The 922,746-nt window shown below is 52.3% G+C and carries 743 protein-coding genes, 3 tRNA genes, 12 pseudogenes and 5 riboswitches (2 of these 763 only partly in view); of the genes and pseudogenes, 269 read left to right on the forward strand and 489 right to left on the reverse strand.

Going from position 1 to position 922,746, the window contains the following annotated elements; translation table 11 throughout:
* From scpA to NST23_RS13400, 10 genes are all read left to right on the forward strand, one after another.
* A protein-coding gene (gene scpA / locus NST23_RS13355; RefSeq protein ID WP_122963375.1) for a methylmalonyl-CoA mutase crosses the window boundary here: on the forward strand, positions 1-2,124 show its 3' portion. 63 nt of this gene lie to the left of the window's left edge; the window shows 2,124 of its 2,187 coding nt (coding positions 64-2,187); the start codon falls outside the window, past its left edge; the stop codon is at positions 2,122-2,124.
* Positions 2,121-3,167, forward strand: coding sequence for a methylmalonyl Co-A mutase-associated GTPase MeaB (gene meaB / locus NST23_RS13360; RefSeq protein WP_122963374.1), 1,047 nt, complete (start codon positions 2,121-2,123; stop codon positions 3,165-3,167). Before scpA ends, meaB begins: the two co-directional genes overlap by 4 nt.
* Positions 3,168-3,188: 21 nt before the next feature.
* A complete protein-coding gene (locus NST23_RS13365; RefSeq protein ID WP_122963373.1) occupies positions 3,189-4,739 on the forward strand; it encodes an acyl-CoA carboxylase subunit beta in 1,551 nt (516 codons plus the stop codon).
* Positions 4,740-4,755: 16 nt separating this feature from the next.
* On the forward strand, positions 4,756-5,223 hold the full coding sequence (locus NST23_RS13370) for an acetyl-CoA carboxylase biotin carboxyl carrier protein (protein ID WP_328140443.1): 468 nt from the start codon (positions 4,756-4,758) through the stop codon (positions 5,221-5,223).
* A gap of 14 nt (positions 5,224-5,237) precedes the next feature.
* The gene (gene accC, locus NST23_RS13375) at positions 5,238-6,611 is read left to right on the forward strand and encodes an acetyl-CoA carboxylase biotin carboxylase subunit (protein WP_122963371.1); all 1,374 of its coding nucleotides are present in this window, start codon (positions 5,238-5,240) and stop codon (positions 6,609-6,611) included.
* A 339-nt stretch (positions 6,612-6,950) separates the two neighbouring features.
* On the forward strand, positions 6,951-8,429 hold the full coding sequence (locus NST23_RS13380; RefSeq protein WP_122963370.1) for an Lsa family ABC-F type ribosomal protection protein: 1,479 nt from the start codon (positions 6,951-6,953) through the stop codon (positions 8,427-8,429).
* Positions 8,430-8,545: 116 nt separating this feature from the next.
* The gene (locus tag NST23_RS13385; protein WP_173598750.1) at positions 8,546-9,121 is read left to right on the forward strand and encodes a hypothetical protein; all 576 of its coding nucleotides are present in this window, start codon (positions 8,546-8,548) and stop codon (positions 9,119-9,121) included.
* Between the two features lie 33 nt (positions 9,122-9,154).
* Complete coding sequence (locus tag NST23_RS13390) at positions 9,155-9,499, forward strand: hypothetical protein (protein ID WP_173598751.1); 345 nt, start codon at positions 9,155-9,157, stop codon at positions 9,497-9,499.
* Positions 9,500-10,014: 515 nt separating this feature from the next.
* Positions 10,015-10,626 carry a DUF4304 domain-containing protein gene (locus tag NST23_RS13395; RefSeq protein WP_122963367.1) on the forward strand — a complete coding sequence of 204 codons (612 nt, stop codon included), beginning with the start codon at positions 10,015-10,017 and terminating at the stop codon, positions 10,624-10,626.
* Between the two features lie 144 nt (positions 10,627-10,770).
* Positions 10,771-10,962 (forward strand): hypothetical protein, encoded by a 192-nt coding sequence (locus NST23_RS13400; RefSeq protein ID WP_122963366.1) that lies wholly within the window; start codon positions 10,771-10,773, stop codon positions 10,960-10,962.
* Between the two features lie 196 nt (positions 10,963-11,158).
* On the opposite strand, the gene NST23_RS13405 is transcribed toward NST23_RS13400, so the two are convergent.
* Positions 11,159-12,163, reverse strand: coding sequence for a phosphotransferase (locus tag NST23_RS13405; protein ID WP_242771562.1), 1,005 nt, complete (start codon positions 12,161-12,163; stop codon positions 11,159-11,161).
* Positions 12,164-12,225: 62 nt separating this feature from the next.
* Complete coding sequence (locus NST23_RS13410) at positions 12,226-13,041, reverse strand: alpha/beta fold hydrolase (protein WP_242771559.1); 816 nt, start codon at positions 13,039-13,041, stop codon at positions 12,226-12,228.
* A 110-nt stretch (positions 13,042-13,151) separates the two neighbouring features.
* Here NST23_RS13410 and NST23_RS13415 point away from each other — a divergent pair, with 110 nt between their 5' ends.
* Complete coding sequence (locus NST23_RS13415; RefSeq protein ID WP_242771557.1) at positions 13,152-14,099, forward strand: helix-turn-helix transcriptional regulator; 948 nt, start codon at positions 13,152-13,154, stop codon at positions 14,097-14,099.
* 21 nt (positions 14,100-14,120) lie between these two features.
* Positions 14,121-14,345, forward strand: coding sequence for a DNA-binding protein (locus NST23_RS13420; RefSeq protein WP_173595924.1), 225 nt, complete (start codon positions 14,121-14,123; stop codon positions 14,343-14,345).
* A gap of 161 nt (positions 14,346-14,506) precedes the next feature.
* On the opposite strand, the gene NST23_RS13425 is transcribed toward NST23_RS13420, so the two are convergent.
* Entirely contained in the window at positions 14,507-15,142 is a 636-nt protein-coding gene (locus NST23_RS13425; protein WP_167470248.1) for a TVP38/TMEM64 family protein, read from the reverse strand.
* A 227-nt stretch (positions 15,143-15,369) separates the two neighbouring features.
* Between NST23_RS13425 and NST23_RS13430 the strand changes: the two genes are divergently transcribed.
* From NST23_RS13430 to NST23_RS13445, 4 genes are all read left to right on the forward strand, one after another.
* Entirely contained in the window at positions 15,370-15,648 is a 279-nt protein-coding gene (locus NST23_RS13430; protein ID WP_122963360.1) for a heterocycloanthracin/sonorensin family bacteriocin, read from the forward strand.
* A 193-nt stretch (positions 15,649-15,841) separates the two neighbouring features.
* Entirely contained in the window at positions 15,842-17,839 is a 1,998-nt protein-coding gene (locus NST23_RS13435) for a putative thiazole-containing bacteriocin maturation protein (protein WP_309539265.1), read from the forward strand.
* Entirely contained in the window at positions 17,796-19,736 is a 1,941-nt protein-coding gene (locus NST23_RS13440) for a TOMM precursor leader peptide-binding protein (RefSeq protein ID WP_340963820.1), read from the forward strand. The genes NST23_RS13435 and NST23_RS13440 overlap by 44 nt, the downstream gene beginning before the upstream one ends.
* 27 nt (positions 19,737-19,763) lie before the next feature.
* Positions 19,764-21,395: a SagB family peptide dehydrogenase gene (locus NST23_RS13445; protein ID WP_340963822.1), complete on the forward strand. Its 1,632-nt coding sequence runs from the start codon at positions 19,764-19,766 to the stop codon at positions 21,393-21,395.
* 110 nt (positions 21,396-21,505) lie between these two features.
* On the opposite strand, the gene NST23_RS13450 is transcribed toward NST23_RS13445, so the two are convergent.
* Both NST23_RS13450 and NST23_RS13455 read right to left on the reverse strand, forming a co-directional pair.
* The gene (locus NST23_RS13450; RefSeq protein WP_340963825.1) at positions 21,506-22,759 is read right to left on the reverse strand and encodes a cation:proton antiporter; all 1,254 of its coding nucleotides are present in this window, start codon (positions 22,757-22,759) and stop codon (positions 21,506-21,508) included.
* Position 22,760: 1 nt separating this feature from the next.
* Positions 22,761-23,258 (reverse strand): cation:proton antiporter regulatory subunit, encoded by a 498-nt coding sequence (locus NST23_RS13455; protein ID WP_122963355.1) that lies wholly within the window; start codon positions 23,256-23,258, stop codon positions 22,761-22,763.
* A gap of 253 nt (positions 23,259-23,511) precedes the next feature.
* On the opposite strand from NST23_RS13455, the gene NST23_RS13460 reads away from it, so the two are divergent.
* From NST23_RS13460 to NST23_RS13540, 17 genes are all read left to right on the forward strand, one after another.
* Positions 23,512-24,123, forward strand: a complete 612-nt coding sequence (locus NST23_RS13460; protein WP_122963354.1) for a DedA family protein — start codon at positions 23,512-23,514, stop codon at positions 24,121-24,123.
* An 87-nt stretch (positions 24,124-24,210) separates the two neighbouring features.
* The gene (locus NST23_RS13465) at positions 24,211-24,666 is read left to right on the forward strand and encodes a DUF2716 domain-containing protein (protein WP_340963828.1); all 456 of its coding nucleotides are present in this window, start codon (positions 24,211-24,213) and stop codon (positions 24,664-24,666) included.
* A 144-nt stretch (positions 24,667-24,810) separates the two neighbouring features.
* Positions 24,811-25,089: a hypothetical protein gene (locus NST23_RS13470; RefSeq protein ID WP_229049908.1), complete on the forward strand. Its 279-nt coding sequence runs from the start codon at positions 24,811-24,813 to the stop codon at positions 25,087-25,089.
* A gap of 207 nt (positions 25,090-25,296) precedes the next feature.
* A complete protein-coding gene (kynA, locus tag NST23_RS13475; protein WP_122963353.1) occupies positions 25,297-26,157 on the forward strand; it encodes a tryptophan 2,3-dioxygenase in 861 nt (286 codons plus the stop codon).
* 52 nt (positions 26,158-26,209) lie between these two features.
* The gene (locus NST23_RS13480; protein WP_173595929.1) at positions 26,210-26,620 is read left to right on the forward strand and encodes a DUF2268 domain-containing putative Zn-dependent protease; all 411 of its coding nucleotides are present in this window, start codon (positions 26,210-26,212) and stop codon (positions 26,618-26,620) included.
* A gap of 96 nt (positions 26,621-26,716) precedes the next feature.
* Positions 26,717-27,817 carry an ATP-binding protein gene (locus tag NST23_RS13485; RefSeq protein WP_173595930.1) on the forward strand — a complete coding sequence of 367 codons (1,101 nt, stop codon included), beginning with the start codon at positions 26,717-26,719 and terminating at the stop codon, positions 27,815-27,817.
* The gene (locus NST23_RS13490) at positions 27,778-30,159 is read left to right on the forward strand and encodes a DUF5682 family protein (RefSeq protein ID WP_281868511.1); all 2,382 of its coding nucleotides are present in this window, start codon (positions 27,778-27,780) and stop codon (positions 30,157-30,159) included. The genes NST23_RS13485 and NST23_RS13490 overlap by 40 nt, the downstream gene beginning before the upstream one ends.
* Positions 30,144-31,283: a VWA domain-containing protein gene (locus NST23_RS13495; RefSeq protein WP_122963349.1), complete on the forward strand. Its 1,140-nt coding sequence runs from the start codon at positions 30,144-30,146 to the stop codon at positions 31,281-31,283. Before NST23_RS13490 ends, NST23_RS13495 begins: the two co-directional genes overlap by 16 nt.
* Before the next feature lie 26 nt (positions 31,284-31,309).
* Positions 31,310-34,780, forward strand: a complete 3,471-nt coding sequence (locus NST23_RS13500; RefSeq protein WP_340963832.1) for a DUF4132 domain-containing protein — start codon at positions 31,310-31,312, stop codon at positions 34,778-34,780.
* A gap of 2 nt (positions 34,781-34,782) precedes the next feature.
* The gene (locus NST23_RS13505; protein WP_122963347.1) at positions 34,783-36,447 is read left to right on the forward strand and encodes an SWIM zinc finger family protein; all 1,665 of its coding nucleotides are present in this window, start codon (positions 34,783-34,785) and stop codon (positions 36,445-36,447) included.
* A 26-nt stretch (positions 36,448-36,473) separates the two neighbouring features.
* Positions 36,474-36,770: a hypothetical protein gene (locus NST23_RS13510; RefSeq protein WP_122963346.1), complete on the forward strand. Its 297-nt coding sequence runs from the start codon at positions 36,474-36,476 to the stop codon at positions 36,768-36,770.
* 49 nt (positions 36,771-36,819) lie between these two features.
* Positions 36,820-37,800, forward strand: coding sequence for a helix-turn-helix transcriptional regulator (locus NST23_RS13515; protein ID WP_167470247.1), 981 nt, complete (start codon positions 36,820-36,822; stop codon positions 37,798-37,800).
* A 161-nt stretch (positions 37,801-37,961) separates the two neighbouring features.
* The gene (locus NST23_RS13520) at positions 37,962-39,143 is read left to right on the forward strand and encodes an MFS transporter (protein ID WP_173595934.1); all 1,182 of its coding nucleotides are present in this window, start codon (positions 37,962-37,964) and stop codon (positions 39,141-39,143) included.
* A gap of 266 nt (positions 39,144-39,409) precedes the next feature.
* On the forward strand, positions 39,410-41,314 hold the full coding sequence (locus NST23_RS13525; RefSeq protein WP_173595935.1) for an AraC family transcriptional regulator: 1,905 nt from the start codon (positions 39,410-39,412) through the stop codon (positions 41,312-41,314).
* 498 nt (positions 41,315-41,812) lie between these two features.
* Positions 41,813-42,679, forward strand: coding sequence for an ABC transporter substrate-binding protein (locus NST23_RS13530; RefSeq protein WP_280648369.1), 867 nt, complete (start codon positions 41,813-41,815; stop codon positions 42,677-42,679).
* A gap of 26 nt (positions 42,680-42,705) precedes the next feature.
* Positions 42,706-44,349: an AraC family transcriptional regulator gene (locus tag NST23_RS13535; RefSeq protein ID WP_340963833.1), complete on the forward strand. Its 1,644-nt coding sequence runs from the start codon at positions 42,706-42,708 to the stop codon at positions 44,347-44,349.
* Positions 44,325-45,659, forward strand: coding sequence for an LLM class flavin-dependent oxidoreductase (locus tag NST23_RS13540; protein ID WP_340963835.1), 1,335 nt, complete (start codon positions 44,325-44,327; stop codon positions 45,657-45,659). Before NST23_RS13535 ends, NST23_RS13540 begins: the two co-directional genes overlap by 25 nt.
* A gap of 219 nt (positions 45,660-45,878) precedes the next feature.
* Here the strand turns inward: NST23_RS13540 and NST23_RS13545 are convergent, their stop codons facing one another.
* Positions 45,879-46,430, reverse strand: coding sequence for a hypothetical protein (locus NST23_RS13545; RefSeq protein WP_173595940.1), 552 nt, complete (start codon positions 46,428-46,430; stop codon positions 45,879-45,881).
* Positions 46,431-46,478: 48 nt separating this feature from the next.
* On the reverse strand, positions 46,479-47,003 hold the full coding sequence (locus tag NST23_RS13550; RefSeq protein ID WP_122963340.1) for a GNAT family N-acetyltransferase: 525 nt from the start codon (positions 47,001-47,003) through the stop codon (positions 46,479-46,481).
* Positions 47,004-47,545: 542 nt separating this feature from the next.
* Here NST23_RS13550 and NST23_RS13555 point away from each other — a divergent pair.
* Positions 47,546-47,833: a hypothetical protein gene (locus tag NST23_RS13555; protein WP_122963339.1), complete on the forward strand. Its 288-nt coding sequence runs from the start codon at positions 47,546-47,548 to the stop codon at positions 47,831-47,833.
* 66 nt (positions 47,834-47,899) lie between these two features.
* Here the strand turns inward: NST23_RS13555 and NST23_RS13560 are convergent, their stop codons facing one another.
* The gene (locus NST23_RS13560; protein ID WP_122963338.1) at positions 47,900-48,379 is read right to left on the reverse strand and encodes a GAF domain-containing protein; all 480 of its coding nucleotides are present in this window, start codon (positions 48,377-48,379) and stop codon (positions 47,900-47,902) included.
* Positions 48,380-48,577: 198 nt separating this feature from the next.
* Between NST23_RS13560 and msrA the strand changes: the two genes are divergently transcribed.
* Positions 48,578-49,093 carry a peptide-methionine (S)-S-oxide reductase MsrA gene (gene msrA / locus NST23_RS13565; protein ID WP_122963337.1) on the forward strand — a complete coding sequence of 172 codons (516 nt, stop codon included), beginning with the start codon at positions 48,578-48,580 and terminating at the stop codon, positions 49,091-49,093.
* A gap of 98 nt (positions 49,094-49,191) precedes the next feature.
* Here msrA and NST23_RS13570 read toward each other — a convergent pair whose 3' ends face one another.
* Together NST23_RS13570 and NST23_RS13575 are read right to left on the reverse strand one after the other, a co-directional pair.
* Entirely contained in the window at positions 49,192-49,389 is a 198-nt protein-coding gene (locus NST23_RS13570) for a hypothetical protein (RefSeq protein ID WP_173595942.1), read from the reverse strand.
* Between the two features lie 84 nt (positions 49,390-49,473).
* Positions 49,474-49,821 carry a YkgJ family cysteine cluster protein gene (locus NST23_RS13575; RefSeq protein ID WP_122963335.1) on the reverse strand — a complete coding sequence of 116 codons (348 nt, stop codon included), beginning with the start codon at positions 49,819-49,821 and terminating at the stop codon, positions 49,474-49,476.
* A gap of 247 nt (positions 49,822-50,068) precedes the next feature.
* Between NST23_RS13575 and NST23_RS13580 the strand changes: the two genes are divergently transcribed.
* A complete protein-coding gene (locus tag NST23_RS13580; RefSeq protein ID WP_122963334.1) occupies positions 50,069-50,536 on the forward strand; it encodes a DUF3862 domain-containing protein in 468 nt (155 codons plus the stop codon).
* Positions 50,537-50,590: 54 nt separating this feature from the next.
* Here the strand turns inward: NST23_RS13580 and NST23_RS13585 are convergent, their stop codons facing one another.
* Positions 50,591-51,268, reverse strand: a complete 678-nt coding sequence (locus NST23_RS13585) for an O-methyltransferase (protein WP_122963333.1) — start codon at positions 51,266-51,268, stop codon at positions 50,591-50,593.
* A 677-nt stretch (positions 51,269-51,945) separates the two neighbouring features.
* On the opposite strand from NST23_RS13585, the gene NST23_RS13590 reads away from it, so the two are divergent.
* Positions 51,946-52,392 carry a YhcN/YlaJ family sporulation lipoprotein gene (locus NST23_RS13590; RefSeq protein ID WP_122963332.1) on the forward strand — a complete coding sequence of 149 codons (447 nt, stop codon included), beginning with the start codon at positions 51,946-51,948 and terminating at the stop codon, positions 52,390-52,392.
* 95 nt (positions 52,393-52,487) lie between these two features.
* Here NST23_RS13590 and NST23_RS13595 read toward each other — a convergent pair whose 3' ends face one another.
* The gene (locus NST23_RS13595; RefSeq protein ID WP_063231054.1) at positions 52,488-52,730 is read right to left on the reverse strand and encodes a hypothetical protein; all 243 of its coding nucleotides are present in this window, start codon (positions 52,728-52,730) and stop codon (positions 52,488-52,490) included.
* A 181-nt stretch (positions 52,731-52,911) separates the two neighbouring features.
* On the opposite strand from NST23_RS13595, the gene NST23_RS13600 reads away from it, so the two are divergent.
* The 3 genes from NST23_RS13600 to NST23_RS13610 all read left to right on the forward strand — a co-directional run bounded on the left by NST23_RS13600 (position 52,912) and on the right by NST23_RS13610 (position 54,451).
* Positions 52,912-53,886, forward strand: coding sequence for a bile acid:sodium symporter family protein (locus NST23_RS13600; RefSeq protein WP_122963331.1), 975 nt, complete (start codon positions 52,912-52,914; stop codon positions 53,884-53,886).
* An 87-nt stretch (positions 53,887-53,973) separates the two neighbouring features.
* The gene (locus NST23_RS13605; RefSeq protein WP_063231052.1) at positions 53,974-54,174 is read left to right on the forward strand and encodes a hypothetical protein; all 201 of its coding nucleotides are present in this window, start codon (positions 53,974-53,976) and stop codon (positions 54,172-54,174) included.
* Positions 54,158-54,451 (forward strand): YolD-like family protein, encoded by a 294-nt coding sequence (locus NST23_RS13610; protein WP_122963329.1) that lies wholly within the window; start codon positions 54,158-54,160, stop codon positions 54,449-54,451. The genes NST23_RS13605 and NST23_RS13610 overlap by 17 nt, the downstream gene beginning before the upstream one ends.
* Before the next feature lie 242 nt (positions 54,452-54,693).
* Here the strand turns inward: NST23_RS13610 and NST23_RS13615 are convergent, their stop codons facing one another.
* The 3 genes from NST23_RS13615 to NST23_RS13625 form a co-directional block, all read right to left on the reverse strand.
* A complete protein-coding gene (locus NST23_RS13615) occupies positions 54,694-54,918 on the reverse strand; it encodes a hypothetical protein (RefSeq protein WP_122963328.1) in 225 nt (74 codons plus the stop codon).
* A gap of 97 nt (positions 54,919-55,015) precedes the next feature.
* Positions 55,016-55,207, reverse strand: coding sequence for a hypothetical protein (locus tag NST23_RS13620; protein ID WP_122963327.1), 192 nt, complete (start codon positions 55,205-55,207; stop codon positions 55,016-55,018).
* 71 nt (positions 55,208-55,278) lie between these two features.
* A complete protein-coding gene (locus tag NST23_RS13625) occupies positions 55,279-56,289 on the reverse strand; it encodes a glycerophosphodiester phosphodiesterase family protein (RefSeq protein ID WP_173595943.1) in 1,011 nt (336 codons plus the stop codon).
* Positions 56,290-56,459: 170 nt separating this feature from the next.
* On the opposite strand from NST23_RS13625, the gene NST23_RS13630 reads away from it, so the two are divergent.
* Both NST23_RS13630 and NST23_RS13635 read left to right on the forward strand, forming a co-directional pair.
* Positions 56,460-56,705, forward strand: a complete 246-nt coding sequence (locus NST23_RS13630) for a hypothetical protein (protein ID WP_173595944.1) — start codon at positions 56,460-56,462, stop codon at positions 56,703-56,705.
* A gap of 30 nt (positions 56,706-56,735) precedes the next feature.
* Positions 56,736-57,086 (forward strand): DUF952 domain-containing protein, encoded by a 351-nt coding sequence (locus tag NST23_RS13635; protein ID WP_173598766.1) that lies wholly within the window; start codon positions 56,736-56,738, stop codon positions 57,084-57,086.
* 13 nt (positions 57,087-57,099) lie between these two features.
* Here NST23_RS13635 and NST23_RS13640 read toward each other — a convergent pair whose 3' ends face one another.
* Positions 57,100-57,321, reverse strand: a complete 222-nt coding sequence (locus NST23_RS13640; protein ID WP_122963324.1) for a hypothetical protein — start codon at positions 57,319-57,321, stop codon at positions 57,100-57,102.
* A gap of 119 nt (positions 57,322-57,440) precedes the next feature.
* Between NST23_RS13640 and tlp the strand changes: the two genes are divergently transcribed.
* The 4 genes from tlp (at position 57,441) to NST23_RS13660 (ending at position 59,816) form a co-directional block, all read left to right on the forward strand.
* Complete coding sequence (gene tlp, locus NST23_RS13645; protein ID WP_122963323.1) at positions 57,441-57,656, forward strand: small acid-soluble spore protein Tlp; 216 nt, start codon at positions 57,441-57,443, stop codon at positions 57,654-57,656.
* Positions 57,657-57,804: 148 nt separating this feature from the next.
* Positions 57,805-58,917 (forward strand): tRNA 2-thiouridine(34) synthase MnmA, encoded by a 1,113-nt coding sequence (gene mnmA / locus NST23_RS13650; protein WP_173595945.1) that lies wholly within the window; start codon positions 57,805-57,807, stop codon positions 58,915-58,917.
* Positions 58,918-58,936: 19 nt separating this feature from the next.
* Complete coding sequence (locus NST23_RS13655; protein ID WP_122963321.1) at positions 58,937-59,269, forward strand: hypothetical protein; 333 nt, start codon at positions 58,937-58,939, stop codon at positions 59,267-59,269.
* 34 nt (positions 59,270-59,303) lie between these two features.
* Positions 59,304-59,816, forward strand: coding sequence for an ACT domain-containing protein (locus tag NST23_RS13660; RefSeq protein ID WP_063231043.1), 513 nt, complete (start codon positions 59,304-59,306; stop codon positions 59,814-59,816).
* 113 nt (positions 59,817-59,929) lie between these two features.
* On the opposite strand, the gene NST23_RS13665 is transcribed toward NST23_RS13660, so the two are convergent.
* A complete protein-coding gene (locus NST23_RS13665) occupies positions 59,930-60,751 on the reverse strand; it encodes an alpha/beta hydrolase (RefSeq protein ID WP_328140641.1) in 822 nt (273 codons plus the stop codon).
* Positions 60,752-60,924: 173 nt separating this feature from the next.
* Positions 60,925-61,122, forward strand: a riboswitch (cobalamin riboswitch).
* 154 nt (positions 61,123-61,276) lie between these two features.
* Here NST23_RS13665 and nrdI point away from each other — a divergent pair.
* The 14 genes from nrdI (at position 61,277) to NST23_RS13735 (ending at position 79,134) form a co-directional block, all read left to right on the forward strand.
* Positions 61,277-61,636: a class Ib ribonucleoside-diphosphate reductase assembly flavoprotein NrdI gene (nrdI, locus tag NST23_RS13670; RefSeq protein ID WP_173595946.1), complete on the forward strand. Its 360-nt coding sequence runs from the start codon at positions 61,277-61,279 to the stop codon at positions 61,634-61,636.
* Positions 61,623-63,707, forward strand: coding sequence for a class 1b ribonucleoside-diphosphate reductase subunit alpha (nrdE, locus tag NST23_RS13675; RefSeq protein WP_173595947.1), 2,085 nt, complete (start codon positions 61,623-61,625; stop codon positions 63,705-63,707). The genes nrdI and nrdE overlap by 14 nt, the downstream gene beginning before the upstream one ends.
* A gap of 49 nt (positions 63,708-63,756) precedes the next feature.
* The gene (gene nrdF, locus NST23_RS13680; protein WP_122963319.1) at positions 63,757-64,710 is read left to right on the forward strand and encodes a class 1b ribonucleoside-diphosphate reductase subunit beta; all 954 of its coding nucleotides are present in this window, start codon (positions 63,757-63,759) and stop codon (positions 64,708-64,710) included.
* 428 nt (positions 64,711-65,138) lie between these two features.
* Entirely contained in the window at positions 65,139-66,491 is a 1,353-nt protein-coding gene (brnQ, locus tag NST23_RS13685; protein WP_122963318.1) for a branched-chain amino acid transport system II carrier protein, read from the forward strand.
* 158 nt (positions 66,492-66,649) lie between these two features.
* Positions 66,650-66,850: riboswitch (cobalamin riboswitch) on the forward strand.
* A 140-nt stretch (positions 66,851-66,990) separates the two neighbouring features.
* Entirely contained in the window at positions 66,991-69,276 is a 2,286-nt protein-coding gene (metE, locus tag NST23_RS13690; protein ID WP_242771504.1) for a 5-methyltetrahydropteroyltriglutamate--homocysteine S-methyltransferase, read from the forward strand.
* Positions 69,277-69,307: 31 nt separating this feature from the next.
* Positions 69,308-69,784 (forward strand): acyl-CoA thioesterase, encoded by a 477-nt coding sequence (locus NST23_RS13695; protein ID WP_229049910.1) that lies wholly within the window; start codon positions 69,308-69,310, stop codon positions 69,782-69,784.
* A gap of 131 nt (positions 69,785-69,915) precedes the next feature.
* Positions 69,916-70,899, forward strand: coding sequence for a hypothetical protein (locus tag NST23_RS13700; RefSeq protein ID WP_173595950.1), 984 nt, complete (start codon positions 69,916-69,918; stop codon positions 70,897-70,899).
* Between the two features lie 10 nt (positions 70,900-70,909).
* Positions 70,910-71,479, forward strand: coding sequence for a 4Fe-4S single cluster domain-containing protein (locus NST23_RS13705; RefSeq protein ID WP_173595951.1), 570 nt, complete (start codon positions 70,910-70,912; stop codon positions 71,477-71,479).
* A 13-nt stretch (positions 71,480-71,492) separates the two neighbouring features.
* Positions 71,493-73,115, forward strand: coding sequence for an AAA family ATPase (locus NST23_RS13710; protein WP_340963837.1), 1,623 nt, complete (start codon positions 71,493-71,495; stop codon positions 73,113-73,115).
* Between the two features lie 17 nt (positions 73,116-73,132).
* Entirely contained in the window at positions 73,133-73,756 is a 624-nt protein-coding gene (locus NST23_RS13715; protein ID WP_122963313.1) for a DUF2997 domain-containing protein, read from the forward strand.
* A 290-nt stretch (positions 73,757-74,046) separates the two neighbouring features.
* A complete protein-coding gene (locus NST23_RS13720) occupies positions 74,047-74,934 on the forward strand; it encodes a MurR/RpiR family transcriptional regulator (protein WP_063231037.1) in 888 nt (295 codons plus the stop codon).
* A gap of 37 nt (positions 74,935-74,971) precedes the next feature.
* A complete protein-coding gene (locus NST23_RS13725; protein WP_122963311.1) occupies positions 74,972-76,276 on the forward strand; it encodes a CapA family protein in 1,305 nt (434 codons plus the stop codon).
* A 41-nt stretch (positions 76,277-76,317) separates the two neighbouring features.
* Positions 76,318-77,574 carry an MFS transporter gene (locus tag NST23_RS13730; RefSeq protein ID WP_274875298.1) on the forward strand — a complete coding sequence of 419 codons (1,257 nt, stop codon included), beginning with the start codon at positions 76,318-76,320 and terminating at the stop codon, positions 77,572-77,574.
* Between the two features lie 63 nt (positions 77,575-77,637).
* On the forward strand, positions 77,638-79,134 hold the full coding sequence (locus tag NST23_RS13735) for a long-chain-fatty-acid--CoA ligase (RefSeq protein ID WP_340963841.1): 1,497 nt from the start codon (positions 77,638-77,640) through the stop codon (positions 79,132-79,134).
* A 61-nt stretch (positions 79,135-79,195) separates the two neighbouring features.
* Here NST23_RS13735 and NST23_RS13740 read toward each other — a convergent pair whose 3' ends face one another.
* Positions 79,196-81,328: a helix-turn-helix domain-containing protein gene (locus tag NST23_RS13740; protein WP_340963843.1), complete on the reverse strand. Its 2,133-nt coding sequence runs from the start codon at positions 81,326-81,328 to the stop codon at positions 79,196-79,198.
* 124 nt (positions 81,329-81,452) lie between these two features.
* Between NST23_RS13740 and NST23_RS13745 the strand changes: the two genes are divergently transcribed.
* Positions 81,453-82,904 (forward strand): aldehyde dehydrogenase family protein, encoded by a 1,452-nt coding sequence (locus tag NST23_RS13745; RefSeq protein WP_122963307.1) that lies wholly within the window; start codon positions 81,453-81,455, stop codon positions 82,902-82,904.
* 26 nt (positions 82,905-82,930) lie between these two features.
* Complete coding sequence (locus tag NST23_RS13750) at positions 82,931-83,824, forward strand: NAD(P)-dependent oxidoreductase (RefSeq protein ID WP_242771496.1); 894 nt, start codon at positions 82,931-82,933, stop codon at positions 83,822-83,824.
* A 133-nt stretch (positions 83,825-83,957) separates the two neighbouring features.
* Here the strand turns inward: NST23_RS13750 and NST23_RS13755 are convergent, their stop codons facing one another.
* Positions 83,958-84,275, reverse strand: coding sequence for a hypothetical protein (locus tag NST23_RS13755; protein WP_242771494.1), 318 nt, complete (start codon positions 84,273-84,275; stop codon positions 83,958-83,960).
* A 374-nt stretch (positions 84,276-84,649) separates the two neighbouring features.
* On the opposite strand from NST23_RS13755, the gene NST23_RS13760 reads away from it, so the two are divergent.
* Positions 84,650-85,285 carry a type 1 glutamine amidotransferase family protein gene (locus NST23_RS13760; protein WP_340963845.1) on the forward strand — a complete coding sequence of 212 codons (636 nt, stop codon included), beginning with the start codon at positions 84,650-84,652 and terminating at the stop codon, positions 85,283-85,285.
* Positions 85,286-85,489: 204 nt separating this feature from the next.
* Here NST23_RS13760 and NST23_RS13765 read toward each other — a convergent pair whose 3' ends face one another.
* From NST23_RS13765 to NST23_RS13785, 5 genes are all read right to left on the reverse strand, one after another.
* The gene (locus NST23_RS13765) at positions 85,490-85,789 is read right to left on the reverse strand and encodes a hypothetical protein (protein ID WP_122963303.1); all 300 of its coding nucleotides are present in this window, start codon (positions 85,787-85,789) and stop codon (positions 85,490-85,492) included.
* Positions 85,786-85,992 carry a helix-turn-helix transcriptional regulator gene (locus NST23_RS13770; RefSeq protein ID WP_122963302.1) on the reverse strand — a complete coding sequence of 69 codons (207 nt, stop codon included), beginning with the start codon at positions 85,990-85,992 and terminating at the stop codon, positions 85,786-85,788. The genes NST23_RS13765 and NST23_RS13770 overlap by 4 nt, the downstream gene beginning before the upstream one ends.
* A gap of 129 nt (positions 85,993-86,121) precedes the next feature.
* Positions 86,122-86,934 (reverse strand): hypothetical protein, encoded by an 813-nt coding sequence (locus tag NST23_RS13775; protein ID WP_340963846.1) that lies wholly within the window; start codon positions 86,932-86,934, stop codon positions 86,122-86,124.
* A 635-nt stretch (positions 86,935-87,569) separates the two neighbouring features.
* Positions 87,570-87,821: a signal peptidase I gene (lepB, locus tag NST23_RS13780; RefSeq protein ID WP_229049911.1), complete on the reverse strand. Its 252-nt coding sequence runs from the start codon at positions 87,819-87,821 to the stop codon at positions 87,570-87,572.
* A gap of 360 nt (positions 87,822-88,181) precedes the next feature.
* The gene (locus NST23_RS13785; RefSeq protein WP_208715194.1) at positions 88,182-88,565 is read right to left on the reverse strand and encodes a DUF6979 family protein; all 384 of its coding nucleotides are present in this window, start codon (positions 88,563-88,565) and stop codon (positions 88,182-88,184) included.
* 189 nt (positions 88,566-88,754) lie between these two features.
* Here NST23_RS13785 and NST23_RS13790 point away from each other — a divergent pair, with 189 nt between their 5' ends.
* The 3 genes from NST23_RS13790 (at position 88,755) to NST23_RS13800 (ending at position 90,930) form a co-directional block, all read left to right on the forward strand.
* Positions 88,755-89,063 carry a thioredoxin family protein gene (locus NST23_RS13790; protein ID WP_340963848.1) on the forward strand — a complete coding sequence of 103 codons (309 nt, stop codon included), beginning with the start codon at positions 88,755-88,757 and terminating at the stop codon, positions 89,061-89,063.
* A 64-nt stretch (positions 89,064-89,127) separates the two neighbouring features.
* Positions 89,128-90,411 carry a LysM peptidoglycan-binding domain-containing protein gene (locus NST23_RS13795; RefSeq protein WP_122963299.1) on the forward strand — a complete coding sequence of 428 codons (1,284 nt, stop codon included), beginning with the start codon at positions 89,128-89,130 and terminating at the stop codon, positions 90,409-90,411.
* Between the two features lie 291 nt (positions 90,412-90,702).
* The gene (locus NST23_RS13800) at positions 90,703-90,930 is read left to right on the forward strand and encodes a hypothetical protein (protein WP_340963851.1); all 228 of its coding nucleotides are present in this window, start codon (positions 90,703-90,705) and stop codon (positions 90,928-90,930) included.
* A 15-nt stretch (positions 90,931-90,945) separates the two neighbouring features.
* Here NST23_RS13800 and NST23_RS13805 read toward each other — a convergent pair whose 3' ends face one another.
* Complete coding sequence (locus tag NST23_RS13805) at positions 90,946-91,332, reverse strand: DUF2203 domain-containing protein (RefSeq protein ID WP_063231024.1); 387 nt, start codon at positions 91,330-91,332, stop codon at positions 90,946-90,948.
* Positions 91,333-91,447: 115 nt separating this feature from the next.
* Here NST23_RS13805 and NST23_RS13810 point away from each other — a divergent pair, with 115 nt between their 5' ends.
* From NST23_RS13810 to NST23_RS13885, 16 genes are all read left to right on the forward strand, one after another.
* Positions 91,448-92,659 carry an alanyl-tRNA editing protein gene (locus NST23_RS13810; protein ID WP_340963854.1) on the forward strand — a complete coding sequence of 404 codons (1,212 nt, stop codon included), beginning with the start codon at positions 91,448-91,450 and terminating at the stop codon, positions 92,657-92,659.
* A 42-nt stretch (positions 92,660-92,701) separates the two neighbouring features.
* Positions 92,702-93,085, forward strand: a complete 384-nt coding sequence (gene kapB, locus NST23_RS13815; protein ID WP_063231022.1) for a sporulation phosphorelay system protein KapB — start codon at positions 92,702-92,704, stop codon at positions 93,083-93,085.
* A 41-nt stretch (positions 93,086-93,126) separates the two neighbouring features.
* Positions 93,127-93,237: riboswitch (TPP riboswitch) on the forward strand.
* A 211-nt stretch (positions 93,238-93,448) separates the two neighbouring features.
* Positions 93,449-93,652: a sulfur carrier protein ThiS gene (gene thiS / locus NST23_RS13820; RefSeq protein WP_063231021.1), complete on the forward strand. Its 204-nt coding sequence runs from the start codon at positions 93,449-93,451 to the stop codon at positions 93,650-93,652.
* Positions 93,653-93,657: 5 nt separating this feature from the next.
* Positions 93,658-94,428, forward strand: a complete 771-nt coding sequence (locus NST23_RS13825) for a thiazole synthase (RefSeq protein WP_122963637.1) — start codon at positions 93,658-93,660, stop codon at positions 94,426-94,428.
* Positions 94,421-95,716, forward strand: coding sequence for an acetylornithine deacetylase (locus NST23_RS13830; RefSeq protein ID WP_340963857.1), 1,296 nt, complete (start codon positions 94,421-94,423; stop codon positions 95,714-95,716). The genes NST23_RS13825 and NST23_RS13830 overlap by 8 nt, the downstream gene beginning before the upstream one ends.
* A 6-nt stretch (positions 95,717-95,722) precedes the next feature.
* On the forward strand, positions 95,723-96,403 hold the full coding sequence (gene tenA, locus NST23_RS13835) for a thiaminase II (RefSeq protein WP_122963296.1): 681 nt from the start codon (positions 95,723-95,725) through the stop codon (positions 96,401-96,403).
* The gene (locus NST23_RS13840; RefSeq protein WP_122963295.1) at positions 96,388-97,170 is read left to right on the forward strand and encodes an ABC transporter ATP-binding protein; all 783 of its coding nucleotides are present in this window, start codon (positions 96,388-96,390) and stop codon (positions 97,168-97,170) included. Before tenA ends, NST23_RS13840 begins: the two co-directional genes overlap by 16 nt.
* The gene (locus tag NST23_RS13845) at positions 97,167-97,928 is read left to right on the forward strand and encodes an ABC transporter permease (RefSeq protein WP_280648387.1); all 762 of its coding nucleotides are present in this window, start codon (positions 97,167-97,169) and stop codon (positions 97,926-97,928) included. The genes NST23_RS13840 and NST23_RS13845 overlap by 4 nt, the downstream gene beginning before the upstream one ends.
* Before the next feature lie 20 nt (positions 97,929-97,948).
* Complete coding sequence (locus NST23_RS13850) at positions 97,949-98,986, forward strand: ABC transporter substrate-binding protein (RefSeq protein WP_281868533.1); 1,038 nt, start codon at positions 97,949-97,951, stop codon at positions 98,984-98,986.
* Positions 98,987-99,231: 245 nt separating this feature from the next.
* Complete coding sequence (locus NST23_RS13855; protein WP_173596005.1) at positions 99,232-99,498, forward strand: autorepressor SdpR family transcription factor; 267 nt, start codon at positions 99,232-99,234, stop codon at positions 99,496-99,498.
* Position 99,499: 1 nt separating this feature from the next.
* Positions 99,500-100,129, forward strand: coding sequence for an SdpI family protein (locus NST23_RS13860; RefSeq protein WP_122963291.1), 630 nt, complete (start codon positions 99,500-99,502; stop codon positions 100,127-100,129).
* Positions 100,126-100,881, forward strand: coding sequence for a CPBP family intramembrane glutamic endopeptidase (locus NST23_RS13865; RefSeq protein ID WP_122963290.1), 756 nt, complete (start codon positions 100,126-100,128; stop codon positions 100,879-100,881). Before NST23_RS13860 ends, NST23_RS13865 begins: the two co-directional genes overlap by 4 nt.
* Before the next feature lie 178 nt (positions 100,882-101,059).
* Complete coding sequence (locus NST23_RS13870; RefSeq protein ID WP_173598772.1) at positions 101,060-104,179, forward strand: efflux RND transporter permease subunit; 3,120 nt, start codon at positions 101,060-101,062, stop codon at positions 104,177-104,179.
* Between the two features lie 20 nt (positions 104,180-104,199).
* Complete coding sequence (locus NST23_RS13875; RefSeq protein WP_274875304.1) at positions 104,200-105,534, forward strand: efflux RND transporter periplasmic adaptor subunit; 1,335 nt, start codon at positions 104,200-104,202, stop codon at positions 105,532-105,534.
* A gap of 20 nt (positions 105,535-105,554) precedes the next feature.
* Complete coding sequence (gene lgrE / locus NST23_RS13880) at positions 105,555-106,346, forward strand: linear gramicidin aldoreductase LgrE (protein WP_274875305.1); 792 nt, start codon at positions 105,555-105,557, stop codon at positions 106,344-106,346.
* Positions 106,343-107,893 carry an aldo/keto reductase gene (locus NST23_RS13885; RefSeq protein ID WP_280648388.1) on the forward strand — a complete coding sequence of 517 codons (1,551 nt, stop codon included), beginning with the start codon at positions 106,343-106,345 and terminating at the stop codon, positions 107,891-107,893. Before lgrE ends, NST23_RS13885 begins: the two co-directional genes overlap by 4 nt.
* A gap of 125 nt (positions 107,894-108,018) precedes the next feature.
* Here NST23_RS13885 and NST23_RS13890 read toward each other — a convergent pair whose 3' ends face one another.
* Together NST23_RS13890 and NST23_RS13895 are read right to left on the reverse strand one after the other, a co-directional pair.
* Positions 108,019-108,783 carry an ABC transporter permease gene (locus NST23_RS13890; RefSeq protein ID WP_274875306.1) on the reverse strand — a complete coding sequence of 255 codons (765 nt, stop codon included), beginning with the start codon at positions 108,781-108,783 and terminating at the stop codon, positions 108,019-108,021.
* Position 108,784: 1 nt separating this feature from the next.
* The gene (locus NST23_RS13895) at positions 108,785-109,720 is read right to left on the reverse strand and encodes an ABC transporter ATP-binding protein (protein ID WP_242771484.1); all 936 of its coding nucleotides are present in this window, start codon (positions 109,718-109,720) and stop codon (positions 108,785-108,787) included.
* 480 nt (positions 109,721-110,200) lie between these two features.
* Here NST23_RS13895 and lgrA point away from each other — a divergent pair, with 480 nt between their 5' ends.
* From lgrA to NST23_RS13975, 17 genes and pseudogenes are all read left to right on the forward strand, one after another.
* Complete coding sequence (lgrA, locus tag NST23_RS13900; RefSeq protein ID WP_340963861.1) at positions 110,201-117,022, forward strand: linear gramicidin non-ribosomal peptide synthetase LgrA; 6,822 nt, start codon at positions 110,201-110,203, stop codon at positions 117,020-117,022.
* Between the two features lie 28 nt (positions 117,023-117,050).
* Positions 117,051-132,539 carry a non-ribosomal peptide synthetase gene (locus NST23_RS13905; RefSeq protein ID WP_340963865.1) on the forward strand — a complete coding sequence of 5,163 codons (15,489 nt, stop codon included), beginning with the start codon at positions 117,051-117,053 and terminating at the stop codon, positions 132,537-132,539.
* A 31-nt stretch (positions 132,540-132,570) separates the two neighbouring features.
* Positions 132,571-133,971, forward strand: a pseudogene (locus tag NST23_RS28430) (condensation domain-containing protein); the annotation flags it as partial.
* Positions 133,972-133,992: 21 nt separating this feature from the next.
* Positions 133,993-155,781 (forward strand): non-ribosomal peptide synthase/polyketide synthase, encoded by a 21,789-nt coding sequence (locus NST23_RS13910; protein WP_445662500.1) that lies wholly within the window; start codon positions 133,993-133,995, stop codon positions 155,779-155,781.
* A gap of 75 nt (positions 155,782-155,856) precedes the next feature.
* Positions 155,857-171,114, forward strand: coding sequence for a linear gramicidin non-ribosomal peptide synthetase LgrD (gene lgrD / locus NST23_RS13915; RefSeq protein WP_340963870.1), 15,258 nt, complete (start codon positions 155,857-155,859; stop codon positions 171,112-171,114).
* Between the two features lie 102 nt (positions 171,115-171,216).
* Positions 171,217-171,411, forward strand: coding sequence for a PLD nuclease N-terminal domain-containing protein (locus NST23_RS13920; protein ID WP_063231004.1), 195 nt, complete (start codon positions 171,217-171,219; stop codon positions 171,409-171,411).
* A 30-nt stretch (positions 171,412-171,441) separates the two neighbouring features.
* Positions 171,442-172,362, forward strand: a complete 921-nt coding sequence (locus NST23_RS13925) for an ABC transporter ATP-binding protein (protein WP_122963280.1) — start codon at positions 171,442-171,444, stop codon at positions 172,360-172,362.
* Positions 172,359-173,144, forward strand: a complete 786-nt coding sequence (locus tag NST23_RS13930) for an ABC transporter permease (RefSeq protein WP_340963873.1) — start codon at positions 172,359-172,361, stop codon at positions 173,142-173,144. The genes NST23_RS13925 and NST23_RS13930 overlap by 4 nt, the downstream gene beginning before the upstream one ends.
* A gap of 15 nt (positions 173,145-173,159) precedes the next feature.
* Positions 173,160-173,924, forward strand: a complete 765-nt coding sequence (locus tag NST23_RS13935) for a CPBP family intramembrane glutamic endopeptidase (RefSeq protein WP_173598777.1) — start codon at positions 173,160-173,162, stop codon at positions 173,922-173,924.
* A gap of 8 nt (positions 173,925-173,932) precedes the next feature.
* Positions 173,933-174,250 (forward strand): heavy metal-binding domain-containing protein, encoded by a 318-nt coding sequence (locus NST23_RS13940; protein ID WP_122963277.1) that lies wholly within the window; start codon positions 173,933-173,935, stop codon positions 174,248-174,250.
* Between the two features lie 3 nt (positions 174,251-174,253).
* The gene (locus NST23_RS13945) at positions 174,254-174,478 is read left to right on the forward strand and encodes a hypothetical protein (protein ID WP_063230999.1); all 225 of its coding nucleotides are present in this window, start codon (positions 174,254-174,256) and stop codon (positions 174,476-174,478) included.
* Positions 174,479-174,819: 341 nt separating this feature from the next.
* Positions 174,820-186,285, forward strand: coding sequence for an Ig-like domain-containing protein (locus NST23_RS13950; RefSeq protein WP_340963875.1), 11,466 nt, complete (start codon positions 174,820-174,822; stop codon positions 186,283-186,285).
* A 16-nt stretch (positions 186,286-186,301) separates the two neighbouring features.
* Positions 186,302-187,282: an RCC1 domain-containing protein gene (locus tag NST23_RS13955; protein ID WP_122966898.1), complete on the forward strand. Its 981-nt coding sequence runs from the start codon at positions 186,302-186,304 to the stop codon at positions 187,280-187,282.
* Positions 187,283-187,339: 57 nt separating this feature from the next.
* A complete protein-coding gene (locus NST23_RS13960; RefSeq protein ID WP_340963877.1) occupies positions 187,340-192,742 on the forward strand; it encodes an RHS repeat domain-containing protein in 5,403 nt (1,800 codons plus the stop codon).
* A gap of 16 nt (positions 192,743-192,758) precedes the next feature.
* Entirely contained in the window at positions 192,759-193,082 is a 324-nt protein-coding gene (locus tag NST23_RS13965) for a hypothetical protein (RefSeq protein ID WP_173598266.1), read from the forward strand.
* Positions 193,083-193,305: 223 nt separating this feature from the next.
* Positions 193,306-194,262, forward strand: coding sequence for a phage lytic cycle repressor MrpR family protein (locus tag NST23_RS13970; protein ID WP_173598265.1), 957 nt, complete (start codon positions 193,306-193,308; stop codon positions 194,260-194,262).
* Positions 194,263-194,424: 162 nt separating this feature from the next.
* The gene (locus tag NST23_RS13975; protein WP_173598264.1) at positions 194,425-195,339 is read left to right on the forward strand and encodes a phage/plasmid replication domain-containing protein; all 915 of its coding nucleotides are present in this window, start codon (positions 194,425-194,427) and stop codon (positions 195,337-195,339) included.
* A 262-nt stretch (positions 195,340-195,601) separates the two neighbouring features.
* Here the strand turns inward: NST23_RS13975 and NST23_RS13980 are convergent, their stop codons facing one another.
* On the reverse strand, positions 195,602-195,802 hold the full coding sequence (locus NST23_RS13980; protein WP_007722198.1) for a helix-turn-helix domain-containing protein: 201 nt from the start codon (positions 195,800-195,802) through the stop codon (positions 195,602-195,604).
* Positions 195,803-195,973: 171 nt separating this feature from the next.
* On the opposite strand from NST23_RS13980, the gene NST23_RS13985 reads away from it, so the two are divergent.
* The 20 genes and pseudogenes from NST23_RS13985 to NST23_RS14075 all read left to right on the forward strand — a co-directional run bounded on the left by NST23_RS13985 (position 195,974) and on the right by NST23_RS14075 (position 214,845).
* On the forward strand, positions 195,974-196,753 hold the full coding sequence (locus NST23_RS13985; protein ID WP_173598263.1) for a recombinase family protein: 780 nt from the start codon (positions 195,974-195,976) through the stop codon (positions 196,751-196,753).
* A 14-nt stretch (positions 196,754-196,767) separates the two neighbouring features.
* Positions 196,768-197,007 carry a hypothetical protein gene (locus tag NST23_RS13990; protein ID WP_007722200.1) on the forward strand — a complete coding sequence of 80 codons (240 nt, stop codon included), beginning with the start codon at positions 196,768-196,770 and terminating at the stop codon, positions 197,005-197,007.
* A gap of 139 nt (positions 197,008-197,146) precedes the next feature.
* Positions 197,147-198,379: an IS110 family transposase gene (locus NST23_RS13995; protein ID WP_173598262.1), complete on the forward strand. Its 1,233-nt coding sequence runs from the start codon at positions 197,147-197,149 to the stop codon at positions 198,377-198,379.
* Between the two features lie 42 nt (positions 198,380-198,421).
* Positions 198,422-198,538 (forward strand): annotated as a pseudogene (locus NST23_RS28435) (RHS repeat-associated core domain-containing protein); the annotation flags it as partial.
* A 672-nt stretch (positions 198,539-199,210) separates the two neighbouring features.
* Positions 199,211-199,543, forward strand: a complete 333-nt coding sequence (locus tag NST23_RS14005) for an epimerase (protein ID WP_229049917.1) — start codon at positions 199,211-199,213, stop codon at positions 199,541-199,543.
* A gap of 236 nt (positions 199,544-199,779) precedes the next feature.
* Positions 199,780-200,903, forward strand: a protein-coding gene (locus NST23_RS14010; protein ID WP_340963882.1) for an IS3 family transposase whose coding sequence is annotated in 2 segments (ribosomal slippage) — positions 199,780-200,029 and positions 200,029-200,903 — 1,125 coding nt in all. Because the reading frame shifts where the segments join, the coding sequence is not laid out codon by codon here.
* 140 nt (positions 200,904-201,043) lie between these two features.
* Complete coding sequence (locus NST23_RS14015) at positions 201,044-201,364, forward strand: immunity protein TriTu family protein (RefSeq protein ID WP_122966888.1); 321 nt, start codon at positions 201,044-201,046, stop codon at positions 201,362-201,364.
* A 505-nt stretch (positions 201,365-201,869) separates the two neighbouring features.
* Positions 201,870-202,256 (forward strand): hypothetical protein, encoded by a 387-nt coding sequence (locus NST23_RS14020; protein WP_141254296.1) that lies wholly within the window; start codon positions 201,870-201,872, stop codon positions 202,254-202,256.
* 401 nt (positions 202,257-202,657) lie between these two features.
* Complete coding sequence (locus NST23_RS14025) at positions 202,658-205,273, forward strand: RHS repeat-associated core domain-containing protein (RefSeq protein WP_340963886.1); 2,616 nt, start codon at positions 202,658-202,660, stop codon at positions 205,271-205,273.
* 10 nt (positions 205,274-205,283) lie between these two features.
* Positions 205,284-205,517, forward strand: coding sequence for a hypothetical protein (locus NST23_RS14030; RefSeq protein ID WP_122966882.1), 234 nt, complete (start codon positions 205,284-205,286; stop codon positions 205,515-205,517).
* A gap of 182 nt (positions 205,518-205,699) precedes the next feature.
* Positions 205,700-206,656: a tyrosine-type recombinase/integrase gene (locus NST23_RS14035; protein ID WP_122966881.1), complete on the forward strand. Its 957-nt coding sequence runs from the start codon at positions 205,700-205,702 to the stop codon at positions 206,654-206,656.
* Between the two features lie 249 nt (positions 206,657-206,905).
* Positions 206,906-207,199 (forward strand): Imm8 family immunity protein, encoded by a 294-nt coding sequence (locus NST23_RS14040; RefSeq protein ID WP_340965185.1) that lies wholly within the window; start codon positions 206,906-206,908, stop codon positions 207,197-207,199.
* A 17-nt stretch (positions 207,200-207,216) separates the two neighbouring features.
* On the forward strand, positions 207,217-207,687 hold the full coding sequence (locus NST23_RS14045; protein ID WP_340963888.1) for a hypothetical protein: 471 nt from the start codon (positions 207,217-207,219) through the stop codon (positions 207,685-207,687).
* Positions 207,688-208,256: 569 nt separating this feature from the next.
* On the forward strand, positions 208,257-208,547 hold the full coding sequence (locus tag NST23_RS14050; protein ID WP_280648834.1) for a hypothetical protein: 291 nt from the start codon (positions 208,257-208,259) through the stop codon (positions 208,545-208,547).
* Entirely contained in the window at positions 208,548-208,907 is a 360-nt protein-coding gene (locus NST23_RS14055; protein WP_173597389.1) for a hypothetical protein, read from the forward strand.
* Between the two features lie 62 nt (positions 208,908-208,969).
* Entirely contained in the window at positions 208,970-209,323 is a 354-nt protein-coding gene (locus NST23_RS14060; protein WP_173597388.1) for a hypothetical protein, read from the forward strand.
* Between the two features lie 135 nt (positions 209,324-209,458).
* A complete protein-coding gene (locus NST23_RS14065) occupies positions 209,459-209,731 on the forward strand; it encodes a hypothetical protein (RefSeq protein WP_340963891.1) in 273 nt (90 codons plus the stop codon).
* Between the two features lie 1,181 nt (positions 209,732-210,912).
* Entirely contained in the window at positions 210,913-211,224 is a 312-nt protein-coding gene (locus NST23_RS28440; protein WP_423751970.1) for an immunity protein TriTu family protein, read from the forward strand.
* Positions 211,225-211,836: 612 nt separating this feature from the next.
* Positions 211,837-212,901 carry a S1C family serine protease gene (locus NST23_RS14070; RefSeq protein ID WP_233454215.1) on the forward strand — a complete coding sequence of 355 codons (1,065 nt, stop codon included), beginning with the start codon at positions 211,837-211,839 and terminating at the stop codon, positions 212,899-212,901.
* Between the two features lie 21 nt (positions 212,902-212,922).
* A complete protein-coding gene (locus tag NST23_RS14075; protein WP_340963893.1) occupies positions 212,923-214,845 on the forward strand; it encodes a copper amine oxidase N-terminal domain-containing protein in 1,923 nt (640 codons plus the stop codon).
* Positions 214,846-215,162: 317 nt separating this feature from the next.
* Here NST23_RS14075 and NST23_RS14080 read toward each other — a convergent pair whose 3' ends face one another.
* The 3 genes from NST23_RS14080 to NST23_RS14090 form a co-directional block, all read right to left on the reverse strand.
* Entirely contained in the window at positions 215,163-215,399 is a 237-nt protein-coding gene (locus NST23_RS14080; RefSeq protein ID WP_063231262.1) for a hypothetical protein, read from the reverse strand.
* Between the two features lie 303 nt (positions 215,400-215,702).
* Complete coding sequence (locus NST23_RS14085; RefSeq protein ID WP_122966865.1) at positions 215,703-216,245, reverse strand: hypothetical protein; 543 nt, start codon at positions 216,243-216,245, stop codon at positions 215,703-215,705.
* Between the two features lie 365 nt (positions 216,246-216,610).
* Complete coding sequence (locus tag NST23_RS14090; protein WP_122966864.1) at positions 216,611-217,156, reverse strand: hypothetical protein; 546 nt, start codon at positions 217,154-217,156, stop codon at positions 216,611-216,613.
* A 175-nt stretch (positions 217,157-217,331) separates the two neighbouring features.
* Between NST23_RS14090 and dacB the strand changes: the two genes are divergently transcribed.
* From dacB to NST23_RS14110, 4 genes are all read left to right on the forward strand, one after another.
* Entirely contained in the window at positions 217,332-220,229 is a 2,898-nt protein-coding gene (dacB, locus tag NST23_RS14095; RefSeq protein WP_340963895.1) for a D-alanyl-D-alanine carboxypeptidase/D-alanyl-D-alanine endopeptidase, read from the forward strand.
* A gap of 185 nt (positions 220,230-220,414) precedes the next feature.
* Entirely contained in the window at positions 220,415-221,479 is a 1,065-nt protein-coding gene (locus NST23_RS14100; protein WP_173599325.1) for an Ldh family oxidoreductase, read from the forward strand.
* Between the two features lie 85 nt (positions 221,480-221,564).
* Positions 221,565-221,957 (forward strand): aspartate 1-decarboxylase, encoded by a 393-nt coding sequence (panD, locus tag NST23_RS14105; RefSeq protein WP_340963898.1) that lies wholly within the window; start codon positions 221,565-221,567, stop codon positions 221,955-221,957.
* Positions 221,954-222,688 carry a YheC/YheD family protein gene (locus NST23_RS14110; protein WP_255679260.1) on the forward strand — a complete coding sequence of 245 codons (735 nt, stop codon included), beginning with the start codon at positions 221,954-221,956 and terminating at the stop codon, positions 222,686-222,688. The genes panD and NST23_RS14110 overlap by 4 nt, the downstream gene beginning before the upstream one ends.
* Positions 222,689-222,844: 156 nt before the next feature.
* Here the strand turns inward: NST23_RS14110 and NST23_RS14115 are convergent, their stop codons facing one another.
* The gene (locus NST23_RS14115; RefSeq protein WP_340963901.1) at positions 222,845-223,690 is read right to left on the reverse strand and encodes an SDR family NAD(P)-dependent oxidoreductase; all 846 of its coding nucleotides are present in this window, start codon (positions 223,688-223,690) and stop codon (positions 222,845-222,847) included.
* 281 nt (positions 223,691-223,971) lie between these two features.
* Here NST23_RS14115 and brnQ (NST23_RS14120) point away from each other — a divergent pair, with 281 nt between their 5' ends.
* The 11 genes and pseudogenes from brnQ (NST23_RS14120) to NST23_RS14170 all read left to right on the forward strand — a co-directional run bounded on the left by brnQ (NST23_RS14120) (position 223,972) and on the right by NST23_RS14170 (position 236,728).
* Positions 223,972-225,312 (forward strand): branched-chain amino acid transport system II carrier protein, encoded by a 1,341-nt coding sequence (brnQ, locus tag NST23_RS14120; RefSeq protein ID WP_173597381.1) that lies wholly within the window; start codon positions 223,972-223,974, stop codon positions 225,310-225,312.
* A gap of 480 nt (positions 225,313-225,792) precedes the next feature.
* Positions 225,793-227,254, forward strand: a pseudogene (locus NST23_RS14125) (spore germination protein).
* Positions 227,251-227,469, forward strand: coding sequence for a hypothetical protein (locus NST23_RS14130; RefSeq protein ID WP_280648840.1), 219 nt, complete (start codon positions 227,251-227,253; stop codon positions 227,467-227,469). The pseudogene NST23_RS14125 and the gene NST23_RS14130 overlap by 4 nt, the downstream one beginning before the upstream one ends.
* 6 nt (positions 227,470-227,475) lie before the next feature.
* Positions 227,476-228,636: a GerAB/ArcD/ProY family transporter gene (locus NST23_RS14135; RefSeq protein ID WP_274875321.1), complete on the forward strand. Its 1,161-nt coding sequence runs from the start codon at positions 227,476-227,478 to the stop codon at positions 228,634-228,636.
* A gap of 6 nt (positions 228,637-228,642) precedes the next feature.
* Complete coding sequence (locus tag NST23_RS14140) at positions 228,643-229,749, forward strand: GerAB/ArcD/ProY family transporter (RefSeq protein ID WP_340963903.1); 1,107 nt, start codon at positions 228,643-228,645, stop codon at positions 229,747-229,749.
* Positions 229,746-230,930 (forward strand): Ger(x)C family spore germination protein, encoded by a 1,185-nt coding sequence (locus NST23_RS14145; RefSeq protein WP_340963905.1) that lies wholly within the window; start codon positions 229,746-229,748, stop codon positions 230,928-230,930. The genes NST23_RS14140 and NST23_RS14145 overlap by 4 nt, the downstream gene beginning before the upstream one ends.
* A gap of 69 nt (positions 230,931-230,999) precedes the next feature.
* Complete coding sequence (locus NST23_RS14150) at positions 231,000-232,427, forward strand: FMN-binding glutamate synthase family protein (protein WP_173597378.1); 1,428 nt, start codon at positions 231,000-231,002, stop codon at positions 232,425-232,427.
* A gap of 32 nt (positions 232,428-232,459) precedes the next feature.
* Positions 232,460-233,227, forward strand: a complete 768-nt coding sequence (locus tag NST23_RS14155) for a YqjF family protein (RefSeq protein ID WP_173599329.1) — start codon at positions 232,460-232,462, stop codon at positions 233,225-233,227.
* Positions 233,224-234,393, forward strand: a complete 1,170-nt coding sequence (locus tag NST23_RS14160) for a Ger(x)C family spore germination protein (RefSeq protein WP_173599330.1) — start codon at positions 233,224-233,226, stop codon at positions 234,391-234,393. Before NST23_RS14155 ends, NST23_RS14160 begins: the two co-directional genes overlap by 4 nt.
* Before the next feature lie 195 nt (positions 234,394-234,588).
* Complete coding sequence (locus tag NST23_RS14165; protein WP_340963906.1) at positions 234,589-235,761, forward strand: acyltransferase; 1,173 nt, start codon at positions 234,589-234,591, stop codon at positions 235,759-235,761.
* Positions 235,762-235,828: 67 nt separating this feature from the next.
* Positions 235,829-236,728: a DMT family transporter gene (locus NST23_RS14170; RefSeq protein WP_173597375.1), complete on the forward strand. Its 900-nt coding sequence runs from the start codon at positions 235,829-235,831 to the stop codon at positions 236,726-236,728.
* A 221-nt stretch (positions 236,729-236,949) separates the two neighbouring features.
* On the opposite strand, the gene NST23_RS14175 is transcribed toward NST23_RS14170, so the two are convergent.
* Complete coding sequence (locus NST23_RS14175; RefSeq protein WP_122966849.1) at positions 236,950-238,257, reverse strand: aminotransferase class I/II-fold pyridoxal phosphate-dependent enzyme; 1,308 nt, start codon at positions 238,255-238,257, stop codon at positions 236,950-236,952.
* 179 nt (positions 238,258-238,436) lie between these two features.
* Between NST23_RS14175 and def the strand changes: the two genes are divergently transcribed.
* The 3 genes from def to NST23_RS14190 all read left to right on the forward strand — a co-directional run bounded on the left by def (position 238,437) and on the right by NST23_RS14190 (position 240,315).
* A complete protein-coding gene (gene def / locus NST23_RS14180; protein ID WP_173597374.1) occupies positions 238,437-238,967 on the forward strand; it encodes a peptide deformylase in 531 nt (176 codons plus the stop codon).
* Positions 238,968-239,006: 39 nt separating this feature from the next.
* Entirely contained in the window at positions 239,007-240,017 is a 1,011-nt protein-coding gene (locus tag NST23_RS14185; protein ID WP_340963908.1) for a homoserine dehydrogenase, read from the forward strand.
* A 139-nt stretch (positions 240,018-240,156) separates the two neighbouring features.
* Positions 240,157-240,315: a hypothetical protein gene (locus NST23_RS14190; RefSeq protein ID WP_167470398.1), complete on the forward strand. Its 159-nt coding sequence runs from the start codon at positions 240,157-240,159 to the stop codon at positions 240,313-240,315.
* A 67-nt stretch (positions 240,316-240,382) separates the two neighbouring features.
* On the opposite strand, the gene NST23_RS14195 is transcribed toward NST23_RS14190, so the two are convergent.
* Both NST23_RS14195 and NST23_RS14200 read right to left on the reverse strand, forming a co-directional pair.
* Entirely contained in the window at positions 240,383-241,102 is a 720-nt protein-coding gene (locus NST23_RS14195; protein WP_173597372.1) for a CAP domain-containing protein, read from the reverse strand.
* 7 nt (positions 241,103-241,109) lie between these two features.
* Positions 241,110-241,268: riboswitch (cyclic di-AMP (ydaO/yuaA leader) on the reverse strand.
* An 84-nt stretch (positions 241,269-241,352) separates the two neighbouring features.
* Positions 241,353-241,700: a rhodanese-like domain-containing protein gene (locus tag NST23_RS14200; protein WP_281869196.1), complete on the reverse strand. Its 348-nt coding sequence runs from the start codon at positions 241,698-241,700 to the stop codon at positions 241,353-241,355.
* A 428-nt stretch (positions 241,701-242,128) separates the two neighbouring features.
* Here NST23_RS14200 and NST23_RS14205 point away from each other — a divergent pair, with 428 nt between their 5' ends.
* The 3 genes from NST23_RS14205 to NST23_RS14215 all read left to right on the forward strand — a co-directional run bounded on the left by NST23_RS14205 (position 242,129) and on the right by NST23_RS14215 (position 244,084).
* Positions 242,129-242,332 (forward strand): cold-shock protein, encoded by a 204-nt coding sequence (locus NST23_RS14205; RefSeq protein ID WP_063231283.1) that lies wholly within the window; start codon positions 242,129-242,131, stop codon positions 242,330-242,332.
* Positions 242,333-242,482: 150 nt separating this feature from the next.
* Positions 242,483-243,031: an SDR family oxidoreductase gene (locus tag NST23_RS14210; protein WP_280648848.1), complete on the forward strand. Its 549-nt coding sequence runs from the start codon at positions 242,483-242,485 to the stop codon at positions 243,029-243,031.
* A gap of 123 nt (positions 243,032-243,154) precedes the next feature.
* Positions 243,155-244,084: a phosphotransferase family protein gene (locus NST23_RS14215; RefSeq protein WP_173599334.1), complete on the forward strand. Its 930-nt coding sequence runs from the start codon at positions 243,155-243,157 to the stop codon at positions 244,082-244,084.
* A 49-nt stretch (positions 244,085-244,133) separates the two neighbouring features.
* Here NST23_RS14215 and NST23_RS14220 read toward each other — a convergent pair whose 3' ends face one another.
* Positions 244,134-244,577, reverse strand: a complete 444-nt coding sequence (locus NST23_RS14220) for a hypothetical protein (protein WP_122966843.1) — start codon at positions 244,575-244,577, stop codon at positions 244,134-244,136.
* A gap of 121 nt (positions 244,578-244,698) precedes the next feature.
* On the opposite strand from NST23_RS14220, the gene NST23_RS14225 reads away from it, so the two are divergent.
* From NST23_RS14225 to NST23_RS14235, 3 genes are all read left to right on the forward strand, one after another.
* Positions 244,699-245,184 carry a hypothetical protein gene (locus tag NST23_RS14225; RefSeq protein WP_328139540.1) on the forward strand — a complete coding sequence of 162 codons (486 nt, stop codon included), beginning with the start codon at positions 244,699-244,701 and terminating at the stop codon, positions 245,182-245,184.
* Positions 245,185-245,246: 62 nt separating this feature from the next.
* Positions 245,247-246,842: a catalase gene (locus NST23_RS14230; RefSeq protein ID WP_445662489.1), complete on the forward strand. Its 1,596-nt coding sequence runs from the start codon at positions 245,247-245,249 to the stop codon at positions 246,840-246,842.
* Positions 246,843-246,999: 157 nt separating this feature from the next.
* Entirely contained in the window at positions 247,000-249,126 is a 2,127-nt protein-coding gene (locus tag NST23_RS14235; protein WP_340963911.1) for an RCC1 domain-containing protein, read from the forward strand.
* Positions 249,127-249,176: 50 nt separating this feature from the next.
* Here NST23_RS14235 and NST23_RS14240 read toward each other — a convergent pair whose 3' ends face one another.
* A complete protein-coding gene (locus NST23_RS14240) occupies positions 249,177-249,587 on the reverse strand; it encodes a YjdF family protein (protein WP_122966841.1) in 411 nt (136 codons plus the stop codon).
* 268 nt (positions 249,588-249,855) lie between these two features.
* On the opposite strand from NST23_RS14240, the gene NST23_RS14245 reads away from it, so the two are divergent.
* Positions 249,856-250,254: a BlaI/MecI/CopY family transcriptional regulator gene (locus tag NST23_RS14245; protein ID WP_122966840.1), complete on the forward strand. Its 399-nt coding sequence runs from the start codon at positions 249,856-249,858 to the stop codon at positions 250,252-250,254.
* 112 nt (positions 250,255-250,366) lie between these two features.
* On the opposite strand, the gene NST23_RS14250 is transcribed toward NST23_RS14245, so the two are convergent.
* Both NST23_RS14250 and NST23_RS14255 read right to left on the reverse strand, forming a co-directional pair.
* Positions 250,367-250,924, reverse strand: coding sequence for a GNAT family N-acetyltransferase (locus NST23_RS14250; protein WP_122966839.1), 558 nt, complete (start codon positions 250,922-250,924; stop codon positions 250,367-250,369).
* A gap of 195 nt (positions 250,925-251,119) precedes the next feature.
* On the reverse strand, positions 251,120-252,034 hold the full coding sequence (locus NST23_RS14255) for a tetratricopeptide repeat protein (RefSeq protein ID WP_173599339.1): 915 nt from the start codon (positions 252,032-252,034) through the stop codon (positions 251,120-251,122).
* 469 nt (positions 252,035-252,503) lie between these two features.
* Here NST23_RS14255 and NST23_RS14260 point away from each other — a divergent pair, with 469 nt between their 5' ends.
* The 4 genes from NST23_RS14260 to NST23_RS14275 all read left to right on the forward strand — a co-directional run bounded on the left by NST23_RS14260 (position 252,504) and on the right by NST23_RS14275 (position 255,854).
* Positions 252,504-254,279, forward strand: a complete 1,776-nt coding sequence (locus NST23_RS14260; RefSeq protein WP_233454177.1) for a putative bifunctional diguanylate cyclase/phosphodiesterase — start codon at positions 252,504-252,506, stop codon at positions 254,277-254,279.
* 166 nt (positions 254,280-254,445) lie between these two features.
* Complete coding sequence (locus tag NST23_RS14265; RefSeq protein ID WP_122966838.1) at positions 254,446-254,904, forward strand: GreA/GreB family elongation factor; 459 nt, start codon at positions 254,446-254,448, stop codon at positions 254,902-254,904.
* A gap of 115 nt (positions 254,905-255,019) precedes the next feature.
* The gene (locus NST23_RS14270) at positions 255,020-255,553 is read left to right on the forward strand and encodes a hypothetical protein (protein WP_122966837.1); all 534 of its coding nucleotides are present in this window, start codon (positions 255,020-255,022) and stop codon (positions 255,551-255,553) included.
* Positions 255,554-255,566: 13 nt separating this feature from the next.
* On the forward strand, positions 255,567-255,854 hold the full coding sequence (locus NST23_RS14275; protein WP_122966836.1) for a hypothetical protein: 288 nt from the start codon (positions 255,567-255,569) through the stop codon (positions 255,852-255,854).
* An 8-nt stretch (positions 255,855-255,862) separates the two neighbouring features.
* On the opposite strand, the gene NST23_RS14280 is transcribed toward NST23_RS14275, so the two are convergent.
* A complete protein-coding gene (locus NST23_RS14280; RefSeq protein WP_173597363.1) occupies positions 255,863-256,288 on the reverse strand; it encodes a VOC family protein in 426 nt (141 codons plus the stop codon).
* Between the two features lie 160 nt (positions 256,289-256,448).
* On the opposite strand from NST23_RS14280, the pseudogene NST23_RS14285 reads away from it, so the two are divergent.
* From NST23_RS14285 to NST23_RS14310, 6 genes and pseudogenes are all read left to right on the forward strand, one after another.
* Positions 256,449-256,568 (forward strand): annotated as a pseudogene (locus NST23_RS14285) (small, acid-soluble spore protein, alpha/beta type); the annotation flags it as partial.
* A 210-nt stretch (positions 256,569-256,778) separates the two neighbouring features.
* Positions 256,779-258,731 (forward strand): AraC family transcriptional regulator, encoded by a 1,953-nt coding sequence (locus NST23_RS14290; protein WP_340963914.1) that lies wholly within the window; start codon positions 256,779-256,781, stop codon positions 258,729-258,731.
* Between the two features lie 125 nt (positions 258,732-258,856).
* Positions 258,857-260,491, forward strand: coding sequence for a helix-turn-helix domain-containing protein (locus NST23_RS14295; protein ID WP_217020893.1), 1,635 nt, complete (start codon positions 258,857-258,859; stop codon positions 260,489-260,491).
* Positions 260,492-260,604: 113 nt separating this feature from the next.
* A complete protein-coding gene (locus NST23_RS14300) occupies positions 260,605-261,588 on the forward strand; it encodes an ABC transporter substrate-binding protein (RefSeq protein WP_217020894.1) in 984 nt (327 codons plus the stop codon).
* Positions 261,589-261,705: 117 nt separating this feature from the next.
* Positions 261,706-262,113: a hypothetical protein gene (locus tag NST23_RS14305; RefSeq protein WP_173599346.1), complete on the forward strand. Its 408-nt coding sequence runs from the start codon at positions 261,706-261,708 to the stop codon at positions 262,111-262,113.
* A gap of 129 nt (positions 262,114-262,242) precedes the next feature.
* A complete protein-coding gene (locus NST23_RS14310; protein WP_217020895.1) occupies positions 262,243-262,815 on the forward strand; it encodes a hypothetical protein in 573 nt (190 codons plus the stop codon).
* Between the two features lie 68 nt (positions 262,816-262,883).
* Here the strand turns inward: NST23_RS14310 and NST23_RS14315 are convergent, their stop codons facing one another.
* Complete coding sequence (locus NST23_RS14315; RefSeq protein WP_122966828.1) at positions 262,884-263,627, reverse strand: EAL domain-containing protein; 744 nt, start codon at positions 263,625-263,627, stop codon at positions 262,884-262,886.
* Positions 263,628-263,966: 339 nt separating this feature from the next.
* Between NST23_RS14315 and NST23_RS14320 the strand changes: the two genes are divergently transcribed.
* From NST23_RS14320 to NST23_RS14365, 11 genes and pseudogenes are all read left to right on the forward strand, one after another.
* Positions 263,967-264,620, forward strand: coding sequence for a helix-turn-helix transcriptional regulator (locus NST23_RS14320; protein WP_287102829.1), 654 nt, complete (start codon positions 263,967-263,969; stop codon positions 264,618-264,620).
* Between the two features lie 164 nt (positions 264,621-264,784).
* Positions 264,785-265,771 carry a hypothetical protein gene (locus NST23_RS14325; protein ID WP_287102830.1) on the forward strand — a complete coding sequence of 329 codons (987 nt, stop codon included), beginning with the start codon at positions 264,785-264,787 and terminating at the stop codon, positions 265,769-265,771.
* A gap of 294 nt (positions 265,772-266,065) precedes the next feature.
* Positions 266,066-267,004, forward strand: coding sequence for a CsxC family protein (locus tag NST23_RS14330; RefSeq protein ID WP_340963917.1), 939 nt, complete (start codon positions 266,066-266,068; stop codon positions 267,002-267,004).
* A 205-nt stretch (positions 267,005-267,209) separates the two neighbouring features.
* Positions 267,210-268,163: an ABC transporter substrate-binding protein gene (locus NST23_RS14335; protein ID WP_340963921.1), complete on the forward strand. Its 954-nt coding sequence runs from the start codon at positions 267,210-267,212 to the stop codon at positions 268,161-268,163.
* 198 nt (positions 268,164-268,361) lie between these two features.
* On the forward strand, positions 268,362-269,570 hold the full coding sequence (locus tag NST23_RS14340) for an MFS transporter (protein ID WP_122966825.1): 1,209 nt from the start codon (positions 268,362-268,364) through the stop codon (positions 269,568-269,570).
* 123 nt (positions 269,571-269,693) lie between these two features.
* Positions 269,694-271,544: an ABC transporter ATP-binding protein gene (locus NST23_RS14345; RefSeq protein ID WP_445662490.1), complete on the forward strand. Its 1,851-nt coding sequence runs from the start codon at positions 269,694-269,696 to the stop codon at positions 271,542-271,544.
* Positions 271,525-273,265 (forward strand): annotated as a pseudogene (locus NST23_RS28445) (ABC transporter ATP-binding protein). Before NST23_RS14345 ends, NST23_RS28445 begins: the two are co-directional and overlap by 20 nt.
* A 653-nt stretch (positions 273,266-273,918) precedes the next feature.
* Positions 273,919-274,353 carry a helix-turn-helix transcriptional regulator gene (locus NST23_RS28450; protein WP_445662501.1) on the forward strand — a complete coding sequence of 145 codons (435 nt, stop codon included), beginning with the start codon at positions 273,919-273,921 and terminating at the stop codon, positions 274,351-274,353.
* Between the two features lie 299 nt (positions 274,354-274,652).
* The gene (locus NST23_RS14355; protein WP_340963925.1) at positions 274,653-276,356 is read left to right on the forward strand and encodes a DUF6138 family protein; all 1,704 of its coding nucleotides are present in this window, start codon (positions 274,653-274,655) and stop codon (positions 276,354-276,356) included.
* A gap of 404 nt (positions 276,357-276,760) precedes the next feature.
* The gene (locus tag NST23_RS14360) at positions 276,761-278,131 is read left to right on the forward strand and encodes a catalase (RefSeq protein WP_309539192.1); all 1,371 of its coding nucleotides are present in this window, start codon (positions 276,761-276,763) and stop codon (positions 278,129-278,131) included.
* Between the two features lie 279 nt (positions 278,132-278,410).
* Positions 278,411-280,387, forward strand: a complete 1,977-nt coding sequence (locus NST23_RS14365; RefSeq protein WP_340963927.1) for an AraC family transcriptional regulator — start codon at positions 278,411-278,413, stop codon at positions 280,385-280,387.
* Between the two features lie 74 nt (positions 280,388-280,461).
* Here the strand turns inward: NST23_RS14365 and NST23_RS14370 are convergent, their stop codons facing one another.
* The gene (locus NST23_RS14370; RefSeq protein WP_340963929.1) at positions 280,462-284,307 is read right to left on the reverse strand and encodes a reverse transcriptase domain-containing protein; all 3,846 of its coding nucleotides are present in this window, start codon (positions 284,305-284,307) and stop codon (positions 280,462-280,464) included.
* A gap of 206 nt (positions 284,308-284,513) precedes the next feature.
* Here NST23_RS14370 and NST23_RS14375 point away from each other — a divergent pair, with 206 nt between their 5' ends.
* The 3 genes from NST23_RS14375 to NST23_RS14385 all read left to right on the forward strand — a co-directional run bounded on the left by NST23_RS14375 (position 284,514) and on the right by NST23_RS14385 (position 288,288).
* Positions 284,514-285,983, forward strand: coding sequence for a protein adenylyltransferase SelO (locus NST23_RS14375; RefSeq protein WP_340963931.1), 1,470 nt, complete (start codon positions 284,514-284,516; stop codon positions 285,981-285,983).
* 246 nt (positions 285,984-286,229) lie between these two features.
* Complete coding sequence (locus tag NST23_RS14380) at positions 286,230-287,777, forward strand: SMI1/KNR4 family protein (RefSeq protein WP_340963933.1); 1,548 nt, start codon at positions 286,230-286,232, stop codon at positions 287,775-287,777.
* Between the two features lie 13 nt (positions 287,778-287,790).
* Complete coding sequence (locus tag NST23_RS14385) at positions 287,791-288,288, forward strand: hypothetical protein (protein ID WP_173597350.1); 498 nt, start codon at positions 287,791-287,793, stop codon at positions 288,286-288,288.
* A gap of 70 nt (positions 288,289-288,358) precedes the next feature.
* Here the strand turns inward: NST23_RS14385 and NST23_RS14390 are convergent, their stop codons facing one another.
* Positions 288,359-289,393: a YkvI family membrane protein gene (locus NST23_RS14390; protein ID WP_173597349.1), complete on the reverse strand. Its 1,035-nt coding sequence runs from the start codon at positions 289,391-289,393 to the stop codon at positions 288,359-288,361.
* Positions 289,394-289,525: 132 nt separating this feature from the next.
* Positions 289,526-290,923: a hypothetical protein gene (locus tag NST23_RS14395; RefSeq protein WP_173597348.1), complete on the reverse strand. Its 1,398-nt coding sequence runs from the start codon at positions 290,921-290,923 to the stop codon at positions 289,526-289,528.
* A gap of 253 nt (positions 290,924-291,176) precedes the next feature.
* On the opposite strand from NST23_RS14395, the gene NST23_RS14400 reads away from it, so the two are divergent.
* Positions 291,177-292,478, forward strand: a complete 1,302-nt coding sequence (locus NST23_RS14400) for an AAA family ATPase (protein WP_340963935.1) — start codon at positions 291,177-291,179, stop codon at positions 292,476-292,478.
* A gap of 12 nt (positions 292,479-292,490) precedes the next feature.
* Positions 292,491-294,254, forward strand: coding sequence for a VWA domain-containing protein (locus NST23_RS14405; RefSeq protein ID WP_340963937.1), 1,764 nt, complete (start codon positions 292,491-292,493; stop codon positions 294,252-294,254).
* 106 nt (positions 294,255-294,360) lie between these two features.
* On the opposite strand, the gene NST23_RS14410 is transcribed toward NST23_RS14405, so the two are convergent.
* The gene (locus tag NST23_RS14410; protein ID WP_340963940.1) at positions 294,361-295,239 is read right to left on the reverse strand and encodes a 5'-3' exonuclease; all 879 of its coding nucleotides are present in this window, start codon (positions 295,237-295,239) and stop codon (positions 294,361-294,363) included.
* 248 nt (positions 295,240-295,487) lie between these two features.
* On the opposite strand from NST23_RS14410, the gene NST23_RS14415 reads away from it, so the two are divergent.
* From NST23_RS14415 to NST23_RS14455, 9 genes are all read left to right on the forward strand, one after another.
* Entirely contained in the window at positions 295,488-295,688 is a 201-nt protein-coding gene (locus NST23_RS14415) for an alpha/beta-type small acid-soluble spore protein (protein WP_005836264.1), read from the forward strand.
* 190 nt (positions 295,689-295,878) lie between these two features.
* Positions 295,879-296,136 (forward strand): hypothetical protein, encoded by a 258-nt coding sequence (locus tag NST23_RS14420; protein WP_063231451.1) that lies wholly within the window; start codon positions 295,879-295,881, stop codon positions 296,134-296,136.
* Between the two features lie 101 nt (positions 296,137-296,237).
* On the forward strand, positions 296,238-297,113 hold the full coding sequence (locus NST23_RS14425) for a M23 family metallopeptidase (protein ID WP_122966512.1): 876 nt from the start codon (positions 296,238-296,240) through the stop codon (positions 297,111-297,113).
* A 15-nt stretch (positions 297,114-297,128) separates the two neighbouring features.
* On the forward strand, positions 297,129-297,944 hold the full coding sequence (locus NST23_RS14430; RefSeq protein ID WP_122966511.1) for a GTP pyrophosphokinase: 816 nt from the start codon (positions 297,129-297,131) through the stop codon (positions 297,942-297,944).
* 83 nt (positions 297,945-298,027) lie between these two features.
* Positions 298,028-299,251, forward strand: a complete 1,224-nt coding sequence (locus NST23_RS14435) for a D-alanyl-D-alanine carboxypeptidase family protein (protein ID WP_340963943.1) — start codon at positions 298,028-298,030, stop codon at positions 299,249-299,251.
* A gap of 179 nt (positions 299,252-299,430) precedes the next feature.
* Positions 299,431-300,318, forward strand: coding sequence for a glycosyltransferase family 2 protein (locus NST23_RS14440; protein ID WP_281869976.1), 888 nt, complete (start codon positions 299,431-299,433; stop codon positions 300,316-300,318).
* Positions 300,248-301,036: a glycosyltransferase family A protein gene (locus NST23_RS14445; RefSeq protein WP_229049679.1), complete on the forward strand. Its 789-nt coding sequence runs from the start codon at positions 300,248-300,250 to the stop codon at positions 301,034-301,036. Before NST23_RS14440 ends, NST23_RS14445 begins: the two co-directional genes overlap by 71 nt.
* Before the next feature lie 124 nt (positions 301,037-301,160).
* On the forward strand, positions 301,161-301,868 hold the full coding sequence (deoD, locus tag NST23_RS14450; protein ID WP_122966507.1) for a purine-nucleoside phosphorylase: 708 nt from the start codon (positions 301,161-301,163) through the stop codon (positions 301,866-301,868).
* A gap of 107 nt (positions 301,869-301,975) precedes the next feature.
* Positions 301,976-302,668, forward strand: coding sequence for a DUF4241 domain-containing protein (locus NST23_RS14455; RefSeq protein WP_340963945.1), 693 nt, complete (start codon positions 301,976-301,978; stop codon positions 302,666-302,668).
* Positions 302,669-303,600: 932 nt separating this feature from the next.
* Here NST23_RS14455 and NST23_RS28455 read toward each other — a convergent pair.
* The 34 genes and pseudogenes from NST23_RS28455 to NST23_RS14610 all read right to left on the reverse strand — a co-directional run.
* Positions 303,601-303,753, reverse strand: a pseudogene (locus NST23_RS28455) (tyrosine-type recombinase/integrase); the annotation flags it as partial.
* Between the two features lie 554 nt (positions 303,754-304,307).
* Positions 304,308-305,171, reverse strand: coding sequence for an RNA polymerase sigma factor SigJ (gene sigJ, locus NST23_RS14460; protein ID WP_340963948.1), 864 nt, complete (start codon positions 305,169-305,171; stop codon positions 304,308-304,310).
* Between the two features lie 44 nt (positions 305,172-305,215).
* Positions 305,216-306,412, reverse strand: coding sequence for an NAD(P)/FAD-dependent oxidoreductase (locus NST23_RS14465; protein ID WP_274873945.1), 1,197 nt, complete (start codon positions 306,410-306,412; stop codon positions 305,216-305,218).
* 244 nt (positions 306,413-306,656) lie between these two features.
* Complete coding sequence (locus NST23_RS14470; protein WP_340963951.1) at positions 306,657-307,313, reverse strand: hypothetical protein; 657 nt, start codon at positions 307,311-307,313, stop codon at positions 306,657-306,659.
* Between the two features lie 13 nt (positions 307,314-307,326).
* Positions 307,327-308,775: a type I polyketide synthase gene (locus NST23_RS14475; protein ID WP_340963953.1), complete on the reverse strand. Its 1,449-nt coding sequence runs from the start codon at positions 308,773-308,775 to the stop codon at positions 307,327-307,329.
* On the reverse strand, positions 308,768-313,111 hold the full coding sequence (locus tag NST23_RS14480) for an SDR family NAD(P)-dependent oxidoreductase (protein ID WP_173597318.1): 4,344 nt from the start codon (positions 313,109-313,111) through the stop codon (positions 308,768-308,770). Before NST23_RS14480 ends, NST23_RS14475 begins: the two co-directional genes overlap by 8 nt.
* 19 nt (positions 313,112-313,130) lie before the next feature.
* Positions 313,131-313,787, reverse strand: coding sequence for an HAD family hydrolase (locus NST23_RS14485; protein ID WP_122966475.1), 657 nt, complete (start codon positions 313,785-313,787; stop codon positions 313,131-313,133).
* A 90-nt stretch (positions 313,788-313,877) separates the two neighbouring features.
* Complete coding sequence (locus NST23_RS14490) at positions 313,878-322,274, reverse strand: amino acid adenylation domain-containing protein (protein WP_340963956.1); 8,397 nt, start codon at positions 322,272-322,274, stop codon at positions 313,878-313,880.
* Positions 322,275-322,373: 99 nt separating this feature from the next.
* Positions 322,374-323,096 (reverse strand): thioesterase II family protein, encoded by a 723-nt coding sequence (locus NST23_RS14495; RefSeq protein ID WP_122966522.1) that lies wholly within the window; start codon positions 323,094-323,096, stop codon positions 322,374-322,376.
* 394 nt (positions 323,097-323,490) lie between these two features.
* Positions 323,491-324,468, reverse strand: coding sequence for an LLM class flavin-dependent oxidoreductase (locus NST23_RS14500; RefSeq protein ID WP_122966473.1), 978 nt, complete (start codon positions 324,466-324,468; stop codon positions 323,491-323,493).
* Positions 324,469-324,530: 62 nt separating this feature from the next.
* A complete protein-coding gene (locus NST23_RS14505) occupies positions 324,531-324,815 on the reverse strand; it encodes an acyl carrier protein (protein WP_122966472.1) in 285 nt (94 codons plus the stop codon).
* A gap of 80 nt (positions 324,816-324,895) precedes the next feature.
* On the reverse strand, positions 324,896-325,930 hold the full coding sequence (locus NST23_RS14510; RefSeq protein ID WP_233454163.1) for a BtrH N-terminal domain-containing protein: 1,035 nt from the start codon (positions 325,928-325,930) through the stop codon (positions 324,896-324,898).
* 60 nt (positions 325,931-325,990) lie between these two features.
* Positions 325,991-328,411 carry an ATP-binding cassette domain-containing protein gene (locus tag NST23_RS14515; RefSeq protein WP_340963958.1) on the reverse strand — a complete coding sequence of 807 codons (2,421 nt, stop codon included), beginning with the start codon at positions 328,409-328,411 and terminating at the stop codon, positions 325,991-325,993.
* On the reverse strand, positions 328,401-328,880 hold the full coding sequence (locus NST23_RS14520) for a type II 3-dehydroquinate dehydratase (protein WP_340963961.1): 480 nt from the start codon (positions 328,878-328,880) through the stop codon (positions 328,401-328,403). Before NST23_RS14520 ends, NST23_RS14515 begins: the two co-directional genes overlap by 11 nt.
* A 32-nt stretch (positions 328,881-328,912) precedes the next feature.
* Complete coding sequence (locus tag NST23_RS14525) at positions 328,913-333,238, reverse strand: beta-ketoacyl synthase N-terminal-like domain-containing protein (protein WP_340963964.1); 4,326 nt, start codon at positions 333,236-333,238, stop codon at positions 328,913-328,915.
* 29 nt (positions 333,239-333,267) lie between these two features.
* Positions 333,268-340,305 (reverse strand): non-ribosomal peptide synthetase, encoded by a 7,038-nt coding sequence (locus NST23_RS14530; RefSeq protein ID WP_328139596.1) that lies wholly within the window; start codon positions 340,303-340,305, stop codon positions 333,268-333,270.
* Positions 340,298-347,989, reverse strand: coding sequence for an SDR family oxidoreductase (locus tag NST23_RS14535; protein WP_280648895.1), 7,692 nt, complete (start codon positions 347,987-347,989; stop codon positions 340,298-340,300). Before NST23_RS14535 ends, NST23_RS14530 begins: the two co-directional genes overlap by 8 nt.
* A 38-nt stretch (positions 347,990-348,027) precedes the next feature.
* Positions 348,028-348,840 carry a transglutaminase domain-containing protein gene (locus tag NST23_RS14540; protein ID WP_122966465.1) on the reverse strand — a complete coding sequence of 271 codons (813 nt, stop codon included), beginning with the start codon at positions 348,838-348,840 and terminating at the stop codon, positions 348,028-348,030.
* Complete coding sequence (locus NST23_RS28460) at positions 348,833-349,267, reverse strand: phosphopantetheine-binding protein (RefSeq protein ID WP_429827559.1); 435 nt, start codon at positions 349,265-349,267, stop codon at positions 348,833-348,835. The genes NST23_RS14540 and NST23_RS28460 overlap by 8 nt, the downstream gene beginning before the upstream one ends.
* A pseudogene (locus NST23_RS28465) lies at positions 349,247-350,668 on the reverse strand (amino acid adenylation domain-containing protein); the annotation flags it as partial. The pseudogene NST23_RS28465 and the gene NST23_RS28460, both read right to left, overlap by 21 nt.
* A gap of 75 nt (positions 350,669-350,743) precedes the next feature.
* Positions 350,744-359,353, reverse strand: a pseudogene (locus tag NST23_RS14545) (amino acid adenylation domain-containing protein); the annotation flags it as partial.
* A gap of 7 nt (positions 359,354-359,360) precedes the next feature.
* Positions 359,361-362,000: a non-ribosomal peptide synthetase gene (locus tag NST23_RS14550; protein WP_340963972.1), complete on the reverse strand. Its 2,640-nt coding sequence runs from the start codon at positions 361,998-362,000 to the stop codon at positions 359,361-359,363.
* A 28-nt stretch (positions 362,001-362,028) separates the two neighbouring features.
* On the reverse strand, positions 362,029-368,700 hold the full coding sequence (locus NST23_RS14555) for an SDR family NAD(P)-dependent oxidoreductase (RefSeq protein WP_340963974.1): 6,672 nt from the start codon (positions 368,698-368,700) through the stop codon (positions 362,029-362,031).
* A 97-nt stretch (positions 368,701-368,797) separates the two neighbouring features.
* Positions 368,798-370,390 carry a BtrH N-terminal domain-containing protein gene (locus NST23_RS14560; RefSeq protein WP_280648899.1) on the reverse strand — a complete coding sequence of 531 codons (1,593 nt, stop codon included), beginning with the start codon at positions 370,388-370,390 and terminating at the stop codon, positions 368,798-368,800.
* Between the two features lie 70 nt (positions 370,391-370,460).
* Positions 370,461-375,104, reverse strand: coding sequence for a type I polyketide synthase (locus NST23_RS14565; RefSeq protein WP_340963976.1), 4,644 nt, complete (start codon positions 375,102-375,104; stop codon positions 370,461-370,463).
* Complete coding sequence (locus tag NST23_RS14570; RefSeq protein WP_340963978.1) at positions 375,097-387,990, reverse strand: non-ribosomal peptide synthetase/type I polyketide synthase; 12,894 nt, start codon at positions 387,988-387,990, stop codon at positions 375,097-375,099. The genes NST23_RS14565 and NST23_RS14570 overlap by 8 nt, the downstream gene beginning before the upstream one ends.
* Complete coding sequence (locus NST23_RS14575) at positions 387,987-389,147, reverse strand: acyl-CoA dehydrogenase family protein (protein WP_340963982.1); 1,161 nt, start codon at positions 389,145-389,147, stop codon at positions 387,987-387,989. Before NST23_RS14575 ends, NST23_RS14570 begins: the two co-directional genes overlap by 4 nt.
* Positions 389,148-389,195: 48 nt before the next feature.
* Positions 389,196-389,888, reverse strand: coding sequence for an SAM-dependent methyltransferase (locus NST23_RS14580; RefSeq protein WP_229049952.1), 693 nt, complete (start codon positions 389,886-389,888; stop codon positions 389,196-389,198).
* Positions 389,889-389,897: 9 nt separating this feature from the next.
* Positions 389,898-390,149: an acyl carrier protein gene (locus NST23_RS14585; RefSeq protein ID WP_122966456.1), complete on the reverse strand. Its 252-nt coding sequence runs from the start codon at positions 390,147-390,149 to the stop codon at positions 389,898-389,900.
* A gap of 36 nt (positions 390,150-390,185) precedes the next feature.
* Positions 390,186-391,214: an HAD-IIIC family phosphatase gene (locus tag NST23_RS14590; protein WP_274875367.1), complete on the reverse strand. Its 1,029-nt coding sequence runs from the start codon at positions 391,212-391,214 to the stop codon at positions 390,186-390,188.
* A gap of 56 nt (positions 391,215-391,270) precedes the next feature.
* The gene (locus NST23_RS14595; protein ID WP_122966454.1) at positions 391,271-392,158 is read right to left on the reverse strand and encodes a 3-hydroxyacyl-CoA dehydrogenase family protein; all 888 of its coding nucleotides are present in this window, start codon (positions 392,156-392,158) and stop codon (positions 391,271-391,273) included.
* Between the two features lie 116 nt (positions 392,159-392,274).
* Entirely contained in the window at positions 392,275-395,361 is a 3,087-nt protein-coding gene (locus tag NST23_RS14600; RefSeq protein ID WP_340963984.1) for a cyclic peptide export ABC transporter, read from the reverse strand.
* Positions 395,362-395,393: 32 nt separating this feature from the next.
* Positions 395,394-399,902, reverse strand: coding sequence for an amino acid adenylation domain-containing protein (locus tag NST23_RS14605; RefSeq protein WP_340963987.1), 4,509 nt, complete (start codon positions 399,900-399,902; stop codon positions 395,394-395,396).
* Positions 399,903-400,322: 420 nt separating this feature from the next.
* Positions 400,323-401,516, reverse strand: coding sequence for a macrolide family glycosyltransferase (locus NST23_RS14610; RefSeq protein ID WP_287102173.1), 1,194 nt, complete (start codon positions 401,514-401,516; stop codon positions 400,323-400,325).
* A gap of 154 nt (positions 401,517-401,670) precedes the next feature.
* On the opposite strand from NST23_RS14610, the gene NST23_RS14615 reads away from it, so the two are divergent.
* The 5 genes from NST23_RS14615 (at position 401,671) to NST23_RS14635 (ending at position 406,812) form a co-directional block, all read left to right on the forward strand.
* A complete protein-coding gene (locus tag NST23_RS14615) occupies positions 401,671-402,411 on the forward strand; it encodes a GntR family transcriptional regulator (RefSeq protein WP_122966451.1) in 741 nt (246 codons plus the stop codon).
* 135 nt (positions 402,412-402,546) lie between these two features.
* Positions 402,547-403,515 (forward strand): SIS domain-containing protein, encoded by a 969-nt coding sequence (locus NST23_RS14620; RefSeq protein ID WP_173598181.1) that lies wholly within the window; start codon positions 402,547-402,549, stop codon positions 403,513-403,515.
* Positions 403,516-403,629: 114 nt separating this feature from the next.
* The gene (locus NST23_RS14625) at positions 403,630-404,952 is read left to right on the forward strand and encodes an ABC transporter substrate-binding protein (protein WP_281869718.1); all 1,323 of its coding nucleotides are present in this window, start codon (positions 403,630-403,632) and stop codon (positions 404,950-404,952) included.
* A gap of 79 nt (positions 404,953-405,031) precedes the next feature.
* On the forward strand, positions 405,032-405,907 hold the full coding sequence (locus tag NST23_RS14630) for a carbohydrate ABC transporter permease (RefSeq protein ID WP_122966448.1): 876 nt from the start codon (positions 405,032-405,034) through the stop codon (positions 405,905-405,907).
* Between the two features lie 5 nt (positions 405,908-405,912).
* Positions 405,913-406,812, forward strand: a complete 900-nt coding sequence (locus tag NST23_RS14635; protein ID WP_370641076.1) for a carbohydrate ABC transporter permease — start codon at positions 405,913-405,915, stop codon at positions 406,810-406,812.
* Positions 406,813-406,853: 41 nt separating this feature from the next.
* On the opposite strand, the gene NST23_RS14640 is transcribed toward NST23_RS14635, so the two are convergent.
* A complete protein-coding gene (locus NST23_RS14640) occupies positions 406,854-407,675 on the reverse strand; it encodes a PfkB family carbohydrate kinase (RefSeq protein WP_280649268.1) in 822 nt (273 codons plus the stop codon).
* Between the two features lie 156 nt (positions 407,676-407,831).
* Here NST23_RS14640 and NST23_RS14645 point away from each other — a divergent pair, with 156 nt between their 5' ends.
* Complete coding sequence (locus tag NST23_RS14645; protein WP_122966446.1) at positions 407,832-408,512, forward strand: S-layer homology domain-containing protein; 681 nt, start codon at positions 407,832-407,834, stop codon at positions 408,510-408,512.
* 97 nt (positions 408,513-408,609) lie between these two features.
* On the opposite strand, the gene NST23_RS14650 is transcribed toward NST23_RS14645, so the two are convergent.
* The 7 genes from NST23_RS14650 to NST23_RS14680 form a co-directional block, all read right to left on the reverse strand.
* A complete protein-coding gene (locus NST23_RS14650) occupies positions 408,610-409,941 on the reverse strand; it encodes an MFS transporter (protein ID WP_340963989.1) in 1,332 nt (443 codons plus the stop codon).
* A 151-nt stretch (positions 409,942-410,092) separates the two neighbouring features.
* Positions 410,093-410,383, reverse strand: a complete 291-nt coding sequence (locus NST23_RS14655) for an ArsR/SmtB family transcription factor (RefSeq protein ID WP_063228204.1) — start codon at positions 410,381-410,383, stop codon at positions 410,093-410,095.
* 48 nt (positions 410,384-410,431) lie between these two features.
* Complete coding sequence (locus tag NST23_RS14660; protein ID WP_229049688.1) at positions 410,432-410,710, reverse strand: hypothetical protein; 279 nt, start codon at positions 410,708-410,710, stop codon at positions 410,432-410,434.
* A gap of 282 nt (positions 410,711-410,992) precedes the next feature.
* Positions 410,993-412,369 (reverse strand): DUF4179 domain-containing protein, encoded by a 1,377-nt coding sequence (locus NST23_RS14665; RefSeq protein ID WP_242771293.1) that lies wholly within the window; start codon positions 412,367-412,369, stop codon positions 410,993-410,995.
* A 100-nt stretch (positions 412,370-412,469) separates the two neighbouring features.
* Complete coding sequence (locus tag NST23_RS14670; RefSeq protein WP_122966442.1) at positions 412,470-413,006, reverse strand: RNA polymerase sigma factor; 537 nt, start codon at positions 413,004-413,006, stop codon at positions 412,470-412,472.
* A gap of 257 nt (positions 413,007-413,263) precedes the next feature.
* Positions 413,264-413,920 carry a DJ-1/PfpI family protein gene (locus NST23_RS14675; protein ID WP_173598177.1) on the reverse strand — a complete coding sequence of 219 codons (657 nt, stop codon included), beginning with the start codon at positions 413,918-413,920 and terminating at the stop codon, positions 413,264-413,266.
* 152 nt (positions 413,921-414,072) lie between these two features.
* On the reverse strand, positions 414,073-414,468 hold the full coding sequence (locus tag NST23_RS14680; RefSeq protein ID WP_340963993.1) for a hypothetical protein: 396 nt from the start codon (positions 414,466-414,468) through the stop codon (positions 414,073-414,075).
* Positions 414,469-414,574: 106 nt separating this feature from the next.
* On the opposite strand from NST23_RS14680, the gene NST23_RS14685 reads away from it, so the two are divergent.
* Positions 414,575-415,807: a cytochrome P450 gene (locus NST23_RS14685; RefSeq protein ID WP_122966439.1), complete on the forward strand. Its 1,233-nt coding sequence runs from the start codon at positions 414,575-414,577 to the stop codon at positions 415,805-415,807.
* Here the strand turns inward: NST23_RS14685 and NST23_RS28470 are convergent.
* From NST23_RS28470 to pdhA (NST23_RS14745), 13 genes and pseudogenes are all read right to left on the reverse strand, one after another.
* Entirely contained in the window at positions 415,804-415,938 is a 135-nt protein-coding gene (locus tag NST23_RS28470) for a phage lytic cycle repressor MrpR family protein (protein ID WP_373926309.1), read from the reverse strand. The genes NST23_RS14685 and NST23_RS28470 overlap by 4 nt on opposite strands.
* Before the next feature lie 112 nt (positions 415,939-416,050).
* A complete protein-coding gene (locus NST23_RS14690; RefSeq protein WP_122966438.1) occupies positions 416,051-416,512 on the reverse strand; it encodes a hypothetical protein in 462 nt (153 codons plus the stop codon).
* Complete coding sequence (locus tag NST23_RS14695; protein WP_340963997.1) at positions 416,509-421,926, reverse strand: RHS repeat-associated core domain-containing protein; 5,418 nt, start codon at positions 421,924-421,926, stop codon at positions 416,509-416,511. Before NST23_RS14695 ends, NST23_RS14690 begins: the two co-directional genes overlap by 4 nt.
* A gap of 48 nt (positions 421,927-421,974) precedes the next feature.
* Positions 421,975-423,798: an RHS repeat domain-containing protein gene (locus NST23_RS14700; RefSeq protein WP_173599823.1), complete on the reverse strand. Its 1,824-nt coding sequence runs from the start codon at positions 423,796-423,798 to the stop codon at positions 421,975-421,977.
* A 415-nt stretch (positions 423,799-424,213) separates the two neighbouring features.
* Positions 424,214-425,296 carry a hypothetical protein gene (locus tag NST23_RS14705; protein ID WP_122966435.1) on the reverse strand — a complete coding sequence of 361 codons (1,083 nt, stop codon included), beginning with the start codon at positions 425,294-425,296 and terminating at the stop codon, positions 424,214-424,216.
* Positions 425,297-425,355: 59 nt separating this feature from the next.
* A pseudogene (locus NST23_RS14710) lies at positions 425,356-425,876 on the reverse strand (RNA polymerase sigma factor).
* A gap of 323 nt (positions 425,877-426,199) precedes the next feature.
* Positions 426,200-427,837, reverse strand: coding sequence for an AAA family ATPase (locus tag NST23_RS14715; protein WP_122966433.1), 1,638 nt, complete (start codon positions 427,835-427,837; stop codon positions 426,200-426,202).
* Between the two features lie 170 nt (positions 427,838-428,007).
* Positions 428,008-428,301 (reverse strand): hypothetical protein, encoded by a 294-nt coding sequence (locus NST23_RS14720; RefSeq protein ID WP_173598062.1) that lies wholly within the window; start codon positions 428,299-428,301, stop codon positions 428,008-428,010.
* Positions 428,302-428,409: 108 nt separating this feature from the next.
* A complete protein-coding gene (locus NST23_RS14725) occupies positions 428,410-429,825 on the reverse strand; it encodes an FMN-binding glutamate synthase family protein (protein WP_173598063.1) in 1,416 nt (471 codons plus the stop codon).
* A 220-nt stretch (positions 429,826-430,045) separates the two neighbouring features.
* Complete coding sequence (gene lpdA, locus NST23_RS14730) at positions 430,046-431,473, reverse strand: dihydrolipoyl dehydrogenase (protein WP_173599818.1); 1,428 nt, start codon at positions 431,471-431,473, stop codon at positions 430,046-430,048.
* Positions 431,474-432,829, reverse strand: coding sequence for a dihydrolipoamide acetyltransferase family protein (locus tag NST23_RS14735; RefSeq protein WP_173599817.1), 1,356 nt, complete (start codon positions 432,827-432,829; stop codon positions 431,474-431,476).
* 18 nt (positions 432,830-432,847) lie between these two features.
* Positions 432,848-433,831, reverse strand: coding sequence for an alpha-ketoacid dehydrogenase subunit beta (locus tag NST23_RS14740; protein ID WP_122966428.1), 984 nt, complete (start codon positions 433,829-433,831; stop codon positions 432,848-432,850).
* Positions 433,828-434,895, reverse strand: a complete 1,068-nt coding sequence (gene pdhA / locus NST23_RS14745; protein ID WP_122966427.1) for a pyruvate dehydrogenase (acetyl-transferring) E1 component subunit alpha — start codon at positions 434,893-434,895, stop codon at positions 433,828-433,830. The genes NST23_RS14740 and pdhA (NST23_RS14745) overlap by 4 nt, the downstream gene beginning before the upstream one ends.
* A gap of 194 nt (positions 434,896-435,089) precedes the next feature.
* Between pdhA (NST23_RS14745) and NST23_RS14750 the strand changes: the two genes are divergently transcribed.
* Both NST23_RS14750 and NST23_RS14755 read left to right on the forward strand, forming a co-directional pair.
* Positions 435,090-436,499 carry a sigma-54 interaction domain-containing protein gene (locus NST23_RS14750; RefSeq protein WP_340964001.1) on the forward strand — a complete coding sequence of 470 codons (1,410 nt, stop codon included), beginning with the start codon at positions 435,090-435,092 and terminating at the stop codon, positions 436,497-436,499.
* Positions 436,500-436,564: 65 nt separating this feature from the next.
* Positions 436,565-437,491, forward strand: coding sequence for an aldo/keto reductase (locus tag NST23_RS14755; protein ID WP_173598067.1), 927 nt, complete (start codon positions 436,565-436,567; stop codon positions 437,489-437,491).
* A 130-nt stretch (positions 437,492-437,621) separates the two neighbouring features.
* Here NST23_RS14755 and NST23_RS14760 read toward each other — a convergent pair whose 3' ends face one another.
* From NST23_RS14760 to NST23_RS14825, 14 genes are all read right to left on the reverse strand, one after another.
* Positions 437,622-438,170, reverse strand: coding sequence for a hypothetical protein (locus NST23_RS14760; protein WP_122966424.1), 549 nt, complete (start codon positions 438,168-438,170; stop codon positions 437,622-437,624).
* 39 nt (positions 438,171-438,209) lie between these two features.
* Positions 438,210-440,360 (reverse strand): Hint domain-containing protein, encoded by a 2,151-nt coding sequence (locus NST23_RS14765; RefSeq protein WP_173599814.1) that lies wholly within the window; start codon positions 440,358-440,360, stop codon positions 438,210-438,212.
* A 48-nt stretch (positions 440,361-440,408) separates the two neighbouring features.
* A complete protein-coding gene (locus NST23_RS14770; RefSeq protein ID WP_340964004.1) occupies positions 440,409-448,631 on the reverse strand; it encodes a Tc toxin subunit A-related protein in 8,223 nt (2,740 codons plus the stop codon).
* Between the two features lie 24 nt (positions 448,632-448,655).
* Positions 448,656-455,921, reverse strand: a complete 7,266-nt coding sequence (locus NST23_RS14775; protein ID WP_340964007.1) for a SpvB/TcaC N-terminal domain-containing protein — start codon at positions 455,919-455,921, stop codon at positions 448,656-448,658.
* Between the two features lie 397 nt (positions 455,922-456,318).
* Positions 456,319-456,687: an acyl-CoA thioesterase gene (locus NST23_RS14780; protein ID WP_122966420.1), complete on the reverse strand. Its 369-nt coding sequence runs from the start codon at positions 456,685-456,687 to the stop codon at positions 456,319-456,321.
* 120 nt (positions 456,688-456,807) lie between these two features.
* Complete coding sequence (locus tag NST23_RS14785; RefSeq protein ID WP_122966419.1) at positions 456,808-457,635, reverse strand: carbohydrate ABC transporter permease; 828 nt, start codon at positions 457,633-457,635, stop codon at positions 456,808-456,810.
* Positions 457,636-457,648: 13 nt separating this feature from the next.
* The gene (locus NST23_RS14790; RefSeq protein WP_340964011.1) at positions 457,649-458,959 is read right to left on the reverse strand and encodes a carbohydrate ABC transporter permease; all 1,311 of its coding nucleotides are present in this window, start codon (positions 458,957-458,959) and stop codon (positions 457,649-457,651) included.
* Between the two features lie 144 nt (positions 458,960-459,103).
* A complete protein-coding gene (locus tag NST23_RS14795) occupies positions 459,104-460,438 on the reverse strand; it encodes an ABC transporter substrate-binding protein (RefSeq protein ID WP_173598071.1) in 1,335 nt (444 codons plus the stop codon).
* 64 nt (positions 460,439-460,502) lie between these two features.
* Positions 460,503-461,555, reverse strand: coding sequence for a Gfo/Idh/MocA family protein (locus tag NST23_RS14800; RefSeq protein ID WP_122966416.1), 1,053 nt, complete (start codon positions 461,553-461,555; stop codon positions 460,503-460,505).
* A 15-nt stretch (positions 461,556-461,570) separates the two neighbouring features.
* Complete coding sequence (locus tag NST23_RS14805; RefSeq protein WP_122966415.1) at positions 461,571-462,539, reverse strand: sugar phosphate isomerase/epimerase family protein; 969 nt, start codon at positions 462,537-462,539, stop codon at positions 461,571-461,573.
* A 56-nt stretch (positions 462,540-462,595) separates the two neighbouring features.
* On the reverse strand, positions 462,596-463,612 hold the full coding sequence (locus tag NST23_RS14810) for a LacI family DNA-binding transcriptional regulator (protein WP_307723381.1): 1,017 nt from the start codon (positions 463,610-463,612) through the stop codon (positions 462,596-462,598).
* Between the two features lie 205 nt (positions 463,613-463,817).
* Positions 463,818-466,700, reverse strand: coding sequence for a PAS domain S-box protein (locus NST23_RS14815; protein ID WP_173598073.1), 2,883 nt, complete (start codon positions 466,698-466,700; stop codon positions 463,818-463,820).
* A gap of 168 nt (positions 466,701-466,868) precedes the next feature.
* The gene (locus tag NST23_RS14820) at positions 466,869-467,921 is read right to left on the reverse strand and encodes a zinc-dependent alcohol dehydrogenase family protein (RefSeq protein WP_173598074.1); all 1,053 of its coding nucleotides are present in this window, start codon (positions 467,919-467,921) and stop codon (positions 466,869-466,871) included.
* Positions 467,922-467,969: 48 nt separating this feature from the next.
* Complete coding sequence (locus NST23_RS14825; protein ID WP_122966412.1) at positions 467,970-469,472, reverse strand: aldehyde dehydrogenase family protein; 1,503 nt, start codon at positions 469,470-469,472, stop codon at positions 467,970-467,972.
* Positions 469,473-469,701: 229 nt separating this feature from the next.
* Here NST23_RS14825 and NST23_RS14830 point away from each other — a divergent pair, with 229 nt between their 5' ends.
* Positions 469,702-471,576: a sigma-54-dependent Fis family transcriptional regulator gene (locus NST23_RS14830; protein WP_122966411.1), complete on the forward strand. Its 1,875-nt coding sequence runs from the start codon at positions 469,702-469,704 to the stop codon at positions 471,574-471,576.
* Between the two features lie 135 nt (positions 471,577-471,711).
* On the opposite strand, the gene NST23_RS14835 is transcribed toward NST23_RS14830, so the two are convergent.
* Together NST23_RS14835 and NST23_RS14840 are read right to left on the reverse strand one after the other, a co-directional pair.
* The gene (locus NST23_RS14835) at positions 471,712-472,644 is read right to left on the reverse strand and encodes a response regulator (RefSeq protein ID WP_122966518.1); all 933 of its coding nucleotides are present in this window, start codon (positions 472,642-472,644) and stop codon (positions 471,712-471,714) included.
* Entirely contained in the window at positions 472,622-473,950 is a 1,329-nt protein-coding gene (locus NST23_RS14840) for a sensor histidine kinase (protein WP_122966410.1), read from the reverse strand. Before NST23_RS14840 ends, NST23_RS14835 begins: the two co-directional genes overlap by 23 nt.
* Positions 473,951-474,248: 298 nt before the next feature.
* On the opposite strand from NST23_RS14840, the gene NST23_RS14845 reads away from it, so the two are divergent.
* Both NST23_RS14845 and NST23_RS14850 read left to right on the forward strand, forming a co-directional pair.
* Complete coding sequence (locus tag NST23_RS14845) at positions 474,249-475,193, forward strand: glutaminase (RefSeq protein ID WP_340965190.1); 945 nt, start codon at positions 474,249-474,251, stop codon at positions 475,191-475,193.
* 26 nt (positions 475,194-475,219) lie between these two features.
* A complete protein-coding gene (locus NST23_RS14850) occupies positions 475,220-476,647 on the forward strand; it encodes an alanine/glycine:cation symporter family protein (RefSeq protein WP_122966408.1) in 1,428 nt (475 codons plus the stop codon).
* A gap of 232 nt (positions 476,648-476,879) precedes the next feature.
* Here the strand turns inward: NST23_RS14850 and NST23_RS14855 are convergent, their stop codons facing one another.
* The 3 genes from NST23_RS14855 to gnd all read right to left on the reverse strand — a co-directional run bounded on the left by NST23_RS14855 (position 476,880) and on the right by gnd (position 481,837).
* Positions 476,880-479,471 (reverse strand): metallophosphoesterase, encoded by a 2,592-nt coding sequence (locus tag NST23_RS14855; protein WP_340964012.1) that lies wholly within the window; start codon positions 479,469-479,471, stop codon positions 476,880-476,882.
* Positions 479,472-479,474: 3 nt separating this feature from the next.
* Positions 479,475-480,740 carry a class I SAM-dependent methyltransferase gene (locus NST23_RS14860; RefSeq protein ID WP_242771243.1) on the reverse strand — a complete coding sequence of 422 codons (1,266 nt, stop codon included), beginning with the start codon at positions 480,738-480,740 and terminating at the stop codon, positions 479,475-479,477.
* Between the two features lie 200 nt (positions 480,741-480,940).
* Entirely contained in the window at positions 480,941-481,837 is an 897-nt protein-coding gene (gene gnd / locus NST23_RS14865; protein WP_173599805.1) for a phosphogluconate dehydrogenase (NAD(+)-dependent, decarboxylating), read from the reverse strand.
* Positions 481,838-482,083: 246 nt separating this feature from the next.
* On the opposite strand from gnd, the gene NST23_RS14870 reads away from it, so the two are divergent.
* The 3 genes from NST23_RS14870 (at position 482,084) to NST23_RS14880 (ending at position 486,128) form a co-directional block, all read left to right on the forward strand.
* Positions 482,084-482,953, forward strand: coding sequence for a MurR/RpiR family transcriptional regulator (locus tag NST23_RS14870; RefSeq protein WP_122966404.1), 870 nt, complete (start codon positions 482,084-482,086; stop codon positions 482,951-482,953).
* A 280-nt stretch (positions 482,954-483,233) separates the two neighbouring features.
* Entirely contained in the window at positions 483,234-484,775 is a 1,542-nt protein-coding gene (gntK, locus tag NST23_RS14875) for a gluconokinase (RefSeq protein ID WP_122966403.1), read from the forward strand.
* A 24-nt stretch (positions 484,776-484,799) separates the two neighbouring features.
* Positions 484,800-486,128, forward strand: coding sequence for a GntP family permease (locus tag NST23_RS14880; protein ID WP_274873988.1), 1,329 nt, complete (start codon positions 484,800-484,802; stop codon positions 486,126-486,128).
* 214 nt (positions 486,129-486,342) lie between these two features.
* Here the strand turns inward: NST23_RS14880 and NST23_RS14885 are convergent, their stop codons facing one another.
* The 12 genes from NST23_RS14885 to gltB form a co-directional block, all read right to left on the reverse strand.
* Positions 486,343-486,627, reverse strand: a complete 285-nt coding sequence (locus NST23_RS14885) for a hypothetical protein (RefSeq protein ID WP_217365802.1) — start codon at positions 486,625-486,627, stop codon at positions 486,343-486,345.
* A 128-nt stretch (positions 486,628-486,755) separates the two neighbouring features.
* Entirely contained in the window at positions 486,756-487,142 is a 387-nt protein-coding gene (locus NST23_RS14890; protein ID WP_217021052.1) for a hypothetical protein, read from the reverse strand.
* A gap of 415 nt (positions 487,143-487,557) precedes the next feature.
* Positions 487,558-488,154: a pentapeptide repeat-containing protein gene (locus tag NST23_RS14895; RefSeq protein WP_122966400.1), complete on the reverse strand. Its 597-nt coding sequence runs from the start codon at positions 488,152-488,154 to the stop codon at positions 487,558-487,560.
* A 320-nt stretch (positions 488,155-488,474) separates the two neighbouring features.
* On the reverse strand, positions 488,475-488,948 hold the full coding sequence (locus tag NST23_RS14900) for a hypothetical protein (protein ID WP_173598081.1): 474 nt from the start codon (positions 488,946-488,948) through the stop codon (positions 488,475-488,477).
* Positions 488,949-488,954: 6 nt separating this feature from the next.
* The gene (locus NST23_RS14905; protein ID WP_254223109.1) at positions 488,955-490,799 is read right to left on the reverse strand and encodes a CdiA C-terminal domain-containing protein; all 1,845 of its coding nucleotides are present in this window, start codon (positions 490,797-490,799) and stop codon (positions 488,955-488,957) included.
* Between the two features lie 189 nt (positions 490,800-490,988).
* A complete protein-coding gene (locus tag NST23_RS14910) occupies positions 490,989-491,447 on the reverse strand; it encodes an SUKH-3 domain-containing protein (protein ID WP_122965459.1) in 459 nt (152 codons plus the stop codon).
* Between the two features lie 7 nt (positions 491,448-491,454).
* Positions 491,455-491,886, reverse strand: coding sequence for a hypothetical protein (locus NST23_RS14915; protein ID WP_173598271.1), 432 nt, complete (start codon positions 491,884-491,886; stop codon positions 491,455-491,457).
* A gap of 59 nt (positions 491,887-491,945) precedes the next feature.
* Positions 491,946-493,214 carry a hypothetical protein gene (locus NST23_RS14920; RefSeq protein WP_173598270.1) on the reverse strand — a complete coding sequence of 423 codons (1,269 nt, stop codon included), beginning with the start codon at positions 493,212-493,214 and terminating at the stop codon, positions 491,946-491,948.
* A gap of 188 nt (positions 493,215-493,402) precedes the next feature.
* Entirely contained in the window at positions 493,403-493,846 is a 444-nt protein-coding gene (locus NST23_RS14925) for a hypothetical protein (protein ID WP_173598269.1), read from the reverse strand.
* Positions 493,847-493,855: 9 nt separating this feature from the next.
* Positions 493,856-497,080 (reverse strand): late control protein, encoded by a 3,225-nt coding sequence (locus NST23_RS14930; protein ID WP_217021054.1) that lies wholly within the window; start codon positions 497,078-497,080, stop codon positions 493,856-493,858.
* A gap of 272 nt (positions 497,081-497,352) precedes the next feature.
* The gene (locus tag NST23_RS14935) at positions 497,353-497,781 is read right to left on the reverse strand and encodes a hypothetical protein (RefSeq protein WP_173596603.1); all 429 of its coding nucleotides are present in this window, start codon (positions 497,779-497,781) and stop codon (positions 497,353-497,355) included.
* Between the two features lie 207 nt (positions 497,782-497,988).
* The gene (gene gltB, locus NST23_RS14940; protein WP_173596602.1) at positions 497,989-502,608 is read right to left on the reverse strand and encodes a glutamate synthase large subunit; all 4,620 of its coding nucleotides are present in this window, start codon (positions 502,606-502,608) and stop codon (positions 497,989-497,991) included.
* Positions 502,609-502,731: 123 nt separating this feature from the next.
* Here gltB and NST23_RS14945 point away from each other — a divergent pair, with 123 nt between their 5' ends.
* A complete protein-coding gene (locus NST23_RS14945) occupies positions 502,732-503,634 on the forward strand; it encodes a LysR family transcriptional regulator (RefSeq protein WP_122965455.1) in 903 nt (300 codons plus the stop codon).
* 202 nt (positions 503,635-503,836) lie between these two features.
* On the opposite strand, the gene NST23_RS14950 is transcribed toward NST23_RS14945, so the two are convergent.
* The 10 genes from NST23_RS14950 to NST23_RS14995 form a co-directional block, all read right to left on the reverse strand.
* Positions 503,837-504,376 carry a GNAT family N-acetyltransferase gene (locus NST23_RS14950; RefSeq protein ID WP_173596601.1) on the reverse strand — a complete coding sequence of 180 codons (540 nt, stop codon included), beginning with the start codon at positions 504,374-504,376 and terminating at the stop codon, positions 503,837-503,839.
* A 29-nt stretch (positions 504,377-504,405) separates the two neighbouring features.
* Entirely contained in the window at positions 504,406-505,296 is an 891-nt protein-coding gene (locus NST23_RS14955) for a MetQ/NlpA family ABC transporter substrate-binding protein (protein ID WP_122965453.1), read from the reverse strand.
* A 52-nt stretch (positions 505,297-505,348) separates the two neighbouring features.
* Positions 505,349-506,017: a methionine ABC transporter permease gene (locus tag NST23_RS14960; protein ID WP_122965452.1), complete on the reverse strand. Its 669-nt coding sequence runs from the start codon at positions 506,015-506,017 to the stop codon at positions 505,349-505,351.
* Positions 506,014-506,799, reverse strand: a complete 786-nt coding sequence (locus NST23_RS14965) for a methionine ABC transporter ATP-binding protein (protein WP_173596600.1) — start codon at positions 506,797-506,799, stop codon at positions 506,014-506,016. The genes NST23_RS14960 and NST23_RS14965 overlap by 4 nt, the downstream gene beginning before the upstream one ends.
* Before the next feature lie 9 nt (positions 506,800-506,808).
* Positions 506,809-507,966: a M20 peptidase aminoacylase family protein gene (locus NST23_RS14970; protein WP_173596599.1), complete on the reverse strand. Its 1,158-nt coding sequence runs from the start codon at positions 507,964-507,966 to the stop codon at positions 506,809-506,811.
* A gap of 43 nt (positions 507,967-508,009) precedes the next feature.
* Entirely contained in the window at positions 508,010-509,365 is a 1,356-nt protein-coding gene (locus tag NST23_RS14975; protein ID WP_173596598.1) for an LLM class flavin-dependent oxidoreductase, read from the reverse strand.
* A 55-nt stretch (positions 509,366-509,420) separates the two neighbouring features.
* Positions 509,421-510,263 carry a MetQ/NlpA family ABC transporter substrate-binding protein gene (locus tag NST23_RS14980; RefSeq protein WP_122965448.1) on the reverse strand — a complete coding sequence of 281 codons (843 nt, stop codon included), beginning with the start codon at positions 510,261-510,263 and terminating at the stop codon, positions 509,421-509,423.
* Between the two features lie 35 nt (positions 510,264-510,298).
* The gene (locus tag NST23_RS14985) at positions 510,299-510,949 is read right to left on the reverse strand and encodes a methionine ABC transporter permease (protein WP_122965447.1); all 651 of its coding nucleotides are present in this window, start codon (positions 510,947-510,949) and stop codon (positions 510,299-510,301) included.
* Positions 510,949-511,971 (reverse strand): methionine ABC transporter ATP-binding protein, encoded by a 1,023-nt coding sequence (locus NST23_RS14990; protein ID WP_141254259.1) that lies wholly within the window; start codon positions 511,969-511,971, stop codon positions 510,949-510,951. Before NST23_RS14990 ends, NST23_RS14985 begins: the two co-directional genes overlap by 1 nt.
* A 241-nt stretch (positions 511,972-512,212) precedes the next feature.
* Complete coding sequence (locus NST23_RS14995) at positions 512,213-512,473, reverse strand: glutaredoxin family protein (protein ID WP_233454211.1); 261 nt, start codon at positions 512,471-512,473, stop codon at positions 512,213-512,215.
* A 377-nt stretch (positions 512,474-512,850) separates the two neighbouring features.
* Here NST23_RS14995 and NST23_RS15000 point away from each other — a divergent pair, with 377 nt between their 5' ends.
* Positions 512,851-513,867, forward strand: a complete 1,017-nt coding sequence (locus tag NST23_RS15000; RefSeq protein ID WP_173596597.1) for an MsnO8 family LLM class oxidoreductase — start codon at positions 512,851-512,853, stop codon at positions 513,865-513,867.
* Between the two features lie 166 nt (positions 513,868-514,033).
* Here NST23_RS15000 and NST23_RS15005 read toward each other — a convergent pair whose 3' ends face one another.
* From NST23_RS15005 to NST23_RS15020, 4 genes are all read right to left on the reverse strand, one after another.
* Positions 514,034-515,386, reverse strand: a complete 1,353-nt coding sequence (locus tag NST23_RS15005; protein ID WP_173596596.1) for an LLM class flavin-dependent oxidoreductase — start codon at positions 515,384-515,386, stop codon at positions 514,034-514,036.
* A gap of 190 nt (positions 515,387-515,576) precedes the next feature.
* Positions 515,577-516,041: a Cys-tRNA(Pro) deacylase gene (ybaK, locus tag NST23_RS15010; protein WP_122965498.1), complete on the reverse strand. Its 465-nt coding sequence runs from the start codon at positions 516,039-516,041 to the stop codon at positions 515,577-515,579.
* 178 nt (positions 516,042-516,219) lie between these two features.
* Positions 516,220-517,209 (reverse strand): ABC transporter substrate-binding protein, encoded by a 990-nt coding sequence (locus NST23_RS15015; protein ID WP_340964016.1) that lies wholly within the window; start codon positions 517,207-517,209, stop codon positions 516,220-516,222.
* Positions 517,210-517,462: 253 nt separating this feature from the next.
* On the reverse strand, positions 517,463-518,449 hold the full coding sequence (locus tag NST23_RS15020; RefSeq protein ID WP_122965442.1) for a helix-turn-helix domain-containing protein: 987 nt from the start codon (positions 518,447-518,449) through the stop codon (positions 517,463-517,465).
* Positions 518,450-518,525: 76 nt separating this feature from the next.
* Between NST23_RS15020 and NST23_RS15025 the strand changes: the two genes are divergently transcribed.
* Entirely contained in the window at positions 518,526-518,732 is a 207-nt protein-coding gene (locus NST23_RS15025; RefSeq protein ID WP_340964020.1) for a hypothetical protein, read from the forward strand.
* Between the two features lie 45 nt (positions 518,733-518,777).
* On the opposite strand, the gene NST23_RS15030 is transcribed toward NST23_RS15025, so the two are convergent.
* Positions 518,778-520,595, reverse strand: a complete 1,818-nt coding sequence (locus NST23_RS15030; RefSeq protein ID WP_173596592.1) for an APC family permease — start codon at positions 520,593-520,595, stop codon at positions 518,778-518,780.
* 1,680 nt (positions 520,596-522,275) lie between these two features.
* Between NST23_RS15030 and NST23_RS15035 the strand changes: the two genes are divergently transcribed.
* A complete protein-coding gene (locus tag NST23_RS15035) occupies positions 522,276-522,674 on the forward strand; it encodes a hypothetical protein (protein ID WP_340964024.1) in 399 nt (132 codons plus the stop codon).
* 965 nt (positions 522,675-523,639) lie between these two features.
* Here the strand turns inward: NST23_RS15035 and NST23_RS15040 are convergent.
* From NST23_RS15040 to NST23_RS15105, 14 genes are all read right to left on the reverse strand, one after another.
* Entirely contained in the window at positions 523,640-524,140 is a 501-nt protein-coding gene (locus NST23_RS15040; RefSeq protein ID WP_340964027.1) for a hypothetical protein, read from the reverse strand.
* Between the two features lie 636 nt (positions 524,141-524,776).
* Positions 524,777-524,850 (reverse strand) — tRNA-Gly (locus NST23_RS15045).
* Positions 524,851-524,981: 131 nt separating this feature from the next.
* Complete coding sequence (locus NST23_RS15050) at positions 524,982-525,368, reverse strand: hypothetical protein (protein WP_340964030.1); 387 nt, start codon at positions 525,366-525,368, stop codon at positions 524,982-524,984.
* 259 nt (positions 525,369-525,627) lie between these two features.
* Positions 525,628-525,709 (reverse strand) — tRNA-Leu (locus NST23_RS15055).
* Between the two features lie 49 nt (positions 525,710-525,758).
* Positions 525,759-525,843 (reverse strand) — tRNA-Tyr (locus NST23_RS15060).
* Between the two features lie 105 nt (positions 525,844-525,948).
* Positions 525,949-526,260 (reverse strand): hypothetical protein, encoded by a 312-nt coding sequence (locus NST23_RS15065; RefSeq protein WP_217021217.1) that lies wholly within the window; start codon positions 526,258-526,260, stop codon positions 525,949-525,951.
* Between the two features lie 68 nt (positions 526,261-526,328).
* Entirely contained in the window at positions 526,329-526,895 is a 567-nt protein-coding gene (locus NST23_RS15070; RefSeq protein WP_217021219.1) for a thioredoxin family protein, read from the reverse strand.
* 74 nt (positions 526,896-526,969) lie between these two features.
* Positions 526,970-527,140: a YycC family protein gene (locus NST23_RS15075; protein WP_122965497.1), complete on the reverse strand. Its 171-nt coding sequence runs from the start codon at positions 527,138-527,140 to the stop codon at positions 526,970-526,972.
* Between the two features lie 161 nt (positions 527,141-527,301).
* Positions 527,302-527,505, reverse strand: coding sequence for a hypothetical protein (locus tag NST23_RS15080; RefSeq protein ID WP_173596587.1), 204 nt, complete (start codon positions 527,503-527,505; stop codon positions 527,302-527,304).
* A 171-nt stretch (positions 527,506-527,676) separates the two neighbouring features.
* Positions 527,677-528,210 (reverse strand): TlpA family protein disulfide reductase, encoded by a 534-nt coding sequence (locus tag NST23_RS15085; RefSeq protein WP_122965436.1) that lies wholly within the window; start codon positions 528,208-528,210, stop codon positions 527,677-527,679.
* A gap of 24 nt (positions 528,211-528,234) precedes the next feature.
* On the reverse strand, positions 528,235-528,945 hold the full coding sequence (locus NST23_RS15090; RefSeq protein WP_122965435.1) for a cytochrome c biogenesis CcdA family protein: 711 nt from the start codon (positions 528,943-528,945) through the stop codon (positions 528,235-528,237).
* Between the two features lie 288 nt (positions 528,946-529,233).
* A complete protein-coding gene (locus NST23_RS15095; protein WP_122965434.1) occupies positions 529,234-530,466 on the reverse strand; it encodes an efflux RND transporter periplasmic adaptor subunit in 1,233 nt (410 codons plus the stop codon).
* Positions 530,467-530,496: 30 nt separating this feature from the next.
* Complete coding sequence (locus tag NST23_RS15100) at positions 530,497-533,631, reverse strand: efflux RND transporter permease subunit (RefSeq protein WP_122965433.1); 3,135 nt, start codon at positions 533,629-533,631, stop codon at positions 530,497-530,499.
* A 76-nt stretch (positions 533,632-533,707) separates the two neighbouring features.
* Positions 533,708-534,094, reverse strand: coding sequence for a MarR family winged helix-turn-helix transcriptional regulator (locus tag NST23_RS15105; protein WP_063230942.1), 387 nt, complete (start codon positions 534,092-534,094; stop codon positions 533,708-533,710).
* Between the two features lie 209 nt (positions 534,095-534,303).
* On the opposite strand from NST23_RS15105, the gene NST23_RS15110 reads away from it, so the two are divergent.
* Together NST23_RS15110 and NST23_RS15115 are read left to right on the forward strand one after the other, a co-directional pair.
* Complete coding sequence (locus NST23_RS15110; RefSeq protein ID WP_122965432.1) at positions 534,304-535,506, forward strand: sensor histidine kinase; 1,203 nt, start codon at positions 534,304-534,306, stop codon at positions 535,504-535,506.
* On the forward strand, positions 535,503-536,180 hold the full coding sequence (locus NST23_RS15115) for a response regulator (RefSeq protein WP_122965431.1): 678 nt from the start codon (positions 535,503-535,505) through the stop codon (positions 536,178-536,180). The genes NST23_RS15110 and NST23_RS15115 overlap by 4 nt, the downstream gene beginning before the upstream one ends.
* A 9-nt stretch (positions 536,181-536,189) precedes the next feature.
* Here NST23_RS15115 and NST23_RS15120 read toward each other — a convergent pair whose 3' ends face one another.
* The 15 genes from NST23_RS15120 to NST23_RS15190 all read right to left on the reverse strand — a co-directional run bounded on the left by NST23_RS15120 (position 536,190) and on the right by NST23_RS15190 (position 548,881).
* On the reverse strand, positions 536,190-536,690 hold the full coding sequence (locus tag NST23_RS15120) for a hypothetical protein (protein ID WP_233454134.1): 501 nt from the start codon (positions 536,688-536,690) through the stop codon (positions 536,190-536,192).
* Between the two features lie 258 nt (positions 536,691-536,948).
* Positions 536,949-538,310, reverse strand: coding sequence for a two-component system sensor histidine kinase NtrB (locus NST23_RS15125; protein WP_233454133.1), 1,362 nt, complete (start codon positions 538,308-538,310; stop codon positions 536,949-536,951).
* Between the two features lie 492 nt (positions 538,311-538,802).
* Positions 538,803-539,093 carry an antibiotic biosynthesis monooxygenase family protein gene (locus NST23_RS15130; RefSeq protein WP_122965428.1) on the reverse strand — a complete coding sequence of 97 codons (291 nt, stop codon included), beginning with the start codon at positions 539,091-539,093 and terminating at the stop codon, positions 538,803-538,805.
* Positions 539,094-539,173: 80 nt separating this feature from the next.
* Positions 539,174-540,082 carry a hypothetical protein gene (locus tag NST23_RS15135; RefSeq protein ID WP_122965427.1) on the reverse strand — a complete coding sequence of 303 codons (909 nt, stop codon included), beginning with the start codon at positions 540,080-540,082 and terminating at the stop codon, positions 539,174-539,176.
* Between the two features lie 89 nt (positions 540,083-540,171).
* The gene (thiE, locus tag NST23_RS15140) at positions 540,172-540,834 is read right to left on the reverse strand and encodes a thiamine phosphate synthase (RefSeq protein WP_122965426.1); all 663 of its coding nucleotides are present in this window, start codon (positions 540,832-540,834) and stop codon (positions 540,172-540,174) included.
* Positions 540,831-541,460, reverse strand: a complete 630-nt coding sequence (locus NST23_RS15145; RefSeq protein ID WP_173596583.1) for a thiamine phosphate synthase — start codon at positions 541,458-541,460, stop codon at positions 540,831-540,833. Before NST23_RS15145 ends, thiE begins: the two co-directional genes overlap by 4 nt.
* The gene (locus NST23_RS15150; protein ID WP_063230933.1) at positions 541,450-541,806 is read right to left on the reverse strand and encodes a hypothetical protein; all 357 of its coding nucleotides are present in this window, start codon (positions 541,804-541,806) and stop codon (positions 541,450-541,452) included. Before NST23_RS15150 ends, NST23_RS15145 begins: the two co-directional genes overlap by 11 nt.
* A gap of 164 nt (positions 541,807-541,970) precedes the next feature.
* A complete protein-coding gene (locus NST23_RS15155; protein ID WP_255679059.1) occupies positions 541,971-542,102 on the reverse strand; it encodes a hypothetical protein in 132 nt (43 codons plus the stop codon).
* Positions 542,103-542,157: 55 nt separating this feature from the next.
* Positions 542,158-542,574, reverse strand: coding sequence for a DUF3054 domain-containing protein (locus tag NST23_RS15160; RefSeq protein ID WP_242771209.1), 417 nt, complete (start codon positions 542,572-542,574; stop codon positions 542,158-542,160).
* A gap of 93 nt (positions 542,575-542,667) precedes the next feature.
* Entirely contained in the window at positions 542,668-543,258 is a 591-nt protein-coding gene (locus tag NST23_RS15165) for a GNAT family N-acetyltransferase (protein WP_217021225.1), read from the reverse strand.
* A 123-nt stretch (positions 543,259-543,381) separates the two neighbouring features.
* Positions 543,382-544,908: a tripartite tricarboxylate transporter permease gene (locus NST23_RS15170; protein WP_340964032.1), complete on the reverse strand. Its 1,527-nt coding sequence runs from the start codon at positions 544,906-544,908 to the stop codon at positions 543,382-543,384.
* Positions 544,909-544,921: 13 nt separating this feature from the next.
* On the reverse strand, positions 544,922-545,386 hold the full coding sequence (locus NST23_RS15175; RefSeq protein ID WP_173596578.1) for a tripartite tricarboxylate transporter TctB family protein: 465 nt from the start codon (positions 545,384-545,386) through the stop codon (positions 544,922-544,924).
* A 33-nt stretch (positions 545,387-545,419) separates the two neighbouring features.
* Positions 545,420-546,457, reverse strand: coding sequence for a Bug family tripartite tricarboxylate transporter substrate binding protein (locus NST23_RS15180; protein WP_173596577.1), 1,038 nt, complete (start codon positions 546,455-546,457; stop codon positions 545,420-545,422).
* 136 nt (positions 546,458-546,593) lie between these two features.
* Positions 546,594-547,295: a response regulator gene (locus NST23_RS15185; protein ID WP_122965419.1), complete on the reverse strand. Its 702-nt coding sequence runs from the start codon at positions 547,293-547,295 to the stop codon at positions 546,594-546,596.
* Positions 547,292-548,881, reverse strand: coding sequence for an ATP-binding protein (locus NST23_RS15190; protein WP_217365083.1), 1,590 nt, complete (start codon positions 548,879-548,881; stop codon positions 547,292-547,294). The genes NST23_RS15185 and NST23_RS15190 overlap by 4 nt, the downstream gene beginning before the upstream one ends.
* A gap of 135 nt (positions 548,882-549,016) precedes the next feature.
* On the opposite strand from NST23_RS15190, the gene NST23_RS15195 reads away from it, so the two are divergent.
* Both NST23_RS15195 and NST23_RS15200 read left to right on the forward strand, forming a co-directional pair.
* Entirely contained in the window at positions 549,017-550,780 is a 1,764-nt protein-coding gene (locus tag NST23_RS15195; protein WP_173596575.1) for a UbiD family decarboxylase, read from the forward strand.
* A 176-nt stretch (positions 550,781-550,956) separates the two neighbouring features.
* Positions 550,957-552,447, forward strand: a complete 1,491-nt coding sequence (locus tag NST23_RS15200; protein WP_122965416.1) for an NCS1 family nucleobase:cation symporter-1 — start codon at positions 550,957-550,959, stop codon at positions 552,445-552,447.
* A 135-nt stretch (positions 552,448-552,582) separates the two neighbouring features.
* Here the strand turns inward: NST23_RS15200 and NST23_RS15205 are convergent, their stop codons facing one another.
* The 6 genes from NST23_RS15205 to NST23_RS15230 all read right to left on the reverse strand — a co-directional run bounded on the left by NST23_RS15205 (position 552,583) and on the right by NST23_RS15230 (position 560,121).
* Positions 552,583-554,295 carry a methyl-accepting chemotaxis protein gene (locus tag NST23_RS15205; RefSeq protein WP_340964035.1) on the reverse strand — a complete coding sequence of 571 codons (1,713 nt, stop codon included), beginning with the start codon at positions 554,293-554,295 and terminating at the stop codon, positions 552,583-552,585.
* Between the two features lie 106 nt (positions 554,296-554,401).
* Positions 554,402-554,920, reverse strand: coding sequence for a hypothetical protein (locus NST23_RS15210; RefSeq protein ID WP_122965414.1), 519 nt, complete (start codon positions 554,918-554,920; stop codon positions 554,402-554,404).
* Between the two features lie 69 nt (positions 554,921-554,989).
* Positions 554,990-555,880, reverse strand: coding sequence for a nitrilase-related carbon-nitrogen hydrolase (locus NST23_RS15215; protein ID WP_173596574.1), 891 nt, complete (start codon positions 555,878-555,880; stop codon positions 554,990-554,992).
* Positions 555,881-555,914: 34 nt separating this feature from the next.
* Entirely contained in the window at positions 555,915-557,300 is a 1,386-nt protein-coding gene (gene hydA, locus NST23_RS15220; protein ID WP_173596573.1) for a dihydropyrimidinase, read from the reverse strand.
* Positions 557,301-557,397: 97 nt separating this feature from the next.
* Positions 557,398-558,675 (reverse strand): NAD-dependent dihydropyrimidine dehydrogenase subunit PreA, encoded by a 1,278-nt coding sequence (gene preA, locus NST23_RS15225; protein ID WP_122965411.1) that lies wholly within the window; start codon positions 558,673-558,675, stop codon positions 557,398-557,400.
* Positions 558,676-558,777: 102 nt separating this feature from the next.
* On the reverse strand, positions 558,778-560,121 hold the full coding sequence (locus NST23_RS15230; RefSeq protein WP_280648489.1) for an NAD(P)-dependent oxidoreductase: 1,344 nt from the start codon (positions 560,119-560,121) through the stop codon (positions 558,778-558,780).
* Between the two features lie 189 nt (positions 560,122-560,310).
* Here NST23_RS15230 and NST23_RS15235 point away from each other — a divergent pair, with 189 nt between their 5' ends.
* Positions 560,311-560,832 (forward strand): hypothetical protein, encoded by a 522-nt coding sequence (locus NST23_RS15235; RefSeq protein ID WP_173599498.1) that lies wholly within the window; start codon positions 560,311-560,313, stop codon positions 560,830-560,832.
* Between the two features lie 9 nt (positions 560,833-560,841).
* Entirely contained in the window at positions 560,842-561,249 is a 408-nt protein-coding gene (locus tag NST23_RS15240) for a hypothetical protein (RefSeq protein ID WP_122965408.1), read from the forward strand.
* A 53-nt stretch (positions 561,250-561,302) separates the two neighbouring features.
* Here NST23_RS15240 and NST23_RS15245 read toward each other — a convergent pair whose 3' ends face one another.
* The 3 genes from NST23_RS15245 to NST23_RS15255 all read right to left on the reverse strand — a co-directional run bounded on the left by NST23_RS15245 (position 561,303) and on the right by NST23_RS15255 (position 564,860).
* Positions 561,303-562,568 carry a hypothetical protein gene (locus NST23_RS15245; RefSeq protein ID WP_340964037.1) on the reverse strand — a complete coding sequence of 422 codons (1,266 nt, stop codon included), beginning with the start codon at positions 562,566-562,568 and terminating at the stop codon, positions 561,303-561,305.
* Between the two features lie 179 nt (positions 562,569-562,747).
* Complete coding sequence (locus NST23_RS15250) at positions 562,748-564,082, reverse strand: hypothetical protein (RefSeq protein WP_340964040.1); 1,335 nt, start codon at positions 564,080-564,082, stop codon at positions 562,748-562,750.
* Positions 564,083-564,275: 193 nt separating this feature from the next.
* Complete coding sequence (locus NST23_RS15255) at positions 564,276-564,860, reverse strand: LOG family protein (protein ID WP_122965406.1); 585 nt, start codon at positions 564,858-564,860, stop codon at positions 564,276-564,278.
* A gap of 95 nt (positions 564,861-564,955) precedes the next feature.
* On the opposite strand from NST23_RS15255, the gene NST23_RS15260 reads away from it, so the two are divergent.
* On the forward strand, positions 564,956-565,276 hold the full coding sequence (locus NST23_RS15260) for a MazG nucleotide pyrophosphohydrolase domain-containing protein (RefSeq protein ID WP_217021243.1): 321 nt from the start codon (positions 564,956-564,958) through the stop codon (positions 565,274-565,276).
* A 90-nt stretch (positions 565,277-565,366) separates the two neighbouring features.
* On the opposite strand, the gene NST23_RS15265 is transcribed toward NST23_RS15260, so the two are convergent.
* Entirely contained in the window at positions 565,367-566,731 is a 1,365-nt protein-coding gene (locus NST23_RS15265; protein ID WP_122965404.1) for an aspartate aminotransferase family protein, read from the reverse strand.
* 14 nt (positions 566,732-566,745) lie between these two features.
* A complete protein-coding gene (locus tag NST23_RS15270) occupies positions 566,746-568,254 on the reverse strand; it encodes a CoA-acylating methylmalonate-semialdehyde dehydrogenase (RefSeq protein ID WP_217021245.1) in 1,509 nt (502 codons plus the stop codon).
* 171 nt (positions 568,255-568,425) lie between these two features.
* Between NST23_RS15270 and NST23_RS15275 the strand changes: the two genes are divergently transcribed.
* Complete coding sequence (locus tag NST23_RS15275) at positions 568,426-570,072, forward strand: PucR family transcriptional regulator (RefSeq protein ID WP_280648487.1); 1,647 nt, start codon at positions 568,426-568,428, stop codon at positions 570,070-570,072.
* 48 nt (positions 570,073-570,120) lie between these two features.
* Here the strand turns inward: NST23_RS15275 and NST23_RS15280 are convergent, their stop codons facing one another.
* The 11 genes from NST23_RS15280 to NST23_RS15330 form a co-directional block, all read right to left on the reverse strand.
* Positions 570,121-572,373 carry a S8 family serine peptidase gene (locus NST23_RS15280; protein ID WP_173599518.1) on the reverse strand — a complete coding sequence of 751 codons (2,253 nt, stop codon included), beginning with the start codon at positions 572,371-572,373 and terminating at the stop codon, positions 570,121-570,123.
* Between the two features lie 143 nt (positions 572,374-572,516).
* On the reverse strand, positions 572,517-574,925 hold the full coding sequence (locus tag NST23_RS15285) for an AAA family ATPase (RefSeq protein WP_340964042.1): 2,409 nt from the start codon (positions 574,923-574,925) through the stop codon (positions 572,517-572,519).
* Positions 574,926-575,010: 85 nt separating this feature from the next.
* A complete protein-coding gene (locus NST23_RS15290) occupies positions 575,011-576,186 on the reverse strand; it encodes an MFS transporter (protein WP_287102259.1) in 1,176 nt (391 codons plus the stop codon).
* Positions 576,187-576,263: 77 nt separating this feature from the next.
* Positions 576,264-576,779 carry a MarR family transcriptional regulator gene (locus tag NST23_RS15295; protein WP_233454132.1) on the reverse strand — a complete coding sequence of 172 codons (516 nt, stop codon included), beginning with the start codon at positions 576,777-576,779 and terminating at the stop codon, positions 576,264-576,266.
* Positions 576,780-576,881: 102 nt separating this feature from the next.
* Positions 576,882-577,085: a hypothetical protein gene (locus NST23_RS15300; protein ID WP_063228527.1), complete on the reverse strand. Its 204-nt coding sequence runs from the start codon at positions 577,083-577,085 to the stop codon at positions 576,882-576,884.
* A gap of 53 nt (positions 577,086-577,138) precedes the next feature.
* On the reverse strand, positions 577,139-578,179 hold the full coding sequence (locus NST23_RS15305; protein WP_173596564.1) for a Gfo/Idh/MocA family protein: 1,041 nt from the start codon (positions 578,177-578,179) through the stop codon (positions 577,139-577,141).
* Between the two features lie 114 nt (positions 578,180-578,293).
* The gene (locus NST23_RS15310) at positions 578,294-578,974 is read right to left on the reverse strand and encodes a metallophosphoesterase family protein (RefSeq protein WP_122965398.1); all 681 of its coding nucleotides are present in this window, start codon (positions 578,972-578,974) and stop codon (positions 578,294-578,296) included.
* Positions 578,975-579,129: 155 nt separating this feature from the next.
* On the reverse strand, positions 579,130-579,777 hold the full coding sequence (locus NST23_RS15315) for a nitroreductase family protein (protein WP_173596563.1): 648 nt from the start codon (positions 579,775-579,777) through the stop codon (positions 579,130-579,132).
* Positions 579,778-579,963: 186 nt separating this feature from the next.
* Positions 579,964-580,290: a hypothetical protein gene (locus NST23_RS15320; RefSeq protein WP_173599492.1), complete on the reverse strand. Its 327-nt coding sequence runs from the start codon at positions 580,288-580,290 to the stop codon at positions 579,964-579,966.
* A gap of 6 nt (positions 580,291-580,296) precedes the next feature.
* Positions 580,297-582,843, reverse strand: coding sequence for a DNA topoisomerase IV subunit A (parC, locus tag NST23_RS15325; protein ID WP_173599491.1), 2,547 nt, complete (start codon positions 582,841-582,843; stop codon positions 580,297-580,299).
* Between the two features lie 2 nt (positions 582,844-582,845).
* On the reverse strand, positions 582,846-584,816 hold the full coding sequence (locus NST23_RS15330; RefSeq protein ID WP_122965493.1) for a DNA gyrase/topoisomerase IV subunit B: 1,971 nt from the start codon (positions 584,814-584,816) through the stop codon (positions 582,846-582,848).
* Between the two features lie 500 nt (positions 584,817-585,316).
* On the opposite strand from NST23_RS15330, the gene NST23_RS15335 reads away from it, so the two are divergent.
* Complete coding sequence (locus tag NST23_RS15335) at positions 585,317-585,694, forward strand: general stress protein (RefSeq protein ID WP_122965394.1); 378 nt, start codon at positions 585,317-585,319, stop codon at positions 585,692-585,694.
* Positions 585,695-585,782: 88 nt separating this feature from the next.
* Here NST23_RS15335 and NST23_RS15340 read toward each other — a convergent pair whose 3' ends face one another.
* The 9 genes from NST23_RS15340 to NST23_RS15380 all read right to left on the reverse strand — a co-directional run bounded on the left by NST23_RS15340 (position 585,783) and on the right by NST23_RS15380 (position 594,961).
* Positions 585,783-586,088 (reverse strand): DUF1292 domain-containing protein, encoded by a 306-nt coding sequence (locus NST23_RS15340; protein WP_063228520.1) that lies wholly within the window; start codon positions 586,086-586,088, stop codon positions 585,783-585,785.
* A gap of 82 nt (positions 586,089-586,170) precedes the next feature.
* Entirely contained in the window at positions 586,171-587,604 is a 1,434-nt protein-coding gene (locus NST23_RS15345) for an ATP-binding protein (protein WP_280648484.1), read from the reverse strand.
* 189 nt (positions 587,605-587,793) lie between these two features.
* Positions 587,794-587,997, reverse strand: coding sequence for a hypothetical protein (locus NST23_RS15350; protein ID WP_122965392.1), 204 nt, complete (start codon positions 587,995-587,997; stop codon positions 587,794-587,796).
* 1 nt (position 587,998) lies between these two features.
* On the reverse strand, positions 587,999-588,865 hold the full coding sequence (locus tag NST23_RS15355; protein WP_122965391.1) for an ABC transporter permease: 867 nt from the start codon (positions 588,863-588,865) through the stop codon (positions 587,999-588,001).
* Positions 588,862-589,794, reverse strand: coding sequence for an ABC transporter ATP-binding protein (locus NST23_RS15360; protein ID WP_122965390.1), 933 nt, complete (start codon positions 589,792-589,794; stop codon positions 588,862-588,864). The genes NST23_RS15355 and NST23_RS15360 overlap by 4 nt, the downstream gene beginning before the upstream one ends.
* Entirely contained in the window at positions 589,788-592,019 is a 2,232-nt protein-coding gene (locus NST23_RS15365; RefSeq protein WP_122965389.1) for a hypothetical protein, read from the reverse strand. Before NST23_RS15365 ends, NST23_RS15360 begins: the two co-directional genes overlap by 7 nt.
* A 17-nt stretch (positions 592,020-592,036) precedes the next feature.
* The gene (locus NST23_RS15370) at positions 592,037-593,110 is read right to left on the reverse strand and encodes a TolB family protein (RefSeq protein WP_173596560.1); all 1,074 of its coding nucleotides are present in this window, start codon (positions 593,108-593,110) and stop codon (positions 592,037-592,039) included.
* On the reverse strand, positions 593,107-593,670 hold the full coding sequence (locus tag NST23_RS15375; RefSeq protein ID WP_063228514.1) for an RNA polymerase sigma factor: 564 nt from the start codon (positions 593,668-593,670) through the stop codon (positions 593,107-593,109). Before NST23_RS15375 ends, NST23_RS15370 begins: the two co-directional genes overlap by 4 nt.
* A gap of 133 nt (positions 593,671-593,803) precedes the next feature.
* Positions 593,804-594,961 (reverse strand): trans-sulfuration enzyme family protein, encoded by a 1,158-nt coding sequence (locus tag NST23_RS15380; protein WP_122965387.1) that lies wholly within the window; start codon positions 594,959-594,961, stop codon positions 593,804-593,806.
* Positions 594,962-595,087: 126 nt separating this feature from the next.
* On the opposite strand from NST23_RS15380, the gene NST23_RS15385 reads away from it, so the two are divergent.
* Both NST23_RS15385 and NST23_RS15390 read left to right on the forward strand, forming a co-directional pair.
* Positions 595,088-595,783: a peptidylprolyl isomerase gene (locus NST23_RS15385; protein WP_242771188.1), complete on the forward strand. Its 696-nt coding sequence runs from the start codon at positions 595,088-595,090 to the stop codon at positions 595,781-595,783.
* Positions 595,784-596,029: 246 nt separating this feature from the next.
* Positions 596,030-596,668 (forward strand): cell wall hydrolase, encoded by a 639-nt coding sequence (locus NST23_RS15390; RefSeq protein WP_173596559.1) that lies wholly within the window; start codon positions 596,030-596,032, stop codon positions 596,666-596,668.
* 299 nt (positions 596,669-596,967) lie between these two features.
* Here NST23_RS15390 and NST23_RS15395 read toward each other — a convergent pair whose 3' ends face one another.
* Positions 596,968-597,090, reverse strand: a complete 123-nt coding sequence (locus NST23_RS15395) for a hypothetical protein (RefSeq protein ID WP_278189442.1) — start codon at positions 597,088-597,090, stop codon at positions 596,968-596,970.
* Positions 597,091-597,172: 82 nt separating this feature from the next.
* Positions 597,173-597,937 (reverse strand): SDR family NAD(P)-dependent oxidoreductase, encoded by a 765-nt coding sequence (locus NST23_RS15400; RefSeq protein WP_274874013.1) that lies wholly within the window; start codon positions 597,935-597,937, stop codon positions 597,173-597,175.
* A gap of 95 nt (positions 597,938-598,032) precedes the next feature.
* Here NST23_RS15400 and NST23_RS15405 point away from each other — a divergent pair, with 95 nt between their 5' ends.
* A complete protein-coding gene (locus NST23_RS15405; RefSeq protein ID WP_063228508.1) occupies positions 598,033-598,344 on the forward strand; it encodes a YfhH family protein in 312 nt (103 codons plus the stop codon).
* Positions 598,345-598,462: 118 nt separating this feature from the next.
* A complete protein-coding gene (locus NST23_RS15410; RefSeq protein ID WP_122965383.1) occupies positions 598,463-598,912 on the forward strand; it encodes a DUF441 domain-containing protein in 450 nt (149 codons plus the stop codon).
* A 17-nt stretch (positions 598,913-598,929) separates the two neighbouring features.
* Here NST23_RS15410 and NST23_RS15415 read toward each other — a convergent pair whose 3' ends face one another.
* Positions 598,930-599,238, reverse strand: a complete 309-nt coding sequence (locus NST23_RS15415) for an iron-sulfur cluster biosynthesis family protein (protein WP_063228506.1) — start codon at positions 599,236-599,238, stop codon at positions 598,930-598,932.
* Positions 599,239-599,339: 101 nt separating this feature from the next.
* Between NST23_RS15415 and NST23_RS15420 the strand changes: the two genes are divergently transcribed.
* The 3 genes from NST23_RS15420 (at position 599,340) to NST23_RS15430 (ending at position 601,616) form a co-directional block, all read left to right on the forward strand.
* Positions 599,340-599,480: a hypothetical protein gene (locus NST23_RS15420; protein ID WP_167470339.1), complete on the forward strand. Its 141-nt coding sequence runs from the start codon at positions 599,340-599,342 to the stop codon at positions 599,478-599,480.
* Between the two features lie 97 nt (positions 599,481-599,577).
* Complete coding sequence (locus NST23_RS15425; protein ID WP_242771186.1) at positions 599,578-600,636, forward strand: DUF2515 family protein; 1,059 nt, start codon at positions 599,578-599,580, stop codon at positions 600,634-600,636.
* Positions 600,637-600,656: 20 nt separating this feature from the next.
* Positions 600,657-601,616: a hypothetical protein gene (locus NST23_RS15430; protein WP_122965381.1), complete on the forward strand. Its 960-nt coding sequence runs from the start codon at positions 600,657-600,659 to the stop codon at positions 601,614-601,616.
* On the opposite strand, the gene NST23_RS15435 is transcribed toward NST23_RS15430, so the two are convergent.
* The 3 genes from NST23_RS15435 to NST23_RS15445 all read right to left on the reverse strand — a co-directional run bounded on the left by NST23_RS15435 (position 601,595) and on the right by NST23_RS15445 (position 604,514).
* Complete coding sequence (locus NST23_RS15435) at positions 601,595-602,491, reverse strand: sugar phosphate isomerase/epimerase (protein ID WP_340964046.1); 897 nt, start codon at positions 602,489-602,491, stop codon at positions 601,595-601,597. The two genes, NST23_RS15430 and NST23_RS15435, sit on opposite strands and share 22 nt — an antisense overlap.
* A 308-nt stretch (positions 602,492-602,799) precedes the next feature.
* Positions 602,800-603,387, reverse strand: a complete 588-nt coding sequence (locus NST23_RS15440) for a DUF1444 family protein (RefSeq protein ID WP_287102266.1) — start codon at positions 603,385-603,387, stop codon at positions 602,800-602,802.
* Between the two features lie 11 nt (positions 603,388-603,398).
* Positions 603,399-604,514: a DUF3900 domain-containing protein gene (locus NST23_RS15445; protein WP_063228500.1), complete on the reverse strand. Its 1,116-nt coding sequence runs from the start codon at positions 604,512-604,514 to the stop codon at positions 603,399-603,401.
* A gap of 106 nt (positions 604,515-604,620) precedes the next feature.
* Between NST23_RS15445 and NST23_RS15450 the strand changes: the two genes are divergently transcribed.
* The gene (locus NST23_RS15450; protein WP_280648480.1) at positions 604,621-605,469 is read left to right on the forward strand and encodes a serine/threonine protein kinase; all 849 of its coding nucleotides are present in this window, start codon (positions 604,621-604,623) and stop codon (positions 605,467-605,469) included.
* A gap of 228 nt (positions 605,470-605,697) precedes the next feature.
* Positions 605,698-607,182: an amino acid permease gene (locus NST23_RS15455; protein ID WP_122965377.1), complete on the forward strand. Its 1,485-nt coding sequence runs from the start codon at positions 605,698-605,700 to the stop codon at positions 607,180-607,182.
* 66 nt (positions 607,183-607,248) lie between these two features.
* Here the strand turns inward: NST23_RS15455 and NST23_RS15460 are convergent, their stop codons facing one another.
* From NST23_RS15460 to NST23_RS15470, 3 genes are all read right to left on the reverse strand, one after another.
* Complete coding sequence (locus NST23_RS15460) at positions 607,249-607,404, reverse strand: hypothetical protein (protein ID WP_173596552.1); 156 nt, start codon at positions 607,402-607,404, stop codon at positions 607,249-607,251.
* 36 nt (positions 607,405-607,440) lie between these two features.
* Positions 607,441-608,730: a DEAD/DEAH box helicase gene (locus NST23_RS15465; protein ID WP_340964049.1), complete on the reverse strand. Its 1,290-nt coding sequence runs from the start codon at positions 608,728-608,730 to the stop codon at positions 607,441-607,443.
* A gap of 156 nt (positions 608,731-608,886) precedes the next feature.
* Complete coding sequence (locus NST23_RS15470) at positions 608,887-609,030, reverse strand: hypothetical protein (protein ID WP_167470337.1); 144 nt, start codon at positions 609,028-609,030, stop codon at positions 608,887-608,889.
* A gap of 129 nt (positions 609,031-609,159) precedes the next feature.
* On the opposite strand from NST23_RS15470, the gene NST23_RS15475 reads away from it, so the two are divergent.
* Positions 609,160-610,227, forward strand: coding sequence for a phosphodiester glycosidase family protein (locus NST23_RS15475; RefSeq protein ID WP_173596551.1), 1,068 nt, complete (start codon positions 609,160-609,162; stop codon positions 610,225-610,227).
* Between the two features lie 43 nt (positions 610,228-610,270).
* Positions 610,271-610,780 carry a DUF6886 family protein gene (locus NST23_RS15480; protein ID WP_242771175.1) on the forward strand — a complete coding sequence of 170 codons (510 nt, stop codon included), beginning with the start codon at positions 610,271-610,273 and terminating at the stop codon, positions 610,778-610,780.
* 68 nt (positions 610,781-610,848) lie between these two features.
* On the opposite strand, the gene NST23_RS15485 is transcribed toward NST23_RS15480, so the two are convergent.
* Complete coding sequence (locus NST23_RS15485) at positions 610,849-612,420, reverse strand: ABC-F family ATP-binding cassette domain-containing protein (protein WP_122965373.1); 1,572 nt, start codon at positions 612,418-612,420, stop codon at positions 610,849-610,851.
* Positions 612,421-612,453: 33 nt separating this feature from the next.
* A complete protein-coding gene (locus NST23_RS15490; protein WP_173596549.1) occupies positions 612,454-613,311 on the reverse strand; it encodes a HEPN domain-containing protein in 858 nt (285 codons plus the stop codon).
* A gap of 207 nt (positions 613,312-613,518) precedes the next feature.
* Between NST23_RS15490 and NST23_RS15495 the strand changes: the two genes are divergently transcribed.
* Positions 613,519-613,668 (forward strand): small acid-soluble spore protein P, encoded by a 150-nt coding sequence (locus NST23_RS15495; RefSeq protein ID WP_063228492.1) that lies wholly within the window; start codon positions 613,519-613,521, stop codon positions 613,666-613,668.
* A gap of 154 nt (positions 613,669-613,822) precedes the next feature.
* A complete protein-coding gene (locus tag NST23_RS15500; RefSeq protein ID WP_217021275.1) occupies positions 613,823-614,545 on the forward strand; it encodes a hypothetical protein in 723 nt (240 codons plus the stop codon).
* Between the two features lie 21 nt (positions 614,546-614,566).
* Here the strand turns inward: NST23_RS15500 and NST23_RS15505 are convergent, their stop codons facing one another.
* From NST23_RS15505 to pdhA (NST23_RS15525), 5 genes are all read right to left on the reverse strand, one after another.
* Positions 614,567-614,728 carry an aspartyl-phosphate phosphatase Spo0E family protein gene (locus tag NST23_RS15505; RefSeq protein WP_063228490.1) on the reverse strand — a complete coding sequence of 54 codons (162 nt, stop codon included), beginning with the start codon at positions 614,726-614,728 and terminating at the stop codon, positions 614,567-614,569.
* Positions 614,729-614,859: 131 nt separating this feature from the next.
* Entirely contained in the window at positions 614,860-616,269 is a 1,410-nt protein-coding gene (gene lpdA, locus NST23_RS15510) for a dihydrolipoyl dehydrogenase (RefSeq protein WP_122965370.1), read from the reverse strand.
* Between the two features lie 6 nt (positions 616,270-616,275).
* A complete protein-coding gene (locus NST23_RS15515; RefSeq protein ID WP_217021277.1) occupies positions 616,276-617,673 on the reverse strand; it encodes a dihydrolipoamide acetyltransferase family protein in 1,398 nt (465 codons plus the stop codon).
* A 102-nt stretch (positions 617,674-617,775) separates the two neighbouring features.
* A complete protein-coding gene (locus tag NST23_RS15520; protein ID WP_122965368.1) occupies positions 617,776-618,756 on the reverse strand; it encodes an alpha-ketoacid dehydrogenase subunit beta in 981 nt (326 codons plus the stop codon).
* 3 nt (positions 618,757-618,759) lie between these two features.
* Positions 618,760-619,845: a pyruvate dehydrogenase (acetyl-transferring) E1 component subunit alpha gene (gene pdhA / locus NST23_RS15525; RefSeq protein WP_122965367.1), complete on the reverse strand. Its 1,086-nt coding sequence runs from the start codon at positions 619,843-619,845 to the stop codon at positions 618,760-618,762.
* 325 nt (positions 619,846-620,170) lie between these two features.
* On the opposite strand from pdhA (NST23_RS15525), the gene NST23_RS15530 reads away from it, so the two are divergent.
* Positions 620,171-620,905: an alpha/beta hydrolase gene (locus NST23_RS15530; RefSeq protein ID WP_280648479.1), complete on the forward strand. Its 735-nt coding sequence runs from the start codon at positions 620,171-620,173 to the stop codon at positions 620,903-620,905.
* A 21-nt stretch (positions 620,906-620,926) separates the two neighbouring features.
* Here the strand turns inward: NST23_RS15530 and NST23_RS15535 are convergent, their stop codons facing one another.
* The 3 genes from NST23_RS15535 to ltaE all read right to left on the reverse strand — a co-directional run bounded on the left by NST23_RS15535 (position 620,927) and on the right by ltaE (position 624,191).
* Complete coding sequence (locus tag NST23_RS15535) at positions 620,927-621,121, reverse strand: hypothetical protein (protein WP_063228484.1); 195 nt, start codon at positions 621,119-621,121, stop codon at positions 620,927-620,929.
* Positions 621,122-621,260: 139 nt separating this feature from the next.
* A complete protein-coding gene (locus tag NST23_RS15540) occupies positions 621,261-622,904 on the reverse strand; it encodes a peptide ABC transporter substrate-binding protein (RefSeq protein ID WP_412679185.1) in 1,644 nt (547 codons plus the stop codon).
* Positions 622,905-623,153: 249 nt separating this feature from the next.
* Entirely contained in the window at positions 623,154-624,191 is a 1,038-nt protein-coding gene (gene ltaE / locus NST23_RS15545) for a low-specificity L-threonine aldolase (RefSeq protein ID WP_280648478.1), read from the reverse strand.
* Between the two features lie 131 nt (positions 624,192-624,322).
* On the opposite strand from ltaE, the gene NST23_RS15550 reads away from it, so the two are divergent.
* Positions 624,323-624,625 carry a HesB/IscA family protein gene (locus NST23_RS15550; protein ID WP_063228481.1) on the forward strand — a complete coding sequence of 101 codons (303 nt, stop codon included), beginning with the start codon at positions 624,323-624,325 and terminating at the stop codon, positions 624,623-624,625.
* 59 nt (positions 624,626-624,684) lie between these two features.
* Here NST23_RS15550 and NST23_RS15555 read toward each other — a convergent pair whose 3' ends face one another.
* The 4 genes from NST23_RS15555 to yneA form a co-directional block, all read right to left on the reverse strand.
* On the reverse strand, positions 624,685-626,925 hold the full coding sequence (locus tag NST23_RS15555; RefSeq protein ID WP_173596544.1) for a HelD family protein: 2,241 nt from the start codon (positions 626,923-626,925) through the stop codon (positions 624,685-624,687).
* Between the two features lie 37 nt (positions 626,926-626,962).
* Positions 626,963-627,328, reverse strand: a complete 366-nt coding sequence (gene crcB / locus NST23_RS15560) for a fluoride efflux transporter CrcB (RefSeq protein ID WP_173596543.1) — start codon at positions 627,326-627,328, stop codon at positions 626,963-626,965.
* 96 nt (positions 627,329-627,424) lie between these two features.
* Positions 627,425-627,622, reverse strand: a complete 198-nt coding sequence (locus NST23_RS15565) for a DUF896 domain-containing protein (protein WP_063228478.1) — start codon at positions 627,620-627,622, stop codon at positions 627,425-627,427.
* A 92-nt stretch (positions 627,623-627,714) separates the two neighbouring features.
* Entirely contained in the window at positions 627,715-628,050 is a 336-nt protein-coding gene (yneA, locus tag NST23_RS15570) for a cell division suppressor protein YneA (protein WP_173596542.1), read from the reverse strand.
* A gap of 312 nt (positions 628,051-628,362) precedes the next feature.
* On the opposite strand from yneA, the gene lexA reads away from it, so the two are divergent.
* Entirely contained in the window at positions 628,363-628,986 is a 624-nt protein-coding gene (gene lexA, locus NST23_RS15575) for a transcriptional repressor LexA (RefSeq protein ID WP_063228476.1), read from the forward strand.
* 46 nt (positions 628,987-629,032) lie between these two features.
* Here the strand turns inward: lexA and NST23_RS15580 are convergent, their stop codons facing one another.
* The gene (locus NST23_RS15580; RefSeq protein ID WP_173596541.1) at positions 629,033-629,518 is read right to left on the reverse strand and encodes a DUF456 domain-containing protein; all 486 of its coding nucleotides are present in this window, start codon (positions 629,516-629,518) and stop codon (positions 629,033-629,035) included.
* Between the two features lie 126 nt (positions 629,519-629,644).
* Between NST23_RS15580 and NST23_RS15585 the strand changes: the two genes are divergently transcribed.
* The 3 genes from NST23_RS15585 to NST23_RS15595 all read left to right on the forward strand — a co-directional run bounded on the left by NST23_RS15585 (position 629,645) and on the right by NST23_RS15595 (position 631,622).
* The gene (locus NST23_RS15585) at positions 629,645-630,214 is read left to right on the forward strand and encodes a DUF4269 domain-containing protein (RefSeq protein WP_173598843.1); all 570 of its coding nucleotides are present in this window, start codon (positions 629,645-629,647) and stop codon (positions 630,212-630,214) included.
* A 284-nt stretch (positions 630,215-630,498) separates the two neighbouring features.
* Positions 630,499-630,813: a CD3324 family protein gene (locus NST23_RS15590; RefSeq protein WP_267901847.1), complete on the forward strand. Its 315-nt coding sequence runs from the start codon at positions 630,499-630,501 to the stop codon at positions 630,811-630,813.
* 170 nt (positions 630,814-630,983) lie between these two features.
* The gene (locus NST23_RS15595; RefSeq protein WP_242771160.1) at positions 630,984-631,622 is read left to right on the forward strand and encodes a FusB/FusC family EF-G-binding protein; all 639 of its coding nucleotides are present in this window, start codon (positions 630,984-630,986) and stop codon (positions 631,620-631,622) included.
* Positions 631,623-632,042: 420 nt separating this feature from the next.
* Here NST23_RS15595 and NST23_RS15600 read toward each other — a convergent pair whose 3' ends face one another.
* The 7 genes from NST23_RS15600 to NST23_RS15630 all read right to left on the reverse strand — a co-directional run bounded on the left by NST23_RS15600 (position 632,043) and on the right by NST23_RS15630 (position 636,576).
* Positions 632,043-632,420 (reverse strand): hypothetical protein, encoded by a 378-nt coding sequence (locus tag NST23_RS15600; RefSeq protein WP_242771158.1) that lies wholly within the window; start codon positions 632,418-632,420, stop codon positions 632,043-632,045.
* Positions 632,421-633,214: 794 nt separating this feature from the next.
* The gene (locus NST23_RS15605) at positions 633,215-633,511 is read right to left on the reverse strand and encodes a putative quinol monooxygenase (protein WP_122965354.1); all 297 of its coding nucleotides are present in this window, start codon (positions 633,509-633,511) and stop codon (positions 633,215-633,217) included.
* 31 nt (positions 633,512-633,542) lie between these two features.
* Entirely contained in the window at positions 633,543-634,184 is a 642-nt protein-coding gene (locus NST23_RS15610) for a nitroreductase family protein (RefSeq protein WP_173596537.1), read from the reverse strand.
* 25 nt (positions 634,185-634,209) lie between these two features.
* Entirely contained in the window at positions 634,210-634,629 is a 420-nt protein-coding gene (locus NST23_RS15615) for a MarR family winged helix-turn-helix transcriptional regulator (protein WP_122965352.1), read from the reverse strand.
* 326 nt (positions 634,630-634,955) lie between these two features.
* A complete protein-coding gene (locus NST23_RS15620) occupies positions 634,956-635,345 on the reverse strand; it encodes a hypothetical protein (RefSeq protein ID WP_122965351.1) in 390 nt (129 codons plus the stop codon).
* A gap of 65 nt (positions 635,346-635,410) precedes the next feature.
* The gene (locus NST23_RS15625) at positions 635,411-636,049 is read right to left on the reverse strand and encodes a LysE family translocator (protein ID WP_122965350.1); all 639 of its coding nucleotides are present in this window, start codon (positions 636,047-636,049) and stop codon (positions 635,411-635,413) included.
* Between the two features lie 71 nt (positions 636,050-636,120).
* Entirely contained in the window at positions 636,121-636,576 is a 456-nt protein-coding gene (locus tag NST23_RS15630; protein WP_340964052.1) for an FMN-binding negative transcriptional regulator, read from the reverse strand.
* Positions 636,577-636,624: 48 nt separating this feature from the next.
* Between NST23_RS15630 and pdxR the strand changes: the two genes are divergently transcribed.
* Entirely contained in the window at positions 636,625-638,004 is a 1,380-nt protein-coding gene (gene pdxR, locus NST23_RS15635; protein WP_340964054.1) for a MocR-like pyridoxine biosynthesis transcription factor PdxR, read from the forward strand.
* A gap of 306 nt (positions 638,005-638,310) precedes the next feature.
* Here the strand turns inward: pdxR and NST23_RS15640 are convergent, their stop codons facing one another.
* From NST23_RS15640 to NST23_RS15730, 20 genes and pseudogenes are all read right to left on the reverse strand, one after another.
* On the reverse strand, positions 638,311-639,360 hold the full coding sequence (locus NST23_RS15640; RefSeq protein WP_242771156.1) for a hypothetical protein: 1,050 nt from the start codon (positions 639,358-639,360) through the stop codon (positions 638,311-638,313).
* The gene (locus NST23_RS15645) at positions 639,335-639,925 is read right to left on the reverse strand and encodes a sigma-70 family RNA polymerase sigma factor (protein WP_242771154.1); all 591 of its coding nucleotides are present in this window, start codon (positions 639,923-639,925) and stop codon (positions 639,335-639,337) included. The genes NST23_RS15640 and NST23_RS15645 overlap by 26 nt, the downstream gene beginning before the upstream one ends.
* 208 nt (positions 639,926-640,133) lie before the next feature.
* Entirely contained in the window at positions 640,134-641,384 is a 1,251-nt protein-coding gene (locus tag NST23_RS15650) for an aminopeptidase P family protein (protein WP_445662502.1), read from the reverse strand.
* Between the two features lie 220 nt (positions 641,385-641,604).
* Positions 641,605-642,573 (reverse strand): arsenic resistance protein, encoded by a 969-nt coding sequence (locus NST23_RS15655; RefSeq protein ID WP_242771148.1) that lies wholly within the window; start codon positions 642,571-642,573, stop codon positions 641,605-641,607.
* 18 nt (positions 642,574-642,591) lie between these two features.
* Positions 642,592-642,765: a MerR family DNA-binding transcriptional regulator gene (locus NST23_RS15660; protein ID WP_340965192.1), complete on the reverse strand. Its 174-nt coding sequence runs from the start codon at positions 642,763-642,765 to the stop codon at positions 642,592-642,594.
* A gap of 138 nt (positions 642,766-642,903) precedes the next feature.
* Positions 642,904-643,380 carry a DNA-directed RNA polymerase subunit alpha C-terminal domain-containing protein gene (locus NST23_RS15665; RefSeq protein ID WP_173596530.1) on the reverse strand — a complete coding sequence of 159 codons (477 nt, stop codon included), beginning with the start codon at positions 643,378-643,380 and terminating at the stop codon, positions 642,904-642,906.
* Between the two features lie 190 nt (positions 643,381-643,570).
* On the reverse strand, positions 643,571-643,732 hold the full coding sequence (locus NST23_RS28475) for a hypothetical protein (RefSeq protein WP_373926282.1): 162 nt from the start codon (positions 643,730-643,732) through the stop codon (positions 643,571-643,573).
* Positions 643,723-643,884 (reverse strand): DinB/UmuC family translesion DNA polymerase, encoded by a 162-nt coding sequence (locus NST23_RS28480; protein ID WP_445662491.1) that lies wholly within the window; start codon positions 643,882-643,884, stop codon positions 643,723-643,725. Before NST23_RS28480 ends, NST23_RS28475 begins: the two co-directional genes overlap by 10 nt.
* Positions 643,885-643,889: 5 nt before the next feature.
* Positions 643,890-644,207 carry an N-acetylmuramoyl-L-alanine amidase gene (locus NST23_RS15675; protein ID WP_340964059.1) on the reverse strand — a complete coding sequence of 106 codons (318 nt, stop codon included), beginning with the start codon at positions 644,205-644,207 and terminating at the stop codon, positions 643,890-643,892.
* Position 644,208: 1 nt separating this feature from the next.
* Positions 644,209-644,599 (reverse strand): annotated as a pseudogene (locus NST23_RS15680) (phage holin family protein).
* Positions 644,600-645,261: 662 nt separating this feature from the next.
* Positions 645,262-645,396 carry a CD1375 family protein gene (locus NST23_RS15685; protein WP_254223122.1) on the reverse strand — a complete coding sequence of 45 codons (135 nt, stop codon included), beginning with the start codon at positions 645,394-645,396 and terminating at the stop codon, positions 645,262-645,264.
* Between the two features lie 44 nt (positions 645,397-645,440).
* Positions 645,441-645,557, reverse strand: coding sequence for a CD1375 family protein (locus NST23_RS15690; RefSeq protein ID WP_255679063.1), 117 nt, complete (start codon positions 645,555-645,557; stop codon positions 645,441-645,443).
* Complete coding sequence (locus tag NST23_RS15695; RefSeq protein WP_242771146.1) at positions 645,533-645,751, reverse strand: hypothetical protein; 219 nt, start codon at positions 645,749-645,751, stop codon at positions 645,533-645,535. The genes NST23_RS15690 and NST23_RS15695 overlap by 25 nt, the downstream gene beginning before the upstream one ends.
* A gap of 236 nt (positions 645,752-645,987) precedes the next feature.
* Positions 645,988-646,362, reverse strand: coding sequence for a hypothetical protein (locus NST23_RS15700; protein ID WP_122965341.1), 375 nt, complete (start codon positions 646,360-646,362; stop codon positions 645,988-645,990).
* Positions 646,363-646,429: 67 nt separating this feature from the next.
* Positions 646,430-646,714 carry a DUF4376 domain-containing protein gene (locus tag NST23_RS15705; RefSeq protein WP_244226807.1) on the reverse strand — a complete coding sequence of 95 codons (285 nt, stop codon included), beginning with the start codon at positions 646,712-646,714 and terminating at the stop codon, positions 646,430-646,432.
* Between the two features lie 128 nt (positions 646,715-646,842).
* Positions 646,843-648,177, reverse strand: coding sequence for a type I glutamate--ammonia ligase (gene glnA, locus NST23_RS15710; RefSeq protein WP_122965289.1), 1,335 nt, complete (start codon positions 648,175-648,177; stop codon positions 646,843-646,845).
* Positions 648,178-648,211: 34 nt separating this feature from the next.
* On the reverse strand, positions 648,212-648,622 hold the full coding sequence (locus NST23_RS15715) for a MerR family transcriptional regulator (RefSeq protein ID WP_063230129.1): 411 nt from the start codon (positions 648,620-648,622) through the stop codon (positions 648,212-648,214).
* A 251-nt stretch (positions 648,623-648,873) separates the two neighbouring features.
* Positions 648,874-650,151 carry a methionine gamma-lyase family protein gene (locus tag NST23_RS15720; protein ID WP_122965287.1) on the reverse strand — a complete coding sequence of 426 codons (1,278 nt, stop codon included), beginning with the start codon at positions 650,149-650,151 and terminating at the stop codon, positions 648,874-648,876.
* Positions 650,152-650,159: 8 nt separating this feature from the next.
* Complete coding sequence (gene hflX / locus NST23_RS15725; protein ID WP_340964062.1) at positions 650,160-651,452, reverse strand: GTPase HflX; 1,293 nt, start codon at positions 651,450-651,452, stop codon at positions 650,160-650,162.
* A 218-nt stretch (positions 651,453-651,670) separates the two neighbouring features.
* Positions 651,671-652,300: a hypothetical protein gene (locus NST23_RS15730; protein WP_340964064.1), complete on the reverse strand. Its 630-nt coding sequence runs from the start codon at positions 652,298-652,300 to the stop codon at positions 651,671-651,673.
* A gap of 197 nt (positions 652,301-652,497) precedes the next feature.
* On the opposite strand from NST23_RS15730, the gene NST23_RS15735 reads away from it, so the two are divergent.
* Entirely contained in the window at positions 652,498-653,448 is a 951-nt protein-coding gene (locus tag NST23_RS15735) for an AAA family ATPase (protein ID WP_173598855.1), read from the forward strand.
* A gap of 76 nt (positions 653,449-653,524) precedes the next feature.
* Here NST23_RS15735 and NST23_RS15740 read toward each other — a convergent pair whose 3' ends face one another.
* Together NST23_RS15740 and infC are read right to left on the reverse strand one after the other, a co-directional pair.
* A complete protein-coding gene (locus NST23_RS15740) occupies positions 653,525-654,307 on the reverse strand; it encodes a DUF4184 family protein (protein WP_340964067.1) in 783 nt (260 codons plus the stop codon).
* A 17-nt stretch (positions 654,308-654,324) separates the two neighbouring features.
* Positions 654,325-654,810, reverse strand: a complete 486-nt coding sequence (gene infC, locus NST23_RS15745; RefSeq protein WP_063227528.1) for a translation initiation factor IF-3 — start codon at positions 654,808-654,810, stop codon at positions 654,325-654,327.
* 201 nt (positions 654,811-655,011) lie between these two features.
* Between infC and NST23_RS15750 the strand changes: the two genes are divergently transcribed.
* From NST23_RS15750 to NST23_RS15760, 3 genes are all read left to right on the forward strand, one after another.
* Positions 655,012-655,482: a MarR family winged helix-turn-helix transcriptional regulator gene (locus NST23_RS15750; protein WP_063227529.1), complete on the forward strand. Its 471-nt coding sequence runs from the start codon at positions 655,012-655,014 to the stop codon at positions 655,480-655,482.
* Between the two features lie 48 nt (positions 655,483-655,530).
* On the forward strand, positions 655,531-656,757 hold the full coding sequence (locus NST23_RS15755) for a multidrug effflux MFS transporter (protein ID WP_173596518.1): 1,227 nt from the start codon (positions 655,531-655,533) through the stop codon (positions 656,755-656,757).
* A 193-nt stretch (positions 656,758-656,950) separates the two neighbouring features.
* Positions 656,951-657,376 carry a VOC family protein gene (locus NST23_RS15760; protein WP_122965281.1) on the forward strand — a complete coding sequence of 142 codons (426 nt, stop codon included), beginning with the start codon at positions 656,951-656,953 and terminating at the stop codon, positions 657,374-657,376.
* Between the two features lie 146 nt (positions 657,377-657,522).
* On the opposite strand, the gene NST23_RS15765 is transcribed toward NST23_RS15760, so the two are convergent.
* Positions 657,523-657,879, reverse strand: coding sequence for a GIY-YIG nuclease family protein (locus NST23_RS15765; protein ID WP_173596516.1), 357 nt, complete (start codon positions 657,877-657,879; stop codon positions 657,523-657,525).
* Between the two features lie 273 nt (positions 657,880-658,152).
* Here NST23_RS15765 and NST23_RS15770 point away from each other — a divergent pair, with 273 nt between their 5' ends.
* The 3 genes from NST23_RS15770 (at position 658,153) to NST23_RS15780 (ending at position 661,070) form a co-directional block, all read left to right on the forward strand.
* Positions 658,153-658,632, forward strand: a complete 480-nt coding sequence (locus NST23_RS15770) for a DUF6530 family protein (RefSeq protein WP_173596515.1) — start codon at positions 658,153-658,155, stop codon at positions 658,630-658,632.
* 222 nt (positions 658,633-658,854) lie between these two features.
* The gene (locus NST23_RS15775) at positions 658,855-659,976 is read left to right on the forward strand and encodes an AAA family ATPase (RefSeq protein ID WP_280648503.1); all 1,122 of its coding nucleotides are present in this window, start codon (positions 658,855-658,857) and stop codon (positions 659,974-659,976) included.
* A gap of 74 nt (positions 659,977-660,050) precedes the next feature.
* Positions 660,051-661,070, forward strand: coding sequence for a vWA domain-containing protein (locus tag NST23_RS15780; protein WP_122965278.1), 1,020 nt, complete (start codon positions 660,051-660,053; stop codon positions 661,068-661,070).
* Positions 661,071-661,215: 145 nt separating this feature from the next.
* Here the strand turns inward: NST23_RS15780 and hfq are convergent, their stop codons facing one another.
* The 11 genes from hfq to miaB all read right to left on the reverse strand — a co-directional run bounded on the left by hfq (position 661,216) and on the right by miaB (position 673,234).
* The gene (gene hfq / locus NST23_RS15785) at positions 661,216-661,455 is read right to left on the reverse strand and encodes an RNA chaperone Hfq (RefSeq protein ID WP_063227534.1); all 240 of its coding nucleotides are present in this window, start codon (positions 661,453-661,455) and stop codon (positions 661,216-661,218) included.
* 29 nt (positions 661,456-661,484) lie between these two features.
* Positions 661,485-662,444, reverse strand: coding sequence for a tRNA (adenosine(37)-N6)-dimethylallyltransferase MiaA (gene miaA, locus NST23_RS15790; RefSeq protein WP_173596514.1), 960 nt, complete (start codon positions 662,442-662,444; stop codon positions 661,485-661,487).
* Positions 662,441-663,226, reverse strand: a complete 786-nt coding sequence (locus tag NST23_RS15795) for a class I SAM-dependent methyltransferase (RefSeq protein WP_173596513.1) — start codon at positions 663,224-663,226, stop codon at positions 662,441-662,443. The genes miaA and NST23_RS15795 overlap by 4 nt, the downstream gene beginning before the upstream one ends.
* Positions 663,227-663,481: 255 nt before the next feature.
* A complete protein-coding gene (locus NST23_RS15800; protein ID WP_340964070.1) occupies positions 663,482-664,138 on the reverse strand; it encodes a Kelch repeat-containing protein in 657 nt (218 codons plus the stop codon).
* Positions 664,062-664,286: a kelch repeat-containing protein gene (locus tag NST23_RS15805; protein WP_340964073.1), complete on the reverse strand. Its 225-nt coding sequence runs from the start codon at positions 664,284-664,286 to the stop codon at positions 664,062-664,064. Before NST23_RS15805 ends, NST23_RS15800 begins: the two co-directional genes overlap by 77 nt.
* Before the next feature lie 44 nt (positions 664,287-664,330).
* Positions 664,331-666,487: a DNA mismatch repair endonuclease MutL gene (mutL, locus tag NST23_RS15810; RefSeq protein ID WP_340964076.1), complete on the reverse strand. Its 2,157-nt coding sequence runs from the start codon at positions 666,485-666,487 to the stop codon at positions 664,331-664,333.
* Positions 666,488-666,511: 24 nt separating this feature from the next.
* The gene (mutS, locus tag NST23_RS15815) at positions 666,512-669,085 is read right to left on the reverse strand and encodes a DNA mismatch repair protein MutS (protein ID WP_122965273.1); all 2,574 of its coding nucleotides are present in this window, start codon (positions 669,083-669,085) and stop codon (positions 666,512-666,514) included.
* A gap of 85 nt (positions 669,086-669,170) precedes the next feature.
* Positions 669,171-670,457, reverse strand: coding sequence for a putative amidoligase domain-containing protein (locus tag NST23_RS15820; RefSeq protein WP_340964080.1), 1,287 nt, complete (start codon positions 670,455-670,457; stop codon positions 669,171-669,173).
* Positions 670,458-670,579: 122 nt separating this feature from the next.
* Positions 670,580-671,140, reverse strand: coding sequence for an outer spore coat protein CotE (gene cotE / locus NST23_RS15825; protein WP_063227541.1), 561 nt, complete (start codon positions 671,138-671,140; stop codon positions 670,580-670,582).
* A gap of 135 nt (positions 671,141-671,275) precedes the next feature.
* Complete coding sequence (locus tag NST23_RS15830; RefSeq protein WP_063227542.1) at positions 671,276-671,719, reverse strand: RicAFT regulatory complex protein RicA family protein; 444 nt, start codon at positions 671,717-671,719, stop codon at positions 671,276-671,278.
* Between the two features lie 3 nt (positions 671,720-671,722).
* A complete protein-coding gene (gene miaB / locus NST23_RS15835; protein WP_122965271.1) occupies positions 671,723-673,234 on the reverse strand; it encodes a tRNA (N6-isopentenyl adenosine(37)-C2)-methylthiotransferase MiaB in 1,512 nt (503 codons plus the stop codon).
* A 459-nt stretch (positions 673,235-673,693) separates the two neighbouring features.
* On the opposite strand from miaB, the gene NST23_RS15840 reads away from it, so the two are divergent.
* From NST23_RS15840 to cbpB, 4 genes are all read left to right on the forward strand, one after another.
* Positions 673,694-674,920 (forward strand): S-layer homology domain-containing protein, encoded by a 1,227-nt coding sequence (locus NST23_RS15840; protein WP_173598859.1) that lies wholly within the window; start codon positions 673,694-673,696, stop codon positions 674,918-674,920.
* Between the two features lie 163 nt (positions 674,921-675,083).
* Positions 675,084-675,926 carry a lipoate--protein ligase family protein gene (locus NST23_RS15845; protein ID WP_122965269.1) on the forward strand — a complete coding sequence of 281 codons (843 nt, stop codon included), beginning with the start codon at positions 675,084-675,086 and terminating at the stop codon, positions 675,924-675,926.
* Positions 675,927-675,980: 54 nt separating this feature from the next.
* On the forward strand, positions 675,981-677,120 hold the full coding sequence (locus NST23_RS15850) for an acyltransferase (RefSeq protein ID WP_173596508.1): 1,140 nt from the start codon (positions 675,981-675,983) through the stop codon (positions 677,118-677,120).
* Positions 677,121-677,340: 220 nt separating this feature from the next.
* Positions 677,341-677,814, forward strand: coding sequence for a cyclic-di-AMP-binding protein CbpB (gene cbpB / locus NST23_RS15855; RefSeq protein WP_122965267.1), 474 nt, complete (start codon positions 677,341-677,343; stop codon positions 677,812-677,814).
* Positions 677,815-677,878: 64 nt separating this feature from the next.
* Here the strand turns inward: cbpB and NST23_RS15860 are convergent, their stop codons facing one another.
* The 4 genes from NST23_RS15860 to NST23_RS15875 all read right to left on the reverse strand — a co-directional run bounded on the left by NST23_RS15860 (position 677,879) and on the right by NST23_RS15875 (position 680,964).
* Positions 677,879-678,226, reverse strand: coding sequence for a DUF3139 domain-containing protein (locus NST23_RS15860; RefSeq protein ID WP_122965266.1), 348 nt, complete (start codon positions 678,224-678,226; stop codon positions 677,879-677,881).
* A gap of 128 nt (positions 678,227-678,354) precedes the next feature.
* Positions 678,355-679,455, reverse strand: a complete 1,101-nt coding sequence (locus NST23_RS15865; RefSeq protein ID WP_122965265.1) for a YheC/YheD family endospore coat-associated protein — start codon at positions 679,453-679,455, stop codon at positions 678,355-678,357.
* 163 nt (positions 679,456-679,618) lie between these two features.
* Positions 679,619-680,179: a tRNA (mnm(5)s(2)U34)-methyltransferase gene (locus tag NST23_RS15870; protein WP_063227550.1), complete on the reverse strand. Its 561-nt coding sequence runs from the start codon at positions 680,177-680,179 to the stop codon at positions 679,619-679,621.
* Between the two features lie 35 nt (positions 680,180-680,214).
* Complete coding sequence (locus NST23_RS15875) at positions 680,215-680,964, reverse strand: MBL fold metallo-hydrolase (protein WP_280648469.1); 750 nt, start codon at positions 680,962-680,964, stop codon at positions 680,215-680,217.
* Between the two features lie 53 nt (positions 680,965-681,017).
* On the opposite strand from NST23_RS15875, the gene NST23_RS15880 reads away from it, so the two are divergent.
* Positions 681,018-682,055 carry a YkvI family membrane protein gene (locus tag NST23_RS15880; protein ID WP_122965263.1) on the forward strand — a complete coding sequence of 346 codons (1,038 nt, stop codon included), beginning with the start codon at positions 681,018-681,020 and terminating at the stop codon, positions 682,053-682,055.
* 50 nt (positions 682,056-682,105) lie between these two features.
* Here the strand turns inward: NST23_RS15880 and NST23_RS15885 are convergent, their stop codons facing one another.
* From NST23_RS15885 to NST23_RS16440, 112 genes and pseudogenes are all read right to left on the reverse strand, one after another.
* A complete protein-coding gene (locus tag NST23_RS15885; RefSeq protein WP_122965262.1) occupies positions 682,106-682,972 on the reverse strand; it encodes a 2-oxoacid:ferredoxin oxidoreductase subunit beta in 867 nt (288 codons plus the stop codon).
* Positions 682,944-684,722 (reverse strand): 2-oxoacid:acceptor oxidoreductase subunit alpha, encoded by a 1,779-nt coding sequence (locus NST23_RS15890; RefSeq protein ID WP_122965261.1) that lies wholly within the window; start codon positions 684,720-684,722, stop codon positions 682,944-682,946. Before NST23_RS15890 ends, NST23_RS15885 begins: the two co-directional genes overlap by 29 nt.
* Positions 684,723-684,913: 191 nt before the next feature.
* Positions 684,914-685,852: a dipeptidase gene (locus NST23_RS15895; RefSeq protein ID WP_173598863.1), complete on the reverse strand. Its 939-nt coding sequence runs from the start codon at positions 685,850-685,852 to the stop codon at positions 684,914-684,916.
* Between the two features lie 93 nt (positions 685,853-685,945).
* Entirely contained in the window at positions 685,946-686,206 is a 261-nt protein-coding gene (gene spoVS / locus NST23_RS15900) for a stage V sporulation protein SpoVS (protein WP_003385776.1), read from the reverse strand.
* Positions 686,207-686,324: 118 nt separating this feature from the next.
* On the reverse strand, positions 686,325-687,119 hold the full coding sequence (locus NST23_RS15905; protein ID WP_122965259.1) for a TIGR00282 family metallophosphoesterase: 795 nt from the start codon (positions 687,117-687,119) through the stop codon (positions 686,325-686,327).
* A 73-nt stretch (positions 687,120-687,192) separates the two neighbouring features.
* Entirely contained in the window at positions 687,193-688,734 is a 1,542-nt protein-coding gene (rny, locus tag NST23_RS15910) for a ribonuclease Y (RefSeq protein ID WP_122965258.1), read from the reverse strand.
* Positions 688,735-689,011: 277 nt separating this feature from the next.
* Positions 689,012-689,659 (reverse strand): regulatory protein RecX, encoded by a 648-nt coding sequence (locus tag NST23_RS15915; protein ID WP_173598865.1) that lies wholly within the window; start codon positions 689,657-689,659, stop codon positions 689,012-689,014.
* Between the two features lie 117 nt (positions 689,660-689,776).
* Positions 689,777-690,835 (reverse strand): recombinase RecA, encoded by a 1,059-nt coding sequence (recA, locus tag NST23_RS15920; RefSeq protein WP_122965256.1) that lies wholly within the window; start codon positions 690,833-690,835, stop codon positions 689,777-689,779.
* A 166-nt stretch (positions 690,836-691,001) separates the two neighbouring features.
* Positions 691,002-692,591 (reverse strand): DEAD/DEAH box helicase, encoded by a 1,590-nt coding sequence (locus NST23_RS15925; RefSeq protein ID WP_122965255.1) that lies wholly within the window; start codon positions 692,589-692,591, stop codon positions 691,002-691,004.
* 7 nt (positions 692,592-692,598) lie between these two features.
* Positions 692,599-693,843, reverse strand: a complete 1,245-nt coding sequence (locus tag NST23_RS15930; RefSeq protein ID WP_340964084.1) for a competence/damage-inducible protein A — start codon at positions 693,841-693,843, stop codon at positions 692,599-692,601.
* A 108-nt stretch (positions 693,844-693,951) separates the two neighbouring features.
* On the reverse strand, positions 693,952-694,527 hold the full coding sequence (gene pgsA / locus NST23_RS15935; protein ID WP_063227562.1) for a CDP-diacylglycerol--glycerol-3-phosphate 3-phosphatidyltransferase: 576 nt from the start codon (positions 694,525-694,527) through the stop codon (positions 693,952-693,954).
* Positions 694,528-695,874, reverse strand: a complete 1,347-nt coding sequence (gene rimO / locus NST23_RS15940) for a 30S ribosomal protein S12 methylthiotransferase RimO (protein WP_173596504.1) — start codon at positions 695,872-695,874, stop codon at positions 694,528-694,530.
* Between the two features lie 119 nt (positions 695,875-695,993).
* Positions 695,994-696,899 (reverse strand): helix-turn-helix domain-containing protein, encoded by a 906-nt coding sequence (locus NST23_RS15945; protein ID WP_122965253.1) that lies wholly within the window; start codon positions 696,897-696,899, stop codon positions 695,994-695,996.
* 12 nt (positions 696,900-696,911) lie between these two features.
* Positions 696,912-697,691: a YmfK family protein gene (locus NST23_RS15950; protein WP_122965252.1), complete on the reverse strand. Its 780-nt coding sequence runs from the start codon at positions 697,689-697,691 to the stop codon at positions 696,912-696,914.
* Between the two features lie 113 nt (positions 697,692-697,804).
* Positions 697,805-698,074 (reverse strand): DUF3243 domain-containing protein, encoded by a 270-nt coding sequence (locus tag NST23_RS15955; protein WP_122965251.1) that lies wholly within the window; start codon positions 698,072-698,074, stop codon positions 697,805-697,807.
* A 100-nt stretch (positions 698,075-698,174) separates the two neighbouring features.
* Positions 698,175-698,909 (reverse strand): elongation factor P 5-aminopentanone reductase, encoded by a 735-nt coding sequence (gene ymfI, locus NST23_RS15960; protein WP_122965250.1) that lies wholly within the window; start codon positions 698,907-698,909, stop codon positions 698,175-698,177.
* 9 nt (positions 698,910-698,918) lie between these two features.
* Entirely contained in the window at positions 698,919-700,211 is a 1,293-nt protein-coding gene (gene yfmH / locus NST23_RS15965; protein WP_122965249.1) for an EF-P 5-aminopentanol modification-associated protein YfmH, read from the reverse strand.
* Between the two features lie 2 nt (positions 700,212-700,213).
* Positions 700,214-701,509, reverse strand: a complete 1,296-nt coding sequence (yfmF, locus tag NST23_RS15970; protein ID WP_340964087.1) for an EF-P 5-aminopentanol modification-associated protein YfmF — start codon at positions 701,507-701,509, stop codon at positions 700,214-700,216.
* Between the two features lie 218 nt (positions 701,510-701,727).
* Positions 701,728-701,883: a hypothetical protein gene (locus NST23_RS15975; protein WP_167470329.1), complete on the reverse strand. Its 156-nt coding sequence runs from the start codon at positions 701,881-701,883 to the stop codon at positions 701,728-701,730.
* Between the two features lie 52 nt (positions 701,884-701,935).
* On the reverse strand, positions 701,936-703,114 hold the full coding sequence (locus NST23_RS15980) for a stalk domain-containing protein (RefSeq protein ID WP_173598868.1): 1,179 nt from the start codon (positions 703,112-703,114) through the stop codon (positions 701,936-701,938).
* Positions 703,115-703,201: 87 nt separating this feature from the next.
* On the reverse strand, positions 703,202-704,161 hold the full coding sequence (locus NST23_RS15985; protein ID WP_122965246.1) for an ABC transporter permease: 960 nt from the start codon (positions 704,159-704,161) through the stop codon (positions 703,202-703,204).
* Positions 704,161-705,234 carry an ABC transporter permease gene (locus tag NST23_RS15990; RefSeq protein WP_173596502.1) on the reverse strand — a complete coding sequence of 358 codons (1,074 nt, stop codon included), beginning with the start codon at positions 705,232-705,234 and terminating at the stop codon, positions 704,161-704,163. The genes NST23_RS15985 and NST23_RS15990 overlap by 1 nt, the downstream gene beginning before the upstream one ends.
* Positions 705,227-706,741 (reverse strand): ABC transporter ATP-binding protein, encoded by a 1,515-nt coding sequence (locus tag NST23_RS15995; protein ID WP_173596609.1) that lies wholly within the window; start codon positions 706,739-706,741, stop codon positions 705,227-705,229. The genes NST23_RS15990 and NST23_RS15995 overlap by 8 nt, the downstream gene beginning before the upstream one ends.
* 118 nt (positions 706,742-706,859) lie before the next feature.
* Entirely contained in the window at positions 706,860-707,906 is a 1,047-nt protein-coding gene (locus NST23_RS16000) for a BMP family lipoprotein (protein ID WP_122965243.1), read from the reverse strand.
* Between the two features lie 58 nt (positions 707,907-707,964).
* Positions 707,965-708,690, reverse strand: coding sequence for a GntR family transcriptional regulator (locus NST23_RS16005; RefSeq protein WP_173596501.1), 726 nt, complete (start codon positions 708,688-708,690; stop codon positions 707,965-707,967).
* 234 nt (positions 708,691-708,924) lie between these two features.
* Entirely contained in the window at positions 708,925-711,297 is a 2,373-nt protein-coding gene (locus NST23_RS16010; protein WP_122965241.1) for an FtsK/SpoIIIE family DNA translocase, read from the reverse strand.
* A 121-nt stretch (positions 711,298-711,418) separates the two neighbouring features.
* On the reverse strand, positions 711,419-711,649 hold the full coding sequence (locus NST23_RS16015) for a YlzJ-like family protein (protein ID WP_063227577.1): 231 nt from the start codon (positions 711,647-711,649) through the stop codon (positions 711,419-711,421).
* Entirely contained in the window at positions 711,646-712,476 is an 831-nt protein-coding gene (locus NST23_RS16020; RefSeq protein ID WP_122965240.1) for a ClpP family protease, read from the reverse strand. The genes NST23_RS16015 and NST23_RS16020 overlap by 4 nt, the downstream gene beginning before the upstream one ends.
* A 122-nt stretch (positions 712,477-712,598) precedes the next feature.
* Positions 712,599-714,275 carry a ribonuclease J gene (locus NST23_RS16025; protein WP_122965239.1) on the reverse strand — a complete coding sequence of 559 codons (1,677 nt, stop codon included), beginning with the start codon at positions 714,273-714,275 and terminating at the stop codon, positions 712,599-712,601.
* 153 nt (positions 714,276-714,428) lie between these two features.
* The gene (gene dapA, locus NST23_RS16030) at positions 714,429-715,295 is read right to left on the reverse strand and encodes a 4-hydroxy-tetrahydrodipicolinate synthase (RefSeq protein ID WP_122965238.1); all 867 of its coding nucleotides are present in this window, start codon (positions 715,293-715,295) and stop codon (positions 714,429-714,431) included.
* Positions 715,296-715,353: 58 nt separating this feature from the next.
* Entirely contained in the window at positions 715,354-716,580 is a 1,227-nt protein-coding gene (dapG, locus tag NST23_RS16035; RefSeq protein ID WP_122965237.1) for an aspartate kinase, read from the reverse strand.
* An 11-nt stretch (positions 716,581-716,591) separates the two neighbouring features.
* Positions 716,592-717,632, reverse strand: coding sequence for an aspartate-semialdehyde dehydrogenase (locus NST23_RS16040; protein WP_063227582.1), 1,041 nt, complete (start codon positions 717,630-717,632; stop codon positions 716,592-716,594).
* A 58-nt stretch (positions 717,633-717,690) separates the two neighbouring features.
* Positions 717,691-718,287 carry a dipicolinate synthase subunit B gene (locus NST23_RS16045; protein WP_063227583.1) on the reverse strand — a complete coding sequence of 199 codons (597 nt, stop codon included), beginning with the start codon at positions 718,285-718,287 and terminating at the stop codon, positions 717,691-717,693.
* Complete coding sequence (gene dpsA, locus NST23_RS16050) at positions 718,284-719,186, reverse strand: dipicolinate synthase subunit DpsA (RefSeq protein WP_281868742.1); 903 nt, start codon at positions 719,184-719,186, stop codon at positions 718,284-718,286. The genes NST23_RS16045 and dpsA overlap by 4 nt, the downstream gene beginning before the upstream one ends.
* Before the next feature lie 137 nt (positions 719,187-719,323).
* Positions 719,324-719,584, reverse strand: a complete 261-nt coding sequence (locus NST23_RS16055; protein ID WP_122965235.1) for a YlmC/YmxH family sporulation protein — start codon at positions 719,582-719,584, stop codon at positions 719,324-719,326.
* An 89-nt stretch (positions 719,585-719,673) separates the two neighbouring features.
* Positions 719,674-720,927 carry a M16 family metallopeptidase gene (locus NST23_RS16060; protein ID WP_122965234.1) on the reverse strand — a complete coding sequence of 418 codons (1,254 nt, stop codon included), beginning with the start codon at positions 720,925-720,927 and terminating at the stop codon, positions 719,674-719,676.
* Between the two features lie 115 nt (positions 720,928-721,042).
* Complete coding sequence (locus NST23_RS16065; protein ID WP_280648467.1) at positions 721,043-722,014, reverse strand: polysaccharide deacetylase family protein; 972 nt, start codon at positions 722,012-722,014, stop codon at positions 721,043-721,045.
* A 143-nt stretch (positions 722,015-722,157) separates the two neighbouring features.
* Positions 722,158-724,302: a polyribonucleotide nucleotidyltransferase gene (pnp, locus tag NST23_RS16070; RefSeq protein ID WP_122965232.1), complete on the reverse strand. Its 2,145-nt coding sequence runs from the start codon at positions 724,300-724,302 to the stop codon at positions 722,158-722,160.
* Positions 724,303-724,563: 261 nt separating this feature from the next.
* A complete protein-coding gene (rpsO, locus tag NST23_RS16075) occupies positions 724,564-724,833 on the reverse strand; it encodes a 30S ribosomal protein S15 (protein ID WP_063227708.1) in 270 nt (89 codons plus the stop codon).
* A gap of 134 nt (positions 724,834-724,967) precedes the next feature.
* The gene (locus NST23_RS16080; protein WP_063227589.1) at positions 724,968-725,909 is read right to left on the reverse strand and encodes a bifunctional riboflavin kinase/FAD synthetase; all 942 of its coding nucleotides are present in this window, start codon (positions 725,907-725,909) and stop codon (positions 724,968-724,970) included.
* A 3-nt stretch (positions 725,910-725,912) separates the two neighbouring features.
* Positions 725,913-726,839 (reverse strand): tRNA pseudouridine(55) synthase TruB, encoded by a 927-nt coding sequence (gene truB / locus NST23_RS16085; RefSeq protein WP_340964090.1) that lies wholly within the window; start codon positions 726,837-726,839, stop codon positions 725,913-725,915.
* Positions 726,832-727,827: a DHH family phosphoesterase gene (locus NST23_RS16090; protein ID WP_281868735.1), complete on the reverse strand. Its 996-nt coding sequence runs from the start codon at positions 727,825-727,827 to the stop codon at positions 726,832-726,834. The genes truB and NST23_RS16090 overlap by 8 nt, the downstream gene beginning before the upstream one ends.
* On the reverse strand, positions 727,817-728,182 hold the full coding sequence (gene rbfA / locus NST23_RS16095; protein ID WP_063227592.1) for a 30S ribosome-binding factor RbfA: 366 nt from the start codon (positions 728,180-728,182) through the stop codon (positions 727,817-727,819). The genes NST23_RS16090 and rbfA overlap by 11 nt, the downstream gene beginning before the upstream one ends.
* Positions 728,179-728,487: a DUF503 domain-containing protein gene (locus tag NST23_RS16100; protein ID WP_340964092.1), complete on the reverse strand. Its 309-nt coding sequence runs from the start codon at positions 728,485-728,487 to the stop codon at positions 728,179-728,181. The genes rbfA and NST23_RS16100 overlap by 4 nt, the downstream gene beginning before the upstream one ends.
* Positions 728,487-731,066 (reverse strand): translation initiation factor IF-2, encoded by a 2,580-nt coding sequence (infB, locus tag NST23_RS16105; RefSeq protein WP_173596494.1) that lies wholly within the window; start codon positions 731,064-731,066, stop codon positions 728,487-728,489. The genes NST23_RS16100 and infB overlap by 1 nt, the downstream gene beginning before the upstream one ends.
* A gap of 21 nt (positions 731,067-731,087) precedes the next feature.
* Positions 731,088-731,387, reverse strand: a complete 300-nt coding sequence (locus NST23_RS16110; protein ID WP_122965227.1) for a YlxQ family RNA-binding protein — start codon at positions 731,385-731,387, stop codon at positions 731,088-731,090.
* Positions 731,384-731,674, reverse strand: a complete 291-nt coding sequence (rnpM, locus tag NST23_RS16115) for an RNase P modulator RnpM (RefSeq protein WP_122965226.1) — start codon at positions 731,672-731,674, stop codon at positions 731,384-731,386. Before rnpM ends, NST23_RS16110 begins: the two co-directional genes overlap by 4 nt.
* 2 nt (positions 731,675-731,676) lie before the next feature.
* Positions 731,677-732,768 (reverse strand): transcription termination factor NusA, encoded by a 1,092-nt coding sequence (nusA, locus tag NST23_RS16120; protein WP_063227596.1) that lies wholly within the window; start codon positions 732,766-732,768, stop codon positions 731,677-731,679.
* Between the two features lie 46 nt (positions 732,769-732,814).
* Positions 732,815-733,273 (reverse strand): ribosome maturation factor RimP, encoded by a 459-nt coding sequence (rimP, locus tag NST23_RS16125; protein ID WP_063227597.1) that lies wholly within the window; start codon positions 733,271-733,273, stop codon positions 732,815-732,817.
* 164 nt (positions 733,274-733,437) lie between these two features.
* Positions 733,438-737,742 carry a PolC-type DNA polymerase III gene (locus NST23_RS16130; RefSeq protein ID WP_122965225.1) on the reverse strand — a complete coding sequence of 1,435 codons (4,305 nt, stop codon included), beginning with the start codon at positions 737,740-737,742 and terminating at the stop codon, positions 733,438-733,440.
* A gap of 99 nt (positions 737,743-737,841) precedes the next feature.
* The gene (locus tag NST23_RS16135; RefSeq protein ID WP_167470345.1) at positions 737,842-739,590 is read right to left on the reverse strand and encodes a proline--tRNA ligase; all 1,749 of its coding nucleotides are present in this window, start codon (positions 739,588-739,590) and stop codon (positions 737,842-737,844) included.
* Between the two features lie 43 nt (positions 739,591-739,633).
* Positions 739,634-740,716: a flavodoxin-dependent (E)-4-hydroxy-3-methylbut-2-enyl-diphosphate synthase gene (ispG, locus tag NST23_RS16140; protein WP_122965223.1), complete on the reverse strand. Its 1,083-nt coding sequence runs from the start codon at positions 740,714-740,716 to the stop codon at positions 739,634-739,636.
* Between the two features lie 50 nt (positions 740,717-740,766).
* Positions 740,767-742,038: an RIP metalloprotease RseP gene (gene rseP, locus NST23_RS16145; RefSeq protein WP_280648465.1), complete on the reverse strand. Its 1,272-nt coding sequence runs from the start codon at positions 742,036-742,038 to the stop codon at positions 740,767-740,769.
* Positions 742,039-742,079: 41 nt separating this feature from the next.
* Positions 742,080-743,228, reverse strand: coding sequence for a 1-deoxy-D-xylulose-5-phosphate reductoisomerase (locus tag NST23_RS16150; RefSeq protein ID WP_328146396.1), 1,149 nt, complete (start codon positions 743,226-743,228; stop codon positions 742,080-742,082).
* Positions 743,229-743,267: 39 nt separating this feature from the next.
* Positions 743,268-744,053, reverse strand: a complete 786-nt coding sequence (locus NST23_RS16155; protein WP_122965222.1) for a phosphatidate cytidylyltransferase — start codon at positions 744,051-744,053, stop codon at positions 743,268-743,270.
* A gap of 17 nt (positions 744,054-744,070) precedes the next feature.
* Positions 744,071-744,841 (reverse strand): isoprenyl transferase, encoded by a 771-nt coding sequence (locus tag NST23_RS16160; protein ID WP_122965221.1) that lies wholly within the window; start codon positions 744,839-744,841, stop codon positions 744,071-744,073.
* Between the two features lie 68 nt (positions 744,842-744,909).
* Positions 744,910-745,467, reverse strand: coding sequence for a ribosome recycling factor (gene frr, locus NST23_RS16165; protein WP_122965220.1), 558 nt, complete (start codon positions 745,465-745,467; stop codon positions 744,910-744,912).
* 3 nt (positions 745,468-745,470) lie between these two features.
* Entirely contained in the window at positions 745,471-746,193 is a 723-nt protein-coding gene (gene pyrH, locus NST23_RS16170; protein ID WP_063227712.1) for a UMP kinase, read from the reverse strand.
* 157 nt (positions 746,194-746,350) lie between these two features.
* Positions 746,351-747,238 (reverse strand): translation elongation factor Ts, encoded by an 888-nt coding sequence (gene tsf / locus NST23_RS16175; RefSeq protein WP_122965219.1) that lies wholly within the window; start codon positions 747,236-747,238, stop codon positions 746,351-746,353.
* Between the two features lie 132 nt (positions 747,239-747,370).
* Positions 747,371-748,081: a 30S ribosomal protein S2 gene (rpsB, locus tag NST23_RS16180; protein WP_063227604.1), complete on the reverse strand. Its 711-nt coding sequence runs from the start codon at positions 748,079-748,081 to the stop codon at positions 747,371-747,373.
* A 194-nt stretch (positions 748,082-748,275) separates the two neighbouring features.
* Positions 748,276-748,923 carry a DNA polymerase III subunit gamma/tau gene (locus NST23_RS16185; RefSeq protein WP_340964094.1) on the reverse strand — a complete coding sequence of 216 codons (648 nt, stop codon included), beginning with the start codon at positions 748,921-748,923 and terminating at the stop codon, positions 748,276-748,278.
* Positions 748,916-749,437 carry a DUF6115 domain-containing protein gene (locus NST23_RS16190; RefSeq protein WP_281868721.1) on the reverse strand — a complete coding sequence of 174 codons (522 nt, stop codon included), beginning with the start codon at positions 749,435-749,437 and terminating at the stop codon, positions 748,916-748,918. Before NST23_RS16190 ends, NST23_RS16185 begins: the two co-directional genes overlap by 8 nt.
* A 41-nt stretch (positions 749,438-749,478) precedes the next feature.
* Positions 749,479-749,820, reverse strand: coding sequence for a hypothetical protein (locus NST23_RS16195; RefSeq protein WP_122965216.1), 342 nt, complete (start codon positions 749,818-749,820; stop codon positions 749,479-749,481).
* Positions 749,821-749,863: 43 nt separating this feature from the next.
* Complete coding sequence (locus NST23_RS16200; RefSeq protein ID WP_122965215.1) at positions 749,864-751,279, reverse strand: FapA family protein; 1,416 nt, start codon at positions 751,277-751,279, stop codon at positions 749,864-749,866.
* Positions 751,280-751,315: 36 nt separating this feature from the next.
* Positions 751,316-752,104: a FliA/WhiG family RNA polymerase sigma factor gene (locus NST23_RS16205; RefSeq protein WP_063227608.1), complete on the reverse strand. Its 789-nt coding sequence runs from the start codon at positions 752,102-752,104 to the stop codon at positions 751,316-751,318.
* 16 nt (positions 752,105-752,120) lie between these two features.
* Positions 752,121-752,510: a hypothetical protein gene (locus NST23_RS16210; RefSeq protein WP_122965214.1), complete on the reverse strand. Its 390-nt coding sequence runs from the start codon at positions 752,508-752,510 to the stop codon at positions 752,121-752,123.
* A gap of 2 nt (positions 752,511-752,512) precedes the next feature.
* A complete protein-coding gene (locus tag NST23_RS16215) occupies positions 752,513-752,998 on the reverse strand; it encodes a chemotaxis protein CheD (RefSeq protein ID WP_063227610.1) in 486 nt (161 codons plus the stop codon).
* Positions 752,985-753,612 (reverse strand): annotated as a pseudogene (locus tag NST23_RS16220) (chemotaxis protein CheC). The gene NST23_RS16215 and the pseudogene NST23_RS16220 overlap by 14 nt, the downstream one beginning before the upstream one ends.
* A gap of 5 nt (positions 753,613-753,617) precedes the next feature.
* Positions 753,618-754,094: a chemotaxis protein CheW gene (locus tag NST23_RS16225; RefSeq protein ID WP_063227612.1), complete on the reverse strand. Its 477-nt coding sequence runs from the start codon at positions 754,092-754,094 to the stop codon at positions 753,618-753,620.
* 16 nt (positions 754,095-754,110) lie between these two features.
* Positions 754,111-756,153: a chemotaxis protein CheA gene (locus NST23_RS16230; RefSeq protein ID WP_122965212.1), complete on the reverse strand. Its 2,043-nt coding sequence runs from the start codon at positions 756,151-756,153 to the stop codon at positions 754,111-754,113.
* 20 nt (positions 756,154-756,173) lie between these two features.
* Positions 756,174-757,286 (reverse strand): protein-glutamate methylesterase/protein-glutamine glutaminase, encoded by a 1,113-nt coding sequence (locus tag NST23_RS16235; protein WP_122965211.1) that lies wholly within the window; start codon positions 757,284-757,286, stop codon positions 756,174-756,176.
* 31 nt (positions 757,287-757,317) lie between these two features.
* Positions 757,318-758,184, reverse strand: coding sequence for a MinD/ParA family protein (locus NST23_RS16240; RefSeq protein ID WP_122965210.1), 867 nt, complete (start codon positions 758,182-758,184; stop codon positions 757,318-757,320).
* 4 nt (positions 758,185-758,188) lie between these two features.
* A complete protein-coding gene (flhF, locus tag NST23_RS16245) occupies positions 758,189-759,538 on the reverse strand; it encodes a flagellar biosynthesis protein FlhF (protein WP_340964097.1) in 1,350 nt (449 codons plus the stop codon).
* A complete protein-coding gene (gene flhA / locus NST23_RS16250; protein ID WP_122965208.1) occupies positions 759,535-761,577 on the reverse strand; it encodes a flagellar biosynthesis protein FlhA in 2,043 nt (680 codons plus the stop codon). The genes flhF and flhA overlap by 4 nt, the downstream gene beginning before the upstream one ends.
* Positions 761,578-761,596: 19 nt before the next feature.
* Positions 761,597-762,694 (reverse strand): flagellar biosynthesis protein FlhB, encoded by a 1,098-nt coding sequence (gene flhB / locus NST23_RS16255; protein ID WP_173596490.1) that lies wholly within the window; start codon positions 762,692-762,694, stop codon positions 761,597-761,599.
* Positions 762,691-763,473 (reverse strand): flagellar biosynthetic protein FliR, encoded by a 783-nt coding sequence (fliR, locus tag NST23_RS16260; RefSeq protein ID WP_122965206.1) that lies wholly within the window; start codon positions 763,471-763,473, stop codon positions 762,691-762,693. Before fliR ends, flhB begins: the two co-directional genes overlap by 4 nt.
* Positions 763,474-763,476: 3 nt before the next feature.
* Positions 763,477-763,746, reverse strand: a complete 270-nt coding sequence (fliQ, locus tag NST23_RS16265) for a flagellar biosynthesis protein FliQ (protein ID WP_063227620.1) — start codon at positions 763,744-763,746, stop codon at positions 763,477-763,479.
* A gap of 30 nt (positions 763,747-763,776) precedes the next feature.
* Positions 763,777-764,538: a flagellar type III secretion system pore protein FliP gene (fliP, locus tag NST23_RS16270; protein ID WP_122965205.1), complete on the reverse strand. Its 762-nt coding sequence runs from the start codon at positions 764,536-764,538 to the stop codon at positions 763,777-763,779.
* Complete coding sequence (locus NST23_RS16275) at positions 764,535-765,191, reverse strand: flagellar biosynthetic protein FliO (protein WP_229049699.1); 657 nt, start codon at positions 765,189-765,191, stop codon at positions 764,535-764,537. Before NST23_RS16275 ends, fliP begins: the two co-directional genes overlap by 4 nt.
* Positions 765,192-765,214: 23 nt before the next feature.
* On the reverse strand, positions 765,215-765,577 hold the full coding sequence (locus NST23_RS16280; protein WP_005834238.1) for a response regulator: 363 nt from the start codon (positions 765,575-765,577) through the stop codon (positions 765,215-765,217).
* A gap of 38 nt (positions 765,578-765,615) precedes the next feature.
* Complete coding sequence (gene fliY, locus NST23_RS16285; protein WP_173598877.1) at positions 765,616-766,959, reverse strand: flagellar motor switch phosphatase FliY; 1,344 nt, start codon at positions 766,957-766,959, stop codon at positions 765,616-765,618.
* Entirely contained in the window at positions 766,952-767,947 is a 996-nt protein-coding gene (gene fliM, locus NST23_RS16290; RefSeq protein ID WP_063227624.1) for a flagellar motor switch protein FliM, read from the reverse strand. The genes fliY and fliM overlap by 8 nt, the downstream gene beginning before the upstream one ends.
* A gap of 42 nt (positions 767,948-767,989) precedes the next feature.
* Complete coding sequence (locus NST23_RS16295) at positions 767,990-768,445, reverse strand: flagellar basal body-associated FliL family protein (protein WP_122965202.1); 456 nt, start codon at positions 768,443-768,445, stop codon at positions 767,990-767,992.
* Positions 768,446-768,459: 14 nt separating this feature from the next.
* On the reverse strand, positions 768,460-768,681 hold the full coding sequence (locus NST23_RS16300) for a flagellar FlbD family protein (protein ID WP_122965201.1): 222 nt from the start codon (positions 768,679-768,681) through the stop codon (positions 768,460-768,462).
* A gap of 70 nt (positions 768,682-768,751) precedes the next feature.
* The gene (gene flgG / locus NST23_RS16305) at positions 768,752-769,570 is read right to left on the reverse strand and encodes a flagellar basal body rod protein FlgG (RefSeq protein ID WP_122965200.1); all 819 of its coding nucleotides are present in this window, start codon (positions 769,568-769,570) and stop codon (positions 768,752-768,754) included.
* 98 nt (positions 769,571-769,668) lie between these two features.
* A complete protein-coding gene (locus NST23_RS16310) occupies positions 769,669-770,064 on the reverse strand; it encodes a TIGR02530 family flagellar biosynthesis protein (RefSeq protein WP_063227628.1) in 396 nt (131 codons plus the stop codon).
* Between the two features lie 24 nt (positions 770,065-770,088).
* A complete protein-coding gene (locus tag NST23_RS16315) occupies positions 770,089-771,321 on the reverse strand; it encodes a flagellar hook-length control protein FliK (RefSeq protein ID WP_340964100.1) in 1,233 nt (410 codons plus the stop codon).
* 63 nt (positions 771,322-771,384) lie between these two features.
* Positions 771,385-772,293, reverse strand: a complete 909-nt coding sequence (locus NST23_RS16320; protein ID WP_122965198.1) for a MotE family protein — start codon at positions 772,291-772,293, stop codon at positions 771,385-771,387.
* Positions 772,294-772,305: 12 nt separating this feature from the next.
* Positions 772,306-772,752: a flagellar export protein FliJ gene (gene fliJ / locus NST23_RS16325; protein WP_122965197.1), complete on the reverse strand. Its 447-nt coding sequence runs from the start codon at positions 772,750-772,752 to the stop codon at positions 772,306-772,308.
* 1 nt (position 772,753) lies between these two features.
* On the reverse strand, positions 772,754-774,073 hold the full coding sequence (gene fliI / locus NST23_RS16330; RefSeq protein ID WP_122965196.1) for a flagellar protein export ATPase FliI: 1,320 nt from the start codon (positions 774,071-774,073) through the stop codon (positions 772,754-772,756).
* Entirely contained in the window at positions 774,070-774,888 is an 819-nt protein-coding gene (locus NST23_RS16335; protein WP_122965195.1) for a FliH/SctL family protein, read from the reverse strand. The genes fliI and NST23_RS16335 overlap by 4 nt, the downstream gene beginning before the upstream one ends.
* Positions 774,872-775,885 carry a flagellar motor switch protein FliG gene (gene fliG / locus NST23_RS16340; protein ID WP_122965194.1) on the reverse strand — a complete coding sequence of 338 codons (1,014 nt, stop codon included), beginning with the start codon at positions 775,883-775,885 and terminating at the stop codon, positions 774,872-774,874. Before fliG ends, NST23_RS16335 begins: the two co-directional genes overlap by 17 nt.
* A 12-nt stretch (positions 775,886-775,897) precedes the next feature.
* A complete protein-coding gene (gene fliF / locus NST23_RS16345; RefSeq protein WP_122965193.1) occupies positions 775,898-777,484 on the reverse strand; it encodes a flagellar basal-body MS-ring/collar protein FliF in 1,587 nt (528 codons plus the stop codon).
* Between the two features lie 29 nt (positions 777,485-777,513).
* On the reverse strand, positions 777,514-777,813 hold the full coding sequence (gene fliE, locus NST23_RS16350; RefSeq protein WP_063227636.1) for a flagellar hook-basal body complex protein FliE: 300 nt from the start codon (positions 777,811-777,813) through the stop codon (positions 777,514-777,516).
* Positions 777,814-777,832: 19 nt separating this feature from the next.
* Positions 777,833-778,291, reverse strand: a complete 459-nt coding sequence (flgC, locus tag NST23_RS16355; RefSeq protein WP_122965192.1) for a flagellar basal body rod protein FlgC — start codon at positions 778,289-778,291, stop codon at positions 777,833-777,835.
* A gap of 2 nt (positions 778,292-778,293) precedes the next feature.
* Positions 778,294-778,707: a flagellar basal body rod protein FlgB gene (flgB, locus tag NST23_RS16360; protein ID WP_340964103.1), complete on the reverse strand. Its 414-nt coding sequence runs from the start codon at positions 778,705-778,707 to the stop codon at positions 778,294-778,296.
* A gap of 373 nt (positions 778,708-779,080) precedes the next feature.
* Positions 779,081-779,860 (reverse strand): GTP-sensing pleiotropic transcriptional regulator CodY, encoded by a 780-nt coding sequence (gene codY, locus NST23_RS16365; RefSeq protein WP_005834266.1) that lies wholly within the window; start codon positions 779,858-779,860, stop codon positions 779,081-779,083.
* Positions 779,861-779,900: 40 nt separating this feature from the next.
* Positions 779,901-781,298: an ATP-dependent protease ATPase subunit HslU gene (gene hslU / locus NST23_RS16370; RefSeq protein ID WP_063227640.1), complete on the reverse strand. Its 1,398-nt coding sequence runs from the start codon at positions 781,296-781,298 to the stop codon at positions 779,901-779,903.
* Between the two features lie 19 nt (positions 781,299-781,317).
* A complete protein-coding gene (gene hslV / locus NST23_RS16375; protein ID WP_122965190.1) occupies positions 781,318-781,860 on the reverse strand; it encodes an ATP-dependent protease subunit HslV in 543 nt (180 codons plus the stop codon).
* A 15-nt stretch (positions 781,861-781,875) separates the two neighbouring features.
* Positions 781,876-782,817, reverse strand: a complete 942-nt coding sequence (gene xerC / locus NST23_RS16380; RefSeq protein ID WP_122965189.1) for a tyrosine recombinase XerC — start codon at positions 782,815-782,817, stop codon at positions 781,876-781,878.
* A 73-nt stretch (positions 782,818-782,890) separates the two neighbouring features.
* Positions 782,891-784,195 carry an FADH(2)-oxidizing methylenetetrahydrofolate--tRNA-(uracil(54)-C(5))-methyltransferase TrmFO gene (gene trmFO, locus NST23_RS16385; protein WP_122965188.1) on the reverse strand — a complete coding sequence of 435 codons (1,305 nt, stop codon included), beginning with the start codon at positions 784,193-784,195 and terminating at the stop codon, positions 782,891-782,893.
* A 39-nt stretch (positions 784,196-784,234) separates the two neighbouring features.
* Complete coding sequence (topA, locus tag NST23_RS16390) at positions 784,235-786,313, reverse strand: type I DNA topoisomerase (RefSeq protein WP_173596488.1); 2,079 nt, start codon at positions 786,311-786,313, stop codon at positions 784,235-784,237.
* 109 nt (positions 786,314-786,422) lie between these two features.
* Positions 786,423-787,538 carry a DNA-processing protein DprA gene (dprA, locus tag NST23_RS16395; RefSeq protein ID WP_217021340.1) on the reverse strand — a complete coding sequence of 372 codons (1,116 nt, stop codon included), beginning with the start codon at positions 787,536-787,538 and terminating at the stop codon, positions 786,423-786,425.
* A gap of 132 nt (positions 787,539-787,670) precedes the next feature.
* Positions 787,671-788,573 (reverse strand): succinate--CoA ligase subunit alpha, encoded by a 903-nt coding sequence (gene sucD, locus NST23_RS16400; RefSeq protein ID WP_122965185.1) that lies wholly within the window; start codon positions 788,571-788,573, stop codon positions 787,671-787,673.
* Positions 788,574-788,617: 44 nt separating this feature from the next.
* Positions 788,618-789,778: an ADP-forming succinate--CoA ligase subunit beta gene (gene sucC / locus NST23_RS16405; protein WP_063227647.1), complete on the reverse strand. Its 1,161-nt coding sequence runs from the start codon at positions 789,776-789,778 to the stop codon at positions 788,618-788,620.
* Positions 789,779-789,966: 188 nt separating this feature from the next.
* On the reverse strand, positions 789,967-791,022 hold the full coding sequence (locus NST23_RS16410; protein ID WP_122965184.1) for a hypothetical protein: 1,056 nt from the start codon (positions 791,020-791,022) through the stop codon (positions 789,967-789,969).
* Positions 791,023-791,060: 38 nt separating this feature from the next.
* Positions 791,061-791,954 carry an AlbA family DNA-binding domain-containing protein gene (locus NST23_RS16415; protein WP_063227649.1) on the reverse strand — a complete coding sequence of 298 codons (894 nt, stop codon included), beginning with the start codon at positions 791,952-791,954 and terminating at the stop codon, positions 791,061-791,063.
* 138 nt (positions 791,955-792,092) lie between these two features.
* Positions 792,093-792,449 (reverse strand): SCP2 sterol-binding domain-containing protein, encoded by a 357-nt coding sequence (locus NST23_RS16420; protein WP_173596485.1) that lies wholly within the window; start codon positions 792,447-792,449, stop codon positions 792,093-792,095.
* A gap of 135 nt (positions 792,450-792,584) precedes the next feature.
* The gene (locus tag NST23_RS16425; RefSeq protein ID WP_063227651.1) at positions 792,585-792,899 is read right to left on the reverse strand and encodes a YbjQ family protein; all 315 of its coding nucleotides are present in this window, start codon (positions 792,897-792,899) and stop codon (positions 792,585-792,587) included.
* 116 nt (positions 792,900-793,015) lie between these two features.
* Positions 793,016-793,828: a GGDEF domain-containing protein gene (locus NST23_RS16430; RefSeq protein WP_122965181.1), complete on the reverse strand. Its 813-nt coding sequence runs from the start codon at positions 793,826-793,828 to the stop codon at positions 793,016-793,018.
* Positions 793,825-794,196, reverse strand: coding sequence for a hypothetical protein (locus tag NST23_RS16435; protein ID WP_229049700.1), 372 nt, complete (start codon positions 794,194-794,196; stop codon positions 793,825-793,827). The genes NST23_RS16430 and NST23_RS16435 overlap by 4 nt, the downstream gene beginning before the upstream one ends.
* A 15-nt stretch (positions 794,197-794,211) precedes the next feature.
* Positions 794,212-795,000, reverse strand: coding sequence for an EAL domain-containing protein (locus NST23_RS16440; RefSeq protein ID WP_307723366.1), 789 nt, complete (start codon positions 794,998-795,000; stop codon positions 794,212-794,214).
* 383 nt (positions 795,001-795,383) lie between these two features.
* Here NST23_RS16440 and NST23_RS16445 point away from each other — a divergent pair, with 383 nt between their 5' ends.
* Positions 795,384-795,692, forward strand: a complete 309-nt coding sequence (locus tag NST23_RS16445) for a protease inhibitor I42 family protein (RefSeq protein WP_173598883.1) — start codon at positions 795,384-795,386, stop codon at positions 795,690-795,692.
* Positions 795,693-795,915: 223 nt separating this feature from the next.
* On the opposite strand, the gene NST23_RS16450 is transcribed toward NST23_RS16445, so the two are convergent.
* The 38 genes and pseudogenes from NST23_RS16450 to NST23_RS16635 all read right to left on the reverse strand — a co-directional run bounded on the left by NST23_RS16450 (position 795,916) and on the right by NST23_RS16635 (position 831,153).
* The gene (locus NST23_RS16450; RefSeq protein WP_340964106.1) at positions 795,916-797,463 is read right to left on the reverse strand and encodes a YifB family Mg chelatase-like AAA ATPase; all 1,548 of its coding nucleotides are present in this window, start codon (positions 797,461-797,463) and stop codon (positions 795,916-795,918) included.
* 95 nt (positions 797,464-797,558) lie between these two features.
* Positions 797,559-797,999, reverse strand: a pseudogene (locus NST23_RS16455) (IS66 family transposase); the annotation flags it as partial.
* A gap of 213 nt (positions 798,000-798,212) precedes the next feature.
* Positions 798,213-799,868 carry a fibronectin type III domain-containing protein gene (locus NST23_RS16460; protein WP_340964108.1) on the reverse strand — a complete coding sequence of 552 codons (1,656 nt, stop codon included), beginning with the start codon at positions 799,866-799,868 and terminating at the stop codon, positions 798,213-798,215.
* A 243-nt stretch (positions 799,869-800,111) separates the two neighbouring features.
* Entirely contained in the window at positions 800,112-800,303 is a 192-nt protein-coding gene (locus NST23_RS16465) for a hypothetical protein (RefSeq protein WP_122965176.1), read from the reverse strand.
* A 141-nt stretch (positions 800,304-800,444) separates the two neighbouring features.
* The gene (locus NST23_RS16470; protein WP_217021351.1) at positions 800,445-801,218 is read right to left on the reverse strand and encodes a nucleotidyltransferase domain-containing protein; all 774 of its coding nucleotides are present in this window, start codon (positions 801,216-801,218) and stop codon (positions 800,445-800,447) included.
* A 93-nt stretch (positions 801,219-801,311) separates the two neighbouring features.
* Positions 801,312-802,667, reverse strand: a complete 1,356-nt coding sequence (locus tag NST23_RS16475; RefSeq protein ID WP_173598886.1) for an Ig-like domain-containing protein — start codon at positions 802,665-802,667, stop codon at positions 801,312-801,314.
* A gap of 340 nt (positions 802,668-803,007) precedes the next feature.
* Positions 803,008-803,385 (reverse strand): YraN family protein, encoded by a 378-nt coding sequence (locus tag NST23_RS16480; protein ID WP_122965173.1) that lies wholly within the window; start codon positions 803,383-803,385, stop codon positions 803,008-803,010.
* A complete protein-coding gene (locus NST23_RS16485) occupies positions 803,382-803,672 on the reverse strand; it encodes an EscU/YscU/HrcU family type III secretion system export apparatus switch protein (protein WP_122965172.1) in 291 nt (96 codons plus the stop codon). The genes NST23_RS16480 and NST23_RS16485 overlap by 4 nt, the downstream gene beginning before the upstream one ends.
* Positions 803,669-805,600, reverse strand: coding sequence for a hypothetical protein (locus NST23_RS16490; protein ID WP_340964112.1), 1,932 nt, complete (start codon positions 805,598-805,600; stop codon positions 803,669-803,671). Before NST23_RS16490 ends, NST23_RS16485 begins: the two co-directional genes overlap by 4 nt.
* A gap of 35 nt (positions 805,601-805,635) precedes the next feature.
* Complete coding sequence (locus tag NST23_RS16495) at positions 805,636-806,412, reverse strand: ribonuclease HII (protein WP_280648456.1); 777 nt, start codon at positions 806,410-806,412, stop codon at positions 805,636-805,638.
* A 67-nt stretch (positions 806,413-806,479) separates the two neighbouring features.
* Positions 806,480-807,379: a ribosome biogenesis GTPase YlqF gene (ylqF, locus tag NST23_RS16500; protein WP_063227664.1), complete on the reverse strand. Its 900-nt coding sequence runs from the start codon at positions 807,377-807,379 to the stop codon at positions 806,480-806,482.
* A gap of 29 nt (positions 807,380-807,408) precedes the next feature.
* A complete protein-coding gene (gene lepB, locus NST23_RS16505) occupies positions 807,409-807,972 on the reverse strand; it encodes a signal peptidase I (protein WP_122965169.1) in 564 nt (187 codons plus the stop codon).
* A gap of 91 nt (positions 807,973-808,063) precedes the next feature.
* Positions 808,064-808,411, reverse strand: a complete 348-nt coding sequence (gene rplS / locus NST23_RS16510) for a 50S ribosomal protein L19 (protein WP_049738740.1) — start codon at positions 808,409-808,411, stop codon at positions 808,064-808,066.
* Between the two features lie 159 nt (positions 808,412-808,570).
* Positions 808,571-809,329, reverse strand: coding sequence for a tRNA (guanosine(37)-N1)-methyltransferase TrmD (gene trmD, locus NST23_RS16515; RefSeq protein WP_122965168.1), 759 nt, complete (start codon positions 809,327-809,329; stop codon positions 808,571-808,573).
* Positions 809,330-809,341: 12 nt separating this feature from the next.
* Entirely contained in the window at positions 809,342-809,860 is a 519-nt protein-coding gene (gene rimM / locus NST23_RS16520) for a ribosome maturation factor RimM (RefSeq protein WP_340964115.1), read from the reverse strand.
* Positions 809,861-809,874: 14 nt separating this feature from the next.
* On the reverse strand, positions 809,875-810,303 hold the full coding sequence (locus NST23_RS16525) for a YlqD family protein (RefSeq protein WP_063227668.1): 429 nt from the start codon (positions 810,301-810,303) through the stop codon (positions 809,875-809,877).
* 101 nt (positions 810,304-810,404) lie between these two features.
* Positions 810,405-810,632 carry a KH domain-containing protein gene (locus NST23_RS16530; protein WP_005834320.1) on the reverse strand — a complete coding sequence of 76 codons (228 nt, stop codon included), beginning with the start codon at positions 810,630-810,632 and terminating at the stop codon, positions 810,405-810,407.
* Positions 810,633-810,655: 23 nt separating this feature from the next.
* The gene (rpsP, locus tag NST23_RS16535) at positions 810,656-810,928 is read right to left on the reverse strand and encodes a 30S ribosomal protein S16 (protein WP_005834322.1); all 273 of its coding nucleotides are present in this window, start codon (positions 810,926-810,928) and stop codon (positions 810,656-810,658) included.
* 113 nt (positions 810,929-811,041) lie between these two features.
* A complete protein-coding gene (gene ffh, locus NST23_RS16540; RefSeq protein ID WP_063227669.1) occupies positions 811,042-812,457 on the reverse strand; it encodes a signal recognition particle protein in 1,416 nt (471 codons plus the stop codon).
* Positions 812,458-812,467: 10 nt separating this feature from the next.
* Complete coding sequence (locus tag NST23_RS16545) at positions 812,468-812,806, reverse strand: putative DNA-binding protein (RefSeq protein ID WP_063227670.1); 339 nt, start codon at positions 812,804-812,806, stop codon at positions 812,468-812,470.
* A gap of 144 nt (positions 812,807-812,950) precedes the next feature.
* Positions 812,951-813,958: a signal recognition particle-docking protein FtsY gene (ftsY, locus tag NST23_RS16550; protein ID WP_122965167.1), complete on the reverse strand. Its 1,008-nt coding sequence runs from the start codon at positions 813,956-813,958 to the stop codon at positions 812,951-812,953.
* A 70-nt stretch (positions 813,959-814,028) separates the two neighbouring features.
* Complete coding sequence (gene smc, locus NST23_RS16555; protein ID WP_173598889.1) at positions 814,029-817,601, reverse strand: chromosome segregation protein SMC; 3,573 nt, start codon at positions 817,599-817,601, stop codon at positions 814,029-814,031.
* 278 nt (positions 817,602-817,879) lie between these two features.
* Positions 817,880-818,566: a ribonuclease III gene (gene rnc, locus NST23_RS16560; protein WP_269747568.1), complete on the reverse strand. Its 687-nt coding sequence runs from the start codon at positions 818,564-818,566 to the stop codon at positions 817,880-817,882.
* Positions 818,567-818,620: 54 nt separating this feature from the next.
* Positions 818,621-819,862 (reverse strand): beta-ketoacyl-ACP synthase II, encoded by a 1,242-nt coding sequence (fabF, locus tag NST23_RS16565; protein WP_063227674.1) that lies wholly within the window; start codon positions 819,860-819,862, stop codon positions 818,621-818,623.
* A 132-nt stretch (positions 819,863-819,994) separates the two neighbouring features.
* Complete coding sequence (acpP, locus tag NST23_RS16570) at positions 819,995-820,228, reverse strand: acyl carrier protein (protein WP_005834336.1); 234 nt, start codon at positions 820,226-820,228, stop codon at positions 819,995-819,997.
* 53 nt (positions 820,229-820,281) lie between these two features.
* On the reverse strand, positions 820,282-821,022 hold the full coding sequence (fabG, locus tag NST23_RS16575; protein ID WP_122965165.1) for a 3-oxoacyl-[acyl-carrier-protein] reductase: 741 nt from the start codon (positions 821,020-821,022) through the stop codon (positions 820,282-820,284).
* Positions 821,016-821,966 (reverse strand): ACP S-malonyltransferase, encoded by a 951-nt coding sequence (gene fabD, locus NST23_RS16580; protein ID WP_242771082.1) that lies wholly within the window; start codon positions 821,964-821,966, stop codon positions 821,016-821,018. Before fabD ends, fabG begins: the two co-directional genes overlap by 7 nt.
* The gene (locus NST23_RS16585; protein WP_122965479.1) at positions 821,966-822,985 is read right to left on the reverse strand and encodes a beta-ketoacyl-ACP synthase III; all 1,020 of its coding nucleotides are present in this window, start codon (positions 822,983-822,985) and stop codon (positions 821,966-821,968) included. The genes fabD and NST23_RS16585 overlap by 1 nt, the downstream gene beginning before the upstream one ends.
* Positions 822,986-822,990: 5 nt before the next feature.
* A complete protein-coding gene (gene plsX, locus NST23_RS16590) occupies positions 822,991-823,998 on the reverse strand; it encodes a phosphate acyltransferase PlsX (protein WP_217021373.1) in 1,008 nt (335 codons plus the stop codon).
* A 20-nt stretch (positions 823,999-824,018) separates the two neighbouring features.
* Positions 824,019-824,603: a transcription factor FapR gene (gene fapR, locus NST23_RS16595; RefSeq protein WP_122965162.1), complete on the reverse strand. Its 585-nt coding sequence runs from the start codon at positions 824,601-824,603 to the stop codon at positions 824,019-824,021.
* Between the two features lie 125 nt (positions 824,604-824,728).
* Positions 824,729-825,697, reverse strand: coding sequence for an ABC transporter ATP-binding protein (locus NST23_RS16600; RefSeq protein WP_340964116.1), 969 nt, complete (start codon positions 825,695-825,697; stop codon positions 824,729-824,731).
* 13 nt (positions 825,698-825,710) lie between these two features.
* Positions 825,711-826,493 carry an ABC transporter permease gene (locus NST23_RS16605; protein WP_217365054.1) on the reverse strand — a complete coding sequence of 261 codons (783 nt, stop codon included), beginning with the start codon at positions 826,491-826,493 and terminating at the stop codon, positions 825,711-825,713.
* Between the two features lie 10 nt (positions 826,494-826,503).
* Entirely contained in the window at positions 826,504-827,283 is a 780-nt protein-coding gene (locus NST23_RS16610; RefSeq protein ID WP_122965159.1) for an ABC transporter permease, read from the reverse strand.
* Between the two features lie 169 nt (positions 827,284-827,452).
* Complete coding sequence (locus NST23_RS16615) at positions 827,453-828,229, reverse strand: DeoR/GlpR family DNA-binding transcription regulator (RefSeq protein WP_122965158.1); 777 nt, start codon at positions 828,227-828,229, stop codon at positions 827,453-827,455.
* A 153-nt stretch (positions 828,230-828,382) separates the two neighbouring features.
* The gene (rpmF, locus tag NST23_RS16620; protein WP_005834357.1) at positions 828,383-828,553 is read right to left on the reverse strand and encodes a 50S ribosomal protein L32; all 171 of its coding nucleotides are present in this window, start codon (positions 828,551-828,553) and stop codon (positions 828,383-828,385) included.
* Between the two features lie 138 nt (positions 828,554-828,691).
* Positions 828,692-829,210: a YceD family protein gene (locus NST23_RS16625; protein WP_063227682.1), complete on the reverse strand. Its 519-nt coding sequence runs from the start codon at positions 829,208-829,210 to the stop codon at positions 828,692-828,694.
* Positions 829,211-829,294: 84 nt separating this feature from the next.
* Positions 829,295-830,362: a SepM family pheromone-processing serine protease gene (locus NST23_RS16630; RefSeq protein WP_173598895.1), complete on the reverse strand. Its 1,068-nt coding sequence runs from the start codon at positions 830,360-830,362 to the stop codon at positions 829,295-829,297.
* Positions 830,359-831,153: a patatin-like phospholipase family protein gene (locus NST23_RS16635; protein WP_173598896.1), complete on the reverse strand. Its 795-nt coding sequence runs from the start codon at positions 831,151-831,153 to the stop codon at positions 830,359-830,361. Before NST23_RS16635 ends, NST23_RS16630 begins: the two co-directional genes overlap by 4 nt.
* 137 nt (positions 831,154-831,290) lie before the next feature.
* Here NST23_RS16635 and ylbJ point away from each other — a divergent pair, with 137 nt between their 5' ends.
* Positions 831,291-832,523 (forward strand): sporulation integral membrane protein YlbJ, encoded by a 1,233-nt coding sequence (gene ylbJ / locus NST23_RS16640; protein ID WP_173598897.1) that lies wholly within the window; start codon positions 831,291-831,293, stop codon positions 832,521-832,523.
* Positions 832,524-832,529: 6 nt separating this feature from the next.
* Here the strand turns inward: ylbJ and coaD are convergent, their stop codons facing one another.
* Positions 832,530-833,012, reverse strand: a complete 483-nt coding sequence (gene coaD / locus NST23_RS16645; protein WP_063227686.1) for a pantetheine-phosphate adenylyltransferase — start codon at positions 833,010-833,012, stop codon at positions 832,530-832,532.
* Positions 833,013-833,092: 80 nt separating this feature from the next.
* Positions 833,093-833,659: a 16S rRNA (guanine(966)-N(2))-methyltransferase RsmD gene (rsmD, locus tag NST23_RS16650; protein ID WP_122965154.1), complete on the reverse strand. Its 567-nt coding sequence runs from the start codon at positions 833,657-833,659 to the stop codon at positions 833,093-833,095.
* Between the two features lie 431 nt (positions 833,660-834,090).
* Between rsmD and NST23_RS16655 the strand changes: the two genes are divergently transcribed.
* The gene (locus NST23_RS16655) at positions 834,091-834,234 is read left to right on the forward strand and encodes a hypothetical protein (RefSeq protein ID WP_167470328.1); all 144 of its coding nucleotides are present in this window, start codon (positions 834,091-834,093) and stop codon (positions 834,232-834,234) included.
* 224 nt (positions 834,235-834,458) lie between these two features.
* Complete coding sequence (ku, locus tag NST23_RS16660; RefSeq protein ID WP_173598898.1) at positions 834,459-835,412, forward strand: non-homologous end joining protein Ku; 954 nt, start codon at positions 834,459-834,461, stop codon at positions 835,410-835,412.
* A 42-nt stretch (positions 835,413-835,454) separates the two neighbouring features.
* Here the strand turns inward: ku and NST23_RS16665 are convergent, their stop codons facing one another.
* On the reverse strand, positions 835,455-836,336 hold the full coding sequence (locus tag NST23_RS16665) for a cation diffusion facilitator family transporter (protein WP_122965151.1): 882 nt from the start codon (positions 836,334-836,336) through the stop codon (positions 835,455-835,457).
* A gap of 250 nt (positions 836,337-836,586) precedes the next feature.
* Positions 836,587-836,698, forward strand: a riboswitch (TPP riboswitch).
* Between the two features lie 152 nt (positions 836,699-836,850).
* On the opposite strand from NST23_RS16665, the gene thiC reads away from it, so the two are divergent.
* Positions 836,851-838,602, forward strand: coding sequence for a phosphomethylpyrimidine synthase ThiC (gene thiC / locus NST23_RS16670; RefSeq protein ID WP_287102381.1), 1,752 nt, complete (start codon positions 836,851-836,853; stop codon positions 838,600-838,602).
* A gap of 21 nt (positions 838,603-838,623) precedes the next feature.
* Positions 838,624-838,794, forward strand: a complete 171-nt coding sequence (locus tag NST23_RS16675) for a hypothetical protein (protein WP_167470327.1) — start codon at positions 838,624-838,626, stop codon at positions 838,792-838,794.
* A 68-nt stretch (positions 838,795-838,862) separates the two neighbouring features.
* On the opposite strand, the gene NST23_RS16680 is transcribed toward NST23_RS16675, so the two are convergent.
* Positions 838,863-839,192, reverse strand: coding sequence for a DUF1904 family protein (locus NST23_RS16680; RefSeq protein WP_122965149.1), 330 nt, complete (start codon positions 839,190-839,192; stop codon positions 838,863-838,865).
* Positions 839,193-839,625: 433 nt separating this feature from the next.
* Here NST23_RS16680 and NST23_RS16685 point away from each other — a divergent pair, with 433 nt between their 5' ends.
* Positions 839,626-840,573: an ATP-dependent DNA ligase gene (locus tag NST23_RS16685; RefSeq protein WP_217021392.1), complete on the forward strand. Its 948-nt coding sequence runs from the start codon at positions 839,626-839,628 to the stop codon at positions 840,571-840,573.
* Between the two features lie 18 nt (positions 840,574-840,591).
* On the opposite strand, the gene NST23_RS16690 is transcribed toward NST23_RS16685, so the two are convergent.
* From NST23_RS16690 to NST23_RS16705, 4 genes are read right to left on the reverse strand one after another with little or no spacing between them, the layout of a single operon-like run.
* Positions 840,592-841,950: a GerAB/ArcD/ProY family transporter gene (locus tag NST23_RS16690; RefSeq protein ID WP_217021394.1), complete on the reverse strand. Its 1,359-nt coding sequence runs from the start codon at positions 841,948-841,950 to the stop codon at positions 840,592-840,594.
* A gap of 12 nt (positions 841,951-841,962) precedes the next feature.
* A complete protein-coding gene (locus tag NST23_RS16695) occupies positions 841,963-842,199 on the reverse strand; it encodes a hypothetical protein (protein ID WP_217021396.1) in 237 nt (78 codons plus the stop codon).
* Entirely contained in the window at positions 842,192-843,358 is a 1,167-nt protein-coding gene (locus NST23_RS16700) for a Ger(x)C family spore germination protein (protein ID WP_122965145.1), read from the reverse strand. Before NST23_RS16700 ends, NST23_RS16695 begins: the two co-directional genes overlap by 8 nt.
* Positions 843,355-844,959 (reverse strand): spore germination protein, encoded by a 1,605-nt coding sequence (locus NST23_RS16705; protein ID WP_122965144.1) that lies wholly within the window; start codon positions 844,957-844,959, stop codon positions 843,355-843,357. Before NST23_RS16705 ends, NST23_RS16700 begins: the two co-directional genes overlap by 4 nt.
* Positions 844,960-845,098: 139 nt before the next feature.
* Here NST23_RS16705 and ligD point away from each other — a divergent pair, with 139 nt between their 5' ends.
* From ligD to NST23_RS16720, 3 genes are all read left to right on the forward strand, one after another.
* Positions 845,099-846,001, forward strand: coding sequence for a non-homologous end-joining DNA ligase (ligD, locus tag NST23_RS16710; protein WP_173596469.1), 903 nt, complete (start codon positions 845,099-845,101; stop codon positions 845,999-846,001).
* A gap of 73 nt (positions 846,002-846,074) precedes the next feature.
* Positions 846,075-846,872, forward strand: a complete 798-nt coding sequence (gene lgt, locus NST23_RS16715) for a prolipoprotein diacylglyceryl transferase (RefSeq protein ID WP_122965142.1) — start codon at positions 846,075-846,077, stop codon at positions 846,870-846,872.
* A gap of 117 nt (positions 846,873-846,989) precedes the next feature.
* Positions 846,990-847,229, forward strand: coding sequence for a hypothetical protein (locus tag NST23_RS16720; RefSeq protein WP_173596468.1), 240 nt, complete (start codon positions 846,990-846,992; stop codon positions 847,227-847,229).
* A 68-nt stretch (positions 847,230-847,297) separates the two neighbouring features.
* On the opposite strand, the gene NST23_RS16725 is transcribed toward NST23_RS16720, so the two are convergent.
* From NST23_RS16725 to NST23_RS16735, 3 genes are all read right to left on the reverse strand, one after another.
* Entirely contained in the window at positions 847,298-848,317 is a 1,020-nt protein-coding gene (locus tag NST23_RS16725; RefSeq protein WP_122965140.1) for an inorganic phosphate transporter, read from the reverse strand.
* On the reverse strand, positions 848,310-848,927 hold the full coding sequence (locus NST23_RS16730) for a DUF47 domain-containing protein (RefSeq protein ID WP_005836349.1): 618 nt from the start codon (positions 848,925-848,927) through the stop codon (positions 848,310-848,312). The genes NST23_RS16725 and NST23_RS16730 overlap by 8 nt, the downstream gene beginning before the upstream one ends.
* A 213-nt stretch (positions 848,928-849,140) precedes the next feature.
* Complete coding sequence (locus NST23_RS16735) at positions 849,141-849,785, reverse strand: GGDEF domain-containing protein (RefSeq protein ID WP_122965139.1); 645 nt, start codon at positions 849,783-849,785, stop codon at positions 849,141-849,143.
* A gap of 283 nt (positions 849,786-850,068) precedes the next feature.
* On the opposite strand from NST23_RS16735, the gene NST23_RS16740 reads away from it, so the two are divergent.
* From NST23_RS16740 to NST23_RS16755, 4 genes are all read left to right on the forward strand, one after another.
* Complete coding sequence (locus NST23_RS16740; RefSeq protein ID WP_173596467.1) at positions 850,069-851,304, forward strand: MDR family MFS transporter; 1,236 nt, start codon at positions 850,069-850,071, stop codon at positions 851,302-851,304.
* 248 nt (positions 851,305-851,552) lie between these two features.
* Entirely contained in the window at positions 851,553-852,623 is a 1,071-nt protein-coding gene (locus NST23_RS16745; RefSeq protein WP_217021398.1) for a type III polyketide synthase, read from the forward strand.
* Positions 852,624-852,628: 5 nt separating this feature from the next.
* Positions 852,629-853,147: an isoprenylcysteine carboxyl methyltransferase family protein gene (locus NST23_RS16750; RefSeq protein ID WP_217021400.1), complete on the forward strand. Its 519-nt coding sequence runs from the start codon at positions 852,629-852,631 to the stop codon at positions 853,145-853,147.
* Positions 853,148-853,345: 198 nt separating this feature from the next.
* The gene (locus NST23_RS16755) at positions 853,346-853,840 is read left to right on the forward strand and encodes a hypothetical protein (RefSeq protein ID WP_217021401.1); all 495 of its coding nucleotides are present in this window, start codon (positions 853,346-853,348) and stop codon (positions 853,838-853,840) included.
* A gap of 42 nt (positions 853,841-853,882) precedes the next feature.
* On the opposite strand, the gene NST23_RS16760 is transcribed toward NST23_RS16755, so the two are convergent.
* Entirely contained in the window at positions 853,883-854,290 is a 408-nt protein-coding gene (locus tag NST23_RS16760; protein WP_217021403.1) for a hypothetical protein, read from the reverse strand.
* Between the two features lie 503 nt (positions 854,291-854,793).
* Here NST23_RS16760 and NST23_RS16765 point away from each other — a divergent pair.
* Positions 854,794-855,114: a hypothetical protein gene (locus tag NST23_RS16765; RefSeq protein ID WP_122965135.1), complete on the forward strand. Its 321-nt coding sequence runs from the start codon at positions 854,794-854,796 to the stop codon at positions 855,112-855,114.
* Between the two features lie 16 nt (positions 855,115-855,130).
* On the opposite strand, the gene NST23_RS16770 is transcribed toward NST23_RS16765, so the two are convergent.
* From NST23_RS16770 to NST23_RS16785, 4 genes are all read right to left on the reverse strand, one after another.
* Positions 855,131-856,243 (reverse strand): aminopeptidase, encoded by a 1,113-nt coding sequence (locus NST23_RS16770; RefSeq protein WP_063229818.1) that lies wholly within the window; start codon positions 856,241-856,243, stop codon positions 855,131-855,133.
* A 156-nt stretch (positions 856,244-856,399) separates the two neighbouring features.
* Positions 856,400-856,573 (reverse strand): hypothetical protein, encoded by a 174-nt coding sequence (locus NST23_RS16775; RefSeq protein WP_217021405.1) that lies wholly within the window; start codon positions 856,571-856,573, stop codon positions 856,400-856,402.
* Positions 856,574-856,703: 130 nt separating this feature from the next.
* Positions 856,704-857,330, reverse strand: coding sequence for a hypothetical protein (locus NST23_RS16780; protein ID WP_340964119.1), 627 nt, complete (start codon positions 857,328-857,330; stop codon positions 856,704-856,706).
* Between the two features lie 74 nt (positions 857,331-857,404).
* Positions 857,405-857,833 (reverse strand): MarR family winged helix-turn-helix transcriptional regulator, encoded by a 429-nt coding sequence (locus NST23_RS16785; RefSeq protein WP_122965133.1) that lies wholly within the window; start codon positions 857,831-857,833, stop codon positions 857,405-857,407.
* A 392-nt stretch (positions 857,834-858,225) separates the two neighbouring features.
* On the opposite strand from NST23_RS16785, the gene lepB (NST23_RS16790) reads away from it, so the two are divergent.
* Positions 858,226-858,786 (forward strand): signal peptidase I, encoded by a 561-nt coding sequence (lepB, locus tag NST23_RS16790; protein WP_122965132.1) that lies wholly within the window; start codon positions 858,226-858,228, stop codon positions 858,784-858,786.
* Positions 858,787-858,891: 105 nt separating this feature from the next.
* Here the strand turns inward: lepB (NST23_RS16790) and NST23_RS16795 are convergent, their stop codons facing one another.
* The 6 genes from NST23_RS16795 to NST23_RS16820 form a co-directional block, all read right to left on the reverse strand.
* On the reverse strand, positions 858,892-859,731 hold the full coding sequence (locus NST23_RS16795) for a M15 family metallopeptidase (RefSeq protein WP_122965131.1): 840 nt from the start codon (positions 859,729-859,731) through the stop codon (positions 858,892-858,894).
* A gap of 82 nt (positions 859,732-859,813) precedes the next feature.
* On the reverse strand, positions 859,814-860,704 hold the full coding sequence (locus tag NST23_RS16800) for an NAD-dependent epimerase/dehydratase family protein (protein ID WP_122965130.1): 891 nt from the start codon (positions 860,702-860,704) through the stop codon (positions 859,814-859,816).
* A gap of 29 nt (positions 860,705-860,733) precedes the next feature.
* A complete protein-coding gene (gene ggt, locus NST23_RS16805) occupies positions 860,734-862,761 on the reverse strand; it encodes a gamma-glutamyltransferase (protein ID WP_173599675.1) in 2,028 nt (675 codons plus the stop codon).
* Between the two features lie 159 nt (positions 862,762-862,920).
* A complete protein-coding gene (locus NST23_RS16810) occupies positions 862,921-863,991 on the reverse strand; it encodes a phosphodiester glycosidase family protein (RefSeq protein WP_122965128.1) in 1,071 nt (356 codons plus the stop codon).
* Positions 863,981-864,487, reverse strand: a complete 507-nt coding sequence (locus tag NST23_RS16815) for a hypothetical protein (protein ID WP_122965127.1) — start codon at positions 864,485-864,487, stop codon at positions 863,981-863,983. Before NST23_RS16815 ends, NST23_RS16810 begins: the two co-directional genes overlap by 11 nt.
* A gap of 201 nt (positions 864,488-864,688) precedes the next feature.
* Positions 864,689-865,513 carry an RDD family protein gene (locus NST23_RS16820; RefSeq protein ID WP_122965126.1) on the reverse strand — a complete coding sequence of 275 codons (825 nt, stop codon included), beginning with the start codon at positions 865,511-865,513 and terminating at the stop codon, positions 864,689-864,691.
* Positions 865,514-865,561: 48 nt separating this feature from the next.
* On the opposite strand from NST23_RS16820, the gene NST23_RS16825 reads away from it, so the two are divergent.
* Entirely contained in the window at positions 865,562-866,542 is a 981-nt protein-coding gene (locus NST23_RS16825; RefSeq protein ID WP_122965125.1) for a stage II sporulation protein M, read from the forward strand.
* Here NST23_RS16825 and NST23_RS16830 read toward each other — a convergent pair.
* Genes NST23_RS16830 through NST23_RS16850 form a run of 5 tightly spaced genes read right to left on the reverse strand, consistent with a single transcriptional unit; the run spans position 866,509 to position 871,519 of the window.
* Entirely contained in the window at positions 866,509-867,879 is a 1,371-nt protein-coding gene (locus NST23_RS16830; protein WP_122965124.1) for a DUF58 domain-containing protein, read from the reverse strand. The genes NST23_RS16825 and NST23_RS16830 overlap by 34 nt on opposite strands.
* A complete protein-coding gene (locus tag NST23_RS16835) occupies positions 867,830-868,750 on the reverse strand; it encodes an AAA family ATPase (RefSeq protein ID WP_122965123.1) in 921 nt (306 codons plus the stop codon). The genes NST23_RS16830 and NST23_RS16835 overlap by 50 nt, the downstream gene beginning before the upstream one ends.
* A gap of 10 nt (positions 868,751-868,760) precedes the next feature.
* Positions 868,761-869,885 carry a DUF4350 domain-containing protein gene (locus NST23_RS16840; RefSeq protein ID WP_173596460.1) on the reverse strand — a complete coding sequence of 375 codons (1,125 nt, stop codon included), beginning with the start codon at positions 869,883-869,885 and terminating at the stop codon, positions 868,761-868,763.
* Positions 869,878-870,504, reverse strand: coding sequence for a DUF4129 domain-containing protein (locus NST23_RS16845; RefSeq protein ID WP_122965121.1), 627 nt, complete (start codon positions 870,502-870,504; stop codon positions 869,878-869,880). The genes NST23_RS16840 and NST23_RS16845 overlap by 8 nt, the downstream gene beginning before the upstream one ends.
* On the reverse strand, positions 870,497-871,519 hold the full coding sequence (locus tag NST23_RS16850; RefSeq protein WP_173599674.1) for an ABC transporter ATP-binding protein: 1,023 nt from the start codon (positions 871,517-871,519) through the stop codon (positions 870,497-870,499). The genes NST23_RS16845 and NST23_RS16850 overlap by 8 nt, the downstream gene beginning before the upstream one ends.
* A gap of 188 nt (positions 871,520-871,707) precedes the next feature.
* Between NST23_RS16850 and NST23_RS16855 the strand changes: the two genes are divergently transcribed.
* On the forward strand, positions 871,708-872,316 hold the full coding sequence (locus NST23_RS16855) for a hypothetical protein (protein WP_122965119.1): 609 nt from the start codon (positions 871,708-871,710) through the stop codon (positions 872,314-872,316).
* Positions 872,317-872,545: 229 nt separating this feature from the next.
* On the opposite strand, the gene NST23_RS16860 is transcribed toward NST23_RS16855, so the two are convergent.
* From NST23_RS16860 to NST23_RS16875, 4 genes are all read right to left on the reverse strand, one after another.
* Positions 872,546-873,700, reverse strand: a complete 1,155-nt coding sequence (locus NST23_RS16860) for a glycosyltransferase family 4 protein (protein ID WP_242771070.1) — start codon at positions 873,698-873,700, stop codon at positions 872,546-872,548.
* A gap of 25 nt (positions 873,701-873,725) precedes the next feature.
* Complete coding sequence (locus NST23_RS16865; protein WP_340964122.1) at positions 873,726-875,660, reverse strand: CotS family spore coat protein; 1,935 nt, start codon at positions 875,658-875,660, stop codon at positions 873,726-873,728.
* A gap of 159 nt (positions 875,661-875,819) precedes the next feature.
* Positions 875,820-879,092: an SNF2 helicase associated domain-containing protein gene (locus tag NST23_RS16870; protein WP_340964124.1), complete on the reverse strand. Its 3,273-nt coding sequence runs from the start codon at positions 879,090-879,092 to the stop codon at positions 875,820-875,822.
* Between the two features lie 99 nt (positions 879,093-879,191).
* Positions 879,192-879,362: a hypothetical protein gene (locus NST23_RS16875; protein WP_167470324.1), complete on the reverse strand. Its 171-nt coding sequence runs from the start codon at positions 879,360-879,362 to the stop codon at positions 879,192-879,194.
* A 274-nt stretch (positions 879,363-879,636) separates the two neighbouring features.
* On the opposite strand from NST23_RS16875, the gene pdaA reads away from it, so the two are divergent.
* Complete coding sequence (gene pdaA / locus NST23_RS16880) at positions 879,637-880,443, forward strand: delta-lactam-biosynthetic de-N-acetylase (protein WP_122965115.1); 807 nt, start codon at positions 879,637-879,639, stop codon at positions 880,441-880,443.
* A gap of 128 nt (positions 880,444-880,571) precedes the next feature.
* On the opposite strand, the gene aspA is transcribed toward pdaA, so the two are convergent.
* Positions 880,572-881,996 (reverse strand): aspartate ammonia-lyase, encoded by a 1,425-nt coding sequence (aspA, locus tag NST23_RS16885; RefSeq protein WP_217365361.1) that lies wholly within the window; start codon positions 881,994-881,996, stop codon positions 880,572-880,574.
* Between the two features lie 161 nt (positions 881,997-882,157).
* On the opposite strand from aspA, the gene NST23_RS16890 reads away from it, so the two are divergent.
* A complete protein-coding gene (locus NST23_RS16890) occupies positions 882,158-882,655 on the forward strand; it encodes a Gmad2 immunoglobulin-like domain-containing protein (protein ID WP_173599671.1) in 498 nt (165 codons plus the stop codon).
* 223 nt (positions 882,656-882,878) lie between these two features.
* Positions 882,879-883,277 (forward strand): isochorismatase family protein, encoded by a 399-nt coding sequence (locus NST23_RS16895; RefSeq protein ID WP_340964126.1) that lies wholly within the window; start codon positions 882,879-882,881, stop codon positions 883,275-883,277.
* A 199-nt stretch (positions 883,278-883,476) separates the two neighbouring features.
* Here NST23_RS16895 and NST23_RS16900 read toward each other — a convergent pair whose 3' ends face one another.
* Complete coding sequence (locus tag NST23_RS16900) at positions 883,477-883,602, reverse strand: hypothetical protein (RefSeq protein WP_255679085.1); 126 nt, start codon at positions 883,600-883,602, stop codon at positions 883,477-883,479.
* Between the two features lie 198 nt (positions 883,603-883,800).
* Here NST23_RS16900 and NST23_RS16905 point away from each other — a divergent pair, with 198 nt between their 5' ends.
* Complete coding sequence (locus NST23_RS16905; RefSeq protein ID WP_328139738.1) at positions 883,801-884,547, forward strand: YwaF family protein; 747 nt, start codon at positions 883,801-883,803, stop codon at positions 884,545-884,547.
* Positions 884,548-884,554: 7 nt separating this feature from the next.
* On the opposite strand, the gene NST23_RS16910 is transcribed toward NST23_RS16905, so the two are convergent.
* The gene (locus tag NST23_RS16910; protein ID WP_122965110.1) at positions 884,555-885,430 is read right to left on the reverse strand and encodes a LysR family transcriptional regulator; all 876 of its coding nucleotides are present in this window, start codon (positions 885,428-885,430) and stop codon (positions 884,555-884,557) included.
* Between the two features lie 147 nt (positions 885,431-885,577).
* On the opposite strand from NST23_RS16910, the gene NST23_RS16915 reads away from it, so the two are divergent.
* Complete coding sequence (locus NST23_RS16915; RefSeq protein WP_173599670.1) at positions 885,578-886,465, forward strand: DMT family transporter; 888 nt, start codon at positions 885,578-885,580, stop codon at positions 886,463-886,465.
* 151 nt (positions 886,466-886,616) lie between these two features.
* Here the strand turns inward: NST23_RS16915 and NST23_RS16920 are convergent, their stop codons facing one another.
* Positions 886,617-888,215: an amidohydrolase gene (locus NST23_RS16920; protein WP_173598052.1), complete on the reverse strand. Its 1,599-nt coding sequence runs from the start codon at positions 888,213-888,215 to the stop codon at positions 886,617-886,619.
* A 215-nt stretch (positions 888,216-888,430) separates the two neighbouring features.
* Between NST23_RS16920 and NST23_RS16925 the strand changes: the two genes are divergently transcribed.
* Positions 888,431-889,747: an MFS transporter gene (locus NST23_RS16925; protein WP_173599668.1), complete on the forward strand. Its 1,317-nt coding sequence runs from the start codon at positions 888,431-888,433 to the stop codon at positions 889,745-889,747.
* A 200-nt stretch (positions 889,748-889,947) separates the two neighbouring features.
* On the forward strand, positions 889,948-890,394 hold the full coding sequence (locus tag NST23_RS16930) for a NucA/NucB deoxyribonuclease domain-containing protein (protein ID WP_173599667.1): 447 nt from the start codon (positions 889,948-889,950) through the stop codon (positions 890,392-890,394).
* A gap of 51 nt (positions 890,395-890,445) precedes the next feature.
* Here the strand turns inward: NST23_RS16930 and NST23_RS16935 are convergent, their stop codons facing one another.
* The 11 genes from NST23_RS16935 to NST23_RS16985 all read right to left on the reverse strand — a co-directional run bounded on the left by NST23_RS16935 (position 890,446) and on the right by NST23_RS16985 (position 902,235).
* Entirely contained in the window at positions 890,446-892,182 is a 1,737-nt protein-coding gene (locus NST23_RS16935; protein ID WP_173599666.1) for an ABC transporter ATP-binding protein, read from the reverse strand.
* The gene (locus NST23_RS16940; RefSeq protein WP_122965104.1) at positions 892,151-894,019 is read right to left on the reverse strand and encodes an ABC transporter ATP-binding protein; all 1,869 of its coding nucleotides are present in this window, start codon (positions 894,017-894,019) and stop codon (positions 892,151-892,153) included. Before NST23_RS16940 ends, NST23_RS16935 begins: the two co-directional genes overlap by 32 nt.
* 41 nt (positions 894,020-894,060) lie before the next feature.
* Positions 894,061-894,870: an energy-coupling factor transporter transmembrane component T family protein gene (locus NST23_RS16945; protein WP_287102368.1), complete on the reverse strand. Its 810-nt coding sequence runs from the start codon at positions 894,868-894,870 to the stop codon at positions 894,061-894,063.
* Positions 894,871-894,873: 3 nt separating this feature from the next.
* Positions 894,874-896,676 carry an ABC transporter ATP-binding protein gene (locus tag NST23_RS16950; RefSeq protein WP_340964127.1) on the reverse strand — a complete coding sequence of 601 codons (1,803 nt, stop codon included), beginning with the start codon at positions 896,674-896,676 and terminating at the stop codon, positions 894,874-894,876.
* 3 nt (positions 896,677-896,679) lie between these two features.
* Positions 896,680-897,279 (reverse strand): ECF transporter S component, encoded by a 600-nt coding sequence (locus NST23_RS16955; protein WP_274874055.1) that lies wholly within the window; start codon positions 897,277-897,279, stop codon positions 896,680-896,682.
* Between the two features lie 244 nt (positions 897,280-897,523).
* On the reverse strand, positions 897,524-898,495 hold the full coding sequence (locus tag NST23_RS16960; protein ID WP_217021439.1) for a helix-turn-helix transcriptional regulator: 972 nt from the start codon (positions 898,493-898,495) through the stop codon (positions 897,524-897,526).
* A gap of 173 nt (positions 898,496-898,668) precedes the next feature.
* Positions 898,669-898,950, reverse strand: a complete 282-nt coding sequence (locus NST23_RS16965; protein ID WP_063229853.1) for a hypothetical protein — start codon at positions 898,948-898,950, stop codon at positions 898,669-898,671.
* 272 nt (positions 898,951-899,222) lie between these two features.
* Positions 899,223-899,573 (reverse strand): YolD-like family protein, encoded by a 351-nt coding sequence (locus tag NST23_RS16970; protein WP_122965098.1) that lies wholly within the window; start codon positions 899,571-899,573, stop codon positions 899,223-899,225.
* Positions 899,570-899,956, reverse strand: a complete 387-nt coding sequence (locus NST23_RS16975; RefSeq protein WP_173599661.1) for a hypothetical protein — start codon at positions 899,954-899,956, stop codon at positions 899,570-899,572. The genes NST23_RS16970 and NST23_RS16975 overlap by 4 nt, the downstream gene beginning before the upstream one ends.
* A complete protein-coding gene (locus NST23_RS16980; RefSeq protein WP_242771056.1) occupies positions 899,953-901,194 on the reverse strand; it encodes a DNA polymerase IV in 1,242 nt (413 codons plus the stop codon). The genes NST23_RS16975 and NST23_RS16980 overlap by 4 nt, the downstream gene beginning before the upstream one ends.
* A 162-nt stretch (positions 901,195-901,356) precedes the next feature.
* Positions 901,357-902,235, reverse strand: coding sequence for an AraC family transcriptional regulator (locus NST23_RS16985; protein ID WP_280648438.1), 879 nt, complete (start codon positions 902,233-902,235; stop codon positions 901,357-901,359).
* Between the two features lie 135 nt (positions 902,236-902,370).
* Here NST23_RS16985 and NST23_RS16990 point away from each other — a divergent pair, with 135 nt between their 5' ends.
* Positions 902,371-902,742 carry a VOC family protein gene (locus NST23_RS16990; RefSeq protein ID WP_370641080.1) on the forward strand — a complete coding sequence of 124 codons (372 nt, stop codon included), beginning with the start codon at positions 902,371-902,373 and terminating at the stop codon, positions 902,740-902,742.
* Positions 902,743-902,763: 21 nt separating this feature from the next.
* Positions 902,764-903,249: a GNAT family N-acetyltransferase gene (locus NST23_RS16995; protein WP_173598044.1), complete on the forward strand. Its 486-nt coding sequence runs from the start codon at positions 902,764-902,766 to the stop codon at positions 903,247-903,249.
* Positions 903,250-903,259: 10 nt separating this feature from the next.
* Here NST23_RS16995 and NST23_RS17000 read toward each other — a convergent pair whose 3' ends face one another.
* The 7 genes from NST23_RS17000 to NST23_RS17030 all read right to left on the reverse strand — a co-directional run bounded on the left by NST23_RS17000 (position 903,260) and on the right by NST23_RS17030 (position 911,780).
* Positions 903,260-904,819 (reverse strand): hypothetical protein, encoded by a 1,560-nt coding sequence (locus NST23_RS17000; RefSeq protein ID WP_229049702.1) that lies wholly within the window; start codon positions 904,817-904,819, stop codon positions 903,260-903,262.
* 158 nt (positions 904,820-904,977) lie between these two features.
* Positions 904,978-907,032: an ATP-dependent DNA helicase RecG gene (gene recG, locus NST23_RS17005; protein WP_063229860.1), complete on the reverse strand. Its 2,055-nt coding sequence runs from the start codon at positions 907,030-907,032 to the stop codon at positions 904,978-904,980.
* A 1-nt stretch (position 907,033) separates the two neighbouring features.
* The gene (gene sdaAA, locus NST23_RS17010; RefSeq protein WP_122965093.1) at positions 907,034-907,918 is read right to left on the reverse strand and encodes an L-serine ammonia-lyase, iron-sulfur-dependent, subunit alpha; all 885 of its coding nucleotides are present in this window, start codon (positions 907,916-907,918) and stop codon (positions 907,034-907,036) included.
* Positions 907,919-907,972: 54 nt separating this feature from the next.
* A complete protein-coding gene (gene sdaAB / locus NST23_RS17015) occupies positions 907,973-908,635 on the reverse strand; it encodes an L-serine ammonia-lyase, iron-sulfur-dependent subunit beta (protein WP_122965092.1) in 663 nt (220 codons plus the stop codon).
* 180 nt (positions 908,636-908,815) lie between these two features.
* Positions 908,816-909,670, reverse strand: a complete 855-nt coding sequence (locus NST23_RS17020; protein ID WP_122965091.1) for a DegV family protein — start codon at positions 909,668-909,670, stop codon at positions 908,816-908,818.
* A gap of 21 nt (positions 909,671-909,691) precedes the next feature.
* Positions 909,692-911,401: a DAK2 domain-containing protein gene (locus NST23_RS17025; RefSeq protein WP_122965090.1), complete on the reverse strand. Its 1,710-nt coding sequence runs from the start codon at positions 911,399-911,401 to the stop codon at positions 909,692-909,694.
* A gap of 13 nt (positions 911,402-911,414) precedes the next feature.
* Complete coding sequence (locus tag NST23_RS17030; protein ID WP_005831018.1) at positions 911,415-911,780, reverse strand: Asp23/Gls24 family envelope stress response protein; 366 nt, start codon at positions 911,778-911,780, stop codon at positions 911,415-911,417.
* A 245-nt stretch (positions 911,781-912,025) separates the two neighbouring features.
* On the opposite strand from NST23_RS17030, the gene rpmB reads away from it, so the two are divergent.
* Positions 912,026-912,214, forward strand: a complete 189-nt coding sequence (rpmB, locus tag NST23_RS17035) for a 50S ribosomal protein L28 (RefSeq protein ID WP_005831020.1) — start codon at positions 912,026-912,028, stop codon at positions 912,212-912,214.
* A 95-nt stretch (positions 912,215-912,309) separates the two neighbouring features.
* On the opposite strand, the gene spoVM is transcribed toward rpmB, so the two are convergent.
* From spoVM to NST23_RS17065, 6 genes are all read right to left on the reverse strand, one after another.
* Positions 912,310-912,393 (reverse strand): stage V sporulation protein SpoVM, encoded by an 84-nt coding sequence (gene spoVM, locus NST23_RS17040; protein WP_005831022.1) that lies wholly within the window; start codon positions 912,391-912,393, stop codon positions 912,310-912,312.
* Between the two features lie 20 nt (positions 912,394-912,413).
* Positions 912,414-912,551 (reverse strand): hypothetical protein, encoded by a 138-nt coding sequence (locus NST23_RS17045; RefSeq protein ID WP_173598027.1) that lies wholly within the window; start codon positions 912,549-912,551, stop codon positions 912,414-912,416.
* A 246-nt stretch (positions 912,552-912,797) separates the two neighbouring features.
* The gene (gene thiT / locus NST23_RS17050) at positions 912,798-913,358 is read right to left on the reverse strand and encodes an energy-coupled thiamine transporter ThiT (protein WP_122965089.1); all 561 of its coding nucleotides are present in this window, start codon (positions 913,356-913,358) and stop codon (positions 912,798-912,800) included.
* A gap of 118 nt (positions 913,359-913,476) precedes the next feature.
* Entirely contained in the window at positions 913,477-914,199 is a 723-nt protein-coding gene (locus NST23_RS17055; RefSeq protein ID WP_173598040.1) for an amino acid ABC transporter ATP-binding protein, read from the reverse strand.
* Positions 914,192-914,851, reverse strand: a complete 660-nt coding sequence (locus tag NST23_RS17060; RefSeq protein WP_122965087.1) for an amino acid ABC transporter permease — start codon at positions 914,849-914,851, stop codon at positions 914,192-914,194. The genes NST23_RS17055 and NST23_RS17060 overlap by 8 nt, the downstream gene beginning before the upstream one ends.
* A gap of 55 nt (positions 914,852-914,906) precedes the next feature.
* A complete protein-coding gene (locus NST23_RS17065) occupies positions 914,907-915,728 on the reverse strand; it encodes a transporter substrate-binding domain-containing protein (RefSeq protein WP_122965086.1) in 822 nt (273 codons plus the stop codon).
* Positions 915,729-916,057: 329 nt separating this feature from the next.
* Between NST23_RS17065 and NST23_RS17070 the strand changes: the two genes are divergently transcribed.
* Together NST23_RS17070 and NST23_RS17075 are read left to right on the forward strand one after the other, a co-directional pair.
* Positions 916,058-917,188 carry a M20 family metallopeptidase gene (locus NST23_RS17070; RefSeq protein WP_340964130.1) on the forward strand — a complete coding sequence of 377 codons (1,131 nt, stop codon included), beginning with the start codon at positions 916,058-916,060 and terminating at the stop codon, positions 917,186-917,188.
* 113 nt (positions 917,189-917,301) lie between these two features.
* Entirely contained in the window at positions 917,302-917,727 is a 426-nt protein-coding gene (locus NST23_RS17075; RefSeq protein WP_122965084.1) for an RDD family protein, read from the forward strand.
* A 64-nt stretch (positions 917,728-917,791) separates the two neighbouring features.
* Here the strand turns inward: NST23_RS17075 and rpe are convergent, their stop codons facing one another.
* The 5 genes in view from rpe to rlmN are tightly spaced (at most 19 nt apart) and all read right to left on the reverse strand, a layout consistent with a single transcriptional unit that may run on beyond the window.
* A complete protein-coding gene (gene rpe, locus NST23_RS17080; protein WP_063229871.1) occupies positions 917,792-918,439 on the reverse strand; it encodes a ribulose-phosphate 3-epimerase in 648 nt (215 codons plus the stop codon).
* Positions 918,433-919,323, reverse strand: a complete 891-nt coding sequence (rsgA, locus tag NST23_RS17085) for a ribosome small subunit-dependent GTPase A (RefSeq protein ID WP_122965083.1) — start codon at positions 919,321-919,323, stop codon at positions 918,433-918,435. Before rsgA ends, rpe begins: the two co-directional genes overlap by 7 nt.
* 19 nt (positions 919,324-919,342) lie before the next feature.
* Positions 919,343-921,325 carry a Stk1 family PASTA domain-containing Ser/Thr kinase gene (gene pknB, locus NST23_RS17090; protein WP_122965082.1) on the reverse strand — a complete coding sequence of 661 codons (1,983 nt, stop codon included), beginning with the start codon at positions 921,323-921,325 and terminating at the stop codon, positions 919,343-919,345.
* Positions 921,326-921,330: 5 nt separating this feature from the next.
* Complete coding sequence (locus NST23_RS17095; RefSeq protein ID WP_122965081.1) at positions 921,331-922,086, reverse strand: Stp1/IreP family PP2C-type Ser/Thr phosphatase; 756 nt, start codon at positions 922,084-922,086, stop codon at positions 921,331-921,333.
* A 4-nt stretch (positions 922,087-922,090) separates the two neighbouring features.
* Positions 922,091-922,746: the 3' portion of a 23S rRNA (adenine(2503)-C(2))-methyltransferase RlmN gene (gene rlmN / locus NST23_RS17100; RefSeq protein WP_122965080.1), read on the reverse strand. 415 nt of this gene lie beyond the right edge of the window; the window shows 656 of its 1,071 coding nt (coding positions 416-1,071); the start codon falls outside the window, past its right edge; its stop codon occupies positions 922,091-922,093.

The raw sequence follows: 922,746 nt of genomic DNA on the forward strand, positions 1-922,746 counted from the left end.
CCGGCGGAGGCTTCTGCCGGGGCAAAGGCGTTTGAGTTTGCGGAGCAGCAGTTGTGGCAGACGATGGAGCAAATCCCCGTCAAGCCTGTTTATACAAAAGAAGATGTGCAAGACATGACGCATCTGGGCTACATGCCGGGCCTGCCTCCTTATTTCCGCGGCCCGTATCCGACGATGTACGTCACCCAGCCGTGGACCGTGCGCCAGTATGCCGGATTTTCCACGGCAGAGGAGAGCAACGCCTTTTATCGCCGCAACCTGGCTGCCGGACAAAAAGGGCTGTCGATTGCCTTTGACCTCGCCACGCACCGCGGATACGATTCCGACCACCCGCGCGTAGTCGGGGATGTCGGCAAGGCGGGAGTGGCTGTAGACTCGATTCTCGACATGAAAATTTTGTTCGACGGGATTCCGCTGGATAAAATGTCTGTTTCCATGACGATGAACGGAGCGGTATTGCCGATCATGGCCTTTTACATCGTGGCGGCGGAGGAGCAGGGCGTATCGCAGGCTGAGCTGACCGGGACGATTCAAAACGACATTTTGAAAGAATACATGGTGCGCAATACGTACATTTACCCGCCAGAGGCGTCGATGAAAATTATTTCCGACATCTTCGCCTACACCTCGAAGCACATGCCCAAGTTCAACAGCATCAGTATTTCCGGCTACCATCTGCAAGAAGCAGGCGCGACAGCGGACATCGAGCTGGCGTATACGCTCGCGGACGGTTTGGAATACGTGCGAACGGGGCTTGCGGCTGGCATCGACATTGACGCTTTCGCACCGCGCCTGTCGTTTTTCTGGGCGATTGGCATGAACTACTTCATGGAGGTAGCGAAAATGCGGGCGGCACGCCTGATTTGGGCGAGCCTGATCAAGCAGTTCAACCCGAAAAACGAAAAGTCGATGGCGTTGCGCACGCACTCGCAAACATCCGGCTGGAGCCTGACCGAGCAAGACCCGTACAACAACGTCGTGCGGACGTGCGTGGAAGCGATGGCGGCGGCGCTCGGACATACGCAGTCGCTGCATACGAATGCGCTCGATGAGGCGATTGCGCTTCCGACCGACTTTTCCGCGCGAATCGCCCGCAACACACAGTTGTTTTTGCAGGACGAAACCCAGATTACGAAGGTCGTGGACCCGTGGGCAGGCTCGTACTACGTCGAGTCGCTGACAGCGCAGCTCGTGGAAAAAGCGTGGGCGCACATCGAGGAGATCGAAGCTTTGGGCGGCATGGCGAAAGCGATTGAGACGGGATTGCCCAAAATGAAAATCGAGGAAGCGGCAGCCAGACGCCAGGCGCATATCGATTCGGCGAAAGAAGCTATCATCGGTGTGAACAAGTACCGTCTGGACAAGGAAGACCCGCTGGAAATTCTCGAAGTCGACAACACAGCGGTACGCGAAGCGCAAATCCGCCGATTGCAAGAGCTTCGCGAAAATCGAGACGAGGCGCGGGTGCAGGCGGCACTGTCTGCTATCACCGAGTGTGCGCGAACGGGCGAAGGCAATTTGCTGGCGCTGGCGATTGAAGCGGCGCGGGCAAGGGCGTCGCTCGGCGAAATCTCGGATGCGTATGAAAAGGTGGTCGGACGGCACAAAGCGGTGATCCGCTCGATCAGCGGCGTCTACAGTGCAGAGTACGCCGATGCGGATGAAGTGGCAGCGGTGCGCAAAATGGCGGATGAATTTGAGCAGTGGGAAGGGCGGCGTCCGCGCATCATGATCGCCAAGATGGGCCAGGACGGGCACGACCGGGGAGCAAAAGTCATCGCGACCGCTTTTGCCGACCTGGGCTTTGATGTCGATATCGGGCCGTTGTTCCAGACACCGGAGGAAACGGCAAAACAAGCGGTGGAAAACGACGTGCATGTGATCGGCTTCAGCTCGCTCGCTGCCGGACACAAGACATTGCTGCCGCAACTCGTGGAGGAGCTGAAAAAGTTGGGCCGCGAAGATATCGTCGTCGTCATCGGCGGGGTCATTCCGCCGCAGGATTACGCCTTTTTGCGCGAGCATGGCGCTGCCGCCATCTTCGGTCCGGGAACCGTCATTCCGGTAGCAGCCCAGCACGTTTTGCAGGAAATCGTACATCGACTGGAGGCTGCCGGCCTATGAGCGGCGGTGGAGACGGCAAAACATCCCTGAACTTTTCTTCCAAAGTCCGCCTCCCGCGCCTTTCTGTCGAGCAGTACGTCGAGGGCGTGCGGGCAAACAACCGGACCGTGCTCGCCCAGGCCATCACGCTGGTCGAGAGCAATTCCGCCGCCCATATGGACATGGCGCAGGAAGTGATCCGCCAGCTTTTGCCCCACACCGGGCAATCGATTCGCATCGGGGTGTCGGGAGTGCCGGGAGCAGGCAAAAGCACGTTTATCGAGGCATTTGGCACGATGCTGTGCGAAAAAGGCCATCGGGTGGCTGTGCTTGCGGTCGATCCGAGCAGTACCGTCACGCGCGGGAGCATTCTCGGCGACAAGACGCGGATGGAGCTGCTCTCGCGCAACCCGAACGCGTTCATCCGCCCGTCCGCTACCGGAGGGACGCTGGGCGGGGTCAACCGGAAGACGCGGGAAACGATGCTGATTTGCGAAGCGGCTGGCTACGATGTCATTTTGGTCGAGACGGTTGGCGTCGGACAGAGCGAGACGACCGTCCGATCGATGGTCGATTTCTTCCTGCTGTTGATGCTGACCGGAGCTGGCGACGAGCTGCAAGGGATCAAAAAGGGGATCATGGAAATTGCCGACGCGCTGTTGATCAACAAAGCGGACGGGGAGAACCGCACGCGGGCTTTGATTGCCAAAGGCGAGTACAACCGGGTACTGCACTATTTGCAGCCAGCAACGTCCGGCTGGGAGACGAAAGCGTACATGTGCTCGGCGGTGACCGGAGAAGGCATCGCGGACATATGGGAGGTCGTTGGCGCATTTCGCCATGTGACGGGACTATCGGGCAGCTTCGAGGCCCGGCGCAAGGCGCAACTGCTCGACTGGATGCACAGCATGGCCCAAGACTACTTGCGCACTACGTTTTTTGGCAATCCGCAAGTAGCCAAGATGCTCCCGGCCATCGAGCAATCCGTGACGAGCGGACAATTGTCGCCGACGAGCGCGGTACAACAGCTTGTAGCCATTTTCGAAAAAGCGATCATGAAATAGAGAGAGGAAGAAGGTCGGACGATGAGCGACATGCACAAAAAAATCGATGACTTGATGGAGCGAAAATTCAAAATCGAGCTGGGCGGCGGTGACGCCCGGATTGATGCCCAGCATAACCGCGGCAAGCTGACTGCCCGCGAGCGGATCGAGCTGTTGCTCGACCCGGATACGTTCATGGAGCTGAATCCGTTCGTCGAGCACAGAGCGACGCATTTCGGACTGGATCAGATGGAAGCGCCGGGCGAAGGCGTCGTAACCGGATACGGCAAAATTAACGGTCGCCCTGTTTACTTGTTCGCGCAGGACTTCACTGTATTTGGCGGTGCGCTCGGCGAGATGCACGCCATGAAGATCGCCAAAGTCATGGATTTGGCTGCGAAAAACGGCGCTCCGTTCATCGGATTGAACGACTCCGGCGGCGCGCGCATTCAGGAAGGCGTCAGCTCGCTGGACGGATACGGCACGATTTTTTACCGCAATGCGATCTACTCCGGGGTGATCCCGCAAATCTCGGTTATTTTGGGGCCTTGCGCGGGCGGAGCGGTCTACTCTCCGGCCATTACCGACTTCGTGTTCATGGTCGAAAAGACGAGCCAAATGTTCATCACCGGACCGAAAGTGATCGAGACAGTAACCGGCGAGAAAATTTCCGCGGAAGACTTGGGCGGCGCGCGCGTCCACTCCACAGTTAGCGGCAATGCCCACTTTACGGCCGAATCCGAGCAAGAGGTGCTGGAATCAGTGCGCAGGCTGCTCAGCTTCCTGCCGCAAAACAACCGCGACCGCGCTCCTGTCCTCGAAGCTGCGGGCGGCGCAGAATGGCAGGAAGAGCTGCTGGAGCTGGTTCCGGCCGAGAGCACGAAAGTGTATGACGTTCGCAAAGTGATCGAGAAAATCGTGGATCACGGCGACTTCATGGAAGTGCAGCCGAATTTTGCCCGCAACATCGTCATCGGACTGGCGCGGATCGACGGACACAGTGTCGGGATCATCGCCAACCAGCCGAAAGTAATGGCGGGCGGACTCGACATTCATTCTTCCGACAAGCTGGCCAGATTCATCCGCTTCTGCGATTGCTTCAACATCCCGCTGTTGACCTTTGAGGATGTCTCCGGCTTTTTCCCGGGGATCAACCAGGAGCACGGAGGAATCATCCGCCACGGGGCGAAGATTTTGTATGCGTACTCGGAAGCGACCGTGCCGAAAATTACCGTCATTTTGCGCAAAGCGTACGGCGGCGCATACGTGGCGCTCAATTCCAAGTCGATTGGCGCAGATATCGTCTACGCCTGGCCAAATGCGGAAATTGCCGTCATGGGCCCAGAAGGTGCTGCGAACGTCATTTTCGCAAAAGAAATCGAGAGCAGCGAAAATCCGGCGGCAACCCGCGCGGAAAAAATCGCGCTCTACCGCGAGAAATTCGCCAATCCGTACGTGGCGGCAAGCCTCGGCATGGTCGACGACGTCATCGACCCGCGGGAAACCCGGATGAAGGTCGCCCAGGCGTTGGAGATGCTCAGAAACAAGCAGGAAGACCGTCCGTACAAAAAGCATGGGAACATCCCATTGTAAGAGGGGAGCGTCTTGCATGAAGCTGCATGAACTGCGTGAATTGATCAAGCTGGTCAACCAGTCGTCCATCGAGGAGCTGGAATGGGAAAAGGGCAAAGAGCGAATCGTCATCAAAAAAAGCGAGCCTGCGGCAGTGAGCGCGACGCCGTTTCCGGTTCAGACAGACGAGGTGGATCAAGGCTACCAGCAAGCCGCCGCTACAACTGAAACAGCGACACTTGTCGTCGAGAAGGAGCAGGAAACTCCCGCGCCGGAAAAAACACCTCAGCTCGTCCTGTCCACGTCAGTCGGACTGTTTTACGCCCAGGTGAAGGTCGGGCAGACGATCAAGGCAGATGATGTGATCGGCCGCTGCACGGTCGACGCTTTGCAACTGTCCTCGGACATCGTTTCCACGGCGAATGGGGTTGTGGCCGAAATGTTGGTGCAGGATGGTCAATTGGTCGATTACGGAAAACCGTTGCTTGTTGTCAAGCCACAGTAAGAAGGAGCGTTCCTATGTTCAGGAAAGTATTGGTTGCCAATCGCGGCGAAATCGCCGTGCGCATTATTCGAGCGTGCCAGGAGTTGGGAATCGCTACGGTAGCGATCTACTCGGAAGCTGACCGCGAAGCGCTGCATGTCGAGCTGGCGGATGAAGCTTACTGCATCGGGCCGAAAGAGTCCAGGGAGAGCTATTTGAACATGCCCCGCATCATGACGGTCGCTTTGCTCACAGGGGTGGATGCGATTCATCCCGGCTACGGCTTTTTGGCGGAAAACGCTTCGTTTGCCCAGCTTTGCCAAGATTGCTCCATCACGTTCATCGGGCCAGATCCCGAAGCGATTACGAAAATGGGCGACAAAGCCGTCGCGAAAGCAACGATGAGTGCTGCCAATGTCCCGCTCGTTCCGGGAACAGACGGATTGATCGACGACATCGAGGAAGCAGTGCAAGTGGCCGGGGAAATCGGCTACCCTGTGATCGTCAAAGCTACGGCGGGGGGAGGCGGTCGCGGCATGCGCGTCGCTTATGACGCCGAGGAACTGGAAAAAGCGATTCGCCAGGCGCAAAAAGAAGCGGAAACCGCTTTTGGCAACGCGGGCGTGTATTTGGAAAAGTACGTCGAGGAGCCGCGCCACGTAGAGATTCAGGTCATGGGCGACAAGCACGGGAATGTCGTCCACCTCGGCGAACGGGATTGCTCGATTCAGCGCCGCCATCAAAAGCTGGTGGAGGAAGCGCCATCGCCAGCGCTGGATCAGGAATTGCGCGAGCGGATGGGGCAAGCTGCCGTGGCAGCGGCAAAAGCTGTTTCTTACCACGGAGCAGGTACGGTGGAATTTTTGCTCGATCGTCACGGGCAGTTTTACTTCATGGAAATGAACACGCGCATTCAGGTAGAGCATCCGGTCACCGAAATGATTACAGGGATCGACCTGATCAAAGAGCAAATCTCGGTTGCCGCGGGCAATCCGCTGTCTTTTTCCCAGGATGAGGTGAAGATCAACGGCTGGGCCATCGAATGCCGGATCAACGCGGAAAATCCTGCGAAAAACTTCATGCCGTCGCCGGGAAAAGTGACCAATTACTTGCCTCCAGGCGGCTACGGCGTGCGCGTGGACAGCGCTGTTTATCCGGGCTATGACATCTCGCCTTTTTACGATTCGATGGTCGCCAAGCTGATTGTGTGGGGTGGCAGCCGCGAGGAAGCGTTGGCCCGCATGAAGCGCGCCTTGCGCGAATTTGTGATCGAAGGCGTGCACACGACTGTGCCGTTTCACGAAAAATTGCTGGAGCATCCGGATTTTGTCTCCGGCCAATTCGCTACCAACTTTTTGGAGAAAAACCCGCTCGATCTGAAAGAAAGCGAGCCTGTTTCCGGCAAGTAAAGCGTGAGGATGGTTGCTTGCTGGCAATGGGAAACGTACTCTAGTGGCGGTCAAGCCTGCTTGCGGTTGAATGGTGTTAGCAGATATGGTAAGATGAGGTTACTTTGATGACTGGAGTTGAAGCCGATGTAGGAAGCTTTCTTGCTAGTAAAGGAAAACAATTGCGATGGATTTCGCATGTTTATTTCCTTATACGCAAGAAAGTTACGACATCTGTTCACTCAAACGGTATATGCAATCTGACTCCTTGCTGGGGTTTGGTTTGTTATATGTATTTGAGCTGCGAGAGAGTAACTTTCTTGCAGCTCTTTTTGATTTTTTTCCAAGGAGGACGATTGTATGTCGACCATCAAAGTGACGAATTTGACTTTTGCCTACGACGGCAGTTTTGATCACATTTTTGAAAATGTCAGCTTCCAGATTGATACGGACTGGAAGCTCGGCTTTACCGGACGAAACGGAAGGGGAAAGACGACGTTTCTCCAGCTGTTGCTCGGTCGCCACGAGTACAGCGGAACGATCTCTTCCCAGGTGACGTTTGAATATTTTCCGTACCTGATTGAAAACAAGCAGCAAAACACAGCGGATGTCATTAGCGAAGTAATCCCTGACTATATGGAGTGGGAGCTTTTGCGCGAGTTCTCTTATTTGCAAATCGACGAGGAAGTTTTGTATCGGCCGTTTGCTACGCTGTCCAACGGCGAACAGACCAAGGTGCTTCTCGCCGCCCTGTTTTTGAAGGAAAACAGCTTCCTGCTCATTGACGAGCCGACGAACCATCTGGACATGGAAGGCAGGAAGCTGGTCAGCGACTATTTGCAGACCAAGCACGGCTTTATTCTCGTGTCTCATGACCGCGCCTTCCTCGACAATTGCGTCGACCATATTTTGTCGATCAACAAAACCAACATCGAGATTCAAAAAGGCAACTTCTCGACCTGGTGGGAAAACAAGCAGCGCCAGGATCACTTTGAGCTGGCTGAAAACGAGCGGCTGAAAAAAGACATCAAACGCCTGTCCGAGTCCGCGAAGCGCACCAGCGGCTGGTCGCATGAGGTGGAAAAAACGAAAAACGGTACGACCAATTCCGGCTCCAAAGTCGACAAAGGCTATATTGGTCACAAGGCAGCGAAAATGATGAAGCGCTCCAAATCGATCGAGCAAAGGCAGCATTCGGCTATCGAGGACAAGGCGAAGCTGCTGAAAAATGTGGAGCAGAGCGAAGCGCTGAAAATCTCTCCGTTGACGTATCATAAAGATCGCCTGATCGAGTTGGAAGATGTGGCGATTTTCTACGGAGATAAGCAGGTGACGGGCAGCGTTCGTTTTTCTATTTCACAAGGCGAGCGAATTGCCCTGTCCGGGAAAAATGGTTCGGGGAAATCGAGCATTCTCAAGCTGATTTGCGGCGAGGACGTGAGCTACACGGGAACGTTTCGCCAAGGAAGCCAGCTGAAAATCTCTTACGTCTCCCAGGATACGTCACATTTGCAGGGCAGCTTGACGGCCTATGCGAAAAGCAACGACATAGACGAAAGCTTGTTCAAAGCCATTTTGCGCAAGCTGGACTTTTCCCGAACGCAATTCGAAAAAGACATGGCTTCGTTCAGCGGCGGGCAAAAGAAAAAGGTGCTGATCGCGAAAAGTCTTTCCGAGCGGGCGCATTTGTACGTTTGGGATGAGCCGTTGAACTTTATCGATGTGCTGTCGCGCATGCAGTTGGAGGAGCTGCTTTTGGAGCATGCGCCGACGATTTTGTTTGTCGAGCATGACCGGGAGTTTTGCCAAAACATCGCGACGAAAGTGGTTGAGCTGTGACGTGTCAGGCGTGCCCGTTTTGTCGGCTATCTCTTTGATTCGCCGCGCGTTCTTGTCCTGTTTTGCCACTCGTGGACATACGGTGTAGGGAGGGACATATACGTAGAGGTGGTATCATGAGCGCCGTTTGGCAAATATTTGCGTTCGTACTGATCGGGTACGTCTGGTTTACCGGCTTGGTTTGGCGAAGGAGGGCGCACATCCAGCCGATGCACGGAATGGTGAGCGCGATGGCTGTCGCCATGCTGGTGGGCTTGTTGACAGGTCTGCTTTTCGGTCTGCTGTTCCAGGGGAATCTGTCCCGCTCCACGCTGTGGGGGATGACTTGCGGCGCTTTTGCCGGATTCGTCTTCGGCTTGCGCTTGTCCGTGCTGACGATTGTGGAAGGGACGCTATCCGGTTTGATGGCTGGCATGATGGGCGCGATGCTCGGCGAGATGATTACGCTGGAGCAGGCAGAGCCGCTGTTGTTTTTCTTGGCGATGCTGTATACGGCGTGTCTGTTGCTGATGGAGCGATGGCATGGAGTGGAGCAAGCGAATGAGGCAAGCGTCTTTGGCAAACTAAGGCATCCGGTCGTCAGCGCGCTCCTGCTCATTATCGTTTTCGCCTGGTTTCAGTCGCTGACATTTGCGCTGCCGGTTGCAGGCGAGCGGTCGCAGGAGCAGATGCATCATGAAAACAGCCCGTAGTCTGTAACGGGCGAGAAAAGTCAGGAGGAGTAGATGGCTTTACCGAAAAAAGGAACGCGGAGCATAACGGTTCAGCAAAAAGCGTACCGCTGGGTCGTCAGCTCAGCGGGGCAAGGAATGCTTGTCGTGACGATTCAGAGCGCCGGGGAGGCCGGACAGTTGATCCGGGTGTACATGAAGGCGGACGTGCCCGTAATGTCTGCGGCGACGGAGCAGGCAGGCGATTCGCCGCTTGCACAGGAGCGGCGAGCGATCAAGCCTTCCGATGTGGAGGCGATCATCGCCGAAGCCGTGCAGCGAGGGTGGGAGCCGGAGAAGAAAGGGACGCCGCTCAGTTTTGAGTGGCGGGGGGATGTGCTTTTTTCAAAAGGCAAGTAGGTAGTAGCGTCTTGGAAGTGGAGATAGCTTTTGGTGTACGGAGATAGCTTCTTGTGCACGAAGACAGCTTCTTGCACACGCAATATTGGCGAGCCATAAGGTGATAGAAACGAACAGCGGTCAACAAGGAGGAATGACAGCAGCATACTCCAGGTTGACCGCTGTTTTTTTATGGAGCAGTGATTGTATACGTTGAAGAGTGCAGGCGTCGCTTTACGGATTGCGGGCAGCTGCAAATCATTTTTGTTTACCATAATAACATTCTGTAGACAACGATCTGCTCATTTGTCGGCCAAGCTGTCGAGATGTTGCGGCATCAGCACAGCCAGATCATTTTTTGCCGAACGGACAGGCGGAGCACCGTTCCTGAACGGTTTTTCTCCTGATTCAGATTCCGATTTTTCCACCTTTCCCCAATCGAAGCAATGGCGAAAGGGGCATACGCTGCACCTTTCCTGAGATAGCTGCCAAATAAACGCTATAATATGGACAAATTGTATCTTCCAGGGGGGAGTATGTTGCAACAGCTTTTTAACGAGATGATCAAGCAGGACGTGAAGCCGTTCCTTGCGCAGCATGGCTTTGTCAAGAAAAGTTTGAATTTCTACAAAATAACAGACAATCTCATTTACATGCTCAACTTCCAAAAATCCGCTGGCAATTCAGCTGATCATCTCATGTTTTATGTGAACTGCGGCATTTATTCGGCGGAGCTGGCGCAGATCCAAGCGAAGGACGTTTTGACTGAGCCGAAAGAAGCAGATTGTCATTTCAGGGCAAGAATCAGGGAAATTGCCGAGGTGGCTCCAGACCGCTTTGCCATCACTGCTGATACGAAAATGGATGACGTACGCAAAACGCTGTTAAGTGGACTGCAACAAGTTGTTCAATTCTATCGTACGATGACCAGTGCCAGGTCCATCGTGGATTATTACACGTCAGGCCCGTTTTTGCATTTGGGCGAAGAGAGCTTTCATTTGCTGTTGCAAACGAATGATGTAGCAGCGGCCAAACAGTATTTGCAGGCGTTGCAGGAAAAGCATGGGGCAGAACAGCGATGGACGATATTTGAAAAGCAATATGAGGCGATATTTAAGCAGTATGGAGTGGAGTTTACGAAGCTGTAGGGGGAACCTCTAGGCACGATCCTGTCGGGGAACGATAGCTGAATGAAGGGAAGAGGATAGCAAAAACATGGGCTGCCGGGAGAACTATCCGGTAGCTTTGCCATTTGCATCTGTCCCTTATGGGTGTACAAGGAGGATAGAGATATGCAACAGTTGGCCAACATCATTCTAATCTTTTCTTTATCTTTCACGGCCATATGTATTGTCAGAGCAGTAAGCCAGTATAAGAAAGGAAGTGTTGCTGAGAAGAAAAAACAAGTAACGACGGGTCTTATTTCCCTTGGGATAACATTAATTACAGTGGTATTTGCAACAATGTTTGTTACTTCCTCTTGAGGGCACTGCCAGCAAAACGCCGTAGGAAACCAGTCCTTGTTAAGACAAGCCCGGCAAAACACCATCATCAAAAAGACGAAGAAACCTCCACGCCAAATGGAGGTTCTTTGTTTATCACAAGAACTGAAAGCACTGACAAACCTTGCTAGAATTAGCTCCTTTCAGCATTTAGTTAACCGTAATTTTATTCTGTAAACTACAAATCGCCCAGCAAATCAGGCAAGCTGTCGAGATGCTTAGCGAGCCAGATCATTTCTTTGGCAAAACGGGCGGGCGGGGCACTGTGCCGATCCATGTCTGCCGTAATCCACCAAACGCTTTCCAAGTACCACAACAGCTGGATTCCAGTCGTCAAATAGCCATGTTCCACTGGGCGCACTTCCTTGTAGCCGGATAGGAATGCCCGCGCAAGCGCCGGGTCAAGCTGCTCGTCCAGCGCGCAAGACAGGATCGCTCTCGCCACATCGAGCTGTGGGTAGTCGTATTTCATCCGGTCAAAGTCGAGCACGGCGGTGACGCGATCCGCAGCGAACAGCAAGTTGTCCACCCATAAATCGCGGTGAGCCCATCCGCTGTGCAAAGCTTCGAAAGGCGACAGCTCAAGCTTTTCCGTCGCGATGATTTGCTGTTCTACGAATCCTTGCAGCTCGGTTTTCCCCGCATGCTGCACATTTTGCCAAACAGAGTGCCAATGGGCCAGTCGCTGTGCCCGCTCCGGGGGAACGAACTGCGGCTGTTTCCGGCCTGCAATCGCAATCGATCCATCGTTCAGCAAACGGTGCATCTGCCCGGTCACCCGGCCCAGATCGTACATCTGCGCCTGTGAAGCTTTCCCCGGCGACACCAACTGCCCCTCGCAAAATTCCATGACCAGAAAGCGCTCTCCGTGAGCGGATTCCAGCAAAAATCGTCCGTCATGAGCGAACAGCAGCGGGCAGGGCAGGCCCGCGGCATGCAGTCTCGCTTGCTCGGAAAAAGCGACAGCCAAATCAGTCGGATCGTATAAAGCAAACCTTTTTTGGTTGTATTGCTTCAACAAATACGTGCCTTCCTCTGTCCGAATGTGCCATTTCAAATTGAGCCAGCCCCGGTTGATCGGTGTGGCTTCCCGGATGTGCAAGCCGAAATAGCGCTGAACCGCTGCTGTCAGGTCAGCCAAAATCGCTTCTGCGGCAGCGGGCGAGTGGGAATGGTTGTTCATGGAGCGCCTCCCGTCCTTGGATGAACTCCATACGATTTCGTTTGAGGAGGCGCAAATCCTTTTTATGAGCGGGCGATCTCGTCCAGAAATACTTGCACTTCCCGCTGAAACCCGTCTGGATCAGACGAATGAATATCGTGCCCGCACTCGGCAAACACGGCAAGCCGGGTGTTCGCTCTGCGTTCGGCCATCAGCTTGGCATGTGCTTCGTCCATCACGAAACTGTGTTTGCCGTGAATGAGCAGAGCCGGGCATGCAGAGGCCAGCCAATCTGTCCACCATTCGCCGTTGCAATGCTCCTGCGAGATGCGCATGCCAGACAGATCAGAGCGAAAAGCGCAGCCGTGCTCGTCCTCCAACACGCTTTCCGCAAAATAATCGACGGCGCGCACGCCAACTTGCCGCAGCGATTGTTTCAGTTCTTCGAGGGAAGCGGAGCGTTGCGGCAGGCGCTCGACAAAGGACAGGTCAACATGGATTTCGGTTCCGATATCTTCCACGATCAGCGCTTTTACATACGCCGGGTAACGCGCAGCGAATTGATAAGCATTGAGGCCGCCAAGAGAATGGCCGAGCAAGGCGATTTGCTGCCCGCCAAGTTCGTTTTGGACGAAAGCGAGAATGTCCTGCACGTAGGCGTTGCGGGAGTAGTCTTTTTCCGGCGAATGCTCACTCCAGCCATGGCCGCGCTGATCCAGGCTAATGACGCGCCAGCCGCTCAGTTTGCTGGCAAATTCCGCAAACACACGCCCATCATTCATGTGACCGTGCAAGCAAAGCAGCACGTTGGGGCTGTCGCCGCCAAAGTCGAGATAAGAGAGACGCAAGTTTTGCGATGAAAAGTATTTGCGGGTTGCTGCTTGGTGTTGTGTGGTCAAGGCATATTCCTCCTTATGGTGTGCCCAAAAGAGCACCTGACTGGACTTTATCTTGACGATAACAGATAATCATGACAAAAGCTGTCATAGATAAAAAGGACGAAACCGATATGGCGAAAACACAAAGACTGCTGGAACTGTTAATGACGGTCAACCGGAAACGCAAATTTACCGTCGGCGAGCTGGCGCAAGAATTTGGCGTGTCGCAGCGAACGATTTTGCGAGATTTGCAGGAATTATCTGAGTGGGGCGTGCCGCTTTATTCCGAAGTAGGGCCGCACGGCGGCTACCGCGTCCTGAAAGAGCGAATTTTGCCGCCTATCGCCTTTTCCGAGGAAGAAGCCGTCGCCATCTTTTTTGCGATCCAATCGCTTCGCCATTACTCCGCTTTGCCTTTTGCAGCGGAAGCGGCGTCTGCCACGAGCAAGTTTTACGCTTACATGCCGCCAGATGTCCGCGAGCGGATCGACGAGATGAGGCACCGCGTTGATTTTGTCACACCGAAAAGGCAGGCAGATTCTCCGCACTTGTCGATTCTTTTGGATGCAGCCGTGAACCAAAAGGTGCTCGCGATCGCATACGAATCCCGGGAAAAACAAACCAATCGTCGCATTCAGCCAATCGGGATTTACACGCAAAATGGCCTGTGGTACTGTCCAGCCTATTGTTTTCAAACTGGCAGCTATCGCGTCTTTCGCTGCGACCGGATTCAAACGGCTGTCGAGTGTGCAGAGGCAGAACCGCTTGATTTGCGAGATATTCATTTGGACAATCGGGAGTCCAGACTTGCGGGAGAAGAAAAGAACAGCATCGCGATCCGTGCGGAACTGACAAGGGTGGGAGTGCAAAAGTGCGAAGCGGAGCGTTGGTCTGCCTCGATGCTGACGATTCGCCCGGATGGAACAGGATCGCTTTCGGGCCAGATTGCAGAGAGCGACCGCGATTTTTTCGCCGCCTTTTTCATCGGCCTGGGGCGGGAAGCGACGGTTACTCATTCACCGGAGCTTTTGGCAAGCATGAGAAGCTATTTGGCGGAGCTTTCTGGCAAATATCCATAACGAGGGGAAGGGGGCGCAGAGATGACGGGCACAAATGCGGAAGACCGGGAAAGCGATTTGCCAAAAGAGCTGGCGAAGCCTGCGAAAAGAGCGCTTGCGAACGCAGGCTACCATCAGTTGAAACAGTTGACGGCAGTGAGCGAGGCAGATGTGCGCAAGCTGCACGGGATGGGGCCAAAAGCGCTGGAACAGCTCAGACGTGCGCTCGCTGACAAAGGAATGTCGTTTAGCGAGACTCGTCCATGATGTCGGCGTTACGCCGGGAAGAAAAGAATATGTACTAGCGCAAAAGCCGCTTGCCTGCCATTCTGGTCTGATGAGGGTGGCGGTGCCCCAATCACTTACTGCCCGAGATTCTGGTTTCGTCTTTGGAAATCAGTCTGTTTCGTGTGGGCCGCCCTGTACGACTAGGAAGGAGCCTTCACTTTCTTGCTGCGCCCTTGCCAGACGCGGTAGAGAAGATAGGCGAGACCGAGAAAGCCAGCGTAACACAACAGCGTCCAGAACGAGCGCTGGGCATTATGAAACAGCTGGTCGCCCAAAAAGGCGAACACCAGCATGGTCGGGATTTTTCCGATGGCGGTAGCCAGCGCAAAGGACAAAATCGGGATGGCACTGATTCCCGCATATATATTGATCACCGGAGAGGGAATGATCGGGATGAGTCGGGCGAACAGCACGGCGATGAAGGCGTTTTGCTCAAATGCACGCGTAAACAGAGCCAACCGGGGAGATTTCGTCAAATAATCGCGCCCGGCTTTCTGGTAGCCGTAGCGTATGAACAGAAAAAACAGGAACGCCGAGCCGACAGAGCCTGTCCAGTTGATCAGCGTTCCCCAAAATGGCCCGAATTTGGCTCCCATCATGCCTGCGAAAATCCCAAACGGAATAACGGGAAACAAGCCGAGAAAAACGGCAGCCAAAAACATGAACGGCAACAGGTCGGGCGAATCGCTGGAGAGCCAGTTCAGCAAAACGTCTCTGTATACAAAGCCGATGGCAAAAATGAGCGCATACAGGAACAAGAGCAGCCACTTTTTCATGATGATCCCCTTTCCTCGCTCCCGTGCACTTGAAAGAAAGCGCATGGTAATCAACAACATTATAGCCAGCGACCCGATTTTTACACCTTGTCCGTGTGGAAGCATACGCATGGCCTGTGCCTGGATCGACAGCACACCCGAAAAATGGGCGGTCGTGGATGGAACGAATACCTAGTGTCCCCACATAAATGTAGAGTAGCTACATGCAGTGGCGGAGGTGATTGGTAATGAATGAGTTCAAAAAAGAGCTGAAGAAACTGAAAGCTTCTGAATTTAAGGCGGATCGAGTGACCCCCTGGGATAAAAACAGTGAGAAAGAAACGATGCTGGTGCGCGGCCGATGCGGTCATGGCCGATGTGGAGGCTGCGGCGGTTGCGGTCGATGTGGCGGTTGTGCAAGGTGCAACTGCTCTTGCAGTTGTTCGTGCAGCTGTTCATGCAGTTGCTTCGGTACGTGTTTCTTCCCGTGCTTTTTTCCGTGTACGTCGTGTGCGCGTTGCGTTTAGCCGGGGAATCTCATCCTGGCAGCGGCAACAACACAACCAAAGCTCCGGTTTGGCTTGCGCCAGGCTGGGGCTTTTTTAGCGTGCTCCCGGCATTATTTGCAATAGCATGTCGGACAAAGAGCCGCTCATACAATGACGGTGACACCTTCATGGCACATAAAGTGGCGAGCGCAGCCAAGCAAGGAGGAGGAGCATGGTCAAACTGAACCGAGCGATGCGTCTTGCAGTGAAGCGGGATACGTTCTTTTTGCCCAATCCCGATGGCAGCGTGTATTTTCGCAATAACGTCGGGACGTTTCGGATGGAAGGAGAAATGATCGATCAATGGGTTTCGCAGCTGGTGCCCATTTTCAACGGAGAGCACACGCTGGCGGAAATTACGGACGATTTGCCAGCGGAGTACCAGGCTCAGATTCATAAAATCGCCAGTCTTTTGCTGGAAAACGGGTTTGCCCAAGATGTCAGCCAGCATTTGCCGCATGAGCTTTCTCCCGCGGTGGTGGAGCAGTTTTCGGCACAAATTGCCTTTTTGGATCACCTGATTGGCTCGGGCGGTCATGCTTTCCAGACGTATCGGCAGCAAAAGCCGCTCGTTGCAGGGAGCGGGAGCTTTGTGCCCGCGCTGATCCATGCGCTGTGGGAATCGGGGTGCCCGCATGTTCATTACGCCGTCACGGACGCGAGCCTGGTCAACAAAGCTCGCCTGACCGAGCTGCATGCACATGTCCGGCAAAAAGATGACGAGGCCAAGCTGACAGAGCTAACCGTGCGCGAGCAAAGCCGGGCCTGCTGGGAAAAGACGCTGGCGCCAGTTTCTGCGGTGCTGTACGGCTCAGATTCCGGGGATCGCAGCGAGATGGAGCTGGTGTATGCGCTTTGCCAGGAGCGGGGCATTGTGTTCATTCCTGTGTTTTTGCTTTTGCATAAGGGCATTGCAGGCCCGGTGATGCAGCCGTCTTCGCCCGTGTGCCTCGATTCGGTCGTACGCCGCTTCCACCGGGTCTTTTTGAGCGGGGATGCAGAAGATCATCCTTTTACAGCTACGTCAGCCGCTCTGTTGGCAAACGTGGCGGTCATGCAATGGTTCAAGCATGTGACTGGCGTGGTGAAGGCAGAGTCGGCGGGTAAGCTTTTTCTGCTCGATCTGGATACGCTCACCGGGAGCTGGCGAACGGCCATGCCGCATCCTCTCGTCAAAAGCAAACCGCGCTTTTTGCCTGTTGATGAACAGTCGTTTTTCGCAGAGACTACATCGCCAAAGGACGGCTTGCTTGCGGCTTTTCAGTCCTGGACTTCGCCTGACGTCGGCATTTTTCACACGTGGGAGGAAGGCGAGCTGATGCAACTTCCGCTCTCCCAGTGTCAGGTGCAGGCGGTCGATCCCGTTGCAGTTGGCCCCGCCGAGCTGTTGCCTGTCCGCATTTGCCCGGGGTATACGCATGAGGAAGCGCGCAAGGAAGCGGGATTGACAGGGACGGAGATGTACGTTTCGCGCCTGATGAGCGCATGCGGCATCCAGGCGGCTGGCATTCATCTGCACGATGATGCCCCCTCTATGCCGGACAGTGCGGGGGAGATCGGTTTTGCGATTGGCGCGGGAGAATCGGCGGCAGAAGCAGCGTGCCGGGCTTTGGAGCACTATTTGCAAGCTGTATTGGCAAAAGAAGTGCGGGAGCAGCCGCCAGCCGCCGCTCTCGTGCAGTGGACGGGGCAAGACGAGCCGTGTTTGTTTTACACGCGTGCGCTGGCGCTCCAGAAGCAAGGGCATAAAATCGCCAAAGGAGCGAATTTGTGCGGATTTCCGGTGTACTGGGTAGGGACGGAGAACGGTTGGTACGGCAGCGTAGGCTTGCACGATACGCTCGCGTTGCGCAAGGCACTGCAAACGGCGCTGCAAAACAGCCAAGGAGTGCCGGATGAGCAAATCGCCTATGCGGTAAAGGCTCTGGAGGTTGCTCTGGATGAGCGCGAACAGCAAGTGGAACTTCCGCCTTTTCCGGAGAGCGAGGAAACACTTTGGCAGCAGGCGCGGGACGTCCTTGCCAAGGAACGGCTGGTGCCTGTGCTGCGCAATGCGGCTGTAGAGACGTTTTTGCAGGAAGATTTGTCAAGGGTGATCGCCCTTGCATTGCGAGCGGAGGAGGGACATGAGCATGGAGATTATGATTGTGGGCGAAGGACTGCTGGCTGATCTCGTCTTCATGCAGCTTCCGAAACAATATCGCGTGCAGCGCCAGCGCGTGCTGAAACCGATCGACGAACAGGTTGATTTGGCGCTTGTGCTGCAAGACGGATGGCGGCCGCATGAGCATACGGAAGCCGAAAAGCTTTTCCAGGCATCCGGGATTCCGTGGCTGAGGGCGTTCGTTTCGTTTGGCGAAGCCGTGATCGGGCCGCTCGTTCGTCCGGGCGTGCCTGGTTGTTCCCAGTGCGCGGACATGCGGCGGCTCATGGCTGGGCGCGATCGCAAAGAAATGTGGGAGTACCAGTTCCAGCTTACCGAGGAAGGCGGAACGGCAGTCGACGTGTGGTCGTCGCGAACGGGATTATGGCAGGTGTGTCACTATGTAATTGACGAGGTACAGCGAATAGCCAGCCGCCAGCAAGCCCGTCTGCACGAACATATCCAATTGCTCGATCTACAGACGCTGGCAAGCTCCCGGCACTTTTTCCTGGCTGATCCGCTTTGCGGCCATTGCGGGCGTCTGCCGGATGACGCGCCAGAACTGGCCACATTTACTTGGCAGCCGAATCCCAAGCCTTCCCCGACAAGCTACCGCGTGAAGTCGCTGGACGATTGGAAGCAAGCGCTCCGCTCCGACTATGTAGATGCGAGAACTGGCTTTTTTAACGGGAAAATGCGCGACCTTGTCTCCGTCTTTTCCGATGTCAGCGTCAATTTGCCTTTGTTCCCCCATGACGAAGCGACGGCAGGCCGCTCCCATTCTTACGTCCATAGTGAAGGGACGGCGATTTTGGAAGGGCTGGAACGATATTGCGGACTGACGCCGCGCGGCAAAAAGACAGTCGTCTACGATTGTTACGCCAACCTGGGGGAGCAGGCGCTCAATCCGGTCACTGCCGGCGTCCATTCAAAAGAGCAGTATGCGCTGCCGGGATTTCCTTTTCAACCGTTTGATCCGAAGCGGCCGTTAAACTGGGTTTGGGGCTATTCCTGCATCCGCGAGCGGCCCGTGCTCGTTCCCGAACGGATGGCTTACTACAGCCTTGGCTTCGGCGACGGCACCGTATTTGAGACGTCGAATGGCTGTGCGATCGGCGGCAGTCTGGAGGAAGCGATCTTTTACGGAATCATGGAAGTGGTGGAGCGCGATGCGTTTTTGCTGACGTGGTATGCGCAACTGCCGCTGCCGCGACTCGATCCGCACACATCTGGCGATACGGAGCTGGAACTGATGATCGCACGGCTCCAGTCTGTCACCGACTACGAGCTGTTTTTGTACAACGCGACGATGGAAAACGGGATTCCCAGCGTGTGGACGATCGCCAAAAATCGGAAACAGACAGGACTGCATCTCGTCTGCGCGGGTGGTGCGCACCCTGATCCGGTTCGCGCCGTCAAGGGCGCCCTTCACGAGACGGCTGCCATGCTGAATACGCTGCACGACAAATTTGAAGCGAATCGCTCCGAGTATTTGCGGATGTACCACGACTCGTCGCTGGTGAAAAAAATGGATGACCACGCCATGCTCTACGGCTTGCCAGAGGCGGCAGAGCGTCTCGACTTTTTGCTTGGGAACAACAGACCGATGCAGTCTTTTGCGGAAGCTTTTTCCTGGCAAGGCGGCCACACCGATTTGACAGACGACCTGAAGGACATTTTGCAAGTGTTTCGCAAGCTGGAGCTCGACGTCATTGTCATCGACCAGACGACACCGGAAGTGAGCCGCATCGGGTTGTCCTGCGTGCGCGTACTGATTCCGGGAATGCTGCCCATGACGTTCGGACAGCATCAGACGCGAGTGACCAATCTGAAACGCGTGCTGCACGTGCCTGTCACGCTAGGCTATGCCAAACAACCGCTTGCTTTGGATCAGTTGAACCCGCATCCTCACCCGTTTCCGTAAAAGCATGGCACAAAGGGAGGGCGAGTGATGAAGCTTGCGACGTTTTTGCACGACTTGCATTTTGCTACCGAAAAAGTCCGGCCGCCCGATCTGGAAGTGAATTGGGACGATGCGCCACTGCCATACAAGCTGTACAAAGGCTTGCCTGCCGTAACGCTGCCCGGGGAAGTCGCTTTGTCGCTCATAGGCGAACAGATCACAGGGGAGCCGTCGCTTGTCCAACTGGGCAGCATGCTTTATTACGCGTACGGATTGACAAAAGTCAGCCAGATGACTTTCGGGCAAGGGGCCCCGGAAGAAGAGAGCTTTTTCGTTCAGTCGTACCGCAGGGCGATTCCTTCCGGCGGAGCGCTGTACCCGAACGAGGTGTATTTGTATCTGAAGCTCTCGTATTTGAGGCAAGGGATTTATCATTACGATGTGGCGCATCATCGCCTCGTTCTGTTGCGCGAGGGAGACTTCGCTGATTATGTAACCAGCTCGCTCGGCCAGCGCTTTGCGCTACGCGACTGCTTTGGAGTTGTTTTCGTGTCCACTTACTTTTGGAAAAATGCTTTTAAATACGATCTTTTCTCGTACCGTTTGCAAGGGTTGGATACGGGTGTGCTGCTCGGGCAATGGCTGGCTTTGGCCGATAAGTATGGCATTCAGGCCAGTGTCCACTACTTGTTTCTGGATCGGGCTGTCAACGGGTTGCTCGGCTTGGACGGGAACGAAGAAAGCGTGTATGCAATCCTGCCGCTGGCGCTGAGTCCGCAGCAGACAGGCGAGACAACGGCAGCCTCGGTATTAACATTGACTGAGAGCAGCGCGGATGCGCAAGAGCCTGTCTCGGCGGAACAGCTCGTGCAATCGCTACAGCCGTTGAGCCACCGCCATCAGATCGGTTCGAACGCGCGAAAAGACTACCCTTTGCTACGCCAGATGCACCAGGCTGCGCTGTATGAGTCAACGGACTGTTTTGTCAGGGAGACTGTGTCTGAAAGACCGTTTGGTGCGGAAAAAGACAGCGGAAAACTGCGGGGAAAGCCCGGAGAGACAGAAGCGGCAAAAGACAGGCTGCCAGCGCTGGATTTCGCGGAATTTTGCCGCAGCCGAATTTCGCCGGAGCTGGATTTTGTCGCGGGCAAGCTGACGCGAGAAGAGTTGGAAACGCTTGTGCGGCGTGCGTATACAGCCTTGCACTACCAGCATGACCTGGGACACGAGAACAACGGATGTTTGGCGTATTGCGTCTGTCTTCACCAGGTGGACGAAATGGAGGACGGGGCGTACTTTTGCGATCCCGCAAGCGGCTTGTTGACACAGCGGCGGCACGGCGACCAGCGGGCAGAGCTGCAAGCCGGAATGACCCTCGACAATGTCAGTCTGTACCAGGTGCCGCTTTGCTTTCATATCGCAGGGGAAAGCAGCCATCTGCTGGAGCGCTGGGGGTATCGCGGCTATCGCATTCAGCAGATGCAGGCGGGGATCGCCTTGCACGCGCTATTGCTCGCTGCCTTTTCCTGCGGATTGGGCGGACATCCGCTGCTTGGGTACGATGTGGCGAGCAGCGACGAGATTTACGGCTTGCCGCAGGAAAGCAAGACGTGTCTCATCCAAGTGCCTGTCGGCTTTTACCGCCAGCGGGCGCGGTTGCAGGGGAGCTTGCATGGCTAGAAAAGGAGAAGTCAAAAAAACAGGATCACTCCCGTGACGTGTATGTTCGCAGCGGGGGCATCCTGTTTTTTGTGTACAGCTAGTTGCAGAGTGCTGGCGTCAAGGTGTGGTTATCCCGAATGGTTCTCCGTTTTTTGCGCAGCAGCCGGAGCGGTTGCGCCTCTTTTTTGGAACATTTTCTCCAGAGGAACCACTTTGCACAGCAAATTGTGGATATGCTTGGACTCTTTGGTCAATACGGGGCCAAGAATCGCCAGAATGAGTACGTAAAGCGCCGTAAATGGCTGCAAAATTTCCAACAGTCCGCCTGCCTTGCCCATGTTCGCAATGAGAATGGAAAATTCCCCGCGTGCGGTAATCGTCAAACCGATATTCGAGGAGGCGCGTGCCGACAAGCCTGCGCTGCGGCCAGCCAAAAGCCCTGCCGTGTAGTTCCCGATCAGGGTAATGGCGACGGCTGCCAAGGAAAGCCAGACCGCTCCGCCAAGCTGAAGCGGATCAATGGATAAGCCGAAGCTGAAAAAGAACATGGCGCCAAAAAAGTCGCGGAAGGGGAGAATCATGTGCTCAATTCTCTTCATATGGACCGTTTCTGCAAGGACCAGACCGACGAGCAAGGCTCCAATCGCCTCGGCTACGTGGATGGTTTCCGAGAAGCCGGCTACGAGGAACAGACCTGCAAAGACCGTCAACATGAAAAGTTCATTCGATTTGATATTGAGCCCGCGATTGAGCAACGGAACCAGCTTGCGCCCGACAATGATGAACAGAAGCATATAGCCGAGTGCAATCAGCGCAGAGGTGAGCACGCCAACGACAGAAGTTGCACCGCTGAGCACGAGACCGGACATGATCGACAAGTAAACAGCGAGGAACAAGTCGTCAAACATGATCATTCCGAGAATCATTTCCGTCTCCGGATTGGCGGTCCGTTTGAGATCGACCAGCACTTTTGCCACGATGGCGGTAGAGGAGATGGTCGTAATTCCGGCAATGATGAGAATTTCTTTGAACGGAACCCCGGCAAAGTAGCCGAAGAGCAGACCAAGCGTAAAGTTGATGCCTATATAGATAGTGCCGCCGATCGTAATAGAGCGTCCTGCCTTGATCAGACGACCAACCGAAAATTCGAGCCCGACGTAAAACAAGAGGAACAAAACACCCATCCGACCCATGAAGTCAATGAGCGGTTCGCTTTCAATAAATCGAAAATCGATCAAGCCGATCGAGGCGGCGTGCGGCCCTACGGCCATGCCGATGAGGATGTAGAACGGTACGATGGAAAAGCGGAGTTTTTGCGAGATAAACCCGGCAATTGCGATTAAACCGATAGCCAGACCAATTTCAAAGACGATGTGTTCCAAATCAAGCCCCCCCTGTTATGAGTGTAGATTTTAACACTTTCACCTGCCCTCTCTCGCCTGCCACAACTAACGTAACGCCTGCCGTCAGGACGCATTCCGGTCCCGGACTCACTTTTTGCTTTTGGTTTTTCTCGATAATGGCGATGATCGTAGCCCCTGTTCGCTGGCGAATGTCCAGTTCCCCGATGGATTTTCCGATGCACGCGGCCCCCGGCTCGATTTTGTACCATTCAATCACGAGCTGGTCGAGAGCCATCTCAATCGTTTCCAGCGCTTTTGGCTTGTAGGTCATCCCGCCAATAATTCCGGCCAGCTGGCGCGATTCCTGATCATCCAGAGTGACCATGGAAATGCTTTCATCCCAGTCGTCTTTGTCAAAATGGTAAATCTCCCTTTGTCCGTCGTCGTGGAGGATAATAATCAGCTTGTCGCCGTTTCTTGTCTCCACCTGGTATTTGCGCCCGATTCCCGGCAAATCCGATTCCCTGATATTCAACATTGTGTACGCCTCCTAAAAGTGGAATCCACTAATTTCGACAAACAAATAATTGTTTGCTAATATAATCATATACTTAAATGATGCGAAAAGTCTACATTTCGAAACAGTTTGCAAAAAATATGACACATTTCATTTGGGGTCTGATTCAGTCGGACAAACTTTTGCTTCCTTCGGTTCGCTTTCCATTTGAACTGGAAGGAAATCGTCTCTATACTTGAAGAAAAAGCTTCGGATGAGATAAAAGAGGGGTAGCATGCAAAACTGGCTGACGCATTTTATTGAACAATACAGCTATCTGGGCATTTTCCTGATGATGGCGCTGGAAAACGTGTTTCCGCCGATCCCGTCAGAAGTCATTTTGACGTTCGGCGGCTTTATGACGACGCGCACGACCTTGACGGTGCCTGGTGTCATTTTGGCGGCGACATTGGGCTCGGTGCTGGGGGCGGTCCTGCTGTACGCAATTGGCCGCTATCTGGATGTGAGCAAAATCGAAAAGGTCGTGGAGCGGTACGGGCACTTGCTGCGGATCAAGAAGACAGACATCCAGAAGGCTGACGCCTGGTTTGACAAATACGGCTACTGGACGATCCTGTTCTGCCGGATGATTCCGCTCGTGCGCAGCCTCATTTCCATCCCGGCTGGCATGACCGGAATGGGCTTGCCGTTGTTTTTGCTGTTTACGACGATCGGGACGTTGCTGTGGAATATTGCCCTGGTGCTGGTGGGGGCGCTGCTTGGCGAGTCGTGGGAGCAGGTTTTGCACGTGATGGATGTGTATTCGAAGTTTGTGTACATAGGGATTGGTGTAGTAGGGGTGGGTTTTTTGGTGGTGTTTGTGCGGAAGCGTCGGAGTGGAGGGTGAGTGGTTGGGTTTGGGGAGTTGTTTGGTTGTTGGTTAAGAGCCACTTTTCTTGTTGTTGCGGGAGAATCGATTTTGGGGGGATGTAACATGAATAGTTGGATTCCTATGACGAGTGATCAGTATCGTCTGGCTTGGGATAAAATGTACGAGGATTTCAAATTCAAACCAAGTATCCATAGCAGTGATTGGCCTTCCTTTCGGTTACCGTCCCCTTTCGTTACTTATGATGTTACTGAATATACGGATGAAGATATCGATGATCTTGAGGAAAAGTGCATTAGCTGTCTAAGAGCGATCACTGTGCCGGAAGAATATATCTACGCACTGGATTGGCAGCACCAATGCTACCTCTATTATCCGCATCGGGAGCGCGGCGATGTCGGGGCAAGGATAGGGTTTTACCCAGATGGGGACTATTGTTTCTTTTTGCAAAAAGATTTTAAGTGGGGATATTTAGGGCACCCTTGGGAACATTCCATTAGTTTGTTTGGAGAGACGCTCATTCATCAGTTTGAAGCTGATCGACCAACTATATTTGGGTAGCTAGTGCGCAGCAGGTCTTACCATGCCTCTTGATCATCTGATCAGGAGGTTTTGTCGTTTTATATCAGTCGAATGATGTAGGTATTTGGAAATATTCAACGAATAGTACAAGAGATACAGAAACGACTCCTTGGAGGGATCAGAATGGATCAAAGAGATTCTGAAAAAATAATTCGATTAGCGCGAGAAGGTAAACAAATCTCGAAAATTTGGGAAGAGGATTTTCCAAACTATGATTACTGGGAGATTTACGTAGAAGTTCACGCGGCTGGCGAACGTAGCTCTCTTGGAATAAAGCGAATGATAACTGGCAGATTAAATAAACTGCAAACAGCCAAGAAAATGAAGTTTTATGCCGATTTCTTCTTTATGGAAGATACTCGCTTCATTAAAAACGGTTTTATCGCTTCTTGTAACGTCTAAGACCAATTTTTTGCAAGACGCATGCTACCTAGTACCTCCAGAAAGTCCACTCGGCAAAAATCCGCCAAAACCAGCAGGAACAAACCCGCCCAAGAAGAAATAAAACTTTTATAGAAAGAACAAGCGCTACCAGAGGTTAAACACAACTTATGAAAGCGCATACATCACATCCATTCCCTCTCCACCCAAAAAAGGAGGCCATCACAGATGAATCCCCACCAACACGAAAGCAACGAACAAGACAAGACCTCGCTGGAAAAGGAAATCCATACCGATTTTCAAAAAGAAATGACGTACGGCGACTATTTGCATCTGGACAAGATTTTGGCGAGTCAGGAGCGGCTCTCCACTCATCATGACGAGATGCTGTTCATCATTATTCACCAGGTAAGCGAGCTGTGGATGAAGCAAATTTTGCATGAATTGGGCGCTGCCATGGACTGTATTTCGAAGCACGAGCTGGAGCCTGCCTTCAAGATGTTTTCCCGGGTGTCGCGGATTCAGCAGCAGCTGATTAAATCGTGGGACGTGCTCTCGACGCTCACGCCTGCGGATTACTTGCAGTTCCGCGACAAGTTGGGGCATTCGTCCGGTTTTCAATCGTTTCAAAACAGGCTGATCGAATTTACGCTTGGCTACAAGAACGGCCATGTGCTGGCTGTGTACGAGCATCAGCCTGAGCTTCATGCCAAGCTGGACGCGGTTTTGCATGCTCCCAGCATTTACGATGCGGCGATCAAGGAGATGGCGGCGCGGGGCTTGCCGATTGACGCCGAGTGCCTGGAACGCGACTGGTCGCAGCCGTACCAGCCGAATCATAGTGTCGAGCAGGCATGGCTGACCGTGTACCGCAATGTGAATCAATATTGGGATTTGTACGAGCTGGCGGAAAAGCTTGTCGATATCGCCAGCCAACAGCAACAGTGGCGCTTCAATCATATGACGACTGTTGAGCGGATTATTGGACAAAAGCAGGGAACGGGCGGTTCTTCCGGCGTCGGCTATTTGCGCAGAGCGCTGGACCATCGTTTCTTCCCTGAGCTGTGGAGCTTGCGCACGCAACTGTAGGACAAACCAGGAGAGAACTGTAAAAGGCTACACCATACAGGCGTGCGGACAGATGTGTTCGATCACGCTTGTTTCTATTGAAACGGCTCTTTTCAATATCGTCGATACCTACCCGGACGACGAACAGGTAGAAAGCAGGCGCACCATGCTACAGCATCTGGACTCCACCCAGCTTGCGTTGCAGCAAAAGATCATGTTTGGCGGCCAGGATGGCATTCCGCAAGTGTTCGGCTACAGCGAAGGCTACAGGCTGGTGCAGACGTTTTTGCATGATCATCCCGACTTGACAGTAGAGCAATGGACCGCGACCTCACCGGAAGAGCTGCTCCGCGAAGTGCAAACATCCCACCCCGAATTACCGCGCAACAGGACTCCAAGCGCAAATTTTCACATATTCTTCCTAATATTGGGCACAAATACCCTTCATTTACCAAGATCATTTTGCTTATTATTTTTTAGATGAGCCATTTTTTGGACTGTAAGCAGTCGCAGTCCCATTTTCAGAAGAACGTCGAGAAATGATTGCACGACAAAAAGCGGAAACGGAGTGGGCATTTGGATGGAAACGATGAAGCCGCCTATGGAAGTCTTGTACGCAGCGCAGCTTAATGCGTTGCGGGCCAACGATACGGGAGCAAAGCCGCCAAACTGGCAAATGTCGCCACGAGCGGTCCGCGACTTTATCTTGGGTGCTGACAAACCGCTTCCCTACGAGGGAGAGGCAATCGAGATCACGAAGAAGTTTTACGGCGACGATGCCCTGATCGAAAGAGCGATTGTGACACTTGCTGGAAACCGCGGCCTGATGCTGGTCGGCGAACCGGGAACAGCCAAGACCATGCTGAGCGAACTGCTGTCTGCTGCCATTAGCGGCACGAGCACCAACACGATTCAAGGTACGGCAGGCACGACCGAAGACATGATCAAATACTCGTGGAACTACGCCATGCTGCTGGACAAAGGTCCTTCTTTGCAAGCTTTGGTTCCATCGCCTTTGTACACGGGGATGAACAAGGGCATTATTACCCGGTTTGAGGAAATCACTCGCTGCCCTTTTGAAGTGCAAGACGTGTTGATCAGTATTTTGAGCGACAAAGTCATGAACATTCCCGAGCTTGCGGACGGCATTTTGTTTGCCAAGCCCGGATTCAATATTATTGCTACCGCCAACCTGAGAGACAAGGGCGTCAACGAGATGAGCAGCGCCCTCAAGCGTCGGTTCAACTTCGAGACGATTGCGCCGATCAATCACGTGAAAATGGAAGCGCAAATTATCGAATCGCAGGCGAAAATGATCTTGCAGCGCAGCGGCGTGGATATCGAGATCGACCGCGATGTTGTGGAAATTTTGGCGACGACTTTCATGGAACTGCGCACAGGGCAGACGAAGGAAGGCTACAAAATCGACTCGCCACAATCGGTGATGAGCACGGCTGAAGCTGTATCGGTGTACGTGCAAAGCGCGATGACCGCTCATTACTACGAAGGCAAGCCGATGACGATGGAGCGACTCGTGCAAAATTTGCAGGGAGCTGTCGTCAAGGAGAACCAGAAGGATGCTGGCGTGCTGAAAACGTACTTCACGAAGGTGGTCAAAGAACGGGCAAAGGAAGAGGGCCTATGGGGAGCGTACTACAACGAGAAGAAATGGATCAAATAAACAGGCTGGTCGAGCAGGAAGTATACGATCTGGCGAAGCAGGTCGTCTATTTTCCGATCAGGCACCACAGTCCTGCTTGCGCCTTTCATCTGCAAAAGACGATTGCGGAATACGAGCCGCAGATCATCTTGATCGAAGGGCCGGACAACAGCAACCATCTCATCCCGATATTGACGGCTGAGCAGACGAAGCCGCCCGTAAGCATCTACTACGCCTACGCTTCGGGCGAGAAAAAATACGTCTGCTATTTCCCGTTTCTCACCTATTCGCCGGAGTATGTGGCCCTCGTCGAGGCAAAGCGCAGGGAGATTCCCGCCGCTTTCATCGATCTTGGCTACGGCAGTCGGCTGGAGAGCATGGAAGACGGACACGATCTGAAAAAGCAGAACCAGAAGCTCTCCTACCACGATGAGCGGATGCTGGCCGGGTCGCAATTTATTGCCCGGCTGTGCGAAACGATGAGATGCCGCAACTTCGACGAACTGTGGGAGCGGGTTTTCGAGGTCGAAGGCATTCGCAAGCCGACGCGAGAGTTTGTCAAAGACGTGTTCGCCTACTGCTATTTGTCGCGAAAATGTTACGACGACGCCACGCTCGAAGCAGAGGGAGACTTGATCCGCGAAGCGCATATGCGCCAAAAAATTGCAGAAGCCAAAGAGAAATATCAAAAAATTCTCGTGGTGACGGGCGGGTTTCATACATACGGGCTTTTGGAGAGCCGAAAGACGGCTTACAAGATTCAAAAAGTCAAAGACGAAAAAATATATCCGATGGTGTACACCTACCAGGAAGCCGACCAGCTGAATGGCTACGCCAGCGGCATGCCGTACGTCCACTATTACGAGACAGTATGGAATGCCATGGGGAAAAAGGAGCAGACGCCTTTTTCAAAAAGCGCGCTGTCGTACTTGGCGCAACTCGTGAAGCGGCTGCGCGAAAAGGGCGAGATCGTCTCGACGGCAGATGCGATTGAGGCGTACAGCCTGATCAGCGGACTTGCCGTGATGCGCGAAAAGTCGGAGGGCGGGGCGTATGAGCTGCAAGACTCCGTGCTGTCTGCCTTTACAAAAGGCGAGCGTTCCATCGCCACCGCGAAGCCGATCGAGACACTGCGCGAGCTGATGACAGGCGAAGGCATCGGCGAAGTGGCGCCCAACGACCTCGACGTCCCGATTGTCCGCGATTTTAAGGAAACGTGCAAAGCGTTCAAACTGACGATTACGACAACGGGGCGCAACCAAAAAGTGTTGGAATTGTACGCCAAGCGATCGCACAGGGAAGCGAGCCGTTTTTTGCACTGTGTCCACTTTTTGGGCACGGAGTTTTGCACGAAGGAAGCCGGGCCGGACTGGCTGAACGACAAGTACGTCAATCTCGTGCGCGAGACGTGGCGCTACAGCTATTCTTCCTACGTGGAGGCGCGGTTGATCGAGGCTTCTGTCTACGGCGGAACCGTGAAAGAAGCGGCGGCGCAAAAGCTGGAAGAAATGATGAAGGAACTGCCGCAGCACCAAAGCCACATGTTGGCGAAATGGCTGCTCATGGCGGTTGTCATGGGACTGGAGAAGCTTGGCGAGCGGTTGTTTGCAGCTGTCGTGTCGGCAGTCAGGGAAGACGGACACTTTTTGTCCTTGTGCAAAACGTTGAAAACACTTTCGATTTTGCACGAGCAAAGGCGCTTGTTCGGATTGACAGACACGGCACGGCTGGAGTCGCTTGTCGATGAGGTGTACTACCAGGCTGTGGCGAAAATTTCCGAGCTGAGCAGCCCCAACCCTGACGAATGCCCGGAAATCGCCGAGCAGTTCAAATTTTTGTACATGATCAGCGAGCAAAAACAGGCGGAAGCTTCCCGTGACATTTTTCTCGACCAACTGGAGACGCTGCTTGCGGTTCCGACGTTGCCAGCGATGCTGGAAGGGGCCGCCGCCGCGATTTTGTGCAATCTTGGTGCCTTGGAGCGCGGGGAGATCAGCGTCAGGGCACGGGCTTACATGTTCGGCACACCGGAAAAGATGCAGCACACCGCCGCCTACTTGCACGGTGTTTTCCTCGTCGGCCGGGATTATTTGTTTGACGATGACAGCATCTTGTCCGATTTGAACCAGATGATTATCAGGCTCGACTACGACAGTTTTTTGCAGCTTGTGCCGCAGCTTCGGCTGGCTTTCGCGTTTTTCGGACCAATGGAAATCAGCATGCTGGCGGAAAAAGTCGGGGCGTTGTTCGAGACGACAGCCGAAGAAATGACGGCTCCAGCCGTTGCCGAGCCAGTTTTGCAGCGGGCGCGGTTGCTTGACGACAGGATCAGGGGGGAGTTTGCCAGATGGAACCTCATTTGAAGCGGGAAGCCATGAACCGCTGGCGGCTTCTGTTAGGCGCGCAGGCAGAAGATGCGCTGGAAGAGTGCGGTGACTACAGCCGCTCCGATTTTGCCTACCGCGAGCTGGATTCGATCCTCGATTTCCTGTACGGCCGGGAGCACGGCGAAGAGCAAGGCTACCGCAAAGAAGGCGGCCGGGAAGGCTCCACGCTGACGGTGCCGACCTGGCTGCAAAAAATCCGCAAGCTATTCCCGAAAGAAACGGTGGAAATTTTGGAAAAGCAGGCGCTGGAGCGCTACAACATGACCGAGCTGCTTACAGACAAAAAAGTGCTGGAAAGCCTTGAGCCAAACATGACCCTGCTGAAAAACATCCTCCAGTTCAAGGGCAGGATGAAGGGCGAGGTCGTCAGAAGCGCCAAGGAAATCGTCCGCAAAGTCGTCGAGGAGCTGCGCCGCCAACTGGAAGCGGAAATCCAGACGAGCATCGTGGGCAAGCGCAACCGTTTCCGGCGCGGCTACACGAAAACGATGCGCAATCTGGACGTCCACAAAACGATTCGCAAAAACTTGAAAAACTACGACCGGGCCAACAAGCGCTTTGTGATCGACGAGCTGTATTTTCACAGCAACATCCAGCACCACAACAAATGGAACATCGTGATCGTCGTCGACGAGAGCGGCAGCATGATGGACTCGGTCATTTACAGCGCCGTGATGGCGAGCATTTTTTACAAGCTGGCGGCGCTGAAAACGAACCTGGTCATTTTCGACACCAAGGTCGTCGATTTGAGCGACAGGCTGGATGACCCGGTCGATGTGCTGATGAGCGTGCAACTGGGCGGGGGGACTCACATTGCGCAGGCGCTCCGCTACGGCAAGTCGCTTTTGGAGAATCCGTCCAAGACGATCTTCATTTTGGTCAGCGACCTGGAGGAAGGTTATCCGATCAAAGAGATGTACCGCCAAAGCAAAGAGATCATCGATTCAGGCTGCAAGTTTCTCGTGCTGACCGCGCTTGATTTCAACGGAAACGCTACATACAACAAGCATGCTGCCCGCGTGCTTGCGGACATGGGCGCGCACGTCGCTGCGCTTACGCCTGACCAGCTATCGCAATGGATTGGCAAGATCATCAAATAAACGGGGAAGACAAGGGAGGAAGCCAGATGGTACTGAAAAAACTCGACGCCCATCCGATCATTGGGACATTTTTGGAGCGCTACAAATCAGACAGCCCGCAGAACGCTCATTTGATCGACAGCATCTCGGACTACTTGACGCAAGAGACAAACGAATGCCCGCCGATTGTCGAAGATCAGCGCTATTACGGATATGCGCTCATGCCGCAGTTGGACAAACTGAAAAAGCGCGGAGACGAGACCGCTTTTTATCGTGCCGCGGAAGTATTGTACAAGACCAGCCACCGCTTTTACGAAAAGCAAAACGTCATGGAGCGCTGCTTCCTGGATGCGATTGAGTTGCGCGACGTCGACGTGGATGCAAGCCGCCTGCAAGAGCTTCTGGCTGTCGAGCAAAAATCGTATGACGCGATGAAAAAGACTGTGGAGCAGTTCGGTATGCCGTTGTTCCGCGAGTTTTTGCGCAAAACGGTGGAAGACTACCGGGCAAGCATCAGCCGGGACTACACTTCTGTCTTTGCGCGCTCCAAGCACATCCTTTTGCTCGCCTACGCCTACGCTATCTCGCCAAACCTGCTGGAATCATTGGGAGAGAAGCTTGAGCCTGTTTACTACCACCTGGTGACGGGCGATACCCGTGCATACGTCGCGGAAATATGGCAAATGGCCAAAAAAGTTGCCGTGCTGCCAGTCAACAGCAACACGTTGACCAGCGAGTCGCTCTATCCGGCGTACTGCAAGGAGAAAAAAGCGCAATTGCGCGAGACGCATTTCCCGGATGAATCTACACCGGAAAGCTCTTTGCTTAATCAGAGGCATTTGAAGCGCTACTTCGAAATCATGCTCAGCCTGGCGTATTACCGGATGCATGTCAAGGGCGGAATGACAGCGTTTCTCGCGGAGCCTGAAGAGAGCGACCGCGAGCTGCTCGCGGCTTTGCAAGTGATGTTCGAGCTGTACCCGCTCGACATTTTGGATCACGACGTCCGCCTGCGCGAGCTCGTGAAGATGGAGGAGCCATACGACTTGCTTTTAGCCATGCGAAGCCACTTGCTCCAGCCGCCTACCAATTGGGAGCAGCTGGAAAAGGTCGTGCTGGCTGACCTCGGAAAATCCAGACGCGCCCTGGACATCGCTGCGATTCCGATTGTGAAAGGGTATTTGTACAAAAAGCTGACCGATCAGGGAGTCGACCTGTCCGCTGCGGACACGACGCTGGAAGCGATTGCGCTGGATGCGCTGCGCCGGATGAAAGGAACGCAAAAGCTGGCCAATTATTTGGAGGGCAAAGACACGCTGGAAGAAGCGCTGGCAAACGTCCATCTGGAAGATTTCGACCGCGTCAGACAGCAAATGATTTTGCTCAGCTTCTTGCCAGTGGAGCATCCTTTTGTAGCTCGACTCACGGCGGCGATGAGCAAATTCGTCGGCAAGTCGGGGCGCATGGTTGGACATATGTGCTACGTCCATGCTTTCCAGAACGACTTGATCAAGCTGGTAGGCATGTACGAACAAGATCCTGAGACAGATATCAAACAGCTTGTTCACCAAATTTTGGCGATCAAAAATTCTCTCTACTACCACGTAGAAGTCAAAGCAGAGCACTATCAGTCGCTCGTTCGCGCCTATCCGCAAATATGCCTCGACGCATTCGACAAGTTTGATACAGAAGTTCGCCTGTTTGTGCTGGAAACGCTTCTGGACGCCAACCAGCCTGTGTCGCGCGAGGTGCGCAACCAGGCCATTCGCCTCGGTCTGTCCGATTCGTCGAAAAAAGTGACGGGACTCGCCAATGCGGCTTTGTTGCACGCGAAGGACGAGGAACTGTGCGTAGAAGTGTACACCACGGAAAAGAAAGCGAAAGTCAAGGAGTGGGCGCTTGATGCGATTCGCACCTTGGATAACCGCAAAGACATTTTTGCGGACCTGTTGCAAAAGGAGAAAAACAGCAAATTCAAGGCGCTGCTCGAAAACTTGATCGAGGCAGACGGCCAAGGGCCAGATGCCAGCATCGCCAACTTGGGCAATCTGATCGACAAGCGCAAGCTCGCCCGGATCAAATGGCTGCCGATCGAACTGCTCCCGCAACTGCGCGACGAGCAAGGCAACGAGCTGGGCAAAGAGCTGATCGAGTACATTTTGACGCAATCGCTGGAATCGCCAACGGCCCCATCTCCGCACGTGTTGCTGCTGAAAGCTCAGTTCACCGCCGCGTCGGCCGCCGATTTTGTTGCCGAAGTGCTTCGTGCGTGGCTCGACCAGGGAGCGGTGGCAAAAGAAAAATGGGTCATGCCGCTCGCGATTGCGCTCGGTGACAGACGGACGGTCGATACGATCAGCCAGATGATCAAGGAATGGACGGACTACTCCCGCGGAGCGCTCGCCGCAGAAGGAGTGCGGGCGTTGTCCTTCTCGGAAGATTTGGCAGCGCTGCGGCAGATCGATTCGATCAAACGGACGATCAAAAACAAGCAAGTCCGCTCTGCGGCAGAGGAAGCGCTGGGCATGGCGGCGGCCAACCTGAAAATTTCAGCGGAAGAACTGGAAGATCGGCTGGTTACCCAGCTTGGCTTCGATGCGTCCGGCAAGCAAGTTTTCTCTTATGGCGAACGCACGTTTACGGTAAAAGTCAGCAACGAGCTGGAGCTGGAAGTGACCAACGACAGCACGGGCAAGGCGGTCAAAAATTTGCCTGCTCCGACGCAAAAAGACGATCAGCAGCTGGCGGAAGAGGCACGAGCGACTTTTGCCCAGTTGAAAAAAGACCTGAAAAGCATGGTCAAGCTGCAGGCGCTGCGACTGGAAGAATCGTTGTCCAAGTCGCGCTACTGGACGACAGAAGCGTGGAACCGCCTGTTTGTGGAAAATGTGCTGATGCAAAAATTCGCGATTGGCCTGATCTGGGGCGTTTACGAGGACGGTTCGCTCGCGGCCACTTTCCGCTATATGGATGACGGAACGTTCAACACCGTTGACGAGGACGAATACGAGTTGCCAGAACAAGCGCAAATCGGCCTGGTGCATCCGCTGGAGCTGGACGAAGAGACGCTGGCAGGCTGGCGCACTCAGCTGGAAGATTACGAAATTTCCCAGCCGTTTGACCAATTGAACCGCGAACTGTTCCTGCCGACAGAAGAAGAACTGAAAGCGGACGAAGTGCTGCGGCTCCCGGACGGCGCCTACACGCCAACCGCTTTTGCCAAAACGATGGAGAAATACGGCTGGATCAAAGGCACTCCGCAGGATGCGGGCTTCTACTACGAGTTTTACAAGCTGTACGGCAATGTCGTGGCCGAGCTGAAAATCAGCGGAGCGAGCATTTCGTACTACGACGGCATGGATGACGTCACTTTGGAGAGCCTCGCTTTTTACCCGAATGACGACAGCCAGTACAAGTACATGTACTTCAAGCCGATCGACCGTTTGAAGCTGGCGACGCTTCCGGCGCGGATTTTCAGTGAAACGCTCTACGATGTCGTGCGTGCTACCGGGAAGTAATCATGGCAGATTTCAAAAGCGATTTTCAGCGATGGATCGGACTGTGCAACGAGGAATATTTGATCAAGTACGCCAACAAGGGCCTTTACAATCGCGCATGCAAGGAAATCGAGAAGGGCGTTACGGTTTCGTATGAGTTCATGGATGATCATGTCAGGTGCGCGCTGTCGGATGACAGCGTGTGCCTGTTGTACGGAGACATCGAGCGTTTTTCCTGCTCGTGCCCGTCAGATAAAATATGCAAGCATGTCATCCTGGCGATCGTCGCTTACGCCACACAGCATCAGCCAGCAGCTGGCATGGGTGACGCGGGTGATGAGCCTGCCGTATTCAAGCCTGACTTTGGCTGGTTGTTGCAGCTTCATCCGTCCGATTTTTTGCAGGCTTTTACCGCGGCACAGATCGAGGAAGTGCTGTTCCGCTTAGAGTACGGCGAGGCGCTGGAAGTTGCGGAAACGTCCTTTTTGACCGTGACGCTGCAGCTTCAACAGGTCGAGGTTTCGTTCGACCAGGAAGCCGATCTGAGCCGGGCGATGTGCAGTTGCAAGGCAAAAGGCAACTGCATTCACAAGCTGGAATGCCTCTTGCGCTATCGTCTCGTCCATGAGATCGACGACCGGGAAGCGTTGCAGGCAGACATCACGGATGTCAGCTATGACGCAGAGGTGGCGGCGGAGGCGAGAGCTTTGCTGGCCGAAGTGCTCGGAATCGGATTGGCGAAGCTGCCGGAGACGGTTTGTACGCGCTTCGAGCTTTTGGCGATTGCGGCCCATAACGGGAACTTGCCTGCCTTGGAAAAAGATTTGCGCGGGATCAAAGGAGAGCTTGGCCTGTTTTTCCAGCGCCACGTGAAGTTTTCGCAAGACGTGCTGTTAGACAGACTGGCCCGCGTCTACCTGGGGCTGGCTGCCCTGGAAAAAAGCGAGCGTCCAGAGCTGAAAAAACAGTTGCTGGGCAGCTTTAAAAGCAAATACCACACAGTGCCGCACCTGACGCTGTACGCGCTGGGGGCCAATCCATGGGAGACGCGCTCCGGCTACAAGGGTGTGACGTATTACTTTTTCTCGCTGGCAGACAAGCGCATTTACACGTATACCGAGGCCCGGCCTGTCTACTACGAGGGAACGAGCTTTACGTATGCGACGAGCTACAAAAGCAAGGCGCCATGGGGCGGACTGGTGACGATGGAGGAGCTGTCCCATTCCCAGGTGAGCCTGACGAGTGCGAAGACGAACCGGGAGCAGCGGCTGTCATCGAGCGATGAGACGAAGCTTGTCGTGTTGCCGAGGGAAAATATCGAGGAACTCGATCTGGGCGAGACGCTGTGCCGCGATTTGGCCGAGCGCATGGGCGAGGGAGCAGGCGTCCTGTTTGAGCAGGCGACAGAGCACGTCTTTTTGCTCCCAACGAAGTCCGTTCTGCAAGTGTTTTATGAAGCAGCCACGCAGCAGCTGATCATTACGGTCGAAGCGCACGACGGCGAGAGCATCCCGCTTGTCATTCCATACCAGGGCGAGTTCGACAAAACGATTCGCTATCTGGAAAACAACAAGCGGCTGCTGGAGCTGCGGGACGTGTATTGGCTTGTTCAAGTCAGAGGGGATGAGCTGTACCCGATCAGCATGCTGCAAGGCAAATCATTGACGAGCTTGAAGCTTGATTTATAACGGCAGTGGAGTGTGAGGATTCGCACATGGAGGAGATTTTTGCTTTTCGCGAAAAACTGGAAGATTGGGTGGAGCGCATGCTGCTCAAAGGCATCCGCAAATTCGAGTCTGCTGACTTGGCAACGCTCGCCCGGCTCGAAGCGAGTGCGCGGGAATACGGGATGGACTTTCTTGCCGAGCTGATCGCACGCCTGGCTGAGGCGGGCGGCCACTATATGCGCGATGCAAAAGCGGGAGTTGAGTTGTTGACCGAACGATATTTGTATATGGTACAATACGTCAACATGATGAAAAAGCCTCTGTCACAAGCAGTGGCAGACTGAAGGGGCACGACCAGCCGCTCCCTTCCGTTACGGGGAAGGATAGATGACGATGAAATTCCATATACAGTTATCGGATATGCAAGAATATTTCCCGCAGTTTCTGGCGTCCATGCAGGCGACTTTGCTTGACCGTTCCTGGGAACAACAGGCGATCGCTCCCGCGCATATCGGCTCGGGCGGCATCACTCGGCTGCGGATTCGCCCTGGCATGGAGATCGTCATGACCGACTTGTTGCTGGAAGAAGACATGAAGTACACGATTCAGGAAAACTTCCAGCTGCTGGAGTTGAATTACAGCTTGAGCGGCCAGACGTATTGCGCCTGGAACGGCAAGGAAAAGCAGATCGCAAGCAAGGAAGGCAGCGTCGTCTTTTTGGCAGACGAGAAGGTGTACCTGGAACGAAAAGCGGGGATTCGCAACCAGCACGTGGAGATTCGCATGAGTCCCGAGCATTTTCTCAGCTATTCCGAACAAAGCGAGGATGGCTCGATTTTCGAAGCGTTTTTGAATCGGCATCAGGGCGGCGTAGAGCCTTATGACACGTCACCAGCGATTCAGAAATGCATCCACGATATGTTCTTTTGCACGTACCAGGGGCCGCTCAAACGGTTGTACATGGAGAGCAAGGCGATGGAAATCATCGCGCTGGTCAGCCAAAGTCCCGGCACGGCAAAAGCGCGCAGCAGCGTCAACTTGCGCAAGCAGGATGTGGAGATGCTGGCTCGCGTGCAGGCAACGATTGTGCAAAACTTGGAGAACCCGTACAGCATTCGCCAGCTGTCCCGCATGGCGGGGATGAATGAGAGCAAGCTCAAGCAAGGCTTTCGCGAGATGTACGGCATGAGCATTTTCGAACAGGTTCGGCAGGCGCGGATGGAAAAAGCGCTGGCGCTCATGGAGACGGAACAGCTCACCATCGGGCAGGCAGCCGCTGCTGTCGGGTACAGCAATGCGAGCAATTTTACGGCAGCTTTTCGCAAGCAATACGGCATGAACCCAAGTGAATACGTAAGACGGCAGTTCTCCTAACAACAACCCGAGCGACGTTCGGGTTGTTTTTCTTCTTTTGCAGGCAGAAAAACAACCGCTACAGGTAGAGGCGCGACGGCTTCGCGAGTGATAATCACTATCAGATGGGCGGCAGCGTCAAGTCGTTGCAGCTTGCAAAGGAATGAGAGGAGAGAAGCAGATTGAAAAAACATTTTTGGATGATCTTCGCTACCGTCCTAGTCGCGATGACGTCGATCGCTACCTTCAATCCGATTTTGGGACTTTTGGCGCGAACGCTGGGCTTTAGCGAAATCCAGTCGGGCAGTCTGGTGACGATTACCGGATTGTTCTGGATCGTCGGCAGTTTTTTATGGGAGAAATGGTCGCGCACCAATCGCAAGCGCTTGATGGTCATTGCGATTCTCGGGTATACGCTGACCTTGGCGAGCTTTGCCTTACTCGCTGACTGGGCAAAAGCAACTCCCGGCAATGCGGTTGTCCTGTATTGGGAGTTGTTCGCGCTGCGCGCTGTTGGCGGCTTTTTCTTCGGGGCGATTCCGACGATGGCCCAAGGCTACTTGATGGAATGGACGACGGCGCAAAATCGCGCTTCCGGCATGGCGTTATTCGGAGGGGCGAGCGGGATGGGCTTTGTTCTCGGGCCAGCTCTCGGGGCGGCTTTGACGCCGATCGGGTTCACTTCCCCGATGTATGTATCGACCGCGTTGCTTGTCGTTGTCGCTATTTTGAGCGGGATCATTTTGCCGGATAGCAAGGGCGGTCAGGTGAAGAAAGCAGCGGTCAAGCTCTCGATGACCGATCCGCGCATTCGCTTGTACATCTTGATCGGCCTGTTGCTGTCCACCGTCATGATCATGCTGCAAGTAACGTGCGGGATTTACATGCAAGATCAGCTTCAATTAAGCGATAAGGCAGCGGCGCAATCGATCGGTGTCGGCCTGTCTGTTGCGGGTGTGATTGTCGTTGTCGTGCAGCTTTTGGTTGGGCGTTATCTCAGATGGCAGCCCGCCCGCCTGCTGAAAATCGGGTTGAGCTCGCTGTTTGTCGCCTTTACTTTGTTTATGCTCGCTCCGGCCTGGTACATCGTCGCTTTTCTTTTCCACGGAATCGGGATCGGATTTACATTGCCCGGCTATATTACGGCAGCGTCTCTGGCCGTTTCGGCGGAAGAACAGTCGGCTGTGGCTTCTTACACAGGGGCGGCGCAGGGTGTCGGCTCGTTTGTCGGCCCGCTGGCGGGGACGATGCTGTACAGCTGGCAGATGTCCATTCCGTATCTCGTTTGCTCGCTGTCGCTGGCGTGCGTTGCTTTGCTCGTGTTTGCCAAGCATCGCGGAGGTCAGCCAGCCAGCGTCTCCTAGGAACTGTTCATGAAGAGAGGTTCGATTGCGAATCTCTCTTTTTTGTGTGAAAAACGCGTCGCTGTTTTTCCGGAAAAGAAAAGGGGATAGAGCCGCTTGCCGTTCACGCAGCATTCATGGCCCTTTAGCGCGATGCGTGAATTGACAGTGAGAATGGTTATCGATAGAGTGTTGTAGAGAACAGTCCAGTCTGCTGGAAAAAAGAGGGGGAGATTCATCTGCAACTGGAACAGTACATCGCCTTGTGGAACCAGGCGACAATCAAAATGATCGATGTTCGGCAGCATCGTCTGCGAGGCGATGAAGCCCCGTTTTCCTACTGCTTGCCAGCCAGCGCATTTTTGTACACGACGATCGGGCACGCCCATGTCTATCTGGATGGGCGTTTTTACGACGCGCGTCCTTTCCACGTCTTGCACAGCGGAAAAGGCTCGCGGGTGGAGATTCATTGCCTGGACGATGCCGTCGTCTTTTATTTGATCCTCTATCAGGCGAAAGTGTTTCTGCCTTGGCGAAAAGAGCTTCGCGTCCTGCTTGAGACAGCCAATCCTTTCGCCCGCACGTACGAAGTCAAGCCGAAAGTTCCGCTCGAACTGCTAGACTTGCTTGTCGCCATGTACGAGGAATGGCAGTCGTCCACACCTTTGCAGCGATTTCACGTCAAAACGCTGTTTCAGCTGTGGGTGCACCAGATTTTGCAGCAGCTCCAGGAGCAGGACGGGAAGACGGGGGCGCTTTCTGTTGTCGAGCAAGCGATTTTATACATACAAGGCAAGTACGCGGAGCCTCTGTCAGTCGATACGATCGCGCAGCGCTTCGGCTATAGCGCCAAGCATCTGTCCAAGCTGTTTAAAAAACAGACGGGGCACAGCTTGATGGAGTTTGTGATCCAGGTCAGGATGGAGCAAGCCAAAGCGTTTTTGCTGCATTCGGATGCCACTGTGCAGGAAATTGCCGAAAAAGTCGGCTACGCCGATCGTTTTTATTTTTCGCGACTGTTTGCGAAATACGTGGGGATGTCGCCGATCCGCTTCAAAAAACAGGGGGAAGCGCTCGGGACGGAAATTTGTCCATACGCTTTGCGCCGTTCGTCCATTGTTCCGCTTTCCGTCCGCCGTTATATTGATAGTGGTTATGAGAATCATTATCGATATAAAGGAAGGAATGAAACATCGATGAACAGTCGCAAGTTGTCAATCGTCGCGACGATGCTGGTCTGCTTCGCCCTGGTGTTGAGCGCATGCGGTGCAGGTACTGGTGGCGGGGCAGGCGCTGCTTCCGGCAATCCGCAAGCGGTTGCGGTCAAAGAGCAAAGTGCCGCGAGCGCAGATAGCCAAAAACAGGTGCGCATCATGAAAACGATCAAAGGAGAGATTGAGATTCCTTCAGCGCCGAAGCGAGTGATCGTCGATTTGTACCTCGGCAGCTTCATCGCCTTGCAGTTCAAGCCGATCGGCACGCCGGAGCTGAATTTGAAAAACCCGTACTTTGCGGAGTCCCTTGTCGGAGTGGAGAACATCGGGGATTACGAAAATATTTCCCTGGAGAAAATGCTGGAACTTCAACCTGACTTGATCTTCACCGGAAACGAGGCCGCTTTTGAGCAGTACCAGAAAATCGCGCCGACGGTTGTCGTTCCGTTTGGACAGCTGAAAAATGTGCACGAAGAGATTACGTTTGTCGGACAGTTGTTGGGCAAAGAGGCGGAAGCAAAGGCATGGCTCACGGAGTATGACCAGCGAATCGCGCAGGCGCGGGAAAAGATAGCCAAAGTCGTTCCGGCAGATGCCACCGTTTCCATCATGCAAGATTGGGGCAAGCAAACAGGCGTCTTCGGCGACAACTTCGGACGCGGCGGCCAAGCCGTCTATGGCGGGCTAGGCTTGAAACCTCCTGCTGCCATCGCCAAGGAGATCATGGAGAAGCAGGAGGTGGAAGTTTCCAGCGAGAGGTTGCCGACTTACGCGGGTGACTATATCATCTTGACCTCCGAAGAGCGGACGATGGCTGATCTGAAAGCCGATCCGATCTGGCGCACGCTCGACGCTGTGAAAAACGATCGCGTCTACATTTGGAAAAAAGCGAAATCATGGTATTTCGACCCGATCGCCACCTTGTCGCAAACGGAAGAGCTGGCGGACTGGTTGGTGAGCACGGGAGCGAAAAAATAGGCAGTTGAATCAGAGCAAGTGCCTTCCTTTCAGGGGTGCTTGCTCTTTTCGTAGGCAAACCGCTGGATAAATCGGTCGGCGGCCGGGTTGGCGCGGTTCGCTTCTGCGTGATTGGGGTTACGGTTCAAATCCCGAGTGACGAAGGCAGTGCTCAAATGGGAAAACGATGATATGTTTTCGTCTCACCAGAGCAGGAGAGGGGCAGGTGATTGATGGGCAACTGGAGCTAGTGACTGGGACGTCGCCCTGGTAGCGCCAATTGCATGTCGCAATTGTTTAATCGAAACAAGTCCTGTTCCTCCATTGAATAGCCTTTGTTATCCGATTATAATAGCCAAGTGAAAATGATAATCAATATTATCGTAGGGGTTGTAGTTGTTTCGTTACACGACAATGATCGGTGCGGCCGCTTTGCTTTTGAGCCTAACAGTTGTACTGTCCGCTTGCGGAAGCAATGCAGATGGTAACAGAAGTTCTCAGTCTGGGGGAACGCAAAGCTTGAGTTCAAGCGCGCAGTCCGCTTCCGAGGCGGAAAAAGGAGAAATGAGAACGTTTAAAGATTCGTTGAATCGGGAAGTGGTGATTCCCGTTCGGCCCCAAAGGGTGGTCGCTTTGGCCTTTGTCGGCGAAATGTTGGCCCTCGGGCAAAAACCGATCGGAGCGACAGACCAGTTACTGCGATTTTTTTCTGCCGAGGAGAAGCAAGGCATTGCCAACATCGCTGTGGACACAGCGAGCAAGGAAGCCGTATTGGCGCTAAATCCCGACTTGATTCTCGTCTCCGCCCGCATGGCGCCAGAAGAAATCGAAGCCTACAGCAAAATCGCGCCAGTCGTGGCGGTCCCTTTCTTCGGGGACGCATTTGAATCGCTGCATCTCGCCGCAGACATTTTGGGAAAGGAGCAGGAGGAGAAGGCATGGATCGAGCGCTATGAAACGAAAGCCAAACAGTTGCAGGACAAAGTCAAGCCAATGTTCAAGGAAGGGGAAACAGGCGTCGTCATTCAATTTGCCTTAAAGCAAATCTATACATATCGGACAAGCACGTTTCCGACCGTCTATCAGGTGCTGGGCCTGATTCCGCCGAAAAAGCTGCAGGAATTGGAGCAGCAAGAGAATTTCAAGGGAGTTGTACCGCTGGCGGAGGAGGTGTTGCCGGAGTTTGCGGCAGATCGCATTTTCGTCATCGTGAATGACGAGGAATCGCAACAGACGTTTGAAGACGCGAAGAAAGGTGCTGTTTGGAAAAACTTGCCTGCCGTTCAAAATAACCAGGTGTATGTGATTGACAAACGGTTATCTATAGCCGATGCCAGCACGTTGGATTGGGCGTTTGGTGAAGTGGAAAGGCTCTTGCTGAAATAAGCACGAAAGCGAAAGGGGGTTCGGACATGGGAAATGCACCGGATGAAAACACGAGGAATCAGTTCCCCTTGTTCGTACTTGAAGAGGTCGAAAAAGTTTGCGTACTTGCGAAGGATACCAGGCGGTTTCGGGCGGAAAGCAGCTTTAGTCTTATGGCTGTGGCAGATGGACAAGGCAAGCTCTGGCTTCAGGAAAACGCTGAGCAGATTGCCAAGGGAGCCTGCTGGATGGTGGAGCCTGCAACCTTTTGCGAAATAGCTAATACGGGGCAAAAGGAGCTGCGGCTGTACCGTCTGTTATTTCGGACAGTGGAGCGCAGTAAAGGGAATAAGGGCGGGGAAACGTTCCGGTTCCGTTTCGATCACGTTTTCAACATGAAGCCGGCTCATCGCGTGCTCGTCGACTGTCAAGCTTTGCTGCGGCGTTGGCCGGCGGAGGATGATATCGAGCAATTCAAAATGCAGATCGCCTTTCAGCAGTTGCTTTGCTTCCTTTTGGAGCAAACGCGAACGGTCGATGCGGAGGAGAACTCGGCCGCTGCAATCGAGCGTTCGATTGCATATTTGCACGATCATTATGCCGACGAACTGACCGTGCAGCAATTGGCGAAGCAAGCGAATCTCGGTGTTCGCCAGTATACCCGTTTGTTCAAAAGGACGACGGGAAAAAGCCCGATCGATTACTTGACCACCTATCGGATCAATCGGTCGAAGGAGGAACTCCTTATCGGTGGCGAGCTGCTGCATACCATCTCGCGCAACAGCGGGTTCAAAGACACGCATTATTTCAATCGGCGATTCAAACAAATCGTCGGCCTTCCCCCGAAACAATATGCGTGCAGTCGTGGCTGCGATACGAAAATCGTCACGCCGCACTATGTTGGGGACATGCTGGCGCTTGGCGTTAAGCCGATTGGCGCGCTCGACATTTCGCTCGATTCGCTTCGGGAAATCGCGAGCAGTATCAAGAGTATCGGCGACAACCAAGTGGAGCTGGCGAGAATTGAACCTCTGCAGCCGGATTTGATCGTGGCTTCAGATTTTATGGTAAGCTCGGAGTTTTCCGTCATTTCCCGACTGGCACCTGTTATCGTCGTACCTTGGGACGAACGGCCGTTCGAGCGCCTTCAGCGAATCGCCCGGGTGCTCGGCAAAGAGGCGGAAGCCAACCAGTGGCTGGAGCGCTACGAGTTGAAGAAAAAGGTTGTTCAGAAGCGAGTGCGTCCATTGGTCGCTCCGGAAATAACGGCTGCTGTTCTGCGCATAGACAATGGCAAGGTGTGGCTGCACGCCCCGCGTTTTTTTCCGACCGTCTACGAGGTGCTCGGGTTTTCTGCTCCAAGCTTGCTGGTGAACCACGTCCAGCAGGATGAACACATTCGCCGAGTGCCGATTGACTTTGCTCGATTCGCGGATTTGCAGGCAGATAAGCTGATCGTCATCCGCGGGAGAGAACAACAATTTCAGGAATGGTTCGACGAATTGCAGCGTACGAAAGGCTGGAAAAACCATGAAGCAGTACGGAGGGGCCAGGTGCATGTGCTTGAGCATCGCTGGGCTTCCTATGAAGCGATCACATTGGAATGGCAGCTGGACCAGGTTGACCGTCTACTATCCCATTTACCAACGACAGGAGTGGGCCGATCATGCTCCATTGTAAAAAGCAGTTGAAGCTGTCTACCTTGCTTATAACGCCGGGTTCGTCTGGCGGGGGATGGCGGGATCAGACGGCGCAGCCGGAACGGATACTGGACTTTGCCTTTTATCGCGAGCTGGCGCGAACGGCAGAGGAAGGCAAGCTCGATTATATTTTTCAACCGGATAAATATACGATATCAGCAAACAGCCCGGAAGAACTTCGCCGGGGGATTAACGTTTGGCCCGAGCCTGTGACGTTGCTGTCTGCTCTTGCAGGGGCGACCTCGCATATCGGTTTGTCCGCGACGATATCGACGACCTACCATGAACCGTTTCATGTCGCACGCATGCTGGCGACGCTCGATCATCTGAGCGGCGGCCGCGCTTCCTGGAACGTCGTCACCTCGATCGGCGATCTGGATGCGCACAACTTTCGCAACGATCACCGTCCGTTGCACGAGCAGCGGCACGCGCATTCTGGGGAATTTCTTAATGTGGTTAAGGCGCTGTGGGACAGTTGGGAGGACGATGCGATCAAGATTGACCGGGAAACGGGCGATTTTGCCGATCCTGCCAAAATTCACACGTTGCATCATGAAGGGGCGTGGTTTTCCGTGCGCGGGCCGCTGAATGTGGCAAGGCCGATTCAGGGTCATCCCGTCATTATCCAAGCCGGACGGTCTGATACTTTCAGGGAACGGGCGGCCCAGCAGGCGGACGTCGTGTTCACCGCTTTACGCACCTTGCCGGAAGCACAAGCTTTTTATTTCGACCTGAAACGGCGCTTGGCCAAATACGGCCGGGCCACGTCTGATTTGCTGCTGATGCCGGGCTTGAATGTGGTGGTCGGCGCAACGGAAGCCGAGGCGAAGGAGAAGCGGGAGCATCAGGAGCGTTTGTTGCTTCCGGAGGCGCGCAAGGATATCGTTTCATCCTCGCTTGGACTCGACGTATCTGGATACTCGCTCGACGATCCGCTTCCCGAACCGGATCTGGCTGACGCTGGCACGGCTTCGTACAGACAGTGGAAGCAAACAGCGGATCAGCTCGGTTTGGTTACGATTCGCCAGTTGTACGAGCATGTGAGGCAACAGAGCGGGCATTTTTCGATCACAGGCACTCCAGCGCAAATTGCCGATCGCTTGGAAGAATGGCTGACGAACGATGCTGCGGACGGATTCACTTTCATTCCGCACCTGCTGCCGCAATCGCTGCACGATCTCGTTCATTTTGTCATCCCCGAACTGCAAAATCGTGGCATTTTTCGCACGGAGTACAGCGGAAGTACGCTGCGTGAGCATCTGGGCGTGCCGCGCCCGTCCAATCGGTTCGTGGTGGGGTGAACCTGAAACAGTCCGGAACTGATTAAAGAAATAGAGCAAGGCAATTGCGTTTAAGCGAGAATGGGAAGCGGAGAGCTGAATCAACACATGACCGTGGTCATCTTTACTGAGTGTTTGCAGGCTATACAAGCATCAGATGGATGGGGCGGCGTGCGTGGACACAAATGTAAAGTACAAGAAACCCCCGTCAACAGCACGGGGGTTGGTCACGCTTTATGCTTATTTTTTGGTAGGGTCCAGAGGACTGATCATAACGCTATTATAGTAGACTTGCTCCTTGGAATCCGTGTGGGTAAATATGAGCATGTAGCGATCCAGCTTGTAAATGATCTGGTGTTGCCTTTTGCCGCCATACCAAGGCTGATCGCCAACCACTTCAAAAATTTCCTCTTTTGTCAGCGGGGCAAAGGGAGCTTGGATGACCATGACAGTCGATTCGCCATTGATCCGATTGAGGAAGTAACGGTAGCCGTCCCGCTCAAAAAAATGGGCGTTCGGGACTGGCGATACGATTTCGCTTTCCTGCAAACCATAGTTTGCTTGCAGCTCGTCGCGCGTCGTCTGTAAAGGGATGCTGCCGCCCATGGTTCCCTCGGACAGATGTTTCACGGTATGGGCAAGGAATTTTTGTGCATTTGCGGAAGATTCATATGGACGATAGCTTTCGTACGCACTCCTGTCTGCTGGCTCGTTTTCGAATGCAGCGAAGACAGGCAGGCTGCCAAATAGCAGTAAGCCAATGACGATGATCATTTGTTGCCAGAGCTTCATTAGTACCTCTCCTTATGCGAACGGGGCCGTTATCTTTTCAACAACCATTCATTTTTCCAACGAATAAAAACAGTCATTCACCATGGTGCCAGCAATTTCAGTATGTTCCGGCACGATTTTATCCAGCTTCATTCCCGCCTTTTCCAACACCTTTCTGGAAGCTGCGTGCTCTTCAGAACAAACAGCTGTGAATTTTCGGAAGCCATATGCATGAGCAGCGTGGTCCAGGACAAAAGCAAGCGCTTCGGTTGCATAGCCTTTGCCTTTGTGCGTATCCAAAATAATAAAGCCTACTTCCGCAGTGAGCACGTCACGATCACGGGTGCAGATGCTGATCAAGCCAACGTCGTTTCCGGTGTCTGTTTCGCGAATGATCCAGGTGAGCCAGTGGGTGGAGTCGAGAGTCCACGGGGCCAACTCTTTCGCAAAGTTGCTTCGGATCGCTTCCTCGCTCATAGGGGAGCCGATATGCTGCATGAGGACCGGATTGGTGTAAATGGAGCGAATCAATTCCCAGTCGGGCGGAGCCAGTTTGGTGAGAGTCAAGTGTTGGCTGGTCAATGGATTGGACATGGCAGTCTCCTTTTTACATCCGAAGTAGTGTGGCTGTCAGCCGGGAAGGCAAAAGAACGCCTAGTAGCAGAGCGAATGGCGTCAGCATCATTCCTTTGTCAGTTGATTTGGAGTTGGGATAATATTACAACAAGAGCGATCGAAAATCACCTCTATTTTCCAGCGACAGCGAAATATTTTCATGATGATCATAAAAAGCTTCCTTGTGCTTATCGCGGTCTGTTTATTTTGAAAACGTGGAAGATGGTGGTAATATAAAGAGAACTTCTTTACGCTTTGCATCCAACAATGTGCGACGGAAAACGCAAAAAGGGGAGAAAGGAGACGAGAAATGTGCTCGATTTTGGCGCTGTTTCTTTAGAATGGGGCACTCTGCTTACGCAGCTGTCGGAGCATTTGCGCAAGTGATGCGGGAAGCTGTTTGCCCGCTGAGACTGTAGGCGGTACTAGCAACGGGCACGTAAGAACCAGGAGCGTCTGGAAAGGAGGGCGTCGATGAAGGAGACAAATTACGGTCATTAGCTTCCAAAAGGAGGTTAATGATGAGCAGAAGCTACAAGCACTTTCCAGTTGTCAAAGATCAGACGGGACCAGGCAAGCGATATGCCAAAAGGTTGGCGAGCAAGGCTGTTCGCAGATACCAGAAAGGCATTTCTATCGGCGCGATGTACCGCAAACTGTTTTGCTCCTGGGACATCAACGATTTTCGCTTCTACCGAACTCTTGCGGCTGCCATCCGCGAATGGGAAACGAGCCAGGTGCCGCGGGTGAGAGCAAAGTCAAAAAAGCAAATCCAAAACGAATGGGCCAAGCACTACTACCGAAAATAACAAATCGCCATGAAAAAAAGAGCAGAAGGAAGCCTGCTCTTTTTTCGCGTGGAAAAGAAGGCGCGATCACAAAAAACGCACGAGCGCCTGGACGAACTTTTCCAAATAAGCTTGATCGATTTCGTCAAAACGGTTTTTGCGCGGGCTGTCGATGTCGAGGACGCCGAGCAGTTGTCCGTCTTTTACGATCGGGACGACGATCTCCGACTCGGAAGCTGCATCGCACGCGATATGCCCTGGAAACAAGTGCACATCCTCTACGCGAACCGTTTCCTGCTTCTGCGCGGCGGTGCCGCATACGCCTTTTCCGAACGGGATGCGCACGCATGCAGGCAGTCCTTGGAACGGACCGAGCACGAGTTCATTTCCGTCGTTCAGATAAAAGCCCACCCAGTTGACTTCCTCAAAAAACTGGTTCAGCAGCGCTGCGGCATTGGCCAGATTGGCAACCTGATTGGACTCGCCAGCGAGCAAGGCTTCCAACTGCTTGATGACCAGTTCGTATTGCTCTTCTCTATTTCCTTGAAATTTTTCGACTTGGAACATGGATGGTCCTCCTAACAGCTAATTGTCTATGGCTTTACTCAGATATTATAAAACATCCTGAGGGCATTGGCTTCACGAGATTCTATGGACGAGCAGATTTGTTGCCCACTTTTTCCTAGAAGCGAGCCGAAAGCTCTTGTACAATGAATGAGAGCAGAACATGGAGATTACCTGTAGCTGGGACTGGAGGAAATACAGATGGAAAAAGCGACATTTGCGGGCGGATGCTTCTGGTGCATGGTGACACCGTTTGATGAGCTGCCGGGCATCGGAGGCATCATCTCCGGGTATACCGGGGGAACGGTGGAAAACCCGACCTATGAACAAGTAAAAACAGGCGAAACCGGACACTGGGAAGCGGTCGAGATTACGTTCGATCCCGAGTTGTTTCCATATGAAAGACTGCTGGAGCTGTTTTGGCAGCAAATCGATCCGACTGACCCGGATGGACAGTTTCACGATCGGGGCAGCCAATATCGCACCGCGATTTTTACCCATAACGAAAAGCAGCATGAGCTTGCGGTCGCATCGAAACAAGCGCTGGCGGCGAGCGGTCGCTTCTCCAAGCCAATCGTCACGGATATTTTGCCTGCGTCCGTTTTTTATCCCGCCGAAGAATATCACCAAGGCTACCACAAGAAAAACCCGAAGCATTACAAGGAAGACCGGGAAAAGTCCGGCCGCGATGCGTACATTCAGCAGCATTGGAAATAAAAGCAGCTTCCTAAAAAGCAGCAGGCAAGCCCGACATGGTCTGCTTGCGATCCAAACCCGTCCTGTGCAAAGGGCGGGTTTTTGGTTGGACTTGCCAATCAGGATGAGAACAGGTCGCTAAACCAAGGCAGCGACAAATAGACGCCTGCACAAATCAACAAGAAAATGACCGTTTTCATGATCGCACCCGCCCAAAAATGCTGGGGATGCACGGCGCGTTCGACCAGCCTTTCCAGTACGAGAAACAGCAGGATGGCAAGAAAGGCGAGAATGACAAACCCGATGAACGGTTCCATTTGACTGGCACCTCCCGAATATTTCCTGGCACTTCCATGCTTGCAATCCCTGCGCCGTGTCACCTTACGTCCAGCCTAGATACGTCACTGAAAATCTTTCCACGTAAAATCGATCGAGAGGTAGCCGACATGTCGTTCTTTGATCGGCGCTTTCCCTTTTGTCGCCAGTTCCGGTTTGCGAAAACAGACGAGGTCTTCGTGATAGCCAAACAGGCGGCAAACGTCTGGACGAAACGAATGAATGCCGCAACGATCGTGATTGACGTCGTAGAAAATGCAGGTGCCGGGAAAGCGCTGCTGATGCGCCAAGCCTTCGCGGAGCTTTTTCGGCATGGCTTTCAGCTTTTTATGTATGAGCTTTCGTTCCTTGTCAGTGATGGGTACCGGGCCACAGCATAAGCCTTTGCAGCCCTGACATGGCAATGTGTTCATTACAGCACATCCTTTCATCCAGTTCTTCGCTGTCCCTTGCGTAAAGAATAGTATGAAAGGTTTAAAAGCTGATGTAAATGATTAAATATTTTAATATAACACAAAAATAAATTTTTGTCAACAATTATTCCGATTGTATTCCCTGCTTGTCTCTGCTTGGAAAAAGGTCGCCAATTAGGAAAATATTCTCATGAAACTGGTAATATTTTGGATTAAGGTGTAGAGATGAAAAGGGGGATTGGTTACCGTGAAAAAAATATGTGCATTGCTACTCAGTATCGGACTGGGACTGACAGGTTGCGCTTCTGCACCAGCGGAAACGCCAACTGCGGGAACGCAGGCAAGCTCTTCTGAAAGTTCCGCACCGACCAATGCGACTTCGACTGCCGCTGCACCAGCAGAAACACCCGCTGCGGGAACACAGGCAAGTTCTTCGGAAACTTCCTCGCCGACCAATGCAGCGTCGGCTTCTGCTGCCAATGAAAAAACGAAGATTTCCAAGGCTGCCTTTGACAAGATCGAAAACGGCATGACGTATGAGGAAGCAACGGGGATCATTGGGGGAGAAGGCGAGCTGCTGTCGGAAGCAGGGAACAAAGGGGAGCAGCATCATGCTGTCGTCTACATGTATGAAGGAGAAACGCTCGGAAGCAGTGCCAGTTTGGCATTCCTGGATGGCAAACTGCAAGTCAAATCCCAAATCGGTCTGCAATGAACGAAACCCGTCTGTGCGCTCAGCATCGGACGGGTTTTTATTGGGAGATGTGTGTTAGTTAGGATCTGCTGTCACCAGGGCGATGGCAAAACCGTCGTAGCCTTTGCTGCCGACTGTTTGAATGGCAGTCGCACTCACTCTTGGCTCTGCGGCAACGAGATCGGCGAACTGGCGAACGCCGAGGATGTTAGGATCGGTGCTCGTTTCGTCGATGACCGCACCTTTTCTCACGACATTATCCGTGATGATCACACTGCCTTTGCGCGAGAATTTGAGCGCATAGCGGAAGTAGTCCGGGTTGTTCTTCTTGTCTGCATCAATAAAGATCAGGTCGAACGGTCCTTGATTTTCGCGATCGAGAGCGGAGAGGCTGTCCAGAGCGTCGCCAAGGCGGATTTCCACCAGCGATTCGAGTCCGGCACGAGCAATGTTCGCTTTTGCTACCTCTGCATGCTTCGGTGCGGCTTCGAGCGTGATCAGGCGGCCGTCTTGAGGCAAGGCGCGAGCGAGCCAAATCGTGCTGTAGCCACCGAGTGTACCAATCTCCAGAATGGAGCGTGCCCCTTGAATCTGGGCGAGCAAGTGCAGGAACTTCCCCTGGTTGGGGGCCACGTCGATTGGCGGAAGGCCAGATGCTGCGTTGTGTTCCAAAACGGCGTCCAGTACAGGATCTGCTGAAACCAGTTTCGTCGTAAAATATTCATCTACAGCTGTCCATTGATCGCGATTCATCGTCTCACTCCTTTTTATGGCAAAACTAGCATACCATAAAAGCATCTTTGCCGAAAATATTGGAAAAGCGCTACGATTCAAAGCGACACGAAACAAAATCAAGCGGAAAGTATTGCGTTTGTTACCATAATTTTCGCATGGTATGATCGACCAATTCCGTAGATAATAGAAAAGTAATCCAAGCTAGCTAGTATAATCCAACTTGGGGATTGAATGCGTTCGACTTAATTCAGGCAGATAGGTCGGCGCTATTTTTTTGTTCCATTCATAGGTATTATTACCTAAAAGTGATGGTTGTTGCGAGTTCTATTGTCCTATATCATGAAATCATTCACGTATGACATATGCGTACTACCCCGTACGCCCCGGCCGGAAGCAGCGGCTGGGATTTTTTTTTGTTCACCAAAAGCCATCCAGTGATCTCCTATCGCTTACAAAGCCATATTTGGTATATCCTATTGGAGGACTCGCAATGTTCTTGGGGTCTGCGGCGGCTCAATAATGCAGATGAGCCGCCGCATTTTTTTATGCCAAAATCGCAGGCGGGGATAAATAGTTACATAGTCCTGGACGGTCAAATCGGTCTCCTGCGTCTCTATATTGGAAAGAACCCGCACTCATACATGCTCCATTTCCGGTCATCCTAAAGTAAGGATAACTTGTCAGGAGGTGTTTGCATGCGTACGATACTGGCAATTTTGGCGATCGCGCTGGTCATGACAGGATGCTCGGGGAAAAACAATGCGCAGACACAGCAACAGAACAAGGCAGAGCCGTTGTGCACACCTGTGCCTGTCCGGCATGCGGAGTGGGAAGAGCAGGCGAAAGCGATTGCCGCTAAAGTGGATGGGATCGATGAAGTGGTTGCTGTCCAGATTGACAACGATTTGAACCTCGCCATCAAGGTTAGCAACTTCAATCGCTTTAAACTGCAATCGATTGAAAAAGAAGTGGCGGGCAAGCTGAAAACGGCATTTCCCGATTCGAAAGTTCACGTCACTTCTGATAAGAAACTGTTTATGGACTTGCAATCGATGAGCGGTACGCCATGGCCGACGGATGTAAAAGAGGCGTGCCAGAAGAAAAAAGCTGCAAAAGAGCTGGAAAAGAAAATGAAAGGGTAACTGGGACGAAGACCTCACCATCGCAAGCGGATGGATTGAGGTTTTTTGCTTCGTGTAAAAAAAGAAAAACTCCCGATTGGGGAGTTGAGTTTCTTCTAGTAACGGTCATGATCGTGATGGTCGCGATCGCGTTCGCCACGATCACGATGCAAGTCGATGCCACGCAGCTCGCTTTTTGCTTTTTCAACCAATACTTGATAATCTCTGACCACTTCGGTCAGAGCGGAGACGGATTCTTTATAATCCGGTTCGTTACAAATCCCATCAATCGCCCGATGGAGGTGAAACATTTTATCTTCGGTTTTTCGGATAAATTCTACCCAATCCATGCCGTTCATAAAAATACCTCCTTTCTAAAGCTTAGGCTTTACCCGTTCGCCAAAAAGTATGCAAGTGTGCCTTTGTTTGCCCGTCAAAGTGCGGCGCCCGTCATTTTCTCTAGAAATAAAGTTGTCCAGTACGTAATATAGAAAGATGGGTTTTCATCAGGCGTTCGCAAAAGCAAATGAGGTGCAGGAAATGGATGTATTCGCAAAAGTAAACAAGTCGCTGGAAAAAATCATGCCGTTGTTGACCCCGAGCAGTGTGGCGATTGGCGTGCTTGCGGGATCGCACCTGCAGCCGTTCGCGTTTTTGTCTCCGTGGGTTTTCGCTTTTATGACCTTTGCAGGGAGCCTGGGATCTGGGTTCAAGGAGTTTGCCAAAGTGCTGGCACGTCCGTTGCCGCTGCTGGTCAATTTGATGATTTTGCATGTCATCATGCCGTTCATTGCCTGGGGAGTGGCGCATCTGTTCTATCCCGACGATGTCCATGTCATTACCGGCTTTTTGCTGGCGGCGCTCATTCCGACGGGCATCTCCAGTTTTTTGTGGTCTTCGATTTACATGGGAAACGTCGCGCTGACGCTGTCGATTATTTTGCTCGACACGATGATTTCGCCGCTTGTGGTTCCTTTCGGCATGTACGTGTTGCTCGGGGCGAAAGTAGAGATGGATACATGGGACATGATGCAGGGACTCTTTTTCATGATCGTGCTGCCGTCGCTTGCCGGTATGCTGTTGCATCATCTGTCGCGGGGGAGAGTAAAACAGACGCTGGCTCCCAAGCTTTCTCCGTTTTCCAAACTGGGCATGGGTGTGGTCGTCGCGATTAACAGCTCGATGGTGTCGAATTATTTCCAGGCATGGGACGCCAAGCTGTTCGGGATGGCTGTGTTGGTGCTTTTGCTCGCCATTCTCGGTTACTTGCTAGGCTGGTGGATGGCAAGACTGTTTGGCTGGGAACGGGACGTAATCGTCGCGCTGACTTTTAATAGCGGGATGCGCAATATTAGTGCCGGAGCGGTTATGGCGATTACGTATTTCCCTGCTACAGTGGCCCTGCCTGTCGTGCTCGGGATGCTGTTTCAGCAGACGCTCGCCTCTACGTTCGGCAAGTTTTTGGATGTGGTGGAAAAGCGGCCGCAACCAATCGGGAAGGAAGTCGCCCAGTAGAAAGCAGGAAGATTCTGCTTTTTCATATTGCCTGTTCGCATATTGTTCGTATATAATGAAGCAAACGTACGTTCGAGGGTGATGTTTATGCTGGAGACCATTCTCGTTCCTGTGAACAAGGAGATGCAGCGGGTTCCCGTGCTTACAGCCGTACATCTTCGCGTCTACAGAATGCTGGAAAATGGAACAGAGATTCAGACGATCGCGTCCAATCGTCAAATGAGACGGGCAGTAAACGATTTGTACAGGCTAGGGTGGGTGAAATCAAGTGATGAGCGGTATTCGTAACGGCGGAGGACGTCAGCTTTTTCCGCAAGACATGGCTCAGCCAGTGATCACAAAGCAGGAGCGTGAATCGTTTTTGTACATGCTCCGTGATTCCGGCAGGGAAGATTATGGCGTGACAGTCAGCTGGTGGGTGTCCATGGATGGCGAGCGCGGGAATACGCACAGCATGTGGGGCGTAGTCAAGTGGGTTGACCCCAAGGCACGCAAGGTTCAACTGGTCAATGAAGCGAGAAGCGAGTGGATCGGTTTGGAGCAGATCGTGAACGTTCTTGGATAAACGAAACGACCGAAAAAACAAGAAAAGGAGGGGCGCGAAGTCCCTCCTTTTTGCGTGCGAACAGATAGAGAATGATAACGGAAAGAAATGGTGTAAGAAAAACTAACATAAAAACTCAGAAAAATGACAAAACAAGTTGACAATCACTCGTTTCATGTTAGTATATATTACATAGCATGCATTCTCTCCACTTCCTATCTTCGGCCCAGAAATGGGTCCCTTTTTTTGCCCGAGGCCATCGATTATTGCGGATAGGGCTTGCCTTCCCCTTGAAAGAGCTTGCTTACCATTTGATACAAACGGCCGGACATATCCGGGAACACAAAGGAATACTGATTGGCCCCTTCCTTGAGCAAAGCGACTGGCGCTTCAATCGTGTAGGGGATTTTCATCAAATCGAGCATTTTTTTGTATTCATCTACCATGGAGTGATCAACGGTATAATAAAACGATTTGGAAGGGTTCATTTCAGCACGCTCCTTTTCCATATTGTAGCATACGTAAACAAGAAACACTCTGCTGCAGAAGCTGGCAGAGTGTTTTTGCGTACCAAGAGCAGGTCGTTTAGCTGCTGAAAAAGCTCCTGCTGGAATGTTTTCTTTTGTAGTGGGAACTGCCGTAATGAGAGTGTCCGTGCCCCCTGTGGCTGGACCCGTAACCTTTCCGGTATTTGCGGTCGCTGCTGCTGTATTTCCGGTATTTGTGGGAAGCATTCGAGTGATTACCCAGTAAATTTTTCAAAAGCTTTTTGAACATCCCCATCACTCCCAATTGTCTTGTCAGATTCGGCTGCGTATTCGTATATACGCATATGTCTGGAGACAGTTTCACTTTGTTTCGCTTTTTTTATGCAAAAGCGGTCCGATGCGATCAATCCGATTTGTCCAGATTCCTCCGTTGAACTTCTCGGGAACCCGGTTCAAATCGGCCGGGGTATCGAAGCCTTGGGAGAAGTCGCCGCTTCCTGCCACCAGGATGACGCGAGTATCCGCTGCTTCCATTCTTTCCATGAAGCGATTAGGCCAACCCCACAGCCAGGGAGCGATTTGATCGGGAATATGCAGCTGGGTCCCGGCGCAGGCGTCCGGAACGTATCCGGACCAGCCGACAGCGATGTAAGGAATCAGGCAGCTTTTCATCGTGCTCATCGACATGACGCGCAGCTCCGGCATTGCTTGCTTCAGCGTGGCAACAGGCTCGTCGCCGCCGTATACAGCGAGCTTCGCCAGCCGTTCTTTCGGCAAGGGCTGCAAAAAGGCGGCAAGCGCTTTGCCTTCGTTTGGATCGTGGCTTTTGATGTGGATCAACAATGACTCCGTCGGAAATTCCGTCAGAACCTCGTCGAGAGAAGGCATCAGTCCGACACCTTTGCCGCGAAAAGGATACGTGCGCCCGCCGTCTGCCGTGTAGTTGTAGCCCACGTCCAGCTTTTTCAGCTCGGACATGGTGAAGTCTCTCGTCACCCCTTCGCCATTGGTGCGACATCCGAGCGTCCAGTCGTGAAAGACGGCGAATTGAGAATCTTTCGTCCAGTGGACATCGAGTTCAACGGCATCGGCTCCGGCTGCGAAAGCCGCGCGCATGGAAGGAAGCGTATTTTCCAGGTAAGGATGTTCTGGTGGGTAAATTTGCTCGGCTGTGCACGTTTCGTTTGTGATTCCTTCCATATGAAAGGTTTGCGCCACTCCGCGGTGAGCCAGCAAAAAAGGAGAGCCGTCAGGCGGACTCGCCAAAAAAGAGCTGTTGACGACCCACATATAGAGAAGGAGCGTCAGGAATGCCCAAAAGAAGATGCGGCGCAACCGCTTCTTTTTCGGTGCCGATTTGATGTTTTCCATAGATGGAGCGGCCTCCGGTGCTGTATGACCTGTTTTTCTACCGCTATTTTACCAAAGCAGGCGCCAGGAGGAAAACATGTCTCTGTGCGCAAGAGGGACTTGGCACGGGGAAAAAAGACTGGCAGAATAGAGCGTACGTATGGATTGACTTACCGAGCAGGGGGAGTTCGATGAAAATAGCGCTGCACCAGATCGCCTATCAAATCGGGATGCACCCAAACGAGATGGCCAAGCTGGTTTACGAGGGAGAAATTACGGGTGAAGTGCCTAACCGCAATCCGCAAGCGAAGGATGCGTGGGTGGATTTGCATTCATTGAAAAACTTCATTGAATGGAAGTTCGATCAAGGGGCATTTGACCAGATGTTTTTCGATAAAGCCATGCGGCATGTCAACAAAGCGATGGGAAACAAATAAAGCGCAAGCGAAAAAGGAGACATACTTTCGATGCAGGAATCGATCATTTATTGCATGGTGCCAAAAGCTTACTGGGAACAGTGGAAAGAGAAGGAGCATTACCTGCCCCGCGACTACGAGCAGGAAGGTTTTATTCATGCCACAAAAGGCGACGAGCTGTTGGGGAAGGTAGCGGACCGGGTATACGGCGCATTTGAAGGGGAGTTGTTCGTCCTCGTAGTCGACGAGAGCAAATCCGCTTCTCCGATCAAATACGAGCAGGCGAGCGACGGACTGCTTTATCCGCATATTTACGGTCCGCTCAATCACGATGCCATTGCCGATATTCGCCGGATGGAAAAAGTGGACGGGCATTGGCGCATCGGCGGGTCTATTCGCTAGTCGTTTATCCGGCTTATCCGTTCCAGTTGAACTGATTCAGCAAATCGCGCACTTCCTCGCGCTTGGATGCAGGCAGCTTGTCGAGTCTGCGCAGCAATAGCGCGATCCTTTTGCGCTGCTCGATTTCGGGGAACGGCTCGGCATGCCTGCTCACCCATTGGCGCTTGAGCCGCACCGGGTCTGTCTCCGCGATGATTTTTAACAGCTTTCGTTCCAGAAAATCAAGGGAAGCCATCGGTCAAACTCCTCTTCGTCCAAAATCAGATGCTACCAGTTTATCATACATACTTCTGGCGTGAACGGAGAACAATGGTACAGGTAGTGAATCTAGTTGGAACCAGAGGAGGAATTGTGATGGCAAAACCGGATGATCGCTCTGACAACGCTGCCAAGCTGCAAGAAATGGCGCGAAATACAGAGGAAAATATCAACGAGGCGAATGACTATCTGGCTGCGCACGCAGGGGAGATTTCCGCCAAGGAACGTGCGGACATCGAGGCGAAGAACGAGCGTCGTGCAGAAAGTGCAGAAGGCTTCCGTTCGGAAATCGAGGATGAGACGTCCCAGTGAGCTGAAAATCATCTCGCATCGACACCTGCCACAAGAGTTGCGGCAGGTGTTTTTGGCATGGAGCGGGGAAAAGTGCAACAAAACATGAATTGTTTTGCGAAACATGGTAATCTGTAGAAGAACAAATTGAATCAAGAGGAGAAAGACTATGAAACGACCAGAAGACACACGCGTCGTTGTCGGCATGTCCGGCGGAGTCGACTCCTCCGTGACGGCTTACCTGCTCAAGCAACAGGGATATGACGTCATCGGCATCTTCATGAAAAACTGGGATGATACCGATGAATTCGGCCACTGCACGGCGGAAGAAGACTTCCAGGATGTCCGGCGCGTCTGTGAACAGATCGGCATTCCATATTACACCGTCAATTTTGAAAAAGAATACATGGATAAAGTATTCCAGTATTTTTTGGATGAATATAAACGCGGGCGCACTCCGAACCCGGACGTCATGTGCAACCGCGAAATCAAGTTTGGCGAACTGCTGGCAAAAGTGATGGACCTGGGAGCCGATTACATCGCGACAGGCCACTATGCGCAGGTGAAATTCATCGACGGGGAGTACAAGCTGATCCGAGGCGCGGACAACAACAAGGACCAGACGTATTTCCTCAACGTGCTCGGCCAGGAGCAGTTGTCCAAAACGATGTTTCCCATCGGACATTTGCCAAAGCCCGAGGTGCGCAAAATTGCCGAGGAAGCAGGGCTTTACACCGCAAAGAAAAAGGACAGCACAGGGATTTGCTTCATTGGCGAACGCAACTTCCGCGAGTTTTTGCAAAACTACTTGCCAGCGAAGCCCGGCAATATCGAGACTGTCGAGGGAACCGTGATCGGGCAGCACGATGGACTGATGTACTACACGCTCGGTCAGCGCCAAGGGCTTGGAATCGGCGGCGGACACGGCACGAGCGGTCAACCGTGGTTTGTCGTGGACAAGGATCTGGAACGCAACGCACTGATTGTCGGGGAAGGCTCCGATCATCCCCGCCTGTACTCAAGCAGTCTTTTGGCGACAGACGTGAGCTGGGTTAGCGCCAACAAGCCAACTGGATCGTTTGTCTGCACCGCGAAGTTCCGTTATCGTCAGCCGGATCAGCAAGTGACGGTACACGTGCAGGAAGGCAACACCATAGAGGTCGTTTTCGCTCAACCGCAAAAAGCCGTTACTCCTGGACAGGCCGTCGTCTTCTACGATGGCGAAGTTTGTCTCGGCGGAGGAACGATCGACAAGGTGCGTTCGATAGATAAAGAGAATTAATATACGGGGGAAGCGCTTGGTGGATGCAACGAAAAAATCCAAAGTGATTATCGTTTCGTTTTTGGCGGGAGCACTCCTCTTGGGGTTTCTCGCTTACATGGGAATGTCGGCTACGAGCAGTGAGCACATGGCGACGATCCAGGCTGTCATCAAGGAAAAAGGCGGCGTGATTGAACCGGGCGGCGTGACCGCTGTTCCTGCCGATGAAAGCCCTTTTGCCAAAAGCGGAAAAGGCAATACGATTTACCGCATTGTGTACAAAAAGGACGGGGAAAGCCTGACAGCTTGGTACCGTTCCGAAAACCATTCCTCCATCATCAAAGAGCCGGAAGAGTGGATTCTTCCGAAATGAAGAATAACCTTGACTGGGAGAGTGAGGGCATTACATGACCCAATACGCTGGACTTCGTGAGTTGGCCCAATTGATTAGCAGACTGGAGCCGCAGCTTGCAGGGGCAACCTTGAGCATTTTGGCCCATGAAAACAAAGAGCAGATCGCATCCTTGCTTCTGGAAGGGCTGGGCAGCGGCGTTTCCGTGCAAAACAGCTCTGGCGAATACGCCAACCATTTGGCGAATTTGCGCGTGGGCGCGAACAAATATACGTTCGCCCAGGACTGGCGCGAGGTGTACATCAGTGAGATCAATTACTGCGCCTGTCGGATTCCGCCGGGCGGTCACGGTCTTTTGGTGCACCATACCGACTATCCCGGGGTCATTTACGACGTATCCCGCAAACTGGCTGACCACGAAATCAATATTTCCAAGCTGAACGTGTCGCGCGAGCAAAAAGGGAAGAACGCCCTGCTTGTTTGCGTCACGGATGAAGAGATTACGCCAACAGTTGTAGCGGCGATTGAAGAGCTGCCGCAGATCAACAAGGTGTTGTCCCTCCAGTAAGCCGAAAAAGAGCAGAAATGCGTGCATGACCGCTCATATGTTTCGTATGGGCGGTTTTTTGCGTGCGTGGAGCGGTTGTTGGCCGGTTTTGGGAAAAGAAAAAGCTGCCCTGGTTAGCGGGCAGCGGTTTTGGATGCGAAGCGGATCGCGTGGCTGATCAGGACGTGCAAGACAGAGGTGTGATTTTCGTCCGGGAATTGACGGAACGTGGCTTGTATCTGGCCTGTGCCGAGAGCGGACAGCCTTTTTGCCATGGCCTCAGCTTTGACGTTGACGTGGAAGCGCCCGTCGTTCTCCAGTTCCCCGATCGTCAGGAGCGCTCTGACTTTCAGCTCGTCTGTAAGCCGTTCAGGCAAGCGCCGCTCTTCTTCGAGCAGGACGCTTTCGTTCCAGTGAATGGACGGGCTGCCGGCGATATAGCATTGGTACTCGTGCGGCCGCGTCAACAGGGCGTGCAGCACCAGCAAGCCGCCGAGAGAATGACCGAAGATCGTCTGGCGCGAGGTGTCGATGGAAAAGTCTTTTTCGATAGCAGGCTTCACCGTTTTCTCGATAAACGAAAGAAACCCTTCGGCGCCGCCCATTTCCGGCCATTCTCCGCCGCGCGGATGAGCGGGCAGCTCGTCTTGCGGAACGACATGCGTGAAGTCGTAGTAGCGGGACGGATGGAAGGGCGCTTCCGTCGGATAGCCGATGCCGACGACGATGGCTGGTTGCACGCCTGTTTTTTCAGGAGCGCGGCATTGCAGGCGAATGGCTTCGGTCATCGTGCCGAAAACCGAGTTGGCGTCCAGCAAATAGATGACAGGAAAGCCTGTTGGCGGCGGGGCTGTGTCTGGCGTGCTCACAAATAGGTGGAACGTACGATCGTTGTATGTTATTTTTCTCGTTTGGGAACGGGGAATCGCTACTGCCTCGTAAGTCGTACTGTCCATCATGGGTCACTCTCCATTCGTCCGTAGGCGTCAACTTTTATGTACACGAAACCTATTATATGGACGAAAACCAGAGATTGGCAATAGAGAAATGAGAGAGATTATCACTACGAAAATTGAACATGCCAAGCTTGACTCCTACGATATATTGAGGTAAAGTAAGTTTTACCAACTACATATTGATGCGGACAGGTGTTTACCACGCTATATTTGGTAGACTTAATAGGGAAGTCGGTGAGATTCCGACGCGGTCCCGCCACTGTGATGAGAGAGTTCCATTTGCTTGTGATCGCCACTGATTGAGCCAATCGGGAAGGCCAAATGGAGCAATGACCCCAAGCCAGGAGACCTGCCTGACTGCAAGCACTGTGTAACCTACGGAAGATAGGGAAGTGTTCGAGCGCTCCATTCGTTTGTCATGTTGAATGGATACGATGGGAATCATCATGCGCATTCGACATTTTGGCGTCGAATGCGCTTTTACTTTGGCTAAAAAGTATACAATTGCAGTAAAGGATGAGGGACATGATAATCGCTTTTGATTCAAAAACAGGAAACGTGAGACGATTCGTAAACAAAATCGATCTGCCGCGCGTGGAAATCGATCCGGAGATGGTGCTAGACGAGCCGTTCATCCTGGTGACGTACACGACAGGCTTCGGGCAGGTGCCAGAGAAGGTGGACCGTTTCCTGAAGCGAAATCATGTCTATTTGCGCGGAGTGTCTGCCAGCGGCAATCGCAACTGGGGCACCAGCTTTGCCAAAAGCGCAGATACAATCGCGATCCAGTATGGCGTTCCGGTGATTTCCAAGTTTGAATTGTCCGGTACCGGCCGTGACGTGGAACAATTTACGAGTGGGGTGGCAGCAATTGCGGCACATTGAATTGAACAACCAACTAATGCAGCGTGGAAACGACGGGTTTTACCAATTGGAAAAAGACAGAGAGGCAGTCGCCGTCTTCATGGAGGAAGTGCAGGCGAAGACCATGACCTTCAACAGTGTCAAAGAGCGGATGGACTATTTGATCCAGCATGATTTTTATGAAAATGTGTATGAGGACTACACCGTTGAACAGGTCGACGAAGTTTTCCGACTGGCGCATGACACTGGTTTTCAATTCGCGTCGTACATGGCCATCTCCAAGTTTTACAAAGACTACGCTCTGAAAACGGACGACAAGTCCACGTATTTGGAACAGTACCCGGATCGGGTAGCGATTGTTGCTCTCTCGCTCGGCCGCGGAGACTTCGAGCTTGCGAAGCGCCTGACTGTTTCCATGATGGAGCAGCGTCTCCAGCCGGCTACACCGACATTCCTCAATGCAGGGAAAAGCCGCCGCGGGGAAATGGTCTCCTGCTTCTTGCTGGAAATGGACGACTCCCTGAACTCGATCAACTACGTGCTCGGAACTTGCATGCAGCTCTCGAAAATCGGCGGCGGCGTAGCGGTCAATCTGTCCAAGCTTCGCGGGCGGGGAGAGCCGATCAAAGGCGTCGAGGGCGCAGCCAAAGGCGTCATGCCTGTACTCAAGCTTTTGGAAGATGCGTTTTCCTACGCCGACCAGATGGGACAGCGCAAAGGCTCCGGGGCAGCTTATTACAACATTTTTGGCTGGGACATCAACGAGTTTCTCGATTGCAAAAAGATCAACGCTGACGAAAAATCGCGGATCAAGACATTGTCGATCGGCCTGATTGTGCCGAATGTGTTTTACAAGCTGGCAGAGGAGAACAAGCCTCTGACCGTGTTCGCTCCTTATTCGGTCTACAAGGAATACGGCGTTCATCTGGATGATCTGGATCTCGATCAGATGTACGACGAGTTGGTCGCAAACGAGCGCGTCAAGAAAAAGATCGTCATGAGCGCCCGCGAGATGCTTACCAAGATCGCGATGATCCAGATGGAATCGGGCTATCCGTACATCATGAACAAGACGAATGCGAACAAAAACCACGCGCTCAAAGATATTGGAGCGGTCAAAATGTCCAACCTGTGCACGGAAATTTTCCAGTTGCAGGAGACTACTACGATCACGAATTACGGCGAGGAAGACATTATCCGCCGCGACATCAGTTGCAATCTGGCTTCCCTGAACATCGTCAACGTGATGGAGCACAAAAAAATCCGTGAATCCGTGCGCGAAGGCATCGAAGCGATTACGTCCGTCAGCGATGTAACCCGTGTGGAAAATGCGCCGGGCGTGCAAAAAGCGAACCGCGAGCTGCACTCTGTCGGATTGGGGGCGATGAACCTCAACGGCTACCTCGCGAAAAACAAAATCGCGTATGAGAGTGAAGAAGCAAAAGATTTTGCCCGCACGTTCTTCATGATGATGAACTTTTACTCGCTGGAGATGAGCGCCGAGATTGCCAAGGCAAAAGGGGAAACCTTCATGGGCTTTGAGCAGTCGGAGTACGCCAAGGGCACTTATTTTGACAAATATCTCGCAACCGATTACCGTCCGCGTACGGAAAAAGGCAAGCAGCTGTTCGAGGGCGTGCACATTCCGACGCCAGAGGACTGGGCTTCTCTCAAGCAAAAAGTGCAGGAGAACGGGCTGTATCACGCCTATCGTCTGGCGATTGCTCCGACACAGAGCATTTCCTACATCCAGAATGCGACATCGAGCGTAATGCCGATCGTGGAGCATATCGAGACGAGAACGTATGCGAACTCGACCACGTATTACCCGATGCCGTACTTGACGCAAGAGAACTATTTTTACTACAAGTCTGCCTATGTGATCGACCAGTTCAAAGTCATCGATCTGATTGCCGAAATCCAGGAGCATGTGGATCAAGGGATTTCTACCGTGCTGCACGTCAACAGCAACATCTCGACAAGAGAGCTGGCTCGCTACTATATTTACGCGGCGAAAAAAGGCTTGAAGTCGCTCTACTACACGCGCACCAAGCATCTGACGGTAGAAGAGTGCATTAGCTGCGCCGTTTAACAACAGATGTAGGTCATTGGAACAAGTTGATAGAGAAGAGGAACGCCTTATGAAAGCAGTCAATTGGAACAGGCCGGACGACGATTTTACGATGACGTTTTGGAATCAGAACATCATGCAGTTCTGGACCGATGACGAGATTCCGCTGTCGGACGACAAAATGTCCTGGATGGAGCTGAGCGCTACCGAGCGGGACACGTATAAAAAAGTGCTCGGTGGCCTTACCTTGCTCGATACGGTGCAAGGCGGCGTCGGGATGCCGAAAATCATGGAGCATGTGGACGGATTGCAGCGAAAAGCCGTCCTGGCTTTCATGGGCATGATGGAGCAAATTCACGCCAAGTCTTACAGCAGCATTTTCACGACTTTGGCTGCCACCGAAGAAATCGACGAGATTTTTGCCTGGGTGGAGCGCAATCCGCATCTGCAAAAGAAAGCGGCGTTGATCTCGCAACGCTATCAAAGCATCGAGACAGCGAAAGACTTGTACATGGCGATGGTTGCCTCTGTTTTTCTGGAAAGCTATTTGTTTTACAGCGGCTTCTTCTACCCGCTCTTTTTGGCTGGACAGGGCAAGATGACGAGCAGTGGCGAGATCATCGACCTGATTGTGCGCGACGAAAGCATTCACGGACTGTACGTCGGCGTGCTTGCGCAAGAAGTGTATCAACGCCTCAGCGTCGTCGAGCAGACAGCTGTGAAAGAGGAGCTGTACGCGTTGCTGCACGAGCTGCATGAGAACGAAGAGGCGTATACCGTGTCTCTATATACGGAAATTGGCTTGGCGGACGAAGTGCTGGCTTACGTGCGTTACAACGCGAACAAAGCGTTGATGAACCTGGGACTGGACCCGTTCTTCCCGGAGGAAGAAGTCAATCCGATCGTTTTGAACGGGATTCGGACGCATACGAAGCAGCATGATTTCTTCTCGAAAAAAGGAAATGGCTATGTCCGCACGCTCAACGTCGAGCCGCTGACAGATGATGATTTCCGCTTTGAGTAAAAAGTTAAACGTATGTTTAAAAAGACTGCCGCTCATTGGCAGTCTTTTTTCGATTCCGATCCGAAAATGCGCCAGTAGAATATACGTGAGGTTTGCTCGATAAATAATATTTTAATAGATGGGAAGGAAATGAATCGCCTATTTTCAATATCTTTTCATTTATATTTATGTTATAAATAAATGACGTAACGAGCTGTTTTACTTCTGGTTGTCCAGATAGAATCGTGATCAGCGCGGAAGTGGCAAGCGAGAAGCGATCTGGTCATCGATTACCGATTTGGTCGACTGATTTATCTGACAATTATTCCCGCTCGATCTGATCCCGGTTGTTGGGGCATGAGCGGGCGGAGTGATTGTGTGAATTTTTTCACTAATCAGAGGGTTGCTGAAAAGCACCTTTGCTTTGGAATTACAGGAGGGTTTGTGTCATGCATCAAAAAGGTTCTTCTTCGTTCATCCTCATCATCGGCTTTATGCTGTTCGCTCTGTTCTTCGGAGCGGGGAATCTGATTTTTCCACCAATGCTGGGGCAAATGGCTGGAACGAACGTATGGACGGCCAATGCGGGCTTCCTGGTGACGGGAGTCGGGCTGCCGCTGCTGGCGATTATCGCGTTGGTTTATTCGGGAATGGATGATTTGCGTTCGTTGGCGAGTCGTGTGCATCCGGTATTTGGTCTTGTGTTTACGATTTTGCTCTACTTGGCAATCGGGCCGTTTTTCGCTATTCCGCGATCCGGGAACGTCTCGTTTGAGATCGGAATCAAGCCATTTTTGTCCGAGCAAGCTGGTCCGGTTCCACTGATCGTCTTCACCGTCTTGTTCTTTACACTCGCTTGCCTGTTATCTCTCAATCCTGGGAAAATTATCAATGTAGTCGGAAAAGTCTTGACACCGATCAAGCTGACTTTTATCGGAGTGATTGTGTTGACGGCGATTTTGTTCCCGATTGGCGCGCTGCAAGCACCTGTGACGGATTATCAGTCCAAAGCGTTTTACAAAGGCTTTCAGGACGGCTATTTAACCTTGGACGCTTTGGGGGCATTTGTGTTTGGAATCATCATCGTGAATGCGATCAAGCAAAGAGGCATTACGGCGAAAAAGCAAATTTTGCTCACGTGCGCAAAAGCAACGATGATCGCGGGCGCACTTCTGGCGTTCTTCTACACGGTGCTTGCCTATATGGGTGCTTCCAGTGTGGAGAAGCTTGGTCATCTGGAAAACGGGGCGCAAATTTTGGCCAAGGTGTCCAATTACTACTTCGGCTCTTACGGCGCCGTTTTGCTTGGCCTCATGATTACGATCGCATGCCTGACCACCAGCGTCGGCCTCATTACAGCGTGCTCTTCGTTTTTCCATTCGCTGTTTCCGGCGATCTCGTATAAAAAGTTTGCCGTCATTCTGGCTGTGTTCAGTACACTCGTCGCCAATATCGGCTTGACGGCGCTGATCAAAGTGTCGGTTCCGATCTTGATGACCATGTACCCGATTGCGATTTCCCTCGTCTTTTTAACGTTTATGCACAAAGGATTTGGCGGACGACCAGAGGTGTATCAGGGAAGCTTGCTCGCTACTTTTCTGATCAGCCTGTTTGACGGACTGAACGCGGCAGGTGCCCAGCTTCCCGTCATCAACGACTTCTTTACTCGCTACTTGCCGATGTATACGATCGGGCTTGGCTGGATGCTGCCCGCTGTTGCAGGCGCTGTGATCGGCTACACTATTTACATGATTCGCAAACCTTCTCTGCGGGCACAGGAGCTGCGACTGACCAAGCAGTAAACCGGAAAGCTGGCAGAGTAGAGGCAATCAGGCTGAACTTTGAAATAATTTTGGTGAGTGGAAATAGTTTAGCATGACAAAAACTGGTTTACGTGTTACTGTAAGGAGAAAGGTGCTCTTTTGCTAGATGCGAGAGCACATGCACTCATACCGACAATTTCATATGAGTGGGAACAGGTTCCTTGGCCGCGAAAATCGGCGCAAGGATGAAAAGGGAAGTCGGTGAGAATCCGACACGGTCCCGCCACTGTATGAGGGGAGTTTGCACAGCGATAAGCCACTGGTCGAGACGGACTGGGAAGGCGTTGTGCAGATCGTGATCCTCAAGTCAGGAGACCTGCCTGTTTCGACAACACTGCTTAACCTACGGGAGATAGGGAGGTGTTAGGATGCTGTGATCTCAGTGCTTATTTGGCATTTCTAACGTTCTTTTTGACCGTTGGAAATGCCTTTTTTGATTGGCTTTACAAATACCTTCAATGGATGGGAGAGAAAGCTCATGAAAAGCAGCAACCTGGGATATCCGCGAATCGGCAAAGACCGGGAGTGGAAAAAAGCATTGGAGTCCTTTTGGGCAGGCAAATTGGAAGAGTCAGCGTTCCTTGCGCAAATGGAGCAAATCCGCCAGCAGCATCTGATCAAGCAAAAAGACAAAGGCATCGAGTGGATTCCCGTCAACGACTTTACTTACTACGATCACATGCTGGACATGGCTGTCATGTTCGGACTCGTTCCGAAGCGTTTTGCCTATGATGGCGGCCCGGTACCGCTCGATACGTACTTCGCCATGGCGCGCGGCAACAAAGAAGCTGTCGCAAGCGAAATGACCAAGTGGTTCAATACGAACTATCACTACATCGTTCCTGAGTTTGGCGAACGCCCGCCAGTGCTGGCAGAGAACAGGCCGCTGAAAGCGTACCTGGAGGCCAGGGATCAGCTGGGCATCGTCGGGAAGCCGGTGATTGTCGGGCCGTACACGTTTGTCAAGCTGGCGAAAGGATATGCGAAGGACGAGTTCGAACGCGTTGTCGATCAGATCGTGCCGCTTTACGTGGACGTGCTTCGTGAACTCGAACTGCATGGCGTGGAATGGGTGCAAATCGATGAGCCGGCTTTCGTCCAAGATATTTCCGAGCAGGACAGAGCGCTCATTCGCCGGGTGTACGAACAGTTCAGTCAGGCGCTGCCACACCTCAAGCTGATGGTTCAGACGTATTTCGAAGCGGTGGATTGGTACGAGGAACTGATCGCGCTGCCAGTGGAAGGCTTGGGCCTGGACTTTGTCCACGGAGGAAAAGCGAATTTGGCCAACCTGACGGCACATGGCTTCCCGCAGGAAAAAGTGCTCGGCGCAGGAATCGTCGATGGCCGCAACATTTGGCGCTCGGCCCTGGAGGAAAAGTGGGAGCTGGTCAAGACGATCAGCAATGTGGTCGACCCGGACCGAATTTGGCTACAGCCATCGAGCAGCCTGTTGCATGTTCCCGTCACTGTTGAAGCAGAAACCGATTTGCCTGGGGAAGTTCAAGCGGCATTAGCCTTTGCGGACGAAAAATTGGGAGAAGTGCAGCTTTTAGTCCAAGGATTCCGATTTGGAAAGTATGTTATATCGAAGGAAATTGCCCAGAACGAAAAGGACTTGCTCCGCCTGGCCGAGTCTCCGGCGAGAAACCGGGAGAAAGTACAGCAGGCTCGAAAAGCGCTGGAGACGACAGAAGCCAAACGCGACGTGCCGTTCCACGAGCGCCGCGATATCCAGCAAGCCGCCTGGAAGCTGCCGCTTTTGCCTACAACGACGATCGGCAGTTTCCCGCAGACGGCAGAGGTTCGTCAGGCCAGACAGCAGTACAAAAAAGGGAACTGGACAGTCGAGCAGTACGATGCCTTCATCGCGGAGCAAATCAAGCAGTGGATTGCGATTCAGGAAGAGATCGGGCTGGACGTGCTTGTCCACGGCGAGTTTGAACGGACAGACATGGTCGAATATTTCGGGGAAAAGCTCGATGGCTTCGTCTTCACGAAAAATGGCTGGGTTCAGTCGTACGGTTCCCGTTGCGTCAAGCCACCTGTCATCTACGGCGATGTGCAGTTCGTCGCTCCCATGACCGTCAAAGAGAGCGTATACGCCAAGTCGTTGACGGAAAAACCAGTAAAAGGCATGCTGACAGGTCCGGCGACCATTTTGAACTGGTCATTTGTCCGCGATGACGTCTCCCGCCAAGAGGTGTGCGAACAGATCGCCCTGGCGCTGCAAGCAGAAGTGGAGGCGCTGGAAGCGGCGGGAATCCGCATGATTCAGGTGGATGAGCCTGCGCTGCGGGAAGGCTTGCCGCTCAAGCAGGCAGACAGGGCGGCGTATCTGGACTGGGCCGTCAAATCGTTCCGCGTGGCTACCTCGACAGTTGCCGCGAGCACGCAAATTCACACGCATATGTGCTATTGCGAATTTCACGACTTCATCGACGTCATCAGCGAGCTGGATGCCGACGTCATCTCGATCGAGACGTCCCGCAGCCACGGCGAGCTTGTCTCCGTCTTCGAGACTTGCACGTACGATAAAGGAATCGGCCTGGGCGTATACGACATCCACAGCCCGCGCGTTCCAGCTGTCGCGGAGATCGAAGAGATGGTGTCGCGCGGCGTGCAAGTATTGCCGCCAGCCCAATTCTGGATCAACCCGGATTGCGGTCTGAAGACGCGCGGAAGAGCAGAGACAGTGGAAGCTTTGAAAAACATGGTGGCGGCGACGCATGCTGTGCGTGACCGTTTGACACAAAAAGCATAATCGTATGATGGCAACGAGAGGAGCAGCACAGATGGCAACAGAAGCATGCCCGACCGGACAATCCCGAACCTATTTGACTGATCTCGTGTTCCCGCCGGATACGAACCATCACAATACGATTTTTGGCGGAAAAGTCATGGCGTACGTCGACAAAATCGCCTGCATAGCGGCGATGCGTCATTGCCGGAAGCCTGTCGTCACTGCTTCCAGCGATTCCTTTGATTTTCTCGCGCCGATCAAAACGGGCGAAGCGATCAATCTGGAAGCATACGTCACCTGGACACACAACACGTCGATGGAAGTGTTCGTCAAGGTCGAGTCGGAAAATTTGCTGACGGGCGAAAAGAAAATGACAGCGAGGGCGTACTTGACGATGATCGCGCTCGACGACCAAGGAAAGCCAACGTTAGTGCCGGCTGTCATTCCCGAGACGGAAGAAGAGCGCATCCAGCATGAAAAGGCAAAGCACCGCTACGCATTGAGAAAACAGCGCAAAGCGGAACAATAGAATTTTGCAGCAAAACCCTCACTTTGGTGGGGGTTTTTTGCTGGCACCGATTTATTTACTCACCTTCTTGTCTCTACTATAATAGGCGTAGGAAAAAAGTAGTAAACAATGGAGTGGAGGTTGGCACAAACTTGCAAAACCAGAACGAAGCAGTTGCAGAGATTCACAAGAAAATCAGGACACTTTGGATCACCAGCGCCTTTTTCGGATTGATGTCACTGTTCGGCATCATGACGGGCAATTTTCTTCTGCTCCTGTTGGGGTTGGTGTTTGTTGTACCTGGCATTTGGGCGATTGGAAAATTTAAAAGAATGCTGCAAAACCAGCTTGCCGACTATCAGCCCGGAAAAGGGTTCTCGTTTTTTCGCAAGACAGGAGAACAAAAAATCAAAGTGATCACGTACACCCAAATTGGCATGGCTGGCTTGATTTTGTTCAGCCTGATCACAAAGCTTTCTGTCGGGCCTACGCTGTTTATCGGCCTTTCCGCGCTTGTTTACTTGCAGTTCGTAATGAAGCGCCGGATCAAGGTACATACGAAAATTGACGATGCCACCTTGTTTGAGCTGGAGGAAATCGGGATTATTACGCCAAAAGATATCGTGAAGGCGCTGTACAAAGATTTCGAGAGCTGGCGACATGTGCAGCCCAACAACAAAATCTTTTTGGTCAAACAGGACGCGCTCGTCTGCATCGTCATGCAGGAGCGGCACGAAGCCGTGCGGATGGAATGTCGGCTGCGCGATATCCAAAAGCTTGGCATCGTCGGCAGCGGAAAGAATGGCGAAGGCTTGCTTCTGCTGATCGGGACCGTCCATGATAACGCTGTTCGCCTGAAGCTGGACGGAAAAAGCTTTCAGGATTCCCCCGAAGAGTTTGTCTCGCATTTTTTGCAAGCGTTGGATGAAGCTCTTCAGACTGCTTCACCCGGTACACCCGCTCTTATTCGCGATGGGCGGATGATGCCGCGTCCCGAACTTCAGGAACACGCACCTAGTGAAAAGCCAAGGGTGGTCATTCGGGAAATTGAGCTTCCGTCAAGTGCGGCCAGCAACAACGACAGCGGGCAAGTACCGAGAAAGACAGGTGCGACAGGAAGGCAGCTAGACTTGTAGGAGGGAGAGCATGTTGGCGCAGTCATTGCGAGTCCATGAAATATGCAAGCAAAGCAGGGTAAACGGACCAGGCAACCGTGCTGTCGTCTGGGTGCAAGGCTGCTCCATCGGCTGCCGCGGCTGCTTTAATCCGAATACGCACCCGGACAAGCAAGGCGGTCGGCTCTATGAACCAGACTCTTTAGGGCAAGAACTGGGACGACTGCCAGTTGACGGACTGACCGTTTCCGGAGGAGAACCGCTGGATCAGCCGGAGCAAGTAAGGCGGCTGGTTCAGTCGTTTCGCCAGGTTCACTCGGGCACCGTCCTTTTGTTCACAGGCTATACAGCGGAAGCAATTTTGCGTTGCGAGGAAAAGCGCAAAGCCTTGCTTCTGTTTGACGTGGCGATTGCGGGGCCTTATCAGGCGCAGTCGGAGGAGATTTGGCATGGCAAGAAACTGATTGTGCTGACGAACCGGATCACGCCGGAAGAGTTGATTCCCCAACGAAAAGTCGAACTGGTTCAAGGGGAGCGTTCCTTGCATCTGACTGGTTTTCCTACCGCGAATATTCAATCGAGCCTGTACACATGGCTGTAGGAGGAGTACATACATGCTGCAAGATTTTGTCAAGGAAGTGGAGTATCTGATTCGCGCCAGATACAGCATCCTGTACATTTTTACATCGGAAGAGGAGCGGGCGCTCGATGTGTTCCAAGGGATTAGCGCCAGCCTGAACAAGCGGATTGTGACATGGACAGCGACAAAAGGTCTTGTGCTGAACGGGGAAGAGCTTGACCACAAGAGCACAGATTTTCGCATCGCTCTGACGATGGCCGAAGATTTGGCGAAAGAGCCTACGCTGTTTTTATGGTTTGATCTGCACCCGCTGCTGCGCGGATCGCATGTAAACATCAGAACGTTTCGCGAATTTGCGCAAAAGACGCGGACAGGCTTCCCTTCCAATTCGATTATCATCGCTCCTTCCCTGGAAATTCCTGTAGAGCTGCAGCATGAGATCACGATTCTCGACCTGCCTCTGCCTGACCTGGATGAAGTAATGCAAATCATCCGCAGCTTTACCGATGCGTACGTCGGCCGTCCGGGCATCGTGATCGACCAATCCCCGGAAGTCATAGAAGCGCTGGCCCGGGCCGCCGTAGGTTTGGGGCGCAACGAGATCGAGAACTGTTTGGCGAAGGCGCTGGTTAAAAATCGCGGAATATCCGCAAGCGATGTTTCTACCATTTTGGAAGAGAAGAAGCAGATTGTGCGAAAATCGGGGGTTCTGGAATACATCTCGACAGAATCGCTGAACCTGGAGCAGATCGGCGGACTGGAAAACTTGAAGCGCTGGCTGCTGAGACGAAAAGCGTCGTACTCGGAGGAAGCGAGACAGTTCGGCATCCAGTGGCCAAAAGGGGTCATGCTGGTCGGCGTTCCCGGTTGCGGAAAAAGCTTGTGTGCGAAAAGTGTGGCGGCTGCTTGGCAAATGCCGCTGCTCCGCCTGGACTTGGGACGGGTATTCGCGGGCATCGTCGGTTCATCCGAAGCGAATATTCGCTCGGCGCTCATGATGTGTGAAGCCGTATCGCCGTCGATCGTCTGGATCGATGAAATCGAGAAAGGCTTGTCCGGCGTGGGCAGCGGTTTTTCCGACGGGGGAGTCGCCACGCGCATTTTTGGAACGTTGTTGACCTGGATGCAGGAGAAAAAGAGTCCTGTATTTGTCTTCGCGACTGCCAACAAGATCGAGCAGCTTCCAGCAGAGCTTTTGCGAAAAGGAAGGTTTGACGAAATCTTTTTCGTGGACTTGCCTACACCGGAAGAGCGCGAAGAAATTCTCAAAATCCACCTGGAGCGGCTGAAGCGCAACCCGGCCCGTTTTGACATCGATAGGCTCGTCGAAGTATCGGGCGAGAAATACTGGGGGGAAGGCATACGCCTGACGGGTGCCGAGATTGAGGCTTCGCTCCATGAAGGGCTGATCGATGCTTTTGCGAAGCGCAGTAATCCCGAGGAAAAAGATCGGGATATCGACACGGAAGATATTTTGCTGGCCATGCAGCGCACAGTTCCCTTGGCTAAAGCCAGGCGGGAGGAAATCGAGAAGCTGCGTTCGTGGGCAAAAGAGTTTGCCGTCCGCGCCAGCCTGGCAAGCCCAGCAAGCCCGGCAAATGCCATGGCAGATGGAGTCGCTCGCGAGGAGGCAGTCGGCAGAAATATCGATTTTTAGCCCGGGGAGGGATTCGTGTGAGCCATTGCACGACATTTTCGATGTCATTCCAGGACAAACGCACGCTTTTTCGAGCGTTGCGAACTTTGGGCTACCAGCCGGAGAACGTTGTCTGGACAGAATACAAAAACATGTTCAGTAAAGAATTGATGATTGGCGGAACCGTGCTCGGCAAGCTGCTGACCGGGTTCAAGGATGGGATTCACGTCTATTTCGAGGAGACAAAAGACGGGCTTATCCCTTACTTTGAATCGCATGATTTGTCGCCTGGCCTCCTTCGCCAGCGCTCCGCATCGCTGCTCTCCGAAATCAGGGAGGGGTATTTGCAGGGAACCGTCGAAGCTCTGCGCGACTCGATTGTGGCTGCGGGAGGAACGGTGACGGTAAGCGAGGAAAAGAGCGGGCAAGTGATTTCCTATGTGCTGACGATCGGAACAGATGCGCGGAAGCTGCGGATTTCCATGAACGAGCAGGGAACGGTTGAAGAAGCGGTCGAAGGCGTGCTGGGACGTTCCTGTGCGGAGTTGACGGAAGGAATCGAGCAAAAGCTCTCCAGCCCAAGCGAGCTGGAACGAACATGGACACATGAGTACAACGCGACAGTGGAAGATCAGCAGATTCAAATTTTGAGGTTATATTAGCACAACAGGCAACCGCAAGATCGCCGCACTCCATGCCGGATGCGACGGTCTTTTTCTTTTTCAATCAACTTTTGCCCGGTTGAAAAAGGAGGCGGCATGCAAACCACCCCGGTTTTTCCGCCTGCAATCTTGCCTTGCGAAAAGCGCAATAACTCCTGTCAAAATGCGTTTTTTTGCTTCAAAATGAAGGGTATACTACATTTTCTAAGATGTATTGAAGTGAATTATTTCAAGATATATACTATTCTTGAAAATAGGTTCGCAAAGCAACCGCAAAGGAGTTTTCCGGCATGGATCAGCTCATAACGGAACGGATTCGCAAGCAGTATGGAAACTTGACAGCCAGCCAAAAAATCATCTCCAAAATCGCCCTCGAAAAGCCGAGCCTGCTCGCGATCCACACAGCCAAAAAAATCGCCGAGCTGACCAATACGAGCGAAGCGACGGTCATTCGCTTTTGCTACGCGCTAGGTTATTCCGGCTATACCGAGCTGCAGCAGGAGATCAAGAAATCGCTCTTGACCAGCGAGCAGACGAAAGGGCCGATCCAGAAGTACCGCGACACGGAGGCCGCACTGACGCGCAACAATTACGCCCACCAAGTCATGGAAACCGATATCGCCTACCTCCAGCAAGCTTTGCACCAGATCGACTACGAGTTGTTGCACCAGGCCGTGCAGAGCATCATTTCCGCCAACCGCATCGTTGTCGTCGGTTTTCGCTGGTGCCACATCCCGGCGAAGTGGCTGTTTTCTACCTTAAACGCGATCAAGGGCAACACCCATTTATACACAGGAGCGGTAGACAATGCCGACTATTTTTTGACCGAGCGGGATCAGGAGTGGCTTGTGATTGCGCTGTCCTTTCCTCGCCATCCGAGTGAAACAGTAGCGATGGTGAACTCGGCAAAAGCTTTGGGCGCGAAGGTGCTGGCGATTACCGAAGGCGAGCTGGCCCCGATCAGCCAGGCGGCAGACTTGTTGTTGAAAATCTCCACGCCGCAGCCGGTCGCCACCAGCGGCATGCCTACCTTGTTCTCTGTGCTGAATGCCCTTGTCAAAGGCGTCATGATCCACGACCCCGTCTCTGTGCAAAAAAGGCTCCAGCACTATGACGAAATCAGCTCGACGCTTTATTCGTTCGTGGGAGAGGGGGAGGACGACTTCACGATTTATTGAAACAGCCATTACGCGACTCATAAAGGAGGAACTTTTCATGTCTGTGCCTGTTTGGTTTGCAGCGACGGGAGACAGCTTCATCACCCGCGACCTGCCCTATCGAGACAATGCTTTTCGCGAGATTGCCAGCTTGCTTCAGCGCGCTGATGTGCGCATTGCCAATCTGGAGACGACCGTCCATGACAACGAAGGGTATCCGAGTGCGCAAAGCGGCGGAACTTGGGCCATGTCGCCGCCGTCATCGCTGCAAGTGATGAAAGACTACGGCTTCAACATGATCGGATGGGCGAACAATCACACCCTCGACTATTTGTACGGCGGGCTGGAAGCGACAGAGCGCCACCTGAACGAATACGGATTTGTCCATGCCGGAGCTGGCAAAAATCTGGCGGAGGCTTCTGCTCCCCGCTATCTCGAATGCGAGTCGGCCCGAGTCGCGCTGATCGCGGCGACATCGACCTTTCATCCGTGGTGGGCGGCGGGAGAGCAGCGTGCAGACAGCATCGGACGGCCGGGCGTCAACCCGATGCGCTATGTCATGACCCATCATCTGCCGCCAGAAAAGCTCGCCCAACTGCAAGAGCTGGCGGATTCGACAGACATTAACGCTTTCAGCAAAGTGCTGATCGAGGAAGGCTTCATGAATCATCCGGGCAAAGACGTGTTTTTGTTCGGGGCCTCCCGGTTTATGGCAGGGGAAGAGGCGGGAACATCGACACAGCCGCACCCACGCGATCTGGACAGGATGGTCAGACGAATCGGGGAAGCGAAGCGGCGCGCGGATTACGTCGTCGTAAGCATCCACGCGCACGAGATGAAAGGCTTGGACAAAGAAGTGCCTGCCGACTTTTTGCCGACTTTTGCCAAAGCGTGCATCGACGCCGGGGCACACGCGGTCGTCGGACACGGCCCGCATCTGTTGCGCGGCATTGAAATTTACAAAAACCGCCCGATCTTCTACAGTCTGGGAGACTTCGTGTTCCAAACCGAGCTTGTCACTTCGCAGCCAGCGGACTTTTACGAGCAATACGGACTGGACCATTCGCACAACGTCGCTGATGCGCTGGAAGCGATGAGCGCTGGCTATACGCGCGGACTGTGCGTGCACAAAGAAGTGTGGCAGTCCGTCATCCCGCTTTGGAAAATGGAGGGTGGCGAGCTAAGCGAGCTGGAGCTGCACCCGATTGAACTCGGCTTCGAGGAGCCTGTCTACCGGATGGGCTGGCCGAGGTTGAGTGCAGATCCCGAGATATTGCAAGGACTGAAAACGATGAGTGAAGCGTATGGAACCGTGATTGAGATCGAGGATGGAATCGGCCGCGTGAGGTTGAGAAAAGACTGAGTAATTGCCTTGCCCCCACCTATTGGAATGGAGTGATTCAGATGATGGCGAGAATCACCATGATCATGCTGTTCGTGCTATACATGATTAACTACGCCGATAAAACGATTGCGGGTTATTCGGCTGTTCCTATTATGGCGGAATTTTCTTTGTCCCAGAAAGAATGGGGACTTGTCGGTAGCAGTTTCTTCTGGTTTTTCTCGATCGCCGGTATTTTGGGAGCGGCGTTGTCCGACCGGATCGGGACGAAAAAGATGCTCGCCATCATGGCCTTGTCCTGGACGGTTATCCAGTTTGGCGCATACGCCATTGCCGGATTGCCGATGCTTGTGATCGCCAGGGTGTTGCTCGGAATTGGCGAAGGACCATTTTGGGCGACAGTCGTCAGCCACTTGAACAAATGGTTTCCCGAAGAAAAGCGCGGGCTTGTTTACTCCACGGTCAACTTCGGCGCGTTTGTAGGGGCAGTCGCTTCGGCACCGCTCATCGTTTCGCTCATTGACAGCAACGGATGGCGGTTTGCCTGGGCGTTCATGGGTGCGCTCAGCCTGATCTGGCTTTTGATCTGGCTGTGGGTCGGCAAAGACAGGCCGCAAGTCAGCATCGAGGCGGCGAAGACTGTGCAAGCACTGCCCAAGGCAAAATGGTCGGACTTATCCAAAGTTTTTCTGTCATCCACCTTTTTGTTCAGCTTTTTGATTTATTTCGCACAAATGTGGGGCACAACCTTTGCCGCTGTGTGGGAACCTGTCTACCTGGTGCAAGTGATTCACCTGACGAGTCAACAAATGGCTTACGCGATTGCTGGCATGGGACTTTTGGCCGGATTGATGACGATCTTGATCTCCTGGACAGGCGATCGTCTGTACAAAAAACATCGGAGTTATCGCAAATCGTACGTGCTGGTGGGAGGAGCGTCCATCATCCTGGGCGGAATTTGCTTCTACGCCGTGACGCTGGTACAGTCTTTGCCGCTCGTGCTGATTGCGCTTTGCTTGGGAAAAGGGTTTGCTTTTTCCGTAGGGACGGCTGCCTCTGTCATCGTCAGCAGCATGTTGCCGGAGCGCACAGGTTTGCTGGTGGGCACGCTCTCCAGCCTCGTTACGCTCGCCGGAATCATTTCTCCGCTCGTCACAGGCTCGATTGTGCAAGCAGCGCCCAATGTGGGCATCGGTTTTGGCCAGGCGATGATCGTAAATGCCTTGTTGTTTGTCGGTTGCGGCGTGCTGTTCCTGCTCTTTGCCAAACGGGAAGAAAACAAGACAGCGACAGCAGCGCAAATCCCCACGATTTCCTAAAAGAAAAGCTTTATCATGCTCGTCTCAGGTGTTAAAATTTTCTGAAAAGGGGGTAGATGAGCGATGTATCATTTGAACGAAAATTTGCTGCAAAGCGCGCAAAATTTCCCAGACCATCCGGCCTACATATTTTTGGGGGAGACGACTACCTTCCAGGAGCTGAACCGCCGGGTCGATGAGCTGGCGCAAGGCTTGTCCAAGCTCGGGATTGGCAAGGGAGACGCTGTAGCGCTGATCATGGACAATCGACCCGATTTTGTAAGCGCTTACTACGCGATTTTGCGCGTGGGTGCGGCCGTTGTCCCGATGAACCCGATCTACACGCCGCGAGAAATCAGCTTCATTCTCGCCAACAGCCAGACAAAAGCGGTCATTGCCCTCGCTGCGCTCGAACCTGTCCTGACACCCCTGAAGGAACAATTGGAGCATTTGACACATCTCATCTACAACGAAGCGACAGGCCACGAGCTGACATTGGCGCAGGTAGCACAAGCGGGAGACGGCAGCTTTGTGGAGCCGGAGCGAAACGAAGACGATTTGGCGGTCATTTTGTACACGTCCGGTACGACCGGGCAGCCAAAAGGGGCAATGCTGTCCCACCGCAACATGGCCTCCAACGCAGAGGCGATGGGAATTTTGTTCGAGCTGATCCCGGAAGATCGGGTAGTCGCGGTATTGCCGATGTTCCACGTCTTTTGCATGACGGTGTGCCTGAACGGTCCGATTCGCTACGGAGCGGCGATGATCATCATTCCGCGTTTCCACCCTGTCGAAGTGGTCAATACGATCCGCGAGCAACAGGCGACCTGCTTTGCCGGGGTGCCGACGATGTACAATTACATGCTGCAACTGCCGCATGCGACGAAGGAAGATTTCGCTTCGATCCGTCTCTGCTGCTCGGGTGGCGCATCGATGCCTGTCGAGCTGCTGCACAAATTCGAGGCCAAGTACGAAGTGAAGGTACTGGAAGGCTACGGGCTGTCCGAAGCGGCTCCGGCAACAGCCTTCAACCCGCTGCGCGGCACGAGAAAGCCCGGTTCGGTCGGGATAAACTTGCCGCATGTCTTGAACAAGGTCGTCGACCCGGAAGGCAACGAATTGCCGCGGGGCGAGGTAGGCGAGCTGGCTGTGCAAGGGCCGAATGTCATGCTCGGCTACCTGGGGCTGCCGGAAGATACGAAGGCTGCGCTCAAGGATGGCTGGCTGTACACAGGAGATATGGCGCGGATGGACGAGGAGGGGTATGTCTACATCGTCGACCGCAAAAAGGACATGATTCTCGTCGATGGCTACAACGTCTATCCGCGTGAAGTGGAGGAAGTGCTGTACCAGCACCCTGCCGTGATCGAGGCGGCGGTCATCGGAGTTCCCGACGAGGTGCACGGCGAAGCGGTCAAAGCTTTTGTCGCGCTAAAAGAAGTGGCGGTTTCGCAGGAAGACATCGTCGCCTTTTGCCAGGATAAGCTGGCGAAATACAAGGTGCCGCGCCAGGTGGAAATCGTGCCGGAGCTTCCGAAAAACACCACAGGCAAAATTTTGCGCCGTTCCTTGCGCAAGTAAAACGATACGAAAAAACCAGACCCACGTCGAAGTGAGTCTGGTTTTTCTTTGCGCGAAAAAGCTATTCGTAGCGGAGATGGCAGGCGAGCTGGACCTTGAGCAAGTCTTCGGGACGGTGCAGGTCGATTTCCAGCAGTTCCTCCACTTTTTTCAGCCGCTGGTAGAGCGTGTTGACGTGGATGTGCAGCTCGCGGGCGGTTTGCTGCGGCGACTGGCTGCATTTGATATACGTTACAAGCGTGTGCTCCCACTCCTGATATTTTTGTGGCTCAGCCCAAAAGGGAGCAAACACGTCGGCGACAAAAGCGTCAATGTCAGCCTGGCTTTGGTTGAGCATCAGGCGATTGACGCCCAGGTCGGTGTAATGGATGACACCGCTGCGATTTCGTGCCGACAAGTAGTGCGCCGCTTTTCTCGCTTCCTCATAGCTTTTGCCCAGATGCTCGACGCCTTCGATCATGCTGCCCACCCCAATCGACAAGGACGCTTCCTGGGCCCGCTCCCATTCCTCCACGGCTGTTTGCAGTTGCTCGCTCAATGCTTTTCGCTCCTCTGTTCCATTCATTTGCAGCAGGAGCGTGACGTGATTGTGAAAGCCGTAGGTCAGCACTTGCGCAGGGGCAAAATCGCGCTTCCAGCGGTTCACTAGCCGATGGATGTTGGCTTCGAGCAGAGCGAGATCGTGGCAGTGACTCAGATGAGCGTAGACCACGAGGTAGTGGGCGTGCGGCATCAGTCCGAGTGTGCGGGCGCGTTCCAACAGGTCGTTGCCCTTGCTGCCGATTACTTCCTGGAAAAGGTCGTGGGCACGCTTGTACAAGACAGAGCTGATCGACTGCTTTTTCACCAAATCGAGAGTGAGCACGGACCGCCCTTGCTCAATCGTCATTCTCGCCAGCTCCGACAAGCCTGTTTTGGCGGAAGGGATGATCAGGCAGCCGAGCAGCACGCTGCCGTTGATCAGCGGATACAGGTAACAGTATTCGCTGTCCGCACGCCCTGCGGAATACAAGTGGACAAAAAGCGGGTGGCGACGTCCAGCCAGCAAAGTGTGCAGCTCGTCGCGGTTGAAGTAGGGGAGCTGGGCAAAAGTTTCGTGGCCCTCTTCCAGCCAGTCTACGAACTGAATGGGCTTGGCGGTCATGCGCGACAGTGCCTTCACAATTGTGGCCGCGTCTTTGTTTTGCAGGGACATTTGCTTGATCGATTCGTGAATTTTGTTGCGCTTGATCAGATCATCATGCCGGGCTTGCAGTTGGGCGCTGAGCGTGGCCATGTTTTCATAAGCCTGCTTCGTCTCGGCGTACAGCTCGGCATTTTGCAGCGCGACAGAGGTTTGATCGGCGAAGCCTTGCAACAGGGCGAGGTCGTAGTCGGTAAACTCGTTGTCTTGGTGAAATTGGTGCAGGACGAGCACGCCAATTCGCTTTTCGGCAATCGAGATCGGCACACATAAAAGCCCGTTCAAATTTTGCAAGTCTTTCGCGTGGTTCAACGAGTGAAAATTGTCCGCGGAAATGTCTCTCATCGCTTGCGTCGTCTCGGGATGGGAGCGATACAGGCGGGGTTGTCCGTCCAAAAAGACTTTCCCGGCGATCGACTCGCCGATTTTCAGGCGAAAGTCTTTGAACAGCGTGTCGTGAAAGCCGACGGTCGCTTTCGGCACGAGGCGGTCGATGGCAGGATCGTACAAATGCAGCAGTCCGGCGTCAGCGGCAGGGATGACGGACAGGGCATTGCCGATGATGTCGCGGATGATCGCTTCGGTATCAAGCGTACCGGAAATCGAGCGGATGCCTGCCAAAAGTTTGCTCCATTCGGCGTTTTTGCTCGCAATCGCTTCTTCTGCGAGATGCAGTTTCAACCCGAGCCACAATAGCTCCCATTGATCTTCCGTCAACGTGGAGGCCGCTTCCGAGGGGGAGTCCAACCAGATGAGCGCTTGTCCTTCCTCAGCGAAAAAGAACCGCAGCAAATGTTTGTCCTCGATTTCTTCATATCGGTAGCGCTCTTGCTCATGAGCCGGGAGCGTGGCGGGAGCGGTCAGCAAGGTCCCGAAAGCGACGGCAGCTGACGGCGTCACTGTATACGCCAGCCGAAATTGGCGGTCGCGCGGGAGGCGAACCCAGATCGACATAGGTGCAATGGCAAGCCACGCACTCAACTTTTCGTTCAAGTAGGAAAGAGTATGCATGTAGGCACCTTCCGTGTAGAGAAATGTATATAAAATTCATTTTATTTGTGTGTGCCTCTACATTGTATAAACAATTTCGAATTTATACAATATGGTTATCGAAGACGGAAGGTGGGAGTCATACATGACGACAACGCACAAGAACTACATCAACGGTGAATGGGTGGATAGCCATACCGGACAAGTATTTCCTAGCACGAACCCTGCCAATACGAGCGAGGTGCTCGGCTATTTTCAAAAATCCGATGGACTGGATGCGCGGTCTGCCATCGAAGCGGCAGCACAAGCGTTTCCTGACTGGGCCAAAAAATCGGCTCCGGTGCGCGGAGAGTTTCTGTTTACGCTCATTCGACTGCTGGAAGAGCAGAGAGAAGAACTGGCTGCGATCATTACAAGCGAAGTAGGAAAAACACTGCGGGAAGCGCGGGGCGAGGTGCTCAAGACGATTGCCTCCATGAAGCAGTTGACAGGAGAAGCCACTCGTTTGACGGGGCAAACCGTCCCTTCGTTTGATGAGCGTGTGCTGGGCTACACGGTGCGCGAGCCGATTGGCGTCTTCGCGATTATCGCGCCGTGGAACTTCCCGCTCGGAATCGGCCTGTGGAAAATCGTTCCCGCTATTCTCGCGGGCAACACAGTCGTTTTCAAACCTGCCAGCAACACCTCCTTGATCAGCGTCAAGCTGACGGAACTTCTGATCGAAAGCGGCGTGCCAAAAGGCGTTGTCAATCTGGTGACTGGCCCTGGCTCGGTAATCGGGGACGAGCTGTCCAATCATCCGCTGATCAAAGGGATTTCGTTTACGGGATCGTCGGAGGTCGGTTTGGCGTTAGGAAAAGCGGTCGGTGCCCGCGGGGGCAAAATTCAGGCGGAAATGGGCGGGAAAAACCCGGCAATCATTTTGGCGGATGCAGATATTGACCTTGCCATCGATTGCATCGTGACCAGCGGCTTTTTTGACAACGGACAGCGGTGCACGGGAACAAGCCGCGTCCTGGTCGTACCGGAAGTGGCGGAGGAAGTGAAGCGCAAGCTGGTGGAGCGCGCACGCAGCCTGAAAGTTGGCAATGGCTTCGATCCGGAAAGCCATAACGGCCCGGTCGTGGACGAGCATCAGCTTAACCTGTATTTGCATTATGTTCAAAAAGGCATCGAGGAAGGCGGCGTGCTGGAATGCGGCGGCCAGCGGCTGACAGACGGAGATTTGGCGAACGGTTACTTCGTCGCTCCAACCGTCTTTACCGGAATCACGCAGGAGATGACGATTGCCAAAGAAGAGATTTTCGCGCCCGTGATCGCGGTCATTGACGTCGATTCGTTCGATCACGCCATGGAAATCGCAAACCAGGTGGAGTTCGGCTTATCTTCCACGATCTTTACCAACGATCTGCAAAAAGCGTTCCAGTTTGTAAAAGGAATCCAGTCAGGCGTGACGCACGTCAATATGCCGTCTACCCACTTTGAATCGCAATTCCCGTTTGGCGGCAAAAAAATCTCCGGCTTGGGGCCGAGAGAGCAGGGCGAATCCGCGCTCGATTTCTATGTCGAAACGAAGACGGTTTACATCCGGCCATAAGTTCTGGATAGATAGGGGGAAGAGAGATGGAAGCGACGATTGGAGTCATTGGCATCGGCGCAATGGGCAAAGGGATGATCGGCAGCCTGTTGCAAAAAGGCTATCAAGTGTACGCGTATGATCCAAGTCCGGCGGCAAAAGAGTGGGCTGCGGAAAAAGGGGCCGTTGTCGTAGACAGCGTGCAAGCGATAGGGAGCGTGGCAAAAGCTGTTTTCGCCTCGCTGCCTGGTCCCTCTGTCGTGGAGGAGGTCATGCTGGGACAGGCCGGACTTTTTGCCGAGCTTCGCCCAGGCAGCTTCGTCTTTGACACGAGCACGATCGATCCGGCGACGGCCAAACGGTTGAATCAGGCCGGGCTTGAGCGGGGCATTTCCTACTTTGATTGCCCGGTTAGCGGCGGGCCAGCAGGCTCGGCAGCAGGGACCTTGACGATCATGGTCGGGGGAGATGAAAGCAAGCTGCCTGAGATCATGCCGTACTTGCAAGGAATCGGCAAAGAAATTTTTTACCTCGGAGAGTCCGGTTCCGGTCAGGTAGCCAAGCTGTGTCACAACTCTGTCGTCGCTGTCATCACGGCCGCTCTTGGCGAAGCATTCAGCGTAGGGGCAAAAGCAGGAGTGGACCCGCACAAGCTTGCCGCCGTCATCGAGAAAGGCTCCGCCCACAATCGCGTGCTGTCTGTGTTTGGCCCGAATATTTTGTATGGCACGTACGAAAATGCGATCTTTTCGCTCGATCATATGCACAAAGACTTGCAACTGTACGCGGCTGCGGCTCGCGAGCAACACGTTCCCGTCCTCGTCGGCGGCACCGTGGCGCAAATGTATGAAGCAGCCAAGGCGCAAGGAAAAGGCAGCTGGGATTCTTCCGCTGTGTGCACGGTGACGGAAGAGCTGGCTGGTACGACGATCGCCAGATAAAGGTTTTGGCAAAAGCCGATGTTCCCGTTGGAGGGGCGTCGGCTTTTTTGCTGGAATGGCACCAGATGAAAGCAGTACGCCTATTCAGATAAGAAAATACCCCCGGGTGATCCCGAGGGGCGTTGAAGGCAAGTTAGTTAATCCGCAGCTCATCCCATGTCAAAGAAACAGGATAGGAGCCGTTTGGATAGTTGGGAGCTTTTTGCCACATGTAGAAGACTACGGTTCGATTTTGGTTGTCGATCCCAATGTCGAGCGTATACCGATAACCTGGAACTTCCCAGCGTTTGACTTCCTGGTTGTTGGAATCAAAGGCGACGACAACCAGTACAAGGTCATTCGTCGAAGGTGTATACGACCAGTACGTATACTCACCGCATTTGACGATGACTGGAGATTGGCTAATCGAAAGTCCAGCAGGTTCCAAAATTTGAGCAGGTCTCATAATCACTTGATAGCTATTCCCGACTTATCCCCTTCTGTGGGTGAGGGTGTTCGTTCGAGCCTACACCGTGCGGGCGACTTTCATCGCACACGGCGTTCCATCAACAGTAAAAGAGAGAAAATGTACAACGGGCTATTCGATTGTACCAATTTTTATGTTTTTGGAGGCCTAACTAAAGTTATAGATTGACGGGATTTCCTCCTCTTTTTTGCATTTCTCCGATTGATATGGATATGGCCGACAAGCTCAATAAAAAAATGGGGGCAGACGTGAGAGATCATTGACATGCTGCTGTCAACATTAAACGTTTACAATTCGGTATAGACAAGGATTCGACGCCCTTATCAGTGGAGAAATCAGAGAAACCCCGGGAGGATCACATGAAATACGCTTACGTTTATGTGCTAGACACGATGGCAGATTGGGAGCTTGGTTTGGTAATTGCCGAGTTGAACTCGGGTCAATATTTTAAAAACAGGGGGAGCCGTCTTCCTGTCAAAACGGTCGGGGCTTCCAAACGTCCGATCACGACAAAGGGCGGCGTGACGGTTGTACCGGATGTGACGATCGATGAGATCACGCTTGAAACTGCCGCGATCTTGCTCTTGCCGGGAGCAGAAAGTTGGAATGATCCCGAGCATGCTCCAATCGTCGAGACAGCAAAACAACTGCTGCATGCAGGCGGCAATGTGGCAGCGATATGTGGAGCGACGGCCGCCCTTGCCAATGCCGGTTTATTGGATAAGCGTAAGCATACGAGCAACAGCTTGGATTATTTGACGATGTTTTGTCCGACATACAAAGGCGCTGCCTTTTATCAGGACGAGCAGATCGTCGTAGACGGCAATCTGATCACGACCAGCGCTGTTGGCAGCCTGCTATTGGCGCGGGAAGTGATTGCGCTGCTCGATCTGTTTAAAAAGGACACGTTGGAGGCGTGGTATCGCTACTTCCAGACTGGCGATGGCCGCTATTTTTATACGATGATGGAGACGATGCAGGAGCAGGAGGGATAGATTAAGCAAAAATGGAAGCAGCCATGAGCGTGGTTCCCTTTTTCGGGGGAAAAGTGCTGATTACAGGCGCTAACCCCCGCTTTTATGAAAAAAGTCGAGACGTTCTCTGCCTTGTATTTGGGGCGCTTTTCAGAACAAAACCCGTCCCTCTTGTTCAAGCGGCGGGTTTTGTCGCGGATAGGCAATGCCCAAGTGTTCGCCTGTTCAATATTTCGTCTGGTAATAAAAGATGAAGCAGCACCAGCTGCCTAACTGCACCAGTATGATCATCGCGAGGACAAAAGCAAGCGAGACGCCCGGATTCAGAATGGCAACGGCAAACAGAACGTAGACGGCTGCCAGCGTGATGATCCACGAGGACGATTTTGCCTTCGTGCGGATCAGGTGGTGGCGTTCGTCCAATCCACGCCTTTTCCCGGCCAGTTTGTTGCCCCAATAAAGACCGGATAAGCCGATGATCAGCCCGCCAAGCAAACCGAACAAACCGAAATAGGTATCGATCATATATTCTCATCTCCTTCAAAAATAAACAGCTCTTCAATGATGCAGCCGAATACTTGTGCCAGCTTATGCGCGAGGATCAAGGAAGCGTTGTATTTTCCATTTTCCAAAGAAATGATCGTTTGTCGTGAAACACCCACCTTTTCCGATAACGCATCTTGTGACCAGCCTTGCTCCAGACGTCTTTCACGAACGCGATTTTTCATCATACACCACCTGTAAAGCTAACTTTACGTAAAGTGTACTTTACAGGTGGTGGTGTGTCAAGTTAGCTTTACATGGAGTGGGAGCGGCTTTGCACCCAAACGTCAGCTTGCTTGACTGCTCGATGCTTTTTAGCAAAAAAATGACCTGCGCCATGAGCAAGGCAGGTCATTTCTTGCGCGTATGATCGATGTCAAGGCGATGATATACCCAATCATTGGCGAGACGCCGTATCCGATGATCGGTACAGGAAAATTGCCGAAAAGCGCTGTCAGGAAAAGCACAGCAAAATGCACGCCGAGCGCGATGGAAACGATTTTGGCATGCGCAGAATGCAGCAACAGAAAAGGGGCAATCAGTGCGAAATTGGAAAGGACTTCGACAAGCAGCCAAACCATTCCCATGTCAACAACCAGGTACAAAATTTTTTCGACATAGGGAACAGGCAATAGGTGATCGAGATTGATCCACGATATAACTGCGAAAATAAAGAGCAGGCCCACAGAGACAAAACGAAGGATGCTTCGATCTGCTCGACTCCATAAAAGAATAGCCATGGAGACAGTGAAGGCAGTAAGTTGCGAGGCATCTGGTTGCAAAAACAACAGCAAGGACGTTGCTGCCGTCAGCAGAAAGGAAAACCACCAGTTTTCGGCTTTCAATAGTCGCCATAATTGCATAATGAAAAAGGGGATGACGATGCTGGCCACATGAAAACGCAAAGGGCCGAGCGCAATCCAGCGGTGCACATTGTCGATGCCGCTGTCCCAGAAGGTTAGCAGCAGGAAAAGAAAGAGCACTGCGGTCGTGAGGATAATGTTCCGCGATCGATTTGCATGAGGGTGTCTGTTTCTGGCAAGGATGAGTGCGGATACGCTCCCGCCAATGATGAATACGACTATATTTTGCAGCCATATCGAGGGCGGGACTTCATGCACGCTCATCGCCAAAGCACCAACGAAGGTGGCGGGTAGTAAAACGAGCAATGGCAGGAAAAATAGCAGTCTGAATTTCAGTAGGCTCTCTCCCTTTTGTCAATTCTGCGATGAAAATTTGAAAAGCGAATGTATGCTTACTTGTAGCACAATACCATCATCTGGATATCGCGCGGTAGAGGAATCGGGGGAAGGGAGAGAAGGCATACAGTAAAGTTTTTGTTTACATAATATTCATTATGTCAAAATGATTTTGCCAGGAAGAGACGCCGATTCAGACACATATTACACATTTTTCCATATAGCGGGTAAATAATCGCAATCGCATGTCAAATCTCCCAAAAGAAAGGGTGCTTTTTCAGCACCCGGGTGGCATTTCTATCGAAGCAGCGGCAAATATCCAGTTCCCTGGTAAGCGAGAGCACTGCCGCAAATCGACATGATCATCACAGCGGTAAAAATCATCGCAACAACCTTTTTCACAAAGATCACCTCCTTTTGACAGGAATAGAAGAGTGAAACAAGCACTCTACTAAAAAGTCGTAAAAGAGAGGGAAAAAGTCACCAATTTATGTAAAAAAATTATGTTAATTCCATTTATTTTTTCAAAGAGGCATATAAGCCCAATGAACCAATGCCTGAAATCAGCGCTTTTCTGCGAGTTTTTTGGCTGCTTTCCCGATCACTTGTGCAATGGGTACAGGTCCAACAGAGCGGCTGTCATAGCTGTTCAAGCGATTATCTCCCATCACAAAGGCGGCATCGTTTGGAATCGTGATCGGGCCAAAATCATCTGTAAACGGGATGTTGTCTTCGTGGACAGTCTTTTTGCCCGATGACAAATACGGCTCATCAACCAGCAGGAAAAGCGATAAGAAAAGAGTGATGCTTTTCATGAGAGCCACCTTATGTTTTTCCTCCATCATACTTATAGATGAGATGCCCCAAAAGTACCTTACCCCAGGTTTTGGGCAAGAACGGCGATGGACAGAATCATGCTGATTACGCAACTTTGCTCCGGATAGGAAGTCTAATAGAGGAAAGAGGAGGGAAATCATGGAAGCAGTGAGCTTGAACCAAGTGGAACTCATCTCGGCAATCGGTGACGTTTCTTTTCCGATCGTTATTACCCTAATCGCGATCCCGATTATCGTGAGCAAATTGCGGAACAGATAAATGGCACCTGACGGGGTGCTTTTTCTTTTGCAAGGAGAGGGGGATTCTCTTGATCATAGGAAGAAGAGGCGCGCGTTTTTCTAGCGATCGATATAGCCATGATTCCACAGCGAGAGGACAACATCCATCTGATTGTTGTGGCTTTTCGGAATGTGAAGCGCTTTCCACAACTGGGTTGGTTTTGGTGAAAGAGAAGGGTTTTTCTTTAGCCATTCAACTGCTTGAAGGGCGTAAGCTTTGTTGTCCACTGAGGTTGTGTAACTTCCAGGCTCAATGCCACGAACGAATCCCTCTTCACAAAGTCCGAAAAATGCACTTTTCGGGCAACCCTTTTTCTGACTAGCTGTACCTGCTCCAAACATATGGATAGACGCTCTCTCCCAAGCTTCCAGTGGACTACTGGCTTCTTGGGATTCAACCAGCTTCATGGTCATAAGTGCTGTATCTCCGTATTTTCCCATCATAAAAAACCTCCCGTCTTTACTAACAGCTAGGATGAGCTGCTTCATTACGGACATTGTAAGCAAGAAACGAACCACGATCAATCCTTCTCGCAGAATAATAGATATGAGCTTTCCTCCCCCCATCCATTGACAAAAAAGCCGCGACCTGCCTAGCATAAAGAATCCGAGAAAAAAGGAGACTCCCGCACCATGCAAGACATAGACACAAGCACGCTCGCCCGTTTGTGCCAGGAAAAAGCGGTCTTGGCGCTGTTTGTTTACACACCGATGTGCGGCACTTGCAAGCTGGCGGAGCGGATGCTTTCCGTCATCAGCGCAGCGCGGCCCGAGCTTCCGTTGTACCAGCTCAATATTAATCTGGCTCCGGCATTGGCGGAGCAGTTGCAAATTACCAGCGTTCCCGCATTGTTTGTGTTTCGCGGCGGGGCGGTCGAAAGCAGGCATTATGCCTTGCACTCTGTCGGCTATTTGTACGATGTGCTGAAAACACTCGTCTAGACAAACACCTATCCCCTTCGCCTTGAATAAAAGAAAGAGAGACATTTTGCGAAGGGGGAGGCTCATGCAAATCCATGTAGTGGAAGAAGGACAGACACTGACCGGGATTGCCTCGACGTACGGGACGACTGCCGAGGCGATTGCGAAAGCAAATGAGCTGCCCGATCCAGGCAAGCTTGTCGTGGGACAGGCGATGGTGATTCCGATTGTTGGCAGTTACTACTGGGTCAGGCAGGGAGACACCTTGTACACGATCGGGCAGCGTTATCAGATCAGTGCCGCCGAGCTGGCCCGCGTTAACGGGATATCGCAATACCGCCCGCTGCAAATCGGGCAACGCCTGTACATTCCACCCCGCCCGCGCCGAGCGGCCGATTTCAATGCGTATGTGGAGCCGCGCCAGACAGTGCCGCCCGCATTGGAAGCCGATGTGCGCACCGCTGCACCGCATTTGACCTATTTGGCGCCGTTCAGCTTCCGGATCAAACGGGATGGCACGTTGGCCCGTCCGACGTTGAACGACTTCCCGGCTATTGCCAAAGAAAACCAGGTCGTCTTGATGCTCGTCGTCACGAACCTGGAGGGCGGGCAGTTCAGCACGGAACTGGGCAGTCTTGTTTTGAACAACCAGGAGCTGCAAAACAAGCTGCTGGACAACATTTTTGCCACAGCGCGCGAGCTGGGCATGGGAGACATCCACTTTGACATGGAGGCGCTTCCTGCCCAGGATCGGGAGGCGTACATCCGGTTTTTGCGCCGCGCACGCGATCGCGCACATGCTCAGGGGATGATGGTTTCCGTCGCTTTGGCGCCAAAGACGAGTGCAGAGCAGCAGGGCAGATGGTATAGTGCGCACGACTATCGGGCGATTGGGGAAATTGCCGATTTCGTCGTGATCATGACGTACGAATGGGGCTACAGCGGCGGACCGCCGATGGCCGTGTCTCCGATTGGCCCGGTGCGGCGCGTTCTCCAGTACGCCATAACGGAAATGCCGGCGGAGAAGATTTTAATGGGACAAAATTTGTACGGCTACGACTGGACGCTGCCTTTCCAGCAAGGGACGACGGCAAAAGCGTTAAGTCCGCAGGCTGCCATCGCGCTGGCGGCGCAGCAAAACGCCGTCATTCGCTACGACTACCGCGCGCAAGCCCCGTTTTTCACTTATATGGATGAAGAAGGCAGGCAGCATGAGGTTTGGTTCGAGGATGCCCGATCTATCCAGGCCAAATTTGACCTCGTCAAACAACTGGGGCTGCGCGGAGTCAGCTACTGGAAGCTCGGTTTGCCGTTTCCGCAGAACTGGCTCCTGATCGAAAGCAACTTCCGTGTCCGCAAGCGGGCGTAGGTGAAAGCGGCTGTCCCAAAAGCGCAGACTAGCTAACGTCAAACAAACAATCGGAACCGTGGATGTATCCACGTTTTTGAAAGACAAAAAGGGCGTCTCTCAGTCGGAAATCGGCTTTTGGGACAGCCCCTTTTTATTGACAAAACGAGATGCAGGGCAGCCGGGGGCAGACGCGCTCAGACGCAGCGGCACAGGACATGCGCCAGCTGGCACTTGTGGCGGCGCGGATACGTTTTCGAAAGGGGATGATCGTGGTATGATGGGAGTAAATACCGGAAAAGGAGAGAAACCATGGGAGAATGCAAACTGGATCACAGCAAAGAGGATGTGCAAAAAAAGCTCGCCGAGCAAGCCTCCTATTTGTCGGAACAGCGGGTCGGACAATTTCAGAGCATGCTTGCAGGCGAGCTTGACCAGGAGCGTTTGAACGAGCTGTTTCACCTGTTGAAAAAATACGACTTGGCAAGCCCCGAGGAACGGCTCGTCCGCGAACAGCAGATGGATCGGCTGTTTGGCTAAAGGAAAAGGCGGCCGTTACACGATCGGCTTGCGGCCCATGAAGCCATCGTGCAAGCCGTGATAGTGCGTGATCGATTCCTCGCCTTCGCGCCAGCACAGCAGCACTTCCTCTCCGTCGATCATCGCTGGAAAGTCAAACAGACCGATATCGATGTCTTTGACCTGGATTCCTTTGGAGATTAATTGGGTGACGTGCATTTTCGCTTCCAATTCGAGAAACTCAAGCTGGCATTCCAGGGAAAAGATCGCCCCTTCATCGAGGGGCTGCTGTTTTTTGAGCTGCTCGCGTTTTTGATACAGTTCATAGAAAGAGCGCTTCGATTTTTGCAAAAAGGATAGCTCTTCGCGTACATATGGCAACAATTCGTTTGCTTCTGCAAGCGTAAACATTTTTTTGTTCAAGGATAACCCCTCCTCGATCTGTATGGTACCAGTATACTAAGAACCCCTGGCGGGAGAAAACGGCCGGAATGCGAAAAAAGCAGTTGTCTTTTCCTTCCGGCGGCAAGGAGCAAACATGGAAGACAGACTTTATTACCAGGATGCGTATACGAGAACGTTTGCGGCACACGTACAAAAGCGCGGCCAGGAAGCAGATGGCACGCCATATGTCGTGTTGAGCCAGACGGCTTTTTACCCGACGGGAGGCGGACAGCCCTCCGATCTCGGCAGCTTGAACGAATGCCGGGTCGTGGATGTGGAGGAAGTAGACGGCGAAGTGCGCCATCGGCTGGAAGCGCCCCTTCCGGAAGAGTGCACGGAAGTAACGGGACAAATCGACTGGGATCGCCGCTTTGATCACATGCAGCAGCATGCCGGGCAGCACATTTTGTCCGCTGCGTTTCTGGAAGTCGCCCAGGCGGAGACGGTTGCGTTTCACTTGGGAAAAGAGCGCGTGACCATCGACGTGCGACTGGATGAGCTGACGGCTGATGTATGGGAAGCTGTCGAGCAGCGAGCCAATCAGGTTGTGCTGGAAAATCATCCGATCATCGCCCGTTTTGTGGACGACGAGGAGCTTGCCAGCTTGCCGTTGAAAAAGCAGCCGACCGTGACAGAAAACGTCCGGGTCGTCATCATCCCCGAATACGATTACAATCCATGCGGGGGAACCCATCCAGCGCGCACGGGTGAGGTGGGCGCCATCAAAATTCTCGGCTGGGAGCGCCATCGCGGGAACATCCGCCTGGAATTTATTTGCGGTTTGCGCGCTTTGCGGGATTACACGCGCAAGCAGGCGACTGTCCGCGAACTGGCCAAGCTGCTCGTCACGAGCGAGGCCGAGCTGATCGTCCAGGCGGAGCGTGTTTTGTCCGAGCGCGATTCGCTAAAAGCCAAGCTCGCCGAAGTGGAAAAACAATTGCTTGAGGTCGAGGTGCGAAAACAGCTCGCCACGGCTGAGCGGGAGGGTGGCGCGCGCGTGATCGCCCGTGTGTTCCCGGACAAATCAATCCAGCAATTGCAGCAGTTTGCCCAGTTGATGGTCGCGGAAGCTCCAGATGCCGTCTGCCTGCTCGCGGCTGCAACAGACGACAAAACCCAGCTTGTGTTTGCACGCGGGCAAGAAGTCAATGTCGCCGTGAATCAGCTGATCAAAGACACCTTGCCATTGATTGCCGGAAAAGGCGGCGGCAACCCGGCGATGGCCCAAGGCGGCGGACAGTCCGAGCCGCATGCTGACGAAGTAATTGCCCACGCGCGCAAGCTGCTTGCCCAGCTGCTGGCTTAATACGACGCGCAACCATAACGACAATGCAAGGAGGAGTCTATCATGTTCTGGAATCCCGGAGACAAAGTCCGCGTCAAACAGCGGACAGGAGAATACATCGCCGAAGTGCTGGAAATTCACGATACAAAACTTTTGGTCAAAGTGCTGGCGGTGACGAAGTACCCGCAACAGGGCGATCTGCACACTTCCTATGAAGTAGACGTGCCGCTGTTCCACCAGCGTCCAGCGCTTTCTTATCTGGAAAAATTCATGGCCCCGGTGTCGGCAGTGATGCGTTACAACGGCGAGGTGCCCGAGTACAAAGAATCTGTGCGCATCGCCATGGAGAGCGAGATGGACAAGCTGAGAAAAATGGCGGCTTGGGCACAGCGCTGCCTGACGGAACTGGAAGCAATGCACAAGGAAACCTTTACAAACCCGAAATAGAGTGGTACTGTAATACTCGAACGTAAGACAATTGCATAGGTTTACTACCAAACGGGGGCCGAGCGTCGTTGGCTGAGATTGTAACGAGTGTGTTACTGACCGTTGAACCTGACCTGGGTCATGCCAGCGGAGGAAGAGGTATATGAATCGATTTCACTAGGGCGGTCGTTTGCGAGATTTTTCGCAGAGGATGCGCACCAGTTGATGAGATCAACTCAACCATCCCACGGCGGATGGTTTTTTTATTCCATCTGTCCGTTTGGATACGTATACGGCTTCCACCGTTTGACTGGAGTGACTTCCGGCAGGCGAGGGAAGCCGTTTTTTGTCCCTCGGCAAGTGCCACCAAGAAGGAGGAATACAATGGTTGTTGTGCTGAATGGAAAAACAGCAGAGCTTTCGGCCGAAATCAATACGGTTCGCGCTTTGCTCGCTTCGTATTCCCTGCAAGAGAAAATCGTGGTCGTGGAGCGCAACGGAGAAATTATCGACCGCTCCCTGTATGAACAAACGCCGATTGCCGATGGAGACCGCATCGAAATCGTTCATTTTGTCGGAGGAGGATGATCATCATGGATACTTTGAAAATTGGACCTTACGAGTTTCGCTCCCGCTTGTTGCTCGGAACTGGAAAATTCGCAGACTTGGAAACGCAAGGGAAAGCGGTGGAAGTGTCGGAAGCGGAAATTTTGACGTTCGCCATTCGCCGACTGAATTTGGAAAATCCGCAAGAACCGAACTTTTTGGAACAGCTCGATCTGAAAAAATTCACTCTGCTGCCAAATACAGCAGGAGCCTATACAGCCGAGGAAGCGGTGCGCATCGCCCGCCTGGCGAAAGCGTCCGGCTTGTGCGACATGATCAAGGTAGAGGTCATCGGTGACCCGAAAACATTGCTGCCTGATCCGATCGGCACATTGGAAGCGTCGAAAATTTTGGTCGAGGAAGGCTTCATCGTGTTGACTTACACGAACGACGATCCGATTCTCGCCAAGCGCTTGCAGGATGTAGGCGTTCATGCCGTCATGCCAGGAGCGTCGCCGATCGGTTCCGGCCAGGGAATCGTCAACGAAAACAATCTGCGCTTCATCATCGAGGACGCCAAAGTGCCGATCATCGTCGATGCGGGAATCGGTTCTCCGGCAGATTGCGCGAAAGCAATGGAGCTGGGCGCAGACGGTGTCTTGTTGAATACGGCTGTTGCTCTCGCGGACAATCCGGTTTTGATGGCAGAAGCGATGAAGCTGGGCGTGGAAGCGGGACGCAAAGGCTTTTTGGCAGGACGCATCCCGAAAAAACGTTACGCGCAAGCGAGCAGCCCGGTGGAAGGGATGATTGAGTAGCGTGGATCGTCTGACAGAAGCGGTAGAGTCGATCGCCAATCGCAAGGACGAGCTGTTCGCCCTGTTGGCAAAGCTCGTTTCCCAGCCGACCGTCAGTCCGCCTGCGCGAAACAGCGACGAGGCGCAATCCGTCATCGCAAGCCAGCTTGCAGACATGGGCTTTGCGGTGGATCGCTTCCAGGTTTACCCCGGCGACGACAACGTGGTAGGTCGTCTTTCGGGCCGTGATTCGGCGCGGGCAAACAGCCTGATTGTCAATGGGCATATCGATGTGGCCGAGGTTGGAGACGAAACGGGCTGGACGTATCCGCCCTTTTCGCTGACGCTCGGCGCAGACGGTCGCTTGTACGGACGCGGGGTCGCGGACATGAAGGGCGGGCTCGCTGCGAGTTTGTTCGCCATCCAAATGCTTCGCGAGCATGGCGTCGAGCTGGCAGGCGATCTGCTGTTCCAATCCGTGATTGGAGAGGAAGCCGGAGAGGCGGGGACGCTCGTTGCCATTGAACGCGGCTACCAGGCTGACTACGCAGTCGTCGTCGACACGAGCAACTTGCATATGCAAGGGCAGGGTGGCGTCATCACTGGCTGGATTACGATTGAAAGCCCGACTACGCTGCACGACGGCATGCGGGCACAGACGATCCATGCCGGAGGACGAGTGCGCGGAGCTTCTGCGATTGAGAAAATGATGAAGGTAATCTCGGCTCTGCAAGAGCTGGAGCGCGACTGGGCTGTGATGAAAGCGTATCCCGGTTTTCCTGCCGGCAGCAACACCATCAACCCGGCCGTCATCGAAGGAGGCCGACACGCGGCCTTTATCGCCGACCGTTGCGCCTTGTGGATTACGGTTCACTTTTATCCGAACGAATCATACGAGCAAATGATTGGCGAGATCGAGGATCATATTAGAAGAGCGGCGGCGGCCGATGTGTGGCTGCGGGAACATCCACCCGTGTTTCGCTGGGGCGGTCGCTCCATGATCGAGGAGCGGGGAGAAATTTTCCCTTCCCTAGAGCTAGACGCCAATCATCCGGCACTCGCCCAGCTGCAAGCGGCTTATGAGCGCGAGCTGCACGCGGCACCCGTCGTGGACATGTCTCCAACGGTCACGGACGCTGGCTGGTTCTCCCATGCCGGAATCCCCGCTGTCCTGTTCGGGCCAGGCGAACTGAAGCATGCGCACGCCGTAGACGAATCGATCGATCCTGACCAGCTCGTCCAGTTTGCCCAGATCATGGCCCGCTTCATCGCCAGTTGGTGCAATACGCCGAAGGAAGCAAAGGAGTGAGGAAGCATGGCGACTTTTACAGACCGTTTGTTGCGCAGTGTGGCTCCGATCTGGGAGCAGGTTCACCAGCATCCGTTTGTTACCGGACTTGGTGACGGGACATTGCCAGTGGACGCATTCAAATTTTACATGAAGCAAGACTACATCTACCTGATCGACTACGCCAAAATGTTTGCGCTCGCAAGCGTGAAAGCATACGATCTGGAAACAAGCGCGCGCTTTGCCGCTTTGCAGGAGTCGACGCTGAACACGGAAATGGAGCTGCACCGCCAATACGCAGCGCGCTTCGGAATTTCCCGCGAGGAGCTGGAAGCGACAGAGCCGTCTTTTGTCATGCTCGGCTATACCAGCTACATGCTGCGTGTCGCGCATCAAGGCTCGCTGGCAGAACTGGTCAGCTCGCTGCTGCCGTGCACGTGGAGCTATTGGGAGATCGGCAAGCGATTGGCCCAGGTCGAAGGGGCAGTCGATCACGAGCTTTATGGCGAGTGGGTGCGCATGTACAGCTCGGATGAGTTCGGTCAGCTGGCAATCTGGCTGATCGACATCATGAACGAGCTGGCAGAGGGCAAAAACGAGCAGGAGCTGGCGAGACTGGAAGAGTATTTCGTCAATACGTCCAAGATGGAGTACATGTTCTGGGATATGGCCTATAGAGAGGAAATGTGGCCGTGCGCGATCAACTAGCTTTTTCCCAAGTCCGCTTTTCGTACAGCCATACGCCGATTCTCGAAGATTTTGATCTGCGGGTGAAAAAAGGCGAGTTCGTCAGCATGATCGGGCCAAGCGGGATCGGAAAAAGCACGTTGTTCCAGCTGATCGCAGGACTTTTGCAGCCTGACCAGGGAGAAATCCGGCTGGGGGAGGCACGGATGGACGAGCGGTTGGGGCAAGTAGGCTATATGCCCCAACGCGATTTGCTCATGCCGTGGCGCACGATTGTGGAAAATGCGGCGTTGCCCTTGGAAATCAAAGGGATGTCCAAAAAGGAAGCGCAGCAGCGGGTGCGGCAGGAGCTGCCCAGGTACGGACTTCAAGATTGGGCGGATGCCTATCCGGCCCAGCTTTCCGGCGGCATGCGGCAGCGCGTCTCCTTTTTGCGTGCCTTGCTGTCCGGTACCGATCTCATGCTGCTCGACGAGCCGTTCAGTGCGCTGGATGGAATTACGCGCCTGGACATGCAGGAGTGGCTGATGGACAAGTGGCAGGAAACAGGCAGCACGATGCTGATGATTACGCATGACATCGACGAAGCGATCCTGCTTGCAGACCGTGTGATCGTCCTGCTCGGCAAGCCGATCCGCACACCCGTAGAGTTGAATGTCACCATTCCGCGTCCTCGCTCTGTCACGAGCAGGAATCAACCAGCCTTTTTGGCTTTGCGCGAAGAAATTTGGGGCTTGCTGCGAGCTGAGCAGACCAAGCTACAATTGCTGGGGAGGGAGGCAAGATGAGCAGAGGAATTTGGTTCGGCATCTCCATCGCGATCTTTTTCGCCGCGTGGGAAGCCGTTTGCCGCATATTTGCCGTGCCTCCGTTCATTTTGCCGCCGCCAAGCACGGTTGTTGTGGCGCTTTGGGATTTGCGCGAGTCGCTGCTCGGTGTGCACTTGTGGGCGACCTTGAAAGAAGTGCTGCTCGGGCTGTCCGTCTCGATTGTGTTTGGTGTGCTGCTGGCTTTTGCCATGAGCATGAGCAAACTGATCGAACGACTGGTCTATCCGTATATCGTCATATCCCAAACGATCCCAATTATAGCATTATCACCCGTATTTATTTTATGGTTCGGGTACGATTTATCGGGAAAAATCGCGGTGACGATCTTGTTTACGTTTTTTCCGATCGTCGTCAACACGTATGACGGTCTGCGCTCCACCGATCAAGAGATGTTGCAACTGATCAAGACGATGGGCGCTAACCGCTGGCAAATATTCACGAAGCTTCAGCTGCCGTCCTGCCTGCCGCATTTTTTCAGCGGCTTAAAGGTAGCCGCGACTTACAGTGTCGCGGGGGCAACCATCGGCGAATGGCTGGGGGCGAGCGAAGGGCTTGGCTACTTCGGCAGACGGGCGTCCGGCAATTTTCAGGCGCCAGCTTTGTTCGCTTCTGTGCTGCTCTTGTCCGTCCTGGGAATGCTCCTGTTCTGGCTCGTCGGCCGGATCGAGCGCCAGCTTTCCCCGCACACGAAAAACAAACAACCATCATCCAAGTGAGAAAAGTAGGGAGAACAACGATGAAACCAATTCGTACATGGACCAAAACGCTTTTGGCACTGACGCTTGCCACCGGGCTTGCTGCGTGCGGCAATCAGTCCGGAGCAGGCACGACTGCGCCGGAAACAGCTACTCCGGGACAAAAAGCGGCAGAGCCTGCCGAACTGACAGTAGCTCTCGACTGGTACCCGAACGCCGTGCACTCTTTCTTGTACGCCGCAGAGGAACAAGGCTTTTTCAAGGAAGAAAACCTCAAGGTCAACCTGCAAATGCCTTCTGACAGCAACGATCCGCTGAAAATGGCGGCAGCAGGCAAAGTAGATTTGGCGATCAGCTACCAGCCGCAGCTCATTCAGGCGCGCGCGGAAGGCATTCCCGTCGTTTCTGTAGCGGCGCTCGTTCGCCATCCATTGAATGTAATCATGACGCGCAAAGACGGCGAGATCGACAGTCCGCAAAAGCTGGCGGGCAAAAATATCGGCTATCCGTCCATTCCGCTCGATGAGTCGATCGTTCGCCAAGTCGTCAAGCATGCTGGCGCGGACGATTCCGGCCTGTCCTTCACCGATATTGGCTTTGACATCGTTCCGGCTTTGACCGCGAAGAAGGTCGATGCGGTAGTAGGCGGCTACATCAATCACGAGCAGCTCATTTTGGAGAAAAACGGTGTGCCTGTCAACGTGATCAAGCCATCCGACTTCGGCGTGCCGGACTACTATGAGCTTGTGCTGGCTACGAGCGACGACACATTGGGCAAAAAGCAACAGGCTGTAGAAGGCTTCCTGCGCGCGATTGCCAAAGGGCAAGACTACGTGAAAAACAACAAGGAAAAAGCGCTCGATTTGCTGCTCGCCAAACAAGCCGCGGAGTTCCCGCTGGAAAAAGACATCGAGACAAAAAGCCTCGATATTTTGATCCCGCTGATGGACGCAGGCGACAAAAAGTTCGGTGCGATGACAGCCGAGTCGTGGCAAACGCTGATCGACTGGATGAAACAAGAAAAGCTGATCACGACCGATGTGAAAGTGGAAGAGATCATGCGTGATCTGGTGAAATAAGCGATAAGCGCAGAAGGAAACGGTAAAACCCCGACCGTCCAACTTCCTGGAACGATGCTTCGTTCCCGCAGGAAGCTGGATGATCGGGGTTTTTGTGCAGTTATAACATACAATTTATGGATAATGAGAATCTTTTTACCTATTGACTGGGTATATTTTCCATGGTATTTTTTGGTTAGTTGTTTCGATAAATTTCTAAATATCTAATAAAGATGTTCCGAAAGTAGGATCGATGAACTATGTCCATGAATCATGCGTTTAAGGCGCTGTCTGATCCGACAAGGAGAAAGATGCTTGACTTGTTGCGGGAGAAAGACATGACGGCTGGCGAAATCGCCGAGCATTTTGCAATGACGAAACCGAGCATTTCCCATCACCTCAATCTGTTGAAGCAGGCGGAGATGGTTTTCGACGAGCGAAAAGGCCAAAACATCTACTATTCCTTAAATACCACCGTGTTTCAAGATCTCTTGAAATGGGTTATCCAATTTCATGCGAAAGAGGAGTCATAACATGAAAATCTCGGGTTTGACGATTTTGTTTTTTCTGATCAGCGTGGCGATGGGGCTGATCTGTTATCCATCCATGCCTGACAAAATGACCATTCACTGGGGCATGAATGGCGAGCCGAATGGATTTGCGCCCAAACTGTTGGGTGTCTCGTTTGTTCCGATCATGATGGTCGTTATCTTCGTGTCCTCGCTCTGGCGCAGGCAGAACTACCAAAAGTTCGAGAGCAGCAAAGACGCGATCTTGAATACGCTCATGTTTGCGCTTCTCGTCATCCACGGTTTGATCATCGCATATGGTTACGGATATATGGTAAACATATCCATTTTTGTGACGCTGATCTTGGGCGTTCTGTTTATCACGATGGGCAATTTCATGCCGCGCTTTCGCCATAATTATTTGATCGGCATACGCACGCCATGGGCGCTGGGCAGTGAACAAGTGTGGAAAATGACGCATCATTTCGGTTCCCGCGTATTTTTCCTCGGCGGGATTCTCATTGTCCTCACTGCCTTTTTGCCGCAGCCGATCCACTCGTTTGCGCTGCTGCTGGTCGTCGTGGCGACGATTGTGATCACTATCGGGAGCAGCTACTACTTTGCCAAAAAAATCCGGAAGGGGAGAGTACGATGAAAAATGTGAAAATTGCCTTGCTCTTGGCAGGGATCAGTGCGATCGGTTTTATCGCGGCTACGCCTTATTTGTTAGCGATGGTGGGAGATGCGCTCGCTGTGGTGCCGCTGCCGTTGCCCGCCGTGATCGTGCTGTTTGTCGTGCAGGGCAGCATCTCGGCGTTTTTGCTGGCATGGGCTGGACTGACGCTGGCAGGAAAGGTCGGACTCGATGCTCCGATCCTGCGAAATTGGATGTACAAAACTGGCGGTGCGACTTTTAACAGGCAAGGCATCGTGCAAGCGGTCATTTTCGGGCTGCTCGGGACGTTCATGATCTACCTGCTGGAACGACTGATTTTCCAACCGCTCTTGCCGATTCTCACGGAAAAGGCACAAGCCTTGAATACGCCAATTTGGGCAGGTGTCCTCACCTCCATCCAGGGCGGGGTGTACGAGGAAGTCATGGTGCGGCTGTTCATGATGACGCTGATCGTCTGGATTTTGAGCAAGCTGTTTGGGCGTCACTCCTCGCCCAAGGCTTGGATGTACTGGATCGGAATTGTCGGTGCAGCCTTTTTGTTCGGGCTAGGCCATCTGCCAGCGGCCGCCACTTATTTTGGCGAGATTACTCCGCTGTTGTTCATTCGCACTATCGCGCTTAACGGAGTGGCGGGAATTTTGTTTGGCTACCTTTACTGGAAGCGCGGGCTGGAGTATGCGATGATTGCTCACGCGATCGGGGATATTCTGCTGCACGGCTTTTTAAGCTAAGGGAGCGGGATTGTTTTTGGGCAATGCCGTGGGAGAAGGGGCAGCATTGCCCAAAACGCACAATTTTTTGAAAGGTAATAAAAAGCAATTTTTAATTTTAATGGAAATTTATTGAAAAGGGAAATCGTTTAAGCGTAATATAGTAATTGGAATTTATTAGCAATAAGGGGGGCATTCCTTGCGCTTTCTCACGAATTTTTCGCTTAGAAACTCGACAGCAATCATCATTATCAGCCTCCTGGTCGTCATAAGTGGAATCGTTGCTGCCATGTCTCTCAAGGTGGAGCACATGCCGGATGTGTCTTTTCCTGTGCTTCTTGTCAGCACTCCTTACCCGGAGGCATCGCCGGAAGACGTTCTGGATGATGTGACGAAACCGTTGGAACGAGAGCTGGGTCATGTATCAGGCATCAAGGCGTTGGAATCTTACTCGAACAGCAATAGCTCCGTGCTAAAAATTTATTTGGAGACCGGCTCGGACGTACAGGCTGTCCGGGATGAGCTGGAACGAAAAGTCTCCGGCATCTCGCTTCCCGCCAAAGCAGGTCGACCGCAAGTCATGATCCAAGGATTCAGCAGTCAGCCTGTCTACTATTTGTATGTGGCAGACAAGGAGCAAAACAGCGGATCGGACTCCTTTGACAGCGAAGTAAAGGAGTCGGTGCTAAAAGAGCTGGAAGGCATTGCCGGAGTCGATAAAGTGTCGACAGTCGGCGGGCAAGGGCAAGAAATGAAAGTGTTGCCGAACGTCGATGCACTCAACTATTACGGAATCTCTCCGCTCCAGTTGAAGCAGCTGTTGCTCGACAGCCACGTGGCGATGCCGATCGGGACGCTCACCGAAGACGGCGAAGAACGGATCATTCGCGTCGTAAGCCGCTACCTCCATGTAGAAGATATTCGCGACACCAAGCTGTTTCTCCCGGGAGATCCGAAAAACGGGCTTGCTTACGTCAGGCTTGGCGACATCGCGGACGTCCGCTTTGACCAGGTAGCTCACTCGATCAGCCGTTTTAACGGCCAAAATGGCATCAGCATCAACATCTACAAAACACGGGACGCCAATGCGGTAGAAACAGGCGATGCGATCCATGCGAAAATAGCCCGGTTGCAAGCCGAGTACCCAAATTTGACCTTTACCACGATTTACGACACGTCCCTCGATATCAAAAATTCGATTAACGGCATGCTCAAGGAAGGGTTGCTCGGAGCCGTGATGGCGTCCCTGATCATCCTTTTGTTTTTGCGCCATGTGAAAGCGACGATGATCGTCCTCGTTTCCATTCCGACCTCGATCCTGGTCAGCCTGATTTTCATGTCCTGGATGGGGATCACGCTCAACATGATTACCTTGTTCGGGATGGCAGTCGCTGTCGGGCGGGTCGTGGATGACAGCATCGTCGTGATCGAAAATATTTTCCGCCATTTGCAGTTGAACAAGGAACGCAAAGAAAGCCTGATTCAGATGGCTACCCATGAAATGCTCCACGCGATTACCTCATCGACGTTTACCACCACTGCCGTATTTTTGCCGATTGTGTTTGTCGGCGGGATGATTGGAGAAGTATTCCGGCCGTTTGCCCTGACCGTCGTCTGCTCGTTGTTCGCCTCGTTGCTGGTGGCCGTGACGATCGTTCCGCTGCTGGCCAAGCTCATCATCCTGAAAAATCGCAATATCAAGGAACATGAGCCGGGCAAAGGGACGAATCTGTACCGGAAGCTGCTTCACTGGTCGCTCAACCACAAGCCAGCGGTCGGACTTTTGTCTTTTGTTCTGTTCGTAGCGAGTCTGGCCTTGCTTCCTTATATGAAATACGGGTTGCTGCCTGACTCGGAAGCCAAATACATATTCGTTCAAGTAACGATGCCAAAAGGGACCCAGCTCAACACCCTCGACCAAACGGTCAGTCAGATCGAGGCCAAATTGCGCGAACAGCCGGGAGTTGCTTCGATACAGAGCAGCCTTGGTTCTGAAGAGGAAGCGGACATCCGCCGGACGAACGAAGCCGTTCTGCTGATCAAAACAGGGGATGACGTGAACCTCGATCAGGCCATTAAAAAATGGGAGGGCATCATCAAGCCCGATATCCCGATCGGAACCGAGATGGTATTGACCAAGCCGGGCAGCAATGAAAGCAATCAGTTCAAGCTCATCCTGCACGGGCCGGACCTGGAACGGTTGAAAGAGGCGCGCGAAATCGTCAAGGCCAAAATGAAGGAAAGTCCGCTGTTGACCAACGTGCGCGACAATTTGAACGATGTGAACAAGGAGATCGTCATCAAGGTCAACCGGGACGCGGCCGCAGAACTGGGAATTTCGCCGATCCAGGTGGCGCAAGAAGTGAACCTCCTAGTATCAGACACGAAAATCGGAAAAATCAAAATCAACGAAAAAGACTACGATCTGTCCTTTGGACTGAGCGACAATCACGCGAGAACGCTGGATGAGCTGAAAAACGTCTACATTCAAACGCCGAGCAAACAGCAAGTACGTCTGCTGGACTTCGTCGAGATCGATCAGGAAAAAGTGCAGTCCCAGATCAATCGCAAGGATGAGCAACAATTCGTGCAGATTACGGCTGATATTACGAGCGATAACAAAGGCGGCGCGAGCAGTTTCCTGTTTGCCATGCTCAAAGCGGAAAAGCTGCCGAACGGCGTCACGCTGTCATCCGAAGGCGTCTCAAGCGACATGGAAAAGAGCTTCAAAGACATGCTGCTCGCCATCGGCGCTGCGATTTTCATCGTGTACGTCGTCATGCTGATCACGTTTGGCAATGCGACGGCGCCGCTTGCCATTTTGCTGTCACTGCCATTGGCTGCGATTGGCGGCTTGTTCGGCTTGTTCGTGACAGACTCCGTTCTCGATGCGACAGCGCTCATCGGCTTTTTGATGCTCGTAGGCATCGTCGTGACCAACGCGATCGTCTATGTGGACAATATCCAGCAGCGGAGGCTGGCGGGTGCTTCCATGCGCGAGGCGGTTGTCCAAGCGGGCCTGACACGCTTGCGTCCGATTGTCATGACGGCAGTTGCGACGGTCTGTGCCCTTTTGCCGCTTTGCCTCGGCTTTTCAGAAGGGGCCTTGATGACGAAAAGCTTGGCGATTGTCGTCATCGGCGGGCTGATTACTTCGACGATCCTGACCTTGATCGTCGTTCCGATCGGGTATGAACTGTTGTACCGGATCAAAAAAGAGTTTTTTACTCCTGATACCCAAGAACCAGATATGGAGCCAGGTGAGGATATGTTTATTTCAGTGCTGCGAAGTTTACGCGATATGAAAAAGTCTGGGTAGAGACGGAGGGCTTTTCGGGAATGAAGAAAAGGAAGCTAATCAACGCAGGTGTGGTTTGCCTGATCGGAGCTGCGATCATCACAGGATGCAATGCACAAAGCACGGCAACAGAAGAGAGCAGCAAAGGACAGGCGCAAAGCGAAAAACCGTCCGGTACGGAGATCGAGATGATCAAAGCGGAAAATTCCCTCGACGTCAAAGTAGCGGAAGTGACGGAGGGCGAGCTGAAAGAGTCGGACAAGCTGCTGGCGGAAATTTTCGCGAATACGGATGTGAGCATCCTCGGCAAAACGAGCGGGACCGTCTCGCAAATCCTCGTGAAAAAAGGGGACGCCGTCAAAAAAGGACAAGTCATCGCCAAGCTGGACAATACCGAGGCGCTGCTCAGGCTGCAACAGGCAGAAGCGAGCTTGGCCGTCGCCAAAGCCAATCTGGAAAGCGCAAACCGGATGGGAACGTCCACGCAACTGGCCGAAAGTCAGTTGAAGCTGGCGGAACAAACGTATGCGAATGCAAAAGGTTCGATTGCGCAAGGAATGGAGCTGGCACAGGCGAACTACGACCGGGCCAAAAAGCTGTATGAGCAGCGCGCCATGTCGAAGGGCGAGCTGGAAAACGCCCACAATGCGTTTTTGCAGGCGAAAAATCAGTACCAGAGCCAGCTGGATCAGGCGGAAACAGCTTTGAACAATGCCCGCACACAGGTGAATCAGGCAGATAAAAACGGGCGGGTCACGAAAGCCAATGTCCAGCAGGGGCAAGCCGAGGTGAATATCGCCCGAAATGCTTTGGACAACACGCTGATCAAGGCTACCGTCGACGGCATTGTCACGGAAATCCTCGTGCAGGAAGGGGATACGATCACCCTGCAAAAGCCTGTTGCGACGATCATTAACCTCGATCCGGTCATTGTGAAGGTAAACGTTTCCGAAAAAGCGTTGCCCAGCTTGCCAAAAGGCACGCAACTGGATTTGCAAGTCCCGTCCCAGGGCGTCAAGGTCAAGGGAAGTGTCTCCTACGTCGGCCTGAGCGCTTTTGAGCAATCAAGGCTGTTCCCTGTGGAAATTGAAGTGCCGAATCCGAAAGGCACGCTGCTTCCCGGGATGAAGGCTGAAGTGTCTGCGAAAAAAGGACAGGCGGGCATTCTCGTTCCAACCGACGCGATTGTGGAGCGAAATGGGAAGTCGGTCGTCTACGTCGTGAATGAAACAAGAGTGGCTGAACAGGAAATCTCGATCGCGCTGAAAGGAACAGAGATGACGTTGATCGAGTCTGGTGTGAAGCAGGGAGACAAAGTTGTGATCAAAGGCCAGTCCCAGTTGAAAGACGGCGCAAAAATCAACATCGTTCCCTAGCAATCCAAGGAGGATCTCTTATGCAAAAGACACACGTTTCCCCGAGCCGTTGGCTGCTTTCCCCGAAAATGACGGCGGAGGCAGAGGTGCTTTTATTCAGCTTTCACTATGCAGGCGGACATGCCGGCATCTATCGCGAGTGGCAAAAAAAGCTGCCTGTGCAGATCGGGGTGTGCCCCGTGCAGCTGCCAGGCAGGAGCAATCGGTTTATGGAGCCGTACTACACCGACTTGTCCGTGATGATCCGCGAGCTGGCGGAAGCGCTTTTGCCCCATCTGAATCGCCCGTTTGCCTTTTTTGGACATAGCATGGGAGCGCTGGTCAGCTTCGAGCTGGCCAGATATTTGCGCAACCAGTACGGTCTCAAGCCGCGGCATATGTTCGCTTCAGGACGGCATGCGCCCCATCTGCCTGATCCGGGTGAAGCGATCCATCACTTGCCTGACGCCGAGTTTCTGAAAGGGCTGCGCACGCTGAACGGCACGCCGAAGGAGCTTTTTGAAAACGAGGAAAACGAAGAGATCTTGCAAATGCTTCTGCCGATGCTGCGGGCAGATTTCACCATCTGCGAGCAGTATCAATACCAGGAGGAAGAGCCGCTCGGTTGCGGATTGACGGCGATTGGCGGTTGGCAGGACCCCGACATTACCGTGGCGCACATGGAAGCATGGAGAAAGCACACCAGTGCTTCGTTCCAAATGCACATGCTGCAAGGCGACCATTTCTTTCTCCATTCGGAACAGGAACAACTTTTGGCGATCATCGAATCAACATTACAAAGCTATCTGGTTGGGTACAGGGGGATCGGATGATTACAGGAAAAGCGACACTGGAAGGGACACAGCGACTGGCACAAGCCAATCCGCATCTGGCTTACAAGCCGTTTGGCAGCTTCGAGGTTTGGATCAGCCAGGTCGGATTCGGAACGTATCGCATTGATGAACAGGACGAACAGTATCAGCACGCCTTGCGCAAAGCGCTGCTCGAAGGAATCAACCTGATCGACACCAGCAGCATGTACGCGAACGGCAGCGCGGAGAAAGTCATCGGCAGCGTCCTGAAACAGCTTGTGGAGGAAGCAAAAATCAAGCGGGAAGAGCTTGTGATCGTATCCAAGGCAGGCATTGTGGTCGGCGAAGACTCTGAAGAGACGATGAAGCGGACGGCGGAAGGCAAGCCGTACCAGGACTTCACGACGGTGCATGAAGGGATGTCGATTTGCATCCATCCCGAGTATTTGAGAGATCAGCTGACGCGCAGCCTGGAGCGTTTGCAGCTGGACATGATCGATTGTTACATGCTGCACAATCCGGAATGGTATATGTTGTGGGCGAAAATGAACAAAATCAAGCAGCAGGAAGCGTACGAAGAGCTGCTGGAGCGAATCGGGAAAGCTTTTCGCCACTTGGAACAAGAAGTCGAGGCAGGGCGAATCCAATGCTACGGAGTCAGTGTCAACTCGTTTGGCAGCAATCCAAAGGAATTTGACTTTGTTGCGCTCGATACGCTCTGGGAGATAGCGGAGGCGATTACGCCGAACCACCATTTTCGCGTGATCCAGTTTCCGATGAACATGTACGAGTCGGGTGCCTTGCTGGAAAAAAGCCATGCGCAGGGCAAGAGTGCCTTGCTGTTTGCCAAGGAAAAAGCACTCGGAGTGATGACCAACCGGACGCTCGACGTCACGGCGAAGGACAAAATTTTCCGTCTGACAGACATTCGCCTGGATCAGAACACGGTCATCGACGAGAAGGAAGCGACCCAGCAAATCAAAGCTTGCCTGGATCGCGTGGATGATGTGGAAGACCATATCGTCTATCACATTTTGCCTGCGTTGAAAATGGAAAAAGAAGAAGTGAAAGAGCTGAAGAAAAAAGTATCAGCTGGCGCAATGCTGCGCAAGTATTGGAAGAAGCTGTACTCCTCGGCAAACGTAAACAACGTGCAAACGATGCTGTTTGATCCCGTCATTACGGATATTCGCAAAACGATCGAGAAGCATGGCGGGGGAGGCGAAGAGACGCTGCGCTGGCTGGATACATACAAGGAAGCGCTCACGGAAGCCGCCCAGGCGTTGAAGAATTACTATACGCCGAAAGACTACCAGCGGGCGCAAGACATCCGCACAGAGCTGTCGAGAGTGCGGCCGCATCTCGTGGCGACGGATACGCTGAGCCAGACGGCGATCCGTACGATGCGCGCTACGCCAGAGGTACACAGCGTCCTCGTAGGGATGAGACGGGAGCATTATGTGGATGATGTGCTGACGGAATTGCAAAGACCTTTGGATTCGCACATGCAAGAAGAAGACTGGCACACGATTACCCAGACGCTCAAAGCCGTCATTGGCGCGAGGTAACGAATCATGTAGCCGACTGCGGGCTGCCTTCGGGTAGCCCTTTTTCGCATGGCAAGAAAAAGCGGGAGCACGAAAAAACCTCCTGCAATCGCGGACGGCAACGATTGCAGGAGGCGGTTTTTTCGCTATTTCCACTTGCTGATGATATGCTCGCGGTCAAACAGCTGGACACTGATCTGGAACGTAATCAGGGCGAGAACGGCACATCCTGTCACCAGGCCCAGATAGATCAGCGGATTGCTCATCATCGAGAGGAAAATCACCTGGCTGATGGCGAGTCCGATGATCGGCAGTACAAGCAAGGCGCCGAATTGCTGGGCTGCTGCGACGTTGTCCACTTTGGAGGAAACTACGACGCTCAAGGACAAGCTGATGATCGAGACAAACGGGACGAGCAGGATCATCGCGAGAATGAAAACGATGGAAAAATGGGTACTGGCGTTGTCAAAGCTCGCAAAGATGAAGCCTAAAAAGATGAGCTGGATGACCCAAGTCAGCGCAACGGACGGCAAGGCGAAGGCAAGAATTTTGCCGAGCAAGAACTCCTTGGTCGAGATGGGAGTGACCAGCACGCTCTCCAATGTCCCTGTCATTTTTTCCGTGATGATGCTCGTGGTGGCAAAGGTCAGCGGGATCATCGCCGGGACGATCAAAAACAGGAGGAAGTAGAAGCGGGCAATCGCGATCTGGCCATCGTCTCCAGCCATGTTCAGCAGCGGATTGGTCAATTTCATCAAGGTAAGGACGAACTCCATTTTGCCATTTTGGGCAAACACAGTCGTGATCAAAGCCATGATCAAGATCACGAATGGCGCGGCCAGATTCGTAATCAGCACGGAACGGTTGGCAAACAGTTCTTTCCACTCGCGGAGAATGACGAATGTCGGCATGTTAGATCGCCTCCTTTTCTTGATCGAGCAAGCTCAGGTAAGAGTCTTCCAGCGAAACAGAGAGAGGCGTTATGTATTTGATAGTGACATCGGCTGCGACCAGCTTTTTGATCAACTGCGGGTTGGCTGTCTCCGGATCGGTTACTCTCAGGTGGAACTGATTTTCCGAACGCTTGTAGGCTTCGACTTCCTTCGCTTCCCTGATAATCTGTTCCGACTTTTGCACATCCGATCCGACATCGAGGATCACATTGTAGGTGGTCCATTCTTCACGGAACTGCTGCGGAGTGGTCAAGCGAATGACTTCCCCCTTGATAATGGCGAACTCATGGCATAGCTCGTCAACCTCGGTCAAGATATGCGAGCAAAAAATGATCGTCTTGCCAGAGGCGGCCCATTCACGAATCAAATCTTTCAGCTTGCGAATGCTGACGGGGTCGAGGTTCGCGGTCACCTCGTCGAGGAACAAGATTTCGGGATCGTGCAAAATCGCGCAAATGATCGAAAGCTTCTGCTTCATCCCTTTGGACAGTCGCCCGGCAGGATCATTTCTTCTGTCCCACAAGTCGAACTGGCGAAGCAAATATTCGATGCGGGAAGCGCGCTTGGCTTTGGGAATCTGGTAGCAGGCGGCGAAAAACTCCAGGTTGTCCAACAGGGAAAGCTTGTCGTAAACACCGGGGGATTCTGTGACACAACCGATTTTTTTGCGAATCTCTTCTTTGTGCGTGCTGATTTGGCGGCCAAGGATGGTGATATCCCCAGAGGTAGGCTCGATGAGGCAGGACAAGATGCGCATGGTAGTCGTTTTTCCCGAGCCATTCGGGCCGAGCAGACCAAAAATTCGCCCTTTGCCAATCGAGAGAGAAATACCGTTCAGAACTTTTTTGTCGCCAAACGATTTTTTGAGATCTTTAATTTCGATTACATGCTCCACAAAGTATCACCTTTTTCTGAAGTTTTCCTCGCTTGACATTCACAAAATTGTAATTATTTTACATATATACCATTCCTTCTTGATGGTCGATTCTAAAACCTCCTTTCACAGTGATTGTTCACGAAAATTCCATATTGCTTGCTGGATCACTTCCTCTCATTCCGCCACGTTTGGCCTGTCCATTTTCCTGTCAGCTTCTGGCGCGCAGAACCAGCCAGAAAATCAGGTTTTTGGATTTTTATACCAAATTATTCCGTAACGGAAAACGCCGCGATCCCTACGTAAATCAAGTTTTTTCCAGGTTTATCATCGCTGATTGCATTCATTTGTCAAATATAAGACCTTGACCGTTAACTGTTTACAAATTAACATGATTTTGTGTGTTATGTAAAAAAGTACCAAAATTGGTATCTACCAAAGATTTTCATTCGAAGTTACTTTTTTGTCAACGAAATTTTAGGAAGTACTGGTGGTGTTTTTGTGAGAATACTATTCCTAACAACATTTATGAGCAAAGGAAACAAAGTTGTACGGTACTTGGAATCATTACACCACGAAGTCGTCATCTGCCAGGAAAAAGTGCACGCGCAGTCGGCCGATTTGCAAGAGATCGACTGGATTGTCAGCTATGCATACGGGTATATTTTGGACAAAGAAATCGTCTCCCGGTTTCGCGGGCGCATCATCAACCTTCATCCTTCTCTTTTGCCCTGGAACAAGGGACGAGATCCTGTTTTCTGGAGCGTTTGGGACGAGACACCCAAGGGCGTGACGATCCACCTCATCGACGAGCATGTAGATACAGGCGACATTCTCGTGCAGGAAGAGATTGCGTTTGCCGACGAAGATACGCTGCTCGATTGCTACAACAAAGCCAATCAGGCGATCGAGGAACTGTTCATTCGCGAGTGGGAAAATATCGTGCATGGACGGATCGCTCCGTATCGGCAAACTACTGGCGGAACGATCCACTTCAAAGCAGACCGGGATTTTTACAAAAACCTGAACATGACGACAGTACGAGAATTGTTGGCATTAAAGCGGCTTTGTGCAGAGCCAAAACAGGGTGAAAAGCCGATCGACAAAACGTTCCATCAGCTGTTCGAACAGCAGGTGGAAGTGACGCCAGACCACGTGGCTGTCGTCGATCGGGGCCAATCCTTGACATACAAGCAACTAAACGAACGGGCCAATCAGCTGGCGCACCATCTCAGGGGCAAAGGCGTCAAGCCTGACGATCAGGTAGCGATCATGCTGGACAAGTCTCTGGACATGATCGTGAGCATTCTCGCGGTAATGAAAGCAGGAGGGGCGTATGTGCCCATCGACCCGGATTATCCGGGAGAGCGGATTGCCTACATGCTGGCTGACAGCAGTGCCGCGATCTTGCTGACAAACGCTTTGCATGAGGAGAAAGCGAACGGTGCCTGCGACATCATCGACGTGCACGATCCTGACAGCTACAGCGAGAACACGAACAATTTGCCGCACGTCAATCGCCCGGATGACCTCGTGTACGTCATGTACACATCAGGATCGACAGGTTTGGCAAAAGGCGTCATGATCGAGCATCACAATCTGGTCAACTTTTGCGAGTGGTATCGGCCGTACTTTGGCGTAACCCCTGCGGACAAGGCGTTGGTTTATTCCAGTTTTTCCTTTGACGGGTCTGCACTGGATATATTTACGCATTTGCTCGCTGGCGCTGCGCTGCACATCGTGCCTTCCGAACGGAAGTACGATTTGGACGCTTTAAACGATTACTGCAACCAGGAAGGGATCACGATCAGCTATTTGCCGACGGGTGCTGCTGAACAGTTCATGCAAATGGACAACCAGTCGTTTCGCGTGGTGATTACGGGCGGGGATGTGCTGAAAAAAATCGAGCGGAACGGAACGTACAAGCTCTACAACGGGTACGGGCCGACAGAGTGCACCATCATGGTGACGATGTTCGAGGTGGACAAGCCGTATGCGAATATTCCGATTGGCAAGCCGATTGACCGCACCCGCATCCTGATTTTGGACGAAGTGCTGGCGTTGCAGCCGATCGGGGTGGCAGGCGAGCTGTTTATTGTCGGGGAAGGGCTGGGGCGCGGATATTTGAACCGCCCGGAGCTGACGGCGGAAAAGTTCATCGTCCATCCGCAGACGGGCGAGCGAATGTACCGCACGGGCGATCGGGCACGCTTTTTGCCTGACGGAAACATCGAGTTTCTCGGCCGCCTGGACAATTTGGTCAAAATTCGCGGATACCGCATCGAGCCAGGAGAAATCGAGCCATTTTTGATGAATCATCCGCTGATTGAACTGACAACGGTATTGGCGAGGGAGCAAGCGGACGGGCGCAAATACTTGGTTGGCTATTACGTTGCTCCTGAAGAAATCCCGCATGGCGAGCTGCGGGAATGGCTCGGGAACGATCTCCCCGATTACATGATCCCCGCGTACTTTGTTCACATGAAGGCTTTCCCGCTGACCGCGAATGGGAAAGTAGACAGGCGCGCCTTGCCAGACGTGCAGGCCGATGCGGAGTTGCTGGGGGAAGATTACGTCGCGCCAACTGATGAGCTTGAACAGCAACTGGCACAGGTGTGGAGCCACGTGCTGGGGATTCCGCAAATGGGGATCGACGACCATTTTCTGGAGCGAGGCGGAGACTCGATCAAAGTCATGCAGCTGATTCACCAGCTCAAAAACATCGGGCTTTCGCTCAGATACGACCAGCTTTTCACGCATCCGACCATCCGGCAGTTGAAACGTCTGCTTACGGAGCAAAAGCAGGTGAGCCTGGAGCCTTTGCGAGAGCTGGACGAGCAAGCGGAGTACGAGACTTCCGCCGTCGAGAAGCGAATGTACATCATCCAGCAGCAAGATGTGGAGTCGATTGCCTACAACGTGGTCTATACGATCAACTTCCCCCTGACTGTCGATACGGAGCAAATTCGGGTGGCCCTGGAGCAGCTGGTGCTGCGGCACGAAGGTTTGCGCAGCACGTATCACATGCGCGGCGACGAGATTGTAAAACGGATTGTTCCTCGGGCAGAGCTGTCCTTTGTGCGCCAGACTGGCGAGGAGGAGTCGGTACAAAGCTTGCTTGCGGAGCAGATCAAGCCGTTCGATCTGGCGAAAGCGCCGTTGCTGCGGGCGGGAGTCATTGAGACGGCGGACAAAAAGGTTCTCTGGTTCGATTCCCATCACATTTTGCTGGACGGTCTGTCCAAGTCGATCCTGGCGCGCGAGCTGCAAGCTTTGCTCGGACAGCAGGTGTTGTCGCCTGTGGAAAAAACGTACAAGTCGTTTGCACGCTGGCAAAATGAATGGTTCGCAAGCGACGAATACGAACAGCAGATAGCGTACTGGAAAACGCTTTTGCAAGGAGAGCTTCCCGCCGTCCAGCTTCCGACGAAAAAACGCCCGCCGCAGTTGACGTTTGACGGAGCGATCCAGATGTATCGCGTGAACCCGGAAATTACGCGAAAGCTCAAGGCGACAGCGGCCAAGCATGATCTGACTCTGTACATGCTGATGCTCACGATCGTGTCCATCTGGCTGTCCAAAATGAACAGCGACAGCAATCAAGTCATTCTCGGCACCGTTACGGACGGCAGACAGCATCCAGATACGCGAGAACTGCTGGGGATGTTCGTCAATACGCTGCCGCTTTTGCTCTCCATTGATCATGAAGAAAGCTTTTTACATAACTTGCAACAGGTCAAGGCAAAGCTTTTGCCGGCTTTGCAAAACCAGTACGTGCCTTTTGACAAAATTCTCGAAGCTGCCCGTGTCAAGCGGGAAGGGAACCGTCACCCGTTGTTCGATGTGATGTTCATGATGCAAGGCGCACCGGAAACCGAGCTGGAGAGCAACATGCACCATATAAACGCCGGGATCAGCAAGTTCGATCTGACACTCGAAGTCCTGGAGCGGGAAAACGGGCTGAACATCGTGTTTGAATACAATACGCACCTGTTTGACGAGGGAATGATCCTCCGCATGGTCGCGCAGTTTGAGCACCTGCTTTTGCAAGCCGTGCACGGGCTGGACCAACAGGTGAAAAGGTTTGAACTGGTAACGGAAGACGAAAAACGCGATTTGTTTTTGCGGGTGAACGATACAGCCAAGGCGTATCCGAACAAGCTGATCATGTCGATGCTGGAGGATTGGGCGGCGGCTACCCCTGACAAAACAGCGCTAGTCTTCCGCGAACAACGCGTGACGTATCGCGAGCTGAACGAGCGGGTCAACCAGTTGGCACACACTTTGCGCGAAAAAGGGGTGCAACCTGACGATCTCGTGATGCTGATGGCAGAGCGGTCGGTCGAGATGATGGTGGCGATTTTCGCTGTGTTGAAAGCGGGCGGAGCGTACTTGCCCATCGACCCGCACAGTCCGGCGGAGCGAATCGCCTACATTTTCGCAGACAGCGGAGCCAAGCTGGTGCTGGCACAGTCGCCGTTTGTGGAAAAGGCAAGCATGGCGGAAGTGGTCCTTGATCTGAACAGTGCGAGCAGCTATGCGGCGGATACGAGCAACCCGCCACTGGTCAACCAGCCAGGCGATCTGGTGTATGTCATGTACACTTCCGGCTCAACGGGAAAACCAAAAGGCGTGATGATCGAGCACGGAGCGCTGCTCAATGTGCTTCACGGAATGCAGGACGAGTACCCGCTTTTGCAGGACGATGCCTTCTTGCTCAAGACAACCTACATATTCGATATTTCAGTCGCGGAAATTTTCGGGTGGGTTCCGGGTCGTGGCAAACTGGTGATTTTGGAACCGGAGGCGGAAAAGAACCCGAAGGCTATTTGGCAGGCGGTAGTCGGAGCGGGAATTACCCACATCAACTTCGTGCCCTCCATGCTGATCCCGTTTGTCGAGTATTTGGAAGGGCGAACAGAAGCAAATCGCTTGCGGTACATCTTGGCTTGCGGCGAAGCGATGCCGGATGAACTCGTGCCAAAAGTGTACGAAGTATTGCCAGAGGTGAAGCTGGAAAACATCTACGGCCCGACAGAAGCGACGATTTACGCTTCCCGTTACTCGCTCGCGAAAGGCTCGCAGGAAAGTCCTGTTCCAATCGGAAAGCCGCTGCCCAACTATCGCATGTATATCATCAATCGGCATGGACAACTGCAACCAATCGGCGTACCAGGAGAGCTATGCATCGCAGGAGCAAGTCTGGCGAGAGGGTATTTGAACAATCCAGCGCTGACAGAAGAAAAATTCACTCCTCATCCGCTGGAGAAAGGCGAGCGGATTTATCGCACGGGTGATCTCGCCCGTTATCGCGAGGATGGCAACATCGAATACCTCGGACGCATGGACCATCAGGTGAAAATTCGCGGATACCGGATCGAACTGGACGAAATCCGCAGCAAGCTGATTCAGGAGGAAACGATTCAGGACGCGGTGGTCGTAGCCCGAAACGATCAAAACGGCCAAGCGTACTTGTGCGCCTACCTGCTGTCCGAACAGGAGTGGACAGTCGGTCAACTGCGCGAGTTGCTTCGCCGTGAACTGCCTGAATACATGATTCCGGCCCATTTCGTTTTGCTGAAACAGTTCCCGCTCACAGCCAATGGCAAGCTCGATCGCAAGGCTTTGCCAGAACCGGACGGCAGTGTGAAAGCGGAAGCGGAATATGCAGCGCCGCGCACGGAACTGGAAGCGACTTTGGCGCACATTTGGGGCGAAGTGCTCGGAATCGAACGGATCGGGATTCGCGACAACTTTTTCGAACTGGGCGGAGATTCGATCAAAGGGTTGCAAATCGCCTCCCGACTGCAACGGATCAATTGGACGATGGTGATCAACCACCTGTTCCTGTACCCGACGATTGAACAGATTGCCCCATTCGTCACGTCCGAGCAGGTCGTCATCGAACAGGGACTGGTAGAGGGGCTTGTCAAGCTGACGCCGATCCAGCGCGATTTCTTTGAACGGATCACAGCTGATCGACACCACTGGAACCAGGCGAGGATGCTGTTTTGCCGGGATGGCCTGGAGCGTGAGTGGGTCGTGGAGACGCTGAACGCGCTCGTTTTGCAGCACGATGCCTTGCGCATGCGTTTTCGCGAGACAGAGCAGGGGATTGTCCAGTTCCATCAGGGGAACGAAGGCAAGCTGTTCGGCTTCCGCGCGTTTGATTGTACGGAGGAGCTGGATATAGCGGGAAAAGTGGAAGAAAAAGCAAACGAATGGCAAGCCGGGATGAATTTGCAGGAAGGGCCGCTCGTGCAGGCTGCGCTGTTCATGACGAGGACAGGCGACCATCTGCTCCTGGCGATTCATCAGCTGGTTGTGGACGATGCTTCCTGGCGGATCATTCTGGAAGACTTCCAAACCGCCTACAAGCAAAAAGCTGCGGGCGAGCCAATCGCCTTGCCAAACAAAACCCACTCGTATCAGAGCTGGGCGGAAGAACTGCACAACGCAGCCAACAGCAAGAAGCTGACGAGCGAACTGGGCTATTGGAGAAAAATCGCGTCCAGCCCGACCCGTCCGCTGCCACAAGATCAGGAGCCGCTTTCCCGAACGGAACAAAGCACGGCGACAGCAGCCATTCGTTTCGCGAAAGCAGAGACAGCCAATCTGCTGCACGAGGCCAATCACGCCTATCAGACGGAAGCGCAGGAGCTTTTGTTGGCCGCCTTGGGCATGGCGTTGCGGGACTGGACAAGAGCAGACGATGTCACCGTTTTTTTGGAAAAAGACGGGCGCGAGTCGGCAGCAAAAAGCTTGGATGTGTCGCGGACGGTGGGCTGGTTCCATTCGCTGTTCCCGGTTGTCCTCTCCGCTGCGAAGTCAGGCGATCCGGGGGAGCAGATCAAGCAGGTCAAAGAAATGCTGCGGGCGATTCCGCATCAAGGAAGCGGGTATTCCATCCTCAAGCAGCTCACTGACCTTCGGCACAAGCATCCGGACGATTTTACGCTCCAGCCAAAGATCGTCGTTCATGCATGGGAGCAGCTCGATGCCGGACTGGAAACCGATTGGCTCACGCTTTCGCATCTTCCGCAGGGAAGTGTGCGCGGAGCAAATGCTGAGCGCACGCAGCAACTGGATGTATTTGCCAAAATCAGCAACGGAGAGCTGACCATTCACATACAGTACCATCGCGATGAGTACCGCAAAGCGACGATCGACAAGCTGCTGGAGCTTTATCAAGCGCATCTGAATGCGCTGCTTGCCCACTGCCTGCAAAAGACAGAAACCGAGCTGACACCGAGCGATTTTGTGGACAAGAACCTCTCGCGGAGTGAGCTGGACGACATTATGGACTTGATTAGCGATTTGTAAGTAACTGAAACTCAGGAGGAGAGTAGTCGTGTCAAGGAAAAAGGTCGACAATATATACCCGTTAACTCCTATGCAGGAGGGAATGTTGTTTCATTCCCTCCTGGACGAAGGAAGCGAGTCCTATTTTGAACAAATGCGCTTTACGATCAAAGGGCTCATCGATCCAGCTATCCTGGAACAAAGCTTGAACGCGCTGATTGAACGACACGATATTCTCCGAACGGTCTTTCTCCTGGAAAAAGTACAAAAGCCCCGGCAAATCGTGCTCAGGGAAAGAAAGACAAAGGTTCAGGTGCTGGATATTACCCACCTTTCTGAAGAGGAGCAAGCTGCCTACCTGGAAGACTTTGCGCAGAAAGACCGCCAAGCAAGCTTCGATTTGGCCAAAGACGTACTGATCCGTCTCACTCTTGTCCGGACTTCGGCTGACACGCATACCCTTTTCTGGAGTCACCATCATATTTTGCTGGACGGTTGGTGCATTCCGATTGTCCTCAACGACTTTTTTCAAATTTATCAACAGCGAAAAGGCGGCCTGCCCGTCGAGCTTGGCCCGGTTTACCCTTACAGCACGTATATCAGTTGGCTGGGAGAGCAGGACGCCGAAGAGGCAAAAGCGAGCTGGGCTGAGTATATAAGCGGCTATGAACCGACCAGCTTTATACACAAGCAGGGCGGCAAAAACAGCTACAGACAGGCGGAATTGGTGTTTGCGATTGAGCAGGCGTTGACGGATAGCTTGAACAAGCTCGCCAAGCAATTGCACGTGACGCTTAACAATTTGTTCCGCGCGATTTGGGGGCTGATGCTGCAACGCCAGTGCAACACGGAAGACGTCGTGTTCGGCTCGGTTGTCTCCGGACGTCCGAGCCACCTGCCGAACGTCGAACAGATGGTCGGACTGTTCATCAACACGGTGCCGATCCGCGTCCAGGCGGGAGCGGAGCAAACGTTTTCCGAGCTGGTGAAGCAAGTGCAGCAGGAAGCGCTCTCGCTTGCCAAATACCATTATCTTTCCTTGGCCGACATTCAGGGCAACCAGCAACTGATTGACCATATTCTGCTGTTCCAGAACTATCCGATGGGCCAGCAATTTCTGACTCGTCTGAACCAGTACAACGAAGAGTTTACCCTCACTCATCTATCTGCTTTTGAACAAACCAACTACGACCTGAACGTAATGGTTACCCCAAGTGATGTCATCACCATCAAATATATATACAATGCTGCTGTTTTTAGCGAAGAACAGCTCCTTCACATCAGTCGACAACTCACCACCATCATGACACAAGTGACAAATGCGCCGGACATCCTTTTGCAAAAGCTCGAAGTGGTTGATCCGGCAGAGAAACAGCTGCAACTGCATTCCTTTAACGATACGTACCGCCATTATCCTACAGATAAGCTGATCCACCAAATTTTTGAAGAGCGCGCCGAGAGGGAGCCAGAGCGCATCGCGCTGGTCATGGGAGAACAAGTCCTTACTTATCGGGAGCTGAACGAAAAGGCAAATCAACTGGCGAAGCTGTTGCGGGCGAGAGGAATCGGCCCGGAAAGCATGGTCAGTTTGCTTACCGAGCGTTCCGTGGAGATGATGATTGCGATTTTGGCCATTTTTAAGGCGGGCGGGGCGTACTTGCCGATTGATCCGTCCCATCCGAAGGAACGCATTGAATATATTTTGCAAGATAGCCGAAGTGAATTGTTGCTGGTGAACCATCGCTTTCTTGGAGCGGTCGATTTTGCGGATCGGATCATCGATCTGGAAGCGGCTGAGATTTACCAGGGAGCAGCGGACAATCTGGAGTGCGTCTCCCATGCGAACCATTTGGCTTACGTCATCTACACATCGGGTTCGACGGGCAAGCCGAAGGGCGTCATGATCGAGCATGCGAGCTTGTTGAACATCATTTTTGCCTTGCAGGAACTGTATCCGCTGCTGGAAAACGATGCGTATTTGCTGAAGACGACCTACACTTTTGACGTTTCGGTCGCAGAAATTTTTGGCTGGATTTTGGGGAGCGGCAGATTGGTCATTCTCGATCCCGGAGCGGAGAAGGAGCCTGCCCACATCTGGGAGACGATGGTCAATCACGGCGTGACACATGTCAATTTTGTGCCGTCGATGTTGATTCCGTTCGTCGACTATGTCCGGGATCAACAGCAAGAAAGTCCATTGCGCTATATATTTGCCGCCGGGGAAGCGATGCCGTCCGAGCTGGTGGGCAAAGTGTACGAGGCGCTGCCTGGCGTCATCCTGGAAAATATTTATGGCCCGACCGAATCGACGATTTATGCCACGAAGTATTCCTTGGCAAAAGATTCGCAAGACGTACTGGTGCCAATCGGCAAGCCGCTTGCCAATATTCAGACGCATATCGTGAACAAGCATGGACAATTGCAGCCAGTCGGCGTGCCTGGTGAATTGTGCATCGCCGGAGCGAGCTTGGCGAGAGGCTATTGGAACAACGAAGCATTGACGAACGAAAAATTTGTGCCCCATCCGTTTGCAGTGGGACAACGCATGTACCGCACGGGCGACTTGGCACGCTACCGTCAGGATGGCAACATCGAGTACCTTGGACGGATCGACCATCAAGTAAAAATTCGCGGCTATCGGATTGAACTGGACGAAATTCGCGCGCAGCTGATTCAGGAAGCTTCGATTCGCGACGCTGTCGTGATCGCTCGCACAGACCATAACGGGCAAGCGTATTTGTGCGCGTATTTCATCGCAGACAAGCAGTGGACCGTCAACGCGCTGCGTGAAGCGCTTCGCCAAGCATTGCCCGACTACATGGTGCCGTCCCATTTTATTCAGATGGAAGAGTTCCCGCTGACATCGAGCGGAAAAATCGATCGCAAAGCGCTGCCGCTCCCGGATGGCCGCGTGCATACAGGCAACGTCTACCTTGCGCCGCGCAATCCGGTTGAGGAACTGGTCGTCCGCATCTGGGAGGAAGTGCTCAATGTATCGCAGGTCGGGGTGCACGACAACTTTTTTGAATTGGGCGGGCACTCGCTTTTGGCGACACAGGTGCTTTCCCGCACAGCCAAGCTGTTTCATGTCCGGCTTCCGATGCGCGAAATTTTTACCCATCAGACAGTAGCCGAATTGGCTCGGCGGATTCAAGCGTTGCGACATGGAGCAGAAGCGGACAAGCACAGCCCGATTCAGCCGTCCGCGCTCCAGCGTGCCGACGAGTTGCCGCTGTCTTACGCCCAGCAGCGTCTCTGGTTCCTCGATCGGCTCATCCCGGACAGCGCCATGTACAACATCCCCGTCGGCTTCCGGCTGCGCGGAACAGTCGATGAGCTTGTGCTGGAACGCGCTTTGAATGAAATCATCCAGCGGCATGAATCGCTCCGCACCACGTTCGTCGATGTGGACGGGCGAGCGTTGCAGGTGATTCATACGGATGTGCATCTGTCGCTTGGCGTCACCGATCTTCGCGACAAGCCAGCCGCGGCAAAAGACGCGGAGTGGAAGCAAATGGCCGAGGAAGATGCAGCAACGCCGTTCCGACTCGATCAATGGCCGCTGCTGCGGGCGATGCTGATTCGCTTGGAGGAGCAGGAGTCTGTCCTTTGGCTGAACGTGCACCACATCATCTCCGACGGTTGGTCAATGGATGTACTGGTGAACGAACTGAGCGAAGTGTACGAAGCGTTGCTCAAAGGAGAAGCGCTGCCGCTTGCTGCCTTGCCGATCCAGTATCGGGACTATGCCGTCTGGCAGCGCGAGAAATCGCAAGACAACGTATGGAAAGAACAGCTCCGTTACTGGAAAAACAAACTGGACGGCAGCGAGCCGCTGTTGCCGCTTCCGACAGATCGGCCACGCGCGGTCGTTCAAAGTTATCGCGGTGACCATTTGTCTTTTTACGTGCCGGGTGAGGTCGGGCAAAAGCTGCGCGAGCTGGGACGGCAAGAGGGCGCTACGCTGTTCATGACGCTCCTTGCGGCATTCAAAAGCTTTTTGTACCGCTATACGCATGCGAACGACATTTTGATTGGCACCCCTGTCGCCGGACGCAATCGGCAAGAGATCGAAAACTTGATCGGCTTTTTCGTCAACATGCTCGTCCTGCGCACTGATTTGTCCGATGATCCTACGTTTGTGGAGCTGTTGCGTCGCGTGCGCGAGACGGCGTTCGATGCGTTTGCCAACGAAGATGTGCCTTTTGAAAAACTGGTCGATGAGCTGCAAATCGAGCGCAGTCTGAGCTACTCGCCGCTGTTTCAGGTGCTTTTTGCTGTGCAGGGTATGTCGACAGGCGTGCGTGAAGGCGAGACATTGGCGATTGCGCCCGATGAAGTCACGCTCAACCAGACGACCAAGTTCGATCTGACTCTGACGATGATTGAAGCGGCGGACAACGGATTGAAAGGCGTGTTTGAATACAGCACCGATTTGTTTGACCGTACGACGATCGAGCGCATGGCCGAGCATTTTGGCAATCTGCTGCAAGCCATCGCCGCCGATCCGGGGCAAAAAATTGTGGAGCTTCCCCTGTTGGGCGGTGCGGAACAAAGCCGGATGCTCGTCGAATGGAACCAGACGGATGTCGCCTATTCCCTCGACCTGCTAGTGCACGAACGGGTCGCGCGCATCGCACAGGAGCTGCCGGAACAGTTTGCCGTGATCGGGGAGCAAGGGGCGCTGACGTACGCACAGCTCGACGCGAAAGCCAACCAGCTTGCGCATGCTTTGCTGAAAAGAGGGATTGGTTCGGAGGATTTGGTGGGCATTTGCGTGGAGCGTTCCAGCGAGATGCTGATCGGTCAACTGGCGATTCTCAAGGCAGGTGCTGCTTACGTCCCGATGGACCCGGCGTACCCGCGCGAACGGCTCGCTTTCATGATCAAAGATGCGGGAATGTCGCTCGTTTTGACCCAGGAGCGCTTGCTTGACGCATTGCCGCAGGAAGCAGCGGCGCTTCTGTGCCTGGATCGGGATTGGCAGGAGATTGCGGCGGAAAGTACGGCTGCGCCTGCAATCAAGACGAATGCGGATCAACTTGCCTACGTCATTTATACGTCAGGCTCGACGGGGACACCAAAAGGTGTAGAGATCGAGCACGGATCGCTCCTGAATCTGGTCAACTGGCACCAGCGCGCCTACAGCGTGTCGGCAGAAGATCGTGCTTCGCAAATTGCCGGTACGGCGTTTGACGCTTCCGTATGGGAGACTTGGCCGTATTTGACCGCAGGTGCGACGATTTGCCAGCCGCGGGAAGAGATTCGCCTATCGCCGGAAAAACTGCGGGACTGGCTGGTCGAGACAGGCATCACCATCAGCTTTTTGCCGACTCCGCTGGCTGAGAACTTGCTTCCGCTGCCATGGCCGACGGGAGCGGCGCTGCGCTACATGCTGACGGGCGGTGATACGCTGCACCAATACCCGACTGCGGACGTGCCGTTTACGCTCGTGAACCAGTACGGGCCGACAGAAAATACGGTGGTTGCGACAGCAGGGGCAGTGCCTGTTTTGGGCGAGCGCGAGTCTGCGCCGACGATTGGTCGCCCGATCGACAATGTGTCTGTCTACGTGTTGGATGAAAACAGACAGCCTGTACCTGTAGGGGTAGTCGGAGAGCTGTACATCGGGGGAAAAAGTCTGGCGCGCGGCTATCGGAACCGTCCTGACTTGACGGAAGCGAGCTTTGTGCCGAATCCGTTCTCTCCGATTGAAGGTGCCCGGATGTACCGGACTGGTGACCTGGTGCGCTATGCAGCAGATGGCAGCATCGAGTTTATCGGACGTGCCGACGATCAAGTAAGCATTCGCGGGTTCCGGGTTGAGCTGGGCGAGATTGAATCGGCCTTGTACGCTCATCCGGCGGTTGCAGAGTCGGTGGTGATCGTCCGCGAAGACGTGACCCCCGGAGTGAAGCGGCTTGTTGCGTACGCCGTGCTCCATGAAGGAGAAGAGCGACAGACGAGCGAGTTGCGCCAGTCCTTGAAAGAAATGTTGCCAGATTACATGGTGCCGTCTGCCATCGTGCTGATGGAAGCCCTGCCGCTCACGCCAAACGGAAAAGTAGACCGTCGCGCCTTGCCCTTGCCGGATGTCGCGCAGACAGAGTGGGAAGGCAGCTTTGTCGAACCGCAATCGGATGTGGAACGCAAGCTGGCCGAAATTTGGCAAGAGGTGCTGGGCGTAGAGACGATCGGGGTTCACGACAACTTTTTCGAACTGGGCGGCGACTCGATTTTGACCATTCAGATCGTTTCGCGGGCCAATCAGGCTGGTTTGCAGTTAACGCCGAAGCATTTGTTTGACGCGCAAACATTGGCAGAGCTGGCGGCAAGCGCAGTGGTGCTGGAAAAAGCGCCGGAAATGCAGGCCGAACAAGGAATCGTGACAGGCGAATTGCCTTTGACGCCGATTCAGACGTGGTTTTTCGAGCAGGATGTCCGCCACGTTCATCACTGGAACCAGTCGGTCATGCTCGCAGTGCGGGAAGAACTCGATATGACGGCGCTGACGCAAGCTTTTGCCGCGCTGCCTCGCCAGCATGATGCCCTGCGCCTGCGCTTTCAGCAGGTCAACGGAACATGGCAGGCAGCGCATGGTGAGATTGCGGATGAAGATGTGCTGCTGGTCGCAGATTTGTCGTCCGTTCCTGAGGCGGAGAGAGAAGCACGGATGCGGCACATCACAGACGAACTGCAAGCAAGCCTGGATATCGAAAAAGGACCTTTGCACCGTGCCGCCTATTTCCAACTCGGAGCGGAACAGCGTCTGTTCATTGTGATTCACCATCTCGTGGTCGATGGCGTCTCCTGGCGCATTATTTTGGAAGACCTGCAAACCGCTTACGAACAGGTTAAAGCCGGGCAAAAGATTGCATGGCCGCAAAAGACGACTTCGTTCAAAAGCTGGGCGGAGGAGCTGACAACGTACGCGGAGCAAAGCGCTGTCGATGAGTATTGGACTGGCATGGACAGCGAACAGGCATGCGGGCTGCCTGTTGATCATCCACAAGGCAAGAACACGGAAGGTCTGGCCGTGCAAGTTAAGGCAAAGCTGAGCGCGGACGAGACTCGGGCGCTGCTGCAAGAAGTGCCAGCTGCTTATCGCACGCAGATCAACGATGTGCTGCTCAGTGCCTTGACGCGCACGATTACGGATTGGACGAACAAGCGGGCATTGTATGTCTCGGTAGAGGGACACGGTCGCGAGCCGATCGTGGATGGCGTGGACGTGTCGCGTACGGTGGGCTGGTTCACGAGCCTGTATCCCGTCTTGCTGGAAACGGAGCCGGATTTGGCCTGGGGTGACTTGCTGAAGTCGATCAAAGAACAAGTGCGGGCGATCCCGGACAAAGGGATTGGCTACGGTATTCACCGCTATTTGAGCCGGGATGGGCAAACGGCTGAAATGTTGCGAGCCAAGCCGCAGCCGGAGATCAGCTTCAACTACTTGGGACAATTCGGCCAAGGCCAAACGACTGACGCGGCGTTGTTCCAAATCATTCCGAACTGGTCGGCATCCAATGTGAGCGAGGATGAGACGCGTCTTTACAAACTCGATGTCATGAGCATGGTGGCGCAAGACCAGCTGGAGATGAGCTGGACATTCAGCCGCGATCTGTACGAGCCGGGCACGATTGAAAAGCTCGCTCATGACTATGTGCAAGCGTTGCGAGCGATTATTGCCCATTGCCGCACGGAGCAAGCAGGGGGCTATACGCCTTCCGACTTCCCGCTCGCGGAACTGGATCAAAACAGTCTCGACAAGTTTATCGGTCACAATCGCCTGATCGAGAACGTTTATACGCTTACGCCGTTGCAGGAAGGGATGCTGTTCCATTCCTTGTATGAGCAAGCAGGCGGGGATTACGTGGTGCAGCTCGCTTTGAAACTGGAGCATGTGAATGTAGAGGCATTTTCGGCAGCCTGGCAAAAAGTCGTCGAGCGCCACGCGATTTTGCGAACGTCCTTCCTGTGGAGCGGATTGGAGAAGCCACATCAGGTCGTGCATGCGAAAGTCAAAACGTTTGTCGAGCGACTGGACTGGCGTCATCTGACAGCGGCTGAGCAGGAAGCGGGCTTGCAGACGTATTTGGAACAAGATCGCAAGCGGGGTTTTGATCTCGCCCGTCCGCCGCTGATGCGCTGGACGTTGATTCGCCTGGATGCGAGCACGTTCCAGTTTGTATGGAGCTTCCATCACATGTTGCTCGATGGCTGGAGCACGCCGATTGTGTTCCAGGACTGGCAGGCGTTTTATGCCGCAGCCTCGCATGGCAAGGAAGCGAGCTTGCCCGCCATTCCTCCGTTTTCAGCCTATATTGCCTGGCTGAAACGACAAAACCTGGAAGAAGCGCAGCAGTATTGGCGCGACTATTTGCAGGGCTTTGGCGTGCCGACGCCGCTTGGCATGGGGAAATCGGGTGGCAGCGCGGGTCAGCCAAAAGAATACGCAGACCACAAGCTGCTTTTGTCCGAACGGGCGACAGCGAACTTGCTCGCTTTTGCCCGCAAGCACCAGTTGACGCTGAATACGGTTGTGCAAGGGGCTTGGGCGCTGATCCTGGCGCGTTATGCAGGCGAAGCGGAAGTCGTTTTTGGCACGACCAATCTGGGACGGCCAACCGACTTGCCTGACGCAGAAGCGATGGTGGGGCTGTTTATCAACACGTTGCCTGTCCGTGTGCTTTTCCCGGAACAGATGACGGTCATCGACTGGCTGCAAAGCTTGCAGCAGGCCCAAAGCGAGATGCGCCAGTACGAGTTTACGCCGCTCGTGGACATCCAGAGCTGGAGCGAGGTGCCGCGCGGCCAGTCGTTGTTTGACAGCATTTTCGTCTTTGAGAACTACTTGTCCGGCACAAGTGTGGATTCCGAATCCGGCATGTTGCTCGGGGAAGTCAAAGCGGTCGAGCAGACGAGCTATCCGCTGACGCTCGTGGTAGCGCCCGGCGAAGAACTGATGCTCAAACTGATTTATGAAACGGGCCGATTCGAGCAGCCAGCCATGGACAAGGTGCTGGCCCAGTTGAGCAGTGTGCTGGAAGCAATCATGCGTGAGCCGCACGAACAGCTCGCAGACTTGTCCATCATCACGGAAGCGGAGCGCCACAAGCTGTTGGTGGAATGGAATGCGACCGACATGCCGTACGAGCGCAACCTGGTGATGCACCAGCTGTTCGAGGCGCAAGTGGAGGCAACGCCGGACGCGCAAGCTCTGGTCGTCGGAACCGAGCGGTTGACATATGCGGAACTGAACAAACGGGCGAACCAGCTGGCACATTACCTGCGGGCGCAGGGCGTCGGACCGGAAGTATTGGTCGCTGTCCTGATGGAGCGGACGGCCGAGATGATTGTCGCCTTGCTGGGAATTATCAAGGCGGGCGGTGCGTACGTGCCGATTGATCCTGCCTATCCACAAGACAGGATTGGCTACACGCTGGATGATTCGCAGGCGGCGATCGTGCTGACGCAAGAACGCTTGCTGGCGATGTTGCCTGAGCATACAGCACAAGTGATTTGCCTGGATCGCGACTGGGCGTGCATGGCGGCCCAGCCGGAAGCAAATGTGCCGAATCTGGCTGCTCCAACCAACCTTTCTTACGTGATTTACACATCCGGCTCGACAGGTCTGCCAAAAGGGGTGGCGATTCAGCACAGCAGCGTCATTGCCTTCATTTTCTGGGCGAAAACCGTCTTCTCGGCTGAAGAAATGAGCGGCGTGCTCGCGTCCACTTCGATTTGCTTCGACTTGTCCGTGTATGAAATATTCGTGACCTTGAGTTGCGGCGGCAAAGTGATTTTGGCGGACAACGCCTTGCATTTGCCAAGCCTGCCAGCGGCAAAAGAGGTGACTTTGATCAATACCGTGCCATCTGCGGCCAAGGAACTGGTGCGGATGAACGCGATACCGCCGAGCGTGCGGGTCGTCAATCTCGCCGGAGAACCGCTGCCGAACACGCTGGCGCAAAGTCTGTACGCGCTTGGGCATGTGCAAAAAGTTTTCAACTTGTATGGCCCATCGGAAGATACGACGTACTCCACTTATGTCCAGGTGACAAAAGGGGCAAAGACAGAGCCGACGATTGGCCGTCCTCTGTCCAACACGCAAGCGTATGTTCTCGATGCCAAGCTGCAGCCCGTGCCGTTGGGCTTGCCTGGGGAGCTGTATTTGGGCGGTGACGGCTTGGCGCGCGGTTACTTGAAGCGTCCGAAAATGACGGCAGAACGATTTTTGCCCAATCCGTTCCATCCCGACCCGGATGCGCGGATGTACAGCACGGGCGATCTCGTTCGTTACTTGCCCGACGGACAGCTGGAGTATTTGGGCCGCATCGACCACCAGGTCAAAATTCGCGGCTACCGGATCGAATTGGGCGAGCTGGAGGCTGTCCTGCGCAGCCATCCACAGATCAAGGAAGCAGTGGTCGTGGCCAAAGAAGACAAGCTGGGCGAAAAGCGTCTCGTTGCCTACATCACGACAAAAGACGGGGAGTGCGGCGATCGTGCCGTCTTGACGAGCTGGGCCAAGGCAAAATTGCCCGAGTTTATGGTTCCCTCCTTCTTTGTCTGGCTGGACGCGATGCCGCTGACACCGAACGGCAAGATCGACCGCAAGCAACTGCCGGAACCGGAGTGGGGGCAAGTCGCGTCTGCCGCTGGCTACGTAGCGCCGCGCAATCAGACGGAAGTGTTGGTCGCCAGCATCTGGGCGGATGTGCTCGGAATCGAGCAAGTAGGGGTGCACGACAACTTTTTCGAACTGGGCGGACATTCTCTCCTGGCGACACGAGTAGCTTCCCGTCTGCGCGAAACGTTTGCGAAAGAAGTGCCGATCCGCGCGATTTTTGAGCGGCCGACTGTTGCTGAGCTGTCCGAGACACTTGGAGCGATTGGGCAGAACGAAACGGAAGCGCAGATGCTGCCTGTCTCACGGGAAGCTCATTTGCCGCTGTCGTTCGCGCAACAGCGCCTCTGGTTCCTGGATCGCCTGATGCCAGACAGCACGTTGTACAACATTCCGTCAGCCGTGCGCTTGCTGGGAGATTTGGATATCGCCGCTTGGGAAAAGAGCCTGCAAGTGCTGATCCAGCGCCACGAAAGCTTGCGGACGACTTTTGGCGATGTGGATGGGGAAGCGGTGCAAGTGATTCACTCCCGGCTGGATGGAAAGCTGAACGTGATCGACTTGCGCGGGATGCCAGCAGACGAGCGGGAAGCGGAAGCTCATCGCTTGGCCGGATTGGAAGCGGCGACGCCGTTTGACCTGAGCCAAGGTCCTTTGCTGCGCACCACCCTGATTCGTCTGGCGGAGCAAGAGTGCGTCTTCTTATTCAACCTGCACCATATCATTTTCGACGGCTGGTCGATCGGCATTTTCCTCAAAGAAATGCGGGCGCTGTACGAAGCGTTTGTGCGGGAAGAAGCGCCTGAATTGGCCGAGATTACGGTGCAATACGCAGATTACGCCGTCTGGCAGCGGAAGTGGCTGGAAGGGGAAGTGCTTGCCGAGCAGCTTGCGTACTGGAAAGAAAAGCTGAGCGGAGCCGAACCGCTGCTGGCTTTGCCGACAGATCAGCCGCGTCCTGCCGTCCAGACGCATGATGGCGCGATGCATACGATCAAGCTTTCAGGCGAGCTGTACGCAAAGCTGAACAAGCTCAGCCAGGAAGAAGGCGCGACCTTGTTCATGACCTTGCTCGCTGCCTTCCAAGTCTTGCTCTACCGCTATAGCGGGCAGGAGGACATCCTCGTCGGCAGCCCTGTCGCGGGACGGAACAGACAAGAGACGGAGCCGCTGATCGGCTTTTTCATCAACACATTGGTGCTGCGGACGGACTTGTCAGGAGAACCGACCTTCCGCGAGTTGCTGGCACGAGTGCGGGAGACGGCGTTCGAAGCATACGCCCATCAAGATTTGCCGTTTGAAAAGTTGGTCGACGAGTTGGAGCTGGAGCGCAGTCTCAGCTACTCGCCGCTGTTCCAGGTGATGTTTGTCCTGCAAAACTTCCAGCTGAACTTGGACGAAAAAGCTGGTATCCGTGTGGCTGATTTTGAGATGGACAAGCATCTGGTCACTTCCAAATACGATCTGACGCTGACGATGGCGGAAAAACAAAACGGACTGTTCGCCACGTTTGAATACAACACAGCGCTGTTCCATGAGGCGACGATGGAGCGACTGTCGCAGCATTTTGTTCAGCTGCTGGAAGCTATCGTTCATATGCCGGATCAGGGTATTGCCCGATTGCCGCTGCTGAACCAGAGCGAGCGAGCGCAATTGCTGGTGGAGTGGAACGACACGACGACCGCTTATCCGCGAAACAAACGGGTGGATCAATTGTTCCGGGAAACGGCGCTGCTTTATCCTGAGCGACTGGCGGTCGTTGCGGGAAATCAGACGCTTACGTACGCGGAATTGGAGCGCCGGGCCAACCAGACAGCCAACTACTTGCAACAAAAAGGAGTGCGGCCGGGTGCGCTCGTCGGCCTCTGCGTCAAACGTTCGCCGGAAATGCTGATCGGGATGCTCGGCATACTCAAGGCTGGTGGAGCCTATGTGCCGCTCGATCCTGATTATCCAGAGGAGCGTCTGGCCTACATGATGGGCGACGCCGGAATCACGGTCTTGCTGACGCAGGAGCAGCTCATGCCCGGCTTGCCGTCAGGGGAACGGACTACGATTGCCCTGGATCGCGATTGGCCGCTGATTGCCAAGGAGAGCGAGCAGGCGCCTGACGTGGACACGACAGCGGAAAGTCTCGCTTACGTCATCTACACATCCGGCTCGACCGGACTGCCAAAAGGAACGCTTGTCGTTCATCGCGGCATCGTCCGCCTCGTCAAGGAAACGGATTATGTGACGATCACGGAGCAAGACGTGTTCCTGCAAGCGTCCACCGTGTCGTTCGATGCGGCGACTTTCGAGATATGGGGCAGCCTTTTGAACGGGGCGAAGCTCGTCCTGCTGCCGCCAGAACTGCCGTCGCTCGCAGAAATCGGGCAAGCGATCCAGTCGCACCACGTGACGACACTTTGGCTGACAGCCGGGCTGTTCACGCTGATGGTCGACCATCACAAGGAATATTTGTCCGGGGTTCGCCAACTGCTCGTCGGCGGAGATATCGTATCCGTTCCGCATGTGAAAAAAGCGCTGGAAATCGCAGGGCTGACGGTGATCAACGGGTACGGCCCGACCGAAAACACGACATTCACTTGCTGCAATCCGGTCACGATTATGCCCGAATCGGCCCACACTTTCCCGATCGGCCGTCCGATCAAAAACACGACGGCATACGTGCTCGATCGTCACATGCAGCCCGTTCCGATTGGCGTGACTGGCGAGCTGTACATCGGCGGCGACGGTCTGGCGGAAGGCTACCTGAACCGCCCAGATTTGACGGCAGAGCGGTTTGTGCCCAATCCGTTTGCAACTGATCAGGCGGCACGTCTTTATCGCACAGGCGACCTGGTGCGCTACTTGCCGGACGGTCTGATCGAGTTCATCGGGCGGCTCGACAACCAGGTAAAAATTCGCGGGTTCCGCATCGAGTTGAGCGAAGTGGAAGCGGTCTTGGCCAAACACCCGGCAATTACGGCCTCGGTGGTGATCGTCCACGAAAATGAGGCGGGCATGAAGCAGCTCGTCGCCTACGCAGTCAAGGACGCCGAGCAAGAGCTTGGGACAGCCGAGCTGCGCCAGCACTTCAAAGCACACGTACCGGACTACATGGTGCCTGCCGCCTTTGTCATGCTGGATGCTTTGCCGCTTACTCCGAACGGAAAAGTGGACCGCAAAGCGCTGCCAGCCCCTGTTTTGGAACGCAGCCGGGAAGAGGACGCATTTGCAGCGGCTACAAGCCATGTCGAACAAACGCTGGCAGACATTTGGTGCGCTGTACTGCGCATGGACCGCATCGGCATTCATGATAACTTTTTTGAGCTTGGAGGAGACTCGATTCTCAGCATTCAAATCGTCGCCCGCGCGAACAAGGCCGGCATCCATTTGACTCCCAAGCAATTGTTCGATCAGCAAACCATTGCCGAGCTGGCAAAAGTTGCAGGCCAAAGTACAAAGGTGGACGCAGAACAAGGGAACGTGACGGGCGAGGTGCCGCTTTTGCCGATCCAGACATGGTTTTTCGAGCAAGAGCAACCGACGCCGCACCATTGGAACCAATCCATGCTGCTGCAAGTGAACGAACCGTTGGAGGAAGAGTATTTGAGCCAAGCCGTTGCCCAACTGCTTGCTCATCACGACGCGCTCCGCTTGCGATACACCTTCGCAGACGGACAGTGGAAGCAGACATATGCCGACGTCGATTCGGAAGTGCCGCTGCAAGTGGAGGATTTGTCCATGAGTCCGCCAGCCCAGCAGGCGCGGAAGATCGAAAAGCTCGCACAGCAGGCCCAAGCAAGCCTGGATTTGCAGAACGGGCCGCTGCTCAAAGCCGTCTACTTCGATCTCGGGTACGACCGACCAGGCCGCCTCTTGATGGTCATTCATCACCTGGCAGTCGACGGTGTCTCGTGGCGCATCCTGATCGAAGACTTGCAAACAGCGTACGGGCAAGCGGAAAAAGGCAACAAGATTCAACTGCCGCCGAAAACGACCTCTTACAAGGCATGGGCAGAAAAATTGCATAAATACGCGTCCTCTGAGCGGATGCTGGTTGATCAGGATTACTGGCTCAAGGCGGCAGACGAACTGGCGGGTCACCCACTGCCCGTGCATGACTGGGCGGAAAACACAGAAGCAAACGGCCGGATGTTGACGATCCACCTGGAAGAAGAAGAGACGGACGCCCTGCTGCAAAAAGTTCCATCCCGCTACCGCGTGCAAATCAACGATATTTTGTTGACGGCGCTGGCGTTGGCATACGGCAAATGGACGGGCGAGTCCGCGCTTTTGGTCAATCTCGAAGGACACGGTCGCGAAGAGTTGTTCGAGGACGTCGACCTTTCGCGCACCATCGGCTGGTTTACGTCGATGTACCCGCTCCTGATTCAACTGGAGCCAAACACGTCTTCCGAGGATGCGCTTGCGCGAGTCAAAGAAAAGCTGCAACAAATTCCGCACAAAGGTCTCGGCTACGGCCTGCTGCGCTACATGGCGCAAGACCCTGAACTGGTCGAAAAGCTAAAGGCGATTCCGCAAGCGCCGCTCAGCTTCAACTATTTGGGACAATTCCACCAGGCGGCAGATGCGAAAGCGCTTCTGGCATACGCAGAAGGCGAGCGGGGCGCAAACAGCGGCCCGGACAACAGACGGACTCACCTGATCGATGTCGTGGGGGCCGTCACCGAAGGCAAGCTCGGCCTCAGCTTCCTCTACAACGGAAGACTGTACAGCGAATCGCATATCGAAACATTTGCCCGTCACTACACGGACGCTTTGCAATCATTGATCCAGGCGGAGAAACAAAGCTACAGAGCGGAAGACTTCGAGGATGCAGACTTGAGTCAGAGCGCTTTGAACAAGGTGCTCGCAAGGTTAAAAAATAGAAAGGGGAATGAACTCCATGGGGGATCTCACTGATCTATATACGCTAACCCCACTGCAAGAAGGCATGCTGTTCCACTCGCTGTACTCGGAAGGATCGGCTTACATGATTCAAACTACGGCGATTCTTACAGGCGAGCTTGACATCGTTCCCTTTGAAAAAGCGTGGAAGAAAGTGATTCAGCGCCACTCGATCTTGCGTACCGGATTCATCTGGGAAGAGACGGAGAAGCCGCTGCAGGCGGTCTTCGAAAGCGTTCCTTTTTCTATCCGGCAAAAAGACTGGTCGTCATACGGAAGTGACGAGCAGGAGAGCATGCTGGCGGCGTTTTTGCAAAATGAAAAAGCGGCGGGCTTCGACTTGAGCGAAGCCCCGCTCATGCGCGTGACGATCATCAAGCTGGGCGAAGCCGTACACCGACTGATCTGGAGCTTCCACCACCTGCTGCTGGACGGTTGGAGCAGCCCGATCGTGTTTCAGGAAGTTCTCGATTTTTATGAAGCGTACCGCCAAGGCAAAGACTTGCGACTGCCGCAGGCAAGGCCATTCAAGGATTACGTCTCCTGGCTCCGCCGTCAGGACAAGACGGCGTCCGAGCAGTTTTGGCGCGAGTTTTTGGGGCCGATGGAAAATCCTACGCCGATTCCGTTCGAAACGCACACCAAGCGCACCGCGGGCCATGAGGGACTGGAAAAGCAGATCGGGGAAGCGACCCGCGCTCTGACTGGGCAAGTGACCAAAGCGCTTGCCAAACTGGCGCGAACGAATAAAGTCACGGTCAACACGATCGTGCAAGGGGCATGGGCGATTTTGCTCAGCCGGTTGAGCGGCGAGGAAAACGTCGTGTACGGAGTAACCGGCTCCGGCCGTCCGAGCGACCTGCCTGGCGTCGAGCAAATGGTCGGGATGTTTATCAACACGTTGCCGATGAAAGCGAAGATCGAACCGGAGCAATCATTGGCTGACTGGTTCAAAGCTTTGCAGGAACAGCAATCCAAAGTGCGCCAGTATGAATACACGTCGTTGGTCGACATTCAGGGCTGGACGGACGTTCCGCGCGGGACACCGCTGTTCGAGAGCATTTTCGTATTCGAGAACTATCCGCTTGGCGAAGAGGACGAGAAAGAAGTCGGCTTTACCATCTCCGCTGTGCAGCACTTCCAGGAGGTGGATAATCCGCTTACGGTTGTGGGGATTCCGGGTGATCCGTTCAGCATCAAAATGATGTATGCGACAGACCGTTTTGAACAAGCGGCGATCGAACGAACACTCGACCAGCTGGCACTTATTCTGGAAGCTATCGTCGACAATCCGGAGCAGTCCCTGTCTGCGCTGTCATTGCTCCGTCCCGAAGAAAGACAGCATCTGCTTGTCGGACTGAACGACACGGCAACCAACTATCCGAGCGACAAAACGGTGCACCAGTTGTTTGCGGAAACGGCAGCCCGGCACCCGGAGCGCATCGCCGCAGTTGCGGGTGATCAGCAATTGACCTATGCCGAGCTGGAAGCGAAAGCGAATCAGCTTGCCAACTACTTGCAAAAGCAAGGCGTGGAAGCAGGCACTCTCGTCGGGCTGTGCGTCGACCGTTCGCTGGATATGCTCGTCGGTCTGCTCGGCATTTTGAAAGCAGGCGGAGCGTATGTGCCGCTCGATCCGGCTTATCCCGAAGAGCGTCTTGCCTTCATGCTGGCAGATGCGAAAATTTCCATTTTGCTGACGCAAAAGCATCTAGGCAAGCAATGGAAAGGACGCAAGCGCCGCACGGTCTATCTCGACCGCGACGCGAAAAAGTGGGCAGCGGAAAGCCCGCTTGCGCCTGATGTAGATACGACAAAAGACAGTCTCGCCTACGTCATTTACACGTCCGGTTCGACAGGTACGCCAAAAGGAGTTCTCGCCGTGCATCGCGGCGTCGTTCGCCTGGTCAAAAACACGAACTACGTCACGATTAGCGAAGCGGACGTATTCCTGCAAGCGTCTACGGTTTCGTTTGACGCGGCTACTTTTGAAATCTGGGGCGCGTTGTTGAACGGAGCCAAGCTGGTGCTGATGCCGCCGGATTTGCCATCCCTCGATGAACTCGGAGAGGCGATTGTGCAGCACAAAGTAACGACGCTTTGGCTGACGGCAGGGTTGTTCTCGATCATGGTCGATCATAATGCGGACTATTTGCGCGGGGTGCGCCAACTGCTCGTCGGCGGCGATGTCGTCTCTGTTCCGCACGTGCGCAAAGTGCTGGCATTAGGCGGAGTGACGGTGATCAACGGCTATGGCCCGACGGAGAATACGACTTTTACGTGCTGCTATCCTGTCACGGAGTTGTCCGAAGATATTACTTCCTTCCCGATTGGCCGACCGATCAGCAACACGACCGTGTACGTCTTGGACAAACACAAGCAGCCTGTCCCGTATGGAGTAGCAGGCGAGTTATACATAGGGGGAGACGGCCTTGCTCTTGGTTACTTGAACAATCCGGAGCTGACCGCAGAGCGGTTCGTGGAGAATCCGTTCGATCCGCAAAAAGGATCGCGTCTGTACCGGACGGGCGATCTGGTGCGCTACTTGCCGAACGGCACGATTGAATTTATCGGGCGGATCGACAACCAGGTGAAAATCCGCGGTTTCCGCATCGAATTGGGGGAAGTGGAAGCAGCGCTTGCCTTGCACCCGGAAGTGAGTGAAACGGTCGTGATGGCGCGGGAAAACGACCGTGGCGAGAAGCATTTGACAGCGTATGTGACGGTTGCCAAAGACGATGCGCCAGAAGTTGCCGATTTGCAGGCATGGCTCAAAACGAAACTGCCTGAATACATGGTGCCTTCTGCTTATGTGTTCCTAGACGCGATGCCGCTGACAGCAAACGGCAAGATCGACCGCAGGCGCTTGCCGGAGCCGGAGTGGGGGAACCGTTCAGAGACAAAAGCATACACAGAGCCGCGCAATCAGGCGGAAGAGCTGATCGCAAGCATATGGTCGCAGGTGCTTGGAGTCGAAAAAGTGGGGATTCACGATAACTTTTTCGAGCTTGGCGGTCACTCCCTTTTGGCGACACGGGTCATTTCCCGGCTGCGCGAAGTGTTTGGAGTCGAGCAGTCTGTGCGCTCGATTTTTGAGCACCCGACGATTGACGCGTGGAGTGAACAAACGGCCGCTCTTCAGCTGGGAGGGCCGGGCACGGATGGCAGCTCGACTCAGATTCAGCCTGTGCCAAGAGATGGCGCTTTGCCGCTGTCTTTTGCCCAGCAACGCTTGTGGTTCTTCGATCAGTTGATGCCGGACAACCCGATGTACAACATTCCGTTTGCGCTCCGTTTGCAGGGGGAACTCGACGTCGCAGCATGGGAAAAAAGCTTGCAAGCGATTATCGCCCGTCACGAAAGCTTGCGTACGACGTTCACTGACATAGACGGACAAGCCGTGCAGGTGATTCATCCGCAGCTGGACTGGAAGCTGGATACCGTGGACTTGCGCGACCGTTCCAGCGAGGAAAAGCAGCAAGCAATCGCGCGTCTGGCTGCTGACGATGCCGCCCGGCCGTTCGATCTGCGCCAAGGTCCGTTGATGCGCGCGTCGATGATCCGGACAGAGGAGCAAGCGCACGTCTTTTTGATCAACATGCATCACATTGTTTCTGACGGCTGGTCAGTGGGCGTCTTCCTGCGCGAGTTGTTTGCCCATTACAAAGCGTACAGCAAAGGCGAAGTGCCGCAGCTCGCGCCAATGCCGATTCAGTATGCCGATTTTGCCGCCTGGCAGCGCGAGTGGCTGGAGGGCGAAGTATTGGAGCAGCAAGTCGCCTACTGGAAAGAGAAGCTCGGCGGGGCGGAACCGCTGCTCGCTTTGCCGACAGACCGTCCGCGTCCTGCCGTGCAAAGCTACGAAGGGGCGACTTACACGACGAGCTTTTCGCACGATCTGCTCGCTAACTTGAAAAAGCTCAGCAAGGAAGCCAACACGACCTTGTTCATGACATTGCTCGCCGCTTTCCAAACGTTGCTGTATCGCTACAGCGGTCAGGAAGACATCGTCGTGGGCAGTCCGGTAGCTGGACGCAATCGTCAGGAAACCGAGAAATTGATCGGCTTCTTCGTCAACACGCTTGCTTTGCGCACGAGCTTGTCAGGAGATTTGCCCTTTACCGAATTGCTGGCGCGGGTGCGCGAAACAGCGCTGGCAGCTTATGCGCATCAAGATGTGCCGTTTGAAAAGCTGGTCGATGAACTGCAACTGGAGCGCAGTCTCAGCTACTCGCAGCTGTTCCAGGTCATGTTCGTTCTGCAAAACTTCCCACTCGAGGACGTCGAGACAGCAGGTCTTCACGTTGCGCCAGTGGATACCGAGAGCCATCTGACGACTTCCAAGTTCGACCTGACTTTGACGATGCGAGAGAAGGAAGACACCCTCGTCGCTGCATTCGAGTACAGCACGGACTTGTTCGACCGCACGACGATTGAGCGAATGGCTGAGCATTTGCAACATTTGTTGGCGTCGATCGTCACGCAACCGGAAGCGTCGCTCGATCAGCTCGCCCTCCTCGGCGAGAGCGAATGGAATAGGCTGGTGGTGGAGCAAAACGAGACAGCCACCGACTATCCGCGCGACAAAACGGCGCACCAACTGTTTGCAGAAACAGCAGCCCGGTACCCGGAGCGCATCGCCGCAGTTGCGGGTGACCAGCAATTGACCTATGCCGAACTGGAAGCAAGAGCGAATCAGCTCGCCAACTACTTGCAAAAGCAAGGCGTGGAAGCAGGCACTCTCGTCGGGCTGTGCGTTGACCGTTCGCTGGATATGCTCGTCGGTCTGCTTGCGATTTTGAAAGCAGGCGGAGCGTATGTGCCGCTCGATCCGGCTTATCCCGAAGAGCGCCTCGCCTTCATGCTGGCAGATGCCAACGTATCGATTTTGCTGACGCAAAAACATCTAGGCAAGCAATGGAAAGGACGCAAGCGCCGCACGGTCTATCTCGACCGCGATGCGAAAAAGTGGGCAGCGGAAAGTCCGCTTGCGCCTGCCGTGGATGCGACAAAAGACAGTCTCGCCTACGTCATTTACACGTCCGGTTCGACAGGCACGCCAAAAGGGGTTCTCGTCGCTCATCGCGGCATCGTCCGCCTGGTCAAAAACACAAACTACGTCACGATCACCGAAGAGGATGTATTCCTGCAAGCGTCTACGGTTTCGTTTGACGCGGCTACTTTTGAAATCTGGGGCGCGTTGTTGAACGGAGCCAAGCTGGTGCTGATGCCGCCGGATTTGCCATCCCTCGATGAACTGGGCGAAGCGATTGTGCAGCACAAAGTAACGACGCTTTGGCTGACGGCAGGCTTGTTCTCGATCATGGTCGACCATAACGCGGACTATTTGCGCGGGGTGCGCCAACTGCTCGTCGGCGGCGATGTCGTCTCTGTTCCGCACGTGCGCAAAGTGCTGGCGCTGGGCGGAGTGACGGTAATCAACGGCTACGGCCCGACGGAAAACACGACTTTTACGTGCTGCTATCCTGTCACAGAGCTGGCGGAAGAGATTACTTCCTTCCCGATTGGCCGACCGATCAGCAACACAACCGTGTACGTCTTGGACAAAAACAGACAGCCCGTTCCGCTGGGCGTGGCTGGCGAATTGTATATAGGCGGCGATGGGCTTGCCAGCGGTTACTTGAACAACCCGGAGCTGACCGCAGAGCGGTTCGTCGACAATCTGTTCGACCCGCAAAAAGCTTCGCGTCTGTACCGGACGGGCGATCTGGTGCGTTATTTGCCAGACGGCGCGATCGAGTTTATCGGGCGGATCGACAGCCAGGTGAAAATCCGCGGTTTCCGCATCGAATTGGGCGAGATCGAGACGGCACTGCTTCGCCATCCGGCTGTGCAAGAAGCGTTTCTCATGGTGCGCGAGGATGCCCCTGGCGACAAACGGCTTGCCGCTTACCTCGTTTTTGCAGGCGGCCAAACCGTCGAGCCTGTCGAGATGCGTTCGTATTTGAAAGATAAGCTGCCTGAGTACATGATCCCGTCCGCTTTCGTGCAGATGGACAGCTTCCCGTTGACTCCGAACGGAAAAGTGGATCGCCGGGCGCTGCCGACTCCCGAGTATGCGCGCAGCGAGGCCGCCAGCGGTTATGTCGCTCCTGCAACGGAGCTGGAAGTGAAGCTTGCGGATATATGGAAAACGGTGCTGGGTGTCGCTGATGTGGGCATCCACGACAACTTTTTTGAACTGGGCGGCGATTCGATTCTCAGCATCCAGATCGTGGCCCGGGCCAACCAGCTCGGGATTCGGCTCACGCCAAAGCAACTGTTCGAAAACCAGACGATTGCCGAATTGCTGCGCGTCGTGGCGGATTCCAGCCAGTTGCCCCATACGAAATGGGAAAACGAACAGGGCATCGTGACGGGAAATGTGCCGCTTACCCCGATTCAGAAGTGGTTTTTTGCAGCCGACCAACCGTCGTTGCACCATTGGAATCAATCTTTGCTGCTGACCGTTCAGCAACCCGTTGACGTATCCGTGCTGGAGCGTGCCATCGCAAGCTTGCTGTCCCACCACGATGCGTTGCGCATGAGCTTTTCTTTCGTGGACGGCGCGTGGACGCAGCAAATGAACGGACTTGGCGACCACACCCCGTTCCGTTGCGTGGATTTGTCCGACCTTTCGACACAAGAACAAGAGCAGGCAGCCCGCCTGGAGGAAATCGCCAGCGAAGTGCAAGCGAGTCTGAACATTGCGGAAGGCAATGTCGTTCAAGCCGTGTATTTCAATCTGGGTGAACAGAAAGCGGGCCGATTGCTGCTCGTCGTTCACCACCTGGTCGTCGACGGCGTCTCGTGGCGCATTTTGCTCGAAGATTTGCAGCATGCCTACGAGCAATTGGCGAACCATGCAGACGTGTCGTTCCCGGCGAAAACGACTTCGTTCAAAATGTGGGCGGAAAAATTGGCTGACTATGCCGACTCGGATGCGCTAGAGCAGGAAAAAGCGTACTGGCTGCAACAAAGCAGCGGCGGAAGCCCGCTTCCGGTCGATCATCCGTACGAGCCGAACGAGAATACAGAAGCGGCTGCGAAGCAAGTGACGCTTTCGCTTCGGGCAGACGAGACGCGCGCCTTGCTGCATGAGACGCTTACCGCTTACCGCCTGCAAATCAACGATGTATTGCTGGCCGCTTTGGCGAAAGCGATGCAGCGTTGGACAGGGCAAAAGACGTTGCATGTCCATCTGGAAGGGCACGGACGCGAGGAAATCATCGAAGGCGCGGATTTGTCCCGGACGGTTGGCTGGTTCACGAGCATGTATCCGGTACAGCTTGACTTTGACCAGTCGAAGCCATGGGGGCATGTGCTGAAAGCAGTCAAGGAGCAGCTGCGCCACATTCCGCAAAAAGGCATCGGCTACGGCATCCTGCAATACCTCAGCAATGATGACGAGTGGAAAGAGCAGCTGCAAGCCTATACGAAGCCGGAGATCAGCTTCAACTACCTCGGGCAGTTTGACCAGGTGGTATCGGCTGGCGCGAAGTTCGCCATGGCCGAGGAGTCGCGAGGGGCGAATATCGCCGCAGACGCGATCCGCGCTCATTTGATTGATGTAAACAGCGCCATTTCCGGGGAGCAATTGCATATCACCTGGATGTACAACGCGAACATCCATAACCAAGAAACAATCGAAGCGCTTGCCCGTGATTACATGGAGTCTTTGCGCGAGATTATGGAACATTGCCGATCAGAAGAGGCAGGGGGCTACACCCCATCCGATTTCCCGTTAGCGCGACTGGATCAGCGCGCCATCGACAACTATGTGGGCCGGGATCGCTCGATCGAGAACGTCTATCCGCTGACGCCATTGCAGGAAGGAATGCTTTTCCATTCCTTGTACGAACATGCGGGCGGAGACTACGTGGTTCAGTTTTCCATGACGATGCACCATGTCGAGGTCGACGTCTTCCGGCAGGCGTGGCAAAAAGTCGTGGATCGCCACTCCATTTTGCGTACATCGTTTATTTGGGACGGGGTGTCCACGCCGCATCAGATCGTTCGCAAGCACGTCCAGGTTGTCGTGGATGAACAAGATTGGCGGCATGTGCCCGCCGATCAGCAGAAAGCGGAGTGGGACGCCTTTTTGGAGGAGGATCGCAAGCGCAGCTTCGCGATCACAGAACCGCCGCTTATGCGCTGGACGTTGCTGCGCATAAGCGATACGGCCTATCGGTTTATTTGGAGCTTCCACCACGTCTTGCTTGACGGCTGGAGCGTGCCGCTGGTCATGAAAGACTGGTTCGCTGCCTATATGGCTCTGGCTGACGGAAAAGACATTCAGCTCGGCGCTGTCCATCCGTTTTCCCAGTATGTCGCGTGGATTCAGCGCCAGGACTTGCAAGCGGCTGAACGCTTCTGGCGCAACCATCTGAAAGGGATCTACGCACCGACGCAAGTGAACTTCGGGCAGACCGTGCAAGCTGTCGGGGAGACGAAAAGCTACGACGAGCGCAGCATCCGCTTCTCCGCAGAGCGGACGCGAGAGCTGCAAGCTTTTGCCCGCCAGCATCAGGTGACGCTGAACACATTGGTGCAAAGTGCCTGGGCGATGATCCTCGGCACGTACAGCAAAGAAGCAGATGTCGTATTCGGGGCAACTGGATCAGGACGTCCTGCCGATTTGCCTGGCGTAGAAAACATGGTGGGGCTGTTCATCAATACGTTGCCGATTCGCGTGACGCTGGACCCCGGCAAAAAAGTCCGGGAGTGGCTGCGCGAACTGCAAGAGCTGCAAGTGGAGCTGCGCCAGTACGAATACACGCCGCTGGTCGACATCCACGGCTGGAGCGAAATGGCCCGCAACGCTCCGCTGTTCGAGAGCATTTTCATCTTCGAGAACTACCCGATTGACGAGTCGGTCAAAGAAGTCGATCACAGCTTCCAGATCGCGGATGTGGACTCGGTCGAGCAGACGAACTACCCGCTTACGGTTGTTTGCGGCCCTGGCGCCGAGTTTCTCGTGAAAATCAAGTTCGACCAAAGCCGATTTGACGGTGGACGCATCGAACGCGTGCTGGAGCAAATGACGCTTTTGCTCCAATCGATGACCGCCAACCCGGATCAGCTGTTGGCTGACGTGAACATGATTAGTCAGAGTGAACAAAAGCAGGTTTTGATCGAGTGGAACGAGACGAAGGTGGACTATCCGACCGGGCTTTGCGTGCAGCAAGCCTTTGAACAGCAAGTGGAAAAGACGCCGGATGCCGTGGCGCTCATCTACAAAGACGTGGAGCTGACGTACGCCGAGCTGAACCAGCGGGCAAACCAACTGGCGCATCGGCTGTTTGCGCAAGAAGTGAAGCCGGACACCTTGGTCGGCATCTGCGTCGAACGCTCCCCGGAAATGATCATCGGAATTTTCGGGGTGATGAAAGCAGGAGCTGCCTACGTGCCAATCGACCCGGCTTTGCCGCAAGAGCGCATCGCCTACATGGTCGAAGATTCGCAGGCGAGCATTTTGCTGACGCAGCAATCTTTGGCTGAGCTTTTGCCAAAAACGCAGGCTCGCGTGATTTGCCTGGACGGTGATTCGCTGGCAAATGAGCCTGTTGCCAATCCGGCAAGCGAGGTAACGGAGCAAAATCTGGCTTATGTCATGTACACATCTGGTTCAACCGGATTGCCAAAAGGGGTCATGGTGGAGCATCACAGCGTGGTGAATCTGGCTCATGCCTTGATCGAGGCGTTCCGGATTCAGCCATCCAGCCGCGTCTTGCAGTTTACGTCGTTCAGTTTTGACGTGTCTGTATCCGAGATCGTCATGGCATTGCTCGCAGGTGCGGCCTTGGTGATCGAGGATCGCGAAGTGCTTTTGCCTGGCCCGGAATTAATCTCGGTTTTGCAACAAAAGCGCATCACGACAGTCTCGATGGTGTCTTCGGTTCTGGCGGCACTGCCCGCCGCCGATCTGCCTGATTTGCAGACGCTGATCGTGGGCGGAGAAGCACCGAGCCGCGAGCTTGTCGCCCGCTATGCGGATCGTCGTCAGTTTTTCAACTGCTACGGGCCGACAGAGGCAACGGTTTGCTCCACGATGATGCTTTGCAACGCGGGGATGAAGAGCGCGCCGATCGGTCGTCCGCTCGCCAACGCGACCTTGTACGTGCTGGATGCGAATCAAAAGCCTGTACCTGTAGGGGTGCCCGGCGAGCTGTACATCGGTGGAAAAGGACTGGCGCGCGGCTACTGGAACCGCCCGGAGCTTACCGCAGAGCGCTTTATCGCGCATCCGTTCGGAGCAAAAGGAGAGCGTCTGTATCGCACGGGCGACCTCGTTCGCTATTTGCCAGACGGCAACCTTGAGTTCCTCGGACGCATCGATACCCAAGTGAAAATTCGCGGGTACCGTATCGAGCTGGGCGAAATCGAAAGTGCGCTCAGCCAGCACCCGGCGATTCAGGAAGCGGTTGTCATCGCGTGGGAGCAGCGTCTGGCTGCGTATATGGTGGCAGCGGGCGAAGCACAACCAGCGGCAGAGGAGCTTGCCCGTTATTTGAAAGAGACATTGCCCGACTACATGATCCCGGCAGGCTTTGTCTTTATGGACGCGATTCCGCTCACGGTGAACGGAAAAGTCGACCGCAGAGCATTGCCCGCACCGGATTGGGGGATTTTGGCGACACGTCAAGAGTATGTCGCGCCGCGGACGCCGACGGAGGAAATGGTAGCGAATATATGGGCGCAGCTGCTTTCCGTCGAGAAAATCGGCGTGCATGACGATTTCTTTGAGCGGGGCGGACATTCGCTCCTGGCGACACAAGCGATTTCCCGCTTGCGACAAGCATTTGGCGTAGAATTGCCGCTGCGCATGCTGTTCGATCACCCGACGACGGCGGCGATCAGTACACAGATTGCGTCCCTTTTGCAAGGGGAAACCGCTCTTCGCAGCCAGCCAATCGTGCCAGTGCCGCGCGACCAGCATGTACCGCTTTCGTTTGCGCAACAACGGTTGTGGTTCCTGGACAGGCTGATCCCGAACAGCTTCCTGTACAACATCCCGTCCGCTGCCCGTCTGCACGGGGAACTGGATGTCGAGGCGTGGGAACGCAGTCTCAAGCTGCTGATCCAGCGTCACGAGAGCTTGCGGACGACTTTTTCGGATCGAGACGGGGAAGCGGTGCAAATCATTCACCCGGCAATCGAGTGGAGCCTGGGCCGAGTGGATTTGCGCGAATGGGCCGAAGCTGAGCGCGAAGCGAAGGCATTGCAGCTCGCGATAGAAGATGCCAAGCGACCGTTTGACCTGGAGCGCGGCCCGTTGCTGCGGGCGAGCTTGCTCGTCATGGCTCAGCAGGAGTACGTCTTTTTGCTCAACCTGCACCATATCGTTGCGGATGGCTGGTCGATGAACGTATTCATGGAAGAGCTTGTGACCATATACGAAGCATTGTCTGCCGGAGAAACGCCACAGCTTGCCGAACTGCCGCTGCAATACGCTGACTATGCCGCATGGCAGCGCGATTGGCTGCAAGGCGACGTGCTGGAGCAGCAGCTTGCGTATTGGAAAGCAAAAGTCGGTGGCGCAGAACCGCTGCTTGCCCTGCCGACAGACCGTCCGCGTCCGGCCGTGCAAAGCCACAAGGGAGCCATGCATACGATCACGCTTCCGGCAGAGCGGCTTGCGGCTTTGAAAACACTCAGCCGGGAAGAAGGCTCGACTTTGTTCATGACCTTGCTCGCTGCCTTCCAGACCTTGCTTTATCGCTACAGCGGCCAAAGCGACATCGTCGTCGGCAGTCCGGTCGCGGGACGCAACAGACAGGAAACCGAGTCGCTGATCGGCTTCTTCATTAATACACTGGCGATGCGCACGGACCTGTCCGGTGAACCGACCTTCCGCGATTTGCTCGGAAAAGTGCGCGAGACGGCGCTGGAAGCGTATGCCCATCAAGACCTGCCGTTTGAAAAGCTGGTCGATGAACTGGAGCTGGAACGAAGCCTCAGCTACTCGCCGCTGTTCCAGGTGATGTTCGTTTTGCAAAACATCCCGATGGACGCCCAAGCGCTGTCGCACATTCGTCTTGAGCCGTTCCACATCGGTCAAGAGGGAGTCAGCGCGAAGTTTGACATCACCTTGACCACGGTCGAATTGCCTGCAGGGCTGATGGCGACCTTTGAATACAATACCGATCTGTTTGATCCGGCGACGATTGAGCGCATGGCGGGCCATTACGCCAACCTGCTTGCAGCTGTGTCGGTCAATCCGCTGCAACCGATCACTGCCATTCCGCTTGTCAGCGACCAGGAGCGTAAGCAAGTGCTTTTCCAATGGAACGATACGAGCGTGCCGTCAGAACGCGATACGTGCGTGCATGAGCAGGTTGCCCGAATCGCGCAGCAGCTGCCGAATCAGCTGGCAGTCGTCTCGGACGAAGGACAGATCACCTATGCCGAGCTGGATGCCAAAGCGAATCAAGTAGCGAATTACTTGCACAAGCAGGGAATTATCTCCGAAACGCTTGTCGGAGTTTGCCTGGATCGCTCCATCGACATGCTCGTCGCCCAGCTGGGGATACTCAAGGCGGGCGGTGCCTATGTCCCGATGGACCCGGCGTATCCGCAAGAGCGGCTCGCGTTCATGATGCAAGATGCCGAGATGCCAGTCGTATTGACCCAGGAGCATCTGCTTGCGCAATTGCCAGAGGCGAGAGCGACGTTCCTTTGCCTGGATCGCGATTGGAGTCTCATTGCAGAAGAGAGCGACGTGGCTCCGGTGATCGCTACAAACCGCGACAATTTGGCCTACGTCATTTACACGTCTGGTTCGACCGGAACGCCAAAAGGGGTAGAGATCGAGCATGCTGCCTTGTTAAATCTCGTCTCTTGGCACCAGCGCGCGTACGAGGTGGGCGCAGAAGACCGGGCGACGCAAATTGCCGGGACAGCTTTTGACGCTTCTGTCTGGGAAATCTGGCCGTATTTGACAAAGGGAGCGACGCTGTACCTCCCGTCCGAAGAAATCCGTCTCGTGCCGGAGCAGCTGCGAGATTGGCTCGTCGCATCAGGCATCACCATCAGCTTTTTGCCGACGCCATTGGCGGAACGGTTGCTGACCTTGGAGTGGCCGAGCGATGCCAAGCTGCGCTACATGCTGACAGGAGGAGACAAGCTGCACGACTACCCGCCGGCAACGCTGCCGTTTGTTTTGGCGAACCAATACGGGCCGACGGAAAACGCCGTCGTCGCCACGGCAGGCATCGTTCCGGCAGCAGCTGGCCAAGTATCCGCGCCATCAATCGGCCGTCCGATCGACAATGTGCAGGTGTACGTGCTCGATGAAAAGCTGCAACCCGTGCCGATTGGCGTAGCGGGAGAGCTGTACATCGCCGGAGACAGCCTGGCGCGCGGTTATTTGCATCGCCCTGACTTGACCAGAGAACGCTTCATCGCGAATCCGTATGGGCAAAAAGCGGGCGCGCGCATGTACAAGACCGGGGACCTTGTCCGCTACTTGCCGGATGGAAACATCGAGTTCATCGGGCGCGCTGACGACCAGGTGAGCATTCGCGGCTTCCGCGTCGAACTCGGTGAAATCGAAACGGCTCTGTACAGCCACCCGGCGGTCAAAGAAACGATTGTCCTCGTTCGCGAAGACATGCCGGGGATGAAGCGGCTTGTCGCCTATATCGTGCAGCGAGAAGGGCAGGAAGGACAAGCCGTTCAAGCAGGCGACTTCCGCAGCTACTTGAAGGAACTGTTGCCTGAGTACATGGTGCCAGCGGCTTTTGTCTTCATGGCTGACCTGCCGCTGACTCCGAACGGCAAAGTGGATCGCCGCGCATTGCCAGCGCCTGATCTGTTCAATAGCGAGGCGGACGGCACTTATGTAGCTCCGGCAACCGAGCTGGAGATCAAGCTTGCGCATATATGGAAAAATGTTCTTGGATTAGCGGATGTTGGGATACACGATAACTTTTTCGAACTGGGTGGCGACTCGATTCTGAGCATCCAGATCGTGTCCCGGGCCAACCAGGCGGGGATTCGCCTGACGCCGAAACAGCTTTTGGCAAACCAGACGATTGCGGAATTGGCAAGCGTCGCTACAGTGACGGACGAAAGCGTAGCAACAAAACTGCCGAATGAACAGGGCATCGTGACAGGTGACGTGCCGCTCACGCCGATTCAAACGTGGTTCTTCGCCTCCGAACAGCCGTCTGTGCACCATTGGAATCAATCCTTGCTTTTGACGGTGCAGCAGCCTGTGGATTTGGCTGTTTTGGAGCGCACCATCGAGTGCCTGCTCGCTCATCATGACGCATTGCGCATGCGCTATAGCCGGACAGAGCAAGGCTGGACACAGCGGATTGAAGGACTTCCCGAGACAATTCCTTTCCGCAGCGTCGACCTTTCCGCCTTCCCGACGACGGCGGAGCAAGAGATGCGACTGGAGGAAATAGCCAGCGAAGTGCAAGCGAGCCTCGATCTGACTGAGGGGCCTGTTGTCCAAGCGGTTTACTTCCAGCTAGGGGCCGAACAGCCGGGCCGTCTGTTGATCGTCGCTCACCATCTTGTGGTAGACGGTGTATCTTGGCGCATTTTGCTCGAAGACTTGCAAACCGCTTACGAGCAATTGGCAAAAGGACAAGCGGTGCAGCTTGCGGCGAAGACGACCTCGTTCAAGACGTGGGCCGAGCAATTGCGATTGTACGCGACGTCCGAAGCGCTTCGTCAGGAAAAAGCATTTTGGCTGGAACAAATGGACGAGGTAAAACCGCTGCCGATTGACCGCATCTTCGAGCCAAGCGAAAACACGGAAGCGACCGTTAAACAAGTCATGCTTTCCTTGAACGCGGAAGAGACTCGCGCCTTGCTGCAAGATACGCTCTCGCCATATCGTCTGCAAATCAATGACGTGTTGCTTGCCGCTTTGACCAAAGCGCTCCATCGCTGGACAGGCGAGCAGACAGTCGCGATTCATCTGGAAGGGCATGGGCGCGAGGAGTTGATCGAGGGCGCAGACTTGTCCCGGACGGTTGGCTGGTTTACGAGCCTGTACCCGGTACAGCTTTCGGTCGACCCGACGAAGCCGTGGGGAGACACGCTGAAAGCGGTCAAGGAACAGTTGCGCAGCATTCCGAACAAAGGCGTCGGTTACGGCATTTTGCGTTATTTGAGCGAGGATGCGGAACTGCAAAAACGTCTGGCAGAAAAGGCGCAGGCAGAAATCAGCTTCAACTACCTCGGACAGTTTGATCAGGCAGTTGTACCCGAGTCGAAATTCGGGATGGCGCAAGAAGCGAGAGGCGCCAATGTGGGGCAGCAGGCGATTCGCCAGCACCTGCTCGACGTAAACAGCGTGATTGCAGGGGAGCAGCTCCACGTCACGTGGATGTACAGCGAAAACATTCACGAGGAAGCCACGATCCAGCAGCTTGCCCACAACTATTTGGAAGCGCTGCGTGAAATCATTGCGCACGGCCAGTCCGAAGCGGCAGGCGGCTATACGCCATCTGACTTCCCGCTTGCACGGATGGATCAGCGCGCGCTCGACAAGTATTTGGGACAAAATCGCTCGATCGAAAACGTCTATCCGCTAAGTCCGTTGCAAGGCGGCATGTTGTTCCACTCTCTGTACGAGCAGGAGGGAGGAGACTACGTCGTTCAACTGGCGATGACGGTGGAAGGACTGGATGTCGAAGCGTTTGAGCAGGCGTGGCAAAAAGTCGTGGATCGCCATTCGATTTTGCGCACCTCGTTTATATGGGAAGGCTTGACGGAACCGCATCAAGTCGTCCGCAAGCAAGTGAAGGCGTGCGTGGAAAAAATCGACCTGCGCCATCTGACGCCTGACCAGCAAAAAGCGGAGCTGAGCGAATACTTGGCGGCTGACCGCCGACGCAGCTTCGAGATCGCTGTGGCACCACTCATGCGCTGGACGCTGTTCCGGTTGAGCGAGAGTGCGTATCGCTTCACATGGAGCTTCCACCACGTCTTGCTCGATGGCTGGAGCATCCCGATTGTGCTGAAAGACTGGTTTAGCGCTTATTTGTCTCTGGCAGAAGGAAAAGAAGTCGCGCACAGCTTTGTTCAACCGTTCGCTCATTACGTAGAGTGGGTACAGCGGCAAGACTTGCAAGCCGCCGAACAATTTTGGCGTGAGCAGCTTGCAGGCTTTTACGAGCCAACTCCACTGGCGATGGGCAACAGCACTGGCGGCCGGGCTGATTTGCCAAAAGGGTACGAGGAGCAAGAAATTCGTCTGGCGAAAGACGCGACCGCCCGCTTGCAAGCTTTTGTCCGTACGCACCAGTTGACGCTGAATACGTTGGTGCAAGGGGCGTGGGCGCTGATGCTTGGCCGCTACGGCGGAACGGATGACGTCGTCTTCGGTGCGACAGGGTCCGGGCGTCCCGCCGATCTGCCTGGCGTAGAGAGCATGGTGGGACTTTTCATCAACACTTTGCCGATTCGCGTTGCTTTGGATGCGAACCAATCCGTTCGGGAATGGCTGCGCGGCATGCAGGAGCAGCAAGTGGAGCTTCGCCAGTATGAGTACACGCCATTGGTCGACATCCAGGGCTGGAGTGAAATGACGCGCAACACCGCCTTGTTCGAAAGCATTTTCATTTTTGAAAATTACCCGATCGGGGAGTCGGTGAAAGACGAACAGCACCAGCTGCGCTTGTCTGACGTGGAGACGATCGAGCAGACGAACTATCCGCTTACGGTCGTCTGCGGCCCGGGCGAAGAGTTGATTGTAAAAATCAAGTACGAGCAAAACCGCTTTGCGCCTGAGCAAATCGAGCGCGTGTTGCAGCAGATGTCTCAGTTGCTTCAGGACATGACAGCAAAGCCGGAACAACGTCTCCAGGACGTGTCGATGATCAGTGAGCGCGAGCGCCAGCAAGTTTTGGTCGACTGGAACGAGACGAGCGTGGCCTACCCGCAGCAGCTATGCGTCCATCAGGCGTTTGAACAGCAAGTGGAAAAGACGCCGGATGCCGTTGCTCTCGTCTACAAGGACGTGGAACTGACCTATGCCGAGTTGAACGAGCGGGCAAACCAGTTGGCCCACCGATTGCTTGCTGAAGGGGTAAAACCGGATGAGCTGGTAGGCATTTGCGTCGAGCGTTCTCCGGAAATGATCGTCGCTTTCCTCGGCGTGATGAAAGCAGGGGCAGCTTACGTTCCGCTCGACCCGGCGCACCCGCAAGAACGGATTGCCTACATGATCGAGGATTCGCAGGCGAGCGTTTTGTTGACGCAGGCTTCACTTACAGACAGACTGCCAGCTTCGTCCCGTCAGGTCATTTGCCTGGACAGCGACGAATTGGCGAACGAGCCTGTCACAAACGCGGAAACGAGCGTCGGCGAGCACAATCTCGCTTACGTGATCTATACGTCCGGCTCGACCGGATTGCCAAAAGGCGTAATGATCGAGCATCGTAGCGTGATCAATTTGGCCTATGACTTGATCCGCCATTTCCAGATCGATGCGACCAGCCGCGTCCTGCAATTCATCTCGTTCAGCTTCGACGTGTCGGTCTCGGAGATCGTCATGAGCCTGCTCGCCGGAGCGACACTCGTGATCGAGGATCGCGAGTCGCTTTTGCCGGGGCCAGAGCTGATCCGGGTGCTCCAGGAGCAACGAATTACGACCTTCGCGATGGTTTCCTCTGTGCTGGCTGCCTTGCCAGAAGCAGATTTGCCAGACTTGCGGACGATCATTGTCGGCGGGGAAGCGCCAAGCCGGGAGCTTGTCGCCCGCTACGCAACAGGCCGTCAATTCATCAACTGCTACGGACCGACCGAAACAACCGTCACGGCTACGCTCAAGCATTGCCAGGACGACGGCAAAAATCCGCCAATCGGCCGCCCGATCGCCAATACGACGGTCTACGTGCTGGACGCTCATCTGCAACCTGTGCCAATCGGCGTGCCAGGTGAGCTGTACATCGGCGGAAAAGGGGTAGCGAGAGGTTACTGGAACCGTCCCGAGCTTACAGCAGAGCGCTTTATCGCGGACCCGTTCGGCCAAGCAGACGAGCGACTGTACCGGACGGGCGACCTGGTGCGTTACTTGGAAAACGGCGAGCTGGAATTTCTCGGCCGGATCGACGACCAGGTGAAAATCCGCGGCTATCGCATCGAGCTGGGGGAAATCGAAAATGCGCTCAGACAGCATCCAGCGGTGCAAAATGTCGTCGTGATCGCACGGCAGGAGGGAGCGGGAGACAAACGTCTGGCGGCTTATCTGGTCGCCGCGACCGGGCAGCAGCCGGATGAAGCAGAGCTTGTCCGCTACTTGAAGTCGACCTTGCCGGAATACATGGTGCCAGCAGGCTACGTCTGGCTGGAAAAAATTCCGCTCACGGTCAACGGAAAAGTGGATCGCCGCGCCCTTCCAGCTCCTGACTACGGACATGCCGAGACAGGCAAAGCGTACGTGGCGCCGCGCAAGCCGATCGAAGAAATCGTGGCGAACATTTGGGCACAAGTGCTTTCTGTAGAGCGCGTCGGCGTTTACGATGATTTCTTTGAACTGGGCGGACACTCGCTTTTGGCTACGCAAGCCGTCTCCCGTTTAAAAGAAGCATTTGGCGTCAATGTCCCGCTGCGCACGCTGTTCGAACATCCAGATGTGGCCGGAATGAGCGAAAAGCTTGCCGGGCTGCTAGAGGAGCAATCAGGCGTCACCAGCATTCCGCTCGTTCCTGTACCGCGGGACAAACAGTTGCCGCTGTCTTTCGCCCAGCAAAGGCTGTGGTTCCTGGATCGCCTGATGCCGGACAGCGCCTTGTACAACATCCCGTCTGCCGTACGGATTCAAGGGCAGCTCAACATCCGGGCATGGGAGCGCAGTCTGCAAACGATCATCGAGCGGCACGAAAGCTTGCGCACGACTTTCACCGACATCGGCGGAGAAGCGGTGCAAGTCATTCACGAGATGATGGAATGGCGTCTCGTTGAAATCGACCTGCGCGATTTGCCGGACGAAGAGCGCGAAGCTGCGGTACAGCGTCTGGAAAAGGCAGAGGCCAGCCAGCCGTTCAACTTGCGTACAGGGCCGTTGCTGCGAGCTACGCTGATTCAGACGGGCGAAGAAGATTTCGTCTTCCTGCTCAACATGCACCATATCGTCTCTGACGGTTGGTCGATGAGCATTTTCATGGGAGAGCTTGCGACGATTTACGAAGCGCTCTCCAAGGGAGATACGCCGCAGCTCGCCGAAATGCCGCTGCAATACGCCGATTTTGCCGCGTGGCAGCGCGATTGGCTGCAAGGCGAGGTGCTCGAACAGCAGCTGGCTTACTGGAGAGAAAAACTCGGTGCCGCCGAGCCGATGCTGGCTTTGCCGACAGATCGTCCGCGCCCGGCTGTGCAAACGCATCACGGAGCCTTGTACACGACGGCGTTCCCGCTGGCGTTGACAGAAAAGCTGCACGCTTTAAGCCGCCAAGAAGGCGCGACGCTGTTCATGACGTTGCTTGCGGCGTTCCAGACTTTGCTCTATCGCTACAGCGGTCAAGACGACATCATCGTCGGCAGTCCGGTCGCCGGACGCAACAAACAGGAAACCGAGTCGATGATCGGCTTTTTCATCAACACCTTGGCGATGAGAACGGACATGTCCGGCGCACCTACTTTCCGCGAACTGCTGGCGAGAGTACGCGATACGGCGCTGGAAGCCTACACCCATCAAGACCTGCCCTTTGAAAAGTTAATAGACGAACTGGAGCTGGAGCGCAGCCTGAGCTACTCGCCGCTTTTCCAAGTCATGTTCGCCCTGCAAAACTTCCAGATGCTGACCCGTGAATTTGAGGGCATCGAGATCGTACCGTTTGAAAGCAAGAACGAAGCCGTCATGTCCAAGTACGACATCAGCCTGACGATGGCGGAAACGCAAAACGGCTTGGTCGCTACGTTTGACTACAACACCGATTTGTTCGACCACAGCACGATCGTGCGCATGGTCAATCATTTCCATCAGCTGCTGGAGGGCATCGTCGCCCGACCGGACAGCTCGATTCAGGCGTTGCCGCTGCTTGCGACAGATGAGCGCGAGCAGCTTGTATCCGCTTGGAACAACACGGCTGCCGCTTACACGTACGAGCAAACCGTGCACGAGCTGGTTGCCGCTATGGCCGAAAAAATGCCGGAGCAACTGGCGGTCGTCTCCGCCGAAGGCTCGCTCACGTACGCACAACTGGATGCAAAAGCGAACCAGCTGGCGAACTACCTGCAACAGCAAGGGATTACACCAGAGACGCTCGTCGGGATTTGCGTCGAACGCTCCAGCGAGATGATCGTCGGACAACTGGGCATTCTCAAGGCGGGCGGCGCGTTTGTGCCGATGGACCCAGCCTATCCGCAAGAGCGTCTGGCTTTCATGATGGCAGACACAGGCATGCCGTTTGTGCTGACGCAAGAACGCTTGCTGGAAACATTGCCTGCGGGCGATGCCGCGTTCATTTGCCTCGATGCGGACTGGGAGGTCATTGCCGAAGAGAGCACGCAAGCGCCGGAATTGGCAGTGACAACCGACCAGCTCGCCTACGTGATCTACACGTCCGGCTCAACGGGAACGCCAAAAGGGGTAGAGATCGAGCACCGCGCTCTGTTGAACCTCATTTATTGGCACCAACATGCCTACACCATCACGCCAGATGATCGGGCATCGCAAATCGCGGGAACAGCTTTTGACGCCGCTGTCTGGGAAATTTGGCCGTACATGACGGCAGGAGCCACGCTGTACTTGCCGCAGGAAGAGATTCGTCTCATCCCGGAAAAACTGCGCGACTGGCTCGTTGCCGAAGGAATCACGATCAGCTTCCTGCCGACGCCATTGGCAGAGAGCATGCTGTCTGTTGACTGGCCGTCCCATGCTGCCTTGCGTTACGTGCTGACAGGCGGCGACAAGCTGCATCATTACCCGGCGGAGCATGTGCCGTTTACGCTGGTCAACCAGTACGGCCCTACGGAAAATGCGGTCGTCGCCACAGCAGGCATCGTCGCGGTTCAAGCTGGTCAGGTCACTCCGCCTTCGATCGGCCGACCGATTGACAACGTGCAAGTGTACATTTTGGACGAACAGCGCCAGCCAGTGCCGATTGGTGTGACAGGCGAGTTGTACATTGCCGGCAGCAGCTTGGCTCGCGGTTACTACAAGCGTCCTGATTTGACGCAGGAACGCTTCGTCGACAATCCGTTCACAGCGAATCGCGGGGCGAAAATGTACCGGACGGGGGATCTCGTGCGCTATTTGCCAGACGGCCAGATCGAATTTATCGGCCGCTCCGACGACCAGGTGAGCATCCGCGGTTTCCGCGTCGAGTTGGGCGAGATTGAGAGTGTGCTGTATCAGCACCCAGCGGTCAAAGAGGCGATCGTTCTTGCCCGCGAAGATATGCCGGGCGTGAAACGACTGGCCGCCTATGTCGTGGTCGCAGAAGACGATGCGGAACAAGCTGACGATTTGCGCGGCTACCTCAAGGAGAAACTGCCGGAATACATGGTGCCAGCGGCCTTTGTCACGCTGAAAGCTCTGCCGCTCACGCCAAACGGCAAAGTAGACCGCCGGGCCTTGCCTGTGCCGGAGTACACAGCTGCTGATGGCGAATATGTAGCTCCAGAGACGTTCGTCGAAAAAGTTTTGGCGCAAATATGGAAGGAAGTGCTCGGAGTCGAGGAAGTCGGGATTCACGACAACTTCTTTGAACTCGGCGGCGATTCGATCCTGAGCATTCAGATTGTGGCCAGAGCAGGGCAGTCCGGCATCCGCCTGTCGCCCAAGCTTTTATTCGAAAATCAGACGATTGCCGAGCTGTCGCATGCTGTGGGAGATTCGGTCCACATTTGCGCGGAACAAGGTCTTGTCACAGGCGAAGTGCCACTCCTGCCGATTCAGCACTGGTTCTTCGAGCAAAAACTGGCGGATCGCAACCATTGGAACCAATCCGTCCTGCTCACCGTTCAGCCGATCGATCCGGAGATTTTGAAACAAGCCTTTTATCACTTGCTCGGTCACCATGATGCCTTGCGTCTCCGTTTCTACCATCAAAATGGAGCGTGGAAGCAGGCGGGCGCTGAGTGGACCGATATCATTCCGTTTTATGTGGTGGAGCTGGGAGATTTGCCAGCGAACCAGCAAGTGGAGCAGATCGAGAAGCTGTCCGGGGAAGCGCAGGCAAGCTTGCACCTGGCAGATGGCCCGTTGCTCCGCGCCGTTTACTTCGACATGGGCGCAGGGCAGGAAGGCCGTTTGCTGATCGTCATTCACCACCTGGCAGTCGACGGGGTGTCATGGCGAATCATCACGGAAGACTTGAACAAGGCGTGCAACCAGCTTTTGCAAGGCAAGCAGGTACAACTGCCGCCGAAGACAAGCTCCTACAAATATTGGGCGGAAAAACTGGTCGAGTACGCCGCGTCCGACAGTCTCACGGAAGAGGCCGACTACTGGCTGAGCCGTCTCGATACAGAGGTGGCTGCTCTGCCAAAAGATTACGAGCACGGTCAAAACCGCGAGCTCGCAGCCAGAACCGTTTCCGTCGCCTTGACGCAGGAAGAGACGAAAGTGCTGTTGCAAGAGCTGCCAGCCGTCTACCAAACCCAGATCAACGACGTCTTGCTGACTGCCTTGGCAGAAGCGGTCTTCGTCTGGACGGGCAATCAGACCACTTTGGTGCATCTGGAAGGGCACGGACGCGAAGACATTTTTGACGATGTCGATCTGTCCCGGACAGTCGGCTGGTTCACGAGCATGTACACGATTTTGCTGGATACGCGGGGAACAAGCTCGCTTACAGAAGCGCTGCAAACGACGAAAGAACAGTTGCGCAGCATTCCGCACAAAGGAATCGGCTACGGCATCCTCCGTTACTTGAACAAGGAAACGGCGGAGAAGTTCAAGTCTTTGCCCAAAGCGCAGATCAGCTTCAACTACCTCGGCCAGCTGGATCAGGCGGTTCGTGACACGGACTCGTTGTTCGGCTTTGCCAGCGAAGCGAGAGGCGACAACTTCAACCGCAACTCGGATCGTCAACACCTGCTCGATTTCGGGTGCTCGGTCGTCGGTGGTCAACTGGTGGTGAGCATCGCCTTCAGCAAAGAAATTTACCGCAAGGAAACGATCGAAGCGCTGGCAGATTACTACATCACTGCCTTGCGCCAATTGCTTGCACACGCAAAGACAGACAAAGCCGCCGCACCAGCCCAATCGGCTGCGAGCAACTTGTCCGAATTTGGCTGGGATGACGAAGAGATTGCCGACTTGCTTGATCTCATCCAAGACAAGTAAGGCATACAACCTGCCAGGAGGCGTCAAACGCCGGCGCCTCCTTTGGCAAATTTTTATAGGAGTGAGCAGGAGAAGATGAATAACATTGAAACGTATTATCCCGTTACTCCTTTGCAGCAGGGCCTCATTTTTCACAGTTTGCTGGAGCCGGAGTCCGGAGCCTACATCGTACAGATGGGGTTGAAGCTGCAAGGTCCTCTGAATATTCCGCTGTTTGAACAAGCGTGGCAGTGCCTCGTTGACAGGCACGCGATTTTTCGCACCAGATTCGTTGGCGGAAAAGTAAAAGAATACGTCCAGGTCGTCTTGAAGGATTTGAAAATTTCCCTGGTCGAACACGATCTTATTCATCTTTCTTCCTCTGAACAAGAAGCGTTTCTGCACCATTTTGCCAAAGAAGACCGCAAACGCGGTTTCGATATCGAGCAAGCGCCGTTGATGCGGCTGAATGTGTTTCATCTGGACAGTGATACCGTTCATTTTTTGTGGACGTTGCACCATGTATTGATCGACGGATGGAGTATGCCGCTTGTTTTCGGGGAAGTGTTTGCGGCGTACGAGATGCTCAGCAAAGGGCAGCCGCTGAGCCTCCCTCCGGTCAGAGTTTACCGCGATTACATTGTCTGGCTGAAAAAGCAAGATTTGCAGCAGGCGGAAGCGTTTTGGCGCACGTATATGCAAGGTTTTACCGAAGCCACGCCGCTTTCGTTCGGACGAGCCTACAAAAATCCGTACCTCGATCAAAAACAGTATCGGGAGCTGGATTTGACCGTCAGCGAGCAAACTTCCAAAGCGCTGCAAACATTGGCTCGCCAGCACCGCCTGACGGTCAATACGATCGTGCAAGGCGCGTGGGCGCTGTTGTTGAATCGCTACAGCGGCCAGGATGACATCGTATTTGGAGCCACCGTTTCGGGACGCCCGGCTGACTTGCCCGGAGTCGAGACGATGATCGGCTTGTTTATCAATACATTGCCAGTCCGCGTGCAAGTCAACGCGGAGGAAAGCGTCATCAACTGGCTCAAAACGCTGCAACAGCAGCAAGCGGATTTTCGCCAATATGAATACACCCCGCTTGTGGAAATCCAGGGGTGGAGCGACGTCCCGCGCGGCCAGTCTTTGTTCGAAAGCATTCTCGTTTTTGAAAACATGCCTGTCGGAAAATCGGGAGGCGGGGAAAGCGCCATCTCGATTGTGGACGTCTATTCCGAGGAGCAGACCAACTATCCGTTTACGCTGGTTGCAGCTTCAGGCAAAACGATCGACATCAAAGTCAAATTCGATGAAAGCCAGTTTGAGCTTGCGGCGATTGAGCGGGTAGTCGACCAGCTTCATTCGCTCTTGAGCTCGATTGCCAAAAACGCAAAGCAGCGGATTGGCGATCTGTCCCTGATCAGCGAGAGCGAGCGGCAACAAGTTTTGGTCGAGTGGAACCAGACGGCAGAGGATTACCCGAGCGGGCTTTGCATTCACCAAGCTTTTGAACAGCAAGCAGAAAAGACGCCCGATGCAGTAGCGGTCGCCTATAAAAACAGAGAGCTGACCTACGCGCAGCTGAACGAGCGGGCAAACCAACTGGCGCATCGGCTTATCCGCAAAGGGGTCAAACCGGATACGCTCGTCGGCATTTGCTTGGAGCGTTCCCCGGAAATGATTATCGGAATACTCGGGGTCATGAAAGCGGGAGCCGCCTACGTGCCGATTGACCCGGCCCATCCGCAGGAACGCATCGCCTATATGGTTGCCGACTCACAAGCGAGCGTATTGCTGACCCAGCAGTCGCTGCTGGAGATTTTGCCAGTGACAGCCGCACACGTGATTTGCCTCGACAGCGATCTTTTGGCGGATGAACCTGTTGACAACGCGGCTTCCGAGGTGACGGAGCAAAACCTTGCTTACGTGATCTACACGTCCGGCTCTACCGGATTGCCAAAAGGGGTCATGATCGAGCACCACAGCGCGATCAATTTGGCTTATGCGCTGATCGACGCTTTTGACATTCAGCCGACCAGCCGCGTTTTGCAATTCACCTCGTTCAGCTTTGACGTGTCAGTTTCCGAAGTTGTAATGGCTCTGCTCGCGGGTGCGACACTTGTCATCGAGGATCGGGAGTCGCTTTTGCCAGGCCCTGAACTGATTCAGGTTTTGCAAGAGCAACGCATTACAACCGTCTCCATGGTGTCTTCCGTTCTGGCGGCTTTGCCTGATGCTGATCTGCCTGACCTGCACACCTTGATTGTCGGCGGAGAAGCGCCGAGCCGCGAGCTTGTGGCACGCTATGCGCCAGGCCGTCAGTTTTTCAATTGCTACGGGCCGACAGAAGCAACCGTTTGCTCCACGATGATGCTTTGCCAGGCCGGGATGAACAACCCGCCGATTGGCCGCCCGATTGCCAACGCTACCGTGTACGTGCTGGATGCCAACCTCAATCCCGTTCCCGTCGGCGTGCCAGGGGAGCTGTACATCGGAGGCAAAGGCTTGGCTCGCGGCTACTGGAACCGCCCCGAGCTTACAGCAGAGAGCTTTATCCCGCATCCTTTTGGCGCAGCAGGCGAGCGGCTTTACCGGACAGGCGACCTCGTTCGCTATCGGCAAGACGGCAATCTCGAATTTTTGGGTCGCATCGACCATCAGGTGAAAATTCGCGGCTACCGCATCGAATTGGGCGAGATTGAAAATGCAATCCGGCAGCACCCTGCCGTACAGGAGGCTGTCGTCATCGCCCGCGAAGAAAAAGCGGGAGACAAGCGTCTGGCCGCCTATCTGGTGGCAGCGGGAAAAGCACAGCCGCCCGCAGAGGAGATCGCGCTTTTTCTGAAAGAGACGCTGCCTGAATACATGGTTCCGGCTGGTGTTGTTTGGCTCGATGCCATTCCGCTCACCGTCAACGGAAAAGTAGATCGCCGCGCGCTGCCCGTCCCGGATTGGGGCCAGCTTTCCACGAAGCGGGAGTATGTGGCGCCGCGCACGCCTACAGAGGAAATGGTAGCCAACATCTGGTCGCAAGTGCTTTCTGTCGAGCGGGTCGGCAGCTTCGACGACTTTTTCGAGCTTGGCGGGCATTCGCTGTTGGCTACGCAAACCGTTTCCCGTCTGAAAGAAGCGTTTGGCGTCGATTTGCCGCTGCGTGTGCTGTTTGAATGCTCGACAGTGAACAAGCTGAGCGAATGGATCGCGGCTGCTGGCGAAGACAAATCTGGGCTGTCGCGCATCCCGCTCGTTCCCGTTTCCCGCGATCGGCATTTGCCGCTTTCTTTTGCCCAACAGCGCTTGTGGTTCTTTGATCGGTTGATGCCAAACAGTGCGCTCTACAACATCCCGACAGCCGTACGCTTGCAAGGGGAGCTGGATATGGACGCTCTGGAGCAAAGCTTGCAGACGATCATCCAGCGTCACGAAAGCTTGCGCACGACGTTCACGGACCATAACGGAGAAGCCGTGTCGGTGATTCACCCCGAGATCGACTGGAAGCTGGAACGGATCGATCTGCGCGAACGGTCGGAGGAAATGCGCAATGAAGCAGGACTGCGCTTGGCGAAAGAGGAGGCGAACAGGCCGTTTGACCTCGTCACAGGCCCGCTCATGCGCGCGACGATCATCCAGACAGACGAGCGTGATTTCATCTTCCTGTTAAATGTGCATCACATCATCGCCGATGGCTGGTCGGCAGGCATTTTGATCCGTGAATTGTTCCATTGCTATCAGGCGTTTGCCAAGGCGGAAGCTCCGCAACTGGCTGAATTGCCGATTCAATACGCCGATTATGCTTACTGGCAGCGCGAATGGCTCACAAGCGATGTTTTGGACGAGCAACTGTCGTACTGGCGGGCGAAGCTTGGGGGAGCAGAACCGCTGCTTGCCTTGCCGACAGATCGTCCTCGTCCCGCTGTGCAGTCTTATGCAGGCAGCAGCATCTCGTTGCTGTTCGATGACGAGCTGAGAGCGAATCTCCTTGCCTTGAGCAAAAGGGAAGGAACGACGCTGTTCATGACGCTGCTCGCAGCCTTCCAAGTGTTCCTGTACCGCTATACAGGCCAGGACGACATTCTCGTCGGCACGCCGGAAGCGGGCCGCAGTCGCCAGGAGACAGAAGGATTGATCGGCTTTTTCATCAACACACTCGTCATGCGAACCGACTTGTCAGGCGAGCCGAGCTTCAAAGAAGTGCTTGCCCGCGTGCGGGAGACGGCTTTGGGCGCGTATGCCCATCAAGACTTGCCTTTTGAAAAGCTGGTCGACGAGTTGAACGTGGAGCGCAGCCTGAGCTACTCGCCGCTGTTCCAGGTGATGTTTGTCCTGCAAAACATTCCGGTTCAGGCAGACGCGCTGGATGGAATCCGCATTTTGCCGCTGGAAGGCAGCCAGCAGGTGGAGACGACCAAGTTCGATCTCACCTTGACGATGGCAGAAGCGGCAAACGGTTTGGCGGCGACGTTCGAGTACAACACGGCGCTGTTTGAGCGAAATACGGTGGAGCGGATGATCGGGCACTTTAGCTCGTTGCTGAAAGCCGTTGCTGCCAACGCGAACCAAGCGATCACTGCTTTGCCGCTGATGAGCGAAGTGGAGGAGCAGCAACTGGTTCTGGAATGGAACGATACGGCTGTGGCCTACTCCACGGAGCAGCTTGTCCATGAGCTGGTGGCACAAGTGGCCCGCGATATGCCAGACCAGCCTGCTGTCGTCACGCGTGATCAACTCCTGACGTACGGACAACTGGAAGCCAAAGCGAACCAGTTGGCGCACTATTTGCAAAAGCAAGGCGTGGGTCGAGGCAGTCTGGTCGGCATTTGCGTCGAGCGTTCTGTCGAGATGGTCATCGGGCAGCTGGCGATCATGAAAGCGGGCGCTGCCTACATCCCGATGGACCCGGCGTATCCGAAAGAGCGTCTCGCCTTCATGATGCACGATGCGAGCATGGCGATTGTGCTTACGCAAGCAAAACTCAGGCAAAAACTGCCCGCAGACACGAGTCGGCTGATTTGCCTGGACGCCGATTGGGAGACGATTGCGCAAGAGCCTACAGCAGCTCTGGTCAACACAACTGCCGCAAGCGACCTGGCCTACGTCATCTACACATCCGGTTCGACAGGCACGCCAAAAGGAGTCGAGATCGAGCACGCCGCTCTCTTGAATCTGATTTTCTGGCATCAGCGGGCGTATGACGTCACGGCGACAGACCGGGCATCGCAAATTGCCGGGACAGCTTTTGACGCATCCGTCTGGGAAATTTGGCCTTATGTAACAAAAGGAGCCACCTTGTATTTGCCGGAGGAAGAAATCCGGCTTGTCCCGGAAAAACTGCGTGACTGGCTCGTCGCTTCGAACATTACCGTAAGCTTTTTGCCGACGCCGCTGACGGAGAGCATGCTCGCTTTGGAGTGGCCGGGCGATACTGCGCTTCGCTACATGCTGACAGGCGGAGACAAGCTGCATCACTACCCGTCAGAGAAGATTCCGTTCACTCTCGTAAACCAATACGGCCCTACTGAAAATACGGTCGTGGCGACGGCGGGCATCGTTCCGAAAGAAGCAGGGCAAACGGCCGCTCCCACGATTGGCCGTCCGATCGACAACGTTCAGGTGTACATTCTCGATGCCCATAGGCAGCCTGTTCCTGTAGGCGTTTCCGGTGAACTGTACATCGGCGGAAGTTCCCTTGCGCGCGGTTACCTGAATCGTCCCGATTTGACGCAAGAGCGCTTTGTCGCTCATCCGTTCACGGAGAAAGCAGGGGCACGTCTCTATCGCACAGGGGATTTGGTGCGCTCCTTGCCGGACGGCAGTATCGAGTTCATCGGTCGTGCCGACGATCAGACGAGCATTCGCGGATTCCGTGTGGAGCTGGGAGAAGTGGAAACGGCAATTGTTGCCTTGCCAGCGGTAAAAGAAGCGGTCGTCACCGTTTGCACCGACAAGCAAGGGACGAAGCGCCTGGCTGCCTACCTCGTTTTGGAGGAAGGGGCGGCGCTTGCGACAGGCGACATTCGCAAAGCGCTCAAGGAAACATTGCCGGATTACATGGTTCCGGCATTTTTCACCCAGCTGGCGTACTTGCCGCTCACGCCAAACGGCAAGGTAGACCGTAAAAATTTGCCTGCGCCGGATTTCCAACGTCCGGAGCTGGAAGGAGAGTTCGTCTCGCCTTCGACAGAAAAAGAACGGCGCTTGGCGGCCATCTGGAAAGACGTGCTCGGGATCGAACAAATCGGGATACACGACAATTTCTTCGAGCTGGGCGGCGACTCGATTCTCAGCATCCAGATCGTGTCCCGCGCGAATCAGGCAGGGTTGTCGCTTGCGCCGAAGCAGCTGTTCGAATACCAGACGATCGCGGAACTGGCGGAGATCGTGGAGGAAAAAGCAGCGGTGCAAGCGGAACAAGGAGCCGTCACAGGCGAGCTGCCGCTTTTGCCGATTCAGAAGTGGTTCTTCCGGCTTCCTTTGGCAAACCGCGATCATTGGAACCAGTCCGTGCTGCTTTCCATTCAGGCTGGCATCGATCCTGCGGCGCTGAAACAAGCGGTCGGACAGCTCATGTTCCAGCACGATGCTTTCCGCATGCGCTATACACAAAGCGAAAGCGGCTGGCTGCAAGCGATGGATGCGCCAAGCGAGACGATTCCGTTTCGCGTGGAAGATTTGTCCCAGCTTGCACCAGAGGAACAATCCAGTGCCATCGAAGCGATTGCCAACGAGACACAGACGCAACTGAGTTTGCGTGCCGGGCAAGTCGTGCAAACCATCTACTTCCATCTCGGAAAAGAGGTGCCGGGCCGCCTCCTGATCGTCGCCCATCACCTGGTTGTAGACGGCGTGTCGTGGCGGATTATCCTCGAAGACTTGCAGCATGCCTACCAGCAAATCGCCGCAGGTCAAGAGGTGAAGCTGCCAGCGAAAACTACGTCCTACAAAGAGTGGGCGCAAGAACTGGAGCGCTACGCGCATTCCGAAGCGTTCAAGCATGAAAAAAGCTATTGGCTGTCCAAGTCCTCCGTCCATTCGGCTGAACTGCCCGTAGACATGCCAGATAGTGCGGAAAATACGGAAGCGACAGTCAAGTCCGTTCATTTTTCCTTGACCGTCGAAGAGACGAAAGCACTTTTGCAGCAGGTGCCGCAAGCGTACCGTACCCAGATCAACGACGTCTTGCTGGCCGCTTTGGCCAAGGCGCTCGGTCAGTGGACGGGCAAACGTTCGGTGTTCGTCAACGTCGAAGGACACGGACGCGAAGAACTGGCGGAACATCTGGATTTGTCCCGCACCGTCGGCTGGTTCACCAGCATGTATCCGGTACACCTGCAATGGGACGAGACATTTTCGGTGAGACGGGCGCTTTTGACAACGAAAGAAGAACTGCGCGCCATCCCGAACAAAGGACTTGGCTACGGCGTGCTCCGCTACCTCCATGCGGAACAGGAGATCGTCGATGCCATATCCCGCATACAAGCCGACGTATTGTTCAACTACATGGGCAAAATCGATCAGATCGTCGGCAGCGATTCCTTGTTTGGTTCGGCACCTGAGTCCAGCGGAGCGAATCTTTGCCCGAGCGCGCAAAGACACCACCTGCTCGACGTAAACAGTGTAGTGGCAGGGGAACAGCTCCACGTGACTTGGCGGTACAGCGAGAAGCTTCACCAGGAGAGTACGATTGCGGCAGTAGCGGAGAGCTTCATGGCTGCCTTGCGCGAGATTGTCGCCCATTGCACACTGCCGGAAGCAGGAGGGTACTCCCCGTCCGACTTCCCGTTGGCTGTACTGGAGCAAAAGCAGATCGACAAACACATCGGTTTCGACCGGCAAATCGAGGATGTGTACACGTTGTCTCCGCTTCAGCAAGGGATGCTGTTCCATTCCTTGTACAACCAGGACAGCGGCGATTACGTCGTGCAATTTGCGGTCACGTTCCAAAATCTGGACGTGTCTGTCCTGGAAAAAGCGTGGCAAAACGTGCTGGATCGCCACTCCATTTTGCGGACGCACTTCGTTTGGGAAGGACTGAGCGAGCCGCACCAGGTCGTGCGAAAAGACGTAAAAGTCACGCTCACCAAGGAAGACTGGCGCCACCTGCAAGCAGATGTGCAGGACGAGATGCTGGCAGCTTTTCTGGAAGAAGACCGCAGACGCAGCTTCGATATTGCGCAAGCGCCATTGTCTCGCTGGGTCGTCTTCCAGACCAAAGACGAGGAGTATCGCTTCGTCTGGAGCTTCCATCACGTTTTGCTTGACGGTTGGAGCGTTCCGATCGTGTTGAACGAACTGCTTGCCCACTATGCTGCAATCAGCGAGGGGCGAGAAGGAAAGCTTGTGCCTTCGCAGCCGTTCTCCCAGTACATTGCCTGGCTGAAGCGCCAGGATAGGGAAAAAGCGAAGCCATTCTGGACAGATCAGCTAAAAGGCTTCCACGAGCCGACTTCTTTGGGAATGGGCAAAAATGTTGCCGCTTCGCAGCAGAAGCAGTACAAGGAGCAAAGCGTCCTTTTGTCAGAGGAAGCGACCGAGCATTTGCAAAGCTTCACGCGCGAGCATCAGCTGACGCTCAATACACTCGTGCAAGGGGCATGGGGCTGGATTTTGGGAAGCTACAGTGGGGAAGAGGAAGTGCTTTTCGGGGCGACAGGTTCAGGGCGTCCGGCTGACCTTCCCGGTGTCGAGACGATGGTCGGTTCGTTCATCAATACGCTGCCTGTGCGGGTTCCGTTGCAGACAGATGCGACCTTGCTTGCCTGGCTGAAAGACTTGCAGCGACGACAGTTGGAAATTCGCGAGTACGAATACACGCCGCTGTTCGACATCCAGGGCTGGAGTGAACTGCCGCGCGGGTCTGCGCTGTTTGAATCGATTCTCGTGTTTGAGAACTATCCGACTGTGCAAGCAGCCAAAAAAGGCGAAGACGAGGCTGCATCTGCGACATCCGGCGTTTCTCTGGAAATTCACGATGTAGCGGCAGTCGAGCAAACGAACTATCCGCTGACGTTGGTCGCAGCGCCAGGCAAACAAGTGGCGTTCAAGTTGAAGTATGACCAGGATCGCTTCGATGACGCCATGATCGAGCGCGTGTTGAACCAGATGACCCGTCTGATGGTCTATATGAGCAAATCGCCGGAGCTGCCTCTGAATGACGTCGCGTTGATGGATGAAGACGAGCGCAAGCAGGTACTGATCGACTGGAACCGCACGGAAAAAGAGTATCCGCGCGAGCTTTGCCTCCATCACGCCTTTGAACAGCAAGCGGCGAAAACGCCCGACAACATTGCGCTTGAATACAAAGAGCAAAGCTTGAGCTACGCCGGACTGAACGAGCGGGCAAACCAGCTGGCTCATCTGCTGCTCGCCCAAGGCGTTAAGCCTGACACGACTGTAGCGATTTGCGTGGAGCGCTCCATGGAAATGATCATCGGCATTCTCGGCGTGCTGAAAGCGGGAGCTGCCTATGTCCCGATTGATCCTGCGCATCCCGAAGAACGGATCGCCTACATGCTGGATGACTCGCAAGCGGTCGTCGTGCTGACCCAAGCGGGACTTGCGGACAAGTTCACGCAAGCGGCAGCTCCGGTCATTTGCCTGGGCGAGAAGCTGTTCGCGGATCGTGCGCATGTAGACGTGGACAACATTCAGACGGATGTTGCGTCCACGAATCTCGCTTATGTCATCTACACATCAGGTACGACCGGGCTGCCAAAAGGGGTAGCTGTCGAGCATCGCAGTGCGATGAACATGGTGCAGGCGTACATCGCCTATTTCGGATTGGACGAATCCAGTCGCGTCCTGCAATTCACCTCATTCAGCTTCGACGTCTCCGTTTCGGAAATTTGGCAGGCGCTGCTTTCAGGCGGGACGCTAGTCATTGAAGATCGCGAGTCGCTGTTGCCAGGGCCGGACCTCGTCCGCACGTTGCGCGAGCGCCGCATCAGCAAAGTATCGATGGCATCCTCCTTGCTGGCTTCGCTACCTGTGGCGGAATACCCGGATCTCGCCGTGCTGGAAGTAGGGGGAGATGCTTGCAGCCGCGAACTGGTTTCCCGTTATGCAACAGGACGAAAATTTTTCAACTGCTACGGCCCGACCGAAGCGACAGTCGGTACCGTGATCAAACAGTTGACGCTTGACGACGATACCCCGACAATCGGCCGTCCGTTCCCGAACACCAAGCTGTACGTGCTGGATCAAAACCGCAAGCCCGTTCCTGTCGGCGTACCGGGAGAGCTGTACATCGGCGGCGAGTGCCTGGCGCGCGGATATTGGAACCGCCCCGAGCTTACAGCGGAGCGTTTTGTCGCCAATCCATTCGGACAACCGGGCGAACGGCTTTACCGGACTGGCGACCTCGTGCGCTACCTGCCGGATGGCAACGTCGACTACCTCGGCCGTTTCGACGATCAGGTAAAAATTCGCGGCTATCGTATCGAGCTGGGCGAAATCGCAGAGGCGCTCAGACAGCACGCAGCGATCCGTGAAGCAGTCGTGCTTGCGCGAGAAGTGCGACCGGGTGACAAGCGTTTGGCTGCCTATTTGACCAGCGCCGCCGAGCGAGAATTGTCCGTGGACGAGATCAAGCAATGGCTCAAGGAAAAGCTGCCAGACTACATGGTTCCGGCGAGCTACACGTGGCTTCCGGCCATTCCGCTGAACGTGAACGGAAAAGTCGATCGCAAAGCGTTGCCAGCTCCTGATTGGGGGCAAATCACGGCTGCGTACGTCGCTCCGCGCAACCCGCTGGAAGAAATGATCGCCAACGTCTTCGCAGAAGTGCTCGCCGTGGAAAAAGTCGGGATCGACGACAACTTTTTCGAGCTGGGCGGTCACTCCTTGCTTGCGACACAGACGGTTTCTCGCCTGCGGGAAATCGTTGGCGTGGAACTGCAACTGCGCACGTTGTTTGAACATCCGACAGTCGCCGGGCTTGGCGAACAGCTGGAGCTGCTCACGAAGCAGTCATCCCGCAAGCTCGCGCCACCGATTGGAAAAGTATCCCGCAAGGAGCCGCTGCCTTTGTCCTTTACGCAGCAGCGCTTGTGGTTCCTGGAGCAATTTACGCAAAACAGCTCGATCAACAACATTCCGTCTTTCCTGCGCATCCAGGGCGAGCTAGACGTGGCCGCTTGGGAAGCGAGCTTTTCCGCGATCATTTTGCGCCACGAAAGCTTGCGAACCAGCTTCGAAGTTCGGGACGGCCGACCTGTGCAGGTCATTCAGCCGCATGGCGATTGGGCAATGACCCGGATCGATCTGCGTGCGCTGGAGCCTGCCGAACGGGAAGCGGAAATCAAGCGCCTGGCAGAACAGGCGATTGTCCAGCCATTTGACTTGACCAAAGGGCTGCTGCTCCGGGCGAGTCTGGTTCAGCTCGATGCCAACGACTTCGTTTTCCTGTTCGTCATGCACCACATTGCGTCAGACGGATGGTCGATGGGAATTTTGCTGAGTGAGCTTATGACCAACTACAAGGCTTTTCGTCAGGGAGAAGCGTCACCGCTTGGGGAATTGCCGATCCAGTACGCGGATTTCGCCGTCTGGCAACGGGAATGGCTGAGCGGAGAAGTTCTCGCTGAACAGCTCGGCTACTGGCGAGAAAAATTGAAGGGCAGCGAGCCGCTTTTGCAACTGCCGACAGACCGCCCGCGCCCGCCCGTCCAGACGTACGAAGGGGAGAAAATGTCCGTCCAGTTTGGAGCGGAGCTTTTGGAACAATTGCAAAGCCTGAGCCGAAAAGAAGGGGCAACCTTGTTCATGACGCTCTTTGCCGCGTTCCAAACTTTGCTGTACCGCTACACCAACCAGGACGACATTCTCGTCGGAACGCCGATTGCCGGACGCAACAAGCAAGAGACGGAGCAGTTGATCGGCTACTTCATCAATACACTCGTCCTGCGCACGGACATGTCCGGCCACCCAAGCTTCCGCGAGCTGCTTGCGCGCGTTCGCGAAACCGCGCTGGAAGCTTATGCGCATCAGGATGTTCCGTTTGAAAAACTGCTGGACGAGCTGCAACTGGAGCGCAGTATGAGCTACTCTCCGCTGTTCCAGGTGATGTTTATTTTGCAAAACATCCCGGTACAGGCTGAACCTGCTGGCGACATTCAACTGAGCAGCTTTGACCTTGAGCTGGGCGCTGTCACCTCGAAGTTCGACATGACGGTGACGATGGTGGAAACACCGGACGGACTGCTTGCCACGCTAGAGTACAACAAGGCTCTGTTTGACAGCAGCACGATCACTCGCATGGTCGAGCACTTCCACAAACTGATGGAAGAGATCGTAGCGAACCCGGATCAGTCGATTACGTTGCTTCCGCTTATGCGCGAGGAAGAGGAGCAGTTGCTGATCACCGAGTGGAACCGCACGGAAGTACCGTATTCGCGGGAAAAATGCGTCCATGAAATGATCGAGGAAATGGTGAGCAAAGCACCGGACAGCATCGCCCTGATCGTGGGTGAGCAGCGCGTAACGTACGGCGAGTTGAACAGGCAGGCGAACCAACTGGCGCACTATTTGCGCAAGCAGGGAGTTGGCCCGGAAGTGCTCGTCGGCATATGCGCAGAGCGGACAGTCGAAATGATGATCGGACTTTTGGCGATCCTCAAGGCTGGCGGCGCTTATGTGCCCATCGATCCGGCGTATCCGGCAGAGCGGATTGCCTACATCATCGGGCATTCGCAAATTCCGGTTCTGCTTACGCAAGAACATCTGCTGCCGACGCTGCCTGAGCACCAGGCGAAAGTGATTTGCCTGGATCGCGATTGGGCAACGGTAGCGGTTGAGTCCGAGGAAAATCCAGGCAAGCTTGCGACCTCCGACAATTTGATCTACGTCATTTACACATCTGGCTCTACCGGCAATCCAAAAGGGGTGGCACTGGAACACCGCAGCGTGATTTACTTCCTCTCTTGGGCGCATGACACTTATACGCCTGAGGAGATGAGCGGCGTCCTGTTCTCCACGTCGATCTGCTTCGACTTGTCTGTGTACGAGATGTTTGCCACCTTGACCATGGGCGGCAAAGTGATCATGGCGGAAAATGCCTTGCAACTGCCAGCCTTGCCAGCAGCCGATCAGGTGACGCTCGTCAATACAGTGCCGTCGGCAGCGACAGAGCTTGTCCGCATGAAGGGCATACCGGCTTCGGTGCGTGTCATCAACTTGTGCGGCGAGCCGCTTTCCAACCGATTGGCACAAGAGCTGTACGCCTTCCCGCACGTGGAAAAAGTGTTCAATCTGTACGGGCCGACGGAGGATACCGTTTACTCCACACACGCGATCGTGACAAAAGGAGCGACGAACGAGCCGCTAATCGGCAGACCACAGTTCAATACGCACGTCTTCGTGCTGGACAGCCACCGCAAGCCTGTGCCAGTAGGGGTGCCGGGGGAATTGTACCTCAGCGGTTCCGGCTTGGCGCGCGGCTACTTGCACCGTCCCGATCTGACCGCAGAACGCTTTGTGCAAAATCCGTTCCGCGAACCGGGAGCGAGAATGTACCGGACTGGCGACCTCGTGCGCTACTTGCCGGACGGAAATCTCCAGTTTGTCGGCCGCGTCGATTACCAGGTGAAAATCCGTGGCTACCGCATCGAGCTGGGCGAAATCGAGTCCGTGCTGAACCGCTTCCCGGGCGTCAAAGAGGTCGTGCTGCTCGCCCGTGAAGATCGGGAAGGCGACAAGTGCCTGGTTGCGTACATCGTGTTCGAGGCAGATTGCACAAGCAAGATTCACGATCTGAATCACTTTTTGGCCGACAAGCTGCCAGCGTACATGATTCCGCAGCATTACATGATTTTGGACAGCTTGCCGAAGACGCCAAATGGCAAACTCGATCGCAAAGCGCTGCCGAAGCCGGAATACGACCGCTCGGAAGCGGGAGTCGAATACGTCGCGCCGCAAACGCCAGTGGAAATCATGCTGCACGCGCATTGGGCTGCGGTGCTGGAAATGGAAACGATCGGCGTGCACGACAATTTCTTTGAGATCGGCGGACACTCGCTGCTCGCTACGCAACTGATTTTTAAAGTGCGCGAAGAGCTGCAACTGGAAGTGCCGTTGCGCATCTTGTTCGAGACGCCGACGATCGCGGGGATGGCCAAGACGATCGAGGAAATTATCAAACACGGTTTGACGTCCGTTTCCCAGGAGATCGACGCCAAAGGTCTTCAGGATGAAGTCGCGCTCGATCCGGCGATTTTGGCCGAACAGCCGTACGAAGGCGACCCGAGCCAGTTCCAGGCGGCGTTATTGACAGGAGCTACAGGCTTCCTCGGAGCCTTCCTGCTGCGCGACCTGTTGCAGATGACAGATGCAGACATTTACTGCCTCGTTCGCGCTTCTGGTGAAGAAGAAGGACTGGTCCGCCTGCGCAAAACGTTGCAGCTGTACGAGCTGTGGGATGAAGCTCAGGCACACAGAATCATTCCGGTAATCGGCGATTTGGCCCAGCCGCGACTCGGGCTGTCTGCCGGGCAGTTTGACGCGCTGGCCGCAACAGTCGATGTCATCTACCACAACGGCGCCTTGGTCAACTTCGTTTATCCGTACGCCGCCTTGAAAAAGGCAAACGTCATCGGCACGGAGGAAATTATTCGCCTGGCTGCGGCCAAAAAGACCAAGCCTGTCCACTTCGTCTCGACGATTTTCACCTTTGCCTCGGAGGAAGGCGAGGAATCCGTCGCGGTTCGCGAGGAAGACATGCCGGAGAACAGCCGCATCCTCACTTCCGGCTATACGCAGAGCAAATGGGTCGCCGAGCACATCGTCAACCTGGCTCGCCAGCGCGGTATTCCGACAGCGATCTACCGTTGCGGCCGGATGACGGGCGACAGCGAAACAGGGGCATGCCAAAAAGACGACCTGATGTGGAGAATTGCCGCCGGAATCATCGATTTGGGCAAAGCTCCTGACATGAGCGGCGATTTGGACATGATGCCAGTCGATTTTGCAAGTAAAGGAATCGTTCACCTCTCCATGACCGAGCACAGCATGAACAGCAACTTCCACCTGCTCAATCCGAACGCAACCGATTACGACGACTTGATCGCAGCCATCGAGAACAAAGGCTTTGAGCTGGAACGAGTCACGATGGACGAATGGATCGAAGCCGTGCAGGAAGACGCGAAGGACAAAGGCATGGACGCCAACTCGGCCGCACCGCTCGGCAATCTGTTCTCGGACGGTCACAGCAGCAGGGGCAGCGTCGTTTACGTCGGCAATAAAACGACTCGTCTGTTGCGCCAGGCTGACATCGAGTGCCCGGAAATCGATGAAGAGGTGTTTGCGAAAGTTCTCGATTACTTTGCCAGAACCGGTCAATTGCGTGTGACACAAAATACACGGAACTGACACAAAAACAGTCCACCCGACATCTCGATACAGGATGTTGGGTGGAAAAAAATGAAATTAATGGTAAACTTTAAATAACTATAAAATTTGGAGGTTTTATCCATGGAAGTAGATATGCAGCTCCTCGCTCCGCTGATTGGGATTCAATTGCTCCTGATGGTGATCGCCCTGATTGATCTTGTCCGCCGCGATGCAGGGAGAGTGGCGGGCGGAAAAAAATGGCCGTGGGCGCTCGGCATCATCTTTATCAATACGTTGGGGCCTATTGTGTATTTCTTTGTCGGCCGAAAAGACTAGCCCAAGAAACGAAGAAAGGGTTGACCTTCTTTGCGAGTAATCGAATGCGACGGCCTCACCAAGGAATACAAGGACCATAAAGCGCTCAAGAACGTTACTTTTTCCATCGACAATATCGGCTGCATCGGGTTCCTCGGGGGAAATGGCGCGGGGAAAACGACGACGATTCGCGTTTTGACTGGCCTGGCCGCACCGACAGCCGGAAAAGTGAAAGTGGTCGGCTACGACGTCGTAACCGAACGCAACAAAGTTACCAGTGAAGTAGGCTACTGCCCGCAAATTCCTGCCTTTTACAACTACATGACAGCAGTGGAGTGGATGCACTGGGTTGGCAAACTGTACGGATTGGACAAGCATACGATTGCGCAGCGCACGGATGAACTGCTGGAACTGTGCGGAATTAATGAAGCGCGCAATCGTCCGATCAGCGGCTACAGCGGGGGAATGAAGCAGCGTCTGGGAATTGCCCAGGCGCTGATCCATAACCCGAAGCTGCTCGTCCTCGACGAACCCGTTTCCGCTCTCGACCCCATGGGGCGGCATGACGTCTTGCTCCTGATCGAAAAGCTGAAACGGCACATGACGGTCTTCATGTCGACACACATCCTCGATGACGTCGAGAGAATCGCCGACCATATCGTGATCATCAAGGACGGCACGGTGCTTTTGTCATCCAGTCTGGAAGAGTTGCGGGCCAGCCATGTAGAGCCGTTGATCGAGTTCAAGCTGGATCAGGAGGACATCGATTTGGCGGACGTGCTGGACGGGCTTGCCTGGGTGAAAGAGTGGAGTCAGGATGGCGGCGTTTACAAGGTTTTCGCCAATGACATGCCGCAAGCCAAGGCTCGTCTGCCGCACATCGTTCTGGAATCTGGCGGGACGCTTGCGTATTATCGCCTGTCGGCATTGACCCTTCAGGATATTTTCCTCAAGGTGGTGAACAACGGATGACTTCCTACCCGATGATCCGCAAAGAATTTCATGAATTGATGAAGACCTACAAAATTCTCATCGTCCCGATCGTGTTTATCGCTTTGATGATCACGCAGCCGATCACGATGAAAATGCTGCCGGAAATTTTGGCCAATTCTACGGGACTGCCAAAAGGGACGGTCATCAATATCCCCACCCCGTCTGCTCCGGAAGTGCTCTCGACGGCGATCAGCAAATTCAGCTCGCTGGGCACGTTCGTGCTGATTCTCGTCGCGATGGGAACGATTGCCGGAGAAAAAGCGTCCGGCGTCGCCTCCATGGTATTCGTCAAGCCAGTCAGCCGGGCCAAGTATTACCTCGCCAAAGCCGTCACTTATTACGCCTTGACCATCGGCAGCATGCTGATCGGGATCGGGATCACCGCATACTACACGCAGCTGCTTTTCGGCCAACTCGATTGGGCGCACGTGTGGCTCGGTACGCTCCTTTACATACCGAACTTATTGCTTGTCGTAACGACGACAATTTGCGCCTCCAGCTTTTTCAACAACGCTGTCGGCGCTGGCGGGGCCTCGCTGCTTTTCAACATCGTGATTTTTACCGTGCCGCAGTTTCTCGGCAAGTTTTTGGACATGGTGTCACCGGGCGGACTGACAAACGCCGCGATCATGATGATCCAGGAAAACTCGACAATTGCCGAAGCCGCCATTGCAGCTGTGCCGGGGCTTGCAGGCGTCTTGACGCTCAACTTCGTCTTTTTCTTCATGGGCTGGTACTTGCTGGAACGATCTGAAATCTAGGTGGGGGGCGTCGCTGTGGAACACTTTTGGCTAATCTGGGTGATCAGCGTCTTGTGCGCTCTAGGGATCATCCCGATTCAGTTCAGAACGATTCGCCAGCAAGTGCAGCTGCAAGCAGAGATGCATCCTGCCAGCAACAGTAAGGTTCCGCCAGTGCCTGTCATGGTTGCGCTGACGATGATTCAGACCTGCGTCATTCTCGCTATCGCGACTGCTGCAGGCTTGTGGCTCCTGCCTGCAACTGAGCTTCGGCTGTTTGTGCTCGATCACTGGTCGTCCGGGGCGGCGCTGCCTTTTTCCATGCAAAGCTTTTGGGCGGTGTCGCTTGGATCGGGCATCGCAGTAGGACTCGTGGTCAAATGGCTGGACCACTGCTTTTTCCAGCCGCACATGATGGCGAAAAGAGGCAAGGAGCCGATCTCGTCGCGGCTGCTCGGTGTCCTCTCGTCTTTTTACGGAGGGTTCTGCGAAGAAGTGCTCATGCGGCTCGGCGTCATGACGGTTGTCGTATTTTTGGCACAGAAGCTCGGTCTTGCAGACACCGCCTACTGGCTGGGCATTGGGGTTGCGGCTCTCGCTTTTGCTTGCGCCCACCTCCCGGCGAATTTCATGACGTACGGAAAAGGCAAAGTCGTCACGCTGTGGACACTGCTTTTGAACGGCATCATGGGCATCCTGTTTGGCTGCCTGTTCTGGCAATACGGCTTGGAAGCTGCCATCATCAGTCATTTCAGCGCAGATATCGTGCTGCATGTGATTTTCAAAAAAAGCAGAAAGTAGGGAAGCAAATGCTCGTAGTAACAACCGAAAACATTCCAGGTTATCGCATCGTTGAAGTGAAAGGAACGACATTCGGCCTGATCGTCCGCGCGCGGGGAATCGGCGGAGACATCATGGCTGGGCTGCGTTCTGTCGTCGGCGGAGAAATCAAGGAATATACCGTTCTGTTGGAAGATGCGCGCAAACAGGCGCTCGATCGCATGATCAAAAACGCCAACGCGATGGGAGCAAACGCTGTCGTCATGTTCCGCTACGACTCGGGAAGCATGGGCAACATGGGCGAAGTCGTCGCGTACGGCACAGCGGTCGTCGTTGAAAAGGTGTAGTGGATGATTTTTTTCGTCTATTACCTCATTTTTCAGGTCGTGCTCCTGCTCGTTCTGTTGATCTTGTCGAAAATCAAGGACAAGCGGCTGCACGAAGACCATGGAGAAGAAATCCCGCCCGGATTTGAGTGGACGAACGAAGTGAATATCGACCCCGTCTCGCAGGAAAAGCGCCGTGTCTACTACAATCCGAAGACGGGGGATCGGTATTACCGGATTGAGAAGTGATGGGTTTGGATAGATTTCCGGTTGGAAAGAGCGGTCTTTTTGCAGGCTGGTTTGTTGAGGAACCCCGTGGGTAAACGGGGTTTCTTTTTTTATGGGTTATTTTCTACAAGTCGTTTTTGTCAAAAAAATTCTATTAATGTCGAAAAAACGACTTTTAAGTAAATTCCTGTTGAACCAAATTTTTAAAAATAATATAATTCGCCTGAATGCAACAGGAATATTTTCCTATATTTGCTTTTTTATCAATTTAAACCAACTATTGGCGAAAAGGAGTGGGAGCCATTGGACTGCTGATGCACAAGCGCAACTAACAAACCAAACCTAGATAAGGAGTCACGTGAATGAACCAGGCCTTCATCCGTTTATTCAGTATGTTCCAAGCGTTCCTCCTGGTGTCGCTCCTGCTTTTGCAGCTCGTTCCCGCGCATGCGGCGGCGAGTGCGGACAGCAAGACGTACCTGATCGGCTTCAAGAAACAGGAACGCGCCAAGGTCAGGGCGATTCAGCGGTCATCGGTGGAGCCACTCACCGGACAAATCGTGGTCGCCGAACTGACCGAAAGCGAGAAACAGGCGATGCTGGAAGACGAAAATGTCGCCTACATCGAAGAAGACAGCGAAACCGAGCTGGCGGAAGCAAGTCTCTCGCCGAGCCAAAGCCAGCAAGTGCCGTGGGGCGTCGAGCATATCGGTGCCGCCGCTGCGCACAGCCAGCAGTACAAAGGGCAACGCATCAAAATCGGGGTGCTGGATACGGGAATTTCCGCTCATCCTGACTTGGAGATCAAGGGCGGTGTGTCCTACATCGAAGGAGAGGACGATTTTGGCGACCAGCACGGCCACGGTACGGCTGTAGCGGGAGTCATCGCCGCTCGGGATAACGATTTTGGTATCGTCGGCGTCGCGCCGGAAGCGGAATTGTACGCGATTAAAGTGTTGGACAAAAAAGGTCACGGGACCTACTCCAGCATGATCCAGGGGATCGAATGGGCGATTCAAAACCGGATGAACATCCTCTCGATCAGCGCGGGCGGTTATGTGAACAGCCGCGCCTTGCACGACCAGATCAAACGGGCGAATGAGCACGGCATTCTGGTCATTGCGGCGGCGGGCAACCGGGGCTTGGGCGAAGAAACCGAGCTGTTTCCAGCCCAGTATGCGGAAACGATTTCGGTCGGCGCGGTTGACCGGGAAGACCAGCGCGCCGATTTTTCCAGTGTCGGAAAAGAGCTGGACCTCATGGCGCCAGGGGTGGATATCCGCAGTACCGCGCCTGGTGGCGACTACCAGACGCGATCAGGCACCTCGCTCGCTGCTCCGCATGTAGCGGGGGCGGCGGCCGTGATTTGGTCGGCGAAAGGAAATGTGTCCAACGCCGATCTGCGGGACACGTTGACGAAAAGCGCTACGCCGCTGGGCGAGTCCCGTTTTTATGGCAAAGGGCTGGTCCATCTGGAAAAGGCGCTAGGGCAAGGGGAAAGTTCTGCGGAAATCGAAGCGCTTTTGCCTTCTGTTTCAGAACTCAAGCTGGCACAAGGGGAAAGCCAGCCGCTCAAAGTCACAGCCAAGCGCACAGATGGTTCGGAGCAAGACGTGACCAAGCGGGTCAGCTATGCCGTGCAGGATGAGGCCATTGCCAAGGTAAGTGCTGCGGGCGTGGTAAGCGGCGTCGGGCCGGGCGAAACCAAAGTAACCGGAGAGTTGGAAGGACATCACTTCGAGATTTCCGTTACGGTGACCCCGCCGGAACCGCTGCGTCCACTGGCAGGGCTGGATAGTCCGGAAAATGGCGAATGGACGAGCGGCCTGTTGAATGGAAAAGGGTGGTATCTCGATTCTGCGGGAGTGGCGAGCATTCGCATCCAAGTGGATGGGGCTGACGCAGGAGAAGCGCAGTACGGTCAGCCACGCCCGGATATCGCGGCGAAATATCCGGCGTATGGCAATCCAAACGCCGGGTTTACGTTCCAACTGGACACGCAAACACTAGCGAGCGGAGCGCATACACTGGCGGTGATCATAGAAAATGCGGCTGGCGAGAAAACGACCATTGAGGGCCGAGCCTTTTATGTCGGGGAAACGCCGTTGCCGGAGGGCTTGCAGGCGGATGTCCAGAAGCTGGAGCTGGCTCCGGGCGACAGCCATCCGTTGAAAATCTCCCTGATTTTGGAGGATCGCTCGGTCCAAGACGTGACGCAGCTTGCCAGCTATACTTCCTCTGACCCGGGAGTCGCTATCGTGAGTGAGACGGGAGTCGTGCAAGCGGTTGGAGTCGGCAGTGCAAACCTTACCGTTACCTACGAAGATAAGACGCTGGTCATCCCGGTACAGGCTCAAGTCAAGGAAGAAACGCCGCTCCCTGCGCGCGGGGAAGTGGAGCGCCCGGCAAACAACGCCACCGTAGCGGGTCAAGTGCTGGTGGAAGGCTGGTATCTGGACCCGGCAGGCGTGGCGAAGATCGAAGTGCAACTGGACGGAACGCGGCTGGGGGATGCGCAGTACGGGCTTGCCCGTCGCGACATCGAAACAGCTTACCCGGACTACCGCAATCCGGCGGCAGGTTTTCAGTTCCTTTTCCAGACGAACGCTGATCAAGAAGGATCGCATGTGCTGAAAGTCATCGCAACAAGCAAGGACGGCACCGAGCACGTACTGGCGGAGCGCACCATTTTGGTAGAACAAGAACAGCCAACGACAAGCATCTCGGCTGCGCCTGAAAAAGTAGAAGTGGCTCGCGGGAAAACGCAACAGCTGCGCATTTCGGCTGTCCTTTCCGATCAAGAGACAAAAGACGTGACCGCAGGAGCGACCTATACCGCAGAACATCCGCATGTGGCCAGTATTTCGCCAAGCGGAATGGTTACGGGATTAGAAGCTGGACAAACAACCATCACCGTCCACTACCAGGAACATGTGCTGACCGTTCCCGTAACGGTGCGGGAAGCGGCAGGCTTCATCCAAGGCGGAATCGATACCCCACCGGACAACGCGACCATTAGCGGCGTGTACCCGATTACGGGCTGGTATTTCCACTCGGGCGGAGTCGCCAAGGTGGAAGTGCTGGTAGACGGTATCCTCCAAGGGGAAGCCGCCTACGGCATACCTCGTCCAGAAGTAGAGATCACAGATGTTTCCTCGCCGAATCACGATATCGGCTATCAATTCGATCTCGATACGGGCAAGCTCCAGGAAGGAACGCATACGCTTTCCGTACGCGGAACGGGCCAAGACGGGACGCAGACGATGCTTGGAGAAAGAAAGATCCACGTCGTTCCGCTTTTGCCAGCGAAAAGCTTGCGGGCAGACCGCACTGAACTGAGCCTCGCAGAGGGAAAAACGCATCTACTCGTGATCAAGGCGATCTTGGAAGATCAGAGTGAGCATGACGTCACCAAGTTAGCTCGCTATATAGTGGATAATGCGTTAGTAGCGAAAGTAAACACAGATGGCCTCGTCACCGCCATTACACCTGGCACGGCGAACTTGACCATCTCCTACGGACAGCAGAGCCTCCTTATCCCCATCACCGTCACGGAAGCCGGACCACTGTCCGCGATGGGCGAAATCGAGACGCCGGTGCAGGGAGCTGTCATCGAGGGCACAAGCACGATCGCCGGATGGTTTTTAGCGACGACACCTATTACGCGTTACGAAGTGTTGGTGGACGGAACGAAGAAAGGCGAAGCAAAAGCAGGCATCGCTCGCCCGGATATCGCCTTGCTGCACCCGGAGTATGCAAACAGCCACGCCGGTTTTAGCCTGACGCTGGAGGGATCCGACCTGCCAGCCGGGGAGCATACCGTTGCCGTGGTGGCCATTGACCCGGAAGGCAAGTCGCATCCGTTGCCAGAAAAACGCTTCGTCATTGGAAAACAACCCCCGATCCTTCGTTTGCAGCCACAAGAGCCAACCGTCACCTTGCCGAAAGATTCCAGCCAAAAGCTGACCATCTCCGCGCTGCTGACGGAGCAAACGACCAAAGAGATCACAGGAGAAGCACAGTACACGGTAGAAAAAGCCGAAATCATCCACATCAGCCCTCTCGGTGTCGTAACGGGGCTGCAAGTTGGCCAGACCAACATAGTCGCAAGCTACGGCGGGCAATCCGTTACCATCCCGATCACCGTAACAGAGACAGAAGCCGGGTCCACGCAGCCAAAAGGGCAATTAGAGCTGCCATTTGACCGCGCTGTCATCGGTGGCGTGACCACCGTCCAAGGCTGGCTGCTCGACCCGTCTGGCATCGCCAAAGTCGAGGTGCTCGTGGATGGACAAGCTGTGGGCCCAGCCGAATACGGCGAGCCTCGCCCGGATATTGCAGCGATGTATCCGCATTACCGCCAGGCAAACGCCGGGTTCCGCTACCAATGGGACACGCTTCCGTTCGCCGAAGGCACGCACAAGCTGACCATCCGCGCCACGAATCAGACGGGACAGGAAAGCCTGGTGCTGGAAAGAGACGTGGTCATTGGTCCCGTTGCCAAACTGACCGCCAATCTCACCCAGATCGCGCTGGAAAAAGACAAAACGGTGACCTTCCAACTGACCGCCACCCATCGTGACAACAGCACAAAAGACGTCACCGCCGAAGCGACCTACGCGTTTGAAAACCCGGCCCTCGCCAAAATCGAGGCGTCCACTGGCTTGATCACGGGCCTGTTGCCAGGCAGCACCCATCTGCGCGTATCGTATGCCGGAATCGTGCAGACGTATCCGGTGCAGGTCCAAGGAGACGGACCGAGCCACGGTGGAGAAATCGACACGCCGTCAGACAACGAAGTCATCAGCGGAAACTACCTCGTCACGGGTTGGTTCCTCCCTGAGGGTGAGTTGGACAAAATCGAGGTGCTGCTGGACGAAACCGTTTTGGGCGAGGCGCTGTACGGCACCGAGCGCCCTGATGTGCTGCGCACGTACCCGGGCAGCCAAGGCGCGAAGCCAGGCTTTTCCTATAGGCTGCGTGCAGAGGAGCAACCAAAAGGAACGCACAAGCTGACCGTACGGGTTACCGAAAAAGACGGAAAACAAACCAACCTGGAGAGAACCGTCACGATTGTCGAGGCGATCACCGAAGAAAATCGCTACTGGCTGCAATTTTCCAAGGAACAGGGCAAACACAACTGGTCCTACCTGGAGGCCAAGGAAGAGCGCTACACCGAGCTTATGTGGAACCAGGAAAGCGAGCAGTGGAAAAGCCCGCAAGGCGAGACGATCATCGGGAATACGTGGATGCACATCGGCGGCTCCGATCCGGTCATTCGCTGGGAAGCGCCGCGTTCCGGGAAGATTCACGTCGGCGGCTGGGCGTCCATGCTCGAAGGAAGCGAAGGAGACGGCGTTAACCTCCGCCTTTTGAAAAACGATACCCAAATCTGGCCGTCTGCGGGCTGGCAGTCCATTGCGTTCAACGATCAGGTTGGGGTGGAGCTAGCGCAAGAGCTGGAAGTCGAGGCGGGAGACAAGCTGTATTTCCAGGCGCAGGCAAAAGAAACCGAGGTGGGGGATTCATTCAAATGGACCCCGGAGATTGACTATCTCTCCACGAACATCCCGGATAACGCCGCGCCGCGTGTGTACGTCACCACCCCCGTTACGGGAAAAGTCATCGATCAGGTGAACGGACAGGATGTGATTCCCCTTTCCGGTTGGGTCATGGACCCGAATCTGGGGGATCGCGTCAGCCTCTGGTATCAAATCGACGAAGGGGAAGTGCACCAGATCGCTTCGTTCCTGGCGTCAGAAAACGCCTCCGCCTTTTTGTACCATGCTCCGGTGCAAGACCTGCAGCCAGATGATGTATACTCCCTGAAAGTCTGGGCCACCGATCAGAAGCAGGGCCTGTCTCCCGTGCAGCAGGTGGACTTTACCCTGGATATGCGCGCACAGGCCAAGGAAAAAGACCCGGTCTATATCGAGGCAACCTGGAAGAGCCCCGCGAACAACGCCGAGTTTCATTTGGGAGATCGCATCGTATTCACCTGGGATTACTCGCCAGACTATCCATTCAGTGTGTATGGGGACAAAATAACGAGTCAGGAATTGACGATTTATATTACGCAATCGGGACAACTCACGCCGACGATCAAGGAGAAGCTGTCTGCCAAAACCCGTTCGTATGAGATGGACACATCCATGATTACGAAAAACGCTACGGTGGAAGCGCGGCTGCGTACCGTTTTGAACATTAGCGGTGTGCCGTCGTACGTGGAAGGCTCCACGATCAAACGGAATTTCAAGATTTTGTACGGCAATACGGCGCCCATCATGGAGAGCACGGAATTTGATGTCATTTACTCAGGAAACACCGGACTTATCACCTACTCGATTGTGGAAAAGGATGCTACAGACAAGCTGGTGGCACGGAAACTTCGGGTCGGCTGGACGCCGGGTGGGAATGAGGTGGGAGAGACAATGGAGAACCTCCCTGAGGATAATCAGGCCAAGCGAACCTCGAGTCGTTACCAATTTCCCATCACCAAAGACATGCTGTTTCGGACCGTCTATTGGACCGCGCAGGCCCAAGATAACCGCGGAGCCTGGTCGGAGCCGCAAGTCTACTCGGCTCGTCTGGTGGATCACCTCCCTTATCTGGCGGTATACACCCCTACAGAGAAGCGCATTATCGACTTGAAGGAGACGTTTACCCTGGACGGCACGTACAGCCGCTTGCAGGCAGGAGACACGCTCACAGGAACGATTTATCCGGCGACGTATGCCAGGAAAACGACGACCACGACTGGCTCAGCTGGTTATTGGAGTATGAACTGGCTGGGCCAGGAGCTGGGCGAAGGTACGTATACGAATACGGAGGTACGCAGCGCAAGTAAACATGTCGCTTCTTACAGCGGAGTCCTGGTCGTCGAACGGAAACCGGGAGCGCCGGTTATTGTCAAGACCGAGCCGACCAAGAACGCCATCACGGTGTACTGGAACCCGAGCCCCGGAGCCAGCACCTACCAGATCCGCCTGGATAACCATCCTCTGGCGCGAGATGTAGGGAACGTCACCAGCTACACGTTCTCCGGCCTCCAGCCAGGCCGCGCCTATACGATCATGCTGTGGGCCTACAGCCCATCCGGAATTAGCAGCTATCCGGCTTCGATCTCCGTCGAGACGCTGCCTGCGGAGGAAAACTTCACGCTGTTGCAGGAAAACAGCCCGATTCGCATGTACTACCCGGCGGATCAAGCGAAATATTTCAAGCTCACCGCCAAAACGAGCGGCACGTACCAGTTTACGTTGACCAACGATTCCAGTTCCCTCGCCGCAGGGAAAATCGCGGTGTTCCGCAGCGCGTCTCTGCAAACGCCGGACCAAATCGCTTCCGGTGAAAACGGGAGTGTCAGCGCGGCACTGGTCGCAGGCAAAACGTACTATCTGTCCGTCCAGTCCCGCAGCTCCTTGTACGCGACGCTCCTGGCCAAGGCGAGCGGAGAAGCGATTGTGTTCAACCAGGCCAAGGAACTCACGATTCCGGCCGGGCAATCGGTCGAGCTGTCCATGAATGCGCTGATTCCTGGAACTTACCGCACCGTGGTCCAGCTGAAAAATCCAAGCAGCAAATACCCGACGGTCGCTGTGCTGTCCAACGGCACGCTCGTCAGTCCGAAGCAAAAGCCAAGCGAGGCCGAGGCCGTGTACGAACTGGCATCCGGCAGCTACACCGTCCGGCTGACCAACAACGACATCACTGCGCTTAGCCTGTCGTTTACCGTCTTTGCCCCACTGGCAGGAGGCACGCTGTATGAATACGTCTACGATGCCAACAACCGGATCACGGCGATCAAGGAAAACGGCGCCAACAGCGTCACCTTCACCCACGATGAGAACGGAAACTTGCTCAAAAGCGTCAAGCAAGCCGTTTCGCCTCAGCCAAAGGCAACCGCGCTGAAGCTGGATTCAGACAAAGTGGATGTGTCCTCCGGCGGCTCGACCTCCATCAAGGTAACCGCGACGCTGGAAAATGGCAGTCAGGTGGACGTCACCTCGCAAGTGACGGTCATCGTGGAAAATCCATCCGTGGCGTACATCAGCAACGGGCGCGTCTACGCCGTCAACGGCGGGACCACCCAGGCACGGCTGTACTATGGCGGACAAACGAAGACACTCACGATTACCGTAAGCGCTCCGGCGATCTCTTTGTCGTCCATCAGCCTGAGCCCGGCGCAAACGACCCTGGCAGAAGGACAAATCCAGCGCGTGTACGCCACCGCCTACTACACCGATGGCAGCAGCAAAGACATCAACAGCGTCGCCAGCTTTTCTTCCTCCAGCCCATCCGTGGCCCAGGTGAGTAGCCAGGGCGTCGTGACCGGGATCGCCCCAGGAACCGCGACGATTACGGCTTCCTATAACGGCAAAAGCGCTTCTGCTCAAGTAACGGTGCAGGGAGCTTACTTGCTGGGGCTGAAAGCCAGTCCCGCGCAGCTTTCGCTGGCAGCCGGAAACAAGGGACAACTGAGCATCTACGCGCAGTATTCCAACGGAGTCGAGGAAAACGTTTCGGCCAAAGCCCAATACACCAGCGGCAACCCTGCGATTGCCTCGGTCGATGGCATGGGAGGCGTGCTGGCAACTACGACCGGAACGACAACCATCCAGGTCACCTACGGAGCGAAAAGCTTGTCCGTTCCCGTCACGGTGACAGGAACGGTCGTCACCTTGCAGACCATCTCGGTTCGTCCAGAGTCCGTCAGCATGAAAAAGGGTGCAACCCAGCAACTGGAAGTCAAAGCAACGTATAGCGATAACAAGGTGACCGATGTGACCAGCCAAGCCACCTACCAAATCGCCCAACCCGCGATTGCCACGGTTTCAGCGACTGGATTGATTACAGGGGTGGCAGTAGGTTCCACGACAGTTACTGTTACATTTGGCGGCAAAACGGTCTCTGTGCCCGTTCAAATCACAGAAGCCCGGGAGCCCGTCCAGAGCCTGACCGTAACCCCTGCCCAACTGGATCTTTTAGTAGGAAAGACGCAGACCTTGCAAGTAGCGGCAACCTACAAAGACGGCAAGGAAGAAAATGTTTCCCAAAAGGCCACGTACACCAGCAGCAACGCCACGATTGCTTCCGTAAGTAGCAGCGGTGTGGTTACGACATTGGCGGAAGGCACGGCGCAAATCACGGTTCAATATGGCGGGAAGAGCGTTGTAGCTCCAGTCACCGTGAAGAAAGAGGCAGCTACCGTCGTGTCTTTAGCCGTCCAGCCGACGACGATCCAGTTGAAACAGGGAACGACCCAGCAACTGGAAGTGAAGGCAACTTACAATGACAACAACGTGATCGATGTGACCAGCCAAGCCTTGTACCAAAGTCAAAGTGCCCAGCCTGCGATTGTTACGGTTTCGTCCACCGGATTGATTACAGGAACAGCAGTAGGTTCCACGACAGTTACCGTTACATTTGGCGGCAAAACGGTCTCTGTGCCCGTTCAAATCACCGAAGCCCGGGAGCCCGTCCAGAGCTTGACCGTAACCCCTGCCAAACTGGATCTTTTGGTAGGCAAAACGCAAACCTTGCAAGTAACGGCCACCTACCAAGACGGCAAAACGGCAGACGTATCCAAGCAAGTTACGTACTTGTCGCAAGATTCATCCATCGCAACCGTCCAGCCTGACGGACTCGTCACTGCTGTCCAGGCCGGAAGTACGAGCCTCACTGTGACGTATGAAGGCATGAGCGTCAACGTACCCGTTGTCGTCACGGCGGAGAACGCGGTAGTGGACATCAAGATCGTTCCAGAGGCCATTACCTTGCTGGAACATGCGACGAAGCAGCTCGCAGTCAAGGCTGTACACGCAGATGGAACAGAGTCCGACATTACCGACAAGGCTCAGTACACTGTCGATGACCCGTCCATCACATCCGTAAGTACGGGCGGTTTGCTGACAGCTAAAAAAGCAGGAACGGCGACACTTGCCGCAGCATTTTCCGGCAAGCAGCGGAGCGTGGCGGTGAAAGTAATCGAAGGAACGGAACCAGGTAGCAAGGTACGGAGGTTGTCAACGGGTAGTGATCACGTCCTGATAGTCAAGGAAGACGGAATCGTGTGGGCATGGGGTCGAAACGACAAAGGACAACTGGGAGACGGCACGACACAAAATCAGACGACACCAGTAGCAAGTGTACGAGTGATCACGCCCAACCAGTTGGTAGCAGTCCCAAGTTCCATCCAATTGCTTCCAGCGCAAAGCAAGCCGTTGAAAGTAACGGCAACCTATGCAAGCGGCGATTCACAAGATGTAACAACGCAAGCAACGTATGAAAGCAGCTATCCCGAAATCGCTGCCGTAGATGCGACAGGTGTAATTACAGCCGGAGGAACAGCAGGGACAGCGACGATTACAGTTCGTTATTACAACCAGACACTCACCATTTCAGTACAGGTTAAAGAAATAGCCCCTCAAGCCAAACGCCTGTCAACAGGTAGCTATCACGCCCTGATAATCAAGGAAGATGGAACAGCCTGGGCATGGGGTCGAAACGACAAAGGACAACTGGGAGACGGCACGACACAAAACCGGACAACGCCAGTAGCAAGTGTACGAGTGATTACGCCCAACCAGTTGATAGCAGTCCCAAGCTCTATCCAGTTGCTTCCAGAACAAAACAAGCCGTTGAAAGTAACGGCAACCTATGCAAGCGGCGATTCACAAGATGTAACGACGCAAGCAACGTATGAAAGCAGCTATCCCGAAATCGCTGCCGTAGATGCGACAGGTGTAATTACAGCCGGAGGAACAGCAGGGACAGCGACGATTACAGTTCGTTATTACAACCAGACACTCACCATTTCAGTACAGGTTAAAGAAATAGCCCCTCAAGCCAAACGCCTGTCAACAGGTAGCTATCACGCCCTGATAATCAAGGAAGATGGAACAGCCTGGGCATGGGGTCGAAACGACAAAGGACAACTGGGAGACGGCACGACACAAAACCGGACAACGCCAGTAGCAAGTGTACGAGTGATTACGCCCAACCAGTTGATAGCAGTCCCAAGCTCTATCCAGTTGCTTCCAGAACAAAACAAGCCGTTGAAAGTAACGGCAACCTATGCAAGCGGCGACTCGCAAGATGTAACGACGCAAGCAACGTATGAAAGTAGCCATCCCGAAATCGCTGCCGTAAATGCGACAGGTGTAATTACAGCCGGAGGAACAGCAGGGACAGCGACGATTACAGTTCGTTATTACAACCAGACACTCACCATTTCAGTACAGGTTAAAGAAATAGCCCCTCAAGCCAAACGCCTGTCAACAGGTAGCTATCACGCCCTGATGATCAAGGAAGATGGAACAGCCTGGGCATGGGGTCGAAACGACAAAGGACAACTGGGAGACGGCACGACACAAAACCGGACAACGCCAGTAGCAAGTGTACGAGTGATTACGCCCAACCAGTTGATAGCAGTCCCAAGCTCTATCCAGTTGCTTCCAGAACAAAACAAGCCGTTGAAAGTAACGGCAACCTATGCAAGCGGCGACTCGCAAGATGTAACGACGCAAGCAACGTATGAAAGTAGCCATCCCGAAATCGCTGCCGTAAATGCGACAGGTGTAATTACAGCCGGAGGAACAGCAGGGACAGCGACGATTACAGTTCGTTATTACAACCAGACACTCACCATTTCAGTACAGGTTAAAGAAATAGCCCCTCAAGCCAAACGCCTGTCAACAGGTAGCTATCACGCCCTGATGATCAAGGAAGATGGAACAGCCTGGGCATGGGGGCGAAACGACAAAGGACAATTGGGAGACGGCACCACTATAAACAGGATAGTTCCTGTTCAAACGAATGGACAATAGCATGGAGGTAAACAAAATGAAAAAAAGAAGCACGATTGTCAAAAGAGTAACCAATCTGTTTTTAGCATCGATGACCATTCTTGCCCTCGCACAAAATCCTGCACATGCAGCAGATAGTATGGTGAGCAGTGCTGCGGGGAATAAGCACTCTCTTGCTTTGAAGGAAGATGGAACAGTTTGGGCGTGGGGGGACAATACTAGTGGTCAGCTAGGAGATGGCACTACGGTTCGAAAGAATGTGCCGGTTCTGGTAAAAGGATTGATAAACGTTACGCGCATTTCAGCAGGAAGTGAGTATAGCATGGCTTTAAAATCTGATGGAACAGTCTGGAGCTGGGGGAATAATAGCTCAGGCCAGTTGGGGGACGGGACAACAAACAGCAGTATTACTCCAGTTCAAGCAGTTGGTCTCACCGACATAGTCGAGATAGCTGCCGGATCTTCTCATGGATTAGCCCTGAAAAAAGATGGGACAGTTTGGATGTGGGGATCATTTTTAGACAGCAACTATCAGCAGCCTATTAAAGTAGCAGATATCGACGATGTAAAGGATATTGCTGCAGGGCAAGGAGTTAATCTTGCTGTCAAAAAAGACGGAACTGTCTGGGCATGGGGGGCAAATAAATTTGGTCAACTAGGTTTAAACCACACCAATAACGTACCATCTCCAACAAAAATAGTTTCTCTTTCCAATATTGTGTCGGTGGCGGCAGGAAGTGTATGCGGCTATGCCCTTGATATAGATGGAAATGTTTACGCTTGGGGAGACAATTATTTTGGCCAATTAGGTGATGGTACGAATAAAAACAGATACGCACCAGTGCAAGTAATCGATTTAACTGACGTTGAAGAAATTGCTAGCGGGGCTAATGCGGATCGTGGCTTAGCCAGAAAAAAAGATGGAACCATTTATGCTTGGGGATCTGGTGACTATGGCTCACTCGGCAACGGCACAACTACTCATAGCAACAAACCCATCCAAATCACACTCCCCTAACCAACACCAATCCCCCCTTCTCACCAAGGGGGGACTACTACCCATGATGGAGGCCCTATGAAACACCTTTCCATAAAAGCACTCATCTACCTTCTCTGCCTGGCCCTATGCATCACCCTGCTGCCACCAGGAGCAGCCCTGGCCAACGAACCAACCCAAGAGCCGCTCCCACAGGAAGCGCAGGACACACCAACCACCGCATCCACACCGGAAGCCGTGGCCAACGAACTCCAGCAGTCCATCGCGGACGAGCAGCTTGTTCCGATCGAACAACAACCCGCGAAAAGCGATCCGACCACCTATACCGAAGCGGATATCGCCAAGCTGCCCTGGACACAACTGGACGCTTCCACCGCCAGCGAAATCCACCGCACGTTTGACCGGGAGCTATTGACATTTGCCGCCTATTTCTACTCGGATCTGGAACAGCTCCTCACCGAAGAAGAGCGCGCGCAAGCCAAAGCTTTTACCGACACGGACCTTCTTTCCCGTTATCAATCGGTGACGCCGGACCAGCAGCAATGGCTCCAGAAGCTCACACCGCTTATCCCGGCGAAAATGGCGGAAATCCGCAAGCTCGCAGAAACGATGGACATCCAGGCAGCGACGCCGCTGCCGCCTACGCAGTACACGGAAAAAGAGCAGGAGTTTCACTTCGCCCGTTCCAAGACCGAATCATCGGTAGACGACGTGTACCGGGCGGCCAATCTGGTCGAGCAAGATGTGTACCTGCAAGGCAAACATGGCCTGGACGTGGTCCTGCAACGCCGCTACCATTCTCTGGGCAGCAAAATCAGCGTGCCCGGCTGGAACGAAACCGAGACAGGCAACGAAGCCCATTCCTCTCCGGAACGATTTGCAACCGGCTGGGACTTCAACGTGCCGAAATTGGAGATCGTCTCCCGCGAGCACTCCGCCTCCGTGAGCGACGATTCCCGCAACCCGGGGCAAGAAATCTACACCACCCGAATCTATGATCTGCCGGCGGGCAACCGTTATTTTATTACGCTCGAAGACGGAACGTCGCTCGAATACCACTACAACCAGTTTGTCAATTATCCGTACAAAGATGCCAGCTTCTCCGTGGAGCGACTGAACAGCAACTACACCTTGTCCTTCCGCAACTGGATTTACGAGTTTGATTTGCTGAGAGGGACGATCGTCAAATCGAACATCTACGGCGATAAAATCACGTACACGGTCAGTAGTGACGGCGAGCTCATCTCCATCGAGGACAGCGTCGGGCGGTATGTGGTCCTGAAAAGAAGGGGCGTCAACGACCGGACCCAAGACCTGATCGTCTACAAGGACAAATCGGAGACGACGGTGCTCAAGCACATCCGCTACCATTTGGAACAAAAATCGGGCTTGGCCATCTACACCCAGCTCACTCGTGTAGAGGTGCTCCCGCCAGGCGGCAAAGGAAACGGCGCGTACACCACCGCCCGCTACTCGTACCATAACCCGCGCACCAAAGGAATGGCCTATTTCAACTTGAACAAAAAGTACACGTTGGACAAGGTCGCAACGGATCAGGCGCTCCAGGAGTCGCCGAAATATTGGGCCGAAGACAAAAAGACGCGGAAGGAACTCGACTATTTGCTCATGCAGGAGGCCAGCTACCCGCTGCAAGGGCTGTCGATCCAGTATGAATATCGGCCATACACACTCGATCAGACGTCGATCAAAGACGGACTGGTGCGCATGTTCCAAGACCGTTACGCCCTCAGCTACGTCTCCTATCACCCGGTGAACAAGGTCACGTACAGCTACGCCCTGCAAACGCCAAAAGGCACGAACACGTACCGTTTGGAAAAAAGCTATGCCGACAACGACACCTTTTACGAAATATGGAAAATGCCGAAAGAGCAGCTGCCCCGGCTGAAAAACATGGCCGATCGGCATGGCGATACGTTCCAGGTCACGGAAACGGAGCCGTCCCGCTACACCCGTTCGCTGTTTTACCGCATCAACGCAGACGGAACGCCGCTGCTGCGAAGCGCGAAGACGACCGGAATCAGCCAGGGAGGAACGTCGATTGCGGGGGCGAAATATGCCGTATCGTACAACCCGACAACGTATACCACCTATGCCTATTCCGGCCGCCAAACGAAGCCGACCTACCAGTACGTATTTCTGGAACCCGTCTCCGTGTCCGACCCGGATGTGTTTTCGTCCTATTTAAAAGAACCCGTTCTGTCCAAGCGCGCCGCGTACGCCGCCAAACTCAACAACTACGCGCAAGAGACGTACTACGAATACAACGAGTACGGGCATCTGGTCAAACAACTCGCGCCAGACGGCATCTTGACGACATGGACGTACGATCTGGAAAGCCAAGGGAGATTCCGCACCTTTTCCTTGCTGAAGGCGACGCGGACGCAAGCGACCGCCGCTTCCGGCGATCCGTATTACTCCAATCTGTCCTACGAGTACAACGATCAGTATTTGCTGCGAAAAGAAACGGAGATCCACTCGTATCCAGCGAATCTGGCGGGGTACAAAAGCCAGACGACAGAGCGCACCTACGAATACACGAACAAACAGCTTTACTCGGTCACGGAAAACTTCGGCGGCAAGACGAGAACGCAAACGTTTCCCGCCTACGACGCCTACGGGTTGCAGCCAACGCAAATCACGGTGGCCGGGGTCGAGCTGGAAAGTGGCAAGACCGACGTCCTGACCTTCTCGCTAGACATTGATGAACAAAGCCAGGTCAAAAGCCAAACGTACCCGGACGGGGGCAAAGTCACCTACGACTACGACACGCTGGGCCGTCTCCTTTCCGAGAGCTATCGGAATCAGGGCGCGACGCGCACGATTTCGTACACGTACCGCGATGGCGATGCCACGGGCACCAAGACAGCAGGGCCAGGGGTGGTCGAACGAACCTTGCCAGACTCGTCGCGGGTTATTACGTACTACACTCCGTATGGCGATATCGCCTATCAGGAGCAAAAGGGGAAAAACGGCGGCACGCGCCCGCTCGTGGAAAACGAGTTTACGCCAGACGGTTTGCAGGTCAGCCGCACGATTCCCTACGGAAACCAGGCCAAGAGCACCTCTTATGCTTACGATTGGGACGGCTTTGTCTACCAAACGACGAACGCTCTCGGAACGACCCGCTCCCATCGCAACAACGCCTACCGCGACGGCAGCAGCTACTTGCCGCGCCTGACCGAACAAACGGTGGCACCAAACGGCTACATCGTCACCACCTACCGCGACCTGTACGGCCGGGTAGAGAGCACCGAGGAAACAACACAACAAGACGGAAAGCGCCGTGTCACGAATATCCAGACAGACCGTTTCGGAAAAGTGACAGACAAAGAAGTGACCGACGGCAGCACCTCCCAACGCTGGACCTTGCGCTACGATGCCAACGGCCAACTCGTTTACCTGCGCGACCCGGAGAACAACGTCAACGAATACGGCTATGACGGACTCGGCAACCTCGTCACCGTCGTCGAAAATGGCACGACCTCCGCCGTGTACACGTATAACGCGCTGTCTTGGAAACTATCCGAAAAGAACCCGGAAACCAAAGCCGAGCAGTACACCTACGACAAAAACGGCTCAGTCAAAACCTTCCAGGACAAAAACGGCGTCCTGTTCAATTACCAATACTCGCCGTTTTACGAAATGACGAAAGTGTCCGCCGGCAATGGCTTCTACGAAGAACGCACCTACGATCCGCTCGCTGGCTCGCTTTTGACGGAAACCAACAACTACGGCCAAACCGTCCGCTACAGCTACGACGAGTTCCGCCGCCTGAACAACCAAACGATGATGGGAAAAGACTACCAGCTCGTACACACCGATCAGGACGATGCCATCGACGCGCTGATTTACCCGTCGCGCAGCGCGGTATCCGGCTCGGCCCCTTCCATGCGGGTCGATTACGCCTACGACAGCGCCGACCGCCTGAGCAGCGTGACCATCCCAAGCGTCGGCACCACAACCTACACGTATGACATCAAAAGCAACGGCGAAACCAACACCGTTTCGTATCCCGGCCAACCGAACGCGATGCAGAAAACGATGAGCTCGTTTGCGGAGATTACCGGGATCAATCACGCGGACGGCTGGAGCGAAACGAACGGCTACGATCTGTTTGGCAACATCACGAGTCAAAAGCGCGGAGGAGCCACCTACGGCACATTCTCCTACGACAAGCTGTCCCGGATCAAGGAAGAGACCATCCAGGGCAACACCCGTCAATACACCTACGACCGCCGCGGCAACCGCCAAGCCTACGCCAACGCACCAGCAGACTCGACGCGCTCGTACGAACTGAAACACGACCTGTTCAACCGCCTGACCGAATACAAGGACGACAAAGGAACCACGACCTACACGTACTACCCGGGCGGCCTGCGTGCCACAAAGCAACAGACTGGAGCCGTTACCGACACCACCCACTACGTGTACCTGAACGGCCAAGTGATTGAGGAACTAACCCAAGACGGCCGCGTCAAAGCCCGCAATGTCTTCGGTAACCAACTAATCTGGCGCAAAGACTACACGACGAACCAGGAAGGCACTTACTACTACAACAGCCACGGCGATGTCGTGAAGATCAAGGGGCCAAGCGGCAACGTCCTGAATACGTATGAGTACGACATCTGGGGCAACCTGCTCGCGGACAAGGTCAAGGAAGCGATGCCCAACCCGTTTACGTATGCGGGGGAGATGTACGACAAGGAGAGCAATTTTTACTACTTGCGGGCGCGGTATTATGATCCGAGGGTCGGGAGGTTTATATCGGAGGATACGTATAAGGGGCAAGTGGATAATCCGTTGTCGTTGAATCGGTATACGTATGTGCATAACAATCCGATTAGATTCGTAGATCCGACAGGGAATTGGTGTGAATCTAAAGATGGAAAGTGGGCACATCCTGGTGGATGCAGCAATAATGAGAATTACAAGGAGAAAAAATGGAGTGCAAATGACGCCAACCATAATAAAGATTTAATTATTGAAGATGGTGAAGTAGTTGGTGTTTTCTTTTATGATACTTCTAACGATGGAGCAAGAGAGGCAGAAGGCTTTGAAGACCCTCTGAACTGGAGTCCATGGGGGCTAGAAAAAACGGGTGGAAAATGGGCAATAGGATTTGCGTTTGCAGGGTTAAAAAATCTTGGACAGGCGGAAGCAAAGCAATTTGTAAGAAATCAATTAATAGATGTAGACAGAAAACTTATAGATTCATGGGGGAAAGGAAGTTTTGATTCTATTGAAGATTCGCTAGTTCACCATTTCTTGAAACATGGCGATGAAGTTGGGGCAACTGATGTAGCACAATACATTAGGAAGTCTCAAGGGTTCGCGTCAAATTTAAGGGGAGCGACAAAAAACAAAGTGTCAGGTAAAGTAGAGGGTGTTGTGAGATATAGGAAAAATGGTAAGTATATCGACATAGCTCCTGATGGTACTATTATTTCTTTTGGAAAGTAGTAAAGGAGGTCACTAAATGGGAGATTGGAAAGATATTAAAGTCACGGGAATTAACAAAATCGATAAGGTAGTTGCCGAATATTATGTCTGGGCTATTGATAAAGTACCATATGGAAAATTCAAAATAAAAATTCTTGAAACTGCAAAAGGTGGGTATATTGGGTTACCAAACCTTGCTGTAAAAAGTCTTGAGGATGGAACTGCTGACAACACTTCAGGATTTGGTAATTCAATTGAAGAAGCACTAGAAGATACTATTAACTTTTTTCTGAAGACATTAGAAGGTAGAACGGATTTAGCGGAGGAAGATTTCGAATGGTCCGACCCACATGATTTTTAAGTTTAATTGAGTGAAGGAAGGACTTAACTTTACTGCTTTAAATGAATTAAGTTAACTATTCAACTATGCCCCCAAGCGAGAAATAAACTCGTCTGGGGTTCTTTTTTTCATAAAAGAAGTAAAAAACTCTTGTTTTAAAATGCAAATTTATAGTAATATCAGTTCAAGGAAGTCGAACTATAAATTTATAGTATTCCTGTTTCATCAAGAAAGGTGTGTAACCATGTTTAACCCCGAAACAAAAACAGCCTTTCTTCAAGGATATAAAGAAAATACCCAAAAAGCTTATTCTAGAGTTTTCAACCTGACAATGAAGTTCGAAGTGGAAAAGGATAAGGATTTGCTCCACTTTACATTGGATGAGATTGAAACTGCCTTGCACAGCTTCCATGCTTCTACAGGAGACTCTCTCAATACGGCTGGTAGAACGATATCTGCTTACTTGAATTGGGCAAGGGCAGAGGGTCTTAGAGAGGACACCAATCCACTGGAGTCCGTTTCAAAAGAATGGTTTAAGAACATGGTAGGAAACACCCATCAACAATTTATTACGAAGCAAGAAATCGATGCAATCATTGACCAATGTAATAACGATCAGGATTCTGTGATTCTCTCTCTGTTATTCGAAGGTGCGGGTGGAAGAGAGGTAAGTGAACTACGCAATCTAAAACGTGATCAAGTCAATGATGAGAAACGAACATTGATATTGATTAACGATAAAGAAGAAACAAGAGAAATTCAAATATCCGAGCAGTGTCTGAAATTAATAAATGGCGCAATCAAGCAAAAGGATTATCTCAAAGGTAATGGGGAGATGAGACGAGATCATCTCAAAGAAACAAGTGAATTAATTGAAACAGGCTATGTAATCAGACCAGCCAAGACAAGAAATGTTCATATGGAACAAGTCAGTCCTCATCTGATTTATGGGAGATTACATGCATTAGAAGAATACTTTGGTTTGGACAATCTACGAGTGAAAATGATTCAACGCAGCGGGATGATCTGGATGGGAAAACAACTGCTTGAACGAGATGGTGAACTTGGAAAAGAGCAGTATCATGAGATATGTGAACGGTTCGGCGTAAGCAAAGTAATGAATGGCAACAAGCTAGAGTATATGTGGTGGGGATTAAAAGACTTCATAAATCCAGACATGATTGCTGCATTGTACGAGTAACGCCCTAGAGGATTTAATTCCTCTGGGAAAACAAGATAAAACTTAAAATTTATTGTAAATCGACGAAGGAGGTGATCAAACGTATGAGTCGCTATCTTTTGTTATAACAGTCCAAATCATATTCAATATATTAAAATTTATAGTAAAAAGGAGAGTATATAATTGTTTGATTCCATCAAAATGAAAGTAAGTTCCGTATTTATTCAACCTGAAATATTACGACAATATAACCTTGCATCTTTTACATACCGCAATCAGAAAACAGGTGTTGTGACCACATTCCAAATGCAAGACGAGATCATTCCATATATCAAATATCAGGAAGCAAGCGGCACTTTAACTATTCAAGTTTCCATTCCTAAGCTGCTTTATGGAAATAATGTCAAAGCAATCGAACAATCAGATATTCCCATTTTCTTTCAGCTTGTACAAGAACGATTACAGCAATTATTCGGCATCCATATTGCCCATGAAGATTGGAGAATTACCCGTTTAGATGTATGCTGCAATTTCCATGTTGGGAATCGAACAGGGGAATATGTTCGTCAGTTGAGCAAAGGGAAAATGCCCTATAAAGATACGCGAAATTATAATCATGACGAAACAGTAGAGTTTTATAACAAAAGCAGCAGAGTCATGCTATACGATAAATACAAGCAATGTAAACGAGCAAAGGAACCGAAACAGATCATTGAGGAGTCCAAAGGAATTTTACGATTAGAAATTAGACCGAGTGACAATGACATGAAGAAATATACCAAAGAGAAGAGAGCCATTCATCTCGTCACCCATTCCTTTTTTACCTACATAACCCAAAAGACACTTGCTGGATTACCATACACAGAAAATGTGGAAACGATTGACTATGAATGGCTTTTGGAAAACAAGGAGGAAATATCAAAGATTGAGACCTATCTAGGTTTCACTATGATCAAGAATTTGTTCCAAGAAAGTGGAATAAGAGCAATTTATACAACATCCACTCTTCCTAATCGTAGGAGTTTGGCAAAGCAAATAACCATCCCGAAAAAGGAAGGGTTAAAAAGATTGGAGATTGTTGATTCAGTTCAGGGCTGAAGACATCCACCCAATTGAATCTGTTACGTTTACGATAGCGATAATAATTACAGAATATTGTATCTGATTCAAGGTGCCAAAGCGTGAAAAGTAGGAGAAATAAGGACAAATTGGTACAACCTATGGAAAAACGAGGGGAAAACGATGCATTGACGATTGGAACAGTGGGGGGCAAATTACATCCAGTGCTGAATCTGACATCGAAGATAAGTGCTTTGCACATCGAGTTCCACGGTGAAGTTGTAGAAATTACAATAAGCAGCTATTCAATTTCAATAAGCTGCTCAATAGGAATGTTTAAAGTCTTGCAGATGAGTTCTAGTGTTTCCAAGTAAACCCGATCAACCTTTTCAGAACAAAGATGATTTACTGTGCTGGCTCGCAAACCAGTCAATCTAGCCAACTCACGCTGAGTTATTCCTTTTTGTTCAAGAATTTCTCTTAATTTTATACGAATTGCCATGTAGTTTCTCTCCTGAAAAGTGACTCCTAAGAGACGGAATTTGTTTTCATTATAGCATCGAAGAAGGAGGAAGTCATTGAATGTTACGGTTAAGAGTTATATAATGAAACTATAACGTTTCGGTTAAGCGTTACATTAATTTCAATTCCTGTAACGGTAGGGGTGAAACGCATGGAGAAAGTAGTCGGTTATGTGAGAGTATCCACCAGAGGACAAGTAAAAGATGGGTACAGCCTATCCTATCAAGTAGAAGAGATCGAGCGCTATTGCAAGGAGAATAACCTAGAATTACTCGGAATCTACAAAGATGAAGGAATCAGCGGAGCAAAGGTGGACGAGGATGGATTAACGATTGAGCGTGCAGGTCTACAGGAATTACTTGCTAATCTACATTGGCAAAAAGTAAGCCATATTATCGTTCTCAACACTTCCCGATTGTGGAGAGCGGACATGGTGAAAGTCCTTATCCAAAGAGAGTTAAAACGGCACGCCGTAGATGTAAAAGCAATCGAACAGCCCAACTATAGTATTTATGCCCATGACCCCAATGATTTTCTGATCAATGGCATGATGGAATTACTCGATCAATACCAACGTTTGGAAATCGCACTCAAACTAGGGCGGGGGAGAAAAAAGAAAGCGCAACAAGGAGGATATGCAGGAGGTGGCGTTGCTTTCGGATATACGGCAACGAAAGGACAGAAAGCCATTCAGATAGATGAGAGACAGGCGGAGACGGTACGTAGATTGTTCTCCTTACGTGAAATGCATCCCATTTGGTCACTGTCCCAATTGGCTGACCAACTGAATGCAGAAGGGTATACAACGACACATGCTAAGTCTTTTACCAAGGTACAGGTCAAACGAATGATTGATCGTGAAGCCTTCTACAAGGGTACCTACCGCTATGGTCAGATTGAAGCAAATGGACTTCACCAAGCCATTATGTAGCGGGAGGAACGAACGTGGAAGCTCAATTCACTCATTATAAACAGGAAGAAATACGCTCTCTTGACAAGATTCAGACATGCGAAATAGGTACACAATTAATTTTTGACTATGTTCAACAAGAGAACGCTGTATTTAACATCGCTACGATAGAGGAAATAATAAAAGCCATCTTTCAGGTGGAATTACATCAACGAGAATACTTGCTGCAAATCCGTTTAGCGAAGGCATTATCTAGCACCAAATTACAACCGTAATGATAGAACGATAATGACATGAAAAGAATGTACGAGCTAACGTATCCGTGCGTGTTCATCCTTGAATAATGCTTGTTCGGAGGGTGCTGGCATTCTTTTCTCTACATCATTACTCATCAAAGATAGGGGTGAAGTCTTTTTGCATCATAAATTGAAGTACCTATATATCGGAGTAGACTTACATAAACGTCATCATACAGCGGTGATGATGACCTGTTTCCATGAAAAGAGAGACGAAATCCAATTCGAGAACAAGCCGTCAGCGTTTCCTAAGTTTCTGCAACAAGTAGAAAAACTAGCAAAGAGGGAAGGCTTGACCCCTGTGTTTGGCTTGGAGGATGTAGGGGGCTACGGAAGAGGATTGGCTATGTTCCTTAACGAAAACAAATACGAAGTAAAATCGGTTAACCCTGCCCTTACGATATCTATTCGGAGAAGCAGTCCGAATAACAAGAAAACAGATGCGTGGGATGCAGAGTGTGTGGCTCGCATTCTGATTTCCAACTTGGATACACTGCCGACTGCGAATCCACATGACCTTTATTATGCAATCTCACAGCTTGTCACAAGAAGAGAGAACATTGTGAGTGTTGTAACAGGAATCAAGTTACAGCTTCATCAATTGCTAGGTTATCACTATCCAAGTTACAAGAAATTCTTCTCACAAGTAGATGGTAAAACAGCATTAGCTTTCTGGCTGAAGTATCCTTCTCCAAGTTGTTTGAGCGGGGTGAATGTGGATGAATTGGCTAACTTCTTATACAAGAAGAGCAATCGCTACATGTCTACCAAGAAGGCAGAGGACATTCTATCTCTCGTACAGCAAGATGGAGACACATCGAAAGACTATCAAGGAGTCAATGATTTTCTTGTTAAAAATGTGGTTCGGGACTTGATCGCCAAAGACCATCAGCTTGAGCAAATTGATACAGAGTTGGCGAAGCATCTTGCATTATTGGATTACAAATTAGAGACCATGCACGGAATTAGTACGGTCACGGCAGCGGAACTAATCGCGGAGATTGGCGATATTTCACGTTTTTCCAATGCTGACAAGTTAGCTAATTTTGCTGGAATTGCACCCGTTCAGCATAGTTCAGGGAACAAGCAAAAGAGTAAAAAGAGCAAGTTAGGCAACCGTAGCCTGTATGATATCTTCTATAACCTTGCCATTCGTCAACTGGGTGTATCAAGGGCGAAGAAACCCAATCATCCTGTTTACCATGCATACTACGAAAGAAAGCTGGCAGAAGGGAAAACCAAGTGGCAAGCGATTATTTGCGTGATGCGTAAATTGGTCAATGTCATATACAGCATGATGAAGTACAAGACGGAATATAAAATGCCAGTCCTTACAGAACAGGCAGCGTAGTAGCAGGGTGGTAGCGGAAATGTTGCCACCTAACCTTTATCCATTGAGCGCTTTATCATGGAGGATACGTATAAGGGGCAAGTGGATAATCCGCTTTCGTTGAATCGGTATACGTATGTGGAGAATAATCCGTTGAGGTATGTTGACCCAACGGGGCACTGGAAACAAGGAGACGAGTTATTACCTTCCAACATTCAAGACCAAATTAGAGTTTTTACTAAGATGTGGGAGAATGGGGACGCTCATACAAAAGTAATTGCTGAAATGTCTGCTGATTATCTCAGAGACCAGTACATGTATAGTGTTGCCAATGAAATTGATAAAGTGGTATATAATATCCAGTTAATGTCATCACTTGACAGTCTGATGACTAATGCTGGAAAAGCACTAAGTAATCAATTGCGTAAGGATATCGCAAAGCAACTCGGAAAATATAAAGATGTTGGTGGGCATCATGTTCATGCGAAGGCTGGATTTAAAGGACATGCAACGTATAGTCCAGAAGAGGGATTTGCTATAAGCCAATCATTTATGAAAGAACGAGGGTGGAGTCATCAAGATATGACTACAGCACAACGTCGTCTCTTCAAGGAACTTAAAGAAAGTGGTAGACCGAACACATTGTTTGAGCACACAAGAATTGCAGTAGAAGCGTTAAAAGCAGGGGGAGCATCCAGAGATGAAGCAAGATATCTTGTTACGCAGTCCTTGCTCAATTTACGAGAACAGCTTGTTCGAAACCCAACAAGAATCCCTTGGTATGACTGACAAAATACAGAAAGGAAAGTTGATATGAGTAAGCGACCCTTGGATTACTTTGGAGAAGTATTGATGCAAAAGGTACGTGATGAAGCAATTGATGACTGGGATAGAATTATTACAGGAGGGATGAAAAGCCCCAGAGCACAAATGGTTTACAATAAAATCATTGAAGAAAACCCAGCTTCAGTTGAGTTGCTTAAATGGATAATTCCTAAAATTGTAGATACAACATTACACCATCTACTTTGCACGCTTGAACAAGAAGAAGGAATAGTTATCAAAGTAATTAGCGATGATGAACAGGTTGAAAGTATTAGAGATGTAAGTGATGGTTTGGCAGGCGAATTGTATACAGAAGACGGTTGGATAACTCGATTCAGTAAGCAACGATACGAGGAATAGAAGTTAACATTTAAGAAATAGTAGACCCTAGGTGATTACAAACATCATCTAGGGTCTTCATATCTTAGTGTCTACTCAGTCCTGAACGATGCTTTATAGTTCTATAGAAAAAGGAGGACATTTGAAGTAACCCCCCAGTGCCGAATGAACCGACTTGGATCGGCTACAGTGAATTGGACAATTCTCTTAGGGTCTAGTAGATTGAAATCAAATCGACATGGAACGGAGAGAATGTCATGGGGAAACGTGAGCGTCGGTCATTTACAGATCAATTCAAACAGCAGATGATTCAGCTTTATGAAAATGGCAAACCACGTGCAGATATTTTGAGAGAATATGATCTGAGTGCATCTGCGTTTGACCGTTGGGTCAAACAGAGTAGAACCACAGGTTGCTTCAAAGAAAAGGACAACCGAACAGAGGAACAAAATGAACTCATGGCGTTGCGTAAGGAAAATCAACGGTTGAAGATGGAGAACGATATTTTAAAGCAAGCAGCGCTGATCTTCGGACGAAAATAACAGTGATCCGGCACAATGCACATAAATACTCCGTGTCTGCCATGTGCACCATCCTCAAGGTGAATCGGAGTACCTACTATTATGAAAGTAGCCAGCAGCCATCTATCGATGATGAGGTGGAGCAGGCAATCATCCATATTTTTGATGAGAATCAGCGCGTGTATGGAACCAGAAAGATCAAGGCAACCCTACAAAAAGAAGGATGGATCGTTTCCAGACGGCGGATTGGACGCTTGATGAAAAAGAATGGTCTTGTATCGGCGTATACGGTTTCCCAGTATAAACCGCATAAGTCACCGTGTAACGATTCACCAATCCAGAATGAGCTGAACCGCGAGTTTACAAAAGATGAACCACTAGAGGCGGTTGTGAGTGATTTGACGTATGTCCGAGTCGCAAACAAATGGCACTACATCTGTCTGCTCGTGGACTTATTCAATCGAGAGATTATTGGGTATAGTTGTGGAACCAGTAAAGATGCTGCGCTCGTCTACCAAGCTTTTGCAAGCGTAGAAGGAGACCTACGTCAAATTCAGCTCTTTCACACGGATCGAGGCAGTGAGTTTACCAATCGTACGATTGGTGACGTCGTCCGTACATTCACCATCAAGCGCTCATTAAGCATGAAAGGCTGCCCCTATGACAATGCAGTCGCAGAAGCAACTTTTAAGCTGATTAAAACGGAGTTTGTCAAGAATCGAAGATTTGGGTCACTCGCACAGTTGAAGCAGGAACTAGGGGCATACGTGAAATGGTTTAACGAAACAAGAATTCACTCGACATTGGGGTATTTGAGTTCACTCGTTTACAAACAGAAAGCACTTAAGAAATCTGTCTAGTTTGGTGTTGACAGTCCACAAATGGCTTTATATGGTTGGTCCAACATCTACAATGGCAAGGCTTCGTGAAAAAAGAGAAATGCCACGCACTGAATTACCTCCTGCAAAAAATATAAAATTAGAAAAAAGGAAGGATAAGCGTGAATAAATTATTTTTAAGTTGGGTTCAAGAAAATGAGAGCCTGTTGAACAAAATGGGGATTAAGACGGAGTATAATTATCAATGGGATACACCAGCACACGCTCTTAATCCAAGTACTGTAATTGATCAAGAGACATCATTATGTGTTGGACGAGTAATTGTATGGAGTACTAAACAAATGCATTTTGAGGTTTTCTTACTAGAATCAGAATCAATCGAACCAATATTGATGAAAAATGTGGAATTGGACGAAGGAGTAAATTTTTATAATATTCTAGAGGAGTACTTTAAAATTATGGTTACAGGGACAAGCGAATAAAATTATCAGGTCTGTCAAGAATTTTGTATAATCAGAGACAATTTAATTTTTTAAGTGATTAAATTGAAATTTAAAGAAGGAGTAGCTAATCTAGGTGGACCAGGGGCTGTCAAAAATTCTGTATAGATTGTGCTTAAGTAATAATGTTAAAAAGATGACTTCTATAATCTGTACCAGAAGTCATCTTTTACTGTTCCCAATCGAGCGTGCTTTGGCAGAGGGCCAAGTAAATGGAGGAAGCTTTAGTTTCTTAGTATTTACACAGATGGATCAAACGTAGCTAATGTTGTTGGAGCAAGGGAAATAATCCAGTGGAAAAATCACATTGTTCAAATGGCTAAGGAACAAGGTTTTACATAGCTTGAGTTGCATAGAATTCGAGTAGCATATTTATAAATGGGGGCGTTAATTTGCTCCCTTTTAATATATTTATCTAAGAAAGGCTGTAGATTATGAATAAAAAAAGGCGATTCACGTTGTATGGTTAGAAGCGGTGAAGTTGTTTTTGGAGATTGAGCATATAGAATTGGCGAGTTTTTTAAGTCGGTTAGTTGAAATAATAAAAAGTAATCAAGAAGCAATTGTCCAATTATTGGATTCGAAAGGAAGGTATAGTAGTTGCAAATTTCCAGAGAATGAAAAAACATTTTTTCAATTTGTCACTACAATTTCTCCTGAAATGTATGTTATTGGTTCTACAGGTGATGACTTTAAAACGATTGTTGAAGACTACGTGGTTCGAAAACCAAAGTCGGAATTTGAAATTTTATGGAGACTATCAAGTTTAGTAAAAGATATCATGACTTTTACTTCATCAGAAGTATGTCCACAATGTAATAGTGATCATCTAAGAATCCTTGCTGATATCAATAACGAGAGGGAGATTGTATAGACATTGTGAAACATGTTTTTTTACTGACACGGTTGATGGAGAATCCCAGAGACATGAACTACTTATTCCTGCAAATATTACGTTACTTAAAATAGCGGGTTATATAAAGTAATAAGCTGCTATGTCACATAAATCCGTGTAAACCATTCCGAATAATAAAGGGCTGTTACGATATGGAAGTCAGCCCTCAATGATAGATATCATCACAACAGTATCTCTATGCGAAAAGTAGTTTCAAAAAAACAGTTCAATGCGACGTACTGATCAACTACTAGTATACGACCTTTCACTCGTAATGTTGGGTGAAGTTCCAAGGCGATAGATTGGCACATAAAAGAACTCATTATAATGGCGATGCCACTGGCACGAAGACGGCGGGGCCAGGGATCGTCGAACGCACCTTGCCAGACTCGTCGTACACCCCGTATGGCGATATCGCCTACCAGGAGCAAAAGGGGAAAAACGGCGGCACACGTCCGCTCGTAGAAAACGAGTTTACGCCAGACGGTTTGCAGGTCAGCCGCACGATTCCCTACGGAAACCAGGCCAAGAGCACCTCTTATGCTTACGATTGGGACGGCTTTGTCTACCAAACGACGAACGCTCTCGGAACGACCCGCTCCCATCGCAACAACGCCTACCGCGACGGCAGCAGCTACTTGCCGCGCCTGACCGAACAAACGATGGCACCAAACGGCTACATCGTCACCACCTACCGCGACCTGTACGGCCGGGTAGAGAGCACCGAGGAAACCGAGCAGCAAGGCGGAAAGCGCCGTGTCACGAATATCCAGACAGACCGTTTCGGAAAAGTCACGGACAAAGAAGTAACCGACGGCAGCACCTCCCAACGCTGGACCTTGCGCTACGATGCCAACGGCCAGCTCGTCTACCTGCGCGACCCGGAGAACAACGTCAACGAATACGGCTACGACGGACTCGGCAACCTCGTCACCGTCGTCGAAAATGGCACGACCTCCGCCGTGTACACGTATAACACGCTGTCCTGGAAACTATCCGAAAAGAACCCGGAAACCAAAGCCGAGCAGTACACCTACGACAAAAACGGCTCGGTGAAAACCTTCCAGGACAAAAACGGCGTCCTGTTCAGCTACCAATACTCGCCGTTTTACGAAATGACGAAAGTGTCCGCCGGCAATGGCTTCTACGAGGAACGCACCTACGATCCGCTCGCTGGCTCGCTTTTGACGGAAACCAACAACTACGGCCAAACCGTCCGCTACAGCTACGACGAGTTCCGCCGCCTGAACAACCAGACGATGATGGGAAAAGACTACCAGCTCGTACACGCCGATCAGGACGATGCCATCGACGCCCTGATTTACCCGTCGCGCAGCGCGGTATCCGGCTCGGCCCCTTCCATGCGGGTCGATTACAGCTACGACAGCGCCGACCGCCTGAGCAGCGTGACCATCCCAAGCGTCGGCACCACGACCTACACGTACGACATCAAGAACAGCGGCGAGACCAACACCGTTTCGTACCCCGGCCAACCGAACGCGATGCAGAAAACGATGAGCTCCTTTGCCGAAATTACCGGGATCAATCATGCGGACGGCTGGAGCGAGACGAACGGCTACGATCTGTTTGGCAACATCACGAGTCAAAAGCGCGGAGGAGCCACCTACGGCACATTCGCCTACGATAAACTGTCCCGGATCAAGGAAGAGACCATCCAGGGCAACACCCGTCAATACGCCTACGACCGCCGCGGCAACCGCCAAGCGTATGCCAACGCACCAGCAGACTCGACGCGCTCGTACGAACTGAAACACGACCTGTTCAACCGCCTGACCGAATACAAGGACGACAAAGGAACCACGACCTACACGTACTACCCGGGCGGCCTGCGTGCCACGAAGCAACAGACTGGAACCGTAACCGACACCACCCACTACGTGTACCTGAACGGCCAAGTGATTGAGGAACTAACCCAAGACGGCCGCGTCAAAGCCCGCAATGTCTTCGGTAACCAACTAATCTGGCGTAAAGACTACACGACGAACCAGGAAGGCACTTACTACTACAACAGCCACGGCGATGTCGTGAAGATCAAGGGGCCAAGCGGCAACGTCCTGAATACGTATGAGTACGACATCTGGGGCAACCTGCTCGCGGACAAGGTCAAGGAAACGATGCCCAACCCGTTTGCGTATGCGGGGGAGATGTACGACAAGGAGAGCGGGTTTTACTACCTGCGGGCGCGGTACTATGATCCGAAGATGGGGAGGTTTATTTCGGAGGATACGGTTAAGGGGCAAGTGGATAATCCGCTTAGTTTGAATCGGTATACGTATACACATAATAATCCGTTGAAATTTGTTGATCCAACTGGGCATGATATTGGGTTAGCTGAAGGTAATGGTGGATGGAATCAAGCAAAAATGACCCTTCTCTATAATAATGTTGTTCAAGGGAAAATTGCTTACGATACTCTTCCAAAAGACCAGCAAGCAATGCTGAAATCGTTTAGTGATAATCTTAAGAAAAATGCTTTTAAAGAATATAATCCTATCACGGAATTTACACAGGGGTTCGCTGCTGGATTTTTGGCTACTGTAGAGGTTGTAGAAGTTGTATATACTGCAAGAGGGTATATAGCGTATAGATCTACTAAAGGAACAAATGCCTCATCACAGGGGTCATTAACGATAGTCGAGGCTAAAGGAGTAACCTTCTCAGCAAGTGAAAAGAATGCAGCTAAATACATGCAAAGTCTAGGTAATAATGTTACTTTGAGAGCACCTTCTGGCACTAGAGCTGGTGGCGGGACATCAGATCTTGTTGTAAATGGTGTAAATTATGATGTATACACTCCAACCACTGCAAATGTAAGCCGAATTATCTCTGCAATAGCCAAAAAGAATTCACAAACTTCTGGGGTAGTATTAGACTTGTCTCAAACAACTGTCACGGCCGAGCAATTAGGAGATGTGCTAGCGAGAGTTAGGGGAACAGGTGCGACTAATATTATTGATATTGTCATTATGAAATAGGAGGGACTGTATGCCTAAGATGAAGTGTAGGTGTGGGGATGTATTAAGTTACGGAGAAATACCATGTCCAATAGAACATTTATTTATTTCTGACACAGACTTTGATAAGTTTGTGGGAAAAATTGAAGCCGAGAACTTATATAGTACCATGAAAAGTTTTCTCAAATGTCCAAACTGCAATAGACTATGGATATTTTGGAATGGATTTGAAGAAGAGCCTACCGAATATATTCAAGCACAATAATTGGAATTCACTTACCTTAGAGGAACTCTAAACGAGTAACCACCTACTCGTCTGGGGTTTCTTTTTTTCATAAATGATGTAAAAAACTCTTGTTTTAAAATGCAAATTTATAGTATCATCAATTCAAGGAATTCAAACTATAAATTTATAGTATTCCTGCTTCATAAGAAAGGTGTGTAACCATGTTTAACCCCGAAACAAAAACAGCCTTTCTTCAAGGATATAAAGAAAATACCCAAAAAGCTTATTCAAGAGTCTTCAACCTAACAATGAAGTTCGAAGTGGAAAAGGATAAGGATTTGCTTCACTTTACATTGGATGAGATTGAAACTGCCCTACACAGCTTCCATGCTTCTACAGGAGACTCTCTTAATACGGCTGGGAGAACGATATCTGCTTACTTGAATTGGGCAAGGGCAGAGGGGCTTAGAGAGGACACCAATCCACTGGAGTCCGTTTCAAAAGAATGGTTTAAGAACATGGTAGTGAACACCCATCAGCATTTCATTACGAAGCAAGAAATCGATGCAATCATTGAACAATGTAATAATGATCAGGATTCAGTGATTCTCTCTTTGCTATTTGAAGGTGCGGGTGGAAGAGAGGTAAGTGAACTACGCAATCTAAAACGTGAACAAGTCAATGATGAGAAACGAACAGTGATATTGATTAACGATAAAGATGAAACAAGAGAAATTCCTATATCCGAACAGTGTCTGAAATTAATACATGGGGCAATCAAGCAAAAGGATTATCTGAAAGGGAATGGGGAGATGAGACGAGATCATCTCAAAGAAACAAGTGAATTGATTGAAACAGGCTATGTAATCAGGCCAGCCAAGACAAGAAATGTTCATATGGAACAAGTCAGTCCTCATCTGATTTATGGGAGATTACATGCATTAGAAGAATACTTTGGTTTGGACAATTTACGAGTGAAAACGATTCAACGTAGCGGGATGATTTGGATGGGAAAGCAACTCCTTGAACGGGATGGAGTGCTTGAAAAAGAACAGTATTTTGAAATATGTGAGCGATTCGGGGTAAACAAAGTAAAGAATGGAAACAAGATGGAGTATTTGTGGTGGGGAATGCAAGACTTTATTAATCCAGAAATGATCGCAAGATTATATAAATGAAACTTCTAGAGAGGATTAAATTCCTCTTGAGAAGTTTCACAATAAAAATAAAAATTTATTGTAAATCGATGGAGGAGGTGATCAAACGTATAAGTCGCTATCTTTTGTTATAACAGTCCAAATCATATTCAATATATTAAAATTTATAGTAAAAGGAGAGAATATTATTGTTTGATTCCATCAAAATGAAAGTAAGTTCCGTATTTATTCAACCTGAAATATTACGACAATATAAAAGAGAATTGTCCAATTCAGTGTAGCCGATCCAAGGATAGTGAAGGCTCGGATTTGTTTTACTTCCGAGTTATGACCCCGAAGAGGTTGTTGGTTATTCTGAAAGAAGAAAAAATACTAGATGGAAGGGCTATACTCATTATTAACGAATTTAATGAGTCTCTAGTGGAGAAGGAAATCAACAAGATATTAGAAGATTGCGTTCGTCCTTCATGGGTTGAAGTGGCAAAGGCCATTAATCGTCATTTAAATTGGGAGTATGATAATATTCAATACAAAACACTTGATGAAGCTTCATCATTATTTTGAATAATATGGGGGGAAGTATGAAACTGCTGATAGAATCTCCTTATGGAGTAATTGAAAATTTCCAAGAAGTAGGTAGTGTAAATGAGATTGTTTACTTTTTGAATTGTTTTGTTAATGACAATCAGAAACTTCTATTTGCATTTTCTGGTGATTTAAACTCAATTGATTCAGCTATTCACAAAAAATTAATTTTTGACAGAACAGCATATATTAACAACGAGTGGGTACTCCCTTGGGATCCTCCAAAAAAAAGACTGCCTAGTACACATTGGATTTGTCCGATTGGAAAAGAAGAAGTAATAGAAGCAATCAAAATGAATCAGCTATTTTTGTGTGTAGTAGTAGATAAACAAGGCACATTTCAAGAGTATTCATATGTATTACGACATATTGAAGAAGATACTAGCTTTTCCTTGTGTTTCACAGAGAAACGAGAAGGTGATTTTCAGAGAAATGTGTTACCTAAGATCAAACAATTTTTAAAATAATATTTTTGACACTACTTACCCCAACCGAGCCACAATCTAATAAATAAAAAGGTGAGTAATAAATGTATACAGATTTTGAATGTAATTTTAGATAAAAAAGGATAGGAATTTTGCAACGAGATTGTAAATGTTATGGTAGATCAGTTTCAAATTACGGAAGAAGAAGCTGTCGGCAGAATTAATATGCATTGGAGTAATACTGAGATAATGGGTGAATATTGTATGGTTTATCATGAATCACCAGAGTTTTGGGCGTACGAAATATACTTCGGCTCTAATTCGCGTTGGTGGGCAAGGAAAGGTGATCCAGAGTTAAAGCCTAAACCATTCTCATTATAATTACGATACGGAAAACGCTATTATTAAAGAAATTGAAAATCAAAAATTTGAAAGTGGAAATTGGTAATCATCCTTGTCCGTATCCGCTTTGCTGTTTGCGGTAGTTTGACGATCTCATTTTACGCCCAACCAACGAAATTCTTGCCAGGGATTGTATGGTAATGGCCATACAGCGAACGGTTAGCTTGGTTAGTGAGAATTACAGCTTTGAATCTGGCAGGATGAACGGAATGAGACAAATGGCTGTGAATGCTAACCTAACTGTTGACCACCTGAGCACCAGTTTCCTCTATCTTGGAGTTTCTGAGACAACAACAAGTTTATGGGAGGTACCCCATCCAGTGCAGAATGAGCAAGGTCAAATGCCCAAAGATAAAACAAAACCTGTAGCAATTAATATGAACCCTGGCGATCTTCCAAGGTACGAGGTTACTTTAAATCAAAATGACGGGTTAGTTTTTGAATATGGGCATAATCCAAGGGAAGCTGAGGAATCAATATGTCCTTTAGGAGGAAGTTAAATGGAGGCAATATTACTTGCTCCAATCATGTTAGGATTGATAATTCTCTATATCACAACTCCTTTTTTCAAGAGTAGAGTAACAGGTAAACTATGGCTGATCATTGGTGGATTAAGCACATTACTTCTCCTATCACTTGAAGGAGTAAAGCTGGTAGTGTTTCCTTTTCCTGCTTTAATGATAGGGATTGGGATTTTGCTATTGTTAAAAAAGAACAGAGTTGCATATTTGTGTTGGCTCATTATTTTTTTATGGTTTAGTAGTTTGTATACCATTTTGTTGGGAATTCCAGGAGCATTGATGCTAATAGTAGGACTGACTTGGAGCATCTACATAAGAAAGTATTTTGAGACAATTTAAGTAGTAGTCAGACTTGTACGGTGAGATAATCCCAGGTCAACGGGTTGGGAACTTTTTCCTAGGTGAAAACAAAAGAGAAGGTAAGAAGTAAAATTAATCATCAATACAAACTGAGAGAATCTCCAGAGTCTTTTATGCTAGAAATGGATCACATTGCTTTGTTTTTTAGTAAAGATCTGGAATCGTTAGATACTATAACTGTTACTGGTGATTATAAGGGGAAAATTATGGATGCAATTTGCTTAGGATCGACATTACATGAATTAAAAGAGTTTATGGATAATCAGATAGAATATGATCCTTTGCTCGATGAGTATCAGGCGGAAGGAGTAGCATTTACTTTTTCCCCTCCAAATAATAAAGGTGAACAATTTTTAGAGCATATTGTTATCTACAAATCCCACTCGCTTGAGTAACTAGATTAAAGTAAATGCTCCAAACGAGTAATCAACTACTCATTTGGAGGTTCTTTTGGTGCTGAAGGTTAATCTTGCATTCGTGTTTATACTAGTAAAAGGCATGATTGCTCCCGTTTATCAAGGGGGATAATCATGCTTTCTACTAATAATGACCTGTTGAACCACCTGACCGAGCACAAGGACGACAAAGGAACCAAGACCTACACCTATTATCTGGGCGGATTACGTGCTACCAAAGAGCAGACCAAAGCTGTAACCGACACGACCCACTACGTGTACCTGAACGGGCAAGTGATTGAGGAACTGACCCAAGACGGCCGCGTGAAAGCCCGCAACGTCTTCGGCAACCAACTGATCTGGCGCAAACACTACGACAAATTTGAAAAATTCCTCCTACTACAATAGCTACGTTGATGTGGTGAAATCCAGGGCCAAGCGGAACCTTGTTTATAGGCCCTAAACAAGCAGGCTTTAAAACAATTTTAGGATGAAATACTTATGGCAAAAGGAAGTTTCCATAGAAATTCAATTCCGCAAGGTGCGCTAGTGGGGTATATTCCATGATAAATAATAAGAGTGAGCAATTTGAAAGGGGTTATCGGTGAGGGGGAAATGTAATAACTGCATTCCTCGAAGATGAGAGCGTTTGCCCCAAGATGGTCAATTTTTTAGAGTTCACCCCCAATCTGCATTAGCGGGGGAGCTGTATGATAAGGAAAGCGGGCTTTTACTGTCGGAAGCAGTTCAAAATGCATGTACATAAAGCGACAATGCAATCCATTTTAATATAGAGGAAAAGGCTGAAGGAGTGATAACATAACGGTGCAGTACTCCTGGAGAATAACAAAATACAATCCATCTAACCGCGACAGAAACGGAAGATATTTAATTGAAGAATGGACTTCCGTTAGCGATATTGGCAACGCTTATCATGGAAGAGAATTAACGATCCACGACTACTAAAAAACAGAAGAACAATATGTCTCTGCGATAGAAATGATTATGAAAGATTTACAGATACAACAGTTACAAGTAATCAATTTAGAGAGACATGATCTGAACTTTCATTTTGATAAGCATCGTTCCATTTATACGGCCGAGATGGTTGCATTATTTCATAATCTTTTGGAAGGTGACATAGTAAGCGGGAAAAATCTAAGAAATCTATGCAAGCTTATATTAAGGGAGAAGCTTTGGTGCAAGCTTACATCTGATAAGAAAATGTTTGTTCATTTTGGCTTTGACTATTACATGTACATTGGATGCTCCGTTAACTGCAGCGACACCATAAAAGAGATTATTGGAAAAGGGCTGTTTGCTGAGCTTCTTAAATCACCTTATCTTGACGATGAAGAGTAAAGTATGTGGAGCTGTTGAGGAATAAGAAATCGGGCGTATAAATAGATGCTGAGAATATACCATGAATTTCCATAATATGGAACGAAGGCGATCTTCTCAAGAAACGACTTATGGTAAGAAAAACAAGGTGAACAATAAAGCCACTTCTATACTCAAGAGCCGCCTGCCGAGCAAAGGATCAGACTAATTGCAGAAAAAAAGAAAATGAAAGCAAGCGGTGAGAGGAAATTCTTGATAACAAATTTTTACTATGGATTGCAGAAAAGAAGGGTGACTTTCAACGACTAGGTTTTGAAGTTGAAATTGATAAATCACGTGGTGAGCAAGAACAGTTCATAGATCATGCTCAAAGAATATATTTGGAGAATGATTATTATGCAAGTACGATATGTGTTTGGAGATCAGGGATGATGGAGGCACTAATCGTTGATGCGAATACGGTAGAAACAGTCATCCATGATTATAAAGATGGTTTGGACGAAGAGGTTGACTTTAATAAAATTGTCCAACCATATATTCACTATATGTTGAAAAATTAGGACACCATTGGTTGGTGTGGATTGTCTCAGGCTAAAAAACGGGAACCACAGCTAATTGATTCAGTCCTAAAAGGAACTTCCCCATACGAAGAAACGCGAGGAAATGCATGCAGAATAGAAGTCGGGACAGAGAAAACGAGAGTCGTCAATTATTTATTCGAACATCTGGAAGACGAAGCGGACGTAGAGTACACCATTGAAACAACAGAATTGAAGCAATTAATAGAGGCATGGGTTGTTGAACTGGAAAAGTTTAGGGCGCAAGCCAAGTAGAGAACAAAATGTCGATTCCTGTAGAAAAACATCTTTTGAAAATCCCAAGCAGATAACTTACAATATTACCAACATTAGGTATTGAGGCATAAGGAACACTAGGCATCTGGACCCGGAGATTGTGCGCTTCAAGCGACATGCCGAGGGGATGCATTCCTCGAACATCAATGGTTGGGCTGCCCTATCGAACGTACCAAACGGAATGTTTATCAGGTAAAAGGCTCATTCGGTTCGTGAATGGCCTTTTTCTTTTGCCAACTTTTTTCCCACTATGCCGGATGAGGAGGCGGTGCTCCCGAGAACGGGAAAAGCGAGATTTTGCAGAAAGGGTGAGACAAAATGCGTTCGAGGTACAAAACGCTCATCATGAGCGGAGCTTTAGCGGCTATTTTCTTTCATTTTCATTCTCCAGTAGTAACGTTTGGGTCTGTTGCCTACGCAGCCGGAAATACCCAGACGAAAGCGGCTCCGGCCAAAACGTCAGACAAAACAGCAGCAACGTACGACATCCCGGATGTGATTCAGCGAACATCACCGAGTGTGGTGGCGATCATCGGGAAGCCGACGGAGCAGGCAAATTCGACTAACCGCTTCAACCTTGCGCACGGAACAGGCGTGATCGTGAAGGCGGACGGCTGGATCGTGACCAATGCGCATGTGGTCAAAAATATGTCCAATTTGACGGTCGTAACGCTCGACGGCAAGCAATACAGTGGCAAAGTGACCAATATGGACGAGGAGAGCGACCTGGCGCTGGTCAAGATTGCAGCGACGGGGCTTGCCCCGGCGAAATTCGCAACGAACTACGCGATGAAGATGGGCGAGACGGTGGTGGCGATCGGGACGCCGATTTCCTTTTCGTTGCGCAACTCGGCGACGTCCGGGATTATCAGCGGGGTGAATCGCTCCGTCAACTCTACCTACCGACTGATTCAGACAGATGCTGCGGTCAATCCCGGCAACAGCGGCGGTCCGCTCGTGAACATGAAGGGCGAGGTCGTGGGCATCAATTCGCTCAAATTTGCTTCTATCGGGGTGGACAACTTGAGCTTCGCAATTCCGGCGGATACGGTGCAATACGTGCTGCATCACTTTTTTACATACGGAAAAGTAAAACGGCCGTATTTCGGAGCGGAGCTGGAGGAGAGCTGGGCTGCTGTCGTCGGTTTGCCGACAAAGGAGCCGCTGCGGGTCGTGCGGGTGGAGCCAGGCTCGCCAGCTGCGGCAGCGGGCATCGGACCGGGGGATGTCATTTACTCGATCAACAATCAGTCGATTACAACCATCGTTGATTTCAATGAGTTGCTGAAAAAATATTTGCCCGGACAAAAGGTCGAGATCATGACCCAATCGAACGGGGATTTGATCAAAAAGAACGTCACGTTTGCAGAAACGAAAAAATAACAAATAAAGTGGGGGCCAATTATGTTGCGTGGATGGAAAAAAATGACGGCGGTATCGTTCGTTCTCGTGCCTCTTTTGCTGAATAACGGTCCGGTGCATGCTGCTGACACGGCAGGGGGCAGCGTGAATGTCCGGCTGAAAGTAGGGCAGGAGAGCGTAACGATCAATGGAGCTGCATCGACAATCGAGAAGCCGTACGTAGCAGGCGGCACGACGATGATCCCGCTCAGCATCATTACAAATGCGTTTGGCGCGACCTTGCAATGGGACAACCAGACGCAGACAATTGAACTGACGGCGGGAGAGAAGACGATTTCACTGAAGGCAGGCGACAAAAACGCCAAGCTGAACGGCCAACCGATCGTGCTTTCGGTGGCACCCGAACTGAAAAACGGGAAGACGATGGTGCCGGTGACGCTCGTTACGCAGTTTTTAGGCGCGAATGTGAGCGAGAACAAGCAGACGGGAGAGGTCACGATTACGGGCGCTTCCACACAAGGTACTGCTGCGTCCAACAGTTCGCTTGATTCCGACCACGGAAAGACCAAGGTCGGCGACAGCTACTATGGCTGGTCGATGAAGTATCCGACAGAGCTGATCTTGGGCTACCAGAGCTACAAGGGCAATTACGCGAGCTTCCATGACAGCAAGGAGACGTTTTGGCTGAACGTGCAGGTGTACGAAGATCAGCCGGAAAACTTGTCCAACGATGGGCTGATCAAGTTTTTGGCCGAGAATCAGTACGGTATGATTTTGTCCAAAGAGTATGTCGAGAAAGATGGCCTTTCCTATGCACGAGTAGTTTCGCGGGATGAAGAAGATTATATGGCAGAAAGCCGCGCTTACCGAAAAGGCGACAAAGTGTACGAGATCACACTGAGTGTTTCCAACGAAGCGGACTTCAACAATCCAGCAAAATACAAAGGTTACAAAGACATGCTGGACAGCTTCACGGCCCATTTTGACAAACAGGATAAGTCCATCAAAGATTTGTCCAACGTCGAGAATGGCTACCGCTGGTTCGACTACAAAGATTTTGGCTTGAAAATCAAAGTGCCCGCTGTTTGGGAAAAAGTAGGCGGCGATAGCGGAGCAGCTTTCAGCAATGACGACGGCGATCAGTGGATGCAGCTCAGCGTGACCTCGGCGACTGAAAACGACAAGCTCGACGACTGGGTAGCCAAGCATGAACGAATGTATCGCGAGATGTATGCCGAGAGTGCACTTGACGTCGATAAAAACGCAACGACTACCACAATCGCTGGCGTGACGGCGCGGGAGCGGAACTACGGCACCTTTGATGGCGAAAACAAATACCAGGAGCGCCACATCTTTTTCATCAAAGGAAAATACAAGTTCCACTTGCAGCTCGCGTTCAACAAAACGGCCGATCCGGCTAAAACGCTGGAGATGATCAACACCATCAGCCGTTCGCTGTCCATCGATGAACAAAAAATGAACCAGTCGCTTGGCTTCATTCAGGATGACATTTTGCTCGACAAAAACAAGATGGCGACGATCAAGGACAGCAAGTACAAGTACGCGATCGACATCCCCGAGTATTGGCAAGAGGACGTGGTCGATAGCCGCAGCTTGATCGGCAAGTCGTACTTGTTTGAAGGCGGTGCGTTTACTCTGTTTGTATTCAAGGACAGCTACTCCGAGGTAGAAAAAAGCTTCACGTCAATCTTCAAAATGCAAACGAGCGGCAGTGAGAAAACCTCGCTGGTGGAAAACAAGCCAGTGACCGTACATGGCGAGTCTGGCAGGAAATTTGTGATCAAGGGAGAAGAAGAGGGCATCAGATATGAGCGGACAGCGTACCTTTTCCCGAAAGGCAAGTATTCCTACTATATTTCCTGGTCGATTCGCGATGCTTACAGTACGGCTGCTACCAAGGAGCGGATGGAGAAGGTATTAAATTCGTTTAAAGTAATCGAATAAAGACAGCTTTGATCCGTCATCCAGCAGAGGCACTTGCGTTTGATGACGGATGGAGGAATCCCAAAAGTCCCTGGTTTTTGTGCCAGGGACTTTTCTTGTAGAGCAATGAATGCAAAATGAAAGCTTCAATTTAATTGATAATCAACACTCGCTCAACCTTGAAGTATTGTATGGTTAAAAGACCTATCCCAAGAAAGAGCAGCAGTCCAAAACTCAGCAAGAAAATAATCATTAGCTTCTTCACAATAAATCCTCCGATAATAAGACGAGGAGTGTTCAAAAATTCACAAAAGCGCAATCGATTAGCGGACCTATCTTTAATCGGTCTCAAGTACATATTGCATGATCAATCTGGTTCCATCAAAAACGTAGATTCTTTTGCAGTCCGGACAACGCCATACATCATATTCAGGATCAGGAAAGTCATCACCCGTGATAAAACTCTTTTCATATAATTGCTCCCACTGTTTATCAGTGAATACTTTCAATTGTATGTCATTGGGGCATAGAGAGTTGGAAAGGGTTTTTCCACATTTGCATCCATACTTGGCCATATAAGTCCTCCTTGGGAGTTTTACTCCCTAAATTATACCATTTGGAAAAGAGATTTTAATAGGCTAGTTACGTGCTGTTAAACCAATCTAGCAACTTCTGAAAAATTCATCCTCAGGTGCACTCATTTCAATTACCCCAGTAACCGGACATGCATCAAATCTTGAATGCATGGTTTCTTCTTTTTTATTCATGAACATCCGCTGTAAAAGATGACGATATTACCAGATGGACTGGGGGTTGGAGAAAAAAACACCCTCGGTTGTCCCGAGGGTGGAGCGAAGCTATACTTATCACAACATTAACTAAATCACCCCACCATCCTCCCCCAAAGCCGTCACCGTAAACGCCTCCCCTTGCTTCACGGGAATCTGTGCATACCACAATCGGAACGGGATCAGCTCACTGTCGATAATCTCCGCCTGAATCTCTTTTCCAGTCTTGTCGCTCACGACGACGAGGCTGTCGATGGCGGGATCGAGAATGACGCCGAACAGCATTGGGAACGGGGAGTCGAACGGGTTTTCTTTTCCGTTGGCGACGTATTGGGTGGAAAAGGCAGGATCGTACAGCGACATTTCGGAATCGGCGGGAATGGCGTGACTGCCGCCATTGCCCCATTTCCAGCCAAGAATCGTTTTCTTGGCAAATTCGGCGTGGATCTGGCCATCCTCATGAACGAGGAAGAACAAAGTACCTTTATCCGTGCTTGCTTCGTGCAACACGGTGCCGACTTCTTCTCTCATCTGTTCAATGGCTTGCAACGGAGTGGGGGAAGAATCGTCGGTCAAAAAATAACTCGTGGCAAAAAGGGCGAGCAAACAGAAAAAGAGGGCAATTCGTGTCATAGTTCACTCTCCTGTAAGGATTTTTCCATGACAGACAGCATTGTTCCCGTCTTATTTTACCAATAAACCAACATATAATCCATAGCTTATATGTGTGACAACTGCCTGAATTGGATTTCCCGTTTCCTTTTCAGCCGAAACAATCCTATAATAGAGAGGAATGCTTGTACGAGGAGAAGTTTTTATGAGCGACAAACACGAACCGAAAACGAACAACAAATGGGTCATCTTGGGCTTTGTCGGCTGTGTTCTTGCCTGTGCCGTGTCGATGGTGATCTTCATTTACGTCATGAGAAGCTGACTTGGAGTGCATGCCAAAAACCGCTCATTGTAATGAGAGCGGTTTTTTGGCGTTTGAGGAGCACTTACGGCTGGATGGCTTTCAGCTTTTGCTCGATTTCTTCCCACGAAAGCTGGTTGAACTCGGAAAAGCCGACGCCTTGCAAGGCGATTGTTTTGCCCTGGTACAAGGGATAGACACCTTGCCACAGTCCTGAGAGAGAGTAAAGGGAGGAGGAACCTTTTACTTTGCGCAAAAAGACCAGGTAGTTGCCTTCGCCAAGCGGTCCCGTGTAGGTGAGGTTCAGCTGGCTGGAAGCGTCGGGCAACGGCTCCACTCCTGTGCTGAGTACCGTCACCAAGCGCGACGAGGAGCCTTTGAACACTTTTTTCACTTGCAAAGTTTGCGTGTAGTTGACGATTTTGCCCTGGCTGATGGTCCGGCCTGTCGGGTATGCTTTGTGGGCGCTGTCGATCCAGCCGATGAGGATGAGGTCGCTTTGGCTGACGAGCTCTTTGGCACTGGACAGAGCAGTCGTCGGGACGTGAAGCTGACCGATGCTCGTCTCGGCGGAAACAGGCAGAATGACGGCGCACAGCAAAATGATGAGGATTAGCAGGCGATATCGCATGGACAAGTTCTCCTCGCTCGTTGTAGTCATGTCGATAGTATGGTCGAGGGAATCATGCTTCATCCGCGAGCGTAATAGTAGGATAGTAATATTTAGAAAAATCTAAATAAATGCTATGATTGGCTCATCCTTTGGATTTCTCGCAAAAGGTCAAGACTAAGACGAGGAGGGTCACATGAATCAGTTGGTTGTCTTTCGACGCGTCTGTACCTGTTTTCTTTTGCTTCTGCTTGTGTTGCAGTTTGCCGTGTCACCTGCTTTTGCCAGAGAGGACATCGGCACGAGGGACGCACTCACGGATCGCATCGAGAAATACTTGACCGATTTGAAAAACGATGAGAACAGCATGGGGATGTATGCGGGGATTGCCGTCTACGATTTGACGGACAAAACGTATTTGTATCGGCACAACGCCGAGCGAAACTATATTCCCGCCTCGAACATGAAGCTGTTTACCACAGTCGCTGCGCTGGATAAGCTGGGGCCGGACTATCAGTGGCGGACAGACGTCTTTTTGCAAGGAAAAGTAAATGCCGCCGGGGTTTTAGCGGGCGATCTGGTGCTAAAAGGCAACGGCGATCCGACCTTGATGCCAGCGGATTTGCAACAGCTGGCTGCTGCGGTCAAAGAAGCAGGTGTCAAACGGATCGACGGCGACCTGCTGCTGGACGAAAGCTATTTTGACGATACCCGGCTTGGCGTCAGCTGGATGTGGGATGACGAGCCGTATGGCTACAGTGCCCAGCTCAGCGCGCTCTCGGTGCATAAAAATTTTGTGACGATCGCGATTTCGCCGGGGAAGGCTGCCAATACACCGCCGACAATGGCGATGGAACCGGCTACTACATATGTGAAGATCAACAACCAGGTGCAGACCGTTGCAGGAGCGGAGACAGACATCACCGTCGAGCGCCCGCGCGGAAAAAACGAGATTTTGCTGACAGGAACAATCGGGGTGAGCGCCAAGCCGTATGAGGAAGATGTGTCGCTGGAAGACCCGGCATTGTTTGTGGGAGACATCTGGAAGCAGCAATTGCTCGCCCAAGGGATCGGTTTCAGCTCTTCCACGCAAATCAAAAAGACGAGCGTGACATCCGGCGTGCCGTTCCGCACGCATCTTTCCATGCCGCTCGGCGAGGTCGTCGTGGAATTGAACAAGCAAAGCGACAACTTTTACGCCGAGATGCTGCTGAAAACATTGGGGGCGACGGAAAAAGGAACAGGAAGCGCAGAAGCGGGCAGCGAAGCCGTTGCGGACGTCATGAAGCGGGCTGGCATTGACACCGGCTTTCGGCAGGTAGATGGCTCGGGATTGTCGCGCTTTGACTTGGTCACCGCAGAGCAAATCGTCAAGCTGCTTGATTTTGCCCAGCAGCAGACGTATGGCGTCGAGCTGGAAAAATCGTTGCCAGTTGCAGGCGTAGACGGTACGTTGAAAAACCGCATGCTTACGACAGACGCGGAAAAAAACTTGATGGCGAAAACAGGCTCCATGGGTGGAGTCAACAGCTTGTCTGGCTACGTCACGGCGAAAAACGGGCACAAGCTGGCCTTTTCCATCCTGATCAACGGGATTTACAAGTCGAAATACGCGCGCGAGCTGCAAGACTTCGTAGGCACACTGTTGGCCTCCTACCCGCAGATTACTGCTCCGGAAGGCTATGTACCTGCCCGCGAAAAGGTCTATCCGCTTTCCGTGCTGCTCGATCCGTTGTTTGCACAGCCGCAAGCAGTCGGGGTAACGGCAGGTGTCATCGTCAAGTCGCTGGACAAAACGGGAGACGCAGCCATTTTGTACGAAAAGGATGCGGACGCGCTGCTCACACCCGCCTCCAATCTCAAGCTGCTGACGACGGCCGCAGCGCTGTCCCAGCTCGGGGAGAATTACGTCTACAAAACCGAGCTGTACGGGGATGCGCCTGTAACGAAAAACGGAGTCCAGCAAGGCAATCTGTACCTCAAAGGCTACGGCGATCCGACCATTTCTACCGAAAACGCTTTGCAAGTGCAGGAAGGCGTCACGATAGAGAAAATCGCAGCGTGGATCAAGCAGCAAGGGATCAGGCAAGTCACCGGAAATCTCGTGCTGGACGAAAGCTTTTTTGACAAGGAACGGCTCGGCCTTGGCTGGGCATGGGATGACGAAAGCTACTACTACAACCCGACACTCGGGGCATTGGCGCTGAATCGCGGGACGGTCATGGTCGAATATAAGCCTGCGAAACAAGCGGGCGAGGCTGTCGCGTTCAACCTGCTGCCGAAAACGAACTACGTCACGATTGTCAACGAATCGAAAACAGTAGAGGCCGGGCAGGAAAATACGTTTGCCATCCTGCGCGACCGCGGAACGAATACGATCCGGCTGACCGGAAATCTTCCGCTCGATCATCCTGGCGACTACGAGCGCGTACCTGTAGAGGAACCGGCCAAGTACGCGGGAACCGTTTTGCAGGAAGCGATGGCAAGCCAAGGCATTCAGTTCGCTCCGGGCAGCCAGTTGATCGTGCAAACTGTCCCGCCATCCGCTGTCAAATGGCATGAATTTACTTCGCTGCCGCTGAAAGATATCGTCGCCTATTTGAATAAAAAGAGCGACAACTTTTACGCGGAAATGCTGCTGAAGACGATCGGAGCCGTGAAAAAAGGAACCGGAAGTGCCGCTGCAGGAGCGGAAGTCGTGCAAGAAACAGTCGCGTCGTTTGGGGGCAAAACGAATTTTGACATGGTCGACGGTTCAGGCTTGACCCGCTACAACCTGATTTCGGCGCGTCACCTTGCTTCCGTGCTGGAAGGGATGGCGAAGCAAACGTCTTTTGCCGCTTTTGACGCGTCGCTGCCGATCGCGGGCGTGGACGGTACGCTGAAAAACAGGCTGACCGATCTGGCTGCTGCCAAAACGATTCATGCCAAAACCGGATCAATGACGGGTGCGAACAGCTTGTCGGGCTATTTGACTACGCAAAGCGGGGAGAGGCTCGTCGTTTCCATCATCATGAACGGCTATGTGGAGGATGAAGATTTCTTTACGGAACTGCAAGACCGGATCATGTCGATTGTCGCAGCGTACGAATAAGCTGGCAGGCAGATGGAGAAGCCCTTTGGACAAAAGCGGGCTTCTCTTTTTTATGGGTGGCCGCGTGCAGGTGGCTTTTTGTCCAGGTTTGGGTCAATGCCAGTGACGGTCGCTCGGCTGGTTTCATATCTATATCCAGATGCAGAACGCGACAAAAACGAAGAGATCGGGGAGGGGAAGCGAAGTTGAACCCTACACGCTTTCATTGGCAGGGGTTGGAGCAAGTCGCTGCACACATCCTTTCTCGCGCGGGGGTCAGGGAAAAGGATGCACGAATGGTAGCCGAATCGCTTGTCCATGCGGATTTGCGCGGGATCGAGTCCCATGGGCTGTCGCGGCTGCCGATTTACGTGCAGAGGATCGAGGCGGGGCTGATCGAGTTTTCGCTGCCACCTGAGCTGGTCACCAGGCAGGGAGCGACCTCTCTTATCGATGGCAAAAATCAGCTTGGAGCAGTCGTCGGGATGGCTGCTCTGGAAGAAGCGATGGAACTGGCACGGCAAAACGGGATCGGATTTGTCGGCGTACGGCACTCTAATCACTTCGGTTCCTGTTCGTACTACGCCGAGAAGGCTATTGCCGCAGGCATGATTTTGCTCGTCCTCTCGAATGCCCCTTCCGCGATGGCGCCAACGGGAGGGATTCAGCCGTTTTTCGGAACGAATCCGATCGCGATCGGCATTCCTGCGGGCGAGGAACCTGCCTACTTGCTGGACATGGCGACAAGTGTTGCGGCGCGCGGCAAGATTGCCCTGGCAGCCAAAACAGGGACGACGATCCCGCAAGACTGGGCCATAGATGCGGACGGCTTGCCAACGCATGACCCGCATAAAGCGTTGCTCGGCTCTCTTTTGCCGATCGGCGGGGCAAAAGGCTACGGGCTTTCGATGTTCATCGATATTTTATGCGGGCTGCTGACCGGAGCTGCGGCTGGAGCCAGTGTCAAAAGCTTGTACGACAACTGGCATGATCCGCAAAACATCGGACACGTCTTTTTGTGCATCGATGTGCAGCGCTTTTTGCCTGTGGACGCATTTTTGCAAAAGATGGACGAATATATCCGGGAGATCAAAAAAGTTCCGCGTGCAGCCCACGTGGCGGAAATCTTGATTCCGGGAGAAATCGAGCAGAGAAAGATGGCAGCGCATAAGCAGGATGGCATTCCTTTGACGCAGACGGTGGTGGAGGATCTCAACAAGTTGTGTTCCGGCTACGGAATCGATCTGGCGCAAGCAGTCTATCGGGTGTGAGCAAAGCTTTCGCTGTCCAGTGGTTTCCGGGACATTCTCTCGCACATAGACTGATGTCAGCGGTTTGAAAAGGAGTGAACATCCGATGCAACGCCACATGTGCAAAGGCAAAATCCACAGGGCGACAGTGACGCAAGCCGAGCTTGACTACGTCGGCAGCATTACGATTGATTTAGCCCTGATGAAAGCGGCTGACATCAAGCCTTACGAAATTGTGCAAATCACCAGCTTGCGGAACGCGACGCGCTGGAAAACATACGCCCTGCCAGCAGCGGAAGGAAGCGGCAAAATCTGTTTGAACGGCCCGCCTGCCCATCTGTTTTCCCCCGGCGACATCGTCATCATTTTAAGCATGGGCATGTTCGAGGAGAGCGAATGCGACCAGCTGGTGCCGAAGGTCGTGTTTGTGGATGAACAAAATCGCATTACGAAAGTCGAAGAGCACCATCTCATTACGAATGGAGAGACATTGCCATAAAAGCGCCAAACGTAGGAAAATGGGGCAAGCACCAGCACATGGTTCAGGATGAGTTCCTGCGTGAGCATTTGCCCAGAACCCGGCTGTTTTCTCCTGAAGCGTTATGGGAGTACGCAGCGGACTACAAGCGTGTCATGCTGAAGCCGTCCGGGGGAGGCGGCGGGGCCGGGATTATCCAGCTGACCGATTTGGGAGACGACCGTTATTTGATTCATAGCGGCAAGCACCGCCGGACAGTCGAAGGCAAGGAAAAGGCTGTCCAATATGCGAAATCATTGTTTCGCCCGAAAACGTATCTGCTTCAACCGCGCATTCCGCTTGGGCGCATCAACGGAAAGCCGTTTGATGTCCGCGTGATGATCCAGCGCAAAGGGAAACACTCTCCCTGGGTGATTACCGGATGGGTAGCCAAACTCGCCGGGCCGGGCTTCGTCGTGACGAACGTCGCCCGCAGCCGCGGAAAAGTGCTGCCGCTTCGCACGGCGATCAAGCAGTCGAACATTGCAGCGAATCCGAATCTGCTCGGAGAAATTCGGCAAGTGTCCATGGCGGTAGCCAAACGGTTGGGAACGGCGTACCCGACGTTGCGGGAGATCGGCCTGGACATGGGGATCGACATTCACGGCAAGCCGTGGATCATCGAAGCGAATTTTCGCCCGTCGCTATCTTTGTTCCAGCAGCTTCAGGATCAGACTTTTTACAGGCGTATTTTGGCGATGCGGAAGCGTTGAGTGCGTGGAGCGCGTTGAAAAGCAAAGAGAACCGCTTGCTGCGACGGCCGAAAAAGCCTGAGGGCAAGTGGTTCTTTTTTTCAAAAAGGCTTTCATGTGGATTCTGGGTAACAAGTATTTGTCGTTCGATGAGAAAGATTTCTGCTGTATAACGGATCAGATGAGAAAAGGGGGGATAAATCGTCCATCAACATCGGTGAATCCGTATTCCCGGGCAAGATCACCAACTTGCAGGAGCAGTCCGTTTTTAAGCTTCACTTCGCCATCCCCTGCCAGGGCAGACACAGCGCGCCCAATATAATGCGGCGACTCCGTATGTTTAAGAGCCTCCACATCCTTCCAATGATCTTCATCTGTATTGAAATTTCTTAATACCAGTTCTGTTCTCATCCAACCAGGGGAGACCGCTACCGCCGTTATTTTCGTGTTTTTGAGATCATGAGCGAGTCCGAACACGGAGCGGTTAATCGTATTCTTGGCAAGGTCGTAATAGAAAGTTCCTAAATACTTATCCTGATCCCGGAAAGTGGTATGTACGATCAACCCAGAATCAGCTTCCAGCATAAGCGGGATCGCATAATGGTTTGTCGCTATTTGTGCACGTACTCCGCTTTGAAACATAGCATCCCACATGTTCAGCGGATATTCCCAGAACGGTTTCGGTTGTAAATTCACGTCCAAGTCATGCAGTCCCCAGACGTTATTCACAAGTATATCGAGACGTCCTTGTTCCTGGCGGATTCTCTCGATCAAAGCTTGCGTATCCTCATCACGGGTATGATCGCAACGACATGCGTATGCCTCGCCACCATTTTTCAGAATCTCCTCGACCGTTTCATCAATACTGCCTGGAAAACCGTTTGTAGTAGTCCCTCGCAAACTTCTTCCGGACACATAAACGACTGCTCCGGCTTTCCCGAGTTCAATGGCGATCCCTCGTCCTGCCCCTCGACTTCCTCCGGTTACGAGAGCGATTTTCCCAGCGAGTCTCTTCAAGTTCATCTACTCCTTTGCAGTTATTTATTTCATCATACACGTAGTAATATGACATCTAGTGTCATGTTGAGAATGAGCGATTATCATTTTTGAAATTGATGGAACAGACACGTTTAAAAGTTCGATATCTTGATCAGTCAGAAAATGCCGATAGTCGAGTGTCAGAGCCTTCCATAAAAGAAAACTCGCAATCCATTTGCTATTGCGAAAAATGGGGAAAGGCTGGCGCAGAGCACAAAAAGTTGATAGAATGCCTCTCATTATGAAGGGAGGTAGTATGTTCGACAATGACATCACTGTCTAAAAAAGAATGGATGCTCATCAGCTTCATGTTATTTTCCATGTTTTTTGGAGCAGGCAATTTGATTTTCCCGCCATACCTTGGGCAGGAGGCTGGCTCGCTCGTCTGGTCTTCCTTGCTGGGCTTTGTCCTGTCGGCTGTCGGTCTGCCGATTCTCGGGGTAGTTGCCGTTGCCAAAGCAGGCAGCTTCTACCAATTGGCGAGCCGGGTCCATCCGATTTTTGCTCTTATTTTTCCGTTTCTGATTTACGTCTCGATCGGGCCGGCTCTCGCCATTCCGCGCGCGGGAAGTCTCGCTTTCGAGATGGGGATGGCGCCTTTTTTGCCAGAATCGCTGGTTGCCTCTAAAATCAGCTTGCTCGTGTACACGGTCGTGTTTTTTCTGATCGTGTTCTGGTTTAGTCTGTCGCCTTCCAAGCTGGTCGATCGGTTCGGGAAGCTGCTGACGCCTGCCTTGCTGGCGCTCATCGCGCTGATTTACATCAAAAGCTTGGTTACTCCGCTCGGACAGACAGGTGCGCCGACTGGCAAATACGGAGCAAATCCGATTGCCCAAGGCTTTCTCGACGGCTACTTGACGATGGATGCGCTTGCCGCCCTCATTTTCGGGATTGTCATTGCCAATACGCTGCGGGCGAAAGGGATGACAGACGAGAAAAAATTGTCTGCAAGCATGATTCAGGCAGGGCTTGGAGCTGGATTTTTGCTGACAGTGATTTACGTCGTTCTGGGCATCATGGGCGCGTCTGCCGCTTCTTTAGGAAAAGCGGAAAATGGCGCCCAACTGCTCGCGAACATGATGGACCACCTGTTTGGGGCAAGCGGAACGCTGATCCTCGGGGTGATTTTTACGGTCGCCTGTCTGTGCGTATCGATTGGGCTCGTCACTTCTTGCAGTCAGTATTTCCACGGCCTGTTCGGCGGTTTGCCGTACAAGGGATGGGTGACGGTTTTATGCGTCTTGAGCATGCTGGTTGCGAACTTGGGCCTGACACAAATTTTGCAAGTATCCGTGCCTGTCTTAGGTGCGATTTACCCGATTGCGATCATGCTCATTTTGCTTGCTCTGGTCGAGCGGTTCATCCCGGCTACCTCTTTCGTTTATATGACAACGGTTGGCGTCGTTGCCGTGTTTGGGCTGGCAGATTTGGCGAATGCCCTGCTTGTCGCCCACCAATGGGACCAGGTGCTCGCGGCCTTGCCTTTTTACAACGTCGGCGCTGGCTGGGTCATGCCTGCCTTGATCGCGGTTGCAGTCGGCATGCTGCTCGACATGTGGAAAAGAGCTTTGCTATTGCGGCAAAAACACTCTTCCCAAACGGAATAACTACAACGAAAAAAGGGCTTCGCGCTTGCGAGGCTCTTTCCTTTTTGAAGACACATGCGTGAAAGATGATGCGATTTCGTGACTTTATCGTCTGTTTTTTCGTAGTAAAAGAGTAGGAGAAAGAAGGAGGCTATTATGCGCTTTGACACTATCATGACGATCACTGTCGTGCTTGTGCTGACGTCCTGTTATTGCTATTTGTGGAAATGGCTACGGTCCAAAACGTCCGGTTGATCCGGGCGTTTTTTCTTTTGGCACGGGCAACTGGCTCACCGGGCAAGGAAACAGGATAAAAGTGGTACGAATGGGGCAAAATTTCCCTAACTCATTTTACAGTAGGCGAGACTCAGGAAAAAGTGAGGCGGCTTCGTTGAAAAGGGGGTGGGGAGCCTGAGCGAAAACGCGCGAAAGTGGTGGAGATCGCACAAACAGAAGACGCAGCAGCAGACAGCGCCTTCCCATACGCCTTTGTAAAAGCAGCTGGCTGACAACGAGCAGCGGCTGAGAGACTTGTATGCCAACTGCTCCGATGTGGTGTTTCGCTCGTTTCGCATCGGCGGCACGATCCGGGCGCTTGCGATCTACATCGACGGCTTGACGAATCAGGAGGAGCTGGAGCGCAGCGTGTTGTCTGTCCTGATGCAGACGAAGCTGCCGAAGGATTCCCCGCTGACAAAGCTGTTGGACAATCTGGTGCCCGTAACCAAATCGCGGGAAATGAGCACCGTAGAACAATGCCTGGAAGCGATTGCAAACGGCAACCCGGTTCTGTTGATCGACCAGCAGGAGAGAGCGATTGCCTTTGGCTTGGCCAGATGGGAAAAAAGGCAGATCGAAGAGCCGGTCGCCGAAGGGGTCGTCCGGGGGCCGCGCGAAGGGTTTACGGAATCGCTCCACGTCAATACGGCGCTGCTCAGACGGCAGATCAAGACGCCCGCTTTGAAAATGGAGCAAATGCAAATCGGCGGCTACACACAAACCCAGGTTGTCCTCGCTTATATGGAAGGCATCGTGGACGAGGACTTGGTGGCAGAGGTCAGGGCGAGACTAGGCCGGATCGAAATCGACGGTGTGCTGGAGAGCGGCTACATCGAGGAACTGATTGAAGATCATCCTGCATCGCCGTTCCCGCAAATTTTGACCACCGAGCGTCCGGATGTCACTTGCGGGAATTTGCTGGAAGGGCGCATCGCCATTTTGGTAGACGGCACGCCGTTTGTGCTGATCGCACCGACTACGCTGTTTTCCTTGCTGCAATCCAGCGAGGATTATTACCAGCGCTCGCTCGCGAGTACGACGATCCGCTGGCTGCGCTATTTGTTCACCGCGATTTCCTTCTTGCTGCCGTCCCTTTATGTCGCCCTGATTACGTTTCATCACGAGATGGTGCCGACCTCGCTGTTGATCAGCATGGCAGCTTCCCGGGAAGCAGTGCCTTTTCCGGCTTTGGTCGAGGCGCTGTTGATGGAAATTACGTTCGAAGCGCTGCGCGAAGCAGGGGTCAGACTGCCCAAGCAGGTCGGGGCCGCTGTCAGCATCGTCGGGGCGCTCGTCATCGGTCAGGCAGCCGTACAAGCGGGGCTGGTTTGTCATCGTGGTCGCCATCACAGGGATTGCTTCCTTTATGATTCCGCACTATATCGCGGGCATCGCCATTCGCCTGCTGCGCTTTCCGATGATGTTTCTCGCCGGATCGCTCGGCTTGTTGGGAATCATGCTCGGCATTATTGTGACCGTCATCCACCTGAGCACGATTCGCTCGCTGGGCGTGCCGTACTTGACACCAGTCGGACCGATCAAGGTCGCGGAATGGAAGGACACGCTCGTCCGCGCGCCGTGGTGGATGATGAACACGCGCCCTCACTTGACGGGAGATTATCAAAAAATCAGGCAAGGAGCGAATCAGAAGCCAGGGCCGAAAAAAGGGGGAGATCCAGCTTGAAATGGGGGCTGGTCGCCGGAATGAGCGCTCTCGTCTGCATCCTGTTTGCCATCGAGTGGCCGCGTCTGTCGCGCTTGCCGAGGCGAGACAAAATGACCTTCATCGCCTTGGTTTTCATCGGCTGGGTGCTGTCCATGTTCGATTTGCCGAATTTGCCGGGACCCACCACGATAATCAATGAAATTTTCGAGCCGCTGGGTCACTACTTGGAATAAAAAAGGGTGGGGTGCTTGCTAGAACAGGGAAAAATCTCTTCCGCGCAGATGGGAAAAATGATTTTCCTGGCTGTCATTGCTTCGGCTGTTACAGCTGTGCCGAGTTATAGCGGAAAATACGCGCAAAATGATTTGTGGCTGTCGCCTGCCTGGGCGTCCTTGACCGGTTTTTTAACGGTGTATGCCGCCATAGCCTTGAACAAACTGTACCCGCAAAAATCCGTCGTCGAATACAGTACCGACATTATCGGTACGATTCCTGGAAAGCTGTTCGGGCTGCTCATCCTGTTTTTTTACATCCACATGACAGGATTGATCGCCAGAGGGTACGCCGAGTTTATCATCGGCAATTTTTTGCCGCAGACACCGATCAGCATCGTCATTATCACGATGATCGCCGTCTGCGCCTACGCTGTGAAAGCAGGAGTAGAATCGATCGGCAGGACGGCGCAGCTCTTTTTCTTTTTCTTTATGTTTCCGCTCATTCTCATGCCTTTTTTGCTCCGGGACATGAAGCCCGATTTTCTGTTTCCCATGCTGGAACATGGCTTGCTCCCTTCGCTGAAAGGCGCACTGATCCCGCAAGGCTACTTCAGCGAGGCGTTTCTGATAAGCTTTTTTCTGCCCTTCGTGACCGATCGGGGCAAAGGCATGCGCTCGGGGATGCTGACGATTTTGGGAATTGCGCTGATGCTGACCTGTATCAATCTGTTTATTTTGCTGGTGTTCGGGACGCAGGCTGCGGATTACTTGTATCCGGTCATGGTTGCCTTTCGCTACATCAGCATTGCGGACTTCTTTGAAAATCTCGACTCTGTGGTCATGACCGTCTGGATTCTCGGGATGTTCGTCAAAATATCAATATTTTACTACGCTACTGTGCTGGGAACGAGTCAATGGCTCGGGCTTGCCGATTATCGCCCGATTGTGCTCCCGATCGGTATCCTCATCGCTGCCCTCAGCTTCTGGTCCATCCCCAACCTCAATCAGGCAAGTCGCTTCGATGTAATCTCGTTTCCGTTTTACGGGCCGCTCATGCAGACGATCTGTCCGCTGCTTTTGCTCGGTTTGGCCCTGCTGCGCAAAAAAGGCAAACAGCAAAGCCAAGCGCAAATGACCATGGCACCTGAACAAGCCCATACCCATACCGAAAAGCAAGAAGGATGAGAAACTATGCTTGAAACGGGAAAAATTTCAGCCTTGCAGATGGGGATGATTATCTATCCCGTGCTCGTGTCTACCGCGATGCTTGGAGGACCTAACGTCATGGCTCAAGCGGCCCGGAACGATTTGTGGCTCACGCCGTTTTGGTCATCGCTCATCGGCTTTCTCAGCGTGTTTATCGCGATCCAGCTGCATAAGCGGTTTCCCGGCATGACGATTATCGAGCAAGGAAAAGCAATCGCTGGAACGGTGCCATCTGCGATCATGGGCCTTTTGTACCTGCTCGTCTTGTTGCAGGTAAGCGGCGTCATCGTGCGCGAGTATGCGGATTTCATCGCGATTTTTTTGAAGGAAACGCCGCTCAGTGTCATTTCGTCCGCGCTGATTGTCGTCTGTTCTTTTGCCGTCAAAGGCGGGGTCGAAGTTCTCGGGCGAACGGCGCAAGTTTTCTTTCCGATGTTCATTGTTCCGCTGCTGTTGATGATCGGCCTTGTGTTTCCTGCTCTGGACCCCGGCAATTTGTTTCCTGTCCTCGATCGCGGACTGTTGCCGTCGATCAAAGGGGCCATCACGCCGCTCGGCTGGTACAGCGAAGTGTTTTTGATTTCGTACTTGTTGCCGGTGCTCGCCAATCGCCCGCAGGGGACAAAAGCTGCGGTGTGGACTGTGGCAGGATCGATGATTACCATGACTATCGTCAATTTGGTCACGCTGTTTTTGATGGGGGATGCTTTGCCGAATATTTTGTTTCCGATCATGGATACCGCCAGATATGTGAGTATTGCCGATTTTTTTGAGAACATGGAATCGGCTGTCATGGCGATCTGGGTGATCGGCGCCTTTATCAAAGTGTCGATGTTTTACTACGCGACGGTACTGGGAACAGCCCAATGCCTGAATCTCACCTGTTACCAGCCGCTTATTTGGCCGATCGGTTTTTTGATCGTGCTGTTCAGCTTTTGGGGAATACCCAGCTTCGCGGAGCTGGGGGCGATCACCCTGATTGCGATTCCCGCCATCCTCGCGTGGTCTTTCTGCTTCTGGCCGGGATGTCTGCTGCTTTATGCAATCGTGCGTGGAAAGCGCAGCAAAGCGAAGGAGGTTCCGTCAGGATGAGAGGAGTCGTTCTGGTTTTGCTGGTTTCCTGTGCGCTGCTTGGCGGATGCTGGGATCGGACGGAAGTCAACGACCTCGCAATCATTACCGCTGCTGCTGTGGACAAGGCGGGAAAAGACGAAATCGACCTGAGCATCCAAGTGTTTATTCCAAAAGAAGTGGGAGGAGGCGGGCTGGGAGTGCCGACGGGCAGCTCGACCAGGGAGCTGACCACGGTTCTGAGAGGAAAAGGAATCAATATTGCCGACGCGATGTCCAAAGTGCAGGCGAAGCTCTCCCGCAAAGTGTTCTGGGGGCACTGCAAAATTTATTTGTTCGGCGAAGAGATCGCCCGGGAAGGGATAGCCGATCATATTGATTTTCTCGTGCGTCATCCTGAACCACGCAATCGTGCCTATTTGTACATATCAAAAGGAAAAGCAGTCGAGACACTCGGAATCGAAAGCGTCCTGGAGCGCTCTACAGCAGAAGCGCTTCGCGAATACGCGAGCCTGCATATCGGCATGCCTGTAACTTTGATCGACTTTCGCAACATGCTCAAAAGCGAGGCGCAAGCAGTAGCCATTCCCTATATACAGGAAGGGAACAAATTGAAAGACAAGGAGCAAATCCAGAAAAACACGCCGCTGCTCGGAACCGCCATTTTTAAAAAGGACAAGCTGGCAGGAGTCTTGACATCGAAAGCTACGAGGGGGCTGCTCTGGCTGCGCAATGAAATCACCCGGGCATCCATCAGCGTCAACTTGCCAGAGGGCCAAGGGCTTGTCTCTGTCGTACCGATTCGGGCGACGACCAAGCTGATTCCGCACATTGCGAATGGAAAGTGGTCGATTTTGGTCAAAATTGATACGGAAGGCGACATCGTGGAAAACGCGACGAAGCTGAACATGATGGAGCCGAGCAGCATCGCGCTCGTGCAGAAATCGGTCAACGACGAAATCAAGTCGCGCATCAGGCTCGCTCTCTTTCATTTGCAAAAGGAGTTTGACGCGGACGCGGGCAATTTTGCCGCTGCTTTTCACCGGAAGTATCCGCAGGAGTGGGAGCAAGCGAAACCGATGTGGGACGCGCTCTACCCGCAAATTGATGTGAACATACAGGTTCAGGCCGCTGTCCGCCGACCAGGACTGATTTCCCGACCTGCTGGCTCAACCGATGAGCATGGAAAAGCGGAAAAATAGCAAACGAGCATGTACCACGCAACGTACCAGACGAAGGCTGGACAGCAAATCTCGCAGGAGGTGGATGAAGTGGGTGGGAGGTGGCTGGATTTTCTCATAGGCTCCTTTGTTGGCACGCTGGTCGCAGGCATCTTGTTTACGCTTCTTGGAATTGTCACGTTTCGCCCGCTGGTACAGTGGTTGCTCGGCCGCTTTATGAAAAGGTTGATGTCGGATCGCTACCCGGAAAATATTTTTGAAATGGTATCGGCCTTGACCAAAGTCAGCCCGCGCTACGTCCTGGAAAACAGCCTGCGGGCGACGACAGGGCAAGCGATTGAGCGGCCTTTTGGCAGTCCGCGCAAGTTTCTCAACTTTGATGGCTTGATTTTTTCTCCGGCCCAGCTGGCGGTGCTGCCTGCTGATGAAGATGCCGAGGTCGACATGAAGCTGACGATTGGCCCAAAGGCAAAAAGACCGCTAACGTTGGATATCCCCCTGATGCCCGGAGCAATGGGATTTGGCATCGGGATCAGCGAAAGTGTAAAGATTGCCATGGCAAAAGGAGCGGCGGCAGCGGGATCGTTGAGCAATACGGGAGAAGGGCCGCTTTTGCCGGAGGAGCGCAAATACGCCAAGCACCTCATCATTCAGTACAACTCGGGAAAATGGTCCAAGGAACCGGAAATATTGCGGCAGGCGGATGCGATTGAGATTCATTTCGGACAAGGAGCGACCGCAGCCGCAGCCAGCTTCATTCCTTGCGAGTACATCACGGGCAAAGCCAGCCAATTGATGGGCGTCGAGGGAGAAGAAATGGTCGTCATCCCGTCCCGGCAGCCTGAAGTCAACAGCCCGGAAGACTTGCGCAAGCTGGTCGAAAAGCTGCGCACGATGACAGACGGGATTCCGATTGGCGTGAAAATATGCGCAAGCGCTGTCCTCGAGCAGGACTTGGAAATCTCCATCCAGGCTGGGGTTGATTTTATCAGTATTGATGGTGGGCAGGCAGGGACAAAGGGCGGCCCGCCGATTTTGGAGGACGACTTCGGCTTGCCGACGATTTACGCGCTTAGCCGGGCGATTCACTATTTGAAAGAGCGCGGGGTCAAAGACCAGATCACACTGCTCTCGGGCGGCGGCTATACGACTCCGGGCGAGTGTCTGAAGGCAATCGCGCTGGGGGCAGACGGCATTTTCATGGGAACGGCGATGCTCTGGGCGATGACGCATGATCAGGTGACAAAGGCGATTCCCTGGGAGCCGCCGACTGAGCTGACGAACTATCCGGGGAAGCTCAAGGACAAATTCGACCCGGAGCAGGCTGCCAAGTATTTGACGAATTTTTTGCTTGCTTTTGTGGATGAAATGGAAATCGCGCTGCTTGCCATGGGGAAAACCTCTTTAAAAGAAGTGACGCCAGACGATCTCGTAGCCCTGGATGAGCTGACGAGCAAAGTGACGAAAGTACCGCTTGCCTTCCAGACGTCTGCGGAAACGGCGGAAAGCGGCATATAGGCAAGAGCAAACGGAATTGGGGAGGGGTTCGCATGAGTCAGGGAATCATTCCGATCAAGGAACAACGACAGCATAAAGGCTGGATGATGACGCAGACGTGGGAGCATTTGCTGTTCGCTCACTGGGCTGTCTCGCCCGACCAGGTGCGCAGCCTGATTCCGGCGGGCCTCGAACTGGATACATACGGTGGGCATGCCTGGATTAGCGTCATTCCTTTTCTGCTGACCGGAGTGCGGCTCCGTCGCCTGTTCCCTGTTCCGTACGTCACTTCCTTCCCCGAAATCAATGTGCGAACGTATGTGAAAGCAGGCGAGAAAGCGGGCGTCTACTTTTTGTCTCTGGACACATCCCATCTGCTTGTGACAAAAATCGCCAAATACTGGTATCGGCTGCCTTATTATCCTGCGCGGATGGACTTTCGCGCCGAGCAAAATCAGATCGATTTTCAGTCCCGGCGCCTATCCGCTCGCGGCGCTTCGCCGGTGTTCCACGGCAGCTACTGGCCTGTGTCGGAGCCAATACTAGCACGGTCGGGAACGCTGGAGCACTGGCTGACGGAACGCTACACGCTCTATTGTCAGTGCAAGCGCACGAACCAACTGCACTACGCCGACGTGTATCATGAGCCGTGGCTGTTACAGACAGCCGCAGCGCGCTTTCGCGAAAATTCGATGCCGATGCCGTTCTCGCTGGACGTAAAGGAGCAGCCCGATTTGATGCTGTATGCCCGCGGGGTTCAAAGCTTTGTTTGGCCGCTGCAGAAGCTGATCTCTTCTACGCAAGGAGAAAACAGCCGATGAAGAAGCGGCTTGCCCTCGTTCTTTGGCTATGCTGTGCCTGTCTTGGCGGCTGCTGGGACCGCGTCGAAATCAATGATGTGGCGCTCGTGACAGCAGTCGCAATGGACTTCGTATCGGATCGCGCTGTGGAGCTGTCTGTGCAAGTATTCGTTCCGCGCTCACTCAGCGGCGGGGATGGAGGAGCAAACGAAGCGATGACGCTGATCCGTTCTGCGGAAGGCGTCAATATTGCCGACGCGATGTCCAAAGTGCAGCTAAAAATACCGCGAAAGGTGTTCTGGGGCCACTGCAAGGTGTACATTTACGGACAAGAGCTGGCCAGGCACGGCTTGGAAGAGTATATCGACTATTACGCCCGCCACCCGGAACCGCGCAACCGGGCTTTTATGTATGTAAGCAAAGGAAAAGCAAGCGAGCTGCTGAAGATTATGCCGCCGCTCGAACGCTATTCGGCGGAAGTCGTGCGCAAGCTGTCCGAACTGGAGGTCGGGCTTGAAGTCACGCTGCTCGATTTGCAGAAAATGTTTGCAAGTCCGACGAATGCGGCCGCCTTGCCGATGATTGACATGATGAAGCCGCCGAAAAAAGAGCGTCCGCAAGCGACCAATCCGTATTTGTTTGGCACAGCCGTGTTCAAAAACGGCAAAATGATCGGCGCTTTGTCCGACCGGACGACGCGAGGGGTGCTATGGCTCAGAGACGAGGTATCGAGCACGACAGTCACGATCAAGATCAAAGACGAGCGAGGCTTCGTGTCACTAAACCCGATTCGGGAAAAGACCAAATTGACACCGCTGATTGAAAACGGGAAATGGAAGATGCTCGTCGATATTGAAACAGAGGGAGACATTGTGCAAAATGGCACAAAGCTGACCTTGAACACTCCGGAGCAAATTGCCCGGGCAGAGGAAGGGATGCGCGAAGACATCCAGACGAGAATCAGGCTGGCCCTCTCCCAGGTACAAAAAGAGTTCAAGGCAGACATTGTCAATTTCGGCCGGGAGTTTCACCGGAAATACCCGAAGGAGTTTGCAGCCGTGCGCGAAAACTGGGACCAAGTATTTTCCGAGCTGGAAGTGGAAACAAAGATCAAGGCTTTCATCCGGCGGCCCGGTCTGATTTCCGTCCCTGGCGGCTTGCCTGAGGCAGAAGTACAAACAAACTAAGATAGGACATGTGCTAAAAGACCGATGTCACGCCACGACGTCGGTTTTTTTGTGTGCGCGAAGGCCAAAAGCGGGATAAACATAGGCTTTTTTAACCAGACGAGTACCCCGTATGCGGACTTGCTTGGCGCAGGCGGGATGGTTATGATGATAGGATGACACTTGTTAATCATACAGGAAGGATCTGGTAGTTTCATGAGTCGCAAAGAACGCATAGCCGAACTGGATCTCATTCGCGGCTTTGCCTTTCTCGCTGTCGTCTATCAACACGTCATCGGCATTTTTATCAGAGAGCAGGGCTTGAGCGAACAGACGGCTATCGTATACGGAATGTTGTTTCACTTGCTAAAATTCGCCGTTCCGGCCTTTATTTTCATCACGGGGTTGGTGTTATTTTACAACTATTGTGAAAAGGTGAACTACATCGGCTTTATGCGCAAGCGGGTAACGGAAATTTTGGTGCCATACGGGATCTGGTCGGCGATTTACATGTCTCTGCAAACATGGCCGCAAGGATGGGAGAGCAGCTTTTTCCGGACGGTGATCAAAAACCTCGTGACGGGAACGTCTTCCTACCATTTATGGTTTGTCGTCATGATCTTCCAGTTTTATTTGCTTTATCCGCTGTGGCAAAAGCTGTTTCGCTTTTTGCATCGTCTCGTCGTGAATCGCACCCGGTTTGTCGTGGTCGGCGCCTTGCTTGCTGTCGTATACGGCGGCTTGATGTGGTTTTCGGCTCGCTACGTTCCGGCGCATATGGCCGACTTTGGCGGCGGGCCGCTTGAGCTGTATATGATCAAATACCGCGACCGCAACGCTTTCTACTACTACTTTTACTTTTTGTTGGGGGGCGTGGCAGCTGTGGCTTTGCCTGCTTTCCGCGCATGGATCGGCAAGCGCTGGATGTGGATTGCGGCAGCGTTTTGCCTGTTGTACGGCTGGATTGGCTACGAGCTGCTTCAGGTGTTTGCCAGCGGAAGCATCAGCCTGAATGTGGCGACATCGCTCAAGCCGTCCATGTTTTTGTATACGGTGGCGTCGCTTCTTGGCGTTTACGGCTTGGCGCTCTTGATCGGGAAAAAGCAATCGGCTGTGACGCATTGGCTCAGCCTTGTCGGCAAGTATTCGTACGGCGCTTATTTGATGCACGCGCTGGTCTTGACTTACCTTATGAAAGCCGTGCGCGGCATCGGTTTGTTTCACACGGGAGTGATCGGCAGTCTGGTCGTTTTTGTCCTGTGCGCCGCTGTTTCGTTTTTCCTGTCGTACGGGCTGGGAAGACTGCCGTTTGGCGCTCTGCTCGTAGGAGCTGCCGAGAAAAAACGGGTGAGTGAACCTGCGAAAAAACAGCTGCCACACGCAGGATGATGGAGAGGATTTCGGCACGTGTGGATGGAACAGTAGTAGGAGCACGAGAGGAGGAAAGAATTACCCCATGCTGTTCGCCTACATTCAGTTGGCCCTATCAATGGCATTGGTAGGAATGAACATTTCCATCGGTAAAGAAATGGTTTCGCACGTGCCCGTTTTCCTGTTTTCCGAGCTGCGGTTCCTGATCGCGATCGCGATTTTGCTGCCGTTGCTCTTTTGGCGTGGCGAGTGGAAGTCGTCCTGGAGCAAGGAAGAGGGGAGCGTCCTGTTCTGGCAGTCGTTTTTCGGCGTCTTTCTGTTCAGTGTTTGCATGCTGTACGGCGTGCAGTGGACGACCGCTACAGCCGCAGGGATTATTACGAGCACGGTTCCAGCCTGCATCGCTCTGTTTTCCTTCTGGATTCTCAAGGAAAAGCTTCATCTGAACAACATGCTGGCGATTGCCCTTTCCGTGGGCGGAATCAGCCTGATTACGTTTACGGGAGGAGCACAGGAGCAGTCGCTGGCGAGTATGCTGGGCAACCTGCTTGTGTTTTTGGCTGTCGTCAGCGAAGCGCTGTTCACGATTTTTGCCAAGCGCTTGTCAGGCAAAATTACCCCGTTTCAGATGACCGCTGCGATCAACGCCATCAGCTTTGTCATGTTTTTGCCGTTTGCGATCTGGGAGGCGGTTCGCTTCGATTGGGGAGCCGTACCGGCCCATATATGGTGGCTGTTGCTTTATTACGCGGTTACGGCGAGTGTGCTCTCGTTCTTCCTCTGGTACAACGGAGTGGCGAAGGTGGAGGCATCCAAGGCGGGCTTGTTTACCGGAATGATGCCGATTAGCGCAGCGCTCGTTGCCGTGCTGTTTTTGAACGAAGCGTTTACGTGGATGCATGGGGTCGGGATGGTTCTGGTGCTTGCCTCGATTTTTGTAGGAACGCAGCGGATTCGGCGTACCGAGACGAGAATAGAGGGATAATTCAGTTTGTTGAAAAATATGAATAAGCCGCGGCAGGGGTTGACCTAGCTGGGCGGAGTCGTGGAGCCGTGATTGGCGGCGCGAGCTTTTCGATCCTAGACTGGATTTACGCGTCAGGCTTTCCGTTCATCGGGCTGGTGACGCTCGTGGAAAAACAGCAGAAACATCGCGGCGGACAAGAAAAAAGCGCTTTGGCTAGGGGGCCAAAACGCTTTTTGTGCTTATTTTGCCACTGCTTTTTCCAAGTCTTTGACGCCGCTGTAGATCAATTGGAACAGATCGTCGATGTTGTCCTCTTCGATGCAAGAGAAAGCGATGCGCAGATCGGTTTGGCCGAGAGCGATCGTACCTACGCCGTACTGTTCCAGCAAGTGCTGGCGCAATGCTTCCGCTTCGACGGTTTTCAGCTTGAGGCACATGAAGTAACCGGAGTTGAACGGATAGTAGCCCCAGGCGTCGTCGAATTTGCCGCTGTCGAGCAGTTGCTTCACGCGGTTGGCGCGGCCTCTCATGATTTCCAGCTTCTCCTGTTTTTGTGCCTTGAACTCAGGAGAGGTGAGAGCTTGCAGGACGAATGTTTGCGATGGGTGAGATCCGCTGGAAATGGTTGCGCGGATAATGCCCAATGTTTTTTGCTCCAGCGCGGCGAGCAGGTCGCTGGAAGGAGCTGCATATGTGATAAAGCCGACGCGGAAGCCCCAAACGTATTCTTCTTTGGTCGCGCCATCTACTTTAATAGGGAGGATGCGCGGATGTACGTTTGCCAGGCTAGGGAACAGCGACTCGTGCATGGAGTCTTCGAAGAACAGGCCAAAGTACGCATCGTCTGTTACGGCTACGATGTTGATGCCCGCTTCTGCTCCTTCCTTGAGCGCTGCCACGATTTGACGGCCTTCTTCTGCCCCTGGCGTGTACCCTGTCGGGTTGTTCGGGAAGTTCAGGACGACAATCGCTTTTCCTTTATCTTTTTGCGCCAAAATCGCTTCACGCAATCCGGAGGCATTAAACTTCATCTCATCGTTATACAATGGATAGTAGACCATTTCAGCACCGCGACGGATGGAGAAAGTCAGCTCGTAGTTTTCCCAGTTTTTGTCCGGGATGATGACGCTGTCGCCGTTGTCCGCAAACAGGTCTGCAACCACGCTCAGGCCGTGGGTCAAAGCGTTGGTGACAATCGGATTGCTGAACGTCAGGTTCGCCAGCGAAGGCTGTTCCTCCATCATTTTTTGCCGCCATGCTGCACGCAGCTCAGGCTTTCCGGCGGGAGGAGCGTACTCGTACAAATCTTTTGGCGCATAGGCCGACAGATTGTCTTGAATCACTTTCAGGTGCATCGGTTGGCCGTTTTCCAGGGCGATCCCGATTGTTGCATTGTATTTTTTCGCTTTTGCTTTCGCTTCAGCCGATTGGCTCAGAATTCCTTCTTTTGGAAAGTAAATCAGCTTGCCGATGTTGGACATCATCTCAAAAACGTGTGGATTTTCCCGCTGAATCGTCTCATTCAGCTGTGATGCCAGTGAATGCATGGTAGCCTCCCTCTTCCTTTGGAACATCTGTTTATCATCAACAATAAAGATAGCGCATCTACATGCATTTGTCATCTAGCAGGCAGGGATTTTTCAGATTTTTGAACGGATTCTTTTGACAATGGGTGAAAACGTTTGCTACGTTGTAAACACATAGAGGGGCAGGAGGGATTGTACCGATGGCAGAACGGAGTATCGTTCTATTAGGGAATCCGATTTTGCGCGACAGGTCGAGAAAAGTGACATCCATGACTCCCCAGACAGAAACGACTTTGCAAGACATGAAGCATACGCTGTACGCCAAAAAAGGACGGGCCGGATTGTCGGCTGTGCAAATCGGCGTTTTGCAGCGGCTGGTTGTGCTGGATTGCGGCAGCGGCCTTGTCGAGCTGATCAACCCGGAGATTGTGGACGTGAGCGGCGTTCAGATAGGTCCAGAAGCTTGCCTGTCGATTCCGGGGGTGATCGGGATCGTGAGTCGGGCACGCTCTGTAAAAGTGCGGACAGAGACGCGCAGCGGCGGGAAGCACGTCTTTGAGGCAGAAGATTTTTTCGCGCGTTGTCTTCAGCATGAGCTGGATCATCTGGAAGGAATTTTGTTCATCGATCATGTAGAAGCACTGTACTCTGCGAAAACGGGCAAACAGCTCAGGCCAAAAGACGCCAACGCGATCCTGGCATACAGAAGAGACGTCTACCGACAAGCATGACAAGCGCTTGATGTTTTGCGACAACAAGGAGAATGACAAATGAAGCGTTGGAACATCGTATTAACAGGGTTCGGAACCGTAGGCAAGCAAATCGCGCGACTGCTGCAAGAACGTAAGGACCGTTACCGCCAGTTGTACCAGGCTGACGTCAGGCTTGTCGGCGTCGCCCGCTCAATTGGCGGCTTATACGATCCGCATGGACTTGCGGAAGAGGGCTTGAACGCATTTGCGCAAGAAAAGAAAGCGGCTGCTTCGGCATGGAACGCCGAAGCATGGTTGGCGAAAACAGAAGCGGACATCTTGATCGAAGCCGGGCCGTCCGATGTCCAAACGGGAGGAGCGAGCCTTGGCTTTATCCGCCAGGCGCTTACAAAAGGAATGCACGCCATTGCCGTGTCAAAAGGTGCGCTCGTCGTCGATTACAGCGGCTTGTCCGCTTTGGCAAAAGAGCAAGGCGTCCAGTTGAAAATCAGCGGGGCGACTGCGGCGGCTTTGCCGACCATCGACCTGTTCACCTACAATTTGGCTGGCTGTGAAATCAGGCACGTAGAAGGCATTTTTACCGGAACGACCAATTTTGTGCTGACGAGCATGATGGAAGAAGGGATCAGCAGCGAAGAGGCGATCCGGCGGGCGCAAGCGATGGGAATCGCAGAGCCTGACCCGACATATGACATCGAAGGCTTTGACACCGCATCCAAGCTGACGATTTTGGCCAATGCTGCGTTCGCTGCTCCAATCAAGCTGTCCGATATTCCGCGGGCCAGCGTGCGCGAGGTGACACCAGAACAAATAGCGGAGTGGAAACAAAGCGGGCTTGTGCCCAAGCTGGTCGGGACGATCAGGCCGACTGCGGACGGGATTCAAGCGGCTGTAGAATTGAAAGCGGTTGAAGCGAGTCACCCTTTTTCCCGTGTAAAAGGCACTACGAAGGCGATTCGGGTAGAAACCGATGTGATGGGAGAGGTGATGGTGGTCGGCGGGAAGTCAGACCCTGTAGCAGCGGCAGCCGCAGCGCTGAAAGACCTGGAGCATATTCTCAGCAAGTAAAAGCGCAGTTCCTAAACGGCAACAGCTCTGAGCAAGCTTCGTCTCTTTTCCAGCGATCGGCAGGCATGTATTTGCTGCTTTCACGCGCATACTACCGATGTACCACAAACTATCCAAATAGCGGCGAGGGGGCCATACGATGAAGCAATCATCTGATGTCAATGCCGAACTGCAACAAGTTTCTGCCTATCCGACCAAACAGAAGATGAACCAAAAGGATGTCGCTCTGTTTGACGAGCAGAAAGGTTGCGGCTGCACCCCCGAAGCGAAAAACGCGGCAAATACGGAGCAAGGCTAGCTCCACACGAGAAAAGCCGGGTCTCTTTGTGCGAAGAGAAACCCGGCTTTCGTGTGAAACGATTGTTTTATCCGATAAATTCTTGAACCCAGTAGCCGTTCGTGTATCCGACACCGATTTTGGTAAAGGCCGGGTTCATAATGTTTTTGCGGTGGCCATCACTGTTCATCCATTGCGTCATGACTTCTTCAGGGCTGCGTTGACCCATGGCGATGTTCTCGCCCGCAGTCATATAAGAGATGCCAAACTGCTTCATCATGTCAAATGGCGAACCGTACGTAGGGCTTGTATGGTCGAAGTAGTTGTTGTTCGACATGTCCGCTGCTTTTGCAAGTGCCACTTTGGACAAAGAAGCGTCCATCGTCACGGGAGCCAGTCCTGCTTTGGCGCGTTCCTGATTGACGAGATCAGCGACTTGCTTGGCGAAATCTCCTGTTTTAGCCTGGTCAGCTTGTCCGGTTGGAGCCGCAGGTGTAGTTGCAACTGGTTGTGCAGGTGCTTGCGGTGCTGTTTGCGCTGGTTTTTGTACGGGCTTTTGCACTGGCTGCTGCTGAACAGGTACTTGCTTTACTGGTGGAACAACAACCTGATTTTGCTGGGCATTGGATGCAAAAGGCAATTGTCCCGCATATGGAATCCATTGATAGGAAAATTGATATGGTGTACTGTTACCGTTTTTCAACGGGCAGTTTGCGGAAGTTGCAGCAGAAGCAGAAGTAGTAAATCCGGTCAAGGCCAAGCCCAATCCCAGAGTCATGGCGATGGCAGTAGCTCCAAAACGTTTCATATTCACATCGTCTCCTTTTTTTGGCCTACGAGGTTAGTTGTCGGATTCGGGTTGAGGAAACAACCCTACGCTCCTTCGAGCGATTCACCCCATAGCGGATTTTGTTGACCCGCGTAAAAGATCCCCCGCACTTCCATTCGTGAGGAAGTTTCGGCGTATTGGTTTGGCATGACCCAGAATATCAGACCATCCCGCCCGAAATAAAGGAGTAATATCTGCCAATCTGCTGGAAACGTTGGTGCTAGTGCGTTTATTTCGCTTCGTCTTCGTCGTCCTTCCACGCTGTCAATCCGCCGAGCAGCGCTTTTGCCTCATATCCGTGCTCGCGCAGCAAAGCTGCCGCTTTTTGGGCTTTATTTCCCGTTGTGCATACAGTGATGATCTGTCTTTCTTTGACGGCCCGTTCTGTTTCTTCATCTAATAGTTTGTCGCCCTGCGCAAGCATGTGCACGTATGGAACATTTCGCGTGTCAGCGAATTTGCTTTCCACACTGCCTGTCTGAAATTTGGCTTCGTCGCGAACATCAAGGAACAAAATCGGGGTACCCTTTTCCAAAAGTTGCTTGATTTCTTGCTTTGTATACACTTCTTTTGACATGAATCATCCCTCCAGAACCTTAGTGTATCAGGTGAGAAACGGGCCGTGTAGCATCTAAATAGTTGATTATAGCGTATTTGTATGATAGAATGATAGTATTACTTGAATAATTAAGCCTAATTCATCGAGGTGCATAATGATGCTGATGGATAACGTTTTTGGATTCCCGATTCACACTGGCGCGGTCATCGGAGCCGCAAGGATGGGAGAGAGGAAGGGCTTTCGTCGTTTTAGGTTTTCAAAAAGTTTTGGTTTTAACATGGCAGTTCCGTCCTATGACACTTTCATATTGTCGAAGTAGAATAAATTCACATATCATGAAGGCGTATTGCAATCAGATGTTGGAGTATTTCTTCATGATATGTGAGCTTTATTTGCCTCGGTAAATATGACTGCATATTCAAATTGACTTTTGGAGGTTTTTTTACATGCAATCGAACGGAACAGTTAAATGGTTTAACGCAGAAAAAGGTTATGGCTTTATTCAAGTAGAAGGCGGAGACGACGTTTTCGTACACTACAGCGCAATCCAAGGTGACGGCTTCAAAACTTTGGAAGAAGGTCAACGCGTTCAGTTCAACATCGTAACTGGCAACCGTGGCCCACAAGCTGAGAACGTAACAAAACTGTAAACCTCCTTTATAAAAGAAACTGTCCTGAGTGGGCAGTTTCTTTTTTGTGTCTGCGGGAACGAATTACAGAAACGGATTGTTTACATACGCTCCTTTGGTAGCCATGACGAGCAAATTCGTCGCCATGAATTTCGGTGTGTACGGCATGTCGTGTTCGAGCCACAGGTCGTGGAAAAAGCAGTCGCCACTTTTGGCAAAGTAGACGTACTGGTCAACAACGCTGGCGTCAGTACGGATCAAAAGCTGGAACAGTTCGACGTGGAGCAGTGGAACAAAGTGATGAGCATCAACTTGACAGGCTGCATGCTCGGGATGAAATACGCGGTGCCGGAAATGAAGAAAGCGGGCGGCGGCTCGGTCATTCACATCTCGTCCATCGCTGGCTTGGTTGCCCTGAACTACACGAATGCGTATACGGCGGCAAAAGGGGCGCTTCGCTCGCTTGCCAAAGCGTCTGCTGTCGAGCTGGCTCCAGACAACATCCGCGTCAATTCCGTTCACCCGGGAATTATCGTGACGCCGATGATCCAGGAAACGCTCGATCACGGGGCTGGACAAATGTTTGAAAGGGGAACGCCGTTGCCGCGATTGGGCAAACCGGAAGATATCGCTTATGGTGTCCTGTATCTCGCTTCTGATGAATCCAGCTTCGTAACAGGTACAGAATTGGTCATTGACGGCGGTTGGACAGCCCGATAACGATAACGAAAAGACAAGGCGTTGGGAGATGCATCCCGGCGTCTTTTTTCTCTACCCATACACGCTTGTTCTCCCGTATAATCGAGAATGCTGTCTTTCAAGCAAGAACGGGGAGGGAACAAGATGGAAGAATGGTTGGAATCGCTGCAAAAGGCCGTTCCGCTGCTGCAACAGGCTGTGAGCGTGAACGAAATCAAAAAAGGACATTCCGCAGACAAAAAATACCGTGTCGATTTGCCAGAAGGGCGTACTGTGGTGCTCCGAGTCGCAAGCGAGCAGCAGGCTGAGCAAAAAGCGCAGGAATTTGCTGTCTTGCAGTCGCTTGCGTCGTATCCGATCCGGGCTTCCAAGCCGCTTGCTTTTGGCGTGCGAAAAGAGCTGGGGATTTGCTACATGCTCGTGAGTTACATCGAGGGCGAGGATGCCAGAGATCGCTTGCCTTTTTACACGGAAAGCGAACAGCAGCAGACAGGATTTTTGGCGGGGCAGGATTTGGCAGCCATGCATCAGCTTGCGGCTCCAGCGGCGATCCCGCCTTGGATAGACCGATGCGTGCAAAAGCATCGCAGGTACGTCGAGGCGTATCAAACGTTCTCGCCACCGCTTCCGTACGGAGACAAAATCTTGGCTTACATTGAGCGGCACTTGGCCTGTCTGGAAGGACGGCCGAACCAGTTTTTGCATGACGACTTCCATGTCGGCAACCTGATTGTCCGCGATGGCACTTATGCCGGGGTGATCGACTTTAATCGCTACGATTGGGGCGATCCGGTTCACGAGTTTGTGAAGCTGGTTTTTTTCAGCAAAGAAGTGAGCGTTCCGTTTTGCAACGGTCAGTTGGCCGGGTATTGGAATCATCAGGAGATTCCGGACGAATTTTGGACCTTGTTCAACGTCTATACGGCAATGACCGTTTTCTCCTCCATCATCTGGACCAAGCGAGTTGTGCCCGAGCAGCTGCCGGACATGATCGCGCGGGTCAATCTTATCGTCGAAGAGTACGATGCTTTCGAACGGCGCACTCCGCACTGGTATAAACGGATCGAAAAATAAAAAAGAACTATGGCAACTACCATAGTTCTTTGGGAAAAGGGTGCGACAATTACAGACAGTGGCTGTCGATTTCTACAGTAAGCAGCTGGCTAGGAAGCACAGACAAGCCAACTACTTGACCGCCGCCGACAGACGTACGTCCGTAAGTTGTCAGAAGGACATTCTCGGCGTTGCCGTTACGGCCGACAATCAGGCGCACTTCGTAGTGGTTGGTCGCAACAACAGTTGCGTTCAAGGCAATACGAGTGTTGGCTGCAAGGGTTTGTGTTACGTCGAGAAGCGTACCTACTGGATTGGTTTGTGTGACAGCATCGCCCCAGTTCAATACTTGCACACGCACCTCTACAGGTTCGTCGTTGAGGTTGACCAAGTCGATGTGAGCGGTAAGAGCAACGTTCAGGTTGTTTTGCAAAATACCTGTTGTTCTCACCGTCGTTCTGCGATGATGGCCTCCATCTCTGTCGTGTGTGCTTGCAAACTCCATTTCAGACATCCCAGATCACTCCATTCTTCAATCTTAACTGATGGGACAATATACAATATTACGTCTTGTCTCCTTTTGTAACGGCGAACGTAATGGGACGAGTAACCATTTCTGATAGAAAGCGGTGGAAATGTTGAAAGAAGCTTCCATATTCAAGCAATTAGACTATTCGGCGCGTTTCGAATGGGGATATGACGGGGTGGAGGAGCTGGCGGGCCACTCTGATATTCTAGTAATCATCGATGTGCTTTCGTTTACGACCTGCGTCGACATCGTGTGCGGGCGAGGCGGAGTCGTCTATCCGTATCGCACGAGAGACGAGACAGCGGCCTTTTTTGCGCAAAAGCAAGGCGCCTTGCTCGCGGGCAAACGCGGCGAGCCGCTTTCTTTATCTCCGTCCTGTCTGATGACGCTTCCAGAAGGGAGCAAGATCGTTTTGCCGTCGCCATGCTGTACGACTGCGGCTCAGGCTGGGAGCTTGCCGCGAGGGGATTTACAGAGGATGTCACCCTTGCTGCTCAATGGAAACACACCCAGACCGTGCCCGTGTTACGCAGCGATCTCGCCTACGAAGCCTCCCGTTAATTCCCGCTTTTCTCTGCTTGTTCCCGCATAAAGACTCCCTGGTTCGGAAACCATTCTCATGAACGAGCGAGAATTTGGACAGGGAGGATGAACATGGAAAAAGACAACCAGGCCACGTCAGGCAAAGCAACGGAAGAGGAGCTGCTTACGAACCGCCAAGGTCATCCGATTACCGACAATCAAAACATGCGAACCGTCGGGAACCGCGGCCCTACTGTTCTGGAAAACTACGATTTTCTGGAAAAAATCACGCATTTTGATCGGGAGAGAATCCCGGAGCGTGTCGTGCACGGGCGCGGTGCCGGAGCGCACGGATACTTCGAAGCGTACGGGACAGTCGGGAATGAGCCGATCGCCAAGTACACGAGAGCAAAGCTGTTTGCGGAACGCGGGAAGCAGACTCCGGTATTCGTGCGCTTTTCCACGGTTATCCACGGTGCGCACTCGCCAGAGACATTGCGCGATCCGCGCGGGTTTGCCGTGAAGTTTTACACGGAAGATGGCAACTGGGACTTGGTCGGAAACAATTTGAAAGTATTTTTTATCCGCGATGCGATGAAATTCCCTGACCTCGTCCACGCCTTCAAGCCAGACCCGGTGACGAATATTCAGGATGTGGAGCGGATTTTCGACTTTATTTCCAACACGCCGGAAGCGATGCACATGATTACGTTTCTCTTTTCACCGTGGGGCATCCCGGCGAACTACAGGCAAATGCAAGGCTCTGGCGTCAATACATACAAATGGGTCAACCAGGCGGGCGAGGGTGTTTTGGTCAAGTACCATTGGCAGCCGCTTTCGCAAGGAATCAAAAACTTGACGCAGAAGGAAGCAGAAGAAATACAGGGGAAAAACTTCAATCACGCGACACAGGACTTGTATGAAGCGATTGAGCAAGGGAACTACCCGGAGTGGGAAATGTGCGTGCAAATCATGAGCGACGACGAGCATCCCGAGCTGGATTTTGACCCGCTCGATCCGACAAAGCTGTGGCCGGAGGATCAGTTCCCGTTTTTGCCTGTGGGAAAAATGGTGCTGAACAAAAATCCGCAAAACTATTTCGCGGAAGTAGAGCAGGCGTCTTTTGGGACGGGCGTGCTCGTCGACGGTCTGGACTTCTCGGATGACAAGCTGCTTCAGGGCAGGACGTTTTCCTACTCGGACACGCAGCGCTATCGGGTAGGGGCCAACTACTTGCAGCTGCCGATCAACGCTCCGAAAAAACACGTTGCGACCAATCAGGAAGGCGGCCAGATGCTCTACCATGTGGACCGCCAACAGCCGCATATCAATTACGAGCCGTCCACGCTCGGCGGGCTGCATGAAGCAAAGCAGGGCGCTCCCGACCATGAGCCGACGGTGTCAGGAAAGATTGTCCGGCAAAAAATTGACCGCACGAACGATTTCAAACAAGCTGGCGAGCGCTATCGGCTGCTGGAAGACTGGGAAAAGGACGATCTGATCGCCAATTTGACCGATGCCTTGTTGTCCTGTGATCGGCGCATTCAGGAAAAGATGCTCGACTACTTTTTCCAGTGTGACGAGGAGTACGGCGCACGCTTGAAGCGAGGCATCGAGCAGGGTGGTCAAAATGCCGACAACGGACACGGCGGGCCGATGGGAGCGACGAATCCGGGTGCTGGCGTGCGCCAGGCCGAGGAAGACGGTCATGCTGCGGAGCCGTATTAATTAGCAAGCAAGACGATCCCCCCCCTTTGCTTCGCCACGGAGCCAAAGGGGGTTTTTATGGGAAAATGTTCGGGAAGATACCGTTACTTTTTTTGCCAGTAAACGTCTAACCAAGTATTGTCTCCATAAATCCAAATAATGGTGGTGTCATGAGCACGTGTGGAATCGGAATCAACTCAAGGTGCTGGCGTGCAGCGGTTTGACTTTTGTCCTCGTTGCTTCTGGGAGCGTGCAGGCAGAACAAACGGCCACGCCAACGACTCCGGCGCAAAAACAGGCCAGCGGCAGTGGTGCAGCAGCCGACAAAGCCAGCGAAGTAACGATGAAGGCATGCGGCAACATCGCGCAAAAGACTGCGCAAGCAAAGCCGGCTGCAAGCTCTCCGGCGGTTTTACAAGAAGCGACCGCCTTGTCCGGCATGGAGAGAATTGCGACGGACAACATTTTTGATGGAGCGGGGTATGGCTGGCGTCCTGGCATCTCCTACGCTTTTGACAACCAGGGCAACGTCTGGGGTTGGGGCGTGCAGGGAGAAAAGGACGCAGATTTTCCGCAAAAGCTCGCGGGATTGCAAAATGTCAAAGAAATCTCCGGAGACCATGCGCTGACGAAAGACGGTCAGGTCTGGCGGCTGAACGACATGGCACAGCCGGAAAAAGTGGCGGGGTTGGATCACATTCAGTCGATCAGTGAGTTAAATGGAAACGAAGGCGTGCTCGTACTGCTCAAAGACGATGGGACCGTGTGGACGTGGATGCAAGGAGAGAGCAAGCCTGCCCAGTTGGGTGCTTTCGCCAAGGTGACGCATATATACGGTTCGTCTTTTTCCTTGTTTGTGTTGGAGCAAAACGGCAAGCTGTACTACGTCAGCGGCCAGGGGCAGGAGCTGAAAGCCGAGCTTGCACAGTTGGTGAATGTCCCGGGGGCGGTCAAGCAAATCGCGCTTGATTACTCTGATCGTGCGCTGATACAAACCACAACGGGCGAGGTGCACGTGTTTGACCCGGATGAAAACAAGCTGACGCGTGCTCCGCGCGAAGCCGACGGTGCTGTCAACATGGCAGTGGGTGGCGAAGGGATGTACTTGTTCAGCAAAAAAGACGGCACGGTCTGGGGCTGGGGAAACAACACACTCGGCATGCTTGGCGAAAAGCAGCCGAATCTCGTAAACGTACCTGTGCAAATCGCAGGCTTGCGCGATATTGTTGACATTCAGGCAGGCACAGATCACGTGATCGCCCTGCAAAAATCCGGACACGTATATTCATGGGGCAGCAACATGACGGGACAGCTGGGCAGATTGCCGCATCTGCTCACGGAATGGACGGAGATCGGGGAGTTGAAAGACGTCCGGCAAGTGAGCACGGACATGGGCAAGCCGTTTTTTGTCCGCAAAGATGGCACGCTTTGGGGCATGAACGACAAGCTTGTGCCTTATCAGGTGCAAGGCCCCAAAAATATTCAGGCAATCACCAGCATTTTGAATACAGCGGTAACTGTGGATACAGCGGGGAAAGTCCAGATGTGGACAGATGATTTTGCCACCTGCCAGGAATTGTCCTTGTCTGCCCCTGCGAAAGACGTGGTGGGAGGAGAAAGACGATTGCTGGTGCGTTTAGCGGACGATCGGCTGTACACAGTCGAGTTGCAGCACGAGTTTGTCGAAAAGCACGGCATTTACGAGCCTGCGAACATCAAAATCGGCAAGGCAGAAGCCGTTCAGATCGATCCGGCTGTCATTTCGCAAATCACCAAGCTGTACGCCAACGCGTATACGTTCCTCGCGACAACAAAAACCGGGGAAGTGCTTTATGCAGAGCAAACAGCCAAGCAGCCAGCATTTGTCAAAGTGCCCGGTGTAAAAGGAGTGCGTGAATTGGCTCCGCAATATTTTGTCCGCTACACGACGGAAGATGTTTCTGTCTATGCGATGACGGATTCGGGAGCGGTTGCGGAGCTGCAATTCCAAGTCGATCGCGATGGCGACGAGTGGAAAGTGGGGAAGGTTGCAGTGTTGCCAAAGCTTGAAGAAAACATCGCCTTGGCAAGTGGGAGACTGAGAATAACGAAGGATGGCGAGCTGTACGAGCACGACTGGAATGAGCTTGCCAAAAAACGCGTTCCCCGCCCTGTCCGACTGGTAGCTTCTTCGTACGATTACGCGATCGAGGGGCCGGGGTCCCACTATCACGTGCTCGTGACCGAAGATGACAAAATCGTTGTGATCGGCTACAATCCGTACGGCCGAAGCTCGCTTGAACCGCAGCTCGTCCAAACGAAATAAAAAAACTCACGCTCCGTGCAAAGGAGCGTGAGTCTGCGCGCAGGGGAAAATTATTTGCCTCTGTGCTTTTCTTTTGCTTTCTGGACTTTTTGCTGCCACTTTTGTTCTTGCAGCTCGAGCTTTTGCTTGCGACTTAATACTTTCTTCTCAACCTTGCGCGCTTCCCAGTCCAGCTTGATCGCTTCCTGGGCAAAGGTGGAAGCTCCTTTTTGCCGCAGCTCTTTTGCCACTTGACGAGCCAGCCGCTTCGGGTTGATCTTGGTCGCAACGGCTGCTTTTACTTGTACGGACTGTCTTGTGTCATCCAGTCCGGGCAACAGACGATGCAAGACGAAGTCAAGCACCTCGCCGTCTTTTGGCTCGGAACCAAACAGAAATCTGCATGCTGTCAGCCGCGCATTTTCCACATGCTCGACCACGCCAACCCAAAACTGTCCATCGAAATAAACGGTTAGTTTCACCCAAACCGCCCCCTCTGAAAAATTCAAGAGTGTCGGACATCCCGAGGGGGGAAGGTTACTGACAGAGACACGCGCGCATGTTCTGCGCCCGGACTACCAACCGGGAACTGTGTTTTTACACTCTTGCTGTTTATTATCGTAGATGACGGCGCTGTTGACAATCATCTTCATAAAAAAAGGAAGAGATTGGTTGACAGCAAATTTTTACAAACGTAATATTTACTTATGAACGACTTTTATGATCGTACAAGAAAAGACAGGTGAGAGCATGAATCCAATTCCTAAAATTTCGGAAGCTGAGTGGGAAGTCATGAAGGTGATATGGCAGGAGCATCCCGCAACGGCTGAGCAAATCATTGAACGCTTGCCTGCCGATATCGAATGGACCGAACCAACTGTGCGCACTTTTTTGAATCGGCTGCTGAAAAAGCAGGCCATCGGCTACGAAAAATCGGGACGCAGCTATTTGTACTATCCGCTCGTTCAAGAAAGCGACTGCAGGCGCGTGGAGAGCGAGTCGTTTCTGAAAAGGGTGTTCAATGGAGCTGTCGGAACGATGATGACCAATTTTTTAAACGACGTTCGCCTGTCGGATGAAGAAATTGAGCAGTTGCAGAACATTCTCAAGGAAAAACGGGCGCAAAGGGACAAGGAAGATCAGCGGTAACAGGAGTGGATCTGGGAATCGTGCCCGTTACTTCCAGACAATAACTAGGAGCTGTCCTTGTGGCAGCTACACGCGAGCCATTCGATCAGGGCAAGCCGGGCGCGGCATAAGCTCAAGCGGACGGCGTGCCCGGGTACCACACGCCGAGCCACTGTTCGGCGCCGTAGTCCTCGAACCGCTCCACCTCGGTGAACCCCAGCTTCGCCGCGACGCGCATCGCAGCCTCGTTGGCTGTCTGGGTGGAGAGCACCACCGGCTCGCCGGGATGCGTGTGGGCGAACCAGTCGAGCGCCGCTGCGCACGCCTCGGTGGCGTACCCGCGGCCCCACGCTTGCGGCAAGAACATGTAGCCAAGCTCGGGCTCTCCGCCCTCTGGACGGATGTGACCCTTACGCTCCGGGGCGCGCCGATCGAGCGTGATCATGCCAATCGTTGTTCCGTTGCGCTCGACCACGAAGAAGCCGAAGCGCTGCCCAGGCACTTCAGGCAGCGCGCGCTCAAGCTCGTCGCGCGGTCGGGAGCCGCCGACATAGGCTCCCACCTCTGGTGAGGCGAACAGGTCGATCAGCGCCGCCCGGTCCCGGGCCTCGGACTGGCGGAGCAGGAGCCGCTCGGTCTTGATCGGGGCAGGTGGCCAAGCGACGGGGTGCACGGTGATCTCATCTGGCATGGTGTAATCTCCCTTCTCTATTATCATTCATGTATTCTTCCTTTTTCACGAAGCTCCTCTTAAACAGAAACCCAGTAAAACGTACCGAAGCTACTCCCGCCCAAAGGCTAGGGATTACAGATAAACGATTCACAATCGAGGATATAGTCTATTTAAAATGAGTAACAGTTATTGGGCTGCCACATTGTAGCTCATTTATTCTTGATACTCTGGGTGATTATGTCGTTTACATCCGAACAAGTAACAACCCGTGCTCATTGAAGTATTAAATTTCAATGAGGGGATATAGCCAGATGAAATTTGTTCAAACATTTGCTCATATTCTTTTTTATCATCAATCAATTGCCTGATGTTTTTTTCTTTATCACTTTCGGTCCAATCTTCGTTACATATATCTTCATAAGCTTCTTTTATTTCCTCAACTTTTTGTTGAATTACTTCATTCAGGATGTCACGAGCGCGGGTTGCATTTTTAGTATTAAGCAATGCATAGACATACCGACTAACCCAGTCTGGTGTTTTCCAATAGTTTTTCCAACCTTTTTCAAACCAATGAACAGAATCCTCAAAGCAACTTAATTCAAGATATAACTCGGCCACTTCGACAGTTCCGACAAATTCATCATCATCTTCAGAAAATGAGTCTAATTTATTCTTCGCTTCTTCATTTCTCCCAAGTTCACTCAAGCATTTAACATGGCTGTACAATGCGTAATCGGATTTTCTTGAACATTGAAGAAAAAAGTCTGAAGCTTCTTCTAACTGACCAAGATGATATTTCGCAACTGCCAAATTATTATAAGCTTCATTCGAGGGGTGAATTAATATGGATTGGCACAATACATCTGAGGCTTGTTTCCACATTTCCTTTTCGATATAAATTTCCGCTAGTATGTTATAGGGGAAATGGGATGAGGGAGATAGTGCAATAGCCTCTTTGATTAATTTCATGGCTGTTTCCTTGTCGCACTCCTCATGTAAATATATCCATGCAAGGTTATTTAATGACTGAACATTACGTGATTCTCTTACTGCTTCATGGAAAAGTCTGAAGGCTTCTTCATATTCATGTCTTTCTAGACATTCGATCGCTTTTTGATTAGTACTCAACGAACATTTTCCCCTTTAATATAGTAGTAATTGAATGTAAAGCAGGTAATTACTACATGCCTACCAGTTACCCAAATTGCTTATTTTATGATTGAGTTCGTTACAGCTCCAATTATACCCTGAATTTGTTTGAATATAGAAACGAAAAGAGCATGCTCTTTTATTTGTTCATTTCAATTTTCTACTCCCATACGGAACCCGTTAAAAAGAAGTCTGCACGCCATTTTGCTGATTTCTTTTTATTTTTGTCATTTTGTAACAATCTAGTTCCACGAATGGATAAACATGGGAAGAAATCGGGAGGGATTTGTTGAATGGTGTCGAAAAGATAGGCAAGACAATACGGCATGAGTCCAGAAATGATATGGTTCAGGCAGCAAAGGAGTTTTGTGGAATGGAGCATTTCTCACACGACGATTTTTCCCGCATCTCTTTAGAGGGGAATCCAGAAGTTTTGGCGCAAATGAACATGATCAATTTGACGCAAAGGGACCTGGAGCTGATCGCAGGGCTGCGTCCTTTGGTCGTGGCGCAAATTGAGCACATCACGGCTTCTTTTTATGAAGCGATCCTTCATGTCGATTCGCTCAAAGAAATCATCACCAGCCATACGACAGTGAACCGCCTTCGTCAAACGCTGTCCAACCATCTGATCGAGATGTTCGACGGCTACATTGATGAGGCGTTTATCGAAAAACGGATGCGGATTGCCATGGTTCACCAAAAAATCGGGCTGCCGCCGAAGTGGTATATGGGATCTTTTCAAAATCTGCTCAGTGCCTTGCTGCGAATCGTCGATGACTTGAAAGACACGCATCCCGACTGCCCCGCCCTCGCACAAGCGGTGACGAAGCTGCTCAGCTTTGAACAACAACTCGTGCTGGAAGCGTATGAGAAACAGACGCGCGAGGAAGAACAGCGGGCAAAAGTCATTATTGAATACCAGGCGCTCCATGACGATTTGACTGGATTGCCGAACCGGAGAATGCTGCACCAATCCCTCCAGGAAACAATCGACCAAAGTGCGGAGGCCGACTCCCGTTTTGCTGTTCTCGTGCTGGATATCGACCGCTTCAAAATGATCAATGACTCTCTCGGACACACCTACGGAGACCGCTTTTTGCAAGAGGTGAGCAACCGGATTCGCAAAAGCACGGCAGGATTCGACGTTGTCATCGCACGGATGGGCGGAGACGAGTTCACCCTGATTTGCAAAAATGTGCAGTCTGATCAGGCGTTTGCCGAGTTGGCTACGCAAGTCGTCAAAGAGATCGAGATTCCGTATCGTCTGCAAAGCAATGATTACTACGTCTCAGCCAGCATCGGGATCGCCGTCTATCCCGATCACGGAACAGGCGTGGAGCAGCTATTGAAAAATGCCGACACCGCCATGTACGAAGTGAAGAAAAACGGCAAAAACGGCTTTCAGTTTTTCTCGAATGAACTGGACAACCAGTTGCTCTTGCGGATCGAGCTGGAAAGCGATTTGCGCAAAGCCGTCAAGCAAAATGAATTTATTTTGTACTACCAGCCGCAAGTACGTGCGTCGAGCAATGAAATTATCGGGGTAGAGGCGTTGGTTCGCTGGAATCACCCGACGAAGGGCATGCTGTCGCCAGGCATCTTCATTCCAGTGGCAGAAGAAACCGGACTGATTTACGATATCGGGACATGGACGCTCAGAGAGGCATGCAAGCAAATGAAAAAGTGGCATTCCGCAGGAGGCCCGCTGATTCCCGTATCGGTCAATTTGTCCTCGCGCCAGTTCCATCAAGCGAATCTGGTGGAATACATCCGCGATATTTTGCAGGAAACCGGGCTGGAAGCGAAGTATTTGGAGCTGGAAATTACCGAGAGCATGATGATGGACGCGGATTTGTCCACGGAAATTCTCAACAAGCTGAACGACTTTGGCGTCAAGATCAGTCTGGACGACTTTGGAACAGGATACAGCTCCCTCAGCTATTTGAAATTGCTGCCGATTCACAAACTCAAGATCGATCGCTCGTTCATTACCGACATCACGCAAAATACGAGCGACCAGGCGATTGTCGCCACGATTATCTCGATGGCGAAGCATTTGAATATGGACGTCATCGCGGAAGGAATCGAAACCAAGGGCCAACTGGATTTTCTCACGGAAAATGCTTGCAAGGAAATCCAAGGCTATTACTTCAGCCGACCATTGCCGGCAACCGAAGTCGAGGAGACTTTCTTCGTCCCTTACAGACAAACGCTTTTGTAAAGACGACTTTCCACAGGATGCATGGAATGGAATCATCTTGCAATTCCTGATACAATAAACTTGAGTCCCTTCGGGGGCTATTTTTCTAAGGAGGTATTTTCCATGAGGGAGAACCAAGCGTTCATCAAACTCGTCTATGAAAAACAACTGGGGGGTGACATTTATTATGAACCCTAGTATTTTGCAAGGTACGAGAAAACATTTGATCAACCAGCTTGTTTTTTTCGATGAGCAATATTCGCTCTTTTTTGACCATTATGTGCGCGATTATGGAAAAGAAAAACAAACGGTAGACGAAATGATCCAGCGCTACAAGCAGACGCTGGAACAGCTGCTCGCCAAAGACGACAGCGAGCTGTTCACGTCGCTGAAAGCTGTTACTTTGCTCGGCAGCAGTGTGAAAGTTTTATTTGAAGAGGATGACTTTGAGGAATCATTCACTGTGGTCTATCCCACAGATATTGATCCGGATAACAACAGAATCTCATTCTTGTCGCCCATTGGCAGGCAGCTGCTCATGGCTGCTCCGCGGGATTCCGTTGTTCTGGAGAGCCCGGTCGGCAAGCAGCAGGTGCATGTGCGGGAGATAAGCTTTACATATATGAGTGATTTTTCAGCACAGTAGACGGCGTGAAAACAGCTTGAAAAGTGAAGAGGAAAGGCGCTAACGTCTCGGTTAGTGTCTTTTCTTTTCCAATGAGGGAAGATCATTTTCGATGATGAGGGAGGAAAGGGATCAGATGACAACAGAAGCAAACAAAGAGGGCGTGCAAATTCCATGGCAACGCTTGACCACGCCTTACGGGAGAGGAACAGAGCTGCCTGCCTTGATCGAGCAGGGCGCTTACGGCGAAATCGGCCAGCTCATTGAGCATCAGGGTACGCTATGGCAAGTTACGCCATGGGTTTTGTCTGTTTTGTTGCAGCAGTTGAAAACAAAGCAGCCAAGCGAGGTAAGCTTGAACGAAATCGTGCTGTACAAAGCGGTGGTGGAGGCGCTGGAAGGGCATCCACTCGCGGATGCTGTCCATGTTCCGGATATGACGATGCTTTTGGACGAGGCGTATTTATGGCCGGAGGATGAAGAGGAGGACGAGGAAGCCTGGGAAGAAGAGCCGGCGGGATATGCCGAGTTGCCGTTTTCCAGCTACTATTACTACAGCTATCTGCTTTTGCAAGAAGCAGTGCCGACCTTCGAGAGAGTCGCGCAAGAAAACGAGGAAATCGTTGATCCTGTTTCCCGGCTGATCGAGATGATCTCTCAACTGAAATAAGGAGGGTAAAGCGATGGCGTTTCGAGCGGCGTGCCCTGCTTGCAACTGCGCTGGAGAGTATGATTTGCTGCATAGCTTGAAGCAGACAGAGCTTGGCTGGCAGCTTTTTTGCGAGCTGTGCGGGGAAAGCGTGATACACTTTTCCACAGAAGAAAAAGAGCAGATTTTCAAGGCGATGCAGTTGACAAAGGAGTATGTGCCGGATGTAATCAATGCCTATGGTGAGTTGAATGTGAAGGAGCTATCTTCCCGCGTGGCGTTTGGCGCGATTGCCAAAAAAGAGACAGAGGATAAAGCTTGATCCTCTGTCTACTCCGTCGGGCAATCTTCGTAATTGAACTGCCACTCGATCCCGAATTTGTCGACGACACTTCCGTAGCATTTGCTCCAAAACGTTTCTTGCAGCTCCATGCGGACGGTGCCGCCTTCTTTTAGCTTGGCGAAGTAGCCTTTCAGCTCGTCGAGATTTTTGCTGATGATCGCCAGGCTGATGTTTGTCCCAGCGACATACGGCATTCCTGGAAAGACGTCGGAAAACATCACCCGGCTGCCAGCGAGGACGAGGTGCGTATGCATGACGCGGTTTTTCGCCTCTTCCGGCATCTGGAAGTTCGGATCGGGCGGCGTATCGCCAAAGGTCATGATTTGCGGGGGTTCCGTGCCGAAAACTTGCGCGTAAAACAGGACAGCTTCCCGGCAGTTTCCATTGAAGTTAAGGTAAGCGTGTATCGGCATAATTCATATCCTCTCTACATAATTTTTCCAACCATCTTTTAGGATGGGGTCGTTTGCTGGCAAATATACGTGGAGGACGCACAGGAGGAACAGATATCATGATTGTTATACCTATCGTTGTCCTGCTGTTTTTTCTGTTTTGGTGGTTGTACCCGCTTGTGCAGCCGAGTTTGGTGTCGTTTTGGGTGCCGAGACAACATCGCGTCAAAACGGTTCGGTCGGTGGCGAAATGACCAAGCGGCTCGTGCAATTCGCCGAGCAGCAACTGTTCCGCCCGTAGCTTCCTTCCAACATCACATACGGAAAAAGGCGATCTCGCAAGCTGGCACACTGGCTGAGGGGATCGCTTTTTCTGTTTGGGCAACAGGTGAAGGGGAAGGCGAAGGCAGCGGGCAATCATTGATAATGAGAACCATTTTCATATATAATGAAGCCAAATACAGCCATCTAGCGGCGTATCGCAAACAGGTTGAAGGAGTGAGCAGCTGCGATGCGGGTCAGTGAATCATTTGTGCTTTGGAACCATGCTTCTCTGAAAATATTGGACGTTCGTTACTTGGCTTTGTTTCGGGAAGAGGCAAGCCGTGCCTGGCAGCTTCCGGCCAGCAGCTTTTTATTTGCGACCAAAGGGAGAGCCGAGATTTGGCTCGATGGACAGAAGCATCCGGCCCAGCGCTTTTACATGCTCCACGGCGGAAAAGGCGCCAGGCTGCAGATTTGTCCGCTGGAGGACGTTTTCGAATATTATGTGATCTACTACAAAGCGCTGCTCCCTTTGCCGATGAACCAGGAGCTGATCGCCATGCTGGAGCGGCAGAGGCCGTTTGATGCTGCGTACGGCTTTCTCCCGGAAAAAGCGGTGTGTCTGTTGCAAAACATTCAGCTGATGCACGAAGAATGGGAGAAACGGAACGGACTGGAGCATTTTCATGTGCGGGCGCTTTTTTATCAAGTGGTCTACGAGCTTTTGCGGCAGATGCACAACCCATCGTTGTCGCGTAAGCCGAATGATTTGGCTGCTCAGGCGCTCGGATATATCCAGGAAAACTATGCGCAACCGCTCTCGCTCGAAGTGCTCGCCGAGCTGTTGGACAGCAGTCCGCGCCATTTGTCGAGACTGTTCAAGCAGCGGACGGGCAGCAGTCCGATCGAGTACATGATTTCGCTGCGGATGGAAAAAGCGAAGGAGCTGCTCAGGCGCACAGAAGCCAGTTTGCAGGACATTGCCGAAGAGATCGGCTATCCGGATCGGTACTATTTTGCGAAAATGTTCAAACGGTACACGGGAGCATCGCCGATCCGGTATCGCACGGAACAGGCAAGGCGCGATGAGACATCGAAAATGGCGCGATATGACATTGAGGCAGGTAGAAGCCGCGTTTATAGTGATAATGGTTATCATCATCGTCACGATAAAGGGGGAACATTCATACCTATGCGCTACAGCAACAAATCTTCTTTGGCAACCATCCTGTTTTTGTGCTTGACTCTGATCCTCGGCGCTTGCTCTGCACCGACTACTACAAGCACGGCCAATCCGGGTGCGGAACAGCCGCAGGTAAACTCCGCAGCGTCAGCTTCGACCTCGAACCAGCCAAGCGCAAAGCCGGCAACAAAAATCGTCTCTACAGCCAAAGGTGACGTGGAGATCCCAGTCAATCCCCAGCGCGTGGTCGTCTTTTACTTGCTTGGAGACGTGCTCGCGTTGAACGTAAAGCCAGTCGGCATCTCTGACGTCCAGAAAGGAGCCGCTTTTGAAAAAGAACTGGAGGGTGTCCAGACGCTCGGAACTTGGTTCGAGCCCAATCCGGAGGCGGTTTTGGCGCTTGATCCCGATCTGATCATTGCTCCTTCCGAGAAAATTTACCAAATGATGGAAAGGGTCGCGCCGACTGTGTATATCCCGTTTGACCGCATGACAGTGGAAGAACGTCTGCAAAAGCTCGGCGAAGTGCTGGGCAAGGAGGGCGAATCGAAGAAACTGCTGTCCGACTTCCACGCAAAAGTAGCGGAGAGCAAGAAAAAGTTGGGGGAAGCAGGCATTTTGGACAAGACGGTGAGCATCATGGAGGGCGGAAAAGGCAATATGTCCGTAGTCAGCAGCAAAGACTACGGGCGCGGCTCGCAAATCGTCTACGAATACTTGGGAATGAAAGCCCCGGCTATTGTGCAGGCAAAACTGGACAAGCCATCTGGGGAAGCGACAGCAGAAAGCGTTTCGTTTGAGGTGCTGCCCCAATATGCGGGTGACTTTGTGTTCCGTTCGGCGTATGAAGGAATGGTCGACTTGTCCGATAACAAAGTGTGGAACAGCATCCCGGCCATCAAGGAAGGCAGGCTGATCGAGATCGACTTCGGTTTGTCGTACTACAACGATATTTACTCGCTGGACAAGCAGCTTGATTTCATCGTCGACAGTTTGTTGAAAGCGGCGAAAAAATAATCGTTTTGCAAATTCATAGGCTAGTGAAAAGCTGTCGCCAGGCTCTGCCAGACCTTGGGGCAGCTTTTCGCGCATTCGTCAGAGAGAGGCTAGTATGTTGCCACACCGCAAGAGGAGGAGAGAAGATGAAGCGGCTGTACATCGTGAAAAAAGCAGAGAGCTGTTCCTTGAACGAAAACGGACAAGCATTCGTACCAACTTATCCACTGTTTATTTGGGCGGACACTCCGGTACAGCTGCGAGTAGGGGAACAGTGGCAGGAGGTGGCAAAAGGCCAGCTTGCTTTCGTTCACCCGAACGAGCGCATCGAAATGAAACGGGCGAAACAGGCTGTCGACTCGCTGTTTCTCCTCTTTTTTCAAGGATACCGTCTGGAGGAAGAAACGATCGACAAGCTGACGTATCTCGTCGATCACAGCACCTTCCCGGCACATGGCTCTGTTGCGGGCGTTGGCTCGTTGCCGCTCCGGGCTTTCACGATCGTCGAGCAGCTAGTGAAAAGCAACGCGAACGCTTCCGGTAATCCAAGCGATCAGGCAAGTCAGCACGGGCTGCTTGCCGAGCTGCTTGACCTGTTTGCCAGGGCTGTGTCGACACAAACAGCCAATCCGGCAAATCCGATGCACGATGTCCTCGACTTCACGAACCGCTATTACGACCAAAACTTGACCCGTACCCAGCTGGCGGAACTGTCAGGCTATGACGCCAGCTATTTCTCGCGTCAGTTTCAAAAGCTGGTCGGGCACAGCTTTTCCGAGCATTTGACGCGGGTCAGGCTCGATCGGGCAAAGCTGCATCTGTTGACAAGCGAGGCGACGCTTCAGGAAATCGCGGAGAAAGTCGGCTACGCAGACGGTTTTTACTTGAGCCGCAAATTCAAGCAAGTGATCGGCACTTCCCCCAGCGCGTATCGGCGGATGCCAAAGCCGCAGCGCATCGTTGCCCTGCAGTTTGCAGGTGACTTGCTTGCGCTCGGAATCAAACCGATCGCTGCCCGGTTTGCGCCGTGGGAAAGCTCGCCGTTGATTGCAGCGGAGCTGGACGGGGTGCGGAATGTCGAAGAAATACAGAGCGTGGCGGAATGGGAGCAACTATCGCCGGATATGGTGCTTGCACCGGATTATTTGTATTACGTGCCCGATCAATTGGAGCAATTGCGCAGGCTGGAACAGATCGCGCCTGTGCTCGTCCTCCCGTGGGATCGGCTGGATCGCTTGGAAACGGTGCGGCTTTGCGGAAAATTGACAGGCAAAGAGCAGGAAGCCGAGGCGTGGCTGCAACATTATACGGCGCGGGCGGAGGCTTTGGCTGCCAAGCTCGCTGGCGTGATCCAGCCGGAGGAAACGGTGGGGCTGTACGAGCTGTGGGAAGACAACACGATCTGCATCTGGAATCAGACGACCAGGGGAACGTACAACTTGTACAGCAGCCTGAAGCTGACCCCTCCGCCGAAAATTGCCGATGAAGTCTTGCGGCCACAAGCCCACAAGCTGATCCGGGAAGAGCAGCTCGCCGATTATGCTGCGGATCATATGTTTGTGGTCATTCCCCGCGAGCAAGGGGGCGACGATCTTGCTTTGCCCGATCATTTCCGGTCGCGAGCAGGCTGGCGCGAACTGCTGAAAACGGGACGCCACCGCCTGTACCCTTTGCCATTGGAGGACTTTTGGTGCAATGACGCGCGCGCCTTGGAAAAACAACGCGAGATCATGGTCGACAAGCTGCTGGCAGCAACAGCGCTTGTCCTGGCAAGCAGGTAACCATTGTCCATGGCGAAAATGTCACGAATGGAAATAGACAGCAGAGAGGGGGCGAGGTACGATGAAGATGTTTATGAGAATCATTCTCAACATCATCAGAAAGGAACGAGCATATGCAAAAGCGCAGAAACGATATCGGCTGGGGGATCGTCCTGCTTTGGCTGACCGTGATGTTGCATGGTTGCGGTACGGCAGATTCGGTCCCGAATGCAGGAAAACAAGAGGAGACGCCAGTAGTTAAGCCAGAGACCAGGATTGTGAAAACCGTCCATGGGGATGTCGAAATACCAGCGAATCCGCAGCGAATCGTCACACAAGGGTACTTGGCGCAATTTCTCGCATTTGGCGTCAAACCAGTAGGAGCGCCGTACTGGGAAATCGAAAGTCCGCATGTCAAGGATTTGGCCGCAGGGATTGCGGATATCGGACAGATCGATGGCGGTTCGGTCGAGAAAATTTTGGCGTTGAATCCTGACCTGATCGTGACGGTTGGCGGGGATGAAAAGCTGAACGAGCAATATCGTAAAATCGCGCCGACAATCGTCATCCCTTATGGCACCTACCATGAGGTGCATGAAGAAATGAAAGCGTTCGGCCAGCTGCTCGGCAAGGAGCAGGAAGCAGACAACTGGCTGGCCGCATTTGACGAGGACGTGAAGCAGGCAAAAGCTTCGATCGCGGGATTGGTTCCGGCAGGGACAACCTTTTCGATCATGGGGCCGTTCGACAAGGAGTTTTACATATACGGCGATGGTGTGAACCGGGGCGGCCAGGCGATTTACCAGCAGCTCGGCTTGACACCTCCGGAGAGCGTGCGCACCGATCTGATTCAGAAAAAAGTGGACGCGCAAAGTGTCTCGACCGAGAAAATCGCTGCGTATGCCGGGGATTATATTTTTCTCGACATATCTGGCGGAGCCGAGTTCGATGAAAGCTCGCCTGTCTGGGCCTCGCTCGATGCGGTGAAGAACAATCGCATTTTCAAGCTGAACCCGGATCGCTTCTGGCCGTATGATCCAATCGCGGTGCAGGCGCAGGTGAAAGAAGTGGCGAGCATGCTGCAAGAGAGACTTGGCGAGAAGAAAGCGCAGAAATGATAGATTCGATACAGCGAAGCTTGTTGTGTTCAAAATGAAATATTTTCCAAATGAAGCGCGTGGGTGATATGATAGATTCGCCCACTTTTTTTATTGCTTGGGGAAGGAGCAGATGAAATGAGCAAAGCTGCGATCGTAGTAGGGCTGATCCTTTCCGCTTTCCTGCTTTCAGCCTGTGCGAACCACTCCCCAACGACGGATTCCGCAAACACAACAAGCGCAATCGCAAGCTGGCCCTATCCTTTTGTGAAAGTCGAAGATCGCTTGTATGTCATCGCCGATGATGAAAACGAAGAGCAATGGATCGACAAAGAAAAGCTTGGAGAACAAATCGGTAGCGTAGAAGCGAAGTACGCTTTTGAAGGAGACGAGCAAACAGCGCAAGCAGCGATTGCCTCCAACTACTTGGAAAAAGGGACAAAGCTGTTTGCCATCAAGGACGTTGACCCAAAAGAACAGATTGCATGGGAAAAGAGCGAGGGTGTGTTTGTTCGGGCAACATTCGAGATTTCTGGCTCCGAATGAGGGGCAGTTGTAGGTGAGAAGGTTTTTTCGCAACCAAAGAGCGTTGGAAAGAAATGAAGCACCGATCTCTTTGGGCAAAAGGGGAGCGCAGGTATAGGCGAGGCGATACAAGAAGGAAGGAGGGAGGACATGACTCAACTGCTGGATATGCAAATCATGTTCAACGATGTGCTAAAACGAAAGGTCGCCATCGAACAGTTTGAGCAATGGGTTTATGGGCATCCAGACATTGAAGAGCATTTTGGCTCTCCGTTTTATTTGCAACTCATCAGCCTGGACTATCGGGGAACGTACATCGAACTGGACCTGAAGCAGCTGCTGGAGCCTGTCATCCCGTATCCGGAACTGGAAAATCGCAGGTTGAAAGAAAATTTGCAAATAGTTGCAAGCACGAATGATGATATCGCGACTGCTTTGGACACGATCTATGACGACTATTGTGACGGATACAGCTTTCTCCGCTTTCTGGCTTTGGCGTACGCTCTACTCAGTGGAGCTGAGGGGCAGTTGACGATCAGTTACCGTCAGCGCGCACTGCTCCAGGAAGAAGCAAGACGGATTCAATCGTTCTTTGCGGCAGGGAAAATCAAAATGACAGGACTGTACGAATACGCTGATCTTCGCCACGAAAGCGAGCAGATGGAATTGCGAAATATCGAGTCCATGCTGCGAAAACTGGAGGAAAATAATCGCGACACATGACATCTTCCGCCGTCAAGCCCGCCGCCGATCATCAGGCAGCGGGCTTTCCCTTTCCCTTTTCCATTCCTTCACACCGCAGCATTGCTCCCTATCATCTCCGCCTGGTCAAGCGAGCGGGGCCGCCCGAGCAAAAAGCCTTGCCCGACAGGAACCCCCAGAGCTTTTGCCGCCGCCAGATCATCAAGCTCCTCCAGCCCTTCCAGCACCAACTGCGACTGCCCCAAACAAAAATCAACAAACAGCGAGACAAGCTTTTGCTTGTTCGGATGGTGGGCAAGCTGGCTGCCGAAATAGCGGTCGAGCTTGACCACGTCCGGCTCGTATTCGACGATTTTGCGCAAAGATGCTGCACCCGAGCCTACGTCATCCAGTGCGATCAAAAAGCCGTACGCGCGCAACTCGCGGATTTTCTGGCCGAGCAGTCGGACATCCCACATCTTGTCTTCCTCGGCCGCTTCATTGATCTCCAGTACAATTCGGCGAGCGATGCCCGGAAACGCAGCCAGAAGCTCGTCCAAAAAAGGTGGAAAGAGCGGATTCAGCAAGGTAGACGGAAAGAGATTGACAAACAAGTACGGCGCATTTCGCCCCGCAGGCATTTCCGCAAAATAAGATGAAACAGCACCGCGCATGGCGGCGGTATCCAATTCGTACAACTGACCAGCTTGACGCGCCGCCTGAAAAAGCTGCTCAGGCGATTGCTTCGATGCGCACCGCAGAAGCGCTTCGTATCCGAAGCATTGTCCGTTCGCAAGCTCCACGAGCGGCTGATAAGCAGCGTAATAGGTGGACGGCTTCATTGACTCAGCCATGAATCGTTTTCCCCTCCTGATCGCGAATCGACATGGCTCCGTGCAAACGTGCGGAGCGATGGAGGAGCCGAGTTTTTCCTCCGAGAAAGATTTTTTCACTTGGAAAAAATGGAATTTAGCTCATTCTACAATACAAATGGCGGTTCGGCAATTATTTTTACCAAAGGAAACATATTTGTATATGTACAAAACGCGTTGCTTCTTGTAAACTGTCCTTGTCATCAATCCGAACAGGAGGGATTTTCCAATGAGAGCTTTCCTTTTGCCAAAACGGTCGTATGTTTGCGAACTACGGGAACGGCGGTGCCTGGGCGTAAAAACAACGGAAAGCGTTACAGCGTGAGCAACAGGATGGCGATGGCACGCGAACAGACAACCCGGCAAAAGCTGTTGGTGTACATGAAAAAGCAAGGGACCGTCGATGTCCAGCAATTGGCGGAGCACTTGCAAATGACCAAGGTCGCGGTACGCAAGCATTTGGATCTTTTACATAGAGAACATTACGTAGAGGCAAGCATCATGCGCAGACAGATTGGGCGCCCAGTCTTTGTGTACAAATTGACGCCAGCGTCCGAGCGATTGTTTCCCACGCACTACGATGAGTGGGTGACAGAGCTGATGGAAAATGTGGAGGAGCTGTTTGGCCAATCGCATGTGGCGATGCTGTTCGAACGCAGGATGAAGCGCATCCAGCAAAAATATCGCGAGCAGATGGCAGGCCAATCGTTCGAGGAGCGGCTTGACACGTTAGCGAAGCTACAGGATGCAGACGGCTATATGGTCAAGCTGGAGCAAAAGGCGGACGGGGTCTACTCGTTTATCGAAACGAATTGCCCGATCGCGAGAGTAGCGAGCGAGTTTCCCCAAGCGTGCCAGTGCGAATGGAGCTTGTTCGCTTCGCTGTTCAACGACGCGAAAGTAGACCGGACAGAATGCATCGCAGAAGGAGGGACGTGCTGCCGCTACCTTTTGACGAAAAAGCAACAGACTTGAAAGCTCATGCCAAATTAGGCATGAGTTTTTGCGTTGGCAGCGGCAGAAAAGGACAGACGACTATTCCCCAAGCGAAAGCTCGGGCGTATGGATATAGCAAGGCGAAAAAGCGAAAAACGCGAAGCATACTTGCGAGCCAACCAAGAAGGAGAGGAGGTGAAAACATGGCTATGCCCCAACCCAGGCGGACACCTGCGCGAAAAACGCCCTTTTTAAACCATCTAGAGCTGCGGCGCGCTCCAAAAAGCCACCAGCAAAACTTTTTGCGTGTCAAACAATCCATGCCAAAGCAGGACATGGCTGGCGACAAATACGAAGCACCGCGGCCCAAGCGCCAGCTTCCAGCGAAAAGCAAAAGTCAAAGCCCCGTTGCAAGTGACGTTTCCCGCCAAGCGCGAAAGGTTGGAAAAGCTTTCGGGAAAAAAACAGCGCCCATCAAGCCGCCGAAAATACGGACGCCGCTGGCAGCTCCCGATCCTCTCGAAGAGTTGCCGCACCTCGATTCATCGAGCTTGCTTGCGAGCGAGCCTTTGCGCATGGCGGACAGCAGCGCAGTCACAGCGCCAGTACGGGGTCAACAGGAAACCGGGACTGCGGCAAACGCAGGCAGCAGCAGCCAGGTTGTTTTCGCGGATGTAGCGTACACCGAGCAGGGAGAAAATGCGTATGTGCAAGTTTCGATTCTGGAAGAAGCGTGGGAAGTGAACTGGGTGCACCCGATTCATGCCCACTGGCAGCAGGAATGGCTGGAAATCCATCCGAAAATCTCGCTGGATGTGCAGGAGACGCGCCATGAGAGCAATGGGCGGGTGGTCTGGGTGCGCGGAGATTTTGAGCTGACCGTCGTTGGCACGACAAGCGAAGCGGGAAAAGTCGCCCATGAGACGCTGCGCCTGCCTTTTACATCAACGGTTTTGCGCCCGCCAGTTGCCTCGGAAAAGCAGGGAGCGGGAGCATTTCCCGACAACAGCCCGCTTGCCAGCACGGAAAGCTGGATCGAAACAGGCGATTGGAAGGCGAGCCTCATGTCCGAGCCATTCATGAAAAAAGGAGCCGGCACAAGCGAGTACAACGGGGTGGCGATCGTCAGCGGGCGAATTTGGTGGTTCCGCAAACAACTGATTCCGCTCAGGTACGTAGGCCAAGACTGACGTGACGGCTTTTCTTCGCCATGGTCAGCAGGCCAGATCGGCAAGCGCAGGGAGCCAGTCCGCTTTTCCCTTTGCTGGCAGCAGCAAGTGCACGGCTTGTCTTTCGTACATAGGGAGTATCGCTGAGCAAATAGTTGCCTAGTTAACCAAAACTCCCAAGCAATCCGATCACAAGCCGGCTCCAAAAGGCAAAAAATGGGTATATCACGCTCGGCAACAGCCAAGTCGTTTGCCAAGGCCAGGCCATATGATGAAGAGAAAGACAATGCTCTGATAAAGGAGGCGATCAATCAAATGGGAAAACACGACGATTCAAAAGACTGCAAGTTCCGGGTTGAATACCATTGCGACGACAAACACGACAAGCATGACAAACACGATCACAAAGACAAACATGAATGCAAAGACAAGCACAAGCATGAGCATAAACACGAACATAAGCACAAACACGAGCACAAGCATGAGTACAAATGCGACCACGACCACAAGGACAAAGACAAGCACAAGCATGACAAGGATCATTGCCACAGCAAGCCTGGCCATTCCTGCGGCGTGGACAATGTACGCGTATTTGGCTCCAGCACAGAAGCGACTACTTTTCCGAAAACGATCAAAGTGCCTGTCACCCTGGCAGAACTCTCGGTCGTAGTTTGTGTCGAAGCAGATATTCAATTGGAAAAACCTGCGCTGGAAATCATCCGGGCGTGGAAAAGCGTCATTCTTGAGCAATGCGAGCTGGTTCCGACATTCAATCCGTACGCGGCCAAACTGTTCGGAAGCGGCTTCATCCGCAAAAACCTTGAGTATGCCACAGCAGACCACGTTTCGGGCAGTGCCGTATGCGGGGATATTCGCCACATCAGCGCGCTGATTCCGTTCGACTTTTGCGTAGGAATTACGTTCCCTACATCTGGCCCATCCTTGCAGCTCATCCCCGATTTCACCTCTTCCGGCGAGCTGGGCAACAAGACAGGCACAGCAGCACAGTTGAACATGGGGCTATTTGGCAACCGCCAATTTTACAACGAAAAACCGTACTGTGAGCTGGTCTTTTCCGAGTTCACCGAGCTGGACATCGGGCAAGATTTGCGTAAAGTCAAATGCAACGAGCATGCTTTTTCACACGTACGCGAAAAAATTGTTCTCAATCTTGGGCTGAAAGTTTTGCAAGATCAGCAAGTTCCCTTGCCTGTGATCAATCCGCCAAAACCGCCGCACTACCCTTGCAAATAACCGCCAGCCAAGAAACGTAAAGACACTGACGCATCCGTTGGTGTCTTTGGTTTGTACAGAACAAAAATCCGCTTTTGTCTTCTCCGGCTCCCGATTTGACTGTCGCGCCACGCTCCGGGTATGAGAAAGTATGTTTGGCTCGAGGAGGCGGCACTGCGTTGCTCGTCGCGAGTAAAAACAGTTCGTTCAGGGAGTGGAGAGACAGATGAAACTCGTACATGTTATGGCAACGCTCACGTGCCTGTTCTTGCTGGCTGGTTGCGCCAGTCCGGAGGCAGGCGGTCATGGGGCTGCGGGGAATGCCGCCCGAAAAGAAATCGTGAATCCCGGGGGCGAGAAGGTTAGCATCCCGTTGCAGCCGAAACGCATTGCCGATTTGTCCGGGTCGACGGAGGAGCTGCTTTTGCTGGGGATGGAGCCTGTCGCGACGGGCAATATCGACTATGGCAACCGCGCCGAATTTTCTCCGACGATCAAAGAGCGGCTGGCCAAAGAGACAGTCAACCTCGGTTGGTACGCCGAACCGATCAGCCTGGAAGCCGTCATGGCCGTTGAGCCAGACTTGATTTTATTGGGGCCGCTGTTCAACGAAAATTTGTACGAGCAGCTATCCAAAATGGCTCCGACGATCAAAATTCCCCACCCGTACTACGAGTGGCGCAAGCGGTTGGACTTTTTGGCAGATACGTTTGAACAACAGCCGAAAAAGGCACAGTGGCTGAGCGAATATGCGAAAAAAACAGCGGAATGGAAGCAAAAGCTCGGCCCGATTCTCAAAGACGAAACATTTGTCGTGGTCGAAACGTATCCGCAAAATCTGGTCATTTATTCGTCAACGGGGGCAGCCGAGCTGATCTACAGCGACTTGGGACTCAAGCGAGCGGAGGGCATCCCTGCGCCGGAGCATTGGGGCGGAATCGAAATCAGTCTGGAAGCGCTGTCTGCCCTCCATCCACAGCATTTGTTACTGATGGAAAACAGCGAAAACAAACTGAGCGACAGCAAGGTGTGGAAAAGTTTGGAAGCGGTGCAAAAAGGCAATGTGTACAAAATCAGCAACGTAGACAATTACAACTATTCCTACACAGCCATCGGCCGGATGCAATTGTTGGACAAGCTGGGCAACCAGATCGTGCAGGTGCACGGACAGAAGCAGTAGCAGTAGCCGCAAAGCAGGCGGGACTAACAGCCATGGCGTGTACAACGTTCCAATCCGTACCGTTTTTTGCTCCGGCATGAAATCATTTCGCGAAAAAATCCGTTTTACAGCATTATCTCTCCGTCATTAGGTAGTGGCTACCTTGCCTTTTTCCATAAGATTAGGGGCAGGGAGTGACGAAAGGAGTAGAGTAAAAACATGGGACGAGTACGAATTAGTGTCTTTTTCAGCGTCTTCGTCGCAATGGTTGGCTTGATGATCATCGCCCCTGTCATGCCTCCATTGATTCGTGAATTGGGATTGAGCGAAACCCATTCCGGTTTGATTATTTCACTTGGTTCCGTAGCCATGGCGATCATGGCGCCCGTTTGGGGGAAATGGAGCGACACAAAAGGCAGAAAGCCCGTGATTTTAATAGGCTTTCTGGGAATGTTCGTCGCCTATGTGCTGTTTACGCTCACGATGTACGCAGGGCTTGCGAAGCTGATTAGCGGAGGTCTGCTCGTGTTCCTGCTGATCTTGGCCCGGGCGATGGTCGGCATGTTCATTCCTGCCGTTCCGTCTTCGGCGCAAGCGTACATGGCTGATGTGACGGAGGAAAAGGACAGGTCGTCCGGGATGGCGCTGATCGGTGCTGCCAATGGAATGGGGCTTGTCCTCGGGCCAGCGATCGCGGGAGTTTTTGCCCTGATCGGTCTGATTTGGCCGCTGTACATCGGGGCGCTGCTGCCGATGATCGCGTTTATCGTGGTGCTTCTCTTGATTCCGCCGCACAAGCCGGTTGTTGCGACAACCAAGCCGCCCAAGCTGAATCCTTTGCAAAAAGGACTGCGTCTGTACTTGTTCGCAGGGATGGCCACCATGCTGAGCATTGTCACCTTGCAAGTCGTCGGCGGGTTTTATTTCCAGGATCAGCTGCTTTTGACCACAACAGATACGGCGCGGATGCTTTCCATGGGCATGATGCTGAGCGGAGTCGCGATGATCATTACCCAAGGGGTGCAGATGAAAAATCCGAAATGGCAGCCGCGCTCGCTGATTCTCGTCGGTTCCTTGCTGGTGCTTGGCGGTGTAGCGCTGTTCCTGCTGTTCATTCATGCTGTCGGCTTTTACATCGCGTTCTTCTTATTTGGTGTAGGTACGGGCTTGATGATGCCAGGCTTTATGGCAGGCGCTTCGCTTAGCGTTTTGCGCGAGCAGCAGGGCGGAGTAGCCGGATTGGTGGGAGCCGTGCAAGGCATATCGGCTGTAATTGCGCCGATCTTGAGCACAAGTCTGTACCAGGTAGAGCGGCATTTGCCTTTTGGTGTCGTTGCCATTGTCGTGCTTTTGATGGCGATCACGCTGTTCGCTTCCAAAGGCGCACCTGTGTCAGCCAATGTGCTGGCGACGAAGCATTCGGAATAAGCAGTGGACCACCGAAGGACCTGTCTTCTAACCATCTGTGGGGGGCGGGTCCTTCTTTTCACCTTGCAATGATAATGATTCTCGTCAACCATCTGCGACAGGAAAGGAGAGTCGGGTATAAAAATGAAAGCAGAAATGTCCGGGCTCTTGCAAATCGCCAAAGAGAAAAAAGGGCTGCTGACCGCGGCCAGCTTGCTTTCGACGGTTTCCAGTCTCCTGCAAATTGCTCCCTTTGTAGCCGTGTACAAAATCGTGGAAGAACTGCTCTTGCACGCGCAAAGTCCTGCGGGGATCGACAGGGAGCTGATCACGTATTGGGGCGTCGCCGCTTTGGTAGCGCTGGTTGCCGCCTTGCTCACCTTGTACGTCGGGCTGATGTGCTCCCATGTGGCTGCCTTCCAAATTTTGTACCAGTTGCGGGTACGGCTGGCCGAGCACGTGGCGAAAGTCCCGATGGGCTACCATACGAAAACGGCCACAGGCGAGTTGAAAAAAGTGATCGAGGTCAGTGTCGAAAAAATCGAGAAATTCATTGCCCACCAGCTGCCTGACATGGTGACAGCCATTTTGATCCCGCTTTTGATGATCGGGTATTTGTTTTGGCTCAATGGGTTGCTTGCTCTCGTGCTGCTCGTCCCGGTTGTCTTCGGTCTATGGGTGCAGGCGCGCATTTTTACAAGTGAACTCGGCCGAAACGCTTTTCGCGATTATCAGTTTGCCGTGGAAGAAATGAACGCGACAGGCGTGGAATACGTGCGCGGCATGCCCGCTGTCAAAATTTTCGGGATCAAGGCGGATGAATTTTTGACTTTCCAGCGTGCGGTGAGCAGCTATCGCGACATTGCGCTGCGGATCACGGCGCTGTGCAAGAAGCCGTACAGCCTGTTTTACGTGCTGGTCAGCTCCTTGTTTACGTTTATTGTCCCGATCGGCATTTTGCTTGCGAGCGGTCAGCCGGGGAATCAGGCGTTTGCCATTACGTTTACGCTGTTTTTGATTATTACGCCGAGCTTGTCCGTGCCTTTGCTGCGGCTGATTTACGTCGGGGGCGGGCTGCGGGAAATTATCGAAGGCAACAAGCGGATTGCAGCGGTGTTTGCCGAGCCGATCGTAGCGGAGCCAACTGCTCCTCGCGTCCCTATTGCTTACGACATCGCCTTCGACCGCGTCTCCTTCGCCTATGAAAACAGGGAGAGCAAAGACTACAAGCCCATTTTGCAAAACGTCGACTTCTTCGCCAAAGCGGGCGAAATGACGGCGCTGGTCGGGCCTTCCGGCGGGGGGAAATCGACGATCGCCAACTTGCTCTTGCGCTTTTGGGACGTGCAGGAGGGAACGATTAGCATTGGCGGTGTCCCGATCCAGGAGATGGGCACGGAAAAACTGATGGACACCGTGTCGTTTGTGTTTCAGGATGTGCACCTGTTTTACGATACGATCGAAGCGAACATCCGGATGGGGAACACGTCCGCATCCAGGGAGGCGGTCATTGCTGCGGCGAAAACAGCTTGCTGCCATGAGTTTATCGAAAAGCTGCCGCTCGGCTACGAAACAAAGATCGGCGAAGGGGGAACGTATTTGTCCGGCGGCGAAGCCCAGCGTCTCGCGATTGCCCGCGCGCTGTTGAAAAACGCCCCGATTTTGGTTCTCGATGAGGCAACCGCCTACGCCGATGCGGAAAACGAGAAAAAGATCCAGCAAGGCTTGATTGAGTTGGTGAAAGGCAAAACCGTGATCATGATTGCCCATCGGCTGTCGACGATTCGCGCAGCGGAGCAAATTTTGGTCGTGAACAAAGGCGAGATTGTCGAGCGCGGGACACACGACGAGCTGCGCCAGCAAAACGGCCTGTACGAAAAAATGTGGCAAGCGCATGTCAGCGCCGCTACGTGGAAGCTCGGCGCGAACCATACGGACGCACACAAACCCGAGATGAGAGGGGAGGCCCCAGCGAATGCTTCCGTACTTTACTAACATTTCCGGCGGCAACGTGCGGAGCTTGTGGCCCGCTGCTTTTGCTGCCTTGCTGGACGGGATTGCCAAAGTCATTCCTGCCGCTTTGCTCGTGGACATTTTCCAGACGATTTACCTTTCCTTTGCCCAACCGGAGTCAGGGCTTGATACTGCCCGCTTGTGGACCGTCTGCGTCATTTTGTTTGTCTGGCTGATTGTGTCGTACGTCACCTATGCCCATCTGTACGAAAAATCGTACACGGCAGCCTATCGTTTGGCGGCCACCGGGCGGATGAAGCTCGCCGAACATTTGCGTCATTTGTCGTTAGGCTTTTTTGGCAAACGCGATCCCGGCGACGTGACGAACCTGCTGCTCAGTGATTACGCGCAGGTCGAACATACGATTTCCCACAACGTTCCGCAGCTGATCAGCGCAGTCGTGCTGCCTGTGCTCGCTTTGCTCGGACTTGCCTTTTTGGACTGGAAAATGGCGCTTGCCATGTTTGTCGCGCTTCCGTTCGGTGCGCTGCTGTTGTGGCTGACCGATTCGTTGCAGGCCCGGCTCAGCGAGAGTCACGTCCGGGCGAAAAATGAAGCGGCCAGCAGGCTCCAGGAATATTTGACAGGCATTCGCGAAATTAAAGCGCACAATGCTGGCGGAAAGCGCTTTGAGCGCCTGCGGCTTGCCTTTGATCGGCTCATGCGGGCTTCTATCCGGCTGGAAGGGCTGGTCGGGCCGCTGATCATGGGCGCGCTTTTGCTGACGCGCTCCGGGATGACGATCATGATTTTGGTCGGCAGTTATTTGCTTGTGGGCGGCACCTTGTCGCTATCGGTCTTTCTGCTGTTTCTGTTGATCGGGACACGCGTGTTCGAGCCGTTGACCGTCGTGTTGATGAGCTACGGAGAAATGCGTTACTCGGCTTACAGCGCACAGCGGATCATGGATGTGCAGACAGAGCAGCGACAGCCGGGAACGGCGCTCATTCAGCCGCACGGACCCATCGTCTTTGAGCGGGTGACGTTCGGCTACGACGAGAACAACCCTGTTTTGCAGGAGCTGTCCTTTACGATCCAGCCGAATACGATTACCGCGCTGGTCGGGCCGTCCGGAAGCGGAAAAAGTACGGTGACCCGGCTGATCGCCCGCTTTTGGGACGTCCAGCAAGGAACGATCACCATCGGCGGCATGCCTGTGCATAAGGCTGACCCCGAATTTTTGCTCAAGCAGATGTCAATGGTTTTCCAGGACGTATACTTGTTCCAGGACACGATTGGCAACAACATTCGCATCGGCAAAATGGATGCGACCGAGGCAGAGATTGAAGAGGCGGCAAGGCGCGCCTGCTGCCATGAATTTATTTCCCAATTGCCGCAAGGATACGCTACACCTGTTGGCGAAGGTGGTTCTACTCTGTCTGGCGGCGAAAAGCAGCGCATATCGATTGCCCGCGCGTTGCTGAAAGACGCTCCGATCGTCCTGCTTGACGAAGCGACAGCCTCGCTTGATCCCGAGAACGAAACGGCTGTCCAGCAAGCGATCAACGAGCTGGTCAAAAGCAAAACGGTCATTTTGATTGCCCATCGCCTGAAAACCATTCAACATGCGGACAAAATCATCGTGCTGGATCAAGGACGTCTTGCCGAGGAAGGGACCCACAGCGAATTGGTGGAAAAATCCGGTCTGTACGCCCGTTTGTGGGGGGTTGCAGCAAGAGGTCGACGTTTGGCGCGTGAAGTAAGAAGGATCATCCCGTCCGAGCGGCGGGGTTATTGTCGTTGGATCACAGATGAGAGAAACAACACAGAGGTGAACGACCCCATGAGTCAAGCGGCACACTGGTACGCAATCGAGAATCGCAAGGACAAGCATTGTGCGCTCGCAACCGATTTGAATGCGCTCTATCAAAACGGTTCGTTTCAGCAAACGTTATCGTTGCCCGATCAGATCGGCAAAGGGTACTGGCAGAAAACCAGCCTGAACACGATGCTGGAAATAATGGTCTGCGACATCGTTTTACACGAGGAATTGAGCATGAGCAGCACGGAACAGGACGACTGGATGAAAATATGCTTTTGCCTGGGAGAAGGGATGCAATGGCTGTCAACGGACACACATCGGGACTACGGAATCGCTTCGGGTGAAGTGACCGCCTTCGGGAGAGCGATGACGAGCAGCACGTGCCAATTCGATCCCGCGCGCAGGTTTCACAGCCTGACGCTAAAGCTGGACGTAAACAAACTGATGCAGGCGTGGCCCATCGCTTCGCTTGAACAGCAATGGGCACGCTTGACGGCACATGACAGTCTGTACGACAACAAAAAAATGACGCCTTTGGTGAGGCGCATCCTCCACGAGATGCTGGATTGTCCCTATCAAGCCGCAGTCAGACGCATGTATTTGGAAGGAAAGGTGCTGGAGCTGTTGGCCGTGTACATCGATGAGATTTTGCGGGAAAAAGACACGTTGCCTCGTGAAGTCACCTTGTCCAAGACGGACTTGACCAGTTTGTGGCAAGCCAAACAAATCGTCGATGCCAATCTGCTGTCGCCTCCCAGTCTTGCCGAGCTGTCCCGGCAAATTTGCCTCAATGAATACAAGTTGAAAAAAGGCTTTAAACAGCTGTTCGGCTTGCCTGTGCATGCTTATGTGATCGATCAGCGGCTGGAGCAGTCGAGACGCTTGCTGGAGGAGGGCAGCGTCAATGTCACGTATGCCGCCAGCATGGCAGGGTTCAACAACCTGGGACAATTTGCTGAGAAGTTCCGGAAAAAGTACGGGGTGAATCCGTCTGCTTACTTGAAGAGCAGGGGATTTCGGACTGTTTAATTACGAACTATAATTTGTTATGGCGGTAATAATATTCGCCTATTTTCTTTATGATCGGCTCGAAGTGAAAAAAATCACGGGGGTAATACTTTTCGCCGTCCATGATCATGAGGTTAAAGGCGAACATTAAGAAAATAGCCAAGGCATTCTTTTCCCGACTAGGCATTTGGGCGGATTTTCATGTCATTCTCTGGAAAAGTGGCTGAAATCTACTATAATGAGAGAAAACCGGGGAAGAGAATGTATGTTCTGATAGGCTGTACGCTCCCCCTTGGAAGATATGGGAGGCTGAAACGATTGTGATCCATTCTACATTGGAACCAACAGTGAATAAGATGGAGCAAGCCATTGACAAATGGTTCGCCTACATCGAGGAAAAAGACGCCGATGAGATTGTCCGCCGCACGACTTTGCAAGTGGGCATTCATGACTCTGCCATGCTCGAATACAAAAATGATCGGGCCAGCGTTGTCCTGATGGAGCTGGATGATTGGGAGCTTGATTTTGACGACACGCCAGGAGACTTTCGGCGCTTAGGATCGAAGCAGGCGGATTTGTCAGAGACAGACGTGCGGGAACAGATCGTCCCGCATCTTGCCGCCTATATAAAAGAAAAGCTGGAAACTCTCTCGTCCCAAGCGCTGATTAACTACCAGTTTTCGTTTTGGGGCAAGTTTCAGACAGACACAGGGGAAGTAAAGCTGCCGATTGTCGAGCTGTTCAACGAGGAAAAACAGCAACGCCTGCTGGCGGAGATTTCCGCTTATCGCACGCAACTGTTTTCGGCTTCAACTGGCCCGACCAAACCGCTGGAGACGTTTTTCCTTTCGCGTCATCTGCTGAACCGTTCGCTGTTTCCCGAGACGGATTGCCACGAAGCCATCCGGGTGTTTGATCGCATTTTGGAAGTAAACAAAAGCAAAAAAGAACAGCTTGGCGAACATCAGCACAAGATCGTCAATGCCTTGACAGACTGGGTGGAAGGCTCGTTTTTGCCGCTTTATTTTGATGTCGTGGCCAAAACGTGGCAGGAAAAGACTTATCAACGAAAGAGCGGCTTCGATCCTGCGCACATCGACGAAGGGGCTATGGAGTTGTTCCTGTATGCCGCCGTCGCTGTGATCAAGTATGAACCGTCCTATAGCAGACAAAAAGGAATTGCCTGGCTGGAGCGGGCTGTTGAACTCGGCAGCAAGCGCGCTTCGCAGTTCATGAAGGAAGGCAGCGGCACGCTCTCCCGCGAGCTGACCGTTCTGCGTGACGAACAGGTCGAGTGCCTGGCAAATGACGTCTTTGCCACCGTGACGATCTCGATCAAGCAGGAGCGCGAAGAGAGCTATGCGCAGGCCCTTGCATTTCTTTGCGCGTTGTTGCAGAGCGGTTTTCCGAAAAGCTATCAAATCAAGCTCAAATCCGGCGTCAAGCAGTTTTTGCCGATCAAAGGATTGGCGAAGTCGGGAACCCATCGCTTTTTTGCCAACGCGCTGGCTTATCCGAACTTGCACCCGCTGCTTGCCGATTACGCCCGCGTTGCCATGGTCACTTATGAGTGGTATACGGATGCCGATGATGAGAGAAATGCGCTGCCTGGCACATATGCCGTCTTCGGGCTGGGATTGGCGGACGCTGAGTATTTTGCTTTGGTGGAGGAGTATTTGGACACGATCGATCTGGAGCATCAGTCCGTGCAGGATTATTTTACGGCTGCCTTCGTCGAGAAGCACGGCGTCCATCCAGAGTCGCTCCCGACATTGGTCGCGTGCTTGGTGCACGGTACCGACGCAACGAAAGTGAAGATCAAGTCAGAGCTGGAAGAAGAGCCTAATTTGAGCTTGTTGCTCGATTTGCTGCAAACGCAAGAGCCGCTTGAAGTCGAGCATGTCATTTACATCGTCTGGGGTGGTTTGGACAAGCTTGCAAAGATCGCTGCCAAAGCAAAAGGGGAGAAAGCAGAACGGCTGTCGGCCTTGCTGAATTTGGCGAAAGACCAGTCTGGAAAATGATGGTTGTATAAGAGGGGACACTCTGTCTGAGTGGTCGCTGTATGGTTTTTGGGAGCGGGTGGTTGATTTGATTCGCACGTAAATTCATAGGGCACGCGCTTGATTAATGTTCCAAATTTATTTCGAACTGGTGTGATTCAGGCACCAGTTTTTTTGTACAGGAAATGTCATACGTCGACGGTGGAAGCAATTCGTACACTGGGCGCAGTGGCTGTGGAGGTCCTCATTCGTTCCGCACGATATGGCAACGAGGCGGAAGCGTTCGTCATGCTGCACCCTAGGAGCGGGCTTTTGCTATGACGGCTGCTGCTCTCGGCGTGCGGATCGGCATTGGACGCGTAGTCATAACCAACCTATAGCCATGCATACATATTGGTGAGAATGTAGGCATGGGAGGTAGAGGAATGGACGACAAGAACGCTCGCGATCAGACGCACAATCAGAGTTGGCAAGGCGGTCCGCAACCGTCGCGCTACTCGCAGACGGTTGGGAGGCGTGGACCGATTCTAGAACAAGACACCATGCTGCACGAAAAAAATGAAACGTTTATCCATGAGACCATATTAGAGCGCCCTTTGCATGTGAAGGGTTTCGGAGCCTTTGGCTATTTCGAGACGTTTCACTCGATGGCGGCTTACACGAAGCTTTGTTTCCTGCAGCATCCGGGCCAGCAAGTACCCGTTGCTGTCCGATTCTCGCTGGCGGCCAGCAACAGGGGGACGCCGGACACTTCGCGCAATGTGCGCGGCTTCTCGACTAAATTTTATACCGAGCAAGGTATCTTCGACTTAATATGCAACCATCTTCCCGTGTTTACGGTGCGGGACCCCATGCGGTTTGTAGAGACGGTCAGCGCCTTCAATCCGTCGCCCGTCAACAACTTGATGGACCCTAATCGGTTCTGGAGCTTCTACGCAGAAAATCCGGAGGCGACGCATTTCGTGCTGCAACTGTACTCCGACCTGGGAACAGTCAAGAGCTTCCGTCACATTCCGGGTTACAGCGTGAGTACTTATGTTTGGAAGAATGAGCAGGATGTCCGCAATTATGTGAAATACAACTGGGTTCCGCTGGCTGGCGTGCAGTATATCGATAGCCAGGAGGCGGCGCGGCTCGCCTGCGAGAACCCGGATTATGCGGGCAAGGATCTCTATGACACGATTGCTCAAGGAAAAACAGTGGAATACGGGCTGTATGTACAGCTCATGAATCCGCAGGACGAAGCTACACTGCCGTTCGATCCACTGGACGATACGAAGGTGTGGGATGTGCGGCAGTACCCACTGCTGCCAGTCGGCAAGATGGTGCTGGACACCAATCCCGACAATTATAAGGAACAGGTGGAGAAGCTGGCCTTTTCTCCGTCCAATATGCTGGACGGCGCCGAGTTTTCATTGGATAGAGTGCTTCAAGGCCGCGCCAATATTTATACGGATTCACAGCGTTATCGGTTGGGACCGAATTTCCGCAGCATCCCGATCAACCATCAGGCGGACTGGAAGCCATCTGACGAGGTAACAAGCGGCACCGGCAACTATGTGGCAGGGCGGCTTGAGCGCACTGCACCTCCAAAAGGGGATGACTTCACGCAGCCGGGGCAATTTTACAACTCACTGTCGCCTGTGCTTCAAGAACACTTAGTCCACAACATTGCCTCCGATCTTGGAGCTGCGGTGCCGGAGTTACAGCGGATTGTGCTAGGCTATCTAACCCAGGCGAGCCCGGAACTGGGGGAACGCGTTGCCAGGCAGATCGGGAGCAACGGGAAGAGATAGCAACAACAGAGAATCCGAAACGTTCCGGAATAAGACGCTGAGTTTCTCGACATTCGGAAAAAATGCCAAGAGCGAAGAAATGAACACCCGTCAGCGAGCTTTTGATGGAAATCACGCCATAACCGTAAGTAGACGGTTACTTCAAGCACCTTAATCATGCTAAGACGAACTAGCCGCAGGCGCAGTATGCCTGTGGCTGTTATTTTTTTATGTGAATGATAATCGTTTTCATTTATAATGGCGAGAGTTGGAACGGAAACAAAAAGATGGAGGGATTGCATGGACGTGAAGGGCGTCATCGAACATATCATGCTCTGGAATCATGCGTCCATCAAAGTGTTGGATGTGCGTCACCAGCTATTGGGAAGAGAAATCGGCTCGCGCTCGTACAAGCTGCCGGCCAGTACGTTTTTGTTTGCTGCGCAAGGAAAGGCGCAGATTTGTCTGGATGGCAGCGAGTACGCGATCAAGCCATACGATATCGCCCATAGTGGAAAAGGGACGCTTCTGGACATTTTTTTGGCAGAGGACGTATTTGAATACTACTTGATTTTTTATCGGGCCGCGATCCCGTTGACCAGTCGGCAGCAAATCGTCAACTTGCTGCGAAAAAGCGACCCGTTTCAGCTGCCGTACAGCTTTCAGCCGTGCCAGCCGATTGAGCTGCTTGCACTCGTCAAGCAAATGGACGAACAGTGGCAATGCACGGGCGAGCTGGAGCGCTTCCAGACGAAGGCACTCTTTTACCAGTTTGTAAGCGCCGTGCATCGTCAACTGCTCGATTCGAAAGGGGCACGGCTGGAAACCGATCCCGCCGCCCAGGCGAAGCAGTACATTCAGAACCATTACGCCGAACCGATCACGCTGGAGGCGCTCGCGGAAATGCTGCGCTACAGCGTCCCACATTTATCGGCCTTGTTCAAGAAAAAGACAGGCTACAGCCTGATCGACTACCTGATTCGCGTACGAATGGAAAAGTCGGCAAGCCTGCTGGTGGAAACAGATCGGCAGTTGCGCGAGATCGCCGAGAGTGTCGGCTACCGCGACCCGTATTATTTCGGGCGCTTGTTTAAAAAAGTATACGGAATATCGCCCGCGCGTTTTCGGGCGACAAAAGCACAGACGCCGCAAACAGCAGATCGTCCGGCAACCATCATCGGATCGTCCATTGCCGCTCTCGATTTTCGCCGTTATATTGATAGCGAGAATCATTATCCATACAAGAAAGAGGGACGCAAAACCATGTACAGACCTGCCAAACCATCTGCTGCGGCAACCGTCATGCTCTGCCTGACCCTGATGCTTGCCGCGTGCTCCGGCAATGCGGGAGCGCCAAGTCAGGCGGCGAACGGGAACCAGACGGAAACAAGCGCTGCATCAGACGCCAATCGCTCGACGCAAACGAGCTCTGCGCCAGCGGATGCGAGTTCGCAAACCCAAGTCATTTCCACCGTCAAAGGGGATGTCGTCGTTCCAGCCGCACCAAGGCGCATCGTCGCCGATCAATATTTGGGCACACTGATTACACTCGGTGTCACACCGATCGGAGCGCCCGGCTTGCATCGCCAAAACCCGTATATTACCGAGGCGCTGAAAAATGTCGAGGACATCGGGGATGTCAACGGCTCCTTGGAAAAAGTGATCGACTTGCAGCCTGACTTGATCGTCACGGAATCATCCGACGACCAGGGCCGCTATGATCAGTTGTCCAAAATCGCCCCGACGATCTCCATTCCGTATGGACAGTTGAAAAATATTCAAGAGGAATTGACTTTCTTCGGCAAGCTGCTCGGCAAGGAACAGGAAGCAAAAGACTGGCTGGCGGATTACGAGAAGCGCATCGCCGCCGCGAAAGAACGCGTGCGCAAAGTGATTCCCGAAGGCAAGTCGTTCTCGATTATTGAGCTGACCGACAAGCAGATGTTCGTCTATGGCGACAACTTTGGCCGGGGCGGACAGGCTGTTTATCAGGCGCTGGGCTTGAAGCCGCCAACTGCGATCGCCAAAACGCTGCAGGAGAAGCAGTGGCTGGAGCTGTCCAGCGAGCTTTTGTCCCAATACGCCGGAGACTATATCATCTTGACTTCGAACAGTCACACGCTGGAAGACTTGAAAAAAGATCCGCTCTGGTCGTCGCTCGACGCTGTGAAAAACAACCATGTGTACGTCTGGAAGGAAGAACGGTCCTGGTACTACGACCCGATTGCGGTGTTGTCGCAGACGGAAGAGATTGCCGATTGGTTGACGAAGCAGTAATCCGTTTGACCATTTTGGAAAAAGCGAAGGCCCGCGCAAAGTTCCTTGTCAACTCTGCATGGGCCTTTTTTGCTTTATTTTCTTCCTGCAAAGCCTGCAGGAGGTGACTTTACCTGTGGCTCTGGCTTGGAGGAACGTGACTTGGTTTTAAATAAGGTAGGGTCGATATCGAACATGCTGATGGCAAGCTGATCTTTCCCGTGTACTTGAGCAATGATTTTTTCGTGTCCACTAAAAGGCGCCTGGGCAGATGAGCCGCCGTATTCACCTGTATTGGCAAGAATGACAGGCTGGAACATATGATAATTCAAGGCGGAAACCATGTTGTCAAACGTCCCGATGTCTTTGTTCAGGGCCGAGATGACAAACATGTCGGAAATATCACGAAGATCGGCCGTCAGTGCTATGTCGGTTGCATCGTAACAAATAGCTCCCGCTACGCGTATAGATTGATTGCCTTTTTGAAACTCGACATAGGCTTGGTAAGGTCTGTGGCTTTGGATATTCATTTTGCGTTCCAGCTTCGTCATATGCTGCTTGCCTTGCCACACGGCAACAAGTGGATTTTCGTCTGAATTGAGAATCCAAATCGCTTGATTCACCGTGGCTTGATCGGATGCTCTTTTTTGAAAACCTAATCCCGCAAAAATGCTTGCTTTCGTTTTGTGGGAGAGTCTCAGCAAGTAGTCGATGTCGTCGGGATGGACAGACAGCTCAGGAAAGACGATCAGATCAGCAACATAAGCGGACTCCTTGCCTGATCTTTTTATAGCAGCGTGCCAAGTTGCCAGATGCTTCTCAACCATGTGGCAAAGGTCCGCAATATGAGCACGGTGTTTCTCGCGGAAGTCCGAAGACCAGTGCATCGGATCTTTGGCGTTAAAATCGTCCATGTATGGCAGCAAGGATTGAACGATGGCGACACGGAACAGGCGGTCGTCCTGACGCTTTTGCAGTTTGACAGGCAATACGTATCCTGGCGTGTTGGACAATTTGCCAAATACTTTCTGCTGCTCTTGCATACGGTTCTGAATGATTTTCAGCCATTTTTTGCGGTCGGACTGTGCAGCAGAAATCCCGTGAACAAACCTTTCGCGATAATCGATACCCGGCCATTGCAAAAGCAGGAACAACAGCTCGCTCATCCAAGGGGACAAGGGCAACGGCTCCGGGAAGAGGCTGCTCGCCAGGCTGGACATGCCAAAGCGGCGTGAAAACCAGGTGGAGCGCAATCCTCTGTACCCAGCCGAAACGGAATGGTCTTGTCGCATCAGAAACGAGTTCGTCGTGTAGTCGTATTCGCCAGTCAGGCAAGCTCGTAAAATACAACCGAGATTGTACATCCACCGACATTCTGCTTTTACCCAGTGCGGGGTTGGCAAAGAGTATGAGCTTTTTGTACTGGTTACCGTGATGGCAAACGGCTTTTTATAAGGATTTTGCCAAGCTTCTTTGTCCGTCATCGTTATTTGCAAATCTTCGATGGACAGGCCGTTTTCGCTGTTCAAGCGGGTAAATGCATCTTCTTTGCCCGAGCCAGGCTTCAGCAACTCCAACATCAAATGCAGCAAAGCATTTTCTTGCTGAAAAGGATTATCTGCGCTCGTAATGAGACTGGCGAGACTGACAGGCGTATTCGTTGCAGTGGCAGAAGACCAGTCTGCTTGTTTCTTGAGCGAGTTGCGATAGATGATGGAGGATAGCTCAGGCACCTGCTGGACGATCTCTGTTTCGATGGTCAGGCTTGAGAGAATCCTCTGAAGCAGATCAGGGCGATTCGCGCAAAGGAATTTTAACGACCGAATTTTTTGCATAGGCTGCCTCTTCCATTTCTGATAGGCTTCCGCAAACCACGAACTGAACCTGTCAGGATTTGGATGAAGCTGTTGGACGATCAAGGCCATCGTTAGCATATCCTTACGATTTTTACTGGTGATCGCACTATAAAGAAGCGCACGATGTAAAAGTGCGTAAGGCTGCAACTCGCTGCTTTCATCATTTAAAACGTAAGCTTGGCCAACCGAAGCAAGATAGAGAGCAGCTTGTTGTTTCACATACCAGGACATTATGTCCTGAGCGTCTAGTATCTTCCTTGCAAAAACGGCGAGATGTTCGCGAAAAGCAAGCAAATCCGCATGTTCAGGATCATGCTTTTTCGAGTGGTGACCAATCCAGACAGAACACGCGCACAGGATATCCGCCGAAACGTATTCCATCACGAGCTTTTGGTGGCTGAGCTCTGTATCATTGTTAACGTTCATATAAAGCTTTTGCTCAAGAGCTTCCGTTACGACTTTCAACAGTTTTGCGCTAGGAAAGAGATCGAGCCCAAACTTCAGCAGGGAACTTAAAGATGGATTTTTCGACCAAACGGCAATTAATTTCCTGGCGTACAGTTCAAAATCGTGGCCGATATGACTGTTTACGGTAGGGTTCTGATCGTTGGAACCGATCATGCTTTTTTGCAGCCTTAACGCGTCTACAAGTCGTTTCGCTGCAAACCGCTTCAATGTGTCGGATTTTACGTCCGCATTCTTGACGGCGATTTTTGACAGGGCAAGATTGTTTACATGTTCGACAGCCGAATCGCCAAGTTGCTCAGACAATTGGATGAGACCGTCTAAACCCCCGACAATTTGTCGCAAAGCTTCGATATCCGGGGTGCCGCTTAACGTTCCTTGCAGGATTTGCATGCGGCCAGAGAGGTCACTCTGATTGGAAATTTCTTCATAGCTTTGGATGCTGACTTTATCGGGGTGAATCTCCAAGGAATCTGGTTCAGCCCCCATTTGGCTCAAATGCGAATTGAGCTTGGCTTGAATATGCTCTGTCACCATTTGTTTCAGTTGCTCGATTTCAACGGTGTCAGCAGCTTCTACTACCAAACGGATATCGTCGACATAGCGGCAGTAATCGCGAATGATAAACGGTTCGGAAAAGTCTGATGAGGCAACTTTTTGATGAATGCTTTTTCCTACTTCTTGATCAAATCGCAGCAGGTAGATATTCGAAAAAAAACCGCCCGCAACAAGACCTTGTGGAATACCATCAGGGAGCGTGTCTTTGTTGAGCACTTGTTTTGCCATGGCTTGGTCGGAGTCGTTCCATTCCCAATCGAAAACAGTTCGGGCCATTTCCCAAAAATCAGGATCAGCTTGAAGCGAATCGTCTAGCGTGAACCTTTCCACGTATTCGTTGTAAAGCTCTTCTGCTTCGTCAATTAATGCGGCTCTGTCAATACTGTCGTAGAAGCTCTTCAGGTCGAGTGAAAAGACGTAATGCTTTGTGCCCCGACGATTCAGATGCGTGTACAGTTGGCAAAAGTGCTTCGGGCGTTCCAGGAACTTTTGGTAGTCATCGTAGTACATTCGATAGCATTTCGAGTTGCCCCACGGGAATGTAGCGATGGATTCTCCGTCTTCATTTTTGTCCCAGTGGCAATACAGACGGTTTCCGTAGTTAAAAACTTGTTTTCGCTGAGCTTCATGATAATCTGGAATGTCTGTCGGGCCTTGCAGTGTTTCGATGGCATTGGCCAAGCACAGCATGATCGCCGATGCGATGGTTTGGTCCTGGATTTTGATGTGGGCGAGCGGTCTCAAATAGGTTTTGTCGCTTTCAAGCTTCTCTTTAACAGGGTGCCAGCCGTTAGAAGTAAACTCCCAGGTGCAGGTTTTGGGAGCGGGAACCAGTCTGAGTTTTGCGGGACGGTATTCTTCGCTTTCCAAAGATTGAGACCACTCATTCAAGCGATTTTCCAGGTCGAGCGTGGAAAGATCGAGTTCCAATACATTTGCATACCAATTATGCCTGCGGATGTAATTGTGTGACTTTTTCCATGCCTGAGCCAAGATGACTGTATCCGTTACGTATTGTTTCTGAGGGGACAAAACCCCATATTTTTTGTCGATAATAGACATGTTTCCTCCTACTGCTATGCCCGATCGGGACAGTTCCCAGATGCTGGTCGCACATCGGTGCCAGTTTTGTTGTTTCCGAAAAATAGTGACTGATAGCCATAATAGTAGCACACATGGCACACTGGACTAAATCCCATGCATGCTTTTCCCCGTCACTTTGGTAAAATGAACAAAACACGACAAGACAAAAGGAGCCGAGGCAAACGATGACCCAAGCCCATACTGAGGCAGGATGGAATTTCGACAACAGCTATGCTTCCTTGCCTGACACCTTTTTCACCAAGCAAAATCCTACCCCTGTGCGCTCGCCGCAGCTCGTTATTTTCAATCGCCCGCTGGCAGCCGCACTTGGCTTGCAAGCCGATGCACTGAATGGGCAAGCGGGGGCGGAGGTGTTTGCCGGAAACCGGATTCCCGCAGGGGCAAAGCCGCTCGCGCAGGCGTACGCGGGGCACCAATTCGGCCACTTTACGATGCTCGGAGACGGGCGCGCTATCTTGATCGGGGAGCAAGTGACCCCTGAGGGCGAGCGGTTTGATCTGCAATGGAAAGGTCCCGGACGCACGCCGTATTCCCGGCGCGGCGACGGACGGGCCGCACTCGGGCCGATGCTTCGCGAATATATCATCAGCGAAGCTATGCACGGCCTTGGCATCCCGACGACCCGCAGTTTGGCGGTGGTGACGACGGGTGAAGTTGTCATTCGCGAAGACGATTTGCCCGGAGCGGTACTCACGCGGGTCGCTTCCAGCCATATTCGCGTCGGGACGTTCCAGTACGCGGCCAAGTGGGGCAGCGCCGAGGAGTTGCAGGCGCTTGCCGACTATACGATACATAGACATTATCGCGAAGCCGCCCAAGCGGAAAACCGATATCTCGCCTTTCTGGCCGAAGTGATCCGCCGTCAAGCCGAGCTGATCGCCAAATGGCAGCTCGTCGGGTTTATTCACGGAGTCATGAACACGGACAACATGTCGATTTGCGGAGAAACGATCGATTACGGGCCGTGCGCTTTCATGGATACGTTCGATCCGGCGACGGTGTTTTCCTCGATTGATCAGCAGGGGCGCTACGCTTACGGAAACCAGCCGCAAATCGGCGTGTGGAATTTGGCGCGCTTTGCGGAAACGCTGCTCCCGCTCTTGCATGACAATCAGGCCCAGGCGATTCAAATGGCGGAGAAAGCCCTTTCCCAGTTTGCCGAGCAATATTACGGCACATGGCTGGCCGGGATGAGGGGCAAGCTGGGGATGTTTGGCGAAGAAGCCGACGATGTTTCGCTGATGGAAGAACTGCTTGGCTTGATGCAAAAGCATCGGGCGGACTATACTAACACGTTTCTCGCCCTGACTTTTGATCGCTTGAACGGCTCCGAGCTGTTTGCCACCCCCGAGTTTGCCGCGTGGCAGGAGAAGTGGCAAACGAGACTGGCGCGTCAGTCTCAATCTGCGGATGACGTTTTGCAGTTGATGAAACAGAGCAATCCTGCCGTGATTCCTCGCAACCACCGTGTGGAGGCGGCGCTGGAAGCGGCTGTGCAAGACGGCGACTACAGCGTGCTTCGGCAACTGCTTGCCGCGCTTGCCAATCCTTATGCGCACTCCGCGGAGCAGGCGGAGTACGCGTCGCTGCCGCCGGAATCGTGCGGGCCTTATCGGACGTACTGCGGCACGTAATACGTGATCGACTTGACAATTGCGCGATCCATCCCAAGCTAAGCTTGGTAAAGAAACCTTTGCTGTTTATAAGCAGAGGTTTTTTCTTTTGTGCCCTGTTTCTTTTCGTGCGTGATCTATGCCAATAGCAACATTCTTTTTAATAGGCGGTATGCTAAAATGGGTTGGTTGAAAAGAGAAAATATTCCAGCGGCGCAGCCAAGTTTGGTGCAGGCGCCGATTGGATTTGCTTGGGGAGGAGATTCCATGATTCGAGGATTGATTCAGGATATATTTGGACTGCTGCGCACAGAGGTGCCGGGCATAGCGGAAGCGTTTCATCCACCAGCTTCGCTAGAGGAGATTCAGCGAGCAGAAGGCGAGCTTGGCATGAAACTGCCTGGCGAATTGAAAGAACTATACCAGCTCTGCAACGGAGAAAAGGAGAACGGGCCAGGCCTGTTTTTCGGGCTGCCCTTTCTCTCGTTAACGGATTTGGTGGCGGAATGGAAAATATGGGCGGACCTGGAGAGCGACTACGCAATCGAGGGTGATCATTACTCGGTTCCGCCTGGCTGGATCAAAGAACGCTATATTAACCGCTGCTGGCTGCCGATCAGCAAAGATTGGGGCGGAAACCACCTTGGACTCGACCTCGATCCGGACGAGCAGGGCAAAAGCGGGCAAGTGATCAATTTTGGCCGCGACGAACATGTCAAATACGTAATTGCCCATAATCTGACCGAAATGCTGCAATTTATCCATGATACGGCAAAAGCGAAAAACTACTCCATCCACGAGGAAGAAGACCAGCTTTTCTGGGCGTTCGGTCAACAAGGTCCCGTTCATTTTTTCGATGCCATCCGCAAACTGGAGCTTCCGGTCTACCATCCAGTGCGCATCGATCCAGGTATCGCAGACCCGCAAGCATGGCTAGACAGTCTTTCGGAAAGCTGGCGAGAGCGCATCCAGGCAATCGGCGATTCGCCAGAGCCATTTTTGCGCGCCAAACAGCTTTACTTCATTAACGAAGGCTTGACTGATCTCACTCCGCTCAAGCATTGCCGCGAAGTCCGGGAGCTGGTGCTGAGTGCAAACAAGCTTACTTCTATTGAAGCGATCAGCGGCTGCCAGCAACTGAAACGATTGTACGTGGGGAAAGACCCGATCGCGGATCTTACTCCGCTGGAAGGGTTGCCGTACTTGCAAATGATCAATCTGGCTCAGACAGACGTAACGGATTTGTCGCCGCTTGCGTCTTTGCCCAGGCTGGCGGAGCTGGACCTGACTGAGACGCGAATTTCCGATCTCTCCGCGCTTGCTCGTGTCAAAAGCTTGCAAAGCCTCGCCATCAGTCGTCCGGACGCGGCCATGTTGAACAGTGTGGCTGAGCTTGCGACGCTCACCGAGCTGAAAATTTCCGGACTTGGCGAAAATGCCGCAGACGCGATTAAGGTGCTGGGCAAACTCGTCCATCTGCAAACGATCAGCCTGGAAGACATGTCGCTCGCCGATTTGGCGTTCTTGCGCGGTTGCCGCCAATTGAAAACCGTCAAGCTGAGAAAAACGGCCATCGCCGATATTTCGCACCTGGCCGAGCTGGAAAACCTCCAATCGCTGGAATTTAGCGGCTGCGACGAGCTTGGGCAGCTGGAGCAGCTGGGCAAATCGGCTTCTTTGCGCAAAATAACAGGCTCGTACCGGCAATTCGCCCGGTTAAAAGACTGCTTTGAACGAAAAATCGATTTCTCGACGATCACAGGCAACATGACAGACGAGGAAGAAGAAATTTGGCACGCGTATGTCCGGTCATAAAAGGGGGAGGCAGATGCTGTACCTCCAAGCGCATGGCGTCGAAGAGAATGAGCTGTACTATTTTGAACTGGATGAAAATGGGATCGCCTATCGGCAAGTGACGGTTACTGACGGGCAGTCGCTTGTGTCTGCGGCACCCGATTTCATGCTGAGCGAAAAAGTCGTGGAGCGCTATGAAAGCGATGAGGATATTTCCCGTGAAGCGTTTCAGGCGATTTGGCAAAAGGCAACAGCGCCTTACAAGGCGGCTTTTGAGCAAGCGAAGCAGCGCTTTTTGCCCGGTGATCCGGTGACGGGAACGATTGCCATGTTCTATCCGCAAGGCGTCATCATCAAGGTGAGCGATGAGGTGTATGCAGTAGCAGACGATGCGCCGCTTCGAGCAAAGTCCAAACGGGAAGAAATGTACCCGGGCTATATCGTGCAGGGAACAATCCAAGGCTATGCAGAAGACAACTTTTGGCTCGTGCTCGCGGATTGCACGATCATCGGCAAAAAGTCGGGGGCTTAGACAGACAGACGACACTGACCGTTCCGAGGCATTGTGCTCCATCCGTGCCATCCATCCATGAACGCGCCACTCACCACTTCCCGCGCGGCAACCGTATCGCAGGAACCGATATGCGGCACAGCGTAGACAGCCCCAAATAGCCAAACAACGGGTACAAAAACATGAGCAGCTGGCTGTAGCCGATGAGGCACAAGACAAAAGCCGCCACGAACAGAAACAGATAAAGTCTCGACTCCGGCACATTCACCAGCTCGCGCAATTGCTGACCGATCCCGAACACGTTGGAGATGAGCGTGGTAAAAATCTCGGAGTAGAGGACAAACACGAAAAACAGCTGAAGCCATTCGTTCCAGCGATCCGTGATGAACAAGATCGGAATGTCCATGAAGCGCACGTCATCCCAGTTTGCCAACATGGCCGTGTGCACGACGAGCAGCATGAAACCGAGCACGACTCCACCGATGACGGCGGCCCGGAACAGGACAACCTTTTCGCGGATCGCATAACCGATCGGGATCAGGACAGATTGGGCCATCGCCAGATTGAACGACACGTAAAGAATCGTTTTCCAGAGGAAGGCGTAGTTGGAGGGCTTGGCGAGCGGCAAGGGAGATTCGACGCTGTTGTCGAGCAAAATCAGCAGGGCGAAGACGAGCATGGACGGGACGACGATCGCATTGACCAAGAGAAGCTGATCCAGCCCTTTTCTCAAGATCAACAGCGCGAGCAAAACCGTCCCGGCTGTTCCAGCCAAATACGGAATCGCGAACTGCTCCTCCAATACAGAGCCAGCCCCGGCAAGCATGACGGTCGTGACGCCGAACAAGGTCAAAAAGACCAGCACATTCATCGTGCGGCCGATCATCGGGCCAAACAGCTTTTGGTTGAACGATTCATACGAAGGGGTCCGCAGCTGATGGGCGAGAAGCATCATTTTGTAGCCAAGCCAGACGAACAGCGACGTGGCGAGCAAAATGCCGACGGTGCCAGCATGGCCGTATGAAGTGAAAAACGCGAGAATTTCCTGGCCGCTCGCAAATCCGGCTCCCACGACGGTGCCGATGTAAGTCGCCGCGACCTGGATACTTTTTCCCCACAGCTTCATAGCGTTTTTTCCTTTCCATTCCAAATGGGATGCTAGTACAAGTGTATGAAGCTTGGGCCAAAACAGAAGAAAAAAAGGCGAACGGCGACTAGGCCATTCGTCTTTTTTTATGGATCAAAATCTGTTTGATAGCTACAAAAGGAACATCGCCACGATTGTCGTCACCAAAAGGCCGATTGCGACCGGATACAAGTTACGCCGCGCCAGCTCGAACGGGTCGACGCCGCAGATCGCGGCAGCGGGGATCAAGGCCCAGGGGATAATCGTTCCGCCGCCTACCCAGATGGCGGCAATCTGTCCGAGAGCGGTCAAGGTAGCAGCGCCTGCCCCGAGCGCGGTCGCGAACAGTTGGGCGAGAGAGCCTGCCAGCGTAATTCCGGAGAAGCCCGAACCGTCCAACCCCGTGATGACGCCGACAGCCGCTACCGTCAGCGCCGCTACTTCTTTGCTGATCGGAATCGTGTGCGCGAGTGCCACGCCCAAATCGTTGACGATACCTTGCGAGCCTGGCGGAAGCACCTCGCCGAACACTTTGACAAACCCGCTGTCGCCCATGTAAAAGAAGGCGGCAATCGGAATGACTGGCCCAAACACTTTAAATCCGAACTGAAAACCGGAAATCAGGTGGCTGGTCACTTGTTCCAGCCCTTTTTGTTTGTGGGCAAGCATCGTCGCGATCAGCAAGATCAGAAGAGCGGTCCCCCCGACCAGCGCTGTCGCATCGCCGCCGCGCAAATCGAAGGCGAACATCGCGGCCACATCGAGCGCAAACAAAAGCGGAACGAGCGCTGCAAGCAAACGCCGGGTGCCTGTTGGCAGCGGAACACGCGCCGCGCTAAAGACGTGAGCGGTTGCTGGCGTGTCGTTTGTGGACGCCGGAATATTCCCCAGCCGCATGTCTTTTTTCAAATACCAGAAGGCAATGATCGTCGTGACCAAGCCCATCACGATCACGAGCGGAACACTGGCGGAAATGACGTCCTGAACAGGCAAGCCCGCCGCCTTCGCTGTCAACGTCGGCGCTCCCTGGATCACAAAGTCGCCGGAGAGCGCGATCCCGTGCCCGAACAGGTTCATCGCAATCGCCACGCCCATCGCAGGCAGTCCTGCGCGCAAGGCAACGGGCAGCATGACCGCACCGATCAGGGCGACGGCAGGCGATGGCCAGAAAAACCAGGAAATGACCATCATCACAATCCCGATCACCCAGTACGCCAATGTAGCATTGCGAATCAAATGGGTCATCGGGCGGATCATCGTTTCGTTGACCCCTGTATCTGTCAGCACATGGCTCATCGCCACGATAATACAGATGACCAAAATCGTCGGCAAAAGCTCAGTTATGGCGTAAATGAAGCTGCCGAAAATCCCGCCGATGGCTGACGTCACTGATCCGGTGGCAACCAGACCCAGCAGCGCGATTCCGACGATACTGATCAAGCTGGTGTCCCTGCGCATAACCATCATGAAAATGATGCCGAGTACGAACAACACATACACACCGTGCAACCACGCAAGTTCAATCCCCATGCTGTACCTCCTCTCGTTTTTTCGAGTCGCTTACACCCTTTTGCCACACCATATGCACAAGCAAATTCATGGGTGAAAGCCCGTGCGCCTAAGAAGGCTGACGCTTCGAAAACTGGCATTTTCGTCCACAATATGCCACTATTAAATGAGCAGGAGGCAAGCCAAGCACGATCTACTTATCGATGACTAGGGCACGAGGCAAGAGAGGGGGAACGGCGCCGTTCGTGATGATGCGAAAGTGCGCCAAACGACGATGAATACGACAACACCAATCCAGCGAAAAATGGATCAGGCGATCGAGCTGTTGGAGCGCCGTTTTTTGGAGCGAAGTGAATTGATACGCCTTTTGATGCTCGGCATGATGAGCGGGGAAAACGCGCTGCTGATCGGCCCGCCGGGAACGGCGAAGTCGCAGCTGGCTCGCTCCGTGGCACAGCTGTTCGGCTCTGAGCATTGGTTTGAATACTTGTTGACCCGCTTTACCACGCCAGACGAGATTTTTGGCCCCGTGTCGCTTCAACAGTTGAAGCTCGACCATTACGTGCGAAAAACGGAAGGCTATTTGCCGAATGCGCAGTTTGCCTTTCTCGACGAAATTTTCAAGGCGAACAGTGCGATCTTGAACGCCTTGCTGTCCATTTTGAATGAGCGGCTGTACTTCAACGGCCGGGAGCGGGAAGAAGTCCCGCTGCAATTTTTAATGGCGGCTTCCAACGAGCTGCCGGAAGATGACGAGCAGTTGAGTGCCCTGTACGACCGTTTTCTGTTCCGTTACGAAGTTCATTACTTGCAGCAGGCGTCGAGCTACGAGCGGATGTTTTCCTTGCCGAGCGGCCCGCTTCCCGTCGTTTTCTCGCTGTACGATATGAAAGACATTCAGGCCGCGGCGAAGCAAGTGACCATCCCGGAGGCGCTGATTTACTTCCTGTACCGGATCAAACAGGACATGGAAGCAAAAGATTACGTGCTGTCCGACCGCCGCTGGAGCAAAATCGCCGGGGTGTGGCGCACGTCTGCCGCCCTGCACGGCCGGGAGCAGGTGACGATCTGGGATACGGTGTTTACGCCGCACATGCTGTGGGACTTGCCGGAAGACTTGCCGGTCATGCGCGAGCTGTTCGAGCAGCAATTCACGCAAATGCTCAAGACTGAGCTGGAAAACGAACTGCCGTTGCAGCGCTTGCAGCAAACCGCAGATAAATGGAAGGAAAAGGAATCGGAACTGCACGCTTTCCAGTTCAAAAAAGAAGTCGGCGCCAAGCTGGGCAAAGAAGCCATGGAGCGCAACGGACAACTGCTGGAAGCATGTCGGGCCGAGCTGGAAGAGACGGCCAAAGATTTGCGCAACCGCCTGATCCAGTGGGAAAAGCGCGAGCACGATCTCGGGGCGTATGTGCTGGAAAAAAACCGCTTGATTCACAACGTGGAAAAATACACGGTCAAATACTCGTACTTGCGTATCGAAGGCGAGCGCATTTTGCAGCAGTTGCAGAAGACGTACCGGACGATTTTCGATAAAGACATTGCCGGAGCGGAGTACGATTTTACGTTATAGGGGGTAGCGACGATGATGATTCGTGCCAGCGGGGTCGATCGCTATCTGTTTGAGACGTATCTCGCTTCTTCGCGCACAGCCCAGGAATGGGTACTAGAAGCGCAAACCCGTGCCGAGTGGTTTGATCGCGAGCTGCTCGCAGACTTTTTTCTCGTGTTTTACTTGGAAAAGCCCGAGATTGATGCAAGCCAGGAATCGACCCCTTTTCACCATTGGCTGATTCGCACGCTGATGAAGCAGTATTTTACGCGAATGATCCATCCCCGGACGATGGGCAACGAAAGTGCCGCCTTCAAGACGGCGATCAAGTCGCTTTTGTGGCTCACGGAAACTTTCGCGGACGAAGTGAAGCAGCGCCAGAAAGATCGCAAGCTCACTCCGCTGCTCGCTGGCCTGAAAGAGCAGGAGGGACAGGAAGGGACAAAAGAGGCGCAGGTGGCTGATTTGCTGACGGAAAAGCAAAAGGCGAAGCTGGAGCTTGTCGGCTATACGCTGCAACAAGGCAAGCGTGTGGTGGAAGACAAGCAGGAGGCGCTGGACAACAAGCCACTCGTGCGTGCGGAAATTCTCGCTCTGCAAACGAAAATCGCACAGCTTCGCGAGGAAATGAGCGTGCAGTTCACGAAGCGAGCCAAACTGCTGCAAAAAGTGAAAAAGCTGGAGGAAGAGTTGGCGCAGCGGGAAAAGCAGCTTGATCGTCTGCAAAAGCAGGAAAAAGACGCCATGGACGCGCTGGAAAAAGAACTCGGCCAGTGGCTGGAGCAGTCTTTGAAAGGAACGCTTTCCACAGAAGAGCTGGATACGCTGTTTGTCGATGAAGTGTTCGCCGCAAGCCAGCGTTTTGCCAACCGCAGTTGGGGTCACGACTTGGGCAAGCTGCGCAGGCAAAGCTTTGAGCAGTATTTGAAGTGGATCGAAAAATTGAAGCGCCATCCCGATCTGGTTGCCTTTTTAAACGAGGTCGGTCGTCAGGTGCATCGCTTTCGGGTACGGCGAAAAGAAATTCGTTCCCGTCATTTGCCGGAGGAATACTACGATTTGCGGCAATCGGGCGATATTGCCCACATGCTGCCAGGCGAAGCCGTACTGCTCGCCGATCCGGACTTCGAGAACTACTTCCTGCTCAAATGGGTGGAGCAAAAACTGATGACGTACGATACATCCGGTTGGGTAGAGGAACCGCCGAAAGGGCCTGTCATCTGCATGCTGGACACCTCTCATTCGATGCGCGGCGCGAAGCTGCGGCTGGCGCAAATTTTTCTCATGACGTTTGCCGCCCTGTCCATGCTGGAAAAGCGGGATTTCGTCCTGCTTTTGTTCGGCGCAAAAGGAGAGTTGAAGGAGCAGCCGCTGTATCATCGCAAGCCGGATTGGGCGGCTTTTTACAGTCTGGCGCAAATGGTGTTTGGCGGAGGGACGCATTTTGATGCGCCGATGAAGCGGGCGATGGAGCTTGTCGAGACGGAAAAAGCGTGGCAAGGAGCCGATTTTGTGATGATCACGGACGGCATTGGCGGAATCTCGCCCTACGTGCAGGAAAAGCTGGTTGCCCTCGGGCAAAAGAAACAAGTGCGCCTGCACAGCCTGATTGTCGGTTCCGCCAGACAGCATCTTGTCCAGACGTACGATTTGTTTGGCGTCTCCCATCGGGTTCGCTTCGCTACGAGCTGGGAGGCAGAAGGGGAAGAAAATACCGGGCTATTGCTCGACGTGTTTGAGTCTTCCCGCCAGGAGCAAGCGAAAAAAGCAAATCCATACAAGCGAACACCTCGTTGATAGCCAGCGAGGTGTTTTTTCACTGTGTCGCCGAGACAGGTAAACACGAAAAAACGCTCCGACTTCTACGGGAAAAGTCGGAGCGCAGCGGTTATCGGCTTTATGATTAACCTACTCTTGTCGCCAGACTGCGGCCAAATTCGAGTTCTTCAAATTTGCCAAGCACAGTCGAGGAATCGTACGTCCAGGCCGCTTCCTCCATGGAAAACTCCACAGGCACGTCGCGAATAATCGTCGCCAGCTTCTGGCTCAAGTACACCTGATCGCGATGTTCTTCCAGCTTGCTGCGCATTTTTGGCGTGCAGTTTTTCAAGTTTTCGTACAGGTTGTCCAGGTTGCCGTGCTCCGTAATCAGCTTCGTCGCCGTTTTTTCCCCGATTCCCGGGCAGCCCGGAATGCAGTCGGACGTATCGCCCATCAACGCTTTGACGTCCACCACCTGCTCCGGAGAAATCCCGCGCAAAGCGAGCAGGCTCGCCGGGTTGTAATGCTCATGCTTGCCGCCGTTTTTCAGGATTTTCACGCTGACATTTTCATCGACGAGCTGCAAGCTGTCATAGTCGCCCGTCGCAATGACGATTTCATGTCCTTCGTCAGACAGACGCGTGGACAGCGTGCCGAGCACATCGTCACCCTCGTATCCCGGACAGCCAATGTTCGGGACGGAAAAGGCAGCGGTCAGTTCCTTGACCAGGTCGAATTGCGGGATCAGCTCGTCCGGCGGCGCCGTGCGATTGGACTTGTAGCCGTCAAACCATTGGCTGCGCACGAGCGATTCGCGCGACGCCACATCCCAGCCGACGATCAGGTGGGTCGGGCGCACCAGCTCGGCGTAATCCAGCATCATTTTCGTAAAACCGTACACCGCATTCGTGTAAATACCTGTGGAGGTTTGCCGATAGGCACCGCCCCAGGCAGACCCGTAAAACGCGCGAAATAAAAAGCTCATGCCGTCGATGAGCAATACTTTTCCTGATTCACTCACAAAAGCTAACCCCTCTCAGCTCCAAACTATACGCCTCATTATAGCATAAAGGGCCGGGACAACTTTGTCAGATTTTACATTTCGCTGGAGCGTATGGAGATGCGATCTCGTGGGATGATAGTATCACAAGAGGTTGACAACCACCTCTTGGCCCTCAAAATCATCTTCCGGTCTCAGTCGGTGAGAGGCGAGCAGCAGGCGGTTCAAATCCGTCCCGGGAGAAAAAAACGCGTCGGGAGGAATCAATCATGGCTAACAACAACGGAAGCAGCAACAACCTGGTAGTTCCTCAAGCGAACCAAGCTCTGGATCAACTGAAGTATGAGATTGCATCTGAATTTGGTGTAAATCTCGGCCCAGACACTACTTCTCGCCAAAACGGTTCGGTTGGTGGCGAAATTACGAAGCGTCTGGTAAGTTTCGCTGAGCAACAAATGGCTGGCCGCTAAGCTCATCGCTCGGACAAGTAAATAGCTGGATGAAGAGAGGTCCCTTCTACGGGGCCTCTCTTGTTTTGCGTTGCAGCCCTTTCTTTTAGACAGGGTGCAAACACACAAGCACATTCGCGGACTAGTCATATGGTGTAACGAACAGCTCTCTATTCTTGTTTGTACATGCGAAAGGAGTGACGTTTCGACGATGAAGAAAAAAGAAGTGAAAAAGCTTCTGAAGGAAAATCCTGAATTCGAAGCGTGGGTCGTGGAAGACTCCATGCGCGTCCGGGCAGTCAGGAGCAATCCCGGCATGGCGGAAGAATTGTTCAAACGCTGGAATGATCGCAAAAGAGGGCGGCTTGATTTTGACAACATCTCGCAAAAAACGAAACGGGCCAGCGAAATGCTGACCGGAGTGCAATCGATCATGGACATGATGGCAGACTACACGAAGAAACTGTAAAAAAGCTGCTGTGACTGGAGAAGGCTAGTCGGATAGCCTTCTTTTTCTTTTTCCTTTCAAGTTCGGTTTTGTTATACTAGAAAATGGGAGGGAGCGTGCTTATGTTCCAATCGATGGTCAGTTTAATGATGGTCGTTGCGTTGACGCTCACGTCTGGAACGACCGTTTACAGCCAGGTACTGGAAGGCGCTTACGCGAGTGCAGAGAAACAACAACCATCGCTTAGCGTGACGCCAGCCAAGACGTATCCCGGCGATGTGATTTTGGTGCGCAGCAAACAGCCTCAAACGGTCACGCTCTTTTCGCGAACATACCGTTTGCAGTCCTCTTCTAACGAGTATGCCCGATTTATCCCGATTCCATTTGACGTGAAGCCGGGAGACTACAAGCTGCAATCGGCAGACAAAAAGCTGTCTGTTGCCGTGACGGTTCAACCGAAAAAGTTCGAAGTGGACAAGCTGACGGTAAGCAAGCAAATGAATGCCATGCGTCAGGATACGGCCCGCATCGATGCCGATCAGAAAAAAATCAACGCCGCTCGCGCAAGCTCACGGGCGACTCCGTACTTTACCGAACCATTTATCGTACCGACGAAAGGAACGTTGACAACCCCGTTTGGCTACCAGCGCGTGGTCAACGGAGTGCCTGCCAATCGCCATGCAGCGATTGACTTGGCCAACAAAACAGGAACGCCGATCTGGGCGAGCAACAACGGCAAGGTCGTTTTGGCAGACTCGCTTTATTTGACAGGCAACACGATCATTATTGATCACGGTCTAAACGTGTTTTCCATCTACGCACATATGTCGAAGCTGTCCGTCAAGGCCGGGCAGGAAGTGAAACAGGGTCAGGTGATTGGGCAAATGGGCACGACGGGTTTTTCTACAGGCCCTCACCTTCATTACGGCATGTTGATTGGCAATACGTACGTAAATCCGCAGCCGTTTTTTGATGCATCACCTTTCCTCTGGAAGTAATTGGAGGTGTTTTTTATGAGAGGTACCCATGTGCCAAGCAAAGTCTTGAACAATATGGTCCATTTCTTGGCACCGTATGAACAGGCAGTAGAGGAATTGAAGCTCAAACTGAAAGGAATCAAGTACGGCTTTTTGAAAAGCGGCCGCTATTCTCCGATTGAATTTGTGGTGGGGCGAGTCAAGAAAGTGGACAGTCTCATCAAAAAGGCGAACGAGAAGGGAATCGATTTTCAGCAAGCCAACTGGCAAGAGGAAGTCGGCAAGGAAGTTCAGGATATCGCCGGCTTGCGCGTAGTTTGCCGCTATGTCGATGACGTCAGAGAAGTACAGCAGTTGTTGTATGAGCGGGAAGATATCGTCATTCACGACATCAAGGACTACATCGCTAACCCGAAAGATTCCGGTTACCGCAGTATCCATATGATTGTTTCTTATACCGTATATCACGGGAGCGAAAAGCGTACCCTTTTTTGTGAAATCCAAATTCGTACACTCGGCATGAACTTCTGGGCGACAAACGAGCACGAGCTGCGCTACAAATACGACGGAAATATTCCGAAGGATGTGCTGCAACAGCTGCATGAAGCGTCTGTCATCACCCATCAGCTCGATGTGTTGATGAACAACCTGCGCCAGGAGATTTTGACTCCGGCGGAAGTGGATTCGACGCTTGAAGAAAAGCTGGAAGAAATTTTTTCGCTCTACGTCAAACAAGATTTGGAGTCTGCCGCAGCTTTGTACCGCGAGCACGTCAGCGGCTTCGAGGAAGCTTTTGCGGACAATCCGAAGTTCAAAATGATTCACGATTTGCTCGGCAAGCGGTTGAAATAACGGCCAAAGCCGAGCGTCATCCAGTCAAATAGTCAAAAGCCATACGTTAACACCCGACAAGCAAGGAAAGGATTTAGACTAACATGCGCTTTCTACTCACGTACCTTCTCGTTGTGGTCACGGTGATGGTCAATCTCGACGTGCCTGTGGCTTTTGCTGAGGGAGCGCCTGCGATTGCACCAGACCAACTGTTTGGCGAATCGGCCATCCTCATCGATGCGACAACGGGACAAGTCCTGTTTGAAAAGAACCCTCATGTCAGGCTATACCCTGCCAGCATAACGAAAATCGCTACCGGCATTTACGCCATCGAAAAAGGAAATCCGGATGATACCGTCACGGTTTCCAAAAAAGCCAGATTTGAAGAAGGAACGCGGGTTTACCTGGGAGAAGGCGAGCAAGTCTCGCTGCGCAAACTGGAATACGGCTTGCTGATGCACTCGGGAAATGACGCTGCGACTGCGATCGCGGAGCATATGAGCGGCACTACCGAGCAGTTCGCCCAGGAACTGAACGCTTACTTGGCTGAAAAAGTGGGCGTGACAGAAACTCATTTTGCCAACGCACACGGCTTGCACGATCCGAATCATTACACGACAGCCGCCGACATGGCCAAAATCGCCCAGTACGCGATGAAAAATCCGATTTTCCGGCAAATCGTCGGCACCAACCGCCTGCCATGGGACGGGAAGGAATGGAAATCGGAGCTGATCAATCACAACAAGCTGCTGCGCGATTATCCCGGGGCAACCGGGATCAAGAATGGTTTTACCGATCAGGCGATGCATACATTGGTTGGCTCTGCCAAACGCGGCGATACGGAGATGATCGCTGTCACGATGAAAGCGGCTTCAAGCAACTATGCGTACAAAGACGTAGTCAAGCTGCTCGATTTCGGGTTGAACGGCTATGAGACGAAGCAAATTGCCGCCAAAGGAGAGCGTTACACAGAGGTGTCGTCACCGGGCAGTGACAGCCAAGTGACTTACTCGGCAAAGGATGATTTGTACGCGACTGTTCCAAAAGGCACGGAGCCGCTCGTCCAGCTCGCTTCAGACGGACAGCTCTCCGTCACGGCCGGGGCACTTGCGGTTTCCTACCCGCTAGAGCGCCACGATCTACCTGTGCAACCGAAACCGACAGTAATCGCTTCGGCGTTAGCATTGGACGACAGTCCTCCCGTGGCGCGATACAGCGTGCTGATCGCCTGGCTGGGGATGAATTTGTTCTTGATCGGCTGTGCCATCGCCCGCTCGCGCAAAGCGCGTCGAGTCCGGCAGCGCGATTGGCAGCGCCGCGTAAATTGACAAAAGGGAATGCAAGGCAGGCAATCAAAAGCAGGGCGACGGACAACGCTTCCATCGTCCTGCTTTTTTGCATGCGGATTTGGATAGAACGCGCGGGGATAGCAGCCGTGTCCTATTGTTGCCGGGAAACGTACAATATGGGTAAAGCCTTACATTTCTGTCGATGGGGGGAACTGCCGATGGACGCTACACACGATGTACAAGGTCTTTTGTCCGTCATTATCCCGACCCATGACCAGGCCAGGAATGTAGAGCGCTTGGTTCACGCTGTCAAGCAAGTGACTCCTGGCGCGGAAATGGTCATCGTCTGCGCAGGGTTGCAGCCCCATGCGGACGATGTCTCTGTATCTTACGTGTGGGGAGCGAAAGTGATTGCGGCCGAGAGCAATGCCAGCAGCAGCGAATGCCGGGCGATTGGCGCCAAGCACGCAACGGGAAGCGTTCTGCTTTTTCTGGACGAGCGAAACGGCTTGTCACAGGCTTGTTATAAAAAGTGGATCGCAAAAGTCCAGCAAGGCTATGACGTCGTCATGTGCGCAGACGACTATGGACAGGCAAAAACGAAGCCGGGCTCTGTCCGCTACGCCTTTTCCTTCCTGAATCAGTTGCTCGGTCATCGGCAGTTCGGTTCGGCTTCGTTGGAAAAGGCTCCGTTCATACTGAACCGCAAGGCGTTGGAGACGATCGACTTTCGAGCCTTGTGCATTCCGGCCGTGGCGCTTGTGAAAGCCGTCAAAAAAGGTCTTGCCATCACCTGTGAGCCAATCGAGCGCTCCGCACGAAAGCGATTGCCGCCAAGTCAGGCTTTAGCCAAACCAAAATCAGTCTTATTCGAGGAACATGCGCGAGCGATTCACATGCTCCTCCAAGATAAAAATGAGCGCGGAGCCATGCCGGATGGGGAACGACACCGGATTTTGGCGCAAGAAACAGGACTTTTGCATCTGCGTTCTGTGTTCTACCAGGAATCAGACGACAAGGAGGCCGATGGATGGGGTGCCAAACGGAAAGAAAGGACCAAGAGAATCCGCAAGAGAGCGCAAAGACGCAAAAGGCGTCCGCATTAGCCATGTGGAAAAATGGGAGAATCAGGGCAGACTAAGCATTATCGTCGGAGTCGAACAGGATGAAAAAACGGTGCTCAAGGTGCTCAAACAGGCTGAGAAGCTCTGTCCCTTGGAAATCGTCGTCGTCGTGCACGGCAGTCAAGATCGCTCGCTGGAACAGGTACTTTCCTACTCTGGCAGCGCCTTGCGCATCTTCGTCTATCCTTTTGCGCTCGGGGAAGATGTGTGGCGTACAGTGGGAGCGCGCGAAGCGACGGGCGACGTGTGGCTGTTTCTTGCGGCGGAGCAAATCGTCGCCGCCCACGAGCTTCAGCCGTTTGTCCGTTCCTGCTATCGCGGCGGTGATATTGCTGTACGGCACGCCGCCTGTTCACCTGTAAGGGTGAAGGAAGAACAGTACCCGGTGCAGTTAGCCAAACAATTCCTCAATAGCTTGCTCAATCGCAGTGAGCTTGGCGGTGCGTCGATGAACGATCTTCCTTTTGCCATCACGCGGGAAGCTGCTTCCTCGATCGGTGCCCACTATTTTCTCGTCCCAGCCGTAGCACAAGCGATCGCTTTGCAAAAAGAACTGCGCGTGACATCTATCCGCACGAGGATTGAGCGGCTTTCAGGCAAGGAGCAGCGAATCACGCCGGAACGCGATGCGCAAAGCAAGTTGACAGACTTGGGAGATCACCTGGAGGCCATCTCCTTTTTACAGCAACCAGACGAATGACATACACGGTTCAAATAAGCGATGCTGCCATAGTATCGCTCTCTATTTTTCATTTTGCATCGTTCGGTTTTTGTAGTACGATAGTCAGGTAGGAAATTTTTTGTAAGAGAAGGAGCAAGCGATTATGAGTATACATATTGGAGCGAAGCAAGGACAAATCGCAGAAACGATTTTGCTGCCTGGCGATCCGTTGCGCGCCAAATACATTGCGGAAACTTTCCTGGAAGGCGCCGAGTGCTACAATGAAGTGCGCGGCATGCTCGGATTCACAGGTACATACAAAGGCAAACGCGTCTCCGTCCAAGGAACAGGCATGGGCGTTCCGTCTATCTCGATTTACGTGAATGAACTGATGGAGTCCTACGGCGTGCAAAACTTGATTCGCGTCGGAACGTGCGGAGCGATCCAGGAAGACATCAAAGTGCGCGACGTCATCATCGCGATGAGCGCTTCTTCTGATTCGCAAGTAAACCGCTTGCTGTTCAACCAGATTGACTTTGCTCCGACAGCGAGCTTTGAACTTTTGCACAAAGCTTACCAAGTAGCATCTGAACGCAACCTGTCGGTCAAAGTCGGCAATATTTTCACCAGCGACAGCTTCTACCGCGAAAATTTTGACCTGTACAAAAAACTGGCGACTTACCAGGTGCTTGCCGTCGAAATGGAGTCTTCCGCGCTGTACACATTGGCTGCCAAGCATAAACGCAACGCCTTGTCCATCTTGACCGTAAGCGACCACATTTTGACCGGAGAAGAGACTTCGGCGGATGAGCGCCAAACGACGTTCAACGAAATGATCGAAGTGGCGCTGGACGCAGCTTTAACGAAATAAACAAGCAAGAAACGAATGCGAAGACTGACAACCCGCTGGCAACTACCTGACAGTGGGTTGCTTCATTCTGTAGCGATACCAAATGGATTTGCTAGGAGGAATGACGTGTGAGAGAGCATTATCCTGATTTTTTTGAGAGCGCATTTGCAGCAGGATTTCGTACGGAACAGGACGGCTATGAATACCGCCTTTTCCGCCAAGACATCGGCCAGCTCCAGATTCAAACAGGAAAAATCGTCGCCAATGACCCGCTAGTCATGTTTGAAACGGAACCATTTACGGAAACATTCCCGACAGGCAGCTTCCCGGTTCAGCTCGCGATTGCACAAGTACAGCATTTGGATGAAGCGAAGTCGCCAGAGGAAGAATTGGAACCGGATGAGCGCGTCGCTTTGGCCCGGATTGTGTTTGCAGATAAGCCGGTAGTGAGTTGGAAAATGGCGGTCTGGGAAAACTCGGACGTCTCTCAGCTCGCACCTCATGAGTTTTTTGGCTACGGCGTTGACGCAGGCATAGGCTGCTTTATGGACGAAGTGGCATGCAAACAATTGGAGAGCAAAATGGAGCAGGATGATACATACTTCGAAACATTGATGGAGGAAATGGATCAGACGTACAAACACACACGGAACTGGCTGGTGAAAGACATGGGGGATGGCGCAAACATTGCCATGTTTTCGTCCGGCTGGGGCGATGGCAGCTACGCAAGCTATATCGGTTACGATGCAGATGGGAAAATCGTTCGCTTGTTGACGGATTTTTACGTGATAGGCTGGATGGAGTCTCCAGAAGAAGAGTAGCGATTGGCTGAGGGGATCGACAAGAGGTAGTGGAGCAAGGAAGAGAAGAGAGAGGATGGCGTAGCCTCGATTCACGCCAAACAGAGTGCCGCTTTTGCCGGGCACTCTTTGTTTTTATTTTCGTTTGCCTGGTTTTTTCTCCAAGTAGTGGGCCAGGTTATTTAGCGTATCTTCGTAGGATCTTTTTTTGGAAGAGGTGGTGGCTGCCGTCGATTTTGTTTTTACTTTTGTCATGTCGGGACCTCCAGGTGAGTGTGGTTGTTTTTTAGTCATAGTGATCTTAATTGTAATATAATTTAATTTACAATAAATGTAAATATATAATTTTAAAAATATTTCATTATTTTTCGTGTGGGTGAATTTTTGTGGTGTTGTCTGAGGGACATGTCTTAGAGCGTGGTGGTTTGTGGTTTACCGTTCATAGATATAAAGCTTTAGCTTTTACAGATCCAGAGCTGCTGAAGCTATTGTGAAAGCTTGCTTGGATTTGTTGTCATGGATGAATCTTATTGAGCCAGCGGAAAATCGGCAATGCCGGGCATTTACGTCCTATCAGCTATTTGATGTGAGACTTTGACGAATGATGCATTTTGTCGAAGGAAAACAGTTTGGATCATGCCGGTTATTTGTGGCGGCTGTATGGCAAATGGCTGGTTATGTACGGTTGGCCTGATTTGAGTTTGTTGTTGGTGCTGGTTGGTCATTTTCGGCTGGGATAGGTGGTTCTTCACTGCTGTTTTGCTTGATATTATTTTGAGTCCGATAATATATATTATGTAAACTGATAAAAAGAGCAGAAATCGTTGAGACTGTTGTCTGTTAACGTAAACATTACTCCATTGGTACAAGAGTTTAAAAGCAACATCTGTACATTAAAGCAAAAGTGGTTGCATCATTTGTGCAACCACTTGAACTTGAAAAGAAGGAAATCTCTAATAGTTTAATGGATTGGATTCAAGCACTGAACGCATTTTTTCCTGTTTGATCTTCGTATAAATTTTATTAGTACTGGGGTCTTTATGGCCAAGAAGTTCAGAAATAGCCAGTAGATCTGCATTTCCTTCGTTATATAGAATGGTTGCGCATGTATGTCTTAATTAGTGCCGTTTAAGTTCATTCTTATTAAACTCAGTTCATGAAATAGCATTTTCATGAACTGAATTTCACCATATTATAACTTTTGTTTTTTGATCGTGCTTAGCATAATTAAATTTTTGGATGATTCTTTTCATTAATTATGCCTCTTATACGTATTCTTTCCTTTGCTCACCAATTTCCCCTAATGGTTTTGTTACCGATTGAGCAAAACCCCCGCTACGCTCTGGGAATCCCGGATGACAGACAATAGTGTTTGTATAACCTACCCCTCCCTGTAAACATACTATTCGATGCAGACTTGAATAATAATGATATTGTTAGGTAAACAGGTAGACCCAGCACTCTCATGAACAACCATATAAGAGAGCGAACACCGTAGAAGTGTTCGCCCAAAGAGTCGTTGTGTATATGTGTCCAATTTATAGTAGTATTTCAAACGGCGGCAGGCCTGAACGAGAAAATAAAGTTATAGACTGCCGCTGTATTGTCGATCTAACGTTTCCTGTTTGTTGTATGGTTTATGAAAATTTCATTTCACTACCTAAACCTGGGCAAGCTTATCCGGGTTACGTACAGCATAGATTCGCGTAAGCTTTCCGTGTCGGAGTTGGATGAATACTGCAGCCACGGTTTCGCTCCCCAAACGGATTATGATGCTGGTCTCCCCGTTCAGAGGGACAACCTCGAAACGGAAATCTCCCTGGGAATAGGACCTTAACTTCTGGATTCCGGCGAATAGAACTCGAGCCACAAGCTCGGGTGTTTTCACCGGATGCCTGAACGCTTTTGCTTTCCCGCCTCCGTCGGCGACGAACATGACGTCTTCGGCCAACAGCGACATTAGATGATCAACGTTCCCTTGCTCCAGAGAGATGAGGAATCGGCTAACCCATTCCAATTCGATTACTTCGGCCGCAACCTGCTCATCCTCGGCGATGCCCATTTTGTTTCTTGCCCGGCTTAACAGCTTGCGGCAGTTCGCCTCTTGCTTGCCGAGCAGTTCCGCAATTTCAGGGTAGTCGAAGCCTAGCGCCTCACGTAGGACAAAGACCGTCCGCTCTGTCGGCGTCAGCCGCTCGAGCAGTACAAGCATCGCGTATGACAGCAGATCCCGGCGGATGACTGTCGTCTCGAGCGATTCCGCCTCCTGCGTCCGAACCGGTTCGGGGAGCCATGGACCGACGTACAACTCCCTCTTCTTCCGTGCCGATTTCTGCAGATTGAGGCAACGATTGGTTACCATTTTGCACAAATAAGCCTTAGGCTCATCTAGACGTTCGGGATGTACTTGGCACGCCTTGACAAACACGTCCTGCACCGCATCTTCCGCGTCTGCTGCGGAACCTGTCAATTGGTATGCCAGAGTGAACATAAGCGCTCTATACTGAACGAACAATTCCTCCATCCATCATCTCACTCATTTCGGCTGTTGATTGTGGTATCTATTTGCTAGCGTAGCATGCTGCCTTTGTCCCACGCCAGTTTTCTGATTTTCCACCCCAGTTTTCCCGTTATGAACATATTAAGCCCCCACTTTCTTCCCCATACAAACCCGCGATCTTCTCCTAAGCCGATACAGAAGAAATCGATTATCGAGCTAGGGGATTTGTGAACCGGGGCAGGGCGGCCCTCCAGATCGGCCATTACGATTTTCCCCAGTTTATCTGCCTGCAGCGCACCTTCTCCGGCTCTCATCAGATCCGCCTTGCCATTACTCGGATCAACGATTCTTGCACAGTCTCCGATGCTGTACACGCCTTGCGCTCCTGGGACGCGGTAACATTCATCCACCAGCACTTGACCATCCGAAGTAAGCGGCAATCCCATGCTTTGAAGGGCGGGATTCGGAATCAAACCAATTGTCCAGATACATAGACCAACGGGCAGACGGTCGCCATTGCTGAGCTGCACCGCATCTTCTTCCGCCTTTGTCACTTTACGATTGTAAAGAACTTTTACGCCGCAATTGCTGAGAGCCTGATCCAATTTTATCCCGACTTTTTCGGGCCCTTCCATGAACAATCGTTTTTGTCCACTCAACAAATAAACAGAGATATTTGAGGGGTTCAGCCCTAGTGACGATGCTTCTCTCCGCATCTCAAGCGCCAGCTCGGCAGATGTCTCAACGCCGCTGATGCCCGCGCCCGCAACCGCGATCGACATCAATCTCTTTCGTTCCTCAGGATTCATCTCACTAACTGCCTTCCGCAAGTTAGCATGCCAGCGTTCCCGGATGGCCGCCGCAGCTAGCGGATCGGTCAAGGCGATGCCGCCCCGATCAGGTTCCGGTCTCCGAACGATGCTCCCGACCGCCACGACCAGAATATCATATGGCATGAGAGCATGATTACCATGCGTATCTTCATATTGAATCTGTTTTGCCCCGCTGTCCACAGACGTAACCTTGCCTTGAACGAATTCGACACCTTCTGAGAACGAATAATGTGTCCATGGAACCATAATGTCTTCCTGGCCAACAGCCGGCCGGAACAACAGCATTTTGCGCATATGACCGGATTGCTTGTCGATCAGAACAAACCGAAGACGACGTCCGTTCACCATTCCATGTGTTTCTTCCTTTATCGCTTTAAGCGAATGAAGACCTACATGGCCTCCTCCAATGATTACGCAAGTTAAGTCGTTCATCTTTCCTCAGCTCCTTAACGTTTTGCACATATAACAACGTAAGGCTCTGACTTGTGACATCGAATACGTAAGAATGGGCCGTGCTTGGCCGGAATTGGGGAACAGGAACAATAATGACCGTTGTGGAAGTCAAAAATCCGGCATTAGTCGCTTCGTCATTAATGTAATTGGAAGATAAAAGAGGTATTCAGAAACAAAAAGATGACAAGTAAGTCATCTCTTCAATCAAAGCTTCATGTTAGGATTACGCTTCTTCAAATAGCCGCTCTCCCCGATGCAGCCGTACGGCTATTTGGGCCATATGCGGCTGTTCGCGCGGGGTTGGTGCATGGGCAGCCAAATAGCGGGTTGCTGCCAGAAGCATCGTTTCACCAGCGCGAGTGGCAAAAGCGTCGCTACGCATCGCCCAGCGGTCATATTCGGCTACTGCCGCTTCGTACATTTGAAACGAATGAAATTCGGCGTCTTCGCGTAAAAGCGCATGACCCAAAGTGTTAAGCAAGGCGTCGGGATTGCCGCCAGCGTGCAGGTAGCCGGCTGTCCAGCGCGCCGCTTCTTTCACCTGCTGGCGTTGATCCAAAATTTCCAGCAGCCGCTCTGGACAAGTAGTGTCGACGGCTGTTACGGCCGAGCCATCTGGGCGGCGTGCCGCAGGGATATTCAAAAAACGATCCAAATAAATTCTGATTAGCCCGTGGTAGATGGCGCGGATGAGCAATGGATGGCTTGAGCGGCGCAAACGTTCGTGCACGGCGTGGGCATAGGTAAACGTATGCAAAACGGAGAGCCAATCCCCGAAGTCATTCTGGGTATGGAAGCCAACAATCCGCTCCGCCGCGGCCAAAGCAACCAGTTGGGCCAACTGGGCCGGATGTGCGCCGGATTTCAAAAGCTCTGTCACAAGATTCACCGTTTCAAGAGGTTCGTCGCTTAACAACTGCCTCGGGATGCTCTTCGAGATGCTTTGCCAGATTGTCTGCCATTTGTTCCAGCGATTCGCTGTTTTGCGCGGACAGCAAAACGAGCTGTGGCTGCTGCTCTGTATCCAGCGATTCGCTGACCTCTGGCGCTTCCTCGACGATCAGATGCGCATTTTGCCCCCCGACGCCAAACGAGCTGATTCCCGCCCGCAACGGATACGCTCCACGCTGCCATTCGCGCAGTGTGGTGTTGATCGCAAAGCGGCTGTTTTCCATGTCCAAAGCCGGGTTGCTCCTGGCAAAATTGATCATCGGCGGGATCTGGCGGTGCTTTAGGGCGAGGACGGTCTTCACGAAACCCGCTACTCCTGACGCTGCATCGAGATGGCCGATGTTGTTTTTGACCGAGCCTAGGACGCACTCGCTTTGCCGCTCGCGAAACACTTGCTTGAGCGCCGTAAACTCGATGGAATCTCCGAGCTGTGTTCCAGTCCCGTGCGTTTCAATGTACGAGATGCTTTCCGCCTCTACATCGGAGAGCTGCAAGGCGCTTTGAATGACCTCTTTTTGCCCCTCGACGCTTGGAGCCATGTATCCCGCTTTGCGGTTGCCGTCGTTGTTGACGGCGCTGCCTTTGATAATCGCCCATATATGGTCTTTGTCCGCCAGCGCATTTTCCAGCGGCTTTAACACGACCACTCCGACGCCGTTCCCGAACAGGATGCCGGATGCCGCTTCGTCAAAGGCGCGAATTTGGCCGTTTTTTGACAGAAAGTGCCCTTCTTCGTACATATATCCGCTCTTGTGCGGAATCAAAATCGAGCAGCCACCTGCAATCGCCATGTCGCATTCGCCGCTGAGCAAGCTGCGGCAAGCGGCGTGAATGGCGGTCAACGAAGTCGAGCATGCGGTGGTGAGCGTCAAGCTCGGCCCTTTTAAATTGAACTTGTAGGAAATGCGCGAGGCGAGGAAGTCTTTGTTGCTCAACTGGATTTCGGAAAAGAGATCCCGGTGCTCCCCTTCGTACGAATACACTCTGGCATTCCAGCTGTAATTGCTCGATGCTCCGGCAAAGACACCCACTAATCCGGGATAATGGTCAGGGACGTATCCGGCGTCTTCCATAGCTTCCCAGGCTACCTCGTGAAACAGGCGAACTTGCGGATCCATGACCAGAGCGTCTTTGGGGCTGTACCCGAAAAAGCGTTCGTCAAAATATTCAAACTGATCGATGATCGCACCAGCCTTGACGTAGTTTTCATGCTCGATCAGCTCTTGTGGTACTCCTTCTGCTCTAAGCTCGTCGTCGCTAAAAAACGTGATCGCCTCCAGCCCGTCCTTGAGGTTGTTCCAAAATTGCTGGCGATTGTTCGCTCCTGGAAAGCGGCAGGATAAGCCGATCACGGCGATTTCCAGGCCGTTGAAGTTTCGCGTGTCAGCCATTTCGCACCTCCTTTCCTTTTTGGCGCAGCAGCTTTAATTTATCCATCCCTTTATGGACAATTTCAGAGCGATCGAAGCCATGATCGTTTGCCGCCGTATCGTTGTCTTCCGCTTTCAGGTACCCGGCCAGCTTGCGGATGGTCGGGTATTCGAACCAGGAAGAGATCAGAACAGGCTTCTGAATCGTTTTCTGGAGAATATCGTTGATCCCGACAATATCAAGCGACGTGACGCCTGCATCAAAGAAATTGTCGTCCAGTCCCATGTTCGCATTCCCAATCGCGTCCTGAATCGTCTCCTGCAGCAGTTGCTCCAGGGGAATCTCTTTCTGGCTCTCTTGCTTGCCTGCTTTTATGTAGCGAGGGCGGTTTACCCACTGCTCAAGCCGCGGCTCCAGGTCTGTCGTGGACACGATGACATGCTCTTCCTGGTGCAGAAGGGAAAACAAATGCGCAAACAGTTGTCGGCCTTCTGCGGGCGAAATCAATTGCTCCAGCCGTTCGCTTGTCGCTGTGCGGCTGCCTGGATCGGCAAGCGAAAAGTTCCAGGCGTCCCAACCGACAGACATCCATCGCGTTCGCTGCTGCCCTTGGTTCACTTTTTGCACAAAGCTGTCCATGAATTGGTTAGCCGCCGTATAGGCAACCAGTCCGATTCCGCCGAGTATCGAGGACAGCGAGGAATTGACCAGGCAGTACCCGATCTCTTTTTCCCGGATCAGCTTTTCCAGAACGAGCAGCCCTGTTTGTTTGACCGCAAACTCCGCTTCACACATGTCGCGACGGATATGGGGGATCGCGTGCTGAAAGAAATCGCTCACGACTCTGCCAGCAGAAAAGATGATTCCGTCAATCCGTCCGATCGTCGCCTCTATCTCTTCCAAAAGAGCCTTCATTTGTGCTTCATCGCTTACATCGACCTGATACAGATGAATTTTGGCGCCCAATGCTTTCAACTGCATCAGTTCGCGAATTTTCTGGTGCAGCGAGTCGCTTGGGAGAGTGGTGGATATGTATTCCTCCCACTGCGTTTCCGGCAAAAATGGCGAACGTCCTGTCAAAATGATCGTAGCTGGACCGTGCTGGGCTAACGCCCCCGCTGCGGTCAAGCCAATTCCGCCCAAGCCCCCGAGAATCAGATGCACGCCGCCTGCTTCGGGCTGTGCAGTTGTCGGCGGGTCCAAGCGAAGCGGTTCAAACGTGCGCACCCATTTATGACGGTTGCGGATCGCGAGCAAGTTTTCCGGCTCTTGCTTCAGCAACTCCTCCACAAGCAGCGTCATGCCAGGCTGCCCTTGTTTCACGAATGGTTCCGGCTCGATTTCCAGGAAAGCCGAGCGGACATTGCCAAATTCTTGCGTGAGCACCTGAGCCGCCCCGAGCGCCATAGCCTGCTGTGGCAGCAAAGCTTCGTTCCCGGTGATCGATTGAGACGCGGACGCAATCACGAAAAGCTGGATTTGCTGCTGCGGATCGAGCATGCCAAACGATTGGCCCAAGTGCAGCAGACGGTAAAACACAGACGGCCCGGCAGCCGGGGAAGCATCTGCGCACTCGTTTGCAAGGCTCCACAAGTGCACGATTTTCCAGGTCTGGCCCGGCGTAAACACTTCCCGCAACAGCGCGAGATACTGCTCCGTTTCTTCGGGATGAATCTCGTACGCATTCGGGTCCAGCTTGGAAAAGTGCTGCCCTGCCTTTACCGTGCACACGCGTTTTCCTTTTGCTTGCAGCGCTTGCTTGACCGCTTCGCCGATTCCGTCCGTATCGATAAACAGCAGGTAGGTGCCAGACTGCTCGTCGTCTGTACGGGTACGGCCAGATCCGTTGTATTGCTTCCACACAGGCCGATACAGCCACTTCTCCGGTTCGTTTTTGCGAGAAAGATTAGGCTGTGGCTGAGGGGCGGCGGTGCGCGCTTTTTTCTCAAACCAATACTTGTCGCGATCGAACCCGTACGTCGGAAGGGACAAACGGCTTCTGTTCTCGCCGGAGTACCGTTCCCGCCAATCAATCGCAGCCCCCTGCTGCCAAAGCTCGCCCAAGCTGTTGGCAAAACGCCACTCCGCCGACTCCATCTCTCCATGCGCAGGCAACAGATGGATGGCAGGAAGGCTGCATTCCGCCCAGGATGGCTGCTTCATCCCGATCCCAATGACAAGGTGAACATCGCTCTCCGTGAGCGGAGCCTTTGCTGTCGCTGGCAAAGTGGATGCTTGCATGGTGTGCAGCCAAAAGTTTGTCTGACCAACCAGCTCGCTCGTGACAGAAGTCCCGCCGGACAAGATAGCGTGATCCGCGCTGCCCGCTGGCATTGCCCGCAACAGCGAAGCCAGTTCTGCTTCGATCCGGCTTTGTTGTTCTTCTGCTGCCCGAAGCCACTTGTGTTTCAGGACGATGATTTTCGCGAGGTCGGACACGGTTGCCAGCTTCGCCTGATAGACAGCCGCAAACAAGCCTGCCCCGTCCGCAATCGCCACCTGCGGCTTGATTCCGAGAGAAACCAAAAAGTCGGCCAAGGCACTTTGGCAAAGAAACTGGCTCAGTTCCCCGTACATCGGGTCAAAAGCGTCGTCATTATGCAGCAGGTCGGCACCCGTCAAAAGGCGATCCAGGCTGGGCGCAGCCAACGCAGCTTTGGACAAGTCGTGGACATAACCGTCCAAGATGCGGGCAAAGCACTGTTCAGTCTGGTACAGCTCGCGCGCCATCGTGCAAAGCGCTTGGTTTTGCGCTGAAAACCAAAAAGCCGTGCGAAGCTCCTCCTGCCTGCTTTCGCTTGCCGTGCCGATTGCGGCTGCTTCCAGCAAGCGAGCAGCTTCTCCTACGGAAGAGCAAACCACCATTTTCCGATGCGAAAAATGAGCGCGCCCCGTCTGCAATGTATACGACACATCCGCAGGGGAAAGCGCAGGCTGGGCACGGAAAAATTGCGCCATTTTCCGGCACGTATTCGCCAATGCCTTTTCTGTTTTGGCTGAGAACAAAAACAGATGCTGCTGTCTCGCAGAAGCATCGGAAGCATAGACAGGAGCTGCTTCCAGAACGACATGGGCGTTTGTCCCGCCAATGCCAAACGAACTGACGCCTGCCTTCGGCGAATCGCTGACGTCTTTCCACGAACGCGGACGTGTGTTGACGTAAAAGGGACTATGCTCCAATGCCAGCTTCGGGTTCGGCTGCTCGTGGTGAATGCAAGGCGGGATCACTTGATGTTTCAGAGCCAAGGCCGTCTTGATTAGGCCGACGATGCCCGCTGCCGTATCCAGGTGGCCGATATTCGGTTTGACAGACCCGATGGCGCAAAATTGGCGCGAGGTCGCCTCGGCCTGGAAAACCTCTTTCAGTGCTTTTATTTCAATCGCGTCGCCCAGCTCGGTTCCGGTTCCATGCGTTTCGATATAGCTGATTTCCCGCGGCGAAACGTTGGCGACGGTGAGCGCCTCGTGAATGACCTGCGCCTGACCGATTGGACTCGGCGCGGTGTACCCGATTTTTTCTTCTCCGTCATTGTTGACCGCAGTGCCGCAGATGACCGCCTGAATGTTGTCGCGATCGCGAATCGCATCTGCCAACCGCTTCAAGACCACGATGCCGATGCCATTGCCAAAAACCGTTCCCGCAGAGTCGGCATCAAAGACACGGCAATGTCCATCCGGAGAAACCATGCCTTCTTTTTGGTAGACATAGCCTGCTGTCTGTTCACTGCGGATCGTCACGCCCCCTGCCAGCGCCATGTCACACTCGCCATTCAGCAGACTTTGGCTGGCCAAATGAACCGCGACCAAGGAGGAAGAGCACGCTGTCTGCACATTGACGGAAGGGCCGCGCAAGCCGAGCTTGAACGACACCTTGGAAGCGAGAAAATCTTTTTCGTTGCCGATGCCGATTTGCACGTGCCCAAGCCTTTTTACCAGCTCCTGATCTTCGTACAGACGCAAAAAGTAGCTGCTGATGCACGAGCTGGCGTACACGCCCACGACAAGACGCTCGATATCCTGGACGCAGCCCGCATCCTCAAGCGCTTCCCAGGCGCATTCGAGAAAGACGCGATGCTGCGGATCGGTAATCTCGGCATCCTTGGCTGTATAACGGAAAAAGCCCGCGTCGAAATACGCTGTATCGTTCAGGACGGCCCCTCTTTTTACATAGTGCGGGTCGTGAAGGAGATCAGCAGGAACGCCTGCCTCCTTCAATTCCTCATCCGTAAACGTCTTGATCGATTCCACACCGCGGACGATGTTTTGCCAAAAAGCCAAAGGGGTATCGCCATCGGGAACACGGCAGGACATGCCGACGATCGCGATTTTTGAATGGATCAACTCTTCATCCACCACTCCACTCACTCCCGTTTATTTATAATGACACTCTCGGGTGTTGAAAAAGGGTTTGCAATGCCTGTCTCAGTTCGTCGACACTGTACGCAAAAAAAGTAGGAGCTTCCTGCTGGAGCACCTCTACCGAATTATGGCCCCAGGCGACTGCGATGCTTTTCACTTGCGCCTCCCTGGCACAGATCAGGTCGTTTTTCCCGTCGCCAACAAAGACGGAGTGATCAATACCGGATTGCAATTGCTCAATGGCAACAAGCAGACTTTCCGGGTGCGGCTTTGGATGGGTGACATCATCGGAACAGACCACCCCATCAAAATAATCGATCAAGCGAAATTCTTCCAGGATGTGGATGGTGCGCTTGCGATCTTTTCCCGTACACAATCCGCATTTCCAGCCTTCCTGTTGAATGTATCGCAGCACGTCTTCCATCCCCGCCACAATCTCGATCAGGTGGATGTTGGAGCTGGCGATTTTGCGATAATGCTCGACCATGCTCTGGGGCAGGTTCATTTTGGCGAAAATATTCGGAATCGAATCACCGCTGTGTCCAAGAAACTCCTCAAAGGAAGGGAGCGGACCGTCGGAAACGAGCTGAAAGCTGTCATAGAACGCCTTGCGCTGCACCTCAAGCGAATCAATAATCACTCCATCGAAGTCAAACACGACACTTTTTTGCATACGCTTCTCCTTTAATCCTGTCATTGTCCAAAGCGGGAGCAGCCATCGGAAGCGCGAGGCACTCCGGACAGCTGTCTCCCCGATGGATTTTTACCGTTTTCCCCGTTGCTGGCGCAGGCTTTTCCGCAGCTCGCCCCGCTGCGTGCTTTGCTGCAAGTAATCGGTTTTGCTGATCTGTTTGTCCTGTAAAAACGAAGCCAATGAGCGGATCGTCGGATATTTGAACAAGTCGGCCATCTCAATCGTCGTTTGCCATTCCTTTTCCAAACGGTTTTGCACTTGCATCAGCAACAGCGAGTGTCCGCCCAGCTCAAAAAATCCGTCGTCTACGCCGACAGGCTCTTTTCCCAATATGTCTTGCCAGATGCTCACGAGCAGCTCTTCCATGCGATTTTGCGGAGGAACGATGTGCGAGCTTCTCGGTCTGTTGGTCTCAACGGCTGGCAAAGCATTGCGGTCGATTTTGTTCGGGCCGACCATCGGAAACGATTGCAGTTCCAGCCAAAAGGACGGAACGAGATAGCTCGGCAGCAGTTGCTTCACTTGGCCGATGATCGCTTTTTCCGCTTCGCTTTGTTTCAGCACATAGTAGGCGACAATCACCGGCTCGCCGTTCTCGTCATCGATCGCCTTGACAACGCTTTTCAACATGCAATCCAGCCCGTCGATCACGCTCTCGATCTCGTTCAGGTCTACGCGGTAGCCGCGGATTTTCAGTTGCGAATCGTTTCGGCCGTTGTATTCCAGGCAGCCGTCCGGCAACAGTCGGCCGTAGTCACCGCTTCTGTACAGCCTGCCCGTCCCTGTTCGCGGATCGCCGACAAAAGCGTTGGCCGTCTCTTCCGGCCGATTCCAGTAGCCCGGAGACAAGTAGTCGCTTTGATAAAAAAGCTGGCCCGATTCGAAAATGCTCACTTCCCGGCCGCTTTCATCGAGAATCCGCAGCTCTATGCCATCCACGACATATCCGGCTGGCGTTTTGGCCTGCGGGACGGCCATGTTTTTGTTCATGATGTAAAAGGAAATGACCATCAATTCGGAGCAGCCCAGGAAATTGACAAACAGGCAGTCGTCCGCGCATTTTTGCCTGTACAACTCAAAGTCGGTGCCGGAAACGACCTCGCCCCCCAGCAAAACCATGCGGATGTGGGGAAGCTGTACAGCATCGTCCAGATTCTTCATGAAAAAGCGGAAGACGGAAGGGACGGAATGGAACAGCGTAATCTGCTCCTGATTCAGCCAGTGCGCGAATCGCGGCATGCTTCCGTCCAGCTTGAAATCGTAAAGATGCAGCGCAGCCCCGTTCAGCAGGCTGCCCAAAATATCGAGAATGCCAATGGCGTGACTGTACGAAGTCAGCAAGGCGATGCGATCTTGCGAATGAAGCCGCAGTTCCTTGCTGAGCTGCGCCAGATAGTAGTAGACGTTTGCATGGCTCTGCATCACTCCCTTTGGCCTTCCCGTGGAGCCTGACGTATAGAGGATAAAGGCGATGTCCTCTCCCTTGATGCTCAGCTCCAGGTTCTCTTCCGAAGCACCGCCAGTTTCTTCCGACAGATTGATCGTGGTGATGTCGAGCATCGCCTTGCCCGCCACTTCTGCTGCCAAAGCGAGGTTTTGCGAATCGGTCAGCAGGATGGCCGATTGCGTATCGCCGAGCATGTAAGCCAACCGCTCTGCTGGAGCGCTTCGATCCAGCGGCACGAAGGGCACCCCTGCTTTCAGCGCGCCGATCAAGGCAACGGCCATGTCCAGCGTGTTGCCAAAGAGCAGGGCAACAGGTGCGTGTCCGCTTGTTTGAGCCGTACGCTCTGCGATTTTCCGGGCAACGCGATTCGCCCTGGCATTGAGCTGTCTGTAATCCAGAACAGCGGAGCCGTGTTTGACGGCGATCTGGTCGGGGTACTGCGCGACTTGCTGTTCAAACCGCGACACAACCGTTGCAGCAGGCTCGTCGAAGGAAAAAGGCTGGTACTCGCAAGACGGCACAACCGCCTTTTCTCTGCCCCGCACTTCGCTTTGCTGCAAAATCGGCAATTCGCCGATCAGCAAGTCCGGATTTTGCGTGATGCTCGCAAGCAATTTGCGGTACTCGGCAAACAGGTACTCGACCGTCTCCTGCCTGAACAAGTCTGTGCGGTAAAAGCATTCCAGACAAATGCCTGCGCCTGTCTCGTATAAATGGATATTCAGATCGGCTTTCGTTGTTTTTGCCGTGACCGGATACGCAGAAAGCTGCAAGTCTCCGTCATGCGTTCCTGCATCCTCTGCCCGGTTTTTCATGCTCTGGTAGTTGAAGATCGTATCGTACAAAAAGGTGCGGCTCGGGTCGCGCTTCACGTCGAGCTGATCCAAAATCAGTTCAATGTGAAAATCCTGATTTTCCAAAGCTGCCAGCAGGCTCGCCTTTACTTCGTGGAGGAAGCCGCGGAAGCTTTTTTCCCTCTCCGGTCGATTGCGCAGGACGAGCGAATTGACGAACATGCCGACGATCTCTTTCACGTCCTCGTGGTTTCGGCCTGCTTGCGGAATGCCTACCAGTATGTCCGATTCTCCGCTGAGTCTCGCCAGCCAGGCGTAATAAGCCGCAAGCATCGTCATAAACCAGGTAACCTGTTGTTCCTGGGAAAATTTCTTGATGTTCTCGCTCAATTGTTGATCCAGCTCTACAATAATCCGGTTGCCGTCAAAGCTAAGCGAAGCCGGGCGGGGAAAATCCGTCGGCAGATGCAGGACAGGCAATTTCCCTTCCAGTTGCTGCAACCAGTACGCTTTCTGTGCCCGGTAAGCGGCTGACTGGGCAAACGCGTGCTGCCACTCGGCGTAATCTTTGTACTGGACGGCCAATGGCGGAAGCGACTTGCCGCTGTACAGTTCCGCAAAGTCTTTTATCAACAAATTAATGGACGTTCCATCGGAAATGATGTGATGGATGTCGAGTGCCAGAACGCTTTTTTGTTCCCCGAGCTTGATCAGCCCTACGCGGAACAGCGGTGCCTGAGTCAGATCGAACGGCTGAATAAACTGTTCCACATCGCGCTCCACGGAATGCTCATCCGATGTCAGCGAGATTACCCGGAAGTCAACGTGCGGGTGCACAATCTGGACAATCTCGCCGTCCACTGCTTGAAACGAGGTACGCAAGCTTTCATGTCGCTCGATGATTTTCGCAAATATGCGTTCGATTTTTTCGGGTTCAATCGATCCTTCCAGCAAAACAGCGGTCGACTCGTTGTATCCCACTGTATTCGGCACAAGCCCCTGCAAGAAAAAGACCCGCTGTTGCGCAAGCGAGGTCATGTAATGAGGCTTGGCCGCGACTGGCGCTATGGCCTGCTGTCTCGCCTGCTGGTTGTTTTGAATGAATGCCGCGATGTTCTCAATCGTTTTTTCCTGAAAAAAGTCTGTCAACGTCATATTGGCATGGAATTGCTTGCGGATGCTCGTGCTGACGTGAATCGCCTTGAGCGAATCGCCGCCCAGTTCAAAAAAATCATCCGCTATCCCGATTGGGGCTATGCCTAAATCATTTTCGTAAATGGCGCACAACGCTTTTTGCAAGTCAGTTTGCGGCGGGACATACTCTACGGATAGCGGCGGCCTTTTTCCCTGAATCCGTACGCTCGTCGATTGCTGCTCGTCGCTCCTGCCCCATCCGTCCTGATTGCTGTCGCGCCTTTTCTGCACACGGCTTTCGAGGTCTGTCGTGGAAATGATGACAGTAGAAGCGCCAGACGCGAGCATTTTGCCGAATATTTCACGTCCCTCTTCCGGCAAGATGCCGACCTGGCCGAGATCATGTCCAGATGTGCCTGCCGTCATCCATTTGGCGAGATCGAGCGTGATGCTTTGCTTATTTCCGTCGCTGATCCGTTCGGCGACCGAACCGGATACGGCGATCATCGTGTAGTTGCGAATCTCAACGAGCACACGTCCCGCCTCGTCCATGATCTGGATATCGAAGCTCGCCAGGCCGTCTTGCGGGAACTCTACGTCCAAATACTTGCAGTAGCTGTAAATGCGCCGCGGCATTTTGCCATAAACGGCAAGCGATTCGTAGGACAGCGGAATGAACATTTCTGTTTTGTCGATAAAGCCGAGCAAAAAGCTCGTTGCCGAGTCGAGCATCCCCGGGTGCAAGTGATAGTCGTCCAGATCGGCTGCATATTTTTCGGGCAGCTCAATCACCGCTAGTCCTTCTGCTTTCCCGGCCATGACCTGGCGAATGTTGCGCCATCTTTCCCCGAAGATCAGATAACCTCCGTGCTTCTTGTGATCCGCGTCGGTAAACAGCACATCCTTATCGGCACAACGCTCTTTCAGCGCTTCCAGATGGATCGTCTCAAACGGCTGCTCGACCGTCTCGACTGTCCCGGTAACATGAGGCAGCCATGTATCTGCTTCTGGACGCATACGGCTGTACACTGTAAACGAATAGCCTTCACGACTATTCGGAGTGAACAGGAGCAGCACTTCTTTTTCCTCTTGCTCGCGTACCGTTATCGGCGTGTGGAAATGCACGTTTTGCAGGACGTAAGGCTTTTTCAGCATGCTTTTGCCGGCAGCTTCCCGCACCATTTCGATCAACGCCGTTCCCGACAGCACCCCATGTTCCTCTGTGCGATGATCCTGCAAAACCCAGTGCTGCTGCAAGGTCAGCCTGGCAAAAAACAGCTCTTTGCCGCCCGCCTGAAAGCTGTAGTCAAACAGCGGATGCTCCAGCGCTTGCTTCGAAGCTGGCGCGATCCCGGACTTGACGGCCATCCCTACGTTTTTCCATATATCCCATTTCAGATTGGTGAAAGCCACTTTGCCTTCCCGGTTGCGATAGTCGGCATACGCGTCCAAAAAGGCATTGGCCGCATTGTAATCGGACTGCCCGATCATCGGGGAAATCGTGCTGATGGACGAGCAGAGCACAAAAAAGTCCAGGTCGTTTTCCCGCAGAATCCGGCTCAAATTCAGGCAACCCGAGGCTTTGGAGTGAATGACCCGGTGCGTCGCCTCCTTGGTTGCCTGCTGGATCAAGCTGCTGCCCGGAAGCCCGGCGGCATGGATCACACCTTGAATCGCTCCTGCTTCCTGCTGGGCGCGCCGCAGTGTCGCGGCAAGCGCGGAGAAGTCGGACACATCCGCCTGATAGACGAAAACTCGCGCTCCTTTTTGCTCCAGCTTTTGCATGCGGGCGATTTTAACCGAGATGGGGTCTTGCTTGCCGTGATCCCGCAGCCAGTTGCCCCACTCTTCTTTTGCAGGGAAGAACGACCGCCCTACAAGAATGATGCTGGACTTGCATTGGCTGGCGATGTAATCGGCCAGCTCCAGTCCGATGCCGCCGATTCCCCCGATAAGCAAATAAACGCCATCGTCTTTGAGCTTTGCCCCCGAACGGGATACGGGCGATGTCCGATCATAGTGGGGAAGCCATTTCGCCTTTCCGCGCAGAGCGAACAGCTCATCTTGCCTTCCCTCGATCTCTTGCAAAAGCTGATCGACCAGACCGGAAGTGACAAGCTGCTCCTGGCCGGAAATATCGATCAACTGGCAGCTTCGATCGGGAAACTCCAACGGAATGCCGCGAACGAGGCCAAGCAGCGTCGCTTTCCAAGGGTTAATCTCTTCGCTGCCGAGCACATCAAAGAGACGATTCGCCACGACAGCAAGTTGAATCGCCGTCGAGCCATCCCGTTCATCCAGCGCTTGTACGAGATGCAGGAGACTGTCGTAGTTTTCTTCCAGCATGCGCTCTGCTTGCTCCTGATCCTCTTCCACGAAGTCTTCTTCTGAAAGCGAAAAGTACAGGATCGCATCCGGTTCCGCTTGCGTTTTCTGATCAAACGCTTGCAAAGCATCTTGGTAGGCTGCTTTGCTGTTATCTGCCAGCCCGTATCCGTTGTCAGCCCCAGCGACAGGAGCGCCGTTCCGAGCTACAAAAAAGGGCTGCTCAAAATGGCGCTTGCACGCTTCCACAACCGCTTCGTCCAGCCTTGTATCGTGGAAAATGATTGCGGACCGCCGCAGCTTTGGCGCAGACTTTGCGGACGATTCTGAAAACGTCGCCCGTTTCCATGTCGGTGCGTAATACCAATCGGCGGCATCCTTTTGCGCCGACGCTTGCTCCTTTATTTGCTGCAAAAACGCGTTCCCTAGCTTTACCGGGTCATCATCCAAAAAGTAGCGATTCCGCTCAAAAGGATACGTAGGCAACGCAATCCGCCCTTTTTCCGCTCGTTTATGCAACGCTTCCCAATGGATAGTTGCTCCCCTGCTCCACAGCTCCCCGATCCATGTCCAAACAGCAGCTTCACACGCAGACAACGAAACCCATTCCTGCACAGGCCAGCCAGCGTAATCGCCTGCCGTTTCTGTGTTATTTCCTAGGAAAGCGACGATCATCTTCGGCGTTTGGCAAAGAGCGGCAAGCCCGGCTGCAAACGAGAGCGGCGCAGTCAGCGCTGCATGCCAAAAGCTGCGATCCTGGCAATGCTCGCGGAACAGCTTTTCGCCGTTTCCGGCAGAAAACAGCGGGATGCGCGGTTGGGAAATCGGGTTCTCCGTAATCGCTGTGATCTCGTTATCCAGGAAAGCAACAAAAGCATGCTCAAGCGCTACTGCCTCTGCCAGCGTGACCGCTACGAAATTTCCGCTTCGGAAGCCAACGATTCCGAAAGGCTGCTCCTGGCAAGCGAACGTGACTTTTGCAAAGGCATATACAAACAGGAAGTGGATCGCTCGAAGCTGTGTCGCGTCCTTTACCCCCGGAGCAAACAACTGTTGCAAATCCAGCTTGCTGTGCGAACCGATTTTGCCCAGACATTGCGTCATTTCCTCTCGAAATGGTCGGTATTTTTGGTACAGTGCGAGCGCAAGTTGCGCGATGTGCGCATCCCCGCTAATCTCCGGCACGAGATACAGGGCAGTCGCTTCCCCCTTTTCCACGGTGCGGAGCGGAAGACTTTTCGCATCCAATTGCGGAAGCAGCTCCTGATAACTTCGCGCAATCAAATAAGCACGATTGGACAAAGCCATTCTCCCTGCTTGCAGCGTATATGCGGCATCGCGCAGGTCGATATTGGGCTGTTGCTTCAGGTGGCTTTTGAAGCGGCTGATTTGCTCCTGCAAAGCCGTTTTCGTTTTGGCGGAAAAGACAAACAAGCGAGCTTCCTCTGTGGCTGCTCGCTTTTCGCGTATGGGCGCTTCTTCCAAAATGACATGCGCATTCGTCCCGCCGATGCCAAAAGAGCTGACGGCTGCCCGGCGCGGAGTGGTTGCCTGATTCCAGTCGCGCAAGGAATGATTGATGTAAAACGGCGTATTCTCGAACTCGATTTTCGGATTCGGATTGAGCACATGAAGCGACGGGGGAATTTGTTTGTTGGCCAACGAAAGAATCGTTTTGATCAAGCCTGCAATCCCAGCCGCTTCATTCAGGTGCCCAATGCTCGACTTTACCGAGCCGATCGCGCAGTACGCCTTTTTATTCGTTTGAAAAGCTCGTTTGAGCGCTTCGACTTCGATGGAATCACCAATTTTCGTCCCGGTCCCATGGGCTTCTACCATGGTGATGGATTCCGCATCCACTTCCGCCATCTGGAGCGCTGCTTCGATGACTTCTTTTTGCCCTTGAATGCTCGGGGCAGAAAAACCAGCCTTGCGATGGCCGTCGTTATTGATCGCTGATCCTTTGATGACGGCGTAAATATGATCCTGGTCCTTGATCGCGTCCTGCAACGTTTTCAAGACGACCACTCCCGCGCCGTCACTGATGAGCGTCCCTGCGGAAGAGGCGTCAAAGGCGCGGCAATGACCATCTGGCGAGTAAATGAGGTCGTCGGAATAGTAGTAGCCTTTTTTCGACGGAAGGGAGATGTGGACACCGCCCGCAACCGCGATACTGCACTCGCCGTTTAGCAAAGCCTGGCTGGCCAGGTGAACGGCAACCAGCGACGTCGAGCAAGCGCTCAGCACGGAGACGCTTGGACCTTTCAACTTTAACTTGTAGGAAATAGATGTGCACAGGTACTCGCGAAAGCTTACATTGAAAGTGGGGTTTTCATTAGCGAGCATTTGTCTCAGCAGCCAGTTCACATTTTCGGTACTTCCTGCGTACAAGCCGATCTGGCCTTTGTACACCTCAGGATTGTAGCCCGCATGCTCCAGGGCGTTTAGGACCACTTCGTGAAAAACTCTGATTTGCGGGTCCAGTACGGTTGCTTCACGGGGGGTATAATCAAAGAAGGCCGAGTCAAACTGGTCGATCCCTTCCAGATACCCTTTTGCTTTTACATAATTCGGGTCGTTGCATAGCGCTGGATCGATTCCGGATTGCAGCATTTCCTCCTCGGAAAAAAACGAGATCCCTTCGACTCCATTTTTGAGATTGTCCCAAAATTGGTTGGCATCATTTGCTTTTGGAAATTTGCAATCCATGCCAATGACAGCGATTTCCAGCCCTGTATACGTCTGATCGTCGTATTTATGCCCCATGGTAAACTCCCATTTCCCTTTTCAAATTTGTTTACAGCCAAAATAAAACGAACCCTTCACCAGTCACTGGCAAGGGTTAGCTGCTCGCATACGCGCGTCTTATGCAGTTAAGGTGCGATTGATAATTTCAATCACTTTCTCTTCTTCCTCGTGGATGAAAAAATGTCCGCCGTGGAGGGTCACGATCGTACAGGATTCGCTTGTGTACGCTCTCCATTGGCTAATATCGTCTGCCGTCACGAGGTCATCGTCATCGCCTGTCAAAACCGTCACATTGATGTCCCACATTTCCGGGGCCGCTTCCAGCAAATAGTTTTCGACGTTTTTGTAGTCGCCCCGCAGAACAGGCGTGAAAATTTGCATCAGCTCCCGGTTTTCCGCCACTTCCTTGGGCGTGCCGCCAAGCTGGATGATTTCCTGGATGAACTCGTCATCCGGCAAGTGATGAATCTTTTTCTTGTCGCGAATATGCGGGGGATACATCCCGGATAAAAACAGATGGCGCGGCTTTTTCCAGCCGTGCTCGCAGATTTGGTTCATCAGTTCACAAATGTACAGCGTTCCCATGCTGTGTCCAAACAACGAGTATTCGCCATCGCCGTTCTGCTCCCTGATAAACGGAAAAATGTCTTTGACACCATCTGGCAAGGAAGGATAAAAAGGTTCGCGAAAACGCCGCCCTCTTCCCGCCAGCTCTACTGGCACCAGCTCAATTCTTGGGTCCAGCCCCCGTTTCCACTTGCTAAAAGCAGTGGCCGATCCGCCTGCATACGGCAAGCAAAACAACTTCATGCAATCCATAGAGCCGCTATTATTTTCCACTTTGTTTTCCCCTTTGTTCAAGCCAAGCATGATTGATCAAGCCTATTTTCGGGCATAGCTCCGCCATTTCGTGTATCGAATCTGTATACACTACACCATGTCGTATGGCCCCTGAGTTACTCTAATGTGCCTAAGCTTCAATAAAATACATCAGGTTGTTTTGACGAGGATATAGGAAAAAACTTTCCCTCTCGTTCGCTTTCATCTGGCAGGGCAAGTTTTATCACAAATAAATTTTAGAAAGATAACTTTTGTCTGGCTAAAGTTATCTTTCTAAAATCACCGTATATCATGTATAGTTCAAAATAACAAAAATGCATTTATATGGAAACCATTACGAATATACTACCTCATGCCCGTCCTCCTTGTCAATGCGAGGAAAGGTTGGCTGTTTTTAGGAAACAGGCTGAACCGCGTCCATCACGCCTGCTCGATCAAGCACCTGTCTCACATGATGCAAATCTTCCTGGGAACGTATGCAGCTTAAAATGACATGCTTGATTCCCAGCTCTTTGTATTGGCGGAAATAGCTCGCCACCTCGTCGTAAGAGCCGACCAGCAACGGTCCGCGGAACGCCTTGCCTTGCTCGACAGGAAAATAAATCCGCTCTTCTTCTTCCGTATAAAATCCGGCCATTCTCCCCTGCTTTTTCACAATTTGCATGAAGCGCATCGGAACTTCCTCTTTGGCAATCTCCAGCGCTTCCTGAGAAGTCGGGCGCGCGATAATCCCCAGCCGGCAACACAATTCCACATGGGAGTCGTAAAGAATGTCAAAGCTTTTGACAAGCTGCGAGACCGGGCTTGCCAACTGGATGGCGACATCGACCGACTGGTGGGCAGCCTTTTGAAACAAAGTGGAAGCGCCTGGCATAAAAATAATCGGCTTCAAATCTTCCTCGACCTTGGCAAACACTTGCAGGTCATGATAGGTGAAGTATTTGCCTTCGTAGGTCAAAGGCTCATTCGAGTCGAGCAAGGCTCGCAAAATCTCGATATATTCGACCAGCCGATCAAACCGCTCTTCGGCCGGAACCGTATCATGGACTTGTCTAAGCTCCGATGGCGATTGACCGGGGATCATATTTAGCGCCACCTTGCGCCCGAACAAATGAACAAGCGAGTGGATCATTTTCGCTGCTGTGAACGGCGGAATCGTATTTGGCTGCAAGGCGATGATCGGCAAATGCTCCTTCGTAGCCTGTAAGGTGCTGGTCGCCACAATCCACGGATCGAGAGTCGTGTGCTGATAAAACAGCAAGGACCCGGTAAAGCCGTTTGCCTCCAGCAAATTCGCGGCCTCATGGATGATCTGGAGCTGATTTTGGTCATTGTGATGGAGCCACATCGGTAAATCTGCATAAAATTTCATCGGTTTTTCCACCTTTCAAAAGAAATGATATGCTCTGGCAAAAGAGCCGAGCGGTTGGCGTCTTACTGGCTCACTTTGCCCTCGATGTAGGCAATCAACTGCTGGATCGTTTCAAAAAGTTCGACATTTAACATGTCATCGTCAAATTGAAACCCAAATTCGTTTTCAATCGCTACCACCAAGCGAATAAAGCCGAGCGAGTTGATCCCGACATCCTGCAAGCGAATGTGCTGGGAAGAGAAATCAATTCCGCTCTGCTGCACTTGTTCTGGACCTACTTGCAGCTCTTGCATCTGGCTCATGTAGATGTGCACCAATTTTTCTTCAATTTCGTTTTTGGTTATCATCCAAGTATCCTCCGTTCATTGTTTGGAAAATAGAAAAGACTTTGCTCTGCTTGGGCAAACGGCCGAGGAAACGCGAAAAACTACAATAGTTGCGGCTGATGCCTTTTCAGCACGCTCAAAAACTCCTCGATCGCCAGCGCTTCCGCTTCCGCTAGTTCATCGAGATACCGCATGATTTTATGCAAGGTCGCCTCTTCCTGCTGCATGTAAAATTTCAGCATGAGATTGCGCGTATTCCGCGCTTTGCGCTCAATCTCGCCATACGCCGCACGAAGCTGATTGGGCGAGGTCAGATAGTCGGTGTGTTCCTCCATGTACTTGATCCGGGCTACCATCAAGCTTTTGTGCTCCCACAAGCTGTGGACGTGACGAACGTCGAGGCTGGCCTTGCCCGCAAGCAAGCGCTCGTAATAGTCTTGCAGGCACGGATAGGTGTCCAATCCGTAGGCGCAATGATCCCACGGATTGGCAACCATGCGAAATCGCCTGGACGTGTTGCTCGACTTCAAATATTCTTCCAGCGTTTCCTGCACCAATGCCAGATCAAACTCATACGCTCCCGCATCCTTCACCTTGTACAAGTAGATACGATTGCAAACGGCCTGGTGATCAATCTGGGCGATGCTGTCATACGCCAGCGCAAAGTCTTGGAAGGACGCGCTCGTCGTGGCCAGCATCTGTTTGTCTGTAAAGCCGAGCAATTGAAAGGTTTCGTTCTGAAGATCGACTCCGTGCACCAGCACATCGTGGGAGAAATGGCTTTTTTGATAGACCGCGCGCTCGGGAATGTAAAACTCATCGACATTCAGGTACACATAGTAGCCTTCCAAGAGGCAATCGCGAACGAAATCGACGATGTTTCTGTTGACGATGCCCATCGTGCCCCGCTGCAATTGCTCGACGTGCAGCCATGGATTCAGCGTGTAGTCGTGAATGTAAAAGGTAAACGGAACAGGCGGATCAGGGCGCTTGTCGAAGCACACCTGGATAAAATTGCTGTATAGCCAGGGCAGACTTCGTTTGTCCTGCAAGACGATACATAGAGGAAAGGCAAAAAATTGATAGCCGTAAATGGGCGGCTGGACGACTGGCAGCGTTACGCTCTTCACAAGCATCTCCTCTTTTCCGTTTCGAATCAGGATTTTTCGTGCATGGCTACAAGCAAGCTGTGCCTTTTATTCCAAAAAGGGAGCGATCATCGAGCCAGCCAGCTTCTTGATTTCTGCGGGCGCTCCTTTGGCGATGATTTCGCCGCCCTTGTGGCCCGCGCCTGGTCCCAGCTCGATCAAGTAGTCACAATAGGAGAGCACGTACGGATCGTGCTCGATGAGCAGGACAGAGTGCCCGCTTGCGATCAGCTTGCCGAGAATCACCAGCAATTTTTCGGTGTCATAGTAGCTGAGTCCGACAGTCGGTTCATCCAAAATGTACAAGTAGCTTCCTTTGCTGCTTTTCCCCAGCTCTCTCGCCAATTTCAAGCGCTGGGCTTCCCCGCCGCTCAATGTAGTGAGGCTTTGCCCGATGAGGATATAGCCCATGCCAAGCTCTTCGATTGTGCCGAGCATCTTGCTGATTTTGGCGTGATCCTGGAAAAACTCGTGCGCTTCGGAAATCGACATTTCCAGAATGTCGGAGATCGTGCGCTCTTTGTAGCGAACTTGCATCACTTCCTGCTTGAATCTCTTGCCTCGGCAGGAAGGGCACGGATCGCTGAACGTCAGCTGCCCCAGCCATCTTTTGATATGCCCGTTTCCGTTGCAAACCGGACACGAGCCTGTCGAGTTGAACGAAAAAGAGCTGCGCGTAAACTGAAGGGCGATGGCCTCCTCCTGCATGGAAAAAATATGCCGGATGTGGTCCCATACCCCCAAAAACGTGGCTACGCAAGAATTTTCATGGCGGCGTGCCAGCTTTTGCGTAACGACAATGCAGCCATCAATGTTTTCGGCTCCGGAAAGCTTGGCGTCGGCTTGCGCATGGGCAAAGTCGTCGTCGTGCTCCTCTTCTTCCTCCACCAGCGGTTTTTGCTTGCCCGCTTTTGCCTTGAACGATGACTGGAGCTTGGGAATGAGCGTATCGATCACCAAGGAGCTTTTGCCGCTGCCGGACAGTCCGCTGATTCCGACGATGGCGTGTAGCGGTATATCGACGTCGATGTTTTTCAGGTTGTTTGTTCGCGCGTTTCGGATCGACAGCTTGGCAGCAGACGCGTCCACACCGCATGCGTATTCTTTGCGAGGATGCTTTTTCTCGCGCAAATACTGGGCAGTGATCGAATTGCGGGAATGGAGAAAGCCGGGGAAGCTCCCCTGATAGACGATCGTACCGCCAAGCTGGCCAGCCAAAGGGCCAAAGTCGATGATGTAGTCGGCATGCTTGATGACGCTTTCATCATGCTCTACGACAATGACCGTATTTCCCTGTTGCTTTAACCGATGAAAGCTTTCGATAATCTTTTCTTTTTCCTTTTCGTGCAATCCGGCTGTAGGCTCGTCAAAAATGTAGATGATCGAATCGACCTTAGCCGACAAATGCGACATGATGTGCAGCCGCTGGGTCTCCCCTCCGCTCAGCGTCGGGATTTCGCGATACAGGTTCAAATAGGACAAGCCGACCGTCTCCAGACAATCCAGCTTGCGCAAAATCTCTCCAAGCAAATGGGCAATAAAAGGAGTATGCGGCCGCGCCGTCTGGTAATGCCGGAGGAACGCTGCCAGGTCGCCTACGTTCATCTGGCTAAGCTGTCCGATATGCTTGTTTTCGATCGTGATGGAAAGCGCTTTTGGTCCAAGCCGGAACCCTTGGCATCTCGTGCACGGCCGCGTCGTCTGTAGATCGGGAATTTGCTGTACATTGATCTTTTTCAGCTTTTCCTCAATGACGACACTGACTCCGTAAAAGATCAGGTGGTCTTTGCTCTGCGTCCGCTTGGGGCGATAATGCAAAAACGCTTCCTTGGCTTCCCTCGGCAAATCGGCAAAAGGCGTGTCCGCGCTCAGCTGAAAGTGCTTGGTGAAATTGTCCAGCCGCTTGTATACGTACTCCTTTTCCTCTTTTTTCGCGTTGGGGAATTGGTAGGCGAACTGATGCCAGCGTTCGATCGTTTCGCGCTCAGATGGCAAAATCTTCTCCACGTTCACCTCGACCACGCTGCCCCGCCCTCCGCAAGCCGGGCATGAGCCGTGCGGAGAGTTAAACATGAACAGCCCCGGCACAAATTCGTCCAGTTGGTAAGGGCTTGCCTCTTTGCCCGCTCGTTGTCCCTCCTGGGCATAAATGATCGCCAACAAGTTGAGGATGCGGGTGACGGAGCCGACGACCGATCGCGGGTTCAGATTGCTGACCGTTCTCTGCTGTACGGCAATCGTCGGACTCAGTCCCTGGATCATGTCAAACGAGTCGTAGTGCAGCACATCATGCGCAATGCCCAGCGCTTCCAAATAAATGCGCTGTCCCTCGTGATGCAAGGTGTCAAAAATAAAGCTGGATTTCCCCGACCCGCTGACTCCCGTGACCACGATAAATTGCTGCTTGGGAATCGTCGTTGTAATGTTTTTCAGATTATGCAGCTTGGCGTTGTAGACTTCAATGTGCACCCGTTCTCCATTCCTTCCCACTGATCGATGTTCGCTGTTCCTTGACGTGCTGCATGATCCCTCGCAAACCAAGCTCGTACACATTGGCCTTCAAGCCGATCACATGTCCCACAGCGTTTGCGAAAAAGATCGATTCAGCATGCCAGCCGCCCCGTTCAAAAATATTGGACATGTGCACCTCGACATAGGGAATGCCGACTGCGGTCAACGCGTCCAGTATTGAGTATCCGGTCTTGGAGAAACCCGCCGGATTTATAACCACACCGTCCAGGGCATGCAGTTGCCGTTGAATGAAATCGACAATTTCCCCTTCGTGATTGGATTGAAAAAAGAGGATGTCCACTTGCCATTCACCAGCCAGTTTGTTCAGCCTGTCCTCGATTTGCTTCCAGGTGACGGTCCCGTAAATTCCGGTTTCCCGCAATCCGAGCAGATTCATGTTCGGTCCATTGACAATGGCAATTTTCATATCGTTAATCATTCTCCTACGTGGCATGCGCCCTACTTTATCTGATTTTTTGCCTCTGCCCACAAATCGGCGACTCCGTCAGCGCTGGGGATAGTCACCAGCAGACGTTTCACTTCGTCCAGCAATTGCGCGACAGTGTCGTGGGCAAATTGGTTGCTGTCGTATTCGGCCCGGATCGTAAAGTGTTCCTCTCCCGGGTTGACAAACAGGCGCAGCGGAAGATGGAGTTGACCGCTGCTCTCGGCTTGAAACGGCCTTTGCTCGCCAGCTTGCCCCTGAAACGGGAAATGCGTATACACGAGGCTTCGCGTGTTGATCACCGTTTGCAAAAAATCGAGCGGGATTTGCGACCACTGGGCAATTTGCTGCAACGTAATGTACTCGTAGCGCCTGATGGTCACGATTTTTTTCTGCAAGGCGACAAACCACGCTTTGACCTGATCGGTGTCGCTGTAGGTCAGCCGGACTGGCAGGCTGTTTGTGAACAATCCGACCATTTTGTCCATTTGCTCGATTTCCGGGACCCGTCCCGATGTAATCATCCCGATCAGCACGTCATGCTGTGCGAACAAGCGCGCTTGCGCCAACCCCCACGCACCTAAGACTACCGTATTTATCGTTAATTGGTTCTTTCTGGAAAATTCTCTTACAGTATGGACCTCGTCTTGTGCAAGGGCAACACTTTTCACAGCACTCACGTAGCTGTTTCGCTGGCTCGGTGTCGTCTGCACAAACTGCTCGTGATAGCGGAACTTGCCTAGCTCCTCTGTCCAAAAACGCTTCGCTTCCTGGTCATCCTGCCGTTTTTGCCACTTCACATAGTCGAGGAAAGGAGTCGCTTGCATGTGCGGCTCGCTGATGAGCGATTCGCCAAGCTGATAGTTTGCCCATACTTCCTGCAAAATGAGATTCATGCTCCAGCCGTCAAACAGGGAATTTTGATAGGTCCAGACAAATTGATAGCTTGCCTTGCTGTATTGGATGAGCTGGAAACGCATCTGCGGAACTTCATCCACCTTGAAGTTTTTTTGTCGTTCCTCTGCGATCCATTCGCCCAAAGCGCGCTGCTGCTCTGCCTCAGACAGCTTTGTCCAATCAAGCACGTCGATAGAAACCTCTACTTGTCTTTTCACGAATTGCACCGGGTTGGATATCCTTCTCCAGATAAACCCGGTTCGCAGCACAGAATGGCGGTCGATCACTCTCTGCCAGGCCATCCGGAAATCGTGGAGCCTCAGTTCCTCCGCAATCGGGAACGAGAGCACGTTGACAGTGCCCTGTCTGGCGTGAAGAATATTGTGGTTCAAGACAAGCAGCTGCATGAAGGTCAGCGGATAGACGCTTTCCACTTCTTGCGCATCCACTGTACCCCGCAAAATTTCCTGATCGGCCTGGCCGATGCTGAAAAATAGTGTGCCTGGCGTGACATCTGGCAGAGCGTTCCTGGATGATTCGCTGTTGCTTTCCAGGCTGATCTGCCTCGCCCGCTGCTCCTGTATGGTCAGGTCTTCCCCCGCCACTGCTTCCGTCGACGGCTGGCTGTCGCTTTCCAGTCGAATTTGCTTCGCTAATTCCTCCATCGTCGAGTAATCAAACAGCAGATCGGAGGCAATCTCAATCTGCTGTTCTTTCAACCGCGAAGCGAACTGGATGGCCGTCACCGAATCGCCGCCCAAGTCAAAAAAGTCGTCATGGACGCCGATTGGGCTTTTTCCGAGCAGTTCCTCCAAAATCGTGCACAGCCACGCGGCCATGTCCTCCTGTCGCTGCTGGCGCGGCGGCTGCTCGGGAGCCGAAGCGCTGGCGAGCGATGCGAGCTTTTCTGCGGGAGAGTCAGTAGAAAAGCTCGCCAGCAGTTCTTCCAGTTGCCGCATCTGGAGCGCATTTAGCGTGTAGCTGGCCTGTCCGTCCCGGATGAACTGGTCGCCCTGTTTGATCAGAAGCGCAGATGGAGACAGCCGCTTTTCGCTGCCAGATGTGTCCACAGGCGCTGCGAACGATCGCTCAATCCAGTAATATTGCCTGTCAAAAGCGTACGTCGGCAAAGGCAGTCGGCGCGGGTGCTGTGGCGCATGGACGTTTTTCCAGTTGATGCTCGCCTTGTACAGCCACAGTCGCCCTAACGAGCCAAGCAGCGTTTTGCAGGCGGATTCGCTTTCCGTGGAAGCAGGCAAGGAAGACAGCAATGGCGCGGAGTGGAACTGTTCGCTTGCTGCCAGCCGTTCAAGCTGCTTGTTCCCTGGACCGACTTCGAGAAACACGGGCTTTTTCACCTGGGCGAGTGCAGGCAAGCTGGCGACATCCATCCCTTGACCGGACAAGCCGACCAGCTCCCGCCAATAGTCCAAGGAGGTTGCCTGTGCTTCCGTTATCCACGTGCCGCTTCGATTCGACAAGAACGGAATCGTCGGTTGAGCAAGCGCGATGTCTGCATGGAAATCTCCGCGGAAAAACAGCAGCTGCAAAGCGTCTTCCCAAGCCAAAACGCCTGCGAGACACGCACTGACGTACTCCCCGAGCCAATCCCCCGCCATCGCTTTTGGCGTCACTCCCCAGTGAAGCCATAGCTGCGCCAGCGAGTATTCCAGGATGAACAGTGCGATTGTGCCATGGGGCGAATCATTTTCCAGCATCGCGTTGGCATCCAGCCGAAGCATGCGTTCCGCGAACCGGAAGCATTGATTCATCTGCTCCCGCAAGAAAGGGATTTGCTGATACAAGTCGCGGGCCATGTTGCCATGCGTGGCGCTCCCTGCTGGTGAAAAGACAAAAACGACCGCCTTCTCTTCCGCGCTCCCCTCTATCTCGTTGCAAACGAACCACAGCTTCTCTGGATGGGCAAGCGCCTCTTGCCCATGGCACAGGACAATCCCGCGAAAATCGAACGACTCCCGGCCTGTTTGCAGCGTGTAGGCTACTTGTGCGAGGTTAATTTGCGGATTTTCCCGCAGAAAAGCGAGCACATTTTCATAGTTGCGCTGTCTCGCCGCACTTGTTTTCCCCGAAATCGTCAGCAGTTGCCACTCGTTCGCTTCTTCCCGGAAGTCCATCGCTGGAGGCGCTTCGACAATTACGTGCGCATTGGTCCCGCCGATGCCAAACGAGCTGACGCCAGCCACCCTTTTGCTTGCCTCCGCACGCCAGCTCACCGGGGTGTTATTCAACCGGAACGGGCTGTTCTCCAATTCGAGCTGCGGATTCGGCTTTTGCAGATGCAAGAGCGGCGGGATCGTTTCGTGGTGGATGGCGAGAACGGTTTTGATCAGGCCAGCGATGCCGGAAGCGGTGTTCAGATGTCCCACATTCGCTTTGACCGATCCGATGTAGCATGGATCGGCCGGATCGCGCTCCTTGAAAACTTCCTTGAGGGCCGCCATCTCTACCCGATCCCCCAATTTCGTTCCTGTGCCGTGTGCTTCTATATAGCCAATCTCGTGCGGAGTCACTCCGGCCACTTCCATCGCTTCGGAAATGACTTGAATCTGGCCCTCGAACCCGGGAGCAGTGTATCCCACTTTGCCTGCGCCGTCGTTGTTAATGGCCGAACCGCTAATGACTGCGTAAATATGATCCTTGTCCTGGATGGCCTCGTCCAGCCTTTTGAGCACAATCACGCCCACGCCGTCGCCGAAGACAGTTCCTTCCGCTTTTTCATCGAAGCAGCGGCAGTGTCCATCCGGCGATTCGATGCCCCCTTGCTTGTACAAATAGCCATGCTTGCCGAGAAACTGGACAGATACGCCTCCCGCCAAGGCCATGTCGCACTCCCCGTTCAGCAAGCTCTGGCATGCCAGGTGCACGCTCACCAACGAGGAGGAGCATGCCGTCTGTACAGAAAAGCTCGGACCAGTCAAATTCAATTTGTAGGAAACGCGTGTCGTCAAAAAATCTTTGTCGTTTCCGACCTCGATTTGGCGATGGTCCAAAATGCGCAGCAAGTCGGGACGGCTGACCACATGCGTCAAATATTTGTTCGCCCCGATCCCGGCGAATACGCCTACCGCTCCGTCAAGCTGCGACACGCTTTGTCCGGCATCCTCCAGCGCATTCCAGGCAGCTTCCAGAAACAGGCGCTGCTGGGGATCAATGATTTCCGCTTCTCGCGGCGTATATTGGAAAAAGGCTGCATCAAACCATTCGATCTCTGTCAGTTGACCGCAAGCCGGCACATAGTCCGGCCGATCGAGCAGAGCCGGGTCTACGCCCGACTCCAACAGCTCCTCTTTTGTGAAAAAGCGGATTCCTTCCACGCCTTCGACCAGATTGTTCCAGTACCGCTGAATGTTTTCCGCTTGCGGAAATTTTCCCGCCATGCCGATGATGGCGATTTTCTCGCTGAGCGCATGAGCATTTTCCATCGCGATTTTCCTTTCCCCCAAACGGCTCCTTAGCTTCGCATGGTTCTTCGTCTTTTTCGCAGTTCTGCTCTTTTTTGTCCCGCTTCCACGCTTGAACGGTTCACGGCAGTTGCTTTGATCTGCTCGGCAATCTTTTCGATCGTCGTATATTGGAAAAGCTCCACAATCGACATGTCGTGGGACAGCTCCGTCTGGATCAGCTCCTGCAATTGCACGATCAGCAAGGAGTTTCCACCTATATCAAAAAAGTTTTCGTGAATCCCGATGTTAGGCGCGCCAAGCAGCTTTCTCCAGATTTCCACGAGCTTTTTCTCGACCTCATCCCGGGCTTCCGCAAACAGAGGGCTGGCCTCTGCATACTGGCAATGCTGCTCCATTGCCTTCCAGTCCATTTTGCCGTTCGGGGTCAACCAGAACTGCTCGACGTGGAAAAATTGGGCGGGAACCATGTATTCCGGCAGTTTTTTCCGCGCGTACTCCTTCAATTGACCCATCGGGAGCGGCCTGTCTGCTGTGTAGTAGCAAACGATTTTGCTTGTCTCCCCGTCTTTTACCGTCGTCACGGCGATCTGTTGAAGCGCCGCCGCATCCCGGAGCGCATGCTCGATCTCGCCAAGCTCGATACGGTAACCGCGCACTTTTACCAACTGATCTCTTCTGCCGATAAATTCGATGTTGCCATCCGGCAAGTAACGACCGAGATCGCCTGTTTTGTAGCAAAGCTGGCCGCTTGCTCGCTGGATGAATGCTTGACTCGTCCGTTCCTCGTCCCGGAAGTAGCCGCTGGTCACATTTTGCCCGGCTACGTAAATTTCACCGATCACTCCCGGCGGGCAAACGTTGCCATCCGGCGCCAAAATCATGATTTGATTATTGGCAATCGGTTTGCCAATGAGCACAGCCCCATACGGAGCCTCTGCGTCTGCCTCTGGCTTCACTTGGTAGCTGGACACCCAGATCGTCGTCTCGGTCGGTCCGTACATGTTGCGAATGTCAGCGGACGGCAGCACTTGCCGTACTTGTTTGGCCAAGGCAAAGCTCCACGCTTCTCCGCCCAGCAGCACGTGTCTGATCGATGGCAGCACGAAGGAATGACCATGCCGCTCCTTGTTGGCTTTCAAATAAGTCGTGAGCTGCACCATCAAGCTCGGTACCGAATGCCAGATCGAGACCTGCTGCTGCTCCATGTACGCCAGCAATCGGTCCATATCCTTGAGCCTGTCTTGCGTCAAGATGCAAAGACGCCCTCCGCTCAACAGCGCCCCGAATAGTTCAAAGACCGAGATATCAAAGCTGATCGAGGTGACCAGCATGAACACATCGTCGGCCCGGAGCCGGAAGTCAGCTATGCTCCACGCCAAAAAATTATGGACGTTGGCATGGGTAACCAGCACGCCTTTTGGCTTGCCTGTTGAACCAGAAGTGTACATGATGTACATCCAGTCAGCTCCGCTGCTCGTTGTCGGCGGATTGGACGAGGACAGTGCTTGCTCCCGGCGAGCGGCATCCATCGCGCTTGCAGCATGGTCCTCTTGGAACAGGCTCAGATTGACGATCTCGATCTGTTGCTCCTGTCCGATTCGCCCCGCTTTTTCCAGCAAGCGATTTTCGGTCAGCAACAGCTTGGCTCCGCTGTGCGCGAGAATGTAAGCAAGGCGCTCCTCGGGATAGCCTGGATCGAGCGGCACGTAGGCGCCACCCGCTTTCAAAATCGCCAAAATGCCCACGACTGTCTGGAAGCTTCTGTCGACCAAAATACCGACGGGCACATTTTTGCCGACGCCCTTGTGTATGAGCAGCCAGGCGAGCTGATTGGCCTGTTCGTTTAGTGCCTGATACGTCATTTGCTCGTCTTCGCATACTAGCGCGATCGCATGCGGCGTTTTTTGCGCCTGGGCTTCAAACTGCTTGTGGATCGGCAGAGGCTCCTGCCCGTCCATCTGCGCCCCTTGAAAACGGTGCAGCAGCTCCTCCGCCTCTGGGCCAGTCAGCAGGGCCGCTTCTTTGAGCGGGATTTCCGGGCGCTCCGTCACTTGAGCGAGAATGTGCAGGAAAAAGCGGGCAAACTGCCGGATCGTGCTGTCCGTATACAAGTCCGAATTGTACTCAAAGGAAATCTCGATTCGCTGATCGCTTTCCTTCGCGAGGCAACTCAGTTCAAACTGACTGATCCCGTCATTTTCCAGATGCAGCTTGTCAAAAAACTGGAACAGCACATTGTAGACGGGATTTCTCGCCAAATCACGCTCCGGATTGACCTTTTCCACCAGCAGATCAAACGGGTATTGCGCTTTGTCGATCGCCGCCCAAACCTTTTGCTGTACGACATGCTGCAGCTGTGAGAACGTGGAGATGTCCTTGAAAGAAACGCGAATGCACAAAGTGTTGATGAATATCCCCACTACTTCTTCCCATTTCTTTTGGTTTCTTCCAGCAGTAGGCACACCGACGATAATGTCTTCGTCCTGCGACAGCTTGTGCAGCAACAGGAAGTAGGCGCTCAGCAAAACATTGCTATACGTAATCTGCTCTTGCTCCGTGTGGGTCTTGAGCTTTTCATACAGCTCGCCGCCGATCTCGAACTTGTAATAGCTGCCGTTGTACGTTTGCACGGAAGGACGCTTTTTGTCAGCAGGCAACGCCAACGTCGGCAACGGCTTCGCCAGTTCGTTCAGCCAGTAGCTTTCGTGCTCCGTGAACTCCCCGCTGTTTTCCCAGTCTTTTTGTGCGGCAATCCAGTCAAAGTAATCGTGCTTCGCCTCGGCCAGCCTTGGCGACTGCTGCTGCAAAAACGACTGGTAAACGCCGAACAGCTCCCGGTAAAAAATATCGATGCTCCAGCCGTCCGTAAGAATATGGTGAAAATTGACGTAGAGGCAAAACCTCTCCTTGGCAAGCTGGTAAAGATAGATGCGATACGGAGGCGACTCCAGATCGAACGGCTTCATTTTTTGCTCGTGGATGCTTTTTTCCAGCAAAAGCGCCTGGTCTGTCTGTTCAGTGAGATTCATCACCTGGATAGTCGGACGGTACTCCGGCAACGCTTCCTGCACGGGACTTCCGTCTTTGAGCGTAAATCGTGTGCGCAGCATGACGTGTCGGGCAGCGAGATAAGCGACAGCCCGTTCCAGAAGCGCGACGTCAATCGCCATCTCATACGTGCGAATAAACGGCAGATTGTAGGCGACCAGCTCAGGAGTCATTTTTTGCAAAAACCAGATGCGTCTCTGCGCGTGCGACAGCGGCATGACCCGCTTGTCTGGAACCGCTTCTCTTGGCTTGGCTGCTTCTCCCCCGCTGCGTTCCTGCTGCTTCTGCCGGACAAACTCGGCCAAATCGGGAATGGTCAAATGCGTAAACACATCCTGTACCGACAAGGTCACCTGGCATTGCTCGTTGATCCGATTGGCAATCTTGATGCCCATGATCGAGGTTCCGCCCAGTTCGTAAAAATGATCGTGAATATCGATGGTCGGCATGCGGAAGACGTTGCCCCAGATTTGTGCAATCTGCTGTTCGAGATCGGTATAGGTGTCATCGGCTCTGCCCGTCAGCTCTACGTTTATCTCGACCTCCGGCAATTTGATCTTCGCCCGAATTTCGGGAGCCAGTGCGATCGGCAGCGCGTTGTTCCAGAACAAGTCATTGTCCGTATTGATTTCCCCGATGACGACGCTTGTCAGGTTCTTGTGCAGGACTTGCTCGAATGCCTTGATCGCCCGGCGAGGCGAAATGGAGCGAAAAGCAGCATCAAGGCTGGCGCCCGAATGTTTTGCCATGCCTGTATTCATCCACGTCGTCCAGTTGATCGTGATGATCCGCGTAGGCGAGCTTGCGACTCCGGAAAAAGCATCGAGGTAGCTATTGGCCGCCGCGTAATCCCCCAGGTAAATGCCCCCGACTACCGCCGCGATGGACGAAAACAAAACGAGAAACTCAGGCGGATTTTCGCGCGTCAACGCATGCAGATGCTCTGTCCCGCTAATTTTCGCAGCCAGCCCGGCCGAAAATGCCGCTTCGTTCTTGTCCACGAGCATGCCGCTTCCCGGCAAGCCTGCGGCGTGAATGATGCCGTCGATTTTTCCGTGGACGCGGTAGATGTCGCGTATGGCCGAGGCTATCTCATCGCGGTTGGCTACATCGGCGCTGTATGTATACACCTGGGAATCGTTGCTCTCCAAGCTTTTCAGTTGATGCAGCAACTTGCCCCATTGCTCGTGCTGGCTGAACTCGTCCCACAAGGAACGCTCGGGCAATTTGGTGCGGCTGATGAGAACCAGCTTTACCTTGTACGTGAGGGCAATATGCTTCGCAAGCTCCAGGCCGATTCCGCCCGTGCCGCCGGTAATGACGTACACGCCTTGCTCCTTGAAGCGCAGGCCGCTGTCGTCAACCGCTGACAAGTCCAACGGCGCCAACTGGGGATAGTATCTTTGACCAACACGATGCGCGATCTGATAATGTCCGGTGCTTCCCAAAGCTTCCGCCGCGATATCGCTGACAGTTGTAGCATCATCGAAGTCGATGCACCTGCAAGGCAGTCCGCTGTTTTCCTCCCGAATGACTTTTCCCAGCCCAAACAAGGCAGCAAATTCCGGCTGGACGCTGACATCGTCAGCCAGGACTCGCTGCGCGTTTTTCCCGACCAGGACGAGCTCGATTGGAGCAGAGCGAGTTTTTCCTAATGCTTTCGTCAAATAAAACAGCGCGTGCAAAAGCTGCCCGGCATCGGCATGTTCATAGTCGGGTCTTTTTCCGACGGCGACAGCGAAGACGACTTTGCTGAGTGCTGCCTGGCTTGTATCGCGAATCAGCTGGTCAAAATCGGCTTGCGAGCATGCCAGTCCATACCGGGAGGCGTTCTCCTGGCGATAGGCTGTCGTCGTCAGCCGGGCATGAACGACATGCTGGCTGCGCGCAGCGATGGCGTCGGCCAGCTCGCAGCCCCAATCGGTAGAGTCGGTAATGACCAGCACATTCTCTGTTCTCTCCGGTTGTGCGGAGAAAGGGTCGGCAGGGAGCCACTGGATGCGCTGATAAAGAGCATGCTCGGCTGCGGGTAGTACGGATGGCGCTTCGCTCGCAAGCGCGCTGCTTCCCGCTGCATTTGGCACGGAGCCGTTCGCTTGTTTGTCCGCTTTTGGCCAGATTTTGATTTTGTCAAATGGATACACAGGCAAGTTCAGCTTTTGCCGCGGTTGACGGTACACCAGCTCCCACGGGATCGACATCCCCGCGACGTATTGCTCCGCCAGCTTTTCCAGTGACGCTCTCGTCTGCCAGCCGTCACGGTCGGTCGTGGCCGACACGTCCGGGACAGCAAAAGAGCTGGCGGGATTGCCGCCGTCACGGCTGGATTCGGCACGCAGATAGAGGTAAATTCCTTTGTCTCTCGCTGCTTCTGCTTGGGACAAATCTGCCTGGCGCAACTGCTGCAGCAATTGTTCTTCGGACTGGAACACGAACGCGATCCGGTTCTCGTATTGCCCTCTGCCTGTGTTTGCTGTATAGCAAAGATCTTCAAGATTGGTTGATGGATGCGTATGCAAATAGGAATGGTAGGATTTCAGCAATTCAACCAGTGCTGGCTTGCTCTTGGCGGAGAGCGTCAAAAGATGAACTGGCGGCAAAAGCTCTGCTTCTGTCTCCGCTTCCAGACGGTCGCTTTCCGGCGCTTCCTCCACGACGACATGGCAATTGGTTCCACTGAAGCCAAACGAGTTGACCCCGGCACGAAGCAGTGCCTCCCCATCCGCTCTTTTCCAGTCTCTCAGCTCGGCGACGATTTCGACCGCAGCGTTTTGCGGATCGAGAAAAGGGTTTGCAGACTGATAGTGCAGCGTAGCAGGAATTTTTTTGTGCCGGAGAGCCAGCACGACTTTGATGAGCGAAGCCAGACCTGATGCGGCAACGGTATGGCCGATATTCGTCTTGACAGAACCGACCCCGCACACATGAGGCCGGGACGCAGCTTGTTGAAACGCGTCGTTGATCGCCTGCAACTCGATCGAATCGCCCAACAGCGTGCCTGTGCCATGCGCTTCGATATAGGAGATGGACAGCGGATCGATTTTGGCTTTTTCCCACGTGCGCAAAAACAGTTGCGTCTCGGCATCCGGATTGGGGGCGGTCAAGCCGTTGGAAGCGCCGTCTGCATTGACGCCGCTTCCTTTGATAACCGCATAGACGGGATCGCGATCTTCCCGCGCCTTCGCTAACGGCTTGAGCATGAGCGCTGTGATTCCTTCGCTCCAGATCGTTCCGTCGGCATTTTTGTCAAAAGCCTTCACTCTTCCATCGGACGTCTCCAAATCGTGCAGCTTTCCGGTCACTTGCGGAATGACCATCAGATTCACCCCGCCGACCAGCGCCGTTTCACACTCGTTGTTCGCCAGAGCCGTGCACGCCTGATGCAAGGCGACCAGCCCCGATGAGCACGCTGTGTTCAGCACGAAAGCAGGCCCGCGCAAGTCGAGAAAATACGAGATCCGATTGGACAAAAGTCCTACCAGGGAACCGACAAGCGACGAAATATCTTCGTTTTGCAGCAGGGAGCGGTAATGAGACTGGTAGGCCGTCTCCAATCCGACAAATACGCCCGTGTTGGAATGTTTCAGTCTGGCTCCCCCATACCCGGCATCCTCGATCGCATGGTAGGCCGTCTCAAGAAACAGTCGCTGATACGGCTCCATCGCCATCGCTTCTTTGTGTCCGATATGGAAAAAAGAGTGATCGAAGCAGGAAATTTGATCCAAGTAGCCAGCTTGATGATTGGCGTTTGCCAAAAGCTCTTCCAGCTCTGGAACGAAGCCGGATAAATCGTGCAACCGCTCTTCCGGGAAATACCCGATGCTGTTTACCCCCTGGACCAAATTGTGCCAAAACTGCTGGGGATTGCTTGCTCCGGGGAAGCGGCAGGCCATTCCAATGACGGCAATGTCCTGACGGTGCTTTCGCTCTGGACTGCGATTCAGCTTTTCCAACATGGAAATCGCCATTTCCTGATTGAGATGTCCCGATTTCAGCAACTGCAAAATGCTGTCATTCATCTCTTTTCGGCTACTCATCTTCTTCTCCCCACGCTTTCTTGTCTAGGTAGTCCAATATGTTTTCCATCGAAACATCGCCCTTGATAAAGTCGCTCAGCTTGTCCTGCAAGGGAACACTTTCGCTCTCTCCGACTTTGCGGGACGGTTCGTGTGCATTCGGCTTGTCTTTGTTTTCGAGATACTCCGCCATTTTGGCAATCGAAGGATAGGCGAACAGCGTGGCGATGTTGATCCGCCCCGGGTACAACTGCTCGATTTCCTTGACGAGACTCGTCGCGAGAATGGAGTTTCCTCCCGCCTCCTGAAAAGACTGGTACACATTCGCTTCCGGTATCCCCAATACTTTTTGCCAAACAGCAGCCAGTTGCGTTTCTACAGCGCTGTATCTGTGGTCGTTTCGCCCGCTCAATATCGGCACAAGCGGCTGGACTTCCGTCGTCTGCGCAGCAACCGTCTGTGTGAACAAGCTGCTGATTTCCGGCGAAATCGAAAACGGCAAGTGATAGCTGTGCGTCTGAAAATGCGCCTCGTTCAGCTCGCCGACGATTACGCGCGCAAGTTTTCTCGTTAAAACGGCATCCAAAATCTCGATCGCTTGGTCCGGATGCATGCCGTGAAACGGCGAAGCTTCTTTCTGAATGCGGTATCTCCCCGCCATGCCAGTCTCGTTCCAGGCAGGCCAGTTGATCGTCACGCTCCGTTGGCCTTTGGCGTGCCTGTAATCGCTAAAAGCGTCCAAGTAAGCGTTGGCAGCCGTATAATCAGCCTGTCCAAGCCCGCCAAGCAAGCTGGTCACAGAGGAAAACAGGACAAAAAAGTCGAGGTTGTCTTGCTCGGTGTAACGATCCAAAAGCCAGGTGCCGACGACCTTTGGATCGAGCACGTGAGCTATTTGGGCTTGCCCTTTGTTGATAAGCAGACCTTCACCAGCCACACCCGCGCAATGGAAAACGCCATGGATCGCCCCGTACTGCTGGCGAATCATGGCCAAAGCAGCTGCCAGCCTGCGCTCGTCAGCCACATCAACCGTATACACCTCTACAGAGGCTCCCTTTTCCTCAAGGCTGCGGATTTGTTCGATCTGGCCCGCTAGTGCGGAATCAGGCTGTTCCCGGACGATTTCCGCCCATTGTCCGCGTGGAGGAAAAGCACTTCTGCCGAGCAAGCACAGGTGTACTGGCCGCTTCCCAGCGAGATAGTGAGCGACTGCAAGCCCGATGTCGCCAAGTCCGCCCGTAATCAGGTAGACGCCGTTTTCCCGGATCGATATGTCCTGACGCTCTGCCTGTTGCAGCGTCTGCACTTCCAATCGTTCGACATACCGGACATTTTCCCGATACGCCACCTGGAAGTCTTCCTGTTCCGACACCAACTCATGCCAAAGTGTAGACGGCGAAGTAGCGCTATCGAGATCGAGGCAGCGGCATTTCCATTGCGGGTACTCCTGGGCGATCACTTTTGCCATGCCAAACAAAACGGCATGCTGCGGCTTCAAGGCCGCTTCCTGCCTGGTTACGGAAAACGCGTGGTCGCCCAACAGATACAGGCTGATCTCCTGGTGATACGACTGTTTCAACAGCTCGCACACAAGCTGGTAGAAGCTGTAGACGCTCCGGTTTTCCCACTCATGAAAGTCGTCCGCACACGCGAGCTTCTCCTCCGTCACGCCCATGCAGTGGACGATATGGCGAATGTCCCGATGCGCAAGCTCTTGCAGCAAACGCGAAAAATCGTCCGCCGAGCCGACCTCGTATCGATGATCGCTGCCTTTTTGAAAAGCAGTACCGAAAGCAACTTCGATGACATCCGCTTCCCGCGCTTGCAGCTCCTGGAGCAACTGATGACTCCTGTTGCCCGTTCCGCTCAAAAACAGCCACGTGCCCTTTTTCGCGCCAGCTTGTCGCAACGGCGCTTTCGCTTTGTCGTCGCGCACCCATTGCAGGCGATAAGTTACATCTGCTCGCGTAGCACCTTCGTGGTTTTGCGCCCCGATCCAGTGCCGAACCGACTCGTACGGGTAGGCTGGCAATTCGATGATTCGATGCTGCGCTTTTTCATACAGGCGCTGCCACTGGATATCTGCCCCGTCTGTGTACATGGCGGCAATGTTTTGCAGGCTGTCCAGCGCAAAAGCTGTCCCGGTTTCCTTGTATTGCTGGATCGTTCTTTCCGCAATCGCCGTCCGCTTTACTTTTTCTTCCTCCAGCAGTCCGTGTTCAGAGGGATCATTTTGGTCAAGGATGACGCGGCTCACCTTGTACAAAATCCCTTGCTCGGCAGCCTGCTGCCTATTTTCCAGCCCTGTCGCATCCGCGTACTGGCATTTTTCCCGCAGCTCGGCCTGGTCGCGGAACAAGATCGCGATCCTGTGCTCGTAATGTCCGCGAGTCGCATTGGCTGTATAGCACAAATTTTGCACATCGACCGCAGTCGTCTCGTTGAGATAGTTGGCGTAGCGGCTGATTAGCGCACGCAAGGAGCCTTTTGTTCTCGCCGACAAAGCCAGCAGGTGCCAGCCTTGCTTGTCCTCGCTCTGCACAGGGGCGGCAGGCGGCTCTTCCAGCAAAACATGGCAATTCGTCCCGCTGAACCCAAACGAGCTGATGCCGCATCGACGCGGCGACTCCGTTGCGGTCCAATCCTGCAGCTTGTCGTTGACGTAAACGGGGGAATCCGCAAATTCGATAAATGGATTCGGTTGCTGGAAGTTTGCGACCGGGGGCAATTGTCCATGCTTGAAGGCCATAATCATTTTGATGACCGAAGCCATCCCCGACGCTCCTACCAGGTGGCCGATATTGGCTTTTACCGTACCTACCCCGCAAAATTGCTTTTTGTCCGTGAATCTGCGGAAAGCGTTGGCGATGCCCTTCATCTCGATCGGATCGCCCAATCTCGTTCCGGTGGCGTGCGCTTCGATATACGAAATCGTTTCCGGATCGATGTCGGCTGCTTTCCACGCCTCGATCAATGCTTTTTCCTGCGCTTCCGCATTCGGTGCGGTAATTCCGTTCGACGCTCCGTTGTTGTTCATGGCCGAGCCTTTGACGACAGCGTGGATCAGATGGTTGTCGCGCACGGCCTGATCCATGCGCTTCAACACGACGGTGCCTACTCCCTCTCCCCACATCGTGCCGTTCGCCTGCGCATCAAACGGGCGTATCGTTTCATCTGCGGAATCAATCAGCGAATTGTGCTGGGTAGGCAAGTACGCCAAAGAAACGCCTGCTACAATCGCCACATCGATTTCTCCTGCCTTCAAAGCCTGTGCAGCCAAGCACATGGCTGCGAGACTGGAAGAGCACGCCGTGTCCACGACCAGGCAAGGTCCTTTCAAGTTGAGGAAATACGCGATCCGGCTTGCCAGTATCCCTGTCGAGCCAGAGGTAACCTTCAAAGGATGCTGAATATCAATCATATTGTTGTACTCATTGCGTCCAGTCGTATCTTTGCCGATGTACACGCCCGTTTTCGTCCCGAACAGGCTTTTCCCGCCAAGCCCGCTGTTTTCCACAGCTTCATACACGTTTTGCAAAAGCAGGCGCTGTTCAGGGTCCATCAGCTCGGCCTCTTTGGGCGAAATATGGAAGAAACTAGAATCAAACCGATCGATAGTTTCCAGGTAACCGCCCTGACAGTAGGATTGGGCTGCGCTCAAATAACGGTCCGTGTCCTTTCTTCTGGAGGCGGGAAACGGCCGGATGGCATTGATGCCCGCGGTCAGATTGGTCCAAAACTGCTCGGCATTTTCCGCCAACGGGAATTGGCAGGCATAGCCGATGATGGCGTACTCGTCCTTTTGCTCAGACGGCACAGTCTGGCCTGCGGAGAAAGCGGTCCACTGTTCCAGCAGTCTTTTCGTCTCTTCCTGCGAATATTTGCTCTGTTTGTACCCTTCCAGGATCGACTCGACTGTAAGCGTGGCAGGTTCCGGCGCCTTCTGGCTGTCCAAGTAATTCGCCAGTTCAAAAATGGTCGGGTACAAATAAAGGTCTGCGACGTGCAGCGTGCCCGGGTACTTCTCGTTCCATTGCTTGTACAATTGCGCAGCGTGGATCGAATCGCCGCCCAATTGATGGAACGTATCGAACAGGCTGATGGACGACAGTCCGAGCACCTCTGCCCACAATTGCGCCAGCTCTTTTTGCGTCGCTGTAAATCCGTCCTGCTCCTTGAGCGCCACAGGTACAGGTGCGGCAGCAGCTGTGCGCCCCGGTTTTGCCGTATGCTTGAACACGTCTTTCTTCACGTCATCCGCCAGACGGAACGGCCAGATGTGCGAAAGCTCCAAAAGCTCGTTGGCATGATTGAACTGGCCGACGATCGTTTTGAACAGCTGGCGGCGGAGAATGTAGTCGAGCGCTTGCAGCGCCTGATGGGTCGGCAGGAAGCGGAAAACGTGCCTGTCCTCTTGCATGGAGAGCCTTGTAGCCGTCTCTTCCCACGTAGCCCAGTTGATCGAAAGCACTTTTTTGCCTTGCCGCTTGATCACTTCTGCCCAGCCGTCCAAAAAGGCATTGCCAGTGGCATAGCCAATAGCCCCGCGTCCCCCGGTGACAGAAACCGCCGAGGAAAAGAACAGGTAAAATCCTGTGTCGATCCCCTGCGTGAGGGTGTACAATAGCCAGCTTCCGTATGTTTTCACGGCATGTCTGCGCTCAAATTCCACTTCGCTCATCGCCAAATCTTCGAGATCGCCAACGCCGACGCCCGCGCAATGAATGATTCCGTCAAGGCGTTGGTGCGTCTGGCGGATCGTCTGAATCGTTCGTTTCATGTCTGCTTCGTCGCATATGTCTACACAGTGATAGTCCAGCGTGGAGCCGAGCGCTTCCACAGCCAGCACCGCATTGAGTTTATCCGCCAAACTTTTGTCTGTCTGCTCCCGGACTACCGCTGGCCATGTCTCTTTGTCCGGCAGCATCGTCTTGCCGAGCACGATCAGCTTCACTTTGTTTTTCTGGCTTAGGTATTTGCACACTTCCGTTCCCAATTGGCCCAAGCCGCCCGTAATCAGGAACACATCGCCCGCTTTGACAGTAAATGCGTCTTCCTGTGCACCCGCCTCCGCCACTCTTTCGATAATCTCGATGTAGCGGCGGTGCTGGCGCAGCGCTACGGAGTAATCCGTACCCTTCCGCTGTAGCTCGGCGAACAGCGGCTCAGGCTCGAAGCCGTCCGGGCTGATGTCGATATGGCGCATGGACAAGCCGTAGTTTTCCTGGCGAATCGATTTCCCGAGTCCGCCCAGCATATGCTGAAAAGGATCGCAGATCGCATCGCTCGGCTGCACGGCCTGGGCATTTTGCGTCATCAGGACGACATCCAGTTCTTTTGTCAGCTTCCCCGTCATTGCCAGCGCTTTGGCGAAAAGCAAAAGCGACCCTGCTGTCTGATTCATGGACGCTTGAAACGCCGTCCGTGATTCCGGCAGTTCAGCGAGAGCCGGGGACATAAATAAAATTTGCTCCAGTGACGAAAAATCAAGCTGCGTGCAGAAGGCAGCGATGTCTTCAAGCGTGCGCGAAACTTGGAAATAGTCCGGCGACACTTGTGCAGAGCATGCTCCCAGCTCGACCGTAATCAACCGCTTGGCCTGGTATTTTTCCGAAAAAAGCGGCCGCCAACTGGCTGTATCTGCCGCATCGACGATCAGCAGAACGGTATCGCGAGCAGCGGGCTGCTGGTTGTCCATGTCGGCAAGAGCTTCTTCTTTCCAGACAGTACGATAAAAAAGCTCTGCTTCTGCTTTCTTGGGCTGCACGCCAACAGGCCAAAACTTTTGCCGTTCCAGTATATTTCCCGGCAATGACAACTTGCGGCCGCCTTGGTATAGCAGCTTCCAGTCCATACTCGCTCCCTTTATGTAAAACGACGCAACCTGCTCCCGGATCATTTTCCCGTCAGTAGTCTTCCCGAGCCATTCCTTGATCGCTTCGTTTGCTTGCCTATCTAACGATTTTTTCTCTCGTTCCCTGATTTCCCACGCTTCGACCGCTTGTTTGTTATCCGGTACGACCTCGTGCCTTTGGTAGCTGATCGCCGGGTTTTCCGTCCACGCGGATACGCTGTTCGCCGTTTTCAGCTCGTTTAGCTTCTCCAGCAAATCCTCGTAGCTGTCGAAACTAATCGTGGCCCGGTGGGAGTAATGGTTGCGGGACGAGCTGACGGTAAAGCACAAATCCCCCAGGTCGACGTCCCGGTTTGTTAGCAAAAACTGCTGGTATTCTTTTGCCAGCTCCTGAAGCTTGTGCTCGCTTCTCGCCGATAAAACCAGTAAGTAGCTGCCTTGTCCGTGACTGGCTTGCCGGACAGCCTTTGGCGGCTCCTCCAGCAAAACGTGGCAATTGGTCCCACTGAATCCAAACGAATTAATTCCGATGCGAACAGGATGATCCTGCTGCTGCCATTTGGTCTGCACGTCATTGACAAAGACGGCTGAGTTGGCCAAGTCCATGTACGGGCTGGGCGACTGGAAATGCAACGAAGGCGGTATTTCCCCGTGCTGGAGCATCATGACTGCTTTGATTAAAGAGACAATCCCGGAAGCGCCCACCAGGTGCCCAATGTTCGTTTTGACGGAGCCAACCCCGCAAAACTGCTTTTTGGACGTAAATGCTTGAAAGGCGTTGATAATCGACTGCAGCTCGATGGAATCACCCAATACCGTGCCTGTCCCGTGGGCTTCGATGTAACGAATCGTTTCCGGATTGATTTGGGCCTGCTTCCAGACGCTTTTCAGAAGCTCTTCCTGCGCCTCTCCATTCGGAGCTGTAATGCCTTTGGACAGACCGTTGTTGTTGATCCCGCTGCCTTTTATGACCGCGTACACGACGTCGTTGTCCGCAAGCGCCTTTGACAACGGCTTCAGGAGCAGCCCTCCGCCCCCTTCGCCCCATACGGTGCCTGTCGCCTCCTTGTCAAACGCCCGAATCTTCTCTTCGGCGGATTCGACCTGATCCAGCGACCCGTCTTCCTTGACTGGCGGAAAATAGAAAAGGCCGCTTATGCCGCCTACAAATGCCATGTCACATTCATTTCTGCGCAACGATTCGCAAGCAAAATGAAGCCCTACCAAACCGGAGGAGCACGATGTATCGAAGACGATGCTCGGCCCTTTCAGATTGTAGACATAGGAGATTCTGCTCGCCAAAATCCCCGGCCAGGAGCCAGTCAGGCTAAAAATATCCGGGCTGACGTAGTGGCGGTACTCGATCCCTGTCACATGGTCTTTCCCGATAAAAACGCCTGTTTTCGAGCCGATGATATCCCGCGTCTCGTAACCGGCATTGAGCAAAGTCTCATAGGCAAGCTCCAGCATGATTCGCTGATAAGGCTCCATGGACAGCGCTTCTTTCGGCGAGATGCGAAACATGTCTGGATCAAAGAAGCTGATTTCGTCCAAATATCCGGCCTTTTTAAAGCGTTTATGGGCAAATCGCTGGTCGGAAAACAACGCCTGTCCATCTTCGCGGCGATGGACAGGAAAGTCGTCGAGGCATTCTCTTCCCAAGCGAATGTTTTCCCAAAACTGCTGTACCGTATTCGCCTTGGGAAAGCGTCCCGAGATGCCGATAATCGCGATCTCGTCCGTCTTGGCTTCGCTTGCTTTTTGCAGGCTCGTGATGTATTCCGTCGCTTCCTTGGCCGATAGCTTCTTGGCTGCGACCAGCTCGTAAATGTACTTCTTCAATTTATCCATCTTCGTATCACCGCTTAGAGTTTAATCGAACAACTGCCCTATCTTTTGAAGTGCAGGAACTTATGCTCGGAAAACAACGCTTGCAGTTGTGCGTAATTTTCATCGGGGTCTTGCAAATAAAGAGCGATCTCATCGAGCAGTTGCAGCTCTTCCCAGTCCAGCTCGTCCATCTCTTTTTGGCAAAGCGGAGGATAGTCCCAGTAGCACAGCTCGTTTCCAAGAACGGCATTCAGGTCATAGCACAAGTTGTTGCGGATGTAGTGCATCCCCCACGATTTTTTGACCCCGAAAAGCTGGGGATTGATTTCTTTGTCGCGTGCCATCAGCCACGCGTCACCCGCCATCAGGAACTCATCGCCCTGAATATCGATGAGTTCCCAATCGGGATCGACCCTGATCCACCGTTTTTCGGCTTCTTCCCACACTTCGCAAATCCAGTGATCGATATATTTCCTGCCGTTCTCGGACAAATAGCTGGCAAAGCCGACCCGGCTGCGCACCGGGAGTCCCCGGGAGCGCAGCATGGAAATCAGCAGCAGCGAATGAAAGCGGCAAGAAATGAGCAGCCGCTCGCTTGGCAAACGTTCAAACGTGAGGCCATCTGCGTTGCGTTCGACCAGAGCCTCCAGCATTTCCGTGATCTTGTAAAATTTCTCGTCTTCATTGCGCGTATAATCGGTCAGCAAATGCCTCACTTTTTTGATCATCGTGGGATGGATCAATTGGCACTTGATTAATCGGCACAGCTCTGGCAAGCCTTGGGGCAACTCATGAAAGAGATAGCCGTATTCACCGGGATCGGTGTTGGGAGTAAATGTCGTATAAAAATGCAGCAGTTCGGCTTTATTCACTTTCAGAGTTCCTCCTTCTTTTCGCATTTCTTTGCTTGATCCGCTCTCTTCCCTGGTTGCGGACGTTGATCGTCTCTTCCTGTCCTTCGTCTGGCTGGTCGTCGTTTTCCGCTGTCAAATAGGCAGCCAGCGCATGGATATTGGCGTGCTCGAACATGGCGAGGATCGGGATTTCCCTGGCAAATACGTCTTTCAACTTGCTGTTAATCATTCCGATCTGCAACGAATGAATGCCCATCTCAAAAAAGTTGTCGAGCACACCTACACGATCAGTCTCCAGAACTTCCTGAAACACAGCGACGATGCTCGCTTCCACTTCATTGCGGGGAGCGACGTATGCCGTTCCGGTGCTCGTGCCAGTCGGTTTCAGCTTCAAGAGAGCCTGTACATCCACTTTTCCGTTGGCCGTCAGCGGCAGTTGCTCCACGACGATAAAATGATACGGTATCATGTAATCGGGCAAAGCTTTGGCAAGCCTGCTCCTGATCTCATTTATAAAAGCATCCCGGTCGTGCGGTTCGGTTTCCGGCACGAGATACGCATACAATCGCTTGTCTGCTTCTCCCGCCACCAGCACGATCGCATTTCTCACCGTGTCGATTTGCAGCAGACGTGATTCTACCTCTCCTAATTCTATTCTATATCCACCAATTTTTACCTGCTGGTCCTTTCTGCCCAAAAACTCAATCAGCCCGTTGCGGTGCAGCACCCCGTAATCCCCTGTCCTGTATATATAGCCGAATTGCGGATGATGAACAAAGGAGCGATTGGTCTTTTCGGCGTCATGCAGGTAACCGTCCGCAACCCCTCTTCCTCCGATATACAGTTCGCCCGGTACAGAAAGCGGGCAAAGCTCCATCCGCGAGTTGAGCACGTAAAACTGCTGGTTGGCTAATGGCTTTCCGTAAAAAATGCTCTTCCACTCGGGTCCAACCTCGTCGATCGGGTAGTAGATCGACCAGATGGATGCCTCGGTAGCCCCGCCCAAGCTGATGACTTCCGCCCCAGGGAAGCTTTCGCGAATCGCTTGCGGCAGCGTGAGCGGAATCCAGTCGCCGCTCAGCATGACCAGACGAAGCTGCTCATCTCGCTGCTCGCCGCGCTCCTTTTTCTCCGCTGCCACGCGATCCATGATTGCAGGGACGGAGTTCCAGATCGTAATGTTTTTCGCCGTAATCGTGTCGGCAAGCTGGGCCATATCCTTTTGGTCTTTGACAAGCACGAGTGTCGCTCCGGCGGCAAACGCGCCAAAAATGTCATAGACGGACAAGTCGAAGCAGAGCGAAGATACGCCCAAAATCCGATCATGAGCGGCAACATGGAATTTTTGATTGATATCTTGGATCGTATTGCAGGCGGCTACATGCCGAATCATGACTCCTTTTGGATTGCCCGTGCTTCCCGAGGTGTAGATCACGTAGGCCAACTGTTCCGGCTGAACAGCCGCAGCCTCGTATTTTTTTGCAGCATGCTCCAGCTCGTTCCGCTCGTAAAAGTCAGACTCAAGCACGAGCTTGCATTGGCTGTGTCTGCGGATGTAGTCCACACGATCCGCCGGGTAGTCAGGATCAATCGGTACATAGGCAGCGCCGCTTTTTAAAATGCCGAGCAAATAGGCAAAGGTGGCGATTTCCCGTTTGGCAATGACGCCAATCAGATCGCCGGGAGCGACGCCGATGTGCCGCAAGCAGCTCGCGACTTTGTTTGCGCGCTCATTCAGCGCTTCGTACGTGATCTGCGTCTCGCCGTCCTCGATTGCGACGGCAAAAGGAGTTTGTGCCACAGTTTCCTCGAACAGCCCGTGCAATGTTTTGCTCGCAATGTCCACGGCCGTATCGTTGTACGCATCAATCGCAGCTCTGTCACTGGCGGATACCGAAGGCAACTCCTTTTCAGCTTCGTCGTTCAAGATCGTATCGATCCGGGTCAGGTACTGGGCGAACATCGTGTCAATCACCACGGGGTCAAACAACTCGCTGATGTAGTCCCAGTTGATGACGATGTTTCCGTCAAGGAGCGCCACCTGATTGTCGAGATAGACTTGGGAAGTTTGCGTGATGCCGCTTGTATCGTTTTCCCATTCGGATGTGTACTCCGCATCGTCAGTCGCTTGTTGGACACTGTCTTCATTTTCAAACAAGGCACTCGTAAACACGATGGGCATGACAGCCTTGTTGCCCAATTCTCGCTGCTTGCTGATCTCCCGCATCACATCGATCCCGTCAAAATGGCGATGAGCCAACGCCTCCATCAGCGATTGCTGAACTTTTCTTGCCTTCTCCCAGAACGTATCCGCTGGATGCAGCCGTACCTCGACCAGCGCAACGGACGTAAAGTCTCCGACAAGCTTATCCACATCCGGGTGCAACGGCAGACGATTGAACAAGGTCAAATTCAGGCTAAAGTCCAGTTGATTGCTCCAATTCGCCAGCACTTCGGCATACGCCGTGCACAAAACCGCCGAAGGAGTCAAATTGTGCTTCTGGGCCGCCTTTTTCAAAACTTGCCAGCTTTCTTTGGCGTATCGCTTCGACTTTCTTTGGAAGTACGGATTTTTGACGTGGGACGGTTGCACCTGCAACGGGATTTCCGGTGCCAGCGGAAAATCGTCCAGCTTTGCCATCCAGTATTCCTTGTCCTGCAAATACAAGCTGCTGGTTTTCAGTCGCTCGTAGCCGATCATGTAATCCCGGAAGGAAAGCGATAATTCATCTAGCTCGTCCGCAGCGCCTTCATACAGCTTTTGCAGCTCTTTCCCTAAAATCTCCAGGCTGTAAGCATCCATGATGAGCAAGTCAAAGCTGATGCACAGCAAACTTTCTTGCCCGTTCAAGCGAAACGCTTTGATTTCAAAAAGCGGCCATTGCCCCGGACGGAAAATCGCATGGGACATGCGCTCTCTTTCTTTTGCCAGAATCGCCGCTTTTTCTTCCTTGTCGCATCCTTGCAAATCGCGGATGTCGATAGCGTATTCGGGTATGTCTGCCAAAATTTGCTGGCGGGCATCGGGCAAAAAGATCGTGCGCAGCGCGGGATGCCTGCGGATCAACAAATTCAGGCAATGATTGAGACGCAAGATATCGAGCCTGGTGACAATCTCCTGATACGAATGCGTCGAGACTCCGCCCAGCTCGAAGCTGCTGCTTCTGCCCAAATAATAGGCCATTTGCACATTCGTTAACGGAAACGGTTCATGCAATTGGCTTGGCTCCGGTATCAAGGCTGGCAAGTCGGCTACGCGCTCTTCGTGGATCGCTTCGCGAATAAAACCGGCAATCGCCTCGATTGTTTGCAGTTCGATAAAGTCTTTGAACTGCATGGAGCATGCAAAGCTGTTGTTGATTTCATACACGAGCTGCATGATTTGAATCGAGTTTCCGCCCAGCTCAAAAAATCGGTCGCGGACGCTCATGCTTTCGCTGCGCAGTACGTTTCGCCAAATGTCGTACAGCTTCGCTTCTACTTCGTCCCTCGGCTCGACCAGTTCTTGTTGCTCTGCTGCGACCCCGGTTACCTCCGGAAGCGACTTCCGGTCGATTTTGCCGTTGATGGTCAGCGGAATCTGCGCAAGCGGCATGAACAAGGACGGAATCATATATTCCGGCAGTTGTTGGCGCAAATAGTCCCGCAGCTCCTGGCTCGTTACCGGATAGGCAGCCGTATAGTACGCGACCAGCAGCTGTTCGTGCTGAGCGTCCTGCTGGACATGCACCACCGCTTTTTCAACAGCAGGATGGGCATCGAGCAAATTTTCGATTTCGCTTTGCTCAATCCGGTAACCGCGTATTTTCACCTGAAAATCGGTTCGTCCCAAATAGTCGAGCAAGCCTTCCCGCGTCCACCTTGCCATGTCTCCGGTCGCGTACATTTTTTCGCCAGGTCGAAACGGGTTGTCGATAAACTTCTCTCGGGTCAGCTCTGGATTGTTCTGATACCCACGGGCCAAACCGTGCCCGCCGATATACAAAAGGCCAGGGACGCCGACAGGTTGCGGCATCAGCTCTGGACTTAGAACATAGACTTGGGTATTTTTGAGCGGTCTGCCGATGGTCACAGGCTGCGTCGCCGCCACTTCCTGAATCGTGGACCAAATGGTCGTTTCGGTAGGACCGTACAGGTTGTAGACTCGACCCTCCGGCAACAGTCGCACGGCTGCATCTGCCAACGGCTGCGGCAAAGCTTCTCCCCCGATCAGCAAGTAGCGCAGGCGACTGAGCTGCCCGGCCAATTCCGGCTCCGCCAGCAACAGCTTCAAGCGCGATGGCGTCGTCTGCATCACGGTAATTTTTTCACGTCTGACCAGGCTTGCCAGCTTGAGCACATCTCGCTGGCAGTCTTCATCGGCAATCACCACCTGATGGCCTGTCAACAGCGGCAGGATGCTCTCCAGCCAGAAAATATCGAAAGAAACGGTCGTCAAGGATAAAAACTTCTCGTTTTCGCCGAAAGAAAGCACATCGGTCATGCCGTGAAGGAAATTGATCAAGGCGCGGTGCTCAATCAAAATTCCTTTGGGAAATCCGGTCGTGCCTGAGGTATACATGCAATACGCCACATCGGTGCTGCTGTTTTCCAGCGGCAGCCGTTCTTGAGGCTGCGCCGCAACGTAAGGATCGCGCATGTCAATGACCTGCCGCTCGCCTGCTGCCTCCACGGTCGTATTGGTCAAAATGACCCGGACACGGCTGTCCGCAAGCATATAGGCGACTCGATTGGCTGGCAGACTCGGATCGACAGGCAAATACGCGCCGCCCGCCTTGCCAATCGCTAGTAGTCCCGCAATCATGTCGCACGATCGGGTAGCGATGAGGGCGACGACCTGGCCCGCGCCGACGCCATGCGATTTGAGCGCATGAGCGAGCTGGTTGGCCCGCGCATCCAGTTCACGGTACGTCATCGTCTGGTTGTGGAACGTTAGCGCAGGCTGATCAGCGCATTTTTCGGCCATGGCTTCAAAAAGCTCATGCACCAGCAGTTGCTCGGGATATTCCCCTGCTGTCTGATTGAACCCGCTGACTAGCCGCTCCCGCTCGTCGGCATCCAGCAAGGAAAGCTGGCTCATTTTTTGCTGCGGCTGCGCGATCACATCTTGCAAAAGCTTTTGGAAATAGCGGATAAAACGGGTAATCGTTTCTTTTGTAAACAGATCGCTTGCGTACTCTACGGTAAAAAACAGCTCGCCTTCCCGTTCTTCGCCATCCAAGGTCAAGTCAAAGCGGGCTGTGTTTGTTTTGAACGAATACGGCTCGATTTGCAGCCCGGCAGACGAATGGTTCTCACCGCTCCCTTGACGGCTGACATTTTGAAACGCGAACATCACATCAAACAACGGGTTGCGCCCGAAGTCCCGGGAAAGCTCGATCTGGCTGACCAGCTCTTCAAACGGATAGTCCTGGTGCTCCAGGGCGTGGGACATGTTTCCTTTGATCGCGTTCAGCAGCTCGGCAAAGGTCATGTCGCTGCGTACGGTGCTTTTGAGCGGAAGCGTTTGAACGAACATGCCGATCACATTTTGAATATCGCTGTGATTCCGTCCCGAAGTCGGAATCCCTACGATAATCTCGTCCTGATTGCCGAGCTTCGCCAAAAGAACGTTCCATGCCGCCAGCAAAACCATGTACAGCGTCGCTTCATGGCTCGTGGCCATCCGCTTGATTTCGTCGGCTTGGCGTTGCGGGATGGAAAACATCTCCATGCCTCCGCGATACGTTTTGTAAGGCGGGCGGGAAAAGTCCGTCGGCAGGTCAAGCAGCGGAATTTCGCCGGAAAACATCCCGGTCCAATACTCCTGGTCCGCCTGGTGTCCGGCGAGCGTTGTCTTTTCCTGCTGCCACTCTGCGTAATCCTTGTATTGAACAGACAAAGCGGGAAGTCCAGAAGACTGTCCATCCTGCTGGTACAAAGCCGTAAACTCGTCAATCAAGATCGAGTTGGAGGTGCCGTCTGTGATGATATGGTGAATGTTGAAGACGAGCACGTGGCTTTGCTCGCTTTCCTTGAAAATACCCACCTTCCATACAGGAGCAACGCCGAGATCAAACGGCTGTATCCACGCTTCGATGTGCGCATCGCTGATTGGCTCGTTGAGTTCTCTGTAGTCGGCAGGAAACGGGAACGGCTCGTGAATGACCTGCAGCAGCTCCCCATCAATGCGCTGGAACGAGGTGCGCAAGCTTTCATGTCTGCGAATCAGCTCGTTCAGGCATCGCTCCAATTTTTCGTAGGAAAGCAAACCTTTCACGCGCAACGCAATGATATTGTTATACTGCTTGTTCGCTTCCTCCATTTGGCTGAGGAAATACAGTCGTTTTTGTCCGGAAGTCAAAGGATAGCCCGCTTTTTCTTGCGCCTTGGGAATCTGCGAGAAATCTGTCCGGTCCGCCCCGCGGATAAAGCAGGCGATCTCGCCAATCGTCGGCTTGTTGAAAAAGGTCGGCAGAGGCAGTTTGACATCCAGCTTTTTATAGAGAAGCGCAATCATCGTGATCGCCTTCAGCGAGTCTCCGCCTAGAGCGAAGAAGTCCTCGTCGCTCCTGATCGCTGCGATTCCCAATACACTGCGCCATACGTCCGCGATGATCTCTGTCAGCTCGGCTTCGGACAGCGTTGCGCGGTTGATTTTGGCGGGCACCAGCTCAGCCTGCACGGCGACTGCCGCTTCTTTTTCCAGGATGAACTCTTCGCTGAGCTGATTGCTTTCTTCCATTAAAGCAGGAAGCTCAAGAACAGAGACGATGGCCCGGTGAAACTGGTTTTCCAAAAGGTAGCGCAGCACTTCTACCCCTTGCTGCGGCGAGATCGCCTCTTCGGCAAATTGCCGCTCGTTGACTTGCCGATTCATGCTGCGGTTTTTTTCCATCGCGGTGACGGACATCCCTACCTCGGCCCAGTCGTTCCAGTTGATCGAGGCTGTGTAGCCAGCCCGTTTCTGCAAGCGATAGGCGGCGAACGCATCCAAAAACTCATTCGCTGCGTTGTAGCCGACTTGACCGAATTTGCGCCCGTAAATGTAGTTGCCGATGGAGGAAAACAAGATAAAGAAATCGAGTGCGCGTTCTGCAAAAAGCGTATCCAGCACGATCGTTCCCTGTACTTTGGGCAGCAAGATCGGGTCGGTCATTTCCTTCGTCCTGCGCTGGATCACCCCTGCGTAGTCAGGAACCCCGGCCGTGTGCAAAACGCCAGTAATCGGCCCAAACCGCGTCTCCGCCTCACGAACTACCTTTTGCATGGCGGAATAATCGGAAATATCCACGCTGTAAACGTCGATCATCGCCCCGGCTTGTTCCAGCGACAGGATCGTGCGAATTTTGCCGGACAAGTGATGATCGGGCTTGTCCTCGATCCATTGCGTCCATTGCTCGCGCGGCGGAAAAGCAGAGCGTCCGATCAAGACGAGCCGCGCCTGATAGCTCTTCGCCAAATACTCCGCCAAGGCGAAGCCCATTCCGCCCAGTCCCCCGGTAATCAGGCAGACGAGCTTTTCTTTGAGCAGCGGCAGCTTTTCCGGCTGTTTCACGAGCACAGGCTCGCGCACCGCTTCAATCCACCTGCTTTTGCCGCGGAGCGCCACTTGCTTGTGCGGAAAATCAAACTGAAATTCCCGAAGCAGATTCGCCGCCAGCGCCATATGGTTACCTGTCTGCTTGTCGCCCGCTGGAAGCTCGATGTCGACCGTGCAAACTTTGCTGTTGGGGTATTCGTAAGGAATGATCTTGCTTGCCCCGAGCACGACCCCTTTCAGCGGGCAGATTGGTTCGTCCTGGGTAACGGAATACAGTCCGTTCGTCACGATCTGCAAGCGCATCTTTTTGCTGCCAGCCTTGCTCCCGATGTACCGGGCAAGCTGCAACAGGCTGTAAAAAAACTGCTGCTGGCTCGGCTCAACGGCCGCCAGCTCCGGTTCGATTGGCGGCGTCACTGTCCATAGATAGCTGATGCAATCCGGTACCTTCTGCAAATCGTCCAGCAAGCTGTCCAACTCTTCCGGCTTTTGCGGATTCAGTCTGTAGTGGGCAGACGTCACTCGCTGGTAGCGCTCGGCCTGCTCGACGATAATATACGTGGCGCCGCGCTCTTTCAGCTCGCTCGCCAGCGCTTCCCCCAAGCCAGCCTGATCCTGGAAAATGAGCCAGGTCGCCTCGCTGGCAATCGCTTTTTCTGCATAGGCTGGCAAAGCAGAGCTTTCCCATGCAGGCACGTAAAACCATGAACGGATGTCTTCCCTTCTGTGCGCCGCGCTGCTCTCGCTGGGCTGAAGACGGCTGGCGAACTGCCCGAAGTTGAACAGACTTTTATCCACAGGAAATTCCTGCGAGTCAAAGGCGTAGGTTGGCAAAGACACACGATTTCGCTCTTCGTGTTGATAATAGGCAGTCCAATTGATCTCCTGACCGTACAACCACATCGTTCCCAGCGCTTCCAAAATGGCGTAGGAATGGATGCGCTCCAGCCTGAGCTGGTGACCATAAGCCGCGACTTGTTCCATGCCAGGTTCCCCAGCCTGTGCCGAGCCAAAGATCAGGCACAGCCCATCCGGTTTGGAAACAGGGCGATTGCTTTCTGTTTGCGCAAAGTGGTCAAGCCGATCGCGACCCACGAGCGCGTGAATCGCATCACCAAAAGCAAGGCGCCCCTCCAGGCACTCGACTAGCAGATTGCCTTTGCCGTATCCCCACATGCTTTGCGGTTCAACGCCCCAGTCTTTGAACAGTTTGGCGATCGCATAGTAGAGCGCAAAGCGCAAAGCTTGCCCGTGCTTCGGCGCGCGCAGCTGCTCCGCGATGGACACAGCCGCCTGCCCAAACACTTGCTGATTCAACAAGCGCAGCGCTTGTGCCATTACTTGCTGGACGGCAGGCTCTTCCTGGCACAGATGGACGATTTCTGCAAGCTCGCCCTCCTCCCAGCTGTCTGCGGCAAAGTCAGGGAATACAAAAGCGACGGAAAGCTTTTCCTTGGCGAAAGCAGCTTTGGAATCTTGCCCGATAAAGCGGAGCGGCTGTGCCAGCGTCTGGTTGCAAAGCGCGATTTCTCGAACGGGAAAATGCTTTCGTCCCACCTGCAGCGAATAGGCAACATCTTCAAGACGTGCATCTGGATTAGCATGCAAGTATTCCTCAACATTTTGCTTATATCGCTCCAGGGCTTGCTCTGTTTTGGCCGAGAGCAACATCAGTTGCCAACTTCGGCCAGCGCTTGCTTCCCGCACGGCAGGCGCTTCTTCGATAATCACATGGGCATTGGTTCCCCCGATTCCGAATGCGCTGATCCCGGCCCGCAGCGGCTCATCCGTTTTTTCCCACTCCGTCAGCTTGTCATTGATGTAAAAGCCTTTCTCAATTACGTCCAAATGCGGATTCGGGCTTTGAAAATGCAGCGAAGGCGGAAGCTGGCGATGCTTGATAGCCAGCACTGCCTTAATGAACGAAGCGATCCCGGCTGCGCTGTCCAGATGACCGATGTTGGTCTTGACCGAGCCGAGCGCGCACGAGTGTTTTTGCGAAGGCTGATAGGCCAGCTCCAGCGCTTCCAGTTCAATCGGATCGCCAAGCGGTGTCCCTGTTCCGTGACACTCGATATAAGCGACGCTCTCTGGCGCTACTTCCGCTACCTTAAGCGCGGTGCGAATCACTTCCGCCTGTCCGATTGTGCTCGGGGCCGTAAACCCGGTTTTTTGCATACCGTCATTGTTGACAGCGGAGCCTTTGATGACGGCGTGAATCTGATCGCGATCATCGATGGCATCCTGCAATCGCTTCAATACGACGACGCCCGCCCCGTCTCCGCCGACAATGCCCTGTCCGTTTGCATCAAACGCCTTGCATTTGCCGTCTGGCGACAAAATCATTCCTTCCTGATAGACATAGCCGCTTTTTCCTGGCAGCGTCACGGTAACCCCGCCAGCCAATGCCAGATCGCACTCGCCGTTCAACAGCGACTGGGCCGCCATGTGCACAGCGACAAGCGAAGTCGAGCAAGCGGTATAAATCGTTAAGGCAGGGCCTTTCAGGTTTAATTTATGCGCGATCCGCAGGCTCAAATAGTCCTTGTCCACAAGCTGGGTGGCAGCCCAGTGGCCGATCGCCTCGCTTTTTCCCGACAGGCTCATCAGCGCTTCCCACATATGGTTCGGGGAAGCTCCTGCGAACAAGCCGATCAGCTTCTGCTCGACCTGCGCGGCATAGCCGGCATCCTCCAGCGCTTCCCAAATGCACTCGTGAAACACCTTCATTTGCGGGTCCATAAGCTCCGCTTCCAGTGGCGTATAATCAAAAAAACGGGCATCGAAGCGATTCCCGCTCTCCAAATACCCTTTTGCCTTGACGTACTCTGCACTTTTGACGGCTTGCGGGTCTACCCCCGCCTCGATCAGCTCGGCTTCGGAAAACGTCTGGATGGAGTGCACGCCGTTTTTCAAGTTTTCCCAGTACGCCGCGACATTGCTTGCTCCCGGAAACCTTCCTGCCAGGCCGATTACGGCTATTTCCAGGCCATTGTATTCGTGTCCCATATCATCCCTACTTTTTTAACAGACGTAATTTTTGCAATCGGGCTTTTTTCCCGTCCTCGATCGAGTCGAGCCGGGCGTCGGCTTGCAGCTTCCGGGTAGTGACTTCTGCTTCCAGTACGTTTGCCAGCATGCTGATCGTCGGATAAGTAAACAAAGTCACGACAGTCACCTCTCGCCCCAGTTGATCCGTCAGCTCTTTGCTGATCTTGAGCACGTCAAAAGAAGTCCCGCCCAAATCAAAAATCGTGGAATGAATGCCGATGGAATCGGTTTTGAGAACCTTGCCCCAAACCTCTGCGAGCTGTTTTTCCAGCTCGGTGCCTGGTTGAACAACATCGCGCTTGCCGCTCTGTCTGAACTCCATCTGGAGCAATTGGTTGTCGTCCACTTTTCCATTGATCGTTAACGGTATTTTGTCGAGCAAAAGGATAAAGGACGGGATCATATAGTCGGCGACGCGCGTTTGCATATACTGCCTGATTTCCACCGGATCGAAGCGCTCTGCCTGTTCTTCTTTCATCACGACATAGGCGCAAAGAATTTTGCCGTCTTCCTCGATTTCCCGAGCCATCACCACAGCCTCTTGAATGCCTTCCATCGTCAACAGATGGGAGCGCACCTCATCCAGTTCGATGCGATATCCCCTGATTTTCACTTGCTTGTCCCTGCGCCCGATGTATTCCACTTCTCCGTCAGACGAATACCGCCCTAAATCGCCGGAGCGATAAAGCCGCTGCATCTGGCCGCCAAGCTGGCATAGCTGAAATCGTTCTGCTGTCAATTCCGGTTTGTTCAAATAGCCACGCGCGACTCCTTCGCCGCCAATGCAGATTTCACCGACGACACCTGTGGGCACGACGTCTCCTTGCCTGTTCAAAATGTGCAAGTGGACGGTGGAAAACGGCACGCCAATCCGCTTTTCATTCGAGCGAATCTGCTCTGCGGCAATTTCCTTGTAAGTCGTATGGACAGTCGTCTCTGTAATTCCATACATATTGATAAGCTTTGTTTCGGGATATTTGTCATGCCACGCGGCGAGCTTCGCAGGCAGCAGAGCTTCCCCGCCAAAAATGACGTAGCGCAAGCAAAGCTTTTTGTCCGGCTGTTTCAGCTCTTCCTCGATAAACTGGTAAAAAGAGGAAGGCGTTTGATTCCAGACGGTCACCTGTTCTTCTCGCAACCGCTGTACGAGTTGCCGATAATCCCGCTTCAGCACGTTCGATAGCAGCAAAAGCTTGCCTCCGTGCAGCAAAGCTCCGAATATTTCCCAAACGGAAAAATCGAAGCCGAACGAGTGAAACAGCACCCACGTATCGTCGCAGGAAAAAGCGAAGCGATTGTTGTCATGAAAAAACAAGCGGACTACGTTTCTGTGCTCGATCATGACTCCTTTGGGCTTGCCCGTGGTTCCCGACGTGTAAATAATGTAGGCAAGCTGGTTCGGTTGGTGGATCGGCTCTAGATTGGCAACAGAATAATGATTGAGTCGCTCGTCGTCGGCAAAGATCACGTCAGCAAAACCGCTGGCCAACGATTGCGCTTGCAGTGTCACGACATAGGTCGCCTGGCTGTCTTGTCTCATGTACTCGACTCTGTGCGTGGGAAGATCCGGGTCAATCGGCAAATACGCGCCGCCCGCCTTCAATACGGCCAAAATGGCGACGATCATGTCCACGGACGGCGGCATCAGCACGGCTACTATCGATTCGGCGGTTACGCCCCGCTCCCGTAAACAATGGGCCAGTTGATTCGCCTTTTGATTGAGCTGGTCATACGACAGCCGCTTTTGTTCAAACACAACAGCTGTATGCTGCGGATACGCCTGGACAGCTTCCTCAAAAAGCGACGAGATCGTTGCCTTTTCGGGAAAAGGCAACGCCGTCTCATTGATCCGAGCGAAAAGCTCCTGCTCTTCCGCGGTGAGGATCGACAGCTCTTTCAGTGGCACTCGCGGATTGTCGAGTGAATGTTCCAACAAAATCGAGAGCTGTTCCACCAGCCGCTCGACCTGCTCTTTTTGGTAAAGCAAGGCATTGTAATGGATGCGGACACGCAGCTCGTCGTGCTGTCTGTCAAAAGCCAGAATGAGGTTGGACGAGGCCCTGTCCAAGTATGACAGCTCCTGAATGTTCGCCAAAATAACAGAGACGTCCAGAAAATCCGCAGGCTGCTTCGCATTTTTCAAGATCAGCTCAATCGGGTAGTTTTGATGCTCGATAGCCTCGGAAACGGTTTGCCTGACGTCCGTAATCACGTCAAGCAGCGGCATTTCGTTGGTGAGCGGAATGCGGATCGGCAGCACCGTATTGATAAACTCTTCATTCGCTTGCTGACGGTAGATGCTGGTTCCGAGCACGATATCCGTCTGCCCCGTGTGCTTCATCAGCAACACGGCTGTATAAGCCAGCAGCAGCACGTGCAATCTGGCATCGGAGTGGTTGCTGATTTGCACCAGTCGATTGGCGCAATGGCTCGGGAGGACAAAGTCTGCCGTCTCCATGCGCAGTTCCTCTGCTTTTGTGTCATGCGCTCCGGCAAAAAAGCAGCTTTTCTCTGCTGCGCCTGCCAGCTTGTTTTGCCAATACTCATATTCTTTTTTATACATGTCATTCAAATACGACACGTTCGTATCGAAATGACCTCCCATACGCTACCACTCCTATGCTCTCGATTGCTCAAAAGGCAAAATCGTTTCCATCTTCCAGCAACGCTTCTGCTGCTGCTTTGGCAAGTCTCGTATCCAACACAATCTCTTTTACAAGCACGTCGGGGTTGTCGACGACTTGCTTGGCAATGGCGAGAAAATGTCCCGCCATCGTCTCGATCGTCTTGCGGGTAAACAAATCTGTCGAGTATTCCATGCGCATTTCGATTTTGCTGTCGTAATCGTACACCCAGAGAGTCAAATCGAATTTCGCGGAAGGGTTGCGGAAAGGATAGGACTTCAACACAAGCCCCTGCATCGCGATCTCGGCAGGCTTGAAATCGGGCAGCACAAGCATGACCGTAAACAGCGGATGGGCGCTTAACTGGTGAGTCAACCCCAGCTTCTCCACCAAAATCTCAAACTGCACGTCCTGATTCTCGAACAGTTCCAAGCTCTTCTCTTTTACTCCGCTTACGTAATCTTGAAACGTGGCGGTTTGCTCCAGTCGCGAATAAAACGGCAGCACATTCGCAAACATTCCGACCATTTTTGCCAAATCGGCGTGGTTTCTTCCGGCGAGACTCGCTCCGATGATCATTTCCTCTTGCCCTGTATATTTGTGCAGCAAGATATGGAAAATGGCGAGCATGTTCATGAACAAAGTGGTCGTGTTGCGTTTCATGCCTGCTTTCAGCCTGGCCGTCGTCTCCTCTTCCAGATGGAACGTATAAATGTCGCCGCGATAGCTCAGCACAGACGGACGGGGAAAATCGGTCGGAAGCAATGCCTCCGGGAGCTTCCCTGATAGTTGCCGGAGCCAATACTCGGTTTGTTTGTCATAATCTCCGCGCTCAATTCGTTCATTTTGCCACGCGACAAAATCGGCATACTCCAACGAAACGGGGTCAAGCGCTTCCGGTTGATTGTTGTAGAAATGGATCAGCTCGTTTTGCAAAAGCGAAACCGAGATATTGTCGGCTACGATATGGTGGATATCGAAGAGCCACACGTATTTTTGCGCAGCGTAGCGGACGACTTTTACCCGCATCAGGGGCGGATGCCGCAAGTCAAACGGTTGCATAAACTGCTCGACCGTCTGCTGCACGTCCGATTCGGCCAGCTCTTGGTACTCCACTTGAAATGCGACCTCGTCTGCAATGATCTGCACCATCTCGCCATCGATGACGTCAAAGCCTGTACGCAAAATGGCGTGGCGTTGAATGACTTGCTCGAAGGCGTGTTGCAGTTTGTCCAGGTCGAAATCGCCCTCCATGTAGGTGATTTCTGGAATGTTGTAAGCGACGTTATCCGGCTGGACTTGCTGCTGAAAATACAGCCGCTTTTGCGCCGACGACAACGGATAGTACGCTTGCGGCGCTGCTTTTGGAATCGCCGTGTACGCTTGTCCGTCATCATGCGTATCCGCAATGTAGCGGGCCAGCTTCTCGACGGTAGTTGACTGGAAGAAGACCGTGATCGGAATTTTGATGCTGCTGGCCTGGTAAATCCGCTCAGCAACAGTCAATACTTTCAGCGAGTCTCCGCCAAGCTCAAAAAAGTCGTCGTCGCGGGAAATGTGTTCATGGCCCAAGATCGCCTGCCAAATGCTCGCGATGAGCTTTTCCGCCTCCGCAAGCGACAGGCGCGGCTTGCTGGCCATCAGCGGCTCAGCAGCAGACTCTTTGCTGCTTTCAGCCAATGCGCTCACCCGCTGGCGCTTGTACGCCAAAAACCGCGCAGGCAAATCCACGGTCGAGACGAGCAGCTGACTGTAACTGGCGGCGAGCGCCGTATCGAGCAGCTGCAGTCCTTCTTCCACCGTCAAAGACGGGGCCGAAGTGGCGAGCGCCGCCTCATCTTCTGCCTGTAAAGAAGCCGATTTCGTCTGCAACGGCAACTGCGGTTGCGGTTGTGACTTTGGCTTTGGCTGTGGCATCCCATGGCTATCCTTGTCCGGCTGTTGAGCCGAGACGGCCGCCACCTGGTAGCCTTCGATTTCGACGATCCCCCGCCCCTGTTCATCCATAATCGTCAGGTCGAACTCGACGATTTTGCTGTCCGGCCGTGAAGCTGTCCGGCAGCGAATATGGCTGTACACTTTGGAGGGCACTTTGCCGTGGATTGTGATGTTTTTGTAAGAAAACGGTACGTATGGGCCGCCAGCCGTTTCAGCGCGATTCATATAGACCAATGCCACGTCGATGATCGCCGGATGGAAACGATAAATAGCGGTATCCTCCGCAAACTCCGCTGGCAGTTCGATCAGCGACAGTCCTTGCGCTTGTGCAAACGTTCCCCAGCGATAGCTGTTCCAGCGCGGCCCGTATGTAAACTGGCTGTCGCGCAGATTGTTGTAGTCGCTTGGGCCGTACTGGCTTTGAGCGCAGGCATCGCGAACAGCAGCGAGCTGATAATCGCGCTGTTGGCTCTGCCCCGCACCGACATAGCCGCGAGCATGGGTAATCCAGTTTGCCTTTTGCACGTCCGGGCAGCTTTCAATCGTAAACCGATAGCCCTGATTTTCCCGCAGCAGCACGGTGCGCACATGAACAGCAGCCCCGTCCTCAAGGAGAAGCGGCGTCAAAAAGAACACGTCCTGGAGGCGCATCGCTGCTTCCATGCCGGGATGCAGCGATGCGTAGGCGGCGCAGGCCATTTCCACATAGCTCGTTCCCGGCAATACCGCTTTGTCTCCTACCCGATGCTCAGCCAAAATCCAGTCTTTGCTCGTCTGAAAATGGGACAAAAACGTCGTGCGTCCTGTATTTTCTTTCACGGCGTACTGGAAAAACGGATGCGCCAGCTTGTGGTACGAAATGCCGGGTAGCGCGGAGCTGTCCGGACGGAATGTCGCCGAGATGCTGGCCATTCCGGTATTTTCCCACGTATCCCAGTTGATCGCCTGGGTGAAAACGCCGTTTTTCGTATTCGTCAAGGCAAATGCATCCAAAAAGGCATTCGCGGCGCTGTACGCTACTTGCGCGGGTGGAGCGATGACCGAGCTTAAGGAGGAAAAGAGCAACAAGAAGTCGACGGGTAGCGCCAACTGCTCAATCGCTTTTTGCAAGACAGTCGTTCCGTAAACTTTTGTCGCAAACACGGCTTCGCACAGCTCGCTTGTTCTGCGCTGGATGACAGCTCCATCGGGAACGCCAGCAATATGGAAGATCCCGTCAATTAACTGATTGTCCTCCATGATCTGGCTGAAAATTCGCAATATCTGCTCCTCGTCGGCAATATCCGCCTGATACAAGAAAAGCTGCTTCGCGGAAGCCTGCAGTTCCCGCAGCAGCGCGATTTTTTGGCTGACTGGATCGTCCTCTCCGTGGAGCGCACGCCACCTGTCCCATTCCGCTTCCGGCAAAAAGTGCGAGCGATTGATAAGGACGAGCTTCGCGTGGTACTTTTCCGCCAAAAATTTCGCTACTTGCAATCCGATGGCTCCCAGACCTCCGGTAATGACGTACACTCCCCCGTGCTTGAGACGCTGGGAAGCCGGAGCGGCAGAAGCAGGCAGCTGAATTTGCTTGAAGGCAGGCTCCCAAATGTACGCATGGCGAATGGCCAGCACGTCAGCGAAGCTCTCCCCCATCCACTGTTGCAGCAAGCGAGCTACGCGCTGGTTTTCGCGGCGGTCGGCATCGATCAGCCTGCAACTGATGTTTTCGTACTCTTTGGGAATGACGCGAACCGGGCCTAGCAGAGTAGCTTTGGCTGGCACGACCGCCTCGTCTCCAATGACTTCAAAAACGTCGCTGGCGACGATATCGACGGCAATTTTCTGCTGGAGCCGGAGCTGTCCGATCGCTTTTGCCAGGTTCAATAAAGTGTGATAGCCAAGCCGATTCCATTGCTGCGCCGCCCGCTTGGCGTCGTCAGCGTCCACCTGCTGGTCGTAGCACCAAAAATGAACGAATTTCAAGGGCTGGTCAGCGGGTAGCGCCAGCGTTTCGAGCAATGTGACCAGATCGGCGGGATTGTCCGGGTTTACCGTATAGGTCGCTTCCGCTTGCTTGGAGAAGCCTTCGCCTGTTTCGACGCGGACAACGGTGTGACCTGATGTCTCGATCTGCTCGATCCACCGGATCACGCTAGAGTTTTTGGTAGCGAAAACGACAAAGAGACAAGGCGCAAGCTCCCCTGCTGCCTCGTCGTAATCTGAGCGGGTCCATGATGGAATGTACAGCCAGTCTTCCCTGCTCTGCTTTACTTCCTCCGCCTTGCCCGCTGTTTGCGCTGGCGCTTGACCTTGCAGCAGATCGTTCAGTTGTTTTAGCTGCTCGGGGTCCATCCCGTAATTTTTCCGCGTAAACGGATAAGTAGGAAGCGAGACACGCGATTGCCCGAGATGCTTGTTCAGCTCGGTCCATTTGATCGGGCAGCCTTTTGACCACAAATGACCGATCGCTTCAAGAAGACGCTGCTCGATACCGGAAGGGCCAGTCACGAGGGACAAAAAGGCGGGCTGACTTTCGGCTCCCCCTGCTGTAAGCCCTGTTCCTCCGCCTTCCCGCTCTGGGCCAAACAACAGATGCTGAACTTCCTCGGCAGCTTCCTGCCAGGCAACAAACGCCCCTTGTCCTTCACTGCCTCCCCCGAAGCGATTCACCCAGTAGTCAGGAAGCGTCACTTCGCGAGAAATCGTTTTCCCCGCATCGTAGGACACCACAGGGATTGATGGCAGCGAGAGTGGGACGGTGTGAACAGCTTCAAACAGCTCGCTCTGGAGAGCTTCCAGCAAGAACAGATCGCCTTCGTTGCCGCTCCATTCTTCCAATAGCTCGTCCCTTTTTCCCACAAGCAGCAACGCATCCTCAAAGGAAAACACGTCGGCGAGACACCCTGCCACGTACTCTCCGCTTCCGACTCCCGTGACAGCAGCAGGCTGTACTCCCATGCGGAGCAACCATTTGGCCGTGGCGAGCTGGAAAAGAAAAGGCAGCATCTGCCCATACCGCGTAGGAGCATCGAGAAGAAGCGAGCCTGCGGTTCCTTGCACTTCGCTTGCCTGTAGCAGCAACGCTTCAAATTCGTCCCGGCAATACGCACTTTGCAAACCAGCTTGGTAGAGCAAAGCCGCTTCCTCCGCGTCCATCTCAGAAAACACAAAAGCAATCGGCGGGACTGCCTTTTTCGCCACCAGCCCAAAAGCTTGCGGCTCGTTTTGCTCAAGCGCAGCGCAAGCATCTGACATGGCAGCGCAGACTACATAGCGACGATGGGAAAAATGCGCCCGCCCCATTTGCAAGGTGTAGGCGATGTCGGAAAGCTCGGCACCTGGGTTCCTTTTGACAAATGTCACAAAGTCGTCCGTCGCACGCTCCAGCTCTTCCCGGGTCTTGGCGGAGAAGACAAGCAGCTTGCTCTCATGCGTTTTTGACTTGGCTGCTTGTCTGACAGGCGACTCTTCCAGCACCACATGCGCATTCGTTCCGCCAACGCCAAACGAGCTGACCCCTGCTCGCAAGGGGCCTGCCGAATGATCCCACTCTGCCGGCTGGTCCACCAGGAAAAAGGGGGTATTTTCCAGTTCGAGGTTTTGGTTCGGCTTGGAAAAGTGCAGCGTAGGCAGCAAGCATTTGTTGTCGATTGCCAGTACCGTCTTGATCAATCCGGCGATCCCCGCCGCACTGTCCAGATGTCCGATATTCGTTTTGACCGAGCCTAGCCCGCAGTAATTTTTTCTTCCCGTCTGAAAAGCCCGGGTCAGCGCTTTGACTTCGATCGGATCACCCAAAGCTGTCCCGGTTCCGTGAGCCTCGATGTAGCTGATCGTCGCCGGATCTACTCTGGCCACGCGATGAGCGGCACGAATGACCTCGACTTGTCCGTCTACGCTTGGAGCGGTGTACCCGACTTTGCGGTTGCCATCGTTGTTAATCGCCGTTCCTTTGATGACCGCGTATATATGGTCGTTGTCGCGCAAGGCATCTTCCAGCCGCTTTAAAATGACCAGTCCGATCCCATTGCCCACCACCGTTCCGCTAGAGTCGGCAGCAAAAGCACGGCAATGACCGTCGGCTGACAAAATCATCCCGTCCTGATAGACGTATCCGTTTTTCAAGGGGCTGGTGATGGATACGCCGCCAGCCACTGCAAGCTCGCATTCCCCGCTGAGCACGCCTTGGCAGGCTACATGCACCGCGACCAATGACGTGGAGCAGGCGGTAAACAGCGTATAGCTCGGCCCTGTCAGATGCAGCTTGTAGGATACTCTCGTGCTCATCAAATCTTTATCGTTCAGGTGGGCGATCTCAAACTCCTCGGCCCCGTTATGCGAGCCTACCGATAAGGACAACGCCTCCCAGCGAAAGTGCGGGCGCCCTCCCACATATACGCCGACAGCGTCATTGGTCGTACCTGGCGGATAACCGGCATCCTCCAGCGCTTTCCACGTATGCTCGTGCAGCAAGCGGGTCTGCGGGTCCATATATTGGGCTTCGTTCGGGGTGTAGCCAAAAAAGTTGTTGTCAAAATAGTCGCTCTCTTCCAGGTGACCTTTTGCGTTCACGAAGTTTTCCGCCTTGTACACCGCTGCCGGTACGCCCGCTTCTTCCAATTCTTCGTCCGAGAAAAAGGAGATGCTTTCCACGCCATTTTTCATATTATGAAAAAACTGCTCCAGATTTTTCGCACCTGGAAAAGCGCCCGACATCCCGATGATGGCGACTTCCAAGCCTGTTCTTGCGTTCTCGTTCATGGTTCCCCTCCTTTTCTCCCGGTTTCTTTTCCAGGCGGCTGGCCAAATCAAGCCAAAATTGCTTGTCCACCAAGGGTGGCGGTTTGACAAGCTATGCTTATCCCTTTGCCATCAAGGTCATGGCAAAAATATGTATATTGGGGCAATCAGGCAATTTGATCCGCAGCATTTTTCGGCTCGGATTCAAATAGTATTGCTGCACCAGCAGTCTGACCGGAAAATCGAGGATTTCCACCTGGCCCTCTCTTCGCGCCGCGCCCTTGCCTACCCATGCGGTTGTTTCCCCGAACATCGGCTCCATATACCAGTCGGTAAATTGAATCGGAATGTATCTGACGATGTTGTCCTCGTACAAAATCTCGATTCTCTCCGTGTAGCTCCCGCACTCTGAGCAGCCCAAGATCAGCAGGCTGGAATAGTAGCCTTCCGGGACGTTGATCTCTTGTCCCGCGCAGGAGATGTTATCGTTTCTGTTTTCCGCAAGCGCAGGCAAAGAAAACTCCATCCCGTTTACATTCCAGATCGGTTGCTCCGGCACATCCTCTAGCAAGAAAACCTCGCCCATCAGCGTCAAATCGGCGGTACAAGCAGACGCAGCCACATGACTGAACCCTTTGTTATTGCAGGAATCAGCCAGGTCGATGAACGTCATCCTGCTGTAGCCCGCACCCGCTTTCGATCGCTCGCGCTTGTCGTCCGCCAGATGATGGGGCCTCTCTCCGCAGATGTTTTGCAGTTGATCGGCAACCTTTTCCTCCAGTTCGGCAACCATCCGGACTTTGCTGGCCGCCCGCTGAATCAGCTTGCTGTCGCCCGATTGATAATACGCTTTCGTCAGCATGGACAGCACCGTGCTCCACTGAGCCGCCGAGTAAGTCAAGTCCTGGATCAGTGGAGCAAGGCTGTCTATTTGAAAGCGGTCATGCACATATTGCAAGGCAGAGGCAAAATGCTTTCTGCCGTTGCTGATTGCGTGCAAGATGGACAAGAGCGGCGACATCCATACTTGCTGCGAATCGTTAAACTCGCCAGCGACTGTTGGCAACTGCTGCAACACATCGGCAAACTCTCGCATCTTCTCAAAAGCAGTCGCCTCTCGCTCCCGATACAGCGTTTGTTTCAGCGCATACAGGATCGTCTGTTTCCAGTCGAAGGCTTGCTCATGTTCTGGCAGCTTGCGGAAAAGCGCGATCCCTCGGCACTCTTGCCGAAAACAATCCGCGATCGAAATGGTGACGTTTTGCCTTTCGTAAAAGCAATCTACCAGCGTATAAGTCTGGCTGGCCTTGTCTGCTCCTACGATCAAACACGTATGAATCGAGTGGTACTTCTGATAGCCGTGGCTCCACGGGCAGTAATAAGAATCCAAATCGATGGCAACCGGCCTTGATTCTTGCAGCTCGCTTTCCACCAAAGCGACTGTGTCCTGCAAGGATACACTCCCCTTAACAAAGATTTCGATGCCGTGAAGGTGCCTGAGTAAGTTCAACATGTCTCCGATGCCTGGCGTAATGCTCTGGTACAGCTTCCCTGATTGTTTCCATTGCGTTTGATCAAATGCAAATCCCCACGATTCCAAAAACATCAAGGCGTAGTCACGCTTCCACCAAGTGGCGACGGTAACGATGGTGTCCTCTTTGCAGTTTCGTGAATCGTGGTGAAGGGGAATGATATCTAAGATTGCGCTCACAGTTAATCACCTTTTTGGTTAAATGGGGAAAACGTCTTGACCGTTTACATGCCCATGGATTAGCTCGTTCTCACTCTCTCTTTCTCAGCTCTGCTTGTCTGGCCAAAAGCTCCCTTCCGGCGACTTCCCGCTCTTTCAGCCTTGTTGCCTCGCCTTCATCGCCTGTTCCGGTTTCACCTGCCTGGATGCTTTTCGCCAAGCTGGCAATGGTCGGATTGGCAAACAGGTCGACAATCGGGATCGGCTTGTGGAACTCTTCTTCCAGAAGCGATTTGATGCGAATCAATGTCAAAGAGGTGGCACCCAACTCAAAAAAGTTGTCGTTGGTGCTGATCTCCTCAATCCCCAAAAACGTCTCCCAAATTTCTGCGATTCTTTGTTCGACGTGATTGGACGGCTTTTCATAGTCGACCATCGCGGAAGTGCTTTTCCGTTTTTGGCGAGCGCTTTTCGGCATGGCGACAGCATTGGCTTTTCCTGCGGGCTGCTCCAAGAACCGTATCCACTGATCCAGCCGCGCTTCCAAATCACCGGGGGAATGCACAAGATGGTGCAAGCGATCCATCGATAATACTCTGCGGAGCGCTTCGATCCCTTCTTCCGGCGTCATGGCCAGATCGCCGATCGAAGACTGATACCTCGCCGCCGCTTTCTCACGGCTCCGCCATGCTTCCCAGTCAATCGTTTTCCATTTCACGCTGCGCTGTCTGTTTCGCTTGATCGTATAGGCATCCATGAACACATTCGCCGCCGCATACGCAGCAAAGCCATACCCGCCCAGCACAGCCGCTGTCGAGGACATAAGCAGACAAAAATCAAGTGATTTTTGCTCCAATATTTGATCGAGGACGAGCACCCCGTCCATTTTCGGCTGAAAAATCGCCTGGCAAAGCCCCTCGTCCAGCTGGTCAATCGCATGGAAAAAGTGATCTCCCATGTTCGCTGCGCAATGGAAGACGCCATGGATCGTCCCGTGAGCGGCTTCGATCTCGGCTATCGCATTGGACATCTGCAAATAGTCATCGACTTGCGCCCGGTAAACTTCGATAGTGGCTCCCGCTTGCTCTGCGTCGAGCATTTCGCGGATGCGCATACTTCGCTCGTCCTTTTCTCCGTGCTCGGCAAGCCATGCTGCCCATTCCTGCTTCACCGGGAATGATCGTTGAATGATGGCAATCGTCGCCTGATAATGCTTGGCCAAATAGCTGCCGATCATCCAGCCGATCATGCCTGCGCCCCCGGTAATTACATAAACGCCGTTTTGGCGAAAAGGCTCTGTCTTCGGCTCTGTGACCTTGACAGGCTGATAACTTGGAACCCAGCGCTGGAAATGACGGTACGCGACCAACCGATCTGCCGACTCGTGCGCAAGCTCTTCCAGCAGCATCTGGGCCATCTGCTTGGCAGCTTCCCCGGCTTCGAGCTCGGCGGACGAAATATCAACGGTCAGCTGGCGGATGTTGTGCATCTCTTGGGGAATGACGTGCCCTAACCCAATCAGCGGCGAGTGCTCGGGAAACAGCGTCTCCTGTCCGGTCACAGCCACGGCTTCATTCGTCACGACTGCCATGCGGACGACTCTGTGCCTGTCCAGGCGCTGCAAGCCTCGCGCTGTATGCATGACGCTGTAAAAGCCTGTTTGCTGCGTCTTGTGCAAGGCAAACACATCCAGAGGGGCGCTCGGCTTTTGTCCGGCGCTCCACAAATGCAGCACATGGTCGATTCGCAGCTTTTGCTCTTGCATGCTGGCAAAAAGATTTTCGTAATCCGCGGAAGAAGCCGGATTTACCACATATCCTTGACTGCTCGCGGCAAATTCCGCACCGCTGTAAACGACGATGGGAACTTGTCCGGCAGACGACAGCTGGCGAATCAGCTCGTCGCAAAGCGAGTCCCGATTGGCGAAGACGAGATACGTTTGGTGAGCTGGCGGCTGAGCGGCAAGCGGCAACACTTTTTGCTGCCAAAGAGGGGCATAAAACCAATCCTCGATCTGCGGCTTCTTTTGCAAGTTCTTTTTCGCGGATGCTTGCTTGTCGTGCAGCATGTGAAACGGATTGCCGTCCAGCCAATGATAGTCACGCTCAAACGGATAAGTCGGCAAGGAAAGTCTGTTTCGCTTCTCGGACTGGTACAGCTTTGTCCAGTCGACAGTATGGCCTGCTCCCCACAGTTGGCCCAGACGGGTGTACAAGTAATACAGGTCGTCTACTTTTTCCTGCGGATTTCGGATGATATTGAGAATCGTATGGGCCGAGTCGCGTTGAACAAAATAGCGCAGCAGAGCACTCAGATTCCGGTCTGGTCCCACTTCGACAAAAGTTAGCGCGTCTTCTTGCAAAATGTGTTGCAGACCGCGAGCAAAGCGGATCGGGTCCGTCAGCTGTCTCGCCCAGTAGCCAGGGTCTGTTGCCTGTTCAGCCGTGATCCACTCCCCGGTCATATTGGAAATAAACGAGATATGAGGGGGATGAAGCTGAATCTGCCGCATTTCCTCCTCGAACGCCTGTCTGATCGGCTCCATTAAAGCCGAGTGCAGCGCATGGGCAGTATCCAGGCGAATGCCTAGCTGTTTTTGGGACTTCAGTTGTTCCTCAAACTGCTCCACCGCTGCTCTCGTTCCTCCGACGACACAAGACGGCCCGTTGACGATGCACAAGGAGAGCGTTTCCGGAAGCAATGGCAAAAGCTCTGCTTCTGTCAGCGGGACGCTCAGCATCGCTCCCTCTTCGGTCTGCTTGATGAGCTGGCCTCTTCGGATAATCACGCGAATGGCGTCCTCTAGCGCAAACACCCCTGCCAGGCAGGCGGCCGCAAATTCCCCGAAGCTGTAGCCGATCATATAATCAGGCTTGACGTCTAGCTCCATCAGATACTTGCCGAGAGCGTACTCGAAAATGAAGACCACAAGCTGGCTAATGTCGATCTGCCTGATTTTTTGCATGGCTTGCTCGCGATCCGTTTGTGGAAAGAACCACTCTTTGCTCGGCACATCCAAGTAACGGTCGAGTATCGCAAAGCAGTGATCCAGCTCTTTGCGGAACAACGGCTCAGATCGGTACAGCCCGAGGCCCATCTCCACGTATTGATTGCCCAGCCCCGGAAACATGAAGACGATTTTCTTGTCGGCCTGCTCGACAACGCTTGTAAACAGCTTCCGCGAGCGCTTTCCTGTTTCGTTTCCAACGGACTGCAAAACCTCAGTCAATTCATCCGTATGGCTGGCGACGACAAAGCGCCTGTGCTCGAAAGCCTTTCTTCCAACCTGGAGAGTAAACGCCAAATCTGCCAAGGAAACATCCGGGTTTTTACGGATATAGTCGAGCAAATTCAGGCTGGACTGGTCCAGGGCGGTTTCACTTTTCGCCGAAAGCAGGATAAGCTGCGAGTCTCTGCCCTTCGCGGACTTAGGCAGCGGCGGCGCTTCCTCCAGGATGACATGGGCGTTTGTGCCGCCGATCCCGAAAGAGCTTACTCCGGCCCGCAATGTGTCTTGGATGGCAGTCAAATCGAACAGCCTGGCATTGATCTCAAAGGGCGAGTCAGACAAGTCAATTTTCGGATTCAGCTTTTGAAAGTGCAAAGTCGGCGGCAGTAACTTATGCTGCAAACTGAGCGTTGCCTTGATGAGCCCTGCAACTCCTGCCGCTGCGTCGAGGTGGCCGATATTGGACTTGACCGAGCCGATCAGGCACGTGCCTTCCTCGCTGGCAAAAGCCGTGCGCAATGCTTCCAGCTCAATCGGATCGCCGAGTACGGTTCCTGTGCCGTGCGTCTCGACAAAGTGAATGTCGGCAAAATCTACCTCGGCCAATTGCTGGGCCGTCTGAATCACCTCGACTTGCCCTTCCACGCTTGGAGCCGTGTAGGCGCTTTTCCGATCTCCGTCGTTGTTGATCGCGGAACCTTTGATGACCGCATAAATGTGATCTCCGTCCGCGATTGCTTCTTCATAGCGCTTCAAGACGACAACCCCTGCCCCATTGCCTGGCACGGAGCCTTGACTATCTGCGTCAAACGGCTTGCAGTGCCCGTCCGGCGACAGGATCATGCCCTCCTGATACTGGTAGCCGGACTTCAACGGCAAGGAGATGCTGACACCCCCAGCCAGAGCAAGGTCGCACTCGCCGTTCAGCAATGCCTGCGCAGCGAGATGGACCGCGACAAGCGATGTCGAGCATGCCGTGTTGACGGTCATGCTCGGCCCTTTCAAATTCAGCCGATGGGCAATCTGCATCGACATAAAATCTTTGTTTGCGAGCTGGTTGGCCGAAAACGGACCGAGCAGTTGGGCGCTCTCTGACAAAAAAGCGAGGGACTGCCAGTAAAGACTGCTGGCAGCTCCCGCGTACAGACCGATCAAACCAGAGTACGTGTCAGTGCAATAACCCGCATCTTCAAGCGCTTCCCAAACGCATTCGTGAAAAATGCGCACCTGCGGGTCCATGACCTCTGCTTCAAGCGGTGAATAGTTGAAAAAGGAGGCGTCGAAATATTCGCTGTTCTCCAGGTAGCCTTTTGCCGGAACGTAGTCTGGATGGGCGAGCAGCTCCGGGTCGATGCCGCTCTTTTCCAGTTCTTCCCGGGAGAAAAACGCGATCGCTTCTGTGCCATTGACCAGATTGCGCCAAAAGCCTGCGATGTCCAGCGCTCCCGGAAATCTTCCCGACATGCCGATAATGGCAATCTCAAGTCCGTTTACTTGTTTACTCATCGCTATTTGTCCCTTTTCTTTTTGATAGTCGCTGTGATCGTTTGGCATTGCCTTGCAGCAATCGCTCTTTGCGTTCCGGCACTGTCATCGTTTGCGACTTGCCTGCGTGCGCCTTCTGACTCGTGTAAGCCAGGAAAGATTCGATGGTGCGATATCGGTACAGATTGGCGATCGAAATAGTTGGATCGAGCTGCTCCGTCAAGCGCTTGTGCAAGTGGATGACGCTGAGCGAGTTTCCTCCGAGCTGGAAAAAGTCGTCACGGATGCTGACCTTCTCGATTTGCAGCACTTCTTTCCAGATCAGCGACAGTTGTTTTTCCTGCTCGGTTTTGGGCAGAACGGCTCTTTCCTTTTCCACGTTCAATGGCATGCGGGAAAGCGCCTTTCTGTCGATTTTTCCACTGGACGTATGCGGAAGCGCAGGGAGCTGCTGATAGTGCAGCGGAACCATGTAAACAGGCAAGTGCCGCTGCAAATACGCCTGTAGCTGGCCTGAATCGATCTGTTCTGTCGCGCTGTAATACGCGCAAAGCATTTTGCTCTCCGCTTGTGTTCCCTGGCTGACCACGGCAACCGTCTCGATCTTGTCTGTATAGGACTGGATCGCCGATTCGATCTCCCCCAGTTCAATCCGGAAACCGCGCAGCTTGATTTGGGTGTCTTTTCTACCCAAGTAGGCAATGTTTCCGTCTTCCAGCCAACGGGCCAGGTCGCCCGTGAAGTACAACCGTTCTCCGGGAAGCAGCGGCAGTTCCCTGAATTTTTCGGCGGTCAGCTCCGGGCGGTTGAGGTAGCCTTTTGCCAGCTGGATGCCAGCGATGCACAGCTCTCCCGGCACGCCAATCGGCGCCAAGCCGCCTTCTTCGGTGACGATGTACAGGCGGGTATTCGCTACTGGTTTGCCGATCGGAATTAGCCGATCTTCTGCCCGCACTTCATAGAACGTCACGTCAATCGACGCCTCGGTAGGGCCGTACAGGTTGTGCAGCTCTACTTCCGGCATTTTTCGGAAGAAGCGGTCTTTCACTTCGATGCTTAGCTCTTCGCCGCTGCAAATGCAGCGCTTGAGGCGGGAAAAGGAAGCTTCTTCATCCGCGTTGTCCGGCAAGGCGTGGAGAAACGCTGCCAGCATGGACGGTACAAAGTGCAGCGTTGTCACTTTTTGTTCGTCGATGAGACGATACAGATACTCGGGGTCTTTTTCTCCGCCTGGTTTGGCGAAGCAGAGTATCCCTCCGATCATGAGCGGCAAAAATAGCTCCCATACCGAAACGTCAAACGTATAGGTCGTCTTTTGCAGCACGATCTCGTTTTCGTCCATGCCGTAATGCGCCGCCATCCAGCACAAGCGATTGGACATGCCGCCGTGCGTTAGCATGACTCCTTTTGGCTGGCCTGTGGAGCCGGATGTGTAGAGCACATACGCCAGGTCATCCGGCAAAAGCGGTACACCGGGGTTGGTGCGTTCATAGCTGGCGTACTGCGCTTCGTCTTCCAAATCGTAGACGGCGACATCCGCAAAAACGGCTTGATCGACCAATCCGGTTTGACTGAGGACGATGCGCATTCCGCTGTCTTCGAGCAAATACTGAATCCGTTCGGCCGGCGTGGCGGGGTCGATCGGCAAGTAGGCCGCGCCTGCCTTTTCAATCGCCAGCAGCCCGATGATCATCGCCAAGGAGCGCTCTGCCATGATGCCGACGATCTCGTTTTTCTCGCAGCCTTGCTCAAGCAAGAACCGCGCTACTTGATTCGCACGCTCGTTCAGCTCGCGATAAGTCAGGCTCTGCCCTTCGCATATCACCGCTTGCTCGTCACCGCGCTCTTTTGCCTGCGCTTCGATGAGCGCCACCACGCTTCGGCTCCAGTCCTCATCCACTTGCGTCTGGTTGAAACCGTCCCGCAGCAGTTGTTCTTCCTCCGCAGAAATCAAGCGAATTTCTTTAATCGGCTGCTCAGGAGCCTGCAAAATTTCTTGAAGGATTTGCGTATAATGCTTGCCCATGCGCTCCACCGTGGAGGCGGCAAACAACGCCGTCGCGTACTCCAGCGCAAACCCCATCTGCCCTTGCTCTTCCCACGCTTGCAGCATCAGGTCAAACTTGGCGATGCCGCTGTGAATGTCCTGGCGTTGCACGTCCAGCCCGCGAATGCGCAATTGGCTGCGATCGCGCTGCTCCCACGCGAACATCGTGTCAAACAACGGGTTGCGGCTGAGGTCCCTCTCTTTTTCCACCTGCTGCACCAGCTCTTCAAACGGGTACGTCTGGTGCTCAAACGCTTGCAAGCAATACGCTTTCAGCTCTTGCAAGTAATCGACTACGCGCTTTTCCCCTGTGGGGTAGCTGCGCAGCGCCAGCGTATTGACAAAAGCCCCAACCGTCTCTTCGGTTTCCGCGCCGATCCGTCCACCAACCGGAGTCCCGACCATGATTTCTTGCTGCCCGCTGTATTTCGCCAGCAAGATCGAGAAGCAACCGAACAGCAGCATGTACGGCGTCAACTGCTGTGCGCGGCAAAATTCGCGGAGCGCAGACGCTTGCTCGTCCGTCCACACAAACCGCCTCAGGTCGCCAGCAAAATGCTTGATCGGTGGGCGGCGGTAATCGGTTGGCAAATCGAGCGTTTCGTAGCCGTCCTTATATTGCTGCAGCCAGAAGTCCGCTTCCTTTTGCCAATCGGCCGCGTCCCGGCTTTGCTGCCAGACGGCGAAGTCTTTATACTGCCGCTTCGGCTCCGCCAGCGTCTGTCCGTCGTAATAAGCGAGAAAATCGCTGACCAGTCGTTCAATTGACAATCCGTCGGAAATGATGTGGTGCATGTCGATCAGCATGACGTGGCGGTCGGGCGCAATGCTCACCAGGCGAATCCGCAGCAAAGGCGCTTCGTGCAGCGAGAACGGACGAATGAAGCCTTCCATTGCTTCTTCCACGCTCGCGCCCGGCATCTCCCGCCATTCAAGCGCAAAGGGCGGAGTAGCAGAAGTAGTCAGAGCAGCCGGGGCACTCGGAGTAGCCGAATCACCCAAAACTGCCAAACCACTCGGAGCAACCGAAGCACCCAGAACTGCCGAAGCACCCGGAACTGCCGAATCACTCGGAGCAACCGAATCACCTGGAACTGCCGAACCACTCGGAGCAGCCAACTCACTCGGAACTGCCGAAACACTCGGAGTAGCCGAAGCACTCGGAGCAGCCAACGCACTCGGAACTGCCGGAGTACCCAAAACTGCCAAACCACTCGGAGCAGCCGCAACAATCTTTTGCACCAACTCTTGCCCGTTCAACTCAAAATACGTCCGCAACGCCTCATGCCGTTGTAGCAAGCCTTCGCACGCAGCCTGCATCCGCTTCCGGTCGACAGCCCCGTGCAGCAAAAATACGCCCGGAATGTTGTAAGCCGTGCTCGTTTCGTCAAACTGCTGCAACGCATACAGCCGTTTTTGCTGGGAGGAAACCGGATAGTACGGCGCTTCCGCCGCTTTTGGAATCACGTCAGCCGCCTGCGGCGCTTTTTGCCGAATGAGCGGCACTAGCTCCCGGATCGTCGGATGCGCGAACACCTCTTGCATCGTCAGCTGCACCTGGAAGGCGGCGGAAATTTTCGCTTTCAACACAATTGCGGCGAGCGAATTGCCTCCCAACTCAAAAAAGTGAGCGCTAGAGGAAATGTTCTCGATGCCCAATGTCTCTTTGAAAATAGAAGCAAGAAGCTGCCCATCTTCCCCCGCCAACATTTCCGACGCGGCCATATCCCCATCGTCGCTCGCCGTTATGCGTGGCAAAGCTTTTCTGTCGATCTTGCCGCTGGACGTATGCGGAAGCGCAGCGAGCTGCTGATAGTGCACCGGAACCATGTAAGCAGGCAGATGCCGCTGCAAATGTGCTTTCAGCTTGCCAATGTCGACCTTCTCCGTCGCGCTGAAAAACGCGCACAGCACCTTGCTCTCCGCTTGTGTTCCCTGGCTGACCACGACAACCGTCTCGATCTTGTCTGTATAGGACTGGATCGCTGACTCGATTTCTCCTAGTTCAATTCGGAAACCGCGCAGCTTGATTTGCGTGTCTTTTCTGCCCAAGTAGGCAATGTTTCCGTCTTCCAGCCAACGGGCCAGGTCGCCCGTGAAGTACAGCCGTTCTCCGGGGAGCAGCGGCAGTTCCCTGAATTTTTCTGCGGTCAGTTCCGGGCGGTTGAGGTAGCCTTTTGCCAGCTGGATGCCAGCGATGCACAACTCTCCCGGCACGCCAATCGGTGCCAAGCCGCCTTCTTCGGTGACGATGTACAGGCGGGTGTTCGCTACTGGTTTGCCGATCGGAATTAGCCGATCTTCTGCCCGCACTTCATAGAACGTCACGTCAATCGACGCCTCGGTAGGGCCGTACAGGTTGTGCAGCTCTACTCCCGGCATTTTTCGGAAGAAGCGGTCCTTCACTTCGATGCTTAGCTCTTCGCCGCTGCAAATGCAGCGCTTGAGGCGAGAAAAGGAAGCTTCGTCCGCGTTCTCCGGCAAGGTGTGGAGAAACGCTGCCAGCATGGACGGTACAAAGTGCAGCGTTGTCACTGCTTGTTCGCTGATGAGACGATACAGATACTCGGGGTCTTTTTCTCCGCCTGGTTTGGCGAAGCAGAGTACCCCTCCGATCATGAGCGGCAAAAACAGCTCCCATACCGAAACGTCAAACGTATAGGTCGTCTTTTGCAGCACGACTTCCTGTTCGTCCATGCCGTAATGCGCCGCCATCCAGCACAAGCGATTGGACATGCCGCCGTGCGTTAGCATGACTCCTTTTGGCTGGCCTGTGGAGCCGGATGTGTAGAGCACATAGGCCAGGTCATCCGGCAAAAGTGGTACACCCGGGTTTGTGCGTTCATAACTGGCGTACTGCGCTTCGTCTTCCAGATCGTAGACGGCAATCTCAGCAGAATCTGTAAAAGTCATTTGCTCGATCAGCTTTGTTTGGGTCAATACGAGACGAGCGCCGCTGTCTTCGAGCAAATACTGAATCCGTTCGGCTGGTGTGGCGGGGTCGATTGGCAAGTAGGCCGCGCCTGCCTTTTCAATCGCAAGCAGCCCGATGATCATCGCCAAGGAGCGTTCCGCCACAATCCCTACGATCTGGTTTTTCTCGCAACCGTGATCGAGCAAAAAGCGTGCCACCTGATTCGCTCGCTCGTTCAGCTCGCGATAGGTCAGACTCTGTCCTTCGCATATCACTGCTTGCTCGTCGCCGCGCACGCTTGCCTGCTCTTCGATGAGCGCCACCACGCTGCGGCTCCAGTCCTCATCTACACGCGTCTGGTTGAAGCCGTCCCGCAGCAGTTGTTCTTCCTCGGCTGAAATCAAGCGAATTTCCTTGATCGGTTGCTCAGGAGCCTGCAAAATTTCTTGAAGAATTTGCGTATAATGCTTGCCCATGCGCTCCACCGTAGAGGCGGCAAACAACGCCGTCGCGTATTCCAGCGCAAAGCCCATCTGCCCTTGCTCTTCCCACGCTTGCAGCATCAGGTCAAACTTGGCGATGCCGCTGTGGATATCCTGGCGTTGCACGTCCAGCCCGCGAATGCGCAATTGGCTGCGATCGCGCTGCTCCCAGGCGAACATTGTGTCAAACAGTGGGTTACGGCTAAGATCTCGCTCCTTTTCCACCTGCTGCACCAGCTCTTCAAACGGGTACGTCTGGTGCTCAAACGCTTGCAAGCAATACGCTTTCAACTCCTGCAAGTAGTCGACTACGCGCTTTTCCCCTGCCGGGTAGCTGCGCAGCGCCAGCGTATTGACAAAAGCCCCGACCGTCTCTTCGGTCTCCGCGCCGATGCGTCCGCCCACTGGCGTCCCGACCATGATTGCTTGCTGCCCGCTGTATTTCGCCAGCAGGATCGAGAAGCACCCGAACAGCAGCATGTACGGCGTCAACTGCTGTGCGCGGCAAAATTCGCGGAGCGCAGACGCTTGCTCGTCCGTCCACACAAACCGCCTCAGGTCGCCAGCAAAATGCTTGATCGGCGGACGGCGGTAATCGGTTGGCAAATCGAGCGTTTCGTAGCCGTCCCTGTACTGCTGCAGCCAGAAGTCCGCTTCCTTTTGCCAATCGGCTGCGTCCCGGCTTTGTTGCCAGACAGCGAAGTCTTTATACTGCCGCTTCGGCTCCGCCAGCGTCTGTCCGTCATAGTAAGCGAGGAAATCGCTGACCAGCCGTTCAATTGACAATCCGTCGGAAATGCTGTGGTGCATGTCGATCAGCATGACGTGGCGGTCGGGCGCAATGCTCACCAGGCGAATCCGCAGCAAAGGCGCTTCGTGCAGCGAGAACGGACGAATGAAGCCTTCCATTGCTTCTTCCACGCTCGCGCCCGGCATCTCCCGCCATTCAAGCGCAAAGGACGAAGCAACCGCAACAATCCTTTGCACCAACTCCTGCCCGTCCAGCTCAAAATAAGTCCGCAACGCCTCATGCCGTTGCAGCACCCCCTCACACGCAGCCTGCATCCGCTCCCGGTCGACCGTCCCGTGCAGCAAAAATACGCCCGGAATGTTGTACGCCGTGCTCGTTTCATCAAACTGCTGCAACGCATACAGCCGTTTTTGCTGGGACGAAGCCGGATAGTACGGCGCTTCTGCCGCTTTCGGAATCACGATAGCCGCCTGCGGCGCTTTTTGCCGAATGAGCGGCACCAGCTCGCGGATCGTCGGATGCGCGAACACCTCGTGCATCGTCAGTTGCACCTGGAACGCATCCACAAGCTTGGAAATAAACGATACAACCTTGAGCGAGTCAAATCCCGCTTCAAACAAGTCCTCGTCTTCCCCTACATTCGGACCGCCGATGATCTCCCCTACTAACCGCGAGATCACGCTTCCCTCTTCGCTTGCAAACGTATGAACGACTGGAGCGGATTCGGCCACCTGTCCAGACAGTCGCTCCTGCGAATGCGCAGGCGAAAACGAGAGCGATGCCGCGGACTGTAGCGCTGCACTTGCCAAGCGCTTGCCTTTCGCCCGTTTGCCAAACTGGCTGGTGTCAAAACGAAACGCATGGTTCCAGTAACGCTTTTTCGCAAACGGGTATCCCGGCAAAGAAATTCTTCTGCGCCGTTCGCCGTCGTAAAACCGTTTCCAGTCCAGGTCGACCCCATACAGCCACAATTGCGCCACCGTCTTCAAAAGCTGTTCGTCGTCCGCCACTTGCTTTCGCTCCACCCGGATCGTATCGAGCAGCTTTTGGTTGCGCTCAGGGCGCAAAAACCGCTGGGCGAGCATGCAAAGATTTCGTCCCGGCCCAATCTCGATAAATAACGTATGCTCCTGCTGCGCCAGCTTTTGCAACCCTGCCACAAAGCGGACAGGCTCGCGCAAATGCCGCACCCAGTAGCCCGGATCGACCGCTTCCTCTGGCGTGATCGGGTTGCCCGTCAAGCTGGACACAAACGGCAGCACAGGCCGCTGGAACGAAACGCGCTGTACGTATTCGCCAAATTCTGCCAGCATCGAATCCAGCATGTTAGAATGACCCGCGTGGGAAATAGCGAGCCGCATGCTGATGACCTTTTGCTCCTTCAACGCGGCTTCGAATCGGCTGATGTCCTCCTTGCTTCCAGCGACAATACACGATTCCTCGTTCACGGCTGCAATCGACAGCTCATGCGGCAAGATGGAAAGCAAAGCTTCCTCTGCCAAAGGAACCGTCAGCATGACGCCTTCCGGGAGCTTTTCCATGAGCCTGCCTCTGTGATAAGTCAAAATCAAGGCGTCTTCCAACGAGAAAACCCCGGCTATGCACGCCGCGACGTACTCGCCGATGCTGTATCCGATCATGTTCGACGGGGCGGCGCCCCACTCCATCAGCATCCAGGCCAACGAATACTCGATGGCAAAATGCAGCGGCTGGGAAACGCTCTGCCTGTGTATCTCCCGCGCTCCCTGATCATCAGGCTGGTCGGGGTACAAATAGTCCTGATAGCGGACACCCGAGATGTTTTGCAAAATCGCGAAGCATTCATCCAGCTTCTCGCGGAAAAGCGGCTCGTGACGGTAAAGGTCCAAGGCCATATTCACATATTCCGCACCTTGCCCCGAAAACATGAACACAAGCGCAGAAGTTTGCTCGGAAGCGACAAAATCCCATGATTTCCGGGAGTTTTTGTCCGTCAAAACTTCAATCGCTTCCCGCACTTCTGTGCAAAGCAAGACAGAGCGGTGCGAAAAACGTTTGCGCCCTACCTTCAGCGTATAGGCGGCATCGGCCAGCTGGATGCTGTCGTCGCGCTTGAACCGCTCGCCAATCCGTCCCTTCATCTCTTTCAACGCTGCCTCGCTGTGAGCGGACAACGCGATCATTTGGTACCGCCTTTTCGCTGGCGTCTCGATCGCTGGCGGCGCTTCCTCCAAAATCACATGAGCGTTGCTGCCTCCTTGCCCGAATGAACTGACGCCTGCCCGCAGCGGAAACATGTCTTCGTTTTGCAAATCGAGCAGCTGCGTATTGAGGTAAAACGGGGAATTTTCGAAATCGATCTGCCCATTGACCTCTTCGCAATTGATCGTCGGCGGGATCATCCGGTTTTTGAGCGCGAGCGATGTTTTCATCAGTCCGGCAATCCCTGCCGCCGCTTCCAGATGCCCGATATTCGTCTTGACGGAGCCGAGCCCGCAGTAATTTTTCTTGTCCGTGTCGAAGGCCAGTTTGAGCCCTTCCACTTCAACAGGATCGCCCAATGCCGTTCCCGTTCCATGCGCTTCGACATAGTGAATCTGCGCCGCTTCGATCCCGGACCGTTCGATCGCTTTTTGAATCACGGCCGCTTGTCCTTCCGCACTTGGAGCCGAATAGCCCACTTTGCGGTTTCCGTCATTATTGACAGCCGTGGACTTCAAAACAGAGTAAATATGATCTCCATCTGCCAGCGCATCTTTGAGACGTTTTAAGACGACTAGCCCAACCCCGTTTCCGGTGACAGTCCCGGTCGCTTTTTTGTCAAAGGCGCGGCAATGTCCGTCTTTGGATAAAACCATCCCCTCCTGATGGACATATCCGGCTTCATCCAGCAAAGTAACCGCAGCCGCCCCTGCAACGGCGATGTCGCAGTCTCCAAAAAGCAAGTCCTTGTAAGCCCGATCAACTGCCACGAGCGAAGTCGAGCAGGCTGCCTGGACAGTGATCGCTGGCCCGCGCAAATTCATCCGGTAAGCAATCAGCGTCGCGAACGAATTGCTGTTGACGTGATAAATTTGGTATTGCTCAGAAGCGTAAAGCGATGGAGAGAACGTCTCCGGCACCCAATAAATATTGTAGGCAGAGCCGACATACAAACCGATAGAGCCTGGATACGCTTCCGGCTCGTACCCCGCATCCTCCAGGGCATGCCACGCGCACTCATGCAGCAAGCGAATTTGCGGGTCCATCCACTCGGCTTCCGCTACGGTATAGCCAAAAAATTCGGCGTCAAAGCAATCGATATCGTCGAGCTTTCCTTTCGCCTTGACATAATGCGGATTGTTCCACAGTTCGCGATCGATGCCGAGCGCTTCCATTTCTTCATCGCTGTAAAACTTGATTGCCTCGTTGCCGCTGACGAGATTGCGCCAAAACTGCTCCTTGTCAGCCGCTCCCGGAAATCGGCCTGCCATTCCGATGATCGCAACATCGGTGTCTTGAATATCCACAGTGCGGGGCTTGGCCGCTTTGGGCTTTTCGGCTGAAGGCTTGGCCGTCCGGCTCTCCCCTGTTGCTTTTGCGTGGAAGTAGTTTGCCAATTCATGAATCGTCGGATAGGTGAAAATGGTCTGCACCGGAACGTCCGTGTTCATTTCCGCTTTCAACTCATTGCACAAGCGGATGACGTTGATCGAGTCGCCGCCGACATCAAAAAACCGATCGTGTATGCCCACCCGCTCGATTTCCAGCACGTTTTTCCACGTCTCAGCAATCTTCGCTTCCAGCTTGCTTTTCGGCTCGATCGTATGTTCCAACAAATGCAGCGGGTCTTTTTGCATTTGCACCAACGCTTTGCGATCCACTTTCAAATTGCGGGTGTACGGAATTTCCGGTATCCGGTAGCAAGCAGACGGAATGGCGTAATGCGGCAGCCTCGTTTTGAGAAACGCTTTGCAAGCTGTCCAGTTGAAACCGCTGTCGACCACCAAGTAGGCAGCCAGGGCTGACTCGTTCTTTTCTTTTATTTCGATGACGACGACATCTTTGACCGGGGAAAAATCCTTCAAGGCGCTTTCCACCTCGGCCATCTCTATGCGGTGCCCGCGGATTTTGACCTGATGGTCTTTTCTCCCGACAAACTGCAAGGAGCCATCCGGCAGCCAATAGGCGTAGTCGCCCGTACAATATAACCGCTCGCCCGGCTGAAACGGGTTGGCTATGAACTTTTCGGCGGTGAGCAGCGGCTGGTTCAAGTACCCCTTCCCCAGACCTTTCCCGAAAATACACACTTCTCCCGGATAGCCAAGCGGGCGCAGCGTTCTCTCATTCGACAAAAGATAGATGCCTACATTGGCAATCGGCTTGCCGACAGAAATCGTTTCTTCAAGCCGCTGGATCGTAGACCATACTGTCGTTTCCGTCGGGCCGTACACATTGTAGATAGACTGCTTTGTGATCGCGCGCAACGATTTGTACAAATCTTCCGATAACGTTTCTCCGCCGATCAAAATCTTTTGCAGCTGCTGCAGACTGCTCGCTCGCGCCGATTGCACAAGCAGCTTCATCCGCGATGGCGTCGCCTGGAGAATCGTCACCGACTCAGCTTCGATCAGCTTCATGATTTCATCCGGGTCCTTGAGCACCGCATCGCTCGCCAGTGTCATTTTCATTCCCCAGCAGAGCGGCGCCAATGACTCCAGGACAAAAATATCAAACGAGTAGGCAGCGAGCGCCAGAACGGTATGTTCGGGTTCAAAACCGATTTCCCGTTCCATTGCGTACAGAAAATTCACGACATTTTCATGCGAGATCATGACTCCCTTGGGCACTCCGGTCGATCCAGAAGTATAGATCACGTATGCCAGATCATCGGAAGTCGCTTGAGGGACTGTTACCGCCACTTCCCGAGCGTATTGCTGCAAGTCGCGCAGACTGTACTCTGCTTCGCTTTCTGCCTGATCCATGCACACAACGGTTTGGAGTAGCGGACACTTGGTTTTAAGCCCAGCCAACACATCCGTGAATTTCTGGACGGACACCACCACATTGGCACAAGCGTCGGAAAGCATCGTCGCGCAGCGTTCCAGCGGCAGCGTCGGCTCCAACGGCAAATAAGCGCCACCGGATTTCAAAATACCGAGCAGCGCGATCACCAGCTCCGGCCGCCTATCCATGAACAAGCCCACGACCTGGTTCGGTTGAACGCCCGCGTCCTGTAATAAATTCGCCAACTGGTTCGCCTGCTCATTCATTTGCCGATACGTAAAAGAACGGCCTTCGTATGTCAGGGCGATGCGCTCAGGCGTTTTGTCCACTTGCTCTTCGAATAGCTGATGGATCGTTTTCCCCGTGGGCAGAGCCACTTTCGTATTGACCCATTCGCCCAGCAGCTTCTGTTTCTCTTCGGGAAACAGAAAGTCAACCGTGCGAATCGTTTCCAGTGGCTGCTCCACCAGATACGTCAAAATCATTTTGTAGCGCGCACAAAGCTCCTGCACGAACGCTTCGCTGTAGACGCGGCAGTCGTAGTCGACAACAAGCTCGATCGTCTCCCACAACGTAATAAAGATCGTGAGCGGATAATTGGTTTCTTCTCTATATGAAAAGGAATCGATGACGAAATTCCGATTTTTCGAATGCGGTTGAAGCGGATAATTTTCAATGACGAGCACCGTATCAAACAGCTCTTTTTCAAAAGGCAGTCCACTGTATTTTTTAATATCCCGCAACGGTGTGGAGCCATAATGCTTGCGGGCATTCATCGAAGCAAACACCCGCTCCAAAAATGCCTGGAGGGATTCGTCCGGGTCGATCGCCAATCGCAGCGGCAACGTATTGATGAACAAGCCCACCATCTTGTCTATGCCATCGAGAGACTCCTCCCTCCCCGAGACGGTCGTGCCAAAAACCACGTCTTTGCTGTCTGCATAAAAATAGTGGAGCAACGCCCATGCCCCGTACAGGTAGCAGCTGATCGCATGCTTTCCTTGGCGTTTGATTTCAGCATGAAGCGACTGCGGGATGTCCAGCCGGGCCTGTTTTTTCTCCGTGGTGTGCTTGCTTGCACGAGACTGATTGGCCGGGATAATCTCTTGCAACCAGAGCGGATTTACTTCTTGCAGATAAGTTTTCCAGAACGTTTCTTGCTCTGCCTTGTCTTTTTGCTGGACCGACTTGATAAAGTCTTTGAATTTTCGCTTCGCCGCAACGGTCGGCTGGCGCTGCTCCAGCAACTGCTGATACGTCTCCATGAACTCAGCCAAAAGAATGCCCGTGCTCCACCCGTCGAACAAAATATGGTGGTGACTCAGGATCAGCTGATAGTCCTCGTCTCCCAATTTGTACAGGCTGACGCGAAACGCGCCTTCCCGCAGATCAAACTTGTTTGCCCGATCTTCGTCCAGCAGGTTAGCCACAAACGTGTCGCGGTCCGCGGTCACCTGTGCCGATACATCCACATAGCGCAAAAAGTCCGGCAGCTCTTTGAGGATGATGAGAAGAGGCGCTTTGACCCCTTCCCATCGAAAAACGGCACGCAGCATCTCGTTGACAGAGACGACGTGCCGCCATGCCTGTTGAAATGCAGCGATATGGACAGCCGAGGAAACATGCAAGCTGATTTGCTCAAAATAGAGGGAGCTGTCTGGTTCTTTCAAGTAATGAAACAGCATCCCTTCTTGCATCGGACTGAGAGAAATGATGTCGCTGACTTGATTGGCATCTAATTTTTTCATACTTCCGTAATCCTTTTTGGCTGATAGTAGCGGTTCGCGCCGTGCATGGCGATGATTTGCTGCTGAATTTGCGAAGACCCTTCAATGATCTCCAAAATTTTCGCCTCCCGGAAAAGACGTTCGACTGGATACAGGTTGCAGCAGCCGTTCGCGCCAAGCACCTGAACGGCATCGGAGGCAACCTTGTTGGCTACTACCGAGGAAAAGTATTTCGCCATCGTCGTTTGCACAATCGCGTCCGGATGATTGTCGGCTCGCATGCGAGCGGCTTCCCGGCAGAGCGAGCGAGCAGCATGAACGTTCGTCACGGCATCGCCGATGATGCCTTTGATCAGTTGAAAGTTGAAAATTTTCTGCCCGGACTGGTTTCTTTTGCGCGCATACGTAACCATCACTTCCAGGGCTTCCTGCGCCAGTCCGACGCCCATCCAGGCGACATTAAACCGCCCCTGGTCGAGCGCGAAGTTGGCAATGCCCGTGAAGCCCATTCCTTCCTTGCCGATCAGCTTGTCCGCGTCCACTTCCACATCGTGCAGCTCGATATCGGCAAGCTGGGAAGCTGCGCAGGAAAGCAGCCCTTCGATTTTGCGAATGTGGACACCCTCTTGCTCGCGGTCGACGAGGAAAGCACTGATCGCGTTCGTCGTCGGATCGGAGGCAATGACGATAAAAAAGTCGGCGATCTCCCCAAACGAGATCCATTTTTTGCGCCCGGTAATCCGATACTTGTCGCCCGCTTTTTCGTAGGAGGTTTTCACATCTTTGGCGCCGCTTCCTACTCCCGGTTCGGTTAAAGCAAAAGCCCCGACCTTCTCGCCCCTTGCGATGGGCAGCACGTACTGTGCTTTTTGGTAGTCGCTGCCCCAACGGATGAGCGTTTCGCCTACCAGCCCGGTCGTAACCGTCAGCAGCATCGCGGCAGACAGAGCGCCTTTTCCGATCTCTTCAACCAGGTTCCCGTATTCGAGGGGGGGCAGCTGCAAGCCCCCGTACTGTGCTGGAAAGCTTGCAGCCAAGTAGCGCTTTTCCCCCATTTTTTTGATCAGCTCGCGTGAAAGCGCTTTTTGTTGTTCAAATTCGGCAGCAAACGGTCTGATTTCTTCTTCTGCAAACTGTTTTACTTCTTCCAGAATGCTGTGTGGGCTTGTTATTGTCATATTTATTCAATCCCCATCATTCAAAATGTGCTTCTGTCTACGATTTGCTTATTTGCATAAAATCGTCAAAAAATCGTAGACATAGCCCTGACTGACTTCTGCGCGAATCGGCTGCAAACCACTGGCTCTGAGCTGCTCCAAAGCGATTTTTTTGGTCAGCAGCTCCCGGTATCCCAGGTTGATTTCTGGGTGAACTTCGTAATAAGCACGCGTCAAAAAGCTATCCATCGGAACGATCAAAATCAAATATCCATCTTCCTTGCAAAACTGTTTGTGGATGGACAAGATTTCGGCCTTCTCTTTAAAATGTTCAATCAAACCAAAACTGCAAACAAGATCAAACGTTTCTGTCAGCTTCAGCGTGAACAAGTCTTCGAGCAAGTACGTAATGCGATCCGCATGGTTATGCGCGACTTGGTTATAGGCGTCGAAGGAGGTTTGGCAATTATCGACCAAAACCCCGCTTCCTTGGTACATCGTCAGCAAAAGCCGCGTCAAAAATCCGGTGCCTGCGCCAAGCTCCAGCACTCTCGGCTCGGGCTTGACCGGAACGTCTCGCAACAGCTTTCGAAGCACGTCGCCAAGCACCAAGCCGAGCAAGTGAGCATTTTCGCGCAAAAGTTCCCGGACGTTTTGAAAATATAGGTTTGCATCGACACCGGGTGTCTCTCCGCTGTTAAGCGTGGTAAAATACTCCGTCCAATTGAAATCAGCACTTGTATTTTTCGTCGTGTAAATCATCTGCTTCACTTATTTGTACACCGATTTGGACTGGATAAAGTTCACGATGTTGTTGATCGTATTGAAGTTGGAAATTTCCATTTCGTCGCTTTCAATCGTCAGCTGAAATTCGCTTTCGATAAACGTGACCAGCTTCATCGCGAACAAGGAATTGACGAAGCCCAGTTCAAAAATATTGTCGTCATCGCTAAATTCCACTTCATCGTCGAATACAACCAGATTGGCCAGAATAAAGTTGCGAATTTGTTCTTGAAGTTGCATGTGTAAACTCTCCTTTTTTTGGTTGGATAGTCATTCCTACGAAACGAGCACATCGATATAAGGCGGGAATTTTTGAATCTGGGTCAAATCGTTTTCCAAGATGACAAAGCCATCTTCTTCTTTGGAAACTTCCTTAAAGTTGGAAAAACGATAGGAAACGTACATCATTTTGTTTCTTTCCGTATTTTTAAAGTCGGCCAGCAATCGTTTGCCGGCTTGCTTGGCCTGCTGCATGATGTGTGCCAGCAATACGGTGCCAACGCCTCTGGAAATCACCCGGCAAGACATGATGAGCAATTTGATATGCCAGTGCGTCTCGTTCATTTCGACCAGGGCGATTCCGATTTTTCCGTACGAGCCGTACTTATCGGTCAGCTCGCACACGAACAGCTTGTGGTCGGGCGAATGGCGGAAATAATTCAGCTCGTCGTAGCTGTATATCCGACCCGTCGAGTTCAGCTGATTCGTGCGGACCGTAAGCTCCTCCGCGCGTTTCAGGCAATCTTCCTGCGCCTCGCTGATTATGAACTTCATGTCCAACGTTTTCAAAAACTCTTCGCTCGTGCCTGTGAAAGACTCTTCCTCCTGCTGACGCTCCATGTCTTGCAAATACATTAACCGCCGTTTTTTCGAGTCCTCCGTAATAAAAGCCGGAATCAGCGAAGGGTGTGTCAGCAGCTCGGTATAGCGCTCGGCGTGCAGGCAGTTGATCGAATCGTGCACGCTTTTCACTTCGTCCAGTTCAAAAGGCTGGTCATCGACGAACAATAGCGTGTCCATCCCGATGTTGATCGCCTGCTGGATCGCCCCGATGGATTTGGACTTCGGCTCCCAATGAATTTGCGGGTACAAAAAATAGTGGTCAATCTCAAACTCTTTCAGCTTGCGCATCGCGTCATCGTAATTGTTTTTGCTTGCCACCGACTGCAAAATGCCGCGCTGATCGAGTTGTTCCATGATTTCCTTGATTTGCGGATAGAGGGCAACATCGTCTCCTTCCGACAAAACGCCCTTCCAGACCGTGTTGTCCAAATCCCAGACGACACATTTAATCCCGTTTTTCAGCTCCATTTGCATGTTCCTTTACATGAAATTTTGATCGGCTTCGTCCGGCACACGGCTTATCTGGCACTGTGCGCCAATGGAGACGCCGCCGTATAATCGAAAAACCCTTTCCCGCTTTTCTTGCCAAGCAGTCCGGCGTCGACCATTTTGACCAGCAGCGGGCACGGGCGATACTTAGGATCGTTGAAGCTCTCGTACAGCACTTCAATCGAGTGCAAAATCGTATCGAGCCCGATCAAGTCCGCGGTTGCCAACGGTCCCATTTTATGGCTGAACCCTAAGCGGAATATTTTGTCGAGGTCCTGCGGCGTCGCTACTTGGTCGTGAATCGCCCAAATACATTCATTAATCATCAGCATCAGCACGCGGTTTGTGACAAAGCCGGGCGAGTCGTTGACCAGTACAGGCTTTTTGTCGACTGATTTCAGGAAGCTTTTGATTTTCTCGATCGTTTGCTCGGACGTGTAGTAGCCACGGATGATCTCCACCATCTGCTTGAGCGGCACCGGATTCATGAAGTGCATCCCGATGACATTTTCCGGCTTGGGCAGCAGCGAGCCGACCTTCGTGATGGAGATGCAGCTTGTATTGACGCCATAAATCGTGTCTTCCGGGCAATATTGTTTCAGCTCAAGGTAGACCTGCTTCTTGGCCTCCCAATTTTCGGTGATGTTTTCAATTACGAACGGCACGGCAGAAAAATCATCGTAAGTCGTGGTGAACAATACGTTGGCGAGCACTTGCTCTATGTCTTTTACCGGAATCTCTTTTTTCATCAGCTTGACCAGCTTGAAGTCTTCGCGCATCTTCTGCTTCGCTTTTTCCAAAATGTCGGGATGCAAATCTTTCAAAATGACGCGATATCCGTGACTAGCCAGGTCCAAAGCCAAATCCGAGCCCATTATCCCGGCTCCGACAATCCCAATCGATTCGAATGTTTTCATTTTCAGCAATCATCCTTTTCTCATAGTAGACAGCGTAACGAACTCATCCTATCCTGTGGCTTCTCTCATTTTGCGCTCTGCCGCCTCCCCTCCTCTCCCGCATTACCCAGAGATTCTCATGCATGCTGTTTCACATGTTCATGAGCGATCTGCCCGACTTCCATTTTCAAAAGCTGATCGGCTACATGGAAATACCTGTCGTCATGCGTAATCGCAATGACGCACTTGCCTTTTTGCTTCATCTCAGGCAGAAGTGTGTTGTAAAAATATTCTCTAAACTCAGGGTCCTGATCGGCAGCCCATTCGTCAAAGAAATAGACCGGTCGATCCTCCATGCAACTGACTAACAAGGCCAACCGTTTTCTTTGGCCCGTAGACAGATTGACCGTGCTGAAGCCGCCATTCTGGATGTGCAGCTTATGGTCGATGCCGAGTTTCAGCAAATATTCTTGTATTTCTTGTTCTTTTTGATTGACGTTGATGCCGTACAACTTCTCGAACAAGTGAAAATCGCTGAAAATGGCGGCAAAATGTTGCCCCAACTCTTCCTGGCGCTGACCATTCACCAACAGTTCACCCCGGTCGGGCTTGTACAATCCCACCAACAGCTTGCCTAATGTCGATTTCCCGCTCCCGTTCCCGCCCGTAATGAAAGTGACCTGACCAGAATGGAAGCTCAGGTTGACCGGACCGACAGTAAACTGCTCGCCCTCGGCGTTTTTATAATGATATTCAACAGCTCTGGCCTCCAAATGAATGTCTTCGCCAGATGGAAGTGCCTCTGTCTTTTGCCCCTCCTGTTTGTCCTCACCGACTTCCAGCTGTCTCGATAGTTCATTCAACCGATTCCAGCTAATCCGCACGCGAATAAAATTCGGAATCGCATCCAAAACGCCGTGCACAGGGCCTGTCATATACAGAAACACAAAAATGTAGGCTCGCAAGGAACTGCTGGCAATATCCGTAAAGACGACAGGGAAAATGAACGCAACGACCCCGATCACGAAGGTGAACAGCAGCTCGCCCATCACAAACACGTTGGCGAAACTTAAATCCCCCTGAATCCGCTTGATCCGGTACGTATCGCAGCTTTGTTGCAACTCATGCTGGAATTGCCCTTTCTTTCCCTTATGGATGCTCAGCTCCTTGAAACCGCCAATCATGTGATTGATGAACTTGAAAAAGGCATTTTGTATGTCCCTCGTCTCTTCCCACACGCGATTGGCATACCGACCTGCGAGAAAATAAAGCCCGGCGGCGACCAAAATCACGACAATGGAAATGAGCAGGCCATACAGATTGACCATGCCTAAATAAATGAAGCAACACAGCAAAGTAACCAGACTGGTGACCCCGAAAATCAAGATGTTGGACACGCCGCTGATCGTTTCCGTATCGTTGTTCAACACGGAGTAGATGCGCTCTTTTTCGATGGCTTCAATGTTTTGGTACGGAGAGTTGAGAATTTTGTCGATCAACTCTGTTCTTTTTTGGAACACCATCTCGTTTGTGATCGTAATCAGTTTGGCCCTGACCAACCTTTGTCCGCACACGTAGATGAGGATGCCCATGATAAAAAAGGAAAACAAGCCGCCCTGAAAACGGTCAGTATGGTTGAGCGCCTCGTTGATGATAAAAATAATCAGCGCATTGCCCAATCCACTGACGGTACTGAGGACGATGATCGGAAAAAAGGTCCGGTCATTCGCTTTTGGAAACACAACCGTCATCCAGTAATAGACGGAAAACAGCACAATCCCCACAAACAAACTAAGGATGGCGACCACAAAGCTTGCAGGCGCCCAGACGTCGACGAAGCTCCAGGACAGCCCGTCAAACAAGACGGAAGGAATTTGCCAAAAACAGTATCCGCACAGCCCTAAACAGACGAGCAGCACGGCAAAGCGATACGCGTTTTTCACAAACCCTGCGGATGGACGCCGCTGTTTTCGGGCGATTTCGCCGAGCGCCTTGGCGGCAAACCAGGCGGTAACCGCAATCAACGGGATCGCGATGCACAAAATGACAACCGCCACCTTGTCGACACTGCTGTAAAGGTCGGAAACGTTTTCCGGCGGTTGCTTGCCTTGCAAAATTTCCATGATTCCCTGACCCATCGCCTGTGTGTGAGCCGAGTTGATATTGGTTAATACCGCTACTCCCAGCTGCTCGCCCGGGCGAATGACGACCGAGGAAGAGTAATTCGGGTTGCTTCCGCCGTGGGACAGCTCGCCGCTGCCTTTTTGGTAGACGAACCAGCCCGCAGCATACGAGGAGCCGTCGCCGCCCGGAAAAACAGAGCGATCCGGCTGATGGGACCGTCTAATCAGCTCGCTGCTCACCTGTTCGTTTGCTCCCGAACCGAGCTGCTTTTTCAGCCAAATCGCCATATCCTCGCTATTGGAAATGATGTATCCGGCTGGCGTATTGCCCCGATACACAGGAGCCTCGTATTCTCGCGCTCCCAAAAAGCCGATTTTATAGCCTTTGGCCATTTCATGCTGCTCGGCTTCCTGACGGAACAGGTAGGAATGCTGCATGCCGAGCGGCGTCAGCACGTTGTCTTTTGCCACTTGTTCAAAAGACTTCCCCGTCACTTTTTCTACGACCAATCCGAGGACATCGTAGTTGATCGACGCATACAGGAAGTGTTCTCCCGGAGAAAAATCGAGCGTCTGTCCTGCGGCTGCCCTGACTGTCCGCTCCAGCGCGTCTGCCTCTTCGCCTGCCGGAATCTCGCCAATCGAGCGGAACGGGATTCCGCTAGTATGGTGGAGCAATTGTTCCAGCGTAATAGGCGGCGTATTTCCTCTGGCATCCTTCATCTGAAACCACGGGAGATACTTTTGCACCGGGTCTTGTAAGCTGAGCAGTCCTTGTTCTTCCAGCGCCAGTATGATCAGGCCAGTAAACGCTTTGCTCGTAGAACCAAGCTCAAACAGCGTTTGTGTCGTCACCGGGCGTTGCGCGGCCACGTCCGCATAGCCAAACCCGCGGTTGTAGATCGTCTCTTCGCCTTTGACAATGACGACAGATACCCCCGGTATTTTGCCGTCCTGCATTTTTTCCTCGATCCAAGCTTCGATGGCTGCGATTTTTTGTTCGTCCAAACTGGTTGTTGCCGCTGTTTCTGCCTGTAATTTCCAGGGAAAAGTCATGGTGAGCAAAAGCAGGACAAGCCATGCCGCGATTCCTTTTCTCATACACTTAACCTCTCATCCCGAATTTTCCGCCGTCAAATGAACAAATTGTCCAACTCTTCTTGCGTAAGCTCTACCGTGTCAAAATCAGAAGGGGTAAACTCCTTCGCTCCGTGCTGGCTGCCATGCAGAATGATCTCGCCCAGATGGCGCTGGAAGTTGCCCAAAAAGCGCTGCATGCTGCTTTCCGTAAACTTGTTCCGGCTAAAGGCAAGCCGTATTTGCAACTGACCATCCAGAACAAAGCAGTTCACATCGATCAGGCAAGTGAGCGGGTTGTCCGGGCTGGTGTTTTGCTGAAAAGCGCCGCCGAGCAGTTTCACGTAGCCGCCGTCAAACGTTTGGGCAAACTCGCCCAAGTAATTAAACCTGACCGTCTGGGGGGCGTAGTCCGGGACAGTCTTTGCCAAATAGCGCAAAATGCCGTAACCAACTCCGTTGTTTGGTACGTTTCTTCGCGTCTCCTTGACATGCTTGATCTGCTCGGACAAAGCTCCGTCTGTGAGCGAGAGGCCAAACGGGTAGAGACTCGTGAACCATCCGACCGTTCTGCCGATATCCAGCTTTTCCGCAAGCTGTTCTCGCCCATGCCCCTCCGTCTCGATTACGATATCCGTCTGTCCTGTATGTTCGCGGATCGCGATGAATAAAGCCGTCAACAGCAGATCGACAGGCTCCGTATTGTAGGAAGCATTGGCTTCGGTCAAAAGTGCCAGTGTTTCCTGCTTGCTCAGCTCGGCAGAAAGGGTGCAGCTGGCAGCCAAACGGTCTGCGCCGCCATCGTGATCAGTCGGAAACGGCACAAACTTTTGCAAGACCGCTTCCCAGTACGCTTTTTCTTTTTCTTTTTCTGCCCCCGCCTCTCTCTCGCTGCGCCAGTAGCCAGCCAAAGACTCTGCCCATTTTTGATAGGAATGCGTCTTCAAAGGAAGTTCCACCGCTTGTCCGAGACAAATTTGCTTGAGCAACGCGTTCAAATCTTCCAGGATGATTCGCCAGGAGACGCCATCTACTAGCAGATGATGGGCAGACAGCAGCAAATGACGCGTGCTTCCGAGATGAATCAGGCAAGCTTTCAGCAAAAGGTCGCGGGACAAGTCTGTGCGCTCCGCCAGTTCATGCGCCACCTGCTCTAGCCTGTCATAGCGCTCGGAATGAGCAATGTCCGTAAACTCGCGCTGTTCGATTGGAAGCGGGGCCAGCAAGTGGTCATTGTTGTAGAACAAATCGCCGTGAGCAGCTCTGACGTTCATGCGCAAGCTGTCGTGGTGCTCCACGAGCTTGAACAGCGCTCGTTCCAGCATTTCTACCGTAACGGCCGGGCTGATTTCCACGAAAACAGTCTGATGATAATGCTGCGGGCTGGGGAATGACCGGGCAAAAAACCAGGCAACGATCGGCGTAGGCAAAATGCTGCCCTCCGCCAGCCCCTGCTCGACAACAGTCAGCTGAACTTCTTCGACAAGCATGGCCATCTCCTCCATGATGGGGGTGGACAGCATCTCCTTGACCTTGATCTGGTAGCCTTTCGCACTCAGCCTGGAAGCGATCTGAATAGCTTTGATCGAGTCTCCGCCCATATGGTAAAAGTTGTGCTTGCGACCGATCTGCCGGACGCCAAGAACTTCTTCCACTGTCTGAATGAACTGCTTTTCTTTTTCGCTCGAATAAGCGTCATATTCGATGTGTTCCGTGCTTGGCAGCTCGATCTCAGCCAAGGAGCGCGTGTCGACCTTGCCGTTGGCTGTGAGCGGGATTTCTTTTACCTCGATGAAATGATGAGGGACAAGGTAATCCGGCAACTGCCGTGCCAAATGCTGTTTCAGCTCAAAACTGGCGATCTCGCCCGCCGCGACGTAATAGGCGCACAGCATCACGGTTTGCTGTTTGTCTTCCCTGTCGAGGACAACCGCCTTTTTTACAAGCGGATGCTGGAGCAACTGGTTTTCGATTTCGCCCAATTCAACCCGGTAACCTCTGATCTTGACTTGCTGGTCGCCCCTGCCCAAATACTCCAGCTTGCCATCCGGCAAAAACCTGCCAAGGTCTCCCGTCTTGTACATCCGCTCGCCAGGAACGAACGGGTCGTCGATAAATTTCTCTCTGGTCAGCTCCTCATTGCGGAAGTACCCTCTCGCCACTCCGTCGCCCGCAATATACATTTCCCCGACAGCGTAGGTCGGGACAGGAGCCAACTGTTTGTCCAGTACGTATATGCGGACATTGTCGGCCGGCTTCCCGATGGGCACAGCGGCTCTTGTGTCCGTCACGGGATCAAAAGCGTGAATCATGCACCCGACTACCGTCTCGGTTGGGCCGTACTCGTTGAGAATCTCGATGTTTCCTCCGAAGCTGTCGCAGACGCTTTTGGCGAGGCTGACCTTCAGATTTTCACCGCCTACGATGAACCTTTTCACCGAACAATTCCGATTGTCACGATCTGTTAACAAAGATAAATGCGAAGGCGTAAGCTTGACGATCGTCGCTTTGTTCTCACGCAAAATGCGGAACAGCACATACTCGTCTTCTGTGTGGCTGTAGACCATGATCGTGCCGCCGCTAATCAGCGGAGTAAACACGGAGGTAATCGTCAGGTCGAACGCCAAAGACGAATAGAGCGGGAACACCTCGTCATCCTGCTTGACATACATCTTTTTCGCCCAGCAAATGTAATTGACCAGCCCGCGGTGTTCCACCATCGTGCCCTTCGGCCTGCCCGTAGAACCGGATGTATAAATCATGTACACCATATCCGCAGGCGCGCTTTCAGCCTGCAAGTTAGTGGATGCATACGCTGTGCAGTCGACGTCCGGCAGGCGGATGATCTGTCCAGTGAAGCCCCACTCGTCCGCCGGGTCCACATTCGTCAGCAAAAGCTGGGTGCCGGAGTTTTGCAGCAAATAGCGAGTTCGCTCGGCTGGATTGTCAGGATCGATCGGCATGAAGGCGCCGCCCGCTTTTCCGACGGCAATCAGCCCGATCACAGTTTCCAAAGAGTGCGTGGTCAACAAGCCTACGATCGTTTCTCGCCCAACCCCTTGTTCTTTTAAATATCTGGCAAGCTGGTTGGCTTTCTCGTTCAATTGCTGGTAGGTCAAAAACTTTTCGCCATATTGGACGGCGAGCTTGTCCGGCGTTTTTGCTGCCTGCGCTTCAAAAAGCTGATAGATCGTTTGGTCGCGCGGATAAAAGGCATCTGTCCTGTTGTACTCCACTACCAGTTTTTGCTGCTCTTCCTCGGAGAAAAGCGTAAGCTGCTTGATCGGCTCGTCGGGCCGGGCCACGATTTTCCGGGTCAAAGCGGTCAGACGAGCAAACAAATCCTCGATCTGCTCTTCCGTGTAGTCGCTCGTTTTGTAGTCAAAACTGATGCTGATGCGACCGGAGTCCGACCATTCCTTGATGACTAGCTGCATCGAATAAATTTGGTGCCCGCTGTAAAACTCGACATTCTCGACCGCGCAGCCGTCCCAATCCGTCTGGAGCGCTGTATTGTAGTAATTGATACACACATCAAACAGCTGATGGTAGCCTCTTTTTTTCAGCTCCACGTCCTGAATCAGCAAGTCATACGGATAGCGCTGATGGAAAAAGCAATCCAAAAGCTCCCTGTTGACCCGAGCCACCATGTCCGCGACAGAACAGCGATCGTCGATGGTAAAACGAAACGGCATCGTGCTGGTAAACATGCCAAACATGCTCTTTTGCTGCTTCCCGGATCGATTGAGCACCGGCGTGCCAATCACGAGATCCTCGCGCCCGGTAAACTTGTGTACATACAGCAAGTACAGCGCCACAAAAATGGTATTCAGCGACCAGTTGTTTGCTTTTGCCCACTCTTTTACTTGATTGGAAAGCTCGGCACTCCATTCATGCGTGATGCGGTTTCCCGGCAATGTGTCTGAGCTTTTTTCCACATACGCGTCAGGAAGATCGCGGAATTTCTCGTTCCAAAACGTCCGGTTTTTCCAGAAGCGCTCCGACGCAAGATAGTCCCGCTCGTGGTCGATGTAAGCCAGGTAGCTCGGAGCAGACTGATGGTCAGAGACTTCCTCTCCGCGCACAAGCTTGCCGTAATGTTCCCGAATATGCTCGGTCATAATGTTGATCGACCAGCCATCGGCGATCATGTGATGCAACTTGACCAGGTAGCCATGTTCCTCGTCCGAGATGCGAAACAGGGCAAAATAAAAAAGCCTCTCGTTTTCGATGACGAACGGCTTTCTCGCTTCCGCTTGCACCCAATCGGCAAAATCTTTTCGCGGCTCTTTGCCTGTTGAGAAATCGATATAGTCCAGTGGGAACGGGGCAAACGGACTCACGTATTGCTGCGGCTCTCCGCTGCGGTTCAAAACTCGCAGCCGCAAAGCTTCATGTTCTTCCATAAGCAGATGAATCGCTTTTTCAAGCGCGGGCATCTGTACAGTGCCTTTTATCATTACGGTTCCGCCAATGTTGTGCAAAGGAGTGTCAGGATAAATCTGCTCGATTGACCAGATTCTTTTTTGCGGATGAGTCAGTGGATAGTACGTGATTTGCTCCATGTCTAGCGATTCCTCCATCATCTTTGAAACTTTTTTCGCTTTTGAATGGCAAACATACCAAAAACGGCAATGCTTCGCCCTTTCATGTATCGATCTGCCGATACACTCCACTGCGCTGCATTGCCGTATGACCCCTTCATTCCTCTAAAGTGCCTAAGCTTCAATAGATTCACTCAGGTTGCTGTGCTATTAGATTCAAACGGGGCTTTTTCGAACGAATACTTCCCTGACTTCTCATGATCGCATGTTTGCTAACGTCCGTAATTCCTTTAGAAAAATTTTAATCCATCCGCCAGTCAATTTCAATCTTTTTCCACTTTTTTATAGAAATGACAAACTTGTGACGAGAAAATGTCGTGGCAATCTCTCAGGCGTCCATTGCGATACAAGCCCTGGTCGTCTGCGAGTTCCTTCCAACCGCTATCGACCTCTCCACTGCAAAATCTCATCCACCGCTTGCCGATAACCGCCTGCTCGTTGAAACGATTCGCTGACCGTTGCAGCAGCTTTGCGGAAGGACGGCTGCTGAAGCACCTGCTCGGCGGCTTCGCGCAGTTCGCTTGCGGTCAAGTTTTGCATGTCCAAAGCAAGTCCTGCCCCCAGCTTGGCAACTTGTCCGGCAATGACGGGCTGATCCGCGCCTTGCGGGAGAACAACGAGCGGCACCCCGTAGTAAAGCCCCTCGCTCGCACTGTTCATCCCGCCATGCGTAATAAACAGTTTGGCATGCTGGAGCACATCGAGCTGGGGAACATAGCTTTTCACCAAGAAGTTTTCAGGGATGTCTCCCAGATCAGCAAGCTGCACTTTGTTCCCGATCGACATGACAACAGTATGCTCTGTATTGCCGAATGCCTGAAAGCAAAGCTGATAAAAGTCAATCGAATGATTCACGATGGTGCCCAATGAGATGTAAATCGGATGGTTCTTTTTGATTTGCGCTAGATCGAAGCGATCTTGCGAGTAGCGCGGAGCGATCGATGGGCCGACAAATTTGTATGTATGGTCGAACGCTTCTGCAAAAGGTTGAAACTCCCTTGATGTGTAAACAATGCTCAATGGTGCCGGATTGCAAAACACTTCGTAAGGCGAATGAATCTGTACCCCGTACTTTTCCTGCACGCTGGCTGTCAGGCGTTGAAATTCTTCTTCGCTCGCTTTCCTCAACTCTAGAGACATTTCGCGCGAAAGCTGCTCCAGCGTCTCCTCGAAAGAAGCTTTCGTCTGGGCAAAAGAAGTACAAGAGCTAATCGCCGGAAGCTGGAGCATCTCGGCAAGCAATCGGCCGCAGCCAAACATGGAGTCGTGAATGATATAATCAAACTGCTCGCCTTTTATCTGCTCCAAAACGCTCGGGATGACGATATCCGCTGTGTGCAAAAGTCCGTTGACTCTCTGCAGCAAGTAATTTCTGCCCCCTGAGATGAACGCCTGGATGAATTTTTGTCCGTCAAAAGTTCGTACCGTAGCGCCCGCCTGCTCCAAGCGTTCCCGATAAGCTTCAATCGCAACGTACGCGACCTCTTCCCCGCGCGAAACAAGCTCTTGGACCACGCCGACTGTCGGGTTGACATGTCCTTCCGAGCCGCCGTTAACGAATAAGACACGAGCCATATGTACCAGTCCTTTCCACCAACAATTATGTTTATCATAGCGTCCCGTCAAGCGTAATGCCAGTGAAGCGCCTTTTTGCGAAAATGCTTGCATGACCGAAATATGATATATTATTATAAGACGATTTAAAATTTTTTGATCGGAGACAAAAGCGATGAAATTAAATAACGCGAGTCACAAGCCGCTCTACCTCCAACTCAAGGAAGTCATCAAAGAAGATATCAATCGTGGTGTATACAAATCAGGTCAGCAGCTCCCGCCGGAAGGAGAACTGTGCGAAATGTACGGGGTGAGCCGGATTACGACCCGCCGAGCCATCACGGAGCTGGTCGAGGCTGGCATTTTGCAGCGCCAGCAAGGAAAAGGCACGTTCGTCACGGCTACCAAATTGAAGCGTGAGCTGATCGCAGTCAACGGCTTTTCCGAGTTTCTCACCCAGACCGGGCAGTTGCCGCAGCCGCAAATTATTTCAACCGCGCTGATCGAGGCGGACGAAGCGATCGCGTCCCCTTTGCAAATAGCCGTTGGGACACCGATCCTGCAATTGAAGCGGCTGCACTACGTCAACGACGCCCCGCTTGTTTGGGAAACCGTCTACTATCCGCTGACGCGCTTCCCCCAGCTGGAAAAGTATATTGCCGAGTCGATTTCGACGTATCAGGTGCTGAAAAAATACTACCAGGTCGAGCCTGCCTCCAACCTGAAAACGCTGAATGTAATCATGGCGACCCAGGAAGAAGCCGAACTGCTGCGCTGTTCCATCGGCACGCCGCTCTACCAGATCGACAAGGTAGCTTACGATAACACAGGCAGTCCCTTCCACTCTTCCAGCTCGCTGATCCCGACCGATCGCGTCACGTTTACCATCAATACCGGGCAAAACCGCAGCCAATGACACTGGACGAAGCATCCAGTGTTTTTGTTGTGGACGGCTTCTTGGTAAATTTTTCGAAAAATCAGTTGATTGTCTGTTTATAAGATGTTATATATTGTTATATAACCAATCCATTCATTTCAAGGAGGTCTTCTCATGTTACATCCTCACGTTCAGCAAGCTTTGGATGCAATCAGCTCCCGCCCGATCGAAAACGTCTTTCTCGTCGCTTGCGGCGGATCATCTGCCTTGATGTATCCAAGCAAATACTGGCTCGACCGCGAAGCGAAAACGATCTACTCGGACTTGTACAGCTCCAATGAATTTATTCACCGCAACCCCGCCACGCTCGGCGCGAAGTCGCTCGTCATCTTGTGCTCCCACTCCGGCAATACGCCTGAGACGGCCGAAGCAGCCAAATTTGCCCGCAGCAAAGGCGCCCTCACCGTTTCCTTGACCCACGAACCGTCCTCCCCATTGGCCGAAGCATCGGAGCACGTCATCACGTACAGCTATGGCCCGGACGCGCCCGCTTTTGAAACCAACTACTCGATCATGTATCAACTCGTGACAGGACTGCTCTACGTCAAAGAAGAAAACGCCAAATTCCACCGCTTCATCCAGTCCCTGCAAAGCTTGCAAACCGTGTATGATCGGGCGAAAAGTCAGTTTATGGACCGGGCAAAAGCGTTCGGGGAAGCCAACAAGGACGAAAACATCATCTACACCATCGCCAGCGGAGCCAATTTCGGCGTAGCCTACTCCTTCGCGATCTGCATCCTGATGGAAATGCAGTGGATTCACTCGCATGCGATCCACGCCGGAGAATATTTCCATGGTCCGTTCGAAATTCTCGACAAAAACGTGCCCGTCATTCAACTGCTTGGGCTGGACGAGACTCGCCCGCTGGAAGAGCGCGTGCAGACGTTCAATCAGCAGTACGGCGAAAAGCTGATCACGCTGGATGCCAAAGAGTTCGACCTGTCCGAAATCGCCGACGATCTGCGCGGCTATATCGCTCCGCTCGTATTGAATTACGTTTTGCGCCAGTTTGCCAATGAACTCGCAGATGCCCGCAACCACCCGCTTTCGACCAGACGTTACATGTGGAAAGTCGCTTACTAAGACGCGGAGAACATTTGTTGTTTGACAATTCTTAATTTTATATCATAATATAATGTCATAATATGATATAAAATTTTCCTGCACGATTCCTACAAGATAAAAGGGGGCAATGTCTTGAAAAGGATACTTCGGTTCGCCACTGGTCTTTTGCTTATTTTCTCGCTCGCAACTGGCTGCTCGACTGCTGATACGCCCAAGCAAGCTTCTGCAGACCCTGGCGGAAATCAAGTCTCCCCCGCTGCGGATCAGCAGGTCACCTTGCGTTTTTTCCACCGCTGGCCCAGAGACCCTGACAAAACCTACTTCGAACAAGTCGTCAAAGCGTTTGAACAGGAAAATCCGAACATCAAGATTGAAACAGAGGCGGTGCTAAACGACGCCTACAAGGAAAAAATCAGCGTCCTGCTCGGCACGGACAATCCCCCTGACATTTACTTTTCGTGGAGCGGCGAATACGCCTACAAGTTTGTGCGAGGCGGCAAAGCGCTCGATTTGACCAGCTACGCCCAGGAAGACAAAGCCTGGCATGATCAGCTGATGGAATCCCAGCTCGTGCCGTTTACGCTGGACAACAAGCTGTACGGCGTGCCACTCACGATCGACGGCAAAACGTTTTTCTACAACAAAGACATTTTCGCCAAGCTGAATCTCGCCGTCCCAACCACCTGGTCAGAGTTCCTCTCCACCCTGCAAACGCTAAAGGACAACGGCTATACTCCGATCACCTTCGGCAACAAGGCGCCATGGGCTTCTTCCCACTACATCGGCACGCTGAACCAGCGCATGGTCGATGAAAACACGCGGGAAAAAGACTACAACCGCGCCACCGGAACGTTTGAAGACCCAGGCTATGTAGAAGCGCTGAAAAAAATGCAGGAGCTAATCCCCTATTTCAACAAAGATGTCAACGGCCTGGATCATGAGTTTGCCAGACAAATGTTCATCGACCAGAAAGCGGCGATTTTTTACGCCGAGACCGCAGAAGTGCGGCTGGTAGAACCGAAGACGAAGTTTCCATGGGGATTCCTCGACTTCCCGGCGATCGAAGGCGGCAAAGGCAATCCGAAATTTTTGACAGGCGCTCCCGAGGGCTTCATGATTTCGGCCACCACGAAGCATCCAAAAGAAGCCGTGAAGTTCCTGCAATTTTTGACCTCGAAAGCGCAAGCCGAAAAATTCGTCAAGGATGTCGGCAAGTATAGCGCCGTCAAAGGGGCTGTCAACGCAAATACCGCCACTCCGCTCGGCATCGAGGCTGTAGAGCGCGTGACCGCAGCAGAAGGCTTGGCTTTGTGGCTCGATACCGATCTCGATATCAAAATTGTCGACGCCTATCTCGCAGGCACGCAGCAAATGCTCAACGGAGAAAAATCGCCGGAGGAAATCATGCAAGATGTTCGCAAGGCAGCGCAGCAGGTGCGGGAACAGTCCAAGTAACAAGGTAAGCGCCCAAAAAGCACGGCAGTGGAGTCCCGAGCGGCTCCACTGTCTCTTCATACACTTAGGGGGGAACGATATGCTCCAGCGAAAATATGCGGGTTACTTGTATGTCCTTCCAGGCTTTTTGTTGATCCTCCTCTTTATTTACTTCCCGATTGTCCAAAACATCCAGTTCAGCTTGTTTGAATGGAGCGCTTTCTCCGCAGACAAAACGTTCGTCGGACTGGCCCAATACGCGAAGCTGTTTCACGACCCGATCTTTTACCAGGCGCTTGTGAACAACATCTACTACGCCGTCATTTCTCTCATCTTTCAAGTTTTTGGCGGGCTTGTCCTGGCGGCTGTTCTGGAAGACAAAGTGTTTCGCAAAATCTCCCCGCTCTTTCGCACGATTTACTTCACGCCTGTCATCATCTCGATCACCGTCATCGCTCTGCTGTTTGACTTCATCTACCATCCGCAAGTCGGCTTGCTGAACGGCTTTTTGTCCGCCATCGGACTGGAGAGCTGGACACGGGCGTGGGTTGGAGATTCTGCGACAGCCATCTTTGCGGCGATTGCCGTCTCCCAGTGGCAAAGCATCGGCTACATCATGATGCTGTTCATCGTCGCGATCCAGAAAATCCCGCAAGAGCTGTACGAAGCCGCCGAAATCGACGGCGCAAGCAAAATCCGGATGTTTTTTCACGTCACGGTTCCGCAAGTGCGGGAGATGACGTTTGTTACCTCCACGATTACGCTGGCTGGCGCCTTTACCGTTTTCAATGAAGTCTACATACTCACGGGCGGTGGCCCCGGTCACGCTTCCGAGGTGCTCGGCACCTACTTGTACCAGTCCGCCTTCGTTCACGACCAGATGGGCTACGCGTCGACGATCGCCAATGTCATTTTGGCTATCACACTGTTAATTTCACTCGTGCAAATGAAGCTATCCAAGACTGGAGAGGAGTAATCGACATGCAGCAAAATATGGAAACGGTTTCACAGCAAAACGCAGCTCCCCTCCTGCCGACAGCGAAGAAACAGCGCAGCAGACGAGGCTTGACATGGGGCAGTTCCAGCCTTTTGGTCATTTTGCTGCTGTACTTCGTCGCCATCGCCTACCCGTTGTTCTGGATGGTGATGAACTCGCTCAAGGAATCTTCCGAGATTTTCAGCGACAGCTGGGCGCTTCCGACACAATGGCTGTTCGAAAATTACGTGACAGCCTGGGAGCAAGGGATTTCCGCCTACTTTTTAAACAGCGTCATCGTCACCAGCCTGACTTGCTTTTTGACCGTGCTGTTAAGCGCTCTCGGGGCGTATGGCCTAACCCGCTTTTCGTTTCGCGGCAAGCGGCTCGTGCTGGTTTTGATTCTCGGCGGATTGATGCTCTCTCCGCAAGTCAGCCTGATTCCCCTTTACAAACTGATCCAGAGTCTCGGGCTGTTCAACACGTACTGGGCTTTGATCATCCCGTACGTCGCCTACCGGCTTCCTTTTACCGTGCTGTTGATCCGCGCGCACTTCCTGACGATCCCGAAAGAAATCGAGGAAGCGGCTTACATGGATGGCTGTAGCAGCTTCAGCGTGTTCACCCGCATTTTTTTGCCGCTCAGCACCCCGATCCTGCTGACGTCTGCGCTGTTGACGGCTTACTTTTCCTGGAACGAGTTTTTGTTTTCCATCATCTTCATTGACGATAACAAGCTGAAGACGATCCCTTCCGGCTTGATGGCGTTCCGGGACATGCTGCAAACCGATTGGGGCGTGCTGCTCGCTGGCTTGACCATCTCTGCGCTGCCGATCATCCTGCTCTTTTTGTTCATGCAAAAATACTTCGTCAGGGGCCTGACGAGCGGGGGCATAAAAGGATAAAAGAAGCTAGAAGATGTCTCTAGCTTCTTTTTTTTGACCGATCAACCAACTTTGGGAACGCCGTATCCGAAAGCGCCGTAATGTCCGCACGTCTGGGCCGCCGCTACTGACGCCTGCCTCAGCGCCGCTTGCATGTCGCCGTCTGGATGGTACTTCATTAAAAACATGGCGATAAACGAGTCTCCCGCACCCAACGTGTCTACGACCTCGGTCGGAACAATTTCTTGGCGGTACAGCTTGCCTGCTTCGGAAAAAATCGCTCCTTGCGCGCCGCGCGTCACCCCGACGACTTTTGTTCCCAGATGATGCACTTGCTGGACGAGCTGGTGGCACTCGTCTTCTGTCAGGTCGCTCCCCGAGAAAAAGCCGTAGTCGACATAAGGGCATACTCGCTCCAAATAGGCAGGCGTCCAGCGCGTCGAAAAGTCGAAGGAAATGCGGATCGCTTTGTGCAATTCGGGCAACTCGTGCTCCAGATTGCTGTAAATGCTCGTGTGCAGCAGCTCATGCCTGGCTATGTACGCCTTGTCGTCATCGGTCAGCCTTAGCCCCATGTACGCTTGCACACCGCCTTTGTTGGAACCGACGAACACGCGATCACCGTCGGCGTTGAGGGAAACGATCGCTTCTCCATTCGGGCCGATCGCTTGACGCAAGCGGGAAATATCGATCTTTTCCAAAAGCAGAGTCTGTCTGACATGATCAGCCGCCTGGTCGTTGCCGATGATGCCAATGTACGAGGACACATCTGCCTGATACCGTTTGCCCAGCACCGCTACGTTCAGCGCATTGCCCCCGGGAAAAATTTCGCCGCGGTCTTTGTAGTAATCCACCACATTATCGCCAATCGCAATCAGTTTCATCACGTTTCCCCCTGTGAGTTAATTAGTACGTCTTATAACATTATATAATAAACAGAAAAGGCAGTCTATTTATTCTGCAAAATGACTCCGTGAAACATTCGCGAAAAACCGTCGTCCTACAGGTGAAGCTTTTCAAAAACAGCCGAGGTGATAATCATGAAAGCCACTCGCAAACTGCTCGCCTTTTCTACTTTTGCCTTACTGACACTGTCTATGGCCCAACAAGGCTTTGCCGCCTCCGCTCCGTTTACCGATTTGCAAAATGTAGCGGCTAAAGATAAAATCATGGCGTTGCAACAACAAGGAATTTTACGGGGCGTGGACGATCATCGCTTTATGCCGGATGCGACGATTACGGCTGCCCAAGGCATCCAGTTGATCGTCAGTGCGTTCCGTCTCAACATCGACAACATTCGCTTTATCAAAGAGCCGAAAGCAACCGACTATTTTGCCAAGGCCGATAACGATGCCTGGTACTCCAACGTGTTGATCATCGCCGCAAACAACGGACTCGATCTGCCAGCCGACCTTGAACCGGAGCAGATTTGGACGAAAGAACAGTTTATTCATCAGCTCATGCTGGCGATGGAAACACACTACGATTTGCCGATGATCAAAATCGCTCCCCGCGACTTCGCCGATCTGGAGCAACTGAACCCAAGCTACCAGGGCACGATTCAGCGGGCGCTCGTTCTCGGAATCGCCAAGCTGGATGACGGGCAAAAAATGCACCCGCGCGATGCGATTACGCGCCAAGAAGCAGCGGAAATCATCTACAATGCGCTGGAGTACGTCAAAGCACATCCAGGGCCTGCCGAAAGCACGCCAGCCAAATAAGCCAAGCAAAAGCCGCTCCTTCGCAGGAAAAGAGCGGCTTTTTTGTTGCGGTTGTGAAGCATCTGCGTCTGCAATCGCTATCGCGCCAGTAAGCCTGTCAATGAGACTGCTGTTGTACTGCCGCAGGTTTCGCCACTAACAGGAAATGCAAGCAAATCACGACGGCCATGCCGAGAAAAATCAGGCTGTAGTTGCCCGTTTTCTCAAAAAGCCTGCTCGCTGCCGCCGGGCCAAAGGCCATCCCGACGAAGTTCAGCAAGTTGTAAAAGCCTAGCCCTACGCCGATTTTGCTTGGCAGCAATGTTCGCGGAACGAGATTGTTCAGCGAAACTTGAATCGCGGAGTAGCTCATCATGGTCAGCAGTAACAAGATCGTGACGACGATGATATCTGGCCGCGGAATCACCCCCATCGCGAGGAAGCCTGTCATCATCATCACGGTCGCCGCGAAAATGATTTTTCCCCCTCCGACTCGCGGCAGCAGCTTTCCGCTGGCAAAGCTGGACAAAACGCCCGAAATGCCCCCGAGGAACAACAGCAAACCGACAACAAACGGCGAAAGCTTGTGCACATGGATCAAATAGAGCGGCGCAAGGAACATGTTGGCCATCGCGCCGACATTCATCAAAAAGCCGATTCCGATCAATCGCAAGTAAGCCTGGTTGGCAAACAAGTCGCGTTCCACGAATGGCGCAGAAGTCCTGGGCAGCCACCATTTGAAGCCAAAAGCGAATGCGAGCGCCAAAAGAAAGAACAGTCCGTTCAGATTGACCGCAAACAAAACAGCCACGATGACGCCAAATAACAGTGCCGCTCCGGCAAAATCAAACGGAAGCGACGCTGGCGACTGCTGCTGCTCCTCTTTTGGCATGAACTTGATCAAAAGAGCGATGGCAACGATAGCGATGACCATGAGCAAAAACAAGTACCGCCATCCCAGCGTGTGCGTAACGGCTCCCCCTACCAACGGGCCGATCCCCGCCGCCAGCGCAATCGTCGCACTGAACATCGCCAAAGCGCCAGGCCGCTTCTCCGGCTGCAAAAATCTCGCTACCGAGATCATCGACAAGGAAATAAACGCGGAGCCGCCGCTTGCCTGAATGATCCGCCCGATGATGACCGCTGCAAAGGAAGAAAAACCAAAACCGATCAGCGACCCGGCAAGAAACAAGACGAGAGCGAAGATCAGCAGGCTTTTGACGCGAAAGCGATCCGCCAGTTTGCCATACGTAATCGAACCGATCGCGACCATCATCGAGTATCCGACGACAATCCAGCTGACCTGCGACGGACCGATTGACAATTCTTCGGAAATATCCGCGAGTGCGACATTAAACAGGACGGCATTGATCACGGCCAGCATGATCACAAAGCATAAGGTCAAAACGAGCCAAGTCGAATACAAGCTTTTCTTTTGTTCAAGCATCATGGACACCCCAAAAATTTTATAGTATTAAAACTCTCAAACTAAAGTACCGACGAACAGACAATGCGCACGCTTTGTACTTGCACGCATTTACGTGTTTTGCGATAGTTCTAAAACTCTTTAACTATTGCTCGAAAAAAATGGTTATCCGGCACTACAGCGTGTCCAAATAACCCGGCAAAAACGCTTGAAATGTCTCCTCCCTCAATTGAATTAATTTGAATTGCCCGTCGCGGATAATGTCAATCAGCTCGGCATCATGCAAAATTTTCAGATGGTACGTCGTATTGGACTTGTTCAACCCGTGCGTATTCCCGATGTGACCGCACGTATGCATTGCTTTTGCGCGATACAAAAATCGAACAATTTCAATCCGCTTCACATCCGCCAACGCTTTGAAGATTTTGACGCGCTTTTCATCCTCGTTCGATTGTTTGATAGTCATAAAACTATACTAAAGCGGTGATTTCTGTTTGTCAATGACAGGAAACAGCTACTCGAAAATGGACACCCGCTGGCCAATCGCGTTCAGGCCCGTATGCGTCCTCGTATCAAACTGATCGACGCACAGCACTTCGGAAACCATCAGAGGCTGGTCGCGAATCAGCTCCTGAATTTGCCCATCGCTGTAAAATTCATACGCAAACCGATGCAAGAAGCGTATCCGCCATATTTTTTCCCCTTGCACAGATGTGAACAGCTGCTGCAGATGTCCGCACAGCTCTTGTCCGGGCGCGAAGACATGGCGGCAAGTCAGACAATAATATTCCACGTGCGTCCCCCCTGTCGAATCGAAAAATGTTTCCGAATACAAAACGGCTCCCGCGCGCTTGAACAAAACAGACGCGGGAGCCTTCAGTGGACTGATCGGCCGAATGGATTGATGTGATGGAGTGGTTTTCTATAGTTTCAGTTTAAAACACATAAATCCTATTTGTAAAGTATGAATTGGTCGGCAGTTGCGAAAAAGAGCTTTTTCCTCTTGCCGTGGACTTCGAATGGAGAGAATGCTCCGCTTCCGTCCAAGGAAAAAAGGCAAGCCAGGCGTAGCCGATTACTTTTTCGCAGGCGTGGCAGCAGGCAGCTCGACTCGCCACTGGGAATCGCTGTGCTGAACCGGCTCTAAGCGGATCGTCAGCGCCGCTTTTTTGGGCAAGGCGGTCATTCCTTTGGCAAAGTATTGATTGTCGCATTGCTCTACATAGACGCCATCCGACCCTTTGCTCGCGCTGCATTCCCCTTCGCCATCGCGATTTTCCACCAGCTCATACGCTTGGCCCTTGTCGTCTGTCAAATACCACTTCCATATGCGCAAGTTGGTGGATTGCTCCTTCATTCGCAGAGCGACCTCTTTTTGTCCCGTTGCGGGATTTTGTTGCACAGACAAGTCGGTAACGGTGACGGCATGGTTTCCCTTCGTGCCAGAGACAGGCTTTGTTTTCAAAGTTGCCGGATCGAGTGCAAGGCGGAAATCGTTTGGTTCAAACGTCGACACGCCAGTCAGCACAAAGGTCAACGGTTTCTCAGTCTGGCCGGAGAAAAAGACGTATTCATGGATCGTTTTTTCTGTGCTGCCTTCTTTTACGATTTTCTGGCTTGCGTACACGGTCGGCGCTGGAGAATCCCCCTCGCTTACAACCAGCAGATCGTCAAGCTTCACCATGTCTTTTCCATTTTGATCGAGAATCCGGAAAACCAGGCTTTGATGATGCAGCAGCTCACGCTCTTGCGCAGTTGCTCCCACGCTTTTTGCAGTTCGCTCGATTCTCTCCCGCGCCGCTTTTGTCCAGCTTGTCTCAAACGTAAGTCTTGTCGCACTTGGCGAATATACAATAGATTTAGCCGCAACGGTGATTCCCTGCGGGGTGGTGTATGTCTGATTCAAAGAGACAGTTGTGGTTGCCGCCATGCTCTGCTCGATGTCGATCGGCACAGTCAGCTTCCATGAGCCTTCCTTGTATTGGTTGCCACTGAGACGGATTCGTTTCACGTCCATTCGCAGCTGCATCTTTTTGGAGACAGCATCGTTTAAAACAAACTGGAAATACCCGATATCTCCTTCTTTATAATACGATTGGATGTCGTCTGCGATCACGTTGCCGTTCTCATCTGTCACAAACAACTTGTTATCATTCGCAGCGATATCGGGATCAGGGAAAATAAACTCTCCCTGCGCATTTTTCATGGAAATGGCGACGATCAGCCGGGCGGGGTCGGCGATCACTTCAGATGTTTCAATTGTAATGCCCTGGTCTGTCACACTCGCTTTCGCCAGCTTGGCGTACCCTTTGTTCACGGCTTCCTGGACACCCGGGTCAATCTTCTTCGTCCACAAAGACGAGATGTAGCTGGCAAAAGTCGGTGACACGGCCACACTTCCCGAAAATCCGATTGCCAGAACAGCAGCACTCACAAGCGCTATTTTTTTCAACGTCCACCCATCCCCTTTACGGGACAGTCCCTCCCTTTCGGCCTTCTGTATTTTTTGGTTCAACCTCTTTTTGAAAGCTTCCATGTCCACTGAATGTGACTCATATTGATGTTTCGCATTTTTCAACTGCTTTTCCATGGCTACCCTCCTTCACCATGGTCCGGTAAAGCTTCTCTCTGCCCCGGGCCAAACGGGATTTGACAGTGCCTTTGCTTACGCTGAGGATGTCACTGATTTGTTCAATGGACAAATCTTCAAAATAATAGAGGATGATAGGCGTGCGAAATGGTTCCACCAGGTCTAGCACAAACTGGTAGCAGAGCGCTGCATCCAGCTTTTCCATCGTGATGATCTCGGCGCTTTTGCTCATGCGGGGCGGAAAAATTTCTGTCACGACTTCGCGCCACGTTCTTCGCCAGGACATCTTGCATTCGTTGATCGTAATGCGGGCCAGCCAAGGAAACGGGTCTTTTCCGGGCTGAAATTGGTGGTATTGGCAGTACGCTTTGAGAAACGCATCTTGCACCCGATCCTCGGCAAGCGCCCAATCGCGCACATATGTATAGGCAAGCCGCACAAGCCGGTCCGTGTACGCCTCCACCCACGCTTCTAATTGACTCTCATCCAGTTGAACCACCTCCTTTGTTTTCTGCCTGTATTATGCAAAACAGAAAGCCCTGGTTCCCGGGAAAATGACAAAAACATACAGATCGTCCATTTTGCCAGCTCCTCGTTGCGGTTGCTGCCCAGCGACTGTTCTATCACTGCGATAAATAATATCATTCCGATCGGGTTTTGTACTATAAGAGTTTGTTATGTGAAAAGGCGGAGCTAACGAGCAATCAAAAAAGAAGGAGCGCTGAATGCTCCTTCTTTTCTGGCTGGTCTTTGTATTTACATGCTTGGTTCCTTTTCGGCAAACGCTTGCAGCATTGCTCTGATCTGCTCCACCAATTGCGCTGGCGCTTTCTGCGGTGAACCTGTGTCAAACGGCGGCTTGGGATCGTATTCCAAAATCAGCTGTACAGCTTGTCCCATCTGTTCGCCCAATTCCCATGCGACCAATTGGAGGGCCATGTCGATCCCGGAGGAAACGCCCGCTGCCGTGACGATTTTCTCCTGGCGAACGACTCTCTCTTCCGTCGGGATGGCGCCAAGTGATGCGAGCAAATCGAACGACCCCCAATGGCTGGTGGCAACGACGCCTTTCAGCAGCCCTGCGGCACTTAAAATCAGGGAGCCGTTGCACACCGACGTCGTCCATTTGCTCGTCTCGTGGATGCGGCGAATCCACGCCAACGTTTCTTCGTCATTCATCGGCGTTTTATAGTGAGGCGGGCTGCATCCGGGCACAACCAGGATGTCGGCGGAAGTCACTTCGGAAAAATCGTAATCCGCGTGCAGGTAGCCCATGTTCGAATCTAGTTTGACCAATCCTTTTTGCTTGGCGACAAACTTCACTTCCCACTGCAAGGTAGCAGCAAAAACGTCGTATGGGCCGATCGCATCCAGCGCGGTGATTCCATCGAAAAGCATGATCGCAACTTTCATGATGACCTCTCCTTTCAAGTAGGAACGACTTCTCCCCAAGAAACCCGCAAGCTAGACCACGCCTTGGTCTGCTGGAGGGTTTGGATTTGCTCTTTGCTCGGATTGGAATTGTTTGTCGATAAAAAAATGTGGTCAGGTGCGCAAAAGACTCATTACACTTCCTCCAGCTGATAGCCCCAAGCTATGATTTCCACGACAATATCTTGAAAAGGGAAAATGTAATGATGCGCTTTCTCCAGGAAAGTAGCATGCGGGTCGATCAACCTCAGTTCATCCTGTAACGCTTTTATCCATTGGGAATCCGTCACTTCCAGCAAATAGCGCTGGAAATATCCGTTCTCGTCAATCGCCTCGTCGATGACCAGATTGGAAAACGGGTAGCAATCGATTGTCGTCGTTTGGATCGCCTGGTAAGGTTTAAACGTCAGTTTCCACCTTTTTTCATCTGCGTCAGCAAATGTAACCGCAATGGTATTGGTGTCAAAGTGGATTTCTTCCAGCGGTGTTTCATGAATCACTACGCTGTCCAAAGCTATTTTTAACGTCATGTTTGTTCTTCTCCTTGTCCTTCTCCATTCCCTTTTGAAAAGCTTTTGCGCATAAAATTCCCTTTATTATCCACCCTATAATGGACAAATTCAAGAGGTGATGTAGATGGAAAAGCAGGCGTATTCACCGTCTGAGATAACAGATTTCCAAACGAAATCCGAACATTTTTTTCCGGTGGCATGGTACAAGAAAATGCTTGCAGAGCAGCCCGTTTTTTATCATGCGGGCACGAATACGTGGAATGTGTTCCGCTATGAAGATGTGAAGCGGGTGCTGACCGACTATGCTTTGTTTTCGAGTGTACGCCAACGGACGCTTGTCAATGTCGGGGCTGGTACTAAGGAAGGCTCTTTTCCAGAACGTCTCAATATCCACGACAGTGATCCTCCCGAACATCGCAAGGCGCGTTCCTTGTTCTCGGCTGCTTTCACGCCGCGCAGCCTAAAAGAGTGGGAGCCGCGTGTCGAACAAGTCGTGAACGAGCTGATTCGCGAAATGGAAGCAAAAACGGAAGTGGATATCGTCCAAGATTTTACCACTCCGCTGCCTATCATCATCATGGCCGAGCTGCTTGGCGTGCCGCATCAAGACAAATGGCTGTTCAAAAAATGGGTCGATCTTTTGTTCATGCCGATTCAAAAGGAAAAGAACGAGGAAGTTCATCAACAGAAGGAACAGGCGGCAAAAGAGTTTTTTGCTTACTTGCACCCTTTCGTGGTCGATAAAAGAACGCACCTTGCAGACGACATCATTTCTGATCTGATTCAGGCAGAATACGAGGGAGACAAGTTGACGGATGAAGATATTGTTACCATCACGATGTTTATTTTGGGGGCGGGCATCGAGACAACCAGCCTCCTGTTGGCCAACTCGTTTTATTCCTTGCTGTACGACAATCCGAACCTTTACGCTGAACTGAGAAGCGACCTCGACCTCGTCCCGCTTTTTGTCGAGGAGATGCTGCGCTATCGTTTTCACATTAGCAAAATGGATCGCACGGTGAAGGAAGATAACGATGTCTTGGGTGTTGAGTTGAAAAAAGGAGATGTCGTGATTGCCTGGATGAGCGCAGCCAATTTTGATCAGGCTGTGTTTGAAGACCCTTTTGCTTTGAACATCCACCGGAAAAACAACAATCGGCATCAATCGTTCAGCAATGGACCGCACATCTGTCTCGGTGCCCCCTTGGCGAGAATGGAAGCGAACAAAGCTTTTCACCACTTCATCAAGGCGTTCTCGCGCATTGAACCTGTTCCGGGCTTCGATCTGGAGGCGAATTTGCAGCCTTCCGCTGCTGGTCAAGCCCTGGTGAGGCTGCCTGTGAGGGTTTGGCGTTAGGGATTTATGAGCAAATCCTTATCTTGTTCCACTTCGAACTTCATTGTTAGGTTGAAAACTCTTGAATAAGCTTTTTGGGTATTTACTTTGTATCCTTGAAGAATGGCTGTTTTTGTTTCGGGCTTAAACATGTTCACACACCTGTCTTCATGAAACAGGAATACTATAAATTTTCACCTTGCTTCTTTAGGAAAAATTAAAGAACCCCAAACGAGCGTAAATTACTCGTTTGGGATACCTTGATTAAGAATTAGCCATCAATTTATACTCGATACCGATCTTAGTTAAAACTCCTGACTCTTCTAAATCAAATGCAAAGTGAACACCTTTGTCCGATACATAATTAGCTTGATATTGATCGGACATTACACTATCTAGTGTCCACGACACACCATTCTCGCTTAATAGTCCCTTAATGAAATCAATTGTTAGTTCATTTCCTCCATTGAAGTTTTTGATTTCAATACTATTAGGCATGTTTATAGTGCCATTATTAAGAGTAATCACTACTGTTTCTATCTTATTTTTACGGAGTCGAAATTCCAAGTCCCCATAAATAACAAAAGCGGGATATGACTTCCTTTCGGGTGTATAAATTTCAGGTTGTCCAATCAAATTTATGATTTCTTCTTCCGTTTCTCCTCCTGTAAAGTTTCCTAGGCTACCTGTTGTTAGTAATTTCATAAAGTCAATTGTTATCCTCACTTCATATCCTCCAATGCTTTTATCAGGAAATTAAACTCTGCTCCTTTCCCTGGTTTTCCCGATTTAGATAACTCCAATCCTCTTTGAGCATGTTTCAATAACCATTCTCTAAATTCTGGATGTTGAATAGCTTCTTCTGCTTGTTTAAGAGCAGAATTATATTGACTAGGATTTTTTGCTGCCATCCCTGGATGAGTCGGTTTAAAAGCAATACCTCCTTGATTTGTAGGAACAACAGTTATTTCGATTTTTCCTACATTAAAATGGACTCCCTTATCTAAAATGTCAGGTGCAATCTTCTGGGATTTCATCATATCGCGAATACTTTGCGGTAATCCTTTTGAACTCTTAAATGCATTTACTGCAGTTTTAGTTCCTGCTTTAGTGGTTTTAAGCAACTTCCCTACAGGAACAATATTAATGGCAACACTACCAGCTGCAAAGGCATCATCTGAATCCCAGTTCCCGTTTGAAAGTGTGTTAACATTTTCTAGTCCTACATATTCGACTCCTGCTTTTTTCAAAGCCCCTGGTAATTCGTCACCAGCTTTGGTCATTCCAAGCCAAACTGCTCGTAAAGAAATCTCAGCATGTCCAGTAGGATCAATAAAAATCAATGGATTGTTAAGAACATACGTATACCGATTCAACGACAACGGATTATCCACCGCACCCTTATACGTATCCTCCGAAATAAACCTCCCGACCCTCGGATCATAATACCGGGCACGCAAATAGTAAAAGCCGCTCTTCTCGTCGTAGATTTCTCCGCTGTACTGAAACGGGTTGGACATTCCCTCTGTCTTGGAGATGACATTGCCCCACGTGTCGTACTCGTATTTGTTTTGTTCTTGTCCTGATTCGTCCAAAATCGAGACGACATCCCCATGGCTGTTATACGCGTAATATCCGCCTTTATCGGTGAGGAAGTCTTTGCGGAACAGCAGCTCATTGCCCCAAACATTGCGAGCAATCGCATTGCCGTTCGCATCCAGCTCCTCCAAGACGTTTCCGTCCATGTACACGTATTTTGTTTGCACACCATTTTCCGTCTTGGTGGCACGCAGTCCGTTCCCGAAATACGTGTAGGTCGCATCCAATCCGGTCGTATGGTTGGTCGCACTTCGCAGTCGATTCCGTTCGTCAAACGTATAGGTGGTCACACCTTTGTCGGCAGGTCGTTTTCCTGCAAAAGCGGAGCGATTCCCGCGGCCGTCATACGTATACTGGTTCGTGGTTCCTGGAACAACTTCCTTGGTCAGACGATCGACTTTGTCATAATCGTATCGGTACAGCGTTCCATTTTTTTCGCTGGAAACGACATTGCCGAACGAATACTCGTTGTTTTCACTCCACACGGGACTTTCTTTTCGATGCGTCATTTTTTCTACTTGCCCAAACGAGTCCAAATCCCGTTCTACTTTGAAACCGTTCGGATACGCAAGCTGATAGCTTTCCCCGCTGGCTTTCATATGGTAGTCGTACTGAATTTTTCCTGTCAGCGGGCTGTTTACTTCCTGTAACCGCCCTGCCGGATCATATTTATAGTTGACTACGGTTCCGTCCGGATAGGTCAGTGAGTCTTTCGCATCGTCATTGTCCGTATATCCCAATTGATACGTGCGGCCAAATACCGTTTGGCTTTTCAACCGCTGAAACGCATCGTAGTTGTACGTGATCTCCCGATAATTGTTGGCCGTCGGGTTGATGTCCGCCCCATTGCTGTTTGTTTCCTTCTGGACCAGTGACGTGTTCGGGACGTAGTCTCTGGTTTCCAAGTTGGTCACGGAACCGGAAGCATTGCGGGTCATCAAGCTTGCCAGCTCGTTAAACGGCGTATATCGATAAGCGTGGCGATTTCCTGTCTTGTCGGTAAAGGTGTTCAGCGTGCCATTTTGATTAAAAGAATAAGATTCAGTTGCTCCCGATGGCACATCCTGTTCGCTAAGCTTCCAGGATAGAGCATTGTAATGATTTTTGGTTGTCTGCATCTGATTTTCAGTGACGGTCAACAAATTTCCGAGCGCATCGTATTCGTACTGATAGCTGTTTTGTTCCGGGTCCAGCAAATAGGTAAGGTTGCCGTCATTGGTGTAGCGGTACTCCCAAACGCGTGTCTTGCCTGACTGGTCTTTTTCTGTCTTCTGCTTCACTTGATCAAACGAGTTTCGGACAAGCTCGGCGGTCAGGTTTTTGGCTCCGTCTCCTGCTCGCTGAATTTCTTTTTCGAGCTGGCCTTGTCGGTCGTGATATTGAACTGTTTGCAACCCGTTTGGCGCAAGTGTCATACGGGTGAGTGCGGGTGCGAAGCTGGTACCATCGCTGATCGAATTGGCAGTCAAGTATACGGTGGTGCCAACAGGGTCTTTTTTCTGCCAGATGCTTCCGTCTGTATTGTAGACATACGTGGTCGCACGTTCTTGATCGGCGTATGGCGCACTGGACAAAAGATGGTTGCCGTCTAGCGTGTAGGTATTGTACAGCAACGGTCGCGAAGTTCCGTTTGCTGCAACTTGCTCTTTATATTCGATTTCTCCAAATGGCGTGAACTGAGTGACCAGCTTGGTGCCGTTCGGGAGTACCAATGTGACCTTGCGCGCCGTATCGTCATAGGCGTAGGTAGTTGTCCTGGTTTGTTCCTTGCTCGTTACGCTTTCTTTCGTTCGACGGCCTAGCAAATCATATTCGTACAAGACAGCCATATCGTCCGGGTAAACACGATTTGTCAGTCGGCCCATTCCATCGTAGGCGAAGCCGTGGTGCAAAGCTTGCATTTGCCCAGTCGACACTTCGACTCGCAGGTTGATGTCAACAGGATACAGCCCCAGTGGATCGTACCCGGTAATATTTTGCGTCACTGTCTTCGCGTCTGGTCCCGTACTCGTTTCCGTTGCGGAGGTCAGCTGTTTGTTATCGTTATACGTATAAGCTCTGTCTACCTGCATGACCTTTGCTGATCCGCCATCCGGATAAGAATCGACGATTTTTTCCGTTGCCAAAAGCCCTTTGGAGTTATACGTATACGTTTCCTTGTGGTAGTGCTCCGGGTTGTCTGCGGCCGTCTTCGTTATACTGGCAGGCATACGCAGCGCAGAAAGGAGAAGCGGATTTACATATTCTCTCGTTGTGATGTTGCCTTTCGGATCTATCTCTTTGGTGACATCGCCGTAAGCGTTGTAATTGTATTGTATCGTTTGCGCGTAGCGATCCAAACGTGCTTGCACCTTCGATAATCGATTAAGGCTGGGCGACAAAAGAAACGCATACACATCTGCATCGGCGGTCATGGAGGCTGGACGCCCCAAGAAGCTGTAGACGTAAGACGGTTTTGTATCCCGTTCCTTGTACAAATAGCTCGTGTAACTAACCGGGTTGTAGCGATAGGTCTTGCCCTCTTCCGTGAAGGAAAGCTCTCCCGGAATCGTCTCGTTATCTGCTCCGTTGCCCACATAATTTTTGACCGATTGCAGCACGAAATTGCGATCCTGGTTAGGGGTGTAGTTTTTATCTTCACTTGGCAGCCCGTCCTGCAACGTTCTGGACACGACCAATGCCCCGTCTCTCGCAAGCGACTGCTTGGCAAACCGAACCGATTGCGCTTTGGGCGACTTCCAGATTTCCTTTGTAATGTGCGGATAATACTTCGTATACGAATACCATTCTGTCGCAGGCTGATCGGGATGCGGCGTTTTCGCAAAACGGAAGTTGACCGCTGTGACAGGCAAATAGCTGGTGTACGTCAGCGCTTCCTTGTCGTGATAAATCCGCGTCACGCCCCGGTCGAGGAACCCTGGAGCATCCGGCTGGTACAAGCTGTACGTATAGGTCATGGACAAACCTTCGACCGGATAGTTGACTTGCTTGAGCAGCTTGTATTCGACGGTGTTTCTTCTCTCCTTGTCGAGATTCGTATACGCGGTAGATTCCAGGCCGCCGTCGTTGAAGTCGATCACGCCATTCGGCGCAGGGAAGCCATATCCGGCATGCAGATCGAACTCGGCTTTTCCGTATGTTTTCGGATCGAGATAGCTATACTCGGCGACGACCTTGCTCTCTCCCCCCGTGACGCTATGCTCGACAACCCGATCTGTGTTGGCAGCGTAATCTGAGTCGTATTCGAGATGTTTCAGCAGCTTTGTCTCGCTGGCATCCTGGTAAACTTTGAGATTGACACCCCCGCCTCGTTCCATGACGATCAGGCGGCCGACACTGTCTGTTATTTCAATCGGCAATCGGTAGTCTTCGGGAATGCGGTAGCGGATGGTATCTCCGTAGGCATTCGTCTTTTTGACCAGGAAAATCCGGTACATGACATCACCGCGATAGTTTTCATCTTCGCCAAATTCATAAGTGTTGCCATCCACGGACAGCGTCACAATATGCTTCTCGCCAAACTCCCCGGAAGGCTGGCGGTAGGATAACATGCCGGCATTTGGCTTGTACGGCGTATTCACCCATTCCCCTTTAATGGAAGAAGACTCAAGAATCGTCCCGTCTTCCAACGTAAAAATGTAGCGCTTTCCCTCACTGACCGCACCGCATGTATATTTGGAATCATCCGACCGGAACGTGCACTTCGCGTTTTCTTTGGACACTTCCTGAAACTGCGGAAAATTAAAGCTCCAGCCTTCCGGCAAACCATCGTTGTTTCCTTGCAGCGGAGCTGTTTTGTTTTTGCCTGATGTGGAAAAGTAAATCCTTTCCGTCATCGCATCCAGCGACGAGTAGCGGCGTTCGACCGTCAAGTCCATGCCATGCTTGCCTTCCAGCTGCACATCCACTTCCTGCACGTTTGCCGCCCGGTACAGCTCGTCCACCGGATTGTCGGTATTGGTGCGCTGGTATTTGTAGGTCAAGCCTTCCGTTTCGAACATGGCGTCTTCTGGAAGCGTGGTCGCTTGCGCAGCCAAAGCTCTGGCTTGCGGAACGGCTGCTTGTTCGTTGCGACGCTCCTGATACGTCTTGATTGCTGGAAGGAGTGTTGATAGTTTCGTCATTTGTGCTTTTGTCAGCTTGTCCAACTTTTGATTGACGGTATCATCCGACCATCCATATTTCTCTACTTGCTCGTGATGCGACAAAAAGCGATCGAATTGAGGATAAAAATAGGCTGCAAGCTGCAACACGCTTCTATCCTTCCATTGATAGAGCTTCCAAGCATCTTCGGGGCGGATCGAGTCCCACTCTTTACTCGCCACTTGTTCTTGCGTAAAAATAGGTTGTTCCTCCGGATTTTGCTGTTTGAGCGCGTTGCCTTGCTGCTTTGCGTTTTGATAGGCTGCAAGCCATTTTTTGGTCGCCGCCTTCTGATTCTCATCTTGTTGTGCCGCTTCCGGATTGGCTTGAACGGCCTCTGTCTTCGCCAATGCCAGATTGGGGGTCAGCAAAGAAAGCCCCAACAAGATTGTGATCATTTTTGACCACCCGTACCTGATTCTCATAGCGCCAATGCTCCTCTTCACTTAATAGTCCGTTTTCTTGCTGAGATTTCCGTTGCTGTCATACGTAAACTCGGAGAGGACTTGTCCATTTTGCCTGATTTGAGTCAGTTGTCCTTTGGCGTTATACACGTATTCGACCCCCGTATAACGGGCGAGCAAACGTGTGTGAACGGCATTGTTGTCAGCGGAAGAGACGACAACATAGTAATCCCGGCCTTTTTCCATGGATACAATCGCTTTGGAAAATGGCGGGTGATCCCCGTCGTCATTGGCGGCAAGCAGCCTGGTCTCTCCGAAGTCTTCATAGATTGCCAGCTTGGTATTGCTTGGCCCGCTCCCTTCCACTCCCCCAAAATAGGTGGTTGAGAGTTCAAAATCTCCAGAGGAAGGCGCCGTAAATTTGTAGATTTTTTTGGAGCCTTTGGCAAGATCGAGATCGGGCGGCGCTGCGAGCGTGAACGAGTCTGTATTGGTAAACTCCAGCGCGAATGTGTCTGTCGTCACATCTGCATCTGCACCAGCTATTTTTGCCTTCGGGATCGTCACAAACAGATTCGTTGCGCGGTGTTTCTGCTCGTGTTCAACCGCTTTTCCCGTAAATTGAATGCTTAACTGCGTGCTGTTGACACGTGTAACAAGCGGCTGCAAACCAGTTGCGACGTTGTGTACTGTCACAAAAGAGGCTGCATCGGAAGTAAAGGTGCCATTTTTTAAGACGACAGTCTGCGTTTCTGTCAGCGTCCCATCGTTTGCAGAAGACTCGTGAAGCGCAGCGGAAACGACACTGGCACTGGCATCCAAAGCAGCTGTCAACCGGGCGTGAAGTCCTTTTGTCGAATCAAAAGAAGTAGCCAGAACAAAATAGGTCACGCCTGCGTCCAGTGACACTTTAATTTCGGAAAAGAGAGAACCATCGACTGCCTCATCATTAAACTTCAGGGCTTGCTGCAACTGCTCGTCACGAAACACGGACAAAACCGTATCAAACGGGGCGCCAAATCCTCCGTATGGACTTGTATAAAAACGGTAAGTACCAGTTACAGGAGCCGTAAAGCGGTAGCCAGGGGTTTCCCCGGTAGGAAGACTGATATCAATAGGTTGAGCCAGATTGAGTACAGTCGTAATCTTACTGAATGACAATAAATAGGAGGTCGTTTCACTAAAATCGCGGCTCATGCTAAATACAGAGAAATAATAGGTCGTATTCGGTTGCACCTGAAAAGTGACGTTTTCCGTTACCCCAACTCCTCCTCGCGTACTCATGCCCACTACTTTGTTCGGCGCTTGCATGACTGCCAGGTCGAAGTTTTTATCTTCGGGAACGCGCAATGTCACCGTAAGCTCGCCAGATTGCGCCCCTGAATCAAAACGGTACATATCGAGATCCTTCGCTGTAGACAGCTTCGAATTGTAAAAATTTCCACTTGTTACAGGGTAACTTGTGTCTACATCGTCGTTCGGTTCAAACGGGTCCAAGACAGAAGCAGCAGCGGCAAAAGCGGTTGCGGTTCTGCTTGCCAACTGAGGTTGAAGCTCCTGTTCCTGCGGCTTTTGCTTCAGCGAAAGTTCGGGGATCAACTGTTCCCAATATTTATCAACTTGTTCTTCCAGTTGTTTTTGCAGGGAGTAAATGTGTGCTGCTTGTTTTTGCAAAGACTTGTTAATTTTCTCTTGGCGGATTTGCCTGTTGGAATCAATCGGTGTCTGATGCAGCTTGAGGTTCTTCTGTGAAAAGGCAGCTGATTGTTTTTCGATTTTTTTCGCGAGCTTCTTGTCGCCTTTTTGCAGGGCAAGCTCTTGAAAGAAAGTCAATGTGTTCAGCAAACCGTAAATCTCTTGATCCATCTGAGGAATCGCTGTCGCGGGATTCTCTTCGGCAGAAGCTCTCGCTAGAGGAACGAAAACGAGAAAAAAGAGAAGGAAAAGAAGGATTGCACTTGTGCTTTTCATGATCTTTCTGGACATTTCTTGCTCACTACTTTCCTTGAACTTAAACGAAATGAATGAAGGGCATATTTGGGTCAGCGACGTGCTATTTTACGAAAAAGATTATGTATTCCATCACCTCAGCTATATCTGTCAGCTATCAAAAACAACATACGATAGTATATCAATCCGTTCAGCTATTGCCTTGGCTTAAATATTGGTTGCATTAACAATAAAAGCCTTACTTGTTCGCACACCAAAAAACCGCCAGAACATTTCTCTGACGGTCTTCCGGCTTGTAAAAAAGCCAATTAAACTCTCACAAACATACAGCCTAGTTGCCCAACTGAATCGGAACCTCCATATCCACATCGCGGTACTGGCGCTCCTGGATCGCGTAGGAGATCGTCAGTTCTTTCGGCTGTTTTTCCAACCCGTTGATGTAAAGAGCGCTTTTGATCCGCACTCGTCCGTCTTGATCGCGGACGTACTCTCCATCGCCGTTGTCCATGCTCACTCTGTATGTTTTCCCTGTCTCGTCTGTTGCACTCCATTCCGTGATGTAGATAATGTCTTTTGGCAGCAGTGCTTCAAATTCAATGATCCCGCCTTTGTTTCTCACTTCGTACCGTCCGGCGATCTTCTCCTGCTGATCGTTCGTTTTCAGATGAAACTTGTGGAAGGTAAAACGGCTGCCGCTGCTTTCTACCGTGACGGGTTGTTTGCTCAACGCATCCAGCGAAAGCTTGCCCTGGAAAGTTGCCAATTCATTCATGTAGATCGAGTGGAGCTTGAAGGTCACCTTTTTTTGGTCGGCAAATGGCGTAAATCCGTCCCACCACCTCCACATCATCGCATCGCTGTCTCCTTCGCCTTTTGTGGTAATCGTTACCGCATTTTTGCGAATGCCGTTCAGCGAATCGAGCACGGTGTCATCCCGACCGGCAAGCAGCTTTCCGTTCTCGTCAAGAATTTCGTATGCCAAACTGTGACGGTTCAAATAGTCGCCCAGCTCACCAGAAGCGTTTTCCGCCATGCTTTGATACTCCTTTTTGCGCTGCTCGTTCCAGCTGGTCGTAAGCGACAATAAGCTGTTGCTTGGAACGTTCGTCAGTTTATCCAGCTTGACCACGACTCCTTGAGGTGACGTGTACTCGCGATTGATTGCGACGGTCTTCGCGACTTCCTTTGCTTTTTTCATGTCGATAGGAACATCCAGCTTCCAAGAACCGCCCTTCCCTTTAATATCGTTGAACTGGACTCCGACCGTCAGTGTGTCCGGGGATTTCTGTGCGGTGTTGAACAGTTCGATCACTTCCTGTTCGACCAAAATGTAGCCCCCGTATTCTCCCAATGTCCAGCCGTCTCCCTCCGGATTCAGGTCTTGGCCGGTTTCGTCTGTCAGCGTGAAGTCCACATCGATGTCATCCAGGGTGCAAGCGAGATTTTTCCCGTCCTTGTCGACAAAATCAAAAATCAGAGCGATCCGCGTTGGATCGGCGAGTGCTTCTTTTTCGCCCGATGCAGTCTCATCTGCACCGTCGTCGTTGGCAGCACTAACATCTCGCTGATCTCTTTGTAGCTGAGCTGATCGATGTAGCGCAGGACAACGACCGCGCGATATTCCTCTTCCAGCCCCATGATGTGACGAAGCAGAACTTGCTGCTGCTCTTTTTGCAGGAAAGCTTCCTCCGGTGTCTCTGACCCTCTTCGTCCGACGTCTTGACGCTTCGCTTCCGTTTCCTCAGTTCATCCAGGCAATGGTTGATGGCAATCCGGTAGAGCCACGCGGAAAAATTACCGTCCGGCTCAAGCTTTTCCAACTGGAAATACGCTTTTGTAAAAACCTCCTGGGCCAAATCTTGGGCATCCTGTTTCTGTCCAATCATCCGGTACAGGCGGGCAAAGATTTTTCCTTTATACTTGTCGACAAGTCGTGCATAGGCTTGCTGATTTCCGCCCTGCACCAGACGAACGAGCTCGTTATCGTCTTGCATCTTCCCTCTGTTCCTCCCATGTAAAAGGCTTGCTGCGCAGCTTGTGCCTTTTTGGTCCAAACACGTCTGTCTGTTTTTTCACCAGACTCTCCCACTGCTCGGGCTGGTTGCAGGTTGCCAATTTTCCCAGACTTTTGATATGTTCACCAAGTATAACGAACATCCCGCGATTTTCTTTCTCATTTTCCCTAAAAAAGTGATAAAACTTTCCAACCCCTGAGCAAACCGACGTATGCTCACAGTTGTCGATCAACACAAAAAAACCGCCAAGACACCGAAGTGACTGGCGGTTCGATACGGCCCGAAGGCACATGGATGAAAGTTTACGACAAAGCAGGCCGCTTGTCGCCGTACAACTGCACGTACAGTTCCTCGATTTCTTCTCCGGTCAGGTCGCCTCGCTTCAACAGCTCCTCCGCGATGGCGTGCACGAAATCGGCGTATTGGCGCACCAATTGTTTCACCTGTTTCATTTGTTCATGCAGCAGTTCGTTGATTTTCGGTCGAAGTGTTTTGAGCGCCTCCTGCCGGGCACCTGTAGCGAGCCAGCTGAACAACTCGTCGCCCATGCCGACCATGCCGAGATAAGCACCTGCCAGCTCGGTCGCTTGCTGCAAATCAGAGGTGACCCCGTTCAATTTTTTGCCGAGAAACTCTTCTTCGACGGCTCTGGCAGCGAGGCACACCTGAATCGCGGCCAAAATTTCGCTGTCGCTGCGATTGTACCGCTCATGCGTCGGTTTGGTTGCGGCCAGGCCAAGAGCGCCGCCGCGGCGAATGATCGTCACCTTCCAGACCCGTTCGTGCGGCTTGAGCAAATATTGCGCGACGGCATGACCTGCCTCGTGGTACGCTACGTTTCGTTTTTCGTCCTCACTCATGGAGCGCAGCGGCTGTTTCAATCCCCACTCGTACGTTTCCATGGCGACCCGGAAGTCGTCGTAGCTGGCGCTTTGCGCTCCACGCTGGTGGGCGATGACGACCGATTCATTGACGATATGCTTGATCTGGGCAGGACTGTAGCCAATTGTATCCAATGCAGCACGTTCCGGGCTGAGAGATTCGTCGTGCTTCACCTTTTCCAAATAATATTGGAAAATATCGATCCGTCCATTGTAGTCCGGAGTGTCGACCCACAGTTGTCTGTCAAAACGGCCAGGTCGCAACAGCGCGGAATCGAGCACGTCCGGCAAGTTTGTGGCGGCAATCGTCATGACGGCGGGGCGTTCAGCCTTTTTGCGGCGCAGACCGAGAGAACGCAAAAATTTGGCGATTTTCGAGCTGTCGAGGTTGGGCGGGTCCATTTGCAAAAGCAGCTCATTCAACAAGCCTGTGCCGCCCATCCCCAGCATCCCGCCTCCGCCCATTCCCCCTTGGCGCTGCATGCCGATCGCGTCGATCTCGTCGATGAAGATGATGCAGGCGCCGTACTCCCTGGCGCGTTTGCGCGCTTTTCTGTACAATCCCATGACTTTCAGGTTGCCGACACCGAAAAACATGTTTTGAAAACTGGGAGCCGAGGCGTAGGCAAACGGAACCTGGGCCTCGTTGGCAATGACCTGCGCGAGATACGATTTGCCCGTACCCGGTGGGCCGCACAGCAAAAGACCGCGGATCGCTTCGCCCCCCATTTCCTTAAATTCCTTCACACCCTTTAGCAAGGTAACGATTCGCTCAGCATTTTCCACAATTTCCGGATTGCCGCGATAGTCATTCCACGTCGCTCCTGTTTCCCCTGGCAAAATCCAATACGTCCGCCCACGCGCCAAAAACCAGAACAGGGCAACGAACTGGATGATGATGAACATAACGGCAAACAGCAATTGAAACAGCAAGCCAAGGATGCCCAATGCGATTGACCAGTAAGTCGGCCCTCCTGTGTACAACACGATCGTTAAAAAGGCGATGGCTGCTACCCAGAGGAGGACTTTCCGCCACTTGATCCATTGATAGTTTCTCATGGACCTACTTCCTTTACGGAAAATTTTGAATTTTTGTTGGAAAGTCGCAAGGAGGTCTATCCAGCCAGAAGGAAACCGATCGTACTCTTTGACGCTCCTCTTCTCTCACTATCAAGGTCGTGTTTCAAAAAGAACGAACAGCCCACCGGGATGGAAGGCCAACCTGTTGCTTATGCAAATCGTTTGATAATGTCAAGCAGGTACTTCACAATGACAGCCAAGCCGCAGATGAAGTACCAAACGACAAGAATATACCCGGTCGGGTCGATGACAATCATGGAAACGATAATGTTTAATGGCAATACATAATAAAGAATGTCCTTCAAATAGCCCAAGACAAAGGACGGGTTGACCGAGCCTGCCCAGAACGAACGGAACAGGACGATGAGAAAATCGATCATCATGAGTCCAAAAATGGCCCATATCGTATAAATCATCCAGTCAGCAAGTGTAAAGGTCATCATGCCTCACCTCCTTGCTACATACTATGCCTTGGTTACGCTCGGGTGAGGGGGCCTCTGCCATAAATTTGCAGCCTTGTTGACTGGATTCAGCCACTATTTTTGTCTCATTTAACGGCTGCGGTGGACACGCGGGTAGCAAGCGAGCGGAATGCGTGTGACTTTGCTGGTCATGCTGTCCAGAGCGGCCAAATCCTCGATGCTCACCTGACGAAACGACGTTTTGCCGAGGGCGAGGGTCGCGATCCGCATTTCATCGATAAAAGAACGGAAAAAGTTCTCCAAATACTTGGCTCCTTCTTGCACGTTGAACTCCTTTTGAAAGCGGCCGGAATAAAAGAGCAGCTGGGTAGGCGGCTCCCACGGAACGACTTTTATCACTTGATCGTGCGTCATCGCCCAGAGCAGCGCGGTTCCGAAGTAAACCCCGTCGACCCCCAATGCCATCGCTTTAAGGCACTCCCCCGGCGTAGCGTAACCGCCTCCGCTCAATAGCGTGATTTTGTCCTTGACCTTGCGCTGTTGCAAGTAGCGAACCGCACGCGTCACGGCATAAATCGTCGGCAAGCCAACATCATCCTGAAGGATCGGCGCATTTCCCTTGTATCCGGCTTGTCCTCCGTCGAGACTGATAAAATCCACCCCGGCGGAAATCGCGACTTCCAGGTCGGCTTCCATTTTGGCGCTGGCGCACATCTTCACCCCGATCGGTACGCCTTCCGTCAAGGAACGCAGCTGGTCGACGAGTTTGCGCAAGTCTTGTGGCTGCTGAACCTCCTTATGCTTGGACGGAATGACGGCATATTCTACATCCGGAAGCTCCATGATTTGACTGGCCTTGCCTTTCAGCTCCCAACTGGGAATAAACGTAGCCGCTCCAGCCGTAGCGCCTTGGCCCATCCGAATTTCAATGGCATCCGCTTGCCGAAGAATCTCCGGGCTTTTCGACCACGTCGCCGAGTGATATTGATAGATCAAATATTTTGCGTTTTCTCTTTCTTCGGGTAAGAATCCGCCTTCTCCCGTATTCGTCACCGTCCCTACCGCAGCCGTGCCCTTGGCGATGGCGATTTTCGCCTTTTCCGAGACGCCAACCCCGTATCCCAAACCGCCAGACAAAAGCGGGATTTGCAAGGTCAGCGGCTTCTTTGCCATCGGGCCGATCGTAAGCTGCGTATCGACTTGTGCATCCTCGTGAGCAGGCAGGACAGCCAATTGCGCCGGAGAAAAAACAAGACCGTCGTAATTCAGAAACTTTCGCGGGCTGCCGAACGGCCTTTCGATGGCGATTCCTTCCGATGCGCGCAAACTGTTTTCCAGCACTTTCGCGGGAGAGATTTTGGTCAGCGCGGAAACGATCTCCCAAATGTTTTCCGGGTAGCGATCGTTCATCAGCCTTTTCGTAAAGCGGCCGACTACCCAGCTGATCACCGTTCTCGAACAGGCAAACGCGACCACCGCCAACAAAACGAGGGCGAGGAACGCTCCCATGCTTGCGCCGATGCCAATCGTCATCCATTTCTCCATTGTGGTCACCCCCTCTGTTCCGCTAGTCGAAAAAACCGTTTCTTCCTTAGTCTGCTTTAGGATTGGAAAACATATACTTTTGACCCTCGCAAAAGTAGACGGGAGTGTCACTCTCAGCCTGGCAACTGGCTTGTTGTTGAGCTGTTCCAAGCGGGGGAAACCCATGAATAGCAGCAAAAAACCTCCCCGCCCGTTGCTGAGCGAAGGAGGTTGTCTTCCCCTATTTTTTGTTGACCATATGGATGGCGTGCCCGAGGACGGCTTCTGCTGCTTCCAGCCACACCTCGCTCAAAGTCGGATGCGGGTGAATCGTTAAAGCCAAATCCTCGACTCGCGCTGCCAGCTCTAGCGCCAGGACGCCTTCCCCGATCAGATTGGGCGCATCGGCCCCTACTACGTGCATCCCCAACAGCAAATGCGTGTCTTCCTCGACGATCACCTCTGCGAAACCTTCCCGTTCCCCCAAAGTCAGCGCCTTGCCGTTTGCCCGATACGGGAAGGAAGCAGCCTTGACACGATGGCCCAATCCTTCCGCCTCTGCTCGCGTCAAGCCTACGCCTGCAATCGGCGGGTCTGTAAAAATGACATACGGGACGTACGGCGAATCCATGCTGCTTGGCAAGTCCGCGATCACCTCGGCAGCGACGATGCCCTGTTTGGACGCGCGATGCGCCAAAGCAGGCCCAGGAGTTACATCGCCGATGGCAAAAATGTGCGGCTGGTTCGTCCGGCAAAAAGCATCGACGGGAATATGGCCTCTTTCGTCGACGTTGACGCCTGCCTGTCCAAGCCCGATTTCGCCTGTATTAGGCACTCGTCCGATGGTGACGCCTGCTTTGTCGACGGTCAGTTCTTCGCGGCCGTTTGCTTCCGAGAAAAGCGCTACGGTCACACCACCATCTCCGCGCGACATGCTCTCGACTTTTGTCGCCGTTTTCAAGGTGATTCCCAACTGTTTCGCTTGTTTGCGCACTTCCTGGGTCAGATGCGAAGCCGTTTGTGGCAAAATGCTGTTGGCGGCTTCCACGACTGTTACTTTTGTTCCCAGTTTGGCATACGCCATGCCCAGCTCCATCCCGATGTAGCCGCCGCCGATGATCGCAAGCGTCCCGGGCAATTCCTGCAAGTTCAACAGGTCGGTGGAATCGAGGATCGACTCGTGATCCGTGGCCAAAGACTGCGGTACAAACGGCCGTGATCCTGTCGCGATGATCGCCTGCCGGAATTTGTACGTCTCGAAGTCTCCCCCCGTCTCGACGCCGATCCGATCCGCTGAGAGAAAAGTCGCGGAGCCTTTGACGACGGTCACTCCATTTGCTTTGCACAGCTGCTCCACACCCTGGCTCAATTGAGAAACGACAGACTCTTTCCATGTATGCCAGTCAGCCAACTGAAACGAAGCGTTTCCTTCCGGCAGCCTGATGCCCAGCTTTCCCAACCCAGCCAGCTTATGAAATTCGCTTGCGGCGTGAATCAGTGCTTTCGAGGGAATGCAGCCCCGGTTCAGGCACACCCCGCCCAACGCTTCTTTTTCAATCAACACGACCGATTGCCCCAACTGACCCAGGCGAATTGCCGCTGCATACCCGCCCGGTCCGCCTCCGATCACGACTACGTCTGTTTCGATTGCGATTTCTCCGACTACCATCTAGACCATCTCCGCAAACAACAAATTTGGGTCTTCGAGCAACTCCTTGATCCGGTTCGTGAAGCGAACGGCTGTCACTCCATCGATCAGGCGATGGTCAAAAGACAGCGACATGTTCATCATCTGGCGAATCACGCCTTCATCCTCGCGCACGACCCAGCGCTTCTCCATTTTGTGCAAGGCCAAAATCGCCACTTCCGGATGATTGATAATCGGCGTTGCCTGCAGCCCGCCTACAGGTCCGACATTGCTGATCGTAAACGTTCCGCCTGTAATTTGCGCAAGCGTCAGTTTGCCTTCCCGGGCGAGTTCGGCGAGGTGTTTGATTTCTTTTGCCAGTTGAAAAATCGACTTCTTGTCCGCGTCCTTGATCACAGGCACGATCAATCCGTCCGGCGTATCGGTAGCGATGCCGATATGGTAAAAGCGCTTCAGCAAAATTTCGTTCGTGGCATCGTCGATGGAAGCATTCATCACCGGATATTCTTTGAGCGCAATGACCAGTGCCTTGATAAAAAACGGCAGGAACGTCAGCTTGACTTCTTTTTTCTCCGCGTGCGGTTTCAGCTTTTCCCGCAGAGCCAGCAACTGATCCATTTCCAGTTCATCGACGGAAGTGACGTGTGGAATGATCGTGACCGATTTGACCATGTGCTCGGCAATTTTTTTGCGAATGCCTTTGAGCGGGATTCGCTCGATGCTGTTTGCGCTTTCTCCCGGCATCGCGGCAAAAGCTTCCTTGTTCCCCAGTGCAGTCCCTTTTTCCGCTGCTGGTGCTGTATCGGTAGTGCTAGTGCTGGCAGTCGCCACAACTTCCGCCTCGCGAGCTGTTGTTCCCTTGGGAGGCGCCACTGCAAACGACGTCGCAGACACTTCCTGCAAGGCACGCTTTTGCCCGGCACTGGCGAACAAGCGCAAATCTTCTTCCGTTACGCGCCCCGCCGGACCTGTGCCGACTACTTGTTCGATGTCGATTTTCATTTCTCGCGCCAGCTGCCGCACATATGGCGTAGCCAAAGAACGACGTGCGCTATGCCGGGATGGTACGACCGGGGTTGCAGCTTGTTCCGGCGCGGCTGGCGCATTTCCGGTCGATTCCTGCTTCACTTCCCCCGCAGCAATGCCTGTATCGATGACGAGGAGCACCGTTCCCACCTCAACCGTATCGCCCTCCGCAATGCGAATTTCCTGGACGACTCCGGTTGCCGGAGCGGACAGCTCTGCGTTGACTTTATCCGTTTGCACTTCAATGACAGGCTGATCCTGCACCACAGAGTCGCCAGCGCGCACCAGCACTTTCAAAATTTCGCCTTCATGCATGCCTTCTCCCACATCCGGGAGCTTAAACTCCACCATGTCCCTCGCTCCTTTACGCTAAAACGTAAGCGTTTCCACAATACCGCTCTTGACGCGCGCTGGCGTCGGCAAATAATCGTCCTCGATGCTGAACTGCGGAACAGGCACGTCAAAGCCGGTAATCCGCTTCACAGGCGCTTTCAAATAAATCAGCGCTTCATCGTTGATGATCGAAATGATCTCTGCCCCCATGCCCGCTGTCTTGTGCGCCTCATGGACGACGACGGCACGCCCGGTCTTTTTCAGCGAGGCGACGATCGCATCCCGATCCAGCGGGTAAATGGTTCGCAGGTCGACGACTTCACAGCTCGCTCCTTGCTCCCGTTCGAGCTGTTTGGCTGCTTCCTCCGCTACGCGCAGCATGGCTCCCCAGGCAAAAATCGAGATATCTGTCCCTTCGCGCACCACTTTCGCCTTGCCGATTGGCACGCGGTACATTTCTTCCGGCACTTCTTCTTTAAACGCCCGGTACAGCTTGGTCGGCTCCAAAAAAATAACCGGGTCGGGATCTTCGATGGCAGCGATCAAAAGCCCTTTTGCATCATACGGCGTGCTCGGCGCAACGACTTTCAGACCCGGTACGTGGGCAAAAAAAGTCTCGACGCTTTCCGAGTGCAGCTCGGGGCCGCGAATGCCTGCTCCGTACGGGGTGCGAATCACCATCGGCACATGATACTGTCCGCGCGTCCGGTAACGCATGCGGGCAGCGTGGGAGACGATTTGCTCAAAACCCGGATAAATAAAAGCCAAAAACTGAATCTCGACAATCGGAATCAATCCGTTCATCGCCATCCCGATCGCCGCCCCGATAATGCCAGCTTCCGACAGCGGCGTGTCCACGACCCGATTGGCTCCATACTTGTGAATCAAATCTTCCGTCGCGCGAAAAACGCCGCCATTCACGCCGACATCCTCGCCAAGCAGCATGACGCGTGAGTCTTCCGCGAGCTTTTGGTCCATCGCTTCGGTAATCGCTTGAATCATCGTCAATTTGCGAATCATGCCGGGATGTCCTCCTTTTTCGCTGGCTTCACAAGCTCGCCCTCCTGCTCTTCCGCCATCCATGTCGGCTCTGCGTACACGTGCTTGAACATGTCTTCCGGCCGCGATTTCGGGTAGCTCTCTGCTTCCACCAATGCTGCATCGATCTGCTCATTCGCCCGGGCGACCAGCTGTGCCTCCTGTGCATCGCTCCACAGTCCGCGCTGGACGAGGAACGTACGCAAACGCTGGATCGGATCGCGCTCCGTGCGCCACTCCTCCGCCAATTTTTCCTGATCGCGGTATTTTTTCGGATCGTCTGCAGTCGTGTGAGCGCCGTAACGGTACGTGATCGCTTCGATCAACGTCGGTCCTTCGCCGTTCAGGGCGCGTTCCATCGCTTCTTTCATCGTCAGCCAGACGGCGAACACATCGTTGCCGTCGATGCGCACGCCGGGAATATCGTAAGCGGCGGCACGCTGGGCGATCGTTTTCGAAGCCGATTGCTGGGAAAAAGGCACGCTGATCGCATAGCCGTTGTTTTGGCAGAAAAAGATCGTCGGCGTTTTGAAAACACCCGCGAAGTTCAACGCCTCATGGAAGTCGCCTTCCGAAGTCGCTCCATCGCCAAAGTAAGCGAGGCTGACATGCTGCTCGTTTTGCAGCTTGCTCGCCCACGCCGTTCCGACCGCATGAATCATTTGCGTGGCGATTGGGACACAGGGCGGCATGACGTTCAAGCCTTGTGGACTGATGCTGCCTTCCATATGACCCATCCAGTACAAAAACACGCGCGCCATCGATTGCCCGTGCACGATTGCGGCGGCATGATCGCGATAAGTAGGAAACAGCCAGTCGCCCGGTGTAAGTGCCAACGCGCTTCCGACCTGTGAAGCTTCTTGTCCTTCAAAAGGGGCGTACGTTCCCATCCGGCCCTGACGCTGCAAATTGATCGACTTGCGGTCAAACAAGCGCACCAGCACCATATTTTCATACATCTTTATCATCACGGATTCATCCAGTCGCCCTTCGATGTCTTGCGTCAACTCTCCCGTAGGAGCCAATACCTGATATAATGAAGTCATGCAAACATCCCTCACTTTCTGCATCGTTCACCATCATGTATGAGCAAGTTGCGTGCCAAGTGACTGAAAGCGGTTTCACCAGACCGAAAGATGCCGATGATCATTTTTGCATATGCATTTTTGCGCATAGATGATCAATTCTGATTATTTCGTATACAAGCCGCAAGCACCGCCCAAGGGGGAACACCATCACCATGTATCAGACCAAATTTTTTCAGGGAAGCGACAACACAGAGCTTGTCCAGCTGATCACCACGATTTTCAAAACGTCTCATGACGGCTTGGCGATATGCGACCGCAACGGCTACGTGCTGCTGTACAATGACGCGTATTTGAACATCACCGGCATTCCCGCTGACATCCTGAACAACTTCAGCTATATCGAGCAAAAAGAAATGCACATGGTGCCGGACTCTTCAGCCGCCAGAGCGATCTCAACGAAGCAGACGCACAGCGTCGTCATCCACTACGGAAATGGGCGCACCGCCATCAACACGGCGACGCCGCTGCTCGATCAAAATCAGGAGCTGCTGTTCGTCGTCGGCAATGTCCGCGATATTACCGAGTTGAACATGCTGCAACAGGAGCTGGAGGAAACACGGCAAATCAACTCTTCCTTTCAGCGCGCCCTGGAGCAGATTCAGAGCGATCTCGACTCTGGCGGGCAAATCATTTACCGCAGCAGCATGATGCATCGGATTGTCTCGCTCGCCAATCGGTTTGCGGCGAACGATTCGCCTGTTCTGTTGCTCGGCGAGTCTGGCGTCGGCAAAGATGTGCTGGCGAATTACATTCATGCGGAGAGCGGACGTCCGGGAGAGTTTATCAAGATCAACTGCGGAGCCATTCCCGATCATTTGCTGGAATCAGAGTTGTTTGGATATGAAAAAGGAGCGTTCACCGGGGCGAGCCAAGCGAAGGAAGGTCTGTTCGAACTGGCGCACAGCGGCACGATTTTTCTCGACGAGGTCGGGGATTTGCCGTTTCCCTTGCAAGTCAAGCTGCTCAACGTGTTGCAGGACGGCAAAATCAGACGGCTTGGAGGAAAAACGCAGCGGCAGGTCAATATGCGGATCATCGCGGCGACCAACAGCGATCTGGAGTCGATGGTCGAGCAGAAGACGTTTCGCCAAGATTTGTACTACCGGCTGAACGTGCTGTCGCTGACCATCCCTCCCCTGCGGGAACGCCGAGAGGATATTCCCGCCCTCATTTTCTACTATTTAAAAAAGCTGGAGTGGAAATACCAACTGGAAATTCGTCTGGAAACAGATGCGCTCGAAGCGCTGGTCGATTACGACTGGCCAGGAAACGTCCGGGAGCTGAAAAACGTAGTCGAGCGTTCCTACCATATGTGTGAAAACGGACGGATTACGCACGACCAGCTTCCCGCCTCGATCCGCAGCTCGCAGCATAGCGCGCTCCCCTTGCATCTCGCCAAAATGGAAGAAGCTCTTCCGCTCAAAGAAGCGGTCGAACGGTTTGAGCGGGAGTACATCCAGCGAATTTTGCATGAATCCAGTACGATGCAAGAATGTGCCGATAAGCTGGGCGTGAACATCTCTACGCTTGTCCGCAAAAAGCGCGGGCTGGGAATCAAATAGCGGTAGGTACAACAGGGCACTTTGCCGAAATGAGTAAAGAACACAACATGGATGGAGGAATCCGAGTGAAGGTTTATCCGATCAAACATACCGAACTGCACGCATCCAGCATGATCATGGGCAACATGCGGCTGACGCAGCTTTCCCTCCCCGATGCGGAAAAGTTGATCCGCACAGCGCTTGAAGAAGGCATCAATATTTTTGACCACGCAGATATTTACGGGCAAGGCCGCTGTGAGGAGCATTTTGCCGAAGCGATCCAGATGAACCCGTCGATCCGCGAGAACATGATTTTGCAGAGCAAATGCGGCATCCGTTCCAAAGAAAATTACTACGATTTTTCCAAGGAGCATATTCTTGCGTCCGTCGACGGCATTTTGCGTCGATTGAAAACGGAATATTTGGATATCCTCCTCCTCCATCGTCCTGATCCGCTCATGGAGCCGGAAGAAGTCGCAGAAGCGTTTGAGCAGTTGCAAACCCAGGGAAAAGTAAGACACTTCGGAGTGTCCAACCACAATCCTGCGCAAATTCAACTGTTGCAAAAGTACATACCGCAAAAGCTGGTCGTCAACCAGATTCAGTTCAGCATCGTGCACACGCCTTTGATTGATTCGGGCATCTCCCTGAATATGAAGACAGACCAATCGCTTAACCGCGACAGCAGCATTCTCGAATACTGCCGCTTGCACGACATGACGATGCAAGCGTGGTCGCCGTTCCAGCACGGGATGTTCGACGGTCCGTTTCTCGGCGATCTGATCCGGTTCCCTGAACTGAACAAAGTAATCGACAACATTGCAGAAAAATACGAGGTGACAAATACCGCTGTCGCCGTAGCGTGGATTACGCGCCATCCGGCCAAGATTCAGGTAGTGCTCGGAACGACCAATGTCCAAAGGCTGAAAGATGCGTGCAAAGGCGCAGACTTGACCTTGACCAGAGAAGAATGGTACCGCATCTACAAAGCAGCGGGCAATCTCATTCCGTAAGGCACGAGAAAACACAAGAAAAGCATGAAAACCGCACGATCAAAAAGGCACTCCGCATAGAGTGCCTTTTCGCTTCCTTTCGCCTTGCTATCGCAACAAAATGGACTACCGCTGTTCGCTTTTTCAACAACTAACCTCTTTGTTCGATCGGTTCTTCCCAGCGGTTGACGCCAGGCAAATGCGGATGACGATCCGGACAAGCTTCGGTGGGCAAGCGCACTTTGTTTGCTACCACGCATCCGCATAAACTACATATTTTTTCTTCTGCTTGCTTGGTGCCGGAAAAGACTTTGTAGACGATTTGCTCCGTTTGATCCTGGAGGTTCGGGCATTGCATGCAGGTGTTGTACCGCTTTTGCAACACAGCTTCATCGACCGTGGAAAAGCCGGTCTTGGCCCATTTCCACATAGCCTCCGATGCTTTCTTGACCAGTTGCAGCGAAGTCTTCGCTTCCACCTCCTGCTGCTTGGGCACAGCAGGAGGATTGGCTAGCAAGTATTGCAAAAAGGCAGCGTTCCGTCGAGTCGCCAGCAAGTTGTGGGCGTACGATGAGTCGTGTAGCGCAGCTTGCAAAACTAGCTCGGAAACCGGCTCGGACAGTCCGAGCAGTTCGCCCATTTCCCGGCACTTGTCCGCTACTGTTCCCTGGTGCTCACGGAGTTCCTCGATTGCTCCCATAATTCCTCTCCTCCGTCTTCTTTCATTCTCGATGCCGGGTTAAGCCAGAGTGAATGTCGCCGTTTTCTTGTCTGGGTTCAGCGTAGAGCCATTATCCGATTTGAGAATCCGTGGAACCGTAATCGTGTACTCCACCTCTTTTTGCAAGGAAGCGGAGATCAGCAGTGTGTTTGTATCCTCGCCCAAACGGACGAATTTCACTTTGGCTTCCGGGCTGATCAAAAACGCCTTCGGATCGAATGCCGTTCCGGTAGACAGCGGCAAGTTGAACGTAACGGAAACCGTCGACGTCGCATGCAGCAAAATGTAGCGGACTTCTTCCGTCAACAATCGTTTCAAACCTTCCGACTGCTCGCTGAACAAAGCGGACAAATCCGTGTCGACCGATACTTCGGCTGTCAGTTCGCCTTCTTCGCTGAGCACCTTGGCCGCAACAAGCGACTGATACGCCTCTTCGGCCATCTCCTCGGAGATGTCATCCGTAACGAAGTGGCGCGGTGTCAAAACAGGCAGTACCGCAGTTGCCGCCGTGACTTCCAGTCCTTCGAGAACAGGGCCGCCTGCTTCTTCCGGCGGGAAATTCATCGTATTTCCGGCTGTGATGGAATCGATCCGCACTTCGCGGGTAGGCGCGAACGGATCTCCCTCGTATGCGTCATTTTCTTCATCGATGCTGTCGAGCACCAGCTCGGCGATTTGCTTGATTCCGCTCTCGAAAGTCGTCACGTACATATTGCCGAAGAAGACGTTGCGCAGCACGCTGGTGCTGTAGTAATCCGCCATCGCGACAGACGTGTAGCCCAGCTCGTCTTGCGGCTGGATTTTTTGCAGACGGGCGATCATGTGCGCGAGAATCGTAACGATTCCTTCCAGCCCAAACCCCTTGATTCTCGTCATTCCGCCTGTGATGACAACCACTTGTTTGCCGTACTGTTCGAAAGCATACGCGTTTGTTTCCATGCGGCCCACATCGTGATGGAAGACGATGTCCGGATAGAAGCCTTGGAACAGCTTCAAGGCATAGGAGACAGTCGCATAGCCGATGCCCACTTCCGAGAAGTCGTACTTCGGTGCATGATTGCCGACGTCTACTGCTTGCGCCTGGCTCAAATACGATGCCGCGTCATTCGGGATGACTGTCGTATGTTTGCCGTGTACATAAAACTTGCGGGTATGCGGAACGATTTTTTTCTCGTCATCGTCACCAGCCATGAGCAGGAAGCTCGTGTACTCGTCGCTCAACAGCTCTGTGTTCGTTTGCTCGTATTCTGGTTGGCCAATCGTTGGAAGCTCGTCGTGATCGTCCACGAAAAAGGCTTCTTTCAAGGCGGCCGCGTGAATTTGCAAGTTGAAATCGCCGGAAACGATACCTTCCGAGATCAGCAGGTGACCGCTGATTTCTCCGCTAAACTCCTTGTCTGTCGCGATGTGGTGGACGCCTCCGCGGTACTCTCCCAGGCTGACTTCGTTGATTTCCACAGGCACGCCTTCCGCGGAAACGAGGAAATCAACTCCCGGCACCAGTCGGTTCGCGCGTTTCAGCTTTCCGTTTGGCATCAAGAACAGATGGTCAGGCGTCACGATGATCGAGCCTGCGCCGCCGTGGCGGATGAATACCATCGTCGGCTGATAGCCGTCCGGCCCGGTTCCGCTGCTGAACGACACCGTTGCCGGAGTCCAGCTCAGATTCACACCGTCACCATGAGCCGTTACGTTTGCCGTCAGCACCTGATCGCCGATGCTGAACTGCTCGATTGCCTTGGAGCCTTCCGGGATGCCGATTTGTGTGCCGTACGCAAAGCACGAGCAGCAGCAATAGCACGTCAGCTGATACCAGCTATCTCCTTGCTTCGTGCAAGAACGTCCGCTTTTGGAGTTAAATTCTTTTGTCTCGATGTTCACGCACACGGACGCGTTGAACGGATACAAAAAGCTTGGCGGTTTGCAATCCGGCAACGGCTTGCCATTGATGTCCTTGCACTGGCACAAAGCGTGCTCCTGAGGAGTCTGGTTGACGTTCTCCGTGCAATGGCGGCCCTGGCAGGCGAGATAGTACGGATCGCCTTTTTTAAAGCCGTCGTTGTCCAAAGCATCTTGATTGACCTGTTTCCAATCGATCGTATCCATGTCCAAAACTTGTTTCGGAGCCAGTGATACCCGCAAATTTTCCAGACAATTTTCCCATGCCATCTGTTTGTTTCCTCCTTTTTCATCGCAAAAACATCTTGTTACGCTCGCTTACTTCGTTGCAAAAACATTGGACTGGTACGTAAAAATCACGACGATGCCGAGCAAGCTGTTTCGATCCACCTCCCTTTCTCCGCTCGCCGCATCGCTAGTAACAAGGCCATCCGGCAGCTCAGCGAGGTGGAATTGAAGTTGGGCAGAAGACGCCGACAGCGGAACATCGGACAGATCGACTGAACCGTAATTGTTCGCGATTGGAATCGGCTTCGCAGCTTCGTCGCCGATTTGCAATTGCAAGAAATGCGTCGAACTATCCTTGTCCGCGATCAGCTTGCCGTCTGGCGTTTGCAAAAAGACAGCCGCCGATAAAAAGCGCACATCTTTCAAGTTCGGCAAAATAACGGCATCGGCGAGCGCAAAACGGATGCTCTTGACGCCCGCTTGCGGCGGACTTGTCCAAAAACGCGACCAGTCACCCGGGAAAGCTTGCTTCAAATCGATAATCTTGGCTGGCGTATACGGGTAAGGCGGCTGTTGGCTCGCAAGCATGCTCTTCACCTGGTTGGCAAAGTCTTGACCGCCGTCCTTGGCTGTGTATTGGATTTTCAGCAAAATGTCGGAAATGCTGCCGAAATCAATCCGGTTCGTCTCGGGCGGCAAGCTCAGCGTCCAGTTGGATACGGCTCCGGTGCCTTCGAAAGGCAAGTACCGCTCATCCCGCCAGTCAAGCATGAACAAGCCTGGATCGTTCATCCCCCGCGACAGGGCGATTCGCTGGTAAGGCGACGTGCCGAAAATAAGCGAGCCGTCGGTTGGCGCAGGCTGGTTCGGATCGATCAAGTGCTGGACGGCACCTGGCTTCGCATCGCGGACAATTTGGTAGCTGTTTTGAGTCAAAGTGGCGTTCACATTTTGGTACGGACCGACAATCGCCGGAATCGTCACGGAAATCGATTTGATTTTGCGGCTGTAGTGGCCGGGGAAGTCGAAATCAAACAGCTTTTCCGACAGCGTAAAAGTCAGCTCGCCTTTCTTGCCGCCTTTCGAGCCATCCTTGAAGGCCAAAAACGCTTCCGGATCGAGATGGAGCAACGAAATCGTCTTTTCGATCTCGTAATCGCGCGAGTTTTGCTCCATATACGCCTTTTCCATTTGCGCAAGCGAGAGCTGCAAGCCTTCGCCTGCGGTCAAGCCCCGGTGCAGGCTGTCCCAATAATCAAACTGCAAAAACTGGTCGTTGCGATTCAATTCGTACTGGAACGACTTTTGGGCAGAGATCGCCATATCGAGCGCGATGCGATACGTTTGGAAATAGACCGAGGACAGGCGTCCCACCATCCATTGGTACAGCTCTTCGTTGGTGAATTTCGCCTTCAAGTAATCCTCGTAATCTTTGGCCTGCTCGATTCCTTTTTGGTGGATCTCCAGTTCCCGGCGGAGCATGTCCTGGCGAATTTTCGAGCCTGCGATTTGCTTGTCCATCTGGGCGATTTCGTAGGATGCCACATCGCGCTGCAACGCCCACTCTTCCCTGCGCCGCATGTATTGCGCGCCCGTGCTCATCAAGCCTGCCATATGGTCGAGAATTTGCGCCGTTCCGTCCGCCACTTGCGCCCCCGCATTGATCGCATCCCCAAACTGCATGTTGCCGTTCGCCAGTCCGAAAATTTTCGGAGCGAGGAAGCCGGGAATACTCAAGCCTTTCAGGGCAACTCCGGCGATTTGCTGGTAAATCGCTGTGCTGCGCAGTGTCAGGTCGGTTACTTCCAGGGCGTTCAGGTTTTCATTAAACAGTCGCGAGTAATGATCGAACCGGGTTTTCGCTCCTTCTTTGCTCTGTTCAAGCGAAGCGATGATTTCGCCCAGCTCCTCGATCTGCTTCTCTTTGATCATCGTGGTCAGATTGAGCAGTTGCTTTTCCTGGGCAGAGCGCAACAGCGCGAGCGATTCGGCGTCTTTTTTCTCCAGCGTCGACAGCAAGGTACTCCCCAGCTGAATCAGCGTGGAAGTCATGCTTTTCGCTCTCTCTAGCAGATAGCTGAAGCGGTAAAACGGAATTTCCGCCCGGGACTGCGTCAAAGCGCTGAGCACATCCTGTCCGGCACTGGCCGCACGCACGAGCTGCATCGGATCAAGCGGCGGTTCAAACAGGGCGAGCGGCTGCGGAATGCCTTGCAGATTAAGCCCGTGGCGAATTTTGTACAAACGATCCTCCACCAAGTCCCAATACCCGCTGAATTGTTTGTTTTCCGGCACGCAGAAATACGTGTCCAGCGCATTGATCGGCGCAAAAGCAAACAGCGAATCCGTCTTGTCCTGATCGTGCTCCAGCTCAATCAAAAACTGCGGAATGTTTTCCTGGTAACGACTGTAGATTTCCGCAAAGGTAAGCGGCGCGGCATCCGGGCATTTCCCGAGATTTTGCGGTCTTTCTCCGAGCAGGTTGTAGGCGTACACGTAATGCATCGTAGCTGCAATGATCGATTCCCACGTGTACTGGGCAAACTGCGAGTCTCCCCACTGCAACAAGTTGTCGATGTATTGCATGACCACCGCTTTTTCATAGGCGCCGTTGCGCAGTCGGGCAATCGCATGCGGATCAAACGGATCATCATTGTACGCCTTGATTTCGTTCGGATTGCCAAGCTGCTCGCGCAAAGCTTCCAGCGTGCGGTTGCGGAACGGCTGGAACTGCCAGAAGCGGGCGACGAGACTGCTTAGCTGATGGTTGCACAAGATGTTTTTGACCGTCGTCACCTGGCTGTCTTTTAAAAACGGCAAAATTTTGGCGAGATTGGTCTTGCGGTTGTACGTCGCACTGACTTGCCCATCTGCCGTAATGATTTTTTGATCGACTAACACCCGGTAAATGCGCTGCGAATCGCGCAATCCCAACGTAGAGCTTTGGAACGAGTCGGTTTGCAACGGCTGCACGGGAACGGTCGGATTGAAAATGAATTGATACCATTTCGCCGCTTCCTGGAACTGCTGGTTCGTCTTCAGCAAATTGGCGATGTACAAAGGCGCGTGGAAGAACAGCTCCCAATAATACGGACCGTATGCCCCGGAAAAGTCCACTTGCGCGCCGTCGAGCGCTTCCGGTGCCGCGACCCAGCTTTCCGAAAACTGAAAACGTTCAAAAGGCAGCTCTTGCTCCAGCGGAATTTGCTGGGAAGACAGACTCAACAAGGCGTCGACTCCTCCCGTAAACAGCCTGCTGCTCAACCGATGCACGGCAGCTGTCGTCAGGCGGATCGCTTCGAACCGGAAGCGGTATATGCCGCCGATAGCCGGATCGGTATTGAGATACCCGACCGTCGTCGGAAAAGAACGCTGATACAGCGTATCGACCACATAGCGGGTTTTTTTGTCCGGATTGAGCTGGCCTTGAAAAATATCTGCGACGCTCTCTTCCAGCTCGTAAAAATCCGTATCGGCATCCAGGCGGCCTGTCTTGTCCAAATACCCGGCGGCGATCAGCTGCTGGAAAATCAGCTCTGAACCGCTTTGCTGGATATCGATGGGAGCGGCGGCGATGAAGTCGTCTTTGCTGAAAACCGGGCGGTGCATCAGGATGTTGCGCACGGCGTACATCTGATCTTCAATAGCCAATTGCGTCTGCAAAAATTCGGTCAAGTCCTCAAGCTCTGTCTGTTCATCCAGGCGACCGCGCGCATCCAGGAAACCGGATGTAATCAATGCTTGATAGATCGCTTGTGCCCCTGTTTTCTCAATGCCCACTGCTGCCGAGACAAAGGAATCAGGCGTAAACAGCGTATCGTTGTTCAAGAGAGAACGATTGATGGCACTCGTTTGCTGCTCGCCGTCCAACAGCAGGATAAATTCTTTGTCTCCGCGGAACACAAAGGCAGACGGGTGATTTTTGACCGGGAACAAGCCGTAATCTTTGTTGCGCATCGCGGTAGACAGCCATGGCGTGCCCACTGCCCTGCCGACGACTTTGATGCAAGCCGACAGCTTGTCTTCTTTGCCAGGCTGCCCGTCCAGTATTTGCTCCAGTGACGAAGCGACGTCATCAAACGGAATCGACAGATCGATCGAGCCGTCTTTTGTCACGTAGCCCTCTGCCACCAACTGGTTGAAAATCGCGGTGGAGCCTGCGCTTTCAATACCGACCTCACTGGACACGAACGAGTTTGCCGTCAGGCGCACAGGACGAAGCACAGGCGAAGGAACGGTTATTTGCTCGGCCAAATCGTTGTCGTACACAAGCTGGTTTGTCTGGATCAGATTGAGTCGTCCCGCGCTGCGATCAATTTCGGTCCGCACTTGTGGCGTGCTTTGGTCCGAATCTTTGGCAAACAGCAGGAACTCGTTCGGATTGGCCAAAAAGCCGACCTGCAAGTCGTCGTTGATCACGATCGGCTTCTGCAACGGAAGCAAGCCGTCGTAAGAGAGCGATTTTGCCTGAGAGAAGTAGCGCAGCGTCTGGTACAGTTCACTCTCAAACTGCTGGGTCGTTTCATCGGAACGGTCAGGTGCATCGACCTTGTTCAGAGCTGGGCTGGCTTCCAAATCGAGCATCGGCCCGTAAAGCAGAATGACTTTTTCAAACGAATTTGTCCCTGCGCCCGGTACCCAGAACTGATCCTTCTGAATCGTGAGCGGGTACACTTTTTGCCAGGCGATCTGGTTGGGCGCAAACAACGAGCCGGGCAGCAAGCTCTCATACTTTTTCTGATAGGCGCTGCCTTCTACGTTGATGATGATGTCGTCGGCGAGCGTCTGGGGTTGGACCCATTTGCCGCTGAAGTTGTAAAAGCTGTACTTGATTGCGGCTTTTGTCGCTTTTTTCGCCGATTCATTGCCGTTGTTTTTGTCAAACTTCTTCTGCTCGACCCAAAAGACGAACAGTCGGTTGAACGCGTGGACGAGCGTGACCGTCTCTGCGCTGATCGTGACGTCCATCTCCTGCCACTCTGACCAGGTCGTATCCTGATTGCGAATAAGGTAGTAATACTTGTACGGCTGCGTTTCGGTTCGCGCCACGAGGAACAGTTGGTTCGACTCGGTCTTGTCTGCCCCGACGATATGTCCGTAATACGCATCGACGTACTTCAGCTTGGCCAGTTCGGCAAACCGATCCAAGTATTTCGTAAAAGCCTGCTCGACGGTTTGCGCGTTCACCTCGCCCTGCTTGAGCGTATTTTCCAGCTCTTCAAACAGGCTGGTCTTGCTCTTGCGATAGGCTGGATCGAGGTAGTTTTCGGGATAGAGGAAAATTTTGCGGTTCGCTTCCCATGTCCGATAGTTCAGCAGCCACTCCCACCACGGGTCGGGGATGTTCCAGTGGACAATGCCCGGCTCCAGCAGCTCGCGGCAACGACTCAAATACAGTTGCGCTGCATTCAGCGCCTCTTTGATGTAGGAGATGCGTGTCGTCCCGCCCATCTCCACGTCGATCAGCAAATACTCGTACAGCCTGCGCGAATTGGTAATCCAGACACGCTCCGGCGTTTTCGGAAGCTCCACCAATGCCGTTGCGATCAGCACGGTGCGTTTCTGCTCCTGGATTTCCCCGTCGATCTGGGCGAAGCATTCGTCCCAGTTGGCAACCGCCAGTCGCGCTCGCACCAGCGCAAGCAGGTCATCTGCTGTCTTTTCATAATCGTCCCATGCTTCGTCCACGCCTTTTGTGCAAACACTTTGCAGGTGCAAAAGAAACTCAGGGTCTGCGCCTGTTGCTCCCAAAAGGTCGATGGCGCGGCTCGTTGCTGCCAATTGGTCAACCCGGTTGCCTGCCGCAGCAAACAAACCGAGAAGGCGGGAAATTTGTCCCAACGGCCGTCCCGTCAGATCAGCCAGCGCGCTTGCCCGTTGTTCATCACTCGCAGCGCTCATGAAGGCAAACAGATTGCCAGTCGTATCCGCAAAGCTTGCTCGAAGCTCTTTCCATCTGCCCAGATCGAGTATGTTTTTCAGCGTTAATGCGCTGACATCGGCAATGCCATACGCCGCTTTGGCGTCACCGAGATTGTCCAGCTCGTCGTTGGTCAGTCGCAGTTTTCGCGTCAGCAACAGCCAGCGAGACAGCAGCTGCAACAGTTGCACAGCTTCCTTTTTGTTTTTCTCGCTCAGGAAAAGATCGGCTACCTCTTGGCGCCCGGCCAGATGCAGCAAGTGATCGATCTGCTCCGTTCGCGCACCGAGGAAAGAAGCGATTTGCTGCCTGATTTTTTCTTCCTGCTCTTTCTTTTGCTGGTCGGCATCTTCCGCCGTGCTCGCCGTCAGAGCAGGCAGATTTTTCAGCCACGGGTCGACATCTTTGTCCTGATACGCAACTTGCACAAACGGGCTTGTGACCCCGTTCATGACGTAGTCCAGCTCGTACACTTGCAGATTCATCCGGCGCAGCTGGCTGGCTTGTCCAAGCAAATCAGAAATTTGTGCGGCTGATTGCCGTTCCGCGAAAGAAGTGCCTGTCAGCTGGCGGAACTTGATGTACTGGGCTACAGGCAGCTTCAGCAGCGCCGCGAGCTTGACGTGCTGGTACAGCTTGGACAGATTGGCGACGGTCAGGCTTACTTCCGCGCTTGCTCCAAACAAAGCTTCTGCCAGTGCGCTGAGATCGTCCTGCTGAAGCCCCAAACCGCCCGCAATCCGCCCCGCCTGCTTGCGATTTGCTTCGTCCGTCGCCCCGATTTTCCATACCGCTGCGTCTTGTTTGTACAGTTGGTTCCAGCGATAGTTTTCGCTGCCTGCATCTTTTGGATGGTAGACGCTCATTCCGCTCCCGTTGTAAACCTGATCAAATAAAGCATCGCCGTATGTCTTCAAGTCGTAGAGCAGAGCGCATGCTGCCAGGACAGACAAGCCCGTGTCTCTGCTCAGCTTCTCGATGGCAGCGATCCCGATCAAGGCCGCCTCATCGAGCGCCACCGTATCCGGGTTGAGCACATGCAAAACCCAATCCAGCTCGGCGTAGCTCCACCCAAGCTTGCGGGTCAGGCGCAAAAAGCGATGAATGCGGTCCAGCGCCTTTGGAACGAGGTTTTGCAGTTGCGAGGAATCTTCGGCGAGCACCAGGGCAACAGGTGCTGCGAGGTCGCGGTTAATGAAAAAGTTTTTGGCAATCCCGGCTTTCTGTTCGTCTGCCGAGAGGTCTTGTTCCAGCAACTGCCGCAGGTCGGTCACTTTCAATCCGGTCTTTTTGCAAAAAACCGAAGCGTCTGTCAACTGAGCCAGATCGCTGACACCAAAGTACGTCTGGAGCTTTTGCACGTCGCTTTCGCTTGTGGCAATCAGCTGCCACTCTTCTGGCGACAAGCCCAGCGTATGGGCTGCGACATCTTTTGGCTGGGAAGGCAAAGTGCGATACACAGCTTCCAGTTGAACGGACAGTCGCTGCAAGTAAATCCGGATTTTCGCCAGCGGCAAATGGAAAGGCAGCGCGGACGGATAGCTCGCCTTCGCCAGTGACGGGTACAGTTTGTCCTGACCTCCCCACGCCTCTTGTACCGCTTCCTCCAGACGCTCGTTGACGATCGTCAAGTACGGCATCGTCTTGTTCGTGTTCTCGCACGTCAGCTCGATCTTTGCCAAATCGGCTCGACGTTCCAGCAGGGACATCCCCTTGTCGATCTCTTTTGCATTCGGCTTGGTCACGTACTGTTCGATCACCCGCATCAAATCGACGAAGTAGGCGGCAGGCCCAAAAATCGATTGGCAATCCTGGCACTCGCAATAGTTCAAGCTGCCGAACAGCTCGTCGTAACTCGGCAAGGAGGTGTAATGGTCCAAAATATCGGGAGAGGTCGCGTTCACGGAAAGCGCCTGATAGTGCGGCGCTTGCAGCTGAACAAGATTCGCCCACACGTGCATCGTCTGATTGCGGATATGCGCTGCGTTATCGTAGATTTCTCCCGCTTTTTGCGGGCCAGACTCGCCCAGTTGCGGCCCGACTTTGGCGAGAAAATGCTCCCGGCTGAGCGAAGTGATCTTGTGCGCAGAATCAAATCGCTCGGAGCGGGCCGAGTCAGCCGCGGCGCTTTTTAGCAGGGCGGGTGGCGGCGCATCCGTGACATCTGTTTGCAGCAACAGTTTCGCCACCTGTGGATCTGGGTAAATTTGCAGCAGCCGCTGATAGGCACGGAGTTCCGGAATGGCTTCCTGCTGGTCGATCCCCTCCCAGTTCAGCTGCGCGACAGCCTCTTCTTTATGAAAGGGAAAAGTCGCTACGTGTATATCCGGGTTTTGTGCAAAAAAGCGTGCGAGAGAAGGACTGTCAATGGGGGAAAACGATTGGTCATTCATACGATTCTCCTCATTCCCTGTTTTTTAATTCTTCGGAATAGCCCGCAACGACCAGACCACATCCAGACGTTCCTCATCGGTCATCGTGCTGTTCGGATCGCTTGCTTCCGTCACCTTCTCGATATAGCTCAAGGCGAAGGAAGTTTGTTCTTTGGTGCCGCTTCCTTTATTCAAATCAACGCCCGTCGATACTTTGGTCTCATGCAAGATTCTGCTCAGTTGAATCACATCTGTCGCCTCGTCAATCCGCTTGTGCACGAACTTGCGCACCGAATCGGCATAGTCCTTGATCGGCGTGCCGCCGTCGCTGAGCTTGAAGCCCGTCTTCATGATCGTTTTCACTTCGTCCAAAGTCGGGATGGACTCCGAAAAAGCTTTCCCCAGTCTTTCCTCTACGAGAAGCGCCTGTTCCCGCACTTTTTCGATCGCCTGGTTTTCGTGAGCGTTTTCTGGATTCAGGTTGCCTGGCGTACTGTTCAGCTTGGTTAAACCAAAAGTCAAATGCTTCTCCACTGGTGCGGATTCTTTGGGAGCGCGGGTGATTTTATATTTTTGGTAGCGTTTCATCTGCCACTTGATGAACTTCTCTTTCCCTGCATTTTTGATCACCAGGTTGATGATGCGCTCGTAGGACGGTCTGATCACATCGTCGTAGCCAATGACGTGGCGGCGATCCTGTTCCTTTTTCAGCTTGATCTTTTTCCCCGCCGAGTCGAAATCGGGCCGCCCGGAAAAGCGGAAGTATTTGTCGGTGTCCCGTTTGACCGAAAGCTTTTTCTTTTTCGGTTTCGATTTGCCGCCGTTTGCATTCTTTTTGGCCTGTTTGATCGACACGTAGCCCCCTGCATCGCGGAAGACCAACGGGTTGTTTTGGGCGAATACGAACAAATTCAAGCCGTCGACTTCCCCCGCCGGATCGGGATTGATCCACCTGCCCAGCCACGGCGCAAAGTAGCGGGCGCCGTAGTAATAAAAGCCAGTGAGCGAATCTCTTTCTTTTCCGCCGTAGCGATACAGCTTCCGCTTTACTTCTTGCAGGCTGGTGCCTGCGATGAGTGACGTGCCGCCGTACGGGTAATATTCTTCCAGGCTGATGATTTTGCCGGATGCATCCGTCTCCAGCACGGCCGAGCCTAAATGATTTTCCAGTTGGAAGCGGATTTGCGGATTGCTGGTCACGTCGGATGGAAGACCTTCTGTCCAGGAGAGGCAGACAGCGATGCAATGCTGCCCGTCCATGATTTTTTGCGTGTGCTTTTCCTCTTTGAGCTGGCTTCCTTGCAGCGTGCGCCTGATTTCAAAAGTTCCCATGTATATCGTTTCTTCTCTGTGCACGACTGTGTTGTTGTTCGCATAGCGCTCTGTCACTTTGCGAATGCGGGTTCCGCCGCTGTCATACACGTAATACTCGCTGTCCGAAAAGCCGGATTCCCGCGCGATGACCGTCACCTGGCGAATGTTGTTCCGTTCGTTCCAGGCGATCTCGTCGATCCCGACCATGCGGATGGCATTGCCGTTTCGGTCGAAAAAGTCATCGATTTGCCCGGCTGTCAGCGGAAGCCCAGTCGCACTGGCGGACAACAGTTCGGTTTCGACTGCCCGATTGGAGCGTTCCGAAACAGTCATTTGCCGTGTCCACGAGCCGGAATCAGTCCCGGTCAGATGCTTGGTCAAGAACAAGTTTCCGGCAGCGTCGTACGTGAAGCGGCGAGTGTAGTTGCGCAGTTGCTGCTGGTCGTTCAGCGGTACGTTTGACAACGGGACAAAGCCACTATCGACAAAAGACCCGGCAGACTCCGCTTGCGGCGACATGCCCGGATGTTCACGGCCTGTCCCTTCGATCAAGCGGTAGAGGGCGTCGTATGTGTAGACAGACTGCGGTTTTACCACTTGCTGATTGGCAAAAACAGTGGACAGCGCCTGATCCGTTACGCATGCGATATTGCCAACGGGATCATACGTGTAGACAATGTCCTGCATCAGCTTGCGGTCCGCCTGCCGCGTACTGATCGCGCGAAGCAAACGGAATGTCGCAGGCTCGTACTCGTATTTGGTCACTACATCGTTTCCGTATTGAATGCGGGTGCGCTGGCCTTTTGCGTCGTAGGAAATGCCTGCCACATACGGCTCGGCTGGCGATTCTGGAGTTTGTTTGACCAGCAGCTTGTCCAACAACCCCGACAAATGGTATTCGTATTGCTGCGCAAGCCCGTTGGGAGCGGTAGCGACAGTCAAACGCGCCAACGCATCGTACTCGTAGGAAGTCGTGTACACCGTTGGTTCCAAAAGCGTGCTCGGCTCCTGCCCGCTTCCCCAGTCGGTCTGCTCGCGATAGCTGGTGCACAGCTGTCTGCTTGCCCGAAGCATGGAGCCGCCCAGATCGTACACGTGATGCGTAACCAATCCTGCCTGGTCGTACTGCTGGTAAATTTGCCCGCGCAGGTTGAACTTCGCCGGATCTTCCCCTGCTAAAGCCTGCTGGGCTGCTGGGCTGTCTCCGTACACGATCCGTTCCAGGACAAAAGACTTCTCCGCATCCTGGCGAATCGTTTCGCTCAGCCGCCCTAGCGCATCGTATTTGTAGCGCAAAAGCTGATTGTTCGCATCTCGCGTCAAAATGACGTGCCCGAACATGTTGGAAAGCTGCCAGCGTTCCCCGGCGTCTGCGCTCTTTTTGTACAAAATGTTGCCCGCCAGGTCGTATTGCGTGAAGAAGTTGCGCTCGCCGGACTTGGCCAGGCGCGGGTCAGCGCCGCTGATCTGGTTCCCCCGGACGTCCCATTCGTAGCAAGCCGCAAGCTCTGCGCCTGTCTTTTGAACGGACGACAGCTTGCTGATCACAGCCGCTTCCTGTGAAGCGTATGGAGCGCTTAGTCCGAGGGTGAAGCCTGCCCGCGCAGGTTGGAACAAATAAGTCAAAGCCCCGCGAAAATCGACGAATTGCTTTGTTTGCAGCTCCTGGAACAATTCTTTTGCCTGGCTGATCGACAAGCCCAGCGCAGTAAAATCGTCAGGAGCAACTATTCCTTCTGCTTTTTGAATCAAGCGGATCGTTTTGCCGTCGCAGTTGAGCTGTTTTTCGACTGGAGTCCTGGCGAACAGGCTTGCTTTTTGCAGCGCCAGCCTGTCCTGTTGAAAGGCAGGGTCCTCGTCGTCCACATGCTGTTGGTAATAGCGGGATTCGAGGATCGTATCGTTTTCGTCTTCGTGCCATTCGGACCATGCGGTAAAGCGAACCCGCGTAAAAAAGCCTTTGGCCGTATCGACCCGGATGACGCGCCCGAGCGGATCGTAGGTGAGCGTGGAAGAAACTCCGAACGTCCGCAGCACCGGATCGTCGACGTAGACGTACGAGGACGAATAGTAAGGCTCGTACTCTTTTACCGGCTTGCCCTTGTTGTTGTAGAGAGTACGTCCCGTCGCCAGCCATCGCGGCTCTACCGGGTCAGGCAAAAGTTTTCCGTCCGGGCCGTACGCCGCTCCCGGCTCGACCTTCACCATCTGCTGGTGCTCGCGGCCAAATCCGTCGAGGTACGTCAACTGGGTAAAAGCAGGTCGAGATTCGCTCGATGCATAATCTTGCGCGTTGAGCTGGATCGAAACGATCGGTTGTTTGCGCTCTGCCCAGGCGAAGTCGTCGTAGGCAAAGTAGCACGCCGCTCCCTGCACATAAAAGCGACCGCCATCAGGGCTGTGCAAAAGGCGATCCAGATCGGGACGTCCGCGCTCCACATAGGCGGACAGCGGCTGGAAGCCTGTCGCCACTCCCCCTTCTGTCCCGTAGTACGACATCGCGATCACACGTCCGAACGGGTCGAACAACACTTCTGTGCAGTTGCCGTTTGGATCGAGGACTTGCGCAGGCTTCATCGTCTGATAATCCAGCTTTTGCACGCTCGTCGCATTTCCGAGCGCATCTGTCGTCTGCTCGATGAACAAGTAGGACGAGTCGTAGCGATATGTCGTCCGATTGCCGAACGGGTCTACGGCGAATTGCGGCAAATAAAATCCTGCCGCCCCCAAATGAACTTCCAGCAAGCCGGGATTCCACCAAAAATCACCGTCCGGGAAAAAGCCGCCTTCCTGTTGCAGCAACTCGTTCAGTTGCGACGCTGGCAGTACCTCGGCAAATCGCTCCACGATCTGCTGTTCCGTTACAACGGCTGTCTCTGTTTGGCAAAGCAGTTTTTGCGCGGATACTTCCCCCAGCGGATAGCGTTCCTGGCGAATCGGGTCCCAGTAATAATGCCGTTCCCATCCGATGAGCGGCGTAGCCTCAGACGGACGAATGGAGGCAATCGCGCTGAGCAGCTCGTTTTTGGCAACATAGGGCCGCTCTTGGGAGAGCGTCACATTTTTCAGGTGGAACACTTTATGCTCGACGGGAACTCCCGGCAGGTACACGTTTTGTCCGATGCTGTTTAGCACCGTCGCTTCCTCGTACACGACTTTTCCCGTCAATTGCTCGGGAAAAGTGTGGGCGCCCTGTCTTCGTCCATACGAAACCGCGCACGACTTGAGGACATTTCCATACGCATCGACTTCCAGAACGAAGCTGTGCTCGATGCGCGGATCGGCACACTTGCGCTCGTAATGGTACGAGATCGATTCTTGCGGTTCGATCGCAAACACGCCATACTCGCTTCGCTCGGGCAATTGAAGCATACGGACGCAGTAGTTCATCTCCTCCACGGTGTACGGCGCAGCCGGGTCCTGATCGTCAAAGGCGACCGCAGCAGCAGGCGCGTACACTTCCCTGCGCAGAAGCTGGCCTTTCAACGAGCGGCTGGCTTGCCGGAATGTCTCGCCATCAATCACATCGCGAGGGGGCTGTCCTGCTGCTGTCGCCTGTACGAGTGTGCTGTCCGGAAGCGGATAAGCTTGCAGGTCGCCCTGGTAGTATTCGCGGGCAAACTGCCGGGACAATTCGCCGGATTCGGCAACCGCTCCCGTGTGATACCAGCTTTTGCTCCAGACAGGAGGCACATCCGTTGGTTCCGCCTCTGCCGAAAGTGTCTCGGCGTCTGTCCGTTCCACCATGCCAAAGCCGCGAAACTCCCGCTCCACGCTGTCGTAGTAGCCGTGGTGATAGGCGTACCGCGTGCACATCGTCGCCTGGGATATCCAGTCGATGCTCTCCACCTTCTCGACGACCTGAACGGGAAAAGGCAAATGCTGCTGCCAGAAAAACTCATTCTCTTTGTCTTTCATGTAAAAATAAGTGGAGGAGCGGTAGGAAATGCGCGTCTCTGCTCCGCACTGGTTTTCAATGCGGGTCAAAAGGTACGGCTTTTGGCGAGAGCAAAAATCGTAGCACCAGTGTCTGGTCGTGGGGTATTCTTCGCTGAAAACGAGCGAAGTCGTGCCGTTTCCATGCACATCTGCAAACTGTAGCTGATTGATTCTGTCCCAGCTGGCTGGCAACGGGACACTGAACGGTTCGCGAAAGGAATGGCCGCTCTGGTTCAAGTAAACATCAATCCGATCGGGATAGGCGTAGATCAAATCCGCTGTACCTGAACCGTCCACATCGACGAGAAACAACCGGGATTCGTCCAGTCCGTCGGCAAAATACGGAGCATTTTCCATGCTTACAGGCTCACCGAAGCGTCCGTAGCCCAAATTCGGCCAGCATTGGACACTGCCGTTGGCAACCTTGACAAGATGCTGCATCCCGCTGCCGAACATGTCGGCAAACTTGACTGCCTCTGTCTTCGTTTCCTGTCGGGGCAGAGGCAAATCGCTTCTTCGCCACACGCGCACCGGCTCGCCAAAGCCTTCCGTTCCCTTGCTCGGATAGTACGTAATCGTCTCCTGATCGATGTGCACCAAGTCAGCCAGTCCGTCTCCGGTCAAATCAACGAGCGCGTGTCCATCCTGAAAAAAAGCGTTCGTAAACGAAGCAAACGGCTTCCATGGACGCCACGTTTTGCTTGGCCCGCTGGCAAAGTACCCCGCTTCCGAAAGTGTCGCAACGACCAGTGCCAACTCCCCGTTTCCAGCCAAATCCATCAGCTGCTGACTGGACGACGGTACATGATTCGCCGCAGGGAAAGTCGGCAGTTCTTTCGGACGCGCATACGCGACGATATCGCTTCCCTGTTCGTCCTGCGCCAATATCGGCTCCAGGTAGAGGGCGGAAACCTCATCCTGATACAAAATACCGGGGATTCCTTCGCCGTACAGATCGATCAGCTCTGCGGAAGAATCGTGTCCCATTGCGGGAAGAGCAGCCAGATCGAGCGCGTGCAGCGACTGGAACGTTTGCGCTGTCGGCTCAAAGCGGGAATAGTTCAACAGAAGCGGCGGCAAGCTTTCTTGCGCATACTCGCCATTCGCCCAGCGAAAACCCGTCAGCTCGACACTGGACAACAGCGATACAGTCGATGCTTGCTCATACGAAAAGGTGTAGGATTGAACGGGAAGCGGATTGCGGTCCAAGGCTTCGAAATGATGGAACAGCCACATTTTGCGGCACAGGCGGCTTGTCCGAACTTCAAATCCGGCGTGGTACTGGGAAAAGGAATCGCTTCGGTACGCAACGGGTGGTCTGTTTGCAAACGAAGTCAGAGGGCGTGCATCTGCGGAAGAGCTGTAGTCAAAGACAACTGCGAAATGATAGACGTCAGGGAGCGACTCCCCTTCCTGATAAGGGACTTTGTTTCCGTAACGTATGCGGCTGATATACTTGTTGGCTGATGGGATACGTTTCTCGTCTTGGTGCGCGGGGGTTTTGGAGGAGACGATGTCGGACTCGTAGTCATAGGAAATGTGGTTGCCTTTTGGGTCGAATGCTTCTTCCAGCAGCCACTGGTAAATGCGGGCAGGGTCATCGGGATCACTGATTCTTGCTTGTTCGGTTTTTCCAAACAGCTGGACGAACTGTTCGCGATCGGTCACTCGCCAATGCGTGCTTCCTGTCGCTATATTTACCCAGCGCTCGATTTTGTCATAGGCGTCGACCACGCGGGGGCGGTACTTCGTAACTTGATACGTGTCTTCTCCTGCGCGGACCGTGTGCCGCTCGCCTTGTTCAGGCTGGCGAACCAGGTCATCTGCATGGGAGAGCTGAAAAATGTCTGAATCGTCATAGCGCGGGATGCCTTTTGCTGTCTTTCGTGATATTGTGGGGAGAGAAAGATGGAAACCAAGGCCAAAAATGCCGTTGCCTTCCCCTGAACTGTAGGAAAGATGCAGTTCGGGCGAACAATCCCGGCTGGGAGTAAGCCTGAGCGGGATGCTGAACGAAAAGGTTCCGGTAAACTCATTTTGCTGAAATTTTTCGCCCATTCCCGAAATGGCGCCTCCCCCTTTCGGAAGCGATATTTGATTCGTTTTGATGGTGCTCGACATAGCTTGTATCGCGGCTGCACCGATTGGATGATGTGGTGGCGCCGCGCTCCCTTCCCGTCAGATTTGATTTTCGTCGAAACGAGGCAAAACCAACAGCGAATCGTGAGGAAAGTTTGTACGCAAAGTGTATTTTAGTCAAATTTTCCACAAATTTCAACATTCTTTTTTCCGTATCAGCTACTTTTGTACTAACTTGTCATGTCTTCCTGTCACGGACTGTTTCATTTTTTGGCTCCACTTCTCGCCTGCCGCTTCGTGGGAACCCCTTTTCCACGCCAAAAAAGCCCGATTCTTTTCGGATCGGACCCCTTCCTGCGCTGCTCTGCCGTCCTGCTTACGCTTTTGTCCGCAGCTCATCCGGCACGCGGATTTTCTCGCCTGTTTTGGCGCAGATAGCGACAAACGTCACCTCGGCATCCAGCACCTGCTCTTCCCGCTGGTTGTACATCCGTTGGGAAAGGACAAAGCTCGTGTTTCCCACTCGCTCTACCGCCGTATGAATGACGAGAACGTCGCCGAGAAACGCTTCCTGCTTGTAGTCCGCTTGCAGCTTGGCGACAAAAGAGCGGAAGCCCAGGTGCAAAAAATAGTCATACCACGGCTGGCGGGCTTGCTCCAAAAACTCCATGTACTTGACGTTGTTCACATGCCCCTCGCGGATCGCTTCCGCTTGCACGCGAATTTCAACTGGCGACAAATTCATCGGACTCCCCCTCATTCCTTGCTGTCAGGCGTTTGATTTCGCCCCGGCACGGGAGATATCCTGCCAGCCACATGTACGAAGGGCGCTCGCTTGGCTTTTGGCGGCGCATTTTCGCAGCGCTTATTCTTTCACCGCCCCGGAAGTCAAACCGGAAATAATCCGGCGCTGGAAAATCAGCACCATGACGACGAGCGGCACGGTAACGATAATCGAGGCGGCCGATATCTCTCCCCACGGAATCGTGAACATCCCTTGAAACATGACGATCCCTACAGGCACAGTCTTCATCGCTTCCTGCGTATTGAGCGTCAGCGCGAACAAAAATTCGTTCCAGGCGGCGATAAAAACGAGAATCGCGGTCGTGAATACTCCCGGCATGGCCAGCGGAAAAAACACTCGCGTCATCGTCTGCCAAATGCTCGCTCCGTCCACTTTGGCAGCTTCGCCCAAATCGCTCGGGATTTTGCGGAAGAAGATCGTCAAATTCCAGATGGCAAGCGGCAAGGCGAAAGTCGTGTACGGAATGATTAGGCCGAGATAGCTGTTGGTCAGCCCCATCGATTGCATGAACATGAAGATCGGGGAAATCGTGGCGATCTGCGGGAACATCGAGACGGCCAGCACGATGCCGAGAATGATCGTTTTGCCGCGAAAAGACAGCCAGGCGATCGCATAGGCAGCAAAAGACGCAATCGTGATGGAGTACAGAGTCGTCAGCGTCGCAACCACGGTGGAGTTCCATAAATATCTGGCAAACGGACGCTCCGTGAATACCCGAACGAAGTTGTCCAAGGTCGGATTTTGAATGATGAACTGAAAGGCCCTCTCCCCGAACAGCTCCCCTGGCGGCTTCAGCGCGGCGAGGAGAATCCATAAGAACGGGAACATCACGACGAAGACAAACAGCAGCAATCCGATGTAAAACAAAGGACCCGCCTTTTTTTGCATGACATTTTCCTCCTTATTTTCCGTTTCCCTCACCGAGGAGGTCAGCCCCCAAAATTTTGATGTAGCCGATCGAAATGAGCGCGACGCACAAGAACACAAGGACTGCGAGCGCCGAGCCTTCACCAAAGCTCATCTGCGCAAACATCGTTTTATAGGCGTAAATCGAGATCGTTTCCGTGGAGTTGGCAGGCCCGCCGCCAGTCAGCGCGTAGATCAGATCGAATACGCGAAACGCATCGAGCGTACGGAACAACAGCGCCACGAGAATCGTCGACTTGAGCATCGGCAGCGTAATGCGGAAAAATTGCTGCATGCGGTTCGCTCCATCGACGGAAGCCGCCTCGTACAAGCTGTGCGGAATGGTCTGCAAGCCGGCGAAGAGCAGCAGAGCCATGAACGGAGTCGTTTTCCAGACGTCCGCCAAAATGACGGAAAACATCGCGCCAGCCTTTGTCGAAAGCAGCACGCCCATATCCGATACCAGCCCCGTCACTTCGAACAGATGAGCCACGATCCCGTTTTGGCCGTCGTACAAAAATTTCCACATCATCGCGGAAATAACGGTCGGGATCGCCCATGGAATCAGCACCGTTGCCCGCACCAGCCCCCGGCCGCGAAACGGACGATTGATCAACAGGGCGATGGCTATGCCAAGCACAAGCTCGATGACCACAGAGACGACCGTAAAAAAGAATGTATTATACAAGGCGGCCCACATGCGGCTGTCGGTCAAAAAATGCTGGTAGTAAGCAAAACCTACATAGTTCGGCTCGATGATCGCGGACGTGATCCCGGCCATCACCCCGACGGCTCCTTCCGGCTTCGCCAGCTGTTTGTTTGCCCCCATTTCCAGCAGGGTAGATTCCTTCTGCGCCAAGGTTGTCCGGATCGCGTCTGTCGCTTCCCCTGTCAACGTCACGTATTTGAGTTCGTTCGGAATCGGCTTGAACTCCAGCAGCAACTGGTCGATGGCTTCGTAACGGCTCGCGATCTCGCCTGATTGCTGGAGCGCTTGATTCATTTGCTCGATCTCTTGCCGAATCGCCTCCAGTTTGTCTTTTGCAGGTCCCTGGGCGGCCTCCGCTTCTTTTTTCACATAGCGCAGCAGGTTGGGAAAGGTACTGACGTAGCGCTCCATATCCAGCCCATACGAGGAATGAACTTCGGTCTTTGTCGGGTCATTCAGCCGAATATCGTGCAGACTGATCCAGAATGAGCGCATGACAGGCCAAATCGCGATGATGAGGATAATCAGCAGTGCGGGTAAAATCAGCAAATAGCCCATTTGCTTTTCCGAAAGAGAGCCTTTGTTTTGTCGATTCATCCGTTCACCACCTTCTTTCCTGATTGAAAATCACAAGGGCATCTTCTGCTTGCCGCGGCCCATTCGCTTCCGGGAGAGACAGTCCCCCTCTCCCGGAAGCCACCTGGACCTGTTGGCGCGTGTCGCTAAGTCGCTGGACCCGCGTTACTTTTTCATCAGTTCGTTCATTTTTGCTTCCATGTTTTGTACGGCTTGCTCTGCGGATTGTTGTCCGGCCAGCGCTTTGGACACTTCAATCTGGATGACTTCGGAGATTTTCGGATAGATCGGCGTAGTCGGACGGGACACGGCAGCGCTCACGCCATCGACGAAGTCTTTGTTGGCGAACAGCGGGCTTGCTTTTTGCACATCGGCGTCTTCATACACAGGCAGCAAGGTTGGAGCCAGACCGCCGTGCACGGCCGAAATTTTTTGTCCTTCGGCTCCGGTCATGAACTTGAGGAACTCCCACGATTCTTTCGGATGCTTGCTGAATTTGTTGATGCCGCCCATCCAGCCGCCGAGTGCTGCGGCAGAGCCTGCATCCCCTGCCGGGAGCGGAGCGATCGCCACTTTGTCGACGATTTTCGATTGCGCCTGATCTTGCGCGAGGGCGAACTGATACGGCCAGTTGCGGATGAAGGCCGATTGTCCTTCGAGGAATGCGGTATGCGATTCGGTTTCCATAAAGGTAGTGATGTTGCTTGGGACGATGTCGGATTTGACGATCTCGATCATTTTTTGCAATCCTTTGATCGTCGCGGGGTTGTTGATCGCCACGTTGCCTTGCTCGTCGAGAATTTTTCCGCCGTAGGCAGCGCTAAATTCAACGAAGTTGCACACCAGTCCCTCGTACTGCTTGGCTTGCATCAAGTAGCCGAACTTCGTGCCGCCCTGACCTTTTGTGGCTTTTGCTTGCGCGATCAAGTCATCCCATGTTTTGGGCGGTTCTTTGACCAAATCTTTGCGGTAAAAGAGCAGTCCGGCATCGATGAATTTGGGCATCGTCCATTGCTGACCGCCGAAATTTCCGGCGTCCATCGCGCCTTTGATATATTTGCCCGTCTCGATTCCGTCTTGTTCCATCAAGCGGTCGAGCGGAAGCAGATAGCCTGCCTGGGCAAATTCAGCCGGCCAGATTACATCCAGGTCGAACACGTCGATCTCGGACGATTGCGCGCTGAACATGGTGACGTACTGATCGTGGCTTTGTCCGGTGTCGGATGGCATCTCGCGGATTTCTACCTCGATGTTCGGGTGAGCGTTCTGAAAAGCTTCCACGAGCTTTTTCGTGGAATCGGTGGCGTCTTTGCCGCGAGCGTAGACGAGCTTGACTTTTTCGGCGGCTGGCTGCGGAGCTGGCTCTGTTTTCGGCGCTTCTGGTGATGCAGGTTGTCCTTGTGCGGGTGCGGATTGCTGCGGAGTGGAGGAGCATGCTGCCAGCGAGAGTGCCACGGTCAAGGTAAGTCCCATTGATGTAAGCCTTTTCATAACTTTCATGCCATTAACCCCCTATGCTCTTTTGGTGAATGCTGAAGCCTGCTTTCGCAGGCACTTCAACCGTTTACGAAAAGCGGACAGCCTCCCCGGTGCGAGCTGACTGATAGATCGCTTCAATCAGACGGGTAATGTACAAAGCTTGCTCCGGCGTGCACAGCGCCTCGGCTTTCCCTTCGATGGCATCGAGGAAGTTGGACAAGAGCGCGACCCGTTCCTGACAAGGTTTGGGCGATAGCTCAGTCGTTGCCATGACGCCGCCCCATTCGTGGTAAAGAGCGAGCTGCTCATCCAGCAAGCCAAGCGATACGCCCCCTTCTTGCCCGTACAGTTGCAGGAAAACGTTTTCTTTTTCGATGTGCGACGCCCAGCTTGCATCAAGCGTGAGCGAAAAGCCGTTTTCAAACGTAATCATCGCAACCGCCATGTCTTCCACGTCAAACACGCCGTTCTCATCGATCCGGCCCCACTCGGACAGCCCGCGCTTTTTCGGACCGAACTCTGCGTACGTCTGGCCGAGTACCGACACTGGCTTGGGATGACCAAGCAGCCACAAGGTCAAATCGAGCATATGTACCCCGATGTCAATCAGCGGACCTCCGCCTGCCAATTCTTTTTGCGTAAACCAGCTTCCCCAGCCGGGGATTCCGTTGCGGCGCACCCAGCCTGTTTTCGCGTGGTACACGTTGCCGAACTTCCCTTCATCCAGCCAGCTTTTGATCTGCTTGGCCTGGCTGCGGAAGCGGTTGTTTTGCGCGACCATCAAAATTTTGTCCGCTCGCTTCGCTGCTTCGATCATGGCTTCTGCCTGACCGCTGTTCATCGCCATCGGCTTTTCGCACAGCAGGTGCTTTCCCGCAGCCAATGCATCCAGCGCAGCTTGCGCGTGCAAATAGTTGGGCACGCAGACGATGACAGCGTCCAGTGCCGCTTCGGACAGCATCTGGCGGTAATCGGAAAAGACGTGCGGGATTTCGTACTGCTCAGCCTTTTCTGCGGCTGTTTCTTTCGACACATCTGCAATGGCAACGATCTCAGCTCTCGGCTCGCCTTTGGCTGCTTCCAGATGCGCCAGGGCAATACCGCCTGCTCCTATCAATCCGATCTTGCATGTGCTCATACAAGCTCCCTCCTTTTACACCCACCACATATTTTTGAGCGGCTCGCGCAAAATCACCTGCTGCAAATTTTGTACGGCGCGCTGGAAGCCTTCCTCGATCGACATGATGGCATCCTCGTGCTCGATGCTGATGACGTAATCGTATCCGCTCATGCGCAAGGCGCTCATCATGTCTGCCCACGTCTTCTGGTCGTGTCCGTAGCCGACTGTGCGGAAGTACCAGGCCCGCTCATTCAGATTCGCATAGGAGTTCATGTCCAACAGGCCGTACATGTTCACTTTTTCCTGATCGATAAAAGTGTCTTTGGCATGGAAATGGTAAATCGCTTGTTCTTTGCCCAATATTTTGATCGCCGCCACCGGATCGATGCCTTGCCACCACATATGGCTCGGATCAAAATTGGCTCCAATCGCCTCTCCCACCTGTTCGCGCAGCTTCAGCAGCGTCCCGGGCGTGTGGACGAGAAAGCCTCCGTGCAGCTCCAGCGCGACCTTTACCTGGTGATCGTGGGCGTATTGGCCCCATTCCTTCCAGTACGGCACCAGCTTTTCGTTCCACTGCCAGTTCAGCACATCCCGATATTCGTTCGGCCAGGGGGCAACAGGCCAGTTCGGATACTTCGCGCCCTCATGATCGCCTGCTGTGCCGGAAAAGCAGTTGACGACAGGGACTTCGAGCTGTTCGGCCAGTTGCACCGTTTTGACGAACGTCTCATGCGATTGCTGGGCAAATTCTTTGTCTGGCGACAGCGGGTTGCCGTGGCAGCTCAATGCGCTGATGACCAGCCCGCGTTCTTCTACGGCTTTGCGATACGCCTCGCGCTTCCCTGCACTTTCCAAAAGCTCATCCAGCTGGCAGTGCGCATTGCCTGGATAGCAACCTGTTCCGATTTCGACTGCCTCCAATCCTGCCTCTTTCACATGGTCGAGCATTTCCTCGAACGATTTGTCGCTGAACAACACAGTAAACACGCCGAGCTTCATGCGTTTCCCTCCTTTTTCGAGCCAAGCTCTCTGTTTGGATCACATCTATGGGCCATTCATGGTGTACGCTCGTAAATCACGCTTACACTTTGCCGGACGACGAGGTGGTGTGGAACGATGCTCATCCTCTCCACCGGCTCGTTTCTGATTTGCTTGAGCAATTGCTCCGCGGCAGCCTTCCCGTACATAAACGGGTCGTTGTGAACGGTAGTCAGCATCGGTCTGGTAAAGGAGGCCAGCTCCAGATTGTCAAAGCCCATGACCGAAATGTCTTCCGGGACGCGAATCCCGTGATCGTGCAAGTAATTGAGCACCCCGACGGCCATCAGGTCTGTCGCTACAAACACCGCCGTGGGACGCACCTTCTCCTCGCAGATGCGGCGCATCGCTTCATAGCCGCTTTTGGCAGTGAAATCCCCTTCGACGACAAAGCCTTCATGAATCGGCAAATCGTGTGCGCGCATCGCTTTGCGGTACCCTCCCATGCGATCCAGTCCGCACGGCGGGTCCCACAAAGGCCCGGAGACACAGGCAATTTTTTGATGGCCCTGCGAGATGAGATAAGCGGTCGCATCGTACGCAGCCTGTACGTTGTTGACGTTGACCGTGGGAATTTGGTAGCCGGGCAAATCATGGCCGGTTACGACCGTCGGCACTTGCATGTCGAGCAGCGTCTGGAAGTTGCTCTCCAAAAAATGCACGCTCGCGATGATGACGCCATCCAGCTGCTTTTCTTTGAACAGCCGCAAATACTTCAGCTCTTTGTCCACGATCTCGTCGGAAATAGCCAAAAACATGCTGTAGTCGTCCTCGCTAAGCACGCTGTCGATGCCGTAGGTGAGGTTGGAGTAAAAGTTGTTGTTGATGTCGGGGATCATGACTCCAATGATGCGGGTTTCCTTGCTGACGAGGCTTCTGGCTATCGCATTCGGTTGAAAGCCCGTCTCCTGGACGATCCGCAGGACTCTTTCCCGCAGCTCCGGTCTGACTGGCTTGGAGTTGTTCAGGACACGCGAGACAGTGGCGATAGAAACGTTGGCGAGTTGGGCGATGTCTTTTATCGTGACAGAAATGGTTTCTCACTCACTTTCTCTCATTTCGGGTAAACGTTTTCCTAAACAAAAATTAACATCCCGTATTATCTTTGTCAATATTCTGTCTTTTTACTTTTTTCGCATGTTTTCCGCTGGTTTTGTCGAAAAAACGGTTCTGGTCACGCCGCTGTCCGCACCAAAAAACCCAGAGGCATCTCTTCTCCCCCGGGCTTTACACAAACGCTCATTCAAGAGGTTCACACACAGGCAAATGAATCTCCACCGTCGTCCCCTTGTTTCGCTGGCTATTAATTTTCATCGTTCCTTGGTGGGCTTGAATAATTTTGTAGCTAATCATCAGGCCAAGACCTGTGCCCTTTTCCTTGGTCGTATAAAAAGGTTCCCCAAGCTTCGGTATTCGCTCCTCGGCTATTCCCTCTCCTTGATCCAAAATCCGAATCGACAGAGCTTCTCCCTGCTGCTTGAGCTGAATAGTGATCTGCCCGCCATACGGCATGGCCTCGATCGCATTTTTTAAAATATTAATAAAGACCTGTTTTAACTGATTTTCCTCGCAATTGACCATCGTGGCGACCGGGTCAATCTCCAGCACAATCTGGACATTGTTTAAAATCGCTTCGGTCTGCAAAAGCTCTACCACCTGATGCAGCAAAGGCGGCAGATTGCGCGGCGTAAAGTGGATGACCTGCGGCTTGGCGAGCACCAAAAACTCGTTGACAACTGATTGAATCCGATCCAGCTCTGACAAGATCGTTTGAAAATACTCCTGCTTGTAATGGCCTTCCTGAATAAATTGAATGAAACCGCGAATGGAAGTCAGCGGATTGCGAATTTCGTGTGCGACTCCCGCAGCCAATTGACCGACGACAGACAGTTTTTCCGACTTGCGCAGCAGCTCTTCTGTCTTTTTCAGCTCCGTAATGTCCCGGCTGATCACGACCAAGCCCGTGCGCTTGCCTTCCGGGTCGAATAGCGGAATTTTACTCACATCAAAAATTCGCACATCGCCGTAGTCCAGGTAAACGACTTCTTCCAGTCGGACGGGCTTGCCTTCTTCCCATGCCCGCTTGTCCGATTCGGCGCATTGCAGCAATGCCTCGCGATAATCCGGGGAAAGCAGAGCCAGCTCCCCGTCCGTTTTTCCCTGATACGGCACGTTCTCCAGGCGGAACACGCGCAAGCAGCAATCGTTCGCCTCGATCCAGCGGCCTTCGCTGTCTTTGAAACAGACGGAATCCGGCATGGCGTTGATCAGCGTTCGCAGTTGCTTTTCGTTTTCAATCAAGGCCGCTTCCATCCGCTTATGCTCGGTTATGTCCCGTTGAATCGCCACGAAGGCGATGAGGTTCCCTTCTGAATCAGACAGCGGCGAAATGAAGGTGCTGACATCGAGCAGCGTCCCGTCTTTTCGCTGACGCAGCGCCTCATACGATGTCACGTGGCGATTTCGGACAATTTCCTGTTGCAGCAACTGGAAATCCGCTTGCAAAAAGTCAGGGATCGTCGGCAGCTCGGCCCCGATGACTTCCTGTTCACTCCAGCCAAACATCTGCTCGAACGCCCGGTTGACTTTGACGATATGGAAGCCGACATCGAGCACAACGACCGAATCGTCCGTATTGCGCAGGTACACATCAAGCTGTTCCTTCGTCGAGCGCAAATCCGCCTCGATCTGCTTGTGGCGAGTCATGTCTTTAGCGATGGCATAGAAGCCGCTGATCTCGTTGTCTACATACATCGGGAAGTTGTTGATGCTGACGTCGATGCTGTGTCCATTTTTATGTTTGACAGCGATTTCAAACTCCTGCGGTCGTCCCATTCCTTCCAGGCTGAACGGATGGAGCTTTTTTTCGGCGCAATCCAGCAAGATTAGTTGGATAATGTTGCTCGCTTGCAGTTCTTCTACGGTATAGCCGATCAATCTCTCGGCGGCCGGATTGGCCTCCAGTATGTTCCCTTGCAAGTCGTAACAGATGATCGCCGAAGGGTTGTCTTCGAACAGCGAACGGTAAAATCGCTCGCTGCGGATAAACGGTTTCGCCGTTTCGGCAAAGTCGGGTGCCAACGGCTCGCGTGCGGAGCCATCTGCCCCTCCGCTCCCTGCAAAAACAGGCTGCGCCGCCGTCGCTTCCCGCACGCCGTACTCGTCGTTCGGGGGAATTGCGTACACGACAGAGCCGATCGGCCTGCCGCCATATATATACGGAATAAGTTCAAAGCGCCATATTCCCCTCACATGTTCGGCCTCCCATTGCATTTTCGAGATAATGGCAAAAGCGGAAGGAGGCGCCCCGATCAAATTTTGCTGGCGATCAACCCACCCTTGCTCGTACAGGATACTGGACGCATTAATGACCTTCCCGCCGCGATCGAGTACCAGAAAAGGACTCGTCACAGCCGAAGAGACGAGATGCGAGAAACGCTCTGTCAAGCGGAACCTCTCCTGCTCCAGTTGACCGCGCAAATATTTTTCCACGATTTGCTTTGCCGAGGTAACAGCTGACAAAGAGTGCGGGTGGTTGACCCTCCACAAGCCTGTCAAATTGAACACGCCAATCATTTGCTGTGTGACAGGATCGCGAACAGGCGCGGCGGAGCACGTCCATTTTTGCACCTCCTGGCAAAAATGTTCGCCAGCAAACACCTGTACCGGTCGCCCCGTCACGAGCGAAGTTCCGATGGCGTTCGTCCCTGCCCGATGCTCCGCCCAGGAGGAGCCGACGACAAAATTCATGTCTTCTGCTTTCAGCATCAGCGACAAGTCACCGTCCAAATGCACGATGTCTCCTGCGGCATTGCAGAAGGTGACCAAATGGCCCGAGTCGAGCGAAGCGTCTTTCATTTTCAGCAAAAGCGGCTTGAGAATATGCTGGAGCGTATCTTCTTCCCAGTACGCCTCGATCTGCGCCCGGGACAGGCTGACCGTCGTTCTCGTGCGCAGAGGATGGATATTTTGCTCCTGACAGCGCTGCCAGGATTCGTACATCAGCGGTCGAATGGCCGGTCTTTCGCTCACTCCAGAAACAAATCGTTCCCACTCCTGTTCCAGTTTGACTCTTTCTTGTGAAAGATTCGCATATCTATCCAGAGCTATCCGCTGACTCATGATCTCCATCCTCCAGATATAAAAGTGAGGGAACAACAATTCGGATAAATATTTCGACAATTACCCCAATTTTCCTTTTTATGAAACATTTTTTAAGCACACTGGCCCCCAGAAAAAATGAACCAGTGTGTCTCTCGTCCTACTCAGAGACGCACTGGTTCATCTGTTCTATCTGAATTTCGTAATCACATTAAAGCCGAATGTGTTGTAGTTCGTCATGTCTTCCAAAATGCCCGACACGTCATCGAGAGCGACTTCCTTGGACACGAGCGAAGACGGGTTCAGCTTGCCTTGGGCGATCAGCGTAAGCAATCCTTCGTAGGCCGCATGCGGATTGCCGATGCTGCCGACGATCTCCAGTTCCATCGCGGTGATCGCATCGATCGGCAATCCGACCATGCCGCCCTCTTCCTTGGTAGTCAAGCCAATCTGCACGTGCCTGCCGCCTTTTCTCAGGCTCAACACCGAATTGAGAATCGTATCGCGGATGCCAAGTGCATCGATGGAGGCGTGCGCTCCGCCCTTCGTAATTTCCTTGACTGCCTCGACGACATTCTCTTTTCTGGCGTTAATGACGGCAACGGCGCCTTCTTCTTTTGCCTTGGCCAGCTTGGCGTCATCGACGTCTACAGCGATGACCATCGCGCCGACTGCGCTCGCCACCTGAACCGAGGACAATCCGACTCCTCCGGCACCGTGCACAGCCAGCCAGCTACCCGGCTGTACGTTTCCGCGTATGACGCCGTGATAGCCTGTCATGTAACGGCAACCGATCGCCGCTGCTGTCAGCGAGTCTACCTCGTCTGGCAGGCGAATCAGATTGAAGTCGCCGTTTGGCACGCGGACGTATTCGGCGTAGGCGCCATCGTAGCTAAAGCCGAAAATCGCCAGGTTGTCGCAACGGTTGGAATGGCCGGAGAGGCAATTGGCGCAATGTGAGCACCCTTCATGAAAAGGCGTGGTCACGCGATCGCCCGGACGGAAATTTTTCACCTCTTTGCCGACTGCCTCGACGACACCTCCCAGTTCATGTCCCGGAATGATCGGCAGCTGCGGGCTGAGTCCGATCCAGTCCCAATCTCCCATCCAGGCGTGCCAGTCGCTTCGGCAAACGCCGCACGCTTCGACCCGGACGATCACGTCTTTCGGACCTGGTGTCGGATCGGGCACCTCTCCAATACGCAAAGGTTTACGCTGCTCCAAAATTTGCGCCGCTCTCATGCTTGATTCCCCCTTGTTTTCTCTGTTTTTTGCTTTTTTGCCCACGTCTTAATCGAGGTTGACCCAGACCGCCTTCACCTGCGTATACAAATCCAGGGCGTACGAGCCCATCTCCCGGCCGTATCCGGATTGCTTGTAGCCGCCAAACGGTACAGCAGCGTCGAGCGCATTGTAGCAGTTGACCCAGACAGTGCCTGCTTCCAAGGCATGCGCGACTTTGTGCGCTTTGCGCAGATCGGTCGTCCACACCCCTGCTGCCAGCCCGTATTCCGTATCATTCGCCCGCCGGATGACATCTGCGACTTGCTCCTCGTCGTCAAAAGGCATCGCTGCGACAACCGGGCCAAAAATTTCTTCCCGGGCAATCGTCATGCGCTCATTGACATCGGCAAAAATCGTAGGCGGAACGAAATAGCCCGGCCCTTCCAACGGTGCGCCGCCTGTCAATGAAGTCGCGCCTTCCTCGTGCCCTTTTTGCAAGTAGCCTGTCACCCGCTCAAATTGCTCGCTCGATACGAGCGGCCCGATCTCTGTCGACTCGTCCAGGCCGTTGCCTTGCTTCATTTTGGCCGCATAGCTCGTCATGTCAGCCAAAACGTTGTCGTACACTTTTTTATGAACAAACAAGCGCGAGCCTGCGCAGCACACTTGGCCTTGATTGAAGAAAATGCCCATCAACGCGCCAGGAATCGCTCTGGAAAAGTCGGCGTCCGGGAAAATAATGTTCGGCGATTTGCCGCCCAGCTCCAGCGACACGCGCTTCAAATTGCCCGCCGCTTGCTGCATGATCAGCTTGCCGACCTCCGTCGATCCGGTAAAAGCCACTTTGCGAATGCGCGGATGGTTCGTAATCGCCGCGCCTGCTGTCGGCCCGTAGCCTGTAATAATGTTGACGACGCCATCGGGGAATCCCGCTTGCTGGATCAATTCCGCCAAATAGATCGCGGACAGTGGCGTTTGCTCGGCGCTTTTCAAAATCACGACGTTGCCTGTAGCGAGTGCCGCGCCCAGCTTCCACGCAGCCAACAAGAGCGGGAAGTTCCACGGAATGATCTGCCCGACCACGCCAATCGGCTCGCGGCGCGTGTAAGTCAGCATGTTGCGCCCGGCAGAATTGTTGATCACTTCGCCAGCCAGCTTCGTCGACCAGCCTGCATAGTAGCGGAAGTGATCAATCGCCAATGCTACGTCAGCGAAACGGGCGTGGGTGATCGGCTTGCCGTTGTCGATCGTCTCCAGCTGCGCGAGCGCCTCTGCATGCTCTTCCATCAAATCAGCCAGCTTCCAGAGCATCCGCCCGCGTTCGCTAGGCGTCACCTTGGCCCAATCTGTCGCAAAAGCTTTTTCTGCGGCTTGCACCGCGAGATCGACATCGATCGCATCGGCTTCATAAACAGACGTAATCGCTTCACCAGTAGCCGGATCAATCGTGTCAAACGTTTTTCCCGATGCTGACGCTACAAACTCCCCACCAATGAACAGCTTTTTCGGACCGCCTGCCAAGAAAGCTTCGACACGCGGGTCCAATGTGATTTTTGCCGTTTGCGCCACGTAAGCCCCTCCTCATTTTCGCTTATGTGCATTCGTCCCTTACTAGAAGCATGTTTTGTGCCAAATAGAAAACGCTTACAAACAGCGGCTTTTCTATGAATCTAGCAATCTTGCGTTGGAACAGTTGCTCCATTTTTGCGATACAATTGCTCCATTGCCCATTGTAGTTTGAAAATTGTGGTAATATAGAAAGGAAGGTCTTATTTTCTCTGCTAGAGGGGGAAATCGTTTGCTGGAACCCACCAATGCGTTGCTGAAAAAGTCGTGGGAGCGAAGCCGGATCAATGGGGTTAATGCGTTGACAGCAAAGGATGCCATACTGGAAGAAACCCAGTTTCGGCAATACAGGGAACAAAAAGAAGAGTTTATGAGAACGATGGACCCAACCATGGAGCGATTGGCTTATTGGCTGAAAAGCTCCTACTCGATCGTCGCCCTCTGCGATACGTCGGGCTACATCCTGGAGAGCAAAGGCGATCCTGTCTTCCTCAAGGACACGGAAAAAATCCAGGTCCATCACGGCGCCTGCTGGTCTGAGCAGGTGCGCGGAACCAACTCGGCGGGGACAGTCATTGTGGAACAAAAACCGCTGGCTGTCGTCGGAAAAGACCACTATCTTGACTCCAACCATATGTTGTATTGCGCCGCCTCCCCGATTTTCGGACCGCAGGGCGAGCTGGTAGCTGTGCTCGATATTAGCGGACATGCGGCGATGTACCACCCTTCCTTACTAGGCATGGTCGATGTGATGGCGCGCAAAGTGGAAGATTGGCTGCTTATCCATCGTCCCGATCGGCAGATGGTCATCTCGCTCTATCCGGAGAAAAACGCCAAGCACCACGCGCTGCTGGCCGTCAATCAGGACGGAATCGTCACGGGCGGCAACCGCGAAGCGCACCAACTGCTGCGCGGAAACAGACAGCGGCTGGGACAGGTGCATGTGACAGAGCTAGTAGCAGACATCGAGTCTTTGCTAGGCAGGCAAAAAGACATTTCCACTCCCCGTTCCCTCCCCTTGCTCACAAAAGGGGGCGGAGAACATCACTGGCAGGCTTCCGTTCTGCTTGATACGCGTCCACCGCAGATCGCCGCAAGCCCTCCATCCTCCAAACCGAAGGCGAGGCCGCTCCGGGCAAATCGGACAGGTCTCACCTCTTTTGATGACTTATACGGCACAGACGATGCCTTTCTCGCGGCCATTCGGCTTGCCAAGCGGGCAGCCAAAACGGAATATACGGTTATGCTGTTTGGCGAAAGCGGCTCAGGCAAAGACGTCGTCAGCCAGGCGATTCATCTGGCAAGCGAGCGTGCGGACAAGCCTTTTGTCGCGATCAACTGCGGGGCGATTCCGAAAAGTTTGCTAGAAAGCGAGCTGTTCGGCTACGAGCCGGGAGCGTTTACCGGAGCCAAACAGACCGGACAGCCGGGAAAATTCGAACAAGCTCACCAAGGGACACTGTTCCTCGACGAAATAGCCGAGATGCCGTCCGAGATGCAAGTGGCGCTTTTGCGCGTGCTGCAAGATTTCACCGTCTATCGGGTAGGCGGAACGAAGCCGATTCACGTCGATGTGCGGATCATTACGGCTACGCACACCGATTTGTGGCAAAAAGTGCAGGAAGGCAGCTTCCGCGCTGACTTGTTTTACCGACTGCAAGGCGTTCAGGTCACACTGCCGCCGTTGCGGGAGCGTGCAGATCGGCTACAGCTCGCCCAGTTGCTGCTGCACGGCATCGAAGCCCAGTTGGGCACAGGGCCGCTTGCGCTTGGAACCAGTGCCAAAAAGCTGATCGAGAGCTACAGTTGGCCGGGAAACGTGCGTCAGCTTGCGGCCGCCCTGCGCGAAGCGGCTTTTCTGTCGGAGGGAGGCAAAATTGAGCGGGAGCGCTTCCCTGCCTACATTTTGTCCAGCTTTTCTGCCAAGCCCGCCGAGGGACAAATAAGCGATGCTCAAAAAGAACGAACCCAATCTGGCAAGAGCGACATGGTCGACGTATTTTTGCAGACGGGCGGCAACATCTCCGAGACGGCGCGCATTCTCGGAATTGGCAGAAATACCGTCTACCGCAAGCTGAAAAAGCTGATGGAAAAGGACGGGACGTAAGAGTCAGTCGAGACGGGAGTCCGCGTGTCCGGTTGTCCGACAGCAAAAAGCCCTGATCGAGTGGTCAGGGCTTTTTGCGTGACATGTCACGGCAAGTACGGCTTCTTGTGCCGTCGCTTTGCGTCTTTACGCTTGCTATGCTTCTGCCTGGATTCGTTTGGCTTCGGCATAAAGAACTTGAATAAATTTTTTCATGTTGATGCGAATGTCCGAAGCAGTGGCCGTTTTATTTTTCAGCTCGGCCATTTTTTTCCACACAAACGTAAAATCGAAAAACTGGGAAGCGTAATTTTCAAATTTCCAGTTCGACAGATCGGACAAGCCTAGCGATGCCAAATGATTCAAGGACTGATAGATCGCTCTTCTGACCCGCTGCTCGGACGCTTTGACGACTTTCATGACTTGTGTTTCATCCGCGGCAGTTCCCAGTCTGGCTTGGGCAACCGCGACAAAAATTTCTTTGAGCGCTGGAAAGCCGCTTTTCAGCGTATGCTTCTGCTCCCATTCGTTCAAGTAGTCGAGAATGTCAAGCAAATCGTTGCTGCCGTTCTCTCCGGCAATCCCCAGCTCGGACAAAAGGAATTGCCCCGCCTCGCGCAACTGTTTGCCGCTTTTGCTCGCCCGGTTCTGGCTGCCAAGCCCTTGATCCAGTTGCAAGACCGAATGCAGCGATTTTTGGATATCCTGAATCGATTTTTCCAGCCGGATTTTTTCGATGACTTTTTGCAATATCGTCACCACTTCGATCCGGTTGACTGGCTTAATAATGTAGTATTCGCTGCCGAGCGAGTAAGCCTGGGCGATCAAATCTTTTGACTCCATCTGCGAGATCATCACGATCTTGCCTTTGAAGACAGGCCGAATTTGGCGAATCGTTTCAATCCCGTCGCGCTCGGGCATGAGCAGATCAATCAGGACGATGTCGACATGTTTCATCGTCAGCATATGACCGTCAACGAGCGCTCCGTCCTCGGCCTCGCCGACCACTTCCCCCAAGTTCTCATCCTCGATAATTTCTGTCAGCATCAGGCGCACAGCTTCATCGTCATCGATTAAGTAAAAGTGCATCGTCTCCCTCTTTCTCCCTCACAAGATTGATCGGCAAGCGGATGACAAATTCCGTTCCTTTTCCCGCCGCGCCGTCTCCGACAACCAGCTCTCCTTGCAGCTCGTCCACCATCTCTTTTACATAAGAAAGACCGATTCCCGTAGAAGGTGCTCCTTTGTCGTCGTATTTGGTCGTGAATCCAGGCTTGAACAGGAGCTTTTTGCGCCTGGGCGGAACACCCGGGCCGTCGTCGGCAATTTTGATCTCGACAAACTCTTTGTCCCGGTTCACCTGGATCAAGATGCTCCCCGTCTTCTGGATCGCCTCGACGGCATTGGCGACGATGTTGTTGATCAACGACATCAAGGTAAACACGTGATAGGGCGGGTGTTCTCCAGAAATCAGGCAAGTAAACTCGATGTTTTTCCCGAGCAGGCTCGCGTACTTCCGCTGGGAGCGCACGATGATGTCTGCCAACTGATGAATATCCATAAAATCCGTCCGATTTTCGTGGGTAATCAGTTTTTGCAGCCCGGCAAAAATTCGCTGGTTGTCTTTTTTGATTTCATGCACTTCTCCTGCAATAATCAGCGCCTGTCGCGCAAACGAGTCGACGGAAGCTTGTTCAAGCCCGTCTTTTTGCGCTTGCAGGCGCTGGTACAGCTCGAACGACTTGACCGTGATGTTCTCCGCATTTTGCAGCGTCTTTTTCAGATGAATCGACTCTTCGTACAGATTGGAAATGAGCATCAGCATATGCTCGTGCTGCGCGCGGGTCTGTTTTTCCCGGGCTTGCGTCTCGTACAGTCGGATCATATTCAGAAAGCTGAGCACGACGAAGCTGTGCGAGAGCGCAATCACGAACATCTCTTGCAGCGAACTCCAGGTCACGACGATGTGAAACAGCACATACTGCGATAGCAGCTCGACCAGATCGGCTACGACCTCAATGACCATCCCGATTCCGCCGATGATCAATGTCCGCTCGCGGAACCGCTCCATTCGGATCACATAAAAAAGCAGCGAATACGAAAAGTAGAAAAAAAAGCTCGAATAGTGCTCTTGCATCGAAGCAGCCAAATGAAACGGGCTGTGCGTGTACGAGTCGAGCAGCAAGCGAAAGCCGACGACAGACAGTCCGGTCAAAAACCCGGGCAACACCGCCGGAAGCCGCTGGAACAAAAGCAAGAAGAAGAAAAAGGTCGGCGCGCCGAAGCTGATCCGAAACGTCTCGTTGACCGGATAAAATTTCAGTTCGCCTGCCAGCGGAACCGTGATCAGCATGAGTGCCAGGATGTAGCCATCCTTTTTTAATGGGGAATGCATGCGCCACTTCCCCCTCCCTGTTGGATTGCTGTAGGGTTTGTCACTTTTTTCCCCTTACTATTCTTATCCATAAAACACGTAAACGACAAGTATAGAAAAAATATTTATATAAATGCGTGAAAGCTTTTGTTGGTTTTTGTTTGATTTTGTAGGTTGGTTTTAAAGTGTTCAATATACGATTTTTGCGTGGCGTGGAAGCGCTTTCGCTCCTTGACAAACAGGCTTACAGTACAGGATTTGGGGGGAACGGGGTTTGTTTCAAACAGCAACATCGACAAACAAATGGGAAGCACAGCAGGTGACAGAACATCTGCAACGGTGGGTCGCCTACCATCGCGAGCAAGCTTCAGAGGGTGCATGCGCCAGTTACATTCCCGCTTTGCGGCGAGCAGACCCGACACAGCTCGGCATTTGCATGGTCGGCCCTTCCGGAAACAAAGTGACGGCTGGTGACTGGGAAGTTCCTTTCACCATGCAGAGCATTTCCAAGGTCGTCAGCTTTATCGCAGCTTGCTGTCACCACGGCATGACTTACGTGCTCGATCGCGTGGACGTGGAGCCGACGGGAGATGCGTTCAACTCGATTATCCGTCTGGAGATGCACAAGCCAGGCAAGCCGTTCAACCCGATGATCAATGCGGGCGCCATTACCGTCTCCTCGCTTTTGCCAGGAAGTACGCCGGAACAAAAACTGCACTATTTATACGCAATTTTCCAAAAGATTACAGATTCGGCTCCTGTCATTAACGAGGAAGTGTTCGTCTCGGAGTGGATGCATTCACACCGAAACCGTGCGCTGGCGCATTACCTGAAAGACACAGGGTATCTGGATTGCGAAGTCGAGGAAGCGCTGGAAGTGTATTTAAAACAGTGCTCCATTCAGGTCAATACGGAGCAGATCGCGCTGATCGGCCTGGTTTTGGCGCTGGACGGCTATCACCCGTTGCGCGGCGAGCAAGTTTTGCCCAAAGAAGTCGTGCGCTTGGCAAAAGCGTTGATGCTCACTTGCGGCATGTACGACGCTTCCGGCAAATTTGCTGCCTATGTGGGACTTCCGGCCAAAAGCGGCGTGTCTGGCGGAATTATGACACTCGTTCCTCCCAACCTGAGATCACAATCCCCTTTTCCCGGCGGCTGCGGCATCGGCATTTTTGGCCCGGCCATCGACTCATGCGGAAACAGCGTGGCAGGTGTATCCCTGTTGAAGCAGATCGTGCATGAGTGGGATATCAGCATTTTTTAATCCATCTATCCAATCGAGGTGACAACATGCAACAATTTCTGTTAGATGTAACAGCGTCCATCAACGATTTTTTCTGGTCTTATGTTCTGATCGTCATGCTGGTTGTGCTCGGTCTGTTCTTCTCGTTCAAAGGCCGTTTCCTGCAAGTCCGCATGATCAAAGACATGCTCCAAGCGATTCGCGAAGGGAAAAAAGGGTCTGCCGACAGCATCTCTCCTTTCCAAGCTTTCTGTATCAGTATGGCCGCGCGTGTCGGTACCGGAAACATTACGGGAATCGCCATCGCTGTAGCGCTCGGTGGTCCTGGCGCGGTTTTCTGGATGTGGGTCATTGCGATCATCGGTTCTGCCTCTGCCTTCGTGGAAAGCACGCTGGCGCAAGTGTATAAAATCAAAGACAAAGACGGTTTCCGCGGCGGTCCTGCCTACTACATGGAAAAAGGACTGAACAAGCGGTGGATGGGTGCCCTGTTTGCGGTATTGATCACCTTGTCTTTCGGTCTGGTGTTCAACGCGGTGCAGTCCAACACGATTACGCTCGCTTTTGAAAACTCGTTCGGAACAGATCGGCTGACGATCGGCCTGATCATGACCATCGCCTTTGCTGCGATCATTTTCGGCGGAGTGAAGCGCATCGCGAAAATGTCCGAGTATATCGTCATCGTTCTTGCGATTTTGTACATTGGCGTTGCCCTGTTTATCGTCATGATGAACATTACGAAAATGCCGGAAATGATTGCCCTGATTGTGAAAAGTGCCTTTGGCCTGGAGCAGGTTGCTGGCGGTACGCTGGGAGCTGCGCTCATGCACGGGGTCAAACGCGGTTTGTTCTCCAACGAAGCAGGTATGGGTAGCGCACCGAACGCCGCAGCTACGGCTACGACGAGCCACCCTGTCAAGCAAGGTCTGATTCAGGCGTTCGGCGTTCTGACAGACACGCTGATCATTTGCACAAGCACGGCTTTCATCATCTTGCTTTCCGGCGCGTACAAGCAGTCCGATCTGAGCGGCATCGAGCTTTCCCAAGCGGCTCTGTCCATCCACCTCGGCGATTGGGCGTCGGCTACTCTCGCTGTCATGGTCTTCCTGTTCGCTTTCAGTACGTTGATCGGGAACTACTACTACGGTGAAACGAACATCGAGTTTTTGAAAACGAGCAAATTGTGGCTCATGCTCTATCGTGTCAGCGTATTGGCAATGGTTTTGTTCGGAGCGGTCGCCAAAGTGCAACTCGTTTGGGACTTGGCTGACTTGTTCATGGGGCTGATGGTCGTGGTCAACCTGATTGCGATTTTCATGCTCTCCAAAGTCGCCTTTGCCGCCTTGCGCGATTATCAGGAACAGAAAAAAGCAGGCAAAGACCCTGTGTTCTACAAAGACAGCATCCCTGGTCTGGAAAATGCGGACGCATGGGAAGCCGCTCCTGTTGCTAAGAAAAACGAGCACGCGAGCTAACCACTTTTCCGTTTTCCACTAACAAAAAGAAGCCTGATCATGTGACAGGCTTCTTTTTCATGTGTCCGGCTCTTTCTCGTTCAAGCTTTGTATCCGCTCAGGCAAATCCACCAAACGGGGACAACCAACTCTCCCTCTGATTCGTCCGCATGCCATGTCGTTGCCACAAAATGAGGCGCCGCTCCTTCGTTGCTCGAAGGCGGACTTGCTTCTTTTCGTATGCGCCCTCCCCCTACAGACGAGGGTCGATCTCTTTTTCCTGCGCGACTTCAAACAGCATCGTCGCCACGGTTTGCTGGTACGCTTTGTTCTCTGGTGAAATATCCGCCAGCTTGACGCGCAGCATGCTTTGGCCCAGCTCGTGCTCTTTTTGGGCGGTGCGCAGTTTTTGCCCGATGTGCTTCTGTTTCACCAACTTGCGATATTTGTGCGGGAAACGGTAATCGTAGCCGTAAATGATCGACAAATATTCGGGATTTCGCACCTTCATCGCCGGAACTGTCTTGCCGTTCGGCAGTTCGGGCTTGATGACGATCCCTTCCATTTGCTGCTCCAGTGTCGTCGTTTGGAAAAAACGGGCGGCTTGTTCATACGCCCTGTCTGCGTCGTCCAGATCAATCACGGCGCACGCATCTTCACTGACAAAGCGGTACCACTCAGAAGTTCGGCCATCGGGAAGCCGCTCTTCTCCGTTGGCATCAATCAGCTTGAGCACAGCAAACGGCTTGAAGGCAAGCTCGCCAGACTCTCCGTACAGGACAAGCTGCTTTTCATAAGTCGCATAGGCAGCCAGGTGCTGATCGAGCGGAACCAAGCTGTCTTTGATTTCGCGGACGTGCTTGTAGTTTTGGTACAACGTCGGGCCGTACTGGGCTGCCAACGCGTTTTTCGGGAGATGAAACTGTTCTTTTGCAAATCCGCTGGCGTCGTATTCCCCGATCAGCTTGTGGAGCGCCTGTTCAAAACCGTGCTCCTGCAAGTAAGTCAGCTCGCTTTGCAGAGCGGCACCGATCGGTTTGAACTGCTTTTCGATCAGCCCTTCACCGATTGCCCTCCATGGCAGCAATTCGCCGTCAAGCAGCAGCATCTCTACCTGATTTTCTTCCATATACGCTGCGAATTTGGCAAGCAACTGTTCATAAATCGGGGTTAAATCCACCTGCTTGATCTTGTAGCCGTTGCGGCTGACCGCGAAGCAATGCTCCATCGTCCGATGCAAATACACATTGCAGCGCGAGCCCATGTATTTAGGCTGAAGCACCACTTCTTTTACCCCGCGCTCGGCAAAATAGCGCAGTCCCGCTTGCAGCGACTCCAGCTCGCCTGTCGCTTCGTCCTTGTCTGCCGGGGGCATCGTCCCGGAAATGAAATTGATTTTATGTTGCAGGCAGTAATCAAGTCGACGAACTTCTTCGCTGGCAAGCTCGGCAAGTGACACCTCCCGCTTCGCCTGGAACAAGGTCGGCAATGCTTCGGTAATCGCCGCATGTGTGGAGCGCTCTGTTTTGTACTGCGGTCTGTGTGTGATCATGACGGAGGTCAGCGCATTTCCGTGCACGCATCCCGTGTCGAGATGAATTTTGTTTTTCAAACGAAACGCCTGCTTCGCCGCTACGTGTCCGAACAAGTGATACGGGTGGTTGCTCACCGCTTCTTCGGCCAAAAAGGTCAGTTGTTGTTCGAGCGCATCCGTCCGGTCAATCCGGATGTTGCGCTGATTGCGAGCGGCAATCGTGTCGAGCTTGCCGATGTATTTGTTTGCGCATGGCGCATGTGTCACGTAATAGGACGGACCTGTAAGCGACTGGACGCGGTAAAACGGCTGCGAAATCGCGTACAACTGGTTGAACTTTTCGTGCAATCGCGGATCGGCGCGCAATACGGCGACAGAGTCGAAGTACGTCTCCAACAACGTCGGCTCCACGCCCTTGATTTTTCCTTGCAAAAAGTGGTAAACAAAATGCTCGTGATTGCCCAGCACGAACAGAAAATGCTCCTGATTGTCGTACAAAAATTCGATGATCTCGCGAGTTTGCTTGCCTTTATCAATCCAGTCGCCAGCGAGTATCACCTGCGTGTCGCGGACTTTGTCTGTCGGAACAAGCCGATTGTCCTCCAGCTCGTATCCGTAGGCGACAAGCAGCCTTTTCAGTTCTTGGACACACTCATGCACATCGCCAACGATGATGTACTTTTTGTCTGGGGCAAGAATCGTAGCCAAATAGTCTGCCTTGTTTTCGATGTGCACCTCATAGGAAGTCGCGCCATTTGTCCCGTGCTCTGCCGCAGCAAAATCTTTGGCCCGGATTCGGTGTATTTTGGCGTACCCTTCTTTGGACAAGGCGCGCAGCACTTCTTTTTTCAGCCGCAGGATGTGGCTCGAAATCAGCTTTTTCGACCGCTCGGAGGCGTAATAATCCTCGCGCTTGTGGTAATCGAATAAGATGACTTCCACGTTGTAATGATTTTCCTTCGCGATCTCCCGGACACGCGCGCGAAAATCTTCGGCCAGGCCCGTCGTGTCGACGACCACGAAAGGCGCGTTAATCGGGAAAGACGTGACCAGCCGCAGCTTTTCGAACAGGAGGCGAAACGCTTGTTCACTCGCTTCCAGCATGACCTGATCGTACTTGTCGTACGCATACCCGAGCAGTTCCTGGCGCAATTGATCCGAAGAGATGTACGCCACATTGGCTTGCAGCCGTTTCCCCGCATCCGCGATTCCAAGCTGCGGGATCAGCACTTGCTGGGCAAACGTCGTCTTCCCGCATTCGGTCGGGCCGACGAGCATGAAAATCGTATGGACGTTCGTCGATATACGCATCGGTTACGCCCTCCTTTTTCTGAGAATGACACCTTGTGTCGTCGGCATTCCGTTGACCTGATCGCCGATTTTGACAAACTCGCCCTCGACACCAGCCTTTTGCATGATCTCGTTCATCCACGTCTGGAAAGCTTGCTCGCCCATCTCCCATTTGTGGTCGTCGTGCCGCAAACCGGACAATTCGTAGTATGGATTGAAATCCGCATTCGGTGTCGTGATGATAAAGCTCGCGAAATCGACCTCGCGGCAAAGCTGCAAAATCAATGCTCTCGCCTCTTTCGTGCTCATGTGCTCGATCACTTCGGTCAAGATGATGTCGACCTGCTCGCCATTGTATTCGAGCAAAAACGAATCGACGGAAGGAAACAGGACGATATTGTCGACCTCTTTCGCCACGGCTTTCCGGTTGACCAGTTCCAGCCGCTCTTCGTCAATATCGACCGCGTAATAGCAATGCGCCAGCTTCCCGGCAAAAGCAAGGGCGTAAAATCCTTCGCCGCAGCCGACATCCAAAATCGGGCGCGAAAAGGGCAGCTGTCCCGCAATAAAGTTTCTGCGCTGCATGCCCGTGCTGCCATACTCCAGATGCATCTCGTAACGATCCGTCTGTTCGAGAGCAGCCTTGTATTTGCGATAATGCTCCCGCTTGGGCAAAAAGTTTCGCGAGAACAGGCTGCGAATATAGAAAGGCGCGTCCATCGCCTGGATGCTCTTGCTGTATTTGTCGAGCAAGCTGTCGGAAATATCGAGGTGCTCTTTGCCGAACGTCGCCAAAAACAGGCAGAGCACGCTGGTCACTTGCAGCAGGTCGTGCAAGCTTTTTTGCGTCCGAATGGTCAACGCGTAGCTTTTGTCGGCCCTGTGCTCGATTTCGAAGGAAAAGTCTTTGACGTGATTTTGAAAAAAGGCAATGTAGCGCACCAGCTCGATATGAACCATGTTGATGAAAAAAGTATGCGTGTAGCCTGCAACGTCCCGTTCATCCCGCGATTTCAACGGTGCCGAAAAGTATTCGCCAATCGCATGAAGCGGAAACAAAGGCGTGTTATAGCGCGACAGGTTCAAGTATTCAAAATGCTCGTGTTCATACTGTTTATAGGATATTTCGTTGTCGGCATCTTTAAAATAAACGTGGTAGCGGGAAGCATCCGAGTACCACCCGTAGGCGATTCCTTTGCGCACCGACCGCAGCGATAGTCCGGTCGCCGGATTTTTTTTGATCAGAAACGAAAAATCCGGATTGGTGGATTGCAATGATACGATAGCCATCTGTTCTCTCTCCTTCCAGCCAAGCTTGCTTTGTTGTATTTCCATCTTCTTCTATTTGGCTGGACGTGAACAGGGCAGAAGTATTACGATTCACCTTTCCTTTTAGCGATAGGCACAAAAAAAGAACCTGCTTGCACAGGTTCTTGCGTCGTTATTTCTTCGTCAAGGCGTTGACGACATCGTCATCCTTTTTGGTGCTGTTATTTCTTTTCTACCGCATGTCCGCCAAATTCGTTGCGCAGCGCAGCGACAACTTTGCCGTGGAAGGCATCCTCGTCCAGCGAGCGATAGCGCATGAGCAGCGACATCGCGATCACAGGAGTGGCTGCTTGCAGGTCGAGCGCCGTTTCCAGCGTCCATTTTCCTTCGCCGGAAGAGTGCATGACGCCGCGAATGTCATCGAGCTTGGCGTCTTTGCGGAAGGCGCGCTCCGTCAAGTCCATCAGCCAGCCGCGGATGACAGAGCCGTTCGCCCACACGCGGGCCACTTCGGCGAAATCGTAGTTGTACTGGCTTTTTTCCAGCACCTCGAAGCCTTCCCCGATCGCTTGCATCATTCCGTACTCGATCCCGTTGTGAATCATTTTCAAAAAGTGACCGCTGCCCGCATCGCCCGTGTACAAGTAGCCCTTGTCCACGTTGATGTCGCGAATCATCGGTTCGATGTGGGCGAACGCTTCCCGATCCCCGCCGATCATCATACATGCCCCGTGGCGAGCGCCTTCCATTCCGCCGCTTGTGCCTGCATCGAGAAAATGAATGCCATTGGCTTTCAACCGTTCGTAGCGCTCTACAGATTGCTTGTAATGCGAGTTACCGCCGTCGATGACGATATCGCCGGGAGCGAGAATCATAGACAGCTGATCAACCAGCTGGTCGACAATCTCCCCTGCCGGAACCATCAGCCAGATGACGCGCGGCGTGTCCAGCTTCGCTACCGCATCCTCGACAGAAGCAGCCGGAATCGCTCCTTCGCGGCTCAGTTCTTCCGCACGGCTTTTATCTACGTCGTAAGCGACAACCTCATGTTGATGAGAAAGCAAATTGAGTGTCAGATTGTACCCCATTTTACCTAGACCGAGAATCGCAAGTTTCATTCGCGTACGTCACTCCTTTTGGGATGAACTCTGTTAGTTTGTATTATAAGACAAAAATTTTCATCTTTCATCAGAAATGAAGAAAATTTTTTTGAAACTAGGAAACGACCGTCTGTTTCTCCTATACTAGCAAGTAGGAAATCATTGCATTTGCCCTGCACGAGCCTTTTTGGCAATATCTTTTGCTGAAATATAGATGGCATTCCAGTACGATTCAATTCAATTCAATTCAGGAGGTCGCATTTCATGCCAGATACAACGTCACACACGCCTGTCAGTGTGCTTGCGCAGCTGCGCGCCATTTACACACAGTTAAGCGGCAAAGAACAGCAGATTGCCGATTACATTTTGCAGCATGCCAATCAAATCGTTCATTTCTCCATTACCGAGCTGGCCGATCAGTGCCAGTGCGCGGACGCGACGGTCTTTCGGCTTTGTCGGCGGCTCGGTTTTCGCGGGTACCAGGCGTTTAAAATCGCGCTGGCCAGCGAAGTGACCAATCCAAAGCAAACGATCTACCAGGAGATCAATCTGGATGACGACGACATCGGCGCGATTGCCGAAAAAATTTTCACCGCGAATCTGGAAACATTGCGGGACACCCTGCAAATCATCAACAAGGATGAGCTGCTCAAAATCGTCTCCTGCCTGGAAAAAGCGACTCGTATTGAATTTTACGGCTCTGGCGGCTCGGCTGCGATCGCCCAAGACGCCTACCACAAATTCATGCGGACAGGCATTCCCTGTATTCATCACTCGGATGCCCACTATCAGGTCATGTCCGCTTCGCTGCTGACGGAAGGCGCGGTAGCCGTAGGTTTCTCCCACTCCGGCTCCAACAAAGATATTTTGGCAGCCCTGCGCGTAGCCAAGGAGCGCGGCGCCAAAACGATTGGCATTACGAGCTACGGCAAGTCTCCCCTCGTCCGTCTCGCTGACATGTGCTTATACACGACTTCGCGGGAAACCGTTTTTCGCACGGAAGCTTTGTCTTCCCGCCTCGCCCAGCTCAGCCTGATCGATTTGCTGTACGTGGCGGTTTCCTTGCGCAGACAGGACGATACGATCTCCAACATTCAGCATATCCGAGAAGCTATCTCGCTCAAACGCCTGTGATCAGGCGTTTTTCTTTTTCCCTCCCAAACCATCAAACGGCTATTTTTGGTAATACTATCGATGTGAATATGAAAAATGAAATAATTTTTTTCTTTTATATTAACAAATGAAAAAAATTTCGCTATATTCTCGTTATCAACACGCCACTCGGTTGAAAGCGTATACAAATGATCGTGACTGTTTCCATTCTCTTCGGAGCCAAAAGAACAGGCGGCAAGCGGTCCGATCTTACTTTTAGGAAAACATCGAGACGTTTTTCGCGAAAAAAGGGTGAAAGCACATGAAGCAAAGCTACTTTATCGGTCTTGATATCGGGACAACCAGTACGAAAGCGATTGTCTTCACAGCATCTGGAGCCGTTCGCGGGACTGGCAATATCGACTATCCCCTGCTGGTGCCGAAAGCATCGTGGGCTGAGCAAGACCCGGAAACGATCTTCGCCGCTGTCGTTGCCGCATTGAAACAGGCGATTGAACAAGCGGACATCGGGCAGAACGAAATCGGCGGCATCGGCTTCTCCACCGCGATGCACAGCCTGATTGCCGTAGATGCGCACGGAAATCCCCTGACGAACAGCATCATCTGGGCGGATAACCGCAGCGCGGCACAGGCAGAGCGGCTCAAGGAGGAAGGTGTCGGCCATTCGATCTACCTGGCGACCGGAACGCCGATCCACCCCATGTCGCCGCTTCCCAAAATCATGTGGCTCAAAGAGAATCAGCCCGATATTTCCCAGAAGACAGCGAAGTACATTTCCATCAAGGAATATGTGATCTATCGACTGTTCGGTCAGTACGTGGTTGATTACTCCATCGCTTCGGCTACGGGACTGTTCAACTTGCGCAAACTGGACTGGGACGACGACGCGCTGCAGGTTGCCGGCATCACGAAGCAACACCTGAGCGAGCCAGTGCCGACTACCCATATCCTGCGGGGAATGAAGGTACGCTATGCGGAAGAGATCGGGCTTGATCCCGACACGCCTTTTGTGGTCGGAGCAAGTGATGGCGTGCTGGCCAATCTCGGCATCGGTGCCATCGACAACGGTCAGGTAGCCATTACGATCGGGACGAGCGGAGCTGTTCGGACAGTCGTGCCCGAGCCGATCACCGATCCGAAAGGCCGCACGTTCTGCTACTTGCTGACGGAGAATCATTGGGTCATCGGCGGCCCGTCCAACAATGGCGGGATCATGCTCCGCTGGTTCCGCGACGAGTTCAGCTGGCCGGAAGTCGAAAAGGCGAAGCAGCTGGGCGTCGATCCTTACGACGTCATGATTCAGGCGGCTGAGCATGTACGCCCCGGCGCAGATGGGTTGCTGTTCCTCCCCTTCTTGTCCGGCGAACGCGCGCCCTACTGGAATGCGCAGGCGAGAGGTTCTTTTTTCGGCATCGGCCTGCACCACAAACGGGAGCATTTCATCCGCGCCGTCCTCGAAGGCATTTTGTTCAGCGTATACAGCATTGGCATCGCGCTCCGCGATCTGGCTGGCGGCGCCAAGGAAATTCGCGCATCCGGCGGCTTCGCCCGTTCCAAGGAATGGCGGCAAATCATGTCCGATATGTTCGGCTACGAGGTGCTGATTCCTGAGAGTCACGAAAGCTCCAGCTTTGGCGCCGCCCTTTTAGCGATGCACGCGCTTGGAGCATTGGACAATTTGCATGATGTGAAAAAGATGATTCACATTTCGCACAGGCATGAGCCGGACCTGGAGCGATCCAGCATGTATCTGGAGTTGTTTTACATTTACGAGCGCGTTTACTACAACCTCCTGGAGGAGTACAAGCTAATCGCCAAGTTCCAAAAACAGTTGAACAACTAGACACATCAAACGGAGGGTTCTATCATGCCACTTCTCATTACGTTGATCTCGATTCTCTTCCTCCTCGTTCTCATCACGCGGTTCAAAGTCAACCCGTTTGTCGCGCTGTTGCTCGCGGCCGGGTTTGTCGGAATCGCTTCCGGGATGCCGCTCGTCAAAGTCGTCGACTCGATCAAAGACGGGATGGGCGGAACGCTCGGCTTTATTGCGATCGTGCTCGCGCTTGGCACCATGCTTGGAAAAATGATGGCGGAATCCGGCGGCGCAGAGCGAATCGCCCGCACCCTGATCCGGCTGTTCGGTGAAAAAAACGTGCACTGGGCCATGATGTTCGTCGCCTTTATCGTAGGGATTCCGGTCTTCTTTCAAGTAGGCTTCGTTCTGTTGATTCCGCTCGTCATTACGATTGCCAGACAAACGGGCGTCTCTTTGCTGAAAATCGGGATTCCGCTCATCGCCGGCTTGTCCATCGTGCATGGCATCGTGCCTCCGCACCCTGCTGCCATGGCAGCGGTCGATCTGTTCCAGGCCGATGTCGGCAAGACGATTTTGCTGTCCATCATCGTAGCCCTGCCTGCTGCAATCATCGCCGGGCCGCTCTACGGCAGCTGGATTGGCAAGCGCATCCAGACGAGCATCTCGCCTGAGCTTGCAGCGCAAATGGCGGAGCCAAAGGACGAGCGCGAATTGCCTGGCTTCGGAATCACTGTCTTTACCGTGCTTTTGCCTGTGTTTTTGATGTTGCTCGCGACTGTCGCCGATGTAACATTGCCGAAGGAAGACGCCTTGCGCCAATGGGCTGATTTTATCGGCAGCCCGATCACGTCCCTGTTGATTGCCGTCATCATTTCGTTCTGGACACTCGGCTTCAATCGCGGCTTTACCAAAGACGACATTCTCAAATTCACAAACGACTGCCTCGCTCCTACCGCGACAATCCTGTTGGTCATCGGTGCGGGTGGCGCGTTCAACAAAGTTCTGCTGAACAGCGGCGTCGGCGATTACATCGCTGAATTGGCCAAAGCCTCCGCGATTTCGCCCATCCTGTTGGGCTGGCTGATCGCTGCCTTGATCCGCGTAGCTACCGGGTCCGCTACCGTCTCCATGATGACGGCAGCAGGAATTGTCGGGCCTATCGCCCTGCAAGTTCCCGGAACCAGCCCGGAACTGTTGGTACTGGCAACAGGCTCCGGCTCGCTGATCCTGTCTCATGTGAACGATTCCGGCTTCTGGCTGATCAAGGAATATTTCAACATGTCGGTGCAAGATACGCTGAAGTCGTGGACGGTGATGGAGACGATTTTGTCGGTAGTGGCGATTATTTTGATTATGGCATTGAATTTGGTTGTGTAGGATGGAGGTAGTACAGATGTAATGGAGCAGGGCATTCTTTCTGGTGGGATTGGGGGAGTGTCCTGTTTTTGTTTGTGTTGGTTGTTTGGTTTTGTGTTTATGGTTTGGTTTATGAACGGATTTATTAGTTCTTGCTCGATATTATGTGTAATATGTCAACCCCGCCTATTTTTCTTGGCTTTTTTGTTGGTTTATTTAGCACTGGATGGAGTTTTTACAAATTTAAAACAACCTTTATCTTGTCAATATGTAGATTCACTTGGTCTTTTTGTTCCGGGTTATCCCTAATAAATTCCACACATGTTTCTTTCAAGCAATCATAGAAATCTATATTTTTCATAATGATTTCGTTATACGAAGAAGTGTTAATGAAGATCATTATGCCTTCTTTAAATTCAATCTCCTCAGAATGCTCTGGAAGTTCATATCCCATCATATGATCTTGCCACGGCTCTCCATTGGATAAACACTCTGGCACATCAAGTAAATCGCTCTTCAAAAAGGAAAAAAATCTTGAATGACTGGCTGTTTATCTATCAACATAAACCCTCCTAATTACCATAATTTCTTCCCTCTAATACAGAGTGTACTCTTTCTATTTCTCCAGTAGTTGGATTTTTCCATCCTTCAAACAAACTTATACAAGCTTTTGACGTCATCGCCTCCCAAAACACCCGTTGCAACCAGGTCGCCCGCGTCTACCGCCGCGCCCCACAAACCAGCCAGCGTATCCCCAAAAGCCGAAAACTTCCCTTCCACCTCGGCGATCTGTTTATTCAAGGTTCGTTTCGCCATGACCGCAAGAATCCCGTTGGCCGCTACATCCTGCTCAAACGCACTTAACAGTTGCGGAAAAGAATGCCGGGCACTCGCTTCCAGCTGAATGTTTTCACTGCTCGCATTTGCTTCTTCGATTAACTCTAGAGCATCTCCTGCCGTTTTGACCGTCAATCCTTCTGTGCCGGACAAATGAACAGCCGCCCAGCGTAAACTCTTTGCCTTGAGGGTTGCCAAACGATTGGTCTCCTGGGTCCTGCATTTTTTTCGCTTGCTTCTGGACGGTTTCGTCGCCTTGCGGGGTGTTGCGCACGGAGTTCATGACCATGCCGTCGTCTTCGTCGCCAGGGAAGTATAGCTTGAGTTCGGCATGAAGTGTATAATATCTGATTATTCATCGTTTTCTACATGCCAAAAAGCTCATTCCTACTCGTAATTCAAGTGGAAAGAGCTCTTGAAAGTTTATCAAGTGTTTGCATTGCTTAGCATTTGTTTGTAGGTTGTATTGTACGATCTTGTTATTGGAGTTGTAACCGGGTTTACACAAAATTTTAAACAAGGCCTTAGCATGTGATATCAGAAAAAAGAAGCTACATCGCGAAGTAATATGCATTTGTTGGAATTATTTACAGATCACTACATACTCATTCGCTTATTCGCATTTTTCTAACATCCATTCCCTTGCTTTTTCTGATTCCAACAATATTGGTTTCTCCGATGTACCAATATTTATACTCTCAATAAAGGCTTCTTCTATACCTTTAATATTTTTTAATGTTACTCCGTTTAACAATGTTTCTTTAAATGTCGAAACACTTATATCTACATTTTCTAGTCTTGCCCAACTAAAATCCGTTAAGTAGAACGATGCATTAATCAAATTACAATCTACTAAATATGCATTTCTAAATATTGCTTCCCAACAATCACCTTTACTAAATCTACTGTTTTTAATGACACAGTTAGAAAAATCTGTATATCTAAGATCTGATTTATAAAAATCGCATTTATCTAAATATGCATTTTTAAATGTTGACGAGGCTAATAATGATGTGTAAAAATCGATATTTTCCAGTTTGAGATCATCAAAAGTACACTCTATTAAATATGCTTGTTCAAGAAATGTATCGGATAAATCAAAACTTCTTAAGTCCACTTCATCTAACTTTAACATCTCACCTTCTTTACCAATTGTCTCAACCCACTTTTTATGCAAATCAAACATATTAAGAATATTTCTTTCTTCCATTTTCTCACTCCTTAAGGGTACCACAATATTCTATCTGCTATTCCTGCTTCATCAACTGCTTTCATCAGTTGTTCAATACGCTCAGGCACCATTTTTTTGTATCAATAATTATGTTATATCATGGTGGTATCTGACCATAATCAACCTGTTCAATGTAACGCTAGTACGTTATTTAGGGTATGAAATTAAAGCATTTGATGTGCGTACAAATGAAATTGCGAAATCTTCATACGGGCATTACATAGGTTAGATGTGTTATTGGTTAAATGATGAGCTCATCCGGCACTAGGTGGCCCCACGGATTTATTCACATATACATCTCAGTTTGACAATTCTTTTTCAATATAAGGACGATCAAGTAAACTAAGTAGACTTGTGGTTAAATACTTCGCTTGATACTGGTCTAAAGCGTTATTGACAAATAGCTGACCATTCTCAATTCTAAGCAACTGAGCTGAACCATCTTCTAGAAATAATAGATTTCCATCAATATGTCTTATAAGCTTTCCCATAACTTTAAACAAAAGCTCTAGTCCTTGATAAAATGTATTACCAAACAATTGAATTCTGATGCATACATTAACATCTAAGTTATAATGCTTTCTAACAAAAACGATATCAGAGACATCTTCAATTTCAAGAGCCAATGAAAATAGCTCAGACCCGATAACTATTTCCTCATCGTTACAACTAAATGATGCCTTCTTGTTCGCAAACTCGGTAGTAAATCTTTCTAGCATCTCTCCTAATGAATTATTACCTACATTAGATCGTAAAAACAATTCATAGTCCATTCATTTCTATCCCCCAAATACCCGTGTAATTTCCCCATCTTTCACAATAAATAGTTCTTTTAAGTTCTTTAAATCACCGTTTGGATTTGCTTTTCTTAAAATCCCTTGAATAATTTCGGTCACTTTTTCAGAAGGGAATTGATCTAAATTAAGAACTATTCTTTCTGCTTGTGTTTTAGTCTTTTTGGTTATGTTTCTAAGAATGTTATCAACATTTGTTTCTATTGTTGGTGCATAACAATCAAATACTTTACCTTCAATAACGAAATCTGGATTTGACGACTCTTTTATTCCGTATCCATTACCACCGTTTACTTCATCTAGCATTTCAATGTCATATCCTTGATCTGCCATTAGATTGGCTGTTTCGCTCTCTTTCTTAATACCGTGTGAGTCACCTTTGGTATAGTTTCCTTTAGGTTTTCCACCTTTAGGTAGAGACGGTTCTGTTAGATTAACATCACCCGTCCCCTCAGTCCTCCTCGTCTCCCCTCCCTTATCTTTACTACCCCCACGCCCTCTTTGATCCGCCTCAAAGAAAACATGGTACCCTCCAACTCCGCCTATCCCGTCTGCGCTGGTCTGCCCAATTACAATTCGACCATCAAGCTTCCTGTTCATTTTTAGGATAAGCAAATCAATCACATCTTGCAAATTTTGGATTTCGTCCAGCGGGATTTCGGCTTTGGTTTTCAGCTTCCCGTCCTTTTGCCCAGTGCTGTTTCGGTGGTGGTCGTTTGCTCCTTGGAGGGGCAGTGCCGCACCGTTTCCATCCTTTTGTTGGCCTTGCTCGTGATCCGACCTGTCTGAAGTATGGCTTGCCTTCGAATCATTTCCTCCCTGGTCTCTTACTTTTTTGACGGCTTTCCTGTAAGCCCCGAAAAGGCCACGACTGCCGACCAGTTCCAAGATAACCAGGTCTTTTTTGGCACTGTTTCGTCCTTTTTCGTAGCTCTCTTCAATCGAACGGGTCCACTTGCCGCCTTTGGCATCCTCGATCAAGTACTGCGCTTCTTCTATAAAAGGTTCAACTGCTTCCTTTAGAATCCCCCGCCCTGCATCGAGCGCATCTCCTGCCACTTCCAGTTTTGACTTTTCCCCCGTAATCACCTTTTCTGCGTACGTAAAGGCATCCTCTGCGGTTTTCTGGAGTCCTTGTACCATGAGATTGCGCTCCGTTAATGAGCCTACCTCTTTCCCACTGGCCCATTCATACACGTTCTCGGAATACCCGAAGGATAACGTGGAAAAAACGATGTCCGCTGTATCGACAGTGGCCGCCCAAAATGCCGACATGTTTTCCGACCAAAACTCTTTCGTCACTTTCACTTCCGCGTCCATGTTTGCCTGGATTCGCTCTTTTATGATCCCGTCCACTCCTATGGACTGCACTTTTTCTTCAAAGGCGCTCCACAGGTGGGGAAAGCTTCTGCGCGTGGTGGCGTCCAGCTTGATTTCCTCACTGCTGGCGCTAATCTCTTCTTGCAGTCCCATATGGTCTACGATCGTCTTTATGGACAGACCTTCCGATCCGGTCAAGGTAACCGCAGCCCCATGCAAGCTCAGTCCTCCGATTGCCTGAATCCGCACCTGCGACGCACTATTGAAACTGACGCCCGCATCCTTATTCATGGAGATGTACAGCATGCCCTCCTGCGCCGTCATCGTCAGCTCTTTGTCGCCCAGCGTAAACTCTTTGCCTTGGGGGTTGCCGAACGATTTGACCCCCGGGTCCTGCATTTTTTCCGCTTGCTTCTGGACGGCTTCGCCTTGCGGAGCGTGGCGAACGGAGTTCATGACCATGCGATCGTTCTCTTCTGCCCCTGGGAAGTATCGCTTAAGTTCTGGCATGAAGTATAATGCCTGATTGCTTTATCTTTTATTTTCTACATGCCAAAAAAGCTCATTCCTACTCATGATTCAAGTAGAAAGAGCTTTTTAAAGCTTATCAAGCGTTTGAATGGTTTAGTGTTTAGCTTGTTGTATTGTAGGAATTGTAAACAAGTCTACACAAAATATTTTACAGAATCTAACAGACTCCTATGATAGACTTGGGTTTTTTATTTTTTCGGCAGGTTTAGGCATGCACAGCGTTTCTAGGGCTTCGTAAATGTTGTTACCAAACTTATACAGATCATATCCGCCATACTCCCCATAAACTATACCACTAGCAGACATAAACAAATTCATGTTACGTCGATATGCCTCTCCAATAATTACAAGTGGTTCTTGAAACCAATATTCGAATTCTGAAAAATCTTCTCTTTCCAGAATGTCACCTAGCGCAGTTTCAGGGATAAAGTGAAAAGACTCTATAGTTCCGTCTTTCTTTGTATAAAGATATTCTATTCCCCCGAACTCTTCTAGCAGTTTTTCTACACATGAAAATATTGTGAAACCTCTTGTTTCTAAAAAACTAATTGTTTCTTTTATATCTATTTTTCTTCCTTCATACCATCCTGATCGAATCAATACATCTAAGGCTTTATCTGATAGCATGTAGAAGCTATTCCCCCTTCAAGTTAATTAAATCGATTAGAAAATTTTCAAATGTTTTATTACAGTTATTACATAGATCTTTAAGTTCTCCACTGTTACCATATACTGTACGTATTAAGATATTTTCCATTTTTGCGCCATTATGAAGTGCTAAATTCACAGCCTGTACTTCTGCGCAGTTTTCAACATCCCAATCTTCATAACTTTCTTTAGACCTGTATTCATTATTGGGGTCATTTTTTGCCCTTTCCTTAATTTTATTAATTAATTTTTCCAGATCCTCATGTAACTCTTTTACACTTGGATTAAATTGCCCCTCTCTCCTGCCATTATAACCAAAGTGAACTATATCCGGTACTTCAATATCAATTGCTGCCGTTACAACCTTTGGAACGTACTTGCCCCCACCAATGTTTGGAGCTATTAATGGCTTTCTCAATCCTCCCTTTTTGATAAAATCTATATGTTTATCAAGTTGGTCTCTAAGCACACTAGTAGCTAAATCGATTTTTTGAGCTCTTGTAACAACATTACCAGTCCCCCAGCATTCGGCTTATCCTTCTCTGGTAGATTCCCTTTGCTAGTACCACCACCATCGTTCTTCTTCACCGAAGAATAATTCGAATACCATGTGTCTCCGTTTGCTACCTTTGGCAACACATTTTCGTTCGGGGTATTTTTATCCGGCAGTTTGTTTGCCTGTACGGCTTGTGTTCCTGAAGCATGAGGTTCTGTATTTCTTTTTGAGAAGGCCGGGTTAAGAGATGTTGCCAGCTTCGCTTCTGTTCCTTTCTTGTCAGGTAGGCCTGCATGACTCGTTTGGTTATCCCAATCATGATAACCTACGTGTTTGGTTGGCTTTCCTGAGCCTTGCCCCGTCATAGGTTCGACCATCGCTTTAATGCCGACCTTCTCCAGGACTTGTTCCAACATACCAAGCTGAAACTTTTCCTTTATCAAATCCAAATCCTTCAACACACCATCAAATAGCTCGGCCTTCGTCTTGAGCTTCCCGTCCTTGAGGGGCGCGCCTTCCAGCAGGTCATCTACACCGGACCCGTGCAAGAGACCGCCTCTCCCTTTTCCGCCGTCCTCATCCACATCTGTATGGGGTTGCTTGCCATGCGGCGCGTCCACATCCAACTTCGCCACCGATTTGCCGCCTTTTAATGCTGCTGTGCCCATTCCACCGCTATACACCGTCAGTACGGCTTCCGCTACGACCATGTCTTTCTTAAATTCGTTTTGCCCTTTTGCGTAGCTTTCGTCGACCGAGCGGGTCCACAGACCGCCGTGCAAATTATCTTGTTTGTACTTCTCGTCTTTCACAAAAGGGTCGATGTAATCGTTGTATAATCCTGTCCCGATCGAGACGGCTGCGTCGCCTGCATCTTGGGCTACGTCCTGCCATGATTTTTTGCCTGAAGCCACGTTCTCTACATATTCGGCTGTGTTCGTGGCGACTTCCACCGCTCCTTTGGCCAGATTGTTCCTCTCGGTCAGCGAACCGACTTCGGAACCGCTCACAAACTCATACAAGCTTTGGGCGTCATCGCCTCCCAAAACACCTGTCACAACCAGGTCGCCCGCGTCTACCGCCGCCCCCCACAAACCAGCCAACGTATCCCCAAAGGCCGCAAACTTCCCTTCCACCTCTGCGATCTGGTTATCCCAGGTGCGTTTCGCCATGACCGCAAGAATCCCGTTGGCCGCTACATCTTGCTCAAAGGCACTCCATATTTGCTCCTGTATGACAAAAAAGCTCATTCCTACTCATGATTCAAGTGGGAAAGAGCTTTTGAAAGTTAATCAAGTATGGTTGTCAAATTTTTTAGTGTTTGGTTTGTTGGTTGTCTTGTATGGTCTTGTTGTTGGAGTTGTAAACATGTTTACACAAAACTTTTGACAGACCTTAGTTAATTGCACCTTACGCTCTTTACAATTTGCTATTACATCTATTCAACATTTTCTAGCTTATATAGCTTTATAGTTCCATGTTCACTTGACTTAATCGCAATTTCATTTCTATTTTCTAGTACTTTTATTTTCCTTGGGACAGTAAGTTCACCTGTTCCCTTCAGTTCATTTCTTATTTCTTTTTCCTCAAAATCATTAAAAGAATAGTACAATTCCTTATCACTTTCCCAGTCTATATTGGGATAGTCTAACACTTCTTTGTTTCTTAGTGCATACGTATATACTTTTCCGTCGTCACCCCAATAGTAAATTCGTTTACATTCCTCACAGTACCAAATTGCAATTTGAGTTAGATCAGTAAATTCTCCTTCAAAATTTTTAATAAGTTGATTTCTTTCAGTTGCCTTATAAGTCCAAAAAACTACATTATTAGGCACTATTGTGTCCGACAGAATTACTCCACACTTGCATGTCTTTCTCATTGCATCCCCCTACTTAATGACATCCCCGTCTGATGTCCATATTTCAATAGTCTTGTTTGGGAATCTCTCCTTAATTTTATTTGCAATATTACTCGCTTGTTCAAGAGTAATCTTCTGACCATTTGAAGAAACATCCAACACCAGCGAATCTGCGTTTTTACCTGCAGGTAACGGCATGAAACTCTCTCTAGCGTATTTAAATGCCTTACTTTCAATACCTTCAAATGTGTCGGTAAGTAAACCTTTGAACTCCACCTTAACTTCATCAACTACAAAATCAGCTACCTTTTCCTTTGCGTTTTCAGGAATTCTATAAACATCCTTCCCGTTCCCAATTAATTTATCGATTGCCAACCATTCTTCTCGAGTTAATCCATCTAGTTCCCCTGATATTTTACCCGCCCATTTAGAAATATCAACTCTACCATCATTAATTGCTGAAATTATCGCACTTCGCTGTTCGGCATTAAGATATTTAAATTCATTCAAGTTTAAAATTTTCTTTTGAATAAACGCAGAAGAGTTTATTCCACTTTGAATTGCTTTAATGATGTTCTCTTCTGTTACACCTACAGCTCGCAAGTTTTTAGCACGAACCTCATTCTTTGAAGTATTAAGCCCTAAATTCTCCAGTGTATTGAAAAGGTTACCCGCTCCTTCAGCCCCCACTTTCTCCTTCTCATGAGGCTCATTTTTATTAGCTCTCGTCCCCTTATCAGTAACTGGCTCATCATGCTGAGAATGCCCGGAATCTCCGCTTGCCTTTCCTCCTTTTGGCGGCGTTGTTTCATGTGGAATGTCCTTACGAGGAGCCTCATTGACATGGCCCTTTGACGTGCCCACATTTTGCCGCCCATTTCCATTTTCTGTTTTTCTAAAGTGAGAAACCATCGCCTCTTTGTCCCAAGACCAAAAGCTTTGCCTAGTAACCGGATCGACCATCTCCACTTTCATACCGGTCTTCTTCAAGACTTGTGCCAACATGCCAAGCTGAAATTTTTCCTTTATCAAATCCAAGTCCTTCAACACATCAACCGGCAACTCGGCCTTCGTCTTGAGCTTCCCGTCCTTGAGCGGTGCTCCTTCCAGCCCATCATTTTTGTCAGAACCATGCAAGGAGCCGCCTTTGCCTTTTCCACCGTCGGAATCGACATCGCCATGAGAATTCTTTGTACCTCTTTCCCCCTCCTGCTTGGCTATGAATTTCTCGGCCTTTAGAACAACTGACCCGCCTCCAAAACTGTAAGCGTTCATGAGTGCTTCCGCCATGATCAGGTCTTTCTGATATTCGTTTCTCCCTTTTTGATAGCTGTCTTCTATCGAACGAGTCCACAGACCACCGTGCAAATTCTCCTGTCGGTACTCCCCTTCTTTCATGAAGGGTTCGGTGTATTCTTTCACCGTCGAGATGACGGCTCCCCCTGCATCTCCCAGTACATCCAGTGCCGTTTTTTGGCCTGAGGCCACTTTCTCTACGTATTCGACTGCGTTGGTGGCCGCTTCCACCGCGCCCTTGGCCAGATTGTTCCTCTCGGTCAGCGAACCGAATTCTTTTCCGCTCACAGATTGATACAAATCAGCAGAATCCTTGCCTACAGCTGCATACAATCCGGTCACGGCAAGATCTCCCGCGTCGACTACTGCCCTCCACAAACCAGCCAACGTATCCCCAAAGGCCGCAAACTTCCCTTCCACCTCTGCGATCTGATTGTCCAAGGTGCGTTTCGCCATGACCGCAAGAATCCCGTTGGCCGCTACATCCTGCTCAAACGCACTTAACAGTTGCGGAAAAGAATGCCGGGCACTCGCTTCCAGCTGAATGTTTTCACTGCTCGCATTTGCTTCTTCGATTAACTCTAGAGCATCTCCTGCCGTTTTGACCGTCAATCCTTCTGTGCCGGACAAATGAACAGCCGCACCGCTCAGGCTCACGGCGCCCTTTCCTTGAATCCGCACCTGCGACGCACTATGCAAACTGACACCCGCATCCTTATTCATGGAGATGTACAGCATGCCCTCCTGCGCCGTCATCGTCAGCTCTTTGTCGCCCAGCGTGAACTCTTTGCCTTGGGGGTTGCCGAACGATTTGACCCCCGGGTCCTGCATTTTTTCCGCTTGCTTCTGGACGGCTTCGCCTTGCGGGGCGTGGCGCACGGAGTTCATGACCATGCCGTCGTCCTCTTCGGCACCAGGGAAGTACAGCTTGACCTTGGAACCGAGCTCTGGCATGAGGTATAAAATCTGGTTGCCTTCTGCGGCGTACGGGAACCATTGGGCTTTGCTTGCGTCTTGTTTTTGGTCCATATTCAAGTGAATTTTGACCTGGTTGCGGCCAACCTGAATGATTTTGCCGTCGATGGCTGCGCCGATGATCGCGGAGTTGTACAGCTTCGTTTGCTTGACCGATTCAGGCACAGCGCACACGTAGGTCCACTTCAACAGTCCCTGCTCCAGCGTTGCGGTAACCTTTGTGATGACAAACGTTCGGCCGTCACGCTGCACCTCATCGCCGATGTGCAGCCATTCGTCGTGGTCGAAGGTATACGTCGTGTACTGGTATTCGGACAGCGAGGATGCGCCGTTCGCCGCTTTTTTCATATATGGTGCAATCGCCCGGTTGACCTCGTACGGAGCCGCTTCCAGCTTGATTTGCTTGCGTCCCTCGGGCATTCCGATCCAGAAACGCACCTTGTGGTCACTGACATCCGGGACGAGGACGGCTCCCACATGCGAAGCGATGCGCCTGACAAACGTCCAGTCTGTCTCCTCGTACTGCATGATGAACTTGCCCTGCTTTTTTTCGTCAAAAGCTTGGTCGATGAAATCCCCGCCCGGATAGACGGACAAAGCTTCCTCGACGACATCCCGGTACAGGCGGTCTACCTGTTGAAAAGAGCGCGTTTTCGGACTCAAGTCCATCGCGTATGTATGGGAAATCGCTTGAATCGTCACGTAATGAATATCCCGGACGACTTTGATCTCCACATGCTGCAAGCAACCCATGAAAATCGGCTTTTTCGCCGCGCCCTGTTTCCCGTACAGCCCGATGCCGTCGTGATTGCTGGCCAGATGGATGATTTCCTCTTCTTTGTCTTCCGGGACGATTCCGGTCAGGCGCAAAGTCGCATGCGTGCCCGTCTGATGCAAAAATGTCAGGCTGTCCAGCCGGATCGGCCCATACGGCCAGACGACTTGCAAATCGTGATAGGTCATGACGCCATCTGTTGCCTGCATTTGCTATGCTCCCTCCTTTCTCTCCTATTCCCAAACGACTATGTTTAACAGATGCATGTTTTTGTAACTTCATTTTTAAATCGACATATATGTTAAAATATTCCATGATGCTAAAGTCCCTCTTTTCCGGGTCTCATCCTTTGCTTTTCCACCTTTTCTACCAGGGAGGGAGGAGGGATTTGCTCAGGGTGTAGCAAGAGATATCGCATATATAATGAAACAGGACATTCCCTCCAGCAGCTCTTGGAAGAATGTCCTGTTTTTATGCGCATTTATGCAGCTTCGGCCGCCTTGGTTTTTCGCTTCTGCTGAAAATACACTTTCGCTTGCTTGTTGTTGAGCAGCACCAATAAAATAACCAAATAGACGATGGCAACCAAAAACGTTCCTTTACTTACATCCAGCAACATGATCAAAATGATGCACCCGATTGACGTTTTCAACATTCGCAGTTTGATAAAAAGCGCGAGCAGAGACGTGAAAAATAACGGAAACATCAACATGCCTTTTAACCTGCCCAATACATAGCTTTGCTCCAGCATGTCCTGTGGCATATCGACCATTCGAAAGACGATTTTGCTCGCCCAATGGCTGAGGTTCATCGGATCGGCCAGTTCCACGATTACGTACAGGCTTACCAGGACAAAAATTTGCAAGAGCATAAATCCCTGGATGATTTTAATCGAGAGTGGTGCTTTCATCAATCAATTCCCTTTCTTTGGATATTTTTACACACTCTATAAAAATCGACAAATATAGAAACCACATTCATAGGACATTAGACCTTAAAAGTGCACTCGTTCCGGTTCTTTTTTCTCAAAATGAAAAGCCAAAAACGGCAACCCGTCTCCCGAGTTGCCGCTTTCCTTCCTATTTATTGCCAGAGCGAATTTATTGCCGGAGCGAATTTATTGCCCTACCGACACGCCGACTTGCTCAGGCTCCTTTTTTTTCGGTGCTTTTGCTTTTTGTTCGCTCTTCTTTTGGTTCATTTCGAATGCGGCCAAGATCGCTTCCTGGCGCTTCATTCCGGATTTCTCCAGCTCTTCCATCGTCGAGACGATTTGCTTGTAGTCCTTTGGAATTACTTTGACGAACTTGGCGACGGTTTGCTGCCATTGATCCAAGAGTGCTTTTGCCAGCGGACTTCCTGTGAAAGCAAGGTGATTTTCCAGCAGTTTTTTGACAGCGGCAATCTCGCTCTGGTCGTCCAGCTTTTCCAAAAGAACCATTTCCTGATTGCAAGTTGCCGCAAAAGCCGCTTTGTCTTCTGCCAGCACGTAGGCGGTTCCGCCCGACATGCCCGCCGCAAAGTTTTTGCCGACCTGACCGAGCACCACGACACGTCCTCCGGTCATATACTCGCAGCCATGGTCGCCGACACCTTCGACGACGGCGGTGACACCACTGTTTCTCACGCAGAATCGCTCGCCCGCCAGGCCGTTGATGTACGCTTCGCCAGAGGTCGCGCCGTAGAAGGCGACGTTTCCGATGATCATGTTGCGCTCAGGGGCAAAAAGGCTCTTTTTCGCTGGCGCGACGACGATTTTTCCGCCAGACAGCCCTTTGCCGACGTAGTCGTTCGCATCGCCTTCCAGTTGCAACGTAATGCCGCGCGGAACGAATGCGCCAAAGCTTTGACCAGCCGAACCGTAGAAGTCCAGGCGAATCGTATCTTCCGGCAAGCCGTGCAGACCGTATCTTCTCGTCACTTCGCTGCCAAGGATCGTCCCGACGACGCGGTTTGTGTTGCTGATCGGCAGTCTTGCCTGGATGTGTTTTTGTTTTTCCAGCGCTGGCTTGCACAATGCGAGCAAGCTTTGGCGATCCAGCGTCTCCTCCAGCTTGTGATCTTGGTTGCGCCGATGGTATCTGCCGACCTCGGCGGAGACGGCTGGCTGGAACAAAAGTGCGGACAGGTCGATATGTTTCGCTTTCCAGTGCGCTTTCGTTCTTTCGCTTACGGTGAGAATCTGGCTCTGGCCAATCATCGCTTCGATGGAGCGGAAACCGAGCTGGGCCATGATTTCGCGCACTTCGCGAGCGACGAGGCGCATGAAGTTGACGGCGTGCTGCGGATCGCCCTTGAAACGTTTGCGCAGCTCGGGGTTTTGCGTGGCAACCCCGACCGGGCACGTATCGAGATGGCAAACACGGGCCATGACACAACCGATGGAGACGAGCGGAGCCGTCGCGAAACCGAACTCTTCCGCTCCGAGCAAGGCAGCGATGACGACGTCGCGGCCGGTCATGAGCTTGCCGTCTGTCTCCAGCACGACGCGATCTCGCAGCTGGTTGAGCAACAGCGTCTGATGCGTTTCCGCCAAGCCCAGCTCCCACGGCAAGCCAGCGTGCTTGATGCTCGATTTCGGCGAGGCCCCTGTCCCTCCGTCGTGACCGCTGATGACAATGACGTCTGCCAAGCCTTTTGCCACCCCGGCGGCAATCGTTCCGACGCCTGCCTTGGACACGAGCTTCACGCTGATGCGAGCGCGCGGATTGGCGTTTTTCAAGTCGAAAATCAGTTGCGCGAGATCCTCAATCGAGTAAATGTCGTGGTGAGGCGGCGGCGAAATCAGTCCGACACCTGGCGTCGAGCCGCGCACTTCGGCAATCCACGGGTACACCTTGCTGCCTGGAAGCTGTCCGCCTTCCCCTGGCTTCGCTCCTTGCGCCATTTTGATCTGGATTTCGGAAGCATTGACCAAATAGTGGCTGGATACGCCAAATCGTCCGGAAGCGACCTGCTTGATGGCGCTGCGGCGCAAGTCTCCGTTTTCATCCGTCGTGTAACGGGTCGGGTCTTCTCCCCCTTCACCGCTGTTGCTTTTCGCTCCCAGACGGTTCATGGCAATCGCCAGCGTCTCGTGCGCTTCCTTGCTCAGCGAGCCATAGGACATCGCGCCCGTTTTGAAGCGGTGGACAATCGAGTCTACCGATTCGACTTCATTCAACGGAATCGGCTTGCGATCCGATCGGAAATCGAGCAGGTGGCGCAAAGCGGAAAACGGCTGCTCCCCCGCCATTTCGGCGTAAATTTTGTACTGCTCGTAGCTGCCTTCGCGGCATGCTTTTTGCAAAGCGTGCACGGTTTTCGGATTGAACAGATGATACTCGCCGTCGCGCCGGAATTGGAAGTCGCTGCCTGCGTCGAGCTTTTCTTCGGAATGTTCTGGCGAAAAGGCTTGCGCGTGGCGGAGCAGCGTCTCCTGGGCGATCACATCGAGCGAGATGCCCGAGATTTGCGAAGGCGTGCGGGTAAAGTAACGGTCGATGACAGCGGAATGAATGCCGACCGCTTCAAAAATTTGCGCGCCGCGATAGCTTTGGATCGTGGAAATGCCCATTTTCGACATGACCTTGACGACGCCTTCGATCGCCGTTTGCAAGTAAGCCTCAATCGCTTCCTCGGCCGTCACTTCTTTCAGCTTGCCAGCAGTGATCAGGTCGAGCACGGAGGCAATCGCAACGTACGGGTTGACAGCATCCGCGCCGTAGCCGATCAGCATGGCGAATTGATGCACGTCGCGCGGTTCGCCCGATTCGACGATCAGGCTGGCTTTCGTGCGGGTTCCCTGGCGTACCAGATGGTGATGCAAGCCGCTTGCAGCAAGCAAAGCCGGAATCGCCGCCCAGTCGGCGTTCAAGCCGCGGTCAGACAAGATCAACAAGGTGTATCCAGCTGCAATTGCCTCGTCCGCTTCGGCAAACAAGCCTTCCAGCGCTTCCTCCAGCGCGCGATCTCCGCCGTCTGCCTTGAAAAGAATCGGCAACGTCCTCGCCTTGAACTCCTGGTACGGATTGGCGCGAAGCTGTGCCAGCTGCTGATTGGACAAAAGCGGATTGCTCAAACGGATTCTGCGGCAATTGGCTGCGGTCGGTGCCAACAGATTGCCTTCCGCCCCGAGAACCGTATGGGTCGATGTGACACAAGCCTCGCGCAGCGAATCGATTGGCGGATTCGTAACTTGCGCGAACGATTGTTTAAAGTAATGATACAGCAGCTGCGGACGGTCTGACAGCACAGCGAGCGGCGTGTCGACGCCCATCGAGCCGATCGGGTCTTTTTGTTCTGCGACCATCGGCGCCAGCATTTTGTCCAGCTCTTCCTGCGTGTAGCCAAATGCCTTTTGGCGCGCCAGCAGTTCTTGACCTGCCAGATCGTCGGGAGTGCCTGCTGCCGGCAGTTGTTCCAGCGGCTGCAATTGCGTTTTTACCCAGTCGCGGTACGGCTGTTCGCTGGCGATTTGCCGCTTGATCTCTTCATCCGAAACGATGCGGCCTTCCTCCAGATCGACGAGCAGCATGCGGCCAGGGCTGAGGCGTCCTTTTTGCACGATTTTTTCTTCCGGTACTTCGAGTACGCCTACTTCCGACGAGAAAATGATCGTGTCATCTGTCGTTACGTAGTATCTCGCCGGGCGCAAGCCGTTCCGGTCGAGGATCGCCCCGATTTGTCTGCCATCGGTAAAGGAAATGGCGGTCGGGCCATCCCACGGTTCCATCAGGCAGCTGTGGTATTCGTAAAAAGCTTTTTTATGTTCATCCATCTGCTCATCCTGATCCCACGGTTCGGGAATCATCATCATCGCGACGTGCGGCAACGATCTGCCAGCCAGCGAGAAAAATTCCACGCAGTTGTCGAGGATAGCCGAGTCGCTTCCTTGCATATCAATGACGGGAACCACTTTTTCCAGATCGCGTCCAAACAGAGCCGACTCGAACATTTTTTCGCGGGCCATCATCCAGTTCACATTGCCCTGCAACGTGTTGATTTCCCCATTGTGGATCAGATAGCGGTTCGGGTGCGCTCTCTCCCACGTCGGAAAGGTGTTCGTGCTGAATCGCGAGTGCACCACGGAAAAAGTAGAAATGTACGAATCTTCTTGCAAATCAAGGTAAAATGCGTCAAGCTGTCCTGGGGTCAACAGTCCTTTGTAGACGATGGTGCGAGAAGACATGGACGCTGCGTAGAAGCCTTCGCCTGCCGCTTGCTCCATCTGCTTGCGAATGACGTACAGCTTCCGTTCAAACGCCATCTGGTCAGCTAAATCAGCACTCGCTCCGATAAACACCTGACGGACAAAAGGCTGGCTGGCTGCGGCCGTTTTGCCGATCTTCGTCCCATCGACGGGCACCGTGCGGAAGCCAAGCAGCTTTTGACCTTCTGCCGCAATAATGGCGGCCAGTTTCGCTTCGTATTGCTCGCGCAGCTGTTCATCCATCGGCATAAACAGCATGCCCACGCCGTACTTGCCTTGCGCCGGAAGCTGGAAGCCCAACTCCTTACAGGCTTTTTTGAAAAAGGCGTGCGGAATTTGCGTCAAAATTCCGGCTCCGTCACCCGTTTCCGGATCGCTGCCTTGCCCGCCGCGATGCTCCAGCTGGCAAAGAATTTTCAAGCCGTTTTGCACCATCTCATGTGTGGCTTTTGCTTTCAAATTGGCAATAAAACCGATTCCACAAGCGTCGTGCTCGAACATCGGATCGTATAAACCTTGCTTCGCAGGCATTCCATTTCTCGTCATTTGTCTCCACTCCCTTGCTCTCTCTGTTAACTCAATTTTAGATTGAGTGAACCGATACAAACAATATATAATTTACTCAATATTAATCTCAAAACGAGATTGATCGGGAATGGGGGGGTCTTCATGGAGCTTCGACAGATTCAATACTTCATTGAAGTAGCCAAACGCGAGCATTTCACCGAAGCTTCGCACAACTTGCACGTGGCCCAATCTGCGCTGAGCCGGCAGATCGCCAATCTGGAGGAAGAGCTTGGCGTCTCCCTGTTTATCCGCGAAGGCCGCAACGTCAAGCTGACAGCCGTAGGCAGAATCTTTTTGCAACACATGGAAATGGCTGTGAGCGAAATCGAAAAAGCCAAGCAAAAGATTGACGAATTTCTCGATCCGGAGCGCGGGACGATCCGCGTCGGGTTTACGAGCAGTCTGGCTGCCAATCCGCTGCCAACGGTCATTTCCGGCTTTCGCGCAAGGTACCCGGATATCGGCTTTCAGTTGAAGCAAGGCTCTTATCAGGGGCTGATCGACTCCGTCATCAACGGCGAGATCGACCTGGCTTTTCTCGGCCCGGTTCCGACCCAGGAAAAAAACGTGCGCAGCCATATTTTTTTCGCCGAAAACATCGTCGCGCTGCTGCCCGCGAGACACCCGCTCGCCAAACAGCCGAATTTGCGACTGAATCAGCTTCAGGAAGATACGTTCGTCCTGTTCCCGCCCGGTTTTATTTTGCGAAATATCGCGGTCAACGCCTGTTCGCAAATGGGCTTCGCTCCCAAAGTCGCCTTCGAAGGGGAGGATATTGACGCGATCAAGGGACTCGTCGCTGCGGGGCTTGGCGTCACGCTTTTGCCTGAGCTGACCTTGACGGATAACGTGCCGCGCGAGACTGTCAAAATTCCGATCAGCGAGCCGCTCGTCCAGCGTACGGTCGGCATCATCATCCCGAACAACCGGGAGCTGCCCCCTTCGGAAAAGCTGTTTTACCACTTTTTAAAGGAATTTTTCGATGTGCTGAGCAAGTACAGCTGACCCACGCAACGGGACAGGCAAGAAAACAGCCCTGATGACGACTTTCGCTCATCAGGGCTTTCATATGTGCGGGATGGGGGATAATCGCAGCTTCGCGCTATTTGGTGTTGGCTGGGAGTAAGACTCCTTGGCACGCTATTTGGTGCCGGATACGAAGCACTCGCTCCCTAACACGCTATGTTGGTTGCTCAGCTTGCCTGCGTCAGCCCACCCTCGCCTCGTCCAGCCGCAGCCAGTAGCTTTTGACGTGTGTTTCTCCGTTGAAAAAGTCTTTCTCGACTGCACGAGCGAATCCGAGCCGCTCGTACAGCTTGACGGCCGCCGCCATCATGTCTGTCGTGTGCAGGTGCAAGGTCGCAGCTCCCAGGTCGCGGGAGCGCCGGACGACTTCCTCGATCAGCCGTTCGGCGATTCTGTTTCCTCTCGCTTTTGGCGATACGGCCAGAAACCGGATGATCGGCGTATGAATTTCCAGCTCAGGCCGATTGTAGGCCGACTGTGCCGAAGCGAACAACTGGACGCTGCCGACGATTTCATCGCCCCAGTCTGCAACAAGAAAAGCAATCGTCTGGCGTCCTTGCGCGGATTCTTCGATCTCCTGCTTGTAGCGCGTCCATCGCTCTACCGACAGCAGCTGCTCGTACTGCGTGTACGCTTCGAGCAAATGCTGTTTGATCTGCTCCTGATCCTCGCCTCGTGCATCGCGGATGCGAATGGCTTTTGCTCGCTGATTTTCCTTCATGGTCGACTTGCTCCCTTCTCCCGGACCAGTTAAAAAGCGGGAACGACAGCGACACCGTATTTGTCTTCGATGAACTTTTTGACCTCAGGTGAAGTAAGAACGGCATCCAGCTTTTTGATCTCGTCCCGGTTTTCGTCGCCTTTGCGAACCGTAATCACGTTGGCGTATGGCGAGTTCGCCCCTTCCCGGAACAGAGCGCTCTTCGGATCGATTTTCGCTTCCAGCACGACGTTTGTATTGATCACCGCGCCAGCGAGGTCGGGCAAAACTCGCGGCAATGTGGACGCTTCCGCTTCGATGAACTCCAGTTTTTTCGGATTCTCCGCGATATCCTTTGGCGTCGCCTGATAGGTTGTCAGACCGTCTTTCAGCTTGATCCAGCCTTGTTCCTGCAACAAGATCAACGCGCGGTATTCGTTGGACGGGTTGTTCGGAATGCCGATCTTCGCCCCTTCCTGAATCTCGTCCTTGGATTTGAGCTTGTCAGAGTAAAATCCGATCGGTTCTACGTGAACTTTTGTCGTCACCGCAAAGTCATAGCCTTTTTCGGTTTTGATCGAATCCAAATACGGGACGTGCTGGAAAAAGTTCGCGTCAATCTGCTTGTCTTGCAAAGCCGGATTCAGCTGTCCCTCGTCATCGAGAACGACGACTTCCAAATTCACGCCCTGCTCTTTCAGCTTTGGCTTCACGAACTCCAAAATTTCCGCGTGCGGGACAGGGGCTGCGCCAACCTTCAAGGTGACTTCTTTGGCTGGTTCTGCCGCCTGCCCGGAGCCGGACTGGGCTGGTGCTGCGGGAGCCGAACTGGACGACTGGCTGCCCGATGCGCCGGAACCGGAACCTGAGCCGCACCCTGCTGCTACCATGCTGAATGCGACAAGTACACTAAAAATGACCCCAAGACCTTTTTTTCTCATACGTTCCACTCCTCTAGTGATGAATCTCTGATTTTTTTCGCTCACGCTGGCTTTATTCGAATTTGTACCGCTTCTTGTTGATCGATTTGACGAGCAAATCGCCCGACCATTGAATGATTTGCACGAGCAAAATAATGAGCAGGACCGTGGCGATCAGCACATCCTCGCGAAAGCGCTGATAGCCGAAACGGATCGCCAGGCTGCCAAGCCCGCCTGCCCCAATCGCCCCTGCTACGGCCGTAAACTCGGTGATCCCGATAATTCCGATCGTAATTCCGCGCACGAGGGCTGGCATCGCCTCGGGAATCAGCACGCGAAAAATGATCGTGAACGGAGTAGCCCCGACCGCCTTGGCGGCCTCAATCTTCCCGGCGCTCACTTCTTTCAACGCGCTTTCGATAATTCGTCCGAGAAAAGGAGCGGCACCGATCGACAAGGAGACAATCGCCGCCGTTGGCCCAAGCGTCGTACCGACGATCAGGCGCGACAAAGGCAACAGCAGGACGATCAAAATGATCAATGGAAGAGAGCGGACACCGTTAATTACGGTACTGATGACCTTGTTCAGCTTCGGCGCTTCGAGAATGCCTCCTTTGTCGGTAACAACCAGCGTGACCCCAAGCACGACGCCCATCGCGAGCGCAAACAAAGACGACCAAAAAACCATGTAAAGCGTCTCCAATAGCCCTTCCCAGAGCAAGTCAATCAGATCGTTGTTCATATGCCTGCCCCGACTCCTTCCATTACGCTCCGCTTCTCCCGGTAATGATCGATAATATGGACGAAGCGCTTCGCCGTGTCGCTTTCCGGGTTGAGGAAAAATTTCTCCACCGTCCCGGTTTCGACGATCTGGCCATTTTCAATTACCGCCATGTTGTTGCACACATGCTGGAGTACGTCCAGCTCGTGGGTAATGAGCACGATCGTCAGCTTGAGCTGGCGGTTGATCTCGCGCAAAAGCTCCAGGATGGAATAAGTCGTCTGCGGATCGAGAGCGGATGTCGCTTCGTCGCTGAGCAACAGATCAGGCTGGTTGACGAGCGCGCGGGCGATGCCGACGCGCTGCTTTTGCCCGCCGCTCAACTGAAACGGATAGACGTTCTCCTTGTCGCCAAGCTGCACCAGGTCGAGAATTTCTCGGACCCGGGCGCGGATGAACGGCTTCGGATGCCCCGCCACCTCCAGCGGAAAAGCGACATTTTGAAAAACGGTGCGCGCGTCAAGCAGGTTGAATTGCTGAAAAATCATGCCGATTTTTTGCCGCGCCTGCCGCAGCTCCTTCTCCGGCAAATCGGTAATCACTTTTCCCCCGATCTCGATGGTGCCCGAATCCGGCTCTTCCAGCCGATTCAAGCAACGGATCAAGGTCGATTTGCCCGCCCCGGAAAAGCCGATGATTCCGAAGATGTCGCCCTTGGGGATGAACAGATCGATGTTTTGCAAAACGGGAATGACGCCTTTGGCGGTTTTGTATGATTTGCTCAAGTTGCTAATGTGGATCATCTGCTACTCTCACCCGCCTTTCAGAGCACGCCAGGCCAGCTCGGCAAAATAGTTCGCGCTGATCGCAATCGCCCGTTCATCTACGGTAAATCCGGGATGATGCCATTCGTTTGTCCCGGATGTTCCGACGAAAACGAACACGCCGGGAATTTTTTGCTGATAATAGGCGAAATCTTCCCCTGCGGCGGACGGCTCAGGCGTGACGACTTGCAAGCCGAGCTTCTCCGCTGTTTCGGCCGCCAGTTTGGTCAAAGGGCCGTCGTTTTGCACGGAAGGCGGGCCTTTGAACCAGCGCAGGCTCACTTTCGCCCCGTATGCCGCAGCGACTCCCTCGATGATCGCCCGAATGCGCCCCGGGATTTTCTGCCGGACTTCCTCCTGAAACGTGCGGACTGTGCCGCCGAGAGCGACCTTATCCGGGATCACGTTCCAGGTCGTCCCTCCGTGGATCGTCGTCACGCTGACGACCGCATTTTCCAGCGGGCTGACGTTGCGGCTGACAATCGATTGCAGCGCGGTCACGATCTGCGATGCGGCGACAATCGGATCGATTCCGGCGTGAGGAATTGCCGCATGCGTACCAAGCCCTTCCACCTCGATATCGAAGCCATCGACACTCGCCATCAACGCTCCCGGCTTGATCCCGACGCTCCCGACTTCCAGATCAGGCTTGTTGTGCAGCCCGAAAATCGCCGTCACGCCGTCCAAAGCGCCCTTTTCTATCAAAAGCGCCGCTCCCGTACCTTTTTCTTCTGCCGGCTGAAACAGCAGACGCACCGTTCCGGGCAACTTTTCCTCCTGCTGCTTTAGCAAAAAAGCAGCGCCCAGGATGACGGCGGTGTGAAAGTCGTGCCCGCAAGCGTGCATGTTTCCGACGATGGTTGAGGCATAGGGCAGCCCCGTCTCCTCCTGAATCGGCAACGCGTCGATGTCGGCGCGCAGGGCGATCACAGGGCCAGCGTTTTTGCCCCCGATTTCCGCCACGACGCCTGTTGCCAGCGGCAGCTCGATCAGGCGAATCCCCGCTTCTGTTAGCCACTCCCGAATCGAACGGGTCGTTTCAAATTCTTCGTAGGCCACTTCCGGGTATTGATGCAACTGTCTGCGAATCGCGATCAGCTTCTGCTCCCAATCGGTTCGTGTCAGCTCCTGCGTTTCTGTGCTCATCCTGAACCTCTCCTTTCTTCTGTCACCTGACCTGCTGCTACGTTCAGGACTCGACTTTGCTTAATGCCCGGCTGCGCACGGCCAAGCGGTTGTACGGTTTTTCCAGCCCGAGATGCTCCCGCAGCGTATCGCCCTCGTAATCGTGGCGATACAAGCCTCTTTCCTGCAACAGCGGGATGACTTTGTCCACGAAAGCTTCCAAACCTTGCGGCAAAACTGGAGCGATAAACATGAAGCCGTCTGCCGCCCCTTGGGTAAACCACTTTTCCAGCACGTCGGCAATTTGTTCCGGCGTGCCGATCAGCTCGCGATTGGGGCCGCCTTCGAGCAGGGCGTACAACTCGCGCAAAGTCGGATTTTTTTGGCGGATCAAATCTGTCATCCACTCAAAATGACTTTGAATCCCGTTGTCTTGCGGGAACTCCACTTCTTTTGCCGGGGTGTCCAGCGAGTATTTGCTGAAATCGACCTTGCCCAAGTAGCCGGACAAAAAGCGCAGCCCTTGCTCCGGCAAAAGCAAGTCGTGCAGACGGCGGTGGATCGCTTCTGCTTCTTCCTTCGTATCCGCGACGATCGGCGAAATGCCTTGCAAAATATGCAGCTGGTCAGGCGTGCGACCGTAATCGGCCAGCTTGCTTTTCAAGCTGCGGTAAAATGCTTTGGCGCGTTCAAAATCTTTGACATGCGAGAAGACCACTTCGGCGGTACGCGCTGCCAGCCTTTGTCCTGGCTCAGACGCGCCTGCCTGCACGATAACGGGTTGCCCCTGTCTCGATCGGCCGATATTCAGCGGCCCCTGGACCGAATAGTACGTCCCTTTGTAATGGAGTCGATGCAGCTTATTCGGGTCGAAAAAGACGCCCGTTTCCTTGTCCTGGACAAAAGCGTCGTCTTCCCAGGAATCCCACAAGCCTTGAACGACATCGATGAACTCCTCAGCCCACTCGTAACGGTGATCGTGCTCCAGGTGGTTATTGCGGCTGAAATTGCGTCCCGTTTCCCCGGTAGCGTCTCCGGTCGTCACCATGTTCCAGCCCGCGCGGCCGTTGCTGATGTGGTCGACGGAGGCGAACAGGCGCGCGAGATTGTACGGTTCGTAATACGTGGTCGACGCTGTGGCGACCAAGCCGATTTTACTGGTCGCGCCAGCGAGGGCAGCGAGCAATGTCGTCGGCTCGAAACGGTTCAAAATATTCGGGTGCGAGTCTTCGTTCACCGCCAGGCTATCCGCGATGAATGCGATGTCGAACTTGCCCCGCTCGGCTGTCTGCGCCAAATATTTGTAGTATTCGATGTCAATGCTGGCATTTTTTCGCGCTTCCGGCAGACGCCAGGAGGCGACGTGAATCCCGGTCCCTACCAGATAGGCGGACAAGTGAATCTGTCTTTTTTGCGGCATGGCACTGCTCCCCTTCCTCCTGCATAAAATTTGCTGCCTTGCTGTTCAAACGGCTTTACGGCTTGCTTTTAAACGCGTCTTTGAAGTTTTTCAACTCCTCGACCGTCACTTGTGTCGGAATGTAGTTTCCTTTGTAAGTCTGGGTGATAAAATCCGATACTTCTTTCGATTGGTACACGGCGACCAGCTTTTTCAACTCTTCGCGGTTCTCGTTTTGCTTGGTGGTCGCGATCACGTTAATGTACGGCTTGGCGGTTTTGCTTTCGTGAAAAATGGAGTCTTTGAGCAAAAAGCCCGCTTCGACCGCCGTCCCGTTGTTGATGATCGAAGCGGCCACGTCTTTCATGACGCGCGGCGTAGTCGCCGGATCGACCGGAACGATTTCCAGCTTTTTCGGATTTTCTTTGATTTTGTCTTGGCCGCCGAAGCCGTCAAAGTTGTCAACGACTTTGATCAAGCCCGCTTCCTGGAGCAAAAGCAGCGAGCGGCCCCAGTTGGAATCGTCGTTCGGCAGGGCGATTTTTGCCCCGTCCGGGATTTCTTCGATTTTTTTGTACTTGTCGGAGTAAATGCCCAACGGCGCGATGATCGTCGAGCCGACGGGAACGATTTCCGAGTTGTTTTTCGTATTGAACTGATCGAGAAAAGCGACGTGCTGGAAAGCGTTGGCGTCGATCTCGCCTTCCAACAGCACCGTATTCGGGTTGACGTTGGCATTGAATTGCACCAGTTCGATGGCAAGCCCCTGTTTGGCAGCCTGCTCCTTCACGAACTCCCACGTCCGCGATTCCGAGCCGCGAATCCCGATTTTCAAGCTTTTTTGGTCTGCTGCGCTTCCGCACCCTGCGGCGACAATCGTCACGAGGGTCAGCAGTATGGAAATGGCGAGCTTTTTCATCGTTGGTTTCTCTCCTGTCTTTTGCGAGGTTTCGATTAGTTTCGGCGAATTTTCCGGGCGAACACGTTGCCCAATGATTGAATACCCTGGACGAGCACGACCAAAATGATGACCGTTGCCACAATCGTGATCGTGCTGAAGCGTTGGTACCCGTATGTAATCGCCAGGTCGCCAATTCCTCCGCCGCCAACCGCTCCGGCCATCGCCGTTGCACCAATCAGTCCGATCGTTGCAGTCGTAATGCTGAGGATCAAAGACCCGAGCGTCTCGGGAATGAGGAAGCGGAAAATGATTTGCAGCGGAGTCGCTCCCATCGCCTCGGCTGCTTCAATAATGCCGGGATTGATTTCCAGCAGCGAGTTTTCCACCAAGCGGGCGATGTACGGCCCCGTGTAGATCACGAGCGGAACAATCGCCGCAGTCGTCCCGATGGACGTTCCCACCACCAGACGTGTGAACGGAATAATCGCCACCAGCAAAATAATGAACGGCACAGAACGCAGCACGTTGATCACCGGATTCAAGGCCGAGAAGATCGCCGAATTTTCCAAAATGTGCCCTTTTCTGGTGACGACGAGCAAAATGCCGAGCGGCAAACCGATCACGGTCGCAAACACCAGTGACACACTTACCATGTAGACCGTTTCATACAGCGCCTGAAAAACTTGCTCAGAACTGACTTCCATCACGAAACAATCTCCTTCACCGTCACATTTTGTTGCTGAATGTAGTGATACGCGCGGGCTATGTCCGCCTCGTTGCCAGCAAGCTCCACGATCAGATTGCCAAAAGGCACGCCCGCAAGCTCTGTGATGCTGCCAAACAGTACATTCACGTCGCTGTTGAAGCGTTTGGCCACCTGGGAGAGCATCGGCTGTCCCGTACTTTCGCCGATGAAGTGAATCTTGATAATTTTCGACTTGCCCCGTTTGGCTGCGAGCAGCTTGTGCACGCTTGGCGGAATATCATCGCGCACGACTGATTTGACAAAATTGCGTGCCACTTCCGTCTGCGGATTGGCAAAAACATCGAGGACGCTGCCTTGCTCGACAACCGCCCCATGCTCCATGACGGCCACGCGATTGCAAATCTCCTTGATGACGTTCATTTCATGCGTGATCATCAAGATCGTGATGTTGTACTCTTTGTTCACGCGCTGCAACAGTTGCAAGATCGATTCGGTCGTCTGCGGGTCGAGTGCGGATGTCGCCTCGTCGCTCAACAAAATCGACGGGTTGGTCGCAAGGGCACGGGCGATCCCGACACGCTGCTTCTGGCCGCCGGAGAGCTGGTTCGGGTAACTGCCCGCTTTGTCCGTCAAACCGACGAAAGACAGCAGCTCGTCGACTCGCTCGCGAATCTGTTTTTTCGGCGTGTCGCCGAGCACCAGCGGCATCGCTACATTGTCAAACACGGTTTTGGTCTCCAGCAGATTGAATTGCTGAAAAATCATGCCGATGTTTTTCTTGACGCTTCTCAGCTCTTTGACCGAAAGCTTGCTCAAGTCTTTTCCGTCGACAATGACGGAGCCAGCTGTGGGACGCTCCAGCAAATTGACGGTGCGCAGCAAGGTGCTTTTTCCTGCCCCGCTAAAGCCGATGACGCCAAAAATGTCGCCTTTTTCCACCGTGAGCGTGACGTCTTTCAACGCTTCGACGGTTTTGCCGCCGCTTTCGAACGTTTTGCTTACTTGCTGAAAAGCGATCATGCCCTCTTTCGCCTCGCTCGGGCTGCCAGCCGGCGACTGCTCCTTCCAAACCGCCGCTCCGATTCCCATCCAATCTCCTCCTAGCCAAGCTGACTTTTTCTTTGGAAACACGTCGGGACGTTTTCCTGAAAAGGAATGTGACCGCAAGCGGTCTGTCGCCTTATCGATCCGGTTATGGGAAGTTGCTTCCGCTGCCTTTTGTCTTTTGTGCGGTTGTTCGGGCCAGGAAGCAACTAACGAACTAACGATCCAGGAGAGACTCCAGCCGATCCAGCTGGTTGTAGAGCAAGGCTTCATATTTCCCCTCGCCGCCAATCTCCACCAGCGGAATCAAGCGCGTGCCGTACTTGACTTCCAAAACGTCGCGCAGCACGTCTTTTCCTGCTACATCGATCCATTCGTACAGCTGGTTGTTCGTTTCCAAAATAGCTTTCACATTTTCACAATAGGAGCAACCTTCTCGCCCCCACACGACGACTTTTTTCTCCTGTCCATCAGACACTTCCATTCCCTCCCTATCTTCTCGCTGCTTTTTCTCTCCGTCTCCGGTAAACAAAAAGACTTCCTGCTGTATGATGCCAAGCAGGAAGCCTCTCCAGTGGTCTGGTCGATGACTTTTTAAATTCTTATCGGATTACTAGGGATATTATCATCCCCAATCTGTTTCGTCAACGGATTTTTTCTGCGTAAATTCAACGTACGGTCTGCAGGCATTTTTCACGATTGCATTGACAGCGGCATACGTTATCGTTAAAATCCGAGTAAACAACTAAGGAAATAAGCTGACTGGACCACCAGAAGCCCCTTCGCGATTTTTGCTTGCAAGGGGCTTTTTGTGTTTGCTTGACCTTAGAATCGCATCGTTAGGGGAGAGAAACCGTGGCACTTACTTTGAGCATTCTCGATCAAAGTCCGATTCAAGAAGGAGAAACAGCAACAGAAGCCTTCCAGCACACGATTGAACTGGTGCAAAAGGCGGAAGCGTGGGGCTATCATCGGTTCTGGGTGGCGGAGCATCACGACCTCGATCATGTCGTCGGCTCATCGCCAGAGGTGCTGATCGCTCATCTGTTGGCCAAAACAAGCCGCATCCGCATCGGCTCAGGCGGCGTCATGCTCCAGCATTACAGTCCTTATAAAGTAGCGGAAAATTTTCACGTCCTCGCTTCTCTCGCTCCGGGGCGGATCGATCTCGGGATCGGCCGCGCGCCGGGTGGACTGCCGCTCTCGACCAAGGCGTTGCAGCAGCAGCCAGGAGCATCCGGCTCCTCCCTCGAAGAAAAGCTCGCGGAGCTTGAGCTGTTCCTGCACGACGAGCTTCATCCGGCACATCCGCTGTACGGCTTGAAAGCAGTGCCGATTCCGGATGAGCCAGTCGGGATCTACTTGCTGGGCACGAGCGTAGCCAGCGCACAGCTTGCCGCAGAGCGCGGAGTCCCGTATGTGTTCGCGCTGTTTATCAACCAGGACGAGACGGTTTGCCAAGCCGCCTTTGCCGCGTACCGCCAGCAGTTTCGACCAGGCAAACGGGCCACTCCGCTTGCGATCCTGGCTGTTTCCGTCATTGTCGCGCCAAGCGAGGAAGAAGCCGCCCAGCTTGCCGCCGATACCAAAGTGGCCAAAATTCATCTGAAAAGCGGGAAAATCGTCACGGTCACGAGTTTGAAAAAGGCGGAAGAGTATGGGCAGCAATCCCACGAGGACTACACGATTGAAGTAAAGGAAGCGAATGTCATTGCCGGCACAAAAGAGTCGGTGCGCGAAAAGCTGTTGGCCATCGCTTCCAAGCATCAGGTAGAGGAATTGATCATCCATACCCCGATCAAGCCATTCCAGAAGCGCTTGCTGTCTTACGAACTGTTGCAGGAAGCCTTTCTCGAATTAACGGTCAAGTAATAGGAATACGCCTTGCCTTTTCTCCACCGATGAAAAAGCTCCTTCTGATGCGTTTGGCGCGAGAAGGAGCTTTTTTTGCCATGAAAAAAGCCTGCGGTGCTGGATGAAATGCTCCCGCAGACTCATGTCCTGATTAGCTCTTTTCCTTTGGCAGATGCTTTTGGCGTTACGAATGGACGTCTGCTGCATCCGGCTTTTTGCCTTGTTCCAGCGCATAGCGATTGGCGGGAACAGAAATCCCGAGATGACCGCGCAGCGTGTCCGCCTCATATTCGGTGCGGAACAAGCCTCGCTCTTGCAAAATCGGGACAACCAGCTCGACGAAATCGTCCAAGGCACGCGGGACATTCGCCTGAACAATGAATCCGTCTGCCGCTTTTTGCAAAAACCAATGCTCAATCAGATTGGCAATATGCTCGGGAGTGCCGATGAACTCGCCTTCCGGTGTCGCCGTGTAGAGCGCGGTTTGGCGCAGCGTCCAGTTTTCTTCCCTCGCCTTTTGCTTAATTTTGTCTGTCGTGCTGCGGAAGCTGTTGCTGCCTACCTCGCCCAGCTCTGGAAACGGTTCGTCCAGCGGATATTGGGAGAAATCATGGTGGTCAAAAAATCGGCCCAAATAATGCAGCGCCTGCTCAATGCCGATCAGACTGGCAAGCTCCGCGTGCTTGCGCCTGGCTTCCTCTGGCGTTTTGCCGATGATCGGGTTGATCCCGGGGAAAATCAGGATGTCGTCTTCGCTTCGGCCATAGGCTGCCGCCCGCTCTTTTACTTCCCGATAAAAACGCCGGGCGTCCTCAAGCGTTTCCTGCCCGGTAAAGACGGCGTCCGCAGACTTGGCTGCCAGCTCTTTGCCGCTTTCTGAGGAGCCTGCCTGAAAAATAACGGGTTGCCCTTGACTGGACCTGGCGATATTGAGCGGGCCTTGCACAGCAAAAAACTCCCCTTGATGATCCAGGCGATGCATTTTCGCCGGATCGAAAAAGACGCCTGTTTGTTTGTCCCGCACGAAGGCGTCGTCCTCCCACGAATCCCACAGTCCTTTTGCCACCGTCAAATATTCCTCGGCGATCCGGTAGCGCAAGGCGTGGTCCGGGTGCGGTTTGTTGCCGTAATTTTTCGCTGACCCTTCCAAGGGAGAAGTGACTACGTTCCAGCCTGCGCGGCCGCCGCTGATCAGATCGAGCGAGGCGAATTGCCGGGCTACCGTAAACGGCTCGCTGTAGGAAGTCGACACCGTGCCCACCAATCCGATCTTTCCCGTGACCCCGGCCAAAGCCGACAAAATCGAAATCGGCTCAAAGCGGTTCAAAAAATGCGGCAGCGATTTTTCGTTAATATACAAGCCATCCGCGACGAAGACGAGATCAAACTTCCCCGCCTCTACCTTTTGCGCTTGCTGGCTGTAAAAAGCGAAGCTGACACTCGCATCCGCCTGCACATCCGGGTGCCTCCATGCTCCCATATGGCCGCCGATCCCGTGGATCATGGCTCCGAGCTTTAGCTGTCTTTTTTGTCCCATCGTCTCTCCTCCTCAATCCTACACCGTCGGCATTGGTGTTACCCGCTTTTTTTGGACGCAAAAAGGCCCCTGTAGCGAACAGGAGCCTTTGGTTGACCAATCGGCGGTAACAGATTTTCTCCGTTTAGATTATTACTATTATTCCGATGTGTCAATGAGGTTTTGGAAATCCAGACAAGACAAGAGCCTTTTATTCACTTGGCGCTCCGGAAACGTCAGCCAGCCGCCCTTTTGTCGCTTGGAGCAAACCAGCCACATCCAGCTCAATCTGCATGCCGATCTGTCCGCCGCTGACGATGATCCGCCCCATCTGTTCGGCGCTGCTGTCGACGATCGTCGTGAACAGTTTTTTCATCCCCACGGGCGAACAGCCGCCGCGCACGTACCCGGTTACAGCGGTAATGTCCTTCACCGGGATCATTTCGATTTTTTTCTCGCCAACCGCTTTTGCCGCCTTTTTCAAGTCCAGCTCGGCTTCCACGGGAATGACGAATACGTAGTAAGCACGGCTCGTCCCTTGGGAAACCAATGTTTTGTAGACGACACCCGCTTCCCTGCCGATTTTTTGCGCCACGGAAATTCCGTCAATTTTTCCGTCGTCCGTCTGGTAGGTCAGCATGGCGTATTCGATCTTTTCTTTCTCCAAGATTCGCATCGCATTCGTTTTTCCTTGCTTGGCCACGGCTCGTTCCACTCCATTTCCAGTCCAGTTGAATTAAAACAAGTGTACCGAATATAGGCGAAAAGCAAAAGCCAAAAACGAAAACGCCACTGCCTGGGCAATAGCGCTTTCGCTGGTTCACGTCGAGAGCGGACGCGATTCGGTCAGGAGATTACTGGCCCATCGCCTGCATGATGTCTTCGATCCCCTGGATTTTGGCAAGCGCCATCGGGCCAGGCAAAGACGGGTCTTTCAACTCGTACACATGATTGTTTTTCACCGCGTTCAGGCTGTTCCACACTTTGTTGTCTTTCAGAGCAGCTTTGACTCCTCCGGCGATCGGCGTTTGCCAGTTGTTGATCACAAACAGATGATCCGGGTTCAAAGCAGCCAGACTTTCAATGGAAAGCTGCCCTTGCGCCTGGCTGCCATCCACGCGTTTCAGACCGAGGCCGACGTAAAACGGGTCAAACCGTCCGTCGTTCCATGTCGTGAACGTATCTTTTTCATTGTACATCACAAACATGACCGACTCCTGACTGCGAAACGCCAGCTTCTCCTTGTATTCCGCCGATTTGCGGTCGAAATCCGCCAAGACGCTCTTCGCCTTGTCTTCCTTGCCGATGACCTGTGCGATTTGTTCCAACGTCTCGCGCCAATCGCCAGCCTGGGGAAGGATGACGGTCGGTGCGATCCGCGACAAGCTTTCGTATTGATCTGTCATGTCATTCGCCGCGATAATTACGTCCGGCGCCATCGCCAGCAGCTTTTCCAGATCGACCTCCATGCCGAGATCCGCGATGTCTTTGTTTTCCAACCGCTTGCTCAGGACGGGAAAATTGCGCTGGATCGTCGCCACGCCTTGTGCGGCGATCGGATACTCGTCCAAAACCGCGAGATAATCCACGAAGGCAATGTACGGCGTGGCGATTTTCAACGGCTTTTGCGGAATGACCGTTTCGCCAGCCAAATGCTTGATTGTTTTCGGATAGGCGACTGCGGTTGCGGTGTTATCCTGCGTGGTCGCGGCCGCAGTAGTGGCTGTCTGGTTGCTTTGCTCCCCTAGCGTTGCTTTCTCGCTGCTTCCGTTGCTGCTGCATCCTGTCACGAGCAAAGCCGCGAGGAACACAAGTTTGAACCAAAATGAGGCATTTTTTGCCATGCGCTTGTCTCTCTCCTTTTTGTGTCGATCCTTCATCTGGCAGGAAATACACATGATAATATGTGAATGAATATCATTATCACTAAAAGGTAAGATACTAAACATCGCCAGTCCGTTCCACCACCAGACGGACTACTTTGCTGGTTGTACGGATATCCTTTTCACAAAAAAACCGGGACGAGCCTCGCTGCACGAAAAAAACCGCCCGACGCCCACATGTTAGGCATCGAACGGCTGCTCATCCCTATCCTTTTTACTGCTTCGCCCAAGCGGCTGTCTGTCTGACAAAAGCTCCCGGATTCACTCCGTACTTCTCCCGAAACGCTTCGGCGAAGTAGCTCGTATTCGAGTAACCGACAGCGCTTGCCGTCTCGGTGACGTTCATGTCGCCCGACTGGAGCAGCTGCCACGCCTTCTCCAGCCGTTTTTCGCGCAAAAAGCCGAACACTGTGTTGTTGTACATAGCCTTGAAGCCGACCTTCAGCTTGTAATCGTTCAAGCCGATCATGCGGGACAAGGCAAGCAGCGACGGCGGCTCTGCCATGTTTTCCACGACAATGTCTCTCGCCAGCCGGATTTTTTCCCGATCGCTTTTGGAGAGACTGTCCGCCTCCGGGTTTGATTCCGTCAAAAAAGAACGAAAAGCCATCGAGAAAAGCTCCAAAGCCCCGCATTGCAGCTCCAGATTCCTCGTTCGCGGCTGCAACGCCCCCTGAATCAAGCGCTCGGCGACAACCGTAGCCGCCGGCGAGATTTTTTCTTGCCAAATCCGAAAAGGCGACTGCCCGAGAACTTGCGAGAACTCTACGTCCGTCCCCCCTTCCGCGTCGGCCATGAACTCGCGGAAAGTCGTCACCGGAATCCCGATGCCCAGCATGTAAAACGGATCGTCCCGCCTGTATTCGAAAGCCGCCTCAAACTGCCCCATGAATTGCAGCGAGCACGTTCCGGTCGTAAACTCATGCTGTCTGCCCTTGATATGCAGGGCACGAGCGCCTTGCATGCAAAAATTCAGCTCCACCATCGGGGCTGTCGTTTGCACCGAAAGCTGCTGCTCGCGATAAAAGGCGTGCTTCGCGACCACAAGCTCGATATCGTTGCGCGGGATCACCCGGCGGATATAGCCTTCTCCGTCGCTTGCGGGCACAGTGGCTGGATCCTGCTCGTTTCCGTGAGGCGCTTGTACGCCGAGCCGCTCTACATAAGACTGAAAGTTGTCATGGAAGTTTGCCGCACTCATTTTGCATGCACCTCAAGCCCAAATTCATCCAGTTCGATGATAATTATTCTCATTATTATACTGGATGAAGCTGTTTTTGGCTACCGATCAAGTGCATGGGAACGGGTGGGTGCTCGCAAGACAACCGCCCACAAAAAAGAGATTACGCCTGGGGATCGGGCAAAATTTTTGCCTGCGATTTGTCGCGCAGCAAAAGCTCAACGCCCTTGTCCACGATATCGCCAAGAGCGATTTTTGCCTGCCCATGTTCATCGCCACACAAACACAAAAAGAAAAACCTTGAGGGTCAAGGTTTTTCTTCGGCTGCATGCAGCAATCGCCCTCTACTTCATTTCTTTAATCGATACGGAACTGTAGCGATTTTTACATCTTGGCGGGCGAACAAATACGCTCGGATCAATAAACTCGTCTGGTTATGCAACAAATTATGCCACCAGCGCTTCGTAATAAACTGCGGAATCATGACAGTCACATGATCCGTCTCTGCCTTTTTCCACTCCACCGTGTCAATAAACTTAAACAGCGGCCTAATAATACTGCGATAATGCGAACGCAAGATAATCAAGCGCACTCCGGGATTCCACAGCGCCCACTTCTCCTCCATTTTTTTCATGTCTTCATCGCTGAACCCGACGTAGACAGCGACAATGTCGTCTGACAGGGACTGAGCGTAACTAATCGTATTTTTAACCACCTGCGAAATCCCGGCCACCGGAATCACGATGACGCTCCCTTTTGGATCGGGTTTTTCTGTTTGGATATCAAGTCGCAACTCATCTGCCAGCTCTCGATAATGCTGGTTAATTTTCCGGAAGATGAAAATAACGATAGGAAGGAATACAAAAATCGACCATACTTGCGCCAGTTTCGTCACCAAAAAGATCAGGCAAATCGTCAACGTCGTGAGCATTCCAAACGTATTAATGAGAAAAGGCAGCAGCCACCCTGGCGGCTTTTTCGAAATCCAGCGTTTCATCATACCTGCCTGTGACAAAGTAAACGGGATAAAAACCCCTAGCGCATACAAAGGAATGAGGTTTTCCGTTTCTCCTTCAAAAGCAATCACCAAAATGGCGGAAAGGATCGCCAAAAAGATGATCCCGTTTGAAAACCCAAGACGATCTCCCCGGACCATGAACATATTTGGCATAAATCTGTCTTTGGCTAACATAAAGGCGAGTAACGGAAAGGCCGCAAAAGCCGTATTGGCGGCCAGAAATAAAATAAGTGCAGTGACCGTTTGAATCGAGTAATACATGATTCCGCGTCCAAAAACCGCCGAAGCGATTTGAGATACCACCGTTTCCGCTCGTCTTGGCGAAATCCCGTACAAATACGCCAGCAAGCTAATGCCCATGAACATGACGCCAAGGATCAGTCCCATCAACAAAAGCGTCGCTGCGGCATTTTTCGGTGCTGGCTCCTTGAAGTTAGGAATGGCATTTGACACAGCTTCGACCCCTGTTAATGCCGAACAGCCTGAGCTGAATGCCCTCAAAAGCAAAAATAACGTGATACCCGGAACAACGGCCCCGTATTCAGGGGGATGCGCTTGGACATTTCCCGCGATCCATTGATACCCGCCGCCAATAATTAACGCAAGAATAGCGACGACAAACAAATAGACAGGATACATTAAAACCGTTGCGGATTCTGTTATTCCGCGTAAATTTAGTACCGTTACGATGGTAATCATGAACAGGGCAATCAGCACACGATGGTCATGCAGCACGGGAAATGCCGAAGTAATCGCGTCTGTGGAAGCAGACGTACTAACCGCAACCGTTAAAATGTAGTCCACAAGTAACGAGCCGCCCGCAACCAGGCCAGAAGTGGTTCCCAAATTGTCCTTTGCGACAATGTATGCCCCGCCGCCTGTTGTGTAAGCAAAGATGGTTTGGCGGTAAGACAAAATGAGTATGGTCAAAAGACCGATCACCGCAATCGATATCGGGATAGAGTACCACATTGCTGCCGCACCCAACGTAATCAACACGATGAGAATCTGTTCGGTCCCGTAAGCGACAGAAGACAGGGCATCAGATGAAAGAACAGCCAAAGCTTTGACTTTATTTAACTTTTCTGCGGCAAGCTCGCTTGATTTCATGGGTCTACCGAGTAAAAATCGCTTACATTCCGATATCATGCGTTTTCCCCTATCCAGCGTTTTCTTGGTAGTTTTCCCATTGTTACGATTAAAATTAGTTTGTTTTGTTGTTGGTGCTATCTTGCTGTCGCCTATTGGAAGCTCCCTCCGCTCGCTGCTTCCAGATTCTTTTCCAAACCCAAACGGAAGGCCCCTCGTCGCATCCTCCTTCTAATTCTTCACCGTGATACGCCCCAGTCTGCAGGCCAAGTAAAACAGGCGCCAGAACACACCTCATGTAACAGTGCGAACCTGGCAACCTCTCTTTTTTGGTATCAGCTGCTTGATTTCCGTTTCGATCTTGCTGATAGCCGCCAGGATACCGGTAATCTATTTTGGTAGGTCTTTATCTTCATCCTTGTTTCTCCCCGCCTTCTCCCCCTTTGTGGCAACAAAAGCCCAGGTCAGATCGGGACGCGCTGTCAGTCTTGTTGGCAAAAGAAAAAGGAGCCGCAATTGCAGCTCCCTACTACTGTTCTGTTAAGGACTCACCTGGATTATTTGCTGTACAGAAAAGCACTTCCGATGTCAGTGGAATTATCATTTGTTTTGATCTGAACTGAAATACTGTCCCCAACTTCAAGCGGTTGTGTCAATAACCCGAGTTGGAAAGTGATTTCACCGTTAGCGTCAGTGACTGGCAACATCACGTTTGTCGTGGTTGCGGTGAATGGCATGCCAGATGGAGAACCGCCAATGAACATCCCGTACGCTTCTGGAGTATTGATATCGCTTTGAGTCAAAGTGATATCAAATGTAAACTGATAGCCCTGAATCGGATTGCCGTTTTGATCGTTTGCTGTAACTGTAATCGTCCGTGGAACAGAATCCTCTCCAAACGAAGAGTCAATGACAGCTGTTGAATTAGCTGCACTAATTACTGCTGGTCCGCTATTCTCGTCTTATGCCTTCTCTATCTGTCGGTTTTATAACGAGCCTTCACCGTGCAGGCGGCTTTCGTCGCACACGGCGATCAGTCAACGGATGATAAGTTAGAGCTTAACAACGGGCATAAAAATCTTAGCATCATTCAGGTGCTTTTTGCTAGTGTTTATTTTCTGAAATGACAAGTTTTTTGATGAACAGGGAGTCGTAACAGCAGCCCCCATGAAAAAAGCCCTCTCCCTTTTGGAAAAGGCCTGCTGTGCGATTCTCTACTATTTTCTTAATCCAGCTAGACCAGCAGGCGAAACCTTCCCCAGCGCCTTGCTTGTCAACCTGATTCCTGCTGTCGTAAGCATTCTAACCACTGTCTCCCTCGCTACTGTTCATCCGGCGAGACCCGTCATGATCAGCAGACCAGTGAGCAGATGCACGTCGCTTGTTACGGTTTGCAAAAGTCATACGGTGTCTCACTGTGTACCCTGGTTAGACTCAGCCGTTGTACCAGCGGTCTGTGCTGTTGTCAGATCCCTTCGATGTCGATACGCGTCATACTGTTGGATTACCCACAAATCGGTGGGCTATTTAATCAAACAAACGCGCCTTTAGGTAGTACCCCCTTGCTTTCCGCCTATTCTCTCCTAATGGTTTGTTACCCCTCTTTTTGATAAACCTCAACCGTGTAATAGTTCTACATAGTGGCGGCAAAAAAATTTGAACGACATTGTAACTAATTACCATCATCTTCGTCCTTATAGATGGAAACAGTTTCCGTATTAGAATCGGAGGTAATTCATTTTGAACAAAAAACTTTTTGCATCTGGAAGCTTAATAGTTGTTCTGCCTCTCTTGTTTGCACTTTTAATTCCTGCAAGTTTTTTCCTTGGGCCATCACCAGCCCAGAGAAATGAATTTGACTGGAACTTACAAGCCGGTTCTGCCAATGGAATTGTAGCCAAAACCCCAATTGATGTAGCGAGTAATTTGTATTATAATGGCAGGCCATTACGGGATGCACTGGTAAAAGTAACTTACTTTGACAATAACCAAAATGTAAGCATTGTTATGCAACCTTATGAGGATGGATATGAAGGGACAATTTACTTCCAAGAGGCAGGAAAACATACCCTTCGATTTTCTGTTGAGAAAGGAAAGGTTACAGGCTCAGAAGATTGGGAAATTGATGTAAAAGAGTAACAATCAATTCACCTCTTACATATCTCGATGCGAAATGTTTTTTCGTGAAATCAACCTGTCTCTCCTTTATTATCATTACCGATTTGCTAAACGACTTCAAAACTTCTTGTTTACCACGCGTCTTGGCTACGTATATCTGCTTCATAAGACGTTTCTCAGCAGTATCGTTGAGAAGCCTATGTTCCAAGCCCATTGACCACCGCCATTTCGTTGATGAGTTCTTCGATTTGCCTGTTTTCTGGTATGCTGCGCTTGCAACAATAAATCATCGACAGATTCATGTGGTGATTTCCTGATAATTGCGTTTTGTTCAATCGTTCGTCAACAATTGGTCAACAGCCTCGAAGTTATGGCTAGGCTGTTTTTATTGGCAATTTACTTATGCAGCTACACCGCCATGTTTTGTTACCGTGACTTCGAGTTCTGTTCCCCCGGTATCAAGGGATGTAAAAATACATAATAAATACAGGAAAAAAATACAACTACGATGACTGCTTTCCGCTATATTCTACAGGTCAGCTACTTAGTATCTTGGGGTTACTTTCTTTTACGCTGTTCTCTCACGGTGAAGGGTGGTCAATGTTAATGAGAGGTGAATTAATCACCAAAACGGATGAGTTTCTTGCTGATGCCCTCTTTGGAGAGTAAACATGATGGAAATCAAACATTACATTACTACAAACAAGCCTCAAGAAGCCCTCCCTCCTATAATGGAAGGAGGGCATTTACTATTCTTTAATGATCACTTGGTAGCACATAGGCGCTCGCTATAGAGCTGACACTTGCAGATAAGACTTTTCAAGAGAGATTGAAACAATACATAATCGGCGAAATTTCCGAGTTCGTTCATTTGTCGGACTACATGAAAATCAATCTGGTATGCAATAGCCGGCAGGAATTGGGGTTATTACATAGTAGAGGGTATATCCATTGCCATCCCAATTGCACAACTCATTTGCTCCGTATCATGCAGTAAGCACTGCAGCTACAGCAGCCGGAAGCTTAAGATAGGAAGCTAGTGCTGCACCTCCGATTCCTGCTGCCAACGCTTTCCCTATCTTTGTGGCTTTACTTGCACTTACGTAGTATTCGAGATAAAACGCCATAGGCTGTATGTTCTTGGTTGACTGCTTAGAACTGCAAGCTTTACTAGAATTTGTGTTTATGATATCTGCTTTTGTATCTAAAATATTCTTGCCTACGATCATATTCCCTTTTTTAATTTCGTTATTTGCGAAGCTAATCATCTTTTCGAATTCTTCAAATGCTTCTTGGCTGACCCCAGCTTCTTTGGAGTTGCTGTACCCATTTACAACTATACCGTCCTTGACAAAGGTCTTTTCTTCCAAATCCGATTTTGCAATTTCAAGCAGTAGATCAAGATCACGGTCATCAATTTGTTCTGCTGCATGAACATTGGGTACCGCTACCTGAGAGTATCCACTCAATAGAAAAGCTGTAGTCAATGCAACTGCTAGTAACGATTTAGTTATTTGATTTTTTTTTCACTCGTCTTTCCTCCACCGCTATAGTCCAGATAAGTCATCCAAGCAACAACCGCAACTGTGATAACTACAGAAACCTTTTTACTTATTCCCATGCTAACGTCAAGATCAAAAAAACTAAGTGCCAACAGCCCAAGAAGTATAACCAAGAGAATTTTTTTGATAATATCACCTCAAATCAGCGTTCTCTTAATCATAATAATGGTAATAAAATGAAAATGATGCAAAAAAATGTCGACACGAAATATAAAAATTTGTAAAATCATAAACGCTTAGTAAGAATAAACAGGAGTTAGCTCGAATCCTTTACTCTAGCCCATTCATTAACCATTTACAAAGGGCTATCCTCTAATATGTTTATAAGGTCCAAAAATGGCTTGGTCATAAGAAATATCAAACAATCGCAGATATCTATGCGCACGTTACAACAAACTTTGCCAGGAAGCTGCCTTGAAATTGGGCAAACTCAACCCGTGAATGAGCGACGACCAATACATTTCATCAACAATCCGTCAACAACTCCGCTTTTCTGAACTTAACTCACCCACACAAAAAGAAAAAACCCTGATCCCTCAAGGTTTTCACGCATTACCTCTATGGAGCGGGTGATGGGAATCGAACCCACGCTACTAGCTTGGGAAGCTAGAGTTCTACCATTGAACTACACCCGCAAGTTCACTTTTCTCCATCAAGTCACACATCCCGCAACAACAAGCGCAACAATGAGAAAAGTTACTCACTTCAAATATTTAACAATAATAAGTATACCGCCTCCCCATCCTTTTGTCCACCCCTGCCCCGCTCACGAATGCGGGCGATTGGAAATCGTTGCGCCTGCGATTAAAAACACCACCAGAAAGGCTCCCGCCATCCGCAGAGTGTAAATATAAGGAAGGACAACATCGCCAATGTCTGCGACCAAAAAAGGGGCGAAATATTGGATGCGCGCCCATGAAGAAACGAGAAAAACGAGCGAACCAGAAAACGAAATTTTCACAAACCGCGATATTTCCGTCGAGCGATCATCCACCCTTGTCATATAGGCATAAAACGCATAGAGTGGCAGCACCAAAGCTACTCCCGTCGCCGCCCAGGAAAGATAGCCGAACACAAACCTCGCGATCAGATACGATATGACTAAAAAGATAACACCAAGAACAGCTCCCACAATGTACTCCCACTTATTCATACAGCCCTCTCTTCCCTTGCCAGCAACTCAAAAGTAAACGATTACTATTGTACCAAATATCCCCATAATCTGGCGAAATTTTCGAAGCTCATGTGGGATTCCTATAGTTTCTTGTGGTTTCACGAGGTTCTTGTGACGTTTTGGAGCAATTTCTTGAGCGTTTATTGCGCCATGCATTATGCACTTAAATTTCTGACCGCCGCCACAAGCAAACAAAAAAACTCTCGGAACAAACACTCCAAGAGTTATCTTTCAGATATGGTGCCGGTGAAGGGACTTGAACCCCCACGGTTTCCCTCACGATTTTGAGTCGCGCGCGTCTGCCATTCCGCCACACCGGCATGTAGAAAACTGTATTTACATACTAGCACATTTCTGCTAGAAAATCAATGGTGGGGAGAGACGGATTCGAACCGCCGAACCCGGAGGGAGCAGATTTACAGTCTGCCGTGTTTAGCCACTTCACTATCTCCCCAGCTGAATAACGTGCGCCTCTTCCTTACCGCTTGCGCTTGTCCGAGACGACGTTATTTACTCTATCATGGACCACAAGTTTCGTCAATAGGTTTTTCTCATTTTCTTACGGGCTTACGACATGCTTTAAAATATCTTGTGCCCATTGTTGAAAAACAGCAAGCGCCTGCTCCACCTCTCCAAACGAAAGTTGCTCCTCACAGGAGTAGTCCGGAAAGTCCAGGATGCGGTTTTTGCGAATCATGACGTGGTCTGCCTCGCATTTGATCTCCAAAAAATAAGGCACAGACTCATCTACACCAAAGCGATTTTCCAAAAATTCATAGGTGCGCACCCACTCTAAAATCCGCACTTCGGAAGGCTCCAGACGCAAAACTTGCTCCAGGGACATGATCGTTTCGTTTCCGTAATAATGCATCCAATCTCAGCCTCTCTGCATGAAAATAGGCGGAGTCGCGACTCCGCCCTGTATGTTGTTCGCGTTTGTTAAATCGAGGAGAGCAGCTCTCTCAGTTCTTTGACAATGACTTGCTGGTAGCCCGCGCCTTCTCCGTACTGTTTGAGCATTTCTGCACGAGCGACCTTGATGTTTTCTTCGTAGTCAGGGGCGTTGCGATCTGGGTTTTGCTGTTTGAACGCTGTCATGATTGCCTGTACGTGGCTAGGTCTCGGGCCCCATTTTGCCAGCACGTGTCCGCCTGTATCTGCGAAAATGACGACTGGAATGGCGCGACCGCCCATCGTGAGAAATTCATCCATCAGGTCGAGGTGGTCTTCCATGACCAAAATTTCAACAGGCATCTCTGTTTCTTTTAAAGCGTGGAGAACGACCGGCAAGTTTCTGACCACATCTCCGCACCATTCTGCTGCCAAAATCAAACATCTCAGATCATCCCGATGCTGCAACGAGGCAAAAAAGGCCTGGTCCTGTTCATCTGCCCAAGCAAACGCCTCCGACCAGTTTTGGAACGTATCCTGATTTTTGGTCATGCCTTCGATGAAAGCTTGCGGTTTCAACCCTGTGCGAAACTTGTGTGCGACATTTGCAGCCATTTGCTCTCCTCCAGTATATGTATGGACTTGTTCTTGTATCTTTTCCACGGCGGTTGCGAAAAGTCCTCTTCGCCTTACTCGGATGGGTCAGGTTCTTGCTTGTTTGTTTCCTGTTCCTGCTTGGCCAGTTCCATCATTTTTTGCAAAAGAATGTGTTGCGGCATGTGCATCAGCCGCTCCAGGGGAACGTTCAAGGCTTCTGCAAGCTTAACGGCGGTGTCCGGTGAGATTTGCAAGGGACGCATGAAAAAACAGCTCCTTTCTGTGCCAAATACGCTTTCTCCAGTATAATACATGGCGTCCTGTGCCGCCAGAGAGAGGCTTGCGCCCGAAAAGCACAAAGAGATAACCCCGCCGCTCCATCTGCTGGGATTATCTCCTGACCGTCGGGCGCCTCTGCCTCGCTCTACGCCTTTGGTTTGGTAAGAATACAGGGAACCCCGTTTCCGATCGCACCAGGCTGGGACATGCGCTCCAAATACGCCAAGCCACGCTCGCATTGCTGTTTGCACGCCAGGCATGTACTGGACGTCACGATTTTAAGATTCAACTGATTGGGATGCTGCCGACTGTTTTTCTTCTTTACTTTCTTGCCTTTGCCCTTGGCCATTCGCTCCCCTCCCTTTGCCCTGGTGCTCTAGTCTATGAAGGAGAACAACCCCGCTCTTTAGGCAAACATACAAAACGGAATGACCCTGTGCAAAATAGGCAGGCACTCCCAAGCGCGCCCAGCAAAAGAAAACCGCAGGCAAATTGTCGCCCGCGGTTCGGTTTCCACTCTTTATTTTTTGCCGTTCAAAAGCTGGCGAAGTTCCAGCTCCAATGTGCCTGCGTCGATCATCCCGATAATCTTTTTGCGGACGATTCCTTCTGTGTCAATCAGGTAGGTCGTGGGAAATGCCTGGACGAGATAGCGGTTCGACACGGAGCCACTGACATCCATCGGGATGGGAAAAGTCAGCTTGTAGGACTGCACAAACGCTTGCGCTGCCTCAGGGCTGTCATTGCTCGTGACATTCACCCCGTACATGTCGATCTGCCCGCCGTACTTCTCGTACATTTTTTGCAGGTCAGGCGCTTCCATCCGGCACGGCCCGCACCACGATGCCCAAAAGTTGAGAACGACAGGCTTGCTTCGCTTGCCCTCAACTTTGTACGTCTGGTTGTCCAGCCCGGTCAAAGTAAAGGACGGCGCCATAAAGCCTACTTCCGGTTTTTGTACGTTGGCTACGACTGGCGCTGACTCCTGGGGCTTTTCCCACACAGCTGCTCCAACTCCCGCAACAATCAGCACAACCAGCAACAGCTTTTTCATTTCGTCACCTCTGCATGACCTGATCTAAAATCCGGTAAAGCCTCCGAACAATTGAATGAGCACGCGAGTAATGTCCGTCAATTTGTCGGTGTACAAGAGCACGCCGAACAAAATCATGACGCCCCCGCCGACTTTCATGAATTGATCCGAATATTTGACGATCGCCTTCACTTTACTGATGAAGAATGTCATAACGAAAAACGGAATGGCAAAGCCGAGTGTATAGGCCAATGTGTACGTCAACGCCCGGGACGGATCGGTTACCCCAAGCACGATAATGCCGGAGAGGATTGGTCCCACACAAGGCGTCCATCCAGCAGCATAGGTCATTCCCACCAGTATGGACCCAGTATACCCCAAAGGTCTTGATTTTAAATCGACCTTGAAAGAGCGCATCATCCAGTCCATTTTAAACACTTGCAGCATGATCAGCCCGATAACGACCAGCAAAATGCCGCCAAGCTGCCGGATGAGATCCTTTTGATTGACGAACAGGCTGCCGATCCAAGAGGTCGAAAGTCCCAAGGCAATAAAAATGATCGAAAAACCAATAATGAAAAAAAGCGTATGTAATAACGCCTGCTTTTGAAAAACCGCTCTTCCCTTCTTCACTTCATCCACGGTAACCCCTGTTATGTAGGACAAAAAGGACGGATAAAGCGGCAGACAGCACGGCGAAATAAACGAGAGAAAACCCGCTGCAAACGCCAAAAACACCGTAAGATTCCCAGTCATATGTACCTCCGAAAGGTTGTTTCATCCACTATATTCCTTATTGTAGCGAATCTTTCCCCCCTTCAAAAGTGGAAGCGACACTTTGCCTTAAATCCGTGACATTTAAGGTTACGTAATATATGTTATGTAATCTAATCTAATTTCTTTCCCAGACGGCTCCTCCTCGTCGTTCCATGCAAAAAAAAGAGACGGATTTCCATCCGCCTCTTTTCGTTCTTTTGTTAATCACTCGCGCTTCCCTTACTCGAATTACAAGCACAAGCACAAGCGCTGGCTGTACAGCCGCCTTTACTCCTGAACGCTTACCTTGCCGCCGTCCTGAAGCAAAGTGATTCCCGTTACGACAAGCTTGTCGCCTTCAGCCAGACCACTTGTTACTTCGATCTTGTCGCTGGAAGATTTGCCGGTGACAACCTCCACCTGCTTCGCAATGTCGCCCTCCAGTTTGAACACGAACTGTTTGCCGTCGCGATCAAACACTGCTTTGCGGGAAATGACGAGCGCTTTCGCTTCGCTCGCTCCCTCGGACGGGAACGTCACATTGACGACCATGTCCGATTTCAGCTCGTTGGCAGGATTCGGGATGCTGATTTCCACTGGATACGCCTTGAGTGCGGAATCCATCACAGGGCTGACCGCCGTTACTTTGGCATCAAGCGTCTTGCCTGTCGATTGTACGTTTACTTTTACGACTGTCCCGACTTTGACTTTGGTGATGTCTGCTTCGGACAGGTTGGCTTTCACCAACAGCGGATTCGTATTGACCACGACGACGACTGGCTGTTGGCCTGTCATTTGTCCGACTGCTCCGCTTACGCTGGAGACAAATCCGTTGATGGGAGAAGTCACAGTCGCATTAGCCAGTTGCTCGCGAGCGTTTTGCAAGCTGACAGCAGACTGTTTGGCAGATGCTGCGGATACTTGCACACCGGACTTTTGCTGGGCAACCTGCACACTTTGCTGGGCGTTGTCATAGGCCATCTGCGCGTTGGTTAACTGAATGTTCGCTTGTTCCATTTGCTGCGCTGAGATCGCACCTTGCGTGAAAAGCTGATTCATCCGCTGCTGGTTCACCTTGGCATCGGCCAAAGCAACTTCCGCCTGCTTCAGTCCGTTTTTCGCCTGCACCAAGCCTTGATCGGAACTGCTTCCAGCCTGATTCAAGCTTGCCTGCGCCAGCTGGTAGGCAGCTTCCGCCTGCTTGACGCTGTTGAGCAGTTCTTTTTCATCCAGTTTGAACAACACTTGGCCTTTGGTCACATACTGACCGAGTTTGACAGGCAAAGAAGTAATTTTCCCGCCCATTTTCGGGGAGATTTGCACCTCTTCGCTCGGTGCCAGTTTGGCCGTCAGACCTGACTCGGTTGTCACAGAACCTGTCGTCACCGTTTCAATCTGCACAGGTGTTGCCGCCGCTTCCGCCGTTTCTTGCTGTGCTGGTTCCGCTTGCGGGCTGGAACAACCTGCCACGAGGCTGATCGCCAATACGGCCAAAATGACGGGTTTTATGCTAAGTTTCATGAATGTCCCTCCTCATCCCACAAACGCTTCTTACGATTCCAAAGCGGGAACGGTTTTCTTTTGTTTCAACAGTTTCTTTGCTTTGCGTTTCTCGCGTCTTTCCCGACGCTTTTTGCCCATATCGTCAAACCACGCAGTCACGACCGGCACCAGAACCAGTGTAATCAAGGTGGCAAAACTCAGACCAAAAATAACCGTGACGGCCATCGGAGCTTGTGTCTCTGTACCCGAACCGCCCGAGAACGCCAGCGGTCCAATCGCGAGAATCGTCGTCAGTGTCGTCATCAAAATCGGACGCAGACGGATTGGTCCGGCGTGCAGAATCGCTTCGCGCAGCTCCCAGCCTTTTGCCCGCAACTGGTTGATGTAGTCGATCAACACGATCGCGTTGTTCACGACCAGACCGATCAGGAGAATGTAACCGATCAACACGGATACGCTGATCGTCGTTCCTGTCACCAGCAGTCCAAGCAGAACGCCTGTCACTGTCGGCGGAACCGAGAACATGATGATAAACGGACTGTAGAACGATTCGAACTGGGCAGCCATAACCATGTACAGAAGCACTACGGAGAGCAGAATAGCCAGTGCGAGACTGCCGAACGATTCAGCCATGTCCTCGCTTTGTCCGCCAAACTCCAGTTTGTAGCCATCCGGGAGGTTCAGCTTGTTCATTTTCGCCGTAATTTCTTGTGTAACAGAGTTCAGGTCGCGCCCTGCCAGATCACTCGTAATTTGCACTTCACGCGTCAAATTCGAGCGGTTAATCGTCAGCGGTACGTCTACCTTGCTAATCGACGCAACCGATGTCAAAGCGATTTGCGCTCCACCTGGCGCAGCAATCCGCAAGTTGTTCAAGTAGTTGATATCTTCCTGATAATTTTCCGGCAGCTTCAGGTTAATGTCAATCTCATTGTCGCCTGTACGGTATTTGGTGACCGTTTGACCTTGGAAGGCTGTGCGGACACTGGAGAGAATCTGTCCAGTTGTCAGTCCGTACAAGCTCGCTTTTTCAGCGTCCACTTTCACTTCAAATTCTTGACGGGACGCTTCCAGACTGGTGGTCACGTTGCTTGTGCCAGGCACTTTCTCCACTTCGCCTTTGACGATCGAGCTGATGTCTTTCAGGACAGCCAAATCGTCACCGCGAACAGTCAGCTGGATCGGCGAGCCTGTGGACATGCCTTGTGCAGCGCTGACCTTGATTTCCGGTCCGGGAATCGTTTTCAGCTGATTCTGCAAATCCATGACAATCTCATTGGAGGAGCGTTTCCGCTCAGTCACATCGACGAGCATCAATGTGATCGTCGCCTGGTTGGAGGACAGTGTGCTCGCAATTGGCGAACCGTTGCTGCCGATTGATGTTGCCACAATGTCTTTCTCCGGCACTTTGTTTACGATGTCTTCAATTTGCTTCGCGACTTTTTCCGTCTCAGCCAGAACTGTACCGTTTGGCATTTTGATCGATACGGAAATCTGCCCCTGGTCCATGCTCGGGATGAACTCTGCGCCGATCAGCGGAGTCAGAGCCAGCGAGCCGACCATCATGATAACCGAGGAGAACAAAACGGTTTTTCTGTGGCCCAATGCCCATACCAACAGTTTTTGATAGCCTTTTTCCACTTTGCCAAAGCCGATGTTGAACCAAGTAACCGGGTTGATTCCCCGATAGTTTTCGTGATTCGCATGATTCGGTACTTTTTTCAAAATACGCGAGCTGAGCATCGGCACCAACAGGATCGAGAAGACGAGTGCCGCAATATGCGAGTACACGACTGTCAATGCCAGCGGGCCAAACAGCTCGGATGCGATCCCTTCCGTCAGGGCAATCGGCAAAAATACGCAAATTTGCGCCAAGGCAGACGCCATAACGGCTGTACCTACTTCTTTGGAACCGGTGAGCGCCGCTTCCATCATGCCTTTGCCTTGTTCACGCTGGCGGAAAATGTTCTCCAGCATAACGACCGCAAAGTCAATCAAGGAGCCGAGACCGAGCGTCAAACCGGATAGCGAGATCAGGTTGATCGTCTGTCCTGTCATGTACATCAACAGGAAGGTCGCGACAATCGATACAGGCAACACGATGACAGCGATCAGCATCGATTGCAGGCTGCCCAAGAAGAAGAACAGCAGGATGATACCGACCAGTCCACCGAGCAGCGCGTGTTCTGCTGTCGTGTAGATCGAATCTTTAATGTAGGTCGAAGTGTCAAGCGTCGTGATGATTTCCATATGTTCCGGAAGATCGGCTTTGATCTTTTCCAGCTCTGCTTTCACCTCGTCGGCAACCTCGATCGTGTTGCCGCCAGAAGCCTTCGTAATGGAGATGCCAAGGCTCGGCTTGCCATTTACGTAGCTCAGTTGCGTGATGTCTTCCAACGTATCTTTTACTTGGGCGACGTCGCTCAGACGAATCGAGCTGCCTCCCACAGAAATCGGCGTCAGCGCAATTTGCTCGACGTTGGCAAATTCACCCTGAACACGGATGTTCATTTTGCTGTCGCCTTCCCGTACAGAGCCAGCGGAACCGGACAGATTGCCGCTTGACAGTGCCTGCTGGATTTGCTCCAGAGACAAGCCGTACGCAGAGAGCTTGGCTGGATCTACAATCACATCCACGACGCGATCTTGACCGCCGCTGATGGAAGCAGCCGCGACGCCGTCAATGCGCTCCAGGCGCGATTGGATCATATCTTCCGCTACTTTTTTCAGCTTGTTGACATCCTGCTCACCTGTTACGGCGAACTGAATGATCGGCTGACTGTTCGGGTCGATGCGCAGTACGCGCGGCGCTCTTGCCGAATCTGGCAAGGCTCCTCGCACCTGGTCGACTTTTTCCCGCATGTCGAGAGTAGCTTGGTCGAGGTCTGTTCCCCAGTTAAACATGAGAATGACCTGTGAAGCCCCTTCAATGGAAACAGATGAAATGCTGTCCAGGTTCGAGACCGTACCTAGCGCATTTTCTATCGGCTTCGTCACCAGTTTTTCTACCTCGGCAGGCGAGCCCCCATCCACGGACGTAACGACCACGGCAACCGGGAAATTCAATTCCGGCATCAGGTCGATCGCCAAACGAGGCAAGGAGACGAAACCGAAAATCAGCATGGCCACGGTCAGCATAATCATCGTGACCGGGCGTTTAATCGAGAGTTCAGACAGATTCAAATCCACTCACCTCTTCTAGAAAACTTGACATGGCCAATCGTTTCCTTTGGGCATCGTCGTTTGCCCAAAGTGACAATCAGCCGGTTATTTCCTTCTTTTGGGAGAACAATTCTTGCAGCGCATGAAGAGATGAGATCGCGTGAGGATCTTCCAGCTTCATTTCCTGTTGTTCAGACACGCGTTCCGTCAACGATACCCAGACAATTCGACGGTCGGTTTGATCCCGAAAACGACGCACCAGATTTTCCTGCTCCATCCTGTTGATCAATCCTGAAGTTGTACTGTACGAAAGATCGACAGCCTTGCAAATCTCCCCCATTGTCTTAGCACCGCTGCTGATCTGTTCCAAAATCAGCACTTGCTGCCAGTTCAGCTCGCTTGAGTCCAGTTCTTTTTTGGAGATTGAAGTAAACAAGGCGCTCGCTTCTCTCAGGAGCTTTGCCAACTGAATCAGTTCTTTCATGAAAGCCTCCCTCACTATCCCTCATGACCCATACTCATCCTAGCCAATCTTAATCTTTATTTGCAAGATTTATTCTACCTTTCGTCATGGGTAGTGAAGTCTATCAGCAGGTTGATTTCCAGGTGGACGGCGTCTATCTGGAGATAGACGACACCCCATGCTAGAATGAAAGTAAATGATCATCCGGCCAGAGAAAGAAGGACATCTGTTTGCTGAAACTGAGTATAAAAGCAGTTCAAAAACGTTTGCTGATCATCTGGTTCTCCATTTTGATTGTGCTTGCCTTGTTGCCTGACTCGTTCATGCGCGAGACTCCCTTACAGTTTTCACTTACGATTGTACTATTCTTTTGTTACATTGTGGTCTTCTGGATTTCAAAAAGGAACTGGAAGCCGTACCAATTTGAGCTAGTGACGATCATGCTCGGCATCATGTCTTTGCTAAAAGGCATTGTTGCCGGGGGAGAAAGCTTCGGATTGATGCTACCGCTTGCGGTGTTTATCGGCTTTTACATTGAAGGACGGCGTGCGCTGGCTTACGCGACTTTTTTTGGCGCGTGCACCACGTTGTTTTTGTATTTTGACGGCATCCTTAAATTCCCGCATATCATTCCGTTTATCCTCACGTACATCGGCTGCTATATCGGTGCGCGCGGATACCGGATTCAAAACGAAGCGTACAAAACCAATCAGTCCCATCTGGAAGAGCTGCAAAAGGCCCATACGGAGTTGCAGGAAGCCCACTCCCAGCTGCAAGAAGCCGCTCTACATTCTTTGCAGGTAGCCGTTCTGGAAGAAAGAACGCGGATTGCCCGGGATATTCACGACGCTTTGGGTCACAGTCTGACCTCGCTGATCGTCCAGTTGCACGCCTTGAAATACATGCTGCAAGACGGCCCGGAGCACGCGCAGGAAGCGGTGCGCAACATGCTCGGTGTAGCCAAACAAAGCCTGGACGAAATCCGCACCTCCGTGCATACGCTCGCCATGGATAAAACGTCGCTCGGACTGACTCCGCTGCGCGCGTTGCTGTCCCAGGCCCAAAAACATACCGGGATCAAAATGGAGCTGCTTTCCGCCGATCTGGACATTCCGCTCTCCCAGGAGCTGACGATCACGTTTTACCGAATTTTACAGGAAGCAATTACGAATACATTGCGCCACTCCAACGCGAAGGAAATTTTGGTTATGATTGAACAACGGGGCAATTCGCTGTTTTTCTCGATTCAGGACGATGGCAACATTACGCCCGAGGATCATATCCAGCCTGGATTTGGGCTGACGGGAATCGCCGAGCGGATTAAACAGTTGAACGGCAGCCTGTCTTACTTCGCAAAAGAACCGCATGGATTCAGACTCGATGTCACATTGCCAATCGAGCATTTGGAAAAAGAAGGGAGCATGCGAACATGACCGATTCAACCAAAAATATTCGTGTGGTCCTCGTGGATGATCAAACTATGATTCGCCAAGGGCTGGGGTACGTGATCCAGATGCAGCCGGATATGCAGGTAGTCGGAGAAGCTTCGGACGGGGAAGAAGCCGTGGAGCTGGTGGGGAAAATCACGCCGGATGTCGTGCTGATGGACGTCCAGATGCCGAAAAAATCAGGGATCGAAGCAACCAGGGAGATCATGCGCATGCATCCCGCCGTCAAAGTGTTGATTTTGACCACTTTTGACAATCACAATTACGTCGTGGAAGGAATCCGCGCTGGCGCCGTCGGCTATATGCTCAAAGATGCCGATTCGCAGGAGATGCTCGATCTGATCCGCAGAGCCTCCCAGGGGGAAGCTCTCTTCCATACGGTAACAGCCGCCAAGGCGCTCGCCGAAGCATTGAAGGCTCAGCCAAGCGTCGCGGACGTGACCGTTGCCCCCTCGGCTTTGCTCGACGAGTTGACAGACCGCGAGCTTGATGTCCTCCAGCAAATCGCCTACGGGTATCGCAATGACCAGATCGCCCAAAACTTGTTTATATCGGAAGGCACAGTAAAAACACACGTCCACCGCATTTTACAAAAAATGGGTGTGGAAGATCGAACACAGGCAGTCGCCAAGGCTCTGCGGCTCAAAATTGTAAAATAACGGAAATTTTCAGACAGAGACATGCAGGGCGATGCGAGTGCCGTCGTCCTGCAAAGTCCACAGCGACATCCCCTCTTCCAAACGAGCGATAGCCATGGCCTCTTGGACGGCAACCACGGCTTTTTCCAGATCGATCACGCGGCAGCAAACAGCAAGCTTGCCCTCGCTGTCATCTCCTCCATCGCAATGCCCATTTCCGGTTTTGCCGAGACATTCATCCAGCAACTGTTCAATGAAATAGCGCATCTCCACATCTGATTCCGACAGATGCGGGAAGCAAACGATCAGCTTTTGCAAGTCTTCTTCCGCAAGCTCGACGTAGCCCTTCTCCTTCATTTCTTCCGCCCAGACTTTCAGGACGTGCTTCGGCTTTCCCTCGATTTGTTCAGCCACAATCGCGTAATGGTCGCCGATTTCTCCCACATGACCGTAATGTACCGAATACAAACGGTCTGTTTCGTCATACCATACCTCCCAGTAGCTCCACCTCTTTTCGTTTTTCAGCAGCATGCGGATCACTTGATGTTCACTCCGTTCCGTCTTTTTGTAAATTATTCCACTGAACGACACGGTTTGACAACAACTCGACAAAAAATTGATTCAAAAGACTTGCAACCTTTTCAAAACAAAGGACTACATGACCAGTTTGAAAACTAAAAAAGCGATTTCTCTCTGTCTTTTGACGCAAGGGAAGGCCGCTTCGACCCAGCCCTGTTTTCGCGCATGCAAAAAAGACGGATGAATCATCCGTCTTTTGCTCGTGTCTGCTTATGTTCTCGCTGCAACAGATAGCGGCAGGCGAATTTCAAAACGTGCTCCATTCAATCGCGGCGAGTTCTCCGCAAAAATCTCGCCTCCGTGATCGGCAATGATTCGCTGTGTCGTGGACAAGCCGAGCCCCGTTCCCTCTTGTTTGGTCGTGTAAAACGGCACGAACAAATTTTCCAGACAAGCAGGACTAAGACCTGGTCCGTTGTCCTCCACGACGATGACGACTTGGCTGATCGAGGCGTACACGGTGACGCGCACAACGCTGCCTTGTGTCAGCAAAGCTTCAAACGCGTTTTTCATGATATTCAGGATGGCCTGCTTGATCCGGGAACGATAGCCAAAAACGTACCATTCACCGGGTGTAATATCCAGCTCCAGTTTGATGCCTCTGCGATTGGCTTCTGGCTCCAGTAAACGAATGACCCCATAAAGCTCGTCCAGCACAAGAAAGCGCTCGGAAACAATTTTGTCATCCCTGTACCGGGCCAAAACCAGCACGTCATTCAGCAAACCGTCAATGCGCTCGATCTCCGTCAAGATGACGGAAAAATACGACTCGCTGCGCGCAGAATTTCCTTGCTCGCGCAACAGTTGAATAAAGCCTTTGATCGAAGTGAGCGGATTGCGGATCTCGTGCGCCATCCCGGCAGCCAATTGCCCGACCGCCGCCAGTGCTTCCCGCTTGTTCAGCTCTTCTTCGTATCGTTTGTTCTCCGTGATGTTGCGAAGCACAGCGATAGCGCCCCACATTTCGCCCATGTAAAAAATCGGACTGGTGCTGACTGTCGTCCACTTCGAGTTGTACTCTGCCATGTAATGGCCCGACTGACCGCGCTCTACGACCCATTGCACAAAGCGCTCGCTCTCATGCGGCAAAAATGCTTCATCGATGTTTTTTCCAATAATTTGCTCGCGTTTGACGCCAAACAGGTGGCACAGCGCATGGTTTGCCTCAATGATTTTCAGGCTGCGGTCAATCATCAAGACAGCGATATCGCTCGAATGCAAAACCAGTTGTACCAGCTCTTGCTCGGCAAGGACGGCAAACTGTTCCCCTTGCGCCTTTTCCACAGATGTTCCGGTATTTTCTCGTTGTTTTTCTTCATTGTAGATGCTTACCACTTGTGCGATCAACTGATCCATCGCCTGATAAAAAGCGAATTGTTCCCGCAAAAGCTCCAGCTGCTCGGCTTCGCTCGAAACGAATGTGGCAGCATCATAGTTCATCTGCTCCATGATGCTGTCCCGGCATACTCGGATGCACTGTACCAGGGTGGCAACATTCAATCCGTGCAGGAAGCACTTGTAAGCCATTTCGTTAACTTCTTGTTCCAAAGCCGTAGAATCGTTTGATTTCACGGCTTCCGCCCAACGAATAAGCAGTTGGACTAGCAAAGCCTCAGTTTGTGCGCGGTCTCCCAGAAGCGAAGCAGAGTGGTCGTGTTTATCAGAAAGAAAGGAAAACGTTTTGGCCACCGCAGCAGGGGCCAAATGAGTAAGATACTTACTTATTCGATTTTTCAAAACGCTCTGACTCCTTTTCTTCTTGCTTCATTGAGGCCATCGTTCAAGTATGTATAATAGTGATTCTATTATGGACACAAAACCGACATGATGTAAAGCAAAGTGTCACGCAAAACAGATAGATTCTCGCGATGCGCTCCGCCATCCTGGCACCCGGGTTTGCTTGGATGAGCGGTTGCTCATTTTCACAGCAGATGAAACCGCTTTCCTATCTCCTTCTATCATATCACGATCAAGCATGAGTTTGGTAAAAAAACCTTTATTGTTCAATCATTACGAAAAAAAGCATTTGTCCAGCAAAGACAAATGCTTCTTTTTGCCTACATTCTAGGAGTTAGCTTTCACATGGTAGTTGCGCAAGTCCGATTTTACCGGACTGTTTTGGTTTGTCCCAGAATGGGCCCGCTTGAAGGCTTCGCTTTGCGTCCAGTTTTGGAATGATTCCTCGTCTGTCCATTTGGTGAAGACGATATACTCATCTCCTTCTGTTGGAGCCAGGAAAAGAAATTCAAGGAAACCGGGAACCTCTTTCATCCGTTCGCCACCGCCGCCAAACGCCCGTTCGAGGTGGGATTGGTAGTCAGCAGGAACTTTCAGCCTGTTCATCGATACGTACATGCTTGTCCACGTCCTTTTCTAAATGGGTTACCCTTCCATTATACAACGTCCTTGCCAAAAACCAAAAAACCGCAGACGCTTCAGTCACGCCTGCGATTGATTTGTTGTTCCAGCATAATGTCCATCAGCAATGTGTCCTGCAAAGGGTCTTTTGGATCGACGGTCAAAAGGGCTGCCACTGCCGCCATGGCGCAGCGCACGGATTGGTATGAGTAAAAAGCATCGCGTTCGGTTTCACTAAACAAAGACAAGTCGGATCGCTCCTGAACCGGGTACGGAAAGTCCGTCTCCACACCTGCCCGATCCAGTACGATCAGCGCCTGCTTGATGGCGAGCAACGCTGCGCTGACGCTTAGTCCATACTCCTTGCGCAAGTCATCCCATACTTGAAAAGCGGACTTTTCCACTCTCTCCTGATTCGGTCGCGAGATGATCCCTGATTTGCGCCCTTCCTTCAATAGCCAGTCGACAAAGATGTCGTGCCGCGGTGGAAACGCATACACTTGCAGCTTCATTTCCAACTCGGTCGGAAAATCTTTGGCAAAGCGCGCGTGAGCCAATGACATTTCGTATCGTCTGGAAGGATGGCCAGGCACTGTAACAAAAACCGTATCCTGACGAACGGCGGCAATCTGCAGCTTCGTTCTGGCTGGAATCCTGGCTTGGGGCGCTTTTTCCCGGCGAATGTTGCCCGGAATCAACTCCGTTCCGAACTGGTGATACTCCAGGGGAGAATCAATCCACGGAATCGGTTCGCGGGTTTGAATTTCGTACAGCCCGTTAAACGTGACCCACTCGCCCGGACGCCGCTGACTGCGAATCAGGACAGCATGGACTTCTTTTTCCGGCGGCACATCGGCATCCTGATCGTCTGGTGGTGGCTGGAGCCGTTTATGTTCAATCAGGATGCAATCGTTCATGTACAGTCGTTCAAGCAACTCCCTCTTGCTGACCCATTCGTATCCGATCCGGTAAATCCGATTTTTCATCGGTTCCACCTCCTTCTGGTCGCCAGTATCGGGTTCCTTCTTGAATGAGTAATGTTACCCTACCATATGTATTCGTCTCTTTGTCCGTGCTAGATCGATCGTACAATCCGCAGCAAGTCTTCCGCAGCCTGCTTCGGCGATTCGGCTCTGCTGATCGCACTGATCACGGCAACGCCATCTGCCCCGGCCTGGCATACTTGCTTCGCGTTTTCGAGAGTGATGCCCCCGATCCCGACAATCGGCAGCTCAGCGCCAACAGCCTCGCGGATTTCCCGCAGTCCTGCCGGTCCGATCGGCTCCCCGGCATCTGCCTTCGAAGAAGTCGCAAACATCGCTCCCACTCCGATGCAGTCCGCTCCGCCGTTTTTCGCCGCAATCGCTTCCTCTACCGTGCCTGCCGATATCCCGATGTACATCGCTTCGCCGACCATGGCTCTCACCTCGGCCAAGTGCATGTCATCCTGTCCGACGTGGATACCGTCTGCTTGCAAGCGAACGGCCAAGTCTACATCGTCGTTGACGAAGAACAACGTCTGATGCTCGCGGCACAGCTCCTGGAGCTGCCGTCCGAGTTCGCAGCGTTCTTCGGAAGTCAGCTTGCTGCCTTTGTCACGAAGCTGCAACGTGCCCACTCCGCCTGCAAGCGCCTCGCGAACGATCTCCACCGTTTTCTCGCGCGAAAAGCCGCAATCTTGTGTGCCGATGACAAAGTAGACGCCCATTTTGTCTCGAAGTGTTTGCCTGTCTCTCATCTCGCATTCCCCTCCCAGCGATCCAACGCCTCCCGATAGGCCAAAGCAGCCAGCTTCGCATCTGTGGCATCGGTAATTCCTGATAGTACAGCAACTCCAGCGCAGCCTGCTGCAAGCACCTCGCCTGTGCGCTCTGGCGTAATCCCGCCAAGCCCAATGACCGGGATCGTCCACGCTGCGGTTATTTTCGCCAGCTCGAACGTTCCTCTCGGCGCGAGGTTTGGCTTGGAAGCGCTTGGATAAATATGTCCATACAAAAGATAGTCTGCCCCTGCTTCCGCCGCCTGTTCCGCTTCCTCGTAGGAATGGACAGAGCGTCCCACCTTTTGTTCCGGTTGCAAAACTCGCCGGGCATCGCCGACCGCAAGACTGTGATAAGCCAGATGAGCGCCAGCACAGCCTGACGCGGCACTTACATCGACCCGATCATTGACGACAAGTGCAGAGAGCGGGACGACATTCGCCAGCGCCCGAACCCAGTCCATGCATTCTTTGGCTGTCCGCTGCTTTTCGCGAATATGCAGGAAATCCATCCCTCCCGCATAGGCAGCCTCGGCCATTCGCATGACGCTCTCCAGCGACTGTTTGCCGCTTGTGATGACGTGAAGCTGCTTTCTAGTGCGCATCCGCTTTGGCACCGCCCCCGGACAAAGCCGTCAAGCATTCCTGAAGCCATTGCGTCGTCTTTGCGTCATTGCCAGCAGGTGCCGAAGCGAGCAACTCCACGATAAGTCTTCTCAAAAAAAAGGCTTGCTGCACCGTCAGTGGAAAGGTGATCGTTTTTGGCTTTATCTCTTGCTTTTCCAGCGTCTCCACTCCGGCCAAAAGCATATCTCCGATCGACTCTACCAGCTCGCGAACCTGTTCGTTTTTGCTCAGTTCGTCGTAGCATCCGTCGTACAGTCGACACAAAATGAAAAATGCCTGTGACGACAAGGTCACCGGCTGTACGTCATGCATCGGTTCCGTCATACGGTTTTCCCCTCCACTCGCTTGAAAAACAAGACCTATTATAACACATCTTGCTGCTTGTCGAACGATTTGCCCAGGCTGACTCTGTCAGTTTCTAGCCATTATGCTGGCGCCTGTATTTCCCGAAAAAAGGCTGCGTGCCCATGAAAAAAACCGCTGAATGCTCAGCGGTCTTTGGCAGTACCTTCATTCCGATCGTTGTGCTGGGATTGGCGCAGGTTCGTGTTTTGATCGTTATGATCCAACGTTTTCCCGCGATTTTTGCCCAGGTCCTTGCTGTTGTTGTTCTTGCCCAAATGATTCACCTCCTGCTGTCATCACAGGATAGCGTAACCAATTTGGGACGGTTTATTAGTGAACAGTCTGATGTCTCGTCTTTTTCCACAGGAGATGGACGATGGCAAAAGGAAGACGCCAGCCTAAGAGAAACGCCAAAGTCACAAAGTACGCGACGGCAGCAAAAATCAGGGTGATCGGCACGCCCGTCCACCAGGCGCGGATCAAAAGGCCAATCGGTGCCGCGAGTGTCCACGTGAACAGCATCGTGAGCAGTTGCCGCCACCAAGATGAATAGGCCCGCTCCCCATACGTGCGAAACACAAACATGGCGACGATCCAACCGATTAAAAATGGCGCCAATGTCTCGCCTATTCCCCAAATCGTGACAGGCAGATTATGAGCCAGCTTCCCATAGTAAGCAAACAGCAAAAAGGCGACAAGATCCCCGACAAGCAACACGAAGCCAGTCGGCAAGATGCGGAGTCTCATGTATACCCTCTTTTCTAAACGCATGTGGAGTTTTCTCCAATGTTCACCCCTATTGTACACAGGAGAATCTGCGCCTACAATCGCTACGCCCTTTTATTCACCAAACAGCAACAATTCCAGCCGTTCCTTCACTCCCGGCCATTCGCTGTCGATGATGCTGAAGTACACCGAGTCGCGGAACAAGCCGTCCCGTCTGATCATGTGATTGCGAAGCACGCCTTCCCGGATGCCGCCGATCCGCGCAATAGCCCGCTGTGAGTTGACATTGCGCGCATCGGTTTTCAGTTGGACGCGAATACATCCCAGTTGCTCGAAGCAGTGCCGCAGCAAGAGCCACTTGCACTCCGTGTTGACGCCCGTTTTCCAGACGCTGGGGGTCAACCAGGTGAAGCCGATTTCCAGCCCGCGATCTTTTGCCGAAATCGCCAAAAATCTCGTGCTGCCAATAACGGTGCCGTCGGCGCGATTGCGGATGGCAAAAGGCAGCTCCGTTCCGGTTTCTTCCATTTTCAACGCGTTCGCGATAAAAGCCTCTGCGTCCGCCAGCGTTCGAATCTCGACAGACATATTGCTCCAGATTTCCGGAAAGTCTCCGGCTGCGAAAATTCCCTCCGCATGCTCGGGACGCAACGGTTCCAGTCTTACGAGTTTTCCTTCGAGTGTAACGGGTTCGATCGTCAACATCATCGTCTCTCCTCTGCTGTTCTGCTTGCTTGCCCAAACAGAACAGCTTCGCTAAATTTTTCCTATGATAAGGGGAGAGGCAATACCTGTCAAGGTTGAATCCGTGAAAATCGGCCCTGCGCTTTACGCTTCTTCATTAATCACAACGGTTTTTCCCCGCCGCTTCATGACGAGCGGCACGACCAGCCAGGCGAGGGCACATACAAGAAAGAGCGCGGAGAGTGGTTTGGTGTAAAAAATCGTGAAATCCCCGTTGGAAGTCGTCAAGGCACGGCGCATATTGTTCTCGATCATCGGGCCGAGTACAAGACCGAGCACGAGCGGAGCGAGCGGGAAGTCGTTTTTGTTCAGAAAATATCCAGCCAGACCGCACAGGACGAGCAAGATAAGGTCAAACGTGCTGATCTGTACCGCGTACACCCCGAACACCGAGATGGCGATAATCATCGGGAGCAAAAAGTGCGGTGGTGTCTCGATAATTTTGGCAAAAATCTTGACCAGCGGCATGTTCAGCACGAGCAGCATCAAATTTCCGATAAACATGCTGGCGATCAGACTCCAGGCGATTTGCGGGTGGTCGCTGAACAAAAGCGGCCCTGGCTGCACATTGTACATGAGCAAAGCGCCCATCAAGATCGCGGTTGTCCCGGACCCCGGGATGCCTAATGTCAAAAGCGGGATCATCGCTCCGCCTGACGCGGCGTTGTTGGCGGACTCGGGAGCAGCCACTCCGGCAATCTCGCCTTTTCCGAAGCGCTCCGGGTGCTTGCTCCACTTTTTCTCCAAAATGTAGGAAAAAAACGAGGCCAGCGTAGCGCCTGCACCAGGCAGGACGCCGATGAAAAATCCGAGCAAGGAGCCGCGAGCAATCGGAGCAGCACTCTCCTTGAGATCCTGCTTGCTGGGCAGAATCCGCCCGACTTTGATGATTTCCTGCGCAGATTGATCCCTTTCCAAAATCGTTTTGAACACTTCTCCGAGCGCGAACAATCCGACCGCTATCGTCAAAAACTCCAGCCCTTGGTACAGATCGGGAATATCGTACGTAAACCTCGCCACTCCCGACACGTTGTCGATCCCGATCGTTGCCAGCAAAAGGCCAAGCACGGTCATCATCAGCGCCTTGGTCATCGACTTGCCTCCGAGTCCGCTTACCGCGCACAGTCCGAGCAGCATAAGCGAAAAATACTCCGCCGGGCCGAACTGCAACGCCATATCAGAAAGCGGATCGGCCAAAAACACAAGCGCGATCAGCGCAACGATGCCTGCTACAAACGAACCGATGGCGGCAATCGACAGGGCCGCCCCGGCTCGCCCCTGCCTTGCCAACTGATACCCGTCCAGCGTCGTGACAACCGAAGACGATTCACCGGGCGTGTTCAGCAAAATCGATGTCGTCGATCCTCCGTACATCGCCCCGTAGTACACACCTGAAAGCAAAATCAGAGCGCTCGCCGCCGCCATCTCGGGGGGCAAGCCCGCCGTAAGCGACGCCGTCACCGGCATCAGCAAAACCACGCCGCTCATCGGGCCAATCCCCGGCAGCACGCCTACAGCCGTCCCGATCAGCACCCCGATAAACGCATAAATCAAATTTTGCCATTGGAATGCAATGAGAAATCCATCTGCCAAATAGTGCAGAGCGCTCACTATATGTCCCTCCTTAGACGCTCAACCAGGCAGGCAGCCCCGGCAGCGTCCCTTTCAGCAGTTGCACGTACACCACGTATACTCCGACGGAAAACGCCAGGGAGACGACAAGCGATTTCAGCTGACTTTTGCTGCCCATGACCAAAAATGTTGCATAAAGGAACAAAGCCGTAGCGATCACATATCCGATCATTTCCAGAAGCAGCACGTACAACACCGTCGCGGCCAGTATCGTGAAAAAGCGCTTGTACATTAGTCCCGCTTCCGCTTTGGAGTCAGAACGGTACTTCGACTGGAAAGTTTCCCAAAACAGACGCAGGCTGAGCACGACAAGCAGTAGGCCCAAGCCGAGCGGGAACAGATTCGGGCCAACCTGGCTGCCGTACGCGCTCGTGGAGATATACTGGCTCTGTGTGATAAAAAAAGCGCCGATCAGGGCAAATGCGATACTGCCGTAGCGGTCAAACCTCAGATTCATGACAACCTCCTTCTCCCCCCAGCAGTCAACGCCTTATTTCGCCATGCCGAGCGACGTCAGCAGCTCTTTTACTTGCCCATCCTGCTCTTCCAGGAAGGTGGCAAAAGCAGCGGCATCCTTGTATTCGCTCTCCCAGCCGTTTGCAGCCAGCTCCTTTTTCCACGCTTCACTCTCTGACAGTTCTTTCAGCTTGCTGTCCCAGTACGCCTTGGCATCTGCTGGCATGTTTGGCGGGCCGAACACCCCTCGCCAAATCGTGAAGACGGCGTCGATTCCTTGCTCTTTCAATGTGGGAACGTCTTTTAACTCTCCGCCCATCCGCTCTGTTGAAGTAACGCCGAGCACCCGTACTTTGCCCGCCTTCACGTATTCTCCGACGCCGGACGCGTCTGTCGCAATCATGTCCGCATTCCCGCCGAGGAGCGCTGCAATCGCTTCTCCGCCGCCATCGTAGGAGACGTATTTGACGATTTTCGGGTCAATTCCGTACTTGGCAGCGGGCAAGACGCTTACGAGATGATCCATCGATCCGGGCGCTGAACCGCCAGCCAGTGTCATTTTCGCAGGGTCTTTTTTCAGCTCTTCCAAAAAGCTTTTCATATCCTGGTGCGGCGAGTCAGCCCGGACGACCAGGGCGCCGAAATCTTTCGTCATTTGCGCCAGCGGGGTCACATCCTGGAAGCCAAACGGACTGTTTCCCTCTTTTTTGTTGTGGTTGATGAGGATCGGGGGTGAGCTGACGAACAGCTTGTAGGCGTTGCCTTTGTCCTTGCTGACGTACTCGGCCATAAATACGGTTCCGCCGCCGCCAGGCTTGTTCTCGACCGTAATCGCTTCGGTCACCAGCTTGCTCTCGTTCAACACTTTGCCGAGTGAGCGGGCTGTTTTGTCCCAGCCGCCTCCTGCACCAGAGGGAGCGACAAACACGATCGGTTTTTCCGGATAGGCAGATGCAGCAGGTGTCGGCTGGGAGCCTTGCGTGGACGTGCCGCTTCCTGCACCGCCACATGCTGCCAGAGCCAATGTGATGAACGCCGACAAAGTGATGATCACGCTTCTCTTCTTTTTCAAACAAAAATCCCCCTTCAGCCCGTTGTTTTTGTAAGCGCTGTCACGCTTGCCATTAACGTATCATGCGGGATTCGGGGGGAATAGTTTTCGTGCATAAGTTATATTTTGAAAATTAGCAACTTTTTGTTCATATTGTTCACGCCTGCTCGGGCAAAAAACGGTACTTCCGCTCTGGCCTGCCGACACTTCCGTAGATCAAATCAGCCCTGGCCTGCTTCTCCTGCACCAGATGCTCCAAATACCGTCTGGCAGTCGTGCGGCTCGTGCCGATTTCGCGGCCGATTTCTTCTGCCGAGACGCCTTTGTCTCCGGTTTGCCTGATCGCCTCCATGACTTTTTCCAGCGTCAAAAGGTCGATTCCTTTTGGCATGGCTGACTCCCGCCCTTTGGGGCTGAGGGAACGTCTGGTCATGATTTGGTCGATGACGTCCTGGTCTACCTCTTTTGCCTCTCGCGTCCGCAGCAAATGGGCGCGATAGCTCTCCAGCCGCTCCCGGAAGCGCTCAAAGACGAGCGGCTTGACGATGTAATCAAAAACTCCGCCACGCAGCGCCTCCTGAACCATCTCCATCTCTTTGGCTGCCGTAATCATGATGATATCTGCATCCCGATAGTGCTGGCGGATGTACCAGACCAGCTCGGTTCCCAGCATGTCAGGCAAATAGACGTCCAAAAGCACCAGGTCAGGCCGCGTGCAGGCGAGCAGCTCTTTGGCATCACTGCCATTGGTCGCCGTAGCGATGACTTCAAAGCCATCCAGTTTGCTGACGAATCTTTTGTTAATGTCGATAATGCGCAAATCGTCCTCGACGATCAGCACTTCCAGCTTTTGCTTCACTGTCCTTCCTCCTTTCTCTTTGGCAGCGACACCGTAAACAGCGCCCCGCCCCAATCACTTTTTCCCACGAGAATATAGCCGCCCATCTCTTCGATCATGCCGCGCACTTTTGCCAGACCAAGCCCGCGCTCCTCCCCTGCTTTCGTGGAAAAGCCGTAGGCAAAAATCGCATCGCGCAGCTCATCCGACACACCTGGCCCGGAATCGGCGATTTCAAACAACAGCTCTTCCCCCGTATCTGCCAAGTAAATGTCCACGCGCTTTTGCTGGACGCCCGCTTCATTGACGGCTTCGAGCGCGTTTTGCATCAGATTGCCGAGCAGCACGATCACTTGCTGGCGGTTGATATGCGGCGGCAGCTCTTTTACCTCGCTGTCCTGATCGATGACAAACTGGATTTTCAGCTCCTTCGCGCGGTTGTGCATGCCGAGCAACAGAGCGCCGATCATCGGATCAGGGATTCGCCTAGCGACAAAGAGGATCAGCTCTTCCTGCGCGGAAGTCTCGCTCGTGATCAGTTCGATGGCCTCCTGTACGGAGCCGAGCTGCAACAGTCCGGAAATCGTATACAGCAAATTGTGAAACTCGTGGGTCTGTGCGCGCAGCACATCGGCATAGCGTCTGACTTGAGACAACTCCGATGTCAGCTTGTCGATTTCCGACTTGGGCCGAAAGCTGCTGACGACCCCGACGACTTTGCCGCCAAGCTTGATCGGAAGGCGGTTGACGATGATTTCCTTGCCGCTGGTAATCGTTTCGCGGTCAAGCTGCTGCTCGCCCGTCTTCAATACATCGGGCATGCGGCTGTCCGGCAGCACGTCCCAAATTTGCTTGTGGTGGATGTCTTCCTCCGGCAAATCCAGAATGCGGATCGCCGCCTTGTTCATCATCGTGATCCGATTGTTCCGGTCAATCGCCACGATCCCCTCCCTGACAGATTCGAGCACGGCATTGCGTTCCACGTACAGCGCCGCAATCTCCTCCGGCTCCAGCCCTAACGTCAGCCTTTTCAAATAGCGGCTGAGCCAGATCGCAAAAGCAATTCCGCAGACGAGTGCGATGAGCGTGAGCAAAAGCACTTGCAACTGGTAGTCGCCAATCGCTTCCTCGATATCCTCCAGCAAAAAGCCCACAGACACAATCCCGACCACGGCGCCATCGTCGTCGCGAATCGGCACTTTTCCGCGCAAGGACGGCCCCATGCTGCCAATCGCCTTGGAAATATACGATTGCCCATGGGTGAGTCCCGGCTCATTGTCGCCGCCCACCATCGATTTGCCAATGCGATCCGGGAGCGGATGCGCATAGCGAATGCCTTCCCGGTTGCCTACGACGACAAATTCCGCGCCTGTCTGCATCCGGACGTTTTCCGCAATCGGCTGAATCAGCGCGGACGGGGAGGCAGTGTCAAAAGCTCTGCGCAACTCGGGATCGTTGGCGACGATCTTCGCTACGCTCAGCGCCTTCTTCCCGATTTGGTCCTCAATCGAGGAAGCGACCATCGAAGAAAACACGGCGCCAACTGACGAAATAATCAGAATAATGCCGACAGTCACGAGCAAAATCATTCTCGTTTGCAAAGACATCGCTTTTCGGGCAGTCGTCACAAATCGCTCACCTCTTGGTTCATCTTACCATTCCAAGCCGATAAAAAGGTAGCTTCATCGCCTGCGTTCGTGTACAGTTAAAAGGGAATTACGGGGATGTGGAGGTATCTAGAGATGCACGCGAACCTTCGTTCGTTCATAGAACAATTGCGCCGCGCCGGACAAGTCGTCGAGATCGACGCACCAGTCGATCCGAATCTGGAGCTGGCCGAGATTCATCGCAGAGTTATTGAAGAAGGCGGGCCTGTCCTGCTTTTCACGAATGTCAAAGGAAAATCGTTTCCCGTGGTCACGAACTTGTTCGGGACTGTAGAGCGGGTCGATATGGCTTTTGGGCCAAAGCCCGAGGCTGTCGTCCGCGAACTGGTGCACGGGATGGACAAGCTTTTGCCGCCGAAGCTCTCCGGTTTGTGGGATCTGCGCGCTCCGCTGCTGGAAGTGATGCGCACCGGAACCAAAACCGTATCGGCTTCCCAAGCGCCTGTGACCCAAATCGCGACGACAGATGTCGATATGACCAAGCTGCCTGCGCTGACGAGCTGGCATCTGGATGGCGGACCATTCGTCACGCTTCCGCTCGTGTACACGGAGCACCCTGATACGAAAGATCACAATCTGGGGATGTACCGCATCCAGATTTACGACAAAAACACGACAGGGATGCACTGGCAAATTCAAAAAGGCGGCGGCTTCCATTACCATGAAGCTGAAAAAAGAAACCAGGCTTTGCCTGTTACCCTTACAATCGGCGGCCCTCCTGCCCTGATTGTTTCCGCGATCGCGCCGTTGCCTGAAATGGTGCCTGAGCTGGTTTTCGCCTCGCTGTTGATGGGGGACAAGCTGAAAATGGCTGAAGTGCCGAATCATCCGCACCGGATCGTCGCTGAGGCCGAATTTGTGTTTGCCGGGGAAGTGCCGCCGCACGTTAGACGTCCTGAGGGCCCTTTTGGCGATCACTTTGGGTATTATTCGTGGGAGCACGATTTCCCTGTCTTCAACGTGAAACAAATGTGGCACCGCAAAGACGCCATCTATCCGGCGACTGTCGTAGGAAAGCCGCGCCAGGAAGACTACTACATCGGGGAATACTTGCAGCGTCTGCTGTCGCCGCTTTTCCCGGTCGTCATGCCAGGTGTAAAAGCGCTCTGGACGTACGGCGAGACGGGTTTCCACGCTCTGGCCGGAGCCATCGTGCGCGAAAGCTACTATAAAGAAGCGATGGCCCACGCTTTCCGCATCATGGGAGAAGGGCAACTGACGCTGACCAAGTTTTTGATGGTCACAGATGTGCCGTGTGACCTGGGCAACTTCAAGCATTTTCTGGAGATCATTCTGGCGCGCTTCCAGCCGGAACGCGACCTGCTCATCGTCAACGATACGTCGAACGATACGCTCGACTACACCGGACGCAAGCTGAATCATGGCTCCAAAGGAATCATGCTCGGCATCGGCGATCCTGTCCGCGAGCTTCCCCGGGAGTACAAAGGACACGGCATCCCGGGCATTTCCGATATTCGCGCTTTCTGTCCCGGATGTCTCGTGATCTCCGGACCGAGCTTCACCGACCGGCCGGAGCTGGGTGAAGAACTGACGGGCTATCTCAATGAAAATCTCGCGGACTGGCCGATGATCTGCATCGTGGATGACGCGGCGATCGCCGAGAAGCAAAGCAGCTTCCTCTGGACCGTCTTTACCCGCTTCGATCCGGCACACGATCTGTACGCGAAATCGACGATTGTTCGCAACAAGATTCGTTATGAAGGGCCACTGGTCGTCGACGCGCGGATGAAGCCATTCTATCCGGATGAAGTCGAAACGCTACCCGAAATTTCGGCACTGGTCGACAAACGTTGGAATGAATATTTCCCAAAAGCATAACGCTCGTACTTGCTGCTCGCCTGGAACATTTCCGTTCCAGGCGTTCTTTTTTCCCCGGCAAAAAGCTGGAATTAGGTCTTCTCTCCCCCAATATAATGTTACAACTTGTATTCGAGACAAACTGGGGGCGGTTGTCCGAATGCCAGCGGATTTTGTCAAAAAAAGGAGGGAAAGCAATGAAGACGCAGGCAGAATCAAATGGAATCGTCACCCTGACCCAAGAAGGGACGGATTTGGTCAAGGACAGTCCGCTCTATAATGAAGGGCTGCGGCCGACAACCAAAGCCGAGCATACGTGGACATCCTACAACTTCGCCAGTCTCTGGATCGGGATGTGTATCTGTCTTCCCACGTACGCGATGGCCGCCGGACTCATCTCGCTGGGCATGAACTGGTGGCAGGCAATTTTGACGATCATTCTCGGAAACTGTATTGTCCTTATCCCTATTCTCCTCAACTCTCATGCCGGGACAAAATTCGGCATCCCTTATCCCGTGTTTGCAAGGCTCTGGTTTGGATCGAAGGGCGCGCACATTCCGGCCGTCGCTCGCGGTTTGATCGGAGCTGGCTGGTTTGGCATCAACTGTTGGTTCGGCGGTGCCGCCATCGATACGTTGCTTATGTCGATGACAGATTGGGCAAGCGTTCCCGGCCATCTGTGGATCGCCTTCTTCGGCTTTTGGCTGTTGAACGTTTGGGTCGCCTATCGCGGTCCAGAAGCGATCAAAAAAATGGAAGCATGGGCAGCCCCTATCCTGATCCTGATGAGTCTCGCCTTGCTCGTGTGGGCGCTGACCAAAGCAGGCGGCTGGGGCCCGATGCTCTCCGCTCCGTCCAAGTTCACCACCACAAGCGAGTTTTTAGTCGTCTTCTTCCCGGCCTTGACCGGAGCCATCGCATTTTGGGCGACTATGGCGCTGAACATTCCTGACTTCTGTCGCTACGCCAAAAGCCAAAAGGCGCAAGTCGTCGGTCAATCCTCTTCCTTGCCGACAACGATGGGCTTTTTCTCCTTCATCGGGGTAGCTGTCGCCTCCGCTACTGTCGTCATTTATGGAGAAGCTTTGTGGGACCCGGCTGCGGTCCTTGCCAAATTCTCGCCGTTTGCCATCTTCCTCGGTACTCTCGGCATCATTCTCGCTACTCTGACTACCAACGTCGCCGCGAACATCGTCGCGCCCGCCCGTGCTGTGGAAAACCTCGCGCCGCGCCGTCTTTCCTATGAAGCCGGGGCTATCATTGCCGGTGTCGTCTCCTTGCTCATGCAGCCATGGTACATCCTGGAGAATTTCGGCAACTACATTTTCCTCTGGCTCGGCACTTATGGCGCACTGCTTGGACCGATTGACGGCATTGCCATCGCTGACTACTGGCTCGTGCGCAAAAGACGCATCCATCTGACGGAGCTGTACAAAACTGATGGCATGTACGCCTACAAAACCGGCTTCAACAGCCGCGCGATCTGGGCGATGCTGATCGGGATCGCCATTCCGTTTATCAGCAAGTACATCCCTGGCCTGCACATCATTTGGGACAACGCCTGGACCATCGGCCTGCTGATTTCGCTGGCGATTTATACGTGGATGATGAAGAGCGACTCGACGATTTTGAGCCAAAAAGATTACGAGCAAATCACATCGCAAGCAAGAGAGTCAAAAGCTTCCTGATTTATTATCTAAATATTGCGAAATAAAGATCGGCTTCGTCGCATTTTTGACGGAGCCTTTTCCTATTAGATGAGCAAAAAAAGACTGACAACCACGTGGGTTGCCAGTCTTTTCTTCGTTCGGGTACGCTCTACCCTACCATTTGAATTGGCTGATGGATTCTTGCAATTCATGCGACAGCTCGTTCAAATTGTTGCTGGAGCGAGCAATTTCCTGCATGGTAGCCAGCTGCTCCTCCGCTCCCGCTGATACGGCTTGCGTATGTACGGCAGCTTCCTCTGACAGTCTGTTCATCTCGTCCATGGCAGATGCAACCTGCTGCATGCTCGCAGACATTTGTTCGGTCGCTGCGGATACTTCCTGGATTTGGCCAGCCACGTCTTTGGCTGACGCCACAATCCGCTGGAACGTGTCCCCCGCTTCCTGAACGGCGTCAGCCCCTCTTTTCGCCTCTTCCGTACCTGACTGCATGACGGAAACCACTTGTGTTGTCTCCTGCTGGATTTCTCCGATCAGGCGGGCGATCTCCCGAGCAGACTCCTCCGATTGTTCCGCCAGCTTGCGCACCTCATCTGCCACGACAGCAAATCCTCTGCCCTGTTCTCCGGCGCGCGCTGCCTCGATCGCTGCATTCAGCGCCAACAGATTCGTTTGGGAAGCGATTCCTGTAATCACATCGACAATTTGTCCGATCGCTTGGGAGCGAACGCCAAGCTGCTGCACGAGGTCTGCTGCGTGATTGACGCCTTGGGACAGCGAGTCGATCTGCGCGACAGCGTGCTGGATTTGTGTGTTCCCTTGCTGGGCATCATCCGCAGCCAGCGCCGACGATTCCGAAACGGCACTGGACGTGTCTGCAATCCGCTGAATCGCGATCGACATTTCCTCCATGACGCGTACGCTTTCCTGTGTGCGAAGCGTCTGCACCTCTGACGAAGCGGCAATATGCTCCACGCTGCCCATCGCTTGCTCCGTTGCGCGAACGGTCTGTTCAGCGCTCGCTGACAGCTCCTCAGACGAAGCGGCGACTTGCTCCCCTGCCACTTTTACCTGCTCGATCAAGGAACGGAAATTGACGACCAGCTCATTGAAAGCAAGCCCGAGCTTGCCTACCTCGTCTTTTGCCAAATAGGTGACTGGCGCAACCGCCAAGTTGCCCTGCGCCAACTCTTCCATCCGGGTTGCTACGAGACGCAGCGGCTCGGAAATCATGCGAGAGATCAAATATCCTAAAACGCATGCCAAAGCAATCGAGGCGCCTCCTACAATAAACAGCATCAAGACGGCTTTCTCGGAATCGGCAGCGTTCTCTTGCTGAATCATATCGGCCTGGGACGATTTGTAGTTGGCCCATTCAAGCTGCTCCTGATTGATCCAGCTCAGCGTTTTGTCAGTGGCCCGATAGTAAGCGTAAGCCTGATCCGTCTTGTGCTCCTTGATCAGATTGATAACCTCTGTCTGATCTTTCTCGTACTGCGCCAAAAGCTCTGTCAGCTTCTTGACTTTCTCCTGCTCCTTTTCGTCCAGGTGGGAGTTCTGGAGATATTGGAACGTCTGATCTGCCGAAGCGACTCGCTGTTGCAGCTCGGCCATGTACCCGGCGAGAACGGCAGGAGTGGGATCGAGAATCATTTTGTAGATCAGCCCGTCGATGGCCCGGATGTCTTGCCGCCAGTCATTGATCCATTTCACTGGAAGCAGTTGTTCTTCATACATGGATTGCATCCGCTCACCGGATATTTTCACATGGAAATAGCCTGTGAATCCAACCACACATAAGAAGACAGCCATCAAGATGATCAAGCTGAACATTTTGGCCCTGGTACTGAGATTACGTAGTACATTCATAGCTGTAGGCAATCCTCCTGTGTCCAAACTAGATAGATGGAAAAGCTCGAATATTGTCTAATCTTACCAAACTACGGCGAGTACGTCGATAGTCTTGGGTGATTTCTCACAGTTCGAGCACAGAAAGGATCGAAATCGCTTTGATTTGCGCATCAGGCTCATAACAGACGTAGTACGTAAGGTCCGGGGTGATCCGATAGCGAATCCCCCGGTATCCACAGGCGAGCAAATAGGCCCGCACCTCGTCCCCTGTCCATTCCAGCCACTCCTGATGCTCCATGTTCGCAACACGCTGTTCCAGCTCTTCGGGGGAATGCCTGTACCGCAGCGCTTCCCTGCGCAGCTCGTTTTCGCCAAAGCGCTCGTCCAATTGGAGAAGCCCGGGCACATCGACCTCTTGCTTGAGCACGACAGCCTTGTCTCCGATCGTCTCGGCATGGCAAATGGCGTACTGCGCCGCAACCACCGGATTGCTTACCAGGTACACCCCTGATCCAAACACAGCTTTGGCGCTTGCGCCATTTGTAAAATGACGGCGTTCGGCGCGTTCGTACTTCTGCGCCTGGACGACTCGCATGGCTTCCTCATACTCCACTCCCCGATAGACCGTTTCTTTCCTCTTCATGCCGGAGCGCTCCTTTTTCCCGATGTGAAAAGGAGGAAGACGCATAACCGGCGTCTCCCCCTCTTTGCATTACGGCAGCAATTTCACCATGTCTTCGTACGTTTCCGGGCGGCGATCCCGATAAAATTGCCACGTATCCCGCACTTCCCTGATTTTGCTGCGATCCATGTCCGCCACGATCACTTCATCCTGGTCGCGGCTGCCGACAGCGACGAACTGGCCTCGCGGATCGACCAGATACGACTGGCCGTAAAATTCGCCCATGTTCCACGGCGCTTCCGTCCCGACCCGGTTGATCGCGGCGACGTAGTAGCCGTTTGCCACGGCGTGCGCAGGCTGTTCGAGCTTCCACAAATACTCGGACAGCCCCGCTACAGTCGCAGAAGGATTGAAGACGATTTCCGCGCCGTTCAGTCCCAACAGACGCGCCCCTTCCGGGAAGTGGCGGTCGTAGCAAATATAAACGCCTACTTTGGCAAAAGCGGTATCGAAAACCGGGTACCCCATATTGCCTGGCTTGAAGTAATATTTCTCCCAAAAACCGCAGCCGCTGCTGCCGACCCCGACATGCGGGATGTGCTGCTTGCGGTACTTGCCCAAATACGTGCCGTCCGCATCGATGACGGCCGCTGTATTGTAGTACGTGGCGATTCCGACTTTTTCGTACACAGGCAAAATGATCACGGTGCCAAGCTCCTTCGCCAGGGCGCAAAACTGCTGGACTGTGGGGCCGTTGGGCACCTCTTCCGCCGACTCGTACCATTTCGTGCTCTGCTCTGCACAAAAATACGGGCCGTAAAAAATTTCTTGCAGGCAGACGATTTGCGCCCCTTTGGCAGCGGCGTCCCGCACCATTTTTACATGCTTTTCGATTGCCTTTTCCTTGTGCAGATGCACAGGCTCGTCGCCATGCACCTCATTTTTGGCCTGAATCAGACCAATCCGTACTCGATCCGCCATGCCTATCCCTCCTCGCGCCTTCCTGTTGTAATCACTACGGTCTGGCAAAAGTGGAGCGTTTGACGTAGCGCCCTGCTCCCGCCTGGCCGACAAACTGCTTGTTGCGAACGACGAAGGAGCCGCGCGAGAGAACGGAAATGACATCGCCGTACACTTGCATTCCTTCAAACGGGTTGTAGTCCACGTTCATATGATGCGTCTCCACCGAGATCGTCCGCTGAATATTCGGATCAAACAAAACAATATCCGCATCGGAACCGACTGCAATCGTGCCTTTTTGCGGAAACATGCCGAACAGCTTGGCAACCTTCGTCGAGGTGATGTCCACGAATTGGTTGAGGCTGATTTTCTCCTTCTGCACCCCTTCGGAGAACAAGATCGTCATACGGTCTTCGATGATTGGCCCTCCGTTGGGAATTTTCGTGAAATCGCCGCGCCCGAGTTCTTTTTGCCCGGAGAAGTTGAACGGGCAGTGATCGGAGCCGACTGTCTGCAAAATGCCGTTTTTCAGGGCGCTCCACAGCACGTCCTGGTTCCACTTTTCGCGCAAGGGAGGCGACCAGACGTATTTGGCTCCTTCAAAATTCGGCTGTTCCAATGCCGTGATGTCCAGCACCAAATATTGCGGACACGTTTCTCCGTACACGTTCCAGCCTTTTTCACGCGCTTCGGCAATCCGGCGAACGGCATCGGCACACGACACATGCACGACGTAGAGCTGGGCATCCGCCAGCGCCGTAAGAGCAATCGCGCGTCCCGTCGCCTCTCCTTCCGCTTCCGGCGGACGTGTATAGGCGTGGTACACCGGATCGGTATTTCCTTCAGCCAGCGCTTGTTTGGTCAAATAATCCAGCACGTCGCCGTTTTCCGCATGCACCTGGACGAGTGCCCCCAGCTCTTTTGCGCGGATGAGCGTTTTGAACAACGTCTCGTCATCGGCCATCAGCACATTTTTGTAGGCCATAAATACTTTGAGCGAAGTAATCCCTTCGTTGTTGACGACTGCCTCCAGCTCTTCCAGCACATCGTCGTTCGCATCGGACACCATCAAGTGGAATCCGTAGTCGATGACGGCCTTGCCCCGTGCTTTTTCGTGCCAGGTGGCAATCGCGGAATGAAGCGACTCTCCCTTGGTCGTCAGGCAAAAGTCCACGATGCTCGTCGTCCCGCCGAATGCCGCTGCTTTTGTGCCCGTGAAAAAGTTATCCGAAGTAACGGTGCCGCCAAACGGCATGTCGAGATGCGTATGCGGGTCGATCCCGCCTGGAAACAAGTAACAGCCTGACGCGTCTATCACTTCCGCATCGCCTGCTTGCAATTGAGAGCCGATCGCCACGACTTTCTCTCCCTCGATCAACACGTCTGCCTGGTACGTGTCAGACGCGGTCACAATCGTCCCGTTGCGAATCCATTTTTTCATCGCTTGTTTCGCTCCTTTCCTCTGCCATGCGTGAATGAGACAATCTTTCCTCGTACATGCTATGCCGCTTTTGCCTCCATCATGCCAGAAGTCCCACTCACGTCTCGCAGCTTCCGCCGCCAGCAAGTGCCGCCTGACGCTGGTTCCAGGAAAGCGGCGGCTGGTTCGACGGGATTTCTACCATCTCAATCGTGCCTTCTACCGGGCAGACGATCGAACACAGGTTGCAGCCGACGCAGTCTTCCTCGCGCACGACCAGCCGTTCTTTGCCAGTCGCTGCATCGCTGACGATATCGATGCACTGGTGAGATGTGTCTTCACAGGCGATATGGCATTTGTTGCAGTTGATACAGGTCTCTTCGTGAATGCGGGCGACTACTTTGTAGTTGAGGTTCAGATGGCCCCAATCCGAGTAGGTGTGTACCGCTTTGCCCACGATGTCCATCACTGACGCGATTCCCCGCTGATCCAAATAGTTGTTCAAGCCGTCGATCATGTCTTCGACAATCCGGAAGCCGTGGTGCATCGCCGCTGTGCACACCTGTACGCCAGTCGCGCCCATCAGCAAAAACTCGACCGCATCCCGCCAGTTGGAGATGCCCCCAATACCGGAAATCGGCAGGCGGACAAACGGATCGCGGGCACACTCCGCCACCATGTTCAGGGCGATCGGCTTCACGGCAGGCCCGCAGTAGCCGCCATGCGCCCCTTTTCCGTCTACGTGGGGAATCGGCAGCCATTTGTCCAAATCCACGCCCATCAAGCTGTTGATCGTGTTGATCATGCTGACGGCATCCGCTCCTCCTGCTGAAGCGGCTCTGGCTGTAAAGCGAATATCCGTAATATTGGGCGTCAGCTTGACGATCACAGGCGTCTGCGCCACTTCTTTTACCCACTCGACCTGCTGGCGGATCAAGTCGGGATGCTGCCCGACCGCCGAACCCATTCCCCGCTCCGCCATGCCGTGCGGACAGCCGAAGTTCAGTTCCAGGCCATCGACGCCGATCGCTTCCACCTTTTTGACGATCTCGTGCCACGCCTCTTGCTTGTGCTCCACCATCAGCGAGGCAATCAAGGTGTGTTTCGGAAAACGCTTCTTCGTTTCATCCATTTCCTTCAAGTTCACTTCCAACGGTTTATCCGTAATCAACTCGATGTTGTTGAAGCCGAACACGCGTTGCCCGCCAAAATTCAATCCGGCAAAACGCGAGGTGACGTTGACGATCGGTTCTCCCAACGTTTTCCAGACTGCACCGCCCCACCCCGCTTCGAAAGCGCGCTGGACTTGATAGCCCGAGTTCGTCGGCGGCGCTGAGGCCAGCCAGAACGGATTGGGGGATTGAATACCTGCGAGATTGATAGAAAGATCGGCCATGATCGGACTCCTCCATCTTTTGGCGAGAATATGCCCGCCGTACTCCCCTGATCTGCTGCAATAACAGGCTCAGAGGGCTGCTTGCTGCGCCCGCCTGCTTGTTCAGACAGGCTGCTTCTCGCTGATCGCCTTGTGAATCGCGTGAGCGGCACGCTTGCCGTGATTGGCTGCATCCACTACCATCGCATCGGTCTTCCCTCCGCCGAAAATCACGTCCCCTGCGGCAAATACTTGCGGATTCGATGTGCGATACGTGCCTTCCTCAACCGCGACGATGCCGTTTTGATGCTGCAAGCCAAGCAGATCGATCAACGGCAGATGGCGGTTTTGGCCGATCGCTTTCACTACGAAATCCACCTCGATCACGAACTCGCTGCCAGCGACAGGAACCGGGCGTTTTCTGCCTTTGGCATCCGGCTCTCCAAGCTGCATGCGGATCAGCTCCAGCCCAGTCACACGCCCGCCTTCTCCAAGCACGCGCGTCGGGGCAACCAGCCAGCGGAACTCTACGCCATCCTGTTTGGCAAACTCGTATTCAAACTGGTAACAGCTCATTTCCTGCACGGTTCTCCGATACAAAATTTGCACGTTGTCCGCACCCAGCCGCTTCGAACAGGTCGCGGCGTCAATCGCTGTGTTCCCTGCGCCGATCACGACTACTTTTTTGCCGACCATCTCAGCAGACAGCGGCTTTGTTTTCGTCTCCTCCACCAATGTAATCGCATCCAAAACGCCTTCCAGCTCTTCCCCCGGAATCTGGAGCGAAGGCACTTTGGCCATGCCTGCCGCGAGCAAAACCGAGTCGTAGTTGGCAAAAAGCTCATCGGGCATGATGTCGACGCCGATCCGCGTGTTGGTGTGGATTTTGACGCCGAGCGCCTCTACTTGCTCGACCTCCCACAGCGAAACTTCCTGCGGCAGCCGGAAGGAGACAATGCCGTACGTGTTCAGGCCGCCCGCTTTTTCTTTCGCTTCGTACATCGTGACCTCGTAACCGAGACGGGCCAGTTCCCGCGCCGCCGACAGCCCGGCTGGTCCCGCGCCAATGATCGCCACCCGCTTTCCGGCAGGCTCTCCTTTCTGAAACAGACTGGCTTTGTTCGCAATCGCCCAGTCGGTCGCGTGGCGTTGCAACAAACCGATCATGATTGGCTTGGAGGCGTGATTGAGCACACAGGCGCCCTCGCACAGTTCCTCGGTCGGACAAACACGAGCACAGCTTGCCCCTACCGGATTGGATTCCATGATCGTCCTCGCCGAACCGAGCAAATTGCCTGTGGCGATTTTGCGAATGAACGAAGGAATGTCAATCGATGTGGGACAGGCCTTGATACAGGGGGCGTCGTAGCAGAACAGGCAGCGATTCGCCTCATCGACCGCCTCTTTCGGTTTTAGGGCGCTCACCACTTCGCTAAAATTTTTTTGCAGATCATTGGGCACGCTCATCCATACACAACCTCCTTGCCAGCTCGAATAAGATGCTTGCTATTAATCAATGTGCAAGCAGCGCGTTTTATGATTGTTTCATTTCACGGCAGCATATGTTTGCGATGCAATCATTTCGCTCGCGCAGTCATGAATGATTTCAGCAGCGAATAGGCTAACAATAACCACGGCGGCAAAGGAGTTTGTCAGATGAGGGACTACGCCCAAAAAATCGAGCAGACCAAAAAACAAATCGCCGAGCTGCACGCCCTGCTTGCCGAGCTGGAACAGGAACAGCACGCCTATCTGGAGCAGCTGGAACAGCGGAAAACGTATTTGTCCTCGCGGGAAATTCTCGACCTGCTGAACCAAAAGCAGGGGCGCTACGGCAGCATGGCCTCCATCAAGCGCTGGTCGGACAACGGCTACTTGGGAGAAGGCGTCGATGAACGGGAAGCTTTTCCCCTGCTCGCGAGCAAGCAAGGGAACAAACGCTTTCTGTATCCGCGCGAAGCCGTGCTGGCGTTTTTAGATGAAAAAGGACTGCTTGCCCCTGCGTATGATGTTTTGGACCGCGTGCAGCTCCGCCAGGCCAATCGGGACTTTTGCTGGGCATTGGTCACGGCTGTCTCGCGCCATGATCTTCGCTTTTTTTACCAAGTTCAATTGGAAACAACGGGAGAAGTCGTGCCGGCAGTACCGGAAGAAGAGTTGTTTTTCCCTCTCCCGTAAGGAGGCACTATGGAACTGGCCGTCATCATGCTGGAAAATACCGTGGACAATCAGGCGTTTTCCCGGCAAATACGCGACTTTCACAAAAAAAAGGGGCAGCCCCTCGCCATTCGTTTCAGCGAAGAACTGACCCATATTATTTTGGAAGCACCGTGCCTGTACATACCCGACCCGAAGCAGCTTGATCCGCGCACCATTCTGGATGGGACGATCCGCCAGGTCGCCAGCCATGGAGAAATCCATCCCCGCCACAAAGGGAAGACCGTCAATCTCCACCTCGATTCCGAGCTGGTTGCCGAACTGGAGCAAATTCGCGCGCTCGTCAGCAGCAAAACCCAGCAGGAAGTGATTCGCGAGCTGTTCGTGCGGGGCATGCGCTCCTACCTCGCGGAACAAGAAGAGGACCGAAACGAATGAAACAACGCTCGCCTTGCCAGCTCCTGCGCAGCTTCGCGCAACGGGAGGTGGCTTTATTTTTTCCAGGTGAAGAAAATGCGCTCACCCGCGATTTGGTACGTCACGGTGTACAACTTTTTCGCTTCTGTCCCCACTTCAAAGACGATTTCTTTTTTCGTTGTGTTTATGCGGGTTTGGTTGATATCAAAAACCGTGAAGGGCACGCCCGGCTGCTTGTCCATCGCGACGATGACACTGTTCTTTTGCGCAGGAACGTGGTACGCGCCAACACCCAGCATCGTTTCGTACAAAATCCAGTTGTTGTCGAGCCAGGTGAGCTTATTGACGAAATGTCCCGGATACAACTGGGCGAGCGGCTGGTAATCCTTATTGTAAAAACGAATGTTCGTCGAACTGTACAACCCTTCCGAATCGGGCACCGCGATCGTTTTTTGATCGGGCGAGGCAATTCCTTCGCTCTTCGCTCGTGCCACGTTGGCTTTTTCCAGCTCGATTCGCTCTTTTTCCGCCAAAAAGAGCGCGTCTTCCGCTGAAATCGTCACATGCGGCAGCTTCGCCAAGGCAGGCAGCTCGCTTTTCGCCGGAAAATTGCTGTAAATCGTCAAAGTCCCATCCTCCGGGGCGCCGTCATAGGCGATTCCTCTGGACGGATACTCCCAGGCGTACGTGCCGATCCCGTGCAGATGATAGGTGAAATCTGGCTGGCCCCAGGCGGCAAAGATGGAAAATGACCCGGAATTGGCCGGCTCTGCGAGCTTTTCGCCGTATTCTTGCAAATGTCTTGCCATGTCAAGGATAGCCCGGGTGTCTGTGAGAGGATCGCGACGGTAGAGCGAAAAAGCTTTGACCTTTTCCCCGGCAAACGACACAAACAAATAGTAATTCGGATACGCGTAACCGATCAGCTCTTGCTCCTGTTGCGAGAATAGTGGAGTTCCCAGCTTGCGCAAAAGCTCCTTTTTCGCAGTTTGGACGGTAATGCCCGGGACGATCTCTCCCGTGAACGCAGAGTCAGCCAGCACTCCGAATGCACGCTCGTTTTCGTCCCACTTGACGGCTACGCCCTTTTGAAAATATTCATATCCGTCAAATGTTTTGACTGGCTGTCCAAGCTGTCTGCGCAAAGTATCTCGCTGCCACTTGCCCGTCTGCAAAAAACCGAGCAGCGAAGTCTGGGACAGCTCCTGTACGGCTTGGGCGTGCATCCCTTGACTCGAATCCGCCTGTTGCCAGCTAGGAGCCACACTGTAGGCGGCGGCTGACACTGTTGCTGACAGGCATACGCTAGAAAACAAGGCAATCATATATTTCACAATCACGGTACTCTCTCCCCGTTTCCCTCTTGCCGGATGTTTGTCTTTTCCAGTTTACCAAATGGTTCCACTTTTCGGTGAGGCAAATTGCTTCGCAAGCCGAAAACAGGACAGCAACAGGAAAAAGCCTTGCTCCCGCGTACGGAAAAGCAAGGCTTTTGGACGAAAAGCGATCGCGATGGACTTTACTTCGATTCGCCGTGCAAGTAATTGAAGAACGGCTGGTCTACCCAAAACTTGTACGTCTCGACATTCAGTTTGTCACTGAGCTTTTTCAAGCCGGCAACCACTTTTGCCGACTCCTCGTTCAAGGAGAACGTCTGGACGACGTAGCGACCTTCTTTGATCACGTTGTTCGTGATTACCGGATAATCGGCAAGCTCCGTGCGGGAATGGTAGAGCGGCTGCCACCAGGATGCTGCCAAGAGCCCGGTCGTGTCTTCCTGATCCCGTTTGGCGTATTTCAGCACGAGCGGCTGGAAGCGCTCTTTCTCAGCCTCGCTCGCAAACTCAAAGCTCAGGTCGTATTCTTTCGCATAAGCGATGAAATTGCCGTTTTCGATCTGGACCACTTGATAATCATCTGTCTGCGTCGGCTCTCCCCACTCTTTCAAGTAGATGAAAGCAGACGTTTTCGGCTCAAACTGGATTTTCGCGTCGATGCCCTCGCTCTTGAGCAAGCCGATCAGTTGAATCGCATGAGTCAAGTCGCTATGCCCGTACGTGATTGTGCGCGCCGGATCAAAATGCGGGTCGAATGCCGCATCTTTCAAGTTGTAGCCTGTGTACAGATTTTGCTTCAAGCCCGTATCAATGAGCTTTTGCAGCTCCCCTGCCTTGATAATCGACGATTCGCTCCAGGCTTGCGCCAGCTTGCCGTAAATGCCCGACTCCTGCACAGTCCCGAGATAGTTCTTGTAGTCGCCGTGGAACTCTACCACTTTCGCCAGCAGCTCTACCGCCAATTCAGTTGTCGTATCGCCTTCGGCCTTGATTGCTGCCAAGGTGTTTGCCGATACAAGTCCGGTATCAATTGCTGCGGCTACTTCCTGTGCCGCTTGCAGCGAAACCGCTCCGCCTTTTTGGTAGGCAAGATCTGCTTCCTTCCAGGCAGATGCTACCTTGTCCTCGCTGTATGTGTAAGCAAGCTCAGCCAATCCCGCTGCCTTGACAGAGGCACTGATCGCTTCCCAGGCAGCGATTTTCGTTGCTCCCGCCTTCGCTTCCGGAACATAAGCTTTGGCGAGCGCTTCTTTTTCCGTTATACTTTGAGTAGCGGCCACAACTTTCGCCAGCGCTTGGGAAAATTGGCTGCGCGATACTGTTTTGTCAATAGAAATGCCATATTGCTGGGCAAGATAGCTGGCGTATTCGGCTTTGGCTGTTGCAGCCACCGTTTCTTTTGCCAATACGGCAACAGGTTGATTCGCTTGCGCTGCTCCGGCTGCTTGCGGAAGCACCAGTGCAGAAAGCAGTACCGCTGTGGCGGAAAGCTGGAGCCATTTGTTTGTTTTGATCATGACCGTTCCTCCTTATGTATGAAGCAGAAACATATAATGACTATTCCTATATGTTCACTTGGATATATGATCATTTACATTATCACTTGCTCTTACTTTGTGTCAACGCTTTTTCGTTTAATGAAAATGATTTTATCAGAAAAGCAAAGCAGTTCGCCCTTTTGAAACAGCGAACTGCTTTTTTATATGGCGGCTACTCCTCAGTCAGCTCTGACCATTTGTTTCCTTTGACAGGCGGCTTGTAATCGCGCAGACGATCGAGCAACACGGCCGGATCGCTCTCGCACACGACCAACTCTCCCTGCATCTGCGGAATGAAGCCTGTCTCGGTAGCGTGCCGCACCAGTTCCATCAGCGGAGTGTAGTAGCCGTCGACATTCAGAAGACCAATCGGCTTGCTGTGAATCCCGATCTGCCCCCAGCTCACCACTTCAAAAATTTCTTCAAACGTTCCGTAGCCGCCCGGCAAGGCGATAAAGCCATCGGACAAGTCGTTCATTTTCGCTTTTCGCTCGTGCATGGATACAACTTCATGCAGTTCGGTCAGACCCGTATGTACGATCTCACCGCGAAACAATCCTGTCGGCATGACGCCAATCGCGCTCCCTCCTGCCGAGAGAACCGTATTCGCCACTCGCCCCATCAGTCCCATGTTGGAGCCACCGTATACCAGTTCAAGCTCTCGTTTGACCAGTTCTTTGCCCAATGCTTCTGCGTACTCGGCAAAAGCCGGGTTTACTCCCGGGTTGGAACCTGCAAAAACACAGATACGTTTCATGTCATCCTCCTAGACCAATCAAAGTTGTGTGGCTGCGAGCACCACTTTTTGGTGTATAGTACAATTATACAAAAATCTAGAAGGGACAGATACGTTTGAATATCACGGAATTTCAGAAATGGGTAGGAGATTTTTACGAGGAGCGCGGTTGGACGCAGTACGGGCCGTTTATTCGCGTCGGCTTCCTGATGGAAGAAGCAGGCGAGCTTGCCCGCGCGGTACGGGCGATTGAAATTGGCAGGGATCGGCCGGACGAAGAGGAAAAAGCGGCGCATGAAGCGCGTCAGGAGTTGGTCGAGGAACTGGGGGATGTGCTCGGTAACTTGATCCTGCTCGCCAACCAGTACGAGATTCCGTTTGAAGAGATTCTCGATGCCCATAAAGCCAAGCTGCAAAAACGGTACGACCAAAAATAGCATCACAGCAAGCCGCACCTGGCCGCTCACGAAAGCGAAACTGCCGGGTGCGGCTGCTTTTTTCTCTCTAGTACGCTATATAGACCGCTCCTACTCCAACGTATCGAAAGCTTCTTTCATGACGCGGGCAATAAAGTCGATGTCCTCGCTGGTCGTGGAAAACGGCGGAGACAGGGTGAGCACGTTGTTGAAGCCTGGAATCGTGTCGCCGTTGCGGCCGATGATGAGTCCGCGCTTTTTGCATTCGCCGATCACCTGTGTGAGCTTCGCCGGTGCGGCAGGCTCTTTTGTTTTGCGATCCTCCACCAGCTCGATCCCCATCAGGAAGCCGAAGCTGCGAATGTCGCCGACGTAAGGATGATCCGCGAGAAACGCCAGCTTGGCCCGCAGTTCCGCTCCCAACTGTTCCGAACGCTCGACCAGTTTTTCCTCTTCCAAAATTTCGAGGTTTTTCAACGCGAGCGCACAGGCGGCCGGATTGCCGCCAAACGTGTTGACGTGGCGGAAGTGCGCATTATTGCCCTGCTCGTTGAACTTGTCGGCGATGTCCGCCCGCACGGCTGTTGCCGACAGAGGCAAGTACGCGCTCGTAATTCCTTTTGCCATCGTGACGATGTCCGGCTTGATGCCGAAGTTTTGATGGCCAAAATGTTTGCCGGAGCGGCCAAACCCGCAAATGACCTCATCGACGATCATCAGGACGCCGTACTTGTCGCAAATCTCCCGCACCTTCGGCATGTACTCCGGTGACGGGACGAGCACTCCCCCGCCCGTAATCGTCGGCTCCATAATCACCGCAGCCACTGTTTTCTCGCCTTCCCAGTTGATCACCTGATCGAAATACTGGGCGCATTCCAGATTGCACTTGCCGTACGATTTTCCCGCTGGACAGCGATAACAGTACGGCGGCGGAACGTGCAAAAATCCTGGTGCGAGCGGCTCGTACTTTTCCTTGCGCACTGCTTGGCCTGTCGCAGCCAGCGCCCCCATCGTGTTGCCGTGATAAGCGCGGTGGCGCGAAATGAACTTGTAGCGCCCCGGTTCTCCGTTCTGGTGATGGTACTGGCGCGCGATTTTGAATGCGACTTCGTTCGCCTCCGACCCGCTGTTGGAAAAGAAGACGCGATACTCTTCCCCCAGCCACTCGCTGACTTTTTCCGCGAGCCGGATCGCAGGCACATGGCTCTGCGTCAGCGGAAAATAGGCGAGCTGCTTCAACTGCTCGTAGGCGGCGTCTGCCAGCTCCTTGCGCCCGTAGCCGACGTTGACACACCACAGGCCCGACATGCCATCCAGGTAGCGATTGCCGTCAATATCGGTGATCCAGGAGCCTTGGGCGCCTGTCACGATCATCGGGTTCGGATTGTAGGGCGACATGTGGTGCCACATGTGCTCGCGGTCTGACGCAAGCAGGCTGTCCTTGTCGTACTCTTGCAACTGTTGATCTTGCTCCATCGCGAAAGCCCCCTTTATTTGACGAACACTTTTTGCGAGCCGATGCTTGTATCGCCATCTTCAAACCATCTGGAGGTGACCGTCTTTTTCTTGGTGAAGAACATGACGCCGTCCTTGCCGTTTGCGTGGAGATCTCCGTAAAACGATTCTTTCCAGCCCGAGAAGGCGAAAAAGCCCATAGGCGCGGGCACGCCGACATTGACGCCGACCATCCCTGCTTCCACCCGCTGCACAAATTCTCTGCCCCATTTTCCGTTGTTCGTGTAAATCGTCGCCCCGTTGCCGAAGCGGGAACGGCTGATCGTCGCCAATCCTTCTTCAAAGTTGCTCACGCGCATGACACTGAGCACAGGCGCAAAAATTTCGTCGCGCACGATGACCATTTCCGCATCCGCCTGGTCAAAAATGGTCGGGCCGAGGAAATAGCCGCTCCCTTGTTGTTTCGCATCCTCCCGTCCGTCTCGCACCAACGCTGCCCCGGATTCCACTCCCTTTTCGATGTAGCTGTGGACTTTGGACAAATGCGCGTCACGGATGACCGGACCGAGATCGACGCCTGCCTCAAGACCGTTGCCCATCTTCAGTGCATTGGATTCTTCGATCAGATGCGCCACCAGTTCGTCGGCGATTTCCTCCACAGCAACCACGGCACTCGCCGCCATGCATCGCTCGCCAGCGCAACCGAACGCCGAGCTGACGATCGTTTTCGCCGCCCGCTTCAAGTCGGTATCCGGCATGACCAAATGGTGATTTTTCGCGCCCGCCAGCGCCTGCACGCGTTTGCCGTGAGCGGCCGCCGTTTTGTACACGTACTCCGCTACCGGCTGCGAGCCGACGAAGGAGATGGCCTTCACATCAGGATGCTCCAACAAGCCGTTGACGACATCGTGAGCGCCGTGAACGACGTTGAATACGCCGTCCGGCAAGCCTGCTTCTTTCAGCAATTCGGCAATGCGGATACAGGACAGCGGAGTACGCTCCGACGGTTTGAGAACGAACGTATTGCCCGCCGTAATCGCGATTGGATACATCCACATCGGAACCATCACCGGGAAGTTGAACGGTGTAATCCCGCCGACGACACCGAGCGGGAAGCGGATCGACTGGCTGTCAATGTTGGCCGCGATGTTCGGCAGCGTCTCGCCCATCAGCAAGGTCGGCATCCCGCAGGCAAACTCGACCATTTCCAGCCCGCGCAACAGCTCTGCCTGCGCCTCCGGCAAATTTTTGCCGTTCTCCAGCGTGATCATCCGTGCCAGCTCGTCCTCGTGCTTCATCAACAGGCTGTGAAAGCGGAACATGATCCTCGCCCGATCGACTACAGGAGTTGCGCTCCAGCCTACGAAAGCTTCCTTCGCAGCGGCAACGGCCTTGTCCACGTCTTCCTTCGTCGACAGCGGTACGCGGGAAAGCAGTTCACCTGTCGCCGGATTGGGCACATCCTCGAAACGGGTTGCCTGCGACTCCACCCATTGCCCCCCTACGTAGTTTTTCAATGGATTTCCAACAGTGGCTGTGTTCATCCTTTCAACTCCTTACGCTCATTTGTTTGACAATTCCATTTTATCCAAAAATAAAGCTTGTCATCACTAGACAAAACGCTAAGCATTCGGTAGCATTCATCATACATAGTGTCAATTGTCCGTTTGGAAAAAGGCTCTCTTCACGTAGACGGGCAGGAAAAGGAGAAGCACATGAGCAATGACTGGCGCTTGACGATCACAGAAGCAATCAAACGCCCGCTGTTCCAGCACGCAGAAGTGGTCGCGGGCCACCGCGGACTGGCTCGTCCGGTTCGCTGGGTGCATGTCCTGGAAACAGCAGATACGGGACAGTTTCTCAATGGCGGCGAACTCATCCTCTCGACAGGGCTTGGTTTTGGCGGGGCAAAAGAGAAGCGGCTTGCCTATTTGGCTGAATTGATTCGGCGCAAAGCATCCGGGCTGTGCATCGAGCTTGGCGAATACATCCCGGCGATTCCGGCTGACATGCTGGAAATGGCGGATCATCACGAGTTTCCGCTGATCATCTTCCATCAGCCCGTGCGCTTTGTCGATATTACCCAAGACTTGCACGAGCATTTGATCAATCGCCAGATGCAGGCTTTGCGTGATCTGGAGGCGTATTCCCGAGGCTTGCAGCAGCTCAGCCTCCAGGCGGCAAGCATCCCCAAGCTGCTCCAGCATTTTCAGGCGGCCGTGCAAACCCAGGTGTTGTTTTACTCGCCGGATGTCGCGGCCCAGTACGTTCCCGTTTTGCCCCACGCCGTCCAGGTAGAGATGAACGAGCTGATGGCATCGCTTTTTGCCGAAGAGGACACCCGTGATGCCAGCGTCCGCTTCCACCCGTTATCCATGACCAAGCAGCTCGTCTACCAGCCGGTTATGGCAATGGGGCATTTGCTCGCCTATGTAGGCGTCATTTTGTACGAGCGGGATGCGGACGAGTACATGCTGCTTGCGCTCGACAACACCGTCTCCGCCATGGCCCAGTTTTTTATGCGAAAAATGTTTGCCGAAGAACAAGCCCGGGTGATGGAAAACCGACTGTTCGACGATCTGATCGCCGATCGGCCGATGACAGAAGATCATATGCGTACACTCCTTGGGTTGTCGGGAAGCGTGAAAACAGTGAGCTACCATACGTTGATCGTCTCCTGCGAAAAATCGGAACCAGCCGCAGAAGGCGCCCTCCCGCCGCACGAATTGACCGCGATATACCGTTCGCTGTTGACGCGCCAAGGCTTTTTGCCGTTCATCCGCTGTATGGGCCACCGCTTTTATTTTTTGCTGATCGAACCGAAGCCGCGGGCAGATTCCCGGCGCGCATTGGAAAAGGCGTGGACTGACTTGAAGCGGATCGCCTTGCAAATGCTCGGAGCAGACACCCAAATTCGCTGCGGGATCGGGCGCGTGGGCAAGCGTTTGTCCGATGCGGGACGACATCTGGCGGAAGCGGAGCAGGCGCTCACCTTCCAGCGCGACTCTAGCAGCCCGTTTTTTTCCGATCTGGGGTTGTTTCGCCTGCTGTTTCACATTCCGGCCGAGCCTGTCCTGGACCATTTCATCACCGATTACCTCGGCCCGCTGCTTGCGCACGACGAAAAGCATGGATCAGCACTGACCCAGACGCTGCACGTCTATTTGAATGCCAATCTGTCCAAGCAGGCGGCCGCCGAGCAATTGTTCATCCATCGGCAAACGCTGTATCATCGCCTGGAAAAAATCGCGGAGTTGATCGGAGACGATTTCGCTTCGCCTGAGCGCCGTCTCTGTCTGGAAATCGCCCTGCACGCACAGCAATGGCTGCAAAAAGAAGACAAAGCTCTGCCTCGGTACTAGCGCAGAGCTTTGTCCTTTTCTGTTCCTTTTCCTGATCGCTGGGCTAACCTACCGCTTCTTCTTTTTTCCTGGATAGCTGATGTTCATCTGAAACTTCGCTTCTTTGCCGTCCGCAAGCTCGACGCGAATCTTGAACAAGCCGGACTTTGGCAACGACACCGTCAGCTTTTCCGGGTTATCCGTTCCTGTTGCAGCGGCCAATTCCTCCCGCGTGTTGTTGTCGTACACGTACACATTCACATCGGCTTCCTCATCCCATTGCGCAGACACGTCCAGTTCGCCCGCGTTATAGGTGCGAATCGTAAATTCCTTGTAGGGCGTTTTCTTGCCGAGTGTCCCTTTTTTCAGTTCGCTCTTGACTTCGTAGTTATCGCCATTCCCTGTCTCGCCATCATCGTCGCCGCCGTCATTGTCAGCTTTTGCCCATTTTCCCGTCGTCGCCAGAGCGTATGGCTGCGGGCCTTTCGGAATGTTGTAGCCTTCCACGGTCACCGTGTACGTCCCTTTTTCCGGTTCCACAATCCACACTTGTTCCACGTTGTTGAGGTTGTCGACCTGATCGTCATAAGGCGCTTCGAAAAAGTCGTTCCCGTTCAGGCGCTCGCCGCTTGGCGTAGTGACCTTGAGGTTCAAATCGTTGACAAGCGTGCGCCGGGCGGCAAAAGATGCGGGATAGTCTGTCCAGGCAAGCGTGATGGCAAGCGGCTTGGAGCTGTCCGTCACCTTGATCGCATACTCGGCTTTTTCTCTCGTTCGCAGCCCGTCTTGTACATCCTTGTAATTCGTCTGGATCGCTTCTTGCAGATTGGCACGGCCAAAGCCTTGCAAGCGCATGTCTTCTCCCAAATCATCTGCGCTGGCCAACAGTATGGCCTTGAGCAACGCTCCGCTTGGCTCTTTTTCCCCCTGCTCGTCCAGGTACTGGCGAATTTGCGCGACACCGCCCGCCAAAATCGGGGTCGCCATGCTCGTCCCGCTCATGTAGGCATAATAATCGTTGAAGCGCTTGTCAAAATTTTTGCTCGGAGCAAGCGAAGACCTGGTCGACAAGATGGATGTCCCTGGCGCTACGATATCTGGCTTCAAGCGTCCGTCTGCTGTCAGGCCGCGACTGCTTTCTTCCCACACTTCGTCTTGATTGTCGGAATGCTCGCCCAAGCTGGGACGAACACTCTCGCTCGCCCCGACTGCAATGACGTTTTTCGCCGTGGCAGGACTGCCGATCGTTTGATAGCCTGCCAGCCCCTTGTTTCCGGCAGCGATCAATGCCGTCATGTCGGGATGCTCCCACAAGAAGCGATCGAACAGAAACGAGCTTAAACTGTAATCCCCGTTGTCATTCGCTCCCCATGAGTCGGAGTGAATCCGCGCTCCGTCGACATACGCCTCCTGCAAAATCGTTTCCACGTCCGTCACCAGGTTGCCGCTGCGATCCTGAATCGAATGAAAGACAAGCTTGGCTCCGGGAGCCATCCCTTTATATTGCTGATCCGAAGCTTCTCCCGTTCCGAGCAGCGCGCCAGCTACGTGCGTCCCATGCCCGTGCCGATCGCTCGCATCGTCTGGTCGTCCAAGCGCGTACAAGCTTTTCACCTGGCCGGAAAAATCCGGATGCATGGAGCTGAGCTTGCCTGTATCAAGCCCGGTATCCGCTACGCCGACGATCTGCCCTTTTCCTGTATATCCTGTCGAGTACAGCTCATCCGCATGAATGATGCTGGCCGCGATGTCGTTGTGCAGCTCGTTTTGCGGCACCGGAACGATCGCGATCACATCCTCTGACTCGATGACCTGCCCAATCGCGTCCTCGTTCATCGTAGCGATCGAAATATGCGGTGCGTCCTCTGGCGTGGCAAGCCCTGCCATATCGGCGTCATCGGCTAAACGGCTTACTGTTCGCACCATGTCGACGTTTTGGTCAAAGCCGATCACCGCCACCTCTACCGCCTTGTCTTTTTCCAGCGAGGAACGCAGCTGCGGTGCCAGTTTGGCTTTCGGCTGAAACGGAACCACTTTTTTCACGAAGGAAAGCTGCTCGATTTCTTCTTGCTGCTCTTCGTCTGCAAGCTTTGCCAGGAAAGCGTAGTCCGGTATGTAATCGCCCAAAGTCGCTCCCATATCTGTCAGCTTCTCTTTCCACTCTTCACGGACAGGGCCTGACAGCTGGATGATGACGAGTTCGGACGCGCTCTTTTTGGTTGACGTTTTCTCGATCGCCAGCCCCTCTGTGGCTTCGATCTCAATATTGCCCCGTCTCTCCCCTTCTTGTCTGGCCGCCGCTGGCAAACTGGTTAGCAGCATCGTTACGGCGATGGTAGTAGATAGTGTAGCATGCCATTTCTTTTGCAACGAAAAAACACCCTTCCCCTCATGGCTTGTATTACCATTATACGGGATCGGGTGAATTGTCAAAAGAGTAGGAAGACAGATGTGTGGGACAAAACCTAGTCTTTTGTCCCGGTTTCTTCTGATTGCAAGGTCAGAAGCGGTTCGAAGTCGCTCCACGACAGCGTCGCGAGCAACTTTTCATCCCAGGCTTCCCGCGGAATACTCGTGAGTCGCATCGCCTGGTTTTGGATCGCTTCCTGCAAAAGATTGTAGCTCAACCGTCCGTTTCCTTGCAGCATCTGCTTCTGCTCGGCTGTTTCCAGACTTTGCGCAATCGCTGCAACGGCGCTCGCCTCGATCACATAGCCTGCCTGCTGTGCCGCCTGTTGCAAGATGCAGACCAGCTCCGCCACCGAGTAGTCGGCAAAGTGAATGTACTTTTTAAAGCGGGACACAAGCCCGGGATTGCTCAGCAGAAGGCCGCTCATCTCTTGCGGATAGCCCGCCAGCACTACGACGAGGTTTTCCGCGTGCCGCGTCATTTCTTCCACGAGCGTGTGAATCGCTTCCTGACCGAAGTCTTGCTGGCTGCTCCCGAGCAAGGCGTACGCCTCGTCGATAAACAGGACACCGCCCAATGCCTCCCGCACTTTTCTGCGAGTGAGAGCGGCGGTCTGGCCGACGAATCCCGCGACCAAATCGGCTCGGCTCACGGTGACCAGGTGGCCGCGCTTCAAATACCCGACCTCTTGCAAAATTTGCGCGTACAACTGGGCGACGGTCGTTTTGCCCGTACCCGGATTGCCCGTAAATACAGCGTGCAGTTCGATCGCGCTCTTGGGCAAGCCTCTTGCCGAGCGCTCCTGCTGCACCGCGACGTACGCCGCAATTTTTTTCAGCTCGGATTTCACCTGATCGAGTCCGATCAACGCCTGAAGCTTTGCCTCCGCAGGCTTTTCCGCCTGGGGCGCAGCCAGCTCGCGGACATCTTCCGGGCGCAAAATCGTGAAATCGTCCCATTGCAAAGCTTTGCCCGCCGTGGCTCGTCCTTTGGCAAAAATCGCATCCAGGACGAGACTGGTGACCGTTCTGGCGTTGCCGAATGTGTCGTCCACTTGCGCTTTCTCGATTCGCTCGCGCAAGGCCAGCTTGGCGGCATCCGTCAAGGTAAAATCGTTGCGCGCCGCCACCGCATCGGCAATTTGCACCAGCTCGTCCGCCGAGTAATCCGGCAAAACGAAGTGGCCTGTCTGGGGAAAACGGCTGTACAAACCGGGATTGGCGTACAAAAAGTGCCGCATTTCTTCCGGGTAGCCAGCGAGCATGACGACAAAGCGCCCGGCGTACTCCCCACTCGTCATGGCGGCTACCAGCGTGTCGATCGCATTTTGCCCGTAGTCGCTGCCCGAGCTGTCCGGCCGCTTCAAGCTGTATGCTTCATCAATAAACAGGACGCCGCCGTCTGCCTGCTTGATCGCATCCATCACCCGCTGTTCCGTCTGGCCGACATAGCCGCCGACCAGATGGGAGCGATCTACTTCAATCAACTGTCCCTTGGCCAAAAGCCCCAACTCGTGGTACAGGCGGGCAATCAAGCGCGCCAATGTCGTCTTTCCAGTGCCAGGATTGCCCATGAGCACGAGATGCAACGGGAGCTGGTCGTGCATGTGCCAGCCTTTTTGCTCGCGAAGCTGGCGATATTGCAAAAACTGGGCCAACTGGCGCACGCGCTGTTTGATCTCGTCCAGACCGATCAAACTCTCCAACTGCTCCAATGCCGTCCGTTTGTCCTGGTCCTCGCTGGTCGGCCCGTCATGCGCCAGCTCGCTATCTTCCTCTGGCAGCAACTGCTCTTTTTCCTGCGCTTGCTGGTTGAGGGCGCGAATCGTCTCTTGCAGTTGCGTAAGCAGCTCGGCGGAAAAAAAGACGCCGGAAAGCGAGGCTCCATAAGCTTGCACGCGCGCAAGCAGCTCTTCCAGCAGCACCTGTCGCCTGTCGTACAGGGCGACCATCGCTTCCGCCAAAGCCGTCGTCTGCTCGTCTGCGAGCATGTTGGCTACGCGAAGCGCTGCTTTGGCCATCGCCTGCCAGTTGCCGATGTCGTCTTGGGCCTGGAGCGCCTTGTCTACGAGCACTTCCACCGCCCGCCTTTTGGCGACTACATTGTCCGTCTCCCGCAAGGTCGGAAACGCTGTCTCCAGTTCATGACTGCGCAACTGCAGCAAGAAAAGCCGCAGCTGCGCACCGAGCGCATACGGATCGTTCGGTTGCAACGCCAAAGCCCGGTCCAGCCACTCCTGCGCCATGGCTGTTCCGCCTTTTTTCATCATGCGCAAGATTGACAGTCTGGCAAGAACAGCGGCTTCTGCCTGATCGAGCTGCTCTTCGGAATGAATGGTGCGACTTTCTTCTATTTTTTGCAAAAGGGCCAGGCATTCGCCCTCGGTAAACGTTTGAATGCATACAGGGTTGTCAAACGCGCGCTCCCTGTTAGGTTGCCGCTCTCGCTCATGTTGTTGCTGCATGTTTTGGTTCCTCCCGCTCTTCTGTGTCAATCTTTGTTGTAGCACATTTACTGGAGGAAGAAAAGGATATCGCCAAAACTCGCTTTTACACGCTTCGGTTTGCCGCTGCTGCGCCGATCTGCTTTTTCGCAAGCAAAGTCGCCAGCACGAGCAAAATGCCTGCACCGCCAAATTCGAGGAAAGCACCGCCTGCGCCGTACAAGGCTGCTCCAGCAATCGGCCCAACGGCCATTCCCAGGTAGCGGATCAAATTGTAGACGCCGATTGCCGTTGCCCGTTCCTGTTCATACACTTCCGAAAGCAGAGTCGTATGCACAGGCATCCCGATCCCGAGCGCAAAGGCAAACAACGCGCTGCTTGCCACGAGCAACGGCAGGGACACGTTCGCTGTCACCATGAGGAAAAAGGTAGCCATAGCGTGCATTCCCGCCGTCCAGAGGAGCGCTTTTCGCGATCCCCACCTCTTCTGCAAGCGAATCGCCTGTTTGCTGCTGATCATGAAGACGACAGAGGCGAGCAAATAAAGCAAGCCGATTTTGTCGGCAGACAAGTGATAGTAGCTTGTCAACTGCACAGGGATAAACAACAAGAAGCAGTAGTACGTAAACATCTGTGAAAAGCCGAGCAAGATCACGGACAAACCAGTTGGTTGCCGGCATACAGCGAGATAGCCGCTCAGTTGAAACCGTCTGGAGCTAGACTGACTGCTTTTCGTTTCCGGCAGCAAAAGTCCGTTTCCAGCGAGCAGCAGCACGGCCGTAGCCGCTAAAAATGCAAACACCGCCGTATGTCCGCCTGCTCCGCCAATCCAGCCGCCGAGCAGTGGCCCGATTGCTGGACCGATTGCCAGCATCATTTGATACGTTCCCATGGCACTCGCTCTGTCGCTGCCCTCAAACAGGTCGCCAATCATCGTCGCCGCGACAATCGGAATCGCTGCGAAACCGATCCCTTGCAGCGCCCGAAAGACGAGCAACATATCAATCGAATCTGCCAGATAGCAACCGATGGAAGCGAGCGCGTACAACACGAGCGCCGGAATCAAGATTTTTTTCCGGCCATACTGATCCACGAGCGGGCCATAGACAATTTGCATAACAGCCAGCATGACCGTAAACAGCGAAATCGTCAGGTTGACGAGAAACGCGCTCGTCTGAAACTCTTGCTGCATCGCTGGCAGGATCGGCATGAACAAATTTTGCGCGAATGTACCGAACAAGATGGTGATCCCGAGCAGCATTAATACTTTTTTAGCGTTCATCTTTCAGCTTCACCTCATCATTTTTGTGTCCAAGGAAACAATCTTCCGAAATAATAAGGGAGATGCTCTCTCCCTCGCTAGTCCTCTGTCCAGTTCTTTTGCAGTTGCTCCGTCGCCTCGCCAATAAACCGGGAGACAAAAGCCAACTCTTCCTTGCTGTACCGATCCAAAAAGCGAATCATGTCGTTCTCCAGCTTCGCGTGAAAGCTGTCGTGTATCGAGTTGACCAATTCGCCTACTTTTGTCAGCCGGAAAAAAACTTCTTTTTGGTTGTCCTCCAACTGATAGCGCTCCAGCAAGCCTTTTTTCAACAGCTTCACCGTGATTTTGGATATGGCGCTTTTGGTCACCCCGATTTTTTGGGCAATCGTCGTCACGTTCACCCGTGCGTTGCTGCCGATTTCGGAAATGACGTGCAGTTCGGTTATCGATAGGCTGTCCAAATGCTGGTAATCAGGGATGCTGCTGCGGATTTTCGCAAGCAGTAAGGACTCGCGCCGTTTGCTGCGATCCTCCTGTTTATGTAGCAGAGTCAGCCACTGATTCCAAATTTTCGTTTTCTGATCCAATTCAGCGGTCAGCTCCTTTGTCATGCATTTGGTTTCCAAGGAAACAATATTACTGTATCACGTTCTGCGGCGGCTGACAAGAAAAAACCGCAGTCCGCTGAATAGGCGGCTGCGTTTTGCCCGGTTTTACCCTTTTACATTGCCCAGCTCCACGTCTGCGGCAAAATGCGCCTGGGCAGACTCCAGCACTTCGCCTTCCGAACCTGCCGAGATTTTATAGTTTGCGACTACATTTTTGCCATTGCGCACTTGAACGTTGTACTGGGAATCCCCATCATATGTGCATTCGCACTGATAATGCTTGCCATTGACCTGAATGTTTCCTTCCATGTGATCACACCTCCCCTTCTAGTGTGACCAGCCATGTGTGCTCTCATTCCCTGTCACGTCTCCAAGCGGACACTTCTCCCCGTGGCAGCCGACTCCATCGCCGCCTCGACAATGCGCAGCGCAGCCAATCCGTCCTCGCCTGTGGCGATCGGCGCTTGTCCCGTGCGGATGGCTTCGACAAAAGCATCGATCACGCCGCTCGCCGTCTGGTTGTCGTTCGTTTGCATCGCCCCGAGCTGATAGAGCACTCGCTGTCCATCCGCCTTGATGATCTCCAGGTCTTTTTCAGGCTCGGCAAAAATTTTCATGATACCCCGCTCGCCGTACAAGATCGTGCTGTTGTCTTCATCGCCATAATAGCTCCAGCTAAAAGATGCCGTCCCGATCGCACCCGATTTGGTTCTGAGCAGGCACGACATATGATCGCAAACCTCGATCGGCTGTCCGTGTTCATCCTTTTTGTCCAAAACGCCGGAAAAAGCGCTAATCTCCGCAATCTCGTCCTGGAGCAAATACCGGAGCAGATCGACTTTATGGATGCCCAAATCACCTGCAACGCCAAACGCGGAGCGGGCTTTTTTGAAAAACCACGTTCCGTTTGTCCCGTTGGCGCTCCAATGTTCAGGGCCTTGATGACCAAAGCTTGTTTTGAACGACAAAATGTTTCCCAACTCCCCGGCTTCAATCAGCTGCCGCGCTTTGGCATGCGCACTGACCAGACGCTGGTTGTGGTCAATCATCAACACTTTGCCCGACTTGTTCGCTGCTGCGAGTATTTGCTTCGCCCCTGCGATTGTCGTCGCAATCGGCTTTTCACACAGCACATGCTTGCCCGCCAAAAGCGCCTGTGTCGTAATCAGATGGTGCATTTCGTTGGTTGAACAATCACTGATCGCGTCGATTTCAGGATGTCGTACGACTTCTTCCCAGCTCCCCGCTACTTGCCCGCCGTATTTGTCTGCCAGCTTCCTCGCCCGGTCTGGATTCGGATCGTAGACAAGCAAAATGTCCGTGTAAGGATTTTGCCGATATTCGGGAGCATGGCGGTGATTGGCAATAGAACCGCAACCGATAATGCCGACTTTTAAGGTCAATGCTTATTCTCCCTTCATATTTATCTTAATATTCTCATTATACAGACGATCACAAGCAAAGAAAAGACGGCCCCTGGTCTTGTCCCTGACAGGTATGCCGTCTCTTTTTCTTGACTACTCGACCGAGTACACCTTGCGACTCGGCAGCTCCAGGCAATGCAAGCGCCCGCCAAAAACAGCGCCGCCATCAATCCCGATGATGTTGTTGTCCCCGAAGTAAACATCGTGTTTTCCGTGCAAATTTTCCGTCGGGGTATGCCCGAATACAACCGTCTTTTCCCCGCGATAGCCTTTGTGGAACTCATCGCGAATCCACATCAGCTTGTACGGGTCTGTTTCCGCCACCGGAGTCTCGGGATGCACGCCTCCGTGGACGAAAATATAATCGTCTGTCTCAAAAAAGCAGCGCAGTCCTCCGAGAAAATCGAGGTGCTCCTGCACTTCTGGCGTCACTTCCAACGCTTCTGGTGCGCCAGACTCAGTAGCAGCGCCTGCGTGACCGTAGCTCGCCAGCGTAGCTTGAGCGCCATTGCGGAACCAACGTTCGATAAAAACAGGGTCTTGCTCAAACGATTTCACCATCATATGGTCATGGTTGCCCATCAGGACAACTGCTCCTTGTTCGTGAAGCTGTTTCACTTTTGCGACCACTTCTCGCGATTTGGGGCCGCGATCCACGTAATCCCCGAGCAAAATCAGCTGATCGTTTTGCGCATCGTAATTCACAAGCTCCATCAGCGACTCCAGCTTGTCCAGTTCCCCATGTATATCGCTGATTGCCAAAATCCGTTTCATGCTAACCCTTCTTTCTTCTGTCTGTAAGGTTGTTGCTCGTCCTGTTTCATTGTACGCCCCCTCCTGCCCGATTTCTACCCCGACAGGAAGATTGCCTGATCAAAAAACAAACAGTCACGGTTCATAGACCAGTGACTGTCGTACCACACACTTGCTTATTTACTTGGCATCTCATTCCAGAACGTAATGGCATCTACGTCTAGCCGGGTAGTCGGATGTCCAGGCTGTGCCGCTTTTCCTACGGCGATCAGCATGACCGTTTCGTAGCGATCCGAGATTTGGAACGCCTCTTTGAACAATTCGTCGTTGTATCCACCCATCGGAACGGTGTCATACCCGCGAGCTTTGGCAACGAGCATGAATTGCATCGCGACCAGTCCGCCATCTACAAGCGCAATTTCTTTCAGCACGCTGCGCTCGCGGTTTTCGTAACGGCGGTTGATGTTGGCGATCATGGTTGCTTTCGCTTCTTCTGTCATGTAGCCGGCGTCGATTGCTTTCTGGTAAATTTGCTCCGCCTGCTTGTAGCCCTCGTAGTCGCCAAGTACGGCGATCACTGCGGCAGCTTCGACAACCTGCTTTTGATTGAAGGCAATCGGGAGCAGCTTTTCTTTCAGCTCCTGCTCGTCGATGATCAGAAAACGCCAAGGTTGAAGATTCGAGCTGGATGGCGCCAATGTCGCTTCGGCCAGCATCTCTTTCAACTCGTCGCGGGAAATTTTGACGGATGCGTCGTAATGACGTACTGATCTGCGTTCGCGAATGACATCCGCAAAAGCTTTTTGGTTCATCGTTTGTTCCATCTGCTTGCTCCTCCAATCAGTAAGTAACTAACATTTTGAAACAAAAAGAAACGTGCTCAAACTGTACCATACATGCCAAGTTTTTGGCAATCCTTGCAACTGTAAAAAAACGCTTTGGCACTGCCCTTCCCCTGCACGGGTGCATGAGCATGTGCCAAAGCGTCCTTTAAAGCCATCCTGATTCGGTTAAACCGGAGAAAACGCGGACAAAACCGCAGGCTGCTTCACGGTTTCGCCAGTAGGCAATTCAACGATAAGAGCTCCAGCGTCCGCATCCTCGCCCGCTTCCCAGCGGAGAGCAAACGGCTTGCGCGAAAAAGCATCGTCCTCATCCAAACTCGCCAGCATCTGCCGCAGTGTATCTGCCGTAACGGGCACTGGCACGCTCGGCCCTTCCTCTTGCGGAAGGGAAAGCAGCTTGGGCGCTTCTTCAAAATACTGAACCGTGTCGAGCAGAAGAGAGACTTGCTGCCAGCTCAACGGTGATACAAACGCTTCAAACGGAGTTGCCATTTTCCATCATTCCTTCTCTTCGCCAAGATCGAACAAACTGACAGGAGCACCTGTCGCCTTTTGCTGCGAGCTTGCGGATTCTCCCTCTCCAGAGCCTTTTGCGGTCGGCTCCTCTTTTGGTTCATCAGTTGGCAAAACGGTTTCAAAGACAACCGCTTTGACGCCGCCTTCCACGACGACGCGGCCAATTCCGCCCTGCTCGTTCACGATCACCTGGCTCGCGTCCACTGACACCCACTCGTTTTGCGCCGTCCAGGCGTACACGGTTTCCTCCAGGTAAATCGCCGTCAGCTGGTGCGGATGGTTTTTGCGCTTGCGAATCAACTGCACGCCTTTGCCAGCGCGTCCTTGCAGCGGCATGGCGGCAATCGCTGTGCGCTTCACTACGCCTTCCTCTGTCAACAGCGTAAACGCTCGGCTGTCTTCCAGCTCAGTCGGCAGCATCGTCACGACTTCATCTCCCGCTGCGAGTGTAATCGCTTTTACGCCGCTGGAAGCGCGACCTGTCGCCCCGACTTCTGCCTGCATAAAGCGGATTCCCATCCCGTCGCGGGTTGCCCCCAAAATCCCGCCAGCTTCCGCCGTTACGAATACATGGACAAATTCGTCATCTTCTGATTTCAGCTTGGCAGCCACGAGTGCGCTCGAACGATTGGTTTCATATTCGGACAGCGCGGTCTTTTTGATCAAGCCGTTTTTGCTGACATGGTACACAAACAACGGCTGCTTGAAGTTCTCGACGATGGTGAATCCGACGATCCGCTGATTTTTTTCCAGCGGGATGACGTTGACCAGCGCAGAGCCGATATCTTTCCACTTGTCGTCCGGGAAAGCATTGACGAGTGTGGCGAAATACTTGCCGTCCTGCGTGAAAAACAGGGCCGTATGGGACGTGTTCGTCTCCACGAAGTAGCGAACCTTATCCCCGTCCTTCACTCCGCACGTCTCCAGGGTTCCCCCGACCGACTTGAAGGAACGCGGGCTTGTCCGCTTGATGTACCCTTCGTTCGTGAGGGTGACGATGCAATCTTCTGCATTGATCTGCATGGCGATATCGATTTTGATTTCCTCGATTTCGCCCTGGATTTCCGTCAGGCGCTCTTCCGCGTACTTTTTCTTGATCTCGTTCAACTCGCCTGTAATAACCTGAATCAGCCTTTTCTCGCTGGCAAGAATCGCTTTCAGCTCCTCGATTTCTTTCGCCAGGGTCGCCAGCTCTTTTTCCAGCTTGACGATATCGAGGCGGGTCAAGGAAGCGAGCTGGATGCTCAGGATCGCGTCTGCCTGCTCATCCGAGAAGCCGTACTTCTCCATGATGTTTTTCTTGGCGTCGGCACGGTCTTCGGAATCCATGATCGTGTCGACGATCTCGCGCAAAATCGACTTGGCGCGAATCAGCCCTTGCACGATATGCTCGCGCTTCGACTTGCGCTCCAAATCGTACTCGCAGCGCTTTGTCACGACTTCCTTCTGGTGATCGACGTACGCCTTGAGCAGTCCTTTGAGTCCCATCTGGTGGATGGTTCCCTCGTGAATCACGTTCATGTTGTAGTTGTAGTAAATTTGCAGGTCGGTATTTTTGTACAAGTAATTCAAAATCGCCTGCTCGTCTGCTTCCTTGCGAATGTCGACGACGATGCGGACTTTGTTCATCTCCGCTTCTTTGCGCCCCGTCTCATCGCGGACAGCCAGCGCGCCCTCGATTTTGCGGTCCATGACCAGCTCGTCAATTTGCCCGACCAGCTTGGACTTGACCACCTCGTAAGGAATTTCCGAGACGACGATTTTCTTCACCTTGCCGCCTTTTGGCTCCTCCACATGCGTCTTGGCGCGGATGATGAATTGGCCGCGGCCTGTTTCAAACGCCTTGCGGATTCCCGACAGACCTTGCACGATGCCTCCCGTCGGAAAATCCGGCCCTTTGACGTGCTTCATCAGCTCGTCGAGCGAGATGTCCGGATTTTTCATCTGGGCAATCGCCGCGTCGATCACTTCCCCCAGATTGTGGGTCGGAATGTCCGTGGCAAAGCCGACAGCAATCCCGGAAGCGCCGTTGACCAAAAGGTTGGGAAAACGCGAAGGCAATACAGCCGGCTGCTGTGCCGAGTTGTCGTAGTTCGGGATGAAGGTGACAGTATCTTTTTCAATATCGCGCAAAAGCTCGTTGGCGAGTGCGGACAAGCGGGACTCCGTGTAACGCATCGCTGCAGGCGGATCGGCGTCCAGACTGCCGAAGTTCCCGTGTCCCTGAATGAGCACCTGACGCATTTTCCACCATTGGGCCATGCGCACCATCGTCTCGTAAATCGCCGAGTCGCCGTGCGGGTGATATGTACCCATCACGTACCCGACTGTTTTCGCCGATTTCCGGTACGGCTTGTCATTCGTATTGCCCTCTTGGTACATCGCGTACAAAATCCGGCGCTGTACGGGCTTCAGACCGTCGCGGGCGTCCGGGATCGCGCGGGAGAGAATGACCAGGTTGGCATAGTCTCCGAACCGCTTCCCCATGATCTCCGCGAAGCTCTGGTTAATGATCTGATTGGACAACATGTTTATTCATCCTCTCCCACTTCAAAGGTAACGTGGTTCTCGATCCACTCGCGACGAGGCGGAACTTTGTCTCCCATCAGCACCGTCACGAGTTTTTCACAGTGAGCGAGGTCTTCAAGCTCGACTTTGATGAGTTTGCGCGTTTCCGGGTCCATTGTCGTTTCCCACAGCTGATCGGCGTTCATCTCACCCAAGCCTTTGTATCGTTGTACTTCTGCACCTCGTCCTACCCGCTTGAGCGCCTGCTCCAGCTCCTGATCGCTCCAACAGTAGATCGCTTCCGTCTGCTTGCCTTTCACCTGTTTTTTCACCTGGTAAAGCGGCGGCTGGGCGATGTACAAGTGGCCTGCTGCGATCATCGGACGCATGTAGCGGAAAAAGAAGGTGAGGAGCAGCGTCTGGATGTGGGAGCCGTCGACGTCCGCGTCTGACATGATGATGACTTTGTCAAAAGCGCAGTTTTCGATGTCAAACTCTTCCCCGATATCCGTCTCCAGTACCTCCAAAATCGTCCGAAATTCCTCGTTTGCCAACACTTCGGACAGCTTGGCCTTTTCCGTGTTCAACGGTTTTCCTCGCAAGGAGAACAGCGCCTGAAACTCGGAATTGCGCGCTTGCTTGGCCGAGCCGCCTGCGGAGTCACCCTCGACGAGGAACAGCTCGTTGCGTTTGGAATCGCGGTATTGCGGAGGGGTAAATTTTTCCGAGATCGATTTGCGTTTTTTCGCCGTCTTGCCTTTCTTGTCTCCGCGCAAAGCTTCGCGCTGTTTGCGCAGCTCCTCGCGAATTTCGGCAGACCGCACTGCCTTGTCGATCAAAAGCTTGCCTATTTCCGGATTTTCCTCGAGGAAGAAGCCCAGCTTTTCTGAGACAATTTGTTCGACGATTGCCCGCGCTTCTTCGTTCCCCAGCTTGTCCTTGGTTTGGGACTCGAACTGGACATCAGCCATTTGCAATGACAGCACTCCGAGGAAACCTTCCCGCAAATCGTTTCCCGTCAGATTGGGATCTTTGTCCTTCAAGTACCCTTTTTTCCGCGCAAATTCGTTGAAAATCCGGGTCGTTCCGTTGCGGAAGCCCGTTACGTGCGTACCGCCGTCTGTCGTGACAATCGAGTTGACGTACGATACGAGCGTCTCTGCATAACCGTCGTTGTATTGAAACGCCAGCTCGACGTAGACGTTGTCTTTTTCTCCCTCGAAATAAACGATGGGGTGCAGCGTGTTTTTGCCCTCATTCAAATAAGAGACGTACGATTTCAAGCCATCCTCGAAGTAAAACTCTTCGCGTTTTTTCTCCGGTCCGCGCTCGTCGATCAAGACCATGCGCAGCTTTTTCAACAGAAAGGCGGTCTCCCGGAAACGGTCGCGAATCGTCTCGTAATCAAAACGCGCGCTGCCAAATACGGCTTCGTCCGGCAAAAAGCGCACAGTCGTTCCCGTTCTTCTCGTCGTACCTGTCACTTCCAGATCGGTAACCGGCTTGCCGACATGCTCGACGCCTTTTTCATCGACCACGTAAGCGAAGCGTTGCTTGTGCACTTTGCCTTCCCGGTGGATTTCCACCTCAAGCCATTTGGACAAGGCGACCACGACGCTGGAGCCTACCCCGTGCAAGCCGCCGCTTTTTTTATATCCGCCGCCGCCGAATTTCCCTCCGGCGTGGAGTGTCGTAAAAATGACTTCGGGAACAGGCCGTCCCGTTTTATGCATCCCGGTCGGAATCCCCCGGCCGTGGTCTTCTACGCTGACACTGCCGTCCTTGTACAAAGTAACGATGATCGTATCATTGACGCCAGCCAACGCCTCGTCCTTGGCATTGTCGACGATTTCCCACAGGAGATGGTGCAAACCTCTGCTTCCGGTAGAGCCTATGTACATCCCAGGACGTTTACGGACGGCGATCAGGCCCTCCAGTACCTGGATATCTTCCTCGGTATAGGTCAGTGTATGTAGTGTGTCTGTTTCCTTCAATCGCGCTCTCCCCTCTACTAATTCGAAAAGCGTCCAAAACTTGCTGGCGTTTTGGTAACCGCGCAGGTCATCGCCTGTTTTTCGCAAAAACCCCTTGCGATCCACCTAGGGAATTTTTCACAGAAAAAAGCGAACACTTAATCGCTATTGTACCGTATGCTTCCCATAGTATTCAACGCCAGTCACAAAATGGGGCAAAAAAACCACCCCGCCCTAGCGAGATGGCCGATCACGCACCGCATTCACTCCAGCATATGACGCTTCTTCATTAGTGTAGCATTTGCAACAAAGCAAGGTCAAAGCGAAGCAACCTCGCTTGCTCTTACTTATTTTCTTGGTTGTTTTGGAAAAACCCTTCTCTTCTGCCGGAAATTATTCCCGCTGTGCTTTTTTTCGCATCAAGTGTGGCCTGCGGCGAACTATTTTCCATTCATCGTGAACGCTCCAGCGGGCATCCTAGTAAGGCATCGATTCCTGAGCCGACATAGGGGGGAACAACTTTGATCAGTGCTACCAAGCCGTTTGTGAAGTTTCATCGCTACGATCAGGAGCTGGTTTCAGATATCCAGGCGCTGAATTCGTCCGGCTATCATAAGGATGACATCTGGGTGCTGAAATGGAATCCCGATAAAAACCACTCGAACCAGCGCAACAATTTTTATAAATACAGCACCCACTTCGAGAGTGCCGTAGGAGACATCGACAGCAAAGCCCACTTTTTTGACAATGGCGGCGAGGAACTGCGCACCCGTCTGGAAAAGCTCGGGCTGACCAAAGACGAATGCTCCGCGCTGGTCAGAGAACTGCAAGAAACGGATTACACCTGCCTGTTGGTCGTGCGCGATCTCAAAGACAATATTATTCAAATGAAAAACTGAGACGTCAAAAAGCCACTGCTTGGTCATTGACACCAGCAGTGGCTTCTTCATGCGTACGAGTGCCGCTTGCTTCCTGGGGGCAACCCGATTATTCGCCTTTGTCGATCAGTTCAATGCCTTCCAGAACCTCGTTCAGCTTCGCGTAAACAACGCCTTCCTCGTCTTCTTCCAGCGGAACCATTTCGCCGCCGTCAACTTGGAATACGAAGATGTCTACTTCTTCATCGAGGTCTTCTTCTGCCTCTTCATCTTCGATTGCTTCCGTCAAGGCAATATATTCTTTACCGTTCAGGTCAAACATCGCGATTACTTCAAAATCACCCAACGGTTCACCGTTTTCATCGTCCAGCGTAATGATATCGCCCAATTCGAGGTCTTTGTTATCTTCTGTCAATGCGTTCACGTCCTTATGCTGATATTGGTTCTCTACACCATCATACCGTTTTTTTCCGGCAGAAGCAAACGGGCAAATGGCGCTATCCGATCGGCAATCTGATTTCAAAGGTCGTGCCTGTCCCTTCACCGCTACGCACGCTAATCGTCCCGCCGTGATTGGCGATAATTTTGTAGCTGACCATCGAGCCGAGGCCCGTCCCGTTCGGCTTCGTCGTGAAAAATGGCTCGCCGAGCTTCGCCAGTTGTTCCTGGGAAATCCCGCAGCCCTGATCGGAAAAGGCGATGACCATCGTCTCCCCTTCCACAGCCGCCGTCACCTTCACTTCCCCGCCGTTCGGCATCGCTTCCACCGCATTTTTCAGCAGATTGAGAAAAACTTGCTTCAGCTGGTTTTCCTCGCAGACAATCGACGGCAGGTTTTCAGCGTAGCTTGTGATGATTTGGACATTGTGCATAATCGCATGTGTGTCCGCGATCATGACGATCTGCTCCAGAAGCGGGCGCATTTCCCGCTTGCGCTGGAGGATAACCTGCGGCTTGGCCAGCACGAGAAACTCGCTGATAATAAACTCGATCCGATCCAGTTCGGACAGCATGATGCCAAAATATTCGTCCTTGCCCTCCGGGTACGCTCGCAGCAGTTGGACAAACCCTTTCAAAGACGTCAGAGGATTGCGAATTTCGTGAGCAACGCCTGCCGCCATCTGGCCGATCACCGACAACAATTCCGATTTGCGCACAAGCTCCTCCGCTTGCTTGCGCTGGGTTATATCCTGCAAAATGCCGATGACCGCCGGTTTGCCTCTGTACATGCTCGTTTTTTGCAAAACTTCGACATCGATCCTGCTGCCGTTTTTACATAGCCCGCGAAACTGATAGTGGATATTGGAACGATCGCCGTTCAATCTTCGCTCCTGATGTCCGTGAATGATCCCGCGCTCTTCCTCGATGACCAGATCAGAGGCGGTCATTCTCACAAGCTCTTCCTGGCTGTATCCAAAAATGTCCCCCAACCGCGGATTGACGTAAACAAACCCTGGCTCCTCGACATATGCGATGTAAACGCCGATCAAAGTGTCCTCGACCAGACTGCGGTACAGCTCCTCTGCCTCTTGCATCTGCTGTTTCATCAGCTTGTATTCAGTAATATCCGTAGCTGAACCGATGATTTCCGTAACGACGCCGTCATGGCTGATCGGGGTTAATACCGAGGCAAAATACCGTTCGCCCAGAACGAGTTCATACTCTACAGTCTGCCCGGCAACGGCTACCTGGTAGTAAGGCAGGATATACTCTACATCGGTTTTGCGAAAAATATCCTCCATGCGCATGCCTTTCAATGCATCCGTGTGAATCCCGTACTCATGCGCAAGCTTCCCTTCCGACAGCTCCAAGATAAACTCGTCCTGTTCATTCCGAATGAATTTGAAAATATGGTTATGTACGTTTTGGATAATATGGAGCCATTCATTTTTAGGTGAAGCAGCTCCAGCTTCGACGCCTTGTGCACGCAACGAGCATTCACCTCTTCGGTCGTAAGGATATGGACAAATTCACCACAGAAGTCGCATTTCCTCTTTTTTCCGTCTAACCATCCATAAGCATTCGCGTATACGCCATGAAGCACTGACCGCATCTGCCTTTTCCATGCATACGTCTTTTGACAAAAAAACAACCTACCGAAAAGGGCAGGTTGTCCGTTTTTACTCGCTATACTCTTGCAGCACGCCTTTTTCCAGCAGAAACGCTTCTTCTGCTTGCAAAATCGTGATGATCGCTTCCCGCTGCACGTACATGCCGGCAGATGCGAGACGACTTTCAATCGATCTGAGCATTTCTTCAAAATCGATGATTTGCACTTCTTCCTGTTTGCTCACAAAACATACCTCCTTTTCCAACACATCCATCTCATTTTACACGACCAGACGCTTTCTTCCAACTCCACCATCTGCGGCGGATCGGTTTCAGCAAATAAGCGCTCCAAACTACGAGGAGCAAGCCTAGCACCACATACGTGCAGGAGAAAAACAGCCACGGTGAAAACGCCAGCTGCTCGGAATGATCCAACGACTCTCCCAAAATGCCGAACAGGACAATCACTGGGTTCATCCCCGCCAGCACTTGCAGCTCGGGCAAATTCCAGACTCCTTGGTCCGGGTACATGTCCGGATAGCTTTGCTGCAGCCATTCCCCGATGAAAAAGAACAACAGCCCGGTTCCGACGACGAAAAAGAACGCGATTCCGTACGCTGTAATGGTGCTGATCGAGGTGCGCTTGATCCAGGTAGAGCAAAACAGTCCAAGCGAGCCCAAAAAGAAAATATTCACGGCCAAAAACAGAATCAGCTGGGCCAGTTGTTCCGGCGACACGCTGCCGTACAGCATGACGATACTGTATAGCGGCATCGACGCGACGATCAGCAGTGTCGAAAACGCAAGCGATGTGATCAGCTTGCTCCAGACGATCGTAGTCGGCGACAACTGTGTCGTCAGCAAAATGTGCAGCGTCTGCCGTTCACGCTCCCCGCTGATGGCGCCTGCGGTCAATGCCGGAGCCACAAAGCAGACCATCGCATAATGAATCGCTGCGGAAATAAGAAACAGATTGCGGTTCTCGCCCAACGCCTCGGCCTTCAGCGTATCCGTCAGCAAAAAACCGAGCGGAATGCCGCCCATGATCAGCAAATAAATGGCAAGGATGCACACCGTTTTGCGCGAGCGAAATCGCTCTCTCATCTCTTTGACGAGAATCGGATTGAAAAGGAAGCCGTTCATTCCATACCGACTCCTTCCGTAATCGCCAAGAAAACATCTTCCAAATTTTTCTTCGCGTCCCCATAGTAGACGACAGCCACTTGCTCATCCATCAGCTCTTGCAGCAACTCTGCTTTTTCTTGCTCGGTTCCTTGAAAATAAAAGCGGAAACCGCCCATGTATTCCTCTAGATGGTTGACGAGCGGCGAGCTTTCGAGCAGCAGCGCTGCCTTGTCCAGATTGCGCAGCGCCCGCAGCTGCATGACGCTGCCACCTGTCTCGCGATTGCTCACTTCGTGGACGGAGCCGCAGGCGATTAGCTTGCCGTGTTCGATCACTCCGATATCATCGCACAGCTCAGCCAGCTCCGGCAGGATGTGCGAGCTGATCAAAATCGTCTTGCCCATCTCCCGCAGCTGCTTGATGATTTCCCGCAGCTCGATGCGTGCGCGCGGGTCCAGACCGGAAGCAGGCTCATCCAGAATCAGGACAGCCGGATCGTGCACGAGACACCTCGCCAGACCGAGCCTTTGCTGCATTCCGCGCGACAAAGAATCGACAAAAGCATCCGCTTTCGGCGACAGGTTGACCAGTTCCAGCAAATCGGCGACCAGGGATCGCCTGTTTCGGGCAGGAATTTTAAAAGCGCCTGCGTAAAACTCCAAATACTCGACTGCCGTCAAATTGTCGTACACGCCAAAGAAATCGGGCATGTATCCTATCGACTGGCGGACGCTGGCCGGATCTTTGCGGACGTTGTAGCCGCACACATACGCCTCCCCTTCGCTCTGTTCAAGCAAAGTAGACAAAATCATCATCGTTGTCGATTTGCCAGCGCCATTCGGACCGATGAATCCGAATACTTTTCCCGGTTCGATAGCCAAATTCAAGTCTGACAAGGCTTGCAGGGTTCCGTAGCGCTTCCCAAGATGCACGGTTTCAATTACCATTTTCTCACCCCTTCAACCTGGAAGAATGGCACAGGCAGCGACAAGCGCGACGGTCCGTCATTGGAAAAGCGCAGCAGCAGCGTATGATTCACGGTCAACGCATCCTGAAGCTCCCGATCCAGCACGAGCTTTGTTCCCCGGTCAACCAGGCGCCATTTCCCGCTTTTCTGCTGGAAATACTCCACCCGGAACGGACGGTAGGAACTGTGATCAAGCGGAACAAGCAAACGCTTCAGGTCCAAATTCGTCATGTCGGTGCGCAGTTCAAAAGTGATGCTGCCTTTTCCAAGCTGCCACAAATAGCCATTGATTGAATCGTAGTCTCCCGTCGTTTCCAGCAGATCGACGTTCAAAAGCCCGTAAGGCATTACCACATTCCCGTTTTCTTGCGGCTTTAGCTGTACCGTCTGGTTGACGACATTCCAGTAGTACGACTGATGCGGCTCCTGCATTTTCATCAGCGGAATCGGGTCTGTCGTGATCCCGATCAAGCGAACCTGACCGCCCTGTCCATACCCGATGACGTTCTCTTGCATCTCTTTTCGTCTCTTTTCAGGCGAATCCGCTTCTTCTTGAAGTTGATCGCGCGGCATAAACAAGGCTTCCACCGCTCCGTCAATCTGTTTTTCTTCGCCTTTTTTCAATGCTCCGATCGGAATCCGCTGCAAGCCGACTTCGATGTACGCCTGCTCGTAGGAGTAAAGCGTATTGTTCTTCACTTGCCCGACAATCCGGTTCTCCTCCACATGCACGTTCACGTCAAAAGCTCCGATCTCTCGCAGCACCCCAAACCCGGTCGCCTGTTTAGGAGTCAGGTAAGGAAGGTTGCGGTAAGACAACAGGCGCGAGCCATCTGTCAGCCCTTCCGGCTCGTAATCCCTGCGGCCCTGAGTCAAAGGCACAGCCACGATGGAAGGCTCCACAATCACATCGTAGCCATCCTTGTCGACGGACAAAAAGGTTGCGGCCGTTCGGGCCCTGGCCAAATGTTCGTCCAAAATGTTGATTTCCGAAACCGTATAGCTGGCATTCGTTTTCACCACCAACGGTTTTCCAAACGCGAAAATACCGATAGTCAACAAGACGGCAACCCCTGGGATGATTCCCCACGCCCACTCCCGTCTGCCGATTCTTTTCAGCACGATGTAAGCCAAGGGGGCAACCAGCAGCACGTATCCGCCCCACAGGACGACCATCCAAACAGGCGTCGGAGTCTGTACATCGGGGATTTTCTTGCTCAACTCCAAAAAAGGCCGCGACATTTGATCCAGGTAGCGCTTGTTTTCCAAAATGGTCGTCGCGCCCTGCTGCACCATAACATTTTGCCAGAGCGGCAAGTTGTGCTGCCAGGAAGCAAGCGGCTCCAAAGTCACATCGTAGTTGACGAACAACAGCAGTCCTTTTCCGCTGGGCTTGGCAACAAACAGCGGAAAATCTTTGTTGTAAACAGGGATATTCCCGGGTGGAGCAGGCTTGTCGTCCATGTATACCCGCAGCGCATCCGCTATGTTCACGCTTCCCTTGTTCCCCGGCGGGATCGGCAAAATGTCTGCGAACCTTTGCACCAGCCCATCCTGCTCGGGACCTGCGGACAAGATGACGACACCGCCGAGCTTGATCCATTCCTTGATCGCGTTCAGCTGTGTATCGTTAATCGGCGTCTCCTGCTTCCCGCCGATCGCCAGCACATCAAGGCTCTCCAACATCCACGACTGATCAGGCAGCATGTCGGGAGATACCGTTTGGACGGAGATCGACCGATTTTGTTTCGTCTGGGAAGCATTTACCGCCAGAAAATGAAACGCGTTGCCTCCCTCGTTCACGACGCCGATCGTCTGGCCGTCCTTTGGGTAGGGGAGGCGCAATTTCTCTGATTTGATCACCTGTCCATTTTGTGTCACCTGGATGTACCAGTCATCGAGCAACAGTTGCACAGGCAAATCAAAAAACAGAGTAGTGCTTTTGCCTTTTTCCAACTTCACAGGCTGGCGCAAGTTCGTTTGACGCTGATTTTTTGCCAAAGGGTTTCTCGACAGTTCCACGAAGCCCGCAACATCTTTTTCCTGACTGGAAATCGTCACGCCGACCCGCGCCCATGATTCATACTTGATCAAGCCGCTCATCGGCATGTTTATTTCTATATCCACGTTGTTCTCTGCCGACGCTGGCTGTCCCAAAAAACAGACCCATGCCACGACAAAGGCCAACATCCAGCTCCTTCTCATGCTTGTTCCTCCGCTCGTTATCGTGACGCTAGTGAGACAACCAGCTCAACAGGCTGACTTTCCCGCGAAATGAGCAAGAGTTGCTTGCCTTTCGCTGCCCAATTGCCGCGAACAAATTCAGCAGCAGACTGGTTGCGCAAATGCAGCTCTCTGTTCACGAAAGACTCGTCTCCCAGTTCGGCCTCCATCAACTGGCCATCCGCTTTGGTATAAGTAAGCTCGTGCTCTGAACGCCAGGAAGCCCACTGCCCCTGCCCCAGTATCGTGATCAGCCCCGTCCTCATTTCCATGACAGCGATCTCTCCATCTTTGTGCAGTGACAGGAAACGGCCATCAGGCGACCATTCCGGCTGAGATCCTTCGGCGAGCTTCCATTCCTGAAACGAGATGGTGCTGCTGACCCAAATTTCATCCATGCCGTTTTTCGAGCGCGTATACGCAAGGGAGTCGTCGTGCTGCGACCAACTCGGAGAGCTGAAAGCTACCCCTTCCTCTTCCTTGAGCAGACGGCTGCTGCCCACATTGTATGTCGTTGGCAAATCGACGAGCCAAATCCGGGACGTCTGCTCGACTTGCTCGACAACGGCGATCTGCTTGCCCAAATTGGACCACGCCACTGCCACATACTTGCCTTTCGTTGGCGGCAATTTGAAAGTGACAGGCTTAGTTTCGCTGTCAATCGGGATGGTCCGCAACTCGGACGACTGGACAATGTAAGCGATTTGCGTGGCAGATTTATCAATATCCACCTGCTCTACAGTCGCCTCGGCTGGAAGTGTGAGCACCTCTTGTTTGTTTATCGTCACCGAGCTGTCGCCCCACCATAACAAATAAGCGCCGATGAGCACTACGGCTGCCAGGACAGTACCACCGGACCAGACCCACTTTCGCTTCATCCACGGTCGCTCCGGTTGTGGCTGAACCTTTTTCGCTTCCAACTCTTTCATTCGTTCCAGCAACTGCTTTTTCAAATCAGCCTTCAACTGATAATTGACGGGAACAGAACGGCGCATGCGTTTTAAATGGGTCAGGAGTTGAGCTACAGTCTGATCATCGGTATGACCTTGGGGGTATTTCTCCTCTTCTCTCACTCGGAGTCCCCCCTTTCGTACATCTTCTGAAGTTTTTGCAAGCCCCGATAGGAGATCATTTTGATGCTTGATTCTGTCTTACCCAGCACCTCAGCAACCTGGCTGATTTTCAAATCGGCAAAATAACGCAGCATGAGAACGTCCTTCTGATCCTGCGACAACAAGTCGAGCCGGTCGCGAAGCAGGCGAATTTCCTCGTTGGTCAACGCCTGCCGCTCCGGCTGCCAGGTATCATCCGGCTCAGCTCCCAAAAAATCTTCCTGATCGACGGGAAGCTCTCTGTTTTTTCGCATGAAATCCACGTATGTATTGTGCGCAATGCGAAAAATCCAAGAGGCAAACGGACTTGTTCTGCTATATTGTTCAAATTTTTCCAGCGCTTTCAAAAAGACCACGGTGGTCAAATCGTCGGCATCCCACGTACTCTGGACACGGCATCGCAAATAACGATTCACGCGATCAAAATACTCGTCGTACAGTTCTGTAAATGGACGAGATTCGTAATAGTCTCCAGATGCTTGGTCCGATGATTGCGCGGGACGCTGTATCGCCATTCCCATTGCGGTTTTCCTCGGTTTCTCCCATTTTGTTGCATCGAGTCAAGATACATAAGCCTCGTTCATCCTGACTCCATCCTACCTAATTTATACGATCAGCCCGCCAAGAAGTTACAAGGTTCCCTGCTTTTTTCAATTAATTCCTTAAAGCACGGGAAAGCTCGCTGACAATGTCGTCGACCGCTTCGATCCCTACAGACATGCGCACCAGTCCCATCGTAATTCCGGTCGCCAGTCTCTGCTCCTCGGTGAATGCCCGATGCGAAGTCGTAACCGGATGGGACACGCTCGTCTCTACCCCAGCCAGAGATGGCGCGAATTGAATCCAATCCAGTGCGCGGTAAAAGTCGTAAATCTTGCTCTCTTCCTTGAGCGTGAAGGAAACCATCGCCCCTTGCTTTTGCCTTGTGAAAAAGGAAGTCGCTTCGTCGCTCGGATAGTAGACGCGGCTAACAGCAGGATGGCTTTGCAAGAAACGGGCCACTTCCTTTGCATTGTCGCACTGCCGTTCCATTCGCACTGCCAATGTTTTCAGACCGCGCGCCGTCAACCAAGCTTCGAACGGACTGAGGGACGCACCGTAATTGACGACGATTTCGGCTGCGCGTTTCACCAGGGCACGGTTCCCGACCAGAACACCGCACGTAACGTCACTGTGTCCACCGATGTACTTGGTTCCGCTGTGAACAACGAGATCGGCGCCAAACGCGATTGGCTGCACCAAATAAGGCGTGGCAAACGTATTGTCGACCATGACAGTCAGACCGAGTTCTTTCGCCTGACGAATCCACTGCGGCAAGTCGACAACCGTGAGCAACGGATTCGTAATCGTCTCCAGGAAAAACAGCTTCGTCGCCGGGCGGACATGATCGCTCAGCCTGGTGCCCTGATCCAGTACAATGCACTCCAGCTCGATGCCGAACCGCGACAATTCCTTATGCAAAAGAGCGTAAGTGCCCCCGTATATTTCATGCGATGCGAGTACGTGATCGCCAGGGGAAAGAATCGAAAGCAGGCCAGCCATGATCGCTCCCATGCCGGAAGCCGCACTGACTCCGGCCTCCGCCTGTTCGAGCCGGGCGATGGCATCAGCCAGTTCTACCTGATTGGGATTGCCGTTTCGCGTATACAAATATTCGCCTTCACCAGCGTAATATTTTTCTACTTCCTCCAAGCCGTCGAAGGCAAAAACAGATGTCTGATAGATCGGCGTAGACTTGCTTGTTACCTGTTTCAAAGGTGAATGCCCAATATGTACCGTAGCTGTTTCGAACCGTTCTCCCACATCAATCACCCTTTTCCTCCCATCATACCACGCCACAAGCGGGACAGACTACCCGATTGGCATTTGCCTGTCCATTTATGCTATAATTCGAAACCGAACCACCCTAATGGCAAGAAACAAAGGAAGGTGCACAAGATGAAAAAGTTTTTCATGACCCTGTTCACATGTCTGATGGCAATCGCCTTGGTCGCGGGTTGTTCCAGTGCCAAAAACGAAACCGCTCCGACACAACCGACTGCGCCAACTGAAAAACCTGGCTCCAATGAGCCTTCCCAACCTGCTGGCCCTACCGGGGAAAAGAAGTACGAGAAAGCCCCTGACATGCAGATCGACAAAAACAAGTCCTACCAAGCGAAAATCTCTACAACGATGGGCGACATCACGATTGATTTGTTCGCCAAAGACGCGCCTGTCACTGTCAACAACTTCGTCTTTTTGGCTAAGGACAAGTTTTATGACGGCGTTATTTTCCACCGCGTCATCCAAAATTTCATGATTCAGACCGGCGATCCGCTGGGCAATGGAACAGGCGGCCCGGGCTACACGTTCCAGGATGAGTTGAAAAACGGCCACAAGTACGAGCCTGGCGTTGTTGCGATGGCAAACGCTGGACCAAACACAAACGGCAGCCAATTTTTCATCGGGTCGGGAAAAGATGTAGAAGGTTTGGAAAACGCGCCAAATTACACGATTTTCGGAAAAGTCGTGGGCGGCATGGACGTCGTGCAAAAAATCGCAGCCACAAAAGTGAAACCGAACCCGCAAACAAATGAACCCAGCTCTCCAGAGCAAACGATCAAAATCAATACGATTACGATTACGGAAAAGTAAGCCTTTGTGACTAGCTCACACCAAACACCACTGTCTATGCGCAGTGGTGTTTTTCCTTGCAAAAACAAGATTTTTTCCGCTCCCCTCGTCTTCTTCTCCCCTGTATTCATCCATCTCTTCCAGACAGTAAATAGTCCTATGGAACCAATTTCCTCTTGCACTTCGCATACATTGTCGCTAGACTTGCAAAAGACCCGATTCGCTTCCGCACACAAAAGCAAAAAGCGAAAAGGAGTGGTTCTTACCATGAAGACACGAGAAGCGCGAACGCGCTTTTTCTTCTTTCTCAACAGTTTTGCCTTGCTTCTTCTCTGCCTGTTCGTCACGCCGACGAGCGCAATGGCACCTCATTCAAAGGGAACGCCGTCCGCGTCCGCTCCGGCAGCTGTAGCCAAAACAGCAACAGCACCTGTGCCGACAGCCAAGAAGCAAACAAAAATGTCTATCCCTCAAACGCAAGCAAAACGCGATCATATCCAAGTCAGTCGAGATGATCGCCGCAAAGTGATTCGCCATGGAAACGTAAAAATTTCAGATAGGGATATGGAACTGCTTGCCCGGTTGGTATATGCGGAAGGCCGGGGTGAACCGTATGAAGGACAAGTAGCGATTGCTGCTGTCGTATTGAATCGGGTAGCTTCATCACAATTTCCAAATACGGTGCGGGAGGTTATTTTTGCTCCCAACGCATTCTCGCCTGTCCAAAACGGCAGACTCTCGTCGAGAACGAACGAGAGCGTCAGAAAGGCTGTCGCGGATGCAGTGAACGGAAAGGATCCGACAAACGGTTCCCTTTATTTTTTCAATCCTGATACCGCAACATCCAAATGGATTTGGTCCAGGCCCCAAACGGTCGTGATCGGAAATCACCGCTTCGCCCGATAACGCCGAAAAATTTAATAATGATTTATTTTTATTTTATTGCGACTTTACTTTTGTCTGTTATCTTTTCATTGTAAGCACTTTTTCAACGCATTGAGAAAAAGTTCGATGTTCTTCCTAGAATGACTTCTTTAACGTAAGCATGGGTAGATCGATTTTTCCATCTAAATATGCCTACGCTAACAGTAGCTGGCTATTGACTGTGTTGGGTGAGAGCAATCCGGTCATGTGCGCCAATCGTTCATTTTCTCAATCGCCCCCAATAATTAGGCATTCCCACGCCGGGAATGCCCCTTTTTTTGCTATTTGCCTACTTGTTTGCGCATATGCGCGGTCGGAATGCCGGACGTGCCTTCCCGCTGCACGATTTCTTCCCGTGTGAGGACGAAGCCTTCCGATTGGTACAGCCGCATGTTTCCTTCCATCTCCATTCTCACCCGACAGGTCAACGCCAGCGTCTTCGGCATTCGCCTTGCGAATATTCATGCTGGTTCTCTCCTTTTCGCGCTAGAAGCCGTAGACCGACATTCCGCCATCGACCGCAATCGTTTGCCCCGATATGTAACTGGCCGCATCCGAAGCGAGAAAAATCGCAGGACCAACCAAATCTTCGACATCGCCAATTCTTCCGCTCGGCGTCCGCTGCAGCACTTCTTGCAAAAAAGCTTCATCGTCGAGCAGCGCTTCCGTCAGCGGCGTGCGGAAATACCAAGGTGCGATCGCGTTGACATTCACGCCGAATTTGCTCCATTCCAGCGCAAGCACTCTCGTCATCTGGATGACACCCGCTTTGCTCGCCCCATAAGCGACTCCCGTGCGCAGCGCAACAAGTCCAGCCACGGATGCGATATTCACAATCCGCCCGTAGCGCTGTTCACACATGACTTTTCCAGCCGCCTGACTGAGAAAAAACGCTCCCTTCAAATTCAGATCGACAACCCGATCCCATTCTTCCTCGTTGACCTCATGCGCTTTTTTGCGAATGTTCATCCCGGCGTTATTGACCAAAATATGCAGGCCGCCCAGTGTCTCCAGCGTCTCGGCCACTACTTTTTCTGCTGCACCTGCCTCGGTCAAATCGGCTGTAATCGGCATAGCTGCTCCCCCGCTTGCCTGAATCTCCTGGACCACTTCCTGCAAGTCCGCTTCTGTGCGCGCGACAACGGCAACCTCTGCCCCCGCCTCGGCCAAGCCGATCGCCAATGCTTTTCCGATGCCTCGTCCAGCGCCTGTTACGATCGCTTTTTTGCCTGTCAAATCAAATCTCGTCATGATGTTCCCTCCATTCGTTCTCTCGTACTTCTCCATCCATCGCCTTTTCCCCTGTCTTTTGTTACAATATACCTGTAGGGAAAGGAGGCAGTCCGTTGCGCTTGTACAGTCAAATGACACTCGCTGAGCTGCAGGAAGAGATGGAACGCCTGCACGTGGAAGCCAAGGAGAAAAAGAAACTGGGTGACGAGTCCCAGCTTGCCATCATTACGCAAAAGTATTTCATGGCCAAGTCGTATTATTTGGGGACGAAAGAATTTCGCATTGGCGGAAAATACAGCGTTGCCGAATACGACCAGCCATTTACGATTGATTATTTCAACGGTGTATTCGCCTGGGGACGCTTCCCTGATTCGGATGAGCAGACAGGCTTTCCGGTAGGGATGCTGGAACTTTGGTTCGACTAAGCAAAAAGAGATCCGTGCATGCTGCTGCCATGCCTGATCTCTTTTTTCGTATGCGGCAACACAAGCCGTGCCCCATCTGGATATACTACTGGCAAAAACGAAAGCGGGCACAACCAGCATGGATGTCATTAACCTCACTCTGCTCCTCTTGCTTGCGCTCGGCATCGTCGGCAACAACGCGACCGTCTCGATCGCCGTAGCCATCCTGCTTTTGATGCGGCTGTTTTCGCTCGAACGCTATTTTCCGCTGCTTGAGCAGCATGGCTTGCAAGTAGGCATTATCATCTTGACCATCGGCATTCTCGCGCCGCTCGCAAGCGGAAAAGTCAATCCGGCTTCCGTGCTTGCCCTGTTCACCCATTGGCATACGATTCTGGCGATCATCATGGGGGTGTTTGTCGCCTACCTGGCGGGAAAAGGAACCGATCTGATGTCCGGCAATCCGCTCATTGTCACGGGCTTGTTGCTGGGAACGATCATCGGCGTCACCTTTTTCCGCGGAGTCGCCGTCGGCCCGCTGATCGCCGCCGGAATGCTCGCTTTTCTCCTGCAATTTTTGCCCAAGTAAAACGGAAAGCGAACGGGTCAACCCCAGCGCTCTTTCAACGTAAGGCCGTACGCCAAAATTTGCTGCGGGGTCACGAGCCGAAACCCTTGCTGTGCCCGATAATCGATCGTCAAGGAATCCGAGTCGATGTAGCCGATCGTCTCCGCATCAATCAGCAAAGTCATCGCTTCGACCTGCATCACCTGGTCATTTGGAGTTGCTTCATCCAGCCAAAGCGAATATTCCACGGTCATTCCGCAGCCGCCTACCAGTTCACCGCTAATGCGAACAGGCCGCGTCGCTTTTTGCAATTGGTCTACCGCTTCTTTCGTCAGCTTGATTCTCACCGTGTTCACGCTCCTGCATTGTTTTTCCAGCACTTTTGTATGCATCAACTCTCTCATGATAGCATACAATGCTTGAAAGGCAGCGGAAAGGACGATCTTCTATGAACATTTACGAACAGGACGGCATGTTTGTCGCGGAAGCCCAGTTCCAGTCGGAGCATGTAGTCATCTTCGCCAAGTCGTGGGAAGAAGCCAAGGAAAAACTGATGGTGCGGCTTCTTGTTCTCGAAATGATTGGCTGAACCAAAAGCGGGTCGTTTTTTGATGACCTGCTTTTTTTAACCGCAGAGAGGCCCCCTCCCCCTGTATTCGGACAAACGGCAAGGAGCTATCCCATTCATGACGACTACCACGATTTCTTCCTTGGACAAACAAGAACTGGTCGCGCAAATCAGATGGCAAACAGCGAGAGCCAATCGCAACAATGTCACGCGGACACAAGCGTACCTTGATTTTTACCGCGAGCATCCCGAGATTCACTGGGCCTTGCTTGCCCACCTCGTCTCGCGAAATGGCGGTTGGAATATGACGGATCTAAAAGGCGAATGGCTTCCTGCGATCATGGATGCGCAAGAAATCAAGCCTTTTTTCTGGTTGTTGGAGAGAAGCAACTGGCTCATTTTTCACGATGCTTACCCGCAACTCCTCTTGTATGCCCAGATGAAACAGCGGCAGGAAGACTTGAGCGCCCTGTTGAAACCTCTTGGCGTATCTGTGTTCATGCATTCGTATTGGCAAGAGTTTCTCGCTTCACGGGAAAGCTCGCGTCTCACTCGCGCATTGATCGTCAACGAGCAGCAATATATCGAACAGCGCGTCGTACATAAGCCGCTTGCGACGAACCGCGTTTTTTCGACGTATGTATTTTTCACGCAATCGCTGTTTTCGCTCAATCAAATTCTCTTTCCTTACAAAGCACATCCGACCGACAAAAGGTTGAACATCGTCGGCCTGAACGTGCAGCATTTTTCCGAACTCACCCAGCGGATCGCGATTGGAAAAACGCTCTACCGCCTCTTGTTCGACGATCCGTACCGGCTGGACAAGATTGTGACGTTTTGCACACGCATTCCCCATACGGGCTCGCGCGCGGACTACTGGCCGCACTTGTTTACCCCGCGTCACCTGCCGCAAGCAAAGACAAAAACCGGATATGAGCTGCGGCTGGAAGGCGACAACCTGATTTCTGGCAAACCGAAGCTGTACAGCCCTGCGCTGCAAACCGCCTGGGCAGATGTCGAGCACGCTCCTGCCGATGGCGTCGACTGGTTTCGCGATGAGAAATGGCGATTGGAAGTGGAAAAGCAAGCCGAACTGCCTCTGATCGACACGGACGCGTACATACGGGCTTTGCACTGGACCGAATACGGCGTAAAATTGGTGACAGCAATCACGTAGAAAAGGGAGGGCATGCCGCCATGCTCGATGAGCCCCGCAACGCTCTGCTTGCCCACCAGCGAGATTACCTCCTGTCCTGCCAGCTTCCGAGCGGAGCTTTTCGCCTTGGTCCTGACCGGGATCAGATCAATCCGTATTTTACCAACCTCGCCCTTATTTCGCTGGTCCGGCTACAGGAACGGGAAGCGGTGCGCCGCTATTTGGACTGGTATTTGCAGCATCTGAGCCAAAATGGCTACATCAACGACTTTCGTCTCGATTCCGGGCAAGAGATCGACACGGGAGCCGCCGACAGCGAAGACAGCTACCATGCGACTTACTTCAGTCTCGTCAGCGAATGGGTGGAAAGTTGTGGCGACACTTCCTGGCTGTACGCCAATCAGGAGCAGCTTGCTTACTTGTTCCGGGGCATCGCCCGGTTGCAGCAAAAGGATGGGCTGACCTGGGCCAAACATTCTTTTCGCGTCAAATATTTGATGGACAACTGCGAGGTTGCCAAAGGGCTGGATGACGCCAGCTATTTGTTTGCGTTGCTCGGCAAGGAAGCACTCGCCCGGGAAGCGTCTGTGCGCGCCGTTGCCTGCAAGACGGGAATTGCCAACATGTACAGCCGTCTTCGCCGCTCGTTCGCCATGTACGACCGTTCGCATCCCGGCTGGAGAAAATGGTACCCGGACGTGACCTCGCAGGCGTTTCCCATCGTGTACGGCTTATGTGAGCCGGACATCGGCGCCATGCTGTATCAGCGGATGACGAAAGCATTCCCCCGCTTCGACACGTTTGACACTGGCGATATGTACCCGTGGATGGTCATGGGCGTTTGCGCCCGCATGATTGGCGATGAGCAGCGCGTCCGCACGATGCTCGATGCCGCAACAAACCTGTACATACACGGTCCACGTTTGCCGTATTGGCTGATTCACGAAGCAGGAAGATTCATCGAGTTGCTGCTGGACGATCAGGAGCCGGGCAGCAGTTGATTCACCCACGCGTAGCAGATGTTCAACTGCTCGTCGTCAATCAAGTCTGAGCGGTGTTCAAACATAATTTTGACATCCGGATTTTCGTCCCGCACGATGCGCAAATAGTCTGCGATCGGCGCCCAGCCCTGCTCGGCTGTGCACTCCGGCAAGGCGGGAAAATGATTGTAGGCAAAAGTATCCGTCGCTTTCATCGTCCAAAGATGCAGACTCCAGGCATATTTCGCATAGCTCTGAATGACCCGCTTCGCGTCGAAGTACGGGTCGATTTTTTGTTGGACGAACAATCGGCCCGTATCGAGGCACAGCTTGATTTTCGGGTACTTGTTCAGCAAAACTTCCAACACATCGGTTTCGTATACGTAACGATTGAGCGCGTCAAACTCCAGCACAGGCACAAACGCATATTTCTCGCCCATTTCCGTAAGCCAGGCAAACAATTGCTCGCTTCTTTCCAAAAACGCGGCGAGCGGATACTGCGATTCGAAAACATAGTCGCTCGGATCGGCGAACCGCCAATTTTGCCAGTCCACACGGTCGTCCAAAATGACAGGCTTCGGGTAGTGGAACAGGACGTAGGCGGGCTTGATTTCGCGCATGTAGTCCAGCTCGTCGACAATCCGGGCAAATGCTTCTGCGCGAACCTTTTCGTCTGGGTGCATAAACAGCGCGTCCCTCAGCTTCGCTTGCCCCGCCCGCAACGGAAAATGGACGCCAATCTGAAAACCGTTGGCCTCTGCTTCGCGCTGCAAGCAGCGAAGATCTTCTTCCGCAGGCAGCAGGCATGCTTCGATTCCATAAAATCCTTTGCGGAAGTCTCGCTCGTACTTTTTCCGATCGAAATGCCCGTATTGCCCGATCATGAAGTTTTTCATGGATACGCTCCTTTCCCTGATTGTTCCAACAAAATCGCTCGTTTTATGAAGCGTTGTTTACGAAAAGCGCAACGAGTGAAGAGGCGTACCACGAAATATTCCGTAGCTTGGAGGTATGGTGGACCAGTCTCATTGGCGGGTTTTCCCTGGAGCGCTCGATTTCATCCCTTGGCAGAGAGCTTTACGGTCATGTAGTCGACTACGTTACACAAAACGCCATCGCGCCAACAAAGATGGACGTACCCTTCCCGAAATAGCAAAAGAGAGTTGCACCACACCAGGGTCAACTCTCTTATTGCGTTTCTATCCTATGTGTTTCCCTTCGTATCCGCATCATGCGACACGACCAAAAACGGTGTCAGCTCGCCGTTTTCCCAGAAAAACGGCAGTACGGCGATCGGCACTTGCCCTTTTGAGGCAAAGTCGTAAGTGAGACGGGCCAGCAAGTTCGCCCCGACCTCGCCATTCATGTCCGCGATAATGAGTACGTCCTGATGCGGGATGGCAACGCCAAGCGAATCTCCTTGTTTTTCCTGGTCAAACTGGCGGAGCAGCGAATCGAGCAACACCCTGCTCGCCGCATAGCCGTCTGGCGGGCTGATAAAATGAATCCGGTTGCCCGCTACCTCCTGTGTTTTCACGGTATACGGCAGCTTTTGCAAGTTGTCCATCGCGTACGCATGAAGCTGTTCAGCCGTCCATTCTGCCGCAACCAGCATGTCAGGCGTAATCAAGCCGTAGCCCTCTCCCTGATCGAGCGCATACAGCACGCGTGTATCTGCCGTGTGCTCTTTGACTACCCAGCGGTCCGGGTATTTTTTGACCATAGAAGCATGGCGCAAGACAGGGTATACGTTTTGCTCCTGCCCTTTTAAAGTGAGTTTTTTGTCCGTCATGCTCGCTCCTCCTATTCCCAAGGCGGCGTATCGTCCGGCTCCCCTGGCATTGCTGCCATTGGCGGAGAATAGCTGCTGCGCGATTCGATTTCTTGAACGATCTCCGCAAGTGATTTCGGTTTGGCAAATTCAACAGGAGATACCCCTCGCTCAAACTGAAGCTGCTCCCCTTCCAAAATGACGACATAACGACCGTTGACTTTGGCAATATGCAAAGTAGAGCCGTAATCCGCGAGCAAGGTGCGAATTTGCATGTGATCGAGCTTGAACTTCAGTTCGACCTCCGGCTGGCGGTCGGTGATGATCTGCATCGCTTCCATCACCGTCTCGTGCTCCCACTTCTCGGACAGCTCCCGCTTGGGGCTGGCGGCAATCAGCTCAATTGCCTCTACTTCCCGCACGCGCTCCTCGGATTCCTCCGGATAGGTGTACTCGATATGCTGGCGGGCGAGAGAAATGACCTCATCGGAGACGATTTGCGTCACCGTTTGCGGATATTCAATAAAGCGCAAAAATTCCTCGAAGTAACGCGCATGGGAAAACTGATGAATCTTGACGTGGTACGGATCATTCATCCCGGATTCGATCATGTACGGATACATCAGCGACTTCATGTTTTTCGCATTGATCGCCATCCGCACGTTGGAAATCAGGCTCTTTTCATCCGTAATGACGGCTGTTTTTTGTTCAAAATCGCATTTCAAAATAAAGACGTAGCGCTCATCGAGCAGCTCCAGACGCGTGCGCACCACAATCAGCACGCCGCCCCTTACTTGCGACGTCCGCAAATAAGACTGGATCAGCTCCTGGCAAGGCTCTCTGCTTTCGCTTGGCGTCTCGGCTGCAAGCAAACGGTTGAGCAAGGCATAGTTCGGATTGGAATCGAGCGGATGCCCCGGCTCCAGGACAAATTGTCCGAGCTTCGTCGGCGTCCCGTCCGTCTTCGGATTCATTTCCACCTTGCGCTTGGCGATACGTGCGAACTCGCCATCCAAAAAGTCGCGCAACTCGCTTCGCTGATATTCATCATGCCCCAAATAGCGGGTCATGCGCACCTGCTTGATGCCGTCTTCTTCCTCAGGTTGTTCAATCAAATAAAAGGATAACCAGTCAATGATAAAATTCATACCCGTCGCTCCTGTCTACATGTAACGAACTGATTATAGCAAACCTGCATGAAAAAAGGTCAGGCTTTTTCCATTCATGGTAAGATGGCTACAGGAGGGAACGGTTATGTGGACGGAAGTAAAAGAATGGTGGACGAACAATGTCCGGGACAAGCCCTATCGCGCAGGAACGGTGGCAGGCGCCTATCAGATCAAGCAAGTGCTCGGGATGGGCAGCTACGGCATCGCCTACCTGGCTATCCATCGCGCAACAGGTGAGAAAGTCGTGCTCAAGCAGGTCAAACCAAGCTTGCGTCATACGCCAAAAGGCGAAGCCATGCAGGAGTACGAGCGCAAAGTGCTGTCCTCGCTGTCGCACCCGCAATTTCCGCGGTGTCTGGACGCTTTTCGGTTTCGCAACGATTCCTTTCTCGTCATGACGTATTTGACGGGGCCTACGCTTGAAGAGATGCTGTTCGAACGCGGCATTGTCGTGACGGAGCGGCAATGCGCCCTCTATATGAAGCAAATTGGCGAGCTTGTCGCTTACTTGCACGACCGCGGACTGATCCATCGCGATGTCCGCATCCCAAACGTCATCTGGCAGGAAGGAAATCCGTACTTGATTGACTTTGGGCTGGCGCGGTTCGTCGGTGACAAGCCGACTTACACGGAAGAGACACTCAGCGCCTATCCGTCTGAAAAGCAGCTCAAGCGGGAAGTAGCGCCTTCGAGCGACCTGTATGCGCTCGGGCACTTTTTTCTGTTTCTGCTCTATTCCGGCTACTCTGCGGATGAGAATGCGCCGGAACGAAGCTGGGAGGAAGAGCTTTCCTTATCGCCAGAGATTCGTCTGATGATCCGAAAGCTGTTCCAGTTGGACACGCCCTACTCAACCGTCCGCGAGTGGCTCGCAGATCTGGATGCGTACTTGCAAACTGGCGAGTGCCCTGCCAGCGAATACGAACAGGCATAAGCCATACACAAAGCAGGGCGCCGGAAACAAGCGGCTGCCCTGCTTTTTTCCGAGAAAGAGACGGATAATTCCCCGCGAACAAAAAGGGAATATTTGTACATGTTGGATAAAAATCGGTTTCGTTTTTATGACACCCGGTCGAATAGATTATCTGTCCCAAATCAACTATCATATTTGTAACCTGAATATTAGGAATTTTCATTCACGGTAAAAAAGGGGGCATCAAGTTTGAATCATACTCCACTACCCACTAGAGAAAACAAACAGACGGGAAAAGAGCAGTATGAGTTGAAAAGAGGTTTGCGCGCAAGGCACATGTCGATGATTGCCATCGGCGGATCGATCGGGACAGGCTTGTTTCTGGCGAGCGGCTCGACCATTCAATCCGCAGGGCCAGGGGGCGCGCTTGCCGCTTACGGTTTGATCTGTATCATGATTTACTTTTTGATGACGAGTTTGGGCGAGATGGCTACCTTCCTCCCCGTATCAGGCTCGTTCAGCTCGTACGCTTCGCGCTTTGTCGACCCGGCACTTGGCTTCGCCCTGGGCTGGAACTACTGGTACAACTGGGCCGTGACGATTGCGGTGGAGATTTCGGCTGCCGCCTTGATCATGAAGTTCTGGCTGCCGGAAAGCTCCTCGCTGTTATGGAGCGGTCTGTTTCTCGCCTTGTTGTTCGTGTTGAATTTTCTCTCCGTCAAAGCATTCGGTGAAGGTGAATATTGGTTTGCACTCATCAAAGTCATTGCTATCATCTGTTTCATCGCGATCGGCCTGATGATGATCGTCGGGATTATGGGCGGCGAAGCAGTCGGATTTAAAAACTTCACTGTCGGCGACGCTCCGTTCCACGGCGGGTTCATGGCGATGATCGGCGTGTTCATGGTGGCCGGATTTTCCTTTCAAGGTACGGAACTGGTCGGCGTAGCAGCAGGCGAGAGCGAAAATCCGCGAGTCAATGTGCCGCGGGCCATCAAGCAAGTTTTCTGGCGCATCCTTCTGTTCTACATTTTGTCCATCGCCGTCATTGGCCTTTTGATCCCGTATACAGATCCCAACCTGATGAGCGGTGATGTGGACAACATTTCTGTAAGCCCTTTCACTTTAGTTTACGAAAGAGCAGGACTGGCGTTTGCGGCATCGGTTATGAATGCAGTCATTCTCTCATCCGTTTTGTCTTGCGGAAACTCGGGCATGTACGCCTCCGCTCGCATGCTGTGGATTTTGGCAATGGAAGGCAAGGCACCGAAGTTTTTGAAAAAGATCAACTCGCGCGGCATTCCGACACGCGCTCTGTACGCGACGACAGCGGTAGGCATGCTCGCTTTTCTCGCTTCTTTGTTTGGCGACGGCGTCGTGTACATGTGGCTGCTTAATGCGAGCGGCATGTCCGGCTTTATTGCCTGGGTCGGCATCGCCATCTGTCATTACCGCTTCCGCAAAGCGTACCTTGCCCAAGGACGCAGCCTCAGCGATTTAACTTACCGGGCCAAATGGTATCCGTTCGGACCTGTGTTCGCCTTCGTCCTTTGCTCCTTCATTATTATCGGGCAAAACTACAGCGCATTCACTGGCGACACCATCGACTGGAACGGCATTCTCGTCTCCTACATCGGCTTGCCCATGTTCATCCTGCTGTGGCTTGGCTACAAGTTCGTGAAAAAGACCAAAGTCATTCCGCTGCAACAATGTCAGCTTACAAAAGACGAGTAATCGATCAAAATAAGCAGGGTGCCGCATTGGTCGGCAGCCCTGCTCTTTTTTACTGTTACAGTGGGGTTACTCAGAAATTGGCTCCTGTTTGGCCGCTTCCATCTTTTCTTTCAGTTCGCCCGCTTCGCGGCGAAGCGTTTGCCGCTCTTGCTTGCCCAACACTTCTCCCCCAACCGCGCCATTCACCAGCAAGTCCTCTTCATACAAACGATCTTTGCGCATGGAACCCTCCTTAGAACAAGACGTGTGCTTCTTGTCCTACTTTGTTCCAAAGCCGCCCTTCTTATGTACGCGCTTTGCCGAGGAAGACTCTTTGCCTGCATTCATTGGTGGTTTGCCGCCACCAGCTTTGCGGTCTTGCGGTTTTCCTTTTCCGGCTGGCTTGGCTGTTGGTTTGGCCGCTGGCTTTCGCTCCGGTCTTGGATCTTCCAAAGCGCCGTACGCCATCGTTTTTTCGGCAATCGCCAGTTCCGTCTGCTTGGCGAACTTTTGGATAATAAACCGCTCCTGCGGACTGAGAATCGAGAACACAAGTCCGGCACGGCCCATCCGTCCCGTCCGTCCGCTGCGGTGAATGTACGTACCCGCATCTGGGGCCGGATCGTAATGAACGATACACTCGACTTCCGGGATATCGATTCCGCGGGCCGAGACATCCGTCGTAATCAATACCGGGAACGCGCCGTCGCGGAATTTTTGCAGCGTACGCGCCCGATCTTCCTTGGATGCATCGCGATGCAACAGGCGGCATTCCAAATGGTGGTAGTTCAGTTTGGACACGATCTCATCCACTTTTTCGATCTGATTGACAAAAACGATCGAGGAGCGAACATTGACGAGCCGAAGCAACCGTCTGAGCGTGTCCACTTTTTTTCGCGGATCAGAGACGAGATACAGATGCGCGACTCCTGCTGCGCCTTCTGGTGCTTGCGCCCGGACAAGCGCAGCCTCTTTTGTGAACGCTTTGGCTGCCGCGACGATCTGGTCTGAAATCGTTGCGGAAAACAGCAGGCGCTGGGTATCCCGCAATGTTTTTTTCATGACCTCCTGGACCGGCTTGCCAAAGCCTGCATCGAGCATTCTGTCGGCTTCATCGACGACGACAGTCTTTACTTCGTGCACCTTCAATTTTCTTTGATCGATCAGCTCCAGCAGACGACCAGGCGTAGCGACGACGAGCACTGGCTTCTTCTTCAAGCGCTCCACCTGGCGCTTGACGTCCACCCCACCGATGATCGGCAAAACCGCATGATCGGCTCCCGGCAAAAGCTTTTCGGCTTCTTTGGCGATCTGCACGACCAGTTCGTGCGTCGGTGCCAGCACAAGAACCTGCACATCTTTTTTATCCATATCGATTTTCGTTAGCAGCGGCAGTAAGTAGGCAAACGTTTTGCCTGTTCCCGTAGGCGATTCGATCAAGGCGTCCCGTCCGGCTAATATCAATGGGATCGCTTCCACCTGCACGGGTGTCGGCGTCTCCATTTTTTGGTCGCGCAAAATCGCTACAAGCGGCGCGTTAATTTGTAAATCTGCAAACGTGGTGCTCACAAGAACCCTCCTGGCGTAAAAAAGTACATTGGGTAAGCTTACCACACTTTGCCCATGTATAACAGAGGGCCTGCGCTTGAATCGTTCCAGCGAAAGCCCGATTGCCCAGAGTGGAAAAAGGGCGAAATCCAAAGTGGACTCCGCCCGTCAACCATTTTACCCGTTATTCGAGTCAATTCGGGTCTCCTGCTTCTCGCCCTGGTCTTGGCGATCCCGACTGGTCGTCTGGTTTCGCGTCCCTTTCGGACTGTCCTGATACTCCTCTACTTCCTTTTGAAATGCTTCATCATAGCCGCGCACGGCCCTCACCTCCTGTCCCTATTTTTCCCCTGGTGATCGTTTATTATTTTCCTGAAACTTTTTACCCATTTATCCGTCCTTACCATATAGCAACAGTCAATTTTAACACCAGATGGATGTGGAGAAATCATGCAAACTTTATCACGTGCCCGCACACGCAAACGCACAACTCGCAAAAGACCTTGGCGCTGGGTCAAGCGCCTGATGCTCGTGTCAGCTTTGACTTGCACGACGCTCGCTTTGTTAAGTATCATCTTTTTGTTTGGGACGAAAAACGGAGAAGAGCTGCGCGAGTGGGCGGCAGGCACCTTGCTGACCACGCAGCACGACTACTGGGCGCCGTATACATTTTTGCCGGAAGAAAAATTGAATGCATTAAAGCAGCAAATTCGCAATCCGGAAGTGATCAATTCAGAGCCTGACGGCACGACCAAGCCGGAAGAAACGCCTACCACAGAACAGCCTGTAACCGTCACGCTGCCGGAAAAGCCGAAAGAGTTGGTCGAAATCGAAGACATCGACGTGACCAAAGAGACGTACTATTTCAAAGGGAAAATCATGTACATCCACGACCCGAAACGGGTACAGCTCGTCGTAACAAACCGCAAAGACCGCGGCGATCTGCTCGACGAATTTGTCAAAAAAACCAATGCAATCGGCATCGTCAACGCAAGCGGCTTCTCCGATCCTGACGGCTACGGAAAAGGAGCCAAGGCGTACGGAGTGGTCATCCACGACGGAAAAATTTTGCAAGGCTATAATCCCAAAAGCGGCGAGACAGCCTTGGGCATCACTTACGAAGGCAAGCTGATTACAGGCAACTACACGGCCGAACAATTGGTCAACATGGGCGTTCGCGATGCGATGAGCTTCCGTCCGCAACTGATTGTAAACGGGAAAAACATGTTCAAAGACAAGCCGGCCAAAAGCTGGGGCATCCAGCCACGGACCGCGATCGGGCAAAAAGCGGACGGCACGATTGTATTCGTCGTCATCGACGGCCGCCAGCCGGGGCATTCCATCGGGGCGAGCATGAATGACCTGGCGGAACTGCTGGAAGAGCATGGGGTTGTAACTGCCATGGCGATGGACGGCGGCTCCAGCTCGATGATGCTCCATAACGGCGAAGCGATTACGAAAACATCGTGTCCATACTACCGGGGCCGATACCTTCCAAATGCCTGGGCAGTCATTTAGGTTGTCTTTCCTCCATTTTGCCTACGGAAAGGAATTTGCTTACATGCATACGGTGTTTCATTACAGTGAAGACTCTGCCATTGCCGATTTTCAGCCGCGGCTGCATCCTAGCCACCCAAGCCTGCCTCCCCTCGTCTGGGCGATTGACGCGGCTCGTGCACCGATGTATTACTTCCCGCGCGACTGTCCGCGCATTGCTTTTTATGCGAAGCCAGATTCGTCTTCGGCAGACAAGGAACGTTTTCTCGGGCTGACTAGCGCCAAAATGGTCATTGCGATCGAAAGCCGCTGGTATCCGATCCTTGCGCAGACGACGCTTTACCAGTACACGTTTGCGGCCGACTCCTTTTCGTGCCTCGACGAAGGGGCGGGCTACTTCGTCTCCAAAGATCCTGTCCAACCGTTGCAGGTCACAGCCATGGGCGATTTGCTCGCCCGTCTTGGCGAGGCGGACATTGAGCTGCGAATCACACCGTCGCTGACGCCGCTCAAAGAAGCTCTGCTCGACAGCAGCCTGCACTTCTCGATGATTCGCATGCGCAACGCCCGCTGACGAAGCTCACGACTTTTTGGCCAAAAGAAAACAGGCAGTCCCACTGAATGTGGCTGCCTGTTTTTTTATTACAGCTTGATTGGTGTTTTTGCCTGCTCCAGACTCCATTTCTCAACATCCCACGTCTGTGTCACCCAATCCTCGTAGAAGTCAGGTTCGTGGCATACGAGCAGGACAGTCCCTTTAAATTCTTTTAATGCACGCTTCAATTCTTCCTTCGCAACGACATCCAAGTGGTTGGTCGGCTCGTCAAATACAAGCCAGTTGCTTTCCCGTTGCAAAAGCTTACAGAGACGCACTTTTGCCTGCTCGCCCCCGGACAGTGCGTTCAGGTTGCGATTGATATGCTCGTTTTTCAAACCGCAGCGCGCCAAAGCTCCGCGCACTTCGTGGTTGTTCATGGCCGGAAACTCGTTCCAGACGTCATCCAGTGCCGTGATCGGCTTGGCTTTCACTTCTTGTTCGAAGTACGCAGGGTGCAGGAAGTCGCCCTGCTCCAGCTTGCCGCCAAGTGGCGGGATGATGCCGAGCAGCGTCTTCAACAGTGTCGATTTCCCCACACCGTTCATTCCGACAATCGCTACTTTTTCGCCGCGCTCCAGCTTCACGCTGAGTTTAGGCAGCAGCGGGTGCGAATAACCGATCTCCAGGTTCTCTGCCTCAATCACGAAGCGGCTGCTCGCGCGTGCTTCTTTGAAAATGAACGAAGGCTTCGCTGCCGTTTCCGGCTTGTCAAGGCGATCCATTTTATCCAGTTGCTTCTGACGGCTTTTCGCGCGCCCTGTAGTGGATGCACGCGCTTTGTTGCGGGCGATAAAGTCTTCCATGCGGGCGATTTCTTCCTGCTGCTTTTCAAAAGCGTCGAAGTGCTGGCTGCGCTTCATCTCGGACTGTGCAAGGAACGACTCGTAGTTGCCTGTATAGCGGTTCAGCTTGGTAAACTCCAGATGGTAGATCACGTTGACGACTTCGTTCATGAACGCGGTATCGTGGGAGATCAGCATGAACGCATACGGATATTCGCGCAAGTAGTTTTTCAGCCACACAATGTGCTCTTCGTCCAAATAGTTCGTCGGCTCATCCAAAAGCAGAACAGTCGGCTGCTCCAGCAGCAATTTTGCCAGAAGAACCTTCGTCCGCTGACCCCCGGACAAGGAAGCAACGTCGCGCTCCAGACCGATAGCGCTCAAACCGAGAGCGTTCGCGATCTCATCGACTTTGGCATCGATCAAATAAAAACCGCTCGTCTCCAGCTTATCCTGAATTTCGCCCATGCGCTCCAGCAGCTCTTCCAGTTCCTCAGGCGTTGCTTCGGCCATTTTTTCCCCGATCGCCATCAGTTCCTGTTCTTGCTCCAAAAGGGGCAGAAAGGCATCTTTCAGCACGTCACGGATGGTTTTGCCTGCTTGCAGCTTCGTGTGCTGATCGAGATATCCGTATTGAATTTTCGGCATCCACTCGATACGGCCGTGATCTGCGATGTTTTGGCCCGTCAAAATGCCCATCATCGTGGACTTTCCTGTACCATTAGCTCCAACAAGTCCTACGCGGTCATTCGGCTGCAAACGGAACGACACGTCGCGGAACAAAATCCGATCCCCAAACCCATGGGACAAATCTTCTACAATCAAAACACTCATGCTTGCTTCTTCCTCCTGTTTCCTCTGTGAGGTCTACAAAATGATTCTTTCAAAATAAGCCGGCTCGTACCGTTCTTCATAGGTCTCGCCAGACAATATTAACTCATCCAAGCGCACGCGCATGTCTTGCAGATTGATGCCTTGCATAGCCGTATTCAAAATCGTCGCTCTCGCCATCAATCTGAGCGTATTCACTTCATCGGTCAGTTTATCGCCGAATACTTTTCCGCTGTGCGCGATCTCTGAACGATGATTGTACGATTTTTTGACGAATTGGGCAATCTTTTGCCGCTGGGCATACGAGTCTCCGAAGTAGTACGCCATCCGTACCCGCAGTTTGTAGGTGATTTCTCCCTTTTTACCGTCGGGGGCAAACAGCGATTCCAGCGCGATCCACAAATCGAGCAGCTGGTCTTCGTTGCTTTTTTTCTCAAGAGACAGCACATAGCGGCGAAAAGCGAGGGATGGCAGCTGATGTTCCAAAATCCGCAGAAACGTGTTCTGCGTCGACTGGTCAAATGCCAGCTTGTTTCCGTCGATAGAGCGCTTCAAGTACGTGATCCCGCACATATTTCCGCTAACCGTCAGCACGTATGGAATGGAGCATGTCCCGTCAAACGCAGACAAGTTCAGCTTGTTCTCGATCTCTTCAATCCAGGGGCGGTCGTCCGTTACTTTCATCTCGGCATGCTCTGCAACCAAAAACAGACTGGTGCGACTCACGCGCTGATCAAAAATGCGCTTGTTCTCGTCCATTTCGTTGCGCAAATAGCGCGAGGCTATCTCGTACGGCCGCTCTGCTCCCGAGACCAAGTAGTACGAATTGGGCAGCTCGATCCGAATGGGTTGTTCTGTCGTCGAATTAAACACGGGTGCAATCAACAGTGGCATGAGCTGCTCCTTTCCGATCCATCAAAGCCTGGTTTTTTGTTTACATAATAAACATGCTGTTATGCTTTCAGTATCGTGCTTTTTGGCTCTTTTGACAACCTATCCATTGCTACCAATCGCGGGCACGCTTCCTTATAGAATACCAGCATTTCCTATGGTTCGTCACCATCTGATTGATACAAACTACGGAAAGAAGGAGCTGATTTTATGGAAAAGGATCATATTTTGGATGAGAACCCTCATCAAACTTACAATAATGTCGCAAAACCGCAAGAACAGACTGGCGAGCCTCTTTCCGGCTCCAAAAAAGTAAAGCAAAAAAACCATTCTCGTTCCATCAAGACCAGGGAAGGCTGAAAGCAATTTTCCCTACGCAAGAACGGCATTGTGCAGAAGCCCGGACGGTTTAGACCGTGCGGGTTTTCCTTTTTCTTACAATAAAAAAGATTGAATTGTCCCACAGGGATGATCTATGATGGATGCAGTATCCATGATGGAGGTTTAGCCCACTATGATCACTATTCCACTTCCGGGCAACAGCCCGCTTTCGAACGCGATCAGCTACAGTGTTTCTCCCTTGTACGAGCTGGCTGCCAGCCTGCATACCCTTGCCCAGCCAACTCCTCCTGAGCGCTTCATTTCATGGTCGGAAGACAAGCTTGAACAATTTGAATCTGTTCGTCTGAAAAGAGAATGGGACTATCTGCTGCCGCTGTTTCGTTACGGCATCCCCGATTCGTTCGATCCTGTACATACCAAAGGGGTCATGGCTGTCGACGATCAGTACGAATACTTCGTCACCCTGCCAACCGAAGAGTTTGTGCGAAGCGTGAGCCCGATGCTGGACCGATGGCTAGAGCAGCACAGCATCCCACAAGTGCTTCTCGATATACGGGAAGACTCCGATTATGTAAAAGGCCGCTTCAGCCTGTTTGTATCGTCTTATTGGCAAATGGTTTTCGAGGAGAACTGGGAGGTCATCGCCCCGCAGTTTGTAAAAGAAGCTGAGCGCATCTACTATGCCGTGCAAGATATTCCTGCCATGCTTGCCTACTTGCACACCATTTCCCCTGCGTTCGCTTTTGATGAAGCGGCTCGTCATTTGACGCACCCGAGCGATGAGCCAAACCATGACGCGCAGCAGCTTATTTTGTACCCCAGCTATTATTATGCCCAAGAGCCTTGTTTACGAAAAATGGGGTCTAACGCCCACCTGCTGTATTCCTTCTCCTAATTTTGCCCACTAAAAACGCCCTTACGAAGGGCGTTTTTCATGCAACATATGCGCGACGATCAGCTTATCCAACTGCTGACTTATTTTTACGATCTCGGGGTCAAGAAAATTGTAGCCTGCTTCTTTGGCTGCGCGTTCCAGCTTTTGGCGCAAGTCATCAATCATCTTATTTGTAATCTCCATGCTGCCAAGCCTCCACCCACGTCAGTCTCCCACTATTTTACATTATATAAGTACAGGTGGAAAGGGTAAGATGTGGAAGAAAAAAGCCCTGTAACCGTAAAGGTACAAGGCTTTTTTCGTAAAAGCTGCTGTTATTTCATCACGTGAATCGGACGACCCAGTGCCAGTTCAGCCGCTTCCATCGTCACTTCCCCAAGAGTCGGGTGAGCGTGGATGGTCAATTCGATATCTTCAAGGGTTGCGCCCATTTCAATCGCCAGTCCCACTTCTGCAATGATGTTCGAAGCTTCTGGACCAACGATTTGCGCACCGAGGACGAGATTCGTTTCTTTTTCGGCAATCAACTTCACGTAGCCCTCACCTGCATTGACAGAGAGCGCACGGCCGTTTGCTGCGAATGGGAAGCGTCCCACCACATAATCGATGCCTTGTTCTTTTGCTTCTCTTTCGTTGATACCGACGCTTGCAATTTCCGGATCGCAGAAAACAACTGCCGGGATCGCTTTGTAGTCGACTTCAGCCGGATGTCCTGCAATCGCTTCAGCGGCCACTTTTCCTTCGTAGGAAGCTTTGTGCGCCAAAGCTGGTCCTGCCACGATATCCCCGATCGCATACACGTTAGGAATGTTCGTACGGCCTTGCTTGTCGACGACGATCAGGCCGCGATCAGTCAGGTTCATGCCGATATCGCGAACGCCAAGCTCATCCGTGTTCGGACGGCGCCCAACTGTAACGAGGACGTATTCCGCCTCGATTTGCTGCGCTTCGCCTTTTACTTCTGCCTTGACAATTACACCGTTCTCGGTTTCTTCCATTCCTTGCGCCAGCGCTTTGGTATGGATGGTCACGCCCAGCTTTTTCAGCTTGCGCTCAACGAGACGAGGCATATCTGGCTCGAAGCCAGGCAAAATTTGATCGGAGCCTTCCAGAATGGTTACTTTGGTGCCGAATTTCGCGAATACGGTACCCAGCTCGATGCCGATGTAACCGCCGCCGATTACAACCATGCTCTTAGGCAGTTCGGTCAAAGCCAATGCTTCTGTCGAGGACAGAACGCGTTTGCCGAACGGGAAAGCAGGGAGTTCGATCGGACGAGATCCGGTCGCGATGATGCAATGCTGGAAGCGATAGCGGTTCACGTCATAGCCGTGGAAGACGCGCACTTCGTTTTCGCTGACAAACAGTGCTTCACCTGGAATCACCTGGATTTTGTTGCCTTTGAACAAGGAGCTTACGCCACCTGTCAATTGCTTCACAATCCCGCTTTTCCACTCTTGAACCTTGGCAAAATCCACTTTGACGTTTTCCATGGTGATTCCCATGGATTCGGTATGTTGAGCGTGCTCATACGTATGTGCAGCATGGATCATCGCTTTGGAAGGAATGCAACCTACGTTCAGGCACACGCCGCCGACTTCCGCTTTTTCTACTACTGCTACGGTTTTTCCCATTTGCGCGGCGCGAATCGCTGCCACGTATCCGCCTGGGCCCGCACCGATGACGAGCACGTCTACTTCTGTCGTAAATTCACCTACTACCATTGTCTCTTATCCCTCCATGACGAGCAGCGTTGGGTTTTCCAGAAGCTGCTTCACGTAGTTGACGAAACGTTGTGCAGGTTCACCATCAACCAAGCGGTGGTCAAAGCTCAAGGACAGGTGCAGCATTTGGCCAACCACGATTTCGCCGTTTTTCACCACTGGTTTTTCGCTGATACGACCTACGCCCAGGATCGCAACCTCAGGGTAGTTGATGATCGGCGTGAAGAACATGCCGCCAGCAGAGCCGATGTTGGTGATGCTGAAAGTCGAACCTTTCAGCTCGTCAGCACTCGCTTTGCGATCGCGAGATTTTTTCGCCAGCTCACTGATTTCGCCCGCGATGTGGAAGATCGACTTGCTGTCAGCCGCTTTGACAACCGGTACGAGCAAACCGTCTTCTGTCGAAGTCGCGATGCCGATGTTGTAGTATTTTTTGTAAATGATTTCTTGTTTTTCTTCGTCGATAGAAGCATTCAGTTCTGGGAACTTTTTCAGACCAGCAACGACTGCTTTGACGATCATTGGCAAGTAAGTCAGCTTCACGCCGCGCTCTTCTGCGAGTGGTTTCGCGTCTTTGCGCATCGCTACCAGCGCCGTTACGTCCACTTCATCGAAAATAGTAACGTGTGGTGCTGTGTAAGCGGATTTGACCATTGCTTTGGCGATCGCTTTGCGGATTCCTTTCAAAGGAACGCGCTCTTCCAGCTCGCCTGCTTGCGCACTGTAGTGAACAGTTGGCGCAGAAGCAGCTTGTGCTACGCCTGTTGGAGCCGTAGCTGCCGGTGCTTCTGTTGCTGCTGGAGCAGCCGCTTCCACTGCTTGTGCAGAAGGAGCGACAGCGCCACCCGATACGAAGCGATCTACGTCTTCGCGAGTGATGCGACCCAGCTTGCCAGTTCCAGGAACCAGTGTCAGCTGAACGCCTTTTTCACGCGCATATTTACGCACGGAAGGGGTAGCCAATACGTGTTTGCGATCGATTGGAGCCGCTACTGCTGTCGCAGTTGCTTGCGCCATTGGTGTTTCCAGCGCTTGGTTCGCATTCGCGCTCACTTGGGAACCGATATCGCAACCTGGCTCCATTTTGTCAGCAGCAGGTGCTGGCGCCGCTTCAGCAGCAGGTGCGCTGCCATGACCGTGGTCTGGCAGGTTTGGAATTTCGCCCTCAACCTCGAACTCAATCAAAGGATCGCCGACAACAGAAACCGTTCCTTCTGTTACTTTCAGCTCGATAACTTTTCCTTTTACAGGCGATGGCACTTCTACTACCGCCTTGTCATTTTGCACTTCCATAATGACTTGGTCTTCTTCTACGGAATCTCCGGGCTGAACGTGCCATTTGACGATTTCGCCTTCATGGATACCCTCACCGAGCTCCGGGAGTCTGAATGTAAAACGACTCACAGTATCTCCTCCTTAGTAAACACTACGCCGTATTCACAGCCTGTAAATTTCGGAAAGAAGGCGGAAAGCTTTCAACTTTTCCGCCATTATGTCTGTTACCGATTAAAAATCGAGCACTTGAGTCAATCCGTCTACCACGCGTTTCACGTCAGGCAGCCAGATGTCTTCTGCTTGTGCAAACGGATAAACGGTATCCGGTGCCGTGATACGCAGCACTGGTGCTTCGAGGTGGAGAATAGCGCGCTCGTTGATTTGCGTAATGATTTCCGCAGCAACGCCGGAAGTTTTTTGCGCTTCCTGCACGACGATCGCACGGTTTGTTTTCTTCACGGATGCTACGATGGTGTCGATATCGAGCGGGCTGATGGTGCGCAGGTCGATGACTTCCACTTTGGCGCCACGAGCTTTTTCGATTTCTTCAGCCGCTTTCAGGCTGGTATGCACCATAGCACCATAGGTGATGATGGTAACATCACTGCCTTCTTTTACTACGTTCGCTTTTCCGAGCGGAATGGTGTACTCGCCCTCTGGTACTTCTTGACGGAAAGAGCGATACAGCTTCATGTGCTCCAGGAACACAACCGGATCGTTGTCGCGAATCGCCGAGATCAACAGACCTTTTGCATCGTAAGGGTTGGAAGGGATAACCACTTTCAGACCCGGCGTTTGCATCATCAAGCCTTCCAGAGAGTCAGCATGCAGCTCAGGAGTTTTCACGCCGCCACCGAATGGGGAACGGAAAGTTACCGGGCTGCTAAAACGACCGCCGGAACGGTAACGCATACGAGTCGCTTGGGAAGCGATCGCATCGAACGTTTCAAATACGAAGCCAAAGAACTGGATTTCCGCTACAGGGCGGAAGCCGTTAATGGACAAGCCTACTGCCAGTCCACCAATTCCGGACTCAGCGAGCGGCGTATCGAATACGCGCTGCTCGCCAAATTCAGCTTGCAAACCTTCTGTCGCACGGAATACCCCGCCGTTTTTCCCTACGTCTTCCCCGAAGACAAGTACGGTTTCATCGCGCTTCAATTCTACGCGCATTGCATCCGTAATGGCTTGAACCATTGTCATTTGTGCCATGGCTTATTTCGACTCCTTCGCCAGGAATTCTGCCTTTTGCTCTTCGAGTGCAGGCGGCAGTGTCTCAAACATTACATCGATCAGTTCAGTCACTTTCATTTTCGGAGTTTCGTCCGCTTTTTTGATTGCGTCTGCAACTGCTGCTTTCGCTTCTTCAATGACAGCTTCTTCGTCTTTTTCGCTCCAAAGACCTTTGCTCTCCAGGAATTTGCGGAAGCGGATCAATGGGTCGCGCAGTTCCCACTCGCTTTGCTCTTCACCAGTACGGTAGCGAGTTGGGTCGTCACCAGCCATGGTGTGCGGACCATAACGGTATGTCAGCGCCTCGATCAAAGTCGCGCCTTCGCCGTTAACACCGCGCTCTTTCGCTTTTTGAACTGCGTAGTAAACAGCGAGGATGTCCATGCCGTCGATACGCTCGCTTGCGATACCGGCAGAAACTGCTTTGACTGCGATATTTTCAGAAGCCGTTTGTTTTTCGAACGGCAGGGAGATCGCATAACCGTTGTTTTGCGAGAAGAAGATCACAGGCAGTTTGTAAACACCTGCGTAGTTCATACCTTCGTAGAAATCACCTTGGGAGGTTGCCCCGTCACCAAAGTAGTTGATCGCAACGCGCTTTTCGCCGCGCAGCTTGTAGCCCATTGCCACGCCTGTCGCTTGTGTACATTGTGCTGCGATGATGATTTGTGGCATCAATACATTTACGCCTTCAGGGATTCGTCCACCCTCGATGTGTCCGCGGGAGTAGAGGAACGCTTTGTGCATAGGGAAACCGTGCCAGACCATTTGCGGAATGTCACGGTAGCTTGGCAGGATGAAGTCTTCTTTGGACAGTGCCGCCTCGGAACCGATCATGCTTGCTTCTTGACCAGCTACAGGCGCGTAAAAGCCCAGACGACCTTGGCGGTTCAAGCTGATAGCGCGTTGGTCCCACACACGGGTAAAGACCATTTTACGCATCAGTTCACGCAGTTCATCATCGGAGAGCTTAGGCATCAAGTCAGGACGAACAACCGTACCGTCCGGAGCAAGAATTTGCAGCGGGGCGTTGTTCTCTGTTTGTTCAACAGCAGTGGTTACGCTCATCACATTCACCTCGTCACTAGAATAAGGGGCTTCCTTGCTTGCTTCGCCATGTCCCACGCAACTGAGCCAGTGCTCAATCGACAAGGAAGACGAAACGTGTCGGAAGTGTCCCCTGATAAAAAGCAGAAGAAAGTTTGTGTGTGCAAGAAAGGGCTTACAGCGCCGTCCGCACAACCCTGTTATATTGCAGACAAAATGTCTGTTTAACGTGTTATAGTATTGATATTACAGGGTTTATTTCCTCTCTGTTATCATTTACTATATAAGCTGTATCAGTTTTTTTCAAGGCTTAGTTTTACATTTGAGCAAACAGGAGTGTAAATCGATGTCTGATTATGTAAAACGAACAATCATAAAAGAAGAAGTCCCAAGCGTCCACGTAGACACTCCCCGCTCGGTCAAAGTGTACCTCCCGCCGGGCTATAATGAACTGCTTTCTTACCCTGTCGTCTATTGTCAGGACGGAAACGATTTCTTTACGATGGGGCGGATTGCCACCATCGCCAACCAGTTGATTCTCGAAGAAGGCATCGAACCGTTCCTCGTCGTCGGCGTCTCGGTGGATCGCAGCAAACGGACGAGTGAATATTCGCCTGTAGGCGCAAAAAATGCAGCGTACAAACGCTTTTTTTGCGAGGAGCTGCTGCCGTACATCGAGGAGCGCTATCCCGTAAGACGCGACAAAGCTTCCCGCGTGCTCGCGGGCGATTCGCTCGGAGGGACGGTTTCCTTGCACCTCGCACTGGACCACCCCGAACTGTTTTCCCAAGTGCTTGCCCTGTCAGGAGCCTTTTTCCAGCCGACACAAGCGGCCATCCAAAACAGCGGAGACCTTTCCTGGCTGCGGCTCTGGATGGTTGTCGGACTGGATGAAACCGCTGTAGAAACGCATATCGGAACGTTCGACTTCGTCCAATGGAACCGGGAAGCAAAAACACTGCTCACCAACAGCAACGCCAGCCTGTCCTATTCGGAAAAACCGGGCAACCACGTCTGGGGCTTGTGGCAAAAAGAACTCCCCGATGCTTTGCGTCACTTTTTTCCGCCGCCGCTGATTTAGGCGGACACGCACATCCGCTGTTTAGAGTGAACCGTTAATTTCCTTGATGTCTTCATATCCGTAGTAACGGCCATCTACCATGAAAATTCCTTGGTGGGTGGCTTTTTCAATCTCCCCTGCCACTTGGCGGGCATCCTGGAGCACAATGTTGACAATCTTGCTCTCATCGCGTTTCATCTGGTTCTGCAGTCTCTCACGCTCTTTGGCCGATATCATGTCTATCCCTCATTTCCTTCCATAGTCAATGGCTATAGTATTTCTTTGGGTGTGCGGAATTACACGCGCTGAACAGAGAAAACCCCCTTCATGCCGCCAGTCTGATCGTTGGCACAAAGGGGGTTCTTGCCTTTTTCGTTTACTTTTCTACGGTAGTGTATTTAAAGTCTCTGCCGCCGAACGGATTCAGAAGCAGACCTTTGACCTTGTCGTTTTGAATGTACGGGCGCACGCCATAGTAAATCGGGGCAATCGGCATCTCGTCCATCAAAATTTGCTCGGCTTGCTGCATGATCGCATTGCGCTTCGCTGTATCCAGTTCCAGATAGCTGTCCACGATCAGTTTGCGGTACTGTTCATTTTCCCAGGCGGCGTCATTCGTTCCGACTGTCTTGTCTTTGAAAATCTCCAGGAAGTTGATCGGGTCGTTGAAGTCCGCTCCCCAGTTCCGATAGGCAAACTGATAATTTTTGGAGCGCTTGTTTTGCAGGAACACCTTTTCTTCCAGCCCGCTGATCTTCACCTCTACGCCGAGGTTTTTCTTCCACTGATCCTGAAGCGCTTCCGCCAGTTTCTTTTGCCTGTCATCCCCTGTTCCATAGGAGAAAGTAAATTCCGGCATCGCTGTCAGCCCCAGCTCCTTCAAGCCTTCCGCCAAAAGCTGCTTGGCTTTCGCCGAATCTTCTTGGAAATAATCATTGCCGCTGAGCTTCATCGACGGCGGAACCCAGGCATACGCAGCGGGCACACCCGGCATGACGATGCCGTCCACCAGCGGCTGACGCTCAATTGCATACGAGAACGCCTGACGAACTTTTTTGTTCGTAAAAGGTGGCTTTGTGGTGTTGAATGTCACGGCTACTGTGTTTGGATACGGATCGAGGACAATTTTGCCTTCGTCATGCAAGCTTTGCAGCAAATCTACAGGGAGCGTATACGTCGGATGGCCTCCCCAATCCAGATCGCCCGAATCGAACAGAGCTTGCGCTGTGTTGGTATCGGTAATCATGCTCCAGACGATCTTGTCCAGCTTCACTGCACCTTTGTCGTGATAGTTGTCGTTTTTGACCAGAACCAGCTTGTTTTTGTGTTCCCACGTTTCCATTTTAAACGGCCCGTTTCCGATGTAATTTTCCGGAGATGCCGCCCAGGCCGGGTTAGTTTCCACTGTTTTTTTGTGCAGCGGGAACAGCGTCGGGAAAGCTGTCAGCTCGTAAAAGAACGGCGCTGGCGAGTTCAGCTTGACTTCCAGGGTATGATCGTCGATCGCTTTCACCCCGACATCATCCTTGCTGCCTTTGCCTGTATTAAATTCTTCCGCTCCTTTGATGAAATAAAGCATGTAGGCGTATTCCGATCCTGTTTGCGGGTCGAGATTGCGTTTCCAGGCAAACTCAAAATCGTGTGCCGTTACCGGATCTCCATTCGACCAAAGCGCGTCTTTTTTCAGTTGGAACGTATACGTCAGCATATCTGGCGAAACCGAATACGTTTCAGCCATCGCGCCCGCAATTTTCCCGTCCGTCCCATAGCGTGTCAGACCCTCGAAACAGGCCGTAATGACGTCAAAAGAAGTTCCATCTGAAGCAAGTCCCGGGTCGGCCGTAGGCGGTTCTCCCCCATCTGCGTTCCAGTTCAGGACCATTTCTTTCGCTTTGGCTGTGTCTGTTTTGGGTGCTTCGGTTCCCTTGTTGTCTGTAGCTGTTGGCTGCGCTGTGCTACATCCAGTTACTAATTGAAAAATCAGAAAACTAGCCAAAAGTGCGCCCATTCGCTTTTTCAAATCTGGCATCCCCCTCGTCTGTATCGAGTTCGCGATGATGACTGAAAGATAGGCTCCAACTCATCATTATGCTATCGCATTACAGTGAGAAAGGAACTGGACGACTTGGTTAAAAATATTCTCTTTATTCCGAAAATTTTTGTACAATTTGTCGAAAGTCGGCTGGAAGTGAACGGCGCAATCAGAACAAGCCAATCCGCTCCCCGATTCAAGCAGACTGGCTTTGCCCATGATTGGTGCCCGCAACAATTATCCCGAAACCTTCGCCGTGCCAATGAGCTCTTCCACGATTTCCAGCACCCTGTTTGCTTGCTGCTCATCAATGTGGCGATGAGTGGTAAAGCGGATCACGTATTCATCGAAGTCGACTGCCAAGACTCCTTTGTCTGCAAGACGCTGCAAAAAGGCAACTGCCGTCTCCCGGATCGAATCCGTCTTCACCAGCACGATGTTCGTCTCGACAGGCTCCACTTCGAGCGACAGCTTGCGGAACCCTTCAGCCAGTTGCTGCGCACGCGCGTGGTCTTCCGTCAACCGCTCCGTCATCTGTGTCAAAGCCACGATTCCCGGCGCTGCCAAATACCCTGCCTGACGCAAGCCTCCGCCTAGTTTTTTTCTCCACCATCTCGCTTCTTCGATAAAGGCCCGATCCCCCGCCAAAAGAGAGCCTACAGGCGCGCTCAAGCCTTTGGACAGACAGACTTGGACGGTATCGGTATGCTGGCTAAGCGCAGACACAGGCACGCCCAGAGCTGCCGCCGCATTGAACAGTCGTGCGCCATCCAAGTGAACGGGGATGTTGTGCTGTTGCGCTACCTCATGCACGCCCTTCATTTGCTCGATCGTAACGACCGCGCCGCCCGCCCGGTTATGTGTATTTTCGATACAAATCAGCTTCGTGCGCGGAAAATGAATGTTGTTGCCGCGAATCGCCTTTTCCACATCTTCTGGACGCAGGGCGCCCCGTTCTCCCGCCAGCGTCCGTGTCTGCACACCAGCCAAAGCCGACATCGCGCCGCCTTCGTAATAAAAAATATGAGAATCCGCTTCCGCAATGACCTCATCGCCGTTCACACAGTGCGTCAACACGGCAACCTGATTGCCTTGCGTGCCGCTTGTGACAAACAAAGCCGCTTCTTTCCCCAGCAGCTCGGCTGCAATCTGTTCGAGTCGGTTAACGGTCGGGTCTTCCCGGTAAACGTCATCGCCCACCTCGGCATCTGCCATGGCCCTAAGCATCGCTTCAGTCGGTTTTGTGACGGTATCGCTGCGCAAATCAATCTTCATGAAAGCGTCCCCTTTTCGCAAGTTTGTCTAGCAACTCTATCACCCAGAACACTTTCCACATTGCATCTGCATTTCCCTCTTTGCTAAGATGGAGAAGAAACTCACATACATACAGTTAGGAGACTTGACCTATGAAGGTAAAGATTACCAAAAATGCAGCGAAGCAGCTCGGCACAATCATGGAACAAGAAGCAGACAAAGACCTGAAGCTGCGTGCCTATATCACTCACGCGCACGGTGACCATGCGCACTACGGTCTTGCTCTGGACAAGCCAACCGAAGAAGATGTAGTTGTTTCCACCGACAAGGAAATTGACGTCATCGTGAAAAAAGACGAGCCATTGCTCGATGGCATCATCATCGACTACTTGTTCCTGCCACAGGAAGGCTTCGTCATCACCAATCCGTCCAAAGGAAATACAGGCGACCATTAATCGGTTCAGCCAGCAAAAATCCCCTCTGCTGTTATTCAGTCAGAGGGGATTTTTCCTGTTCACGCCTGCGTATACAGTTCTTGTGCGAGGTTAGCTAAAAGCGGCGCTTCTTCGCCTGCCATCTGCGTCATCACCAGCCGGTGGACAGGTCTTGTCATCGCCACGTACAACAGCTTCGCGTCCCACTCGTTGTTTTGATAAGATGCAACATCGAGCAAAATCACGGCGTCAAACTGCAAGCCTTTTGTCAAATAAGCTGGCATTACCGTTACGCCGCCCGGAAACTGGTTGTCCTTGCTGCCGAGAAGCGTCAGATCGGCGATGCTTTCGGCAAGAGCCTTGTGCGCCTTTTTGCTCGCCAAAATCGTTTTGGTGACAATCGCAATCGTTTGAAAGCCTTCCTGTTGCAAGGCGGCGACTCGCGAACGAATATCGTCCCACAGCTCGGCTCTTGAATGGGCATGAACCATCACCGGCTTTTCCCCATGGCGCAAAACCGGCTTGGCGAGAACCGTCTCCGGCAGATCAATCTGTCGCAGCACCTCATTGGCGCATTGCATGATTTCGATCGTCGAACGATAGCTTTGTGCCAGCGTATAGTAGGCGGGACGAAGCTGCTCAAAAATGCCTTGCGTCAGCTCTTCCCACGCGTGAATGCCGCGATAGCTGTGGATGCCTTGGGCAATGTCGCCAACGATGGTCATGGAATTTCGCTTGGTCGCAAGCCCGATGACCGCAACCTCCAATGCGCTCAAATCTTGCGCTTCATCGACAACCGTATGATCAAAATGCTCCGCTTTGTTCATGCCCTCGATAATATGCTGCAAGTACAGTAGCGGCGCGATGTCTTCCGGCTCCAGGCGCTCCTGTTCCAGCAGTGCGGCAGAAGAGGTGCTGACATCACGGATCACCTCGTCCGGGATCGCAGCCGGAGCAAGCTTGCGCAGCAATTCCTCCTCTGCAATCAACTCCCGATACGCCGCAAAAATATCCAGACGTGGAAAGCTGACCAGGTATGTATCCAAAATCTGTTCCAGCATTTTTTCAAATTTGGCCAGCCCTTGCTTGTCGAGATCGACTTTTCGTTCACGCAAATGCGAAAACAGCTGCTTGTTCATTTCCTGCTTCAAATGTTTGCGCAGCGCGTCTACCCTGCGCTGGTACGGCAACGCCCCGAACTGCTCCAGGAAAAATTGCCGGATCGTCTCTCCCGGAATGGAGAAGACTTGCTTTGTTTTGTTGTATAGAAAACTCAGTTTCTTGAAAGGGATTCTCGTCTCAATCACGTAGCGAATGTATTGCTCCATCGCTTCCTTGCACGCCAGTGAGCCTTTGAAACGCAGCCTGTTACGAGTAATCTCCTGTTCACGCTGATCCTGACCTTCCTCAAAAAATAGCTGCAACGGCTTGTCGGGACTGACGATCCGCCAGCCTTTTGGCATGAGCGGTTTGACGAGCCGCGCCGCCCAATCCACAAATGTCGACTGCTGGACATCGTCGACGCCGAGTTCAGGCAGCACTTCTGATATGTACGTAAGAAACATCCGGTTTGGCGCGAACACCATGAATTTTTTTGACATCATCGTATCCTGATAGTTGTAGATCAAGTACGACAGCCGATGCAGGGCGATAGTCGTCTTTCCGCTACCTGCCACCCCTTGCACGACGATCGGCCGATCTTTTTCCGCCCGGATGATCTCATTTTGCTCTGACTGGATCGTCGCCACGATATCTTTCAAGCGACTGTCATTGGCCATATTCAAATTCGCGTTCAAAAACTCGTCGATGAAACCTTCCTGCAAAAACTCGTCCGGATGCCCCATTTCCCGATTGATCGTCTCTTTCACCGCTCCATCGTAAATCCCGACAATCTCTCCGTCCTCAATCGCAAAGTTGCGCTTCAACCGCACCTCTCCACGGACAATCTCGCGCCCCATCCGGTAAAACGCATCCTTGCTCTCTCCGGAGTAATAGAGACTGGCAATGGGCGCTCGCCAATCCACGACAATCGAATCGAACGTATCACTGCGGACAATTCCGCGTTTTCCGATATACACCTGATCCAGCTCGTAAATCTCGTCTTTGAGAAAATCCACACGTCCGAAATACGGTTTGTCTCGCCCGTGATCTTCCAGATACCGCAAATCTTTGGCCTTGTTGTAGTTCACGACCTGTTTCACATAGTCATCGGTTGCTTCGTTAATTTCCTCACGCAGTTGAACAATCTCGTCGTCAATGAGCGCAATCGTCTCTTTCAGCTTGTTTTGTTCTGCTTCGTAATCGCGGTGCTGGGTACTCACACCCATCCCCCCTCTCAGCTTTATCCATTATTTTTTATTATTGCATTTGCCGGGCAAGCCAAATCCCTACGGCGCATGAGGACAGCCCGACCACGATACTCGCGAGTGCATACAGCGTCCCGCGCAGCCATTGCCCGTCGCCCCAAAAAGAAACAACCTCCAGAGAAAAGGTGGAAAACGTCGTGAAGCCACCCATAACCCCTGTGGTAAACAAAATATACACTTCGGGAGAAATGCCTCCCCGCTCTTTGCCGATCACAAACAACACGCCGATCAAAAATGAGCCGATGATGTTGGCTAACCAGGTGCCGATTGGCCACCCCGGCTGATTCGCCGCCAAAGACAACCAATAGCGAAACAATGAACCGACAGCACCGCCTACCGCTACAGCCACCCACGCCATCTGTTTTCCTCCTCTGTCGAATACCTGATAGTCATAAGGAACAAAAAGACACCCGAGCGTCAAGCAAGGATGTCTGCCTTATCAATACAAGTGAGCTTAATGTTTGGGACGATTCTCTTCAAGATCTTCCACATAACGGATGGAATCGAGATTCGCTTTCAGCGATGCCTTGACCGCATCAATGTACTTTTGTCGCAGAGCTTGCTGCTCTTGCTTTTCCTCATCGGTCAAACCAACCTCGCGCGATTTTTTGACCAGTTCGTTGATTCGTTTGATTTCCGCGTCAGATACCACGTACGGTTCCTCCCACCCAGTAGTAATGCCGTTTAATTATATCACATCAGGGCGAACTCGCAAGATGGAGACGAACCGGCAAGTGCTTTCTATCATTTCGGATCGGGAATGAGCAAGGTCTGTCCCGGATAAATCAGATTGCTCTGCAGATCGTTCGCCTCTTTAATATCCTGGATCAGATCGCGTACATCGACCGTCTCCGTTTGATGGCGGACTGCAATGGTCCACAAGCTGTCACCGTCGCGAACCGTCACTTCTGTTCCTTTTAGCGGTTCAGCGTGCGAAGAAGCAAACACCAGTTCGGTCAACAAGTAAAAAAAGAGAGAAAACGTAATCAGGAACAACAGGGCTTGGCCTCTGGTAATACCAAAACGGACGCGACGGGACGATTCTTTTTCAAAACGGTTAGGAATAGACATGACATTCATGGGATAACCTCCTGCAAACATACGTTCTATAAGTTCGTATTCCAATCATAAATGAGAACATATGTTCATGTCAATACGAAAACCTGCCCCTTTGCAAAATTCACGCAGGTGACGGCAAGATGGCCAATTCCCCTTTTGGTATGGGACAATCCGCGAACAGCCATGCTTCTGGCTCGCACCAACCATTCGACAAGAAACGTTCTTTCGGGCAAAAATTCCTGTTCGCCTTTTTATCGAACTTATGTTTGTCGAACGCAAGCTCCCATGGTATAATATAGGAAAATATGTTCGAGAAATCAGGGGTGTCTTTTTATGTCAAAATTATCTAGCAGACAACAAGCCATCATCGAATTCATTCGGAAGGAAGTTCGCGACAAAGGTTATCCTCCATCTGTGCGCGAAATCGGCGAAGCTGTCGGACTGGCTTCCAGCTCTACCGTACACGGCCACTTGGCCCGCCTGGAAAAGAAAGGCCTGATTCGCCGCGACCCGACCAAACCGCGCGCGATCGAGCTGTTGTCTGAAGAAGATCGCTTCCAGGACAACTTCGAAGACTCCGTTGTCCGCGTTCCTGTCATCGGGAAAGTAACCGCCGGGCAACCGATCACGGCGATTGAGGACGTAGAGGAATACTTCCCGCTTCCAGAAAATATCGTGACTTCAGACAAGGTGTACATGCTGCGCGTGTCCGGAAACAGTATGATCGACGCCGGAATCCTCGACGGAGACTACGTCATCGTGCGCCAGCAGCATGTAGCAAACAACGGAGATATCGTTGTCGCCATGACCGAAGAAGACGAAGCAACCGTCAAGCGCTTTTTCAAAGAAAAAAACCACTTCCGTCTCCAGCCTGAGAACGCCACGATGGAACCGATCATTTTGGACGCCGTTTCCATTCTCGGCAAAGTCATCGGCGTCTACCGCCTCATTCACTAATTTCGCGGCATACAAAAAGGACAGCCATCGCTGTCCTTTTTTCTCTCTATCTGGCGAGGAAAAACCAGATAATCATGGTCACCTGCAACACTACTTTGACTACTGCGCTTCCCAAAAAGCCGATCAGGGAGCCAAAGCCCGCTTTGACCGCCCGCTCGAAAGGCTGGTTCTGCACCAACAGCTCCACCAGCACGACGAAGACAAACGGCAAAATGATCATCCCAAATGGCGGGAACACGAAAATCCCGAGAAAAATCCCTGCGGCAGCCGCCACCGACGACCATTTGGAGCCGCCGTATTTTTTCACGAAATACATGTTGGTCAACAAGTCAGCGCCGTACAGCAATATACTGAATACCACCATTCCCCACCAGAAGGACGCTGGCAACCCCGCTCCCGGATCTGCTATGAAAAAGTGGTAGAGCAAAAAGCCTGCCCACAGCAAAATCGTATCGGGTAACACAGGCAAAAATATACCTGCAATACTGAGCGCGAATAGCACCAAAACAACGATCCAGAGTAAAATATCCATCTGCATGCACTCCCCTCACATAGGTAATACGAGCAAAAGCGATTTTTGTTGCACACTTGTTTTCGCGAATCTATCATACTTGTTGCGACAAACATCTGCAAATACCGAAGGAAACAGGAGTTTTCTATGACGAGAAACTGGCGTGATCTCACCTATTTGCAAAACGGTACAGCAAAACAGCAAACAGCCGCACGAGCCATCGAACAAAGCGCGGTCTTGCAACGCCTGCAAGCTTTTGATCCGGTGCTCGCCGGAACGATTCCGCTCGACATCGATCTTGGCGACAGTGATTTGGACATCGTCTGCGAATGCTACGATCTTGAGCTGTTCGCCGAGATCGCCCGCAGCTTTTACGCAGACTGCGAAGGATACCAGGAAGCCCGCATGCCGGTACAAGCTGTGCCCACATGTCTTGTCTCCTTTTTTGCCCACGGCTTCTGGTTCGAGCTTTTTGCCCAACCGCGCCCCGTCGAACAACAAAACGCGTATCGGCACATGATCATCGAACATCGCTTGCTGCAACTGGCAGGACCGAAAGCGCGACAGCACATCCGCCAGCTCAAGCAAAACGGCTTGAAGACAGAGCCAGCTTTTGCCTCCTATTTTCACATCCCAGGAGCTGACCCGTACCAAGCGTTGCTTGCGCTGGAGCCATGGACAGATGATCAGTTGCTTGACCTGATCGTCGGCCGATAAGCCGCAAAGATCGTGTTTTTTGAGTAACGTGGCAAAGCGCTCGCAAACATCTGCGCATGAAAATCGCTGCAAGATGATCTATAATGGAAGGAACTGCGCAGAGTTTGCGTACTGCACAGGAAGGTATGAATCGTGATCGAGGGGGTGTATGGTTGGTGAATGGATTCAGTTTGCCAGATACTGCAGCGTCTCATGCAAAGCCTGGAAATAGAAAGGCGATACTTTGCATGAGGTGGACAGTCGTTTAGACAATACATCGCCTACCGTTATGTATCTCATTTTTTATTTTCCGGCTTTGCCCCTTATTTGAATGCCAAAATAAGGAGCGAGCGAAAATGAAATATGCGAATGCAGCCAATATGCTGCCAGAAAGCCTGATTGCAGAAATCCAGAAGTATGTGCAAGGGGAAACCATCTATATCCCGAAGTCAAAAACCACGCATTATAAATGGGGAACCCGCTCTGGCGGAAGAAAACAGCTGGATGAAAGGAACAACCTGATCCGCAACGCTTTTCGCGAAGGTGTGTCCATTCCACAGCTGGCCGAACAGTATTTTCTCTCGATCGAAACGATCAAAAAAATCGTATATGTCAAATAGACTCAGGCACTGATCTGTCCCCAAGACGATCAGTGCTTTTTCTATGCCGAGTTTTGTTTAGAATCGTTCTCTCCCTATCAAGCGCAGCCGTTTGCTTTTAAAGTAAAAGAGACAAAACTGCTGCGTTCTTCCACCAGCGCAGCGGACACATACAGGAGGTACACGATCACATGCAACCGTTTATTTTTCCCCACCACTACAACTTTATCAAATGGCAGGTGCAAAACTTGTTGAATGCGTATACGGGCAGCACGGATTTGAACGTCATCCGGGCACGAAAAGACATTGCGCAGGAAGCGGTTTTTCAGCTGTTCGCTGATCTTTCTGACGAACAAAGACAACTGCTTGCGCCAATCCGTTCGCTGAAAGAAAAGAACGAAGCCAAACAGTTTCTGCTGTCTTTGTCGCCTTATGTTGTTCCGTTTCCCGCCGTTACCGAGCAAGCGATCAAAAAAATGTACCCGAAGATCAAGAAGCTCAAGCCACCAGTAGCCGCCGAGCTTCCGTATGCCGAGTTGTCGTACATCAGTTGGTTCGACAACGGTTCTGATAAAAAATTTATCATCGCCAACTACCCCGACAAGCTGATCGGTATCCACGGCACTTTTACGCCCATGGCGAAGAAAGGCATCTGTGCCATCTGCAACAAAGTTTCCGACATCGGCATGTTCGTCCTGGAAGCACGCGGTTCAAGTGACGGCACGTATTTGAAAAAAGGAAACTATTTATGCCAAGACAGCACAACCTGCAATCAAAACATCCGCTCTTTGGATAAACTGCACGAGTTTTTAGCTCTCATGATCAAATGAGGGACCAACAGCAACTTTCTGGGCAAAAACGATGACAGCTCCTTGTTCTCATTCATGAACAAGGAGCTGTTTTGGCAAAAAAATGAACCCCTCGTGCAGCTCAAGGGGTTGTTGATGGCAAGCGGGCGAGAGGTTGTATCTGATTCTCTCAAATGGAATCCATTATAAGCCCGCTTCCTGTGTGGAAGGTGCACGGAGAGATGGTTCCTTCCACACAGGATACGCCACGAGGAGGGCGATTTTCATCGAAGATGGCGTCCATCAACTAAAGCGAGGATGTTCCTTTCGGGTACTTTTACTATACTTTGCCTGCTTCTCTGCCGTCTCCTATCGAAAGTTAGGTAGGAGTTAATTTTTTTATCTCTTCATCACTCATAAGCAGACAGCCTCATAAATAACCGGAAAGCGAACCGCGTTTAGTCATGAAAAAGGGGCCGGAATTTTCACTAACACATAGTCACCCGTCCACTTTTGGGTAGTTACAATCAAATTTTCTCCTTGTTTTTCAAAGAAGAGGCCACTACCTTCTTTTTGTCGGAACGTCCATCCTTTTTGACTGACCATTTTCTTAATCAACTCATCAGCTGCGGATGCATCTCGTTCGCGTATGATATACCATTGTTGACCGTTTTCGTTCGATAATGTAACGATTGGTTTGTCAGAGTCATTCAGCTTTTCTATCACCGCTTTTTTGCTCATACTTTCTATTGGGAGTGCCGGATAGTAAAGTTTGTTGTCGAATACGAAAGCGCAAGCAAAGACAAGGATCAATCCGCTTACTACTAACCGCTTTTTCATCAGACCCCCCCATTTCAAATCTTTCCGGACCTGTTCTCCATCTTGTGAACCGAGATTGCCTGGGTCTATATGTATTACGACTCCTGTGTCTTAATGGATACTTTTCCCCAAACTTTTGGTGATTGCTTGCTTTTTGGGGTGAAATGGAAAGAAAAGGTGTAAATTTTGACATAGGCGGTGTACGATGATAGTGCCCGTTGTTCCTTTTCCTCCATTCTTATCCGTTGATGGAACGCCGTGTGCGATGAAAGTCGCCTGCACGGTGTAGGCTCGAACGAAATCCCTCCAAAACAGCAGGGAAGAAGTCGAGAATAGCAATCAAGCCCCGGTTGTTGTAGGCTCGGGAATACCTGATCTCGCTATCCCTCCTGCCGGAACCCATGAGGCTGTTTCCCTTACCGATTATTTTGCTGATCCCGATGAAGATAGCCTGACCTTTACCATTCAATTTGAACGGGGATCGGGCTTTGTTTACACTTTCAACGATGTCGTTACTAGCCCTAACTATGGAAAAATTGTATTCCATACCATTTCGGGTCATTCAGATTACGCTATCGTGAAAGTCACCGCTCATGACGGAAAAGGTGGGACTGTCTCAGATTGCTTCGAAATAAGCGTTTCCTAACTCCCCTCCATCAACGGGTCATTGGATTTACACCCCAGAAGTGGGGTCTTTTTTTTCGAGTCTATGATTTCCACCGCAATGTCTTCCCGTCATGCAAAAAAACAGCAAAGCTGATCACCTGGAGTCAGCTCCCAGGATCACCCTTGCTGTTTTCCTTTTCCAGACCGATTTACAGCTTCACTGGCTCGCCTGCGAATACTTCCACTTCCATCGGTGCCGAAACAAAAGCTGGTGCCTGCTTGATGAACGCCTGAAAATGAGCGCTTGCATTGTGCGCCGCTACTGCCGCAGCATCCGCCCACTTCTCAACCATCGTATAGCAATGCTCTTGCTCCGTGCTTTTCATCAGAACGTATCCGAGATTGCCTGCTTCCGCCTGGCTGGCAGCAACCAGCCCTTTGACCGCTTGCAAAAATGCTTCTTCCTGTGCAGGAATTACTTGCAGATGCGCATGAATGATCAGCATGTTTTTTCTCCCTTTCGAAAACGTAGTTGGATTATTTCCAGGTGGTCACTGTCTCCACCGGCAATCGATAAGACGAGTGCCCTTCCTTCGCCGCTTTGCCGATGCTGATTAACATGATCGGCAAATAGCGTTCCTTGTCCAGATCAAATGCCTCTGCGATTTGCTCTTTTTCATAGCCGCCAATCGGATTGGTGTCATAGCCAAAAGCACGGGCAACGAGCATCAGTTGCATCGATACGAGTCCCGCATCAATAAAATTGACGTCCCGCAGATCAGCAACCGACAGATTCGCGTAGTACGGTTTCACCGCTTGCAACTGCATATCTTTCACTTCTTGCGGCATGTAACCAAGCTCGACCGCTTTTCCGAAAATCTCATCCATGTATGCGGCATTGTTCATGTCAACGAATACGGCAATGACCGCAGACGAAGTGAGCACTTGCGTCTTGTTGAAACGAGCCAGCTCGGCCAGCTTTTCTTTCCCTTCCTTGCTTTCGATCACGACGAAACGCCATGGCTGCATATTGACCGAAGATGGGGCACGCGTCGCTCCGGCTAAAATCTCGGTCATCTCTTCCCTGCTGATTTTGACTTCCGGGTCATACAGTTTGACAGAGCGACGGCCAAATGTAATTTCCCGAAAATCGTTTGTCTTTTGCAATGTGCGCACCATAGTAACAGACTCCTTTTCTGATCGATCAAATGTTGTTTTGCATCCGTTTGAGAAAATCAGCCAGAACCCGCGTCTCTTCCTCGCTGAATCCCGCCAAAATCTGCTGGATAAAAATCCGTTTCTCGCTTTTGTACCCTTCAATCCGCTCGATCCCTTCGTCGGACAAGCGCACGAACGTTTCGCGGTTATCATTTGGATTTTTGTAGCGAATCACCATGCCATCCGCTTCCAGTTGCTTCAAGTGCCGTGTAATGGCCGCACCGTCGATGTCGATGTGCTTTTGCAGCTGGGACTGATTGATTTCGCTTCGCTCGCACAACATTTGCAAGATCGCGAGACGAGTCGAACTGATTCCGGTACAGCGCTCGAATTTCGGGCTGATTTTATTGGTTAAACCAATGAGCAAGCTGAGAATTTGTTCTTCTTCAAACTCCTTGTATGTCATGAAAATGCCTCCCGGGGGCTGGTAAATCGATACGGATCATGCGTGTGGATGAGCAAATTCAGCAGCATGCAGTTAGTGGCTGACAATTACTTGACCCATCAATAATTGATACCTCAATTAATATACCATCATGCACTCGCCATTGCAACGTTTAGCCTGGCGCAAATATGCTTCGCGTTGTTTTTTGACATTGCCTAACGCAAAAACCCCGCCGAAGCGAGGTCGATTGAGAGTTCTGACAAGCTTTTCTTTTATGCAGGACGCAGCCGCATGTTTGTCTATCTCGGTTGAAAAACATCCTGATTCCACGTCTTTAACACTTAGTTTCAAATGGCCATTTCCCTGTTATGGATGTCCAATACTTCCAGCTTCACCGTACCGCCAAGATGGCGGGAGACGAGATCAGACAATTCTTTTCGCGCTCTATGAAACTCATCGCTTCTCGTTTCATCGACTAATTCCATACAGAGGAAAGCATTTTTCGTCTTTTCGGTTAGCATCGTCCGCTGCGCCTCGCGCCAAACCAAAATGACCGGATTACTGCTCAATTCCTCCAGCTTGAGGAATTGCTGCGCTTCTTTCCCTGCTTCCTGTAGCAGCTTCTCGTAAACTTCAACGTTTTTGATAGAGTTATCAATCCCCTGACAAATAACGACGCCTATTTTGGCCTGGAGAAATAGCGACCAAAAGTCATCTTCCGCGATAAATCTAGGCATCCTTGATCTCTCCCTTTCATTTTTGGCAGAAACGTCATTTGTTGCGTCACAACACGATCATGCTCTTATGTTTTGGCAGGACTGGCAAAGGCGGAAATGATCCCTAGAACCATATAAAAATAGCCGGTTATCCGCTTCACTAACCTGGAACTCGCTGTTCTGCCCACAATCCGCTTGCGAATACTTGCTGCGAGAACCGCATACAGCCCATCGCTAATCAAAGCCAGGATCAAAAATATCGCTCCCAAAAGCAAAAACTGTACGGTAACAGAACCAGCAGAAGGTGAGATGAACTGCGGAAAGAAGGCTAGAAAAAAGAGCGCTGTCTTCGGATTCATGACTTCCACGATGGCGGATTCGCAAAAAATCTTCCCTAACTGTTTGCGAGGGGCTTTTGGTATCTCTGCGTCTGTTCGATCCGCTTTGGAAAACAAAGTCTTGCACCCGAGATAGACCAGATAGGCAGCTCCCACGTATTTCACGATATGAAAGGCTGTTGCTGACGTCATCAGGATCGCAGAAACTCCGATTGCTCCCGCGATCACATGGACAGAACCACCAAAAGATACACCGAGAACCGATACCAAGCCCGCTTTTTTGCCTTGATCTATACTTCTTGCCATAATGTAGAACACAGCAGGTCCAGGTATGATTAACAAGGTAGCGGCAGCGATTACAAACAGCCAAACCGTTGAAAATTCCATGACTTGCAACACTCCTTGCTGTATTTTTGTACACGATCTGCTTGGGCTTGCGTGAAGCACTTTCAGGCCAATTATTTAAATAACTCTTTCCGTTGCTCACGCAGCCATTCGGCAACGAGATTTTCCTCTTGATCATTTGACTTTTCAAGCTCTCCCACAATCGATTTGTAATCGGTGTTGTTGCGATTTTGACTCATTTTGGCTGCCCCTTGAATGTCGGTGTGTGGTCCTTGGAAAATCAGCAAGACATCACGATTGTTTTTCAACGTTTTTTTCTGCGTATTGCCGTATGCGATGTGCCCCGTGGCATAAATTTTCCCTTCCTCTTCGCGAATCTCCACCGGAATGTGCGTAGCCAACGGGCGCTGTTGCTCCACCGTAATCAGCAAGGCAAACGGGGAAGTCTTCATCATTTGAACCGCCTCATCATGATTCATGCGATATTGCTTCGGAGTGTACACCATGCTCATCCTTTCTGTATGCAAAATAACTGGCCGATGAACAAACAATAAAATACAAACTGACATAAAAAAAGATACAATACGGAGTAAATGTACATGTCAGAAGGGATATAGATGAAAAATACCATTTTTACCTTCCAGGATCACTCTCCTAAATACAAACAAATCTACGAAAAATTTAAAGCATTTATTGAGCAAGGCGACATAAAGGCGGGTGAGCCTTTGCCCTCCATCCGCCAGCTTGCCGATTCTTTGCATGTCAGCCGCAATACGACCTTGCTGGCCTATGAACAGCTTGTTGCCGAAGGGTACGTACGTGGCGAAGGCCGAAAAGGGTATTTTGTCAATGAGTTAGAACCCCTTTTATTTCAAGCAACTCACAGCACGCCTCATCACAGGCAAGCAGAGCCGATACCAGCTGCTCGCATTGATTTCCGCGCAGATGTCGTCGATCAGACGCACTTCCCTGTAAAAGCGTGGAGAAGAATTTCGAATCAAATCTTAACGGCAAAAGACACCTATCGCTACGGAGAACCTTTTGGCGAACGGTGTTTGCGCGAACAAATCGCAGCTTACTTGCTCCAGTCTCGCGGGGTACGCACAGATCCGAATGCCATTATCATCGGAAGCAGTACCCAACAAATGCTGCTGTATTTAAGTCTTGTCCTGAAACGTGATTTCTCAAGCATCATTGTGGAAGACCCTGGCTATGATGGCGCTCGGGAAGCTTTTCAATTAAATCGTTTTACGCTGGAAACGTTACCCGTTTATGAGACAGGCGCTGATTTTTCCCAATTGGCACATACGAAATCAAAATTAATTTATGTGGCTCCGTCCCACCACAGTCCATACGGAGTAAGCATGACCATTCAGCAAAGGCATGCGCTGATCCATTGGGCAAACAAGCGGCAAGGGTACATTATTGAAGATGATTACGATAGTGAATTTCGCTATACCCAACAGCCATTCCCCGCTCTCGCTTCCATCGATTCCGCGAGAGTTGTTTACCTTGGCAATTTTTCCAAGTGCTTTCTGCCAGGCATACGTTTAAGTTACATGGTGTTGCCGCAGCCACTGCTAGACAGCTATAAAAAGCACTTCGCACATTTCGAGAGCACGACGTCGCTGCTGAGCCAGTTCGCTATGGCAAAATTTATGGAAGAAGGCGAATGGAATCGCCACATTAAACGAATGCGGCTTGTTTATAAGCGCAAAATGCAGCACTTCGTTTCTGAATTACGGAATCATTTCCAGCACAACATCACTGTCATTGGCGAGCAGTCTGGCTTGTACGTCTTGGTCAAAGTGCACTTGGAGCGTTCAGAGGAATGGCTCATTCAGCAAGCTTCCCTTCTGGGAGTGAAAGTCTATCCTACTTCCCTCTATTTTTTGAAAAACAAGACCGCAGAGCCTATCATTAGACTTGGGTTCAGCAACTTGTCATGCGATGAAGTCAAGCTTGGCGTGGAGTTGTTAAAACGGGCTTGGTTATAGCACAAATCACTGGGGTGCCATTTTTGCAAACGCCCTCCTTTGCCCCGTGACACCATCGGTCATTCGAATTGTTGATGAAAACGCAAATGACCCGCAGGAGGAGCACTTTTTGCAAGCGCTGCCTCTTCCGGGTCACCTTTTTGAGTTCAAGTTTTCGTACGCTACTGCTAATGCCGTGAACAAATGTTTGGTAGCGCAGCTTCGTTAAGCGTTTTTTCTGGTTTTGATCCTGTTATTGCTGCTGGTTCTGGCAAAATGTCATTTCGCTTCTCCCGCGATATCTCCCAACCTCATGTGCGGAGCTTGCTATTTTTTGCTCGATGTTTCATTTTTGCGCTCAATCAGTTGCAATACTTTTGGCTCAATCGCTTTCAGCATCTGTTCTTTGGAATGGCTGCCTGCTCCGCTGTTCTCCCCTTGCATTTGCACCTCAACCTGCGTTGTTGCAATGACATCTATTACTTGTTGCTTGGAGATATTTTTAGCGGCTGCGATCTCCACGACCGATTTTCCTTTTGCCAGTTCCTGTTTTAAGTCGGCTGCGCTCATTTTTAGCAAAGACAACAGCTTTTCATCATTGAAAAAAGCATCGGCAGTATAATCAGGCTGGCCATTCATCGTGAAAAAGCCTTCTACTTTCGCGGCGGAAGGTGTCGTTTCCCCTCCAATTAGCGACGCGCTGATCGTATTGCCCTGAACAAATACTTGGTAGAACGGGGTTTTCGCTCCCTTTTTGCTGTAATTGAGCATAAGCGTTTTTTGCTCCGCGTTCTCCATTTGCTCCATAGCAAACTCGTACTCGCTGATGCTGCCGTACATTTTATTCAGCAGATCGTCTACTTTCGCCTTGATTTCCTGCTCGGTGGAAGCAATCAGCGGCTTTTCCTCAGATCCCCCGTCATTTTCCTGGATGATGTGTTCAATCGTACCCGTACGGCTGTTTGTATGAAGAGTAAACTTTTTGCCGCTCCCGCTTTTGTCCTGCAAAGTGATGCTTGTTTGGACACCTTGAACGTTGCTGGCGTCGATAATCGCAAACGATTTTGTCTCTGGAAAAGCACGGTACAGCTTTTCAAGTGTTGCTTTGCCGACTTCATCTACTTGGACTTGTTCGGCAGTCATCGGTGTTCGGGTCAAAATTTCAATCAAGGCTGGGGCTGCAAATGCTGCCGTTGGAATCAAAATCGCTGCGGCTGCGATACCGCTTATCAATCGTTTTTTCATAGTTATTCCGCTCCTTTTTTGTTGCAAATAGTGAGAATAGGATTGTTCGATTCGTCTGGAAATGGCCGGCGGGCACTCCATCGTTTCTGCTTTTTGCTGGAGATGTTCACGAATTTTGCGTTCCATAAGCATTGAGCTGTTCCATCCTTTCCGGGGGGAGATTCCGTACGTATTTTCGCAGCGCCTCAAGACCCGCATGGTATCTGGACTTGACTGTACCCGGCGGAATTTGCAGCAAGACCGCGATTTCCTCCAGCGTATAGTCGTGAAAAAAGCGGAGGATAATCACCGTTCGCTGTTTGTCCGTCAGCTTTTGGATGGCCTGCTCTATCATTTGATTCGTTCCATCCATCAGCACAGTCGGTTGGTCCCAGTGATTTTCGTCCCGAAAGAAAACGCGGACGCGCTCAAAAATTCGGAATCTCCGCCAACGCTTGACCCGAAATCGCTGTACTTGGCGGACGACCAAGCCATGCAGCCAAAAGTGGAAAGGCCGGTTCGTATCGTAGTTCGCGAGCGAGGTCCACATTTGCATGTAAATCTCGTTCATGACATCTTCCCGATCTTGCGGATGATCCACGAGAAAGGAGACTGTCCGGTACACATCCTGATAAGTTGCGTCATAAAACGAATGAAACGCCTGTCGATTCCCTTCTTTCATTTTCGCGAGCAATTCGTACATGTATTCCCTTTGCATTCAGAGGGCCCTCCTGAGTAAGCAGCTTACACCCTATATTGTCTCGTTTGCCCAAAAAGGTTCGGTCCGTTTGGCATTTTGCAAAAGAAAAGCGCCAGATCACACCTTTTGTGCTGGTGCGAATCTGACGCCCTCCCGTTTCGCCTATTAGACGAATGCTTGCATGATGCCTTGCTTACGATGCCATGATCTGGCTGGCAAGCGTTCGCTATTCCTTTTTCCCGATCAGCAATTCCACTTCTGCGATTTCCTTCGGGATCTGCGCTGAGAGCACCTCATAGCCATCTGCGGTGACTAGCACATCATCTTCAATCCGAATGCCAATCGCTTCTTCCTCTATGTACAGGCCAGGTTCAATCGTGATCACCATACCAGGCTGCATGACAGCACTGTAGTCCGAAACATCGTGCGTATCCAGGCCAAGGTGATGTGACACGGCATGGTAGTAGTATTTGGACAGTTCGCTGCTGTCTTGGATAAGACCGAGATGCAACAGGCCATCCGCCAATACTTGTTTCGTGACCTCGTTTAATTGTTGAAGCGTGACACCCGGTTTCACGGCTTCGATGGTCTTGATTTCGGCTTCGAGCACGAGCTGATAAATCGCTTTTTGACGTTCTGTAAAGCGACCATTCACGGGAAATGTACGCGAAATATCAGCCGCATAGTAGTTCGATGCCGCACCAAGGTCGAGCAGGACCAGGTCACCATCTTCCGCGCGCTGATTATTCGCCTCATAGTGCAAAACAGTAGCATTGATGCCGCTCGCAATAATCGGCAAATACGGCAGCTCGCGCACCCCATTCGACTTCAACGCAAAATCATAGTGCGCCTCCAGCTCATATTCCATGATCCCAGGACGTGCATGCGCCCACATACGCCGGATGGCTTCATCTGTGATCGCAATCGCACGCTTGATTTCTTCGATCTCTGCCGGACTCTTTACCATGCGCAGTTCTTTCAGCCACGGGCCTGCATCCTGCATTTGCAAAGTCTTGTATTTCTTTTGCGCGTCTTCAGCAAACGCCTCTGCAAGGGTCTGCTCATCGCTCCACTGGTAACGATACAAGTCAAGATAGAGCGAGCACTGGCCTTCGCAACGCCGCACAAAAGTCGCAAAAGCCTCCAGCCACTCATCGAGATAGTCGAAGTGTTCGATACCAGACAACTCTTTTGCCTCTTGATCCGCCAAGACGGCGCCTGTCCATTTCGCCTCCAGTTCATTTGGGCGCTGGAGAAATAACGTTTCGCTCACGCTGCCCGCGCGTTTCGTGATCATGAGAATGAGGTTGCTGCGCGCGATGCCGGTGAGATAGTAGAAGTTGCGGTTCGGTGAAAACGGATATTTATCATCTTGGCTGCGCGTCTTGGCAACCCCAGAGAATAGGACCAGTACGCTATGCTCAGGCATTTTTTCCGCGAGTTTTTGACGGCGATTGACGAACTCTTTTGAATCCATGGTTGTTGTCATTTGTTTCCCTCTTTTCGCTTGTTCGCTTGTGAGTTTCTGCATGGTCTGATTTAGTTGTGTAAAAGGGTTCTTGATCAATTATCAATATTTTAGGATATTTTTAGTATTTGGGAAACGAATTTCGCAATAAAGCTTTTTTGAGGTGCCAACCTGTTACCTCACCCGTGCTTCCAGTCGCGGATGCCTGTGCGGAACATGCTTTCGGTTTTCAATCCGTCCCTCGCAAAAGCACCTTTGGAACAAGCCGAATGTATACTAGCTCCCCGATAAGTTCTACAACCGTTTGCGTTACGATGACAGCAGACACCACCCCGTTTAGTGGTTCTGGTAGCGCCAGTGCAAAGGGAAGAACGACAAGCGAGTTACGAGTTGCTGCGCTAAAAATAAGAGCTCGCCCCGCTCCGATATCTAAACGGAACAGACGAGAAACGATACGAGCAACAATCGGCGTAATGACCATATATGCTGCATAGACGGGAACCACTTGGACAATAGACTCAAAAGAGGTATATAGTTTAGCGATTTGTGATGCAACGACAACAAAAAGAGTCAGAGCCATAAAAGGTACTGGAAGCCATGCAGTCGCATCAAGGAAACGTTCTCCCTTTGGCTGCCGCCGTGCCCACCATTGTGTAAGCAGAGCAAGTAGCAGCGGAGCAACGATAAGTCCTAAAAATGCTTCGAAAAAAGGCCCGACACTCACGATTTCAGCCGCTGTCTTGCCCATAAACAGCCATAGGTAAACAGGCAATAAGAGCATTTGGGTGACAAAAAGGATCGGAGTTGAAACCAGAACAAGCTTTTCGTTCCCGCGCCCAAGATGTGTAAAAACGATCACGTAGTCAATGCAGGGCGTGAGCAAAACAAGAAGCACACCTAACAGGATCGCTGGATCGGCTGAAAGAAACCGGATTAACCCCCACACCAGAACAGGTACGGCTATGTAATTCGTAATAAGTAGTGCATAGATGAACTTTCGATTTGTTAACGCCGCTTTTAAACGAAAAAAAGGAATTTGCGCAAACATGCCATACATTAAAATGGCGAGTACAATCGAAATCATCTGATCGAAACTTTTGCTCGATTCCGGCCACAACAAGCCAAATCCGGCAGCAATCATTAATACAGCAGCATATAGCCATATTTGATGCTTTTCTAATTGCTCTCTGGAAATCACTTCTCGCACTGCCCCTTTCTAACACGCCCCCGTATTGTTTATCTTCTGCAAACATTCATCATAGCGGCGCTGACCGTTTTTTCGCTCAGGCGCTGGCAGCAATCCAACAGATTCATAATAACGAAGTGTCGATGCGCTCAATTCTGCTTTTGCAGCCAATTGACCAATGCTAAGCCCTGACATAACGGCCATCCTTGACTTAAAGTGAACTTTACGTTTTATGATTCCATTATATCTCGTTAAGGCAAAGGATGTAGACAAAATGAGCAAAGAGTGGAGCACAAAAAACCCCTCGCACCATGAGGCACAAGGGGTTTCCCCGTCACCAAGTCAAGGTGACGGGATTGTAGCTGCTTGCTTCAATGCGTGAAAAGTATGCATCAGAGCACGATTGCCCAAATTTCGAATAGGCCAAAGTCGATTAAAGGTGGATTCAACCAAATGGCGTACTGTTCTGATGCCAACTCTTCTCAGTGCATTTATAGCTCGTGTAGAAAGGCGACCAGTGTCATACTCAAAGATCGTTTCGATAGGCTGATCTAAAGGTAGTACGATATCCTTTAATAAATTGATGATTGGCTCATCAGGTGAATCTGCAGCAACATGATACAGACTCTCTTTCTTCCGAATGTCCTCGATCAGTTGCAAGGTTGCTTCTGATTGCTCACGAAGTATAGCCCATGTGTCGTCAATTGGTGCAGCGACGATTTTACCGCTCTTGCATAGTTCTCTGATCGTGTCATTGCTAAGCTCCCAGGCTTCGGATGCCTCGTTAACACCCATAATATAAACCAGCACTTTTTTCATTAAATAGCCCCACCTTGTTCACTTTACTCTAGTTTACTATGTCCGGCAGGGTAAGGCTATGAACGGACAGACATGGTAGCATCTATCGATATCCACTGCCAGTCCTCATCGTTTACCAGCTTGATCCGGCCAGTACAAATCGACTGGCTGCAAACACGTTATCTTTTCTAGAGACACGCGTCTCTTTCACTCATAGTGCCCCCCGATCTTGCGCGCGTTCTTTCGCCTGACCAGCCTCCGTGACAGAGGCTGCCCGCAAAATCGCGTCCGTACCAAACCGCGTACGAATCTCATCGATCGTCCGGGCGAGCGAACGGCGTTTGTGGTTGTCTGTGAACAAATTCAGCTGCACGGCATGATCGGAAACGAGTTGTTCCAGGTTGATCCCGATACTGCAAACAACCGGCAGGCTGCCTCATACAGCTCCATGGCATCATTCGTCGCTTCCGCCAGCTTCATCTGTCGGCCAAAGCCTTCTCCTGCCGATAAGTTCGCCCCAAACAAGAACGTTAGTTCTCATTCGAACAACTGGGAAACTTGCAAATAAAAAACGCCCGGTTTCCCGAGTGGCGATAGCCTGACTTGTACGATTTCGCCCCGACATGGTAGCCCATTTCAATTTCCGGCAAGCACCGGACGATCTGCCAGTCATCCACGATGTAGTGAGCGCTGGCTTCTGTCGTCGGCTTGTTGAAGTAGTTCCGGTTTGCTACCGCATCGGCGCCTTTTTTCTCGTTGGCTGTCCAGTGGATGACCAGTCCTTTCGGGACAATCTTTGTACCTGGTCTGGCTGTTGAGTTTGTGAGTAGCATTTCTGTGATTTGCATGTTATTTCCCTTCCCCTCTCCCTTTTAGTACCTCTACTACTCGCTTAATTAATTCGGGAACGGGCAGGCCAATGCGTCCCGCGTTCTCGATAATGCTTAGCAGCTCATTTGCCAGGTAAAAAAAGATCGTCGCGGATGAAATTTTGGTCACCAAGCGACATGTCGATCAGATGCACCATCGCAACCATGCAAAAGATGAACAACTTCCGCGCAATGCCGATCATACCGACCTTGCTTTTTAACTTTCCTTCCATTCCGGCTGCAATCAGGCCAGTGACAAAATCAAAAATGACGAATGCGAGTAGCACACTGAGCAATGCTGACCAGCCGCCAAAAAGAAACGAGGCTGCTGCGCCTCCGATAGCAATTCCTGTTTTGATAAAGTTGTCCATTCGCTCTTCTTCCTCTCTCCCCTCGGTGCAGTAAAAATTGCCCCGGTCGGCTCGGGGCTGGCTCATGGTCTAGTTGATAAAAAATACCCCCGGGATTTCCCGAGGGCCATTGATGGAAGCAAAGATATTAATTAAACTTAAAAACCCAAGAGTGCGTGCGGGTGACGCCGGTGATGTCAGTGTAATCAAATGATACCGTTGTTTCCCCTACCCCAACCTTATCTACGATCAACGATACATTCATCGCACCATGCTGGATTCTAGGGTTTCCTACAGCAGGATCACTGCTTCTCGCGTTCGAAAATGTAACCGTACCAGGGCCATTCGCTTGATCCAGGAAGATTGCACTGAGATTGTGATTGTATGGTAATTCCTGTGGACCAAATGCTGCTCCATCTTCAAACATTGTTCCAAGATTAAATATTGGTGTGCTATTCTCGACTTATTCCCTTCTCTTTACGAGGGTTTTCGTTCGAGCCTACACCGTGCAGGCGACTTTCATCGCACACGGCGTTCCATCAACGGATAAGAAAGAAAATTCACAATGGGCGTTTTTATTGTACACCAATTATGTCTGCATTGACACAAATTGTTTTCGACAAATATATAGGGAGCCACATTAGCCGCCCCCATAAAAAACACCCCTTTCAACGAATGGAGCATTACACCAAAGGCTTACCTTCAGTGCCTAGCCCCAATGCTTCCGGGTCTTCTTTTACGGCTGGTTTCAAGCCAACCGACACACTGTTGTATATGCGGCGGCCAGCGACGATCAGAGCAACGTAGATCGCTACCAAAATGTCCTCACCTCCCCCCCAAAGATACGAACCAGATGCCAAGATTAATTAGCGCTGATTTCAGCATCAAGCATCGCCTGCACTTCCTCTCGAAGATGCGCGGGAACTTGTTCCATCTCCCGCCTGCCTGCCTTGATCAAACTGTAGTAAATTGCTGCCACTCTGCCGTCCCTCCTGGCATCTGCTCTTTCAACATCAGCAACTCCTCATACAGTTGAGCAGTTGCCTCCATGATTGTGAACTTGTCATTTTTTTCGGCGACCAGCTCCGCCTCCAGCCTGACAATCTTTTGTTCCGGCGTTTCCTGCTGCTTTTTGCGAATTTCCGTGATGGACTCTTGATTGCTGAACTTCATCAGTCAAAAGCACCCCCATATCCATAGACGTGGACGCGTTGCATGGCATCAGTCCATCCTTACTGATCCCGTCCTGACCCGGCCAATCCACCCCAACGCAATGCCTGTAAGTCCAGACACAACTGTAATAACTGTGATCATGCCGTCAAAATTCATGTTCCTATCCCCCCTCATCCGGGAACAAAAATTTCCCCGATCTGTTCGGGGCTGGCTCTCAGTCTTGTTGTCATGTAAAGCTACGCGACTCTTTGCAGCAGGCTTGACCGTGCCAAATCAGCAGGCGAAACCTTGCCGATATCGCCGCTCCTCAGCCTGATGCCCGCTGCCTCAAACATCTTGTCCACCGTCCCGATGTGCGCCTGGATAAATTCGGTCATTGTGGCAACCTGCGCCGCTGTCAGCTCGCCGCGATATCGGTACACGTCACATTGCCACGGTGGATAATTATTGTGGTGCCGCTGCAATGGAAACCGCCAATCCATCTCCGCAATGTGCATGTCATCCAGCACGATAGCAAGGTGACTGTATGGTGAGTCAGTAAACCACTGTATAGCCCCCGCCAAAGGCGAGCGACCAGATACAAAAAGAAGGTCCAAGCGCTTCAAGTCCATGCGCTCGACCTCCTACCAGTTGACAGATTTCACTTGTTTTTTGTTTCAGCAGCTTCGACCTGAGCTTTCAGGTCCAGTACCTAGCGATTTGCTCCTGCTTATGCTGCCCTGCCTCCAGCACCACCTCAATGAACTGTTCCCGCGTCAGGCTGACGATGCCCGCGTCTTCCGTTTTCCATTGCGTCTCGGCAAGATCAGGTTTCAACAGAAATAGCGTGCTCTGCTGGTTGAAGTTTGCCTGGTCTTCCTCGTTGAAACGGAACTGGCGTCCGGTCGACGCAGAGGTAAAGCCTGTGTAAATCGCCTTGAAGCACTCCGGGTTCGGCCCTTCACGAGAAAATTTGAAGACCATATGCAGAAGATTTATGAGTGATTTGTGGGTGATTTGTAGGTGCGCTTGTGGATGAGGCGATTTTTACACCCGCACCCACCAAAACAAAAAAACCCCTCGCACCATAAGGTACAAGGGGTTTGGACTTCTTAGTAAGCAGCCATGTACTGCTCGCGCTCCCAGTCGTGAACGCGTGTGCGGAACATGTCCCACTCGATTTCTTTTGCTTCGATGAAGTGCATCAGTGCATGCTCGCCCAGCGCTTCGCAGATCACTGGATCGGCTTTCAGGCACTCGATTGCTTCTTTCAGTGTTGCTGGCAAGTTTTCGATGCCGTTTGCTTCGCGATCTTGCTCAGTCATCACGTAGATGTTGCGATCGATGGCTGGCGGCACAGTCACTTTGTTTTTGATACCATCCAAGCCTGCTTTCAGCATGACAGCCAAAGCGAGGTATGGGTTTGTTGCCGGGTCTGGGCTGCGCACCTCGATGCGAGTTCCCATGCCGCGGGAGGCAGGGATACGGATCAAAGGAGAGCGGTTCTTCGCGGACCATGCCACGTAGCAAGGCGCTTCATAGCCAGGCACCAGACGTTTGTAGGAGTTCACCAACGGGTTGGTGATCGCTGTGAAACCGCGAGCATGCTGCAAAATACCTGCGAGGTAATGCTTCGCTGTTTGGCTCAAGCCCATTTCGTCTGTCTCGTCATAAAAAGCATTTTCATTGCCGCGGAACAAGGATTGGTTCGCGTGCATACCGGAACCCGCTACGCCGTACAGCGGTTTTGGCATGAATGTCGCATGCAAGCCGTGTTTTTGCGCAATCGTTTTGACAACCAGCTTGAACGTCAAGATTTGGTCAGCTGCTTGCAAAGCATTTGCGTATTTGAAGTCGATCTCGTGTTGACCTGGAGCCACTTCGTGGTGAGAAGCTTCGATTTCAAAGCCCATTTTTTCCAGCGTCAAAACGATGTCGCGACGGCAGTTTTCGCCGAGGTCGAGTGGAGCAAAGTCAAAATAGCCACCCTGATCGTTCAGGTCAAGCGTAGGTTCGCCTTTGTCGTTGAGCTTGAACAGGAAGAACTCAGGTTCTGGTCCCACGTTAAACGCGGAGAAGCCCATTTCTTCTGCTTCTTTCAGCGCGCGTTTCAAAATGTAGCGAGGGTCACCCTCGAATGGAGAGCCATCTGGCATATAGATGTCACAGATCAGACGTGCAACTTTCCCATGCTCGTTACCCCACGGGAATACAACCCAAGTATCCAAATCCGGTACCAGGTACATATCCGATTCCTCAATACGAACAAAACCTTCGATAGAAGAACCGTCAAACATCATTTTGTTGTCCAATGCTTTCGGCAGTTGGGAAGAAGGAATCTCCACGTTTTTGATAATCCCCAGCAGGTCGGTAAACTGCAGACGGATGTATCTCACGTCCTCTTCTTGGGCCAATCGCATAATGTCTTCTCTTGTGTACTTGCTCACATTTCTCTCCTCCTGTCTCTCTCACAACTTTATATCAGTGGAAGAAGCGGGAAAGCTCTCCACGAATCAATGCGTCCTCGCCTGGGCGGGCTGCATTGCGATACATGATTTGTTGCCTTAGCAGCTGATGCAGTTCCTTGTCAGACATGTCCTTGCGCTTCACTTCGGACGTTGTAGAAATTTCCGTCGGTTCCATGACAGGCTCTTGCAATTTCAACACTTGCTTGATCCCTGCAATGTTGAGTCCTTTTTCAATCAGTTCCTTGATCTCCAACAGTCGGTCTACATCATTGAAGGAGAAAAGCCGCTGCTTTCCTTCCGTGCGAGCCGGTTGAATCAGGTCATTTTGCTCATAGTAGCGTATCTGTCTCGCAGTGAGATCAGTCAGCTTCATGACGATCCCAATTGGAAAGAGGGCCATATTCCGGCGAAGGTCATCACTCATGACTTGTCCCTCCTCTATCGTTTTCCTTATGCTTTATTTTATGCAAAAGCACAAACACTGTCAACGGATGTTAGAAAATATTACGCAAGAAAGTGACCTCTTTTGAAAAAATCCACGTTATCCCCGTATTGATCTCACGACATGCCTGCCTCAATGGTTGTTTCTCGCAGTACCGTCCGCGCACAGTCGAATAGCAAAAAGACGGCTTCTCCCATCCGAGAGAATGCCGTCTTTCCTTTTGTAAAAACCGTTTACGCCTCAGGCAATTCGAGCAATCCTTTGTCCAGCAAGCCGTTTAACGCCGTCAAAATCCCTACTTTGACATGCGAGTACGTCAAACCGCCTTGCACAAAGCCCAAGTATGGCGGGCGAATCGGACCGTCTGCGGAAAACTCGATGCTCGCTCCTTGAATGAACGTTCCCGCCGCCATGATAACCGGGTCTGCATACCCTGGCATTTCGCTCGGGTACGGCGTGACGTGCGAATCGACGGGAGCTGCTTTTTGAATCCCTTGGCAAAAAGTAATCAGCCGTTCCGCGCTGCCAAAAGCGACAGACTGAATGAGGTCCGTGCGCGGTTCATGCCAGAGCGGATTGGTCTGAAAGCCAAGACGTTCCAGCAGCGCAGAGGAGAACACCGCGCCTTTCAGCGCTTCTCCCACGACGTGCGGCGCCAGGAAAAAGCCTTGAAACATTTCCAACAGCGAGTACAGCGACGCCCCGCCCTCTGCGCCAATCCCTGGTGCTGCCATCCGGAACGAAGCGAGACGCACAAGGTCTTCCCGCCCGACGATGTATCCGCCAGTCTTGACCAGACCGCCGCCCGGGTTTTTGATGAGCGAACCAGCCATAATGTCTGCGCCGACATGCAGCGGCTCCAGCTCTTCCGTAAATTCACCGTAGCAGTTGTCTACAAACACGATCAGCGCCGGATTAATTTCCTTGACCATGCGGATCATCTCGCGGATTTTGGCGATCGTAAAGGACGGACGATCCGCATAACCGCGCGAGCGCTGAATGCCAATCACTTTTGTCTTGGGCGTAATCGCCTGCGCCACCGCGACAAAATCGATTTCGCCCTCCGGTGTCAAAGGCACATAGCTGTACCCGATCCCGTATTCTTTCAGCGAACCTTGGCCTTCGCCGCGCACACCTACGACCTCTTCCAACGTGTCATACGGCTTGCCCGTGATGTAGAGCAAATCGTCGCCAGGACGCAAAATCCCAAACAGCGAGATGGCAATCGCATGCGTTCCGGAAATGATGTGCGGTCTAACCAGCGCCGCCTCTCCGCCAAAAACGTCTGCGTAGATCGATTCCAGCGTAGCCCGGCCAGAGTCGTCGTATCCGTATCCGGTCGATGGCGAAAAGTGAAATTCGTTTACCTCATGCTTTTGAAAAGAGCGCAGCACCTTCAATTGATTGGTGTCCACCAGCGCGGAAATTTGACGATGTCTTTCGGAGATCATCGCTTCTACCTCCAGGACGAGAGGACGAAGCTTTTCCCCGTGAGAAAAATATTGAAACATAGGTGATCTTACCAACTCTCTTCAACAGTCTCTGGTTTATCCAGGAGAAAAGGAGCAATCCGCCCATAGATCGGATGGTCCCGGTTCACGCGTACAGTGACCAGGTATGACTCCTCTTCTTCATTAAATTGCTGTTCCATTTCAACCCCTTCACGATGCAAAAGGGACAAAATATCTCCGCGCTCCACCGGAACACGCAGCTTCAGTTCATGGAAGGAAGCGAGCGCAAAGGCTTCCAGTCTCGTCAGCAACTTTTGCTGATCCTCCTTGCGCATGGCCGAAATGAGGATTGAATCCTCCGCATGCGGCAAGTAAGACCGTTCTGTCAAAAGGTCCGCTTTGTTGAATACGACGAGTTGCGGAATTTCTTCCGCTTTCAACTCGCGCAAAATTTTATCGACAACCTCCATGTGCACCCGAAAATCAGGATGGTGGCTATCGACCACATGCAAAATCAAATCTGCTTCCTTTACCCCTTCCAGCGTAGAGCGGAACGCAGCGACCAAGCTCGTCGGCAAGTCCTGAATGAATCCAACGGTATCTGTCAGGAGCACTTCCAGGCCGCTTGGCAACTCCAGCTGTCTTGTCGTCGGGTCCAAAGTGGCAAACAGCTTATCTTCTTGCAGCGTATTGGCTTGCGTCAACTGATTGAGAATGGTCGATTTTCCCGCGTTTGTATACCCGACCAGCGCAATCTGGAACACTTTGTTTTTCTTGCGGCGCTCCCGATGCAGCTGTCTCGTGCGGACGGTGTCTTCCAACTGCTGTTTCAGCTCGCTGATCCGTTTGCGGATATGGCGTCGGTCGCTTTCCAGCTTGGTTTCACCGGGACCGCGCGTACCGATTCCCCCGCCAAGCCGGGAAAGCTGCTTCCCTTGCCCTGCGAGACGTGGCAGCAAATAATTGTACTGGGCAAGCTCGACTTGAATTTTCCCTTCGCGGGACTGCGCCCGTCCAGCAAATATATCCAGAATGAGCTGCGTCCGGTCGATGACCTTGCAATCGAATATCCTGTCGAGATTGCGCGTCTGACTCGGCGACAGCTCGTCGTTGAAAATGACCACATCAATGTCCAGCTCATGGGCCTTTTCGGCAATTTCATCAATTTTGCCCGTCCCGAGATACCAGGCCGAGTCGATTCGATCCCGGTTCTGTGTCACGACATCGAGCACCTCAACGCCAGCAGTGGCAGCCAACTCATGCAATTCTTCCATGGAGAGACGTGTTCGCTCTGCATCGCGGTTATCCAAAAAGCAACCGACCAAGATCGCCGTTTCTTTCGTTTTGATCAGATCGTTCACCGATTCACGCCCTTTCTTCTCTTATCATACCACATTTTGCCCATTTCGTTACGGGTGTGATGTGTGGTATGGACCGCCTTGTCCTTTCAAAGTGCGCTACAGAAACAGACAGCCCCTCACCAAGGAGGGGCAGCGCGTGTGCTTGCCAGAACTGTGGGGTTTGAAGAGTGCCGCTCCATTCACAGTGATTTTTTTCGCTGTCTTTCGGAATGGCTTCATTATTGGCTCCACTCCTTCGTAATGAACCATTCTTTAAACTTCTCTGCCAATTTACTTGCTAATCGCTGATCAAACATGGATATCCGATTGTACAAGGGAGCTTGCGCAAAATGAAGCAAATCTTGCTCGACCTTGTTTAGCTGTGCGATAAGGTTTTTTCGGCCATATTCAATAAAATGCAGTTCATTGCGCTTATGATTTTTGGATTCCTTTTCCAAACAATCATCTGACCACACTCTTACTTTCCCCTCACTAAACGTCATGCAAGGCGATGGATCATGCCCCATCCATGGACTCGTTTGCTCAATAACCCCTTGCAAAACATCTCTCCATGCTTCTAAACCTGAACAGCAACTGGGCAAAATCTGCTTTGTTTCGTCTGCAAATAAAATGCCCCCACCTATTATGACATCCGTCTCCTTGATCAAATTTTCAATGACCTCTTGAGGCTTTCCCTCGATACGTACACCGTTGTATCCGAGCAGCGTGGCGATAAACATATCGACTTCATCGTTGGTTGCTTCACCAGACAAAACAACATAGTCAGTAATGGAAAGTTTGGTATTTAACCATTTTGGGACTTCATAGTAAGGTTCTTTAATTACGGCTTTTACTAGTGGATGTTGCACGGTTTCTTCAGCCTCTTGCTTTTATTGTTCATTTTACTCCAAATAAATCGCTAAAATCTTATGCATGTTAATTATTTTTACTGATAAAGTTTCTTTATCATTTACAACTTCCCATTTTTATTACCTAACGAAATTTGGCAGGTTTTCCCCTGACCTTGAGTATACTTTTTGTATGATGGTCAAGGCAGGTGACACGGGTGAAGCAAGCAGGAGCGAGTTCAGCAGCAGATGTACATGAATCGTCCAGCAGTTCCAATCGTATTCAGGTCGTTTTCAACCGACCGTTGCGTATTAAACAACCGAATACTTTGGCTGAAATTGTTCGTGCTTCAGCAAGTGCCAATTTGGCTTCTGTCTTTGATGAGTTGGAAAACCTGATTGGCTTGCATGAAGCCAAAAAGACGATTTACGAAATTTATGCGCTCATCAAAATGAATAAAGAACGGGAAAAGCATGGACTGAAAATCGAAAAGCAAGTATTCCACATGGTGTTCAAAGGAAATCCTGGCACAGGAAAAACAACGATCGCCCGACTGTTCGGCAAAATCTTTAAAGAAATGGGGGTATTGTCAAAAGGCCACTTGATTGAGGTCGAGCGCGCAGATCTTGTGGGGGAATTTATCGGGCATACGGCCCAGAAAACAAGAGATTTGGTCAAAAAAGCGCTTGGCGGCATCTTGTTCATCGATGAAGCTTATTCGTTGGCGCGCGGCGGCGAAAAAGATTTTGGAAAAGAAGCCATCGACTGCCTGACGAAATCACTTGAAGATTACGGCAATGAGTTTGTTTGTATCATCGCCGGGTACAACGAGGAGATGGACTCTTTTCTTGAACTCAATCCAGGAATGCCCTCCCGCTTTCCGGTTCACATCAAGTTTACTGACTACGATGCAGATGAATTAATGGAAATTGCTCATCTAATGTCAAAGAACAAGGAATACGAACTGAGCAAGGACGCCAGTGAGAAATTGAGACGGCGAGTAACGGCAGCTCTTAACGATCCTTTCGTCGAGAACTTCAGCAATGCGCGGTTTGTTCGAAATAACATCGAAAAAGCAATCCGGGTGCAAGCTGTGCGCTTGTTGAAGGTGTATGAGCCAACGAAAGAAGATTTACTGACACTAAAATCCGAGGATTTCACCATATAGGGCTGCCGCGTCTCCCCATCCATACAATGAAATCCCTCTCAAGAAGGAGGGATTTTTTCGTTGCCAGCATTCTTTTCTAAGCCTTATTTTTCAAGCCGAACCAGCTCACCACTGGAGCGAAAAGGCACACCCCGAGCAACGCCCCCGAGATGAACGGAACGACATGCTGCAGCGGATGCAAGACGGGCGAAACGCCTTTGACAAAAAGCGCATCCCAACAAGCTACAACCATGCCCATGGCCGCTACGCCGATCCAAAACAGCCCTTTCACATGCGCTGCCGCCTGCTCGACTTGGATACTTCTCTCCCTCCGCTCACGCCCGCAACGCCAGATGACGTACACAATGGCCAGTCCGCCCAACAGCGTGCTCCCGTGCTGGAGCAGCTTGTAGACGGGAACCTCCCAAGCAGCAAGCGAAATGCGTTGTTGCAGCAAGGCAAATCGTTCCACCATGCTTCCCCGGTCATGGGTAAAAGAATCCCAGAGGACGTGACTGAAGCTTCCCAGCAAAGCGGAATAAGCGAAAATCACAAACGATAAAAAGAAGCTTCGCCCTCGCCCGCGATTCGCCTGGTCCCAGCCCTTGTCGCCAGCCAAGCCCTTTGCCACCCACAGGGGCACAACCGCCAGCAAGCCTTTCTCCACGACAAACCGATACAGCAAATAAAGCAGCATGACGAGCGGCAAGTCAAAGGTAAACAGTCCGAGTGTCGTATGGCTGTAGACGCTGTAAGGCGCCAACCGCAAAAAATACTCAAAGTCCGGAGCCATGCTGCCAAGCACAAGCGCCGGGAACGATACCCAGGCAAACTTTCTTAGCGGCAGCACAATCGCCGGATGCGAAAAAGTAAATGGCATGAAATCACTCGCTTTGTTTATTTGGGGAGCAGGACGGCAACAACTTGTTTGCCGCTCACTTGAATCCCTTTATCTTGTTTTCCGCAATGCGCCAGCTCTTTGACCAGCCCCTCGACAAGCTTTTTCGCTTCCTGGCTCTCTTTTTTCTCCAGGCGCACGGTCAATTGCACGGCGTCGCCTGCCGCCAATATTTTTTCGGCTTGTCGCTTTTTCGTCTCGTAATCGTGATCTTCGATAAAAGCGCTCAGGCGCAGCTCTTTTACTTTCATGCCTTTTTCTGCCTTGCGCTGCTTGGCCTTTTCGCGATTGAGCTGTTCTTTATGATTCGTGCGGTTTACGAGTTGGCACGGAGGCGGACTTGTCGCCAGCGAGAGGCACACCAGGTCGACGCCTTGCTCTTTTGCCATTTGCAACGCGACTTTGGTAGCGACAATCCCGAGGTCTTCTCCGTCCACTCCAGTGAGGCTGACTTCTGCCGCTTTTATTTGTTCGTTCACAATCATCTTTGCTCACCCTGTCCTTTCATTTCCAAATAACTTACATTCTACAGCTTGCTGGTCCTCTCCTTCCTTTTGTTCGCAACATTCTTGGTCAACCTCATGACGAGCGCGCTTTGTTTTTGTATAATAGATCAGTATTGACAGTGGATTGAGAATCATTTACATTTACATTCTGTTAGCCAGCTAACAAACGGGGGTACTCTGGTGGAATTTGATTATTCTACTGCTTTGACGCATGCAATGGGCCATGTGATGAAGCTTCACAAGAAGAACGTTGAATACTTGATTCAAAACTATGACGTCTATCCGGGACAGCCCATCCTCCTCATGCGTCTTGCCCACACAGACGGCTTGATTCAGAAAGAGCTGGCCAGACGAATCCAGGTCAAACCGGCTACTCTTACCGTCATGATCAATCGCATGGAAAAATGCGGTCTGGTCGAACGTCGTGCTGACGAACGCGACCAGCGAATCTCGCGGGTTTTTCTCACAGACAAAGGTCGTTTGGCGACAAAAGCTGTCAAGGAAGCACTGCGCGTTCTTGAACTAAAATGCTTTGAAGATTTTACTGATGAAGAAAAAATCGTTCTGCAAGGCATGCTGGATAGAATGCACGGCAACTTGATGACCTTTTATATGGAAAACACCCAACCATCTGAAGAAGCCAAAGAGTAGCGGGGGCGTTTGCTTTTCATTCCACAACAGAAAGGTTGGAACATCCCTTTGAACCATGTAGCAAAAGAACTGGACTCATCGGCGCTTGCCGAAAACAAGACGCGCCGCCTGTGGATCGCCACCATTTTAGGCTCGCTTTCAGCGTTTGGCCCTTTGTCGCTGGACATGTATTTGCCTGCTTTGCCGCTTCTGGCTGACGATCTTTCCACCAGTACGTCGATGGCGCAGCTCAGTTTGACCGCCTGCCTCATTGGACTGTCTGTCGGTCAGCTTTTCGCGGGACCGATCAGCGACGTACGCGGACGCAGAATGCCACTTTTGATCGGACTTATTTTATACGCCTTGTCTTCTTTTTTGTGCGCGGTTGCTCCTTCGATCTATACGTTCATCTTCCTCCGTTTTGTGCAGGGACTTGCTGGCTCTGCCGGGATCGTCATCGCTCGCGCTACTGTACGCGATTTGTATTCGGGCACAGAGCTGACGAAGTTTTTTGCCCTGCTGATGCTGATTAACGGGATTGCGCCGATTGCCGCGCCTATCGTCGGCGGTCAGCTGCTGGAGTTCACCTCCTGGCACGGCGTGTTTGTCGCACTCGGTCTGATCGGCGCCGTCATGCTGCTCGTCGTCATGCTCGGATTGCCGGAGACGTTGCCTGTCAATCGCCGTTCCAAAGCCGGAATCGGCAATACGCTCGCCACTTTTGGCGGGCTGGTGAAAGATCGGGTTTTCATGGGCTACGCCTTGTCGCAAGGTCTGGTCACGGCCGCGATGTTCGCTTATATCGCCGGATCGCCCTTTGTGTTCCAGAAAATTTTTGGTGTCTCTCCGCAAGGCTTCAGCATGATTTTTGCCATGAATGGGGTAGGAATTATCATCGCCAGCCAAATTACCGGACGACTTGCCGGAAAAGTCAAAGAGACAAAACTGTTTGTCACTGGCATTTTGCTGGCTGGACTTGGCGGAATCACGCTGCTCGCCATGATCGTGCTTGACGCTGGGCTGGTTGCCGTGCTCGTGCCTTTGTTCTTCGTCGTTTCCAGCGTCGGTATCGTCGGGGCGACAGGCTTCTCGCTCGCCATGCAAAATCAGAGCAAAGCAGCAGGCAGTGCGTCTGCCTTGCAAGGTCTGCTCTCCTTCATCAGCGGCGGTATTGTCGCTCCGCTGGTCGGAATCGGAGGGGAAGGCACTGCTGTGCCGATGGGCATTGTCATGGCGCTTGCCACCATCGGCTCGATTGTCTGCTATCTGTTCATGATTCGTCGAAAAGCCGCGTAACTTTTCAGATGCGGCGTAGACGCAACAAAACGAGGATTCGCGTATGCGGCCTCGTTTTTTTTTTGACACTATTGCGAACGTATGTTCTTTTGTGGTATCATTTGCTTATGGATGACATTGGAAGCCAGAATACCTGTCTGCTCTCCTGTCGTCAGCCATGCCTAGACCACTATTCGAAGGAGCTGATTCCTCCATGTCTTTGCGTCTGATCCCTTATCTTGTCCTGAACGGAAATGCAAGCGAAGCCATCTCGTTTTACGAAAAAGTGTTGGGTGCGCAAGTGCTTTACAAGCAGACGTTTGGCGAAATGCCGGAAGACCCTGAGTACCCGCTCCCGCCAGAAGCCAAAAATCTTGTGGGTCATGCTACACTGCAAATTGGCGACAGCGAATTGATGTTTTCTGACGCGTTTCCTGGACAACCTTATCAGTTAGGCGATCAAGTGACCATTTGCATTTCGTTGGAGGATAAAGCCGAGGCAGAACGCATTTTCGCAGCGCTTCAAGAGGACGGGCAGGTACATCTGCCTTTGCAGGAAACATTCTTCAGCCCTGCCTACGGCAACGTGCGCGACAAGTTCGGTATCACCTTCCAGATTTTCACTAAAGGCGAACAATAATCATCTAAGACCGTTCTGTTTCTTTGTCTGTAGATCATGACATGCCAGCCGTCAGAGCGAGTCGAAACGCGAGAATAACGTGTTTCGGCTCGCTCTCGTTTGTTTGCAATCCATACAGCTTTGCATTCCCTCCACTAGACCCACGCCTATTTCTTTTTCTCCTGATGATAGCCACGTTCTCCATACGGCTGAAGCTTGTCGAGCCATTTTTGTTCCAGTTTCTCCAGCTCATCCTTTTCATCAAAATATCCGTCTTCCTTCTTTTTCAAAACCTCCAACACTTCCGCAACGAACGCCTCTTCTCCGTACTCATCCCACTCGCTTTGCAGTTGCTTGTTCATATGCGAGCCGAGTTTGAGCGTGAACAGTTTTCCGTTCATCGTTTTAAGATTGCGGGTACTGCAAATCCACACTTTTTGATTAAGGGTGTTTTTGATTTGATACACGCCCGCCTCTGTCTTCGCTTCCTTAAACGTCTGTTTCAGTTCGTCTTTGCGATTCATCTTGGTTTCTCCTCACTTTTCACGAGCTACACCTGACCTGCAGCCTGTAATAGTCTTCCATCCGTTTTTCTGCCTGTATACTTTCCTCAAGCTCCCTCTCTTCCAAAGAGGGGCGCGGATGGCTCGATAAAAAAACAAACAAATTAATATTAAGTTTATATAATAATAAACATAAAAACGAAATGTTTGTCAATCATAACAAAAAAGTATTGCTTCTCGCGAAAAACTCAGATAGACTTTGCAGTAATTTCGAAAAGGAAAGAGGAAAAGAACATGAAAATCTCCGCTACGTCCGAACACAAGCCTGTCGTGGTATCAGAAAACTACGATCAAGTGGACGGCCGTCATGCCAGAAACACGGATGTCCAAGCGCTCTCGCTCGGCTTGACTCGGGAAAGTGACCATAAAAAAGCCGCTATCACGGCCAAAGTGTGGAAAAGCGCGGGAGAAAACGGGGCAAGTCAACCGGAGGAACTCCCGCTCCATCGCGTTCTTGATCTGTCGCTGCTGCTTTGCCGGTCGTTGGCTCATTTTCACGATGCATACAGATATGAGCATTTTTACGATCCGCAAAAGCCCGTTATCGACAGGATTGCCCTGCAAGGCGATGCGCTGAACGTCGCAATCTGCACAGACAACGAAAGTCTCCATGAAGACATCAAGCAGTTCAGCCAAATTTTAAGCGACGACGGGGAACTGATCGGCGAGCGTCTGCGCTCATTGGCAAAAGTTTTAAGAGACATGGGCTATTAGCTTTGTTTAGCCGCAGTTACCCCTGTTTTCATCGGAAGGCTGGTCAACGGGACATTCGTACCCGGCTAGTCGAAGACACGTTTTCCCTCGAAGAAGCGGTACACGCCGCGAGTGAAGCATGGATGATCGGCGATGCCACTTGCCTGCTCCCGCTTGTCGCTGTTGAAAAAAGGCACAAAGCAGAGCAGCACGCCGCATGACGACAATTTGGAGGAACATGGAATGACAGAAAACAGACACGATTATTTATCACCTGATAGACAGTTGACTGATGAAGAAAAAGCACTCGTGTGGAAAAAGCCACCTACCCATCAAGTCAGCGAAGAAGAGCGGCGCATTAGTGACGAAGTCAGGCGCAACTGGCATCGCGGGGAAATGAAGATCGCCAACATTTTGCTGGAGGGCGATGCGGGTTCTGGCAAGACTCAACTGGCAAAAGCTTTATCGGCGAATTTCGGGCTTCCGTACACGAAAGTCACTTGTTTTGCCGATATGGATAAATCAGATATTATTGGAGCTATTTTGCCGGTGATTTCTTCTGAGCGCCTAAACAATTTGCAGCCTGCGCAACAAACCGCCTTAACAGCTCTCTATGAAAACGAAGGATTGGCAAGCGGCACGGAAATTTTGATGAAGGCATTGGGGATTTCCGGGGAGCAAGCCGCCAAAATGATGAAGCAATTAGGGAAGCTTGCCGCGGAAAAGAGCGATGGGGAAGCGATTGAATACCGATTTTACCCTTCTGAAATCGTCAGAGCCTATCAAAAGGGCTATCTTTTGGAAATCCAGGAACCGAACGTGATTCGCGATGCTGCGGTGTTAATGGCGCTAAACTCTGCCCTGGAGCTGGATGGGAGCATCAACCTTCCCACGGAAATCATCCGCAGGCATCCGGACTTCATCGCCGTGATCACGACAAACCGCAGCTATGCCGGAACCAGACCGTTAAACGAGGCACTGCGCGACAGGGTCCAGCATACGGAAAAGATGGATTTGCCGACAAAAGAGGTCATGATCGGGCGCGTCAAGGCCAAAACGGGCTTCCAAGATGAAGAAATGCTGTCTCTCTTAGCGGATGTCATTTTGCTATTGGACAAAACGGCACGAGCCAATGCGATCAAGGGTGTGGCGGGAATGCGTTCGTTCTTTTACTGGGCAGATGCGATTGCCAACGGCATTTCTGCAAAAGCATCGCTTTACCACAAGGTCATCTACAAAATCACGACCGATCCGGAAGAAATTCAGCTTTTGGAAGAAGCACTTGCCCAGCATGAATTGTTTGCCCGTCTGGAGGCAGCCTCTTCTGGTGAGCTAAAAAAAAACGAAACTGGGACGATGCCATAGAAATCAAGACATCCGGGGAGATTGACGACGCTGCTTTTGACACAGACCAGCCATGGGAGCAAACAGGAATCGCCTTGAAAAAATCGGCTGACAGTGACAACAACTCTTCGCAAGTCTCCGACGATCCTGCTCAAATCGAGCGCTCCACTCCGGGGGAAGACGGCACCCCTCGCTATCATCAGGCAAACCCCGAGTCTGCCTCAGAGGAAGCGAAGCAACAGGAGCGCGATTTCCGCAAAAAGCTGAATCAGGCCGCACGAGAGGTCATTTCCGATTCGATTCATCGAAAAGTGAAGCTCATCGTGCACCGCCCTGACTACGATCAGGAAAACCAGCAGGAGTACGTCCGCCTGAGCAAAGGACTCATGCCCATCGTACAACAGCTTGCCAGAAAGACACTTCCCTACTTGGAGCATGAGGTCACTTCCGACTTTGCGCGGAATCGTTACTACGGCAGCAAATTTCAAGCGGACAGCGTTGCCTACAAAGACTACAAATATTTTGCCAAGAAACGCCCGCCAACGGAATCGCCGTCGCTTGTCGTGGGCCTGCGGGTGGACGAATCCGCGTCGATGTCAGCCTTCGGGAGATTGGAGGCGGCCAAACGGGCGGTCATCGCCGTCTATGAATTTTGTCAGCTTTGCCACATTCCTGTGTTGATCTACGGGGATACGGCGGATGTGTCCCGCTTGGAGCAAATGTCCGTCTTCGCCTATGTCGACCTGGACAAAACGGACGCCACTGACCGCTTCCGGTTGATGCGGATTCAAGCCAGAAGCAACAATCGCGACGGGATGGCACTGCGCATTATGGCGGAACGGCTAGTCGTCTGCCCGCAACAGACCAAATTGTTGATCAGCATCAGCGACGGACAACCGAAAGCGCTGGACGACTATACCGGAAGTCATGCGGTTGCCGATATGCAGCAAACGATCCAGGAGTACGAACGAAAAGGAGTCGCCTTCCTTGCAGCGGCCATCGGCCAAGACAAGGAGGTCATTAGTGAAATTTACGGAAAGGAACGCTTTTTGGATATGACAAATTTACACGAGTTTCCTGCAAAGCTGGTTCGAATGATTGCCCGGTATTTGTAACTTGCCTGAAAACTCAGCTGACAAAGGCTTTCCGCGTATAAGCGGGGAGCCTTTGTTTGTGTTGCGCTTTTGCAAAGAAAAGCTTGGCAAAAAGAAAAAACCAGAACCTCTAGGGTCCTGGCTGGTGGGCAGAGCATTTCACGACTTATTGCTGGTTGTTGTCTTGAGACATCAGTGAAACTGGGCGTTGCGGAGTGAAAGTGGAGATCGCATGCTTGTATACTAATTGTTGCTTGCCTTCGCTATCAATCACAATCGTGAAATTATCGAACGCTTTAATATACCCGCGCAATTGAAATCCGTTCACAAGGTAAATGGTAACCGCGATGTTTTCTTTCCGCAAATGATTCAAGAACGTATCTTGAATGTTGATCGTCTGTTTCATGTACACTACCCCCTAAAAGGACTTGTATGTTATATATTCGGCAATTGTTGAAACTTTCCTGCCAATATCTGCTTGATAGTTTCCACTGAGTTCGCTTGACAAGCCGGATCGGTCATGTCAAACCACTGGATTTCCGGCATACGGCGGAACCACGACAGCTGTCGTTTGGCAAAATGGCGCGTCCGCTGCTTGATGTCATTGATCGCCTTTTCCAACGTAATTTCACCGTACAGATAAGGAATCAATTCTTTGTAGCCCAAGCCTTGCATCGACACCAGCGAGGCGTCGTAGCCTTTGTCCAGAAGTCCGCGCACTTCCTCGATCAGCCCCGCTTCGATCATCAGCTCGACGCGACGATTGATCCGCTCATACAAAATGGCGCGATCCATCGTGAGTCCGATCATCACCAGTTCGTATGGGGAGTGCTGTGCTCGAAGCTGAAAGTCGGACATTTTGTAGCCCGTACTCTCATAAATCTCCAAAGCGCGAATCACCCGCTTTACATCGTTCGGATGCAAACGCTCAGCCGTTACAGGATCGACGTCGGCCAATCTCGCGTGCAGCGCATCCACGCCTTCTGTATCCGCCAAACGCTGCAACCTTTCCCGCAGCTCTGGATCTTGCGTGGCTTGTGAAAATTGAAAACGATGGGTAACCGATTCTATGTAGAGACCCGTACCGCCTACGATAAACGGAAGGCCGCCTCGCCCATTGATCGAGCTGATCAGTTGGGTAGCGCTTTCCTGAAACATCGCGACAGAATATTCTTCGTCCGGATTTTTGATATCGATGAGATGATGCGGCACCAGTGCCAATTCGGCTGGCTCCGCCTTCGCCGTCCCGATGTCCATGCCGCGATACACTTGCATGGAATCCCCGGAAATAATCTCGCCGTTGAACTGCTGGGCCAATTCCAGACTGAGTTGGGTCTTGCCGACGGCTGTCGGTCCAACAATGACGACTAGCTTTTCTCTCTCTTGCAAAGTCACTCCCCTCCACCTGTCTCTTTGTAACTGTACACGACCTGCTGGCCGCGAGAGCGAAATGGCGTGAAACCAAAGCGCTCGTGGATTTTGCCTGTTTTCCCTTCCTTCATCACCACGCGTCTTCTTGCTACGCGAAGTGCTTCTGCAATCGCTTCTTCTGTCAATGGCTGCGGGTTGGCAAACTCCCGTACCCCAGCGATGCCTGCCGAGCTTTCCACCGTCATTTCAAACATCGGATCGAAATAAACGACATCGAAAGAGCGGCTTGGCAATCCCTGCATGACTTCCAAATGGTTCCCGCACCGCACTTCAATGCGACGCATGGCTGTCTCCAGCTGTTCCGAGTCAGATGTCCAGTGCTTGAGCCCGTCTTCGACCATGATGGCCAGCACCCGTTCCGATTCGATACCGACTACTTTCCCGTTAGCTCCTGTCGCATGGGAAAACACAATCGCGTCAGCACCCAATCCAAGCGTAGCATCCAACACTTCATCACCTGGCTGAATTTGGCAAGCAACAAGCATAGTATCAGTATCGCCGCGCAACAGCCGCTTTATACGAAAAGCGGAAGTGTTCGGGTGAAAAAAGAAAGGCTTTTTCCCCGGTACCTCCAGGCGCGCTCCTTGCGCTGAAACAACCAGTACCTCGTCGTCGCCATGCCGTTTTCGCAGCTGACTGAGAGAAAGGTCGCCTCGTCTGACTGTCTGTACGCCGAATGTCTCAGCCAAATGTACAGCGTGTCGCAAGGTTTCCTCGGCAGGCTCAAGTCCCGTCGTCACAATCACGTATCTGTTTCCTTTCCGTACGTCTACGCCTCTTCAGGACGGAAACTCTTTTATTGTAAGCAGGATTAATTTGGCGGTCAAATAGAATCTGAGCCAAACTCCCTCTCTTTTCTTATCATATCATGTTTTCCTTCGTCCGTTGCGAGCTTGTGAATTTTTTTACAAAGAATGAATGTACGTAAGCCAAACAGGCCCATAGCGGATTGGGCCTGTTTGGTGGCGATCGCCTTTTCAACGATTGGCGAGCTGGTGATTTTAGTTGTACACGAGACTTCCCGTAATCGCTTCTTCGTTTTCGTTTCCGGCTTCATCGGCGAAAATGCCTGCTGTGAGTTTGATTCGGATGTTCGATCCTTTCGGCACAATATCCAGCGTAATGTCGAGGTGCTCCTCCGATACGACAACACGATCCTCTTCGCCAAAAGCCTGGTAAGCTCCCCCATCAATCGAGTAGGAGAGATTTTGCAAAACGTCCTGTCGGTCGACCTGCAAACGGGCAGCTTCGCTGAACAGCAGCCGGATTTGCAACTGTGGCTGGTAGAACAAGGTGGCTTTTTCGCTTTTCGATGTTTGACCTCCTGCAAGCAGCACCCGTCCATCCGGCAAAAGCGCTCCCATCGCCTCGAAGATTTTTTTCGGCAATGACGCTGTTTCTGCCCACGAGTCCTTTTCCGGATCGTACACCAGGGCAGATACTGTGCCCCAGCCGCCTGCTACCAATACTCTGCCATCCGCAAGCGCAACGGCAAACGGTTTGAAGCGCTCGATGCTCATCGGCTCGCCAGGCTCCCACGAGTCCGAGTCCGGGTCGTAAATGGTGGTTGTTTTCCATATCTTATCCGGATTGCCGGCAGGATCTCCGCCAACCACAAGGACTCTGCCGTCTGGCAAAATCGCTGCGCCCGGACCCATAGCGAACCTCGTCCATCTGGGCAAGACTCGACCATTCATCGTTTTTCACATCGTACCGCTCGCCTGTCGCCACCATTCCGCCGCCAATCACGACTACATCTCCATCCGCCAGGACAGCCGACGCCCCGCCGAATCGGTCGTCGTTCATCGGCGTTCATCCGAGGGGCGGTATTAGCAAAATGCGTGTTCGCACTACATGACGCGCTTGAACATTTTCTCCAAATCATAGCCAGTAAAGTGAATTACAATCGGCCTGCCGTGCGGACACGTAAACGGGCTGCTCGTCTCGCGCAGCTGATTCAGCAGGCTCTCCATTTCGGCGTGGGTCAAAAAGCGATTGGCTTTGATCGATGCTTTGCACGACATCATGATCGCAGCCTTTTCCCGCATTTGCACAGGATGGGCCTGCCCTTGCTCTCCCGCCTCCAGTACGAACTGAATCAGCTCTTCGATAACTTCCAGCTCGGCTCCTTCCGGGAACCAATGCGGGTGCGCCCTGACGATGAACGTGCGCCCGCCAAAAGCTTCTACTTCCAAGCCGAACGATTGCAGAAGCGACAGCCGTTTTTCCAGTCTGGCCGCCTCCGCGGTCGTGAACTCGACCGTGTGCGGAAACAGCATCATCTGGCTGGCCACACCTTCTTCTGCCAGCTTGGCCATGAAATACTCGTAGAAGATGCGCTCCTGGGCGGCGTGCTGGTCGATCAAGTACATCCCTTCATCGTTTTGGGCGACGATGTACGTTCCATGCACCTGTCCGACCGGATACATGACCGGAACAGCCGACTGCACGCGCTCCTCCGCTACAGGTGCGGCGTTCTGCTCTGGCTCGCTCGCTTGCTCTGCATCAGGTTGAGCAAGTGGAGCAGCCATGCCTTCAAGTGGGGCGGCAGAACCAGTCGTCCCTTCAAGCGAAGCAGAAGGACTAGCAGAATCACTCGTTCCTTCAAGGAAAGCAGAAGGAGCGGTGGCAACGGATACGGGCGCGACCTTTTCGAACACGCTCCCTGAAGCGGCGGCCTGCTCTTGTTGTGACCACTCTCGTCCCGTTTTCTCTGCTTCTGGAGCAGAACTCGCCAGCCCTTGCTCTTGCTCTGCACGCGGATAAGCTTCGGAAGCTTCCTGAACCTTCCTGCTTTGGGCAACCGGCAAAAGCTCGCTTGCCGCTTCTTTTTGCAACGGCAACGGCTGGCTTTGCTCCTGCCGCGCCATCCACTCTTGCAGGCGCGGGCTGGCTTCCACAAGTGAACGCGTCTGCGTCTCCGCGGCTGGCTTGGCAAACGTCAAGTCAAACTGCGGCTGGACGACTTGCGTGGTGATTTTCGCCTTTTGCGGTGTCTCCATCGGACGAACGATGCCCAAACCTTGCCGGAGCGTCGTTTTGACGGATTGCTCGATTGCCGTACACAGCTCGTCCTCTTTGCTGAACCGCGCCTCCAGCTTGGCAGGATGGACATTGACATCGACAAGCGTCGGGTCCATCTCGATTTGCAGCGCGACGATCGGGAAGCGGCCGATCGGCAAAAGCGTGTGATAGCCGCGCATGATCGCATTGTTGAGCGAATAGCTGCGAACGTAGCGACCGTTGACCAGTGTAGAAAGGTAGGAGCGGTTTGCTCGCGTTACCTCCGTCTTGGACAAAAATCCGTTCCAGCGGAAATCGAGCGTTTCCCCCGAAATCGGAATGAGAAGCTTGGCAATCTGTACACCGTAAATCGCCGCCATGACGTGCAGCAGCTTGCCGTCCCCCGTCGTTTGCAGCAAATTTTTCCCGTTGTGCGTCAAAAGAAAGGAAATCGACGGGTGAGTCAAAGCGAGCCGATTGACGTAATCCGAGATATGCCCAACTTCTGTGGCAATCGACTTCATGTATTTCAACCGGGCAGGTGTATTGAAAAACAGGCTGCGGACACATATTTCCGTCCCTTGCACTGCTGCCGCGTCTGCCACTTCGCTGACTGCGCCGCCTTCGACCAGCAGCCGCGTACCGATCTCGCGGCTCGATCGGTTGCTCGTCAGCTCCATCCGAGACACAGCGGCAATACTCGGCAAAGCTTCGCCGCGAAAGCCGAGTGTGCGAATCCGGAACAAGTCGCGCTGGGTGCTGATCTTGCTCGTCGCATGGCGTTCCAATGCCAGCAAGCAATCGTCCCGATCCATGCCGTGTCCGTTGTCGACAATGCGGATCAGCTCCAGACCGCCTTCCTCCACATGAATCTCAATCGAAGTGGCTTTGGCGTCAATCGCGTTCTCGACCAGCTCTTTGACGACAGATGCCGGACGTTCCACCACTTCACCCGCCGCGATCATATTGGCGAGCTGCTCATCAAGCACTCGAATCGTTCCCATGCGATCCTCCCCTCCCCCCGAAGCTTATTTTTTCTTCAACTGTTGTTTCCACGCGAACAGCTTCATCATCGCATCCATCGGTGTCGTCTGATTCAGGTCGATCTCACGCAAATCGCGCAAAATCTCTTCTTCCTCCGACGACAAAAGCGACACAGGCTCCTCGCGCACAGCGGCAACTGGCGCGGACCAGAGCGACTCTAGCGACATCTGCATGTCGGAAGCAGCCGAACTTGTTGCTTCCAGTCCTGCCAAAATGCTGCGTGCCCGCTCGATGACCCATCCAGGCATTTCCGCCAGCTCCGCCACGTGAATCCCGTAGCTTTTATCTGCCCGGCCTTCTTCGATCTTGTGCAGGAACAACAGCTTGCCGTCTCGCTCCTCGCAGCGGGCGTTCACGTTGACGACGCCTTTCATCGTCTCCGCAAGGCCCGTCAGCTCGTGATAGTGCGTGGAAAACAGCGTCTTGGCACCGATCCGCTGGCAAATGTACTCGATGACCGCCTGTGCCAGCGCCATGCCATCGTACGTAGAAGTCCCGCGACCGATCTCATCGAGCAAGATCAAGCTTTTTGCTGTCGCCTTTTGCAAGGCATGTCTCGTCTCCAGCATCTCGACCATGAACGTACTGTGACCGCCGACGAGGTCGTCAGCCGCTCCGATCCGGGTAAAAATCTGATCGACAATCGACAGCTTCGCTTCTTTTGCCGGGACGAAACAACCGATTTGCGCCATGACCGTAATGAGGGCGATTTGGCGCATATACGTGCTTTTACCAGCCATGTTCGGTCCCGTGATCAGCAGCACTTGACGCTCGTCCTGGTTCATCCTCACGTCGTTCGCCACGTATTTCTCCCGCTCCAATACGGCTTCCACAACGGGATGGCGGCCGTCCACGATCACGTATTCCCCGTCATCGACAAGCTGCGGGCGCACGAATCCGCGCTCGTCACTGACCGTAGCGAAAGCCTGGAGAACGTCTACAGAGGCAATCCGTTCGGCAAGGCTTTGCAATCTCGGAATGTGCTTGGCGATTTCGCTGCGGACGGCGGCAAACAGCTGGTACTCCAGCTCAATCATTTTTTCCTCTGCTTCGAGAATGAGCGCTTCCCGCTCTTTCAACTCGGGGGTTATGTAGCGCTCTGCGTTGGCGAGCGTTTGCTTGCGCTCGTAACGGCCCGCTGGCACGTTGGCAATGTTGGACTTGGATACCTCGATGTAATAGCCGAACACTTTGTTGAATCCGACTTTCAGCGAGCGAATCCCTGTCGCTTCCCGTTCGCTTTGCTCCAATTGGGCAATCCACGTTTTTCCGTCGCGGCTCGCCGAGTGCAGCTTGTCCAAATATTCATCGTAGCCTGTGCGAATCATTCCGCCTTCCCGCACGGAGATCGGCGGATCGTCGACGAGCGCCGACTGCAAAAAGCTGACGAGGTCTGCGCACTCATCCATGCCGCGGGAAAGCTCCTGCAACACGGGCGCTTTTGTCTGCTCCAAGTACGCTTTCAGCTCAGGAACTGCCGTGAGTGACAATCGCAGCTGAATCAGGTCGCGGGCATTGGCGTTCCCATAGGAAATCCGCCCAGCCAGCCGCTCCAGATCGTACACGTTGTCCAGGCAAGTCCGCAAATCGGAGCGCAGCAACAAATCGGCTTTCAGCGCCTCTACCGCTTCCAGTCTGGCATCCAGCTCCGCGCGTCCGAGCAGCGGCCGCTCGATCCATCTGCGCAAAAGCCGTCCGCCCATCGCGGTTTGCGTCCGGTCCAACAGCCACAAGAGAGAACCTTTTTTCGTCTTGTCGCGGATCGTTTCGGTCAGCTCCAGATTTCTTCGGGAAAAGCCGTCCATTTGCAAATATTGCTTGCTGTCGTAGCGCTTCAAGAGCCGCATGTGGGCGAGACTGCGCTTCTGCGTCGTGCCGATGTAGTAGAGCAGCGCGTTGACGGCCGAGCGCATGGAGACATCCAGCTCTTTCCCTGTTTCGGGATACTGGTTGTCCACCGCAAAAGCATCCAGCTGGTGACTCTCTACAACCGTCGTCGGCAAAGCTGTCTTGGGCAAAGCTTCGACACCGCAGAACACCAGTTCTTTCGGACGGTATTGCAGAGCCTCATCCAGGGCCGCCTCCATCTGGCCGAGCACGGATGTGACGTACATTTCTCCTGTACTCATGTCGCATGCAGCAATTCCGACGCGGCCGTCCAGCGCTGCCAAGGCAGCCATGTAGTTGTTTTCCTTGTCGGTAAGCCATTTGCCCTCCATCATCGTGCCGGGCGTAATGACACGGGTCACTTCGCGGCGAACGACCCCTTTGGCTTCTTTCGGGTCTTCCACCTGTTCGCATACCGCTACCTTGTGACCTTTTTTCAACAGTTCCGCTATGTACCCATCCGCAGAATGATGCGGCACGCCACACATCGGAATCCGTTCATCGCCACCACCCTCGCGTCCGGTGAGCGTAATTTCCAGCTCGCGGGACGCGAGAATAGCATCGTCAAAAAACAGTTCGTAAAAGTCGCCTAAGCGAAAAAATAAGAAAGTATCCGGATAGTCTTTTTTGATAGCCAGATACTGCTGAATCATCGGGGTATATTGCGCCATTTTTTTCTTCTCCTAGCCTTCCAATCTCGACGCTATTATACCATGTTCCTCCCATGATGTTGATGCTCGATTCGCGGCAAAAAATTCACAGAAGATTCCAGGCACTTCTCAGGTCGAAATCGCAAAGCCATGTCTCGCCTCGCAGCAACAAGTCAAAATATTGCTCCAAGTGTATTCGCGAAAGCGCGTAGCCAGGCAACTCTCGCAATTCTTCGCGGATTTGCTTGACGTACGGCTCCAACGTTTCTTTGTCGCCGCGATAGTAAGCCTTGACCAGCGGCAACTGCAAATGCGGGGTCGCTTTCAGCTCGGCATGGCTCATCATGACCAGTTTGGCCAGATGCAAAACTCCACGCGCGACGACCGGGTGCACCAGCCAGCTTGGCAGCGTCCGGTATTCGAAGCCGTACGACTTTTCCCGCACATCGCCCAAAAAGCCGTAGCGATGCCTGCGCTCGATGCAACCCGGATCTTCAATCAGCACGAGCGGCAACGCCAAGTACGCATCGAGCTTGCGCCGCAAAGAAAACGTAGGCGTCATCCCGCCGAAGTGAATGTGTCCGCCAATCGGATAACCGGAAAAAGGCATCCCGCCCGCCAGCCACTCCACATCTTTGTGCGGGATTTTTTTCCCTGCGAGCCGCAACGCTTCGTAAATATGCAGAAACAGCTCGTCAGGGTCTTCCGTTGGGGCCGGACGCAATTCGGCTACAGGATGCTGATGCAGAGCCAAATCTTCCCGGTAGCGGGTCGTGTCGCACCCAACCGTCCCGTTGATTTTCAAAAAATCAGAGGCGAGCGCCATCTCGCCTGTCGCCCGGCGCAAGGAAAACTCCGGGTCCGCTCCCATTTTGTTCAGCTCTTGCGGCTGCTTGCTCATCCGCTCCCGCCACCACTCTCGCGCACGCTGCATGTAAGCATCTGCCTTTTGCGCAGGCCAATCCGGTTCCACGCGAACGACCTTCGCCCGATGAGAAGACGCTGCCATGACGGTCACTTGCCCCGCTTCGGCACCGACCGCATACAAGCTGCGCACGGCCAGCGCTTTTACGACTTGCACCTCCGGATCGGAAGAGGGAAACGGAACTGGCTCAAAGTCCGGCTCTTCCAGGCGATAAAGCAGCCATTGCGGGTGTTCCAGGCTCCGCGCGACATCGAGCACCAGGTCCTGGTACAGGCAAAGCTTGTAGGTCCGCCATCCAGGCGGTGTCGTGCGCCCGGAAGCCACAGGCAGACCACTCGTTTTCAACAGCCAGCGCCCGATCTCGGGACGGTGCAAAAAGGCGACAGCCTCTTTGGCGTTTGCCGTCATTGGCTGCGAAACAACGCTCTCCTGCAGTCCCTCCCATGCCCTTCCTCGCGTGCGTACCATGCTTTCCACTCTCCCATGCTGTATTCTTCGTTATCATATGATCGCGCCCAGAGAAGAGTGAGAGCCTAGCCTATACCGCTTTTTCCCGATAAAAAAAGAAAAAGAGGAGATATCTCTCCTCTTTAGTCAAGCTCATCGAGCATGCTGGCTGAATCAAAGTCGTCGAATTCATCACTGTTTTCTTCATAGTCGCCAATCAGCGTGAAGTCCTTGTCATCGCAGTTATTGCATACCACTACGCAGACTTTGGTTTCTCCAATGATTTCAACGGCAAATTCGCTTTCAACCCTGACTGTGATGGTACCTCCAGCACTCAACTCGGCTTTTACGCACTTCGGCTGTTCCACGGCGCGAGCGACAATTTCCAGATCGCCTCTGCAGTTTTTGTCGAAGAACGTAAGCGGAACGAGTACGGAGAACTTGACAGTTTCCCGCTTGACTTCGGTTTGCGTGTTATTGGCAAACGAGAACCACAGGTTGACGTCATACGTACCAGATACTTCAACCGCGTCTCCGACTTTCTCTGCCTGGAAGTTCGTGTTTATAATCCAGCATCCGAGGATCGTCGAAGGAGTTTGCGACGGTATGATGGTGTGGGTGGTAGTAGAGAATTTATGGCCTTTACCGCAGACAGCTTTCGCGATGAGTTCCCGGCACTGTAGATCTTTGTCTGTACCCGACATTTCGTTACCTCCTCCATACAACGTTTCTGTACATTTGTATGCAGGGCATTCGGCTAGGGTGCAAACACCCACCTGAAATTGGGTGCCTCGTTTGGGAACTCACGCGTAGCAACGTTTTGCGCGTTGGATGCTACCTTACGAGCAGCAACCGCCACTATGTTTCTTTTCCGGTCCGCCGCCAGTTTCGCCTGTCAGCGGATTTCCGCCTGTATCCAAAATAATACGCTCGGAAACGGTGTTCGTGATGACATTCGTCACCATTTGCAACAGATCGTTCACATCGACCTGCGATTGCTTAAATTCGGTGACGAGCGGAATCGCATCCAGCTCTTCTTGCAGCTGGTTGTATTCGGCTTCTACCTTTTCCACCAGTTCCTTTTTATTGATCGATTCGAACATGACCATCTGCTTTTGTTTTTGCTTCAGCTTGTCGATCAAGTCCTGCACGCGTTCATTGTGCTTGATTTGCAGCTCGGCACGCTTGAAGAAATCGACTTCATTCGTGCGGGAGATCATGGCAGCCAGTTCGCGCGCTTTGTCCAAAATTTCTTTTTGTGTGTACAGGTTTGTTTGTTCCATCTTCTACACCTCGACTTTGGTTACGAGTTCGCCATGAAGCGTCCACGTTTTCGCATCTGTAATTTTGACATGCACATATTGACCAATCAAAGACTTGTCTGCCGTGAAGTGCACGAGCTTGTTCGTGCGCGTGCGGCCAGCCAATACGTTCGGGTTGTTTTTCGACTCGCCTTCTACCAGCACTTCCAGAACCTGATCCTGCAGCTTTTTGTTCTCTTCCAGGCCGATCCGAGCCAGCACTTCGTTCAGACGGTAGAGGCGCGCTTTTTTCACTTCCATCGGCACGTTGTCTTCCATGACAGCAGCCGGAGTGCCCTCGCGCGGGGAATAGATGAAGGTATAGGCAAATTCATACCGGACTTCTTCGACCATCGAGATCGTCTCTTCGAACTGCTCGTCGGTCTCGCCCGGGAAACCTACAATAATATCTGAAGAAAGGGATACATTCGGAATCGCAGCCTTGATTTTGCGTACAAGCTCCAAATAGTGCTCCCGCGTGTATTTGCGAGCCATGCGCTTCAAAATCTCCGACGAACCGGATTGGACTGGCAAATGAATTTGCTCCACCAAGTTTCCGCCTTTTGCCAACACTTCAATCAGGTGATCGTCAAAATCGCGGGGATGGCTCGTCGTGAAACGAATGCGCGGAATGTCGATTTTGCGAATCTCGTCCAAAAGATCGCCGAAGCCATACTCGATGTCTTCAAAGTCTTTTCCGTAGGCGTTGACGTTTTGGCCGAGCAGCATAATTTCCTTGAAGCCTTGGCGGGCGAGGTCACGGACTTCCGCGATGACGTCTTCCGGACGGCGGCTCCGCTCTTTTCCTCGCGTATACGGCACGATGCAGTACGTACAGAACTTGTCACAGCCGTACATGATGTTGACCCATGCCTTGGTGTTTCCTTCCCGCTGCTTCGGCATGTTTTCGACGATGTCGCCTTCCTTGGACCATACCTCGATCACCATTTCCTTGCTGAACATGGCATCGCGCATCAGCTGCGGCAAGCGGTGAATGTTATGCGTCCCAAAGATCAAATCGACTTGCTGGTAGCTTTTCAAGATTTTGTTGACGACCTTCTCTTCCTGGGACATACAGCCGCAAACGCCGAGGATCAGGTTCGGGTTGTTATGCTTGAGCCGTTTCATATGTCCCAGCTCGCCAAACACTTTATCCTCCGCATTTTCGCGGATCGCACAGGTATTGAACAAGATGACATCCGCCGCTTCCACATCGTCTGTGGAAGTGTAGCCCATCTGCTGCAAAATGCCGGAGATCGTCTCGGAGTCATGCTCGTTCATCTGACAGCCGTATGTGCGAACGTGATAACGCTTTCCTTTTCCGATTCCTTGCATGTCTTCCGGGATCGCGAAATCGTAAAGCACCTGGATTTCTTCTTTTCCCCGCTTTTTCGCATCTTTCAAGGACGGGGGCTGAAAGTATTTCGCAAAGTCCGCCGTTGTTTTCGGTGACTTGGCGGATTTTAAGTCCGGAGTCGCCACTTTCGATTCCGTCATCATGTATCACCTCAGCTAGTATTTTCTTTATAAGTAACCAATAAAGAATTATAGCATTTTGGTGCATACAAAAGCCAATGCATAATGAGGCAAAATATGTACGAAACGAACGGAATCGTTTCGAAAAGGACGCTTTTCAACAGCAGCTTTTCGATGATTAAACATGCAAGTTTGCCGGGCATTCGCTATTCGCGAAACGAAAAGCTGCTCACTGTATAAAAGCCAAAATGGTGCAAGCTGCCTTCTGCCTATTCGACAGTAATGACCCAGCCTTTTTGCCTGACGATTCCCTGACCTTTTCCCTAAGAAGCTTCCCCGCGCTCCTGCCGTTTCCGCGGACGGCCTCCGTCTTTTTTCCTAATTTTCCCGAATTGACTTTGTCCCTTGCAACATTCCCCGCCCAGACGTCGTCGAAGAAGGCAGCTACCAAAAAACACGAGCAAAATTGAGGAGGTCAGCATGAAACGAGCATTCGCCTTACTTCTGTCGGTGTTGATGTTCCTGACTGCCATCCCTTTTGTCGGTGCCGCTTCGACTTCATTCTCGGACGTTCCCCGCAGTCACTGGGCGTACAAGGAAATCACCGAAATGGCAGCAAAAGGGATCATCAAAGGATATGACGACCGGACTTTCCGTCCCAACAATCAGGTAACCCGCGCAGAGTTTGCCAAAATCATGATTGCGGCAGCTGATGTCAACATCCAGAAAAACTCCGTCAGTCCAACGTTTAAAGATGTTCCCCGTTCCCACTGGGCGTTTTATTACGTCGAGTACGCAAAGCCTTACTTGACTGGCTACAAATCCGGTTCCACCTACACGTACAAACCGGATCAATCCGCCGTCCGCGAAGATATTGCGGTCGCTCTCGTTCGACTGCTTGGCTATGACAAAAAATACAAGGCGGACCTGGATCAGTTGAAGAACTTCCGGGATCAAAACGAAATTTCTTCCGCCCTGCGTCCGTACATCGCCATCGCCCTGCAAACTGATTTGATGAAAGGCTACAACAGCTACTTCCGCCCGCAAGACCCGATCACTCGCGCAGAAGCTGCTTCCTTGCTGTACCGGGCCATCCTGGACCGCGACGACGAAACAAAAGTCGTCTTCCCGAACCCGGAACCGCCAAAGCCTGAACCGATCAACATCAGCGACTCTTTTTCCAGCACAGAACTGAAAAACTGGGATACGAAAAAGGCTACCGGAAGCTGGGGCGTCATCAGCAAGCAAGCTACGGCTGTTTCCGACGATGACGACGTCGACCACTACTTCCTGCCGCTCAGCTGGAATGAATCCGCCAAACCGGAAAATTACGAGCTAAGCATCGATGTAAATGTATCGGGTACGAATGGATTGGCCGGACTTTTCTTCAACGGAAAAGACGGAAAAGCCAATGTCGTGTTCGTCCAAAAAGATCGCGTCGTTCTCGGCAAAGTGTCAGACGCCAACAAAGACGACATCGATGTCATCGCATCCGGTTCCTACAAGTTGAAATCGTCCAACCGCCTGAAGGTAGCTGTCAAAGGCAACACGGTTTCGATTTATGCGAACGATCAGTATTTGTTCGGACAGCAACAAATCAAGCAAGAAGGAACACAGCTTGGTCTGTACATGCAAGAGGATGCGGCAGAAGAAGCTCCTCGCAAAATGACTTACCTGGACAATTTCCAACTGAAAGAAGTGAAGTAACCCCCATACACCCGACACGCGCCTCTCTGCTTGTCGGGTGTTGTTTTTCTCAGGCTTGTCTGCAAGCTTTTCCCATCCAGAAAAAAGGGGGGCGAAAACCTAGAAATGTACACGGTTCAGTTGTATAATGATAGCTATTCTTGTCCTGTGAGGAGCCTTTTTCATGTCATTTTCTGTCAATCAGCCTTTCCACTGGATGGATTCAGGAATTTATCAAGGGCAACCGCTTGAACCGTTGTATCGCGACGAGGCTTTGGCGGCTGGTATGCAACGGGAATCTGCTGTACCGATCATCCACCTTTGGGTATACGATCAGGCTTTGTATCTGGGGCGCAGAGACGCCAGACTCCCCCATCTGGAGCAAGCTCTGCACCAGTTCGGTCAGGATGGCTTCGGCTGTGTGCTGCGATCTTCCGGCGGCGCCTGTGTACCGCTGGATGCTGGTGTGCTCAACATCGCCTGGCTCTTGCCCGATACGGCAATCTCTATCGATGCTTTCTTTGCTTTTGTAGCCGACATGCTTCAAGTTGGGCTGCGCGACTACGGCGAGCTGGAATTTGGCGAGGTCGTCGGATCTTACTGTGCCGGAGAGTACGATTTTTCCTTGCACGGGAAAAAAATCGGGGGAATGGCGCAGCGCCGTACCCGCTACGGATCGATTTTGCAGATTTGCATTAATATAGAGGAAAGACCTCGCGGGGAATGGATGGAGCGTTTTTATGCGCTGGCCGGACTGGATGAGATGGAAGCGCACAAGCCGATTCCTGGCATCGTTGGCTCGACGGTAGGCAGCATTGCGGGACTGACCGGGAAGCCGACTACTGTCGACGATGTAAAAGCGCGTTTGTTCGCTGCGATTCGTTCCCAGTGGCCTGTCATCTCTGTTCCTTTTTCCGTAGAGGAGTCGTTGCTGGCCGAATCAGAGCATCATCTGTCCCAGCGCTTGCAGCTTTTCTCCTTTACCGCAAAAGAACTGGCTATACCCCAATGGCGTTTGCCTAAATAAGCTTTTCCATCTGGAAAATCAGGTGGTGTAGCCGGTGAGACTTTGGGAGGATTTATGAATAGCGATCGAAAGGGGACGTTTCAGGATCTGAATGCCCTTTTTGTTTTTGGAGCACTCTCTGTACTTGCGATTCACATTCTCGGTTTTTTTGTGGAAAACCAGCAAGACTATCCTTGGAATGGCGAAATCGAAACCGTTCTGCTCATTTTGTTGCGCTTCGGGCGCTCTCTGTTTATTTTTGCGACGGGCATGCTGCTGTTTTACTGGTATCAGCAACGGGAGATGAACTGGGCTGTCTTCTGGAAAAAGCGTTTTCGGGTCATCATTGTGCCGTACGTGATCTGGACGGCGATCTTCACCTGTTTCAAGCTCCAGACGGTTGATCCGAGCGTGTTGGCTGTTCCGTTTTTGGACAGCCTTTTTACCGGCAGCGCCTTTTACCATCTGTACTACATCCCGCTTTACTTGCAACTGTGTCTGCTGTTTTGCCTGATCAAGCCATGGTTTGAGCGATTTTTGCGCTTTCGCACGCTCGTTGTGCTTTTTGTTGGACAAATCGGCTTGTACGGGATTTACAACTACTTGTTCATCCACCCGCTCTGGGAAATCGACTGGGCAGCTTCACCGCTTTTGACTTTTTTCCAGCATACGTATGTGGCTGGACAAAACTACGTGCATATGTACATCTTCACGTTCGCCCTCGGTGCGTACGCTGGCCTGAATCTGGAGAAATGGCGAGCCTGGACATGGCGTTTGCAAGTGCCTGCCTGTATCGTCACGCTGATCACCGCGCTCTGGATTGCAAACGATTTCGTGAGCGGCTCGAAGTCGTATTACGAGAGCCTGAACATCTTCAATCCGCTCTATTTGCTCTATACGACAAGCTTTCTGATCAGCTTTTACTCGCTTTCCCGCTATCTCGGAAAGCTGCCCAAGTTCGGGCAATGGCTATCGGACATGGCCCGGCAAAACATGGCGATCTATCTCGTCCATCCGCTGATCTTGTTTTTGCTTGAGAGCTATGTCATTTTCCGGCTGGATTGGTCCACGCCCTGGATTATGCTGGCGATGTTCGTCGTGACGCCGCCGCTCTGTATTTTCCTGTACGAGCATACCCTCGTCTCGCACTGGATGCGGGGAAAAGGCAAGGCGACATCCAAGCCGCTTTACAAGACGGAAGTTTACAAAGCATAGCGCCCCGCGTTTGCTTTCCTCCAAACTCCTAATGTAATCAAAGGCTCCTTCTTGCATACTAGAATCAGGGACAATTGTTCCACACCTCGATTCTTTGCCTGGCAAACTGCCGGGCTTTTTTTGTGTAGATCTACCGCTGGCACCGCACTTACGGTATCATAGAAGAGGATCACTGGCAGCGCATTGGCTGCCGTAGACGACAGAAAAGGTGGTCGATCTGATGAATCAGGAAATTCCATTGTTACATACTCCCATTAAAGAGCTTATTATCGCTTCCACTAAGGTCGCTCATGTGCAATTGGGGAACTCACTTGAGCACGCCCTGCTCGTCCTCATCAAATCCGGTTACTCGGCTGTTCCGGTACTGGATCACCAATACCGTTTGCACGGTTTGATCAGCACAAACATGATTATCAACAAATCGCTTGGACTCGAACGCTTCGAGCTTGAAAAAATCTCCGAGCATACCGTCGATGATGTCATGGACACGAAAGTGCCGCGTCTGAATGATACGGATGAATTTTTAAAGGCTTTGGAAGTCTCGATTAATCACCCGTTTGTCTGTATTGAAGACAAGGAGCATTACTTCCAAGGAATTTTAACGCGCAAATCGATTTTGGCTCTGGTTTATCGCCATTTCCGCAACTTGCCGTACCCATTGGCCGAACAGCAGTCGGCACAAGAGAAAGCTTGACGTTGCATGCAAAAAGACGGGGGCCAGCGCCGCCGTCCTTTTCGTTCTCCATCAGCTTTTCCCGTCATTCCTGTTTGCGGTGATCGTGCTTCAGGTCCTTCTCTTCCCATCCCCGCTTTTTCCCTTCGTCTGTGAGCACATAACCGTACTGCATCACATCGTTGTGAGCGAAATAGATGTAGGTCACTTCCGGCTCGTCCGCAAAGACGACTTCCGCTAAAAAGCTCGGCAGCTTCTTGCTCCATACCCCTGTTACCGACTTGATCTGCTCTGGCTTGTAATGCGCTTCCTCTACCAAATATGTTTTCACGCGCTCGGCGTAGGCGTACTTGTTGTATTCGACATAAACAAAAGGCGTCAGCACGAGCAAGAGCACAACGACCAGCACAATCCACCACACGTAGCGTTTCATTCACAGCTTCTCGCTTTCTCTTTTTCCCAAGATTATACATAGCTGCTCTCTTTCGTCAATACGTGTCTTGCTTTTCCCGCCAAAATGAAAAAGCAGACGTTGCTCTCGCAATGGTCTGCTTTCCAGCGTCAACCGTGCAGCCGCAAGTATTGGGCCGCATGTTTTTTTCTGAGCTTTTGCTCCTCGATCAATGTCAATGCATACTCCATCGGATGACGATACGTCTGCTTGAACATCGCTTTTTCCCCTGCTTTGAAAAAGGAATAGCGCTGATCGCGCACATTGACCTCGATCAAATACGGATTGCCTTTCTCGTCGATCCCCATGTCCATGCCAAGGTCGGCCAGAGAAGGAAAATGACGCCCGTACTGTTTCGCGATCGCTACTGCCGCGTCATTGATTCGCTGGACCGTCTGCGCTTGTTGTTCAGGCGTGAACAGGGTCGACACAGCCTCCGAAAAAGGAACCGCTCTTCCGCCCCGTGAAAGGTTGCTCAGCTTGTTTTTGCTGTTGGCCACTTTGGCAACCATACCGCTCACTGTCCAGTCCCGCTCCCTGTTTTTTTGCACCGATACACGGATGTCAAACGTTTTTCCTCCGTAACGCGCCAGCGGAATCCCGCGCTGGATGAGAAAGCGCTTGTTGCCGACCCAACGGCGGACAGCCGCCAACAGTTCGGGGCGTGACATCACTTTGCGTTTTTTCGAAGCGATAAAGTGGTAGTCGCTGCCGTGTCGCTCGATTCTGGCTACTCCGATGCCGACAGAGCCAATCGACGGCTTGACGTAGACAACTTGGTATTTATCGAGAAACTGGCGAAGCTGTTCTCCTGAATAGGGAACCGTGTTAGGCAAGTATGGACGAATCTGCTCATTTTTCCAAAGCATCTGGTGGACCTTGCGCTTGTCGCGGACAACGAGGCCGTTAAAGACCGTCTTTTTCCTGCTCAGTCTGGAGATGACGGCACGGGCCTTTTGATCCCCTGTCAGGACGCGATTATGGATCACTTTCGGTATATGGACCAATCGGGAAACGAGTCTGTGTCCGTTCCAAAAATAGCCCTGCACCCGTTCATCGCCTGCAAGGACATGCCTGGGGTGAAAAAAGACAGGCTCCAATCCGAGCTCTTTGCCGATTTCTACATAGTACGGCAGACGCTCGTAAGACTTGTCTCCTTTGATCCCTTTCTGCATAATGCCCCAATCCAACATAATGCCGATTCTGTTCACAAAAGATCCCCCTTGCTCCATTCCTCACCATAAGGTATGTGTGAAAAACGGCAGGGGCGTGCCTATTTTGCGAACAGCAAGCCTATTCCAGCTCCAGACAAATTTCTCGTACCCGTTCCGTAATCTGTCGGAATATGCGCTTGCCCGGGAAAGGGAAATGAACTCATTGCCCCCGGCGTTCGATCGCCAGCAAAAAGGGAGCCTGGTTTTGCTGGTTGACGTACTGGTATTTCAGCACGAGAAACTCAAGCTGGCTGAGTTCCTGGCAAAAAGACTCGACGGCTTCCTTCTCGACTTCGCCTGCTGTGTGGCCCCAGTAGATCATGACGGTCATGACTCCCCCTGGTCGAAGCACTTGCAGACCAGACTGGATCGCTCGAATCGTGCTCGTCGCTTGCGTCGTAATTTCTTTGTCGCCGCCTGGCAAATAGCCGAGATTGAACATGATCGCACCTGCTTGCCCGTCCAGTCGGTCGATCTCCTCGTGACTGGCAAGCTTCAGCTCGACGCGCTCTGCCAAGCCTTCGCGCTCCAATCGCTCTTTCGTTTTGGCAATCGCCTGTGGCTGAATATCAAAAGCGATAACTTTCCCGGTCTCCTGGACGAGCTGCGCCAGAAACATGGTGTCATTTCCGTTGCCCATCGTGGCGTCAATCACCGTTTCTCCCGGTTGTACTCGCTCGCGAATCAGTTTTCGTGCTACCTCTAATACATTTGGAAACACTGCCCTCTCTCCTCTCTTTGTGTCGCACACATCGCTTATAGTTCGATTTTCAATCCAATCCGGGCCGCATAGACGGGACCTGCCACAAACGCCTCTGCCTGCGCCAGTACGTCGCTCTCCGGATACCCGTGAAACAGATGGGTGATCAGCAAAGAACGACAGTGGTGCGCTTGCGCCAACTCCGCTGCCTGGCGAACGGACAAATGCCCGTTTGGCCTGGAAGGCAGGTTATGATCCAAATAAGTCCCTTCGCAAATGAACAGGTCTGCCCCATCGACAAAACCGCTCCAGTTGGTGCCAGGCCCGCTGTCTGCGCCATACACCAGCGTCTTGCCGTTTGCCACAAGGCGCATCGCATAGCAAGGGTCGCCGTCTCCATGGTCGGTACGCAAAAAGGAGATGTGCGCATCTCCAATGGACAGGCTGGTCTCCGCGTGAACCGGAAAAAAGCGGGTTGCGTCCCGGTACGTCAACGTTTTTGTCTGTCCCTCTGGCTTGTCTGGAGCGTAGATGGGGAGCGGCTTGTCAGCAGGCCGCTGTCCGAACAGTTGATGAACCATCAAGCCGTACTGCAACACACCGACATCTGCCACATGGTCGTGATGATAGTGAGACAATAGCAAGGCATCCACTTCGTAAACAGGCAAATGAACGCCTAACTGGGAAAGCACCCCGCTTCCGCAATCCAGGAGCAGCTTCACTTCCTCTGTTTCGATCAAATAGCCTGGAGTGGCACCCTGAGGGCCTGGGTAAGGAGATTGGTAGCCAAGTACGGTTACGCGCATATTCGGTTCACTCCCATTCATAGGATGGAATAAGGTGGGACAGGAGGTCTGAGATGCAAGGAACATGGAGAGCCTCATGGCAAATCGCTTTTACGTATATCGGTACCGTCGTAGGGGCTGGTTTTGCTTCTGGCAAAGAAATTGTCGAGTTCTTTGTTCAATACGGAACGCAAGGCTTGATCGGCATTGTCATCGCCACAAGTTTATTTGTATGGGCCGGAATCCGTGTCATGCTGATTTCCTATCGCATCCAGGCCGATTCCTATCAAGAAGTCAGCACGTATTTGTTTGGGCACCCTTTTGGCACGGTTTTCAACACGTTGCTATTGACGGTGTTGCTAGGAACTACATCCGTCATGTTAGCGGCTACTGGCGCTATTTTCTGGGAGTCGTTTCGCTTGTCTCCGCAAATCGGCATTTGGCTTAGCATGATCTTGATTTTCTTCGTGACCCGCAAAGGGTTGTTTGCCATCCATCAAGTAAACAGCATCTTTGTACCGATGCTGATTTTGTTTACGCTGCTCGTGTTTCTCTATTCGAAGCCGTGGCTGTTTACAGGCGTCACGGTAGAAGCCGTACGCCCCTTGGCCTGGATCAGCTCTCCTCTCTATTATGTTGCCTTAAATGTCACGCTTACACAAGCAGTTCTTGTGCCAATCGGCAGACATAGTACGAGCGAAAAGCCACTGATCGCCGGCGGAATCATCGGTGGACTGGGAATCGGCCTGCTCCTATTGCTCGCCTATTGCTCGCTGTCGGTAAAAATGCCGGGTATCCAGGAGGCGGAAATGCCGATGATTGCCTTGCTAAAAGGACTGGGCAAAGGAATCCCCTTTTTGTTCTCGCTGCTGGTCTACGCGGAAATTTTCTCGACTCTCGTAGCCAACGTCTTCGGCCTGGCCCAGCAAATCCGCCAAGTTACCCGGTTGCGTGGCCCGACAATTCTTCTCGGGATTTTACTGATTTGCTACCTGGTCAGCTTTATCGGTTTCAGCTCGCTGCTGCGCTTTTTGTACCCGCTGTTTGGGCAGCTTGTCCTGTTTTTCCTGGTGATGCTCGTCTACAGACAATGGCGGGATCGCGCCTGGTAATAACGCAAAAAAACCTCTCCGTTTTTCGGAGAGGTTTTTTCATCGAAACCTTATGCAAATTCTGCAACCAGTTTATCGAAGTCTTCTTGGGAAAGACGAATGTCTTGGTTTGCCAAGCCTTCTTCTTTGAAGCCTTTTACGAGAGCTTCGTAAGGTTTTTGCTCGGTGTTTTGGTAGATCAGACCAGTGATCAGACCTTTGTATTGCATGGAAGTAGACATAGCCTTGATGCGGTCATGAGGATCGTAGCCTTCGATTGTGTCTACAGGCACGATGTTCTCTTTGAACCAGTCATAGGTGTTTACTTTGTTATAGGTTACACAAGGGCTGAATACGTTGATCAGGGAGAAGCCTTCGTGTTGGATACCTTTTTCAATCAGATCAGTCAAACCTTTCAGGTCGCTGGAGAAAGATTGAGCAACGAAAGTCGCACCAACAGACAGCGCCAGTTCAACTGGAGTGATGGAAGACTCGATAGAGCCTTGCGGTGTAGACTTGGTCACGAAACCAGTCGCGGAACGCGGGGAGGTTTGACCTTTTGTCAGACCGTAAATTTGGTTGTCCATTACGATGTACGTAACGTTCATGTTACGACGGATCGCGTGTACAGTGTGGCCCATACCGATTGCAAATCCATCCCCGTCACCACCGGCTGCGATAACAGTCAGCTCGCGGTTTGCCATTTTCACACCTTGTGCGATTGGCAGGGAACGTCCGTGAATACCGTGGAAACCATAGCAGTTGATGTAACCGGAAATGCGCCCGGAACACCCGATACCAGAAATAACCGCCAGATTTTCAGGTTCCAGACCTACGTTTGCTGCGGCGCGTTGAATAGCCGCCTGGATGGAGAAGTCTCCACAGCCTGGGCACCAGTTAGGCTTTACGTTATTTCGAAACTCTTTCATAGTCGCCATGTTTTACCAGCTCCTTCACTTCAGCATAGATTTCCTTCGGCAGGAATGGGTTACCGTCATATTTGAGCACAGATTGGATTTTTTCCGCGTTTCCAACGTGTTGTTTGAGCAGGTTTGTAACTTGCGCTTGGATGTTGTGCTCAACAACAACGACTTTCTTCGCTTTGTCCACAAGTGCTTTGATTTGTTCAGTTGGGAATGGGTGCAGCAAACGGATTTGCGCGTGGTTTACTTTCACTCCCTCTTTTTCCAGACGGCCTTTTGCTTCTTGAATCGTACCGATGGTAGAGTTGATACCTACTACCAGAACATCCGCTTCAGCGTGAGGTGCATCGACAGTTACAGGGTTTTTGAAAGTTTTCAGTACGCCTTCCAGCTTGCGCATACGTTTATCCATTTGTTGAACACGGTTAGCAGCATTCTCGGACGGACGACCCGTTTGATCATGCTCAACACCTGTTACGTGGTGCAGACCGTATTTTTGACCAGGAATTACGCGTGGAGAAACGCCGTCTTCGGTTACTTCATAACGTTTGAACAGGTCGTTTTGCTCTTTTTCTGGCAATTCTTGTCCAGCAAGCAGTTTTCCGCGGCGGATTTCTACTTGGCTGTAGTCAAATGGAGTAACAGTTTGTTTGCCCAAGGAAAGAGTCAGGTCAGTCATCAAAATAACTGGCAACTGATATTCTTCGGCAATGTTGAAAGCTTCAACGGCATCGTAGAAACACTCTTCTACTGTGCTTGGCGTGATAACGACTTTTGGAATGTCACCGTGAGTACCATAAATCATCGCATTCACGTCGGATTGCTCGATTTTGGTAGGCATACCTGTAGATGGGCCACCACGTTGCGTGTTCACGATCACAACTGGTGTTTCTGTGATACCAGCCAGACCGATTGCTTCCATCATCAGAGCCAGACCAGGACCTGCAGAAGCAGTCAAGGAACGGGCACCACCGTAGTTAGCACCGATTGCCATTGTAATCGCAGCGATCTCGTCTTCCGTTTGGATAACGGTTCCGCCCAATTTTGGCAGCTTTTTGATCAAGTATTCCATTACTTCGGAAGCAGGTGTGATCGGGTAAGCTGGCATGAAGCGGCAGCCTGCTGCTACAGCACCCAGAGCGATCGCATCGTTACCGATCAGGAACAGTTGTTTTTGCGGATCTGCTTTTTCCATTTGGAATTCAGGCAGTTGACCGCCAGTCAGTTCATTTACGAAATCAAATCCGCGACGAATGGCATCCATGTTCTTTTCAACCACTTTTTCGCCTTTGCGGAGGAACATATCTTCAACGATAACACGGTAACTTTCCACTGGAATGCCGAGGATTGCACTGGACGCACCAATCGACACCATGTTTTTCATCAGGGAAGTTCCCAGTTCATCAGCAATCTCAGTTAGTGGTACAGTGAAGAAGCGAACTGGCTTCAACCCGTCCGGCAACTTTGGATTGAATTTAGCATCCGCGATAATGATGCCGCCTTCGCGCAGCTCATGCGCATTGAAATCGATCGTCTCCTGGTCAAACGCTACGAGAATGTCCAGATCGTCAGAGATCGCACGCATTGGTGTTGTGCTCACGCGAATTTTGTTGTTCGTGTGTCCACCCTTAATACGGGAAGAGAAGTGACGGTAGCTGTACAGATGGTAACCCATCCGGTTCATCGCCATCGAGAAAATCTCACCAGTACTCTCGATACCCTCCCCTTGCTGTCCTCCAACTTTCCAGGAAAGTTGACTAATCATTCAGATTCCACCCTTTCAGTGACTGTGAGAAAGCTGCCCATCTTACCCGAAAAGATTGATAAGATGTGACAATTCTGTGCATAGACAGTAACAATTGTAGTCCTGTCCCTGTCAAATTGCAAGTGCTTTTACTCAACTTACTTTTGACCTGAATTTTAATGTTGAACTTGGTACATTAATATCCTCATGTATTATTGTAGCACGTTTCCGAAAACACGCAACCAATTTCCTCGCACAAATTTCAATACTTCCGCCTCTTTGTAACGTCTAAGCAGAGCTTCTAGTAATTGGGAATACGCTGCTGAGGAAGACAGGTCGCCAAAGGTGTTCGTGATGCCGTCAAAGTCGGAACCAAACGCAACATGATCGACTCCGCCCAGCCCGCATACGTGATCCAAATGGCGCAGCAAGTCATCAATCCATGCCGTCCGCTTCTCTTCCACCGTGAAAAAGTCGACAAACGTCAGCCCCATGACTCCATCCTTGGCAATCAAGGCGCGAATCTGCTCGTCCGTCAAGTTGCGCGGATGGCGGCAAATTTGTCGCGCATTGGAGTGGGAAGCGATGACAGGTGCTTTGGAAATCTCCATCACGTCCCAAAACCCCGGATCGGCCAAGTGGGAAACGTCGACGATCATCCCGAGCCGATTCATTTCTTCTATTACTTGTCGACCAAATGCGGTGAGTCCACCCGGGTTCGGTTCCCCGCTGCCATCTGCCACACAGTTGCCGTGGTTCCAGGTCAATGTCATTCCGCGAACACCAAGGCGATACCATGTGCGAAGCTGTACGAGGCTTTCCTCCAGGGCGTGTGCTCCTTCTACAAACAGAATAGCCCCTTTCTCCCCCTTTAATACGCGCTCGTCCAAATCAGCTTTCGTGTAAATCGGGCGGAATTGTTCACTCGCCACCTTTTCATAAAATATATCGATCATTTCTAGTATCGTATGAAAACGGCGGCCATAAGGCACATGAGTAGGAACAAAACAGGCAAGCACCTGTATATCTACATTCCCTTTCACGAGAGCGGGAAAACCAGCCTGCAAAAAATCGTCTTCTTTATAGAAGTCACGCTCCGGCTCTTTCCACAGCTTGCACAATACATCGCAATGCGCATCGAATACGTTCATGATTCTCTCTCCTTCTATGTAACCGCATATTTGCACACGAAAAAACCTGTTCATTCTTCGAACAAACAGGCAGGCGATACGTTTGCAGTTTTATTATCTGGGTTCTACGATTAGTTTGATTGCAGTACGCTCTTCTCCATCAATCACGATGTCGGTAAAGGCTGGAATACATATGAGGTCAACTCCACTCGGCGCTACGAACCCTCGTGCGATTGCTACGGCCTTCACAGCTTGATTAAGCGCCCCAGCGCCAATGGCTTGGATTTCAGCTGCACCGCGTTCTCTAAGAACGCCGGCAAGGGCACCAGCAACGGAATTGGGGTTAGACTTTGCTGAAACTTTTAATACTTCCATCCTTTTTGAACCTCCCGTCTGATAGGAATCCTGTCATCATTAGAATGATATTCGCATAACCCCTAAAAATTCCTGCTAACTCGCTAGAAAGATTCAAAAAATTCTAATCTTATGTTTATTATTCCATAAACGGGTGGTCTACGTCAATTCTGATTCGCTGCAATTTCTTCGCGTGGCCAGTGGCTTTATCCAGCGTAATCAGGACAGCGTTCAACTGCGCCGGATCAGGCGCCACTTCGAAACGGACAGGCAGCTGGGTCAAAAATTTCTTGATCACGGCTTCCCGCTCCATCCCGAGAATGCCGTTGCTTGGGCCGCACATGCCGACGTCGCACAAAAAGCCTGTTCCTTGCGGCAAAACCCGTTCGTCAGCCGTCTGCACGTGCGTATGCGTACCTACAACCGCGCTAACCCGCCCGTCGAGATACCAGGACATAGCTTGCTTCTCCGATGTCGCCTCGGCGTGAAAATCGACAAAAATCAATTTGGTGCGTTTGCGCGCTTGCTCAACCAGTTTGTCTGCCATCTGAAACGGGCAATCGAGCGGAGGAAGGAACGTCCTGCCCATCAAATTGATTACCGCCAGCTCTCCTTCTGGCTGCTTGATGTATGTAATGCCTTTTCCAGGCGTTCCTGCCGGAAAATTCGCCGGACGAATCATTCGCGGCTCATCATCGATAAAGTCAAAAATTTCTCGTTGATCCCACGTATGGTTTCCGAGCGTAATCGCCTGGACTCCCCATTCGAACAGCTCTTTCGTAATTTTTTCTGTAATCCCGCGACCGTGTGCCGCATTTTCGCCATTGGCGACGATAAAGGTTGGTCCGTATTTTCTTTTCAAAAGCGGCAGGTACGTTTTCACGATTTCTCTGCCGGGCGATCCCATAATATCTCCGATAAACAACAGCTTCATCTGACATTCACCTCATTGCTAGTATACACAACTGCAAGCGTTTAGAAAAAAAGTAAAGTGGCCATTAGCCACTTTACTTTGCATACTCGACTGCCCGTGTTTCACGGATGACCGTTACTTTGATATGTCCCGGGTAGTCCAGTTCATTTTCAATTCGTTTTGTGATCTCCCGTGCCAGACGGGTAGCTTCCGCATCATCAATCTTGTCAGGTTGAACCATTACGCGAATTTCGCGTCCCGCTTGAATCGCATAAGACTTTTCTACGCCATCGAACGACTCAGAGATTTCTTCGAGTTTCTCCAAACGTCTGATATAAGTTTCCAATGTCTCACGGCGTGCGCCTGGACGTGCAGCAGACAGAGCATCTGCCGCTCCCACGAGCATGGCAATGACGGAAGTTGGTTCGGTATCACCGTGATGAGAAGCAATACTGTTGACAACAACATGATGCTCGTTGTACTTCTTGGCCAGCTCCACACCGATTTCCACGTGTGAGCCTTCCACTTCATGGTCAATCGCTTTTCCGATATCGTGCAGAAGACCTGCACGTTTGGCCAGCTTCACGTCTTCTTTCAGTTCTGCTGCCATCAAGCCAGCGAGATGAGCCACTTCCATCGAGTGCTTCAGCACGTTCTGACCATAGCTGGTACGATAACGCAGTCGTCCCAAAATCTTGATCAGATCCGGATGCAGGCCATGTACGCCAGTTTCAAATGTTGCTTGTTCTCCGTATTCACGGATACGCTCGTCTACTTCGCGGCGCGCTTTTTCCACCATTTCCTCAATGCGGGCCGGGTGGATGCGTCCGTCTGCAACGAGCTTGTCGAGCGCCGTCTTGGCGATTTCCCGACGGATCGGATCAAAGCCAGACAGGATGACTGCTTCCGGAGTGTCGTCGATAATCAGATCGATTCCCGTCAACGTCTCCAAAGCACGGATGTTTCGTCCTTCCCGTCCGATAATCCGCCCCTTCATCTCATCGTTTGGCAACGTCACCACAGAAACGGTTGTCTCTGCTACGTGATCAGCTGCACAGCGCTGAATGGAGGTGGTAATAATTTCGCGAGCACGCTTGTCCGCCTCTTCTTTGGCCTGCGTCTCTATCTCTTTGATCATCACGGCCATTTCGTGGCGAACGGTATTTTCCACGTCAGTCAGAATGATATTTTTCGCCTCATCCTGCGTCAATCCGGAAATGCGTTCCAACTCGGAAACTTGTTCTTTATATAAGTGCTCTACCTTGCTTTGCAGTTCTGCGATGGCGCGGTCGCGCTCAGCCAATTCTTCCTCTTTGCGCTCCAACTGTTCCATCTTGCGGTCCAGCGTTTCTTCTTTTTGAAGAATGCGCCGTTCCTGACGCTGGATCTCGTTGCGTCTTTCGCGCAACTCGGTTTCTGCTTCGGAACGAAGTTTGAACACTTCATCCTTGGCTTCCAGCACCTTTTCCTTTTTAACGGCTTCGGCGTCCCGTTTCGCTTCCTCGACGATCTGGCGTGCAGCTTCCTCCGCACTGGAGATCTTTGCTTCCGCAATCGATTTTCGAATGAAGTAGCCAGCACCCAAGCCGATGAGCAGGGCGACGAGCACGATGACAACTGTTAGTATAGGCTCCATAGACTTTTTCGTTTCACCTCCTTATTGTAAGATCTCCCCGCTTTCCAAGCATTCGTTTTTCATGGAGTGCCGCTTTCGTTTTGCTCTCACATAGAGCATTCGCTAAAAAACAAGACCGATTTTACTCGGTCCGCTGAATCCGTACTGCTATCGCACGGTTGTTCAGTTGTTTCACAGGCAACGAGTGAGCAAAGCGTCAAAAGTTATGATACACCAAGTAAATACAAACCTATTTTATTATTTGTGAACAAGAATTGTCAAGATCATGCAAATAGAGTCAGCGCTCTTCGTCCCTTCTCTGACGCAATTCTGTGCGAACTTGCTGGATGATGGAATGCGAGAAGCCCTTGCGCATCAGCATGGCGAGTAGTTTTCGCTCCTCGTCAGGATTCGGCGCTCCTGTGATCCGCCGCGCTTTCTTCTCTATCAAAGCGCGGGCAGCTTCCAGTTCAGCCTCTCTTGAAACGCCTTGCACGGCATCTTCGGCAATCGCCTTGTCTACCCCGCGCTGCGCCAGTTCCATGCGCAGCATGTAGGAGCTTCGCGGCTTCAGGCGCAGCCGTTCTTCCACCCACTGCTTGGCAAATGCTTCATCGTCTATGTATCCGTGATCTTCGCAACGCTGGCAAATCTCATCGGCAACTTTTGCATCAAAGCCTTTGTCCAGCAAATACGCTTGCAACTGACTGCGGGTGCGCGGGCGCATCCCCAAGTATTTCAGGGCGCCCAAATACGCCTTGTGTCGCTCTTCCGCCACCAGCACTTCACAATAAAACGACTCGTCCACATCGGTGCCTTTAAATAGGTTGTACTTTACCAGTATGTCTTCATGTACCGTAAACGCATACTCCCCATCCAAATCAATGTGATACCGCTGTTTTTGCTTGTTGTCGCGGTGAACGGCAGTGATTTGGCCGCTCTTCATTTTGGCCCACTCCTTTCTTCGGCTTTGTTGTTCAATCTAATAGAACATAGAAAAGCCTCGGGACGTCTGTCACAGAAAACAGCCTGTCTCATCGACAGGCTGTTCACTTATGCTCCATTACTCAAGGTCAAATGCTGGCTCTTCGTCTTGCTCAGGATCGACGACTGGTTCTGCTTCAGGAACAGAGCCTGGATTGAGGCTGAAATACTCGCGAACCTTTGTCTCGATTTGGGAAGCAATATGCGGGTTTTCTTTGAGGAAGACTTTCGAGTTTTCCCGTCCTTGGCCGAGGCGCTCCTCGTTGAAGGAGTACCAAGCACCACTTTTTTGTACCACATCGATTTCGGAACCGATATCGAGGATGCTGCCCTCTTTGGAGATCCCTTCCCCGTACATGATGTCCACTTCAGCGACTTTGAACGGTGGCGCTACTTTGTTTTTCACGACCTTGATCTTGGTCTTGCTGCCAAGGATATCGTTACCGACTTTGATCGATTCTGCTTTACGAACATCCAGACGCACGCTGGCGTAGAATTTCAGAGCGCGTCCACCTGGAGTTGTCTCTGGGTTACCGAACATCACGCCTACTTTTTCACGCAACTGGTTGATGAAGATCGCGATTGTCTTGGACTTGTTGATCGCACCGGACAGTTTGCGCAAAGCTTGCGACATCAAGCGGGCTTGCAAACCTACGTGGGAATCTCCCATCTCGCCTTCAATCTCTGCTTTTGGAACCAGTGCTGCTACAGAGTCCACTACGATGATATCTACTGCACCGGAGCGCACCAGCGCTTCGGCAATTTCCAATGCTTGCTCCCCTGTATCCGGCTGGGAAAGCAGCAACTCATCGATGTTCACGCCCAGCTTGGCTGCATAGACAGGGTCCAGTGCATGCTCGGCGTCGATGAAAGCCGCTTGTCCACCTTGACGTTGTACTTCTGCGATCGCATGGAGCGCTACGGTTGTTTTACCGGAAGACTCAGGACCATAAATCTCGACGATACGGCCACGTGGGAATCCACCTACACCCAATGCGATATCCAACGCTAACGCACCACTGGAAACGGTCGAAATCTGAACGTTGGACACCTCTCCCAACTTCATGATGGAACCTTTTCCGAACTGCTTTTCTATTTGACGCAATGCACTCTCCAAAGCTGCGCGACGATCTGACAAATGGTACACACCCTTTCACTTTTCGCATCTCTTTTGCTTGTCTTCATCATACATCGAGATAGAACCGTTTGCCAAGTGTTTTTTGCGAACAAATATTCGCATCGTAAAAAACAGCCATTTTCTGGATAGTTCCAGAGAAATGGCTGTCTGTTTTTCACCTGAGCAATTAGGAGCGTTTTGCACCGCGCGGCTTTGCCGGCTCCAGGTTGATGCGTTTGCCGTTGATGCGGGTTTGGCGCAGCGACTCGTAAACGAATGCCGCCACTTCTTCCGGCACTTCCACGAACGTGAAGTTCTCGAAAATGTCGATGCGGCCAACCGATTTGCCAGGAATGCCTACCGACTCGGAAATCTCGCGCACCAAATCTTGCGGCTTCATGTTCGCATTGCGGCCTACGTTCAGGAAGAAGCGAACCATGCCTTTTGCAGCACCCGTCTCTCCGAAGTTGTACGCTTCTGCCTCCTGCATTTGGCCTGCTTCGGAATGGAAAGCCAGATGCAGCGCAGCAGCCGCGACTTTCTCGGCCGGGTATTGGGCGACGAGCGATTCCGCAACCTTTTGGTACATATCCGCGATCGCATCGCTCTCCAAAAGGCTTGTCAGCTGCTCGCGAAGCTGTTCTTGCTTGCGCTCCGCCACTTCCTCAAGCGACGGTACGTTGCGGGACAGCACTTGCGCTTTTGTCTGCTTCTGGATGAACATCATCTGTCTGACTTCGCGCGGCGTCACCAATGTCATGGCGATTCCTTTGCGTCCTGCACGACCTGTACGGCCGATCCGGTGCACGTAGCTTTCGGAGTCTTGCGGAATGTCGTAGTTGATTACGTGCGAGACGTTGCCTACGTCGATCCCGCGCGCTGCTACGTCTGTTGCGATCAAAAATTCAATCGAGCCTTCACGGAAAGAGTTCATCACTTTGTCGCGCTGTGCCTGGGACAGGTCACCGTGCAAGCCATCTGCCAAGTATCCGCGGGATTGCAGCACTTCGGACAGCTCATCTACGCCGCGTTTGGTACGGCAAAAGATGATGCCAAGCTCTACATCTTCGCTGTCGAGAATGCGACACAGGCTCTCCACTTTGTTTCGGTCGAACACTTTGTAGTACACTTGCTCGATCAACGGCGCTGTCACTTCTTCGCGGCTGACAGCGATCGTTTGCGGCTGTTTCATGTAACGGGTAGCCAAACGCTTGATTTCAGGCGGCATCGTTGCAGAGAAGAGCAACGTCTGGCGCTCTTCCGGCATATGATTGATGATTGTTTCGATATCTTCGATGAAGCCCATGTCCAGCATTTCGTCCGCTTCATCGAGAATGAGCGTATGTACATTCTCCAGCTTCAGCGTTTTGCGACGCAAATGGTCCATGACGCGTCCAGGGGTTCCCACCACGATCTGTACGCCTTGGCGCAGAGCGCGAATCTGGTGACCGATGGACTGTCCGCCGTAGATTGGCAGTGTGCGCACTTTGTTGTACTTGGAGATGCGCAAAAGCTCTCCGGCAACCTGGATGGCCAACTCGCGAGTCGGGGTCAACACAATCGCTTGTACGCGATTGGCTGGTGTAATTTTTTCTACAAGCGGAATCCCGAAAGCCGCTGTTTTTCCCGTTCCGGTCTGTGCTTGACCGATCAAGTCTCCTCCGTCCAGCACTTTCGGAATGCAGGCTGCCTGAATCGGCGATGGCTCTTCGAAGCCCATATCGTGGATCGCCTGCAAAATGGATTTATGTAAAGGAAAATCAGAAAACATCGTCATGAAAACGTCACCTTTCTTTTTGCATTTGCAGCGCATAAAATAGCGCAAATTTGGCGGCACGCCCAACAATCGCCTTTCTTCTGCCTGCAAGGCGAAGCTCTTTGACTACTGTTGGCATCCCTTCACCCGCAATCCCTACGTAGACAAGACCTACAGGCTTGCCTTCCGATGGATCGGGACCAGCCACACCCGTCACGGAAACTCCGTATGTGGCTCCCAGCTTGGCTCGTACATTCTCCGCAAGCAGCTGCGCTGTCTGGCGGCTGACTGCGCCGTCTGTGGACAACACTTCTTCAGGCACGTCGAGCAGCTGGTTTTTCACATCGTTTGTATAGCAAACGATGCCTCCTTGGAAAACAGACGAACTGCCAGGAACGGAAGTAATGAGCGAAGCGATCGTGCCGCCTGTACAGCTCTCTGCACACGCGATGGTCTCGTTTCGCTTTTTCAGTTCGCTTACCAATACATCGTGCAGGGAAGAATCCTCACCCATCCCGTACACGTACTCGCCAACGCGCTTGCGAATCTCCTCCTCGACCGGCAAAATCAAGGCTTCTCCTTCTTCTGCCGTTGAGGCCCTCGCCGTAATCCGCAGCGTTACTTCAAATTCTTTTGCATACGGAGCAATCGTCGGGTTGTCCTGTTTTTCAATCAGATCCAGCAACCGCTCCTCCAGAGCAGACTCACCGATCCCGTAGAAGCGCAGCACATGAGAATGAAATACTCGCTTCTCCGGCAACAGATCCGTCAAGTACGGCATGACGTAATGCTCCACCATCGGGTACAGCTCGCTAGGCGGTCCAGGGAGAAGCACGAACGTGCAACTGTCATGACGGATCGCCATCCCAGGCGCCATCCCGAAGTCATTGGGGAAGACATGGCTGCCTGAGAGAAACAGCGCCTGCTTCCGATTGTTTTCCGTCATGACAATCCCACGTTGCAAAAAGAATTGTTCAATTCTTTCCATGGCTTCCGGATTTGTCTCCAGTCCGACGCCCACGTGCCCTGCCACTGTTTCTTTTGTCAGGTCATCCTGAGTCGGTCCAAGCCCACCCGTAAAAATGACAAGATCGGAACGGTCGGCTGCGAGGGCGATCACCTGCTGCAACCGCTGCGTGTTATCGCCGACAACGGAATGAAAATACACTCCGACACCAATTTCCGCCAGTTTTTGCGAGAGAAACTGAGCATTGGTGTTGGCAATCTGGCCTAGCAAAAGCTCGGTACCTACTGCGATAATCTCCGCTCTCATTTTCCTCATCCATTCTCTTTGAGAGTAGAAAAGCCTCTAACCAAACAGTTTATCACCGATAGTGGCGCAAGAGAAGAGTCTTGTGAAAAAAGAGACCAATACCCGTAACTACGAGTATTGGATGACGTTGCGATTTTTCGCAAAGTAGTCGTACCCGGAATAAAGCGTAATCACAACCATGGCCCAAGTGGCTACCTCATCGAAGGGAATCCCGAAAAAGCCGAATGGGAAATTGCGGATCATGACGGCTGTAATCGCCACGATCTGCACCCATGTTTTCAGTTTACCCAAAGCACTGGCAGCAATTACCTGTCCTTCAGCCGCAGCAACAAGGCGCAAACCCGTTACAGCAAACTCCCTGCTGATAATCACAATCGCAATCCACGCCTCCAGCCGCTGCATCTCCACCAAGGAAATCAAGGCAGCAGAGATGAGCAGCTTGTCGGCAAGCGGGTCCAAAAATTTTCCGAGATTGGTCACGATCTTGCGTTTGCGTGCAATGTAACCGTCGAGTCCGTCCGTACTGGCTGCTAGGATAAACACCAAAGCCGCAATCAGCTCGTTATACGTCATCGTCAGGCTGCCAATGGAAAATGTCCCGATGTTGTAACGCACCAGCAGAAAAAACATAACTACCGGCACCAGGAAAATCCTGGCGAGGGTGATGCGGTTGGCGAGATTCACCTAGACTACCTCCCCGGCCAAATCGTATTCATAGGAGTGTGTGATCTTTACCTTTACGATTGAGCCTAATTTGCCTTTGAATCCGGTTACGAATACTTCCCCGTCAATTTCCGGGGCATCGTATTGCGTCCGGCCTACATAAATGTCGTTGCGCCCTTCGTAACGCTCAATCAGGACGTCCAGCTCCTGGCCGACAAAGCGGCCATTGCGCTCGCTTGCAATCTCACGCTGAATTTCCATCAGCATGTTCGCCCGCTTTTCCTTGACCTCTTCGTCCACATGATCAGGCAGACGGGAAGCCGGGGTGTCCTCTTCATTCGAATAAGTGAACACACCCAAACGGTCAAAACGGATGTCTTTCACGAAGTCGGACAACTTGGCAAAGTCCTCTTCGTTTTCGCCAGGGAAGCCTACAATCAAGGAAGTTCGCAGGGCAACATCCGGTACTTGCGCGCGGATTTTACCGACAAGCTCGCGAATATCCGTTTGGCGACCCGGACGACGCATTCTTTTCAGAATGTGGTCTTCTGAATGCTGCAATGGCATGTCGATGTATTTGCATACCTTTGGATTCGTAGCAAACGTTTGAATCAATTCGTCTGTAAAAAAGCCCGGGTATGCGTAATGCAGACGAATCCACTCGATTCCCTCCACTTCGGCGAGCCGGTTGAGCAGCTCGGGAAGCATCAACTTGCCATCGTAAATATCTGTACCGTAGTTCGTGGAGTCCTGGGCAATCAAGCTGATCTCCACAATCCCCTGCTGCGCCAGATGGCGGGCTTCCTCCAGAATGGACTCGATCGTCCGGCTGCGGAATCCGCCACGCATCAGGGGGATACTACAGAAGGTACAGGCATTGTCGCATCCCTCGGCAATTTTAATGTATGCCGAATACGTGCCTTCTTTCACTTTTCGCTTGACGACATCTTCGTACGCAAAGATTGGGTTGCCCACAAAAATCGGACGCTTGCCTTCCAGCGATTCTTCAATGATCCCTGTAATCGACATAAAATCGCCTGTTCCGACAATGCCGTCCACTTCAGGGATCTCGTTCAAGATATCCTCTTTGTAGCGTTGTGTGAGACAGCCTGCCACCACAAGCGATTTCAGCTTGCCGGCTTCCTTCAGCTCGCCCATCTCCAGAATCTTGTTCACAGATTCTTCCTTGGCGGCATCAATGAAGCCACAGGTATTGACGATGACCACGGTTGCTTCTTCCGGATTGTCAACCAGTTCATAGCCTTTTTCATCTATCAGATGGGCCATCATGTCGGAATCGACCAAATTCTTCTCACAGCCCAGCGTAACAATCGCTACTTTTTCACGCGTGCCTACCTTCTCTGCCATCTTTTTTCCTCTTTCCTCCAATTGGTCATACCAGCCCATATTACACCTATCCAGTATAATATAAGCCTAAAGGAAGTGTCAAAAGAGACGAAAGTACGAAAGGCAAGCATAATGCTTGCCTACTGTGCTGTTGCCTCTTTCATTTTGATGGTAAGGTTCGACGGCATGAACTTCATTTTGGATGTATCGACCGCAGCTCCGTTCACGGTCAGCTCCAAGGCCGTCGGCTTTCCGAGGCGGACATACGCCGATTTCTTCAATTCAATCGTGATCTCTTCCTTGGCGCCTTTTCGCAGTTCGCCTTCCTCCACATACTTCTTGCCTTTTCCTTCCGATACACCGAACCAGCTTCTGTCTTCCTTCACTTTCAAATGAACCGTAATTTTCTCTCCGCCTTGCAAAGAGTAATTGTACATGGAGCCTTGCTGCGACTCGAATGTGATTGTCGCTGAAGAGGCTACCTCTCCCGGCTCCGGCGTTGTCGTTCCCGGATCAGGAGTAGGTGTGACAGTAGATGGCGGTTGCGGCTGCTGCGCAATCGGAGAAGTAGTAGCCCCTCCACCATTGCCCGGAGTGACGATTTCCGCTCCAGGATTGACCGTTCCGCTTGGTACAGGCTGGGTGATTGTATTGCCGTTGTTATTTACCGCTGCGATGTAAATAACGCCAATAATCAAGGCAATGAAAAGCACCAGCAACGTCTTGGTAACCCATCTTCCTGCCTGTAGCGGGTTGTTCGCGGAAGCAACTCTCCTGCGACGCAGTCTTTCCACTTGCTCCGTAGGTGGCTGGGCTGGCAAATCGGCCTGAAAATGCGTCAGGATGTGATTCGGGTCGAGACCAACGGCTTCCGCATAACTCTTAATGAACGCACGCGCGTAAAAGTGGCCGGGAAGTACATGAAAATGACCTCTTTCAATGGCTTCCAAATATCGCCGCTGTATCTTGGTGATTCGTTGGATGTCGTCGAGCGTGATTCCTTTTTCTTCGCGGGCCCTTTGCAGGACTTGACCTAGCTCAGACACAGCTGCCCCTCCTTAATTCATGTCAAAATTATCGAAGCCGCGATTGTTGATCAGCTCGTATGTAATTTCCTCATCCGGATAGTGACGAAGCTCGATAATGTAATGAAAATCAGATATTTCGTACTCTGATTCTCTTACAAAAATGTCCGGATGCTCGATGATCTTCGCGGCAGGAAAGTTCATAATCTCCCGAAGCAAGGTGTAATGCTTCTCTGTCGATCGCAGCGTTGAAACAATTCCATCTATCAAATATACATGATCAGTAGACAATTCATCAATGGCTAAGGAATTGCGCACTGTCTGCCGCAGCAAAGTAGATGAAATAAACGTCCAGCGCTTGTTCGCAGACACGCTGGCTGCAATCATCGATTCTGTCTTCCCGACACGAGGCATTCCCCGGATTCCAATTAGTTGATGGCCCTCTTTTTTCAAAATCTCAGCCATGAAGTCTACCAACAGCCCCAGCTCGTCACGGACGAAGCGGAACGTTTTTTTGTCCTCGCTGTCACGCTCGATGTAGCGTCCATGGCGAACAGCGAGACGATCCAGCATGGTAGGGGGACGTAACCTCGTTATGGTTATGTTGTCCATTTTTTGCACAACGTTGCGCAAAACCTCCATTTTTTCATCGTCATCTGTCAAAAGCAACATGCCGCGGCGCATCGTATCGACACCGTTGATCGTGACGATATTAATGTTCAACATCCCCAGAATAGAAGACACGTCACCCAACAAACCAGGACGGTTACGGGCAATTTCGTACTCCATGTACCATTCTTTTTTCGCTTCCATATAGAATCCTCTCCGCCAAGACAGAATAATCTTCCTCTGTAGTATATCACGTTCGTATCGTTCGACAAACAAACGCGAAAAGAAAAATCCCCGTGAATAGGGGATTTAAAAGACTAATTGCCTTTGTTCAGGCTATCTGGATTTTGCACGAGCTTCACCATGAGGGAAGCCAGCGCTTGTTGTTGCTGTTGATCGCCCGCGTCCCAAAGCTGTTTCAGCAAGCGCTCCTGATCATTTTTCGGATCAACCTGCTCGGCGAGATAGCCTCCAATCTGATACGCTACGTTTTCCAGCGTCTGGCTTTCCATCCCAGCCTGTCTGGCCTGTTCTACTCGGTCTCCGAGAAATTCTTTCCAGTCGCGAAAGTTGTCCAGAATCGACATAAGGAAATTCCCTCCTTTTTTCGTTGGGGCAATAGAGTCTTCTGCTGCCCACACAGGAGGTAGATTTCCACTATTTCTCGGAAATTATGCACGCCCAAGCTTATGTATACCAGCCGCCGTTCGGGCTAATGATCTGCCCCGTCACATAGCTGGCATCTGCCGATAACAGAAACCGCACAACAGCCGCCACCTCGCGCGGATCGCCAAGCCGGTTCGCCGGAATTTCCTCTGCGATCATCTCCACTTCGTCAGGGGAAAAACGCGCCATCATCCCGCCAGCAATCGCGCCGGGGGCTACGGCGTTCACCGTGATGCCATTGGGCGCCATTTCCTTGGCCAACGCTTTGGTAAACGTGTTGATCGCGCCCTTCGTCAACGAATACAGCACTTCGCAGGAACCGCCCGTAAGCCCCCAGATCGAAGAAACATTGACGATCCGTCCATATCGCTCACGGAGCATGGCCGGCAACGCAGCCTGGCAGACCAAAAAAGCAGAGCGAACATTCATCGCCACCAGCTCGTCAAACATCTCGACCGACACGTCGGTAAACAGTCCGACGTGATCGGCCGAAGCGTTGTTGACAATCAACAGCGGCGGTGACGGCATCTGGGCAAACATCGCGGCAATTTGCGCCGGGTCCCGCAAATCCGCCTGTAGCTTGCAAAAAGGTACATTTCTTTCCTGGCACAGCTGCACCAAACGATCCAGCTTGCTTTCCGAACGGTTGTAATGCAGGTAAAGCGGAACCCCTGCCTCAGCCAGATAGGTGCCGATCGCCTGGCCGATTTCTCCAGAGGCTCCCGAAATAAACGCCCATGGCGTCTTTTCCATCATGCCCACTCCTTACTCTTGCGGCGAAGCGGAACGCACGATAGAAACTGCCATCTGTTCCTCCAGAAAATGCTCGTTCAGACGTTGACCCACTTCTTCCAATGTAATCGACTCCAGCGTCGGCACGACGGAGAACAAATCGTTGCCGTTGAACTTGAAGCTTGTAAACTGGTTCGCGATAAACTCCACGGAATTGAGCGAGCGCAGGAAATTTCCGATCTTTTTCCGCTTGGCCCGCTCGAACTCTTCCTGGTTGATGCCTGTTTGCTTGAGTTGTGCAATTTCTGCTTTAATAGTCGCCACCAAACGGTCCGGGTCTGGCGTATCTCCCCCGATAATCGTATAGGCGTAGTCTTTTTCGCTGCTGTAGTCAAAATCAAAGCTCTCCGTAATCAGTTCGCTTTCGTACAGCCGCTCGTAGATGGCGGAGCTGGTTCCAAACGCGATGTCCAAAATGAGCTTTGTCGTCAAGTCCCGTTTCAGCAGCGCTTCCTTCGACAGTCCCGTTTCTTTTTCCTTGATGCCGATCATGCACTTCGGAAGACCGACCGTGAGAAACGCTTCGACTTTGGCCTGCGCCACAGCGGCAGGCTCATCCGGGAACACGCGGGTAATCTGCGGAGCAGGAGGAAACTCCTTCTTCGTCTGGTTCTCGCGGATCAGCTTCATGATCGACTCCGGTTCGAACGAGCCCACCACCAAAAGCAGCATGTTCGACGGATGGTAAAACGTCTCGTAGCACTGGTAAAGGTACTCTTTTGTGATATGCGAGATCGTCTCGATCGTGCCGGCAATCTCGATGTTGATCGGATATTTTTGGTACATGGCTTTGAGCAGGTTCATGTAGACTTTCCAGTCCGGATTGTCGTCGTACATCGTAATTTCCTGGCCGATGATTCCTTTTTCTTTCTCCACGCTGGCATCTGTAAAGTACGGGTCTTGCACGTAGTCCAGCAGCAGATTCAGGTTGTCATCCAGCTTGTCTGTGCACGAAAACAGATAAGCTGTGCGGTTAAAGCTCGTGAAGGCGTTGCACGATGCCCCGTTCTTGCTGAACTCGTGCATGACATCCCGGTCTTTTTTCTCAAACATTTTGTGTTCGAGAAAATGGGCGATCCCGTCCGGCACATTGATTTCTTCCCCGCTGCGCGTTTTGAAATGGCTGTCGATCGAGCCGTAACGCGTAGTAAAAACGGCGTACGTCTTGCTGAACCCTTGCTTGGGAACAAGGTAGACTTGCAGCCCATTGTCCAATGTTTCGTGGTAGACGGTTTCATTTACTTGGTCAAAAACGGTCGTCTGCATGATTACGCCTCTCCCTTCTTGTCGCGCAGCAAGTAGATCGTATCGATCGCTACCTTGTTCGCCACCCGTTTGATATCTTCGATGCTGGCCTGTTCAATCCCGGCGAGCAATTCGTCCAGCTTCCGCTTGCGGCCGCTGATGACGCCATTGTAGGTAAAATCGATCATGCCGCGGGCACTGTCCAGCAGCTCACGGAACTGGTTGGACAACGTGGCTCTCGTCTGCGACAGTTCTTCCTCGGAGATGTTGCCTGCGCGCATCTGCTCCAGCTGTTCCTTGATGATTTCCACCGCGCGCGAGTATTTGCCCACCTCGATGCCGGACATGATCATCATGATGCCTCTGTGGCTTTCCAGACGCGATACAGCGTAGTAAGCGAGGCTCTCTTTTTCCCGCACATTGACAAACAGCTTGGAGTGCGGGAATCCGCCCAAAATGCCGTTGTACAAGAGCAGCGCCGGATAATCGTCATCCTTGTACGTGACTTGTGTCCGGCAGCCGATATTCAGCTTGGCCTGATTCACGTCGAGTCGATCCACGACTTCTTTTTCCTCCGAAACCGTCTTGGCTGCGCCACCAATTTGCAGCTCGCCAACTTCTTTGCGCTCCAGCGGGATATGGGTGCGGATCGCTGCGGCCACTGCGTCTGGCTCCACGTCCCCCACTACGAACACGTTGATCGGGTTGGACGTTGTGATTTCTTTAAAATAGCGGTACAGCTCTTGTCCCGTGATGGCAGACAAGTCTTGCACCCGTCCTTGAACCAACAGGGCAAAAGGCTCGCCTTTGCACATCTCTTCCGTTACCCGCTGGTTGGCGTACTTCATCTTGTCATCAATCAGGCTTTCGACCCGTTTTTTCAATGTTTCTTTTTCCTGCGACACATACTTCTGCGCAAAAGCATTGTCTTGTACATAAGGGCGCACCAGCATGTCGCCTACGAACTGAATCGCCTGTTCCAGAAGGGCATCGCCTTCGGACAGGTACTTTTCATTCGGCACCTCCATGTAGATTTGCAGGATTTGCCGTTCGCCCTTTTTCATGACATCCACATCAAAAATGGCGCCATACAAAAAATCGAGGTGCGCGCGCAGGAGCTTCGTTTCCGGAAAACGCTCGCTTGCCCGCTTCATGACCATGGCCAAAAGCGCCGTCTTGGTCACGTGTTCCTCCGACAAAGCCTGCTCAATCATCGTCACAATTGTCGTTGTTTTGAATTTGGCGGTCGGAAGGATATGTACGTTCATCCCGTTAATTTGGGAGCTTTGAAACGCGATATCAGACGTCTGTGCTTTCATTGCAACTTCTCCCTTCTCCATCTGCGTATACTTCTCTATTGTAACCAATTGGCAGGCCATCTTTCATCAGAATCTTCCATTATAATTGCCCCGTCTTCCATCGTATGCTCCCCTGGCTTTCCGTACGACTCTCTTCCTCGCCGTCTTGTGCTTTGTTTTCTCCCTGTTTACAAGCAAAAAGAGCAAGCCGCCCTTTTCCGGCGCACTCGCTCTTTTTGCTACAAATCCATATAATCCCAGTCGCGGGTGTTATCTGAAACAGCGTCTTCCTCCACGAACCGGCCGCAATCGGAAGAAAGGCAAAGCACCCCGTCCAACTGCTCGTCGTGAAAAGGCAAACCGTGATTTCCGCCACAGTACGGACAAATCCACATACGAAGTCCTCCTTTTCATTGATCAGGATTCCCTATCGTATAGTCTGTCCCATTAAGCAAACAAGCTTACTACTTTCTTTTGCTCCCAGAAACGCAAATAGTCATACGGATCGACAGCCCGTCCGTTGTCGTTGCGATACAGCCCAAAGTGCAGATGCGGAGCGAACATCCCCACGGTGCCCGTTCCTCCGTAGCCCGTATCCCCGACAAAGCCGATCAACTGTCCTGCCTTGACCTCGCCGCCGATTCGCAATCCCGGTGCGTAGGCGCTCAAGTGAGCGTAATACATGCGAAACTGCCCATTTTTATCCGTAATATTGACTCGCCAGCCACCGTAAGTGTTCCAGCCCACCCGATTAATCGTCCCATCGGAAACCGAGTAGACAGGCGTTCCTTTCGGGGCCATGATATCGATGCCTTCGTGCCTGCGGACACTTCCGCTATTGCTTTCCGTCCATTCTCGATCCGATCCGAAGCTGTCGCCGTAAGGCTCGTACCAGCTCGCATCGTCAAAAGGAAACGAATAGCCTTTTCCTAGCAGACGCTGATCTCCCACTTTGCTCGACAGCGGGTGCTCCGCTTTTTTCGCAGCGTGCGGCAAAAACAAAATTTGCCCTACTATCAACTGATCGCCTGACAAGTAGTTGTTTTGCTTGATCGCACTCATCGTCGTCCCGTGCCGAAGCGCAATCGCTCCCAGCGTATCCTTTTGCTGAACCACGTACGGATTCCCCGCTTCCAGTACGCTTGCGGCGCGATCTTCGACAGGCTTTGTTTGCACATGGGCCACGGAAGCGAGTGCATCCCATTCGACCTGATAGCCGAGCGCCTCGCTGACAAACCGGAGCGGCACCAGCGTCCGCTTGTTGACAATGATCGGCGCCGTCTCCAGCGTGACGCGCTTCCCGTTCACATAGGCGAGTCGACTGTTTATATCCAAAGACACGTGTTCGCCTTTTTGATTAAACGCTACTCTTCGGTTGGTGGCATCATATGTAACCTGCGCGCCAGTCGCTTCCCCGATCACGCGAATCGGCACCAGCATCCGTCCGTTCTGCTTCAGCGGCAGCACATCCGAGTCCACTCCCCGTCCGTCCACCACAATCGATATCACCGGACCTGGCTCTGTTGCTTGCGCTGTACCGATTGCCACGAAACAAAGACAAACAAAAAATGCGCCCAGAATCCCGGCAGAACGTAAACGGCTGTGCTTTTGTAGCCAGCGGTTCATTCTATTCCCTCCCCGTGCAATCTCACATCAAAAATTATCGCACAGGGGATGGAACCGGTTCCAGACGCAAATTATGTCAACTTTTACTTAACGAGAGCCTGTATCGTACGGCTTGCCCAAGGCAGCTGGAGCGCTGGAGCGTCCAACCAGACCGGCCATGACCAAGATGGTCAGCACGTACGGAAGCATGAAAATAAATTCAGTCGGAATGTACTTGGTCAAACCGAAAATCTGCACCAAAGACTTGATCGCCTGGGCAACCCCGAAGAACAAAGCTGCTCCCATGGCTCCAGCCGGATGCCATTTTCCGAAAATCAGCGCCGCAATGGCGATAAACCCTTGTCCCGATACGGTATTATGGGAAAAGTTGCTCGTCGTGGTCAAAGAGATCGTCGCACCGCCCAATGCAGCCAGCGCGCCACTGATCATGACAGCTGTGTAACGCATTTTTTTCACGTTGATCCCCACTGTATCAGCAGCGCGTGGATGCTCACCAACTGCGCGCAGACGCAGACCGAATGGCGTCTTGAAGATCAAATACCAGGTAAAGAACACGGCAATAAACGCAAGGAAGCTGGTTGGGTACGCCTCAAAGATGGCATGTCCCAAATACGGAATGTCATGGAGAACCGGAATGCTCCATTTTGTAAAGACGCTCGACAAGGTCGTTGTCTGGCCTGCGCCGTTGAAAATAATTTTCGTCAAGTAGACAGACAAGCCCGCCGCCAAAAAGTTCAGGGCCACGCCGCTGACCGTTTGATCCGCTTTAAAGGTGACAGAAGCCACCGCATGCGGAAGCGCGAAAATCGCTCCGGCAACCCCGGCCAAGATAAAGCCAATCCAAGGAGCCAAAGGCCCCAGCGAATCCTGAAACGCGTAGGTCAGCACGGCACCTGTAAAAGCACCGATGATCATCATGCCTTCCAGGGCAATATTCACGACACCAGAGCGCTCCGAGTAGAGCCCGCCCAAAGAGGCAAAAATCAAGGCAGTGGAAAACACGATGGTATCATGAACGAGGTTGCTAATAATTAATCCCCAATCCATCAGTGCCCACCTTCCTTTTTCTTCTGCAAGATTGGTTTAACAAAAATCTTCACGATGCCGTGTGCCGCCACGAAGAAAATAACGGAGGCGATTACGACACGGATCAACTCAACAGGAACGCCCGCGCCGAATTTCATTCCAGCCGCCCCAAACGTGAGGATACCGAACAAAATCGCGGCAAGCACGACACCCAATGGCGTATTTCCGCCGATCAGGGCAACCGCAATTCCATCAAAACCATAGCCAGGCTGCGCCGTCATGATCGCTTGATAATGGAAGACTCCCAAAATCTCGCAAGCTCCACCGATTCCCGCAAACATTCCACCAATGAACATCGCTTTTACGACATTGCGGTTGACGTTCATCCCGGCGTATTCGGATGCGTGCGGATTCAGACCTACTGCGCGCAATTCATAGCCCGACTTTGTTTTCCAAAGAATGACGTAGAAGAAAATAGCGGCAAGGACAGCAATCAGTGTTCCCCAGTGCAGACGGGCACTGTCAAACATTTGCGAAAGCCATGTGATCGTGATCATCGATGATTCCTTGATCATTTCCGAACGTTGTTGGCCAGTTGGAATGAAGAAAGCATTCATCACCCAGTTAGCCAAATACAGAGCAACCCAGTTCAACATGATGCTCGTGATTACTTCGTTCACGCCGCGAGCGGCTTTCAAGTAACCGGCAATGGAACCCCACAAGCCACCTGCTACCGCACCCGCAATAACAGCGAGCGGAGCGTGGATGTAGGCAGGCAGGTCAAAAGAAACCCCAACGCTTGTAGCAGCGATCATCCCTACGATGAACTGCCCCTCAGCCCCGATGTTGAAAAGGCCTGTCCGAAAGGCAAACGCCACTGCAAGACCCGTAAAAATCAGCGGCGTAATTTGGCGAATCGTTTCCCCGAAGTTGTACGCGCTTCCGAATACTTTTTCAATCAGGGCCATGTAAGCCTGAATCGGGTTGAAGCCCCCTGCCAGCATCGCAATCGCACCCGTCAACAAGCCGAGAATGATTGCCACTACAGGGACGAGGAACGATTCTTTTGTAAAGACGGCTATCACTTTATTCATCGTTTCCTCCTCCAGGCATTCGTTTTCCACCGGACATCATCAAGCCCAGCTCTTGTTCACTTGTCGCTTTGGCATCGACGATTCCTACAATGCTGCCTTCGTAAATAACGGCAATCCGGTCGGATACGTTAATGATTTCATCCAACTCAAGCGAGAGCAGGAGAACCGCTTTTCCGTTGTCGCGCTGTTCAATCAGACGTCGATGGATGAACTCGATCGCCCCGACGTCCAAACCGCGAGTAGGCTGCGCCGCAATCAACAGATCAGGGTTCTTGTCCACTTCGCGGGCAATAATCGCCTTCTGCTGGTTACCACCGGACAAAGCGCGCGCTGGCGTGTAGATCGAAGGCGTGCGCACGTCAAATTCTTCGATAAGTTTGGCCGCATGCTTGTCAATCGCGCCATAATCGAGAAAACCGTTTTTGTTAAACGTTGGATGGAAATACGTTTCCAATACCATATTCTCGCTCATGGTGAAATCGAGAACCAATCCGCGCTTGTGACGGTCTTCCGGAATGTGGGACAAGCCCGATTCGGAAATGCTGCGCGGAGATTCGTTGGTGATTTCTTTACCATTGAGAAGGACACGGCCGCTGGTCGCTTTGCGCAACCCGGTCAATACTTCAATCAGTTCGCTCTGTCCGTTGCCGTCTACGCCTGCAATCCCGAGAATTTCGCCTGCGCGAACTTCGAGGCTGAGATTGTTCAGTGCGTTGACACCCCGGTTGCCCATCGCTGTCACGTTTTCGACAGCAAGGATCGTTTCCTTCGGTTTTGCTGCTATCTTGTCCACGTGGAAGCTGACTTCACGTCCGACCATTTTCGCAGCAAGCTCATCCGGATTGGTATCCTTAATCAATACAGAGTCAATCACTTTTCCGCGTCGGATGATGGTGCAGGCATTACATACCGCCATAATCTCTTTCAGCTTGTGGGTAATCAAAATAATGGTCTTGCCCTCTTTGACCAAGTTATGCATGATTTCAATGAGTTCATGAATTTCTTGAGGGGTCAGAACAGCAGTCGGCTCGTCGAAAATCAGGATGTCGGCCCCGCGATAAAGCGTTTTCAAGATCTCTACGCGTTGTTGCATACCTACGGAGATATCCTGAATCTTTGCTCTAGGATCAACCTTTAGTCCGTATTGATTCGAAAGCTTTTCCACCGCTTTTTCCGCGCTCTGGATATCTATTTGCAACCCGTTTTTCGGTTCGTTTCCCAATACAATGTTTTCTGTTACCGTAAACGTCTCCACAAGCATAAAGTGCTGGTGTACCATCCCGATGCCAAGTTCGTTGGCAACGTTCGGACTTGTAATTTTCACTGCTTTTTCGTTGATGAGGATTTCGCCCTCATCCGGTTGATACAGGCCAAACAAAATGTTCATTAACGTCGACTTGCCTGCGCCATTCTCGCCGAGAAGCGCATGAATTTCGCCTTGCTTGACAGAAAGCGTGATGTTATCGTTTGCCACAATCCCTGGGAACCGCTTGGTAATCCCTCGCATCTCAACTACTTTTTTTACCGAACTCAACCATGCTCACCCCATTTTTTTGGGTTAATGTGAAGGTAAAGAACAAGGCCAGTTCCTCGAACCAGCCTTGTCCCTTTGCCGCTTCATCGTTTTACTTGTCTGGCACTTGGATTTCGCCTTTAACGATTTTTTGCTTGTACTCATCAACCAGCTTCAGTACGTCTTCTGGAACGTTCTTCGTGGATGTGGAAGCCAAGCCTACACCGTCTTCAGCAAGACCGAGCCATTTGATTTTGCCGCCCTCGAATTTACCTTCGGACAGGTCTTTGGATACACGATATACAGCTTCGTCAACGCGTTTTACCATGGAAGTGAGAGTGATCTCATCGCCGAAAGTCAGGGATTGGTCTTTGTCTACACCGATTACCCAAACGTTTTCGCCTTTAGCTTTGCGGTCTTTTGCTTCGTTAAATACGCCATCACCTGTACCGCCGGAAGCGTGGAAGATGATGTCAGCGCCTTGACCGTACATTTGGGAAGCAGTGGATTTGCCAAGGTCAGGCTTGTCAAATGCACCTGTGTATACTTTGATTACTTTTACGCTAGGATCAGCAGCTTTCACACCTGCTTCGAAACCAACTTCGAAGCGTTTGATAACTGGAATTTCAACGCCGCCCACGAAACCAACTGTTTTCGTTTTGGACATTTTCGCTGCAACTACCCCAGCGAGGAAAGAACCTTCGTGCTCTTTGAAGAGTACGGATTCTACGTTTGGCGCGTCTACTTCAGCATCGATGATCGCCAGTTTTGCATCTTTGTTTTCGTCAGCAACTTTTTTCAGGTGGTCGCCCATCAGGAAACCGATACCCCAAGTCAGATCCCATTTGTCTTTTACAAATTGAGTCAGGTTAGGTACATACTCAGCATCACTTGTAGATTGCAGGTAGTTAACGCTGTCTTTCGGCAGATTCATGTCGGCTTGGAATTTTTGCAGACCTTCCCAAGCACTTTGGTTGAAGGAGTTGTCGTTTACGCCGCCAACGTCAGTAACCATACCAATTTTGACAGCTGTTTTGGCACCGCCTTCAGCGCCTCCAGTTTGACCTTGAGGTTGTGCTTCTGGTTTGCTTCCGCATCCGGCAAGAACCAGCGACAGGCTGAGTGTTGCCACAGAAAGCACGGATAGAACTTTCTTCATCTGAGATTACCCCCTGTTTTTAGTTGATGAAAATTGTTGAGTGAGGTTTCCCTCACGGTTACAACCGTCTCCGCACGACGTGAAAGTGAATTTTGTCAGCTCTGAAGTAGTTATGGGAGTATAAAACAGGCTTTTCACTTTCGTCGTAATGAATCTGCTTGAGCAAGAGCAGCGGTGTGGATTTGTCGCAATGCAGCAGATTGGAAACCTTTTCATTGTAGCCCATGGGTACAATGTGAGCCACCGCATAAGCGATCCGCACCCCAGTAGCGCTCTCCAGCCATTTGAAAATGGACTCTCCGCCAGCCGTATAGCCTTCTGGCACCAAGCGCGCGGGAATACGGTCTATGCAATAGACCACAGGTTCGCCGTCAGCTGTCCGAATGCGTTCTACCATCAGCACGCCTTCGCCTGGATTCAAGGCCAAGCTCTTACGCTCGTCTTCCCCAGATTCGCCAAAGGATGTCTTCAGGATCATCGTTCCTGCCGTGTACCCTTGACGCTCAATTGCATCCGTCACACTAAAGAGTTCCCCAATTCCCCCTGAAAAAACAGGTTTTGAATTGATAAAAGTACCGACTCCGTGCCTACGAATGACAATTTTCTCTTCTTCCAGAAGACGAAGCGCCTCGCGAAGTGTTGCCCTGCTTACACCTAACTGTTTGGATAGTTCGGCTTCGGACGGGAGGCGTTCACCAGCACGCAGCTGTCCGCTTTCAATATCGCTCTTGATTTTATCCATAACCAAGAGGAAAAGTGATCGAACGTTTCCTTTAATGCTCATCGTCAATTCACTCCTGTTGTCCTTCGAGCCATCCCAACAGGTAGGACGTCAGACCTCTGATTCTCATGAGACGTGATAGCAACAATTTCCCTCAATCTGTTAAAAATTTTACATGAGGGGCGTGTATCATGCAAGTCAAATCTTTTTGAACAACGGGTGGAAACGAAAAAAAATATCCCTCTCGTCAGCGAAAAAAAGACTTTGCTGGCTATGTTTTTCCAGCAAAGTCCATCCCTAGGATATATTGGATTCGATAGAAGGACGCGGAACGCGAACCTCTCGCGGTTTGGAGCCTTCATACGGCCCTACGATCCCTTGCGCTTCCATCATGTCGATCAACCGTGCGGCTCTCGTATAACCGACACGCAAACGGCGCTGCAACAGCGATGCGGAAGCAGTCTGTGCTTCGGACACGATCTGTACAGCCTGATCGTACAGATCGTCATCCACGACAGCCTGCTGTTCCTCTTGCACTTCGCCAGGAATCATTTCTTCGTTATAGCGAACTTCCTGCTGCTCTTTGACAAAGCGGACGACTTCCTCCACCTCTTTGTCCGATACAAAAGCGCCCTGAACGCGAATCGGCTTAGATGCTCCCATCGGCAACGACAGCATATCTCCTCGGCCGAGCAGCTTCTCGGCTCCTCCCATATCCAAAATCGTGCGGGAGTCCGCCATGGAAGACACGCCGAAGGCAATGCGGGAAGGGATGTTCGCCTTGATGACACCCGTGATGACATCGACAGACGGGCGCTGTGTGGCAATGATCAAGTGAATCCCCGATGCACGCGCCATCTGCGCCAAGCGGCAGATGGCGTCCTCCACTTCACCAGGAGCTACCATCATCAGGTCGGCAAGCTCGTCGACGATGACGACGATGTACGGCAAAGGTGTGCCTTGCACCTGGGCGTTGTACATTTCGATGTTGCGGCTGCCCGTTTTCGCAAACAGGTTGTAGCGCCGCTCCATTTCGGCCACGACTTTTTTCAGGGCGACAGACGCCCGTTTCGGGTCGGTCACTACCGGAGCCAGCAAATGCGGGATTCCGTTGTAAATGTTCAGCTCGACCATTTTCGGGTCGACCATCATCAGCTTGACTTCGTCCGGTCTTGCCTTGAACAAAATGCTCATGATCAAGCCGTTGATGCAGACAGACTTCCCGCTTCCCGTGGCTCCGGCCACAAGCAAGTGCGGCATTTTCGTCAGGTCAGCGACAATCGGCTCGCCAGAAATATCACGGCCCAAAGCTACGGTGAGCTTGCCAGGCGCATCCTGGTATTGCGGCGCTTCCAGCACTTCTCTCAGCGATACGACCGCTACCTCGGAGTTCGGTACCTCAATCCCGATTGCCGACTTCCCTGGAATTGGAGCCTCGATGCGAATGTCTTTGGCAGCCAGAGCCAAGGCCAAATCGTCTGTCAAACTGACAATTCTGCTCACTTTTACCCCGGTGGCAGGCTGAACCTCGTACCGGGTGACTGCTGGCCCGCGGTGCACTTCGGAAACCGTCGCGCTGACGCCGAAGCTTTTCAACGTCTGCACAAGCTTGGCCGCATTTGAGGTGTGATCGACGTCTTTGGCTGTACCTGCTTGGCGCGGTCTGGCGAGCATCTGCAAGCTCGGCAGCTCATAAGGTGCGGCTGGCTGTTCTTCTGCTGTCTCCAGCGTCCCGAAAATCTCTTCGTCTCCCTCCAGGGCAAACGTAATTTCCTGTGTCGCTTGCGCTGTGGCAGTCTTCGCCGGACGTGCTGCTGCGGCTGGCTCTACAGTCTCTTCATCCTCCAGAGCAATCCGGTCGGCAAAGTCGCGAATCACCGGGATGACGAGCTGTTCATTTGCCTGCTCATCGTGCGCTGTCCTGATCTCTCTAACAGGCAGCGGAGTCGCCTCTTGATCGGCGGTCTCTGCCAGCTTTTGCTTGCGTTGTTCGTCGGCTTCCTTCGTCGCTTGTTTTCTGCGCTCGCTCTCTTCCTGCAAAAGCTGCACGGAGTCTTTGACGGTCTCCTTTGCTTTTCCGTAAAAAAGCGCCATTTTGTCGCGGAGAAACATCACAATGTTCACATAAGACAGATTGAACAGAAACATGAGGCCGACGAGGAACAAGAAGACGATCATCAAGCCCGTCCCGATCGTCCCGACCAGACCGTTCGTGACGGCAAAGAACAGAGCGCCTACCATGCCTCCGCCTACTCCGGTTGTGGATACTTTTTGACTGTGATCCAGCCAGACCCGGTCCCAGGTCACGCGGATGATGCTCTGCTCCGCGAACTTGCCGTCTGCCGTGATCTGCTTGTACAAAATCATGTGGTCCCACGTCAAAATCGCCACCATGATCAGCACGATGCCAAGCACGCGATACGTCAAGCGCGGTGCCTGGCGGGTAAACATCATGAACACAGCCATGACAATCATCAGCACCGGGAGCAAGAAATCCCAGGAGCCCGCAATAAAGCGGAACAGAAAAGCCAGAACGTTTTTGCCCAGCCACCCGCTTTCGAGCAGTCCGATTAAGGACAGCACAATAATGAGCAGTCCCAGCAGCTCTATTTTGACAACTGAGGCCAATGCCGCTTGCGACCGCTCTTTTTTTCTTCTACTCAATGGCACGCCTCCTTCTTGTGCTTTTTCCAGATATGTACAAAATGGTAAAAAGGCAGCCGTATTTTGTTCGGCTGCTGTTCGTACACAATTAGTATAACACAGGAAATTCATAGAAATACAGGACTTCTTAGACGAGCCATTCGGGGCGAAATTGAACTTTTTGTCCAGGGGCATAGTGCGGTTTCAAATAATCTTGCGGGTCTGGACTGATCAAACGGACAATTCTTCCTTCATACGGTCCGGTGCGCTCTACCAGCATCGTCGCGTGACCGTTCGTAATTTCTTCCAGCTCCTGCTTTTCGACCTGCTCCATATTGGCAAATACCGTTTCCGTCGGGATAATCGAGTACAAAATCATTGGAGAACGCGCTCCTCCCCGCTGCGTGCTTTCTCGATCAGCTCATTCAGCTTTTTCAACGCCTTGCCCAAGCCTCCGACCTCATCGATTAAGCCATACTTGACGGCATCGACACCGATGACGTTTGTTCCGATGTCGCGAGTCAACTCGCCTGTGCGCGTCATCAACTCGCGAAACTTTTCTTCGGAGATGTTGGAGTGGCGAGCGATAAAGCTGACGACGCGATCCTGCATTTTGTCCAGGTATTCAAACGTTTGCGGCACGCCGATCACAAGGCCAGTCAAGCGGATCGGATGAATCGTCATCGTGGCTGTCTCCGCGATAAAAGAATACGAGCCGGCAACTGCAATCGGCACGCCAATGCTGTGTCCGCCGCCAAGAACGAGCGTCACGACCGGCTTGGACATCGACGACACCATCTCGGCGATCGCCAGCCCTGCTTCAACGTCTCCCCCGACCGTGTTCAAAATGACGAGTACGCCTTCGATTTTGTTGTTCTGCTCGGCTGCCACGAGCTGCGGAATGAGGTGTTCGTACTTGGTCGTCTTGTTTTGCGGAGGCAGCTGAATATGCCCTTCTACTTGCCCGATAATGGTCATACAATAAATATTGCTTTCCAGTTGCGGAACATTCGTTTGCCCCAGCTGGGTGATGGAGTCCAAGAGCTTTTTCTTCGGATCTTCCTGCGCAGGCGCTTCAGGCGGAGCAACGGCAGGCTCCTGCTCTTCCGGAGGTGAGCTTTGTGGCGCTGGGCCTTTGTTATTGTTCAGTGCTGTGCTTGCAAATGGGGGCTTATTTAAAAATTGGTTGTATGGTTGCTTCGACATGGATGATACTCCCTCCCTTTCCTCTGTAGTATGGATAGCAGGTGGGAAAATCATGCGCCCGGGCAAGCCAAAAAAAGCCAGGAACCCCTGTGGTTACAGAGGATTCCTGACTCTTTGCTTGCTTACACTTCCATGATAATCGGCAAGATCATCGGACGGCGACGAGTTTGTTCGTACAGGTAACGTCCCAACGATTCTTTTACATTGTTTTTGAGGGATGACCATTCATTTACGTTTTCTTCCATGCACTTGACAAGTGTTTGGGTCACTATGCGATTCGCTTCATCCAGCAATTCCTCGGATTCACGCACATAGACGAAACCGCGAGAGATGATGTCTGGACCAGAAAGAATCGTGCCATTTTGTTTGCTGAGTGTAACGACAACTACCAGTATGCCATCTTGTGACAGTAATTTGCGATCTCTAAGTACGATGTTTCCTACATCGCCGACACCGAGGCCGTCGATCAGGACATTGCCCGCGTGGACTTTCGGGCCGTAACGCGCCCGTCCACCGGAGATTTCCACCGTGTCGCCGTTATCCAGCAAAAAGATGTTCTCCTCCGGGATGCCAACCTGTTCAGCGAGGAGCGAGTGCGTTTTGAGCATCCGGTATTCGCCGTGAACAGGAATAAAGTACTTAGGCTTCATTAAATTCAACATCAGGCGCAACTCTTCCTGGCTGCCATGACCGGAGACGTGGACGGTTCCGTTTGGTCCATGGCCGCCATAAATGACGTCAGCGCCAATTCTCGAAAGCTGGTCAATCGTGCGTGCAACATACTTTTCATTCCCCGGAATCGGGGTCGCTGCGATGATGACCGTATCTCCTGGAAGGATGTCAATTTTCCGATGGGCGGATCGGGCCATGCGTGTGAGCGCAGACATTGGCTCTCCTTGGCTTCCAGTAGATAAAATAACGACTTGCTCAGCAGGCAGCTTGTTGATTTCGTCGCTCTCGACAATCAAGCCGTCCGGAACGAACAAATAACCCAGCTCTCTGCTGATATTCATGACATTTTGCATGCTTCGGCCAACAACCGTCAGCTTGCGGTTGAACTGCACCGCTGCATCCACAACCTGCTGAATGCGGTGAACGTTGGATGCGAAGGTAGAAACGACGATGCGTCCCGTCGCCTTGCTGAAAACATCCTTGATCGCGATGCCAACAGAGCGCTCCGATCCGGTAAATCCTGGACGTTCTGCATTGGTACTGTCCGACAACAGGCACAGCACTCCACGATCGCCAATCATCGCCATTTTGGCCAAGTCGGCTGCCTGGTTATTGATTGGTGTTTGATCGAACTTGAAGTCCCCGGTGTGGACGACGTAGCCTTCCGGTGTGTCCAGGCATACTCCCACGCAATCCGGGATACTGTGATTCACCCGGAAAAAGGTCGCTTTCATTTTCCCGAGGACAACCTCTGAATCACTGTTGATCAATACTCGTTTCGTTTCGTTTAGAATACCCGCTTCTTTCAATTTTGCATCAATCAGACCGAGGGTAAGTTTTGTCGCATAAACCGGGACTTTCAAATGCTTCAGCACGTAGCTGAGGCCGCCGATGTGGTCTTCGTGTCCATGCGTAATAATAATACCCCGAACTTTATCACGGTTCTCTTCCAAGTAGGTGATATCCGGAATCACCATGTCAATTCCCAGCATTTCCTCTTCCGGGAATTTCAATCCGGCATCAATCACTACGATGTCGTCCCCGCTTTGTACCACGTACATATTCTTCCCAATTTCGCCGACTCCGCCCAGGGCGAAAATGAGAACAGAGTGATTCGACTTTGCCAAACGTGTAACCTCCTATATTTAGTTGTCATGTCCACTCAAAAAAACCGCCCCAAATCACTTGTTTTCATTATACCCGAAGTGAAAACCTGAACACAAGGAAAAAGAGCCATCCCGTTTATGGAATGGCTCTTGGTCTTCTTGTTATTGGGCTTCTTAGGCGAACAAGGAGTGGACAAACGCTTTTTCCTGTTCGTTCAGCTCGACCAATGGCAGACGAACTCCACCAGTGGCTACTCCCAGTTTTTCCAGAGCGACTTTTGTCGGCCCAGGACTTGGATAAGCGAACAGTCCGTCGAACACAGGCACGAGCTTGCGATGAATGCTCGCCGCTTCCGCATGGTTGCCCTGGAAAAAAGCGTCCATCATCTCCGTCATTTGCCGGCCGACAACGTGACTGGCTACACTGACAATCCCCACTCCGCCAATGGACAAAATCGGCAAAGTCAGTCCGTCATCACCGCTGTACAGCTCAAAGCCTTCCGGAGCATGCTCGATAATTTGCGCCATTTGGCTCAAATTGCCGGATGCTTCTTTGATGCAGACCACATTGGGCAGCTGGGCCAAGCGCAAGGTCGTCTCCGCAGTCATATTCACGACAGAACGGCCCGGCACGTTGTACAGCATGACCGGAAGCTCTGTGGACTCTGCCAGCGCTTTGAAATGAGCGTACAGGCCCTCCTGAGACGGCTTGCTGTAGTAAGGAGCGACGACCATCACGGCATCTACGCCAATCGATTGAACAGCCTCGGTGAACTCGATGCTCGCTGCGGTGTCATTGCTGCCTGTTCCAGCGATAATATGGCACTTCCCTTTTGCATAAGCGACTGCGTGGCGAAACAGCTCCAGCTTCTCCGCACGGGAGAGCGTCGGCGATTCGCCAGTTGTGCCGCTCAGCACGATCCCTGTCGTTCCGTTTGCGATCAGGTGATCGATCAGGCGTTCCGTTTTATCGAAATCGATCTGTAATTGTTCATTAAAAGGCGTTACCATCGCGGTAACAAGCCGACCAAAACGTGCCACTAGCTTTCCAACTCCTCTTGTTGTGATCAGTAGGCATCAAAAATGAAGATAAGATCGCTCACATATGGTGGGCATGGAGATTGAACTGCTGATGCAAGGCGCGTACGGCCCGCACCATATCCATCTCATGCACCAAAACCCAGATGGTCGTATGGGAGTCAGCTGACTGAAGAATCTGGATGTCTTCCTGCGTCAATGCCTCTACGATTTGTGCCATGACGCCCGGCACTCCCGTCATTCCTGCCCCGATTACCGACACTTTCGCGCAATGCGGCAAGAGCTGCGGCTCATATCCCATGTCCGTCAGCAGCTCGGCTGCTTTGGCTCCCATCTCATCGTGAACCGTGTAAGCAACCCCTAACGGATTCACGTTGATGAAATCGACACTGATATTATTGGTTGCCATGGTTTTGAAAACTTGCAGCTGTGTATCGTAGTACCCTTCCTTGTTGGCTACCTTGATCTGCGTAATATTCGGCACGTGGGCGATCCCCATGACGACTCTGTCCTGAACCGAGTAGCCTTTTTTGCCGATCTCCAGCATGGTCGTCACAAGTGTGCCAGGGTCGTCCGAAAACGTAGAGCGGACACGAATCGGCACGTTGGCCTGCATCGCGATTTCTACCGCTCGTGGATGGATGACTTTTGCTCCGAGGTGAGCCATGTTGCAAATTTCCGTGTAAGTCACCATTTCCAGCGGCTGCGCTTCTTCGACGATCCGCGGGTCCGCTGTCATGATGCCTTCCACATCGGTAAAAATGTCCACCATTTCCGCTTGCAGGGCAACGCCGAGCGCTGTTGCTGTCGTGTCGCTGCCCCCGCGGCCGAGCGTCGTAATTTCCCAATCGACCGTCCTTCCCTGAAACCCGGGAACGATCACCACTTGACCCGCTTGCAAGTCTTGCAAAATGCGGCTCGGGTCAATGGTCGTAATTTGCGCGTTGGTAAAATCGTCGCTGGTCACGATGTTGGCCTGACCGCCTGTCAAAATCGTCGCTTTGATTCCACGCGCGTTCAACATGCTGCACATGACTGTAGCGGAGATGATTTCCCCCGTATGCATCAGCATATCCATTTCACGACGAGGCAGTTGGTTCCCATTGGAGCGAACCAACTGCAAAAGAGTATCGGTTGCATATGGGTCACCCTTGCGCCCCATGGCCGATACGACAACGACGAGGGCATAGCCTTCGTCGATCGCCTTTTCTATATGGTAGATTGCCCGCATCCGGCAATCTTCCGTCGTCAAGGAAGAACCACCGAACTTCTGGACGAGAATCTTCACAAACCTCTCCCCTATGCTCTTGCTTTGATGAGTTCTTCAGCGATTTGTACTGTATTCCATGCTGCACCTTTGAGAAGGTTGTCAGATACGATCCACATATGCAGTCCTCGAGGGTGATGGAGATCACGACGCAAGCGGCCGACAAAAATATCCAGCTTGCCAGTAGCATCCGTAGCCAGAGGATACTGCTGTTCTTGCGGCGCGTCTACCACCACTACGCCAGGGGCGTTTTCCAAGAGTGCTTTTACTTCGTTCAGGTCGTAATCCTGTTTCAATTCGACGTATACCGACTCACTGTGTCCGTAAACGACCGGAATGCGTACGCATGTGGCAGAAACCAGCACCGTGTCATCACCGAAGATTTTTTTGGTTTCATTCACCATTTTCATCTCTTCGTAAGTAAAACCGTTGTCGGTAAACACATCAATTTGCGGAATCGCGTTAAAGGCAATTTGATGGTGAACAGGCAGCTTGCCAACAGGCAGAACCTGACATTGTGCCTCTTTGCCGTCAAGCACGTCGCGGCTCTGTTCGTGCAACTCATTGATTGCCGATTGGCCTGCGCCAGAAACTGCCTGGTAAGTAGAAACGATAATGCGGTCTATTCCAAAACGATCATACAAGGGTTTCAGAGCGGCTACCATCTGAATGGTGGAGCAGTTCGGATTCGCAATGATTCCATTATGGGCGAGAGCGGCATCCATGTTTACTTCAGGCACCACCAGAGGAACATCCGGGTCCATCCGGAACGCGCTGGTATTGTCAATGACGACAGCACCGTGGCGCACTGCATGATGAGCCAGTTCCTTGCTCACGGAGCCACCCGCGCTAAACAAGGCAAAATCGATTCCCGCAAAGCTATCAGGAGTTGCTTCTTCCAGGACAACTTCTTGTCCCTTGAACGTGACCGTCTTGCCGGCAGAACGTCCAGAAGCAAGCAGCTTGAGCTGTTTAATGGGGAAGTTGCGCTCTTCCAGCAAGCGAATCATTTGTTGTCCGACTGCGCCAGTCGCACCGACTACTGCTACATTGTAAGTCAGTTGGTTAGCCATCTCTTACTCTCCTCCTAATCGCAAAAAAGCAGGTAAATTGTTTTTTCTGTCGTTTTGTTTAGTAGTTGAACCTTTCGATGAGCAAGGGTTGCAATTGCCTACCTTCCAATGCTGCCTCGCATGTTTCCAGTAACAGATCCATGCGGGCTACGAGCGAGTTTGGCTTTTTATCCGGAGCATCCTGCCCGAATGGCACGAAATAGATATTCTTCGCCGCCAACAGCTTGGCAATATTGGCAGCATTTAATCCCAAACCATCGTTCGTGGAGATTGCGATGACAAGCGGTCGCAAATTGCGCATGGTCGCTTTGGCCGCCATGAGGACGGCGCTGTCGGTAATCGCGTTTGCCAGGCGGCTGGTCGAGCTGCCTGTGCATGGTGCAATCAACATAACGTCCAACAATTTTGAAGGGCCCAAAGGTTCTGCCTGGGGAATCGTTGAAATCAGTTCCTCCCCTGTCAAATCCTTGATTTGCTGCTGCCAGCTTTGCGAGGTGCCAAAACGCGTATCCGTCGTCATGATTGTATTCGAAACAATCGGGATGACTCTTGCTCCAGCATCCACAAATCGCTTGATCTGCGGCATCGTCTCTTCAAACGTGCAATGCGATCCAGACAATCCGAAACCAATGGTCTTCCCCTGCAGACTGCTCATGATGATGACTCCCCCCTGGTTATCCTCTGCTCCGCAATGAGACGAGACAAAGTCTGGGCCAAAATCTGCCCTGCGGTTTTCGGTGCAACGATTCCAGGCAATCCGGGAGCGAGAAGCGCTTTAATGCCTCTTCTTTCGGCGTATCGAAAATCTGTCCCTCCCGGTTTGGAGGCAAGATCGAGAATAAACGCCGACTGCGGCATTTGAGCGATTACCTCTGCCGTGAGTAGTAGCTGCGGGATGGTATTAAAAATGAAATCAGCATTCGTGACTTGTTGCTTTAGCTCACTGATCGGGAAGGGAGTCAATCCCATCTCATAGATGCGTGCCAAGTGTTCCTGACGCCTAGCCCCCACTCTTACACGGGCTCCCAGTGCATGCAGGGCCCGGGCCATAGACAAACCTGTTCGTCCCAATCCCAAAACAATTGACGAAGATCCATGAATCGTGATATCCGTATTTTGAATCGCCATCATCAGCGCTCCCTCCACAGTAGGGATGGAGTTGTATATGGCTACGTCATCTCGATCCAGCAGTTCCACAAGCGGAACTTGCTTGGATGCCAACAGTTTTTTCAGGTAAGGTTTAGCCATTCCCGTATATACCACACAATGCTTAGGCAAGCTCTCCACGTGTTGATCCAGAAGCTGCATTTGTTTGGAGCAAAAAATGCTTTCCACAAAGCCTTGGTCATCGGTTCCTACGATGGGCAGGATGAGGGCGTCCACGTCTTTCAACACATCGCATGTTAATGGTCTCTTCGTTGCCCCTGTAAAATTGCTTTCCAGGTTGTCGAAGCCAACTAACGTGACACTGGCGTCCAGCTGAATGCATCGCTTGATGACTTCCAGCTGGCGAGCGTCTCCGCCAATGAAGGCAACATGTATGCCCGTTAGCATGCTGCGTTCCCCTTTCCACACATTTTACTGCATTAAATGATCGGAACGCAAAGGTTTTCCTTTTGAAAAAGTTGTCGGAAGTCCGTGCGCTCTACCCCCATCCTATTCGGCTTGCGCTACTTCGGTGACAGCAGAGCCTACTTTTGCGAAGCCTGTGTCTCTTCTTGTCCGAGCGAGACGATGACCATGTCCGGACCGATTTTCACGATGGAGCTCCACGGGATCACCAGGTCTTCGCGTTTTTTGCCGAAGCCAAAAAAGCTGCTGCCTGGCAAAATGATCGACTGAATCGCGCCGTTTTCCGGCTGGATGACGAGGTCGGAGTCGCTGATCACCCCCATTTTTTCCCCGTTGTCCAAGCCGATGATTTCTTTGCCGCCCAGTTCGCTAAGCCGCATTGGCCAAGCCCCCCTTTGTCCTTGTTTGCGTTACTGTTGATATACGCAAAAAAATCCGGGCTATGCCGGATTTTTCGCAAAGGGAAAAGCTATAGCAAAATGTCGTTTTTCACGTTGGCAGGGTATCCCTCAAGCGGGCTTACCATCGCCATCGCCAGCTTCGAGCGGAACAGCTCCTGCGCGACAGCCAGGACAGATTCGTGCGAGACGCGGTCGATTTTGGCGATGATCTCGTCCAGATTGAGGTGGCGTTCCAGGAGCAGCTCGTTTTTGCCAAGGCGGCTCATCCGGCTGTTGGTGCTTTCCAGGCTGAGCATCAGGCTGCCTTTCAGCTGCTCTTTTCCTTTGTTCAGCTCTTTGTCGGAGATGCCGCGGTCAGCCACATCGCGCAGGACGTTTGTCACGATATCGAACACTTGACCCACGTGCTCAGGCGCTGTGCCCGTATACACAGTGAAAGTTCCCGCTTCCTTGTAGGAAGAATGGTACGAATAGACCGAGTATGCCAATCCCCGCTCTTCGCGAATTTCCTGGAAGAGACGCGAGCTCATGCTGCCTCCCAATACGTTGTTCAGCAAAATGAGCGAGTACACATCCGGGTGACCGACTTTAAACCCTGGCAGGGACAGGCACAAGTGCGCCTGCTCAGTCGCTTTGTTGTGGGCGATTACATTCGCAGCAAACTCGGGTTCTGACAGAGGCGCCAGCTTGCCTTGGCGCGAAAAGCCGCTGAAGCGCTTCTTGATCTCTTCAATGAGGTTGTCATCAAAGTTCCCCGCTACCGTCACCACTGTATTGGACGGAAGGTAGTGGGCGTCGATGTAGCTCAGCAAATCGTCGCGTTTCAGACTGCGCAGGACGTCTTCCGTACCCAAAATCGAGTAGCCGAGCGGGTGTTTGCTGTAAGTAGCCCTGGCAATCAAATCGTGCACAAGATCGTCAGGCGTATCCTCGTACATGCTGATTTCTTCAATGACGACATTTTTTTCTTTTTCCAGTTCCTCTGCGTCGAAGACAGAGTGGAAATACATATCGGAAAGCACGTCTAACGCGATCGGTGCGTGCTGGTCGAGCACTCGCGCATAATAGCAGGTGTACTCTTTCGATGTGAATGCGTTTACGTTTCCGCCGATCTCATCAAAAGTCTCCGCGATTTCTTTCGCAGACCGGGTACTTGTACCTTTAAAAAACATATGCTCAAGAAAATGGGAAATCCCGTTGTTTTTCTCCTGTTCATATTTCGAACCGGTCCCCACCCAGATGCCCAAAGCAACAGAGCGAACGGACGGAATTTTTTCCGTCACAATTCGAAGACCGTTTTCACATGTATGACGTTGTATCACGCAAATCCTCCTCGGTTGATCATCTCTCTATCCGCAACTTCCGGGAAATGGCTGTAAACACGTCTAACTATAGCAAACTTCTTTTGTCTCCACAATAAATGAGCTTGTTTTCCCATCACGGGAGTCGGCGGCTGGACAAAACTTCCGAGACGGTGACGGGCTGAAACCCCTTTTTCTTGGCGATTGTCAGCAACTGGTCGAGACTCGCCTGTGACGCGGCTGTCGGGTGCATCAGCACCAATGTTCCGTTGCTCATCAAACCGCTGATCTTTTTAATCACGAAGCTGGGAGAAGGCTTTTTCCAGTCTACCGTATCCGCCGTCCACATAATCGTCTTCATCTGGTACGAGGAGTGGGCAATTTGAACCACCTGCTTGTTGAATGCACCCGAAGGAGGGGCGAACAAGATGGGCTTGATCCCCAGCGTCTTGCTGATGATCTCCTGTGTCCGACTGATCTCTTGATGAATGCGCTGCGTGCCCAGGGTGCTCATGTCAGGATGCGAGTAGGCATGGTTGCCAATCTCGTGTCCACGCTCTGCAATTTTTTTCGCCTCTTCCGGATAGCGTTTGACCCACGAGCCATCCAGAAAAAACGTCGTCTTCACTTGATGCTTATCCAACGTATCCAGCATGGAGTCCAAGTATTCGTTGCCCCAGGCCACATTTATCATGAAGGAGATCGTCGGCTTTTTCGGATTTCCGCGATAGATCGGCTGTGCGCCAAGCTGGTCAAGTGAAATCGCGGGAGGTACTTCTTTATATACCAACATTTCCGGTCCTGCTACTCCCGTTGCCAACATTTTCTCGACGGAAGCGTCCACATCGACGATTCGCCCGTTGTAGCCGGGAATGGCTTTCCATGTCGGATCAATGACCGCGTCGATCGGCGCTTCATCCCGCTCGGCTTTCCACTTCTCCACCTGGGCGCGCAACCGTTCTTTTTCATCCAAAATTTTTTCCGCCGTTACGGTCTGTTCCTTTTTCACAAAGCTGATATATTCGTGAATTGGCTGGTATTGCAGCAGCATGATCATTCCGACTGCGACAAAGACCGTAACCCAAAGCCTGCTCTTTCTTTCCGCCATCGTGGAGCCAGCCCTCCTTATGTACGTACAAGTCTCTCTTTGTCCAATGTATGAGCATACCGAGTGACTTAGACATTTTTGGCCAAAAGAAAAAAGCTTCCGTACACGAATTTCTTCGAGTGACGAAGCCTTTTGTTTGTTGATTATTCTGCTTGGGTCGGAGCATTTTCGGCCTGAGCCGCAGCTTGCTCTTTGAGTACAGCTTTGCGGGACAGATTGATGCGACCTTGATCGTCAATCTCTGTCACCTTCACTTGCACCTTGTCGCCAACAGCAACTACGTCTTCCGTCTTGGCTACGCGTTCTTCTGCCAATTGGGAGATGTGGCACAAGCCTTCTTTGCCTGCAAACAGTTCGATGAACGCTCCGTACTTCTCTACGCGCTTGACGGTTCCCAGATAAATCTGGCCGACAGCAACCTCGCGAACCAGGTCCTCGATGATTTGTTTCGCACGCAGATTCGCTTCGTGATTGATCGAAGCGATGAAAACTCGTCCATCTTGCTCGATGTCGATTTTCACGCCGGTTTCTTCGATAATCTTGTTGATGACGCGACCTTGTGGGCCGATGACATCGCGGATTTTCTCCGGATTGATCGACATGGTCAATATCTTAGGCGCATAAGGAGACAGCTCTTCACGCGGTTTGGAAATGGTGCTCATCATATGCTTCAGGATGTGCAAACGACCTTCACGCGCTTGCTCCAAAGCTTGCTCCAAGATTTCGCGGTTGATCCCGGAAATTTTGATATCCATCTGGATCGCGGTTACACCCGCTTCGGTACCAGCCACTTTGAAGTCCATATCGCCCAAGTGGTCTTCCATGCCTTGGATGTCTGTCAAGATCGAGAAAGACTGTTCGTCCTTGCTCATGATCAAGCCCATTGCGATACCTGCTACAGGTGCTTTAATCGGTACCCCTGCATCCATCAGAGCCAATACGCTCGCGCAAATGGAAGCTTGCGACGTCGAACCGTTGGACTCGATGACTTCGGAAACCAGTCGGATCGTGTACGGGAACTCGTGTTCAGATGGAATGATCGGCTCAATCGCGCGCTCACCCAACGCTCCATGCCCGATTTCACGACGGCCTGGAGGACGCAGTGGACGAGCTTCACCTACGCTGTATGGCGGGAAGTTGTAGTGGTGCATGAATCGCTTCGACTCTTCCAGACCGAGTCCGTCCAGGATTTGCACATCACCCAGCGCCCCAAGCGTGCACACGCTCAAAGCTTGTGTTTGACCACGGGTGAACATCGCGGAACCGTGCGTACGGGACAAGATGCTTGTCTCGCTGGAAAGCGGGCGAATTTCGCCAAGAGCCCGTCCATCCGGACGAACTTTTTCTTCGGTAATGAGGCGGCGAACTTCGTCTTTGACGATGTTGCCCAACACTTCGCCAATCATCTTTTCCTGCTCCGGATAGTTTTCCGGATCTTTGGCAGCGAAATGCTCTTTCGTCTCGTCCTTGATCGCGTCAATCGCGTCGTAACGAGCCTGCTTTTCTTCAATCCGAACCGCTTCTTTCAGACGTGCTTCTGCAAAAGCGCGCACAGCCTGATCGATTTCCGGATCGACTTCATGCAGGATGACTTCCATTTTTTCTTTGCCGATTTCTGCCACGATCTGGTTTTGGAACTCAACCAGCTTCTTGATAACCTCGTGACCTGTCATGATTGCTTCGAGCATGACAGACTCCGGCACTTGATTTGCGGCAGCCTCGACCATGTTGATCGCTTTGTGTGTACCTGCGACTACGAGGTGAATATCGCTTTTTTCTGCCTGCTCCACAGTCGGGTTGATGATGAACTCGCCATCAATGCGCCCAACGATGACACCGGCAATCGGACCTTCAAACGGAATTTCGGAAACGCAAAGAGCGGCAGACGTACCGATCATAGCGGCGATTTCCGGTGAGCAGTCCTGATCAACCGACAGAACAGTATTGACAATTTGTACGTCGTTACGGAATCCTTCTGCGAAAAGGGGACGAATTGGGCGGTCAATCAAGCGGCTTGCCAAAATCGCTTTTTCGCTTGGACGACCTTCTCTTTTAATAAAGCCGCCGGGAATTTTTCCGACTGCATAGAGACGTTCCTCATAGTTAACAGTCAACGGGAAAAAATCAAGAGCTTTTGGCTCTTTCGAGACTGTAACTGCAGACAGGATTGCCGTATCGCCGTACCGAACCAGAACCGATCCGTGAGCCTGTTTGGCCATTTTGCCAAATTCCAGGGTCAGCTTGCGGCCTGCCAGTTCAAAATCGTATGTACGGTATTGTTGCTCCATGATGCTAGCAGTCCTCCTTCACGACAATGTGCATATCTACACTTTGTTTTCTACCTGTATGTATTATTTCCTGCCACCATGAAAATTAAATGGTGAGCTTTGGCAGTCATTTTGGATAATAAAAAAAGCTTCTTTTGAAGCCATTTTCATCACGCTTGAATCACTTTATTTGTATCGTTTCAGAGAGCCTGACAACAGATGTGCCAAGCTCCCCTACACGATAGAAAAAGCGGGAAGAACCCGCTTTTTGCAAAACGCTGACTAGCGGCGCAGACCCAGACGGTCTACAACCGAACGATAGCGTTGAACATCTGCTTCACGCAAGTATGTCAACAGGTTACGGCGTTGACCTACCATTTTCAACAGACCACGACGGCTGTGGTGATCTTTTTTGTGCGTACGCAAGTGTCCGTTCAGGTTGTTAATGTTTTCGGTCAAGATAGCGATTTGAACTTCCGGAGAACCGGTGTCGTTGTCATGAGTACGGAACTCTTGAATCAGTTGAGTTTTACGCTCTTGAGACAATGCCATCATGACTCACCTCCTTTTTTTATATCCCGTTAGCCGAGTCTGCCGTCGGTGAGCATCGGACAGCCAAGCTGCGGTTATCTGTACAACGTTTTGAATTATAACATACCATTTTTGAAAAAGCAAAGAGATTCGTTTTACGAGACTCCGCTCGCAAACTTTTGCTTGGCCGCGTCTACATCCCGGCCAATTTGCGCAATCAGAGCTTCCACACCAGCGAATTTTTGCTCTTCGCGGATATAGAAGAGGAACTCTACTTCAACCTCTTTGTCGTAAATCTCACCAGAGAACTCGAAAATGTGTACTTCTAGCGATTTTTCTTTCTTCTCCAGTTCAAACGTAGGCTTGATCCCCACATTCATGACCCCGTAGTAGCTTTTCGCATCGACTGTAAACCGCACTCCGTACACGCCGTTTTTGCCGATCAAATACGGAGCGTTGACCCGAACGTTTGCTGTAGGGAAGCCGATTGTGCGCCCGCGCTTGTCGCCGTGCACGACCTTGCCGCGAACCTTGTACGGACGGCCAAGCAGGTGACGCACTTGCTCTACGTTGCCGTGGTGGAGATACTCGCGAATGATCGTGCTGCTCACTTTTTCGCCCAAGCGGTTAACCGGGCTGATGATGTCGAGGCCATAGCGGCCTTTGCTCATCTCCTGCAGCGTGTGGGCCGTTCCCATTCCTCTGTATCCAAAAGTGTAATCAAATCCGACCACAACATGCTGGCAAGCGAGCGGGAGCATGCACTCGGTAATGAAGTCCTCCGGGTAAACCGCAGCAAACCCGATATCGAACTTCATGACATACGTCGTGTCTACCCCCATCTTCTCGAATTGTTCCAGTTTGTCCGACAGAGGAGTCAGGTAGCTCGTATAGCCGCTCTGCCCAAGAACCTCTCGCGGATGAGGGTCAAAAGTCAGAACGGTACTTTCCCATCCGTTCGCTTTTGCTGTATCAATCGCCTTTTGAATGACTCGGCGATGTCCAATATGTACACCATCGAAGTAGCCAAGTGCAATTGCGCACGGCTTCGCTTGCAATTCATTCGGTAGTGGATAGGTCAGGGAGATCGTTTTCACGGTTTACACCTCGGCTGGAAAGACTTTTTCTGCTTTGGCGAAAAGACCTTTGTCCCCACGGCACACGCGATGAATGCCAAGCAGCTCTTCCCCTGCAAACAGGCAGATCAAGCTGCCAACCTCGGCCGTTACACCCGGCAGTGCAGTCGCCAGTCCGTTGCGTACCGCGCGGGTTCGCTCCGGCTTGACCTGATAAGACGGCAAAAATGAAATCGCCTGTGGGATGGAGACAAGATAACGGGAGAGATCCTCCCCATTGGCAGCCCGCTCCTCCAGTTCCTGAAGAGGAATCGCCTCCCCTTCCATGAACGGACCGCTCTTGATTCGCCGAAGCAGCTTCATATGGGCAGGATACCCCAGAGAGCGTCCGAGGTCAACACATAAGGTGCGCATGTATGTACCTTTCGAGCACGTGCAGGAGAAAGAGATGTCGACATAGTCTTGGTCTGTCTTGATCTCGTGAAGCGTCAACTCGTAAAGCGTAACTTTGCGCGCCTGTCTCTCAATCACAGTGCCTTCTCGCGCCAAGTCGTAAAGACGCTTTCCGTTTACTTTGACGGCTGAAAACATCGGCGGCACTTGTTCGATTTCACCCAAAAAGGAGGCAAACAAGCTTTCGATGCGCTCCTGCGTAATGGACGCAGCGTCTACTTGCGCCTGTTCCAGCACCTCTCCGGAAGCGTCCTCCGTCGTAGTCGCGGAGCCGAGGCGCATGACCACCGAATAGCGCTTGGGCAGTTCTTGCAAATACTCCACCAGCCGGGTAGCGTTCCCGACACATATCGGGAGCACTCCGGTCACATCCGGATCGAGTGTTCCCGTATGCCCGACTTTTTTTGTACCATACAGCCGACGGATACGCGCCACGCAGTCGTGGGAGGTCATACCCGCCGGCTTGTCGATTACCAGCACGCCATGGTTGCTACTCATCGTGTTTCACTCCTAATGCTGGTTCCAATACGTCCCATACCTTTTGCTTCGCTTCTGCAATCGTTCCCTTGACCGTGCAGCCGGATGCTTTGGCATGCCCTCCGCCGCCAAGCTGCTTGGCGATGGCAGACACGTCGACGCGATCGCGGGCGCGCATACTCACCTTGACGACTCCCGGCTCTGCCTCGACAAAAGAAACGCCTACCTCGACGCCCTCGATATTGCGGCAGTAGTTCACCAGACCACCCGCATCCTCGCGTTGGGCATTTGCTTCCGAAAAATCGCCGGCAGATACGGCAATCGAAGCGACGAGACTTCCATGAGACAGCTCCAGCGTCTGCAGCGCACGCCGCAGCACTTTGACATGAGCGAACGTGATCTCTTCCAGGCAGCGCTCCGCAACCTCGCCCGGCTTCACGCCATAGCTGAGCAAGCGTGCGGCAATTTCCATGACGCGCGGCGTCGTGTTGGAATAGCGAAAACCGCCTGTGTCCGTCAAAAGCCCTGTGTAGATGCACAGAGCGAGTTCTTCGTTAAAAACAATCCCCGCCTGCTCTGCCACATCGAACAAAATCTCCGCCGTAGCTGCCGCTTCCGGACGAACGAGATTGACGGTTCCGAAATCGTCATTTGTCGGATGATGATCAATATTCAACAAAGCGGCTCCGGAAGCAAATAAAGACCGTACATCGCCCATCCGTGACTCATCGGCACAGTCTACGGCGATTACGGCCTCAAATGTTTCAGCAAGCGGTTGTTTGCGAAGGTCCCGCAAGCGGTCAAAACGCGGCAAAAAGTTGAACTTGAGCGGCGTTTCCCCTTCGTTTACCACCACGTATTCTTTTCCCAGCTGCTCTAGCATGAGCACGACTCCCAGTGCGGAGCCGGTAGCATCGCCATCTGGACTGATATGGGAAAGAACCAGGAAGCGGTTATGCTCCCGCAAAAAACGGGCCGCTTCCTCTACTGTTGCTTGATTACGATTCATCCTGTTTCTCTCCTTCTGTGGAGATTTCCCGCAGGATCGACTCAATTTTGGTACCGTAGTCAATCGACTCGTCCAGCTTGAAGACGAAATCAGGGATATGGCGCAGCTTCACGCGTTTGCCAATTTCGGTACGCAGGTAGCCTTTTGCTTTTGTCAGTCCTGCCAGAGAGGCTTTGCGCTCTTCCTCAGACCCAAAAATGCTGACGAATACTTTGGCAAGCTGAAGATCGCTGCTTACTTCTACATCCGTTACTGTGACAAAGCCGACGCGAGGATCTTTCAATCCACGCTGCAAAACGAGGCTCAGTTCTTTTTTGATTTCTTCACCGACGCGGCTAATCCGTGTTTTGTTCATTTACTCTCACCTCCGCTGGCTGTCCTATTCGTGTATTCCGTATCGACCCGAATCAACTCGGCATCGGGATGGTTTTCCACAAATCGCACCACAGCCTGCATTTCTTGTTGTAAAAATGACATTTCATTAGCAACGGCAGCGATACCCAACACGGTACGCTGCCACTGCTCGTAATAAGCCACCTCAGCTGCGGAGACATTGAAACGGCTTCGCAGCTTGGCAATCAGACTTTTGACGATGGCCCGTTTTTCTTTCAAGTTTTGGCAAGCGGGCAGAAACAGTTCGATCTGCACCCCCGCTATCATTATTGCTTCACTTCAACCATGACGAAAGCTTCGACAACGTCGCCAACTTTCAGGTCTTGGAAGCGTTCCAAGGTCAGACCGCACTCGTAACCTGCGTTTACGTCTTTAGCGTCATCCTTGAAGCGTTTCAAGGTGTCCAGCTTGCCTTCGTAAATGACGATGCCTTCGCGAATCAGACGGGCACCTGCATCACGGCTCAGCTTGCCTTCGGTTACATAGCAACCAGCGATGTTTCCGACTTTGGATACTTTGAATACTTCGCGGATTTCTGCCTGACCGATGATGTTTTCTTTGTAAACAGGGTCCAGCATGCCTTTCAGGGCTTGCTCGATCTCTTCGATGACGGTGTAGATAACGCGGTGCAGGCGAATGTCGATCTTCTCTTGTTCAGCCATGCTGCGAGCGTTTGGCTCAGGACGCACGTTGAAACCGATGATAATGGCATTCGATGCGTTCGCCAAGGTTACGTCGGACTCGGTAATCGCTCCGACACCAGTGTGAATGATCTTCACGCGGGTACCGTTGACGTCGATCTTTTCCAGGGAGCCGCGCAGAGCTTCTACAGAACCTTGCACGTCGCCTTTTACGATCAGGTTCAGCTCTTTGATATCGCCTTCCTGAATGTGTTGGAACAGATCGTCCAGCGATACGCGAGAGCTTTCGCGGCGCTCGGATTCGCGCTGTTTGACTGCGCGGGCTTCCCCGATCGCACGAGCTTTTTTCTCGTCTTCAAATACGCGGAACTGGTCGCCAGCTTGCGGCACATCGTTCAAACCTGTGATTTCCACTGGTGTAGATGGGCCTGCTTCTTTCAGACGACGGCCTTTGTCGTTCACCATCGCACGAACACGGCCATAAGCAGAACCAACTACGATCGGATCGCCGACACGCAGTGTTCCTTGCTGTACCAGGATGGTCGCTACAGGACCGCGGCCTTTGTCCAGCTCGGCTTCTACTACCGTACCACGCGCGCGCTTGTCAGGGTTTGCTTTCAGCTCCTGAACTTCTGCGACGAGCAAAATGTACTCCAGCAATTCTTCGATACCTGTACGCTGTTTGGCAGACAGAGGAGAGAAAATGGTTTCGCCGCCCCATTCTTCTGCAACCAGTTCATACTCGGTCAGTTCTTGCTTGATCCGGTCGATGTTGGCTTCCGGTTTGTCGACCTTGTTCACAGCTACGATGATCGGAACGTTCGCTGCTTTCGCATGGCTGATCGCTTCAACGGTTTGTGGCATGACACCGTCATCGGCTGCAACCACGAGAATCGTGATGTCCGTAATTTGCGCACCGCGTGCACGCATCGTTGTGAACGCCGCGTGACCAGGCGTATCGAGGAACGTGATCTTCTTGCCTTTGATCTCTACCTGGTAAGCACCGATGTGCTGGGTGATACCGCCTGCTTCGCCTGCTACTACGTTGGTAGAGCGGATGGCGTCGAGCAAAGTGGTTTTTCCGTGGTCAACGTGACCCATGATGGTAACAACCGGAGGACGCTCCAAAAGGGTTTCTGGCGCATCTACTTCTTCCAGCGTTTCGAAGTTTGTCTCGTCGATGATGATTTTTTCTTCCACTTCTACGCCGTAGTCAGCGCAGATCAACTCAATCGCTTCGCGTTCCAAATATTGGTTGATCGTTGCCATGATCCCCAAATTAAACAACTTTTTGATGATTTCCGCCGGTTCTCTGCGCAGTTTCACAGCCAACTCGTTCACTGTCAAGGAATCGGTAAAAGTGATTTTTGTTGGTGGTTCAATCACAGGGCGCTGCGCTTTTTGGGCACCGCGCTGGTTGTGATTGCCGCCACGACGGTTGTTTTGGTTGTTGCGGTTATTGCCGCCACGGAAAGGCTGGCTCTTTTTATTGTCTTCAAACGTCTTTTGCGTTTGCGGCGCTTTTTTGATTTTCTCTCGCTTTTCCATACCGACGTTGGATGGGAGTTTTACTTTGTCTTCAAACTCATCACCCGTGCGCGTCTCGGTTTGGCTGGTCGCAGCAGCCTGTTGCGGAGGACGCTGTTGGTTTTGCGGTCTTTGCTGTTGGTTCTGTGGTCTTTGTTGGCCTTGGCCTTGTGGTCGTTGTTGGTTTTGCGGTTTGCGGTCACTCGGTTTCGCAGGTTGACTTCTCATATGGTTTGGTCTTCTCTCCTGATTCTTCCCCTGATTTTTTCCATGTTGAGGACTTTGCTGATCGGGCTGTTTTCCACTTGCTGTGGTGTTGACTGGACGATTGTTGCTGGTAGCAAAACCGCCGCGATCGTTTTGTCTATCGCTTTTGGCAGCTTGTGACTGCTGACCTTGCCCCGGCTGTTGCTGGGATGGGGTCTGCTGTCCTCTGGATTCGTTGGGGCGTCGTTGTTCGTCCATTGGCCTTGGTCTTGCATCACTTGGCGTATTGCGTCCTTCCGGCTTGGAACCGGCGCGCAATTTGGCCATGTGATCCTCGATCCGCTTAATCGTCCCTTCTTCCATGATACTCATATGATTTGCTACTTCTATGTTCAATCGCTTTAGCAAATTGAGGATTTCCTTACTGCTCATGTTGTGCTGTTTGGCATATTCATACACACGTGTCTTCAAATAAACTTCACCCTTTCTAAGTTAGGTGAGCAGACGCTGAATGCTTTCAGCCAACTTCCCATCGGTCACCGCCACGGTAACGCGCCCATCTTTTCCGATTGCGTGTCCCAATGAATGTCGGTCGCCTGTGGTTATACATGAGACCCCGTAATAGGAACATTTATCCTTGACTTTTTTGGCGGTATTGTCTGATGCATCTGATGCGAGCAAAACCAGACGAGCCTGGCCATTGCGGATAGACGTAATGACCAATTCCTCTCCTGTCACGATTTTTCTCGCGCGCATCGCAATTCCGAGCAGCTGAGCTGCCTTCGGGATCATCGTCCCATCATCTCCAGCCACTTCTCGCGAAAAGCGTCATACTTTTCTTCCGCGATGGACATGTTGAGGGCACGTTCCAGCACTTTTTTCCATTTTCCCGATGCGAACGCATCCGGCTTCAGACAGCTTTCCTGCCGACACACATAGGTACCGCGTCCTGCCGCCTTTCCCGTCAGATCGATGACGATCTCTTCAGCCGGCGTTCGGACCACACGGATCAATTCCTTTTTCGGAAACATTCCTTGGCAAACAATGCATTTACGCAAAGGGATCTTTTTTTGCTTCATGACTATTCGTTGTCGACTCCTTCATCGCCCTCTACTTCTTTCGGGTAGACGATGCCTTCTTGATCTGCCTGGGATTCGCTCTTGATGTCGATCTTCCAGCCAGTCAGCTTGGCAGCGAGACGAGCGTTTTGTCCACGTTTACCGATCGCAAGCGACAATTGGTAATCCGGCACGATGACACGGGTTACTTTTTCCGCGAGGTTGACTTCAACGTGAAGCACTTTCGCCGGGCTGAGCGCGTTGGCTACGTACTCGGCCGGATCTTCAGACCAGCGGACGATGTCGATTTTCTCGCCCTTCAGCTCGGTGACGATCGTCTGTACGCGCATGCCTTTTGGACCAACACATGCCCCTACAGGATCTACATCCGGGTTGATGGAATGAACAGCGATTTTGGAACGGTCGCCTGCTTCGCGAGCAACGGACTTGATTTCAACCACACCATCGTAAATCTCTGGCACTTCCAATTCAAAGAGGCGCTTCAAAAGTCCCGGATGAGTACGGGAAACGACGATTTGCGGACCCTTGGTGGTTTTTTCTACTTTAATGATGTATGCCTTCACGCGATCTTGCGACTTGAAATCTTCGGACGGCATTTTCTCGGTGATCGGCATAACAGCTTCCGCTTTGCCAAGATCGATGTAATAATTGCGGGCGTCCATGCGTTGGACAACCCCTGTAACGATATCGTCTTCGCGCTCGATAAACTCGCTGTAAATGAGGCCGCGCTCCGCTTCGCGAATGCGCTGTGTCACCACTTGCTTCGCGGTTTGTGCAGCAATTCGTCCGAAGTCACGAGGCGTAACCTCGATTTCCACGATATCTTCCAGTCTAAAATTCGGATCGATTTCTTGGGCAGCTTCCTGGGAAATCTCCAGGCGCGGGTCAAAAACTTCTTCCACCACTTCTTTGCGTGCATACACGCGAACCATACCTGAATGACGATTTACATCCACCCGTACATTTTGGGCCGAGTTGAAGTTACGTTTGTATCCAGAGATAAGAGCCGCTTCGATGGCCTCGATCAGCACGTCTTTGGTGATGCCTTTCTCTCTCTCAATGGCTTCTAGAGCCTCGATAAAATCGCCGTTCATGACTTTCGTTGCCTCCTCCTTTACTTACCCACCGGCCACCAGCAATCTAGAAAACGATTGCCATTCGTGCCGTGTCAATTTGCTCTTGGGAAATCACGTACGTTTTTTTCGCTTCTTTAACAGTCAGTTTGCCGTCCTCGTACGATATCAGTTCGCCCTCGAACTGGCTTGCTCCTTCTATCGGCTCTTTGGTTGTAATGTGCACATGCCTGCCGACAGCTTTGGTAAAATCCTTATCCTTGCGCAACGGACGCTCAGCACCCGGCGAAGATACTTCCAAAAAATATGCAGTCGGAATCGGATCTACTTCGTCAAGTTTTTGACTCAGCTTCTCGCTGACAAGGCTGCAGTCATCGATGTCGATGTTGCCAGTTTCATTGTCGATAAACACGCGCAGAAACCAGTTGCTGCCTTCCTTTTTGTACTCGATGTCAACCAGTTCCAAACCCAATTCGTCAACAATGGGCGTGACCAGTTCGGTGACGATGCCCGTTACCTTGCTCAAGCAAGTACCTCCTTTACGTTTGAACCATGAGGTGTAACCAGAAAGAAAGAGTGGGTTTCCCCACTCTCGATCTGCCATGCGTATAAAACCAGTATTTCCAAAAAAATTATAGCATAACAGCCCTTCGCTGACAACCTTTGGATACGCGGGCCCGCTAGGCCGGACTAGAACAGCGACAGCTGGTTCGATTCCGGCAGTCCTTTCAGAGCGCCTTGTTCCTCCAGATACTCCAAAATCGTCTTGGAGATGCGGGAACGGGACAGCAGGTCTTCCTTCGACAAAAACTCTCCTTGTTCTCTCGCCTCCACGATGCTGATCGCAGCGTTCGTGCCCAAGCCTGGCAAAGCGTTGAACGGAGCAATCAGCGAGTCGCCTTTGATCAGGAAGCGTGTCGCGTCCGATTCATACAGGTCGACGTTGGCAAACCGGAAGCCGCGCTCCACCATCTCCAGCGCCATCTCCAGCACGGTCAACAGCGCTTTCTCTTTCGGCTGCGCGTCGTGGCCCTTGCCTTCGATTTCGTCGATTTTTTGCCGGATGGCAGCGGAGCCTTTGACCATCAACGGGATATCGAAGTCATCTGCCCGCACAGTGAAGTAAGTCGCGTAAAATTCAAGCGGACGATGCACCTTGAAGTAGGCAATCCGCACAGCCATCATCACGTAAGCCGTGGCGTGGGCTTTCGGGAACATGTACTTGATGCGCTGGCAAGACTGGATGTACCAATCCGGTACGTTGTTTTTGCGCATTTCTTCCTGATCCTCTTCCGGCACGCCTTTCCCTTTCCGCACAGACTCCATGATTTTGAATGCGCGGGACGGTTCCAAACCTTTATAGATCAAATAAACCATGATGTCGTCACGACAACCGATAACTTCAGGCAGTTTGCATATGCCGTTGCGGATCAAATCCTGGGCGTTGTTCAACCATACATCCGTACCGTGAGACAACCCGGAAATCTGGACAAGCTCGGCGAATGTCGTCGGCTTCGTATCCTCAAGCATCTGGCGAACGAACTTGGTTCCAAACTCGGGGATTCCAAGCGTTCCCATATTCGTCCCAATCTGCTCCGGTGTCACACCCAATGCTTCTGTCGAGCTGAAAATGGACATCGTCTTCTTGTCGTCGAGCGGGATCGTTTTCGGGTCCATGCCTGTCAAGTCTTGCAGCATGCGAATGACGGTCGGGTCGTCGTGTCCGAGAATATCGAGTTTCAGCAAGTTGTCATGGATCGAGTGGAAGTCGAAATGAGTCGTGCGCCACTCGGATTCATTATCATCTGCCGGGAACTGGATCGGACAAAAATCTTCAATTTCCATGTAGTCAGGAACAACAATAATTCCGCCCGGGTGCTGCCCAGTCGTCCGTTTGACGCCCGTGCATCCGTTCACGATCCGGGATATCTCTGCATTGCGCAAAGTCATGCCCCGCTCATCAGCGTACTTTCTCACATAGCCGTACGCTGTCTTCTCCGCGACAGTACCGATCGTTCCTGCGCGATATACGTAGTCTGCGCCGAAAAGCTCCTGCGTGTATTTATGGGCTCGCGGCTGATAGTCACCCGAGAAGTTCAAGTCAATATCGGGAACTTTGTCTCCCTTGAAGCCAAGGAACGTCTCGAACGGAATGTCCTGTCCGTCTTTTGCAAAGCTGGTTCCGCACTGCGGGCACTCTTTGTCAGGCAAGTCGAAACCGGAAGCGATGGAACCGTCCGTAATAAATTCGCTATGCTTGCAATTCGGGCAGCGATAGTGCGGCGGCAGCGGATTTACCTCGGTAATTTCCGACATCGTCGCCACGAAGGACGACCCGACCGATCCACGCGATCCGACCAAGTAACCATCCTGAAGCGACTTGGTCACCAGACGCTGCGAAATCAAGTAAATAACCCCGAAGCCGTGCGTGATGATACTGTTCAGTTCCTTTTCCAAACGCTTTTCCACCAGCTCCGGCAATGGATCGCCGTAGAGCAGCTTCGCCTTGTTGTAGCACATTTCCCGCAGTTCATCATCTGCTCCCTCGATAATCGGGGTGTACAGCTTGTCTGGAATCGGGCTGACGTCCTCGATCATGTCGGCTATGGCATTGGTGTTCGTCACGACGATTTCTTTGGCCAGCTCTTCGCCGAGGTAGGAAAAGGACTCCAGCATTTCATCTGTCGTGTGCAAATACAAAGGCGGTTGATTCCCTGCTGTCGGATCGCCTTTTGACAACAGGAACACATCGCGGAAAATTTCATCCTGTGGATTGAGAAAATGAACGTCGCCTGTCGCAGCGACCAGCTTGCCCATCTCTTTTCCCATGTCCACGATCATTTTGTGATAGTTTTTCATCGTCTCCAGCGAAGGAATCTCTTCGTTGCGGAGCAGCGGCGAGTAATGAGCGATAGGCTGAATCTCCAGGAAATCGTAAAAAGCAGCGACTTCCTTCAATTCTTCGGGCGACTTCCCGCGCAAAATCGACTGCATCAGCTCTCCGTCTTTGCACGCCGTCCCGATCAGCAAGCCTTCGCGGTATTTGCTCAGCTGGCTGCGCTGGATGCGAGGCCAACGGAAGAACGTCTCCACGTGGGAGCGGCTGACGAGCTTGTACAAGTTTTTGAGACCTTCCTTGTTTTTCACCAAAATCGTGGCATGGAAAGGACGTCCGCTCTTGTAATCGGCTTCTTCGTTGCTTTTTTCGTTCAGCTCGGCGAGCGACTTGATCTGCGCTTCCTTGATATCTTTAAGCATTTGCTGGAAGACGTGTGCGAGTGCGACTGTATCGTCCAACGCCCGGTGAGCGTTGATCAGCTCGACATTAAACTTCTTGGCGAGTGAACCGAGACGGTAGTTGCGCATGCCTTTGTACATCATCCGCGCCAGGGGCAATGTATCCAAAAACGGGTTGTTCCACGGCTCCATCCCGATGCGCTTGGCACACGCGTTAATAAACGCCTTGTCAAACTCGGCGTTATGCGCAACCAGCACGGCATCGCCGGTAAAATCCTTGAACTTGCGAAGCACGACGTCGAGCGTGTCTTGACCGCGCAGCATCTCGTTCGTAATCCCCGTGATCTCCGTCGTCTTTGGCCCGATCTCCAGTTGCGGATCGATCAGCTCTGTCCATTGATCGACAATTTCCGACCCTTTCATTTTTACCGCAGCGATCTCGATAATCGTGTGCTCGGCAGCATTCAGCCCCGTCGTCTCCGTATCGAACACGACGTATTCTGTCGTCTCGTCGATTGGCAAGTTGTTGTCTGCATTCAAGTTGTAGACGATGTCGATGCCATCTTCCACCACGTAGGCTTCCATGCCGAGAATGCACTTGATGTTGTTTTTCTTCGCGATCGAATACGCCTCCGGGAACGCCTGCACAACCCCGTGGTCGGTAATCGCGATCGCCTTATGACCCCATTTGGCCGCTGTGGAAACAAGCGACTTGACGGAAGCTACTGCGTCCAGCGCGCTCATCGGCGTGTGGCAATGCAGCTCCACCCGCTTTTCTTCCGCCTGGTCGCGGCGAATGACCTGCTCGATCTGGTTCAAGTCATTGGCATTCATCACCAGCTCGCGGATAAAGGTGTCATGCTGAACGCTCCCGCGCACCTTGACCCACATGCCGTCTTTGAGTGCTTCCAGCATCTTGACGTCTTCTTTGTCACGCGAAAACATTTTGACCGTCAATGAATCCGTATAGTCTGACACGTTGAACGTCAGCAAGTGACGGCCGCTGCGCAGCTCTTTTACTTCCACGTTGAACACGGCACCCTGAATCACGATTCGGCGCTCTTCCTCCTGAATCTCGCAGATCGGGATCGGAGCGTCTTTGATCTCGTAGCCCATCATCAATGTCGTGATGGCTTCTGTTTTGTCGGAGCCTTTGCTTTCCTGGGCTGCCGCCGTCATGACGACTTCAACCAGTGCCCGCTCTTCTTCATTCCGCTGCTCGACAAAAGCCTGGTACGCTTCATCGCTCTCCTCACCATGAAAGGAAAACCGCATGGAAGTATCCGTCGCTTTTTGGAAAGCGGCAAGCAATTCGTTGTCAGCGCGCTTTCGCTTGGCTACTTCGACTGTCATCTCGGTCGGCAAATACACTTTTACTTCTTGCTGTTCCACCTGTTTTCTCGCGGTACGCAACGTTGCAGCCAAGGAATTGAGCGTCGGCTCCAGTCCCCCGACGAGCAAGTCCCAATACTGCTCCACGACAAAATCAAGCGCAGGCTTCTGCCTGTAGCAAAACCTGGCATCGACTTTCGCCAGATGGGAGAAGGACTGCGTCAATCGCTTCGTGAAAGCTGCATAAGCTTCGACGGGCAAAAGCTTGGGCAATGTAAAATGGAAAACCCACTCTTTGTTTTGTTTGTACAGCTCCAGCTTGTCGATCTGCCCGTCAAGAAAATAGCGGTTGACCCATTCTTCAGGTACTTCCATTTGCTTGAGTAACAGAGAGAAACGCTGTTTTTGCTCTTGTATACGGTCCACGGTATTCCACCCTCCCAAAAACAAGAAAAAGAGGTACTCCCATTGTGACTAGGGGAGTACCCCGTAAAATTCGACAAAATCTTCCTTCAATCCTGCAAGCTACTCGATGCCAAACAGGGCGGCTCCCGTATGATCCACGCGAGCAAGCATCGCTTTCACTTCGGATACGAGGTCTTCCAGCTTCACGTTTACGGTTTCTCCATTTTTGCGGACGCGTACTTCGATCGTGCCTTCCTGCGCCGCTTTGTCCGATACGGTAATGCGCAGCGGCAGTCCGATCAGGTCTGCATCCTTGAACTTCACGCCAGCACGCTCAGGGCGGTCATCGAACAATACTTCCACGCCTGCTTTTTGCAGGGCTTCCGTAACTTGTTCGCTGATTTGGCGCTGCTCCTCTACTTTAACATTGACCGGGATCACATGTACATGGAAAGGCGCGACAGCTACCGGCCAAATAATCCCATTCTCATCGTTGTTTTGCTCGATGACCGCTGCAATCGTCCGCGATACGCCGATACCGTAGCAGCCCATGATCATCGGCTGGCTGCGGCCGTTCTCATCCAGGAAGGTAGCGCCCATAGCCGTAGAGTATTTCGTTCCGAGCTTGAACACGTGTCCAACCTCTACGCCGCGCGCAAACTTGATCGCGCCACCCGTACGCGGGCATTCATCGCCTTCTGTGATGTTGCGCAAATCAGCATAGCGGGAAACGGCAAAATCGCGGCCTGGGACGACGTGCAACAGATGGTAGTCCGTCTCGTTGGCGCCGACGATGCCATCGTGCACGTCCTGCACGAAGTTGTCCGCAACGATTTCCACTTTTTCGGCATCGATACCGACAGGGCCGACAAATCCGGCAGGTACTCCCGTCACGGAAACGATGTCCGCTTCTGTTGCCAATCCAACGAAGGTTGCATCGTACATGTTTTTCAGCTTCACTTCATTCAGCTCATGATCGCCGCGAACGAGCACCATCACCAGCTTGTCGTCTACGCGGTAGATGAGGCTCTTGATGATTTGCTTCGCTTCGACTTGCAAAGCTTGTACGAGTTGATCAATCGTTTTGCTGCCTGGCGTGTGCACTTTTTCTTTTGCTGCCGCTTCTGCAGCTGGTTTTGTTGCTGGCTTGTACACGACTTCTGCTTTTTCCAGGTTGGCGGCAAAGTCGCCTTCTTCGGAATAAGCAATCGTATCTTCCCCGATGTCGCACAGTGCCATGAACTCATACGTGCCTTTTCCGCCGATCGCGCCTGCATCCGCTTCTACTGCACGGAAATTCAGGCCAACGCGGGTGAAAATGTTCGTATAGGCGTCGTACATCGCCTGGAAGTTGCGATCCAGTCCTTCTTGGGTCGTATCAAAGGAATACGCATCCTTCATGATAAACTCGCGGCAACGAATCAAACCGAAGCGCGGACGCACTTCATCGCGGAACTTCGTCTGAATTTGATACAGGTTGATCGGGAGTTTTTTGTAAGAGTTAATCTCGTCACGAACCAGACTGGTAATGACTTCTTCATGCGTCGGTCCGAGCGCAAAGGAGCGGTCGTGGCGATCGCGCAGACGTACGAGTTCCGGCCCGTACACGTCCCAACGGCCTGTCTGATGCCACAGCTCAGCCGGCTGCATCGCTGGCATCAACAGCTCCTGGGCACCTGCGTTGTTCATCTCTTCACGCACAATGGCCTGGATTTTATGCAGGGTCCGAAGCGCCAATGGCAGGTATGTATAAATACCGGAAGCCAGTTGGCGGGCCATACCGGCGCGGAGAAGCAGCTTATGGCTGGCAATCTCCGCATCCGCAGGCACTTCCCGCAAGGTAGGAATCAACATTTGACTTTGCTTCAACACGTGCGTGTCCTCCTTATGCCTCGTCAGCAATCAACAATGATCAGCCTACTTCAGTCGGCTTTTTCTCGTTGACCATTTCGTTAATTTCTTTCATCAACTCTTCGAACAATTCATCTTCTTTCACTTTGCGCACAATTCTACCATTGCGGAAAATCAGACCTTCACCGTTTCCGCCCGCAACGCCGACATCCGCTTCGCGCGCTTCCCCCGGCCCGTTTACAGCACATCCCATGACGGCTACTTTCAACGGCACTTTCAAAGTGGAAATCGCATCCTCGACCTTTGTAGCCAAGCCGATCAGATCGATCGCACAACGGCCGCAAGACGGGCAGGCAATCACGACAGGATCGTTGTTCACGATATCGAGGCTGCGCAAAATCTGCTTGGCAACCTTGATTTCTTCTACCGGATCAGCCGTCAAGGATACGCGGATCGTGTCGCCGATTCCCATCGACAGAACTGTACCGATGCCGACGGAAGACTTGACCGTGCCGGAGAACTGTGTTCCTGCTTCTGTCACCCCAACGTGCAGCGGATAGTTGCGTTTTTGCGCCATCAGCGAATACGTCTGGATCATCGTCGGCACATCGGACGACTTCAAGGAAATGACGATATTGTCGTAGTTCAGGTCTTCCAAAATTTCCACGTGGTCAAGCGCACTTTCAACAATCGCTTCTGGCGAAGGATATCCGTACTTCTCCAGCAGTCGTCTCTCGACCGAACCGGAGTTTACCCCGATGCGGATCGGAACGTTCCGCTCGCGGCAAGCCTCCACAACGCGCTTTGTTCTTTCAATGGACCCGATATTTCCCGGATTGATCCGGATTTTGTCGATGCCGCTTTCCAGCGCTGTCAACGCCAGCCTATAGTCAAAATGGATGTCAGCAACAAGCGGCAGCGGGGAACGCTCCTTGATTTTTTTGATGGCGAGCGCTGCGTCTTGATTGATGACGGCTAGGCGGACAATTTGGCAACCAGCATCGTGAAGTCTTTGAATCTCGGCCAGTGTTTTTTCTACATCACGCGTGTCTGCTGTCGTCATCGATTGAATTACTACGCTTTTTTGGCCACCGATTTGCACGCCTCCCACAAAAACCGGTTTCGTCTCCTCGCGCTTGTACATTTTGCACCATCCTTTAAATTTGTCTGTATTCTACTCATCATGATAGTACGTTATTGGAAGAACAACCGTTGCAGATCGTTCCAGGTTACAACAAGAATCAGCAACATCAAGAAAGCAAAGCCCAGAAAATGAACCATTCCTTCTTTATGCGGATCAACCGGACGTCCACGCAGCGCTTCTACCGCGAGGAAGGCGAGTCTTCCTCCGTCCAGTGCCGGAAGCGGCAACAGATTGAACAGTCCGAGGTTGATGGAGAGCACGGCTGCCCATTTCATCAAAATGGCCATGCCTTGCTGAGCAAACTCTCCGGTCATCTTGAAGATGCCTACTGGCCCGCTCAGATCGTTAAGCCCGACTGAACCCGTAAAGAGCATCCCTAAACTTTTCAAAATCATCGCCGTGAACTCGTAAGTCGAGGACGCGCCGTACTTCAACACTTCTCCCGGGGCGTACGTCAACGGGTTCGTCACCATGATTTTGCCCACGTTATTTTCGTCTTTTCCGACCTTGACCAAAACCGAGTTGCGCTGTCCATTGCGCTCGTACTCAAACTTCATTTCCTTGCCCGGCGACGTACTGATAATCTGGACGATTTCTTTCCAGGAAGCCACAGGCTGTCCCTGAATCGAAATAATTTTGTCTCCTTGCATCAAGCCAGCTTCAGCCGCTGGTCCATTTGCCCTGACTTCGCCCAGATACGGGATGTCTTTCGGCACGCCGTACAGCAGACCGATAGCGATGAACAACAGAAACGCCAGCAAGAAGTTGGCAAAAGGCCCGGCGAAAATCGCCCAGAAGCGCTGCGAGATCGTCTTTCCTTTAAACTGTCTGTTCAATGGCGCGATCTGCACCTCTTGTCCATCCTTGACCAACTGCGCCTGCGGATGAATGGAAAACTGGCGCTCTTCTCCTGCCACATCCACTACGATATGCAAATCGTTTTCCAAGTCAAAACGAACCACTGTCCCCGTGATCGCACGAGGGGAAGCAGTACCCGGTCCGTCCAGCAAAATATGGGTTACCTTTCCTAACGCATCCCGCTCCAAACTTACTTCCATGTGCGGTTTCAACATATCCATTTCGGGGTCTTCGCCCGCCATGCGGACCATACCTCCAATGGGGAGGAGGCGAAGCGTGTATTCCGTTTCTCCCCGCTTCACGCGAAAGATTTTCGGCCCCATTCCCAGCGCAAATTCGCGGCACAGAATCCCGGCTCTTTTAGCCAAGAGAAAGTGCCCCAGCTCATGCACGAAAACGAGCGCACCAAAAACGACGACAATCGCGAGAATTGATTCAACGGAATCCATGTTGGGAAAAGGCAAGTGAACAGCCACCTTTCGTTGGAGTGTCTAGATCCAGTCTCTTAAACGGACGCAAGCGCATGAGCGCGCGCCCACTGATCAGCCGCAAAAATCTCGTCCAGCTCGGGATTATGTACTCCCTCATGGGCCTCACACGTCTGTCTGACAACCTTTTCGATGTCGAGGAACGCAATGGCGCCTTTCAGGAAAAGGTCGACAGCGACTTCATTGGCTGCATTCAGGACAGCGGTATGCGTACCCCCCGCTCTCCCGCATTCATACGCCAATTGTAGCAGAGGATAGCGTTCAAAATCCATGGCAGCAAAATGAAGCGAGCCGATTTTGACCAGATCAAGAGGTTCTGTACTCAAATTTTTTCTGCCGGGATACCCCATGGCGTACTGGATTGGCACCTTCATGTCAGGTGTGCCCAACTGCGCCATAACGGCCCGGTCTTTGTATTCTACCATAGAGTGAACGATACTTTCATAATGCAGCACACAGTCAATGTGCTCGTACGGCATATCAAACAGCCAATGGGCCTCGATTACTTCGAAGCCTTTGTTCATCATGGTAGCCGAATCAATGGTGATTTTTGCGCCCATACTCCAGTTCGGGTGCGCCAGTGCTTGCTCTACCGTCACCTGTTGCAGCTCCTCTCGGCTCAAATGGCGGAACGAGCCTCCGGAAGCAGTCAAGATGATACGGGCTACATCTTCTGCTCTTTCTCCTTGCAGACATTGAAAGACAGCAGAGTGCTCGCTGTCGACAGGGATGATGGAAACCCCTTTTTCTTTCGCCCGCTTCATCACAACGGGACCTGCGCTCACCAGCGTTTCCTTGTTTGCTAGTCCAATCGTCTTGCCCGCTTCGATAGCGGCAAGGGTAGGCGCCACGCCTACGCTGCCGACCACCGCTGTCATGACAAAGCTGGCGGCATCGTGGCAGGCAACCAGTTCAAGCCCCGCTGATCCGAAAACAATCTCGGGTTTATGTCCGCTTCCCAACTGTTCGCGAAGCTGGACAGCCGCTTGCTCGCTCCCCACCGAAACAAGCTCAGGCCGAAACTTTTCGACCTGCTTGGCAAACAGCTCCACATTCGTCCCTGCTGCCATGGCGACGACAGCAAAATCTTCCGGGTGCTGTTCAACCACTTCCAAGGTGCTTGTTCCAATCGAGCCAGTCGAACCCAAGAGCGCTATTTTTTTCACTGATTTCACCCTCTATATCTCTTCTATATGCACCAGGTTTCAGACGATACCTAGTAGATGCAAAACCGGAAAGACAAGCAGAAAACTATCAAAGCGATCCAGCACGCCACCGTGTCCGGGAATGAGCTGTCCTGAATCTTTTACCTGAAAATGACGTTTGAATGCCGATTCTACCAGGTCGCCCATTTGTCCAATGATGCCGGCAACCAGGGCAATCGTTAGTGCCTTGTCAAATGCTATGCTGCCGAAGCAAGCATTGATGACGATCACGATCAGAACGGCCGCTGCCAGCCCGCCAAGCGCGCCCTCGACCGTTTTGTTCGGACTGATCTCGGGCCAGAGCTTTCGCTTTCCGATTGCTTTCCCGACAAAATAGGCCCCCGAATCTGTGGACCAGATCGCAGCAATCACAAGCGCAGTGAGCATCAATCCGTCTGGAAGATTGCGGGCTGCGGCCATGTATGTAAAACCGAAGCCTATGTATAACGCCCCCACCAGTGTAAGGGCGACGTGTTCAATGTGAAACTGATTTTTCCGCAGAACGGAGTAAATCAACAAAAGCAAAAGGACAGGCAGCATCAGATCCGGCATGCTGATGCGAAGCCAGTCAGAAAACGCGAGCGATGGCCACAGCAAACTGGCCATGAGCACGTATCCGAGTATCCCTGCCACATTGAATGGCTGAATGCCAGCCATCCGCATAAATTCAAAATGGCCTATGACGGCCAGTAATAACACCAAAAGTGAGTACCAGGCTCCACCTTGGTAGATAAAAAACAGAAATGCCGCTCCACCAATCAAGCCTGTTATGATTCGTTGCTTCAACTGATTCCACCTCTCGGCTATACCGCCCCGTAGCGACGAGCTCGGCCTTGGTATTCCACAATCGCTTGATAAAAGTGTTCACGGGTAAAATCAGGCCAGAGCACATCCGTAAACCACAATTCTGTGTAAGCCAATTGCCAAAGCATAAAATTACTCAAGCGAATTTCTCCACTGGTGCGGATCAAAAGATCAGGGTCTGGAATATCGCTTGTATACAGATAGCGGGAAATCGCCTCTTCATCCAGGTCTTGTGGATCGAGTTCGCCCGCTTTTACTTTCGAAGCCAATACGGAAACAGCTTTGACGATTTCGTCGCGGCCACCGTAATTCATGGCAAAGCACAATTGAAGCCCTTGATTGTTTTGCGTACGTGCTTCTGCTTCCAAGAGAGCATCTAGTGTATGCGACGGCAGCTCGTCTTTGCTGCCGAGCATGCGGATACGCACGTCCCGTTCGATCAATTCATCCAATTCTGTCGACAAAAATTCCTGCGGAAGCTTCATGAGAAAATCCACTTCGTCCCGCGGTCGCTTCCAGTTTTCAGTAGAAAAAGCGTACATGGTCATGTAGCGCACGCCGATCTCGTCAGCAGCTTTTACGACTTCCTTGACCGTTTTCATGCCTGCTCGATGCCCGGCGACCCGGGGTAAATTGCGCATTTTGGCCCAACGACCGTTGCCGTCCATAATCACCGCAACATGCTGCGGGATTTTCCCGGAACGATCCAACTCGGCTGGTACCGTTTGTTTTTCCTTGCGGCTCCATTTGCGCGCCAGATGTTCTAACATAAAGTGTTCCCCCGTAATGAGAGATATAGACGTGCATCCCCCTCAAATGAGGGGGATCGCCCTAAAATTTATACTTCCAAGATGTCTTTTTCTTTGTCTTTTACGATCTTGTCGACTTCAGCGATGAACTTATCTGTCGTTTTTTGGATCGTTTCTTGATGACGATGGGATTCATCCTCGGAAATGGTCGCAGCCTTTTCCAGCTTTTTGATGTCATCGTTCGCATCACGACGGATGTTGCGGATGGCAACTTTCGCTTCTTCTCCGCCTTTTCCAGCCAGCTTCACCAATTCTTTGCGGCGTTCTTCTGTAAGCGGAGGAATGATCAGGCGAATGATTACCCCGTCGTTGGATGGAGAAATGCCCAAATCGGACTGTTGCAGCGCGCGGTCAATTTCTTTCAGCGCTGTTTTGTCCCAAGGCTGGATGGTCAGCATGCGCGGCTCCGGAACGCTGATGTTAGCCAATTGGCTGATTGGCGTTGGCGAACCGTAGTAGTCAACCATGACGCGGTCCAGCATCGCAGGGTTAGCACGGCCAGCGCGGAGGCTGGACAAGTCTTTTTTCAAAGCGAGGATCGCTTTGCTCATACGATCTTCCATGTCTTTTAGCACTGTTTGTGGCATCGTTTATTCCCCCTTCACTAGAGTACCGATTTTATCGCCCATTACTGCCCGACGAATATTACCTTCTTCGGAAATGTTAAATACGATGAGTGGGATGCTGTTATCCATGCACAAGCTCGATGCGGTCGAATCCATCACTCCCAATCCTTTGTTGAGGACCTCCAGGAATGTCAGCTTATCGTACTTCTCTGCATTTGGGTCCAGGCTTGGGTCAGCGGAGTAGACCCCATCGACCTTGTTTTTCGCCATCAAAATGACCTCTGCTTCGATTTCAGCAGCGCGCAGGGCAGCCGTTGTATCTGTAGAAAAGTAAGGATTACCCGTTCCCGCAGCGAAAATGACCACGCGCATTTTCTCCAGATGGCGAATGGCGCGTCGGCGTATGTATGGCTCGGCTACCTGTCTCATCTCAATCGAGGTTTGAACACGAGTCGGGACGTTCACTTTTTCCAACCCATCCTGCAAGGCGAGTGAGTTCATAATCGTGGCCAACATCCCCATATAGTCGGCAGTAGCCCGATCCATTCCTTTTGAGCTTCCGGAAAGTCCGCGCCAGATGTTACCTCCTCCGACGACTACGGCGACTTGTACTCCCAATTCTACGATTTCCTTGATCTGGTTCGCTACGGAGAGAATCACCTTCGGGTCGATTCCGTACCCGAGGTCTCCCGCCAGTGCTTCCCCACTCAACTTTAACACAACCCGTTTATAGGCAGGAAGTGGCATGTGAAACGGCCTCCATTCATGAATCATTCTCTGTGCGCCTCCTGCATTCCTTCTGCAAGCTGCGGCACACATTGCTTTTTACGTGCAGGAGAGTTTCACATGAAGTGAAACTCTCGCTTTGAAAATAGGGAACACGAAGGTGTTCCCTATACCTTTATTACTGCTTATTCACTTGAGCCATTACTTCAGCTGCGAAGTCTTCTTGTTTCTTCTCGATACCTTCGCCTACTTGGAAGCGAGCGAAGCCTTTCAAGGTAGCTCCTGCTTCTTTCAACAGAGCAGCTACTTTCTTGTCTGGATCTTTTACGAATGGTTGCTCAACCAGTACGTATTCTTCGAAGAATTTGGAGAGGCGGCCTTCCACCATTTTCTCAACGATGTTAGCAGGCTTGCCTTCAGCCAGCGCTTGGTTTTTCAGAACTTCGCGCTCGCGTTCGATCTCGTCTTGGGAAACTTCTTCGCGGTTAGCGAAACGTGGGTTGGACGCTGCTGCGTGCATGCCCAGGTCTTTAGCCAGCGCTTCGTCTTGTGTACCTTCCAAAGTGACCAGAACGCCGATTCGTCCACCCATGTGCAGGTAAGTACCGAATACGCCGCTATCGGATTTCTCGGACAGAGCGAAACGACGGAAGGAGATGTTTTCTCCGATAGTCGCGATTTTTTCGTTGATGACGTGAGCCAAAGACTCGCCAGCACCTTTGAACGGTTGCTCCAGAGCTGCTTCAACGGATGCAGGGCGTTGGGATACAACGTGTTCTGCGATGTCTTTCACGAGTGCTTGGAACTCAGGGTTTTTCGCTACGAAGTCTGTTTCGCAGTTTACTTCTACAACTGCTGCTACGTTACCAGCAACTGCTGTAGCTGTCAAACCTTCTGCTGCGATACGGCCGGATTTTTTCGCCGCTTTCGCGATACCGCGCTCACGGAGCAAGTCAATTGCTTTTTCCATGTCGCCTGCTGTTTCTTCCAGCGCGCGTTTGCAATCCATCATACCTGCGCCTGTACGCTCGCGCAGTTCTTTAACCGCTTGTGCACTAATTGCCATTGAGTGAAACCTCCTTGGAAAGTTACGATCCTAGTATAGGGGAAATGCAAGTCAACTGTTACAAATGCTTGCTAAGAAAAAAAGGGTGGCCGGGGGCTCTGACACCCTCAGTCCACCCTTTTACACACTTGCTTACGCAGTTGTTGTGGCTTGTTGCTCTGTGCCTTGGTTGCCTTCCAGCAGAGCGTCTGCCATTTTTGCAGTGAGCAGTTTAACAGCGCGAATTGCGTCGTCGTTACCTGGGATCACGTAGTCGATCTCATCTGGATCGCAGTTAGTATCTACGATAGCAACGATTGGGATACCCAATTTGCGAGCTTCTGCTACAGCGATGCGCTCTTTACGAGGATCGATGACAAACAGTGCGTCTGGCAATTTATCCATGTGAGCGATACCGCCGAGGAATTTCTCCAGGCGATCCATTTCTTTGCGCAGTACGATAACTTCTTTCTTAGGCAATACTGCGAAAGTGCCATCGTTTTCCATACGTTTCAGCTCAGCAAGGCGAGCAGTACGTTTTTTGATGGTAGTGAAGTTAGTCAAGGTACCACCCAACCAACGTTGGTTGATGAAGTAGTGACCTGTGCGCTCAGCTTCTTCTTTTACGGATTCTTGTGCTTGTTTCTTCGTACCAACGAAGAGCACTTTTCCGCCGTCTTGAGCGAGTTCACGCACGAAGTTGTACGCTTCCTCTACTTTTTTAACGGTTTTTTGCAGGTCGATAATGTAGATTCCGTTACGTTCGGTGAAGATATAGCGAGCCATTTTCGGGTTCCAACGGCGAGTTTGGTGACCGAAGTGTACACCAGCCTCGAGCAATTGTTTCATCGAAATTACTGCCATATTTCACACCTCCTTCAAAAATGGTTTTTGTGATGCCTACCTCCGCCTCACCGCATGTTCCAAGCAATTCTGCCAGTGGCAGCACCGTTGCCGGAATTGGTGGACGTGCGATTTCAACACCGTAAATGAATATATCATATGGGTCTTTCAATTGCAACAAACGAATCCCATTATTTTTGCAAAAAAATACCGCCCTATTTTTTCGGCGGCGTAGTAATCAGCTTGACGATCTCTTCCTCAGAAGCGGGCAGGGAAACCTGATACGTCCCTACGCGAATCCGATTCAGCTTGTCCATCGTACGCAGCTGGTCGACAAAATGATTGTTTGCAGGCAAAATACCTTCCTTGACGAGCGTAGCCGCAACACCCTCTGCCGTCGCCTTGTACGGCACGGTAAAGGAAGCGGTCTTTTTCACGACGGGAGTCTCGACCGCAGGTGCTTGTGGCGTCTCTGTCTGTGCCGGAGCTGCAACAGACTGTACCTTGCTCTCAGCGGCTGACGACGTCTCCTGGACGCTATTCACGCTTGGCGGTGTCCCTTCATTAACTCCAGGAGTTTGGGGCTTGGCAGCCGCAGGTGTCTTCGTCTGCTCGACGTTTGGTGCCGCCGGAGCTTTTGGCGCGTTTGGAGCAGGCTGCACGTTCACTTTCTTTTCTTCCTGCCACTGTTTGTATTCTTCAGGCGTAAGCACGACCATTTGCAGCTCGGTGGCAGCCTGCTTGATTTCAGCCTCGGTTAGCGCAGGACTGGGCGCCCCGCTTTTCGAAGCCATCAGCCCGAGAGCCGAAGCAGCCACGATCAAGCCCGCGCCGAATCCAAATAACAATTCGCGTTTACGCATCGGCAAAACCTCGCTCGTTTCTTTGCGCCAATGAGAAAATCAGGTCGATTTCTCCCCGGCCCGCCCCCAGCCGTTTCGCAATCTCGTCTGGAGTGAGCCCTTCCTTGCTTAGCTCAAAGACGCGCCGATAGCGTTCCCGCAAGGCAAGCATGTCGACTTGCTCCTCTACAGGCTCTGCGCTTTTGACTGGCGGAGCCTCTACAGCAGCGGCGGTTTCGCGAACGACTACTCTTTCATCCAACTGTTGTTCCAGTTGCTCCACGCGCTTTTGCAAAAATTCGATTTCACGAAGCAAATCAGCCCTTGTTTCTTGCCATTCGGCAGAAAGAAGGGCGGTCTCCTGCTTGAACTGCTTGTTCAAGCGTTGCAGGTTTTTTTCAATATCTGCCTTGTCAGTTGATCGTGATGTCTGGATGGCGGCAGTATGATCAGCAGGCGACTTTCTTTGGATGAACAAAGCAAGCAGCATGGTGATGATTCCTGCGCCAATCAGGATGATGTACACTTGATCCATGTTGGCCACCTTTACTTCTGGCTTGTCAATTTCTGTTCCTTTTATAAGGAAATATCAATGAAGCGTCCGCGCATCGGATCTCTCATGGAGACCGAGGAAGGGGCATTTTGGTCTTTTGCTGCGGCATTCTTCTGTCCTGCGGAAGAGCTGTCACCTGACTCATCATGCTCTCGCTGTTGCCCCTGCTCCCTATCGCGAATCTGATTTTTTTGCGTTTCATCAATATCCGTCGCACGATGGCGCATGTGCGCGTCCAGTTCTTTGCGCTGATCGATCATCGATTGCGTTTCATGCATGGACCGTTGCATCTGGTGCTCTTGGATTCGGCCGACTTCCAAGGTGCGTGGCAATGCCACCTGCAATTCCACTGCTTTCAAGCTCATGCAGCCCAGCCCCTTCCTCGCCTCTCGAAATCACATTCGGCTATTAGATGAGTGTTGCTGTACTGATCTCCCCATCGAGAACGATAAATCGCGTACGTGCATACTCGTGTTTGATAAAATGCACAAGCTTGCCGAATGTCATTTTGATCCCGGGGTACATGACGTGGTACGCTTCGACTGCCGCAGGGCCTTCCCCTTTCAGCTCGCTCTCCAAATCTTTTCTGCGCGCTTCCAACTGCTTGCACTCTTTTTCGAGAACAAGCCGCGTGTTGGTCAGCTTGATTTGCATGATTCTTTTCTCGGTGGTAAGCTCCTTGCCTGTTTGCAAAATTTGATTGAGCACACCCAGGCCTTGATCCGTTTTGCGTAAATTTTCATACACATTTTGCAAATCTTTCTGGATGTTCGAAAGTTCCTGACGCAGTTCTGGCTTCACGCCTACTTCCAAGAGTGTAGGTGTAGCACTGGTGTTGCCGAAAACTCTCGCAGCAATTTTCTCTCCCGCTTGCAGGACGCCCCCGATGATAATTCCTTTCGGGCCTTTGCAAATAATTTGCTTCCCTGCACGCACATTGGAAAACATGATGCTTTGAGACACAATCACCTGATTGCCAGCGGTGACGTTCGCGTTTTGAATAAAGGATGTACGAATGTCCTTGCCGGCAACAATCGCTCCTTTATCTTGGGCAACAATGCCACTTTTGATCTCGATAGAGCCCTCCGCGTACAACTCGGCGCCTTCCACGCTTCCCAGTACACGGATGTCACCAGACGCCTTCACCCGAAAACCGTTTAGTACGTTCCCGCGAATGACCACCGTTCCCACAAAATCGATGTTGCCTACACCAAAATCGACATCCCCTTTTACTTCAAAGACGGGAAAAACATTCAGCTTGTCGTGGTCGGTAAAGGAAACCTGTCCATCAATAGCGGCGTAAAGCATCGTGCGCTCCTGATTGTGCACGACATTTTTGCCTGGCTTGAGGTTGATTTCCTTGCCTGCTTTGGGAGCGATGGGCTCTCCGGTAACTGCTGTCCCTGGAGTTCCAGAGCTAGCTGGAGTCTTGCGGGCCAAAAGCTGTCCTTTGGCGACATTCGGAATACTGGTTATGTTGTAATAATCGACGCGGCCGTCTTCCAGCTCTTTCGGCCCTTCATTGTCTGAAACAGTCGCCAAGTACGGGTACTCGATGATGGCGTCTGCGCCTGGGACTGGAGCCACTCCGCGTGCAATGGTAACCTTGGCATTGGCATACTTCGCCGGAAAAGTACATAGCCCCTGCACGACGTCTTCCAAAATGCCAGCCTTCACTTTTTGCTGTTGCAATGCGTTGTAAATATCCGATTCCACGACGACAATGTTGTCGATGTCTTCTTCATCTACGCGCAAAATGATATCTGCTTCTAATTTGTCTGCGGATAACTTGACCTCTAGTCTATAATTCCCGATCCCTTCCATACATTCTACCCCTCTCAAGCTTGGGTAAATTTCTGTTTACAGTAATTGCGACTTCCATCTTGACAATGCGGAACGAAGTCGGAAAAGCGCCTTTGAATGAAGCTGGGAAATGCGTGAAGGCGACAAGCTCATGATCTCAGCAATTTCCGACAGCGTCAGCTCCTCGAAATAAAACAGGGAGACGACGAGTCTTTCTTTTTCAGGAAGCTTGTCAATCACACCGACCAACACTTCTTTCAGGCTGCTGACTTCTGCTACCGATTCCGGGCGAGGAGTCAGCTCGTCCACGATGTAGGAATGTCTTGCGGTTTTTTGCTCGTCCTCTTCCCCTACTGCCTCGTCAATGGAGACCATGCTAGCCAAAGAGGTTTCCAAAAACACCTGCTGCAGATCTTTTTCGCTTATTCCGAGATATTCGGACACTTCCTGATCGGTTGGCATTCGCAGCATCTGCTGTTCCAAAGTGGTGTACGCTTCTTCGATTTTTTTGGCTTTGTCTCGAACGGTGCGAGGAATCCAGTCATTTTCGCGCAGGCCATCAATCATGGCTCCACGAATGCGCCACATGGCATACGTCTCGAATTGCAGTCCCCGCGTATGATCGAATTTGGCCAAAGCATCCAACAGCCCAAATCGTCCGTAGCTAATCAAGTCGTCCTTGTCCACATTCGCTGGCAAATTGATCGCCAGACGATTCGCCACTTTGTCCACCAGCGGCAAAAATTTAGTGATCAGGTCAACTTCCGCCTCGCGACTGCCCTCTTGCTTCCACATGACCCATTTATCGAACTCTTTTGCTTTTTCTTGACTGGTTAGCCGTGCCACGAATAGTCACCAACCTTTACTCATCTGTTAAGCGCCTAACGACCTCTGCAACGGTGGCTGGGTCCTCTGACGGATGGATCGTTTCCAGCTTGGTGAAGGACAGCGGAGAAAATGCTTCTGCTGCCGCTTGCTCTCCCGTTTGACCTGGCGGATTCGCCTCATCCCCGCCATCGGCCAGAGGAGCATTCAACTCCTCTTGGCCGCCTGCTTCTGCAGACTGGGCTGGTGTTTGCGTGACGAGCGCCAGCACAAAGCGAATCGGGAAAGCGGCAAGGAAGAATATCACCAGAGCAATGCCGGCTCGCTCCAAGGAGACCAACCAGACATTACTCGCAAGCGCCGTGCACAATGTAATGACAAAAGCGAGCAACCCCATGCCTGTATTTATCCAAATGGTTCCCAACATTCTTATACTTCCTTCACACCTTGATTTACCGTACGGATTTGAAGAACTCCATTTGTGGCATCCATCTCTATCGTCCGACCGCAGTTTCCCCCTGTATCTTCTGCCACGATTTTAATGTGTGCGTCCTTCAAAGCCTGCTTGCAAGCCTCGACGTTTCTCGGCCCAATCCGCATCGTATCACTGTTTCCCAAGAAAGCGAACATTTGTGCTCCACCCGCGATTTTGGCAACGATGTTTCGGGTTTGCGCCCCTGCCTTTTCCATCAGATTGATCAGATGGGGAATAGCTGTATCTGCGTACTTTCCAATCGTCAGTTCTCCGCTTTTGGCCAGCGAAGACTCTGGAAGCATAACATGTGCCATTCCTGCAATTTTATGGGTCTGGTCGTAGAGGACAACCCCTACGCAAGAACCTAGACCAGTAGTTCGTAATTTACTCGGCGGCTTTGCCACACCGAGGTCGGCCATACCTATCTTAATAATCTCCATCGAACGGAACCCCTAATGAACGAAATAGAATAGGAAGCGATTCAGGATCAGGTATAAGGAAAAAAATTCCCTTTGACTTTCTCGTTGCCTTCAAAAAATGCTGTGTCAATCGTGAGGGCAAAGTCACCCGCTTGACCCAACGCTATCAGTCCGTAGCTAAGAATAGCTCCAGCCATATCCACAGCGAGTGCAGGCACGGAAGGCTGCAAATTAAGCTGTGTAAAATCCGCCAGCGAGGAGAGATAGGAACCTGTCAAAATATTGCCGATCTCGTGAAGCGCAGAAATCTCTAGCTCTTCCCATTCATAGACATCCTTGCTGATTCCCGTAATTTGTTCAAGCAGGTATCTCGCGGAATCCAGATCGAGAATGAAGAACATGTTTCCCGGACAATCGCCTTCCACACGAAAAAATACGGCAAGGACAACTGCTTCGGCTCCGCCGACACAATCTGCCACTTTGTCAAACGGGATGATGTTGACCTGGGGCACTTTCATGTCGATCTCTTTTTGCATCAGCTTGGAGAGCGCCGTTGCAGCATGTCCTGCACCGATATTCCCGATTTCCCGCAGCACGTCAAATTGGAAATCTCCAAACTTTGTGAAATAGGCCATCTTTCTTACCCCTCAATTGAGTCCAGCTGTTTAATTTCCTCTGTGCTCAATACTTTATCGAGATTCAACAAAATCAAAAGCCGCTTGTCCAGTTTTGCTACTCCTCGCAAGTAAGCCGCTTCCACGCCGCCTACAACCTCAGGCGGCGGCTCGATCGCGTTGACCGGAATATCGATAACGTCGTTGGCTGCATCGACGATCAGCCCGACTTCCAGCTCGCCTACCGCTACGATGATGATGCGCGTCGATTCGGAATAGAGGCTTTCTTCCAATCCGAAGCGATTGCGCAGATCGATGATCGGCGTCACCACTCCACGCAGGTTGATTACGCCTTTGACAAATGGAGGCGTGCGTGGAACGCGAGTGATGTGCTCCAATTTTTCGATGGATTTCACCTGGTTGACTTCTACTCCGTACTCTTCATCTTTCAAACGGAACACAATCACTTTGACTTCGCTTACGATTTCTTTTTGATCGAGCATGTGACTGCCCCTCCCTCTACTTAATCAGTGCATTGCAATCAATGATGAGTGCGACCTGTCCGTCACCCAGGATCGTAGCGCCTGAGATCGCGAAGACGTTGACCATGTACTTGCCAAGCGATTTGAGGACGATCTCTTGTTGCCCGATGAAGGAGTCAACGACCAGTCCGGCCATCTTCTCGCCTTTGCGCACAATGACAACCGCCACTTCATCTTCTTTATCCGCTCCGTTGTCCGGCACTTGGAAAATGTCTTGCAACGAAACGAGTGGAACGACACGTCCCCGGAAGTCGATTACTTTTTGACGGTGGGCCATCATGATCTGATCTTTCTTGAACACGGCTGTTTCAATAATAGAGGAAAGCGGCACCGCATATTTCTCGTCTTTGACTTGTACGAGCATGGCGGAAATAATCGAGAGCGTCAGCGGCAACTGAATCAGGAAGGTCGTGCCTTGTCCGCGAACGGATTCAACACCTACGCTTCCGCCAAGCGATTCGATTTTCGATTTGACGACATCCAGACCAACACCGCGGCCAGAAATATCCGAAACCACTTCAGCGGTACTGAAGCCTGCTGCGAACAGCAGTTCATGAATCTGCTTGTCCGACATGCTGTCAGCGTTCGCCGGATTGACGATGCCGCGCTCAAGCGCTTTTTTCAGCACCTTTTCCTTGTTGATGCCTGCGCCGTCGTCTTTGACTTCGATAAAGACGTGGTTGCCGCTGTGGAACGCACGCAGTACGATAGTTCCTTCCTCCGGCTTCCCTGCTTTTTTCCGATCAGCAGGCGATTCGATTCCGTGGTCGAGCGAGTTGCGCAGCAAGTGGTTGAGCGGGTCGCCGATTTCATCGATAACGGTGCGATCCAGCTCGGTTTCCGCCCCGATGATTTCCAGATTCACTTTTTTATGTAGATCTTTTTGCAAATCGCGAATCATACGCGGGAAGCGGTTAAACACTTGCTCGACCGGAACCATGCGCATGGTCAGAATGATGTTTTGCAAATCGCCGCTGATGCGACTCATATGCTCCACAGTCTCTTGCAGCTCGCTTTTTCCGATCTCGCGTGCAAGCTGTTCCAGACGACCACGATCGATGACCAGCTCACTGAACAGGTTCATCAAAATGTCCAGGCGATCAATGTCGACGCGAATTGTTTTTCCGCCAGCCGTCGCTTTCTTCGCAGCAGCTGTCTGGGCGTTGTCTGCCGGCTTTTTCTCTACAGGCGCGGCAACTTCTGTGACTACCGGAGCAGGTGGCGCTTCACTTTTCAATTGAATCGGTTCAATGACAACATCCTGGATTTCCGAAATGTTGAGAATCGTGCTGCGCACTTTTTCGACCGACTGCATGGTGACGTAGGCGATCTCAAAAGATTGCTCGAAACGCTCGTTCTCGATATCCTCTACCGATGGCTTCGTCTTGATCACTTCACCCATGGATTCGAGCTGGTCGAACACCATGTAGGAGCGCGCCGCTTTCAGCAGGCAGTTCTCATTGAGCGTCACCGTGATCCACATCAGGTTGTTGCCCAGCTCCTTGGACTGCTTGAGCACCATCAAAGCGTAATCGTCCAGCTCGTGATCCTCGGCTGGCGTTCCTTCCTCTTCGGCAGCTTCCACTGCTTCTGCCTCGGCTACCGCTGTCGCCGCCGCTACTTCCTGGTCAGCCGTATAGTCGCCAGCCACAATCGCTCTCAGTTTTTTCACCGGAGCGGATACGTCAGCGGAACCATCTCCGCCCTCCGTAATGTCGATTACCATGCTCTCAATCAAATCCACGCTATGAAAGATCACATCCATAATGTCACTGGTAATCGTCAGTTTTTGGTTGCGGATCAGATCGAGCACATTTTCCGCTTCGTGCGTCAGGCTGGCCATGTCTTCAAAACCCATGGTCGCCGACATTCCCTTCAACGTGTGCGCCGAACGAAAAATCTCCTTCACGTGCCCAATGTTTCCCGGATCACTTTCCAGCAGCAACAAGTTGGCGTTGATTGCTTGCAGGTGTTCTTTTGATTCCTCAATAAACATGTCCAAATACTGATTCATATCCATCGGTGATCCACCTCCCAAAATCAGTGCAAGAGCTTGCACAACAGCTCTGGAATTTTTTCTAATGGGGCCACATGATCTGCCAGTCCTGCCTGGATCGCCGCTCGTGGCATCCCGAATACGACACAACTCGACTCGTCTTCGATAATACTGGTAACAGGTCCAAACTCCTTCATTTGCTTCAGACCTTTGGTCCCATCATTTCCCATGCCTGTCATGATAATTGCCCATTTGTCTACATTTGTCAATCGACTCACAGATTCAAAAAGGACATCTACGGAAGGACGATGGCCTCCTCGTGGCTCTTGCTGGTGCAGGAGCGCTTGCAGCTTTCCACTCACCTGCTGTACCTCAAAGTGATATCCGCCCGGTGCAATATAGGCAGTGCCCGGCTCCAGCCATTCCCCGTCGGTTACCTCTGTCACCCGAATCTGGCACAGAGAGTCGAGCCTTTGCGCCAGCGACTTCGTAAACCCGGCCGGCATGTGCTGGACAATCGCGATCGGTGCAGGGAACCCGGCCGGAATTGCCGTCAGCACATTTTGCAGCGCTTTCGGTCCGCCTGTCGATGTTCCCAGTACGACCAACCTTGCTTTCCCGTTGTTTTGGATGCGAGGCAAAGCATTGATCACCGGCTGCGCAGGGCGCAACGGAGCGGGGGCAGGAATTGGACTTTGGCGCGTTGGTTCCGGCGCGGCAGGTCGACTCGGTCTGAGCGTCCTGCGCATGCGGCCTTTTACAGCAGCTGCCGCTTTGACTCTTTCGATCAGCCGATCCGCCACTTTGTGGATATCGAGTGAGATCGGTCCGGAAGGTTTGGTAATAAAGTCAAATGCTCCAAGCTCCAGAGCCTGAATCGTCGCCTCAGCTCCCTCGCGTGTCAGGCTGCTCAGCATGACCACTGGAACCGGACAGTCAACCATGAGCTTTTCCAACGCTTCCAAGCCGTTCATTACCGGCATCTCGATGTCCAGGGTGAGGACATCCGGACTGAGTTGCTTGCATTTCTCCACGCATTCGAGTCCGTTCTTTGCTCGATCAATCACTTCAATTTCAGGATCACCTGATAAAATGTCGCTAATAACTTTACGCATGAATGCAGAATCATCTGTGACCAGAACTCGAATTTTGCTCAATCGAATGTCACTCCCTTCCTACCTATGTGTCTCAACGTATGAAGTGTTTCAGCCTCGCAAGAAAGCCTTTCAGTCCATTTGTTTTCGCATCCTGTCCGGTCGGGCTGTCCAAGTATCGGTCAACCAGGTTCCGAATGCTCTTTGCGGCTTGCGATTGCGGATATGTAAGTAGAAAAGGACGCTGCTGCTTGACAGCTTTTGATACGTGCGGGTCGTCTGAAACATATCCGAGCGACTGGATGTCCATATCCAGAAAACGTTTGGCAACCATCGCAAGCTTGTCCGCTGTCATTCTGCCTTCTCTTTCCGAGGAAGCCCGGTTAATGACCAGACGAATCACAATCGCAGGGTTTCGCGCGTGAAGCATCTTAATGACGGCATAGGCATCCGTAATCGCTGGCGGTTCTGGCGTCGTCACCAGAATGACTTCGTCAGACGAGAGCATGAAGCGCAACGATTCTTTGGAAAAGCCTGCTCCCGTATCAAAGATGATCGTATCCGCATAGCCCTGCAACGGCTCAAGCCTAGTAAACAGGCGATCCAGCTTGGCTTCGTCCAGCTGCATGATCTGGGTGAAGCCCGAACCTCCGGCAATAAATTCCAGTCCGCCTGGCCCATGCTCGATGATCTCCCACACATCCGTGTCCGGCTCAAGCAAGTGAAACAAGTGCTTTTTCGGGGTAATCCCCATCAATACATCGAGGTTGGCAAGCCCGAGATCGACGTCGAACAATACGGCTTTATGGCCCCGTTCGAGCAATCCAAGTCCAAAATTCAAACTGAAATTGGATTTGCCGACCCCGCCTTTTCCACTCGTTACGGTCACCAGCCGCGTCGTTTTTTCTTTCGCACCTGACTGCTGCATGCGCATCCGAAGTTGTTCTGCTTGGTCTCTCATCCAGTCAATCTCCCATAATCATCGTTGCTACCAGCTCTGGTGTAGCCACTACGATATCATCTGGGACGTTTTGTCCCGTCGTGAAGTAGGAGAGTGCAAGCTTGCTCTCGTGACAAATGTTCAAAACGGAACCGTAGCTGTTTGTCTCATCTGCCTTGGTAAAAATGACTTGCTTGTCAGGCACCTCTGCAAAGTTTTCCACGATCGTCTTCATATCGTTGTACTTCGAGCTGAGGCTCAGCACGAGGTAATTCATGCTGTTCTTCCCATGCTCCACCAGTTCCCGGATGCCTTGCACGTACTCATCGTTGCGGAAGTTACGGCCTGCGGTGTCGACAAAAATCAGGTCGCAGTCGCTTAAACGCTCCATGGCCGGAACCATTTCCTTCGGGGAAAACACCACTTCGAGCGGCACATTCAAGATGTTCGCGTACGTCTTCAGTTGTTCCACCGCAGCCATCCGGTACGTGTCCGCGGTGATAAAGCCGATTTTGCGCTTTTCCTTCAACATGCTGCTCGCTGCCAGTTTGGCGATCGTCGTTGTTTTGCCAACGCCTGTAGGGCCGAAAAAGAAAGCGTACTGCACATCCCTGCGAATCCCTGATGTTTTTGGCGCATACGAGGCAACGATGGAAGAAATGATGCTTCGCGCCTCGCCAAAAGCCGTCTCCTGATCCCACGTTTCCTCAGGCTTCTTCGCTTCCAGCAGCTTGCGGATGATTTCCGCGGTAACCTCTTCCCCTACTTCCTGGCTCACCAGCCGGCTGCGCACTTCTTGAACAGCAGGCGGGAGCTGTTGGCTCAGGTCATTGACCAAAAGCTTTTGGAACATTTGCCGCATATCGCGCACTTCATTGGCAAGGGCGTCATTTGCCGCTTTGTTTCCGACAGCACCTGTTGGTTCCGATGATACATGGGGCACTTGCGCCGGAATTTCCGCCTGTTGCACCGATGACTGTTCTCTCGCTTCCGTTCGAGGAGCTACCATCGGTGGAGCTGCTTTCGAAGCAGCTTCTGCTCTTTGCTCATTGGGCAAAGTCGCGGTCTTCTCGGCAGGCTCCTTAGCCAGATTCGCCTTCCGGTAAGCCTGTTGAGCCGTGTAGGTGCCGGCCTGTCCTTTGGAGGAGAAAACGTCCTTCGACCGATGTTCATCCGCGACCAAGGTGTTCCCGCGCTCGGGCACCTTTTCATCGACGGCAGCGATCACTTCGATTTTTTGTTTGCCAAACATACCGAACAATCCGCCCGTCTTGATCGATTTGGAGTTCAGGATGACTGCGTCTATCCCCAGATCGAGTCTGATTTTTTCCATCGCTTCTGGCATCGAATCGACAATGTAACGTTTTACTCTCACGAAATGTTCACCATCCCTACGCTTTGCACTTCAACATGTGGCTCAAGCTCGCTGTATGACAATACAGGAACGTCGGGCATCATTCGATCAACCAGCTGACGCAGATACATGCGGATCGCCGGAGAACAAAGGAGAATCGGCTGTTGACCGGAGTTGATCATTTTGCTCACTTCTGCCGACATACCCTGGAAGATTCGTTGCGATGTATCAGGGTCCATCGCCAGATAACTTCCTTGCTCCGACTGCTCCACCCGCTCGGAGATTGCTTTTTCCAGACCAGCGCCTGCTGTCACTACCCGCAAAGGCTGCCCTGGCTCTGTAAACTGTAACGTAATCTGCCTGGACATCGCCTGTCTCACGTACTCGGTGAGCACATCCGGGTCTTTGGTAAACAAGGCATGATCCGCCAAAGCTTCGAGAATGACTTGAAGATTGCGCACGGACACTTTCTCCCGCAAAAGCTTCTGGAGCACCTTCTGCACATCGCCAATCGACAGCAGTCCCGGAATGAGCTCGTCCACCAAAACCGGCGCCACTTCTCGAACGTTGTCGATAAGCGCTCGCGTTTCTTGGCGGCCAAGCAGCTCATGCGCATGGCGCTTGACGATTTCGGTAAGGTGTGTCGCCACCACAGACGGCGGATCGACTACCGTGTAGCCGGAAAGCTCTGCAATCTCCTTATTTTCTTCTGTTACCCATAATGCGGGCAATCCAAACGCAGGTTCTACTGTTTCGATCCCGACAATGGAATCATCTTCTATTCCCGGACTCATGGCAAGGTAGTGATCGAGTAAAATTTCCCCTTTTGCCACCTGGTTGCCCTTGATCTTGATCATGTATTCATTAGGCCGCAACTGAATGTTGTCGCGAATGCGGATGACGGGAACGACAATCCCCATCTCCAACGCAATCTGCCTGCGGATCATGATCACGCGATCCAGCAAGTCTCCCCCCTGTTTCACATCTGCCAGCGGAATCAGACCGTAGCCGAACTCGAACTCGATCGGGTCGACTTGCAACAGGTTGACCACGCTTTCCGGGCTGCGCACTTCTTCGATTTGTTGCTCCTCCACCTTGTCCGCCGATTCCTGAATCTCGATTTTTTGCTTTTTGTCCATGCGCCATGCGGCAAATCCCATAATCCCCGACACGGGCAAAACTGGCAGAAGACCGATTGGCGTGAAAAGGCCGAGCAAGAGCATGCAGCCTCCCACGATGTACAACAGACGCGGGAAGGAGAACATTTGCCGAGCGATGTCCTCTCCCAGACCTTCTCCGGAAGTAGAGCGAGTGACAATAATACCTGCAGCAGTCGAGATAAGCAAGGCAGGAATCTGGCTGACCAGCGCGTCCCCGACCGACATGGTAGTGAAACGGGAAGCGGATTCTTGGAAGCTGAAGCCATGCACGAGCATCCCGATAATAAAGCCGCCGATGATGTTTACAATAAAAATGATAATTCCCGCGATTGCATCCCCTTTTACGAATTTACTCGCACCATCCATGGCTCCGTAAAAGTCTGCTTCGTTTTCGATCTTTTTTCTCCGCACTCGCGCTTCTGCTTCCGTAATCATCCCGGCATTCAAATCTGCGTCGATACTCATTTGCTTACCTGGCATCGCATCCAGCGTAAAACGTGCAGCTACCTCTGCGACACGCTCTGAACCTTTTGTAATGACGATGAACTGAATGATGATCAGAATCAGAAACACGACAAATCCGACGACCTGGTTGCCTCCGACAACAAAGCTTCCGAAGGTTTCAATGACTTGTCCGCCTTCCCCGTGCGACAAGATGTTCCGTGTAGTGGATACGTTCAGGGCGAGACGAAACAACGTCGTAATCAGCAGAACTGTCGGAAAGATGGAAAACTCCAGTGTTTCTTTTGTGTACATCGACACAAGCAAGATCGTCAACGCAAGGGAGATGTTCAATATCAGCAACAGATCAAGCAGCCCAGAAGGGAGTGGGATTACCATCATGACAACAATGCTTATTACAAATAAAATCGTACCTACTTCCTTGATTCGAAATCCCACTGTTCATCCTCCTTCCTCGTTATTTCACTTTCCCTTGCAGCTTGTAGACGTACGCGAGAACTTCCGCGACCGCTTTAAACATCTCTTCGGGAATTTGTTGTCCAATTTCAACTTGACTATAGAGAGCCCGGGCCAGGGGCTTGTTTTCCATCGTAACAATCCGGTGCTTCTTGGCCACTTCTCTGATTTTCAGCGCCATGTAATCCTGGCCTTTGGCCAATACAGTAGGCGCGCTCATTGCACTGGCATCGTAGCGGATTGCGACGGCAAAGTGGGTCGGGTTCGTGATGATCACGTCTGCCTTGGGCAGTTCCTGCATCATCCGGCGAAGCGCCATGCTCCTTTGCCTTTCACGAATTTTCCCTTTGATTAACGGGTCCCCTTCCGCCTGCTTGTGCTCGTCTTTAATATCCTGTTTGGACATCCGCAAATTCTTTTCATGTTCATATTTCTGGTAGGCGTAATCCATAATCGCCAGGATGAACAGCAGCAAACCGATGTAAATCCCGAGCTTGGCTACTTCGTTTGCCGTAAACGACAGGACGCTCCCCAGTGAGAGCAAAGAAAGCTGGGTTACTTGTTCCTTTGAATTCCACAAAATAACATAAGCGACGTACATACAAGCACTGATTTTTAACAGCGACTTCAGAAGCTCAACGACTGATCGCATGGAAAAAATGCGTTTGGCTCCTTTGATCGGGTCCAACTTCTCCAGTTTCATCTGGAGCGGCTCTGTACTGATCATCCATCCCACCTGCATGTAGTTGACAGCAAAGGCAAGCAAAAAAGACAGCCCCAGGACAGGTCCCACAATTTTTATCGCCTCGAAGGTCATTGTCATGACGATCACTTTGAGATTCTCTTCGTTCAACTGCCAGCTCGTGAAAGTAATCAGCGCTTCCCGCATGAGGTTCTGAAACGTACCGAGCATGGATGAACCGAGCATCATCAGCAAAAAAAAGAATCCTGTTAGCGCGATGGAGGGCGACAGATCCTGGCTTTTGGCCACCTGCCCCTTTTTTCGTGCATCTTCTTTTTTCTTGGGAGTCGCCTTCTCCGTTTTTTCTCCGCTAAAAAATTGCAGGTCTACGGGTAAAAGGAACCTCTTCTGCGTCATGGTGATCCTCCGAGCGATTTCATCATTTCCGCGAGTGCCCGGAACATGTGGTCGAACAATCCGCTTAGCGTCAATAAAAAGGCGGGCATGACGACAATCAGGAGCAGGAAGCCTGCAAGCAGTTTGATGGGCAATCCGACAACAAAGATATTAAACTGCGGGACGGATTTGGCGATAATACCAAGAGAGAGGTCTACGAGAAACAGTGCGACCACGATGGGTGCCGCCATCATAAAGGCGCTCAGAAACATGTTCTGAAACACTTTTACCGCCGTCATCATCACAGCCTCGCTGCCAAAAGCAGCCCACATCTTATCAACCGGGATTACCTGATAGCTGCTCATGATGCCGCGCAGCAGCATGTGATGTCCGTTGATACTGAAAAAATACAAGACAGCGAGCATGTTTTTGAAGTTACCCGTAATCGGGACATACGCGCCTGTTTTCGGGTCGATCACGTTTGCCATGGCCAGGCCCATCTGCATGTCCATCAGTCCTCCGGCAACTTGGATGGCGATGAACATCAACTCACAAATGTAACCGAGTATGACGCCAATCAGCGCTTCCTTCATCACATACAGCACAAACGTCAGGTCCAGAGGAATTTGTCCTTGTACAGGCAACGTTTGAAAGCTGATCAGGGCAACGATGAATGCCAAGCCAATTTTAAAGTGGGCTGGCACACCCTTGATCGAGAAAAAGGGAGCTGCGACGAAAAAGGCACTCATCCTGACAAACACGAGCAAGAAAACGGGCAAATATACGAGATAAAGATTCATAAGCTATCCGACAAAACGATGAAGGTTGCCAAAAATCCCCATCGTAAAATCAAGCATGACGCGAAGCATCCACGGTCCCACTGCCAAGATGGTAATGAACACGGCAACAATTTTAGGGATGAATGCAAGGGTCTGCTCCTGGATTTGTGTCGTTGCCTGAAAAACACTGACCATCAATCCGACCAGCAAGGCAATCCCGAGTGCGGGTGCGGATATCAGCAGGATGGTATAAACAGCGTTTTGGGCAATTTGCATCAATAATTCCTGTGTCATGTCTACCCTCCTGGTCCCTTCGGAATGCCGCTAAAAACTGGTCAAGAGCGACTTCACAACTAAATACCAGCCGTCCACCATAATGAATAGCAAAATTTTGAACGGCAATGAAATCATGACGGGCGGCAGCATCATCATCCCCATCCCCATCAAAATACTGGATATGATCATGTCGATCACGAGGAATGGAATGAAGATCATAAACCCGATCTGAAAAGCTGTCTTCAATTCACTGATCGCATAAGCAGGTACGAGAGCAGTCAGCGGAATATCTTGAATCGTCTTCGGTCTCTCCGCTTTGGTAAATTCCAAAAACAGCGCCAAATCTTTCTCGCGTGTTTGCTTGGCCATAAATTCTTTAAAAGGAATGACAGCCGCGTTGAATGCCTGTTCCTGTGTCAGCTTGCCCTGCATAAACGGTTGTACAGCCGTTTCGTTCACCTTCCCGAAGGTCGGTGCCATGATAAAAAACGTCAGGAACAGCGCGAGTGCCACCAGTACCTGGTTGGGCGGCATTTGCTGTGTCGCCAAGGCATTTCGCACAAAAGACAAGACAATGACGATTCGGGTAAAGCTTGTCATCAAGAGCAATATAGCTGGCGCAACAGAGAGCACCGTCAAAATTAGCAAAATCTGGATCGCTGAAGATGTCTCCTGTGGTGTCCCATTGCCGCCGCCAATTTGCAAATCAATGCTCGGAATAAGCGGTGATCCCGCTGGCGCAGCAAGCGCTATCTCTGGTACCAGGAGCATCACAGCGACAAGCACGAGCACCTGCAAAAAATGTTTCATTTTCGGTCCCCTCTGTCGGAAGCTTCCTCTTTGTCCCACGATTCGGAGTGGAGTGGCCGTTTTTTCACGTTGTCCCATTGGCCTTTCAGCAGGTCTTGAAACGTTTTTCCATCCACATCGGATGAGAACAGCAACTCTTCGTCAGCCTGCTTTTTTTTGCCAAAGGGCAGCCAGCTTAGCGAAAGCGGATTTTTTATGGGCCCGATCTCGGCATCAGACAAGATCAGATCCACTTCTTCACCCGGTTCGATTCGTCTAAGCAACTGGACGTTATCACCCACACCTACAATGTACAAGGACTCTCCGATCATGACGACTTGCAGCGTCTTCCCGTTGCCGAGAGCGGCTGCGCTGATGATCTTGATCGGCCCTTGACTTTGTCCGACTTGACGCCGTCCGAGGAAACGGAGCAGGAAAAAGATCAGAACAGCGATAAAGCCTAGTGAAAAAACGACTTGAACCAGATAGCCGATCATACTTCCTGTTCCGCTGCCCGGAATGGCCGCCGGCTGTTCGCCGCCGGCGGGCGCATTGCTCTGTTCTGTGTTCTTCTGGTTGTACGCATCGGCAACAGTACCTTCCGCATGGACGGCAATGGGCAGGGCTAAGACAGACAGCAACAGGATCAGACAGAAGACCCAGGATAGTCTCATCCCTGCATTCCGGATCTTCATCATTAGCTCAAAGTCTTTTTGATCGCTTCCAATACGCGATCCGCTTGGAATGGCTTCACGATGAAGTCTTTTGCCCCCGCCTGAATGGCGTCAATAACCATTGCCTGTTGTCCCATCGCAGAGCACATGATCACACGTGCGTTTGGATCGAGTTTTTTGATTTCCTTCAGAGCGGAAATTCCGTCCATTTCCGGCATGGTAATATCCATCGTAACCAAATCCGGACCCAATTCTTTGTATTTTTCTACTGCTTGTGCGCCATCACTAGCTTCCCCTACGACGCTGTATCCGTTTTTGGACAAAATCTCCTTGATCATCATACGCATGAATGCTGCATCATCAACGATTAATACTTTGTTCGACATGGATAGATCCTCCCCAATACTTGACTCTTGATTTGTTTTTATTGCAATTTTTGAACACGATCAAACTGGCTGATGATATCTGTTACGCGAACCCCGAAATTCTCGTCGATAACGACAACCTCGCCCCTGGCAATCAGCTTGTTGTTTACCAAGATATCCACGTGTTCACCTGCCAGCTTGTCCAACTGTATGATGGAACCAGCAGACAAGTCAAGAATTTCTCTGATCAGCTTCTTGGTCCGTCCCAATTCAACGGTTACTTGCAGCGGAATGTCATGCAAAAGGTTCAAGTTTTGATTGTCTCCTGCATACATAGGCGTTGTTCCAAGCGGCGCAAACTGTGCAGGAACGACGTTTGCCTGGTTAACCGCAGGACTGCCAAAATGCTGAGGCGGTGGCGGTGCCATTGGCGGTTGCTGATAAGCACCTGGATACGGCGCATAGCCCGGTGGCATCGCATACTGCGCATAAGGATCTGGATACATCGGTTGGCCTGGGTATGCAGGCGGTTGTTGCTGCACCTGTGGCGGTTGCTGCACAGGAGGCGGCGCTACAGGCGGTACGTGGCTCTGTACAGGCTCCTGATGCACAGGTTGGGCTGGTGGAGCCGACTGGGTAATTGCCGGTATAGAAGGCATTTCTGTCTCCGCTACAAGCGCTGCTGCTGCTTCGCCTTCTGATCCGCCAACCAGTCGATCGATCATCTTCTTCGCGAACGAAAGCGGCAAAAGCTGCATGATATTGGAGTCAATCAATTCTCCCTGTTCCCCGACCTTCAGACGGAAGGAGACTTTGACCAACGGACTGTCATCGTCCGAGAAGCTGTCTCCGCCCTTGCCTTGGGCCAAATCCATGACGTCGATGCCTGGAGGCGTAATATTGATGAACTGGTTAAAAATCGTCGACATGGACGTCGCCGCAGAACCCATCATCTGATTCATCGCTTCCTGTACCGCACTGATGTGCAGCTCGGACATTTCTGTATTGGCAGGTCTGCCGTCGCCGCCCATCATCAAGTCTGCGATGACAGCCGCATCTTCCATCCGAATAACAAGCAGGTTAATCCCTTTGAAACCGTCGGTGTACTCAACGTGGACCGCTACATGGGGAATCGGAAACTCACTTTCCAATTCATCCACATTGACAACGGAAACCGTCGGCGTGGTGATATCTACTTTTTGGCTTAACAAAGTCGATAACGCAGTCGCTGCACTACCGAAGGAGATATTTCCGATTTCGCCAAGCGCATCCTGTTCAAATGGGGAAAGAAAATCGGCCACATCCTGACTCTCCATGGGTCCTGCTTCCTCTTCGTCCTCAACCAAGTTGTTCGCGCGAAGCAGCGCGTCAATCTCGTCTTGAGAAAGCATATCTCTACTCATTTTGTTCCTCCCCCTCCTCTATGACTTCATCAATCTGCACAGCCATTCTGCCTTTGAGTGTCCCTGGTTGTCCCAGGAATTTCAGCTGATCGCCAATCTTGATTTTCAGCTTGGTATCAAGCGACTGATCCAATTGAATGACGTCTCCTTTTTGCAGTTGCAAGAAATCGCCGACTGTAATTGTAGCGGTTCCCATTTCTGCAATAATCGGCAGTTTGGCAACCTTGACTCGCTCTTCGACCCGCAGGCGCTCATCCTCATCCCGCGTCTTTTTCTGCTTGGAGAACCAGTATTGCCCGGAGAGCTTGGTCATGATTGGCTCCAGTACAACGTGAGGCAGACAGAGGTTGATCATTCCTGTCGTATCTCCAATTTTGGTACTGAACGAGATTACGACGACAATCTCGTTTGGCGAGACAATCTGCATGAACTGGGGATTCATCTCCAGTCCTTCCTGGTACGGATCAAGCTCAATAATTTGCTTCCATGCCTCGTGGAAAGTATCCAGCGCTTTGCCGAATACTCGCTCCATCACCGTTGTTTCAATTTCCGTAAGTGCACCCATTTTTTCCGGGATTGCACCCTGGCCACCAAGAAGCCGATCCAGCATGGTATAGGCGATGTTTGGATTGACTTCCAAGACCATTCGTCCTTCCAAAGGTGGAGCTTCGAAGATGTTCAAGATGGTCATCTTGGGAATGGAGCGGATAAATTCGTCATACGGCAATTGATCGACGGAGGCAACCGTAATTTGCACGAAGGTACGGAGCTGAGCTGAAAAATAAGTAGTCAACAGCCTCGCATAGTTCTCGTGGATTCGCGTCAAGCCACGGATCTGATCTTTGGAGAACCGCAACGCGCGTTTGAAATCATACACTTTGACTTTGCGCTCAGTCTCTTCTTTTTTCAGCTCGTTGGCATCCATCTCGCCAGATGATAGAGCGGCCAACAACGCATCAATCTCACTTTGTGAGAGAACCTCGGCCATATGTCGTCACCTCCTTGCTATGTATCCGTGTGATCGCTTCCTTTATGACAAGACGCGCTTGGTCGTCACAACTTGCACGATCTTGCCCTCTTGCATCAGGGAGCTGATTTCATTCATAATTTTTGCTTCCAGCTTGTTTACGCCTTCTGTTCCTTTTATGTCTTCTGGCGTCAGGCCAGCCAACGTTTTGATAATGACCTGATTGACCTGGGGCAAACGTTGCTCCAGCTCCGCTTTCGCATCCGAGCTGTCCGCTGTGATGCTAAAGCGCACGATCATGTAGTTGTTCGTCAGCAGATTGGTCGTAATTTCGCCTGTGTCAACGGAGTACTCTTTCATTTCCTTCGCGGACAAAGGCTTCATTTCTGTTTGTTCCGTGCTGGCCGTCTGAGCGGCCGGAGAGAGGTATGTTTGCCAAAGGACAAACGAGATTACTCCCAGTAGCGAAATCGCGATGATGATAATTAGAGCCATGTTAAACAAACGATTTTGAAACATCGCAATGCCTCCCGCTATTCATTTAAGTCGTCCGGCAGCTTGGGTGCAGTCGCTATCGGATGAGCATTTTGATAAAAAGCCTGAACACGTTCAGCGATCGATTCGATAGAATCCTTCACGATGTACTTCCTGTCGTTGAACAACGTAATCACAGTGTCTGGTGTCGCTTCAACAGTTTCAATGTGAGTAATGTTCAGATAAAAAGCAGTGCCGTTAAAACGGGTCAGTTTGATCATCGTGTGCTCCTCCTGGGATCAAGCAGGGGAAGGAGTCAATCGCTTCCCCTCCCTAACCCACTGCAAGAAGTTATCGTTTCAGGTTCACCAATTCTTCGAGAACGGAATCGGAAGTGGTAATGATCCGCGAGTTGGCCTGGAAGCCGCGCTGCGCGACGATCATTTCCGTAAACTCTTCGGAAAGATCAACGTTGGACATTTCCAGTTGTCCGGCAATGACGCTCACTTTTGCTGTACCTGGGGTAACAGGTGTCATTGGATCTTCATCGCGCGCTCCCGCGTTCACTGTGTTCTCATACAGGGAGTTGCCGACCTTTTTCAAACCGCCTGGGTTGTTGAAGGTCATGACACCGACCGTATTGTCGGAAGCGAGCGTTCCGGCTTCATCTACGGTAGTGATTACGCCGTCCTTGCCGATCGAGTAAGAGACAATCCCGTCAGCCTGGTTGATTTGAATCGGAGCAGCGTCCGAGTTCAACAGCTTGAGTCCTTGCGGGTTTACCAGGAACCCTTGGGAATCGCGGGTGAAGTTACCAGCGCGTGTATAGTAGATCGTTGCGCCATCATCCGGAGTCACCATGAAGAAGGCGTCACCCTCGATGGAAAGGTCCGTTGGCAAGTTGGTCGTCATCGGGCTTCCCGCAGAAAACACGGTATCAATCGATGCAATCGATGAACCAAGACCGATTTGAGTCGGGTTGGTACCACCTTTTCCTCCGTCAGTAGGAGCACCGGCGCCTTGCACGTTTTGGCTCAAAATGTCTTGGAACATCACGCGGCCCTTTTTGAAGCCCACTGTGTTTACGTTCGCAATGTTGTTACCAATGACATCGAGCTTTGTTTGAAAGCCACGCATACCTGAGATACCTGAATACATGGAACGAAGCATGATCTGTTTCCTCCTCTGCTTTCTCGCTTGTCTAGATTACCTCTGTCGTTCGGTAACCATCAGGCTTCCTCCTGGGAGGTCCAGCCCGTACAGGCCATTTATACGAAGATGGCGCTGTCTATGTTTGTAAATACGTTGTCTTTCATGCTGCCATCGTCCACAGCGGTAATGATCTTCCGATTTACGATACTCACGACATAAGCCACGTTATCCATGATGATAAGAGATTCTCTGGCGCCTTTGGAGGCTGCCTTTTGAACCGCTGACTCCAAACGCTCCATCTGCTGTCCGCCAAGGGCAATTCCACGCTGCTGCAAGCGGCTAATAGCGTGCTGACTGAACGATAGTGGCTGTGTCTTGGCAGTTGGCGATGTCGCTTCCGTCAAATACTGTTGAAACGATTTGCCAGTCCCCTGAGCTGTTTGGGCAGCCGTTTTGGTGACGTGATTCGTTTTCGGAGGGAAATAGGGCTGCGCGACACGAAATTGGTTCATGCTGCTTCCTCCTTCATTCCAATCCTAGACGAGATCGTTCACTCCGCGGGCCGATTCCCGCAGGCGATTCCAGAGCGACTCGCTCGTTTCACTGCTGTCTACGAGTGCGTCCAGAGCAAACTCTTGCTCTTCCTCTTTCTGTTGCTGCTGGTTTTCTCGTTGTTGTCCAGCTTGCTCACGCTGCTGCTGGAAGTTGAATGCGGTGTCCTGCTGCTGGTTGACTTCCAGTCGATCCACCTGCAAGCCTTGCTGCGTCAATGCCATCCGCAATTGCGGAAGCTGATTGTCGAGCAAATCTTTGCCTGCCTGCGTTTCAGCGTGGAACTGAGCAGTGATCACGCCATTGTGCGACGTAATTGTCACGTCTACTTGTCCAAGTGATTGCGGGTTCAAGATCAGCTTAGCTTCATGCACACCGTTTTGCCCGCCAAGTTGCAACTTCGAGACAAACAGCTGTGTGAGCTGCTGCGGCAATTGGTTCGCATTCACATGATGCGGCTGTGCTTGTGACTGTTGGAAGGAAGCGTTTTGCGTTTGCGTCGTTTGCTGGGCGACAACCGGGTTTTGGTTGGCCATCGTCAAGCCGCCGTCTTCCTGATTTCCTTCTTGGTTCAACAGGCTGCCGGAAAGTGCAGGTTGAACCGTTTGCGTGCCTACTCCCGCCTCCAGCTTGTAGGCAGCCAAGCCCTGATTCATTCGCAAAGGCGAAATTGTCTTGAACCCTTCTTGCTGCGAAGCATTCAGAACGGGAACCGCTTCGGAACGCAGTTGCAAAACCCCGTTCTTTTGCTTGTTTTCATTGCCTTTCTGGTTCTTCAGGGACTCGAGAAGTGCGGCCAACTTGTTCAGTTCCTCGGAAGAAGTCTCGCTTTGCGAAAGCTTGGACAAAAGCTGTTTCAGATCCATTCCAGACTGTGCCTGAAGTTCCTGGCTAAGCCCAGACGCTTTTCCCAAAAGCTGTTCAACGGCTGCTGCTTTCTCTTCTACTTGTCCATTCAATTCCTGATTGCCTTGTTGACTGGCGGCAAGCAGTTGAGCGATCAGCGCCATCAGTTCATCCAGCAATTTCTGGTCGTCTTCTGACAAGCCTTCTGGAGCCGCAACGGCGCCTTTGGAATCGAGCATCGCTTCAAAAGATTGCAGCATTTGCAACGAAAACAGTTGTCCCAAGCCAGCTTCTCCATTGCCCGCAGTACCAGTGGCAGATGTTACACTACCAGCCGAGCCTACCGGCGGAGTCAGATTGGCTACATTCATCTCGTCACCTCCTTATGGTTGATTTGTTGCTTATTTTAACGATAACGAGAAGCGAAGCTTTTGTTATCGAAGCAACTCTTCCGTAATGCGAGCCGCCAAATTGTCTTTTTCTTTCTTGTCCTCTTTGGCGATCGCTGAGAGAGTTTGCGCCCGTTTGTCCGCAGGCATTTCTTTGATCAGTGACAAGGCTCTGCTCTTGTTCGTCGCCATCAGCGAGCGAATGACCGCCGCGGAATCTTCCGCAGGCATCTGAGCAAACGTGTCACTCAACACTTGATCGTTAGCGCTCGCGGAAGTACCGCTGCGCGTTTCGCTGAGTGCTTTCGTCAACACTTGAACGCGCTCCTGGAGAGCAGCGATGTCATCATCTTTGTTGACCACAGAGTCTTTTAGCAGAATGGAAATGTCAGCCGCTTTTTTCGGGTCCATTTTGGCCAAAATGTCAGCGCGCTGGTTTGGCTTCATTTTGGTCATGACCGTGACAGACTCATCCAGGCTAAGATTTTCGATGATGGCTGCTGCATTTTTCGCTGACATGGTCGTGTACACCTTGGCGAGATCAGCAAACTGCTTTTGACGCTCATCCTCGGTGGCCCTGCGATCTTCCATAAGCTTGTTCAAGTCTTGCACTTGCTTTTCCAACGCTTGGATCGTTGCATCCTTTTTGGCTGCTTCTTCTTTCAGCACGGAAATTTGCTGCTGGTTTTTCGCCTGATCCTGCTGCAAAGTCGCAACCTGTTTCTCGGTGTCGGGTTTCTTTTCTTCACCGGGTGTAGCCGCGTATTCGTCCGGGACGAGCTTTTCCACGTACGGTATGGAGTTAGCCCAGTGGAGAACATTCCCTAGCACGTTTACTCCCAGCAAGCTCAGGAGTACGCCGCCAAGGAGGCTGGCAAACAGTGCAGGAATGACAATCATGTAGAAAAACCATTCCCACCTGCCGTATTCCCGTTCTTCTTGGATTTCTTCCATCTGGTACCTCCCTTAGTTGCTGCGGCGAAGATAGAGCTGAGTGCCGATTTCATCCAATTCTTTTTGTTCGCGCTGACGCTGTTCGTCGAGAAATTGGTAGAGAGATTTTTCACGCAATCGATGCCATAGCTTTGATTCCTTCATTCTCTCCGTCAAATGGGACTGACATCGTTCCACATCCTGCTCACATCCGCGCAACGTTCGCTGCTGTCTCGTTATCGATCTGGCAACCGACTGTTGATACTGCGTGATTGAAATCAGTTGGGCGGCACTGCATGTCTGCATTTGCGTTTCCTCAAGCATATGGGTCATCTCATCATGCTGCACTGTCAATTGCGCGAGCTTCCACTCTTCTTCGTTCTTGCGTTGAACCGATTTCCCAAATGCCCACTCTGCCTGCTCTTTCTCTTTTTCCTTCAGATCGAGAACTTTTTGGAGATGAAACTGAAACACTTTCACATTAGTTCACTCCTCCGAAATGGGCTAACAGCGCCTTGACCGCGCTTTGTAATGTCGAGGGCTCATGTGTCCCTTGAGCCGTAAACTCGGTAATGATGTCTTTGTAGCGGACGGCAGCATCAATATCGCGGTTCGAGCCAGGCTTGTACGCTCCGATATTGATCAAATCTTCCGCCTCGCGAAAAGTGGCCAAATGTTTTTTCAACTGTCTTGCCGCTTCCTTGTGATCGTCTGTAACGATCTCTGACATGACACGGCTGACGCTCGCCATCACATCAATGGCAGGAAAGTGGCCTTTTTGCGCGATTTTCCGGTCGAGCACAATATGTCCGTCCAAAATTCCTCGCGCCGCATCTGCAATCGGGTCATTCATGTCGTCGGAGTCGACGAGCACCGTGTAAAACGCCGTAATGCTGCCTTTGTCGGCTGTCCCTGCCCGCTCCATCAGCTTGGGCATCAGCGCGAACACAGACGGTGTATAGCCGCGTGTTGCCGGCGGTTCTCCGATAGCAAGTCCTACTTCCCGCTGCGCCATGGCAAAACGGGTTACCGAGTCCATCATGAGCATCACATTCAACCCGCGGTCACGGAAGTATTCGGCGATCGATGTGGCAATCAAGGCTCCCTTGATGCGGATCATCGCAGGCTGGTCGGAAGTCGCAACGACTACGACAGACCTCTTTAGACCTTCTTCCCCCAGATCGCGCTCGATAAACTCCATGACCTCGCGGCCGCGCTCCCCGATCAGTCCGATGACGTTGATGTCCGCCGTAGTATTGCGGGCAATCATTCCCATCAAGGTACTTTTCCCTACCCCTGATCCGGCAAAAATTCCGACCCGCTGTCCTTTTCCGACAGTCAACAATCCATCGATGGCACGTACACCCACGCTTAGCGGCTCTTTAATGCGCGGCCGCAAAATCGGATTGGGCGGCAGGTTGTTCGTCGGATAGGAACTCAAGCCAAACGGCAACGCTCCTTGATACGGTCTACCGAGGCCGTCGAGGACAGATCCCAAAATTTCCGGGCCTACCTTCACTTCCAGCGATCGCCCCGTAGCCACTACATCACAGCCCGGTCCGATTGCTGTCAGCTCGCCCAGCGGCATGAGCAGCACTTTATTTTCGCGAAAGCCAACTACTTCAGCGATAATCGGCTCTTTGCTGTTTGCCGGATACAGATGGCAAATTTCGCCGAGCTTTACTTCTGGTCCCTGGGACTCGATGGTGAGCCCCACAACTTGCGTCACTTTTCCATTCACGCGCATCGGATCAATCTCACCCAGCGCCTGCTTGTACTTCGTTATGTCTAGGAAACTCATCGGGACTCACTTCCTCCGGCAATCGCAAGCAATGCTTGTTTGATCTCTTCCAGCTGTGTATCCACTCTTGCATCCACACTTCCGAGCGGCGTCCGAATCACACACCCGCCATCGGAAATCGTGTAGTCAGGATAGACGGAAAGCTCCGCCTGACCGTCCAGCAGGGCAAGCAATTGGGCTCGGTGGTCAGAAACGTAATCAAAGTAGTTGTGATTGACGCATATCGTTATCTCCCCGTGAACCCGGGAGCGTCGCAGCGCTTTTTTGGCAATCTCCATGACTTGTTCCGGATTTTGCTGCAATTCCTGCCCAATAATTTTTTTGGCAACATCAAGGGCAAGTTCCACTAAAAAAGGTTCCCCTTCGGCTATAATCTGCTGCTTGCTGCTGTACGCCTGCTCCAGAATTGCGCGCGCGTCAGAGAGTGCTTTTATCTCCTCTTCATACGCTTGGCGCTTCCCTTCCTCGAAACCTTTTTCCTGTCCTTCAACAACCGCTTGCTCCTGCACAGAGCTGAACAATTCGGAAGCTTCCTGCTGCTTTTGTTCCCACCATTGCTGGATCTCCAGGAGTGCTTCCTGCTTCAGTTGCTCAGCCTGCTCGGATGCTTGTTGAAGGATGTTTTGCGCGGTTTCTTCGGCATCTGCGAGGATCGTTTTGGCCTCAATTTCAGCTTGTTGTAAAATTTGTAGATTTTCTTGCAACCTTTCGGGATCATTTTCCGTCTTTAGTGGTACAGGCGTCACCGAGAGGAGAACAGCGTCCTCCGAAGGCCGATAATTAGCCACTTTGATAATCCTAGACAATGATATCATCTCCTCCACCGCGGGCGATGATGATCTCACCAGCCTCCTCTAAGCGACGGATAATGGCAACGATACGAGATTGTGCTTCTTCTACGTCGCGCAGACGAACTGGTCCCATAAATTCCATTTCTTCTTTGAAAGTGTCCGCCATCCGTTTGGACATATTGCGGAAAATAACTTCCCGAACTTCTTCGCTGGACACTTTGAGAGAAAGTTGCAGATCCGCATTTTCTACATCGCGGATTACGCGCTGAATCGAACGGTTGTCCAGTGTAGCGATATCTTCGAATACAAACATGCGTTTCTTGATTTCTTCGGCCAATTCGGGGTCCTGAATTTCGAGAGAATCGAGAATCGTGCGCTCCGTCCCACGATCGACACCATTGAGTACAGCCACGATTGCTTCGATCCCTCCTGCTTGCGTATAATCCTGCGTGACAGTGGCCGAGAGCTTCTGTTCGAGGACTTGTTCTACCTGTGCAATTACTTCCGGAGAAGTGCTGTCCATCATGGCAATCCGCTTCGCTACCTCAGCTTGCCGCTCTTGCGGAAGCGCGGACAAAATCATCGCTGCTTGCTGCGGTTCGAGATAAGAAAGAACCAGGGCAATCGTTTGCGGGTGCTCGTTTTGGATAAAGTTCAAAATCTGGCCTGGATCAGCCTTCCGGGCAAAATCGAATGGCCGTACTTGCAGGTTGGCAGTCAAGCGATTGATAATATCCATCGCTTTCGTCTCGCCCAAAGCTTTTTGCAAGATTTCTTTCGCGTAGGTGATCCCGCCTTGCGAGATTACTTCTTTTGCTACGGCGATTTGATGAAATTCGGCCAAGATTTTATCTTTTTCTTCTGTATCGACTTTTCGAACGTTGGCAATTTCCAACGTCAGTTGCTCGATCTCATCCTCACGCAAGTGCTTGAACACCTGGGCAGAGATTTCCGGCCCTAGTGAGATGAGGAGGATAGCCGCCTTCTGTCGTCCAGACAACTCTTTAGCGCCGCGAGCCATATCTTTCACTCCTTAATCTTCTGCTAACCAAGTACGAAGCAGAACAACAAATTCATCCGGCTTGCTTCGCGCCAATTTTTCAAGCTGTTTTCTGACCACAACCTGATCTCCGTCTTCCTGATAAATCAGATCCGGAATTTCGGTAGGTTGACCAGGTGCCAGCAAATCGGACATTTCTTCTTCCTGCTCCAGCTTCGCTTGATTGCGGCGGCGGATGATGAGGAAGGCAACAGCGGCGAGTGCCAAAACGGCAATACCACCAACGGTCCACAATACAGCTGGACTGAGTGCGCTGGATTCTTCGACAGCCACTTTTCCAGAGAACTGACGCGGAAGAACGGAAATATGCTTGTCCAGTTCTTCTTCGCTCAAATCGACAGCCTTGTCGCTTAACGTTACACGCACAACATTGCGCAGCACTTGCTTGATGCTTTCAAGTGTAGCCGCATCCAATTCTGTGCCATTCGGAGGCTCAACCCCGACGTTGATCGTCAAGTCTTCGATTTTGTACGGGCTCAACGTAATATTCCGAGTAAACCGATTGACTTCGCGATTGATTGTATCATTCAACTCTTCATACTGGCTGTTGCTTCCTTGAGGATTGTTCCCCGGGTAGTTTGGAACGGCATTCGCGCCTGTACCTGCGATGCCCCCTGGCGGTTGGCCTTGACCCGAGAAAGCTTTTGATAATTTTTGAGAAGAGATGATAAGTCCTTCGTTGTTCTCTTTGTCAGGCGCTTCCACGAGATTTTCCACGCGAGTTTCTTTATCAAAGTTCATTTTGATAAAAGCGTGAACAATCACTTTATCGCGACCCATGATTGTACCAAGCAGGTTGTACAGATTTTGTTGAATCTTCTTTTCAACCTCGGACTTGATCGCTTCTTGTTGTTTAAAGCTGCTCAAGCTTCCTTCTGCTTCTTCGCCTTCTGCGCGCTCCAGCGGATTCGAATATTGGTCCGTAATGGCAATCGCATCGATCGGCAACTTCGGAACGCTTCGGGAAACGAGCAGGTAGAGCGAGTTAATCTGCTTTTGCTCCAGGGTCGTGCCTGGTTCTACATCGACGATGACGGAAGCAGTTGCCGTATCCGGTGTCTCTGTTACCCAAACGCTTTCCTGTGGCAGTGTAATCATTACCTGTGCCGAGCGAACGCCTTTTACTCTTTCAAGCATCTTGCGCAGCTCTTGTTGCAAGGCTTCTTTTTTCATCACATCGAACTGTCTGTCCGTAACACCCAACGTATTGGAAAAAACTTCGGAGTTGATGCCTGCTTGGCTGGGGATTCCTTGTGCGGCAAGATCGACAATGACGTCTTGGGCCATTTTTTCCGGTACTTCAATGCTTGTCCCATTTCCAGTAATCCTGTATGGAATTTGCTGACCTTCCAACTCTTTCTTGATCGCGCCGATTTCCTGTTCACTAAGTCTCTGATCGTAGAGTGGCTTGTAGACCGGCTGAGAAGCGATGTATATGTATAAGCCCAGCGAAATTAACAGAAAAAGCGAGATTCCGACAATCATCCATTTTTGCTTTTTGGAAAACTGGTTCCATTTAGACGTAAGCTGATTTCTGTATAAAGCTAAACGTTCGTTCATGTTTCACCTCTCACTGGATAAAACGACAATCAAATCGGCATGCGCATGATTTCTTGGTAAGACTCAATCACTTTATTCCGGACTTGCATCGTCATTTGCAGCATCACGGAAGCTTTTTGGCCTGCAACAGTCAGTTGGTGCAGATCCGTAATTTCGCCAGCCGCGAATTTGTCTGCCAGATTGGCCGACTCTACCTGCGCCTGATTCACCTGATTCATGGCGTCTGTCAAAAAAGCGCCAAATTCTTTTGTGACTTCCGCGGTGGTTGGCATTTTGTTTGCGACAGGCATCTTGACCGGAACCGCTTGTGAAAGTGCGTTTATGTCCATCTTTTACTGTTCACCCGCTTTATTTGATTTCCAATGCCTTCAACATCATCGCTTTCGTTGCGTTTAAAGCAGTGACGTTCGCCTCGTAGGATCGCGAAGCGGAAATCAGGTCCACCATTTCCTTCATCGGATCAACGTTTGGCATGAGCACGTAGCCGTCTTGATCTGCATCCGGATGGGAAGGATCGTATACGCGCTTGAACGGAGTGTTGTCTTCTTGAATCGCTGTGACCCGCACCCCTTGTTCTCCTCCTCTGCCAGACACCGTTCCAACCGCCGCTTGCAGAAAGCTGTCGAATGACTCGCTTGAGCGCGGTGACATTTCGATCATTTTTCGACGGTACGGTTGCCACTTGCCATCGACAAAAGTTGCGCGCGTCGTTTCTGCATTCGCAATATTCGACGCAATCGTATCCAGGCGCAACCGATTTGCAGTCAAGGCTGAAGCACTTGTATTAATTCCTTGAAACAAGCTCATCGTTATTTCCCTCCACCCTCAATGACACTGCGCAGTTTCTGGAAATGGCCCGCAGTCAGCTGCGTCAGGCCGCTATACCAGATTTGGTTTTTCGCCAGCTCCGTTGTCTCCGACTCCAAGTCCACATCATTCCCGCTGTTTTGAACGTAGCTATTCGGATTGGAAACGACCTGTGGCATCGCGAACCCGCCAGCGTTGCTAAATGGAATGTGGCGTTCATTGGTTCGATAGGCCGCAAGCTTTCCAGTTCCTATTTTCCCATTTAGTTCCTCTTGCAGATAGCCCTCAAAAATTACCTCTTGACTTTTGAATTGAGGGGTATCGATATTGGCAAGATTGTTTGTGATCGTCCGATGGCGCAGAGTAGCGGCGTTCATCGATCTCTCAAGGACCTGCAGATGATAACTATCCAGCATGTAGCCTTCTCCCCCAATATGTGTCAATTCGTTTTCGCAAATCTGCCTATAATTCCTGTATTTTCGACAGCCAAGATACGATTCAATCATAGCAAAATCGTAATAGTGAAAAAAGCCCCTATTGATGGCGATTTTCAAAATGATTCAATGGCACTAAATCCCTGAACTTTCCTGTTTTTTTACTTGTTTTTACATGCAAACCATATTCAATGCGCTGTGATTGCACTTATCCCGAAAAATCAATGCATAATTTCTGGTAAAAGATTGTCGGACAGTGTTGCAACTAGGTATAATTACCCATGAAAAAAGGTACAGCAACGGCTGTTGCTATACCTTGAAGTTCACTTTGGCTAAACTTTTATTCTAGAAAATCTTACGAGGTTTTCAGCTTTTCCAGTTCAGGAAGCAGCTTTTCATTCAATACTTTAATGAATGTTCCTTTCATCCCCAGGGAGCGGGATTCGATTACGCCCGCACTCTCCAGCTTGCGCAGCGCGTTCACGATAACGGAGCGGGTAATGCCGACACGATCCGCAATTTTTGACGCTACGAGCAAGCCTTCCTTGCCTTCCAGCTCTTCAAAGATGTGCTCGACAGCTTCCAATTCACTGTAGGACAGGGAACCGATCGCCATTTGAACGACAGCCTTGCTGCGCGCTTCTTCTTCAATCGCTTCAGAACGCTCGCGCAAAATCTCCATTCCTACTACGGTTGCGCCCACTTCTGCCAGGATCAGGTCATCGTCCACGAATTGATCGTTGATGCGGCCGAGAATCAGCGTACCGAGGCGATCGCCACCACCCATGATCGGAACGAGAGTCGTCCAACCGGAGCGGAATACATCTTTCATTTCCACAGGGAAAATGGTGTATGGGCTTTCTACGTCCAAGTTAGCGGACGTTTCTTCCACTTTCAAAAGGCCTTGGCTATACTCTTCCGGAAAACGGCGCTCTTCCAGCATTTTGCGCATACGTCCGTTATCCATCTCTTGGTGGATCGCAAAGCCAAGCAGCTTCCCTTTGCGGCTTACGACAAACGTATTTGCTTCAATCACATCGCTCAATACTTGCGCCATTTCATTAAAATTAACGGCATGACCCGCAGATTTTTGCAACATGCGGTTAATTCTTCTAGTTTTCGACAGTAGATCCATCTGTATTTCCTCCCAATGTATGTTACTACCTATCCAATGCTTACAAAATGTATTGACTCAAGTCTTTGTTCCCCGCGATTGTTCCCAGCTTTTGACGGACGTAATCCGGGGTGATCTGTACAACTTCCAGATGAATTTCCGGGGCTTCAAACGAGAGATCCTCCAGCAGCTTTTCCAGTATGGTGTGCAAGCGTCTCGCGCCGATATTGTCTGTACTCTGGTTCACTTCAGCAGCCATTTTGGCGATCTCCTGGATGGCTTCCGGCGTAAATTCCACTTGAACTCCCTCTGTTTCCAACAGGGCGACGTACTGTTTGAGCAGCGCATTTTTCGGTTCTGTCAAAATTCGCACAAAATCTTCGATGCGCAAGCTCGTCAGCTCGACCCGAATCGGAAAACGTCCCTGAAGCTCAGGAATCAGGTCGGACGGTTTGGCCATATGGAATGCTCCGGCTGCGATGAACAGGACGTAATCTGTTTTCACAGGTCCGTACTTCGTCATGACCGTAGAGCCTTCCACAATCGGCAAAATATCCCGTTGCACGCCTTCGCGGGATACGTCCGGACCACGTCCGTCCTTGCCCGCAATCTTGTCGATTTCGTCGATAAAGATAATGCCATGCTGTTCAGCCCGACGAATCGACTCCTGCGTAACTTCGTCCATATCCACCAGTTTTTGCGCTTCCTGCTGAATTAATACCTTTCGGGCATCTTTAATTCGCAATTTTCGCTTCTTCGTCCGTTTAGGCATCAGGCTGCCGAGCATATCCTGCATTTGCATCCCCATTTGTTCTGTACCCGGAACTTGGAACATGTCAAACATGTTTGGCGACTGATCTTCTACATCTATCTCGATCATTTGTTCTTCCAGCTGTCCATTCGCCAGTTGCCAAGCCACCTGTCTGCGCTGTTGCAGGACGGAAGCCTCTTCCTGGTCATGCGACTCTTGTTGTTGCTGCTGTTGTCCGCCGAACAGCATCTCCAGCGGATTTTTGAACGAGCTTTGCGGTTTGCGGGATGGAACCAGCACATTGACGATCGCTTCATTCGCGAGCTTTTCTGCTTTTTCTTTCACTGACTCCATTTTTTCCTGCTTCACAGTTCGGATGGAGGCTTCCACCAGATCTCGCACCATCGACTCTACATCGCGTCCTACGTAGCCAACTTCAGTAAACTTGGTCGCCTCTACCTTGATGAACGGCGCGCCGGTTAATTTGGCAATGCGGCGGGCAATCTCGGTTTTACCCACCCCAGTTGGCCCGATCATCAAAATATTTTTGGGAACAACCTCGTCAATCATCTGCTCCGGCAAAAGGCTACGCCGGTAACGGTTACGCAGGGCTACAGCAATCGCTTTTTTGGCTTGTGCCTGCCCGACGATGTATTTGTCCAGATGCTCTACGATCTTACGCGGAGTTAATTGCTCAAGATTCAGCACAGAAGTTCCTCCCTTTCGCTCAATTCAACTCATCCACCACAAGATTGTTGTTCGTGAACACGCAAATCTCGGCAGCAGTTCGAAGTGATGCTTCTGCAATTTCTCGGGCACCAAGATGCGGCGCATATGTTTTCAGCGCGCGCCCGGCAGCAAGGGCAAAGCTGCCGCCAGAGCCAATCGCGAGAATGCCGTCATCCGGTTCGATGATTTCCCCGTTCCCGGAGATGAGCAAAAGATGCTCTCTGTTGCCCACAATCATCATGGCTTCCAGGCGGTGCAACACTTTATCCAGCCGCCACTCCTTCGCCAGCTCGACAGCCGCTCGCTGAAGGTTGCCGTGGTATTCCTCAAGCTTGCCTTCAAACTTTTCAAACAGCGTGATTGCGTCAGCAACTGAGCCAGCAAAACCTGCTAAAACTTCTCCACGATAGAGCCTTCTTACTTTTTTAGCACCATTTTTCATGACCATGCTGTTTCCAAAGGTAACCTGACCGTCTCCGGCCATTGCGATTGCCCCATTGTGCGAAATAGCGAATATGGTTGTTGCGTGAAACTGTTCCATTACTGATTCCTCCCGTTATGTCCGTTTGGCGGAACCTGTACTATTCGGGTTAGCCCGCGGGTGAGCGGTGTCATATACATGGCGAAGTCGCTCCTTGGTCACATGCGTGTATACCTGTGTCGTGGAGACATTGACATGTCCCAGCAGTTCTTGGACCGTACGGAGGTCAGCCCCTCCATTTAACATATGGGTCGCAAACGTATGACGAAAGGTGTGCGGTGAGACACGCAAATGAGAAGCGCACATATCTACGTATTTGTCTACAATCCGGCGAACACTGCGGTCAGACAGCGGTTCTCCGCGATAATTGACCAGCAGGTTGCCGTGATCTACTCTTCCGGCCAACAGTTTTTCTCTTCCATACTCTAGGTATTGCCTAAGAACATCGCAGGCATAACTTCCCACAGGCACATACCGCTCTTTTGCCCCTTTTCCATATACAAGCGCGACGCCCATGCTCGGATTGATGTCGTCAACTGACAAGGTCACCAGTTCCGAAACGCGCATGCCGCTCGCGTACAACAGTTCAAATATCAGCCGATCACGTATTCCTAAAGGCGTTGATGTATCTGGCAGATCAAAAAACTCTTGAACCTCTTGCGGATACAAAAAGGAGGGGAGTTTCTTCTCCATTTTCGGAGTGGAGACGAGTTGAAATGGATTTTGTTCCAGCTGACCCTCACGCAACAAAAATCGATACAAGCTTCGCAAGCTGGAGAGCTTACGCGCAACACTTCGCCGGGATAACCCCCTGCCCGCCAAGTGTGCGAGAAAGGATCGACCATGCAAATAAGAAACAGCAGCAAATACGGAGATTTGGTGCTGTTCCATAAAGGAGACAAATTCGCTGATATCTGCCATATACTGCTTTACCGTATGAGGAGAGGCGTTTTTTTCTACTCGCAAATAACGGGTAAACATCGCAAGATCCGCAGAAATTTGTTGCGAAATGTCCATATGGGATGCACCCTCCTCGAAGCACCTATATAGTAACACAGACGAAATTCGGATATCAACGTTAATTGTGTCGTTATTGTGTAAAATTCTGAATTGTATCTAGCGCCCGCTCAGCGAGCTTTTCGTTTTTCTCACGCTTGTTTCGGATGCGTTCTGGCCACTCTGGAACCAGTCCGAAATTCGCATTCATCGGCTGGAAATGTTTCGGATCAGCCGTCGTAATATACCGCGCCATGCTGCCCATTACCGTTTCAGGCGGGAGGACGATCAACTCTTCCCCTTTTGCCAGTCGCGCAGCGTTGATGCCTGCGAGCAGTCCGGATGCAGCCGATTCCACATAGCCTTCCACTCCGGTCATTTGCCCTGCAAAGAACAATGTATCGCGTTCCTTGTACTGATAGGTCGGACGAAGCAGCTTGGGAGAATTGATAAAGGTGTTGCGGTGCATGACGCCGTAGCGCACGATTTCGCAGTTTTCCAGTCCCGGGATGAGCGAGAAGACGCGCTTTTGCTCAGGCCACTTCAAATGGGTTTGGAAGCCGACGATGTTGTACAAAGTAGCCGCTCCGTTGTCCTGGCGAAGCTGAACGACTGCATACGGCTTTCTGCCTGTGCGGGGATCGGTCAAACCGACTGGCTTCATCGGTCCGAAAACCATCGTTTGGCGTCCGCGCTTTGCCATTACTTCGATCGGCATGCAGCCCTCGAAGAAAATTTCTTTTTCAAATTCCTTCAGCGGAACAGCTTCGGCTGCGATCAGCTCATCGTAGAAGCGATTAAATTCTTCCTCTGTCATCGGGCAGTTCAGGTAGGCAGCCTCCCCTTTATCGTAACGGGAAGCGACAAACACTTTGTTCATGTCGATCGAGTCTTTTTCGATAATTGGGGCTGCAGCATCATAGAAATATAGGTATTCTTCCCCAGTCAGCTCTTTCAGCTTTTGGGACAAGGCTGGCGATGTCAGCGGGCCAGTCGCAATGACGACAATCCCGTCAGCCGGGATGTCCGTGATCTCGTCGGTGATCACTTCAATCAGCGGATGATTTTTCACCGCATCGGTAACGTAGCCGGCAAACTCATGTCGGTCTACCGCGAGTGCTCCACCCGCCGGAACGGCGCAACGGTCAGCAGCCTGGATGATGACCGAGTCCAGACGACGCATTTCTTCTTTTAATACGCCGACTGCATTGGTCAAAGTATTCGCTCGCAAGGAGTTGCTGCAAACCAGTTCCGCGAATTTGTCTGTATGATGGGCAGGCGTTTGGGTTTTCGGCCGCATTTCGTACAGCTTGACAGGAATCCCTGCCTTGGCGATTTGCCAGGCAGCCTCACTTCCTGCCAACCCTGCGCCTACGACTGTGATAGTTGGTGTTGTCATGCTGTTTTTCCTCCAAGCTACAAATTGTACCTCGTCCAATCAGGAGTCTGCTTCTTCCTGGTAATCGCATTTGGTGCAGACGACGCTGACCCCTTGCTTCTTGCGCTTTTTCTCTACCATCAGGCTTGAGCATTTCGGGCAAGGACGGGCAATCGGTTTGTCCCACGATACAAAATCGCATTCCGGGTATTGGTTGCAACCGTAAAAAATACGGCTCTTTTTAGATTTACGTTCAATAATGTGTCCGGTTTCACATTGTGGGCATTTTACTCCCGTTTCTTTGACGATCGGTTTCGTATTCCGGCAATCCGGGAAGCCGGAACAAGCGAGGAACTTGCCAAAACGTCCGAGCTTGTAGACCATCACGCGACCACAAAGCTCGCAGGTTTCATCAGACTCTTCGTCTTTCAGCTCGACTTCCTTCATCTCTTCCTCGGCTACGGCTACCCGCTTGGCAAAGCCTCCGTAAAACGCATCGAGAATGTTGACCCAGTTGGCAGTACCTTCCTCGATCTCATCCAGATCAGACTCCATGTGAGCCGTAAATTCCGCATTGAGAATCTCCGGGAAAAACTCCTCAATCAAAGTAATGACGATCTCACCCAACTCCGTCGGAATAAAGCGTTTTTCCTCCAAAGCGACGTAGCCGCGCTTTTGGATTGTTTCCAAGGTAGGCGCATAAGTGGAAGGCCGTCCGATGCCGCCTTCTTCCAGCGTCTTGATAAGACGTGCCTCGGAGTATCGCGGCGGCGGTTGCGTAAAGTGCTGAGCCGGGGTGATTTCTTGATGTTCAAGGGTCTGCCCTTCATCAATCGGCGGCAGGAAGCTTTCTTCTTCTGTCCCGTCATCGTTTCCTTCTATATAAACCTTCATAAATCCAGGGAATTTCACTTTCGAGCCAGTCGCCCGGAACATGATGCCCCCTGCATCTATATCCACACTCATCGTATCGAGTACAGCCGAAGACATTTGGCTGGCGAGAAACCGTTCCCATATCAGGCGATACAAACGCAACTGATCCCGCGACAAAAATTCTTTGATTTCATCCGGTGTGCGAGACACAGACGTAGGACGAATCGCTTCGTGCGCATCCTGAGCGTTTTCCTTTTTGGCCTGGACGCGAGGTTCAGCCGGTATGTAATCAGCGCCGAATTTTTCCTGTATGTACTCTTTCGCTTCATTTTGTGCGGTTTCCGATAAGCGTGTCGAGTCTGTACGCATATACGTAATCAAACCGACTGCGCCTTCCTTGTTGCCAACATCGATCCCCTCGTACAGCTCCTGGGCGATGCGCATGGTCTTGGCCGTGCGGAAATTCAGTTTGCGGGCTGCTTCCTGTTGCAAGGAGCTGGTGATGAACGGCGGAGCCGGATTGCGTTTGCGTTCGCGCTTGGTCACCTTTTGCACGACAAACGGCTGGTCCTTCATTCTGTCCAACACTTGTTTGACATCTTCTTCGGATTTCAGCTCTACCTTTTCGTCCCCATAGCCGTAAAACTTCGCTTCAAACTCTTTGCCATTGCTTACGAGCTTGGTGGCAATCGTCCAATACTCTTCAGGAATGAACGACTGAATTTCGCGTTCCCGATCCATGATTAGCTTGACCGTAACTGATTGAACGCGCCCTGCACTCAAGCCTTTGCGCACTTTTTTCCACAAAATCGGACTGATGTTGTAACCGACAAGCCGATCCAGAATGCGGCGGGCTTGCTGGGCGTTGACCAAATCCATGTTGATGTGTCGCGGATGCTTGAACGCTTCTTTGATCGCGTCTTTCGTGATTTCGTTGAACACAACCCGAAGCGGCTGGTTCAAATCCAGATTCAGATACTGCGCCAGATGCCAAGCAATTGCTTCCCCTTCGCGATCCGGGTCGGCAGCCAGATAAACTTTTTTCACTTTTTTGGCGGCATCCTTCAAGCTCTTGAGTACATCGCCCTTGCCGCGAATCGTTATGTATTTGGGTTCAAAGTCATGATTGACATCTACCCCCATCTGGCTTTTCGGGAGGTCGCGCACATGACCCATGGACGCTTTCACGATATATTTGCTTCCCAGATATTTTCCAATGGTTTTCGCTTTCGCAGGGGATTCTACGATTACGAGCGTATCAGCCATTTTTTTCCTCCCCTTTTAGTAAGGAATCTTCCCTATTATTAAATATGCTTATCCGATTTGTCAAACACTTGCAAGGGGTAGGGAGTTCGCAGCACATGTGACACAAGCCTCAACGCCGTGCAAAATACCCCCCTGGCAGGGCAGTCAGCACCCCTTTTGCCTCCAGTCTGAGCATCAACTGATGGATGCTTTTGCGTCGATCCGGTTCCAATTGCTGAACAATCTCGTCTACATGAACGCCATCGTACGTTATCGATTCTACGATTGCCTTTTCTTCTGGAGACAGCTCGCTGTCATGGCTCTTTTTGGCATCTGCTGTTCCAGACGGCACATCTGGTGGCAAGACAATCGGCAATTCCTCCAAAATGTCGCTCGCACTTGTTACTAGCTTTGCACCTTGTTTGATCAAGTTATGCGGGCCAGCGCTCAACGATGAAAAAATAGGTCCGGGAACGGCAAAAACGTCGCGCCCTTGCTCCAAAGCACAGTCAGCCGTAATCAGCGATCCGCTTTTCTCTGCCGCTTCTACAACCAAAACACCCAAACTAAGTCCGCTAATCATTCGGTTTCTTTCCGGAAACAACCCGGGAAAAGGAGGCGTATGCGGCGGATACTCAGACAAAAGTAGTCCGAAAGATTCAATTTTTTGATAGAGCGCTTGATGTCTCGGCGGATAAACATGATCGAGTCCACATCCGAGCACGGCAATCGTTTTTCCTCCTGCCGCAAGAGCAGCCTGATGCGCTTCCCCATCGATCCCGTGCGCCAAGCCGGAGACAACGGCAAGACCTGCACGCACCAGCTCCTTCACCAAAAACGCACTGCTGGCCCGCCCGTATGGCGTAGGCTTCCGCGAGCCCACAACGCCGATAGACGGCACTTCAAGCAGCTTGCTATCCCCACGGTAAAACAAGGTCAATGGCTGATCAGGAATATGGCGGAGCGAAGCAGGATACGCTTCGTCCCACACGCACAAGAAACCGACTTTTTTCGCTTCCCGTTCGCCAAGCATCCGCTCGACTACAGCTGGATTGGTTTGCGCATCAACTTGTTGAATTAGCTCGATCGACAGCCGCAATTTTTCTCCGACCAAACGCCATTCATCGACAGCATTCTGCAAAGAGCCTGCCAGCTCAAGAATTTGTCTAATTTTTTTGCGACCCAGGCCAGAGATCATCGTCAGGATGAACAACCAGTCTCGCTCACTGATTTTCGGTTTACGCATGCAAAACTCCCTCCCGCGGAACGCCGTTTGGTGTAACGGTTTCGAGAGTCATTGTACCGAAAGACAGCGGCCTCCTTCAAAAAAAGAAAAAGCGGACAAGCCTGTGCCTGTCCACTTCTGCTATCTTCGTTCTTATTTGTTGAGAACTTTGTCGAGCATACCGCGCTCTGTCAATAGTTCTACCAGTGTTTCACCGATAACTGCTGGCGTTTTCGCTACGCGAACACCGCACTCTTCGAGCTTGGCGATTTTCTCAGCCGCAGTACCTTTACCGCCGGAAATGATCGCACCAGCGTGGCCCATGCGTTTTCCTGGAGGCGCAGTTTGTCCGCCAATGAAACCTACAACTGGTTTTTTCATGTTCGCAGCGATCCATTCAGCTGCTTCTTCTTCCGCAGTACCACCGATTTCACCAATCATGATTACTGCTTCTGTGTCTGGATCTTCGTTGAACATTTTCAGTACATCGATAAATTCCATACCTTTTACAGGGTCTCCACCGATACCAACAGCAGTGGATTGACCAATGCCGCGAGTAGATGTTTGGTGAACCGCTTCATACGTCAAGGTACCGGAGCGGGATACGATACCCACTTTACCAGGAGTATGGATGTAGCCAGGCATGATACCGATTTTGCACTCGCCTGGAGTGATAACGCCAGGGCAGTTAGGTCCGATCAGCTTGGTTTTCTTGCCTTCCATGTAACGTTTTACTTTTACCATGTCGAGGACAGGAATACCTTCGGTGATGCAGATTACGAGATCCAGCTCAGCGTCAACCGCTTCCATGATCGCGTCAGCAGCGAATGGAGGAGCAACGTAAATAACGGATGCGTTTGCACCAGTTTTTTCTACTGCTTCTGCTACTGTGTTGAAAATTGGAATACCGTCAACTTCAGTGCCGCCTTTACCAGGTGTTACACCGCCAACCATTTGTGTACCGTACTCAACGGCTCCGCGAGTGTGGAACAAACCTGTTGCACCGGTAATCCCTTGTGTAATTACTTTTGTATTTTTGTTAACGAGAATACTCATCGCGTATTTTTCCCACCTTTTTTAACGTATCTACTCGCAATTGCTTACTTTACCAAGGATACGATTTTCTCAGCGCCATCAGCCATGGATTCAGCTGCAACGATGTTCAGACCGGACTCATTGAGGATTTTCTTACCGAGATCCACGTTGGTACCTTCGAGGCGCACAACGAGCGGTTTGTCCAGTTGAATTTGTTTTGCTGCATTTACTACGCCGTTTGCAATGACATCACATTTCATGATGCCACCGAAAATGTTAACGAAAATACCTTTAACTTTTTCATCGCGCAGAATGATTTTGAACGCTTCGGTTACTTTCTCTTCTGTAGCACCGCCGCCTACATCGAGGAAGTTGGCAGGGTCTCCACCGTAAAATTTCACGATGTCCATCGTTGCCATTGCCAGACCTGCACCGTTTACCATGCAACCGATGTTACCATCGAGAGCGATGTAGGACAGATCGAATTTGGACGCTTCGATTTCTTTCTCGTCTTCTTCATCCAGATCGCGCAGAGCTACGATGTCAGCATGACGATAGAGAGCGTTGCTGTCGAAGTTCAGTTTGGCATCGAGTGCCATTACTTCACCGTCGCCAGTAACAACGAGCGGGTTGATTTCAGCGATAGAGCAATCTTTGTCAACAAATGCTTGGTACAAGCTCAGCATGAACTTCGCTGCTTTGTTGATCAGTTCTTTTGGAATGTTGATTGCGTAAGCCAGGCGACGTGCTTGGAACGCATTCAGACCTGTTACCGGATCGATTACTTCTTTGAAGATTTTTTCTGGAGAGTGAGCAGCTACTTCCTCGATCTCCGTACCGCCCTCTTCGGAAGCCATCATAACAACGCTGCCAGTCGCACGGTCAACAACGACACCAACGTAGTATTCTTTTTTGATATCGCAGCCTTGCTCGATCAAAAGGCGTTTTACTTCTTTGCCTTCTGGTCCTGTTTGATGAGTTACCAACACTTTGCCAAGAATTTCGTTGGCATATGTACGAACTTCATCCAGGTTTTTCGCCACTTTTACACCGCCAGCTTTACCGCGGCCACCAGCGTGGATTTGCGCTTTTACCACAACTACTTGGGTGCCCAGTTCTTTCGCTGCTTCAACAGCTTCATCCACTGTGAACGCTACGCGACCTTCAGGAACTTTTACACCGTACTGCTTAAGTATCTCTTTACCTTGATACTCATGAATGTTCATTCTCCATCCTCCTATGGCAGATAAAGATCGGCAAGCTTTTAGACCGGCTAAAGACATCTGCGTCTTCCTCCGGTCGAAGCCTCCACTATCAGTGCAACGTAACTATTCTACGACAAAAAATGCAAAAGTGGTAGTAATATGTTGTCCTTATCGTGACCATAACTTCGAAACTTCATGAGGAACAACCATCATTTTCTAAGACTTTGAAACAATTTCCACTGATTTTCCGCGATTTCACTGTGAATATACCATTTTGCGTCCAGTTGAAAATAATTGGCGTACAAGACGACTTCGCGCTCTTTTCCATTCACAAAAAAGGAGAGGCGATACTGTTCGTGCCCCGGATCTTTCGGTGCTTCTTTTAACAAATCGGCTGCTTGTAAAAGCCGCACGGCCTGGTGTGCGATCCCTTGCTCCACTGTCGTTTTTCTTACTTCCACTTCGATGTTTTCCGAAGCGGCAGCACCCGTAGCCGAAATTCGGATTTGGCTGGCCTTGAACAGCTGCTCAAACGTTTTGTCGCCTGTATCCGCGGGAGGAATCCACTCCGTCAGCTTGGAGAAAAGTCCTCCATCCACGCGAAACGTATGGGTTTCTTTTCCAAAAGGCACACTGATCAATGTCGGCGTGAGCACCGTCACTTCGAGCGGCCTGTCTGTTGCGTTGATTCGCATCTGGTAATTCGGATAGAGCGCGTATTGCTTGTTCGCTGCCCCCGGCTCAGGCGTGGCCGTTGCCAGCACCTTGCGGATCAGGTCCGCTTCTGCTTCGCCAAGCGCCCTCGTCTTGCCCAAATCGTCAGCCGAGAGCAACACGGTATCAATTTTTTGCGACAGCAAGCCTTTTCCTGTCAGCTTCTGAATCCATTGATAAAAAGCGACAGCGCCTGCTCCCCGATATGTATTTTCGCCAAACTGGCTGGCTCCTTCTCCTACCGCCACCACTAGCGGAGCTAACTGCTTCCGGTACAATACAAGCGTAAAACGCACGTCTTCCTGCTTCAAAGCTTCTTCTGAGAGCTGCAAATCCTTGCCTTGATTAGACAGTTCTTTCATGAAGGTAGGCAAATCCAGCATGACTTCCTGGCCGTCTGTGGACATGACTGTCGCCTTTTCTACGGCGCCTAGCTCCGTCTCGATGCGATCGTTCATGTCAGCTGGAACTTTGTCAGACTGCGCACAACCGGAAACAAACATGCTTGCAACCATCACGACTAACAAATAAGCACGCAAAGACGATACCATCAGCAACCTCCTTCGAGTATCAGCCCTGCCCGATGAATCTAGAGAAGTCCCAGTCGTCGGCTGATCTCACTGCCAAGTTTTCGTTTGACGTAAATTTCGCCAATCTGATGCGGGTCTTTTACCACAACCGAGCGATTGTTCGTGCGGATCACAACGTATTTCTCGCTGTTTTTGTCCAGCCCGCAAATCAGCTCGGAGGAAACCTCCACAAAAATAGCGACAACATGCTTTCCGTCGACTTTTTTCAGGGAGATTTTAGGGAAAGGTGTTAAAAATGGCGACGTCTTGTCCTGAATGTACTGAGTAATGGCCAAAAGGTATTTATCCGGGTCTCCGTATTGCTCAATCTCGTGATCAATGCCGCAAATGCTGCCTTCATCGGTAATTCCCAAAAAAAGATTGCCGTTGTTCGAATTGGCAAAGGCCACAACTGTTTTAATAATTCCGCCTTTGGACAGCAAAAAGTCGCGCTTGAACTCGATCATGTCGTTTTCGCCAAGAGAAGTTGCTACAACCGGATCATCGATGCGTCCAAGATAACGAAATCGGCTGATCGCTCCCAAACGGTATACGTATTCTTCGAAGATATCAGCAGGCAAAGACAGGTCTTCCAGACTCGCATCTGTATTCTGCCATAATTTATACGTCTGGGGAGCGAAGCACATGTCAAACAATACATTTCCACCCAAAGATCGTATGTTCATTCCGATGGAAGCAGGCTTTGTCACGCCGGGCTGGTAAGGAGGATCGTTCTCGACCTCCAGCACACCGGAGTGAAACAAATAGTCGAAATAGTGCCGAGGGAGCTTGGCATGCTGTCTGAGCAGCTCTCGTTCGGTTGTCCCTCTTCTCATCTCCTGATACAAGTCAAAACGCACAGATTGTCCATCCAGTCCGTGTACGATTGCAATTAAGGAACAAATATGGCGCATGGTTTCCCTCGTTCTTTTCTTTGGAATACTTGTCATTGTTTGGTCATATTTTAACGCAACTATTCGGAATTTGACCAGTTTTTTTCCGTGACTGACTTGTGACGGGCGGCTAACAGCACCGCCGGATCGGTTGTCTGTTCACTCGTTTCCTGCTCTTAGAGAGGATGTCTGGTAGCTGTACAGCAAAGTCTGCAGCTTTAAAGACAGCCCCATGTCCCCTTTGATTTTCAATTTGCCCGTGACGAGGGCCGCAGCCGGATTAAGCGTTCCCTGTACCAGCTTGATGAAATTTTCGTCGGACAACTCCAGCGTGCAGCCTGCCTGCTCAGTAATCCCTAGCCGATAGGTCGCTTCATCGTTGCCGAATTTGATTTCATACGTCCCGTTCTCTTCCCCGCCAAGCACAAAATGATACACGGCGAAAAAGCCGCGAATCGGTTTGGGATTCGCCTTGATTTTTTGCGCAAGCTCGACCAGTATCGCTTCTACAGACACATTTATCACCTCAGTCTCTTAGTCCAGCTTACCTCATCTCTGCCATTTTAAACAGTCCGTAGCATGGCTCAGGCCAGCAGCTTCTGCCTTTTTACCACATACAACGCAAAAAAAGAAAGCCGGGCATCTGCCGGCTTATTTTACACGTACTGCTGTTCCGGTCGCTATGACCATCATCATGCCTTCACGGAGTGTTTCAAAATCGAGATCGACGCCTACTACTGCGTTTGCGCCCAGTGCGCGAGCTTTGTCCTTCATTTCTTTCAAAGCCATTTCCCGGCCTTCCGCCAGCTTGCTCTCGTACGATCCGCTTCTGCCACCGATGATGTCCGTAATCCCTGCCAAAAAGTCGCGGACTACGTTCGCTCCCATAATGACCTCTCCGCTGACAATGTCCAGATACGCTTCGATTTCTCTTCCTTGCACAGTGTTGGTTGTAGTAACAATCATGTAAATAGCCTCCCCTGACCGAACTCGTCTCGTTATGTCATTAAGAAATACGAATAAAAACAGAGTTGGTTTCACCAAGTGTATGCACAATCCTGTTCTCTTATCCGGCGCTTCTGTTACGAAGGAAGCGCCGAAGCAGTCTTCTGTGCTTTGATAGCAGAAGACTCAAGGCTTGCCTGGGCGATCAGTTCTCTCCAGGATCGTTTGAAAAAATCAGGATCTTCACATCCATTCACATGCCCAACGGCTGCGGAAACCGTGATGTCCAGCACGTTTGTCGGCCGGGAGATCAAATCGATATACTGCTCGATCAGCGCGATTGGTGCAGTGGAGATCAGGACAAATTCATCCCCTGCGTAACGGCACAAATGATCTCCCTGATCCTCGGCAATCGAGGAAAGCACAGCGGAATAGGTCCGGATGACATCATCACCGAACGGATGACCGTATTGCTTATTGATTCTGCCAAAGTCGTTCAAATCGATAAACAGCAAATGAAACGGAATCTGCTTACGCAAATAACTTTCCCCGATAAACTGGATATAAGGTGCCCGATACAAGCCAGAGAGCGGGTCCTTGTATTCCGCTATTTTCATTTCTACTGTTTCCTTGGTAATCATCCCGCTTACCTGCTCTTCGTCGAGGACAATCGCCAATTTGACATTTTCATTGAGAAAATAATGATGGGCTTCCCAAATATTTTGGTCTGCCAGCAAATAATGCATTTGATTACACATAGCATCAGCGACAATTCGATTCGGATGAGCAGTGAGGACATCTCTGGAAGTCACTAATCCTACGAGCTCTCCATGGTCAATGACGACGAGCGAATCCATCTGGTACTGGCTCATAAGCCTTGCTGCGTGGGAGACGGATTTGTCAGAAGAAATGGAATGAATCGTTGGAATCATGATCTCTGAGATGTTCATAGCAAATCCACCTCGCGTTGTACCGACAATGCAATTTTCAGCTCAGATCGCAAAACCATGGATTCACTGATCATCCGCTCTGATTCTTCCAAAATAATTTTCATTAGCAATTTTTCGTCCATCATTTGCAAGAGCGAGTTTCTCAACAAGACAGCTTCGATCTTGGGATGATCGATCTTCAGCAAAGTAAACTGCTCCGGCGACAAGGCTTCTGCCATTCTCCGCACTGCTTCCGGCCCGATTGGCGCTTTCCTCCCTATAATCAGCAAATCCTGCATGGGAGGGACTTCAAATTCAGATATTTTTAAGGAAAGGGTCGCTTTCCTCGAATATACACTACTATCACCAAACATTAGTAATTCCTCCAATTCTGCTCCCCCCTCTTAATCCTCCTGCAAACGGCCGGGCTTGCCAAAAAGGTATCCCTGACCCATTGCAATTCCCAATGAAGAGGCGCAAGCAAAATCTTCTTCTTCTTCAACTCCTTCGAGAATGAGTTGAGGTTCATGCTTGCAAAATTCGACAAACAGCTTTACGACTTTTTGTTTTTCTTGCGAAGTCGAAAGCTCCTTGGAATAAAAGCGATCGATTTTGATGAAATCCGGCGAAAGATCGGTAATCTTGTGAAAAATATTTGCTGCATCGCCTACATCATCCAAAGCGATCAAAAAACCCATTGCTTTCAATTCACTGATGCGCCGCGTAAAAACAGGTTCGTGCCAGCATTCTCCCTCCATGATGGACTCGTTGATCTCCAGCACGATTCGCGTCAAATACGGAAAAAAAGCTTGTCTGATCTCCTCGATGAACGCTGGAAACGAGTCCTCCACAATTGTGGTGGGAAAAATGTTCACAAACAGAAGTTCATGATTGTGTTCCATGGAAGAACGAAAAAAAGTCGAGAGCGCATGCCGAAATGATTGGGTGTCCAATTCCGGCAGCTTTCTTTTTTCCTTTGCCGTGGAAAACAACAACTCCGGGTTCTGCCCCGCTTTGCTGCGCAAGAGCACTTCATACCCTATCCGGTTTTTTTCCGGAAATTGGCATATCGGTTGAAAGGCGTGGTAATACTCTCTTTTCTCAAATAGTTCCGCAATGCTCTCCATCAATTTTCCTTTCCCTTTCCTAGCAAATATGTACACAGAGAAAAGCTTTCCAAGTGTGAGGTGCATAGGATGTACGCCCAAACTATTTGGAAGTGCTGGGAAGTTCAACAAACAGTCTGGACCGTAAAAATGCCTCTCGACACTCTGGAAATCCTTTGACGAAAAAACCAGGCAAAAGAGATTACAAAATCCCTAAAACATTCGACATTATGTGTCTTTATTCCTATACATTCGCCATTATTTTGCAAATCCCTTTCCAAATCATACTAATTCGGCCGAAAAAAATGTGCTCCGGTATGACGTGTTCCTTTTTTCACAATGCTTTCCTTCGTTTTTTTCTATATGTATCAATTATTTTTCACTCATACTATGCTTTGCACATGTGGGCATTTGCTTCCTTTTTACATACAGTATCAGGAGACTTTTTCTTCCGGAAAGGACGATGGATCATGGCATTAAGCTCTACCTTCACTTTGCAAGTCCAAAGTGGGCATGTGTTTCCCATAGCACTTGAGGCGAATCCTACGACTGGTTACCAGTGGACGCTATCCAATCCTGTAGACGAGCGTTTTCTCGTTTTCCAATCCACTGAATTTGTCCCTCCTGCCCAAGCGGCACGAATCGGGCAAGGCGGTCATCAACGCTTTGCGTTTCGGGCAATCAACCGCGGCGTGACTACTCTTTCCTTTAAATATTGCCGGCCTTGGGATCAGTCAGATTGCGCGAGCTTTGTCTTTTATATCGTAACGATTGTTTAGAGTGTCTGGGGCTGGGGCTAGGGCTGGGCACTGGGGCCGAAACTGACACTTGATAAACACGCACGCGCGTTCTATAGGACTGGTGTTATTAGCATGTTGAATAGTCTCGCTTCCTGCTTCCTGCGTTACAGTTAGAGTTAGGGTTACAGTTTCAGCTTCGGTTTCTGCTCTTGCCTCTTTTTTTAAAAGCAGCCATGCCAGCCAAACAACCCGCTCTAGCAGGTTAAAGCGGCACTCCCCTGTCCAGCGCCCTGTACCGGATCGCCTCCGCGACATGCGCTGCATCAATGTGTGAGGAACCATCCAGGTCAGCGATCGTTCGCGCTACTTTGACGATTCTGTCGTAGGCTCTCGCACTTAATCCCAATGTCTCAAAAGCGAGCTGCAACATCTCTTGGCCTTCTTTGTCCAGCCTGGCAAAATTCCGCAGTTCTTCCGCATTCATCATGCTGTTAAAAGGATTTCCCGGTCGGTGCCGATACCTTTCGCACTGAATGGCGCGCGCCTGTTCAACTCTGGCCCGAATATCTTTCGACGTTTCTTCGGCTTTTCGATTGTGCAGCAGTTGAACAGGTACACGCGGCACCTCTATGTGCAAATCAATCCGGTCGAGCAACGGCCCTGACAGCTTGGAACGGTACTTGTGTATTTGCTGGGGCGAACAAGAGCATACTTGTTTTTCCCTGACAGCAAAAAATCCGCATGGACAAGGATTGCATGAGCCGATCAACAAAAATTGGGCCGGAAACGTAAACACCTGCTTGGCTCGTCCAATCGTAACCTTGCCCGCTTCCAATGGCTGGCGCAGCACTTCGAGGACATGCCGGGAGAACTCCGGCATTTCATCCAGAAACAAGATTCCGCCGTGAGACAGGCTGCATTCACCGGGTCGGGGGATTTGCGCCCCGCCGCCAATCAAAGCTGTTGCGGTAATCGTATGGTGGGGAGCGCGAAACGGCCGTTCTTCAATCAGTCCGCCCTCGCGCGTAAGATGGCCTGCGATACTGTATATTTTCGTCACCTCGTACGATTCATCCATCGTCATCTTGGGCATGATGCCCGGCAAGCAGTTGGCCAGCAGTGTCTTGCCACAGCCAGGTGGACCGACCAAAATCACGTTATGAAAGCCTGCTGCCGCAATTTCCAAGCCGCGTTTGACGAATTGCTGACCATAAACATGGGATAAATCGGGAGCGTGATTGGAATGGGAAATGTTGCGGAAGGTTGCTGGTTGTTCTGCTGTTTCTTGCCGATTTTGCGGCTGGAGTCCTTCTTTCCAGTAATGGACGGCTTCCGTTAAATTGCCAGCTGGCAAGACGATCATATCGACAAGCCGTGCTTCTGCTGCGTTGGTCTGCGGCAGGATGACGTGGGTAAAGCCTGTCTTTTTCGCTTCCAGCAGGATAGGAAGAACGCCGGAGACAGAGCGCAAAGAGCCGTCGAGTGCCAGCTCTCCGAGGACGAGAATACGTTCTGGTCTGGATGCGAGTTGTTTCGATGCAAGCAAAATTCCCAGCGCAATGGCAAGATCGAAGCCTGAGCCTTCCTTGCGCTGATCCGCTGGTGCCAGATTGACGGTAATTCGCTGCATCGGATACTCATAGCCTGCATTTCGCAAAGCAGCGCGCACACGATCGCGCGCTTCCTTAACCGCTGATCCGCCAAGCCCGACCAGATCGAACTGCGGCAATCCGTTGGCGATATCCGTTTCTACCGTTACCACCATTCCATCAATTCCGAAAACCGTTCCAGAATAACTGCATGCGTACATGTTTCTCTCCCCCTTCCCTTTTAAGAGTAGGAAAAGAAAGTGGGGGTGGGCAAGTTTATTGGAAGTGTGAACGTCAAATAGACCCCACCTAGTAGTCAGATGGGAGCCAGAGCATGATAGATGAAGATTAAGGAACACGGCAGGTATCCGGCAACGAAGTTGATCACGGCATCCTGCTCCTTCACCTCATGAATATCCGAAAGCTGCGGCAATTGTTCGAACAGGTACTGAAGGTATCGGAACAGATGCAGTCCATTTTCTTTCGCCGTCTCGATTACACTGTAAATAGTAGCGCTTGCCACTGCTCCCCGTGGAGTATTCGCAAACAGCCAGTTTTTGCGCCCGATCACAAATGGCTCGATCGAACGTTCACTGCGGTTGTTGTCTAATTCCAGACGTCCGTCCTTCAAAAAAGCCGTTAGTTTTTCTCACTGGTTCAGGCTATAGGCGATTGCCTAACCAATCAGACTTTTGGGCATGGTCCGGACCCTCTGCTGGTACAGCCATGCGTGGTAAGCATCTAACACGGGATTGCTATCTACAGCCTTACGTACCCGGACATTGTGCAGGCAATCTAGGATGCAAAAAAACGAGACGTAGCTGTTCGAGTGAGTCATGTTATCCGATGAAAAGATAGCAAAGGCATTTGCGGAGCAGTTCGATAATATGTGGAAGGATACAAAGGGATTTCAGAAATACGAATGAAAACAGCCCTCCTGACGGATCATTAATCCGGGGAGGGCCTATTTTTATTTACTATACTGTTTCACTTCGAAGGACTGAATTTTACTGAAGGCAATGTATTCCTTTATGCTTGTGAATGGACCCATATTGAAATTCTTTGTAAAAATGTATGCTCTGTTTCCGTTTCTATCAGCCTGATCCTCAAACCAACTAATGAAATCATTTACTTGGTTGATAGTGAGGTCATATTCCTTGATGTTGCCATCTAACATGGTAATGACGAGGAGAGCTCGGTCACCTGTTGGATGTGGGTCTGTTCCATCTTTCGGTGTCAGAGCTACTTCATTTGAATTTCCACTTTCTCCGTCTTTGTTGACTAAGGTCACTACATAATAATAAGTGGTTCCGTTTGTAACTGCTGTATCTGTATAATCTTTCGAGGTTAGATTGTTGGCAATGGTCGTATAGGGACCACCTGGAGTTGTAGAGCGTTTGAGATTATAGCTGTCTGCTCCGCTAACAGAAGACCAGGAAAGATTGTTTTTAAGATTTCCGGCAGTTCCTGTCAAAGTTGGAGTATCCGGAAGAACAATGTCTTCTTGTGGCGTTAATGCAACCTCATTAGAGTTGCCACTTTCACCATCTCCATTCACAGCAGATACCACATAGTAGTAGGTAGTTCCATTTGTAACTCCTGTATCCGTATATGTTGTATCCGTGAGATTAGTGCTTATCGTATTGTAAGGTCCTCCGGCTGTCGTTGCACGTTTCAGATTGTAGATCGTTGCTCCGTTGGCTGCATTCCAAGATACGATGTTTTTAGCATTGCCTGCTGTACCAGTTAAATTACTCGGTGTGCCTGGAAGAGTAGGAGTGGAGATTTTCGCCATCATTTCTATATTCATAATATCTACAAATGTCTTATTCAGAAAAGTTTCCGTAATATACAATCTATATTTTTTATATTCATTGTCATTAGAAAATGCAAATGATTGTTTTGTAAGGTTTGAACTCCAATCATCTGTGCTTTTTGAAACAGAATCTAAATCTACCCAATTTTGTCCATCCCATCCTTGGAAAATCCAACTTTTAGGTCTCCCTACAGTATAACGTAATTGAATGGTGTACGTACTAATTTTTTTAGGTGTTGTAAATTCGTATGAAATCCATTGTGGCATAGGTTGACCATTAACACTTTGCCACCCACTACTTAATTCTCTATCAAATGCATAAAAGCCATGAGCAGTTACAGCACCATTATCTCTACTATAGGTTGAACTTACCTCTACTTTTCCTTCTGGTGTAGATTCGGAAGTCATTTTAGGAATTAAATTGTCCGTATATTGATCTTCAGCGAATGCAAGATTCTGCCCAGTAAAGAATAGGGCAAAAGCAAAAACAAAAGTTAGAAACTTAGTAACCAATTTCATAAGTCCCTCCAAAATTATAAAAAGAGTAAGTACATAGGCCCAAATACTAATAGTTACTATAACGGAGAAAAAAGGAAAAAACAAAACAAATAATGCATAATGTAGGATATATTGGTAATATCCACTAAAAAATTTGTGAAATTCTTGTAAAACTTGCAGCTGATTAACAAAAGACTCCCATTTTATGGAGGAATGTCTTGTTTGTTGCATGTTCTCCACTGCTCGGCACACCAAGCTTTCATGATCAGACACGGTTCGTTTGACCCATATTTGCTGTAGGGTTTCTTCCATGCTGAATCGATCCTCTCCTGAATGATGATTAATTCATTGTGACAGACTCTGTTTTTCAGGAACAGGTGGGGTAGATTTGACGCTTACTTGGAAGGCACGAGGAGCCGTGCTCACGTGAGGAAACTTGAAACAGACCAAAAAAAGACCTGCCCCTGATCGGCAAGTCTTTTTGGCTAACCCATAATTGCAAATTCGATTCATTATCGTTGGAACGCATTGCGTTGTGAGAGTTGACCGCGCCTCTCAGGAAAGCTCTTTTTTCATGTTGGCAATCAGCTTGTCCGCGTTGTTCTCGTCGTTGTCAAACATCACGAGATCGTGCAGCACGATGCCGTCCACGTTTTGAATCGCTTGCGACATCGAGTCGGCAAGCTGTTGCATATCGATTTTTTCCGCTTTCTCCACGTCCAATACAAGTACAAGCTTTTTCTTCATGTGAAAATCCTCACTTTACGATAAAAATGATAGTAGCGCCAAGAACGTATATACAACGGCATTATACCAAATAAATGGCGGAGTATCGACAGCGACAATGGATGGAACGTGCTTCTCCCCTGACGTCATTGGACGTTCTCACTACGTGTGCCAAGCTGTTTGCAAATAGCGCCGAAACACACTATCGAGCACAGGCGTACAGTCTTGCTGACGGTCTGTAAACTCCTTGGCATCTTTCGTCAGTCTCTCCAAGCTGCCCTCAATATACTCGTGAATGACGTCGATTCGCGGTTCCATCCGAAGCTCATCTCCCGCCATTTTTCTGCGCAATAACTCATCGATTTCCCGCTTCAAGGCCGAATCGCTCACCATCTCGGATACCAACTGTTGAAACAGGAGCGGCGGATTCGTTTTGTTTTGTTTGATCCATTCGCAAGCGAGGAGCGGACGCAGCACATAAAAATATTTTTTACTTTTTACATGATCTCCTTGCAAATCTTTTCGGTAATTCCCGCTTGCCATGCTCAAGTAATGGTGCATGGCTGTCTTCGGTGAAAACAAATCGCTGCTCAGACGAATAAGCTCATCACGGAAACCGAGGTCATCCTGATAAACGATTTCGGAAGCGAGCCATTCTTGCAGCGCCGGATTCGATTTGCGAAACAGCTTGAGCGCTTTTCGAATGTCCCAGCCGTTTATATCCAAGACTTCATCAATCGGCAGCTCCAGAACATCTCGCTTGTCGTCGATCGATAAATACCACTCCGGCCTGTGAATATAGACAAAGCGCACGTCATAGTCGCTATCCTGCGACGGGAAACCCCAGGCCCGGCTCCCGGACTCGACAGCAAACAATATTTTCAGCGCATGTTCTCTTTCCATCTCCGCCAGCTTTTGCTGGATGACTTCCTTCATCGTCCTTCCCCCCTACTGCTCTTCATTTAGATATGATGATGCAAAAAGCCCGCTGAATCGTCAAGCTTTGATCCAGCGAGCTTTTTTTGGCTGTTATTTTACAGTTACTTTAATTTCAACTTCTTCGCCTTTGTACGAAGCAGTAATCGTTGCTGTTCCTTTTGCTTTCGCTGTTACTTTTCCGCTATTGGATACAGTAGCTACCGAAGACTTGGAAGTACTCCAGCTAGCTTTCGAACCAACGAGCTTTTTGCCGTCATATTTCAGCGTAATCGTTTCTTTGTCGCCTTTTTTCAGGCTCAAGCTGGTGTCGTCTGCCTCCAGCAAATCGCTGCCGCTTTTTGTGCCAACAGTAACCTCGATTTTCACTTCTTCGCCTTTGTAGCTCGCAGTGATAGTCGCTGTTCCTTTGTTTTTAGCAGTGATCGTGCCATCATCATCAACAGAAGCTACAGAGGATTTGGAAGATTTCCACTCAGCTTTGTTTCCTTTGATTTTTTCGCCGTCATAGCGGAGAGTAATGGTTTCCTCTTCGCCTTTTTTCATTTTGAGCTTGGTTTCGCTAGCTTCCAGGTCGCCAGACTCGTCACCACTGTCAACTTTTACTTCAATCTCGATTTTATAGCCCTTGTATTCTGCTGTAACCGTTGCTGTTCCTTTGCCTTTGGCTGTGATTACGCCATCGTCGTCAACCGTAGCTACAGAGGTCTTGGAAGACTTCCATTCCGCTTTGGAGCCAGCCAGCTTTTCATCCTCATAAGTAAGCTTGATCGATTGACGCTCGCCTTTTTTCAATGAAATTTTGGACTCGCTGGCTTCCAGCTTGCCAGATTGATTCGCCGTTACTTTTACGCTAATGTCGACGCTTTTTCCTTTATAGGTGGCAGTGATGACTGTCGTTCCGCTTGCTTTTGCGGTAACAACGCCTCTTTTTACGGTTGCCACAGATTCGTTGGAAGAAGACCAGCTTGCATCGATTCCGTCAATGGTTTTGTTGTTGTATTTTAAAGTGATGGTTTGTTGTTGTCCTTTTCGAATGCTGACAGATGAGCTGGAAGCATCCAATGTTGGCTCTTTGGATACCGACGCACGGATACGAATGGATTCGCCATTGTATCGTCCTGTAATGATAACCGTTCCTTCTTTGTAGCCGGACACGATGCCATTATGGACTGTCGCAAGCTTGCTGTTCGAAGTTGTCCAAGCAACAAGCGCTCCGTCCAGTGGTTGTCCATTGTAAGTCAGCTTCAGCTTGTATGGTTGACCGATAGTCACTTCTGCATAATACGAGCTTGCCTCAAAGCCTTTTTCCGATGCTTTTGCCACATAGCTGCTGTTCACAGCTTGCGGAGCCGATACTTGTGCGGAAGCGATGCCTGTCACAGACAGCTGAACCGTAAAAATGGTCGCTACAGCGAGAGAAATGTTTTTCATTGTTTTCATTTTCATCTTTTTACCCTCCACTTTGTTTCCTTCATCAAATAAGACGCACGAGTTGGAAAAATGTCACATCAAAATCATACGTTTTTTAGAAAAACATTTGTTTTTCAAAAAAACTTTTATTTGACGAGGGGTCTGTGGAGAAGTCGTTGCTCCCTATATGTATCGGCACATTTTCGATGAGCCATTTGCCCGCGAAAAGAAAAAATGCCTTCCAGCCTATGCCTGGAAGGCGAATGATGATGCTTGGAGGAGTTTCATCGCGTCGAGTACAGTACATAGTACGCTGGCAATGCAACGGTTGCTGTAGACATATCCCCATAAAACAGGGTGGCCCGGAGCCCGTTTTTTAAAAGGCATTCATAAAATGCTCAATTACTGGCTCTGACGGCTCGCTTCGGTCGTTGCCGCCAGGGTGAAAAATCGCGACGACATCAAAGCGGAAAGAAGCGATCGGCTGCTGCTGGGCCTGTATGTACGCCATCGCCAGCTGTCGCAGCTTTTGCTTCTTTTTCCACGTCACGGACTCAGCCGCAGTTCCAAAGGCCCAGCTGCTCCGCGTGCGCACCTCTACAAAGACGAGCGTCTTGTCGTCTTGGACAATCAGGTCGATCTCGCCTTGTTTCGTCCGGGTATTTTGCTCGACGATCCGATACCCTTTTTGCGCCAGATAACGCATCGCCAGCTGCTCGCCTTTTTGTCCGAGAAGCCTGCGGCGATCGCTCATCCTTTTGCGCCTCCCTTGTCAAGCCGATACACAAAGGCTAGAATCTCCGCTACAACCTGATACAGCTCGGGAGGGATTTGCTGATCGAGATCAAGCTTTCCCAGCACTTCTACCAAGGAAGGGTCCTCCTGGATCGGGATATCGTTCTCTTTGGCTGTTTTCAGGATGTTTTCGGCAACGAAGCCCTTTCCTTTTGCCACTACTTTAGGCGCTTCCATTACACCTGCCTGGTATTTGAGAGCGACAGCCTGTTTCCGCTTGTTTTCATGGTTGGGGGATTGGTTCATACGCGCACATCCATCCCTCTGTAGTCGGCAAATAGGGCCCCTTTCGCCTGACTGCTTCCTGCTGGCTTGCTTTGCCTGTCAGGAACAGGCTGGATTCGCATGGCGGACAGATGATAGCCTACATCGTTCAACTGTTGGGCAAACCGATCCTTTGTGCCTTGAGCCAGTGCCTCCAGCCAAGGGGAGTCATTGAAGATTTGCAGGTTCACAATCCGATTGACGATCCCGACGTCAATCATCGTCGTTCCCATGCCTTTCAGCTCCAGGTGGAAAAACAGTCGGCAATTTTCCGGGTCCAGCTTTCCACTTCCCTGCTTCTTCGATTCGATTTGGACAAAAGCGGTCTCTTCCCCTTCTGCCTGGCGAATCGGAATTTGCAGCACGATCTGGGACAGTGCCTGGTTGCTTGGCTGAACCATCATCAGTTGTTGTCCGGTTACTTGTTGCAACAATTGATCAGCTGCCTCGCGAAGCGCAGCGGGCACTGACTGTGCGGGAGCCTGGTTGATCTGCAAAAGCAACGATTTCACTGTCTCGATCTGCTTGTGCGTCCCTGCATCTGTCTGCTGTTGGCCCAGTGCCTGACCCATCAGCCCGCGTTCGTGGTTAATCCCGAGGTGTCGGAACAGTTCCACGAGCGGATTGGAGGATGCTGCACCGGATACATTTGCCGCCACGGCTGGCTGGACAAGCGCAGAGGTCGACTGACCGCTTGCCGTCGCAACGGCTTGCTTGTCAATAGGAGAAAGTCCGGCCGTTTGTCCCGGATTCGCCGCTTGTACATGTGGCACACCAGACATCTGACTGTTGCCAGTCGCTCCAGCCAGTGCCGTGCCTCCATTGTTCGGCGTTCCCGGCTGTACGGATGGGGCTACAGCAGCAGTCGTTTGTCGAACAGCAGGAGAACCGTCGGGAGCAACCGTCTTCTCCCTTGCCACGAGAGCTTGCGTAGCGCCGGGCAAATTGGTTTGGGCAACGGCACGATCAGCCCCTTGCCCTGTCAAAGCTTGTCCTGTCGCTGTATTCAGTGCGCCTGCAGCTGGAGCAGAGCCGCCAGTGGGCGCTTTTGTCTGCGGATTCGCGATAATGGTCTGTGGCGCATTTTGACTGGCATTGCTTCCGGCAGCCTGCTGTCCCCCTGGGCTCGCTACTCCACCCTCCGTCACTGGTTTGGAGCCAGCCCCAGCCTCTCCGTTCTCTCCAGCCGCTACCAGCAAAGGCAGCGCCGTCAGCTTTTCCTTCAACTGGCTGACCACTTGACGAATATCCGCACTCGTCACTCCTGCTGATTGAGCCTGCCCCATAGGAGCCGTCTGGCCCGGCAGTTTGTGCTCGCCACTTGCCTCCTCGCCCAAAAACATCGCGGCTTGCTGCAAGAAATTTTGGATCGTCTGCCCCAGCGGTTTGCCGGACATAAAAGCCTTCAAACCCGCAACCGAATCTGGTGTGAGCGGCAAATTTCGTTTCATTGCCAAAAGAAACGCATCTACTGTACTGTCATCCATCCCGATGCGCTGCGTCACTTGCGAAAATGCCTGAACGACTTCCTTGGTGACAGGCAAATTGGCATTTACCAGCGCTTGGACAATCGCTTTGCTCTCTTTTGTCTCCGTAATCCCGAGCGACCGCATCAAGTTCTCCAGAGAAGCTTCCTTGCCAGGTGCCTCGACAGGCGTATCCAGTACCTTCAAGGTTACGACTCCTGTCGAAGGCTGTACTTGCAGCCATGCCTTTTGACCCGCTTCGAGATTCGCTTCCAGCTTTGCCTGGACCTGCATTCCACCGATCTGAACCAGCGCCATTTGATCGGGATAATGCTTGACGACGGTTCCTTTGAATACTTGTCCTGGCGTCAGCTCCACCGGCTTGACTGTGGCGGAAGGAGTCTTTTGCACAAGGGATGATATAAGTTGCGACGGGGAAAACATACACTTCTCCTCCTCTGGAAAGCGCTCGGTAGTCGTTAGGCGTGCTCTTTCACCCCGGTAAATGTCACGCGGTGAAGAGGGGTTGGCCCGTATGTAGCAATCGCAGCCAAATGCTCCGCTGTGCCGTAGCCGGCATTTTTGTCGAAGCCATACTGCGGATACTGTTTGGCGTATTCCGCCATCATTCTGTCTCTGGTCACTTTCGCCACGATGGAGGCTGCTGCAATCGAGACGCTTTTCGCATCTCCGCCAATGATCGGAATTTGCTTGCACGCGACATCATTCAGTTGTACAGCATCGATCAACAGCACGTCAGCAGGTACTCCGGCATCCTCGATTGCGGCCTTCATCGCTTCCTTCGTAGCGGCCAAAATATTGATGGCATCAATGCGGGCGGCATCGACAATACCGATTCCGACCGCAACGGCATCCCGCATGATCACTTCGTAAAAAGCTTCGCGCGCAGCTACCGGAACTTTTTTGGAATCGTTCAAGCCTGGCAAATAAAAATCGGGCGGCAAGCAAACGCAGCTTGCGACTACAGGTCCTGCCAGCGGCCCTCTGCCCACCTCATCCACTCCAAACACGTGTGAATATCCTTTTTCGTGCAGCGCACGCTCGTATGCCGTCATCTCTGTCCACATTTGCGCGAGCTTGGCCCGACGCGCCATCGCCGCTTCTGCCTGCTTGGCCAGCGCCTGAACACCTGCCCGTTTATCTGCTTGTAAACATTGTAAAAAATCATTGGATATCTCGTCCAACTTTTCGATCGCCATTCGTATTTCTTTTATCGACATATCTGCCAGGTTCATTGACTCATTTCTCCTTCTTACGAAAAAAACCGTCTATCATCTATGGATAGACAGGTTTTCGTGTACGTCAATCGTGATCCGTCAGTGACAGCGGCTTTCCGATCGGCTCGTCCATCTCCCAATCGATCGGACGTTCCACGGAAATCGGGCCGAGCTTCCCTGAGCGCAGCTCTCGCAAAAAGATTTCGGCTGCTTTATCGTAGTCGATGTTGCCGCCAGAGATAAGGCAACCGCGTTTTTTTCCGACTTCCTCCAGCATGGAGACGCGGTCTTCCGGCAGTTCCTTCAGCTTGAAGCGCTCAAGCAAACGCTCTGGATAATAATGCATCATATAGGCGATGACGAACAGAGCCACTTCTGTGAAGTCGATCAGTTCATCCTTGATCGCGCCACTTGCTGCCAACCGCAGTCCGACCATCTGATCTTCGAACTTGGGCCACAAAATTCCCGGTGTATCGAGAAGTTCCAGCGTGTCGCCCATCTTCACCCACTGCTGCGCCTTCGTGACAGCCGGACGATCGCCGGTCGCCGCTACAGAACGCTTGGACAGTCGGTTGATCAACGAAGATTTTCCTACGTTGGGGATTCCTAAAATCATGATGCGAATCGCGCGTCCCTGCATGCCGCGTTCACTGCGCTTCGCCAGCATCTCGGCCGCCAGCTCCTTGCACAGCTCTGGCAGCTTGTTCACGCCTTTTCCGCTCAAAGCGTCGATCGGCAACGTGCGGATGCCTTGCTTGCGGAAGTAAGAAATCCATTCGTCTGTAGCTTTTTCATCCGCCAAATCGGCCTTGTTCAGCAAAATCAATCGCGGCTTGTCACTGACAATCTCATCAATCATCGGATTCCGACTGGAAAGAGGCAGCCGCGCATCCAGAAGCTCGATAACCACATCAATCAATTTCAGCTTTTCCGTAACTTGCCGGCGAGCCTTCGCCATATGCCCGGGAAACCATTGGATCGTCATGTTGTCTCACCTACCTTGAAGCTATGCTTTTATCTCGTCATGCGAATACTTGCGAACGGCCAAAACGTAAACTCCGCTCTGCCCACTACCGTGCTGACAGCGACAGGACCAATCGCCCTGCTGTCATGGCTGTTGAGCCGATTGTCGCCCATCACAAAAATGTGACCCGCAGGTATCGCTACAGGGGAAAAATCGTTTGTGAAAAACGGCTCGCCCTGTTGTTTCGCTTGTTCTTTATGTTGTGCAAGATATGGTTCTTCAACCAATTTGCCGTTTATGTACAGCTGATCGCCTTTCACTTCGACGGTATCGCCCGCTACAGCGATGACGCGTTTGATGTAATCGCGCGTCTTCTCTGCATGAAACACGATAATATCTCCCGGCTTCGGCTCTTGCAAATAGTAGATGGCCTTGTTTACGACCAGTTTCTCGCTGTTATGTAACGTCGTTTCCATGGACTCGCCCTCGACAATAAACGGAGCGAACAAAAAGGTACGAATGAGAAAGGCGAGAATCAAGGCAATCCCGAGCGCCTTCGTCCATTCCCATAGCTCATTTTTCTTCGTGCGACTGGAGGCTACTTCTTCGCTCATCACTTACGCCCTCCCAAGATAGCTCGTCCAACCCTGTAAATGGAAAAAAGAGGCCTGGCAAGCAGACCAGTCCCCTTTTTAAGCGTTTCGCTTATCGACGAATTTCTTTAATACGAGCTGCTTTACCTACGCGATCGCGCAGATAGTACAGTTTCGCACGACGTACTTTACCATGACGCACGATTTCGATCTTGTCGATCTTAGGCGTGTGTACTGGGAACGTACGCTCAACACCTACGCCGTAAGAAATCTTACGAGCAGTAAATGTTTCGCTGACACCTGTACCGCGACGGCGAATAACTACGCCTTCGAACAGCTGAATACGCTCACGCTGACCCTCGATAACCTTAACGTGTACACGAACAGTGTCACCAGGTCGGAACGCAGGAATATCCTGTTTCAATTGCTCTTTTTCCAATTCACGGATAACTTGGTTCATTTAAATTCCCTCCTTCCGATAGACGTTCTTACTCGTCTTGCCAAATGGTCTCGGTCATCCAGTGGAGCCGAGTCACGAGTAGCGGACCGCCTTAGTCAGCGGGCAAAATTGCCACAAGAAGTATATTAACACAGTAGGCGCTAAACTACAAGGCCCGTTCTAACTTTTTTCCTCTGCGCTTTTCTCCTGCCCCTGTTCCCGCTCCAGCTCGGCTAAAAGCTTTTTCATTTCACCAGTCAGCTCAAGCTTCGAAAGCAAGTCGGGTCGGCGCGCCTTCGTTCTGCGCAGTGATTCCTTCAAGCGCCAGCGCTCGATGTTGGCGTGATGACCGGACAGCAATATATCTGGCACCTTCCAGCCGCGAAACTCGGCTGGCCGCGTGTAGTGCGGATATTCGAGCAGCCCGGTGGAAAACGAATCCTCGACAGCAGACGTCTGGTTGCCGAGAGCGCCCGGCTGCAAGCGAACGACACTGTCGATCACCACCATTGCTGCCAGCTCGCCGCCTGTCAGCACATAATCGCCAATCGAAATCTCATCCGTGACCAGATGCTCGCGAATGCGTTCATCATATCCTTCGTAATGACCGCAAATGAACACAAGATGCTCCTCCTGCGCCAGCTCCTCAGCGAGGCTCTGGTTGTACGTCACACCTTGCGGGCACATGAGGATGACGCGCGGCTTCTTGCCCCCTGGCAGAGCCTCTACCGCCCGAAACAACGGCTCAGGCTTGAGCACCATTCCCCCGCCGCCGCCGTACGGCGTATCGTCGACTGTACCGTGCTTGCTCTCGGAAAAATCGCGAAAGTTGGTGACCTGAAAGTCAACCAGTTCCTTCTCGCGAGCTTTTCCCAAAATGCTGCTGGACAAGACGCCCGCAAACATTTCGGGAAACAGCGTAAAAATGTCGATCCGCATCCGAAGTACCTCCTACAACAAGCCTTCCATCAGATGGCAGACCACGCGTTTGTTTGCAATGTCCACTTCTTTGATGCACTCATCGATAAACGGCAGCAAAATCTCGCCACGCTGCCCTTTTACGACCCACACATCGTTGGCTCCCGGCTGCATCACATCGACGATTTTGCCGAGCGCTTCCTCTTCGTCCGTGACAACCTCGCAACCGATCAGCTGATGGATGTAAAACTCGTCATCTTCCAGCTCCATCAAAGCTTCTTCCGGGATTTTCAGCTCTCCGCCCTTGTATTTTTCGATATCGTTAATGTGGGAGTAGCCTTGGAAACTCAAAATCTCAAAGTCTTTATGGGCGCGACGGGTCTCGATTTTCAGTTTCAACGGCGCAGAGAGAGAGGCATGGAACAAAAACAGCTCGTTTCCTTTGCGAAACCGTTGATCAGGGAAATCAGTTGTTGAGGTGACACGTACTTCTCCCTTGAGCCCGTGCGTATTGACCAGCTTGCCCACCGTATAAAACTTTTGGTTGCTCACCGTATCCACTCCTTCTATTCTTCAGCCCGATGGCCTGGCGTCCGCCGAATTTCATGCACACGTCCGTCTTTTATCATGATTTCCGTTCCTGCCATGATTTCATCCCAAATATCGCCTTCCTGAATGGTAACAGGACTTTCCACGGTCTGATAGTCCATCTCGCTTCCCTCGGGAAGGCTCTCGGCCTGTTGCAGGGAAAAAGAGATTTGGGCGATTTTTTCCTTGCGTCGCCGCTCTTCCTGGGCGATCTTTTGTTGCGCGAGCGCATATGTATCCGCAGACTTTTTCTTCGCCTCGGCCAATATTTTTTTCGATTGAAATTGCCATTGCTCCCATTCGTCTCGCTGCTTGCGCAGTTGTCTGCTGTACTTGTCGATCAGCACAGCGCGGGAAGCTTCTGTCATAATGAGTTTGACTTGTACCGACCGAAAAATCGTGAGCATGCCCTGCCACTCCTTTCGACGTATCAGTCCACCATATCGATTCAAACATCTCGCTATTCTTATTCAACCAAAAAAGACTGGGAAAGCTCCCAGCCTTTTTCTCAGACAATCTCAACCGTGACACGCTTGTCCGTTTCTACGGATGCCGCCATCACGACAGTGCGCAGGGCTTTGGCGATCCGTCCTTGCTTGCCGATAATCTTCCCCATATCATCCGGGTGCACCGACAATTCAAAGACGAGAGTGCGCTCTTTGTCCACTGCATTCACACGAACCTCATTCGGATGATCGACGAGAGCTTTAGCGATCGTTTCGACCAGCGCTTTCATCATCAGACCTCCAGATGACCGACTTATTTGCCGTATTTGGTTTCGTGTACTTTTGCGAGCACGCCTTCTTTGGAGAGAAGGTTACGAACGGTATCAGTTGGAGCTGCACCATTCAGGATCCATTGTACCGCTTTTTCGGTATCAATTTTCACCACTGCCGGTTGAGCAACCGGGTTGTAGTAACCGATTTCTTCAATGAAACGGCCATCGCGAGGGGAACGGGAGTCAGCTACTACTACACGGTAGAAAGGAGCTTTCTTGGAACCCATGCGTTTCAGACGAATTTTAACTGCCATGTTGTGTCACCTCCTGTATGGATCAACGCAAGATGAACATCTGCGTTGGTGCTACTATATCTGAACCATCGCGCTGTCTGACAAGTCAGCGGCGCGAAGAGATCATGCAATGCTTACTTGAACGGTGGTTTGAAATTGAAGGGGAAGTTCATGCCGCCTTGGTTGTTTCCTCCGCCCTTGCCCATGAACGGTAGTCCGAAGCCGCCTTTTTTCTTCGACTTCTTGACCATTTTGTCTGCGGCACCAGAGAATTGCTTCATCATCTTCTTCATTTCCTCGAATTGTTTGATGAACCGATTCACTTCCTGAATGCTTGTGCCGCTGCCGTTTGCAATGCGCTTGCGGCGGTTGGCGTTCAACAGATCAGGATTGGCGCGCTCCGCTTTGGTCATGGATTTGGCGATTGCCTCCACGCGGGCAATCTGCTTCTCGTCCACGTTCATTTTGCCTTTCATCTTGTTCATTCCTGGCAACATGCCGAGAATGTCTTCGAAAGGCCCCAAGTTGCGCAACTGCTGCATGGAATCCAAGAACATGTCGAAGGTAAATTCCCCTTGACGCATCTGGCGCTCCATGTCGCGCGCTTTCTCTTCATCCACAGATGCTTGCGCCTTTTCGATCAGGCTGAGCACATCTCCCATTCCCAAAATGCGGGAAGCCATGCGATCCGGATGGAACGGTTCGAGCGCATCCAGCTTTTCACCCATCGCCGCAAACTTGATCGGCTTTCCAGTGACAGCTTTGACGGACAGTGCCGCACCGCCTCGGGTATCACCGTCGAGCTTGGTGAGAACCACGCCAGTCAGTTCGAGCTGGCTGTTGAAGCTCTCCGCTACATTGACGGCATCTTGACCTGTCATCGAGTCCACGACGAGCAAAATCTCATCGGGCTTGGCAACTTCGCGAATTTGCTTCAACTCATCCATCAGCGCTTCATCGATGTGCAGGCGACCTGCCGTATCGAGAATCACGACATCCAGATGGTTTGTTTTCGCATGTTCAATCGCTTGCCGGGCGATATCAACAGGACTGACTTGATCTCCGAGAGAGAAGACGGGAACATTCAACTGCTCCCCCAAAACTTGCAGCTGCTTGATCGCAGCCGGACGGTAAATGTCCGCTGCCACCAGAAGCGGCTTCTTGTTTTGCTTTTGCAAATACTTGGCCAGCTTACCAGTTGTGGTCGTTTTCCCTGCCCCTTGCAAACCTGCCATCATGATGACAGTCGGCGGGCGGTGCGCCATCGTCAATTGAGCGACGTTGCCACCCATCAGGGCGACCAGCTCTTCATTCACGATTTTGATAACCATTTGACCTGGTGTCAGGCTTTTCATGACTTCCTGGCCGACTGCGCGCTCTTTGACGCGAGCGACGAAGTCTTTTACTACTTTGAAGTTAACATCTGCTTCCAGCAGGGCAAGGCGAACTTCCCGCATTGCTTCGTTGACGACTGTTTCGTCAATTTTTCCTCTGCCGCGCAGTTTGTCAAATGCGTTTTGCAGCCGATTGGCCAAGCTTTCAAACGCCATGCGAGCCCTCCTAATCCATCTCTGACAGTTGGTGGAGCAAAGTATTCAGCTCGTCTCTTGTCTCGCTCTCTGCAAGCCCATTTACAAGCTCATTCATTCGTGCCAGCACTTCCATCCGCTTCTCGTGGCGATGTGCCAGATTAAGCTTCTGGTCGTATTCGAACAACTGCTTTTCCGCCCGCTTGATGTGGTCGTAAACAGCTTGTCGACTGACCTCGTGCATTTCCGCGATTTCTCCGAGCGACAAGTCATCCAGATAATACAGCTCCAGATATTCTCGCTGCTTGCCTTTGAGTAACGGTGCATAAAAGTCAAACAAGAGATTGACTTGATTGGTCTTTTCTAACATGAAACCAATCCTTTGCTGTGAGGTACTCGTTTCGAAACTGTAAAGGCTTTTTCTTTACAGCACGTAGATTATAGTACCTAATTCCACACCTAGTGTCAAGCATTTTTGTTGACATCTTTTTTTGACGTTCCAGACATTATGATATTACGCGTTTTCTTGCTCTTCGGCTTCATCTTTTTGAATCAATCCGGCAAACAAGGCGTGTACAAACTGTTCCGGATCGAATGCTTGCAAGTCATCCATCTTCTCGCCCAGACCGACGTATTTGACCGGGATGTTCAGCTCGTTGCGGATCGCGATGACGATACCGCCCTTCGCCGTTCCGTCAAGCTTGGTCAGAACGAGTCCGGTCACTCCGGCAGACTGCCCGAATGTTTTCGCCTGGGACAGCGCGTTTTGGCCTGTCGTCGCGTCGAGGACGAGCAAGACTTCGTGCGGAGCGCCTGGCAGTTCGCGCTGCAAAACGCGGTGCACCTTCGCCAGTTCTTCCATAAGATTGACTTTGTTTTGCAGACGTCCAGCCGTATCGCACAAAAGCACATCGACTTTGCGCGATTTGGCAGCCTGGATCGCATCGTAGATGACGGCAGCCGGATCGGAGCCTTGCTGTTGCTTGATGACGTCGACACCGACGCGCTCTCCCCATACTTCCAGCTGCTCGATCGCTGCCGCCCGGAACGTATCGCCTGCTGCGAGCAGCACGTTTTTCCCTTGCTGCTTGAACATGTGCGCCATTTTTCCGATGGTCGTGGTTTTGCCCACGCCGTTAACGCCGACAAACAGCACAACGTTCAGACGTCCGTCCTCGATGTTGAGAGAGCTGTCTGCTGCTTCGTCGTTTTTCAACAAGTTGACGAGCTTCTCGGAAAGGATCGGTTGCAGGTCCAGGGCGTTTTCGATTTTTTGTTTACGCACTTCCGACCGCAAATCGTCGATCAGCTCCATTACGGTGTTGACCCCGACATCGGACGTGATCAAGATTTCTTCCAGTTCATCAAAGAAGTCGTCGTCGATTTTTTTGTAGCGGCGGACGAGGTCCTCCACTTTTTCCACCAGCAAATCTCTCGTTTTCGCCAATCCGTCGGTAAACTTTTGCGTTACCTCTTCGGATTTTTGCACGATCGCGTCACGAAGGCGCTTGAAAAAACTCATGATCATCTTCCTTTGCGGCTATTGTTTTCTCATCCATATTGCGCTTGGGCGCAAGAAATGTCACGCCCCGTTACGAGGCCGACTCCACGAATTTGTCGCTGTCCTCCAGCTTGACGGAAACCAGCTTGGACACGCCGCCTTCCTGCATCGTGATTCCGTACAGGACGTCAGCGCTCTCCATCGTGCCTTTGCGGTGTGTCACGCAAATAAACTGCGTCTGGCGGCTGAAATGCTGCATGTACTCGGCAAATCGGTTGACATTGGCTTCATCCAGCGCGGCTTCCACCTCGTCCAGTACGCAAAATGGCACAGGTTTGACACGCAGGATGGCAAACAACAGAGCCATCGCCGTCAGCGCGCGCTCGCCCCCGGAGAGCAGAGCCAGATTTTGCAGCTTTTTGCCCGGCGGCTGCGCTACGATGTCGATCCCCGTTTCGAGCAGGTTGTCCGGGTTGGACAGAAGCAAGTCGGCGCGACCTCCGCCGAACAATTGCACGAACACATCGCGGAACTGCTCGGAAATCGCTTCAAACGTCTCCTTGAAGCGGCGCGACATCTCCGCGTCCATCTCCTGAATCACCTGGTAGAGCATATCTTTTGCTTCATTCAAATCGGCTTCCTGGGCGCTCAAAAACTGCTGGCGCTCCGAGAGACGCTCGTACTCCTCGATGGCTCCGAGGTTTACGGTGCCGAGCGCAGCGATTTGCTTTTTGATTTTGGCGACGATTTGCGTTTCCTCTTGCAAGTCTCCGCGTGGCGGGTATTTCTGCTTCGCCAGATCGTAGCTCATTTCGTATTCTTCGGAGAGTTTATTCAACAGATGGTCGAGTTCCACCTCACCCCGGTTGACTTTCACTTCTTCCTGGTGAAGCTTCTCTTCCAGACTTTTGACTTCTCTGCGAATTTCTTTTACATGTACTTCAACCTGCTCTTGTTTGTGGAAAAGGGTCGCCCGCTCGTTGCGCCGCTCGGAAATCAGCCCGGCTACCCGCTCTTTGTCCTGGCGCAACTCCGCGATGCGCTGGTCCAGTTCCAGTCCTGACGATTCATTCGTCTGTTCCAGCTCGTCGAGAGCAGCCAGATTCGCATTTTGCTCCTCCCACTCGCGCTGAAGCAAGCTTTTTTGTTCCAACAAGCGCTCCGTTTGCTCCAGTCGGGATTGATGCTCCTGCTTCACCTGGGCGTTCAATACTTTGAGGCTGGTAATTTTCTGATTCATCTCTTCTTTTGATTCCAGCTGCTCCTGACGCTTGGCTTCCGCCTCGGCAATCAGCGCATTCAGCTGCTGTTCCTCTTGTTCCAGCACAACGAGGGAGGCTTGCAATTGTTCCTGCTTCTCGGAAGCTTCTTCTCTTTCCCGCTGGTAAGCGGCGATGTCCTGCTCAACCAGCTTGGCCCGCTCGCCCAGCGAACGCCCTTCTGCTTCCGCCTGCTGCAACAGACCTTTGACTTCCTGCTCCTTCAACCGCAAGGCTTCCCCTTCCGAGCGAAGCGTTTCTTGCTCTTCTTCCATACGGCCAAGCTCACTGGTCAGTTGCTCCATTAGCGTAGTATGTCCAGAAATTGCCTCTTCGATTTCACGCATCTGCGCTTCCAGCTCATCTGCCTGCCGATTGCGGCCGAGAAGGTTGGTGCTGTTTTTCTTCAGCGCTCCCCCTGTCATCGAACCGCCTGCGTTGACAATATCCCCTTCGAGCGTAACGACGCGATACCGATAGCCGAGTGTGCGAGCGACACGGTTGGCCTGCTCCAATTTTTCCGTAATGATGACATTGCCGAGCATGCTCTCCAAAATCGGGCGGTACGTTTCCTCAAACGAAACAAGCTCGCTGGCGATCCCGACAACGCCGCCTTCTTTTGCCAGCTGCTGCTTGTCTTGTGCCTGCAAGGTGCGCGGCCGAATGACATCCAGCGGCAAAAAGGTAGCGCGGCCTGCATTGTGCTGCTTCAAATAAGCAATCGCTGCGCGCCCGGCTGCCTCGTCGTCCACGACGACATTTTGCAATGCCCCGCCGAGCGCAACTTCAATGGCTGTCTCGTATTGCTGCGGCACGACGACCAGCTCGGCTACCGCACCGTGGATTCCTTTGAAGCCTCGCTCACGGGCTTTGAGAATTTCTTTTACCCCTTGCTGGAATCCGGCAAATTCGGACTGCATTTCCTTGATCAGATCGAGTCGCGACTTGGCCGCTTCCCTGCGCTGTTCGGACTGGCGAAGCTCCCGGCGAACCTGCTCCATCCGGGCTTGTCCGTCGCGCAGACCGTCCAGCAATTGCTTGTACCTCGCCACCGTATCTTGTATCGTTTGCTCGATTTTGGCCAACCGCTCTTGCAGTTCGGCGATTTTGACCTGACGCTGCACTTCTTCGAGATCCAACTGCTCTTTTCCAGACAGCTGACGGTCGACACGCGCCTGGGAAGTTTGCACCAATTGCTGCTGGTGGCGAATTTCGTTGCGCAGGTTCGCCATTTCGTTGAGCTTTTCAAAATAGTCGCCTTTCAAGCGCTCCACGTCATCCGTCAACGATTGCACCATGGCGAAAAACTGGCCTTCGGCTTCCTGCAAGGAGGCATGGGCCTCTGTCATTCGCTGCTCCGCTTCCTGCACGCGCTGCTTTTCTTCTGCAAGCTCTGCTTCGAGCGCATGCTGCTTTTCCGTCAGCTTGTGCATTTGCTCCATCGTCTGCTGGCGATTGGCACTCAAGTTGCGCATCCGCTCGCGCAATACTTCGCGCTGGCCTTCTACTTTTTCGGTTTCCTCGCTCACGGTCAAAAGAACTTGCTGCAACTCCTCAATCGACTGGTCGATTTGCGTGACAGAAAAGCGGGCTTGCTCCAAATCCGCTTCGTGCTTGCTCGCTTCCGTCGTTTGCGTAATCAGTTGCTCGCGCAGTTCCTGCACACGCTGCGAGGCAGCCTCCCACTTCGTATGGGCCGCCTCGATTTGTTGCACGTACAGAGCCACTTCATGCTCGACCAGCTTGCGGTGCAGCTCCTTGTAGGTTTTCGCCGTCTCGGCCTGCTCCTGCAACGGTCCAATCTGCTCCGTGATCTCGCTGACGATATCGTGGATGCGAATCAGGTTTTGCTCCGTGTCGTCCAGCTTCTTCTCGGCCTCTCGCTTGCGGGTCTTGTACTTGACGATTCCCGCTGCCTCTTCAAAAATTCCCCGGCGATCTTCCGATTTGGTACTGAGGATTTCTTCGATTTTTCCCTGACCGATAATGGAATACGCTTCTTTTCCCAGACCCGTATCCATAAACAGCTCCATAATATCTTTCAAGCGGCACGATCGGTTGTTTATGTAATACTCACTGTCGCCAGAGCGGTACACTCTGCGCGTAACGGAAACCTCCGAATATTCCACATCAAGCGAGCGATCGGTATTATCCAAGGTTAATGTCACTTCAGCAAAATTCACTGGCTTGCGCTTGTCGCTGCCCGCGAAAATGATATCTTCCATCTTCGCCCCGCGCAGCGATTTGGCGCTTTGTTCCCCGAGCACCCAGCGAATCGAGTCGGAAACGTTGCTTTTGCCGCTTCCGTTCGGGCCGACTACTGCTGTCACTCCCGGTACGAACTCCAATTCCGTCCTGTCGGCAAAAGATTTGAATCCTGCCAGCTCCAGACGTTTCAAATACATACGTACGATCCTCCTTACCAAACCCCACCCTGTTTGCTCGCCACCTGCTGTTATCCGCCGAATCCGGCAAAACACGCGGCCCAGATTGGATGGGTACCCGAAAAGAGCTCCTGCATGAGACAGGAGCTACTCCACTGCGAGGTTTCTTGGGTCTTTCCCCGTTAAGTGTATCATAGAAAGCCGTCATCACGCAGTATTTTCCCAGCTTTTCCAAGTCGGAACAAAGAAAGCTACACCACCTGCCTTTCGCAGATGATGCAGCTCCCTTTTCCGAGCTTTTATTTATCCCCCAGCTTTACCAATGCCCGCGCGGCGGCCTGCTGTTCCGCTTCCTTTTTGGAGCGGCCCGAGCCGATGCCAAGCGAACGATTGTTCAAAAGCACCTCAGATACGAACTCTCGATTGTGAGCTGGTCCTTTTTCTTCTACAATGCGATACTGGATGTCTCCCAGATTGTCCTGTTGAACAAATTCCTGCAACTGGCTCTTGAAGTCTGTAACCTGGGCAAACTCTCCCTTGTCGATTCTCGGATAAACGTATTTTTCCATAAAAGAAAACACGGCATCCAGGCCCTGATCCAAATAGAGGGCGCCAACAAAAGCTTCAAATACGTCCGCTAGCAAGGCAGGTCGCTGACGGCCGCCCGTCAGCTCTTCCCCTTTTCCCAGCAAAACGAGATCGCCAAAATTCAGTAGCTCAGCAAATTTAACCAGAGAAGGCTCACAGACAATCGCTGCCCGCAGTTTTGTCATCTCTCCCTCGCTCATCTTGGGAAAAGTTTTGTACAAAAACTGGGAAACCGTCAATTCGAGCACCGCATCTCCCAAAAATTCCAGCCGTTCATTGTCTGATATCCGTTTGCCGCGTTGCTCGTTCACGTAGGAAGAATGGGTGAATGCCTGCCGCAGAACGCTTTCATCATGAAAGCGAAAGCCGATCTTCTCTTGCAGCTGCGCAAAATTCATCACCCTCACCACCATTCCAGGAGACTGCCTACTTTTTCTCTCAGTAGGGCTCATTTATGCTTCGTATCGCTTCAGGATCACCGTAGCATTATGACCGCCGAATCCAAATGTATTGGACACAGCCACATGGACGGTCGCCTTGCGCGCATGGTTAGGAACATAGTCGAGATCACATTCCGGATCAGGATTTTCCAGGTTGATGGTAGGAGGAAGCACCTGATCGCGCAGAGCGAAAGCAGTCGCGATCGCTTCAATACCGCCTGTGGCGCCGAGCAAATGGCCTGTCATCGACTTGGTGGAGCTGACAGCCAGCTTGTAAGCGTGTTCGCCAAAGACGTCTTTAATCGCCTGCGTTTCTGCGATATCCCCTTGGTCAGTGGAAGTTCCGTGTGCGTTGATATAGCCTACTTCTGTCGGGTCGATTCCCGCGTCACGCAGGGCGTTTTTCATGCAGCGCGCAGCCCCTTCTCCCCCTGGAGATGGAGAAGTGATGTGATGGGCGTCAGCACTCATGCCATAGCCGATCACTTCGGCGATGATGTTCGCGCCGCGCTTTTTCGCATGCTCGAGTTCTTCCAGGATCAGGACGCCTGCCCCTTCTCCCATGACAAAACCATCGCGATCCTTGTCAAAAGGACGGGATGCTTTTTGCGGCTCGTCGTTGCGCGTGGACATCGCTTTGGCGGAACAAAAGCCGGCAAACGCCATCGGGCGAACGGTCGCTTCCGCTCCACCTGCGATCATCACGTCGGCATGATCAAACTGGATCAAACGCAGAGCGTCGCCGATTGCGTTCGTCCCCGTTGCACATGCGGTAATCGCACTGGATGTTGGCCCTTTTGCACCGTATTGGATCGATACTGCTCCAGACGCCATGTTCGCAATCAGCATCGGAATAAAGAACGGACTCACGCGGCGCGGTCCTTTTTCCAACAGCACGGAATGCTGCTCTTCCCATGTAGACAGCCCGCCAATACCGGACCCGATGTATACACCCACTCGTTCCGCATTTTCTGGCGTGATTTCCAGTTTCGCATCCTCTACCGCCATTTTGGCAGCAGCCAATCCAAACTGAACGAATCGGTCTGTACGTCGTATTTCTTTTTTGTCCATATACAGCTCGGGATTGAAGTCTTTTACTTCTCCCGCAATCTGTGTCGGATAATCAGTAGCGTCAAAAGCAGTCAGGCGGTCAATGCCTGATTTTCCTTCCAGCAAACTGTTCCAGAAGGTCTGCGCGTCATTTCCCACCGGAGAAATAACACCGACGCCCGTAATCACCACTCTTCGTTTCATTACGATCACCTCTATATGAAAGTCAGCAGTCAGCCTGTTACTTACACTTCATGCCCAACATAGCTTCCCCGTATGTATTCTCTGCAATTGAAGGAGAAGTCCCGTATGGTACGGGACTTCCAACTGATGGATCTACTTGTGAGATTCTATGTATTTAACAACCTCACCAACAGAAGTGATCTTTTCAGCATCTTCGTCAGAAATCTCTAAATCAAACTCGTCTTCGAGTTCCATTACGAGTTCCACTACATCCAGGGAGTCAGCGCCCAGGTCTTCTTTGAAAGAAGCTTCCAAAGTAATCTTGGACTCATCTACACCCAGACGATCGACGATGATTTTCTTCACGCGTTCCAATGTATCTGCCATCTTGCTTCACCCCCTCTCCCGTATTATAGTGGATGAGCTTTCAAAAAACCAGTTTACATATACATGCCGCCGTCTACATGCAAGGTTTGGCCTGTCATGTAGTTGGCTGCATCAGAAGCAAGGAACAAAACAACAGACGCGATGTCTTCGGTTTGACCGAGACGGGCGAGCGGAATCTGGCTGATCAGGCCCGCTTTGATGTCTTCCGGCAGGACGTCTGTCATTTCTGTAGCGATGAAACCTGGCGCTACCGCGTTCACGGTGATGCCACGGCTCGCCAGCTCGCGTGCAGCAGTCTTGGTCAGACCGATGACGCCTGCTTTGGCCGCTACGTAGTTTGCTTGTCCTGCATTGCCGAGTACACCTACAACGGACGTGATGTTGATGATTTTTCCCGAACGCTGCTTCATCATCGGACGAGTAGCTGCTTTCAGGCAGTTGAACACGCCTTTGAGATTCGTGGCGATGACGTCATCCCACTCTTCTTCTTTCATGCGCATCAACAAGTTGTCGCGGGTAATCCCTGCGTTGTTGACGAGAATGTCGATGGTCCCGAAGTGGTCGAGCGCCGCTTTGAACATGTCGCCCACTTCTTCTGTCGAGGACACATTGGCGCGAACCATGATGGCGTCGCGGCCGAGCTCCTTGATCATCGCGACTGTTTCACTGGCTGCCGCTTCGCTTCCTGCGTAGTTAACGACCACATTCGCTCCTGCTGCGGCCAGCTTGAGTGCGATCGCGCGGCCGATTCCGCGGGAAGCGCCTGTGACGAGTGCTGTTTTTCCTGTTAGCATAATACCCCTCCGTTCAAAAGCTCAGTCAAGGACTCCATATCCTGTACAGAAATAATCGTCGTGTCTGCCGGAGCGATTTTTTTGATCAGTCCAGCAAGCACTTTTCCTGGCCCGATCTCCACAAAAGTGGTCACGCCCGCTTCCACCATCCACTGTACGGAATCCTCCCACAGAACTGGAGCCGATACTTGCGAAACCAGTTGTTCCACAATCGCCGCCGCTTCGGTAACAGGTCGCGCCGTTACGTTTGCCACGACCGGAACGGTTGCTTCCCGGACAGATACGCCTGCAAGCACGGCCTGCAATTTATCCGCAGCAGGCTGCATGAGGCTGGAGTGGAACGGTCCGCTTACGTTCAGCGGCAGAACACGCTTCGCCCCCGCTGCCTTCGCCTGCTCGCCAGCCAGTTTGACACCTTCGGCGGAACCGGAGATGACAATTTGGCCCGGACAGTTCATGTTCGCCGGTTGTACCGGGTGTCCGGAAGCAGTCACGTCTTCGCAAATCGCTTGCAAAGCGGAGCGCTCCATGTTCAGGACAGCTGCCATCGCGCCCTGCCCTGCCGGAACCGCTTCTTCCATGAATTGACCGCGTGCACGGACCGTTTTTACCGCGTCAGCAAAAGACAACGCTCCTGCTGCAACCAGTGCCGAATATTCGCCCAGACTGTGTCCAGCCACGAATGCCGGAGTGAAGTCAGGACGCTGTTCTTGCAAAGCTGCCAATACCGCGACGCTCGCCGTCAAAATCGCCGGCTGCGTGTTAGCCGTCAGCTTCAGTTCTTCTTCCGGGCCGTTGAAGCACAAGCCGGACAGCGAAAAGCCGAGCGCTTCATCTGCCTGCTGAAAAATGTGGCGGGCTGCCTCCGACTGTTCACTGAGCGCCTGGCCCATTCCTACGAATTGCGAGCCCTGCCCCGGAAAAACAAATGCTACTTTCCCCACTACTGTCCGCTCCCTTCTGCTGGCGTGGTCGACCATTTCAAGAGTGTCGCTCCCCAAGTCAATCCGCCGCCAAAGCCTACGAGAATCACATTGTCGCCTTCTTTGATGCGTCCAGCTTCGACCGCTTCATCGAGTGCAACCGGAATCGATGCAGAAGACATGTTGCCGTAACGGTCGAGGTTGATCGCCACTTTTTCTTCGGACAAGCCGAAGCGTTGCACAGCCGAATCGATAATTCGCTTGTTCGCCTGGTGCGGCACGAGCAGGTCGATGTTTTCGCGGTCTACGCCCGCTTTGGCAAGAACCGCTTCTGTGGCAGAGTTCATCACGCGCACAGCGAATTTGAACACCTCTCCGCCCGCCATGGCCAAGTAGTGCAGATCGTTTTCCACCGATTCGCTGGAAGCAGGGATGCGCGAGCCGCCCGCTGGCAGACACAGCAAAGGTCCGCCCGATCCGTCTGCACCCAATTCAAACGACTGGAAGCCGAAGCCTTCTTTCACTTCGCCGATGACAGCAGCACCCGCGCCGTCGCCAAACAGCACGCAAGTATTGCGGTCTTTATAGTTCGTAATTTTGGACAGCGTTTCAACCCCTACCACCAAAATGTGCTTGTAAAACCCATTGGCGATGAACTGGGTCGCTGTCGTAATGCCGTACAAAAAGCCGGTGCAGGCAGCAGACAAATCTACCGCAGCCGCACGCTTTGCTCCCAGCTTTTCCTGCAAAATGCAGGCAGTGGATGGGAACATCGTGTCCGGCGTCACCGTAGCGACGATAATCATGTCCAGTTGCTCTGCGCTGATGTTGGCTTTTGCCAACGCTTTTTTCGCAGCTTCGTAAGCGAGATCAGAAGATGCTTGCTCAGTCGAGCAGATCCGGCGTTCCCGGATTCCAGTACGGGAAACAATCCACTCATCAGATGTTTCCACCATTTTTTCCAGATCGAAGTTGCTAAGCACCCTGTCAGGGGTGTAAGAACCTGTAGCCAAAATGCCTACTGAACGCTTTTTATCCATCTGCCTCACTCGCTTTCTCCCGTTATATTTTTCTGTAGTGCCTGCGCAATGACTTCATTGACATCTTGCCGCACAAAGCGAGCTGCGCTGGCAATCGCGTTTTTCATCGCTCTCTCGTCAGAGGAGCCATGAGCCTTGATCACAGGGCTTTTCAAGCCCAATAACGGCGCTCCCCCGTATTCCGCGTAGTCCATTTTCTTCTTGAAGCGCATGAGTCCCGGCTTTAAGATGGCCGCTCCTACTTTATTAATCAGACTCGAAGTAAACTCCTGCTTCAACTGCGAAAAGATTGTGGAAGCAGCGCCCTCTACCGCTTTCAGCAGCACGTTGCCGACGAAGCCGTCACAAACCAGCACGTCACATGCCCCTTCCATGACGTCGCGCGCTTCCACATTGCCGACGAAATTCAGGTCTGCCTGGGACAGCAGCGGGAACACCGCTTTGGTCAGCTCATTCCCTTTGCCTTCTTCTGTCCCTACGTTGAGCAGTCCTACTTTTGGATTTTCGAATCCAAGCACTTTTTCTGCGTACAGGCTGCCCATCACCGCGTATTGCAGCAGGTGATGCGGCTTCGCATCCATGTTGGCCCCCACATCAAGTGTGAGTGTTACGCGGCCTTTTTTATTCGGGATATAAGCGGCCAGCGCCGGGCGCTCGATGCCTTCCATGCGGCCTGCGTACAGCAGACCTGCCGTCATGAGCGCGCCCGTGTTTCCCGCCGAAATCGCTGCATCCACGATCTTTTCACGTGCCATCTCAACTGCAACAACCAGCGAGGAATTTTTCTTGCGACGTACAGCTCGAACCGGCTCATCATCTGGCAAAATCACTTCTGTCGTAGGAACAATCTCGATGTTTGCCGGCGCGTCTTGCGGCAAGTGGTTCCGAATGGCTTGTTCATCTCCCACCAGTACAACCGTAATGGCCGGGTTTTCCTTGATGGCAGCAAGTGCTCCTAATACTGTACTTTTTGGTGCGTTGTCGCCGCCCATCGCATCAACTGCAATTCGCAACCGTGTCTCCTCCTTACCTCTCATTCATGCCGATTTTGTGCGACAGTCATTTCCACAACCCGGAATGTCGCTGTAAAGACCAATTCACCTTGAACTTTCGTCTCCACGCGCACTTTGCACTCGTCGCCGTCTCGGCTGCGTACTACTGCCTTCGCGACCAGCTTTTCGCCAATGCGCACGGGGCGCACAAAGCGAATCCGGGCTGTAGCTGTCAGCGCCACATCGGCATTAATGACTGCTACTGCCAAAGAGTTAGCCTGGGCAAAAATATAATGGCCCCGGGCAATTTGTGTTTTGGAAAAAACGTGCTCTTCTTTTATTTCCAATACGGAAATAGCTTGGGAATCGAGCTGCAAGTCGATGATCTCCCCGATTACTTCCTCAATCCCTAACGACTTCACGGGATCAAGGCTTTTCTCCGCAACCGATTTGATCCGCTCCCGAAGCTCCGGAATCCCAAGCTCCAATCGATCTAGTCGTATTGTTTGAATGCTGACATGAAATAACTCAGCCAGATCTTCGTCCGTCGCAAATGGATTATCCGCCAGCGACTGCACCAAGCGGGTCTGGCGGTCTTTTTTTGGCAAGCGGGCGATGCGAAACACCCCCTAGCAAGATTCTTGTTTCGGATATGTATGATTGCGAGCTGTTTTTAATACCAGGTACCAAAACAGTATAAGGGAGAACGTTGGCAATTACAAGTAAAGTTCTTGAAAATGGGTAGCTCTCCCTAGCGGTACATTAGCCGAATGATCTCCTCAATCCCGGGTTCTTTCATCTGGATGTCCAAAGGCTCACCCCAGCCAGCCACTTCTGCCAGGATGCGCGGCGAAGAAATTTTTCCTTTGTCAAAATGAACGGACAAAACATTGCCGGACAACTCCAGCCGTTCAATCCCTGCCAACTCGGCACCCAGGCTTGGCGGCTGGCGATATTCAACCTGAATCAGACTGGGCAAACCGATTTGGCGGCGCATGTCATCCAATGTCGTGTCCATCATCTTTTTGCCGTGATTGATGACGATAATCCGCTTGCACAATTGCTCGATATCGTCCATGTCATGCGTCGTCAGCAAGATCGTCTTTTTCTGCGTCTCGTTCACTTCTTTTAAAAAGGCGCGGATGCGCGTCTTGGCGACCACATCCAGCCCGATTGTCGGCTCATCCAAAAACAGCACAGGCGGATCGTGCAAAAGCGCTGCCGCCAAATCCGCTCTCATCCGCTGTCCGAGCGACAGTTTGCGCACAGGTGTATCCAGAAATTCGCGCATATCCAGAAGCTCCTGGTAAAGCTCCATCGAGCGCCGATACGTGCGCGAATCGATTTTGTACATCGCCTGCAAAATCTCGAATGAGTCTTTGACGGGCAAGTCCCACCACAACTGCGTTCGCTGCCCGAAGACGACGCCGATGCGCGAAGCGACCTGTATCCGGTCTTTTTGCGGACTGTAGCCGCCAATGCGGATTTCTCCCCGACTGGGGTGCAAAATGCCGGACAGCATCTTGATCGTGGTCGATTTCCCCGCTCCGTTCGGGCCGATGTAGCCGACGAACTCCCCTTCCCCGACGGAAAAGGAGATGTCGTCTACAGCCTTGACCTCACGCTGCTCCCGGGAAAACAAGGTGCGCACCGAGGCGAAGCGGCCTTTTTTCTCCGGAGACAAATAGAACGACTTGCCGATATGTACAGCTTCTATCATGATGAAAACCTCCTCAGCTTCCCGTAGAGTGATAATGTCGTATGCCTACCTTCCAAAAGGTGAGTGCCAAAAACAATGCGGTCGCCGCCGCAACAGGCGCCAGCAGCGGGTAGTACCAGCCTCCCCCTTTTCCGAGCAAGGCCAGCATCGGCAAGTAATTCATGTACGCGATCGGCAAGGCGGTAAAGAACAGCCATTTCAGCCAGCCTGGATAGAGCGAAATCGGATAGTTGGAGGCATTCGCCGGCGCGTAGATCGTAAAAGTCAGGATGTCTCTCATTTGATGCGTCCAAAAAGAGAGAGCCGCCGAAGACAACGCCATGGAAAAATAAATGACCCCGCCCGAAAGAATCGCGATCGGAGAAAAGACGATCAACCAGAGCAAATCTGCCCCTTCCCGGGCAAGTCCCGCAAGCGAGAGCACCAGCACTGCCACGCCTTGCACGATGCCGCCAATCCGCGAAAGGTCGAGATTGCGCGTAAGCAAAAGCAAGAGCGGCGATACCGGGCGAATCAGCATCTGGTCAAATTCTCCGTGCACGACATACTTCTCAAAATCGTTCACTTCCGGAGCAAACAGCCGATACAAGGAGACAGATGCCGAAGAAATGCCGTAAAGCATGCCGACCTCGTAAATATTCCAGCCAGCCACATCGTTGAAGCGGTGCAAAATGGCGGAAAGAATCACAAAATCGAGAACCATAATCATGCCGGTCGTAGCCGCGCTCGTAATGAAATTCATTTTGTACTGCATTTGCGAGCGGAGACTGGCTGCGATCAGCTTTCGATAAAGCATGAGCACGTCGCTACCCCCCTTGTATTTCCAGCTTTCTTCTTGCTTGCTTCGTCACAGCGAGAGCGACTGCTGTCAAAATGACAGCCCACAGCAGCTGAACCCCGATGCTGTAGGCCGGAGCAAGCTCCAGCCAGTTCATGACCGGATAGTAAATCATGGCGGCAAAAGGCAAAAACGGAGCCAGCTGCCCGAGTACCCCCGGCATCAGATCGACAGGGATCATCTGCCCGCCAAAGCCGAAAACTAGCGAGAGCAAAATGAGGTGCAGCCAGCGCACCTCGGTCGTCCAGAAAGAAGAAATGCCGACCAAATAAAAAAGGAGCATGCCTACGTAGGCAGCCAGCAGAAGCGAGAGCAAAAACAAGAGGTACGCAAGCGGATCGGAGGGGAAAGAAAAGCCTACCGCAAGCCCAAGCAAAAGGCCGATCGGCAGACTGCGGTAACAGGCGTTATAGAGCAGGCGGCCAAACTCCTGGCTCAAGGTGTACCACAAGTAATGGACAGGCTTGATCATGTCGAGGCTGACCGCTCCGCTGCGCACCCCGACCTGCACATTCAGCCCCGGTGACATGAACGTCGTCACCCAAAGCACGCTTTGGCAAATCGCGATGTAGCAAGCCATCGTTTCCGCGTCGTACGGGCCGTGAACGGCTTTGCCTCGCAGGACTCCCATCCAAATGGCAATAAAAACAAGCCCAAAAATCGAGCTCGCCACATTGTTGATCAGATGAGAGAGACGATACTGAAGATTGCGTCGATAGCTTTTGCGGATAATCCGCCAGTAAACCATAAGAACCTCCTCGTGGAAAAGTCAGGAATAACAGGATAGCAGGGCTCCTATATGATTGCAAGCAAAAAAAAGAGAAGGCTCTTCAAAAAGAAGAACCTTCTCTGATAAATCCATCTGCTGTCACGCGGGGTCTCCCTTCACGCCAGCCAGATGAAATCTACCCGCTATTTCATGCGTCTTTGCCGTTTTCAGCGGCTACCAATACGTCTACCTCGCTCTTGTCGAGGGCTTCGGCCATTTCCCGCCCTGGTGCGCGGTCCGTCACGATCAAGTCGATCTGATCCAGACTGGCTACCCGGTACAACATGCTTTTTCCGAATTTGGAGTGGTCAGCGAGAATAATCACCTGATCCGCCCGCTTCATCATCTCCCTGATCACATAGCCGTGATCTTCATCCGGGGAAACAAGTCCGCCCGTCGTCAGCCCGCAAGCTCCGACCAGCAACTTGTCGACGTGGTAATTCGCCAGATTTTCTACGGTTCGGGTGCCGTGCACACATTGATCTTGCGGGTTCACATCCCCGCCGAGCATTTTCACAAGCACGCCTTCCTTGCGCGAAACACTGGCTGCTGTAGCCAAGGAGTTTGTAATGATGACATGGTCTTTTGTCTGCAACGATTCTACCGTCAGTTGAACCGTCGTAGATGCGTCAAGCAGCAAATAGTCGCCGTGTTTGATCAAACGCGCGGCAGCCTGCGCAATCCGCCGCTTCCCTGTCAAATCGAGCTGCATGCGCTCCTGATGAGAAAAGCTTTTTTTGCTCAAGCTAGGCAAAATCGCTCCACCGCGAGTCCGCAAGATTTCTCCCTGCTCCTCCAGCTTGACGATATCTCGCCGGGCCGTATCACGGGAGACGCCGAATTGCTCCACGACTTCCTGTACACTGATTCGGTGGTGCTGCTGCAAATATTGCAGGATCGCGGTCAATCGCTCTTCCTGGTACATCACGGTTTCACTCCATCCTTGCCTTTCTTCCTCATTGTAAGTCATTTACGCACTTTAAGCAATATCATTTAAGCATTCATAAGCATTAATAAGTAAAATGAAGGCACAAAAAAAGCAAGGTGATTGCTCACCTCACTTTTTACGCAGCAAAGCTTACTTTGCTACTTTCACACCTTTGTAGTGACCGCAGCTTGGGCAAACACGATGCGCAAGCTTGTATTCGCTGCAATTATCGCATTTGATCATGCCTGGAATCTCTAATTTGAAGTGCGTACGACGCATTCTTTTACGGGTTTTGGAAGTTCTCCGTTGAGGTACTGCCATCTTCCTTACACCTCCTTCAACTGACAAATGCTAAGATGCTCTATTGGGTGGACAGTATAGGCCAAAAGCTTATGCCGTCCTTCAAAAATGAGACGCTGCATCCGAAGATCGGCGCCTCACCTTGAAAACAAGAGAATACTACTTGCTGTCCTTGAAAAAGTCAGCCAACCCGGCCAAGCGCGGGTCAATCCGCTCATTCTTGCAGCTGCATGCCACTTCGTTGCGGTTTACGCCACAACTCGGGCACAATCCTTTGCAATCTTCCTCGCACAGCGGGAAGGTTGGCATCGCGAGCAAAAAGTCCTCTTGCAACAGCGCAGTAAGCTCGATCTCGTCTCCTTCCAGTGGAAGGATGTCGCTGTCTTCGTCCTCGCTTATGATAGGATCATCTGCCAAAGCAAAGGTCTCGGAGAAGTCTATTGCCGCGTGATGGGTAAAAGGATTCAAGCATCGGGCGCAGACGAAATCGACATCGGCCTTCATGCTGCCTTTTACATAGTAGAGGTTACCGAGCTGTACAGCTTCGCCCTCGGCATTCACAGGAGTGATCCCGCGAATCTCGTTATGGCGACCTTTCAGTTCTGCTGCATCGAGCGTCAACTGAAACGGCAGTGCCTCTCCTTTTCGGTGTTCCAACTCTGCTAACTTAATGTTCATAGCACTTCACCTCATGCACAACAAGGATGATTATAGCCCGTGCAAAAAGCTTTGTCAACCATTTTTCCTTGACAGCTTGTTTGCTCAGGAAGATTTCGGTTTTTGTCCATCCAGATACGCAATCGCATCCTTTACTGTCTTGATGGGAACGATCTGCATGGAAGTTCCAATCCGTTTTGCGGTAGCCAGCGCTTCCTGATAATTGGAGGTTGCATCAGGCGTATCCTCGGGTGCAAAGAAAATTTCCGCCCCTGCTTTGTCAGCCGCGATGACCTTGTGGTTGATCCCGCCGATCCGGCCGACTGTCCCATCCAGTGAAATCGTGCCTGTACCGGCGATTTTATAGCCTTTTGTCAAATCCTTCGCCACATCGAGCTGATCCAAAATCTCCAGCGTCATCATCAGCCCGGCAGATGGTCCACCGATCCCTTGCGACGCGATCGTTACTTTTTTCGGAATCACGATCTCTTGCTTGTTGTCCGGACGCACCCCGATGCCGACGGACTTCGACTCTGGCAGTGGTTCCAAGGTTACCATCGTTTTCCCTTCTTGTCCATCTCTTGTATATGTAATCTCGACCTGATCGCCTGCCTTTTTGCTGGCGAGAGCTTGCAGCAAATCTTTGGCTTCGGCGGTGCGCACTCCATCGACGGCGGTGATGACGTCGCCGATTTTCAGCACTTTTTTGGCGGGAAGTCCTTCGATTGTGCCCATGACCCAGACGCCTTCTTTTTCGATCTTGACATCGTAGCCAGCCAGGCGAAAAGCGACCGCTTCGGCGATCTTTTGCGAATTGTCCATCACGGCTTGCTCGCGGCGGACGAAGTCTTCGTTGTCCTCCCCTTTGCTGACCACCAGCTCTTTCGGCATCAGTTCGGCATCAGGCGACATGTTCGCGTAGACGTACCAAGCGAGATTCGCCTCACCCATGCGCACAGTCGTAAGCATGAACGCGCCTGTTTCGTCCTTTTTGCCGCCTTCTACGTCGATCATCGGGCCTAGCGCGATAGCCGAGCCTGGCCTTGTCACATAGTAATTGGTCGGGATAAAAAAAGACAGTCCAGCCACAATCACAATCAAGGCCAAAACCCAGCTAAAGCCTCTGGCTCCTCGCGATCTGCGCGTTTGTCTATAAAGTTGGTCCTCGTTCATCCGTTTTCCTCCCAGTTCGCAATCAGTTGCTGGATGCGCTCTGCTTGTGCTGCACCCTCGCGTTCCCCGAGTTCGATGATTTCCTCCACGCCAGAGTAGGCAATACTGCTATAATGTCCAACATCCGGGCGGATTACGATATCCGCAGCAATGATCCTGTGGCGGAGAATTTCCCGTTCCATCACATCAATCGTCTGGGCAATGACGTCGAAGATGCTGTTCACCTTCATTGGCGTATCGACCTGGGCCACATCGACTGCAATGACGATATCCGCTCCCATGTCTTTCAGCACCGTCACAGGCACGCGGTCAATGACACCGCCATCGACCAGCAGACGCCCGCCAACCTTTTCCGGGACAAATATGCCTGGAATGGAAATGCTCGCCCTGACTGCCTGATCAATCGGCCCATCGCGGAATACAACCCGTTCGCCGGATTCGATGTCAGTCGCCACAATCGCCAAAGGCTTGCCCAGTTCTTCCATCCGCTTCCCGTGAGTGAGCAGCTTGATCAACTGCTTGATTTTCTCTCCCGCGACAAACCCCATGCTCGGTACGGTCAGATCAAGCCAGTGCTTGCGCTTCAGATTGAGCGCGAGCTTCGCCATCATGTGCGGCTCGATTCCGTTTGCATACACCGCCGCAATCAAACTCCCCATACTGCTGCCCGCAAGCATGTCGATCTCGATTCCTTGCGCCTCGAATGCTTTCAAGACACCAATATGCGCAAAACCGCGGGCCCCGCCTGAGCCTAGCGCTACCCCCACGGTTGGCTTTCGCTTCGCCGTCATGCAAACACCTCCTGTAAACAGCCTATGTGACCATTCCCTGTTCCTTTCACACTTGAAAGATACAAGCCTCACGCATAGATCATCAGCCTGTCACGTAGACATGTACTATGATCTTTTCGTCGACACAGGAGGATTCCATGTCACGCCACTCACCGTTTTTCACCTTGTTGCTTGCCCTCTCGACAGTCGCGCTCGTCTTGACCCTTGTCATTTACTCGCAAATTTCTTTTGAAGCCGCCGTCCGTGGACTCAAAATCTGGTGGGAGGTCGTATTCCCGTCCACGCTCCCGTTTATCGTCCTCTCGGAAATATTGATGGGACTCGGAGTCGTTCACTTTGTTGGCGTGCTGTTGGAACCGTTGATGCGCCCTTTGTTCAATGTTCCGGGAACAGGCGGATTTGTGCTCGCCATGGGCTTTTCATCGGGATATCCGGTGGCAGCCAAGCTGACTACCCGCTTGCGCCAGCAGAGCAATATCTCCAAAGCGGAAGGGGAACGGCTCGTATCTTTTACGACGACGGGAGATCCGCTGTTTGTCATGGGCGCGGTGGCAATCGGCTTTTTCCACAGCGAGCAAATGGGAGTCGTCCTCGCCTTGACCCACTATTTGTCGGCAGTCATCATGGGGCTGATTTACCGTTTCCACGCGCCGTTTGCTGCCATAACCAAGCCTTTGGAAAAAACGAATTTGCCCCTCCCGCTCCGCGCGCTGCAAGCCATGCACCGGGCGCGAATCCGCGACGGTCGGCCGTTTGGCAAACTCATGGGGGATGCCGTGCAGTCAGCGCTCAACACCTTGCTCATGATCGGTGGCTTTATCATCGTGTTCTCTGTGTTGATTCAGTTGTTTCAAGCGATTCACCTGACCCAATTGATCAGTACGTTTCTCGCTATTTTCCTCGGTCCCTTTGGCTTTCCTCCCGCCTTTTCCAAAGCCATCGTCGCCGGGCTGTTTGAAGTCACGTTGGGCGCGCAGGCAGCCAGTGTCGTTCCCGATGCCGTATCCATGGTCTGGAAAGCTGCGATCGCCAGCGCCATACTGTCCTGGGGCGGACTGAGCGTCCATGCGCAAGTCGCCAGCATTCTCAGCGAAACAGACATCCGGGTAGCGCCTTATTTGATTGCGCGTGCTCTCCACGCTTTATTGGCTGCCATTTTGACCTTTGTTTTCTGGCAGCCGCTGGTCAAAGCGAGCAACTGGTTTTTGGAAAAAAGCGTTCCCGTCTTCGTGCCGACCACTTCCGGAATCCCCGTTACAAGCTGGTGGGAGACGATCGCTTTTTCTGGCACGCTCGCGGCAGGGGTGGCTGTTCTGCTTTTCGGCATCAGCTTGCTCACCCGTTACTTTCGCAGCAGCAAGCCGAGGTAAACTCGGTTACTCGCTGGCCAATTTGCGCTTGAGCGCTTCTTCAATCGCTGGCGGCACCAGATCGGCGACACTTGCCTTGTACCTTGCCACTTCTTTTACGATGCTGGAGCTGAGATACGAATACTGATTGTTGGTCATCATGAAAAAGGTCTCGATCTGATCGTCGAGCTTTTTGTTGATGGAAGCAACCTGCATTTCGTACTCGAAGTCGGACACAGCGCGAAGACCGCGAATGATCACTTTGGCTCCGCGCTTGTTCATGTAATCGATCAGCAAGCCGTCAAAAGAGTCGATCTCCACATTGCTCATGTCCGCTGTCGCCTGACGAAGCATCTCGACGCGCTCCTCTACGCTGAACAGGGAATTTTTTTTGGAGTTGATCAGAACTGCCACGATGACTTTGTCAAACACTTTTGCCCCCCGACTGATAATGTCGAGGTGTCCATATGTAACCGGATCAAAGCTTCCCGAGCAAACGGCAATCGCCATGTTGCCTCCCCCTTTTTTCTGTGAAAAACGTCTCGACGTTTTTCATGAAATGGAATGCGACCGCAAAAAGCGAGGCGTTCCTATGCTTCTTGCTGCGGCTCGTAATAGTACAAAGTGACCGCTGTCTCGCCGTACGTAGCCTCGCGATCTTTGACGCAATCGCCGATGGCAGCGGGAAACGAGTCCTTGCTGTCGTGTTCGGCGACGATCCAGGCACCTGCTGCGAGCAGACCAAGCTGTTGTAGCTGAGTGATTTCTTCCACGATGTTTTGCTTCGCATACGGCGGGTCCAAAAAAACGAGATCAAACGGCTGCTCCCGCTTTGCCAATTGCCGGATGGCTCGATCCGCATCCATGCGGTACATTTCTGCGTATGCATCAAGGCGGCAGGCGCTGACATTTTGCTTGACGACAGAAAACGCTTTGGCATCGCGCTCGACGAAGACAGCTTTGTCCGCTCCCCTGCTTAACGCCTCAATGCCCAAGCTGCCTGTGCCGGCATACAAATCCAATGCCCAGCCCCCATCAAAGTACGGGCCGATCATGTTGAAAATCGATTCTTTCACTTTGTCGGTCGTCGGACGCGTTCCGCTTCCAGGGACGGCCGCAAGTTTTCTACCTCTGTGTTCTCCTGCGATGACGCGCATAATTGTTCACCTGTTCAAAGAAGTTTGTAGAAGATAAATGCCGCCTGTACCAAGGCCGTTCTGCCTTCAGGCTGATATCATACTATCACAACTGCCTACCCCCGTAAAATTGGCAACTGGAAAATTTATGCCGGCTTCAGGTATACGAGACGCAAAGTTTGGAAAACATGATGGATAGCGACGCAACGGTGTCGCTGACAACCGCGGAGAAGACTTACGTTTCCCCATAAGCTCTTCCTCCGGTTTCTCCTCTCCCATAATTGAAAGGCAGTTCACTTAGGCGCGCGGCGTGTCTGATAGGAGCATTCCGTGCCATCGCTCCCTTCGCGGGAGGAGTTGAACAGCTGCCCCATCGTCATTTGACGAGGGGGTATTTTTTTGTTCCCGGCATGCGCATACTACTTGCACATGTTCCAAAAGGGGGAATTGACATGGCAGCAAAACAACCGTCCGAGCAAAAGCTGAAAGCAGCCAAAGCCCAGTCCATCGCGGATCGTACAGGCATTGGCAGCGAAGCGGCACGCGAAATGCAATCGCGGGCGGACCAGTCCGACATCGTCAAACACGGGCAGTAAAATCGGGCAAAAAGAACGCAACCAGCCGTCCCATGCGATCGGCTGGTTTTTTCATGGAATGGAAAGCAAGCTCGTCTGTGTCAATGTTTCCCGCCTGCATTTCCCTCGCGGCTTCGTCTGGCTGCCTACAAACAATAAGCAAAACGGCCGCACCCATCTCATCACTTACCTCGTAGCAGCATCCAGCCCCAGCCTTATGCCACTACCGAATCGGGAGGAATCGTATGCACACCGTCTGGAAAGGATCAATCAGCTTCGGCCTGGTCAACATCCCGGTTCGCATGTTTACGGCGACAGAAGAACGGGATATTCGCTTCCGCCAGCTGCACAAGGAATGCAACACCCCCATCAAATACACGAAAATGTGCCCGCATTGTCAGCGGGAAGTGGACGCCAGCGAGATCGTTCGCGGCTACGAGTATGAAAAAGGCCACTTCGTCATGATCAACGACGAGGACCTGGAGGCGATCACCCCCGAAACCCGCCGAGCTATTGAGATTCTCGATTTTGTGGACTTGTCGGAGATCGATCCGGTTTACTTTGACAAAAGCTACTTTCTGTCTCCTCAGGACACAGGAGAAAAAGCGTACGCCCTGCTTCGCGCCGCGATGGGCCAAACCGGAAAAATCGCGATTGCCCAGGTGACGATGCGCAATCGGCAAAGTCTCGCCGTCATTCGGCTGTATGAGCATTGCATGATGCTGGAAACGATTTTTTATCCTGACGAAGTACGGCCAGTCAATCAAGTGCCTGCCTTGCCAGAGGCGACCATCCCCTTGGCGGAAAACGAGCTGAAAATGGCAACCGAGCTGATCGGCAATATGACCGTTCCGTTTGACCCAGCCAAATACACCGATGAATACCGCAGCGAGCTGCAAAAAATGATCGAGAAAAAGCTGGAAGGCCAGGAGATTGCCACGGCACCGACCGTCGCTCGGACGAATGTCATCGACCTGATGCAAGCGTTGAAGGAAAGTCTCGCTTCTACCGCAGGCACTTCGCCTGGTCCGGTAAAAATCGAGCCTGAGCCTACGCCAGCAGCAGCGAAACCGAAGCCAAGCCGCAAGCGCGCAACTCCCGCAGAGCCGACCGCAGCAGCTCCCAAGCAAATGCCAGCGCAAAGCGAGGCGATGACCACAACCAAAAAGCTGCGTCGCAAAAAAGCGACTCCCGTGTAACGCCATGCAAAAAAACCTGCCCGATACGGACAGGTTTTTTGCTTATTTTTCGACCAGTTGCTGCTCTGGCTCGATATGAATATGAACGGTATTGATTTTGTGCACACGTCTCATGCGTTCTTCGATGTGTTCGGTGATGGTGTGGCTTTCTACCACATTAAGGTGCGGCTCCACATGGATCACGACGTCAACCAGCACGCTGCTGCCGTGGTAACGCGCTTTAATATCGCTAATATCTTTTACTCCGGCGATGGACGAGATCGTCTCTTTCAGTTCCCCCAACTCTTCTACGTCAAAGCCGTCAGTCAAGCGATGGGTCGCTTCCCGGAAAATATCCCACGCTGTTTTCAGGATGATGACTCCGACTACCAACGCAGCCAGCGGGTCAAGCCAGTAAAGCTGGAACTGCGCCCCCGCAACGCCCACAAACGTCCCGATGCTGACGAAGGCGTCCGAGCGATTGTCTGCGGCCGCAGCCAGCAACGCCTGACTGTTTGTTCGCAAAGCGAGCTGACGGTTGTAGCGGTACACGCCCAGCATGATCGCTGCTGTCGCCAATGCCGTCCAGCCTGCGAGCAAATCCGGTGCCGTCGTTTTTTGATCAAACAGCGAAGGAACCGCTTCCGTCACGACTTGCAAGCCGACAAACAGCATGATGAATGACGCGACCAAGGCCGAAATCGTCTCCGCGCGAAAATGGCCGTACGGGTGATCGTGGTCAGGCGGCTTGCGGGCAATGCGCAGGCCGATCAGGACCGCAATCGATGCCACCACGTCTGTCGAGTTGTTCAAGCCATCTGCCATCAACGCTTCCGATCCCGTCAGCACAGCAACTCCTATTTTTAACGCCGAGCAAAAGATATAGGCAATAATACTGACCCACGCGCCCCGTTCCCCTTGCTTCAGATCCGAATATACATCCACACCCCATCACCTCAAAAATCTCAATCACTCCGTTCGCTCAAAAGACAAGAACGAAGCGTCATAAAGCAGTTTCTTTTTGATCGAATTACATCGTAACAGACGCGATTCGTGTGGGTCTACAGAAACAGTTTTAGTCCGATTCATGAGTATAGAGGGGGGGAAAATGTGTTGCCCTGTGGCAATTTTTGTTGGAAACTTTTTCTTGCCAACGATGGGCGTTCTCCGGTATCCTAATCTTGCAATCACAACTACAAACAAGCACGGGAGCTTGGAAATCACCAGGCTGAGAGGATGGTACTGTGCCATCGACCGTTGAACCTGAACTGGGTAATGCCAGCGGAGGAATGTCCATATGACACGACAAGTGACGTGTATCTTTTTGCAAAATACCCGTTGCTTCTCTACTCTCGCGTCTGGCGTCGCATGCTCCCATGCGGCGTTTTTTTCGCGACGGGCCTCTTTCGCCTCCCTACAAGGTTCGCGCTTCGTGCAACCACGCCAAGGAGGTTTTTTCATGTCATCCATTTCATCTTTTCCCGGAAGCCGCAAAGTATACGAGGTCGGCAGTCGCCCTGACATCCGCGTGCCGATGCGCGAAATCACCCTTCAAGCAAGCGAAGGGTTGTTCGGCCCTACCCCCAATCCGCCTTTGCGCGTCTACGACACGAGCGGCGAATACACCGCTGACGGATATGTCGCGGACATCGAAAAAGGCTTGCCGCTAGTGCGCAAAGCGTGGATCGAGGAACGCGGCGATACGGAAAGCTATGTCGGCCGGGAGCCACAACTTGTCGACGACGGAATCAGAAGCAGCGAAAAAGCGGTGACGATGCCAGCTTTTCCGCGCGAAGGCTATCGGCCCAAACGCGCTTTGCCAGGAAAAAATGTCACCCAGCTTCACTACGCCCGCCAGCAGATCATTACGCCAGAGATGGAATACATCGCGATTCGCGAAGGAGTGACCCCCGAATTTGTCAGAGCCGAAGTAGCTGCCGGGCGCGCGATTATTCCGGCCAACATCAATCACCCGGAAGCGGAGCCGATGATTATCGGGCGGAATTTTCACGTCAAAGTCAACGCCAATATCGGCACGTCGGCCGTAAGCTCCTCGATGGAAGAAGAAGTGGAGAAAATGATTTGGTCCGTGCGCTGGGGCGCCGATACGATCATGGATTTGTCGACCGGAAAGCACATTCATACGACCCGTGAATGGATCATCCGCAACAGCCCCGTGCCAATCGGTACCGTACCGATTTACCAGGCGCTGGAAAAGGTCAATGGCAAAGCGGAAGATCTGACCTGGGAAGTGTATCGGGATACATTGATCGAACAGGCGGAACAAGGAGTCGATTACTTCACCATCCACGCTGGCGTTCTGCTGCGCTACATTCCTTTGACGGCAAAACGCGTTACCGGGATCGTCTCGCGTGGCGGCTCCATTTTGGCGGCTTGGTGTCTCGCCCACCATGAAGAAAACTTTTTGTACACCCACTTTGAAGAAATTTGCCACATTCTCAAAGCGTACGACATCAGCGTCTCGCTTGGAGACGGTCTGCGCCCCGGCTCGATTGCGGATGCCAATGACGAAGCGCAGTTTGCCGAGCTGGAAACACTCGGGGAGCTGACGAAAATCGCCTGGAAGCACGACGTGCAGGTGATGATTGAAGGGCCTGGTCACGTTCCGATGCACCTGATTCGCGAGAACATGGACAAACAGCTGGAGATGTGCCACGAAGCTCCTTTTTACACGCTCGGGCCATTGACCACTGATATCGCTCCCGGTTACGACCACATTACCTCTGCGATTGGCGCAGCGATGATTGGCTGGTTCGGGACAGCGATGCTCTGCTACGTGACGCCCAAAGAGCACCTGGGACTGCCGAACAAGGAAGATGTGCGCAACGGCCTGATCGCCTACAAAATCGCCGCTCATGCAGCCGACCTGGCCAAGGGACATCCGCGAGCCAAACAGCGTGACGACGCGCTGTCCAAAGCCCGCTTTGAATTTCGCTGGAACGATCAATTCAACCTGTCTCTCGATCCTGAGCGCGCCCGCGAATATCACGATGAGACACTGCCTGCGGAAGCAGCCAAGTCTGCGCACTTTTGCTCGATGTGCGGCCCGAAATTTTGCAGCATGAAAATCTCGCACGACATCCGTCAGCAAGCGCAGGAGCAGGAACAAAACGAGCCTGCGGCTATCGCGGCAGGCATGCAGGAAAAAGCCCGCGAGTTCCGCGAGCAAGGAAGCCAGTTGTACCAATAAACGCCTGGAGGTGGCAAGACATTGAATGAAGCCTTGCGTTTGCGCGCTGAAATCGCTCGCCTGGAGGTGGATTTGGAAAGTCTGAGACGCCAGCTGTTCCATTTGCAAAAAGAATGCGCGCACGAGTTCGTCGAAACGTCGCTGGCGCGCACCTGCTCCAAATGCTTGCAAACAGAAAGCCTCTATTATTAGAGCACGTATGACATAAAAAAGGTCGGAATCCCTCGTCATGGGATTTCGACCTTTTTTGCCTGCCGGATTCAGCGGGAAGCCTTGACCTGTAGCGGCAACCCTTCCTTATAGTACAGCTCTGGCGACAGCAGGATAAAAAAGAGGTGGACGTTCTCGAAGCCTTGCTTCTGCAAGATGCGATTCATCGTGCTGGCAATCTCATCGTGCTTGTTCTGTTCTCGCGGGAACATCATGATTTCCAGAGACAACGGGCTGTTCGTCAACTGCTCGACCAGCAGAAGCTCCAGCTTGACTTTTTCCTCGCTCACTTCAGCGATGCGGGCAAACTCTTCTATAATAAGGGGCGCAACCGATTGCAGCTTTGCTTTTTCAAAACCTTTAAACCGAAGAAATGGCAAGTCAATTCCTTCTTTCCGTAAACATGCGGCTCGCCAGCTTCCAGCAAGCAAGTCCAGGCTGTTCCTCAAAATCATTACCATAGTAATTATAAACTACAGTCTATTTCTAGATCAATGAAAAAAAGGGCTATATCCAAAGAACGACTCTCCCCTTACGCACTGTGGTGGACGTACCACGATTAGGAGGTTTCAAGCCATCCGGCGGATATAGCCCATCCATACTTGTTCATGCTCTCTTCATATGAACGTCGATTCATATGAAATTTTCTCTAGTATACCTTATATTCAATACTTAATCAACTAAGAAGTTTCGTAAAATTCGATCACAACTGCTGTTCAAGACTCTTTGCATAGACCGCAAACAATCGTGGGACTGTACGAATACGAGCGACCGCTCCAGCGGAACTTCAAGCAAAGCAATTACGGAGGCCCTATGCCACTTGAACCGATCACCCCTTTTGAACCGATCCAAACCGAAACGATACCAGCCGGAAGCAACTGGATTGCCCAGGTGAAGTGGGACGGGGTCAGAATGCTCACCTACCACGACGGCAACAAGACACAGCTCATCAATCGCAAAAAGAATGATCGCACGAGGCAATACCCCGAATTTGCCCGGCTCGAACGCTACTGTTCCGCCTCATCTGTCATTCTCGACGGAGAGATGATCGCTTTTGACAGCCAAAAACCGTCTTTCCACGAAATCATGAAAAGAGACAGCCTGCGCAAGGAACTGAGCATCCAGCTCGCCATCGAGCAAACTCCCGTCACCTACATGGTGTTTGACGTCCTGTATTGGAATGGCAGCTGGGTAACCGACAAACCGCTCGGCGAGAGACAAGAGATTCTAGCGCAGATCATGCTTCCCGAGCCAAATGTGCAGATCGTACAAAATGTCAGTGACCCGCACAGCTTGTACGATGTGATGAAGCAACATCACATGGAAGGAATCGTCTGCAAAGACATGACGAGCACCTACCTCCCGAGCGGAAAAGATGCGCGTTGGCAAAAACTCAAGATTTTTCACGATCTGTATGCCGCAATCGGCGGTGTCACGCTGCGCGATGGCGTCGTGAATGCCGTCCTGCTTGGCTTGTTTGACGACGCCGGAAGACTTGTGTACATCGGTCATGCAGGCACCGGGAAGCTGACCCAGCGCGATTGGCGCGACCTGACCGAACGGATCAAACCGCTGCTCCTAGACAGCATGCCTTTTGCCAATCAACCGGAACGAAAAAAAGACACTCTCTGGCTAAAACCGGAGCTGATCGCCAAAGTCCAGTTCATGGAATGGACCTCCGGATTGACGATGCGCCAGCCGAGTATTCAGGCGTTTGTCGATGGCAGTTTGGCTGACTGTACGTGGAAACAAATCAATTGATCGCCGACTCCCCGCCTGCTACTGCCGAAAGTTTCCTTGTTGTTTGGGACGGCCCAGCCTTTGTTTCCCGTGATTAAGGGCCTGCATTTCTCCGTAACTGGCAAGGAGCGCAATGACCATGAAAATAATGTAGGCGATCGCGGTGGCAATTCCGGCTGCGGGAGATTTGTCGCTGAGCATGTCTCCAAGCAAGATCGTCAAAATACAGCCTGCGAAGCTGATCGCTCCTCCCCACACCATCATGCGGTAAAACCGATGCAGCTTCGTTCCTCTGGGGATCAAGGTCTGGCCTTCCTCCCGCTTTTTCCTCCGGGCGACGATAAACAAAAACAGAAGCAGCGGCACCTGAAACAAGATGACGATGAAAGGAAAGCTGTAGCTGATAAACTGGTCGATATCAGCGACCTTCGGAAAAGCAAGCAAGGTTGACACAACCAGAAAACAGCCGCACGGCGCATTGTACGTATTGTAATGCAGCTGTCCGCCAAACGATCCAACCCCTACGAGAAAAGCCAAATACGCGACGATTACTTTAATGCTGAACGCCGGGAACCACAGGCTGAACAAAATCATTTCCACCCGGTCAAGAAAATCGGTCAGATGAATTTGCTGGACGAGAATATAGATCGGAAAATTAAGCCTGCTCGCGATGACGTATCCCATCACTCCAAGCAAAATCAAGATCATGATCGTCGTCGTGAAGCACACAATCATGATCCCGTGCTTCATCGCCGCAAACAGAAGCCTTGGCTCGCTGCTGGCGTGCAAGAACGCCCCGAATAGCAATATATCCCCATAGACGCCGAGCGGGAGCAGATTGCTCACTGCAATCCGTTCGAGAGTCGTACTGAGGATCGGTTCCAGCCGCTCGATGCTGTACTCGTTCATTAAGAGAAAGTACAGCATCAGGCACATGATAAAGTAGGCGGGAAAGTAAATCTCGTTTACCCGCGCTGCCACTTCCAGACTCGTCTTGCCGTAATACATCAACAGCAAAACGAACACGAGCAGAATGATTTCCAAAGGCGTCTGCGGCAGCAGGGAGACGTGCAAAAAGTCCGCGGCGCCTTTTATATCGAGAGCGAGAATGATCCAAATGTAAAAGAGGATCAACAGATTGATGAATCCACCGATCCATTTGCCGCAGATGATGAACACTATCTCAAACAAATTTTTGCCGGGGTAGGCGCGCACCAGCTCCGACAAGACATACGCTACCAACAAAGCGTAGCAGGCTGGGAGAATTTGCGAGAACCATGCATCCATTTTGGCGACCTGCACGACTGTCCGCAAAAAGCTGATCATCATCCCTGTCATCAACAAACTGCCGACCAACCAGGCAATTTGCCGGTGATTGACGACTTGCTTATGTATCATGCTCTCCCTCCTCTACAACATATGTTCGATCCATGTTTTCACCTGAGGCGTGAAGATGTTCAGAAAAAATCCGGTCGAGAGCATTTTGTCGTGCTGATATTGCACAGCGTATATCCCGATGACGGAAAGCGCGTAGAGGGAGTAGATGACGATTTGCTGTTTTCTCTCCATATGCTTGCGCTTCAGTATAAAATCCCAAAAGGAAAAAACTAGCATCAGCCCAAACAAAAGCAGGAATAGTCTATTCACGTCCGCCTTCTTCCTTCGTTATGTTTTTGGTCGTTTGCCCAACGTCTTGCACGACGACTTTGCTGTGAATTTGGAACGTTATGTCCGGCAGGTGATCATTCCAGTTTTTTCGATACGTATCCCGCCATTCTTTCGGGAACTGTCTGGCTAAAATGATCCCGAGTCCGATCGTGTCCGTCCGATACTTTTGCATCAAATTCAGCGTGTCCTTGACGCTGACCTCGACTTCTTTTTTGAGCTTGTTCTCGATTAAGGCAATATTTTTTTTCTGATCCAGATCAAGACTCGTCATGTTTTCAACTACGACACTCGTCGCAAAAACCGTAATATCGTAATGAATGCGCCCTTTTTTAATGACAGGCTTCAAGTCCGCTTTCCCTTTGGAAAAGTAGACCGTCAGCCGCTCTTTGTCATTCAGGGAAACGACCACCGAAAAAGGGGTGAACGTTCGTTGGAACCAGCGAAGACCTTTGATCGCCTGAGATTTTGCCATGTAAACAAGCTTGTCCCCGCGAAACAAGCCAATCCCCATAAATTCCACTTCTTTTGACTTGCCCTTCGGATGAGAATCAACAGCATCAATGATGGGCAGAAAGGCATCGACCCCCGGTGTCGTCAGCATCTGGGCTACATCCTTGAGCGATACGGCAATCGCCTCCATCTTGACCAGTTCACGCATCGCCTCTCCCGAAAAGCGCTCAAACTGCGGCTGGGCGTTCAACAGCTCAATCCCTTTTCCTTTGGTCATGACCAAATAGGCCGTTAAACGATTCTCGGGAAATCGCGCTACGATATCCAATACGTCGCTCATTCCCTCCTTGGCGAGCTGTTCTCCGATGACAATCATGCGATGGTGGGAGTAGTACAGTTGACGCGACATCCGCGACTGAATAATATTGTTCGCTTCCCGGATCGTCTTGCCCACAGCGGAATCAACATAGTAAGACTTGTCACCGCTCGTCCCGCCGCCTCCCCCCGACGTCGAGCCGAGACTGCTGACAAGCGGCACCTGGACGGACAAGCGGTATTGCCCGTTTGGCTCCTTGTCCATAGCCATCGCAATCACGAGTGCCATGTCGTTGACTTCACGCCGATCCCAGCAGCCTGCCACAGGCAAGAGACATAAAAGCAACACGACTATCGGAGTAAGACGTCTCACGCTTTTCCCTCCCCGTCAGATTTCCCGCCGCTCGTAGTCCCTGCCTGCCCTCCTCTTTGCTGGACTTTATTGGAAAAACCCGCGTTCATCTTTCGCGCATTTTGGATTCCTAGAAAGCTGGGGCGTTTTTCCATGAATGACCAGGGCACTCGTACCAGGACGTCTTTCATGTCTCCAATCGACATAGGCGCAAGCGGAGACAAATAAGGCACTCCAAACGAACGCAGGTTGGCCATATGACCCAAAATCAGCAAGACACCCACCAAAATCCCGTAGATGCCGAGAATCGAGGCTGCGATCATCAGCGGAAACCGAAGCATGCGCAGCGAAATCGCTACATTGAAATGCGGAATCGTAAAAGACGCGATCCCCGTAAGCGAAACGACAATCACCATCGGCGCCGAAACAATCCCCGCCTGTACGGCAGCTTGCCCAACTACCAGCGCGCCCAAAATACTCACGGCCTGCCCGACCGTTTTCGGGAGGCGAATCCCCGCTTCGCGCAATGCTTCGAAAGCGATCTCCATGATGAGCGCCTCGACAATCGCCGGAAAAGGAATCGCTTCGCGCGCAGCGGCTACGCTAAGCAAGAGCGTGGTCGGCAGCATTTGCTGGTGGTAGGTCGTAATCGCCACGTACAAGGCAGGAGTCACGAGCGCAATCACCATAAACAAATAGCGCAGCCAGCGAAGCAGCGTCGTCATCTGGAAGCGCTCGAAGTAATCCTCGCTCGCTTGCAGCATCATCCAGAACGTAGCCGGGGCGAGCAAGACCATCGGCGTGCCGTCCACAAAAATCGCGACCCGTCCCTCCAGCAGCGAAGCCGCTACCGTATCCGGCCGCTCCGAGTACATCAGCTGCGGAAAAGGCGAGTACACGTTGTCCTGGATCAGCTCCTCGATATAGCCACTCTCCAAAACCGCATCTATGTCGATATTGCTGATTCGCCGGGAAACTTCATCCACGACTTGCGGGTCTGCGATTCCTTCCAAAAAAGCCACCACGATGTTCGTGTTTGTCTCGCGGCCCACTACCAACGATTTCATTTTCAATCTGGGCGTGCGCAACTTGCGGCGAAGCATCGACGTATTTGTGCGGATGTTTTCAATAAAGCCCTCGCGAGGTCCACGGACGACCGCTTCCCCCTCCGGCTCGTTGACCGATCGCTTTTCTGCCCCGCGGATGCCGAGCGTGAGCGCTTCCACATTTCCATCGACCAAAATTCCTGTATCTCCAGACAGTACCGCCTGCAAAAGCTCTTTGTAGTCGCTGACCCTGTCAATTTGTGAAACAGGCAGTAGCCGTTCCTCGATAACGCGAATATCCTCATCCCCGTCTTCGAGCACCATCAGAGATTGCAGCGCCTGGTTCACTTCTTTGGTGTCAATCAGTCCGTCAACAAAGATCGCTGCCGCGCGCTCGCTGTTCCTTTGCCGGAACTCCCGTATGACAAAGTCCGAGCAGTCGGAAAAAAGCTTTTCCAGCACTTCGATGTTGTCGTCAAGGCTTGGAAAAAGCGGAATGCCTTCCAGCTCAAGCAAGCTGCAAGTGTCAATCGTCTCCAACAATTCTTTTGTCTTGCTCTTTTTCTTGAACTCCATCTCATCACCAGCCACTGGAAAGCTAACCGTATTATGGGTGATTTGCTGGAAAGATATGCAGTGCGCCTGCTGCTTGCATAGCCGATCGACCATCAGGAGAAAGTAGGAGCACATCTGCCGTCCAAAGGAAGGTGCCGCCGTGGCTTATGCAACCAAAGAATACGAGCTGACCATCGCCGAACGTACAATCAGCATCAGCAACCCTGAAAAACCGCTCTGGCCGGAAGCAAACGTGACCAAGCTCGATTACTTGCGTTACTTGCTGACCGTTGCTCCCTACATGCTCCGCTACGCCCATGATCGGCTGCTCACCGTGATCCGCTACCCGCACGGGATTCACGACAAGCATTTTTATCAAAAAAACATCCCGGACTATGCGCCTGACTGGATCAAGACTCATACGTGGGAAAACGTTCGCTATGTGTTGTGCAACGATGAAGCCACGCTGCTCTGGATGGCGAATCAGGCCGCTTTGGAGTGGCATGTTTCCTTTCACCTGGCTGCCGACGAAACACCGACAGAGCTGGTGTTTGATCTCGATCCATCCACAGACGACTTCTCGGTGGTGATTGAGTCAGCTCTTCTATTAAAAGAACTGCTCGATGAGCTGAAGCTGCCCGCTTACGTCAAGACGTCCGGTGCAAGCGGCCTGCAAGTGTACGTTCCGATTGAACGCCGCTATGCGTTTGAACAAACGAGACAGGTCGGGCACTTTATCGCTTCCTATCTCGTCAGCAAGCATCCCGCTTTTTTGACTATCGAGCGCATGGTCAAAAACCGCGGCACCAAGCTGTACATCGACTACCTCCAGCATTGGCGGGGCAAGACACTTCCTGCGCCTTATTCCACACGGGCAAAAAAACTTGCGACCGTCTCTGCTCCGCTGCGCTGGGAAGAGCTGCCGCAGGCTCATCCCTCCGCTTACACCGTGCACACCGTCCCGGAGCGGCTACGCGAGCTGGGAGATCTCTTTTCCGCCGTCTCCCAACCGGACAAGCCAGCATCCCTCGATCCCATCCTTGACTTTTTGCACGCTCGCTAGTCTTCTAGTTGGAATCATGCCGCCCAGATGTGCTATACTGTGCACAGACGTTTTCAGGCAAGGAGGCATTTTCATGATTGATCCGATCGCAATATCGCTCGGACCCCTTAAAATTCACTGGTATGGCATTATTATGGGATTGGCTTTCTTTCTCGGGACATACCTCGCGAGGCACAATTCCAAACGTTCCGGCATCGATCCTGACCACGTCCTGAACATGGTCGTTCTGATCATCCCGGCAGCGATTGTGTGCGCCCGTCTGTATTATGTTGTATTTGAGTGGGCGCAGTACAAAGACAACCTGATGGATATTTTCGCCGTCTGGAAAGGCGGACTCGCCATCCATGGCGGGCTGATCGGGGGAGTTCTGGCGGGGACGTACTACATTCGCAAGCACAATCTGCCCTTCCTTCGCCTGGCTGATATTTTCATGCCCAGTGTCATTCTGGGGCAAGCTATCGGCCGCTGGGGAAATTTCATCAACCAGGAAGCACACGGAGAGACGGTCTCTGCTGAGTTCATGGCGAAATTTCCGGCATTTATCCGCGATCAGATGTTTATCGGCGGACAGTATTATCACCCGACCTTTTTGTATGAATCGCTGTGGAATCTGGTCGTCTTCGGCATTTTGATGCTGTTGCTCTACCGTTTGAAAAAATTCGATGGTCAAGTGCTGTTCAGCTACATGATCCTTTATTCAATCGGACGCTTCTTCATTGAAGGAATGCGCACAGACAGCCTGCTGATTGCCGACACGCTCCGGGTCGCCCAGCTGGTCAGTCTGAGCCTGATCGCTCTCGGCGCCATCCTGATGCTGGTCTTCGCTCGCAAAAGCAAGCAGTCCAGACCTTCTCAAAATTCAATGGAATAGCAATCAAACCAATTGTAAAAACCACTCTCGCCTCGCTGGCAGAGTGGTTTTTTTCGTCTCCCTCGTCTGAATTGTCGCAATGCAGGAAATAACTAAGAGAACAGGAGGGGTTTTCAGATGGATGACAATCTATTGGAAGAGTATTTGGATCGGCCCGTCCGCATCCATTTTTCACCGGACAAGGTTGGACCCGGGCTTGCCTCGTATGTGGACGGAAAGCTGTACGATTACAGCGTGAACGGCATCTTGATCGAGGAAAGGGACGGCTCGCTCGACTACATCCCTTTTTCGGCTGTGCGGCTCGTGCAAATCAAGCCGAAAGCCAGCTTGTGGGAGCGGTTGACCGGGTCTGGATAAGCAAAAAGACACCTCGCTACGAAATGGCATCGTAGGAAAGGTGTCTTTTTTGACATGTATCGTTCCCTTTACAGGAAAACGTCCAAGACAACGTAACAGGCAGCTGCGAGAAGACCCGTCACCGGAAGCGTAATGATCCAGGTAACGATGATTCGGCCAGCCAAGCCCCATTTCACTGCGTTCAGCTTTTGTGACGCCCCTACCCCCAAAATGGAGGAAGTGATTACGTGCGTCGTACTGACAGGCAGTTTCAAAGTAGTAAAGATTGTGATAATCAAGGCAGAAGACAGGTCGGCGGAAAAGCCACTGATTGGCTTGATTTTCATAATCTTACCACCCATCGTCTTGATGATCCGCCAGCCGCCAAAAGATGTTCCCAAAGCCATGGCAAGCGCAGCAGACAGCTTCACCCACAACGGAATGGTAAACTCGCCCGGCTCCTGCACGAGGAAGCCGCCAGAAAGCAATGCCAGTGTAATGACACCCATTGTTTTCTGGGCATCGTTGGCTCCGTGGCTGAATGACTGCCAGGAAGCGGACAAGACTTGCAGCATTCGGAAGCTGCGATTTGTTTTATGATAGGCCGTATTTGCCACGAGAGCAGATACGATTTTGATCACAATAAAACCGATAACAAAAGCGACGATTGGCGAAATGATCAATGCTTTGACGATCTCAATGAAGCCTTCCATGTTGATGGAGCCAAAGCCGGATGCGCCAACCGCAGCACCAGCAACGCCACCGATGATGGCATGCGAGGACGAGCTTGGGATACCGAACCACCAAGTGATCAGATTCCACAAGATCGCTGCTGTCAAAGCGGCCAAAACGACAACCAGTCCATTTTCCAGCTTGAACGGGTCCGTAATTTTTCCCCCGATCGTCTTCGCTACACCCGTATACGTCAAGGCGCCGAGCAGGTTGAATAGCGAGGCGATCACAATCGCTGTACGCGGACTCAAAGCTCGGGTCGATACAGAGGTTGCAATAGCGTTGGCCGTGTCGTGAAAACCGTTGATGAAGTCAAAGCTAAGCGCCATGATGACGACAAGAACGAGAATGATCACCTCTGGCGAAAGATCAAGCATTCTTTAACACGATCCCTTCCACCAGGTTCGAAACGTCCTCGGCAAAATCGGCACAGTCTTCCAGCTTGTCGTAAATTTCCTTGAGCTTGATTGCTTCGATCGGATTCGCATCTGGCGAGTTCAGCAGATCGGACACCATTTTGCGGTAATTCGAGTCGGATTCGTGCTCCAGGTCTTTGATTTCTCTAGCAATTTTCGAGACGACTTGATGATCGAGCTTGCGCAAGGTGCGGATGAGTTCGATCAGCTTCGCGGAGCATTTCACCAAGATGTTTGCTTGCGCCAAAACGCGAGGCTCCGGCTGGCGAACCTGATAGAGGTACATGCGATCGGCAACCCCGTCAATGTAATCGATCATCGAGTCCATTGTATGAGCGAGCTGGTGAATGTCTTCCCGCTCAAGTGGAGTGATAAAGGTAGAATTCAACTCGTTCATGATTCGGCGAACGATTTCATCCCCTTCTTTTTCAACAGCTTTGATTGCCTTAACCTTGGCTTCTACATCCTGATAGTTGCCTATCATTTCATAAAAAAGATGAGTCCCTTTGTGCACCGTGGCAATCTGCTGTTCAAACAGATCAAAGAAGATATACTTGTTAGATTTCAACATACGGTCCTTCTTCACTCCTTTGGATAAATCACACCTAAACGATTATATCGAAAGTTATTGTTGACGTAAATTTAAATTCAAGGGCAAGTGTGTAGATTTTTCTTTAAAATAATATTAAGTTTTTGTAAACCTCCTTTACAATTGCTCATAAAAACACCTGTCTCCCCAAAAAGGATACAGGTGTTAGTCTTGCCATCTATTGTTTTTTTATCTTTAATGAGTGGCCACGATCATGCAATCTTTCTGTTTTTTGGCCTCGTACATCAACGTGTCTGCCTTGTGTGTCAACTCCTCAGCTGTTGCAGCATGATGCGGGTAGGAAGCGACGCCGATGCTTGCCGTTACGCCGGACAGCGATTGTCTGACCTGGTTTTGAATCCGCTCGCCGATTGCCAGCGCTTGCTGTGTATCCGCATGCTTCAGCAATACGACAAACTCTTCGCCGCCCCAGCGCCCGACCGTGTCCTGGCTGCGGACACTCGCTTGCAAAATCGCAGCGAACTGGCAGAGCAACCGATCCCCTTCCATATGACCATGGCAATCATTGAATTTTTTAAAGTTATCCAAATCGATGAATAAGAGCGTAACGGGATATTGCTGGATTTTCGCCAGCTTGATCTCGCGGATCAACTTGTCCAAAAACCTGCGATTGACCAACACGCCTGTAAGCGAGTCGTGATAGGCCATTTGGCGCAGACGATTTACGTATGTTCCCAACCTGTACCCAGCTGCGATCTGGATCATAGCGGCCAAGGCGACGAATGACACCGTCGACAGTTCGGTAGGCAACCCACATACAAAGAGCCAAATCATGATAATCAGACAGGACACACCCATGCCAATCCAGCGTGAGTCCAAGGCACACTCCACCTCCGGTCCATCCAATGTAGCAATACATTACATAAGACCCACCTAAACAATCAGAAATGGGTCCTTTGTCCTTATTGTTAGGAATATTTTACCTATGTTTATGTCACTGTTCAAGAACCAATCTGCTAAATCTCATGTTCATCTATCTGAATTAAGTGAATTATGCTTGTTTTGTCGGAATTTTCCCGTTTATCTCAACCCTCTTTTTTTTCGCTTAACGGGTACGCTATACTTACAAAATAAACTTGATCGATCAGGGGGAATGAATTGCATGGCCTGGTTTCATCACATTCTTGCCCGCTACGACACCACCATCTGGATTCGTGTCATCGGGACCATTCTTACGACTTTTGCAGGCTTTATGCTTCGCCCATTCCTCGCCTTCTATCTGTATGACAAGATGGACGGGAATCTGCTCGTGGCTGCTATGGTCACCAGTCTGCAGCCGTTGACGAGCATCGTCTCCGGTTATTTCGCCGGGAGTCTCTCCGACCGCTACGGCCGAAAGCCGCTGATGATCGCCGCTTTGCTGATCGAAGCGATCTCGATGGCTGGATACATCTGGGCCGAGTCGATTTTTACGTTTGCCGCCCTGACCGTCCTGAACGGAGTCGGCGCTTCGCTGTTTTGGCCTGCTGCCAGCGCGCAAATTACGGATGTCGTCCCTGAGGAAAAGCGCAGCGAAGTTTTCGCCCTTTTGCACACAGCCCTCAATCTCGGCGCTGCGGCTGGCCCGCTCATCGGCGTCGCCATTTACAAAATCAATCCGGCCATCGCCTTTGGCCTCTGTTCCTGTACGCTGTTCGTCTACAGTCTGCTCATCTTCTTGAAGATTCCTGAGACACTGCCAGATCACATCAGAGCGCAGGCGAAACAGTCCGCCAAAACCGCTCAAGGCCCTCGCCTCAAGCTTTCCGAGCATCCGACGCTCTTCTGGATGACGCTTGCCGCCATCCCTGTCTCGCTTCTGTACTCTCAGGTAGAAATCATTTTGCCTCAGCATTTGCGGACACAGTACACGGACTTTCTCAATGTCTTTGCCACCCTGATGACGATCAATGGCGTGCTGGTCGTCTGTTGCCAAATCGCGATTGCCAAGTTCGCGGAGCGCTTCCCTGCGCATCGGGTCATTCTCGTGGCTTACCTGTTTTTGGCCTGTGTCGGGTTTGGCTATGGCTGGGCACCTGGCTTCCTCATCCTCGTGCTCGCGGAAATTTTGTTCACCATCGGCGAGATGCTGTACGGGCCGCAAATTCAGAAAGCGATTTCCGTGATGGCCCCCGAGGAGTACCGCGGCCGTTACTTCGCCATCTTCGGGGCAAACTGGGGGATTACCGGAACGATCGGCCCTTCTGTCGGAGCCGTCGCTTTCAGAGGAATCGGCGGTGCGTTCTGGTTCTCGATTCTCGGGCTGCTCCTGTTCATCGGCGGACTTTTTCAATACCGTTTTGTCAAAAAAGCGACGCTTGCCGAGCATGCGGAAAGCGGGCAGTCGCTATCCCAATAACATCGAATCTGATTACGCAAAAAGCCAGATGCGAAAGGCGGGGTGCCACTCGTCAGCATGCTGGCTTTTTCCTTTGCCCAGTTGTGTGTTCAGGTGAATTATGATTGCGAAAACAGACCAGCGTTCCTCGTTTCGTTTCTGGCAAATGCTATCGGCTGCATCGTTTCGAAAACGATGAATTGGGATCAATTGGAAGGGGAAGCCTATTTGTATTGCCACAAACTGACAAACGGGAGTGAGAAAAGCGTATGCCCCGTATCGATGCGGTTTCGACAGCCGTTCCCCCTCATGAGATTACCCAGGAAGATTCCATGCAGCTGGCCCGGCATTTTTTCCAGGATGCTTTTCCTGATATCGATCGGCTGCTTCACGTATTTGCCCATAGCAACATCCAGAAACGGCATTTTTGCATGCCGATGGATTGGTTTTCCGACGATCGGCCTTTCGCGGAAAAAAATCAGCTGTACATCCAGCATGCAGAAGCTTTGTCGCTTGAAGCAGCACGAAAATGCTTGCAAAAGGCCGGGCTGGAACCGACCGATATCGATTGCCTCGTATTCGTATCGAGCACAGGGATTTCTACGCCCAGCATCGATTCGCGCTTGGTCAACAGTCTGGGGCTGCGCTCCGACATTACCAGGATTCCGCTGTGGGGGTTGGGCTGTGCCGGAGGAGCGATGGGCTTGTCCCGTTCCTGCGAATACACAGGCGCCTATCCTCGGCGCAGAGTGCTGCTCATCAGCGTGGAGCTGTGCGGGCTGACCTTTATCCGGCAAGATTTGTCCAAAAGCAACCTGGTTGCCACTTGCCTGTTCGGTGATGGAGCAGCCGCTGTCGTGATTAGCGGCGACAGCGTCCCTGTCTCAAAAGACGCTTCTGCACCGAGCATACAGTTTTGCGACGCTCGCACGACAACGTGGCCCGACACCCTTGACGTCATGGGCTGGGAGTTGACCGAGCCGGGACTGAAGGTGATCTTTTCCCGCGACATTCCCACGCTGATTCAGACGTACATGCGCGAAAATGTCGACCGTTTCCTGACGCCGCATCAAACGACAGTGGAGCACTTGCGCCATTTTATTTTTCACCCAGGCGGTGCAAAAGTGATCGACGCCTATCAATCCTCCCTTGGCATCGACGCTGCTGCAACCCGCCACTCCGAGGAGGTGCTGAGCCATTTTGGCAACATGTCATCCCCGACTGTGCTGTTTGTTCTGGAAAAAAGCATGGAGCAGCCGTGGAACCGCGGCGATCGCGGCTTGGTAGCCGCGCTTGGGCCTGGGTTCAGCTCCGAACTGCTCCTGCTGGAAGCGAGGTAGATGAGATGCTGTTCTTTTGGTTGGTGATCGCTGCTGTCGGTCTGCAACGCATGGGCGAACTGCTGCTCGCCGCGCGCAACGCCCGCTACGTTCGCTCCATCGGCGGCGTGGAGATTGGAGCCGGACATTACAAGTACATCGTGCTTTTCCATGTGCTGTTTTTCGCAAGTCTCATAGCCGAAGTCGCCTCCACGAATCCGGCCGCTGCCCTTCCCGCTTGGTGGGCGTATAGTTTCGGCTTGTTCTTGGCCGCTCAGCTGCTGCGCTACTGGTGCATACGCAGTCTGGGCAAACGCTGGAACACGCGAATCCTCGTCATACCGGGTGAACAGCCGATCCGGCGAGGCCCTTACCGTGTCATGCGCCATCCGAACTACCTCGTAGTCGCAGTTGAGCTGATCACCCTGCCGCTGACGTTTTCTGCCGTGACCACAGCCATTGTCTTCACGATATTAAACGCCTGGCTGCTGTTGCGCGTAAGAATACCGCTGGAAGAAAAGGTCGTTTATGAAAGCGAAAAATAACCATGCAGATATTCGAAAAGAGGGATAAGCGGAATTACCATGTGTAAAATTCCGCAAATGGTGAGTATGCGAACAAAATCAAGCCGCACAACACTCTGTTCGTATGCCGATTATGCCAGCTACGCTGGCACTGGGGCTAAATAGACACCATGACGTAAGAATGTATATTTCAAAGATTAAAGGAGGATCATTGAACTTATGTTCATCGGTAAAGTGTTGACCCTTATTTTAAGTCTAAGCATTCTTCAGCCCATTGCTCCGAAAGACCCATTAGACGTTGATCCCAATAAACCATTAGGAAATGTTGCTCCGCTTAAAGTATCTGTATCGCAATTTGAAAAAGCTTATCACAAAGACATTTTACTCCCTCAGTACATTCCTTTTACCCCCACGCATACAGGTGGTCGTTTTAATGAACTTCTTCAGCGATTAACGGTTGATTACTACAACACTCAAACAAATGAGCTACTCTCTATATCCATTTATGTACAAAGCAATAATCCTCTAAAAATCCAACCGGAAATGATCACCTTGGTGGATGGTACCAAAGCTGAGTATCTTCATGCAGATAATTACATGGCTGATTTTATTCGTTTCAAGAAAAATAATTTATTTTACGAAATAGGAATTGCAAAAAATGGTAAGAGCGAAAAAATGGATGATTTATTAAAAGTAGCAAATTCTCTTGAGTAGCAAAAAAGGCGCTCGAGTCATGTTTAACCCGAGTGCCTTTTTTTAAAGTTCATATCGAATAAATCCTGACCCTTTACATCCAGTTTGTCCTTCGCCACCGCAGTTTGCTTTTAAAAAGTAATTACCCGTATAAGGTGCTGTGAAAGAATCCCAAGCACCACCGTTACCAGATCCAGCAGTTTTATTTGCTATCAGTGTGCTAGATTGACCATCAAAGTAATAAACTCCAAAACCTACACCATGCGTACCCCCACTATTTTTCCATTCATAGTAAACGCTATCACATTTAAAAATAAACACAAAATCTCCAATGACAGAATGTTCAGTCGGAGGCATAGTAAGCTTATAATCTTTCGCCGAAGCTATTACAGAACCAATCGTCAGCATTAATGAAAGGGCAAACATGAAAACGATGCGAACTTTGTGATTATTTAGCTTTTGGACCAACACAATCCCTCCACCTTTCGATTAAATCCATAATTTACCATATACAACTTCATATGTATACTGAAAATAAAGTCTATTTATGTCGAATGCTAGATTTTGTTCCTTGCCTTCATTGAAATCACTTTTTCGCCTTTTGTAGGTGATACTCGCCAAAAACAAATGGTTACATTCATACAAAATGTTGTCCAGTGGGTAAGTAAAATGAATAAAGAGCAGAGAGGTTTCCCTTCTGCTCTTTCTGTTATATTGTGCAAGGAATGAGTTGAGCCGCAGTTCCGCTATTTCGTCCACTCGCTTAACAAGACTCTTTCTCAAACCTGCCCGTTAGTTTACTTGGCCCCATCAATCAGTCAAACATTTTGTGTGTGATTACTTATTTTTATTGGTTATAATGAACTTTCTATTTTTCAATTCTACAGACTTTTTTCCTATTTTCATGTTTACTTATGGGCAAATCGAGGAATAGAAAAGAAAAACGTTACCCATACCCGAGAGGTGGAGCCATCGTGAATCGTACTAATATAGTGGAGCCTCTGGACACAAAACGAATGATTGTTCGCGACTTCTGTACCTTGATTGAGACTTTGCCCAATCAGGATGACGCTGCCAGCATCCAAAAGTTTCTCCGTTACTTGCAGAGCCTGCTCCGAATCAAGCAAGTCATCCCGCCCATGGTGGAGATCATGACGATTATCAAATCGCTAAAGCCTACTCTCTATCATTCGGCCCGGCGCACGATCATGCCTACCAGCAATCTGCACATGCTCTTCCAGCTTGAGATGGACATGCAGTTGGCGCAAGAGAGATTGCGCCAATATGACAAGTAAAAGATAGCGTCCAGGCTTACTTCAAGTTCTCCGGATTGAGGCACTCCAGTTCAGGGATGACGAATCGGCCATCTTTGCGGATCAGGACGCCATCAAACCAGATTTCTCCCCCGCCCCATTCCGGGCGTTGGATGGAAACCATGTCCCAGTGTACGGAAGACTTGTTTCCGTTGTACGCCTCGTCGTAACATTGCCCTGGCGTGAAGTGGAAGCTTCCGTCGATTTTTTCGTCAAACAGGATGTCTTTCATCGGATTGCGAATGAAAGGATTGACCCCGATGGCAAACTCGCCGATATAACGAGCGCCTTCGTCTGTATCGAGAATTTCGTTCAGTCTTTGGCTGTCGTTTGCGGTTGCTTCCACGATTTTGCCATCCCGGAAGGTCAGGCGAACATTTTCAAAAGTGAAGCCGTGGTACGGTGTAGGCGCATTGTGGGTAATGGTTCCGTTCACCGAGTTTTTCACCGGAGCCGTATACACTTCGCCGTCAGGAATGTTGCGCAGTCCTGCACATTTGACCGCAGGGATGTCTTTGATGGAGAAAGTCAGGTCTGTTTCCGGTCCTACCAGACGAACTTCGTCTGTCCGGTTCATCAAGTCAACGAGGCTGTCCATCGCCTTGTCCATTTTTGCGTAGTCCAGATTGCACACCTGGAAGTAAAAGTCTTCAAATGCAGCCGTAGACATGTTCGCCAATTGGGCCATAGACGGGTTCGGATAGCGAAGCACGACCCATTTTGTCTTTGGTACGCGAACGTTCATCACCGGCAGCTCGTACAGGCGGGAGTACATGCCCAGCTTGTCGCCCGGCACATCTGCCATTTCGTTGATGTTGTCGGCTGCGCGGATGCCGATGTAGCCTTGCATTTTCTCCATCAGGGCTACTTCGTGTGCCGCCATTGCTTTTAATTGCTCTTCGTTGCAATTCATGGCGATCTCACGGCTGACAGCCGGATCGATCAGCTGAACGTGCGGGCTGCCTCCTGCCTTGTAAATCTCACGAACCAGGGCCGCTACCAGTTCAGGCGTTTTTCCTTTGGCATTGATCAGGACATTTTCTCCTGGTTGTACACGAACGGAATAGTTAACCAAGTTGTAAGCCAATTGCTCCAAGCGAGAGTCTCTCATGCGTGACACACCCTTTTTAAATTTTCTGATTCCAATTGTATTTTTGCTGATAAATCTCGACAAGTCAATAAAATTTATTTTATCAAATACACACAACAACAAGCCAGCCTTCGTCTACCGAGCATGCTGGCTTGTTGCTGTCATCACTCTTCTTTATTATTGCGCTGTGCCTCTGTCCTCGATCGTCCCCATTTTGTAAATGTCGCTCAGCAATTCTTGCGTAGTCGCCAATCCCCCTGCGTCCTCTTCGTCCACCTGATACAACGTTGCGTCCATGTTCCCTGCCTGCGTGATTTGCCCGCTCGGTGCTTGCTTGCGTTCTTCTCTCATCTTTCATCTGCTCCTTCCGCTTTTTTCATCGGTATAGTGTGCGCGAGCCCCGCCTGATTTAGCCATCGCGGGAAAAAGATGAGAAAAGACGCCTTGCCCAAGTAGGCGAAGCGTCTTTTTATCGAGTGATTTACTTGTCGCTGTCAGATGCAGGAACCATTGGGCTCCAGCCAGTTCTGTTTGTGATATCTTGTGTTGCGTTGCGTCCGATTGTAACACTCTCATCTTCTTTGGGAGCAGCAGCCCAGCCAGCTGAAGGAGAGAATACTGGTGTTTTGTCACCGAGAATGACGAATTGATCTTCATTCGGCAGCGCAGCCCAGCCGGAGTTTGGTGCTTGCACGACTTGGAAGCTGTTTTTTGTAACGAACTGGTCTTCTACTGGCATGAAAGCCCAGCCGCTGTTAGGCGCTTGCACGATTTGGTAATTGTTTGTCGCAACAAATTGATCTTCGTTCGGCATGAGTACCCAGCCGGATGCGGAGTTTGCCGAAGGAACGAATGTTCCGCTCACAAATACATACTCGTCTTCACCTGGAAGCTTAACCCATGCGCCTTGAACAGGTGCTCCTGCTTGCGTCTGGTTAACCACTGGTGCTGTCGTAGTTGGTGCCGCTGTTGTTTCAGCTGCTGGTGCCGCAGTCGTAGTAGAAGCTTCTGTTGTATTCACGGAAGCTTCCTCGGCACAAGCTCCTTGTGCAAACAATGCTGCTCCCAAAACCAAAGTACCCATCATCAGTGTGCTGCTTTTTCTCATATGTGTACACTCCATTCTCCTAGTACACACATTGTCTCCCGAAATGCCCCTGACCTGCTACCCGCTTGACAGTGCTACATGCATTGCTTCATTTTGCGCAAGAAGTACGTGAATTGCTCGACTTCTTCATCGCTCAGGTTTTCTAGCAGTTTCGCAACCAGTGCCCTTCTCTGGCACAAAAGTCCTTCCAGCATCGGAATCGCTTTTTGCGACAGCGTCACCCAGACGACTCTTCGATCCAGCTCGTCACGAACCCGATCGATGTAACCGACTTTCACCAGCCGATTGAGAGCAATCGTGGTTGCACTGTTGGACTGCTTGAGTATGGTCGCCAGTTCAGAAACCGTACTTCGCCCTTTTTGATGAAGCACGCGTAGCAAGATAAACTGCTTGGGACTAATCAACCCTTCCTCTTCCAGCCAATGGCTGATAAAGAAGCGGGCCATCTCGACAAATGCTCGATCCAGTTCCTCGATTTTACTGGCGCGGGACATGTCGCTCACAACATCACCTATTTTCAGAAAGTAAATAATATAAGTACTTTTACTATAAAACTATATAGGCAAAGTACATGAAGATCAATAGACCTTCCAAAATTATTTCTTTCCGCGAAAGATATGTATGAGCCGAGACAAAGTGTTTACTATTTAATATTTTTACTGTAAAACTTATCTGCAACATCATCTTACCTCAAACAGGAAAAACTGACAATAGGCGAAGATGGCAAAATCGTGACAGCAACTTTTCTCCTGGCAAGCAGGCATTTATTTCCTTGAATCTTATTTCGTATCCATTCGTATTGCATGTATAATAAAGGAGCAGTCTCGTCTACTGGACGCCCTTTTGTCCACGGCAATCCGTTGCCAAGAAACCATGTACATAGGAGATCAAGTCGATGGAACAAGCCAAAAGCTCAGCGAAATGGAAAACAGAATTGCTCGACTGGTTAAAATCGTTTGCCTTGATTGGTGGTTTGACTGCCTTCATCTACGTGTTTGTCATGGCTCCCTACGTCGTTCAAGGACGCTCGATGGAGAGCACACTGCACGACCGTGAACGTGTCATCGTCAACAAGGCGATCTATTATCTCAAGGAGCCTAAGCCAGGCGATATCGTCATCATCCATCCGGATGCGAGCGGCGATAACTGGATCAAACGTGTCATTGCCGTAGCCGGAGATACCGTCGAGGCCAAAAACGATCAGGTGTACATCAACGGGCAACCGCTCAGCGAAGAGTATTTGACCAACAACAAGCTGCAAGCATCAGCTGCCGGAGTGGTGTTGACGGAAGACTTCGCTCCGATTACGATCCCGGAAGGTAGTGTGTTCGTGATGGGAGACAATCGCAACAACAGCATGGACAGCCGCGTCATCGGCCCCGTCAAGCTTGACCACGTAGTAGGTCGTGCAGAGGCCGTCTATTGGCCGCTGACGGATATCCGCCTGCCGAAATAACGACCTGCTGTCTCACAAGCATATGCAGGAATAGGAAAAGCCGCTCCTTGTAGAGCGGCTTTTTTCTGTGAAAGCGGCGAGACATTTTCGCTGAAAGGGGGGTGGTTACTTTTGAGCCGTTGCCTTTGCAGACAAGTAATCTTCCAGCGTCAGGCCCGCTGCCATGATGTCTTTTGCCATGTCTTTTCCTACATAGCGCAAATGCCATGGCTCATAGGCGTATCCTGTCGTGTCTTCCTTGCCTTTTAAATAGCGGATGACGAAGCCGTACTCACCACAATGCTCGGCCAGCCATTTCCCTTCCGGCATTTCTCCAAACGATTCCTCCAGCCTCGTTTTCACATCGGCGCCAGAGACGTCCATCGCAAGCCCTGTCTGATGCTCGCTTTTTCCTGGCACAGCGCTGTACGCCGCGGCGTGCTCCGCTCCTTGTGTCTGTACATACGTCTCGTACAACGATTTTTGCGTCTTGTACGAACGATAGCCGGAAACCGCGTACAGCTCGATGCCATCCTGCTTGGCAGCTGCAAACAGTTCCTCCAGCGCCTGGGCGGCTTCTTGGCGCATCATGCGTTTTTCCACTTTTTCATCAAAAGGAAACGGGACGTTCGGCTCCACCAGATCAGGTGGAATATAGTCAGCAGGCAAGGCCCGCTTCTTGTTTACGACAACGGCGAGATCAGTCGGGTTCGTAACCGTCGGGACTCCATTGACGTCCTGGATTGTCTCCGCCAGTGATGCCCATTTGCTGCGAGAGGAATCTCCCGCGGTTGGCTCCGCTGTGTTTGTTTGTGTACCATCTGCCGTTGTCGCTGTATTCCCTGCTGGCTGGGACGGATTGTTTGTCGAGAGCAATCCATCCAGCGATGGTGCCTCACATCCACTGAGCAGCGCTACGGATAATGCGGCGACGATGGCAAGACCATTGGTGCGATTCTTGTTCATGACCTGTCCTCCTGGTTCCATACAGACACATATGTTCTGCTTTACCTTACCATGGAGTTAGACGAAAAAAAAGGACGGATTGTCACGCTTTTGCATGCATTGTTTCTTTTGCAATCGTCTGAATAAGCGCTGGCAGCCAAGATTCGAGGGTCAAAAAGGCAAATCCTGCGGCAGCTGCCTTGCTGTTGTCCATGAAAAAGGAATGGGGAAATCCAAAAGGCGACTGGTCGGAAGGAGCGGTTTCTGGCTGAATGCGCGCCGGTTTCCCCACGGCTTGCGCAATGTTGTCGAGCAAAGCTTGCAACGTCACCGTGCCGTGCGAGTTGGCATTGACTGGCCCTGTCACAGAGCCCGTTCCCGCCCATTGCAAAAATCTCGCGGCTTCGCCAGCGTGAATAAAGCACATGGTCGCTTGCGGATTTTCCAGCCCGATCGGCTGTTCCTCGTGGACATGTTCAACGTGAAAATGCAGTCGGCGCGTGTAGTCCTCTTCCGCAAGCACGATCGGAAAACGCACGGCGACAACAGGAAAGGCATCCGTCTGGAAAAATACCGCTTCGGCCTGGCGCTTGCCTTCCTGATAGCTGACGCCCTCGCGAGTTCCCGGGCGCAGCGGATACGTATACGGATCAAACTCCTCCTCTTTCAGCGCCTGCTCCGCATAATCATAGACGGACAAGGTAGAGGTCAACACGTATTTGCCGACCTTGCCGCGAAAAACTTCACATGCGTCCAGCGCATTTTGATAGGAATAACAAATGTTGTCGTACACGATATCCCACTGCTCTTCCCCCGCGATTGCCAGCGAAGCTTTATCGTCGCGGTCAACTACAAGCCGCTTCACCTGCGGCGGCAAGTCTACCTCGGTCAAGCCTCTCGTCGCCACAGTCACATCTGCTCCCGATTCAATCAGCAGATGCACAAGACGCTTGCCAAAAAAGCGGGTTCCCCCGAGTACCAATACTTTTTTCAATGTCGCTTCCACCTTTCGCTCATGCGAATTTATTTGTTCAAGGCGATCACTCGCGCGCGCTCATCCCAGCTAACGGCATATCCGAGCTTTTCCGCGACTTTTTTGACCGGGAGATACTCCGTGCCGTTTACGGTGAGGGCGTCTGAACGGAAGTCTTCTGAGCCCGCGCCCAAACCGAGCAGCAATTTGTCCGCTTGCACATACGCGATGCCTTTTGCGACCAGCTTTTGCTCGGCCAAAAAAGGGTACGTCTGCCCATTTACCGAGATGGCAAACGGCTCTCCCGCTTCATACGAAACTTCCGGCGGTTCAGCGGCTGTATAGGCGATGGCGTCGACGCCCAGCACAGTCCCTTCTCGCGTATTGTCCGCTCCCCCGTACATTTTGCCTGTCTCAAAATCGTAGACGATCGCCTGCACATTGCCGATATCCGTCGGCTCCTCGGCAAAGACATGACCTTTTGCCATCAACTGCAAAATGGCGTCCTGATCAATCCCCGCTTCCCAGGAGACATGCGGATATTCGCTGGAAAAAAGGCGTGGCGCACGGATCGCCTCCTCAATACTCATGCCGTGGTCAATCACATTCAGAATCGTCTGCGACACGGAAGCGATAATCGTCGATCCGCCTGGCGAACCGATAGCGAGGAACGGCTTCCCGTCTTTCAGCACGATCGTCGGTGTCATGCTGGAGCGCGGGCGCTTGCCAGGCTCCACCTGATTGACACCTCCAGGTACCGCGTCAAAGTCGGTCAGCTCATTGTTGAGCATAAAGCCGTAGCCTGGCACCATCACACCGCTGCCAAAGACGTCCTCAATCGTTGTCGTGTACGAGACGAGATTGCCCCATTTGTCCATAACGGAAAAATGAGTCGTCTGCTTGACTGGCGAATTGTCGATCAGCTTGAAGGCAACCTCAGGCTTGCGACCAGAATCGAATCGCCACGGATCGCCAGCCGTTACTTGCGAATTGGCTTTTTCTTCTCCAATCAGCTTGCGCCGTTCTTTTATGTAATCGTCGTGGAGCAGTCCCTGCTTGGGCACGGGATACACATCCTCGTCTGCCATGTACGCCGCCCGGTCAGCGTATGCGAGGTGGTTCGCTTCTATCAGATGATGCAAATAAGTCACGGACCCGAAGCCGTCCTGCTGGTTGTTGTACCCTTCCATCAGCTTCAAAATCTGGATCATGGTCAAGCCACCCGAGCTGGGCGGAGCCATGGAGATCACCTCATAGCCGCGAAACATGCCGCGGATCGGCTCCCGTTCCTTGACCTGGTAAGCCTTGAGATCATCCATCGTCATCGTGCCGCCTGTGCGCTGCACTTCCTGGACAAGCGCTTGCCCAATTTCCCCTGCGTACAGGGCGTCCGGTCCTTTGTCGCGAATCAGTTTCAACGTTTTTGCCAGATCGGGCTGCACGAGAATTTGCCCTTCCGCAAGCGGTTGTCCTTGTGGAAGGAACACCTTCGCCGCAGTCGCATACTTTTCGAGCTTGTCGCGCGACTTGGCGATGTAGTCTGCCGTCACCCAGTTGACGCGCACGCCTTTTTCCGCCAGCTCGATGGCAGGTGCAAGCACTTGCGGCAAATCCCACGTACCGTAATCGTCCAGCGCTTCTGCCACGCCAAGCAAAGTCCCGGGCACACCGACTGCCTTGCCGCTAGTATGCCGCTGTTCAAACGGGATCGGCTTTCCGTCCGCTTGCAGAAACATGTCAGCGGTCACCTTGGCCGGAGCGACTTCGCGGCTGTCGATGATCGTAATTTTATTCTGATCCTTCAAGTAAATCAGCATAAAACCACCGCCGCCGATTCCTGACATGTACGGCTCTGCCACGTTGAGCGCCAGCTGGATTCCGGCAGCGGCATCAATGGCATTTCCGCCCTTGGCCAAAATGTCGCGGCCAACCTGTGCGGCCGCAGGGTGGGAGACCGCTACGATTCCTTTTGTGGCGCCATCTACGCCTTCCGGAACGCCGGGAACTTTGGCAATGGCAAACTGCGCAAGCGAACAAACGACAACGAACGAGAGGGCTAGCACTGTCCTTTTTTTCATACGATCCCCCCTGGTTATTGCTTCCTTTTGCTATTATTATAATTTTCAGCATTTTTTCCGGTCAACCCGTCCGCTCTCTTGCCAAGAAAAAAACACTCTCCCGAACGCGAGCGCTGTGCCTCGTCGGAAGAGTGTGCATCATTCCAATCGTTTTTTGATTTACGGCATGATCACCAGATTGCTGACAACAGGCCGTTCCTTCCCGCCAGAAGGCTTGTTCAACAGTTTGCCGTTGTAATAAAACGCGCTGGAGCCGCCGCCATCGAGATTGTATGCATCGACAACGTGAAATTCTTGCAATTTGCGCTGTGCTTCTTCGAGCGTAACCCCATTGCTCCAGCCTTCTCTTCTGCCGTCGATCACGATGACGAGCAAGTCGCCGTTATCGAAGTGACCGATGAGCGTGCGCGGCTGGCGAGCATTCGCCCAGGCGCGGGGAATCGGCAAGCGTTTCCCGTCCTGGAGCAGCCTTGGCAAGAAGCTCGCCCCTTGCAAAATGCCCTGCTGGGTAATTTGCGCCTGGGTCTTGATGTTCGCTCCCACCAGGTGGCCTTTGTTGTTGAAGCCGACGAAGCTCAGATTCGAATTGTTGGAAAACGTGCGAATCTTGCCGTCAACAACGGTAATGCCGAGCGGCTGGAGATAGCCTTTGCTGTCGCTCATGAAGCCTCCGGCGTTGATCGCCAGAACAGCTCCCGTGCGCTTGCCGGCGTGGCTTGTCGTCTCGCCTTTGCTTTTGACCGAGTTGTTCGCCAGGACCATCTTCAAGGCGCTCGGGTCCTGGAGGCGAACTTTCGCCATATATCCGCGATAGCCCGCTTCTTGCAGCGAATATACTTTGACGGTCGACTTTTTCCCGAAAGACTGCCCGATTGGATTGCCGAGCATGTTCGACAAAATCGTGTCCAGCACATCCGCCGACTTTTGTGTCTGCGATCTGCTCGTCACAAGCAAGTTGTTGATGTGCTTGTTTTGCTCTTCGTAATCTTTTTGCTCCGCCTTGGCGCGATCGCGAATATCTTCCACGACAATCTCGACGTTGCGCAGCTTTGTCTTCGTGTCATCCAATTGCTGCCCCAAGTCATCCGCCAGCTTTTTCGATTCGTGTGCCGAGAGCGCCAAACCTTCTGCCTGCAACGTTTCCGCAGGCTGGATCGTGGAAAAGGCAACGAGGAAGCCGAGAGCTGGTGCCAGCAGGAACAGGAAAAAGCGGTTGACTTTACCAAGCACGAGCGGCATCCTCCAGTTTTTTCAGCGACGCCTTCAAATCAACCAGTTGCTTGTTCAGCTGGTCAATCCGATCCTGCAAGGCTTCTTTTGTTTTGTTCGTTCCGCCGATTGTTTCGCCTGTCAATTGCAGGTCTTCCTCCAGATTGCCAAGACCAGCCTGCACCGCTTTCATCTCGTCCTGCACCGTCACCAGCTGCTCTCCCAAAGCTTGCATCTGCTTCTGGTTCTCTTCTTGTATCTGATTGATCCGCAGGTTCACAAATTGCTGCTGCTTGTCCAGCGTATGGGCAGCAAAGGCGTAACCTGCATAAGCAAGTCCTACCCAAACCAGTACAGCGAGTGCGATTGGCAGCAGTGGTCGCTTGCCTTCTGTTCTGGAGGGAAACAATGCCTGCAGCAGGCTGCCTCGTTTGCGTCTTCCCGCCTGCTTCCCGTTCGCCGGGAGTGGCAACGTAGTTGACGAAGTCGATGAAGTTCCCATGTATTTGTCGTTCATCGGCCCCCTCCTCCTTTCTGTGACATAGAATGAGGTTTTATTATAACATAGATTATTTTTCGACAAACCGTTTGCGAAAAAAGTGGAATTTTTGGTCAAAAAAAGCAGATACCATCGCGATTCGTTGCGACGATATCTGCTCTTTTCGGTTGCAAGTCTCTCCACGTATTCATCAAAGTGGGTGGGCCCGCCTGGTTATGGCTATTTTCCCAGAGTCCACTCTCTTTCCAGCGTACGGTACAGCTGCTGCAAAAACAGGAGCGGCTCCCCGGAAACGGCATGCTCTTCCTTGTAGTCCAGCTTCTTTTGCAGCATGCTTGCGAGCTGTCTTCCCAGCTCCAGCTTCTTGTCTTCTGACAGTGTCGCTTGTCTCGTCATAAAGGTAGAAAGGAGCACCCAGTCCTCCCGTGTGAACGACTGTTTTTGGCTTTCAGTCAGAAGTAGCGGCTCTTGGAACGACGCCAGGCTCTCCGCTTTTTTGCGCTTGTTTTTTTGGAAAAGGCCAGTGCGTCCGCCACCCTCTACCACGACGATCGTACCTGCGACCAGATCGCCGATGCGCTTGTCTCGCGGATGAAAAAACGAGACCAGCGCCCCGAGAAAATAGCCGGATGGGAGGCCGTCAATGATGCGGAACAGATTGCGAATCGTCGAAGACAAAAACGTCGCTGGCTGGCCGTTGTCGCGGATGACGCGAATCCCCATCCATCTTTTCCCCACGGTTTGTCCCGACCAGAGCGCCTCCAGAAACAAGAAATAGCCGAAGTTTAGGACAAAAATCAGGAAGAGCCCGATCGCGAATGCATAGTTGTCCGCATCCAGGAAAAAATTATCTTTCCTCCCAAAAATGACTATACCGATCACAATAAATACAGTAAGATTAACCAGGAACAAAATGACGGTGTCGATGAGCTGAGCGGCGGCACGACTGCCCAATCCCGCTGTCTGGAATCGCAGCATGACATGCTCAGGTGTGACAACAGACGCTTCTCGGCTCGCCTGGTTCATGGATGGATTTTCATTCATGCCGGTTCGCTTCTCCCTCTCATTTTACTAGATAAGGAGGCCATATCCATGGATATTACCTCGTTTTGGCACAAGCATAAAGCAGCTTGGGCCGAACTGGAACAACTGGTCGAACGATTCACCCGCAAGCAACGGCACATCACAGCCGCAGACATAGATCGTCTGACCCATTTGTACAAAAAAGCTTCCGCTCATCTGGCGCTGGTTCGCTCGTATCATCCAGCAGACGAAATCACGCTTTACCTCAATCAGCTCGTCTCCCGCGCCCACAACTTGACGTACAAGCAGCAGTCCGGGAGCTGGCAGCAGCTCAGACATTTTTTCGGCGTCCATCTGATTGCGCTGATGCACACTCGGATCAGCTTCATCGGGATGGCCGCCCTGCTTTTTGTGATCGGCGGCGTATCGGGATTCGTCGCGGTGCTGGCTGATCCGCTCAACCTGTACTACGTGCTGCCGCAGGGAATGGCCGAGCAGATCGATCCGTCCAGACTCGGCGAGGGGCACGACGCCATCAACAGTCCCGTTATTTCTACGATGATCATGACCAATAACATGAAAGTCGCCATTCTCGCTTTTGTGAGCGGGATTACGTTCGGACTCGTTCCGATCTATTTGCTGCTGTTCAACGGACTGTTGGTCGGAGCATTGGCTGCCGTCTATTTTCAAGCCGACAGCAGCTACGCTTTCTGGGCGTACATCTTGCCGCACGGCGTCATCGAGCTGACTGCGATCTTCATCGCCGGAGGAGCAGGCTTGCACATGGGTTATCGTCTGCTTGTGCCAGGCCGCTACGACCGCAAACATCAGTTTTTGGAGGCAGCCAAGGAATCAGCCCAGCTGTTGCTCGCCACTTTGCCGCTGCTGTTTGTGGCGGGGATCATTGAAGGCTATATCACACCTTCCTCGCTGTCCCTGGAGGTCAAATACCTCGTCGCGGCTGCCACCATGCTGCTGCTCGCCCTCTGGTATTTTTTCGGGCGAAGACGCCAGGCTCACAATGCCTCGCGCGCTTTTATATCCAAATAAGCATTGATCACCGCGAGCGTCAACTGATCGGCCGGAACATCGAGTACCTGGATGCCCGCGCCGGTCATTTTTTGTTGAAAAGCTTTGCGGTCGAGCTGAAAACGCTGTGCGACTGCCTTGACGTACGCCAATCGGCTGTTTTCCACCGGGACGCGACTCCACTCGTGCAGCACCGGATCGGCTTGCGAGAGCAGCAAAAACAAGTGCGATCGGCGCATTTTCCACAAATAGCCGACGAGCAAATCTTCCACCAGGTAATTTTCCATGTCGGAAAAAAGCACCATCAAGCTGCGCCGCTTTTGCTGGCGATGCATAAACTCCAGCGCCTTGGCCGGGTCTGCCTCGACAAAATCGTGGGACAAGTCGTAGCTCGCTTCCAAAATCGTGTGCAAATGCCCCATGCCTCGCCCTGGCGGTATGTACTTCTTGATCTCATGCGAGTAAGCCAGAAACGCTACCTGATCTCCCTGACGCAGTGCGACAGCGGCGAGCGTGATTGCCGCTTCCAGCGACTGGTCAAGCCTGCTCTGGTTGTTCAGCTCCACTCCCATCAGCCTGCCACAGTCGACGAGAATCGTAATGACTTTCCCGTGCTCCGGCCGATACTGGTTCGTCATCAGACGCCTGGAGCGCGCAGACGCCGACCAGTTGATCGTGCGCGGATCATCGTCCGGCACGTATTCGCGGATCGCATGAAATTCAGAGCCCGCCCTCGCCCGCCGCACAATTTTTTTGCCGTCGACAATCAAGCTTTCCTGCAACGAGTTCAAATAGCCGCGAACTTGTGACAAGTCCGGGTAAATTTTGATCGCCTGGGGAGCAGCAAAACGGCTTTGCCGATGCCACAACCCGATCTTTCCGCTCCAGCGCAAGTACAGCCAGCGAAAATCATAACGCCCCCGCTCCGTGCCACGCGTCTGGTAGCTGATACGCGATTCGCCGCTTTCCATGATGCCATGGATCGGCCCTGTTTCCGCAAAAGACAGCGGCAGGTCATCCTGGAGAACAAAGGACACGGACTGACCGCTTTTGTTTGCCAGCTCCACCTCGACCATGAACGACTGTCCCATATCACTCTGCTCAGGAAGCACGCGGCGAAGCTCCAGGTCCTTGCGCTTGGGCAGCGTCAGCCAATCAAACAGGCTCGCCAGCAAGATCAAGGCGTTGTACAGCCAAAATGCCGTAAAGCCCGCCTGAAGCACAAAGCCGACGATAGCAATCGGCGCGCCGAGCAGCAACAGCACGAGCAGCCGCTTCGTCGGCAAAACGAAGCGGTCTGCCAACAAATCAGCGAGGAACCGGGATAGCGGCCAACGTTTCTTCGATGATGTGGTCACTGGTACCCCCCTCCAATTCTACCTGGGGTGACAGGATGAGACGGTGCCTCAAGGCAGGCCGGGCAACCATCTTCACATCATCCGGCGTCACATACTCTCTGCCGTCCAGAAGCGCCCAAGCCTTGCTGGCCATCAAAACGGCAATCCCCGCGCGCGAGCTGGCTCCGAGCAGCAGCCGCTTCGTTTCTCGCGTCTTGCGAATCAAGGTGGTAATGTACTCGAAAATCGAATCGTCGACCACAACGTCTTGCAGCTTGCGGCGCTGTGCCAAAATATCGTCCAGACTGTAGACTGGCGCTTGTTTTTCTTCTTGCTTTCGCGTAAACGGCGCGTGTTGAATCAGGATTTGCTTCTCGCTTTCGTGCGACGGATACTGCATCGTCAGCTTGAACAAAAAGCGGTCGAGCTGCGCCTCTGGCAGCACGTAAGTTCCTTCGTACTCCACCGGGTTTTGTGTCGCGACGACGAAAAACGGATCGGGCAAAGGGTACGTGACGCCGTGAATCGTCACTTGTCCTTCTTCCATCGCTTCCAGCAAAGCTGCCTGGGTTTTCGGTGGCGTGCGGTTAATCTCGTCTGCCAGGAGCAAATTGGCAAAGACAGGACCTTTGATCGTCTCGAAGCGATTGTCCTGCATGTTGAATACGACATGGCCGATGATGTCAGAAGGCATCATGTCCGGCGTAAACTGGATTCGTCTGCTCTCCCCGCCGATCAGTCCCGACAAAGCACGAACCATTTTCGTCTTTCCGATTCCCGGCACTCCTTCCAGCAAAACATGGCCGCCAGCGAGCAAGGCGGTCACGAGCAGCCGGATGTTTTGGCGTTGTCCAACCAATTCTTTTTCCATCTGTTGCAACAATGGCTCCACGATGTATACGTCACTCCTTCATTAATTCCGTAATCATTTCATCCAGCAAAAGACTGTCTGCCAAAAGCTGCTTCGCCGAGTATTTCTCCTGGCTGCGCACTCGTTCCAGACGCTCCAGCACATCAGCGAGCTTCTGGACGCGCGGTTCGCTCCACCGCTGCTTGGCACTGTGCAAAATTTGTGCGCGGTCCGCTTTTTGGTGAATCCCCCAGCGGTCGTGCAGCAGCTGGCGCAAGTACGCCTCCCTGTGCGCGAGCGCATCACGCGCAAGGCTTCGCCGCTCATACCAGCTCGCCACGGCGAGAAGCGTTTCGTCCCCGCGTCGCACCGTCCATTCGCGCAAAGTGTAGACAGGGCCAAACCGTTTCCCTTTCCACCAGACGAACAACAGCAACACAAGCGACAGCTGAATGATGGTCGCGACCAGCCAGCCGGGATAAATCGCCAGCAAACCCGGCGTCTCCTGCAACCCGTGGTGATATTCGTCCACCCAGATCACCGACCAGTTTTCTTGCAAATGCGGCCATACCGCCTCAAAATGGGACAATTCGTTTATTTTGCGATTCGTCAACCAATCCGGGACGAGAAAATACGAGACGCTTCCAGCCCCCAGCTCGACTCTGCCTGCAAGAATCCCTTGCTCGTCATAAAACAGCGGCTCCAGCCCATCTGCTTCCTGCCATCTGACAAGCGTCCTGGCTTTTCCGCTCTGTCCTTCTGGCAGTCCCTGGCCTTGAATATTGCGTTCTTTGCTTGCACCTTCGCTGAATTTCGGCTCAAAGGGCACATCTTCCCAATCGATTGGATGCTCGGAAAACAGAAGCAGGTCGTTTCCGCTCTCGACCCACTCAAGCAAGGACTCCTGTTCCTTGTCCGTCAAGCTTTGCGGCTCCACGACCAGGAGCGCCTGTCCAGACGCTGTCGGCAGCATGTGAGTGGGCTGCCGCCATTCCTTGACCCGTCCGCCTTTCTCTTCCAGCAAAAGCAGTACAGCCTTGATTCCGTCCGGCTGAGCGGAAGACGCCAGGTAAGGCGGCAAGTGGGTCGCTGCCGGCTTGACCACAAACCAGCCGACGACGATGAGCAGCACGATCGCCACGATGATGCCGATCCGATACGTTCTCAGGCTATTCATGCTGTCCCTCCTTGCCAAAAATCTGCTCCAGCTCGCGAATCCGCTCTGCATAGCCGGATTGATCTACTTCTACTTGCCCGTACCAAGCCTGCTCGAAGGCGCGCGCAAAACGGCGAAACTGCCCTTCTGCCTGCGGCTGGTTGAGTTCGATTTCCGCTGCGTATTCCCAGTTCGTCTTCCATTGCTCGATCCGAATCCACGACTGCTTTTGCATGTAGACAAGCAGCGCCAAAAACAGCGAGCGCTCCCCTGCACGCCAATCACCGCGGGCAGCGCATTCTTTTGCTTCCCGCAAGTAATCGGCGTGCGTGCGAATTTTTTCACCGTGAACGAACAGGGGCGACTGCCGCTTTTGTTCCCATACCATTCTGCGGAACAGCCAAAAAATGACCGCGATCAGCAAGCATGCTCCGACGATCAGGACAACGGTGGATGCCGTCGTGGCAGCCCCCGCCGGAACTTCTGACCACGAAAAAAGTTTGGAAATCAAGTCGATCAAAAAATCGATCACTCTCTCCCAGAGGCTTGGCCCGTTGTCCTGAAGAGCGTGAAATTCGTCCCTTTGCAAAATTTCCTGCAAATGCTCCTTGTCCGCTGTCCAAGGGTTTGCGTTACTCATGGGTAGCTCCTGATTCTTTTGCCAAAAGGCGGTCGATATCTTGATCCAGTTGTTTGCTCATGAGGGCTTCCAGGTCCGTGCCGTCTTTGCGGACTCGCAAATCGAAGTAGGCGAGCGCATAAACAATCGCCATCCACGGCATCAGCAGGCAACTGAGCACGACCATGATGATTTGGGAGATGACAGACGTTCCCATAATGCCCATGACAGCCACCTGGATGCCGCCGGAAAAGATCGAATACAGAATGCTGAGCACGAGGTAGATCGCAAACAATCGCCAAAAATTTCCTTTTGTCAAATTCCAGCTTTTGTCGATCCCGATGCCGTTTCTTTCAAACAGGACGAGCGGCAGGTAAAAGCTCCATCTGAGCAGGAAATAACCCGGGACGAGAACGATTCCGGCCAAAAACAAGATGTAGCCGAACAAAAAGACAACGATAAAAATAAACGGACTCAACGTGCTGTCGGAATCGAAGAACGTTTCGATCGAATTTCCGGTAGCCAGCACCAGCAAGAAGCCGATGAGCATAAAGACGAGCAGAAAACCGATCGTCAAGGCGACCGCCAGCAAGCCGTAAACAATCGTGCTCCCCACAAGCGGCCAAAATCTGCCCAATGCTTGCTTCAATCCCGCCTTCAAATCAACAGGCTGTTCCTCCAACGCAGACTTCGTCATGAACGTGGCACCCGCGATCAATTGCGGATAGGCAACAACCATCGTCAACGGCGCAACGACGAACGCATACAGAAGCATCATGGCTACGTTTTGGGTGAGCAAATCTTCTTGACCACCAAACTTTTCACCCATTGCTTCCCAAAATTCCAGCCCTTCCGTATCCTGCATGAGCAGCGGAATGCTGCTGACATCGATCAGGAGCAACTGCTGCACCAGCAGAAAAGGGCCAAACCAAATAAGAGCCAGGAGAAAGAACGCTCCGAAGTGCTGACGGTAAACGTTAAAGCTTTTGTCCAATAATTTCCCCACTCCCATTGGGGTCATTGGCATTTGATTCATGGTAAATCCTCCATCTCTCTTTTTGAGATTACCTGAATAGTATACACGATTTTCCATTTGATTTTAAAAATTTCCGCTAAATTTACCGATGTTTTCCTGCCTGATTTTCGTTCTCTGCGGGTATTTGTCCATTTCGGTCCGTTTTTGTGCTGAATAGGATAAAGCAAGACAGTAGGAGGTGTATTCTCTTGAAATCAGCCAAAAAGAAGGCCAGAGCGAAGTCAGCCGCGAGCAGCAGGCGCCGTCAGCCCGGTAGCCGGACTGCCAACCGCTTGCTAGACAGGCTGCACCGAATCGTCCGCCTCCACGTGCGCGCACCCCAGGTGAAAGTGACGACGCCTGCTCCTCATGTATCCGTCACCAGCGCCACCCCGACCGTTCAGGTAGAAGCGCCAATCGTCCAGTTCGAAGCGCCCAAGCCGTTGGTCATTCCCGCTCCGATTGTCAAAGTGGACGTAGAAGCAGAGGATACTCCCGAGCAGGAAAGCGTGGCTGGACTGCGCAAGGAACTGCAAAAATGCATGCGGCAAAACCGGACCATCGAAGTGATCCTTACTTCCGACTGGGGGCCGGACAGCCGCCCTTATCGGGTCGGACAACTAAAGAGAGTAGACGATGGAATCATCGAGCTTGCGCTGGACGCCAACCACGGAACTTGTATTCTCATCCCGCTGAACCGCATTGCCGCGATCATCCCGGATGCTCCACCTCCGGCCGAGGCATTTGCCACGCACGAAGAAGACGAGGCTGAACCCGTCGTATTGAAAGTGATCGAAGGATCGGCAAAAGCTTTGTAAGGTACGCGCCTTCCCCCGTTCTCCCACTCCTTTGCCTCATGCGACGTCCTCTTTATGCAAAAACACCCCAGGAGTGGGAGCTGCTTTTTGCAGCGACAGCTTTTGTTGTTTTGGACAAGCTCTCGAAGGCTTGAATAAGCAACCGTAGGCTTGTCTTTTCTGCGGGAAAAAAACGAGCCATAGCCCACTTCTCCGATCCCGTCTCGTGAAAGTGGGCATTTGTCTCCCGTCAGTTTTCAAACGACAAGCTCCTCCATACATCCAGCACTTCCTCGGCCACCCGATTCCACGTAAAGCGTTGCTCTGCCAGTTTTCTGCCGCTGTTGCCCATTTTGCGCTGCAACTCACGACTGGCGAGCAACTGTTTCAACTGGGTGGCAAACGACTGCGGATTCTCCGGTTCTTCCACCAAAAGCCCGTTTCCTCCGATGATGACTTCTGCGTTTCCACCGCGCTTCGTCGTCACAAACGGCAACCCTGCGGCCATCGCTTCGTAATGGACGCGAGCAAGCGGCTCCTCCCACTGCGAAGGACAGACGAAAATATCTCCCGCCCAAAACCAGTGGTGAATGTTTTCTGCTGCCACATATCCAGTCGTAATGACCGGAATCGGCAAACGGTCGGCGAGCGCGCGTACATACGCTACGTAATCGCTGATCTTGTCGACGCTGTACCACGAACCGCCTACGAGCACCAGCGCCAGATTGTCATGATGGGCACCAAGCTCATTCATCGCCCGCACCAGAATGTCCGCCCCTTTTTTCGGGGTGAGCCTGCCGACGAACAAAATGACTTGCTTGTTTCCCAAATTGTGCGCAATCCGCAGCTCCTGACGAATTTTTCGCGCGGTCTGCGAGCTTTCCCACGGTACGAACGTCTGCAAATCGACGCCTGAATAGATCGTGCGCAGCTTGCCTTGGGCTTGCGGGTAGAGCGACGCGATGACGCGGCCGACATAATCGCTGATCGTGATGATTTTTGATGTGCTGGCAATGGCTTGCGCCGCGTCCTCCGGAGAGATTTTGGCGGCATCAAACATGTCGTTGTGCATGCTCAACACGATTCGCGCATTCGGGCACACTTCCCGAATCATCGGCACGAGCCGCGGCCGATTGAACACGTGGATGACATCGTACGCATTCGCCCGCAAAAACGCGAGCACTTCCTGCGCGTAGATTTCGAACACGCCGAGTCCGTGCACACGCGCATAACGGACGTTCCGCACCCTTTCGTCCATGGCGAGAGTCGGGTCAGACGTCCCGAGAATGGTCAAATCATGGTGCTGTCCCAGCGTGTCCGCGATTCCCGCTATATACGTCTGGATCGCACCGCCCCGCACCGGAGGAACGGGCAGTTTTTCCGTACAGATCATGACTACCTTCATCCGAATTCTCCTTTCCTATTGCGACTCACAGCATGTTTCTGCCTGTTTTTTGCGCTTTTGCCGAACGCGGCTTTTTTGCTTGGCTGCTGGCTGATTTCCGGCTTGGAGCTGCCGTTTTTTTGTATGGATGCGTGACGGCTGCATGCTGAGTTTTCCGGGGAGAACCGGACTTTGCTACCACTTGGTTCCCTGCTTTTGCTTTTTCGCTCGTTTTGGGAGACTTGTTGAGCGGTTTTTTTGCTTGCAGCTTTGTAATTGCTTTTTTGGCAACCGCTTTTTTGTTCGTTGCGCTTTGTTTGCTTCCCTGACTGGACGCTTTCTTCTTGACTGGCTTATCTCCCGTCCTTGCACGTTTTGCGGGTGCTACTTTTGCTTTCAGGCGCGGGCCTTGTTTCTTGGCAGGCTCCGCTTTTTCAACGGGTGTAACAATTGGGGCCTTGATGAACCAGCCTGACGGAGGAGTGGTTGTTTGGACAGCAACCGGAGTGCGTTCTTTTTCTTGCTTGACCGGCCCTTTGCGCGTTTCCGGCCGCGCCTTTTCTCGCTCCTTCGGCTCCTGCGGCTTCTTCACTGTAGCGGCGCGGATCGGCTCAGGCTCAGGAATGCGCAGCGCCTTTTTCGCCTTGACTTCGTCTGGCTTGTTCTCGACCTTCGCTTTTGGTCGGCGGGCGTCTGCTGCCAGTACCGCTTTTTCTTCCGCGACAGGCACAAGCACTTGACTTTGCTCTGGAACTTGACTTTGAGCAGGAAGCTGCATTTGGTCAGCAAGCTGCCAGTTTGCCTGATTCTCTGTACTCGCAAGCGATTGCCGTTCCGGTGAACGCGGTACAACCACTTGCGTGTAATCGCCCGGCTGGTATTGACCGCTGTCTTTGGCCAACTCCGCAAGCGCCTGGTCTTTTGTCTGATCGGTTGCCACGACCCGCTGCAAAATACCCTCTGCCTCGGTGTTCAGGAAGGTGACCGGATCGTAAAACATTTCTTTTAAATGCTTGTAAAATTCGTTTGGCACGGACATATCGAGCAACAGGATTTCGAAGGACTCACGATCGAGCGGGTTCGCCCGGTGATACGCTTCGATCATCCCTCTCATCCATGTCACGTCCCAGACACCCATGTCGTCCATCGTGCTGGTAATCAGCTTCCGCAGGTCGCGAAACGGCAAGTCGTACGCCACGCCGTCCAGGTCGATAACCCACAGTCCGCCAGGTCCGTTCTGTCCATTGGACCAGCCGTAGTCCTGGTGAACCAATCCCCAGTGCGGCTCGCCCATTTGCACCATTTTCGGATAGGAAGATGCTTTCAGCCGCTCCAGTGCTGCGATTGCTTGCTGTTCGTATTTGTCGACGACCGCCAAGATCGGACCGCTTGCCGCCGTTTCCCGATACGCTTTGGCCATTTCACGCATCCAGCCGATTTTTTTGGCGATCTTTTGATAGTAGTTGGGCCAGCGATACAGACGGGAAGAGTTTTTGGCCCCTGCTGGCGGCACGTACCCTTTGGTGTGCCGATGAAATTCGCCCAAGCCGTAGCACAGCTCCTGCGCCCCTGTCAGGTCGACTTTGGCCGCTGGTTCAAGGGAAATCCAGTCGGTGACAATCCACAGCTTTCCGCCCTTCTCCACAAACAGCTTCCCGTCCCTGGCCGGAATCAGCGCTGGCACCCTTGCTCCCTGCCTGACTACGTATTCCTGCAAACCTACGCTGTAGAGGCTTCTCTCTGGCGTCCGGTGGAGCACTTTCAAACTGCGCGGACCTTTGTTCGTCTCGATTCGCCAGATGGCACCGCCTTTGTCAGGCTTCGAGGTAATCAATGTCCTGTTGTGAACGGTCATATCGTATTCCTTTATGACAAGCTCAGCGACTGCATCTACTTCCGGAGGTACTTGCATATCCCAATCGACAGGAGTGGGCTCGCTTCCATCTCTAGTGTCCCATGGTTTGATCACATACTGTTCCATTCCATTCCCCCCGTGTTCCTAATTCAAGCGCTCACCTTCTTCATAAAATATTCGTGTATACAGGTTGACGAAACGGACAAATATCCTTGGCAGTTTGCCAATTCCTCCAACGAAAAAGCGACCCGTTCTGCGCAACTTGGCAGACTGGCCGCTTTTTGGTCATATCATCAAAATTTCCCGCAGGTCTTCTTCGCTCATCGTCGAAATCGCTGCTTCTCCGGGGGCGATGACTTCCTCGATCAAATGCTTTTTCTTTTGCTGCAACTCGTACATCTTTTCTTCGACCGTCCCTTGAGCCACCAGTCTGATGACCTGGACGACCCTTTTCTGGCCGATCCGGTGCGCCCGGTCTGCTGCCTGCTCCTCAACAGCCGGATTCCACCACAGATCGTACAAAATGACCGTGTCCGCTCCCGTCAAATTCAGACCCGTCCCCCCTGCCTTCAACGACATGAGGAACAAGTCGCATTCTCCGTCGTTGAATCGGTTGCACAGTTCAATCCGTTCGGCGGCTGGCGTGTTGCCATCCAGGTAAAAAAACGGAATGCCGTGATCGCCAAGCTCCCGACCAATGATGGCGAGCATCTCCGTGAACTGCGAAAAGAGCAGGACGCGCTTGCCTGCGCCGAGACATTCTTCCAACACCTCAAGCAATTGCTCGAATTTGGCGGAGCTGCCTTCGTAGCCCTCGACAAACAGGGCTGGATGACAGCACAGCTGGCGAAGTCTGGTCAAGCCCGCCAAAATCTTGATCCGGTTTTTGTCAAAAGTTTGCTCGTTCAAGTGCTTCACGGCGTCTTGTTGCAGCTTGGCCAAATAGGCGATGTACAGCTTTTGCTGCTCCGGCAGAAGCGCCGTCGCTTGCAAGGTTTCGATTTTTTCCGGCAGCTCCTGCAAGACCTCTGATTTCAGCCTGCGCAGCAAAAACGGTCTGGCCCGCTTGGCGATGACTTCTCTTGGCAAGTCCTGAAAAGCTTTGCGCTGGGGAAATAGCTCGGGAAACACAACGTCGTAGATCGACCACAGTTCCTCCAGCCTGTTTTCGATCGGCGTTCCGGTCAAGGCAAAGCGCTGCCCGGCCTGAATGCTCTTCACAGCCTGCGCCGTCTGGGTAGTATGGTTTTTAAACGCCTGCGCCTCATCCAAAAACAGCGTGTGAAACGTGCGCTCGGCATATTCGGCGTAATCCCTGCGCAAAAGCGGGTAAGACGTGATCAGCACATCCACCGCTTCCTCGCGCGCCGTATTCCGTTCCTGCCGACTCCCGTCCACGATGCGGACTACAAGCTCCGGAGCGAACTTGTTCAACTCGTTGCGCCAGTTGTACAGAAGCGAGGCAGGCGAAACGATCAGGATCGGTTGTTTGCGGCTGCGAATGTCGGGGAGCTTGGCTACCATGTACGCGATGCTTTGCACCGTTTTGCCAAGCCCCATATCGTCCGCCAAAATGCCGCCAAAACCGTAATGGGCGAGCGTCATGAGCCATTGGAAGCCGAACTTCTGGTAGTCGCGCAAAACTGGTTCCATCCTGTCCGGTACGCGGAAGTCGAGGTTGTCCGGGTTGCGCATATTTTCCAGAAAACTGCGCAACGTTTTCCCGAACTGCACCGTCTTGTCCTGCGGCGTGTCCAGCAAGCGCAAGCCGTGCAGCATCGGCAGCGAAAAGCCGCTGGCGATCCAGTTGGCGTGGCGCACTCCGATTTCGTCGACAAGCTGGTTGATCCGCTCAAATTCTTTCGTCTCCAAAGGCAAGAGCGCCCCTGTTGGCAGGCGGTAATATTTGCGCTTTTCTTCCAAAGCGAGCAGCAATTGCTTGATTTCAGTAGGCGGGAAGCCTTCCACGTCAAAGCGGACTTCCAGCCAATTCGTCCGCTCATTGATCTCTACCTTGACCTTTGGCGGAACGTGCATGGAAGCCAGCCTCAGCTTGACCGCCGTGGTCGCGTACACTTTGCACCATTTTTCCAGCTCGGGCACGACCGTGTGCAAAAATTCGTATTCGGCTTCCTCGTCATCGAGAAAATAGCCCGCTTCCGTCTGGACGAAGGCGCTTTGTTCCATCAGCTCCAAAATCCGCTGCTCCTTCTCTCCGTCGCGCATCAAGATCAGATCGTTGTCTCTGTTCTGTCCATTCGTGTCTGTGACAAGCGGATTGATGACGATATCGCCGTACTGAAATTCCAGTCCGGCCAGCAGCCGATCGCGTATCCGGTCGAGATAGAGCCTCGCCTTCAACTGGGTCTGCACGATCCGGTCGGCAACAGGCTGGGCAATGCGGACGCTGCCAAGCTTCATCAAGCCCGGAACGACCTTGGTCATGAATGGCTCCATTTGCTCCTTGGGGACGACGATGTCCTGTCTTTGATGCGCTTCCAGCATCTGTTTCAACTGCTGCAGGTTGTTGCAGGCATCTGTTGACTGCTTCATCCACACGCCGTCATGCAAAATACATCCGTATTCACGAAGCACGGTCAAACCGGACAAGCCCTCGACTGTCAAACGGTATTCGGCTTCGCTGTCACCCGCATCGAATGCAAACTGCAACGGCACCTTCCCGGTTTGCGCCTGAAACGTTTCATACGTCTGCTCGCCCTGTACGACGCGCACGCCAGGAGCTTTGAGCAGGTGAGCAAACAAGCTGTCCCAGGCAAAAGGCGGGACAATCAGCGTTCGCTCCGAGCCTGCCGCTTTTGCCTCCTGATAGCTGTATCCTGCTGTCTCGCGGTACAGCTTTTCATGATGATAGACGTGAACAAGCTCTTCCATGATCGGTTCATGCGCCTGCAAAAAGCGATGACACTTCGGATCGTAAGTAAAATGGGCGGAAAAGGCGTACGGCTCCCCTTTTTCCATTTTCGCCAGGAAGTCCCGAATGTTTTTGACGACGTACAGCCGTTTTGGCCCCAGCTTCAGCTCGATTCCGATCACCGCTTTGCGATAGCCGTACGGCACGATTTTGCAAATGATTTCCGCTTCCAGTACCGCCCGCTCGTCAAGCAGTACCTTCCTCATGCTTGTCCCCTGCCGTCTTGCTCCGCCAAACAAGTCGAGGATGCCCTGTGTCAATTGATCGTCCCGGTCTGCCGTCGCGCTTTCCCTGGAAGCTGGCGTGTTCACGCGGTTCCCTTTTGGCGAAAACTCATCCTGCGGCAGATCACGCACAGTCAACAGCACAGCCGCAATATGCTGGCAATACTGTTCATAGGAACGCAGCGCAGGACAGCTGCACGTCGCCACGATCCCTGCCTCATCCCCTTCCATATGTACCTGGTAGTCGTGTTTGCCTGCCTGAACGGTTGCCCGAACGATCATCGGCTCAGGCTGAAACGTATCGACGCTCACCTTTTGCGAGCGATAAAAGGCTTTGCCCCGCTCGTAGGAGAGGCGACCGCACCATTCTTTGATTTTTTGATGGCTGATTGAAAAGCTCATGGCCTGTACCTGCTTCCTAAAATATGTTTCATGATAGCAGATTTCGAAAGAAAAAAGATACGCCTTGGCGAGCGTATCTTTTTTCGCTATATCGAATGATTAATCTTCGTCCTCGTCATCTTCGTCGTCGTTGTCTTCCAAGACCGGATCTTGATTCCGCGAGAAGATCCATTTTTTCTTCGTGCCATCTTCGTATTCCACTTTTACTTCGATTTCTTCAATGTCCTCGTCCTCACCAACGGCGTCACGCAAATACCGCAACCAATCCATGACTACACCTCCTGGTACCGGATGATTTCATACAGCCTCGTCAGCGGCTTTCCCGTCGACATTGATACTATATGACGGCTGCCGCTTGCATGTATGGTTGATTGTCCCTTTTGTGCGCGTAGATTTTTACACATCTTGCCACCTCGCTCTGGCTGATCGATGTCGCCATGCGCTTCGCAGCTGTTACATATTTGCAGGTGGACTGGACAAACTTTGGATGGAAACGTCTGCGAGACCGTCATGACGATATGGACAAAGAAGGGAGTATCGCATCATGAAAGCACACTGCACAAGGCTCCTCAGAACGGGTGTCATTCTCATGCTTGCGTTGGCGTTCACCTTGCCGCTTTCCGCGGCGGTCGCCTATCAGGATCACCCGTACCATTTCGGCTTCAAAAAGAGCAAAAATGGACAGCTTCCTTCTATTAACGAGGAAGGCTTTAAAGGAATCGTGGATCGGCACGGCGCGGTTTTTTTGGGCGACACCAGCAAAAAAGAGCTGTACTTGACGTTTGACAACGGATATGAAAACGGCTTTACCCCGGCCATTCTTGACACGCTTCAGGCGAAAAAGGTCCCTGCGATCTTTTTCGTGACCGGACATTACGTGAAGGAGCAGCCTGAGCTGTTGAAACGGATGACAAAGGAAGGGCACCTGATTGGCAATCACTCCTGGAGTCACCCTGACATGACCACCGTACCGAACGAAAAGATCAAGGAAGAGCTGAATCGGGTCAAAGAAGCCGTCAGCCAAGTGACCGGACAGGCGACCATGCGCTATCTCCGCCCCCCGCGGGGAATTTTTAGCGACCGGACTCTCGCGGTCAGCAAAGAACTCGGCTACACCAACGTCTTTTGGTCAGTTGCCTACAAGGACTGGGATACAAAAGTACAGCGCGGTTCCCGCTTCGCCTTCGACAGCGTAATGGGACAGCTGCATCCGGGAGCGGTGATTCTTTTGCACTCCGTCTCCAAGGACAATGCCGACGCGCTCGGCTCGATCATTGATGAAGCTCGCAAGCGCGGCTACGAGTTCAAAAGTCTCGACCAACTGCCGCAACATCAGCAAAGCTCCCCATAAAAAGCTTTGGACGAGATCAACAGGCTGCACCGCTCGCATGCGCGATAGCCTGTTGCTTCTGTCGGCAACAAAAAACTCCCGCTGCCTCGTTTTGCACAAGGGCGGGAGTTTTCTTGCGTTTGCTGCTTCTACTGGCGATCCAACAGGGAAGCGCCGGCGATGCCCGGGTGGGTCATCTCGAACGGGTCCAAAATGAGATCGAGTTCTTCTTCTGTCAGGACGTTGTACTGCAAGCACAGCTCGCGCACCGATTTTCCGGTGAGGATCGCTTCGCGCGCGATGCGGGCAGCCGTTTCATAGCCCAGATGCGGGTTGACAGCTGTGATGACGCCTACGCTTTTTTCTACGTATTCTTTCATGCGCTCGCGGTTTGCTTCGATGCCTTCCAGGCAGTAGCGGGTGAACGCGCGGAACGCGTTGTCCATGATGCTGATCGATTGCAGCAGGTTGAAGACAAGCACTGGCTCCATCACGTTCAGTTCCAGTTGGCCCGCTTCGGAAGCCAAGCAGATGGTGTGGTCGTTTCCGATTACTTGGAAGGCTACTTGATTGAGCACCTCGGCCATAACCGGATTGACTTTGCCTGGCATGATAGAAGATCCTGGCTGACGTGCTGGCAGCGAGATTTCGCCCAGTCCGGCACGCGGTCCGGATGCCATCAGACGCAAGTCGTTGGCGATTTTTGACATGTTCATCATGCAAACTTTCAATGCAGCAGACACTTCTGTGTACGCGTCTGTGTTTTGCGTCGCATCTACCAGGTGCTCCGCCCCTACGAGCGGGAAGCCGCTGATGGTTGCCAAATGCTCGACAACGGTTGTAATGTAGCGCGGATCGGCATTCAAGCCTGTCCCTACAGCGGTCGCGCCCATGTTCACTTCGTACAAATGCTGGCGAGATTGCTTGATCCGCTTGATGTCGCGTTCCAGCACGCGGCGATACGCTTCAAATTCCTGGCCGAGACGGATCGGAACCGCGTCTTGCAAGTGCGTGCGCCCCATTTTGATGACGTCGTCAAACTCTTTTGCTTTCTGGCCAAATGCATCGTGCATGGACTCCATCGTTACGAGCAGTTTTTCCAGCAAGTCGAGCGTCGCGATATGAATCGCAGTCGGGAATGCGTCGTTGGTCGACTGCGACATGTTGACATGTGTATTTGGACTGAGATGGAAGTAATCTCCTTTTTTCTCTCCGATAAGCTCAAGACCGCGGTTGGCGATCACTTCATTGGCGTTCATGTTAATAGATGTTCCCGCACCACCCTGGATCGGGTCCACGATAAATTGATCGTGCCATTTCCCTTCAATGATCTCCTGCGCGGCAGTCACAATCGCATTGCCCAGTCGCGGATTCAGACGGGAAACCTCCATATTCGCAAGGGCTGCTGCTTTTTTTACCATAGCCATTGCGATGATCAGGGAAGAATGAAGACGGTATCCGGTAATCGGGAAGTTCTCTGTTGCCCGCATGGTTTGGACACCATAATAGGCATCTACAGGAATTTCTTTTTCACCAAGAAAGTCTTTTTCCGTGCGAAATGTTTGTTGTACCATTCTTATCAGACCAGCTTTCTAGGAATAGTGGTTAATGCTACCTCCCCATTCTAGCACAGAATCGGAGTGGTATGACCAGTAGTTTGAAACACAATTTGGCTTTTTTACGTCATACTAAGAGCAAGACTCGCCATATCTCTACAGAATCGAGGGGTACGTTTATGAAAAAACTTCTTTTTGTCTTGTTGACCGTCGGCCTGTTGCAAGGCTGCACCAGCTCTCCCCCTGCCCCGGAAACTCCGCCTGCAACCACGCAGCCCGAGACTCCGGCACAGCCTGAGACGCCTGCTCCCTCTAACCCGCAAACTCCGGCTGAAAAACCGCCTGCCGAGCAGCCTGAAACAAAAGAAACGGTATATGCCAATGATATTTTTCGCAATGTCACCGTGAAAAAAACGGGGGAAGACACGTTTGAAGTCAAAGGGCAGGCGCAAGTGTTTGAAGCAGTCGTCAATTACGTCGTGGAGGATGGGCACAATGAGTTGACCCAAGGCTTTTTCCAAACCTCCTCCGGCGCTCCCGAATGGGGCGACTTCACCCAGACGGTCAAGGTGAAAAAAGCCGAGCCGAACAGCACGCTCATGCTCATCCTGTTCGAAGCGAGCGCCAAGGACGGCAGCCGCCGGAGTGAACTGATCATTCCTCTGCCGGAAAAGTAGTTCGCTCGGCGTGATTTCGTTCTCCCCTTGTCCTGCCATCTGGATTATAATGGGAGAGATTCATGATATGTGGGGAGGATGACTGTCGGATGAAAAAGACTGCCTTGCTCGTTGTCGATGTGCAAAACCTGCTCGTGGAATACTGTCACCAAGGCGAGGAAATCGTTGAACGGATCAAACATTGATCGCCGAGGCGCGAACTCGCGAGCTTCCTGTTCTCTACGTGCAACATAATACCGGAGAAACGGATGAACTGGCTCTCGGATCGCCAGGGTGGGAAATTCCCACTTCCATCAAGCCGGAAGAAACCGATCCGGTGTTTCATAAAATGGCGCCCGACTCGTTTTATGAAACAGGCTTGCATGAAAAGTTGCAGTCACTCGCCATTGAAAAGTTGATCATTGCCGGGTTCCAGACAAACTATTGTATCGATACAACGAGCAGAAGTGCCATCTCTCACGACTATGACGTGATTCTCGTCGGAGATTGCCACTCTACCACTGACACTTCCGTCCTCAAGGCATCAGACATCGTCGCCCACCACAACAATACATTGAGTGGCTTTGGCAGCCCTAAACATGCCATCACAGTCAAACAATCAGCCTCGCTTTGGGAAGCCTAGTTTGCTTGCACGCCCACGCCAAAAACCATTGGACGCCATGCGCCAATGGTTTTTTCCATATTTTCCAATTCGCTCGAATGTGTGGTATCCTTTTTTATGAAGTTTCCCCCGAAATTCAAAAACCCCCCCGCTTGGAGAGGGCCTTGACTGTCAGACATCTATTTATTCGTGTGGCAACATGCTGACTTGCGTCGTGCTGCTACTTTTGCTCGCTTTGTTCTTCTTTGTAGCACTCCATGCAGAGGGCACCATTGTTCTCGATTTCGTACTCTGTCAAGCGAGCCTGGCAGGATTTGCATTGTTTTTCTGTGAGCACCAAGTTCAAGACTATATCTCCTCTCAATGATGTACGTTAGTCTATTTAGATTATAACCGAAGATTGATATGGAATAAGCAGCTTTGTGTTAAAATTTCGTGAATTCTTTCAATTACAAAGGGAAAAGCTTGCACTCGCCTTGCAACTGGCTTGCCCAGCTTTTCCTTTTACATTAACAGATAAACAGACACCGCCTGGGAGGCTTTCATGAACTCGCCTTACTTTTCGCTCTTCATCTCCGGTGCGCCTTTTCAACTCTTTTCGCTGTCGCACCTCATCGCCTTGCTTGCCACTTTTGGCACAGCGCTCCTGCTTTACTTGCTTCGTCACCGCCTGCAAGCACCTGCTGCCAAGCGGACGATCCGCTTTTCGCTGTCTGGGCTGTTGCTGCTGACGGAAGTGGGCTTTCAGCTCTGGCATGTCTATACGGGAAGCTGGTCGGCTGCCTACACTTTGCCGTTGCAGTTGTGCAGCGTCACTTTGTTGCTTGCGATCGTCATGCTGCTTTCGAGAAGCTACAGCTTGTTTGAAGTCACATTTTTTGCGGGCATTGGCGGTGCAGCGCAGGCATTGATTACGCCAGAACTGTTTTACCCGTTCCCGCACTTCCGCTTTTGGCATTTTTTTCTCGCTCACGCAGGGATCGTTCTCGCCTGCCTGTACATGACGTGGGTCGAAGGCTATCGCCCGACTTACCGCTCCGTCTGGAAGACGATGGGCTTGCTGAACGGGCTGTTGGTCGCGGCACTCGCCGTGAACAGCTGGACAGGGGGCAATTACTTGTTTGTCTCGCACAAACCTGAAAATCCCAGCCTGATCGACTTCCTTGGCCCGTATCCGTGGTACATTCTCTCGCTTGAAGGAGTTGCCTTCGCGATTTTTTCGCTCATGTACTTGCCGTTTCTGCGAAAAAAACAAGCGGCGGTGCCCGCCACGCGCGATTTGCCGTCGTAATGCCAACTTATCCTTGTTCGCGCACCCACTCGGTTACGACCTGCAAAAAGCGCTTCGCTGCGGGCGACTGCTTCTCAAACGATGTCGCTGCCACGCCGAGAGAACGATAATGCTCCCCTTCCAGCGGAATCATGCGGATGTTGGGCGGGAGGCGAAACAGGATCATCTCCGGGAGAATGCTGATTCCCAGGCCGTTTTGCACCATGGCGATAATGGCGTGGTCGTCGCCCACTTCGTACTTCACGCGCGGCTGTAGCTTATACATGGCGAGCAGCCTCTGAATATCGTTGTCGCAGCCTGCTTTTGGCATGATAAACGTTTCTTCCGCCAGACGGCTGACGTGCACCCGCTCTTCCTCGTAGAGCGGGTGCTCCTTCGTTACGAGCAAGTACAGCTGGTCCTTTTTCAACGGGATGGATTCCAATTCCTCAGTCGTCGGCAACGAGACGAAGCCCATGTCGACCTCCCCCGCCTGAATCCAGCTTTCGATCCCGTCGTAATAGCCTTCCAGCAGCTTGACTTCGATGGCGGGATACTGGTCCTGAAACCGTTTCAAAATGCCCGGCAGCCATTGGGTGGACACGCTAGTGAACGTCCCGATTCTGACTGTCCCCACTTCCATGCCGTTGATCGCATGAACTTCTTGCTTCATCCGCTCTTGGGCGCGCAGCATCTCGCGCATATAAGGGAGCAGCCGCTCGCCGTTGCTCGTCAGACTGATGCCGGAACGACCTCGCGTCAAAATGGAAAACCCAAATTCCCGCTCCAGACTTGCCAGGGCGTGACTGATCGCGGATTGCGTCAAGCCGAGAATTTCGCCCGCCCTGGTCAAACTCCCCGATTCGATCACGGTGACAAACACTTCGTACTTGCTCAGGCTCATCTTGCTCTCCCACCTTTTGCATTAAAACTTTTCATGAAAAGCATGATAAACATTCATTTTTCTTATTCAAACATTACTCGTATACTGAGTATTGCGCAATACGAATACTTCATGGTCGCGCCTGGTCAACCGGGCAAGGAGGCACAAATGAAACCGCAAGTAAAAGCCGATCTGGCAATGCTGCTGGTTACCCTGTTTTGGGGATCGTCTTATTTGTTTATGCAAATGGGCTTGCAAGATTTGGAGACGTTTAACCTGATCGCCATCCGCTTTGGCATTGCTTTTGTTTTGGCGGCAGCGATTTTTCACAAGCGGTTGCGCAGCACCAGCCGTAAAACATTGCTGCACGCCTCGATTCTCGGCACGCTCCTGTTTGGCGTGTTTGCCACGATTACAAACGGGGTCAAATCGACGACGGCTTCCCAAGCCGGGTTTTTGGTCAGCCTGACGGTCATTTTCGTCCCGCTGCTGTCGATTTTGTTTCGCCACCGCCCGGAAAAGCGCGTGTTTGTCGGGGCGGGACTCGCCATGGTCGGCATCGGTCTAATGACGCTCAACACCGAACTGCGGATCAGCCAAGGCGATCTGCTGTGTATCGCCGGAGCGCTCTGTTACGCCATGCACATTACCGTGACAGGCAGATTTGCCTCCTTTTCGGACACGATTCAACTCGGCATTTATCAGCTTGGCTTCACCGCCTTGCTCGGTTTCGTTTTTTCCTGTTTGTTCGAATCGCCTGTGTTGCCGCATTCGACAGAAGGCTGGGTCGCTGTGCTCGCTCTCAGTATTTTGTGCAGTGCCATCGGCTTTGTCGTCCAGACGGTGGCTCAAAAATATACGACTGCGACTCATACCGGACTGATTTTTTCGCTGGAGCCTGTATTCGCTGCCCTGTTTGCCTTTTTGTTCGCTGGCGAGATTTTGACCACGCGCGGGTATATTGGCGCAGCACTTGTACTTGCCAGCGTGCTGATTGCGGAAATCGATCTGGGCAAATGGCTGCGCAGCAAGCGGCAAACCCGTTTGTCAGCCTGACGAGGTTGTTCGTTGTTCGCGAATTTGCCCATACAAAAACCGGCTCCTTGTGTGCCCTGCCCCCAAGTGTTGTTACGTACAACCGGGAGGTGCAGCGCATTTTCGAAGAGCCGGTTTTTCGTTGATGCTTCCTGAGCATCTGAGCTTTTCGTTAGCTGCTATAGCAAACTTTTCCGCCAATGACCGTCATGACGGCTTTCGTCGTGAGCAATTCATCCGGATCGATCGTGAACAAGTCCTTGGAATAAACCGTCATATCCGCATATTTTCCGCGAGACAGCGTTCCTTTTACTTGCTCCTCGTTTGTCACCTGCGCGCCTCCCAGTGTAAACAAATGGAGCGCTTCTTCCATCGTCAATTTTTCCTCCGGGAGGTAGCCGCCGTGTGTTTCGCCCGGAGCCTTGCGCGTCACGGCCGCGTGAATGCCCAGCAACGGATCGATCGGTTCCACTGGCGTATCTGATCCTGCCGCGCAAATAATTCCCTTGTTCATCATCGTCTTCCAAATGTACGAGTACTGGATGCGCTCTTCTCCCACACGGTCGATCACCCACGGGAAGTCGCCTGCGAGGAAGCGCGGCTGAATGTCGGCAATCCGGCTTGGCTGATTCAGCCTCTCCAGCAAATCCGGGCGCAAAATTTGCGTATGGATCAATCTGTCCCGATACGCGACGGTCGGAAACTGATCCAGACTGTCGAGCACCATTTCCAGGGCCTTGTCGCCAATCGTATGCACCGCAATCGGCATGCCGAGCTGACGCGCCTGCCGGACAAGCTCGGTCAGCTCTTCCTGTTCGTGTACCGGGTACCCGCTCGTCGATGGATCGTCTGCGTACGGTGCGGACAAGTAAGCGGTTCTGCGCCCCAAAGCCCCGTCTGCGAAAATTTTCACCGCGCCAATCTGTACGTGGCTGTTTCCATAGCCGGCGGTCATGTTCAGGTCGCGCAGTTCATGCATGTGCGGGTAGTAAACGAGCAGATGGGAGCGCAGCGCAAGCTCTTCCCCGTTAATCAGCTCGTCGTAAAGGCGATACGTCTGCGCCAGTCCGTTCAGTTCGCGCAAGTCTTCTGTATGCGCTCCGGTCAAGCCGTGCTGCATCGCGTAGCGGATGGAGCTGCGCAAGCTTTTTTTTAATGTATCGTAATCAGGGCGCGGAATATGTTTGGTGATCAGATTGGAAGCCGTTTCGAGGAGCATCCCTGTCGGCTTTCCGGTGAGCGAATCGCGCACGATCACTCCGCCAGCGGGCACCTCGATGTCAGGATGATATCCGGCAAGCTCCAGCGCTTTTGTATTGACCAGATTCGCATGTCCGCAAATGCGCGGCAAAAAGATCGGGCAGTGCGGCGCAGCGGCGTCAAGCTCCTCGATGCTCGGGATTCCTCCGCCGTCGACAAACAGATTCTCGTCCCAGCCAAAGCCTTGTATCCATTCATTCGCTTTTGTCTCATTCGCCTTTTGTCGGATGAGGTACAGCATTTCATCCTTCGATTTCGCCTCGCGCAAGTCGAGCTGCAAAAAGGTCAGCCCCAGCCAGCCCAAGTGCAGATGACTGTCGATCAGCCCCGGTGTTGCCGTGCAGCCTTGCAAATCGATCACTTGCGCATCGCTGCGTCCGTATTGCAGCAGCATATCCGCATCGCTGCCCAAATCGTGGACGATCCCGTCACGAACAACGAGAGCCTCCACAAACAAATGCCGCGAATCCCCTGTATAGATGCGTCCGTTTTTGAAAATGGTCGTCGCCATGTATGCTCCTCCTCGTGGATGTACGATCCGTATTCTTGCTCGCCTTCCCCTCTCCTTATTTGTTTGCCGCTCACCTTTTTCCTTCCTATTCTGAAAAAAACTTCGCCGATGACGGAAACGCAAGGAAAAAAACGGTACTTTCGCCGATTCCTGTTGAAAGCCCGCCAGGAAGGGTACGTTATGTTCAACTCTTATTTTTGAAGCGGGGTGATCGTATGCAGCAAAAAACGAAGAACCGCCTTCCTGCCTTTTTTCCGGCGATGAACAGCACCTCTTCAAAAGCGCCTGGCTCCGCTGCTCCTAAATCTCCCAAGCCCGGCGAACTGGACAACCAGGCTCGGCTTTTGCTGTTGGTGAATGGATTGTTCATCGCTGCCGGCGCTCTCTCCGGTACGTTCGTGAACGTTTATTTGTGGAAGGTGAAAAGTCAGTTTGCGCCCATCGCCTGGTTTACATTTGCTACCCATTTGGCTGGCGCCCTGACCTTTTGGCTCGCTGGCGCGTACGTCAAGCAGTTCAACAAAATGAACATCCTGCGCGCGGGGATGGCCGGGTCGGCGCTTTTTTACTTGCTTGTGCTCCTCGCTGGCCCGCAGGCTGTGTCGTACGCCGTCTGGCTCGGGCTGGTTCAGGGGATGGCGGTCGGCTTTTTTTGGCTTGCGTTCAACGTCGTTTACTTTGAAATTACCGGGCCAGACAACCGCGACCGCTTCAATGGCTGGGCAGGACTGTTGGCTTCCGTAGGCGGCATGCTCGCTCCCTGGCTGTCAGGCTGGCTGATCTCCCGTCTCCCCGGAAACAATGGCTACAGACTGATCTTCGCCCTCTCGCTCGCTCTGTTCGTCGTCGGCGGCATCATCAGCTTTTTTCTGAAAAAGCGCCAGTCGGAAGGAACGTACTCCTGGGGCTTTTCCTTCCGCTGTCTGCGCGAGGAACCCAAGTGGCGTCTCGCTGCCGCCGCTCTCGCCGCACAAGGCATGCGCGAAGGCGTATTCGGCTTCATCATCGGGCTGTTTGTCTACATCGCCACGAAAAGCGAAATGACGCTGGGGAATTTCTGGCTGATTACCTCGGCAGTCGGGCTGCTCAGCTACTATGTGGCGGCCAAATGGTACGCCCCGCGCTACCGCAAATGGGGCATGCTCACTGGCGCGGTCATGATGTCCGGCATCTTGCTCCTGTTTTTCTGGCAGGTCAGCTATACGACACTGCTCGCTTTCGGGATCGTCGTCTCGCTCGCCTATCCGCTTTTTTCGATGCCGATGATCTCGACTGTTTTTGATTTGATCGGCACGAATGAACAGAGCGCGAAAAACCGGGTGGAGTACGTCGTTTTGCGCGAATTTGCCCTGGATGTCGGTCGGCTGGTCGGCATTTCGCTGTTCCTGCTCGTCACCGCGATCAGCGTCTCGGCCTCGACGTTAAACTGGCTGGTGTTCGCGATTGGAACCGGGCCTGTGCTCGCCTGGCTGTGCATGAAAAGCCTGTTTCCCTGGCCGGGCACAGGCGATGCCAAACAAAGCCGAACTTAGCAGGCCGTGGCGGGGCCAGCCGGACAACAGAGAAGTACGCAGCGGCATTTTCGCAAAAGTTTTTCCTTAGCACGCTTGTCCTAGATTGGTATAATGAACCAAAGGGCAGTTGATCTCCGCGGTTATCGCCCGTGGATGAACTGCCCTTTTCCCATGCGGCGAACCAGCGATTGTCGCAAAAACGGACCAAGGAGAGCAACGTGCGAATCAAACGAATTTTATTCACCCTCGCTGTTTTGATCGGGATCGGATTGTTCAGTCTGTTAACCGAGCAACAGAACAGCCAGACCACAAACACGTCTGTGCAAGCCGATGTCGTTCTGACCTTTCCCCGCGAGCGCTATCCCGAGACGGCAGAGCACATTCGCTCTGCCATCGAAAAAGGCCAGTCTGCTGTCTGCACCATCGACCGCAAATCGGCGGACAAGCACCGCGAAGATTCCTTGCGCGGCATCCCGACCAAACGCGGCTACGATCGCGACGAATGGCCGATGGCAATGTGCAAGGAAGGCGGCAAGGGAGCAGATATCGCTTATATTTCCCCTTCCGACAACCGCGGGGCAGGTTCGTGGATCGCCAACCAGCTCGAAAAGTACCCGGATGGCACGCGCGTGCAAATCGTCATCGGCGATCAGCCTGCCCGCTAGAAAAAACCCCGCTTGGCGCATCGGCCAGACGGGGTTTTTCGTCACAACGCGTTACGAGGAAATGTGCCAGCCGCTTGTTTGCTGCTGCAATCCCCACAGCTTCGCATACAGTCCGTGGCGGGCAATCAGCTCGTCGTGCTTGCCTGCTTCCACGACACGGCCTTGATCCAGCACATAAATCTGGTCAGCGTGGCGGATCGTTTTCAAGCGATGGGCAATTGCGATGACCGTCCGGCCTTGAATCAGCCTGTCGATCGCTTGCTGAATGTGCGCTTCGTTTTCCGGATCGAGGGAAGCGGTCGCCTCATCCAAAAGGACGATCGGCGCATTTTTCAGCATGGCCCGGGCGATGGATATGCGCTGCTTCTCCCCGCCGGACAACGTGCTTCCTCCCTCTCCCACCATCGTCTCGTAGCCGTTTGGCAGCTGCATGATAAACTCGTGGCAGCACGCCTGCCTGGCTGCCGCTTCGATTTCTTTTTGTGTCGCGTCCCTTTTGCCGAAGCGAATGTTGTTGGCGATCGTGTCCTGGAACAGATACACATCTTGAAAGACCATCGAGATGCGGGACAACAACGCTTCCGGGTCCATTTTTGCAAGCGGCTGTTGTCCGAGCAGCACTTGCCCGCTGGTCGGGTCGTAAAATCTGGCAATCAGGCGGAGCACGGTGCTTTTTCCGCTGCCGGACGGCCCGACCAAAGCGGTGAACGATCCTGTCGGCATGTGCATGCTGACGTTGTCGAGCGCCAGCTTTTCGTTGTATCCGAATGATACGTGATCGAGCGTCACATCGTTTTCGTCCGGCGGATGCAGTTCGCCCAGCATCGTCGGTTCAGCCAGCAAATCGACGATCCGCTCGCCGGCCTGCTCGTGATAACGAAATTCTGCGTAATTGACGAGCGCCGTGGTCAGCGGATCGAAAATTCTTGTTCCTACCAAAAGAAACATGACAAACGTGATCAAATCGAGGTTGCCCCCAGCCAGCAAATACGTGCCAGCGATTACCATGAGCGTCAGACCCGCCCGAATGCAGGCGATGGCCGCCAGCACGATCGGCCCGAGCAAGCCTTCGATGCGGATGCTCTGTCTCATGAACTCGCGAAAAGACTTCTCCAGCCGCACGAAACGCTCGCCTGTCAAATTGTACGCTTTGATGACGCGAATGCCGTTCAAATATTCCTGCAAGCGGTTCGCGGCATCAATTTTGGCCCGCATATGCTGGGCGCCGAGCTTGCGCTGAATGCCAGACGTGAGCAAAACGAGCATGATCGCGACAGGAAATGCGGCAAACAAGGCGAGCGCCATCCGCCAATCGATGAAAGACAGCCCGACGATGGCAATGACCGGCATGATCAGCGCCCCGATCATTTGCGGGACGAGGTGGGATATCCCGTGCTCGACCATCGCAAAATCGCCCATCATCATATTCGCCAAGTCGCCGGGGTCCCGCTTGTTCAAATAGCCGAGCGACAGCTTGCGCAAATGCTCCGCAAGTCTGGCCCGCCCTTCTGCTGCCACGCTGTATGCGCCGCCGAACTGCGCCCGGTAGGCGGGCATTTCCGTCAGAAACAGCAGCACCAGAGACGCGATCAGCCATGCGCATATCCACCATAAACGCCCTGTGTTCAGCGGTGCGTCCGGGTGCACAAACGGTTCAAAAATCAAGCGCGCCGCCTCTACCAGCAAGACAAACGGCACAATGCTGGCAAGGTTCGCAATCGTCGTGTAAAAGACAGGCTTTAGCAATGCGCGGGGTTTACCGGCTGTTATATTGCTTAACGTGCTCATCGGCAGCCAACCTCCCTCTCTCTTTTCCGATCTGCCAGTTTTGCGCATCGGTGTACGCCGACCACATCCGGGCGTACAAGCCGTTTTGCTGTAGCAGCGCCTCGTGTTTTCCCTGCTCGACCAATTTGCCGCCTTGCATGACGAGAATCTGGTCGGCTTCCCGGATCGTGGACAGGCGATGGGCAATGACGATCACGGTCTTGCCTTTCACCAGTTCGGCCAAGGCCAGCTGCATTTCGTATTCATTCTCGGGATCGGCAAAAGCTGTCGCTTCATCGAGGACGAGAATCGGAGCATTTTTCAAAATCGCCCGCGCCACGGCCACGCGCTGCTCCTCTCCCCCTGACAAATAGACCCCGCCTTCGCCGATCAGCGTATCGTAGCCTTGCGGAAGGTTTAGAATAAACTGGTGGCACTGCGCGGCCTTCGCTGCCGCATAGACCGCTTCGGGCGCAGCATCGGGCAATCCTACCGCGATGTTGTTGTACACCGTGTCATAGAACAAAAACGTCTCCTGGAACACAAACGCCACTGTGTTCATCAAATCGGTGCTGGACAGATCGCGAATGTCCACGTCGCCAATGCGAATGGCGCCTTCCTGCACATCCCAGAAGCGGGGAATGAGATTGGCTACCGTCGACTTGCCTGCTCCCGACGGGCCGACGAGTGCGGTCACCTGCCCGTGCCGCGCCAGGAAAGACACATGCGAAAGGGCTTCTTTTCCTTGCTGTGCCTGTGCGCCCTCTGTGCCTTCTGTTGCAGTTGCGCTCGCATAGGCGAACGAAACGTCGTCAAACGCGACGTCAAAATGCTGCGGCTGTTTGGAAGCGAGCGGCTCGGCAACAGGCTGTTCGGCAAAAATCCGATCCATCCGCTCTACCCCTTCTCCAATGTCGCGCAGCGTCGAAGTCAAAAACATAATTTTGAACATCGGGGCGGACACCCCCGGCGCCATCACGAGGAAAAACAGCAGGACAGACGCGAACGCCACATTGTGCGGATCGCTGCTCAACAGAAAAACCCCCACAGGGAGGATGAAAGCGACGAACGAGCCTAAAATGACCTTGAACGTCAAATATCCGTTTTGAAAATCACGCGTATGCTTGACACAATAATCGCGGTACGAAATCATGTCCGCGTAAAACTGGCGAAAAGAGTGGACGGTTTGCCCAAATACTTTGATCGCGGGCATGCCGCGTACGTACTGCACGGCGGAACCGTTCATCCGCTCCAGCGAGTCGTAATATTTTTTGATGTTTTCTTTTGTCCGCGTCCCTTGAAACGACAGCACCTGCACCAAAAGAGCCAGCACGATCGGCACTACGCAGGCGAGCGCCAGCCACACATTCAAGTAAAACATGACGCCGACCATGACGACAATCGTCACGACCACCTGAACCAGATCGGGCAATTGGTGGGCGATGAACGTCTCGACTTTTTCCACGTTTTGCTCCAGCGTTTTCTTGACTGCCCCCGTCGACGTGCCACTCAGCCAGCCAAGCGGCAAACGGCCGATATGGGAAGCCAGCTTCACACGCAAGCCGTACAAAATCCGAAAAGCGGCAATGTGCGATACCATCCCTCCCGCGTACATCAGAATGAGGCTTCCCACCAGTCCGAACAGGGCAATCACGCCCCAGCGAATCATGTACGCCCCGTCTGCATCGGCCACAGACGAGGCATGCAGCAGCAGCTCCTGCAAAATAAAATAGACAGATGCGTAAGGCACAAGCATGCAGATGGCGCTCAACGACGACAAAATGGCCGAAACGATCAGCAAGCTCCGCTTCTCATCCGCAATCTCCAGCAGTCGAAGCACGCCTTTTTTCTCGCTCATTCCTCTTCCCTCCCTTTCCATGCTTTCTAGACCACCAAGCGTTAGGCAAACATTTTGAGAAACGAGATTTCCCCAAGCAGACCAGCAAAAGCCAAGCCTGCAACCAACAGCCCCGACAAAAGCCAGAACAGCAGGACAAACTGCCAGTCTTCCCGCTGGAACACGCTTGCCCGATAGTAAGTGCGCCGCGGATGGACTGCAAACCCGCGCGCATCCATGGACAAAGCCATTCGCTCTGCCTGCCGGATCGCCGTGACCAACAGCGGAAGCGTCGTCCCTCTCACTCTCTCCCCGTAAGACAACCGACTTTTTCTCGCTTTTTCATTCAAACCTCTCACTTGACGCGCCCAGCGAATCGTCCGATGCTGCCGCTGCATATCCGGCACAAACCGCAAAATCGCCAGCACGGCGTATCCGATCCGGTCATTCACTCGCCAATTTTGCACCAGCGCCCGCACGAAATCAGGCGTCTCGGTCGTCAGTGCAAACAACAGCATGACTGCATACAGCGAAAGCAGCCGAAGTCCCGTAGTCAATCCGAGCAACAAGCCTGCCTGCGAGCCTGGCTGGTTGCCCCCGGCTGCGCTGTCGATCATGAATGGATACGTGAGGAGAAAACCGATCAGAAACGGGAGCAGCACGACGATTTTTTTCATGTAGGAAAACAGCTGGACGCGCCCGAGCCAAACCGTCAGCAAGGCGCTTGCCACGATAAAGGCGACGGGCGTCCACACATTTGTCACCAGCGTTAAAAAAACAGTCACAGGCAGCGTCGCTACCAGCTTGGACAGTGGATTGAGACGATGCAAATACGAAGCGGAAGCTCCCGGGACACACTGATTCTCGCTCATCTTTTACGCCTCCACCCCCGTCCGCTCGCCCAGCAATCGCAGGCAGCCTGCTCGCACATTTTCGTAAGTCGCAATCCCGGCCAAGCTCGGATCGTACACGGACAGCTTTTGCGCCATTTCTGCTGCTGGTGGCAGACGCAAGCTCGCCTGTTTCAAAAGCTCCGGCTGCGAAAACAAACGGTCTGCCGTGCCGTGGAAGACGAGCTTCCCTTTTGCCAGCACAGCTACCCGATCGGCATACTCCGCAAGCAGCCAGAGCGCGTGCGTGATCAAGACAATCGCCACTCCTTCGCGTTGCAGGCTTTGCAGCATCTGCATGATCTCTCTGGCATTTTTTTGATCCTGGCCAAAAGTCGGCTCATCGAGGATCAGCACTTTGCGCTCCTCTGTCAGCATCGTCGCAACACTGAGCCGCCGCTTCTCTCCCTGGCTCAACTGGTACGGACTGCGCCCGGCAGCAGAAGCAAGACCAAACCGCTGCAACAGAGACTGGGCCTGCACACGGGCTTGCTCTTCATCCCGTTCCGGCATGCCGACGACAAGCTCCCTTTCTGCTGTCTCCGCCACAAACTGATGCTCGGGGTTTTGAAAAACAAACCCGATGTTTCGCACCAGTTCGGCCATCGATAGCCCTGTCATGTCTTTGCCGGACAAAAAGAGCGCTCCTTTGTGGGCGGGCAACAGCCCCATCAAGTGCAAAGCCAACGTCGTCTTCCCGGCGCCGTTTGCTCCCGCGATGGCCAACAGCTCGCCACTGGAGATGGTCAGCGCTCCCACTGATTTTTGCAGCACGCCCGAAGCGGCGAGGGACAGCATTCCTTCCCTGATCGCAAGCAGCGGGACGCCTGCTTCGTCTTCGGGCGATGCGGAGCGTCCAGCGTCTGCCGTTTGCTCAGCGCACGCAGCGGGCCGAGCGCCCTCCGACCAGCTTTTCTCTTGGATCAGGCTGCCAAAAGCAAAGCCGTTGCCCAGCCTTTTTCCGATCTGTTCCGCCACTTCATCCGCACAGAGCGCGACGGGCGACAGCCCCAACTCTTTGCTGAGCCGCACCGTCTCCGGCAAAAAGACGCCCTCTTCGCAGAGCCGCTCATAGCTTTCGGAAAAGACGCGTCGCGCTTCCCCTTCGGCGCTTACCTCTCCTGTCTTGCCGAGCACAAGCACACGATCGGCCAATCCGATGCATTCGTCCAGATGGTGCTCCACGAGAACGAGCGCCTGTCGCCCGCCTTGCTTCAATCGCTCAATGACGGCGAACACTTCTGCGCGGCCTGCCGGATCGAGCAGCGCTGTCGGTTCATCCAGCACGATCACTTGCGGCTGCATCGCCAGCACAGAGGCAATCGCGAGCCGCTGCTTTTGCCCGCCGGACAGGTGCTCCACTGCCTTTTTGCGCTGATCAGAAAGTCCTACTTCTGCCAGCGATTGCGTGATGCGCCGCTCCATCTCTTCGCGGTCCAGACAAAGATTTTCCAGACCGAAAGCGACCTCATCCTCCACCGTAAAAGCAACCAGTTGCGCTTCCGGGTCTTGAAACACCATCCCGACATGCATCGCCAGTTCCCCTACGGTTGCCTCGCTCGTGCTTCGCCCTGCTATCCGCACATCGCCCTCATAGCTCCCCTGGACGGCGTGCGGGATTAATCCGTTCAAGGTGAGGGCGAGCGTGCTTTTGCCCGCCCCTGATGCCCCCATGATGAGCAGCAGCTCGCCTGTTTGTACACGGAATGTCACGTTAGTCAGGACAGGCTGTTCGGCGGCATCGTAGCCGAAACAGACATTCCGCACATCCAAAACACCGTTATCCATCAGCTATCGCCCTGCTTTGTTCGCGAGGCTCGCACGATAGTCCGTCAGCAAGCCTGCCTGCATCAGCGAATGGCACAAAGCGCGGGAGAGCCATGCAACCAAGGCGCAACTGACAGCCGTCACCGCGAACAAGCCGACCTGTGATCCAAATGACAGGTTCGCATAGCCTGTCAGCGGGTACTCGCTCAGGACTGCCAGCGCGCCTGTTACGGCGGCGGCTGTCAACATAAACCGTCCGCTGTACGTCCGATAGCGTGCAACGGCATAAGGCAGCTCGCAATACAATCCGTTGATCGCTTGCCCGATCAGCATCATCCAGCCGTAGGAGGTGAACGGAATCATTACCAGACCCGTTACCAGTTCAGCCAGCACGCCTGCTCCCGGTTTGCGGATAAGATAGAGCGCCATAAAGCCCGGCATCATGTAAAAACCGATAAGGACACGGGAATAAATCGGACCCGTAAGCGAAGTGGCCAGCATATACACGTAATTGACCCCGATAATGACGATGGCAAAAACCACTCCCAAAAGCCCGGCCATCAGCAAGTCTTTCGTTCTCCAAGCCCGTTGTACTCGGCCAGCGTTCTCCAAGCCTGCTTTCATTTTTTCACCTCTCCTGTGTCTGCTTCTCTCTTTTGCTGTTCCTTCTTTATCATAGAGCGAGGGGCAGCCTCTTTACCGCCATTTCGCGGAGAGAGACTGCCCCTAGAGGGAGAAAATGCCCGCAACAAAAAAAGACGCTCGCGATTGAACGTCTTTTTTGCGATGAAAAATGTCTCGCCGTTTTTCATGAAATGGGATGTGGCCGCTTGCGGTCAACAAAACGGTTGTGACTGTTTTGTTGCTTTTACGGTTTTTCCAGCCGCTTGCCGTACAAGCTAGGATTCACCCCGTACGTTTTGCGGAACAGCGAGGCAAAGTGGCTGAAGTTGCTGTAGCCTACGAGCAATGCCGCCTCGCTGACGCTAACCCGCTCTCTCTCCAGCAAAAGCTTGGCTTTTTCCAGCCGCTGCTGCCGCACGAAGCCGAACACCGTCGTTCCGAACACTTCCTTGAACCCGATTTTCAGCTTGTAGTCGTTGATCCCGACTTTTCTCGCCAGATGTATCAGGCTTGGCGGATGATCCAGCGTCTTTAGCAGGATGTTTTTCGCTTCGTGGATGCTTTTGACGTCATCTGCCTTCAGCGAAATCCGCTGTTCCTTTTCCAGCTCCGCCTCCTGCAGAAACAGCGCCAACAGCTCCATGGCCTTGCCTTCTATAAACAGCTTCTTGATCGTTCCCCGATACGGATTGCTGATCACCTGCTCGATAATGTGCGTCATCCCAGGGGTGATCGTCGTTTCCAGCCTCGCAAACGACTGCTCGGGGCACGCGTTCATCGCTTCCAGCAGTTGGCTCCACAGCCTGTAGTCAAAGCTCAGCTCCAGATGGGAAATTCGCTCATGCTTCGGCATCTGGGCATGGCACGTCAGATCGTTCATGTAAATCAGCTGAGCGCTTCCTGTCTGTGAGCAAAACTCCTGCTGCCCGCCATTCACGGTCCAGTTCGCTCCGCTCTCGATATTGAAAGCCAGCTCCAGATGAGGGTACTTCATTTTCGTCTCCATCGAAAAAGTTTGGTGCAAATACATGTTGCTGTAATCGAGCCTCAGTCCCTCGCGCACCGCCACATGCCGATGGTACCCTTCCCCATAGTGCGGCGGCAGATCGTGCAACCGCTCCATCCCGTCGATTTCCTCTGAGCGGGCCCATTCCAGCTGGTCCGTGATCACTTGATTGTACTCGGTAAACTCGGAAAACTCCGCTTGAATATGCATGTTCCTCATCCCTTTTTGCCCCTCTTCTATGTCAAACGATTGGTACGCATTGCCTGCCACATTTTTCTTTATTATATTGATTTTGATTTTCATTATCAATTGATAATCACACAAAAAAACCTTTTCTGCCTCTTGTTTCCAAGGCTGAAAAGGTTTTGTCCGTTCGATTGCGCTTAGGCAGTGGTTGCTTTTTCTTTTGGTTTCGTCACGATGTGGTGACCGAGCGGCAGACCGCGTTGCTCCAGCTCTTCTGCTGTCACAATGTGGAGCGTCTCGCTCTTGCAGGGCATGGGCATCAATCCGCCCAAAGGGCTCATTACTCGTCCGATCGTGTCCGTCTCGATGAGCACATACAAGCCTTTTTCCTCCAATTGCTGAATAAATTCCCCCCAACGCTTGGAAGTAATTTGATCGGCGTGCTTGGTGAACATGACACCCATTTCTTGTGCTAGCATGTAAAATCTCCTTTGTTCTATCCAGCAGTTATCTGCTTCAAATGATATCCTAACAATACAGGGAAACATCCTGTTCTGGCAAAAAGCGTTTAAGCCAAAAAAAGACGAAAAACGGTTGTTTTTGACCGCTTTTCGTTTCAGGAATCTCACTGCTTCTTTACACACATCGTTTCAGCGCGGCACGCTGTTTTTTGCCACTTGCTTTGCAAAAAGGGGCCTATTTTTGTCCATTTTCTGAATCCTCGTGCCCCTGTTCTTCCTGCATTTCCCGCTCAAAAACCCGAAGCCAGTTCTACTTGCAGCAAACACGCAAAAGACAACCAGTGAAACCCGTCGCCTGTCTTGAGCTTCAATCGCCGGGCCGCCTGATCGATATGTATGACGTGGGCAGACAAGTGCCGCGGCTCGCGTCCGTCAAAGTATGTCAGCTTCAAGAGGTTGTTCGCCTGAAATCCTTGCCAGATCAGCTCGCTCATCGCTCCCAGCTGCTCCTGGTCAAGCTCGGGCGGCACGTACTTCTGCTCCTCTTCCTTGGCGCGCAAATACATTTCCCGATGTTCCGGGAGGACAAATCGGCTGGCTACAAACACATTCTCTTTTTTGGATACGCGCTTTTCTCTCATGCTCTCTTCTCTCCTCGCTGCTGATTTCGCATCCACCAATCGATCAGCTCCTGACACTCTGCCTGCAAAATTTCAATGGTGTACCGGGCTTCCCGTACATATCCGCGCTGCTGGTAGTGCACCATGTACACGTGCCCCTCGCGCCTGGCGCGGACTACTGTGCAGTCGCGCTGCTGCAAAAGGCGGCGCATTTGCTGCTGCTGCCGCTCAGCCCAGCGCGACAGCTCCTGAAAAGTCCCATCGATCATGGCCTGGTAAGAGAGCTTTAACGGCACAAGCTGCAACCGGCTCCAATCGACCATGACAGCCTGAAACAAAATGCCGAACAAAATGTACTGCCGGACAAGCTCGTACTCTTCTTCTGTTGCCAGCGGAGTCGTCACTTGTAGTGCCCCCCGATCTTGCGCGCGCGTTCTTTCGCCTGACCAGCCTCCGTGACAGAGGCTGCCCGCAAAATCGCATCTGGGCCAAACCGTGTCCGAATCTCGTCGATCGTCCGGGCGAGCGAACGGCGTTTGTGGTTGTCTGTGAACAAATTTAGCTGCACGGCATGATCGGAAATCAGCTGCTCCAGGTTGATCCCGATACTGCGCACAGGCGTCTGCTGCCAATGGCGATCAAACAACCGGCAGGCTGCCTCGTACAGCTCCATGGCATCATTCGTCGCTTCTGCCAGCTTCATCTGTCGGCCAAAGCCTTCTCCTGCCGACAAGTTCGCCCCGCGGCAGCCAACCGACACGACGGAACCCATCAGCTCCTTTTTGCGGGCTCGCCTGCATACTTCTTCGCACAACTCCAGCAGCACGACCTTGATGTCTTTGGCCGTATGATAATCGCGCGGCAGCGTCATATGATGGCCGATCCCTTTTTGCGTGCCGTACACATCGAGGGAGACAGGCGAATCGTCGAGGCCATGCGCCGTACGCCACAGCACTTCGCCGTTCACTCCCCAGTGGCGGGTAAGCACATCTGGCGAGAGCTTCGCGAGCTGACCGATCTGGTAAATGCCCATCCGGTGAAAATGCCGCTTCATCCGCGAGCCTACGCCGAACATTTTCTCTACCGGAAGCTTCCAGAGCGTTTCTTCCAGCTCCTCGCGTTTCAGCCAAAAAATGCCGTCCTTCCGCTTTTTGGCGAAGTTGTCACAGGCCATTTTCGCGAGTACCTTGTTCTCCCCGATTCCTACCCGGCAGCGGATGCCCGTATCCGCCCAGACCCGTTTTTGAATCTGCGCTGCCAGCTGCAACGGGTCGCCGAACAAGTGAAGGCTCCCGGTCACATCGAGAAACTGCTCATCAACCGAATACGGCTCCACCTTGTCGGTAAACGATTCGAATATCGCGGTAATGTGCATGGAAATCTGGAGGTACATCTCCATGCGCGGACGCACGACTACGAGCTTGCGGCATTTTTGCTGCGCCTGCCACAGTGCTTCTGCCGTAATCACGCCGTACGACTTCGCAATCGGACAGGCTGCCAGCACTACTCCGCTTCGCCGCTGCGGATCTCCTGCGACCACAATCGGCTGATTGCGCAAGGCCGGATTGGCCCCTTTTTCAATACTGGCGTAAAAGCTCTCCATGTCGATCAAGAAGACGCACCGTTTGTTCGCATTGGGCATCACCATCATCCCCTAAACAAGAACTTATGTTCTTATTATAGCAAACGTATGTTCGTTTTTATACCTGACCCGCCGAAAAAAACATTGGTAATTATTTCTGCAAAAGAAACGCACACGCCAGCAGGTGTTTCGGCAAGCGTGTGCGAATCTGATACGAGGATGTTATTTTTTGACAACAGGAATCCAAATCTCGCTGCGAAATGTCGGCGAAGTCGTATCCTTGTCGGCATTCCACAGCAGTTCGGGACCTTCCGCCAGCTCGTAGCCGGAAGAGAGAAACCACTCGGCATAAATGCGGCCCCAGACGTCTTGCAGCGTATCGGGAAAAGGTCCTACGGCTTCAAATACCGCCCAGGTAGAGGCCGCCACTTCGAGCTTCGCGAAGTGCTCTGGACATTCCTTTGTCGTGGCCACGCCGATGTAATGATCCAGCTCTCCGTGCTCGCCCTGATTCAACCGCTTTTCGGAAAAATTCGTGGATGCGCTCAACAATCCTACAGGCTCGGCATTGGACAAAGATTTGAGCTGCTCGATTTTTTCAGCATCCAGCGAGGCCCACATCGCAGCAATCTCGGGATTCACCCCGTTGTACATCAACGGAACCCGTTTCTGCAAGCCGACGATGCGAAATCCCGCTTTCTCTTCTATACGATAGTTCATGACACTGCCTCCTTTGATAGACAGATGGAAGGTCATGCGCGGATAAGCTTTCAGCGACTGGCCGCTGGCTCTCGCTTCGGTGGGCGTTACCCCGTGCATGTGCACGAAGGCCCGGGCAAACGAATCCGGCGAGCTGTACCCGTACTTGATGGCGACATCAATGACTCTCACCCGCTCGTCTTTCAGCTCGAAAGCAGCCAGTGTGATGCGCCTGCGCCGGATGTACTCGGAAAGCGGAATGCCAGCCAGAGAGGAGAACATCCTTTTGAAGTGGTATTCCGAGCAGCAAGCCACGCGTGCGGCCTGCTTGACATCAATCTCGCCAGCCAGATTTTCCTCGATGTAGTCCAGAGCTTCGTTCCATTTTTGCAGCATATCCATCAACATGACCTCCCTCTCCACCAAAGAGTAACAGACATACCGCGAAGCGATCCGACATTTCGTGCCCGATGATGCAGGGTGGCTTCGCTACATGTAGCATCCCGATTCCCATACCGTACCGAAAGGAAGCGAATCATGCCCATGACCACTTCTCCTTCTCCGTTGCACTCCGAGATCGGAGCCATTTTCATCGCCGTCAGCGATATTGAGCGTGCGCGCGACTGGTACTGCCAGCTGTTGGGACTGCCGAAAGACGGCGAGATTTCGTTTGGACACCTCTATTGCATCCCGATGAACAACGGCTCCAACCTGGTGCTGGACAGCAAAATTTTTCCCAAACGCACCCCTGATGATGCTCCGCTCTTTCACTTCAACACGACGGACATCGAAGCCTCCTATCGTTACCTGGAAGAGTTGGGGGTGGAGCTGGTCGGCCCGATCCAGCACGGACACTGGTTCACGTTCAAAGACCCGGATGGCAATCTGCTGATGGCAGCCAAATGCTGACAAAGAAAGGGGAAACCGACTGTGACGATCCGCCTGCGCCTTACCGTGCCAACAGACCTCCCGTTCGTTTGCGATGTGGAGCAAGCACCCGAAAACGCCCCTTTTCTCGTCGTCTGGAGCGAAGAACGGCATCGGGAAGCTCTTGACGATCCCGATGTTTTGCACATGATCGCTGAAAAAGCAGAAACAGGCCACCCCGTAGGCTACGTCATCATCGCCGGGCTGGCCAATCCGCATGATTCAATTGAGCTGAAACGCATTACGATCGCAGTCAAAGGTCAAGGCTACGGCCGCAGCATCTTGCGCCAAATCAAGCAATGGGCTTTTCAGGAACGAAAAGCCCACCGCCTTTGGCTGGACGTCAAGGAAACAAACGACGTCGCCCGCACGCTCTACCTTTCCGAAGGCTTTCGCGTGGAAGGAACGTTGCGCGACTGCCTGAAGACCGGAGATACGTACGAATCTTTGCTTGTCCTGTCCATGCTTGCCGACGAATACGAATCGTGATGATCGCGATTTAAGGAGCAAGCGTTCGGTCCGTCATCACGTACAACCATTTGCCATCCGCGCTTGCTCCCAGGATGGAAAGACCCGCAGGAAGGCCCGACACGAGCACGGACTGTGCTTTTGTATCGGCGTCAAACAAGTACAGCGATTGCTTCAAGTCGGTTTCCTGCGCGGCTTTTTCCCATTCCGTAAACAAAAAACGGTGCGTGCCCGGCAGCCAGAGACCATCGCCGCGCATGTCCATCAGCGGCACGTTGCCTTTGAACAGACCTGCGTTCCAGTACATTTGATACGCGCCATCCGTCGACTGCACATACCCGGACCAGGAATCGGCCGGAACAGGCGGTGTCCATGCGATGACCTTGCCGCTCTTCCACTCATAGCGCAGACGTATTTCCTCAAAGCCTGATTCTTCGCTTCTCATCGCGAACGTGGCGTAGCGGCCATCGTCCTGGAAGGCGACAGGCAAAATCTCCCCGTTGGACTCGCTCGTAGGCACCCATCCCTTGATCGCTCCAGGAATGCGCTTTTCCGTTCCCTTTTCCAGATCAAACACAACGAGATCGAGGTCTTTTTTCTGCTCGGCTTTCCCCACTGCCATCAGCAATTGTTTCTGATCGTAGCTGAAGCTCGCACCATGCACGTACCCTTGTACCTGAACGCGAACGGCGCTGTCGCTTGGCGGAACAGTGATTCCTTTATCCGGCTGTGCATAGAAGAAGCCCCGGCGATCGGCGATGAAATCGCCCGCTCCACGATAGTTGTCCGCAAGCTCCACTGGGTAAAGGGTCCGTTCCTTTGTTTTTGTATCGTAAATCGAATAGAGCATCGGATACCGGGCGTCGCACTCGCAATATTTCGTGAAACGGCTCTGCAGCACGTACCGTTGCTCGCGGTCCAAAAACTTCATATTGGTCATGACGGAAAAGTCAGTCAGCTTCTCGCGCACTTTGCCATCGACAGAGATTCGCCAAATTTGCGAAGGCGCAAGCACAACAGCGTGAAAGGCATTCGCTGCACCAATCACCGTGCCTTTTGTCGATTTGGCTCCCCCGGCACTCAGAACGTATTCCGTCCAATCCCGCTCTTTTCCGGCGGTAGCAGGAAGAGTTACCAGCACTTGCAACTGACGGTTGTTCAACCATTGAAAAGCAAACGTCGGTTCAATGAACCCCAAACCTTCTCTCGCCGCCTCTTCTTTCGCGTGCTTGCGAATCGTCGTCTCCACGCTTCCCCGGTCCATCTCCTCCCGGAAAAAGAGCGTGTACGACTGCGGAGTCGGTCCGACTACCGTGCGCAGCGGCGACTGCAACCGCGTGTCCTCATCTAATTGAATAACCACATCTGCTTTCATGCTTGCATAATCGTAAGGGCGCTCCTTTTGCTTCCAGTCATCCGCTGCCTTCGGTGTCGTGCCCGATGGTGCGGCTTTGCCGGACGAAGCGCCTGTTGCTGGATTTGTGCCCGTTTGTTTTTGTGCCGAAGAGGCTGCGGCCATGCTGCAACCCGTCATGATGATCAAAGAGAAGCCCAGCGCGATGCTCATTCCCCGAAGATTTCGCAAAAACACAAAATTCGCCTCTCTCCCCAGTAAATTTTTATCCGTGAAGATAAGACGTTTATCCTTGCCATTTCGTCACATTTTTTTCCTGAAAAAAATCGTTTTATCACTAAAAAAGAGCCTCCCCCGCACACAAACGTGCAAAAGAAGACTCTTGCTTTCCATTTTTAATCAAAGACGATGCCATCCAGCACGCCTTCACGCTGCAAGTAATCGCGCAGCCACTGATGAGCTGGCTCCCGCCAAAAAGCGTCCTCGGCCACGAGTCTCGCGGTTTCCTGTCTGGCGACTTCCAAAGCTTTGTAGTCGGCAAGCAAATCCGCGACCTTAAATTCCGGCAATCCGCTCTGCTTCGTGCCGAAAAAGTCACCCGGTCCGCGCAATTCCAAATCGCGCTGCGACAGCTCAAAGCCGTCCGTCGTCTCGCACATGACGCGCATCCGCTCTTTGCCGATCTCGGATTTCGGATCGGCGATCAAGACGCAGTACGATTGCTCCGAACCGCGACCGACCCGACCGCGCAACTGGTGCAGCTGGGCAAGCCCGAACCGCTCGGCATCGTAAATGACCATGTACGTCGCATTCGGCACGTTGACTCCGACCTCGACGACAGTGGTAGAAACCAAAACGGCGTGCTCCGCTGCGAGAAAAGCTTGCATCACCGCGTCCTTTTCCTTGGCAGGCAAGCGACCGTGCATCAGCCCGACGCCAAATTCTGGGAAAACATGGGTGAGCTGGGCGTGGACGTCGATTGCATTTTGCACATCGAGCTTTTCCGACTCTTCAATGAGCGGACAAATGACGTACGCCTGGCGTCCTTTTCGCAATTCATCGCGCATCTGCTCCAGGACGGCCGGAAACTGGTCGTGCTTTTTCCACGTTGTCTCAATCGGCTTGCGGCCTGCCGGCATCTGGTCGATCGTCGAAACGTCCATATCGCCAAACGCCGTAATCGCCAACGTCCGGGGAATCGGCGTAGCCGTCATGAACAAGACGTCGGGAGTCAGTCCTTTGTTGCGCAAAATGCGCCGCTGCTCTACGCCGAAGCGGTGCTGCTCGTCCGTAATGACCAGGCCGAGGCGCGAGAAAAACACGTCCTCCTGGATGAGCGCATGCGTCCCGACGACGACATCGATCAGCCCCATTTGCAGCGAGCCGATGACTTCGCGTCTGCGCTTGGCTGTCAACGATCCCGACAGCAGTGCCACCTCGATGCCGAAGTCTGACAACAGCTTCGTCAGCGACTGCACATGCTGCTCGGCAAGAATCTCGGTCGGCACCATCAAGGCGCCCTGATAGCCAGCTTTCACGGCAGCGAACAGCGCGATGGCCGCCACTACCGTTTTCCCCGAGCCTACGTCACCTTGCAACAGCCGGTTCATCGCGTGAGGCGCAAGCATGTCGTCCAATATTTCTTTGACAACCCGCTTTTGCGCGTCTGTCAACGGAAAAGGCAGCCCTTTGACAAACTGCCGCACTTCGTCCATCGGAATGGAAAGAGCCACACCTTCCGACTGCTGCCGATTGATGCGGCGAAGCGTCTGTATTTTCAACTGGAACAAAAACAGCTCTTCAAACATGATCCGGCGGCGCGCCTGACGTCCCACTTCCGCATTTTCCGGAAAGTGGATCGAGTGAAACGCTTCGACGCGCGGCATCAGCCGATAGCGTTCCACGATGTCTGGCGGCAAAATTTCCGGGATTTCCTTGCCGTATTGCCGCAGCGCCTGCTGGATCGATTTGCGCAGCAGCGTCGTAGTCATATCTCCGCCGAGCGGATAGACCGGAGACAGCTCGCCTCGTTTCGCCGCTCGCTCCGAGTCTACCTCTGTCATCTCGCTGACCGTAATCTGGAGCTTGTGCTTGTCCCATTTGCCCGTCACGAGAATTTCCTTCCCGGGCGACAGTCTCGTTTTGACAAACGTCTGGTTGAACCAGACAGCCGTCACGACCACCCGATCCATCACCAGCTTGACAGAGAGGCGCGATTTTCTTTTTCCATAAAAACGAACAGAGGGTTCGCCGTACACCGTACCTGCCAGCGTGACCCTCTCTCCGTCTTTTACTTCTGTCAAATCGCGCACGCGGTAATCTTCGTAGCGGGAAGGGAAATACTCCAGCAAATCGCCGATGCTGTGAATCCCGAGTCCCGCAAATGCCTTCGCCCGTTCCTCCCCTACCCCGTGCAAAAGGGAGACGGGTGACTGATAAGCCCCAGCCATTTTACTTCTCCATCCGTACGCCGAACACTTTCGCTTCGATCATACGGCCTGTCTGGGTTGCTGCCAATCCGCCCTGCGCGGTTTCCTTCAAGGCAGTCGGCATGGAGCAGCCGATCCGGTACATCGCATCAATGACTTCATCTGTCGGAATCACGCTCTTGATTCCCGCCATCGCCATGTCCGCTGCGACTGTCGCAATCGCCGCTCCCATCGCATTTCGTTTGACACACGGCACTTCTACCAGTCCGGCTACGGGGTCACAAACCAGACCGAGCATATTTTTCAAGGCAATCGCCACTGCCTGCGCCGATTCTTCCGGGGTGCCGCCTGCCATCTCCACAATCGCAGCCGCTGCCATCGCGGTCGCCGAGCCTACTTCTGCCTGACAGCCGCCCGCCGCACCGGAAATAAACGCATTGTTGGCGATGCAATAGCCGATCGCTCCAGCCGTGAACAAGTAGTTGACCATCTGCTCGCGGGTTGGTTGCAGCTTGTCTGAGACGGCAAACAGTGTTCCCGGCACAATCCCACAGGCACCCGCTGTCGGTGTCGCTACGATCGTTCCCATCGCTGCGTTCACCTCGTTGACCGCTACCGACATCGACACGGCGTTGAGCAGAGTCGGGCCGGACAAGAAAGGCTTGTTCTTCATATATTCTTGCAGTTTTTTCGCATCGCCGCCCGTGAGTCCGCTATGGGAGCGGATATCTTCCGTAAGGCCGCGGCGCACTGCTTTTTCCATCACATCGAGATTGGCGTACATGTCTTGCATGATCGCCTCTTTTGTACGCTGGGAAACTTCCATTTCCGCTTCGATCATCACCTGGGAGATCGGTTTCCCTTGCGATTCGGCCAATTCTACCAGTTCAGCTACATTACGAAACATCTGGTTGATTTCACTCCTCTGATCCTGCTATTCGTGCTTTGGCTCGGATGTTGGCTAGAGCGAGAGCAGGGAAACATCAAAAATATGGGGAATCTGACGAATTTCCTCCAGCACTTCTGCGGAAACCGTCGAGTCTGTCTCAATCGCCATCAAGGCGCGGGAGCCGCGTTCGTGTCGGGACACTTCCATGAATCCGACATTGATCCGGTGCTGCGTGAGCACTTTCGCTACAGCGGCAATCATGCCGAAGCGGTCTTCGTGCAAAACGAGCAACGTCGGCGTGTCGAAACCGAGCTGAAACGAAAAGCCGTTCAGTTCCAGCACCTCGATTTTTCCGCCGCCAATCGATACGCCTACCAGTTCAACCTGGTGCTGATCGTCAGACAGCTTGATCCGCGCCGTGTTCGGGTGCTCCGTCAAAACGTCGGAGGTAGTCAGCGCGACTTCCATCCCGGCTTTTTCTGCAAGCAGGAGCGAATTTTTCAAGCGCAGATCGGATGTATCGAAGTCGAGAATCCCTGCAACGGTCGCCACATCGGACCCGTGTCCCTGATAGGTTTTCGCGAATGAGCCGTAAAAAGTAATGTCTGCCCGCTGTGGCTGACGTCCGAACAGCTTGCGAGCCACCCGGCCAATCCGGGCCGCGCCAGCTGTATGGGAACTCGATGGTCCAACCATGATGGGGCCGATGATATCAAATACGCTTTTATACTTCAACCGGTTCTCCTCCTGAATGACAAGGGGTTCAACAAGATTCACTCTCATTGTATCCTACAGGCTGTCAAAGCGCCACATGGGAAAGTGTAGCGTGTGCTGTCATCGCCCTCGCCGCTTCACTCGCGTAAAAAGCCTCCCATCCACCGGGAGGCTTTCTCTCATCTGATTCACTTTGACTTTTTATTGCTTGACCATCACGACGCCCAGAAGCCCTGGGCCTGTATGTGTGCCGATTACCGGGCCGATTTGCTCCAGGTGTGACTCGCTTACCTGGAACTCGTTTTTCACCCGCTCCAACAGCTCGCTTGCTTGCTCGTGGGCACTGCTGTGGAGAATCGCGACTCTTACAGGCTGGCCCTGCGCATACTCTTGCAAGGCTTCCAGCACGCGGTTGAGCGCTTTTTTCGTGCCGCGCACTTTGTCAAAAGCAGCCACGTAGCCTGCCGGGTCGAGCGTCAAAATCGGTTTGATATTGAGCAAAGAGCCGATGACAGCCGAAGCTCGGCCAATCCGGCCGCCTTTTTGCAAAAACTCCAGCGTATCTACGATAAAGTACACTTGCACGGAATCGAGATAGCGGTCGATCGCATCGAGGATTTGTTCCTTGCCTTTTCCCGCTTTCGCATCCTTGGCCGCTTCCACGCAAATCATTCCGTGCACGAACGACGCTTTGCGCGAATCGATTACGGTAATATCGATGTTTTCGTCGAGCATGGACTTCGCGATCATCGCGGACTGATACGTGCCGGACAAGGAACCGGACAGAAGAATGGCAATGATTTGTACATCGCTTCCGTACTCTTCCCGGATGGCTTTGTACGCCTCGGCAAACTCAAGCGGCGATGGCTGCGAAGTAGTCGGCAAAGCATGAGACTGCTTCAGCTTTTCAAAAAACTCGGATGAAGAGATCGTCACTCCGTCCAAATACGTCTCCGAGCCAAACATGACCTTCAACGGAACGGTCACGATACCGAGCGACTGCCTTACAGACGCGTCGATGTCGGACGCGCTGTCAGTAAGAATCACAACTGGCATTCTGGCGTGCTCCTCTCCTCGTTACTCCACGGAAAAAATGAAGGGATACAGCGGCTGTCCGCCAGGCTGAATCTCCACTTCCGCATCCGGGTATGCGTCTGCCACAGCTTCCTGCAACGCTTCGGCATGCTCTTCTGTCGCTCCTTCTCCCAGGAACACGGTGACGATTTCCGTCTCTTCGTCCACCATCCCCAGAAGCAGCGTCTTGGCGCACTCCAAAAGCTCTGGCCCAGCCGTGACGATTTCTTTTTCTTCCAAGCCGATGAAGTCGCCTTCCTTGATCGTGACTTCACCCATTTGCGTATCGCGAACCGCATGTGTCACCATTCCCGTCTTTACCTGGGAGATGGCTTTTTCCATCGCGGATGCGTTCACAGACGGCTCGGCGTCTGCGTGGAAAGCGAGCGCCGCCGCCAAACCTTGCGGAACGCTCTTCGTCGGCACGACAGTAACCGGAACCTCTGCGAGTGCAGCAGCCTGTTGTGCCGCCATAATAATGTTGCTGTTGTTTGGCAATATGATGATGTGCTGGGCAGACAGTCCTGCGACAGCTTTCATGAAATCTTCTGTGCTCGGGTTCATCGTCTGGCCGCCCTCGACCACGACATGCACACCCATGCTGCGCAAAATTTTGGCGATGCCTTCGCCCGCAGCGACTGCAATCAATCCGTAAGGGAGCTGTTCACTCGCAGGCTGGACAGTTGGCTCTGCCGCCTTCGCCTCGCTTTTGCCCTCTTCCGCTTTGAGTATGTTCGCATGCTGCTCGCGCATGTTTTCGATTTTGATCCGGTGCAGGCTTCCGAACTGTTGCGCGTATTGCAACACTTGGCCCGGATGCTCTGCATGAATATGTACTTTGACGATTTCGTCGTCGGAAACTACCAGGAGCGAGTCGCCCATCGTATCCAGATGACCGCGGAACAACAGCTCGGAAAACGGCTTTTTGTTCGGCTCTGTGCTATGTGTGACATGAACCATAAATTCCGTGCAGTAACCGTGCTTGATGTCCTCCGTTTTCAGATGGACTTGCGCATTGTGCTGTTCGGAAATCAGCTTGTCCAGCTCTTCCGGGCGCACGGACGGCTTGGCTTGTTCTCCGCGCTCGGCAAATTCCTCGCCGCGCAAGGCGCGCAAGAACCCTTCATAAATAAACAGAAGGCCCTGTCCGCCTGAATCGACGACGCCCACTTCTTTGAGTACAGGCAGCATTTCTGGCGTGCGCAAGAGCGTAGCTTGCGCCTGCTCGTACGTTTTTTCCATTACAGAGACAATATCATCTGACGTGCGCGCTGCACGCACAGCCATCTCCGCCGCTTCGCGGGCAACAGTCAAAATCGTGCCTTCCACAGGCTTCATCACTGCTTGGTACGCAGCGTCCACACCTGCTTTCAAGGCATCGGCAAATTGACGGGCGTTCACCTCGTCTTTTCCATTGACTGATTTGCTCAGGCCACGGAAAAGCTGCGATAAAATGACACCGGAGTTCCCCCGCGCTCCCATCAAAAGACCTTTTGCCAGAGCAGCAGCACTGTCCGAGATGCGGGGAGATTCCTTGCGTCTCAGCTCATCCACACCGGATGTGAAAGTCAAATTCATGTTTGTCCCCGTATCGCCATCCGGCACCGGAAAAACGTTCAAGCCATCTACTACTCTGACGTTGTCGGATAATAGGTTCGCCCCCAGGTAAACCATCCGGCTAAACAGCACGCCATCTAGATGCGTATGTACCAACTGATGTTCCTCCTTACGAATCTCTGTCTGTACGAACTCCCTGCACGAAGATGTTTACGGCAGTGACGTCGATGCCTACCGTTTGCTCCAAGGTATATCTCACGCGGCGTTGCACGTTGCCTGCCACCTCGGAAATTTTCACGCCATAGCTGACGATAATATGCATGTCCAAAACCACTTCGCCGTTCGTATTGTGCACGACGACACCTTTGCTCAGGTTGTCGCGGCCAAGAAGCTCGGCAATTCCATCTTTCAACGCCTTGCGGGAAGCCATGCCCACCAGCCCGAAAACTTCCATGGCTGCGCCTCCGGCAATTCGTGCAATTACGTCCTCTGTAACATCAATTTTTCCTAATGATGTGCTCATTTCCACTGTCATTGAAGGACTCCTCCTCTGTTAAACAGCTTGCCTCATAGGTAAGCGTACCCATGCTTCCCTCAATTCTACACTAACGGATGTGAGAAATGAAGCGTTTTGTCGATCCTACCAACCCTATGAGAAAGAGCTGGCAAATCATCTTGTCAAGTATTGCAATTGACAGCAATCATGTGCTAATATAATCGAGTATTTGTATTTCCCATCAAGGAAATCCCGTTTAGATGCAACAAGGGAGGTGGATTGTAATGGCACGTCGTTGTTTTGTAACAGGTAAATCTGCAAAAGCTGGAAACGCTCGCTCCCACTCCATGCGCGCAACTCGCCGCACTTGGGGTGTCAACGTACAAAAAGTGCGCATTCTCGTTAACGGTAAACCGAAGCGCGTTTATGTAAGCACTCGAGCACTGAAATCCGGTCTCGTAACTCGCGTATAGTTTTTCTAAACGACGCGAAAAAAAGCACCCTCGAGGTGCTTTTTTGCATTTCTCCGACGTTCCTTTTCCATCTTTTCATGAAGGAGGCCGCGTCTTCATTTTTTCTTGTTGAATGCCTCGATGATGCCGCGAATCATGCCACCCAGGAACTTCGGCAACTTGATGGTGTAAAACCGCATGCTACCCCTCCTCACCGAAATTACTTCCCACGATACAAAAACCAGCCTGCCCCCATGAGTGCCGCCGCCAACAGGCTATACCAAACCCACGGAGGTGCCATGTACAGGAAAATGGTGATTCCCCCGACAGCCAACGCAACCCCGAGAACACGTCGCAAGGCGCCCCCCTGTCGCAGGCGATAGGAGCGCAATCCCATTTCATTGTGCACCTCCTTTAGGTGTTCTCCCAAACGTGCATATTACATCATATTCTGCTGTCGGATAAACATGTATCCTGCCACGCGAAAATGTCGATGTCCACCAAAAACTCCCGTGGAATCGCGCCACGACAAAATGAAAAATCAGGCAACATGATTGCTGCCTGATTACATTATGAATCCGCTGTGCCATTTATGCAGGTCCAACTAAGCTACTCTGTCTCGCGCAGGGAACAACAGTTGGGAAGCGCTGCCCAGCACGACTGACAAGACCACTCCCGCGATGATCATTTCGGGAATGAGGTAAGTGATGTTGTAAACAAACGAGTACAGCGCCACATTCATGCCTTCAGGCGCGTACTGCCCAAACCAGATGACGCCGGAAGTAAAATGGCAAGCCAGGCGGCCGAGCACGCCGATGAGCAAGCCGCCCCAGAGCACGGCAACCCGTTGCTGTTTCTTTTCATAGCGGGACAAGCGAACCAGTCCCGTCAACCCCAGGAAGGCGAATGCCAGCGGATAATCCAGCAGCACCTGCACAGGGTTCACCAGCGTGCTTCCCAGCATGAGCTGCAGCAATCCGACGAGCGTGCCCGTCACGACGCCTGCGGTCAAACCGCGGCGGACAGCGATCAGCGCAATCGGCACCATGACCAGCGAGACAGAACCGCCCTGCGGCATTTCAAAAACTTTAATCTGGCTAAACACGAAAGCGAGCGCAGCCATCATCGCCATTTCCAGCAAGATGATCAAGCGTTGTCGATCCAACTATCTTCACTCCTTATAACCTAATGAACATTCCAAATCAACCTGATTCTAGCCCAAGTGCATGCCTCTGTCAAAGAGAAAAGCCGCGGCCCCAAAGCGGCACCGCGACTTTTTTCCACTAGCGAACTTTCTCCAGAAACTGCTTGGCCCGTTCGCTTTTCGGATTTTGAAAAAACTCTTTCGGCGGCGTCTCTTCCAAGAGTCGACCATCATCGATGAACAGAATGCGATCAGAAACTTCTTCGGCAAAACGCATCTCGTGCGTCACAATCGCCATCGTCATCCCGGTATGAGCCAGCCCTTTCATAACTTCCAGCACCTCTTTGACCATTTCCGGGTCGAGCGCGGAAGTCGGCTCGTCAAACAGCATGATTTGCGGCTCCATGACGAGCGAGCGGGCAATCGCCACCCGCTGCTTTTGTCCACCGGACAAGCGGGACGGGAACACGTCGGCTTTGTCAGCCAGACCGACACGCGCCAAAAGCTCTCTTGCCTTCTTCTCTGCTTCGCTTTTTGCCATGCCCTTCACCTTCATCGGCGCATACGTCAGGTTGCTGAGCACCGTCATGTGCGGGAACAGGTGAAAATGCTGGAACACCATCCCGATCTGCTGGCGAATCGCCATCACATTCGCTTTTGGATCGGTAATGTCTTGACCGTTGATCGCGATTTTGCCGCTGGTTGGCACCTCCAGCAGATTCATGCAGCGCAAAAGCGTGGATTTTCCCGAGCCGGACGGCCCGATGATCGCCACGACTTCCCCTTTGCCGATCTCAGTGGAGATGCCCTTGAGTACGTTTAGTTGCCCGAAAGACTTGGTAATGTTCTCGATCTTAATCACTGCGTCTCATCCTCCGTTCCACAACGCGCGCCACCCATGTCAACATCATGACCATGACATAGTACAAGGTGCCGGCGATAATGTATGGCTCAAAGTAGCGGAAGATGGCCCCTTTTACCACGTTTGCATTTTGCATGATGTCGGACAAGCCAATCGTGGAGACCAGCGCCGATTCCTTCAGCAGCGCGATCGTCTCATTCACCAGCGCAGGCAGGATGTTCTTGATGCCCTGTGGCAAAATGATGTCGAGCATCATCCGGCGGTACGGAATGCCGAGCGCTTTGGCCGCTTCCCACTGGCCTTTGTCGACCGCCATGATTCCGCCGCGAATCGTCTCTGATATGTACGCGCCCGAGTTCAGCGTAAACGTCAGGACAGCCGCTTCCAGCTGCGAAATATTGTAGCCGGTAAGCTGCGGGGTCGCAAAGTAAACAAAGGTCAGCTGCAAAATCAGCGGCGTGCCGCGAAAAACGGACGTATACGCGATAGCGAGCCAGTTCAGCGGTCCGAATTTAGAAATTTTGATGAGTGCGAGGATCGAACCCCAGACGAAACCCAGTACGACGGAAATCAATGTAACAAGCAGCGTGCCCTTTATCCCCTGCAAAATGAAAGGGATATAGGGCACGATTTGCGCAAAATCCAAATTCATGCCCGTTCTCACCTCTTGCTACGTTGCGTAGTAGTTACTTCGTTGTGACCAGAGATTATTGAGCGAACCATTTTTGGATCAGCTTGTCCATTTCTCCGTTTTCCTTCATTTTCTTGATGACTTCGTTAAACTTCGCTACGTGCGGAGAGCCTTTTGGAAAAGCGATGGCGGAGCCGTTTGTTTCGTCTGTTTCGAGCGTCGTGAATTGCAGGCCAGGATTGCTCTCGACGAAGCTTTTTGCCACATGGTCCTCGATGATTGCCGCATCGACACGACCTGTTTTCACTTCTTCCACGATCTCACCCAGCTTGTTGAGGGAAGTGACTTGCAAGCCTTGTACCGTTTTGCTCATCTCTTTGGCTGCTTCTTCCTGGATGGAACCGAGCTGAACCGCGATTTTTTTGCCAGCCAATTGCTCCGGCTTTGTAATGTTGCTTTCTTTTTTGGAGACAAGCGTGTTTTTCGCATCGTAGTAAATATCGGAGAACTCCGCGTTTTTCTGGCGCTCCGGTGTCGGCGTCATGCCTGCCATAACGAAGTCTGCGCGATTGGTTTGCAGCGCCGGAACCAGTCCGTCGAAGTTCATGTCTGTCACTTGCACTTCGTAGCCAAGCTCATTTGCGATGTATTTGGCAATGTCGATGTCGAAGCCGACAATTTCGTCTTTTCCGCTTGTCAGGTCGTGGTATTCATACGGTTTGTAGTCAGCAGACGTCGCCATGATCAGCGTCTTTTTCTCTCCTGCTTGTCCTTGGCCAGCCGGTTGCCCCTGTCCTGCGCCCGTCTGAGGCTGATTTCCCGTACCGCATCCTGCGATCATAGCCGCTGCCAAAAGAGAAGTTACTGCAAGAGAAAGAATTGAAGTCCGTTTTTTCATTGTGTACCCCCGGTAAAATGATTTACTGCAAAAGCAGCCATGCTTGACTTGAATATTTTGCACAACAACTTATATTTATGCAGGATAATGACTATTTTAATCATTTACTAAACAATTTCAATCATTTTTTCACCATCTGCTAATTATGCAAAATACAGAATTTTACACACAAATCACTCTCCCCCTTTTTCTCACGGTGCTTGCTGCTTCGCCTAGTATGCCCAACCTCGGCAAATATCGTGACGGCTTCGCGGATTTTTCTCTGGCGAAAACAGGAGAGAAGATTTATAGTGCAGTATGAAAAGCTCGTACATAAAGGAGGAAATAAGATGAGTACGAATTGGACGTCCTACTTTCGCGAGCAGCTCCCGGACATGGTCGACGAGCTGCGCACCTACGTGGAAATGGAGACACCGACTCACAACAAGGAAGCTGTTGATCGACTGGGCCTGTATATCGCAGAGCGTTTCCGCGAGCTTGGCTGCCGCGTCGAGCGCCTGCCGCAACAAACGTACGGCGATCAGCTCCGCATCGAATACGGCGAAGGCGAGGAGCAAGTGCTCATACTCGGTCATTTCGATACTGTGAAAGAGATCGGCACGTTGCAAAAAGAGCCTTTGCGCGAGGAAAACGGGCGTCTGTACGGGCCTGGCACGTACGATATGAAGTCGGGGATCGTCTTCGCCTACTTCGCTCTGCGCGCGATTATCTCGCATGGGCTGCCGCTGTCCAAAAAGCTCGTCTTTTTCTGGAACACGGACGAAGAGATCGGCAGCGTCTCCTCCGAACAGTTGATCAGAGCGGAAGCCAAGCGAAGCAAATACACGCTGGTTCTGGAGCCAGCGGCAGGAGACGGTTCCTTGAAGACAAGCCGCAAAGGCGGCGGGGAATTTTTCCTGACGGCAACAGGACGAGCCGCTCATTCGGGCAACGACCACGCTATCGGGGTAAATGCTATCGAAGAACTGGCGCATCACGTCCTGGCGATTCAGTCGTTTACCGATTATGCGGCTGGCACTACGTTGTCTGTTGGCACGATCAAAGGAGGCAGCGTCTCCAACGTCGTACCCGACTGGGCGATGGCAGAAATCGACGTTCGCATCGAGAGCCGTGCGGAAGCAGAGCGGATTACCCGATTGATGAATCAGCTTGCACCTGTTCTGCCCGGCGCGGAGCTGAAACTCGAAGGCGGGATTGCCAAGCCTCCGATGGAGCGAAGCGCTGGCACCGAGAAACTGTTTTTACTGGCTCAGGAGCAAGCGCGTCTGGAAGGCTTCGAGCTGACAGAGCAGGGCGTAGGCGGAACCAGCGACGGCAATTTTGCCGCAGACGCCGGATGCCCGACACTCGATGGGCTTGGCCCTGTCGGGGATGGCGCACACGCTTCGCACGAGCACATCGTCCTCGATGCGATTCCGGGACGGGTTGCGGTCTTGCTTCGCCTGCTTACGGCCCTGTAAAGCCGCTCCCCTGCCTACTCAGGCGCCGGAGAATCGGCAGGCTTGTTTCGTGAAATACTTTCAAGAGATCAGACATATATATTCCCTAGCCTACAATGAAAGGAAGGGTACATATGGAAAACGTTGCACCAGTGCCAAGCAATCCCGTCGGTTTTTGGCGGCGTCTCGGAGCATCCTTGCTGGACGGCCTGATTATTGGCGTGCCTCTTGCTCTCATCAGCTACCTCATTACTGGGGATACAGAAGGCAACATCGTGACCAATCTGATCTCGACTTTATACAGCCTGCTCGTTCCGGTGTTCTGGTACGGCTACACGGTCGGCAAAAGAATTGTCGGCGTGCGCATCGCCCGCGTAGACGGGGAACGCGTCGGAATCGGCACGATGCTTTTGCGCGTGCTGGTCGGCATGATGCTCATTTACGGCATCACATTTGGCATCGCTGCGCTTGTCAGTCTGGTCATGGTCTGTGTGCGAAAAGACAAGCGAGCCATTCACGACCTGGTTGCTGGCACGTACGTAACTTCTGATCAGCCCTGACGCTCGCTTCCCACGAAAAAAGCCGACTGCTCGAAAAATGGCAGTCGGCTTTTTGCTATGCTTTTTATCCGCGAATGGCAGAAATCGCTTTCGCCCGGTCTTGCTGGTTGAATACGGCACTTCCGGCGACGAGCACAGTTGCCCCCGCTTCTTCGCACAGGCGAGCCGTTTCCACGTTGACCCCGCCGTCGATTTCGATCTCGACATGGCCCAGTCCGCGTTCATTCAGCAACTGGCGCAGCTCCTTGATTTTCGGAACGACGCTGTGAATGAATTTCTGGCCGCCAAAACCCGGATTGACTGTCATCAGCAAGACCATGTCCAAGTCAGCAAGCACAGGCTCAATCGTCGAAACCGGAGTGGCCGGGTTCAGGACTACACCCGCTTTTACGCCCTGCTCTTTGATCAGGTAGAGCGATCTGTGCAGGTGGCGGCACGCTTCCTGATGAACCGTGATCCAGTCTGCTCCGCTTTTGGCAAACTGCGGGATGTAGCGGTCCGGTTCTTCAATCATCAAATGAACATCCAGCGGCAGCTTGGTCACAGGGCGAATCGCCTCGACGATCAATGGCCCGATCGTAATGTTCGGCACAAAATGTCCGTCCATGACATCGACGTGAATCCAGTCTGCTCCCCCGCGCTCGACATCGAGAATCTCCTCGCCCAGACGGGCAAAATCCGCTGACAGGATAGAAGGTGCGATTTTTACCATGGTTTGTTCCTCCGTTGATATTCTTTCAGCTCTTCACGGAACTGTTTGTAGTGGGCATAGCGCTCTTCGCACAGCTCGCCCGCAGCCAGCGCCTCCTGTACGGCGCAAGACGGCTCGCTCACGTGGAGACAGCCGCGGAACTTGCAATCCGCACTAAGCTCGGCGAAATCGCGGAACGACTCTGCCAGATCCAGCTCGGTAAAATCGATGAACTCGAGCGAGCTGAAGCCTGGCGTATCGGCTACATATCCGCCCCCGTCCAGCGGAATCAGCTCCACATGGCGGGTCGTATGCTTTCCTCGGCCCAGCTTTTCGCTGACGTCTCCGGTCTGGAGACTGACACCGGGAAACAGCGTATTGATCAGCGATGATTTGCCTACCCCTGACTGCCCGGCGAAAACGGTAATCCGGTCGTGCAAAATCTCGCGAACCTCGTGCAGCCCGCGTTCGTCCACGGTCGAGGTCGGGATCACGCGATAGCCGATCTTCTCGTATTTTTGCACAATCGCGTCCACTTCTTCCTGCGGCACCTGATCAGCCTTGGACAGCACGATGACGGACTCAATCCCGACATGCTCCGTATGAGCCAAAAACTTGTCCAAAAGAAGCGGACTGAACATCGGCTTGTACATGGAAAAGACGAGGACGGCCTGATCTACATTGGAAATGGGCGGGCGGACCAGTTCATTGGTCCTTTCGCCCACCTCCATCACATAGCCTTCTTCTTCGTTGATCGCATCGTAGACGACCCAGTCGCCTACAAGCGGGTTGACCTTGGCATCTTTTTTCTTGAACAGCCCTCTTGCACGGCAACTGTAGATGCGCCCTTCATCGGCTACATAGTAAAAGCCGCTCAGCGCTTTCACAATCCGTCCCTCTGGCATTCATGTCCCTCCACTTGTTTTACGGCAGGCTGTTGTACGAGATCGGAATCGTTTGATATTCCTTAAATTCGGTTTCGTTCTGCCTTTTGACCGTTGCTTTGACCAGCGCGTCTTTTTGTGGCGATACGACTACCGGAACGTCGTATTCCTTGTTCTCGGCAATCGCCTCCTGGTAGAGCACTTTTGCATCGCCGCGCGCGTCTGTCACTTCAATCTTCACTTCCAGCGTCTCGCCAGGCACGACTTCGACGTACACAGGCGCGACGGCGGACTTGGCGTCCTGCGGATACTGTCCGTTGCTGACGGTCAGCGGGACAGCCACCCCTTTTTGCACTTGCATGCCCGGGTCATAAGGATGGGTGCTCAGCACTTCCCCCTCTTTGTCGGTCGAGTACGTAGGCACTTTCTTGATTTCCCCGACGTTGAGCTCTTTCTTGAACAGCTCCACTTGCGCCGCTTCGACCGATTTGCCGCGTACATCCGGCATGGTCACGAACGCTTTTCCTTTGCTGATCGTCACCGTCACGCTTGTTTTTCCTGCATACACCTTCTCATTTGCTTCCGGCGACTGCTTGATGACGGTTCCCACCTCGGCCTTGTCGTCCTCTTCTTCGACGAACTTGACCGATTCCAGCTTGAAGCCGTTCTTTTTCAACGTCTCTTCCGCCGTTGCCCGCGGCAAGGTGATCAGGTTCGGCATGTCGATCAGCTCTTGGCCTTTGCTGACGTACAAGGTGACGACGGCCTTTTCCTTCAGTCTCATCGGCGGAGCCGGGTCTTGCCTGATGACCATTCCTTTTTCCATCGTATCGTTCGCTTCCTCGACAATTTGCGGAACGAGATTCGCTTCCTGAATCTTTTTCTCAGCCAAGGACACCTCGGTTCCTTCCACATAAGGGACGGGCACCTCCGGGACAGATGGCACGACGTTCAACAGGAAGTTGAATCCGAAGAACGCCAGCACGAAAAACAGTCCGATTCCGCCGACCCAGAGCAGCGCCTTCACCCACCATTTTTTCTGGGGTCTTTGCTCCTCGTCGTCTCCGTTCGGCTCCTGGCGGCTGCGCTGTCCGCCTCCGGTCCGTCCGTGAGTGTGCCCTTCCATCATTTCCGGCGTAATAATCGGGACGACACGCGTCATCTCTTCATCAATCGGAAACGTCAGCTTTTCTTCGTTCAACCGTTCCGGAAACAGGCACGTCTCCAAATCTTCAAGCATTTCGCGGGCCGAGGCGTACCGCAAAAACGGGTCCTTGACCAATGCTTTCAAAATCACGTTTTCCACGCTCTGCGGGATGTTCGGATTCACCTGGCGCGGTTCAGGCAGCGGTTCCTGCAAATGCTTGAGCGCCACGGAAATCGGGGAATCCCCGGAAAACGGCAGCTCTCCCGTCACCATTTCGTACAAGACAATCCCCAACGAATAAATATCCGACTTTTCCCCTGTAATCCCGCCACGCGCCTGCTCTGGCGAAAAATAATGGACAGAGCCAAGCATGGCGTTGGTGTGGGTTATGGTAGCAGAAGTGACTGCTCGCGCAATTCCGAAGTCCGTTACCTTCACCCGACCGTTTTTGCCGATCATGATATTGTGCGGCTTGATGTCTCTATGAATAATCTGGTTCTGGTGCGCATGATCGAGTGCATCGCAAATTTGTTCGGCGATGCGCACGGCCTCTTCCACCGGCAATGCCCCACGCTGGATAATCACTTCTTTCAGCGTGTAGCCTTCTATGTACTCCATCACCATGTAATGCGTGTCGCCTTCCTGGCCTACGTCGTAAACCCCGACCACATTGGGGTGAGACAAGCTTGCTACTGCCTGAGCTTCACGCCGGAACCGGTTCACAAAGTCTTCATCTGTACCAAACTGCGAACGCAGCACCTTAACGGCCACTGGACGATTCAGTATCAGATCTCTCGCTTTGTATACGATCGCCATACCGCCTCCGCCGACGCGGGATTCCAATTGGTACCGTCCTCCCAGTCGTTGACCTTCCATCTCTCTCACCCCTCTTTCTGACCGACGTCAAGCTTTTTTTGGACAGCGACCAGCGTAATGTTGTCTTCCCCACCGGCTTCCAGCGCTTCTTGCACCAGACCGTCCACTTTCGCTTGCAACGATATCTGTTTCTGCAACCAATTTTCCAAAGAGGCATGGGCTACCTTGTTGCTGAGGCCGTCTGAGCAAATGAGGACGATATCGCCCTTCGCCCATTCAAAGTGCCCCAGATCAATCAACACATCCGGCTCGGTGCCGAGCGAACGCATAATGACGTTTCGGTGTGGATGGACAGAAGCTTCCTCTTCCGTGATTTGTCCGCTTTTCAAAAGCTCGTTCACAAGAGAGTGGTCCTCTGTTTTCATGACCAGTCCGTCTGCGTTGTACACGTACAGGCGGCTGTCGCCAATATGGGCCGTAATGACAGATGTTTCGCCAAGCAGCGCGGCCACTACTGTCGTTCCCATCCCGCTGCACTCCGGATGATTCAAAGCGTAATCGTACACTTCTTTATTCGCGGCCAGGACAGCATTCATCAACTGCTCGCGCGCATCTTCCGCGTCAAGCTGTCCATCCAGGTGCCGCAGTTCTTTTACTATTCGCTCAACGGCAAGGCGGCTGGCAATGTCTCCAGCCTGATGCCCGCCCATACCGTCTGCAACAATGGCCAGCACGCGTCCGTTCAGATCGGCAACACAGGCATAGTAGTCCTCATTTACCTGGCGGACGCGGCCGACATGGGATTTCATCGCGATTTCCATGGCTTCACCCCACGGTTTCTTTAGCGTGTTGTGCCCTCAGCTGACCGCAGGCAGCGGCGATATCGCTGCCTTGCTCGCGTCTGATGGTCACATTGATTCCCTTTTCATCCAAGATGCGTTTGAACTGAAAAATTTCGTTGCGCGGCGTGCGCACGTAGTCGCGCTCCGGCACGTAGTTGACCGGAATCAGGTTGACGTGGCACAGCATGTCTCCAATCAGCTCCGCCAGCTCTTCGGCGTGTTCAGGCTGATCGTTTTTGCCTCCGAACAGACCGTACTCGAAGCTGATCCGGCGGCCCGTTTTGTTGATGTAATGACGGCACGCCTCCATCAGCTTGTCAAGCGGGAAGCCGCGGTTGATCGGCATCAGCTTGCTTCTCAGCTCTGTATTCGGAGCGTGCAGGGAAATAGCGAGATTGACTTGTCCGCCGCGTTCGGCAAACTCGTAAATCTTCGGCACGATCCCACTGGTAGAAACGGTAATGTGACGAGCGCCGATGTTCAGCCCGCGGTTGTCGTTGATGATGGACAGAAAAGCCATCAAGCTCTCGAAGTTCTCGAACGGTTCGCCAATCCCCATCACTACGACGTGGCTGACGCGTTCCCCATCGGCATCCAGTCTGCGCTGGGCCATCAGCACCTGGGAAACGATCTCGCCTG

It is taken from the genome of Brevibacillus sp. FSL K6-0770, from assembly GCF_038000275.1.
GTDB lineage: Bacteria > Bacillota > Bacilli > Brevibacillales > Brevibacillaceae > Brevibacillus > Brevibacillus parabrevis.

What these genes read in the sequence shown, in the direction of transcription:
- NST23_RS13865 (WP_122963290.1), top strand. Translation starts at nt 100,126, where the DNA reads ATGAAAAATGTGAAAATTGCCTTGCTCTTGGCAGGGATCAGTGCGATC.
- NST23_RS15280 (WP_173599518.1), bottom strand. Translation starts at nt 572,373, where the DNA reads ATGCTGCTAACCAGTTTGCCAGCGGCGGCCAGACAAGAAGGGGAGAGA.
- ymfI (WP_122965250.1), bottom strand. Translation starts at nt 698,909, where the DNA reads ATGATGGAAAAGACGCCATGGGCGTTTATTTCGGGAGCCTCTGGAGAA.
- NST23_RS15450 (WP_280648480.1), top strand. Translation starts at nt 604,621, where the DNA reads ATGTGGACGGAAGTAAAAGAATGGTGGACGAACAATGTCCGGGACAAG.
- mutS (WP_122965273.1), bottom strand. Translation starts at nt 669,085, where the DNA reads ATGGCGCAATATACCCCGATGATTCAGCAGTATCTGGCTATCAAAAAA.
- meaB (WP_122963374.1), top strand. Translation starts at nt 2,121, where the DNA reads ATGAGCGGCGGTGGAGACGGCAAAACATCCCTGAACTTTTCTTCCAAA.
- NST23_RS13595 (WP_063231054.1), bottom strand. Translation starts at nt 52,730, where the DNA reads ATGAACGGCATGGATTGGGTAGAATTTATCCGAAAAACCGAAGATAAA.
- trmD (WP_122965168.1), bottom strand. Translation starts at nt 809,329, where the DNA reads ATGCGGATCGACATTTTTACGCTGTTTCCCGAAATGTTTGCGGGCGTC.
- NST23_RS15860 (WP_122965266.1), bottom strand. Translation starts at nt 678,226, where the DNA reads ATGAAACGCTACGTGTGGTGGATTGTGCTGGTCGTTGTGCTCTTGCTC.
- NST23_RS15015 (WP_340964016.1), bottom strand. Translation starts at nt 517,209, where the DNA reads ATGGCAAAAAATGCCTCATTTTGGTTCAAACTTGTGTTCCTCGCGGCT.
- NST23_RS15385 (WP_242771188.1), top strand. Translation starts at nt 595,088, where the DNA reads ATGAAAAAGTTTTTCATGACCCTGTTCACATGTCTGATGGCAATCGCC.
- NST23_RS15610 (WP_173596537.1), bottom strand. Translation starts at nt 634,184, where the DNA reads ATGGTGCGCACATTGCAAAAGACAAACGATTTTCGGGAAATTACATTT.
- NST23_RS14425 (WP_122966512.1), top strand. Translation starts at nt 296,238, where the DNA reads ATGTTCCAATCGATGGTCAGTTTAATGATGGTCGTTGCGTTGACGCTC.
- NST23_RS15030 (WP_173596592.1), bottom strand. Translation starts at nt 520,595, where the DNA reads ATGATATCGGAATGTAAGCGATTTTTACTCGGTAGACCCATGAAATCA.
- NST23_RS15265 (WP_122965404.1), bottom strand. Translation starts at nt 566,731, where the DNA reads ATGGAGCAAGATCAACAGTTGCAAGAGTACGACAAGGACAGCCTGCTT.
- NST23_RS15295 (WP_233454132.1), bottom strand. Translation starts at nt 576,779, where the DNA reads ATGACAAAGGAGCTGACCGCTGAATTGGATCAGAAAACGAAAATTTGG.
- NST23_RS16915 (WP_173599670.1), top strand. Translation starts at nt 885,578, where the DNA reads ATGAAACCGCAAGTAAAAGCCGATCTGGCAATGCTGCTGGTTACCCTG.
- NST23_RS14965 (WP_173596600.1), bottom strand. Translation starts at nt 506,799, where the DNA reads ATGATCCACATTAGCAACTTGAGCAAATCATACAAAACCGCCAAAGGC.
- NST23_RS17075 (WP_122965084.1), top strand. Translation starts at nt 917,302, where the DNA reads ATGGAAAACGTTGCACCAGTGCCAAGCAATCCCGTCGGTTTTTGGCGG.
- NST23_RS14835 (WP_122966518.1), bottom strand. Translation starts at nt 472,644, where the DNA reads ATGCACTTTTACTTAATCGATGACGATGAAGCTGTGCGCCTGATGCTG.
- NST23_RS15800 (WP_340964070.1), bottom strand. Translation starts at nt 664,138, where the DNA reads ATGGGTCCGGGCGCAGCGATTTTGCCAGACGGCAGAGTCCTTGTGGTT.
- NST23_RS14970 (WP_173596599.1), bottom strand. Translation starts at nt 507,966, where the DNA reads ATGAGCACAGAAACGCAGGAGCTGACACGAACCGATTGGGAGCAGAAG.
- NST23_RS14675 (WP_173598177.1), bottom strand. Translation starts at nt 413,920, where the DNA reads ATGAAAGTTGCGATCATGCTTTTCGATGGAATCACCGCGCTGGATGCG.
- NST23_RS14175 (WP_122966849.1), bottom strand. Translation starts at nt 238,257, where the DNA reads ATGCATTCACTGGCATCACAGCTGAATGAGACGATTCAGCGGGAAAAT.
- hydA (WP_173596573.1), bottom strand. Translation starts at nt 557,300, where the DNA reads ATGAAAAAATGGATTCGCAACGGGACGATTGTGACCGCGTCTGACACG.
- NST23_RS15715 (WP_063230129.1), bottom strand. Translation starts at nt 648,622, where the DNA reads ATGAGTGATGACCTTCGCCGGAATATGGCCCTCTTTCCAATTGGGATC.
- NST23_RS15660 (WP_340965192.1), bottom strand. Translation starts at nt 642,765, where the DNA reads ATGGCCGTTATGTCAGGGCTTAGCATTGGTCAATTGGCTGCAAAAGCA.
- NST23_RS13660 (WP_063231043.1), top strand. Translation starts at nt 59,304, where the DNA reads ATGACCCAATACGCTGGACTTCGTGAGTTGGCCCAATTGATTAGCAGA.
- NST23_RS15630 (WP_340964052.1), bottom strand. Translation starts at nt 636,576, where the DNA reads ATGTCAGTTTGTATTTTATTGTTTGTTCATCGGCCAGTTATTTTGCAT.
- NST23_RS15230 (WP_280648489.1), bottom strand. Translation starts at nt 560,121, where the DNA reads ATGAGCGTGCCCAATGATCTGCAAAAAAATTTTAGCGAAGTGGTGAGC.
- NST23_RS15150 (WP_063230933.1), bottom strand. Translation starts at nt 541,806, where the DNA reads ATGACGGAACCGATGCATGACGTACAGCCGGTGACCTTGTCGTCACAG.
- NST23_RS15270 (WP_217021245.1), bottom strand. Translation starts at nt 568,254, where the DNA reads ATGAACACAGCCACTGTTGGAAATCCATTGAAAAACTACGTAGGGGGG.
- NST23_RS15775 (WP_280648503.1), top strand. Translation starts at nt 658,855, where the DNA reads ATGACAGAAAACAGACACGATTATTTATCACCTGATAGACAGTTGACT.
- NST23_RS14615 (WP_122966451.1), top strand. Translation starts at nt 401,671, where the DNA reads ATGAAATTAAATAACGCGAGTCACAAGCCGCTCTACCTCCAACTCAAG.
- NST23_RS16750 (WP_217021400.1), top strand. Translation starts at nt 852,629, where the DNA reads ATGCTGTTCTTTTGGTTGGTGATCGCTGCTGTCGGTCTGCAACGCATG.
- NST23_RS16825 (WP_122965125.1), top strand. Translation starts at nt 865,562, where the DNA reads ATGGATATTACCTCGTTTTGGCACAAGCATAAAGCAGCTTGGGCCGAA.
- NST23_RS13950 (WP_340963875.1), top strand. Translation starts at nt 174,820, where the DNA reads ATGAACCAGGCCTTCATCCGTTTATTCAGTATGTTCCAAGCGTTCCTC.
- NST23_RS14795 (WP_173598071.1), bottom strand. Translation starts at nt 460,438, where the DNA reads ATGAAAGTTATGAAAAGGCTTACATCAATGGGACTTACCTTGACCGTG.
- NST23_RS13940 (WP_122963277.1), top strand. Translation starts at nt 173,933, where the DNA reads ATGCTCGTAGTAACAACCGAAAACATTCCAGGTTATCGCATCGTTGAA.
- NST23_RS16840 (WP_173596460.1), bottom strand. Translation starts at nt 869,885, where the DNA reads ATGAATAGCCTGAGAACGTATCGGATCGGCATCATCGTGGCGATCGTG.
- NST23_RS17030 (WP_005831018.1), bottom strand. Translation starts at nt 911,780, where the DNA reads ATGACAGTGGAAATGAGCACATCATTAGGAAAAATTGATGTTACAGAG.
- NST23_RS13515 (WP_167470247.1), top strand. Translation starts at nt 36,820, where the DNA reads ATGAAATTCCATATACAGTTATCGGATATGCAAGAATATTTCCCGCAG.
- NST23_RS13405 (WP_242771562.1), bottom strand. Translation starts at nt 12,163, where the DNA reads ATGAACAACCATTCCCACTCGCCCGCTGCCGCAGAAGCGATTTTGGCT.
- NST23_RS15410 (WP_122965383.1), top strand. Translation starts at nt 598,463, where the DNA reads ATGGATGTCATTAACCTCACTCTGCTCCTCTTGCTTGCGCTCGGCATC.
- NST23_RS13875 (WP_274875304.1), top strand. Translation starts at nt 104,200, where the DNA reads ATGAAGAAAAGGAAGCTAATCAACGCAGGTGTGGTTTGCCTGATCGGA.
- NST23_RS13545 (WP_173595940.1), bottom strand. Translation starts at nt 46,430, where the DNA reads ATGAAGCTCTGGCAACAAATGATCATCGTCATTGGCTTACTGCTATTT.
- NST23_RS14160 (WP_173599330.1), top strand. Translation starts at nt 233,224, where the DNA reads ATGAAGAAGCGGCTTGCCCTCGTTCTTTGGCTATGCTGTGCCTGTCTT.
- NST23_RS15210 (WP_122965414.1), bottom strand. Translation starts at nt 554,920, where the DNA reads ATGAAGAGGAAAGAAACGGTCTATCGGGGAGTGGAGTATGAGGAAGCC.
- NST23_RS13555 (WP_122963339.1), top strand. Translation starts at nt 47,546, where the DNA reads ATGAGCAGAAGCTACAAGCACTTTCCAGTTGTCAAAGATCAGACGGGA.
- NST23_RS13855 (WP_173596005.1), top strand. Translation starts at nt 99,232, where the DNA reads ATGAATCATGCGTTTAAGGCGCTGTCTGATCCGACAAGGAGAAAGATG.
- dprA (WP_217021340.1), bottom strand. Translation starts at nt 787,538, where the DNA reads ATGCGTAAACCGAAAATCAGTGAGCGAGACTGGTTGTTCATCCTGACG.
- NST23_RS14640 (WP_280649268.1), bottom strand. Translation starts at nt 407,675, where the DNA reads ATGAAACTGATTGCGATTGGCGATAATGTGGTGGATTACTACAAAGAC.
- brnQ (WP_122963318.1), top strand. Translation starts at nt 65,139, where the DNA reads ATGCATCAAAAAGGTTCTTCTTCGTTCATCCTCATCATCGGCTTTATG.
- NST23_RS16705 (WP_122965144.1), bottom strand. Translation starts at nt 844,959, where the DNA reads ATGGAGTTCAAGAAAAAGAGCAAGACAAAAGAATTGTTGGAGACGATT.
- NST23_RS14290 (WP_340963914.1), top strand. Translation starts at nt 256,779, where the DNA reads ATGCGGGTCAGTGAATCATTTGTGCTTTGGAACCATGCTTCTCTGAAA.
- NST23_RS13385 (WP_173598750.1), top strand. Translation starts at nt 8,546, where the DNA reads ATGAGCGCCGTTTGGCAAATATTTGCGTTCGTACTGATCGGGTACGTC.
- lgrD (WP_340963870.1), top strand. Translation starts at nt 155,857, where the DNA reads ATGAATAACATTGAAACGTATTATCCCGTTACTCCTTTGCAGCAGGGC.
- NST23_RS15430 (WP_122965381.1), top strand. Translation starts at nt 600,657, where the DNA reads ATGCTCGATGAGCCCCGCAACGCTCTGCTTGCCCACCAGCGAGATTAC.
- lepB (WP_122965169.1), bottom strand. Translation starts at nt 807,972, where the DNA reads ATGAGCGAAGAAGTAGCCTCCAGTCGCACGAAGAAAAATGAGCTATGG.
- ylqF (WP_063227664.1), bottom strand. Translation starts at nt 807,379, where the DNA reads ATGACGATCCAATGGTTTCCCGGGCATATGGCGAAGGCTCGCCGGCAA.
- NST23_RS16600 (WP_340964116.1), bottom strand. Translation starts at nt 825,697, where the DNA reads ATGATAGAAGCTGTACATATCGGCAAGTCGTTCTATTTGTCTCCGGAG.
- NST23_RS15535 (WP_063228484.1), bottom strand. Translation starts at nt 621,121, where the DNA reads ATGATATCGGCCAAAGAGCGTGAGAGACTGCAGAACCAGATGAAACGC.
- rpmF (WP_005834357.1), bottom strand. Translation starts at nt 828,553, where the DNA reads ATGGCAGTACCTCAACGGAGAACTTCCAAAACCCGTAAAAGAATGCGT.
- NST23_RS16745 (WP_217021398.1), top strand. Translation starts at nt 851,553, where the DNA reads ATGCCCCGTATCGATGCGGTTTCGACAGCCGTTCCCCCTCATGAGATT.
- NST23_RS16415 (WP_063227649.1), bottom strand. Translation starts at nt 791,954, where the DNA reads ATGCGCCATATTTGTTCCTTAATTGCAATCGTACACGGACTGGATGGA.
- rimO (WP_173596504.1), bottom strand. Translation starts at nt 695,874, where the DNA reads ATGGCAGAGAAGGTAGGCACGCGTGAAAAAGTAGCGATTGTTACGCTG.
- NST23_RS14935 (WP_173596603.1), bottom strand. Translation starts at nt 497,781, where the DNA reads ATGAAAGCACCACTCTCGATTAAAATCATCCAGGGATTTATGCTCTTG.
- NST23_RS13365 (WP_122963373.1), top strand. Translation starts at nt 3,189, where the DNA reads ATGAGCGACATGCACAAAAAAATCGATGACTTGATGGAGCGAAAATTC.
- NST23_RS15070 (WP_217021219.1), bottom strand. Translation starts at nt 526,895, where the DNA reads ATGGCTGCAAATGTCGCACACAAGTTTCGCACAGGGTTGAAACCGCAA.
- aspA (WP_217365361.1), bottom strand. Translation starts at nt 881,996, where the DNA reads ATGGTACAACAAACATTTCGCACGGAAAAAGACTTTCTTGGTGAAAAA.
- NST23_RS13380 (WP_122963370.1), top strand. Translation starts at nt 6,951, where the DNA reads ATGTCGACCATCAAAGTGACGAATTTGACTTTTGCCTACGACGGCAGT.
- NST23_RS14620 (WP_173598181.1), top strand. Translation starts at nt 402,547, where the DNA reads ATGTTACATCCTCACGTTCAGCAAGCTTTGGATGCAATCAGCTCCCGC.
- NST23_RS16960 (WP_217021439.1), bottom strand. Translation starts at nt 898,495, where the DNA reads ATGCATATTCAAGCGGAGTTTTCCGAGTTTACCGAGTACAATCAAGTG.
- NST23_RS13725 (WP_122963311.1), top strand. Translation starts at nt 74,972, where the DNA reads ATGTCTGTGCCTGTTTGGTTTGCAGCGACGGGAGACAGCTTCATCACC.
- kynA (WP_122963353.1), top strand. Translation starts at nt 25,297, where the DNA reads ATGAATCCCCACCAACACGAAAGCAACGAACAAGACAAGACCTCGCTG.
- NST23_RS14220 (WP_122966843.1), bottom strand. Translation starts at nt 244,577, where the DNA reads ATGTCTGAAATGGAGTTTGCAAGCACACACGACAGAGATGGAGGCCAT.
- NST23_RS16890 (WP_173599671.1), top strand. Translation starts at nt 882,158, where the DNA reads ATGAAAAAACTTCTTTTTGTCTTGTTGACCGTCGGCCTGTTGCAAGGC.
- NST23_RS15605 (WP_122965354.1), bottom strand. Translation starts at nt 633,511, where the DNA reads ATGCTGATCATTCATGCGCATCTGCAAGTAATTCCTGCACAGGAAGAA.
- NST23_RS16215 (WP_063227610.1), bottom strand. Translation starts at nt 752,998, where the DNA reads ATGGAGATTATTAAGATAGGTATGGCCGACCTCGGTGTGGCAAAGCCG.
- NST23_RS14715 (WP_122966433.1), bottom strand. Translation starts at nt 427,837, where the DNA reads ATGAGAAACTATCAATGGATCAAGTGGCGGAAAGTCCTCCTCTGGGTA.
- fliF (WP_122965193.1), bottom strand. Translation starts at nt 777,484, where the DNA reads ATGAACGAACGTTTAGCTTTATACAGAAATCAGCTTACGTCTAAATGG.
- metE (WP_242771504.1), top strand. Translation starts at nt 66,991, where the DNA reads ATGAAAAGCAGCAACCTGGGATATCCGCGAATCGGCAAAGACCGGGAG.
- NST23_RS16445 (WP_173598883.1), top strand. Translation starts at nt 795,384, where the DNA reads ATGGCATTAAGCTCTACCTTCACTTTGCAAGTCCAAAGTGGGCATGTG.
- NST23_RS14115 (WP_340963901.1), bottom strand. Translation starts at nt 223,690, where the DNA reads ATGAACTTGAAGAGACTCGCTGGGAAAATCGCTCTCGTAACCGGAGGA.
- NST23_RS14310 (WP_217020895.1), top strand. Translation starts at nt 262,243, where the DNA reads ATGACTCAACTGCTGGATATGCAAATCATGTTCAACGATGTGCTAAAA.
- NST23_RS15475 (WP_173596551.1), top strand. Translation starts at nt 609,160, where the DNA reads ATGCAAACTTTATCACGTGCCCGCACACGCAAACGCACAACTCGCAAA.
- NST23_RS14065 (WP_340963891.1), top strand. Translation starts at nt 209,459, where the DNA reads ATGCTTTCTACTAATAATGACCTGTTGAACCACCTGACCGAGCACAAG.
- NST23_RS14185 (WP_340963908.1), top strand. Translation starts at nt 239,007, where the DNA reads ATGAAGCGTTGGAACATCGTATTAACAGGGTTCGGAACCGTAGGCAAG.
- parC (WP_173599491.1), bottom strand. Translation starts at nt 582,843, where the DNA reads ATGTTGTCCAATCAGATCATTAACCAGAGCTTCGCGGAGATCATGGGG.
- NST23_RS14735 (WP_173599817.1), bottom strand. Translation starts at nt 432,829, where the DNA reads ATGGTGGAGTTTAAGCTCCCGGATGTGGGAGAAGGCATGCATGAAGGC.
- NST23_RS16315 (WP_340964100.1), bottom strand. Translation starts at nt 771,321, where the DNA reads ATGAATGTAGCCAATCTGACTCCGCCGGTAGGCTCGGCTGGTAGTGTA.
- nrdF (WP_122963319.1), top strand. Translation starts at nt 63,757, where the DNA reads ATGAAAGCAGTCAATTGGAACAGGCCGGACGACGATTTTACGATGACG.
- NST23_RS15880 (WP_122965263.1), top strand. Translation starts at nt 681,018, where the DNA reads ATGCAAGGAACATGGAGAGCCTCATGGCAAATCGCTTTTACGTATATC.
- NST23_RS15620 (WP_122965351.1), bottom strand. Translation starts at nt 635,345, where the DNA reads ATGCCTAGATTTATCGCGGAAGATGACTTTTGGTCGCTATTTCTCCAG.
- cotE (WP_063227541.1), bottom strand. Translation starts at nt 671,140, where the DNA reads ATGTCGGGTACAGACAAAGATCTACAGTGCCGGGAACTCATCGCGAAA.
- NST23_RS15700 (WP_122965341.1), bottom strand. Translation starts at nt 646,362, where the DNA reads ATGGACTTGAAGCGCTTGGACCTTCTTTTTGTATCTGGTCGCTCGCCT.
- lpdA (WP_122965370.1), bottom strand. Translation starts at nt 616,269, where the DNA reads ATGGTAGTAGGTGAATTTACGACAGAAGTAGACGTGCTCGTCATCGGT.
- NST23_RS14930 (WP_217021054.1), bottom strand. Translation starts at nt 497,080, where the DNA reads ATGCAGGCAACAGATGGCGTCATGACCTATCACGATTTGCAAGTCGTC.
- NST23_RS14635 (WP_370641076.1), top strand. Translation starts at nt 405,913, where the DNA reads ATGCAGCAAAATATGGAAACGGTTTCACAGCAAAACGCAGCTCCCCTC.
- NST23_RS16910 (WP_122965110.1), bottom strand. Translation starts at nt 885,430, where the DNA reads ATGAGCCTGAGCAAGTACGAAGTGTTTGTCACCGTGATCGAATCGGGG.
- NST23_RS15645 (WP_242771154.1), bottom strand. Translation starts at nt 639,925, where the DNA reads ATGCAAAGGGAATACATGTACGAATTGCTCGCGAAAATGAAAGAAGGG.
- NST23_RS13760 (WP_340963845.1), top strand. Translation starts at nt 84,650, where the DNA reads ATGAAATACGCTTACGTTTATGTGCTAGACACGATGGCAGATTGGGAG.
- NST23_RS14815 (WP_173598073.1), bottom strand. Translation starts at nt 466,700, where the DNA reads ATGAGTCAGCGGATAGCTCTGGATAGATATGCGAATCTTTCACAAGAA.
- NST23_RS16925 (WP_173599668.1), top strand. Translation starts at nt 888,431, where the DNA reads ATGCAGCAAAAAACGAAGAACCGCCTTCCTGCCTTTTTTCCGGCGATG.
- NST23_RS15090 (WP_122965435.1), bottom strand. Translation starts at nt 528,945, where the DNA reads ATGACTGGGAATCTTACGGTGTTTTTGGCGTTTGCAGCGGGTTTTCTC.
- NST23_RS15770 (WP_173596515.1), top strand. Translation starts at nt 658,153, where the DNA reads ATGAAAATCTCCGCTACGTCCGAACACAAGCCTGTCGTGGTATCAGAA.
- NST23_RS13620 (WP_122963327.1), bottom strand. Translation starts at nt 55,207, where the DNA reads ATGTTCAAAAAGCTTTTGAAAAATTTACTGGGTAATCACTCGAATGCT.
- NST23_RS15165 (WP_217021225.1), bottom strand. Translation starts at nt 543,258, where the DNA reads ATGTTGACGATCGAACCCGTTACACTCGAAGGAAAACTCGTAAGACTG.
- NST23_RS15615 (WP_122965352.1), bottom strand. Translation starts at nt 634,629, where the DNA reads ATGACATACAAGGAGTTTGAAGAAGAACAAATTCTCAGCTTGCTCATT.
- NST23_RS16530 (WP_005834320.1), bottom strand. Translation starts at nt 810,632, where the DNA reads ATGAAAGCGCTGGTCGAAACGATCGCTAAAGCTCTCGTCGATCATCCG.
- fliM (WP_063227624.1), bottom strand. Translation starts at nt 767,947, where the DNA reads ATGGCCGAGGTTCTCTCACAAAGTGAGATTGATGCGTTGTTGGCCGCT.
- NST23_RS15830 (WP_063227542.1), bottom strand. Translation starts at nt 671,719, where the DNA reads ATGGAACAAACAAACCTGTACACACAAAAAGAAATTTTGGACAAAGCG.
- NST23_RS14950 (WP_173596601.1), bottom strand. Translation starts at nt 504,376, where the DNA reads ATGAAGGAAAATCAGCGAGCAAAAGCCATTCGCATCCGCGATGCACGA.
- NST23_RS14990 (WP_141254259.1), bottom strand. Translation starts at nt 511,971, where the DNA reads ATGATCGCTTTTCAGCAAGTAAGCAAAACGTTCGAAAGCGGCGGCAAA.
- NST23_RS14510 (WP_233454163.1), bottom strand. Translation starts at nt 325,930, where the DNA reads ATGCTTGTGAAGAGCGTAACGCTGCCAGTCGTCCAGCCGCCCATTTAC.
- NST23_RS16495 (WP_280648456.1), bottom strand. Translation starts at nt 806,412, where the DNA reads ATGAACCTGGCAGATATGTCGATAAAAGAAATACGAATGGCGATCGAA.
- NST23_RS15580 (WP_173596541.1), bottom strand. Translation starts at nt 629,518, where the DNA reads ATGGATATTTTACTCTGGATCGTTGTTTTGGTGCTATTCGCGCTCAGT.
- NST23_RS13445 (WP_340963822.1), top strand. Translation starts at nt 19,764, where the DNA reads ATGAAGCTTGCGACGTTTTTGCACGACTTGCATTTTGCTACCGAAAAA.
- NST23_RS15065 (WP_217021217.1), bottom strand. Translation starts at nt 526,260, where the DNA reads ATGCATTATTACGGAAACGAAACGATCATGTCCCTGGAGCAAGTTTTG.
- NST23_RS14390 (WP_173597349.1), bottom strand. Translation starts at nt 289,393, where the DNA reads ATGAAGCTGTGGGGAAAAAGTATCCAGGTCGCGGCGACTTACATCGGC.
- NST23_RS28470 (WP_373926309.1), bottom strand. Translation starts at nt 415,938, where the DNA reads ATGTTTAAGCCCGAAACAAAAACAGCCATTCTTCAAGGATACAAAGTA.
- NST23_RS15175 (WP_173596578.1), bottom strand. Translation starts at nt 545,386, where the DNA reads ATGAATCTGAGGTTTGACCGCTACGGCAGTATCGCATTTGCCCTGATC.
- NST23_RS14380 (WP_340963933.1), top strand. Translation starts at nt 286,230, where the DNA reads ATGATTCGAGGATTGATTCAGGATATATTTGGACTGCTGCGCACAGAG.
- NST23_RS16755 (WP_217021401.1), top strand. Translation starts at nt 853,346, where the DNA reads ATGTTCATCGGTAAAGTGTTGACCCTTATTTTAAGTCTAAGCATTCTT.
- NST23_RS14280 (WP_173597363.1), bottom strand. Translation starts at nt 256,288, where the DNA reads ATGCCGATACACGCTTACCTTAACTTCAATGGAAACTGCCGGGAAGCT.
- NST23_RS15205 (WP_340964035.1), bottom strand. Translation starts at nt 554,295, where the DNA reads ATGAATGTACTACGTAATCTCAGTACCAGGGCCAAAATGTTCAGCTTG.
- NST23_RS15130 (WP_122965428.1), bottom strand. Translation starts at nt 539,093, where the DNA reads ATGTACGTATCGATGAACAGGCTGAAAGTTCCTGCTGACTACCAATCC.
- NST23_RS14490 (WP_340963956.1), bottom strand. Translation starts at nt 322,274, where the DNA reads ATGGGGCATAAATACGACGATCAGACGTATACAGGGCTGGAAATCGCT.
- NST23_RS16685 (WP_217021392.1), top strand. Translation starts at nt 839,626, where the DNA reads ATGCCACTTGAACCGATCACCCCTTTTGAACCGATCCAAACCGAAACG.
- NST23_RS14655 (WP_063228204.1), bottom strand. Translation starts at nt 410,383, where the DNA reads ATGACTATCAAACAATCGAACGAGGATGAAAAGCGCGTCAAAATCTTC.
- NST23_RS15390 (WP_173596559.1), top strand. Translation starts at nt 596,030, where the DNA reads ATGAAGACACGAGAAGCGCGAACGCGCTTTTTCTTCTTTCTCAACAGT.
- NST23_RS14800 (WP_122966416.1), bottom strand. Translation starts at nt 461,555, where the DNA reads ATGAGCACATGCAAGATCGGATTGATAGGAGCAGGCGGTATTGCCCTG.
- NST23_RS14165 (WP_340963906.1), top strand. Translation starts at nt 234,589, where the DNA reads ATGAGTCGCAAAGAACGCATAGCCGAACTGGATCTCATTCGCGGCTTT.
- sucC (WP_063227647.1), bottom strand. Translation starts at nt 789,778, where the DNA reads ATGAACATTCATGAGTATCAAGGTAAAGAGATACTTAAGCAGTACGGT.
- NST23_RS13415 (WP_242771557.1), top strand. Translation starts at nt 13,152, where the DNA reads ATGGCGAAAACACAAAGACTGCTGGAACTGTTAATGACGGTCAACCGG.
- NST23_RS15480 (WP_242771175.1), top strand. Translation starts at nt 610,271, where the DNA reads ATGCATACGGTGTTTCATTACAGTGAAGACTCTGCCATTGCCGATTTT.
- pnp (WP_122965232.1), bottom strand. Translation starts at nt 724,302, where the DNA reads ATGGAGCAACAATACCGTACATACGATTTTGAACTGGCAGGCCGCAAG.
- NST23_RS16935 (WP_173599666.1), bottom strand. Translation starts at nt 892,182, where the DNA reads ATGAGCACGTTAAGCAATATAACAGCCGGTAAACCCCGCGCATTGCTA.
- NST23_RS15820 (WP_340964080.1), bottom strand. Translation starts at nt 670,457, where the DNA reads ATGGTACGCACGCGAGGAAGGGCATGGGAGGGACTGCAGGAGAGCGTT.
- NST23_RS13435 (WP_309539265.1), top strand. Translation starts at nt 15,842, where the DNA reads ATGGTCAAACTGAACCGAGCGATGCGTCTTGCAGTGAAGCGGGATACG.
- NST23_RS16820 (WP_122965126.1), bottom strand. Translation starts at nt 865,513, where the DNA reads ATGAATGAAAATCCATCCATGAACCAGGCGAGCCGAGAAGCGTCTGTT.
- mutL (WP_340964076.1), bottom strand. Translation starts at nt 666,487, where the DNA reads ATGGGAACGATTCGAGTGCTTGATGAGCAGCTCGCCAATATGATCGCG.
- NST23_RS14035 (WP_122966881.1), top strand. Translation starts at nt 205,700, where the DNA reads ATGTTTAACCCCGAAACAAAAACAGCCTTTCTTCAAGGATATAAAGAA.
- NST23_RS16195 (WP_122965216.1), bottom strand. Translation starts at nt 749,820, where the DNA reads ATGAGCTTGAAAGCAGTGGAATTGCAGGTGGCATTGCCACGCACCTTG.
- NST23_RS13665 (WP_328140641.1), bottom strand. Translation starts at nt 60,751, where the DNA reads ATGGACAGTACGACTTACGAGGCAGTAGCGATTCCCCGTTCCCAAACG.
- NST23_RS14685 (WP_122966439.1), top strand. Translation starts at nt 414,575, where the DNA reads ATGGAAAAGCAGGCGTATTCACCGTCTGAGATAACAGATTTCCAAACG.
- brnQ (WP_173597381.1), top strand. Translation starts at nt 223,972, where the DNA reads ATGACATCACTGTCTAAAAAAGAATGGATGCTCATCAGCTTCATGTTA.
- NST23_RS15005 (WP_173596596.1), bottom strand. Translation starts at nt 515,386, where the DNA reads ATGGGACAAAAAAGACAGCTAAAGCTCGGAGCCATGATCCACGGGATC.
- NST23_RS13930 (WP_340963873.1), top strand. Translation starts at nt 172,359, where the DNA reads ATGACTTCCTACCCGATGATCCGCAAAGAATTTCATGAATTGATGAAG.
- NST23_RS16300 (WP_122965201.1), bottom strand. Translation starts at nt 768,681, where the DNA reads ATGATCAAACTGACCCGTTTTAACGGCACTGCTTTTTATCTGAACATT.
- NST23_RS14330 (WP_340963917.1), top strand. Translation starts at nt 266,066, where the DNA reads ATGGGAAAACACGACGATTCAAAAGACTGCAAGTTCCGGGTTGAATAC.
- NST23_RS14565 (WP_340963976.1), bottom strand. Translation starts at nt 375,104, where the DNA reads ATGAGTAAACAAGTAAACGGACTTGAGATTGCCATTATCGGCATGTCG.
- hslV (WP_122965190.1), bottom strand. Translation starts at nt 781,860, where the DNA reads ATGGAACAGTTTCACGCAACAACCATATTCGCTATTTCGCACAATGGG.
- NST23_RS14225 (WP_328139540.1), top strand. Translation starts at nt 244,699, where the DNA reads ATGTTGAAAGAAGCTTCCATATTCAAGCAATTAGACTATTCGGCGCGT.
- flgC (WP_122965192.1), bottom strand. Translation starts at nt 778,291, where the DNA reads ATGAGCTTGTTTCAAGGAATTAATACAAGTGCTTCAGCCTTGACTGCA.
- NST23_RS14305 (WP_173599346.1), top strand. Translation starts at nt 261,706, where the DNA reads ATGAGCAAAGCTGCGATCGTAGTAGGGCTGATCCTTTCCGCTTTCCTG.
- NST23_RS15320 (WP_173599492.1), bottom strand. Translation starts at nt 580,290, where the DNA reads ATGGCAACTCCGTTTGAAGCGTTTGTATCACCGTTGAGCTGGCAGCAA.
- NST23_RS14945 (WP_122965455.1), top strand. Translation starts at nt 502,732, where the DNA reads ATGGAGCTTCGACAGATTCAATACTTCATTGAAGTAGCCAAACGCGAG.
- ftsY (WP_122965167.1), bottom strand. Translation starts at nt 813,958, where the DNA reads ATGAGTTTTTTCAAGCGCCTTCGTGACGCGATCGTGCAAAAATCCGAA.
- NST23_RS13845 (WP_280648387.1), top strand. Translation starts at nt 97,167, where the DNA reads ATGAGCAGAGGAATTTGGTTCGGCATCTCCATCGCGATCTTTTTCGCC.
- NST23_RS15095 (WP_122965434.1), bottom strand. Translation starts at nt 530,466, where the DNA reads ATGAAACTTAGCATAAAACCCGTCATTTTGGCCGTATTGGCGATCAGC.
- NST23_RS16920 (WP_173598052.1), bottom strand. Translation starts at nt 888,215, where the DNA reads ATGGCGACGACCATTTTCAAAAACGGACGCATCTATACAGGGGATTCG.
- NST23_RS15235 (WP_173599498.1), top strand. Translation starts at nt 560,311, where the DNA reads ATGAGGGACTACGCCCAAAAAATCGAGCAGACCAAAAAACAAATCGCC.
- NST23_RS13505 (WP_122963347.1), top strand. Translation starts at nt 34,783, where the DNA reads ATGGCAGATTTCAAAAGCGATTTTCAGCGATGGATCGGACTGTGCAAC.
- NST23_RS15300 (WP_063228527.1), bottom strand. Translation starts at nt 577,085, where the DNA reads ATGGAAGGAAACATTCAGGTCAATGGCAAGCATTATCAGTGCGAATGC.
- NST23_RS14340 (WP_122966825.1), top strand. Translation starts at nt 268,362, where the DNA reads ATGGGACGAGTACGAATTAGTGTCTTTTTCAGCGTCTTCGTCGCAATG.
- NST23_RS14645 (WP_122966446.1), top strand. Translation starts at nt 407,832, where the DNA reads ATGAAAGCCACTCGCAAACTGCTCGCCTTTTCTACTTTTGCCTTACTG.
- NST23_RS13400 (WP_122963366.1), top strand. Translation starts at nt 10,771, where the DNA reads ATGCAACAGTTGGCCAACATCATTCTAATCTTTTCTTTATCTTTCACG.
- NST23_RS14440 (WP_281869976.1), top strand. Translation starts at nt 299,431, where the DNA reads ATGGACGCTACACACGATGTACAAGGTCTTTTGTCCGTCATTATCCCG.
- NST23_RS13465 (WP_340963828.1), top strand. Translation starts at nt 24,211, where the DNA reads ATGAATAGTTGGATTCCTATGACGAGTGATCAGTATCGTCTGGCTTGG.
- NST23_RS16615 (WP_122965158.1), bottom strand. Translation starts at nt 828,229, where the DNA reads ATGTACCAGGAAGAGCGATTGACCGCGATCCTGCAATATTTGCAGCAG.
- tenA (WP_122963296.1), top strand. Translation starts at nt 95,723, where the DNA reads ATGGCGACTTTTACAGACCGTTTGTTGCGCAGTGTGGCTCCGATCTGG.
- xerC (WP_122965189.1), bottom strand. Translation starts at nt 782,817, where the DNA reads ATGGACATTTCGCAACAAATTTCTGCGGATCTTGCGATGTTTACCCGT.
- yfmF (WP_340964087.1), bottom strand. Translation starts at nt 701,509, where the DNA reads ATGAAAGCACAGACGTCTGATATCGCGTTTCAAAGCTCCCAAATTAAC.
- NST23_RS14375 (WP_340963931.1), top strand. Translation starts at nt 284,514, where the DNA reads ATGACCCAAGCCCATACTGAGGCAGGATGGAATTTCGACAACAGCTAT.
- NST23_RS15400 (WP_274874013.1), bottom strand. Translation starts at nt 597,937, where the DNA reads ATGACGAGATTTGATTTGACAGGCAAAAAAGCGATCGTAACAGGCGCT.
- NST23_RS13775 (WP_340963846.1), bottom strand. Translation starts at nt 86,934, where the DNA reads ATGAGCGTGCATGAAGTCCCGCCCTCGATATGGCTGCAAAATATAGTC.
- NST23_RS13570 (WP_173595942.1), bottom strand. Translation starts at nt 49,389, where the DNA reads ATGGAACCGTTCATCGGGTTTGTCATTCTCGCCTTTCTTGCCATCCTG.
- pdaA (WP_122965115.1), top strand. Translation starts at nt 879,637, where the DNA reads ATGAAAGCACACTGCACAAGGCTCCTCAGAACGGGTGTCATTCTCATG.
- fliP (WP_122965205.1), bottom strand. Translation starts at nt 764,538, where the DNA reads ATGAAACATTTTTTGCAGGTGCTCGTGCTTGTCGCTGTGATGCTCCTG.
- NST23_RS14530 (WP_328139596.1), bottom strand. Translation starts at nt 340,305, where the DNA reads ATGAGTAGCCGAAAAGAGATGAATGACAGCATTTTGCAGTTGCTGAAA.
- NST23_RS15050 (WP_340964030.1), bottom strand. Translation starts at nt 525,368, where the DNA reads ATGAATAAGTGGGAGTACATTGTGGGAGCTGTTCTTGGTGTTATCTTT.
- NST23_RS13920 (WP_063231004.1), top strand. Translation starts at nt 171,217, where the DNA reads ATGGAAGTAGATATGCAGCTCCTCGCTCCGCTGATTGGGATTCAATTG.
- NST23_RS16730 (WP_005836349.1), bottom strand. Translation starts at nt 848,927, where the DNA reads ATGTTGAAATCTAACAAGTATATCTTCTTTGATCTGTTTGAACAGCAG.
- NST23_RS15365 (WP_122965389.1), bottom strand. Translation starts at nt 592,019, where the DNA reads ATGAGAAGGAGCTGGATGTTGGCCTTTGTCGTGGCATGGGTCTGTTTT.
- NST23_RS13735 (WP_340963841.1), top strand. Translation starts at nt 77,638, where the DNA reads ATGTATCATTTGAACGAAAATTTGCTGCAAAGCGCGCAAAATTTCCCA.
- NST23_RS13730 (WP_274875298.1), top strand. Translation starts at nt 76,318, where the DNA reads ATGATGGCGAGAATCACCATGATCATGCTGTTCGTGCTATACATGATT.
- NST23_RS14405 (WP_340963937.1), top strand. Translation starts at nt 292,491, where the DNA reads ATGATGATTCGTGCCAGCGGGGTCGATCGCTATCTGTTTGAGACGTAT.
- fliI (WP_122965196.1), bottom strand. Translation starts at nt 774,073, where the DNA reads ATGAGTTTCCTAGACATAACGAAGTACAAGCAGGCGCTGGGTGAGATT.
- NST23_RS15250 (WP_340964040.1), bottom strand. Translation starts at nt 564,082, where the DNA reads ATGATCAAAACAAACAAATGGCTCCAGCTTTCCGCCACAGCGGTACTG.
- NST23_RS15495 (WP_063228492.1), top strand. Translation starts at nt 613,519, where the DNA reads ATGGAAAAGGATCATATTTTGGATGAGAACCCTCATCAAACTTACAAT.
- NST23_RS13640 (WP_122963324.1), bottom strand. Translation starts at nt 57,321, where the DNA reads ATGGCTTCCCTTGATTTTCTGGAACGAAAGCTGTTAAAAATCATCGCG.
- NST23_RS15075 (WP_122965497.1), bottom strand. Translation starts at nt 527,140, where the DNA reads ATGCGTCCCTTGCAAATCTCACCGGACACCGCCGTTAAGCTTGCAGAA.
- NST23_RS14870 (WP_122966404.1), top strand. Translation starts at nt 482,084, where the DNA reads ATGCCAGATACAACGTCACACACGCCTGTCAGTGTGCTTGCGCAGCTG.
- deoD (WP_122966507.1), top strand. Translation starts at nt 301,161, where the DNA reads ATGAGTATACATATTGGAGCGAAGCAAGGACAAATCGCAGAAACGATT.
- NST23_RS14750 (WP_340964001.1), top strand. Translation starts at nt 435,090, where the DNA reads ATGTATCAGACCAAATTTTTTCAGGGAAGCGACAACACAGAGCTTGTC.
- NST23_RS15145 (WP_173596583.1), bottom strand. Translation starts at nt 541,460, where the DNA reads ATGCGCACTAGAAAGCAGCTTCACGTCATCACAAGCGGCAAACAGTCG.
- NST23_RS16200 (WP_122965215.1), bottom strand. Translation starts at nt 751,279, where the DNA reads ATGGAAGGGATCGGGAATTATAGACTAGAGGTCAAGTTATCCGCAGAC.
- NST23_RS15675 (WP_340964059.1), bottom strand. Translation starts at nt 644,207, where the DNA reads ATGCAAATCACAGAAATGCTACTCACAAACTCAACAGCCAGACCAGGT.
- NST23_RS16275 (WP_229049699.1), bottom strand. Translation starts at nt 765,191, where the DNA reads ATGAGACTATCCTGGGTCTTCTGTCTGATCCTGTTGCTGTCTGTCTTA.
- NST23_RS13795 (WP_122963299.1), top strand. Translation starts at nt 89,128, where the DNA reads ATGCAAATCCATGTAGTGGAAGAAGGACAGACACTGACCGGGATTGCC.
- spoVS (WP_003385776.1), bottom strand. Translation starts at nt 686,206, where the DNA reads ATGGAAGTATTAAAAGTTTCAGCAAAGTCTAACCCCAATTCCGTTGCT.
- NST23_RS15890 (WP_122965261.1), bottom strand. Translation starts at nt 684,722, where the DNA reads ATGATTAGTCAACTTTCCTGGAAAGTTGGAGGACAGCAAGGGGAGGGT.
- NST23_RS13625 (WP_173595943.1), bottom strand. Translation starts at nt 56,289, where the DNA reads ATGGAAAACATCAAATCGGCACCGAAAAAGAAGCGGTTGCGCCGCATC.
- NST23_RS16450 (WP_340964106.1), bottom strand. Translation starts at nt 797,463, where the DNA reads ATGTACGCATGCAGTTATTCTGGAACGGTTTTCGGAATTGATGGAATG.
- NST23_RS15980 (WP_173598868.1), bottom strand. Translation starts at nt 703,114, where the DNA reads ATGAACCGCTGGCTACAAAAGCACAGCCGTTTACGTTCTGCCGGGATT.
- NST23_RS13590 (WP_122963332.1), top strand. Translation starts at nt 51,946, where the DNA reads ATGCGTACGATACTGGCAATTTTGGCGATCGCGCTGGTCATGACAGGA.
- NST23_RS15315 (WP_173596563.1), bottom strand. Translation starts at nt 579,777, where the DNA reads ATGGAACAAACGATGAACCAAAAAGCTTTTGCGGATGTCATTCGCGAA.
- NST23_RS13395 (WP_122963367.1), top strand. Translation starts at nt 10,015, where the DNA reads ATGTTGCAACAGCTTTTTAACGAGATGATCAAGCAGGACGTGAAGCCG.
- NST23_RS13630 (WP_173595944.1), top strand. Translation starts at nt 56,460, where the DNA reads ATGAAAATAGCGCTGCACCAGATCGCCTATCAAATCGGGATGCACCCA.
- flgB (WP_340964103.1), bottom strand. Translation starts at nt 778,707, where the DNA reads ATGCTGGATAGTTATCATCTGCAGGTCCTTGAGAGATCGATGAACGCC.
- rny (WP_122965258.1), bottom strand. Translation starts at nt 688,734, where the DNA reads ATGGAGCCTATACTAACAGTTGTCATCGTGCTCGTCGCCCTGCTCATC.
- NST23_RS14860 (WP_242771243.1), bottom strand. Translation starts at nt 480,740, where the DNA reads ATGGCTATCGTATCATTGCAATCCACCAATCCGGATTTTTCGTTTCTG.
- NST23_RS14720 (WP_173598062.1), bottom strand. Translation starts at nt 428,301, where the DNA reads ATGATGACCTTTACACTTGCTGACTGGATGATTTATACGATATGGGCC.
- NST23_RS15600 (WP_242771158.1), bottom strand. Translation starts at nt 632,420, where the DNA reads ATGAAAAAGCGGTTAGTAGTAAGCGGATTGATCCTTGTCTTTGCTTGC.
- NST23_RS13470 (WP_229049908.1), top strand. Translation starts at nt 24,811, where the DNA reads ATGGATCAAAGAGATTCTGAAAAAATAATTCGATTAGCGCGAGAAGGT.
- NST23_RS13635 (WP_173598766.1), top strand. Translation starts at nt 56,736, where the DNA reads ATGCAGGAATCGATCATTTATTGCATGGTGCCAAAAGCTTACTGGGAA.
- NST23_RS16190 (WP_281868721.1), bottom strand. Translation starts at nt 749,437, where the DNA reads ATGGATCAAGTGTACATCATCCTGATTGGCGCAGGAATCATCACCATG.
- NST23_RS13720 (WP_063231037.1), top strand. Translation starts at nt 74,047, where the DNA reads ATGGATCAGCTCATAACGGAACGGATTCGCAAGCAGTATGGAAACTTG.
- NST23_RS14910 (WP_122965459.1), bottom strand. Translation starts at nt 491,447, where the DNA reads ATGCTATCAGATAAAGCCTTAGATGTATTGATTCGATCAGGATGGTAT.
- NST23_RS14070 (WP_233454215.1), top strand. Translation starts at nt 211,837, where the DNA reads ATGCGTTCGAGGTACAAAACGCTCATCATGAGCGGAGCTTTAGCGGCT.
- NST23_RS15925 (WP_122965255.1), bottom strand. Translation starts at nt 692,591, where the DNA reads ATGACGATGTTTTCTGATTTTCCTTTACATAAATCCATTTTGCAGGCG.
- NST23_RS16780 (WP_340964119.1), bottom strand. Translation starts at nt 857,330, where the DNA reads ATGAGAAAAAGCAGCACACTGATGATGGGTACTTTGGTTTTGGGAGCA.
- NST23_RS13490 (WP_281868511.1), top strand. Translation starts at nt 27,778, where the DNA reads ATGGGGAGCGTACTACAACGAGAAGAAATGGATCAAATAAACAGGCTG.
- NST23_RS14775 (WP_340964007.1), bottom strand. Translation starts at nt 455,921, where the DNA reads ATGGGCGAAAAATTTCAGCAAAATGAGTTTACCGGAACCTTTTCGTTC.
- rsmD (WP_122965154.1), bottom strand. Translation starts at nt 833,659, where the DNA reads ATGCGCGTCATCGCAGGAGAACACAGAGGTAGAAAACTTGCGGCCGTC.
- NST23_RS16625 (WP_063227682.1), bottom strand. Translation starts at nt 829,210, where the DNA reads ATGAACATTAAGTTAGCAGAGTTGGAACACCGAAAAGGAGAGGCACTG.
- rsgA (WP_122965083.1), bottom strand. Translation starts at nt 919,323, where the DNA reads ATGCCAGAGGGACGGATTGTGAAAGCGCTGAGCGGCTTTTACTATGTA.
- NST23_RS15375 (WP_063228514.1), bottom strand. Translation starts at nt 593,670, where the DNA reads ATGGGAATGGCGATACAGCGTCCCGCGCAATCATCGGACCAAGCATCT.
- thiE (WP_122965426.1), bottom strand. Translation starts at nt 540,834, where the DNA reads ATGAGAGACAGGCAAACACTTCGAGACAAAATGGGCGTCTACTTTGTC.
- NST23_RS15215 (WP_173596574.1), bottom strand. Translation starts at nt 555,880, where the DNA reads ATGGCGGATCGAGTACGGATTGGTCTGATTCAGGCCAAAAATGAGGTG.
- NST23_RS15875 (WP_280648469.1), bottom strand. Translation starts at nt 680,964, where the DNA reads ATGCGCGTAACCGTACTTGGCTACCAATCTCCTTACCCAGGCCCTCAG.
- miaB (WP_122965271.1), bottom strand. Translation starts at nt 673,234, where the DNA reads ATGACGGAATCGAAAGTGGCGACTCCGGACTTAAAATCCGCCAAGTCA.
- NST23_RS14005 (WP_229049917.1), top strand. Translation starts at nt 199,211, where the DNA reads ATGCAAAAGGTACGTGATGAAGCAATTGATGACTGGGATAGAATTATT.
- tsf (WP_122965219.1), bottom strand. Translation starts at nt 747,238, where the DNA reads ATGGCAATTAGTGCACAAGCGGTTAAAGAACTGCGCGAGCGTACAGGC.
- NST23_RS16740 (WP_173596467.1), top strand. Translation starts at nt 850,069, where the DNA reads ATGGCCTGGTTTCATCACATTCTTGCCCGCTACGACACCACCATCTGG.
- flhB (WP_173596490.1), bottom strand. Translation starts at nt 762,694, where the DNA reads ATGACGCAGAAGAGGTTCCTTTTACCCGTAGACCTGCAATTTTTTAGC.
- NST23_RS13485 (WP_173595930.1), top strand. Translation starts at nt 26,717, where the DNA reads ATGGAAACGATGAAGCCGCCTATGGAAGTCTTGTACGCAGCGCAGCTT.
- NST23_RS16000 (WP_122965243.1), bottom strand. Translation starts at nt 707,906, where the DNA reads ATGAAGAAAGTTCTATCCGTGCTTTCTGTGGCAACACTCAGCCTGTCG.
- kapB (WP_063231022.1), top strand. Translation starts at nt 92,702, where the DNA reads ATGTTCTGGAATCCCGGAGACAAAGTCCGCGTCAAACAGCGGACAGGA.
- NST23_RS15310 (WP_122965398.1), bottom strand. Translation starts at nt 578,974, where the DNA reads ATGAAACGGATTTTGGCAATCAGCGATATACATGGGGAACTGGACAAG.
- dacB (WP_340963895.1), top strand. Translation starts at nt 217,332, where the DNA reads ATGAATCAGTTGGTTGTCTTTCGACGCGTCTGTACCTGTTTTCTTTTG.
- preA (WP_122965411.1), bottom strand. Translation starts at nt 558,675, where the DNA reads ATGGCCGATCTTTCTATCAATCTCGCAGGTATTCAATCCCCCAATCCG.
- NST23_RS15950 (WP_122965252.1), bottom strand. Translation starts at nt 697,691, where the DNA reads ATGGAAGCGAAAAAAGAATGGTACATGGAGTACGAAATTGCCCGTAAC.
- NST23_RS14045 (WP_340963888.1), top strand. Translation starts at nt 207,217, where the DNA reads ATGAAACTGCTGATAGAATCTCCTTATGGAGTAATTGAAAATTTCCAA.
- def (WP_173597374.1), top strand. Translation starts at nt 238,437, where the DNA reads ATGGCAGAACGGAGTATCGTTCTATTAGGGAATCCGATTTTGCGCGAC.
- yneA (WP_173596542.1), bottom strand. Translation starts at nt 628,050, where the DNA reads ATGAATGTCATGTCTATTCCTAACCGTTTTGAAAAAGAATCGTCCCGT.
- NST23_RS14770 (WP_340964004.1), bottom strand. Translation starts at nt 448,631, where the DNA reads ATGAATGACCAATCGTTTTCCCCCATTGACAGTCCTTCTCTCGCACGC.
- NST23_RS14505 (WP_122966472.1), bottom strand. Translation starts at nt 324,815, where the DNA reads ATGATAACCAAAAACGAAATTGAAGAAAAATTGGTGCACATCTACATG.
- NST23_RS14315 (WP_122966828.1), bottom strand. Translation starts at nt 263,627, where the DNA reads ATGGCTGAGTCAATGAAGCCGTCCACCTATTACGCTGCTTATCAGCCG.
- NST23_RS14850 (WP_122966408.1), top strand. Translation starts at nt 475,220, where the DNA reads ATGCAACAATTTCTGTTAGATGTAACAGCGTCCATCAACGATTTTTTC.
- NST23_RS16655 (WP_167470328.1), top strand. Translation starts at nt 834,091, where the DNA reads ATGGCAGCAAAACAACCGTCCGAGCAAAAGCTGAAAGCAGCCAAAGCC.
- NST23_RS16865 (WP_340964122.1), bottom strand. Translation starts at nt 875,660, where the DNA reads ATGGAACAGTATGTGATCAAACCATGGGACACTAGAGATGGAAGCGAG.
- NST23_RS14725 (WP_173598063.1), bottom strand. Translation starts at nt 429,825, where the DNA reads ATGGAGAAATGGATGACGATTGGCATCGGCGCAAGCATGGGAGCGTTC.
- NST23_RS15290 (WP_287102259.1), bottom strand. Translation starts at nt 576,186, where the DNA reads ATGAACGCTAAAAAAGTATTAATGCTGCTCGGGATCACCATCTTGTTC.
- NST23_RS15350 (WP_122965392.1), bottom strand. Translation starts at nt 587,997, where the DNA reads ATGGATGTGTTGGAAAAGGAGGTATGTTTTGTGAGCAAACAGGAAGAA.
- NST23_RS13825 (WP_122963637.1), top strand. Translation starts at nt 93,658, where the DNA reads ATGGATACTTTGAAAATTGGACCTTACGAGTTTCGCTCCCGCTTGTTG.
- acpP (WP_005834336.1), bottom strand. Translation starts at nt 820,228, where the DNA reads ATGGCAGATACATTGGAACGCGTGAAGAAAATCATCGTCGATCGTCTG.
- NST23_RS14325 (WP_287102830.1), top strand. Translation starts at nt 264,785, where the DNA reads ATGGCTATGCCCCAACCCAGGCGGACACCTGCGCGAAAAACGCCCTTT.
- NST23_RS14360 (WP_309539192.1), top strand. Translation starts at nt 276,761, where the DNA reads ATGGACGACAAGAACGCTCGCGATCAGACGCACAATCAGAGTTGGCAA.
- NST23_RS15020 (WP_122965442.1), bottom strand. Translation starts at nt 518,449, where the DNA reads ATGAGTGCGGCAAACTTCCATGACAACTTTCAGTCTTATGTAGAGCGG.
- NST23_RS16860 (WP_242771070.1), bottom strand. Translation starts at nt 873,700, where the DNA reads ATGAAGGTAGTCATGATCTGTACGGAAAAACTGCCCGTTCCTCCGGTG.
- NST23_RS14090 (WP_122966864.1), bottom strand. Translation starts at nt 217,156, where the DNA reads ATGCGATATCGCCTGCTAATCCTCATCATTTTGCTGTGCGCCGTCATT.
- sigJ (WP_340963948.1), bottom strand. Translation starts at nt 305,171, where the DNA reads ATGGAGGAATTGTTCGTTCAGTATAGAGCGCTTATGTTCACTCTGGCA.
- NST23_RS14905 (WP_254223109.1), bottom strand. Translation starts at nt 490,799, where the DNA reads ATGCCAGAACTTAAGCGATACTTCCCAGGGGCAGAAGAGAACGATCGC.
- NST23_RS15190 (WP_217365083.1), bottom strand. Translation starts at nt 548,881, where the DNA reads ATGTCTTTGCAAACGAGAATGATTTTGCTCGTGACTGTCGGCATTATT.
- NST23_RS14765 (WP_173599814.1), bottom strand. Translation starts at nt 440,360, where the DNA reads ATGGCATGGGAAAATTGTCTGGAAAATTTGCGGGTATCACTGGCTCCG.
- NST23_RS16100 (WP_340964092.1), bottom strand. Translation starts at nt 728,487, where the DNA reads ATGATAGCGGGGGTGCAGATCGAACTGTTTCTGCCCGCTTGCCAAAAC.
- nrdI (WP_173595946.1), top strand. Translation starts at nt 61,277, where the DNA reads ATGATAATCGCTTTTGATTCAAAAACAGGAAACGTGAGACGATTCGTA.
- NST23_RS14975 (WP_173596598.1), bottom strand. Translation starts at nt 509,365, where the DNA reads ATGCCGCAAAAAAGACAGATTCACTTGTCCGCCTATCTGGTAGGGACC.
- NST23_RS14370 (WP_340963929.1), bottom strand. Translation starts at nt 284,307, where the DNA reads ATGTCTATTATCGACAAAAAATATGGGGTTTTGTCCCCTCAGAAACAA.
- NST23_RS16525 (WP_063227668.1), bottom strand. Translation starts at nt 810,303, where the DNA reads ATGCTCACGATTTTTCGGTCGGTACAAGTCAAACTCATTATGACAGAA.
- NST23_RS16480 (WP_122965173.1), bottom strand. Translation starts at nt 803,385, where the DNA reads ATGAGCGATCGCCGCAGGCTTCTCGGACAAAAAGGCGAGCAGCTGGCG.
- NST23_RS14525 (WP_340963964.1), bottom strand. Translation starts at nt 333,238, where the DNA reads ATGGAAAATGCTCATGCGCTCAGCGAGAAAATCGCCATCATCGGCATG.
- NST23_RS15760 (WP_122965281.1), top strand. Translation starts at nt 656,951, where the DNA reads ATGTCTTTGCGTCTGATCCCTTATCTTGTCCTGAACGGAAATGCAAGC.
- NST23_RS15985 (WP_122965246.1), bottom strand. Translation starts at nt 704,161, where the DNA reads ATGGATTGGGGATTAATTATTAGCAACCTCGTTCATGATACCATCGTG.
- NST23_RS15505 (WP_063228490.1), bottom strand. Translation starts at nt 614,728, where the DNA reads ATGGAGATTACAAATAAGATGATTGATGACTTGCGCCAAAAGCTGGAA.
- NST23_RS14605 (WP_340963987.1), bottom strand. Translation starts at nt 399,902, where the DNA reads ATGGAGCAAATCACGTACTATCCACTGACTCATCCGCAAAAAAGAATC.
- recG (WP_063229860.1), bottom strand. Translation starts at nt 907,032, where the DNA reads ATGGCTGGGGCTTATCAGTCACCCGTCTCCCTTTTGCACGGGGTAGGG.
- NST23_RS13705 (WP_173595951.1), top strand. Translation starts at nt 70,910, where the DNA reads ATGTTGGCGCAGTCATTGCGAGTCCATGAAATATGCAAGCAAAGCAGG.
- NST23_RS14680 (WP_340963993.1), bottom strand. Translation starts at nt 414,468, where the DNA reads ATGACGTTAAAAATAGCTTTGGACAGCGTAGTGATTCATGAAACACCG.
- ylbJ (WP_173598897.1), top strand. Translation starts at nt 831,291, where the DNA reads ATGTCACGCCACTCACCGTTTTTCACCTTGTTGCTTGCCCTCTCGACA.
- NST23_RS14925 (WP_173598269.1), bottom strand. Translation starts at nt 493,846, where the DNA reads ATGAGAAAGACATGCAAGTGTGGAGTAATTCTGTCGGACACAATAGTG.
- NST23_RS15440 (WP_287102266.1), bottom strand. Translation starts at nt 603,387, where the DNA reads ATGACGGACAAAAAACTCACTTTAAAAGGGCAGGAGCAAAACGTATAC.
- NST23_RS14430 (WP_122966511.1), top strand. Translation starts at nt 297,129, where the DNA reads ATGAGAGGTACCCATGTGCCAAGCAAAGTCTTGAACAATATGGTCCAT.
- NST23_RS16310 (WP_063227628.1), bottom strand. Translation starts at nt 770,064, where the DNA reads ATGAACCAATTTCGTGTCGCGCAGCCCTATTTCCCTCCGAAAACGAAT.
- NST23_RS14695 (WP_340963997.1), bottom strand. Translation starts at nt 421,926, where the DNA reads ATGATCACAATCTTGTTGGGGCTTTCTTTGCTGACCCCCAATCTGGCA.
- NST23_RS14050 (WP_280648834.1), top strand. Translation starts at nt 208,257, where the DNA reads ATGAGACAAATGGCTGTGAATGCTAACCTAACTGTTGACCACCTGAGC.
- NST23_RS15435 (WP_340964046.1), bottom strand. Translation starts at nt 602,491, where the DNA reads ATGAAAAACTTCATGATCGGGCAATACGGGCATTTCGATCGGAAAAAG.
- mnmA (WP_173595945.1), top strand. Translation starts at nt 57,805, where the DNA reads ATGAAACGACCAGAAGACACACGCGTCGTTGTCGGCATGTCCGGCGGA.
- NST23_RS15420 (WP_167470339.1), top strand. Translation starts at nt 599,340, where the DNA reads ATGAACATTTACGAACAGGACGGCATGTTTGTCGCGGAAGCCCAGTTC.
- NST23_RS13850 (WP_281868533.1), top strand. Translation starts at nt 97,949, where the DNA reads ATGAAACCAATTCGTACATGGACCAAAACGCTTTTGGCACTGACGCTT.
- NST23_RS13560 (WP_122963338.1), bottom strand. Translation starts at nt 48,379, where the DNA reads ATGTTCCAAGTCGAAAAATTTCAAGGAAATAGAGAAGAGCAATACGAA.
- panD (WP_340963898.1), top strand. Translation starts at nt 221,565, where the DNA reads ATGCAACGCCACATGTGCAAAGGCAAAATCCACAGGGCGACAGTGACG.
- NST23_RS16980 (WP_242771056.1), bottom strand. Translation starts at nt 901,194, where the DNA reads ATGCCCAATGCGAACAAACGGTGCGTCTTCTTGATCGACATGGAGAGC.
- NST23_RS13430 (WP_122963360.1), top strand. Translation starts at nt 15,370, where the DNA reads ATGAATGAGTTCAAAAAAGAGCTGAAGAAACTGAAAGCTTCTGAATTT.
- spoVM (WP_005831022.1), bottom strand. Translation starts at nt 912,393, where the DNA reads ATGCGGTTTTACACCATCAAGTTGCCGAAGTTCCTGGGTGGCATGATT.
- NST23_RS14550 (WP_340963972.1), bottom strand. Translation starts at nt 362,000, where the DNA reads ATGGGAGGTCATTTCGATACGAACGTGTCGTATTTGAATGACATGTAT.
- NST23_RS13790 (WP_340963848.1), top strand. Translation starts at nt 88,755, where the DNA reads ATGCAAGACATAGACACAAGCACGCTCGCCCGTTTGTGCCAGGAAAAA.
- NST23_RS14960 (WP_122965452.1), bottom strand. Translation starts at nt 506,017, where the DNA reads ATGAACAACGATCTGATTGACTTGCTCTGGGAAGGGCTATTGGAGACG.
- NST23_RS15425 (WP_242771186.1), top strand. Translation starts at nt 599,578, where the DNA reads ATGACGACTACCACGATTTCTTCCTTGGACAAACAAGAACTGGTCGCG.
- NST23_RS13550 (WP_122963340.1), bottom strand. Translation starts at nt 47,003, where the DNA reads ATGTCCAATCCATTGACCAGCCAACACTTGACTCTCACCAAACTGGCT.
- NST23_RS16950 (WP_340964127.1), bottom strand. Translation starts at nt 896,676, where the DNA reads ATGGATAACGGTGTTTTGGATGTGCGGAATGTCTGTTTCGGCTACGAT.
- NST23_RS14395 (WP_173597348.1), bottom strand. Translation starts at nt 290,923, where the DNA reads ATGGGGATTGAACTTGCGTGGTTGCACGGTGTGTATGTGTTGTTCGTA.
- NST23_RS16605 (WP_217365054.1), bottom strand. Translation starts at nt 826,493, where the DNA reads ATGCTTTATCGAAAGCTGATCGCAGCCAGTCTCCGCTCGCAAATGCAG.
- NST23_RS16690 (WP_217021394.1), bottom strand. Translation starts at nt 841,950, where the DNA reads ATGATACATAAGCAAGTCGTCAATCACCGGCAAATTGCCTGGTTGGTC.
- NST23_RS14475 (WP_340963953.1), bottom strand. Translation starts at nt 308,775, where the DNA reads ATGGCTGACACGCGAAACTTCAACGGCCTGGAAATCGCCGTGATCGGC.
- NST23_RS13370 (WP_328140443.1), top strand. Translation starts at nt 4,756, where the DNA reads ATGAAGCTGCATGAACTGCGTGAATTGATCAAGCTGGTCAACCAGTCG.
- NST23_RS13600 (WP_122963331.1), top strand. Translation starts at nt 52,912, where the DNA reads ATGGATGTATTCGCAAAAGTAAACAAGTCGCTGGAAAAAATCATGCCG.
- NST23_RS17020 (WP_122965091.1), bottom strand. Translation starts at nt 909,670, where the DNA reads ATGCCAGTTGTGATTCTTACTGACAGCGCGTCCGACATCGACGCGTCT.
- NST23_RS14555 (WP_340963974.1), bottom strand. Translation starts at nt 368,700, where the DNA reads ATGAACGAGAACGCAAGAACAGGCTTGGAAGTCGCCATCATCGGGATG.
- gltB (WP_173596602.1), bottom strand. Translation starts at nt 502,608, where the DNA reads ATGACGAGAAATGGAATGCCTGCGAAGCAAGGTTTATACGATCCGATG.
- NST23_RS15445 (WP_063228500.1), bottom strand. Translation starts at nt 604,514, where the DNA reads ATGAATTTTATCATTGACTGGTTATCCTTTTATTTGATTGAACAACCT.
- NST23_RS14420 (WP_063231451.1), top strand. Translation starts at nt 295,879, where the DNA reads ATGAAGAAAAAAGAAGTGAAAAAGCTTCTGAAGGAAAATCCTGAATTC.
- NST23_RS14785 (WP_122966419.1), bottom strand. Translation starts at nt 457,635, where the DNA reads ATGCAAAAAAAGGCGGGTCCTTTGTTTTACATCGGATTGCTGCTGTTT.
- NST23_RS13980 (WP_007722198.1), bottom strand. Translation starts at nt 195,802, where the DNA reads ATGGCAATTCGTATAAAATTAAGAGAAATTCTTGAACAAAAAGGAATA.
- NST23_RS14985 (WP_122965447.1), bottom strand. Translation starts at nt 510,949, where the DNA reads ATGGAAGTCAGTTCTGAGCAAGTTTTTCAGGCGCTGTATGAAACGGTC.
- NST23_RS14535 (WP_280648895.1), bottom strand. Translation starts at nt 347,989, where the DNA reads ATGGATAAATTGAAGAAGTACATTTACGAGCTGGTCGCAGCCAAGAAG.
- NST23_RS16090 (WP_281868735.1), bottom strand. Translation starts at nt 727,827, where the DNA reads ATGAATCGTAATCAAGCAACAGTAGAGGAAGCGGCCCGTTTTTTGCGG.
- coaD (WP_063227686.1), bottom strand. Translation starts at nt 833,012, where the DNA reads ATGGCGATTGCCGTTTGCTCGGGAAGCTTTGATCCGGTTACATATGGA.
- NST23_RS15845 (WP_122965269.1), top strand. Translation starts at nt 675,084, where the DNA reads ATGTCATTTTCTGTCAATCAGCCTTTCCACTGGATGGATTCAGGAATT.
- NST23_RS15650 (WP_445662502.1), bottom strand. Translation starts at nt 641,384, where the DNA reads ATGGATTCAAAAGAGTTCGTCAATCGCCGTCAAAAACTCGCGGAAAAA.
- NST23_RS14230 (WP_445662489.1), top strand. Translation starts at nt 245,247, where the DNA reads ATGGAAAAAGACAACCAGGCCACGTCAGGCAAAGCAACGGAAGAGGAG.
- NST23_RS16425 (WP_063227651.1), bottom strand. Translation starts at nt 792,899, where the DNA reads ATGATTGTTACTACAACCAACACTGTGCAAGGAAGAGAAATCGAAGCG.
- lexA (WP_063228476.1), top strand. Translation starts at nt 628,363, where the DNA reads ATGTCAAAATTATCTAGCAGACAACAAGCCATCATCGAATTCATTCGG.
- dpsA (WP_281868742.1), bottom strand. Translation starts at nt 719,186, where the DNA reads ATGCTAACGGGCATACATGTTGCCTTCATTGGCGGAGACGCTCGCCAG.
- NST23_RS16845 (WP_122965121.1), bottom strand. Translation starts at nt 870,504, where the DNA reads ATGAGTAACGCAAACCCTTGGACAGCGGACAAGGAGCATTTGCAGGAA.
- NST23_RS14055 (WP_173597389.1), top strand. Translation starts at nt 208,548, where the DNA reads ATGGAGGCAATATTACTTGCTCCAATCATGTTAGGATTGATAATTCTC.
- cbpB (WP_122965267.1), top strand. Translation starts at nt 677,341, where the DNA reads ATGAATCAGGAAATTCCATTGTTACATACTCCCATTAAAGAGCTTATT.
- NST23_RS14780 (WP_122966420.1), bottom strand. Translation starts at nt 456,687, where the DNA reads ATGAATTTGTCGCCAGTTGAAATTCGCGTGCAAGCGGAAGCGATCCGC.
- lgrE (WP_274875305.1), top strand. Translation starts at nt 105,555, where the DNA reads ATGCAAAAGACACACGTTTCCCCGAGCCGTTGGCTGCTTTCCCCGAAA.
- sucD (WP_122965185.1), bottom strand. Translation starts at nt 788,573, where the DNA reads ATGAGTATTCTCGTTAACAAAAATACAAAAGTAATTACACAAGGGATT.
- NST23_RS16295 (WP_122965202.1), bottom strand. Translation starts at nt 768,445, where the DNA reads ATGTTTCAAAATCGTTTGTTTAACATGGCTCTAATTATCATCATCGCG.
- NST23_RS16430 (WP_122965181.1), bottom strand. Translation starts at nt 793,828, where the DNA reads ATGAACATCTCAGAGATCATGATTCCAACGATTCATTCCATTTCTTCT.
- NST23_RS14435 (WP_340963943.1), top strand. Translation starts at nt 298,028, where the DNA reads ATGCGCTTTCTACTCACGTACCTTCTCGTTGTGGTCACGGTGATGGTC.
- NST23_RS14030 (WP_122966882.1), top strand. Translation starts at nt 205,284, where the DNA reads ATGCCTAAGATGAAGTGTAGGTGTGGGGATGTATTAAGTTACGGAGAA.
- NST23_RS14650 (WP_340963989.1), bottom strand. Translation starts at nt 409,941, where the DNA reads ATGATGCTTGAACAAAAGAAAAGCTTGTATTCGACTTGGCTCGTTTTG.
- NST23_RS13510 (WP_122963346.1), top strand. Translation starts at nt 36,474, where the DNA reads ATGGAGGAGATTTTTGCTTTTCGCGAAAAACTGGAAGATTGGGTGGAG.
- NST23_RS14300 (WP_217020894.1), top strand. Translation starts at nt 260,605, where the DNA reads ATGCAAAAGCGCAGAAACGATATCGGCTGGGGGATCGTCCTGCTTTGG.
- pknB (WP_122965082.1), bottom strand. Translation starts at nt 921,325, where the DNA reads ATGGAAGGTCAACGACTGGGAGGACGGTACCAATTGGAATCCCGCGTC.
- NST23_RS15115 (WP_122965431.1), top strand. Translation starts at nt 535,503, where the DNA reads ATGACCGATTCAACCAAAAATATTCGTGTGGTCCTCGTGGATGATCAA.
- NST23_RS13495 (WP_122963349.1), top strand. Translation starts at nt 30,144, where the DNA reads ATGGAACCTCATTTGAAGCGGGAAGCCATGAACCGCTGGCGGCTTCTG.
- thiC (WP_287102381.1), top strand. Translation starts at nt 836,851, where the DNA reads ATGTCATCCATTTCATCTTTTCCCGGAAGCCGCAAAGTATACGAGGTC.
- NST23_RS17070 (WP_340964130.1), top strand. Translation starts at nt 916,058, where the DNA reads ATGAGTACGAATTGGACGTCCTACTTTCGCGAGCAGCTCCCGGACATG.
- thiS (WP_063231021.1), top strand. Translation starts at nt 93,449, where the DNA reads ATGGTTGTTGTGCTGAATGGAAAAACAGCAGAGCTTTCGGCCGAAATC.
- NST23_RS15595 (WP_242771160.1), top strand. Translation starts at nt 630,984, where the DNA reads ATGCAACCGTTTATTTTTCCCCACCACTACAACTTTATCAAATGGCAG.
- rpsB (WP_063227604.1), bottom strand. Translation starts at nt 748,081, where the DNA reads ATGGCAGTAATTTCGATGAAACAATTGCTCGAGGCTGGTGTACACTTC.
- NST23_RS15395 (WP_278189442.1), bottom strand. Translation starts at nt 597,090, where the DNA reads ATGGAAGGAAACATGCGGCTGTACCAATCGGAAGGCTTCGTCCTCACA.
- NST23_RS13860 (WP_122963291.1), top strand. Translation starts at nt 99,500, where the DNA reads ATGAAAATCTCGGGTTTGACGATTTTGTTTTTTCTGATCAGCGTGGCG.
- frr (WP_122965220.1), bottom strand. Translation starts at nt 745,467, where the DNA reads ATGCCACAAACAGTGCTAAAAGACATGGAAGATCGTATGAGCAAAGCG.
- NST23_RS16240 (WP_122965210.1), bottom strand. Translation starts at nt 758,184, where the DNA reads ATGAGAGACCAAGCAGAACAACTTCGGATGCGCATGCAGCAGTCAGGT.
- NST23_RS14520 (WP_340963961.1), bottom strand. Translation starts at nt 328,880, where the DNA reads ATGAAAATTGCCATTGTCAATGGACCGAACATGAATCTGCTCGGATTG.
- NST23_RS14840 (WP_122966410.1), bottom strand. Translation starts at nt 473,950, where the DNA reads ATGCATTCCCCATTAAAAAAGGATGGCTACATCCTGGCACTCATGCTG.
- NST23_RS13455 (WP_122963355.1), bottom strand. Translation starts at nt 23,258, where the DNA reads ATGTTGAATATCAGGGAATCGGATTTGCCGGGAATCGGGCGCAAATAC.
- NST23_RS15955 (WP_122965251.1), bottom strand. Translation starts at nt 698,074, where the DNA reads ATGTCGATTCTGGACAACTTTCGCGACTGGAAAGAATTTCTCGGAGAC.
- rpe (WP_063229871.1), bottom strand. Translation starts at nt 918,439, where the DNA reads ATGGTAAAAATCGCACCTTCTATCCTGTCAGCGGATTTTGCCCGTCTG.
- NST23_RS15740 (WP_340964067.1), bottom strand. Translation starts at nt 654,307, where the DNA reads ATGCCATTTACTTTTTCGCATCCGGCGATTGTGCTGCCGCTAAGAAAG.
- NST23_RS14075 (WP_340963893.1), top strand. Translation starts at nt 212,923, where the DNA reads ATGTTGCGTGGATGGAAAAAAATGACGGCGGTATCGTTCGTTCTCGTG.
- NST23_RS14700 (WP_173599823.1), bottom strand. Translation starts at nt 423,798, where the DNA reads ATGGATCAAGAGATTTACGGTTTGCTGAACACATTGACTTTCTTTCAA.
- NST23_RS14610 (WP_287102173.1), bottom strand. Translation starts at nt 401,516, where the DNA reads ATGGCTCGTGTCTTATTCGTTAACGGCGGCTCGGAAGGACATGTCAAC.
- NST23_RS13425 (WP_167470248.1), bottom strand. Translation starts at nt 15,142, where the DNA reads ATGAAAAAGTGGCTGCTCTTGTTCCTGTATGCGCTCATTTTTGCCATC.
- ggt (WP_173599675.1), bottom strand. Translation starts at nt 862,761, where the DNA reads ATGAAAAAAAGGACAGTGCTAGCCCTCTCGTTCGTTGTCGTTTGTTCG.
- NST23_RS14195 (WP_173597372.1), bottom strand. Translation starts at nt 241,102, where the DNA reads ATGAAACGTTTTGGAGCTACTGCCATCGCCATGACTCTGGGATTGGGC.
- topA (WP_173596488.1), bottom strand. Translation starts at nt 786,313, where the DNA reads ATGGCTGATACGCTCGTAATCGTAGAATCCCCTGCGAAAGCGAAAACC.
- NST23_RS14085 (WP_122966865.1), bottom strand. Translation starts at nt 216,245, where the DNA reads ATGACACGAATTGCCCTCTTTTTCTGTTTGCTCGCCCTTTTTGCCACG.
- rpmB (WP_005831020.1), top strand. Translation starts at nt 912,026, where the DNA reads ATGGCACGTCGTTGTTTTGTAACAGGTAAATCTGCAAAAGCTGGAAAC.
- NST23_RS16905 (WP_328139738.1), top strand. Translation starts at nt 883,801, where the DNA reads ATGAACTCGCCTTACTTTTCGCTCTTCATCTCCGGTGCGCCTTTTCAA.
- NST23_RS15135 (WP_122965427.1), bottom strand. Translation starts at nt 540,082, where the DNA reads ATGAAAAATCGGATTTACCGGATCGGATACGAATGGGTCAGCAAGAGG.
- NST23_RS14345 (WP_445662490.1), top strand. Translation starts at nt 269,694, where the DNA reads ATGAAAGCAGAAATGTCCGGGCTCTTGCAAATCGCCAAAGAGAAAAAA.
- accC (WP_122963371.1), top strand. Translation starts at nt 5,238, where the DNA reads ATGTTCAGGAAAGTATTGGTTGCCAATCGCGGCGAAATCGCCGTGCGC.
- NST23_RS14275 (WP_122966836.1), top strand. Translation starts at nt 255,567, where the DNA reads ATGGCGTTTCGAGCGGCGTGCCCTGCTTGCAACTGCGCTGGAGAGTAT.
- gnd (WP_173599805.1), bottom strand. Translation starts at nt 481,837, where the DNA reads ATGAAACTTGCGATTCTCGGTCTAGGTAAAATGGGGTACAATCTGACA.
- ybaK (WP_122965498.1), bottom strand. Translation starts at nt 516,041, where the DNA reads ATGCGAATCTTGGAGAAAGAAAAGATCGAATACGCCATGCTGACCTAC.
- NST23_RS14080 (WP_063231262.1), bottom strand. Translation starts at nt 215,399, where the DNA reads ATGGCCAAGTATGGATGCAAATGTGGAAAAACCCTTTCCAACTCTCTA.
- crcB (WP_173596543.1), bottom strand. Translation starts at nt 627,328, where the DNA reads ATGGCGTGGGTGGCTGTAGCGGTAGGCGGTGCTGTCGGTTCATTGTTT.
- NST23_RS13460 (WP_122963354.1), top strand. Translation starts at nt 23,512, where the DNA reads ATGCAAAACTGGCTGACGCATTTTATTGAACAATACAGCTATCTGGGC.
- NST23_RS13745 (WP_122963307.1), top strand. Translation starts at nt 81,453, where the DNA reads ATGACGACAACGCACAAGAACTACATCAACGGTGAATGGGTGGATAGC.
- NST23_RS16040 (WP_063227582.1), bottom strand. Translation starts at nt 717,632, where the DNA reads ATGGCTAACCAACTGACTTACAATGTAGCAGTAGTCGGTGCGACTGGC.
- NST23_RS16485 (WP_122965172.1), bottom strand. Translation starts at nt 803,672, where the DNA reads ATGAACCAATCCCCCAACCATGAAAACAAGCGGAAACAGGCTGTCGCT.
- tlp (WP_122963323.1), top strand. Translation starts at nt 57,441, where the DNA reads ATGGCAAAACCGGATGATCGCTCTGACAACGCTGCCAAGCTGCAAGAA.
- NST23_RS13420 (WP_173595924.1), top strand. Translation starts at nt 14,121, where the DNA reads ATGACGGGCACAAATGCGGAAGACCGGGAAAGCGATTTGCCAAAAGAG.
- NST23_RS15285 (WP_340964042.1), bottom strand. Translation starts at nt 574,925, where the DNA reads ATGCAGCAACAACATGAGCGAGAGCGGCAACCTAACAGGGAGCGCGCG.
- NST23_RS14580 (WP_229049952.1), bottom strand. Translation starts at nt 389,888, where the DNA reads ATGATTTACACGACGAAAAATACAAGTGCTGATTTCAATTGGACGGAG.
- NST23_RS15995 (WP_173596609.1), bottom strand. Translation starts at nt 706,741, where the DNA reads ATGCGAGGGATTACCAAGCGGTTCCCAGGGATTGTGGCAAACGATAAC.
- NST23_RS13810 (WP_340963854.1), top strand. Translation starts at nt 91,448, where the DNA reads ATGGAAGACAGACTTTATTACCAGGATGCGTATACGAGAACGTTTGCG.
- NST23_RS16770 (WP_063229818.1), bottom strand. Translation starts at nt 856,243, where the DNA reads ATGAGAGACTCTCGCTTGGAGCAATTGGCTTACAACTTGGTTAACTAT.
- NST23_RS16410 (WP_122965184.1), bottom strand. Translation starts at nt 791,022, where the DNA reads ATGGTATCGTCTTTGCGTGCTTATTTGTTAGTCGTGATGGTTGCAAGC.
- NST23_RS14295 (WP_217020893.1), top strand. Translation starts at nt 258,857, where the DNA reads ATGAAGCGGCTGTACATCGTGAAAAAAGCAGAGAGCTGTTCCTTGAAC.
- NST23_RS16795 (WP_122965131.1), bottom strand. Translation starts at nt 859,731, where the DNA reads ATGAACAAGAATCGCACCAATGGTCTTGCCATCGTCGCCGCATTATCC.
- NST23_RS15640 (WP_242771156.1), bottom strand. Translation starts at nt 639,360, where the DNA reads ATGCTTATGGAACGCAAAATTCGTGAACATCTCCAGCAAAAAGCAGAA.
- NST23_RS14575 (WP_340963982.1), bottom strand. Translation starts at nt 389,147, where the DNA reads ATGACAATAACAAGCCCACACAGCATTCTGGAAGAAGTAAAACAGTTT.
- NST23_RS16440 (WP_307723366.1), bottom strand. Translation starts at nt 795,000, where the DNA reads ATGCACCTCACACTTGGAAAGCTTTTCTCTGTGTACATATTTGCTAGG.
- NST23_RS16870 (WP_340964124.1), bottom strand. Translation starts at nt 879,092, where the DNA reads ATGAGCTTTTCAATCAGCCATCAAAAAATCAAAGAATGGTGCGGTCGC.
- NST23_RS13710 (WP_340963837.1), top strand. Translation starts at nt 71,493, where the DNA reads ATGCTGCAAGATTTTGTCAAGGAAGTGGAGTATCTGATTCGCGCCAGA.
- fliY (WP_173598877.1), bottom strand. Translation starts at nt 766,959, where the DNA reads ATGAGTAGAGATATGCTTTCTCAAGACGAGATTGACGCGCTGCTTCGC.
- NST23_RS16225 (WP_063227612.1), bottom strand. Translation starts at nt 754,094, where the DNA reads ATGCTCGATCAAAAAGAAATCGTAAGCGAAGTCAAAGTGATTGTGTTC.
- NST23_RS15500 (WP_217021275.1), top strand. Translation starts at nt 613,823, where the DNA reads ATGATCACTATTCCACTTCCGGGCAACAGCCCGCTTTCGAACGCGATC.
- NST23_RS17065 (WP_122965086.1), bottom strand. Translation starts at nt 915,728, where the DNA reads ATGAAAAAACGGACTTCAATTCTTTCTCTTGCAGTAACTTCTCTTTTG.
- msrA (WP_122963337.1), top strand. Translation starts at nt 48,578, where the DNA reads ATGGAAAAAGCGACATTTGCGGGCGGATGCTTCTGGTGCATGGTGACA.
- NST23_RS16940 (WP_122965104.1), bottom strand. Translation starts at nt 894,019, where the DNA reads ATGAGCGAGAAAAAAGGCGTGCTTCGACTGCTGGAGATTGCGGATGAG.
- pdhA (WP_122966427.1), bottom strand. Translation starts at nt 434,895, where the DNA reads ATGACTTCATTATATCAGGTATTGGCTCCTACGGGAGAGTTGACGCAA.
- NST23_RS28450 (WP_445662501.1), top strand. Translation starts at nt 273,919, where the DNA reads ATGTATTTGGAAGGAAAGGTGCTGGAGCTGTTGGCCGTGTACATCGAT.
- NST23_RS14465 (WP_274873945.1), bottom strand. Translation starts at nt 306,412, where the DNA reads ATGAACGACTTAACTTGCGTAATCATTGGAGGAGGCCATGTAGGTCTT.
- fabG (WP_122965165.1), bottom strand. Translation starts at nt 821,022, where the DNA reads ATGCTAACAGGAAAAACAGCACTCGTCACAGGCGCTTCCCGCGGAATC.
- NST23_RS15585 (WP_173598843.1), top strand. Translation starts at nt 629,645, where the DNA reads ATGACGAGAAACTGGCGTGATCTCACCTATTTGCAAAACGGTACAGCA.
- NST23_RS16045 (WP_063227583.1), bottom strand. Translation starts at nt 718,287, where the DNA reads ATGAGCAGTCTGCAGGGGAAGACCATTGGTTTCGGATTGTCTGGATCG.
- NST23_RS16490 (WP_340964112.1), bottom strand. Translation starts at nt 805,600, where the DNA reads ATGTTTTCCCCGTCGCAACTTATATCATCCCTTGTGCAAAAGACTCCT.
- NST23_RS13540 (WP_340963835.1), top strand. Translation starts at nt 44,325, where the DNA reads ATGCTCCATTGTAAAAAGCAGTTGAAGCTGTCTACCTTGCTTATAACG.
- NST23_RS16630 (WP_173598895.1), bottom strand. Translation starts at nt 830,362, where the DNA reads ATGAACGAGGACCAACTTTATAGACAAACGCGCAGATCGCGAGGAGCC.
- NST23_RS14400 (WP_340963935.1), top strand. Translation starts at nt 291,177, where the DNA reads ATGAATACGACAACACCAATCCAGCGAAAAATGGATCAGGCGATCGAG.
- infC (WP_063227528.1), bottom strand. Translation starts at nt 654,810, where the DNA reads ATGATTGTGAACGAACAAATAAAAGCGGCAGAAGTCAGCCTCACTGGA.
- NST23_RS14260 (WP_233454177.1), top strand. Translation starts at nt 252,504, where the DNA reads ATGATCAATTTGACGCAAAGGGACCTGGAGCTGATCGCAGGGCTGCGT.
- NST23_RS13535 (WP_340963833.1), top strand. Translation starts at nt 42,706, where the DNA reads ATGGGAAATGCACCGGATGAAAACACGAGGAATCAGTTCCCCTTGTTC.
- NST23_RS15915 (WP_173598865.1), bottom strand. Translation starts at nt 689,659, where the DNA reads ATGAAGAGCGGCCAAATCACTGCCGTTCACCGCGACAACAAGCAAAAA.
- NST23_RS14215 (WP_173599334.1), top strand. Translation starts at nt 243,155, where the DNA reads ATGGAAGAATGGTTGGAATCGCTGCAAAAGGCCGTTCCGCTGCTGCAA.
- NST23_RS13695 (WP_229049910.1), top strand. Translation starts at nt 69,308, where the DNA reads ATGGCAACAGAAGCATGCCCGACCGGACAATCCCGAACCTATTTGACT.
- NST23_RS15460 (WP_173596552.1), bottom strand. Translation starts at nt 607,404, where the DNA reads ATGCGCAAAGATCGTTTGTATGAAGAGGACTTGCTGGTGAATGGCGCG.
- NST23_RS15975 (WP_167470329.1), bottom strand. Translation starts at nt 701,883, where the DNA reads ATGTGGATTTGTCCGTACTGTGGCGGAAATCACGGTTTGCCTTTTCAC.
- NST23_RS15805 (WP_340964073.1), bottom strand. Translation starts at nt 664,286, where the DNA reads ATGAACGACGACCGATTCGGCGGGGCGTCGGCTGTCCTGGCGGATGGA.
- pdhA (WP_122965367.1), bottom strand. Translation starts at nt 619,845, where the DNA reads ATGAGCGTAACCACTGCTGTTGAACAAACAGAGAACAACGCCCCGCTG.
- rbfA (WP_063227592.1), bottom strand. Translation starts at nt 728,182, where the DNA reads ATGAACAAAACACGGATTAGCCGCGTCGGTGAAGAAATCAAAAAAGAA.
- NST23_RS13800 (WP_340963851.1), top strand. Translation starts at nt 90,703, where the DNA reads ATGGGAGAATGCAAACTGGATCACAGCAAAGAGGATGTGCAAAAAAAG.
- NST23_RS16475 (WP_173598886.1), bottom strand. Translation starts at nt 802,667, where the DNA reads ATGAAAATGAAAACAATGAAAAACATTTCTCTCGCTGTAGCGACCATT.
- NST23_RS16055 (WP_122965235.1), bottom strand. Translation starts at nt 719,584, where the DNA reads ATGCGGCTTAGCGAACTGGGCGGCAAAGAAATCATCGGCTTGGACAAC.
- NST23_RS15080 (WP_173596587.1), bottom strand. Translation starts at nt 527,505, where the DNA reads ATGGCCAAGGGCAAAGGCAAGAAAGTAAAGAAGAAAAACAGTCGGCAG.
- NST23_RS13500 (WP_340963832.1), top strand. Translation starts at nt 31,310, where the DNA reads ATGGTACTGAAAAAACTCGACGCCCATCCGATCATTGGGACATTTTTG.
- NST23_RS14805 (WP_122966415.1), bottom strand. Translation starts at nt 462,539, where the DNA reads ATGAAGCTCGGCGTGTTTACTGTGTTGTTCAGCGACAAATCGTTCGAG.
- NST23_RS14335 (WP_340963921.1), top strand. Translation starts at nt 267,210, where the DNA reads ATGAAACTCGTACATGTTATGGCAACGCTCACGTGCCTGTTCTTGCTG.
- fliG (WP_122965194.1), bottom strand. Translation starts at nt 775,885, where the DNA reads ATGGCTCGCGGCGCTAAAGAGTTGTCTGGACGACAGAAGGCGGCTATC.
- NST23_RS14595 (WP_122966454.1), bottom strand. Translation starts at nt 392,158, where the DNA reads ATGAAAACATTCGAATCGATTGGGATTGTCGGAGCCGGGATAATGGGC.
- NST23_RS13390 (WP_173598751.1), top strand. Translation starts at nt 9,155, where the DNA reads ATGGCTTTACCGAAAAAAGGAACGCGGAGCATAACGGTTCAGCAAAAA.
- ltaE (WP_280648478.1), bottom strand. Translation starts at nt 624,191, where the DNA reads ATGAAGATTGATTTGCGCAGCGATACCGTCACAAAACCGACTGAAGCG.
- NST23_RS16160 (WP_122965221.1), bottom strand. Translation starts at nt 744,841, where the DNA reads ATGTTAGAACATCTGGCGCGCAAATGGAGCCGCAAGGAAAAACAAACG.
- NST23_RS14200 (WP_281869196.1), bottom strand. Translation starts at nt 241,700, where the DNA reads ATGTCAAAAGAAGTGTATACAAAGCAAGAAATCAAGCAACTTTTGGAA.
- ffh (WP_063227669.1), bottom strand. Translation starts at nt 812,457, where the DNA reads ATGGCGTTTGAAAGCTTGGCCAATCGGCTGCAAAACGCATTTGACAAA.
- NST23_RS15905 (WP_122965259.1), bottom strand. Translation starts at nt 687,119, where the DNA reads ATGAAGCTGTTGTTTATCGGAGATATTATGGGATCGCCCGGCAGAGAA.
- NST23_RS14895 (WP_122966400.1), bottom strand. Translation starts at nt 488,154, where the DNA reads ATGGAAGAAAGAAATATTCTTAATATGTTTGATTTGCATAAAAAGTGG.
- NST23_RS16815 (WP_122965127.1), bottom strand. Translation starts at nt 864,487, where the DNA reads ATGAACGACAAATACATGGGAACTTCATCGACTTCGTCAACTACGTTG.
- NST23_RS15695 (WP_242771146.1), bottom strand. Translation starts at nt 645,751, where the DNA reads ATGAAGTTCAGCAATCAAGAGTCCATCACGGAAATTCGCAAAAAGCAG.
- NST23_RS16465 (WP_122965176.1), bottom strand. Translation starts at nt 800,303, where the DNA reads ATGAAGAAAAAGCTTGTACTTGTATTGGACGTGGAGAAAGCGGAAAAA.
- pyrH (WP_063227712.1), bottom strand. Translation starts at nt 746,193, where the DNA reads ATGCCACTTCCTGCCTATAAACGGGTTGTGTTAAAGTTGAGTGGGGAA.
- NST23_RS14270 (WP_122966837.1), top strand. Translation starts at nt 255,020, where the DNA reads ATGACAACAGAAGCAAACAAAGAGGGCGTGCAAATTCCATGGCAACGC.
- NST23_RS14955 (WP_122965453.1), bottom strand. Translation starts at nt 505,296, where the DNA reads ATGAGAAAAAAAGGTCTTGGGGTCATTTTTAGTGTACTTGTCGCATTC.
- NST23_RS15360 (WP_122965390.1), bottom strand. Translation starts at nt 589,794, where the DNA reads ATGGTAATTGAAACCGTGCATCTTGGGAAGCGCTACGGAACCCTGCAA.
- NST23_RS15850 (WP_173596508.1), top strand. Translation starts at nt 675,981, where the DNA reads ATGAATAGCGATCGAAAGGGGACGTTTCAGGATCTGAATGCCCTTTTT.
- NST23_RS14855 (WP_340964012.1), bottom strand. Translation starts at nt 479,471, where the DNA reads ATGCGTATATCGACGAACGTCCATACGATTTTCATGCTCGTCGGCCCG.
- NST23_RS16110 (WP_122965227.1), bottom strand. Translation starts at nt 731,387, where the DNA reads ATGATCCCGAAGGCAGCTCAGCTGCTCGGAATTGCGATGCGCGCGAGA.
- NST23_RS14880 (WP_274873988.1), top strand. Translation starts at nt 484,800, where the DNA reads ATGCCACTTCTCATTACGTTGATCTCGATTCTCTTCCTCCTCGTTCTC.
- NST23_RS15765 (WP_173596516.1), bottom strand. Translation starts at nt 657,879, where the DNA reads ATGAATCGCAAAGACGAACTGAAACAGACGTTTAAGGAAGCGAAGACA.
- NST23_RS14485 (WP_122966475.1), bottom strand. Translation starts at nt 313,787, where the DNA reads ATGCAAAAAAGTGTCGTGTTTGACTTCGATGGAGTGATTATTGATTCG.
- NST23_RS14265 (WP_122966838.1), top strand. Translation starts at nt 254,446, where the DNA reads ATGAACCCTAGTATTTTGCAAGGTACGAGAAAACATTTGATCAACCAG.
- NST23_RS16005 (WP_173596501.1), bottom strand. Translation starts at nt 708,690, where the DNA reads ATGAGCATTAAAGGAAACGTTCGATCACTTTTCCTCTTGGTTATGGAT.
- NST23_RS16210 (WP_122965214.1), bottom strand. Translation starts at nt 752,510, where the DNA reads ATGTTGGGAACCATTTGGATAAATACAGGCATGGGGTTGCTCGCTTTT.
- NST23_RS15275 (WP_280648487.1), top strand. Translation starts at nt 568,426, where the DNA reads ATGAGCAATGACTGGCGCTTGACGATCACAGAAGCAATCAAACGCCCG.
- NST23_RS17060 (WP_122965087.1), bottom strand. Translation starts at nt 914,851, where the DNA reads ATGAATTTGGATTTTGCGCAAATCGTGCCCTATATCCCTTTCATTTTG.
- NST23_RS16850 (WP_173599674.1), bottom strand. Translation starts at nt 871,519, where the DNA reads ATGAATCAAATGCCAATGACCCCAATGGGAGTGGGGAAATTATTGGAC.
- NST23_RS16635 (WP_173598896.1), bottom strand. Translation starts at nt 831,153, where the DNA reads ATGACGGCGAAGCGAAAGCCAACCGTGGGGGTAGCGCTAGGCTCAGGC.
- NST23_RS16990 (WP_370641080.1), top strand. Translation starts at nt 902,371, where the DNA reads ATGCCCATGACCACTTCTCCTTCTCCGTTGCACTCCGAGATCGGAGCC.
- NST23_RS14980 (WP_122965448.1), bottom strand. Translation starts at nt 510,263, where the DNA reads ATGAAAAAGCTCGCCATTTCCATACTGCTGACCCTCGTGACGATTGTC.
- NST23_RS15200 (WP_122965416.1), top strand. Translation starts at nt 550,957, where the DNA reads ATGAAGACGCAGGCAGAATCAAATGGAATCGTCACCCTGACCCAAGAA.
- hfq (WP_063227534.1), bottom strand. Translation starts at nt 661,455, where the DNA reads ATGAAACAGACGATCAACATTCAAGATACGTTCTTGAATCATTTGCGG.
- NST23_RS16470 (WP_217021351.1), bottom strand. Translation starts at nt 801,218, where the DNA reads ATGAAGGAAGTCATCCAGCAAAAGCTGGCGGAGATGGAAAGAGAACAT.
- fliR (WP_122965206.1), bottom strand. Translation starts at nt 763,473, where the DNA reads ATGAATCTTTATCTCGTATATTTGCCCGTTTTCTTGCTCGTGTTTGTC.
- fliQ (WP_063227620.1), bottom strand. Translation starts at nt 763,746, where the DNA reads ATGACACAGGAATTATTGATGCAAATTGCCCAAAACGCTGTTTATACC.
- NST23_RS14145 (WP_340963905.1), top strand. Translation starts at nt 229,746, where the DNA reads ATGAGAGGAGTCGTTCTGGTTTTGCTGGTTTCCTGTGCGCTGCTTGGC.
- NST23_RS16970 (WP_122965098.1), bottom strand. Translation starts at nt 899,573, where the DNA reads ATGAGAGAAAAGCGCGTATCCAAAAAAGAGAATGTGTTTGTAGCCAGC.
- NST23_RS16015 (WP_063227577.1), bottom strand. Translation starts at nt 711,649, where the DNA reads ATGATTTTGTACTCGATTATCCCGACGGAAACGGTATTTGCCAATATG.
- NST23_RS14820 (WP_173598074.1), bottom strand. Translation starts at nt 467,921, where the DNA reads ATGAGAGCGGCGCAAATTTTGGAGCAGCGTAAACCTTTGCGTATTGGA.
- NST23_RS15490 (WP_173596549.1), bottom strand. Translation starts at nt 613,311, where the DNA reads ATGCCACTGTTGATTGCACCCGTGTTTAATTCGACGACAGAACAACCC.
- rnc (WP_269747568.1), bottom strand. Translation starts at nt 818,566, where the DNA reads ATGAATTTTGCGCAGCTGCAAGAGAAGATCGGCTTTCGCTTTCATGAT.
- NST23_RS14385 (WP_173597350.1), top strand. Translation starts at nt 287,791, where the DNA reads ATGCTGTACCTCCAAGCGCATGGCGTCGAAGAGAATGAGCTGTACTAT.
- NST23_RS16965 (WP_063229853.1), bottom strand. Translation starts at nt 898,950, where the DNA reads ATGCTAGCACAAGAAATGGGTGTCATGTTCACCAAGCACGCCGATCAA.
- NST23_RS13770 (WP_122963302.1), bottom strand. Translation starts at nt 85,992, where the DNA reads ATGAAAAATCGCGTTCGTGAAAGACGTCTGGAGCAAGGCTGGTCACAA.
- NST23_RS16065 (WP_280648467.1), bottom strand. Translation starts at nt 722,014, where the DNA reads ATGGCGGAAAGAAAGAGCAGGCTTTGGGTTACGGTCTTTGTCGCAGTC.
- NST23_RS15085 (WP_122965436.1), bottom strand. Translation starts at nt 528,210, where the DNA reads ATGAAAAAGCTGTTGCTGGTTGTGCTGATTGTTGCGGGAGTTGGAGCA.
- NST23_RS13750 (WP_242771496.1), top strand. Translation starts at nt 82,931, where the DNA reads ATGGAAGCGACGATTGGAGTCATTGGCATCGGCGCAATGGGCAAAGGG.
- NST23_RS15160 (WP_242771209.1), bottom strand. Translation starts at nt 542,574, where the DNA reads ATGAGACTCCGCATCTTGCCGACTGGCTTCGTGTTGCTTGTCGGGGAT.
- NST23_RS13440 (WP_340963820.1), top strand. Translation starts at nt 17,796, where the DNA reads ATGAGCATGGAGATTATGATTGTGGGCGAAGGACTGCTGGCTGATCTC.
- NST23_RS15625 (WP_122965350.1), bottom strand. Translation starts at nt 636,049, where the DNA reads ATGGAATTTTCAACGGTTTGGCTGTTTGTAATCGCTGCCGCTACCTTG.
- NST23_RS13575 (WP_122963335.1), bottom strand. Translation starts at nt 49,821, where the DNA reads ATGAACACATTGCCATGTCAGGGCTGCAAAGGCTTATGCTGTGGCCCG.
- NST23_RS15255 (WP_122965406.1), bottom strand. Translation starts at nt 564,860, where the DNA reads ATGAAACGTATCTGTGTTTTTGCAGGTTCCAACCCGGGAGTAAACCCG.
- lpdA (WP_173599818.1), bottom strand. Translation starts at nt 431,473, where the DNA reads ATGGTAGTCGGAGAAATCGCAATCGAAACAGACGTAGTCGTGATCGGA.
- NST23_RS16585 (WP_122965479.1), bottom strand. Translation starts at nt 822,985, where the DNA reads ATGGATAAAAAGCGTTCAGTAGGCATTTTGGCTACAGGTTCTTACACC.
- ispG (WP_122965223.1), bottom strand. Translation starts at nt 740,716, where the DNA reads ATGTACAAGCGCGAGGAGACGAAACCGGTTTTTGTGGGAGGCGTGCAA.
- NST23_RS16775 (WP_217021405.1), bottom strand. Translation starts at nt 856,573, where the DNA reads ATGAGAGAAGAACGCAAGCAAGCACCGAGCGGGCAAATCACGCAGGCA.
- NST23_RS13610 (WP_122963329.1), top strand. Translation starts at nt 54,158, where the DNA reads ATGAGCGGTATTCGTAACGGCGGAGGACGTCAGCTTTTTCCGCAAGAC.
- NST23_RS16460 (WP_340964108.1), bottom strand. Translation starts at nt 799,868, where the DNA reads ATGGAAGAAACCCTACAGCAAATATGGGTCAAACGAACCGTGTCTGAT.
- NST23_RS14170 (WP_173597375.1), top strand. Translation starts at nt 235,829, where the DNA reads ATGCTGTTCGCCTACATTCAGTTGGCCCTATCAATGGCATTGGTAGGA.
- NST23_RS14790 (WP_340964011.1), bottom strand. Translation starts at nt 458,959, where the DNA reads ATGAATCGACAAAACAAAGGCTCTCTTTCGGAAAAGCAAATGGGCTAT.
- rpsO (WP_063227708.1), bottom strand. Translation starts at nt 724,833, where the DNA reads ATGGCATTGTCTCAAGAGCGTAAAACTCAACTGATTCAAGAGTTCCGT.
- NST23_RS14920 (WP_173598270.1), bottom strand. Translation starts at nt 493,214, where the DNA reads ATGAGCTTTTTTGTCATACAGGAGCAAATATGGAGTGCCTTTGAGCAA.
- NST23_RS16875 (WP_167470324.1), bottom strand. Translation starts at nt 879,362, where the DNA reads ATGGATTGGTTGCGGTATTTGCGTGACGCCGTTGGTGAGGACGAGGAC.
- NST23_RS13615 (WP_122963328.1), bottom strand. Translation starts at nt 54,918, where the DNA reads ATGAACCCTTCCAAATCGTTTTATTATACCGTTGATCACTCCATGGTA.
- NST23_RS13985 (WP_173598263.1), top strand. Translation starts at nt 195,974, where the DNA reads ATGGAGAAAGTAGTCGGTTATGTGAGAGTATCCACCAGAGGACAAGTA.
- NST23_RS16185 (WP_340964094.1), bottom strand. Translation starts at nt 748,923, where the DNA reads ATGCGTAAACGCGAATTGTTATTTGGATTCGGCGCGGGCTTGATCGTG.
- NST23_RS14140 (WP_340963903.1), top strand. Translation starts at nt 228,643, where the DNA reads ATGCTTGAAACGGGAAAAATTTCAGCCTTGCAGATGGGGATGATTATC.
- NST23_RS13585 (WP_122963333.1), bottom strand. Translation starts at nt 51,268, where the DNA reads ATGAATCGCGATCAATGGACAGCTGTAGATGAATATTTTACGACGAAA.
- NST23_RS14155 (WP_173599329.1), top strand. Translation starts at nt 232,460, where the DNA reads ATGAGTCAGGGAATCATTCCGATCAAGGAACAACGACAGCATAAAGGC.
- yfmH (WP_122965249.1), bottom strand. Translation starts at nt 700,211, where the DNA reads ATGCAGACGACCGTTTTTGACCAAGTAAATGAAACCGTCTACCACGAA.
- NST23_RS17095 (WP_122965081.1), bottom strand. Translation starts at nt 922,086, where the DNA reads ATGGAAATCGCGATGAAATCCCATGTCGGCCGCGTCCGCCAGGTAAAT.
- NST23_RS14365 (WP_340963927.1), top strand. Translation starts at nt 278,411, where the DNA reads ATGGACGTGAAGGGCGTCATCGAACATATCATGCTCTGGAATCATGCG.
- NST23_RS15895 (WP_173598863.1), bottom strand. Translation starts at nt 685,852, where the DNA reads ATGAACGTATTCGATGCGCATTGCGATGTATTGTGCAAGCTGTGGAAA.
- NST23_RS13785 (WP_208715194.1), bottom strand. Translation starts at nt 88,565, where the DNA reads ATGATGGGAAAATACGGAGATACAGCACTTATGACCATGAAGCTGGTT.
- NST23_RS14900 (WP_173598081.1), bottom strand. Translation starts at nt 488,948, where the DNA reads ATGGACTATGAATTGTTTTTACGATCTAATGTAGGTAATAATTCATTA.
- NST23_RS16320 (WP_122965198.1), bottom strand. Translation starts at nt 772,293, where the DNA reads ATGGAAGAAATCCAAGAAGAACGGGAATACGGCAGGTGGGAATGGTTT.
- NST23_RS15120 (WP_233454134.1), bottom strand. Translation starts at nt 536,690, where the DNA reads ATGCTGCTGAAAAACGAAAAGAGGTGGAGCTACTGGGAGGTATGGTAT.
- rplS (WP_049738740.1), bottom strand. Translation starts at nt 808,411, where the DNA reads ATGAACCAAGTTATCCGTGAATTGGAAAAAGAGCAATTGAAACAGGAT.
- NST23_RS16335 (WP_122965195.1), bottom strand. Translation starts at nt 774,888, where the DNA reads ATGATATCATTGTCTAGGATTATCAAAGTGGCTAATTATCGGCCTTCG.
- NST23_RS16725 (WP_122965140.1), bottom strand. Translation starts at nt 848,317, where the DNA reads ATGCTTGATCTTTCGCCAGAGGTGATCATTCTCGTTCTTGTCGTCATC.
- NST23_RS13890 (WP_274875306.1), bottom strand. Translation starts at nt 108,783, where the DNA reads ATGCCGACATTCGTCATTCTCCGCGAGTGGAAAGAACTGTTTGCCAAC.
- NST23_RS13740 (WP_340963843.1), bottom strand. Translation starts at nt 81,328, where the DNA reads ATGCATACTCTTTCCTACTTGAACGAAAAGTTGAGTGCGTGGCTTGCC.
- lepB (WP_229049911.1), bottom strand. Translation starts at nt 87,821, where the DNA reads ATGAAAAGCATCACTCTTTTCTTATCGCTTTTCCTGCTGGTTGATGAG.
- NST23_RS15885 (WP_122965262.1), bottom strand. Translation starts at nt 682,972, where the DNA reads ATGGCGACTATGAAAGAGTTTCGAAATAACGTAAAGCCTAACTGGTGC.
- lgt (WP_122965142.1), top strand. Translation starts at nt 846,075, where the DNA reads ATGATTGATCCGATCGCAATATCGCTCGGACCCCTTAAAATTCACTGG.
- nusA (WP_063227596.1), bottom strand. Translation starts at nt 732,768, where the DNA reads ATGAACGGCGATTTTATCGAGGCTCTAGAAGCCATTGAGAGAGAGAAA.
- NST23_RS15530 (WP_280648479.1), top strand. Translation starts at nt 620,171, where the DNA reads ATGTCTGATTATGTAAAACGAACAATCATAAAAGAAGAAGTCCCAAGC.
- NST23_RS14415 (WP_005836264.1), top strand. Translation starts at nt 295,488, where the DNA reads ATGGCTAACAACAACGGAAGCAGCAACAACCTGGTAGTTCCTCAAGCG.
- NST23_RS16280 (WP_005834238.1), bottom strand. Translation starts at nt 765,577, where the DNA reads ATGTCGAACAAAGTATTAATCGTTGATGATGCAGCATTCATGCGTATG.
- NST23_RS15720 (WP_122965287.1), bottom strand. Translation starts at nt 650,151, where the DNA reads ATGTTTCAATATTTTTCTCACGGGGAAAAGCTTCGTCCTCTCGTCCTG.
- NST23_RS14570 (WP_340963978.1), bottom strand. Translation starts at nt 387,990, where the DNA reads ATGAAAAAATTAGATGCCAATCAAGTCAGCGACATCATTTCTCTCAGT.
- NST23_RS16720 (WP_173596468.1), top strand. Translation starts at nt 846,990, where the DNA reads ATGGATGACAATCTATTGGAAGAGTATTTGGATCGGCCCGTCCGCATC.
- NST23_RS16945 (WP_287102368.1), bottom strand. Translation starts at nt 894,870, where the DNA reads ATGAGCGAGAATCAGTGTGTCCCGGGAGCTTCCGCTTCGTATTTGCAT.
- smc (WP_173598889.1), bottom strand. Translation starts at nt 817,601, where the DNA reads ATGTATTTGAAACGTCTGGAGCTGGCAGGATTCAAATCTTTTGCCGAC.
- NST23_RS13885 (WP_280648388.1), top strand. Translation starts at nt 106,343, where the DNA reads ATGATTACAGGAAAAGCGACACTGGAAGGGACACAGCGACTGGCACAA.
- lepB (WP_122965132.1), top strand. Translation starts at nt 858,226, where the DNA reads ATGGAACAAGCCAAAAGCTCAGCGAAATGGAAAACAGAATTGCTCGAC.
- NST23_RS13970 (WP_173598265.1), top strand. Translation starts at nt 193,306, where the DNA reads ATGTTTAACCCCGAAACAAAAACAGCCTTTCTTCAAGGATATAAAGAA.
- NST23_RS14245 (WP_122966840.1), top strand. Translation starts at nt 249,856, where the DNA reads ATGAATCCAATTCCTAAAATTTCGGAAGCTGAGTGGGAAGTCATGAAG.
- NST23_RS13960 (WP_340963877.1), top strand. Translation starts at nt 187,340, where the DNA reads ATGAAACACCTTTCCATAAAAGCACTCATCTACCTTCTCTGCCTGGCC.
- NST23_RS14600 (WP_340963984.1), bottom strand. Translation starts at nt 395,361, where the DNA reads ATGAGAAAAGGAATCGCGGCATGGCTTGTCCTGCTTTTGCTCACCATG.
- NST23_RS16955 (WP_274874055.1), bottom strand. Translation starts at nt 897,279, where the DNA reads ATGAAAGCAGGCTTGGAGAACGCTGGCCGAGTACAACGGGCTTGGAGA.
- NST23_RS14760 (WP_122966424.1), bottom strand. Translation starts at nt 438,170, where the DNA reads ATGGGAGCAATCGAGGAACTCCGTGAGCACCAGGGAACAGTAGCGGAC.
- NST23_RS14500 (WP_122966473.1), bottom strand. Translation starts at nt 324,468, where the DNA reads ATGAAATTTTATGCAGATTTACCGATGTGGCTCCATCACAATGACCAA.
- pdxR (WP_340964054.1), top strand. Translation starts at nt 636,625, where the DNA reads ATGAAAAATACCATTTTTACCTTCCAGGATCACTCTCCTAAATACAAA.
- NST23_RS13525 (WP_173595935.1), top strand. Translation starts at nt 39,410, where the DNA reads ATGATCGATGTTCGGCAGCATCGTCTGCGAGGCGATGAAGCCCCGTTT.
- NST23_RS16230 (WP_122965212.1), bottom strand. Translation starts at nt 756,153, where the DNA reads ATGGATATGAATCAGTATTTGGACATGTTTATTGAGGAATCAAAAGAA.
- fliE (WP_063227636.1), bottom strand. Translation starts at nt 777,813, where the DNA reads ATGGACATAAACGCACTTTCACAAGCGGTTCCGGTCAAGATGCCTGTC.
- NST23_RS15840 (WP_173598859.1), top strand. Translation starts at nt 673,694, where the DNA reads ATGAAACGAGCATTCGCCTTACTTCTGTCGGTGTTGATGTTCCTGACT.
- NST23_RS15665 (WP_173596530.1), bottom strand. Translation starts at nt 643,380, where the DNA reads ATGAAAAAAGTGCTGGTTTATATTATGGGTGTTAACGAGGCATCCGAA.
- NST23_RS14205 (WP_063231283.1), top strand. Translation starts at nt 242,129, where the DNA reads ATGCAATCGAACGGAACAGTTAAATGGTTTAACGCAGAAAAAGGTTAT.
- NST23_RS15195 (WP_173596575.1), top strand. Translation starts at nt 549,017, where the DNA reads ATGCACGCGAACCTTCGTTCGTTCATAGAACAATTGCGCCGCGCCGGA.
- rnpM (WP_122965226.1), bottom strand. Translation starts at nt 731,674, where the DNA reads ATGAAGCAAAAAAAGATCCCTTTGCGTAAATGCATTGTTTGCCAAGGA.
- NST23_RS16020 (WP_122965240.1), bottom strand. Translation starts at nt 712,476, where the DNA reads ATGTCGAAGCAACCATACAACCAATTTTTAAATAAGCCCCCATTTGCA.
- NST23_RS15520 (WP_122965368.1), bottom strand. Translation starts at nt 618,756, where the DNA reads ATGGCACAAATGACAATGGTTCAAGCCATTACGGATGCAATGCGCGTA.
- NST23_RS14585 (WP_122966456.1), bottom strand. Translation starts at nt 390,149, where the DNA reads ATGCAACTTCAAGAACAAATTCGCAACTTTATTCTGGCCAATCTGGTT.
- NST23_RS16610 (WP_122965159.1), bottom strand. Translation starts at nt 827,283, where the DNA reads ATGGTTTACTGGCGGATTATCCGCAAAAGCTATCGACGCAATCTTCAG.
- NST23_RS14190 (WP_167470398.1), top strand. Translation starts at nt 240,157, where the DNA reads ATGAAGCAATCATCTGATGTCAATGCCGAACTGCAACAAGTTTCTGCC.
- trmFO (WP_122965188.1), bottom strand. Translation starts at nt 784,195, where the DNA reads ATGACAACACCAACTATCACAGTCGTAGGCGCAGGGTTGGCAGGAAGT.
- gntK (WP_122966403.1), top strand. Translation starts at nt 483,234, where the DNA reads ATGAAGCAAAGCTACTTTATCGGTCTTGATATCGGGACAACCAGTACG.
- NST23_RS15355 (WP_122965391.1), bottom strand. Translation starts at nt 588,865, where the DNA reads ATGAACGGCTTCCTTTTCAATCCGATTCTCGTCAAAGAGATGAGAGAG.
- NST23_RS13480 (WP_173595929.1), top strand. Translation starts at nt 26,210, where the DNA reads ATGTGTTCGATCACGCTTGTTTCTATTGAAACGGCTCTTTTCAATATC.
- NST23_RS15930 (WP_340964084.1), bottom strand. Translation starts at nt 693,843, where the DNA reads ATGAGAGCGGAGATTATCGCAGTAGGTACCGAGCTTTTGCTAGGCCAG.
- rpsP (WP_005834322.1), bottom strand. Translation starts at nt 810,928, where the DNA reads ATGGCAGTTAAAATTCGTCTGAAACGCATGGGTTCCAAGAAAGCTCCT.
- NST23_RS16985 (WP_280648438.1), bottom strand. Translation starts at nt 902,235, where the DNA reads ATGGATATGCTGCAAAAATGGAACGAAGCTCTGGACTACATCGAGGAA.
- NST23_RS15550 (WP_063228481.1), top strand. Translation starts at nt 624,323, where the DNA reads ATGAAGGTAAAGATTACCAAAAATGCAGCGAAGCAGCTCGGCACAATC.
- NST23_RS13965 (WP_173598266.1), top strand. Translation starts at nt 192,759, where the DNA reads ATGGGAGATTGGAAAGATATTAAAGTCACGGGAATTAACAAAATCGAT.
- ku (WP_173598898.1), top strand. Translation starts at nt 834,459, where the DNA reads ATGCACACCGTCTGGAAAGGATCAATCAGCTTCGGCCTGGTCAACATC.
- NST23_RS15485 (WP_122965373.1), bottom strand. Translation starts at nt 612,420, where the DNA reads ATGAGTGTTTTGATTGTAGAAGATTTGTCCCATGGGTTTGGGGATCGG.
- sdaAA (WP_122965093.1), bottom strand. Translation starts at nt 907,918, where the DNA reads ATGTTTCGTAATGTAGCTGAACTGGTAGAATTGGCCGAATCGCAAGGG.
- NST23_RS15705 (WP_244226807.1), bottom strand. Translation starts at nt 646,714, where the DNA reads ATGGTCTTCAAATTTTCTCGTGAAGGGCCGAACCCGGAGTGCTTCAAG.
- NST23_RS14630 (WP_122966448.1), top strand. Translation starts at nt 405,032, where the DNA reads ATGCTCCAGCGAAAATATGCGGGTTACTTGTATGTCCTTCCAGGCTTT.
- NST23_RS15240 (WP_122965408.1), top strand. Translation starts at nt 560,842, where the DNA reads ATGGAACTGGCCGTCATCATGCTGGAAAATACCGTGGACAATCAGGCG.
- NST23_RS13605 (WP_063231052.1), top strand. Translation starts at nt 53,974, where the DNA reads ATGCTGGAGACCATTCTCGTTCCTGTGAACAAGGAGATGCAGCGGGTT.
- flgG (WP_122965200.1), bottom strand. Translation starts at nt 769,570, where the DNA reads ATGCTTCGTTCCATGTATTCAGGTATCTCAGGTATGCGTGGCTTTCAA.
- NST23_RS15990 (WP_173596502.1), bottom strand. Translation starts at nt 705,234, where the DNA reads ATGAATAAAGTGATAGCCGTCTTTACAAAAGAATCGTTCCTCGTCCCT.
- truB (WP_340964090.1), bottom strand. Translation starts at nt 726,839, where the DNA reads ATGAGTAGCAACCATGGCGTGCTGGTAATCGACAAGCCGGCGGGTATG.
- NST23_RS13765 (WP_122963303.1), bottom strand. Translation starts at nt 85,789, where the DNA reads ATGATCGATACCTATTTCGGTTTGTTCGGTTTGCTTGGCGGGCTGATC.
- NST23_RS13945 (WP_063230999.1), top strand. Translation starts at nt 174,254, where the DNA reads ATGATTTTTTTCGTCTATTACCTCATTTTTCAGGTCGTGCTCCTGCTC.
- NST23_RS14740 (WP_122966428.1), bottom strand. Translation starts at nt 433,831, where the DNA reads ATGATTCGCAAATTGACGATGATTCAAGCGATTACCGAAGCGATGGAC.
- NST23_RS16545 (WP_063227670.1), bottom strand. Translation starts at nt 812,806, where the DNA reads ATGTTAGAAAAGACCAATCAAGTCAATCTCTTGTTTGACTTTTATGCA.
- NST23_RS13955 (WP_122966898.1), top strand. Translation starts at nt 186,302, where the DNA reads ATGAAAAAAAGAAGCACGATTGTCAAAAGAGTAACCAATCTGTTTTTA.
- NST23_RS14250 (WP_122966839.1), bottom strand. Translation starts at nt 250,924, where the DNA reads ATGCCAGATGAGATCACCGTGCACCCCGTCGCTTGGCCACCTGCCCCG.
- codY (WP_005834266.1), bottom strand. Translation starts at nt 779,860, where the DNA reads ATGGATCTACTGTCGAAAACTAGAAGAATTAACCGCATGTTGCAAAAA.
- fabF (WP_063227674.1), bottom strand. Translation starts at nt 819,862, where the DNA reads ATGAAACGAAGAGTGGTGATTACGGGCGTCGGTGTTATTTCTCCGGTG.
- NST23_RS15105 (WP_063230942.1), bottom strand. Translation starts at nt 534,094, where the DNA reads ATGAAAGAACTGATTCAGTTGGCAAAGCTCCTGAGAGAAGCGAGCGCC.